The 922,746-nt window shown below is 60.1% G+C and carries 782 protein-coding genes and 26 pseudogenes (2 of these 808 only partly in view); 342 read left to right on the top strand and 466 right to left on the bottom strand.

From position 1 onward, the window contains the following. On the top strand, positions 1-2,008 hold the 3' portion of the coding sequence (locus ACOSV0_RS26165; RefSeq protein ID WP_434115009.1) for a patatin-like phospholipase family protein. Its footprint begins 323 nt before the window's first position; the window shows 2,008 of its 2,331 coding nt (coding positions 324-2,331); its start codon lies beyond the left edge, outside the window; it ends in the stop codon at positions 2,006-2,008. Positions 2,009-2,030: 22 nt separating this feature from the next. On the opposite strand, the gene ACOSV0_RS26160 is transcribed toward ACOSV0_RS26165, so the two are convergent. The 3 genes from ACOSV0_RS26160 to ACOSV0_RS26150 all read right to left on the bottom strand — a co-directional run bounded on the left by ACOSV0_RS26160 (position 2,031) and on the right by ACOSV0_RS26150 (position 5,267). After that, positions 2,031-3,161 carry an ATP-binding protein gene (locus ACOSV0_RS26160; protein ID WP_434115008.1) on the bottom strand — a complete coding sequence of 377 codons (1,131 nt, stop codon included), beginning with the start codon at positions 3,159-3,161 and terminating at the stop codon, positions 2,031-2,033. A 475-nt stretch (positions 3,162-3,636) separates the two neighbouring features. After that, entirely contained in the window at positions 3,637-4,422 is a 786-nt protein-coding gene (locus ACOSV0_RS26155; RefSeq protein WP_434115006.1) for an alpha/beta hydrolase, read from the bottom strand. Positions 4,423-4,562: 140 nt separating this feature from the next. After that, positions 4,563-5,267 (bottom strand): response regulator, encoded by a 705-nt coding sequence (locus tag ACOSV0_RS26150; protein WP_434115004.1) that lies wholly within the window; start codon positions 5,265-5,267, stop codon positions 4,563-4,565. Between the two features lie 234 nt (positions 5,268-5,501). Between ACOSV0_RS26150 and ACOSV0_RS26145 the strand changes: the two genes are divergently transcribed. Together ACOSV0_RS26145 and ACOSV0_RS26140 are read left to right on the top strand one after the other, a co-directional pair. Continuing rightward, positions 5,502-6,479, top strand: coding sequence for a DUF535 family protein (locus ACOSV0_RS26145; RefSeq protein WP_434115003.1), 978 nt, complete (start codon positions 5,502-5,504; stop codon positions 6,477-6,479). 278 nt (positions 6,480-6,757) lie between these two features. Continuing rightward, positions 6,758-7,138 (top strand): DUF2917 domain-containing protein, encoded by a 381-nt coding sequence (locus tag ACOSV0_RS26140; RefSeq protein ID WP_434115001.1) that lies wholly within the window; start codon positions 6,758-6,760, stop codon positions 7,136-7,138. Between the two features lie 180 nt (positions 7,139-7,318). On the opposite strand, the gene ACOSV0_RS26135 is transcribed toward ACOSV0_RS26140, so the two are convergent. The 9 genes from ACOSV0_RS26135 to ACOSV0_RS26095 all read right to left on the bottom strand — a co-directional run bounded on the left by ACOSV0_RS26135 (position 7,319) and on the right by ACOSV0_RS26095 (position 17,042). After that, positions 7,319-7,891: a hypothetical protein gene (locus ACOSV0_RS26135; protein WP_434114999.1), complete on the bottom strand. Its 573-nt coding sequence runs from the start codon at positions 7,889-7,891 to the stop codon at positions 7,319-7,321. Positions 7,892-8,448: 557 nt separating this feature from the next. After that, a complete protein-coding gene (gene pcaF / locus ACOSV0_RS26130; protein ID WP_434114997.1) occupies positions 8,449-9,651 on the bottom strand; it encodes a 3-oxoadipyl-CoA thiolase in 1,203 nt (400 codons plus the stop codon). Between the two features lie 462 nt (positions 9,652-10,113). Continuing rightward, complete coding sequence (gene denD / locus ACOSV0_RS26125; protein WP_434114996.1) at positions 10,114-11,094, bottom strand: D-erythronate dehydrogenase; 981 nt, start codon at positions 11,092-11,094, stop codon at positions 10,114-10,116. 28 nt (positions 11,095-11,122) lie between these two features. Further along, positions 11,123-11,911 (bottom strand): 2-oxo-tetronate isomerase, encoded by a 789-nt coding sequence (otnI, locus tag ACOSV0_RS26120; RefSeq protein ID WP_434114994.1) that lies wholly within the window; start codon positions 11,909-11,911, stop codon positions 11,123-11,125. A 100-nt stretch (positions 11,912-12,011) separates the two neighbouring features. After that, positions 12,012-13,346 carry an MFS transporter gene (locus ACOSV0_RS26115; protein WP_434114992.1) on the bottom strand — a complete coding sequence of 445 codons (1,335 nt, stop codon included), beginning with the start codon at positions 13,344-13,346 and terminating at the stop codon, positions 12,012-12,014. 66 nt (positions 13,347-13,412) lie between these two features. Beyond that, positions 13,413-14,075 (bottom strand): aldolase, encoded by a 663-nt coding sequence (locus ACOSV0_RS26110; RefSeq protein ID WP_434114990.1) that lies wholly within the window; start codon positions 14,073-14,075, stop codon positions 13,413-13,415. After that, entirely contained in the window at positions 14,072-15,382 is a 1,311-nt protein-coding gene (otnK, locus tag ACOSV0_RS26105) for a 3-oxo-tetronate kinase (RefSeq protein ID WP_434114988.1), read from the bottom strand. Before otnK ends, ACOSV0_RS26110 begins: the two co-directional genes overlap by 4 nt. Before the next feature lie 15 nt (positions 15,383-15,397). Then, positions 15,398-16,288 carry an L-threonate dehydrogenase gene (ltnD, locus tag ACOSV0_RS26100; RefSeq protein ID WP_434114987.1) on the bottom strand — a complete coding sequence of 297 codons (891 nt, stop codon included), beginning with the start codon at positions 16,286-16,288 and terminating at the stop codon, positions 15,398-15,400. A 49-nt stretch (positions 16,289-16,337) separates the two neighbouring features. Further along, positions 16,338-17,042 (bottom strand): FadR/GntR family transcriptional regulator, encoded by a 705-nt coding sequence (locus ACOSV0_RS26095; RefSeq protein WP_434114986.1) that lies wholly within the window; start codon positions 17,040-17,042, stop codon positions 16,338-16,340. 287 nt (positions 17,043-17,329) lie between these two features. Between ACOSV0_RS26095 and ACOSV0_RS26090 the strand changes: the two genes are divergently transcribed. After that, the gene (locus ACOSV0_RS26090; RefSeq protein ID WP_434114984.1) at positions 17,330-18,154 is read left to right on the top strand and encodes an IclR family transcriptional regulator; all 825 of its coding nucleotides are present in this window, start codon (positions 17,330-17,332) and stop codon (positions 18,152-18,154) included. 87 nt (positions 18,155-18,241) lie between these two features. On the opposite strand, the gene ACOSV0_RS26085 is transcribed toward ACOSV0_RS26090, so the two are convergent. The 4 genes from ACOSV0_RS26085 to phnF all read right to left on the bottom strand — a co-directional run bounded on the left by ACOSV0_RS26085 (position 18,242) and on the right by phnF (position 21,593). Beyond that, positions 18,242-19,432: a M20 aminoacylase family protein gene (locus tag ACOSV0_RS26085; protein WP_434114982.1), complete on the bottom strand. Its 1,191-nt coding sequence runs from the start codon at positions 19,430-19,432 to the stop codon at positions 18,242-18,244. Positions 19,433-19,522: 90 nt separating this feature from the next. Next, complete coding sequence (phnN, locus tag ACOSV0_RS26080) at positions 19,523-20,077, bottom strand: phosphonate metabolism protein/1,5-bisphosphokinase (PRPP-forming) PhnN (protein WP_434114980.1); 555 nt, start codon at positions 20,075-20,077, stop codon at positions 19,523-19,525. 2 nt (positions 20,078-20,079) lie between these two features. Continuing rightward, the gene (locus ACOSV0_RS26075) at positions 20,080-20,838 is read right to left on the bottom strand and encodes a DUF1045 domain-containing protein (protein ID WP_434114978.1); all 759 of its coding nucleotides are present in this window, start codon (positions 20,836-20,838) and stop codon (positions 20,080-20,082) included. After that, positions 20,835-21,593: a phosphonate metabolism transcriptional regulator PhnF gene (gene phnF, locus ACOSV0_RS26070; protein ID WP_434114976.1), complete on the bottom strand. Its 759-nt coding sequence runs from the start codon at positions 21,591-21,593 to the stop codon at positions 20,835-20,837. Before phnF ends, ACOSV0_RS26075 begins: the two co-directional genes overlap by 4 nt. A gap of 181 nt (positions 21,594-21,774) precedes the next feature. Between phnF and phnG the strand changes: the two genes are divergently transcribed. The 7 genes from phnG to ACOSV0_RS26035 all read left to right on the top strand — a co-directional run bounded on the left by phnG (position 21,775) and on the right by ACOSV0_RS26035 (position 27,746). Then, positions 21,775-22,260, top strand: coding sequence for a phosphonate C-P lyase system protein PhnG (gene phnG / locus ACOSV0_RS26065; RefSeq protein ID WP_434114974.1), 486 nt, complete (start codon positions 21,775-21,777; stop codon positions 22,258-22,260). Next, positions 22,260-22,871: a phosphonate C-P lyase system protein PhnH gene (gene phnH / locus ACOSV0_RS26060; protein ID WP_434114972.1), complete on the top strand. Its 612-nt coding sequence runs from the start codon at positions 22,260-22,262 to the stop codon at positions 22,869-22,871. The genes phnG and phnH overlap by 1 nt, the downstream gene beginning before the upstream one ends. Beyond that, positions 22,871-24,055, top strand: coding sequence for a carbon-phosphorus lyase complex subunit PhnI (locus ACOSV0_RS26055; protein WP_434114970.1), 1,185 nt, complete (start codon positions 22,871-22,873; stop codon positions 24,053-24,055). The genes phnH and ACOSV0_RS26055 overlap by 1 nt, the downstream gene beginning before the upstream one ends. Then, the gene (locus tag ACOSV0_RS26050; protein ID WP_434114969.1) at positions 24,052-24,975 is read left to right on the top strand and encodes an alpha-D-ribose 1-methylphosphonate 5-phosphate C-P-lyase PhnJ; all 924 of its coding nucleotides are present in this window, start codon (positions 24,052-24,054) and stop codon (positions 24,973-24,975) included. Before ACOSV0_RS26055 ends, ACOSV0_RS26050 begins: the two co-directional genes overlap by 4 nt. Beyond that, positions 24,972-25,742 carry a phosphonate C-P lyase system protein PhnK gene (phnK, locus tag ACOSV0_RS26045; protein WP_434114967.1) on the top strand — a complete coding sequence of 257 codons (771 nt, stop codon included), beginning with the start codon at positions 24,972-24,974 and terminating at the stop codon, positions 25,740-25,742. Before ACOSV0_RS26050 ends, phnK begins: the two co-directional genes overlap by 4 nt. Before the next feature lie 8 nt (positions 25,743-25,750). Further along, complete coding sequence (gene phnL, locus ACOSV0_RS26040; protein WP_434114966.1) at positions 25,751-26,518, top strand: phosphonate C-P lyase system protein PhnL; 768 nt, start codon at positions 25,751-25,753, stop codon at positions 26,516-26,518. 94 nt (positions 26,519-26,612) lie between these two features. Beyond that, positions 26,613-27,746 (top strand): alpha-D-ribose 1-methylphosphonate 5-triphosphate diphosphatase, encoded by a 1,134-nt coding sequence (locus ACOSV0_RS26035; protein WP_434114964.1) that lies wholly within the window; start codon positions 26,613-26,615, stop codon positions 27,744-27,746. A 6-nt stretch (positions 27,747-27,752) separates the two neighbouring features. Here ACOSV0_RS26035 and ACOSV0_RS26030 read toward each other — a convergent pair whose 3' ends face one another. Then, positions 27,753-28,043 (bottom strand): hypothetical protein, encoded by a 291-nt coding sequence (locus ACOSV0_RS26030; RefSeq protein ID WP_434114962.1) that lies wholly within the window; start codon positions 28,041-28,043, stop codon positions 27,753-27,755. 95 nt (positions 28,044-28,138) lie between these two features. Between ACOSV0_RS26030 and ACOSV0_RS26025 the strand changes: the two genes are divergently transcribed. Continuing rightward, entirely contained in the window at positions 28,139-28,900 is a 762-nt protein-coding gene (locus ACOSV0_RS26025; protein WP_434114960.1) for a glycosyltransferase family 2 protein, read from the top strand. 77 nt (positions 28,901-28,977) lie between these two features. Here the strand turns inward: ACOSV0_RS26025 and ACOSV0_RS26020 are convergent, their stop codons facing one another. The 9 genes from ACOSV0_RS26020 to manD all read right to left on the bottom strand — a co-directional run bounded on the left by ACOSV0_RS26020 (position 28,978) and on the right by manD (position 37,767). Then, positions 28,978-29,985, bottom strand: a complete 1,008-nt coding sequence (locus ACOSV0_RS26020; protein WP_434114958.1) for a lysylphosphatidylglycerol synthase transmembrane domain-containing protein — start codon at positions 29,983-29,985, stop codon at positions 28,978-28,980. Positions 29,986-30,114: 129 nt separating this feature from the next. Further along, positions 30,115-30,540, bottom strand: a complete 426-nt coding sequence (locus ACOSV0_RS26015) for a lytic transglycosylase domain-containing protein (RefSeq protein WP_434116148.1) — start codon at positions 30,538-30,540, stop codon at positions 30,115-30,117. A gap of 98 nt (positions 30,541-30,638) precedes the next feature. Next, entirely contained in the window at positions 30,639-31,007 is a 369-nt protein-coding gene (locus ACOSV0_RS26010; RefSeq protein ID WP_434114956.1) for a hypothetical protein, read from the bottom strand. Further along, the gene (locus ACOSV0_RS26005) at positions 31,004-31,312 is read right to left on the bottom strand and encodes a hypothetical protein (RefSeq protein ID WP_434114954.1); all 309 of its coding nucleotides are present in this window, start codon (positions 31,310-31,312) and stop codon (positions 31,004-31,006) included. Before ACOSV0_RS26005 ends, ACOSV0_RS26010 begins: the two co-directional genes overlap by 4 nt. 391 nt (positions 31,313-31,703) lie before the next feature. Then, a complete protein-coding gene (locus ACOSV0_RS26000; RefSeq protein ID WP_434114953.1) occupies positions 31,704-32,537 on the bottom strand; it encodes a GntR family transcriptional regulator in 834 nt (277 codons plus the stop codon). Between the two features lie 85 nt (positions 32,538-32,622). Further along, on the bottom strand, positions 32,623-33,915 hold the full coding sequence (locus ACOSV0_RS25995; RefSeq protein ID WP_434114952.1) for an MFS transporter: 1,293 nt from the start codon (positions 33,913-33,915) through the stop codon (positions 32,623-32,625). Between the two features lie 110 nt (positions 33,916-34,025). After that, positions 34,026-35,072, bottom strand: a complete 1,047-nt coding sequence (locus ACOSV0_RS25990; protein WP_434114950.1) for an L-idonate 5-dehydrogenase — start codon at positions 35,070-35,072, stop codon at positions 34,026-34,028. Positions 35,073-35,103: 31 nt separating this feature from the next. Then, entirely contained in the window at positions 35,104-36,501 is a 1,398-nt protein-coding gene (locus ACOSV0_RS25985; protein WP_434114948.1) for an MFS transporter, read from the bottom strand. 57 nt (positions 36,502-36,558) lie between these two features. Beyond that, positions 36,559-37,767 carry a D-mannonate dehydratase ManD gene (gene manD / locus ACOSV0_RS25980; RefSeq protein ID WP_434114946.1) on the bottom strand — a complete coding sequence of 403 codons (1,209 nt, stop codon included), beginning with the start codon at positions 37,765-37,767 and terminating at the stop codon, positions 36,559-36,561. Between the two features lie 263 nt (positions 37,768-38,030). On the opposite strand from manD, the gene ACOSV0_RS25975 reads away from it, so the two are divergent. Beyond that, positions 38,031-39,548 carry a mannitol dehydrogenase family protein gene (locus ACOSV0_RS25975; RefSeq protein ID WP_434114944.1) on the top strand — a complete coding sequence of 506 codons (1,518 nt, stop codon included), beginning with the start codon at positions 38,031-38,033 and terminating at the stop codon, positions 39,546-39,548. A 120-nt stretch (positions 39,549-39,668) separates the two neighbouring features. Here the strand turns inward: ACOSV0_RS25975 and ACOSV0_RS25970 are convergent, their stop codons facing one another. Both ACOSV0_RS25970 and ACOSV0_RS25965 read right to left on the bottom strand, forming a co-directional pair. Next, positions 39,669-41,480 carry a diguanylate cyclase domain-containing protein gene (locus ACOSV0_RS25970; RefSeq protein WP_434114943.1) on the bottom strand — a complete coding sequence of 604 codons (1,812 nt, stop codon included), beginning with the start codon at positions 41,478-41,480 and terminating at the stop codon, positions 39,669-39,671. Beyond that, on the bottom strand, positions 41,480-42,601 hold the full coding sequence (locus ACOSV0_RS25965) for an ABC transporter substrate-binding protein (protein ID WP_434116146.1): 1,122 nt from the start codon (positions 42,599-42,601) through the stop codon (positions 41,480-41,482). Before ACOSV0_RS25965 ends, ACOSV0_RS25970 begins: the two co-directional genes overlap by 1 nt. 711 nt (positions 42,602-43,312) lie before the next feature. Between ACOSV0_RS25965 and ACOSV0_RS25960 the strand changes: the two genes are divergently transcribed. After that, complete coding sequence (locus tag ACOSV0_RS25960) at positions 43,313-44,095, top strand: ABC transporter substrate-binding protein (protein ID WP_434114941.1); 783 nt, start codon at positions 43,313-43,315, stop codon at positions 44,093-44,095. Positions 44,096-44,421: 326 nt separating this feature from the next. Further along, positions 44,422-45,537 carry a succinylglutamate desuccinylase/aspartoacylase family protein gene (locus ACOSV0_RS25955; protein ID WP_434114939.1) on the top strand — a complete coding sequence of 372 codons (1,116 nt, stop codon included), beginning with the start codon at positions 44,422-44,424 and terminating at the stop codon, positions 45,535-45,537. Between the two features lie 142 nt (positions 45,538-45,679). On the opposite strand, the gene ACOSV0_RS25950 is transcribed toward ACOSV0_RS25955, so the two are convergent. Further along, positions 45,680-46,486: a MetQ/NlpA family ABC transporter substrate-binding protein gene (locus tag ACOSV0_RS25950; RefSeq protein WP_434114937.1), complete on the bottom strand. Its 807-nt coding sequence runs from the start codon at positions 46,484-46,486 to the stop codon at positions 45,680-45,682. A gap of 297 nt (positions 46,487-46,783) precedes the next feature. Between ACOSV0_RS25950 and ACOSV0_RS25945 the strand changes: the two genes are divergently transcribed. From ACOSV0_RS25945 to ACOSV0_RS25925, 5 genes are all read left to right on the top strand, one after another. After that, positions 46,784-47,947 carry a porin gene (locus ACOSV0_RS25945; protein ID WP_434114936.1) on the top strand — a complete coding sequence of 388 codons (1,164 nt, stop codon included), beginning with the start codon at positions 46,784-46,786 and terminating at the stop codon, positions 47,945-47,947. Between the two features lie 541 nt (positions 47,948-48,488). Continuing rightward, positions 48,489-49,262, top strand: a complete 774-nt coding sequence (locus ACOSV0_RS25940) for an ABC transporter substrate-binding protein (protein ID WP_434114934.1) — start codon at positions 48,489-48,491, stop codon at positions 49,260-49,262. 120 nt (positions 49,263-49,382) lie between these two features. After that, entirely contained in the window at positions 49,383-50,072 is a 690-nt protein-coding gene (locus ACOSV0_RS25935; protein WP_434114932.1) for an ABC transporter permease, read from the top strand. After that, complete coding sequence (locus ACOSV0_RS25930) at positions 50,069-50,782, top strand: ABC transporter permease (protein ID WP_434114930.1); 714 nt, start codon at positions 50,069-50,071, stop codon at positions 50,780-50,782. Before ACOSV0_RS25935 ends, ACOSV0_RS25930 begins: the two co-directional genes overlap by 4 nt. A 38-nt stretch (positions 50,783-50,820) precedes the next feature. After that, positions 50,821-51,588: an ABC transporter ATP-binding protein gene (locus ACOSV0_RS25925; protein WP_434116144.1), complete on the top strand. Its 768-nt coding sequence runs from the start codon at positions 50,821-50,823 to the stop codon at positions 51,586-51,588. Between the two features lie 142 nt (positions 51,589-51,730). Here ACOSV0_RS25925 and ACOSV0_RS25920 read toward each other — a convergent pair whose 3' ends face one another. From ACOSV0_RS25920 to ACOSV0_RS25910, 3 genes are all read right to left on the bottom strand, one after another. Continuing rightward, the gene (locus ACOSV0_RS25920) at positions 51,731-52,759 is read right to left on the bottom strand and encodes an alpha/beta hydrolase (protein WP_434114928.1); all 1,029 of its coding nucleotides are present in this window, start codon (positions 52,757-52,759) and stop codon (positions 51,731-51,733) included. Positions 52,760-52,793: 34 nt separating this feature from the next. Further along, positions 52,794-53,219, bottom strand: coding sequence for an organic hydroperoxide resistance protein (locus ACOSV0_RS25915; RefSeq protein WP_434114926.1), 426 nt, complete (start codon positions 53,217-53,219; stop codon positions 52,794-52,796). 171 nt (positions 53,220-53,390) lie between these two features. After that, positions 53,391-53,957, bottom strand: a complete 567-nt coding sequence (locus ACOSV0_RS25910; protein ID WP_408435766.1) for a TetR/AcrR family transcriptional regulator — start codon at positions 53,955-53,957, stop codon at positions 53,391-53,393. A 148-nt stretch (positions 53,958-54,105) separates the two neighbouring features. Between ACOSV0_RS25910 and ACOSV0_RS25905 the strand changes: the two genes are divergently transcribed. Next, complete coding sequence (locus ACOSV0_RS25905; protein ID WP_434114924.1) at positions 54,106-54,495, top strand: DUF6232 family protein; 390 nt, start codon at positions 54,106-54,108, stop codon at positions 54,493-54,495. 302 nt (positions 54,496-54,797) lie between these two features. Continuing rightward, the gene (locus tag ACOSV0_RS25900) at positions 54,798-55,889 is read left to right on the top strand and encodes a hypothetical protein (RefSeq protein WP_434114922.1); all 1,092 of its coding nucleotides are present in this window, start codon (positions 54,798-54,800) and stop codon (positions 55,887-55,889) included. Positions 55,890-55,988: 99 nt separating this feature from the next. Here ACOSV0_RS25900 and ACOSV0_RS25895 read toward each other — a convergent pair whose 3' ends face one another. Then, the gene (locus ACOSV0_RS25895) at positions 55,989-58,442 is read right to left on the bottom strand and encodes a glycogen/starch/alpha-glucan phosphorylase (protein WP_434114921.1); all 2,454 of its coding nucleotides are present in this window, start codon (positions 58,440-58,442) and stop codon (positions 55,989-55,991) included. Positions 58,443-59,184: 742 nt separating this feature from the next. Between ACOSV0_RS25895 and ACOSV0_RS25890 the strand changes: the two genes are divergently transcribed. Continuing rightward, positions 59,185-60,552, top strand: coding sequence for an MFS transporter (locus tag ACOSV0_RS25890; RefSeq protein WP_434116142.1), 1,368 nt, complete (start codon positions 59,185-59,187; stop codon positions 60,550-60,552). A gap of 170 nt (positions 60,553-60,722) precedes the next feature. Here the strand turns inward: ACOSV0_RS25890 and ltaE are convergent, their stop codons facing one another. From ltaE to ACOSV0_RS25875, 3 genes are all read right to left on the bottom strand, one after another. Continuing rightward, the gene (ltaE, locus tag ACOSV0_RS25885; protein ID WP_434114919.1) at positions 60,723-61,730 is read right to left on the bottom strand and encodes a low-specificity L-threonine aldolase; all 1,008 of its coding nucleotides are present in this window, start codon (positions 61,728-61,730) and stop codon (positions 60,723-60,725) included. Positions 61,731-61,792: 62 nt separating this feature from the next. Then, positions 61,793-62,566: a peptidoglycan DD-metalloendopeptidase family protein gene (locus tag ACOSV0_RS25880; protein ID WP_434114918.1), complete on the bottom strand. Its 774-nt coding sequence runs from the start codon at positions 62,564-62,566 to the stop codon at positions 61,793-61,795. Positions 62,567-62,711: 145 nt separating this feature from the next. Continuing rightward, complete coding sequence (locus tag ACOSV0_RS25875) at positions 62,712-63,023, bottom strand: cupin domain-containing protein (protein WP_434114916.1); 312 nt, start codon at positions 63,021-63,023, stop codon at positions 62,712-62,714. A gap of 249 nt (positions 63,024-63,272) precedes the next feature. Here ACOSV0_RS25875 and ACOSV0_RS25870 point away from each other — a divergent pair, with 249 nt between their 5' ends. Both ACOSV0_RS25870 and ACOSV0_RS25865 read left to right on the top strand, forming a co-directional pair. Beyond that, positions 63,273-63,593, top strand: a complete 321-nt coding sequence (locus ACOSV0_RS25870; protein ID WP_434114914.1) for a hypothetical protein — start codon at positions 63,273-63,275, stop codon at positions 63,591-63,593. A 166-nt stretch (positions 63,594-63,759) separates the two neighbouring features. Further along, on the top strand, positions 63,760-64,509 hold the full coding sequence (locus ACOSV0_RS25865) for a DUF2968 domain-containing protein (RefSeq protein ID WP_434114912.1): 750 nt from the start codon (positions 63,760-63,762) through the stop codon (positions 64,507-64,509). Positions 64,510-64,680: 171 nt separating this feature from the next. Here the strand turns inward: ACOSV0_RS25865 and ACOSV0_RS25860 are convergent, their stop codons facing one another. The 7 genes from ACOSV0_RS25860 to ACOSV0_RS25830 all read right to left on the bottom strand — a co-directional run bounded on the left by ACOSV0_RS25860 (position 64,681) and on the right by ACOSV0_RS25830 (position 70,444). Continuing rightward, positions 64,681-64,998: a DUF4148 domain-containing protein gene (locus ACOSV0_RS25860; RefSeq protein ID WP_434114910.1), complete on the bottom strand. Its 318-nt coding sequence runs from the start codon at positions 64,996-64,998 to the stop codon at positions 64,681-64,683. Positions 64,999-65,263: 265 nt separating this feature from the next. Then, a complete protein-coding gene (gene gndA, locus ACOSV0_RS25855; protein ID WP_434114908.1) occupies positions 65,264-66,673 on the bottom strand; it encodes an NADP-dependent phosphogluconate dehydrogenase in 1,410 nt (469 codons plus the stop codon). A gap of 222 nt (positions 66,674-66,895) precedes the next feature. Next, positions 66,896-67,546 carry a DUF938 domain-containing protein gene (locus ACOSV0_RS25850; RefSeq protein WP_434116141.1) on the bottom strand — a complete coding sequence of 217 codons (651 nt, stop codon included), beginning with the start codon at positions 67,544-67,546 and terminating at the stop codon, positions 66,896-66,898. Between the two features lie 12 nt (positions 67,547-67,558). Further along, positions 67,559-68,164 (bottom strand): pyridoxamine 5'-phosphate oxidase family protein, encoded by a 606-nt coding sequence (locus ACOSV0_RS25845; RefSeq protein ID WP_434114907.1) that lies wholly within the window; start codon positions 68,162-68,164, stop codon positions 67,559-67,561. A gap of 143 nt (positions 68,165-68,307) precedes the next feature. Next, a complete protein-coding gene (locus ACOSV0_RS25840) occupies positions 68,308-69,177 on the bottom strand; it encodes an NAD-dependent protein deacetylase (protein ID WP_434114906.1) in 870 nt (289 codons plus the stop codon). 50 nt (positions 69,178-69,227) lie between these two features. Next, a complete protein-coding gene (locus tag ACOSV0_RS25835) occupies positions 69,228-69,467 on the bottom strand; it encodes an oxidoreductase-like domain-containing protein (RefSeq protein ID WP_434114905.1) in 240 nt (79 codons plus the stop codon). Positions 69,468-69,679: 212 nt separating this feature from the next. Beyond that, positions 69,680-70,444, bottom strand: a complete 765-nt coding sequence (locus ACOSV0_RS25830; protein WP_434114903.1) for an SDR family oxidoreductase — start codon at positions 70,442-70,444, stop codon at positions 69,680-69,682. A gap of 238 nt (positions 70,445-70,682) precedes the next feature. Between ACOSV0_RS25830 and ACOSV0_RS25825 the strand changes: the two genes are divergently transcribed. Then, positions 70,683-71,543, top strand: a complete 861-nt coding sequence (locus tag ACOSV0_RS25825; RefSeq protein ID WP_434114901.1) for a polysaccharide deacetylase family protein — start codon at positions 70,683-70,685, stop codon at positions 71,541-71,543. A gap of 67 nt (positions 71,544-71,610) precedes the next feature. Here ACOSV0_RS25825 and ACOSV0_RS25820 read toward each other — a convergent pair whose 3' ends face one another. Continuing rightward, complete coding sequence (locus tag ACOSV0_RS25820; RefSeq protein ID WP_434114900.1) at positions 71,611-73,023, bottom strand: DUF2252 domain-containing protein; 1,413 nt, start codon at positions 73,021-73,023, stop codon at positions 71,611-71,613. 620 nt (positions 73,024-73,643) lie between these two features. Between ACOSV0_RS25820 and motA the strand changes: the two genes are divergently transcribed. The 3 genes from motA (at position 73,644) to ACOSV0_RS25805 (ending at position 76,271) form a co-directional block, all read left to right on the top strand. Continuing rightward, a complete protein-coding gene (gene motA / locus ACOSV0_RS25815) occupies positions 73,644-74,513 on the top strand; it encodes a flagellar motor stator protein MotA (protein WP_434114898.1) in 870 nt (289 codons plus the stop codon). Between the two features lie 14 nt (positions 74,514-74,527). Continuing rightward, positions 74,528-75,535 (top strand): flagellar motor protein MotB, encoded by a 1,008-nt coding sequence (motB, locus tag ACOSV0_RS25810; RefSeq protein WP_434114896.1) that lies wholly within the window; start codon positions 74,528-74,530, stop codon positions 75,533-75,535. A 565-nt stretch (positions 75,536-76,100) separates the two neighbouring features. After that, a complete protein-coding gene (locus tag ACOSV0_RS25805; RefSeq protein ID WP_434114894.1) occupies positions 76,101-76,271 on the top strand; it encodes a hypothetical protein in 171 nt (56 codons plus the stop codon). Between the two features lie 543 nt (positions 76,272-76,814). Here ACOSV0_RS25805 and mctP read toward each other — a convergent pair. Then, positions 76,815-78,296 carry a monocarboxylate uptake permease MctP gene (gene mctP, locus ACOSV0_RS25800; RefSeq protein ID WP_434114892.1) on the bottom strand — a complete coding sequence of 494 codons (1,482 nt, stop codon included), beginning with the start codon at positions 78,294-78,296 and terminating at the stop codon, positions 76,815-76,817. Next, a complete protein-coding gene (locus ACOSV0_RS25795) occupies positions 78,293-78,490 on the bottom strand; it encodes a DUF3311 domain-containing protein (RefSeq protein WP_093634922.1) in 198 nt (65 codons plus the stop codon). Before ACOSV0_RS25795 ends, mctP begins: the two co-directional genes overlap by 4 nt. A 272-nt stretch (positions 78,491-78,762) precedes the next feature. Between ACOSV0_RS25795 and ACOSV0_RS25790 the strand changes: the two genes are divergently transcribed. The 3 genes from ACOSV0_RS25790 to ACOSV0_RS25780 all read left to right on the top strand — a co-directional run bounded on the left by ACOSV0_RS25790 (position 78,763) and on the right by ACOSV0_RS25780 (position 81,463). Further along, the gene (locus ACOSV0_RS25790) at positions 78,763-80,178 is read left to right on the top strand and encodes a cache domain-containing protein (protein ID WP_434114890.1); all 1,416 of its coding nucleotides are present in this window, start codon (positions 78,763-78,765) and stop codon (positions 80,176-80,178) included. Then, on the top strand, positions 80,175-80,822 hold the full coding sequence (locus tag ACOSV0_RS25785) for a response regulator (RefSeq protein ID WP_434114888.1): 648 nt from the start codon (positions 80,175-80,177) through the stop codon (positions 80,820-80,822). The genes ACOSV0_RS25790 and ACOSV0_RS25785 overlap by 4 nt, the downstream gene beginning before the upstream one ends. A 95-nt stretch (positions 80,823-80,917) precedes the next feature. Then, positions 80,918-81,463: a hypothetical protein gene (locus tag ACOSV0_RS25780; protein ID WP_434114886.1), complete on the top strand. Its 546-nt coding sequence runs from the start codon at positions 80,918-80,920 to the stop codon at positions 81,461-81,463. A 26-nt stretch (positions 81,464-81,489) separates the two neighbouring features. Here the strand turns inward: ACOSV0_RS25780 and ACOSV0_RS25775 are convergent, their stop codons facing one another. The 10 genes and pseudogenes from ACOSV0_RS25775 to ACOSV0_RS25730 all read right to left on the bottom strand — a co-directional run bounded on the left by ACOSV0_RS25775 (position 81,490) and on the right by ACOSV0_RS25730 (position 92,185). Next, the gene (locus tag ACOSV0_RS25775) at positions 81,490-82,728 is read right to left on the bottom strand and encodes an HlyD family efflux transporter periplasmic adaptor subunit (RefSeq protein WP_434114885.1); all 1,239 of its coding nucleotides are present in this window, start codon (positions 82,726-82,728) and stop codon (positions 81,490-81,492) included. After that, positions 82,729-84,273: an efflux transporter outer membrane subunit gene (locus ACOSV0_RS25770; protein ID WP_434114883.1), complete on the bottom strand. Its 1,545-nt coding sequence runs from the start codon at positions 84,271-84,273 to the stop codon at positions 82,729-82,731. It abuts the gene before it with no gap. 74 nt (positions 84,274-84,347) lie between these two features. Beyond that, positions 84,348-85,274: pseudogene (locus ACOSV0_RS25765) on the bottom strand (glycosyltransferase family 2 protein); the annotation flags it as partial. A 10-nt stretch (positions 85,275-85,284) separates the two neighbouring features. Continuing rightward, positions 85,285-86,802 (bottom strand): DHA2 family efflux MFS transporter permease subunit, encoded by a 1,518-nt coding sequence (locus ACOSV0_RS25760; protein WP_434116139.1) that lies wholly within the window; start codon positions 86,800-86,802, stop codon positions 85,285-85,287. Positions 86,803-86,894: 92 nt separating this feature from the next. Further along, positions 86,895-88,238 (bottom strand): glycosyltransferase, encoded by a 1,344-nt coding sequence (locus ACOSV0_RS25755; protein ID WP_434114881.1) that lies wholly within the window; start codon positions 88,236-88,238, stop codon positions 86,895-86,897. A 9-nt stretch (positions 88,239-88,247) separates the two neighbouring features. Next, positions 88,248-88,817, bottom strand: a complete 570-nt coding sequence (locus ACOSV0_RS25750) for a methyltransferase family protein (RefSeq protein WP_434114879.1) — start codon at positions 88,815-88,817, stop codon at positions 88,248-88,250. Then, positions 88,814-89,785, bottom strand: coding sequence for an alpha/beta fold hydrolase (locus ACOSV0_RS25745; RefSeq protein ID WP_434114877.1), 972 nt, complete (start codon positions 89,783-89,785; stop codon positions 88,814-88,816). The genes ACOSV0_RS25750 and ACOSV0_RS25745 overlap by 4 nt, the downstream gene beginning before the upstream one ends. Positions 89,786-90,371: 586 nt before the next feature. Then, entirely contained in the window at positions 90,372-90,857 is a 486-nt protein-coding gene (locus ACOSV0_RS25740; protein ID WP_434114875.1) for a hypothetical protein, read from the bottom strand. Between the two features lie 22 nt (positions 90,858-90,879). Continuing rightward, positions 90,880-91,665, bottom strand: a complete 786-nt coding sequence (locus ACOSV0_RS25735; protein WP_434114873.1) for an H-NS family nucleoid-associated regulatory protein — start codon at positions 91,663-91,665, stop codon at positions 90,880-90,882. A gap of 181 nt (positions 91,666-91,846) precedes the next feature. Then, a complete protein-coding gene (locus tag ACOSV0_RS25730; RefSeq protein ID WP_179740679.1) occupies positions 91,847-92,185 on the bottom strand; it encodes a hypothetical protein in 339 nt (112 codons plus the stop codon). Between the two features lie 351 nt (positions 92,186-92,536). On the opposite strand from ACOSV0_RS25730, the gene ACOSV0_RS25725 reads away from it, so the two are divergent. Next, entirely contained in the window at positions 92,537-92,773 is a 237-nt protein-coding gene (locus ACOSV0_RS25725) for a hypothetical protein (RefSeq protein WP_434114871.1), read from the top strand. Between the two features lie 10 nt (positions 92,774-92,783). On the opposite strand, the gene ACOSV0_RS25720 is transcribed toward ACOSV0_RS25725, so the two are convergent. Beyond that, the gene (locus ACOSV0_RS25720; RefSeq protein ID WP_434114870.1) at positions 92,784-93,857 is read right to left on the bottom strand and encodes a DUF6765 family protein; all 1,074 of its coding nucleotides are present in this window, start codon (positions 93,855-93,857) and stop codon (positions 92,784-92,786) included. A 291-nt stretch (positions 93,858-94,148) separates the two neighbouring features. Beyond that, the gene (locus tag ACOSV0_RS25715; protein ID WP_434114868.1) at positions 94,149-94,547 is read right to left on the bottom strand and encodes an FKBP-type peptidyl-prolyl cis-trans isomerase; all 399 of its coding nucleotides are present in this window, start codon (positions 94,545-94,547) and stop codon (positions 94,149-94,151) included. A gap of 596 nt (positions 94,548-95,143) precedes the next feature. Between ACOSV0_RS25715 and ACOSV0_RS25710 the strand changes: the two genes are divergently transcribed. The 3 genes from ACOSV0_RS25710 to ACOSV0_RS25700 all read left to right on the top strand — a co-directional run bounded on the left by ACOSV0_RS25710 (position 95,144) and on the right by ACOSV0_RS25700 (position 99,273). After that, a complete protein-coding gene (locus ACOSV0_RS25710) occupies positions 95,144-96,532 on the top strand; it encodes an FAD-binding oxidoreductase (protein ID WP_434114866.1) in 1,389 nt (462 codons plus the stop codon). A gap of 235 nt (positions 96,533-96,767) precedes the next feature. Then, positions 96,768-97,358 carry a BPSL1445 family SYLF domain-containing lipoprotein gene (locus tag ACOSV0_RS25705; RefSeq protein WP_434114863.1) on the top strand — a complete coding sequence of 197 codons (591 nt, stop codon included), beginning with the start codon at positions 96,768-96,770 and terminating at the stop codon, positions 97,356-97,358. A 391-nt stretch (positions 97,359-97,749) separates the two neighbouring features. Then, a complete protein-coding gene (locus ACOSV0_RS25700; protein WP_434114861.1) occupies positions 97,750-99,273 on the top strand; it encodes a SulP family inorganic anion transporter in 1,524 nt (507 codons plus the stop codon). Between the two features lie 79 nt (positions 99,274-99,352). Here the strand turns inward: ACOSV0_RS25700 and ACOSV0_RS25695 are convergent, their stop codons facing one another. Then, positions 99,353-99,892, bottom strand: coding sequence for a YbaK/EbsC family protein (locus ACOSV0_RS25695; protein ID WP_434116137.1), 540 nt, complete (start codon positions 99,890-99,892; stop codon positions 99,353-99,355). 198 nt (positions 99,893-100,090) lie between these two features. Here ACOSV0_RS25695 and ACOSV0_RS25690 point away from each other — a divergent pair, with 198 nt between their 5' ends. After that, positions 100,091-101,401 (top strand): YihY/virulence factor BrkB family protein, encoded by a 1,311-nt coding sequence (locus tag ACOSV0_RS25690; protein ID WP_434114859.1) that lies wholly within the window; start codon positions 100,091-100,093, stop codon positions 101,399-101,401. 360 nt (positions 101,402-101,761) lie between these two features. Continuing rightward, positions 101,762-102,913 carry a porin gene (locus ACOSV0_RS25685; protein ID WP_434114857.1) on the top strand — a complete coding sequence of 384 codons (1,152 nt, stop codon included), beginning with the start codon at positions 101,762-101,764 and terminating at the stop codon, positions 102,911-102,913. Positions 102,914-103,067: 154 nt separating this feature from the next. Here the strand turns inward: ACOSV0_RS25685 and ACOSV0_RS25680 are convergent, their stop codons facing one another. From ACOSV0_RS25680 to ACOSV0_RS25635, 10 genes are all read right to left on the bottom strand, one after another. After that, a complete protein-coding gene (locus ACOSV0_RS25680; RefSeq protein ID WP_434114855.1) occupies positions 103,068-103,940 on the bottom strand; it encodes a peptidase in 873 nt (290 codons plus the stop codon). Positions 103,941-104,187: 247 nt separating this feature from the next. Then, on the bottom strand, positions 104,188-104,988 hold the full coding sequence (locus ACOSV0_RS25675) for a transglutaminase family protein (RefSeq protein ID WP_434114854.1): 801 nt from the start codon (positions 104,986-104,988) through the stop codon (positions 104,188-104,190). A gap of 11 nt (positions 104,989-104,999) precedes the next feature. Beyond that, entirely contained in the window at positions 105,000-105,950 is a 951-nt protein-coding gene (locus tag ACOSV0_RS25670; protein ID WP_434114852.1) for an alpha-E domain-containing protein, read from the bottom strand. A gap of 172 nt (positions 105,951-106,122) precedes the next feature. Beyond that, on the bottom strand, positions 106,123-107,532 hold the full coding sequence (locus ACOSV0_RS25665; protein ID WP_434114850.1) for a circularly permuted type 2 ATP-grasp protein: 1,410 nt from the start codon (positions 107,530-107,532) through the stop codon (positions 106,123-106,125). Between the two features lie 515 nt (positions 107,533-108,047). After that, positions 108,048-108,500, bottom strand: coding sequence for an HU family DNA-binding protein (locus tag ACOSV0_RS25660; RefSeq protein WP_028198339.1), 453 nt, complete (start codon positions 108,498-108,500; stop codon positions 108,048-108,050). A gap of 440 nt (positions 108,501-108,940) precedes the next feature. Beyond that, positions 108,941-109,711, bottom strand: coding sequence for a tetratricopeptide repeat protein (locus tag ACOSV0_RS25655; RefSeq protein WP_434114848.1), 771 nt, complete (start codon positions 109,709-109,711; stop codon positions 108,941-108,943). After that, on the bottom strand, positions 109,708-111,756 hold the full coding sequence (locus ACOSV0_RS25650) for a bifunctional 2',3'-cyclic-nucleotide 2'-phosphodiesterase/3'-nucleotidase (protein ID WP_434114846.1): 2,049 nt from the start codon (positions 111,754-111,756) through the stop codon (positions 109,708-109,710). Before ACOSV0_RS25650 ends, ACOSV0_RS25655 begins: the two co-directional genes overlap by 4 nt. 188 nt (positions 111,757-111,944) lie before the next feature. Next, positions 111,945-113,423, bottom strand: coding sequence for a PLP-dependent aminotransferase family protein (locus ACOSV0_RS25645; protein WP_434114844.1), 1,479 nt, complete (start codon positions 113,421-113,423; stop codon positions 111,945-111,947). Between the two features lie 191 nt (positions 113,424-113,614). Further along, complete coding sequence (locus ACOSV0_RS25640; protein ID WP_434116136.1) at positions 113,615-115,156, bottom strand: peptide MFS transporter; 1,542 nt, start codon at positions 115,154-115,156, stop codon at positions 113,615-113,617. Positions 115,157-115,334: 178 nt separating this feature from the next. Next, positions 115,335-115,733: a hypothetical protein gene (locus tag ACOSV0_RS25635; RefSeq protein ID WP_434114842.1), complete on the bottom strand. Its 399-nt coding sequence runs from the start codon at positions 115,731-115,733 to the stop codon at positions 115,335-115,337. Positions 115,734-116,086: 353 nt separating this feature from the next. On the opposite strand from ACOSV0_RS25635, the gene ACOSV0_RS25630 reads away from it, so the two are divergent. The 9 genes from ACOSV0_RS25630 (at position 116,087) to ACOSV0_RS25590 (ending at position 126,053) form a co-directional block, all read left to right on the top strand. Continuing rightward, positions 116,087-116,659 carry a helix-turn-helix domain-containing protein gene (locus ACOSV0_RS25630; protein WP_434114840.1) on the top strand — a complete coding sequence of 191 codons (573 nt, stop codon included), beginning with the start codon at positions 116,087-116,089 and terminating at the stop codon, positions 116,657-116,659. A 182-nt stretch (positions 116,660-116,841) separates the two neighbouring features. After that, positions 116,842-118,458: a peptide ABC transporter substrate-binding protein gene (locus ACOSV0_RS25625; protein WP_434114839.1), complete on the top strand. Its 1,617-nt coding sequence runs from the start codon at positions 116,842-116,844 to the stop codon at positions 118,456-118,458. A gap of 16 nt (positions 118,459-118,474) precedes the next feature. After that, positions 118,475-119,413: an ABC transporter permease subunit gene (locus ACOSV0_RS25620; protein ID WP_434114837.1), complete on the top strand. Its 939-nt coding sequence runs from the start codon at positions 118,475-118,477 to the stop codon at positions 119,411-119,413. Between the two features lie 3 nt (positions 119,414-119,416). After that, complete coding sequence (locus tag ACOSV0_RS25615; protein WP_434114835.1) at positions 119,417-120,331, top strand: ABC transporter permease; 915 nt, start codon at positions 119,417-119,419, stop codon at positions 120,329-120,331. Position 120,332: 1 nt separating this feature from the next. Further along, the gene (locus tag ACOSV0_RS25610; protein ID WP_434114834.1) at positions 120,333-121,328 is read left to right on the top strand and encodes an ABC transporter ATP-binding protein; all 996 of its coding nucleotides are present in this window, start codon (positions 120,333-120,335) and stop codon (positions 121,326-121,328) included. Beyond that, entirely contained in the window at positions 121,325-122,389 is a 1,065-nt protein-coding gene (locus ACOSV0_RS25605) for an ABC transporter ATP-binding protein (RefSeq protein ID WP_434114832.1), read from the top strand. The genes ACOSV0_RS25610 and ACOSV0_RS25605 overlap by 4 nt, the downstream gene beginning before the upstream one ends. A 153-nt stretch (positions 122,390-122,542) precedes the next feature. Further along, positions 122,543-124,132: an OprD family outer membrane porin gene (locus ACOSV0_RS25600; RefSeq protein ID WP_434114831.1), complete on the top strand. Its 1,590-nt coding sequence runs from the start codon at positions 122,543-122,545 to the stop codon at positions 124,130-124,132. Positions 124,133-124,344: 212 nt separating this feature from the next. Further along, positions 124,345-125,547, top strand: a complete 1,203-nt coding sequence (locus tag ACOSV0_RS25595) for a DUF6402 family protein (protein ID WP_434114829.1) — start codon at positions 124,345-124,347, stop codon at positions 125,545-125,547. After that, positions 125,544-126,053 carry a hypothetical protein gene (locus tag ACOSV0_RS25590; protein ID WP_434114827.1) on the top strand — a complete coding sequence of 170 codons (510 nt, stop codon included), beginning with the start codon at positions 125,544-125,546 and terminating at the stop codon, positions 126,051-126,053. Before ACOSV0_RS25595 ends, ACOSV0_RS25590 begins: the two co-directional genes overlap by 4 nt. A gap of 57 nt (positions 126,054-126,110) precedes the next feature. Here ACOSV0_RS25590 and ACOSV0_RS25585 read toward each other — a convergent pair whose 3' ends face one another. Next, positions 126,111-126,989, bottom strand: coding sequence for an IclR family transcriptional regulator (locus tag ACOSV0_RS25585; RefSeq protein WP_434114825.1), 879 nt, complete (start codon positions 126,987-126,989; stop codon positions 126,111-126,113). Positions 126,990-127,292: 303 nt separating this feature from the next. On the opposite strand from ACOSV0_RS25585, the gene ACOSV0_RS25580 reads away from it, so the two are divergent. From ACOSV0_RS25580 to ACOSV0_RS25550, 7 genes are all read left to right on the top strand, one after another. Continuing rightward, positions 127,293-128,384, top strand: a complete 1,092-nt coding sequence (locus ACOSV0_RS25580) for an ABC transporter ATP-binding protein (RefSeq protein ID WP_434114824.1) — start codon at positions 127,293-127,295, stop codon at positions 128,382-128,384. Next, on the top strand, positions 128,377-129,291 hold the full coding sequence (locus tag ACOSV0_RS25575; protein ID WP_434114822.1) for an ABC transporter permease: 915 nt from the start codon (positions 128,377-128,379) through the stop codon (positions 129,289-129,291). The genes ACOSV0_RS25580 and ACOSV0_RS25575 overlap by 8 nt, the downstream gene beginning before the upstream one ends. A 16-nt stretch (positions 129,292-129,307) precedes the next feature. Then, positions 129,308-130,102: an ABC transporter permease gene (locus ACOSV0_RS25570; RefSeq protein ID WP_120344644.1), complete on the top strand. Its 795-nt coding sequence runs from the start codon at positions 129,308-129,310 to the stop codon at positions 130,100-130,102. Further along, positions 130,102-130,530: a (2Fe-2S)-binding protein gene (locus ACOSV0_RS25565; RefSeq protein ID WP_434114820.1), complete on the top strand. Its 429-nt coding sequence runs from the start codon at positions 130,102-130,104 to the stop codon at positions 130,528-130,530. Before ACOSV0_RS25570 ends, ACOSV0_RS25565 begins: the two co-directional genes overlap by 1 nt. After that, positions 130,527-131,960: an FAD-dependent oxidoreductase gene (locus ACOSV0_RS25560; RefSeq protein ID WP_434114818.1), complete on the top strand. Its 1,434-nt coding sequence runs from the start codon at positions 130,527-130,529 to the stop codon at positions 131,958-131,960. Before ACOSV0_RS25565 ends, ACOSV0_RS25560 begins: the two co-directional genes overlap by 4 nt. Beyond that, on the top strand, positions 131,953-133,080 hold the full coding sequence (locus tag ACOSV0_RS25555) for an NAD(P)/FAD-dependent oxidoreductase (protein ID WP_434114817.1): 1,128 nt from the start codon (positions 131,953-131,955) through the stop codon (positions 133,078-133,080). The genes ACOSV0_RS25560 and ACOSV0_RS25555 overlap by 8 nt, the downstream gene beginning before the upstream one ends. Before the next feature lie 113 nt (positions 133,081-133,193). Next, positions 133,194-134,240: an ABC transporter substrate-binding protein gene (locus ACOSV0_RS25550; protein WP_434114816.1), complete on the top strand. Its 1,047-nt coding sequence runs from the start codon at positions 133,194-133,196 to the stop codon at positions 134,238-134,240. On the opposite strand, the gene ACOSV0_RS25545 is transcribed toward ACOSV0_RS25550, so the two are convergent. The 19 genes from ACOSV0_RS25545 to ACOSV0_RS25455 all read right to left on the bottom strand — a co-directional run bounded on the left by ACOSV0_RS25545 (position 134,241) and on the right by ACOSV0_RS25455 (position 156,962). Then, positions 134,241-134,540, bottom strand: coding sequence for a hypothetical protein (locus ACOSV0_RS25545; protein WP_434114814.1), 300 nt, complete (start codon positions 134,538-134,540; stop codon positions 134,241-134,243). It lies immediately after the preceding gene. Between the two features lie 58 nt (positions 134,541-134,598). After that, positions 134,599-135,534 carry a 2-dehydropantoate 2-reductase gene (gene panE, locus ACOSV0_RS25540; RefSeq protein ID WP_434114813.1) on the bottom strand — a complete coding sequence of 312 codons (936 nt, stop codon included), beginning with the start codon at positions 135,532-135,534 and terminating at the stop codon, positions 134,599-134,601. 373 nt (positions 135,535-135,907) lie between these two features. Continuing rightward, positions 135,908-136,873 (bottom strand): nucleoside hydrolase, encoded by a 966-nt coding sequence (locus ACOSV0_RS25535; RefSeq protein WP_434114811.1) that lies wholly within the window; start codon positions 136,871-136,873, stop codon positions 135,908-135,910. After that, positions 136,870-137,259, bottom strand: coding sequence for a cytidine deaminase (locus ACOSV0_RS25530; protein WP_434114809.1), 390 nt, complete (start codon positions 137,257-137,259; stop codon positions 136,870-136,872). The genes ACOSV0_RS25535 and ACOSV0_RS25530 overlap by 4 nt, the downstream gene beginning before the upstream one ends. A 15-nt stretch (positions 137,260-137,274) precedes the next feature. Further along, entirely contained in the window at positions 137,275-138,552 is a 1,278-nt protein-coding gene (locus ACOSV0_RS25525; RefSeq protein ID WP_434114808.1) for a NupC/NupG family nucleoside CNT transporter, read from the bottom strand. Positions 138,553-138,747: 195 nt separating this feature from the next. Continuing rightward, positions 138,748-139,932: a thiolase family protein gene (locus ACOSV0_RS25520; RefSeq protein ID WP_434114806.1), complete on the bottom strand. Its 1,185-nt coding sequence runs from the start codon at positions 139,930-139,932 to the stop codon at positions 138,748-138,750. 47 nt (positions 139,933-139,979) lie between these two features. Further along, positions 139,980-141,419, bottom strand: coding sequence for an efflux transporter outer membrane subunit (locus tag ACOSV0_RS25515; protein ID WP_434114805.1), 1,440 nt, complete (start codon positions 141,417-141,419; stop codon positions 139,980-139,982). A 10-nt stretch (positions 141,420-141,429) separates the two neighbouring features. After that, positions 141,430-143,010 (bottom strand): DHA2 family efflux MFS transporter permease subunit, encoded by a 1,581-nt coding sequence (locus ACOSV0_RS25510; protein WP_434114804.1) that lies wholly within the window; start codon positions 143,008-143,010, stop codon positions 141,430-141,432. A 7-nt stretch (positions 143,011-143,017) separates the two neighbouring features. After that, positions 143,018-144,118, bottom strand: coding sequence for an HlyD family secretion protein (locus ACOSV0_RS25505; RefSeq protein ID WP_434114802.1), 1,101 nt, complete (start codon positions 144,116-144,118; stop codon positions 143,018-143,020). An 86-nt stretch (positions 144,119-144,204) separates the two neighbouring features. After that, complete coding sequence (locus ACOSV0_RS25500; RefSeq protein WP_434114801.1) at positions 144,205-144,627, bottom strand: MarR family winged helix-turn-helix transcriptional regulator; 423 nt, start codon at positions 144,625-144,627, stop codon at positions 144,205-144,207. Positions 144,628-144,707: 80 nt separating this feature from the next. Beyond that, a complete protein-coding gene (locus ACOSV0_RS25495) occupies positions 144,708-145,130 on the bottom strand; it encodes a MarR family winged helix-turn-helix transcriptional regulator (protein ID WP_434114800.1) in 423 nt (140 codons plus the stop codon). Positions 145,131-145,509: 379 nt separating this feature from the next. After that, complete coding sequence (locus ACOSV0_RS25490; RefSeq protein ID WP_434114798.1) at positions 145,510-146,577, bottom strand: formimidoylglutamase; 1,068 nt, start codon at positions 146,575-146,577, stop codon at positions 145,510-145,512. Next, entirely contained in the window at positions 146,574-147,350 is a 777-nt protein-coding gene (locus tag ACOSV0_RS25485; protein ID WP_434114797.1) for an amino acid ABC transporter ATP-binding protein, read from the bottom strand. Before ACOSV0_RS25485 ends, ACOSV0_RS25490 begins: the two co-directional genes overlap by 4 nt. Next, positions 147,347-148,015: an amino acid ABC transporter permease gene (locus ACOSV0_RS25480; protein ID WP_175048863.1), complete on the bottom strand. Its 669-nt coding sequence runs from the start codon at positions 148,013-148,015 to the stop codon at positions 147,347-147,349. Before ACOSV0_RS25480 ends, ACOSV0_RS25485 begins: the two co-directional genes overlap by 4 nt. 17 nt (positions 148,016-148,032) lie before the next feature. Continuing rightward, positions 148,033-148,788: a transporter substrate-binding domain-containing protein gene (locus ACOSV0_RS25475; RefSeq protein WP_434114794.1), complete on the bottom strand. Its 756-nt coding sequence runs from the start codon at positions 148,786-148,788 to the stop codon at positions 148,033-148,035. A gap of 82 nt (positions 148,789-148,870) precedes the next feature. Continuing rightward, complete coding sequence (locus tag ACOSV0_RS25470; RefSeq protein WP_434114793.1) at positions 148,871-149,620, bottom strand: IclR family transcriptional regulator; 750 nt, start codon at positions 149,618-149,620, stop codon at positions 148,871-148,873. Positions 149,621-149,872: 252 nt separating this feature from the next. After that, a complete protein-coding gene (locus ACOSV0_RS25465) occupies positions 149,873-150,763 on the bottom strand; it encodes a transglutaminase family protein (protein WP_434114792.1) in 891 nt (296 codons plus the stop codon). Further along, positions 150,760-153,435 (bottom strand): circularly permuted type 2 ATP-grasp protein, encoded by a 2,676-nt coding sequence (locus tag ACOSV0_RS25460; protein ID WP_434114790.1) that lies wholly within the window; start codon positions 153,433-153,435, stop codon positions 150,760-150,762. Before ACOSV0_RS25460 ends, ACOSV0_RS25465 begins: the two co-directional genes overlap by 4 nt. Before the next feature lie 47 nt (positions 153,436-153,482). Continuing rightward, on the bottom strand, positions 153,483-156,962 hold the full coding sequence (locus tag ACOSV0_RS25455; RefSeq protein WP_434114789.1) for a DUF2126 domain-containing protein: 3,480 nt from the start codon (positions 156,960-156,962) through the stop codon (positions 153,483-153,485). Between the two features lie 393 nt (positions 156,963-157,355). On the opposite strand from ACOSV0_RS25455, the pseudogene ACOSV0_RS25450 reads away from it, so the two are divergent. Then, positions 157,356-158,426, top strand: a pseudogene (locus ACOSV0_RS25450) (zinc-binding metallopeptidase family protein); the annotation flags it as partial. 370 nt (positions 158,427-158,796) lie between these two features. Here the strand turns inward: ACOSV0_RS25450 and ACOSV0_RS25445 are convergent. From ACOSV0_RS25445 to ACOSV0_RS25435, 3 genes are all read right to left on the bottom strand, one after another. Then, a complete protein-coding gene (locus ACOSV0_RS25445) occupies positions 158,797-160,071 on the bottom strand; it encodes a DUF3443 domain-containing protein (protein WP_434114787.1) in 1,275 nt (424 codons plus the stop codon). An 11-nt stretch (positions 160,072-160,082) separates the two neighbouring features. Then, positions 160,083-160,532, bottom strand: a complete 450-nt coding sequence (locus ACOSV0_RS25440; RefSeq protein WP_434116134.1) for a DUF2844 domain-containing protein — start codon at positions 160,530-160,532, stop codon at positions 160,083-160,085. Between the two features lie 623 nt (positions 160,533-161,155). Next, positions 161,156-161,581 (bottom strand): phasin family protein, encoded by a 426-nt coding sequence (locus ACOSV0_RS25435; RefSeq protein WP_434114786.1) that lies wholly within the window; start codon positions 161,579-161,581, stop codon positions 161,156-161,158. A 350-nt stretch (positions 161,582-161,931) separates the two neighbouring features. On the opposite strand from ACOSV0_RS25435, the gene ACOSV0_RS25430 reads away from it, so the two are divergent. Next, a complete protein-coding gene (locus ACOSV0_RS25430) occupies positions 161,932-162,387 on the top strand; it encodes a hypothetical protein (RefSeq protein ID WP_434114785.1) in 456 nt (151 codons plus the stop codon). Positions 162,388-162,995: 608 nt separating this feature from the next. Then, positions 162,996-163,766, top strand: coding sequence for a DUF4410 domain-containing protein (locus ACOSV0_RS25425; RefSeq protein ID WP_434114783.1), 771 nt, complete (start codon positions 162,996-162,998; stop codon positions 163,764-163,766). Positions 163,767-163,887: 121 nt separating this feature from the next. Here ACOSV0_RS25425 and ACOSV0_RS25420 read toward each other — a convergent pair whose 3' ends face one another. From ACOSV0_RS25420 to ACOSV0_RS25395, 6 genes are all read right to left on the bottom strand, one after another. After that, entirely contained in the window at positions 163,888-165,246 is a 1,359-nt protein-coding gene (locus ACOSV0_RS25420; protein WP_434114781.1) for an ATP-binding protein, read from the bottom strand. Positions 165,247-165,267: 21 nt separating this feature from the next. Further along, positions 165,268-165,963, bottom strand: a complete 696-nt coding sequence (locus tag ACOSV0_RS25415; RefSeq protein WP_434114779.1) for a response regulator transcription factor — start codon at positions 165,961-165,963, stop codon at positions 165,268-165,270. Positions 165,964-165,973: 10 nt separating this feature from the next. Continuing rightward, positions 165,974-166,792 (bottom strand): MipA/OmpV family protein, encoded by an 819-nt coding sequence (locus tag ACOSV0_RS25410; RefSeq protein ID WP_434114778.1) that lies wholly within the window; start codon positions 166,790-166,792, stop codon positions 165,974-165,976. Between the two features lie 321 nt (positions 166,793-167,113). Next, positions 167,114-168,091, bottom strand: coding sequence for a zinc-binding dehydrogenase (locus ACOSV0_RS25405; RefSeq protein WP_434114776.1), 978 nt, complete (start codon positions 168,089-168,091; stop codon positions 167,114-167,116). Positions 168,092-168,295: 204 nt separating this feature from the next. Continuing rightward, a complete protein-coding gene (locus tag ACOSV0_RS25400; protein ID WP_434114775.1) occupies positions 168,296-168,886 on the bottom strand; it encodes a TetR/AcrR family transcriptional regulator in 591 nt (196 codons plus the stop codon). Positions 168,887-169,251: 365 nt separating this feature from the next. Beyond that, positions 169,252-169,950: a hypothetical protein gene (locus ACOSV0_RS25395; RefSeq protein ID WP_434114773.1), complete on the bottom strand. Its 699-nt coding sequence runs from the start codon at positions 169,948-169,950 to the stop codon at positions 169,252-169,254. 187 nt (positions 169,951-170,137) lie between these two features. On the opposite strand from ACOSV0_RS25395, the gene ACOSV0_RS25390 reads away from it, so the two are divergent. Then, positions 170,138-170,752, top strand: coding sequence for a LysE family translocator (locus ACOSV0_RS25390; RefSeq protein WP_434114772.1), 615 nt, complete (start codon positions 170,138-170,140; stop codon positions 170,750-170,752). Between the two features lie 58 nt (positions 170,753-170,810). Here the strand turns inward: ACOSV0_RS25390 and ACOSV0_RS25385 are convergent. Next, positions 170,811-171,389 (bottom strand): annotated as a pseudogene (locus tag ACOSV0_RS25385) (acyl-homoserine-lactone synthase); the annotation flags it as partial. 157 nt (positions 171,390-171,546) lie between these two features. Here ACOSV0_RS25385 and ACOSV0_RS25380 point away from each other — a divergent pair. Then, on the top strand, positions 171,547-172,266 hold the full coding sequence (locus tag ACOSV0_RS25380) for an autoinducer binding domain-containing protein (RefSeq protein ID WP_434114770.1): 720 nt from the start codon (positions 171,547-171,549) through the stop codon (positions 172,264-172,266). 108 nt (positions 172,267-172,374) lie between these two features. On the opposite strand, the gene ACOSV0_RS25375 is transcribed toward ACOSV0_RS25380, so the two are convergent. From ACOSV0_RS25375 to ACOSV0_RS25365, 3 genes are all read right to left on the bottom strand, one after another. After that, positions 172,375-172,719: a fucose-binding lectin II gene (locus tag ACOSV0_RS25375; RefSeq protein WP_434114768.1), complete on the bottom strand. Its 345-nt coding sequence runs from the start codon at positions 172,717-172,719 to the stop codon at positions 172,375-172,377. A 116-nt stretch (positions 172,720-172,835) separates the two neighbouring features. Beyond that, complete coding sequence (locus tag ACOSV0_RS25370; RefSeq protein WP_434114767.1) at positions 172,836-173,186, bottom strand: fucose-binding lectin II; 351 nt, start codon at positions 173,184-173,186, stop codon at positions 172,836-172,838. A 281-nt stretch (positions 173,187-173,467) separates the two neighbouring features. Continuing rightward, positions 173,468-174,886, bottom strand: a complete 1,419-nt coding sequence (locus ACOSV0_RS25365; protein WP_434114765.1) for a PLP-dependent aminotransferase family protein — start codon at positions 174,884-174,886, stop codon at positions 173,468-173,470. Between the two features lie 157 nt (positions 174,887-175,043). On the opposite strand from ACOSV0_RS25365, the gene ACOSV0_RS25360 reads away from it, so the two are divergent. Both ACOSV0_RS25360 and ACOSV0_RS25355 read left to right on the top strand, forming a co-directional pair. Continuing rightward, complete coding sequence (locus tag ACOSV0_RS25360) at positions 175,044-176,372, top strand: aspartate aminotransferase family protein (RefSeq protein ID WP_434114763.1); 1,329 nt, start codon at positions 175,044-175,046, stop codon at positions 176,370-176,372. Positions 176,373-176,561: 189 nt separating this feature from the next. Then, positions 176,562-176,813 carry a hypothetical protein gene (locus ACOSV0_RS25355; RefSeq protein WP_434114762.1) on the top strand — a complete coding sequence of 84 codons (252 nt, stop codon included), beginning with the start codon at positions 176,562-176,564 and terminating at the stop codon, positions 176,811-176,813. Between the two features lie 812 nt (positions 176,814-177,625). Here the strand turns inward: ACOSV0_RS25355 and ACOSV0_RS25350 are convergent. The 11 genes from ACOSV0_RS25350 to ACOSV0_RS25300 all read right to left on the bottom strand — a co-directional run bounded on the left by ACOSV0_RS25350 (position 177,626) and on the right by ACOSV0_RS25300 (position 191,807). Beyond that, positions 177,626-178,834, bottom strand: a complete 1,209-nt coding sequence (locus ACOSV0_RS25350; RefSeq protein ID WP_434114760.1) for an ABC transporter substrate-binding protein — start codon at positions 178,832-178,834, stop codon at positions 177,626-177,628. A gap of 202 nt (positions 178,835-179,036) precedes the next feature. After that, positions 179,037-182,651, bottom strand: a complete 3,615-nt coding sequence (locus ACOSV0_RS25345) for a molybdopterin cofactor-binding domain-containing protein (RefSeq protein WP_434114758.1) — start codon at positions 182,649-182,651, stop codon at positions 179,037-179,039. Further along, positions 182,648-183,154 carry a (2Fe-2S)-binding protein gene (locus ACOSV0_RS25340; protein ID WP_434114757.1) on the bottom strand — a complete coding sequence of 169 codons (507 nt, stop codon included), beginning with the start codon at positions 183,152-183,154 and terminating at the stop codon, positions 182,648-182,650. Before ACOSV0_RS25340 ends, ACOSV0_RS25345 begins: the two co-directional genes overlap by 4 nt. Positions 183,155-183,185: 31 nt before the next feature. Further along, complete coding sequence (locus tag ACOSV0_RS25335; protein ID WP_434114756.1) at positions 183,186-184,385, bottom strand: amidohydrolase family protein; 1,200 nt, start codon at positions 184,383-184,385, stop codon at positions 183,186-183,188. A 73-nt stretch (positions 184,386-184,458) separates the two neighbouring features. Then, positions 184,459-185,172 carry an ABC transporter ATP-binding protein gene (locus tag ACOSV0_RS25330; protein ID WP_434114754.1) on the bottom strand — a complete coding sequence of 238 codons (714 nt, stop codon included), beginning with the start codon at positions 185,170-185,172 and terminating at the stop codon, positions 184,459-184,461. Further along, entirely contained in the window at positions 185,169-185,978 is an 810-nt protein-coding gene (locus ACOSV0_RS25325; protein ID WP_434114752.1) for an ABC transporter ATP-binding protein, read from the bottom strand. Before ACOSV0_RS25325 ends, ACOSV0_RS25330 begins: the two co-directional genes overlap by 4 nt. Continuing rightward, positions 185,975-187,915, bottom strand: coding sequence for an ABC transporter permease (locus ACOSV0_RS25320; protein ID WP_434114750.1), 1,941 nt, complete (start codon positions 187,913-187,915; stop codon positions 185,975-185,977). The genes ACOSV0_RS25325 and ACOSV0_RS25320 overlap by 4 nt, the downstream gene beginning before the upstream one ends. Positions 187,916-187,933: 18 nt before the next feature. Next, complete coding sequence (locus ACOSV0_RS25315) at positions 187,934-188,518, bottom strand: amino acid synthesis family protein (protein ID WP_201084987.1); 585 nt, start codon at positions 188,516-188,518, stop codon at positions 187,934-187,936. Between the two features lie 119 nt (positions 188,519-188,637). Continuing rightward, positions 188,638-189,228: an amino acid synthesis family protein gene (locus ACOSV0_RS25310; RefSeq protein ID WP_434114748.1), complete on the bottom strand. Its 591-nt coding sequence runs from the start codon at positions 189,226-189,228 to the stop codon at positions 188,638-188,640. Next, a complete protein-coding gene (locus ACOSV0_RS25305; RefSeq protein WP_434114747.1) occupies positions 189,204-190,145 on the bottom strand; it encodes a UPF0280 family protein in 942 nt (313 codons plus the stop codon). Before ACOSV0_RS25305 ends, ACOSV0_RS25310 begins: the two co-directional genes overlap by 25 nt. A 54-nt stretch (positions 190,146-190,199) precedes the next feature. Continuing rightward, entirely contained in the window at positions 190,200-191,807 is a 1,608-nt protein-coding gene (locus ACOSV0_RS25300; protein WP_434114745.1) for a 6-hydroxynicotinate reductase, read from the bottom strand. Between the two features lie 393 nt (positions 191,808-192,200). Between ACOSV0_RS25300 and ACOSV0_RS25295 the strand changes: the two genes are divergently transcribed. Next, on the top strand, positions 192,201-192,902 hold the full coding sequence (locus tag ACOSV0_RS25295) for a TetR family transcriptional regulator (RefSeq protein WP_434114743.1): 702 nt from the start codon (positions 192,201-192,203) through the stop codon (positions 192,900-192,902). Between the two features lie 205 nt (positions 192,903-193,107). Here ACOSV0_RS25295 and pcaC read toward each other — a convergent pair whose 3' ends face one another. The 6 genes from pcaC to ACOSV0_RS25265 form a co-directional block, all read right to left on the bottom strand. Further along, entirely contained in the window at positions 193,108-193,503 is a 396-nt protein-coding gene (gene pcaC / locus ACOSV0_RS25290) for a 4-carboxymuconolactone decarboxylase (protein WP_054043292.1), read from the bottom strand. Further along, on the bottom strand, positions 193,500-194,291 hold the full coding sequence (pcaD, locus tag ACOSV0_RS25285; RefSeq protein ID WP_434114742.1) for a 3-oxoadipate enol-lactonase: 792 nt from the start codon (positions 194,289-194,291) through the stop codon (positions 193,500-193,502). The genes pcaC and pcaD overlap by 4 nt, the downstream gene beginning before the upstream one ends. 5 nt (positions 194,292-194,296) lie before the next feature. Beyond that, complete coding sequence (locus ACOSV0_RS25280; protein ID WP_434114740.1) at positions 194,297-195,676, bottom strand: 3-carboxy-cis,cis-muconate cycloisomerase; 1,380 nt, start codon at positions 195,674-195,676, stop codon at positions 194,297-194,299. Between the two features lie 597 nt (positions 195,677-196,273). Beyond that, positions 196,274-196,933: a 3-oxoacid CoA-transferase subunit B gene (locus ACOSV0_RS25275; protein WP_434114738.1), complete on the bottom strand. Its 660-nt coding sequence runs from the start codon at positions 196,931-196,933 to the stop codon at positions 196,274-196,276. Positions 196,934-196,943: 10 nt separating this feature from the next. Beyond that, positions 196,944-197,648, bottom strand: a complete 705-nt coding sequence (locus ACOSV0_RS25270) for a 3-oxoacid CoA-transferase subunit A (protein WP_434114737.1) — start codon at positions 197,646-197,648, stop codon at positions 196,944-196,946. A gap of 244 nt (positions 197,649-197,892) precedes the next feature. After that, on the bottom strand, positions 197,893-198,273 hold the full coding sequence (locus tag ACOSV0_RS25265) for a hypothetical protein (protein ID WP_434114735.1): 381 nt from the start codon (positions 198,271-198,273) through the stop codon (positions 197,893-197,895). Between the two features lie 942 nt (positions 198,274-199,215). Between ACOSV0_RS25265 and ACOSV0_RS25260 the strand changes: the two genes are divergently transcribed. Further along, positions 199,216-200,145 (top strand): LysR family transcriptional regulator, encoded by a 930-nt coding sequence (locus ACOSV0_RS25260; RefSeq protein ID WP_434114733.1) that lies wholly within the window; start codon positions 199,216-199,218, stop codon positions 200,143-200,145. Between the two features lie 123 nt (positions 200,146-200,268). Next, on the top strand, positions 200,269-200,907 hold the full coding sequence (gene folE / locus ACOSV0_RS25255) for a GTP cyclohydrolase I FolE (protein ID WP_434114732.1): 639 nt from the start codon (positions 200,269-200,271) through the stop codon (positions 200,905-200,907). Positions 200,908-200,931: 24 nt separating this feature from the next. Here folE and ACOSV0_RS25250 read toward each other — a convergent pair whose 3' ends face one another. Next, positions 200,932-201,837 carry a DMT family transporter gene (locus ACOSV0_RS25250; RefSeq protein WP_434114730.1) on the bottom strand — a complete coding sequence of 302 codons (906 nt, stop codon included), beginning with the start codon at positions 201,835-201,837 and terminating at the stop codon, positions 200,932-200,934. A gap of 234 nt (positions 201,838-202,071) precedes the next feature. Here ACOSV0_RS25250 and ACOSV0_RS25245 point away from each other — a divergent pair, with 234 nt between their 5' ends. Beyond that, positions 202,072-203,109 (top strand): VTT domain-containing protein, encoded by a 1,038-nt coding sequence (locus ACOSV0_RS25245; protein ID WP_434114728.1) that lies wholly within the window; start codon positions 202,072-202,074, stop codon positions 203,107-203,109. Between the two features lie 186 nt (positions 203,110-203,295). On the opposite strand, the gene ACOSV0_RS25240 is transcribed toward ACOSV0_RS25245, so the two are convergent. Then, positions 203,296-204,165, bottom strand: a complete 870-nt coding sequence (locus ACOSV0_RS25240) for a CHAD domain-containing protein (RefSeq protein ID WP_434114726.1) — start codon at positions 204,163-204,165, stop codon at positions 203,296-203,298. A 425-nt stretch (positions 204,166-204,590) separates the two neighbouring features. Here ACOSV0_RS25240 and ACOSV0_RS25235 point away from each other — a divergent pair, with 425 nt between their 5' ends. Continuing rightward, positions 204,591-206,177: an inorganic phosphate transporter gene (locus tag ACOSV0_RS25235; RefSeq protein WP_434114725.1), complete on the top strand. Its 1,587-nt coding sequence runs from the start codon at positions 204,591-204,593 to the stop codon at positions 206,175-206,177. Between the two features lie 102 nt (positions 206,178-206,279). On the opposite strand, the gene ppk2 is transcribed toward ACOSV0_RS25235, so the two are convergent. Then, on the bottom strand, positions 206,280-207,206 hold the full coding sequence (ppk2, locus tag ACOSV0_RS25230) for a polyphosphate kinase 2 (protein WP_434114724.1): 927 nt from the start codon (positions 207,204-207,206) through the stop codon (positions 206,280-206,282). Between the two features lie 191 nt (positions 207,207-207,397). Further along, the gene (locus ACOSV0_RS25225; RefSeq protein ID WP_434114722.1) at positions 207,398-207,808 is read right to left on the bottom strand and encodes a VOC family protein; all 411 of its coding nucleotides are present in this window, start codon (positions 207,806-207,808) and stop codon (positions 207,398-207,400) included. 246 nt (positions 207,809-208,054) lie between these two features. Between ACOSV0_RS25225 and ACOSV0_RS25220 the strand changes: the two genes are divergently transcribed. Further along, a complete protein-coding gene (locus ACOSV0_RS25220; protein ID WP_434114720.1) occupies positions 208,055-209,101 on the top strand; it encodes a S1C family serine protease in 1,047 nt (348 codons plus the stop codon). Positions 209,102-209,295: 194 nt separating this feature from the next. On the opposite strand, the gene ggt is transcribed toward ACOSV0_RS25220, so the two are convergent. The 6 genes from ggt to ACOSV0_RS25190 all read right to left on the bottom strand — a co-directional run bounded on the left by ggt (position 209,296) and on the right by ACOSV0_RS25190 (position 216,260). Next, positions 209,296-211,029 (bottom strand): gamma-glutamyltransferase, encoded by a 1,734-nt coding sequence (ggt, locus tag ACOSV0_RS25215; RefSeq protein ID WP_434114718.1) that lies wholly within the window; start codon positions 211,027-211,029, stop codon positions 209,296-209,298. 232 nt (positions 211,030-211,261) lie between these two features. Further along, on the bottom strand, positions 211,262-212,665 hold the full coding sequence (locus tag ACOSV0_RS25210; RefSeq protein ID WP_434116132.1) for an MFS transporter: 1,404 nt from the start codon (positions 212,663-212,665) through the stop codon (positions 211,262-211,264). A 271-nt stretch (positions 212,666-212,936) separates the two neighbouring features. After that, complete coding sequence (locus ACOSV0_RS25205) at positions 212,937-213,701, bottom strand: NTP transferase domain-containing protein (protein ID WP_434114716.1); 765 nt, start codon at positions 213,699-213,701, stop codon at positions 212,937-212,939. A 26-nt stretch (positions 213,702-213,727) separates the two neighbouring features. Further along, the gene (locus tag ACOSV0_RS25200; protein ID WP_434114714.1) at positions 213,728-214,747 is read right to left on the bottom strand and encodes a flippase-like domain-containing protein; all 1,020 of its coding nucleotides are present in this window, start codon (positions 214,745-214,747) and stop codon (positions 213,728-213,730) included. Then, positions 214,744-215,568 (bottom strand): HalD/BesD family halogenase, encoded by an 825-nt coding sequence (locus tag ACOSV0_RS25195; protein WP_434114713.1) that lies wholly within the window; start codon positions 215,566-215,568, stop codon positions 214,744-214,746. The genes ACOSV0_RS25200 and ACOSV0_RS25195 overlap by 4 nt, the downstream gene beginning before the upstream one ends. Continuing rightward, positions 215,565-216,260 (bottom strand): CDP-alcohol phosphatidyltransferase family protein, encoded by a 696-nt coding sequence (locus tag ACOSV0_RS25190; RefSeq protein WP_434114711.1) that lies wholly within the window; start codon positions 216,258-216,260, stop codon positions 215,565-215,567. Before ACOSV0_RS25190 ends, ACOSV0_RS25195 begins: the two co-directional genes overlap by 4 nt. A gap of 240 nt (positions 216,261-216,500) precedes the next feature. Here ACOSV0_RS25190 and ACOSV0_RS25185 point away from each other — a divergent pair, with 240 nt between their 5' ends. Further along, positions 216,501-216,935, top strand: a complete 435-nt coding sequence (locus ACOSV0_RS25185) for a hypothetical protein (protein WP_434116130.1) — start codon at positions 216,501-216,503, stop codon at positions 216,933-216,935. 237 nt (positions 216,936-217,172) lie between these two features. Here the strand turns inward: ACOSV0_RS25185 and ACOSV0_RS25180 are convergent, their stop codons facing one another. The 3 genes from ACOSV0_RS25180 to ACOSV0_RS25170 form a co-directional block, all read right to left on the bottom strand. Continuing rightward, positions 217,173-217,763 (bottom strand): hypothetical protein, encoded by a 591-nt coding sequence (locus ACOSV0_RS25180; protein ID WP_434114709.1) that lies wholly within the window; start codon positions 217,761-217,763, stop codon positions 217,173-217,175. Positions 217,764-217,860: 97 nt separating this feature from the next. Further along, complete coding sequence (locus ACOSV0_RS25175) at positions 217,861-219,816, bottom strand: PhoX family protein (protein WP_434114708.1); 1,956 nt, start codon at positions 219,814-219,816, stop codon at positions 217,861-217,863. A 191-nt stretch (positions 219,817-220,007) separates the two neighbouring features. Continuing rightward, the gene (locus tag ACOSV0_RS25170) at positions 220,008-220,568 is read right to left on the bottom strand and encodes a hypothetical protein (RefSeq protein ID WP_434114706.1); all 561 of its coding nucleotides are present in this window, start codon (positions 220,566-220,568) and stop codon (positions 220,008-220,010) included. Between the two features lie 630 nt (positions 220,569-221,198). Here ACOSV0_RS25170 and ACOSV0_RS25165 point away from each other — a divergent pair. The 3 genes from ACOSV0_RS25165 to ACOSV0_RS25155 all read left to right on the top strand — a co-directional run bounded on the left by ACOSV0_RS25165 (position 221,199) and on the right by ACOSV0_RS25155 (position 223,664). Then, on the top strand, positions 221,199-222,350 hold the full coding sequence (locus ACOSV0_RS25165; protein WP_434114704.1) for a porin: 1,152 nt from the start codon (positions 221,199-221,201) through the stop codon (positions 222,348-222,350). A gap of 294 nt (positions 222,351-222,644) precedes the next feature. Next, positions 222,645-222,998, top strand: coding sequence for a sugar ABC transporter ATPase (locus ACOSV0_RS25160; protein ID WP_434114702.1), 354 nt, complete (start codon positions 222,645-222,647; stop codon positions 222,996-222,998). Between the two features lie 141 nt (positions 222,999-223,139). Further along, complete coding sequence (locus ACOSV0_RS25155) at positions 223,140-223,664, top strand: metal-dependent hydrolase (protein WP_434114700.1); 525 nt, start codon at positions 223,140-223,142, stop codon at positions 223,662-223,664. A gap of 494 nt (positions 223,665-224,158) precedes the next feature. Here ACOSV0_RS25155 and ACOSV0_RS25150 read toward each other — a convergent pair whose 3' ends face one another. The 3 genes from ACOSV0_RS25150 to ACOSV0_RS25140 form a co-directional block, all read right to left on the bottom strand. After that, positions 224,159-224,983 (bottom strand): AraC family ligand binding domain-containing protein, encoded by an 825-nt coding sequence (locus tag ACOSV0_RS25150; RefSeq protein ID WP_434114698.1) that lies wholly within the window; start codon positions 224,981-224,983, stop codon positions 224,159-224,161. Between the two features lie 193 nt (positions 224,984-225,176). Continuing rightward, on the bottom strand, positions 225,177-226,106 hold the full coding sequence (epsC, locus tag ACOSV0_RS25145) for a serine O-acetyltransferase EpsC (protein ID WP_434114696.1): 930 nt from the start codon (positions 226,104-226,106) through the stop codon (positions 225,177-225,179). Positions 226,107-226,223: 117 nt separating this feature from the next. Next, positions 226,224-226,457 (bottom strand): hypothetical protein, encoded by a 234-nt coding sequence (locus tag ACOSV0_RS25140; protein WP_154559118.1) that lies wholly within the window; start codon positions 226,455-226,457, stop codon positions 226,224-226,226. A gap of 357 nt (positions 226,458-226,814) precedes the next feature. Between ACOSV0_RS25140 and ACOSV0_RS25135 the strand changes: the two genes are divergently transcribed. Then, the gene (locus ACOSV0_RS25135) at positions 226,815-227,267 is read left to right on the top strand and encodes a DUF3005 domain-containing protein (protein WP_434116128.1); all 453 of its coding nucleotides are present in this window, start codon (positions 226,815-226,817) and stop codon (positions 227,265-227,267) included. A 205-nt stretch (positions 227,268-227,472) separates the two neighbouring features. Next, the gene (locus tag ACOSV0_RS25130; protein ID WP_434114694.1) at positions 227,473-228,078 is read left to right on the top strand and encodes a short chain dehydrogenase; all 606 of its coding nucleotides are present in this window, start codon (positions 227,473-227,475) and stop codon (positions 228,076-228,078) included. Between the two features lie 94 nt (positions 228,079-228,172). On the opposite strand, the gene ACOSV0_RS25125 is transcribed toward ACOSV0_RS25130, so the two are convergent. The 5 genes from ACOSV0_RS25125 to ACOSV0_RS25105 all read right to left on the bottom strand — a co-directional run bounded on the left by ACOSV0_RS25125 (position 228,173) and on the right by ACOSV0_RS25105 (position 233,665). Then, on the bottom strand, positions 228,173-229,102 hold the full coding sequence (locus ACOSV0_RS25125; protein WP_434114692.1) for an ABC transporter permease: 930 nt from the start codon (positions 229,100-229,102) through the stop codon (positions 228,173-228,175). Then, on the bottom strand, positions 229,102-229,989 hold the full coding sequence (locus ACOSV0_RS25120; protein ID WP_434114690.1) for an ABC transporter permease: 888 nt from the start codon (positions 229,987-229,989) through the stop codon (positions 229,102-229,104). Before ACOSV0_RS25120 ends, ACOSV0_RS25125 begins: the two co-directional genes overlap by 1 nt. Then, the gene (locus ACOSV0_RS25115; RefSeq protein WP_434114688.1) at positions 229,986-231,065 is read right to left on the bottom strand and encodes an ABC transporter ATP-binding protein; all 1,080 of its coding nucleotides are present in this window, start codon (positions 231,063-231,065) and stop codon (positions 229,986-229,988) included. Before ACOSV0_RS25115 ends, ACOSV0_RS25120 begins: the two co-directional genes overlap by 4 nt. Positions 231,066-231,275: 210 nt before the next feature. Further along, the gene (locus tag ACOSV0_RS25110; RefSeq protein ID WP_434114686.1) at positions 231,276-232,445 is read right to left on the bottom strand and encodes an extracellular solute-binding protein; all 1,170 of its coding nucleotides are present in this window, start codon (positions 232,443-232,445) and stop codon (positions 231,276-231,278) included. A gap of 275 nt (positions 232,446-232,720) precedes the next feature. Then, the gene (locus ACOSV0_RS25105; RefSeq protein ID WP_434114685.1) at positions 232,721-233,665 is read right to left on the bottom strand and encodes an SMP-30/gluconolactonase/LRE family protein; all 945 of its coding nucleotides are present in this window, start codon (positions 233,663-233,665) and stop codon (positions 232,721-232,723) included. Between the two features lie 45 nt (positions 233,666-233,710). Here ACOSV0_RS25105 and ACOSV0_RS25100 point away from each other — a divergent pair, with 45 nt between their 5' ends. Further along, a complete protein-coding gene (locus ACOSV0_RS25100; protein ID WP_434114683.1) occupies positions 233,711-234,040 on the top strand; it encodes a hypothetical protein in 330 nt (109 codons plus the stop codon). A 276-nt stretch (positions 234,041-234,316) separates the two neighbouring features. Next, positions 234,317-235,021 (top strand): helix-turn-helix transcriptional regulator, encoded by a 705-nt coding sequence (locus ACOSV0_RS25095; RefSeq protein WP_434116126.1) that lies wholly within the window; start codon positions 234,317-234,319, stop codon positions 235,019-235,021. Here ACOSV0_RS25095 and ACOSV0_RS25090 read toward each other — a convergent pair. Beyond that, positions 235,005-235,322 carry an XRE family transcriptional regulator gene (locus tag ACOSV0_RS25090; RefSeq protein ID WP_434114682.1) on the bottom strand — a complete coding sequence of 106 codons (318 nt, stop codon included), beginning with the start codon at positions 235,320-235,322 and terminating at the stop codon, positions 235,005-235,007. The genes ACOSV0_RS25095 and ACOSV0_RS25090 overlap by 17 nt on opposite strands. Before the next feature lie 154 nt (positions 235,323-235,476). Between ACOSV0_RS25090 and ACOSV0_RS25085 the strand changes: the two genes are divergently transcribed. Next, a complete protein-coding gene (locus tag ACOSV0_RS25085; protein ID WP_093637295.1) occupies positions 235,477-236,070 on the top strand; it encodes an acyl-homoserine-lactone synthase in 594 nt (197 codons plus the stop codon). A gap of 241 nt (positions 236,071-236,311) precedes the next feature. Here the strand turns inward: ACOSV0_RS25085 and ACOSV0_RS25080 are convergent, their stop codons facing one another. Next, entirely contained in the window at positions 236,312-237,001 is a 690-nt protein-coding gene (locus ACOSV0_RS25080; RefSeq protein WP_434114681.1) for a FadR/GntR family transcriptional regulator, read from the bottom strand. A 290-nt stretch (positions 237,002-237,291) separates the two neighbouring features. Between ACOSV0_RS25080 and ACOSV0_RS25075 the strand changes: the two genes are divergently transcribed. The 3 genes from ACOSV0_RS25075 to ACOSV0_RS25065 all read left to right on the top strand — a co-directional run bounded on the left by ACOSV0_RS25075 (position 237,292) and on the right by ACOSV0_RS25065 (position 240,272). Beyond that, on the top strand, positions 237,292-237,759 hold the full coding sequence (locus ACOSV0_RS25075; protein WP_434114679.1) for a universal stress protein: 468 nt from the start codon (positions 237,292-237,294) through the stop codon (positions 237,757-237,759). A 393-nt stretch (positions 237,760-238,152) separates the two neighbouring features. Further along, entirely contained in the window at positions 238,153-238,809 is a 657-nt protein-coding gene (locus tag ACOSV0_RS25070) for a helix-turn-helix domain-containing protein (protein ID WP_434116124.1), read from the top strand. A 131-nt stretch (positions 238,810-238,940) separates the two neighbouring features. Further along, on the top strand, positions 238,941-240,272 hold the full coding sequence (locus ACOSV0_RS25065) for an SUMF1/EgtB/PvdO family nonheme iron enzyme (protein WP_434114678.1): 1,332 nt from the start codon (positions 238,941-238,943) through the stop codon (positions 240,270-240,272). Positions 240,273-240,280: 8 nt separating this feature from the next. On the opposite strand, the gene ACOSV0_RS25060 is transcribed toward ACOSV0_RS25065, so the two are convergent. The 4 genes from ACOSV0_RS25060 to ACOSV0_RS25045 all read right to left on the bottom strand — a co-directional run bounded on the left by ACOSV0_RS25060 (position 240,281) and on the right by ACOSV0_RS25045 (position 243,358). Continuing rightward, on the bottom strand, positions 240,281-241,117 hold the full coding sequence (locus ACOSV0_RS25060; RefSeq protein WP_434114676.1) for an aldo/keto reductase: 837 nt from the start codon (positions 241,115-241,117) through the stop codon (positions 240,281-240,283). A 51-nt stretch (positions 241,118-241,168) separates the two neighbouring features. Beyond that, a complete protein-coding gene (locus tag ACOSV0_RS25055) occupies positions 241,169-241,936 on the bottom strand; it encodes a pirin family protein (RefSeq protein WP_434114674.1) in 768 nt (255 codons plus the stop codon). 252 nt (positions 241,937-242,188) lie between these two features. Beyond that, complete coding sequence (locus ACOSV0_RS25050; RefSeq protein ID WP_434114673.1) at positions 242,189-242,611, bottom strand: DoxX family protein; 423 nt, start codon at positions 242,609-242,611, stop codon at positions 242,189-242,191. Between the two features lie 48 nt (positions 242,612-242,659). Further along, complete coding sequence (locus ACOSV0_RS25045) at positions 242,660-243,358, bottom strand: pirin family protein (protein ID WP_434114672.1); 699 nt, start codon at positions 243,356-243,358, stop codon at positions 242,660-242,662. A 180-nt stretch (positions 243,359-243,538) separates the two neighbouring features. Here ACOSV0_RS25045 and ACOSV0_RS25040 point away from each other — a divergent pair, with 180 nt between their 5' ends. Then, positions 243,539-244,456: a LysR substrate-binding domain-containing protein gene (locus ACOSV0_RS25040; RefSeq protein WP_434114671.1), complete on the top strand. Its 918-nt coding sequence runs from the start codon at positions 243,539-243,541 to the stop codon at positions 244,454-244,456. Between the two features lie 38 nt (positions 244,457-244,494). Here the strand turns inward: ACOSV0_RS25040 and ACOSV0_RS25035 are convergent, their stop codons facing one another. Continuing rightward, positions 244,495-245,472, bottom strand: coding sequence for an alpha/beta hydrolase (locus ACOSV0_RS25035; protein WP_434114670.1), 978 nt, complete (start codon positions 245,470-245,472; stop codon positions 244,495-244,497). A 195-nt stretch (positions 245,473-245,667) separates the two neighbouring features. Then, positions 245,668-246,540, bottom strand: a complete 873-nt coding sequence (locus tag ACOSV0_RS25030; RefSeq protein ID WP_434114668.1) for a LysR family transcriptional regulator — start codon at positions 246,538-246,540, stop codon at positions 245,668-245,670. Positions 246,541-246,649: 109 nt separating this feature from the next. Here ACOSV0_RS25030 and ACOSV0_RS25025 point away from each other — a divergent pair, with 109 nt between their 5' ends. Further along, positions 246,650-247,957: an aspartate aminotransferase family protein gene (locus tag ACOSV0_RS25025; RefSeq protein WP_434114667.1), complete on the top strand. Its 1,308-nt coding sequence runs from the start codon at positions 246,650-246,652 to the stop codon at positions 247,955-247,957. 37 nt (positions 247,958-247,994) lie between these two features. On the opposite strand, the gene ACOSV0_RS25020 is transcribed toward ACOSV0_RS25025, so the two are convergent. Beyond that, a complete protein-coding gene (locus ACOSV0_RS25020; protein ID WP_434114665.1) occupies positions 247,995-248,645 on the bottom strand; it encodes a c-type cytochrome in 651 nt (216 codons plus the stop codon). An 11-nt stretch (positions 248,646-248,656) separates the two neighbouring features. Further along, positions 248,657-250,597 carry a thiamine pyrophosphate-binding protein gene (locus ACOSV0_RS25015; protein ID WP_434114663.1) on the bottom strand — a complete coding sequence of 647 codons (1,941 nt, stop codon included), beginning with the start codon at positions 250,595-250,597 and terminating at the stop codon, positions 248,657-248,659. A 445-nt stretch (positions 250,598-251,042) separates the two neighbouring features. Between ACOSV0_RS25015 and ACOSV0_RS25010 the strand changes: the two genes are divergently transcribed. Continuing rightward, positions 251,043-252,014: a LysR family transcriptional regulator gene (locus ACOSV0_RS25010; RefSeq protein ID WP_434114661.1), complete on the top strand. Its 972-nt coding sequence runs from the start codon at positions 251,043-251,045 to the stop codon at positions 252,012-252,014. A gap of 14 nt (positions 252,015-252,028) precedes the next feature. On the opposite strand, the gene ACOSV0_RS25005 is transcribed toward ACOSV0_RS25010, so the two are convergent. Continuing rightward, positions 252,029-253,258: a LysR family transcriptional regulator gene (locus ACOSV0_RS25005; RefSeq protein WP_434114659.1), complete on the bottom strand. Its 1,230-nt coding sequence runs from the start codon at positions 253,256-253,258 to the stop codon at positions 252,029-252,031. A 143-nt stretch (positions 253,259-253,401) separates the two neighbouring features. Between ACOSV0_RS25005 and ACOSV0_RS25000 the strand changes: the two genes are divergently transcribed. From ACOSV0_RS25000 to ACOSV0_RS24970, 7 genes are all read left to right on the top strand, one after another. Then, positions 253,402-254,253, top strand: coding sequence for an amidohydrolase family protein (locus ACOSV0_RS25000; RefSeq protein WP_434114658.1), 852 nt, complete (start codon positions 253,402-253,404; stop codon positions 254,251-254,253). A gap of 34 nt (positions 254,254-254,287) precedes the next feature. Next, positions 254,288-255,199, top strand: a complete 912-nt coding sequence (locus ACOSV0_RS24995) for a hypothetical protein (protein WP_434114656.1) — start codon at positions 254,288-254,290, stop codon at positions 255,197-255,199. A gap of 68 nt (positions 255,200-255,267) precedes the next feature. Next, entirely contained in the window at positions 255,268-256,626 is a 1,359-nt protein-coding gene (gene dctA, locus ACOSV0_RS24990) for a C4-dicarboxylate transporter DctA (protein ID WP_434114654.1), read from the top strand. Between the two features lie 234 nt (positions 256,627-256,860). Then, positions 256,861-257,835: a porin gene (locus tag ACOSV0_RS24985; RefSeq protein WP_434114652.1), complete on the top strand. Its 975-nt coding sequence runs from the start codon at positions 256,861-256,863 to the stop codon at positions 257,833-257,835. Positions 257,836-258,261: 426 nt separating this feature from the next. After that, positions 258,262-259,281 (top strand): porin, encoded by a 1,020-nt coding sequence (locus tag ACOSV0_RS24980; protein ID WP_434114651.1) that lies wholly within the window; start codon positions 258,262-258,264, stop codon positions 259,279-259,281. Between the two features lie 56 nt (positions 259,282-259,337). Further along, entirely contained in the window at positions 259,338-260,636 is a 1,299-nt protein-coding gene (locus ACOSV0_RS24975; RefSeq protein WP_434114649.1) for an MFS transporter, read from the top strand. A gap of 61 nt (positions 260,637-260,697) precedes the next feature. Further along, complete coding sequence (locus tag ACOSV0_RS24970; protein WP_434114647.1) at positions 260,698-261,564, top strand: amidohydrolase family protein; 867 nt, start codon at positions 260,698-260,700, stop codon at positions 261,562-261,564. Positions 261,565-261,622: 58 nt separating this feature from the next. Here ACOSV0_RS24970 and ACOSV0_RS24965 read toward each other — a convergent pair whose 3' ends face one another. The 17 genes from ACOSV0_RS24965 to ACOSV0_RS24885 form a co-directional block, all read right to left on the bottom strand. Beyond that, positions 261,623-262,225: a carboxymuconolactone decarboxylase family protein gene (locus tag ACOSV0_RS24965; RefSeq protein WP_434114646.1), complete on the bottom strand. Its 603-nt coding sequence runs from the start codon at positions 262,223-262,225 to the stop codon at positions 261,623-261,625. A 33-nt stretch (positions 262,226-262,258) separates the two neighbouring features. After that, on the bottom strand, positions 262,259-263,458 hold the full coding sequence (locus ACOSV0_RS24960) for an MFS transporter (RefSeq protein ID WP_434116122.1): 1,200 nt from the start codon (positions 263,456-263,458) through the stop codon (positions 262,259-262,261). Between the two features lie 43 nt (positions 263,459-263,501). Then, positions 263,502-264,413, bottom strand: a complete 912-nt coding sequence (locus ACOSV0_RS24955; protein ID WP_434114644.1) for a fumarylacetoacetate hydrolase family protein — start codon at positions 264,411-264,413, stop codon at positions 263,502-263,504. Positions 264,414-264,595: 182 nt separating this feature from the next. Then, positions 264,596-265,639 (bottom strand): Bug family tripartite tricarboxylate transporter substrate binding protein, encoded by a 1,044-nt coding sequence (locus ACOSV0_RS24950; RefSeq protein WP_434114642.1) that lies wholly within the window; start codon positions 265,637-265,639, stop codon positions 264,596-264,598. A 7-nt stretch (positions 265,640-265,646) separates the two neighbouring features. After that, the gene (locus ACOSV0_RS24945) at positions 265,647-266,540 is read right to left on the bottom strand and encodes a phosphate ABC transporter substrate-binding protein (RefSeq protein ID WP_434114640.1); all 894 of its coding nucleotides are present in this window, start codon (positions 266,538-266,540) and stop codon (positions 265,647-265,649) included. 11 nt (positions 266,541-266,551) lie between these two features. After that, entirely contained in the window at positions 266,552-267,403 is an 852-nt protein-coding gene (locus tag ACOSV0_RS24940) for an amidohydrolase family protein (protein ID WP_434114638.1), read from the bottom strand. Between the two features lie 136 nt (positions 267,404-267,539). Next, a complete protein-coding gene (locus ACOSV0_RS24935; protein WP_434114636.1) occupies positions 267,540-267,695 on the bottom strand; it encodes a hypothetical protein in 156 nt (51 codons plus the stop codon). A gap of 298 nt (positions 267,696-267,993) precedes the next feature. Beyond that, on the bottom strand, positions 267,994-268,968 hold the full coding sequence (locus tag ACOSV0_RS24930; RefSeq protein WP_434114634.1) for a LysR substrate-binding domain-containing protein: 975 nt from the start codon (positions 268,966-268,968) through the stop codon (positions 267,994-267,996). A 39-nt stretch (positions 268,969-269,007) separates the two neighbouring features. Further along, positions 269,008-270,621 carry a tripartite tricarboxylate transporter permease gene (locus tag ACOSV0_RS24925; RefSeq protein WP_434114632.1) on the bottom strand — a complete coding sequence of 538 codons (1,614 nt, stop codon included), beginning with the start codon at positions 270,619-270,621 and terminating at the stop codon, positions 269,008-269,010. 3 nt (positions 270,622-270,624) lie between these two features. Then, on the bottom strand, positions 270,625-271,104 hold the full coding sequence (locus ACOSV0_RS24920) for a tripartite tricarboxylate transporter TctB family protein (RefSeq protein WP_434114630.1): 480 nt from the start codon (positions 271,102-271,104) through the stop codon (positions 270,625-270,627). A 90-nt stretch (positions 271,105-271,194) separates the two neighbouring features. After that, positions 271,195-272,181 carry an aldo/keto reductase gene (locus tag ACOSV0_RS24915; RefSeq protein WP_434114628.1) on the bottom strand — a complete coding sequence of 329 codons (987 nt, stop codon included), beginning with the start codon at positions 272,179-272,181 and terminating at the stop codon, positions 271,195-271,197. 35 nt (positions 272,182-272,216) lie between these two features. Continuing rightward, positions 272,217-273,227 (bottom strand): porin, encoded by a 1,011-nt coding sequence (locus ACOSV0_RS24910; RefSeq protein ID WP_434114626.1) that lies wholly within the window; start codon positions 273,225-273,227, stop codon positions 272,217-272,219. A 108-nt stretch (positions 273,228-273,335) separates the two neighbouring features. Beyond that, the gene (locus tag ACOSV0_RS24905; protein ID WP_434114624.1) at positions 273,336-274,343 is read right to left on the bottom strand and encodes an amidohydrolase family protein; all 1,008 of its coding nucleotides are present in this window, start codon (positions 274,341-274,343) and stop codon (positions 273,336-273,338) included. A 57-nt stretch (positions 274,344-274,400) separates the two neighbouring features. Continuing rightward, on the bottom strand, positions 274,401-275,387 hold the full coding sequence (locus tag ACOSV0_RS24900) for an ABC transporter substrate-binding protein (RefSeq protein WP_434114622.1): 987 nt from the start codon (positions 275,385-275,387) through the stop codon (positions 274,401-274,403). Between the two features lie 134 nt (positions 275,388-275,521). Further along, a complete protein-coding gene (locus tag ACOSV0_RS24895) occupies positions 275,522-276,496 on the bottom strand; it encodes a Bug family tripartite tricarboxylate transporter substrate binding protein (protein WP_434114621.1) in 975 nt (324 codons plus the stop codon). 404 nt (positions 276,497-276,900) lie between these two features. Then, positions 276,901-277,863, bottom strand: a complete 963-nt coding sequence (locus ACOSV0_RS24890; protein ID WP_434114619.1) for a substrate-binding domain-containing protein — start codon at positions 277,861-277,863, stop codon at positions 276,901-276,903. 60 nt (positions 277,864-277,923) lie between these two features. Then, positions 277,924-279,294: a leucine-rich repeat-containing protein kinase family protein gene (locus tag ACOSV0_RS24885; protein WP_434114617.1), complete on the bottom strand. Its 1,371-nt coding sequence runs from the start codon at positions 279,292-279,294 to the stop codon at positions 277,924-277,926. Positions 279,295-279,507: 213 nt separating this feature from the next. Between ACOSV0_RS24885 and ACOSV0_RS24880 the strand changes: the two genes are divergently transcribed. Both ACOSV0_RS24880 and ACOSV0_RS24875 read left to right on the top strand, forming a co-directional pair. Continuing rightward, on the top strand, positions 279,508-280,128 hold the full coding sequence (locus ACOSV0_RS24880; protein WP_434114615.1) for a methylated-DNA--[protein]-cysteine S-methyltransferase: 621 nt from the start codon (positions 279,508-279,510) through the stop codon (positions 280,126-280,128). Between the two features lie 225 nt (positions 280,129-280,353). Next, positions 280,354-280,659, top strand: a complete 306-nt coding sequence (locus ACOSV0_RS24875) for a panthothenate synthetase (RefSeq protein ID WP_434114613.1) — start codon at positions 280,354-280,356, stop codon at positions 280,657-280,659. Positions 280,660-280,755: 96 nt separating this feature from the next. On the opposite strand, the gene ACOSV0_RS24870 is transcribed toward ACOSV0_RS24875, so the two are convergent. After that, complete coding sequence (locus tag ACOSV0_RS24870) at positions 280,756-281,619, bottom strand: GNAT family N-acetyltransferase (RefSeq protein ID WP_434114611.1); 864 nt, start codon at positions 281,617-281,619, stop codon at positions 280,756-280,758. Positions 281,620-281,855: 236 nt separating this feature from the next. On the opposite strand from ACOSV0_RS24870, the gene ACOSV0_RS24865 reads away from it, so the two are divergent. Next, the gene (locus ACOSV0_RS24865; protein ID WP_434114609.1) at positions 281,856-282,458 is read left to right on the top strand and encodes a phosphatase PAP2 family protein; all 603 of its coding nucleotides are present in this window, start codon (positions 281,856-281,858) and stop codon (positions 282,456-282,458) included. Positions 282,459-282,521: 63 nt separating this feature from the next. On the opposite strand, the gene ACOSV0_RS24860 is transcribed toward ACOSV0_RS24865, so the two are convergent. The 3 genes from ACOSV0_RS24860 to ACOSV0_RS24850 all read right to left on the bottom strand — a co-directional run bounded on the left by ACOSV0_RS24860 (position 282,522) and on the right by ACOSV0_RS24850 (position 286,145). Continuing rightward, on the bottom strand, positions 282,522-283,514 hold the full coding sequence (locus ACOSV0_RS24860; protein WP_434114607.1) for a helix-turn-helix domain-containing protein: 993 nt from the start codon (positions 283,512-283,514) through the stop codon (positions 282,522-282,524). A gap of 55 nt (positions 283,515-283,569) precedes the next feature. Further along, a complete protein-coding gene (locus ACOSV0_RS24855) occupies positions 283,570-285,156 on the bottom strand; it encodes an alpha/beta hydrolase family protein (protein WP_434114605.1) in 1,587 nt (528 codons plus the stop codon). 281 nt (positions 285,157-285,437) lie between these two features. Further along, positions 285,438-286,145 carry a dienelactone hydrolase family protein gene (locus ACOSV0_RS24850; RefSeq protein ID WP_434114604.1) on the bottom strand — a complete coding sequence of 236 codons (708 nt, stop codon included), beginning with the start codon at positions 286,143-286,145 and terminating at the stop codon, positions 285,438-285,440. A 226-nt stretch (positions 286,146-286,371) separates the two neighbouring features. On the opposite strand from ACOSV0_RS24850, the gene ACOSV0_RS24845 reads away from it, so the two are divergent. The 4 genes from ACOSV0_RS24845 to ACOSV0_RS24830 all read left to right on the top strand — a co-directional run bounded on the left by ACOSV0_RS24845 (position 286,372) and on the right by ACOSV0_RS24830 (position 290,846). Then, positions 286,372-287,349 carry a hypothetical protein gene (locus ACOSV0_RS24845; RefSeq protein WP_434114602.1) on the top strand — a complete coding sequence of 326 codons (978 nt, stop codon included), beginning with the start codon at positions 286,372-286,374 and terminating at the stop codon, positions 287,347-287,349. A 146-nt stretch (positions 287,350-287,495) separates the two neighbouring features. Further along, positions 287,496-287,894 (top strand): hypothetical protein, encoded by a 399-nt coding sequence (locus tag ACOSV0_RS24840; protein ID WP_434114600.1) that lies wholly within the window; start codon positions 287,496-287,498, stop codon positions 287,892-287,894. Positions 287,895-288,036: 142 nt separating this feature from the next. Beyond that, positions 288,037-290,121, top strand: a complete 2,085-nt coding sequence (locus ACOSV0_RS24835; RefSeq protein ID WP_434114598.1) for an ATP-binding protein — start codon at positions 288,037-288,039, stop codon at positions 290,119-290,121. Between the two features lie 92 nt (positions 290,122-290,213). Further along, positions 290,214-290,846 (top strand): response regulator, encoded by a 633-nt coding sequence (locus ACOSV0_RS24830; RefSeq protein ID WP_434116120.1) that lies wholly within the window; start codon positions 290,214-290,216, stop codon positions 290,844-290,846. 584 nt (positions 290,847-291,430) lie between these two features. Here the strand turns inward: ACOSV0_RS24830 and ACOSV0_RS24825 are convergent. From ACOSV0_RS24825 to ACOSV0_RS24815, 3 genes are all read right to left on the bottom strand, one after another. Further along, positions 291,431-293,005, bottom strand: coding sequence for an amidase (locus ACOSV0_RS24825; protein ID WP_434114596.1), 1,575 nt, complete (start codon positions 293,003-293,005; stop codon positions 291,431-291,433). Between the two features lie 64 nt (positions 293,006-293,069). Continuing rightward, positions 293,070-294,986 (bottom strand): SMP-30/gluconolactonase/LRE family protein, encoded by a 1,917-nt coding sequence (locus ACOSV0_RS24820; protein ID WP_434114594.1) that lies wholly within the window; start codon positions 294,984-294,986, stop codon positions 293,070-293,072. A 475-nt stretch (positions 294,987-295,461) separates the two neighbouring features. Next, positions 295,462-296,343 (bottom strand): LysR family transcriptional regulator, encoded by an 882-nt coding sequence (locus tag ACOSV0_RS24815; protein WP_434114592.1) that lies wholly within the window; start codon positions 296,341-296,343, stop codon positions 295,462-295,464. A gap of 116 nt (positions 296,344-296,459) precedes the next feature. On the opposite strand from ACOSV0_RS24815, the gene ACOSV0_RS24810 reads away from it, so the two are divergent. After that, complete coding sequence (locus ACOSV0_RS24810) at positions 296,460-297,338, top strand: NmrA/HSCARG family protein (protein WP_434114590.1); 879 nt, start codon at positions 296,460-296,462, stop codon at positions 297,336-297,338. 126 nt (positions 297,339-297,464) lie between these two features. Here ACOSV0_RS24810 and ACOSV0_RS24805 read toward each other — a convergent pair whose 3' ends face one another. Next, positions 297,465-298,037, bottom strand: coding sequence for a hypothetical protein (locus ACOSV0_RS24805; protein ID WP_434114588.1), 573 nt, complete (start codon positions 298,035-298,037; stop codon positions 297,465-297,467). Between the two features lie 150 nt (positions 298,038-298,187). Here ACOSV0_RS24805 and ACOSV0_RS24800 point away from each other — a divergent pair, with 150 nt between their 5' ends. From ACOSV0_RS24800 to ACOSV0_RS24780, 5 genes are all read left to right on the top strand, one after another. Then, positions 298,188-299,093, top strand: coding sequence for a LysR family transcriptional regulator (locus ACOSV0_RS24800; protein WP_434114586.1), 906 nt, complete (start codon positions 298,188-298,190; stop codon positions 299,091-299,093). A 113-nt stretch (positions 299,094-299,206) separates the two neighbouring features. Beyond that, positions 299,207-300,397: a CaiB/BaiF CoA transferase family protein gene (locus ACOSV0_RS24795; protein ID WP_434114584.1), complete on the top strand. Its 1,191-nt coding sequence runs from the start codon at positions 299,207-299,209 to the stop codon at positions 300,395-300,397. A 13-nt stretch (positions 300,398-300,410) separates the two neighbouring features. After that, a complete protein-coding gene (locus ACOSV0_RS24790) occupies positions 300,411-301,376 on the top strand; it encodes a hydroxymethylglutaryl-CoA lyase (RefSeq protein WP_434114582.1) in 966 nt (321 codons plus the stop codon). Between the two features lies 1 nt (position 301,377). Continuing rightward, positions 301,378-301,764 carry a VOC family protein gene (locus ACOSV0_RS24785; protein WP_434114581.1) on the top strand — a complete coding sequence of 129 codons (387 nt, stop codon included), beginning with the start codon at positions 301,378-301,380 and terminating at the stop codon, positions 301,762-301,764. Positions 301,765-301,844: 80 nt separating this feature from the next. Next, positions 301,845-303,305 carry an MFS transporter gene (locus ACOSV0_RS24780; protein ID WP_434114579.1) on the top strand — a complete coding sequence of 487 codons (1,461 nt, stop codon included), beginning with the start codon at positions 301,845-301,847 and terminating at the stop codon, positions 303,303-303,305. 164 nt (positions 303,306-303,469) lie between these two features. Here ACOSV0_RS24780 and ACOSV0_RS24775 read toward each other — a convergent pair whose 3' ends face one another. Beyond that, positions 303,470-305,272, bottom strand: a complete 1,803-nt coding sequence (locus ACOSV0_RS24775; protein ID WP_434114577.1) for an NAD(P)/FAD-dependent oxidoreductase — start codon at positions 305,270-305,272, stop codon at positions 303,470-303,472. Positions 305,273-305,353: 81 nt separating this feature from the next. Further along, positions 305,354-306,496: a GAF domain-containing protein gene (locus ACOSV0_RS24770; protein ID WP_434114575.1), complete on the bottom strand. Its 1,143-nt coding sequence runs from the start codon at positions 306,494-306,496 to the stop codon at positions 305,354-305,356. Between the two features lie 228 nt (positions 306,497-306,724). On the opposite strand from ACOSV0_RS24770, the gene ACOSV0_RS24765 reads away from it, so the two are divergent. Beyond that, positions 306,725-307,039 (top strand): helicase, encoded by a 315-nt coding sequence (locus ACOSV0_RS24765; protein ID WP_434114573.1) that lies wholly within the window; start codon positions 306,725-306,727, stop codon positions 307,037-307,039. 45 nt (positions 307,040-307,084) lie between these two features. On the opposite strand, the gene ACOSV0_RS24760 is transcribed toward ACOSV0_RS24765, so the two are convergent. Then, positions 307,085-307,960 carry a LysR family transcriptional regulator gene (locus tag ACOSV0_RS24760; RefSeq protein WP_434114572.1) on the bottom strand — a complete coding sequence of 292 codons (876 nt, stop codon included), beginning with the start codon at positions 307,958-307,960 and terminating at the stop codon, positions 307,085-307,087. A gap of 548 nt (positions 307,961-308,508) precedes the next feature. Here ACOSV0_RS24760 and ACOSV0_RS24755 point away from each other — a divergent pair. Next, a complete protein-coding gene (locus ACOSV0_RS24755) occupies positions 308,509-310,017 on the top strand; it encodes an MFS transporter (RefSeq protein ID WP_434114570.1) in 1,509 nt (502 codons plus the stop codon). 73 nt (positions 310,018-310,090) lie between these two features. On the opposite strand, the gene kdgD is transcribed toward ACOSV0_RS24755, so the two are convergent. The 3 genes from kdgD to ACOSV0_RS24740 all read right to left on the bottom strand — a co-directional run bounded on the left by kdgD (position 310,091) and on the right by ACOSV0_RS24740 (position 313,905). Then, positions 310,091-311,008 carry a 5-dehydro-4-deoxyglucarate dehydratase gene (kdgD, locus tag ACOSV0_RS24750; protein ID WP_434114568.1) on the bottom strand — a complete coding sequence of 306 codons (918 nt, stop codon included), beginning with the start codon at positions 311,006-311,008 and terminating at the stop codon, positions 310,091-310,093. Between the two features lie 90 nt (positions 311,009-311,098). Then, entirely contained in the window at positions 311,099-312,448 is a 1,350-nt protein-coding gene (gene gudD, locus ACOSV0_RS24745; RefSeq protein WP_434114567.1) for a glucarate dehydratase, read from the bottom strand. Positions 312,449-312,573: 125 nt separating this feature from the next. After that, entirely contained in the window at positions 312,574-313,905 is a 1,332-nt protein-coding gene (locus ACOSV0_RS24740; RefSeq protein WP_434114566.1) for an MFS transporter, read from the bottom strand. A 428-nt stretch (positions 313,906-314,333) separates the two neighbouring features. Here ACOSV0_RS24740 and ACOSV0_RS24735 point away from each other — a divergent pair, with 428 nt between their 5' ends. Further along, entirely contained in the window at positions 314,334-315,044 is a 711-nt protein-coding gene (locus tag ACOSV0_RS24735) for a FadR/GntR family transcriptional regulator (RefSeq protein ID WP_434114565.1), read from the top strand. A 74-nt stretch (positions 315,045-315,118) separates the two neighbouring features. On the opposite strand, the gene ACOSV0_RS24730 is transcribed toward ACOSV0_RS24735, so the two are convergent. From ACOSV0_RS24730 to ACOSV0_RS24720, 3 genes are read right to left on the bottom strand one after another with little or no spacing between them, the layout of a single operon-like run. Continuing rightward, complete coding sequence (locus tag ACOSV0_RS24730; RefSeq protein ID WP_434114563.1) at positions 315,119-315,433, bottom strand: AtuA-related protein; 315 nt, start codon at positions 315,431-315,433, stop codon at positions 315,119-315,121. Position 315,434: 1 nt separating this feature from the next. Then, positions 315,435-316,793 (bottom strand): acyclic terpene utilization AtuA family protein, encoded by a 1,359-nt coding sequence (locus ACOSV0_RS24725; protein WP_434114561.1) that lies wholly within the window; start codon positions 316,791-316,793, stop codon positions 315,435-315,437. 33 nt (positions 316,794-316,826) lie between these two features. Beyond that, positions 316,827-318,131, bottom strand: a complete 1,305-nt coding sequence (locus ACOSV0_RS24720) for a CitMHS family transporter (RefSeq protein ID WP_434114559.1) — start codon at positions 318,129-318,131, stop codon at positions 316,827-316,829. A gap of 99 nt (positions 318,132-318,230) precedes the next feature. On the opposite strand from ACOSV0_RS24720, the gene ACOSV0_RS24715 reads away from it, so the two are divergent. The 4 genes from ACOSV0_RS24715 (at position 318,231) to ACOSV0_RS24700 (ending at position 321,623) form a co-directional block, all read left to right on the top strand. After that, positions 318,231-319,151 carry a LysR family transcriptional regulator gene (locus tag ACOSV0_RS24715; RefSeq protein WP_434114558.1) on the top strand — a complete coding sequence of 307 codons (921 nt, stop codon included), beginning with the start codon at positions 318,231-318,233 and terminating at the stop codon, positions 319,149-319,151. A gap of 78 nt (positions 319,152-319,229) precedes the next feature. Next, on the top strand, positions 319,230-320,045 hold the full coding sequence (locus ACOSV0_RS24710; RefSeq protein WP_434114556.1) for an alpha/beta fold hydrolase: 816 nt from the start codon (positions 319,230-319,232) through the stop codon (positions 320,043-320,045). Positions 320,046-320,127: 82 nt separating this feature from the next. Next, positions 320,128-320,988, top strand: a complete 861-nt coding sequence (locus tag ACOSV0_RS24705; RefSeq protein ID WP_434114554.1) for a DUF5672 family protein — start codon at positions 320,128-320,130, stop codon at positions 320,986-320,988. Positions 320,989-321,395: 407 nt separating this feature from the next. Further along, positions 321,396-321,623 carry a hypothetical protein gene (locus ACOSV0_RS24700; protein ID WP_434114552.1) on the top strand — a complete coding sequence of 76 codons (228 nt, stop codon included), beginning with the start codon at positions 321,396-321,398 and terminating at the stop codon, positions 321,621-321,623. A gap of 149 nt (positions 321,624-321,772) precedes the next feature. Here the strand turns inward: ACOSV0_RS24700 and ACOSV0_RS24695 are convergent, their stop codons facing one another. Then, positions 321,773-324,001, bottom strand: coding sequence for an NADP-dependent isocitrate dehydrogenase (locus tag ACOSV0_RS24695; protein ID WP_434114551.1), 2,229 nt, complete (start codon positions 323,999-324,001; stop codon positions 321,773-321,775). 409 nt (positions 324,002-324,410) lie between these two features. On the opposite strand from ACOSV0_RS24695, the gene ACOSV0_RS24690 reads away from it, so the two are divergent. Beyond that, positions 324,411-326,603, top strand: a complete 2,193-nt coding sequence (locus ACOSV0_RS24690; RefSeq protein ID WP_434114549.1) for a TonB-dependent siderophore receptor — start codon at positions 324,411-324,413, stop codon at positions 326,601-326,603. On the opposite strand, the gene ACOSV0_RS24685 is transcribed toward ACOSV0_RS24690, so the two are convergent. After that, a complete protein-coding gene (locus ACOSV0_RS24685; RefSeq protein WP_434114548.1) occupies positions 326,600-327,538 on the bottom strand; it encodes a LysR substrate-binding domain-containing protein in 939 nt (312 codons plus the stop codon). The genes ACOSV0_RS24690 and ACOSV0_RS24685 overlap by 4 nt on opposite strands. 235 nt (positions 327,539-327,773) lie before the next feature. On the opposite strand from ACOSV0_RS24685, the gene ACOSV0_RS24680 reads away from it, so the two are divergent. Continuing rightward, positions 327,774-329,354 carry an MFS transporter gene (locus ACOSV0_RS24680; RefSeq protein WP_434114546.1) on the top strand — a complete coding sequence of 527 codons (1,581 nt, stop codon included), beginning with the start codon at positions 327,774-327,776 and terminating at the stop codon, positions 329,352-329,354. A 456-nt stretch (positions 329,355-329,810) separates the two neighbouring features. Here ACOSV0_RS24680 and ACOSV0_RS24675 read toward each other — a convergent pair whose 3' ends face one another. From ACOSV0_RS24675 to ACOSV0_RS24655, 5 genes are all read right to left on the bottom strand, one after another. Then, positions 329,811-330,650: a N(5)-hydroxyornithine transformylase PvdF gene (locus ACOSV0_RS24675; RefSeq protein ID WP_434114544.1), complete on the bottom strand. Its 840-nt coding sequence runs from the start codon at positions 330,648-330,650 to the stop codon at positions 329,811-329,813. Positions 330,651-330,751: 101 nt separating this feature from the next. Continuing rightward, positions 330,752-332,986: a TonB-dependent siderophore receptor gene (locus tag ACOSV0_RS24670; protein WP_434114542.1), complete on the bottom strand. Its 2,235-nt coding sequence runs from the start codon at positions 332,984-332,986 to the stop codon at positions 330,752-330,754. 45 nt (positions 332,987-333,031) lie between these two features. Further along, the gene (locus ACOSV0_RS24665; protein WP_434114540.1) at positions 333,032-334,402 is read right to left on the bottom strand and encodes a lysine N(6)-hydroxylase/L-ornithine N(5)-oxygenase family protein; all 1,371 of its coding nucleotides are present in this window, start codon (positions 334,400-334,402) and stop codon (positions 333,032-333,034) included. A 78-nt stretch (positions 334,403-334,480) separates the two neighbouring features. Then, complete coding sequence (locus tag ACOSV0_RS24660) at positions 334,481-339,535, bottom strand: amino acid adenylation domain-containing protein (RefSeq protein WP_434114538.1); 5,055 nt, start codon at positions 339,533-339,535, stop codon at positions 334,481-334,483. A gap of 41 nt (positions 339,536-339,576) precedes the next feature. Next, a complete protein-coding gene (locus ACOSV0_RS24655) occupies positions 339,577-349,497 on the bottom strand; it encodes an amino acid adenylation domain-containing protein (protein ID WP_434114536.1) in 9,921 nt (3,306 codons plus the stop codon). 288 nt (positions 349,498-349,785) lie between these two features. Here ACOSV0_RS24655 and ACOSV0_RS24650 point away from each other — a divergent pair, with 288 nt between their 5' ends. Further along, positions 349,786-351,555 carry a cyclic peptide export ABC transporter gene (locus ACOSV0_RS24650; RefSeq protein ID WP_434114534.1) on the top strand — a complete coding sequence of 590 codons (1,770 nt, stop codon included), beginning with the start codon at positions 349,786-349,788 and terminating at the stop codon, positions 351,553-351,555. A gap of 117 nt (positions 351,556-351,672) precedes the next feature. Here the strand turns inward: ACOSV0_RS24650 and ACOSV0_RS24645 are convergent, their stop codons facing one another. The 7 genes from ACOSV0_RS24645 to ACOSV0_RS24615 all read right to left on the bottom strand — a co-directional run bounded on the left by ACOSV0_RS24645 (position 351,673) and on the right by ACOSV0_RS24615 (position 358,839). After that, positions 351,673-352,785: an ABC transporter substrate-binding protein gene (locus ACOSV0_RS24645; RefSeq protein WP_434114532.1), complete on the bottom strand. Its 1,113-nt coding sequence runs from the start codon at positions 352,783-352,785 to the stop codon at positions 351,673-351,675. A gap of 53 nt (positions 352,786-352,838) precedes the next feature. Continuing rightward, positions 352,839-353,678, bottom strand: a complete 840-nt coding sequence (gene fhuF, locus ACOSV0_RS24640; RefSeq protein ID WP_434114530.1) for a siderophore-iron reductase FhuF — start codon at positions 353,676-353,678, stop codon at positions 352,839-352,841. Further along, complete coding sequence (gene fhuB, locus ACOSV0_RS24635) at positions 353,675-355,783, bottom strand: Fe(3+)-hydroxamate ABC transporter permease FhuB (RefSeq protein WP_434114529.1); 2,109 nt, start codon at positions 355,781-355,783, stop codon at positions 353,675-353,677. The genes fhuF and fhuB overlap by 4 nt, the downstream gene beginning before the upstream one ends. Then, positions 355,780-356,658 (bottom strand): ABC transporter ATP-binding protein, encoded by an 879-nt coding sequence (locus ACOSV0_RS24630; protein WP_434114527.1) that lies wholly within the window; start codon positions 356,656-356,658, stop codon positions 355,780-355,782. Before ACOSV0_RS24630 ends, fhuB begins: the two co-directional genes overlap by 4 nt. Further along, positions 356,655-357,725: a TauD/TfdA family dioxygenase gene (locus ACOSV0_RS24625; RefSeq protein WP_434114525.1), complete on the bottom strand. Its 1,071-nt coding sequence runs from the start codon at positions 357,723-357,725 to the stop codon at positions 356,655-356,657. Before ACOSV0_RS24625 ends, ACOSV0_RS24630 begins: the two co-directional genes overlap by 4 nt. Before the next feature lie 54 nt (positions 357,726-357,779). Next, complete coding sequence (locus ACOSV0_RS24620) at positions 357,780-358,037, bottom strand: MbtH family protein (RefSeq protein WP_408519920.1); 258 nt, start codon at positions 358,035-358,037, stop codon at positions 357,780-357,782. Positions 358,038-358,167: 130 nt separating this feature from the next. Continuing rightward, positions 358,168-358,839 (bottom strand): RNA polymerase factor sigma-70, encoded by a 672-nt coding sequence (locus ACOSV0_RS24615; protein ID WP_434114523.1) that lies wholly within the window; start codon positions 358,837-358,839, stop codon positions 358,168-358,170. A 487-nt stretch (positions 358,840-359,326) separates the two neighbouring features. Here ACOSV0_RS24615 and ACOSV0_RS24610 point away from each other — a divergent pair, with 487 nt between their 5' ends. The 3 genes from ACOSV0_RS24610 to ACOSV0_RS24600 all read left to right on the top strand — a co-directional run bounded on the left by ACOSV0_RS24610 (position 359,327) and on the right by ACOSV0_RS24600 (position 364,016). Continuing rightward, the gene (locus ACOSV0_RS24610; RefSeq protein ID WP_434116118.1) at positions 359,327-360,487 is read left to right on the top strand and encodes an iron-containing alcohol dehydrogenase; all 1,161 of its coding nucleotides are present in this window, start codon (positions 359,327-359,329) and stop codon (positions 360,485-360,487) included. A 403-nt stretch (positions 360,488-360,890) separates the two neighbouring features. Then, a complete protein-coding gene (locus ACOSV0_RS24605; RefSeq protein WP_434116116.1) occupies positions 360,891-362,657 on the top strand; it encodes a collagen-like triple helix repeat-containing protein in 1,767 nt (588 codons plus the stop codon). A 90-nt stretch (positions 362,658-362,747) separates the two neighbouring features. Then, positions 362,748-364,016: an isoprenylcysteine carboxylmethyltransferase family protein gene (locus tag ACOSV0_RS24600; protein WP_434114521.1), complete on the top strand. Its 1,269-nt coding sequence runs from the start codon at positions 362,748-362,750 to the stop codon at positions 364,014-364,016. A 218-nt stretch (positions 364,017-364,234) separates the two neighbouring features. On the opposite strand, the gene ACOSV0_RS24595 is transcribed toward ACOSV0_RS24600, so the two are convergent. After that, entirely contained in the window at positions 364,235-365,113 is an 879-nt protein-coding gene (locus tag ACOSV0_RS24595) for an EAL domain-containing protein (RefSeq protein ID WP_434114520.1), read from the bottom strand. 426 nt (positions 365,114-365,539) lie between these two features. Here ACOSV0_RS24595 and ACOSV0_RS24590 point away from each other — a divergent pair, with 426 nt between their 5' ends. Further along, positions 365,540-365,818: a transposase gene (locus ACOSV0_RS24590; RefSeq protein WP_434114518.1), complete on the top strand. Its 279-nt coding sequence runs from the start codon at positions 365,540-365,542 to the stop codon at positions 365,816-365,818. Positions 365,819-365,913: 95 nt separating this feature from the next. Here ACOSV0_RS24590 and ACOSV0_RS24585 read toward each other — a convergent pair whose 3' ends face one another. The 7 genes from ACOSV0_RS24585 to ACOSV0_RS24555 form a co-directional block, all read right to left on the bottom strand. After that, positions 365,914-366,333, bottom strand: a complete 420-nt coding sequence (locus tag ACOSV0_RS24585; RefSeq protein ID WP_434114517.1) for a histidine kinase — start codon at positions 366,331-366,333, stop codon at positions 365,914-365,916. Positions 366,334-366,410: 77 nt separating this feature from the next. Next, positions 366,411-367,166: a COG4705 family protein gene (locus ACOSV0_RS24580; RefSeq protein ID WP_434116115.1), complete on the bottom strand. Its 756-nt coding sequence runs from the start codon at positions 367,164-367,166 to the stop codon at positions 366,411-366,413. A gap of 328 nt (positions 367,167-367,494) precedes the next feature. Then, positions 367,495-367,653 carry a hypothetical protein gene (locus tag ACOSV0_RS24575; protein WP_434114516.1) on the bottom strand — a complete coding sequence of 53 codons (159 nt, stop codon included), beginning with the start codon at positions 367,651-367,653 and terminating at the stop codon, positions 367,495-367,497. 292 nt (positions 367,654-367,945) lie between these two features. Beyond that, a complete protein-coding gene (locus tag ACOSV0_RS24570; protein WP_434114515.1) occupies positions 367,946-371,059 on the bottom strand; it encodes an efflux RND transporter permease subunit in 3,114 nt (1,037 codons plus the stop codon). Beyond that, entirely contained in the window at positions 371,056-372,267 is a 1,212-nt protein-coding gene (locus tag ACOSV0_RS24565) for an efflux RND transporter periplasmic adaptor subunit (RefSeq protein ID WP_434114514.1), read from the bottom strand. Before ACOSV0_RS24565 ends, ACOSV0_RS24570 begins: the two co-directional genes overlap by 4 nt. After that, entirely contained in the window at positions 372,264-373,763 is a 1,500-nt protein-coding gene (locus tag ACOSV0_RS24560) for an efflux transporter outer membrane subunit (protein ID WP_434114512.1), read from the bottom strand. The genes ACOSV0_RS24565 and ACOSV0_RS24560 overlap by 4 nt, the downstream gene beginning before the upstream one ends. Before the next feature lie 151 nt (positions 373,764-373,914). After that, complete coding sequence (locus ACOSV0_RS24555) at positions 373,915-374,592, bottom strand: response regulator transcription factor (RefSeq protein ID WP_434114510.1); 678 nt, start codon at positions 374,590-374,592, stop codon at positions 373,915-373,917. A 161-nt stretch (positions 374,593-374,753) separates the two neighbouring features. On the opposite strand from ACOSV0_RS24555, the gene ACOSV0_RS24550 reads away from it, so the two are divergent. Continuing rightward, positions 374,754-375,437 carry a response regulator transcription factor gene (locus tag ACOSV0_RS24550; protein WP_434114509.1) on the top strand — a complete coding sequence of 228 codons (684 nt, stop codon included), beginning with the start codon at positions 374,754-374,756 and terminating at the stop codon, positions 375,435-375,437. Beyond that, complete coding sequence (locus ACOSV0_RS24545; RefSeq protein WP_434114508.1) at positions 375,424-376,779, top strand: sensor histidine kinase; 1,356 nt, start codon at positions 375,424-375,426, stop codon at positions 376,777-376,779. Before ACOSV0_RS24550 ends, ACOSV0_RS24545 begins: the two co-directional genes overlap by 14 nt. A gap of 64 nt (positions 376,780-376,843) precedes the next feature. On the opposite strand, the gene ACOSV0_RS24540 is transcribed toward ACOSV0_RS24545, so the two are convergent. The 4 genes from ACOSV0_RS24540 to ACOSV0_RS24525 all read right to left on the bottom strand — a co-directional run bounded on the left by ACOSV0_RS24540 (position 376,844) and on the right by ACOSV0_RS24525 (position 381,314). Beyond that, positions 376,844-377,542: a response regulator gene (locus tag ACOSV0_RS24540; protein ID WP_434114507.1), complete on the bottom strand. Its 699-nt coding sequence runs from the start codon at positions 377,540-377,542 to the stop codon at positions 376,844-376,846. A gap of 25 nt (positions 377,543-377,567) precedes the next feature. Continuing rightward, on the bottom strand, positions 377,568-378,986 hold the full coding sequence (locus tag ACOSV0_RS24535; protein ID WP_434114506.1) for a sensor histidine kinase: 1,419 nt from the start codon (positions 378,984-378,986) through the stop codon (positions 377,568-377,570). Between the two features lie 266 nt (positions 378,987-379,252). Continuing rightward, positions 379,253-380,647 carry a sensor histidine kinase gene (locus ACOSV0_RS24530; RefSeq protein ID WP_434114505.1) on the bottom strand — a complete coding sequence of 465 codons (1,395 nt, stop codon included), beginning with the start codon at positions 380,645-380,647 and terminating at the stop codon, positions 379,253-379,255. Beyond that, entirely contained in the window at positions 380,637-381,314 is a 678-nt protein-coding gene (locus ACOSV0_RS24525) for a response regulator (protein WP_027778124.1), read from the bottom strand. Before ACOSV0_RS24525 ends, ACOSV0_RS24530 begins: the two co-directional genes overlap by 11 nt. 272 nt (positions 381,315-381,586) lie before the next feature. On the opposite strand from ACOSV0_RS24525, the gene ACOSV0_RS24520 reads away from it, so the two are divergent. The 5 genes from ACOSV0_RS24520 (at position 381,587) to ACOSV0_RS24500 (ending at position 386,618) form a co-directional block, all read left to right on the top strand. Then, positions 381,587-382,606 (top strand): ABC transporter substrate-binding protein, encoded by a 1,020-nt coding sequence (locus ACOSV0_RS24520; RefSeq protein ID WP_434114503.1) that lies wholly within the window; start codon positions 381,587-381,589, stop codon positions 382,604-382,606. Positions 382,607-382,658: 52 nt separating this feature from the next. Further along, positions 382,659-383,453, top strand: coding sequence for an ABC transporter ATP-binding protein (locus tag ACOSV0_RS24515; protein WP_434114500.1), 795 nt, complete (start codon positions 382,659-382,661; stop codon positions 383,451-383,453). A gap of 16 nt (positions 383,454-383,469) precedes the next feature. Beyond that, positions 383,470-384,333, top strand: a complete 864-nt coding sequence (locus tag ACOSV0_RS24510) for an ABC transporter permease (RefSeq protein WP_434114498.1) — start codon at positions 383,470-383,472, stop codon at positions 384,331-384,333. Between the two features lie 208 nt (positions 384,334-384,541). Continuing rightward, positions 384,542-386,125 (top strand): alkaline phosphatase family protein, encoded by a 1,584-nt coding sequence (locus ACOSV0_RS24505; protein WP_434114497.1) that lies wholly within the window; start codon positions 384,542-384,544, stop codon positions 386,123-386,125. A gap of 175 nt (positions 386,126-386,300) precedes the next feature. Then, complete coding sequence (locus ACOSV0_RS24500) at positions 386,301-386,618, top strand: DUF4148 domain-containing protein (protein WP_434114495.1); 318 nt, start codon at positions 386,301-386,303, stop codon at positions 386,616-386,618. Between the two features lie 281 nt (positions 386,619-386,899). On the opposite strand, the gene ACOSV0_RS24495 is transcribed toward ACOSV0_RS24500, so the two are convergent. The 3 genes from ACOSV0_RS24495 to ACOSV0_RS24485 form a co-directional block, all read right to left on the bottom strand. Further along, positions 386,900-387,148, bottom strand: a complete 249-nt coding sequence (locus ACOSV0_RS24495; protein ID WP_201074051.1) for a hypothetical protein — start codon at positions 387,146-387,148, stop codon at positions 386,900-386,902. A gap of 116 nt (positions 387,149-387,264) precedes the next feature. Beyond that, complete coding sequence (locus tag ACOSV0_RS24490) at positions 387,265-388,416, bottom strand: acyltransferase family protein (RefSeq protein ID WP_434114493.1); 1,152 nt, start codon at positions 388,414-388,416, stop codon at positions 387,265-387,267. Positions 388,417-388,598: 182 nt separating this feature from the next. Continuing rightward, complete coding sequence (locus ACOSV0_RS24485) at positions 388,599-389,645, bottom strand: phytoene/squalene synthase family protein (protein WP_434114491.1); 1,047 nt, start codon at positions 389,643-389,645, stop codon at positions 388,599-388,601. Positions 389,646-390,027: 382 nt separating this feature from the next. Here ACOSV0_RS24485 and ACOSV0_RS24480 point away from each other — a divergent pair. The 5 genes and pseudogenes from ACOSV0_RS24480 to ACOSV0_RS24460 form a co-directional block, all read left to right on the top strand. Next, a pseudogene (locus ACOSV0_RS24480) lies at positions 390,028-390,171 on the top strand (ATPase domain-containing protein); the annotation flags it as partial. A 57-nt stretch (positions 390,172-390,228) separates the two neighbouring features. Continuing rightward, complete coding sequence (locus ACOSV0_RS24475; protein WP_434114489.1) at positions 390,229-390,579, top strand: response regulator; 351 nt, start codon at positions 390,229-390,231, stop codon at positions 390,577-390,579. Positions 390,580-390,711: 132 nt separating this feature from the next. Continuing rightward, positions 390,712-392,145, top strand: a complete 1,434-nt coding sequence (locus ACOSV0_RS24470; protein ID WP_434114488.1) for an MFS transporter — start codon at positions 390,712-390,714, stop codon at positions 392,143-392,145. 16 nt (positions 392,146-392,161) lie between these two features. After that, positions 392,162-393,361: a CaiB/BaiF CoA transferase family protein gene (locus ACOSV0_RS24465; RefSeq protein WP_434114486.1), complete on the top strand. Its 1,200-nt coding sequence runs from the start codon at positions 392,162-392,164 to the stop codon at positions 393,359-393,361. A gap of 2 nt (positions 393,362-393,363) precedes the next feature. Beyond that, positions 393,364-394,188: a citryl-CoA lyase gene (locus ACOSV0_RS24460; protein WP_434114484.1), complete on the top strand. Its 825-nt coding sequence runs from the start codon at positions 393,364-393,366 to the stop codon at positions 394,186-394,188. Here ACOSV0_RS24460 and ACOSV0_RS24455 read toward each other — a convergent pair. Together ACOSV0_RS24455 and bla (ACOSV0_RS24450) are read right to left on the bottom strand one after the other, a co-directional pair. Beyond that, positions 394,176-394,940 (bottom strand): IclR family transcriptional regulator, encoded by a 765-nt coding sequence (locus ACOSV0_RS24455; protein ID WP_434114483.1) that lies wholly within the window; start codon positions 394,938-394,940, stop codon positions 394,176-394,178. The genes ACOSV0_RS24460 and ACOSV0_RS24455 overlap by 13 nt on opposite strands. A 111-nt stretch (positions 394,941-395,051) precedes the next feature. Next, positions 395,052-395,987: a class A beta-lactamase gene (gene bla, locus ACOSV0_RS24450; RefSeq protein WP_434114481.1), complete on the bottom strand. Its 936-nt coding sequence runs from the start codon at positions 395,985-395,987 to the stop codon at positions 395,052-395,054. A 99-nt stretch (positions 395,988-396,086) separates the two neighbouring features. Between bla (ACOSV0_RS24450) and ACOSV0_RS24445 the strand changes: the two genes are divergently transcribed. Beyond that, positions 396,087-396,974, top strand: a complete 888-nt coding sequence (locus tag ACOSV0_RS24445; protein WP_434114479.1) for a LysR family transcriptional regulator — start codon at positions 396,087-396,089, stop codon at positions 396,972-396,974. Here ACOSV0_RS24445 and ACOSV0_RS24440 read toward each other — a convergent pair. Both ACOSV0_RS24440 and ACOSV0_RS24435 read right to left on the bottom strand, forming a co-directional pair. Further along, positions 396,971-397,225, bottom strand: coding sequence for a hypothetical protein (locus ACOSV0_RS24440; RefSeq protein ID WP_115779644.1), 255 nt, complete (start codon positions 397,223-397,225; stop codon positions 396,971-396,973). The two genes, ACOSV0_RS24445 and ACOSV0_RS24440, sit on opposite strands and share 4 nt — an antisense overlap. A gap of 53 nt (positions 397,226-397,278) precedes the next feature. Next, positions 397,279-397,782: a lecithin retinol acyltransferase family protein gene (locus tag ACOSV0_RS24435; RefSeq protein WP_434114477.1), complete on the bottom strand. Its 504-nt coding sequence runs from the start codon at positions 397,780-397,782 to the stop codon at positions 397,279-397,281. Between the two features lie 460 nt (positions 397,783-398,242). Here ACOSV0_RS24435 and ACOSV0_RS24430 point away from each other — a divergent pair, with 460 nt between their 5' ends. Together ACOSV0_RS24430 and ACOSV0_RS24425 are read left to right on the top strand one after the other, a co-directional pair. After that, the gene (locus ACOSV0_RS24430; protein WP_093637794.1) at positions 398,243-398,530 is read left to right on the top strand and encodes a hypothetical protein; all 288 of its coding nucleotides are present in this window, start codon (positions 398,243-398,245) and stop codon (positions 398,528-398,530) included. Positions 398,531-398,535: 5 nt separating this feature from the next. Beyond that, positions 398,536-399,306 carry a PP2C family protein-serine/threonine phosphatase gene (locus ACOSV0_RS24425; protein ID WP_434114475.1) on the top strand — a complete coding sequence of 257 codons (771 nt, stop codon included), beginning with the start codon at positions 398,536-398,538 and terminating at the stop codon, positions 399,304-399,306. Positions 399,307-399,415: 109 nt separating this feature from the next. On the opposite strand, the gene ACOSV0_RS24420 is transcribed toward ACOSV0_RS24425, so the two are convergent. The 9 genes from ACOSV0_RS24420 to ACOSV0_RS24380 all read right to left on the bottom strand — a co-directional run bounded on the left by ACOSV0_RS24420 (position 399,416) and on the right by ACOSV0_RS24380 (position 412,151). Next, positions 399,416-400,774, bottom strand: coding sequence for a sigma-54 interaction domain-containing protein (locus ACOSV0_RS24420; RefSeq protein ID WP_434114473.1), 1,359 nt, complete (start codon positions 400,772-400,774; stop codon positions 399,416-399,418). Continuing rightward, a complete protein-coding gene (locus ACOSV0_RS24415; RefSeq protein WP_434114471.1) occupies positions 400,771-403,827 on the bottom strand; it encodes a peptidase domain-containing ABC transporter in 3,057 nt (1,018 codons plus the stop codon). Before ACOSV0_RS24415 ends, ACOSV0_RS24420 begins: the two co-directional genes overlap by 4 nt. Before the next feature lie 22 nt (positions 403,828-403,849). Next, positions 403,850-404,602: a peptidylprolyl isomerase gene (locus ACOSV0_RS24410; RefSeq protein ID WP_434114470.1), complete on the bottom strand. Its 753-nt coding sequence runs from the start codon at positions 404,600-404,602 to the stop codon at positions 403,850-403,852. Between the two features lie 37 nt (positions 404,603-404,639). After that, positions 404,640-406,013, bottom strand: coding sequence for an HlyD family efflux transporter periplasmic adaptor subunit (locus ACOSV0_RS24405; RefSeq protein WP_434114468.1), 1,374 nt, complete (start codon positions 406,011-406,013; stop codon positions 404,640-404,642). Beyond that, positions 405,991-408,633 carry an FHA domain-containing protein gene (locus ACOSV0_RS24400; protein WP_434114467.1) on the bottom strand — a complete coding sequence of 881 codons (2,643 nt, stop codon included), beginning with the start codon at positions 408,631-408,633 and terminating at the stop codon, positions 405,991-405,993. Before ACOSV0_RS24400 ends, ACOSV0_RS24405 begins: the two co-directional genes overlap by 23 nt. Positions 408,634-408,850: 217 nt before the next feature. After that, positions 408,851-410,263: an efflux transporter outer membrane subunit gene (locus ACOSV0_RS24395; RefSeq protein ID WP_434116114.1), complete on the bottom strand. Its 1,413-nt coding sequence runs from the start codon at positions 410,261-410,263 to the stop codon at positions 408,851-408,853. A 318-nt stretch (positions 410,264-410,581) separates the two neighbouring features. Then, a complete protein-coding gene (locus tag ACOSV0_RS24390; protein ID WP_434114465.1) occupies positions 410,582-410,872 on the bottom strand; it encodes a hypothetical protein in 291 nt (96 codons plus the stop codon). Between the two features lie 285 nt (positions 410,873-411,157). After that, entirely contained in the window at positions 411,158-411,601 is a 444-nt protein-coding gene (locus ACOSV0_RS24385; RefSeq protein ID WP_434114464.1) for a DUF4399 domain-containing protein, read from the bottom strand. Between the two features lie 46 nt (positions 411,602-411,647). Beyond that, positions 411,648-412,151 carry a DUF4399 domain-containing protein gene (locus ACOSV0_RS24380; protein WP_434114462.1) on the bottom strand — a complete coding sequence of 168 codons (504 nt, stop codon included), beginning with the start codon at positions 412,149-412,151 and terminating at the stop codon, positions 411,648-411,650. Positions 412,152-412,553: 402 nt separating this feature from the next. Between ACOSV0_RS24380 and ACOSV0_RS24375 the strand changes: the two are divergent. Then, positions 412,554-413,312 (top strand): annotated as a pseudogene (locus ACOSV0_RS24375) (caspase family protein); the annotation flags it as partial. Further along, the gene (locus tag ACOSV0_RS24370; protein ID WP_434116112.1) at positions 413,307-414,563 is read left to right on the top strand and encodes a formylglycine-generating enzyme family protein; all 1,257 of its coding nucleotides are present in this window, start codon (positions 413,307-413,309) and stop codon (positions 414,561-414,563) included. The pseudogene ACOSV0_RS24375 and the gene ACOSV0_RS24370, both read left to right, overlap by 6 nt. Positions 414,564-414,650: 87 nt before the next feature. Here ACOSV0_RS24370 and ACOSV0_RS24365 read toward each other — a convergent pair whose 3' ends face one another. Further along, positions 414,651-416,870: a protein kinase domain-containing protein gene (locus tag ACOSV0_RS24365; RefSeq protein WP_434114460.1), complete on the bottom strand. Its 2,220-nt coding sequence runs from the start codon at positions 416,868-416,870 to the stop codon at positions 414,651-414,653. A 415-nt stretch (positions 416,871-417,285) separates the two neighbouring features. On the opposite strand from ACOSV0_RS24365, the gene ACOSV0_RS24360 reads away from it, so the two are divergent. From ACOSV0_RS24360 to ACOSV0_RS24345, 4 genes are all read left to right on the top strand, one after another. Further along, complete coding sequence (locus ACOSV0_RS24360) at positions 417,286-417,573, top strand: hypothetical protein (RefSeq protein ID WP_434114458.1); 288 nt, start codon at positions 417,286-417,288, stop codon at positions 417,571-417,573. Between the two features lie 88 nt (positions 417,574-417,661). After that, positions 417,662-417,946, top strand: a complete 285-nt coding sequence (locus ACOSV0_RS24355) for a hypothetical protein (protein ID WP_434114456.1) — start codon at positions 417,662-417,664, stop codon at positions 417,944-417,946. A 183-nt stretch (positions 417,947-418,129) separates the two neighbouring features. Continuing rightward, positions 418,130-418,357 carry a hypothetical protein gene (locus ACOSV0_RS24350; protein WP_434114455.1) on the top strand — a complete coding sequence of 76 codons (228 nt, stop codon included), beginning with the start codon at positions 418,130-418,132 and terminating at the stop codon, positions 418,355-418,357. Positions 418,358-418,630: 273 nt separating this feature from the next. Beyond that, entirely contained in the window at positions 418,631-418,915 is a 285-nt protein-coding gene (locus ACOSV0_RS24345; protein WP_434114453.1) for a DUF3303 domain-containing protein, read from the top strand. Between the two features lie 71 nt (positions 418,916-418,986). Here the strand turns inward: ACOSV0_RS24345 and ACOSV0_RS24340 are convergent, their stop codons facing one another. Then, on the bottom strand, positions 418,987-419,163 hold the full coding sequence (locus ACOSV0_RS24340) for a hypothetical protein (RefSeq protein ID WP_434114451.1): 177 nt from the start codon (positions 419,161-419,163) through the stop codon (positions 418,987-418,989). Between the two features lie 705 nt (positions 419,164-419,868). Here ACOSV0_RS24340 and ACOSV0_RS24335 point away from each other — a divergent pair. Further along, positions 419,869-420,078 (top strand): hypothetical protein, encoded by a 210-nt coding sequence (locus tag ACOSV0_RS24335; RefSeq protein ID WP_434114450.1) that lies wholly within the window; start codon positions 419,869-419,871, stop codon positions 420,076-420,078. A gap of 886 nt (positions 420,079-420,964) precedes the next feature. Here ACOSV0_RS24335 and ACOSV0_RS24330 read toward each other — a convergent pair. Together ACOSV0_RS24330 and ACOSV0_RS24325 are read right to left on the bottom strand one after the other, a co-directional pair. Beyond that, positions 420,965-421,579 carry a class I SAM-dependent methyltransferase gene (locus ACOSV0_RS24330; RefSeq protein WP_434114449.1) on the bottom strand — a complete coding sequence of 205 codons (615 nt, stop codon included), beginning with the start codon at positions 421,577-421,579 and terminating at the stop codon, positions 420,965-420,967. Positions 421,580-421,652: 73 nt separating this feature from the next. Then, positions 421,653-422,486, bottom strand: coding sequence for a hypothetical protein (locus ACOSV0_RS24325; protein ID WP_434114448.1), 834 nt, complete (start codon positions 422,484-422,486; stop codon positions 421,653-421,655). A 525-nt stretch (positions 422,487-423,011) separates the two neighbouring features. Here ACOSV0_RS24325 and ACOSV0_RS24320 point away from each other — a divergent pair. Next, a complete protein-coding gene (locus ACOSV0_RS24320) occupies positions 423,012-423,854 on the top strand; it encodes a glycosyltransferase (RefSeq protein ID WP_434114446.1) in 843 nt (280 codons plus the stop codon). 116 nt (positions 423,855-423,970) lie between these two features. Continuing rightward, positions 423,971-425,458, top strand: coding sequence for a lipopolysaccharide biosynthesis protein (locus tag ACOSV0_RS24315; RefSeq protein WP_434114444.1), 1,488 nt, complete (start codon positions 423,971-423,973; stop codon positions 425,456-425,458). Positions 425,459-425,846: 388 nt separating this feature from the next. Here ACOSV0_RS24315 and ACOSV0_RS24310 read toward each other — a convergent pair whose 3' ends face one another. The 13 genes from ACOSV0_RS24310 to ACOSV0_RS24250 all read right to left on the bottom strand — a co-directional run bounded on the left by ACOSV0_RS24310 (position 425,847) and on the right by ACOSV0_RS24250 (position 443,693). Continuing rightward, positions 425,847-426,761: a beta-1,6-N-acetylglucosaminyltransferase gene (locus tag ACOSV0_RS24310; protein ID WP_434114442.1), complete on the bottom strand. Its 915-nt coding sequence runs from the start codon at positions 426,759-426,761 to the stop codon at positions 425,847-425,849. Positions 426,762-427,382: 621 nt separating this feature from the next. Next, entirely contained in the window at positions 427,383-428,105 is a 723-nt protein-coding gene (locus ACOSV0_RS24305; RefSeq protein ID WP_434114441.1) for a carboxypeptidase regulatory-like domain-containing protein, read from the bottom strand. Between the two features lie 20 nt (positions 428,106-428,125). Then, a complete protein-coding gene (locus ACOSV0_RS24300) occupies positions 428,126-430,444 on the bottom strand; it encodes a YjbH domain-containing protein (protein ID WP_434114439.1) in 2,319 nt (772 codons plus the stop codon). Positions 430,445-430,924: 480 nt separating this feature from the next. Continuing rightward, the gene (locus ACOSV0_RS24295) at positions 430,925-433,846 is read right to left on the bottom strand and encodes a DUF4838 domain-containing protein (protein WP_434114438.1); all 2,922 of its coding nucleotides are present in this window, start codon (positions 433,844-433,846) and stop codon (positions 430,925-430,927) included. Next, positions 433,843-434,670 carry a glycosyltransferase family 2 protein gene (locus tag ACOSV0_RS24290; RefSeq protein WP_434114436.1) on the bottom strand — a complete coding sequence of 276 codons (828 nt, stop codon included), beginning with the start codon at positions 434,668-434,670 and terminating at the stop codon, positions 433,843-433,845. The genes ACOSV0_RS24295 and ACOSV0_RS24290 overlap by 4 nt, the downstream gene beginning before the upstream one ends. Before the next feature lie 48 nt (positions 434,671-434,718). Then, positions 434,719-435,759 (bottom strand): glycosyltransferase family 4 protein, encoded by a 1,041-nt coding sequence (locus tag ACOSV0_RS24285; protein WP_434114434.1) that lies wholly within the window; start codon positions 435,757-435,759, stop codon positions 434,719-434,721. A gap of 2 nt (positions 435,760-435,761) precedes the next feature. Beyond that, positions 435,762-436,604: a glycosyltransferase family 2 protein gene (locus tag ACOSV0_RS24280; protein WP_434114433.1), complete on the bottom strand. Its 843-nt coding sequence runs from the start codon at positions 436,602-436,604 to the stop codon at positions 435,762-435,764. Beyond that, complete coding sequence (locus ACOSV0_RS24275) at positions 436,601-437,827, bottom strand: hypothetical protein (RefSeq protein WP_434114431.1); 1,227 nt, start codon at positions 437,825-437,827, stop codon at positions 436,601-436,603. The genes ACOSV0_RS24280 and ACOSV0_RS24275 overlap by 4 nt, the downstream gene beginning before the upstream one ends. After that, positions 437,814-440,054 (bottom strand): polysaccharide biosynthesis tyrosine autokinase, encoded by a 2,241-nt coding sequence (locus tag ACOSV0_RS24270; RefSeq protein ID WP_434114429.1) that lies wholly within the window; start codon positions 440,052-440,054, stop codon positions 437,814-437,816. Before ACOSV0_RS24270 ends, ACOSV0_RS24275 begins: the two co-directional genes overlap by 14 nt. Beyond that, on the bottom strand, positions 440,051-441,295 hold the full coding sequence (locus ACOSV0_RS24265) for a polysaccharide biosynthesis/export family protein (RefSeq protein ID WP_434114427.1): 1,245 nt from the start codon (positions 441,293-441,295) through the stop codon (positions 440,051-440,053). The genes ACOSV0_RS24270 and ACOSV0_RS24265 overlap by 4 nt, the downstream gene beginning before the upstream one ends. A 54-nt stretch (positions 441,296-441,349) precedes the next feature. Then, positions 441,350-441,850, bottom strand: coding sequence for a hypothetical protein (locus ACOSV0_RS24260; protein WP_434114425.1), 501 nt, complete (start codon positions 441,848-441,850; stop codon positions 441,350-441,352). Beyond that, the gene (locus ACOSV0_RS24255; protein WP_434116111.1) at positions 441,841-442,278 is read right to left on the bottom strand and encodes a low molecular weight phosphotyrosine protein phosphatase; all 438 of its coding nucleotides are present in this window, start codon (positions 442,276-442,278) and stop codon (positions 441,841-441,843) included. The genes ACOSV0_RS24260 and ACOSV0_RS24255 overlap by 10 nt, the downstream gene beginning before the upstream one ends. 35 nt (positions 442,279-442,313) lie before the next feature. After that, positions 442,314-443,693, bottom strand: a complete 1,380-nt coding sequence (locus tag ACOSV0_RS24250; protein WP_434116110.1) for an undecaprenyl-phosphate glucose phosphotransferase — start codon at positions 443,691-443,693, stop codon at positions 442,314-442,316. A 947-nt stretch (positions 443,694-444,640) separates the two neighbouring features. Here ACOSV0_RS24250 and ACOSV0_RS24245 point away from each other — a divergent pair. The 3 genes and pseudogenes from ACOSV0_RS24245 to ACOSV0_RS24235 all read left to right on the top strand — a co-directional run bounded on the left by ACOSV0_RS24245 (position 444,641) and on the right by ACOSV0_RS24235 (position 446,430). Further along, positions 444,641-444,786, top strand: a pseudogene (locus tag ACOSV0_RS24245) (DUF3309 family protein). Positions 444,787-445,286: 500 nt separating this feature from the next. Beyond that, positions 445,287-445,658 (top strand): hypothetical protein, encoded by a 372-nt coding sequence (locus tag ACOSV0_RS24240; RefSeq protein WP_434114424.1) that lies wholly within the window; start codon positions 445,287-445,289, stop codon positions 445,656-445,658. A gap of 298 nt (positions 445,659-445,956) precedes the next feature. Then, on the top strand, positions 445,957-446,430 hold the full coding sequence (locus ACOSV0_RS24235; protein ID WP_434114422.1) for an Lrp/AsnC family transcriptional regulator: 474 nt from the start codon (positions 445,957-445,959) through the stop codon (positions 446,428-446,430). Between the two features lie 3 nt (positions 446,431-446,433). Here ACOSV0_RS24235 and ACOSV0_RS24230 read toward each other — a convergent pair whose 3' ends face one another. Continuing rightward, a complete protein-coding gene (locus tag ACOSV0_RS24230) occupies positions 446,434-447,669 on the bottom strand; it encodes a YbfB/YjiJ family MFS transporter (RefSeq protein WP_434114420.1) in 1,236 nt (411 codons plus the stop codon). A gap of 258 nt (positions 447,670-447,927) precedes the next feature. Between ACOSV0_RS24230 and ACOSV0_RS24225 the strand changes: the two genes are divergently transcribed. The 3 genes from ACOSV0_RS24225 (at position 447,928) to ACOSV0_RS24215 (ending at position 450,039) form a co-directional block, all read left to right on the top strand. After that, on the top strand, positions 447,928-448,593 hold the full coding sequence (locus ACOSV0_RS24225) for a nitroreductase family protein (protein WP_434114418.1): 666 nt from the start codon (positions 447,928-447,930) through the stop codon (positions 448,591-448,593). A 127-nt stretch (positions 448,594-448,720) separates the two neighbouring features. Further along, the gene (locus tag ACOSV0_RS24220) at positions 448,721-449,200 is read left to right on the top strand and encodes a hypothetical protein (protein ID WP_434114417.1); all 480 of its coding nucleotides are present in this window, start codon (positions 448,721-448,723) and stop codon (positions 449,198-449,200) included. Positions 449,201-449,211: 11 nt separating this feature from the next. Beyond that, the gene (locus tag ACOSV0_RS24215) at positions 449,212-450,039 is read left to right on the top strand and encodes a hypothetical protein (protein WP_434114415.1); all 828 of its coding nucleotides are present in this window, start codon (positions 449,212-449,214) and stop codon (positions 450,037-450,039) included. 114 nt (positions 450,040-450,153) lie between these two features. Here ACOSV0_RS24215 and ACOSV0_RS24210 read toward each other — a convergent pair whose 3' ends face one another. The 5 genes from ACOSV0_RS24210 to ACOSV0_RS24190 all read right to left on the bottom strand — a co-directional run bounded on the left by ACOSV0_RS24210 (position 450,154) and on the right by ACOSV0_RS24190 (position 455,680). Then, positions 450,154-450,852 carry a 4'-phosphopantetheinyl transferase family protein gene (locus ACOSV0_RS24210; RefSeq protein WP_434114413.1) on the bottom strand — a complete coding sequence of 233 codons (699 nt, stop codon included), beginning with the start codon at positions 450,850-450,852 and terminating at the stop codon, positions 450,154-450,156. A 153-nt stretch (positions 450,853-451,005) separates the two neighbouring features. Then, complete coding sequence (locus tag ACOSV0_RS24205; RefSeq protein WP_434114412.1) at positions 451,006-452,352, bottom strand: MFS transporter; 1,347 nt, start codon at positions 452,350-452,352, stop codon at positions 451,006-451,008. Between the two features lie 78 nt (positions 452,353-452,430). Further along, on the bottom strand, positions 452,431-453,855 hold the full coding sequence (locus ACOSV0_RS24200) for an FAD-binding oxidoreductase (RefSeq protein WP_434114410.1): 1,425 nt from the start codon (positions 453,853-453,855) through the stop codon (positions 452,431-452,433). 44 nt (positions 453,856-453,899) lie between these two features. Beyond that, entirely contained in the window at positions 453,900-454,784 is an 885-nt protein-coding gene (locus ACOSV0_RS24195) for a dihydrodipicolinate synthase family protein (protein ID WP_434114408.1), read from the bottom strand. 200 nt (positions 454,785-454,984) lie between these two features. Further along, positions 454,985-455,680 (bottom strand): GntR family transcriptional regulator, encoded by a 696-nt coding sequence (locus ACOSV0_RS24190; protein ID WP_434114407.1) that lies wholly within the window; start codon positions 455,678-455,680, stop codon positions 454,985-454,987. A 228-nt stretch (positions 455,681-455,908) separates the two neighbouring features. Here ACOSV0_RS24190 and ACOSV0_RS24185 point away from each other — a divergent pair, with 228 nt between their 5' ends. Together ACOSV0_RS24185 and ACOSV0_RS24180 are read left to right on the top strand one after the other, a co-directional pair. After that, complete coding sequence (locus tag ACOSV0_RS24185) at positions 455,909-456,724, top strand: DinB family protein (RefSeq protein ID WP_434114405.1); 816 nt, start codon at positions 455,909-455,911, stop codon at positions 456,722-456,724. A 39-nt stretch (positions 456,725-456,763) separates the two neighbouring features. Further along, entirely contained in the window at positions 456,764-457,495 is a 732-nt protein-coding gene (locus tag ACOSV0_RS24180) for a CTP synthase C-terminal region-related (seleno)protein (RefSeq protein WP_434114403.1), read from the top strand. On the opposite strand, the gene ACOSV0_RS24175 is transcribed toward ACOSV0_RS24180, so the two are convergent. Next, a complete protein-coding gene (locus ACOSV0_RS24175; RefSeq protein WP_434114401.1) occupies positions 457,428-458,039 on the bottom strand; it encodes an NUDIX domain-containing protein in 612 nt (203 codons plus the stop codon). The two genes, ACOSV0_RS24180 and ACOSV0_RS24175, sit on opposite strands and share 68 nt — an antisense overlap. Positions 458,040-458,118: 79 nt before the next feature. On the opposite strand from ACOSV0_RS24175, the gene ACOSV0_RS24170 reads away from it, so the two are divergent. Beyond that, positions 458,119-458,874 carry a DeoR/GlpR family DNA-binding transcription regulator gene (locus ACOSV0_RS24170; RefSeq protein ID WP_434116108.1) on the top strand — a complete coding sequence of 252 codons (756 nt, stop codon included), beginning with the start codon at positions 458,119-458,121 and terminating at the stop codon, positions 458,872-458,874. Positions 458,875-458,916: 42 nt separating this feature from the next. Here ACOSV0_RS24170 and ACOSV0_RS24165 read toward each other — a convergent pair whose 3' ends face one another. The 3 genes from ACOSV0_RS24165 to ACOSV0_RS24155 form a co-directional block, all read right to left on the bottom strand. Beyond that, positions 458,917-459,153 (bottom strand): DUF2783 domain-containing protein, encoded by a 237-nt coding sequence (locus tag ACOSV0_RS24165; RefSeq protein ID WP_434114399.1) that lies wholly within the window; start codon positions 459,151-459,153, stop codon positions 458,917-458,919. Positions 459,154-459,283: 130 nt separating this feature from the next. Then, complete coding sequence (locus ACOSV0_RS24160; protein WP_434114397.1) at positions 459,284-460,993, bottom strand: FAD-dependent oxidoreductase; 1,710 nt, start codon at positions 460,991-460,993, stop codon at positions 459,284-459,286. Positions 460,994-461,050: 57 nt separating this feature from the next. After that, a complete protein-coding gene (locus ACOSV0_RS24155) occupies positions 461,051-462,010 on the bottom strand; it encodes an MBL fold metallo-hydrolase (RefSeq protein WP_434114395.1) in 960 nt (319 codons plus the stop codon). A 283-nt stretch (positions 462,011-462,293) separates the two neighbouring features. Here ACOSV0_RS24155 and ACOSV0_RS24150 point away from each other — a divergent pair, with 283 nt between their 5' ends. The 3 genes from ACOSV0_RS24150 (at position 462,294) to ACOSV0_RS24140 (ending at position 465,371) form a co-directional block, all read left to right on the top strand. Then, positions 462,294-463,151, top strand: a complete 858-nt coding sequence (locus ACOSV0_RS24150) for an IclR family transcriptional regulator (RefSeq protein ID WP_434114393.1) — start codon at positions 462,294-462,296, stop codon at positions 463,149-463,151. Next, positions 463,148-464,056, top strand: a complete 909-nt coding sequence (locus tag ACOSV0_RS24145) for an IclR family transcriptional regulator (RefSeq protein ID WP_434114391.1) — start codon at positions 463,148-463,150, stop codon at positions 464,054-464,056. Before ACOSV0_RS24150 ends, ACOSV0_RS24145 begins: the two co-directional genes overlap by 4 nt. Before the next feature lie 277 nt (positions 464,057-464,333). Beyond that, entirely contained in the window at positions 464,334-465,371 is a 1,038-nt protein-coding gene (locus ACOSV0_RS24140) for a MerR family transcriptional regulator (RefSeq protein ID WP_434114389.1), read from the top strand. A 52-nt stretch (positions 465,372-465,423) separates the two neighbouring features. Here the strand turns inward: ACOSV0_RS24140 and ACOSV0_RS24135 are convergent, their stop codons facing one another. From ACOSV0_RS24135 to ACOSV0_RS24125, 3 genes are all read right to left on the bottom strand, one after another. Further along, a complete protein-coding gene (locus ACOSV0_RS24135; protein WP_434114387.1) occupies positions 465,424-466,287 on the bottom strand; it encodes a MurR/RpiR family transcriptional regulator in 864 nt (287 codons plus the stop codon). Between the two features lie 93 nt (positions 466,288-466,380). Continuing rightward, positions 466,381-467,463 carry an ABC transporter ATP-binding protein gene (locus tag ACOSV0_RS24130; RefSeq protein ID WP_434114385.1) on the bottom strand — a complete coding sequence of 361 codons (1,083 nt, stop codon included), beginning with the start codon at positions 467,461-467,463 and terminating at the stop codon, positions 466,381-466,383. Between the two features lie 96 nt (positions 467,464-467,559). Beyond that, positions 467,560-468,333 carry an SDR family oxidoreductase gene (locus tag ACOSV0_RS24125; RefSeq protein ID WP_434114383.1) on the bottom strand — a complete coding sequence of 258 codons (774 nt, stop codon included), beginning with the start codon at positions 468,331-468,333 and terminating at the stop codon, positions 467,560-467,562. Between the two features lie 336 nt (positions 468,334-468,669). On the opposite strand from ACOSV0_RS24125, the gene ACOSV0_RS24120 reads away from it, so the two are divergent. From ACOSV0_RS24120 to ACOSV0_RS24110, 3 genes are all read left to right on the top strand, one after another. Continuing rightward, complete coding sequence (locus ACOSV0_RS24120) at positions 468,670-469,902, top strand: ABC transporter substrate-binding protein (protein ID WP_434114381.1); 1,233 nt, start codon at positions 468,670-468,672, stop codon at positions 469,900-469,902. A 201-nt stretch (positions 469,903-470,103) separates the two neighbouring features. Next, positions 470,104-470,994 (top strand): carbohydrate ABC transporter permease, encoded by an 891-nt coding sequence (locus tag ACOSV0_RS24115; RefSeq protein WP_434114379.1) that lies wholly within the window; start codon positions 470,104-470,106, stop codon positions 470,992-470,994. Continuing rightward, a complete protein-coding gene (locus ACOSV0_RS24110; protein WP_434114377.1) occupies positions 470,991-471,842 on the top strand; it encodes a carbohydrate ABC transporter permease in 852 nt (283 codons plus the stop codon). The genes ACOSV0_RS24115 and ACOSV0_RS24110 overlap by 4 nt, the downstream gene beginning before the upstream one ends. A gap of 76 nt (positions 471,843-471,918) precedes the next feature. Here ACOSV0_RS24110 and ACOSV0_RS24105 read toward each other — a convergent pair whose 3' ends face one another. The 3 genes from ACOSV0_RS24105 to ACOSV0_RS24095 are packed head-to-tail and all read right to left on the bottom strand — an operon-like array spanning position 471,919 to position 477,999. Further along, positions 471,919-473,181 (bottom strand): type VI immunity family protein, encoded by a 1,263-nt coding sequence (locus ACOSV0_RS24105; protein ID WP_434114375.1) that lies wholly within the window; start codon positions 473,179-473,181, stop codon positions 471,919-471,921. Positions 473,182-473,225: 44 nt separating this feature from the next. Then, positions 473,226-474,059, bottom strand: a complete 834-nt coding sequence (locus tag ACOSV0_RS24100) for a hypothetical protein (protein WP_434114373.1) — start codon at positions 474,057-474,059, stop codon at positions 473,226-473,228. Between the two features lies 1 nt (position 474,060). After that, complete coding sequence (locus ACOSV0_RS24095; protein WP_434114371.1) at positions 474,061-477,999, bottom strand: type VI secretion system Vgr family protein; 3,939 nt, start codon at positions 477,997-477,999, stop codon at positions 474,061-474,063. 601 nt (positions 478,000-478,600) lie between these two features. Here ACOSV0_RS24095 and ACOSV0_RS24090 point away from each other — a divergent pair. Continuing rightward, positions 478,601-482,038 (top strand): AAA domain-containing protein, encoded by a 3,438-nt coding sequence (locus ACOSV0_RS24090; RefSeq protein WP_434114370.1) that lies wholly within the window; start codon positions 478,601-478,603, stop codon positions 482,036-482,038. Positions 482,039-482,907: 869 nt separating this feature from the next. Here the strand turns inward: ACOSV0_RS24090 and ACOSV0_RS24085 are convergent. From ACOSV0_RS24085 to ACOSV0_RS24075, 3 genes are all read right to left on the bottom strand, one after another. Then, positions 482,908-483,939 carry a reverse transcriptase family protein gene (locus ACOSV0_RS24085; RefSeq protein ID WP_434114368.1) on the bottom strand — a complete coding sequence of 344 codons (1,032 nt, stop codon included), beginning with the start codon at positions 483,937-483,939 and terminating at the stop codon, positions 482,908-482,910. 278 nt (positions 483,940-484,217) lie between these two features. After that, positions 484,218-484,580, bottom strand: coding sequence for a hypothetical protein (locus ACOSV0_RS24080; RefSeq protein ID WP_434114367.1), 363 nt, complete (start codon positions 484,578-484,580; stop codon positions 484,218-484,220). Position 484,581: 1 nt separating this feature from the next. Then, positions 484,582-485,439 (bottom strand): phosphoribosyltransferase-like protein, encoded by an 858-nt coding sequence (locus tag ACOSV0_RS24075; protein WP_434114365.1) that lies wholly within the window; start codon positions 485,437-485,439, stop codon positions 484,582-484,584. A 489-nt stretch (positions 485,440-485,928) separates the two neighbouring features. Between ACOSV0_RS24075 and ACOSV0_RS24070 the strand changes: the two genes are divergently transcribed. From ACOSV0_RS24070 to ACOSV0_RS24060, 3 genes are all read left to right on the top strand, one after another. Then, complete coding sequence (locus tag ACOSV0_RS24070) at positions 485,929-486,207, top strand: CHAP domain-containing protein (protein WP_434114363.1); 279 nt, start codon at positions 485,929-485,931, stop codon at positions 486,205-486,207. Positions 486,208-486,215: 8 nt separating this feature from the next. Next, positions 486,216-486,668 carry a DUF3828 domain-containing protein gene (locus ACOSV0_RS24065; RefSeq protein WP_434114361.1) on the top strand — a complete coding sequence of 151 codons (453 nt, stop codon included), beginning with the start codon at positions 486,216-486,218 and terminating at the stop codon, positions 486,666-486,668. A 440-nt stretch (positions 486,669-487,108) separates the two neighbouring features. Next, on the top strand, positions 487,109-487,579 hold the full coding sequence (locus ACOSV0_RS24060; RefSeq protein WP_434114359.1) for a hypothetical protein: 471 nt from the start codon (positions 487,109-487,111) through the stop codon (positions 487,577-487,579). A gap of 72 nt (positions 487,580-487,651) precedes the next feature. On the opposite strand, the gene ACOSV0_RS24055 is transcribed toward ACOSV0_RS24060, so the two are convergent. Beyond that, the gene (locus ACOSV0_RS24055; RefSeq protein WP_434114357.1) at positions 487,652-488,353 is read right to left on the bottom strand and encodes a glutathione S-transferase; all 702 of its coding nucleotides are present in this window, start codon (positions 488,351-488,353) and stop codon (positions 487,652-487,654) included. Between the two features lie 146 nt (positions 488,354-488,499). Here ACOSV0_RS24055 and ACOSV0_RS24050 point away from each other — a divergent pair, with 146 nt between their 5' ends. Further along, positions 488,500-489,075: a TetR/AcrR family transcriptional regulator gene (locus tag ACOSV0_RS24050; RefSeq protein WP_434116106.1), complete on the top strand. Its 576-nt coding sequence runs from the start codon at positions 488,500-488,502 to the stop codon at positions 489,073-489,075. Between the two features lie 29 nt (positions 489,076-489,104). On the opposite strand, the gene ACOSV0_RS24045 is transcribed toward ACOSV0_RS24050, so the two are convergent. Beyond that, the gene (locus ACOSV0_RS24045) at positions 489,105-489,809 is read right to left on the bottom strand and encodes an SDR family NAD(P)-dependent oxidoreductase (protein ID WP_434114356.1); all 705 of its coding nucleotides are present in this window, start codon (positions 489,807-489,809) and stop codon (positions 489,105-489,107) included. 185 nt (positions 489,810-489,994) lie between these two features. On the opposite strand from ACOSV0_RS24045, the gene ACOSV0_RS24040 reads away from it, so the two are divergent. Continuing rightward, positions 489,995-490,924, top strand: a complete 930-nt coding sequence (locus ACOSV0_RS24040) for a LysR family transcriptional regulator (RefSeq protein WP_434114354.1) — start codon at positions 489,995-489,997, stop codon at positions 490,922-490,924. A 39-nt stretch (positions 490,925-490,963) separates the two neighbouring features. On the opposite strand, the gene ACOSV0_RS24035 is transcribed toward ACOSV0_RS24040, so the two are convergent. The 4 genes from ACOSV0_RS24035 to ACOSV0_RS24020 all read right to left on the bottom strand — a co-directional run bounded on the left by ACOSV0_RS24035 (position 490,964) and on the right by ACOSV0_RS24020 (position 495,672). After that, a complete protein-coding gene (locus ACOSV0_RS24035; protein WP_434114353.1) occupies positions 490,964-493,186 on the bottom strand; it encodes a xanthine dehydrogenase family protein molybdopterin-binding subunit in 2,223 nt (740 codons plus the stop codon). Beyond that, positions 493,183-494,178: an FAD binding domain-containing protein gene (locus ACOSV0_RS24030; protein WP_434114352.1), complete on the bottom strand. Its 996-nt coding sequence runs from the start codon at positions 494,176-494,178 to the stop codon at positions 493,183-493,185. The genes ACOSV0_RS24035 and ACOSV0_RS24030 overlap by 4 nt, the downstream gene beginning before the upstream one ends. Then, the gene (locus ACOSV0_RS24025) at positions 494,171-494,851 is read right to left on the bottom strand and encodes a (2Fe-2S)-binding protein (RefSeq protein ID WP_434114350.1); all 681 of its coding nucleotides are present in this window, start codon (positions 494,849-494,851) and stop codon (positions 494,171-494,173) included. The genes ACOSV0_RS24030 and ACOSV0_RS24025 overlap by 8 nt, the downstream gene beginning before the upstream one ends. A 74-nt stretch (positions 494,852-494,925) precedes the next feature. Next, on the bottom strand, positions 494,926-495,672 hold the full coding sequence (locus ACOSV0_RS24020) for an SDR family oxidoreductase (RefSeq protein ID WP_434114348.1): 747 nt from the start codon (positions 495,670-495,672) through the stop codon (positions 494,926-494,928). A 193-nt stretch (positions 495,673-495,865) separates the two neighbouring features. Between ACOSV0_RS24020 and ACOSV0_RS24015 the strand changes: the two genes are divergently transcribed. Beyond that, positions 495,866-496,774 (top strand): LysR family transcriptional regulator, encoded by a 909-nt coding sequence (locus ACOSV0_RS24015; protein ID WP_434116104.1) that lies wholly within the window; start codon positions 495,866-495,868, stop codon positions 496,772-496,774. 142 nt (positions 496,775-496,916) lie between these two features. Here the strand turns inward: ACOSV0_RS24015 and ACOSV0_RS24010 are convergent, their stop codons facing one another. After that, complete coding sequence (locus ACOSV0_RS24010) at positions 496,917-497,834, bottom strand: LysR family transcriptional regulator (protein ID WP_434114346.1); 918 nt, start codon at positions 497,832-497,834, stop codon at positions 496,917-496,919. Between the two features lie 139 nt (positions 497,835-497,973). On the opposite strand from ACOSV0_RS24010, the gene ACOSV0_RS24005 reads away from it, so the two are divergent. Beyond that, positions 497,974-498,738, top strand: a complete 765-nt coding sequence (locus tag ACOSV0_RS24005; RefSeq protein WP_434114344.1) for an SDR family oxidoreductase — start codon at positions 497,974-497,976, stop codon at positions 498,736-498,738. A gap of 46 nt (positions 498,739-498,784) precedes the next feature. Here the strand turns inward: ACOSV0_RS24005 and ACOSV0_RS24000 are convergent, their stop codons facing one another. Further along, on the bottom strand, positions 498,785-499,276 hold the full coding sequence (locus ACOSV0_RS24000) for a MarR family winged helix-turn-helix transcriptional regulator (RefSeq protein ID WP_434114342.1): 492 nt from the start codon (positions 499,274-499,276) through the stop codon (positions 498,785-498,787). 42 nt (positions 499,277-499,318) lie between these two features. Between ACOSV0_RS24000 and ACOSV0_RS23995 the strand changes: the two genes are divergently transcribed. The 4 genes from ACOSV0_RS23995 to ACOSV0_RS23980 all read left to right on the top strand — a co-directional run bounded on the left by ACOSV0_RS23995 (position 499,319) and on the right by ACOSV0_RS23980 (position 502,668). Then, positions 499,319-500,821 (top strand): FAD-dependent oxidoreductase, encoded by a 1,503-nt coding sequence (locus tag ACOSV0_RS23995; RefSeq protein ID WP_434114340.1) that lies wholly within the window; start codon positions 499,319-499,321, stop codon positions 500,819-500,821. Positions 500,822-500,911: 90 nt separating this feature from the next. Then, positions 500,912-501,631 (top strand): hypothetical protein, encoded by a 720-nt coding sequence (locus ACOSV0_RS23990; protein WP_434114338.1) that lies wholly within the window; start codon positions 500,912-500,914, stop codon positions 501,629-501,631. 227 nt (positions 501,632-501,858) lie between these two features. After that, the gene (locus tag ACOSV0_RS23985) at positions 501,859-502,179 is read left to right on the top strand and encodes a pyrimidine/purine nucleoside phosphorylase (RefSeq protein ID WP_408223921.1); all 321 of its coding nucleotides are present in this window, start codon (positions 501,859-501,861) and stop codon (positions 502,177-502,179) included. Between the two features lie 105 nt (positions 502,180-502,284). Beyond that, positions 502,285-502,668, top strand: a complete 384-nt coding sequence (locus ACOSV0_RS23980) for a hypothetical protein (protein WP_434114336.1) — start codon at positions 502,285-502,287, stop codon at positions 502,666-502,668. A 30-nt stretch (positions 502,669-502,698) separates the two neighbouring features. Here ACOSV0_RS23980 and ACOSV0_RS23975 read toward each other — a convergent pair whose 3' ends face one another. Further along, positions 502,699-504,624, bottom strand: coding sequence for a potassium transporter Kup (locus ACOSV0_RS23975; RefSeq protein WP_434114334.1), 1,926 nt, complete (start codon positions 504,622-504,624; stop codon positions 502,699-502,701). Positions 504,625-505,003: 379 nt separating this feature from the next. Next, complete coding sequence (locus ACOSV0_RS23970) at positions 505,004-505,411, bottom strand: RcnB family protein (RefSeq protein ID WP_434114332.1); 408 nt, start codon at positions 505,409-505,411, stop codon at positions 505,004-505,006. Positions 505,412-505,972: 561 nt separating this feature from the next. Here ACOSV0_RS23970 and ACOSV0_RS23965 point away from each other — a divergent pair. Then, entirely contained in the window at positions 505,973-507,661 is a 1,689-nt protein-coding gene (locus ACOSV0_RS23965; RefSeq protein WP_434114330.1) for a hypothetical protein, read from the top strand. Positions 507,662-507,765: 104 nt separating this feature from the next. Here ACOSV0_RS23965 and ACOSV0_RS23960 read toward each other — a convergent pair whose 3' ends face one another. Further along, complete coding sequence (locus tag ACOSV0_RS23960; protein WP_434116103.1) at positions 507,766-508,782, bottom strand: aldo/keto reductase; 1,017 nt, start codon at positions 508,780-508,782, stop codon at positions 507,766-507,768. Positions 508,783-508,894: 112 nt separating this feature from the next. On the opposite strand from ACOSV0_RS23960, the gene ACOSV0_RS23955 reads away from it, so the two are divergent. Beyond that, positions 508,895-509,824, top strand: coding sequence for a LysR family transcriptional regulator (locus tag ACOSV0_RS23955; protein ID WP_434114328.1), 930 nt, complete (start codon positions 508,895-508,897; stop codon positions 509,822-509,824). A 96-nt stretch (positions 509,825-509,920) separates the two neighbouring features. Here the strand turns inward: ACOSV0_RS23955 and ACOSV0_RS23950 are convergent, their stop codons facing one another. Continuing rightward, on the bottom strand, positions 509,921-510,253 hold the full coding sequence (locus tag ACOSV0_RS23950; protein WP_434114327.1) for a DUF2322 family protein: 333 nt from the start codon (positions 510,251-510,253) through the stop codon (positions 509,921-509,923). A gap of 219 nt (positions 510,254-510,472) precedes the next feature. On the opposite strand from ACOSV0_RS23950, the gene ACOSV0_RS23945 reads away from it, so the two are divergent. Further along, entirely contained in the window at positions 510,473-510,934 is a 462-nt protein-coding gene (locus ACOSV0_RS23945) for a TerB family tellurite resistance protein (RefSeq protein ID WP_434114325.1), read from the top strand. On the opposite strand, the gene ACOSV0_RS23940 is transcribed toward ACOSV0_RS23945, so the two are convergent. Continuing rightward, the gene (locus ACOSV0_RS23940; RefSeq protein ID WP_434114323.1) at positions 510,907-511,788 is read right to left on the bottom strand and encodes a LysR family transcriptional regulator; all 882 of its coding nucleotides are present in this window, start codon (positions 511,786-511,788) and stop codon (positions 510,907-510,909) included. The genes ACOSV0_RS23945 and ACOSV0_RS23940 overlap by 28 nt on opposite strands. 121 nt (positions 511,789-511,909) lie before the next feature. Between ACOSV0_RS23940 and ACOSV0_RS23935 the strand changes: the two genes are divergently transcribed. The 4 genes from ACOSV0_RS23935 (at position 511,910) to ACOSV0_RS23920 (ending at position 515,385) form a co-directional block, all read left to right on the top strand. Continuing rightward, the gene (locus tag ACOSV0_RS23935) at positions 511,910-512,662 is read left to right on the top strand and encodes a TerC family protein (RefSeq protein WP_434114321.1); all 753 of its coding nucleotides are present in this window, start codon (positions 511,910-511,912) and stop codon (positions 512,660-512,662) included. A 35-nt stretch (positions 512,663-512,697) separates the two neighbouring features. Next, positions 512,698-513,027 (top strand): zf-TFIIB domain-containing protein, encoded by a 330-nt coding sequence (locus ACOSV0_RS23930; RefSeq protein WP_434114319.1) that lies wholly within the window; start codon positions 512,698-512,700, stop codon positions 513,025-513,027. A gap of 363 nt (positions 513,028-513,390) precedes the next feature. Then, positions 513,391-514,332, top strand: coding sequence for a beta-propeller fold lactonase family protein (locus ACOSV0_RS23925; protein ID WP_434116101.1), 942 nt, complete (start codon positions 513,391-513,393; stop codon positions 514,330-514,332). Between the two features lie 48 nt (positions 514,333-514,380). Further along, entirely contained in the window at positions 514,381-515,385 is a 1,005-nt protein-coding gene (locus ACOSV0_RS23920; protein ID WP_434114317.1) for a sterol desaturase family protein, read from the top strand. Between the two features lie 114 nt (positions 515,386-515,499). On the opposite strand, the gene ACOSV0_RS23915 is transcribed toward ACOSV0_RS23920, so the two are convergent. Both ACOSV0_RS23915 and ACOSV0_RS23910 read right to left on the bottom strand, forming a co-directional pair. Further along, on the bottom strand, positions 515,500-516,354 hold the full coding sequence (locus ACOSV0_RS23915; protein ID WP_434114316.1) for a DUF2182 domain-containing protein: 855 nt from the start codon (positions 516,352-516,354) through the stop codon (positions 515,500-515,502). 8 nt (positions 516,355-516,362) lie between these two features. Further along, on the bottom strand, positions 516,363-517,133 hold the full coding sequence (locus ACOSV0_RS23910; protein WP_434114313.1) for a DUF899 domain-containing protein: 771 nt from the start codon (positions 517,131-517,133) through the stop codon (positions 516,363-516,365). Between the two features lie 129 nt (positions 517,134-517,262). On the opposite strand from ACOSV0_RS23910, the gene ACOSV0_RS23905 reads away from it, so the two are divergent. Next, a complete protein-coding gene (locus ACOSV0_RS23905) occupies positions 517,263-518,480 on the top strand; it encodes a helix-turn-helix domain-containing protein (protein WP_434114311.1) in 1,218 nt (405 codons plus the stop codon). A gap of 13 nt (positions 518,481-518,493) precedes the next feature. Beyond that, complete coding sequence (locus ACOSV0_RS23900; RefSeq protein WP_434114308.1) at positions 518,494-519,162, top strand: Vgb family protein; 669 nt, start codon at positions 518,494-518,496, stop codon at positions 519,160-519,162. A 109-nt stretch (positions 519,163-519,271) separates the two neighbouring features. On the opposite strand, the gene ACOSV0_RS23895 is transcribed toward ACOSV0_RS23900, so the two are convergent. After that, positions 519,272-520,171 carry a LysR family transcriptional regulator gene (locus tag ACOSV0_RS23895; RefSeq protein ID WP_434114305.1) on the bottom strand — a complete coding sequence of 300 codons (900 nt, stop codon included), beginning with the start codon at positions 520,169-520,171 and terminating at the stop codon, positions 519,272-519,274. A 108-nt stretch (positions 520,172-520,279) separates the two neighbouring features. On the opposite strand from ACOSV0_RS23895, the gene ACOSV0_RS23890 reads away from it, so the two are divergent. After that, positions 520,280-521,263, top strand: a complete 984-nt coding sequence (locus ACOSV0_RS23890) for an aldo/keto reductase (RefSeq protein WP_434114302.1) — start codon at positions 520,280-520,282, stop codon at positions 521,261-521,263. Positions 521,264-521,281: 18 nt separating this feature from the next. On the opposite strand, the gene ACOSV0_RS23885 is transcribed toward ACOSV0_RS23890, so the two are convergent. Beyond that, the gene (locus tag ACOSV0_RS23885) at positions 521,282-522,172 is read right to left on the bottom strand and encodes a class I SAM-dependent methyltransferase (RefSeq protein WP_434116099.1); all 891 of its coding nucleotides are present in this window, start codon (positions 522,170-522,172) and stop codon (positions 521,282-521,284) included. A 244-nt stretch (positions 522,173-522,416) separates the two neighbouring features. On the opposite strand from ACOSV0_RS23885, the gene ACOSV0_RS23880 reads away from it, so the two are divergent. Continuing rightward, a complete protein-coding gene (locus ACOSV0_RS23880; protein ID WP_434114299.1) occupies positions 522,417-523,976 on the top strand; it encodes a class I SAM-dependent methyltransferase in 1,560 nt (519 codons plus the stop codon). Positions 523,977-524,002: 26 nt separating this feature from the next. Here the strand turns inward: ACOSV0_RS23880 and ACOSV0_RS23875 are convergent, their stop codons facing one another. The 4 genes from ACOSV0_RS23875 to ACOSV0_RS23860 form a co-directional block, all read right to left on the bottom strand. Beyond that, positions 524,003-525,985 (bottom strand): heavy metal translocating P-type ATPase, encoded by a 1,983-nt coding sequence (locus ACOSV0_RS23875; RefSeq protein ID WP_434114296.1) that lies wholly within the window; start codon positions 525,983-525,985, stop codon positions 524,003-524,005. Then, positions 525,982-527,151 carry an SPFH domain-containing protein gene (locus ACOSV0_RS23870; protein ID WP_434114293.1) on the bottom strand — a complete coding sequence of 390 codons (1,170 nt, stop codon included), beginning with the start codon at positions 527,149-527,151 and terminating at the stop codon, positions 525,982-525,984. Before ACOSV0_RS23870 ends, ACOSV0_RS23875 begins: the two co-directional genes overlap by 4 nt. Beyond that, positions 527,148-528,215 (bottom strand): protease modulator HflC, encoded by a 1,068-nt coding sequence (hflC, locus tag ACOSV0_RS23865; protein ID WP_434114290.1) that lies wholly within the window; start codon positions 528,213-528,215, stop codon positions 527,148-527,150. Before hflC ends, ACOSV0_RS23870 begins: the two co-directional genes overlap by 4 nt. An 82-nt stretch (positions 528,216-528,297) precedes the next feature. Beyond that, positions 528,298-530,211 carry an SPFH domain-containing protein gene (locus tag ACOSV0_RS23860; protein WP_434114287.1) on the bottom strand — a complete coding sequence of 638 codons (1,914 nt, stop codon included), beginning with the start codon at positions 530,209-530,211 and terminating at the stop codon, positions 528,298-528,300. Between the two features lie 361 nt (positions 530,212-530,572). Between ACOSV0_RS23860 and ACOSV0_RS23855 the strand changes: the two genes are divergently transcribed. Together ACOSV0_RS23855 and ACOSV0_RS23850 are read left to right on the top strand one after the other, a co-directional pair. Continuing rightward, the gene (locus ACOSV0_RS23855) at positions 530,573-531,283 is read left to right on the top strand and encodes a response regulator (RefSeq protein ID WP_434116097.1); all 711 of its coding nucleotides are present in this window, start codon (positions 530,573-530,575) and stop codon (positions 531,281-531,283) included. Positions 531,284-531,391: 108 nt separating this feature from the next. Further along, positions 531,392-532,684, top strand: a complete 1,293-nt coding sequence (locus ACOSV0_RS23850) for a TAXI family TRAP transporter solute-binding subunit (RefSeq protein ID WP_434114286.1) — start codon at positions 531,392-531,394, stop codon at positions 532,682-532,684. A gap of 119 nt (positions 532,685-532,803) precedes the next feature. Here the strand turns inward: ACOSV0_RS23850 and ACOSV0_RS23845 are convergent, their stop codons facing one another. Both ACOSV0_RS23845 and ACOSV0_RS23840 read right to left on the bottom strand, forming a co-directional pair. Then, complete coding sequence (locus ACOSV0_RS23845) at positions 532,804-534,126, bottom strand: MFS transporter (protein WP_434114283.1); 1,323 nt, start codon at positions 534,124-534,126, stop codon at positions 532,804-532,806. A gap of 242 nt (positions 534,127-534,368) precedes the next feature. Beyond that, the gene (locus ACOSV0_RS23840) at positions 534,369-535,520 is read right to left on the bottom strand and encodes a peptidyl-alpha-hydroxyglycine alpha-amidating lyase family protein (RefSeq protein ID WP_434114280.1); all 1,152 of its coding nucleotides are present in this window, start codon (positions 535,518-535,520) and stop codon (positions 534,369-534,371) included. Between the two features lie 306 nt (positions 535,521-535,826). Between ACOSV0_RS23840 and ACOSV0_RS23835 the strand changes: the two genes are divergently transcribed. After that, positions 535,827-536,339, top strand: a complete 513-nt coding sequence (locus ACOSV0_RS23835; protein ID WP_434114278.1) for a DUF3455 domain-containing protein — start codon at positions 535,827-535,829, stop codon at positions 536,337-536,339. A 24-nt stretch (positions 536,340-536,363) separates the two neighbouring features. Here ACOSV0_RS23835 and ACOSV0_RS23830 read toward each other — a convergent pair whose 3' ends face one another. Together ACOSV0_RS23830 and ACOSV0_RS23825 are read right to left on the bottom strand one after the other, a co-directional pair. Further along, positions 536,364-536,957, bottom strand: coding sequence for a hypothetical protein (locus tag ACOSV0_RS23830; protein WP_434114275.1), 594 nt, complete (start codon positions 536,955-536,957; stop codon positions 536,364-536,366). A gap of 502 nt (positions 536,958-537,459) precedes the next feature. Beyond that, the gene (locus ACOSV0_RS23825; protein WP_434114272.1) at positions 537,460-537,771 is read right to left on the bottom strand and encodes a hypothetical protein; all 312 of its coding nucleotides are present in this window, start codon (positions 537,769-537,771) and stop codon (positions 537,460-537,462) included. Positions 537,772-537,977: 206 nt separating this feature from the next. Here ACOSV0_RS23825 and ACOSV0_RS23820 point away from each other — a divergent pair, with 206 nt between their 5' ends. Beyond that, positions 537,978-538,583, top strand: coding sequence for a ParB-like protein (locus ACOSV0_RS23820; RefSeq protein WP_434114269.1), 606 nt, complete (start codon positions 537,978-537,980; stop codon positions 538,581-538,583). 8 nt (positions 538,584-538,591) lie between these two features. On the opposite strand, the gene ACOSV0_RS23815 is transcribed toward ACOSV0_RS23820, so the two are convergent. Beyond that, a complete protein-coding gene (locus ACOSV0_RS23815) occupies positions 538,592-540,283 on the bottom strand; it encodes a purple acid phosphatase family protein (protein ID WP_434114266.1) in 1,692 nt (563 codons plus the stop codon). A gap of 336 nt (positions 540,284-540,619) precedes the next feature. Between ACOSV0_RS23815 and ACOSV0_RS23810 the strand changes: the two genes are divergently transcribed. The 5 genes from ACOSV0_RS23810 (at position 540,620) to ACOSV0_RS23790 (ending at position 545,554) form a co-directional block, all read left to right on the top strand. After that, positions 540,620-541,387 (top strand): DUF3348 domain-containing protein, encoded by a 768-nt coding sequence (locus ACOSV0_RS23810; protein ID WP_434114264.1) that lies wholly within the window; start codon positions 540,620-540,622, stop codon positions 541,385-541,387. 10 nt (positions 541,388-541,397) lie between these two features. Next, the gene (locus ACOSV0_RS23805; protein ID WP_434114261.1) at positions 541,398-543,752 is read left to right on the top strand and encodes a DUF802 domain-containing protein; all 2,355 of its coding nucleotides are present in this window, start codon (positions 541,398-541,400) and stop codon (positions 543,750-543,752) included. After that, the gene (locus ACOSV0_RS23800; RefSeq protein ID WP_434114260.1) at positions 543,749-544,396 is read left to right on the top strand and encodes an OmpA family protein; all 648 of its coding nucleotides are present in this window, start codon (positions 543,749-543,751) and stop codon (positions 544,394-544,396) included. Before ACOSV0_RS23805 ends, ACOSV0_RS23800 begins: the two co-directional genes overlap by 4 nt. 1 nt (position 544,397) lies before the next feature. Then, complete coding sequence (locus tag ACOSV0_RS23795; protein WP_434114257.1) at positions 544,398-545,126, top strand: DUF2894 domain-containing protein; 729 nt, start codon at positions 544,398-544,400, stop codon at positions 545,124-545,126. Between the two features lie 152 nt (positions 545,127-545,278). After that, on the top strand, positions 545,279-545,554 hold the full coding sequence (locus tag ACOSV0_RS23790; protein ID WP_434114256.1) for a transposase: 276 nt from the start codon (positions 545,279-545,281) through the stop codon (positions 545,552-545,554). A gap of 89 nt (positions 545,555-545,643) precedes the next feature. Here the strand turns inward: ACOSV0_RS23790 and bla (ACOSV0_RS23785) are convergent, their stop codons facing one another. From bla (ACOSV0_RS23785) to ACOSV0_RS23770, 4 genes are all read right to left on the bottom strand, one after another. Next, positions 545,644-546,477: a class A beta-lactamase gene (gene bla / locus ACOSV0_RS23785; protein WP_434114253.1), complete on the bottom strand. Its 834-nt coding sequence runs from the start codon at positions 546,475-546,477 to the stop codon at positions 545,644-545,646. Positions 546,478-546,644: 167 nt separating this feature from the next. After that, positions 546,645-546,869 (bottom strand): hypothetical protein, encoded by a 225-nt coding sequence (locus ACOSV0_RS23780; protein ID WP_434114252.1) that lies wholly within the window; start codon positions 546,867-546,869, stop codon positions 546,645-546,647. A 131-nt stretch (positions 546,870-547,000) separates the two neighbouring features. After that, positions 547,001-549,115 (bottom strand): phosphocholine-specific phospholipase C, encoded by a 2,115-nt coding sequence (locus ACOSV0_RS23775; protein ID WP_434114250.1) that lies wholly within the window; start codon positions 549,113-549,115, stop codon positions 547,001-547,003. 345 nt (positions 549,116-549,460) lie between these two features. Further along, positions 549,461-549,880: a hypothetical protein gene (locus ACOSV0_RS23770; protein WP_434114248.1), complete on the bottom strand. Its 420-nt coding sequence runs from the start codon at positions 549,878-549,880 to the stop codon at positions 549,461-549,463. Between the two features lie 325 nt (positions 549,881-550,205). Here ACOSV0_RS23770 and ACOSV0_RS23765 point away from each other — a divergent pair, with 325 nt between their 5' ends. Beyond that, the gene (locus tag ACOSV0_RS23765) at positions 550,206-551,450 is read left to right on the top strand and encodes an acyl-CoA dehydrogenase family protein (protein WP_434114247.1); all 1,245 of its coding nucleotides are present in this window, start codon (positions 550,206-550,208) and stop codon (positions 551,448-551,450) included. 121 nt (positions 551,451-551,571) lie between these two features. Here the strand turns inward: ACOSV0_RS23765 and ACOSV0_RS23760 are convergent, their stop codons facing one another. Both ACOSV0_RS23760 and ACOSV0_RS23755 read right to left on the bottom strand, forming a co-directional pair. Continuing rightward, positions 551,572-552,687, bottom strand: coding sequence for a sigma-54 interaction domain-containing protein (locus ACOSV0_RS23760; RefSeq protein WP_434114245.1), 1,116 nt, complete (start codon positions 552,685-552,687; stop codon positions 551,572-551,574). Next, a complete protein-coding gene (locus ACOSV0_RS23755; protein WP_434114244.1) occupies positions 552,684-553,913 on the bottom strand; it encodes an acyl-CoA dehydrogenase family protein in 1,230 nt (409 codons plus the stop codon). Before ACOSV0_RS23755 ends, ACOSV0_RS23760 begins: the two co-directional genes overlap by 4 nt. A gap of 535 nt (positions 553,914-554,448) precedes the next feature. Between ACOSV0_RS23755 and msuE the strand changes: the two genes are divergently transcribed. The 8 genes from msuE to ACOSV0_RS23715 are packed head-to-tail and all read left to right on the top strand — an operon-like array spanning position 554,449 to position 562,314. Then, a complete protein-coding gene (gene msuE / locus ACOSV0_RS23750) occupies positions 554,449-555,030 on the top strand; it encodes an FMN reductase (protein WP_434114242.1) in 582 nt (193 codons plus the stop codon). A gap of 27 nt (positions 555,031-555,057) precedes the next feature. Continuing rightward, positions 555,058-556,161, top strand: a complete 1,104-nt coding sequence (sfnG, locus tag ACOSV0_RS23745) for a dimethylsulfone monooxygenase SfnG (protein WP_434114239.1) — start codon at positions 555,058-555,060, stop codon at positions 556,159-556,161. Positions 556,162-556,163: 2 nt separating this feature from the next. Beyond that, positions 556,164-557,309, top strand: a complete 1,146-nt coding sequence (locus ACOSV0_RS23740) for an AMP-binding protein (RefSeq protein ID WP_434114236.1) — start codon at positions 556,164-556,166, stop codon at positions 557,307-557,309. A gap of 10 nt (positions 557,310-557,319) precedes the next feature. Continuing rightward, entirely contained in the window at positions 557,320-558,114 is a 795-nt protein-coding gene (locus ACOSV0_RS23735; protein ID WP_434114233.1) for an ABC transporter ATP-binding protein, read from the top strand. Between the two features lie 13 nt (positions 558,115-558,127). Beyond that, complete coding sequence (locus tag ACOSV0_RS23730; protein WP_434114230.1) at positions 558,128-559,009, top strand: branched-chain amino acid ABC transporter permease; 882 nt, start codon at positions 558,128-558,130, stop codon at positions 559,007-559,009. An 8-nt stretch (positions 559,010-559,017) separates the two neighbouring features. Continuing rightward, on the top strand, positions 559,018-560,085 hold the full coding sequence (locus ACOSV0_RS23725) for a branched-chain amino acid ABC transporter permease (protein WP_434114227.1): 1,068 nt from the start codon (positions 559,018-559,020) through the stop codon (positions 560,083-560,085). Positions 560,086-560,143: 58 nt separating this feature from the next. Continuing rightward, positions 560,144-561,505 carry an ABC transporter substrate-binding protein gene (locus ACOSV0_RS23720; protein WP_434114225.1) on the top strand — a complete coding sequence of 454 codons (1,362 nt, stop codon included), beginning with the start codon at positions 560,144-560,146 and terminating at the stop codon, positions 561,503-561,505. Positions 561,506-561,507: 2 nt separating this feature from the next. After that, entirely contained in the window at positions 561,508-562,314 is an 807-nt protein-coding gene (locus ACOSV0_RS23715) for an ABC transporter ATP-binding protein (protein ID WP_434114222.1), read from the top strand. A 48-nt stretch (positions 562,315-562,362) separates the two neighbouring features. Here ACOSV0_RS23715 and ACOSV0_RS23710 read toward each other — a convergent pair whose 3' ends face one another. The 3 genes from ACOSV0_RS23710 to ACOSV0_RS23700 all read right to left on the bottom strand — a co-directional run bounded on the left by ACOSV0_RS23710 (position 562,363) and on the right by ACOSV0_RS23700 (position 566,395). Continuing rightward, positions 562,363-564,297 (bottom strand): putative bifunctional diguanylate cyclase/phosphodiesterase, encoded by a 1,935-nt coding sequence (locus tag ACOSV0_RS23710; RefSeq protein WP_434114220.1) that lies wholly within the window; start codon positions 564,295-564,297, stop codon positions 562,363-562,365. A 206-nt stretch (positions 564,298-564,503) separates the two neighbouring features. Then, positions 564,504-565,571 carry an alanine racemase gene (gene alr, locus ACOSV0_RS23705; protein WP_434114217.1) on the bottom strand — a complete coding sequence of 356 codons (1,068 nt, stop codon included), beginning with the start codon at positions 565,569-565,571 and terminating at the stop codon, positions 564,504-564,506. A gap of 182 nt (positions 565,572-565,753) precedes the next feature. After that, positions 565,754-566,395, bottom strand: a complete 642-nt coding sequence (locus ACOSV0_RS23700) for an FMN-binding negative transcriptional regulator (RefSeq protein WP_434114214.1) — start codon at positions 566,393-566,395, stop codon at positions 565,754-565,756. Positions 566,396-566,561: 166 nt separating this feature from the next. On the opposite strand from ACOSV0_RS23700, the gene ACOSV0_RS23695 reads away from it, so the two are divergent. Further along, complete coding sequence (locus ACOSV0_RS23695) at positions 566,562-568,106, top strand: PLP-dependent aminotransferase family protein (RefSeq protein WP_434114212.1); 1,545 nt, start codon at positions 566,562-566,564, stop codon at positions 568,104-568,106. Positions 568,107-568,146: 40 nt separating this feature from the next. Here ACOSV0_RS23695 and ACOSV0_RS23690 read toward each other — a convergent pair whose 3' ends face one another. The 3 genes from ACOSV0_RS23690 to ACOSV0_RS23680 form a co-directional block, all read right to left on the bottom strand. Continuing rightward, positions 568,147-569,325 (bottom strand): lactonase family protein, encoded by a 1,179-nt coding sequence (locus ACOSV0_RS23690; protein ID WP_434114209.1) that lies wholly within the window; start codon positions 569,323-569,325, stop codon positions 568,147-568,149. 284 nt (positions 569,326-569,609) lie between these two features. Beyond that, positions 569,610-570,554: a helix-turn-helix domain-containing protein gene (locus ACOSV0_RS23685; protein ID WP_434114206.1), complete on the bottom strand. Its 945-nt coding sequence runs from the start codon at positions 570,552-570,554 to the stop codon at positions 569,610-569,612. Positions 570,555-570,840: 286 nt separating this feature from the next. Further along, positions 570,841-571,866 (bottom strand): porin, encoded by a 1,026-nt coding sequence (locus tag ACOSV0_RS23680; protein ID WP_434114204.1) that lies wholly within the window; start codon positions 571,864-571,866, stop codon positions 570,841-570,843. A 1,248-nt stretch (positions 571,867-573,114) separates the two neighbouring features. On the opposite strand from ACOSV0_RS23680, the gene ACOSV0_RS23675 reads away from it, so the two are divergent. Continuing rightward, positions 573,115-573,888 (top strand): hypothetical protein, encoded by a 774-nt coding sequence (locus ACOSV0_RS23675; RefSeq protein WP_434114201.1) that lies wholly within the window; start codon positions 573,115-573,117, stop codon positions 573,886-573,888. 64 nt (positions 573,889-573,952) lie between these two features. Here ACOSV0_RS23675 and ACOSV0_RS23670 read toward each other — a convergent pair whose 3' ends face one another. From ACOSV0_RS23670 to ACOSV0_RS23605, 14 genes are all read right to left on the bottom strand, one after another. Next, on the bottom strand, positions 573,953-575,845 hold the full coding sequence (locus ACOSV0_RS23670; protein WP_434114198.1) for a hypothetical protein: 1,893 nt from the start codon (positions 575,843-575,845) through the stop codon (positions 573,953-573,955). 158 nt (positions 575,846-576,003) lie between these two features. Continuing rightward, a complete protein-coding gene (locus ACOSV0_RS23665) occupies positions 576,004-576,912 on the bottom strand; it encodes a phosphate ABC transporter substrate-binding protein (RefSeq protein ID WP_434114195.1) in 909 nt (302 codons plus the stop codon). Positions 576,913-576,940: 28 nt separating this feature from the next. Then, entirely contained in the window at positions 576,941-578,485 is a 1,545-nt protein-coding gene (locus ACOSV0_RS23660) for an acetolactate synthase large subunit (RefSeq protein ID WP_434114192.1), read from the bottom strand. A 36-nt stretch (positions 578,486-578,521) separates the two neighbouring features. Beyond that, a complete protein-coding gene (locus tag ACOSV0_RS23655) occupies positions 578,522-579,379 on the bottom strand; it encodes an HpcH/HpaI aldolase family protein (RefSeq protein WP_434109869.1) in 858 nt (285 codons plus the stop codon). A gap of 50 nt (positions 579,380-579,429) precedes the next feature. Beyond that, positions 579,430-580,416 carry a protocatechuate 3,4-dioxygenase gene (locus tag ACOSV0_RS23650; RefSeq protein ID WP_434114190.1) on the bottom strand — a complete coding sequence of 329 codons (987 nt, stop codon included), beginning with the start codon at positions 580,414-580,416 and terminating at the stop codon, positions 579,430-579,432. Positions 580,417-580,481: 65 nt separating this feature from the next. Next, positions 580,482-581,762: an MFS transporter gene (locus ACOSV0_RS23645; RefSeq protein WP_434114187.1), complete on the bottom strand. Its 1,281-nt coding sequence runs from the start codon at positions 581,760-581,762 to the stop codon at positions 580,482-580,484. 104 nt (positions 581,763-581,866) lie between these two features. Further along, a complete protein-coding gene (locus tag ACOSV0_RS23640) occupies positions 581,867-582,718 on the bottom strand; it encodes an amidohydrolase family protein (protein WP_434114185.1) in 852 nt (283 codons plus the stop codon). Between the two features lie 43 nt (positions 582,719-582,761). Continuing rightward, positions 582,762-583,787, bottom strand: a complete 1,026-nt coding sequence (locus ACOSV0_RS23635) for an amidohydrolase family protein (RefSeq protein ID WP_434114182.1) — start codon at positions 583,785-583,787, stop codon at positions 582,762-582,764. Between the two features lie 164 nt (positions 583,788-583,951). Further along, positions 583,952-584,926 (bottom strand): ABC transporter substrate-binding protein, encoded by a 975-nt coding sequence (locus ACOSV0_RS23630; protein WP_434114179.1) that lies wholly within the window; start codon positions 584,924-584,926, stop codon positions 583,952-583,954. A gap of 213 nt (positions 584,927-585,139) precedes the next feature. Continuing rightward, positions 585,140-585,847 carry a substrate-binding domain-containing protein gene (locus ACOSV0_RS23625; protein WP_434114176.1) on the bottom strand — a complete coding sequence of 236 codons (708 nt, stop codon included), beginning with the start codon at positions 585,845-585,847 and terminating at the stop codon, positions 585,140-585,142. Positions 585,848-585,860: 13 nt separating this feature from the next. After that, complete coding sequence (gene ligK, locus ACOSV0_RS23620; protein WP_434114173.1) at positions 585,861-586,544, bottom strand: 4-carboxy-4-hydroxy-2-oxoadipate aldolase/oxaloacetate decarboxylase; 684 nt, start codon at positions 586,542-586,544, stop codon at positions 585,861-585,863. A 2-nt stretch (positions 586,545-586,546) separates the two neighbouring features. After that, positions 586,547-587,572, bottom strand: a complete 1,026-nt coding sequence (locus tag ACOSV0_RS23615; RefSeq protein ID WP_434116095.1) for an amidohydrolase family protein — start codon at positions 587,570-587,572, stop codon at positions 586,547-586,549. A gap of 72 nt (positions 587,573-587,644) precedes the next feature. Beyond that, positions 587,645-588,994, bottom strand: a complete 1,350-nt coding sequence (locus ACOSV0_RS23610) for an MFS transporter (protein WP_434114170.1) — start codon at positions 588,992-588,994, stop codon at positions 587,645-587,647. A 553-nt stretch (positions 588,995-589,547) separates the two neighbouring features. After that, positions 589,548-590,849: a gallate dioxygenase gene (locus ACOSV0_RS23605; protein WP_434114167.1), complete on the bottom strand. Its 1,302-nt coding sequence runs from the start codon at positions 590,847-590,849 to the stop codon at positions 589,548-589,550. A gap of 422 nt (positions 590,850-591,271) precedes the next feature. Here ACOSV0_RS23605 and ACOSV0_RS23600 point away from each other — a divergent pair, with 422 nt between their 5' ends. Then, complete coding sequence (locus ACOSV0_RS23600; RefSeq protein WP_434114164.1) at positions 591,272-592,510, top strand: LysR family transcriptional regulator; 1,239 nt, start codon at positions 591,272-591,274, stop codon at positions 592,508-592,510. A gap of 37 nt (positions 592,511-592,547) precedes the next feature. Here ACOSV0_RS23600 and ACOSV0_RS23595 read toward each other — a convergent pair whose 3' ends face one another. The 7 genes from ACOSV0_RS23595 to ACOSV0_RS23565 are packed head-to-tail and all read right to left on the bottom strand — an operon-like array spanning position 592,548 to position 602,170. After that, complete coding sequence (locus tag ACOSV0_RS23595) at positions 592,548-593,636, bottom strand: ornithine cyclodeaminase family protein (RefSeq protein ID WP_434114162.1); 1,089 nt, start codon at positions 593,634-593,636, stop codon at positions 592,548-592,550. Between the two features lie 2 nt (positions 593,637-593,638). Next, the gene (gene tcuA / locus ACOSV0_RS23590; RefSeq protein WP_434114160.1) at positions 593,639-595,141 is read right to left on the bottom strand and encodes an FAD-dependent tricarballylate dehydrogenase TcuA; all 1,503 of its coding nucleotides are present in this window, start codon (positions 595,139-595,141) and stop codon (positions 593,639-593,641) included. Positions 595,142-595,168: 27 nt separating this feature from the next. Then, a complete protein-coding gene (locus ACOSV0_RS23585; protein ID WP_434114158.1) occupies positions 595,169-596,566 on the bottom strand; it encodes an MFS transporter in 1,398 nt (465 codons plus the stop codon). A gap of 52 nt (positions 596,567-596,618) precedes the next feature. Continuing rightward, positions 596,619-597,986, bottom strand: a complete 1,368-nt coding sequence (locus ACOSV0_RS23580; protein ID WP_434114155.1) for an MmgE/PrpD family protein — start codon at positions 597,984-597,986, stop codon at positions 596,619-596,621. Then, positions 597,983-599,368, bottom strand: a complete 1,386-nt coding sequence (locus ACOSV0_RS23575; protein WP_434114153.1) for an MmgE/PrpD family protein — start codon at positions 599,366-599,368, stop codon at positions 597,983-597,985. Before ACOSV0_RS23575 ends, ACOSV0_RS23580 begins: the two co-directional genes overlap by 4 nt. A 20-nt stretch (positions 599,369-599,388) precedes the next feature. Further along, complete coding sequence (locus tag ACOSV0_RS23570) at positions 599,389-600,726, bottom strand: MFS transporter (protein ID WP_434114150.1); 1,338 nt, start codon at positions 600,724-600,726, stop codon at positions 599,389-599,391. Positions 600,727-600,736: 10 nt separating this feature from the next. Continuing rightward, complete coding sequence (locus ACOSV0_RS23565) at positions 600,737-602,170, bottom strand: MmgE/PrpD family protein (protein ID WP_434114149.1); 1,434 nt, start codon at positions 602,168-602,170, stop codon at positions 600,737-600,739. Positions 602,171-602,284: 114 nt separating this feature from the next. On the opposite strand from ACOSV0_RS23565, the gene ACOSV0_RS23560 reads away from it, so the two are divergent. The 3 genes and pseudogenes from ACOSV0_RS23560 to ACOSV0_RS23550 all read left to right on the top strand — a co-directional run bounded on the left by ACOSV0_RS23560 (position 602,285) and on the right by ACOSV0_RS23550 (position 604,265). After that, positions 602,285-603,211, top strand: a complete 927-nt coding sequence (locus ACOSV0_RS23560) for a LysR family transcriptional regulator (RefSeq protein WP_434114146.1) — start codon at positions 602,285-602,287, stop codon at positions 603,209-603,211. 29 nt (positions 603,212-603,240) lie between these two features. Continuing rightward, positions 603,241-603,510 (top strand): annotated as a pseudogene (locus ACOSV0_RS23555) (IS6 family transposase); the annotation flags it as partial. Between the two features lie 98 nt (positions 603,511-603,608). Then, the gene (locus ACOSV0_RS23550) at positions 603,609-604,265 is read left to right on the top strand and encodes a GntR family transcriptional regulator (protein WP_434114144.1); all 657 of its coding nucleotides are present in this window, start codon (positions 603,609-603,611) and stop codon (positions 604,263-604,265) included. Positions 604,266-604,324: 59 nt separating this feature from the next. Here the strand turns inward: ACOSV0_RS23550 and ACOSV0_RS23545 are convergent, their stop codons facing one another. From ACOSV0_RS23545 to ACOSV0_RS23530, 4 genes are all read right to left on the bottom strand, one after another. Next, positions 604,325-605,062, bottom strand: coding sequence for an amino acid ABC transporter ATP-binding protein (locus ACOSV0_RS23545; protein WP_434114142.1), 738 nt, complete (start codon positions 605,060-605,062; stop codon positions 604,325-604,327). Further along, positions 605,040-605,729 (bottom strand): amino acid ABC transporter permease, encoded by a 690-nt coding sequence (locus ACOSV0_RS23540; protein ID WP_434114140.1) that lies wholly within the window; start codon positions 605,727-605,729, stop codon positions 605,040-605,042. Before ACOSV0_RS23540 ends, ACOSV0_RS23545 begins: the two co-directional genes overlap by 23 nt. After that, positions 605,729-606,397, bottom strand: coding sequence for an amino acid ABC transporter permease (locus ACOSV0_RS23535; RefSeq protein ID WP_434114137.1), 669 nt, complete (start codon positions 606,395-606,397; stop codon positions 605,729-605,731). Before ACOSV0_RS23535 ends, ACOSV0_RS23540 begins: the two co-directional genes overlap by 1 nt. A gap of 80 nt (positions 606,398-606,477) precedes the next feature. Next, complete coding sequence (locus ACOSV0_RS23530; protein WP_434114134.1) at positions 606,478-607,305, bottom strand: transporter substrate-binding domain-containing protein; 828 nt, start codon at positions 607,303-607,305, stop codon at positions 606,478-606,480. A 179-nt stretch (positions 607,306-607,484) separates the two neighbouring features. Between ACOSV0_RS23530 and ACOSV0_RS23525 the strand changes: the two genes are divergently transcribed. From ACOSV0_RS23525 to ACOSV0_RS23500, 6 genes are read left to right on the top strand one after another with little or no spacing between them, the layout of a single operon-like run. Next, positions 607,485-607,772 (top strand): (2Fe-2S)-binding protein, encoded by a 288-nt coding sequence (locus ACOSV0_RS23525; protein WP_434114133.1) that lies wholly within the window; start codon positions 607,485-607,487, stop codon positions 607,770-607,772. Next, positions 607,765-609,198 (top strand): FAD-dependent oxidoreductase, encoded by a 1,434-nt coding sequence (locus ACOSV0_RS23520; protein ID WP_434114130.1) that lies wholly within the window; start codon positions 607,765-607,767, stop codon positions 609,196-609,198. The genes ACOSV0_RS23525 and ACOSV0_RS23520 overlap by 8 nt, the downstream gene beginning before the upstream one ends. Further along, on the top strand, positions 609,195-610,403 hold the full coding sequence (locus tag ACOSV0_RS23515; RefSeq protein ID WP_434114127.1) for an NAD(P)/FAD-dependent oxidoreductase: 1,209 nt from the start codon (positions 609,195-609,197) through the stop codon (positions 610,401-610,403). The genes ACOSV0_RS23520 and ACOSV0_RS23515 overlap by 4 nt, the downstream gene beginning before the upstream one ends. After that, the gene (locus ACOSV0_RS23510; RefSeq protein WP_434114126.1) at positions 610,400-611,368 is read left to right on the top strand and encodes a dihydrodipicolinate synthase family protein; all 969 of its coding nucleotides are present in this window, start codon (positions 610,400-610,402) and stop codon (positions 611,366-611,368) included. The genes ACOSV0_RS23515 and ACOSV0_RS23510 overlap by 4 nt, the downstream gene beginning before the upstream one ends. Continuing rightward, the gene (gene hydA / locus ACOSV0_RS23505; RefSeq protein WP_434114123.1) at positions 611,365-612,792 is read left to right on the top strand and encodes a dihydropyrimidinase; all 1,428 of its coding nucleotides are present in this window, start codon (positions 611,365-611,367) and stop codon (positions 612,790-612,792) included. Before ACOSV0_RS23510 ends, hydA begins: the two co-directional genes overlap by 4 nt. Positions 612,793-612,805: 13 nt before the next feature. Then, positions 612,806-613,036: an FmdB family zinc ribbon protein gene (locus ACOSV0_RS23500; RefSeq protein WP_434114120.1), complete on the top strand. Its 231-nt coding sequence runs from the start codon at positions 612,806-612,808 to the stop codon at positions 613,034-613,036. 36 nt (positions 613,037-613,072) lie between these two features. On the opposite strand, the gene ACOSV0_RS23495 is transcribed toward ACOSV0_RS23500, so the two are convergent. The 3 genes from ACOSV0_RS23495 to ACOSV0_RS23485 form a co-directional block, all read right to left on the bottom strand. Beyond that, positions 613,073-613,498, bottom strand: coding sequence for a DUF3830 family protein (locus ACOSV0_RS23495; RefSeq protein ID WP_434114118.1), 426 nt, complete (start codon positions 613,496-613,498; stop codon positions 613,073-613,075). 672 nt (positions 613,499-614,170) lie between these two features. Then, entirely contained in the window at positions 614,171-615,712 is a 1,542-nt protein-coding gene (locus ACOSV0_RS23490; RefSeq protein WP_434114116.1) for a methyl-accepting chemotaxis protein, read from the bottom strand. A gap of 316 nt (positions 615,713-616,028) precedes the next feature. Next, a complete protein-coding gene (locus ACOSV0_RS23485) occupies positions 616,029-617,228 on the bottom strand; it encodes a porin (RefSeq protein ID WP_434114114.1) in 1,200 nt (399 codons plus the stop codon). 699 nt (positions 617,229-617,927) lie between these two features. Between ACOSV0_RS23485 and ACOSV0_RS23480 the strand changes: the two genes are divergently transcribed. Further along, positions 617,928-618,653 (top strand): OmpW/AlkL family protein, encoded by a 726-nt coding sequence (locus ACOSV0_RS23480; RefSeq protein WP_434116093.1) that lies wholly within the window; start codon positions 617,928-617,930, stop codon positions 618,651-618,653. A 609-nt stretch (positions 618,654-619,262) separates the two neighbouring features. Here the strand turns inward: ACOSV0_RS23480 and ACOSV0_RS23475 are convergent. Continuing rightward, positions 619,263-619,391 carry a hypothetical protein gene (locus tag ACOSV0_RS23475; RefSeq protein WP_434116090.1) on the bottom strand — a complete coding sequence of 43 codons (129 nt, stop codon included), beginning with the start codon at positions 619,389-619,391 and terminating at the stop codon, positions 619,263-619,265. Between the two features lie 285 nt (positions 619,392-619,676). On the opposite strand from ACOSV0_RS23475, the gene ACOSV0_RS23470 reads away from it, so the two are divergent. The 13 genes from ACOSV0_RS23470 to ACOSV0_RS23410 all read left to right on the top strand — a co-directional run bounded on the left by ACOSV0_RS23470 (position 619,677) and on the right by ACOSV0_RS23410 (position 634,983). Continuing rightward, on the top strand, positions 619,677-622,049 hold the full coding sequence (locus ACOSV0_RS23470) for a bifunctional salicylyl-CoA 5-hydroxylase/oxidoreductase (protein WP_434114112.1): 2,373 nt from the start codon (positions 619,677-619,679) through the stop codon (positions 622,047-622,049). Beyond that, positions 622,046-622,819, top strand: coding sequence for an SDR family NAD(P)-dependent oxidoreductase (locus ACOSV0_RS23465; RefSeq protein WP_434114110.1), 774 nt, complete (start codon positions 622,046-622,048; stop codon positions 622,817-622,819). Before ACOSV0_RS23470 ends, ACOSV0_RS23465 begins: the two co-directional genes overlap by 4 nt. Continuing rightward, positions 622,816-623,373, top strand: coding sequence for a MarR family winged helix-turn-helix transcriptional regulator (locus ACOSV0_RS23460; protein WP_434114107.1), 558 nt, complete (start codon positions 622,816-622,818; stop codon positions 623,371-623,373). The genes ACOSV0_RS23465 and ACOSV0_RS23460 overlap by 4 nt, the downstream gene beginning before the upstream one ends. A 155-nt stretch (positions 623,374-623,528) precedes the next feature. Beyond that, positions 623,529-624,380 carry an enoyl-CoA hydratase family protein gene (locus ACOSV0_RS23455; RefSeq protein ID WP_434114104.1) on the top strand — a complete coding sequence of 284 codons (852 nt, stop codon included), beginning with the start codon at positions 623,529-623,531 and terminating at the stop codon, positions 624,378-624,380. Position 624,381: 1 nt separating this feature from the next. Continuing rightward, positions 624,382-625,599 (top strand): acyl-CoA dehydrogenase family protein, encoded by a 1,218-nt coding sequence (locus ACOSV0_RS23450; RefSeq protein ID WP_434114101.1) that lies wholly within the window; start codon positions 624,382-624,384, stop codon positions 625,597-625,599. Continuing rightward, positions 625,596-626,039, top strand: a complete 444-nt coding sequence (locus tag ACOSV0_RS23445) for an acyl-CoA thioesterase (RefSeq protein ID WP_434114099.1) — start codon at positions 625,596-625,598, stop codon at positions 626,037-626,039. The genes ACOSV0_RS23450 and ACOSV0_RS23445 overlap by 4 nt, the downstream gene beginning before the upstream one ends. Beyond that, positions 626,036-626,431, top strand: coding sequence for a RidA family protein (locus ACOSV0_RS23440; protein WP_434114098.1), 396 nt, complete (start codon positions 626,036-626,038; stop codon positions 626,429-626,431). The genes ACOSV0_RS23445 and ACOSV0_RS23440 overlap by 4 nt, the downstream gene beginning before the upstream one ends. A gap of 70 nt (positions 626,432-626,501) precedes the next feature. Continuing rightward, positions 626,502-628,142: an AMP-binding protein gene (locus ACOSV0_RS23435; protein WP_434116088.1), complete on the top strand. Its 1,641-nt coding sequence runs from the start codon at positions 626,502-626,504 to the stop codon at positions 628,140-628,142. A gap of 83 nt (positions 628,143-628,225) precedes the next feature. Further along, positions 628,226-629,449 carry a dienelactone hydrolase family protein gene (locus ACOSV0_RS23430; RefSeq protein WP_434114095.1) on the top strand — a complete coding sequence of 408 codons (1,224 nt, stop codon included), beginning with the start codon at positions 628,226-628,228 and terminating at the stop codon, positions 629,447-629,449. A gap of 118 nt (positions 629,450-629,567) precedes the next feature. Then, the gene (locus ACOSV0_RS23425; RefSeq protein ID WP_434114092.1) at positions 629,568-630,245 is read left to right on the top strand and encodes a glutathione S-transferase; all 678 of its coding nucleotides are present in this window, start codon (positions 629,568-629,570) and stop codon (positions 630,243-630,245) included. A 191-nt stretch (positions 630,246-630,436) separates the two neighbouring features. After that, the gene (locus ACOSV0_RS23420) at positions 630,437-631,933 is read left to right on the top strand and encodes a DHA2 family efflux MFS transporter permease subunit (RefSeq protein WP_434114090.1); all 1,497 of its coding nucleotides are present in this window, start codon (positions 630,437-630,439) and stop codon (positions 631,931-631,933) included. Positions 631,934-632,092: 159 nt separating this feature from the next. Continuing rightward, a complete protein-coding gene (locus ACOSV0_RS23415) occupies positions 632,093-632,926 on the top strand; it encodes an AraC family transcriptional regulator (RefSeq protein ID WP_434114089.1) in 834 nt (277 codons plus the stop codon). 323 nt (positions 632,927-633,249) lie between these two features. Further along, positions 633,250-634,983 (top strand): methyl-accepting chemotaxis protein, encoded by a 1,734-nt coding sequence (locus tag ACOSV0_RS23410; protein ID WP_434114086.1) that lies wholly within the window; start codon positions 633,250-633,252, stop codon positions 634,981-634,983. 105 nt (positions 634,984-635,088) lie between these two features. Here the strand turns inward: ACOSV0_RS23410 and ACOSV0_RS23405 are convergent, their stop codons facing one another. Both ACOSV0_RS23405 and ACOSV0_RS23400 read right to left on the bottom strand, forming a co-directional pair. After that, positions 635,089-635,373, bottom strand: a complete 285-nt coding sequence (locus ACOSV0_RS23405) for a hypothetical protein (RefSeq protein ID WP_434114085.1) — start codon at positions 635,371-635,373, stop codon at positions 635,089-635,091. 304 nt (positions 635,374-635,677) lie between these two features. After that, positions 635,678-635,767, bottom strand: a pseudogene (locus tag ACOSV0_RS23400) (LysR family transcriptional regulator); the annotation flags it as partial. Between the two features lie 138 nt (positions 635,768-635,905). Here ACOSV0_RS23400 and ACOSV0_RS23395 point away from each other — a divergent pair. Together ACOSV0_RS23395 and ACOSV0_RS23390 are read left to right on the top strand one after the other, a co-directional pair. Next, positions 635,906-636,331, top strand: coding sequence for a VOC family protein (locus tag ACOSV0_RS23395; RefSeq protein WP_434114083.1), 426 nt, complete (start codon positions 635,906-635,908; stop codon positions 636,329-636,331). Positions 636,332-636,425: 94 nt separating this feature from the next. Continuing rightward, positions 636,426-636,827, top strand: coding sequence for a hypothetical protein (locus ACOSV0_RS23390; RefSeq protein WP_434116086.1), 402 nt, complete (start codon positions 636,426-636,428; stop codon positions 636,825-636,827). Between the two features lie 134 nt (positions 636,828-636,961). Here ACOSV0_RS23390 and ACOSV0_RS23385 read toward each other — a convergent pair whose 3' ends face one another. From ACOSV0_RS23385 to ACOSV0_RS23375, 3 genes are all read right to left on the bottom strand, one after another. Next, positions 636,962-637,426, bottom strand: a complete 465-nt coding sequence (locus ACOSV0_RS23385; protein WP_434114081.1) for a hypothetical protein — start codon at positions 637,424-637,426, stop codon at positions 636,962-636,964. Positions 637,427-637,980: 554 nt separating this feature from the next. Then, positions 637,981-638,745, bottom strand: coding sequence for a class I SAM-dependent methyltransferase (locus ACOSV0_RS23380; protein WP_434114078.1), 765 nt, complete (start codon positions 638,743-638,745; stop codon positions 637,981-637,983). A 142-nt stretch (positions 638,746-638,887) separates the two neighbouring features. Next, entirely contained in the window at positions 638,888-639,778 is an 891-nt protein-coding gene (locus tag ACOSV0_RS23375; protein WP_434114076.1) for a LysR family transcriptional regulator, read from the bottom strand. 112 nt (positions 639,779-639,890) lie between these two features. Between ACOSV0_RS23375 and ACOSV0_RS23370 the strand changes: the two genes are divergently transcribed. From ACOSV0_RS23370 to ACOSV0_RS23355, 4 genes are all read left to right on the top strand, one after another. After that, positions 639,891-640,067 (top strand): NAD(P)-binding domain-containing protein, encoded by a 177-nt coding sequence (locus ACOSV0_RS23370; RefSeq protein ID WP_434114074.1) that lies wholly within the window; start codon positions 639,891-639,893, stop codon positions 640,065-640,067. A gap of 98 nt (positions 640,068-640,165) precedes the next feature. Next, a complete protein-coding gene (locus ACOSV0_RS23365) occupies positions 640,166-640,819 on the top strand; it encodes a hypothetical protein (RefSeq protein ID WP_434114072.1) in 654 nt (217 codons plus the stop codon). Between the two features lie 41 nt (positions 640,820-640,860). Beyond that, entirely contained in the window at positions 640,861-641,691 is an 831-nt protein-coding gene (locus ACOSV0_RS23360) for a substrate-binding periplasmic protein (protein WP_434114069.1), read from the top strand. 526 nt (positions 641,692-642,217) lie between these two features. Next, positions 642,218-643,981 carry a serine hydrolase gene (locus ACOSV0_RS23355; protein WP_434114065.1) on the top strand — a complete coding sequence of 588 codons (1,764 nt, stop codon included), beginning with the start codon at positions 642,218-642,220 and terminating at the stop codon, positions 643,979-643,981. Positions 643,982-644,221: 240 nt separating this feature from the next. Here the strand turns inward: ACOSV0_RS23355 and ACOSV0_RS23350 are convergent, their stop codons facing one another. The 3 genes from ACOSV0_RS23350 to dld all read right to left on the bottom strand — a co-directional run bounded on the left by ACOSV0_RS23350 (position 644,222) and on the right by dld (position 648,940). Then, positions 644,222-644,794: a GNAT family N-acetyltransferase gene (locus tag ACOSV0_RS23350; protein WP_434114063.1), complete on the bottom strand. Its 573-nt coding sequence runs from the start codon at positions 644,792-644,794 to the stop codon at positions 644,222-644,224. A 179-nt stretch (positions 644,795-644,973) separates the two neighbouring features. Continuing rightward, positions 644,974-646,416 carry a diguanylate cyclase gene (locus ACOSV0_RS23345; RefSeq protein WP_434116084.1) on the bottom strand — a complete coding sequence of 481 codons (1,443 nt, stop codon included), beginning with the start codon at positions 646,414-646,416 and terminating at the stop codon, positions 644,974-644,976. A gap of 784 nt (positions 646,417-647,200) precedes the next feature. Beyond that, entirely contained in the window at positions 647,201-648,940 is a 1,740-nt protein-coding gene (gene dld / locus ACOSV0_RS23340) for a D-lactate dehydrogenase (RefSeq protein ID WP_434114060.1), read from the bottom strand. A gap of 153 nt (positions 648,941-649,093) precedes the next feature. Between dld and ACOSV0_RS23335 the strand changes: the two genes are divergently transcribed. Beyond that, on the top strand, positions 649,094-649,993 hold the full coding sequence (locus tag ACOSV0_RS23335; RefSeq protein ID WP_434114058.1) for a LysR family transcriptional regulator: 900 nt from the start codon (positions 649,094-649,096) through the stop codon (positions 649,991-649,993). Between the two features lie 297 nt (positions 649,994-650,290). On the opposite strand, the gene ACOSV0_RS23330 is transcribed toward ACOSV0_RS23335, so the two are convergent. Continuing rightward, on the bottom strand, positions 650,291-650,902 hold the full coding sequence (locus tag ACOSV0_RS23330; protein WP_434114056.1) for a LysE family translocator: 612 nt from the start codon (positions 650,900-650,902) through the stop codon (positions 650,291-650,293). 286 nt (positions 650,903-651,188) lie between these two features. Here ACOSV0_RS23330 and ACOSV0_RS23325 point away from each other — a divergent pair, with 286 nt between their 5' ends. After that, positions 651,189-651,797 carry a nucleotidyltransferase domain-containing protein gene (locus ACOSV0_RS23325; protein ID WP_434114053.1) on the top strand — a complete coding sequence of 203 codons (609 nt, stop codon included), beginning with the start codon at positions 651,189-651,191 and terminating at the stop codon, positions 651,795-651,797. 577 nt (positions 651,798-652,374) lie between these two features. Here ACOSV0_RS23325 and ACOSV0_RS23320 read toward each other — a convergent pair. After that, positions 652,375-652,947: a GNAT family N-acetyltransferase gene (locus ACOSV0_RS23320; RefSeq protein ID WP_434114050.1), complete on the bottom strand. Its 573-nt coding sequence runs from the start codon at positions 652,945-652,947 to the stop codon at positions 652,375-652,377. A 194-nt stretch (positions 652,948-653,141) separates the two neighbouring features. Then, entirely contained in the window at positions 653,142-654,026 is an 885-nt protein-coding gene (locus ACOSV0_RS23315; RefSeq protein WP_434114046.1) for a hypothetical protein, read from the bottom strand. On the opposite strand from ACOSV0_RS23315, the gene ACOSV0_RS23310 reads away from it, so the two are divergent. Beyond that, positions 654,025-654,648 carry a LysE family translocator gene (locus tag ACOSV0_RS23310; RefSeq protein ID WP_434114044.1) on the top strand — a complete coding sequence of 208 codons (624 nt, stop codon included), beginning with the start codon at positions 654,025-654,027 and terminating at the stop codon, positions 654,646-654,648. The genes ACOSV0_RS23315 and ACOSV0_RS23310 overlap by 2 nt on opposite strands. Before the next feature lie 276 nt (positions 654,649-654,924). Here ACOSV0_RS23310 and ACOSV0_RS23305 read toward each other — a convergent pair whose 3' ends face one another. Further along, the gene (locus tag ACOSV0_RS23305) at positions 654,925-655,203 is read right to left on the bottom strand and encodes a hypothetical protein (RefSeq protein WP_434114042.1); all 279 of its coding nucleotides are present in this window, start codon (positions 655,201-655,203) and stop codon (positions 654,925-654,927) included. A 40-nt stretch (positions 655,204-655,243) separates the two neighbouring features. Between ACOSV0_RS23305 and ACOSV0_RS23300 the strand changes: the two genes are divergently transcribed. Beyond that, a complete protein-coding gene (locus ACOSV0_RS23300; protein ID WP_434114040.1) occupies positions 655,244-655,462 on the top strand; it encodes a hypothetical protein in 219 nt (72 codons plus the stop codon). A gap of 211 nt (positions 655,463-655,673) precedes the next feature. Then, the gene (locus ACOSV0_RS23295; RefSeq protein ID WP_434114037.1) at positions 655,674-656,255 is read left to right on the top strand and encodes a hypothetical protein; all 582 of its coding nucleotides are present in this window, start codon (positions 655,674-655,676) and stop codon (positions 656,253-656,255) included. Between the two features lie 272 nt (positions 656,256-656,527). Here the strand turns inward: ACOSV0_RS23295 and ACOSV0_RS23290 are convergent, their stop codons facing one another. Then, complete coding sequence (locus ACOSV0_RS23290) at positions 656,528-657,133, bottom strand: TetR/AcrR family transcriptional regulator (protein ID WP_434114034.1); 606 nt, start codon at positions 657,131-657,133, stop codon at positions 656,528-656,530. Between the two features lie 262 nt (positions 657,134-657,395). Here ACOSV0_RS23290 and ACOSV0_RS23285 point away from each other — a divergent pair, with 262 nt between their 5' ends. From ACOSV0_RS23285 to ACOSV0_RS23255, 7 genes are all read left to right on the top strand, one after another. After that, the gene (locus ACOSV0_RS23285; protein WP_434116082.1) at positions 657,396-657,956 is read left to right on the top strand and encodes a cysteine hydrolase family protein; all 561 of its coding nucleotides are present in this window, start codon (positions 657,396-657,398) and stop codon (positions 657,954-657,956) included. Between the two features lie 2 nt (positions 657,957-657,958). Next, positions 657,959-658,288 (top strand): hypothetical protein, encoded by a 330-nt coding sequence (locus ACOSV0_RS23280; RefSeq protein WP_434114032.1) that lies wholly within the window; start codon positions 657,959-657,961, stop codon positions 658,286-658,288. Continuing rightward, positions 658,260-659,528, top strand: a complete 1,269-nt coding sequence (locus tag ACOSV0_RS23275) for an MFS transporter (RefSeq protein WP_434114029.1) — start codon at positions 658,260-658,262, stop codon at positions 659,526-659,528. Before ACOSV0_RS23280 ends, ACOSV0_RS23275 begins: the two co-directional genes overlap by 29 nt. Next, positions 659,518-660,546: an ATP-binding cassette domain-containing protein gene (locus ACOSV0_RS23270; protein WP_434114028.1), complete on the top strand. Its 1,029-nt coding sequence runs from the start codon at positions 659,518-659,520 to the stop codon at positions 660,544-660,546. Before ACOSV0_RS23275 ends, ACOSV0_RS23270 begins: the two co-directional genes overlap by 11 nt. Further along, complete coding sequence (locus ACOSV0_RS23265) at positions 660,543-661,367, top strand: ABC transporter permease (protein WP_434114025.1); 825 nt, start codon at positions 660,543-660,545, stop codon at positions 661,365-661,367. Before ACOSV0_RS23270 ends, ACOSV0_RS23265 begins: the two co-directional genes overlap by 4 nt. A gap of 71 nt (positions 661,368-661,438) precedes the next feature. Next, complete coding sequence (locus tag ACOSV0_RS23260) at positions 661,439-661,588, top strand: hypothetical protein (protein ID WP_434114023.1); 150 nt, start codon at positions 661,439-661,441, stop codon at positions 661,586-661,588. A 733-nt stretch (positions 661,589-662,321) separates the two neighbouring features. Then, the gene (locus ACOSV0_RS23255) at positions 662,322-662,771 is read left to right on the top strand and encodes an ester cyclase (protein ID WP_434114022.1); all 450 of its coding nucleotides are present in this window, start codon (positions 662,322-662,324) and stop codon (positions 662,769-662,771) included. A gap of 177 nt (positions 662,772-662,948) precedes the next feature. Here ACOSV0_RS23255 and ACOSV0_RS23250 read toward each other — a convergent pair whose 3' ends face one another. Continuing rightward, positions 662,949-663,596 (bottom strand): helix-turn-helix domain-containing protein, encoded by a 648-nt coding sequence (locus tag ACOSV0_RS23250; protein ID WP_434114020.1) that lies wholly within the window; start codon positions 663,594-663,596, stop codon positions 662,949-662,951. A 101-nt stretch (positions 663,597-663,697) separates the two neighbouring features. Between ACOSV0_RS23250 and ACOSV0_RS23245 the strand changes: the two genes are divergently transcribed. The 3 genes from ACOSV0_RS23245 to ACOSV0_RS23235 all read left to right on the top strand — a co-directional run bounded on the left by ACOSV0_RS23245 (position 663,698) and on the right by ACOSV0_RS23235 (position 667,823). Further along, a complete protein-coding gene (locus ACOSV0_RS23245; protein WP_434114019.1) occupies positions 663,698-664,984 on the top strand; it encodes an MFS transporter in 1,287 nt (428 codons plus the stop codon). A gap of 16 nt (positions 664,985-665,000) precedes the next feature. Beyond that, positions 665,001-666,527 (top strand): amidase, encoded by a 1,527-nt coding sequence (locus tag ACOSV0_RS23240; RefSeq protein WP_434114018.1) that lies wholly within the window; start codon positions 665,001-665,003, stop codon positions 666,525-666,527. A gap of 63 nt (positions 666,528-666,590) precedes the next feature. Continuing rightward, a complete protein-coding gene (locus ACOSV0_RS23235) occupies positions 666,591-667,823 on the top strand; it encodes an NAD(P)/FAD-dependent oxidoreductase (RefSeq protein WP_434116081.1) in 1,233 nt (410 codons plus the stop codon). Positions 667,824-667,838: 15 nt separating this feature from the next. Here ACOSV0_RS23235 and ACOSV0_RS23230 read toward each other — a convergent pair. The 3 genes and pseudogenes from ACOSV0_RS23230 to ACOSV0_RS23220 form a co-directional block, all read right to left on the bottom strand. Further along, positions 667,839-667,964: pseudogene (locus tag ACOSV0_RS23230) on the bottom strand (AraC family transcriptional regulator); the annotation flags it as partial. 82 nt (positions 667,965-668,046) lie between these two features. Next, on the bottom strand, positions 668,047-668,373 hold the full coding sequence (locus ACOSV0_RS23225; protein ID WP_434114017.1) for a hypothetical protein: 327 nt from the start codon (positions 668,371-668,373) through the stop codon (positions 668,047-668,049). A gap of 42 nt (positions 668,374-668,415) precedes the next feature. Next, positions 668,416-669,903, bottom strand: coding sequence for a hypothetical protein (locus tag ACOSV0_RS23220; RefSeq protein WP_434114015.1), 1,488 nt, complete (start codon positions 669,901-669,903; stop codon positions 668,416-668,418). Positions 669,904-670,373: 470 nt separating this feature from the next. Here ACOSV0_RS23220 and ACOSV0_RS23215 point away from each other — a divergent pair, with 470 nt between their 5' ends. Together ACOSV0_RS23215 and ACOSV0_RS23210 are read left to right on the top strand one after the other, a co-directional pair. Then, positions 670,374-670,970 (top strand): TetR/AcrR family transcriptional regulator, encoded by a 597-nt coding sequence (locus tag ACOSV0_RS23215; RefSeq protein ID WP_434114013.1) that lies wholly within the window; start codon positions 670,374-670,376, stop codon positions 670,968-670,970. Between the two features lie 660 nt (positions 670,971-671,630). Further along, the gene (locus ACOSV0_RS23210) at positions 671,631-673,670 is read left to right on the top strand and encodes an arabinofuranosidase catalytic domain-containing protein (protein WP_434114011.1); all 2,040 of its coding nucleotides are present in this window, start codon (positions 671,631-671,633) and stop codon (positions 673,668-673,670) included. Between the two features lie 316 nt (positions 673,671-673,986). Here ACOSV0_RS23210 and ACOSV0_RS23205 read toward each other — a convergent pair whose 3' ends face one another. From ACOSV0_RS23205 to ACOSV0_RS23150, 12 genes are all read right to left on the bottom strand, one after another. Continuing rightward, positions 673,987-675,288: a UDP-N-acetylglucosamine 1-carboxyvinyltransferase gene (locus ACOSV0_RS23205; RefSeq protein WP_434114009.1), complete on the bottom strand. Its 1,302-nt coding sequence runs from the start codon at positions 675,286-675,288 to the stop codon at positions 673,987-673,989. 170 nt (positions 675,289-675,458) lie between these two features. Beyond that, entirely contained in the window at positions 675,459-675,812 is a 354-nt protein-coding gene (locus ACOSV0_RS23200; RefSeq protein ID WP_434114007.1) for a copper-binding protein, read from the bottom strand. Beyond that, positions 675,809-679,027 (bottom strand): efflux RND transporter permease subunit, encoded by a 3,219-nt coding sequence (locus tag ACOSV0_RS23195; protein ID WP_434114005.1) that lies wholly within the window; start codon positions 679,025-679,027, stop codon positions 675,809-675,811. Before ACOSV0_RS23195 ends, ACOSV0_RS23200 begins: the two co-directional genes overlap by 4 nt. Further along, entirely contained in the window at positions 679,024-680,589 is a 1,566-nt protein-coding gene (locus ACOSV0_RS23190; RefSeq protein WP_434114003.1) for an efflux RND transporter periplasmic adaptor subunit, read from the bottom strand. Before ACOSV0_RS23190 ends, ACOSV0_RS23195 begins: the two co-directional genes overlap by 4 nt. Before the next feature lie 9 nt (positions 680,590-680,598). Beyond that, a complete protein-coding gene (locus ACOSV0_RS23185) occupies positions 680,599-681,900 on the bottom strand; it encodes a TolC family protein (protein ID WP_434114002.1) in 1,302 nt (433 codons plus the stop codon). 112 nt (positions 681,901-682,012) lie between these two features. Next, the gene (locus ACOSV0_RS23180; protein WP_434113999.1) at positions 682,013-682,378 is read right to left on the bottom strand and encodes a hypothetical protein; all 366 of its coding nucleotides are present in this window, start codon (positions 682,376-682,378) and stop codon (positions 682,013-682,015) included. A gap of 34 nt (positions 682,379-682,412) precedes the next feature. Further along, entirely contained in the window at positions 682,413-683,003 is a 591-nt protein-coding gene (locus tag ACOSV0_RS23175) for a methyl-accepting chemotaxis protein (protein WP_434113997.1), read from the bottom strand. Between the two features lie 113 nt (positions 683,004-683,116). Then, on the bottom strand, positions 683,117-683,479 hold the full coding sequence (locus ACOSV0_RS23170) for a translation initiation factor Sui1 (protein WP_434113995.1): 363 nt from the start codon (positions 683,477-683,479) through the stop codon (positions 683,117-683,119). Positions 683,480-683,750: 271 nt separating this feature from the next. Further along, positions 683,751-684,152 (bottom strand): hypothetical protein, encoded by a 402-nt coding sequence (locus ACOSV0_RS23165; protein ID WP_434113992.1) that lies wholly within the window; start codon positions 684,150-684,152, stop codon positions 683,751-683,753. Next, a complete protein-coding gene (locus ACOSV0_RS23160; protein ID WP_434113989.1) occupies positions 684,149-684,730 on the bottom strand; it encodes a hypothetical protein in 582 nt (193 codons plus the stop codon). The genes ACOSV0_RS23165 and ACOSV0_RS23160 overlap by 4 nt, the downstream gene beginning before the upstream one ends. 327 nt (positions 684,731-685,057) lie before the next feature. Further along, positions 685,058-685,483 (bottom strand): hypothetical protein, encoded by a 426-nt coding sequence (locus ACOSV0_RS23155; RefSeq protein ID WP_434113987.1) that lies wholly within the window; start codon positions 685,481-685,483, stop codon positions 685,058-685,060. Positions 685,484-685,765: 282 nt separating this feature from the next. Beyond that, positions 685,766-686,647 (bottom strand): LysR substrate-binding domain-containing protein, encoded by an 882-nt coding sequence (locus ACOSV0_RS23150; protein WP_434113985.1) that lies wholly within the window; start codon positions 686,645-686,647, stop codon positions 685,766-685,768. A gap of 103 nt (positions 686,648-686,750) precedes the next feature. On the opposite strand from ACOSV0_RS23150, the gene ACOSV0_RS23145 reads away from it, so the two are divergent. The 5 genes from ACOSV0_RS23145 to ACOSV0_RS23125 all read left to right on the top strand — a co-directional run bounded on the left by ACOSV0_RS23145 (position 686,751) and on the right by ACOSV0_RS23125 (position 692,691). Beyond that, on the top strand, positions 686,751-687,623 hold the full coding sequence (locus ACOSV0_RS23145) for an HpcH/HpaI aldolase/citrate lyase family protein (protein WP_434113983.1): 873 nt from the start codon (positions 686,751-686,753) through the stop codon (positions 687,621-687,623). 61 nt (positions 687,624-687,684) lie between these two features. Next, positions 687,685-688,890, top strand: coding sequence for a CaiB/BaiF CoA transferase family protein (locus ACOSV0_RS23140; RefSeq protein ID WP_434113981.1), 1,206 nt, complete (start codon positions 687,685-687,687; stop codon positions 688,888-688,890). 51 nt (positions 688,891-688,941) lie between these two features. After that, positions 688,942-689,835: an amidohydrolase family protein gene (locus ACOSV0_RS23135; protein ID WP_434113978.1), complete on the top strand. Its 894-nt coding sequence runs from the start codon at positions 688,942-688,944 to the stop codon at positions 689,833-689,835. Positions 689,836-689,895: 60 nt separating this feature from the next. Next, positions 689,896-691,263 (top strand): short-chain fatty acid transporter, encoded by a 1,368-nt coding sequence (locus tag ACOSV0_RS23130; protein ID WP_434113976.1) that lies wholly within the window; start codon positions 689,896-689,898, stop codon positions 691,261-691,263. Between the two features lie 48 nt (positions 691,264-691,311). After that, positions 691,312-692,691, top strand: coding sequence for a 2-hydroxycarboxylate transporter family protein (locus ACOSV0_RS23125; RefSeq protein WP_434113973.1), 1,380 nt, complete (start codon positions 691,312-691,314; stop codon positions 692,689-692,691). A gap of 66 nt (positions 692,692-692,757) precedes the next feature. Here the strand turns inward: ACOSV0_RS23125 and ACOSV0_RS23120 are convergent, their stop codons facing one another. The 4 genes from ACOSV0_RS23120 to ACOSV0_RS23105 form a co-directional block, all read right to left on the bottom strand. Beyond that, a complete protein-coding gene (locus ACOSV0_RS23120) occupies positions 692,758-693,813 on the bottom strand; it encodes an alpha/beta fold hydrolase (RefSeq protein WP_434113970.1) in 1,056 nt (351 codons plus the stop codon). Between the two features lie 229 nt (positions 693,814-694,042). Beyond that, positions 694,043-695,380 carry an ATP-binding protein gene (locus ACOSV0_RS23115; protein WP_434113967.1) on the bottom strand — a complete coding sequence of 446 codons (1,338 nt, stop codon included), beginning with the start codon at positions 695,378-695,380 and terminating at the stop codon, positions 694,043-694,045. Next, positions 695,377-696,117, bottom strand: coding sequence for a response regulator (locus ACOSV0_RS23110; protein ID WP_434113965.1), 741 nt, complete (start codon positions 696,115-696,117; stop codon positions 695,377-695,379). Before ACOSV0_RS23110 ends, ACOSV0_RS23115 begins: the two co-directional genes overlap by 4 nt. A gap of 126 nt (positions 696,118-696,243) precedes the next feature. After that, the gene (locus ACOSV0_RS23105) at positions 696,244-696,615 is read right to left on the bottom strand and encodes a GFA family protein (protein WP_434113962.1); all 372 of its coding nucleotides are present in this window, start codon (positions 696,613-696,615) and stop codon (positions 696,244-696,246) included. 295 nt (positions 696,616-696,910) lie between these two features. Between ACOSV0_RS23105 and ACOSV0_RS23100 the strand changes: the two genes are divergently transcribed. Together ACOSV0_RS23100 and ACOSV0_RS23095 are read left to right on the top strand one after the other, a co-directional pair. Further along, positions 696,911-697,492 (top strand): thioredoxin family protein, encoded by a 582-nt coding sequence (locus tag ACOSV0_RS23100; protein WP_434116079.1) that lies wholly within the window; start codon positions 696,911-696,913, stop codon positions 697,490-697,492. Then, positions 697,489-697,782: a hypothetical protein gene (locus ACOSV0_RS23095; RefSeq protein ID WP_434113960.1), complete on the top strand. Its 294-nt coding sequence runs from the start codon at positions 697,489-697,491 to the stop codon at positions 697,780-697,782. Before ACOSV0_RS23100 ends, ACOSV0_RS23095 begins: the two co-directional genes overlap by 4 nt. An 89-nt stretch (positions 697,783-697,871) precedes the next feature. Here ACOSV0_RS23095 and ACOSV0_RS23090 read toward each other — a convergent pair whose 3' ends face one another. Continuing rightward, a complete protein-coding gene (locus ACOSV0_RS23090; protein ID WP_434113957.1) occupies positions 697,872-698,630 on the bottom strand; it encodes an SDR family oxidoreductase in 759 nt (252 codons plus the stop codon). A 77-nt stretch (positions 698,631-698,707) separates the two neighbouring features. After that, positions 698,708-699,457, bottom strand: coding sequence for an SDR family oxidoreductase (locus ACOSV0_RS23085; protein WP_434113954.1), 750 nt, complete (start codon positions 699,455-699,457; stop codon positions 698,708-698,710). A 240-nt stretch (positions 699,458-699,697) separates the two neighbouring features. Between ACOSV0_RS23085 and ACOSV0_RS23080 the strand changes: the two genes are divergently transcribed. Beyond that, positions 699,698-700,615, top strand: a complete 918-nt coding sequence (locus ACOSV0_RS23080) for an AraC family transcriptional regulator (RefSeq protein WP_434113951.1) — start codon at positions 699,698-699,700, stop codon at positions 700,613-700,615. Between the two features lie 33 nt (positions 700,616-700,648). Beyond that, positions 700,649-700,864, top strand: coding sequence for a transcriptional regulator (locus ACOSV0_RS23075; RefSeq protein WP_434113948.1), 216 nt, complete (start codon positions 700,649-700,651; stop codon positions 700,862-700,864). Here ACOSV0_RS23075 and ACOSV0_RS23070 read toward each other — a convergent pair. From ACOSV0_RS23070 to ACOSV0_RS23060, 3 genes are all read right to left on the bottom strand, one after another. Beyond that, positions 700,861-701,235, bottom strand: coding sequence for a VOC family protein (locus ACOSV0_RS23070; protein WP_434113946.1), 375 nt, complete (start codon positions 701,233-701,235; stop codon positions 700,861-700,863). The genes ACOSV0_RS23075 and ACOSV0_RS23070 overlap by 4 nt on opposite strands. 171 nt (positions 701,236-701,406) lie before the next feature. After that, positions 701,407-702,570, bottom strand: a complete 1,164-nt coding sequence (locus ACOSV0_RS23065) for an L-talarate/galactarate dehydratase (RefSeq protein ID WP_434113943.1) — start codon at positions 702,568-702,570, stop codon at positions 701,407-701,409. Positions 702,571-702,608: 38 nt separating this feature from the next. Then, on the bottom strand, positions 702,609-703,913 hold the full coding sequence (locus ACOSV0_RS23060) for an MFS transporter (protein WP_434116078.1): 1,305 nt from the start codon (positions 703,911-703,913) through the stop codon (positions 702,609-702,611). Positions 703,914-704,337: 424 nt separating this feature from the next. Between ACOSV0_RS23060 and ACOSV0_RS23055 the strand changes: the two genes are divergently transcribed. Continuing rightward, positions 704,338-705,387 (top strand): LacI family DNA-binding transcriptional regulator, encoded by a 1,050-nt coding sequence (locus ACOSV0_RS23055; protein ID WP_434113941.1) that lies wholly within the window; start codon positions 704,338-704,340, stop codon positions 705,385-705,387. 156 nt (positions 705,388-705,543) lie between these two features. On the opposite strand, the gene ACOSV0_RS23050 is transcribed toward ACOSV0_RS23055, so the two are convergent. After that, the gene (locus ACOSV0_RS23050) at positions 705,544-706,455 is read right to left on the bottom strand and encodes a proline dehydrogenase family protein (RefSeq protein ID WP_434113938.1); all 912 of its coding nucleotides are present in this window, start codon (positions 706,453-706,455) and stop codon (positions 705,544-705,546) included. A gap of 366 nt (positions 706,456-706,821) precedes the next feature. Next, on the bottom strand, positions 706,822-706,986 hold the full coding sequence (locus tag ACOSV0_RS23045; protein ID WP_434113936.1) for a hypothetical protein: 165 nt from the start codon (positions 706,984-706,986) through the stop codon (positions 706,822-706,824). Positions 706,987-707,090: 104 nt separating this feature from the next. Between ACOSV0_RS23045 and ACOSV0_RS23040 the strand changes: the two genes are divergently transcribed. The 9 genes from ACOSV0_RS23040 (at position 707,091) to ACOSV0_RS23000 (ending at position 715,132) form a co-directional block, all read left to right on the top strand. Continuing rightward, positions 707,091-707,522 carry a VOC family protein gene (locus tag ACOSV0_RS23040; RefSeq protein ID WP_434113933.1) on the top strand — a complete coding sequence of 144 codons (432 nt, stop codon included), beginning with the start codon at positions 707,091-707,093 and terminating at the stop codon, positions 707,520-707,522. Positions 707,523-707,584: 62 nt separating this feature from the next. Next, positions 707,585-708,979 carry an acetyl-CoA carboxylase biotin carboxylase subunit gene (locus tag ACOSV0_RS23035; protein ID WP_434113931.1) on the top strand — a complete coding sequence of 465 codons (1,395 nt, stop codon included), beginning with the start codon at positions 707,585-707,587 and terminating at the stop codon, positions 708,977-708,979. Further along, complete coding sequence (pxpB, locus tag ACOSV0_RS23030; RefSeq protein ID WP_434113928.1) at positions 708,976-709,746, top strand: 5-oxoprolinase subunit PxpB; 771 nt, start codon at positions 708,976-708,978, stop codon at positions 709,744-709,746. The genes ACOSV0_RS23035 and pxpB overlap by 4 nt, the downstream gene beginning before the upstream one ends. Next, positions 709,743-710,690: a biotin-dependent carboxyltransferase family protein gene (locus ACOSV0_RS23025; RefSeq protein WP_434113922.1), complete on the top strand. Its 948-nt coding sequence runs from the start codon at positions 709,743-709,745 to the stop codon at positions 710,688-710,690. The genes pxpB and ACOSV0_RS23025 overlap by 4 nt, the downstream gene beginning before the upstream one ends. Further along, positions 710,683-711,462, top strand: coding sequence for a LamB/YcsF family protein (locus tag ACOSV0_RS23020; RefSeq protein ID WP_434113920.1), 780 nt, complete (start codon positions 710,683-710,685; stop codon positions 711,460-711,462). Before ACOSV0_RS23025 ends, ACOSV0_RS23020 begins: the two co-directional genes overlap by 8 nt. A 9-nt stretch (positions 711,463-711,471) precedes the next feature. Further along, the gene (locus ACOSV0_RS23015) at positions 711,472-711,702 is read left to right on the top strand and encodes an acetyl-CoA carboxylase biotin carboxyl carrier protein subunit (protein WP_434113917.1); all 231 of its coding nucleotides are present in this window, start codon (positions 711,472-711,474) and stop codon (positions 711,700-711,702) included. A gap of 221 nt (positions 711,703-711,923) precedes the next feature. Further along, positions 711,924-713,246: an MFS transporter gene (locus tag ACOSV0_RS23010; protein ID WP_434113915.1), complete on the top strand. Its 1,323-nt coding sequence runs from the start codon at positions 711,924-711,926 to the stop codon at positions 713,244-713,246. Between the two features lie 48 nt (positions 713,247-713,294). Continuing rightward, positions 713,295-714,119 (top strand): putative hydro-lyase, encoded by an 825-nt coding sequence (locus ACOSV0_RS23005; RefSeq protein ID WP_434113913.1) that lies wholly within the window; start codon positions 713,295-713,297, stop codon positions 714,117-714,119. A 131-nt stretch (positions 714,120-714,250) separates the two neighbouring features. After that, positions 714,251-715,132, top strand: a complete 882-nt coding sequence (locus tag ACOSV0_RS23000) for a LysR family transcriptional regulator (protein ID WP_434113911.1) — start codon at positions 714,251-714,253, stop codon at positions 715,130-715,132. Positions 715,133-715,266: 134 nt separating this feature from the next. Here ACOSV0_RS23000 and ACOSV0_RS22995 read toward each other — a convergent pair whose 3' ends face one another. Both ACOSV0_RS22995 and ACOSV0_RS22990 read right to left on the bottom strand, forming a co-directional pair. Beyond that, positions 715,267-717,216 (bottom strand): TonB-dependent siderophore receptor, encoded by a 1,950-nt coding sequence (locus ACOSV0_RS22995; protein ID WP_434113908.1) that lies wholly within the window; start codon positions 717,214-717,216, stop codon positions 715,267-715,269. Between the two features lie 374 nt (positions 717,217-717,590). Next, the gene (locus tag ACOSV0_RS22990; protein ID WP_434113906.1) at positions 717,591-719,150 is read right to left on the bottom strand and encodes an MFS transporter; all 1,560 of its coding nucleotides are present in this window, start codon (positions 719,148-719,150) and stop codon (positions 717,591-717,593) included. A gap of 167 nt (positions 719,151-719,317) precedes the next feature. Between ACOSV0_RS22990 and ACOSV0_RS22985 the strand changes: the two genes are divergently transcribed. After that, entirely contained in the window at positions 719,318-720,226 is a 909-nt protein-coding gene (locus ACOSV0_RS22985; protein WP_434113904.1) for a LysR family transcriptional regulator, read from the top strand. On the opposite strand, the gene ACOSV0_RS22980 is transcribed toward ACOSV0_RS22985, so the two are convergent. From ACOSV0_RS22980 to ACOSV0_RS22970, 3 genes are all read right to left on the bottom strand, one after another. Next, positions 720,223-721,593 carry an MFS transporter gene (locus ACOSV0_RS22980; protein WP_434113902.1) on the bottom strand — a complete coding sequence of 457 codons (1,371 nt, stop codon included), beginning with the start codon at positions 721,591-721,593 and terminating at the stop codon, positions 720,223-720,225. The two genes, ACOSV0_RS22985 and ACOSV0_RS22980, sit on opposite strands and share 4 nt — an antisense overlap. Before the next feature lie 4 nt (positions 721,594-721,597). Beyond that, the gene (locus ACOSV0_RS22975) at positions 721,598-722,461 is read right to left on the bottom strand and encodes an alpha/beta hydrolase (protein WP_434113900.1); all 864 of its coding nucleotides are present in this window, start codon (positions 722,459-722,461) and stop codon (positions 721,598-721,600) included. A gap of 75 nt (positions 722,462-722,536) precedes the next feature. Further along, a complete protein-coding gene (locus ACOSV0_RS22970; RefSeq protein WP_434113899.1) occupies positions 722,537-723,673 on the bottom strand; it encodes a C45 family autoproteolytic acyltransferase/hydolase in 1,137 nt (378 codons plus the stop codon). A 239-nt stretch (positions 723,674-723,912) separates the two neighbouring features. Between ACOSV0_RS22970 and ACOSV0_RS22965 the strand changes: the two genes are divergently transcribed. From ACOSV0_RS22965 to ACOSV0_RS22955, 3 genes are all read left to right on the top strand, one after another. After that, complete coding sequence (locus tag ACOSV0_RS22965; protein WP_434113896.1) at positions 723,913-724,791, top strand: LysR family transcriptional regulator; 879 nt, start codon at positions 723,913-723,915, stop codon at positions 724,789-724,791. Positions 724,792-724,968: 177 nt separating this feature from the next. Further along, positions 724,969-726,078, top strand: a complete 1,110-nt coding sequence (locus ACOSV0_RS22960; RefSeq protein WP_434113894.1) for an ABC transporter substrate-binding protein — start codon at positions 724,969-724,971, stop codon at positions 726,076-726,078. Then, complete coding sequence (locus ACOSV0_RS22955) at positions 726,075-727,904, top strand: PAS domain S-box protein (RefSeq protein WP_434113891.1); 1,830 nt, start codon at positions 726,075-726,077, stop codon at positions 727,902-727,904. The genes ACOSV0_RS22960 and ACOSV0_RS22955 overlap by 4 nt, the downstream gene beginning before the upstream one ends. Positions 727,905-727,914: 10 nt before the next feature. On the opposite strand, the gene ACOSV0_RS22950 is transcribed toward ACOSV0_RS22955, so the two are convergent. After that, a complete protein-coding gene (locus tag ACOSV0_RS22950; RefSeq protein ID WP_434113889.1) occupies positions 727,915-729,153 on the bottom strand; it encodes an EAL and HDOD domain-containing protein in 1,239 nt (412 codons plus the stop codon). 230 nt (positions 729,154-729,383) lie between these two features. Beyond that, positions 729,384-729,842, bottom strand: coding sequence for an MEKHLA domain-containing protein (locus ACOSV0_RS22945; protein WP_434113886.1), 459 nt, complete (start codon positions 729,840-729,842; stop codon positions 729,384-729,386). Between the two features lie 299 nt (positions 729,843-730,141). Between ACOSV0_RS22945 and ACOSV0_RS22940 the strand changes: the two genes are divergently transcribed. The 3 genes from ACOSV0_RS22940 (at position 730,142) to ACOSV0_RS22930 (ending at position 732,580) form a co-directional block, all read left to right on the top strand. Further along, positions 730,142-730,426 carry a cupin domain-containing protein gene (locus ACOSV0_RS22940; RefSeq protein WP_434113883.1) on the top strand — a complete coding sequence of 95 codons (285 nt, stop codon included), beginning with the start codon at positions 730,142-730,144 and terminating at the stop codon, positions 730,424-730,426. A gap of 93 nt (positions 730,427-730,519) precedes the next feature. Continuing rightward, positions 730,520-731,479 (top strand): MBL fold metallo-hydrolase, encoded by a 960-nt coding sequence (locus tag ACOSV0_RS22935; RefSeq protein ID WP_434116077.1) that lies wholly within the window; start codon positions 730,520-730,522, stop codon positions 731,477-731,479. Positions 731,480-731,497: 18 nt separating this feature from the next. Then, the gene (locus ACOSV0_RS22930) at positions 731,498-732,580 is read left to right on the top strand and encodes a CobW family GTP-binding protein (RefSeq protein ID WP_434113880.1); all 1,083 of its coding nucleotides are present in this window, start codon (positions 731,498-731,500) and stop codon (positions 732,578-732,580) included. A gap of 210 nt (positions 732,581-732,790) precedes the next feature. On the opposite strand, the gene ACOSV0_RS22925 is transcribed toward ACOSV0_RS22930, so the two are convergent. Then, a complete protein-coding gene (locus ACOSV0_RS22925) occupies positions 732,791-733,198 on the bottom strand; it encodes an ACT domain-containing protein (RefSeq protein ID WP_434113878.1) in 408 nt (135 codons plus the stop codon). 269 nt (positions 733,199-733,467) lie between these two features. Between ACOSV0_RS22925 and ACOSV0_RS22920 the strand changes: the two genes are divergently transcribed. Then, positions 733,468-733,851 (top strand): hypothetical protein, encoded by a 384-nt coding sequence (locus ACOSV0_RS22920; protein ID WP_434113876.1) that lies wholly within the window; start codon positions 733,468-733,470, stop codon positions 733,849-733,851. Between the two features lie 41 nt (positions 733,852-733,892). Here ACOSV0_RS22920 and ACOSV0_RS22915 read toward each other — a convergent pair whose 3' ends face one another. After that, positions 733,893-734,804, bottom strand: coding sequence for an AraC family transcriptional regulator N-terminal domain-containing protein (locus tag ACOSV0_RS22915; RefSeq protein ID WP_434116075.1), 912 nt, complete (start codon positions 734,802-734,804; stop codon positions 733,893-733,895). Between the two features lie 165 nt (positions 734,805-734,969). Here ACOSV0_RS22915 and ACOSV0_RS22910 point away from each other — a divergent pair, with 165 nt between their 5' ends. Both ACOSV0_RS22910 and ACOSV0_RS22905 read left to right on the top strand, forming a co-directional pair. After that, on the top strand, positions 734,970-735,803 hold the full coding sequence (locus tag ACOSV0_RS22910) for an oxidoreductase (protein ID WP_434113873.1): 834 nt from the start codon (positions 734,970-734,972) through the stop codon (positions 735,801-735,803). Between the two features lie 389 nt (positions 735,804-736,192). After that, positions 736,193-737,314, top strand: coding sequence for a hypothetical protein (locus tag ACOSV0_RS22905; RefSeq protein WP_434113871.1), 1,122 nt, complete (start codon positions 736,193-736,195; stop codon positions 737,312-737,314). Between the two features lie 121 nt (positions 737,315-737,435). Here ACOSV0_RS22905 and ACOSV0_RS22900 read toward each other — a convergent pair whose 3' ends face one another. From ACOSV0_RS22900 to ACOSV0_RS22885, 4 genes are all read right to left on the bottom strand, one after another. Next, positions 737,436-739,376, bottom strand: a complete 1,941-nt coding sequence (locus tag ACOSV0_RS22900) for an SMP-30/gluconolactonase/LRE family protein (protein ID WP_434113869.1) — start codon at positions 739,374-739,376, stop codon at positions 737,436-737,438. A gap of 229 nt (positions 739,377-739,605) precedes the next feature. Further along, positions 739,606-740,358: an AAA family ATPase gene (locus ACOSV0_RS22895; protein WP_434113867.1), complete on the bottom strand. Its 753-nt coding sequence runs from the start codon at positions 740,356-740,358 to the stop codon at positions 739,606-739,608. A gap of 364 nt (positions 740,359-740,722) precedes the next feature. Next, entirely contained in the window at positions 740,723-741,142 is a 420-nt protein-coding gene (locus ACOSV0_RS22890; RefSeq protein WP_434113866.1) for a lysozyme inhibitor LprI family protein, read from the bottom strand. 488 nt (positions 741,143-741,630) lie between these two features. Then, positions 741,631-742,224, bottom strand: a complete 594-nt coding sequence (locus tag ACOSV0_RS22885) for an alpha/beta hydrolase family protein (protein WP_434113863.1) — start codon at positions 742,222-742,224, stop codon at positions 741,631-741,633. Between the two features lie 719 nt (positions 742,225-742,943). Between ACOSV0_RS22885 and ACOSV0_RS22880 the strand changes: the two genes are divergently transcribed. Next, positions 742,944-743,174: a hypothetical protein gene (locus ACOSV0_RS22880; protein ID WP_434113860.1), complete on the top strand. Its 231-nt coding sequence runs from the start codon at positions 742,944-742,946 to the stop codon at positions 743,172-743,174. A 495-nt stretch (positions 743,175-743,669) separates the two neighbouring features. Here ACOSV0_RS22880 and ACOSV0_RS22875 read toward each other — a convergent pair. Both ACOSV0_RS22875 and ACOSV0_RS22870 read right to left on the bottom strand, forming a co-directional pair. Continuing rightward, positions 743,670-746,619 (bottom strand): annotated as a pseudogene (locus tag ACOSV0_RS22875) (Tn3 family transposase). Next, positions 746,616-748,168: pseudogene (locus ACOSV0_RS22870) on the bottom strand (phage integrase family protein); the annotation flags it as partial. The pseudogenes ACOSV0_RS22870 and ACOSV0_RS22875, both read right to left, overlap by 4 nt. A gap of 67 nt (positions 748,169-748,235) precedes the next feature. On the opposite strand from ACOSV0_RS22870, the gene ACOSV0_RS22865 reads away from it, so the two are divergent. Both ACOSV0_RS22865 and ACOSV0_RS22860 read left to right on the top strand, forming a co-directional pair. Further along, the gene (locus tag ACOSV0_RS22865; RefSeq protein ID WP_434116073.1) at positions 748,236-748,655 is read left to right on the top strand and encodes a hypothetical protein; all 420 of its coding nucleotides are present in this window, start codon (positions 748,236-748,238) and stop codon (positions 748,653-748,655) included. A gap of 667 nt (positions 748,656-749,322) precedes the next feature. Then, positions 749,323-751,179 (top strand): InlB B-repeat-containing protein, encoded by a 1,857-nt coding sequence (locus ACOSV0_RS22860; RefSeq protein ID WP_434113858.1) that lies wholly within the window; start codon positions 749,323-749,325, stop codon positions 751,177-751,179. Between the two features lie 865 nt (positions 751,180-752,044). On the opposite strand, the gene ACOSV0_RS22855 is transcribed toward ACOSV0_RS22860, so the two are convergent. Continuing rightward, positions 752,045-752,791 (bottom strand): hypothetical protein, encoded by a 747-nt coding sequence (locus ACOSV0_RS22855; RefSeq protein WP_434113855.1) that lies wholly within the window; start codon positions 752,789-752,791, stop codon positions 752,045-752,047. Between the two features lie 1,443 nt (positions 752,792-754,234). Here ACOSV0_RS22855 and ACOSV0_RS22850 point away from each other — a divergent pair. Beyond that, entirely contained in the window at positions 754,235-755,083 is an 849-nt protein-coding gene (locus ACOSV0_RS22850) for a WYL domain-containing protein (protein WP_434113852.1), read from the top strand. A 503-nt stretch (positions 755,084-755,586) separates the two neighbouring features. Here ACOSV0_RS22850 and ACOSV0_RS22845 read toward each other — a convergent pair. Further along, complete coding sequence (locus ACOSV0_RS22845) at positions 755,587-757,293, bottom strand: phage integrase family protein (RefSeq protein ID WP_434113849.1); 1,707 nt, start codon at positions 757,291-757,293, stop codon at positions 755,587-755,589. A gap of 675 nt (positions 757,294-757,968) precedes the next feature. Between ACOSV0_RS22845 and ACOSV0_RS22840 the strand changes: the two genes are divergently transcribed. The 5 genes from ACOSV0_RS22840 (at position 757,969) to ACOSV0_RS22820 (ending at position 760,627) form a co-directional block, all read left to right on the top strand. Continuing rightward, a complete protein-coding gene (locus ACOSV0_RS22840) occupies positions 757,969-758,199 on the top strand; it encodes an adenine modification methytransferase (RefSeq protein WP_434113846.1) in 231 nt (76 codons plus the stop codon). A 584-nt stretch (positions 758,200-758,783) separates the two neighbouring features. Then, on the top strand, positions 758,784-759,275 hold the full coding sequence (locus tag ACOSV0_RS22835) for a hypothetical protein (protein ID WP_434113843.1): 492 nt from the start codon (positions 758,784-758,786) through the stop codon (positions 759,273-759,275). Further along, complete coding sequence (locus ACOSV0_RS22830; RefSeq protein WP_434113840.1) at positions 759,272-759,490, top strand: hypothetical protein; 219 nt, start codon at positions 759,272-759,274, stop codon at positions 759,488-759,490. Before ACOSV0_RS22835 ends, ACOSV0_RS22830 begins: the two co-directional genes overlap by 4 nt. A gap of 704 nt (positions 759,491-760,194) precedes the next feature. Continuing rightward, positions 760,195-760,392 (top strand): hypothetical protein, encoded by a 198-nt coding sequence (locus tag ACOSV0_RS22825; protein WP_434113839.1) that lies wholly within the window; start codon positions 760,195-760,197, stop codon positions 760,390-760,392. Further along, the gene (locus tag ACOSV0_RS22820) at positions 760,379-760,627 is read left to right on the top strand and encodes a hypothetical protein (protein WP_434113836.1); all 249 of its coding nucleotides are present in this window, start codon (positions 760,379-760,381) and stop codon (positions 760,625-760,627) included. The genes ACOSV0_RS22825 and ACOSV0_RS22820 overlap by 14 nt, the downstream gene beginning before the upstream one ends. 104 nt (positions 760,628-760,731) lie before the next feature. On the opposite strand, the gene ACOSV0_RS22815 is transcribed toward ACOSV0_RS22820, so the two are convergent. After that, positions 760,732-761,031: a hypothetical protein gene (locus tag ACOSV0_RS22815; RefSeq protein WP_434113834.1), complete on the bottom strand. Its 300-nt coding sequence runs from the start codon at positions 761,029-761,031 to the stop codon at positions 760,732-760,734. 269 nt (positions 761,032-761,300) lie between these two features. Beyond that, a complete protein-coding gene (locus ACOSV0_RS22810; protein ID WP_434113833.1) occupies positions 761,301-761,504 on the bottom strand; it encodes a tlde1 domain-containing protein in 204 nt (67 codons plus the stop codon). A 404-nt stretch (positions 761,505-761,908) separates the two neighbouring features. On the opposite strand from ACOSV0_RS22810, the gene ACOSV0_RS22805 reads away from it, so the two are divergent. Both ACOSV0_RS22805 and ACOSV0_RS22800 read left to right on the top strand, forming a co-directional pair. Further along, the gene (locus tag ACOSV0_RS22805; protein ID WP_434113831.1) at positions 761,909-762,544 is read left to right on the top strand and encodes a hypothetical protein; all 636 of its coding nucleotides are present in this window, start codon (positions 761,909-761,911) and stop codon (positions 762,542-762,544) included. A 454-nt stretch (positions 762,545-762,998) separates the two neighbouring features. Then, complete coding sequence (locus ACOSV0_RS22800) at positions 762,999-763,586, top strand: hypothetical protein (protein ID WP_434113828.1); 588 nt, start codon at positions 762,999-763,001, stop codon at positions 763,584-763,586. 207 nt (positions 763,587-763,793) lie between these two features. On the opposite strand, the gene ACOSV0_RS22795 is transcribed toward ACOSV0_RS22800, so the two are convergent. Together ACOSV0_RS22795 and ACOSV0_RS22790 are read right to left on the bottom strand one after the other, a co-directional pair. Next, the gene (locus ACOSV0_RS22795; RefSeq protein WP_434113826.1) at positions 763,794-764,354 is read right to left on the bottom strand and encodes a hypothetical protein; all 561 of its coding nucleotides are present in this window, start codon (positions 764,352-764,354) and stop codon (positions 763,794-763,796) included. Between the two features lie 415 nt (positions 764,355-764,769). Further along, positions 764,770-765,396, bottom strand: a pseudogene (locus ACOSV0_RS22790) (carbohydrate-binding protein); the annotation flags it as partial. A 52-nt stretch (positions 765,397-765,448) separates the two neighbouring features. Between ACOSV0_RS22790 and tnpA (ACOSV0_RS22785) the strand changes: the two are divergent. From tnpA (ACOSV0_RS22785) to tnpC (ACOSV0_RS22775), 3 genes are read left to right on the top strand one after another with little or no spacing between them, the layout of a single operon-like run. Beyond that, entirely contained in the window at positions 765,449-765,862 is a 414-nt protein-coding gene (tnpA, locus tag ACOSV0_RS22785) for an IS66-like element accessory protein TnpA (protein WP_434107977.1), read from the top strand. Beyond that, the gene (gene tnpB / locus ACOSV0_RS22780) at positions 765,859-766,203 is read left to right on the top strand and encodes an IS66 family insertion sequence element accessory protein TnpB (RefSeq protein WP_434107978.1); all 345 of its coding nucleotides are present in this window, start codon (positions 765,859-765,861) and stop codon (positions 766,201-766,203) included. The genes tnpA (ACOSV0_RS22785) and tnpB (ACOSV0_RS22780) overlap by 4 nt, the downstream gene beginning before the upstream one ends. A gap of 30 nt (positions 766,204-766,233) precedes the next feature. Then, the gene (gene tnpC / locus ACOSV0_RS22775; protein WP_434107979.1) at positions 766,234-767,802 is read left to right on the top strand and encodes an IS66 family transposase; all 1,569 of its coding nucleotides are present in this window, start codon (positions 766,234-766,236) and stop codon (positions 767,800-767,802) included. 72 nt (positions 767,803-767,874) lie between these two features. Here tnpC (ACOSV0_RS22775) and ACOSV0_RS22770 read toward each other — a convergent pair. From ACOSV0_RS22770 to ACOSV0_RS22735, 8 genes and pseudogenes are all read right to left on the bottom strand, one after another. Then, a pseudogene (locus tag ACOSV0_RS22770) lies at positions 767,875-768,732 on the bottom strand (chitinase); the annotation flags it as partial. A 222-nt stretch (positions 768,733-768,954) separates the two neighbouring features. After that, positions 768,955-769,347 carry a hypothetical protein gene (locus tag ACOSV0_RS22765; RefSeq protein WP_434113824.1) on the bottom strand — a complete coding sequence of 131 codons (393 nt, stop codon included), beginning with the start codon at positions 769,345-769,347 and terminating at the stop codon, positions 768,955-768,957. A gap of 440 nt (positions 769,348-769,787) precedes the next feature. Next, positions 769,788-770,516 (bottom strand): class I SAM-dependent methyltransferase, encoded by a 729-nt coding sequence (locus ACOSV0_RS22760; RefSeq protein ID WP_434113821.1) that lies wholly within the window; start codon positions 770,514-770,516, stop codon positions 769,788-769,790. A gap of 592 nt (positions 770,517-771,108) precedes the next feature. After that, positions 771,109-772,089, bottom strand: a complete 981-nt coding sequence (locus ACOSV0_RS22755; RefSeq protein ID WP_434113818.1) for a hypothetical protein — start codon at positions 772,087-772,089, stop codon at positions 771,109-771,111. Positions 772,090-773,337: 1,248 nt separating this feature from the next. After that, positions 773,338-773,866 (bottom strand): annotated as a pseudogene (locus ACOSV0_RS22750) (transposase); the annotation flags it as partial. Between the two features lie 1,469 nt (positions 773,867-775,335). Next, a complete protein-coding gene (locus tag ACOSV0_RS22745) occupies positions 775,336-775,806 on the bottom strand; it encodes a hypothetical protein (protein ID WP_434113816.1) in 471 nt (156 codons plus the stop codon). Beyond that, entirely contained in the window at positions 775,803-776,063 is a 261-nt protein-coding gene (locus tag ACOSV0_RS22740) for a DUF3717 domain-containing protein (protein ID WP_434113814.1), read from the bottom strand. Before ACOSV0_RS22740 ends, ACOSV0_RS22745 begins: the two co-directional genes overlap by 4 nt. Before the next feature lie 1,235 nt (positions 776,064-777,298). Next, entirely contained in the window at positions 777,299-777,817 is a 519-nt protein-coding gene (locus ACOSV0_RS22735) for a hypothetical protein (RefSeq protein WP_434113811.1), read from the bottom strand. A gap of 1,755 nt (positions 777,818-779,572) precedes the next feature. Between ACOSV0_RS22735 and ACOSV0_RS22730 the strand changes: the two genes are divergently transcribed. After that, positions 779,573-780,388, top strand: coding sequence for a creatininase family protein (locus tag ACOSV0_RS22730; RefSeq protein ID WP_434113809.1), 816 nt, complete (start codon positions 779,573-779,575; stop codon positions 780,386-780,388). A 63-nt stretch (positions 780,389-780,451) separates the two neighbouring features. Beyond that, positions 780,452-781,615 carry a YncE family protein gene (locus ACOSV0_RS22725; RefSeq protein WP_434113806.1) on the top strand — a complete coding sequence of 388 codons (1,164 nt, stop codon included), beginning with the start codon at positions 780,452-780,454 and terminating at the stop codon, positions 781,613-781,615. Between the two features lie 145 nt (positions 781,616-781,760). On the opposite strand, the gene ACOSV0_RS22720 is transcribed toward ACOSV0_RS22725, so the two are convergent. From ACOSV0_RS22720 to ACOSV0_RS22710, 3 genes are all read right to left on the bottom strand, one after another. After that, positions 781,761-782,354, bottom strand: a complete 594-nt coding sequence (locus ACOSV0_RS22720; protein ID WP_434113803.1) for a Mu transposase domain-containing protein — start codon at positions 782,352-782,354, stop codon at positions 781,761-781,763. Positions 782,355-782,432: 78 nt separating this feature from the next. Next, positions 782,433-782,630, bottom strand: a complete 198-nt coding sequence (locus tag ACOSV0_RS22715) for a hypothetical protein (RefSeq protein WP_434113800.1) — start codon at positions 782,628-782,630, stop codon at positions 782,433-782,435. Positions 782,631-782,829: 199 nt separating this feature from the next. Next, positions 782,830-783,078: a hypothetical protein gene (locus ACOSV0_RS22710; RefSeq protein ID WP_434113797.1), complete on the bottom strand. Its 249-nt coding sequence runs from the start codon at positions 783,076-783,078 to the stop codon at positions 782,830-782,832. Between the two features lie 137 nt (positions 783,079-783,215). Here ACOSV0_RS22710 and ACOSV0_RS22705 point away from each other — a divergent pair, with 137 nt between their 5' ends. From ACOSV0_RS22705 to ACOSV0_RS22680, 6 genes and pseudogenes are all read left to right on the top strand, one after another. After that, entirely contained in the window at positions 783,216-785,381 is a 2,166-nt protein-coding gene (locus ACOSV0_RS22705) for a T6SS phospholipase effector Tle1-like catalytic domain-containing protein (protein ID WP_434113794.1), read from the top strand. 720 nt (positions 785,382-786,101) lie between these two features. Next, positions 786,102-787,103, top strand: a complete 1,002-nt coding sequence (locus ACOSV0_RS22700) for a hypothetical protein (protein WP_434113791.1) — start codon at positions 786,102-786,104, stop codon at positions 787,101-787,103. 410 nt (positions 787,104-787,513) lie between these two features. After that, complete coding sequence (locus tag ACOSV0_RS22695; protein ID WP_434113788.1) at positions 787,514-787,666, top strand: hypothetical protein; 153 nt, start codon at positions 787,514-787,516, stop codon at positions 787,664-787,666. Between the two features lie 556 nt (positions 787,667-788,222). Then, positions 788,223-788,555, top strand: a pseudogene (locus ACOSV0_RS22690) (reverse transcriptase N-terminal domain-containing protein); the annotation flags it as partial. Between the two features lie 72 nt (positions 788,556-788,627). Beyond that, a pseudogene (locus ACOSV0_RS22685) lies at positions 788,628-790,252 on the top strand (transposase); the annotation flags it as partial. A 68-nt stretch (positions 790,253-790,320) separates the two neighbouring features. After that, positions 790,321-791,175, top strand: a complete 855-nt coding sequence (locus tag ACOSV0_RS22680; RefSeq protein ID WP_434113786.1) for a hypothetical protein — start codon at positions 790,321-790,323, stop codon at positions 791,173-791,175. Positions 791,176-792,021: 846 nt separating this feature from the next. Here the strand turns inward: ACOSV0_RS22680 and potE are convergent. From potE to hcp, 9 genes and pseudogenes are all read right to left on the bottom strand, one after another. Beyond that, entirely contained in the window at positions 792,022-793,425 is a 1,404-nt protein-coding gene (potE, locus tag ACOSV0_RS22675) for a putrescine-ornithine antiporter (RefSeq protein ID WP_434113783.1), read from the bottom strand. Further along, positions 793,422-795,605: an ornithine decarboxylase gene (locus ACOSV0_RS22670; protein WP_434113780.1), complete on the bottom strand. Its 2,184-nt coding sequence runs from the start codon at positions 795,603-795,605 to the stop codon at positions 793,422-793,424. The genes potE and ACOSV0_RS22670 overlap by 4 nt, the downstream gene beginning before the upstream one ends. A gap of 40 nt (positions 795,606-795,645) precedes the next feature. After that, positions 795,646-795,879, bottom strand: coding sequence for a hypothetical protein (locus tag ACOSV0_RS22665; protein ID WP_434113777.1), 234 nt, complete (start codon positions 795,877-795,879; stop codon positions 795,646-795,648). A gap of 339 nt (positions 795,880-796,218) precedes the next feature. Then, positions 796,219-796,362, bottom strand: a pseudogene (locus ACOSV0_RS22660) (molybdopterin-guanine dinucleotide biosynthesis protein B); the annotation flags it as partial. Positions 796,363-796,426: 64 nt separating this feature from the next. After that, positions 796,427-797,110 (bottom strand): annotated as a pseudogene (narI, locus tag ACOSV0_RS22655) (respiratory nitrate reductase subunit gamma). Continuing rightward, on the bottom strand, positions 797,107-797,532 hold the full coding sequence (locus ACOSV0_RS22650) for a hypothetical protein (protein WP_434113775.1): 426 nt from the start codon (positions 797,530-797,532) through the stop codon (positions 797,107-797,109). The pseudogene narI and the gene ACOSV0_RS22650 overlap by 4 nt, the downstream one beginning before the upstream one ends. Before the next feature lie 31 nt (positions 797,533-797,563). Continuing rightward, positions 797,564-797,728 (bottom strand): hypothetical protein, encoded by a 165-nt coding sequence (locus ACOSV0_RS22645; protein ID WP_434113772.1) that lies wholly within the window; start codon positions 797,726-797,728, stop codon positions 797,564-797,566. A gap of 359 nt (positions 797,729-798,087) precedes the next feature. Continuing rightward, entirely contained in the window at positions 798,088-799,119 is a 1,032-nt protein-coding gene (locus ACOSV0_RS22640; protein WP_434113769.1) for a 2Fe-2S iron-sulfur cluster binding domain-containing protein, read from the bottom strand. A gap of 57 nt (positions 799,120-799,176) precedes the next feature. After that, a pseudogene (gene hcp, locus ACOSV0_RS22635) lies at positions 799,177-800,832 on the bottom strand (hydroxylamine reductase). A gap of 327 nt (positions 800,833-801,159) precedes the next feature. On the opposite strand from hcp, the gene ACOSV0_RS22630 reads away from it, so the two are divergent. The 4 genes from ACOSV0_RS22630 (at position 801,160) to ACOSV0_RS22615 (ending at position 804,834) form a co-directional block, all read left to right on the top strand. Continuing rightward, entirely contained in the window at positions 801,160-801,528 is a 369-nt protein-coding gene (locus ACOSV0_RS22630) for a hypothetical protein (protein WP_434113767.1), read from the top strand. Between the two features lie 775 nt (positions 801,529-802,303). Continuing rightward, the gene (locus ACOSV0_RS22625; RefSeq protein WP_434113764.1) at positions 802,304-803,344 is read left to right on the top strand and encodes a scabin-related ADP-ribosyltransferase; all 1,041 of its coding nucleotides are present in this window, start codon (positions 802,304-802,306) and stop codon (positions 803,342-803,344) included. Between the two features lie 184 nt (positions 803,345-803,528). Further along, the gene (locus tag ACOSV0_RS22620) at positions 803,529-803,732 is read left to right on the top strand and encodes a hypothetical protein (protein ID WP_434113761.1); all 204 of its coding nucleotides are present in this window, start codon (positions 803,529-803,531) and stop codon (positions 803,730-803,732) included. Between the two features lie 808 nt (positions 803,733-804,540). Continuing rightward, positions 804,541-804,834 carry a scabin-related ADP-ribosyltransferase gene (locus ACOSV0_RS22615; RefSeq protein WP_434113758.1) on the top strand — a complete coding sequence of 98 codons (294 nt, stop codon included), beginning with the start codon at positions 804,541-804,543 and terminating at the stop codon, positions 804,832-804,834. A 237-nt stretch (positions 804,835-805,071) separates the two neighbouring features. Here the strand turns inward: ACOSV0_RS22615 and ACOSV0_RS22610 are convergent, their stop codons facing one another. Then, on the bottom strand, positions 805,072-805,323 hold the full coding sequence (locus tag ACOSV0_RS22610; RefSeq protein ID WP_434116205.1) for a hypothetical protein: 252 nt from the start codon (positions 805,321-805,323) through the stop codon (positions 805,072-805,074). Here ACOSV0_RS22610 and ACOSV0_RS22605 point away from each other — a divergent pair. Then, positions 805,306-805,464, top strand: coding sequence for a hypothetical protein (locus ACOSV0_RS22605; RefSeq protein WP_434116071.1), 159 nt, complete (start codon positions 805,306-805,308; stop codon positions 805,462-805,464). The two genes, ACOSV0_RS22610 and ACOSV0_RS22605, sit on opposite strands and share 18 nt — an antisense overlap. Before the next feature lie 10 nt (positions 805,465-805,474). On the opposite strand, the gene tnpB (ACOSV0_RS22600) is transcribed toward ACOSV0_RS22605, so the two are convergent. The 6 genes from tnpB (ACOSV0_RS22600) to ACOSV0_RS22575 all read right to left on the bottom strand — a co-directional run bounded on the left by tnpB (ACOSV0_RS22600) (position 805,475) and on the right by ACOSV0_RS22575 (position 812,537). Then, entirely contained in the window at positions 805,475-805,756 is a 282-nt protein-coding gene (tnpB, locus tag ACOSV0_RS22600; RefSeq protein ID WP_434113757.1) for an IS66 family insertion sequence element accessory protein TnpB, read from the bottom strand. Between the two features lie 56 nt (positions 805,757-805,812). After that, complete coding sequence (gene tnpA, locus ACOSV0_RS22595) at positions 805,813-806,103, bottom strand: IS66 family insertion sequence element accessory protein TnpA (protein WP_434116070.1); 291 nt, start codon at positions 806,101-806,103, stop codon at positions 805,813-805,815. Between the two features lie 296 nt (positions 806,104-806,399). Continuing rightward, positions 806,400-808,802 (bottom strand): hybrid sensor histidine kinase/response regulator, encoded by a 2,403-nt coding sequence (locus ACOSV0_RS22590; RefSeq protein ID WP_434113754.1) that lies wholly within the window; start codon positions 808,800-808,802, stop codon positions 806,400-806,402. A gap of 92 nt (positions 808,803-808,894) precedes the next feature. Further along, positions 808,895-809,584 carry a response regulator gene (locus tag ACOSV0_RS22585; RefSeq protein WP_434113751.1) on the bottom strand — a complete coding sequence of 230 codons (690 nt, stop codon included), beginning with the start codon at positions 809,582-809,584 and terminating at the stop codon, positions 808,895-808,897. A 237-nt stretch (positions 809,585-809,821) separates the two neighbouring features. Further along, entirely contained in the window at positions 809,822-810,136 is a 315-nt protein-coding gene (locus ACOSV0_RS22580) for a hypothetical protein (protein ID WP_434113748.1), read from the bottom strand. 16 nt (positions 810,137-810,152) lie between these two features. Beyond that, on the bottom strand, positions 810,153-812,537 hold the full coding sequence (locus ACOSV0_RS22575; RefSeq protein ID WP_434113746.1) for a penicillin-binding protein 1A: 2,385 nt from the start codon (positions 812,535-812,537) through the stop codon (positions 810,153-810,155). 521 nt (positions 812,538-813,058) lie between these two features. On the opposite strand from ACOSV0_RS22575, the gene ACOSV0_RS22570 reads away from it, so the two are divergent. Further along, the gene (locus ACOSV0_RS22570) at positions 813,059-814,789 is read left to right on the top strand and encodes a peptidoglycan D,D-transpeptidase FtsI family protein (RefSeq protein ID WP_434113743.1); all 1,731 of its coding nucleotides are present in this window, start codon (positions 813,059-813,061) and stop codon (positions 814,787-814,789) included. A 241-nt stretch (positions 814,790-815,030) separates the two neighbouring features. Here ACOSV0_RS22570 and ACOSV0_RS22565 read toward each other — a convergent pair whose 3' ends face one another. Then, positions 815,031-815,324, bottom strand: coding sequence for a hypothetical protein (locus tag ACOSV0_RS22565; protein ID WP_434113741.1), 294 nt, complete (start codon positions 815,322-815,324; stop codon positions 815,031-815,033). Between the two features lie 640 nt (positions 815,325-815,964). Here ACOSV0_RS22565 and ACOSV0_RS22560 point away from each other — a divergent pair. The 3 genes from ACOSV0_RS22560 to ACOSV0_RS22550 all read left to right on the top strand — a co-directional run bounded on the left by ACOSV0_RS22560 (position 815,965) and on the right by ACOSV0_RS22550 (position 821,385). Next, complete coding sequence (locus ACOSV0_RS22560; RefSeq protein WP_434113739.1) at positions 815,965-816,606, top strand: trimeric intracellular cation channel family protein; 642 nt, start codon at positions 815,965-815,967, stop codon at positions 816,604-816,606. A gap of 1,048 nt (positions 816,607-817,654) precedes the next feature. After that, positions 817,655-818,767, top strand: coding sequence for an SDR family oxidoreductase (locus ACOSV0_RS22555; RefSeq protein WP_434113736.1), 1,113 nt, complete (start codon positions 817,655-817,657; stop codon positions 818,765-818,767). Positions 818,768-819,309: 542 nt separating this feature from the next. Next, positions 819,310-821,385: an acyltransferase family protein gene (locus tag ACOSV0_RS22550; RefSeq protein WP_434113733.1), complete on the top strand. Its 2,076-nt coding sequence runs from the start codon at positions 819,310-819,312 to the stop codon at positions 821,383-821,385. Positions 821,386-821,762: 377 nt separating this feature from the next. Here the strand turns inward: ACOSV0_RS22550 and ACOSV0_RS22545 are convergent. Beyond that, positions 821,763-822,783: pseudogene (locus ACOSV0_RS22545) on the bottom strand (IS110 family transposase). Between the two features lie 210 nt (positions 822,784-822,993). Between ACOSV0_RS22545 and ACOSV0_RS22540 the strand changes: the two are divergent. Beyond that, complete coding sequence (locus tag ACOSV0_RS22540) at positions 822,994-823,521, top strand: hypothetical protein (protein ID WP_434116203.1); 528 nt, start codon at positions 822,994-822,996, stop codon at positions 823,519-823,521. On the opposite strand, the gene istB (ACOSV0_RS22535) is transcribed toward ACOSV0_RS22540, so the two are convergent. Together istB (ACOSV0_RS22535) and istA (ACOSV0_RS22530) are read right to left on the bottom strand one after the other, a co-directional pair. Beyond that, entirely contained in the window at positions 823,446-824,234 is a 789-nt protein-coding gene (gene istB, locus ACOSV0_RS22535; RefSeq protein ID WP_012428257.1) for an IS21-like element helper ATPase IstB, read from the bottom strand. The two genes, ACOSV0_RS22540 and istB (ACOSV0_RS22535), sit on opposite strands and share 76 nt — an antisense overlap. A gap of 2 nt (positions 824,235-824,236) precedes the next feature. After that, positions 824,237-825,763 (bottom strand): IS21 family transposase, encoded by a 1,527-nt coding sequence (gene istA, locus ACOSV0_RS22530; protein WP_434113730.1) that lies wholly within the window; start codon positions 825,761-825,763, stop codon positions 824,237-824,239. Positions 825,764-826,032: 269 nt separating this feature from the next. Between istA (ACOSV0_RS22530) and istB (ACOSV0_RS22525) the strand changes: the two genes are divergently transcribed. The 5 genes and pseudogenes from istB (ACOSV0_RS22525) to ACOSV0_RS22505 all read left to right on the top strand — a co-directional run. Then, positions 826,033-826,821 (top strand): IS21-like element helper ATPase IstB, encoded by a 789-nt coding sequence (gene istB / locus ACOSV0_RS22525; protein ID WP_434113727.1) that lies wholly within the window; start codon positions 826,033-826,035, stop codon positions 826,819-826,821. A 308-nt stretch (positions 826,822-827,129) separates the two neighbouring features. Then, positions 827,130-827,351 (top strand): tyrosine-type recombinase/integrase, encoded by a 222-nt coding sequence (locus tag ACOSV0_RS22520; protein WP_434116068.1) that lies wholly within the window; start codon positions 827,130-827,132, stop codon positions 827,349-827,351. Continuing rightward, complete coding sequence (locus tag ACOSV0_RS22515) at positions 827,348-828,289, top strand: tyrosine-type recombinase/integrase (protein WP_434113725.1); 942 nt, start codon at positions 827,348-827,350, stop codon at positions 828,287-828,289. The genes ACOSV0_RS22520 and ACOSV0_RS22515 overlap by 4 nt, the downstream gene beginning before the upstream one ends. After that, on the top strand, positions 828,282-829,277 hold the full coding sequence (locus tag ACOSV0_RS22510) for a tyrosine-type recombinase/integrase (protein WP_434113722.1): 996 nt from the start codon (positions 828,282-828,284) through the stop codon (positions 829,275-829,277). Before ACOSV0_RS22515 ends, ACOSV0_RS22510 begins: the two co-directional genes overlap by 8 nt. A 132-nt stretch (positions 829,278-829,409) precedes the next feature. Further along, positions 829,410-830,008 (top strand): annotated as a pseudogene (locus tag ACOSV0_RS22505) (DNA adenine methylase); the annotation flags it as partial. A gap of 372 nt (positions 830,009-830,380) precedes the next feature. Here the strand turns inward: ACOSV0_RS22505 and ACOSV0_RS22500 are convergent. Beyond that, on the bottom strand, positions 830,381-831,511 hold the full coding sequence (locus ACOSV0_RS22500) for an IS110 family transposase (protein ID WP_434113719.1): 1,131 nt from the start codon (positions 831,509-831,511) through the stop codon (positions 830,381-830,383). Positions 831,512-831,793: 282 nt separating this feature from the next. Between ACOSV0_RS22500 and ACOSV0_RS22495 the strand changes: the two genes are divergently transcribed. Next, complete coding sequence (locus ACOSV0_RS22495) at positions 831,794-832,645, top strand: tlde1 domain-containing protein (protein ID WP_434113717.1); 852 nt, start codon at positions 831,794-831,796, stop codon at positions 832,643-832,645. Between the two features lies 1 nt (position 832,646). Then, positions 832,647-832,886, top strand: coding sequence for a hypothetical protein (locus ACOSV0_RS22490; protein WP_434113714.1), 240 nt, complete (start codon positions 832,647-832,649; stop codon positions 832,884-832,886). Positions 832,887-832,914: 28 nt separating this feature from the next. Here the strand turns inward: ACOSV0_RS22490 and ACOSV0_RS22485 are convergent, their stop codons facing one another. Together ACOSV0_RS22485 and ACOSV0_RS22480 are read right to left on the bottom strand one after the other, a co-directional pair. Beyond that, complete coding sequence (locus ACOSV0_RS22485; protein ID WP_434113711.1) at positions 832,915-833,223, bottom strand: hypothetical protein; 309 nt, start codon at positions 833,221-833,223, stop codon at positions 832,915-832,917. 45 nt (positions 833,224-833,268) lie between these two features. Continuing rightward, positions 833,269-833,574 carry a transposase gene (locus tag ACOSV0_RS22480; RefSeq protein WP_434113709.1) on the bottom strand — a complete coding sequence of 102 codons (306 nt, stop codon included), beginning with the start codon at positions 833,572-833,574 and terminating at the stop codon, positions 833,269-833,271. A 76-nt stretch (positions 833,575-833,650) separates the two neighbouring features. On the opposite strand from ACOSV0_RS22480, the gene ACOSV0_RS22475 reads away from it, so the two are divergent. The 4 genes from ACOSV0_RS22475 (at position 833,651) to tnpC (ACOSV0_RS22460) (ending at position 836,450) form a co-directional block, all read left to right on the top strand. Continuing rightward, entirely contained in the window at positions 833,651-833,857 is a 207-nt protein-coding gene (locus ACOSV0_RS22475; RefSeq protein WP_434113707.1) for a hypothetical protein, read from the top strand. A 231-nt stretch (positions 833,858-834,088) separates the two neighbouring features. Continuing rightward, a complete protein-coding gene (gene tnpA / locus ACOSV0_RS22470; protein ID WP_434113705.1) occupies positions 834,089-834,475 on the top strand; it encodes an IS66-like element accessory protein TnpA in 387 nt (128 codons plus the stop codon). 37 nt (positions 834,476-834,512) lie between these two features. Next, a complete protein-coding gene (gene tnpB / locus ACOSV0_RS22465) occupies positions 834,513-834,806 on the top strand; it encodes an IS66 family insertion sequence element accessory protein TnpB (protein WP_434113704.1) in 294 nt (97 codons plus the stop codon). Between the two features lie 63 nt (positions 834,807-834,869). Beyond that, the gene (tnpC, locus tag ACOSV0_RS22460) at positions 834,870-836,450 is read left to right on the top strand and encodes an IS66 family transposase (protein WP_434113702.1); all 1,581 of its coding nucleotides are present in this window, start codon (positions 834,870-834,872) and stop codon (positions 836,448-836,450) included. A gap of 1,373 nt (positions 836,451-837,823) precedes the next feature. Here the strand turns inward: tnpC (ACOSV0_RS22460) and ACOSV0_RS22455 are convergent. From ACOSV0_RS22455 to ACOSV0_RS22445, 3 genes are all read right to left on the bottom strand, one after another. Then, positions 837,824-838,588 carry a transposase gene (locus ACOSV0_RS22455; RefSeq protein ID WP_434113700.1) on the bottom strand — a complete coding sequence of 255 codons (765 nt, stop codon included), beginning with the start codon at positions 838,586-838,588 and terminating at the stop codon, positions 837,824-837,826. 805 nt (positions 838,589-839,393) lie between these two features. Next, a complete protein-coding gene (locus ACOSV0_RS22450) occupies positions 839,394-839,654 on the bottom strand; it encodes a hypothetical protein (protein ID WP_434113697.1) in 261 nt (86 codons plus the stop codon). A gap of 136 nt (positions 839,655-839,790) precedes the next feature. Beyond that, positions 839,791-841,041, bottom strand: coding sequence for a hypothetical protein (locus ACOSV0_RS22445; protein WP_434113694.1), 1,251 nt, complete (start codon positions 841,039-841,041; stop codon positions 839,791-839,793). A gap of 547 nt (positions 841,042-841,588) precedes the next feature. Between ACOSV0_RS22445 and ACOSV0_RS22440 the strand changes: the two are divergent. Then, positions 841,589-842,756 (top strand): annotated as a pseudogene (locus tag ACOSV0_RS22440) (IS110 family transposase). Positions 842,757-842,965: 209 nt separating this feature from the next. On the opposite strand, the gene ACOSV0_RS22435 reads toward ACOSV0_RS22440, so the two are convergent. The 13 genes and pseudogenes from ACOSV0_RS22435 to ACOSV0_RS22375 form a co-directional block, all read right to left on the bottom strand. Further along, the gene (locus tag ACOSV0_RS22435; protein ID WP_434113693.1) at positions 842,966-843,829 is read right to left on the bottom strand and encodes a hypothetical protein; all 864 of its coding nucleotides are present in this window, start codon (positions 843,827-843,829) and stop codon (positions 842,966-842,968) included. An 839-nt stretch (positions 843,830-844,668) separates the two neighbouring features. Next, positions 844,669-845,351, bottom strand: a pseudogene (gene istB / locus ACOSV0_RS22430) (IS21-like element helper ATPase IstB). A gap of 66 nt (positions 845,352-845,417) precedes the next feature. Further along, positions 845,418-846,841: pseudogene (istA, locus tag ACOSV0_RS22425) on the bottom strand (IS21 family transposase). A 390-nt stretch (positions 846,842-847,231) separates the two neighbouring features. Further along, the gene (locus ACOSV0_RS22420) at positions 847,232-847,606 is read right to left on the bottom strand and encodes a hypothetical protein (protein ID WP_434113690.1); all 375 of its coding nucleotides are present in this window, start codon (positions 847,604-847,606) and stop codon (positions 847,232-847,234) included. An 894-nt stretch (positions 847,607-848,500) separates the two neighbouring features. Next, positions 848,501-848,869: a PAAR-like protein gene (locus tag ACOSV0_RS22415; RefSeq protein WP_434113688.1), complete on the bottom strand. Its 369-nt coding sequence runs from the start codon at positions 848,867-848,869 to the stop codon at positions 848,501-848,503. Positions 848,870-849,018: 149 nt separating this feature from the next. Beyond that, complete coding sequence (locus tag ACOSV0_RS22410; RefSeq protein ID WP_434113685.1) at positions 849,019-849,423, bottom strand: PAAR domain-containing protein; 405 nt, start codon at positions 849,421-849,423, stop codon at positions 849,019-849,021. Positions 849,424-849,425: 2 nt separating this feature from the next. Next, positions 849,426-849,662 (bottom strand): PAAR domain-containing protein, encoded by a 237-nt coding sequence (locus ACOSV0_RS22405; protein WP_434113682.1) that lies wholly within the window; start codon positions 849,660-849,662, stop codon positions 849,426-849,428. 181 nt (positions 849,663-849,843) lie between these two features. Next, positions 849,844-851,877, bottom strand: a complete 2,034-nt coding sequence (locus ACOSV0_RS22400) for a type VI secretion system Vgr family protein (protein ID WP_434113679.1) — start codon at positions 851,875-851,877, stop codon at positions 849,844-849,846. A 117-nt stretch (positions 851,878-851,994) separates the two neighbouring features. After that, positions 851,995-853,068, bottom strand: a complete 1,074-nt coding sequence (locus tag ACOSV0_RS22395; RefSeq protein ID WP_434116065.1) for an ImpA family type VI secretion system protein — start codon at positions 853,066-853,068, stop codon at positions 851,995-851,997. Between the two features lie 24 nt (positions 853,069-853,092). Then, entirely contained in the window at positions 853,093-854,145 is a 1,053-nt protein-coding gene (tssG, locus tag ACOSV0_RS22390; protein ID WP_434113677.1) for a type VI secretion system baseplate subunit TssG, read from the bottom strand. Continuing rightward, on the bottom strand, positions 854,142-856,031 hold the full coding sequence (tssF, locus tag ACOSV0_RS22385) for a type VI secretion system baseplate subunit TssF (protein WP_434113674.1): 1,890 nt from the start codon (positions 856,029-856,031) through the stop codon (positions 854,142-854,144). Before tssF ends, tssG begins: the two co-directional genes overlap by 4 nt. A 23-nt stretch (positions 856,032-856,054) precedes the next feature. Next, entirely contained in the window at positions 856,055-856,624 is a 570-nt protein-coding gene (locus ACOSV0_RS22380; protein ID WP_434113671.1) for a type VI secretion system baseplate subunit TssE, read from the bottom strand. A 14-nt stretch (positions 856,625-856,638) separates the two neighbouring features. Next, on the bottom strand, positions 856,639-857,262 hold the full coding sequence (locus tag ACOSV0_RS22375) for a hypothetical protein (RefSeq protein ID WP_434113669.1): 624 nt from the start codon (positions 857,260-857,262) through the stop codon (positions 856,639-856,641). 406 nt (positions 857,263-857,668) lie between these two features. On the opposite strand from ACOSV0_RS22375, the gene tssH reads away from it, so the two are divergent. The 14 genes from tssH (at position 857,669) to tnpC (ACOSV0_RS22305) (ending at position 875,528) form a co-directional block, all read left to right on the top strand. Continuing rightward, entirely contained in the window at positions 857,669-860,347 is a 2,679-nt protein-coding gene (tssH, locus tag ACOSV0_RS22370) for a type VI secretion system ATPase TssH (RefSeq protein ID WP_434113666.1), read from the top strand. A gap of 21 nt (positions 860,348-860,368) precedes the next feature. After that, positions 860,369-860,962: a type VI secretion system contractile sheath small subunit gene (gene tssB / locus ACOSV0_RS22365; RefSeq protein WP_434113663.1), complete on the top strand. Its 594-nt coding sequence runs from the start codon at positions 860,369-860,371 to the stop codon at positions 860,960-860,962. Beyond that, positions 860,949-862,454 carry a type VI secretion system contractile sheath large subunit gene (gene tssC / locus ACOSV0_RS22360; RefSeq protein WP_434113661.1) on the top strand — a complete coding sequence of 502 codons (1,506 nt, stop codon included), beginning with the start codon at positions 860,949-860,951 and terminating at the stop codon, positions 862,452-862,454. The genes tssB and tssC overlap by 14 nt, the downstream gene beginning before the upstream one ends. An 86-nt stretch (positions 862,455-862,540) precedes the next feature. Beyond that, entirely contained in the window at positions 862,541-863,068 is a 528-nt protein-coding gene (locus ACOSV0_RS22355) for an Hcp family type VI secretion system effector (RefSeq protein ID WP_434113658.1), read from the top strand. 61 nt (positions 863,069-863,129) lie between these two features. After that, the gene (gene tssJ / locus ACOSV0_RS22350) at positions 863,130-863,675 is read left to right on the top strand and encodes a type VI secretion system lipoprotein TssJ (protein ID WP_434113656.1); all 546 of its coding nucleotides are present in this window, start codon (positions 863,130-863,132) and stop codon (positions 863,673-863,675) included. 36 nt (positions 863,676-863,711) lie between these two features. Continuing rightward, entirely contained in the window at positions 863,712-865,058 is a 1,347-nt protein-coding gene (gene tssK, locus ACOSV0_RS22345) for a type VI secretion system baseplate subunit TssK (RefSeq protein ID WP_434113654.1), read from the top strand. Between the two features lie 188 nt (positions 865,059-865,246). Then, positions 865,247-866,455, top strand: coding sequence for a type IVB secretion system protein IcmH/DotU (gene icmH, locus ACOSV0_RS22340; protein WP_434113652.1), 1,209 nt, complete (start codon positions 865,247-865,249; stop codon positions 866,453-866,455). Positions 866,456-866,481: 26 nt separating this feature from the next. Further along, the gene (gene tssM, locus ACOSV0_RS22335) at positions 866,482-870,405 is read left to right on the top strand and encodes a type VI secretion system membrane subunit TssM (protein ID WP_434113650.1); all 3,924 of its coding nucleotides are present in this window, start codon (positions 866,482-866,484) and stop codon (positions 870,403-870,405) included. Positions 870,406-870,630: 225 nt separating this feature from the next. Then, positions 870,631-871,059, top strand: coding sequence for an IS66-like element accessory protein TnpA (tnpA, locus tag ACOSV0_RS22330; protein ID WP_434113647.1), 429 nt, complete (start codon positions 870,631-870,633; stop codon positions 871,057-871,059). A 36-nt stretch (positions 871,060-871,095) separates the two neighbouring features. Beyond that, positions 871,096-871,509: an IS66-like element accessory protein TnpA gene (gene tnpA / locus ACOSV0_RS22325; RefSeq protein WP_434107977.1), complete on the top strand. Its 414-nt coding sequence runs from the start codon at positions 871,096-871,098 to the stop codon at positions 871,507-871,509. Then, positions 871,506-871,850, top strand: a complete 345-nt coding sequence (tnpB, locus tag ACOSV0_RS22320; protein WP_434107978.1) for an IS66 family insertion sequence element accessory protein TnpB — start codon at positions 871,506-871,508, stop codon at positions 871,848-871,850. Before tnpA (ACOSV0_RS22325) ends, tnpB (ACOSV0_RS22320) begins: the two co-directional genes overlap by 4 nt. Before the next feature lie 30 nt (positions 871,851-871,880). Beyond that, positions 871,881-873,449, top strand: coding sequence for an IS66 family transposase (tnpC, locus tag ACOSV0_RS22315; protein ID WP_434107979.1), 1,569 nt, complete (start codon positions 871,881-871,883; stop codon positions 873,447-873,449). Positions 873,450-873,530: 81 nt separating this feature from the next. Continuing rightward, on the top strand, positions 873,531-873,878 hold the full coding sequence (tnpB, locus tag ACOSV0_RS22310; RefSeq protein ID WP_027196540.1) for an IS66 family insertion sequence element accessory protein TnpB: 348 nt from the start codon (positions 873,531-873,533) through the stop codon (positions 873,876-873,878). 51 nt (positions 873,879-873,929) lie between these two features. After that, positions 873,930-875,528: an IS66 family transposase gene (gene tnpC / locus ACOSV0_RS22305; protein ID WP_434113404.1), complete on the top strand. Its 1,599-nt coding sequence runs from the start codon at positions 873,930-873,932 to the stop codon at positions 875,526-875,528. Positions 875,529-875,692: 164 nt separating this feature from the next. Here the strand turns inward: tnpC (ACOSV0_RS22305) and ACOSV0_RS22300 are convergent, their stop codons facing one another. The 4 genes and pseudogenes from ACOSV0_RS22300 to ACOSV0_RS22285 form a co-directional block, all read right to left on the bottom strand. Continuing rightward, the gene (locus tag ACOSV0_RS22300) at positions 875,693-876,178 is read right to left on the bottom strand and encodes a hypothetical protein (RefSeq protein WP_434113643.1); all 486 of its coding nucleotides are present in this window, start codon (positions 876,176-876,178) and stop codon (positions 875,693-875,695) included. Between the two features lie 284 nt (positions 876,179-876,462). After that, positions 876,463-877,125, bottom strand: a complete 663-nt coding sequence (locus ACOSV0_RS22295; protein ID WP_434113641.1) for a response regulator — start codon at positions 877,123-877,125, stop codon at positions 876,463-876,465. Between the two features lie 1,200 nt (positions 877,126-878,325). Continuing rightward, a pseudogene (locus ACOSV0_RS22290) lies at positions 878,326-878,448 on the bottom strand (IS5/IS1182 family transposase); the annotation flags it as partial. 257 nt (positions 878,449-878,705) lie between these two features. Continuing rightward, positions 878,706-879,776 carry a DUF3667 domain-containing protein gene (locus tag ACOSV0_RS22285; RefSeq protein ID WP_434113638.1) on the bottom strand — a complete coding sequence of 357 codons (1,071 nt, stop codon included), beginning with the start codon at positions 879,774-879,776 and terminating at the stop codon, positions 878,706-878,708. Between the two features lie 315 nt (positions 879,777-880,091). Here ACOSV0_RS22285 and ACOSV0_RS22280 point away from each other — a divergent pair, with 315 nt between their 5' ends. Beyond that, on the top strand, positions 880,092-880,382 hold the full coding sequence (locus ACOSV0_RS22280) for a transposase (RefSeq protein ID WP_434113635.1): 291 nt from the start codon (positions 880,092-880,094) through the stop codon (positions 880,380-880,382). 434 nt (positions 880,383-880,816) lie between these two features. Here the strand turns inward: ACOSV0_RS22280 and ACOSV0_RS22275 are convergent, their stop codons facing one another. The 5 genes from ACOSV0_RS22275 to ACOSV0_RS22255 all read right to left on the bottom strand — a co-directional run bounded on the left by ACOSV0_RS22275 (position 880,817) and on the right by ACOSV0_RS22255 (position 892,211). Next, complete coding sequence (locus ACOSV0_RS22275; RefSeq protein ID WP_434113633.1) at positions 880,817-882,418, bottom strand: DUF642 domain-containing protein; 1,602 nt, start codon at positions 882,416-882,418, stop codon at positions 880,817-880,819. 401 nt (positions 882,419-882,819) lie between these two features. Continuing rightward, positions 882,820-883,854, bottom strand: coding sequence for a hypothetical protein (locus tag ACOSV0_RS22270; RefSeq protein WP_434113631.1), 1,035 nt, complete (start codon positions 883,852-883,854; stop codon positions 882,820-882,822). A 1,116-nt stretch (positions 883,855-884,970) separates the two neighbouring features. Then, positions 884,971-887,055, bottom strand: coding sequence for a hypothetical protein (locus ACOSV0_RS22265; protein WP_434113628.1), 2,085 nt, complete (start codon positions 887,053-887,055; stop codon positions 884,971-884,973). 421 nt (positions 887,056-887,476) lie between these two features. Further along, entirely contained in the window at positions 887,477-889,378 is a 1,902-nt protein-coding gene (locus ACOSV0_RS22260) for an RCC1 domain-containing protein (protein WP_434113626.1), read from the bottom strand. A gap of 199 nt (positions 889,379-889,577) precedes the next feature. Then, a complete protein-coding gene (locus ACOSV0_RS22255; protein ID WP_434113624.1) occupies positions 889,578-892,211 on the bottom strand; it encodes an autotransporter outer membrane beta-barrel domain-containing protein in 2,634 nt (877 codons plus the stop codon). Between the two features lie 833 nt (positions 892,212-893,044). Here ACOSV0_RS22255 and ACOSV0_RS22250 point away from each other — a divergent pair. The 3 genes from ACOSV0_RS22250 (at position 893,045) to ACOSV0_RS22240 (ending at position 894,841) form a co-directional block, all read left to right on the top strand. Then, on the top strand, positions 893,045-893,536 hold the full coding sequence (locus tag ACOSV0_RS22250; RefSeq protein ID WP_434113621.1) for a hypothetical protein: 492 nt from the start codon (positions 893,045-893,047) through the stop codon (positions 893,534-893,536). Positions 893,537-893,657: 121 nt separating this feature from the next. Then, positions 893,658-894,077 carry a Mu transposase domain-containing protein gene (locus ACOSV0_RS22245; protein WP_434116063.1) on the top strand — a complete coding sequence of 140 codons (420 nt, stop codon included), beginning with the start codon at positions 893,658-893,660 and terminating at the stop codon, positions 894,075-894,077. A gap of 305 nt (positions 894,078-894,382) precedes the next feature. Further along, positions 894,383-894,841: an ATP-binding protein gene (locus ACOSV0_RS22240; RefSeq protein ID WP_434113619.1), complete on the top strand. Its 459-nt coding sequence runs from the start codon at positions 894,383-894,385 to the stop codon at positions 894,839-894,841. A gap of 250 nt (positions 894,842-895,091) precedes the next feature. Here the strand turns inward: ACOSV0_RS22240 and ACOSV0_RS22235 are convergent, their stop codons facing one another. Both ACOSV0_RS22235 and ACOSV0_RS22230 read right to left on the bottom strand, forming a co-directional pair. Next, positions 895,092-895,259 (bottom strand): hypothetical protein, encoded by a 168-nt coding sequence (locus ACOSV0_RS22235; protein WP_434113616.1) that lies wholly within the window; start codon positions 895,257-895,259, stop codon positions 895,092-895,094. 1,338 nt (positions 895,260-896,597) lie between these two features. Continuing rightward, positions 896,598-897,146: a hypothetical protein gene (locus ACOSV0_RS22230; RefSeq protein ID WP_434113614.1), complete on the bottom strand. Its 549-nt coding sequence runs from the start codon at positions 897,144-897,146 to the stop codon at positions 896,598-896,600. A gap of 564 nt (positions 897,147-897,710) precedes the next feature. Between ACOSV0_RS22230 and ACOSV0_RS22225 the strand changes: the two genes are divergently transcribed. After that, positions 897,711-898,625: a mechanosensitive ion channel family protein gene (locus tag ACOSV0_RS22225; RefSeq protein WP_434113611.1), complete on the top strand. Its 915-nt coding sequence runs from the start codon at positions 897,711-897,713 to the stop codon at positions 898,623-898,625. Positions 898,626-900,665: 2,040 nt separating this feature from the next. Here ACOSV0_RS22225 and mrdA read toward each other — a convergent pair. Further along, positions 900,666-902,540: pseudogene (gene mrdA, locus ACOSV0_RS22220) on the bottom strand (penicillin-binding protein 2); the annotation flags it as partial. Positions 902,541-904,268: 1,728 nt separating this feature from the next. On the opposite strand from mrdA, the gene ACOSV0_RS22215 reads away from it, so the two are divergent. The 4 genes from ACOSV0_RS22215 (at position 904,269) to ACOSV0_RS22200 (ending at position 906,956) form a co-directional block, all read left to right on the top strand. Continuing rightward, positions 904,269-904,856, top strand: a complete 588-nt coding sequence (locus tag ACOSV0_RS22215; RefSeq protein WP_434113609.1) for a hypothetical protein — start codon at positions 904,269-904,271, stop codon at positions 904,854-904,856. A 744-nt stretch (positions 904,857-905,600) separates the two neighbouring features. Beyond that, complete coding sequence (locus ACOSV0_RS22210) at positions 905,601-906,239, top strand: glycoside hydrolase family 19 protein (RefSeq protein WP_434113606.1); 639 nt, start codon at positions 905,601-905,603, stop codon at positions 906,237-906,239. Positions 906,240-906,357: 118 nt separating this feature from the next. Next, a complete protein-coding gene (locus ACOSV0_RS22205) occupies positions 906,358-906,687 on the top strand; it encodes a hypothetical protein (protein WP_434113603.1) in 330 nt (109 codons plus the stop codon). Continuing rightward, positions 906,687-906,956: a hypothetical protein gene (locus ACOSV0_RS22200; RefSeq protein WP_434113602.1), complete on the top strand. Its 270-nt coding sequence runs from the start codon at positions 906,687-906,689 to the stop codon at positions 906,954-906,956. Before ACOSV0_RS22205 ends, ACOSV0_RS22200 begins: the two co-directional genes overlap by 1 nt. Positions 906,957-906,993: 37 nt before the next feature. Here ACOSV0_RS22200 and ACOSV0_RS22195 read toward each other — a convergent pair whose 3' ends face one another. The 13 genes from ACOSV0_RS22195 to ACOSV0_RS22135 form a co-directional block, all read right to left on the bottom strand. Continuing rightward, positions 906,994-907,431, bottom strand: a complete 438-nt coding sequence (locus ACOSV0_RS22195) for a serine O-acetyltransferase (RefSeq protein ID WP_434113599.1) — start codon at positions 907,429-907,431, stop codon at positions 906,994-906,996. A 68-nt stretch (positions 907,432-907,499) separates the two neighbouring features. Continuing rightward, positions 907,500-908,237 carry a WecB/TagA/CpsF family glycosyltransferase gene (locus ACOSV0_RS22190; RefSeq protein WP_434113597.1) on the bottom strand — a complete coding sequence of 246 codons (738 nt, stop codon included), beginning with the start codon at positions 908,235-908,237 and terminating at the stop codon, positions 907,500-907,502. 60 nt (positions 908,238-908,297) lie between these two features. Beyond that, positions 908,298-909,104 (bottom strand): heparin lyase I family protein, encoded by an 807-nt coding sequence (locus ACOSV0_RS22185; RefSeq protein WP_434113594.1) that lies wholly within the window; start codon positions 909,102-909,104, stop codon positions 908,298-908,300. Next, on the bottom strand, positions 909,101-910,264 hold the full coding sequence (locus ACOSV0_RS22180; protein WP_434113591.1) for a glycosyltransferase family 4 protein: 1,164 nt from the start codon (positions 910,262-910,264) through the stop codon (positions 909,101-909,103). The genes ACOSV0_RS22185 and ACOSV0_RS22180 overlap by 4 nt, the downstream gene beginning before the upstream one ends. Continuing rightward, positions 910,257-911,576: a hypothetical protein gene (locus ACOSV0_RS22175; protein WP_434113589.1), complete on the bottom strand. Its 1,320-nt coding sequence runs from the start codon at positions 911,574-911,576 to the stop codon at positions 910,257-910,259. Before ACOSV0_RS22175 ends, ACOSV0_RS22180 begins: the two co-directional genes overlap by 8 nt. Further along, positions 911,569-912,324, bottom strand: coding sequence for a glycosyltransferase family 25 protein (locus tag ACOSV0_RS22170; protein WP_434113587.1), 756 nt, complete (start codon positions 912,322-912,324; stop codon positions 911,569-911,571). Before ACOSV0_RS22170 ends, ACOSV0_RS22175 begins: the two co-directional genes overlap by 8 nt. Before the next feature lie 68 nt (positions 912,325-912,392). Further along, entirely contained in the window at positions 912,393-913,619 is a 1,227-nt protein-coding gene (locus tag ACOSV0_RS22165) for a flippase (RefSeq protein WP_434116061.1), read from the bottom strand. Positions 913,620-913,734: 115 nt separating this feature from the next. Then, positions 913,735-914,979 carry a UDP-N-acetyl-D-mannosamine dehydrogenase gene (wecC, locus tag ACOSV0_RS22160; RefSeq protein WP_434113584.1) on the bottom strand — a complete coding sequence of 415 codons (1,245 nt, stop codon included), beginning with the start codon at positions 914,977-914,979 and terminating at the stop codon, positions 913,735-913,737. A gap of 32 nt (positions 914,980-915,011) precedes the next feature. Continuing rightward, positions 915,012-916,160 carry a non-hydrolyzing UDP-N-acetylglucosamine 2-epimerase gene (gene wecB, locus ACOSV0_RS22155; protein ID WP_434116059.1) on the bottom strand — a complete coding sequence of 383 codons (1,149 nt, stop codon included), beginning with the start codon at positions 916,158-916,160 and terminating at the stop codon, positions 915,012-915,014. A 94-nt stretch (positions 916,161-916,254) separates the two neighbouring features. After that, the gene (locus ACOSV0_RS22150) at positions 916,255-918,465 is read right to left on the bottom strand and encodes a polysaccharide biosynthesis tyrosine autokinase (RefSeq protein ID WP_434113581.1); all 2,211 of its coding nucleotides are present in this window, start codon (positions 918,463-918,465) and stop codon (positions 916,255-916,257) included. Positions 918,466-918,468: 3 nt separating this feature from the next. Then, complete coding sequence (locus tag ACOSV0_RS22145; RefSeq protein ID WP_434113579.1) at positions 918,469-918,906, bottom strand: low molecular weight protein-tyrosine-phosphatase; 438 nt, start codon at positions 918,904-918,906, stop codon at positions 918,469-918,471. Next, on the bottom strand, positions 918,903-920,048 hold the full coding sequence (locus tag ACOSV0_RS22140; protein ID WP_434113577.1) for a polysaccharide biosynthesis/export family protein: 1,146 nt from the start codon (positions 920,046-920,048) through the stop codon (positions 918,903-918,905). Before ACOSV0_RS22140 ends, ACOSV0_RS22145 begins: the two co-directional genes overlap by 4 nt. Before the next feature lie 203 nt (positions 920,049-920,251). Further along, positions 920,252-921,631: an undecaprenyl-phosphate glucose phosphotransferase gene (locus ACOSV0_RS22135; RefSeq protein ID WP_434113575.1), complete on the bottom strand. Its 1,380-nt coding sequence runs from the start codon at positions 921,629-921,631 to the stop codon at positions 920,252-920,254. A 901-nt stretch (positions 921,632-922,532) separates the two neighbouring features. On the opposite strand from ACOSV0_RS22135, the gene ACOSV0_RS22130 reads away from it, so the two are divergent. Then, positions 922,533-922,746 carry the 5' portion of a hypothetical protein gene (locus ACOSV0_RS22130; protein ID WP_434113572.1) on the top strand. 38 nt of this gene lie beyond the right edge of the window, so the window shows 214 of its 252 coding nt (coding positions 1-214); it begins with the start codon at positions 922,533-922,535; its stop codon lies off the right edge, out of view.

The following is a 922,746-nucleotide window of genomic DNA, read 5'->3' as shown; positions in this document are numbered from 1 at the left end:
GAGCGGTATGACGGCGCAGGACATGCAAAAACGCCTCACGGGCATCAATCTCGCGGACATTGCGTTCGACGTTACCGAACGCGCCGATCTGCCGCAATCGCGCCGCGAGGACGAGCGTCTGTATGTGAATAGCCTTTCGCTCGGCTATGGCGCCAACGGTTTCCGCTTGCCGGTGGGACTGGTCCAGGGCAATCGCCTGCAAGCGCTGCTGCAGGACTGGACGTCCGCCGTGCCGGGCAGCGTTTCGTTCGACCGTCTGCCGATCCCTTATCGCGCGATCGCCACCGATCTGCGCACCGGCCAGAAGGTGGTGCTCGATCACGGTTCGCTGCCGCAGGCGATTCGCGCGAGCATGGCGTTGCCCGGCCTGTTCGCACCCGCCGATATCGACGGGCGCACGCTGGTGGACGGCGGCATCGTCAGCAATCTGCCCATCGAAACGGCGCGTGACATGGGCGCGAACGTCGTGATCGCCGTCGATATCGGCTCGCCGCTGCGGCCGCTGGATGCACTCGCTTCGCCCGCCGACGTGATGCAGCAGATGATCGGCATCCTGATCCACCAGAACGTTGCGCGCCAGCGCGAACAACTGCAAACCGGCGACGTACTGATCGAACCGGCGCTCGGCTCGCTGAGCTTCACCGACTTCGCCAACGCGAGCCAGGCGATCGCAGCCGGCGCCGCCGCTGCCCGCGCGGCACTACCGCAGCTTCAGCATCTGGCGCTCTCGCCCGCTGACTACGCCGCGTGGCGCGCCCGGCACGCGCCGCCCGCAGCGCATCCGGTGCGGGTCACGCAGATCGAGATCGCCTCGCAAGGCGTGGTGCCCGAAGATAAGATTCGCGCCGCGTTGCACGTCAAACCCGGCGACGTGTACGATCCCGCCGCGCTCAACAAGGACTTGCTGGCGCTCTCCACGGCCGGTGATTTCGACAGCGTGAGCCAGCAACTCGTCGACGACGGCGATGAGCACAAGCTCGTGATCGTCGCGCAGCAGAAACAGTGGGGACCGAATTTCCTGCTGTTCGGGCTCGGTCTCTCGAGCAGTTCGACGGATGAAGGCGGCTTCCGGTTGCATCTCGGCTACCGCCGGCCGTGGCTCACTTCGTCAGGGCTCGAGGGGCGAGTGGATGGGACCGTCGGCAGCGATCTGATCAACCTGCATGCGGAATTGCGGCAGCCGTTGTCGAGTTCGTTCGGCTATTACGTCGCGCCTTATCTCGAGTTTCAGCGCCGCTACGCCAATCTCTACGACGACTCCGGCGATATCAAGGTGACGCAATATCTGTTGCAGACCGAGCGCGTCGGAGTCGATCTGGGGTTGCCTCTCGCACGTCTCGGCGACTTCCGTATCGGCGTGGCGTACGCGCATGGCTTCGCGTCGCCGCAATACAACTTGCCGCTCGCGGACGGACCCAACTCGCCGCTGCTGTTCCCCGATATCTACGGGCGTCAGCTTAGCGCGCGCGCACGTCTCGTGATCGATCAGCTCGACGATCCGCTGTTTGCGCGCAAAGGCTACTTCGGCGAACTACGCGTAGAACGTTCGTTATTCGCAGGCACCGACAGTTTCACCGAGGTGTACGGCAAAAGCATTGTCGCGGCGAGTTACGGGCGGCATAGCGTCAACGCGAGCATCGAAGCGGGTAACGACTTCGGCGGCACCAATCTGACGAACCCGTTCGGCTTTACGCTGGGCGGTTTTCAGCATCTGTCAGCCTACGCCGCCGATCAGCTGTCCGGCAATTCGATGGTGTACGGGCAGGTGACGTATATGAATCAGCTCGCCACGTTTAACGCGTCGCCGATTCGCGGCCTGTATGCAGGCCTGAGCATTGAAGCCGGTAACGTCTGGAACCGCGATTCGCAGTTCGGCAGCGGACCACTGAAGCGCAGCGTGACGGCTTTCACCGCGCTGACCAGTTCATTCGGTCCGATATATCTCGGCGTAGCGTTCGCACCCGGCGGCCGCCATAACTTTTACTTCCAGTTGGGACATACCTATTGAAGCTGCGTAGGTACGGTGTTCTTCACGTCGCCGTGCCTGCCGGCCAGCTCATTTCGAAACGTGCTCCGCCGAGCGTCAATGGATCGGTGACGGCTATGCGGCCGTGATGAGCGCGCAGCACCTGTTGCGTAATCGCGAGACCCAGGCCGTAGCCGCCGGTCTGGCGATCGAGCCGTACGAAGGCGTTGAAAATGCGCTCGCGCTGGTCGGCGGGCACGCCGGCGCCGTCGTCTTCCACGTAGATTTCCACATTGCCATGCTTGACGCTCAGGCCGACCATGATCTGCGAATGGGCGTATTTGCTGGCGTTGCGCAGCAGGTTGCGCATTGCGTAGGACATGAGGCGCTTGTCCATCACCACACGCAGCGAGGTATCCACGTCGACTTGCGGGACGAGTTGCTTGTCCGCGTATAACAGCGTGGCGTCGGTAATCTGGCTGTCGAACCATGCCGTAAGCACGGTGGATTCGAGGTTCGATTGCAGGGAACTGTATTCGAGGCGCGCGTAGGTCAGGCTCATGTCGATGAGCTCGTCGAGTTCGGTGACGTCCTGAGCGATGCTTGCCAATGCACTGTTGTATTCGGCCGCGGACGCGGGTTCGCGGAGATTCTCCAGTGCGAAGCGCACGCGGGCCAGCGGCGTGCGGAGTTCGTGGGAGATGCCGTTGGTGAGTTCGCGCTGCGCGGCGATCAGGCGCTCCATGCGCTCGGCCAGCGCGTTTAACGTGCGGGCCAGTGGGCCGATGATGACGCTGTGCGATTCGCGGGCACGGGTGTTGAAGCGGCCGCCGGTGAAGTCGATGGCGCGCTCGCGGACCATGACGAGGTCCAGCCAGACTGGGCGCATCCAGCGGTAGGCTGTTATTGCTGGGAGCAGGAGTGTGACTAATGCGATTGGTATTGAGGCTTTGGTTGTTGTTAGCGCTTGCCAGAGCGATGGGGATGTTTTTAGTGTCAGGTTCAGGGTGGTGATTGAGGCTGCTAGTACTAGCACGGTTAGGGTTAACAGGCGGGTGTAGACGCGGAGGTATAGCCTCGACCAGCTGGGGATTCGGTCTGCTCGGGTGTCGGTCCAGTTGCGGCGGAAATGGTGCCAGCGCCATTTGGCATAGCGGTGGGGGGGTAAGGGTTTTGGCTCCGCTGGGGGTGGCATTTTGGGTTTCTCTGGGTTTTTGCTGTTCTGGTTTTTTGCTGTTCTGGTTTTGGGTGTTCTGGTTTTGGCGGTTTTGGTTTTTGCGGTTTTGGTTTATTAGCGTTTGCCCCTGTGCGGGGCGGCACTTACTTTCTTTGCCGCCGCAAAGAAAGATAAGCAAAGAAAGCGGCTCAAACCGCCAGCTTATAAGCGGGTCCTCCGCGCAGTTGCGGTAGCGGCACATCTGGAATCTGTGTTCTCGCACACTCCGCGTTTGTGACAAGGCAGTCATTCTTCCGGCAGCGCTGCGCGCGCCGATACCTATTTCTAAAACCGTTGGGACGCTTGCTGGTTTCTTCGACGCGTCGTCGGTAAGTTACTGCGCTCTGGTCCGCGGTGGGTTGCTGTGCTCTGGTCCGCGTTTTTGCTTGTCTTTCCGGTTCTGCGCGTTGCGCAAAACCGGTTCTTGTGGCCTCTGGTCGGTTGCTGTTGCTTCTTACGCTCTCTGTACGAATGCCAGTGTTTGCTCCGCTACCGTGTCCCGCTCGTTGTCTAGTGTGATCATGTGGTAGCTGTCGGTCAAGCGCACAAAGGTCACCGAGCGGCTTCCCAGGTTGTCGCACACGAATTCCGCGGAGCGGATGCTGGTCACCTCGTCTTCCTCCGAATGCATGACCAAGGTCTCGCAGGTCACGCGCCCCAAGGCTCGCTTCACCGCGAAGCGCATCCAGTCAACCTGCTCGATCGCCGCCAATGGCACGTACGGATAGTGGACGCCACTGCCCTTCTGCAAATGGCGGCGGATCAGGTTGCGGATGCGTGCATTCTTGATGCCAAACGGTTCGCCCTCAGGTACGCGAATCAATCGGCGTAAGCCGGGCACGCAGTACAACAGGTAGCGCAACGGTCGCAAACGTGAACCGCCCCAGCCATCGAGGAATAAAGGCGGCGATAGCAGAATCAGGCGCCCTGTCGTCATGCGCTCCCGCGCACTCAACATCAATGCAAGTAACGCCCCCATCGAAATGCCGGCGACGTCGACTCGCTCGTAACGTGTCAGCAAGTCGCGGTATGTGCGGCTCAGCAATTGCATGTAGTCGCTCAACGTCACGCGGCTCAATGCATCCGGGTTCGAGCCGTGGCCCGGCAGCGACGGTAAATGTACGTCGCAACCGATCTGCTCGAATTTGCGGTCAAGCGCGCCGAAATCATGGCGCGTGCCGCCCAAGCCGTGAATCATCAACACAGCATGGCGGGAAGAAACAGAAACGCGAGCGGACATCACTAAGCCTGTCGTTGCACAAGCCCGCGATGCTAATCATCACCGCCTCGAATCACTGTCAAGTTGAGGCGGGGTTTGTGGAGTTTTGTCGGCCGATATTTCGACGTATTACGTAATCGAAACTCAACGCCAACTCGTCTTCAATCCCACGCCAGCTTACTGAACTGGTAGCCCTTGCCGCGCACCGTCTTGATGCGCTGCGGTGTGCCCGCGTCGTCATGCAGTTTGCGGCGCAGCTTGGAAACGCCGCCGTCGATCGTACGGTCGAGGCCGTCAAACTCGATGCCGCGCAGTTGCCGCATCAACTCGTCGCGGCTCACGACCTCACCGGCGCAACTCACCAACGCCCACAGCAAATCGAATTCGGCCGATGTCAGATCGGGCAAGCTGCCGTCCGGTAGTTTGACCGTGCGGTTTGTCCGGCTGATCTCGAACTTGCCGAACGTGTAGCTCTCGGGCTGGCTGGTCTCCGGCGCGCGCACGCTCACGCGGCGCAATTGCGCCTTGATGCGCGCGAGCAGCACGCGTGGCTCGACAGGCTTATGCACGTAGTCGTCCGCGCCGAATTCGAGGCCCAGCACTTCGTCGAACTGCTCGTCGCGGGCGGTCACCATGATGATCACGCCGTTGAATTGCTCGCGCGCCTCACGGCAAATCTGGAAACCGTCCTTGCCAGGCAGGTTCACGTCGAGAATCACAAGGTCCGGGCGGCGCTTGAGAATGGCCGGCACGGCCTCGTTGCCATGCAGCACGGTCTCGACTTCGTATTCGTGTTTGCGCAGATAACCGGCAACCAGGGCGGACAGGCGGTCATCGTCTTCGACAAGCAGGATCCGGAATGGCATGGGACGAATCGTTCAGGGCTGAGACTGTTTCAATAGCGGTGGACAACGGCACGACCATACGGCACGCAAACCCGCGGGTATGCCGGACGGGTCGGCTCGACGCACAGCATAGCGGATGCGTCGCACATCATGCGACACGCTCGACAAAACTCGACAAACGCACAAGCAATTCGACATGGAGGCGCGATCCGCGCCGCTAGCATCCCCTCGGTCGAAATAGCCCAGGGAGTTGCCATGACGACTGTTTCCAGCAAGGGGGCTCGCGCCCGCTTGCCGTTGCTCGCGACAGCCATGACGTCCTTCGCCGTCATTCAGCAGGCCGCGCATGCACTGTATCCCGGCACCGGCGTCTTTCATCGCTGGCGCCGCATGCGCCTGTGGCTGCGCTCGCTGTTGTCGTGGCGCTCGACGCAAGTATGGCTCAAACGCTGTGCGATTTCTCCTTTACACGATCTGGTGGAGCGTCATCCCACTGCGCTCGAACGCATGCACCGGCCGTTCCTTCATACCCGTTTCAGCCCGCGCGAACGCCTCACGGCAAGCCTCGATCATCATGCGCTGACACAGCAGCGCGTGCCGCAACTCGCCGCGCGCATCGCCGCGGCAGGCTCGGCACCGATTGCATTTTTCGACGTGGGCGCCGAACGCTGGCACGTGTCGCTCGAATCGCTCGAGCAGTTTCAGAAGGAAGGCGACTGGACCTTGTGCATCCGCGACGCGCGGGACCGGCGCATCGTCTCCTGCACCTTCAGTCTTGCCTATCTCGGCGGCAAAGTGCGGCGGCCGCGTCTTTGCATCGGCTCCGTGCAGGGTCCTGACAATTCGGTCAACGGGCGCGAGCTGTTTCGCGCGCTCACCAAACGGTGGCACGGACTGCGGCCGAAAGTACTGGTAATTTACCTTGCGCAATGTGTCGCCGCGGCGCTCGACGCGGGAGGCACCTTCATCGTCTCGAAGCAGGCGCACATCTATGCGAACTGGCGTTATTGCCTGAGAAAGCGCCGTGTGGCTGCCGACTACGATCGATTGTCGATCGAGTGCGGAGCGCTCGCGCGCTGGAACGGCTGGTTCGTCCTCGCGCCGCCGGCGCGCTATCTGGCCGAACGCCAGAGCGACAACACCGGTAACGCAACCCGCCGCAAGCGCTACGCGTTGCGAAGCGCACTCGCCGCGCAGATTCGCTACAGCGTCGCGGCAAGCAAGATGCATTGATATCGCACGCCTCGTGTTGTTGCTTGAATCCATTGCGATTTTTTTATTGACAAGACATGCGGCAAAACGGCACACTGATTCGCATGTTGACGCACACCTCCATCGCCGTCGCGATTAAAAACCGAACAATGCATGCCGTGATCGGCAGGCGTTTGGGAGCATGTGCGCGTTAGCAGTCTGAATCTGCAAACAGGACCCAAAGGCCCCGCCGGTAACGGAAGGGGCCTTTTGTTTTGTGGGTGCCTCCTCCGTCTTCCGGCTCGATGACGGAGAGCAAGATGGATCAGGCAAGCCCGCAATGCATGGATGACGACTCAAGTCTGTCTGCACATCAACAGGACGAGCGTCAGCCGAAGGTAGTCGTGCATTTTTCCGTAGTGCCAGGCGCGACGCTGACATGGCGTGTCGACACCGACAGCACGCTCTGTGTGCAAGGCGCGCGCCTATGGCTCACGCGCGTCAACTCGCCGTACGATCATTGGCTCGACCCGGGCAACGAGTTCCGGCTGCATCGCGGCGAACGCGTGTGGGTCAGCACGGATAGCGAACGCACTGTGCGTGTGTCGTTGAGTTATGCGTTGCCTATCCGGCCTGGTCTTGTCAAACGCTGGCTAGGGCGGCTCGCGTGGTTAGGTCTCGAAGCGCCGATGGTCCGGTAGCGTGCCTCGTCGCGACTCGATGATCGAGATTTCGTACCGTGGAAAAGCAAACACCCCTGCAGTGAGGGGTGTTTGCCGATCGGTCATGCCGGTTCAGATGAGCCGCGCATGCCATGTTGCGCGGCTACGCCGTGCTGTTTGAACGCGTGCCGCTCACTGGCATGGCACTTACTGCCCCGCCTATTGCGGCGTCACTTGCACGGCCGCGGCTGAAACGAAAACCGCATGAATCGTATCGCCGACCTTGACGCCCTTCAGATCGACGTCCGGCCCGACTTCGAGCGTTTGCGTCTGATACGCGCCGCGCAGGGTAACGAGGCGCTTCTTGTGATCGATCTTCTGCACGGTGGCGAGCACTTCGACCTGACGTGCGGATTCAAAGCCACCCGAGGCCGGCGCATACACCTGCGTATCGACGCGCGCACGAATGCCCTTGTTCGCACCGGTGACTTTGTCGGCCTTCACCAGCAACGCATTCTTGTACAGCACGTCCACCCGGTCACCGATCTTCAGTTGATCGAAACCGGCGACCTGCTGGCTCACCAGTACGACCACCGCATTGCCGCCCGGCCCTTTGAGCGTGAGCGTGCGGCTGCCCGGATCGATCCCGACGATCTCGGCCTTCACATGCACCGGTTGCACTGCGCCGACGATGCCCTGCGCGGCACTCGCCATCGCATCTTGCGCCCACGCCGGCTGCGCTGCGGCGAAAGCCGCTACCACCAACGCTGCTCCAATCGTCGCTGCTTTCATCTACGCTCTCCTCGAGAAATTGTTCGATCCGGCGTAACGGCGATCTGGAACCACAGGATGCCGATTAACACCGCGAATACATACATCTTCAGGATGTCGCTTATTAAAGCGGGGTACGGCGCAACGATTGTACATGCCTTACAAGAAACTACGATTGTTTATATTTCGATTATCAAATCAATGGATATGCATGATGCGAAGTGCTGCGGCGCGGCGTCGCAGCGGCACCTTGCCAGTTGACAACAGCGCCCCAACCTTCTCCGCCATTTATATACGGAGGCAATACTTAATATGCGATAAGCATTAATACATACGGCGCGACAGTTCAATTACTCGCAATTCTTTTCATCGGTGGAATTTGCCGCAATGAAATCGAAAACCGTCATTGACACCGATTAAACAAAAATTTAATAGCCGGTGAATTCATGCACTGCGCAAAATAAAACAGCCCCGTCGCCAGAGCGAAGGGGCTGTTCATCATGCGGCTGCAGGCGCGCTATACGCCCAGCCTCGACACTAACAACGCTGCGGCGCTTCCCTGCACCAACGCCAAACCATTACACCCGTTCAATCGCAATCGCGATGCCCTGCCCGACGCCGATACACATCGTGCACAGGGCAAAGCGGCCTTGCGTGCGATGCAGTTGATACATCGCGGTCGTGACCAGACGCGCGCCGCTCATGCCGAGCGGGTGGCCGAGCGCAATCGCGCCGCCGTTCGGATTCACGCGCGCGTCGTCGTCCGCGACACCGAGCGTGCGCAGCACGGCAATACCTTGCGAGGCGAATGCTTCGTTCAGTTCGATCACGTCGAGCTGGTCGATGGTCATGTTCAGACGAGCCAGCAATTTCTGCGTGGCGGGCGCCGGGCCGATGCCCATCACGCGCGGCGCGACGCCTGCCGTTGCGATTCCCAGCACGCGTGCTCGCGGCGTGAGACCAAAGCGCTTCGCGGTTTCTTCGTTGGCAAGCAGCAAAGCCGCTGCGCCATCGTTCACGCCCGATGCATTGCCTGCCGTGACGGTGCCGTCCGGACGCACCACGCCCTTCAACTTGGCGAGCGCTTCAAGGCTGGTTTCGCGCGGGTGTTCGTCTTGCGACACGATGATCGGATCGCCCTTCTTCTGCGCGATCGTCACGCCGACGATTTCCTGCGCGAGCGTGCCGTCGCGTTGCGCGCGTGCGGCTTTCTGCTGACTGCGCAGCGCGAATGCATCCTGATCGGCGCGGCTGATGTTGTAATCGGTCGCGACGTTTTCGCCGGTCTCCGGCATCGAATCGACGCCGTACATCTGCTTCATCAGCGGGTTCACGAAACGCCAGCCGATCGTCGTGTCGAAGATGTCGGCCTGGCGCGAAAACGCGCTGCTGGCCTTGCCCATCACGAACGGCGCACGGCTCATGCTTTCGACACCGCCGGCCAGCATCAACGCGGCCTCGCCCGACTTGATCGCGCGCGCGGCAATGCCGACGGCGTCCATGCCCGAGCCGCACAGGCGGTTCACCGTGGAACCCGGCACGCCTTGCGGCAAACCGGCGAGCAGCAGCGACATGCGCGCGACGTTGCGGTTGTCTTCACCGGCCTGGTTGGCGCAGCCGTAGATCACGTCGTCGATCGCGTTCCAGTCGACGTTCTGGTTGCGCTCCATCAGCGCCTTGAGCGGCACTGCGCCCAGATCGTCGGCGCGAACCGACGACAGCGAACCCGCATAGCGGCCGATGGGGGTGCGAATCGCGTCGCACAGGAATGCTTCGGTCATAGGATGTCTCCAGTTGGTGTGCTGCGTGCGCTGCGCCGCATCCGGTATCCGTTAGCGTCGCCGGCCGCCTGCGCATGACGCGAGCCGGATGCTTCACAGCATCGACCCGGTGAGCGCAATGGGAAACGGCCGTATGGCAGCCGTCACGTCAATTCAGCTTAGCGCAGGATGGTGAACAGTAGGCCCGGGATTAAGGCCGCTTGTTCTATATACGAACTCACGGTCATATATCGAACAACTAGACCCGATAATAGGCGTGGGCGCGAAACCATGTCAAGCGAAGCCAGCTTCCGACCAGGGAATACGTGCAGGCCGGCGGCCTTCTTGCGATGACCACGCAAAAGATCTGAAGATTGACGCGCTCGCGCCGGCAAACAGGCTTTCAGGCCCTGCCGGCGTGAGGCTTTTGGACTTTTTGGCTATACAGGAAGACCCTGCAAATACCCATCCCGACACGCGCGCTCAGCGGAGTTGGATCCGCTCGTCCGCGATATAACCGCGAATCACATCGGCGAAGTTGCGGTCGCCGGTCAAGCCGAGCCGTTCGGCACGCGAGGCATCCCATTGCCCGGGCCAGCCGCCGACAATCTTCTCTATCCGCGCGTCCGGCTGCCACACAATCCGCTTCACGGTCTCTTCGCCCGCCACCTCGCGCAGCGCCGCCACCATTTCGTCGACGCTTACCGAAATCCCCGGCAGATTCAGCACGCGTTGATTGCCGAGCGCGGCGCCATCGAGCTCGAGTCCGGCAATCAGGCTCTCGATCGCCTTGCGCGGCGACAGCAGCCACACACGCGTCGTGCCCGCTACCGGACATACCGCCGTTTCGCCGTTCAACGGTTCGCGAATGATGCCGCTCGCAAACGACGACGCCGCCGCATTTGGCTTGCCCGGCCGCACGCTGATGGTGGGCAGCCGCAACACCCGGCCGTCGACGAAACCGCGCCGCGTGTAATCGTTGAGCAACAACTCCGCGATCGCCTTCTGCGCGCCGTACGACGATTGCGGATTCAACGCGGTGTCGTTCTGCACGACCTCGGGCAGATCGCCGCCATACACGGCGACTGAACTCGTGAACACCACACGCGGTTTGTGCCCGCGCTGCCGGCAGGTTTCCAGCAGCAGGCGCGACGCATCCAGATTGATGCGCATGCCGAGATCGAAATCCGCCTCGGCCTGCCCGCTCACGATCGCGGCAAGATGGAAGATCGCCGCGGTCCTGTCGTCGATCACGCGCTCGAGCACGCTGCGCTCCGCGATGTCGCCCACTTCCGAGCGCACGCGGCTGTCGCCGAAATCGCTTCCGTGCACCACGTCGAGCAACACCAGTTCGGTAATCGCCTGCAGCTTGCCGTGCTCGTCCTTCACGGACCCGCGCGCCAATAGTTCGCGCGCAAGACGCTGACCGAGAAAGCCCGCACCGCCGGTAATCAGTATTTTCATGATGTACTTTGTCCTTGCTTTGTCCGTATTAGCGGGCAGCGTTCAGATACGGCCTGAGCCAGCCGAGTCCCGCCGACGTGCCGGCCCGCGGCCGGTATTCGCAACCGATGTAGCCGTCGTAGCCCAGCGTGTCGATCAGATCGAACAGATAGGGATAATTCAGCTCGCCGATATCGGGCTCATGGCGCTCCGGCACACCGGCGATCTGAATATGGCCGATACCCGCCATATCGCGTTTGAGCTTCACCGCCAGGTCGCCTTCGACGATCTGGCAGTGATAGCAGTCGAACTGCACCTTGAGATTTGGCGCGCCCACTTCCGCGCAAATTGCCTGGGCATCGTCCTGACGATTCAGAAAGAAGCCCGGTATATCGCGCGTATTGATCGGCTCGATCACGACGGTAATACCTTCGGTTTGTGCGGCCTTTGCGGCATACGCGAGATTCTTCAGATACACCTCACGATGCGCGGCCCGCGGCTGATCCGCGCCGATCAACCCGGCCATCACATGCAGTTTGCGATTGCCAAGCACGCGCGTGTAATCGAGCGCGGTTTCAATGCTGCGGCGAAATTCGTCTTCGCGGCCCGGTAGTGAAGCGATGCCGCGCTCACCCGCAGCCCAGTCGCCGGGCGGCGCATTGAAGAGCGCCTGAGTCAGACCGTTTGCGTCGAGCCGAGCCTTGATTTCATCGGCCCGGAAATCGTAGGGGAATAGAAACTCCACGGCCTTGAAGCCGTCTTTTGCCGCGGCGTCGAAACGGTCGAGAAACGCGTGCTCGTTGTACATCATGGTCAGGTTGGCGGCGAAGTGAGGCATGGCTGCAACTCCTTAAAAACGGTTGAAACAGCGCGCGGATAGACACAATGAGCCGCAATAGGCGTTGCCTGATCGTGTTGCCCCGCGCGCGACATCCAGTTTAGCGATTGACCAGCCTGGCCGGCGTCAGCCACGTGGCAATCGCACCAATCACCAGCATGCCGGCCAGCACATACATGCCGATCTGCGTGCTATGCGTGAGATCCTTCAGATAGCCGATCATGTAGGGGCTCGCAAAGCCCGCGAGATTACCGATCGAATTGATAATCGCAATGCCGGCAGCAGCGGTCGCGCCCGACATGAACGCAGTCGGCAGCGACCAGAACAGCGGCGCGCAGGTCAGCACGCCTGCTGCGGCCAGCGAGAGAAATGCGATCGACACCACGGTATTGTCCGCAAACGAAGCGGCCACCGTAAAGCCGACCGCGCCGAACAGCGCCGGCACGATCAGATGCCAGCGGCGCTCGCGGCGCTTGTCGGCGCTATGGCCCATCAGGTTCATCACGACGATCGCGCACAGGAACGGAATCGCGCTCAGCAGGCCGATTTCGAATGCGCCGCTCACACCGGTCGATTTGACGAGCGTCGGCAACCAGAACGTCAGGCCGTATTGCCCGGTGACGAACGCAAAATAGATCAGCGACATCCACCACGTGCGCGGATCGCGGAACACCGCGCCGAGCGAATGCGATCGCGCATTGTGTTGTGGCTGCGCGGCGGCGATTTCATCGGTGAGCAAACGCTTTTCGCGCTCGCTCAGCCACTTCGCACTGGCGATGCCATTGTCGAGATACAGGATCGTCGCGATGCCGATCGCAATCGCTGGGATCGCCTCGATCAGGAACATCCATTGCCAGCCCGCGAAACCCGCGTTGTTATGGAACGACTGCATGATCCAGCCCGACAGCGGGTTGCCGAAAATCCCCGAGACCGGAATCGCCGACATGAACACCGCGATGATCTTGGCGCGCCGATGCGACGGAAACCAGTACGTCAGATACAGAATCACACCGGGGTAGAAACCCGCTTCCGCCAGTCCCAGCAGGAAGCGCAGGATATAGAACTGCATCGGCGTCTTGACGAACACGAACAGCGCGGACATCAGGCCCCATGTGATCATGATCCGTGCGATCCAGATACGCGCGCCGAGCTTGTGCATCAGAATGTTGCTCGGCAACTCGAACAGAAAGTAGCCGATAAAGAACACGCCGGCACCGAGGCCAAACACCGTTTCGCTAAACGCGAGATCTTGCGACATTTGCAGCTTTGCAAAGCCGACATTCACGCGGTCCAGATACGCAACCACGTAGCAGAGCATTAGAAACGGCACGATACGCCAGAACACCTTTTTATAGGTGCGTTCGACTTCGGCAGCGCCGGGTTGTCCTGCGGTCGCTGCAATGGGGCGGCTCGATGCCGTCTGGTACGAACTCATGCATTGTCTCCTTCCATGGATAGCCTGATGCGCCGCCGGGGCGCCTGGCTTTGTTGATGTCGGGTTCTACCAGCGCGCACCGAACACGGTGCGCAGTTCTTCGAGTGCTGCTTCGTCGAGCGGCGCGGGCCGCGGGTTCGTCATCAGCCACAGGCGCGCGGTCTCTTCGAGTTCTTCGAGCGCATAGGCCGCCTGCGCAACCGAGCGCTCCCACACCACCGGGCCGAGGCGCTCGAGTAAAACAGCGCGAACGGTATCGGCAAGCGCGGCGATCTGCGCGGCCACCTGTGGATCGCCGGGGCGTTTGTAACGAATCAGGGGGACGTGTCCCACTTTCATCACGTAGTACGGGGTGATCGGCGGCAGCACGTCCTGGTCGCTCCAGACGCCGGCTAATGTCAGCGCGACCAGATGTGTCGAGTGCGTGTGGACGATGCCGCGCGCTTCGCCGTTTCGCGCGTAGATGCCGCGATGCAGCGCCAGCGTCTTCGAAGGCTTGCCGCCGGATACCGCGTTGCCGGCCAGATCGACTTTGGCGATGTCGGCGGGGTCGAGCCGGCCGAGGCACGCATCGGTCGGCGTGATCAGCCAGCCGTCGTCGAGACGCGAGCTGATGTTGCCGGCGGTGCCCACGGTGTAGCCGCGTTGATAGAGACTCGCGCCGGTCACGCAGATTTCTTCGCGGACCCTGGCTTCGTTCGTCGTATGGAGTGCGGGCGCGCCGGTCATTGAAACGCTCCATCGAGATGGCGCAGCGCCTTTTCAAAAAAGTCGTCCGTACCGAAGTTGCCGGATTTCAGCGCCAGGGCGAGCGGCTCGGCCCCGGTCGTCGCGGTGGCCGGCACGCCGGGATCGATCTGCGCGCCGATACGCAGCGTCTGTACGTCGAGCGCCTGCACCACCGCGCCCGAGGTTTCGCCGCCGGCCACCACGAACTTGCGTACACCGCGCTCGCGCAAGCCGCGTGCGATCGACGCCAGAGTCGTTTCGACAAGATGTCCCGCTTCGCCAACGCCGAGTTCGCGCTGCACCGCTTTGACTTCGTCGGGCGAGGCGGTTGCATAGATCAGCACCGGCTGCGCTTTGCCGAAGTGTTCCTCCGCGAACGCCAGTGCCTGTTCGACCACCGGCTCACCGCGCGCAACCGCCAGCGGATCGATGCGGAACGAAGACCGCGTTGCGCGCCACAGCGCCACTTGCGCGTTGGTCGCTCTGGATGCGCTGCCCGCCAGGACGACCGACAGTCCTTCGACTCGCGGCAACTGCGCGGCGTCGGTTTGCGCCGCGAGCAAACCCGCGCGGCGGAAATTGCCGGGCAAACCTAGCGCGACGCCGGAGCCGCCCGTAATCAGCGTGAGGTCGGCACATGCTTCGCCGAGCACGTAAAGGTCCGCGTCCGACACCGCATCGGCAATCGCCATCCGCGCGCCGTCGCGGCGTAAAGCATCGAACGATTCGCGCACGGCGGCAACACCGTTGGCAACGGCGTCATGTCTCACCAGGCCGACTTTTGACCGGGTTTGCCGCTGCAGCACTCGCACGAGATTGGCATCGCGCATCGGTGTAAGCGGATGATTTTCCATACCCGATTCGTTAAGCAGCACATCGCCGACGAACAGATGACCGCGATAGATCGTGCGGCCATTCTCAGGAAACGCCGGGCACGCGATCGTGAAGGCCGCGGTTTCATCGTCCACGGATAACGCGTCGAGCAATGCGTCCGTCACCGGGCCGATGTTGCCCGCGTCGGTGGAATCGAAGGTCGAGCAGTACTTGAAGAAGAACTGGCGGCATCCTTGCGCGCGCAACCACTCGAGCGCGGCGAGCGATTGCGCGATCGCGTCGGCGGCGGGGATCGTGCGCGATTTCAGCGCAACGACCAGCGCGTCGGCCTCGATGACTTCGTTCGACGCGGGCACGCCGATGGTCTGCACCGTGCGCATGCCGCCGCGCACCAGCATGTTGGCGAGATCGGTGGCGCCGGTGAAATCGTCGGCGATACAGCCGAGCAGCGCGCGCCTGGAGGTGGTGGTCATGGTGAACTCCAGCGCTTATTTCGCCGCCGGCACGTCGATGCCGGGGAAAATCTTGATCACCGCGGAATCGTCCTCACCGCCAAGACCGGCAGACGACGCCATCATGAACATCTGATGCGCCGCCGCCGAGAGCGGCAAAGGAAACTTTGAACGGCGCGCCGTATCGAGCACAAGGCCGAGATCCTTCACGAAAATATCGACCGCCGACAGCGGCGTGTAATCGCCATTCAGAATGTGCGGCACGCGGTTCTCGAACATCCACGAATTGCCCGCGCTATGCGTGATGACCTCGTACAGCGCATCGGCATCCACGCCTTCGCGCAAACCGAGCGCCATCGCCTCGGCCGCCACCGCGATATGCACGCCGGCCAGCAACTGATTGATGATCTTCACTTTCGACCCGGCGCCGTGCGCCAGGCCGAGGCGGTACACCTTGCCGGCCATCGCGGCCAGCACGTTCTCGCACGCGGCATAGGCCGCTGCGGGGCCGGACGTCATCATTGTCATTTCACCGGATGCGGCGCGTGCCGCCCCACCCGACACCGGCGCATCGAGCATCTGCAAACCGGCCGCTTCGATCCGCCTGCCGAGGTCGATCGCGAAGTCAGGCGCGACGGTGGCGCTGGCGATCACCACGCTGCCCTTCTTCATCGCAGCAACCGCGCCTTGCGCGCCGAACAGCACCGCTTCGGTCTGCACGGCATTGACAACCAGCGTGACGACCACGTCGCATTGCGTCCCGAGTTCCGCGGGTGAGGCGCACCCCACGCCGCCTTCCGCGACGAACGCTTGCAAGACCTCATTGCGCAGATCGCACGCGTGAACCCGAAAACCGGCGCGCAATAACGAGCGCGCGACACCCAGGCCCATTGCACCAAGACCGATGACACCCACATTTCTGGACATGCCTAACCTCTGGGAATTCGTTAGTGGCTGACGCCGAAAGCGCTCGCGCTCAGCAAATACCCGCTTCCGCGAGTCGCCGTGCCGCGTTGTACATATGCGTGCGCGCCGCATTGCGCGCCGCCATCGGATCGCCCGCACGAATCGCGGCGGTGATCGCGGCGTGCTCTTCACGCACCTGACGCGAGAAGTCCTCACGCAGCGCTTCGTTGCGCCGCGTCACGACGGTGCCCGCTTCCAGATACTGATTCAGGAACGTGAGCGTCTTGAGGAAATAGGGATTGCCGGTGGCCACGGCAATTGCGCGATGGAACGCGACGTCTTCGGCGACACCGTCCTCGCCTTCGGCCACTGCTGCGTCGATCTTCGCGAGCGCGGCGTCGATTGCCACCATGTCGGCGTCGCTGCGGCGCATGGCGGCCTCCGATGCGACTTCCGCTTCGATCGCCCGCCGCAGCGCGAGAATCTGCAGCACTGAGCCTGCTTCGACGGCTTCCGCGTAATCGATGCGCAGCGGCCGGATCGCGCCATGCGCGGCGATGAACACGCCGCTGCCCTGGCGCGGCTCGACCACGCCTTCATTCTTCAGCCGCGAGATCGCCTCGCGGATCACCGTACGACTGACACCGAACTGCTCCGCCAGCACCGCCTCGGTCGGCAGCTTGCCGCCGCGCTTGAAGGTGCCTTTGTCGATCTGCTTGAGAAGCTGCTGCGCGACCGTATCGCTCAGCGCCTTGGCAGGAATCTTGTCGAACATCGATTTCCTCGATTCATCATGTTATCGGGTCATCATACAAATTTAAAACCGTGACCGCATCCTTGCAAACCCTGGGTCGACAGTCCAAAAAGCTGCGAGGTTGGCGAAAGCCAAGGCTTAAGCTATCGTCACGACTTTCCGCGACATCGCGCCGCTCCGCCTGTGCCCCGCCTGTGCCCCGGTTGGGTCCCGGCTCTGTCCCGGGTTGTGTCCCGCTGGCGCCCCGGCCGTGTTCCGTTTGTGCGCGACCGGCATACACCCTTCTTCGAACGCATCTTTCAAGGCCCATGAGCAAAGCCCTGCCGCCGTCTTCCGCCGTTCCCGTCAGCGCCGAACCGGCCCCGGACAAACCGGGCGACTCGTATGTGCAGTCGTTCGCGCGGGGCCTCTCGGTGATCCGCGCGTTCGATGCCACCCGCCCCGAACAGACGCTCACCGACGTCGCCGCCGCCACCGGCCTGACGCGCGCCGGCGCGCGCCGCATCCTGCTGACCCTGCAGACGCTTGGCTACGTGGAGGCCGAAGGTCGCCTGTTCCGCCTCACGCCGAAGATTCTCGACCTCGGCTTCGCGTATCTGACCTCGATGCCGTTCTGGAATCTCGCCGAACCGGTGATGGAAAATCTGTCGTCACAGGTTCACGAGAGCTGCTCGGCGGCCGTGCTCGACCGCACCGAGATCGTCTACGTGCTGCGCGTGCCGACGCACAAGATCATGACCATCAACCTGTCGATCGGCAGCCGCTTGCCGGCGTATTGCACGTCGATGGGCCGTGTCCTGCTGGCCGCGCTCGACGACGAAGCGCTCGAAGCGACGCTGAGTTCGGCGCCGCTCTACGCGCATACGCCGCGCACGGTGACCGACAAGGAAGAGCTGAAAAAGCTGATCGCGCAGGTGCGCCGCCAGGGATGGGCGATCGTCGATCAGGAGTTGGAAGGCGGTCTGATTTCGCTGTCCGCACCGATTCGCAACCGCCAGGGGCGCGTGATCGCGGCGATGAATATCAGCGGCAACGCTCAGCGCAATTCGGCCAAACAAATGGTGAAGGCGTTTCTGGAGCCGCTGCAGCAGGCCGCGCAGACGGTCTCGGAGATGGTGGCGCGGCGCGGTTGATTGCGCGCCGGTGGCTTCGATCAGGGCGCGCATTTCTCGTACGCGCTCCCGTTGCGCCCGAGGCCCCTCGCTAGCAACCCAGGTCGGTCACTGCCCCAGATACCGCTCCACCAGCCGCGTCCAGAATGCCGCGCCGACCGGCAGATTGCGGTCGTTGAAGTCATAATGCGGGTTGTGCACCATGCAGCCGTCTTCGCCCGCCCCATTGCCGATCCGCAGGAACGTGCCGGGCCGTTTCTGCAGCATGAAGGCGAAATCTTCGCTGCCCATCAGGATATCGGTCTGCTCGACCACTTTGTCGTCACCGACCAGTTCGCGCGCCACCTGAACCGCGAAGTCCGTTTCGGCATCCGAATTGATCACCACCGGATAGCCTTCGATGTACTCCACCACCGCCTTGCCGCCGTAGCTCGCGGCCTGGCTTTCGGCCAGTTCCGTAATGCGGTTTTTCAGCAGCGTACGCACTTCCGGGCTGAACGAACGCACGCTCAACTCCAGCTTCGCGCTGCTCGAAATCACGTTGTTCGCGGTACCCGCATGCATCGAGCCCACCGTCACCACCGCCGGTTGCGACGGATCGACGTTACGCGCCACGATGGTTTGCAACGCCATCACAATGCTCGCCGCCACGACCACCGGATCGACCGTCAGATGCGGACGCGCCGCATGACCGCCGACGCCTTCGATCGTGATGATCGCCTTGTCGCCCGCCGACATGAACGGCCCCTTGCGGAACAGCATCACGCCGGGTTCTTCGCCCGGATGGTTGTGCAGACCGAACACGGCGTCGCACGGAAAGCGCTCGAACAGGCCGTCGTTGATCATTTTCATCGCGCCGCTGTCGATGCCGCTTTCTTCGGCCGGCTGAAAGTACAGATGCACAGTGCCCGAGAAATTGCGCGTGGCGGCGAGACGTTGCGCGGCGCCGAGCAGCATCGTTGTGTGGCCGTCGTGGCCGCATGCGTGCATCTTGCCGTGCGTGCCGCTCGCATACGGCAGCCCGGTTTGTTCGATGATCGGCAGCGCGTCCATGTCGGCGCGAATGCCGATGCTGCGCGTGCCGCTGCCCACCTTCAGCGTCCCGACCACGCCGGTTTGACCGACTCCGCGCGTGACCTGCCAGCCCCATTGTTCGAGCTTCTCAGCCACCAACGCGCCGGTTTGCACTTCCTCGTAGGCGAGTTCCGGATGGTGATGGATGTGATGGCGGATCTCACGCAGACTCTCGGTTGCAGGCGCCAGGTCGGACACTTCGGTAAAACGCGCGGCTTCGCTCATCTATCGCTCCATGGGAATTCACGCCGCATCGCGCGGCTCAACAGACGAGCACTATAGCCACGCTGCTTTGTTCGAACAAGATAGCCTGCATCATCGAACGTTGGCTTCGGCCTGCAAAAAAGCAACCAGCTCGTATCCCGCGTCTTCCAGTGCGCCGGAGTTATCGATCGTCATGCACCGGAGCCCGTCCGGCAGCGAAAACGGCGCCCGTCGTGCAAGCCTGGCCGCAACCTGTTCCGCCGACTCACGCGCCCGCGCGCCGAGCCGTGCTTCGAGAATATGCGGCGCGGCGTCCACGTGCACGACTTCCATGTGCGGATAACGCGCCAACGTATGCTGCAAATGCTGACGCGAGCCGTTAACGACGACCGTGCAACCGCGTGCAAGCCATGCATCGATTTCGATACCGATGCCATAGCGCAGCGAATGACTCGACCATTCGAGCGCGAACAGACCGAGCACCGAACGCGCCGCGAATTCTTCGACGCTCAATGCAATATGCTCTTCGCCCTGGCCGCTCGGCCGCGTGATGTAGCGATGCGCAAACAGAATCGGCTCGCCCATCAGGCGGCTGCGCGCAAAACCCAGCAATGAATCCTTGCCCGCGCCGGACGGCCCCATTACATAAATCAAACGACCTGCCATCGTTATTTCACCTCGGAGGGTTGAAACGGCACGCGTTGCCACAGGACGAAGGGTTCGCCGGGCGCGGGTTCGACAAACAGCGCCGCATGATCGATAGCAAGCGGCCCGAGCGCGGGTGTTTGCGCCTGCCACCATGCAACCAGCGTCGCGCGCTCATCGGCATCGGCGAGAGAACTGGACAGCGTCATGTGAAAGCGAAATTCGTCGAAGACGTACGGGTAACCCCATTCGGTCAGCAGTGCACGCTGCCGTTCGCTCAACGGCGCGGCGAGACGGCGCGCGAGATCGGCCGCAGACGGTCTGGCGCGCAGCGCATCGAGCGAGCGCAATGCACTTGCGGCAACCGTGCCAATGCTGGCTTCGCCGTTCTGATCCGCGGGACGCAGCGCGACGAAATCGCCGAGCGTGGCGGCTTCGACCGGCAACGCGAACGAGCTTTGCGTATGCGCCCATTGACGCGTCGCTTCAAGCACGTTCTGTTGAGTCACGCCTTCAGCGAGGCGAAACGGCGCGACCAGCGTGCCGTGCCAACCGTAACGGCGCGGTGCATCGGTCAGATCCGCCAGCGGACGCGTCAAGCCTTCCGGTTGCGGCGCCACACATGGCTCGCCGCTTTCCGCGTCGCGCCCCAACCACGCCGAACCGGCGCGCCACCACACCGAACCGCGCGACGGCGCGTAATAGACCGCGAAACGTGCGCCGCTGCTCCATTCGACCTGATCGCCGGTGTGCCCCACCACGGCGCTCATCGCGTTGCTCATACTTCGTGCTCCACCAGCAACTGCACACGGTCCGCCGCGAAATGCGTAAAGCCGTATTTGATCGGTGTGCCTTCCAGATCGACGTCGACGTTTTCGACCCACAACACCGGCTGCTGCCGGTTGATATTCAAACGCCGCGCCACTTCCGGCTCAGGCAACACGCTGCCGATACGGCTCCACTTCCGTAGATAATCGGTCACGCCCAATTCGGCCATTGCCTTGGTCACGCCGCCGGTGCGCTCCAGCACCTCCGGCAAGTCCGGGAAACGCGCGGCCGGATACCAGTTGCGCGCGAACGTGAGCGGCACGCCGTCCGATTCGTGCAGCGACTCGATCCGGTAGACCGATGCGCCCGCCCGCAGGCTGAGCGCCTTCGCGACATTCGGCTCGGCCTTCACGCGCGCGGCCGACAGCATCGTGCCCGCCGCCGCGTGATGCTGCTGGCGCAAGTTTTCTGTAAACCGCGTGCGCCGGCCAATCGTATAGTCGATCGCGCCGGGCTGCACGAACGTGCCACGTCCCTGCTCGACGCTCACAAGCCCCAAAGCGGCCAGACCGAGCATGGCGCGGCGCACGGTATGGCGGTTCACGTCGAAGCGTTTGGCCAGCTCGCCCTCGCTCGGCAAACGGCCTTCTTCGCCGAAGCCGCTCGCGGCGATTTCCGCCGCCAGAATCTGCTCGATCTGCCGCCAGACGGCAACGCCCGCGCCGCGTTCGAGCAGCGTGCCCGGCGTCGCGTTGTCGTTCAATGTCATGGTGCTGTCATTCCTCTGGGTTCAAATATTCGCTATGCCATGCATTGTAGTGCGCAAGCCGTGATGGAAATGTGAAACGGCGGCCATACGTAGCAATGCCCGGCAAGCATACTCCTAAACGTCTAGACGTTTAGATGAATAGATGGTCAAATGACTGCTCGCTGGATCAACAGGAATTTCGATGAGTGCCACTTCTGCCTCGCCTTCCTCCGCCACGCGGCGCGCATGGATGGCCGTGCTGGCCCGCACGCCGCGAGCCGATCTCGAAGCCGCGCTGGAACGCGCGCTGCAAGGCGTCCCGCCCCCTGCTTACGACTGGCTGCGGCCACCCGAAATCGGCCTTGCGATGGTGCGCGGCCGCGTCGGCGGCAGCGGCGACCCGTTCAATCTCGGCGAGGCCACCGTCACGCGCGCCACGTTGCGTTTGCGCGCCACCGGTGACGCAACGGCAACCGTCGGCGTTGCGTGTCATCTGGGCCGCGACCGCCGCCGCGCCGAACTGGCTGCTCTGGCAGATGCGCTGCTGCAAATGCCTGAGCATCACGCTGCTCTGCATCGGCAACTGATCGAGCCGTTTGACGCACAGCAGGCCGCTGAACGCGCGGAGCGCCGGCAGGATGCCGCGGCGACACGCGTCGAATTCTTTACGATGGTCAGAGGCGACTGATGGAAAACTCACAGATTGCATTGTCTACGTTGACACCCGGTTTCGCGGACCCGGTCCACGACACCCAAGCGGTGTTCCGCACGTTGCTCGATGCGCTGTCGCGCCCGGGTACCGTGGGCGTCGTCGAAACCGGGTTGCCGGAAATGCGGGCTACTCGCGCCGAGTTCGCCGCATTCGCTGCGCTGCTGACGCTGTGCGACTACGCCACACCCGTGTGGCTCGCACAAGCCGATACGGCGCTGGGCTCGGCACTGCGCTTTCACACCGGCGCGCCGCTCGTCGACGAACCTGGAGAGGCCGCATTCGCTTATATCCACGATGCAACCGCCATACCGGCTCTGGAAAGCTTTGCACTCGGCGAAGCGGAATCGCCTGAACATTCGGTGACCTTGCTGATCCGCGTCGAAGCCCTGACGGGCGGCACACCGGTCGTATTGAGCGGTCCCGGCATTCAGCACACTACGACGATTGCGCCGGTCGGCCTGCCCGAGCACTTCTGGCGCGAACGCGCCGCCCTCGCGCCGCTCTTTCCGTGCGGCATCGATTGTTATCTCGTCTGCGGCAGCACGTTGATCGGCCTGCCGCGCACAACTCAAGCGAAGGTGAACTGATGTACGTTGCCGTCAAGGGTGGAGAACGCGCGATCGAAGCATCATGGCGTCTGCTCGACAAGAAGCGCCGCGGCGATACGCAGTTGGCCGAACTCAGCGTCGCGCAGATTCGCGAGCAATTGCGCCTCGCCGTCGCGCGCGTGATGACCGAAGGCTCGGTGTACGACGAAGAACTCGCCGCGCTCGCGATCAAACAGGCCGCGGGCGATCTGGTCGAAGCGATCTTTCTGTTGCGTGCGTATCGCACTACGTTGCCGCGTTTCGGCTATACGCAGGCAATCGATACCGAAACCATGCAGGTGGAGCGCCGCATTTCGGCGACCTTCAAGGACGTGCCCGGCGGGCAGTTGCTCGGCGCGACTTACGATTACACGCAGCGTCTGCTGGATTTCGCGCTGCTCGCCGAAGGCGATGCCGGAACCGATGCGGCCGCAACGCCAGCGTCCACTCAAGCCACTCAAGCCACTCAATCCACTCAAGCCGCCCAGCTCGCGGCAGAAGCCATGCCGCGCGTGGTCACGCTGCTCAACAAGGAAGGCCTGATCGAGCAGGAACGCCCCACTCCGGAAGCGCCGGAACCGGGCGACCTCTCGCGTGAACCGCTCGCCTTTCCCGCGAGCCGTGCGACGCGTTTGCAGAACCTTGCTCGCGGCGACGAAGGCTTTCTGCTCGCCATGGGCTATGCCACCCAGCGCGGCTACGCGCACACGCATCCGTTTGCGGGCGAAATCCGCTTCGGCACGATTGCCGTTGAAATGGAACTCGACGAACTGGGCGAAGCCGTTGAAATCGGCGATATCGACATCACCGAATGCCAGATGATCAACCAGTTCGCCGGCAGCGGCGACGTGCCGCCCACGTTCACGCAAGGCTATGGTCTCGCGTTCGGACACTCGGAACGCAAAGCAATGGCGATGGCGCTGGTGGATCGCGCGTTGCGCGCCGAAGAACTCGGCGAAACGCTCGCCTCGCCGACGCAGGATATCGAATTCATGCTTTCGCATAGCGATAACGTCGAAGCCTCCGGCTTCGTTCAGCATCTGAAATTGCCCCACTACGTCGACTTCCAATCCGAACTCGAACTCGTGCGCCGCCTGCGGGCGCAACACGGCGCCGAGCGTAAAAATCAGGGCAACGATCAAGGCAAGGATCAGGATCACGCACAGCAGGAGCAAGCCGCATGAACGCGCCGGACACCTCTCTCCCCCCTGCTTCGTACGACAGCGCCGCGGACGGCTACAACTTCGCCTACCTCGACGAGCAGACCAAGCGCATGCTGCGCCGCGCGTTGCTCAAGGCCGTCGCCGTGCCGGGCTATCAGGTGCCGTTCGGCTCGCGGGAAATGCCGTTGCCGTACGGTTGGGGCACCGGCGGCATTCAGGTGACCGCGGCGATCATCGGCAGAAACGATACGCTGAAGGTCATCGATCAGGGCTCCGACGAAACCACCAACGCGGTCAACATCCGCCGCTTCTTCGCGCGCACGACAGGCGTGGCGACCACACGCCGCACGACCGAAGCGACGATCATCCAGACACGTCACCGAATTCCCGAAGCGCCGCTCACCGACAAGCAGATCCTGGTCTATCAGGTGCCGATGCCCGAACCGCTGTACAAGCTGGAACCGCGCGCCACGGAATGCAAGAAGCTGCATGCACTGGCCGATTACGGCTTGATCAGCGTGAAGCTGTACGAGGACATCGTCCATCACGGCAGCATTGCTACGACGTACGACTACCCGGTGATCGTCAACAACCGTTATCTGAGCTCGCCGTCGCCGATTCCGAAGTTCGACAATCCGAAGATGCACATGAACCCCGCGCTGCAATTGTTCGGCGCCGGCCGCGAGCGGCGCATTCACGCAATCCCGCCGTACACCCCCGTGCGCAGTCTCGACTTCGACGACCATCCGTTCGAAGTGCAAAAGTGGCAGCACGCGTGCGCGCTGTGCGGGTCGACGGAAAGCTTTCTCGACGAAATGATCGTCGACGACGCCGGCAAGCGTATGTTCGTCTGCTCGGATAGCGACTACTGCCATGAACGCCGCGGCGATCAGGACCTCGAACTGCCGGCCTACGAAGCGCGCAAAGGAGAACCCGCATGACGCCGCTGTTGAGCGCCCGTTCGCTCACCAAACAATTTGGCGGCCGCAACGGCTGCAGGAATGTCAGCTTCGATCTGTATCCGGGCGAAGTGCTGTGCATCGTCGGCGAATCCGGTTCGGGCAAGACCACGTTGCTGAATGCACTCGCGCTGAAAACGGAAACCGATAGCGGCTCGCTTCACTACACGGCCACGCACGGCGAAAAGCTCGATCTGCTCGCCATGTCGGAACCGCGCCGGCGCCTGTTGATGCGCACCGAGTGGGGCTTCGTGCAGCAGAATCCGCGCGACGGCCTGCGCAGCGGCGTCTCCGCCGGCGCGAATATCGGCGAGCCGTTGATGGCCGTCGGTGCGCGCCACTACGGCGATATCCGCCACACCGCAACGCAGTGGATGGAACGCGTCGAACTCGACGCCACCCGCATCGACGAATTTCCGGCGGCGTTTTCCGGCGGCATGCAGCAGCGTTTGCAGATCGCGCGCAATCTCGTCACCGGTCCGCGCCTCGTCTTCATGGACGAGCCGACCGCCGGTCTCGACGTCTCGGTGCAGGCGCGCCTGCTCGATCTGCTGCGCACGCTGACGTCCACGCTGCATCTGTCGGTGCTGATCGTCACGCACGATATCGGCGTGGCGCGGCTGCTTGCGCATCGCCTGATGGTCATGCAAGGCGGCGAAGTGGTCGAAGCCGGTCTGACGGACCAGGTGCTCGACGATCCGCAGCATCCGTACACACAAACGCTGGTTTCCTCGGTTCTGCCGGTTTGAGGCTCACAATGCGATCCATTGAAACAAGCAGGGAATCCCACGTCGCCGAGCGCGCGTTCGTCGAAAACAACGCACTGATGCTAAGCGCGGTCGGCATCGGCAAGACCTTTACGCTGCACGGCCAGGGCGGCGTGCAGATCGAAGCGCTCTCGGGTGTGTCGCTCGATGTCGAACGCGGCGAATGCGTCGTGCTGGTCGGGCCGTCAGGCGCCGGCAAGAGTACGTTGCTGCGCTGTTTGTATGGCAACTACCTGGCCAGCACAGGCTCGATTGCGATTCGCGACGCGGCGGCGGATGACGGCCGGCCGGTGTCGATCACCGGCGCCGAGCCGCACGACGTGCTGCGTCTGCGCCGCAGCGTGGTCGGCTACGTCAGCCAGTTTCTGCGCGTGATTCCGCGTGTGCCGACGCTGACGCTGGTCGCCGAACCGCTGCTGTCGCGCGGCGTGACGGAAGGCGAAGCCCGTGCGCGTGCCGCCGCCCTGCTGGCAAGATTGAATGTGCCCGAGCGGCTGTGGTCGCTCGCGCCCGCCACTTTCTCCGGCGGCGAACAGCAGCGCGTGAACATCGCCCGCGGTTTGATCGCCGGGCATCCGGTGCTGCTGCTCGACGAACCCACGGCCTCGCTCGATGCGGAGAACCGCGACGTGGTCGCCGACCTGGTCGTCGAGGCACGCGAGCGTGGCGCGGCGATCGTCGGCATCTTTCATGACGAAGATACCCGCAACAAGGTGGCCACGCGCCGCCTTGAACTCCAGCCGCCGCTACGCCACTAACTGACACGAAACGGCACTAAACTGAACCGCCGGGCTGAAACACTGGGTCGAAGCGCTGCGGTGTCATACTCAAGACAGACTACGGAGCCAGTCGATGTTGATCAGGAACGCTCGCATCGTGACGCGAGACGAAGTATTTACCGGTGTAATACGCATCGAAGACGGCGTGATTCGCGACGTCGAGCGTGGTACGACCTCGGCGCGCGAAGCGGAAGATTGGGACGGCGACTACCTGTTGCCGGGTCTGATCGAACTGCACACGGACAACCTCGAAAAGCATCTGGCGCCGCGTCCGGGCGTGCAATGGAATACCGATGCCGCCTTCGTGATTCACGACGCGCAAGTGGCGGCGGCCGGCATCACCACCGTGTTCGACGCCCTCGCGATCGGTTCGCGCTCGAACGTCGGCCTGCGCGGCCGCGATCTGCAAACGCAATGTGCCGAATCGCTCACGCGCTTCTCCGAACGCAAGCTGCTGCGCGCCGAACACTTTCTGCATCTGCGCTGCGAAATCGCCACCGCCGACGTGGTCGAGGTATTCGATTCGTTATGCGGGCATCCGTTGCTGCGGCTTGCCTCCGTGATGGATCACACGCCCGGCCAGCGTCAATGGCACGACCGCGAACAATGGCGCCGCTTCCAGGAACGCAACGGCAAACTGACCGACGAACACGTGGCGACCGCGCTGGCCGAACTGTCGGTCGAACAGGAGCGTTACGCCGACACGCACCGCCGCGCGATCGTTGAGCGCTGCAACCGGCTCGGCATTCCGGTCGCGAGCCATGACGACACGCTGATCGAGCACGTCGAGCAGGCCAAGGCCGAAGGCATTGTGCTGGCCGAATTCCCGACCACCCGCATTGCCGCAGAAACGGCACGCGAGCACGGCATTTCGACCATCATGGGGGCGCCGAATATTGTTCGGGGCGGCTCGCATTCGGGCAACGTGTCGGCGCTCGAACTGGCAAAGGCGGACCTGCTCGATATCCTGTCGTCGGATTATGTGCCGTCCAGTTTGATGACGGCGGTGTTCGAACTGGTCGGCAAGGCTGGCTGGACGCTGCCGCGCGCTATGGCGACAGTCTCCGCCGAACCGGCCCGCACGGCGGGCTTGCATGATCGTGGCGCGATCGAGGCGGGTTTGCGCGCGGACTTCGTACGCGTCACGATGCTCGACACGCTGCCGGTGCCGCGCGCGACGTATCGCGCCGGGGAGCGGATCGTCTGATGCTGTTCAGGCCTCGCTGGGCACGGGCAGCAGCGGCTCTACCGCGGCCCAGCGCGTCCAGCGGGGTGTGCGGTCAGGCGCTTCGAAGCGCAGCGTGCGCGAGCCGTCACCGAATACGAGGGATTCGACCGTGAATGCGCTGCCCTCGCCAATGCCCGCTTCGCGCACGTGCCCGGATTGAAAAGTGAAACTAAGATTGCCTTCGCGCAACAAATCGAAGTAGGCGTCGAAATCAGTAGTTGATGACCGTGTAGCCCAACGATTCAGAAGAGTGGCGGCGATTTCGGCGTCGTACATTCTGCACCTCTCTGGACATAAGCCGTATCCTGACTATAGCTGAAAAGTAAGCTTCGTGCTGCACCGCACCAAACCTGCTCACTACGCCCCTTTCCATGACAGATCGCGCCCTGCCCAGACGTCTTCCACGAATTTCCTGTGTCATTTGCGCCTATAACGAGGCGCCTCGCATCGGCGCCGTGCTCGCCGTGGCCGGCGCGCATCCCTTGCTCGACGAAATCATCGTGGTGGACGACGGTTCGACCGACGGCACGGCTGAAATAGTCGCGGGCTTCGCGTCAGTACAGCTGATTCGGTGCGCGGAAAACCAGGGTAAGAGCGCCGCAATGGCAGTCGGCATCGCCGCGGCCAAAGGTGAATGGCTGATGCTGCTCGACGCCGACCTCAAGGGTCTCACCGCCGCGGACGTCAGCGCCCTCGCCCTGCCCGTTTTGCAAGGCAGCGCGCAAGTGAGCCTGAGTCTGCGCCAGAACAGCCTGCTGGCGTTTCGCGCCATCGGCCTCGATTTTGTCTCCGGTGAACGTGTGGTCAAAAAGACACTGTTGAGCGAAATCCTGCAGGACGTTCACGGCCTGCCACGCTTCGGGGTCGAGGTGTTCATGAACCGCCGTATCATCGCGCGCCGTCTGCCGATTGCGGTGACTCACTGGCCACACGTCACGCAGGCTCGCAAAACCGAGAAACTCGGTTACTGGAAGGGCATGCGTGCGGAATGGCGCATGATCGCGGACCTGTTGAAGGCGGTTTATCCGCTCGCGCTGATTTCACAGACCTTTCAAATGCTTCGCTTACGCAGCGAGCAGGACTCACGCGCGAGTTTTGCGGCACGCATCCGGAAAGTGCCCGATACCCGATAGTCCGCGCTAGAACGCCGACCGGATCAATCTGGCGTGAGCGAACCCAGCGAGCCGCCGTTCGCTCCCGCCTCGCAAGTTCATTCGACAGCGGACAGCGGGCTGCGTCCCCTCGTTGCAAGCGCAACGAAACCTGCCGCGCCCAGCGCCAGCGGGCTGTAAAGCGTCGCGAAGCGCCACAGCACCAGCGCCGTCGCGATGCCCGCGCGGGGCACCCAACTCGCGAATGCGGCGGCGAGCGCGATATCGCCGGTGCCGCCACCCGCGGGCACGCCGGTCCACAACGCGGCATGCAGCACGACCGCCTGCACGGCCAGAACGAAACCCAACGGCAGGCGGTAACCGAGTTCGCGCAAGATAAACCAGAGGGCGCCATAGCGCAGCAACCACTGCAGCGTCGTGAGCACGCACAATGCGGCAAGCCGCCACTTGGGTATCGCGACCAGTTCCAGCCATTGCCGGCGAACGCTGTGGAAAAACCTGCTCAACCTTGCGCGGCGCTCGTTGAGCCAATGAACGCGCCGGCCGGCGGCGTCCAATGCCGTCGCCACCCGCCGACGGTTCATCCAGCAGACGCCCACAATGCATGCGGCGCCGGCCAGCGCACCGAACACGAGCGGCGCGCTCGCGGGCGGAATCACTTGCGTCAGCGGCCCGAAAGCAAACAGCAGGGAAACCGGCACGGCGGTCGTGAAGAACGCAAGATCGAGCGCCTGATCCGCGCTGACAACGGTTGTCGCAAGCGACCAGGACGCCCCGGCGCGCTGCAGCAGGCCGATGTTGACGCCATAACCCGCGGCACCCAGCGGCGAAGCCAGGAACGCGAAATCGGTCGCCACCGTAATGGCAAACGTGCGCAGAAAACTGATCCTGAGTCCGAGCGCGGTCTGCATCAGATGCAGCTTGCCCGCTTTCGCCATCGCGCTGATCGCCGCGCTCGCGGCAAGCGCGGCGAATACGTATAGAGAGACGTTGCGCAGCCCGGCGAACGCCGCGTGCGAGTTGAGAACGAAAGGCGCGCCGACGGCGAGGCCGATACCGGCAAGCGCCACCAACACTGCCGCTTTACGCGTATGTGATCTGATCAACGAAGGCCTCAGCAAGTACAGCCTGGCCCTGCTTTCTCCACACGATGCAGCATGCATGAGGCTGCGCTGTGCGTGAAATCGAGGCCGTCCGGGGCCTCATGATAACCACGCGAAGCTGCATTTTCGTGACTAGCGGCCGGCAATGAGCGATTGGCGGGCCGACGGCAACTGCCCCCATCCGACCAGCACCTGCTGGATGCTGCGGGCGTAGGCGTCGCGCTGCTTCGGGGTTTCCGAGTGGTACGCGCCGATCGCGCGCCAGGTATTGCCGTATTTAACCATCTTCTGCTTGAGCAGCCACGCGGCCACATAGACGTTCACGCACGGATCGGTCAACGCGCGGTGCGGTACGCCCTCGCGCGCGAGGGCGCCGAAATGAATCGAATTGATCTGCAACTGGCCGACGTCGATCGAACCGTTCGCGTTCTGGTGGATCGCGTCCGGGTCCCCTTTCGATTCGTACCATGCAACCGCGCGCAATATCCAGGGATTGACGCCCTGATAGGCTGCGGCCTCATTGAAGCAATCGTCGGCCGCGTGGGCCGCGCCGCACATCGACAGCCACGCTAGCGCGGCACAGAAGAGTTTCAAGGACACGATTCATCCTTCCGCCTGAGAGCGGCAAAAGTGGTGAGCTCCGCGCCGCGGGCGAATTATTTGGCCAACGCCAGATCGATTTGCCGTTGCACGGAGTCGAGGTACGTATGCGAAGCATCGGACACGACGAGCCGGACGGCCGGCATCGGCGGTCCCTTGCGTTCCTGCGTCTGGATCACCGCACGCGACTTCTTTCGATGCGGCGCCGGCTTCACCGGTAAATCGTCATCGGCACCGCTCGACGGCGGCAGCATCGCAAGCGTCGGCAACGGTGGATAAACCTTGTCCGCCGCCGCGGGAACCGTGGCGGGAAACGCGCCGGCCGACTGCAGATCCGTTCCCGGCTGGCCCGCAAAAGCAGACGCGGCAAGCAGCGTGGCCACCGTCAGTAAGGTGATTCGAAGCATCGCGATGGCCCTCTTCATTGCACCGTCCTGATCGACACGCTATACGGCTGACCCAGGCCGGCGGTTCGATTCTCGAAGCTCACCTTCGACATGCGTTGCGCAGGCACACCCTTCCATACTGCCTGGTTCAGGTACGCGAAATCCTGACCCAGCGCGGTGACCAGCACGACCGTGGACTGCTGCTGCGCGGCAGCCAGTGCGCCTGCCTTGGCCAGCACGGCGGTGAGTTGCGGGTCGTGCGCCCCAAGCGCGTCCGGCGGAATCTCGAAGCTGATGACTTCATTGGGCGCCTTGTCCGGATGCGCGGCATTCTGGGCAGGCATCTGTGCACACCCGGCCAACGCGAGAACGGCTACCAAAAACCACACCTGTCGCTTCACACCCGTCTCCAGTCAGTTCCGTCGCTATAGCGATGTTTTCGGCAGACCCGCAGGAAAAGTTGATAGGTCGAAAACGCGGCCGCGAAAATCAAAAAGAGTTACCTCAAGATCGGCGCAAACGATTGCTTCGGCTCTCGATGAAGCGTCGAACGAGGCGAAGTTGTCTCGCGTTTGGAGGGGGTTTTCGTCTGAGGATTGTGGGCGGGAGAGGCCGTGGGACGGGGTTCCGCGGGTCATGCGTGTGGGGAGTGGGGTGGCGGGCGCAGCGGGGGGATGCGCCTGTGGCCGTGAGTGAGTGAGCAGGCGGACCGGCTGCCCGCACGCCCGCATCGGCCTACGTCGAAAGCGGCACGCGCTCCGGTTCGTCCGCTTCGAACCACGCCGGATTACGCTCGGCAATCGGCCCGAGCGACATCAGAATCTCACGCAGATGGCTGCGCATCGCCTCTTCAGCGGCGCTCGGATCGTGCGCGCGAAGGCCCGCCAGAATTTTCGCGTGCTGCTTGATCAGCAGATCGAGCGGCGATACGTCAGGCAGGCTCAGATAGCGCACCCGATCCATCTGCGCCTTGATGTCCTGAATCGTTTCCCATGCGGCCGTGCAATCGATCGCCTGGGCAATCGCGTAGTGAAACGCCTCGTCGAGCGCGAGGAAAGCCGCGGTGTCGTTCGATTTCGCCGCAAGCTTCTGGTCGCGAAGATTGTCGGTGAGCGCCTGCAACTGCTCGTCGGTGATCGATACGGCTGCCTTCTTCACCACCGCCGTCTCGATCGCTTCGCGAATGAAACGCCCTTCGCGTACCTGGCGCGGCGAAATACGCTTCACGAAGGTGCCACGTTGCGGCAATACCTGAAGCACGCCCGCTTCGACCAGCTTGATGAACGCCTCCCGCACCGGCTGCCGCGACACCTGAAACATGTCGGACACTTCCTTCTCCGAGAGCGGCGTGCCCGGCACCATCTGACCGGCAAAAATCGCCTCGCGCAGCGCGCGGAAAATCTGCTTGCCGATCGGCTCGTGCGAGTCGAACGAGACGCTGGCGGTCAGATCCGGCAGCTCGGCGCGCGCGCCGGCCTGCACGCTCGCGCGGCGCCGCGTGCGGGGCGCGACGAGCGAAGCATCGGAGGAGAAAGAAGACGCGCTGGCGTGGAGGTTCTTGGTCGGCATTGGCAAAGCAGTGAATGAAGAGCGAGAGAGGCGGAACACACCATGAATATCTGCCCGGATATCCTCTAAAGTGTGCCGCACCATACTACCATGCACGTTTCATGTTCAACACGCTCGCTCGCGGCTCGCGAATCCACACCAGTGAGCACACTGCGCCGAGCACGGCAATCACACCGGCCAGCACGAACGCACTCGCGTAGTTGCCGTGCGTCGCTTCGACGATAAAACCGGTCACCGCCGGTCCGACCACGCCGGCCAGGTTCGCGAGCAAATGCACAAAGCCGCCTACGCCGCCGACGTGTTCACGCGGCACGGTGTCCTGAATCACGGCCCAATACACCGCGCCCGTGACATACAGGAAGAAGATCGACACCGACATCAGCGCGACCGCACTCTGAGTGCTGGCAACGCGTCCGGCCAACGCAACGCACACCGCCGCCGCGCCCAGACAGCTGCCTAGCACGATCTTGCGCGACAGCAGCGGCTTGCCGGTCAGGCGCAAGATAAAGTCCGAGATGAAGCCGCCCGCCGCGAGTCCAATGCTGCCGAGCAGCCACGGAATCACCGTGGCGAAACTCATGTCGCGCAGACTCAGGTGATGCGCTTCGGTCAGATAGGTCGGAAACCACGACAGGAAGAAAAACAGCACGTAGTTGTATGAGAAGAACGCGAAGGCCGTCGCGAGAATGATCGGCTTCTTCAGGAAGTGCCGCAGGCCGAGCTTATCGCCGTCGGCCGAATGCGCGATGGCATGTTCGTCCGCCTGACCGGCGCGGATGAGTTCGATCTCGGCAGGCGTGACGCGGGAATGTTCATGCGGATGTTCGGTCGTCGTGGCCGCCCAGAAAACGAGCCACACAAGTCCCAGCAGCATGATCGCGACAAAGGCCCAGCGCCAGCCGAACTGCACCGCCATAAAGCCGACCACCGGACCCGCCAGCGCGCCACCGAGCGGCGTGCCCGAACTGATTACGCCAATCGCGCTCGCCACCTCTTTGCGCGGGAACCAGTTATTGACCATCTTGCTGTTCGACGAACTGAACGGACCCTCGCCCATGCCGAACAGCACGCGCAGCACAATCAGCGAACCGATGCCGCTTGCCAGCGCGGTCGCGCCGCAGAACACCGACCATACGCCCATCGCGGTGCCGAACACGCGTTTCGCGCCGACCTTGTCCGACAGCACCCCGCCCACAAAATTGAACAGTGCATAGCCGATGAAAAAACTGCTGAACACGATGCCCATTTGCGCATGCGAGAAATTCAGGTCTTTCTGGATCAGCGGCGCGGCGATCGACAGCGCGGCTCGATCGAGATAGTTGATGACGCCGGCCAGAAACAGCAGCGCGACGACAAACCAGCGTTGACTCTTGATCATCAGGTGTCTCCTTCGGGTCGCCTCTTGATGGGCGTTTGATTAGCTCTAGTAGCTTGATTGACTTCGGAAGGCGCTGCGGATCGTGCAACGCCTACGCAACAGCGGATGCTTCAGTCGAAGTTCAGATGCACCTTCATCGACTGCGAGCGATCGAGCGCCACTTCGAACGCGCGGTTTGCGTCGTTCATCGCGAACGCGTGCGTCATCAGCGGCCGCAGATCGACCTTGCCCGAGGCGATTTCATCGGCGGCGATGGCATATTCGCCGGTGAAGCGGAACGAGCCTTGATAGCGGAGTTCTTTCGACATCACGAGGTTCGCCGCCACCGGCGACTGGCCGGCCGGCAGATTGCCCACCTGAATCACCGTGCCGCCCGCGCGCGCCGCACGCAGCGCCGTATCGAGGCCGGCGGGACTGCCCGATGCTTCGATGACCACGTCGAACGTGCCGCGTTGTGCGGACCATTGATCGATCACGGCGCTGTCCGTAGCGTTCACGGTTTGATCCGCGCCGAGTTGCTGCGCGACCTGCAACGCGCGATCCGACAGATCCAGCGCAACCACACGATGCGCACCGGCACGGCGCGCCACGCTCAGCAGAATGCAACCGATCGGCCCGCACCCCACCAGCAACACACTCGCACCGACGAGGGAGCCGGCCTGCTTCACCGCATGCAACGCGACGGCGAGCGGTTCCGCCATCGACGCCTGCGCGAAATCGACGCCATCCGGCACAGGCACACATTGCCGCGCCGCGACGACGATGTACTGACGGAACATGCCCTGCGTGTGCGGGAACGTCGACGCACTGCCCATGAAGCGCATGTTCAGACAATGATTCGGCATCCCGCCGACGCAAAAACGGCATGTCCCGCAGGCCAGCCCCGGATTGACGGCAACGCGCTGCCCCGGCATCAGGCGATATTCCGCGCTCACGCCTTCGCTGAGCGAGTCGACCTCGCCGGCCACTTCATGGCCGAGCACAAACGGCTCGCGCACCGCGAAATCGCCGCTCCTGCCTTTGAAGTAGTACGACAGATCGGAGCCGCAAATGCCGCCGGCACGCACGCGCACGCGTACCTGGCCCGGACCGGGTTCGGGCGGATCGACTTCGTCGATACGGATCAGTTTGGGTTCGTGAAGCACGGCTGCGAGCATGAAGGACTCCGGTATGACAAAGGTCGCGCGCTCAGTGCCGCGCGAAAGAAGACGAAGATGGGGACGCTTGCGCTGCCGTATGCGCCTCGACCGGCTCGCCGCCGCTCCAATCATGGAGATCGCCGCCGCGGCGCAAAGGCGCGGTTTCCGGCAAGGCAAAGAGCGATGCAGCCGACACGATGCCGAGCACCGCCACGTAGACGATCAACGCGAGCGAATTGCCATGCGTGACCTGAATCAGTTTGACGGCCAGCAATCCGAGTACGCCGCTGCCGAGCAACGAGCCGATCTGCCAGATCAGGGCGATACCGCTGCAGCGCACGCGTGCCGGGAACAGTTCGGGAAACAGCGCCGCTTGCGGCGCATAGCAGAGACTATGGCCGACGCTGATGGCGAGAATCATCACGAGCTGGATCGCCACGCGATTGCCGCTATCGATCGCCATGAAGAACGGCACCGCCAGCGCAACATGCAATAACGCACCGGCGATAAAGGTCGGTCGCCGCCCGATACGATCGGACAGCGCACCGGCGAGCGGAATCGTCACGAGTTCGAGCGCGACGGCGACGATTACCGTTTCGAGCAGCATGCTTTGCGCGATGCCGTGTGCTTTGCCGTAAGCAAGCACGATCATGGTGTACATCGCAAACGCGCAGGCCTCGATCAATTTGGCGCCGACACCTTTGACGATCGTCGGGCCGAACTGCCGCACCACTTCCACCACCGGGCGCGACGCCACCGATTTGGTGCGCTGGATCGTGGCGAAGATCGGCGACTCCTCGGTGCGCAAGCGGATATACAGACCCACGGCGACCAGCAGCGCGCTGGCGAGAAATGGAATGCGCCAGCCCCAGTCGAGCAGTTGCGTCTGCGTCAACGTCGCGGTGAGCAGCGCGAACAGACCCGACGGAATCAGAAAACCGGCAGGCGCGCCCAGTTGCACGAGGCTCGCGAAGAAGCCGCGCCGCACAGGCGGTGCGTATTCCGCCGTGAGCAACACGGCGCCCGCCTGCTCGCCACCCACGCCAAAACCTTGCAGCACACGAATCACGATCAGCGCGATCGGCGCCCAGATGCCGATCGACTGATAGTCGGGCAGCAGGCCGATCACGAACGTTCCCAGCCCGACGATCAGGATCGTCACGATCAAGGCCTTCTTGCGGCCGACACGATCGCCGAAATGACCGAACACGATGCCACCTAACGGCCGCGCCAGAAACCCGACCGCATAGGTGGCGAAGGCGGCGAGCGTGCCGATCAGCGGGTCGGCGGAGGGAAAGAACTTCTGGCCGAACACCAGCACGGCGGCCGTGCCGTAGACAAAGAAGTCGTAGTACTCGGCGGCCGTGCCGATGGTCGAGGCGAAGGCCACGCGACGCAGCATGGCAGTGCTGGCCGGCGCGGCGGCTTGCGGGCGTGCTGGATTCACGCGTGTCTCCATAATTATGTAATCAGGTTAGCCGGGCAAATTAGCCGGGCAAATCGCTCACCAGTTCCACAGCGTCCCGTCTTCGAGACGCGCGACCGGCAGATACGCCGGGTCGTAGGGATACCGCGCGGCCGCCGCTTCGTCGATGTCGACGCCGTGGCCCGGCGCTTCGCCGGGATGCATCATGCCGCGCTCGAAGCGCCATGCATGCGGGAATACATCGAGCGCTTCCTGCGGGAAGCCCATGTACTCCTGCACGCCGAAATTCGGCACCCACAGATCGAAATGCAGTGCCGCGCCCATGCACACCGGCGACAGATCCGACGGCCCGTGACAACCCGTTCTCACCTGGTACAGCGAAGCAAAATCCGCAATGCGCCGCAGATGCGTAATGCCGCCCGCGTGCGTCAAGGTGGCGCGGATATAGTCGATCAACTGCTCTTCGATCAACTGTTTGCAATCCCAGATGCTGTTGAAAACTTCGCCCACCGCGATCGGCGTAACGGTATGCTCGCGAATCAGCCGGAAGCCGGCCTGGTTTTCCGCGGGCGTGGGGTCTTCCATCCAGAACAGGCGATACGGCTCGACCGATTTGCCGAGACGCGCCGCCTCGATCGGCGTCAAACGGTGGTGTACGTCATGCAGCAAATGCGTATCGAAGCCGAACTTATCGCGCACCGCTTCAAAGAGCTTCGGCACAAAGTCCAGATACTTCTCCGACGACCAGCTCTGCTCCTCCACCGCGCCCTTGGTGGCCGGCTCGTACATGCCGCTGCCTTTCGACACCCCATACACCGAGCGCATATTCGGCACGCCGCATTGAATGCGAATCGCCTGATAGCCGGCTTCGATGTGTTCCGCGTAACGGTCGAGCGCTTCGGGAATGTCGCGGCCGGTGGCATGGCCGTACACCATCACGCCTTCTCGCGAAGCACCGCCGAGCAGCTTATACAGCGGCATGCCCGTCACTTTGCCGAGAATGTCCCACAGCGCCATGTCCACCGCGGCGATCGCCGTCATGGTGACAGGGCCGCGGCGCCAATACGCGCCCTTGTAGAGGTATTGCCAGGTGTCTTCGATACGGCCGGGATCGCGTCCGATCAGCAACGGGCACACGTGGTCTTTCAGGTAAGAAGCGACCGCCAGTTCGCGGCCGTTCAGCGTTGCATCGCCGATACCGTACACGCCTTCGTCAGTGACGATTTTCAGCGTGACGAAATTGCGGCCGGGGCACGTGACGATCACGTCGGCGCGAACGATCTTCATGACATCTTCCTTGCAGTAGCAGGTCCCGAACCGCGTCGGACGGCGGCATGCGGCCTGCTGTTTTCATGTCGGTTTCGAACGGCGGTTGAAAGGAGAAGTGACGGGGAAATAAAGCGAAAAATCACCTTTCTCAACCTGTCTCAAGCCGTTTGAACGATGCTACCATACAAGTATAGCGACACGTCAAATCAGGGTTTTCCCCGGGTTTTCCCCGTTGACCGACGTAGTCAGAAGCCCCTTTTTTGTCATCTGGATCCCGTTACATGATCTCCGCCGCCACCCTGCCTCGCCTCGTCCGCCACGCACTGCCCACGCTGCAAAAACATCTGCTATCGCCGCAATGGCAGGAGCCGCGGATCGGCATCGTTCATCTGGGGATCGGTAATTTTCACCGCGCGCATCAGGCGCTTTATACGGAAGAGGCCATGCTCGCCGCGGGCGGCGACTGGGGCATTTGCGGCGTGACACTGCAAGGCGATGTCGCCAAGCGCGACGCGCTGATGGAACAGCAAGGCTTGTATAGCGTGGTCGAACGTGGACCGGACGGAGCGAAAGTCACGGTCGTGCGCGCGCTGCGTGAAGTGCTGGCCATGCCGCACGACCGCGCCGCCCTGTTCGCGCGCCTCGCGGATCCGCTGGTCCGGATCGTCTCGCTGACCGTCACTGAAAAAGGCTATTGCCGCGACCCGAAAACCGGCGAGGTCGCACTCGACGATCCCGCCGTTGCCCACGATCTGGCCTACCCGCTCGAACCGTGCACGGTGCCCGGCATCCTCGTCGCGGCATTGCGCGAGCGGCGCGACAGTGCAAACGATGTGAATGGTGCAACCGGTGCAAACGGCCAGCCGTTCACGGTGCTCTCGTGTGACAACCTTTCTCACAACGGCGCCGCGCTGCGCCAGGTGGTCTGTTCGTTCGCGCGGCAACGCGATCCCGAGCTGGCCGACTGGATCGCCATTCACGTTGCATTTCCATCGACAATGGTCGACCGTATCGTGCCGGCCACCACCGACGCCGAACGCGTCACAGTAGCCCACGAGATCGTTTATGCGGACGCCGCACCGGTGCCCTGCGAGCCATTCCGGCAATGGGTCATTGAAGATCACTTTCCCGGCGGACGCCCTGCGTGGGACGCAGTCGGCGCGCAACTCGTCGACGACGTCACGCCGTTCGAACTGGCGAAGCTGCGCATGTTGAACGGTACGCATTCGACGCTGGCTTATCTGTCGATGCTCGGCGGCTTCGATACGATCGACACCGCCATCTCGCACCCCGCCATGCGCAATCTCATCCACGCGATGATGACGCAGGAAATCGCGCCGACGCTGACCATGCCCGCATCATTTGACGTGCTCGCCTATCGGGACGCATTGCTCGAGCGTTACGCGAATCCGGCGCTGAAACATCGCTGCGCGCAGATTGCGATGGACGGCAGCCAGAAGATTCCGCCACGTTTGCTCGCCACGATTGCGGCGCGGATCGGCGCGGGCCAATCGTTCACACGTCTCGCGCTGGCGGTCGCAGCCTGGATGATGTTTTTGCGAGGCCACGCAGACGACGGCACGCGCTATGAAATCAGCGACCCGCTGGCGAGCAGATTGCAGGCGCTCGCGGCATCCGCGCATGGCGAATCGCAGGCGTTGATGGAGGCATTGCTGTCGGTACGTGAAGTGTTTCCTGCGGATCTGGCCGATCTTCCTGAGTTCAGAAAAGTGCTTCGGCACGCATTGCAGTTGCTTCACGAAAACGGCGCACGCGGAGCCATTGCCGCGTCGCAATGATTTCGCGTGCATAGGAAGCGCGTGCGATCGGCAAGGCTCCGCCTGAAGCGTCGAAGTAACACGACACGCCCGCGTTTTTTATCGCTGTTTTTATAGGCGCTTTATTTAAACGAAGGCGCTTCAGGCGGTCGGCTCCGCCTCATGGCCTTCCGTTGCGCCTTCGCTCGCCTGCAACTGTTCCTGCTCCTGTTGCAGCCTCCGCGCCTCGAGCACATCCTGGTAGCGCATATACCCACACCGCCCGCCGGATTTGGCCGCATACATCGCAGCGTCGGCGTTGAGCAGAAGCTCCTCCACGGTGGCGCTGTCGTCCGGAAACTGGCTGATGCCGATACTCGCGCCGACCGTCATGCTTTGTCCGTCGATCAGCAGCGGTTCATTCAACGCACCCATGATCCGCGAGGCAATTCCCGGCGCCGCCTCCAGGGAGCGCGGCCCTTCGATCAGCACGATGAACTCATCGCCCCCCAGGCGCGCGGCGACATCCGCCGTGCAGAGCACCTGCTTTAGCCGTTGCGCCACCGCCGTGAGCACCTTGTCGCCAATCGAATGGCCAAACTGATCGTTGATCTGCTTGAAGCGGTCGAGGTCGACGAACAGCACGGCGAGTCCTTCCTCACGCCGCGTCGCGTCTTCGATCGCTGTCGCGAGCTTCTGCATGAACAACATACGGTTCGGCAGACCGGTCAGCCCGTCATGCGTGGCGAGATGCACCAGCTCGCGTTGCTTGTTATGCAGCACATCCATCTGCGACCTGATTTCCCGGCGCAGACGATCGAAGCAGCGCGCCAGCACGCCGATCTCGTCGGTCCGTTTGAGCGGCATCGTTTCCATCGCGTGCTCGGCGAACAGATGCGTCGCCGCGTACGCGAGAATATGCAAAGGCTTGGTCAGCGCGCGGGCAAACAGAATCGCGAGGAACAGCGCCAGCACGCTGAAGATCAATACCATGCGAATAATTCTGTTACCCAGTTGGGTGGCGCCGGACAACACATCTTCGAGCGGCTTGGCGAGGCCGAGCACGATAAAGCGGTTGCCCTCGGACGCGCCGAACGGCCGGCGCACGAACGCGAGCACCTGACCGGCCGCCTGCTTCGGCCGCACCAGACCGTTCAGCAAAACTTCGCTTTTTGACTGATCGAACAGCGGCCTGGTAGAGGAAAAACTGTCCTGCATCAGAACCCGGCGCCCCTTGTCGAAACCGAACGTTTTCGAGGCATCCGGATGGACCAGGAAATCGCCCCATTCGTTGGCGAGATAGACCTGATAGTCGCTCGGCAAATCGCTCTGCAACCTTTTGAGCAGACCGGCAAGATCGATGTCGATAATCACAACGCCCACTACCGCCCCGCCCGCATCCGCCACAGGTGTGCCGAGCCTCAGCGTCGGCTTGTCCTCGGCGGCATGCGTGCCGTACTCGTGATTCACCGAAATCGGCGAGGTGTAAATGCGTCCGGGCGAGAACGCGAGCGTGTCGAACACATACGCGAACTGGCCTTTTTCCTGCAAGTTGTCCCCTTCGACCCGCACGAGACCGTCCCCATCACGATCGAAGCGGATCAGTTCGAGTCCGTAGTGCTTGCGGGTAATCAGGCGGATTTGCAGATACTCGGGATGGTGAACCATGAAGCTGGCGTACGCCTGAGCCAGCTTTTCACGCGGTGCATACGCGCCAGTGCCGTTGTCGGTTTGCGCGACGTCCGCGGAAGACGGCAGGCTTGCGAGCACCAGCGCGTCGGCAGCGACATCGTCGATTGCAACGGAAAAGCGCTGGCCCAGCAGTTCGGTCGAAGTCAGCAGGCTGCGTTCGGCTTCGCTCACCAGCATCGTACGGTTGGCGCGATACGCGTAGTAGCCGGTCGCGCCGGACGCGAGCACGCCGATGCAAGCAAGCAGAATCGATAACTTGAATGTCAGGCCGGGACGTATCATCAGAAGCGCTCCGACCGGTCGCCGGATGCGATTCTCTTCCACAGGTCCTCGCGCCGCTGGATATCTTCCACCGGGCCGATCCAGACGATGTGCGCGTTGTCGCTGTTTTCCGCCGGCGCCGTCAACGTATTGGCCAGCCCCTGGCGTTGCGTCAGCAAGACGCTGACGTCCGGTTCGAGCATGTAATTGATCCACGCAAGCGCGAGCGGACGATCCTTTGCGGCACGCGTCATCGACCAGCAGTCGAGCCACGCGAGCGCCCCTTCGTCGGGAATCACGTAGCCCACGTCCGCGCCGGCGCGGCGCAACGACTCAACCTGCTGGGTGCCATAGTTACCGAACATCAAGGCAACCTTGTGCTGGATGAAGAACGCGGTCGCTTCTTCCGGCAGCGTGTAATAGGTCAGCAGGTTGCGGCGCAGATCGACGAGCTTGTGAGCGATCACCCGCATCTGTGTGGCATCGAGCTGGAAAGGATGGGGATATCCCAGCGCCAGTGCGGTGAACGAGAAATTATGCTGGGCGCTGTTGAAGTCGAGAACCTTGCCGCGATAGCGTGGGTTCCACAATTCGCGCATCGAGCGCGGCGCAACGGCGATCTGCTTGCGGTCATAGATCAGCCCCATCGACGAATACGTGAATGGAATGGCGTATACATTGCCTGCCGAGGTCAGCCCTTCGATCGACGACCGCGCCTGAAATCGCGGCAACTGCTTTTTCGTATTCGGCAAACTGGCCAGATCGAGCGGCGCCAGCAGATTCGCGTGGGTATAGCGTTCGATTTCCGCCGTATTGGCGGCGAGCACGTCGAACGGCGGCGTCCCCTGGGTATGCATCTGCGCCCATAACGCCTCGTCGGAATCGACCAGCGTCACTTCGACCTTCGCGTGATAGCGCGTTTCGAAAGTCTTGACGACGTCGGCGTCCGCATAACCCGGCCATGCCAGTACGCGCAAGACCTGGTCGGCAGCCACGGCCGGTGCCGACGACAAAAGGCTACCGCAGAAAGCGGCGTTTATCAGCAGCGTCAAAAAACCGGAAAGCCCGCCACAGCGCAGTGAATTCGCGCGTGCCGCGACAACTGCGATCCGGCGCCGTAACGATGTGTTGAAACCGCGCATTTCATCTGCCATCGAAATCGTGTGCATATACAACACCGCTTAGCAGAAAGCCTTTACGACGAGCGCAGACAGGCGCGCGGCGTTTAACCGCGAGCGTAGTGCCCGATGACTTTGTTCAGACAGATACCGATACGCGCGCATGCGAAGGCGAGCGCGCGGAGCGTTGATAATAGCGCCAAGCAAACCATTTTTGGTTCCAGCCTCGCCTCAATAGAGAAAAACGAACTACCCGGCCTGGTTTAACAAATTCGCTCATCTGCATTTAACGGTAATTCGTGGGAAATCTTTAACCTATCGTCAGGCTATTGAAACAGGAACGTCTTAATAGTCTGAAATATTCGGTAGTAAATAGCGCTGTTTTAAACGCCGGTTTTGCAAAACATCGCATTGCGCGAAGTATCCGGGCAAGCTCCCGTCATTAGCCAACTTCATTACGAGGCCTTTACAGGGCAACCCGCCGCGGGCGAAATCAATCCAATACGCATGACGGCGGCGTCGAATCCTGGCCAGATTCCGGCTTTAAAAGCTATTCCCTTGCGCCATCCGGTGTTTCACTAGCTACCCAATCTTTTTGAACTGATAAGCTTGGCGCGCGCTGCTGGCCGCCCCGGCCGGCAGCTTCAACCCAAGCCCGGTCGTAAGTCGCGCCGGGCGTCCCGCAGCGGCACAACCGCATACGGGAGTATTTGAACTACACCGAGGAGTTAAACAGTGAAAAAACTGCTAGCGGCTTTGACGGTTGCTCTGCTTGCTACCGTCTCGATTGGCGCACACGCTAAAGATTGGTCGACTATCCGTTTCGGCGTTGACGCCAGCTACCCTCCGTTTGAGTCCAAGGGCTCGGACGGCAAGCTCGCGGGCTTCGACATCGACCTCGGCAATGAAATCTGCGCGCGCCTGAAGGCCAAATGCGTGTGGGTCGAAAACGACTTCGACGGCATGATTCCGGCCCTGAAGGCGAAGAAGTTCGACGGCGTGCTGTCGTCGATGTCCATGACGCCGCAACGCGCTGAGCAGATCGCCTTCTCGTCGAAGCTGTTCAACACGCCGACGCGCCTCGTCACGAAGAAGGGTTCGGGCGTCATGCCGACGGCCGACTCGCTGAAGGGCAAGACGGTTGGCGTCGAGCAAGGCACGATCCAGGAAACCTACGCGAAGACGTACTGGGAACCGAAGGGCACGAAGGTCGTGCCGTATCAGAACCAGGACCAGGTCTACGCAGACTTGCTGTCGGGCCGTCTCGACGCATCGCTGCAGGATGCGGTCGAAGCTGAAATCGGCTTCCTGAAGACGCCGCGCGGCGCCGGCTACGAGTTCGCGGGCAAGGATCTGGTCGACGAGAAGATTCTCGGCAACGGCGCAGGTATCGGCATGCGCAAGGAAGACACCGATCTGAAGGCGAAGGTCGACAAGGCGATCGCCGACATCATCAAGGACGGTACGTACAAGAAGCTCGAGAAGAAGTACTTCGACTTCGACGTGTACGGCAGCTAAGCCAGCCATGCGCGCCTGACAGCGCGCTTGCCGGCTTGCAGGAAACGGGCTCCGCATCACGCGGGGCCCGTTTCGTTTGCGGAACCGCTTGGGCTTGCGGAACCGCTTTGCCGCGCCAACCGGGCTGCGATCGGATCAGGCAGCCCTGCCCGCGTGCCGCGCGTCATCCGGATGGCGCCGCATAAAACCACGCGTCGCACCTTATCGGCTAAGATCGTGCGACAGAGGCGCCGCGAGCCAGCCCGCCAATCACCGACAGTTGCCCATTTTCCCTGTAATCAACGACATAGCGCGGCATACCCCACGTGCCCGCGGATTTGAAAACCATGCAAACCCAAACCCATCCGCTGATTGCCCCGACGCTCGGTACCGCCCGTAATCTGACGAGTTTTCACTATGGTCCAGGCGGCGGGCAGAAGATTTACATCCAGTCGTCGCTGCATGCCGACGAGTTGCCCGGCATGCTGGTCTCGTGGGCGTTGCGCCGCAAGCTTGCCGCGCTGGAATCCGCCGGCAAGGTGCGCGGCGAGGTCGTGATCGTGCCGGTGGCCAATCCGATCGGTCTGAATCAGCACTTTCTCGGCCATCTGACGGGCCGCTTCGAGACCAACAGCGCGCAGAACTTCAACCGCAATTTCTACGAACTGTCGGCGTTGATTCAGCCCGGTATCGAAGCGCGTCTGACCGATAACATCGAAGCCAATCGCACCGCGATCCGCGCGGCGATGCGTGAAGCGCTCGACGCGCAAAAACCGGCAACCGAACTCGAATCGCAACGTCTGGCGCTGCAAAAACTCTCGTATGACGCCGATGTCGTACTTGATCTGCACTGCGACTGGGAAGCCGCAATGCACCTGTACACGAACCCGGACCTGTGGCCGGAAGTCGAGCCGCTCGCCTGTTATCTGGACGCCAAGGCCTCGCTGCTGGCGCTGAATTCGGTGGGCAATCCGTTCGACGAAATCCACAGCTTCTGCTGGTCGGATCTGCGCGGCCGTTACGGCGACCGTTTTCCGATTCCGAACGGCTCGATCTCGGTCACGATCGAACTGCGCGGTCAACGCGAAGTGTCGTACGAGTACGCCGAGCGCGACGCCCAGGCGATCATCGAGTACCTGACCTCGCGTGGCGTAATCGACGGCACGCCGGCGCCGCTGCCGGCGCTCGAATTCGCCGCGACACCGTTGGCCGGCGCCGAGCCGATCGTCGCGCCGATCAGCGGCGTGCTGGTTTACCGCTGCGAAGTCGGCACCTGGGTCGATGTCGGCCATGAGATCGCCGACATCGTCGATCCGTTGACCGATCGCGTTGTCACGCTGAAGAGCAGCGTGGCCGGCGTACTGTACGCGCGGCATTTGACGCGCTTTGCAACGGCCGGGCTGGAATTCGCACGCATTGCCGGTGCGAAAGCGTTCAGAAGCGGGTCGTTGTTGAGCAATTAAGGAGCAGGAGGCATGACTTCCCGGTATTGCCCGCGGAAGCCATGCTTGCCAGGCAAATCGCCCGCTGTTTCAGCGGGCGATTTGCGTTTACGCGTCTGTTGCCGCGCAAGAACGGACTGTTCAAAAACGGCTGAATTGCCGCTCAGAAAGCCGGAATGATCGCGCCTTTGAACTGCGTGTCGATGTACTTGCGCACTTCGTCCGATTCATAAGCCGCGACCAGTTTCTTGACCCACGGCTTGTCGCGATCCTGCGCACGCACGGCGATCAGATTCGCGTACGGACCCTTGAGGTCCTCGATCGCGATCGCGTCTTTGGTCGGCTGCAAACCGGCCTTCACCGCGTAGTCCGTATTGATCGACGCGGCATCGAGGTCGCCGAGCGCGCGCGGCAATTGTGCGGCGTCGAGTTCGACCAGCTTGATCTTCTTCGGATTCTCGGCGACATCGAGCGGTGTGGCGTTGACGCCGTTCGTGCCGACGCCCGGCTTCAGCTTGATCACGCCATATTTCTGCAACAGCAGCAGCGCGCGATTGCCATTCGACGGGTCGTTCTGGATACCGACCTTCGCGCCTTCCGGCAAGTCCTTCAGCGACTTGAGCTTCTGCGAGTAGAAACCCATCGGCGAAACGTAGGTCAGGCCGACGTTGACGATCTTGTAGCCGCGTTGTTTGATCTGGCTATCGAGAAACGGCTGGTGCTGGAAACCGTTGGCGTCGAGATCGCCGGCGTCGAGTGCGGCGTTCGGCTGCACGTAGTCGTTGAATTCGATGACCCTCACATTCAACCCTTCGCGCGCCGCGACTTTGGTCACGACTGACCAGATCTGCGCATCCGGACCGCTCATCGTACCGATCTTGAGTTGTTTGTCATCCGCATGCGCAAACGTTGCCGTTAGCGAAACAGCGGCAATAGCGAGCAGATTCTGGATGATTTTCCGGCGTTGCATGCGTGTTCCTCGAGCGGTTTTGATTGATAGGCGCGGATCGTCGCATGCCGCCGATGCCCCCGAAAACCAATCGTTTTTCACACGCTTATACGCACGATCCGGAAAAAGCTTATGAACCGCGTGCCCTGCTTGATTTCAACTAGCGAAGCTACACGAGTGTCGCGCGAGCGCGACAGATATCAAAAAAAGCCAAGCTGTCACATACCTTACTCTGCATTCCCTTAAATTTCGAGCCATCGCACGACCTTACCAAAGAGCAGGGCTTGGCGATCGCTTAATTTTTTATCGGAGAAAGTCTTGAACAAGAAAGTATTGACCGCCGCTACCCTCGCCGTCTTCGCCAGTGCCGCCCATGCACAAAGCAGCGTCACGCTGTATGGCCTGATCGATGCCGGTATCAGCTATGTGAACAACTCGAAGACCGCCACCGGCCACGGTAACCTCTTCAAGTACGACGACGGCGTTGCTCAAGGCAGCCGTTGGGGCCTGCGCGGCACCGAAGACCTCGGTGGCGGCCTGAAGGCGCTGTTCGTGTTGGAAAACGGCTTCAACAGCGGCAACGGCACGCTGGGCCAAGGCGGCGCGATGTTCGGCCGTCAAGCGTTTGTCGGTCTGTCGAAAGACGGCATCGGTTCGCTGACGTTCGGTCGCCAGTACTCGTTTTCGACGGATTATCTGGGTGGCAACTACTCGACCGGTGGCCAAACCGTCGCGGGTAACTACGCTTACCACATCAACGACGTCGATCAACTGACTTCCAGCCGCATCAACAACGCAGTCAAGTTCAGCAGCGCGAATTTCTCGGGCCTGACCTTCGGCGCGATGTACGGCTTCTCGAACCAGGCTGGCGCATTTGCCGGTTCGCCGGCTAGCGGCACGACCGCGGCACCGGTGGCAGGTTCGTCGCGTGCTTACAGCTTCGGCGTGAACTACGCGAACGGCCCGTTCGGCGTCGGCGCAGCGTACACGGACATCCGTTACCCGAGCCAGGCAACCCCGGCATTCTCGACCAGCATCGCCAACGTCTCGACGGGCAACGTCCGCGATCTGCGCACGTTCGGTGTCGGCGGCCGTTACTCGATCGGCGCTGCGACGCTGTGGGCGTTGTACACGAACACGCGCTTCGAGCCGATCACGGGCGGTTCGACCACGTTCGCGGCATACGAAGCGGGCGCAAAGTACGCGTTCACGCCGGCACTGACGGCAGGCGCGGGCTACACGTACATGCACCTGAGCAATGCGAATCGCGGCCACTGGAACCAGGCCGACCTGAGCGTCGACTACGCGCTGAGCAAGCGTACGGACGTGTATGCACTGGGTATCTACCAGATCGCAGCGGGTCGCAACGGCACGCAGGATCTGCAAGCGCAGATCGGTTCGAGCACGAGCTACTTCAGCACGTCGGGCACGGGCGCGGACAACCAACTGGCATTCCGCGTCGGTATCCGTCACAAGTTCTAAGCGAGTCTTGCCTTTGCCGGCGAGGAGCGTCAGCTCCTTGCCGCTCCGAGGTTATGGAAAACGCCCTGCGGGGCGTTTTTTCTTTTGGGGGACCGGTTTTTCAAGCCCCCGCCAGTTCCTGGCAAAATCTCCTTTCCCCTCTCCCGGCCGCGCTCGCGGCCTAAGCGCATCCAGCTTGCTCAGCTCGTCCAGTCACGGACAAGTGGATCTCAGCGTCATCTTGTATAGACATTAATACGCAAATTTCAGCACCTAAGGTGTATATACCGCCCTGTTATGCGACGTGCGTTCGACAGCAAAACTTAGCCAGCAGGCGCTGAAAACCGGCTAAAACCTTACATTTCGCCAATCGTGTACGAGAAAACCCCAGTTGCTTCGCAGAATATTGACCGGATATCTTGTATATACAAGTTGCACGGATCAGCGCGCCGAACACGCCGAATTCGATACGTCTAGACAACATGGACGCATCCGATACCGGAGGCCGCGCGGGACTCGAACCCCAACACCCGGTGTCACGAAGTACCTTTCTGGAGATGTCATGAAGAAGCTTGCCCTGTGTATCGCGCTCGCAGCCATCGCAACCGGCGCCTACGCAAAAGACTGGTCCACCATCCGCTTCGGAGTCGACGCGAGTTATCCGCCGTTCGAATCGAAGGGTGCCGACGGCAAACTGGCCGGCTTCGACATCGATCTCGGCAACCAGATCTGCGCGCGTCTGAAGGCCAAATGCGTGTGGGTCGAAAACGACTTCGACGGCATGATCCCCGCGCTAAAGGCGAAGAAGTTCGACGGCGTGCTGTCGTCGATGTCGATGACGCCGCAACGCGCCGAACAGGTCAGCTTCTCGGCCAAGCTCTTCAACACGCCGACGCGCCTCATTGCAAAGAAAGGCTCGACCTTGCTGCCGACGCCGGAATCGCTGGCGGGCAAGTCGATCGGCGTCGAACAGGGCACGATCCAGGAAACCTACGCCAAGACCTATTGGGAGCCGAAGGGCGCCAGGATCGTGCCGTACCAGAACCAGGACCAGGTCTACACCGACCTGCTCTCGGGCCGCCTGGACGGCGCCTTGCAGGACGCAGTGCAGGCTGACATCGGCTTCCTGAATACGCCGCGCGGCGCGGGCTTCCAGTTTGCAGGCAAGGACATCGTCGACGCGAAGATCCTCGGCAACGGCGCCGGCATTGGCCTGCGCAAGGACGACGTGGATCTGAAGGAGAAGATCGACAAGGCCATCGCCGACATCATCAAGGACGGTACCTACAAAGCCATCGAGAAGAAATATTTTGTCTTCGACGTGTACGGCAGCTAGGCAGTAGCTGAGCGCCTTTCGCCGGTCTACCCGCCGTCTGCCATGGTTCAGCGTCGCTCGTTCCGCCTGCCCGATCGCCGGCGCCGAATGGGGACGCTGTGCAATCGAGGATAGGAATACATGTTCTTTCACGGTTTTGGCCCGCTTCTCCTTGCGGGCGCATGGGAAACGATCAAGCTGGCTGTGTTGTCGCTGGCCGCAGCGTTCCTGCTGGGTCTCGGAGGCGCCGCGGCGAAGCTGTCGCCAAACCGCGTCCTCTCTCAAATCGGCACGCTCTATACGACGCTGATTCGCTCCGTTCCCGATCTCGTGCTGATGCTGTTGCTGTTCTACGGCATTCAGATCCTGCTCAACAATCTGACCGACGCGCTCGGTTTCGATCAGATCGACATCGACCCTTTCGTTGCCGGCGTCATCACACTCGGCTTCATCTACGGCGCGTACTTCACCGAGACGTTCCGGGGGGCCTTTCTCGCTGTTCCGCGCGGACAGCTCGAAGCAGGCTTCGCGTACGGCATGAGTTCATGGCGGGTGTTTAACCGCATCCTGTTCCCGCAAATGATGCGCTTCGCTTTGCCTGGCATCGGCAACAACTGGCAGGTGCTGGTCAAGGCCACCGCGCTCGTCTCGATCATCGGTCTCGCCGACGTGGTCAAGGCGTCGCAGGACGCAGGCAAGAGCACGCTCGAGTTTTTCTTTTTCACGCTGACCGCCGGCGCGATCTATCTGGTGATCACGACGGTGTCCAACCTGGTGTTGATCTGGCTGGAAAAGCGCTATTCGACAGGTGTCCGGAGGGCCGTACTGTGATCGAAATCGTCAGGCAATACTGGCAAGCCTACCTGTACACCGACGGTTACCGGTACAGCGGCCTCGTCATCACCCTGTGGTTGCTGGTCGCGTCGATCGGACTGGGCTTCTGCCTCGCCGTCCCGCTGGCGGTCGCCCGTTCGTCGCGCAACCGCTTTATCTCCGGACCGGTCTGGCTCTACACGTACGTGTTTCGCGGCACACCGCTCTATGTGCAGTTGCTGCTCTGCTATACGGGGCTCTACAGCCTTCAGTTCGTCCACTCGCACGCCCTGCTCGACACGTTCTTCCGCAACGCGATGAACTGCACGCTGCTTGCTTTTGCGTTGAACGAATGTGCCTACGCCACGGAGATATTTGCCGGCGCGATCAAATCGACCGCCTATGGCGAAATCGAGGCCGCGCAGGCTTACGGGATGTCCCGCTTCAAGCTCTACACCCGGATCATCCTGCCGTCCGCATTGCGGCGCGCGTTACCCAACTACAGCAACGAGGTCATCCTCATGCTGCACGCAACGACGCTCGCTTTCACGGCCACCGTCCCCGACATCCTGAAGGTCACGCGCGACGTGAACTCGGCAACCTACGCATCCTTCCAGGCATACGGCATTGCCGCCGTGCTGTACGCCTGCATCGTGTTTGCGCTGGTATGGGCGTTCCGCAGAATGGAAACCCGCATGCTGGCCTATCTGAAGCCGCAAGGGCATTGAACCTGGCTACCGTTAGCCAAGATGGAGTGTATCGAGATATGTATAAGCTGATTGTCGACGATCTGCACAAGAAGTTCGGTGACAACGAGGTTCTGAAGGGCGTATCGCTCAAGGCGAAGGCCGGCGATGTCATCAGCATCATCGGTTCGAGCGGCTCGGGTAAAAGCACCTTTCTACGCTGCATCAATTTTCTTGAGCAGCCTTGTTCGGGGCGTATCACGCTCAACGCTGAAGAGATCCAGACCAAGCCGGATAGAACCGGCGCCTTGCGGGTGAGCGATCACAAGCAATTGCAGAAGATGCGCACCAAACTGTCGATGGTGTTTCAGCACTTCAACCTGTGGGCGCACATGACGGTGCTCGAAAACATTGTCGAAGCGCCCATCAGCGTGTTGGGATTGAGCCGGGCTGAAGCGGAAACGCGGGCTCGCAAGTACCTGACCAAGGTTGGACTCAACGCGAACATGGAAGGCAAGTATCCTTCACACCTTTCGGGCGGACAGCAACAGCGGGTGGCCATTGCGCGCGCGCTGGCCATGGAGCCCGAAGTCATGCTGTTTGACGAACCCACGTCGGCGCTCGACCCGGAACTGGTCGGCGAGGTGCTGAAAGTGATGCAGGCTCTCGCTGAAGAAGGCCGTACGATGATCGTGGTCACGCACGAGATGGGATTTGCCCGCAACGTGTCGAATCACGTGGTCTTTCTCCACAAGGGAAAGATCGAAGAAGAAGGCCATCCTCAAGACGTTCTGGTCAACCCGAAAAGCGAGCGCCTGGGCCAGTTTCTTACCGGCAGCCTCAAATAGGCGGCTTCCGGGAAAGCTTCGATAACCGTAACAATATTCGGTATCGGCACATGACGATGCCTTGCGTGAACGTAACGTCGAATGCGCAGATCGCCGCGGCACCCTGCTGTTATGCAAGGTGCCGCGATCACGGTTGCACGCGTTACTTCAGACGCATCTGCAGCTCGTTGGCAAGCTGCCGGGTTGCGGCTTTGGTGGGCGCGTCGCCGGCAAGTGCATTAAGCAAGCCAAAGTCGTGGATCGTGCCGTTGTAGCGGACCGTGGTGACTTCATCGCCCGCAGCGTCGAGTTTGCGACCATAAGCCTCACCTTCATCACGCAGCACGTCGAACTGCGCGACCTGGATCAGCGCCGGCGGCAGCCCCTTCAATTGATCGACTGAAGCACGCAGCGGCGAGGCGTAAATCTCGTTACGTTGCTTCGGATCCTTGGTATAGGCATCCCAGAACCACTTCATCATCGGCCGGGTCAGGAAATGGCCTTCCGGATAGGCGTTGTACGAGCCGTCATTGAAATTGTTGTCCGTCACCGGCCACATCAAACCTTGAAAACGGATGGCGGGGCCCTGCTTGTCCTTCGCCATCAGCGAGACAACCGCAGCCATGTTGCCGCCGACGCTGTTCCCCACTACCGCAAGGCGGCTGCCGTCCACACCGATTTCATTGCCATGCTCCGCGACCCATCGGGTAGCCGCATACGCCTGGTTGATCGCCACCGGGTAACGCGCTTCGGGCGACGGCGTGTAATCGACAAACACCGCCACAGCACCCGATTGCACGACGAGGTCACGCACCAGCCGCTCGTGCGTCAGGAAGTCCCCAAGAATCCAGCCACCGCCGTGGAAGAACATGAAGACCGGCAGCGTGCCCGTTGCGCCTTGCGGCCGCACGATCGTGATCGGCACGCTGATGCCGTCCTGCTCAATGGTCTTGTTCGACACATCGATGCCGGACAGATCGACCTTCACGCTGTTCTGCGCACCGATCAGCACCTGGCGCGCTTGCGCCGGTGTCAACGTATTGATGGCCGGTCCGGTGCCGCTGTTCAGCGCATGCAGGAACTGACTGGTCACCAGATTGGGCGAGGCCGGTGTTGCCGGGCTGGCGGCAATGGCGAGAGTGGAACTGGCGGCAAGAGCGGCTGCGAGCAGCAAGGGCTTGAAGGTCTTCATGGCTTATTCCTTTGTGAATCGATTGGGTGCGTGATTAAACGATCGTGAGGGTGACGTCGATGTTGCCGCGGGTGGCGTTCGAGTAAGGGCAGACGATGTGCGCCTTGTCGACCAGAGCCTGGGCCGCTTCGCGTGTCATGCCGGGCAGGGATATCTTCAGTTCGACTTCGATACCAAAGCCGTTCGGGATCGCGCCGATGCCGACGCTGCCGTCGATCGAAACATCTGCGGGGATGGCGACCTTGTCGCGCGCCGCCACGAACTTCATCGCGCCGAGGAAGCAGGCGCTGTAGCCGGCGGCAAAAAGCTGCTCGGGATTGGCGCCTTCGCCGCCCGCACCACCCAATTCCCTGGGCGTGGTCAGCTTGAAGTCGAGATTGCCTGCGGGGACGACAGCACGGCCGTCGCGGCCGCCCGTGGCATGAGCGTGGGCGCGGTAGAGAACTTTTTCGACTGACATGGTGAAGCTCCTTTAAAAGAGGACAGTATTCAGACTCTGCTATCTACTACTAGATAGATACATCTACGAAAAAAACGGACGATTCAACATCACATCTACCCTTATCTATCTACTCAAAGATAGATAAGGGAATCAAACAAAGAGGTGGCTGACCACCTCACATCGACTGCGTTATCGCGCAATCTTCACCGAAGCCTCGACGTCTTCGAGTCGAGCCTTGGTGTGAAACAACCGGCTTGCCAGCACACTGCCCTGAAAAGCCGCGTAGAGGGCGCGCGCCGCAGTTTCCGGTTTGCCGTTCACCGCCAGCGTATGTTCCTTCACGCCCTGCGCCAGAACCTTGGCCAGCCAGCTTTCGTTGGCCTTGAAAAAAGCCTGCACCGCTTGCCGGATGTTATCGGGCAGCGACCCGATATCGGCAGCCAGCATGCCGCACAGACAGATCTGATCGCCGTCACCCAGGGTCCTGCCGAACAGCTTCCCGTACTTGTTAAGCTTTACATCGGCCGGCAACGAAGCGTCGATTGCATGGATGGCGTTGAGTACTTCCTTGCTGTACTCGTTGACCGCTTCCAGAACCAGATCGTCTTTCGACGGAAAGTAGTAATGGATGCTCGAGGTCTTTACGCCAACCAGACTGGACAGATCACGGTAGCTAAACCCGTTGTAACCACGCAGCATGATGAGCGTGATTGCGTGGTCGAGGATCTGTTCGCGCACTGTCGTTGTCGTTTCCATGGATCGAACTATATCTACTCATAGATAGATTGTCAAGCGACTCTGTCATCGGATTTCGCGTGGGCTGTCAGGAGGCTTTACGGCCCGTAACTTCAGGCATTTGAAGTCTGGTACGCTGCGGCCTTTGCTACCGATTGCATTCGACTCAATGGAAAACCCCTTCAACGATCGCGGCGTGTCGGTCACGCGCAACGCACTCTCGTCGGCCGGCCAGGTCTTTACGCTGCGCGACATCGTCGACGTACAGGTCGTCACCGTGCCGAAGAATAAAGTCTTGCCACGTGCAATCTCGCTGCTTGGACTCGTTGGCGCTATCGTCGGCGGGATATTGCGCTCGCCGGTCGGCATGGTGTGCGGCACGATGCTGGTGGTGGTCGGCTGGCTGACGTGGGCGACTCAGGACGTCACGCATCGTCTGATGGTGCAGACCGCGAACGGCCTGCGCGAAGCGCTCATGAGCACCGATCGCGAGTTCGTCGAGCGCGTCGCCGCGGCCGTGCACGAGGCGAAGGCAGCCGCTCCGGCGCCGAAGGCTTGAGCGTTCGCCATTCGCAAAACGCCGGGCGTTGCGCGTTAACACAAAATTGATTCGCGACGCGGCAGCTTGCTGGCCGCCCTCAAGCCTTTACACATTTTTGCAAGTGCCCGCGGGTGGCCATGTAGAGTCGCCGCTCCTGTTATCGCGTGTTCCCTCCCGCAGGCCCCGCAAGCGTCCCGGTTTCCCCGTCCACGCCGCGGCAATTCACCGCAGTTGCTGCCAGTGCTGTCCAGGCTACCCCACTCGCAGCTTATGATGCATCGCCTTCGCCAGGGACCCGCCTTTTTGCAAAGCGTGATCCTATGTTCCTGTCGTCTCTCCATGCCGCGCGCCGGCATGTCGCTCATCATTTTCGTCATTCAGCCGTGGCGGCGCTGGTCGCAAGCGGCGCGCTCGCCGCGCTGACCGGCTGCGCCACCACCTTCCCTACTCCCGCACCACCCGCGGCAAGCGCCACGCTGATCAACGGCGGCCGCGACGGCCTGCTGATTCCGCTGCACGTGGAACGCGCCGACGAAGATCATGCGCGTCTCGGCCTGCCGGTCCAGCTCGACGGTAAGGCGGTGTATATGGAGCTCGACACGGGGACGCAAGGCGCACGCGTGTTGAAGTCGGTGCTGCCGGGTTCGAACTATGCAAGCTTCGGCGGCATGACGTCGCTGTCATTTGCAAACGGCGTGGAGATTCTGGGCTCAGGCATCAAAGTGCCGTTCAGCCTCGCCAGCACCACGCCAACGCCGATCGCCGCGCAAGCGGTGGACGTCGTGCGCTGCCTGCCGAACGCACGGCACTGTGTCGGAATGGACGGCTACACCGGTGAATTCGGCTGGGCGTTTTCCGGCATCGTCGGCGTCGGCGCCGCGCAACCGGACGACAACAGCTACACGCAACCGCTGCGCGCGTTGCCCGGCAACGTCGGCCAACGCTATCTGGTGCACGCGAATTTCGCGAAACCGTACATGCTGCTGAGTCCCTCGAGCGCGATTACGAAAGATTACGCAATGGTGCCGATGACCGTGTCGAACGACGGCAATCCGCAATGGCCGCGCGGCTGCGTGAATGTGGGCGACAAGATGACCTTCTGCGCACCGCTGGTGTTCGCGACCGGCAGCACCGGCATGATCCGCATCGAAACGGACGCGGCGCCCAACTGGACCGGTGACGGCGATGTCGGCAACGTGCTCGAACAGGGCAACTATGAAACGGCAATCGGTACCGGCCCGTGGGTGCACCGTTACGAGCAGGCGCAAGTCACGATCGTCAAGGCGAAGCCGGGCGCTAACCGCATCGTGGTCGGTTTGATGGCGATGCAGAACATCGACGTGCTATTCGATTTCCCGCGCGCACAGTTCGGTTTGCATGCAGTGAGCGAGAGCGAGCGATTCGCTCCGTGATATTCATCGTTCGATAAAAAAAGGCCGTGCGGAGTTTTTCGCACGGCCTTTTTCATTTGAGCAGGCGCGTTAAAAAACGCAATCACCAACCCGCCTGCATCACTCCATACTGAGCGGATTCACGTGCCAGATATTGCGCGCATATTCGCCAATCGTACGGTCTGACGAAAACTGCCCCATGCCCGCGACATTTTCGATCGCACTCTCGGCCCATCCGCGCTTGTCGACGAAACGCGCATCCACTTCATCTTGCGCTTTCGAAAACGCGGCGAAATCGGCGAGCACCATGTAGTGATCGCCCCAATCCACGAGCGTGTGGAAGATATCCGAGAAGCGCCGCGGGTCGTCCGGCGAGAAGTAGCCCGAGCGAATCTGGTCGAGCGCCATGCGCAATTCCGGATTCTCTTCGTAGACTTGCCGCGGCCGGTAGCCGGTGGCGCGCAGGCTGTCCACTTCGTCAGCGGTGTGGCCGAAAATGAAGATGTTGTCGCGCCCCACTGCGTCGCAGATCTCGATGTTGGCGCCGTCCATCGTGCCGATCGTCAACGCGCCGTTCAACGCGAGCTTCATGTTGCCGGTGCCTGACGCTTCGGTGCCGGCCATTGAAATCTGTTCGGACAGATCGGCTGCCGGAATAATCAACTCGGCCACGCTGACGCCGTAGTTCGGCACGAACACCACCTTGAGGCGGTCGCCGATCAACGGATCGTGATTGACCTTCTCGCTGACGTCGCCGATCAGCTTGATGATCGTCTTCGCCATGCGATACGCGGACGCGGCCTTGCCGGCGAACATCACCACGCGCGGCACCCAATCGCGCTCCGGATTCGCGCGAATCTGGTTGTAGCGCACGATGACATGCAGCACGTTCAGCAACTGCCGCTTGTATTCGTGAATACGCTTGACCTGCAGGTCGAACAACGCATCGGGATCGAAGTGCAGTTTGGTGTGATGCGCGAGCCGCTGCACGAGCCGCAGTTTGTTCTGCCGCTTCGCTTCACGGAAAGCGTCGATAAAGGCGCCGTCGCTGCGCAGATTGCGCAGTTGTTCCAGTTCGAACAGATTGCTGCGCCACTGCTTGCCGATCTGCTGATCGATCAGCGACGACAGCGACGGACTCGCCTGCGCCAGCCAGCGCCGCGGCGTGATGCCGTTGGTGACATTGGTGAAACGGTCCGGATAGATACGCGCGAAGTCGGCAAAGATATCGCGCGTCATCAGTTGCGAGTGCAGCTTGGATACGCCATTCACCTTGTGACTCGCGACGATCGCCAGATACGCCATCCGCACACGCCGCTGGCCATATTCGTCGACCAGCGAAATGCGGCGGATCATCTCGCCGTCATGGCCGGATTGTTCGCTGACATGCTTGAGAAAACCCGCGTTGATCTCGAAGATGATCTCCAGATGCCGCGGCAAAAGGCGCGCGAGCATCTCGACATCCCACGTTTCGAGCGCTTCGGGCATCAAGGTGTGATTCGTGTACGAGAAAATTTTCGTGACGTGCTGCCAGGCCTTGTCCCACGGCTGATGATGAACATCCACCAGCAAACGCATCAGTTCCGGAATCGCCAGCACCGGGTGCGTATCGTTCAGATGCACCGCGACCTTTTCGGAGAAACGCCCGAACGTGCTGTGCGTGCGCTGATAGCGGCGAATCAGATCCTGCATCGTCGCTGAAACGAAGAAGTACTCCTGACGCAGCCGCAATTCGCGGCCGGCCGGCGTCGAATCATCCGGATAGAGCAGCCGCGACACGTTCTCAGACATGTTCTTGGTATCGACTGCGTTGCGATAATCGCCGCGATTGAACGCGCCGAGGTCGAGCTCTTCGGTCGCGCGTGCGGACCACAGGCGCAGCGTATTCGTCGCACTGGTCGCGTAACCTGGAATCACCGTGTCGTAAGCCGTGGCGTTCACATGCTCGGTGTCGATCCACTCGACATGCTCGCCACGCTGCACGGTGCGTCCGCCGAAGTGCACCATGTACTTGATCTCGGACCGCGGAAACTCCCACGGATTGCCCGCGCGCAGCCAGTAGTCCGGTGCTTCGACCTGCTCGCCGTCGACGATCTCCTGACGGAACATGCCGTATTCATAGCGGATCCCGTAGCCGAAGCCCGGAATGCCGAGCGTCGCCATCGAATCGAGAAAACAGGCGGCGAGCCGGCCGAGACCGCCATTGCCGAGGGCGGCGTCCGGCTCGATATTGACCAGCGTGTCCATATCGACGCCGAGACCCGCCAGCGCTTCCTTCATCTGATCGTGAATGCCGAGCGCGAGCAACGCGTTCGTAAACGTGCGGCCGATCAGGAATTCCATCGACAGGTAGTAAACGCGTTTGACGTCCTGTTCGTACTGCAGGCGCGTGGTCTTCATCCAGCGCGCGACCAGCCGGTCGCGCACGGCGAGCGCCGCGGCATGCAGCCAGTCATGCGGGTGAGCGGTGACGGCGTCCTTGCCGACGCCGTACATCATGCGATTGGAAATTGAGCGCCGTAGCGCGTCGACGGTACTGTTGAGCTGGTCGAATTCCAGATCGACGGCTGTCATCGAAGCCTCCGGGAAAAAACGACGCGACATACGCGAACCGCATAGATGACGGACGGGAGGCGCGTGCCGGTCAGGCGGGTTAACGAACAGAGTACGACATTTTACGGCCCACCGACACCGGCGAGCGCGAGCGGATGCTCACGCACATGCCATGCCCGTCGACATATGGGGCTTCACGCGTTTTGCGCACGCACGCGGTGCAGAGGCAGCCTGTGCACAGCACCGGGCGCGTGCATCGGCCCGCAAAACAGGCAAACGATGGCGAACAACGAAAGCCGACTGCATGGAAGCTGCAGCACGATTATCTTTTTCGACGTGTGACGTGCCGATGAAGGGCGTTGACTGGTTCGATACGTGGTCAAATCGGCGCGCCTCGTCTGCTGAACTGTTATGCCGAAGCGATATCCTGTGATGACGCGGGCGCCCGCCGATTCGAAGATGCCGCGCGGAATTGACCGTTAGTTGCGTTATGGGCGTCCGATAAAGTGCCCCGCCCCGCCGGCCTCCCAGCACGATTTCCACGTCTCTGTAACAATCACTTCATTCGCCGCGCGCCGCCCTGATCGCTGGACTTAGGCTCCGCGCTTCACGCCTCGCAACCCTGCCCCTGCACGCCGCCGTGCTGTCCCTTCGACGCACCCGGCGCTGCGGCATGCATAACCCGACGAGCCACGCCTTGTCCGATAAACCCAGCGCCACCCGTGGTGGCTCGCTCGACCAGACCTTTCCTGCGGACGGCCCGATGTCCGCCGCCAACCGCCGTGCGATGGCCGCGATCATGCTCGCGGTCGCACTCGCCACGCTCGATACCGCGATCGCCAACACCGCCCTGCCCGCCATCGCGGCGGATCTGCATGCTGCGCCCGCGGCTTCGGTGTGGATCATCAACGCCTACCAGCTCGCGATGGTCGCGACACTGCTGCCGCTTGCAGCGCTCGGCGACATCGTCGGGCATCGCAGGATTTATATCGGCGGCATTGCGCTGTTCACGCTGGCGTCGCTGGCGTGCTCGCTCGCGTCGACACTGCCGATGCTGGCCGCCGCGCGCGTGCTGCAAGGACTCGGCGCAAGCGCCATCATGAGTGTCAACACGGCGCTGATCCGCTATCTGTATCCGCCGCATCGGCTTGGGCGAGGCTTGGGCACCAATGCGCTGATCGTCGGCGTGTCGTTCGCGGTCGGGCCGACGGTGGCGTCGCTGATTCTCTCCGTTGCCGCATGGCCGTGGCTGTTCGCGGTCAACGTGCCGCTCGGTCTGCTGGCGCTGGGCTTCGCGTGGCCCGCGCTGCCGCATACCGCGCGCGGCACCCACACCTTCGACCCGATTGCGGCGCTTCTCAACGTGATCACCTTCGCCGCGCTGATCTTCGCGCTCGGCGAGGCGGCCCAGCGCGCCTCGACGCAACTGGTGCTGAGCGCGGCCGCGATCGCCGTGGTGTTCGGCGTATTGCTGATTCGCCGTGAAGCCGGTCATCCCGCGCCGATGCTGCCCGTCGATCTGTTCAAGCGGCCGGTGTTTGCGTTGTCGGCGGTGACCGCGGTGTGCTCGTTTGCCGCGCAAGGGCTGGCGTTCGTGTCGCTGCCGTTCTACTTCGAGGATGTCCTGCATCGCAGCCAGGTCGAGACCGGCTTCCTGATGACGCCGTGGCCGGTGGTGGTCGCATTGGCCGCGCCGCTGGCGGGCAGTCTGTCCGACCGCTATCCGCCGGGCCTGCTCGGCGCGATCGGCCTGGCGGTGATGTCGGCGGGAATGGCGTCGCTGGCGTTGCTGCCCGCGCATCCGCATGTGCTCGACATCGGCATCCGCATGGCGATTTGCGGTGCGGGCTTCGGCTTCTTCCAGTCGCCCAACCTGAAGGCATTGATGGCGAGCGCGCCGCCCGAGCGCAGCGGCGGCGCCAGCGGCATTGTTGCGACTGCCCGGCTGCTTGGGCAGACCACCGGCGCGGCGCTCGTCGCGCTGAGTTTCGGTATCGCCGGCCGGCATGGCCCGACGCTCGCGCTCAGCACCGGCGCCTTCTTCGCCGGCGCGGCGAGCCTCGCGAGCGGACTGCGGCTGTTCGCGCCGTCACATCGCGCGGGGGTGCACGCGAAAGCCGCGGCGAAATAAACAAAGCGGGCGCACTGCCGTGGCAGTGCGCCCGCTTTTTCTTTTCGGCATTTCGAGCAGGGCGTTTCGATCTTGGTTCTTCGATCTTGGCCCTTGGATCTCAGCGCTCCGATCTCGGCTTCCAACCCGGCCGTTCAATCCAGCGTTCTCAACGACGCTGTCCCACCCGATCAACGCGCAGCGAAATATCCCTTCACTGCCGTAATAAACGTATCGATATCCGCGCGCGACACATCCTTATGCGTGACGAATCGCGACGCGTACAGCATCTGTGTAAGGATGCCGCGCTCCTTGAGCCACGCTTCGAGCGGCGCGCAATCCTGCTGCGGAAACTGCGCGAACACCATGTTGGTCGCGATCGACTGCACCTTGACGTGGTCGATCGATTCGAGACCGGCGGCCAGATGCGCGGCGTTCGCGTGATCGTCGGCGAGACGTTCGACGTTGTGATCCAGCGCGTACAGGCAAGCCGCCGCCAGCACGCCGGCCTGGCGCATGCCGCCGCCCAGCACCTTGCGCCAGCGATGCGCCACCTCGATCAGCGCGTGGCTGCCGACCAATACCGAGCCGACCGGCGCGCCCAGACCCTTGGAAAAACAGATCGAGATCGAATCGAACGGTTCGCATAGCGCCGCGACCGGCTTGCCCGACGCAACCGCCGCGTTGTAGACGCGCGCGCCGTCGAGGTGAGCCGACAAGCCGCGCTGACGCGCCAACTGCACCGCCTCGTCGACGTAACCCGCCGGCAGCACCTTGCCGCCGATGGTGTTTTCCAGCGCCAGTAGCCGCGTGCGCGCGAAGTGGTTGTCGATCGGCTTGATCGCGGCGGCGATCTTCTCGAGCGGGATCGAACCGTCGGCGGCATTCTCGAGCGGCTGCGGCTGGATGCTGCCGAGTACCGCCGCGCCGCCGCCTTCGTACTTATAGGTGTGCGCCAACTGGCCGACGATGTATTCGTCGCCGCGCGCGCAATGCGCCATCAGCGCGGCCAGATTGCTTTGCGTGCCGCTCGGGAAGAACAGACCCGCTTCCTTGCCGGCACGCTCCGCCACCGTTGCCTGCAGACGCAGCACGGTTGGGTCGTCGCCCCAGACGTCGTCGCCTACTTCAGCGGCCGACATTGCCGCGAGCATGGCCGGGGTCGGACGGGTTACGGTGTCGCTGCGCAAATCGATCATGATGAAAGCCTTGTGTGTCTCTGTTTATCTACGCTACGGATTGAATATTCGTGCCGCCCGGCTTACCCGCCTGACTTCGGCAACCACGCAAGCGGATCGACCGGCTGGCCGTTCTGGCGAACCTCGAACTGGATCGACGCCACGCCCCGGCTATCCACGCCGACTTCGCCAATCGTTTGCCCTTGCGCGACAGCGTCGCCTTCCTTGACCAGCAGCGTGCTGTTCTGCCCGTAGGCGGTAATCAGCGAGTCGTCGTGCTTGATGATGATGAGCGGACCGTACGCCTCGATACCCGTGCCCGCGTAAACCACGCGGCCGGTCGCGGCGGCCTTGACCGGGTCACCCGCGTGGCCACCGATCACGATACCGTTCGACCGGCCCGGTGCAAAGGTTTTCAGCACGGGACCACGCAACGGCCACAGCAGCACGCCTTGCTGCGGAACGCCGACAGCACCTGGCGCGCCAGGTGTCGTGGCCGAACCGTTCTGACCGGCAACGTTGACCGGCGGGGTCACCACGCTGCCCGACGCCATTGGCGGCGCGACCCGCAACACTTGCCCGGGATTGACCGCCGAATTCGACGCGAGGCCGTTCCACGCCGCAATCTCCTGCGGCCTGTGGCCATATGCCGACGCAATGCCCGCCAGCGTGTCACCCGGATTGGCGCGATAGTAACCGGCCGGCACAGGAACCGTGGCAAGGGTGGTCGGGCGCGACGGCGCGCTGCTGTAGAACGGCGTACTGTCCCACGGCATCGACGTACAGCCGCTGATCATCACGCCGAACGTGGCTGCGGTCAGCAACCGGGTCGCCGTGGATTGCCATTGTCTTGTCATGTGATTTTCCTCGACATTTGATTCAATCGGATTCAACCAGCCCGAAGCATTTGCCGTACCGCTCGGCGCGCTCGCCGCGACGCCTGTCCATTATGCCGCCGTGTGCATCGGCAATGGTTTCGACACGGCATCGGCCTGAGAATCGTCAGACACTGCCCTCAGCCTCGATCACCAGAATGCGCGCGACACCCATCGGATGCGCGACATGTTCGGTGCCCACCGACGCGTAGAACACATCGCCCGTTTCCAGAATCGCCGACTGTTCCACGTCGCCTTCGCGATAGCGCATCTCCACGCGGCCGTCGAGCACGGCGAATACCTCCTCGCCGTCGTTGACATGCCACTTGTACGGCTGATCGGTCCAATGCAGGCGCGTCGTGATGCCGCGCATGTTGGCGATATCGAGCGCGCCCCACGGGCGCGTCGCGGTGAAGCTCTTGCTGCGAATGATCTTCATGGTGAATAGCAGGTTGAGAAGCAGACGCTGCCGGCACGTTATCCATGTCGCATACCGAACCGCCCGGCCCGGCTGGATCACGCGTTTCGACTGGCCCCATTATAGGTGTTGCGGCAGACGCGGCCGCCGGCACGCGATCGTTCGGGCGCATTCCTGTGATTATTGAATCCTTTCAACCCTCGCCTATACTCAGTCATGCTGCCGGAACGCACCGTACGCAAAACGCCTGAATCCTGCGAGGAGTTGGGGATGAACAAAGCCACGTTTCTGGCCGTGCAACTCAACGTCGACGATATTGCAGCGTCACCCGGTCTGGTCGAGTTGCTGAACACACACCTGATTTTTGCAGCAGACGTTGCCGAAGCCGCCGACGCGCTGGTCCAGCTGGCCAGCATCGCGCGATTGGCGAGCGGCGTCGAGGCCAGCGTCGAGATTCCGGCGCTGGCGATCGAACGGTTGCGCGAGGCGCTCGACAATCTCAGCGGTTACGACGAATCCTGGTTGCTTGCCCTGGAACCAAGCCGCGCGTTATTCGATGAAATAGGGCGCCGGCACCGCACGCTGCATTAAAGCCGCGCGCGGAAATGCATCAGCACTGCTGCGCACCTCCGGCGCTTATCCGTTAGCGCCGCCGGTTCGCCACTTTTCGCTCACCGCTCGAACCGCCAGATTGTCCGGCATGCTTGACCGTCGGCGCCGTCTGAAGGTTTCGGGCGAGTCAACCGGAGGAACCGCCGTGAAAAGTCTCCTGAACCGCCGCAGCGTGCTGGCAGGCCCATCGCATCTCGTGCAGGTCGCGCGAGAGAACACCGCCGACCCCATGTCGCCCGACGACAGCGAGGAAGCGCCGGCCGGCGTCACACCCGCCGCCGCGACTGCTGTGTCCGCCCCGGCCGTCGAGCCGGCGCGGCCGGTGACGCCGCTACGGCCGGTGCCGGTGGTGCCCTCCCCGGTCAGCGCGCGCGGCGTGCAAATGGCCGACACCGCCGAAATCGAATGGCTCGCCGAAGAAGAAGCGCTAACGCCGTTCCGCGTATTCCGCAGCTTCGCCTATTCGGTGAGCCTGCTGTTTCACGCGAAGGAACTGACGTACTACGTCGCGCTGTATCAGGACGGTTCGCTGTGGCGCGCGCTCAAAGCCGCCGACCTCGAAGCCGCCGAAGCGGCCTTCCATCACTTCGAGGAACAGGCGACACGGCTCTCGGATGGCGAAACGCGGCGCGCGCAACTTGAGGCTCAAAACGAACAGCTTGCGCGCATGATCGCTCGCTCCGAGGCGCAGGCCGAGCGGCTGCGCACGGATCTGCAACGGCGCGGCGCGCAGGAACAGACCGTGTCGAATCGTCAACATCAGTTGCATAAGGAAGTGTCGCAACTGGAAGCGCAACGTGTGGCCGCGCAAGCGCATCTGAACAAGGCGCATCGGCAGATTCATCAGCTCAATCTGACCAGCAACGAAGGGATTCCGCATTTGCCGAGTCGTTGAATCGTTGAGTCGTTGGATCGTTGGGGCGGGGTTGTTGGGCCGCAGCCCGAAATCGAACTGCTGGCCGAATAGCGCCGTAAACGACAAAACGCCGCCCGGCAATCCGGTCGGCGTTTTTTTATTACCCGCCGCCTGTCATCCAGGCGGCGTTTGCATCGGCTTCGGCGCGAATTAGTTGCCGAAGTAAATCGAGTGACGGTCGTTGCCGTTCACCGGACGGCCGGCTTGCGAGCTGCCGGCGATCGGTGCGCCATAGCCGCTGTTCACAGCTTGAGCGGTGCCGTTCTGTGCATCGACGCGTGCCTGTGCGGCCTGAATGTTGGCCGGGTAGTTGATTTGATCGCCGATCGGGTTGTAGCCGGCCTTTTCGAGTTGCACAAGTTGGGCGCGGACTTCAGCGCGCGTAAGCGGCTGGTTCGACTGGGCAAACGAAGCAACAGGAGCGACCAGAGCGGCGGCGACGACAACTGCAGAGATAAGAGTCTTCATGATGTAAACCTCCAGAACTTGTTTTTAATTCGCTTTGGGCTCGTTGTCCCGTAGCGCTTAAATGGAAGTTTAGGAGCGTCGACACCTAGGGGAAACCCCTAAAACGACGAAACTCTATTTCGATTTCCGCAACAGTAGGAGGCTTAGCGCCTCGCTATGCTATTTGCCTAATAGCTTTAAGCAATAATTGCCCGTCTCGATTTCAATTGGTGCCGCAGCCCGGCGCGCCTTATGGCAAGGGCACGCCGGGCCACGGTTCAAACGCCTAGCTCCAGTTCGCGTGGAAGCTGCCCGGCTTGTCGATACGCTCGAACGTATGCGCGCCGAAGAAATCGCGCTGTGCCTGCACGAGATTCGCCGGCAGGCGTTCCGAACGGTACGCATCGAAATACGCCACGGCCGACGCGAATGCCGGCACCGGCACGCCCGCATTGATGGCGGCAATCACGACTTCGCGCAACGCCGACTGATAGTTCTTCGCGATGTCGCGGAAGTACGGATCGAGCAGCAGATTGGCGATCGCCTTGTCTTTCGTATACGCGTCCGTGATCTTCTGCAGGAAGCGGGCGCGGATGATACAGCCGGCGCGGAAAATCTTCGCGATCGTGCCGTAATCCAGATCCCACTTATATTCTTCCGACGCCGCCCGCAGTTGCGCGAAACCCTGCGCGTACGAAATCACCTTGCTGAAGTACAGGGCACGGCGCACCGATTCGATAAACGCGTCGCGCTCGGCGCCGAGCGGCTTGGCCACCGGCCCTTCCAGCACCTTGCTCGCGGCCACGCGCTGCGTCTTCAGCGAAGACAGCACGCGTGCGAACACGGCTTCCGTAATCAGCGGCAGCGGCGCGCCAAGGTCGAGCGCGTTCTGGCTGGTCCACTTGCCCGTGCCTTTCTGCGCCGCACGATCCAGGATCACGTCGACCAGGTCCTTGCCGGTTTCCTCGTCTTTCTTGCCGAAAATCTTCGAGGTGATTTCGATCAGATAGCTGTCGAGTTCGCCCTGATTCCATTCGGTATAGACCTTGCCCAACTCCTCGTTCGACAGGCCGACGACCTGCTTGAGCACCGCGTAGCTCTCGGCGATCAGCTGCATGTCGCCGTATTCGATGCCGTTGTGCACCATCTTCACGAAGTGGCCCGCGCCGTCCGGTCCCATGTACGCAACGCACGGCTCGCCGTCCGGCGCCTTGGCGGCGATTTCGGTGAGGATCGGTGCGACCAGGTCATAGGCGTCGCGCTGGCCGCCCGGCATGATCGACGGGCCTTTCAGTGCGCCCTCTTCCCCGCCCGACACGCCCGTGCCGATGAAATGCAGGCCGGACTTCGCGAGATCCTGATTGCGGCGGATGGTGTCGGTGAAATGCGTATTGCCGCCGTCGATCAGGATGTCGCCCTTGTCGAGCAGCGGTTTGAGCTGGTTGATCGTCGCGTCGGTGCCTTCGCCTGCCTTGACCATCAGCAGAATGCGGCGCGGTTTTTCCAGCGACTCCACGAACTCTTCCAGCGTGAAGGCCGGCACCAGCTTCTTGTCCGGATATTCGGCGATGAGTTCGTCGGTTTTCTCGCGGCTGCGGTTGTACACCGACACCGCGTGGCCGCGGCTTTCGATGTTGAGCGCCAGATTGCGGCCCATGACCGCTAGCCCCACCACGCCGATTGCCTGTTTGCCCATGTGAATTCTCCAGAGTCCAAAAAATGTCGAGACGTCGCGCCGGAAGGAACGTCGGCGCAACGTCGAGGGTGAAAGGATAAAAGAAATGCCGGTCTGGCGCTCGTTGGCGTGCATCGACACTCAACGGGCGTGTTTTCCACTGCGTGCGGGTTTCAACTTTATGCGGCACCCGGTGATGCGCTTTATGACACACCGCTTACACACCGCATTACGCAACGTCTGTCAGACCCGCGCCGCGCCCCGGTGTTTCCTGAAAACCAGACTGAAATTATTCGCCGGCATCGCGATCGGCTCGTTGCACACGAATCCGACCGAGGCGCCTAACGCTACCACGGCTTCCATGTCGCGCACGCCCCACGCGGGGTCGCGGCTGCGCAATTGTTGATCGAACGCATCGTTGCTTGGTGAAGTGTGCGCGCCGCCCCGTTTGTAAGGACCGTACAGATACAGTACACCGCCGTCAGCGAGATGGCGGCTCGCGCCGGCGAACAGCGCCAGCGTCGCGCTCCATGGCGAGATGTGAATCATGTTGATACAGACTACGGCGTCGAGCGTATCGGGCTTATCCGGCGTTTGCACGCCCCAATCCGCCTGATGCACGTCGAGGGCGAGCGGTGCACGCACATTCGCCAGCCCTTCGTGCGCGATCCATGCGGCAATCGATACACGCGCATCCGCATCGGGATCGCTCGGTTGCCAGTCGAGCCCGGGCATCGCGCCGGCAAAACAGATAGCGTGCTGGCCCGTGCCGCTCGCGATTTCCAGCACGCGGCCGGTGGCGGGCAGCACGTCGCGCAATACAGCAAGGATCGGTTCGCGATTGCGTTCCGCGGACGGCGAGCGTTGCCGCAACGCCGGATGGGCATCAGTCATATTCACTTTGTTTCAGTACAGGGCCGTGCGCACGCGTTCGGCGAGTTCACGGTCGTAGGTCGCGGCATCGAAACTCGCACCGTTGATGCGCCGATGGATCTCGCCCGCAGTCGGCAGGCGCGAACGTTCGACATGATGCGCCGGGTCCCACAGTTTCGAGCGCACCAGCGCCTTCGAGCAATGAAAGTACACGGCGTCGACGTCGATCAGCAGCACGGTGCGCGGCAGCTTACCTTCGACGGCGAAACTGCCCAGCAATTCCGGATCGTTGGAAATCCTGCCGCGGCCGTTCACGCGCAAGCTTTCGCCGACGCCCGGAATGATGAACAGCAGCGCCAGATGCGGCTCAACGATGATATTGCGCAGACTGTCGACGCGATTGTTGCCGATGCGGTCCGGCAGCGCGAGCGTGCGTTCGTCGATCACGCGCACGAAACCCGGCGCGTCGCCACGTGGCGAACAGTCGAGGCCTTCTGGACCGGCGGTGGCGAGCACGACGAAGGGCGCGACTTCGATGAAGGCGCGATAGTCTTCGTTGACGTAGGGAATTTCCTTCTTCACTGCACGCTCGTGGGGCTGACCGTAGATTGCTTCGAGCTGTTCTATCGTCGTCAACATCGGCGATCCTTGTGTGGGGCGGTTGCTTTGAGTGAGAGCAATGCTGCGTGGAAGCGAGATTCGGATTGAGATTATCGGCGATTTACGCGGACCGCGCGTGACACGGACGCGCCGTTGAGCGGCCGGCTCGACCGGCCTTCTGCTCAGTCCAACGCAAGACGGCCCGCCAGTGCGGTCAGCGTATCGGCACAGGGCGCGGCGATTTTCAGCGACAGCAGCGCATCGGCGCGCGTGCGCCCGAGATTGATCGCGACGATCGGCTTACCCTGCTTCTGCGCCCACACGCAGAAGCGGTAGCCCGAATAGACCATCAGCGAGGAGCCGACCACCAGCACCGCATCCGCCGCGTCGAGCGCATGCGAAGCTGCTTCGACACGCTCGCGCGGCACGCTTTCGCCGAAGAACACCACCGCGGGCTTCAGCAAGCCGCCACAGTTCGTGCACGCCGGAACGCGGAACGATTCGAGATCGTGCCACTCCAGATGCGCGTCGCCGTCCGCGGCGGTTTCGGCGGTGACGTTCAGCAACGCGGGATTGTCGGCTTCGAGCGTCTGCTGGATCGACGCGCGCGAATGCGGCGTGCCGCAGTCCAGACATGTCACGCCGTCAATGCCGCCATGCAGTTCAATCACCTCGCGGCTGCCCGCCCGCTGATGCAGACCGTCGACGTTCTGCGTGACGAGCGTCGGCACATGGCCTGCCGCCTCGAGTCGAGCCAATGCGACATGCGCGGCATTCGGCCGGGCGTCGGCCACCACCGGCCAGCCGACCATGCTGCGGGCCCAATAGCGCCGGCGCATCGCCTCGGTGCCGAGAAATTCCTGTAGCGTGATCGGCGGCGAACGCTTCCATTCGCCGTTGTCGTCGCGATAGCCTGGAATGCCGGAGTCGGTACTGATGCCCGCGCCGGTCAGCACGAACAGACGCGGATAACGCTGTACGAACGTATGCAGATCGTCCAGCGTGTGCGATTCGTTGAAGGGCTCGATGTGCGCGGGCTGAAGGTCGGTCATGACGGGGAGATGGGTTGGCTGCGGCCTTGGCGTGAAAGCGGAAACGCCGTTCAGCGGCGCGTGCGCGGTTTGCTCTGCCGCGCAGGCACCGATCGTGCCGTTCGCGCCTTCGGTGCCTTCAGTGCCGATTGCCGCGCTTGCCATTCGGCGAGCGCCGACTGATAGCGTTCGAGCGCTTCATCGTAGAGATCGAACACGCACGGATTGCAGCCGCTATGACAACAATCGTCGAGGTCGGGCTGCACGGGCGGCACCGGCTGCGGGTCGTCCTGGGGTGTGGCTCGGGGCACGGCAAAGGGCTTTTTCGAAAACGCGGGAAGCACCCAGTATAAGTTGATCTTCCGAGATACGTGCGTCGGGGAGCCTGGGGTGGCATGAACGCGAGCCGTCAATTCCGGCTCAAAGCTGCTCCCTCCAACTCACGCTCAAGCCTGCTCCCCCAAGTCACGCCCGAAGCCGGTCCCTTCAACCGCCTCGCGCCGCGAATGCCTATACGCCGCGCTCAGCCCCTGCCGACGAACGGCATCTTGCTCGCCATGATGGTCATGAACTGCACATTCGCCGACAGCGGCAATTCCGCCATATGCAGCACGGCGTCGGCGACGTGCTGCACGTCCATCAGCGGCTCGACCGCGATTTCGCCGTTCGCCTGCGGCACGCCGCGCGCCATCCGCTCGGCCATGTCCGTCGCGGCATTGCCGATGTCGATCTGCCCGCACACGATGTCGTATTTGCGGCCGTCGAGCGAAACCGCTTTCGTAATTCCGGTAATCGCGTGCTTGGTCGCCGTGTAGGCGATGCTGTTCGGCCGCGGCGCATGCGCGGAAATCGAGCCGTTGTTGATGATGCGGCCACCTCGCGGCGTCTGCGTTTTCATCAGACCGAAGGCGGCACGCGTGCAGAGAAATACGCCGGTGAGATTGGTGTCGACCACCGAGCGCCATTCGTCGATGGCGAGTTGATCGATATCCACAGGCGAGCCGCTGCGGCCCGCGTTATTGAACAGCACGTCGAGCCGGCCTAGCCGCACGCGGATCGTGTCGAACAACGCGGCGACGCTGTCGGCGTCCGTCACGTCGCAGGCCACGGCGAGCGCTTCGCCGCCGAGTTGCCGGGCTTCTTCGGCCACGGCGTCGAGCGGCGCCTGGCGGCGGCCCGCAAGCACGACGCTATAACCATGCTCTAGCAGCTTGAGCGCGCAGGCCCGGCCGATGCCGCTGCCCGCGCCCGTCACCAGCGCGACTTTCCTGATTCCCGTTCCTGTCACCGTGCGTCTCCTGCTCCGTTTTTTGGCCTTAGCACCATACAACAGCCGATCGTCCATCACAAACGCGACATCGCAGCCGCCGTCGCGAAACATGACGTCTTTCAGCGTGCTTTCATTACTTATCGTTACCTTCCGCAACAGCGTCGAGCGACACATCAATGGTATCGTTTGCTGTTGCGCATCAAGCGCGATTCAAGGCCTTCCCTGGACGGAGGAAGGAAGACAGGAAGCACGCTTTATGAACAACGAACGCTCCACGCCGCCGCCGGGCGCCCAGTCCGCGCCGCAGTACCGCTGGCCGCGCACCGGCTATCCCGCGATGCTCACGGCCACTGCCGCATGGCACATCTTCGTGCTGGCCGGATGGTTGCTGACGCCCGCCGCGTGGCCGTGGTGGCTGGCCGCGATCTTCGCGAATCACGCTATTTTCACGGTGGCCGGCCTGTTGCCGCGCACCTCGTTGCTGGGCCCGAACTGGACGCGCCTGCCCGACGGCGCGCGCAACGCAGACGCAATCGCACTGACCATCGACGACGGTCCCGACCCGGTCGTCACACCGCAAGTGCTCGATCTGCTCGACGCCTTCGACGTGCGCGCCACCTTCTTCTGTATCGGCGCGAAAGCGCAGCGTTATCCGGACCTCGCACGCGAAATCGTCGCGCGCGGCCATACGCTCGAAAACCACTCGCAAGTTCACGTGCATACGTTTTCGGTCACGTTTCCGGGCGCCCTCACACGTGAGATCGAGGCTGCGCAGCGCACTTTCGAGGCATTGAGCGGCGAGCGGCCAATGTTCTTCCGCGCGCCCGCTGGCTTGCGCAACATCTTTCTCGAGCCCGTGCTGCGCAAACTCGATTTGCGGCTCGCGGCATGGACGCGGCGCGGCTACGACACGCGCGAGCGCGATCCGCAGGTGGTGACGCATCGGCTGATCGACGGTCTTGCTCCGCGCGACATTCTGCTGCTGCACGACGGCAATGCCGCGCTCACCCTCGAGGGCAAACCGCTGATACTCGCCGTCCTGCCGCGCGTAATCGACGCGGCGCGCCGCCAGCATTTGCGCTTCGTTACGCTGCGTGAAGCACGTATCGAGGACTGAACCAGGCACACCTTCCGCGCGGGCTCGCCGACTGATTCGGCAAGCCGCGCAAACACCCCCACCGCCGCTACACGCGGAAATCCGCTGCCATGTCTTCGTCCGTGCGCGCCTCGAGCTCACCGCTGCGGCAAGCCTTCAGGAACACGTCATAGTCGCGTTCCACCTGGTTCGCGTAGCTGGCGGCGTAGCCGGTCATCGCTTCCGCGAACTGATCTCCCCGGCCGATATACGCGCTGATCTCGATCGCCTGGCCACTCGCCTTGGCATGCGCGCGCGCCATGATCCAGCCGCAGAGCTTCGCGTAACCTTCCAGCAGGTCGGTGTCGAACAATTCGATGTTCGCCGACAATTTCATATCGCGCAGTTGCCGAAAGTAAAAATGGCGCCCTGCCGGCCCACTCGCCCAGCCGAGGAAAATATCGCTCGCCGCCTGCAACATCCGCTGCCCCTGCACGACGCGCTCGCCCTCGTGCTTGATGGGCGGCGACTTATAGTATTGGGAAATCACCGACGGCCGCGCCTCCTTGATCTGCAGAAACAGCGGCTTATCCATGTGATCGACGCTCAACACCACCATGCAGCGCGTGCCCACGCTGCCGACGCCGACCACTTTGAACACAATGTCCTGCACGGTGAAATGGCTCAGCAGCTCACGCCGGTCGTGCGACATCGTCTTCAGATACTCGCTCCACATGCGTTCGAGCATCTTGCGCCAATTGCTCTCCTTGTACGCTTCGGCCTCTTCCGGCGTGAACAGCGTATTCGCACCCAGGACGTGGAATAACGCCGGCGGCGCATCGCGGATCGTCCAGTGGTCGCCGTCACGCTCCGCCATTTTCTCCAGCAGATTTTCGTGGGTCCGGTTCGCGGCCTTTTCCATGCCGCGGCGCACGGTGCGACGACGCTCGGGAGTCAGCGCGGTTTCCGCCATCCGATCGAAGGTGATGCGGTCATACCATAGTTCGAGTGCGCCGCATTGCGCATATTGCGCCATGCGATCACGGTATTCGCCGACGGCTGTCATCACCAGGTTCTCCGCCGCACCGCTGCTCAAACGCATATGCCGCGCGGCGACGACGAGGCTCGCAGTCAAACGTTTCAAGTCCCATTCGAAAGGACCGATCGCGACTTCGTCGAAATCGTTCAGATCAAATACGAGTTGCCGCTCCGGCGTTGCGAATCCGCCGAAGTTCATCAGATGACCATCGCCGCAAATCGGCATGATGAGGCCGGTGTCGGGGACCTTGCTTAGATCGTGGGCCTGAATGATCGCGGTGCCGCGAAAAAAGGTGAAAGGCGACACGGCCATGCGCCCATAACGCAGCGGCACCAGATTCGTAATGCGTCCCTCGCTGCTTTGCTTAAGCAATTCGATGGGGTTGCGGTTCAACTCCCCTACCGCACGATGGCTCGAACGTTTCGAGTGTTCGCGAGCGGCACGGCCGCGGGCTTCCCGCTCGGCGATGGTGCTGGCTTTCATGCTCTTCTCCGGTTTTTGTGCAAATCCTGACAATCGGTTCTAGAAGACTGCTTCTGCTGGCACGGTAAAACGGGACGTCTAACGAAACGGTTTGCCGGCATCCAATATCGAATTGCAACGCCGCCACGGTCATCGAACTGCGCAACTGCATGGTCCACGACCAACGGTAACCCAGACCGCCAAAAATCACATCTATTCATGAGCCGACGGGAAGCCGGATGGCGGCTTTGAGCGCCGGGACCGGCCATCGGTACAAATTGCCTGCCATGCTAGCAGAGCACCCGCTGACATGCATTCTGAATAGACCAGTCATGTATCGACGCTCTCAATCATCCAGCCGGGGAATATTCATAATTGGTTGCAGCTGCAACGATAGATCACGATGCGGACAAAATTACCGGAGACCGATTTAAATGGCTATTTGGGGGCTTATTTGAAGGCTCATTTGAAGAGTTAACCAGTTGGTGAATATTTTCGTTTCTACGGGTAGCCGATACTTCAGACATCGCGAATCCCGCCGTTTACCGGTACATACAAAACTTTTGTGGCGCGCGCGAAAAAACGCCTGAAATAGGGCCTGTTCTAACGGACATTCGTCGCGCAAGGTAATCGGAGAAAGCATGTTTGTCGTCATTGGCTGGGTGGTGGTAATCGGTTCTGTCATCGGTAGTTTTCTCGGTGTGGGCGGGCATCTTCCAGCGCTCGTACAACCGTTCGAATTGCTTTGCATTTTCGGTGCGGCGATCGGTGCGTTTGTCGTGAGCAATCCGACCGCCACGCTGAAGAAAACCATCAAGGCGATTCCCTCGTGCTTCAAAAGCGGCGGCTACACGAAAGAGAAATATCTCGAACTCATCGCCCTGCTCTACGAGTTGCTTCAGAAGGCGCGTAAGGAAGGCATGATGTCGCTCGAAGCCGACGTCGCCTCGCCGCAGGAAAGCGTGCTGTTCCAGAAGTATTCGCACGTGCTGGAGGATCATCATCTGCTCGACTTTATCGTCGACTATCTGCGCATGATGTCCGGCGGCAACGTGAACGTGCTCGAAATGCAGGACCTGATGGACGAGGAGCTGGCCACGCATCACGCGGAAGCGTCGGTCGCGGCCAACGCGATTCAGAAAATGGCCGACGGCTTGCCGGCATTCGGCATTGTGGCCGCCGTGATGGGCGTGGTTCATACCATGGGCTCGGTCGGCGCGCCACCTGCCGTGCTCGGAGAAATGATCGCCGGTGCGCTGGTCGGCACGTTCCTCGGCATTCTTCTCGCCTATGGCTTTATTGGCCCCGTTGCCGATCTGCTCAATGCCAAGGGTCGCGCCGAAGCCAAACCTTATCAATGCGTGAAGGCCGTGCTGCTCGCGTCGCTGTCCGGCTATGCCCCGCCGATCGCCGTCGAATTCGGCCGCAAGGTGCTGTTCACCGCTGATCGTCCGAGCTTCCAGGAACTCGACGACGCCGTGCGCGCCACCAAGATGCCGAAATCGGCCTGACGTGGAGTGGAATCATGAGTGGAAGAAAATCGGGTACGTCGCAGCATGGGGAAATACCCGCGGCCGTGATCGTGCGACGCTCGAAAAAGGGCGACGATCATGGCGCTCATCACGGTGGCGCCTGGAAAATCGCTTACGCCGATTTCGTCACTGCGATGATGGCGTTCTTCCTGCTGATGTGGCTGCTCGGCTCGACGTCGAAGTACGACAAACAGGGCATCGAGGACTATTTCAACACGCCGCTGTCGAGCCTGCTCGGCGGCAACGAGGGCACGGCTGCGGCGCGTCCGAGCGTCGTGCAAGGCGGCGGCCGCGACATCTCCGACTCGCGGGCCGGTGTCGGCAAGAAGAGCCAGACCGAGCCGACGCCGCTAAGCGCGGCACCATCTTCCATTGCGCCCGCGGACACGGCGCGGCTCCAGCAGTTGAAAGAGAAGCTCACTGCATTGATCGAACAGAGCCCTGCGTTAAAGGCCTTCAAGGATCAGATCCGCATTTCGATCACTAACGAAGGCCTGCGCATCGAGATTGTCGATTCGCAGAACCGGCCGATGTTTTCGTCCGGCAGTCCGAAGTTGCAGCCTTATGCTGTGACGATCCTGACGCAGATCGGTGCTGCGCTGAACGATGTGGAAAACCGCATTTCGATTGCTGGTCACACTGATGCAGTGCCTTATACGGCTGGGCCGGAAGGTTATTCGAACTGGGAGTTGTCGTCAGAGCGGGCCAATGCCGCACGCCGCGCGTTGGTGAGCGGTGGCATGCATGGCGAGAAGCTGTTGCAGGTGCGTGGGCTTGCTGATGTGTTGCCGCTGAATAGCGATGTGGCTGATGAGCCGACTAATCGGCGCATTAGTATTCTCGTGTTGAATAAGGCGGCGGAGCTGGCGTTTTTTCGGGATGGTGGGCGTACTGCGGTTGATGAGGGTTCGGTGGTTAGTGCGGTTGATGCTGTTGGTTCGGTTGGTTCGGTGGTGGTTGGCCAGGGGCAGTCGGGTGGGGGGTCGCGTGGCGTGCCGTAGGAGGTTTTGCTTTGGATTGGGGTTGGGGTCGATGTTGTTTGTTTGCCTGCGGCGGTAGTCTTTTCTTGGTCTGGTTGCCTGCGGCGTTGGACTCTCCTTGTCTGGTTACCCACGGCGTTGGACTTTCCTTGTCCGGTTGCCTACGGCGTTGGCGTTTTCCTGGTTTTATGGTCTGCGGTTCGTCTGTTCGCCCGCGGCGTTGGCCTTTCCTTGAATTCTTATTGGTTTATTAGCGTCGCCCCTGTGCGGGGCAGGCACCTACTTTTCTTTGCCTGCCGCAAAGAAAAGTAGGCAAAAGAAAGCGGCTCACACCGCTAACTCTTAAGCGGGTCCCCCGCGCAGCCACGGTAGTGGTGCATCTGGAATCCGTGCTCTCGCACATTCACCCGTAGTGACAAAGGATTCATCAGCTCCCACTCCGCACTACGTGCGTCGCGGATGGGTCCGCCAGGGAAACCTGGAGGTTTCGTTTGCGCGCGGTGGGGGCCGTCGGCTTCGCCTCGGCGAGACGCCTCTGCATCTGTCCGTGAACCCCCGCTTCGAATGAAATGTCAGCACGTGACCGTTGCAGTCACAACTCCCCCTGGCGTTAGCGTTAACGTTGCCGTTGCCGTTGCCGTTGCCGTTGCCGTTGCCGTTGCCGTTGCCGTTGCCGTTGCCGTTGCCGTTGCCGTTGCCGTTGCCGTTGCCGTTGCCGTTGCCGTTGCCGTTGCCGTTGCCGTTGCCGTTGGCATGATAACCGTAGTTTTTCGGTTTACGGTTTCGTACTTTGATTCGCGCGGCGAGCGCGTCTTTGAATGCTTGGGCGCTTCGCCGAGGCGAAGCCGATGGCCCCCACCATACTCAACCGAATCCTCTGGTTTTCGGTGGTCCCTTCCGGCGAGCACGAAGTGCGAGGCGGGAAGAATGACGCCTTTGTCACTGACGCCGAATGTGCGAGAGCACAGATTCCAGATGCACCACTACCGTGGCTGTGCGGGGGACCCGCTTATGAGCTGGCGGGGTGAGCTGCTTTCTTTTGCCTACTTTTCTTTGCAGCAGGCAAAGAAAAGTAGGTGCCTGCCCCGCACAGGGGCGACGCTAATAAACCAATAAGAATTCAAGGAAAGGCCAAAGGCTAAAGACCAAAGACCAAAGACCCCAGACCAAGAAAAAACCAAACAACCAGATCAGGGAAAAGCCAACGCCGTCGGCAACCAGACAAACAAACCGCCGGCCCCTCCCCAAACAAAAAAACAAAAAACCAGGACAGAAACAGAAAACTAAAAAACCAAAAACCTCACCGCCCCGCGGCCCCCCTCCCCGGCAACAACCCCGACACAACAAACCCAACCACTACATTAGCCACCAGCGCAATCAACCCGATATAAACCGGATAACTGGCATCGCCAACATGCATCGCAAACACCGGCTTAAGCCCTTGCGAAACAGCCATCCCCGTCCCGATCACAATCCCGACCAGCCACCCAAGAAACAACCCCGGCGTATTCAACCGCCGCGTATACAAAGAAAACACAATCGCCGGGAAAATCTGCAAAATCCAGACCCCGCCCAGCAACTGCAAATCAATCGCATACTGCGTCGGCAAAAACACAATAAACAACAGCGCCCCAAACTTCACAACCAGCGAAACGATCTTCGCCGTAGAAGCCTCCGCCTCAGGCGTGATATCCGGCGAGACCAGCGGACGCCACAAATTCCGCGTGAACAGATTGGCCGCGCCAATCGACATGATCGCAGCGGGCACCAGCGCGCTAATCGCAATTGCCGCAGCCGCAAAGCCGACGAACCACGAAGGGAACAACGTGTTGAACAGCGCGGGAACCATATCGGACGCCGACTTCACATGCACGCCGGCCGCAATCGCCATATAGCCCAACAACGCGATCAACCCCAGCAACAACGTGTACGCCGGCAGAAAAATCGCATTCTTGCGCACCGTATTAGCCGACGAGGACGACAACACCGCCGTCATCGTATGCGGATACATGAACGCCGCCAGTGCCGAGCCCAAAGCCAGCGACGCATAAGCAGTGAACTGCGCCGGCTTCAGAATAATCCCAGTTGCGCCGCCCTTGGCCTTGAAATACGTATCGGCTGCATCGAACACATGCGCGTAGCCGCCAAGCTTCGCAGGAATCAGCCAGACCGCCGCGATCACGACGATGTAGATCATGATGTCCTTGACGAACGCGATCATCGCCGGCGCCCGCAAGCCGCTTGCATACGTATACAACGCAAGAATCACGAAGGCGACAATCAGTGGCATTTCCCCGCTCACGCCAAGTCCCTTGATCACCACCTGCATACCCACCAGTTGCAACGCGATGTACGGCATCGTCGCGACAATGCCAGTGATCGCAACCGCTGCAGGAAACCACTTGCCGCCGTACTCACCCTGCACGTAATCCGCCGCCGTGATGTGGTTCTTCGCGTGAGCGATCTTCCACAGTTTCGGCATCACCGCGAACACGAACGGATAGACAATGATCGTGTAGGGCAACGCAAAGAAGCCATACGCCCCCACCGAATACACGAGCGCGGGCACTGCGATCACGGTATAGGCGGTATAGAAGTCGCCGCCCACGAGGAACCACGAAATCACCGTGCCGAACTGGCGGCCGCCCAGGCCCCACTCGTGCAATTGCGTCAGGTCGCCCCGTTTCCAGCGCGCGGCAAAAAAACCGATCACAGTGACAAGAACAAAGAACGCGATAAAGACGGTCATCGCGACCGGGTTCACAGGATTGACATCGCTCATTTGACACCTCGATACACGACGTAAATCAGTAGCGAGGTCAACGGAACCCACAAGAACTGATACCAGTAGAAGAACGGAAAACCGGCGAACGAGGGACGTGTGTCGTTATAGAACGGCAACCACAGCAACGCGATGTACGGGATCAGCAAGATAAGCCATAGCCATGAACGGCCGGCGGATTGGGAGGTCTCCACAATCGTCTCCTAAGTCTATTATTGAAATCGCGCGCCATGACTTGTGGCCGGGCACACGGAAAACCTGTTACGTGATATTAGACGGCAAAACCGGATCTTGCTTTTTGCACGGCGCCAGAGCGCGGCCGCCAATACAACCCGGCGCACCGAACGCACGCCGGAAGGCGCGACACGTCGCGGGGATGTAGTATTCGCCTTCGTGAACGTCCTCACAAGCGCGCAACTACGTAAGCCGGCTACGTACTATTACGTAGCCGGCCGGCCCTTCAACGATGAAACTCAAAGCAAAGATTGTCCTGCTGGCGATCGTGCCCTTTCTGGCGGCCATCGCCAGCATCGAAACCGGCGTGCGCCGGGAAGCCACGGCGCTCGCCGAAACGCAACACGCGACCACCCAGGCCGCGTACATGGCCAGCAAGGAAATCGAGCTCAAACACTATGTCGAGCTGGCGACCACGGCGATCGCCCCGCTCTACAACGCCGGCCACGACAATGCGCGCGACGATGCGATGCTGCGTACCCGCGCGCTCGACATCCTCGAGAAAATGGATTTCGGCAAGGACGGCTACTTCTTCGTCTACGACATGCATGGGCGTTCGCTGATGCATCCGCGCGAGCCCGACCTCGTCGGACGCGACCTCTGGGCGCTGCGCGATCCGCAGGGCACGCCGACGATCCAGCAACTGCTCGCCGCGGCCTCGCGAGGCGGCGGTTACGTGCGTTACGTGTGGCATCGTCCGTCGACGGGCAAGCTCGCGTCGAAACTCGGCTATGTGGTGCCGCTCGAACGCTGGGGCTGGATGATCGGCACCGGCATCTATCTCGACGATGTCGACGCGACGCTCGCGCACATCGATCAGGGCGCGGCGGCCAATATCGATCGCACAATGCAATGGATCGACGGCATCGCCGTGGCCGGACTTGCCGTGATCGCATTGTGTGCGCTGGTGCTCAACGTCACCGAATATCGCAGCGCGGATGCGAAATTGAAGCGGCTCGCGCAACAGGTAGTCGATTCGCAGGAAAACGAACGGGCACGGCTATCGCGTGAATTGCACGACGGCATCAGTCAGATGATGGTCTCCGTGAAGCTGCTGCTCGAATCGGCGTTGGCGCGTTTCGAACGCAGCGACGTGCGTGTGCCCGCAGCGGAAGCCGCACTATCGACCAGTGTCGCGCGCATCGGCGATACCCTGCGTGAAGTGCGCCGCATTTCTCACGCGCTGCGTCCATCAATGCTCGACGACCTCGGCGTCGCGGCAGCGCTGGAACAACTCACGCGCGAGTTGAGCGACGAGTCGGGTATCCAGATCGGCTTCACGCAGATCGCCCACACCAACGCGGCGTCTTTGCCGGAAGCGGTCAACACTGTGTTGTTCCGCATCGCCCAGGAAGCGCTGACGAATATCGTGCGGCACGCACACGCATCCAGCGCGGCGCTATCGCTCGAGGTATCGAACGACGCCGTTACGCTGACGATCTCCGACAACGGCCGCGGTTTCGACGTGGCGCACGCACTCGTCAGTTCCCGCGCGGGCGTGGGTCTGCGCAATATGCGCGAGCGGCTGGACGCACTGGGCGGCAAACTGTCGCTCAACTCGCAGGCCGGCCATACGATCGTGACCGCGCGCGTGCCGGTCGTTGCGTCTGCGCTTCAATCGCCGGCCCTGCAGGAAACCTCACTATGAACGACATATCGCTCGCTATCGCCCGTTTGATTCTGGTCGACGATCACCCGCTAGTACGCGACGGTTTGCGCGCCCGCCTCGAAGCCGTGCGCAACATCGAAATCGTCGGCGAAGCGGGCAATGCGCAGGAAGCGCTCGCGCTCGCGGCCAGCCACGAACCTCATCTGGTGTTGATGGACGTCGGGATGAATGGCATGAACGGCATCGCGCTGGCCGGCATGTTTCATGAGCGCTTCCCGGCAATACGTGTGCTGATGCTGTCCATGCACGACAATCTCGAGTACGTGACCCAGGCGGTGCGCGCCGGCGCCAGCGGCTACGTGCTGAAGGACTCGCCCGCCACCGAAATCATTCAGGCCATCGGCGCGGTGCTGGAAGGCAAGACGTTCTTCAGTGCGGGGCTGGGCGCGCGATTGATTCAGGCATCGGCAACACAATCGCCCATTGAACGGCTCACGCCACGCGAACGCGATATTCTCGATGCGCTCGCGGAAGGCCTTTCGAGCAAGCAGATCGCACAACGCAACGACCTCTCCGTGCGCACAGTAGAAACGCATCGGTTGAATCTGAAACGCAAGCTCGATATCGAAGGTCAGGCCGAGTTGATCAAGTTCGCGGTCGAGAATCGGCGTAGAAGCCAGTGAGGTTCTGAGCCATCGCGGCATAATCTCAACTGTATAGTCGAGAATCAAAACGTCGACCCGTCTATCCCACGCTCAAAATGCCGGAGCTCAAGACGATGAAGCGCCTGATCCAATCGCCTCTGTTGAGTCTGCTGCTCTGTCTGGCTGCAACTCACGCTCACGCCGCCGACGCGCAGCGCGTCAACCGTGGCCACGATCCGTTCTTTCAGATATCCAGAGCGATCAACGAATGTCCGGTGCCTTTAGGCCCACTCGAGACCGAGCAGGAATGGCTCGACGACAGCCATTACCGGATCGAGCGCGGTAATAGCTGCTGGGTGGAAGGCCGTTGCCGTCTGTCGAATGCGTACCTCTACGATGCGGAAATCGCCGAAGCCGTGCAACGGCGTCTCACCAACATCAACTACGCTACGCATTGGCGTGAACAGTCGACACTGTGGCTCATGCTGCAGCGACGCTTCATTTACGTGCAAGGCTGCGTCGCGCCCGGTTTCGACAAACAGAGGTTCTTCGCGGAACTCGCAAAAACGGCGGACGTCGATCGCGTGATCGACGACACCACAACCAATCCGCACGCAGCGTCGCTCCCCTATAAAACGCTTGCGGATCCGGACAAGCCCGTGATCGATCCGGGCAACTAGCCGCCGTATTTCAGTGGCGCAGATCGCTAATCGGCAGCGCCGCTGCGATCACTGTTTTCCCGGATGATTTGCGCGATCAACGCGTCGGCGTCGCGCGAAACGTTATCGTGAACACGAGTAGTTTGCGTGGCCGCCGGCGTATCGTTGCCGATCAGATGACCGCTACGCACATGCGTATCCACCGACACCTGCATCGACAGTCCCAACCGTAACGGATGCGCGGCGAGTTCCGCCGGTTCGAGCGAAATCACAATCGGCACACGCTGCACGACCTTGATCCAGTTACCAGCCGCGTTCTGCGAGGGCAACATCGAAAACGCACTGCCCGTGCCTGCCGAAAAGCCTTCCACGCGCCCCCGATACACCACTTGCGAGCCGTACACGTCCGACACGATGCGCACCGGCTGCCCCACGCGCATGCTGCGAATCTGGCCTTCCTTGAAATTCGCCTCGACCCATAGGCGCTCGAGCGGAATGATCGACATGAGTGCGAGCCCCGGCCCGACCTGCTGGCCGATCTGCACCGAACGCTGCCCGACCGTGCCGTCGACGGGAGAAATGACAGTAGTACGCTGCAGATTCCGATAAGCGAGCCGCACTTGCGCAGCGGCTTGCAGAACCGGCGGACTGGCTTCCACCGGAAATTTTCCGCCGAGCGCGCGCGCGGCATCGAGCTGGACCTGCGCCGAGGCGAGGTTCGCTTGCGCGACCGCCACGGCTTCGCGAGCGCGTGCCAATTCTTCCGGCGACACGACTTCCACCGACGCATGATCGCGCGCGGCCAGCGCACGTTGCGCCAACGCGAGCTCGGCGCGGCGCGCGTCGATCGATTGGACGTATAGCTTGCGTGAGATCGTCGCGTTCGCCACCTGACGCACGGCGAGTGTCAATTGCGCTTTGGCCTGCGCGAACGCGGCGGCCGCTTCGGCATCGTCGAGTTTGACGAGCGGCTGACCTGCGCGCACCTGCCGCGTGTTGTCCACCAGAATATCGGTGACCGTACCGGGTATTTGCGCGGCGATCTGCACGATGTTGCCCGCCACGTAAGCGTCGTCGGTCTCTTCGTAGAAGCGCGCGCTCAACACCCAATAGCCCAGCCACGCCACACCGGCGAGCGCCACCACGCCGAAGAAAACGGCAAAACGGCGCCGGCGCGTCGTCCGTTTCGGGTCGTGGGCGTCGCTCGCTATGCCTGCCGTATTTGCCGGATTTTCCTGCCCCTGGGTCCAGCCGGCGGCATGCTGTGCCTGTTTATCGTTGTGCATTCAATCGAAGTGCGTATCCGTGATGCGTGCGTGAGAGGGAAAGGTCGGCTGATAGTGAGAAATCGGCGCGCCGGCCACCTTGTGTACGTCGAAGCCACCACCGAGCGCACCGACCAGCGCGACCTGCAGCAGCCGGCGGCGGCCTTGCAAATCCACCTGCTGCGCGCGTTCGTCGAGTAAAGACAGGTCGGCGAGCGTTACGTCCTTCTGCATGCCGATCCCGCGCCGATGCCGTTCTTCTGCGATCGCGACAATGCGTGAGGCTGCGTCCACCGCGCGAGTCTGCTCGGTGGCAAGCGTATCGATCGTACGCAGGGACGTCAGCTGGCGCGCGACCTCGCCGAGGGCCTCGTCGACAGTCTTGTTGTAGAGGCTTATTGCGGCGTCGACATTGGCGTAATCGCCGCCCAGTTGCGCGCGCAACCGGGTCCGGTCGAAAATCGGCAAGGAGATCGCCGGTCCCACTGAGCCGGTCAACGCCGCACGCGAGAAAAGCGCGGCGGGCGTCAATGCTGTCAGCCCGGCAAACGCCACCAGATTCACATCGGGGTAGAACTGCGCCCGGGTGGCGTCGATGTTGGCGAGCGCGGCTTCGGCCCGCAAACGTGCCGCGACGATGTCGGGACGGCGGCCCAGCAAATCGACCGGCAGTTGCGCGGGCATCGGCGCATCAACCGCCGCAGCCAGTTGCGGACGATGCAGCGACAGCCCCCGCTCCGCGCCGCGCCCCGTCAGCACGCCGATCTGTAACTCGGTGAGTTTGATGCGCTCGTCGTTGAGCGCCTGTTGCGAGGCGAGCCTGCTGCGCTTGAGTGTCGCGTCGGCCGCGTCGTACGCGTTATCGAGGCCACGCGCACCGCGCTCGCGCAACACCGCATCGACGCTATCCGCGGCCTGTTGCTTCTGCAGCAGAATGTCCTGCATTGCAAAGGCGCGATCGAGCTCACAGTAAAGCGTCACAAGCGCGACCGTCAGCGTGAGCCGCGCCTGCTCCGCGTCGACTCGTGCGGCGTCGCGCGCGGAAAGCAGGCTGCCGGTCAGCGCCGCATTCTTGCCCCACAGGTCGAGCTGATAGCTCAAGCCCGCGAACAACGCGGCCGGCGAGACATTCGGATCGCTAAACAACTGCACTGGAATCTGCTGACCGCCGACGGATACGTTAGCCACATCGTTCGACTGCGGCAAACGGGTTTTGCTCACCGTCGCACCCGCGGTGCCTGTCAGACCCGTGAGCGAAGCAAACTGTTCGAGTTGCGCCTGCGCGGCGCCCACCCTCGCCTTGGCAATCTGCAGGTCGGGATTGTTCTGCAGCGCTTCGGCGCTCAGTTCATCCAGTTGCGGATCGCGATAACGCTTGACCCAATCGGGCGCGGGCCATGCGCCGTTCGCGCCGGGCCCGATGGTCTGCGCAAGCGCATCGGCGGATGGTTTGAGCGGCTTGACCGTAGTCTGCAGACCCGAATCGCTCACGCAACCCGTCAGCGCCGCTGCAATCAGCAGCAGCGGCCAGGCACGTGGCATGGAAAAACGCATAGGCTGCCTCATGAGTGCCGGGTACGATGCATTGCACGCTCTCTTGCCGCCGGCGTGTTCATCTCGCCCAGCGTCGCTACGTTGGCCCGTTGAGCCACCTTGGCCGCGAGTCGCGGACGCGTCCGCTCGAGCGGTCCCATTCGCCCGAAGAATCCATCGAAAAGACCCTGCGTAATCGCATTGAGCTTCGCCAGTTTGTCTTTTTCCAGCAGCACGATCTGCACGATTTGCCAGAGCGTCAGCACGTTCGGCACAACCGCCACCGGCAACCGTGGCCCATACTGCAACGCCAGTTGCATAGCGTTTCGCGCGCTGTAATAGCGGCGAAAACCGGGATGATTCATCGTCGTCAATTCAAAAGAACCCAGTTTGTGACGGCGCCGCGAGCCGATCCGGTGCAACAGTACGAGCGATGGCACCACGTACACGGGCACATTGCTCAGCAGCGCGCGCAGGCAGTACTCGGTATCGACATGGTCGATAAAAAGCGTTTCGTCGAAGCGGCCGAGCCGCGCGAACGCCTCGCGTGAAATGACGCAGCCGGACGAAATCAGAAACGCGCAGCGCTGCATCGCAGCGTCGGCGTGGATGGACAGCCGCTCTACCGCCAAACCGCTCGTCGCGAGTTCAGGCAGGAAGCGTTGATCGTTTTCATCGAAGATACGCGGGCCGGCCAGAAAAGCCCGGCCACCCATCGATGTACACCGGTCGCGCATCACCGCGAAGTAAGCTTCCGGCGCCTCGGAATCCTGGTCGAACAGCGCAACCGCATCCACGCCTGCGTCGAACAGCGCGCTCAAGCCGCAATTGAAGGCGCCGGCAATGCCGTTGCGATTACCGTGATGCAGCAATGCGACACCCGCCTCGCCCAGCACCATTGCGGCGCGTGCATCCGGCAAGGGCGAATTGTCGACCACCAGCAGGCGGTCGCACGCCGAGCGCATCGCCACCGCGCGCGCGAGCTGCTCTTCGCTCGGATGAAACAGAATGATCAATGCGCCCAGGATCGTCATCGGAAGCCCCTCAGTGACCTAAAGCCATCGCGGCGCCGCGCTTCGGACGCGTAAGCCACATCATCGCGGCGAGCACGAGGCAGGTGATGCTTGCCATGTAGAACATGTCGCCGGTCGCCATCATGTAAGCCTGCTGCTGCACGACGTGATGCAAGGTGGTGAGTTCGCGCGCGCCGTCGATGCCCATGCCGTGCAGGCTCTGAACGAAGCGCTGCGTATTGCCGGACGATTTCGTCACGGACTGCGCAACGACGTCGTAGTGATACAGCGCGCGGTTGTCCCATAGCGTGACGCTCATCGCCGTGCCGAATGCCGCCGAGAGCGTGCGCAAAAAATTCGACAGGCTGGATGCCGCGGCGAGCTTATCGTCGGACACGCGTGACAGCGTCGCCGCGGTCAACGGAATGAAGAAGCACGGCAAGCCGATGCCCTGGATCAGACCCGGCGTGATGATCTGCCTGAAGGTCATGGTCAGGGTGAAATGCGCGTCCCACCACAGCACGGCCGCAAACACCAGAAAGCCGAACGTCGCGAGCACTCGCGCATCGAAACGCGCGGCGTAAATGCCGACCAGAATCGAGAACACCAGTGCAAGCACACCGAGCGGCGCGGTGGCGAGCCCGGCCTGGTACGCGGTATAGCCCATCACTGCCTGCAGCCAAAGCGGGAAAATCACGCCGACCACCGAGAAGGCCATCATGCCGAGCGAAATGATCAACACACAAAACGAAAACGTGCGATCGCGGAACAGGCTCAGATCGATCACCGGATGCCGCTCACCCGCCTCCCAGATCAGCAGCGACACGATCGCCAACCCGGCGACGATCGCCAGAGTCAGAATCAGCGGCGAATCGAACCAGCCGCGATCGTGACCGAGATCGAGTACCGTCTGCAGCGAGCCCACGCCTACGACCAGCAAAATGATGCCGGGCAGATCGATCGGCGCCGCCTTGGCAGCGGCTGCTTTTGCATCGGGGCGCAGCAACGTCATGCACACCGCGAACGAGAAGATGCCGATCGGCAGATTGATCAGGAAGATCCACGGCCACGAGAAATTGTCGATGATCCAGCCGCCCACTACCGGGCCGAAGATCGGCGCGAGCAGTACCGTCATCGCCCACAAAGCCAGCGCCACGACGCGCTTGTCGGGCGGAAAGGTACGCAGCAGGATAGTCTGGGAAAGCGGCACCATCGGCCCGGAAAAGAGCCCCTGCAGTGCCCGGCATACCACCAGAAGGTGAAAGTCGCCGGCCACGCCGCAGAGCAGCGACGTCAACGTGAAAAGGATCACCGCTCCGAGGAACAGCCGCGTTTCGCCAAGCCGTCGCGAGAGCCAGCCGGTCAAAGGCACGGCGATGGCGGCGGCCACCGAATACGAGCTGATCACCCACGTGCCCTGACTGTTGGACACACCAAGGCCGCCTGAAATAGCCGGCACCGCGACATTGGTCACGGTCGAATCCAGTACTTCGATGAAGGTGGCCAACGACAACGCGAACGTCAGCAAAGCGAGCTGCGCGCCGCGCATGCGGGGCGTATTGCGCTCGCCGGCGGAGTCGTCGCCGATGCCATGCGCCTCGCGGGCCAATGCGGCGTGCTTCGACGATGGCGTGGCGGCGCTCATACGCTATGCCCGCTGGTTGCCAATGCCGGCAAAGACACGCGGCCTGCAGTCTGCGTTCGCGCTCCGGTGGGCATGAAGCCTGCGATATAGCTAGCGGCCGCCTCACAACCGTCCGGTGATAACGCGAGCCGATCCTGCATGCGCCCACACTGCGTCGCGATCGACGGGGTGCCGAGCACATGCTTCAGCGCACGCGAAAGAGCCTGTGGTTGCAGAGGTTTATCGAGCCGAACGCCACAGCCGCTCGCAGCCACACGCTGCGCGTTATCGAACTGATCGTGCGCGAAAGGCGTCACGACTTGCGGAATGCCGGCGGCATACGCAAGCGCTGCCGTGCCGATGCCGCCGTGATGCACCATCGCCCGGCAGCGTGGCAACAGCTTTTGAAGCGGCACGTACCGCCGCTTGAGCAGTACGCCCTGGGCGTCTGCCGACCCACCCGCCGTTTGAGCGGCGATCGCGTCGGGGCGAGGCGCATCCGGTGTCAAAAGAATGCCGCGCAACCCGCTTTCCATCAGCGCCGCCCTCACTGCATTCGTATAGCGCTCGTGATCGATCAAGGTCGAGCCCGCCGTGAACACCACGGGCCGCTCGCCTGCGTCGAGAAAGGCGTCGAGTTGCGGATCGGACGCCTGCACGCCCATGTCGTTGAATAAAGGAAACCCACTGAGGCGGTGCGGCGCCGGCCAATCCGGCTGAGGCTGCGCAAACCATTCCGGAAAGAGACACAGCACGCCATCGGTTGAATGCAGCCATTCGCCGAAAATGCGTCGCGCCGGTGCGAGCGCCCGTTCCGCGCGCAGCGCGTTCAATGCGGGACCGCAGACTTTATCGAGCGCATACCGCTCGATCAACCGCATCAGCGCTACTTTTACTGCCAGCGGCAAGCCACGCGGAATCGTCAGCCGCGGGTGCGTGGGCGGCGCGTGGGACGAGAGCAGAGTCGACGGCGACACCTGCACCGATACGAATGGCACGCGATACAACTCCTGCATCAAGCGTGCGGAAAAGGCCCACAACGTGCCGACCAGTACAGTGTTGTTATCAGTCAGCGCAGCCAGCGTGTCGAAATGCGGTCGCAGCGTCGGCGCAATCACCGCCCACAGCGTACGGAACGACGTCCGCGGATGCCATAGCGCCGGGTTCGCCATCGCCGCTTCATACTCGGCGGCGGTGCCGATCGGCACGAACGCGAAGCCCTGGCGCACGGCGGCCTCCGCGAACGGCGGATGCGTGCAGAAGACGATCTCGTGACCGCGCGCAGCCAACGCTGCGCCGATGCCGAGCAAAGGATGCACGTCGCCCGCCGAGCCGATCGCGGTGATGATGACTCTCGCCATGCCTGCGGCTCAGAAAAGACCGGGAATCAACGCGGCGACGTCGCGACGATACTGCGAATAGGCACGGCCGAAATGACCGGTCAGCCAGCTCTCTTCGACCCGCACCTTATAAGCCAGCGATGCGAAAATCAGCAGCAGCCCAGCCACGCCGCGCCATTGCGCACCGATCAGCACGGCACCCAGGAGCGCCAGCAGGCAACCGGTATAGATCGGATGACGAACCAGTCCATAAGGCCCGCTGCGCACCAGTTCATGCCCTTCCTTCAGCGTGACCGACACGCTCCAGTTGGTGCCGAGATGCAACCGCGCCCACACGGAAAATGCGAGGCCGGCCAGCAGCACGGCGAAGCCGGCAAGCTGCAGCACCCCGATCGCATGCGGATCGAGGGACAACGCCGTTGTGTTGAAGTCCGGCAGCACGATCAGCGCGCCGCCGCCAATCAATGGAATCGACTGCAATGTGCGCGATAGCGATGCCTCTTTGCGCGCGGTCTCCTTGACGCGGTTCGACGTCGCGACCCAATACAGCAGCCACAGTGTCCACGGTACGACAATGGCGATGCTCTGAATGATATTCACGGTAGTTCGACCTGTTGAAACGAGTGATCGGCGGTGGCCTGCAACGCAACGTTCGCGATGGCGGGTTGTGGCACCGGCATGATGGGCGGGCGGGCGGCGAATGTGTCGAAGCAGTCGAGCGCGCGGCCTGCCGCCTGTACCGGCGCGGCGCCGAAGTAATCGAGAATCGCGGTTCGAACCTGGCGCAGCGCGGGCCGCCCTTCGAGATCGAGAAAATGACCGGCCTGCTCGATCGTGAGAAACTCGGCGCGCTTCAGATGCGTGCTGAGCGAACGGGCGTCCTCAGGCGTGGTGTACGCGTCGAGCTCGCCGTTGAGGAACTTCAATCCGCAATCGATGTTGCGGAACTCGTGCAGATAGTCCTCGGGACGAATGGCCAGAATCTGGTCGACGTGAAACGCTACCTGCTCCTGCTCATCGCGCGGCAGCGTGGAGAGATAGCGGTAGTTGTAGAGCTTCATGATGCGCGGCAGATGCTGGCCGACAGTATCGTTGAGCAGCTGCGCGGCCTTCAGATTTTCCCCGGCGGCAATGTAGTCGCGGGCCGACGTCACGTATGCGGTCATCGCCTCGTTGAGCCGCGGCGAGAACGATGCAATCACCGCGCGCCTCACACTGGTGCGCGCCCGCGAGAGTGCAAGCAGCGACGCCACGCCGCCCCACGACACCGACAACAGGAAGCTCGGCTCGAATAAGCCTATTAGATGCAGCAGAATGTCGACTTCGTCGTCTTTTGTAAGAACGAAATCGCACACGTTATGCGCTTTCGATTGACCCGCATAAGGTAAATCGAAACAAATTGGGTTGTAGCGTTCGCCGAGGTATTTGATTGTCTGTCCGAACGACGCCGTGGTGGCCAACGCGCCGTTGATCAGAATGACGCTCTCGAAGGCCGGATCGAATACGTGACGTTCAACGTAGACTTTCAGGCCCGCCGGTAGCGGAACAAGGAGTTTTTCGATGGGCATGGCGTATTCGCATGCATTTGCGCAAAGCAAATGCGTACTGATACCGCGCCCGCGCTCGCGGACGCATTGCGGCCGTACTACCGCGGACCAGGCCCATGCGATTTGCCTTTATGCCGGCAAATCCGATCCGCGACGGCCACTGCTACACCGAAAACATGCATCACCTGGCGTGATGTCTGCCTGCTCTCCATGAAATGCGTCTGAACTCAGGACGCGCTTCAATCGAGCGTTCGATGCCTCGTAATATATTTATATGTAATTTCGAAAACGGTGCTTCAATCGCTGCGGCATGCCATTCTTTGACGCCAGTCTGGCCTGACTGCATGAAGACTTGATGTCAATATACGATGACGGAAAGCTTTTTAACATATTTCAAAAATAAAAGCTAAAAAAAGTCATTGCGCATACGTTCGAAATCGCCGGGAAAATCTAATTGAAAGGAAACAGCATTACATCGGGCAATGTTCAACGGGGCATGGTCGGATAGCCCGAAACGCTACGCGAGCACGCGAGCGTCTGGGCAACAGGAAAGGATTGGAAAGAAGCGACTATATCCAACAGCACGAACCACTCGCCAGGAACCCGACTAGCGGACCAGCGAGTATGCTTCCCGGCTGGCGATCTCGCCCGCGCCATACACGCCGACCACCGTATAGTCCGACGCCACGCATTCGAAGGTCGCGTCCTGAAACGTAATGACGAAATGGCGCTGCACTGGACCCGACGACATGACGGCCGAAATCTCGGCAGCCAGCGACGAATTCAATACTTCGTGAACCGAGTACCCACTAAGCCCTTGCGAAGCGAGTGGATGAATCTCGAGATCGACGTCGCCGGGTGGCCCCAGCCGATGAAACACGGCATCGGGAAAGAGCACCGTGCAAAATGGATCGTCGTCGGAATCGAACGGTCCGAACCGTTCAAAGTCGGATTCGGCAATCGGATAAGCAAGGATCACCCGGCGGCCACTAACGACAATGAATGGCTCGGCAGCGTCGGCGGCCGGATGAGGAACGGAGTCCAGCAGGACGACGTGGTCTTCCTGCTGGGGTGTTGCGAACGAACTGGTCATCTACTTCGCGACTCCGTTATGCTCACGCGCCGGTTTGTACCGTCGAGGTTTGCGGCGCGGCGGCTGCACTCGTGCCTTTACTACCCGTCTTGCGGCCGGGTGCTTTCTTTGCCGCGGCGGTTTTCTTCACAGCTGCTTTCTTTACCGCGGGCCTGCCGACGCTTTTCTTTGCCGCGACTTTTTTAGTCGCCGCACGGCCTTTCTTTGCAGCCGCTTTGGACGCTACTGCCTTTTTCGCCGTGACTACTTTTTTGCCAGCGACATTCTGTGTAGCCGCAGCGCCATCGATCAGAAACCTGGTGCGGTCTTTGACCGCTGCGAGCCATGCCGGTGCCGGACCGCGTCCGCTCCAGGTAGCGCCCGTTTTCGGATTGAGGTACTTGGGCGGCTGTGCGCCTTTGGGTTGACCCTTGCCCCCGGTCTTGGCGCGAGTAACCGCTGCCTTTGCCGTTGACTTCAATTCGCTTGCGCCTTCGATCAGGAATTGCGTCCGGTCTTTCACGGCGGCAATCCACGCAGGTGCGCGCCCGTGCCCCGTCCAGGTCGCGCCGGTTTTATGGTCGCGATACTTCGGCAGCGACTTGCCTGCGCCGGAGGCTTTTGCCTTGCCACTTGCAGTGTGACCATTCAAGGCGTGCGCGGCGCGTCTCGCCTTTGCCTTTGCTTCGATATCTGCAGTGGTCAGGCCATGCTTGAGCATCAGCTCGCGAATCTGGTCGACTGCGGCTTGTGCTTTCCTGGCAATAAGGACGTCAGCTTGTGCCTGGAGCTTCTTAAGCTTTGCTTGAATTTGCTCTAACGTGGGCATTTGATTGCTCCTTATGTGGTAATCGATCGAACTATGCCATGAATAGCGCGAGAAAGGCAGATCTACGCGTCTATAAAGACATCAGGTTTTCACGGAAACGCATCCCGTGGAGTACGAACCTTTCGAGTCCACTACTCAATTGCCGCATTCTTTATGCCTTTCCTATTGCCTGCCAATGGCTTTAAATCGGAGTAAATACGACAACCTGGCGATCGGCAATGTACCGTACGCTGCGCATGAACCGGTACTGTTGATCGTCCGCGGTTATCCGGTTGAGTCCTAACTGCGTCAATGCCAGCATCTCATCGGCCTGAAAAGCGGCTACTACGCCGTGATCCGTCAAGTCCTCCAGCGTACCGGATGGATTGCCGACATAAACGCTGCGTACTTGCGTGCCGATTCGCATCAGCACCACGCTTTCTCCTTCGTCGAGCGCCAGTTCGAGATAGCCCGCAAGCGTTCGTAATGAATCGGGCGTGCAGGCCTGGGCCTGATAGATCGCAGCGTTCGATGGCGTCATTTCTGTTTCTCCGTCACCCATCAAGAGAAGCCGGCCGCAGTGCAATTCGGCAATAGTCGCTTCTACTATAGGCAAGCATCCGGAGATTCAAAGGACGGCAGTACTTTTTTTTAGCCGTAACCCCGCGTTACCAATCTCGCAATGCCGTTTCACCTGTATCCGGCCCCTGCTTCTACACTCCGAACCGCGCTCAAAAGCAAAGTAGTGGCAACCCGGCCGCAATCGGATGAATCGCACCTGGCGGCACACGGGAAAGGAACGCGAATGGCATGAGCGCGGCCGCCGGGGCGGCTATTGAAATGGCGCATAAGAGCACCACTTTAGAAAAACTTAATAGCGGGGTACTTTCAGATGAAAGCTGGTTTTATCAAGGCCGCCCTTGCGGCGGTTGTGTTGACTTCGGCCGCAGTCGGCACGGCGAACGCGGCCGGTTGCATGAAAGGCGCGGTTGTGGGCGGCGTCGCCGGTCACTATGCCGGGCACCACGCGGTAGTGGGCGCGGTGGGCGGCTGCCTGGTGGGAAGACACATGGCGAAGAAACAGGCGGAAGAACGGGCCGCGCAACGTCAGCAAGCGCGAGTGGAATAGCCCTGCCCATTCACGCGATCCGCAGCCCGCAAGCCGGCAGAATCTCCTGCGTGGTGACGAAGCGGTGTTCTTTGACTGCATCGTGAAAGCGCCGGTAATCGCTTTTCTCGAAGACTTCGCTCCACCGGGGGCGGTCCCCTGAATCATCGTCGGACTGCAAACCGGTGGCTTTGTATTTCCAGGAACCGAGTCCCTTGGGCACGTAGTCCGGGATCGACTCCTCGAGGCCGGGAATAGCGCCGGTTTTCACCGCTTCGCAAAGGGACCGCAGGCGCTTGTTATCGTCCGGATTCCGATTGGTGTCGAGCAGCGTTGTCAGCGCGGCTTTGACATCTTCCGGCAAGCCGGGCTGGGATTCGAAATCTTCCCGTCCCGCGAGGTAGGCGCGTACCGCGCGGCAAGTCATCTCGGCCGCCTGCATGAATTCAGGCAGATTGTGCCTTTCGACGTGCACGTTTCTGCCGTCGACGTAATGCCATTTCGCCCATGGCTGGTCGGGATAGTGCAAGGCGGCGCCGTGACCGACAGGCAGTGCAAGCGTCAGGACATCTTCCTCGATGCGCTGGACCAGATGCCGCGTGGCGCGGGTAAGGTGGGCAAACCAGCCCTCCTGCGTGCAATCTTCAGCCTCCAGCATACGAACGCGGTTCATCGGACTTTCGATACCGGCGAAACCCTGGTGGGCCCACGTATCGACGTACGTGTGAAGCGTCACACCCAGGCGGTGCAACGCCGTATCGGTGTCCCGCTGCCGGATTGCCCGGCGAACCACTTCGCGTGCAACGGTACTGTCCGCCCGGCACACGGCTTTATCTTCGAGTGTCTTTCCGACACCTGCGGGCAGAAAATGAAAAGGCGTCCACACCAGCCGGTTCTGGTCGTTTTCCGTGTTGGTGTAATCGAATAGCTTGTGCGCGGTAGCGAAGCGCTCGAACGTTTCGCCGCCCGAAAAACGCAGTATTCCTGACGTGGTCGCGTCATCGACATACTGGCAGGCATGCGCCACAGTGAGCGCATCGCCGGGCGTCATTCCGCCAGTGCGGGCGACGATATAAACCACACCGTAGTGAAAATCGATGTTCATGCAGGCGCTCCCAACGCACAACGAATGACGGTCAGATCTTCCGGAATGCGCAAAGCAACTGTCGCAACGACGGCGCAAGCGCAGAAGGTAAACGACTGAGTGCAACGGAACTTTAAAAAACCTGGCCTGCGCTCAGCGGGATGCGCAATCGGCGCTGGAACCCACTTGCATCGCATCGCCTTCCAACTTCATCGCTGATAGATTTCAGCGAATACGTACAGTGCCCTGAAAAAGAAAAACCCCGCTTCGATCTCCGGAGCGGGGTTCTGTCTCAGCGCACTTCGCGCCGTATTACTTGACGATACCAACCAGTTCAACTTCAAACGTCAGATCGCTATTCGGCGGAATCACGCCGACGCCACGATCGCCATAAGCAGTCGCCGCCGGGCAGGTCAGCCTGGCCTTGCCGCCGACTTTCATTTTTTGCACGCCTTGCGTCCAGCACGGAATCACGCGATTGAGCGGGAAGGTTGCCGGGCCGCCATGCTTCGCCGAGCTATCGAACTCGGTGCCGTTAGCGAGCGTGCCGCGATAGTTGACCTTCACGACGTCGTCAGCGGCCGGCTGGGCGCCCGTGCCCTGCGTGAGCTGTTCGACGATGACGCCGGAAGGCAGCTTTTCAGTGGTGGAAGCGGCCATCGCCGTGGAAGAAAGAACAGCCGCGGCGACCAATGCAACGATAGATTTCAAAGCGAGTCTCCAGGTGAGTGGTGCGCGCCATTGTAGCGGATGACATGTCCGGTGCCGATCATGGCGCTCGTGATGATCATGCGGCCAGTCCCGAAGTGATGGGCCGGTTCGCCGTGACCGGATGGTTGCGCTGACCCGGCTGGACCGCTACCGCCTATCTGGATGGCGTCGCCGCCGCGGCCGGCATTGCGACAATTACCGCGATCGGCGCGATTGGCCGCGCGGTGAGTCCTTTATTGGTTGGGATGCTGAAGGCCGAAACCGGCCGCGTTCAAGTAAGCAGCCATTCGTCCAAAAGTGTCGCGACGCAGCCACCACTGCGGCGCACAACCAACACTTCTTCTCGCGGTCTTTTCCCGAAACATTTCCACCATATGCAGCAGCGATGCCGGCCATCACTCGCGCCGCAACGCGCGGACACTTGCCGCATGCGCCTTTGCGCGGCGTCGATCGCGGACGCGGGTTTACCTTCGTTTGACTTATGGGGGCAGGGCCGTTTACTGGACGCAGTTTGAACCTGTCCAGACGCTTTCAATTTACTTTGTTCAGCTGAATTGTGTTCTGAGAGCGTCTCCTGTTATGTGTGGAGGTGTGTCATGGTTAGCGTGTCCAGCAGCGCCGCTGAAGAACTCAAAGCCGCGATCCGGGGGGAACTCCTGCTGCCCGGCGATGCGGGCTTCGACGCGGCCCGCAGCATCTGGAATGCAATGATCGACCGGCATCCGGCGATGATCCTGCGCTGCGCCGGCGTGGCCGACGTGCGCCGCGGCGTAGCATTCGCGCGCGACAACAATCTGCCGCTGGCGGTGCACAGCGGCGGCCATAACATCGCCGGCACTGCGCTGTGCGACGACGGCCTCGTGATCGACCTGTCGCCGATGAAATCCGTACATATCGACCCGGTCGCGCGGCGCGCGTATGTCGAGCCAGGCGCTACGCTCGGCGATTTCGACCACGAGGCGCAAGCGTTCGGGCTCGCCACGCCGCTCGGCATCAACTCGACCACAGGCGTAGCAGGTCTGACGCTCGGTGGCGGGTTCGGCTGGCTAAGCCGCAGATACGGCATGACCGTCGACAATCTGATTTCAGCCGACGTGGTCACCGCCGACGGCGAGTTGCTGCGCGCGAGCGCCGACTCGCATGACGATCTGTTCTGGGCGATCCGCGGTGGCGGCGGCAATTTCGGCGTCGTGACGCGCTTCGAGTTCGCACTGCATCCGGTCGGGCCGCTCGTATACGGCGGCCTCGTCGTGCTGCCGATCGATCAGGCGAAGAACGCCCTGCTCCAATACCGCACCGCGGCGGAACAGATGCCGGAAGAATTGAGCGCATGGGCCGTTTTGCGGCTTGCGCCACCGTTGCCGTTCCTGCCGCCCGAAGTGCACGGCAAGCCGGTCATCGTATTCGCGATGTGCTACTCGGGCCCGGTCGAAAATGGGCCGTCCGTGGTGGAGGCCGTACGCGGTTTCGGTACGCCGGTCGGCGAGCATCTTGGGCCGATGCCGTACGCCATGTGGCAACAGGCGTTCGATCCGCTGCTGACACCCGGCGCGCGCAACTACTGGAAGTCGCACAACCTCGACAAAATATCGGACGGTCTGATCGATGCACTGCTCGATGCGATTGGCAAGCTGCCGTCGCCGCAATGCGAGATATTCTTCGGGCAGATCGGCGCGCAGACGAGCCGCATGCCGGTCGAAGCCACGGCCTATTCGAGCCGCGACACGCAGTACGCGATGAACGTGCACGGCCGTTGGGACGACGCGAGCGATGACGAACGCTGCATTGCCTGGGCCCGCGCGTTCTTCGACGCCGCCGCGCCGTTCGCGCTAGGCAGCGTTTACGTGAACTTCATGACGCAGGAGGAAGGCGGCCGGGTGGCTGACGCGTATGGGCCGAACTACGCGCGTCTCGTCGCCGTGAAGAACCGCTACGACCCGCGCAACCTGTTCCGCCACAATCAGAATATCCGCCCGGCGGCTTAGGGATCGCGGCGGAAGCGGCGTTGAACGCCGCGAATTCCCGCGAACGTCTGCGCATTACGGTTGTCTGACCCACGAGCCGTGACGTCGGGCACGCTAAATGCTGGTTAGCAGGCGTACGGGCTCCCGGTGTACGGGTTTCCAGCACACGGGCTCCCGGCGTACGGACCTGCCGGTGTCACGGCACTCACTGTTACAGAGGAAAACGCAACCTTCACCACGCAAAAGGAAAACAATCATGCGCAGACGACAATTCATCATGACCACGAGCGCTGCTTTGGCTACGGCGGGTTTCAGCCTCGCCGGCTGCACGACCACCTCGCCGTCCTCGAGCGCATCGCCGTCGGCGAATGCCGGCAAGCGCGACACGATCAACGCCGGTATCGACTCCACGCTGTCGCGTCTGTACGCGAACGTCACCGGCTCGAGTGAACTGGTCGCCAAAGCGCGCGGCGTACTCGTATTCCCGTCGGTGATTTCGGCGGGCTTCTGGATCGGCGGGCAATACGGCGAAGGCGCCTTGCGCGTGGCCGGACGCACAACGGGCTACTACAGCACCGTCGCGGGCTCGTTCGGTTTGCAGATCGGCGCGCAGTCCAAGGCGCTCGTGTTTCTGTTCATGACGCAAGAGGCGCTGGATAAATTCCTCGGCAGCCAGGGGTGGGCAGCCGGCGCCGATGCAACGGTCGCCGTGCTGAAGGTCGGCGCGAACGGCGCGGTCGATACTTCGACCGCGACCAGCCCGGTCGAAGCGTTTGTACTGACGAACGGCGGCCTGATGGCCGGTGTATCGCTCGAAGGCACCAAGGTCTCACGTCTGATCATCTGAGCAAGCGCCGCTCGCTAAAGACAGTCAGACGCAGTCACGCAGTCACGCAGTCACGCAGTCGCGCAGTCGCGCAAGCGGCTGCGTGACGTCTCCATGTGGCGGCATCATCCGCGCCATCGTCACGGCTCTGCCCGCCTCGCCGGGTCACATTGACCGTACTGCTGTAAAATTCACCCGTTTTGCAATCCTGGCTGGCCACTGCTCCGCCTTCGCCACGACATATGTTCTGTCTGGCGCCTCGTGTATCGCCACGCTGTTTGCCCCGGCTTCCCACTTCGCCGACCGCTCGCGGACGGTGTCCGCGTATGGACGCGACGGCACGCCACTTTTTACACGTCGATAGCGCACCGCACAGCCGCCGCGCGCAACCCGCAATTACCGCTCCCTTCAGATGAACACCGCTAGTCCCACTCACGGTTGGCTCGCCAATCTTCCCGGCATCAAGAGCAATGTCCTCGCGGGTCTCACCTCGTCGTTCGCGCTGGTGCCGGAATGCATCGCCTTCGCGCTGGTCGCCCACCTCAATCCGTTGATGGGTCTGTACGGCGCCTTCTTCATCTGCACGATCACGGCGCTATTCGGCGGGCGGCCCGGCATGATCTCCGGCGCGGCCGGTTCGATGGCCGTGGTGATCGTGGCGCTGGTCGTGCAGCACGGCGCGCAGTATCTGCTTGCCACGGTCATGCTCAGCGGCATCCTGATGGTGCTGTTCGGCGCGTTGCGGCTAGGCAAGCTGATCCGCATAGTGCCGCATCCGGTGATGCTCGGTTTCGTCAACGGGCTCGCGATCATCATTGCGATGGCGCAACTGGCGCACTTCAGACAAAGCACGCCGCAAGGCGAACAATGGCTGCACGGCAGCGCGTTGCTGATGATGTGCGGCCTCGTCGCGCTCACGATGCTGATCGTCTATCTGCTGCCGCGGCTCACACGCGCCGCGCCGCCCGCGCTGGTGGCGATCGTCGGCGTGGGGCTCTTCAGTCAGCTTTTGCACCTGCCCGCGCGTACGCTCGGCGACATGGCCCACATCGCAGGCGGCCTGCCGGGCCTGCATTTTCCCAGCGTGCCGATGAATCTCGACACACTGCATGTGGTGCTGCCCTACGCGTTGCTGATGGCGATCGTCGGTTTGCTGGAAACACTGCTGACTTTCAACCTGACCGACGAGATCACCGAAACCCGCGGTCAGCCGAATCGCGAATGTCTGGCGTTGGGCGCGGCGAATATCGCCTCGGGCCTGTTCGGCGGCATGGGCGGCTGCGCGATGATCGGGCAGACCATGATCAATCTGAATTCGGGTGGCCGCTCGCGGCTGTCGGGCATCGTCAGCGGCGTGATGATCCTGATGTTCATTCTGTTTTTATCGCCGCTGATCGAACGGATTCCGTTGGCGGCGCTGGTCGGCGTGATGTTCGTGGTGGCGCAGCAGACCTTCGCATGGGGCTCGCTGCGGGTATTGGGCAAGGTGCCGCGCAACGACGCGCTGGTCATCGTTGCCGTCACCGTCATCACCGTGTTCTCCGATCTCGCGATCGCCGTGTTGTGCGGCATCGTAATCGCCGCGCTCAATTTCGCCTGGCAACATGCCCGCGAAATTCATGCTCATATCGAAGAACGCGGCGGCGACAAAACCTACGTTCCGCGCGGCACGTTGTTTTTTGCGTCGACCACCCGCTTTCACGAGCTATTCGACCCGCTCAAAGATCCAGGCGACATCACGGTTGACTGCAGCCATCTGATGCTCGCGGACCATTCCGCATTGGCCGCGCTGCAGGGACTGGTCGAACGCTACCGGAAAGCCGGCAAGCAATTGCGTGTGAAAAATCTGTCGGAGCGCAGCCTGCGCTTGCTGACCCAGGCCGGCGTTGAGATATCAGGAAACGGCGCCCTTCTTCATCGGCGCGCGCCGCTTTAGTCGTAGCTTGGGCCACCGCGTCAACCGCCGTGCGCAAGGCCGAGTTGAAGATCGGGTTGAATACCGCGTTGCAAACAACTCACCCGGGCGGCAGCGCCAGCGCGGCAACTTCACACCGCGGCCACTGCTGCAGCACCTTGGGCGCCAACAGCAACTTGGCGGCCCGCACGCCTGCTCCCATTACGATCTGAGCACGTTCCATGACTGCGGTGTCGACGAGAATGCGCCAGCCGTCCGGCAAGCCGAAGGCCGTGATTCCTCCGAACTCCATCCCGCTATGCTCCACCGCGGCCTCCCGCTTGGCGAACGAAAGACGCTGCGCGCCCAGCGCCGCCTTCACCGCGCCATTGATGTCGAGGCGCAGCGAACCTAGCGAGACCAGCGCCGCGTAGTGCTCGGCGCCCTCTTTCTTGTAGCGGATCACGATCGTATTGGCGCAGTCCTCAAGGCCGAAGCCGTAGCGCGCGCTGAACTCGGCGGTATCGGAAGCGTCATCGCTAACGGCAAATACGGTCACGCCCTGAGCCGGCAAATTCTCGACGACATGCGCCGGCAAATGCGCGCTCAATTGTTCCGCAGGAATGACGTCCAGCTGTTTTACGGGTTCGTGCGAGTGCATAGTGATCAAAGTGTGAAGGTCCATCGGCATTCTACCGGCACACCTGCTTGCGGCACATCACGCGCGGACGCAAGCAGCGCTTGTTATAGTGACAGGCACAGGGTTTGCGAAAGGTGTCGATGCGAAGACTGCGTCGATGCCACCTCAACGGCACGCACACGGTGCATCCGGCGCCAGTATCCCATTGAGAAAACGACCATGGACATCGACACGCTTTCCGCCGAAAACCTTCAGCTGGTGGCCCGCAAGCAGGCCAATTGGGCAATCGGCGCATTCAAACAGTTTGCCGACGACCGTTGCGCGGCCATGGCCGCCAGCATCGCCTTCTATGCGGCCTTCTCGCTCGCGCCCACGCTGGTCATGGTGATCGCCGTAGCCGGCTGGTTCTTCGGCGCCGAAGCCGCGCGCGGCGAGCTGTTCACCCACATTCACGGCCTGCTCGGCGACCAGGCCGCCGCGGGCGTGCAGACGATCGTCGAGAACGCTCATCACAGCGGCAGCGCCGGGGGCGTCGCGGCCGTCATTTCATTCACGATGCTGGCAATCGGCGCCTCGGCGACCTTCTCGTCGCTCAATAGCGCACTCAATATGGTGTGGCCGTACACGGGGCCGCGCTCGTCGAGCGTGATCGCGATGGTGCGCGTGCGCCTGATTTCGTTCGGCCTCGTGCTCGGCGTGGCGTTCCTGCTGATCGTCTCGCTGGTGCTCGATACGGTCATCACGTTCATCGGCAAATGGCTGTGGGGGAACTCGCCCTATGTGGTGATCGGCAACCTGCTGCAACTCGGGGTCGGCCTGCTGGTGCTGGCGTTCGCCTTTGCCGGCCTGCTGAAGTTTTTGCCCGACGCCAAGGTGCAGTGGCGCGATGCATTTGTCGGTGGAGTCGTCGCGGCCGTGCTGTTCTCGGCGGGCAAAAAACTGTTCGCGCTGTATATCGCGCACGCCGGAATGGCCAGTTCGTTCGGCGCGGCCGGCTCGCTCGCCGTGTTGCTGATGTGGCTGTACTTCTCGGCCGCCGTACTCCTGCTCGGCGCGGAGTTTTCAGCAGCGCGCGGGCGCATGCACGATCCACGCGGCGGGTGGGGGATGCAGGAAGAGTCGCCGCCGGGCAGCCGTGCCAAGCTTGCTTCGGTGCTGGCGGCATCGACGGTTTCGGCCGATGCGCAACCGCGCGTCCAAGACCGTGAATCAGGCGCCGCGAGCGCCCCTGCGGCAACGGGCGCCGCAGCCACCGCGGCGCTTGCTGCGACCGCTTCGGCGCCGGCTTTGCCGCGGGTGGAATCGCACAAGAAGGCTTCGGCGCGGGCGACCGCGGTCAAGGTCGGCCGCACCGTCGTTCGTGCCGAAGCGCAGGCAACACGCGTCGCCGCCGTGACGCTGGTCGAAGCGGGACGCACGGCCGTCGCGGCCGATCGCTATGTCAAACGACATCCGTGGACCTCGGTGCTGATGGCCGCGGCAGCGGGGCTGGCGGCGGCCGCCGTGGCACGCCGCAACGGGGGGCGATAACGGCCATCGCGTCGCAAATGACGACCGGGGCGCGCCCGTCAAGCGAAAACGCGATCTCATTTTTATATGGACGCCACAAAACGGCGAGAACCGTTAGACGACTAAATTACAAAGGCCATTCAAACAAGTGTCCAAATTGAGAGTACCGAAGCCTTCACTATCAACGAAACAACAATAATGCCCAGTCAACGAATCAATATTGCGGAAACAGCAATAATCGTTAACGGGCTTTAAATACAAGGCTTTGCGACGTTTGTCACTTTTTAGAGACATTCTTTTTTTTCCTGTTCTTACCGATTGAGGCAGTGAGCTATTCTCCTTTCCGCAACAACGAAACTAATCATCTGCGTGGAGAAATGGATGAAACGAATCGCACTGTCTACCCTCTCGCTGGCGCTTCTGGGCGTCACCGGCGTGGCACATGCTCAAAGCAGCGTTACCCTGTACGGCGTGCTGGATGACTCGATCCAATACGTATCCAACGTTGGCGGCAAGAGCCTGTACAACATGGCTGCAGGCAACCTTCAAGGCAACCGTTGGGGCGTGAAGGGTACGGAAGACCTGGGCGGTGGCCTGAAGGCGATCTTCCAGTTGGAAAACGGCTTCAACCCGAATAACGGCGCACTCGGCCAGGGCGGCAAGATGTTCGGCCGTCAAGCCTACGTCGGCCTGACTGGCGATCAGTGGGGCACGGTCACGCTCGGCCGCCAGTACGATCCGCTGGTCGACCTGGTTCAGCCGCTGACGGCTGACAACTACTGGGGCAGCACGTTCACGACCGCAGGCGACGTTGACAACAACGACAACAGCTCGCGCACGAACAACGCAATCAAGTACACCTCGCCGGTGTGGAGCGGCTTCCAGTTCGAAGGCATGTACGCGCTGGGCGGCGTCGCAGGCCAAACGGGTTCGGGTCAATCGTGGGCAGGCGCGGCAACGTACGCAACGGGTCCGTTCAGCATTGCAGCCGGCTACTTCCGCATGGACAACGCAGCTAGCGCAGTGCCGCGTACGACGTGGGGTGGCACTTCGGACGGTACGTTCGACGGCGGCCTCGAGAACAGCGCATACGAAACGGCCAAGTCGATCGGTATCGCTTCGGTGGCAGCGCAATACGTGGTTGGCCCTGTCACGGCCGGCCTGCGTTACAGCAATGTTCAGTACAAGCCGGACGCAGCATCGGGCTTCTCGACGACTGAGAAGTACAACGTCGGTGCTGGTTTCGTGAACTACCAGGTAACGCCGGCAGCATTGCTGGGCTTGGGCTACACGTACACGCACGGCAACGGCGATGCGACCGCGACGTACCATCAGATTTCGCTGGGCGGCGACTACAACCTGTCGAAGCGCACGGACGTCTATCTGGTCGGTGCATGGCAACATGCTAACGGCAACCAGCGCAATGCAGCTGGCAACATCGTCACGGCAGTGGCTTCGGTTGCTGACTATGGCTTCAACTCCAGCAGCATCAACCAGACGATCGTCAGCCTGGGTATCCGCCACAAGTTCTAATCGAACTTGACGGAACTGCTGAAGCAACACGCAGTTTGAAAACCAGCCACGGGCGCCAAGCCTGTGGCTGGTTTTTTTTCGTCTGATGGTTTGCTGGTCCGATACGCGCGACGTAACCCGGCACCGCGCAGCCCCGAGCGTTGCCCTGAACCGCCTAGCGCCGCTGGGCCTTGCCCTTCTCCGCCTGTGCCAGGGTCTGTGCGGGCTTCGCGTCGAGCTCATGCTCCACGCCGTCCACCCCCACCGGCGCACGATGCAGCACCAACGCCCGCTCGCGCTGCAATAGCGGCACATTGGGCGAATCCTGCCAGTCCGGATCGGGAATCTCGCCGAACACCTGACGCAGCCGCTCGCCCCACGTACGATGAATCATCTCGAAGTACGCATTGTCGTGATCGATCGAAACGAAGCGCGTGACCTGCAGCGCGTCCTTCTCGTAGACCAGCAGATCGAGCGGCAATCCCACCGACAGATTCGAGCGCAGCGTCGAATCCATCGAAATCAACGCGCACTTGGCGGCTTCGTCGAGCGGCGTGGACGGGGTGAGCACGCGGTCGATGATCGGCTTGCCGTACTTGGCCTCGCCGATCTGGAAATACGGGTTCACGGCCGACGCTTCGATGAAATTTCCCGCCGCGTAGATCATGAACAGGCGCGGCCGGTTGCCCGCGATCTGGCCGCCGAGAATGAAGCTGCAATTGAAGTCGACGCCGAATTCATGCAACGCCTCGGCCTCGCGCTGATGCACACAACGCACCGCGCGGCCGATCACGCGGGCCGCGTCGGCCATGGTGGGCGCGTTCCAGAGCGTGGGCAGCGAGGGATCGGCAGGCTCGGACAGCTCGTGCAGCACCGCTTGCGTGAGCGACAGATTGCCGGCGCCCAGCAGCACGAGCATGCGTTCGCCAGGCTGCTCGAACACCGACATCTTGCGTGCGGTGCTGATGTGATCGACGCCCGCATTGGTGCGCGTGTCCGAGAGGAACACGAGCCCGTCGTCGACGGCCATCGCGACACAGTAAGTCATAAGGAAAGGTACCCGCGAAAAACGACAGAACGGCGCTATTGTAATGCCGCGCGCATGCGCCATACCCCTATTACGGCGCGTGCGGGCTCAATCTGAAGCGCTATGCGGGTTGACGCTCATTCAGGTCCCTCGCCAGAGCCGCTAGCCGCCCTGCGGTGAGCAGGGCTAAGGCTCTGGCTCTGAACGGCCTGTCAGGTGCCCTGGCAGCGGCCCTGAAGCCCTGTTGGCCACCCACCCTGCCGCTCCTCTATTGCGACAACTGCGTGCTGACCGTGACGGACACCTTCAGTTGCTCTTCCAGCCCGCCGATACGCCGGCCGCGCACCGGCGCGGCGGCTTCGTAGTCGCGCGCCACGGCGAGCCGGCAGTAGATCTCGCTGGCAAACGCGGCGTGCGTGACGTCGATGGAGATCCAGCCCTTGCCGTCGAGCCATACGTCGACCCACGCGTGGCTCGCTCCGTGCTCGACGTCGCCGGGCTCGATGTAGCCGCTCACGTAACGCGCCGGAATGCCGCGCGCGCGACAGCAGGCCAGCATCAGATGCGCGTGGTCCTGGCACACGCCGTTGCCGAGCGCGAGCGCCTGCGCGGCCGTGCTGGTGACTTCGGTAATGCCCGGGTTGTACTTCACGCGCTGCACGATCTGCTCGGACAAGGCGATCAGATTGCTCGAACTCGCGAGGCTCGGCACCGATTCGGCCAGTTCGCGGATTGCCGCGTCGGCCTCGGTGAGACGCGTCGAACAGGTGAAATGCTCGAGCGGGATCGGGCCGACCGCGTCGGGCAACTGGCCGTCCTTCAGCGGGATCGTGTCCACTTCGCCCGCTACATGCAGACGAATCTCGCCGTGCGGCTTGTTGATGACGAGCGTATGCAGCACATTGCCGTAGGCGTCGAAGGTGGCGTCGAGCTTGCCGGGTGCATCGATGCTCCAGCGCCGCACCACCTGCGAGGCGCCGCTTGCCGGCGTCAGGCGCAATTGCTGGATCGAATAATGGACAGTCGCTTCGTAACGATAGGACGTGTCGTGGCGGATCGTCAGGTACATATAAAACTCCGTCAGGCGACTGGCAGCATCAGATAGGTACGCGCAACCAGATTACCGAGCTCGAACACGCGAGCCAGGAACTGCGTCAGATAGGCGTGCAGGCCGGCTTCGAAAATCTGCCGGATGTCGGAATACACCAGTTCGGCGCGCAGCTTGCCGGCAAACCGTTCGCACTGGTTCGAGCCCGGCGTGCGCAGCATCGCCAGATTCGCGCAGACGCCTTCGAGCGACGCGAGCAGCGAGCGCGGCATCTGCTGGTTCAGGATCATCAGTTCGACCACCCGCGCCGGCGTGACGACGTCGCGATACACCTTGCGATAAATCTCCAGCGCCGACACCGAACTGAGAATCGAGGTCCAGTAGTAAAAGTCTTCGAGCTGGCGCGCGGCATCGCGTGAATTCGGCTCGACGTCGGCAAAGCGCACGTCGAGAATCCGCGCGGTGTTGTCGGCCCGTTCGAGGAAAGTGCCGAGCTGCGTGAAGAAGAACGCGTCGTCCTGCAACGCGGTGCCGATCGTCACGCCGCGTGACAGGTGAGAGCGGAATTTCACCCACTCGAAAAGCGCGCCCGGATTGCTCACGGCCTGACCCGCCTGGCTCCGTTCGTTGAATTCGAGCCAGGTGTCGTTGATGGTTTCCCACCATTCGGTCGTCAAGGTGCCGCGCACGGCGCGGGCGTTTTCACGCGCGGCCTGCAAACACGAGTGAATACTCGACGGATTGGTCGCATCGGCCACCATGAAATCGAGCACATGTTCGCGGGTCGGTTCGTCGTAGCGTTGTGCGAAGGCGGTTTCGAGTTCGGAGATGCGCAGCACCGAGCGTTGCGCGCGCGCCTCCTGGTCGGGCGTTTGCGGCAACAGCAACGCCTTCAGGTTGATGTCGAGCATGCGGGCGGTGTTCTCCGCGCGCTCCATGTAGCGGGCCATCCAGAAGAGGTGATCGGCGGTTCGGCTTAGCATGACGGCGTTCCGTATCTGATGACGCGAGACCTTTGCATAAGTAAAAGGTCCGCGCCGGTTATCCGTGTGCGCCGGCGACAGTTCGATGCGTCTGCCGGTGCGTTAGGCTGCGGTCGCGGTTGCCTGCATCGCTACAGGAATGACTGCATGAGCGGTTACCTGAGCAATCGCGTCAGTCGACCATCCACGTATCTTTGGTCCCGCCTCCCTGCGACGAATTGACGACGAGCGAGCCCTCCTGCAAGGCCACGCGCGTAAGCCCCCCCGCGCACATCGTCACGCTCTTGCCGGACAGCACGAAGGGGCGCAAGTCGATATGGCGCGGCGCAATACCGGATTCGACGAACGTCGGACACGCCGACAACGCGAGCGTAGGCTGCGCGATATAACCCGCCGGCCGCGCAATCAGGCGTTCGCGGAACGATTCGATTTCGGCTTTGGTGGACGCCGGCCCCACCAGCATCCCGTAGCCGCCCGCGCCGTGCACTTCCTTCACGACCAGCTCGGGCAGATGCGCGAGCGTGTACGCGAGATCGTCGGGCTTGCGGCACTGGAACGTGGGCACGTTGTTGAGGATCGGTTTCTCGCCGAGGTAGAACTCGACCATGTCCGGCACGTAGGGGTAGATCGATTTGTCGTCGGCGATACCGGTGCCCATGGCGTTCGCCAGCGCGACACGTCCGGCGCGATAGGCGGTCAGCAGACCCGGCACGCCCAGTGCCGAATCGTTGCGGAAGGCGAGCGGGTCGAGAAAATCGTCGTCCACACGGCGGTAGATTACGTCGACGCGCTTCGGCCCTTGCGTAGTGCGCATGAACACATAGTTGTCGTCGACGAACAGATCCTTGCCTTCCACCAGTTCGACGCCCATCTGCTGCGCGAGGAAGGTGTGCTCGAAATACGCGGAGTTGTACATGCCCGGCGTGAGCACCACCACGACCGGATCGTCGACGCCTTCGGGCGCGACCGAGCGCAGCGTGTCGAGCAGCAGGTCGGGATAATGCGCGACCGGCGCGATGCGGTTCTGCACGAATAGCTCGGGGAAAAGCCGCATCATCATCTTGCGGTTTTCCAGCATGTAGGACACACCCGACGGCACGCGCAGGTTGTCTTCGAGCACGTAGAACTCGCCCTCGTCGCCCGCGCGCACCACATCGACGCCGGCGATATGCGCGTAAACACCGAGCGGCACATTCACGCCCTGCATTTCCGGCCGGTATTGCGCGTTGGTATAGACCTGTTCGGCCGGCACGATGCCGGCGCGCACGATGTTGCGATCGTGATAGACGTCGTGGATAAACAGATTGAGCGCCTGCACCCGCTGGCGCAAACCGGCCTCCAGCGTCTGCCATTCGCTGCGCGGAATGATGCGCGGAATCAGATCGAAAGGGATCAGCCGCTCGGTGCCGGACAAATCGCCGTTCACCGCGAAGGTGATACCGACCCGGCGAAACAGCAGGTCGGCTTCCGCACGCTTGCGTGCGATCGCCTCGTTGCCCTGCTTCACCAGCCACCGCTCAAAACGCGCGTAGTGTGGCCGCACGGCATCGTCATGATGACGCATCTCGTCATAGCATCGCATGTCACGCCCCGCTCTTGTTGTCGGATAGAAGGCGAATGCGCTGCGCATTCGGTGTTCGACAATCGTTGAAGCAAGCGCTATGCCATTGTGCTTTTTCGCGTGCCAGACACAGTGCATGCACGCTAAGAGCGCATCCCGACCGGCATGGCCTCGTTGTCATCGTACTGCGGCGGCACATGATGCGCTAGTACGGTGCAAAAGGAGCACCGTGGCGGGCGGGCGGCAGCGGTCGGCGGCCGGCGCAAAACCGGACACACGCCGCCCGCGAAGTGGAGCCGAACGCGCGCCGGCTTCGCCGCGCGTTTCCGGCAAACTCGCAAAACGCTGGGAACGTGCATAAAAAAATCCCCGTGGATTCGCATCCACGGGGATTCTGACAACTTGCACTGCGGGTCGGCTCAAACGTTAACCACGGTTAAAAGCGCACGGTTAAACACGCACGGTTAAAAGCATACGGCTAAAAACCCACCGTTAAAAACCCACGCTCAAAACCCGCGGCAACGCATGAAGCACGATCAGCCTGCTGCTGCGTCTTTCAGCTTCTTCAGCGGACGTGCCTTGATGCGCACGCTAGCCGGCTTGGCCGGGAACCAACGCTCTTCGCCCGAGAACGGGTCTTTGCCGAAGCGCTTCTTCTTCGCCGGCACAGCTTGCACGACGATCTTCAGAAGACCCGACAGCGTGAATTCGCCAGCGCCCTTCTTGTGCACTGCGCCGAGGATCGTGTCTTCGAGCGCGGCCAGCACAGCCTTGGCAGCCTTCGGTTCAACAGCAGCGCGTTCAGCGACGTGAGCAGCCAGCGAGGCCTTCGTGAAGGTGTCCTTGATCGGCGACGGAGCGCTGGACGCCTTCACGGCGACCTTCTTAGCTGCGACGGCTTTCTTCGCAGGAACTTTCTTTGCAGCAACCTTCTTGGTCGGTACCGGGGCAGCAGCCTTCTTGGCCACCTTTTTTGCGGAAGTCGGCATGTTTCTCCTACCTGTAGTGGTCAGTGAATTGCACGAAGCGCACACGGTATGTGCACGCTTCAACGCCGGATTCTACAAGCGCTAATACGATTTGCGCGAATCTTTTGTGTATAACAGCGAAGGTTTGTTGCGCGGCGCAGACTCCGCAACACATTTTGATCCTTGTTTTAGCGGGTAAACGTGCGTCGGGGAGGTCCACAACACCAACGCGTAACGTGCGTTACAGGTCATTTCGATGCATGAATAGAGGCACTTTCGGCACCGGACGATGGCCGGCGGATCGCGAATCGAAGCAGCTCGATCGCCGGATCGTCGTGCTTGCGCGCGCTCGCGATGCCGATTCATGCGGCAGAAAAAACACGCCCCCTGCAGCGAAAATCTCTGCAGGGGCGGCTAAGATTGCTCTGCGACAGAAAATCGCAGGCCGCTTCAACGCGCGATCAGAGCCGGCTGACGTGCTTCAGATCGTGCTCGCTCTCTTTTACGTGGGCCCAGTACTCGTCTTCGTCGCGCGCCATGCCGAGTTCGCCGTTGCGATACGCGATCGCCAGCGCCAGATTGGCCTCGGGTAACTCCGCATTGGCCGCGCGTGTCAGCCATTGCAGCGCCAGGACGTCGTCGTGCGGCAGCGTCGTGCCGAAACAGTACTCGTTGGCAAGCTGGAATTGCGCGAGCGGCACACCCGCTTGCGCCGCCTGTTCCAGCCAGCGAATCGCAAGACGGGGATCGCGCGCGACGCCGTAGCCGTTGCGATAAAGCGTCGACAGATCGTAGGCAGCCTGCGGATCATGCGATGCGGATTCGCTCAACCAGCGACGGCTTTCCACGTAATCCGGCTCGATGCCAGGCAGTCCGCGCAACAGCAGATGTCCGAGCGTGGCTCCCGCTCCCGGCACACCGTCGAGCGCAAGTTGCCGATACAGCTCGACGCCTTCGCGCCGTTCGTCGAGTTGCGCCGAACTCGTCAGCACGTCGGCGAGCGCCTCGCGCGCCGCCGCGTTGCCGAATGCCGCGGCAAGCCGCAGCCGCCACACCGGCCATGCCGCGTGCGTAGCCGTGCCCTGCATCCGCCAATCGTCGATCTGCACGCTGGATACGGGTGTCGCCACGCGCGTGAGCGTAACCGTGGCGAACGTACCGGCGGCGATCGCCACGGCCACCGCGACGGTCGCCGCCACGGCCGCCGGCAGCAAAGAGAAGCGCGCCTTCATTGGTTGAGGTCCACCGCGTAGACCGCGAGGCCCTTGCCGGTGCCGTCGTCGGTCTGGAGCTGGGTGACGTTGGTGATGCCGTAGGTTTGCGCGAGCGCGACCAGGTTCGGCGCCGCCTTGAACGTCACCTGCCCGGCGGTCGCCACCTTCGTGAAGCGCCAGCTACGGTCGCTGCCGTTGTTCGCCGCCTTGATGGCCTGCACTTTCTTGATGTAGGCAATCAGAACGTCGCGGCTTGCATCCGGCGACGCGTAAATCGTCTTGCTGCCATCCAGACCGGGGAAATTGCCACCGCCGCTCGCGCGATAGTTGTTGGTGGCGACGATGAACGACTGTGTATCCGAGATCGCCGCGCCCTGATATTTCAGGTTGCGGATCCGGCTGCCGACTGCCTGCGTCACGTCGATTTCGTAGCTGAAATCCTTCGACGTGATCATGTCGAAGTTATAGCCCGGGTAGGTGCTGACCAGCGCCTGCGCAGCGGTATTGGCCGGATCGATCTTGTTGAAGCGCTTCGCCGCGGTTTCGAGCCACGCCTTCAGATCGGCGCCCGTCACCTTCACCGCGTAGATCGTGTTCGGATACAGGTAGAGGTCGGCGGCATTGTTGATCGCAACGTTGCCTTGCGAAACGTCAGTGAAATCGTTACCGCCGCCGAAGCCGCTCTTGAACGGCGCGCTCACCGACAACACCGGAATGCCCGCATATTGCGGCAGATTCGCGGCAATGTAGTCCTGCACGTAGGCAGCCTGGGCCTGGTTGACGATCTCGATGGCCGACACGTCGCCCACATCCGCGAAATACGTGCTCATGCGGAAATCGGTCGTGCCGATCGGCGTTTTCACATAATTGATGGTCGCGCTGTGTTCGGCCGCGATCGCCTGCGAAATCGCCGGATCGACTGCCACGTAGCTGTTATCCGCGTTCTGGATCGAGCGCGCTTCCGCCGTGCTCGAATTGCGGTCCACCGTCCACGTCCCGTTCGTGTAGTTCAGCGCGAGTTTGATCACGCCGAGATGCTTGCCCCAGAAATTCGCCATCACGGTCGGCACGCCGTTGACGGTGCCCTTCACCTTGTCGACGCCCGGCAGATTGAATTGCGTGACCGTGCTGTTCTTGTCGGGGAATACCTGATGCGAGTGGCCGATCAGCATCGCGTCGATGCCGGGCACCTGCGAGAGATAGTAGCTGCCGTTTTCCATCGACGGCGAATAGGTCGAATTGTCGAGACCGCCATGCGACATCGCCACGATGATCTGCGCGCCGTTGGCCTTCATTTCCGGCACGTACTTCGACGCACTTTCCACCAGCCCCTGGGTGTAGACGTTGCCGTCGAGCCAGCGTTTATCCCACGCCATGATCGCGGGCGGCGTGAAGCCGATCACGCCGATTTTCACCGGCGCGCTGACGGTCTTGCCGTCGGGCGTCGTGGCCGTGAGCGTGCGTTCGAGGATCGTGTACGGCTTGAAAATCGGCTGCTGCGATTTCGCGCCGAGCACGTTGGAGAGCACCAGCGGAAAGTTCGGCCCCGCGCACGCCGGTTGCGATGCGACCGGGCTCATGTTCGGCACGTCGAACGCGTTGCCGGTGACTTGCGCAAGGAACGGCAGGCCGTAGTTGAATTCGTGATTGCCGATCGTGCCCGCGTCGTACTTCAGCAGGTTCATCACCTTGTAGACGCCGAGCGTCGTCTTGCAATCGATCGGCGCGACCTGCGCCTGGTAGTCGGCGAGCGCGGTGCCCTGGATCGTGTCGCCGTCGTCGAGCAACATTGTGTTCGGGAACTCCTTGCGCGCCGCCGCGATCAGCGTCGCCGTGCGCTCGAGGCCAAGCGACTTGTCTTCTGCCAGCTTGTAGTAATCGTAGCTCAGGAGATTGGTGTGAATGTCGGTGGTTTCCAGCAACGCGAGCGTCGCCTTCGTACCGTTCGCCACCTGCGGCTGCGACTGCGGTGTATCGATATCGCTGCTGCTGCATGCCGTGATGCCGATCGCGCTCAGTGCGCCTAATGTCCCCAGGGCGCTGGCCGCGCGAAGTTTGCGCATCCTCTTTCCTGCCATAAACGTTGCTCGCATCCCTACCATCCTCTGATTTGTCGTGTTGTCGTGCCGGTCCATCCGGGCCGGCAATGTCTTACAAACAATTACAGAGACGCAAGGTTACGGTCGCTTTATGACAACGATTTGTATGGCTATAGATAGGTTTAAGTAATTTTAATGCGCGTTCCTGGCTGTCAGCGCGTGAGGTGCGGCAGGATACCGGCGAGCTTCGTGAGCGCCGAGTCGATATGTTCGACAGCGATGTTGCCGTAGCCGAACATCAAACCGGACTGCGGCTTCTTGCGCTGATAAAACGGCGCGAGTCCATACAAACCGATCGACGCTTCGCGCGCGGCGCTCACTACCGCCTCCTCGGTAAACGGCGCCTTCAGCCACGTCGCCATATGGATGCCGGCGGTCGGCACGATCGGTTCGAACCACGGCGCGAGCTCACTCTGCAGATGCGTCAGCAGCATCGCACGGCGTGCCGCATAGGTCTTGTGCATGCGCCGCAGATGCTTGGCGAAGTCGCCGTTGAGCATGAAGGTCGCGAGCGCGGTTTGCGTGAGGGTGCAGCCGTGACAGTCGGCGATCTGGCGGGCCTTGAGGAGCGGACCATAGAGCGAGGCCGGCGGCACCACGTAGCCGATCCGCAACTCCGGAAAAATCGTCTTCGAAAACGTGCCCACGTAGGCGACGAGACCGGCGCGGTCGAGACTCTTCAGCGGCTCCATCGGCCGGCCTTCGAAGCGGTACTCGCAGTCGTAATCGTCCTCGATGATCACGGCGCCGCGTTTCTGCGCCCATTCGAGCAACTCGACGCGCCGCTCCAGACTCATCGGCATGCCGAGCGGAAATTGATGCGAGGGCGTCACGTAGACGAGCCGCGCCTTGTCCGGGAGCTTGCTCACGATCAGGCCTTCGGCGTCCACCGGCACCGGCACCACGCGCGCGCCCGTCGCCGTGAAGCACGCCTGAACCGGCGGATAGCCAGGGTCTTCGAGTGCCGCGATTTCGCCGGGCCGCAATGTGATGCGCGCAATCAGATCGAGCGCGTGCTGCGCGCCTTGCGTGACGATCACGTCGTCCCAGTTGCTCGCGACTGCCCGGTTGAACGCCAGGTAGCGCGCAATCGCGAGGCGCAATTCCTGTTCGCCGGCCACGTCGCGATACGTGCCTGGACCGCGCGCCTGCACTCGCAATGCGTGGTTCACACAGCGGCGCCAGACGTCGAAGGGGAACAGCGATTTGTCGGTCGCGCCGCCAACGAAATCGTGCGGCGGGATCACCGTGGGCCGCGGCAATGGCAGCGTCTCGGGCATCTGCTCCCACAGCGGCTGGGCACGCGCTGCGGATTTCGGTTTCGCCTTCGCCCGCTCGCGGGTCGTCCCGGCGGCCAGTGCGTGTGGCGAGCGCTCCACCGGCAGACGCTCCAGACCGTCGGCCACGAAGGTGCCCGAACCGGCGCGAGCGCTCAGATAGCCCTCGGAAAGCAGGCGTTCGAATGCCTCGAGGGTGGTTTTGCGCGACACGCCCAGTTGTGTGGCGAGATCGCGCGTGGACGGCAAACGGGTGCCGCCGGCAAGACGTCCTTCGAGTATGCCGGCACGCAACTGCCGGTAGATCTGTCCGGACAGATCGTGACGTCCTTCGACCGCGATATGGATTTCCATCCGGGTGGTTACCTTAAACGTCCGTGAAATGCTTATGTCGAAAGACCAATATCGACCGTAAGCTTACCTCTGTCTCCGCCAGCGGAGCGGAAACGTACCGGATATTTACGACAAGGAATCGCGCATAAAACGCAAAATGGCGCGCCTCTGTAATACGAGGCGCGCCATTTTTGTTGCACTACCGGGAGTGATTACTCCGCCACCGCCCCGCTCAATGCAGCGGTTTGCCGTGCATTCTCACGCGCTTCGTCGCTGCAACGCTGATGTTCACGCGAGAGCTTGCGCATCAGCGGCAACAGCAGCACGGCAACCAGCGCACCCACTGCCGCGAGCCAGCCCAGGCCCGTAAACAGCTTGACGTACAACGGCAACGATTCGAGCGGGTCCATATCGCCCGCCGGCATCTGCGCGAAGTTCGCCACCACGCTGCCCAGATACTGCGACACGCCGGTCGCCACGAAGTAAGCGCCCATCATGAAACCGCTCATCCGCGCCGGCACGTAGCGCGCGATCATCGCGAGACCCAGCCCGCTCACGAGCAGTTCGCCGAGCGAGTACAAACCGTAGCCGCCCACCATGAACCACGACGACACGCGCCCGTTCACCGCGTAGTTGCCGCTCGCCGCATACACGAAGAAACCGGCGGCCACCACCGCGAAGCCGAACGCGTACTTGACCGCGACCGGCACGTCTTTACCGCTCTTCGCGAGCTTCGTATAGAGCATGGCGAGCACCGGGCTCAGCAGCATGATCCAGATCGGATTGAGCGCCTGGAATTGTGCGGCGCTCCACGTGAACAGCGTCTCGCCGAACAGCATGAAACGCGGATCGACGTTGCGCAGCGCGAACAGCGTAAGCGACGTCGACATCTGCACGTAGAACACGAAGAACAGGATCACCTGCGCCGTCAGAATCAACGCGGCAACCAGACCCGAGCGCTCCGAACGTTCGCATTTCACCAGCATGTAGCCGAAGATCGCCAGAATCGCCACGCCCGCCGTGTACACGCAAGCCACCGCAATCGCCTTGTGCTGCAGCACGAACATCGTCACCGTGCCGAGCACGATCCCACCCAGCGCGACCGCGCCGACGCGCTTCCAGCGGACCGGTTCTGCATCCGGCGTGGAACCGATATGCGCGAGCGTGCGGAACATGATGAAGTAGTTCAGCACCGACAGCAGCATGCCCGCGCAGCAGACCGCAAATGCCGTATGCCAGCCCCAATGGTCCTTGATCCACGGCGTCGCGAGCATCGACGCCGTCGAGCCGATATTGACCGCCATGTAGTAGATCGTGAATGCGCTGTCGATGCGCGCGTCGTCGCCTTCATAGATGCGGCGCACGAGGTTCGCGGCGTTCGCCTTGAACAGCCCGTTGCCCACCACGATCACGCCGAGCGACGCGTACATGTAGCTCAATTGCTCGTTGGGCAGCGCCAGCATGAAATAGCCGGCCGCCAGCACGCCGGCGCCGAAGATCATCGTGCGGCGCGCGCCGAGAATCTTGTCGCCGATCCAGCCGCCGATCGACGGCGATGCGTACACCAGCGCCGTGAACGCGCCCCACGTGAGCGTGGCGTGGCTGTCGGTGAAGTTCAGCTTGTCGATCATGAACAGGACCAGCAGCGCGGCCATCCCGTAGTAACCAAAGCGCTCCCACATCTCGATCAGAAAGACCGTCGAGAACGAACGGGTCTGCGAGACGCGTGCGCCTCGCGGATTGGACGAATTCATCATGTACCTCTTGTTCTTACGGTTGCGGCGGTGCGTGAGCTAACCACGCGCCGCGAAAAACTGGATCTGGAAAAACGGTCGATGAACCACGCGCGACGCGGCGCAGGCATGTGCCTATGCATGCGCGTAGTCGGCGGCACGCTCATCGACATGTTCATCTGGAAACTGAACTGCGCGCTCATTTGCACATTGAGGCGCCGGTACCAGCAGAAAAACCAGGGGATGGAATGGAGGCCCGCCACGCGATACGCCCCGAAGGAAATCTCCTTGGGGGCCGCAACGCCACATCGGGCTCGCGCTCCGGCAAGCGGAACGGGCTCAATGATAAAGCATCGCGGGAAACGGGGATCTGGCGGCCGTCATGTCCGCGGTGGGAAAAATCGGCAGTGATGGTCATATCCTCATGCCGGCGAGCGTTCGGATGGAACGTGCCGGACAACGCTCCGCCACGCAGGATCGCTGCACGCGGAATAAAAAACAGCGGCCGACGTTGCGTCTGATACAGACACGTGCGCCCAACCGCCAGGCGGGGCTGATTCTGCAAATAGAACCAGGGTTCGTCACTCAGGGAATTCACTGATGCCACGCCAATTACCCGTGGTTACACGCAAAAGCAGCGTCGCCGCGAGATCGCGTGCGGCTGAAAATAGTCTTTGATGTCATGGCCTTAACGTCTCCTGATATTCAATTTGCATCAATGCCGATACCCTTGTATATGCAGCATTCTTTACCGTATCCACCTTCAGTTTCTGGTCGATTCCGGTCAAAACGGGGGATGCTGATTTCGGTTCTGGCAACATAGAGCGTTGTCTCGAAAATGCGGCCCCTTGCACGGCCGGGCGCTGAACGGCCCGCCACCCCGGCCTGGACCGCAATCAAACCATATTTACTTATATCAAACAAATTTTGACGGGCTAATTTCCTCCTGCTATGGTCACGACAATTCAAAAGAAGAATCCGGCACTCGAACTCGGCAGTAAGATCCGCGCGCTGCGCCAACGTCTCAAGCGCACGCTGGATGACACGGCAACAGCGGCGGGTATTTCCAAACCGTTTTTGTCGCAAGTCGAACGCGGTCTGGCATCGCCGTCCATCACTTCGTTGGCCGGGATTGCCCACGCACTCGGGGTGACGGTGCAGTATTTCGTCGACACACCAAGCGAAGAACGCTCGATGTGCCGCGGCGATCAGTTGAAGTTTTTCGGTTTTGCAGACTCAGCCAATCTGTTTGCACGGTTGACCAATCTGACGGGCGGCCGTCAGCTCGAAGCGATCCTCGTGAGGATGCCGCCCGGGCAAAAGCGCTCGGAAGTCACCACGCACGCAGGTGAAGAGTTTATGTATGTGATCAACGGCGAAGTGTCGTTGACGCTGGAAGGCAAGACGTTCGTGTTGCACGCGGGAGACAGCGCGCATTACGAATCGACGGTGCCGCATAGCTGGGCGAATACCGCTCGTATCGAGTCGGTGGTCGTCTGGGTGGGCACACCGAGACTGTTCTAAAAAGCAGGCACCTTTTCCGGTTGATCCGGCCAGGGTTTGCCTGCATTACGAAATGTAAGGAATCCTGCATGCCGCGCAACCAACACGGGCAACAAGGGCCTCCCCGGCCCGAGCACCGCAGATAACCGGGCGCCCCAGGCGCCAGCGCGTTCTTCTCTCGACCTTTCCTGCGATCTCAACCGATGAAAACCCCGTTCGTCTACGCGACGGCGCTGGCCGCGCTCGTCCTTACGTTTCAGTCCTCCGCCTTCGCCGTCACGGTGCCTGCGGGTGTCACGCTCGCCGCCAGCCAGGAGATGACCCGCCAGGTCCCGTCCGAAACCGAATCGCTCGACCCCGCGCATATCGAATCCTGGACCGGCGACACGATCGCACTCGACATGTTCGAAGGTCTGACGCGCATCGACGCGGCGGGCGCGATCGTGCCAGGCGTCGCGCAATCGTGGACGCGCACCGGGCCGACTACATGGGTTTTCAAGCTGCGTCACGATGCGCGCTGGAGCAATGGCCAGCCGGTCACGGCGGCTGATTTCGTCTATGCATGGCAACGCGTGCTCGATCCGAAGACCGGTTCGAAATACACGATACTGATCGAGTTCGTGAAGAACGCCAAGGCGATCCTCGCCGGCAAAGCGCCGCTCTCGAGCCTCGCTGCGCGCGCCGTCGATCCGTACACGCTCGAAGTCACCACCGAGGTGCCCGCCGCCTTCTTCCCGCAACTGACCGCCATGCCGGCCATGGTCCCGGTCAATCGCGAGACCGTCACCAAATTCGGCAACGACTGGACCCGCCCGGGCAACTTCGTCGGTAACGGTCCGTATGTGCTGACCGACTGGCAGCCGAGCAATCGCCTGGTGGCATCCAAAAGCAGCACGTACTGGAACGCCAGCAAGGTCGTGATCACGAAAGTGACCTATTTGCCGATCGAAAACGACGAAACGGCAATGCGTATGTATCAGGCCGGCCAGTTCGACTACACGTATTCGATTCCGTCCGGCATCTACGCGCAGGTCAGCAAGCAGTTCGGCTCCGAACTGAAAACCGGCCTGCAAATCGCGACTTACTACTACAGCCTGAACAACGAAGACCCGGCCTTCAAGGACAAACGCGTGCGCCAGGCACTGGCAATGGTGCTGGACCGCGACCTGCTGACCAAGCGTCTGACCGCCGACGGCGAAGTGCCGATGTACGGCCTGATCGCCAAGGGCACCGAAGGCGCGGGCGTCTTCACGCCTGACTGGGCAAGCTGGCCGATGGCCAGGCGCGTCGATTACGCGCGCAATCTGCTGAAGGCCGCCGGTTATTCGGACGCGAAGCCGCTGACGTTCACGCTCACCTACAACACCAACGACCTGCATAAAAAGGTCGCGCTGTTTGCCACCTCGGAATGGCGCACCAAGCTCGGCGTCACCGCCAAGCTCGAAAACGTCGAATACAAGGTACTGCTCAAGCAGCGCCACGACGGCAAGGTGCAGGCCTCGCGCGACGGCTGGTTCGTCGACTACAACGACGCCAACTCGTTTTTCGATCTGATACGCTGCAACAGCGTGCAGAACGATCAGCGCTACTGCAACCCGCAAGTCGACAAGCTGGTCGATGAAGGCAACCAGCAGCTCGACGACGCGAAGCGCACCGCCCTGCTCACGCAGGCGCACAATCTGGCCATGAACGACTACCCGCTGGTATCGCTCTTCCAGTACTCGGCGGACCGGCTCGTCAAGCCGTATGTGGGCGGCTACACGTCGACCAATTACGTCGACCAGCGCGCCACGCAAGACATGTATCTGATCAAGCACTAAGCGCGGGAGCACCGTCATGCTGGCTTACACGCTGCGCCGCACGCTCTGGGCGATCCCGACGATTCTCGCCGTGATCACCGCGTGCTATCTGCTGCTGCACCTCACCCCCGGCGGGCCGTTCGACACGGAGAAACACCTGTCGGCGGCCGTGCTCGCGAACCTCAACGCCAAGTATCACCTCGACGAACCGCTGTGGCTGCAGTACGTCCACTACATCGGCTCGCTGCTGCACGGCGACCTCGGTCCGTCGTTCCGCTACGCCGACTGGAGCGTCAACGATCTGGTGTGGAAGGCATTGCCGGTGAGCCTCGGCGTAGGCGGCGTATCGGTGCCGATCGCGCTGGTGATCGGCGTCACGCTCGGCACGCTGGCCGCGGTGCGGCGTGACCGCTTCGTCGATCACTTCGTGATGGTGCTCGGCAATATCGGCAACGTGGTGCCGCCATTCGTGCTGGGACCGGTGCTGGTATGGATCTTCGCGATCCTGCTGAAGACTTCCGAAGGCCGCGGCTGGCTGCCGGCCGGCGGCTGGGGCGAAGGCGAGTGGCGCTATCGCGTGCTGCCGATCGTGCTACTCGTCATCATCAACGTCGCCGGGATCGCGCGCGTGATGCGCGGCAGCATGATCGAAGTGCTGTCGGGCAACTTCATTCGCACGGCGCGCGCCAAGGGGCTGCCGGGCCGCACGATCGTGTTGCGCCACGCGATGAAACCCGCGCTGATGCCGGTGGTGTCGCTGCTCGGTTCGATCTGCATCTCGTCGATCACCGCCGCGGTGGTCACCGAGTCGGTGTTCGCACTGCCCGGACTCGGCCAACTGGTCGTCAACGGTGCGATCAACCGCGACTACACCCTCGTGCTCGGCCTCGTCGTGCTGACCACCGCGGTCGCCGTCCTGTTCAATCTGCTGGTCGATCTGGCGTACGCCTGGCTCGATCCGCGCATCCGGTACTGATCCATGCCCCGCTCAATTCAATCGACTGCCGCGGCGCTCGATCCGCTCGCGGCTATTGCAAGGGCGCCGCGTTCACGCGGGCCGCTCGCCACCGCCGCATTGCGCTTCGTGCGCAATCGCGCGGCGTTCGCCAGCTTTGTCGTCCTGCTGCTGATCGTGGTTGCCTGCGTGGCCGGCCCGTGGTTTCTGTCGAACAATCCGATCGACAGCGACTGGAGCGCGATCAGCCTCGCGCCGACGCTTGCAAACATGCACTGGTTCGGCACCGACGAACTCGGCCGCGACCTGCTCGCACGCTCGTTGCAAGGCGGACGCGTGTCGCTGGAAGTCGGCCTGCTCGGCACGCTCGTGTCGGGGCTGATCGGCGTGGCGTACGGCGCCACCGCCGGCTATCTGGGCGGCCGTGTCGATGCGGTGATGATGCGCATCGTCGACATGATGTACGCGATCCCCTACATGCTGATCGCGATCCTGATGATGACGATGTTCGGCCGTGCGTTCTATCTCGTCGTGCTGACGATCAGTGCGTTCTCGTGGCTCGACATGGCGCGCGTGGTGCGCGGCCAGACGCTGTCGCTGCGCTCGCGCGAATTCATCGACGCCGCGCGCGCCATCGGCGTGAGTTCGCGTTCGATCATCGCGCGCCACATCGTGCCGAATCTGCTCGGCGTGGTGGTGGTGTACGCCAGTGTGACCGTGCCCAACATCGTGCTGACCGAGTCCGTGCTGTCGTTCCTCGGCCTCGGCGTGCAGGAACCCATGACGAGCTGGGGCGTGCTGATTCAGGACGGCGCTCAGAAGCTCGAATCGATGCCATGGCTGCTGCTGTGCCCCGCAGTGATGCTGTGCGTCACCTTGTATTGCGTGAATTTCGTCGGCGACGGTCTGCGCGACGCATTCGATCCGAAGGACCGCTGACATGCCGCTACTCGAAGTCAAAGACCTGAGCGTGCGCTTCACGCGCCGCGAGGGCGCACCCGTCGACGCGGTGCAGCGCGTGTCGTTTTCGCTCGAAGCGGGCCGCACGCTCGGCATTGTCGGCGAATCGGGCTCGGGTAAAAGTCAGACCGTGATGGCGCTGCTCGGCCTGCTGGCCGGCAACGGCAAAGTGTCCGGTGAAGCGAAGTATCGCGGCGAAAACCTGCTGACAATGAACGAAGCCGGGTTGAACCGGATCCGCGGCGACCGCATCGGCATGATTTTTCAGGACCCGATGACCTCGCTCAATCCGTTCCTGACGATCGAACGGCAGATGACCGAGACGCTGCAACTGCATCGCAAGATGTCGCGCCGCGAAGCGCGCCGCCGCGCCATCGAAACGCTCGAAACGGTGCGTATTCCCGATGCCGCACGGCGCATCAACATGTATCCGCACGAGTTTTCCGGCGGCATGCGGCAACGCGTGATGATCGCCATGGCGTTGCTCTCCGAACCGGAAATCCTGATCGCCGACGAACCGACCACCGCCCTCGACGTCACCGTGCAGGCGCAGATCATCGAACTGCTGCGCGAATTGAACCGCGAACGCGGCACCGCGATCATTCTGATCACGCACGACATGGGCGTCGTGGCCGGTTTGTGCGACGACGTGATGGTGATGTACGCCGGCCAGACCGTCGAGCAGGCAAACGCCGCCACCTTGTTCGCCGCACCGACCCATCCGTACACGATCGGCCTGCTGAACGCGCTGCCGCGCCTGACTGACGACGACGACCGTCCGCTGCAAACCATTCCCGGCAACCCGCCGCTGCCCGGCGAAGTCGGCGAGGGCTGCGCATTCGCGCCGCGCTGCGCGTATTGCTCCGACAGGTGCCGCGAGTCGCGGCCTGCGCTCACGGTGTCGCCAACGGCCGCCGACGCGTTGCGCGCATGCCATCGGCCGGTTCAGGAAATCATGGAGGTACAACACGTATGAACGCGACTTCCATTGCAGGCCAGGGTCAAGTGCAGAACCAGGACCCCGCAACGCTCCTGTCGGTCGACAATCTCAAGGTGCAATTCGGCGTGCCGCGCGGCGGCTTTCCGTGGTCCGGCAAGGCGACGCTGCGCGCGGTCGACGGCGTGTCGTTCAGCGTGCGGCGCGGCGAAACCGTGGGCCTCGTCGGCGAATCGGGTTGCGGCAAGTCCACCCTGGCGCGCGCGATCATCGGCCTCGCGCCGGTGGCGAGCGGCAGCGTGCGCTGGCTCGACAAGGAAACCGTACTGACGGGTGCGCGCCGCGATACCTCGCGCTTGCGTCGCGACGTGCAGATGATTTTCCAGGACCCGCTCGCCTCGCTCGATCCGCGCATGACGATCGAACAGATCGTCGCCGAGCCCTTAACCACTTACGGTCAGGACATTGCCCGCGCCGACGTGCAGCGGCGTGTTCTAACGATGCTCGAACGCGTCGGTCTCAATGCACAGCATCTGCGCCGCTATCCGCACGAGTTTTCCGGCGGCCAATGCCAGCGCGTAGGTATTGCGCGCGCGTTGATCGGCGAGCCGCAACTGGTGATCTGCGATGAGCCGGTGTCGGCGCTCGACGTGTCGATCCAGGCGCAGATCGTCAACCTGTTGCGCGATCTGCAGCGCGAGTTGTCGCTGTCGCTGCTGTTCGTCGCGCACGATCTCGCGGTCGTCAAGGCGATCAGCCACCGCGTGCTGGTGATGTATCTGGGACGTGTGATGGAATTCGGCGACAAGCGCGACGTGTATGGCACGCCGCGTCATCCGTACACGCGGGCGTTGCTTTCCGCGGTGCCGGTGCCCGATCCGGTGGTTGAACGCGCCCGCCGTCATCTGCTGTTACGCGGCGAGATTGCGTCGCCGCTCAGTCCGCCTTCCGGCTGCGCGTTTCGCACGCGCTGCCCGGATGCGATCGAGGCTTGCGCGAACGAGATTCCGCAGCCCGTCACGCATGGTGCGAGCGCGACGCGCATCGCATGCATTCGCGTGAGCGACGCCCCGAAGGAAGTCCCCTTGGCGGCGCGCTAAAGAAACCCGTCTGAAAATTTAAACCGTATTCCCCCGGCGCGACGGGCCGTCGCGCCGCTGGATTCGTTCGTCCTGTCATCAGCAGGACGAACGATAAGCGTGGACTGGCTAACCGCCAGCCAAAGACTCACCAAAATAACAGAGACGTACATCATGAAAGATAGCCGAACAAAAAACCGGTCAAAAAAAACCAGTGCCGCCACCTTCTTTTACTGCGCATTCACGCTGCCCGCGCTAACCATCGGCACGAGTGCTTACGCCGACGACGCCGTATTGGAGCCCACCTCCGATACGACGAAAACTCAAACACTCGCGCAAACGTTTTCTTCTCCTACGCCACGGTCGCAAGCTTCATCGGCCTCGCAAACTGCGCAGGCGGTCGCACCGGGCAAACGCAGAGCGGACCAGGGCGGCCAGGTCCGCAACGATCAACCCGACACCACCAACGCCGTCATCAACGCAGAAGCCGACCAGACTGTCACGCCACCCGCGCCGCTGTCGAGCCAGGCGGCAAGCAAGGGTTTTATCGCCGACAGCCATCTGAACCTGCAGTTTCGCAATTACGCCGACTACTTCCAGGCGCCCACTTCGATCTATCGGCATGCGTGGATTCAGGGCGCTCAGGCCAACTACGAATCAGGCTTCACGCAAGGCCTGGTCGGTTTTGGCGTCGATGCATCGCTGTTCGCCGCGCTCAAACTCGACGGCGGCAACGGCGCCAGCAACATGGTGCACGTCGGCAAGGACGGCGGCGGTTCGCAGCAGCTCGCGTGGGCTTACCCCGGCATGTACGACATCAAGGGACGCATTTCGGAAACGATCGTGAAATACGGTCTGCAAATCGTCACCAACCCGTTCCTCGAGCCGCACGACAACCGCGCGCTGCCGCCGACTTTCCTCGGTGTCTCGATGGTCAGCAACGATCTGGTTCATACGACGCTGGAGGCCGGCAGTTTTACCAAAGTCGACGCACGCGGCCACACGAACCTGAGCAATCTGACCACCTCGTATGGCGGTACGCGCATCGATCGCCTGACCTATGTGGGCGGTACGTGGCACTACGCGAAGAACGGCGAAATGGCGCTGTACGTCGACCAGGCGGACGACGTCTGGCGTCAGTACTATGGCTCGGTCGCGCAGTCGTTCGGCGATCCCACCACCATCAAATGGAGCGGTCTCGCGAACATCTATTCGACGCACGATACCGGCGCGTCACGCCAGGGGCACATCAACAGCAACGCGTACAGTTTGTCGGTCTCGGCTCAGCACGGCCCGCACGCGCTGCTGCTCGGCTACCAGCAGGTGCTCGGCGACCAGTTCTTCGATTACGTCAACGAAACCAACGGCATCTACCTGACCAACTCGATGGACGTCGACTACAACGCGCCGCATGAACAGTCGCTGCAATTGCGCTATACGTTCGACGGCAAATACGCCGGCGTGCCGGGGCTCAAGGCGATGTTCTGGGGCGAATATGGCTGGGGCGCGGACGCCTCGGCGGGTGCCGCGGACAATGCTTCCGCATCGGCGCCGCTGCATAACCTGTACTGGAAGAACGGCGAACCGGTACATGGTCATCATCACGAGTTCGGCTTCATTCCGAGCTATACGCTGCAGAGCGGCCGCTTCAAGGACACGAAGCTTACCTTCATCGCGATGTGGCACAACGCCTCGCGCTATTACTCCGATGGCAACAATATGGAGTACCGGCTGGTGGTGAATGTGCCGGTGAAGGTGTTCTGAGTTTGGTGGGGTTTAGGGTCTTATTTACAGGCGCATAGGAATCGTTATTTTTGTGCGAGTGTGCGAGTGTGCGAGTGTGCGAGTGTGCGAGGAGCACACTCGCACGCGCTGAATCGACATAAACAGGTTTTTCGAGATTCGTGGTCCGGTTAGGATTACTGACCCGAATCAACGGCGACGCGGAGTAGCCGGCAGTCGGCGTCCGAAACCTCATGTGCAAAAAAATGCCTATCTCCAACCATGAAAAAATCCCCTACTACAAAACAAACAACGTCCTTTGGAAGTGGACCCTATGCGACGGCACTGACGGATGTCAGATTGTGCCGGACGTCAATCTTTCGAGTGACAAAACTCCACCGGCACTGCGTAATCAATCGCCACCGCTATCGGTCCCAAGAGAGCATCGCAACAAAAAAGAAGTTGGCGATGGACTACTGACGATACTGGAGGCAACAGCCCGATTCAAAAAATGGCTGGATACACCGAATCCGCCAAAACATCTGACGGCCGCTCAAGCGGAAAATCCGGAGACCATACCGCTGTTCGACATCCAGGAGATTCCCAGCGCGATGCGCAAGAACTTCATGTTCAAATCCGCCATGCTGATGGAGAAGTGGTTCGCAGGCGAGTTGAACTATTCATCTACCGACAGCGATGAAGCAGCGGGAATCAATCAGGACGGCAAGCCATACCCACCCAGCATGTACGATACGACCACCATCAAGCTAGACTGGGTATTGAATTTCAGGCGAGCAAAGGACCAGTACGACGCATTGGTCAATGCTGCGATCCGAAACCCTGGCGCCATGCAACAACTTGCTCTGACTCTCTCCCGGTACAAACGAAGTCGCGCTGAACTCGACACCTGGGAAATCAGCGGAAAAAGTCTTGCAAACCTGCATAAACATTTTCAGTTTCAGCGTGTTGGCGTCGAAAGTACTCTCTCGCAAAAAATCAGCCAGTTCATTGCTTCAAACATGACGAACAGAGGGACGCCAGACGACCTGACAGGGGCACTCGGTTCGTTCAACTTCTACGCTGCTATCGCATATGCCGAATTTAACGGTGACGTTACGGCTGCCAGGTTAAAAGGCATCTATGTATATGTCCGGGACAATTACACTTTCACCGATAAACCCGGCGAAGCATCACAGTATCTGGGACACTGGAGCCGAAAGGGAATCGTTATCGTTCCCTACAGTGCAGGGGCCTCGATTCTCAATCAACCGTGGCTTCCCTACGTTGACTATCCCGTTGCGGTTGGGGATAGACGTGTGAGTGGGAACGTCTACTACCCCATCAAAAACAGTTCATTCCGACAGTGGGCAATGCGGCATAAGCGTGGTGGCGACTTTATTGTCTATTCGGATTATCGTTTTGTGCCGATTTACCCACCTATGACGGTCTACCTATGATGGGAATGCAGGGATATTCCGAAGGCATGATGGTGTTCTATGCGCTCGTCCTTATTGCCCTGGTTGTGCTGGTTAGCTTCGTCCGCTCGGTGGTCATCATTTTTTCGCAATCAACGGGACGAGCGGCGCGCTGCAGACATATCGGCGCGTTGTGGGCCAGGCGGATTGCCAGCGCGGCCGTGCTATGGATTATCGTCAATTACTGGATCAGCGCTGACCTGAGGTCAAAGGCACGTGATTGCAGTAAGACATCCTCGGATGGAGGACGTTATACAGCCGAACTGTGCCTACTGCGATGGAATCCCGGAGGGGATTCTGACTACATCGGCCGCGTGTACAACGCAAAAGATGGCGAACTGTTGGCCGAGCGAACATTTCGTACGCCCGTACCGGAGTTGTCGTGGTGGAAAGATGAAAATGTTTCATTCTCAAGAGGCGGTGACGATTCTTCCCTGGTAACCTTGCCACCCACGCTGTATGACAGACTGCTAGCCCAAATACCCTAGCGGGCGCCGCGGTTTACTTGCCGTTCACCGCGACGCAACGCCTTCTTCCGGTCTCACTTACCCCGTGATCCGCTCAGTCGTCATTGCCCGCGACAAACCATGCATCGGCCGGCGCAACGCGACATCGAAGGGATTGGTTTGCGGGCCGATCGCATCGGCCTGGCGTCGCAGCAATTCGACCACCATCGGCAAACGATCGTCGCCGAGTCGCGCCGCCAGAGTGCCGACGCTCAATGCCGCCACCGCGACGCCGGTGCGATCCAGAATCGGCACCGCCACGCCCGCCATGCCGTCGAGCACGCCGCTATTGCGGCCCGCGTAACCGAGTTGGCGCACGCGTTCGATCTCGGTGCGCAAATACACTTCGTCGAGTACGCCATAGCCGCGAATGCGCGGCACGTTAAAACGAATGATCTCTTCACGCTCCGCTTCCGGCAGGAACGCGAGAATCGCCAGACTTCCCTGACCGACACCCAATGCGACACGCCCGCCGATATCGCCAGTGAACGAGCGAATCGGAAACGGCCCTTCGCAGATGTCGAGACACACCGCGTCAAAACTGCTTTTGACGAGCAGGAAAATCGTATCGCCAAGACTCGCGCACAGCCGCAACAACGCGGGACGACACAACGTACGCATGCCGCTCGGGTTGCCGGCCTGCGCAGCAAGCGCAAAGAAATCCACGCTCAACCGATACAGCTTCGAACTCTCGTCCTGTTCGACAATGCCCTCCGCGATCAGCGCGTGAAGAATGCGGTGCACCGTGCCTTGCGTCAGACCCACCGCTTTCGCGAGACGCGTGACGCGACCGCCGTCGGGTTGCGCCTCGGACAACGCGCGGATCACAGCGAAGGCGCGCTCCAGCATCCCGGGACCTGGCGCACTGCCCGCTTCAGCCAGTGCCGGATCGACATCTCGTTTGGTGGCAGCATTCATCTCCAGCGCTCCGGATTATTTCATTGATCGGAACACTATAGAGGGAATTATCCGTGAATGGAATCTTCCCGGTATGCCCTTTTCATTTGCAACTCACGCTGGACCATAGGGATTTTCCGGACATCATGGAACGGAATGGTTGACACCAGTCTTACCGAATATATTCCGTTCATCGGAATTTTTTCCAAACTTATACCGGCAAACGGAATTTGAAATTGACGCCATGGAATTTGGCTGGATAGAGTCGGCTCCATCGAGGCAGTTGCCGATTGAACCGGTGTCGAACCATCCAAAGGCCAGATCATGTCGTTCCTCACACTCACGGACGTAGCGAAATCGTTCGGCGATCTGCAGGCGGTCGCCGACGTGAACCTGTCGGTTGAAAAAGGCGAGTTCGTTTCGCTGCTGGGGCCGTCCGGCTGCGGCAAGACCACCACGCTGCAGATGATCGCCGGCTTCGTCGAAACGACACGTGGACGCATCACGCTCGACGGCCACGACATCACGCACATGAAGCCGAACAAGCGCGGCCTCGGCATCGTATTTCAGAGCTACGCGCTCTTTCCGCATATGAGCGTCGCGGACAACGTCGGCTTCGGGCTCGAGATGCGCAACATCGACAAAGCCGAGCGCAAGGAGCGCGTACGCGAAGCGCTGGCGCTGGTGCGGCTCGATACGCTCGCACACCGCTTTCCACGCGAGTTGTCCGGCGGTCAGCGCCAGCGTGTGGCGCTTGCCCGCGCGATCGTGATCGCGCCGCCCGTGTTGCTGCTCGACGAACCCATGTCGAATCTCGACGCCAAGCTGCGCGAAGACATGCAGTTCGAACTGCGCAGCATTCAACGCAAGATTGGCACGACCACCATCATGGTCACGCACGACCAGTCCGAAGCGCTGTCGATCAGCGACCGCGTAGTCGTGATGGAAGCAGGCCGTATCACGCAGATCGACACACCCTACGAAGCTTATGAGCGGCCCGAAAACAGATTCGTCTCGCAGTTCATCGGCAAGGCGAACATGCTGGCCGGCACCGTGGTGGCACGCGACGGCGACGCGATCCGCATCGACCTCGGACACGATCTCGCCGAGACCGGCCACACCGCGCAACTGCCGACGCGCGAACGCGTGATCGGCGTCGGCGATGCGGTGACGTTGTGCATTCGCCCTGAAAAGCTGCGCCTGTGCGCGCCGGAGACGGGACGTCTGGCGGCCACCGTGACAAGCCGCTTCTTCCTCGGCAGCCAATGGCTGTATCGCATGGACAGCCGGCTCGGCGAAATGCTGGTGTGCTGCCAGAACGAAGGCACCGAGCCGCTGCCGGAAGGCGCGGCGGTCGGGGTCGACTGGAACAGCGAGGCGATCCGCTTCATTCAACGGGATGCGCATCATGGCTAGTACGCTGCCTGCTTCGAACAACAACAGCATGAAGACCGGCAATGCACGCCGCGCGCCGTGGCAAGCGTTTTTACCCTTGTGGCTGATGTGCGCACCAGCTTTCCTGCTGTTTGCAGCGCTTGTGCTGGTGCCGCTCGTAATGACCCTGGTGCTGACCTTCTACCGCTTCGATCCGTCGAGCGGTCCGCTCGCGGCATTCCAGTTCGGCAACTATGCGGAAGTGCTGACATCGTCGTATTTCCACACGATCTTCCTGCGCACCTTCGGCATCGCCTTTCTCACCACGCTGCTGTGCATCGTGATCGGCACACCCGAAGCGTACGTGCTGTCGCGCATGCGCGATCCCTATCGCTCGATGTTCCTGCTGGTCATTCTCGCGCCCCTGCTGGTCTCGGTCGTGGTGCGCGCATTCGGCTGGAGCATGCTGCTCAACAGCAACGGTCTCGTGAATCAGGCGTTCGGTCTCGTCGGACTCGGGCCGTACAAGCTCGAATACACCACTTTCGCGATTGTCATTGCACTGGTGCACGTGATGCTGCCGTTCATGGTGATTCCCGTGTGGACCGCGTTGCAGAAGCTCGACCCGCAAACGGAAAATGCCGCGCTTTCACTCATGGCATCGCCCGGCACGATCCTGCGCCGCATTGTATTGCCGCAACTCACGCCGGGCATTCTGTCGGGCAGCCTGATGGTGTTCGGCCTGTCAGCAAGCGCGTTTGCGATTCCCGGCCTGCTCGGCGGACGGCGCCTGAAAGTCGCCGCCACCGCCGTCTACGACGAATTCCTCGGCTCGCTGAACTGGCCGCTCGGCGCGACCATCGCGCTCCTGTTGCTGGTCGCGAATCTGATCGTGATGCTCACTTACTACCGGGTTCTGGAACGTAAATACACCAGAAGCCTCGGCTGAACCTCGCGAGATCATCATGAGAAAAAACGGCCCCATTGCGCTGATTTTCCACACACTCGTCATTGCGTTCGTGCTCGCGCCGCTGGTGATCGTCGTGCTGGTCGCCTTCACGCCCGACGAAACGCTCACGCTGCCCACGCACGGTGTATCGCTGCGCTGGTTCCGCGCGATCCTCGATTACCCGGACTTCATCTCGGCGTTCTTCAACAGCCTGAAGCTGGCGTTCGCCTCTGCGACGCTGTCGTTGATCGTTGCGTTGCCTGCCGCGTTGGCCATCGGCCGTGCGCGCTTTCCGGGCCGTGGCTTCCTCAACGGCTTACTGCTGTCGCCGCTGGTGATTCCCGGCCTCGTGCTCGGCATCGCACTGCTGCGCTTCTTCGCGCTGATCGGCGCGACGGGATCGTTCGCGTGGCTCGTGCTCGCGCACATGATCATCATCACGCCGTTCGTGATGCGGCTCGTGCTGGCCTCGGTCAGTGGTCTCGACCGCAGCGTCGAACATGCGGCGCACTCGCTCGGCGCCGACGCATGGACCACGTTTCGCCGCATCACCTTCCCGATGATTCTGCCGGGCATTACCGGCGGCTGGCTGCTAGCTTTCATCAACAGCTTCGACGAGCTGACGATGTCGATCTTCGTCACCTCGCCGCAAACGGTCACGCTCCCGGTGCGTATGTACATGTACGCGACCGAATCGATCGACCCGATGATGGCGTCCGTCTCCGCGCTGGTGATCTTCATCACCGCGGGCGCGATGCTGCTGCTCGATCGCGTGTATGGGCTCAACCGGATTCTGATCGGCCAGCACTGATGTCTTCTACTGCCCTCTCTCACATGCCGTCGAATTTGCCGTCATCCGAACCCGTTGCGCCGACACGCGATGCACAATTCGTTCGCGTCGCGGAAACGCAGCGTGAACCGCTCAGTTTTTTTATCGACGGTCATGAAGTCTTTGCCTTGCAAGGCGATACGTTATTGACTGCCGTGTTGATGCAGCAACGGTGCGTGCGCGAAAGCGAATTCAGCGGTGCGCCGCGTGCCGGCTTCTGCCTGATCGGCGCATGCCAGGACTGCTGGATGCGTACGGAAGACGGCTTGCGTTTGCGCGCGTGCTCGACGCTGGTGACGCAAGGTCTGCGCGTAGTCACGCGGTTTGCCAACGCTGCCTCGTCCGCTGCCGTTACTTCTGATTCTGACGCTGCTGCCCTAACTGCGGCTGCGAACGGAGAGAAGCAATGAGCAACGAACACCGCGTGGTGATCGTCGGCGCGGGACCGGCCGGCGTGCGCGCTGCCGAAACACTCGTTGCCGCAGGTGTCAGACCCATCGTGCTGGATGAAAACGCTCGCTGGGGTGGACAGATTTATCGTCAACCGCCCGCGAGCGGTACATTCCAGCGCTCGAAGAAAACGCTCTACGGTTTCGAAGCGCACAAAGCCGACGCGTTGCATACGACGATGGCCGCGCTTCTTGCGCATCTCGACTATCGCCCGGACACGCTGGCGTGGGCGTGTGAACCGGGCCGGCTCGATACGCTGCACGCAGGGCGCGAAATCTGTGTGCCGTTCTCGCACCTGATCATCGCGAGCGGCGCCGTCGATCGCGTGTTGCCGGTGCCGGGCTGGACGCTTCCGGGTGTCTACACGCTGGGCGCCGCGCAAGTCGCGTTAAAGGCGCAGGGCTGTGCGATCGGTCAGCGCGTGGTGCTGGCAGGCACGGGGCCGTTGCTCTATCTCGTAGCCTATCAGTATGTGAAAGCCGGCGCGCAGGTGGTCGCCGTGCTCGACACGAGCCCACTTTCGCAACAGATTGCAGCAGCGCCGAAACTCGCGCGGCAACCTGCTACGTTCGCCAAAGGGCTTTATTACGTCGGCTGGCTAAAGATGCACGGCGTGCGGATCGAACGCGACGTGAGCCTGATCGGCATTCGTGGCGAGCAAGGCGTGACTGCCATTGAATGGCGTTCTCCAACCAATGGCTCGAAGACCGAAACCATCGCGTGCGACGCCGTCGGCATCAGCTTCGGGCTGAAGCCTGAAACCCAACTCGCCGATCTCGCCGGGTGCCGCTTTCGTTTCGACGCCCACAATCGCTGCTGGCTACCCGAACTCGACGCCGCCGGCCGCAGTTCGGTGCGTGGCATCTACCTGGCCGGCGACGGTGCGGGCATCGCCGGCGCCGACGCCGCCGAACTCGCCGGCCGCCGCACGGCGTTGGCTCTGCTCGACGATCTCGGTATCGCGCATCCACGTGGGCCCGGCATGCGCGATGCGGCTTCCCTCGACCGCAGCCTGCAACGTATCGCTGTATTTCGCCAGGGTATCGAAGCAGCCTTCGCGCCGCCGGCACAATGCGCGGCGCAATGGCCCGACAACATGACGGTATGCCGCTGCGAAGAAATCGACGCGGGCACGTTGCGGCGCTGCATCCGCGGTGGCGAAGCGAACGAGATCAACCGCCTGAAAGCGCTGACTCGCGTCGGCATGGGCCGTTGCCAGGGACGCATGTGCGGCGAAGCGGCATTGACGCTGCTGGCGGAAGAAACCGGCAAACCCCTCGACGCCGTGGGCCGCTTGCGCAGTCAGCCGCCTGTCAAACCGATTCCGCTCTCGCCCGCGATGTACGCCGAAGGCGTCGTCGAGATTCCCGAGGAGGCACGCGATGAGTGACGCCCTGCACTACGACGTCGCGATTGCGGGCGGCGGGTTGGTCGGCTCGTCGGCAGCCTTGGCGCTCGCGCGACGCGGCTTGCGTGTAGGCCTGTTCGAGCGGCGCTATTGCGGCGCGCAGGCAAGCGGCGTGAATTACGGTGGCGTGCGCGTTCAGGGACGGACGGCGGCACAGATGCCGCTCGCCATGCGGGCACGGCGCATCTGGGACCGCTTGCCGGAATTGATCGGCATCGACGGCGAATTCGTCGTGTCGGGACATTTGCGGCTCGCTCGCAGCGAAGCCGATCTTGCCGCGCTCGAAGCATGGGCGGACATGGCGCGCGGCCACGGACTGCAAACGCAGTTGATCGGCGGTGCCGCGTTCAGGCAACGCTATCCGTGGCTAGGCGCCGCAGCGATCGGCGGCTCGCTGTGTGCGACCGACGGTCATGCGAATCCGCGTCTGGTCTCGCCCGCGTTCGCGCGTGCGGCGCGAGCCGCGGGCGCGGAAGTCCACGAACAGACCGAGCTGACCGATATCCATCACGACGGCACGCGCTTCCAGCTACGAGCAGGCGACACGCGCATCAGCGCCGACTGGCTGATCAACTCGGCGGGCGCATGGGCGAATACGGTTGCCGGTTACTTCGGCGAAACCGCGCCGATGAAACCGATCTACCCAAACATGTGGGTCACCGAGCCGTTGCCGCTGTTCATCAGGCACAACCTGGGCGTGTACGGCGGCGGCATCTACGCGCGGCAAGTGGCGCGCGGCAACTGCGTGATCGGCGGCGGACGCGGGCACGGCGACGGCGAATACGGTCAACCGTCGACGGAGACCACTCGCACCGTGATGCGCGATGCGTGCGCCCTGCTGCCCGCGTTGCGCGAGGCGTTGCTGATCCGCACATGGAGCGGCGTGGAAGGCGAAACGCCGGACAGCAATCCGATCATCGGTGCAAGCCGTACGACGCCGCGTCTGTTGCATGCATTCGGCTTTTCGGGCGGCGGTTTTCTGCTGGCGCCAGGTGTGGGCGAAATACTCGCGGATCTGGTGATCGACGGCGCGACGGCTACGCCTCTGGATGCTTTTTCGATCAATCGCTTCGCTGCTGTTGCTGCGCCGTCTGTCGCCTAGTTGTTGTCTGGTCAGCGCCTGGTTGCCACTTAGTTTAGTTATCGCTTAGTTATCGCCTGGTCACCACTTAGTCATCGCCCCGTTATCGTTTAACGAAACTCAGGAGCCTCTCAATGAAACTGTTCAAGACGATCGCGGCGCTGGCCGCATTGTGCGCATTCAGTGCCGCCGCGCCGGCATGGTCGGAGACCAAGACCATCTATATCGGCATGAACGGCGGTCCGATGGAAAAGGCTTATACGAGCCAGGTCTTGCCCGATTTCGAAAAAGCCAACAACGTCAAAGTGGTCGTGGTGCCCGGCACCTCGTCGGACATTCTCGCCAAGCTGCTCGCCAACAAAGCGAATCCGCAAATCCACGTGGTGTTTCTCGACGACGGCGTGATGGCGCGCGCGGTCAGCATGGGCGTGTGCAAGAAGCTCGACGACGCGCCGGTGCTCAAGGAGCTCTACCCGTTCGCGCGCATGAAGGACGACATGGGCGCGGGCGTGCAACTCGGCATGACCGGCATTGCGTACAACAAGAAGCTGTTCGCTGAAAAAGGCTGGGCGCCGCCGACTTCGTGGATGGATTTCGCCGATCCGAAGTACAAGGGCAAGGTGGTGTTCCAGTCCGCTTCGAGCAGCACCTTCGGTCTGCACGGCTTTCTGGCGATCAACCGTTTGATGGGCGGCAGCGAGCAGAACGTCGAACCCGGCTTCACGAAATGGGCCAGCACGGTCGGGCCGAACGTGGTGGAGTACGTGCCGAACTCGGCGAAAATTTCCGAAATGGTCCAGACCGGCGAAGCAGGCCTGTTCCCGTTGACCCCGACCGCCGTGAGCGATCTGCAGGACAAGGGCATTCCGGTCGGCTATGTGAATCCGAAGGAAGGACCGGTGTTGCTGCTGGTCGATCTGTGCGTGGTCAACAACAACCCCGATCCGCAACTGGCGCAGAAACTCGCGCAGTTCCTGCTTTCGGCACCGGCGCAGACCAAAGCCGCCGAGGCCGGCAAGCAGATTCCGACCAACCGTCTCGCGAAAATGACGCCGCCGATGCAGCAGAGCCTCGGCAACGTCGACGATATGGTGAAGAAGTTGACCGTGGTGGATTGGGACACGATCAATGCCCACCGCGCGCAGTGGGATACGCGCTGGAACAGGCAGATCGAGCGCTAATCAGAAGATCACCGAAATCGCCACGCCGAGCCAGATCGACAGGACGCCCGCCAGAAACATGTGCCGTGCGATACGGACGCGGGCGTCACTGGTTTCCGGCTCGACCGGACTGGTCGCCATCCACGGCACGAGCCCGAGGCAGCCGAATCCGATCATCGCAAACACGAAGACAAAGACATCGGAGACGTGCCATTTCGACTGATCGTACAAGCCCCAGTAGCCGAGAAAGACGATGCCGATCGAGAAGATCGTTGCCGAGGCCGCGCTAAGCGCGGGTACGGATCCGGTTGGACTCGGCATGCTGCACCTCCAATCTTGGGACTGCTGTGGCCATCCGCACCGCCTGACGCGCCGTCATTCAGGACGTGCGGGCCTGCCTCGCTTCATACGTCTTCAGATGACTATAGGCGATACGCAGCAGCGACAAGCCGTGCTCGCCCTTCTGCGCATCGCCGCCGCGCGAAATCAGATCGCCGAGAATGTGATCCGCCTCGGTATGCGAGTGGTTTTCGACGTCGCGCAGCATTGAGGCCGTCAGCGGTGAAGGCGTAAAGAGCGTTTGGGTGGCGCGGGCGTCGAAGTCCGGCCCCATGGTGAAGCCCTTGTATTCGGCAACTCCACGGCACTCGCCGAGCAGGTTTTCGACGATGCGCTTGCCATCCGGCGCAGCCAGAATATCGCCGACCGAACCCCGCATCAAGCACGTACTGGCCGCCAGTGTGGCCAGGAACACCCACTTCTCCCACATACGCAGCAGGATGTTGTCGCTGACCACCGCATCGAAATTCGCGCCGGCCATCGCGTCCGCGATCGCCTCTACGCGCTCCGACGTGCCGCCGTCCAGTTCGCCGAAGGTGATCGCATGCGTTTCGTTCAGATGCACGATGTGCTGCTCGGGGTTGAGCGTCGCGGCGATCACGCATTGACCGCCCAGTACGCGTGACGCACCGAACTTTTCCTTGAGCACGTCGATATGGCGCATGCCGTTGAGCATGGGCAGAATCAACGTCGATTCGCCGACCAGCGGGGCGAACGAATCGATCGCGTCGTCGAGGCTGTAGGCTTTACAACTGAGCAGCACCAGATCGAACGGCTCCGCGCTGACACCGGCGAGTATCGTCTTGACGTCGCGCAACGTGAGATTACCGCGCGCGCTATTGATGACGAGACCGTCGCGCTCGAGTTTTTCCGCACGGCCGGGACGCACCAGGAAGGTCACGTCCTGCCCCGCCGCTGCGAGACGTCCGCCGAAATAGCCGCCCACGGCGCCCGCCCCTACTACTAGAATTCGCATCTCTGGCCTCTTGATAGATTTGGGTCACGCGCGCCGGTTCGATCAGCGAAGGCTTCGAGGACCGCGCACGCAGCACGTCTGCAGAAATGTAGCAAAGATTGGCGATGCGCATCGGCCACAATGGCTGGCCGGTTTGCTGCAACGCATCGTGACCGCGTTGTTGCCTCGTTGTTGCCTCGTTGTTCTTACATCAGATCAATCGCCGCACCGTCAGCCGTCCATTACGCTCTGGCTGGCATAAAAGAGGCGCTGATTGAACGGCGCCCAAATGAACAGCACCCCAAAAATTGGCCACTGATGCGGCCGTTGGGGTGCAGTTCAAAGAACGGCCTCCCCTGAACACGCAACGGGACGGCAGCGTTGCAAGATCACCCTACAACGCGCCGCAGATGGTGCGCTCATAAAGCGCGAGCATCCCGGGCACATCTACGTCGAGGCAGACTTTGCACTCGGGCCGGCCGTCCCAGTCCGGCGCGGGCACCGGCATCGTAGAGGGTTTCTGGATGGTTTGGCCCACCGCGATACCGTCCGTCAGCACACGTACGGAACCGCTGCGAGTCGTATAGAGATGCGGCGCCAGCACATACGTGACCGCCGACGAATCGTGCACGTAAATGCCTTTAAGTTGCGCGCTCTGCTCATGAAAGGCTTCGTAGTGCCGCGATACGTCCCATACGAACTGCCCTGCCTCCCCGCCGCGCTCGCGCAGCGACGCCAGATAGTCCTGGCTCATGATGGTGCGCTGCGTGACGTCGAGTCCGACGATCGCTACCGGCCACGGCGCGCCGAGCACGATATCGGCGGCGTCGGGATCGCCGAGAATATTCGCCTCCGCGGCAGGGGTCACGTTGCCGAGCACGCCGTCGGTGCCGAACGCGCCGCCCATGATGACCACCTGCTTGACGAGCGGCGCGATCTGCGGATCGTCGGCGAGCGCCAATGCCAGGTTCGTGAGCGGGCCCACGGCGATCAAGGTCACTTCGCCAGGATGCGCGCGTACCGTGTCGATGATGAAACGGTGCGCGGGACGTGCGTCGAGCGCGGCTTCAGAACCGGCTTCGATCGCGATGTTGCCAAGCCCGTTGTCGCCATGAATCCACGCGAGCGGCTCGGGTGCCGCGCGCTTGAGCGGTGCCGCGGCGCCCTGCGCAACCGGCACGCCCGGTGCGAATCGCCCGGCGAGAAAACGCGCATTGCGCGTGGTGGTCGCGATCGTGGCGTTGCCGAATACGCTCGTCAGACCCAACAATTCGATGTCCGGATGCAGCGCCTGGAAAACAAGCGCCATCGCGTCGTCCACACCGGGATCGGTGTCGTAGATAACCTTGTGCTTGCTCATAGATAGAAGGCGTCCGGCAATTGTTCACGTGCGGTGGTATCGCGAGTGGCGCCATGCAGATTGCCGAGCCGGATCGGCAATTCGGGGCCGCCCAGTTCGATGATCACCTGGCGGCACGCGCCGCACGGTGCAATCGGTCCATCCGTATCGCCGATCACGGCAAGCGCGGCGAACTGGTCGCGCTGATAGCCCGCGGCAATCGCGCTGAAAAACGCCGTACGTTCAGCACAATTGCACAATCCGTACGAGGCGTTCTCGACATTGCAGCCGTCGAATACTTTGCCGTCTTTGGTCAGCAGCGCGGCGCCGACCTTGAACTTCGAATAAGGCGCATAGGCCTTTTCTCGCGCGACACCCGCGCGTTCCAGCAGTTGTTCCATGTTCATGCAACGATCCTCGATTCAATTCAGTGTCAGGAAGATGCCCGCAATCGTGGCGCTCATCAGGTTCGAGAGCGTCGCGGCGAGCACGACACGCAAGCCGTAGCGTGCCACTTCGGCGCGGCGTTCCGGCGCGACGGCGCTAAAGCCTCCCGTCAATACCGCGATCGACGCGAAATTCGCGAAGCCGCACAGCGCAAACGACAGAATAGCAAGGGTACGCGGATCGAGTACCTGCAGGCCGGCTGCACTTACGCTTGCCGCATCTTTCAGGTACGGCGACAGCGACGCATACGCGACGAATTCATTCAGAATGATCTTCTGCCCGAGGAAATTGCCGGCGATGGCAGCCTCGTTCCACGGCACGCCGATCAGATACGCGAGCGGTGCGAATACCGTGCCGAGCACCGATTGCATCGACAGTTGCGGATGGCCGAACCAGCCGCCTATGCCGCCCACAATGCCGTTGAGCAATGCGATCAGGCCGACGAACGCGATCAGCATCGCGCCCACCATCACGGCGATTTTCAGGCCCACGGTCGCGCCCGAACTCGCCGCTTCAATCACATTCGCGGGACGCTTTTCGTCGAAGCTGAGGTTCTCGAGATGCACGCGGCTCGGTTCGGTGGTCGGGTGAATGATCTTGGCGAACAGCAAGCCGCCGGGCACCGCCATGAACGACGCGGCCAGCAGATATTCGACGCGTACGCCGAGGCCCGCATATCCGGCCAGCACCGAACCGGCAATCGCCGCCATGCCGCTCGACATCACCGCGAACAGCTCGGCGCCGGTCATGTCGCGGACGAACGGCTTGACCACGGCCGGCATTTCGCTTTGGCCCAGAAAGATCGTGGTGACAGCCGAGAAAGATTCCAGCTTCGAAACACCCAGTAATTTCTGGAACAGCGTGCCGAGCACGAGCACCACCCAGCGCATCACGCCGAGGTAGTACATCACGGAAATCAACGCGGTAACGAAGATGATGGCCGGCAGCACCCGCACGGCGAAAACGAAACCGCCGTCGCCGAAGACCTGGAACATCTTCGATTGAACGAGCCCGCCGAACAGGAACTCGATGCCCGCGTTGCCATAGCCGAGCACGTGATTGACGCCGGACGCCGCGGCCGAGAGGACCGTCTTGCCGAACGGCACGAAGAGAATGAACGCACCGATACCGATCTGCGCAAGGAGCGCGGCGATTACAGTCCGTAAGCGGATGGCGCGGCGGTTGGTCGAAAAGATGAAAGCGATGAGTAGCAGTACGGCAATACCGAGGAGGTTTCGTGCGATCAGTGCCATGTCTCTTGGTGTTCTCGTGAAAGTGGCAATGATGCTAATCGAAACTTGTGCTGAAGGAAAAACTTTAAATAACGGGTAAGGCCTGTTTGTTGAACAAGCCGTATCGGGGTTAATGCGCCGCGCATCTAAAAGGCAATGAAAGAGCCACGGCGCGTTGGCGTTTCGGGACACAACAACGCGCCGCGGCAGTCGACCTCAGATCACTTCCAATGCCAGCGCAATCCCTTGCCCGCCACCGATGCATAACGTGACGATGCCGCGTTTCAGGCCGTCGCGACGCATCGAATGCAGCAGACGCGTCGTCAATACCGCGCCGGTCGCGCCGATCGGATGACCATGCGCAATCGCACCGCCTTGCACATTGATCAGTTCGTCCGCGATGCCGAGTCTGCGCGCCACCGCGATCGGCACGGCGGCGAAGGCTTCATTGATCTCGAAGCGTTCGACGTCCTCGAGTTGCCAGCCTGCGCGCGCCAGGGCCATTTGCACCGCCGGCACCGGACCGAGTCCGAACATGCCCGGCTCGACGGCCGCGACGCCGTACGCCACCAGCCGCGCGAACGGCTCGATGCCACGCGCCTCGGCGAAGCCACGTTCGGCGACCAGCATGGCTGCCGCGCCGCTGTTCAATCCCGGCGCGTTGCCCGCGGTAATCGTGCCGTCCGGACGGAATGCCGGACGCAGTCTGGCGAGCGTTTCGACCGTGGTATCCGGGCGCGGCTGTTCATCGCTCGTAAAATGCTGCGGGCCTTTGCGTCCCGGAATTTCCACGGCCACCAGTTCAGTGTCGAAATCTCCGCGCGCCTGCGCTTCGGCGAAACGCTGTTGCGAACGCGCGGCCCAACGGTCCTGCGTTTCTCGCGTGAGGTCGAACTGCGAGACGAGGTCTTCGGTATGCCAGCCGGAATGCTCGCCGGAAAACGCGTCGTTCAGGCCGTCGCGCAGCAGGCTGTCGTGGATTTGCGCGTTGCCCATCCGGTAGCCCCAGCGGCCGCCGTCGAGCAGATACGGCGCGCGGTCCATGTTTTCCATGCCGCCGGCCACGGCTGCATCGCCGAGGCCAAGCCAGATTTCCTGGGCCGCGGACGCAATCGCCTGAGCACCCGATCCGCACACACGATTGACCGTCAACGCCGGCACAGCGACGGGCACGCCGCCGCCAATCGACGCCTGACGCGCCGGATTCATCCGGTTGCCGGCCTGAATCACGTTGCCCATCACGACCGACGCCAACGCGGCCGGATCGAGTCCGCTGCGCCGCAGCGTCTCACGCACCGCGACCGCGCCGAGTCCGGTTGCGGGTACTTCTTTCAACGATCCGCCGAACGCGCCAATCGGCGTTCTCACCGGATTGCAGATCACCACTTCTCGCGTACTCATCGTTCATCTCCAGTTGGACTACTCATTTCCCCGCGCGTCCACGCGCGTCAATTTGCCGATGCCGCCGTGACCGTTTCTGGCACATCCCAGCCGCCGCCAAGCGAGCGGTACAACGCCACCGCCGCGAGCGCGTGCTCGCGTTTGGCCTGATTCAACGATTCCGCGTCACGCAGGTACGCCTCCTGCGCGGCGAGCACATCGAGAAAATCCGTGGCGCCGCCCTTGTAGAGCTCGCTCGACAGATGCAGCGCATGATTCGATGCATCGAGCGCGCCGCCCAGGCGTTGCACCTGCACCGCGCCATTCACCAGATCGCTGCGGTTGTCCTCGATTTCCTTGAGCGCCTGCAGCATGGTTTGCTGCAGGCCGAGTTGCGATTCGCGCATCCGGCTCTCGCTCGCGTCGATGTTCGCGGTGATGCGGCCGGCGTTGAAGATCGGGCTCGTTGCATTTAACGCGGCGCTGAAGAGGTTATCGGTCAGCGTCGGCAAGCCGAGGTAGGACGAGGCCAGCAAGCCATCGGCGAGATTAAGCCTGAACTGCGGATAGCGCTGCGCTTTCGATACGCCCACTTCTGCCGCGCGCTGTTCGACCGTGGTGTAAGCATTGCGCACGTCGGGCCGCTGCAACAATGCCTCGGACGGCAACATTTGCGGCACGCTTTGCGCGGGTACCGGAATGTCGCGTGCATTATGTGGATCGGCGAGCAGCAAGCCGTCGACGCTCTCCGGCGTGCGGCCCGAATACACCGCGATCAAACTCAATTGATGCTGCACGGTCGACTGCATGCGTGGGATCTGTGCCTGCAAATCTTCTAACTGGTTCTGCGCACGCGCCACGTCGAGTTGCGTCGACAGACCATAATGCAAACGCTCCTGTGTAAGCTTCAAGGCGCGGGCGCGGATCTGTTCGTTGTCGCTGAGAATCTGCAATTGCGACTGCGCCCAGCGCAGATCGATATAGGCCGCCGCCGTGTTCGCGGCGAGTGCCAGACGCAGTTGATTCAAAGCCGTCTGACGCCCCGACACTTGCGCCTGTGCTCCCAGAACCGCAAGACGTTCGCCGCCGAAAACGTCCGGTGTCCAGCTCGCCGTCACGCCGATGCCAGCCTGACGCACATAGCCGAGCGGCGGCGGCGTGTTCTGACGAGAGTCGGAAGCGGTCGCGCTGGCGTCCAGCTCCGGCAACAATGCCGCGCGATTTTGTGTCACGATATCCTGCGCCTGCTTGACGCGTTCCACCGCGGCCTGCACGTCGAGATTGCCCGTCAACACCGACTCCACCAACTGATGCATGACAGGATCGCCGAATTGCGCCCACCATGTGCCGGCGCTAACGCTGTCTTGCGGCGCATCGACATTCCACGCGGTCGGCGCGACGGTTTGAACCGTATGCGGCAGATCGGCATGTGTTGCAGGTTGCACGGCGCATGCCGCGAGCGTCAGCAGCGCCGCGCTCGCCAGTACTTTGATAACGATCGGTTTCATGCTGAATTCCTCAATGAGCATCGGGCGGCGGCGCGGTATTGCCGAACGGGCGCGAGAACAGCACACTCAGCAAACCGACGACAAAACAGAGCGACAGCACAAAAAACGTGTCGGAGAATGTAAGCACGAGCGCTTCGCGCATCAGCAACCCATGCAATGCGCCGAGGCCCGCATTGGCCGCATTCAGCGCATCGCCGCCGACTTGCGCAAAATGCGCGCTTTGCTGCTGCAAAATCGATTCAACTACCGGACGCCCGGCACTCAGGTGTTCATCGAGCCGCTCGTAGTGGAGATTCAAACGATCGTTGAGCATCGTGCTACTCACTGCAATGCCAATCGCACCGCCCAGATTGCGCATCAGATTGAACAGGCCGCTGGCGGAGCGAAGCCTCGACATCGGCAATGAACCGAGCGCCATCGTGACGATGGGTGGAATACAGAATTGCTGGCCGATGCCACGCAACGCCTGCGGGATGAGCAGTTCCTGCCAGCCCCACTGATTGGTCAATGGCACATACAGATAACAGCCGACACCGAACAGCACGAGGCCGAACACCAGCAGGATCCGCATGTCGACAAAGCGTGCGACCACCGAATAGGCAACCATCGCGACCAATTGAAAACAACCGACCGACAGCAACGCCACGCCGATCTGCAACGAATCGAAGCCACGCACACGGGACAAAAACACGGGCGTCAGGAACACCGCGCAGAAAATCCCGATGCCGGTGATGAACGACAGCAGACTGCCAATGCCGAAGTTGCGGATCGCCAGGGCGCGCAAATCGACGATCGGCTCTTTCGCGGTGAATGCATGCACGATGAACAGGAAGCCGCAGATCGCGGCGATCCATGTGCAGGTCAGAATCACATCGTCGCCGAACCAGTTCTTGCGCGGCCCTTCCTCCAGCACGTATTCAAGGCAACCGAGAAAACCGGACATCAGCAGGATGCCGAGGTAATCGCCCTTCTTCAGCAGCGAGAGATCGACGCTGTCGAAGTGCACGTACTTCGGCACCATCAGCGTGACGGCCACACCCGGCACCAGGTTCAGATAGAACAGCCAGTGCCATGACCATTGCGACGTGATCCAGCCGCCGATCACCGGGCCGACCGTCGGCGCAAGCGTGGCGAGCGCGCTGATGGTGGTGGACGCAATCAGGCGCTGTTTGCCGGGAAACAGCACGAACGCCGTGGTGAACACCGTCGGGATCATCGCGGCGCCGAGCGCGCCCTGCAAACCGCGGAACAGGATCATCGAGTTGATGTCCCACGCAAGACCGCACAACATGCTGGTGACCGTGAAGCCGAGCGCGGAAAACGCGAACACCCAACGCGTCGAGAACACACGGGTGAGCCAGCCGGACATCGGAATCACCAGAATCTCGGCGATCAGATACGAGGTCTGCACCCACGAGAGTTCGTCCTGGCTCGCGGACAAGCCGCCGCCGATATCCTTGAGCGACGACGCGACGATCTGAATATCGAGCGTCGCCATGAAAAACCCAATGCACATCAACGTGAACGCGAGGACTTTGGTCCGCGTCGGCAGGTCAGCGGGATTGGCGAAATGGGCTGGGGCTTGAGCCATGATCGAGTTATCCGTTGACCGGCGCGTTGCGATTGCCGACGTGCACCTTCACCGTCGCCGAAAGCCCAGGACGCAGCACGCCTTGCATGTCTTTCGGCACGTCGAGGCGTACACGTACCGGCACGCGCTGCACGATCTTCGTGAAGTTGCCGGTGGCGTTCTCAGCCGGCAACACGCTGAAGGTCGCGCCGGTCGCGGGTGCAAGACTCTCGACCACGCCGTGAATCCGTTTGCTCGATGCATCGAGATCGACGTCGACTCCATCGCCCACGTGCATCTTCTTCAACTGGTCTTCCTTGAAGTTGGCGTCGATCCATAAGCCACTCGACGGCACCACGGTCAGCAGCGACACGCCGGTGTTCGCCAGCAGACCGACCCGCGCGGTGCGGTTGCCGACATAACCGTCGATCGGCGAACGGATCGTGGTGTACTCCACGTTCAGTGCCGCGACACGTTGCGCCGCCTGCGCGGTGGCGATACGGGCCTCGGCATCGCCGATCTGCGCGTCGAGTACGGCAATCTGCCGTTGCGCCGCAATCAACGCCGCGCTGCTGCGGTCGACCGCGGCATGCGCCTTGGTCAGATCGGCGTCCGCACGTTCGACAACCTGATTCGACACCGCGTCGTCCTTCACCAGCTCGCGATACCGCGTCTGATCGGCGGCGCTGCGCGTCAACTCGGCGCCTGATGCACGCACCTCGGCGGCCTGCTCGTTGATGGTGGCAAGCTGCAAGGACTTCTTCGCTTGCAACTCCGTGACGGCGGCTTGTGCGCTCTGCACTTCCGCGCTGGCTTGCGCGAGGCGGGCGTCGTAATCGCGCGCGTCGAGCCGGATCAGCACCTGGTTCGCGTGAACGAACTGGTTGTCGCGCACCAGCACGTCCGTGACGAAGCCGTTCACCTTCGGCGACATCACGGTCACATCACCGCCTACGTAGGCATCATCCGTCGCTTCGACAAAGCGGCCGACGAAGAACCAGTACGACGCCGCAAGCGCCAGCACGGCGAGCACGGTGATGATCGCGAGCAGCATCCACGGAATGCGCCGTGCCTGTTTGGCAGTGGTTGCCACGCTGGGCGGTGCAATAGTAGAAGGTGTAGTGGACATGATGGTCGAATGTGCGTATGCACTTTTAGGGCTTGAAAAAACGGCGCGTTGCGTTGCGCCGGCCATGTCTCGCAAGATGCGAGGCCTCAGATGGAATCTCGTGTGATTGCAAACAACTCGCCGCGCAACGCTGCCGCGCGCTGCTCGCCGAAACGATGCTCGAATTCGGCCTGTGCGGCATACCAGCGCTCACGCCCGGCTTCCAGACGTTCTTCACCCGCCGCCGTCAACGCAATCGACAATGCCCGTGCATCCGCGCCGAGTGCTTCCGTCGACACCAGCCCGTTACGCCGCAGCGGCTGGATCGTACGGACCAGCGTGGTGCGCTGCATACGCATGGCTTCGGCAAGTTGCTTCATGGTCATCGGACCCATGCGATTCAGGCGCCCCATCAGCGAAAACTGCGTGATGGTGAGCCCCACGTTCTCCAGGTGGCGATCGTAAATTTGTGACACGTAGCGTGCGGCCTGGCGGATCGCAAAGCAGTCGTCGTCGAAGAGCCCATCCATCGTTGCGCTTCCTTCTCGTAAGTGCGTATGCACACAATCAGGCGTACCGGTGCTCGTCGGGACGAGCACATACGCTTTGTTTATCCGGTGATGCTGAAGAGTTCGGCGCGCAGCGATCTGGCGCGTGCATGACCAAACTTTTCTTCGAACTCGTCTTGCGCGGCGCGCCAGGCGATGGCGGCCTGATCGAAGACCGTTTCGCCCTTCTCGGTGAGACTGAACAGAAACGTGCGGCCGTCATGCTCCGCCGATTCGGCGACCACCAACCCGTCCCGCTGCAACGGTTTCATGGCACGGACCAGCGTGGTGCGCTCCATGACCATGGTTTCGGCGAGATCCACCATTGGCAGGTTCGGCGTGCGCGCGAGCTTGGCGAGAATCGTGAACTGCGCAGCCGTCAACCCTACCTCGCCAAGATGGCGCTCGTAGATCTGCGTGACGTGCCGGGCCGCCTGGCGCAGCGCGAAACAGTTGCATTCGTCGTAAGAGAGAGGACGGGTCATGTTCGGCAGTGTATATGTGCATACGCACAGAGTCAAGTTTAAGTTTGCTCAGGATGAGGCTTCCGGGAATCTGCAATCCGTCCTGTCGAAGCGAACATCCATGTATACGCCTGTTTGAAATGCCGGTGTAAGCCCCTACGGCACAGTGGGAAAGCGCGCTTTAGCCATGATCCGACCGGCGATAGCAAGCGCAACACCACCGGCCAATGCACAGCGAAGGGCAAAAGCTAAAGCTCTCACGCCGCACTCGTCACCACATTCGACCGTCGAAGGCGGCAGAGCGATGAACAACCCAGTCAAGCCACCGACGATAGCCCCGCCAACGAATAGTGCGAGTAAGAGCATCGTTTGCCGCGTGCCGCTGCGCCGTTCGCCCACGCTAAAGCAACCGATACGCCAACCGCGCCGCCGCCCTCGCCGTGCGCTTATCCTGATCGAGCGACGGGTTGTACTCCGCAATATCCGCCGCGCGCAGCTTGCCCGACGCGCGCACGCGCTGCACCATCGCTTCGACAACCGACAACGGCACGCCCAATGCAGCAGGCGCCGATACACCCGGCGCAGTCGCGGCCGGGAGCACGTCGAGATCGATGGTCAGATAGACGTCGTCCGCTGCATCGAGCAGTTGCTGTAGATCGTCCAGACGCTGCGGCAATTGCGGTTCCTGCATATCGATGTCGAGCACGTAGCGCACGCCGAGCCGGTCTGCATGCGCGAACAGCGAAGCTGTGTTGCCCAGATCGCTGATGCCGAAACAGGCATAGTTGAATGGCACGCCTCGTTCGGCGCAATCGTTCGCAATCTGATCGAACGGCGTACCTGAATTAGCAGGCCGCTTCTGACGCAGATCGAAGTGGGCGTCGAAGTTGATAATGAGCAGCTTGCGCGTTGCAACGGCCGACGTGCCTGTCGAAATGGCAACTGCACCAGTATCTGCCATCACAACCGCTGAAGCTGCCGACGTGCTCACGGCCCCATCCACACGATCCTGATACAGACGCAAACCACAATACGTCCCCCACGCAACCTCATGGCCACCGCCAAACACCAACGGCCGGCCGCCGCTCGCGAGCACATCGCTCACCACCTTCGCGAGTTCCGCTTGCGCGCCCTCAAGATCGCTGTCATCGCACACCACATCGCCCGCATCGGCGAGCGTCGCCATCGACGTCTTCGCCGGCAAACCTGCCAACACTCGCCGCAATTCCTTCGGTGCATGTGCAGCGCCGGTACGGCCTTGATTGCGGCGCACCCCTTCATCGGAACCGAAGCCGACGATTACCGGCCCGTCGTTTTCAACGCGTGGAACAACACGAAAAACATCCTCATGCTGCAGATCACGGTCAAACGCAAACGGCACTACCTGATTGAAAATACGCCGGGTGTCACCAGGTTCACCATCGTCGGAACGGCCGCTCCACACCTTCTCATCGAATGGAACTCTCATGCGCGCGACAACACCGCCTGCAGAAAAGCCCGCGTGCGCGGTTGCGAAGGCGCCGAGAAAATCTCAGCAGGCGGCCCCGCCTCGACGATCACGCCGCCATCCATCACCACCACCACGTCGGCGACTTCCTTCGCGAAACCCATTTCGTGCGTGACGACCACCATCGTCATGCCCTCGCTCGCGAGCAGCTTCATCACTTGCAGCACCTCGCCAACCAGTTCGGGATCGAGCGCGGAAGTAGGCTCGTCGAACAACATGACGCGCGGCTGCATGGCCAGTGCGCGAGCAATCGCAACACGCTGCTTCTGACCGCCCGACAAACTCGCCGGCATCACATGCGCCTTGTGGGCAAGGCCCACTTTTTCCAGCAACGCGGTTGCCGTCGCTTCGGCTTCGGCCTTGCTGACGCCGCGCAACATGCGCGGACCGACCGTGATGTTATGCAGCACCGACAGATGCGGAAACAGATTGAACGACTGAAACACCATACCCACTTCGGTGCGCAACGCGTTCAGCGAACGCTCCTTAAGCATCTCACCGTGGTCCACCAGACGATGCCCGCAGATATCGATCGTGCCGCCTTCAGCCTGTTCAAGCCCGTTGCAGCAACGCAGGAACGTACTTTTACCCGAGCCGCTCGGTCCGATTACAACCACCACCTGCTGCGGCTGAATATCGAAGTCGATGCCGTTCAGCACGGTATGCGAGCCGAACGATTTGGTCAGCCCACGAATGCTGACGATAGGTTCATTCACTTTGGCTACGGTATTCATTGCACCATCCCTCCTGCACGCAAGCGGCGCTCCACACGATGCAGCGCGTAATTGGTCACCTGCGTCAACACCAGATACACCAGCGCGATAGCCAGATACACTTCGAGCGAACGGTACGACACGCTGATAATCTTCTGCCCTTCGTGCATCAGATCGTCGATCGTCAGCAGCGACACCAGTGCCGAGTTCTTGATCAGCGCAATAAACTCGTTGCCGAGCGGCGGGATCATGCGAACGATCGCCTGCGGCAGAATGATCGCGCGCATCGCCTGCCCCGACGACATGCCGATCGAACGCGCCGCTTCCATCTGCCCGCGGTCCACCGATTGAATCGCACCGCGCACGATCTCCGACACATAAGCCGCCGAATACAGGCCGAGCCCCAGCATCCCGCACACGAAGGCCGGCAACAGAATGCCGAATTGCGGCAAGCCGAAGAACAGCAGAAACAGTTGTACGAGCAAGGGCGTGCCGCGGAAAAACGTGAGATACGCCGTACAGAAGGCGTAGACAATGCGCCGCTTCGGCGTCAGCCGGCCGATGCCGATCAGCAGGCCCAGCACGCAGCTCAGCGCGAGCGCGGCGGCGGTCACTTCGACCGTCACCAGCGCGCCATGCATGATGTCCGGCCAGCCGGCAATCACCGGCGAAAAATCGAGTTCCATTATGTCTGCTCAGCCGGTTATTGCGCGGTGGCGCCGAACCACTTCTTGACGATCGCCGCGTACGTGCCGTCGGCCTTGATCTTTGCCAGCGCCGTGTTGAACGCCGCTTTCAGTTGCGGTTCGTCCTTGCGCACGGCGATACCGTAAGCTTCGGTGGTCAGCGGTTTGTCGAGCACGCGGAAACCGCTGCGCGTCTTCACGAATTGATAGGCCGCCGGCTTGCCGGTCACGGCAGCATCGGCACGGCCGATGCCGACCAGGTCGAACATTTCCTGATTCTTCTCGACTTCGACGCGGTTGATCTGCGGGAAGTTGTCGCGCAGGAAGTTGACCGACTTCGTGCCCACCTGGACCGAAACTTTCTTGCCGTTCAGATCGGCCACCGACTTAACCGGCGAACTGTCTTTTACGAGTGCGACGAGGCCGCCCGCGTAGTACGAATCGGTGAAGTCGACCACCTTCGCGCGATCGTCGGTGATATAGATGCCGGAAATCGCCGCGTCGAAGCGATGCGCGATCAGACCCGGAACCAGTCCCTTGAAATCGATATCGGTCCATTGCACGCGCTTGCCCATGGCTTTCGCGAGCGCGTTCATCATGTCGACGTCGAAGCCGGCGCGTGCGCCGTTCTCAGTAAATTCCATCGGCGGGAAAGTCGCGTCGGTGGCAACGTTCAGCACGTCCGGCGTTTGTGCGGACGCGGCGCCGGAAAAACCAGCGAACGTGACGGCAAACGTGACGCATGCGAGGGACAACAGTCGATTCAGTTTCATGGGAGGGCTCCTTGTGGTTCGTTCAGTTCGTTCAGTTCGTTCGGTATCCAGATCGAATGCAGCCGGGAATGGCGTTGCTCGATCAATCGGTTTGCATATGCTCGGAAATTGCGCGGGCCGTGCGTAGCGTCCCGTCGATGAATTGGCTTTCGCGGCCGATGGCGCGCGTGGACGGCGCCATCAGCGTGATCGACGCGCTACTGCCTGCGCTGCGTCCGCTGCGATGAAATATCGGGGCGCTCACACCCCACACGCCCGGGTCGACTTCGCTGTCGCTGACGGCGTAGCCTTGAGCGCGAATCTGTTCGAGTTCGGTTTCCATCGCGGCGCGACCGGCAGGGTCGTTGTCGAACACGCTATCGAGTACTTCGATGCGCGCCTTGTCGGCCATGAACGCCAGTAGCGATTTCGCCGAAGCACCGGCTTTCAGCGGTACGGCGCGGCCTTTTTCGAACGAGCAACGCAACGAGTGCTGGCTGTCGACCATTTCCAGGCACATCACCTGATGCTTGACCGCGACCACCAGTCCGATGCTTTCCTGCGACGCACGCGCCAGTTGCTGCATCTCCGCCCGGCTCGCTTCGACAAGCAGCGAATTCACGTCGAAGCCCAGCGCGAGTTGCAGGCTGATCGGACCCGGCGCGTAATAGCCCGCGTTTTCGGCGACGAAGCCCCAGCGCTTAAGCAAGGCGATTTGGCGGTACAGCGTGCTTTGCGCGAGACCGGTGACACCGAGCAGGTCCTTGACCGACATAGCCTTGCCATGACTGGCGAGTGCCGCCAGCACCAGCAGCACCCGTTCGGCCCCTGTCACACCCTGTTCCGCGTTCACGATGAAAACTATCCACAATGAATAACGGAATCAGAATGCCAGAACATTCTCGCTTTTCAAAAATCAGATTCCCATTGAATGGGAATGAGGAGAGAGGGTTTTCCCGAAAGTGGGATAGATGAGCGCGCCGACGTACGCGCGCGGCAGATCAGACCAATGGGTCCGATCTGAAAGTGGCTTGCTGAAGAGTTAAAGCGACAAAAAAGCGGCGGCAGAAAGCAGCGGATTAAAGCTGTGAGTAAACGCGGCGGCTCAAAGCGCCAACACCGTCACCCCCACCTCCACCCGATGCGCCCCGCCCCCCAGAATCATCCCGCGCAGCAGAGACACATCGCTGTAATCGCGCCCAATCGCGAGCGTCACGTGATCCATATCGGCGAGCACGTCATTGGTGGGGTCGAGATCGATCCAGCCAGTCCCCGGGCAATACACCGACACCCACGCATGCGAGGCATCGGCGCCGATCAGCCGCGGCTGCCCAGGCGGCGGATCGTTGCGCAGGTAACCGCTCACATAACGCGCCGGCAAACCCAGCGAACGCAAACAGCCGATCATCACCTGCGCGAAGTCCTGGCATACTCCGCTCTTCAATTCGAAAGCGCGCTCGGCGGGTGTGTCGAACATCGTCGCTGAAGGCTTGTACGCGAAGTCTTCGTGAATCCGGTGCATCAGATCGATCGCGCCCGCCACGATCGGCATGCCGGGAGGAAAGCTCGGCAGTGCATAAGCGCGCAACGTCGGCCGCGGCACGATGTTCGGCGACGCAAAGCAGAACTCCACCTCGGGCCGGAACTCGCCACCCACCCAGAAACGCAACGCGTCCGCCACGTCTTCCCATTCGGGCGTCTCATCGGGGTCGAGGTCGGTCCAGCGTGGCGTCAGCGCCACCGTGGTTTCGCTGACAAGTTGCAAGCGCTCGTGCGGAGCGTCCAGCGCAAAGTACAGAACGTCGTTGCCGAATGCGTCGATACGGCTAGTCTGATACGACGGCTTCGGTTCGATCTTTTCGCTGTGCGAGACCACACGCTGCCACGAACAGGCGATCGGACGGATCGTCGCAAGATGCTGCGCGGTCTCCACATACGTGGAGTAGTGGTAGGTCGTGCGATGCGAGACGGACAACACGGTCGGCGCGTTCTTCATGACCACACCTGCGATGCCACAGTACTGGCGTGACTGAAATAGCGCGCACTGATCTCATGCGCCGCCGCGCCGACATAGTCACCAATCTGATCGCAAACCGCAATCAGGTCAGCGTATGAATCGTTTTCGTCGATTGCGCACAACGATTCGAGCGCCGGCAACGCGTCGGCCGGCGGCATCAATTCCGCAAACGGACGATGCCGCATGCTGCCCGCCGCCACGGAGATCTCATCGATCTTTTTGCGCAGGCGCTCATAGACACCGTAGACACCACGCGGATTGGTTGGCTCGATCACCAGCAGGTCGAGCAACGCCGGCACTTCGAAACGGCCCGGATACAGCGAGCGATATGTCAGCGTGCTGTCGAACAATTGGAGCAGCAGATCGAACCCGGCCGGCGTCGCGAGCTGGCCTTTATCGGCGACCACACGCAGGAACGACGTCATCGCCGAGACGCGCTCGATGTGCCGGCCCACGAATAGCAGACGCCATGCTTCGTCGCGTGTCATGCGGTCGCCCTGTGCGCCGCTGATCGCCGACAACTGCACCGACAGGCGTTCGAGCGCGTTCATCAGCGTCACCCGGTCATAACGGTCGTAGCGTTCACTGCGCTCCGCGCGGCCGTTACCATTCGCCCCGCCCTGCGATGAACCATTACTGCCGTTGCCACTGCCATTTCCGTTGCCGTTGGAACCCGCAGCCGGCATCAACGTCTGCAGCGCATCGCGGAAGTCGTTGCGCGCCGCGAGAATCGTGCGCCAGTGATCGTTCGACAGGCGCCCACGCACTTCGCCGTTCGCACGCGCCTGGTAGTTGAGGTTCTGGCCGATGCTCGCAGCACCCGTGCTCTCGCTCAGATTCGCGACCAGCGCGCGCTCGAATGCTTGCGGCGAATGAGGCGAGAACATGTCGCCGGATTGCACGAGACCACAATGCATGGCGAGCTCGACCAGCGTGGGGAACATTGCGTCGGCGTCGTTGCCTTCCAGCGAGCCGAGAATCAGGCGCAACAGCCGCACGTTGTTTTCGGCGCGTTCACCGTAACGTCCGGCCCAGAAGAGGTTTTCCGCCGCCCGGCTCGACACGGTGCGATGCTTGCGCGCGAGGTCGGCGGGTTGCATCGGCGAAGGCAGCAGCGTGAAGGTCGACGTCGGCTGACTCGACAGCACCCATGTATCGACGCTGCTGCCGCCGTATTGCATCGACACCGTCGCCTGACGCTCGGCCGCCATCCGCGTAAAGCCGCCGGGCATCACATGCCAGCCGCCGTTGACGTCGGCAATCGCATAGACGCGCAACACCGACGGACGGCGGCCAATCGTGCCGTCCTCGTAACGCGGCGTGCAGGAAAAGCGCTGCGGCTGCTGGATCGTATAAGCGTCGGGCATCGCTTCGATCCGTTCGCGCCATGTCGACAACCGCTGCCTGCCCTGTTCGATGCCGGGTGGCGCATCGCGTGCCGCGACCGGCCAGGTCGGCACAATAAACGCTTCTTCCAGACGCCCGAACGCGTGGACGCGCGCCGCCTTTTCGCCGCACCACCAGGTCGCCACGCTCGGCAACACGAGGTCTTCGTCGAGCAAAACCTCGGCGATACCCGGCAGAAAGCCATGCAAGGCCGGCGATTCGACAAAGCCCGAACCCGGCACGTTCGACACGATCACATTGCCCGCGCGCATCACCTGCAGCAGGCCCGGCACGCCGATGCTCGAATCCGCGCGCAGTTCGACGGGATCGCAGAAGGCATCGTCCAGACGGCGCAGCACGACATGCACACGCTCGAGACCGGCGAGCGTCTTCAGATAAAGCATGTCGTCGCGCACGGTCAGGTCCTTGCCTTCGACCAGCGTAACGCCGAGATACCGCGCGAGAAACACGTGTTCGAAGTAAGTCTCGCTAAACGGCCCTGGCGTGAGCAAGGCGATATGCGGCGAACGGTCGGCTCCCGAACCGTCGTCCTGCATGGTGGCCTGAGCGGCCTGCACGAGCGTCGCGATCAGTTGCGAATAAGTCGGCGCGAGGCGGCTCACGCGCATCGTGCGAAACGGATCGGCGAATAGTGTCGACACGATCAGCCGGTTTTCCAGCGCATAACCGAGGCCGGATGGCGCCTCGGTGCGATGCGCCATGACGGTCCAGTTGCCGGCGGGCGTACGCGCCAGATCGACGGCAACCACCTGCAGATACTGACCGCCAGGCGGCGTAAAACCCTTCACGGAACGCAGATAGCCCGGATGCCCGAACACCAGCGCGGGCGGCAGTTGCCCACGCTCGAGCAAGGTTTGCGGCCCATAGATATCGGCGACGATCGCATTGAGCAGATGCGCGCGCTGCGTCACGCCACGCTCGATATGCGCCCACTCGGCCTCGCTGATCAGGAACGGCAGCAGGTCGAGCGCCCATGCCCGCGGCTCGCCGTTATCCGCATAGACGTTGTAGCTGATGTCGTTGTCGCGGATCTGCTGCGCGACCGACGCGTAGTGGTCCTCCAATCGCGCGATGCCGTCTTCGCCGAGCCGCTCGAAGAATTGCCGCCACGGTTCGCGCAACGCGCCCGAGGCGTCGCGTAACTCGTCCCAATGTCCTTCGTAAGCCGGCAACAGCCGCAATAAGGACGAAGCGTCCGCGCGCGCCGCGGACGTTTCGAAGGGAAAAGTCGATTGAAAGGCCAAGGTCGTGTCGTTTTTAAAAGTATGCTGCGGCTTTCCAGTCTACCAGGTTACCAGTACCGCAGGTCCAGCGTGAACGGAAATTCGAGGCTGCGCTGCGGCGCGCCCACCGTGAGCGGCCCCGGCGTATGCCCGATTGCCAGGAAGCGCGAGCGCCGCCGGCTTTCAGCCTCATAGGCGTTGACCGGGAAAGTCTCATAGTTGCGCCCGCCTGGATGAGCGACATGATACTGGCATCCGCCGACCGAGCGGCCAGTCCATGTATCGACCAGGTCGAAAGTAAGCGGCGCATCCACGCCGATGGTCGGATGCAGCGCCGACGGTTGCGACCAGGCGCGAAAGCGCACGCCGGCCACATATTCGCTGACGCGGCCCGTCGGCTGAAGCGGCACCGGCACCCCGTTGACGGTCAGCACATGGCGGTTGTCGTTCAAACCGAGCGCACGCACTTCAAGCCTTTCCACCGACGAATCAACATACCGCACCGTACCGCCCGGCGACCCCTCCTCGCCCATCACATGCCAGGGTTCGAGGGCGTTACGGATGGTCAGCGAGACGCCGTTCACCGTGGTCTCGCCGACCAGCGGGAAGCGGAACTCGAAGTGCGGGGCGAACCAACTGCTCTCGAAGGCAAAGCCCGCCTGGTTGAGTTCGCCGAGCACGTCGTCGAAATCCATCTTCACGAAGGAGCCGAGCAGGAAGCGGTCGTGCAATTCCGTGCCCCAGCGCGTGAGCCGCTGCGTGTACGGCGTGTGCCAGAAGCGCGCCACCAGTGCACGCAGCAGCAACTGCTGCACGAGACTCATACGCGCATGCGGCGGCATTTCGAAACCGCGCAATTCGAGCAGGCCGAGGCGGCCCGTCGGACCATCGGGCGAATAGAGTTTGTCGATGCAGAACTCGGCACGGTGCGTGTTGCCCGTCACGTCGATCAGGATGTTGCGCAACGAGCGGTCGATCATCCACGCCGGCAGATTGGCGCTGTCGCGGCCGCCGAGCAGATCGATCTGCCGCTGCAACTCGCGGAACGCCACTTCGAGTTCATACACCTGGTCGTTGCGTGCTTCGTCGACACGCGGCGCCTGGCTCGTCGGCCCGATAAAGAGCCCGGAAAACAGATACGACAGCGACGGATGGTTGTGCCAATACGCGATCAGGCTCGCCAGCAGATCGGGACGGCGCAGGAAAGGACTATCGGCAGGCGTCGCGCCGCCGAGCACGAAGTGATTGCCGCCGCCGGTCCCCGTATGCCGGCCGTCGGTCATGAACTTCTCGGTACTCAGATAGCTTTCGGCCGCCGACTGATACAGATACTCCGTGTTGTCGACCAGTTGCTCCCAGCTCGAGGCCGGATGAATGTTCACCTCGATCACACCCGGGTCCGGCGTTACCTGCAGGACCTTCAGGCGCGCATCGCGCGGCGGCGGATAGCCTTCGAGCACGATCTGCATCTGCAACTCGGCCGCCGTCGCTTCGATCGCGGCGAGCAGATCGAGGTAGTCGTCGAGTTCGGTGAGCGGCGGCATAAACACATGCAGCAGCGAGCGGCCGCTGCCGAACGCTTCGGTTTCCGCCTTGGGACCGGCGGCGCGTTTCGGGTCGCGCGCTTCGACGCAGATCGCCGTGCGCAGCGTTTCCTTCGACGACTGCCCGCGCGCCGGCGGCTGATCGCCCGACTGAGGCGCAAAGGCCAGCACGCCGCTGCCCGGCATGCCGCTCAACAAATCCGCCGCTGACGACGACAACGCCGCCGCCCGCCGCGCCTCGGCAGAACTCAAGGTGCGGCGGGACTCACCGTCGCCTTCGTATTGCATGCGCAATTGCGCGGCCGGGCGCAACGGCACGGGTGGCGCAAACGGATCGTGCGCGTGCTGATACGGATAGTCGGTCTTCGACACCCACGGCAGCGAATCGAGTGGCAAGCGATAACCCATCGGCGAGTCGCCGGGGATCAGGAACATGCGTTCGTCGCGGAAGAACCAGCGGCCGCTGACCCACTTCGGCGCCTCGTTCGGCACGTCGCGTTCACGCGCGAGCGGCAGGACGAAACCCGTCGCGCCGCCCAGGCCCGCATCGAACACGCGCCGCAAACGCACACGCTCCAACTCGTCGTCCAGACGCGCATCGAGCGGATCGACGTTGACCGGCAGACGGCGCTCGCGCCACAGGTAGTACCAGACGTCTTCGTAACCGGGCTGGATGCAGTCCGTGTCGAGCGCCAGCTTGGTCGCCAGATGCGACAGAAAGCGCTGGGCATCGGCGGCCGTGTAGGTGCCCGGCTCGCGCTCGTCGGCGAAGAGCGTGGGGTCTTGCCAGCACGGCTCGCCATCGGCACGCCAGTAGAGCGACATGGCCCAGCGCGGCAACTGTTCGCCCGGATACCACTTGCCCTGGCCGATGTGCAGAAAGCCGTTCGCGCCGTAACGCGAGCGCAGCTTGTCCATCAGCGCGACCGCGTAGCCGCGTTTGGTGGGGCCGAGCGCGTCGGTGTTCCATTCGGCGGCGTCGCGATCGCGCACCGACACGAAGGTCGGCTCGCCGCCCATCGTCAGGCGCACGTCCATCTCGGTCAGGCGCTGATCGACCTGCTCGCCCATTTTCAGCACGTCGTCCCATACCGCTTCGCTGAACGGCCTGGTGACGCGCGGCGTCTCCAGCACCCGTTCGATCGACATGGTGTGCTCGAACTCGACTTCGGATTCGTCGACCGCGCCGGAGATCGGCGCCGCACTGCCGGGTTCCGGCGTGCAGGCAACCGGAATGTGGCCTTCCCCGGCGAGCAGGCCGGAGGTCGGGTCGAGGCCGATCCAGCCCGCGCCCGGCAGGTAGACCTCGCACCATGCGTGCAGGTCGGTGAAGTCGACTTCGGTGCCGCTCGGGCCGTCGATGGATTTGACGTCGGGCGCGAGTTGCAGCAGATAGCCTGACACGAAGCGCGCCGCCAGCCCCAGTTGCCGGAGCGTCTCGACCAGCAGCCAGCCCGAATCGCGGCACGAACCCGAGGCGTTCACCAGCGTTTCCTCGGGCGTCTGCACGCCGGGCTCCATGCGGATCAGGTAGCGGATCTCGCGTTGCAGCCGCTGATTCAGGGCGACGAGGAAGTCGGCGGTGACCATCGGCGTGCGGTCGATACTCGCAACGAACTCGGCGAAGCGCGGCGTCATCTCCCGCTTGACGAGGTACGGCGCGAGTTCGAGTGCGAGACCGGGCGCATAGTCGAACGGAAACTTTTCCGCCGAAGGCTCGAGAAAGAAGTCGAACGGGTTATAGACCGCCATCTCGGCGATCAGATCCACGGTCACCTTGAATTCGCGTGTCTTTTCGGGGAAGACGAGGCGCGCCTGATAGTTGGCAAACGCGTCCTGCTGCCAGTTGATGAAGTGTTCAGCCGGTTCGACCCGCATCGAATAAGACAGAATCGGGGTCCGGCAATGCGGCGCAGGCCTGAGACGCACGACCTGGGGCGACAGCGCAACCAGCCTGTCGTAGCGGTAATGTGTGACATGATTCAACGCGACGCGTATGGACACACTTGACTCCTGGACAAGGGATGGCAGCCCGCCAAAAAGCAAGCTTCATGCCGTGGTTCGAAAAACCGCTGGAACTGCCTGTACTGCCTGGATGACCGTCTGCTACGAAGTTTGCCGCGTCTGCCGACCGTCCGGTCGATCGATCCGCGCGCCTTGCCACGGCCTTTTCGGATGCCACGCACCAAATCGGCGCAGCGCCGATGCACGATCATGCACGTAATGTGCGTTAAACCAGTGACGTCTGGCAAATGCGGCATAAAGATTGCGCATTGTTTCGTCTTTCCTTGCGGGCGCTCGAGGACGCTCAGCGTGCCCGGCAGCCAACGTACAGCCTGCCGGCAAAGCGCCCCGCCTGTTGCTTCATGATTGCCACCCACCACCCGGGCCCGATCGATGAGAACCTTCCACTGCAATCGCTGCTCGCACCTTGTGTTCTACGAAAACGTTCGCTGCGAACGGTGCGAGGCTTTGCTCGGATATGTGCCTGAACTGGCCGAAATCAGCGCCTTCGAAGAAGCCGGGGAAGGACGCTGGCGCAGTCTGCATCCACGTGCCGAGGGCGCGCTGTTCCGGCAGTGCCACAACTACGAAGTCGAAGATGTCTGCAACTGGATGATCCCCGCCGATTCACCCGACGCACTGTGCCGCGCCTGCCAGCTGACGCGCACGATTCCAAATCTGGGCGAGCCGGACAACCGGTTCTACTGGTACCGGCTGGAGGTAGCCAAGCGGCGGCTGCTTTACACGCTGGCCGCGCTCGGCGTCGACGTGCCGTCGCGCCAGGCCGATCCCGAGCATGGTCTCGCATTCGAATTTCTCGAGGACGGCGACGATGGGGAGCAGGTCATGACCGGCCACAACAACGGTCTCATCACGCTGAACATCGCCGAAGCCGACGACGCCTACCGCGAAAAGGTGCGCAGCGCGATGGGCGAGCCGTACCGCACGCTGCTCGGCCACTTCCGCCACGAGACGGGCCACTACTACTTCAGCCAGCTGGTCGAGAACGATCCGCACTGGCTCGAGCCCTACCGCAAGCTGTTCGGCGACGAGCGCGCCGACTACGGGGAGGCGCTGACGGCCTACTATCGCGACGGCGCGCCGAACGACTGGCAGGCCTCGTACATCAGCGCCTATGCGACGATGCATCCCTGGGAAGATTGGGCCGAGACGTGGGCGCACTACATGCTGATCGTCGACGTGCTGGATACGTCGACCTCGTACGGTCTCGCCTTGTTGCCGGACGACCCAAGCGAGCCGACGCTGACCGACCGCACGCCGGTGGAAGATGCGAGTTTCGAGAATCTGATGAAGCGCTGGTTCCCGCTCACCTACGCGTTGAACAGCCTGAACCGCAGTCTCGGCATGCCCGACGGTTATCCGTTCACGCTGGCCTCGCCGGTGGTGGACAAGTTGCGGTTCGTGCATCGGGTGATTGCGGCGGCCGGCGACAAAAAGCAGGCGCGCGAAGCGGTGAAGCCGGCGAGCAAAACCGGGGCGGTGCAAACGCCGTTGCAGACGACGCATAAGGCACATGCGGCGCTGGCGCGCACGTTGCAAGCGGTGGAGGCACAACCAGGCGCACAACCTGTCATGCCGCCAGAACCCGCGCAGGCGTCCGGCATAGGGACCGCCGCGCCGTCCACTCCGTCAGCGCCGCCGTTGCAATCCGGGCCCAACGCGACCAAAACGGCGCCCGCTAAACGGGCCGCACGCCGACGCTAGGCCAATTGCTACACCCGCACATAACCTGCTTCCAGTCTCCGCAAAAAAGCCCGCTGCCGGATGAACCGGCAACGGGCTTTTGCTCATCAGCGCCAAAGCTGGGTATCGCTCAATACGCGACGTACGGCCCCGTCCCGCCAGGTGTCGCCTGCTGTTCGACAGCGGCATACACATTACGGCCGTAGAAGAACGGCAGGCCCCAGTCGAAAATCGACGATGTCACGAAGGCCGGTCCCGCCAGCAACGGCAACGCCGAGTCGCCGCTGTACGTCTGCGAAATCGTATTGGCATTGCCGACGCTGAAGTTCACCGTGCTCGTCGTGCCGTTCGCCCCCTGGATCATCGCACTCAACGACTGGGTCGACACCGGGCAGTAGTACGCGCTGTTGGGGCTCGCGCATGCCGGCATGGCAGTGGTCTGGAAGAACAGGCCGGTCGAGCCGCTGTCCAGAATACTGCTCGAATACGTCGAGCCGTTCTGCACCGTCGTAAATGTGCCGTTCGACGGACTCACGCCGATCACCTGCGCGCTGCCCAGCGCATTGTTGCTCTGCGTGCCGATGCCGAACACCAGTTGTCCGGTGACGGACTGCGCGCCGCCCGATACCGTCGGCAGGCTCAGCATGGAACCGTTGTTGTCCGTGGTGAAGTACGGAACCGGATTGGCGACCTGCAACGCTTCGACAAGCGGAATCGACTTGCATGCCGTGCCGCTGCAACCGTAATACGTACCGGTCACGGCCTGCTGCACGCAGTTCGCGCCGCAGTCATGCTTGAACACGCCGATGCCCAGAATGCCGTTGGCCTGCAACGTACCCGGCGTGTTGCGCGACGCGCCGACGCTCGCGCAATCGGACGGCACCGACGCATAGTTCGGGTCGATCACCTGGATCGGCAGCGAGGCCGCTTTTTCACCGGCGATCTGCAGATCGGCGAGCTTCACCGAACCCCACGTGTAGCCGTCGAAAAACTGCATGCATTCGGCGATCAGATTGCCCGAACCGTCCTGCTCTTGCGGCAGCGTCATCGAGGCCGGCAATTGCGAGGCGAACACCCGCACGCCCCACGAACCGGTATCCACCAGAACGTGATCGATAGTCTGGCACTGGGTGGTCCCAGGCGCGCAAATCGTGATGCTGACGAACGGCATGTTCGGCACGTTGCTCACGCCGGAGTCGACCGTCACGCGCACTGCGTTGGCGGCCACCACTTGCGGCGAAGGCGAGGTATTCGTGACGGTGGGACCGGCCACGCTCGTCGTGGTGCTGGAATTCGCCGAAGAGCCGGAACTGCTGGAGCCACCGCCCCCGCCGCCGCAGGCACTGACGAGCAAGGCGAGCAGCGCCGCGCACAACAAGGTAAGCAACGAAGACTGATGACGCATGATCCGCTCCGTTATTGAATGACGCCGGCATCGACGCCCGCGGGCACCGCTTGCGGCAGATAGGCGTAACCGGCGAACGCGCGCAGGTGGCCACCGGAGTAGACAACCAGATCGCTGTTGGACACCGCGAGCGGCGTGCCACGGCGCGTCGCGGTAGCGGCGACATACTGGTCGAACGAAGCGCCCAGCATGGATCTCAGATCCGGCAGCGTCGGACCTTGCCACGTGACACCGAACACGATGCCGTTGGGCGCCACGTACTCGCGTACCAGCGTGCCGGACGGCATCGTAATCAGGTGTACGGAATACGCGCTCTGCGTAGTGGCCGTATGAGCAACTGCGTGCAGGCGTGTCTGATCGCTGTCGACAGTGCTGACGTTCTGGCCGAGCGTGGCGTGCGCGGCAAACGACAGCGCGCAGCTGGCCCCGAGCATTGCGCGAGCAATGCTTGTAGAAAGCATCGGTTTCAAGAGATTTCCTTCGAGGTGAAACGTTCGTGGCCGGCAAATGAGCCGATCACAAACGGGAATTCAGGGGCGCATTCCTGACCGGCGGTGCCGGTTTGCATTCAGACCGGTTGGGTTGCGTGAATGCGTCTACGGAGTGGTGGCGCGAAACTTTAGGCATCGCGAGAGGGTGAAGCAATCGTTTGCGAGACGATTTAAACCTTCTGCAAGCGCCGCGCCGTTCGATACCGTTTGACATCGGCGGACAGGATCACCTAGGGGCGGCGCTCAAGCGCATATTTTTCCGATTCGCCCTGTTTAAAGCGAACATACGCATCCGGCAACAGGGCCGGAACAGAAAAATATCGATGCGCGTGGCATGTGTCGAGCAATGTAAGCGAACGCTGAATAATTCGAGCCGATTCGCACATTCCTCCGATAATTGAGGCACGTGCAGACTGCTTTGAGCAAAGAGAAAATCGCAAGACAAGCGCGATTCGAGAGACAAAAAAATGCCGCGGATAACCTGATCGTTATCAGCGGCACTGGGTACTTCACTACGGCTTTTCTGCTATTTCATTGCGATTTCCATGAGCCGCGCCGGATCCGGATCACGCGATCCGACGCGGCCGCGTCCGTTACTTTTTCTGCTGCTGCAAGAGCGACTTGAGCTCCTGCACATTTTCTTCGACGCGTTTTGCGATCACCGCATACGACTCGGCCTGCGTCTGATAGGCGGCTTGCGCCAACTGCTGCATATCGGCGAGCGACTTATGCAGGCTTTGCTGGATCAGCTCGGCGGCTTTCGCCGGAGGCGCGGTGCCGCCGGCCGACAACTGCCCGGTAAGCGACTGCAATTCGCCCAGCGTGGTGCGCAGCATCTCGGTCTGTTTCTGCGCGAGCGACTGGATGCCCTGGAATGCGGTCTGATTTGCCTGAACCAGCGCTTCCACGTCCTTGCGTCGCGCCTCCATGATGGCGGGTACGTCGAAGCCGGGAAGCTTGAATTGCTCCAGCATTTTGGTGAAATCGCCAAACGGATTGGCGGCGTCAGGTCGGTCCATGCGAAATCCTCCTTAACGATTGAATACTCGCCCGCGGTGCATCGCCGCGATGCTTCTCCGGCCTATGCACCTGTGGCGTCGCGTGCGCCGCGCCTCCCGCAGACGTCTGCTGCTTCTGGGGTCGGACGGCACATTGCGTCAATCATGCGCCATCCGGCCACATTGCGCCAGCGGGCACACCCTGGCGCGCCGTCTCCTCGCCGGACTGTTTTACCGGTTCGAGCATGAAGAATGCAAGGCTCGGTAAGTTACGAAACGGCTTCAGTAACCCTATAAAACGGGATGTCGACTATCTTTGCCGATGTGCTGGCGCACTTTTGCGCCGGCGCTGTCTCAATGGGAGCGACATCATGAAAAAAGGATTGCTGAGCGCGGCACTGGCCGCCGTTTTGACCGTAGCCGCGACGGGCGTGCTGGCACAGGAAGCAGCCTCGCCGCCGCCCGCAGCCGCTAACGCGCATGACGAGCCGCATCACGGCGACAAGCCGATTGGCCCGCACGGCCCAATGGGGCCAATGGGTCCAGGATTCGCAGTGGTCAACGATCTTGAGCAGTTGCGCCGCCTGTATGCAATGAGCGGACGTGAAGGCGAGATCATTGCCGTGTATCACGAGGTGTTGAACAAGACGCAGGATCCGATGCTGCGTCATTACGTGTACGACTCGCTGGCTCGTGAGCAGCTGAAGCCCGCCAATCCCGACCAGGCCATTGCAACGCTGCGCACCAGTTTGTCGGAAGACCTCGGTGCCGCCAACCGCATGCCGCATGGCATGCCGGCGGGGATGCAACCGCCTGTGTCGCAATAAAACACGCCGGACTGCGCCACAGGATCACCGTGCATTCGTGGCGTCGCACGGGAGCGCATGCATGCCGCGCGGCCCGTGCAATTCATTCCGGACGCAATTCAGTTGGAAGCGCTACCGCCAACAAGCAGCGCAGCCGTTCGGCTGCGCTACGTTGGCTTTCGCACATAGTCGCCGCTCTGCCCACTTTTCATCTTCCCTCAGGTGATTAGGATAAGAGCACCGCAACGCTAGTGCCTGGTGAACAATGCGCTACCCGCTGAATATGGCCGTCGCCGCTGCCCTTCTCGTCTTCGTTCTTTGCTGCATCGTCAAGCTCGCCTTGAGTTGATGCCTGTCGCCGTGCTTTCACCCCATGCCAAATCCGCCTCGCATCTGCATGTTTCGCCGTGACATAGCGCGAAATAATTGCTGAATGGAGTTTGGGAAGTGACTCGCCCATACTTCGTTTCGCTGCCGGTGCGTACGAAAAAAGACGCATGAGATCAAGGGTGCTGTTTGTGCAAACACGCGTGCGAATGCGATCCCGATGATTCACGATCCCACGGTTGCCCGATCATCGGAAGATGCATTCGAACCTAACGGCACCGCGTGCCGACGACAGGATGAACATGTTGAATTCAGTGAGTTTCCTCAAAAAGAATGCCGCCCGTTTTGCGTGCATCGCCATGGTCTGCGGCAGCGCGCTCCTGACCGGCTGCGCCGGCGGCAGCATCAACAATGCAACCCAGACCAGCGCACAGCCGCAAGTTCGCCCGGACAACATTTATGTCTACACCTTCGAGAGCAATCCGGATCAGGTGAAACTGGATAATGGCGGCATGCTGCAAAAATTGAAATCGCATCTCGACGGATCATCCGCCGCGGAAAAGCAATCCGCCGATGCCATCGCCGTGCGTGAGCAGGTCGCCGATGAAATCGTGCATCAATTGCAATCGATGGGATTGCGCGCGATTCGCTCGGATATCCCCGCGCCCGCCGACCAGAACGTCCTGCTCGTGCAAGGCAGCTTCGACACGATCGACGCCGGTAATCGCCGCCGCCGCGTGCTGATCGGTCTGGGCGCGGGCAAGAGCGAGGTGAGCAGTTCCGTGCAGATTCTCTACAAGCCGGCGGGCGGCACTGCGCGGCTGGTGCAAAGTTTCAATGCCACCGGCGACAGCGGCAAAGCACCCGGCATGGTAGAAACAGCCGGCGTGGGCGCCGCGGCCGGGAGCATCGCGACTTCGGCGGCCGTGAGCGGCGGCTTGCATGGCATCTCCGAAACGAAGAAGGCCGGTGTTTCGGCGGATGCAAAGCGTCTGGCCGATGCGGTGGCAAAACAGGTAGCGCAGATCGGCGTGAGCGGAGGCTGGCTCTCGACGGAACACGTCAAAGGATAAGCAGCCCGCAGCAGGTTCGGGCTGCTGCAGATGGCGCGTGGCACATGGCAGGGTGAATGGAATTCACACCCTGCCACGCGCCGGGCCCGCACCGTGCATCAGAATTCGCTGCGGCGCGGCGCTACGAAAACCACACGGCGAAGCGCGTGCCCGAAACCAGGCTGCTCACGGTCAGACGCCATTCGTGAGCCGTGGCGATCTCCTTGCAGATCGCAAGGCCGAGCCCGGCACCATCGTGCTGGGCATCCGGCGAGCGCCAGAACCGCTTGAAGAGAAACGGCAAATACTCCTGCCTGATGCCCGGCCCTTCGTCCTGGATCTGCACCGAGACGGCATCGACGATCAGCACGACCGCGCTATGCGCCGGCGACGCATTGATCGCGTTCTCGACGATGTTCTTCAGCAGAATGAACAACGCGCTTCGGTCGGCCCAGATCGACGGGGAGGCGCCGGCGGTTTCGAGCCGAAGCTTCACCTCCTTGCGGTCGGCCTTGCGTGCAAGATAAACCATCACGTCCTGCACCACGTCGACGATATTCACCTCGCCGAAACTGAAGTTCTGCGACTCGCTGACTTCGGCGAGATGCAACAGTTGCCGAACCTGACGCGCCATCAGATCGATTTCACGAAACAGCAGGTCTTTGTCGTCGATCCCCGGTTGCAGTTCGATCTGACCGCGGATCAAGGTGAGCGGCGTCTGCAACTCGTGCGCGGCCGACGCGAGAAACTGCTGCTGCACGGCGAAGCCGTTTTCGAGCCTGTCGAGCGCTTCGTTGAAGGCATGGATCAGCGGCTTGATTTCACTCGGAACACCCTCGACGGAGAGCCGCGTGGTGAGGTTGCGCGGCGTGATGCGCGCAGCCGCGCGCGATGCCTCCCTAAGCGGCTTGAGCACCCGATGCACGGTAAAGGGGAAAGTCAGGCCAAAAATGATCGTGGCAACGACAATGATCGTCCTGATGATCGCCGGCATCGGCTTGACCTTGCTGCTGATAATCGCGTCGACGAAACGTTCGCCCGTCGCGGTCTGGACGTAGACAACCGCCGGGTCATGCGCAACCCGCAGCGTCAGAACTTCGAATGGCTTCGCGTCTATCTCCGCCTGTTGAACATTGCCGGCAGATGCGGATAAGTCGCCCTCAATCCATGCATCGCTCCCCTTGCCGCCGTTCGAAGCCAGCAACACGTTGCCGCGTTCGTCGAGTATCCGGTATTTCAGTTCCGTCGGCGCCACTTCGAAGAGCCACGCCGTCTGCGCGGGAAGCGCCACGGAAACCGGACGGCCGGCGCTATCGAACCGGAGTCCTTTCGCGATCGCCTCGGCGCTTTCCATCTCCTCATGCCGCCCGAGCATCTGCTGGGGGAAATGACTGAATGCATAGGTAGCGGCCGTCGCCAGCACGGTCAGGCTGATCGCGAGCGCAACGATGCTGGTCACCCAAAGCCGCGCGGACAAACTGCGAATCCAGTGATTGAGCATGGTAAGCAATTGGCCGTTGATTTAGTGCTGCCCCGTGAGTCGTGCCGCGACCTGAAGCGCGAAGCCCGCGCCGCGAATATTGGCAAGCCGCGTCGTCGCGCCCACCGCCGTCAATTTCTTGCGCAGACGATGCAGCGTGACTTCGAGCGCGTTGGGCGTGACGGCTTCGCCGAGTCCCCACGCTGCATGTTCGAGCGCCGCATGCCGCACGGTCGCACCCGCCGCCTTCGCGAGGCACAGTGCAATCTGCAACTCGGCGGGCGCCAGTTGCACGGACTGCGCGCCACAGCGCATCACGCGTTGCTGCGGATCGACCGTAATGTCGCCGAACGAGATCACCAGTTCCGCCAGCGCCACCGGACGGCGCATCAGCGTACGCACCCGCGCCACCAGTTCACTCATGGCAAAGGGTTTGGTCACGTAGTCGTCCGCGCCGTTCTCCAGTCCGTCGATGCGATCGTGCAGCGCATCGCGCGCCGTCAGCATGAGCGACGGTGTCATCTGCCCCGCCGCGCGTAATGTCCGCAGAAAAGTCAGGCCATCGCCGTCCGGCAAACCACGATCGATGATGAACACCGCGTAGTCGGCGCGGCTCACGGCAAAATGCGCCGCCGAAATCGTGCCGAACACATCGGTCTCGATGCCTGCCGCGGAAAGCGCCTGGCGGATCATGCCGGCCAGGCGCTCGTGGTCTTCGATCAGTGCGACTCGCGACATGCGGTGGTGCTCAATTGAATTCGTAAAGGTAGCCGACCCTAGCTTGCGGAATATAACGCTTACCCACCAGCGGGCTGTCGGTGATGCCGCTGCCAAGATGGGCGACGCCGACGTCGAGAATCATGATCTGATGGCGCGTGAACTTGTAGTCGATACGCGTTCCCACCGAGATGTCGTAGGTCGCCTTGCCAGTATATTCCGGGCGGCCGGCGCGCACTTCAGAGGGACGCACGCCATAGTAGTAGTCGACATATTTGCTACTCAGCCAATCCACGCCGACATGAGGTTCAAACTCGAATTTGCCGTATCCGAAGGACTTGCTGAAGTCGATACCGGCTTTCTGCCCTCTGTTACCGCCTTCCAGAAAATCGCCCGAAAGCGTGCCGTATGCAGTGTGCCATGCGAGTGCCGGGCCGTACCAGAACGTGCCGTTGCGGTTTTGCATGCCGCTCAGAATCGGGGCGTCGGACGCCTTGTAGCCGTCGCCGATCGCATACTGTCCCCGCAGCGCGAGGCTTACGTTGTTCCACTTGCCGATCTTCAGATCGACTGCCGTACCAAACGCATGCACCCATTTGTTATCGAACGAAATCAGCGGAATCGGCGTGTATTTCGTGCCGTAGCCTTTGTAGGGCGCCTGCTCGATGCCCGCTCCGACGCCCAGGCCCCAATGCGTCACATTGGTCGAATTGTTCAGCACGGTGAAGCCCGTATCGTCCGCCGTGGGCGGTTCCGGGCTCTCGCCGTCGGCCCATGCGGCCCTCGAAACCATGAAGAACGATGCGATCGCCAGCGGAAGCCAGCGCTCACGGCAAAGAGATTTTTTCACGTCGAGTCCTGAGTTGATGAATGAGGCGGCATCGACTCTACGACTGGTGGACTTACTCGTTACTTACTCAAAGCGGTGAGGACCGGCATGTCCGGCGGCGGCGTTCAACCGCTTACGCGCCGCCTTTTTTATCGCGCGTTGGTGCGCGGGGCACGCCTCGATATGATCGGCAAGCTCAGTAATATTCGGGAATGTGCCGCGTCCGCAAAACCTCCGGCAGGTCCGGGAAACGAACGTTGGATATCGACGCCCGTCCGTTCATCGCCCATGGGCGCTGCACGGCACAAGCTTGTGTGCCGATGCAGCGACACGTCTGTGCCATTAGAAGCGCAGCAGCACTTTGCCCTTGCGCGCGCTCTTCTCGCTCGCCGCTGCCGCTTGCGCTACGTTCCCGACATCGAAGACAGCTTCGACCGGCAGCTTCAGTTCGCCCGATGCGGCGAGTCTCAGCAGTTCGCCGATCATGCGTGCTTTATCCGCGCCCGACGTGACCTCGAAAATTTTGCTGGCCCAGAAACCCTTGACGGTCGCCTGCTTGAAGATCGCATCGCCGGAACTGATCCGCATCAACTCACCGGACATGGCGCCGAACGAAACCAGCGTGCCGTTTTCGCCAAGCAGACCGAAGATGTCGCCGCTGGCATCGCCGCCCACCGAATCGACACCTGCCACGAGCGGCGCGCCGCCGACGATGTCGCGAACCTGTTTCTTCCAGCCATCGCTTTCGGTCGATACCGCATTGCCGATACCCACCTCGGCCAATTCCGCAATGCCGGCCTCGCGCCGCACCAGGTTGACCACGTTGATGCCGCGCGCGCCGGCCAGCATCGCCAGCGTCTTACCCACCGCACCGTTCGCCGTGTTCTGGATGAACCACTGACCGGGTTCCAGATGCAGGTATTCCAGCAGCATCACCGCGCTCAACGGCATGGCGATCAACTGACAGCCGGTTTCGTCGCTGATCGCGTCGGGCAACGGGACCACCCCTGCAGCCGGCGCCAGAACGTAATCGGCCCAGGCTTCGTAAATGCCGGCCACCACCACACGCTGACCGGGCTTCAGATGTCCGACGCCCTCGCCGACCGCGTCGATCACGCCGGCCACTTCGGTGCCGCCCACGGCCGGCAATTGCGGCTTGTAGCCGTATTGACCGCGAATCGTCCACAGGTCGTGATTGTGGATCGGCGACAAGGTCGATTTGATGCGCACCTGCCCCGCGCCGGGATTCGGCGTGGAACGTTCCGCGACCTGCAGCACGTCAGCGGGATTGCCGAAAGAGGAATAGATAACGCTACGCACAATCGATCTCCTGGAATGTCCAACGATAAGGGCTCCGTGTTGCATGGAGCGAGGGCTTTTGTGAGTTTTTTTGAGTGCTTCTTTTACAACTTCTTTGAGCGCTTCTTTGCGTGTTTCTTCGGGTGATTCTTCGAATGCCTTGAGCCGTGGTGCTGTTCGGGAAGCTTCAATAGCGCCACCGCAGCGATCGCGGTCGCGGCACGTTCAAGGCGCGCGAAGTACGCTGACGGTGACCGCCATGGCTTGCGCCATCGCGCTTCCATCCCGCCGCAGCTTGGTGATGAGCGCCGCGCCGAGCCACATCTGGTAAAGGAGTTCAGCGGCTTCTTTGGCCCGAATCTCCGGCGAAAGCGAGCCGTCGGCTTGCCCCTCTTCGATCACGGCCGCGAGACGCCTCATCAAGCGGTCGACGCCGTCGCGCAGCACCACGCGCATCTCATCCGAAAGATCGCCGACTTCCGCGCTCAGCTTCACCACCAGACACTTTTCGCCGCCGTCCTGATCGAGTTGTTCCTGCTGCCACGCGGCCCAGTAGCTCAGCAGCTTGTCACGGCCGTTGACGCCTGCTTGGCCGAACAATGCGTCGAGGCGCATCGCATAGTCTGCAACGTACTGTTGCAGCAGTTCGCTGCCGAACGACTCCTTCGAACCGAAGTAGTGATAGAACGACCCTTTCGGGATTTCGGCAGTCGTCAGAATCTCGTTGAGCCCAACCGCGACAAAGCCTTTGCGCGCGATCAGGGCACGCCCGGCGTCGAGGATGTGCCTGCGAATGTGGGGATGGCTAGCTCTCATGGTCGCGGATTATGACCGCAATTAGACCAGTCGTCTAGAAATTTGATGAACGGTGGGAAATGGCGTGTGTGGGACTTACCAGACCATGCGCCAAAATTATTCGCGATCGGCATGATCGCGATTGCGGTCAGCGTGATCCGAGTTTCGGGCTATCAGGCGGGTTCGTGACGTGACGTGACGTCACGGCATGGCATGGCGGCTGCCCGATGTAATTTGTCCGTCACCCGCCAGCAATATGGCGATGCCATGATGATGCTTCGTACCCGCCCCTGCGGCTCGAGATTGCAGCCGGATGCGCTGCAGTCCGATACCACTTGGGCGGGCACACCTTCAGCTAATCCTTGCATCGAACCACGATGCCGGATTTAGCTCTTCGCGGGACGCCCCGTCTTCACCGTCTCGAGCGACGACACCGCGGCAAGCAGGCGCTGCGGCGCTGCCGACTCCAGCATCATCAACCCGGCTCGCAACAGTTCGCTCTTCTTGACCGGCACGCCGGCGTCGAGACACTTCTGCTTGAGAGCCGCAATTCTGTCGTAGTCCGATTTCGGCATCGTGAAGCTGTCGCGCACGACTTTCTCTTTCTTCGGCGGCTTGGCTTTCTTGGCTTCGGGAGCGCTGACCGGTGCGGCTTCTGCGGTTGTCGAACCTTTCGCTTTGGCTGCCTTCTTAACGGCCGGTGCCGCTTCCGCAGCTACCGAACGCTTTGCTTTGGCTTCCTTCTTCGCAGCAGGCGCCGTTTCCGCAACTGCCGAACGCTTCGCTTTAGCATCCTTCTTCACAGCAGGGGCCGCTGCCGAGCGCTTCGCTTTGGCTTCTTTCTTCACTGCAGGGGCGGCTTCAACGGTTGCCGAACGCTTCGCCTTGGCTTCCTTCTTCACAGCAGGTGCCGCTTCAGCAGCTGCCGAACGCTTCGCCTTGGCTGCTTTCTTGACGACAGGCGCCGCTTCCGCCGACTGTTCCGGCGTGACTGCCGGCTCCGCGCCATCTACCGCGTGCCTGGATGAACTCTTGGGGAAATGGAAAGCCTTCTTGGTGTGCTCTTTAGTGACGGGTGCTGTCATATGCTTCTCCGCGTTGATAACCGTATAAACAGTATATACCGTTTATTTTGCTATCGGAACTTCGGCTCCAATACCAACCGCACTCACCACCTGTACCGGACACCATCCCAAAAACCGTACAGGTACTGTACAGGGATGGTTCGCTAGAATGCTCCAAAGGTTTTATCGACCGACACCGGAGCCACCCATGTCTTATCTCAGCCTCAGCGCGCTGCCCGCCGGCATCCTGTTCGCGCTCGTCACCACCATTACGCCCGGCCCGAACAACACCATGCTGCTGGCCTCGGGCGTCAATTTCGGTTTTCGCCGCACGCTGCCGCATCTTTCCGGCATCAGCGCCGGGGTCGTGCTGTTGATGCTGTCGGTCGGGATCGGTCTGGGTGAAGCCTTCGTGCATTTTCCCGTGCTGTACACCGTGCTCGAAGTCGCGAGCGTCGCGTATCTGCTGTATCTCGCGTGGAAAATCGGTACCTCGGGCGAACTGAAGGTCAGGAAAGGCGATCGCCGGCCCATGAAGTTTCATGAAGCCATCGCCTTCCAGTGGGTCAATCCGAAAGCGTGGATGATGGTGCTGACCGCCGCCACGACGATTCACCTCAGCGAAAGCACCAGCATGAACGCCATCGCGATGGCGGTGATCTTCTACGTGATCGGCTTTCCGTGCATCTGCCTGTGGGCCGGTTTCGGCACCGCGATGCGGCGCGTGCTGTCGGACCCGAAGCGGCTGCGTATTTTCAATGTGGCGATGGCGCTGCTGCTGGTGCTCTCGCTGTATCCGATCGCGCTGAAGCTGCTCGGCTAGACAAGGCGCTGCACGGCAGTTCCACAGACTGCAGCCGTCTCGTGGCGACGCCCTGCCGGTCGATATCTAATGCCGAGAGCGTCTGCTCGTCGATGTCGATCCAGCACGCCACCACCTTTCTGCCATCGAAGCTCCGCACCGGCCCCGCCCGGTGCACCTGTACACCGATGCGCCGAAAGAGCCTTTCCATGCTCACAAACGTCACCCCAATCAAACACTGCGCTTGCAGTTGCAATGCGCATTGCACGACGCGCGTAAGCATTGGACGCACGCCCCACGCCATGCCCGCGCCGTTCGGACGTACAGCGGCGTCTGGCCTCGCCGCAAATCTCGACAACTCCCACACGTAAGGCGACTCAGGAGCCGGCATCTGTGGGTCCAGCAAACCGGAAAATAGGTCCTTGAGCATATATGGGCTTGTTGTTCGGAGCAGCCGCGCACAACCCAGCAGCGTGCCCTCGTCGTCACGCGCCACCACGTAGACCGTATCGTCGCGATCGTATTGGTCTCTTTCAATTGCCGCTTCGCCCAACGGCAAATCCCAGCCCAGTTGCTCGACGAAAATCTGATGCCGATACCGTCCCAAGGCAGCGGCTCCCTCCACATTCAACTGAATGCCGTAAACAAACGTCTGCATTGTCACCTCCGAGCGCGTGGATCAATCCTCACATTGCACGGCCCGGCCTATCTCATAACAACTGTCAATCCTGACAGGCTCGCATAACATGCCTACCGTGTTCGTCAAGTGACGAATCATCGGCTCTGCGCGTATGATGAAAACAAGGGGATACGCGATGAAACTAAATTTTCAGGACGTCTACGAAACATTAGCTTCTACAAGCGACGAACAGCAACTGTTCAATCGAATCGCCTCATACGCTGCGCGGCTCGGGTTTGACTACTGTTGCTACGGCATTCGCGCGCCACTGCCCGTGTCGAACCCGGCAGTGTCGATCTTCGAGACCTACCCTAATGGCTGGATGGAGCGCTATCACAGGCAGGGTTACCTGAACATCGATCCGACAGTGCGCGCCGGCAGTCAAGACCCGCAACTCATTATCTGGCCGGAGCCGAACGGCGAAGTCTCCTCGAGCCTATGGGCCGATGCATGCGACTTCGGATTGCGTTTCGGCGTCGCGCAATCTAGTTGGTCGACGCGGGGCGCTTTTGGACTACTGACTTTATCGCGTCGAACTCGCGCACTCGCGACAACAGAAATCGAACTGCTGCGTCAACCCATTCATTGGCTGGCAAATTTGTCGCACACGATGATGACCCCCTATCTGCTACCCAAACTGACGCCCAAAATCGACGAGGCGCTTACGGCGCGTGAGCGCGAGGTATTGTGCTGGACCGGCGAAGGCAAGACGGCTTATGAAACCGGCCTCATCCTGAACATATCCGAGCGCACCGTCAACTTCCATATCAATAATGCGATGACGAAGCTTTCGGCGACCAACAAAGTACAAGCCGTGGTCAAGGCAACCGCCATGGGTCTACTCAACGCAGCTTGAGCCGGAGCGTCTTGTAGCAACCGGCAGACTTGATCATGCGGCCGCCAACCATGCGAAGCGCCGGGCGGAATATTTCCGGCCCGGCGGCAATTATGCATGCGGTCTGTATCAGCCGATCGGCCAGTTGAGGACAGCAATACCGTCGTTTTCATCCTGATCGGCGTAGTCCTCGGATCCGAGCAGTGCAAAGTTCGACTTGTTGCCCAGGATAACCTTGCTTGACACGAGATCAGATGCCTTGTTATTGGCCATAACCGTTATCTGAACAGCGCCATTGCCGGAGTTTATAACCTTCGTACCCAGCAGTTTGTCGCTGGCTCCGCCGCCGGTAAAGGTAGCTTTGGTAACGTTGTCAACCAATACGGTAATTGTCTGTGTAAATGCCGAATTGGCGAACGCGGTGACACCGAAGTTGATGTTTGGCGGAAGTGTGAAGACGCCTTGCTTAGCCATGGTATGACCTCGAAAAAATTAGCTTCTTTAACGATCCGTACCTTCTGAAAGGGACGGCTGGTGAATCGGCCACTCGCCATTCCCATTCAACTATCCGAGGGAATAGCGGTTCATCTTCAACCCAATGGCCAGTTGAGTGACAGCACAGAGTCGTTACCATCACCATCCGGCCCCTCTTCCCCAATCACGAGTCCAAAGTTCAGCCGGTCGGCCAGAATGATTTGCGTCGAGAGCAGTGTGGACGGTGTCTGCTTGTCTCCCGTCGTCACCGTTACCTGGACGCGGCCTGCGCCAGAATTGAAAACACCGTTGCCCAGCAACACATCCGACGCGCCGCTTCCTTTGTAAGTTGCCTTCACCTGGCCGTCCACCGCAATCGTGATGCTTTGCGCGATCGACGAGTTAGCAAACGCCACCACGCCGAAATTGATGTTGGGGGGAAGCGTGAATACACCTTGCTGATCCATTGCCAATCTCCATAAATTTCCCTCCTTCATCGATCGTGGATAGCAAACATTATTTCGTTATCCAAATTTATCAGGAAGGCAGTTTGGCCGTCGCAGTGTCTCGATAGAAAACCACCACCGGCGACTTCAATCTAGAAGACGGCAACGCCGACATCTAGCTGTTAGAGTTGACAGGCATCCCCAAACGCAGATGATTCACGTGCGCATGCGTGCACTCTTCCGGCGACAATGCAGTCCCCGAATACGGTGTTACGCGCTTAAGGCTGGAACCTTTCCGTACGCTATCCAATCGCACCCTGCCCGACTCGCTCGATGAAGCGCCATAACGCGTCGTCGGTCGAGTACGGCGCGTTGAAACGGAACCAGGCGCTCGGGGCATCGTCGGGACGGAAATAGGAGCCTGGCGCGAGCCAGATGCCGTGCGTGAGCGCGGCAGTCGCCACTTCACCGGCGCGCCCGGCTTCGATCGGCAGGCGCGCCCACAGAAACAGGCCGGCTCGCGGCCGGTGAAACAGTTCGAGGCCAAGCGAATCGAGCCGCTCTTCGACGGTCGCATGCGCGAGCTTGAGCCGCTCGTTCACGGCTTCCACGTGACGCGCATAGCGCCCTTCGAGCAACACCTTGTCGACGATCCGCTCGATCGCTTCCGACGAGGTCAATCCCACCGCCATCTTCGTGCGCGCCAGTTCGCGCAACACCGCCCGCTCGGCGACCACATAGCCGCAGCGCAGCCCCGGCGTCACCGTCTTCGAAAATCCGCCGACGTAGAGCACGCGCTGCAAGCCTTCCATAGCGGCGAACAAAGGCGCACCGGGCGGCGCCAGCTCCCGGCTGACATCGTCTTCGATCACCCACATGCGCTGACGCTCGGCGATCTGCAACAGACGGAAGGCCGCCGACATGCCGAAGGTCGCGCCGGTCGGATTCTGCAGCGTGGTGTTGACGAAAATCGCCTTCGGCTTGTGCTGCGCGACCAGCGTTTCGAGCACGTCGGTATCGACGCCGGCCGGCGTGCGCGGCACGCCATGCACCACCAGCCCCGCCAGCTTGAGAATCTGCAGCAGATTGCAATAACCGGGATCTTCGACGATCACGGCGTCGCCCGCGCGCAGCAGCGTCCGGACGATCAGGTCCAGGCCTTGCGTCGCGCCCTGCGTGAGCAGCACGTTGGAGACGTCCACCGGCAAACCGCGTCGGTCGAGTTGCTCGGCGATCCGTTCGCGCAGCGGCGCGAAGCCGTATGGATGCCCGTAGTCGCCGAGACGCGCCGCCGGCACCCGGCTCATCGCGCGCAGCGCATGCTGCAAACCCGTCTCGTTGATCCACTCGTTCGGCAGCCAGCCGCCGCCCGCCTTGATCGGCACCGAATGGTCGGCGAACACGTCGGACAGCAGCCAGGTCGCCGTCAGGCTCGGCGGTTGCCAGTCGGTCGGCGCGGCCCGCGCGGACTGTGCGCGCGCCGCCACGCGGTAACCGGAGCCGCGCCGGGCCACCACGAGACCCATCGAAACGAGACGGTTGTACGCCTCGGTGACCGTGAAGGTGCTCAGTTCGTGGCTTTGCGCCAGCGCCCGCACCGACGGCAGCAGCGCGCCGGCGCGCAGCGACTGCGCCTCGATGGCGCGCTCGAAACCTTGTACGACCTGCTCGACGAGCGTGGGCGCGGCGCGCCGGTCGCGCTCAAGTTGTAGTTCGATCATGATCGGGAGTAAGGAGTCGACACAGTTATCGCAATTCCACCAACACAGTTAGCGCCACACTGCGTCAACTGTTTATGCCGCCATTAAACCGCGAACGCTACAGTTTTGGCTATGCCCCGAAGGAAGTCCCTTGGGGGACCACTTCGAGGAAAAAACCATGACTTCGCGCCCCGTCATCGACGATCTGTCGTCTTTCTGGATGCCCTTCACCGCCAATCGCCAGTTCAAGGCCGCACCGCGCCTGCTGGAATCGGCCAAGGGGATGTACTACCGCACGACGGACGGGCGCGAAGTGCTCGACGGCTGCGCGGGTCTCTGGTGCGTGAACGCCGGCCACGGCCGCGACGAGATCGTCGCCGCGATCACTGAGCAATTGTCCACGCTCGACTTCGCGCCGACCTTCCAGATGGGCCACCCGCTGGCATTCGAGGCGGCCACGAAAGTCGCTGAGCTGATGCCGAACGGCCTCGACCGCATCTTCTTCACGAACTCCGGCTCGGAATCGGTCGACACCGCGCTGAAAATCGCGCTGGCCTACCACCGTTCGCGCGGCGAAGGCCAACGCACGCGCCTGATCGGCCGCGAACGCGGTTATCACGGCGTGGGCTTCGGCGGCATTTCGGTTGGCGGCATTGCCCCGAACCGCAAGACGTTCTCCGGCGCGCTGCTGCCGGCGGTCGATCACCTGCCGCACACGCATAACCTCGAACACAACGCGTTTTCGAAGGGCCAGCCCGCCTGGGGCGCGCATCTCGCCGACGAACTCGAGCGCATCGTTACGCTGCACGATGCCTCGACGATCGCCGCCGTGATCGTCGAACCGGTGGCCGGGTCGACGGGCGTGCTGATTCCGCCGCAAGGCTATCTGCAAAAGCTGCGCGAGATTTGCACGAAGCACGGCATCCTGTTGATTTTCGACGAAGTGATTACTGCTTTCGGCCGCGTCGGCAAGGCGACCGCGAGCGAATACTTCGGCGTGACGCCGGACCTGATCACGATGGCCAAGGCGATCAACAACGCCGCGATTCCGATGGGCGCGGTGGCCGCGAGCCGCACGATCCACGACACCATCGTCAACGCCGGCGCACAGGGCGCGATCGAACTGTTCCACGGCTACACCTATTCGGCCCACCCGGCCGCAGCGGCTGCCGCGGTTGCGACACTCGACCTGTATCGCCGCGAAGGCCTGTTCGACCGCGCGGCGGCGATGGCGCCGAAGTTCGAAGCCGCCGCTCACTCGCTGCGCGGCGCGAAGCATGTGAAGGACGTTCGCAACCTCGGCATGATTGCCGGTGTCGAACTCGAGTCGCGCGACGGCGCGCCGGGCGCGCGTGCTTACGAAGCGTTCGTGAAGTGCTTCGAGGCGGGCGTGCTGGTGCGCTTTACCGGTGACATCCTCGCGTTTTCGCCGCCGCTCATCATCGACGAAGAGCAGATCGCCCACATCTTCAAGACAGTGGGCGACGTACTGGCGACGGTGCAGTAAGACTGAGGGGGAGATATAGCGCATGAGGCGGCCGCGGTAGCGCCTGCACGGTGCGATGCGGTTCCTGGTGAGGCTTGCTGCAACGCAGCGACTTCAGGAAGTTGCGCGCCAACCCTCGCACCTCGCGCCAAGACGGCGTATGGTGGTGGCAAGGGTTGGCGCCGTGGTCCAGCCTGACGGGAGACGTCCATGAAGATACCTACCGTTCGCGCAGGCGCGCATATCGAAGGTGTGCATTGGATTGCCGAGTACGCTGAAGACGTTCACGAGATTCGTGTGTTTCGGGAAGGTCAGGAAGTGGATGTGCATGATGCGCCGTCCACGTTGTTTGGCGATGAAGAAAATGCGGGGTCGAAGAGTACAGCTGATCATCGGGCGGTTGAAGCCGCCGTGCTGGCTTATTTGAGGCGGTTTGTGATTGAGCATGATGCGGAGGAATAAAGGGTTTTTTCCGTGCGGGGCTTTTTTTAGGTTTGCCTACGGCGTTGGAACTTGCTTGATTTTTTTGCCTGCGCGGCGCTTGGTTGTCTGTTTGCCTGTGGCGGTGGGATTTCCTTGATCTGGGTTTTTGGCCTTTCCTTGATCACTTATTGGTCTATTAGCGTTCGCCCCTGTGCGGGGCAGGCACTTACTTTCTTTGCCGCCGCAAAGAAAGATAAGCAAAGAAAGCGGCTCACCCCGCCAGCCCATAAGCGGGTCCCCCGCGCAGTCACGATAGTGGTGCATCTGGAATCTGTGTCCTCGCCCATTCGGCGTGAGTGACAAGGGCGTCATACTTCCGGCGGCGCTGCGCGCGCCGACGCGCACTTCTTAGAACCGATCGTTGCGTTTCGTATTCGCACGTCATTCGGCATGTCGCCGAGGCGAAGCCGATGGCCCTCACCACACTTAAACGAAGCCCCTAATTTCTGGTGAACCCTTCCGGCGAGCACGTAGTGCGAGGCGGGAAGTATGATTGCTGTGTCACGAACGCGGAGTGTGCGGGAACACGGATTCCAGATGCACCACTACCGTGGCTGTGCGGGGGCCCCGCTTAAGAATTAGCGGTGTGAGCCGCTTTCTTTGCTTATCTTTCTTTGCGGCGGCAAAGAAAGTAAGTGCCTGCCCCGCACAGGGGCGAACGCTAATAGACCACGAAAAATTCAAGGAAAGGCCAAAGAATCCAGATCAAGGAAAAAACCAGATCAAGCAAAGCCCAACCCCGTAGGCGAACAAACACCCCTAATGCCGCCGCAAAAGGCAAAAAACCCACATTACTCAGCCCCCCGCAACTTCTTAACCTCAGCATCCGACGGCTGCACACTAGCCCCGTCAATATACCGATACGAAGTCATCACCCCCTTCCCATCCTTAAGCCCGGTAACACCGACAAAAGCCCCCATCGTCGACTGATTATCCTGTGCCCGATAGGTAATCGGCCCAAAGGGCGTCTCAACCCCGAGCCCCTTGAACGCGGCAGCCAACTTATCCGAATCCGTAGACCCCGCCTTCTTGATCCCATCCGCGATCGACATCAACGCCGAATACCCCACCACCGACCCCAGCCGCGGATAGTCGTGATACTTAGCCTGATACGCATCGACAAACTTCTTGTTCGCCGCCGTATCGATCGAATACCACGGATAGCCCGTCACGATCCAGCCAGTCGGCGCCTCCGCACCCAACGGATCGAGATAGTCCGGCTCACCCGTCAGCAACGAAACCACGCTGCGATCCTTGAACAAACCGCGCGTATTGCCCTCGCGCACAAACTTGCCGAGATCGGCGCCGAACAACACGTTGAAAATCGCATCCGGCTTCGCGTCGGCAATCGCCTGCGATACCGCGCCTGCGTCGACGTTACCCAGCGGCGTCGCCTGTTCGGCGACAAACTGCACGTCCGGCTGCGCCGCCGTCAGCAGCTTCTTGAACGTCGCCACCGCCGATTGCCCATACTCGTAGTTCGGATACACCAGCGCCCAGCGTTTCTTCTTCAGCTTCACCGCTTCGGGCACCAGCATCGCCACCTGCATATACGTCGAAGGACGCAGACGGTACGTGTATTTGTTGCCATCGGCCCAAACGATCTTGTCCGTCAACGGCTCGGCCGCGAGGAAGAAAATCTTCTTCTGCTTCGCGAAGTCGGTCAGCGCGAGGCCCGTGTTCGACAGAAAACCGCCGAACAATAATTGCACCTGCTCGCGTGCAATCAACTCCTGCGCGACGCGAATCGTGTCGCCCGGATTGCCGTTGTCGTCGCGCGACACCACTTCGAGTTGTTTGCCAAGCACGCCACCCGCCGCATTCACCTGCTCGAGCGCGAGATTCCAGCCGTTCTTGTAAGGCCCGAGAAAGGCGGGCTGCGCCTTGTAGCTGTTGATTTCCCCGATCTTGATGGTCTGCTGTGCGCTCGCGCCAAAAGCAGCGAGCGACAGAACCGTTGAAACCGTGAGGCGAGAGAGCCATCCTGCGCGCGTGGTCATGCGTTTCTCCGTTATCAAAAGGATTGCGGGAATGCGGTCGTTTTTATCAAGCGTTGAAGCGTTGTGCGATTCGTTGTTGAAGCGTTTCGCGATTCGTTCAGCGAGCCGTGCTGCGAGTTATGTCGCGAGTTGTGTTGCGACTCGTGCCGCAAATAGTACTGCGGGTAATGCTGCAAACTGTATTGCAATACACCTTGCGATGTCACTCTGCCCGCGACGTCGCGCGAATTCTGGCGACACTCGCCGTGACATCCTGCCATGCCGGCTTGCCACCGGCGAATTGCTGACGCAGGTAGGTCACGAGCTCGGCGACCTGGGCGTCGTTGAAACTATCGCGGTAAGCCGGCATCGTACCGAGTTCGGGGCGAGCAGGCGAGCCGATACCATCGAGAATCACGCGAATCAGATTATCAGGCGTCGTGCTGTGCAGATTCGTGTTAAGCGCCAGCGACGGATGCGCGCCGAACAACTGCGGCCCGCTCCCCGTGTGATGACAGGCGGCACACGCACCGTCGAAGAGACGCGCACCAAGGCCTGTAGCCGTGCTCGTAATCGTGCTGGCCTGCTCGTATTGACGCGCCATCGCCACAGGATCCGCGTTGGGCTCCAGCGGACTCAAGGACGCCAGGTACGTGGCCATCGCGCGAATGTCGCTGTCGGGCAGCGCCGCCAGATCGCTGACGACCGGCGCCATCGGCCCGGCCGCGACACCGTGCAACGGCGCATGTCCGTAGCGCAGATAGCTGAACAGTTCGTCTTCGCTCCAGGGCACGGGTGAGTTGGAAAGCGTCGACAGCGCGGGCGCCTCCCATCCTTCCGCCATGCCGCCGCCCATGAACGCCACACCGGTTTTCTCGGCGCCGAATGCATTACGCGGGGTGTGGCATGCACTGCAATGGCCGAGGCCGTTCACGAGATACGCGCCGCGATTCCATTGCGCGCTTTGCGTCGCGCTGGCGGTCAACGTATTGCGTCCGAGAAAGAGTCCGTTCCATACCGCCATCAACGGACGCACGCTGAACGGATACGCCAGCTTCGTTTCCGGCGGACGGGAACGCACGGGCGTTTGTGCCATCAGGTACGCGTAGAGCGCTTTCAGATCGTCGTCGGACGTGTTTTTGAACGATGTGTACGGGAACGCAGGATACAAATGATGTCCGTCGCGGCTTATACCTTGCCGCATCGCGCGTACGAATGCGTCGAGCGACCATGTGCCGATCCCGGTCTGTCCGTCAGGCGTGATGTTGGTGCTGTAGACGGTGCCGAATGGCGTATCGAGTGGTTTGCCGCCGGCGTTCGGCACGCCGTTGTGCGCGGTATGGCAAACCGCACAATTACCCAGCGACGCAAGCAGTTTGCCGCGCGCCACCAGTTCGGGGGCAAACGCGCTCGCGAGCGGCGGCGTGATCGGTGCAATGGCCTGCGGCGACAGCGCCAGCGCCCCCAGCCAACCGGCCGCGCCCGCGGCAAAAGCGCCGAGAAAGCCGAGTCGCCAACGCCTCTTTTTGCGCGCAGCCGCCTCTTCCGCTTGTGCATCGGCGAGCGCGGCGCGAATCGTCTCCGGTGTGAACGGCGGCCTGCGAAAACGCACACCTGTCGCGTCATACAGCGCATTGGCTATTGCCGCGGCGCCAGGCAGCGATGCCGATTCGCCCGTGCCCATCGGCGGCTCGCCATGACGCGGCATCATCACGACGTCGATCACCGGCACCTCACGGAACGTCAGAATGGGATACGCGCCCCACTCCTGACTGGTCACCGCGTTCTCGCCGAATGTCACGCGTTCTTTCAGCGCGCGGCTGGTCGCCTGGATCACATTGCCATGTATCTGATGACGCACGCCGTCCGGATTCACCATCGTGCCGGTGTCCTGGCCGACCACTACGCGCGTCACGGCAAGCTCGCCGCTCCTGCGATTCACTTCGATATCGGCAACCCACGCGGACCATGCCGCGCCAAAGCCGGGAAATTTGCTATGCACGTAGCGGGCGTAAGCGAAGCCTCTGCCGCGCGCGATGTCACCCTCTTCCTGAGCATCTTTCGTGGCGATGCCGTGAGCTTGCCAGTCGGCCTTCTCGGCCACTGCCTTGACGAGATCGATTGCACGCGGATCGGTCAGATGCTTCAGCCGGAACTCAACCGGATCGACTCCCACTTCAGCCGCGAGCTCGTCGATGAAGGACTCGTGCGCAAAGGTGTTCGGCAACGCGGACACGCCTCTTAGCCACGACGCCCGTACGATTGGCGGCGTGTCGTCGCAGACAATGCGCATGGTCCGATAGTCGTACGGCGGCACCGACGTGCGGTCGCCCATTTCGAATACTTGCGGCTGCGCGGAAATGGTTCCGGTGAGCAGCAACGCTAACGTAGGGGCATCGTTCGACGGATAACGCGTCGCGAAATCGTAGGCCGCGAGCTCGCCTTCCGCGCTCAAAGCGCCGCGCACATCCATCAATTGCGCAGCGCCTTTCGGCTCCCATGCATGCTCGTCTTCGCGCGATAGTTGCACGCGCACCGGACTGCCGGTTGCGCGCGATAACAACGCGGCGTCGGCGGCGACATCGTCCGCGCAATTGCGGCCGTAGCAACCTGCTGCGTCCATCCGCACGATTTCGATGTGCGCTTCATCCAGCGCCATCAGCAAGGCGAGATCGGCACGCAACGAATGAGGATTCTGCGTGCCCGACCAGATTTTCAGCTTTGCATCCCGGTAGTCGGCAACCGCGCACGACGGTCCAATCGATGCATGCATCTGAAACGGCCATACGTAGGTGCGTTCCAGCGTTCGAGCCGGGTCGTGAGCGAGTGCCGAGTCGACGTCGCCCTCGATCACGAGATCGCGCCGTGTGGCCGGATTCGCTCTAAGTGCGGCTTCCACTTCCTCGCTGGTTTCGAGCGGCGGCAAACCTTCTACCGCTTTCCATTGCACATTCAACCGCTTCACTGCCTGCTGCGCGACCTCTTCGCGCTCAGCCACAATGCCGACGAAATCGCGAATCACCACGACCTTGACGATGCCGGGCAAATCGCTGATGGAATCTTCATCGACATGCAGCAGGCTGTTGCCGATGAAGTCGCCCTGCGCGACACCCGCATAAGGCGGCCGCACAACGCGGCCGTGCAGCATGCCCGGCACGCGCACGTCATGTACGAAACTTAATTCGCCGGTTGCCTTTGCCGGAATATCGACGCGCGGCGCGCTCTTGCCGACGATCCTGTACGCGTCCGGCGACTTAAGAGGCGCATCGGTGGAGAGCGTTAACTCGACGCGCCGCCCGGTGATCAAGTCACCGTAGCTCATGCCTTTGTTTGCCGTATCACCGTCGCGCTGAAAGACCACACCGTCGCGCACATCGAGCTTGTCGGCACTCACGCTCAGCCGTCGCGCCGCTTCCGCCAGCAGAAACTGCCGCGCCTGCGCCGCCGCGTGCCGCAATGGCACCGCTGAAATCTGGATCGTGGCGCTCGCAATCGTGGGGCCCTGATTCGGCGCTTCGCTGGTGTGTCCCAGCACGATCGATACGCGCGTCAACGGCACGTCGAGTTCTTCCGCGACGATCTGCGCGAGCGCCGTGCCGATGCCGGTGCCGAGATCGACGTGTCCGTTGAACGCGACCACGCTGCCGTCGTCGCGTACGACGAGAAACATGTCCGCTTCCGTCGGTACGAACGAGGACCGCGACCCCGGCTGCCCAACCGCCGCTCGCACCGGCGCTTGCGGCGGCCGCGTGACGATCAGCACATTCTGCGCGTCATAGAGCTGCTGCCGCGACGGCGGCGCGGCCCGGCGATCGACGCTGAAATCCGGCCCGGTCATGCGCGCGCTCCCTGATCCAGCACCGGTTGCGTGGCGAGCAAAACCGCCGCACGCTGCACCGCACGCACGATCTCGACATGCGTGCCGCAACGGCAAAGATTGCGCGACAACTCCCGCCGAATCGTCTCTTCGCTCGGATTCGGATCGCGATCGAGCAACGCTTTGGCGGTCATAATCATGCCGTTCAGGCAATAGCCGCACTGCGCGGCCTGTTCTTCGATAAAAGCCTGCTGCACCGGATGCAGCGCGCTACGCGTGCCCAAGCCTTCGAGCGTGGTGATCTCACGCCCCAATGCAACCTTCGCGGTCGTCACGCATGAACGCGTCGGCATGCCGTCGAGCAACACCGTGCACGCGCCGCATTCGCCGAGTCCGCAGCCGAATTTCGGACTGTTCAACGCGAGGTCGTTACGCAGCAGATAAAGCAACGGCGTGTCGGCGGACGCGCTGACGAGATGCAGCGCGCCATTGACATTGAGCGCGAGCGACGCCGGGCGGTTCATGACAATGCCGGCCACGCCGTGTGGCGCGCGTTCAAAGCACCACCGGCACTTCAGTCGCCGGCGGTGTATTGCGGCTGCGCCGGCAGCGGATCAAACCGTCGATCATCACCATGCCGACGCCGGGAATATCGCCGAGCTGCACGCTTTCCAGCAGCGTATCGGCAGCCGTGTGCTGCGCGCGATCCATAAAGACAAGATCCGCGGGACGGCCTACTTCGATCAAACCTTGCCGCAGATTGCGTTGCCGCGCGGTGTTGCCGGTCGCGAAGCAGAAGGCGATTTCAGCGGGTACATCTGCGAGACTGGAGATCAGCGCGATCATCCGCAGAATGCCGAGCGGCTGCACGCCGGACCCCGCGGGGCTATCGGTGCCGAGAATGATTCGATGCGGACACTTCAATTCGATAGCATGACGTGCGGTAAGCAAGGCGATCCGTTCGTTGCCGTTGTGAACGATCTCCAGCGCGCGGCTCGATTGCTCGCACAGATCGCAGACATGCCGATAGGAAAGCGACGTATGGCCGCCGTTGATGTGGCCGATCACGTCCGCGTCGGCAGCGAGCACCACGTCGCGATCGATCAGACCCGAGCCCGGAATCGACGGACCGCCCGTATGAATCGTGCTTTGAATACCGTACTTGCGTGCCCACGCGACCATCTGCGCCGCTTCTTCACCGCCCTTCACGCTGCCGAGACCCACTTCGCCGAGCAGCTTCACACCCGCTTCCGAGAGCTCCTTGAAGTCCTCCTCGACCATGCCCTTCTCGATCACCGGCGCACCCGCCATGACTTTCACACCGCCACCGACACCCGCGCCGCGCATTCCTTCGAATGAACGTTGAGCGGTAATCGCAAGCGCCTTCACGCCGAGCACATCTTTCGGACGGCCGGGCAAATGCACTTCGCCGGCGGAGATCATCGTCGTCACGCCGCCGTTCAGATTCGACTCGATCCAGCCCATCTGATTCTGGCGCGGCGTCCAGTCGCCGAACACCGGATGCACGTGTGAATCGATCAGGCCCGGAGCGACCGTGGTGCCTTTGCAGTCGACAGTAGTCCGCGCGCCTTCGAGGTCGCAATCTTTCTCGCGGCCGACCGCGACGATCACGCCGTCGTCGATCACCAGCGTGTTTGCATCGAGAATCGGCCGGTCGATGTCGCCGGATAACAGCAGACCGATGTTCGTTATTGCGACCTTGCCCGACGAGCCTGTCAACGTCTCTGCTGCCATCTGCTTCTCCTTTCGCAACGACTGTCCGGCGCAGCAAGCGCGTACATCCCGCAAGCTTCATGTGCCGATGGAATCACACGCTCAGATAAGCGCGTCTCACTGTTTCGTTCTTTGCGAGTTCACCGATCGTGCCGCTGAAGCGGATCTGTCCTTTTTCGAGGACATACGCGCGGTCGCTGACCAGCTCGGCAAAGTGCAGGTTCTGTTCGGACAACAGAATCGACAGCCCTTCGCGCTTGAGTTCGAGAATCATGTTCGCCATCTGCTCGACGATCACGGGCGCGACGCCCTCGGACGGTTCGTCGAGCAGCACCAGATACGGATTGCCCATCAGCGTGCGCGAGACGGTGAGCATCTGCTGCTCTCCACCGCTCATCTGGCCGCCTGGGCGCTTCGGCATTTCGCCGAGATTGGGAAACAGGCGGAACAGCTTTTCCGGCGTCCACTCAGGCGCGCCTTCGCGCGGCGGCTGGCGGCCGGTATCGAGGTTCTCCATCACGGTCAGATCGGCAAACACGCGGCGATCTTCGGGCACAAAACCCATGCCCATGCGTGCGATACGATACGGCGGCAACGTCGTGATGTTTTGCCCGCGAAAACGCACTTCGCCTTGACGGCGCGGCAGCAGACCCATCACCGCTTTCATCGTCGTCGATTTGCCGGCGCCGTTGCGGCCCATCAGGGCGACCACTTCGCCACGGCCGACTTCGAGGCCGACGTCGAACAGAATATGCGCGCGGCCATAGAACGCATTGAGGCCGGAGACTTTCAGCATCGGCTCGCTCATTGCAGCGCTCCTTGCCCTTGATGGCCGCCCGCCGCTTCGTGCAGCGGCGCGTGGGGCTGAAAGGTCTTGCCGGTGCCGAAATAAACTTCCTGCACGCGTGCGTCGTTGCGAATCGTTTCGGCGTCCCCTTCCGCGATCAGCTTGCCACGCGCGAGCACGATCATGCGATCGGCGTACGCGAATACAACGTCCATGCTGTGCTCGGTAAATAGCACGCCGATCTTGTGTTCGGTGACGAGACGCTTGGTCAGCGCCATCAGTTCGTTGCGCTCCTTGGGCGCCATGCCGGCAGTGGGTTCGTCCATCAGCAGCAACTTCGGGCGATTCGCCAGCGCGATAGCTAGCTCAACGCGTTTGACGTCGCCGTAGGCAAGCACACCGCAGGCGCGGTTCGCGTCGGCGCCCATGCCGACCTGTTCGAGCAGCGCCATGGCTTCGTCGGCGTAGCGCGAGCCGACGGGTTTCCACAGACCAAAAGTCTTGCGTTCACGCGAAACCAGGGCCATCTGCACGTTCTCGAGCACAGTCATCGAATTGAAGGTCGCGGCAATCTGGAACGTACGGCCAACGCCCAGCCGCCAGATATCGCGTGGCCGCATACCGACCAGTTCATGATCGTCGAGGCGAATCGAACCGGAGGACGGCTGCAGTTGCCCATTGACCATGTTGAAGCAGGTCGACTTGCCCGCGCCGTTCGGACCCAGCAGCGCTAACAACTGACCGGCTTCGAGATTGAAGGAAACATCGTCGACCGCTTTCAGGCCGCCGAACGATTTGGAGAGACCCGAGACACGCAGCAAGCTCATAGCCCCTCCTTGATCGCGGTACCTTGCGATGGCGATGCGGCGCGCTCTTCGGCCTTATCCACCGTGTCGTCGCCAAAACGCTCGCGAATGAAACCGACGATGCCCTGCGGAAACGCAATCACCAGCAGCAGAATGGCGAAGCCCAGCAACGCCTGCCAGTAATCGGTTTGACGCGCGACAGTGTCCTGCAGCCACGTGAACACGGCGGCGCCGACAATCGGACCCGTCAAGGTCTGCAAGCCGCCGAGCAGCACCATCACGAGGCCATCCACTGAACGGCTCACGCTGATCACCTCCGGTGAAATCGTCCCTTTGGAGAAGGCGTAAAGCGACCCTGCGAGTCCGCAAAACAGCGACGCGACGACGAACGCCGCCCACTGCACGCGCTTCACGTCGATGCCGATCGCCTCGGCGCGCAATACGGAATCGCGCGACGCCCGCATCGCGTAACCAAGCGGCGAGAACAACATCTTGCGCAGCAGCCACACACCGATCACCGCGCAGACAAGCGTCAGATAATAAAAAGCCACCGGCGACGACAGCCAGTTCGACGGCCACAAGCCGAGAATGCCGTTACTGCCGCCCGTCACGTCGTCCCACTGGAACACGACCGACCAGACGATCTGCGCGAACGCGAGCGTCAGCATCGCAAGATAGACGCCTGAGAGACGCACGCAAAACCAGCCGAACACGAGCGCGCCTGCGACGGCGAGCAAGGGGCCGAGCAGCAACGCGGCTTCCATCGGCAGATCGAGGACTTTGAGGAACAGTGCGGCGCCGTATGCGCCGAGGCCAAAATAGGCGGCATGGCCGAACGAGTGCATGCCGCCGGGGCCCATGATGAAATGCAGACTCATGGCAAACAACACGGCGATCAGGATTTCAACCAGCAGCACAGGCATGTAGGGAAACGCATTGGCCGCAAGCGGCGCGAGTACCAGCACCAGCAACGCGATCGCCGCCAACCACTTTAGACGCTTGCCTGCGGGCCTCAACGGCGCTTCAGGCGCGGCCATGCCACGCACCGCGGCGCTCGCCTTCCCCAGCAGACCCCAGGGCCGTACCACCAGCACCACGGCCATCACGACAAATTCCGCGACGAGCGTAAAACGGCTCAACGACAGACTGATACCGAACACCGACACATGGCCGATGCCAATGCATAGCGCCTTGATCTCCGCGATCAGCAAGGCCGCAACGAATGCGCCCGGAATCGACCCCATCCCGCCGACCACAACGACAACGAACGCATTGCCGATCGTCTCCAGATCCAGCGACAGATTCGCCGACATGCGCGGCCCTTGCAGCGCGCCACCAAGTCCGGCGAGAAACGCGCCGACGAAAAACACGCCGGTGAACAACCACGCCTGATTGATGCCGAGCGCGCCGAGCATCTCGCGATCCTGCGTCGCGGCACGCACCAGCGTACCCCAGCGCGTACGCGTCAACGCATACCAGAGCAGCAGCAACACCACCGGCCCGATTACGATCAGTGCGATATCGTAGGTCGGCAGCGGATGGCCGAGAAAATCGACCGCGCCTGCCAGATGCGGCGCACGTGGGCCGAACAGGTCTTCCGGACCCCACAGCCAGAGTGCGGCGTCGCGGAAAATCAGCACCAGCGCGAACGTGGCCAACAGGTGAAACAACTCGGGCGCCTGATAGATGCGCCGTAACACGATCATTTCGACCAGCGCGCCGAGCACCGCGACGATCAGCGCGGCGGCCAGCACCGACAACCAGAACCCACCCGTCGTATGACCGAAGCGGCTCGCGATGCTATACGCGACATAGATGCCGAACATATAGAACGAACCATGCGCGAAGTTGACGATGCGCGTCACGCCGAAGATCAACGACAAACCGGCGGCGACGAGAAACAGCGTCGACGCATCGGCGAGTCCGTTGACCAGCTGTACCAGCAAATTCGAAAGCATCGCGACCCTTGAAAAAACTCAACGCAAACCGTCTTCGCCCTTGATCTCACTCACCTGCAAGCCGCCGATTCTCGGCAGCGGCCGGCCGGACGCCGTCACCGCGACCGCCACGACGATTTCATTCGCGCGCGGCGCGTCCGACACGCGCGCTTCGATCGCGTCGAAATGGCTGCGCACGAACGCGGCGTCCTTGTGGCCCAGCGGCACATCGATCGCGGTACCGAGTGTGCCCATTTTTTTCGCCGATGGCACCAGCGCCGCGCCCTTTTCGACCGCGACCCGCAGCGGCGCACCGAGCTTGGGATGCAGAATCGCGGCCGCATGTTCGAGTTCGCCCGCTTCACCGACGATCGCCGCCTTGCCGTAGCTTTGCGCTTCACCAGGCTTGATGCCCAGCGCTTCGACGCATTTGTTGCCGAGCAGCGCACCCAGTTCTTCACCGGCTTCGATCAGCGCGTCCAGTTTGGCCTCATAGCGGCCCGCATAGGGATTGTCGATCACCGCGATCGCGACTGCACGGCGTGCCGGCGGCTCGATGGCCTGCCCCATTTCAATGCGTGTTTCGTCGACCTGCACGACCAGCTTGCGAAGCTTGATTGCCATTTCGATCTCCGGGATTCGATTCGTGTTCTGGCTGGCTGCTTCAGCGAATTGCTTCAGTGAGTTGCTTCAGCCAGTGCTTCAATTTAGCGCTTCAGAAAGTTGTGTGGATTAGTTGCCGCTCAGCGCAAGCCATCCTTGCCCACAATCGCATCTTTCGCCAGCCCACCGACGCGCGCATGGACGCGCTGCCCCGTGCTCATCACGAGGATATACACCAGCTCGTCCGCGGCGGGCGCGCCGGGCACACGCACCTCGATCGCGTCGAAGTGACTGCGCACGTAGCTTGCATTGACATGCGTCAGCGGCACATCCAGCGCTGTGGAAGGTGCGCCGACTTTCTTGGTCGACGGCACGATGGCGTTGGTCGGCACGCCGTTCTTCTCCAGCAATTCGCGCATCGCATAGCCACCGGGAACATGCCACAACGCGCCATGCTCGAGTTCGCCACGCGAGCCGACGATCGCACCCTTACCGTAGCTTTCAATCGACGCGTGCGGCACGGCCATCGCCGCGAGCAGCCGTTGCGCCATGTCGAAGCCGATCGGCTTGAGCGCTTCCATGGCGTGTTCGATTCTGGCTTCGTAGCGGCCGGCGAACGGATTGGTCATCACCGCGGCAATCGCGCCGCGCCGCAGCGGCTGCGCGGGCGCGGGTCCGAACTCGTGAAAAATGTCTTCGACGTGCGTCAGCACGCGGCGTATTTCGAACACGGAGCCTCCGTAATTATCTGCGCGCGATGCGTCAACCACGCGCCATTCTGATGAGCACCACCGGTGACGCGCACACTCCCTTGCAGGAACAGTGCGGCGCCTTCGATCAAACCTTGTTTCTGCAAACGCTGCGCGGCGTCGGCACCACGCGCCAGCGCGAAATCGATCAACGGTTGCGGCAAGGACGGCACGTCGACGGTCACGAGCATGTCACCGAGATCGCTATCGTCCTTCAATGACGATGCCGGCCTGCGCACGATGCCCGCATGCTCCAGATTGACGGCGTTGGCGATCACTGTCGCGGCGGCATCGGCGGTGGCGGCGTTGCGGGCGAGCACGGTCACGCTGTCGGCGATGCCGAGGCTGAAGCTGCGTCCGCGCCAGCCGCTTGTCGCGACGCCGCGAATCGGCGAGGCATCGTCGAGTATCAGGTTCGCGTCCAGGGCTTGATCGCCTGACAGCTTCATACCGGCGAACGCAGCCAGATCGGCGAACACGCCCACGCGATACTGCTGCCCCTGGGTCAGATAAAGTGCGATGTCGCCGCCATTGTTGATGAACGCTCGCGAGATGCCTTCTCGCGCGAACGCCGTGATCAACTCGTCCGCGACGCTGCCTGCCACGGCCGCCATCGGCGTGATGTAGCGCGCGCGGTGAGGATGGCAGGCACTCCACATGCGGCGGGCTACCGGGCCTTTCAACGCGCAATCGCTTGCAGCCGCATGGCTCGGCACAGGTTGCCGCAGCAGCTTCAACTCGCCGACCAACTCAGGCAACACGTCAGAAAAACGTACCCAGCACACCTCGTAAGCGGCCTGCACCGCCAGCGGCTCGCCGTCCGCGCTGAGGATCAGATCGATCGGCCCATGCTGCCAATGCCAGCGGGCCGCATCGAGTTGGGTACGGGTTGGGTTCATCGTTTTCGCCGCGTTCGTCGTATCGGTCGTCACATTATTGCTGTTAACTCGCGGCTAACCGAGCATCGGCGGCATGGCGGGCGGCCACGGATTGTCGGGATTGCGCGCCAGGGTTCTACGTGCGAGCGGCGCGCCTTCCGTATGTTCCGGTCCGTTCGCCAGCACGCTGGCCAATGAACGCACCGCGTCGAGATGGCCGCCGAGATCGCGGTACGCGTCATACGTCATGGTGAATTCGATCGGTGCGACGATCGCGGGTGTCGGCACGGTGCCGAACGAGCGATCGGGCATGCGCGAAACATCGACCATCACGGTAATGCCGCCACCTGGCCACACATAGGCCGGCGCACCGCCACATGTTACGTTCACCAGCTTCTGTTTGATCGCGCGGGTGAGCAGAACCGGATTCTCCGTTGCGCCCGCTCGCAAGCTGCCGCCCGCGCCGCCAAGAAACAGCACCGTCGCAAGCGACGGCTCGCAATTCTCGCCAATTCGCTCGACCGTGCGGCGCACGGCATCCGGCATGGCCGCGACGCGCGGCACGAGGTCCTGATCGAGTTCATACCACTGCGCGTGTTCGCCGGTGGTCGATACCATCAACAGGCGCATGCCTGGTTTCGCCACGGCGGGATCGAAACCTTCGACAATCGCCAGCGGGTCCTGAATGTCGGTACCACCCCAACCGGTGCCGGGATTCGCGACCTGAAAATAGCGGCCCGGGGTCGATTTGCGTCCGCGAATCTTCAGGCCCGAACGCGTCATACCGAGGCAGCGGCCCGCCTGGTGTTCGGTGAGCACGCCGGTGATGTGATCGTCGACCACCACCACTTCGTCCGCGTGGCCGAACCATTGCTTCGCGAAGATGCCGATGGTGGCCGACCCGCAACCCACCCGCATACGCCGCTCCTCAACGCCGTCGACAATCGGCGCCGCACCCGCGCGAATCACCAGACTCGCGCCGCCGTCGATGGTCAATTCCACCGCTTCCTTATTGCCGAGTGCCAGCATCATGTCGCACGTCACGCGGCCTTCTTTCTTGCTGCCACCAGTCAAATGATGGACACCGCCGAGACTCAGCATCTGCGAGCCGTATTCCGCCGTGGTCACATGGCCGACGATCTCGCCATGGCAACGCACATTCGATTGCTCCGGCCCGAGAAAGCGGTCGGTATCGATCTTCACCTTGAAGCTGCAATAGCTGAAAATGCCCTCGGTGACGACGGTGATCATGTCGACGTCGTCGAGCTTCGAAGCAACGATGAAAGGCGCGGGCTTGTAGTCGGGATAAGTGGACGACGCACCGATGCCGGTGACGAACAGCGCCTGTTCCGCAACGGGATCGTGCACTTCGGACGATGCACCAAATTCGACCGTGGCGGCCGCACCGTTTGCGATCGCTTCAGGCGAACCCGGGGCGCGTGACAGAAACACCACGGGGTCGACGCGTATCAGACGTCCATCCGCATTCGCATACCGATCGCACGCGCCGGTGCGGCCCTCCGATATCTGGCACAGCACCGGGCACGCATTGCATTCGATCTTGTTCGACGCCATCCGCTCGCTGCGCGGCACGGCTTTCTCGAGCACGGTCGGACCTGGCGTCGAAGCGGTGTCACCATCCACGCGCTCTGCACCGAAATCGACCTTCGTATGTTCTGTCATGGTGGGGTTCCCATACGACGACATTACAATCGGTCCTGCCCGGCGGACGAATAGCCCCTATTTCAAGGGACTTTCGCGTGATCCGCGTTTTTCCATGTTGCGGTCACTCACCGTTCGTGTAGTATCCGCTACACCAAACATGCTTGAAATCTACTCGATCAAAATAGACTGCGCAACGAGTTTCCCGGCGCACACCGGAATGCTGCGGCGCGGCATCGCCGCACGAATCACGATTCAATCTACGCCGAAGCACACGATCGTGCAGGGCATTTCGTCGCGCGCGATATGGGCTGTATGATGAAGACGCGCCGTGCTCAAACGCAACCCAGCGTGCGTTAGCGGCTACGGCGCATGCCGTTCAACCTGACGCCAACAAAGAGATCCGAGACCGCCATGAGTCCCACTGCCGCCCGCAAGCCGGGCGCTATCGGCATCCGAGCGAAACAGGCGCAAGACACGCGCGCCAAGATTCTCAAAGCGGCAATCAAGGTCTTTGCCAAGCAAGGCTATGCAAGCGGCCGGGTCGAAAGTATTTCGAAGGCCGCGCGTTCGCACGACCGGATGATTTACTACTACTTCGGCAGCAAGGAACAGTTGTTTGTCGAGGTGCTGGAGACGATCTACACGCAGTTCAACGAGGCCGAAAGCAAGCTCGATCTCGATCTGGACAACCCCATGCATGGCCTTGAGCAGATGGTCGAATTCGTCTGGCAGTACTACCTCGATCATCCCGAGTTCGTCACGTTGCTGTCGAGCGAAAATCTGCATCAGGGTAAGCACGCGAAGAAATCGTCAAAGCTGAAGGAGATCTCGGGCTACGCGATTTCAGTCGTGCAACAGTTGCTGGATGCGGGCCAGGCGCAAAACGTCTTTCGTAGCGACGTTAAAGCGCGTGATGTGTATCTGATGATTGCATCGCTCGGCTATTTCTATAACGCCAATCAATACACACTGGGCGCGTTTCTTGGCGAGCCGCTGATGGATAAGGCCGCTCTGGAGCACTGGCGCGAGGTCATCAAGGATACGGTGTTGCGCGCGGTACGCTTGCAATTGCCGGCTGAAACGGCGGCGATGAATGAGAGCAGGACTGCCTGAAGCGCGTTTTGTCTGATGTAAGCTTCAGGCTTGGCGCCGTGCTTTGATGCCACTTCATTCCGATTGGAAAATACGGCGGCGTCATGGTCATGGCCGGACACGGCGACGGTGGCGGCTCGCGGTGAACGCCGCTGCGACAGCGCAACAGCGCGGCGCACGGCGAGTGCCGGTGACACCCGCACGCCGCACCGCTCGCACTGCTTCGTTATGGCTTGGCCGCTGCTGCGTCGTCTTCTCGGAACAGTTTATCGGCCAGGTGAAACGCCGAATTGGCCGCCGGCACGCCGCAATAGATCGCGGTTTGCAGCAGCACTTCCTTGATCTGCTCGCGCGTCACACCATTGTTCTTCGCGGCGCGCAAATGCAGCGCGAGTTCTTCGCTACGATTGAGCGCGACCATCATCGCAATGGTCAGCAGACTGCGCGTGTGACGCGGCAAGCCTTCGCGCGTCCAGATTTCGCCCCATGCATAGCGGGTAATGAAGTTCTGGAACTCCTCCGTCAACTCAGTGCGGTTCGCGAGCGACCGGTCCACGTGCGCGCTGCCCAGCACCGCGCGACGCACCCCGAGTCCGGCTTCGTAGCGGTCTTCGTCGTTCATTTCTGCTCCGTCAGGAAGTCGAGCACGGTCTTCGTGAAAACCTCGGCCTTCTCGATGTTGGAAATGTGCGCTGAGTCCAGTTCGACATAACGCGCGCCCGGAATCGCTTGCGCCAGTTCGCGACCTTGTGCCGGCGTTGCGGCCAGATCGTGCGTGCCGCTGATCACCAGCGTCGGCACCTTGATGCCGGGCGCTTCAGGGCGCAGATCGGTGGCGTCGATGGCATCGCAATTCGATGCGTAGCCTTCCTTGTCGGTGTGCACGAACACGTCGCGGATCATGGCGAGCACGACCGGTTCCCGTTCGATATAGTCGGCGGTGAACCAGCGCGGCAGCACCGCATCGGCCAGCGCGGCCATGCCTTCCGTGCGAGCCTTCGCGGCGCGCGGCACCCACACTTCCGGCGAACCGATACGCGCCGCCGTATTGCACAGCACGACGCGTTCGAGACGATTCGCGTGACGCGCGGCCAACGCGACGCCGGTGAGCCCGCCCATCGACAAGCCGCAGAAATTCGCGCGGGCAATCTTCAGCGTATCCATCAGACCGAGCACGTCGCCGGTCAGTTGCTCGATGGTGTACGGACCCTTCGGCGCTTCCGAATGGCCATGACCGCGCGTGTCGTAGCGCAGCACGCGAAAGTGGCTGGAGAGCGCCGCGACTTGCGGCGTCCACATCGACAGATCGCTGCCGAGCGAATTCGACAACACGATCCACGGCGCGTTGCCGTGACGGTCACCGTCGATTCGATAGTGCAGCTCGGTACCGTTGACTGCGGCGTAGGGCATGCCGGTTACTCCTTGGAAGTGGCGCGTTGGGCGCGCGCGTGATGAAGGGCCAGCGCGGCGTCCACATATGCGTGCGCCTGGCCGACGTATTGAGCGGGATCGAGCAGCTGCTTCAGACGTTCGATCGAAAGATGTTCGGTCACGGCGGCGTCTGCCGAGAGCACGTCGAAGAGCGTCTTGCGTTCGGCGATGGCCGCTTTCGATGCACGCTCGACGAGATGATGCGCATCGAGCCGGCCGATGCTGTCGCCGAGCGCAAGCATCACCGCCTCGCCGAGAATCAACCCGTGTGTGACGTCGAGATTGGCGGCGAGACGCGGCACGTTGACGTTCAGCCCCGCGGCAATCTGCTCGATGTTAGCGAGCGCGCCGCCTGCAAGGCGCGCGAGGTCCGGCAACGCGTCCCACTCGGCTTGCCAGCCGCCGAGCGCGCGCTCGTGCTCCTGCACCATGCCGGCGAACACCGTGGCCACCAGTCCGGGCGCGCGCGTCGCGGCGGTCAGCACCGCCGCGCAGCCGACCGGGTTGCGCTTGTGCGGCATCGTCGACGAACCGCCCTTGCCTGCCGCAGCGGGTTCGGCCAGTTCGTCGATTTCGGTTTGCATCTGCAGGGAGATATCGCGCGCGATCTTGCCGAGCGTGCCGATCAGCATGCCGAACAGCGCCGCTGTTTCGGCAATGCGATCGCGCTGCGTGTGCCACGGTAAGGTGGGCACAGCGAGCTTGAGTTCTTGCGCCAAGGATTGCGTCACTTGCGGCGCCGCGTCGCGCAGACTCGCCAGCGTGCCCGCCGCGCCGCCGAACTGCAGCACCAGCACGCGCGCCCGCAATGCATCGAGCCGCTCGCGATGACGCAGCAACGCATCGAGCCATTGCGCGAATTTCAGGCCCAGCGTGATGGGGAGCGCCTGCTGCAACCAGGTGCGGCCGATCATCGGCGTCGCGCGATGGGTCGCCGCGAGTCTTGCCACCGCGTCGCACGTAGCTTGCAAACCGCTGTCGAGCAGATCGAAGGTGTCGCGCAATTGCAGTACCGTCGCCGTATCGATGATGTCCTGGCTCGTCGCGCCCCAGTGGACGTATTTCGACGCTTCGGCGTCCGCCGCTTTGACGCGCGCGGTGAGTTGTTTGACGAGGGGAATCGCGAGGTTGCCGCCGAGCGCCGCGTCGCGCGCCAGTGCGCCGGCGTCGAGCTGATCGGCGTGGCAGGCGGCCTCGATCGCGGCCACGGCGCTGTGCGGAATCACGTTATGTGCAGCCGAAGCGCGTGCGAGCGCGGCTTCGACATCGAGCATCCGTTGCAGCGTGGCACGCGGCGCCCAGATATCGTTCATCGGCTGCGTGCCGCAAAGAAGGCCGGTCAGGCGGGCGCTGGAGTCGAGCATGATGGCGTCGATGAGGGTGTCGGAAGTGAAGGTTTCGCCGCGGCGGTCTGGGCGTGCTGCGAGGCGCGCCCCTGGTGCTTTCTATCGAGAGCGTACCGCACACGGCGTTACGGTGCATTTTGCTTCGGATGCTGAGGCGATGGCTCGCGGTAATGCCAGGACATCGGTTAGAGCGTGCTGCGAAGCGCGTCCCCGGTGCTTTCTATCGAGAGCGTACCGCACACGGCGTTACGGCGCATTCTGCTTCGAATTCTGAGGCGACGGCTCGCCATCATGTCAGGACATCGGATCATGCGAATGGAGCTTGCCCGATGCGCTCCCGAGGCACGATTCGCGGCATGCTGACGTGACGCACCAGCACGCTGGCGTGGCGTAGCGGCACGTGAGCGTTGCCCGTTGCATCGCCCTCGTTGCGTTGCCTATTGCATCGCCAGCGTTGCGTTGCCTATTGCATCGCCAGCGTTGCGTTGCCCGGTTGCGTTACCCGCGTTGCTGGCTGCCGCTTGGGCATTGCGGTTGCTCCGCCAGCGTCACCATCGCCTAGCCAACGTCTGGACTTCGCGGCAGCCGCCATATTGACGGCCGCCGCGCCCGTGCTCAGGCCGCGCGAGCAGCTTGCGTACCGTCGATCAGCGGCACGCCGGTCAGTTTGTGCAGCGCATCGAAGTCGATGTCCGAGAAGATCTCGCGCACCACCAGACCCTTGTCGGTGACGTCGATCATCGCCAGGTCTGTATAGATGCGGTCGACGCAGTTCACGCCCGTAACCGGGTACGTGCATTCCGCGGCGATCTTGCTTTCGCCCTGCTTGGTCAGATGTTCCATCATCACGTAGACCTGCTTCGCGCCGATCGCCAGATCCATGGCGCCGCCGACTGCCGGAATCGCGTCGGGCGCGCCGGTATGCCAGTTCGCCAGATCGCCCTTCGCCGACACCTGGAACGCGCCGAGCACGCAGAAATCCAGATGACCGCCGCGCATCATCGCGAACGAATCCGCGTGATGGAAGTACGCGCCGCCCGTGAGCAGCGTGACGTGCTGCTTGCCGGCGTTGATCAGTTCGTCGTCTTCCTCGCCCTTGGCGGGCGCCGGGCCCATGCCAAGCAGGCCGTTTTCGCTGTGCAGGAAGATTTCCTTGTCGGCGGCGAGGTGGTTGGCCACCAGCGTCGGCACGCCGATGCCGAGGTTCACAAAAGCGCCTTCAGGGATATCCTGGGCAACGCGTTTGGCCATTTCATCGCGGGTCAGTTTTTTCATGTCGGTCTCCTCAGGCGGCGGTCACGGATGCAAGCTCGGCTTGATGCACGGCTTGCGGCACTTCGACCACGCGTTGCACGAAGATGCCGGGCGTCACGATATTTTCCGGATCGAGTTCACCGAGCGGCACCACTTTCGACACCTGCACGATGGCCGTTTTCGCCGCGCTCGCCATGATCGGGCCGAAGTTGCGCGCAGTCTTGCGATAGACCAGATTGCCCCAGCGGTCGCCCTTGAACGCCTTGATCAGCGCGAAGTCCGCGTGAAGCGGCGACTCCAGCACGTAATGCTTGCCGTCGATCAGACGGGTTTCCTTGCCTTCGGCGAGCTTCGTGCCATAGGCGGTGGGCGTAAAGAAGCCGCCGATGCCCGCGCCTGCTGCACGGATGCGTTCCGCGAGGTTGCCTTGCGGCACCAGTTCGAGTTCGATTTCGCCGGCGCGATAGAGCGCGTCGAACACATACGAATCGGTTTGACGCGGGAACGAGCAGATGATCTTGCGCACGCGTTTGGCTTTGAGCAGCGCCGCGAGGCCGATATCGCCGTTACCGGCGTTGTTGTTGACGATGGTGAGATCGCGCGCGCCTTGTTCGATGAGCGCGTCGATCAACTCGGACGGCATGCCGGCCGTGCCGAAGCCGCCGATCATGACGGTCGCGCCGTCGTGGACATCGGCAACCGCCGATTGAAGTGACTCGAAAATCTTGTTGATCATGTCGAAGTTCCTTTTGGGGCGCTGCGTGCCGCTGGGCTTTCTGCCTTTTGCAGGCAGAGGCTTGTGCGAGACGGTCTCCGGGCCGGTGCTGGCGGCGGCTCGCTGGATCGGGATGCGGGCTGGCGCCTTCTGGTTTGTTTGCTTTCGATTTTGTTCGATATATGAACATGGATTCGTTTAGCGAACGATGAGGCGATTATGGTTGCCCTTTGGGCGGGTTGTCAAGGTTGGGGGTTCCACCTAATCATCGGGGTTTTTGCCTGCCCGGCTGGGGGCGTCGCCCTTGGGTTGGTTGCTTTTGCGGTGTGTGATTGGTGGGTTTTTTGCCTGCGGCGGTGGGGTTTGCTTTGGGGTTTTCTTTGCCTGCGCGGCGCTTGGTTGTCTGTTTGCCTGCGGCGGTGGGGTTTTGCTTGATCTGGTTTTTTCCTTGATCTGGCCTCTTTGGTATTTCCTTGATCTGGATTCTTTGGCCTTTCCGTGACCCGGATTCTTTGGCCTTTCCTTGATCTGGATTCTTTGGGCTTTCCTTGAATTGATATTGGTCTATTAGCGTTCGCCCCTGTGCGGGGCAGGCACTTACTTTCTTTGCCGCCGCAAAGAAAGATAAGCAAAGAAAGCGGCTCACATCGCTAACTCTTAAGCTGGTCCCCCGCACAGCCACGGTAGTGGCGCATCTGGAATCTGTGTTCCCGCACATTCCGCGTGAGTGACAAGGCAGTCATACTTCCGGCGGCGCTGCGCGCGCCGACGCGCCCTTCATAGAACCAATCGCCACATTTCCGCACTCGTGTTTCGCTCAGTACCGTGGCTCGCCATTGCCATTGCCATTGCCGTTGCCGTTGCCGTTGCCGTTGCCGTTGCCGTTGCCGTTGCCGTTGCCGTTGCCGTTGCCGTTGCCGTTGCCAGTTTCATTTCATAACAGCAGCGTTTTTTTGGCCAGTGGCTTCGTACGTTGATTTGAGTGAAACGCTCGTCGTTTGGGCGCGTAGGCATTTCGTCGAGGTGAAGCCGAGGGCTCCCACAGCATCCAACCGAAGCCCCTGGTTTCCCAGGCAGACCCGTCCGCGACGCACGCAGTGCGGAGTGGGAGCGGATGACATCTTTGTCACTCTGGCTGAATGTGCGAGGGCACGGATTCCAGATGTGCCACTACCGCGGCTGCGCGGGGGACCCGCTTCAGAATTAGCGGTGTGAGCCGCTTTCTTTGCTTACTTTCTTTGCGGCGGCAAAGAAAGTAAGTGCCTGCCCCGCACAGGGGCGAACGCTAATAGACCACGAAAAATTCAAGGAAAGGCCAAAGACGCCAGGTCACGGAAAGGCCAAAGAATCCAGATCAAGGAAAGGCCAACGCCATAAAACCACAACAACAAGCGCCGCGCAGGCAACCAACCCAAGCAAAGCCCAACGCCGTCGGCAAGCAAACAAAAAACCGCCGCAGGCAAAGAAAACCCCACTATCCAAAACCAAGATAACTAAACTACCCTCTATCAAAATAGGAAATAAGAACTAAGAAATACAAACCACGCAAACCCCCAAGCGCCGCAGGCAAAAACCAAACCCAAACCCCATGCCCGACTCAAACCTGGATCTAAACCTGATCCCCTACCTGGTAGCAATGGAAGACACCCGCAACGTCAGCCGCGCAGCGGACCAACTCGGCGTCAGCCAACCCCGCGTCAGCACCGCGCTAGGCCGTCTGCGGGAATACTTCGACGATCCGCTCTTCGTGCGAACATCGAAAGGCATGGAACCCACGCCGCGCGCGCTCGCCATTCTTCCAGCCGCCCGCGACGCGCTTCTGCGTATCGAGAAAGGCATGCTCGACGTGCAGGACTTCGATCCGGCCACCAGCACCCATACCTTCTCCATCGCGCTCTCCGACGTCGGCGAAATCGTCTTCCTGCCGCGGCTCCTGCAACTCTTCGCCGAACGCGCACCGTATGCGAATCTGCGCTCGGTGTCGCTCCCGCCCTCGCACGTGGAACGCGGACTCGAATCGGGCGACGTCGATCTCGCCGTGGGCTATTTCCCCGATCTGTCGGGCAATAACTTCTTCCAGCAACGGCTCTTCACCCATCGGTTCATCTGCCTGATGCGCACGGGACATCCTCTTGCAAAGGCGCCCCTCACACTGGCTCAGTACGTGGCGTCGGGCCACGCCGTCGTGCGGGCCGAAGGACGCAGCCAGGAAGTCCTCGAACATTACCTGGAAAAGAAACGCATCAAGCGCCGCGCCGTACTCGAAACGCCGCACTTCATGAGTCTGCCGTTCATCCTCGCGCGTACCGATCTGCTCGCGACCGTGCCGCACGCAATCGGCTTCGCGTACGTGTCGGAGCATGCGTCGATCACGCTGGTCGAGCCGCCGCTGCCGTTGCCGCGCTTCGATTTGCGGCAGCACTGGCATCGCAAGTTTCATAACGATCCGCGGGCGAGCTGGCTGCGCGGCATCGTCGCCGAACTCTTCAACGACGATATGGATGAGTGGCCAAAGTGAGCTCATGCCCCGGCAGCGAAAGGGGCATCGACACGATTCAACGCAAAACATGGAACAATGGCTTCACTCATTGACCCCGCGCGCTCCGCTTAGCGTCGACGCGCGATCCCGGAGGAGCGACGGATGGCCAGCAGCAAAGCAAAGAAAACCAAACCCGCGGCCGCAGCAGACCGCCCCAGCCGCGACGAAGCGGAAGCAGCGGTACGCGTGCTGCTGCGTTGGGCCGGCGACAATCCCGAGCGTGAAGGCCTGCTCGATACGCCGGCGCGCGTGGTGCGCTCCTACGAGGAGTTCTACGCGGGTTATCAGATCGACCCGCGCGAAATCCTCGCCCGCACCTTCTCCGAAGTGGACGGCTACGACGAAATGATCGTGCTGAAAGATATCCGTTTCGAAAGCTATTGCGAACACCACATGGTGCCGATCATCGGGCGGGCCCATGTTGCGTACCTTCCCCAGCATCGGGTGGTCGGCATTTCGAAGCTGGCGCGCCTCGTCGATGCGTTCGCCAAGCGTCTGCAGATCCAGGAAAAGATGACGGTACAGATCGCCGATACGCTGAACGATGTGCTGCAACCGGCGGGCGTCGGCGTGATTCTTGAGGCCGCGCATCAATGCATGTCGACCCGGGGCGTGCACAAGGCCGGTGTCACGATGGTCACGTCGCGCATGCTCGGCACGTTCCGCACCGATCCGTCGACGCGGCGCGAGTTTTTGTCGATCGTGGGCAATCCGGGGGTCGTGGCGATCGCCAATACCTGAATAGCGATGCGGCCACGCCGCGAATCAGGCCGTGCTACGAACCGTACGCATCTGGCCAAAGGTCGCCAGCAATACTGCGCCCAGCACGCACGCGACACCCGCCAGTTGCGCCGCACTCACGGGCTCCCGCAACACGACAGCGGCCAGCGCCACCGCGCTCACCGGCACGAGCGCGGTCATGAGGCCGGCTTCCGCGCCGCTGATGCGCGCCGCGCCCGCATACCAGAGGACAAAGCCCGCCACGGTCGGCACGAGCGCGTAATACAGCACGCCGCTCAGGGCGCTTGCGTTGAACGGCACATGCCAGGGCCTTTCGAAGCACGCCGGCACGATCGCCACCACGAAACCAATGCCGCACATCAACGCCGACAGCGGCAGCGGCGCGACCGGCGTGCGCAACTTGCGATTGAGCAAAATGAAGAGTGCCTCGCAGACGATCGCCGCGAATACCAGGGCGTTGCCTGCCAGCGAACTGGCCGCATGGGGCGCGGTGAAATCGTCGATACGCACGGTGCACACGAGCACGCCCAAGGTGGCGAGGCCAATCGCGCCGATCAACGCGGGCGCGGGGCGCTCACCCAGCGCGAGCATGGCGACCAGGGCCGACACAGCCGGCAAGGTGCCCGCAATCACGCCGGCATCGGCGGCCGAGGCGAGCTTCATACCGCTGATCAGCAACACCGTATAGCCGACGCTGCCCGCCCCCGCCTGGGCTATCACGAGCGCCGTATCGCGTCGATCGAGACGCGGCCAGCGCACGCCGCGCCAGCGCATCACTAGCACGAACAGGGGAAACGCGATGGCAAAACGCAACGCGGTCGCACTGAACGGCGGCAATCCGCTTGCGATCGATTTGCTGACAACCACTGTGCTGCCGACCCCGATCATCGCGAGTGCGCAAAACACGTATCCGACATATCGTGAATTCATGCTGCTGTCCCATTCCTTTGAACGAGCAGGCAGATTAGACGGGATGGACACACACGGTCTTGAACGAAATTGCAGGGGAAACGCCTGCCCGCGACTCGCGGCGCAGCGTCGATTTCACGATGTACTGATGCGAATCCGGCTTATCGCCAGGCGTGGCCGGCCGGCACCGCGACCAGGCTCATCGAGTATCCTGATTGAAATAGAACGCCAACTGTAATAACAGGAGTTCTGCAATTGGTAGAGTTTCCGTCGTCGGCGGTTTCAACCTGGGGCGGCGCAGTCGTATTTCTCAACGTCCTGTTGACACGCCTCGGCTTGCCGATCCCCGCGGTCCCCATGTTGCTCTTCGCGGGCTCGGCGATTGCCGCCGGCACGCTGTCTTTCTGGCCGGTCCTGTGCGCCGCCGTGCTCGGTGCGCTCATCGGCGACGGTACGTGGTTCACCGCCGGCCGCATCTACGGCCGCAGGCTGATCGCGGCCCTGAGCCGGATCTCCCCGGCAATCGATTCCAGGGTCGACAAGGCCCGCTCGCTATTCGAGCGCTTCGGCGTGCCGCTCGTGTCGATTTCGAAGTTCGTCCCCGGCCTGGGCCTCATCACCCCGCCGCTCATGGGCACGACAGCCGTGGATGCCCGCATCTATGCCGTGTGGGACCTCGGCGGCGCGCTGGCGTGGGCCACCTTCTGGCTGCTCGGCGGCGCCGCGGCGGAAAGACAGTTGCATATGCTGCTTGCTTTCGTCAAAGCACGCGGCGGTACGGTGATCGACATCCTGCTGGCTGCGGCGCTGGCCTATCTGATGTACCGACTGCACCAGCGACGCCGCGAACGACGCCGTTTTGCGCGTGCCGCCTCCGCGACCGCGTCGCAAGCGGCATCCGGCAGATGGCGCGGCATCGCGCCTCCCAAGGTCCTGGATGTCCGCCCGCCATCATCGGTTGATGGAACGCTATGCCCTATTCCCGGAGCGCTGACGCTCGACCCGCGCTCATTCGAACAGATCGACGGCGCGCTGCTCGTCTACGACAGGGTGATTTACTGCATTTGCCCGGACAGCGCGACCGCCGTCGAGATCACTCAACGGATGCGCCTGAACGGCTACACGCGGATTCGCGCACTGCGTGGCGGCCTCGACGCCTGGCAACGGCGCGGGTTTCCCGTCGAACCGCTCACGCCGGCCGACCCATTGACTACCGCCAAACGTACACCGACGCCCTACGACGAAGCCCGCAACGCGGTAACCCTGCGCGGCTTCGCCCCGCGGCGCGGCTAAAGCGCCTCGCCGCCGAATTGCGCGCGCGACATAAATCGCAACCGCCGACCCAGCAAAAGTGTTCGATATGCCACGTACGCATCACTTCCTTCGCAAGCGATCCGCCTGAGCGATCAGGTACGGACGCACTGCCGGTGTGCTGATGCTGGCCGCTTCGCCCTAACGTGCAGCCACCCTCAGGCCGCGTCAGAGCTTGCGCAGCAGTCCCGCCGCTGCGCGCATCCGGCGTTTGCGTTCCTTCCTGAGCCAGTGAAGCGCTGCATCGGCGTCGCCGGATCCGGCCAGCAGACCCGCGTTGTCGCGCAGCAGCATTTCGCTCGCGACGACATCGTTCAGCGTGCCGAAACGCTTTTGAATCTGCTTCAACCGCTTCTGGGTACGTTTCCGGCTGCCGTGGAGAACCGGCTCGAAAAACTCGAGCAGGTAGCGCAATTTCTTGCCGGCCTTCCTGACGTCATGAAACGCGGTGTAATTGGAACGCCTCGCGTGAGACGCGCGTTTTATGCGCTTTTTCAGCGCACGTTCGGAAATGGCTACGCGCTTATCGACGAATTTCCGCAGCGGCACGCGTTCATGGGCCGTGTTCAATTCCTTTTTGGCGCTGGTCAGCGCGTCTTGCAGCAAATGTTTGACGTCCGCGTTCGACAGCGTTTCACGACTCGTCGCCAATGCGCCGCCGCGCGCCGCCTGGAGCCTGGGCGCCATCTCGTGCGCAACACGCTCGTCCTGAGTAATCAGTTCGATCAGAATGTCCCAATCGCGCGTCTTGCCGGCTGCCGTTGCCAGATATTTATACAGCGCCCGTTGGCGCGTATTCTCGCCTTTGTCCAGCAAGGGTTCGAACGCCCACCACAACGAGCGCAGCCGCCGCAGCGATACACGCAGTTTGTGCAGGGCTTCGGGTGACGCGTCTTCGCGCACCGCGCCGGCGTGTTCGATCGCCTCGTCGACAAGGGGCGCCGCGTAGGAGGCAAAGGCCGACTCCGCCGAAGGGATTGCTCCGGCCGACTTGCCATCCACTTCCTGTTTGCCGGTTTTCCGGCTCGCCTGGTTCATCGGACGTCCTTCAGAAGGCACCTTTGCGTCAGCCTAGCAAAAAAAGGTCCCGGCGGATATCCACCAGTGCCTCGCCCAAACTGCACGAGGACGGCCGCAAGATGATGCGTGGCGCATCATCGCGCAATTCGCCGTCAATCGCGGCGGCCTGCTGCATCGCGCGAATTCACGCGAGTCGGCATCCGGACCCGGCGGCAGTCGAACGTGAATCCATTTCGCCAGACCGACGCATTTCACGCCTAGTTCTTTTCGGACCGCTTAGCATTCCTGCACGCCGCACAGGCGCGCGATTTATCCCGCAGAGTCAAGCTGCGCGCACCTCCCACGAACATCCGTTCCGCCTCGCCGTCACGCCACTGTCATCATTACGACACACAGGCACCGCAGGATCGAAAGCTCCGCGACAAACTTTTGGGGCTCACGTCATGCCGGAACTTTCGTACCCGCAACCGGGCACTGCCAGTGGAAAAGGGCGCAATATCGGCCTCATCATCTTCCTCGTTGTGATTGCGATCGGTGCGGCCTATTGCGCCATGCATCTGGCTGATGATTTACAGCCGGTGCGCGAAGCATCGTTTTTGCCTTACCTGTTACTTGGCATCGCGCTCCTGATCGCGCTCGGCTTCGAATTCGTCAATGGCTTCCATGACACGGCCAATGCCGTCGCCACCGTGATCTACACGCATTCGCTCGCGCCGAACATTGCCGTGGTCTGGTCCGGCGGGTGGAATTTCCTCGGGGTGCTTACTTCAACCGGCGCGGTCGCGTTCGGCATCCTGCAACTGCTGCCCGTCGAACTGATTCTGCAAGTGGGCAGCAGCGCGGGCTTTGCGATGGTCTTCGCATTGTTGATCGCTGCCATCATCTGGAATCTGGGCACCTGGTATTTCGGACTGCCGTCGTCGAGCTCGCATACGTTGATCGGCTCGATCATCGGCGTCGGTCTGATGAATCAGCTCATGCACGGTGTGAACGGCACGAGCGGCGTGGACTGGGGTCAGGCGCTCGGCGTGGGCAAATCGCTACTGTTCTCGCCGCTGGTCGGCTTTCTCGCCGCCGGTTTGCTGCTGCTGATCCTCAAGGCCGTGGTGCGCGTTCCCGCGTTGTATGCAGAACCGAAGGGGAAGGAACCGCCGCCGTTCTGGATTCGCTGCCTGCTGATTCTGACCTGCACGGGCGTTTCGTTCGCACACGGTTCGAACGACGGGCAGAAAGGCATGGGCCTCATCATGCTGATCCTGATCGGCACGGTGCCGACGGCATATGCGCTGAACAAGGCGGTCACGCCGGCGGAAACGCAGACCTTCCTCGCGGTAGCGCAGCAGGCCTCGACGACGCTCGCCAAATACACCCAGGGTGTGGCGCCCTCCGCCAATCCGCGCGCCGAAGTCGAAGCGTATGTGCGTACGCGTCAGTTGACGCCCGCCACCGTGCCGGCCTTGCAGGCTTTGACCGCTCAGATCGGCAACCAGGTCGGCGCGTCGGGTTCGATGGCTGCGGTGCCGCAAAGCATCGTGGATAACGTGCGCAACAACATGTATGTCGCGTCCGAAGCCATTCGCCTGATGGATAAGAGCAAGCAGCCGGCTTTCGCGCCGGCGGACGCCAAGGCGATCGACAACTTCAAGGCGCAAACCGATCACGCCACCAAATTTATCCCGACGTGGGTCAAGGTCGCGGTTGCTATCGCTCTGGGCCTCGGCACGATGGTCGGCTGGAAGCGCATCGTCGTCACCGTCGGCGAGAAAATCGGCAAGCAGCATCTGACCTATGGGCAGGGTGCGTCGGCTGAAGTAGTCGCGATGCTGACGATCGGCGCGGCCGATATGTACGGCTTGCCGGTCTCGACGACCCACGTGCTGTCCTCAGGCGTGGCCGGCACCATGGCGGCCAACGGCTCGGGCTTGCAATGGGGCACCGTGCGCAGCCTGGTCCTCGCCTGGGTGCTGACGCTGCCGGTGTCGATCGCGCTCTCCGCAGGCCTGTACTGGGTGTTCCGGATGCTGTTCTAAAACGGCTGAAACCGCTGACGCCGGGCGCCAGTCCGGCCACCCCAGCGAACGTAAAAAAGCGCGGCATTGCCGCGCTTTTTATTTCACCGAGCCGCAATCCAATCAGTAGATTTCAGGCACGATCATCGACGCCGGCACTGGCTGACGGCTGTATTCGTCGTGGTAGACCCGCGACGGCAATTCGATCTGCGGATGCTCGATCTCGTGATACGGCAGTTGGCTCAACAGGTGGTGAATGCAATTCAGGCGCGCGCGCTTCTTGTCGACCGCCTGCACGACCCACCACGGCGCCTCGGGAATGTGGGAGCGCTGCAGCATGACTTCTTTCGCCTGGGTATAGGCCTCCCAGCGGCGCCGGCTTTCCAGATCCATCGGACTCAGCTTCCACTGCTTCAGTGGATCGTGGATGCGGTTCTGAAAGCGGATTTCCTGTTCTTCGTCGGTGATCGAAAACCAGTATTTGAGAATCTGCACGCCGCTTCGCGCCAGCATCTTTTCGAATTCCGGCACCGAGCGGAAAAATTCCTCGTACTCGTCGTCGCTGCAAAAATTCATCACGCGTTCGACGCCCGCGCGGTTATACCAGCTACGGTCGAACAGCACCATTTCGCCGCCGGCCGGCAGATGCGACACGTAACGCTGGAAATACCATTGCGTGCGTTCGCGGTTGTTCGGCGCCGGCAACGCCGCCACGCGGCACACGCGCGGATTGAGCCGCTGCGTAATGCGTTTGATCGCGCCGCCCTTGCCGGCCGCGTCGCGCCCTTCGAAAATCACCACGAGGCGATGGCCGGTCTGCACAATCCAGTCCTGCAGTTTGACGAGCTCGCCCTGCAACCGGAACAGCTCGCGGAAGTACATCTTGCGCGCCTCGCGATGCTCCGGCGTGAAGCCGTCGGCACCGTCGATGATACGGTCGTCGACCTCCATTTCGAGTTCCTCGTCGTACGCGTCGATGAGGTCCTCCTCGAAACGGCGTTGCCGTTCTGCCAGCACTTCGGCCTCGGGTCTCGGGTCCAGCTCTTTCATTGCGACTCTCCTGGCAACGGAAATGGTTAGGCGCGCGGCGCATGCGCGTCGCGAACGGGTTCGATTATCGAAGCGCGAGGTGTCAGCCATGTTACCGGCACGGCAACCGCGCGGTGGCGCGCTGGGCCCCCCTTGCGGCCTGCATGCCTTTGAACGTCCATGATAGCGAGTTTTACGCTGCCGGCCCGAGGCTAACGCAAAGGCCTCGCGAAGCTGAGTTCGTGGCCGTCGGGATCCGTGATGTGGAAGTAGCGCTCGCCCCATGGCGCATCGGACGGTACGAGCGACGGCTTCAAACCCGCCGCCAGCGCCTTCCGGTAGAGCGCGTCGACATCCGAGACATAAATGATCACGCGCCCCCACCAGTTGACCGGCGCGCGGGCGTCGACGATCAGGTTCAGATACGAACCGCCGAACGCAAACGACGTAAACGCTTCCCGCGGGCCGCCAAACTTGATTGGAAAACCGAGCGCTTCGTAAAACAGCACCGCGCGCGGCATATCGCGGGTGGCGAGCGTGATGGCGCTGAGGGACTCGATGTGCGGCTCGGGCGGTGTACTCGAGGATGTGGACGCGGCGGGTGACGGGGTGGGTGAGTTCATGGCGGCTGTCTCCCTGGTATGGCGGGCGCCTGACGGGCTTGCACGGCGTGTGCCCGGGTGTTGCGGTGTTGCGGGAGTGGGCGCAAACGTCGGTCCAAGCGTAAGCCGGCGGGCCCGCTCAGGCAACACCCCAGCGTCCGCGTCTCCTGACACGGCAAAGTGTCTCATAGGACCACCCACCCCGCCCCCACTTGAAAACCCTCCCACCGCCCTGCATCTGGATTCCCGTTTATCCGGAGCATCGCCATGGGAAGCCGTCCACGCTTCATCGATGACCTGTCGCGCGCCGCATCCGACGCCCCCGGGCCCGATCCACTCAACGTTTTATCCGACGACGCCCTGCTCGACGCCTATTCCCGCACCGTGATCGGCGCGCTGGAACGTGTTCAGCAGGCGGTCGCCTTCATTTCCGTCGAACGCCGGCTGCCCGGCGCCCCCTCCGGGCGCGACAGCCGCGGCGCACGCGGCGGTACCGGCTCGGGCTTCCTGTTCACGCCCGACGGCTATCTGCTCACCAACAGCCACGTCGTGCACGGCGCCACGCACATCAAGGTGACGCTCGCCGACGGCACGAAATTCGACGCCGATCTGGTCGGCGACGACCCCGGCAGCGATCTCGCCGTCCTGCGCATCGGCTCGCCGGAACCGTTACCGCATGTCGAACTCGGCGAGTCGTCGAAACTGCGGGTCGGCCAGATTGCGATCGCGGTCGGCAATCCGCTCGGCCTCGCGCAAACGGTGACGACCGGCGTGGTCTCGGCGCTCGGCCGCTCGCTGCGCTCGAATTCGGGCCGCATGATCTACGACGTGATCCAGACGGACGCCGCGCTCAATCCGGGCAATTCGGGCGGCCCGCTGATCAATTCGGCCGGTCAGGTGATCGGCGTGAACACCGCGATCATTCCTGGCGCCCAGGCGATCTGCTTCGCCACCGCGATCGATACGGCCAAGTGGGTGATCATGCAGATCTTCACGCACGGCCGCGTGCGGCGCGCGTACATCGGCGTGGCCGGTACCACGAGGCCGCTGTCGCGTCGCGTGCAGCGCTATTTCACGCTGAGCTCGGAGAGCGGCGTGCACGTCATGGAAATCGTCAAAGACAGCCCGGCCGCGCTCGGCGGTCTGCGAACGGATGACACGATCGTCGCGATCGACGCGCTTGCGGTGCAGGACGTCGACAGCCTGCAACGCACGCTCGACGCTTCACGTATCGACAAACCGGTCAGCGTGACCGTATTGCGTGGCGCACAACGGCTCGAATTGACCTTGACGCCGGTCGAGCAGGCGAGCTGATTCGCTGCGCCACTACCTGTGGCGCGAAAAGACCTCGCGGTCAATTACGCCCAACAAAAAGAGAGCCCCACGCACCGTCAGTCTCGCGAATGAAAAAAGCCCCGCGCTCAATCGAGCGCGAGGCTTTCTTCTGCACGCGGCGCATCCGCAAAGATGCGCCGCTCACAAGCACATGAACGATTGAAATCAAACGTTCACTGAATCACCCGCGTGACGCCACGGCCACGCGGATCGGCTGCGGCTTCAGGCGTATCGCCATTCACCTTGATCGCCTGGATGTCGCCGCTGAAATCCTGCCCCTTCAGCACGTAGCCCTTGGCTTCGATCTGCTTGGCGAGCTCGCCGTCGATAGGCTTGTACGGCTCCCAGAAGATCGTGTTCGGCGGCAACAGTTGATGATGGAAGCGCATCGCGCCCACGGCTTCCTGCAACGGCATGTTGAAGTCGTAGATGTTGTTGATCACCTGGAAGATCGACGTGAAGATACGCGAGCCACCCGGCGTGCCGATCACGAGCGACACCTTGCCGTCCTTCGTCAGAATCGTCGGGCTCATCGACGACAACGGGCGCTTCTTCGGTTCGATCGAATTCGCGTCGCTGCCCACCACGCCGAACATGTTCGCAACGCCCGGCTTCGCGGAGAAGTCGTCCATTTCGTCGTTCAGCACGATACCCGTGCGATCGGCCACCACGCCCGAGCCGAAGTAACCGTTGATGGTGTACGTATTCGACACCGCGTTACCCCACTTGTCGATCACGGAGAAGTGCGTGGTTTCCGCTTTCTCCGGCATCGTCGTGCCCAGGCCCGGTTGCACGCTCTTCGTATCCGACGGCGTAGTCGGATTCACTTCAGCGGCACGTTTCGCGATATACGCGTCGTCGGTCAGTTGCGCGACCGGCACCTTGTAGAAGTCCGGATCGCCGAGATACTGCGCGCGATCGGCGAACACGCGCTTCTCGATTTCAGCAATCAGGTGCACGTATTGCGCGGAATTCAGCGTGACGTCCTTGAAGTCGGGCGCAATGTCGGCCTTCATCTTCAGCAACTGCACGAGACCGATACCGCCCGAGCTCGGGGGCGGCGCGGTAATCACGCGATAGCCGTTCCAGTCGGCCTGGATCGGCTGACGCCACACGGCCTTGTATTGCTGCAGATCGGCCTTCGTAATCAGGCCGTGGCCGCGCATGGACGCCGCGATCAGATCAGCCGTCTTGCCTTGGTAGAAGTCTTTCGCACCCTGATCCGAAATACGCTGCAACACCGCGGCGAGATCCGGTTGCTTGAAGTTGACGCCCTGCTTCAGATTGCCGAAGTAGGTGTCGAAGTTGGTCTTGCCGGCAAAGTCTTTCGCGGCATCGTCGCGGCGCTGCTGCAATTGCTCGCTGACTTCAAAACCATCACGCGCGTAGTGAATCGCCGGTGCGAGCACCTGCTTCCATTTGAGCTTGCCGAAGCGGCGCTGCGCCTGCCACATGCCGTCGACGGTGCCCGGCACGCCCACCGCGCGATAACCGAACAGGCTCATGCCCTTGATGACCTCGCCCTTGTCGTCGAGATACATGTTCCTGGTGGCCGCCAGCGGCGCACGCTCGCGATAGTCGAGGAAGTACGGCTTGCCGTCGACATAGAGCGTCATGAAACCGCCGCCACCGATATTGCCCGCTTCCGGATATGTCACGGCAAGCGTGAAGGCGATTGCAACGGCGGCATCGACAGCGTTGCCGCCTTCCTTGAAGATCTGCTCGGCGGCGTCGGCGCTGTACTTGTCGGCCACCGCTATGGCGGAAGCCGTGAGAACAGCCGGCTGCGCTTTCTCGGGCGCTTTGGCAAAGGCCGGAGTGGCTTCGAGCAAACCGTTTGAAACAGAGACGAGTGCGACCAGCGCAAGTCCGCTAACGGACAATTTGGCGTTGTGAAACAACTTCATTGGACATCCCCCAAGACGATTTCTTCATCTGACGAAAACGAAAGCTGCCTTGGGCTTATAACATGGCGTTCCAGGTTTTGCGAAGTTGTTGCACACATGTGGTGCATGCTGCAGCACACAAAAACGCGCCACTTCATGACCTTTAATGTCGTGAGCCGCCGCGTCCGAATTGGCATCGATCACGGTAACCGCAGCGCGCCACGAAGCGAGACGCACCGCGCGCGTTAAACACTCATGCGCGCCCGCGATTGCCGCGCGCGATCTCATCGCCGGCGCCTTGCGGCAAGCGCGCGGTTATTGGAATCGACAGGAACGAGAACAGACCGACCACCAGAAACGCCGGCCAGAAGTCGGAGAACACGATGGCCGAATGACCCTGCACGTTATGCGAGATCTGCAGCACGATGCCGGCGATCGTTACACCGAGCCCCAACGAAATCTGCTGGATCACACTCGCGACACTCGTCGCGCGGCCGACGTCGCGGCTCGGAATATCCGCATACGCCAGGGTATTCAACGAAGTGAACTGCAACGATGGAAAGAATCCGCCGAACAGCACGACACACCAGATCAACCAATGCGGCGTGCCCGGGAAGAACAAACCGTAGACCGCGATAGCCAGGCCCGCGCAGCCCGCATTGAACATGAGTACCGAGCGGAAACCGAAACGGCCGAGAATGTGCGACGCGGCCGCCTTCATGAAGAGCGAGCCGAACGCGGACGCGCAGGTGATCGACCCCGACTTGAACGCCGTCATGCCCAGGCCTTCCTGCAACGCGAGCGGCAACAGAAACGGCACGGCGCCGAGGCCGATGCGAAACAGCGAGCCGCCAATCACGCTCGCGTGAAAGCTCGGAATACGCAACAGCCGCAAATCGAGCACCGGCAACTCGACGCGGTTCGCGTACAGCACGTACATCACCAGCAGCGCCACGCCGATCGCGCACATGCTGAGCGACACCGAGTTCGAGACCAGTTCGCCGCCGACCAGCGAGAGCCCCAGCATGAACAGCGAGGCGCCGCTCGCCGACAACGCGAAGCCGGTCCAGTCGAGCCGCCCGGGATGCGCTTCGCGCACATTGGCGATGTGCTTGTTCGCAAGCCAGATGCCGAGGAGGCCAATCGGAATATTGATGAAGAAAATCAGGCGCCAGTGCAGATACGTCGTGATGAAGCCGCCGAGCGGAGGCCCGACTACCGGCCCGAGCAGCGCAGGCACGGTCAGATAGTTGACCGCGCGAATGAAGTCCGACTTCGGCACCGAGCGAAAAATGATGATGCGGCCTACCGGCACCATCATCGCGCCGCCGACCCCTTGCACGAAGCGCGCGACCACGAAGGTGCCAAGCGAAGTGGACGCCGCGCACATCAGCGAGCCGGCGATGAAGATGCCGATTGCCGTGCGAAATACCGTGCGCGAACCGAAGCGGTCGGCGACCCAGCCGCAAATCGGAATGAACACGCCGAGGCCGATGACATATGCCGTCACGGCAAGCTTGAGGGTGATGGGATCCTGGCCGAGATCGCGTGCCAGAACTGGCAGCGACGTCACGATGACCGTGCCGTCCACGTTTTCCATGAACATCGCACACGCGACGATCAGCGGAACAATGAAAGTGCCTAAAGCGAGAGGCATTGGCATGACGACGGGTTGCAAAGCCGCCGGTGTAAAGCTGCGATTATGGCATCGCATCGGCAACAGATGTTGTTAAGCGAGGTCTTTTTGTACTCGTGCCAATGGCATGCCGCGATCTGACGCCCGATGGTTGAGCGCACAACGAAGCAGAAAGGCCTACGAAAAACAGAAGTGAAAACGGGAAGAACGGCGAAGGGAAAAGTGAAGCGACGGTGAGCCGGCCCAGGGTCGGCTCACCATGCAATACAGCAGTAAAACGCAGAAAGAAAAATTAACGCGACGCGCTGACCAGCGGTTGCAGTTGCGGCAGAATCTCGGTGCTCGCGCGAGCGACGTCGTTCGGGAAGTCGATCTCGATCCACGGCGCGCCGGTCACGTCGGCGGTATCGAACACCTGGCTGCGCTCCAGCAGCAGGTCGCGCACCGCCTCTTCGTGCGGCATGTTGGCCCGGCCGCTATCCACGTAGCCCGCGACGATCTCCGCGAAACGTTGCGCGGTTTCCTGGCGGAAGCGGAAGAAGCCGACCGATTCGCCGATGGTGTCGTACTCGAGATTGACGGCGAGCTGCTTGCGCAATTCGACCGGCACGCCGTCTTTCAGGCACAGCTTGACGGGTTCGTCGCCGGCTTCGAAATCACGGTCGATCAACAGACGGTTGACCGTTTCGCCCGCCACCAGCGCGCTCAGAATACGCTCGTCGTACAGCACGTCGGCGTCCATCAGCAGCACGTCGCCGCCGCGCGTCAGCGCCTCGGCCACCGTATGCACCGTCAACACGCTGCCCAGGTCGAAACGCGGATTAAGCACGGTTTCCACCTTATGCGGCCAATTGATCCGCTCCAGTTCCGCCTGCACCGATTCCGGCTGAAAGCCGAGCGCCAGCACGACGTCGGTCACGCCGGCGGTTTCAAGCATCTGCAGATGCCGTTCGAGCAGGCTCATGCCGTCGAACTGCAACAGGCACTTCGGGAACTGTGCCTGCGGCGGTTGCTGAAGACGCAGGCCGAGGCCCGCGGCGAGGATGATGGCACGCATGCGCAGTCCTTTAAAAAATTCGGAGATTAATCGACAACCGGCACGCGCGCCGTGGCGCGCCGCCGTTGCCAGCTTCGTTCGCTGAAGTGCAAAACCAGCAGCCCCGGCAAACCCAACAGGATTTCACGTGCGCGCTTGGCGAGCGACAACGCCAGCGCCGCATCCGGCGGCAAACCCACGAGCGGCGCGAGCAGCAGATAGCCGCCTTCCTGCACGCCGAGCGAGCCCGGGATCATGAAGGCTGCGCCGCGAATCGCCTGCCCGAGGCTTTCGAGCAGGAGCGCGTCGACCCAGTCGACCGGATGGCCGAGAAAGCGCAGCGCGAGCCACACCTCGACCGTGCCGACGATCCAGCCCACCAGACTCAGTGCGAAGCTCGCCGCGACACGGCCGCGCTCGCGGTACAGCGCCTGCACGGCGGCGTCGACGGCTTCGGCGCGCGTCATGAGCGACGACCAGTCGCGCTTGCCGAATACCTTCGAGACCACCGCGAGCAGACGGCCGAACAGGCCACGCCGCTGCGCATAGTAAAAGCCCGCGATCATCGCGCCCAGTACGCCGGTGGCGATCAGCGTGGCGGTTCGCAGATCGTGAAGCGCGCCGTGCGCGGCGTAAGCGCCGAACAGCAACAGCCCGAGCAGGGCAAAGACGATTTGCGCGAGTGCCTGCGCCGTGGTGCTGACGGTGATCGCGGCCGCCGCGTCGCGCATACGCATGCCGCGCTGGGACAGTTGCCGCACCATCACCACGGGCCCGCCGATCTGGCCGGCCGGCAGCAGGCTATTCACCGATTCGCCGATCCAGCGCGCGAACAGCGCATCGCGCAGCGTCACGTCGTGATGCACGCCATCGCGCTGGCGCTGGAACAGCACTGAGATCGCGCCCGCATCGAGTACCAGCGGCACGAGGTGAAACGCCGCCACAAGCACGAGTCCCCAGCCTGCCGCGGCCAGCGCCGAGGCAACCGAGCCGAAGCCCTGCCACGCGAGCAGGCCGACAAACAGCGCCGTCCCGATCGACAGCAGAATCAGAGCCGCGCGTGTCATGCGTGGTCCTTGCTGCGCCTCGTCATCTGACGGAAGACCTGACGGAAACCGAAGTACGCGATCGCGTCCTTCATGTTCGAGATGAAGCGGCGCCACGGCCGCATGTTCGGATCGGTGACGTATTCGAAGGTAAGCGACACGCGCATTTCGTTCGCGGCAGCCGGCGTGATGCGATGGCGCAGCTTGTCGCCGTCGAAGAACACCAGACCGCCCGGCGGGATCTGTACCGAACCGGGTTGATCCGGCACATCCGGATTGCGCGTATGCAATTCGTAATCGAGACGGCACGACGATTCGTCGATCACGCCGAGCAGCAGCGTATAGCGGCGGCCGTCATAGTACGAAGTATCGTAGTGCCAGCCGATGTGATCGCCGGCGCGCGTGTAGTAATACAGCGCGTACGCGTGCGGGTCGTCGGCGGGCGAGACTTGCAGCTTGTCGCCGCTCAGCCGCTCGAGCCAGCCGATCAGTTCCTTCGAGCGATACAGCTCGGCGATGAACGGGGCGAGACGGTCGATCGTATGACGGCTGACGCTGCCGCCCTGCTTGTGGCCCGGCAGATAGTTGCGGTTCACTTCGTCGAGGAGGCCCCGCGCGCTCTGGACAAGCTGGGCGGTGACCTCGGGCGCGAGGAAATCTTCCAGATACAGGAACGCGCCCTGATCGCTGAAATCTTTGGACAGACGCGGGGTGTCGAATGTACGCGTCCGGCTCGCCACCGCACGATCGGCATTCGGCGCAGCCGACGCGGCCGGCAACGAGGCCGGCGATCGTTCAGCGGAGATTGGGGCGATCACGTCGTCTTCGGCGTGTGTGCTCATTCGCTGGCCCACATCTGGCTGGTTTCGGACCCCTTGGCGGGCGCGGCCGCCGACTGTGCGGCGCGGCGCGAAACGCGCCAGTAATCGACCACCACCCAGACGGCAAAGAGCGGCGCGCCGATCGACGCGACCACGACGAACGGCATGACGACGCTCGTCAGCGTGACGATGGGCAGCAGATACAACACGTCTTCGGTTTCGAAACCGCCAACCGACGCCTGCTTCGTGCCCGCCTTGCCCGCCATATCCTCAATGCGCATGCGCAGGAAGAAAATCAGCGCGACGGCGACGCCCGCTACGGCGCCCAGCCAGCCAGGAGAAGCTTTCAATGAGCCGACATGCGCCGTACCGACGCCCATGCCGATGAACAGCATGACGGTGACGAGTGCGTCGCAGGCCAGATCGTAAAAGTGACCGATCCGGCTCGACTTCCCGCCGATGCGCGCGAGTTCGCCGTCTGTATGGTCGACGAAGTTCGACAGCACGATCAGAAAGGCGCCCGCATTGGCCCAGGCGAAACCGCCGTGCGCGAGGCACAGCGCGCCGGCCACGCCGATCAGCAGGCGCAGCGTGGTCAGATGGTTCGGCGTGACCCAGGTATTGACGAGCGGCGTGACCAGACGGCGGGCGAGCTTCGCATCCCAAGTTCTGGGGGACGGAACGTTAGTTGAAGTTAATGGTCGCGAATTCATAACCCGGAAATATATACGGGATCGGAAAAGCGTGCTTCATTCCTTAACGTTTTCTTAAGGACCCTGGGTTGCCACTGCGGGTCGGGCGCCGCGCAAGATATGCCGAATCACGTTAAAGTGCGAATCCAGTTGCGCCTGTCACGCCAGACCGCCACGATGCGCAACGTCTTTTGGGTCGCGGCGCACTGCCGCCGCCCGTTGCGAAGACACTACATCGAACGCGGGTCGCCATTCACGTATATGAAACGCTTCTTTTCGTCTGTACTCCTTGCGCTGGTGGCCGCCGCGCTGCCGCTCGGCAGTCATGCCGCCGCCCTCGACGCACCGCTCGCCTGCAATGAGAGCGGTCATCAGTTCATTGCCGATCTCGCCCAGCAGCAGTTGATCGATCCCAAGCCGACGCGCGTCGAAAGCAACTCGATCAATGCATTTTCGCCGGCGTCCGGCGCCGACCTGACCGCATTCGGTTTTCATGTTTTCGCGGTGGTCGGCTACGAAAAGGACGACCCGATGTTTCGCGTCGGAGACGGCGAGCCGCTGGCCCGCTCGGCCTATGGCGTTGTGGTGTTTGGCAGCGAGTCCAAGGTGCAGAACGCGATTACCGAAGCCGGCAGCACGGCAATCGTCCATCGGGTGGCGCCGCTCGTGACCGCGATTTTCTGCAAGCGGAGTTGAGGCGGCGGGTGGACCCAAAGCCGGCTGGGATGGCTGATTGGGAGATAGAAGGTAGGCGCCTTACGCGTTATAATTCTTGCAGATGGATTTTTCGGGGCCCGTAAGGGCGTCTATCTGCCTCCTGGTCAAACAGGGTCCAGCCGTGCTGGTTACGTCGGGTCATACCGACCAAGCGCACCCGCGAAGTTATGAGGCCCCCACGTGGGGCCTCACCTGTTTCTGGTGCGTGATTTTCAGTCAGGAATGGTGGAGGTGCGGATCGCGGATCGGCTCGCCTCTCAATATTTTCGCGGCCATCACACGAAACCGTACGATGCTCCGCCTATTACGCGGGATTCCTGCCCTTCCCCTGCTGACGTCGCGTACGTAGGCACTCTCGATCACCAGCCGCAACGCACTCGCTCCCGCCCGGCGCAGACGAAAAAACACTTCATATTCGACCGGTTCACCGCGATGCGTGACATCTTCAATCACGAGCCAGTTCGAATGACCCGTGAAGTAGCAACGCCGCTCACCTAACTGCGCGACGATCGCGGGCAAGCGAAACGACCAATGATGCCTGTCGAAGCAGAATGCGCGAGCGACATGCCGATGATCGAGAATTTTGCGCTCATCGCCGAGCGTTTCGAAGTCCAGCGGTCCTTCGGCACTGGGACCGAACGACACGCAATGGGATGTGTATTCGACATGGACGGTCGCCATCGCGGGGGGAAACTTCGCAGAACCGGGAATCGCAAGGGGGAAAGCGCTGGCGAGCAGGTGCGACAGGCCATATCGAACGCTTGCTACGTCGATATAGCCTTGCCGCAAAAACGAGATCCAATTCATACGCCAGTTGAGGGGGAAACCGCAAATTATCGCGAGAATCCCCCTCGACGGCGCCTCAGCCGAACGGCCTATATCGTGCTCATCGCCCCGCCCGCCCCTACAGCTTGATCCCCGCCGGATCCGCCGTCAGATACCCCACCGTCGCGCCGAAGCGGTCTTTATAGTTCGCCCGCACGAGCGGATCGAGCGTCGATTGGACCTTATCGTGCAACGGACTTTCCCAATCGCCGACGTGCTGGAAGTTGCTCATCACGTAGGTCCAGCCGTTGATTTCGTCGACCGCATGCAGGCCGGTCGATTCCGCGCCCGCGGGGCACGACAACACGCGCACGAGCGTCTTCGTATCGACGTTGTAGGCCCACAGAAAGTTGTTGACGTGCATGCCGCTGTCTTCGCCGATAAAGAGCGTGCGCAGTTTCTCCGAGAATTTCAGGTTGTCCGGATTCGCGATGCGATCCGCGTTCGCCGTATTGCCGAGCGCGTCGGCGGAAGACAGATCCTCGCCGACCAACGCCGCGGGCGCGGCCATGTCCACCGGCACCCAGTCGCTGTTGATCGCGCCGCCACTGCGGTCTTGCTGGCCGCCCTTCATGTTCAGCGCGTAAACCGCGCCGGCGTTGATCGCCTTGTCGACGGCGACATCGGTCGACGCGGCATGACCGCGCACCATCGACTTCTCGATGCGCGACATCGCCGAATACAACACCTTGTCCTTGATATTGACCGTCGTGCCTTCGAGCTTGGTGAAACCCATGCTGCCGCCGGCCAAAGCCGCGTAGCGATGCGTTTCGAGGAAGGTCGCCGCCTTCGTCATGCCCGGCTTGATGCGCACCCAGTTGAAGGTGCCGTTGTAGTTGATCTTCGTATAGCTCGAATCAGCCGGGTCTTTAGTCGCGACGTCCAGAATGTCGCTCGCGCTCAACTGGTTGGCGAGCGCCTCGATTTCGTCACTGGTCGCGTGGCCCAGATTGATCCAGGAGAGCGTCGCCGCGCCCGCCCCGCTCGCCGACACCTGCGTCCACTTCGCGACATACAGCGTGCCCGCCGACAGATCGGCCTCGCGATCGGCAATGAACATGAAGAGGCCGCCGTTGGTCGCGTCGTCGCCCATCAGCACGGTGCGCTTGTCCGGCATCACCTGAATCAGCTCGTGCGAGATACGGCCGAGGCAGTAGTGCTTTTTGATCGTGCCGGTGCCGTCCGGATTGACGGTCACTTCCGGCAGATGGCCGTAGTGATAGGCCCTGGCAGTCGTTTCGTCACCGTAGAGACTGCGGCTGAAGCCCTTGAACTGGCTGTTGGTGGCGATCGTCGTGGCGTCCGGCTCGTACTCCTCGCTCGACAGATGTGTGTTCCACGGCGACAGGCTCGCGCCGCAAGTGATCCACAAGCCATGCGCCTTCGAGGTATCGACGTTGTGGTAGCCCACCAGCGTGAGCTTGCCGGTGGCCGGGTCCTGATCGAGCGTCAGCACGGCGATCGGCGACGGCAACTGGCCATACATCGACACAAGGCTCTGATCGCGAGTGGTGTATTCGAACTGCACGACGGCGAATACCGCATTGCCCTTGAGGCCCTTCACCGTGGGCTTGTCGAGACGGATCAGCGAACTGCCGTCCGGGCAGTCCGAATAGAACTGGCGCTCCTTACCCGCCACCGATTTATCGATGATCGGCTGATTGTTGATGTCGAAATAACCGCCGGCCAGGATCGTTCCGCCGTTGATGTTCGGCACCGTGTCGCCGGTGACGAAGAACGGCTGATAGGCCAGCTTGAACGTACGGCTGCTGCCGTCGCTCAGTTGCACCGAGAGGGTCGAACCGACGGTGGTTTTCGCCATCGCGGCGGGATCCGTCAGCGTCGGCGCGGCCATGCCGTTGAATGCTGCCGAGACAAACCTGGCCGCCGGTTTGAGCGGTGTCGTCAGGTCATCGCCTCCGCCCCCGCACGCGGTCAGCATCGACGCCGTCGCGAGGCCGCCTAATGGCAGCATCGGCGCACCGGCGAGTAGTTTCAGGGCCTTGCGGCGGGAAAGGTCGAACGGCTCTGCCATGTTGTCGTGATCCAGGGTTTGGGTAGCGTGGGGGGTACGCACAGCCGGCACGCACTCAGACCCAAAACCGCATGGTTCACGCTCGCGCCGCTATGACGCGAGGATTCTATGTAGCGAATGTGAAAGTATATTGACAGGCTTTAGTAATGTTAAATTCAGCTAGCCGTTAGCTGAATCCCGCCTTCGCCGATCTAGCCCGGCCGGCGGAATTCGTTTTCGACCCACGCAACGGCGCTCGCCTTGCTCAGCTTGAAGTTCGGTGCGACCTGCACCTGCGCAAGCTGTTCGCCGAATGTGTCGAGTGCCGTCAGTAGCGCGTACGGTTCGTCTTCGTCGGGGACGATGTCGAGCGTGATGTCGAGTTCGTCATTGCCGTCCGCGCTGGCCACGCGCACCTCTTTATGCAACTGGGCGCGCAGTTGCTGCTCATGGCGGCGCAGCACTTCGGATGCGGTTTTCACCAGCGTGTTGAACGCCGATGTGTCGAGCGGCTTCGGATCCTTCTTGTTGCGGCCCATCGTCCACGGGCCGACGAGCGCCGGTTCCGCTTCGCCGTCCTTGATCATGGCGACGGCCCAGCCTTCGTCGTCTTCGTTCTTGATGACGCGCGCGGTCCAGCCGTCGTCGCGCCACAGACGCGCTTCGTGCACGGTTTCGGGCTGGCTTTCGTGCAGCTCCTCGTTCATTTCGGGCGCGCCCTCCGTCGTGGAATCAGCAGCGGTGTCGGACGAAGGAAGGGGGCTATCGGTCATTACAGGTTTACTCACGTTCGCGGGGGCGGAAGCACATCTCAAGCATGCGATTCTACCCGTCCCGCACACGCCGAATGCGGCCCCCTGACGAACGGACAAGCCTGAACCAGCTCCTCGCCAGGCGAAATAGTGCATTTCGTTATTCGCGGGAACTTATAAACCGATTATAAAAAATTCGAAAAAAACGCGGCCCGGAAGCCGCGTATAAAAAGATGAAAAAGACACCCTTGGTCAAAGGGTGAAGTGAATTGTAGAGCGGTAATTCGCCAGAATAGACCACACGAATTGGAAGAGTGCGTTGCAGAAAACACAATGAATCCGGGATTGCCCGACGACGCCCGCCAATCCTTGCAAATCAAAGCCCAGCGGGGACGTCGCGATCGAGCAACACTACGGGCGGCGACAAGCCCCTGCGACAATCATTACCTAAACAGATTTTTTCTTTATTTACCCGCACTTACACAATTTCTAATCCGCTATTACGAATTAGAAAACGCATTGTTGTGCCATATGCGATTAAAGATAGGAATAGCAGGAATACACTTCGCAGCGAATCGTCAGACAGCCAGTGGAATTGGCTGTAAGCACTGGAATGCGATTCTCCTTGCACTGTCCCGGAGTTATCTGAACATGAAAAAAACCCTCATCGCAGCAGGCCTCATGGGCGCGTTCGCCATCACCGCCCACGCACAAAGCAGCGTCACGTTGTACGGCACACTGGACGCCGGTCTCGTCTACTCGAACAACCAGGGCGGCCACAGCAACTGGCAACAAGGTAGCGGTTCGGTGTCGAACACCTACTTCGGCCTGCGTGGCAGCGAAGACCTTGGCGGCGGTCTGCATGCCATCTTCACCTTGGAAAACGGCTTCAACCTGAACAACGGCCAGGACTCGGAAAACGGCACGATGTTCAATCGTCAGGCGTTCGTCGGCCTTAAGAGCGATCAGTACGGCGCGCTGACGCTCGGCCGCCAATATGACTCCGTGGTCGATTACCTGGCGCCGCTGTCCGAAGCGGGTGCGGGCTACGGCAACAATCTCGCCGCTCACCCGTTCGACAACGACAATCTGGACAACTCGTTCTCGATCAAGAACGCCGTGAAGTACACGAGCGCGAACTACGCCGGCCTCAAATTCGGCGGCCTGTACGGCTTCAGCAACTCGGCCGGCCAGTTCTCGAACAATCGCGCATGGAGCGCCGGTGCTTCGTACGACAACGGCCCGTTGAGCGTTGCCGCGGCTTACCTGCAACTGAACAAGTCGGGCAGCTCCAACCTGGACGGCGCGGTTTCGCAAGGCGACGGCACCGCCGCGGTCGCGGCGAATCTGCAACGCACGTTTGGCGCGGGCATCAACTACACGTACGGTCCGGCAACAGTCGGCTTCGTGTACACGCATACGCAACTGGACGGCATCACGGGGGTGGACGTCGGCGGCGTCACGCTGCCGGGCGTGGCGGGCACGAACCTGCATCTGGACAACTACGAGTTGAACGGCAAATATGCACTGACGCCGGCCCTGAGCCTCGCGGCTTCGTACACGTTCACCGACGGCAAGATGTCGGGTTCGAACGGCTCAGGCGATCCGAAGTGGCACACCGTCTCGCTGCAAGGCGACTACTCGCTGAGCAAGCGTACCGACGTGTACGTGGAAGGCGTGTACCAGCACGCATCGGGCGAACTCGGCAACTTCGGCGCGAACGTGGCGTCGATCAACACGCTGGCGCCGTCGTCGACCGGCAATCAAATTGCCGCCGCTGTCGGCCTGCGTCACCGCTTCTAAGTTTCTCCGATGGCAGGTGCGGAGCGGCGTATCGGTCCGCTCTGCAACCGAACCCGCGCGTGACACGATCACGCGCGGGTTTTTTCATGAGCCTTACGTTCTTACGTTTCGACGTAGCCATAGTGACGGCGCAAGCGCGCGGTAGGTATACTGAGTCCGGCTGCCTTCCTCGCCGCAACCTCGTTGCGATTGAACGGCAGCTTCGTCGCGAAGCATGGCGTTGCGTTCACGCGCGTCGCGCTTCGCCCGCGCCCCAAGTTCCCGTGTACGACCGGGGACGCCGACGACCGGACCATGAAAAGACTTCTCCTGCTTGCTCCCGCTGCTGCCGTCACCGCTTTTCTCGCTGCCTGCGGTTCTTCCAGCGGCCCCGCCCGCGATGCGTCCCAGCCGATGATCTACGTGTCTTCGCAGCGCACTCCCACCGATATTTCCGATTGCCTCGAAAGCAAGCTGTCACGCGTGCGGATGTCGCGCGTAGGTGCCGCGACTGAGATCGCCGTCGGCTCGGATTCGAACACCTCCTATTTCGTCACGCTGACGCCGTCCAACGCCGGTTCGATCATCAAGGTGATGCATCCCGCGAGTGCGCCGGACGATCCACCGGAACCGGAAATGCGTGTCGATATTGCACGCTGCGCGACCTGAGTTTCCGGTCACACGACTGCGTTGTTGAAGGCCACGCCGATGCGCGAATTTTTATGTCGCGTGTCGGCTATTTTTTTATCTGCTCATCTGCGAATATGACCGCCCTTTGGCTTTTTGCGGCGTGCAGCGTTGTGAGTTTCGATGGCATCTAATAAAGCACATCATGCGACCGGGTTTGCGGCCGGTGTTATCGCGGCGGCGATTGTCGCTCGCATCGGCGGCGGCGGTTCGTTTCATATCGGCGTGCTGTTGAGTTTCATCGCCGGGGTGGCGGGAAGTACGGCGCCGGATTGGCTGGAGGTGGCGTGGTGGTCACGTGCGCGAAGGTTGTGGATTACGCATCGCACGTTGACGCATTGGGGGGTGGGTTGGCTCGCTTTGCTCGCGGGTTCTTATCATTGGCTCGGGCATTCTGTTTATGCTGCGCCGGTGTTTGGGTTTGCTTGTGGTGGGGTGATGCATTTGCTGGCCGATTGGCCGAATCCGCTTGGGGTGCCTTGGGTTGCCGGGCGGCACTCTCTTAATCTTTGGAATAGTGGGCATTGTGATTTGATTGTTGTTGGGGGGGCTTGGGTGGCTGCGTGGTTTGTTGGGGCGCATGTGTGGATGCATGGGGTGCATGCGGTGCATGGGGTTTCGGTTTTGAGGTTTTTGAAGGTGGGGTAGGAGGTTGCTGTTTTTTGCCTGTTCGGCGGTTGTTGTTCTGTTGTTCTGTTGTTCTGTTGTTCTGTTGTTCTGTTGTTCTGTTGTTCTGTTTATCTGTGGTGTTGGTTTTTTCCTGGTCTGGCTTCTTTTGTCTTTGGCCTTTTCTTGAATTCTTATTGGTTTATTAGCGTCGCCCCTGTGCGGGGCAGGCACCTACTTTTCTTTGCCTGCCGCAAAGAAAAGTAGGCAAAAGAAAGCGGCTCACACCGCTAGCTTATAAGTGGGTCCCTCGCGCCGTTGCGGTAGTGGTGCATCTGGAATCTGTGCTCTCGCACACTCCGCGTTCGTGACAAGGGCGTCATTCTTCCCGTCTCGCACTGCGTGCTCGCCGGAACGGTCGGCGGGGGATTGGTGGTTTTGATTTGGGCTCTTGTCGGCCGTCGAGTTCTGGTCGGTAAGGTCTTCGTGCTTTCGGGCGCGCTGCGCGCGACGGCGGGACTTCTTACTCGTGTGGGTTATGGTCGGGTCGCCGACGCGTAGTTGGCGGGGGTGATTCCCTGCAATCGGACGAATGCTCGGGTCATGTGGCTCTGGTCGGCGAAGCCCGCGGCGGCTGCCGCGTCTGCCAACGTCGCGCCGTGCGCGATAAACTGCCTCGCTAGTGCCACCCGGCGCTGCATCCTGTATGCGTGCGGTGGTAACCCCATCTCGTGGGCGAAGCCCCGCAGGAGCTGAAATCGGCTCATGCCGGTCTCGGCGGCAAGATCGGTTAGCGTGAGCGGTGACGATGGGTCGTCGTCAATGCGGGCCCTCGCTCGTGCAATCGGACCCGACGACTGCGTCAGTCGCGAACGTGCATGCGTGGTAGCGTGAGTTCGTATCAGATACCCCAGCAACTCGAGCATCGCCTCCTCTCGCACCAGATCGTCCGGCACGGTTTGCGCTTCCACCGATATCGCGAACAGGCGCTCGAATAACACCTTCAGCAAGGGGTCGTGTACCACCGGTTGCGTTAGTTCGATCTCTCGTGTGGTCACATCATTTAACTCGATGGCGAGGTCGGTCAGCATCGACGGCTCGAAGTACAACATGCGCCATGCACGTCCGCGCTCGTCGAGCGGGCTGCCGTCGTGTACTTCTCCCGGATTCACCATGATCGCGTCGCTCGCCCGCGCTTCAACCACACCACGCCCGCTCGACGAGCGATGCCCGCCTGCAACGATCACGCCCACGCCGAAGCGGTCGTGCGAATGGCGCGGAAACGAATGCGCCGTTTCCGCCACCGTCGCTTCGACGCCGGCAATCGCGCAACGAGGCATGTGGATGCGGCCGCGCAACATGAGTTCGTCTCTCAGAAGTTAAGGAGCATTCTGCGCGGCGCAACATTCGGCGACGTGCGCGGCGCCACGCGAGCGAACATGCGCGGCAAGTTGCATTGCGGCATATCCGGCAAAGCAGACGGAGAAGCGCACCGTGAAACGCTCCACGAATTACGCAGCGATCCCTGTGCAGAATTGCAGCGCGCCAGCCCGCTCATCCACCACGCCCCTCGTCCGTACGCTCGCCTTCGCGGATCTTGCCTTGCGAGACACTGCTGCCCGGCGGCACACTATGCGTCAGCCACACATTGCCGCCGATCACCGAGCCGCGTCCGATGGTCACGCGGCCGAGGATCGTCGCGCCGGCATAAATCACGACGTCGTCTTCAACGATCGGATGGCGCGCATTGCCCTTGACCAACGTGCCGTCGAGGTCCGCAGCGAAGCTCTTCGCGCCGAGCGTCACGGCCTGGTAGACGCGCACGCGCTCACCAATGATCGCGGTCTCGCCGATCACGACGCCCGTGCCGTGGTCGATAAAAAAGCTCGGACCGATGGTCGCGCCCGGGTGAATATCAATGCCGGTCGCCGAGTGCGCGATCTCGTTGATGAAACGCGCGAGCAGGGGCACGCCGAGGCGATGCAGCGCGTGCGCAAGACGATGGTGCGTCATGGCCCACACCCCCGGATAACACAGCAGAATTTCCGTGATGTGCTGCGCCGCCGGGTCGCCCGTGAAAGCGGCCTGAATATCGCTGACCAGCAGCGCCCGAATGGCGGGCAACTGCGTGCCGAATTCGCGCGCGATGTCGAACGCGCGCTCCTTCAGATCCGCATCAGGTGTTTCGCCGAATTCGGGCAAAAATCGCAAGGCGCGGCGAATCTGTTCGGCGAGCAACCGCAACGTGCTCTCAAGCGTGTGGCCGACGTAGTAGTCGACCGTTTCGTCAGTGAGGTCGGGGGCGCCATAGTGCGTGGGGAATAGCGCCGCGCGTAAGCCGGTGACAATGTCAATCACCGCCTCGCGCGACGGCAGCTCGCGAATGCCAAGCGGATGCCGCGTGCGATGCAATTCTTCACGCGACGCACGCAAATCCGCGACGATCTGTTCAAGACCCCAGTTTTGGGAAGGCACGTTAGGCATAAAAGGACAGCACCATGCGACAGGCACGGTTCAGAGTGATTGTCCCAAGAGATTACCGCGTTTTGCCGCCGTTCGCGCAGCGGTCCGACATGCCGGCCCGCGCATCGCGGATGCGCCTCAGATGGTCACGCTGCTCGCATCGATCCAGCGCACCGCCCAGTCACGTGCGTGCGCGATGGCAGTGGCTTCGTCAGGAAAACGCAAGTCGGTGGGGAAAAAGCGGTTGGCAACCAGTTCGCCGTCGCTCGAGCGGGAGATCACCACATAAGGTTGCCAAGTGCCATCGCACGCGCGCGCCGGCGCGCAATTCAGCAAGTAGCCGCGATGTGTGAATGCAGCATCGAAGTGCATGTGTCATCCGCCCTGACGGCCCCGTAAGATGTTTTGAGTAGTGCGCGTCTGTTCTTTGTCGGCCACGTAAAAACAGCCGGACGCATGTCGTCAATTTAACCGCGCTTTGCTCGTCGGAGTAAGATCATACTCTGTAGAAAATGGGCGTCCATTAAAAAAAGCGAAAAAAATCCTGGACGCGATCGCCAGGTGAAATGCCCGCATATGTCACTGTGCATAACTGCGTGAGCAACTGCGGCGCAAGCGCAGGTCCACTCACACGCATGAAGAAGTTATGCCTGCTTTATGCCTGCGTTGTGCCAGGCGGAACGGATTTTGCTGCACTTCAACCATGTCCTCTTCAAGGGAGAATGCATGATGAACAGCGATATCAACAAGCCAGCAGACGCTAGCAAGCAGCCGGGCACCACCGGCCCGATCACGACGGAATTGCATAACGACCGCACCCACGACAGCACGGTCGACACCGACGGCAAAAATCTCGAGGCCGCCCGCATCGCCGGTCACAGCCCGATCTCGCCCGACGAGATCACCACGAGCAACGCAAGCCTCGTCAACAGCGTGCCGGAGGCGCACGACGGCATGGCCGGCTTCGACAGCCGGGTTGGCGGCAATCATCTGCTGCTGGCGCTCGAACCGGGCTACACGGTCATCGACAAAGGCATGGTCGAGCCACAGGGCGTCGATTCAACGGACGATCTGTTCGACGACCCGCGCCCGATCCGCAGCCGTCGCGAACGCGGACGCATTCACTACGCCCTTAATCATTTGCGGCCCACCCGCGTGATCGAATTACACCGGTCGAAGTAACTATTCGCGCCGCGCGCATTTGTTTGAATTACGCCGCCCGAGCCGAATAATCAGTCCATTTCAAAGTGCGCGCCGTTTGAATGACGGCGCGCGTTTCGTGACGGATTAGAAACTCAGGGTTGCAGGACCTGCAAGCCGAACAGGCTTTTTCCGCCCGCCGAACGCCGACACAATCGACCGCATCGAATCTCAAACGGAGCAGCAGATGAAAAAGATTGTCGTGATAGGCGCAACCGGAACGGTCGGCCAGGCTGTGAGTAAGGCCTTGAAAGCACGCCATGAAGTGATCGAGGTGGGTGCGACGCGCGGCCAGTACCGTGTCGACAGCACCGACCCGGCCAGCATCGAGCGCCTCTTTGGCGAGATCGGCAAGGTCGACGGCATCGTCACCACCACCGGCAAGCTGCATTTCGGCCCATTGCCTGAGATGAGCGCCGAGCAGTTCTGGGTCGGCCTGCGCGACAAGCTGATGGGTCAGATCAATGTGGTGCTGGGCGCCACGCGCTACGTGAACGACGGCGGTTCGTTTACGCTGACGAGCGGCATTGTCGGCGACGAGCCGATTCGGGAAGGCGCGAACGCAACCACCGTCAATCTGGCCCTGGAAGGTTTCGTGCGCGGCGCCGCGATCGAGTTGCCGCGCGGCATTCGCATCAACGTGGTGAGCCCCACGGTACTGACCGAATCGCTCGATGCTTTTGGGCCCTACTTCCGCGGCTTCGAACCGGTGAGCGCCGAACGTGCCGCACAAGCCTACCTGCGCAGCGTGGAAGGCGCGCAAACGGGCCGGGTGTATCGCGTGGGGTATTGAGGTCGCGCAGGCCCTTTAGAGGCAACTTCCGCGGAATCCGTAGCTGTGCCCTCACCCGGGCCAATGCGGGGCACCCAAGGCGCCCCGCATTGCCTCAGTGCTTCTGCTCCTTCACGCGCGACACGATCTGCGTAGGGCTCACGAATTGCAGTGCAATCAGCACCCAGACCAGCGTGATCGCCATGTAAATCATCGCCATCGCATCGATCGATTGCGGGGCGCGCACGCCGGTCGAAAATACGGCGTAGTACAGGGCGACCACCAGCGTTTGCGTCGCGGGCCCCGCTGTAAAAAATGTCAGCTCGAACATGCCGATGGTGCGCACCAGCACCAGCAGCCCGGCCGCCAGCATGCCGGGCACCAGTAAAGGCAGCAGCACGTAACGGAAATAGCGAAACGTGTTAGCGCCGAAAATGCGCGCCGCCGCTTCGAGATTGGGATCGATCTGTTCGATGAACGGCGTCATCACCAGAATCACGAACGGCAGCGCCGGCACAAGGTTCGCAAGGATCACGCCCGCGAGCGTGCCGGCAAGGCCGACCTTGTACATCACGGTCGCCATCGGAATGCCGTACGTCACGGGCGGCACCATCAAAGGCAACAAGAAAATCAGCATCGCCATGCGCTTGCCGGGAAACTGCACGCGGGCAAGCGCATACGCCGCGGGCACGCCGAGCACGACCGACAACACCACCACCGCGCCGACCACTTCGATGGTCACCCACAACACGCTGGCCAACTGGAAATCGCTCCACGCCTGCGCATACCAATGCAGCGTAAAGCCTTGCGGCAACAAGGTGCCGAACCAGCGCGTCGCCACCGAATTCACCGCGACGGTCGCAATCAGCAAGACGACGTTGACGAGGAAAAACACCATCGCGCCCCACACCAGCACGTGCCAGATGCGGCCCGGCACACTGGCGCGCTGCTTCATGCGCTTGCCGGGTCGCTGCGCGCCGTCGTTGTTTTCGTTCGATGCGGATGCGGACCACGAAGAATGCGCGGTGTGACGATCGCTAGCCATCAGCCTTTGCCTCCCGTCACCGGACCGCGGTAGAAGAAGCGGCGCGCGCCCAGCATGGCGGCAACCACCAGCAGCTGCACGAAGCCCATCACCATCGCGATCGCCGAGGCGAGCGAATAGTCATAGCTTTCGAACGCGGCTTCGGCCGCGGCGATCGACATCACGCGCGTCGGACCCGCGGGCGCACCGAGCAGCACCGCGGATGGAAACACCGAGAACGCCTGCACGAAAGATAAACACGCGGCCATGGTCAGACCCGGCACCAGCAGCGGCAAATAGATGCGGCGAAACTGCTGCCACGGGCTCGCGCCGAGCGTGGCGGCAGCACTGGCAAGCGTCGGATCGATACCTGTCACATAAGACAGCGTCAGCAGAAACGCGAACGGAAAACCCGATACGATCAGCGAAATCAGCACGCCCCAGAAGTTGTGCGTCAGACGCACTTCATCGGTGTAGAGATGCAGGCCTTGCAATGCCTGCGGAAACCAGCCGTTCGGGCCAAAGTACGTGAGCATGCCGTCGGCGATCAGCACGGTGCCGAGCGTGACGGGGATCACCAGCAGCGTCGTGATGAGCTTCTGATAGGGCGAGTTGCGGCGCAGCGCGAACGCCACGGGAACCGACACGCCCACATTGATCAGCGTCGCCGGCACTGCGAGCTTGAGCGTGACGAGAATGGTCGGCCACATCGACCTGTCGGTGAAGAACGTCAGGTAGTTGGCCCATAGGCCGCCGCCGTTCATCGGCTGGAACGACAACACCAAACCATACGCAAACGGATAGATGAACAGCGCCACGATGAAGATCAACGCTGGCGCGACCAGCCACGCTTTGGCGTCGCGCGGCGCGAATGGTACGGGTGGCGGCGGCAGCGTGGGCGTGTTCATGCCGCCTCTGCGTCATAGACGAGCGTGCGTGACGGCGGCACACGCAGGCTGATGCGCTCGCCCTCTTCGAATTCGCCACCGATGCGTGCCCACAAGTCGCCGAACGCGGTCTTCACCCGCAGCAATGAATCGTGGCCGCCGTATTCGACTGTTGTCACCAGGGCGTCGAACGCGTTTTCCGTGCCAGGTGCCGCACGCTCCATATCCTCGGGACGCAGCGCGACGCTCACGCGCTTGCCGTTGAAACCGGCCATCGGCGTGCCGACTAGACGCACGCCGTTCGCGCTCACCGCGACGCCATCGCCCTGCGTGCCTTCGAGCGTGAACTCGGCTACGTTTCGATAGCCCATGAAGCGCGCGACATGCAAATTCTGCGGCCGTGTGTAGACCTCTTTCGGCGTGCCGACCTGCTGCACCACCCCTTCTCTCATCACGACGATGCGATCGGCCATGGAAAGCGCTTCATCCTGATCGTGCGTCACGTAAAGCGTCGCGCGTTCGAGCTGGCTATGGATGCGGCGAATTTCGGCGCGCATTTCGATGCGCAGTTTCGTATCGAGATTCGACAGCGGTTCGTCCATCAGAATCAGCGGCGGTTCGATCACGATCGCCCGTGCGATCGCCACGCGCTGTTGCTGACCGCCGGAAAGCTGTCCAGGCAGTTTGCGTTCATGCCCGACCAGTTGCACGAGCTGCAATGCTTCACGCGCCCGGCGCATGGCCTCGCTCTTACCGACGCCACGCATCTTCAATCCGAAGCCGACGTTGTCGAGCACGCTCATGTGCGGAAACAGCGCGTAGCTCTGGAACACCATGCCGAAACCGCGCTTTTCCGGCGGCAACACGTCGATGCGTTTGTCGTCGAGCCAGATGCCGCCACCGCTCAACGGCTGCAAGCCGGCGATGCAATTGAGCGCAGTCGATTTGCCGCAACCCGAAGGTCCGAGCAATGCAATGAACTCGCCGCGCCGGATATTCAGATCGAGGCCTTGCAACGCCGCGACCGCGTGACCTTCCGCATTCGTGAAACTGCGGCTCACCGAATCGAGCCGCAGCTGTTCAAAGTGATGCTTCATGACGGTTTCCTGATACGCGAGGCTTGCATCGCGAAAGCCCGATCGGGGCGGATGCGCGTGACGCTTCGCGGCGGTTTCCTGATACACGTGGCACATGAATCGCGAACGTCCAATCGGGCGGATGCGGGTGACGCTTCACACCGATTCCCGCATGCACGACACGCGAATCCCGGTTGACCGAGCGACCGGGCGCGCGGATTCATTCAGCGCCTACTTGGTCTTTTGCGCGCCGACGTCGCTGTCCCATTTCTTGAAAGCCGCGACCATCGCGGTCGCATTCAGCGGCAAAACATGCGGACGCTCGGCCAGCAGCTTCGCGTACTCCGGCCGGCCGTATTTCTTCAGCACATCCTGGCTGTGCGCGGGCGCCTGTTCGATGCTCACGCCCTTGATCGCGGGACCGGGATAGAAATAGCCGTCGTCGTAGGTCATGGCCTGTTGCGCCGGCTCGAGCATGAAATTCATCAGCTTGTAGAGCACGTCGAGTTTTTCCTTCGGCACGCCCTTCGGAATCACCATGTAGTGCGCGTCGTTCACCCACGTCATGTTGTCGAAGGCCTGCACGCGAAATTCCGCCGGCACGATGCCAAGCGCGCGCGGATTGATGTCCCAGCCCGTGACGGTCACGGTCATGTCGCGCGTGCCCTCGCCGAGCTCTTTCATGACCGCCGACGTGCCGCCAGGATAGTAAGGAATGCAATCGTTCAGTTGCTTGAGGAAGGCCCACGTCTTGTCCCAGCCGTGAATTGGATCTTGTGGATCTTTATCGCCGAGCACGTACGGCAAACCCATCAGGAATGTGCGGCCCGGGCCGGAGTTTGCCGGCCGCGCGTAGATCAGCTTGTCCGGATGCGCCTTGCACCATTGCAGAAGTTGCTCGGGCGTTTTCGGCGGATCGCTGACTTTGGCGGGGTTGTATTCGAGCAGTGGACCTGCCGGCATATAAGCGACTTCAAGACCGAAGCCTTGCGCGAGGTCCTGCATCTTGCGCGGGCCGGGCGCGTATTTGTCGAGCACGCCTGGGAACGCCACCGCATTGTCCGGCAGCAGTTTCATCCAGAGATTCTGTTCGATGCCGGCAGCCAGTGCGTCGGTGCCGGTCAGCACGAGATCGATGTCGGAGCGGCCCGCGGCCTGCATCGCCTTGATCTTGCCGGGCAACTGCGGTGCGGGCGCGTTGGTGAACGTGAGATTGGCGACGAGATTCGGATACTTCGCCTTGAAGGCTTCGAAACCCTTCTGCGTGAGTTGAAGGTCGCCGGCCACGTCGACGATATTGAGCGTGACCGGATCGGCCGCGTGCGCTGCGGACATCCATGCGGCGCTTGCCGCGAAACATACGGACACCAGCCTGAGCGCCAACCTGCCTGAAACAGTCATTGCGTCTCCTCGCTTCTTGGTATGGAAGTCCGCCGGTCAGATGCGCTGCTGGCGGTGTCACTCAACCAATGCAACATAGCGAAGCGTAACTGCCGATGTCAAGCAAATACTCGCTGCGGCGCTTTGCTCGGGAAATCGGGGGAGTACGACTGTTAAGCCTTATGGCTCAATGATTTGTGCGCTTTATCCGAGGGCAAACCCGAAGTCGGCAAGCGAGTACGGCGGCATGTTGTCAGGCAACTTGTGCGTACGCTGCATGATCAGCCCGGGCGCACTCACCCGCCCTGAACGCCCTGCGTATTCACATACAGCGAATACAAGCCGTGGCTTGCCGCCATAAACAACCGGTTGCGATGACGCCCGCCGAAGCACACGTTCGCACAGCGCTCGGGCAACGCGATATGGCCGATCGGCTCGCCTTGCGGCGTGAAGACGCGCACGCCGTCGAGTTCGTCGGTACCCATACCCCAGCCGCACCAGAGATTGCCGTGTGTGTCGACGCGAAAGCCGTCCGGCGTGCCCGGGCCGGCGTCGATCAGCACGCGGTTGTTCGACAGCACGGCGCCATTGTTTGCGACGTCGACGTCGAACGCACGAATCTTGCGCGGTATGCCGCGCGATTCGACGACGTACAGCACCGACTCGTCCGGTGAAAACGCGAGGCCGTTCGGGCCCAGCACGTCGTCGGCGACCATCGTCACTTCGCCGGATTGGCCGTCGATGCGGTATACGCACGCTGGCAATTCCGACTCCTGCCGTTCGCCCTCATAAAAGCCGTCGATGCCGAAGGTGGGATCGCTGAACCAGATCGAACCGTCCGACTTCACGATCACATCATTCGGCGAATTGAAGCGCTTGCCGCGATAACGGTCGGCGAGCACGGTAATCGAACCGTCATACTCGGTGCGCGTGACACGCCGCGTCAGGTGCTCGCAGCTAACGAGGCGGCCCTGGCGGTCACGCGTATGGCCATTCGCATTGTTCGACGACTGGCGAAACGTGCTCACCGCACCGCTGGTTTCGTCCCAGCGCAGGATACGGTCGTTGGGAATGTCGCTCCACAGCAGATAGCGGCCGTCGCCGAACCAGACCGGCCCTTCCGACCAGCGCGCGCCCTGATACAGACACTCGACGGAAGCGGACGCGAGAATCAGCGACTTGAAGCGCGGATCGAGCAAGCGAATGGAGGGGTCGGGATAGCGTCGGCTGGTGTCGGTCATGCGTATGCTTTGAGTAAAGGAAGCTGATGGGGAAAGCAGGCCGGAATGCGCGGCGTCCTGCATGCCGGCATGCGGCGCAAGCGCGCGCCATCGACCTCAATGCGGTGTGGGCTTCTGCGCAAACTGACGCTCGGATACAAACAGAACCTGCGTCGCATGATCGATCTTCGCACGATGTTCGAGCGGCGTCGAACCGGGAAGCGGAAAAATCGGCCCCATGCCGGCAATCTTCGAGAACATAACCGCATTGTCGGCACCCGGATCAGCGAGATTTCGTCGCGCCGGGTTTCGGGCGGCAGGAAAGCGTTATCGCTTCGCCCGGAATTCGACACACCGGGCCATTCGAAGTGGTTTGACAATAATGTGCCAATCTAATGCATCAAAACCGCTGTCACGCGAAAATTACCCATTTTATCGACCCGTGAATGTTATCCAGATCGAAGAAATCCGATATAAAGGGCAATTGGTTCGCTTCTTTGCAGAACCGGCGCTGGGTGGCCTCTTTAGAAATCACTCTCGGCTTGTGAAATAATTTTTAGTGATAGATTGTGAAGATAAAAAAAGCCGGGCGGATTTCCGTACCGCAATTAACCGCAACGGGATGTTTGCGAGCCTACGAGAGCTAAATTGTCGCTACATTTTATCGAGGAGATGGCGCCGCTACTGAACGCCGCGGATGAAGCGGAATGGTTCGGTGCGATCGCAGGTCTGGCCGACTCGTGGGGCTTCGAGAGGCTTTTGATCGCCATGCTGCCGCGCCCGACCATTCGCCTTGAAGATGCCTATGTGCGGAGCACCTACGCGCCGGCGTGGCGGCGCACTTATGACGAGCAGGGGCTCGTGCATATCGACCCGACTGTCTCGCATTGCGCGACGCGCGCGACGCCGCTGATCTGGTCGCCGGACATTTTTACGACCGCACCGCAGCAATCGATGTACGAGGAAGCGCGCGCCCATGGCCTGCGCGCCGGTGTGACGTTGCCGATTCATGGACCGAACCAGGAAGCCGGCATGATGTGCTTCGTCAATGACAACAATCCGACTGAGGCATTCTGGCGCCACGTCAATGTTGCACTGCCAAATCTGGTGTTATTGCGCGATCTGGTAATCGATACCAGTCAGCGCCATTTGAATACGCACACTCAGACTTTATTGCCCAAGCTCACGCCGCGCGAACGCGAATGTCTTAAATGGACCGCGCGCGGCAAATCCACCTGGGAAATCTCCCACATCCTGAGTTGCTCGGAAGCCGTGGTGAACTTCCATATGAAAAACATCAGGACGAAATTCGGTGTGAATTCGCGGCGCGCGGCGGCCGTGATCGCCGCGCAGTTGGGGCTTATTGACCCGGGTTGAGCAAGGCGGCGGCGTCGCGGCTGTACAGCACCCGCTCGGCCCGGCCCAGATCGGCGTCGGAAACGGTTTTGGTGAAATAGAGGCCCAGCAGGATCGACACCGGCGCCGGAATCTCGGCACCCGATTCAAACCGGCTGCCACGCGACTGCGTCACGCCAAAGCGTGCCCAGAAGCGGCGCTGGCTTTCCTTCTTCTTTTTGCGGTAGGCAATGATCAGAACACGATCCACCGCCGATGACGGCTCTGCCGGGCGGATTTGGACCGCGGGTTGCGCTTGCCAGTGGTTTTCGAGAAGTTCCATTTTTGTGTCCCGTCGGTTGAGGGCTGAAGCTTGTCTCGAATTCTGCGTTATCCGATAAGCATGCACACCTATCCAGGTAGGTAGGTGGCAGAAAGATTCAAAATGCATAAGTTTTCTTGCGTATTGGGTACCCCAACACGTTCAGGAGAACGTCATGCAAACAGCGATCCGGATTGGAATGCGGCAGGAATTTGACAATGCAGACATCAACGAGATGTACCGCCTGCGGGCGCGGGTGTTTCACGGGCGGCTCGGGTGGGACATCCCAACCATCGCGGGCATGGAGATCGACGGCTACGACGCCCTCGGGCCGCACTACATGCTGATTCAAGGCGACGACCGGCACGTCCGGGGCTGTTGGCGTCTGATGCCGACAGAGGGGCCGAACATGCTGAAAGACACCTTCCCGCAATTGCTGCACGGCGCGGACGCACCGGTCGGGCGGCATATCTGGGAGCTAAGCCGGTTCGCGATCGAAACCAGCGGCGAGGAGCAGTCGTTCGGCTTTGCCGACCTGACGATGCAGGCAATTCACGAGCTCGTGACGTTCGCCGACCGCATGGGCATCACGCGTTACGTCACGGTGACCACCACGCCGATCGAACGCCTGCTGCGCAAAACCGGGATCGACATTAGCCGGCTCGGATCGCCTCTGCAGATCGGCGTGGAGCGTGCGGTGGCGCTGGATATCGCCGTCAGTCCGAAAACTCGCACCGCCCTGTTCGGGCCGATGGCGGCCGCTGCCTGACGCGTGGACGCGAGATTGGAGCCGGGCTGTGGGTGCGGTTGCCCGGTTGCCGATTTCGCGGCCGCCGGTTGGGTGATTTCGCGGCTAGCCGGTTGCCGGTTGCCCGATTGCCAATTACCGACCGCCGTTTGCCCAGCCACAGCGAACCGGCGGCTTCGGACTCGATCGCGATTGCCGGGCTGCTACAAACCGGCAGCGCTTACCCGATAGCTGCGCCCCGACCGACGACCCGGGCAGACTATCAGGAACCGAACATCCGCTCGAGCGCATTCTCGAGATGCGCTCGCATCGCCCTCCCCGCAGCGGGGCCGTCCTTGCGGCGGATCGCCTCGAGCACGGCCAGATGTTCGGCCTGCACGAGCCGTTGCCGCTCCACCGTCTTCACGAGCGACAGATTACGTGACAGGTTCATGCTGAACAGAATCTGTTCCTCGATGAACGACATGACCGTGATGAAAAACGGGTTCTTCGAGGCACGCGCCACCGCCAGGTGAAACATGAAATCGTCCTGCGCGCCAATGCCTCGGGTTTCGATGATGCGTTCCAACTGATCCCACGCGTGCTGGATCGCGGCGATGTCGTCGGCGTCGGCCTTGAGTGCGGCCTGCTCCGCCGCGCCGGCTTCGGTCACGATGCGAAATTCATAGCAGCGACGGATGTCGGACAAGGTTTCGAGCGGCGCGAAACGGCGCACATCCGGGTCCGGCCGCCGTGCGACCGTCGTGCCCGAGCCGTGACGCGTCATGATGATGCCGTCCGCCCGCAAGCGCGCCAAGGCCTCGCGCACAGTCGGCCGTGACGTCGCAAAACGCTCGGCCAGCGCATGCTCGGTAGGCAACCGCTCGCCTTCCTTGTATTCGCCTTCGAGAATGCGATTGAGGATGTCGCCGTAGATCCTGTCGGGCAAGCCCGTTGTTTTGCGCTCGTTCATCAGCGGTGCCGAAGCAGCTTGTCTGAGTAGGTTTTGATTGTAAGGCAAATCTGACCCCATCTTGATTCGATATCGGCACGTCGGCTTAACAGGAATGCCGCAAACACATGCTGTACGGCAGTTTCCGTGTAGAGCGCCCTCATCACAAAATTTGACAAGTGTTTGATTTACATCCAGACCGGATGCACTTTTTTCAGCGATCATTTAAGCTCGCACCGGTAATAAATCGCCAATAAGCCCGGCCTGGCGCAACGGCCGCGGCACCCGAATCCTTCAGACGCGGAGTCGATATGTACACACGCATTCTTGTAGCGGTCGATGGCAGCAACACCTCGCGCCGTGCATTCGAAGCAGCGCTCGCACTCGCGAAATCCAGCGGCGCCATCATGCAGCCGCTCTACGTCGTCGAAAACACGCCGATGTATTTCGAAGCGCCTGGCTACGACCCCTCCATTCTGCGTAACCGCCTCGTCGAACAGGGCAAAGAACTCGGCGCGGAATTCGCCGTTGCCATGGCGGCGCAAGGTGTCAAGGGCGAACTCGCAGTGGGCGAAGCCTCCTCGCTCGACGACGTTTCGGCGGTCGTGCTAAAAGCTGCCGCCGACTTCAACGCCGATCTGCTGGTGATGGGCACGCATGGCCGGCGTGGTTTTCAGCGCCTGATACTCGGCAGCGTCGCAGAGCGCTGCGTGCGTCAGGCGACCTTGCCCGTACTGCTGATTCCGTCCGCGGCGGGCAAGGTAAGCGAAGAAGCCTGAACGCCGGGTGACGCATATTGCAACTGCGGCAACTGCGTGTGCCTGGCCGCATTGAGGCGGCGCGCGCAGAACCCTATCTTCAAAATACGGGCAGTACACGTTCAGTACGATGCATAGCAGTCCATAACCACAAGCAGTAACGGCAGGGTGACATCGCGCAAGATGCCTAACCGCGCGAACGCGTCATTTTGTCGCTAAACCGGGGGCGTGGGCGGTGGGACAATCAGTTGTTACCCTGACAAATGGCTGCAGAACATGCTTACTCCTACCGTAATGACTCGCTCCACCGGCGCCGCCGATTCCACGCTGAATTCGTCGCCGGCACGTGGCAGCCGTCGTGCCTTACCGGTGAGGGCAACCGCGCGCACCGCCGCTCGCTGCTCGAGCTGTTCGATGCGGGCGCTCTGCATGCCACAAGGCCTCTCGCCTGACGAACTAGGCAAACTCGAAGCCCTCATTTGCAGCGCGCGCTCGGTGCTGCGCGGCGAAGCGCTGTATCGCAGCGGCGACCGCTTCGACAATATTTACGCCGTGCGTTCCGGCTCTCTGAAAACCGTCATGGCGCACCGTGACGGCCGCGAACAGGTCACCGGGTTGCGCCTTGCCGGCGAAGCCCTCGGCCTCGACGGCATCAGCGAAGATGTGCATGCCTGCAGCGCCGTCGCCCTTGAAGACAGCACCGTTTGCATCGTCCCCTACCCCGCCCTCAAGTCCCTGTGCCGCGAAATCAGTTCGATGCAGGACCGCTTGCACAAACTGCTGGGCGAGCAGATCGTCCGCGAAGCCGGGCAGATGATGGTCCTCGGCTCACTTTCAGCGGACGAACGCGTGGCGGCATTCCTGCTCGACGTCTCGGAGCGCAACGCCCAACGCGGCTATTCATCGGCGGAATTCAACTTGCGCATGACACGCGAGGACATGGGTAGCTACCTCGGCATGACGCTCGAAACCGTGAGCCGTACCCTGTCAAGATTTCAAAAGCGCGGCCTGATCGACACACAAGGCAAACACATCCGGATCGTCGATCTGGAAGGCTTGCAGAAGGTGTAAACCACGTGCGCCGGACCTGGCCCGCGCAGCCACGTCCCCGTCCATCTGTTTTTTAGCGCGCATTCGCCTTGGCATGGCTCCTGCGAGCGGGTACAGTCTTTAGTCCGTCCCCCGCAAGGAGACCCGGCGAAATGAATCGCGACCCCGCCCCGCATCACCCGCTCGTTCAGCGTCTGATCGACGCGCGTCAAGTGACCGACGCCCTGTTTTCCATTGTCAAACCCGAGTTTCTGTATGACCGGCCGATCCGTGAGCGCCACCGGATCGTGTTTTACGTCGGCCATCTGGAAGCTTTCGACCGTAATCTTTTCGACCAGCGCCTGTGCGATCTGCCGGCGTTCGATCCGCACCTCGACCAGCTGTTCGCTTTCGGTATCGATCCGGTCGACGGCGGTTTTCCGACCGATCAACCCGGCGACTGGCCGTCGCTCGAGGCCATACGCGACTACGCGCGGCGCGCCCGCGAGCAGATCGACCGCGAACTCGACGCACTGAGCGACGCGGCGCGTGTCGGCCGCGAGGGCGCTCAGGCTGACGCGGCCGAGCAGTTGCTGAACGTCGCGATCGAGCATCGGCTGATGCATGCGGAAACGCTCGCGTACATGCTGCATCAGTTGCCGCTTGCGCAGAAGGTCGGCGGGTTGCGGGAACCGGTGTTCACGCGCGCTGAGCGCGTCGCGTCGTTGCCGTCGATGGTCAGCGTGCCGGCTGGCGCAACGGTGCTCGGCATGTCGCGCGAAAGTGGCCGTTTTGGGTGGGACAACGAGTTCGGCGAAATGCGTGTCGAGGTGCCGGCATTCGAGATCGACCGGCACATGGTGACGAACGGCGAATTTCGCGCGTTCATCGAGGCCGGCGGCTACCGCGAACCGAGATGGTGGACGGTCAAAGATTGGGCCTGGAAGGAAGCCGAGCATATCGAACACCCCGCCGGCTGGTCGCAGCAAACCGGAAGCGATCAAGCCAGCGCGTGGATGCTGCGCACCATGTTCGACGAAGTGCCGCTGCCGCTCGACTGGCCCGCGTATGTGAGTCATGCCGAAGCCAGCGCCTACGCGCGCTGGGCCGGCAAAACTCTGCCTAGCGAAGCACAATGGCAACGCGCGGCGCACGGCGCCCCGCATGCGATGTCGGGCAATTTCGATTTTCGCAGCTGGGATCCGCAGCCGGTCGACGCGTATCCGGACAACGTCAGCGCGTTCGGCGTGGAAGGTCAATTCGGCAATGGCTGGGAGTGGACCGCCACGGTGTTCGACGCATTGCCGGGGTTTGAAGCGTTTCCGTTTTACCCGGGCTACTCCGCCAACTTTTTCGACGGGCAGCACTACGTGATCAAAGGCGGTTCGGCGCGCACTGCGCAATGCATGCTGCGGCCGGCCTTCCGGAACTGGTTTCAGCCGCATTATCAGTATGTGTATGCGGGATTCCGGTGCGTGCGGGAATTGCCGGACAACCAGACATAGTCAAACAGTCAAACGCCCGTACTGTCCCACACCGGGGCGAGTCCGGGCGGATTGACAATTCGGCTGTCTGCCGTCGCCAACGCGTATATCGCCGTCATGTCCGCGCTATCCAGCTCGAAGTCGAATACCGCCAGGTTCTGCGCCAGTCGATCGATCCGGGTGGTTCTCGAAAGCGCAACAACCCCGCGCTGCTGAACAAGCCACCGCAAAACGATCTGCGCGATGGTTCTGTCATGATGGGCCGCGATTTCCTTGAGCGTTGGGTCCGAAAAGACACGGCCAACCGCCATGCCACAGTACCCCGTCACTGCAAGCCCCGCCTGCAGCGTGTCTTCGATAAGCAAAGACTGATTCAGATACGGATGGTATTCGAACTGATTCGTCACGAGAGGAACCGCGGAAAGTCGAATCGATTCCGTCATCAGCGCGCGATTGAAATTGCTGACGCCGATATGCCGAACCTTGCCCGCACGTGCAACTGCGATGAGTCCTGCGATCTGCTCGGCCAGCGGCACGTCCGATCCTGGCCAGTGCAGCAGGAGCAGGTCGATATAGTCTGTCTTGAGCTTTCGAAGGCTCTCGTCGACAGACGCTTCGAAAAATCGCTCTGAGTAGTTGCTCACCCAGACCTTGGTCGTCAAAAAGATCTCGCTTCTTGGAACACCGGAAGCAACGACGCACTCGCCGATTTCGCTCTCGTTACGGTAGATCTGCGCGGTGTCGATATGACGGAAGCCGGCACGAAGCGCTGCGGGAATGACGCGATAAATGTCGTCGGCGCGCATTCCGTAAGTGCCGAAATCGATGGCCGGAATGGCCGCGTTCCCAATCTGGACGTTTTGCATGAGGGGTTCCCGATAGAGTCTTCGCATCGTGTCGAAACCGCTTCAGGAGCATTACCCGATGCGGCCGCGGCGACGCAGTTGCGCCCCAATCTCCGCGATCCTGGCTTCCCCCACACGCAACGCTTCCGGTGACGTATGAACCGAGTAGTAGCCAAGCACGAGATCGTGCGGATGTGGGACTGCCGAGCCGATGACGAACTCCGAATCTTCACTGGCCGTGAATGCCAGAACATCTTCGGACTCGGCAAACACGACTACCTCGTTAGCGACAGATTCGCCGGCTACGCGTAGTGCGCCGCGTTGAACCGCTAGCCAGGCGACAGTGTGGCCGGCTGGCGGCGTGTACTGCCATTGCTCGCCGGCCGAAAGCCGCACAAGCAGGTAGTTGATGCCTCGGGGCGCGGGTATCGGGCTCTCTGCGTTTCCATAGCGCCCCAGGATAACGCGGGCCGGACCGGTGCGAGGAATTTCGCTCGCAGATAAATACTGGCTATGCGGTGCGCCTAATTCGAGCTCGGGTGGCAAGGCGACCCACAACTGATAGCCGCGCACCGGCCCATCGCCTCGGGCCTGACCGTCATGCCATACGCCCCTACCCGCATTCATCCACTCGACACCGCCGGACGGCATGATGCCCGATGCCCCCGTCGTGTCTTCATAGGCAACTTCACCTTCCAGCAGCACGGTCGTCGTGGCGAGGCCGGAATGAGGGTGCATGGAGAACCGCATGTCGGCTTTCATCGAGTTATCGAAATAGTCGAGAAAGACAAAAGGCTTCAGCACCTCGCCAAGGTCCGATGGACTGACGAGCCGCTTCACAGGACCGTGTTGCCGGCCAGCGGTTCGCGTGACTATCGCTCTGTGGCTCCGCAATGGAGCTGAGGGTTGGTCGACAGCGTGCATATCGGACACTGCTTCATCTTGTGCAGAACTGAGCGAATTGACGCTCGACGGAATCGTTTCGAAAGACATGGTGTTGACTCCCACGGATACACGGACAACGGGGAAACATCACGAAGAGACGATCGAACACCGGATCAGGCGGGCGATCGTCTCGACGAGATCATCTTCCTAGCTCACCTTCAGCGGAGAAGCGCGCAAGGCGACCCGGCCAGCGAGCGCATCCAGGCTGAACGCGCCGGCACCGAACCAGGTGATTTGCAGGAGACCGCCCGCCATCATCACGTTCTTGAGGAAGTGAATCATCTGGTTCTGATCGGCAAAGTTGTGGTGAAAGAAAATCGCCGTGACCACACAGAACACCGCCATCGCCAGCGATACGGTGCGAGCCCGATAGCCCGACAACAACAACAGGCCGCCGCCCAGTTCGGTCAGTACGGCAAGAACGAACGCAAGTGGCGGCACGGGCAGCCCCATGGCCGCGATGTAACCCACCGTCGCACCATACGCTGCGAGCTTGCCCAGCCCGCTCATCACAAACGGCGCACCGATCAGAATGCGGCCTAACAACGGAAGAAATTTAAAACGTTCCATGACACTCTCCAGAAATGAATTGACGAAGGTGGAAGACGAAAAAGGAAATTAGCCGGCGTCCACCATCACCAGCTCTGAAGCTTCAACAGCGGAAATCTGTGCCGCGGCGACATTCGTGATCGCCACGCCATCCAGCGGCCCAACGGGCTCGCCATTGACTTCGATGCGTCCGGAGGCAACGACGAGATAGGCGCGGCGCGCCGGACTCAATTCGTATCGAACGCTTTCGCCTGCCTTTAGCATCGCGCCGAGCACACGCGCATCGGCACGAATAGGAAGTGCGCTTTCATCGCCGGCGAACCCGCTGGCAAGGACAACGAAGCGCCCGGACCGGTCGCTTTTAGGAAACGGCTTGGTATCCCACGCGGGTTCACCGCCGGCTTCGCGAGGGAGCAGCCATATCTGATAAAGCTTGAGTGGCACATCGCCCCGGTTGAACTCGGCGTGACGTATGCCCTTGCCGGCGCTCATGACCTGGACATCGCCTGTGTGGATCGTTCCCTCGGATCCCAGGGTGTCTCGATGCCCGAGCAGGCCCTGGCGCACGTAGGTGATGATTTCCATGTCACGGTGGCCGTGCATGGGGAAACCGCTGCCAACGGCGATCTCGTCGTCGTTCCAGACAATCAGAGGGCCTAGGGCCGCGTGCGCGGGATTACCGTCGGCGTTGATCGCGAAATGATGTTTCGCGCGCAGCCAGCCAAGGTCCGCCCTATCCAATGATTCCCAACGCCTGTGTGTGAGCATGTCCGTCTCCGTTTCCCGCAATCGCAAATGCGACGCTTGCCACCTGCGCGACCCGCCGGATTCGGCGCTGGTTCAAGTGGTGAGACGAATGCTATATTTGCAACGACTGTGCGCATAGATCCCACACTGGAACGCATCGTTGCGCTGTATAGAACGATCAGAAGGAGTTGAAGTCTGCTCATGAACGCAATCACTGACCTCAATGATCTTCGGCTCTTCGTCGAGGTGGTCGAGCATGGCAGCTACACGGCGGCCGCGCGCAGCCTCGGTTTGCAGACGTCGAAACTCAGCCGGCGGATTCGCGCGCTGGAAGAAGAACTTGGCGTCCGCCTGCTCAATCGCACCAGCCGAAGTCTGTCCTTGACGGAAACCGGCCGGCAGTTCCACCAGCATTGCCTTGCGCTGGTGGAAGAAGCCAAGGCCGCCAAAGACATCGTGGATCGCACGCGCTCGAGGCCGCAGGGCACCATCCGTATCGCGTGCCCCGTGGCCTTACTGGAGTCCGGCATCTCCACGATCATCGCGCGATACGTGCAGGACAACCCCGAAGTCCAGGTTCTGCTGGATGCCACCAACCGCCGCGTGGATGTCGTTGAGGAAGGCCTGGACTTTGCCATCCGCGTCAGGCTGCCGCCGCTGGAGAATACCGATCTCGCCGTCCGCCAGTTGGGTTTGTCGATCCACATTCTGGTTGCCAGTCCTGAATTGGCCGCACGCCATCCGGCGCCCAGTTCGATCGAATCGGTGAAGGAGTGGCCCACGCTCTCCATGGCCAGCAGCAGCGAGCGATTTGTCTGGAACCTGGTGGACGTTGAGGGACACGTGACGTCATGGGCACATCAGCCGCGTCTCGCGACCGACGACCTGGCCAGCCTGCGGACTGCGGCGATATCCGGCGCCGGCCTGGCCATGCTGCCCAGAGAGCTGGTTGAGGCCGATATTCAGGCCGGCCGCCTGCAGCACCTGCTGCCAGGTCTGGCCAGCACGCCGGGCCTCGTCCATGCGATTTTCCCGACGCGCCGAGGCATGGTTCCGGCTGTCCGCCACTTGCTCGACGCGCTCGTTTCAGGTTGCGAAGGTTTGAACCTGCAGCGTTAGCGTGGGCGCCGGCGGCGAGCTTGTCTTTCGCCCTGGTTTCAGCGTGGCGTATGCGGGTCCGCGCCTGCCAACAGCTTCTCGGTGAGAAACAGGCCGATGGCGTCCAGCGCCTGTGCTGACGCCTTCAACCTGCCGATGCTGCCGGCGAATCCATGCGGCATCCCCATCCAGACATCGAGGCGGGCATCGGTTCCGGCGCCAACGGCACGCTCGACATATCTGAGCGAATCGTCGAGCAATACTTCGTCGTCTCCGACGTGGATGCGTACGGGTGGCAAACCGGCAACCGGTGCATGGAGTGGCGACGCCAGCGGAAACTTCGGGTCCGCGCTTCCCAGATAGGAGCGCACCAGTTGCGCCACCTGCGGGAGCGTGAAATACGGATCGGCATCCGCTCGCGTGAGGTAGGACTCGCCCGAGAGCGTCAAATCGGTCACCGGCGACAGTGCGGCCACACCCACCAGCATCGCGTCGTCTGAGACAGCTTCGCCGCCGATGCATGCGGCGAGTACCAGTGCAAGATTGCCTCCGGCGGAGTCACCCGTGACGGCAATCCGGCGAATACCCCTTTCCTCGAGTCCGCGGTAACACGCCAGCACGTCGTCGACGGCCGCAGGAAAAGGATGCTCGGGAGCGAGCCGATAGTCCGGGATAAATGCGCTCGCCCCCGCCCTCGCGGCGATATGCCCGACGAGGTGACGAAATGCTTTGGCCGTTCCCAGGCTAAACCATCCGGCGTGCAGATGAAGAATCGCCTCGTCAGATCGACGCTGCACGGGATGAACCCAGAGCCCCGGGATACCGCCAACCGTGTCGGATTCGAAAGTCACGTCATCGCGTGGCAAAACGCCTTCCATCATGGCATCGAACGGTGCGCGCGCTTCGATTCCTCTCAATGCACCTTTCATGGAACTCGCCATGGCTCGCGTGGCGGCGACGATCGCACCATCCTCCGGGTCAAGCGAATGGGTTACGACGACATCCTTCAATGCGTCTTCAGTCGTTGGACGTTGCATGGTCAGCCCTTTTGAATCGATGAGTTGTGAAGGGCGCCTGTCAGGATGCAACCCAACAGCGGAAGCATCCTGTAGCGATCCATGACGACCTTCTGAAATGAAGATTCGATACGGATGCTACGTCCGCGATGGCTATGCGCATATCTCCACGATCGCAATGGATCGTTGCTTTTGCTAGAACGATGTCTGACGAGACTAACTGCCAGGCGACGGCATCGTTCTCAAGGTACGAATCATGAGGTCCTTCACCCTCTCCACAAGGAGCGAATCGGCCGTCCCCGAGGACGAAACGACCGCAATGCCAACACGGGGAAGCGGCGGGAAGATTTCTCCAACGGGCATGATCCGCAAATCCGCGGGAACAGCGCCTCTCGTCAACACGGCGACCGCAATGCCCGCCCTTACGATTGCCAGCAGACCATCTTTGCTGACACTCTCGTAAGCCACACGGTAACGAGTATTGGCACCTTCCAGCACACGCCGCGCCGCCTGATGGTCCAGCGTTTCCGGAACTGACAAGGCGATTTGCAGCGGGCTATCGCTTGGCGGGTAAAAGTCTTGCGATGCGATCCACACCAGATCTTCCCACCGGATCACCCGCTCCAGGTTCCCCTCCGGCGCGAGCGATACCAATGCCACATCGACGCGGCGTGCATCGAGCATTTTTTCGAGCAAGGGCGTAGGCGCACAGACGACTTCCAGCGCGACCCGCGGATGCTGTAGCGCTATCGCGTGCAGCACGGCCGGAAGAAACTCGGTGCAATAGTCCTCGGGACATCCGAGCCGAATCGAACCGACGAGCCCTCGGCCGGTCACGTCGACCAGCGCCTCGTCGTATGCCCGCAGCAGCCTTCGCGCGTGCGACAGCAGCCGGTCGCCGCGCGACGTCAGTTCCACACCGCGTGCGGTACGCACCAGCACCGCGCCGTCGACAACCTCTTCGATCCTCTTGAGCTGCATGCTGATCGCGGATTGCGTGCGGCCAACTTCCGCCGCCGCGCGCGTGAGCGATCCGGCATCCGCTATCGCGACAAACGTCCGGAGCAAATCGAAATCCAGCTGCGACATGGGCATCAACTCCTTGAATGGCAGGCATCACAACTTTTCGTTTCCCGCAGCCGGCGTGGTTCGCTTACATTGAGTTCCGGCACTCCCGCCCGTCACTCTGGACACCGTCATGTCAGCACAAACCGATCGGGACTTCTGGTCAAACGCTCAGCGGCACCTGATCCGCTACGGTGGGACATTCTCGCCGGTCATAATCGAGCGGGCCAGCGGCAGCAACGTGTACGACTCCAGCGGCCGCGCGATACTCGACTTCACGTCGGGGCAGATGAGCGCCGTGCTCGGCCACTCTCATCCGGAAATCGCCGAAGTCATCGCCGAGAGCGCGCGTCATCTCACGCACCTTTTCAGCGGGATGCTCTCGCGCCCGGTAGTGGACCTGGCAAACCGCCTCGCAGCTATTGCGCCTGCAGGACTTGAACGCTCTCTGCTGCTCAGCACTGGCGGAGAAGCCAACGAAGCAGCGATCAAGATGGCAAAGCTCGTGACCGGCCGCCACGAAATCATCAGCTTCGCGCAATCATGGCACGGCATGACGGGCGGTGCAGCTTCGGCCACCTATAGTGCCGGCCGCAAAGGTTACGGTCCCGCCGCTGTGGGGTCGTTTGCCATTCCGGCACCCTATCCGTACCGGCCACGATTCGAACGCAACGGTGAGTATGATTGGGCGGCTGAACTCGACTACGCATTCGACCTGATCGACAGACAGTCTTGCGGCAGCCTCGCTGCGTTCATCGCCGAGCCTATCCTGAGCTCGGGCGGTCTGATCGAACTGCCGCAAGGCTATATGCGAGCGCTCGAGGCGAAATGCGCCGAGCGCGGCATGCTGCTGATCGTCGACGAAGCGCAAACCGGCATGGGCAGAACCGGAACCATGTTCGCGTGCGAGCGTGACGGCGTGGTGCCCGACATCCTGACCTTGTCCAAAACGCTAGGCGCCGGCCTTCCCCTCGCTGCCGTGCTGACGACTCAGGAAATCGAAGAGGAGGCGCACGAGCGGGGGTTCCTCTTCTATACGACGCACGTGTCGGACCCAATGCCGGCCGCTGTCGGCCTCAAAGTCATCGAAATCATCGAGCGGGACGGGTTGGTCGAGCGTGCCGGGAAAATCGGCAGCCGTTTGCGAGCGGGTCTGGAAACACTGCAAGGCCGCTTCGAATGTATTGGCGACGTGCGCGGACGTGGACTGATGCTCGGAATCGAAATCGTCGGCGACCGCTCGACGAAAGCTGCGGCGCCGGCGCTTTCCGCTGCCATCACACGCCGCTGCCTCGAACTCGGCTTGCATATGAATATTGTTCAGTTGCCGGGATTCGGGGGCGTCTTCCGCCTTGCTCCACCGCTCACGATTGCCGAGGCTGAAATCGATAGAGGCTTATCGATCATCGAGCAGGCAATCGGGGAAAGCGTGAACATGTGATCGTCATGCCGGGTGGCGCCCGGCATGCGTACGCCGTTCATTTCAACGATGCCACATAGCGCGCAACGTCTTGCACGTCCTGAGCATTCAGCGGTTTCGGATACAGGCGCGGCATGATGCCCGACGGTTGCCGGATACGCGCTTCGATATCGGCTGTTTGATAGCGGCCTGAAATGCCGATCAACGCCGGACCGACTCCGCCTTCGCCGGCCAGGCCGTGGCAAGCAGCACAATTCGCTGTATAGATCGATGCACCATGCGCCCCTGTGCTTGCACTCGAGGAAATAGACGAACCAGGCACACCGCCCGAAGACGTGCCGTTGCTCAACAACGCAATGCTATCGGCCGGTCGATTCGGCGGAAGCGAAGCCAGATACGCATGAATCTTCGACATTTCGGCATTCGAGAGAATCTTCTCGCTAAAGACCGGCATTTGTCCTTTAGGATCACGAACGTAGGCTTCCATCGCCGCAAGCGGTATGGGATGCGGCGCCAATGCCGGTCCCGTCGAGATACTGCCCTGCCCGAATATGCCGTGGCATTCGAAGCAGCCTTTCTGCATGAAGAGCGCGCGCCCTGCCTCGATATCGATATCTGAATCGGCATGCGACAGGAGCGGCCATGCACAGCCAACAGCCGCTGCTGCAGCCATTGCAAGGCGGACGATTGAACCAGAATGAGCTTTCATCGATCGTTCCATTACCTGGGTTGGGTCAGCACATCCACCAGCGCGGGCTTGCCGCTTTTTACCTGCACCATTGCACGCGCAAGCGCCGGACCGAGATCGGCCGGGTTCGAGATCGGACCTTCCGCCCACATGCCCATGCTTTTCGCCATCGCCGCGTAATCGATCGCCGGATCGTGCATCACCGTGCCGATCGTTCCTCGTTCAGGATGCCGGTCTCTGCGGCTGGCCATGCGCTGAATGTGCATCGTCTCCTGATGCCAGGCCCGGTTGTTGTGCATCACCGTGAGCAACGGCACGCTATGGTGAGCGGCGGTCCACAACACGCCCGGAAGAACCATCAGATCGCCGTCCGTCTGGATGTTGACAGCGATGCGGCCGGCGTCGCGATGCGCCAGCGCTGCGCCCACCGCGGCGGGCGCACCATAACCGACGCCGTAGCCACCCCCAGCGCCGATGAACTGATAGGTCCTGGTGATATCCCACAACCGCTGAGGCCACTGGCTGATCGCGCCGGTCGGCGAAACCAGCGCCCAGTCCTCGTGCCGGATCGCATTCCAGACTTCCTGAGACAGGCGCGCGGTACTAATCGGACTGCCGTCCCAGGCCCGTGTCGCGGCTTCGCGTGCATTGTTCCGCATCTTCTCGAACGCCTGCCGCATCGGCTGCGCCCTTGCGCCAACCCCATCACGTTGCGCCGGCGTCATGGTCGTCTGCACGGCGTGCAGCAGGCCGGGCAGCGACGCCTCCGCATCGCCGGCAATAGGTAGCGTGGGCGCGAAATAGCGCTCGGCGTCCTGCATGTTCGACTTGCCATACAGATAAGCCGTGGAAATGCTGATGACCTTCACGTCGCGTTTTGCGCGCCGCTTCGATGGACGGCTAATGGTATCCGGCACGCTTCCCGTCAGCCCCCATACGTCGCCAACTTCCAGCGCCAGGATGACGTCCGCTTCTGCGAGCAGTCTCGCCTGCAGCGAAGAGTGGTTCAGGTAGTGGTTAGTCGGGAAGTTCATCCGCGCGAGCAGATCGATGACCGGCGCATTCAGCGACTCCGCGAGCTTGACGAGCGTGTCCATCGCCGCTTGCGTCCGCACGGCCCGATCGGCCACGATAACCGGCGCCTTTGCGTTACACAGCAACGAGGCTGCGGCGGCAAGCGCATCCGGACTTCCCACCGGAGGCGAAACCTCGCGCAGCGGCGGCACGACGATATCGTGCGGATCGGCAATCGGCTGCTCCTGCAACTCGGCATCGACAACAATCAGCACAGGCTCCATTGGCGGCGTGATCGACATCGTGTAAGCCCGCAGGAACGACTCCGCGTAATGCTGAAGCGACACGGGATAGTCGTCCCACTTCGTATAGTCACGCACCAGCGCGCCGAGATCCTGCGCCGTGTGATACCACTCCACGCCAGGGCGACGTTTCACGGCATCGGCAATGTTGCCTGCCAGCACCATCACCGGCACCCGGTCGCACCACGCGTTGTAGATCGCCATCGAAGCGTGCTGCAAACCGACCGTGCTATGGACGAGACATGCCATCGGTTTTCCCGCGACCTTGGCATAGCCATGTGCAATGGCGGCGGACGCCTCCTCGTGCGTACAAACGATCATCTGCGGATGCGTGTCGCCTGCGTAATTGACGATCGATTCGTGAATACCCCGAAAGGTCGACCCCGGCATCACCGCGACATAGTCGATGCCGGCGATCCGCAGCAGATCGACCATGAAGTCCGAACCGGGGTTGCCGATATGCGCGGTGTCAGTCGCGGGCGCTTCGTCTAGCGAAGGCGCCTGAGTCTCGGCGGCGGCCAGCGCCGGGGACGGCCTGCCCACTGCCGGCCTCGTGTCCGCGGTAACAGGTTGGGCAGCGCCGGCGTTCGGTTTCACAAGCACGGCAGCCGTGCCGGTGATGAGAGCCTCTTTCAGAAACGTTCGTCGGCCAGTCATGCTGTTGTCTCCTTTTCTTTTCTATTGATGAACCCAGGTCACGAGCGCGCAGCGGCCCCTGACCGGAGACACGCCATAACGAGCAAGCCGCGAATGGGATCAGTCAGCCAGAACGGCCGGACCACGGGCACGCCAGGGAGCGCTCGTGCCCACGAAGGCGCGCTGGCCTCCGGCTACAAGACCGCGTTCAGTTCCGTATTAACGATGAGGTGTGCCATGCAGGGAATCGAAGCAGCCGCCGTGACAACGCGTTTTAGCTTGAGCATTTTTTGTGTAAGAATCGTCTGCGTCCGACATTTCGGCACCAGACCTAGACCCAGGACTGTCCAGTTTAGCGGGCTGTCGAACCGCGGTCACATGAGAAATCTTTGTGCGGTTCGCTAGATTTCCTTGAGCAACGCGCCGGAGAAAAGGGTATGTGGCCTCAACCATTCCGAGCGAGACAATGCCCACACCACTCCCCCCTCTCAATGCGCTGAAGGCATTCGAGTCGGCGGCCCGTCACCTGAGTTTCACGAAGGCCGCCGCGGAAATGCACGTCACGCCGGCTGCGGTCGGCTTCCAGGTCAACGCGCTCGAGGCACACCTCGGTGTCTCTCTTTTCGAGCGAACGAAAGGAGGACTGGTGCTCACACAGGCGGGTCGCGCCTGTCTGCCGAAGCTCCGCGAGAGCTTCCAGATCATGCGCGAATCCATCGAACTGCTCGGTCGTTTCAAGGACAAGGAACCGCTCACCATCGATTGCCCGCCTTCCTTCGCCAATCGCTGGCTGATGCCGCGGCTGCATCGTTTCCTCATGCAATATGCCGATATCGACGTGCGAATCGTGTCGCGTATGCACGGTTTCGGACTGACGTGGACCCAGCAGGCCATGGAAGCGAACAACATTCGCCAGTGGATGGCCGAAGTGGACGTGGTGCTGTTACTAGGGAATGGGCGATACGAGAATCTCGACGTCACGCCCATTCTGCCGCTCACGCTCACGCCGCTGCTATCGCCCGCGCTGGCATCGCGCATCGACCGGAACCAGCCGGAACAACTCGTCTCGCTGCCTTTGCTCTATGACGACCGGGGCGTGGTGCGCGGCGGCGAATCGTACTGGAAGATGTGGGCGCAGTTCGCACGCATCGCCGCTCCCGACGAGTCCAGCGGCCACCATTTCGCGCATGCAATGACCGCGCTGGAAGCCGCAGCCGACGACTTGGGGGTGGTTGTCAGCGCGCCCGCTCTCGCGCTCCCCGAGCTGGAAAGTGGCCGCCTCGTTGCGCCGTTCGCCGTGCTGTCCGATTGCGGCATTGCGTACCACGCAGTATCCGCCACGCCTCGCCGAAGTATCGACCTGTTCGTTCAATGGATCGTCGACGAAGCCAGATCGACGACCCAGGCGCTGAGCCTGCTCACGCGAACGCCGGCCTGATATTGGGCCCGCGCTCAGATTCGCGACGCGCATTCCTCACGCAGATGTTCAACGAATGCCTGCTGGACGGCAGTGCCGAGCCAGTCGGTACGCAAGGTATACCCGACCGCCCGGCTTGCCTCTGGCGTCTCCAGTTCCAATGCAACCATCTCGCTTCCCGGATAGGCCTCGCGAATCAGCGCACGCGACAACAGCGTGATGCAGTCGCTCTCCACCAGCATCGCTATCATCATTGCGAGCGAACTGGTCTCGACCACCAGCGGCGGTTTGACGGGCAGCCGGGCGAAGATCGAATCGATCACCGCGCGGCGCGGCACATTGCGCTGTGGCACGACCCAGTCATAACCGGCAAGATCGCGAGCCGCGATGGTTTTCTGCCCGGCCAGCCGATGGCCCTTGCGCACGGCCACCACGTAAGGATCGGCGAACAGTTCCATCTCCTGCACGGTCCCTGTGAGGCGAGGCTCGCGCAGCCCACCGACGATGATATCGATCGCTCCGGTGCGTAGTTCGCGCAGGAGCCGCGCGTGAGAGCCTTCGTCGACGGTGACGCGCGCAGCGGGATAGTGGTCGCGCAGTCGCTGGATGGTGCGCGCGACAAGGCGCGGCGGCAGCAACGGCAAGACGCCGATCGCCACTTTCCCGGTGAGCTGGCCGCGGGCATACGCCAGGTCCTCGCTCGCCTGCGCGATTTCGTAGAGCGCCAGACTCAGACAACGCGCGAATTCGAGGCCCGCCGGATTCGCCGACACGCTGTGCACACGCCGGCGGTAAAGCGACACGCCGACGTTCTGCTCGATCTGCCGCGCCGCCCGATGCACCGCCGGCTGCGAAATGCCCAATGATTGTGCGGCCTCCGCCGCCGATCCCGCATTAGCAATCGCGATATGGCAGCGCACCTGCGTATCGGTCAGATGGCGGCAAATCTTGCCCACATTCGTGGCCGCCGATTGGCCAGTCAGGCTCGCAACCGCACGCTCCATCTGATCGAGCATGCGACGCACGCGCCGTTGCAGGATCACGCCTTCCTGCGTCAATTCGCTGCCGCCAAAGCCGCGCTCGAACAGTTGACCGCCAAAACTCGCTTCCAGCTTGCTGATGGCGAGGCTCACCGCAGGCTGCGTGCGCCCCGCGCGGACCGCGGCCTGTCCGATCCCGCCCGCTTCGCACACCGCATCGAACAGGAAGAGACGCCTTAATCGCGTCAGATCGTCATCCGACGACGTACCCCCGACTTCACCCATCGATTCTCCGGAATGACTATGTGAAAACCCTTAGCTTAACCAGAATTTATGTCTTCCGGCGCACTTCATATTAAGGACTCCGGCTACATCTCACTTACAGTAACGCCCATTCGTCCAATAAGTTTTCAGTCAGGAGCCGGTACATGTCCGTCGTCATCGACACGCACACTCACGCAATTTCCCCAGATAAACAACGTTATCCGCTCGCGCCGGTCGGTGGTCACCAGTCGGAATGGTCGTCGAAGCGTCCTGTCAGCTTTGAAGGCCTGCTTGCGTCGATGGACGAAGCCGGTATTGACCGTGCGGTGGTCGTGCAGGCCTCGACGGTATATGGCAATGACAATAGTTATGTGGTCGAAGCAGTGCGTAACCATCCCCGCCGTTTCGCAGGCGTGTTCTCCGTCGACGTGCTGGCAAGCGACGCCGTCACGCAAGTGCAGCGCTGGCTCGACGCGGGCCTCTCCGGGCTGCGCCTTTTCACGACCGGCAGCACGATGCCCGGCCAGGCAGGCTGGCTCGACGACGAGCGCTCGTTTCCGGTGTGGGAATACGCGCAGCGCCATAACGTGTCGATCTGCCTGCAGATGACCGCACAGGGCATTCCCGCGCTCCTGAACATGCTCGCGCGTTTTCCGGATATCCGTGTGCTGCTCGATCACCTTGCACGTCCCGAACTCGCCGGCGGCCCGCCGTACGAAGCAGCCGCACCGCTCTTCAGCCTCGCGTCGCATCAAGGCGTGTATCTGAAGCTCACGAACCGCACGATCGCCGAAGCCGCGCGTGGCGCGTCAACGCCTGCCGCCTTTTTCCCGCGTGTGCTCGACGCGTTCGGCGCGCATCGCATCGCATGGGGCTCGAATTTCCCGGCTGCCGAAGGCGCACTGCCGCAACTGCTCGCCGATGCCCGCGAAAGTTTGTCGATGCTGCCCGCCGATGCACGCGAAGCGATCTTCAGCGGCACCGCGCGCGCGATTTATCCGGCGCTCGCCGCCTGATATGTCCGTCTCGAACGAACAGGAAAACACGACCGTGAGCACCTCTGCACCACCGCTGCGCCTGAAGACCGCGCTGCATACCTATCCTCACACGCGGGCTCTGAAAGCCGGCGAACTGACCGACCCCGCCGTCGAACTGGTATTTGAGGATGTCGAACCGATTCACCGCGCTTTTGCACCCATGGCGCGGCGTCAGGTGTACGACGTCAGCGAAATGGCGATCGTTACGTATCTGCAGGCGAAAGCCTACGGCAAACCGGTCGTGCTGCTGCCCGCGGTCGTGGCCGCGCGCTTCCAGCAGGGCTGCATTATTTATAATGCCCAGCGCGGCAAGCTCGATGTCGGCAGCCTCGCAGGCAAGAAAGTCGGCGTACGCGCCTATACGCAGACCACCGGCATGTGGGTGCGCGCCATTCTCGCGCAAACCTACGGCGTGCCACTCGATCAGATCGAATGGGTCACAATCGAAGGCGCGCATCTGGAGGAGTATCGCGATCCGCCGTTCGTGCACCGCGCCGAACCCGCCAAGCAGTTGTTGTCGATGCTTCGTGCAGGCGAGCTCGATGCCGCCATCCTCGGCAACGATTTGCCGGACGAGCCGGGCCTCGAACCGCTGATCGACGACGCAGCCGCGGCCGACCGTGCATGGTATGCCCTTCATCGTTACGTTCCGATCAATCATGTCGTCGTGGTAACGAAAGCGCTGATCGACACACAGCCGCAAGCCGTGCGTGCGGTATATGACCTGCTGTGCCGCGGCAAGGCATCGGTCGCCGCGGAGAACGCCGGCAAGCCGGACAAACTGCTGTTCGGATATGACGCACTGCGCGGCCCGCTCGAGGAGACCCTTGCGTTCTGCGAACAACAGCAGTTGCTGCCGCGTAAGCTGAGCGTCGACGAAATCTTCGCCGACAGTCTCGCCATTCTGGGCGACGCCGCGCGCTAACGCCGCACCCGTCCATTTCATCATTCTTGAGCGAACCCGAGTTCGCCGCTGTTCGACAAGGAGACACCATGAGTTTGCCGGGCACGTCCGCCGCCACTAAACCCAAGGCACGTCTGCCGTTCTACCGTGACCTGTCCTTCCAGGTGCTGGCGGGTATGGCACTGGGCATCGTCACGGGTTACTTCTTCCCGAAGTTCGGCATCGATCTGCAGCCGGTTGGCGACGCCTTCATCCGCATCATCCAGATGCTGATCGGCCCAATCATCTTCTGCACCGTGTGCAGCGGCATCGCGGGCGTCAACGACTTCAAGAAAGTTGGCCGTGTGGCGATCAAGGCGCTCTTCTACTTTGAAGTGGTGACCTCGCTCGCACTGGTGCTGGGCCTCGTGGTCATTAACGTGCTCAAGCCCGGTGTCGGTATGAACGTGGACATGCACAGCGTGCACTCCGCGGCCGTCGATGCGTATGTCGCAAAAGCGCATCACGTCGTCACAATGAGCGAATTTCTGCTGAATGTCATTCCGCACACGGCGATCAGTGCGTTCGCCGGCGGCGACGTGCTGCAGGTGCTGTTCTTCTCGGTGCTGTTTGCATTCGGCCTGGCCGCAATCGGCGAGCGCGCACAACCGGCGTTGAAGCTGATCGATGCAGTATCGGGTTCCCTCTTCTGGATCATCGGCCTGACGATGAAAATCGCACCGCTTGCCGCGTTCGGTGCAATCGCCTTCACGGTCAGCAAGTTCGGCTTCGGCACGCTGCTCTCGCTCGGCAAACTGATACTCGAGTTCTATCTGACCTGCGCGCTTTTCATCTTGCTGATCCTCTGGCCGATCGCGAAAGTCAACGGCTTCAGCCTGCTGCGCCTGATGCGCTATATCGGTGCGGAGTTGCTGCTCGTGATCGGCACGAGTTCGTCGGAGACGGTTTTCCCGCAACTGATCGACAAGCTGGAGCGGCTCGGCTGCGAAAAATCGGTGGTGGGTCTGGTTCTGCCAACCGCGTATACGTTCAATCACGACGGCACGTGCCTGTATTTCGCCGCAGCCGCCGTGTTTCTCGCCCAGGCGACCAACACGCCGATGACCTGGCACGACCAGTTGGTGCTGCTCGCCGTGCTGCTGCTCACGTCCAAGGGCGCAGCGGGCGTGTCCGGCGCGGCGATTGCCGTGCTGGCGGCAACGCTCGCCGCCTCGAACACGATTCCGGTCGAATCGATCGCTTTGATTCTCGGCATTCACAAGGCAATGTCCAGCGCATTCGTGTTCACCAACATCGTCGGCAATAGCGTGGCGACCATCGTGGTGGCGAACTGGGAAAAAGCGCTCGACCGTGTCGCGCTACGCCATGAACTGAAAACCGGCTTCAAACAGCTGGACGCGCCGTCCGGGCGTCTCAGCCAGACGAGCAGCGGCCACGCAGGAAACTAATCGCAGATGGCCCGAGGCCGGCGGCGCAAATGAACGACCGTCGCCGCCTCACTCGGAACTGATAACTGGAGTTGAAAACAGCATGTTTACTTAGTCATACGAATCTTAAGACGGATTTTCCCCGTCGCCACGCGTTCCACATATAAGATTTTAAATCGGAGACACATGATGAAAAAGAGGGTTTGGAGAACCATTGGATTTGGATTGTCCGCCGCGGCCGGCACGTTATGCGCAATGTCCGCACATGCGCAAACGAGCGTCCAGATATACGGCACGGTAGACGGCGGGGTCCGCTACCAGACGAATGCGGTAAAAGGCGGCGGTACGGTGGTGACGATGAATTCGAACGGCTACTACAGTTCGAACAAACTCGGCTTCCTGGGAAAGGAAGACCTGGGTGACGGCTGGAATGCGCACTTCCAGTTGGAGAACGGCTTCAACCTTGGCAACGGGCAGTTCGACAACACCACCGGCATTGAATTCAACCGGCAGGCGTTCGTCGGCATTGGAAACGACAAGTACGGGTCGATCGACCTCGGCCGCCAGTACACGATCTCGCACGACATTATCAGCATCTACGATCCGTTCAGTTTCCATTTCACGCCGATCCTTCCATTGACCACTGCCTCGGATGGCACGCGCAACAACAACGACATCAAGTACAAGAACGTCTTCGGTCCGCTGCTGTTCGAAGTGGACAATTCGCTCGGCGGTGTCGCGGGCGACTTCAGCAGCGGCGCGACACGGTCGGTCGGCATGAGTTACAGCGCGGGTCCGGTGAACGTCGGCGGCGTGTATGGACATCGCAACATACTGACCGGTACGGCTTACCTCGGCGACAGCTATTACATGGCCGGCGTCGCCTACAGGATCGGCCCGGTACGCGTGTCGGGCGGCTTCATGTCCGAAGATCTGCAGACACCGGCCGCACCGCACCAGGTGACCAACAATGCCTTTGGCGGTATCTCGTGGACCATCACGCCATCCATGATTTTCGACGGCGGCTACTACCAGACCACGGTGTCGAACGACAAGGCCAGCCGTCGCGGCCTCTCGGTGATTTCGCTTGCTTATCTGCTGTCCAAGCGCACCACGCTCTATAGCGAAGTCGATTACACCTCGTACAAGCATGCGGTGGTCAGCACGCTCAACCCGGCCGGCACGTCCAGTCAAACGGCGGTCACCGTCGGTATCGACGTTCTTTTCTAGCCCGTCAGACGCATCCCCAAGAGCGCGCGTGATGATTGCGCGCGCCGCGCTTCCCACGCGTTACGGACGACCATTTCGGCATCGGTGCATGACGCGTCGAGCGTGGCGCCGCGCCACCTCATGCCGAGGTCTTTACAGATCGGTTAACTCATCCGCATGGTTATTCAATAGACGGGCGTCGTGGATAAATCCATGATTCTCGCTAATCTGGATCGTCATACGTCGAGAGGACGAGGTGGACATCCACCAGCACGATGCAGAGACCGCGCGCGGCGTCGCCAATCTTTTCGAACCGAAGTTTTGCCATGTCATGTCGCTTGTCGCGGCGCTGCTGCATATGCAGCGTCTGGCTCGCCCCGCCGCATAAAAAGGAGACAACTCTCTTGCTGTTTAAGCACAGAGAGACAACATAAGCGGATCAACCAGATGAAGAAAAATCGTTGGCGCCCTTGCGCGCTGGCAATCGGAACGATCGCGTGCGCCGCCCATGCACAGTCGTCGGTCACGCTGGCAGGTAACGTCGATGGAGGCGTGCGATACATCAGCAACGGCAAGGGCAGCGTGACGACCATGAATTCGAACGGACTGTATACCGCGAACCGGCTGGACTTTCTCGGTCAGGAAGATCTCGGCGGCAACTGGAATGCGCATTTCCAGCTTGAAACCGGCTTCAATACAGGCACCGGCGCGCTGGACAACACGACGGGCCTCCTCTTCAACCGGATGTCGTTCGTGGGTATTGGCAGTCCGTATGGCTCGCTGGATCTGGGGCGTCAATACACGCTCGGCCACGACGTGCTGCACGATTTCGACCCGTTCTATTTCGGCTATCCCTCGATCATCCCGCTGACACCGGCGGCCGATGGAACGCACTTTAACAACGACATCAAATACTCGGGCGTGTGGGGGCCATTTCACGTCGGCGCGGAAGAAGCCTTAGGAGGCGTAGCCGGCGATTTCAACGCAGGCACCGCACATGGCGCCGGACTGCAATACAAGGTCGGCTTCTTCAATATCGGTGGAACGTATATTCATCGTACCGTGCTGGTCGGCACCGCGTATCAGCCGGATGACTACGTCGCGTTCGGCTCCGAGCTGAAGTTCGGCACGCTGCGTTTTGCGGGCGGCTACATGAGCGAAACCACGGACAACGTAGCGCCCGCTACTGCCGCGCGCACGGAAAACTACTGGGGTGGCGTGACCTACAACCTCAGCTATGACGTCAATCTCGGTGCGGGCTATTACGTGACGAATCTTCCAACCAGTAAGGGACGGAAGAACCTGGCCATCTTCAGCGCGACCTACCTGTTGTCGAAACGTACACGCCTATACGCTGAGAGCGACTACACGACCTATCACGGCAGCTACATCAGCAATGCGACGCTGAATGCGGCTCACGCGTCGCATCAGTTGGGAATCTCGGTCGGCATCAACTATCTTTTCTAACGCTGCCAGTAGCGTAATGCGTTGTTGCGTCCGGTCGATTTGCGGAGAAATATAGCGTGGAAGATTTACAGCATGACGCAGGACAGGTGAGCGCAGACCGAACCCGTTCCGGACAATGGCGGTTGTTGCAATCGCACTGGCAGATCATCGCGGCGGCAACTGCCGGTTGGGCGCTCGACTCGTTCGATTTTGCCATGCTGCTGTTTCTGCTGCCGCATCTGGGCAAGGTGTTCGACGTCGGCTTGCCAGCCATGACGTTGATCGTGACCGCGACAGGACTGGCGAAAATCGCCGGCACGATAGGCTGGGGTTTCGCAGCCGATCGCTTCGGCCGTAAGCTCGTCTTCATGGCGGCGGTGCTGTGGTTTTCGTGCGCGGCGGGGCTCAGCGGTCTGGCATGGAGTTATGCCTCGTTCATGGTGCTGCGGGTTCTGTTCGGTATCGGCTTCGGCGGCGAATGGACAGTGTCGGTTTCGTTGCTGATGGAAACCGTACCCGAATCCATCCGGCCGTACGCGTCCGGCATCATGGTCTCCGGCTATGAGATCGGTTACATGCTCGCGGCGGCGACGTTCCATCTGCTGTTCCCTGTACTCGGGTGGCGCTGGATGTTCATGATCGGCGTGCTGCCCGCCTTGCTGACGATCTTCATACGCAAGAACATCGCCGAATCGCCCGACTGGATCCGCGATCAGCAACGCAACCCGAAGCGCGGCGCGTTCGAGGCATTCGAGTTCAATCCTGCCGCTCTCCAGGCCTGGCTCTTTTCGGGTGCGATCAATTTCATGCTGTGGTCGGTGCAGGTGCTGTATCCGACCTTCCTGATCACCGTGCAGCACATCGACGCGAGCCATATCTATCCGTTTCTGGTGGCCTATTCGGTTGGATCGCTGACCGGCAAGCCGTTATGCGGTTACGTCGCCGCCCGGCTCGGCGAGCGCCGCACGATCGTCCTGTTTCTCTGCATGGTGATTCCGCTGACGGTCCTTTATACGCTCGTGTCGAACGTATGGCTTCTCGCTGCGGGTGCGTGCCTGATGGGTCTTTTTGCCAGCGGACTGTTCGGCATTCTGCCGCTCTACCAGTCGCTGCGCTTTTCGGTCAAAGGCCGCGCAACCGGCATCGGCATCAGCTACGCCATGACCGCGGCCAGCTCGATCGCGCCGTATGCGATCGCGCGCCTCTCGCCGTCGATGGGCTTGCGATCGGCCATCGCCCTGTTCGTCGCCGGCAGCGCGCTCCTGCTGATGGCGATCGCCGCGTGGAATACCAACCAGTGGATGCCCGGTGGTCCGCGTTCATCCGCAGACGCGGAAGGCAGCGAGCGGAGCGCTGGCACGCATGCGCGGACCTGATCGGCCCACGCACGCATGGACTCAACCGATGACCGCCTCGCATATTCAAGGAGTGTGACCGTTGCATCAACCTGCCACGCCGTCACCGGCACTTCGTCAGCCCGATTTCACGCTGCCGCGCGGCACGTGCGATACGCACTGTCATATCCTCGGTCCCGTGAATCGTTTTCCCTATGCGGATTCGCGGCCCTACACCCCGGCTGAATCCGACAAGACCGTATTGAGCGCGTTGCACGAGCGGCTTGGCGTCGATCGAACGGTAATCGTTCAGGCAACCGTGCACGGCACGGACAACCGCGTCGTGCTCGACGCCATCGCCGATCGGCCGCATGCGCGGCGCGGCGTCGCGCTGATCGACGCGGACATCTCCGATGCCAATCTGCAGGTGCTGCACGATGGCGGCATCCGCGCCGTGCGTTTCGGCTTCATCAGGCATTTGTGGACGCCACCTGAGCCGGCGACATTTCACAGGCTCATGGAGCGAATTGCGCTGTTTGGCTGGCATGTGTTGCTGCACGTCGACGCAACCGGGCTCGACGAATTGCAACCGATGTTAGACGCCCTGCCCGTTCCGTTCGTGATCGATCACATGGGCCGCATCGATGCAGCCGGCGGGCTCGAGCAGCCGGGATTTGCGCGGCTGCTCGAATGGGCGAAGCGCGATCACTGCTGGATCAAGGTGTCCGCGATCGATCGGCTCTCCGCAACAGGCACGCCGTTCGCGGATGTGGCTCCGTTCGTCCGCGCGTTGATCGACGCGTCACCCGATCGCCTGCTGTGGGGAACCGATTTTCCGCATCCCAACCCGCGCCATCCGGTGGCCGACGATGCGGACGTGGTCGACGTCCTGCCGCTGTGCGGCGATGCCGGCGCCATGCAAAAGCTGCTGGTCGACAATCCGGCTCGTTTGTACGGCTTTATCGGCTGACACTGACGGCGAATTACAGTTGCCATGCCGCTGCAATGCCCCAAACATCACGCATGCTTCAGGGCAACATCGGCGGCGCATTGTCGGGAATCTGCATATCGACCAGGGCGAGCATTGCAGCGGTATTCGCATACGTGCCCATCAGCACGACGAGATCCATCATCTGTCGTGTGCCGTAACGGGCATGCAGTCGCGCGAACAGGTCGGAGGTGACCTTGTGGTCCCGCCACAACTGTCTCGACAGTTCGATCACGAGCGCGGCTTCTTCGTCGAGTCCTGTTGTGTCGCGCCGGTGCCGGATCGCATCGACGACGTCGGCAGGCACGCCCTCTTTCAACGCTTCCGGCTCGTGCGCGCTCCATTCGAACTGGCTGTCCATTTCGCGAGCCGTGGCGAGAATCGCAATCTCGCGAACCCGCGGCGAAAAGCCTGCTCGGGTGCGAAGATAGCTGTTCAGCGCCGACAGATGCGGCGCGATCTCCGGACTATGCAACTGAAGGCCGGCCGGGCCCTGCAAGCCCGCAATGACGCCGGGCCGGCTGGCGCGATCGTATGCCTGTCTGCCGGCCTCGTCGAGCGCGTCCCGCTCGGGTAACGGCAGACGGCATCGCGATCGCGGATCGACGTCCGGCGGCAATGAACGAGGCGACGAATGAGCCATATGCTTTCTCCTGGAACGCGTCTCACGCGACGCTCAGTGCAAGGTTTCACGTCTGGCGAGCGGCTTGAACAGGCGGCTCCATGCCAGGCTGACGAGGATCGTCGCGCATCCGCCTAATACCACCGAACCGATGACGCCAAACGCCGCTGCGGTTGCCCCGGATTCGAATTCGCCGAGCTGATTGCTCGCTCCGACAAAAAGGGTGTTCACGGCAGCCACGCGACCGCGCATGCGATCGGGCGTTTCCAGTTGGACCAGCGTCTGCCGCACGACTACGCTGATCGTGTCGGCACCGCCGGCGATCGCGAGTAAAGCCAGCGACACAGGAAACGAGCGTGAAAGCCCGAAGGCAACAATGCAGGCACCGTAAACGCCGACAGCGATCAGCAGCTTCTTGCCGACGCCGCTGCTGATGGCACTCCGGGACAGCACGAGGCCGACGCAAAGCGCGCCCACTGCCGGCGCGGAGCGCAGCAAGCCCAGGCCTTGCGGACCGACATGCAGAATCTCTTTGGCGTAGACAGGCAACAGCGCCGTGGCGCCGCCGAACAGGACCGCGAACAGGTCGAGCGAAACGCCGCCAAGCAGCAGCGGATTGTTCCAGACGAAACGCAAGCCGGCGAGAATCGTTTCGGCAGTGACAGGCTCGCGCGGCGGCGGAACGTACTCGTAGCGGATGAATAGGCACATCACGGCGCTCACACAGAAGAGCGCTGCACAGGTCGCATAGACGGCGTTGACGCCGATCGCGAAGAGCAAGCCACCCAAGGCAGGGCCGGCGATCACGGACACCTGCTGACCGACGGTGCTGAGCGCCGTCGCCTGCGCCAGCAATGTCGGCGGAACGAGCATCGGCAGCAGCGCCTGCTGCCCTGACATCTGGAATGGCCGGATCGCGCCGAGCATCAGCGAAAGTCCGAGCAGCACATCGCGTGTCACGATGTGCGTGACAGTCGAGACGGTCAGGAACGTGGCCACGGTGGCTTGAGCCGCGAGACAGAACGCGACGAGCCGGCCGCGATGCATGCGATCGGCGCAATGGCCGGCAACGAAGGTCGTGGCGAGCGCGGGCACGAACTGGAACAGCCCGACGAGGCCGAGATCCCAGGCGCTGGACGTGAGATCGTACATATGCCAGCTGATCGCGAGCATCAGCATCTGCTGGGCGGCAATGGAGCCGATGCGTGCCGACCAGAAACGCGTGAACGACGCGTGGCGCAGCAGCGCGCTCATGCCGCCCGCGACGCGAGCGAAGGCAACGTATTGCACAAAGGCATCATGCGCGCCCCTGTTCCAGTGATTCGCGCGCGGCGGCAGCGTCCCGCACGTTACCGGACACCACCTCATCGACGACGATATTACGCAGCGTTCCGATGCGCGAAATTTCGATCTCGACGACATCGCCGGCTTTCATCCACAGAGGCGGATTGCGGAATGCGCCAACCCCGCCCGTCGTTCCGGTGATGATCACGTCGCCCGGCGAAAGTGCGCAGAAAGTCGAGCAGTATTCGATCAACTGCGGCACCGGAAAAATCAGATCGTCGGTGGTGGCCTGCTGCATGATCTCGTCATTCAGGCGCGTGGTGAGGGACAGTTGCGACGGGTCCCCTACTTCGTCGGCCGTCACGAGCCACGGGCCGAATCCGCCGGTGCATGGAAAATTTTTCCCGGGCGTGAACTGCGACGTGTGGCGCTGCCAGTCGCGAATGCTGCCGTCGTTGTAGCACGAGTATCCGGCAACCACGTCGAATGCGTCCGCCGCCTTCACATGGCGGGCATGCTTGCCGATCACCACGGCGAGCTCTCCTTCGAAGTCAAGTCGTTCCGAAGCGAGCGGACGCACGATCGGCCCTTCGTGAGCCGTCTGCGATTCGGCGAAACGCACGAACAGCATCGGCTTGTCAGGCACGTCACGTCCCGTCTCTTTCACGTGAGACAGATAGTTGATGCCGACGCACAGGATCTTGCGCGGCTCGGGGATCACGGGCAGGAATTCGACGTCGCGCCACGCGAGCCGGTCGGACGTGCTTGCCGCGTAGTCTGCAAGCGCGTCGAGCGAGCCACGCTCGAGCGCTTCTCTCAACGTCGCGCCAAGCTCGTGCGCAACCGGCGCTGCATCGACGATACCGTTCTCTGTGACAACGCCATACGAGTCATATCCAGAAGTACGAAAACTGATGAGTTTCATGCAGAGTAAGTCCTGTGGGAACTGAAGCGCCGCCGTCAGGACCGGCAACGCGCCTCCGATAGCGATGAAAAAAGTAACGTGCCGTCAGACGGATACGCAGTTTCGATCAAGGTTGTGCAGCATGTGCATCACGGCCTGCCTTTGCCATATCAAGCGCGACTGGATTGTCATGACTTTCTCCGTCAGCGAAGCGGTATGCCTGCCTGCTGAATCACCTGCTGCCACTTCGCCGTATCGGTCTGGACGAGACGGGTCATCTGGTCGGGTGTGTCCGCGCGGGCCTCGGCGCCCAGCATCAGCATCTTGCGTTTGACCTCGGGATCGGCAAGCGCCGTTGCGGCTGCGGACGCGAGACGGCTCACCACGGTGTCGCTCGTTTTCACGGGAACACTCAGTCCGCTCCACGACGTCGCATCGAAACCGGGGAAGCCGCTTTCGGCGAGCGTCGGCACCTGGGGCAAGCCGGCAAACCGCGCGGGCGACGTCACAGCAAGTGCGCGTATCGCCCCGGACGACACCTGCCCAAGCACGGACGGAATAACCTCCACCACGGCCTGCACGGCGCCGCCCCGCAACGCCGACAGCACTTCACTCGTGGTCTGGAACGGCACGATCTGGATATCGACGCCCGCCTTCAGACGGAACAGCGAAGCGACGAGATTCTGCGTGCTGCCGGCCGACACCGTCGCAATGTTCAGCTTGCCCGGATGTGCCTTCGCATCGGCAATCAGATCGGCGATATTCCTATACGGCGCGTGGCCATCCACAAGGATCGCGGGCGTGAAGAACGAAACAGACGACACGTGCCTGAAGTCGCTTAGCCGGTAAGGCAGGTGGCGAAACAGCACGGACGAGATGTCCGCGCCGTTGCCGCTGAGAAACACCGTGTAGCCGTCCGGCCGCGCATTCGCGACCATCGTCGCCGAGTTAACGAAGCCCGCGCCCGGGCGGTTCAACACGACGACCGGCCGGTTAAAGATCTGCGTCAGCTTCTGCGCGAACAAACGCGTCGTCAGATCGCCGGCGCCTCCGGCCGCGAACGGCACCACGATGGTGACCGCGTGCGACGGATAATCGCTATCGGCGTCCGCGGCCTGCGCGCGAGGCGCAACGAAGATCGACAGGAAACAGCACGCGGCGAATACCAGCGCCGTTCTACGCATCTTGTACGCCCCCATTGCAGGAAAGCGCGCGCGCCACGTGCTCGAAAAAGCGGAACCCATCATCACTGGCTTACGCTCCCAGAACGCGCGTTGTATCGTCGAACAACTCGTCGACGCTCAGACGGCGATCGATCAGTTTCTGATCGACGCAGTAGTCGATCGCCACCTCGATGTTGCGCCGGTTCGCTTCGAGCCCGAATGCCGGCTCGGCTTTGCCACCCTTTTCAGCCGCAACACGGCGGCTTTCTTCCAACAGGCGAAACACCTCGCGTACCGCTTCCGGACGGGTATCCAGTAGCGACTGCTTCGCGACGATCATGTGATTGATCTGGATTGCGCGATTGCGTTCGTGCCACGCCTTCGCTTCCGCAGCCGGATCGGGAAACAGCGTCTTGATACGCGGGTCGTTTTTTGCACCGTCGCCGATGATCGCTGCGTCAACTTCACCGTCGAGCAGCATCTGAATTAATTCCTTGCCTTCCGGTGCGCGTTTGACGTTAGGCGGATCGACAAACTCGGCAACGTGTGGCTCTTCGAACGTCGTCCACTTGACGCTTGCAAGGTCGAGTCCAAAGTTGTTCTGCAGGATGCCGCGCACCCAGGTCGCGGTCGTGACCGAGTACGAGCGCATGCCGATGCGTTTGCCATTAAGATCGTGCGGCGACAGATTCCCGCGCTCCGCGTTATAAACGATGTACGGATGCTGGAAGCGGCCGATCATCACGGCCGGCAGCAGCACCAGCGGCTTGCCGCGCGCCTTCGCCATCAGGAACGTGATGATCGCAAGTTCGGCGACGTCGAACTCAAGATCGCGCACGACCCGCTTGAAGGCGTTGTTCGGCCGCGGCACGTCGGCAAAATCCAACTCGACGATATCGGAGCGGACCGTGCCATCTTTCAGGGCCTGGGTACTCGGATAGGTACCGAGGAGCATGTGCAAGGGAATACGCTGACTGGCGTTCACGGGCTGCTCCTTTATGCGAGGACCGGATAGAGCTGCGAGGCCGTACGATTGAAGATCCACTCCTTGTCTTCTTCCGGCAGCCATTCAACTGCTTGCATGTTGTCGGTGACGATCGCCTTGAGCGACCCCGGCGAGGCGGGGAAATTCGAACCCCACGCAATGCGTTTCGCACCGAACTCCTCGACGACACGCGGGAAGAAAGATTCCGGCGTTGCCTTGCCCGCCCGTGCGTGGCGGATGATCACGCTGCTCAGTTTCAGATAGACGTTCTCGTGTTTCGCGAGGCTGAACAGCGGCTCGGCGTCCGCGTAGGGCGCGCCCGCTTCGAGGTTCGGGCTCAACAGGTGATCGATAATGATGCGAACGGTAGGGAAGCGTTCGATCAAAACGTTGAGTTGCGGGATGCCCTGGATTCGCGCCTGCACGCAAACCGGCAGATTCAGTTCCGCCGCACATTCCCAGCCGGCGAACGAACGCGGATCGGCAAGCCAGTCGCCCTGCCCTTGCATCGTGCTGCCGGCAGTGAACAGACGCAGGCCCGTCATGCCACGTCCCACCCAATAGCGGATTTTCTCGGCGGCATCGGGCGCCAGCATGTCGACCGAGCAGACACCTGTAAACCGATCGGGATGTGCTGCAACCGCATCGGCGCAATAAGAATTATCAAAACCGTAACAGGTCGACGAATGTACGATCGCGGCTTTCGCTACGCCGGCTTCGTCCATTGCGGTCAGTAGCTGCTCGTAAGAGGTCGGACGCTCCTGCGACCAGACCGACTGCTTGCCGCCTAAAGGGTCGCGCGGGTACTTCTTCTCGTCGGTCGAGATAACGTGCGGATGGATATCGATAATTTTCGTCGGCATCTTGTGTTTTCCTTATCAAATTCTAAAAACAGCTATCCTTATCCCGTTGCACAGACCACTACGGTCTGGTGCATCGGGAATCAGAGATACGGCTATCGGAGGGGAGGAAAAAAGCGCGCCGTTGTGCGGCGAAGGATCAGCGTCGCGAACTGCTCAGGTCGCTAACGCCATAGATATCGTTCAGGACGATCAGATAGTCTCGAAGATGGCGCATGTGCGTCCTGTTTGCATCCGTCGTGGCGCGACGGGTCATTGTCGTCCAACGCAGCAGATTCATGATCCGGATACGCATGCTGTCTCCTGTCTTTGTCCTGATTCGGCGCGATTGCGCGTCCGATCGATTGACTATCGCCCTGCCCCCATACGGGGTTTGAGTCGAGTCGGTTTCATCATGATCGTGCCGTCCGCACTTGCCGTCTATTGAAATAAAGCGTTGACGCGTTAACCTGGGAGTTAACTTTCGGCAGGCTTTCCGGCCGTTAGTGCATGAGGAAAGTTTCTTTAAGCGGTGGACAGGCAGAGGCGCCACGCTTCAGGACTGGATTGTTCCGGATAGACGCGTTACGCAGGATCACAAAGACATCCACGCGTCACTCGTCGGAGTCCAAGGCACGCGCCGCGTCGTGTGAGACCTTTCCTCCTGGGCACACTTTCTCCAGGCAGCGCAACAGTAAGGCCGCGCTCGGCGCAAGCGGCTTGTCTGCGCGCCAGACGACGCCGAGCGGTCGCGTCACGAGGCTCAGATCGAATGGCAAAACGTGGATCGGACTGACATCGGCGTAGGGATATAGCATGTCCACCGTATGAAGTGCGATCGCGTCGTTTATCTGGATGTAGGCACGAATAAGATGGGTCGACAGCGTTTCGATGTAATTCGACGGCATCGGCAAGCCGTGGCGCGCAAACGTATTTTCAATCGGCTCGCGCAACAATGATCCAGGTGGCGGCAGCACCCACGGGAAGCCCTTGAGGTCGCCCCAGTCCAGATTCTTTTTACCCGCCAATGGATGATTCGGTCCGGTCACGAGTTTGATCGGCGTGTCGAGCAGAACCTGCTCCTGCAGGCCAACTGTGTCCGACCGGTTCGGCAGACGCCCAACGATCAGGTCGAGATCGCCGCGTCGCAATTCCTGCAACAACGAAACCATTCGCCCTTCGGAGATCGATACGTTCGTATGCGGCGAATCCTGTTTGAGAAGCGCGAGCGCCTTTGGCATGATCGTGGAGATCAAGGTAGGTAGCGCGCCAACATGCACCTTGCCCGCACTGCCCGTTTGAAGCGCCTTGATCTCCTCGGCCGCCTGGTTCAGATTGCTGAGCACGGTACGTGCATGACGGACGACGCATTCACCATAAGCGGTAGGTCGCAGACCGTTGACTGTGCGCTCGAAGAGCTTCACACCAAGCGCACTCTCGATCTCGCCGAGCGCTTTCGACACCGCTGGCACCGTGATATACGAATTCGACGCAACCTGCCGCAGATTACGAAAATCATTGACGGCCACGAGCAGACGCAAATGGCGCGCCTTCAGGTTGACCGTCAGATACCAGTCCAGTTGACTCATCGTGTCTCCGGGTTCGTGCGGGCACGAACCGTTTGTGCGCTACTTGTCGTGGCCACGTCCTGCAGGAGCGGCAATCGGGCGATCCCGACAGGCCGGCCGCTCGCTGTGCTGCGATTCCTCCATGGTCGGCGGACGCGGCAGCATGTCGGCGCCGCGCTTGCCGCCGGCCCGCCCGCGCACCGCAAACCACGCTTGCAGGAGCAACAGCAGCAACGAAACGCCCAGAAACGTCGCGCTGATAGGCTGATCGACGAAAATCCGCAGGCTGCCGTGCGACAGCAGCAGCGCACGGCGGAAATTCTGTTCGACCATCGGTCCCAGAACGTAACCGAGCATGATCGGCGCGATGGGGAATCGCAGCGCAACAAAAACAGCGCCCATCAGACCGAACACCAGTACCTCGCCCACTTCGAACAGCATGTTATTGGTACTGTAAACGCCTACTGCAATAAAGAATAGCGCGGCTGGAAAAAGGAAGCGATAGGGAACCCGCAGAACGCGTACCCATACCTGGATCAGCGGCACGTTGAGCAATACCAGCAACACGTTGCCGATCCAGAAACTCGCAATCAAGCCCCAGAATATGTCCGGATGGTCCCCGAGCAGCTGAGGCCCGGGCTGAATCCCCTGAATGAGCAACGCGCCGAGCAGCAGCGCCATGACTGGATCGCCGGGAATGCCAAGGCTCATGGTTGGGATGAAGTCGATCTGCGTCTTCGCGTGAGACGAGGCCTCCGGACTTGCAACGCCTTCAATCGCACCATGGCCGAAACGCTCGGGTTGCTTCGAGATTTTCTTTTCGAGCGCGTACGCAATGAAGGTGGTGATGGTGGGCCCGGTACCGGGCATCGCGCCGAACAGGGTCCCGACCGATGTGCCGCGCACGATAGGCCAGAACGCCTGGCGCAGCTCGGCTGCGCTCGGACGCATATCCCGCATGCGCAGCTTCATGCCCGTACCGACCACGTGCATACGGTTTACATTACGCAGGAATTCCGCCACACCGAACAGGCCAAGCGCGAGCGCGACGAGTTGAATACCGTCTGCAAGCTCCGTGAAACCCAATGTGAAGCGCACGGCTCCCGACGTCGAATCGGCGCCGACTACACCAAGAAGGAGACCGACCACCGTCATTGCGATCCCCTTCACACGCGAACCGCTCGACATCGTCCCGCCGGCGAGCAACCCCAGCAGCATGATGGAAAACAGCTCAGGCGGGCCAAACTTGAACGCAACACTCACCAGCAGCGGCGATGCAAACACCATCATGACAATACCGAACGACGCCGCTGCGAACGACGCGACCATCGTGATACCAAGCGCAGTGCCGCCCTTTCCCTGGCGGGTCAGCGGATAGCCATCCAGGCACGTCACCGCATGGGGCGGATGGCACGGAAGATTCAGCAGGATCGCACCGATCGCGCCACCGTACTGCGATCCGTAAAAGATGCCCGCAAGCATCAGGATTGCCGGCACGGCGTGCATCGAATAGGTCAGCGGAAGCAGGATGGAAATGGCGGAAAGCGGTCCCATGCCCGGCAACACACCAATCAGATTGCCGATCAATACGCCGACGAATGACCAGATGAAATTATGTGGCTCCAACGCCACACCGAAACCCTGCCATAAAGCGGCAAGAGATTGCCCGATCATGCGTCACCCCCACGTAAACAATGGAAACTGCACCTGCAACGCCCACCAGAACACGAGGACGCAGACAATCGACATCGCGACCGCCAGCAACAGCGCGCTCAACCACGAGTTCTCCCGGTCACCCAGTGCCGAGATAAACACGACGGCGAAGGTCGCCGGTAAAAGGCCGCCATATTTGCCGAGTACAACGAACGCGACCACACTGCCGAGTATGCAGAACCAGCCGCGCCATTCCAACGGCACCTTCTCTGTTGCGCCTTCGTGGGGCGTACGATGTGCGGTACCCGCGATCCAGATTCCGAGCAGCACCAGGATCGTGCCAAGCGCAACCGGAAAGAAACCGGACCCCATCGCGGTAAGCGAGCCGATCTTGTAGCTCGCGCCTTGAGTCGCCGCGCCGAGACCAATCAGCATCATCAGCGCGCCGCCGTAATATTCGCGGGCGCGGGCGCCGAACCATCTTCGTTCAATCGTGGTGCTCATAGGGATGATCTCTCCCGCCGTGTGTCGCTATGCCGACCGGGCATCGATGTAGCAACAAGTTGCAATGGGTGCCAGCGGCTATCGCAGTCATCAACCAAACCCGGCAATCTCATGCGGTACATAGGGCGCCTGCAATGCGGCGATTTCGTCCTGTGAGAGCTGGACGTCGAGCGCAGCGACAGCATCCGTTAAATGTTGCAATTTCGAGGCGCCGATGATTGGGGTCGTCACCTCACGCTTGTGCAGAAGCCATGCGAGCGCAACCTGCGCATACGGCAAGCCGCGCGCGTCCGCTACTGCGCCGAGCGTCTCGACCACCTTGCGATCCTGCTCCTCGCTAGCCGAATAGATTTTTTTGGAGAACGCATCCGTGCGATCGCGCACGGTGGCCGGCGTGCTTTGCCACGGCCGCGTAAGCTTGCCTCGTGCGAGGGGGCTCCATGGCATGACCGCGATACCCTGGTCGCGGCACAACCCGAGCATTTCGCGCTCTTCTTCCCGATACAGCAGGTTCAGATGGTTCTGCATCGAGATGAATCGGGTCCAGCCGTTCAGGCGCGCAACATACAAGGCTTTGCTGAACTGCCACGCGAACATCGACGAGGCGCCCAGATAACGCACCTTGCCCGCCTTGACGACATCGTGCAGTGCTTCGAGGGTCTCCTCGATCGGCGTCGTGTTGTCCCATCGGTGCATCTGGTAAAGATCGATGTAATCCGTACCGAGCCGCCGCAAGCTGGCATCGACTTCGGCCATGATTGCTTTGCGCGAAAGTCCACGGCCATTCACATCTCCACGCATCGGCCAGTAGACTTTCGTTGCGATGACAACTTCATCGCGCGGTGCGTACTCGCGAACCATCCTGCCGAGAATCTGCTCGCTGGTACCAGCCGAATAGCTATTGGCCGTATCGAAGAAATTGATGCCCGATTCGAGCGCCGCCTGAAAAATGGGGCGAGCACGTCCTTCGTCCAATGTCCATTCGTGTGTGCCGGACTGCGGATCGCCGAAACTCATGCATCCCAGACACAGACGCGACACCTGCAATCCGGTGTTGCCGAAATTGACATACTTCATATGCGCACACTCCTAATCGGAAAGACCATGGCTGGTCAGAACAGGTGATTGATACCTATCGAGAAAGCCGACTGGTGAGGGATGCCGTTCGCATTGAGCGTTTTGTTCGTGATGTAGCTGCCGGTAAACTTCGTGTAATCCACTTCGGCATAGAGGCGCGTCATCTTCGATAGTGCATAGGTGATGCTCCCGATACCCTGACTGCGTTTCCCGCTCGAGTTAGGCAAATCGGTGATGTAGAAAGCGCCGCCGAGGCGCACGAACGGAGTCAGGTCATACGTCACGCCGCCCCAGTAGTTCAGCGTGCGGACGTCGGCTGCGGGCGAGGTCGCGTCCTGGTTTTCGTTCATGTAGCCGCCCGCGAAACGCAAAGCACCGAACTTCAGCTCCGCACCCGCCGTGAAATAGTTGTCCGGTTGATACGTGGTGCCAACCTGGATCGTGCGATATTCGTATGCCGCGCCGACGTTCAACCAGCCCCACTTATACTGGACACCCAGACCGCGAGCGGAACCGGCATTGAAGTCGCCCGCTACGCCGCCGAATGAATTCTCCGCACGGAACCGGAATGGGCCATATTCGCCGGTGTATTTCACATCGTTGTTAAAACGGAACCCGTCGGTAGCCGGTGTTACCGGCGTGATCGCGGGATAGGCGAAATTGAACGGATCGTAGTCGAACACCACGTCGTGAGCGACGGTGTATTGACGGCCAAAGTTGACCGAACCAAACCAGCCTCCAAGACCCACGTACGCACCCCGATTAAAGAGGATGCCGGTCGTATTGTCGAACGCGCCATTGCCGAGGTTGAAGCCGCTCTCCAACAGGAAGTGAGCGTCATAGCCGCCACCCAGATCTTCCCGGCCGATAAAGTCGATACGATTGGATGTATACAGGCCATTTGAATTCATTGAAAACTGGCTTCCCGCTTTTGAATTCGTATAGCGGATACCGCCGTCTATATCCCCGGCAAGTGTCACACTCGACTGTGCCTGAACCACGCTGGCGAATGGGGCTATCGCGAGAAGCAGCGCAAACTTTTTCATTGATTGTCTCCATATCTTATGGTCCGAACCGCGGACTCAATTTTTTTGATTTTGTGCGGGCGAACTTCGTGGCTGAAGCTGCGCCCATTCGATACTTACCGCGTCAACTCACTGCTTCATCCTGCTATAGACCTTCTGCGCATTGCCACTGAAAATCTTTTGCTTGTCATCCGCACTCAGCCACGCAACCTGGTCGATATAGCGGCGCGTATCGTCGAAATAGTGCCCCGTCTCCGGGTCGATACCACGCACCGCGCCGACCATTTCGGAGGCGAAAAGAATGTTGTCCGCTGGGATGACCTTTGTCAGCAGATCGATGCCTGCCTGGTGATAAACACACGTGTCGAAGTACACGTTGTTGAGCAGTAGTTCACTGAGCGGCGGCAGGCCCATATCCTGCGCGAGACCGCGATAACGTCCCCAGTGATACGGCACTGCGCCGCCGCCATGCGGAATGACGAAGCGTAGCGTCGGAAAATCCGTGAATAACTTCGACGTGAGAAACTGCATGAACGCAGTCGTATCCCCGTTGATGTAATGCGCGCCGGTCGCGTGAAAATTCGGATTGCACGAGCCGCTGACGTGAATCATGGCCGGTACGTCGAGTTCCACCATCTTTTCGTAGAGGGGATACCACCACTTGTCGAACAACGGGGGATCGGCCCAATGGCCACCCGATGGGTCCGGATTCAGATTGCAACCAATGAAGCCGAATTCCTCGACACAGCGGGTGAGCTCCGCAATGCAATTGTCGGGCCGCACGCCCGGACTCTGAGGCAGTTGACACACGCTGACAAAGTTTTGCGGATAGAGCTCACTGACACGATAGATCAGTTCGTTGCAATGTTCTGTCCAGTGGCGGCTCGTCGTCTCATTGCCGATGTGATGGCCCATGCCGACCGCGCGCGGTGAAAAGATCGTGCGATCGGTGCCGCGCTCGCGTTGAATCTTGAGTTGTGCGGTTTCGAGGCTTTCGCGAATCTCGTCGTCGCTGATGTTCAGATCGCCTCTCTCCGGCTCGTGGTCCTGCCCGCATAAACAGCCGATCTGATGCTTGCGGTATTCGTCCAGCTGGCGTGGCGCGGTGGTGTAATGCCCATGACAGTCGATGATCATTCCAGTTATTCCTCTTCGTTGAGGCAACGACGCCTGGCGGCGTGATGCACGGTCGAATCAGACTGCCTGCGGATCGACAAACAGTTCGTCGATGCTGTAGTGCTTTGGCAGCAGTCCCTGTTGATACGAGTACTGGATCAGTGCTTCGATCGCGGGGCGGTTCGGCGCGATGCCGAGCGGCAGCGGATCGCCGACGATCTCGGACATTGCCTGGTAGTGCCGGTCGGTGTCCGATTTGACGACGCCGCGCTTTAACTGCTCCAGCCACAATTCCTTCGACTTGACGAATGCGTCGAACAACGATTTCGCCAGCCACGGATGCGCGGCCAGCAATTCGTCCTTGACGACGATCAGACCGTGTACCGGATAGATGCCCGTGCGTTGATACCAGTCCCTTTCCGCCGCGAGCGTGTCTGGAAACATCTCGGCATAGCTCGGCGCCTGTTGCGCGCTGGATGCGTCCCATCCTTCCTTCGGCGCACCCGATCGCCCGATGCCGGCCGGCCCCGTGAATGCGGCCTGCAGACTGCCGTCCGCCATCATGCTCACGAGTGATTGCCCTTGCGGCGCGTGCACCACATTTGATGGCAAACGCAACGACGTCACATGCTCTTCGTCGTCGACCACCCACGTCACCTTTGAAATATCGACGCCGCAATCGTTCTGCAGGATGCCGCGCGTCCAGATTCCGGTCGATACGGAATACGCCCGGACGCCCGCCTTCTTGCCCTCGAGATCCTTGGGTTTGCCGATGCCCGCATCGCTGCGATAGACAAACCCGCCATGATGAAAGCGGCGGAATACGAATACCGGCAACGCCTTGAACGGCGCGCCGGCCGCGCGCGCGATCATATAAGTGGCGGGCGCCATTTCACACACGTCGAATTCGACGTCGCGCACCATGCGGCGGAACGCGGCAATGATCGGACTGATTTCGACGAAGTCAGGCGCGACGCCTTCAATCGGCGCGCGGCCGTCCTTAACAGCGGCCGTGTGTTCATATGTGGCGATCGCAATCTTGAGCGGCAGTTTGTCGTTTGGCATGAGTCGTTTCGGTTCAGGGATGGACTAAGTGATCGGAGATTGGCTGCAGAATCCGCCTGCTTTACATATAAAATATTCGTACTACTACTGTTTCCATTGACTCGACTCCCGCTGCTCGACAAATACTCAATCTCTTATTGAAGTGGGATGTCCGCCTTCTGGATGACACTCTTCCACTTGTCCTGGTCGAACTTCACCCGGGCCGTCATTTCGGCAGGCGTACTCGAGCGCGCTTCAGCACCGAGATCGAGTAGCTTCTTCGCGATATCCGGCGAAGAGACCGCTGCGGCAACGTCTCTCGCCAGCGCGTTGACGATCGCGTCCGGTGTATTGCCGGGCAAACTCAGGCCGTTCCACGACGTAGCCTCGTAGCCCTTCAACCCGCTCTCGGACATGGTCGGCACATTGGGCAATCCCGAGAACCGTTTGTCGCCGGTCACGGCGAGCGGGATCAGCGCCTTCGCCGATATCTGCCCGATCACGGATGGCATGATCTCGAACGCAGCCTGAACCTGGTTGCCGCGCAGCGCGGTGACCACCTGGCTGGTCGAATCGTATGGCACCACCTGGGCGTCTATTCCCGCCATCGACTTGAACAGATCAGCCGCAAGGTTCTGCGTGCTACCCGTCGAGATCGTGCCGATATTCATCTTCCCAGGATGGGCCTTCGCATAAGCGATCAGGTCGGCAACAGACTTGTAGGGTGAATCGCCGTTAACGAGCAACACGAGATCAAAAAATGAAATCGTCGAGACGTGCTTGAAGTCGCTCATCTTGTAGGGGAGATTCCTGAACAGTTGCGTCGCCACTGCCGTGCCGTTGCCGAGCAGAAATGCGGTGTAGCCGTCCGGTTTGCCGTGAGCGACGAGCGTCGCTGAATTGACGAAACCTGCGCCGGGCCGGTTCAGAATGACGACCGACGCCTTGGTCAGTTCGGTCATTTTTTGCGCGAAAATGCGCGCGGTCAGATCGCCTGCGCCTCCTGGGCCATACGGCACGACGATCGTAATCGTGCGGCTCGGGTAATCGTCAGCGAATACATTCAGGGATGAAATCAGGCACAGCGCGGCCAAGCACAGCCGCAGATAGCAAGCTATCTGGCGAGGCATGTCGTCTCCTTTATTGGATGCGGCGCTGTCTTTTGCCGCAACACTTTGATAATCATCGGAAGCGCCATCACTGCCTGAGCCATGCGCCAATCAACTTCAGCGGCTTTGAAAAACGAGGCATTGCACCGCAGACCGCCCCTCGGACTTTCGATCAGGTCCGTGGCGCCGTCCCGCTAAAGGTTTGCTTCCGTTGATTGAATCGTCTCACCGGTGTCCAGCAACGTCTATTGAATAAAAACCGCGACGCGTTAACCGTTAGGTAAAGTCGCCAGCCGATTCGTGTGTGGGGGACGGATGGCTCCGGGGCCGTATGGCGGGCCATCCTGTAGATACGCCGGCGCGCAGGCGGTCATTGCCTGCCGTCTGAGCCGTAACGTTCATCAAAACAACGTGTATTTCTTACGTCAGCGATTCTCGCTCGTCACCAGTTGCAGCGGCGTCTCTATCACCCGCGACAATTCACCCTGCTTTCTCTGCTCAGTGACCGCCTTCAACGCCACATCCATGCCGAATACGGCTTGCCGCTCGGCAAACTGATTCATCGTCGCGAGCACGCGGCCATCGGCGAGCAGCGGTTTGATCGCATCGCTGTCGTTATACCCGGTGATATAAACACCACCGGTTCTTCCGGCATCGCGAACGGCATCTACCGCTCCCATTGCCATATTGTCGTTACCGCACATCAACGCACGGATTTGCGGATAGTCCGCTAACATCTTCGACGCAACGTCACGTCCTTTCCCATACTCCCAGTCGCCGGCTTGTATGGCGACGATCTTCATGCCGGCCGCGTTCATCGCGTCCTTGCCGCCGGCCGTACGTTGCTGCGCATTGCGGTCGGCGGAACTGCCCTCGATGATCCCGACCTGATCGCCGGCCTTGAGACGGCCCGCCAGATAATCGCCGACCTGTTTCGCGCCCTTGCGGTTATTCGGCCCGACAAAGGGCACGGAGATGTGAGCGGCGTCCTGCGACGCGTCGTCGAGCGGGTTGTCGATCGTGACCATGATGATGCCGGCCCTGATCCCACGCGCCACAACGGCGGTTAGCGCCTTCGAGTCGGTCGGTGCGATGACGATCGCGTTCATCCTGGCTTTGATCAACCCATCCACCATCCGGATCTGCGCGGCTGTATCGCCCTCTGTTGCCGTGCCGCGAATGGTCAAACCGAACTGCGATGCATAGTGCTTCTGATAATTCTGTGCAGCGTTCGCCATCGCCACCGTGAACGGATCCGCCATCGACTTCAGTACGAGGGCGATCTTCAGCGTGCCACTCTGCATTGCATCGACACGAGCCGCACCGGTCAGACCTGCCGCCGCAAGGGTGCCGGCAATCAGCACACGGCGGCGCATCTTCTGTGTCATTGATATCTACTCCTCAGACCACACGGGTGAATACTTGCATTGGCCTCACCCAAAGCCGGATCAAACCGCTGCCAACGCTGCTGCATTACGATCGCCAGGGCCCGTTAGTTGCCGCAAAACGGCAGCGATTTCATCGAACAGCGGCCGGTTGCCGATATCCTCACTCAGGCAATTCTCTTTCAACGCCACCACCTTCGCCGCGATATCCGCTTCCGTATCCAGCCAGTCGCATCGATCGATCAACTCCTCGAGCAGACAACCATACGCCCTGACTTCGAGACGCTGCAGCGCAACGCCAAGATTCAGATCATCAGTAGCGTAGAAAGACGCCGCGCCAAAGTCGCCTAATAACGCGCGCCCCTGTCCTCCGTGCAGAATATTGTGCGCGTATAGATCGCCATGCATCACGCCTTGCCGATGCAGATGACATGCCGCCGACGCCACGCCATCTGCAATGCCTAACGCCACGGCCGACGTGAAGCGCGTGTCGGCGCCGTAGACGTCACGCGTGCATGACTCGAGACTAGGTGGTCCGGCAAGGTTCGTAAATTGCGGATCGATCAGCTCCATCACCAGGCCATGCGCGCCGGCCGGATGGTCTTTCACTTTGCCCACCACCGGAATCAGGTTCGGATGATCGCCGCCACGAATGCAGGCCGCCATCTCGCAGTCCGGCAATCCGTCGCTCGTTACCGAGCCTTTGAACAACTTGACGGCCACAGAGCGGCCCGCATTTTCATTCGAGGCAAGAAGCGCCGCGCGATAAATGACACCGGACGCACCCTCGCCGAGCTGCTGTTCGAGTTTCAACGCGTCCCATTGAATATCGGCTATCGGTGTATCGATCAGTGCCGCCGTCTCCAGCGCTTCGCTAGACGGATTGCCGGCGAAAGCCAGCCAGGAAAGCCGTGGCAGCCGCGGTAACCACGCAGGCAGTGCGCTGAGCTGGTTCGCCGCGAGACGCAGCAGTTCGAGCCGCGAGCAGGCAGCCAATTCCTCCGGCAAGGTGCGCAACCGGTTGCCGGCAAGCATCAGCTTCTGAAGTTGCGTGCAGGCGCCGATTTCCGGAGGCAGTGCTTCGATCTCGTTGTCGGTGAGGATCAGCCAGCGCAGCAACGGCGGCAGCGATTTGCCCGAAACCTTGCGGATGCGGTTTGCCTTGAAGCCGACCATGCTCAATTGCGAGCACTGCCCGAGGACTTCCGGCAATTCGGTGAATGGGTTGTCGGAAGCAAAGATGACGCGCAGCTTGCTGAGCCGTGGCAAATCGTCAGGCAGCGCTGAAAGCGCATTGCCCGACAGATCGAGAATTTCAAGCGTATCGGCCAGATCGAAAATCTCACGGGGAAATTCGCTCAGCCCGCACGTCAGTCTGAGTCGGCGAGTACCCGCCAGTTGCCCGGCCCGCAGTTGTTCGAGGGTGGTTGTCACAGTCGTAGAGAAGAGTTCCGGTTGCCGGTGAGCGATGCGCCAAGGGTATCAATTCTACTGAGTCGCCGGCCACGCGCGGAATTGGATAGCAAGATCCGGCGTGACCTGGATGTGAACGGGGGTTAAGCTGTCAGGTATCGGAGCCATGGCACAGCGAGTTCGCAATCTCGCCTTGAGCCATCTCAGCCTCCAGCCAGCAAGGAACCCAGCAAAGTGACATACGCATACAAGTTAATGAATTCGCCCGTTGGCGAACTGAAGCTCGTTGCAAACGGCAACCGGCTTGCCGCGATTCTGTGGGAAAACGACAGACCGAACCGGGTACGTTTGCCGGAGATGGCCGAAGCGAATGACCGCCCGATCCTGCTCGAAACCGAGCGTCAGTTGAACGAGTATTTTGCAGGTACGAGAGACCGCTTCGATCTTGAACTCGACTTCCAGGGAACGGATTTCCAGAAGAAGGTTTGGGCGGCGCTCCTGACGATTCCGTTCGGCGAAACGCGCAGCTATTCCGACATCGCTACGCAAATCGGGAATATCAACGCGGTGCGGGCCGTGGGTGCGGCGAACGGTAGAAATCCGATCTCGATCGTGGCGCCGTGTCATCGCGTGATCGGCGCGTCCGGCGATCTGACCGGCTTTGCCGGCGGACTGGCCAACAAGATGTTTCTTCTATCGCTCGAAGCCGGGCAGACTTCGTTGGAAGCGGCTGCGGACCCGGCTGCGGGTTCGGCTGCGGCCGCCGCTCCGGAAACGGTCGGCCGGGCAGCGCCGGTGAAACCGGCACGCTCAGCACCGAGCCGCGGAACGCAGGCTTCGTTGTTCGGCAACTGAGCCGACTCGAGGCCACTATGGTGGCCTCACTCAGTGGCGTCACTCAATGGCCTCACTCGATGGCGTTGAACGCTTCGTGGCAGGTCACATTCACGCAGGCCAGGTGCCGCCGGGTGAAATAGCCTGGAGATACTCAGGCGGCACTCGCCAGTGCTAACCCTGGCGCTCGCAGCGCATAAAGCTCCTATCCTTAAGATGCCCTTTGGGCATCTTAAGGAGAATGACATGCGCATGCTACTCAACGTACGTATTCCGCACGAACCGTTCAACACGCTCGTGCGCGATGGCACTGCCGGCGAAGTGATAGGGCGAATACTCGAAGAAATAAAACCGGAAGCCGCCTACTTTACCGAGCAGGACGGAACACGTGGCGCGGTACTCATCGTGAACCTCGACGATCCATCGGGAATTCCCGCACTCGCAGAACCATTTTTTCTGAAGTTCAACGCCAACTGCGAGATACGCGTCGTCATGTTGCCGCAGGACCTGATGAAAGCCGGACTGGAGAATCTCGGTTCAAAATGGAAGTAACGCATACGCTCGTATCAAACGACGGACTTGCCGTCTGCGGTTCATAAGACGCGCCCCAGACGGCAACGCACGCAAAGGCGCGGACAGGTGCTCCGATCACCCGAGTTCGAACGACGTCACGCCAAATACCTGTTCGATTTGAAGAGCGGGCGGTTCCTGCGTATACATCCGCGCGGTTTCAAAGACGCTTGTCATGCCATATCGTTCGGCCAGCGCGACGGCAGCAGGATTAGTCTCCGGCACATCGAGCACGATGATCTCGCCCGGCATGCGCGCCACCAGCGCCTCGAACAGATCGCTCGCAATCTCGTCGCTATCGGCGAAGAGCGGACCGATCTTGCATCCCGTTCTGCAGCGACGCAGTACGCCGTAGCCTTCGACCTGACCGTCACGAACTGCGGCCAGCGCCGTGGCGTCACGCTGGCCGAGCCATGTCGCGAGAAAACGCTCACGCGCGGCGGGAAAGCACTGGCGGTCGTAGTCCAGCAGTTGCTCGAACGGCAGCGCCGATGCATTCAAAATGTTCGACCCCGCCGCGCTCTTAGTGGATGCCTGAACGACACCCTGAAAGCGAATGTTGCGATACGCAAGCCGAAAGCCGGACTTTCTGTAATTCGCCTGTTGCGCGACGACACCGTCTAACCCGACATTGCGATTACCCAGATAGTCCATGCCGTGCTCCCAGACCCGTATGCCGAAGCCTCTGCCGCGAAACGCCGGCTTCACGATATATAGACCGATAAAGCCGAAATGCTCGCCATAAGCGATCGCAGAAATGCAGGCAACCGGTTCGCCGCGCCACGCTCCGATGAAAAACCCGTTAGGGTCCCCGGCGCGAAAGCATTCGGCATCGTGCAGCCCGGGGTTCCATCCCTCCGCCGCAGCCCATTCGACCGACAGCGCTACGTCGTCGGCCGACATGGTGCGCACGATAAAATCACGCTGTTCGTCCGGTTTCATCACGATCGCCCGCCTACTGTGCCTGAAGCAAAGAGGTCGCCGCAGTGGCCACCACCTGGCTTCGTTTGATGTTTGCGTACGCCGGCACCCTGTTTGCCGACATGCATCGACAGATTACACGGCCCGGCGTCGGACGATTCTGTCAATCGCTTCTGCCCTCCCCTAAGCTTCTCCTAAGCTTGATCCGCTAGGATCGGGAGCCCGATTCGTCACACGTCCCTCAAAAACCTCACCGCATGAATACACTCGAAGCGTTCAATCAGGCGCTCTTTCTGATGATCAACGCCACGCCATCGACTCCCGTCTGGCAAATCGACATGGCGCGAATGATTGCCGATTACGTCATTTATCTCGTGCCGCTGTCGCTGATCGCGATATGGCTCTTCGGCGATGGGCGTCAGCGTGAAGCCGCCGTGCGCGCATTCTGCGTGGCCATGCTCGCTCTCGGGCTCAATCAGATTATCGGTCTGGTTTGGCCGCACCCTCGGCCATCCGAGCTCGGAATCGGCCATACGTTTCTGGCGCATGCATCCGACTCGTCGTTCCCCAGCGACCACGGGACCCTCTTCGCCGCCATCGCGCTGACCTTGTTGCTGGGCGGCGTGAGGCGTTACGGCATGGCCATCCTGCTGTCCGGACTTGCAGTGGCCTGGGCGCGCGTGTTTGTCGGCGTCCACTTCCCGCTGGACATGATTGGCGCCGTCATCGTGGCATGCGTGGCCTACCTGCTAATCGCGCCGCTGTGGCGGCTGGGCGGCGCCACGGTGACAGGCAGCCTTCTCAAGGTGTACCGCAAGCTGCTGGCACGGCCGATCAAGCGCGGCTGGTTGTCCTCATAGGGCTTCGCGAACACGCGGCGCGCTGCCTTGAGGCCTGCTTGCCTGCCTGAGTTTCTGCCGCATCTACCGGGTCAGCGCCCGAAAATCACTCGGCGCCATCTCGTATGCACGACGAAACGCGCGATTGAAATCCGACGCGCTATTGAAGCCCACACCATAGGCGATCTCGACGATCGCTTTGCCCGGGTATCGATGCAGTTCATCGGCCGCCTCACGCAGCCGCCGGTTGCGAATATAGGCGGCCAATCCGCCTTCGGGTTCGAAGAGACGATACAACGTGGGCCGGGAAAGTTGCGACGCGGCGAGCACGCTTTCCGGCGTGAGGTCCGCCTGCCCCAGATTGGCTTCGATATAGCGGCGCGCCGTCGCGAACATGGCGGCGCGAGCGGCCGCGCGTGCATTGCCGGTTAGACGCGCCTCCTTGCCGAACGCCGCCGCAATCAGCAACGCACAGGTGCGCATCGCGCGATACGCTTCCGGCCCGCTCATCTTGTGCAGGTTCTGGGTAAGGTCGGCGAGATGGCCTGGAATCATGCGCGCGAGCGGCGAGTGGTATTCGATCGCGCTGCCATGAATCGACTCCGCTTCCGGCAAAACGGACTCCACCAGCGCACGCGGCAGGAAAAAAGCCTGCACACGGCACGCACTACGCACCATATGCATCGGCTGGTTCATATCCAGTGCGAGAATGCCCGGCCTCGTTTGCAGCGCCTTACGCTTCGGATACAGACCCGTTCCGGTCTCGATGCTGCCCTCGACGGCCATATGAAAGACAAACTGGCGGACCGAATCGGTTGAAATGCGCGCGACGGATCGCGCCTGCGAAACCGGGTCCGTGCGGCAATCCATGAACGTCAGATCGGCGGCCTTGTAGCTGTCGATCACACCGCTGAAACCGTCGGCCAGTTGCCAGCGCGAGATCGGCACATCGAGAAAGTGGCCGAGCCGGTCCCGCCACGCGGGCAGTTGCTCGCGCGGTGCTTCGCGGTGCGTATCGAAGTGGCTGTGAATGCACGCCGAGGGCGCCGCGCCCCCGGCCAAGGAATCGGTCGTCAAAGCTTTCCCCCGTGCAGTCTTGTTCTCTGCGCATGATAGCCGCAGACGGCAACACTCAAAAATTCGTGAAGAAGGCCCGGGCGGCAACCATGCAGAACGACGCGACCAGTTCACCGTGATAGGCCTGAAGCACCGCTGAGGCGCCACCGTCAGTCGCGCCGCCCGCTACGGCCTGATTCGCGAGCGTCGCTTTCGCGCTCGCGAAACCCTGCTTGATAGGTGCGTACGGATCATTGGGACCGGCGATCGGAGAGTCCACGTCCAGCACGGACGTGAGCCCTGCCGGCACTTTGGCGTTCTGCCAGTAGGCCTGCTCGATGCGTGCGTTGAAGAAAAACACCGTGGGATCCGAGCCGCCGCCGCACAGCAGAACCGGCGCGCGCGGCACCCAGTTGCGCAAGTCATTGCGCTTGAACGCCTGGCGCAGCGGATGCATGGGATTCGCAGCCGGCGTCAAGGCCACCGTGCTGTTGGGAAACGCGCCATCGGGATTGGCCGCGGCGTCTTCCAGAAGACTCAGGCGATAGGCGTTGCGCACGAGATTGGCGTTGCCGAATCCGGCCGCAAACACCGGTGTCAGCGAGGGCGGTGTGAGGGGTGGCGAAGTGGGCGGTGTCATCGAAGCATATTGCGGCGCGGGAGGAACGCTGCTGAAGAGTTGCGTCGAGGGCAGTTTCCCTTTCGAAAATAGCGTATCGAGCGGCTGCAGGCTCGGCAGGAGATTCTCGATACCCGGGGCATAGGCCGCTTCATAGAAGTCGCCTGGCTTGCGATAGATGTTCTCGTAGGCATGCTGATAGCCCGTTACGATCAAGGTCGTGAACAGCGTCGACCCCAGGTTCACCTCGCCTTCGATGAGCGCGTCCGCGGTGGCGGCAAGCGCGTACGGGCCCGATCCCGGCGCGGATGCCGTGACCTTGACACCGGCCGCCTGCAAAGCACGATGCGTCGCCAAGGCAACGAAGCCGCCTTGCGAATAGCCGGTGACAAAAAGCTTGCCGTTCTCGCGCGCCCGTCTTTCCGGCTTCACTGCGCTCAGCGCGGTCCGCGCCGCCCGCAGCGAATCGATCACATCGGCGGATTGCTGATCGGCGTTCAGATAGGGGTGGTATGTGAGGTCGGAGCCGGCATAGCCCGCGTAATTAGTCGCCACCACGATATAACCCTGGGCCGCATACATGGCAGCCACGCTGATGCCCTCCCCGGCGCCGTCGCCGTTGCCCGGATCGGTTTGGGTGATATCGGCGATGTTGTAGTTGCGATATGCGGTCGTGCCGTGGGCGTAGAGCATCAGCGGACGCGGCCCGCTGCATGCCGCCGACCGTCCGCCCGGGATCATCAGTGCGCCGCTGGCCGTGGTGGGCTCGCCCGCGCCGCCGATGGTGCGGTAGCGGAAGGTCACGATCTCCACCCCGCAAGCGGGCGCGCCGGCGATCTGCGCAAGTTGCTGACCGGATGCGTTCGATGCAAGCAATTTCGAAAACGCCGCGGCGCTGAGCCGTAGCGTGATGCGTTGTTCGAGTAACTGGCCGCGGGCCTTGCATCCCTCATCGCAACCGGAGCCGGCTTGCACATAAGCACTACCGCCCAACGTGAAACATGTCAGCAGCACGAGGGCCGCGTTCCGCATCGCTACAGGCATGTGAGGCTCCGTCTTGTTGGTTCTTATTGGTTCTTATTGACGCGTATTGACGCTTGTTGGTATTACGGCGATTGGGCTGCCTTACAGGGTGAGGAGAGTATAGGTAAACAGATTGGCACGCCGCCAGCTTCATCCTTCACGAGTTTTGCGATGGAGTGCTTCATGAAGTGTCCGGCCGCGAGGCCCGGCCGGTATAAAAAACACCGACCGGTCTCGTCGCGGGCTGACGAGACCCGGTCGCGGCTTGCGTCCACCTTGCAATGTGGGTTCGCGCTTGCCGCTTACTTCCAGAGCGTACGGCCGAAGAAAGTCAGCGTGCGGTCCCAGGCCTGCTGCGACCAGACCGGATCGAACTGGGTCCTGGAGATGCGGCCCGGCCCGACTGCCGTTTCGTTCGCGAACGCATGGTACGCAAGATAGCGATGGAACTCGACGTCGACGTTGGCCGCGCTGAGCTTGGACTCCAATGCGTCGACCGTTTCGGCCGGGAAGAATTCGTCTTGCGTCGCCCAGTGGCCAAGAACCGGAACCTTGATTTTCGAAGCGTCGATGTACTCCAGCGGAGGGAAGCCGTACCACACCACCCCGGCCGATACTTCAGGGATATTGCATAGCGCGAGCAAAGTCAGCGCGCCGCCCATGCAATAGCCGGTCACGCCGACGTTCGCCGAGTGCTGCTTCAGATACTGGACGGCGCCCCGCACGTCCTGCGTCGCGGCATCGCCGAAGTCGAGGGCGCTCAGCAAATGGTTCGCCTCCGCCTCTTCGACCGTCGACTTGCCGCGGAAGAGATCGGGCACCAGCGCCAGATAGCCGGCCTGCGCGAGCCGGTCCGCCACGCCGCGAATCTGGTCGTTCAAGCCCCACCATTCCTGAATCACGACGACGGCAGGCGCTCCCTCCAGCTTCTGTGGCTTCGCCAGATAACCCTGGATGTCTTTGCCGTCAGGGCGGTTAAATGTGATCATCGATCCTGCAGTCCGTTGCATCAGTTGCTCCTCGAAGTAGCCGAAGCCGCTAGCATAGCGCCAGAGTGGCAGGGTCTGCTGAGCTCCAGGCAAGCCGATCGATACGACCTGTACACCCCGACTTTTCGGCGACGATCTTCTTCGTCACTTCATTGCGATCCACGGCTCAATTCGTTGCCGAATTTGGCCAAAGCCGCCGCTCGAACCCATACTGCGGCTTACCCGTCGTTTCCGGTTCAGGCTACTCATGTTCGTCCTCGATCACATTGATGGAATCCGCCGTTTCAGATCCCGCGGATGCTTCAAACTGTCAATGGTGCTCTCCTTGATTGCCTGCGCCCTATTGAACCCGGCCCTCGGCAACATTGGCGCGTCCGGCGCGTCGACTGCCGCCCCCACTCACGTCCGGATTCTTCGCGTATCCGGGGACGTTGTGCGAGAGGGCCGGTGGGCCTTTCTCATCACCGCGCTGAATCACACCATACCGACCTACGGCCCCTACGTCATCGACGACTATTTTTCGCCGATGTCGGCCCAGCGCGAGGCCGACGAAGTGATATCGGGCCGCGTGATCAACGTCGTGGCGAGCGAACCCGGACACCCGGAACTCGACGCGGCTGCGATTCCGGTGCCGATTCCGATCGACCGTGGCCTGCTCGGCTATCGCGTGGCGCTCATCAATCAGGACGAGCAGGCAAAGCTCGACACGATCCACGACCTCCAGGGTCTGCGCACACTCAGCGTCGGCCAGGGTCAGGATTGGGGCGACGTCCCCATCTATCGCCTCGCCGGTGTTCCGCTCGTTACCGCCAGCCGCTACGACCTGCTTTTCATGATGCTGGCCGATCATCGCTTCGACATCTTCCCGCGCGGCGTGGTGGAGATCACCCATGAATTGAAGGCTTTTCAGGCCAGCTATCCAAATATGAGAATCGACTCTCATCTGCTGATCCGGTACCCTTATGCGCAATTCTTCTACGTCAGCAAAACCGAGCCGCTGCTGGCGAGGCGGATTAGAGACGGGCTCGAAGCCATGCTGAAGGACGGGAGTTTTGAGGCGCTGTTCCGTGAGCACTTCGCGCAAGGCATCGCGGATCTGCACCTCGAGCGCCGTGTGCTGATCGATTTGAAGAATCCCGCTCTCCCGTCATGGGTGCCATTGGATCGCAAGGAACTCTGGCTCGATCCATTCGGCGGAAAGAAGCGAGAAGGAAGCGGTAACTAATTCAGGGGGATGGAGGACTATAGGCGCTAAGGATTTCCTGACCGGAAAATCAGGGAACCAGCGGCCCATAGTCCGGACTGCCTGACGGTAACACCCGGGCGAGGCGTTTAAAGTAGTTCATCGCACTCCGTCGCCGGACCGCCGCCATGACCGACTACTTTTTGCCTCGCAAAGAAACCGTCAAGCGCATCGACGCGCTGTGCGCCGGTCTATTCGAACTTTGGTGTGAGGAAAGAAAACGGGTACCGCTCGCCTATCTTTTGCACTGCTGGCCGCTCACCAGTCACGATCCGGTTGCGATCAAGCGGCTGGCCGACGCCATGTCGGATTTGTGTCAATTCCAGACGGGAAAAATCGATACGCGCGACTGGACCATGTTGCGCGAATTGATCGGCAGCGCGCGCGAAATTGTCGGAGAGCCTGTGCCACATGGCGCCGCTACTGCGAATGGCGCGGGCGTCACGTGGATGCGAGCGCGGCACGCAAGCGCAGCGGGTCAAATGCCGGCGGCTGCAATGGCGGATCTCCTCGACGGCCCCTTATAGACCACGATTCCGCCACGAGTGCAGAATACAGATACAAAAATCACGGCACTCGCGGGGAAATATGGCGGTGAATAGTTTTGGTTCACTCTTTGCCACAACCGGCCGATTCAGGCACAGCGTGGTTTTCCGGCTATTGGCTACCGTGCTGCTATTCAGCTGCGCGATAACGCTCCTGCTGACCGCGCTACAGCTCTATCGCGACTATAGCCGCGGCGTCGAGCTGATTGAAACACGTTTGTCAGACATCGATAGAAGCAATCGCGACAGCCTTGGCGAAGGTCTGTGGCAGCTCAATCGCACCGAACTTCAGCTTCAACTGAACGGCATCCTGCGGCTTGCCGACATGTGCGCGGCCGAGGTTCGCGAGACCGGATCGAGCGCGACGCCGATGGTGGTGACGGCGGGCAGCCGCAAGACGGGCGCCGTGATATCCCGCGAATTTCCGATCTTCTATCCCATCCACGGGACTCCTCAGAAGATCGGCACCCTCTACGTGCAAGCGACGCTTGCGAACCTCTATCAAGCGCTGACGCAAACCGCGCTGGTCATTCTGATCAGTCAGGCTGCCTACACGTTCATCGTGGCGCTGTTCACCATCTACATCTTCTCGCGCCTCGTGACCCGGCATCTCGCCACGATTGCCCGCCTGGTCGGAGAATACGATTTCCGCGCGGCGCCGAAGCCGTTCGTTCTGCCGCGCCGCCAGCCGAGCCGGCCGGACGAACTCGATCGCGTGGTCAGCGCGTTCAACAGCATGGGCGCGCGGCTGCACGACGCCTATCTCGCCGAACGCGACGCCACCGCGCAGCGGGAAGCGCGGCATCTGGCCGAAGCCGCCAACCGCGCCAAGAGCGAGTTCCTCGCGAACATGAGCCATGAATTGCGCACGCCGCTGAATGGCATCCTTGGTTATACGCAGATCTTGCTGCGCGACAGCAAACAGAGCGAGCGTCAACGCAACGCGATCGAAGTTATCCACCGTAGCGGCGAGCATCTGCTGACGCTGATCGAGGATACGCTCGACTTCGCGCGTATCGAAGCCGGCAAGCTGCGCATCGAGATGGCCGATGTCTCGCTGCCGGGCGTCCTCGATACGATTCGCGACATCATCGGCGTGAAGGCAGAGCAAAAGCGCCTGCGATTCCGCTGCGAGTCGGCCGCCGACCTGGGCTGCGCAGTGCGGGCGGACGAGCGCCGCTTACGGCAGGTACTGCTCAATCTGCTGGCTAATGCGATCAGATTCACGGACACAGGATGGGTCAGCCTGCAAGTCACCCGTACGCCCGCGGGCGCGGTACGCTTCTGCGTGCGCGATTCCGGGATCGGCATTCCTGCCGACCGGCTCCGCGCGATTTTCGAGCCTTTCGAGCAGGCCGGCAGCCCGGAACGGCGCGCCGGCGGCGCAGGGCTCGGTCTTGCGATCAGCCAGCAGTTCGTACGGGCGATGGGTGGCGAGATCCACGTGGAAAGCACCGTGGCGCACGGCAGCGCCTTCTGGTTCGATCTCCTGCCGGCCGTGGCCGACGCGTCCACGGCACGCATCGACCCGGCCACCCCGGCCGCGCGGCACGTGACCGGCTATACCGGCCCACGCCGCAAAGTACTGATGATCGACGACGAACCCGTCAATCGGGCGGTCGTGATCGAGTTTCTGGAACAACTGGGCTTTGACACGCTGGAAGCCGCCAGCGGGCATGAAGGACTTGCGAAGGCGGGCAGCGCTGCGCCGTCGCTGATTATGACCGACATCCTGATGCCGGAAATGGACGGACTGGAAACGACACGCAGATTGCGCCGACTACCGGGACTCGGCGATATTCCGATCATCGCCGTCTCGGCGAACCCTTCCTGGAGCGACAAGAAGCGAAGCACCGACGCGGGCGCAAACGCCTTCCTGTCCAAGCCCATCGACTTCGACCGGCTGCAGGCGCATCTGGCCGACTTGCTGGCGCTGGAATGGACGTACTCGCCGACAGCCAGCCCACCACAACCCGAGATATCGAGCACGACCTCTCACGTATTGCCCGACGACGAACTCGACAACCTGCATCGCCTCGCCCGTCTGGGTGATATGCGCGCGATTGCCGATTGGGCCGACAGAATGGCGGCGCTCGACGAGCACAATCTGGCTTTGGCAACGGAGTTGCGCGCACTCGTAAAAGACTATCAGTCAAAAGCGATTCTGCTGCTCGTCGAGAAACTTCTCGAGAGGAAGCGCAAACCATGAATGACGACTGGCCGCAGATTGCAGAACGGGAGCGCGCCCGGCACGAGCATAATCATCCCTATCCACGTCCCGCTCTGGACCGAGAAAAACACATGATAAAAATCCTCATTGCAGACGACCATGCGATCGTGCGAGGTGGCCTGAAGCAGATCATCGCGACCACCACCGACATGATCGTTGCCGATGAAGCGGCCGAAGGCGCCGAAGTACTCGATAAACTACGCGCGCGCTGCCCCGACCTGCTGCTGCTCGATATGACGATGCCGGGCATTAGCGGCATCGACCTGATCCGGCGCATCAGGACGGAGTACACCAGCCTGCCCGTGCTCGTGCTGAGCATTCATAACGAGGCTCAGGTCGTCTCGCGCGCTCTGCGCGCGGGCGCAACCGGCTACCTCACCAAAGACAGCGATCCGGATATCCTGCTCACCGCGATTCGCAAGCTGGCCGAAGGCGGAAGATTCATCGATCCGAAGCTGGTGGACTCAATGATCTTCGGGACTCAGTCCGGCGACACCCCGCCGCACGACATTCTGTCCGATCGCGAATTTCAGGTGCTGCAAGCCCTTGCTGCGGGAAAGAGCATCAACGACATCGCGGAAGCGTTTGCGCTCAGCGCGAAGACCATCAGCACACATAAAATGCGCCTCATGCAAAAACTCGGGCTCAGCAATAATTCGGAATTGATTCGCTATGCGATCAGGCATCACATTAGTACGGAATAGAATCCAACTAAGGAAATCCCTACACGAATATCAGGATGCTCCGATGCATGAATTCGGGGGCTTCCGACCGACAAAATTTTTTGGCGGCTTTATGCTCAGTTCATGCTTTTGGTTTATGATCTCTCCCCAGCGAACTTGGCTTACACAACGATAAACCTGTGCCACAGCTGCGCTATCAACGCAAAGTTACGCTTAGTACACGGAAAAAATTCCCGCGCTTCGCGCCATCATCCGTAAGTTTGACTGACTACCGTCTCTCAGGTTCTGGCATGCAATCCTCGGACGCCAGAGTCTTTCCGGCCGACACACTGTGTCGGCTTTTTTTTGCCAATTACTTCCATAAATTTCCAGAAAAAGACTTTTATCTGGTTGGTTTTTCAAATCTTCAATTCAAAAGAAAACAAGCGCTCCCGCCAACCTTTGCGGGATTAAACCCTTTGCGAACAAGTGCCTACGTACGGGGTAGATGGCAAGTATTGCCATGACCGGCAGACGGAGGCGCTGGAATCCAGGAAAAAAGGTCGATTAACTTTCTTGAATAAGATACCTGAATTATATTTGTATGAACAATAAGCAGATGCCGGTTAGAGCACTGCGGGAGGCACAGCGGTATGCGTCAGAAACTGTGGTTCCCTGCGCCACTGGGTCGCCTGCTCGAACGCATAACCCAATGCCAATAACCGCGCTTCGCTCCAGGCAGGTCCGACAAACGACAACCCCACCGGCAGACCACGCACTTGCCCGGCCGGCACGGTCAGATGCGGATAGCCGGCCACCGCGGCCGGCGTTGAAAAGCCGCCGTTATTGCTGTCACCGTTGACGAAGTCCGTCAGCCACGCGGTCCCGCCCGTCGGCGCGACGATCGCATCCAGACCATGCTGACGGAACACACGGTCCAAACCTTCGTCACGGGATTGCGTGCGGCAAGTTGCCAGCGCACGCTGATACACGTCGCTATCGAGGCCGCCCAGGGCTTCAGCTTGTGTGAAAAGCTCCTGGCCGAAGTAAGGCCGTTCACGATTGCGATGCGCGTTGTTGAAAGCGATCAGATCGGCGAGATTGCGAACCTGCGCATGCGGCGCGAACGTGTCGAGCCACAGCGGCAGATCGTGCTTGAACTCATGCAGCAAGACGGACAACTCTTCCTTGTCGTAACTAACGTGCGGCAGGTCGACGGGATCAACCACTTCGGCGCCGAGCAGCCGCAGTTGCGCGATCGCCAGTTCGATCTGCTGGTCGACTTCGTCGTGATCCGTGAAAAACGCTCGCGCAACGCCAATCCGTGCGCCTTTCAACGCGTCCTTGTTCAACGCTCGCACGTAGTCGTCCGGTGCGGGTGCTGCCGACGTTTGCGGATCACGCGCATCCGGTCCGGCAAGCGCCGAAAGCAGCAACGCTGCGTCATGCACAGAGCGGGTAATCGGACCGGGCGTGTCCTGCGTGTGCGAGATTGGAATGATGCCGTCGCGGCTTACCCGTCCGACGGTCGGCTTGAGTCCGACCACGCCGCAGATCGACGCAGGAGACACAATCGATCCGTCTGTTTCGGTGCCGATCGCCATCGCCGCCAAACCCGCCGCGACAGCCGCCGCGGAGCCGGAACTCGATCCGCTAGTATTCCTGTCCAGCGCATAGGGATTGCGCGTCAGTCCGCCGCGCGCACTCCAGCCGCTAGTCGAGCGCGTGGAGCGGATGTTCGCCCATTCGCTCAAATTCGTCTTGCCGATGATCACCACGCCCGCTTCACGCAGACGGCGCACGAGATCGGCATCGCGGGTTGCGCGAACGCCGTCGAGGGCCAGCGAACCTGCCGTTGTCGCCATCCGGTCGCCGGTTGCAATGTTGTCCTTAATAACGACGGGCACGCCATGCAGCGGGCCGCGACGCTGCCCCCTGTCGCGCTCGCCGTCCATCGCGGCCGCGATCCGCATGGCGTCGGGATTCAGTTCGATCATGCTGCGCAACCGCGGGCCACGCCGGTCGATCGCTTCGATACGGCCCAGACAATGACGCACGGCCTGGGTGGCGCTCATCCCGCTACCCGGCATGAACGGAGCAGGTTCGACGGGCGCCGATGCCGGCGAAGCGGCACCGGCGCCTTTCGACACTAACCCGGCAGCTAATAGACCGATTGATCCAAAGAATCTGCGTCGTTGCATGGGCGCTTTGAATTGACGTTTGTCGAACGGTTGCGACCGTTGGGACGACCCCAAAGTAAGCCGGTCAAGGTGTCCAACGATAAACGATCATGCTGGAACCGTTGTAGTTGTCTTTCGTGATCACGTACTCACCGGCCGACCTGAGGTAGGCCCTGAGACCATACATCGAATCCACGTCGTTGCCCACGTCCACCGTACCCGCGCTCGAGTTGGTCAGCGTCGTATCGAGGTTGCCTGTCGTGAGATTGAAGGCGTCGATGTTGGGCACCGTATGCACGTAGCCGACGAAAAGATAATTCCCGGCTGCCGTGATCGACTTGGGATTGGCACTCGTGAGAGTGATCACCGGATTGGGCTTCGTCGTGTTGCCCGCGCTCCAGCCGTGATACACCTCGATCCTCGATTGAATCGCCGTCCAGTCCCAGCTCCCGGCAATGCCTTGCGCGAGAATCATGGTGTCGCTCTCCGGCAGGTAGATGATGCGTGTCAACGGCCGGATGCTCTGCGGAATGGAGATGGCGATTCCCGGCCCCCATGTCGGCTTGCCTTCACCGTCGAAACTGGTCAGCGGGTAGTGGTAAATGTGATTCGTTCTGTCCAGACCGGCCCACACGTCGCCCCGGCTATCGATGCAAAATCCACCGGTGACCGACAGCGTCGTATTGAACGCGGTGCCAGGAATCGACGCGTCGGGAATGGCGATGTAGCCGCTCGCAGGATTGAAATGGAAAAAGTAAAAGATACCCGGGTTCTGGCCTGATGCGACGAGAATCCGGTTTCCGCCGACGCTGACGAGCTGACCGAAATGCTCGTCGCGCTGGGTATCGTTCATGTTGAGGCGAGGGTCGGACGGATAGCTGAACGGATCGACGGTGTTCGCGACAAACGTGCCGCCAGCAGTGCCGGTATAAATGTTGGTGCCGCTATAGAAGTACGTGGCGTCCGTCACCGGGTCCGGCGCCGCGACCGCCTCGAAGTTGAGGGACTGAAGCTTCCATTGCAGGATGCCGGCACTGTTATACGCGTGAATGTCGGTGGCGCCATTGCGGCCAAGATCCCAGCCTCCGCCCCATGGGTTGTTGAGCACATACAGGGTGCCGGCTGCATCTCTGCCGATGCCGGTAACACGCGTGAAGCGCTTGTCGCCAACCTGACCTTTGATGCCTGTGGTGGTGTCGAGATATCCGCCTTGAATGCCGAACGTGCCGACCTGGGTCGGGCTACCCGAGATGTTGAAGAGCTTGATATTCATGTCGGGGCCCTGGTCGCCAACCATGAGTTGCCCTGTCGATGCGTCGAAGTACAGCGCGGACGGCCGTGAGGCCGCGGGCATCTGGATGGTGTTCAGCAGTGCGCCGGCCGGACTGAATTCGACGACTTTGGCCGCGCTTTGCTGCGCGACCCAGAGATTCCCCGCGCTATCCAAAGCGAGTGCACCGGGACTCGCTACGCTGATGTCCTGCTGCCACGCGCCGTCGGTGGTGTAGACCCGCACGCGATTGCCGAAAACATCGCTTGCATAGAGGAGTGAGCCGGCGGTTGCGAGTCCGGTGATGACATCGCCCCGCTTGACGGCGTTCCACGTGCTGACCTGGATGAGGAGATCGCGTTTCTGAGTCGTGCGGTTGTATCGTCCTACCGCCCCGCTGCCGTACACGGTGCTGTACTGCAACGCGGCGAAGATCGAGGTGGCATTCCCCGTGATAGCCGACCCCTGAAACTCGCTGTTGATGCCGATGGAACCGATGCTCTGGCCGTTCTGGTATAGCGCGACGCCACCTTCGTTTTCATCCCATAGGGAGGCCGTGTAGATCACGCCTTCGGGCGCGACCCACATCGAGCGCGCGGTGTTGCCCACGTGGGTGGCAAGGGTGCCGAATGTATTCGCCAGCCAGTCGGTGGTGTATTGCGCCTGACACACTGGCGCAAGCACGGCGATCAATGCGCCAAGCAGTGCGGCACGAATTCGTTTTTTAACCATGAGCGATGCTCTCCTGACAGTTGCTTCTTGAAAACATAAATCACCGTGAATCACCGGGTGAATCGTAAGAAATGCAGCGAGCATATGTTTGCAAGCCATTCGCAAATTCGCGAATATCGCCCAGCTTATTGCTATAACGTGTCAAATAAAATTCTGAAAAAAACATAATTAATTAACGCGGAGGAGCACGCCCCTCCGTCCAGAGACCGCGGCGCGTTATTGAATTGAAACGATTCGGGATATAGTTTCGCGCTTTCGATGTCATTGAATCAGACGCCGACGCATTTTCGCCATGGCGAATGAAAGACATTCGATTGCATTTAACATTTTCCAGCGCGATGCCTGTCGGCGCGCTGCGCATATCTATCGACAACTATCGGCAAAATGGACTGGCATCCGAGGTCCGCAGCCTGGTACATGGCGCCGGCATGCTCCGTGAGTTTGCCCGCGCTTGTCCCGCTCGACGAATGGTCCGTCAGAACCTGGCTGAATCCGGTTTCAGCATGTCCATAAACGCCCGGACTTTGGCGCTCAGCAAACGGCGCGAACTATAAAGCGCCCAGATTTCTACGGGCGAACCCGCCTCCGCCCCCCAGCAAACGAGCCGTCCCGCCTGCACGTCCTGCTCGACCAGCAAGCGCGGCAGGAGCGCCGCGCCTACGCCCTGCAACACCGCCTCGCGCACCATCAATAGCGATGACAGGCGCAGCACCGGCATCGGATTGATCACCCTTACACCGCCGCCTTCCGCGTGCATGTTCCAAAACTCGCCGCCATGCGCCGCGACCGACACCACCGCCGGCACCTGCAGCTCGCCGATGTCGCCTGCGGGCATCGACGGTATCGACATGCTCGGCGAAGCGACCACGAGGCGCTCGTCACCAAGAATGCGCCGCCCTACGAGCCGCTCGTCATGCGATGGATTGATACGGATCACGAGGTCGTACCCGTCCTCCACCGGATCCGAAACACGATCTTCCGCAATGACTTCGAGCTCGACCTGCGGATAGGCCAGGGCAAAGCGCGCCGCGATCCGACAAAGCACGACATGCGCGAAAACGACCGGCGCGCTGATACGCAACCGCCCACGCGGAACCGGTGCACGCGACGCGACCGCTTCACCCGCCTCCTGAATCTCCGTCATGAGCCCGCGCGTGCGCTCGTGGAGTGCGAGACCTTCCTCGGTCAGACGCAGCCTGCGCGCGCCCCGCTCGATCAGCCGCACGCCGAGCTCCTCCTCCAGTTCGGCCACACGCCGCGACAGCGTGGCCTTGGGACGGTCGAGCGCGCGGCTGGCCGGCCCAAATCCGCCGTGCAGTGCGACGGCATTGAAATCCGCCAGCGAAGTCAAATCCATAATCGTTCCAAATATGAGACGAGGCGTCTTGATTCTGGCACTTTCGGCCACTCAATGGAACGACTATTGTTCGTCTCACGGACTCACCCAGTCCACTCAACCCCCAGGAGAAAATCATGGCAATCCTCGTAACTGGCAGCACAGGCGTGATCGGCAAGCAGGTTCTCGATCATCTGAACGGCAGCGGCGCCGAAGTGCGGGCACTGACCCGCTCGCCGGAGAAAGCGCAATTTCCCGATGGCGTCACCGCAATCAAGGGCGACCTGTCCGACATCGACACCGTACGGCGCGCAATGAACGGCGTCAGCACCTTGTTCCTGCTGGCCCCCAATGCCGCGGACGAACTGACCCAGGCGCTGCAGACCTTGAGCGTCGCGCGGGAGGCCGGCGTGAAGGGCATTGTTTATCTGTCGGTTTTCAAAGGCGCGGAATATGTCGACGTGCCTCACTTCACCGGCAAGCACACAGTCGAACGCATGATCGAGCACGACAACCTCCCGGCAACGGTGCTGCGCCCCGCCTACTTCATCCAGAACGACGTCAGGCAGAAAGACCCGCTGCTGACACACGGCGTCTACGGCATGCCGATCGGCGGCAAAGGTATCTCGATGGTCGACGTTCGCGATATCGGTGAAGCCGCGGCACGCGAACTCCTTCGCCGCGAGCGCGCCGCCGGCGCACTGCCGCGTGAAACGTACGAACTCGTGGGTCCCGACGCGCTGACGTCGGACACCATCACCGCGATCTGGGCCGAGGCGCTGGACCGTCCGGTCCGCTACGGCGGCGACGATCTCGACACGCTCGAACAGCGTCTCAAGGCGGTCGCGCCGGGGTGGCTCGCCTACGATATGCGCCTGATGATGCGCCGGTATCAACAGGACGGCGCGGTCGCTTCGAAAGCGGAAGTGGATCGTCTGGCTGCGCTGCTCGGGCGGCAGCCAAGATCCTATCGGGACTTCGCGGTTGCCACGGCCGCTGCGTGGGCAAAGGGCTGATTGATCAGAAGCGGCAAACGCGCTGTCGAAAGATTGCCGTACGGATAACGGGCGGGCCGAAAGGTCCCGCCCGTTGCTTGCGTATGAGTCCGCTCACGCCTGGCAGGATTCCTACCTATCGACAACTTACTGCCCGTTGCAGAAAACGGCTGTGAGAACAAGCGGCATCACTTCGTGAATGACAGCCTTGCTGCCCGCCTGGCGTACGCGTGCCTCGACCGACGCGGTAGAGCCGGTAACCACCACGCCATATATCGAAGACTCAACCGGCCGACCGCTGCCTTTCTTGAACATGGGGTCATCCTGCTCATACCCGAAAACGGCATAGACACGAAAACCGAATGCCGTGAGATTGCTGCCGCGTGTGGGTCGAAATGCGTTGACCGAGTCCGCTTCGACTCGCATGGGCTTCGGATCGATCGACTGCTCATTCAGCAGCGGAGCAATGAAGTCATGCGGGCTCGATTGACAGTCCAGTTGTGCATCGAGCGCATAGGCGTTGCACACGGCTGAAGAGAATCCCACACCGAGCGGTGCAAGAGCGGTCAGCATGCGGAGAACGAACGGTTTCATCGTCGTGGTGCGATCGTTCTGCTGGATTGCTCGAGAACTTCGAGGACATGCGGCAGCAGATCGTTGAGCCTTCAGAATCGTGCGGCTGACCCGGCAAGTCTGTACGGTGACGCTCAGATTGGTCAAGCAGGCGAACGGCTCGCGCTGTCCCGTGCCACGCAATGCGTGAGGCCGGCGGCTCCCCACCCCTGCTATGCTTTCACACGAAGTCAGTCCGTCAAGCCACGATCCGGCGAGCAGGCTGTCGGCTTCCCGCTCGCTCAATGCCACACACCCATGACCCGCTCCTCACATTACGACCTGCAATCACTGCGCGTTTTCATCGTCGTAGCAGAACTTGGCAGCCTGACGAAAGCAGCCGAGCGTACGTGCATGACGTTGTCGGCGGTCAGCAAGCGCATGGCCGACCTGGAGCGCAGCATCGATTGCACGCTAATGCTGCGGCAGCCGCGCGGCATCGAACTGACTGCCGCCGGCAAAGGGTTGCTCGCGCATGCGCGGCAAGTCGTCGACCGTGTGAATCGCATGGCCAACGAGATGAGCGACTACGCCGCCGGCGTGCGCGGACACGTGCGGGTCTGGGCCAACACGTCGTCGGTCATCCAGTTCCTGCCGCACGATGTGCAGGCTTTTCTCTCCGACAACCCCAGCGTGAAGATCTCGCTGGAGGAGCGCTTGAGCGGCGAGATCGTCACGGCGATCCGCAACGGCGACGCCGACATCGGTATCTTTGCGGACAACGTGCTGGCGCCGGATATCGACAAGGCCGTGTATCGTCAGGACACGCTCGTGCTGCTGGTGCCGAACGACCATCCCCTCGCTGCCCTCAAAGAAGTGGCCTTCGCCGATACGCTCGACTTCGACTACGTCGGCCTGAACGAAGGCAGTTCACTGCTCACGCGGCTGCTCGATGCCGCATTCAGTGCGGACCGCGTACTCAAGTTGCGCATCCAGGTGCACAGCTTCGACGGCATCTGCCGGATGATCGAGCACGGGCTCGGCATCGGCGTATTGCCCGAGGACGCGGTGCGCGCCGACTTTCTCGCAGCCGGCCTGCGCGCCGTGAAACTCACCGACGCGTGGGCGCGGCGCACCTTGTGGATCGGCACACTGTCGCGCGAAACGCTGTCGCCTGAAGCGCTGCGCCTTTTCGACTTCATGTCCGGCCGCACCGGCGGTTAATCTCGCCGACCCTTTCCAGAATGGAAAGGGTCATTGAGAATCCATTGATTATCAGCACGCGCGGTTTGTCGCAAAGTGAGCGTCAAGAGAACGACGTTTGCAAGGAGACAACCATGACGAAGCCGTTAGACGGCGTTCGCGTGCTCGAAATGGGCCAGCTCATCGCCGGCCCCTTCGCCGGAAAAATGCTCGCCGAGTTCGGCGCGCACGTCATCAAGATCGAACCGCCCGGCACGGGCGACCCGCTGCGCAAATGGCGCCTGCTGCATGAAGGCACGTCTGTCTGGTGGGCGGCGCAATCGCGCAACAAGGAATCCGTTACGCTCGATCTTCGCTCATCCGAAGGCCAGGACGTGGTTCGCCAACTGGTCGCGCAGAGCGACGTGCTGATCGAAAACTTTCGTCCCGGCACGCTCGAAAAATGGGGCCTCGGCTGGGATGAACTGCACGCGCTGAATCCAGGCCTCGTGATGCTGCGCGTATCCGGCTATGGGCAGACCGGCCCTTATCGCGACCGTCCCGGCTTCGGTGTCATCGGCGAAGCGATGGGCGGCTTGCGGCATCTGAGCGGCGAAACCGGGCGCACGCCTGTGCGCGTGGGCATCTCCATCGGCGACTCCCTCTCCGCCTTGCATGGCGTGATCGGCATCCTGCTCGCGCTGCGCCATCGCGACCAGAACGGCGGTGCGGGCCAGATGATCGACGTCGCCCTCTACGAGTCGGTTTTCAACACGATGGAAAGCCTGCTGCCCGAGTACTCGGCATTCGGCGCCGTGCGTCAGCCGGCGGGTAGCAGCCTGCCTGGGATCGCGCCGTCGAATGCCTATCGCTGCAGCGACGGCAAATATGCGCTGATCGCAGGCAATGGCGACAGCATTTTCCGGCGTCTGATGGAACTGATCGGCCGTCAGGACCTAGCCGACGATCCCGCACTCGCCCAGAACGATGGCCGCGTGAAGAACGTCGAGCGGCTGGATGCCGCGATCGCCGACTGGACCCACCACCGCACGCTCGACGACGTGCTCGCCGCACTCAATGAAGCGCGCATTCCCGCCGGAAAAATCTACGACGTCGCCGACATTGCGAGCGACCCGCATTATCACGCGCGCGACATGATTCTCGACGCCCGGCTCCCCGACGGCACGCCGGTGCAGGTGCCAGGCATCGTCCCGAAACTGAGCGCGACGCCGGGTACAGTGAACACCCACGCGCCCACGCTCGGCCAGCACACCGACGCGGTGCTGGAAAACCTCGGCATCGGCCCGACGACCCGCGACGCCTGGCGCGCACGCGGCATCATCTGAACAGGGGCACAGCATGAGCAGCAAGCGTCTGTATATCCAGGAAGTCGCCACCCGCGACGGCTTCCAGAACGAGGCCCGGTTCGTCGACACCGACGCCAAAATCGAACTGATCGATCGTCTGAGCACGTGCGGTTACGCCAAAATCGAAGTGACCTCGTTCACCTCGCTGAAAGCGATTCCCGCCTTGCGCGATGCGGAAGCCGTGATGCAACGGATCGCACGACGTCAAGGCGTGGTCTATACCGTGCTCGTTCCGAATCTGCGCGGCGCCGAGCGCGCGCTGTCGTGCGGCGTCGACGAAGTCAATCTCGTGATGTCGGTTAGCGAGAGCCACAATCGCGCGAACTTGCGCATGAGCCGAGAGCAATCGTTCGCCCAGTTGCGTGACGTGATCGGCGTGGTCAGGCAAACCAGGGTTGCAATCAACGTGTCGCTGTCCACAGCAATGGGCTGTCCCATGGAAGGCGATATCGAACAGGCCGACGTGCTGGACTGGATACAGCGCTTCGCCGATCTCGGCGTGCATGGCGTGACCTTGTGCGACACCACCGGCATGGCCTACCCATCGCAGGTGGGCGTGCTGTGCGCAGCCGCGCGCGAGCGCTTCGCCGCGCTCGAACTCACGCTGCATTTTCATAACACGCGCGGCATGGCGCTCGCCAACACGCTCGCCGCACTGGATGCCGGCATCGACCGCTTCGACGCGTCGCTCGGCGGTCTCGGCGGATGTCCCTACGCGCCGGGTGCAACGGGCAACGTCTGCACCGAGGAACTGGTGCACATGCTCGAACTCGACGGCTACGACACCGGCGTGGATCTCGCCGCCGTGCTGTCCGCCTCCGCGCTGCTTCCTGGACTGATCGGCCACGACGTGCCGAGCCAGTTGCTCAAGGCCGGACGGCGTCTTGATCTGCACACGATGCCTTGCAGCGCGGCTGACGGCCTGCCGGAACAACGCGCATTTTCATCAGGAGCATGACATGGCACTCATCGACCATCTCGATCATCTCGTACTCACCTGCGTCGACTTCGCTGCAACGAAGCGCTTCTACACCGAGGTCATGCAGATGCAACTCGAGACGTTTGGCGAGGGACGTATTGCATTTCGCTTCGGCAATCAGAAGATCAACGTCCACGTGCGCGGCGCTGAATTCGAACCGAAGGCCCATGTTCCCGTGCCGGGCGCGCTCGACCTGTGCTTCATCGCCACCGTTCCACTCGACGAAGTGATGGCGCATCTCGCCCGCTGCGAATGGCCGATTGTCGAAGGCCCAGTTGCGCGCACCGGCGCCACGCAGAAGATTCGCTCCGTGTATGTGCGAGATCCCGATCTGAATCTGATCGAGATATCCGAACTGATGGGGTGATGCGACGACATCGCCTGCGTATCAATCAACGTGGTGAACGGCGCATAAGCCGACCCGAAAACAGAGAAACGGAGACAAACATGAACACCAGCAATCTGGACGCCGGCAGAAATGCGGCCGCCCCTGCGCGCATTGCTTCATCCGACCCGCGCACCGTAGCCGACGATGCACACACCCTTCATGCTGGCGCCACCACACTGGGCGGCTGGATGGATAACATGCCTGCGGGTTCGCTACATCGATTTGTGGTGTGGGTGATCGGCATCGGCTTGTTCTTCGATATGTTCGAAATTTTTCTTGTCAGCTCAATCGGTGCGGCGCTGCAGGGAGAGTACGGTATCGATAGACACAGCACAGATTTCAAGCTGCTGCTGGCTTCGGCGTTTATCGGCATGTTCTTTGGTGCATTTTTTCTGGGCAGCATGGCCGACCGGATCGGCCGTCGCAAAGCTTTCTTATTCAATCTGATCTGGTACAGCGGCTTTTCGCTGATCGGCGCATTCTCGATCAATGCCGAAATGCTAGTGATTTGCCGCTTCCTCACCGGCATTGGCGTAGGAGCGATCTATCCTGTTGCCGATAGTTTTCTGTCCGAGATTCTGCCCAAGGAACGTCGCGGGCGAATGGCCGCATGGGCGTATACCGCCTCGTACGTTGCCGTACCACTGGTCGGATTCCTGGCGCTTTGGCTCAATCCTCTGCACTTTGGCGCCGTGGCGGGCTGGCGCGTTATTCTGGTGATCGGCAGCCTGGGCGCAGTACTGGTTCTGCTCGTGCAACATAAGCTGCCCGAAAGCCCGCGCTGGCTACTGGCGCAGGGTCGCGTCGAAGAGGCGCACGCCATGCTTCGGCGCTTTGCCGCCAGTGCGGGCGTGACGGTTTCGGTCATCTCGCCTGAAACAACCGTCAAGCGAAATCCGATGACGCTGGGCGAGCGCGTCGCCTTGCTGCGCCGGTCTCCCTACAACACGCGCTACCTGATGTTGATCATCTTCCATTCGCTCCAGGGATTTGGCTACTACGGTTTCGGCACACTGGCCAGCACCGTGGTGAAAAGCCGTGGCTTCGACGTCACCGATGGAACGCTGTTTATCGCTTTGTCGTTCCTTGGCTACCCGGTCGGATCTTTACTCTCGATTCCACTACTCAACTGGATAGAGCGCCGTACCCTGGTAATCGGCTCCATATTGTCCATTGCGGTTTTTGGCCTGGGTTTCGCCTACTCCAACAACTCGGGATTGATCGTTCTCTTCGGCGTGTTGACGACCTGTGCCTCGAACGTATTCAGCAACGCGTATCACGTCTACCAGTCGGAGATCTTTCCCGCCAGCGTGCGTTCAACCGCCATCGGCAGTACTTATTCGTTGTCCCGCATCGTGAGTGGCATGCTGCCTTTTATCTTGCTCCCCGTGTTGAACCAGCAAGGCGCCGGCGCCATGTTCGGCATCATCGCAACCGCACTGATAGTCGTGGCTATCACGCTGCGGATCCTCGGCCCTCGCACTACACGGCGCAGCCAGGATGAAATCAATCCTGGTTAAACCACTCGTTGTGTTTTGCAGGTGCACGGGTGTGTACTGCTTCGCCCCGGAAGGCGACGCGCTGATCAAGCATTAACGGCATTGCGTCGATGCGCGTCGCTTTCCCACCCCGGCCTTCTTAACATTGGGATGGAAAGGGTCCGCGCATCGACAGCACACCGACGTCAGGAAAGGTGGTGCACTTCCTGCAGGCCATAAACCGGCGTCGCAATGCCCTCCATCCGCGCCTTCAATTGCAGGGATAGGTATTGGGAGTAGTGGCGCGACTGATGCAGATTGCCGCCATGAAACCACAAGGCGGGCTGCTGCGTAGGCTTCCACATGTTGCGTTGCTCGCCTTCCCACGGTCCCGGGTCTTTCGTCGTATTCGAACCCAGCCCCCACACCTTGCCCACTTTATCCGCCACTTCACGCGAGATGAGATCGGCGGCCCAGCCGTTCATCGATCCGTAGCCGGTTGCGTAGACGACGAGATCCGCCTCCAATTCAGTGCCGTCGCTTAGCAGGACAGAGTGCTCTTTCAGTTCGACCACATCCACGCCGCTCTTCAGTTTGATCTTGCCGTCCGCGACAAGGTCGGCGGCGCCGACATCGATGTAATAGCCCGACCCGCGACGAAGATATTTCATGAAGAGGCCGGAGTCGTCGTCGCCAAAGTCGAGCATGAAACCGCGTTTTTCCAGGCGATCGTAGAACTCGGCATCGCGTTCTCTGATTGCATCGAATACCGGCTTTTGAAACGTGTGCAGGATCTTGTACGGGATCGATGCAAACGTCAGATCGGCTTTCGACGTGGTCATGCCGGACGCTACCGCGCGCTCGGAATACAGATCGCCGAGCGCAAACTCCATCAGCGAATCGGACTTGACGATATGCGTGGACGAACGCTGAACCATCGTGACGTCGACGCCCGATTCCCACAGCGCCGCGCAAATATCATGCGAGGAATTGTTCGCGCCGATCACGACCACTTTCTTGCCCTTGTATGCATCCGGCCCAGGATGTTTCGACGAATGATGCTGCTCGCCCTTGAACACATCCATGCCTTTGAACGAAGGGACATTCGGCTTACCGGACATGCCCGTGGCAAGCACAAGCTGCCTGGGCCGCAGCGTCAGCGTCTCACCGTCATGCTCGACCTCGACCACCCATTCCGCCTTCGCCTCGTCGTAGCGCGCGGATTTGCAAACCGTCGATCCCCAGTAGTTCAGCTCCATGACCTTGGTGTACATCTCGAGCCAGTCGCCGATTTTGTCCTTGGGCGTGAAAACCGGCCAGTTATCCGGAAACGGCAAATAAGGCATGTGGTCGTACCAGACCGGATCATGCAGACACAATGACTTGTAGCGGTTACGCCACTGGTCGCCAGGACGTGGATTCTTATCGACGATGATCGTCGGCACACCCAGTTGCCGCAGACGCGCACCCAGTCCAATCCCGCCCTGCCCGCCGCCCACGATCAAACAGTACGGCTGCTCCGCGCGGCCGAGCGCCTGGGCTTCGGCTTCGCGACGTTCCTTCCAGCTCGTTCGATCCATGCGCGCGCCATGTTCCGCTCCCATCGGACGGCGGTTGCCTTTGGGTTCTTCATGGCCCTTCAGCTCACCCATGGTGGTCAGCAAGGTCCAGATCAGGCCGTCCTTCACGCGGATAAAACCGCTGCCGCGAGCGACCTCCGTTTCGAACGTGATCCACGCCTGGGCTATACCGTCTGCTTCGCTCGGTACTTCATTTTCGGCGAGCCTCAGACGCGTGGGTTTAATGGCGTCGAGTTGTGCATCGAGCATGGCGCCGATCTGGTCCCGGCCCTCCATGGTTTTGATATTCCAGGTGAACGCAACCAGATCGCGCCAATAGCACTCCGGTTGAAACAACGCGACGCCCGCAGCGGTATCCCCGCGTTTAAGCGCCGACTCCAGGGATTCCAGAACATGGGTAATAGTCTGGCTTGCATTATTTTCAGGCATGGTTGCTCCTCCATTCGATACGGATTAGTGAAACGTCGAAGTAATGCGCGGGTTCTTTGCCCGCTGGATAACCGTGGACCGCTATCGCCGGTGAGGCGGGACAATGCCGAACTTGGCGATCCGTCTATAAAGCGTCGCGCGCGAGATGCCCAGGGTTTGGGCTGTCTCGTCCGGATGCCATTTCGCATCCGTCAGGGCGGCGACGATGCGATCGCGCTCAAGGGCGTCGATATCGGTGAGTGTGGGTTGCGCCTCGCGGGCAGGATCCCGGGGCTTCGGCGCAGCGTGCCGCTGTGCGCGAACGACGGGGGGACGAACACGTGCATAAAGCGGCGAGCCATTGCCCGCAAATTTCATCGAGACCATGTCGCGGCCTGGCCTGACATCCAGAAGACGTTCGGCGCGGACATCGAATAGCTCGGAGACTGGTCGCGGCAGCCGGTCGAGGCCCGGCACGCACTCCTTCGCCCGCCGGTTTGCCGCGACCGCATTGCCGCGCGCATCGAAGGCAATCAGAATCTCCGGTTGTGCTTCCACGTAGTGGCGGTTCCGATGCGCCAGCAAAACCCAGCAATGCGTGGTCGCGTCGAGAAAGAAACTGTCTTCGATCAACACCGCGCTATGCCGCACGATGTGGTTGATCAGACGCTGGCTTTCGCGTTCGTCAGGCGAGCGAATCGCAGAAGCGTCCAGCACGCCGATCAGCTCGCCGTCGAGCCCGAAGATAGGCGACGCGCTGCAGGTCAACGTGGTAAAAGCGGCGCGAAAATGATCCGTCTTATGAACCGTGATCGGTTGGGAATCGAGCAGCACGGCCGCGACGCCGCAGGTCCCCTCTTCACGCTCGGACCAGCAGGAGCCCAGATAAAGTCCCGCTCGTTTGAAGTCGTGACGCCGTTCCCGGTCAACGCGATAATCGATCGTCACGCCCTGCGCATCGGTCAGCATTACGCAGTAGTCCGCTTCGCGAACCGTCTCGTGCAGACGCGAAAGACACTCTCCTGAGGCCCGTAAAACCGATTCTTCCCGATGCTGCACGTCGCGTAATTCCGGCACGGTCAGAATGCGCGGCCCCTTTGTCAGGCCAGGATCGAGATGATATTGCTCGAGCGAGCGCCGGTATGACGAAGCCAGCCGCCTGGCATCGCCGCCGCGATCAGGCCCCCGGCCTTCGATCAGCTTGCGAATCCGGTCGATGTGGCTCACTTGCGGAACATAGGGCATGAATGTCTCCGGTCGGCTCGGTGCGCGTCGCAGAGTAGCGCGCTCAGGATGACTTTTAGCATGCAGGTTCCGGAAGGGCACACCGCAGTGCAGCATCAAGCCGGATGAGACTTTTGTCTCAGCCGTTTTTCATTATTGGGGGCAGCGTGCGACGCGATCTCCGCCGTTATGAAACGGAGGCGCGCTATGCCCGCTGCTAGAATGGCCCCCTTTTTACTGGAGACGCACATGTCCTGGTTCATCTATGAAGTGCCCGAATACAACGAAGACGGGGCGCGCATCGAACCCTTCAGCGACCTGCGCAATCGCGTCCTGAAAGTCAGTGGGCAGGCAATGGTCGACGAGCTGGAGAGCGTTCGCGACAACGCCGCGACGACAGCCAATACGCCGGCGCACCCGCTGCTCAGCGCGGACAATCCTCACGTATTCCCGATCCCGTACGCCGACTCCATGATCCTGGTCGGGTTCATCTTCGAACTGAAACGGGAATCCCGGCATCTGGTCGTGTCACCGGTGGAAATGCCCTGGCTGAAAGACGCGTAAGGGCTGTACCGTCGTCCGTCTCTGGCAACAATAAAGATGCGCGGATCAAACGCCTTTCATTGCAGCGCGCACGAACGAGGCAAAGCGCGTCGCCAGGGGATTGTCGCGAGCGGATGGCCATGCGAGTCCCACGCGCCACTTCGCCTCTTTGCCACGAAGCTCCAGCACCGTTGCGTCACGCAGTAACTGCTGCGCGTGCGACGGAATAAATGCGATACCCACTCCCGCGGCAACTGACGCGAGGACCGACTGTACGTCTTCAGCCTGCTGCGTCACATTCGGTACAAAACGGCGTTCGAGACACCACCGGTCGATCTGCGCAGCAAGTCCAGGGCCGCGCGAGCGCTGCAAGGCGATGAAGCCGATTTCATTGAGCACGCCCAGGTCGGCCGGGAGCCGCTTGTATCCAAGGTGTGGCGGCAACGCCAGCGCGAGTCCTTCCTCGATCACGCTGAACGACGACAGGCCTTCCATAGACGGCAAGCGTAGGAACCCGGCATCCAGCTTGCCGGCGAGAAGGCGGCGCGTTTGCTCGGCGGAAGAAAGATCGCTAAGCGTGACAGCCACGCCGGGATATTGCCGGCGGAAATCGGCGATAAGCCGCGGCACGAGCGTCAGCACGGACAGACAGATACCGACGCGCAGATGACCTTGCCGCCCACTGCTGGCTTCTCGCGCACGCAACAGGATTTCATTCGCGTCGCGTACCAGCGCTTGCGCATCGGGCAGAAAACGCTCGCCGAGCGGTGTGAGTTCCGCACCGTGCCGCCCCCGTTCAAACAACTTGCCACCGAGGCTGGCTTCCAGCGCGCCGATCTGCTTGCTGAGCGCCGGTTGGCTCATATGCAGCGCATTTGCCGCGCGACTGAAATGGTGCAATTCGACAACCGTCAGGAAGGTCTTCAGCAGTTTCAGTTCCATTCCGTAAGATTATCGTTTGGGTTAAAACATTCATTTTACTAATCGATAGGCAAAGCGTTCAATAAGGACATGTCCTTCCCCACGCGAACCACAATGCCTCCTCGAAGCCCAAAGCGTCGCCAGACTCGGGCGCCCCGTGAACCGGCCACCGAGGGCCAACCCGTCGCCGGCGACGAGCCAGACACCGCCTCAATCCCCAGTCCCGACCCACGCAATGCGCACAATGCGCGCACTCGCCGCCCTCGCTTCGGCGACGCGATATCCAGCACAACGCCTCCCGTCACGACCGGTGCGATCGCGGTGAGCTTCGCTATCGTCTCTCGCAAACACTGGCCACGTTGAGTATCGCGCTCGCGCGGATGAAAATAGTTTTTCGTAGGGGGAAACCCGTATAATTCCCCCAAGAGGTCAGACAACCATAAGACAGCGTTGTCGTCACGACCCTGGCCTGCGTCCTCTCGCGCGGCGCCTACCCTGAAAAGCCCTTCTCGCTCAGCCCCGTGAATCCGACTGCGACTGCCCTGCCTTTCCGAAACGCCCTGCTAGCCATGCTCGGCATCGGCCTCGTCAATATGCTGGTCGCGCTCGACCAGACCGTCGTCAGCACCGCGCTGCCTTCCATCGTCGCCGAACTGCATGGCTTCGAGTACTACGCATGGATTGCCAGCGCGTACCTGCTGGCGTCGGTGGTGACGGTCCCCGTGTTCGGCCGTCTGGGCGATTATTTCGGCCGCAAGCGTTTCGTGATCGCCGCGGTCATCACGTTCACCGTCGCGTCCGTGCTCTGCGGCATCGCGAACGACATGCTGTTTCTCGTGATCGCGCGCGGCTTGCAAGGGGTCGGCGGCGGGATGATGGTGGGCACGGCGTTCGCGTCGATACCCGACCTGTTCCCCGATCCGCGCGCACGGGTGCGCTGGCAGGTGGTCATGGCGGCCGCGTACGGAATCGGCACCGCAGCGGGTCCGTCGCTGGGTGGCTGGATGAGCGAGCATTGGGGCTGGCGTTCCACCTTCCTGATCAATCTGCCGGTCGGCGCCGCGGCGCTCTATTTCATCTGGGCGCATCTGCCCAACTTCCAGCGCCCGCACGAAGGCGAAGTCAAGATCGACTGGCTCGGCGCTGCGCTGGTCGCCGCCGTGCTGGGCGGCCTTCAGGCGCTCATCGAAGCAGTGCCGAAACACGGTCTGACGAGCGGCAACCTGGCGCTGGCCGCCTTCGTGGCCGTGGGCGCGATCGCGCTACTGGTGTGCGAGAAGCGCGCCACGCATCCGATCATTCCGCTCGACCTGTTCAAGGACGGACAACTCGTCACGCTCTTTGTACTCGGCTTCCTGTCCGGCTTCGTGATGTTCTCGCTGATCTTTTTCGCGCCGCTGCTGTTGCAAGGCGGCTTCGGATTGTCGCCGCAACAAGCCGGCCTGCTCGCCACGCCGATTGCCGCCTGCATCGCGCTCGGCAGCGTGCTGAACACGCGCATCGTGATTCACATGAAGAAGCCCACGCGGATTCTGTCGATCGGTTTCGCGCTGCTGCTGTTCGCATCGATCGCATTGGCGTTTGCCAATCCGGAGACGCCGCACGTGTGGATCGAATTGCCGATGGCGGCCGTCGGCATCGGTCTGGGGTTCATTCTGAACAACCTGAATGTGTTCGGCCAGGAGATTGCCGGGCGCGAACGCTTCGGCATCACGACGGCGCTGCTGCAATCCACGCGGATGGTGGGCGGGATGCTGGGCACCAGCATTGTGGCAACCGTCGTGCAGCATCACTATCGCGACGTGGTCACGCGCACGATGAGCGTGCTCGGCGAGCCGGCCGTATCGCAGTGGCAGCCTCGCTTCGTCGATCTGCGTATTCTGATCGACGAAGCCTCGCGCTTGAAACTGATCGCGGATATGAAGCCGTCGGGGCTCAATACGCTGGCGCTGATCGATACGGCACGCGATGCCCTGGTGCAGTCGATTCATATCGGCGTATGGCTGACGGCGGTGGCGGCACTGGCGGCCGCGTTGCTCGTGCAGCGCATTTCGCACGTTGTGTTCCGGCGGAGTTGAGCGCGGCGGAAGTCAGGTGATGGCCAGGTGGTTACCAGGTGGTTGACGCAAACGCCGCCACCACCTGCGCCACTTACTGCGCGCCGAGCTTCCTGATCAGCACGTCGAGTTGTGCCATCTCTTCTTCAGTCAGATCGGTCAGCGGGGCGCGCACCGGACCCGCGCTGTGGCCGACCAGCTTCGCGCCGGCCTTCACAATACTCACCGCGTAACCCTGACGGCGGTTGCGGATCGCCAGATACGGCAGGAAGAACTCGTCGAGCAGCTTGCCGACGGTAGCGTGATCGTCCGCGGTAATCGCGCGATAGAAATCCATCGCGGTTTTCGGAATAAAGTTGAACACCGCCGACGAATACACCGGCACGCCCAGCGCCTTATAAGCCGCTGCGTAGACTTCCGCGGTCGGCAACCCGCCAAGATACGAAAAGCGGTCGCCCAGACGCCGCCGGATCGTCACCATCGCCTCGATTTCACCCACACCGTCCTTGAAGCCGATCAGATTCGGGCAACGGTCCGCGAGACGTTCGAGCATGTCCGCATTCAGCTTCGAATTCGCGCGGTTATAGACGATCACGCCGATGTTCTTCACCGCCTTGCAGACCTGCTCGACGTGCGCGGCAATCCCTTCCTGCGATGCCTCGGTCAGATAGTGCGGCATCAGCAGCACACCGCTTGCGCCAAGACGCTCGGCTTCCTGCGCGTACTCGATCGCCACGCGCGTCGGGCCGCCCGCGCCTGCCAGAATCGGCACCTTGCCTCGGCAAGTCTCGGTCGCCGTGCGAATCACGTTCGTGTAATCGCTTTTGGTCAGCGAGAAAAACTCGCCCGTGCCACCGGCGGCAAACAGCGCGGTCGCACCATACGGAGCGAGCCATTCCAGGCGCTCGGCATAGGTCGCGGCGCGGAAATCGCCCTGCTCGTCGAAGTCGGTTACCGGAAAGGACAGCAGGCCTTCAGAAACGATCGCCTTGAGTTCTTGAGGTGAGGTCATAGCGTAATGGCTTGATAGCGTGAATTGCGGGTGAAAGCGAACGGCCGCACGGACGGCCGCTCAGATCATTGGAGGCTTAGCGTCAGAAGTTCAGCGCACCAGGCACGGGCGCTTGTTGTCGAACTTCCAGTTCGGAATCAGATACTGCATGGCGATGCCGTCGTCGCGCGCGCCGAGGCCATGTTGCTGATACAGCGCGTGCGCCTTCTCGATCTCGTCCATATCCAGCTCGACACCGAGGCCCGCCGCCTGCGGCACCTTGACCTTGCCGCCGACGATCTGCAACGGTTCACGCGTCAGGCGCTGACCGTCCTGCCAGATCCAGTGCGTGTCGATTGCCGTGATCTTGCCCGGCGCCGCTGCGGCGACATGCGTGAACATCGCGAGCGAAATGTCGAAGTGATTGTTCGAATGCGAGCCCCAGGTGAGGCCCCATTCGTTGCACATCTGCGCCACGCGCACGGAACCCTGCATGGTCCAGAAGTGCGGATCGGCCAGCGGAATATCCACGGACTGCAACTGGATCGCATGACCCATCTGACGCCAGTCGGTGGCGATCATGTTGGTCGCCGTGGGCAAACCGGTTGCGCGGCGGAATTCGGCCATCACCTCGCGGCCCGAATAACCGTTCTCCGCGCCGCACGGATCTTCCGCGTAAGCCAGCACGTCGTGTTGATCGCGGCACAGGCGCACCGCTTCCGCGAGCGACCATGCGCCATTCGGGTCGAGCGTGACGCGGGCGTTGGGGAAGCGTTCAGCGAGCGCCGTGACTGCTTCGATTTCGGCGTCGCCGGGCAACACGCCACCCTTGAGCTTGAAATCGTTGAAGCCGTAGCGCGCTTGCGCCGCTTCGGCAAGCCGCACCACGGCCTCAGGCGTCATCGCTTCTTCAGTGCGCACACGCTCCCAGTCGTCGCGTCCTTCCGCGCCACTCGCGTACGGCAGATCGGTTTTCTTGCGGTCGCCGATATAGAACAGGTAACCGAGCATTTCCACTTCGTCGCGTTGCTGACCTTCGCCGAGCAGTGCTGCGACCGGCACGCCCAGATGCTGCCCGAGCAGATCGAGCAGCGCGGCTTCAAGCGCGGTCACCGCGTGAATGGTGGTGCGCAGATCGAAAGTCTGAAGGCCGCGCCCACCCGCATCTCGGTCGGCAAACTGCGTGCGCGCCTTGTTCAGGATCGCCTGGAGATTGCCGATCGATTGACCGACAACCAGCGGACGCGCGTCGTCGATCGTCTTGCGAATGCTCTCGCCGCCCGGCACTTCGCCGACGCCGGTATGGCCGGCACTATCACGCAAAATAACGATGTTGCGCGTGAAGAACGGGCCATGCGCGCCGCTCAGATTCATCAGCATGCTGTCGCGGCCGGCGACGGGCACGACGCGCAGTTCGGTCACGATCGGCGTAGCGTTCGATTGGGAAGAGTTCGTGGACATGAGAATGGACCCGGTTGAGTTAGTGAGCCAGCCAGCGGGCGTCCGCGCGTTGAATCAGCGCGCTTGAGACCCGTGCCGGACAGAAAGTGAGAAATGCGTTATTCATCGTCGACCATTTTCGACGGTCAGTGGGCTTTGCTATGCAGCGACTCCGGCAACGCGTCGTGGTCCACACGGCGATTGCGGGTCAGGAAACCCGCCGCTGCCGCGATCAGCGAAGCCACGCCCAAGGCGTACAGGCCACCGGTAATCGAGCCGGTATGCTGCTGCAGATAGCCGAATGCGGCCGGCGCGAAGAATCCGCCAAGGTTGCCCAGCGAATTGATCAACGCGATGACCGCCGCGGCAACGCGTGCATCCAGATAACCCTGGGGAATCGGCCAGAAGAGCGAAGACGCCGCCTTGAAACCGATCGCCGAGAAGCAGATCGCCACGAATGACAGTACCGGATTAGCTGACGTCGAGGCAAACAGACCGCACGCCGCGATGACGAGCGCCACGGCCATCCACGCCTGCTGGAAGCGCCATTTTGCCGACAACACCGCGAAACAGTACATCGCGACCATGGCGATGAGCCACGGGATCGCATTGAGCATGCCGACCTGGAAGTCCGAGAGTCCGCCCATCTTGCGAATGATCGTCGGCAGCCAGAAGGTCGCCGCGTAAATGGTCAATTGGATCGCGAAGTACAGGAAGCAGAACAGCAGAATCTGCGGGTCCTTCAGCAGCTTTATCGCGGGCAGATGCGCGCCGCCGTGCGCTACGCGTTCGGCCTGCTCCGCCGCAATCGACGCTTCGAGAACGGTCTGCTCTTCAGCCGTCAGCCACGAGGCGTCGCGAATGCGCGACTTCAGCAACATCCAGCTCACGCCGCACAGCACGATCGAGAAGGCGCCTTCGATAAGAAACATCCATTGCCAGCCGTGCAGGCCGAATCCGCGAATAGACAGTAGGCTGCCGGTAATCGGACCGGACAACACCGAAGCAAGTGCGGAACCGCCGAGAAAGACCGCCACGGCCTTGCCGCGTTCTTTTTGCGGCAGCCATTGGGTGAAGTAAAACACCACGCCCGGAAAGAAGCCGGCCTCGGCAACGCCGAGCAGGAAGCGCAGCACGTAGAAGGACGTATCGTTCCAGACAAATGCCATAGCGGCCGCGACCAATCCCCAGGTGCCCATGATGCGGGTCAGCCAGGCGCGCGCGCCGTACTTCTGCATCAATACGTTCGACGGCACTTCGAACAGCGCGTAGCCGATGAAGAACAGGCCGCTCCCCAGGCCGTACGCGGCCGCGCCGATGCCGAGGTCGGTCTGCATGTGGGAATTGACGAATCCGATATTCACGCGGTCGATGTAGTTCGCAATGAACATGATCAGAAAAAGCGGCAACACGTGCCGCTTGACCTTCGAGACCGCGGACTCAAGCGGGTCGGCGGTCGTGGTGAGAACAGATGTCAAGGTTGTCTCCAGTGTCGGCCACTCCCGCGGCCTGCCCGAACGCATCACGACGTATTCGGGCAGACCGGATGGACTGGTTTCGAACGTGTGATACGTTGTCTGATGACAGTCTACTCTGTTCTACCCTCCGGTTAAAACGCGGTGTTTACCCTGCTATGTACGCCCTATGTAGCGGAGAATGGCGGCCAGGATGGCGTCTCTCCTTCCCAAATAGCGGCTTAAAATAAGACGTCCGATGACATGATAAAATCAATTCTGGCTGGAATAGCTGCAGCTGGGCAATAACCGATCCCAACCCGCACAGGGGCATAAGACTCCGGCCGCCATTATTCGGACTGACGTTATGATGGCTACGTCGATACGTCACACGACGTCACTCGCACACGCAACGTGTGTATTTCCATCCGATGAGTCAATAAGCAACAGAAATGAGCAGCCTAACTGAGAAGGTGGTGGCCACCCTTTCCGATGAAATCCGACGCGGCACCCTGAGGCCGGGAGATCGCATTCCGACAGAAGTCGCGATGATGAAGCAACTCTCGGTGAGCCGCTCCGTGGTTCGCGAAGCGATCTCGCGTCTGCAGGCGGCCAAAGTGGTCGAGACGCGCCACGGCATCGGCACGTTCGTTCTGGAGCCGGCTACGGAGCAGGCCATGCAACTGCCCGCCGCCGACCTGTCCAGCATGCTGGACGTCATGGCCATTATCGAATTCCGGATCGACGTCGAGGCAGCGTCGGCAGCGCTCGCCGCGGCGCGGCGTACCGAGCAGAATCTCAAGCAGATTCGTGCCGCGCTGGAGCGTTTCGAGTCCGAACTCGAGCGGGGGAGTACCGACACGCTGGCGCACGACATCGAGTTTCATCTGCAGATCGCGCGCGCCAGCGGCAACCGCTATTTCTTCGATGTGCTCAGCCAGCTCGGCCGCGCGGTGAGCCCGCGCACGCGTCTTGGCACCGCCGAGATCGCGGAGCTCGACCATATCGAGACCCTGCGCAATGTGCTCAGCGAGCATCAGATGATCTATCGGGCAATCGAACGCCAGGACGCGGACGATGCGCGCGCCGCCATGCGGATGCATCTGAGCAACAGCCGCGAAAGACTTCGGCGCGCGCATGAGTTGAGCAAGGCGAGCGGTTAGCAGTTAGCAGTTAGCAGTTAGCAGTTAGCGGTTAGCGGTTAGCGGTTAGCGCCAACGCGTGGCGCAAAACGGATCTACGGCGTGGGCGTCTCGACATCCAGCGCCATCAGCGCCGAACTCAAGGATTTGCCGTGCGCGTCGAGCGCGAGCGAGCGCGTCACGCCTCCGCCGAGCGCATGACCCAGTACGAAGTTGAACGCGGCGATGCCGGACAGTTCGTAACGCACCACGTCACCGTGAACGACATCGCCCAGATGCGCCTTGACCCGCTCCGGTGTCAACACCGCTCGCAGATGCTCATAGTGCTTTGCGTCGTAACAGATCACGGAGATGTTCAGCGTGTTGCCCTTGTCGCCGGTACGCGAATGAGCAAGCTCACGTAGTTTCATATCACGCCTCCACCAGTGAGAAAGCCGGCTTTACATGCTCGCGCGGCAGCAGAACCGATTGCACCGCGACCACTTCACGCGTCGACTTCGTGACGCCGCCGCCGCCCGCGGGTCCATTGGTGTAAAGCGTCTCCACCTCGTTGCCGATCCGCACCGCTTGCGCCAGCGATGTAGTGCGCCCTGCCACTCGTGCTCGCACTTCATAAGGTTCGGCGTAACCGGCCGCCACCGCGTCGCCATGCAGCGCATTCACGCCGATCAGATCGAAGCGCAATTCACGCGTTTCCACGCCGGTCAGCGCAAGCCGTTCCCGCACAGTATCGAGTGCCAGCCGGGCACGCGCCAGCGCGCCGGGACCGCCGTACGAGATCTGCCCTTCGCCGATATAGCCGTCGAAATAAGCGACCGACGTCTTCAAGGTATCCGTACGCGGTGTGCCACAGCCACCGCTCACGTGAACGCGATCCGGCGCTTCCTGCCTGACACGCACCTGGGTGAAATCGGCGACCACGTCCGGTTGCAGATAGCGCTGCGGGTTGTGAATCTCATACAGCAGTTGCTCCTTGCACGTCGCCTCGGTTACCTGTCCGCCGGCTTGTGCGAGCTTGGTGATGACAACCGAGCCGTCCGGCGCAACTTCGGCGATGGGAAAGCCCAGCCGCGCCAGATTCGGGACGTCCTTGAAACCCGGATCGGCAAAATAGCCGCCGGTGATTTGCCCCGCGCATTCGAGCAGATGGCCGGTCACCGTCGCCTGTCCCAGCGTCTGCCAATCGTCCATCTGCCAGCCGAATTCGTGGATCAGCGGCGCCACGAACAACGACGGATCGGCGACACGTCCGGTCAACACGATCTGCGCGCCGGCGGCAAGCGCATCGACAATCGCCGACGCGCCGAGATACGCATTCGCCGACACAAGGCGATCCTGGTACGAAGCGACGCTTTCGCCCGACTCCTCGAAACGGAAATTGCCCTGACGCACGACGTCGAGCACATCGTCTCCGGTGACGGCGGCAATCTTCACGTCGCCGAGACCGAGCGAGCGCGCGATCTCGGCCGTCTTGCGCGCCGCCGCGAGCGGATTCGCCGCGCCCATGTTCGAAATGATCCGCACGCCGTTGCGTATCGCTGCGGGCAACACGGCCTTCATGCGCGTTTCGAGCAGCGGGTCATAGCCGAGTTGGGGGTCTTTGCTGCGCGCCTGCTGTGCAATCGCAATGGTGCGCTCGGCGAGGCACTCGAACACGAGATAATCGAGCGCGCCATATTCCGCCAGGTCGACTGCGGGTTCGATGCGGTCGCCGGAATATCCGGCGCCCGCGCCAATTCGCACCTGGCGTCTAGCTTGAGTGGTCGTCATGCTGGTCGCATCCATTCAGTGAAACGGTAAAACTCACAACGAGAAGATCCCCAGCGCGACGCAGGCAATCGTCATGACGATCGACGCGCCGAACAGTAAGGGGAACGTGAATTTCTGATGGTCGGCGAGATCGATACCGCACAGGCCGACCACCAGGAAAGTCGCCGGCGTCAGCGGGCTGACCGGGAAGCCGGTCGTCATCTGACCGAGCAGCGCGGCCTGGCCGACATGCACAGCCGGCACGCCGAGTTGGCCGGCCACTTCGGCAATCACCGGCAGCACGCCGAAATAAAACGAGTCCGGATCGAACAGCATGCTCAGCGGCATCGACATCAAGCCGAGCGCCACGGGAATGTGGCTGGCCATCGCGGGCGGCACGAAGCCCACGGCGGCCTGCGCCATGGCTTTCAGCATGCCGCTGCCTTGCATCACACCGGTGAATACGCCGGCCGCGAGCAGAATGCCGGCCATCATCAACGCGGCGCGCGCGTGGGCGTCGATACGCTTGCGCTGCATATCTACGTTCGGATAGTTCACCATCAACGCGATGCACAGCCCCACCATGAACATGATGGCCGGTGGAATCTTCTCGCCCATCACGACCATCGTGCCGAGTACGAGCAGCGTCAATACGATGTTGAACCAGAAGTTTTTCGGCCGGCGCAAGGCTTGCTCTTCGGGCGTCAGCTCGCGCTTCGGCATCGGCACGGAACCGCTCGTACCTGTAAGCCCAAGCCGCTTTTCTTCGCGCCGCCCGAGCCAGAACGCCATGCTGAAAACGAATACGAGGCCGATTGCCTGCACCGGGATCAGTGGATTGAACAGCGCCGAAATCGGCAGATGCAGCGACGCCGACGCGCGGATCATCGGCCCCGTCCATGGCAGAAAGTTGATGCCGGCGGCCATCGAAACGGCCGCGGCCAGCACGCGGCGATCCATCTTCAGACGGTCGTAGAGCGGCAGCATCGCGGGAATCGTGACAAGAAAGCAGACCGCGCCGGAGCCGTCCAGGTGGATCAGCAACGCGAGCAGCGTGGTGCCCATCACGATGCGCGTGGGCCGTGTGCCAACAGCCCGCAAGATGCGGTCGATGATCGGATCGAGTGTGCCGGCGTCGGTGATGGTGCCGAAGTAAAGGATCGCGAACACGAACATCCCGACCACGGGCGCGAGGCTCTTGAGCCCGTCGATCACGAACTTGCTTGTCTGAAAGCCGAAGCCGCCAATGAGCGACGCCGCGATCGGCACGATGATGAGCGCCACCAGTGGCGACATCCGTTTCGACAGGATCGCGCCGAGTAGCACGACGATGGTGGCCAGCCCCAGGAATGGCAGCATGTGCTTGTCTCCGATGTTGTTTTTTACTGCGATCCAGCGTAAGTTCGGGGCAACAATAAATCAATTGAAATGATTTGATCGCAGCAATTACAAACTATCATGGATCTGAATCTTCGGGACATTCGTGCGTTTATCGCCGTCGCGCAAACGGGCAGTTTCACGCGTGCGGCAACGCGGCTGCATCTGTCGCAACCCGCGTTGACGGTGCAGATTCGCCGCCTCGAGGAAACCGTGGGCATGCGGCTCTTCGACCGCAACAGCCGCAATGTCGCGCTCACACCGACCGGCCGCGAACTGTTGCCGCTGCTGCAGAAGTCGCTGCACGACATGGAACACGTGCTAGTCGACGCGCGGGCGCTCGGCGAGGGAACCAGCGGCACGGTGCGGATCGCGTGCCTGCCGACGTTCGCGGCCAGCGTCTTGCCCGAACTCGTGCAGGAGATGAAGAAGGCGGTGCCGCGCGTGAGCTTCCATGTGCGCGACGTGGTCGCCAGCATGGTCAACACGCTGGTGCGCAACGAGGAGGTCGATATCGGGCTGACCGGCGGCGAACTGGACGATGCCGGCTTCGAGGTGCTGCACGCGGGCATCGACCGGCTGGTGGCGGTTTTTCCGAAGCGCCATGCGCTGGCGCGGCGGCGGCGCATCACGCTGGCCGACCTCGCTGCTGTGCCGCTCGTGTTGACCGCACCCGGCACGAGCGTGCGGGCGGTGGTCGATAGCGCCTTTGCAAACGCTCGCTGTGTGCCGGAGATCGCCTGTGAGCCGACCTATATGATGAGCGCGGTCGCCATGGCGCGCGCCGGGCTTGGCGTGACTATCCTGCCTGCATCGGCTCGCGAGGTCCGAGCAGAACCTGAACTGGTGGTCCGGCCCGTTGACGATCCGGCGTTCACCCGCCCTATCGCGCTCATCAAGAAACGCGGCCGGACGCTGCCGCCCGTTACGGAAACCTTCGTTGCGGTGTTGATCGGAAAGCTCGGCGACGCGGCCGCGACGTCCCAGCGCGAAAATCCGTAGCCTGGTTGATTTTCTGGTGGCAACGCTGGCAACCTAGTGGATCCTTGGGTTGCTCCGCTCACCAGCAAGGCACCGGTTATGGAATTCCACGACGACGACCTCATCCATTTCGAAGCGCACGGCGCGGCCCCATTGCCGGTTTCGAACGACCAGGGCTATGTGGAGCACGAAGGCGCGCGAATCTGGTATGCGTCATATGGGACCGGCGCGCCGGTGATTCTGCTGCATGGCGGCTTGGGGCACAGCGGCAATTGGGGCTATCAGGTCCCCGTGTTAGTCAGCGCCGGACATCGCGTGGTGGTGGTCGACAGCCGTGGCCACGGCCGCAGTACCCGCGATGCGCGCCCCTATCGGTACGAGTTGATGGCCTCCGATGTTCTGGCCGTGATGGACACGCTGCAACTCGACCAGGCAGCCATGGTGGGCTGGAGCGACGGCGCCTGCGTCGCCCTGGTGCTGGGCCACCAGGCCCCCGAGCGTGTCGCAGGCGTGTTTTTCTTCGGCTGCAACATGGATCCGGGCGGGACGAAAGAATTCGTGCCGACGCCGATCATCGACCGCTGCTTTGGGCGGCATGCCAAAGACTATGCGCAACTGTCGGCGACGCCGGACGATTTCGACGCATTTGTCGGCGCGGTCAGCGAAATGATGAGAACCCAGCCCAACTATTCCGCGCACGATCTGGCCGCGATCCGTGTGCCGGTTGCGATCGTGCAAAGCGAGCACGACGAATTCATCAAGCCGGAGCACGCCGACTATCTCGCCCGCAGCATTCCCGGCGCGGCGTTGGTTCTTCTCCCTGGCGTGAGCCACTTCGCACCGCTGCAACGGCCAAAGGAGTTCAACCGCGTGCTGCTCGCTTTTCTCAAAAAAGTCTTTTCCCAATCCATTTGATCCAAGCCAAGGTTGTCGCATACGGCAGCCCCTGCATCGACGGATACACGCTAAGTTCGAGCCTTTTTAGTTAGAGGCTCGCATGAGCAACCGCTCGCCAATCGATCTACGCAGTGTGACGCTGTGTGCAGCAGATTCGCTGAATCCACGCATTGCGTTGCACGCCCTGCGGCGATCGGCCCATTTGTGCGCATTCGGCGACGTGATTCTTTTCTCCCACGAAGACATCCCTTCAGACATACGCACTGTCCGTATTCCCCAGCTTCAATCGAGGGACGAATACTCAGCCTTCATCTTCAAGGACCTTGTCCACCATATCTCGACGCCCTGGGTGCTGATCGCCCAATGGGACGGATTTGTTGTAGATGAAACGGCCTGGAGTCAGTCGTTTCTCGACTACGACTATATCGGCGCAAAGTGGCCATTTCATTCAGACGGACTGACGGTAGGGAACGGCGGATTCTCGCTACGCTCTGCCCGGCTGCTTCAGGCATGTGCAGAGGCGCGTTTTCCGATGATTCCGGGCATCAACGAAGACGATCTGATCTGCCGGGTATACCGGTCGGCCCTTGAAACCGAATGCGGAATTCGATTTGCGCCCGAACATATCGCCGAGCGGTTTTCTCACGAGCGCGGCGCACTCGACAATCCGACCTTTGGTTTTCATGGCGCATTCAACATGTGGCGCCATGTCGACGATGCGGAAATGATCGAAATCATCCATGCAGCCGATCCGCGCACGATCCCCTCGATCGAAATGATCCAGCTGCTTTCCGCGTATTTCGCGCTCAGAAAGTTTGCGTGCCTGAAGGCGCTCTATTCAAGAATGCGTCACGCCTGGACCCCGCTACAGATCGCGGAGCAGATAGTTAGGGGCGGCACGTCGAAGGAAGTCGCCGTCCAATGCGTCAACACATGCGATCGGCTATCCAGGGGCAGCTAACCCTCAAAAATCTGCCCTTTGTCGCAAGCCAGACACCCCGTCCCGCACACGGACAGCGAGAAAGGCCACCAAATTTCACGATGTGGCATGCCCCATTGCCTTATAAAAAATCGTGTTGCGTGGCACAAATCCTCCATTTCGCAATGTCGCCCCACGTTGCACATCGCAAAACGACGACTGCAAGTCATTATTTTTAAACACTATTTTTTGATCGAATGAACCGTCTAACAGCCTCTTGCGCCATGAGCCGCTGACGTAGACTCTTTTACAAGAGCCGACGCTTCATAGGACACAGTGAAGAGGGTGTAGCGAAAGACGGGACGAAAACGCAGTCGCAGTGAGTCCCCCGCCCCTACATGAAGCCGTCACGGCATCGCGGTTTTTAATTGGCAATTGGGAGACTAAAAATGAAAGGCTTTCGCTTTGGATCGACCCAGGGAGCGTTCTACATTTTGCCGGGCCAGGATGGTTGGGAGGCAACCTACGGCAACGAAACGCTCGGTGAATTTTCCTGCCCGGAACAGGCAGCCGATGAAGTCGCACGCGGCCTGACCTGCCCGCAGTTGACGGAAGTGGACACCTCGACGCTCGAGATTCCTGAAAAGCTCAGCGATTGGGAAATCGTTCACGTGTGAGGGCGGGCATGACCGCCACTCACGCAGGCGTAGAAACGACGATGGCGCTCCTGAGGAGCGCCATCGTCTTGCTGACTGCTTACTTCAGTGCCTGCTTCGGTATTTTGACCGACGGTCTCAGTACCTCATTCGGCACCTCATTCAGACCATTAAGCAACCGCGTCCACGATCTTGTTCAGCGTGGCGCTCGGGCGCATGGCCTTGCTCGTCAGTTCGACATTCGGACGGTAATAACCGCCGATGTCCACCGGCTTGCCTTGCGCTGCACCCAGCTCTTCGATGATCTTCGCTTCGTTGTCGGCCATCGCCTTCGCCACGCCGGCGAACTGCGCCTGCAAGGCAGCGTCTTCGGTTTGCGCGGCCAGAGCTTCAGCCCAGTACATCGCCAGGTAGAAGTGGCTGCCGCGGTTGTCGATACCGCCAACCTTGCGCGCCGGCGACTTGTCGTTGTCGAGGAACTTGCCCGTTGCCTGGTCCAGCGTCTTCGCCAGAACCTGCGCCTTCGGGTTGTGGTACGCGCCGCTCAGGTGTTCGAGGGAAGCCGCCAACGCGAGGAATTCGCCAAGCGAATCCCAACGCAGGAAACCTTCTTCAACCAGTTGCTGAACGTGCTTCGGCGCCGAACCGCCCGCGCCGGTTTCGAACATGCCGCCACCTGCCATCAGCGGGACGATCGACAGCATCTTCGCGCTGGTGCCCAGTTCCATGATCGGGAACAGGTCGGTCAGGTAGTCGCGCAGCACGTTGCCGGTGACCGAGATCGTGTCCTTGCCGGCGCGGATGCGCTCGATCGAGAACTTGGTCGCTTCGACCGGCGTCATGACGCGGATATCCAGACCGCTGGTGTCGTGGTCCTTCAGGTATTGCTCGACCTTCTTGATGATCTGGGCGTCGTGCGCGCGCGCTGCGTCCAGCCAGAAAATAGCCGGCGTGTTGGTCGCGCGTGCGCGGTTCACCGCGAGCTTGACCCAATCCTGGATCGGCGCATCTTTGGCCTGGCACATGCGCCAGATATCGCCCGCTTCAACCGCCTGCTCGATCAGCACCGTACCGGCTGCGTCGGTCACGCGGACCACGCCGTCCGCCGGAATCTGGAACGTCTTGTCGTGTGAACCGTATTCTTCGGCGGCTTGCGCCATCAGGCCGACGTTCGGCACCGTACCCATGGTGACCGGATCGAACGCGCCGTTCTTCTTGCAGTCTTCGATCACAGCCTGGTAGACACCGGCGTAGCAACGGTCCGGAATCACAGCCTTGGCGTCGTGCAGTGCGCCGTCCGCGCCCCACATCTTGCCCGACTCGCGAATCATGGCCGGCATGGAAGCGTCGACGATCACGTCGCTCGGCACGTGCAGGCTCGTGATGCCCTTGTCCGAGTTGACCATGGCCAGTTGCGGGCGTTGCTCGTACTGTGCCTTGATGTCGGCTTCGATCGCTTCAGCCGTCTCGGCCGGCAGATCCTTCAGGCGTGCGTACAGATCGCCGATACCGTTGTTCGGGTTGAAGCCGGCCTGCGCCAGCGCGTCAGCGTGCTTGGTCAGCACGTCTTTGTAGAACACCGACACCACGTGACCGAAGATGATCGGATCCGACACCTTCATCATGGTGGCCTTCAGGTGCACCGAGAACAGCACACCCTTGCTCTTCGCATCGGCGATTTCCGCTTCGATGAAGCTGCGCAGCGCGTTCTTGCTCAGAACCGAAGCGTCGATGATCTCGCCCGCTTGCACGGCCGTCTTTTCTTTCAAGACTTTCGTCGAACCGTCGGCGGCGATCAGTTCGATCTTCACGGCGCCGGCAGCTGCGATCAGCGCCGATTTTTCGCTGCCGTAGAAATCGCCGCCGCTCATGTGCGCCACGTGCGACTTCGAGTCTGCGCTCCACGCGCCCATCTTGTGCGGGTGCTTGCGTGCGTAGTTCTTCACCGACAACGGCGCGCGGCGATCCGAATTGCCTTCACGCAGAACCGGGTTCACGGCGCTGCCCTTGATCTTGTCGTAGCGAGCCTTGACGTCTTTTTCGGCGTCCGTGTTCGCGACGTCCGGATACGGCGGCAGCTTGAAGCCCTGATCGCGCAGTTCGGTAATCGCAGCCTTCAGTTGCGGCACCGAAGCGCTGATGTTCGGCAGCTTGATGATGTTCGCTTCCGGACGCGTGGTGAGTCCGCCCAGTTCCGCCAGATCGTCGGAACCCTTCTGTTCCGCGGTCAGGTAATCCGGGAATGCAGCGATGATCCGGCCAGCAAGCGAGATATCGCGCGTTTCAACGATCACGTCGGACGAGCGCGTGAACGCCTTGACGATCGGCAGCAGCGAGTAAGTCGCCAGAGCAGGCGCTTCGTCGGTCAGGGTGTAGATGATCTTCGGCGGAGTGGACATGTTTGATGCTTTGCTAGGTGAAGTGTTAGACAGAGCGTTCGTGGCGCTGAGCCCGCGAGTTGCGACGAAGCAGCAAAAACGCAGCGCGACCCACGGCACTACTTTTTACGGCCCGACCGTGAGTATATGCGCGTTTTCCAGTAGGCGCTGCTAAACAAACATATCGCCGCAACGTGCCAAAAGGGGCAGAGCCCCGCCACACAAGGCTTACAGCCCATTACCCTATGTCTTAAGACAGATGTCTTATAGATGACTTAAGATGCAAAATAGATTGTGAATGAGAATCAGATGCATTAACATTCGTATGACGTCGCAGTTTGAACCGTCCGTTTAACCACCATTCGCTAGAACCCAGCCGTTTCGCACATTCTTGGTGCGTGGCGGCATCACGCTGCCTAACTCAAACAACATGCAGAATCTATTTGTCGCCAGCCGCCCAGCGCGGCCAACGTTTATGCGCGGCCAGCGCCGCACGCCGTCATTACTCAGCGCAGCGCTTCTTGTCAGCGTCGGTTTATCGTTGTCTACGCTGTCGTCATCGGGATGGGCGCAGGAAGTGCCGGCAAGTGACGCGGCCGCCACGCTGCCGGCCGTGAGTGTTTCGGCAAAGAAAGACACCGCCGCCGCGCAGGCCGACACGGTCAGCGCCGGCGCGCTGGGTTCGCGCAAGCAGGTGGACACGCCGTTCTCGACGCGTGTGGTAACGAGCGACGAAGCGCAGGACCTGATGGCGGCAACGGCCAACGATCTGTTCAAGTACGACCCGGCGGTCGCGAGCATCAGCGAAAACGGGATCAGCGAAAACTCCATGTTCACCGTGCGCGGCATGCCGATCGACACGCTGAACAGCATCAAGGTGGATGGCCAGTCGTTCCCGTCGTGGGACACGGATCTCTCGCTCGAACCGTTCGAGCAGGTCGAATTGCTCAAGGGCCTGTCCGGCTTCATGTATGGCTTCGGCTCGCCGGGCGGCATCGTCAACTACGTGCTGAAACGCCCGACCGACGATCCGTACCGCAGCGTTTCGATCGGCTACAAGTCGGCCGGCGTGTTCAGCGAAGCGGTCGATCTGGGCGGCCGTTTCGGCAACGACAATCGTTTCGGCTACCGCCTGAACCTCGTCAATGAAGAGGGCAACACCGCGGAAGACCACGGTCACGTGCGCCGCAAGGTGGCCTCGCTGGCGTTCGACTTCCGCATTACGCCGGACCTGACCTTTACCGCCGACGCCTTCTATCAGAAGCGCAAAACCAACGGCACGCTATTCGGCCTGATGTTCGGCACCGGGCTCGGCATTCCCGACGCGAGCACCGTCACTCATGCGCTGACGCAACCGCAGAATTACTACCAGACCGAGATGGCCTCGTTCGGTACGGGCCTCGATTACCGCCTCTCCGAAAACTGGCATGCAAGCGTGAAATACCGCTTTGCCAAGGAAAACCGCACCAATTCGGACAGCTTCCTGTATGTCACCGACGACGCGGGCAATTACTCGAACACACTCTATGCGGCGATGACGCGTTACTTCTATCAGAACGTCGACGCGATGGTGCAGGGCAAATTCAACACCGGCAGCATCAAGCACGACGTCGTCGTCGGCGCGGGCTTCGAGACGCAAACCAGCGAGTACAGCAACAGCACAGGCTGGAACGACGGCTACTCCCTCGGCACCGGCAACCTGTACAGCAGCACGCTGCTGACCAACGAAGAAGTCAGCATCGGTTCGGAGCTGTACCGTCAGCAGCGCACCACGCAGGCTTCCCTGTACGCAAGCGATACGGTGCAGTTCACGTCGCGTCTGTCCGCCCTGGTCGGCGTGCGCTACACGCAATATCGCGAGCACGTGTACGACCCGAGCAGCGCCGTAACGTCCCAATACAGCGCGGATCCGGTCACACCGACCTTCGCGCTGATGTTCAAGACCGATCCGTATTCGACGGTGTACACGAGCTACGTCGAATCGCTTGAACAGGGTGGCTCGGCATCGAACACCAATCTCAACTACCCGGCCACGTTCGGTCCGCTGAAGAGCAAGCAATACGAAATCGGCTTCAAGACGGACCACAGCAAGTGGGGCGCCAACCTCGCGCTGTTCCGCGTCGATCAGGGCTACAACTACACGAACTCGGCCAACATCTTCGTGCAGGACGGCACGAAGCGCTATACCGGTGTCGACGCAAGCGGCTGGCTTGCGCTGACCAACGAATGGCGCGTGATGGGCGGCGTGATGTGGCTCGACGCGAAGGCGGTCGATGTGGACGATGCAAGCGTCGACGGTAAGCGCGTGTATGGCGCGCCGCGGTTTACCGTAACCGGCCGTATCGAATACAACCCGTCTTACCTGCGTCCGCTGACGCTGGCGTTTGGCGGGAAGTATGTCGGCAACCAGGCGGTCGATGCGGAGAATACGCAATTCGTGCCGGCTTACGTCACGTACGATTTGAGCGGCCGGTACGAGACCAAGATTGCCGGCAAGGATGTGACGTTCCGGGCCGGGATCAACAATCTGTTCAACCGCCGTTACTGGACCACGGCGTGGGGCTACTACGTAGCACCTTCGCCGACGCGGACTGCCGTGGCTAGCGCAACCTTCCAGTTCTAATCACGACGTACAACGGGTGCGCCTGTGGCAGGCGCACCCAGCATAGCGGGAATCTCCGCAACCAGCGCGTCGATCGCGCAGCGCGTTTTCAAAGGCAGATACCGACTCTGCGGCCACACTACGTGGATCTCCTGCGAAGGCCGAAAGCAGTTCTCCATCACCGTCACCAGCTCGCCCGTTTCCGCATAGCGCGCCAGCAGCCAGCTCGGCAACCACGCGAGGCCGAACCCGGCAATCGCGGCATCCACAATCCCCTGCATATCGTCGAACGCAAGCTGCGGCCGAACATCGGCGCGGCGGATTCGCCCGTCGACGTCGAGCACATCCCATGGGTCGGCGGCCGCGCCCCGCAAGTACGCAATCACGACGTGCCCGCGTAATTCATCCACGTTACCCGGCGTGCCATGCCGCGCCAGATAGGATGGGGCCGCGCCAATACTCGCATACTGCATACCGAGTTTTCGCGCCGCGAGGCTGACGCTGTCGACCAGCGGACCGATCCGCACCACGAGGTCGAAACCTTCTTCCACCATGTCCACGAAACGATCGCTGATCGAAATATCGATCCTCAATTGCGGATGCCTGCGCGCAAGGCGGAGCAGCACCGGTGCCACGCAATGATGACCGAAGGCCTGCGGCACGCTCACCCGCAAACGCCCTTTGGGTTCGCGCCGGCCTGAGTCCAGATCGGCCTCCGCGGCTTCGAGTTCGGCGAGTGCGCGCACGCAACGGTCGTAATAGGCTTGCCCGTCTTCCGTGAGACTTTGACTGCGTGTTGTACGGGTCAGCAAACGCACACCGAGACGCTTTTCAAGCCGTACGATCACCTTGCCGACCGCCGAACGCGTCAGGTTCAAACGTTCCGCGGCCAACGCAAAACTGCCCGCCTCGACGACACGCACGAACGTCGTCACACCATCCAGGATGTCGCTCATCGCCTCACCTTATTGGGTCCTTGAAGGACGCATTTCTGGGACTATTTCGCGTCAATCGGGACATGGATTCCCACTATATTACACATTCCATGGTGGCTAAGCCCATCGACTATTGAGGTGAATTTCTATGTCCAGGTATCGGAATCGGATCGCTCCGCCAGGGCGCAACAGGCAACCCCAGGCGGCCGCTGCAACAGAACGCCAATCGATTTCGCGTAACACGCCGGTCACTCAGATGACCAGCCCCTTCCCCATTCCGAAGAACATGCTGGCGCTAGCCGCCGTTTGTCTGTCTTCATTGATGTTCGGCCTCGAAATCTCCAGCGTGCCGGTGATCCTGCCCACCCTCGAACGGCTTTTGCACGGTGACTTCAAGGGTATGCAATGGATCATGAACGCCTACACGCTCGCAGTAACGACCGTGCTGATGGCGACCGGCACCCTGGCGGACCGATACGGCCGCAGACGGATATTTGTGATCGGGATTGCGTTGTTCGGCATTACGTCCTTGATCTGCGGACTCGCGCAGAGCGTACCGGCGCTAGTCGTCGCGCGTCTGCTGCAAGGTGCGAGTGGCGGCGTGATGTTGATATGCCAGGTGGCGGTTCTTTCGCACCAGTTCAACGAAGGACCTGAGCGCGCCCGCGCGTTCAGCACGTGGGGCATCATCCTGGGAATCGGGCTTGGTTTTGGGCCGATCATCGGCGGGATGATCGTTGCGTTATCGGGTTGGCAATGGGTCTTCTGGGTGCACGCACTGCTTGCCGCCATGACCTTGATCTTCGTCTTCAGTGGCGTGCAGGAATCGCGCGACCCCCACGCGCATACGCTCGACGTTGCCGGCATCGTCACGCTCTCGCTGGCGGTATTCGGCCTCGTGTACTTCATCACGCAGGGCTCGGACATGGGTTTGACGAGCCCGCGCGCGATCTTCATCGTCGTGGCGACGCTAGTGGCTTTCGCTGCCTTTCTCTGGGCGGAGCAACGCAGCGCCCGCCCCATGTTCGACTTTTCGGTCTTCAGGATTCCGCAGTTTTCTGGCGCGCTGATGGGGTCCGCGGGCATGAATTTCAGCTTCTGGCCGTTCATGATTTACCTGCCGATCTATTTCCAGATCGGCCTTGGCTACGACAGCGTAAATGCAGGACTGGCGCTGCTTGCCTATACGCTGCCGACGCTGCTATTTCCGCCGCTTGGTGAACGGCTCGCGTTGCGCTACGGATCAGGAATCGCCATCCCGGTTGGGCTCTTTACGATCGGCCTCGGTTTCATCCTGATGCGATACGGCAGCCACGCGACGCACCCCGGCGTGCTGTCCATGCTGCCGGGCTGCGTACTCGCCGGCGCCGGCCTCGGCCTGACCAACACACCGGTCACCAACACAACAACTGGCGCGGTTCCTCCCGAGCGCGCGGGCATGGCTTCCGGCATCGACATGAGTGCACGAATGATTACGCTCGCGATCAACATTGCGTTAATGGGCGCGATCCTGGTGGCAGGCATCCTATCTAGTCTGAAATCAAAACTTCCGACGACAATCGATACTGCGCCACTCGGCCATCTGGCCGAGAAAATTGCAGCGGGAGATGTCCAGGCGGTCAGAGCCGGAATCCCGGCATTGGCACAGATCGACCCCACGGGGAGCGCCGTTCACGCGGCGTTGATAGACGGTTTCGGCTGGGTGATGCTATACGGCGGCGTGGGCGTATGGGTACTCGCGGCGCTCAGCTTCGTGGTGTCGGGAAGTGCGTCGAGAAGACTAAAAAAAGTAGCAACAACACCAGCAGGCCAGCCCATTCAATGCGACTCATGCTGAAACCGCAAACCGCGCGGGCCGCTTCAACACGGCCCGCGAGCGTTCGAGCGTTCGAGCGTTCGAGCGTTCGAGCGTTCGAGCGTTCGAGCGTTCGAGCGTTCGAGCGTTCACATAAGCGTAGTACGTCCACCCTGCCGCACCCGGTGTAAAGAAATGCACTTCGGCGCGCGCAGCGCCGCCGGAAGAATGACGGCCTTGTCACCAGGGCTGAATGTGCGAGAACACAGATTCCAGATGCACCACTACCGCGACTGCGCGGGGGCCCCGCTTATAAGCTAGCGGTGTGAGCCGCTTTCTTTTGCCTACTTTTCTTTGCGGCAGGCAAAGAAAAGTAGGTGCCTGCCCCGCACAGGGGCGACGCTAATAGACCGATAAGAAAACAAGAAAAGGCCAACACCGCAAGCAAACAGAAAAAGAAACAGACAAACAACCACCAAACAGACAAAAAAATCACCCCTAAACCCAAACACCCCGCGCAGCGGCCAACATCCCTAACCCCTCCTGCAACGCAGGAAACAAACTCCGATTAAAATTATTCCACCGCAATTCCAGAATAGTATCGTCCGCACCGATCTCCGTGCTCAGCACATCATGAATGACCTCCCCGGAGTCGATCCCATTATCGACATAATGAAACGACGCACCGGTAAGATAAAGCGGCGCCACATCCACAGTCTCCATGGTCTTCCAGTCGACCACCTTCTTCCCACGCGCACCATACAAAGCATCGAGCGTCGCATACGCGCCACGCCGTTCATAAGGCGATTCCTCCCGCGTCACTCCCGGATGAATATTCACAATCTTGCGATAGAACGGGGCCCCCGGCCGCACCAACTCATCGAGAATAATCAACAACCCATCCAGCACCACAATATCGGCCTTAAGCTCAACGAGCGTCTCGAGCAGATGCTTTTCAAACCGGCTCTTCCCTGCCGCACGCCCCGCGGCCCCAAGCGGCTCACGCCGATAAACCGACGGAATCGCCAGCAACAGATCGTTAACCGCCTTACCCTGCACACGCAAATTCGGCGGATAGAACCATCGCTTACCCGCCTCATACGAGAACCCATACTCCTTCAGCTTCTCGCGATCCAATGCAGATCCCGCATCATCGTCGTAGATCACTTTCTCAAGCGAGTACTGCTCCCCGAGCTCGGTATCGTTAAGCGCTTCCACGAGAGATTCCAGCACCGATTTCATGTACCGCGTGCCGCTCCGGTAGGCAATATCCTGCCCCGCTTTGTCAGCCGCTGCGTTTCTCAGAGACCAGATGTAAACGAGCTTTTTCTTCGGCATAGTCGAATCGAATGAATATCAATAGTTGCAAATGAGATCAAAAGCGAAAGGCGTTCGGGCGGCACATGAAAACAGATCGGTCCGCCGCGAACGCCTTCCACTTACCAGTCGTACCTCGCCGTAGCGATCACCGTGCGCGGATTCCCGTAGAAACAGGTATTCACCGACTGGCAACCGCTCACAAACCGGCGATTGAAAATGTTCTGGCCATTCACAGCGAAGCGCCAATTGCGCATTTCGTAGTGAACCGCCGCGTCGTACACGGTGTAGCTCGGCACGTACAGCGAGTTGTCGGCCGCGCCCGCCGCGCCGCTTTGATAGCGGATACCCCCGCCAAAGCCGAGGCCGGCGAGCGGCCCAACATGCCACGTCCAGTCGCCCCATAGCGAAGCCATCTGACGCGGCCGCGGAATATCCACCGGCCACTTGCCCAAAGTATCGTCGCCGGCCTTGATGTTCTTCACATCCTGATACACGTATGCGGCAATCACCGAGAAATTGCGCGTGACGTTGCCCACAGCACTCAACTCGATGCCACGCGAGCGCACTTCGCCTGTCTGCACTGAAGTACTGCCGGTCGGGTCGAGCGCAAGATCGGGCGTGACAACGTTGGTCTGATTGATCTGATAGACCGCGGCATTCAGCATCAGATTCTTGCCGGCCGGTTGCCAGCGCAAACCCGCTTCGATCTGCTTGCCCCTGGTCGGCTCGGCGATGCCGCCGCCCGCAATCTTCACGCCAACAAGCGGATTGAACGACGTCGAATAGCTGATGTACGGCGAAAGCCCGAAGTCGCCGAGATAAACGAGGCCGACGCGTCCCGAGAACGCATGATCGTTCTGCGTGAGGCGCGTGCCGCCGGCGAGATCGTTCTGCGTCGTGTCGCTCCAGTCCTGGCGGCCGCCGAGCGTCAACACCCAGCGCTGCCACTTGATCTGGTCCTGCGCATACACGCCGAACGAATTGAGCGTCGATTTCGTATCGGTGCGAGGAAACGCGTCGGGGCCGCCGAAGATCGCGTTGGTGATCGGCGTATACACCGGGTTGTACATATTCAGGCTCGGCCCGGTCGCCATCGACTCGCTATCGGTTGTCGACTGCCGGTTGTATTCGAAGCCGAGCAGCACCGTATGGTCGAGCGGACCGGTGCTGAATTTGGCCAGTGCCTGATTGTCGACGTCGAAGCGGCTGTAATTCAGCTGATACAAGCCGACGTAACGCAGCAGCGAGGCCTCGGTCGGGTCCGCCGGATCGAGCCCGCCGCCGAACACCTGCCCCTGATCGAGCGACAGATGCATCAGGCGCGTGTTCTGGCGGAACGTCCAGACCGAATCGAGCTTGTGCTCGAACTGATAACCTATCGACCACTGCTTCTTGCGGTAGTGAGAAAACGCGGGGTCGCCCGTATAGAGATCCGGCGAAATCTTGCCGTTCGGATTCGGCAGAATCGTGCCCTGCGCCGGCAGAAAGTTGTTCGACGCGTCGCCCCAATCCTGCAGATAGCTCGCCTCCACGGTCAGCGAAGTCTTCGCATTCGGCTGCCACTTCACCGAAGGCGCGATCGCCACACGCTGCTCCGGATTCGGCCCGGTCTGCGAATTGCCGTCACGTCCCACGCCGACAAAACGATACGACAGCGTACCGTCCTTATCGATCTTGTCGCCTACATCGAAAGCCAGTTGTTTGCGCGCGTAATCGCCTAGCTGCATTTCGACTTCGCGAATACGCTCGCCGTTCGCGAGTTTGCTCTGCACGTCGATGATCGCGCCTGGATCGCCCTGGCCGTACAGCACGGAAGTCGGCCCGCGCAGCACCGTAATGCTGTCGATCATGTACGGATCGACACGCCAGCTCGAAAGATTGAGCGTATTGGGCACCTGCAACCCGTCGACAAAAACAGTCGGCGTAAAGCCGCGCAGCACCGAATACCAGTCGGAGCGAACATCCGCGCCATACGTCGAAAAGCCAGGAATGTAGCGCAAAGCCTCATTGATGGAGGTCGCGCCGGTTTGCTCGATCTGCTGTGCGGTCACGACGTTGATCGTCTGCGGGATTTCCTTCAGCGCAGTGTCGGTCTTGGTGCCGGTGCTGCTGCGGCGGGCGACGAGGCCCACCGTCGACTCGCTCTCGGCCGCCCCTTGAACGCTGATGGAAGGCAGCGTATTGGCAGACGCTGCGTCTTGTTGTGTTGTACTGGTTTGCTGTGCGTCGCCCGCTGGTTGCGCAGCAGGTTGGGATACCTGCTGCGCCTGCGCGTGCCCGGCTGCAGCCGCGTAAAACGTCATGCCTGCCGAGGCTGCGATCGCACGCCGACGCGTGCCTATTGCCCACTCCATCTCTCGATGCTCCAGGTTGTTATGCGGCCAAACGGCCGCGTTTTATTAAAGAGCGAAGGCCATGCGGCCCGCGCTCGTCCCGCTTTTTTCTGTTTGTGCGGTCCGGCTGGCCAACCGGTCCTGTGATGTGTGGTGGGCGAGCGACGCGACGATTTCGTCCGAGCGCAGCGCGAGAACCGACAGCAGCGTGTCGGACAGTCCGTGACTGTCTTCACAGCAGCCTTGCAGGTAAATACGCGGTTTGAAACTCGCCGGTGTGGCAAGCCGGTAATCGCGTTCGACGTTGCCCTGCGCGAGCGCATCGCCCAGATGCGGCGCGAGACCTTCGAGCAGTTCGAAATGCGTGTCGCGGCGATACCCCGTCGCCAGCACGAGCGCATCGAATTGCTCGGCACGCGCGTGGCCGCTCAGGCGGTCGCGCAGCGTGAGCTCGATCTGACCGCCGGCAGTACGCACCGCCGTCTCGATGCCCGTGTTCGCCAGCAGACGATGGCGCGGCTCTGCCGCAACGTTCTGCATATAGAGCATTTCGTAGATCTGCTCGATCAGCGGGCGGTCGACCACCGCATAGTTGGTGTCGCGAAAGCGCTCGATCAGCGAACGGCGGCCGTCTCTCGGCTGCGCGTAGACAATGTCGGTAAAAGCCGGGCTGAAGATCTCGTTGACGAACGGGCTGTCGTCGGCAGGCTTGAGCGCGCTCGAACGGATCACGAGACTCGCATCGACATGCGGAAAACGGCGCGTCAGATCGACAAACACCTCCGCCGCGCTCTGCCCCGCGCCGATCACGGCCACGCGTTTGCGCGGGCCGTTGGCGTCGCCCACCACCCGGTCGATCGACGTCAGATACTTCGACGAGTGCACGATATTGTGCGAACCGAGTGCGGCAAAAGCCTCCGGCACCTGCGCGCCGCCGCCGATACCGACCGACAGTGCGCGCGTCACGCGCTGCCACTCGCGGCCCTCTTCGTCGCGCGAAAATACGCGCAGCGCTTCGACTTCGTTCACGTTACCCGCAGCCTTGACCGCTTCGATACCGGTCACCGTCTGGCCGTAGTGCGCGCGGTCGTCGAACGAAGCGGCCACCCAGCTAAGGTAATCGTGAAACTCGACGCGCGTCGGATAGAAACTCTTCAGATTGACGAAATCCGCCAGACGTCCGCGCTCGAACAGATAGTTGATGAACGTGAACCTGCTCTTCGGATCGCGCAACGTGACGAGATCCTTGAGGAAGGAAATCTGCATCCGGCAGTCGTCGAGCAGCATGCCGCGATGCCAGCCGAACTCGGGTTGCCGTTCGATAAAGCAATGTGTGAGATCGGCTACGCCGGCCTCTTCGGCGAGGCGCACGGCAAGCGCCAGATTCGACGGCCCGAAGCCGATGCCGATCAGATCAAATACGGTGTCTCTGTGCATGTCGCAGGTCCTTATCGGTGTGAGCCGGCGCGCCGGATGCGCTGGCCGGAGAAAATTGTTGGTCGAGCGATGCGAACGTCAGCCTGCATCGTGTACTTCGGCAACGGTCGATGCACCTGCAACGATCCGCACGCCCAGACCGGCGAAACTCGGCGCGGCGAATACATCGGCAATCGAGAGTGCATGACCGGCTGCTTGCGCCGCGTCGACAAAACGCACGACGTCGAATGAAGTCGCCCCGGCTTCGAATAGATCGTCGTGGTGTGCCGGCGTGTTGCCTTCGAAGAGATCGCTCCAGACGCGTTCGAGCGCTTCGGCGAGCCGGGTTGCTTCGTTGTGAAGCGCGCCCGACGCATTCGTGCCAGCAGCAACGGCAGGTGTTGTCAGTGCAAACCGCGCCGGCGACGCGCCGAGCGCTTCATGCGGTGCATCGACGAACTGCTGAACCACGTTCAGATAATCAGCCGTCAACGCCTCGACGAACCGGCCGTCGACCAGTTCATCCGCATACGAAAATGCGCCCGTCACGCGTCCATCCGGATGCTCGACCACGTCGAGTTCCAGTTCGAACACAACGCGATGACGGACATCGTTGAAATCGTCGAGCGTGAGGCCGGCCCAATCACGCTCCGCTGCGCCGGCGGGGCGCAGATAGTTGAACATCACCGAGAAGAGCGGATTGCCGGGTTCCGGGCGCGGTGCGCGCAACGCTGCAACCACATCGGCGAACGGGGTGTCCGCGTGCGAATAGGCCGCGAGCGCCGCATCGCGCACTTCGGCTAGCAATGTGGCTGGCGTATGTGTTTCTGCGAGCCGCGTGCGCACAACCACCGCGTTGATGAAGAGACCGAGTGCGCGGCGCGCGGTCTCGCCCGTCAATTCACGCGTCGATGCCAGAACGCCGACCGGCTGATCGGCCGCACCGGTCGCACGATAGAACGCGACGTTTAGCGCGGCGTGCAGGAGCATCGGCAGCGTTGCGTGGACTTCAAGCGCCATTGCGCGGGCACGTCGCACCACGTCCGGGGAGAATTCGAACGCGAGGCGGCCCGCGCTCCAGCGTGGCGCCGCGGATCGGCCCGAAGGCGGCGCAGGCAAAACGTGCGCGGGCGCATCGGCAAGCACGTCGCGCCAGAAAGACAGACGCGCACGCGGCGCCGCGACCGGCAAAACCAACGCGTGAGGCGAAGGCAGCGACACGCTCGAAGCCGCGGGAAATGCGCCACGCACGATCGCCACATAGATCGTGCGGACTTCGTCAAGCCACAGATCGATCGACTGTCCATCCGACACGATGTGATGCACAACCAGCGACAACACATGATCGTGCTCGCCGAAACGCAGTAGGCGCACGCGCCAAAGCGGCGCATCGGCGAGCAGGTCGAACGGCGTCAGCGCGTCTTCATTGGTAAGCGTCACGGCGGCGGCCTCGCGTGCACTATCTGCGCTATTCGCGGCTTCGAGCGAAAGCAGATCGATCACGGGCAATTCGAAAGACGCCATCGCTGCAATCCGTTGACCAGGCAATTCCCCGCTTCTTTCGACGAGACGTGTGCGCAACGCCGGATGCCGCGCCATCGCGGTAGAAAACGCTTCACGCAATGCATCGACATCGAGCGGCCCGCGCAGACGCAACGCGACAGGAATGTTGTAGGCCGCGCTGTCCGGCTGCGCGCGCCACAAGAACCACAAGCTCAATTGCGCGGCAGACAGCGGCAACACGTCGGACGCTCCAGCAGGCGCGCGCGATTTCGCTGCCTCGCTCGCGAACCCCGAATGCGATCCGGGCTCGGCATTCATTTCAACCACCGCCTCGCTGCGCGCCGCAGCCATCACGCGCTGCGCGTACTGCGCCAGGATCGGCGCTTCGAAGAGCGTGCGCACCGGCACATCTCGCGCGAGCCGCTCGGCTACGCGCGTCGTCACACGAACTGCCGCGAGCGAATGTCCGCCGAGTTCGAAAAAGTGATCGCCACGGCCAACACGCTCCACGCCCAGCACTTCCCGGAAAATCAGCGCAAGCGCCGTTTCGAGGCCGGCGGCAGGCGCCTGATAGGCTCGCGCGACACGCTGCGGCTCCGGCAATGCAGCGCGGTCCACTTTGCTGTTCGCATTGCGCGGCAATGCATCGAGCACGACGATATGCGCGGGCACCATGTAATCGGGCAACGTGTGACGCAAATGCGCGTCGAGTTCTGCGGCGTCCGCCCGCGTGTTGCGCTCGCGCGCTTCGGCGCTCAACTCGACATACGCCACCAGGACCGCGTGCGTTCCCTTGCCGTGCACGATCGCCACCGCCTCGCGCACGTCCTCATGCGCGGCGAGCTGCGCCTCGATTTCACCCAACTCGATACGCAAGCCACGCAGCTTCACCTGATGGTCAACCCGGCCGATAAAGTCGAAGACACCGTCCGCGCGCCGTTTCACCAGGTCGCCTGTGCGATAGAGACGCGCGCCCGGCGCACCGAACGGATCAGGCACAAAACGCTCTGCGGTAAGCGCGGGCCGGTCGAGATAACCGCGTGCGACGCCCACACCTTCGCCACCCAGATACAGCTCGCCAATCACACCGACCGGCAGCGAATTCAGGCGGGCATCGAGCACATGAGCGGATCGGGCGCCGACCAGCGTGCCGATCGGCAGATAGGCACTGTCGGCGAGCTTCGCGACATCGTCGGTGGGATAAAACATCCACAGCATCGGCGTGATGACGGTCTCGGTCGGCCCATATCCGTTGACAATGCGTGCGTTCGGAAACGCGCGGCGCATCAGCGCGAAGGCTTCACGCGATGTCGCCTCGCCACCTACCGTCAACGATCGCAACGTCGGCGGCGCACCGTGTGCGAGCGCCCATTCGGCAAGCTGCGTCGCGCAGCCGGGCGGCACGTAGGTCATCGTCACGCCTTCTCGCGTCATCATCCGGCAGGTTTGCGCGGGCGGCCACAAGGTGTCGGCGGTGATGGCCACCGCGGCGCCGGACATGTACTGCGAGAACCAGCCCTCGTGCGCGCCGTCGAAATTGACCGACTGGAATAACAGGAAGACGTCGCTTTCACCCGCGCCGTAACGTGCGGCAATCGCCGCGCAATGCAGCGCGAAGGAACCGTGATCGACCACGACGCCCTTCGGTTTGCCGGTCGAGCCCGAGGTGTAGATCACATAGGCCGCCTGGTGCGGCGAGACAGTCGGCAAAGCGACCGGCGCGGTCGAGAGATCACCGCGCTGTGGTTCCTCGTCGATCAACCACAGGCGCAAACGATCCGACGCCGGCAGCGCGGCCAGGCTGGCGCGCTCGGTAATGACATGGGTAATCTGTGCGTCATCGAGAATCTGTGCGAGACGCTCGCGCGGATGGCTCGGGTCGAGCGGCACGAACGCGCCACCGGATTTCAACGCGGCAATCAGACCGACCAGCAGATCGACCGAGCGGCTTAGCGCTACCCCGACGCGCATCTCCGCGCTCACGCCGGCTGCCACCAGCTTCTGCGCAAGCCGCGTCGCGCATGCGTCTACTTCGCCACGTGTAAGCGAACGCTCTAGATCCGCTACGCCACGCGCATCCGGTCGCGCATAAGCATGATCGGCCACGCGCTGATGAACCGGCCTGAATACTTCCTGATGATCGACTGCCGTGCTGTTCCACGCATTGAGCTGAGTCCGCTCGGCTTCGGGCAGCCATTGCAGATCGCCGACCGCCGTTCCGGGCGCGTCCGTTGCATGCGACAGCAATTCGACGAAACGCGCCGCGAGCCGCTCGACTGCATCCGCCTCGAAGATATCCAGCGCGTAGATGAAGTAGGCATCGACGGAACCGTCATCGCGCTCTTCGAAACTCAGCGTCAGATCGAACTTGGCAAACGGTGCTCCGGACGGCAACTCAGTCATGCGAACGCCGGCAAGCGAAGGCAAACGACGACGCGCACCATAAGCCGCCATCACCTGAAACAGCGGATGGTGGCTCGCGCTGCGCACTACGCCAAGCGCCTCGACCACCTGTTCGAACGGCACGTCCTGATGCGATTGAGCGTCGATGAGCGTGCGCTGGGTCGCACCGACTAACGCAGCGAAAGATTGCGTTGCGGCAACAGGCGTCGCGAGCGTCAAGGTGTTCACAAAGAAACCGACGAGGCCGGCCGCTTCGCCGCGCTCGCGATTCGCAGCCGGCACGCCGATCTGAATCTGCGCCTCGCCCGACGAACGCGTGAGCAATGCATTGAGCGCCGCAAGCAGCACCGCGAACGGCGTGGCGCGTTGAGCATTGGCGAGCGCCTTGACCTGCCTGACGAGCGCGGCATCCAGCACGAACCGATGCCGCGCGCCACGCGCGCTCCGTTGCGCCGGACGCGGCGCGGCCCCCGGTAGCATCAGCACGTCGCGGCTCGCATCCAGCCTGGCGCGCCAGAATTCCAGTTGACGTTCGCGCTCGCCCGCATCGAGCCAGCGGCGCTGCCACAGCGCGTAGTCCGCGTACTGGATCGGCAACGGCGCCAGCGATACGGCCTCGCACTTCGCATACGCCTGATAGAACGAGGCCAACTCCGCGAGCATCACATCCGCGGACCAGCCGTCCGACACGATGTGATGCGTCGTCAGCGCGAGCCAATGCGTCGTCGCGTCGAGCCGGATCAAATGCGCGCGCATCAGGGGCCCAAGCGACAAATCGAAGGCCTGTGCTTCGTCCGCTCGCGCAATGGCAGCCGCACGCGCCTCACGCTCGTGCGCAGGCAACGTGCTCACGTCGCTTGCATGCCACGGGCAGCGCGACGGCGCATGTACGGTCTGCAACACGCCGTCCGCGCTTTCGGTGAAAGTCGTACGCAGCGCTTCGTGGCGCGCAATCAGTGCATCGCACGAAAGACGCAGTGCATTGGCGTCGAGCGCGCCGTCGAGCCGCAAGCGTTCGGTGATGTGATACGCCGCCGGCTCGTCGATCATGCGCGCATGCAGCCACAGACGCGTTTGCGCGAACGAAGCCGGCACACTCGCGGTCCGCTCGGCGCGCGGCGGAATCGGCAGCACGCGAAAATCGATGCCCGCTGCGTCAAGCTTCGTGAGAAAGGCCTTGCGCTGCGCGTCCGGCAAAAGCGCGAAACGTGTCGCGAGGGAAAGCAGATCCGGTTTGGCTGTCGTCATGCTGGGTTGTCTCAGTGCTCAGTGCTGGTCGGCGTGATGGTTTACTGCAGCTCGAGTTCGCCGAGGAGTGCGTCGATGGCACTCGCGGTGTTCTCGCCGGCGCCCGCGTCGCGCTCCGCTAGCGCGCGATCGATCGCGGCGGCGCAGCGCTGAAGCGTGCGTTCGTCGAATAGCGTGCGCAGCGGCAGGATCAACGTCCAATGCAGATTGGCCTGTGCGTTGGCTTGCGTCGCGAGCAATGAATGACCGCCGAGGACGAAGAAATCGTCGTCACGCCCGATCGCCTCCACGCGCAGAACGCGTTGCCAGATCACGGCGAGTTCACGTTCGGTATCGGTTTGCAGAGATGCAGCCGGATCCTCGCCGAATGAGAGACTACGAACCGGCGCAGGCAACGCATGACGATCGCACTTGCCGTTTGGCGTAACCGGCAGCGCCTCCATCTCGATCAGTTGCGCGGGCACCATGTACGCGGGCAACTGGGCACGCAGCGCATCGAGCAATGCATGTGTGTCGATGGTATTGCCCACGCCTCGCGCGACATAGCCGACCAGTTGCTCGTCACGTACGATCACCACGGCGTCGTGTACGCCTGGCTCGGCACGCAGCAAGGCCTCGATTTCACCGGGCTCGATACGCTGGCCGCGCAGCTTTACCTGCGTATCGATCCGGCCGAGATAATCGAGCGCACCGTCCGCGCGACGGCGGGCGAGGTCGCCGGTTCGATAGAGACGTGCACCCTCAATGAACGGGTCCGGGACGAAGCGTTCCGCCGTCAACGCGGCACGGCCGAGATAACCACGCGCGAGTCCCGCTCCACCCAGATACAGCTCACCGACCGCTCCTTGCGGCAGCGGTTGCAATGCCGCATCGAGTACGTGCAGTTGCAAGTTCGCAATCGGATGACCAATCGGCACGGACACTGCGTTTGCATCGCGCGCGTCGCAGCTCCAGTGCGAGACGTCGATGGCAGCTTCAGTCGGACCGTACAGGTTGTAGAGGCGTGCATTCGGCAGATGCTGCGCGACGCGCGCCACCAGTTCCGGTGCAAGCGCTTCGCCGCTCGCCACGATCCGCTCGATGCTCGCGCAGCGGCCCGCAACCTTGAAATCTTCCAGGTGAGCCAGGAACGCGGCAAGCATCGACGGTACGAAATGCAGTGTGGTGACGCGATGCGCTTCGATTGCCGCGACCAGACGTGCCGGATCGCGATGATCCCCCGGCGCCGCAATCGCGAGTTTCGCGCCGACCGCGAGCGGCCAGACAAACTCCCATACCGAGACGTCGAAGCCGAACGGCGTCTTGTGCAGCACGACGTCGTCGGCGTTCAGACGATAGGCGTCCTGCATCCACGCAATCCGGTTCGCCAGCGCACCATGTGTATTTCCCGCGCCTTTCGGCTTGCCTGTCGATCCGGATGTGTAGATCAGATAGGCAAGTTGATCGGAGGCGACTTCCACAGGCGCAGCGAGCAAGGCCTCGGTGCTGAGGAGTTCGCCGACGGTCAGAATCCTGACATCGACGCCTTCGACCGCTGCGGCGACACGGTCACGCAAATGCGGCTGCGTCAGCACAACCGCCGGGTTTGCGTCGTTGAGCAGATACGCGATACGTTCGGCCGGATAGTCCGGATCGATAGGTAGATACGCCGCCCCCGCTTTCAGCACACCGACTAGCGCGACCACCATGTCGAACGAACGCTCGACGCACAACGCGACCGCCGTATCCGGCCGAACACCCATGTCGATGAGCGCGGCCGCGACCCGGTTAGCGCTCGCGTCGAGCGCGCCATAGGTCATCTGCTGCGTATGTCCTTGCGGATCGGTGAATTCAAGTGCGATTGCGTCGGGCGATGCGAGCGCCGCCTGCTCGAATTGCCGGTGCAGCGCCTGCTGCTGCGCTTGCGGCCAGGATTGCGCGGTTGCATTGGCGTTCGCCAGCGTGGCGAGATCGTCGGCGGTTGCAATCGAGATCGTGCCGAGCGGCGCATGCGGATCGGCGATCAAGCCTGCCAGGCACGCGGAAAACGCGCGATGCAACGCGGCCACACGGGTTGCATCGAGTTGCGCGACGTCGTAGCCGTAGTCGATCGTGAGCGTCGTGCCGGCTTCGATCACGAGCGTGAGCGCGAAATCGGTGGCTTCGATATTGCGTAGTTCACGCAGCTTGAGGGCTCGTTCGTCGCGCCCCTGCCAGGCTTCATCGACCGGATAGTTTTCGAATACGACCAGCGTGTCGAACAGCGCGCCGCCACCTTGGCCTGCCCACTGCTGGATTTCGTAGAGCGGCGTATGCGCGTGTTCCGCGGCCGCGGCGTTGTCGCTTTGCAATTCATGCAACCATGCCGATGCAGAGCGTTGCGGTAAAGGCGCGGTGATGACCGGCAGCGTGTTGATGAAAAGGCCCAGCACGGTGTCGGCATCGGCAAGCGCGTCGGGACGTCCTGCTACGGTCGCGCCGAATGCAACGGCGGTGCGATGCGTCATCCGTTGCAGAGCGAGTGCCCATGCGCCCTGCACCATCGTGTTGACGGTGACTTTCAGACGGCGCGCTGTTTCGATGAGCCGGGCCGTTGTATCGGCATCGACGGATTCACGGCGCGTGAGGTGTCCGGCAACGCGTGCTGTTTCTGGAGCGCGATCATGTTTGAGTCCACTGTCGTGGCTCTGATCGCGGACCTGCTTGTCTTCGCGTTCGCTATCGTCATGGGCGCGGTCACGCTCCCGGTCGGCGATCAACGTCGGTTCGTCAATCAACGCGAGACGTTGCAGCCAGAACGCGCGCTCGCCTTCCGTATCGCGCGCCGCGAGCCACGCGATGAAATCGCGGTAGCGCGTTTTAGCCGGTGCGGCGAACGGTTGCGGACGCCGCGGCTCGATATAGTCGCGCAGCACGTCGGCGAAGAAGCGCGCCGTGCTCCAGCCATCGAGCAGTAAATGATGGCGCGTCCAGACGAGACGCCACGCTTGATCCGTCACGCGAATCAGCGTGACGCGCATCAAAGGCGGTGACGTCAGATCGAAACCACGCGCACGGTCGTGAGTAAGCCAGGTCTCAAATGCATCGAGCGCACCCGCATCTCGATCTCGCCAGTCGATAATCTCGACCGGTATGCGCGCCTGGCGATGCACGACCTGCATCGGCGTGGCTTCATCCGGCGTGAACCCGGTGCGAAGAATGTCGTGGCGCGGCACAGCACCCTCGAACGCGGCGCGCAAACGCTCGACGTCCGGATCGATCAGCGTCGCGACCAGTTGATTGACATACGTCGATTGCTCCGGCGCAAACAGCGAGTGGAACAGAATGCCGTGTTGCATCGGCGAGAGCGGGTAGATATCGTCGACGGTGCGTAGATCGAGCGGCAGGCGCTCCAATGCGGCCTGCGTGAGCCCTGCGGTGCGCGCAAGCGGATAGTCGCCGGGCGTTGCGCCGCCGCCGCGTTGTGCGAGACGCGCCGCGCAGGCAGCGCTCAACCCGGCAAGCGCGGTTTCGAAACGCTGCGTGAGCGCTTCGATCGTCGCGCGCTCGAACTGCGTTGCACCGTATACCCAGTGAATTTTTAGCGTGCGTGCGGCGTCGCCATCGATATAGGCGTGAATCGCCAGCGAATTGCCGATCGGACCCGCGGGATCGCGCTCGCGGCCCACGCCGCCGAAACGCGGCACTAGCGCAGCCTCGTGCGGCGCGTCGAACTGGCCGAGGTAATTGAAGGTCACATGCGGCCGTGGCACGGCAGCGAGCGCCGCGCGCGTCGCTGCATCGCCGTAGTGACACAGCACGCCGAAGCCGAGCCCCTTGTTCGGCACCGCACGCAGTGTGTCCTTGACCGCGCCGAGCGTCGCCGCCGGCGTGCTTTCGACGGTGAACTGCACCGGATAGTGGCTCGTCAACCAGCCGAGTGTGCGGCTCACGTCGGCATCGTCGAATAGCGCTTCGCGGCCGTGGCCTTCGAGTTCGATGCGGCAGCGAGGCATGCCGAGCGACTGCACGAGGGCCGCGATCAGCAGTTCGATCATCTGCGTACGGTAGGCCGCGTTTGCCTCTGTCAATACGGTGCGGGTCAGATCGGCATCGATCGTCTGGATGACCGTTTGTGCGTCCGCATTAGTCGCCTTCGCTTGCGGATGGTCGAGCAGCAGGTCGTCGCATGGCGCGGCGAGCGCGGCCCAATACGGCACTTCAGCGGCAAATGGCGAGTTCGTTGCATCGCGCGCCACGCGAGCGAGTTGCGCCGCCCATTCCTGCGCGCTCGTACCCGTCGACGCAAGACGTACCATGCGACGCTCGCGCGCCGCGCGATAGGCGGTGTCCAGATCGTCCAGCAGCACACGCCACGACACGCCGTCGACGATGAGGTGATGAATCGCCAGATAGAGCTTGGTCGTTCCGTCCGGCAACAGCGCGGCGAAGGCGCAGACGAGCGGGCCATGCGTCAGATCGAGCGTGCTTTGCAGCGCGTCGAACTGGGCGAGCGCATCGGTTTCGTCGCGTGTGGCAGCGACTGCGAACGGAAGCGCCTCGAACGCGTGCTCGGCGAATTTGAGCTGCCATTCCCCATGCGGACCGCTCGGCGCGAACCGGTGGCGGAAAATTTCGTGATGCGTCAGCAGCGTTTCGAATGCACGGGCGAAGGCATCGGTGTCGAACGGTGCCTGGGCATCGATCTCGATCGACTGGTTCCAGTGACCACGCTGCGGAATATCCAGCGCAAAGAAGCGCAGTTGCGCAGGGGTAAGAATCGCGTTTTGTCCGGACGCTGACGTCGGCGCCTGTGCTTTGGGAGCCGACAATGTGGAGGGCGTTTTCGACGCAGCCGGTGCGGCCGCATCCACCGTTGTTGCAACACCGGCGAGTTGTGCGAGCGTAGGCGCGTCGAACAACTGCTTCGGCGTGAAGCGCACACCGCGTTTTCGTGAACGCGCAATTACCTGCAACACCAGAATCGAATCGCCGCCCAGTTCGAAGAAGTTGTCGTTTCGGCCCACGCGTTCCGCTTTGAGCACTTCTTTCCAGACGGCGGCAAGCGCCTCTTCCGTCGCACCTTGCGGTGCGTCGCCATCGGTAACGGATTGCGTCGGTGCGGCGGCAAGCGCACGCAATGCCGCCCGATCGACTTTGCCGTTCGCGGTGACCGGCAATGTCGGCACGATCAGCAACACGGCAGGCACCATGTAATCCGGCAGACGCGTGGTCAACTCCGCGCGCAGCGTCGACTCATCGAGACGTGCGCCGTTAGACGAGGCGACGAACGACGCCAGGCGCAAGCGGCCCTCATGGTCCACCGCGAGCGTCTCTGCCTGAGCGACGCCTTCGAGCGCGCGCAGCGCGGCACTCACTTCGCCAGGTTCGACGCGATAGCCGCGAATTTTCACCTGATCGTCGAGCCGCCCAAGAAAATCCAGACGACGATCGGCACGCAGCCGAACGCGGTCACCCGTCCGATAGAGACGTTCACCCGGGGCGAACGGATGCGGCACGAAACGCTCAGCGGTTGCTGCCGCGCGATTCAGATAGCCACGTGCGAGGCCTGGACCGCCGAGATAAAGTTCACCGATTCCGCCAGGCGGCACGCTGACGCCGTGGGTGTCGAGCACGCATGCATAGGCGTTTGGCAGCGGCAGGCCGAGCGGCACGGATTGCGTGGATTGCGTAGGTTGCGTAGGTTGAGCGGTTTGCGTGGTTTGATTGAACAGCGTCGTTTGCGCACCACGCCCCGCCTGCATGGCGTGACCCATTGGTAAGCACAATGCAGTTCGCGCCGGCGCGGAGGTATCGAAGGTCAATGCGCCAACCGTTGCTTCAGTCGGACCGTAGTGATTGATGACACGGCACTCGGGCTTGAGCGCCGCAATCCGTTCGACAAGCGACCACGGCAGCGCTTCGCCACCCGTCACCAGTGCGTGAGCGGGCAGCACGTCGGCGGCCTGCTGCGCATCGAGCAGTGCATGCAGATGACTCGGCACGATCTTCAACACGCCCACGTCGCGTGTGCGCATTTCGTGAGCGAAGCGATCGGGATCGAACGCGCATTGAGCCGGCAGCAGATGCAGTGTGCGGCCCGAGCAAAGCGCACCGAATAGCGTCGTATGACCGAGATCGGCGGCGACGGTCGACACCATCGCCATCGAGGCACCGGCGGCAAAGGCCAGCTCGTCCAGCATGCCTTCAACGTAATCGACCAGCGCGCGATGCGAGATCACAACGCCCTTGGGCGTGCCGGTCGATCCCGATGTGAAGATCAGATAGGCGGCCTGGTCAGGTAGCGGTGCCGGACGCGGGGCAGCGGCGTTGGCCGCTGCGTTCGCGCTCAAGTTGATATCAGAACTCGTGCCAGCAGCAATCTCCCGCCCTGCAAGCGATGAATCTCGCGCGAGCGCATCGATATCCAGCGCCGTGGCGCTGCCCACCGTCAGCGCGCCTCCCGCGGTCAGCATCCATTGCGCGCCGCAGGCATCCACGGCAGCCGACAGGCGTTCGTGCGGCGCAGTCGGATCGAGCGGCACCGCGTAGGCGCCCGACTTCATCACACCAAGCAGCGCCACCGCGAAGCGCACCGAGCGCTCGATGCATACCGCAACCGGCTGCTCCGCACCCACGCCAAGTTGCTGCAAAGCGAACGCGATGCGCTCCGAAGCGTCATCGAGTTCAGCGAACGTAAGCTGCGTGTCGGCGTCAGCAAGCGCAACGCGATGCGGCGTTTCACTCGCGTGACGCGCGAACAACGCCAGAACGCTATCCGCCTCAGATTGAAGCGCGCGACCCTGTCGCGCCGCGCCATATCCAGCCTCATCCGCGCAATCCAGTTCAGCAATCGCGCGTTGCGGATCACGTACCGCGTCGGCGACCAGTGCCGCATAGCTATTGAGCCACGCCTGCGCAGTCGCTTCATCGATACCGTCGAGCGCATACGCGACTACCAGTTCGATACCACGCGGATCGTCGGTGAAATCGAGTGCGAGATCGAAACGCGCGGCAAGGTCGAGCCCCGGCGACATTCGCACCGACGCGCCCGGCAATTCAGCCGCCAATTCCAGATCGAACTGCTGCGCGAATTTGACTTTGAGCCATTCTTCGCCGCGCCGCACCGGCGGCTTGACCGCATCGAGCACCTGATCGAACGGTACGTCCTGATGCGCGAAGGCATCGAACGCCGAGCGGCGCACATCGTCGAGCAAAGCAGCGAATGATTGGCCTGGCGCGACACGCGCGCGCAATGCCAGCGTGTTGAGGAACAGTCCGACCAAGGGTACGGTTTCCGCACGCTGCCGATGCGCAATCGGCGCGGCCACTACGATGTCGGTTGCACCGGTCATCCGGTAGAGCCAGGCGTCGAACGCGGCCAGCAACACGGTAAAGGGCGACGCCTGCGCGCGCCGCGCGGTTTCGCGCACCGCGGCGGAGACTGCTTCCGGCAATCGCAACGCGAGGCGGCCGCCGCGATAGTCGCGTTGCGGCAAGCGCGTCCTGTCGAGCGGCAAACCCAGTGGCTCGGGCGCGGCACGCAACGCGTCGCGCCAATACGCGAGCTGGCGCTCGCCTTCGCCAGCGGCGAGCCAGTCGCGTTGCCATTGTGCATAGTCGGCGTATTGAATCGGCAGCGCGGGCAATTGTGGCGTGCGCCCCTGGGCGAACGCCGCGTAGGTTGCCTGTAATTCGTCGAACGCGCAACGCGAGCTCCAGCCGTCGCTGATCGCATGATGGGTCGTCAACAGGAAGCGTTGCGTGTTGTTGGTCAGTGTGATGAGCGTGGCACGCACCAGCGGGCCGTTCGACAGATCGAACGCAGCGCCGACGTGTTGCGTCGACAACTCTGCGAGCCGCAATGCGCGCTCGTTTTCTGTACTGGTGTGCAGATCGATTTCGGCAATCCGTACAGGCAACGCAGCGTGAATGCGCTGCATGACGATACCGTCGTCGGTTTCGACGAGCGTAGAGCGCCACGCTTCCTGACGCTCAATCAGACAATCGAGTGCGCGTTGCAGCGTGCCGAGGTCGAGTGCACCCTGCACGTCCCATTGCACGGCGACGTGATACGCCGAGCCGGCGTCCTGAGTTTGCGCGAGGACCCAGAAGCGCTGCTGGGAAAATGAAGCCGCACGGTCGACAAACGCGGCAGTTGAGCGCGGCAGTACTGCGATCTGCTGATGCCCATTCACTACCGATTCAGCCTCGCTGTTATCGATAAGCGCCGCAAGCGTCTCAAGCGCCTGATCGTCGAACAATGCATCGAGCCTTAGATTCACGCGCCATTCGATCCGGATCGCGGCCTGCAATTGCATCGCCGCGAGTGAATCGCCGCCGCGTGCAAAGAACCTGTCCGTACGGCCAATTGGCGCGGGATCGTTCAACAGTGTTTGCCAGATGTCGGCAAGCCGCTGCTCCGTGGCAGTTTGGGGCTCGACATAATCGGCCGCGGCCGCAACGGGCAGTGCCGCCACAGCATCGCGCAACGCAGCGCGATCGAGCTTGCCGTTCAGCGTATAAGGCAGACGTGCGAAGCGCGTGAAACGATGCGGCAGCCACGCTTGCGGCAAATGCGCGGCAAGATGCGCCTGCAATGCGGCGTCGCTGAGTGCGTCCTTCAGCACCACACACGCAATCAGTTGCGTCCTGCCGCCCATTGCTTCGGCCAGCACACCCGCATCGGCGATCGCCGGATGCGTCAGCAGACACGCTGCAATCTCGCCAGGTTCCACTCGCACGCCGCGCACTTGTACCTGATCGTCGATGCGGCCGAGATAATCGAACGAACCGTCTACACGTTCGCGCGCGAGGTCGCCAGTGCGATAGATCCGTTCGCCCGGCGCACCGTTTGCGTCCGGCAAAAAACGTTCAGCGGTCAGCGCCGCGCGGCCATGATAGCCACGCGCGAGACACACGCCGCCGAGCAGCAGTTCACCGGCCTCGCCGCGCTGCGCCGCGCCGTCGATCCGCGCCACGCGGCGCCCGATCGGCCAGCCGATCGGCAGCGACGCGTAGCCGTTGCCCGTCTCGAGCGCCGGTGTCGTACCCGGGTCGACCGGCCACAGCATCGGCGAAATCACCGCCTCGGTCGGTCCATAACCGTTGACGAGCCGGATCGACGGGAACACGCGGCGAATCTCGTCGAAGCTGTCCTGCGACATCGCTTCGCCGCCGAACAGCAGCACGCGCAGCGAAGGCGGTACGCCGACGCGCTCGCAAACGTTCGCGAATTCGCGCAGATAGGCAGGCGGCAGCGTGGTATTGGTCACGCCCTCTCGCAGCATGAAGGCATGCGTGGCTTCCGGTGGAAACGGCGGCGGATCGCTGATCACTACGCTGCCACCCACGGCGAGCGGCACCAGCCATGCTTCGATCGAGACATCGAAATTCACCGAAGCGAAGTGCAGCACGCGATCCGTACCGTCGATCGGCAACGATTCAGCGAGCGCGTCGCCGTGCGCGGCAAGCGGCCCGTGTTCGACAGCGACTGCCTTCGGCGTGCCCGTCGAACCGGATGTGTAAATCATGTAGGCGGCCGCGCGCGGATGCACCGGCTCGTCATCGCCATCGAAACGCGCGGCGGCCACGTCTGCCAACGCATCGCTTTCGACGTCGAAACACTGCGCGAAACGGGCACGCATAGCCGCATCCGCAGAAGCGTCGACAATGCCGTGAACAAGACCGGCATCCTGCGCAACCCAATCGAGCCGCGCCGCCGGATGTCGCGGATCGAGCGCGACGAACACCCCGCCGGCCTTCAGCACGGCGAGCAGAGCCACAAACAGATCGCATGAACGCGCGACACACACGCCAACGCGCACTTCCGTCCTGACGCCTGCCGCTCTCAACTGCGCGGCGAGCCGCGCCGCGCGGCTATCCAGTTCTCCGCGCGTCAGGCGCACGGTACGCGGCGTGAACGACGCCAGCGCGGGCGCATCGGGTTCGATACGCGCCAAGGCGCGGATTCGGTGGTGCAACGCAATCGGGAAGCTCGTCATAGGCGTGAAATCCGTTAGAACTGGCCGCATCGGCCGAGTCGCAGGCCGCAATGGGCCGCTTCATTGGGTGTGACGATCCGCGATCGAGAATCTTTACCGCCTTCGTCGATTTATTCGGACTGCATGGCTTCGATGCGACAAAGCGCGGCAGACGGTAAATGTTTGCAGCGGCCATTCGTCTATCAGGCGAGGGGCGTGTTTTTGCGCCCCGCTGATTTGCCGTCCGCATGCACTGCCGCATGCGCCGCATCTCACCGATCCATTGCGACCCACTGCGACCCATTGCCGATGACCGCTGCCAACGAGCGCTACGACGCGCCACCCCCGCTTTCTCCCTCAACCGCCGGTCAGCCCTCCGGCAAGCCGGCCATGCGCCTGATCGTGGCGCTGCTCAAGCGCTCGCGCGGCGCCTTCGCGATTGCCCTCACCGCCTGCGTGCTGAACGGCATCGCGAGCGTGCTGCTCGTCGCGACCCTAAGCCGCGCGCTGTCGCAACCGGGCGCGGCCGACATGTCGCTCGCGATGCGTTTCGCGCTATGCGCGGTGATCGCGCTTGTCACACGCGTTATCACCGGCGTGCTGTTCGCGCGACTTTCACAGGACACGATGGCGCAGTTGCGCGAACATGTCGCACGGCGCGTCGCCGAGGCCGAACTGCGCGACGTGGAACGGATCGGTGCTGCGCCCGTGCAGTCGGTGCTGACCGACGACGCCACCAACGTGTCGATGCTGTTCTTCGCGCTGCCCAATCTCGTGATGCACGGCTCGATCGTGTTCGGCTGCCTCGGCTATCTGGCGTGGCTGTCCTGGCCGGTCTGCCTGCTCGCGGTCGCCGCGATCCTGGTCGGTTCGCTCGGCTATCACGCGGGCGACAAGCGGGCGATCGCTTCGCTCGAAGCCGCCGGCCGTTCGCAGGACAAACTGTTCGGCTATCTCGGCGCGCTGTTCACCGGCGCGAAGGAGCTGAAATTGCATCAGGCGCGCTCGCGTCAATTCGTCGACGGCCAGCTCGGCTCGGCAATCGACGAAGTGCGCGACCACCGGCGTCAGGCATTCAGCGCCTATGCGGTCGGGGTCGGCTGGATCGTGTTCCTGTTCTATGTGTTTCTGGGTGTCGCCGCATTCTGGCCGGCACTTGGCGTGCACGCTGACGCGCCGTCCGCGTCGGGCTATGTCGTGGTGTTCCTGTTCATGCTGCTGCCGCTGGACGGTTTGCTGAACAACGTGCCGACGCTGAATGCGGCACGTGTATCGCTCGACCGCATCGAAAAGGTGATGAGCGAATTCGGCGCCCTGCGCACCGCGCCGCCGCCGGATGAAAACGCATCGCACGCGCCGTACCAGACCCTTACGTTGCGCGACGTCACACACTCGTATTTCCATGAGCGCGACGAACGGATGTTCCGCGTCGGGCCGGTCAATCTGACTTTCAGACCCGGCGAGATGGTGTTTATCGTCGGTGGCAACGGCAGCGGTAAAACGACACTTGCGAAGGTGCTCACCGGCCTGTACGAACCGGAAGACGGCACGATCGAACTGGATGGCAAGCCGATCGGGTTCGCCGAACGCGCCGCGTACCGGCAGCGCTTCACCGCCGTGTTCAACGACTTCCATCTGTTCGACGCGCTGCTGGGTATCGTCGATCCGAACGCTGCATCGCGCGCGCAGGCCGATGCCCGCGCGAACGCACTGGTTGCGAAACTGGCGCTCGACCACAAGGTCCAGGTGGTGAACGGCGCGTTCTCGACGCGCGCGCTCTCCACCGGGCAGCGCAAACGTCTGGCGCTGGTCGTCGCGTATCTGGAAGACCGGCCGTTCTATCTGTTCGATGAATGGGCCGCGGATCAGGACCCGCAATTCAAGGCGGTGTTCTATGAACAACTGCTGCCGGAATTGCGCTCACGCGGCAAGACGGTGCTCGTGATCAGTCACGACGATCGTTACTTCCATCTGGCGGATCGTGTGTTGAAGCTGGACAACGGCAGTATCGTCAGCGAAACCTATGGCGCGGCGCAGGCTGTCGAGCACAGTGCGGTTGCTAACGGCACAGTCGGGTAAGTTCAGTCTGGTGAATTTCACGCTGGGCGTGTTGGTCCGAACGCCCGGCGTGCTGTAACTGCAACTGCGATAAGGACCAGCCTTGGGCCGAATAACGCCCATGCGTTTTTCAGCCGCTTACTTGCTTGTAGAAGGGGCCGGCAGAGAGAGTAGCGCTTCCGTCATCGTATCGGCCATCCGCAGCGCGGACATCGGTCCGCCAAAACCCCAGATATTCCGTTCGACAAGACCCACGCGCCCCGCGCTGCGTGCCGGCACGAAGCGCCAGATCGGCGAATCGAGTTTGGTTGCGAGCGGCACACCGGGTTCGGTTGCGCTGACGAACAACACCGTGAGGTTCGGCTTCTTCAGCAGATCTTCCGACGTCACGTAGGAAGTGCCTTCCCGCGTCGGCTCGGCGGGCCACAACTCGAGGCCAAGCGCGTGCGCGACACCGGCTGCCGTGCTGTTTCCGGTAAATGACCAGTAGCGGTCAGGCAGTCCCAACTCCTGTAACCAAGCTATCTGTTCACCTCGGCGGCCGGCTTGCGCGAGACGTTGTGCGTCGCGCGCAAAACCCGCGTCGACCTTGGCTTCGACTGCGCGCGCCGCCTCTTCACGATCCGTCAGGCAGCCGATGGTGCGAAGGATTTTTCGGCTCCAATCGAGTTGCGTGACACGGGCGCCGTCTTCGGTGAAGTTCGGGCCGTATTTGAATAGCACGGTAGGCGCGATTCGTTCGAGCGCCGCAAAGATCGGCGCGTGGCGCAGGCCGACGCCGAGGATCAGGTCCGGTTTGGCCGCCGCGATCGCTTCGAGACTCGGTTCCTGTCGTGTGCCGATGTCCGGTACCGAAACAAGGCGCGCATCGTCGTAACCGATCCACATCGGGTAGTACTCGGGATCGGCCATGCCGACCGGCGTGATGCCGAGTGCGGCAAGGTCTTCGGCGAACATGAATTCGAGCACGACGATGCGCTTTGGGCGTACGGGTAGCGAAGGGCTTATCTGGGAAACGACTGGATTGTCGGCGAGTGACGTGCAGGCTTGCTGCGTTTGGGCGGCGGCGTGAATAGCAGTGGCCTCGCCAGCACTGCTGCTTTCGCCGTTTGCGCGAGTGAAACGAGTTGCGCTACTTGCGTTGTTCACATCAGCAGTCTTGACGACATGGTTTGCGTTGGTTGCAGTTGTTGCATCGCCAGCACTGCCCTGCGCGAATGCATGGGAATGGGCCAGCAGTGTCACTGCCATCGCCGTGGCCGCGCATACCCGCTTGAGCCGTTGCGTTTTCCTCGCGCGATTCGTCAATTCGAGGCGCCCTGCAAAGCGATTTCCGCGTCGTTCATCGTCAACAGCAAGGGGCAGCGTCCACACAGTTGCGTCTCTCCAGGAATTTCATAACGTACGCAGCACACACGTCGTGCGCTAAATGGGTTCGGCAAGTTCGTGGCGCGCGGTGTAGCGAGGCGCACCGGCATGCGCAGCGGATTGGCCTCGCCATCGATGGCAAGCGGGCCGAAAAGCCACGCGGCATCGTCGGCTAAATCGAACTGGGGCGTGCATTGTTCGAACAGGTAATCGAGCAGATTGCCGGCGTTGCTCCACAACACGCGCGGCGCAATTTTTGTCATCGCACTGAGGGTCCCGATCACGGTATCCAGATGCTCGACGAGCGGCGCGTAGCGGGCGGCCGGATCGGTTGCAGGCGCTTGCAACGCGTCCTGAGCGAAATAGAGCGCGACAGGCAGGCCGCCTCGCAGCACAACGCGAGTCTTTTCCGGCGACAAGTCGAGCGGACGGCCCAACATCGCCGCCGCCACAAAACCGGCGGATGCCGCGAAACCGAAGTAGTACTTGCTCCATTGCGAGAGCAACGCACGTGCGTGCGTTTCGCGCTCGCCGCCGTAGAGCTCGACCATGGCATCGAGTAAACCGGTGCGATAGCGTGCTAATTCCGCTATGGCGATAACGACTGGCCGACCGGTTTCGTCTTCCACCAACGTGGGTTCGTCGCTCGCGTCAGGCGTGCCGAGCCACACATGCTCCAGATAGTGCGCGATCGAGTCCGGCGCATATTTCGCGAGGCACTGCGCGCGGCAATCGTCCTTCGGTGTGATGGCCGACGCATACTCCTGCTGCCTCACCGTTTGCCCCGCTTCTCGCGCCGAGCCTCCACGATCAGCAACGCGAGCAGATAAGGCGCGCCGATCAACGCTGTCAGCACACCCGCGGGAATTTCGCGCGGCGCCAACAGCGTACGCGCCGCGATATCGGCGATCACCAACACCAGCGCACCACATGCGGCGGCGAGCCACAGACGCGTGCGATGCGCACGCGCCCCCAGCATCGATGCAAGATGCGGCGCCATCAAACCGATAAAGCCGACTGGCCCAACCGCGGCCACTGCGGCGCACGCGGCCAACGTCGCCACGGTCAGCACCAGCGGACGCAGCACGCCAATCGGCAAACCGAGTGCCGCCGCCTGGTCGTCGCCTAAGGCGAGCAGATCGAGCGGCCGCGCGAGCAGCGCGAACACAGGAACCGCCAGCACGCACCACGGCAACAACGTCGTCACCTCGCCCCAACTACGCCCATACGTCCCGCCGACCAGCCACACGACAAAACGCGCGGGCTGCACGCTTTGCTGCGTGATGAGCCATTGCGATAGCGTGGTCCATAGTGTGCCGATCACGATACCGGTCAGCGCGACGGCCAACGGCGCATAGCGATGCCGTCGATTGAGCAATAGCGTAAGCGCCAGCGTTATACCGCCGCCGGCGAGCGAGGCCACAGCCAGCGTCGAATGTGTGGCGAGCGGCCACGCGACGAGCGCCGCGAGCGTGGCGAGGCCCGCGCCTTGCGTCACGCCCAGCACTTCCGGCCCGGCAAGCGGATTGCGCACGATGCTCTGCATCAGCACCCCACTTGCCGCCAGCAAGGCACCTGCCAGCAATGCACAGATCAGCCGCGGCAGACGCAAATCGAGTAGCATGCGCGCGAGTTCGTCACGCTGATCGAACACAGCGAGCCAGCGATGCACGCCGATCGTGGTCGGACCAAACGATGCACCCGCGCAGACGATCAGGATGCCAAACATCAGTAATAACGCTGTCGTCAGCGGCCAGGGCCACGCGTCGAGGATCCGTACGAAGCGCGTTCCGGCGCGCACGGCGGGACGATCCTGTCCGGCATGCAACGCGCCCGACCACGCCGCGCCGCTGCGAATCATCGCGAGCATCAGCGGCGTGCCGACGAAGGCGATCGCTACACCGGTCGAGAGCGTGGCATCGAGATTGAGCGCCTGTACCGCGCTATCGGTGAACAGCACGAGCGCGCCGCCCACCAGAGCGGACAATGGCACAAGCACAGCCAGACGCGAAGCCTTCGCACTGCGTGCCTGCCGCAACAGATTCGGTGCAATCAAACCGACATACGACAGCGGTCCGGCCACGCTCACCGCAACGCTCGCGAAACCGACAGCTACCACCATCGCCGCGAGCCGCGTCGCGTCGACGCGCACACCGGCCGCAGCGGCAGCGTCGTCGCCGAGTGCAAGCGGGTCAAGCGGACGGATCACGAAAGGCAACGCGATGAGCGGCAGCACGAGCCAGGCGGCCGCGATCTTCAAACCGGCCGCGCCCGGTTGATAAAGACTGCCGCTCGCCCACAGCGACACGCCGACAATGCTTTGCTCGAAAAACGCGAGAATCAGCGTAGTAAGCGCGGAAAACAGCAGCATGCACACGCTGCCGGCGAGCACGAGCCGCAACGGTGTCGCGCGCCAGCCGCCTGCCGCTGCGGCCACGCACGCGGCGGCGGCAAGGCCGCAAACGAACAGCAGCGGCACCGACGCCACGCCCGCCAGCGACGGCACCAGCATCGCTGCGACCAGGCCGAGTTGGGCGCCACCGGTGATGCCGAGCAGGTCCGGCGAAGCTAGTGGATTCCGTGTCAATGACTGGAACAACGTGCCGGCGACAGCAAGGCAGCCGCCGGCGACCAACGCCGCCAGGATGCGTGGCGCGCTCAGGTCGAACAGCAGAATGCCGGCGAGTTGCGCGGCATCGCTGCCCGCGGGCGCGGCGAGCCACGTGCGAAAGCCGGGCGCGAGGCGCATTGCCGCCACCACCACGATCAACGCGACGAGCGCGCCGCCGATCATCCCGGCGCGGCTTTTCACCGGCGCGCGCCAGCCATCGATTGCAGGTTCATGACGGCGCATGCGTTTGCGCGCTGCAAGCGTCGTCATGCGGCGAGGTCCTTGCTCGTGGATACGGCGTCGCTCAAGGCCTCGTTGTTGAACCCAATGCCGGCCAGTTCCATGGCGTCACCCTCGTAAGCCGGCACGCACATCGGCGCGCCCGTCTGCGGATGCGCGAGCTTGAGCATCGGCACGCTGAAGGTTTCGTTCAGATGACGCGGGTCGAGCATCGCATCGGGCGAACCGTGAGCCACGATGCGGCCCGCGCGCATCAACACGATTTCGTCGCTGTAGGCGGCCGCCTGGTTCAGGTCATGCAGCACCCACACGATCGTCAGGCCGCGTTCGCGATTCAACCGCCGCAATTCGCGCAGAATGTCCAACTGATGATGGATGTCGAGATAAGTGGTCGGCTCGTCGAGCAACACGATCGGCGCCTGCTGCGCGAGCGCCATCGCGATCCATGCGCGCTGGCGTTCGCCGCCGGAGAGCGCGGCGACGTCGCGCGCGGCGTCGTCAGCGAGTCCGCTGGTGACGAGCGCTTCGTCGATAGCCGCATGGTCCGCGCGCGAAAGACCGCGCAGCCAGCCGCCGTACGCATAGCGGCCGTACGCAACCAGCTCGCGTACGGTAAGGCCCGACGGGATCTGGTTGAATTGCGCGAGCATTGTCAGCGTGCGTGCCAAGGCGCGTCGCCGGTATGAAGCGAGCGGCTTGCCGTCGACTTCGACACTGCCGGAGAGCGCCGGCTGCAAACCGGCGAGCGTGCGCAGCAACGTGCTTTTCCCGCAGCCGTTCGGTCCGCATAAAGCGGTGACGCGGCCTGCCGCGATCGTCAGGTTCAGGCCGTGGAGCACGACGTGATCGCGGTAGCCGACCGTCAGCGATTGCGCCGCGAGTGCTGCGCCCTGCGTTTTCGTCATTGCGCGGCCGTCCGCTGGTCGCCAGCATCTTTATCCGCGCTTGCGGATTTCATTGCGAATGCGCCCTTACCTTGCCCTTCGCTATAACTCTGCGCCATCGCGACGACGACTTTACGCGGCCCTTCGAACGGATCGCGCGCGTGTGCCGTCAACATGTTGTCGAGCATCAGCACGTCGCCCGTGAGCCATGGAAACACAATGCGCTGCTGATCGAGCACGCCGCGGATTTCCGCGAGCGCATCCGCTTCGAGCGGCTCGCCGTCGCCGTAATAGACGTTGCGCGGCACGTTTTCAAGGCCGACCGAATCGATCAACGCTTCCTGCATGTCTTCATCGAGCGACGAGAGATGGAACAGATTGGCCTGATTGAACCAGACCATCTCGCCGGTTCGCGGATGACGCGCCACCGCCTGACAGCGCTCGCGCGTGCGCAGCAGCAGTTCGCCGTCGCCACTGTCGCGCCATTCGCAATCAATGCCGCGCGTGCGGCAAATCCGCTCGACCACAGCGGGGTCGTCCGAACCGAAGGCTTGTTCCCAAGGCAGATCGAGCCCTTGCCCGAAGTTGCGGATGTACAGCAGTTCGCGCTTCGCAAAGCGCTCGACGAGCAACGGGTCGAGTGCACGATAGATCGCGCGGCTGTCGGCAATCGGTGTCGCGCCGCCGGCGCGCGCGGCGAGCGCACAGTGGAACCAGATACGCAGCGGCCACTCGCGTGTGTACGACTGCTCGTTATGCAAAGGAATCGAACGATGCGGCGGATATTCCGTCGACGTGTACACCGCGCCTTCCACCTGGCTGCGCGGCGTCGAGGCAAATTCATAACCGATCAGCGGATGCCCGAACGAACCGGCAAAGCGTTGGAAAGCGTCGATCGAGTCCACGCGAAAGCCGGTGAACAGCACGCCGCCGGCCTTTTCGAGCGTATCGTCAACGATCGCATGCAGCAGCGGCGCGGCCTCTTCCAGTGAAATCTCCGCGCCCGAACGCGGCGAGACGACAGTCGGCAGACCCGGCTCGATCGATAAATCGGCGAGCGTGGGCAATGGCATCGAAAGCATGGTCATGCGAATTCCTCTTGCAGAAGCGACGCGGCCTGGGGCTTATCCAGGCCGGCCCGATTACGCTGCGCTCGCCTTCGAGGCGGCCTCGTCCATGTGACGGCGCAAGCTGGCCGGACGCATGTCGGTCCACACAGACTCGATATGCGCGAGGCAGGCGGCCTTCGGACCGCTCACGCCCACTTCGCGCCAGCCGGCCGGCACGGCGCGGAAGGTCGGCCAGATCGAGTACTGCTCTTCGTCGTTGATGACAACCGTATAGGCGAGATCGTCCGCTTCGCCTGCTGCGGCGGAAGGGGTTTGCTGTGCTTGCGTCATGATGAATGGCTCAGTCGATGAATGGTCAGGATGCCTCAGCAGACTGCCGAAGGACTAACCCGGAACAGCGGCGCGGGCATCTCGCTCACACACCGCCTCTACTCAATTGACGTTTGGTGCGCGCGCTTTTTTACCGTCGGCGGGCACGGCCGCTGCAGAACGCAGGACCGGCCACGCCACGATTGCAGGCATCGAGGCAGTCGACGCAATGCTTCTCGGCGTCGCGCACCATGAAATGCACGAGTGTTTGCGAAACATCGAGCGCGCGTGCCGTGCTTTGCAGCGTTTCCTCGCGCAAGCGCACCATCTCGAACGCCGCGCGGCTGCGCGGCGGCAATTGGTCGAGCGCGTTATAGACATGCCGCAGCGTGTCGCGCACGAGCAGCGCCGCTTCGGGCGAAGGCTCTGGCGAAGGCACGTGCAGGCCGTCGTCTTCGTCGGCGTGATAGGTGTTTTCGAGGCTCTGGCGGCGGAATGCGTCGATCGACGCATTGCGCACCATGCGGGTCACGTAGGCAACGGGTTGCCGCACGGCGTCCTGATCCGGGAAATCGACCAGTTTGATAAAGACGTCGTGCACCACGTCTTCCGCAAGACTCGCGCAACCCACGAAGCCGCGCGCCAGATTCACAAGCATCGGCCGGTTGTCGATCAGCACGTCGAGCAGCGTGCTCTTTTCCCAATCGACAGAACGGGAATCGGTGCGCGCCCGCCGCGGAACCGGAGGACAGGCGACGCCGGCGCTGAGAACAGACATCGGTATCGCTGTTGAAGGCTCCCGCCGGATGAGCACCTCAGCCATAGATTCGCTCCGTATTTCTGAAGGAAGAGCGCCAATCTAACGTAAACGCGAATCATTCTCAATCAAGATTTGGAATAAGCTTACATTTCCGATAGTTTCGACTGATGAATCGTGGTTTCCGTGGGGAAGCAGTGTCAGCTAGAGGTGTTCACGAGCCGGCGTTCGCCGCCCTCTCGATGTCTTCCGACGTTCGGATGCCAAGCGGTCAACGCCATGCGGTCAGCGAGCGCGTTCGTGACAAATCGCTCGAGCTGGCTGTGCCACGTCAAAGCCACTAGAGCAAAGCGAGCCGGATCGGATGCGAATCTGGTACAACAGATGTCTGCGCCGATGCTTTCGCATCCGCTCGCGCAAGACCGCCAAGGCTTTGCCGCCAATGGTCGCCCCGGGATTCGTCTGCTTCAAAGCCCTGGCTTCGGCACGATCATTCCGCTGCCCGACCGACCGGCGAAGTCACGAGCCATATGCTGCCTGGAGACGCTGCATGATGAACGCATTCCGGTTTCAAACCGTGCCGACCATGGTTGTCGAGTTCGGCGCCGCGCGCCGTCTCGGCGCGTTGTTGCGCGCGCAATTTCCGTCGCTCACGCGGCTGTGCGTGGTAACGGATGGTTTTCTTCACAAGAGCGGACTGTTGAATCCCGCGCTCGCCGATCTCGCCGCGCACGGCTGGACCGCCACCGTGATCGACGACGTGATCGCCGATCCGCCCGAGCACATCGTGCTCGAAGCAACGTCGTGGGCACGCGAGGCCGGCGCGGAGATCGTGCTGGGACTCGGCGGCGGTTCGTCGATGGACGTGGCGAAGCTGATCGCGGTACTCGCTCCGCAACAGGAGCAGGCACTCAGCGAGATGTACGGCGTGAACAAGGTCACGGTATCGCGCCTGCCGCTCGTGCAGATGCCCACCACCGCGGGCACCGGCTCCGAGGTCACGGCCGTGTCGATCGTGACGGTGGGCGAGGCGAAGAAGATGGGCGTGGTCGCGCCGCAGCTGGTCGCCGATCTGGCCATTCTCGACGCGGAACTCACGCTCGGGCTGCCTGCTGCCGCAACGGCGGCAACCGGCGTCGACGCAATGGTTCACGCGATCGAGGCCTACACGTCGGCGCATTTGAAGAACCCGGTCTCCGACATGCTGGCGGTGAAGGCGCTCGAACTGCTGTCGCGCAATCTGTTGCCCGCGTGCGAGAACGGTCAGAATCGCGCGGCACGCGAAGCGATGTTGCTCGGCGCGGCGTTCGCGGGCCAGGCGTTCGCCAATTCGCCGGTGGCCGCGGTGCATGCGCTCGCCTATCCGATCGGCGGCATTTATCACGTCCCGCACGGCCTTTCGAATGCGCTCGTGCTGCCACACGTGTTGAGATTCAATGCCGAGGCCGCGGCGCATCTGTATGCAGAGCTCGCGGAGGTGATCGTGCCGGGCATCACGGGCAGCGCTGAAAGCCGGACGCTGGCGTTGATCGAACGGCTCGAACAGATGATTGCCGCGACCGCCATTCCGGCCCGCTTGCGCGATGTCGGCATCGAACGCAGCGGGCTCGAGCGGATGGCGAGCGATGCGATGTTGCAAACGCGGCTTCTGGTGAATAACCCCCGGCCTGTTACTGAAGCCGACGCGTTGGCGATCTATACCGCAGCGTTTTAATCAGCGCCTGGATCGCAAGTGAGTGCGGGGGCGCTGCGGTGTTCAGCAGCGGCCTCACGCCGTTACAGCCACAGGACGCGTTACGTAACGCGCGCGCGGAACACGGCCTGGCCGCCTTGGGCAGAATCGTGTTTTTTACGCTATAAGTTCTCTATTTATTAGTTTGTTTAAACATATATGCGCTTAAATATTGATATGACGATATAACTCGCATTTGGCGCATAACTTGCAGCGTTGCCCCCATCAACGGCCATTCAACGGGGACATCATGCAAAACTTCGCCGGTCGGACAGCCATCGCTGTCGCGACATCTACGTTACTCGCGCTTTACGGCTGCGGCTCCAGTCTCAATACCCCCGGTAGTGGGCTCGGCGGGGGCGGGCTCGGCGGGACTTCCGGGGCCATAGGGACTTCGGGGACTTCTGGTGGTAGTTCGGGTACTTCGGGTACTTCGGGTACCTCGGGCACTTCGGGCACTTCGGGCACTTCGGGCACCTCCGGCACCTCCGGCACTTCGGGCACTTCCGGCACCTCGGGCACCTCGGGTACTTCCGGCACCTCGGGCACCTCCGGTACTTCGGGTACTTCGGGTACTTCGGGTACTTCGGGTACTTCGGGTACTTCGGGTACTTCGGGTACTTCGGGTACTTCGGGTACTTCGGGTACTTCGGGCACTTCGGGTACTTCGGGCACTTCGGGTACCTCGGGCACTTCCGGCACCTCTGGTACTTCGGGTACTTCGGGTACTTCGGGTACTTCGGGTACTTCGGGTACTTCGGGTACTTCGGGTACTTCGGGCACTTCCGGCACTTCGGGCACTTCCGGTACCTCGGGCACTTCAGGTACCTCGGGCACTTCAGGTACCTCGGGCACTTCCGGTACCTCGGGCACTTCCGGTACCTCGGGTACTTCAGGCACCTCGGGTACTTCAGGCACTTCGGGTACTTCAGGCACCTCCTCCACCCCGATCGGCACTGTCGTCACTCAAGGCGGCAACCTCATCACCGCCATCGGAACAACCGTCGCGGATACGGGCAGCAAGGTCAGCGGCACATCGGTGCCGGGCGTCAACAGCGCCACCACCACCAATCTGGGCAACGCCATCACCGACCTCGGCAACGGCGTCAAGGTGCTAGGCAACGGCACCGCCGCCGGCCTCGGCACGCTGGGCAGCTCGACCAATCCGCTTGGCCCGACCCTGACTTCCACATCGGGCGTCGTCTCCGATGCCGGCGCCGCCGTCAAGGCAGTCGGCGGTGTGGTAACCAGCCTCGGCAGCGGACCGCTCGCACCGCTCGCCCCTGTGACGACGACATTGGGCACGGTCGTCGGTGGCGTGGGCAGCGGCGTCGTCGCGGTGGGCTCGGGATTGAACAAGGTCCTCACCAGCGGGCCGGTCCAGCAACTCGAGACGCAACTCAGCACGGCGATCAATCCGATCACCACCACCGTCTCGAACACGACTCAGACAGTCGGCAACGTCACGGGTCTGGGCGCGCCGCTCAACGGCCTGCTCAGCACGATTGGCAACGGACTCAACGCGGCCGGCCTGAAAGTATCGGGCGCAACCGGCGATCAGGTGGGCAAGGACGTCGGCGGAGTGGTCAGTCAGTTGGGCAAGACCGTCACCAGCACCGGCGGACTGTTGACCGGCGCGACCACCAATCCGCTCGCGCCGATCACGGGCCTGCTCGGCGGTCTCGGCGGCACGGGCACGGGCACCGGTCCCATCTCCATTCCGCCGCTTACCGGACTGCTCGGCAATCTCGGCTCGCTCGGAGGCACAGGCGGCAGCAGCGGCAACCCGCTCGCACCGATCACCGGACTGCTCGGCAACCTGGGTTCGCTCGGCGGCACGGGTGGCACCACCGGCACCGGCGGTCCGCTGGCGCCGGTCACCGGCCTCGTCAGCACGCTGACTTCGACGCTCGGCGGCGCATCGGGTCAAAGCTCACCACTCGCACCGGTCACGGGTCTCCTCAGCACGGTGACCTCGACTGTCGGCGGCGGGACCGGCAAGACCTCGCCGCTCGCACCGGTCACGGGTCTCGTGAGCGGCCTGACCGGCGGTACGGCCAGCAGCGGCAGCGGTTCGGCCGGTACGAATCTGCTGACGCCGGTGACGAATCTTGTCGGCGGTCTGCTTGGCGGAGTGGGCAGCAGCAAATAAGGCGGATGAATCAGCACTACGCCGGTACAGCGGCCGGGCCAAAAAAATCAACAGCCCGGCCGCCTTCAATGTCATGAATACGAGGATGACATGAACTCCACCTTCGATACCGTTGCGCACGCACACGATATGCGCCCGCGTTCGGCGACACCGTTTTCGGTCGGCCTGCTCGGCATCACCGCCGGTCTTCTCACGCTCTGGCTGCTGCGCAACAGTACAGCGCTGGACGGCGCGGACCGCGGCATCGCGTCCAGTCTCGCGATCATCGGGACCATCGCGATCTACGAGCTATTCGTCGCGCGCGTCTATCTGCGCCCGAGCGCCGGTCTCGCCAGCAGCGCGGTGCGACCGCTGAGCGTCGCGCGCGTCGCTTTACGTCTCGCCGCACTGGCATCCGTGTATGCCGGCATCGGTCTGCTCTACTGGTTATTGCCCGAGTATCACGGCGCGTTCTACAACCCCTTCTGGTTGCTGATCGACACGCTCGCGCCCTATGTGATCGTCGCGGCGCCGTTCTACTTTATGTGGATGGACCGGCACCAGCGCGAAGTCGGCGACGCGTATCTGCTGTGGGCACGTCTGCTGTTTCGCGGCGAGCGTCCCGCGAATTGGCGCCCTGTGCGGGAAATGCTGGCCGGCTGGATGGTGAAGGCGTTCTTCCTTCCGCTGATGATCGTTTATCTCTCGACCAATGCGGACCATCTCACGGCCTCACTGAACACCGCGCTGAACGAGCCCTTTTCTCTTGCGACGTTCAGGTTCATGTACGACCTGTCGTTTGCGATGGATCTGATGTTCGGCACGGTCGGCTACCTGTGCACGCTGCGCATACTCGACAGTCACGTGCGCAGCGCCGAGCCGACCACGCTCGGCTGGCTGGTCGCAGTGATCTGTTATCAGCCGTTCTGGTCGCTGATCTCGAACCAGTACATTCATTACGAAGGTTCGATGTTCTGGGACAACTGGCTCATTTCGTTCCCGATCATCAGAGTGATCTGGGGCACGGCGATCATCGCGCTGCTGCTGTGTTACGCACTCTCCACGATCTCGTTCGGCCTGCGGTTTTCGAACCTGACCAATCGCGGCATCATCACCTCGGGTCCCTACCGCTTCACCAAACATCCCGCCTATATCACGAAGAATCTGTCGTTCTGGATGGTCGCGGTTCCGTTCATCGAACCGTTGGGCTGGCGGACGGCGATCACGCACTGTGCCGCACTCGCGGCCGTGAACCTGCTGTATTTCATGCGCGCCAAAACCGAGGAACGGCATCTGATGAACGATCCCGAATATCGCGCCTATGCAGAATGGATTGCGAAGAATGGGCTATTCGCCCGAATCGCACGTATGTTTCAATAAGGCGTTTATTCGTCAATGCAATTGAAAGCATATTTTGCAATGCAACATTCATTAATGAACGCAGTCATTACAATTGGATTTTTTTACCGTCGACAATCGGTTGCCAATGGAAGTCGCCAATAGCTTTCGAGACGTAAACGCATAATTTTCGGCGAGCAGTGGATGCCCGCGTCGACAGCATTGCGTGCAAGACGTTACGTAACGTCTTGCACGGCTCGTCATGGTTCGCTACGTAGTGGGAGCACGCTGGCCAACCCGGCCTTCGGGCGTGAAAACACGAAGCCTTGCGCCAACGCTTCCGGCCATGAGCGCAGCCATTGCAACTGTGCTTTGGTCTCGACACCGTTCACCACGACCTGCACGTCAAGCGCATGGAGCAGATCCAGTAGCGCCGACATCACCACACAGGCACGAAGATCACGCGGGACCGCGGCCATCAGTTCAGGCGCCATCGTGACAGTGTCCACATCGAGCACGCCGAGCTGCGCGAGCGAGGACGCGCCGTTACCCCACTTGCCGAGCGAAATGCCCGCGCCCGCCAACCGGAGGCCCGCAGTCAAGGTACGCAAAGACAGGAGACGTGCCGCGTCGACGCTCTCGGGCACTTCGATTTCAAGCAGGTTGACCGGCACGCGATACGAGCGCGCAATGCGTATCAGATCGTCGGCAAACGATTCGAGCACGGCGACCTGCGCCGGCACCGTAATCGCCACCGGCAGCAACGTTCTCTTCGAAGCGAGACTGTCACGCAGTTCACGACATACGCCGTCGACGACGAACAAGGCCATCTCCAGCGCGACCTGCGGGTGCTCGAGCGGCATCATGAAAATGCCGGGAAGCAGCAGCCCGTAGTCGGGATGCGTCCATCGGACCTGCGCTTCGAGGCGCGCCAGCGCTCCGCTTGCCGCGCGATAAGCCCCTTGAAACACGAGATGAAATTCGCCCGCGCGCAAACCCTCGCTGACGCGGCTTTCGAGTTCGCTCAGCGCCATAGGATCGTCGCACGAGTCGACCCAATCAGTCTGTTCCGCACACGCGATACGCGCGCCGAACGTAGTTGCGAGCGAGACAGGCTTTTCATAATCGAGCGTTAACATGACGTAGGCGCAAATTTTTTAACCTGGCTAACGCATGCACATGTCATGCCAAGTGACATGTTCGTGGCGCAACGTAACGGCGCCCATGACTGAAGAACCCCGCAGGGCAATGGTCTGCGGTGATGCGACCCAATCTGTCGAGGCGCAATTCCTATCCTCATACAGGTGTATTAATCGCGAATGTTACGTAGCGTTCCGCATCGGCGTTACGGTGCGCCGCACAGTGAATTGATTACCACACGTCACTCCCTGCGCACTGATAAACTGCGACATGCATTACGAATAAAATCGCTATACAACAAGCAGAAAATTAAGCTGTCGCATTGCAGCAATAAAATTTGACCGAGAAAAAAAGATTTACTAGTATCGGCACGAACGCAGCATGCAACGACTGCGCATCTCCCACACAGTCATTCAAGGCGGCCGATGCTTCAGATTCCTCTTACCGATGCCGATTGGGCCCGCGTCCAAGGCCTCTTTCCTGTGGTCTCATCAGGCCGCGGGCGACCTCGTCGCAGCGATCGCGAGATCCTCAACGCGATACTCTGGGTGATGCAAACGAAAGAAAAATGGCACAGGCTGCCGGCAACGTTCCCGCCGCAACAGACTTGCTATCTCCGGTATATGGCGTGGAAAAGAACGGGCGTTCTGGACCAGGTGAATGAGCGCCTGCCTCTGTGCGATCCTGAGCTTTCAACCTGCTGAACCAGCAGCGATCATTGATTCGCATACCGTATCGATTAAGAAGCGGCCCGTTCCCGATCGGATCGCTTCTGTGATTGCTCGCGCCTGACGGCACGTCAGCCCTTGCCGTTCATCCGATCCATGACCGCGAGGAGATCGGCCAGCGACTGCTTGCATTCCGCTGCATTCGGCGTGCCGGCGCGCAACGCGCTCAGCGAGCGGTCGATCGCTTTGTCGACGGTGTGCCAGTCCGCTGCGGCGCGAGGCTTCAAAGAAGGCTCGGCGTCATCCCATGCGAGTTCCAGATCTTTGATGCGCGCCTTCCCGCCCGCGAGGTCGCCTTTGCCGACCAATGCCGCGGTATCGGCCGCGATCTTGCGGAACGGCGACAGGTCGCCAAGCTTCGACGCCTTGACTGGTTCCGCCGCCTCGGCCGACGGAAACCCTATGCTGCCCGCCTCGCGATGCCCGAAGCTGATAGCGGAAATAGCGATGAAAGAAGCGATAACGGCTTTGCTGAGGGTGCGTTGAGTCATGATTGTTCTCTTCCGTTTGATCCGATATGCGATTGAAAAAAGACTGCATATACAACAACTGTTCGAACGCGTCGCGCTTATGGTTCACGTGCCGCGGTAGCACGCAGAGATCGCTGCTCGACCGCGCTCGCGAAGATGACCAGCACGACGATTACGCTGAGGAATAGCACGCTCGTATTGATCGTGCCGAGACCGATCCCGCCGTACGCACGCGACTGCGAAAGCAGATCGCCAAACGAGGCGCCCAAGGGCCGCGTCAGAATGTAGGCAAGCCAGAAAGTCAGCACGGGGTTCCCACCGGCGTAGTAGACAGCGCTCACCAATACGATCAATGCGCCGAATATCACGACACCGATCATGAAGCCGAGCCCCAGCGCTTCTGTCGCGAGATCGCCGGCCGCGGTGCCCAGCGCGAAGGTGAACAACACTGCCGCCCAGTAGAAAAGCTCCCGTCGCGTCGTGTAGATGGTGTGAATCGACAGCGTGCGCTCGCTGCGATACCAGAGCGCGAACACCGCAACCAGCGCGAGGGCGAACACGATCGTGCTGACATAAAGACTGATGCCGAGCTTGTCGGTCAACGCATCCGTAATCTGCGTGCCGACTACGCTGACCAGTACCACCGTCAGCCAGTAAATCCACGGCACGTACTTGCGCATGCGAAGCTGCACAGCCAATGCCGCGATCAGCAAGGTAAGCATCATGCCGCCGGTGAGCGCGGTGCCGAGCCCCACGTGCACGGCCAGATAATCCGCGCCGGTTTCGCCGACGGTGGTCGCCATGATCTTGATCGCCCAGAAGACAAGTGTTGCCTCGGGCACTTTGTTGCTCATCCCGGCAACACGATAAGTCGAGGTCTCTGACAAGCTGGTTCTCCCATGAATAGGCATTTGATTCGACGTTGCGAGCAGACGCGCTGGCGCTCGCTCAATGCAGCGAATAGTGCAATTGCGATCCTTATGAAAACCTTACGAAAGATGCCGATGAGACCACCGGATCGCAGCAGGGAAATGCGTGAACAAGAGACGCCTTGAGCGCTCCTTAAGAGAGGCTTAAGGACTTCGAAAAAATCAAAAAATATACTGCTCAAGCACTCCGAATCGAGGCCGATAGACAGAGCGCAGTACACACGTTTTTTCTATGGGAGATTGGGATGGCCATTCAGGCAATCGGACAAAGCAGCGTCCAGACAGCACCTTCGTCCACGGCGTCTGCGTCGACTTCGAGTTCAGCGTCGACGGCGCCGGCATCGAGCACAAGCGCTTCGCCGGCTACGGGGTCGGGCACGAGTACGTCCACGTCGTCGTATACGGTCAACATCAGCAACGCCGCGCGCGCTTTGATGGCGGAAGCGACCGAGACGTCGGTTCAAACTGCGCAGGAAGCAGGAAAGGGCGATCAGCAGGCGCAACGCCTGCTCGCCAAGGAGGCCGCAGCCAAGGTGGGCTGAGGCCCCCGGGGAGATCAAGCTTGAAGGAGTGGACCGTCGCGCCGGATCGGCGACGGTCCCGCAGTATCGGAATGCATGCCGAGATGACACGTTGAGCATGACACGCTGAACATGATGAGCGCGACGGCCGTTAAGCACCCGCAGTTACGCTGCCGCCAACGCTCAACCTATCGATTCACGCTCGAGCATATTGTCTTGCGCATTCCGTTTCGCCAGCCAATGCGACAGACGGTCGAACCACAGGTGCACCACCGGCGTCGTAAAGAGCGTCAGCATCTGCGAAACGATCAGGCCGCCGACAATCGCGATGCCGAGCGGAACACGCAATTCCGCGCCCGCACCGGACCCAAGCGCGAGCGGCAGTGCGCCGAACAACGCGGCGAGCGTCGTCATCATGATCGGCCGGAAGCGCAGTATGCACGCCTGACGGATCGCTTCGCGCGGCGATAACCCTTGTTCACGCTCGGCCACGAGCGCGAAATCGATCATCATGATGGCGTTTTTCTTCACGATGCCGATCAGCAGGATGATGCCGATCATCCCCATGATGGAGAGATCCTGGCCGCACAGCATCAATGCAAGCAATGCCCCGACTCCCGCAGAGGGCAGCGTCGAAATGATGGTGAGCGGATGAATCGCGCTTTCGTACAGGATGCCGAGAATCAGATACACCACGACGAGCGCCGCCGCGATCAGATACGGTTCGCTGGAAAGCGAGGCCTGGAATGCCTGCGCCGTGCCCTGGAACGACCCCGTCAAACTGTCGGGTTTGCCTGCTGCGATTTCAGCCTGATGAATTGCCGTCACGGCATTGCCGAGCGATTGCCCCGGCGCCAGGTTGAACGAGATCGTCACAGCCGGGAACAACCCCTGGTGATTCACTGAAATCGGCGACACATTGTTTTCGATCTTTGCGAGCGTGTTGAGCGGCACCAGTTCATTCGTCAGCGGCGAACGCACGTAGAGGTGCGCGAGCGCGTCGGTGGTCAACTGGAAGCCCGGATCGACTTCCTCGACGACGTGGTACTGATTCAACTGCGTGAACAGCGTTGCGATCTGCCGTTGGCCGAACGCGTCGTAGAGCGTGTCGTCGATAGCTTGTGCGGTGATGCCGAAGCGCGAAGCCGTACTGCGATCGATCACGAGCGTCGCGCTGGTAGCGGCAGCTTGCTGGTCGGAGGTGACGTCCGCGAGTTGCGGCAACTTCGACAGCTTGTCCGTCAACACGCCGGCCCAATGATTCAATTCGCCGATATCGGGGTCTTGCAGCGTGTACTGATACTGCGCGGCGCTGATACGGCCGCCAACCTGAATATCCTGGCGAACCTGCATCGACAGCGAAATACCCATCACCTTCGCTAACTGCGGCTTCAGACGATTGAGCACCTGCGCAGCGCTATCCTTGCGTTCGCCGAACGCCTTCAGGTTGATCATCACGCGCCCCTGGCTCACGGTCGGATTCGCGCCCATCCAGTAGTAGACGTTATCGACTGCGGGATCGGCTTCGATGATATGGCCCAGTTGCTGCATTTTCAAAGACATCGCCGGTGGGGAAATATCCGGCGAGGCCTGCGCGACACCCATGATCAAACCGGAGTCTTCCTGCGGGAAGAAGCCCTTCGGGATCACGACGAACAACGCGAGCGTCGCGACGATCGTCGCAATCGTCACGCCAAGCATCAGCTTCGGCCGATTCAACACCCAATCGAGCCCGCGCTCGTAACGCCGCTCCACCGCGACGAAACCTCTTTCGAGCCATGCTTCGAGCTTGCGCATGCGCCCTGCGTCATCCGGCTCAGGCAGGCGGATCAGCCAGCCGCATAGCATCGGCGTGACAGTCAGCGAGACCAGTGCCGACATCAGGATCGCCGCGCTCACCGTCACCGCGAATTCGCGGAACAGGCGGCCGACAATGCCCCCCATCAACAGGATCGGAATGAACACCGCAATCAGCGAGATCGTCATCGAGACAATAGTGAAGCGCACTTCCATCGCGCCAAGCAGCGCGGCTTTCATGCGCGGCACACCTTCCTCGACATGCCGCATCACGTTTTCGATCACAACGATCGCATCGTCCACCACGAAGCCCACCGCAATGGTCAGCCCCATCAGCGACAGATTGTCGAGGCTATAGCCGAGCAGATACATCACACCGAATGTGGCCACCAACGACAAGGGAATCGTCAGGCTCGGAATGATCGTCGCCCACACGTTGCGCAGAAACGAGAAGATGACCATCACGACGAGCGCGACCGTCAGCATCAGCGTGAACTGCACGTCGTGCACCGACGCATTGATGGTCTGCGTACGATCGCCCACGACATGCAGATGCGCGGCGGCCGGCAGCGTCGCTTCCAGCGCGGGCAGCTTCGCCTTGATGTTGGCGATCGTCTGTACGACGTTATAACCGGGCTGCTTGTGAATATCGAGAATGATCGCGCGTTCGTGCTGAAGCCACGCGGCCTGCTGGTTATCTTCGGCGGCGTTCAGAACGGTGCCGAGATCGGACAGGCGAATCGGCGCGCCGTTCTTGTACGCGACCACCAGATCGCGATACTCGGAGGCGCTCGTGATCTGATCGGTGGCATTGAAAATCACCGAGCGGTCCGGACCGTTCAAACTGCCCTTCGGCGCGTTCACGGTCTGAACGCCGACGATCGAGCGCACATCTTCCAGCGTGAGGCCGCGCGCGGTGAGCTTGTCGGGATCGAGCTGAATACGCACGGCAGGCCGCTGCTGGCCGTGGAAATCGACGAGACCCACGCCGGGCATCTGTGAGATCTGTTGCGCCAGATAGTCTTCGGCGTAGCTGTCGAGTTGCGTGAGCGTGAGCGATGGCGACGTCAGTGCCAGTGACAGCAGGGTAAAGTCGGCCGGGTTGACCTTTTCATAGGTCGGCGGGTTCGGCAGATTCTTCGGCAGGGTGCCGCCGGCCGCGTTGATCGCTGTCTGCACGTCCTGTGCCGCGCCGTTGATATCGCGCGACAGATCGAACTGCACGGCGATGTTGGTGGTGCCCAGCGAGCTCGACGAGGTCATCTGCGTGATGCCCGCAATCAACGAAAGTTGCCGCTCGAGCGGCGTCGCGACCGACGTCGCCATGGTCTCGGCACTCGCGCCCGGCAACTTCGCCACGACCTGGATGGTCGGAAAGTCGACTTGCGGCAGGGGCGCGACCGGCAGCAGAAAATACGCCACCATGCCGGCCAGCAGCACCGCAATGGCAAGGAAACTGGTCGCAATGCGCCGCTCGATGAACCGTTCCATCAGGCTCATGACGGATTGTCCTGGTTAGCCGGGTTGCCCGCCGTGTTTGCGTTGGCCGGTGCCTGGGCCACCGTCGGCACCATGGTCGCCGCGGCACGCACACCTGGGTTCAGACGGCTTTGCCCATCGAATACAACGAGGTCGGCGGGCGCGACGCCGCTGCGAATTTCCGTCATACCGTCGACCGTCACACCGGTTTGCACCGAACGCATCTGCGCCACGCCATTCGCGTCGATCACATAAAGCTGCGTACCATTCTGCGTATTCACCACCGCGCGGCTCGGCACGGCGAGCCGTTGCGTATCGGTGCGCAACAGCACGCGCGCATTCACCAGCTCGCCTGGCCACAGCTTGCGGTCCTTGTTGGTGAACGAGGCCTTGAGTTTGATCTGGCCGGTGGTCGGATCGACCGTGCTGTCGATGAACACGAGTGTGCCGTCAGCGAGCGCCGCGCTGCCGGAACGCGTGGTGACGTTCACGGCCAAAGGCGCGGCCGCCTGATTCGCGAGCAGGTCGGGCAGCACGTCTTGCGGCACGGAGAACAGCACGGTAATCGGCTCCATTTGCGTAACGGTGACGATGCCGGTCGTGTCGGTGGGATGCACGATCGCGCCGATGTCGGCCTCGCGCGCGCCGACGCGGCCGGTGAACGGCGCACTCAGCGTGGTGAAGCTGAGTTGCAGCCGGTCGCTTTGCACTAGCGCGGCGTCCGCGGCGACCGTGGCGGCGAGTGCCTCGACTTGCGCTTTCGCGGTGTCCACGGCCTGCGTGGTCGCGGCGCCGATGCCAACCAGCTTCGAGTAGCGCGCGAGATCGAGCCGCGCGTTATCGAGCGAAGCCTGGTCCTTGCGTTGCGCCGCTTCCGCTTGATGCAATTGCGCGGTGAGCGGGCCCTGATCAAGTTGTGCGAGCAACTGCCCTGCCTTCACATCCTGTCCTTCTGTGAAGGCCACGCGCTGCAACTGGCCGTCCACACGTACCTTGACGTCCACGGTATTGAGCGCCAGGACCGTACCCACCGCGGCCACGCGAATCGGAAAGTCGCGGCCCACCGGATGGCCGGCGTTGACCGGCACCGCAGCCACAGGCTTTACGGCCGGATGCCTCGGCCATAACCACGCGCCAAGAATCACGGCAAGGACAACGCACGCCGCCACGAGCGGCGCGCGACGGCGCCCGCGGGGCGCCTCGTGGTTCGGAAAATCAGCAGATTTCATGAGGGCAAATGCGTAGAAGTGGAAGCAGTGCTGCTATCGGCCACGCCGAAGCCGCCGCCGAACGCGCGAAACAGACTCACGGACGCTTGCAGGCGCGCGAGCCGCGCCTGCACCAGCGTGTCTTCGGCTTGATAAAGCGTGCGTTGGGCGTCGAGTACGGTCAGGAAGTCGACAGTGCCGAGCTTGTACTGCGCTTGCGCGAGCGTGGCGGCTTTACGGGCGGCATCGGCGGCGGTCTGGTCGGCGGCTTCCGCGAGCTGCTGCTGTTGCGCCGCCGAGAGCGAATCCTCGACGTCCTGCAGCGCCGTCACCACCGTCTGCCGGTAATCGGCAACGCCCTTTGCTTCGGCGGCCTGGCTTGCGTGCAACTGACCATGCAGCGCGCCGCCGTCGAACAGCGGCGCCGCCAGCGAAGTGGCAAGGCTGGCAAACGGACTCGACAGGAAATGCGAAAGCGACCTGCTGCTAAGGCCGCCGTCGGCTGTCAGCACGATATTCGGCAGAAAGGCCGCGCGGGCCGCGCCGACGCTTTCATTGGCCGACTGCAACTGCGCTTCCTTCGAGCGGATATCGGGGCGCGTTTCCAGCAGGCTGGCCGGCAGATTCGGACGCGGTTGCGGAATGGCGATGCCGGCGAGCGCGGTGTCGTCGACCGTGAACTGCTCGGGCGCCGTGCCCACCAGCACGGCGAGCGCATGGACGTTGGTGTCCAGTTGCTGTTGCAACGCCGGCACCGCCGCCTGGAACGTAGCGAGGGCATTGCGCTGCTGTTGCACCTGCAACTCGGTCGCGACGCCCGCCTCCTGTTGCGCGAGCAGCAATTGCAGAATGTGCGCGGCATCGTCGGAGATGGAGCGCGCGATCGCGAGACGCCGACGCAAGCTTTGCACCTGAAAGTACGTATCCGCCACCGATGCGGTCAGCGTCAACGCCACCGTATCGCGATCGAACTCCGACGCGCGAGCGAGCAGGTCCGCCGCGCCGGCATTGGCGGCGTTGAAGCCCCAGAAGTCGACCTCGTAACTGGCTTCGGCAAACAGGCTCTGGGTTTTGGTGGTCGAGCCACGGCCCTGGTGGCTGCGGTCGAAGGTGGCGCCGAGCGAAAGCGACGGATACTGCGGCGCGCCGGCTTTCTCGGCGTTGCCGCGCGCCTGTTCGACACTCGCAATCGCGGACGCCAGCGTGAAGTTGTTGCGCAGGCTGCGATCGACCAGCGCATCGAGCGCGGGGTCGTGATATTCGCGCCACCAGCCGCTCCTGACTGGAACCGTATCGGCGAGCGATGCACTCGCCGCGCCGTCGAAGCGCTGCGCGAGCGGCACGCCTGGCCGCTGATAGGCCGGCACGAGCGAGCACCCCGCCAGCACCACGACACCGAGCGCGCAGGCTGCGGCATATACGGCACAAGCGGCACAGGCGGCAGCGCGCGCCGCCAGATGAGGCGCACGAGGACTGACGACGCGCGAAAGCGGCGCCGAACGGGACAGCCCTGACATGGGAGAACGCTCCGGCAACATGGGAATGCCGTCAGCGTAGTCAGCGGGTCCTGTCGGCGCTTTCGCCCAATAATTAAAAAAATTTAATGCGCCGCAATACGCCGCCGGAGCGCGCGTCCACGAGGCCGCCCATGCCGCCGCAAAACACCTGCTAAGGCGCCGGGTTCAGCACATAACCCGCCCCCACCACGGTATGAATCAGCGCCACGGGAAAATCGCGATCCACCTTTGCCCGCAGCCGATGCATGTGCATATCGATGATATTGCCGCGCGGTTCAAAGTCGTAATTCCATGCCGCCTCGAGCAGCATGCTGCGCGTCACCACCTGCCCTTCCCGACGCGCCAGGCATTCGAGCAACAGAAACTCGCGATGCTGCAGATGCAGATCGCGGCCGCCGCGTGCCGCAGTTCGCGCCCGGGTGTCGAGCACCAGATCCGCGCATTCGAGCCGTTCGCTCATTCTCCTGCGATCCGCGCGCCGCGCGAGCGCCTCGATTCTCGCCAGCACTTCCGCGAAAGCATAGGGCTTCATGAGGTAATCGTCGCAACCCGCGCGGATGCCCTCAACCCGTTCGTTCAGTCCACCCACCGCGGACAGCATCAGCACCGGCGTGGTATCGCCACCGGCACGCAATTGCTGCACGAGGGCGATGCCGTCGAGCGCCGGCAGGAGCCGATCGGTCACAATCACGTCGTAAATGCCCTCGCGCGCGTAGGCAAGCCCGGTTGCACCGTCGGCCACAGTGTCGACGATGAGACCGCTCTCGCTCAAGCCACGCGCCAGGAACTGGCTCGCGCGCCTATCGTCTTCGACCAGCAGGATTCGCATGTGCTAAACCGGTTGATAAGGGATTACATTAAAAAATTTTAATGTTGGCGCGAAACGCCTGTGCAGCTTCGCGCGGCATACTTCGATACATCGCGGGTACGAGCGTAGTGTAAATGGCCGGCTCGCACAGGCTCGCCGCGCGCTTACTTCTGGAAAAACGCATGTCGAACGTATTGGTCGTCGAAGACGACGGGCAAACCCTCGCGGAGATCGTTGAAGCGCTGACCGATCACGGCTGCAAGGTGCAGACCGCGAGCACGGGCCGCGACGGACTGATGCTCGCGGTCGCCAACAGTTATGACGCCATCGTGCTCGATCGCATGTTGCCCGGCGGACTCGAAGGGCTCGGCATGCTGGCGGCGTTACGCAGCGCCGGCGTGCTCACGCCGGTATTGATTCTGAGCGCCCTCTCCGCGGTCGACGAACGTGTGCGCGGTCTGCGCGCCGGCGGCGACGATTATCTGACCAAGCCGTTCGAATTCATCGAACTGACCGCACGGCTCGACGCGCTGATGCGCCGGCGCGAAGCGGCGCCCGGTGTGCAGGAATATCAGGTCGGCCCGTTACGCCTCGACCCGCTCAAACGCGAAGTGACCTGCGCCGGCCGGCCGGTGCCGCTCCTGCCACGCGAATACCGGCTGCTCGAATACCTGATGCAGCATGAGGGCCAGGTGGTGAGCCGCACCATGCTGTTCGAGGCGGTATGGGATTACCGGCTCGACGAGCGGACCAATGTGATCGACGTGCACATCAGCCGTCTGAGAAAGAAGCTGGACCCGGACGGGACGGCTCCGATGATCGATACCGTGCGCGGTTCGGGGTACATGCTCCATGCGCCTGACTGAACTGCACCGCACCACCGGCTTTCGCCTCGCCACGCTGTTCCTGATGCTGTTCGGCGTGATTGCGATACTGTTGTTCGGCTACCTGTATCGGGAAATCACCGGCTTCGAACAGGAGCGCATCGACGACTGGCTGATCCGCGAGCATGCACAGTTGCAACGCGAAGAGCCGGACGAACTGGTCGCGCGCTTCGAACATCAAAACCAGTTCGATCCGCGCCGTCAGCGCCCATTCGGTCTGTTCGACGCTGCCGGCAAGCATCTTGCCGGCGGCTACGCGGGCGATCAGCCGGTCATCCCGGTCTTCGACCAACCGTTTTCCATGCGGCTCAAGACGCTGCCCGGCCACCCACCGGGCCGATGCATCGCCGCGCGCGCGCCGGATAACCGCATTGCATTGCAATGCCAGAACACCCGCGAGCTTGATCACTTCGACGAAGAGTTGCTGCACGCGCTGCTTTCCACCGCCATGATCACGCTCGTGATCGGCCTGGTCGGGGCGAGCCTGATCGGCATTTCCGCAATGCGAAGGCTCGATGCGGTCACCGCCTCGATCGAGGAAATCGTCGCCGGCAATCTCAGCAGGCGTCTGCCGGTGCATTCGAAACGCGACGACGTGGATCGCCTCGTCGGCGTCGTGAACGGCATGCTCGACGAAATCGAACGGCTCATGAACGAGGTCAAGGGTGTGTGCGATGCAATTGCACACGATCTGCGCACACCGCTCACCCGAATGCTCGCCGGACTCGAACGCGCGCAGCGCCGCGCCAAAACCGACGTGGAGTATCGCGCGGCAATCGATGAAACCATCGTCGAAACCAGCGGGCTGCTGCGCACCTTCAACGCGCTGCTGCGCATTTCGGAAATCGAAAGCGGCGTGCGCCGCGCGGGATTCACAACGGTCGATCTGGCTGCCGTTGCCGACGACGTCTTCGAATTCTACGATCCCACTGCCGAAGACAAACAGATCGCCTTCGAACTGCAGCGAACGGTATCAGGGCCGCTCGATATCCAGGGCGATCCGAACCTGCTATTCGAGGCGTTGGCGAATCTGGTGGAAAACGCCATCAAGTTCGCCCCGCACGGCGGCCACGTGCGGATCACCGTGTTCCACGACAAGAACGGCGCGGGTGTCACCGTGTCGGACGACGGGCCGGGCATTGCGCCCGCCGAACAGCAAGCCGTGCTGCGGCGCTTTTATCGCGGTGAAGCGAGCCGTCACACGCCCGGCAGCGGACTCGGCCTGAGCCTTGCGCTGGCGGTGGCCGGCATGCACGGCATGTCGATCCGTTTCAAGGACGCGACGCCCGGCTGCGAGGTCATACTGTGCAAACCCAATGAATAACGCCGCGTGCATGCTCGATGCACACGGCGTTTTGACTGCAAGCCTGCGGCACCGTGCCGTGGTCTTACAACGCCTCGGCAAACGCTTCGCGCGACACCTCTTCGCGCAGGATGTAGCCGAGCCCGCGCAAGGTCATGATCTTCGCATTGGAGCAGGCAAGGTGCTTGCGCAGGCGGTGAATGTAGATGTCGATGGCGTCGGCGCTGGGTTCGTCGTCGAGCGTGAAGACCTTGTCCATCAGGGTGGACTTCGAGACGGTCTTACCCTGCTTCAATATCAAGGTTTCAAGAATTGCGTGTTCGCGCCGCCGTAACGGCAAGGGCTCGTTTTGTAGTACGAATTCGCGGGAATCGAATAGATAACGCAGATCGCCGCAGTCGATCGACTGGCCTTTGTCGCCCGCCGCCTGGCGGCGGATCAGCGCCTTGATACGCGCCACCAGTTCGCGCGCGTCGAAGGGTTTGACAACGTAATCGTCCGCGCCGGCCGAGAAACAGGCCACTTTGTCGTCGGTCGAGCCGTTGGCGGTGAGCATCAGCACGGGCACGTTGTCGCGTTTGCGGCGCAGGCGCGCCAGCACATCCTTGCCGCCAATGCCCGGCAGCCGCAGATCGAGCAGCACCGCGTCGTAGCACTGCAAGCCGAGCAGCGTCTCCGCCCGCTCGCCGTCCTGCGCCCAGTCAATCACGAAATTCTCGACCTGCATCAGATTCATCACCCAGCGCGCGAGGTCAGCGTCGTCTTCAACCAGCAGCAGTTTCATCGGTTTCCCCTGATGTGGCAGCGTATCAAACCGCTGCCGACCATAGTCGCATCTCGACAGTGACGACCAGGCCGACACCGTCCTCCCCCGGCTCGAGCGTAACCGTGCCGCCCTGCCGGTAGGCGATTTCGCGCACGATCGGCAAGCCAAGGCCGGTTCCATCGGCGTGATTCGACGCGCGATAGAAACGCTCGAACACGCGCGCCCTCGCCTCGGCTTTGATACCGGGTCCATTATCGATCACACGCACGATCGCCCTGTCATTGTCGCGCCGCGTGTGCACGGTGACGCGGCCGCCGGGTTGCGTATAGCGCAGCGCGTTGTCGACGAGATTGGTCACGAGCGCCGCGGTCAATGCCTCGTCTCCGGTCACGTACAGACCGTCTTCCAGCTCCGCGCCCAGATCGATTTCACGCGACTGCGCGAAGGCAATCAACTCCTCCAGTACGCTCGCGATCAATGCGCTCAGGTCGACCCGTTCACGCGCATGGGACAGCGCGGCGGACTCGGCTTGAGCAAGCAGCAGCAGTTTGTTGGTCAAGGTGGTCAGCTTGCGGCTGCTTTTATGCATGCCGGCCAGTGCTTCGGTGAGCGGCACGTCCCGATTCTCACGTTGCCGCGCGAACTGGATCTGCGCCGCCAGCAGCGCGAGCGGTGTGCGCAACTGATGCGCCGCGTCCGAGATGAATTGCCGCTGGGTCGCGGCCTGCTGGCTCATGCGCGCGATGCACTGGTTGATCGCTTCGACGATCGGCCGCAATTCGACATGCAAACGCGCCACGCGTATCGGTTCGAGTTGCGAGGCGTTACGATCGGACACGTCGTCTTTCACCTTCATCAACGGCCGCAATTCGAAGGTCAGCCCGAGATAGACGAACACCATGGCGAGCACCAGCGTCAGCACCTCGCCGAACAGTTGCGGACGCAACAGGCGCCACACCATCGCATCGCGCGAGCCTTCCGTTTTCGCGACTACCACGACGACTTCTTCGGTGCGGCCCGAGTCGTATAGCTGCCGCACATAAGCGGCGGCACGCACGGCGCGGCCGTCTTCGAGATGGGTGGCGTAAAGCATGGGAACGTCGCCCGCGCCGCGCGGCACCGGCAACTCGAGATTGCCGGCCAGCAGGCGGTGACCGCTCGCTTCGACGCGATAGTACACATTGTCCTGTTCCGGCGACTCGAACAACTCCAGTGCCGCCGGCGGAATCTGGATCGACACGTTGCCGTTATCCCAGTCGATGTCTTCGCCAATAATGCGCATCGACGATAGCAACGCGTTGTCCTGAACCAGGTCGGCCGTGGTCTGCGCGTTGCGATACGAAATCACGCCGGAAATGGAAACGAACGCCGCCAGTGGCAGCAAGAGCCACCACAGCAAGCGTCCGCGCAAACTGCCTGAAAACACGATTCGTCGTTCCTCTCTTCCGGTAAGCGGGCGCATCTCGCCTCAAGATGCGCCAGCATCCATCTTACGGCTTCACCTCGTCGACAAACCGATTTGTGGAAGTACGCGCGCAAGGCGCGTCAAAGCAGGGTTCATGGTGGGTGTCTCCGTTATATTCCGCATGCGCGGTGGGCGTTTGATGGATCGCCCGCCAAAAATTCTAGGGGCGCGAATCCTTCTCAAAGCTTTCGCACATGCGTTTCCTGTCCCGATTGCGGGTTTGTCCCGACTACTTTTAAAGCGGCCGATTTGAAGCGGCTGATTTAACCAGGCTGGGGGCCTTCCACGGCCGCGCGCGGAAACGAGACGCTCACGTGCACGCCTTTGCCGGCCTCGCCCGGCTTGAGCGTGATCTCTCCGTGATGCGCGTCCGCGATTTCGCGCACGATGGCGAGGCCCAGCCCCGTTCCTTCCGTATCCGCCGACGCCCGGAAAAACGGTTCGAACACGCGGCTGCGCGACTCGGCCGGAATGCCCGGGCCATCGTCCAGCACTGACACGGTGACCCGATCGGCGTCCGCGCTAACGGCGACCGTAACATGGCCGCCACTGCCGGTGTAGCGGATCGCGTTCTCCGCGAGGTTGGCGATCAACGCCTGCAGCAGGCCGCGATGCCCGGCCACCGGCGCAGGTCCGTTCAACTCCGCGCCGAGATCGATGTCCCGGGCCTGCGCGAGCAGCGCCAGATCCTCCACCACTTCCATGGCCAGCGGCACCAGATCCAGCGTTTCCACCGCCAGTTGTTTGTTGTCGGCGGCCTCGGCCTGCGCGAGCAACAGCAGCTTGTTGGTGAGCCCGACCATTGAACGGTTGCTGCGGTGCATCGCGGCAAGCGCTTCGTCGAGCGCGGGATTCAGGCCGTCCTGCTGGCGCGCGAACTGCAATTGCGTGCCGAGCAACGTGAGCGGCGTGCGCAACTGGTGCGCGGCGTCGGCGATAAACCGCCGTTGTGCGGCCACCTGCACGCCGAGGCGCGCGATACATTGATTGATCGCTTCGACGATGGGCCGCAACTCGGTATGCAGGCGCTCGACGCGAATCGGCTCGAGCTGCATGGGGTCGCGGTCGGCGACATCCTCCTTCACTTTCATCAGCGGCCGCAATTCGAACGTGAGTCCGATGCAGACCAGCGCGACGGCCAGCACGATCATCTCGATCTGCCGCACGAGTTGCGGCTGCCACAATTGCTGCGCCATCGCGTCGCGCGAGCGCACCGTCTTGCCCACCGTCACTCGCACACGGCGCGTCGCGCCGTTGTCGTACATCAGGCGCACGAGGCCGACCGCGCGCACGGGCTGGCCGTGAAGTTCGGTGTCGTAGTGATCGGCCGTGTCGGACGGGAGCGGCGCGCGCTGCGGAAAATCCGGCGTGCCCGCCAGCAGGCGGCCATCGTCGACCCGCACGCTGTAGAACACCTGGTCGCGATACGGCGACACGAACACCTCGAGCGCGGCAGGCGGCACGTCCACGCGCAGAAAACCGTCCACCCATTCCACTTCACCGGCAATCATCCGCGCCGACGAGATAAGCTGGTTGTCCTGCACCAGATCCGCCGTGCGGCGCGCATTGTCGTACTCGGCCTTGCCGGTGACGAACACGTACAACGCGAGCGGCACCAGCAGCCACCACAACAGGCGCATGCGCAGGCTATTGGTCATCTTCTTTCTTGCGCAGCAGATAACCCAGCCCGCGCAACGTGACGATCGCGGCCGAACTGCCGTCGAGCTTCTTGCGCAGCCGCGAAATGTAGATTTCGACCGCATCCTCGCTCGGTTCGTCCGCAAGCGTGAAGATCGCGTCGACCAGCGCGGGCTTCGTCACCGTCTTGCCCAGCCGCAGGATCAACGTTTCGAGCACCGAGCGCTCGCGCGGCGTGACGTTCAGCGGCGCGCCCTTCAGCGTGAACTGGCGCGTGTCGATGTCGAACGCGAGATCGCCGCACACCACCTCGCTGGCTTTCGACGGCGACTGCCGGCGGATTGCGACCTTGATCCGTGCAATCAGCTCGCGCACTTCGAAAGGCTTGACCAGGTAGTCGTCCGCACCGGCGCCGAGCAATTCCACTTTTTCGTCGATCGAACCGCTCGCCGTGAGAATCAGCACCGGCGTGGCGTCACCGCGCTGGCGCAAACGGCGCAGCACGTTCTTGCCCGACAGCTTCGGCAGATTCAGGTCGAGCAGGATCACATCGTAGTGATTGGTGCGCAGCAGGCGGTCGGCGGCGTCGCCGTCCTGCACGGCGTCGAGCGCGAACGCCTCCTGCTCCAGCATCTTCGCGAGCCAGTGCGCCAGCGTGGGGTTGTCTTCGATGAGCAGCAGCTTCATGGCGGGAACGGCAAAATGAACGGCAAAAGTCAGGACGCCGATTGTGCCGTAAAACAAAGGCTTTGCGCGCGGCTTGCGTGATTTGTGGCCCACGTCATGGGGTTTGCCAGGGGGTGGCCGCGCGGTTGCGATGAATTCTCGGGTTAACACCCATAATTTGCCCACAGCACCGAAAGCTGCCAGAAGGTTTCCGATTTCTATAATCGCCGTCATTCACCCAGAAAGCGCCGCATCCGCACATAGCGGCGACCAAACCTAAGGAGACTGCTTCCATGCGTACCTTGCGCCAGATTGCCGCCGTGTCAGGTGTTGCGTTCACCCTTGCCGCCGCTTCGGCCGCGGCTCACGCCGAGAAGCTGACGATCATGGTCGGCGGCGCCACCAAGATCATCTATCTGCCGGCCAAGCTCACGGAGCAGCTCGGCTACTTCAAGGACGAAGGCCTCGACGTCGAAATCCTCTCGCAACCGGCCGGCGTGGATGCGGAAAACGAACTGCTGGCGGGCGCGGTGCAAGGCGTGGTGGGCTTCTACGATCACACCATCGACCTGCAGAGCAAGGGCAAGGAAGTCCAGGCGCTGGTGATTTTCGGCCAGGTGCCGGGTGAAGTGGAAATGGTCTCCACCAAGGCTTCTGAAACGCTCAAGAGCATGGCCGACGTAAAGGGCAAGACGCTCGGCGTGACCGGCCTCGGCTCGTCGACCAGCTTCCTCACGCAATACCTCGCGCAACGCGCGGGCGTGCCGTCGACGCAATACACGCTGCTGCCGGTTGGCGCGGACAACAGCTTTATCGCCGCCATCAAGCAGAACCGCATCGACGCCGGCATGACCACCGAGCCGACCGTCTCGCAACTGCTGAAGACCGGCGACGCCAAGGTGCTGGTCGATATGCGCACGCTGGAAGGCACGCGTGCCGCGCTCGGCGGCACGTATCCGGCTTCAAGCTTCTACGTGCAGCGCGCATGGGCCGAATCGCACAAGGACGACGCCACGAAACTCGCGCACGCGTTCGCGAAGACGCTGAACTTCATCGCGACGCATAGCGCGGAAGAGATCGCCGCGAAGATGCCGAAAGACTATTACGGCAACAACAAGGACCTGTACGTCGGCGCGCTGAAGGCGTCGCTGCCGATGTTCACGAAGGACGGCAAGATGCCCGCCGACGGCCCGGACACGGTTCTGAAGGTGCTGTCGGCGTTCAATCCTTCGGTGAAGGGTAAGCATATCGATCTCGCCAAGACCTACTCCAACGACTACGTGTCGGCAACGATCAAGACCGCGGCGAAGTAACGCCGCCGCAATAGCGCCCTATCAACATCAAGACACTGCGAGGCACCAGCCGATGAATCAACCCCTGTCACGCGATACGCCCGCCATCGAGCTGCGCAACGTATCGTGCCGCTTCATCTCTCCGGACGGCAAAGCGACGATCGCGTTGCGCGACTTCAGCATGTCGGTGGCGCGCGGCGAGTTCGTCGCGGTTGTCGGCCCGACGGGTTGCGGCAAGTCGACCACGCTCAGCATGATCACCGGCTTGCTGAAACCCACCACCGGCGAAGTACGCGTGATGGGCGCGCCGGTGGACGGCATCGACCCGCGCATCGGCTTCGTGTTTCAGGCGGACGCGGTGTTTCCGTGGCGCTCGGTCATCGACAACGTGGCAGCCGGTCCGCTGTATCGCGGCCGCTCGAAATCCGCCGCGTACGACGAGGCCAACGAATGGCTGCGCCGCGTGGGCCTCGACAAGTTCGGCAAGCACTACCCGCATCAACTGTCCGGCGGCATGAGAAAGCGCGTGGCGCTCGCGCAAACCTTCATCAACAAGCCGGAAATCCTGCTGATGGACGAGCCCTTCTCGGCGCTCGACATGCAAACCCGCACGCTGATGCAGGACGAACTGCTGCAACTGTGGGGCGGCGCCGGCTCGGTAGTGTTCGTCACACACGATCTGGAAGAAGCGATTGCGCTCGCCGATCGCGTGTTCGTGCTGACCGCGCGCCCGGCGACGCTGAAGAAAGTGTACGAAATCGATCTGCCGCGTCCACGCGTCACGTCCGAGGTTCGCTACGACCCACGCTTTATCGAAATCTCGCGCGACATCTGGCACGACCTGCGCGAAGAAGTGCAGATCGGTTAATCAAGGAACGGCAAACATGTCTACTACCCCTCAACAGACGATGCCTTCGGGCATCGATCCCGCGTCGCTCGCACAAGTCGAACGCGTCGCGCAAAAACGCATCCGGCAACGCCATGCGCTGGTGATCACGCTGCGCATTGTCGTTCTGGTTGTTGTGCTCGGCGGCTGGGAATTGTCCGCGCGCCTGAAGTGGATCGATCCGTTCTTCTTCTCGATGCCGAGTGCGATCTTCGAGCAGATCATCGACTGGTTCGTGAACGGCACGTCGCAAGGTCCGCTCCTGACTCAGGTGTGGGTCACGCTCGAGGAAACCGGGCTCGGCTTCATTATCGGTTCGGTGGCGGGCATCTTCTGCGGCATTGTGCTCGGCCGCAACAAACTGCTCTCCGATGTGTTCAGCCTCTACATCAAGATCGCCAACTCGATTCCGCGCGTGGTGCTCGGCTCGGTGTTCGTGATTGCGCTCGGTCTCGGCATGGCGTCGAAGGTGGCGCTGGCGGTGGTGATGGTGTTCTTCGTGGTGTTCGCCAATGCGTTCCAGGGCGTGCGCGAAGCGGACCGCTACATGATCGCGAATGCGCAGATTCTGGGTGCGTCGCGCCGTCAGGTGACGACCTCGGTGGTGATTCCGTCGGCGTTGAGCTGGATTCTGGCCAGCTTGCACGTGAGCTTCGGCTTTGCGCTGGTCGGTGCGGTGGTGGGCGAATTCCTCGGCTCCAAGCAGGGTATCGGTCTGCTGATCTCCACGGCGCAAGGCGCATTTAACGCAAGCGGGGTGTTCGCGGCGATGATTGTGTTGGCGGTGGTTGCGCTGGCCGCGGACTATCTGCTGACGGCGATCGAACAGCGGCTGTTGAAGTGGCGGCCGGCCGCGGTTTGAGTTGACCATCGGGTCGTATAGGAAAAAGGGCGCCAGCGGCGCCCTTTTTTCATTCCGCTTCGCCATCGTTCAGCGTGATGAATCGAAGCACAATGCGCTTTCGCCGCGGCGCGTTTTGCGCTACGGTAGCGACGCCGGCATCGGCTGATCGAGCTGACAGAGTAGTGCGCACGAAACATCCATCCAATCCCCTGCAGGAGCGGTGAATATGAGTGACGTCCACGACGGCGAAGCAGCAAGCAAGGCAAATACATCGAACGCCGCAACTGATGCAGCCACGACGGCGAACACGCCGGGCGATCAGATCGAACATGTCGTCCTGTTGCTCATGGAGAATCATTCCTTCGATCAGATGCTCGGCTGTCTGGACGAAGTGCACGCCGATCTGGACGGCATACGCAACGCCGCATCCAGGTCCAACGAAGACGGCAAAGGCAATACATTCTTCCCGCAGCCGACGCAAGAGCGGCAGATGCAACACGACCCGGATCACGGACACGCGGCAGTGCTCACCCAGATCGCGGGAAACAACGGCGGCTTCGTTCGATCGTTCGCCAACGACTACCCGAAGAGCAGCATCGCCGCGCGGCAGGACATCATGGGCTACTACCCGCTCGATTTTCTTCCGGCATTACACACGCTGGGCGCGCAATTCACCGTATGCGACAAGTGGTTTTCGTCGTTGCCCGGCCCAACCTGGCCGAACCGTTATTTCGCGCTGACGGGTACGTCGATGGGTGAGGTGGAGATGCCCGATGGGCTCGCTGCCCTGAATCCAAGGTGGTACACCGAGCAGAGCCAGGACACGCTTTTCGACCGTCTGAATGACAAAGAGAAAACGTGGAAGATTTACTTCTACGACTTTCCCGCGTCACTGCTGCTGAAAAACCAGCGTCGCGCCGAAAATCTCGCCAATTACCATCTGTTCGACACGTTCTTCGAGGACGCAGCTGGACCCGCGAACGAGTTTCCGCAGTTCGTTCTCATCGAACCGAAATACTTCGGTGAAGCACAGAACGACGATCATCCGCCGCACAACATCATGAAGGCGGAAAAACTGATCGCCGATACGTACAATGCGCTGCGTTCCAATCAGGCATTGTGGGAGCGCACATTATTAGTCATCCTGTACGACGAACACGGTGGATTCTTCGACCATGTTCCACCGCCGTCGAATGCAGTGGCGCCCGACGAGCACACGGACAGTTTCGATTTCACTCAACTCGGCGTGCGCGTCCCCGCCATTCTCGTATCCCCATGGTGTGACGCAGGCGTGTGCCATACGCAATTCGACCATTGCAGCCTGCTGAAATACCTCTCTGACAAGTGGGAGCTTGCGCCGCTCGGCAATCGCACCAAAGCTGCGGCAAGCGTCGGACAGGCGATCCGTTCCACCGGTATTGCCCGGTCCGATACACCGCCTTTTATCCGCGTGACCAATCAATCGCTAATTGCGGAGCACGTGGAACTGGAGAGGAAGTCGTCGAACGGCAATCAGCACGGACTCCATCATTTCGCGGACTATCTGCACGCGGAACTGGATAAATTGGCCGCGGATTTCGTGGACTCGGCATCGCACCTCGCCCGTAACGAGACTGGTTGGGTTCTGCTAAAGAGCGCACTCGGCTCTGCGATGATGCGTTTCGGACAGTGGCTCAACAAAGACTTTTATCGCGCCCGGGATGACCGCGAAGCACGCACCAGCCAGGCATTCACCCGGCTCTCGCAGTCCGCGAAGGTTCCTGCGAATACGCCGCAAGACGGCGCCCCAGTCTCGGCATCGCGATCCTAGCAAGCCATACGCGAGGGAACCAGCAACCGAATTCCCGTCTTTTATTGCAAATCTCGCAACAAACCTTACCTGAATTGACGGTTACTCCAGCCAGATCACAAGACTACAGTGTAATCACTGACTACGAACAACACCGCTCGTAGCAAGATAAAGACCGAACTGGAGGTAGTTCATCATGAAATCGCTCATTCAAGCTGTTGTTATCGCCGCTGTGCTGGCCGCTCCCGTTGCTTCGTTTGCTCAGTCGAACCAGCCCGTGACCCGCGCTCAAGTGCGCGCAGAACTGATTCAACTCGAAAAGGCCGGCTACCAGCCGGGACGTTCCGACCCGTACTACCCGGCTGACATCCAGGCTGCGCAAGCTCGTGTCGCCACGCAGAACGGCACCGCGCAAGCCGCAGAAAGTGGTTACGGCGGTGTGGTGAGCGGCTCGTCGCAATCGAGCCATCCGATTCCGGCAAATGGTCCGAAGTCGGTTTACTTCGGCAACTAAGCGGGTGACGCAGTTGGCAAGCAGGCTGTCCAGCGGAACGAACCCTCGAGGCCACGCCGCTTGCCCGGATCGACCGCTACGCGCGCAAAACAGCCGCGCGCTCTGATTCAAACGAACTGGCCCGCGATCGAGTATCCCCGATCGCGGGCCAGTTCTGTATTCGATACCTCCGTCATCGGGCTTCCGATGACTTCGCCTGGACCTTCGCGGTCTGGGCGCTTTTTCTTTATTTATATAGCGTTATATCTGGATGAAGCCTCGGCGATGCCAGACCGCCCGCGTCATTCGCGAGCGATCAGATCGCCCACCTGGCCACGCCCCGTGACGAGACAGCTCGACAGGAAGTTTTCACCCTGGCTGCTGGCGCCGGCGTCACCGAAGCCCTTTTTTAGCGCGTCCGATTTGACCAGTTCCGCGCCTTGATGGCACGTTATTGTCCCCATTTCTCCTGCTTGTGCGCGCATCAGCGCCCTATCCGCCATCAGATAGCCAAGCAACAACACCACAGCAATATTGAACGCTTGCCTCATGGATCGTCTCCTCTTTTGAAGAGACTAACGCGAACCATCGATGCAGGATGCTAGGGGTTTCCCGATTCGTGGCAATGCAATGATGCAGATTAAGTGAAGTGGCGTTGCCACGTTAATCAGCTATGCGGCGTGGCTGGATCGGGCTTGGGTCGTAGAAAGCGGAACTGCCGGATGCCACGTTGCACGCGTTTCGTATTCTGCTCGAACAGCAGGTATACCGCGAACGCGTATACATAGCAGATAACCAGCATGCTCACGAACACCAGCGCGCCCCGGCCGTCGAACTGGATGCGCTGCCCGAACACGACGGCTGCCACGAAAAGAATGAATGAGAAGTGCGTCAGATACAGCGAATAGGAAAAGCCGGAAAAGAGCACCGCGATACGCGACAGCGACGCAGGACGCAGGCGAACGTTTTCCCAGAGTATGCAACGCAGAAACACGAAACACGGCACGCCGACAATCCAGTCGTTACTCAACAGGAACATGCGCGACACCACCAGCGCCGCAATGAAAACCGCCCCGCTGGCAAGTGTGAACCACGGCAAACCTGTTCGCGTGCCGCGCGCCGGGAAGCGCTTTTCAAGCAACACGAGTACGACGCCAAGCATCCACAATCCGAACCCGCTCAGAAGCGACGGAAACGCGATCATCGTGCCGAGCGCGAGCGCACCCGCAACGATTGCGCCTAATCCGCGGCGCTGGCGCAGCAATACGTAACAGGCGGGAAACCACATGTAGTACCAGAACTCATTGGCGAGGCTCCATAGCGGTCCATTGGAGCCATAGGTGCCGCACGTGAGCGTCTGCAGGAATGCGAGGTTGCACAGCAGCGTTGCCTGGCCGAGATGCGAGGCGACGTTGATCTGCTGATCGAAGGTGCCCTCGGTCCCAAGATAAAACGGCCCGTCTGCCAGCGCGATGCCCATGCGGTCCCAGAACAGCGTCAGCAGCAAGGCCGGAATCAGCACGATCCATAGCCGCGACATGCGCTCGGTCAGATAGCGCTGCCAGCTCCATGTCCCCGTCTCGACCTGCCGCAGCACCGAGCCGCCGACGAAATAGCCGCTCAGCAGGAAAAACACGATCACGGCGGTGTGGCCGTAGTTGCTGACGAAATAGAACGCTTTGCCCGCGAGTCCGATACCGGTACTCGTGCGGTAGTCGACGAACATGAGATTGCGCAGATGACTGACGCACACGGCGCCTGCCGCCAGCGCGCGGATCAGGTCCAACGTGTCGCAATGCTGTTTGCCGGTGGGTGCCATGAGCGTCTGGAATCGGACAAGGAGGGTTGTCCGCCAAACTACGGCCCATGGCATTTTTATTCAGTACGCTTGCCCACACTGCATGGGCACCACACGCAAACGCGCTATTCGCTGAGATGCGTCCATGCAATCCGGTTCGCGCGCAGCGGGATAACAACAGGTGAGTATCGCGAAGCAGGCGCTCAGATCCGCGCTTCAATCTGTTTGATCCGCTTTTCAACCGTTGTCCGCACGAGGCCATTCGAAGGCACCAGCAGCAGCGACGAGGCAATGATCCGATACACCTCATTGCGCCGGATCTTGGAGACCTTCGCAGGGTCGAGCCAGGCGTCGTTATCCACCAGCAACAGCAGCGTATCGAGACCGATCAGAATCGGCCACAAACACGCGAGCCGCAAACGCACCGAAAACGCGGGAATGGCCAGCGTGTAGTCCAGCGACTCGCGGAAATGATCCAGTGCCTTGCGTACGAGCTCGACCATCAGCGGCCGGGCACGAACGGAATTCGCCGGCAGCAGGAGTTCCTGCGCGCTCAGGCCATATTGATCGAGCATCGTCTGCGGCAGGTAACAGCGGCCGATCCGCAAATCCTTGCCGCAATCGCGCAGCACGTTGGTTATCTGCAGCGCTTTACCGAAACGCACGCCGCGGCGCGCCATGACCTCGGGCCGCTCTTTCAGCGTGCCGGGCATATGCGCGTAGGTCATGGCGGTCCAGAATTCGCCGACGCAGCCCGCCACCAGGTAGGTATAGCGATCGAGTTCAGCGTACTCGCGCAACGCGGCGATTTCGCCGGAACGTTCGTCGGGAAACGTACGGAGGTCGAATTCCATCCCTTCGGTCAGGGTCGATACGATCCCGCGTACTGCCGTACGGTCTGACTCGCTCAGTTGCGACAGCACCTCGAGCGCGGGGCCGAGCGATTCCAGCAGAACCTTTTCATCGGACTGGACCTGTTGACCCGCCACTTCGGCGGCCATGCGCTGGAACAGCGCGCCGTCGCTGGCGGCGCCGTTGACCTGGTCGCGCAGCGACAGCAGCAACGCAAGGCGCTGCTCGGGTGAGATCAGCGAGGTGTCCGCAATCGTATCGGCCGCGCGCGCCAGCAGATACGCAAGGCCGATCGGATCGCGCATGCCGGCGGGCAGCACGCGCAGGGTGAGATAGAAGGAGCGTGAAACGCCTTTCAGGAGCGGACCGAGAAGAAAGGCCCGGGTCGGATTCGGCATGAGTGGGATCAGGTCAGTATTGGGCAGAAATCAGGCGCTGCAGAATTGTATACGGCGAAACGCCTTTGCCTCACGCGCTGCTCCTTCGCTGCATCGCGTTGAAAAACTCGCCGGCATGCCGGCGATAACTACCGGCAGGTAGCCAACCCTTCGTGCGCCCTCGTGCCTCTTCACTCGCGCCACGCGCCGCCCGTCCACTCTCCATTCGCCGGCCGGCAGGGGCTCGACAGAATCCGGGCCTCATTGCCGGCACGCCACGTCGCCGCCGGCTTGCGGGAATGCGGATTGCTGGCAATGTCCGGTTAAGCGATGCATGGTCCGCTCGAGTCCATTTGCCATGCTGTCGCTCCTTCGCACCTTGAACGGCATATCGACAATGACTTTCCGCGAATCTCAGACGTTCAGCGAGACCGAACTGTCGCTATCGAAGTTCATCCGCGAATTGAACGCGCGGGTCGCGGCGATGAATTGCACCACGCTGTTGCTCGCGCCGCTGTCCGGCAACGAACCGCATCCCGAACACACGCATCCGGCGCAAGGCCTGTCGGCCACACTTTCGCAGCGACGAAATACCTAGCCGCCCATGAAAACCATCCTGGTCGTGGACGACGAGTTCGACATTCTCACGGTCTGGCGACTGTTGCTGGAGCGGCATGGCTATACCGTGCTGACGGCGTCCAACGGGGCCGCGGCACTTGAACAGATCCGCAGGACCCGGCCCGACCTCATCGTGTCGGACTGCATGATGCCGGTCATGTCCGGGCTGCAACTGTGCGCCACGCTGTTCGCCGACCCCGACCTGCGCGCGGTTCCGATCATTCTGTGCAGCGCGGCCTCGGACATCCCCGTACAGCCGAATCCCAACATCGCATACGCGCGCAAACCGCTTTCATTCGACGCCCTTCTCGCCATGCTGAAGCGGATGGCGGCTTAACGACCGGATCACTAGGTAAAACCCCGAATTCCTGGCAAGCATCACACAGACTAACCTCTGCACACCGATTAAATAGAACGTCGTTCTGTTAGATAGAACGACACAGGCAAGAGACACTCGAAGGAGGATTCCATGGCAAGCCTGCCGATCGACACACCCGGCGCGTCGCCCCATTCAAGCACCGGTGCGCCAGAACTCACGACCGGCGTCAACGCGCGCATCGACCGGCTGCCCGCGACGCGCTCGGTATGGATGCTGGTGTTCCTGCTATCGATCGGCGGCTGGTTCGAGTTCTACGATCTGTTTTTCACGGCTTATGTCGGCCCCGGCCTCGTCAAAAGCGGGTTGTACGCGACCACGACCGCTTCGTTCTTCGGCGTGGCCGGGCTGGGCGCTTTCGTGGCGGCGTCGTTCGCCGGCCTCTTCATCGGCACGTTCTTTCTAGCGGGCATGGCGGATCGCTATGGCCGCCGAACCGTGTTTACCGTTTCGCTGCTGTGGTACTCCGCGGCCACGCTGATCATGGCGCTGCAAACCACCGCGCCGGCCATCAATCTGTGGCGTTTGATCGCGGGCATCGGCGTGGGCGTCGAACTGGTGACGATCGACACCTACGTCAGCGAACTCGTGCCGAAGCATCTGCGTGGCCGCGCCTTCGCGTTCGTTCATCTCGTGCAGTACACCGCGGTGCCGTCGGTCGCCCTGCTTGCGTGGTGGCTGGTGCCGCAAGCGCCGTTCGGTGTCGACGGCTGGCGCTGGGTCGTGATCATCGGCGCGCTCGGCGCTGTCGTGGTGTGGGCGATTCGCCGGCGCGTGCCGGAAAGTCCGCGCTGGCTCGCGCAGCAAGGCCGCGCCGCCGAAGCGGAACAGGTCCTGCAGGCGATCGAAGCGAAAGTCGCCAAGCAATACGGCAAGCCATTGCCCGCCCCTGTGCCGACTGTCGAACCGGCCACCACCAAGGCCGCCTTCCGCGAAATCTGGCAGCCGCCGTATCGCAAACGCGCAATCACGATGCTGGTGTTCAACCTGTTCCAGGCGATCGGCTTCTACGGTTTCGCGTCATGGGTGCCCACGCTGCTCGTCTCCAAAGGCATAACGATCACGCACAGCCTGATGTACTCGTTCGTTATCGCGGCCTCGAATCCGTTCGGACCGCTGATCGGTATGGCGATCGCGGACCGCATCGAACGTAAGACGTTGATCGTGCTGTCGGCACTCGGTATCGCCGTGTTCGGCAGCCTGTTCGCGACGCAAACGTCGCCTGCCATGCTCATGACGCTCGGCGTGTTGATCACGCTGTGCGGCACGCTGCTCTCAGTCGGCTACCACGCGTATCAGACCGAACTGTTCCCCACGCGCTTGCGGGCGCGCGCCGTCGGTTTTGTTTACTCGATGTCGCGTTTATCCGCGATGTTTTCCGGCTTCATGATCGCCTTCGCGCTGCGCCACTTCCAGGTGCCGGGCGTGTTCGCGTTGATCACTGTGTCGATGGTGATGGTCATGGGCGCGATCGGCATCTTCGGGCCGCGTACCAACAATCGCAATCTCGACGAAATTTCGCATTGAACAAGAGACTTCAAAGATGACGCTGCCGTTGGCCGGAGTGCGGGTACTGGATTTATCGAATGTGTTGGCGGGGCCGTTTTGCGCCTATCAACTCGCGCTGCTCGGCGCCGACGTGATCAAGGTCGAGCACCCCGAAGGCGGCGATCTTGCGCGGCGTTTAGGCGCCGACAAGGAAGCGTCCATGCGCAACATGGGCGCCTCGTTCGTCGCCGTGAATGCGGGCAAACAGTCCGTCACCCTCAATCTGAAAGACCCGCGCGGCAAGACCATTTTGCGCGAGCTCGTCAAAACCGCGGACGTGCTCGTCGAAAACTTCCGGCCGGGTGTGATGACGCGGCTCGGCCTCGATTTCGATGCGCTGCGCGAGGTCAATCCGAAACTCGTGTATTGCGCGATCTCCGGCTTCGGCATGGACGGCGAGTTTTCGAAACGCCCTGCCTACGACCAGATCATTCAGGGCATCTCAGGCGTGATGAGCGTCACCGGCGATGCCGACAGCGCACCGTTGCGCGTCGGCTATCCGGTGTCGGACACCGTGGGCGGCCTCACCGCGGCGTTCGGCATCTGCGCCGCGTTGGTCGATGCCCGCGCGAGCGGACACGGCCGCATGCTCGACGTCTCGATGCTGGAAGCGACGCTTGCGACAATGGGCTGGGTCGTGTCGAACTACCTGAACGCCGGTGTCACGCCCGAACCGATGGGCAACGAAAACTTCACCGCCGCACCGTCGGGCACCTTCAAAACCGGCGACGGCCCGCTCAATATCGCCGCGAACGAGAACAAGCAGTTCGCGAGTCTCTGCCATCTGATCGGCCGCGCCGATCTGCTCGACGACGCGCGCTTTTCCGAGCGCAACGCGCGCAAAGTGAATCGCGCGGCGTTGAAGGCTGAAATCGAAGTGGCCCTCGCAAGCGACAACGCGACGAACTGGGAAGCCAAATTCTTCGAAGCCGGCGTGCCGGCCGGACGTGTGATGTCGGTGCCGGAGATTCTCGCGCATCCCCATCTGGCATCGCGCGAGTTCATCCGTGAGTTTGCCGCCGACGGCACCGCCGAACGACAACGCGTGACCCGTGCAGGCTTTCGTCTCTCCGACGCCGACACCGCGCCGACAACACCTGCCCCGGCTCTGTCAGCTCACACGCGTGAGCATCTCGCCTCGCTCGGTTACGACGACGCGCAAATCGATCATCTACGCTCCGAAGGAGTCATCTGAATATGACGCAAGCATTCGACGCCGCCAAACTCGCCGCCGACTACTGGAGCACCTCGATCATCGATATTCATCCTGGCTCGATCAAGGTACGCGGTTTCCCGATTCAGGAGTTGATCGGCAACGTCAGCTTCCCGCAGATGATCTGGCTGATGCTGCGCGGCGAACTGCCTGACGCCGCGCAAGCGCGTTTGTTCGAGGCTGCGCTGGTGGCATCGGTGGATCATGGCCCGCATGCGCCCTCGATTGCGATTTCGCGGATGGCGACCAGTTGCGGTTTGCCGTTGAACGGCGCGATGGCCTCGGCGATCAATGCGTTGGATGACGTGCATGGCGGCGCCGGTCAGCAGGCGGTCGAACTGTACGACTCGATCGCTGAACGCATGCAAGCAGGCGCCACGTTGGAAGACGCCGTCGAGCAAGGTGTCGATGCTTTTACCGTCGAACACGGCAAGTATTTGCCCGGCTTCGGACACCGCTTTCATCCGGTCGATCCGCGGGCCATCCGGCTGCTTTCACTCGTGGACGAAAGCGTCGAGCAGAAGAGCATCGGCGGGCAATATGCGGCTATCGCGCGCGGTATTGAAGCCTTGCTGAAGCAGCGCAAGAACAAACCGGTGCCGATGAATATCGATGGCGCAACCGCCGTGATTTACGCCGAACTCGGTTTTGCGCCGGAACTGGCTCGCGGGGTGTTCTGCCTGTCACGCGCAGTCGGCATTCTGTCGCATGCATGGGAGCAACGCGGACGCAACGAGCGCAACAAAGGCCCGATGCCGCGTCAAATGAGCTACACCTACACGGGCAAGCCCGAGCGTCACCTGTCCTGAACGGCGGCCGCACGCCGCTGCGCATTGCGCATCGCGCGCGAGTCGCCGCCCAATGCATCGGTTGCGCGCGCGGCGCAATCGAACAACGCGCCGAGATTGCCTTGCAGAAACGCCTGATCGATGCGGGAGCTGGGACCCGCGAGCGTCAGCACACCACGCAAACTCTGGCGCACACCGAATACCGGCATTGAAATCCCGGCCGTCTCCCGATCGCGCTCGCCGATCGACACACAGTAGAAGTCCTCGCGAATCTTCTCGTACGGTTCGCCCGGCGTGCCGCCGAACGCCAGCAACGCGTGGCCGCCCGAGCCGCTTTCCAACGGCAGCACGTCGCCTTCGCGCACGTGAAAACGCACCGCATGCGTCGAGTCCACGCGATGCAGGCACACACGCACCGCCTCGTCGCGTACGTAAAAAGACACGCTTTCGCCGCTCGTTTCCGCGAGTTCGCGCATCAGCGGCACCAGAATATCGCCGAGGTTCAGACTGCGCTGGTATAGCGCCCCGAGCATGAAGGTCGCGGAGCCGAGTTGATAGCGGCCGTCGTCCAGACGCAGCAGCAGGCGGTGCTGGATCAGCGAGCCCGCGAGGCGCAACAACGTGCTCTTGTAGAGCCCTGTGCGCGCCGCGAGTTCGGCGAGAGTGAGCGCGGCGTCATCCGGCCTGAAAGCGAACAGGATCGCACAAGCACGATCGATGACGGCAACGCCTTCGCTTTCCTTTGAGTTTGATTTGTCCGCTGGCGTTGGCATGAGTTAGCGTAAGTCACGTCGCTTCATATCGAAGCTGAAATTTTACGCCATGACGCGGGGGTGTCATACCGGTCAGTGGGTGTTATTGGGGGGAATGGTTAGAAAACGGGCTTACACCATCGCCACCACCAGCGCACCAACGTCTGCAATCGCCGCATTACAGCGCGCCGCATCGCCGCTCGTTCCCGTGAGGTAGACGGTTACGAGAATCGGCCCGCGTCCCGGCGGCCACAGAATCGCGACGTCGTTTGCCGTGCCGTGATCGCCCGTGCCGGTTTTATCGCCGACGCCCCAATCCTTCGGTAGCTTCGCGCGAATCCGTTCGCCGCCGGTCTGATTCGCCGCGAGCCACGCAAGCAGTTGCGCACGCGACGACGAAGACAGACGCTCGCCCAGCAGAAGTTCACGCAGATTGCCTAGCATGGCGTTGGGCGTGGTGGTGTCGCGCGGATCGCCCGGTGTCGCTTCGTTCAGCGTGGGTTCGTTGCGGTCCAGGCGCGTGATGCCGTCGCCGATACTGCGCGCGAACGCGGTCAAAGCGGCGGGGCCGCCAAAGCTCGCCAGCAACAGATTGGCCGCGGTGTTGTCGCTGAGCGTAATCGCCGCCTTGCACAAGTCGGCGACGCTCATCCCTGCGTCGCCAGTGAGCTCACGAGTGTGCTTACCGGTAGCCGGCGAGTACGGCACAAGATCGCTTTTGGCAAACACGACGCGCCGCTGCAAGTCTTCCTGACCGCGATCCACGCGCGTCAACACAAAACCCGCCGCCAGCAGTTTGAACGTGCTGCACATCGGAAAACGCTCGTCCGTCCGCAAACCAGCGTGCAATCCGGACATCGTGTCGACGATCGAAACGCCGAGCCGGCCGCCGCTTTCCGCTTCAATCTGCGCGAGCCGTTGACGAATAGCGTCCGCCTTGGCCATCCCGCCGCCCTGCTTCGTGGCGCCCGCCTTCATCACCTTCCCCAAAGCGCCCCCGCTGCCAACCGCAACCCCAGCTATTGAAACGCCAAGCATCGCGCCTGCGAATTTCCGTCTTGTGATCATCGCCGCTCCTTATGTGAAGCCGCCACTATCGGTTTTTCGGCGCTCGCTGGCAAACGATGATAAGTTAGTCGACTCCCAAGAAAATCTTATGCCTCCGCCATGAGACCGTATCTCCCCTTGAATGCGCTGCGCGCCTTCGAGTCGTCCGCGCGACATCTGAGCTTCACGCGTGCCGCGCTCGAATTGAACGTCACTCAGGCGGCCGTGAGCCAGCAGGTCAGAACGCTGGAGGAGCGGTTGGGGACGGCGCTCTTCAAGCGTCTGCCCCGCGGCCTGGCTATGACGGACGAAGGCCTAGCGCTCCGTCCGGTTCTCACCGACGCATTCGATCGTATCGAGGCCGTGCTCAAGCAGTTCGACGGCGGCCACTTTCACGAGGTGTTGACGGTCGGCGTGGTGGGCACCTTCGCGGTGGGCTGGCTGATGCCGCGGCTCAAGTCGTTTCGCGACGCGCATCCGTTTGTCGAACTGCGGCTGCTGACAAACAACAATCTGGTCGATCTCGCCACAGAAGGCCTCGACTTTGCGATTCGTTTCGGCGACGGCACCTGGCCCGGCTCGCTCGCCACCCGGCTGCTCGACGCGCCGCTCGCGATTCTGTGTGCACCTGAAATCGCAATGCGTCTGTCCGAACCGGCGGACCTCGCCAACGAAACCTTGCTGCGTTCTTATCGCGTCGACGACTGGATGACGTGGTTCACGGCCGCCGGCATCCCGCCGCGGCCGATTCGCGGCCCGGTGTTCGATTCATCGCGGCTCATGGTGGAAGCGGCCATGCAGGGTGCGGGTATCGCACTGGCGCCGGCGCTGATGTTCGATCACGAGATCAACACGGGCCGGCTGGCGCGCCCGTTCGAGGTGGAAGTTCATGCCGGCAGCTACTGGCTGACGTGGTTGAAGGGCAAATCGATGACGCCGGCAATGCTGCTGTTCAGTCAGTGGATCGTTAAGGAAGCGGCCTTGCACATGCAAAGCACGCAAAGCTAGCAAGCTGCCGCGCGACGATGGCCATTCATGGCGGGCCGCTCGGCTTGCGGCGGGAACACGTTCCACGAGCCGTCGTCATGACGGAAGAAGAAGATCGACAGCAAACCACCCGGCCGTAGGGCCTCCACGCAGACGTAGCGCTGATGTTGCGACGCGCGGTGGCAAAACCGCACGACACGCGCGGGCATCGACGGGGTCGGCGCAAGCCATTTATCGACGGCCCAGTGCAAGGTCTTTTCTGCGGCAACCATGATGTTCTCCTCGATTTCTGAAACCTTGAATCCCTGAATGCCTTCCCGCTTGCTCACGCGAGCTGGGCGGCAACCTGTCCATCCTTCGCGTTACTTTCGACAAACGCCTTCACCAGACACACCAGCGCACGCATGCCGGCGCGGGGATGCCTCAGGCAGCAATGCACCTGTTCGCTGCGGCTTTCGCCGAGCAGGCACCACGCGCAGAAGTGCTCGCAGTTGTTCGTCAGCAGGCGATAGTGGTTTTCGCCGAGGCGGGAGCGCGCGCGGCGCACGGCTTCGTCGCCGGCGTAGCGGGCACTCGGAGTCGGGCGGATCGTCAATGGATGACCGGCGGCGAAACGGGTCAATTCCACTTCCTCCACCGGGCCGCGATGCGCCGAACTCGCAAAGCCTGCGTAATGGACCACGCGGCCATTGCCCACGTAAATGCCGTGGTGTTCGTAACCGCGCCGCTGCGTGACGAGATGCGCGCCGATCGGCAGATCGATGGTCGACGCTTCATTGCAGCATTCGCCCTGGCTTTCGCTGCTCGTGGGAAGATGGTTCGTGTTCATGGCCGGCCTCGCTTCGATATCCAACACTGTTGCGAGATCTTTTGCATCATCCGGGCCATGTGCGGAAAAGCCTTTATTTAAAGGGCTTTCAGGAATTTCTGGGCGTTTTGAGCACAGCATGTGTCCGCCGTGAGCCGACACAAATCGAGCCGATCTGTTGGCGGATGTCGATCATTCGAGATGCCGATTGAACCGCAGGGAATGTGTTCGTCAGGGGTCGGGGAGTCAAGTCAATGTGTTGGGTCCTGCACCGGTGTGAGCGCCTGAATGTTGGGTGCATCCCAACCTCTTCCCCCCGGTATGAACAGACGCTGACCACCCTGGCGCGCGGAATCGCCCACCAATCAACGCACTACGAGAAAGCGCCCGCTCGGGCCGCAAATTGGCACAGCACTTGCACCATCACGTTCAATTCCTTTTCAACCGCGCGCCCGACGCACGCGGCCAACCGGAGAACGACATGGCTTCCATCACAGTGAACGACCTCTCGCTGAACCTCGCGCTCGACCGTAAAGCGATGGCGGCGATCCGCGGCGGCGGCGGTGCGCCGTGGGTGTACGGCTGGATTCAGCCCTATGTGCGGGAAACGCCGAGCATCGGTCCGGTGGTGAACCTGTACGACATCTCGAACAACTTCTATGCTAACCAGATGATCAACACGTTCCAGTCCGTGGATGTGCGCAACACCGGCGCGAACTCGAACATCAACGTCTCGCCCGACGCACGCAGCAGAAACGATATGGTGTAGCCCTTGTGACCTGTCCGAGCCAATTTCGATGGACGTCGTCCGCGCGTTCCGACGTCGGACGCGTGCGTGAAATCAACGAAGATGCCTGCCTCGCCCAGCCCGAACCCGGACGCTGGGCCGTCGCCGATGGTATGGGTGGGCACGCGGTCGGCGATCTGGCGAGTCGCCTGGTGATCGATACGCTGAGCCGGCTCGCGCCGCCGCTCGCCATGAGAACCTGTATCGCCGACGCGCGGGCACGGCTGCAAAAAGCCAACCGCCAACTCAGGGACGAAGCCGCGCGCCGCCAGGTGCAAAGGATTGGCAGCACCGTCATCGTGCTGCTCGCGTGCGACCGCTTCTGCGGTTATCTATGGGCCGGCGACAGCCGCCTCTATCTGTATCGCGCCGGGCAATTGCGGCAACTCACGCGCGATCATAGCCAGGTGGAAGAACTCAAATCGCTCGGCATGATTACCGACGAGGAAGCGCGGCATCATCCGGCGCAGCACATGATCACGCGCGCGGTCGGCGCAACGGACGTGCTCGAACTCGATGACGATGCAATCGAAGTCGCGGATGGCGACGTCTTTCTGCTATGCAGCGACGGGCTGAGCAACGAGGTCAGCGATGCGGAAATACTGGCGGTACTGACCTCGGTGGCGTGTGAGCGTGCGTCCGATGAACTGGTCGACCTGGCCATTGCACACGGTGGACGCGACAATGTCACCGCGGTGGTGGTGCAAGCTGAAGACCCGTATGCGTCCGACAAAACCTTGCTGAACCCGGCGCCTTGAATGCGCGGGCGTGAAAGGACGGACTTGAACACGCTATTTGCAGGTCGAGGCACTTCGAGGAACGCTGGTTGATCAGAGCGGCGTCCGAGCTCAACTCAAACGTCCAACCTCAACTATCGCTGTCTTCCTCATCATGCTCGTCAGCGCCGTTTGGACTTGTGGGTAACGCATTCCGATTGCGAAAATCCTTTGAATGCAACCCATGCTTCTTCAGGAGCATTTGCAGATGCGAGCGGTTCATATCAATGCGCCTCGCCAGTTCCGCAACAGTGCCGCTCACTTCGCGCAGGCCGCGCTCCAGAAAGGCTTTTTCCGCGTCATCGCTCGCCGCGCGCTTTGCGTCGCTTAGTGACATCAGATTCGCCACGCTGATCGGCTCCCGCCCTTTCGCTGCGGCCGCGTTGGACAAAGCCGCGGCTGAGCCGGGCGCGGCCGGCCGCATATCCACCGGCAGATGATCGATGTCCGCCATATCTCCAGCCAGGCACGACACGCGATACATCACGTTGCGCAGTTCACGAATATTGCCCGGGTACGCATAGTTCAGCAGAAAGTCCCGCAGACGCGGCGTCAATCTGACCGGCCTGCGTTTTAGCGTGCCCGCGGCCTCATCGCCGAACCACGCGATCAGCAGCGGTATCTCATCGCGCCGCTCGCGCAGCGGCGGCAACGTGACGTGAATCACGCTGAGACGGTAGAACAGATCCTCGCGAAACTTGCCCTCTTCGCTGAGTTGCCGCAGATTGCGATTGGTCGCCGCGACGATGCGCGTATCGACAGCAATCGTTTCATCGGAGCCCACGCGCTGAATCTCATGCGCTTCCAGCACGCGCAGCAGCTTCACCTGACCGGCCAGCGGCAATTCGCCGATTTCGTCGAGAAAGATCGTGCCGGTATGCGCGCTTTCGAACTTGCCCTTGCGATCGTTCGAAGCGCCCGTGAACGCGCCCTTGCGATGACCGAACAATTCCGACTCCAGCAGATTGTCCGGAATCGCGCCGCAATTCACGGAGATAAACGGTTTGTCCGAACGCGCGCCATTTGCGTGGATCACCTTCGCCATCAATTCCTTACCCGTGCCGCTTTCGCCGTCGATCAACACCGGCAAGTCGGTCGGCGCCGCCTTTTCGGCGATTTCGAGCGATTCGAGCAAACGCGGATTGTCACCGAATGTCCCTTCGAAAATGAAGCTGCGCTCGATCAACGCCTTTCTGCGCGCGCCACGCGATTGATCGGCAGAGGCAGCAGGCTCAGCAGCCGTTGCGGCCTGCACGAAGCGCTCCTTGTGCGAAAGCTGCATGACCTCGTCGCGTAACGAAGTAGCTTGCCGGAGCAGCTTGTCGATGTCGGCGCGCTCGAGCCGGGACGACCAACGCAGCGTCGAGCGCAAAATCTCGATACGTTCGATCAAACCCGCGTATGAAATCGCCGGGCTGAGCTCTTCTATCTGGTCGAGTATCTTCATCACGCACTCAACTGTTTCTGGACCAACTGGTAGTACATGCCGCCGCGCTGAATCAGTTCATCGTGACGGCCCTGTTCGACGATTGCCCCTTCATACAGCACCAGAATCTTGTCGGCGCGCATGATGGTGCTGAGCCGATGCGCAATGATCACCGCCGTTCGGCCCTTCAGAATGTCATGCATATTGCCGAGGATATTGCTTTCCGATTGCGAGTCCAGCGCCGAGGTCGCTTCGTCGAAAACGAGCAGGCGCGGATCGTGATACAACGCCCGCGCGATGCATAGACGCTGGATCTGCCCGCCGGATAAACCAATGCCGCGCTCGCCGACAATCTGCTCGTAGCCAAGCGGCATCTTGCTGATGAACGCGTGGGCGTCGGCCATTTTCGCGACTTCTTCGATACGGCGCCGTTCGGGTGAATCGTCGCCGCTTGCTATGTTCTCGGCAATCGTGCCGGAAAACAGCAGATTGCTCTGCATCACATAGCCGATCTGTGCGCGGTAATAGGCTTTATCGACCACGCCAAGGTCGTAGCCGTCGATGGTCATCTTGCCTTCGGTCGGTGCATAAAAGCCGACCAGCAGCTTGGCGAGCGTCGTCTTGCCGGACCCGCTGCGACCCACAATCGCCACCAGTTCGCCAGGCTTGATCTCGAAGCTGATATTTTCCAGTACATACGCCGAATCGTTCTCGCCGTAGCGGAAGTAAACGCCGTTGAGACTGATTTCGCCTTGCAGTTCCGGCAGCATCACACGCGAAGGCAAATCCTCCGGCTTCTGCTCCGGCTCGATATCGAGAACGTCGCCGAGACGCTCCATCGCCACGCCCGCGTCGTTCAGCATGCTCCATAAGCCGACCAATCCCATCAGCGGACCCAGCACGCTGCCCATGAACGCATTGAACGCGATCAGTTGACCGATGGTCATTTCGCGCGCGAGCACCAGATTCGCGCCAACCCAGAGAATGGCGATCGTTGTCGCTGCGTTGAGCAACTGGCTGCCAAGCCCAACGAGAATGTTGAAGGCGTGTGCCCGGTATTGCACTTCGAGCGCCTTCGCGTACTTCTTCTCCCAGCGCAACCGGACCGGCCGTTCGATGCCCATGCCCTTGATGGTCTCGACACCGGCGAGTGCTTCCATCAGAAACGACTTCGATTCGGTCGACGCCGTGAACACCTCACGCGCGTAGTTCTTGATCTTCGGCGTGGCCAGCGCGGTCAGCGCCATGATCGGTATCACGAATGCGATCAGCACCAGCGTCATCTTCACGTTGTAGACGAACATGATCGTGAAGTAGATGAACACCATCAACAGATTGAGCGCGGTAGTCACCGTGGACTCGGTGAGGAAGGCGCGGATCGTCTGGTTCTCCTGAAAGCGCGCGAAGATGTCGCCGGTTTTCCGTTTGGCGAAAAACGAAAACGGCAGCGACATGGTGTGCTTGAAGAACTGCGACATCATCGCGAAGTCCATATTGCGCACCATGAAATTCGCCAGATACGCGCGAATCGACGACATCAGTTGCGAAAATACATTGGCGATGATCAGGCCGCCGATCAGCAGATGCAGCAGGCTGACGTTCTGATGCACGATCACGCCGTCGAGAATGTTCTGGATAATCAGCGGTGGAATCACACCGAGCACCTGAATCACGAAGGTCGCAAGGAACAGGTGGCCGAGAATCTTCCTGTACGGCCTGAGATAGCCGACAAAGCGTATCCACGGCGAACGGGCGGCCGACATCTGCAACAGATTCGGGCCGCCCGTAAATAACAGACACGTGCCGCTCCAGCCGCGTTCGAAATCTTCGACCGTCATTTTTCTGAAGCCTAGTGCCGGGTCGGCGACCCACACGTAGTCCTTCGAGAGCCCGTACACCACGACGTAGTGATACCCCTCCCAGTGCACAATGAAGGGTAAATCGAAGCCACGTAACGAATCGAAAGTGCATTGCACGCCACGTGCAGTGAAGCCGAGCGACTCGCCTGCGCGCGCAAGACTGTCGAGCGTGGCGCCTTGCGTCGTGACGTTGGCGAGTTCGCGCAGCTTGCCGAGCGTCATCGGGATGCTGTAGTGACGGCATACCATGGCGAGACACGCAGCGCCGCAATCCATTTCCTCAGCCTGTTCGACCAGCGCGAAGCGTTTGATGACCTTTTCGCCGAACTCGGGTTTGGTCTGCAAATCGAGCATCAACGGCAATTTGCGCCGCTGTTCGAGGCGCTTTTGCCGTTGCAATTCACGGTCGCCATAACGAATCCGTTCATCCAGAACTTCGCGCAGCTTTGGATTGCGCTCCAGAATGAAATGGACGGTTCGCTCCGGGATCACCAGCAGCCGCGTATCGGTTGTCGCCACTGCCGACGCCATTTGCTCCTGCCGCATCAAACACGCTTTTTCGCCGAAGATTTCGCCTTCGCCCAGCGTCGCCAGCGTGTAGTCGTGGCCTTCCTCATGACGGACAATGCGCACTTCACCTTGCCGCACCACGTAGAGACGCCGATCGTCGCGTCCGTCCTGCTTGAGAATGTCCTTGCCGGCAGCCACGCGTTTCACACCGACGCTGCGCACATATTCTTCGAGTTCCGCCTTGTTGAGTTTGCCGCGCAGATCGAACAACTGGGCGACGAAACCACCGGCCGAACTGATCGCCACGTAGCTCGCAATAAACGCCAGGGCGGCCTGATTGCCGGCAATCACCGGCTCTATCGCCGCGCGGGGAATGAACAGCAACTCGGTTTTCGCGGACGCCCGCACCGACGCCTCATGCACGTACGCGCGCAACATCGCAATGTCGGCGAAAATCTCACCGGTTTTGCGCACGCCCATGCTGGTTTCCTTGCCGTGCTCCTCGGTGAAGATACGTACCGAGCCCGAGCGAACCACATAAAGACCGTCAGCCGTTTCACCCGCCGAACACACCGTCTCGCCGAACGAATAGAAACGTGCCTGCGCATATTCGGCAAGACGCTCGATCTCATCGCGCGAAAACGGCGAGAGGATTTCCACCGAGGTGAGAAATTCGGCTGTGGAAGGCGCGGTCTGGGGGGCATCCATGGGCTTGCGGACCTCGGTTCGGCTAGCGCGCTTCGATCACGTGTTCCTGCGCGCGCGCAATCAGCCAGCTCTCGCGCAGCAGACGCCTGACTTCAGCAGCCACATCCGCATCGAGCGTCGCGGGATATTTCGCCGTTACGGCGAAAATCTCGAAGCATGAGCGATCCGCCGAAGGAAACGGCCCAAGCAGATCGCCTACCGCCGCATTGAAAATCTTCGCCTCGATATCCGGCTTCAACGATCCGCGCAATACCTTGCCAATCACGCCGCCGGCTTCGCGCGTATCCGCAATCGAATGCTCGCGCGCCATGTCGGCGAAACTGTCGGGATCGTCGTGCAGGTACGAGATCATCTCCTTCGCCTTGCCCTCGCTATCGAGCACGATGTGGCTCACCTCGATCGCGTCGAACTTCGGCGAGTTCAGCGCGAAGTAATCCCTGATCGCCGCCTCGTTGCCGACTACGTCGAGCATCTTCTCCTGATACAACCCGTCAGTAATGAACGCCTCGAACTCGTCGAGACTCACGCTGAGGGCATCGAGGTACTGATTCATATCCGTCGCGCGATGCAGGCCGCGCACACGGCGGAACTGATCGGCGCGCTGCTGGATTTCATCGGCTGTGACGGCAATGCCCTGTTTCTTTGCCGCATGTACCGTGAGCTTGTCGCGCACGATCTGCTCGATCAGGCTCTCGAACTGGCCGGTCAATTTCAGAAGACGAATGAACTCGGAAACGTCCACGACTTCGTCATCGATTCGCACTATCGCGGTCATGTCATCCGCTCCTTTTATTGACGTGTAATTTGCGCGCTCAACCCGCTACCTGCCTGAATGGATCGAGACCCAGGTCGATCAGCCGCCGCTCGCGCACCACAATCTCCGCGCTTGCCGTCATGCCGTAGCGCAGCGGATAGCGGGTGTCGGCGATCTGGTAGTAGTTCTTGTCGAGCGTGACGCGGCCTTCGTACACCGGCTGCTTGTCCTGCAAGGACGGTTTGGTGGCCGGCGAAATATAGGCAAGCGTGCCGTTGATCAACCCATAGCGCTGATACGGGAACGCATTGAACTTCAGCTTCACCGGCTGGCCCTCGTGCAGAAAAGCACGATCGTGTTCGGCGATTTCGATCTTCAGCACGGGCTTGGCATCTTTCGGCGCGATGCCGCCGAGCGGCGCATTCGCCTGGATCTTGTCGCCCCGCTGCGTGGAGGTCACGTCGGTGATGACGCCTGAGACCGGTGCGAGAATCAGCAAGAAGTTGTCTTTGTCGATGTTCTCAAAGCGGATCCGCGCGGCGGCTTCAGCCACGAGACGTGCGGTCTGAAGTTGCAGACGCAATTTATCCTCGGCGTCGGTAATGTCGCGGACTGCCGAGTCGTACTGGAGTTGCAGGTCGGTGGTCTGCTGGCCGCTGGTTTCGAGTTGCGCATTGGCCTGTGCGTATTCGTGGCTCAGGCGGAAATCCAGTTCTGCGAGCTTGGATTGAGCGACACGGTAGGCGTTATCCGCTTCCATCGCAGCGGTGCGTTTCTGCTCCACCTGCAACTCGGCGATACCGCCGCCGCCTGGCTGCGCAAAAAGCCGCGAGTAGCGGTCCAGTTCCTGGCGCGCCGCCTCACGCGTGCGGCGCGCGTTGTCGAGCACGCTGCGCGCTTCGTCGAGTTCGGCCTTTTGGCCCTCGGCGAGCTTGGCGGTGCCTTCGGAGACGCGATTTTCATGCTGATGGGCTTCCACTTCCATCTGCGCCTTCAGCGCGGCCGCCTTGCGCTCCATCAGCGCTTTCTTCTCGGGAAACTGCTTCCAGTCGCGCTCGGCATCTTCGAGTTTGAGTTGCGCCTGCAGCGCGTTGCTCGCGGCCTCGATCGCTCCGCGCGCATTCAGCCGCGCCAGCACGTCGCCCTTCGATACCGGCTGCCCCTCGGCGATGTACAGATCGGCGAGCTCGCCGTCGATCGGTGCATAGATGCGGCGCACCTCCGATTCCGGCGAGAGGGTGCCTTGCGCGCTGACGATCACGTCCGCGCGCCCCACGAACGACCACAGCAAGCCGGCCACCACCAGTGCGACCATCGCCCAGATCAGCGCGCGCGCGAGCCGCACCGGCTCCGCGGTCAGAATCGCGATGCCTTCGACGCTGTGGTCCTCCAGCGCCTCAGACAGGGGCTTAAGGTGATTGTCGCGTTTCACTCTGCTCGCCTCCAATCAACGCCAGCTTTGCCTTCAACAGCCCAGGGTCCAGCACCATGCGCAGCTCGGTCAGCGAGCGGCGCTGCAATTCCGCTTCGGCCTCGATATCCGCGAGCAGGCGGTCGAAGTCGGCGGGATGATCCGCCTTCAGTTGCGTATAGATGCGCATGCCCTGTTGCGCGGCAGACTGCGCATCGGAAAGCAGACGCGCCTCGCTGCGAAAGCCGGGAGAAATCCCCGCTTCCAGCCGTTGCGTGCCACCGATCGGACCGCTCGCCCGATACTGCTTCCAGAGACTCTGCGCGCGCAGCAGCAGGTCTTGCGCGCGAGCCAGCGCTTTGTCGTGCAACGCCGCGACGTCTTTCTGGATCGATTGCACGAACCATGCGTCTGCCGTCGGATCGAGACTGGCGTAAAACGACAGCAAGCGTGGGTCGTAATCCTTGTTGCCGCGTGTCTTCTGCAAGTCCGTGAACTGGTCGAGCAGCGCTTTCTTGTGCGTCAGTTCCGCTGCAATCACGTCGGACCACGGCCCGGCAGGCATTGTCTGCAAGCCGGCCAGCGCCTGTTGTACGTCGCCGCGCTGCCACGCCGCGCTCGCCGCGTCATGACGCTGAATGACATCCGTCGACGGCAGGCGGCTCGCGGCCAGTTGCTGGAATTGCGCCTGAAATGGCGGTGTGTTGAAACGCACTGTTTTCAGCAAGACGAGCAATGGTGTTAGTTGCCGACTGAGCGCGGCGTTCAGCACATCGGCGTAGTGACGCAAATCTTCCCGTACACGATCGAGGCCGGCGAGACGCGGATAACGCTGCGCGTAATCGTCGAGAACGGCAGGCAGCGCGTCGGGTTTGTCGCGCGCCAGCTCGGTACGAATAGTGCCGTTCAGGCGGTCGATGGCGGCGATATACACCGAATCGTCGCTTTCCAGTTTGCGCAGATGGCTCAGCGCCTGCGCGTAAGGCTCCGCAAAAACAGGGACGTACGAGGCAATGCGATCGAGTGCGCGCTGATGGCTCCTCGCGTCGTCGTCCCAACGTTGCAGCAGGCCGCTGATGGTGGCCTCGTCGGCGTACATGCGGATCGGTGCGTCCGCCCCGCCGCGCCCTACTACGAAGCGCTCCAGATCGCCCACCCATTGCAATTCGCCGATCAGAGACGCGGCGTCGGCATTTTTTTCGCTTAGCGCTCTCATCTCCTTGAGCAGCGCGTCCGCCTGATCGAACTGCGCCTTTTGCAGTGTGTTCAGCCAGTCGGGGAGTTTTCCCTTCAGTAAGGCTTCGCTCGCCAACGCGCTAACTTTCGTGTCGGCGGGATGGTTCGCCAGATAGCCGTTTGCCGTCGTCACCGCGCTGGTGTAATCGCCGCTTGCCAGCATATTTCTCAACTCGCGCTCAGATGAGCCGCGCATGTAGAGCGTCAGCGCAATGACCGCCAGAACGGCGAAGGCCGCGCCACTCCACCACGCGGCGCGATGTACCGTCGTGTGGTCGCCAACCGCAAAAGCCTTATTGAGTTCGCCCGCGAGCAAGCGCCATCGTTGTGGCCGGCCCTTCAGTGCGCTCCTGCCGTTCGAGCTTTGCCTGACAGGTGCGCCGTTTGCGCCCTGCGTGCCGTCTGTTCTGTTCGCGCCGCTTGTACCATTCGTGCCATTCGTGCCATTCGTACGGTTAGCACCGCCGGTCAGCGTGTCGCGCTTTGCGTGTGCGGATGCAGATGCGGCCTGCGCTGCTTCGTTGACTTCGTCTTCGCGCTGCAACCCTGGGTCGACACAAAAGATATCGAGGAACGAATGCGCGGCGGCAACGAACGTGGTCTTGTCGGTATCGGCAGTTTCATCGACAGCGGGGTTGAGGAGCAACTGGGTCACGGTCGGCTCGACTTCAGGGGGTTTTCGCAGTGTCACCCTGTAGACGAAGTGGTCGCCGCCAAATGCAAGGAGATCCCCCTCCGCAAGCGGCAGCGCGGTTTCGTCGAGTCGCTTTCCACCGACGAATGTCCCGTTGGTGCTGCCAAGATCTTCGAGGTAGAGCTCGCCACCCTTCAGAAAGATGTGTGCATGACGTCGGGAGATGTAGTTGACCTGATGCGGATAGCGGTCCTTGTAGCGCGAAAAGACCTCGTCCACTTTGCTGATGAGAAATGGGAACACCTGCACGTCGATCGGCTGAAGTCCAAGGTCGTCGCGTTGCGGCACCAGTAGCAGACCCGGTGTCGGTACCGCGTTGGCCGCAGCGACGATTCGCGCCCGCGGCTCGATACTCACGCGATAGCAAAGCTCGCCGCCGAAGCACAATTCGTCGCCGGCCCGCACACGCACAGGGGCTTGCCGCACTGCAACGCCGTTGAGTGTCGTGCCGTTCTTGCTGCCGAGATCGGCGACATAAACAGCGCCGTGCTCCGTGAAGAGCCGCGCATGGCGGCGTGACAGCCGGCTGATCCGTTCGGCAGGGTAGTCGGCAAACGGCACCTCGCTGCGTCCGACTGCGAACAGGTTATCGACGATCCGGATCGCGTCGGGCGCGGGACGCTGCGCGGAGGCAACCGGCGACAGCACCACGTCAAACGCGGTGTCCTGTGTCGCGCTCATCTCAGCAATCGGAGCTTCCCCGGCGGCCATTTTATCTGGATCACTAATCGTTTACCCGCTGCGGCGAGCGCGCAACGGGAACGGAAAGAGGAACTACGGCGAATAGCGGATGTTCTGGTGAGCCGCACAGAACCTGGCTCCTTACAAATTTTAAGTCACGCATGGCAAGTGTCAATTTTCTAATCGCTGGTTGTAAGGGCCATTCATGCGTCATATACAGCCGAAATGCGCTGCGTCCCGGATTAGCTCAGTGTTCCTTTACTTCCGCCTGCACATCCACGCTCGGCCAACCGCCGCCCAACGCCTTATAAAGCAACACCGTGTCGGACAGAATCAGCTGGTGGTTAGCGAGCAGTTCCTGCTGCGCTTCCAGCAAGGTCCGTTCAGTTTCGAAAACTTCCAGCTGCGACACCACGCCAAGGCGCAATTGCGACTGAATCTGGTCTGCGACGATTTGTAAACGCGATACCTGCTGCTGCAATTCCACCCGCTGCGCCTTGTGCGAATTCAGGTTGACCAGCGCGTTTTCCACCTCCTCGAAGGCGCCCATCACGGCTACGCGATACTGCTGTTCGGCAACCGTCGATTGCGCTTGCGTGACCTTCACATGCGCCCGCACACCGGGATCGAGCAGCGGAATGTCAATACTGGGCATGAATCCGTAAGTGAACGATTTCAGCAAATCGGTCAGCGCGAAACTCGCTGTGCCGCCGTGGCCCGTGAGGTTGATGGTGGGCAGTTGCGCGAGCTTGGCCTGGCCGACCAGGTTGTAGGCTTCCAGCACTCTGAACTCGGCGGCCACCACGTCGGGACGCCGCGCGAGAAGTTGCGCGGGCAAACCATCGGGCACGACAGGCAGTTGCACACGTTGCTGTAAATGTCCTTTGGGCAACTGGAACTCACCCGCCGGCACGCCGAGCAGCGTGCATAGGGCGTTATTCGCGAGATCGCGTGAGCGGCGCAGTTCGAGCAACTGATTCGTCAGGCGGTTGATTTCGGCCTGCTGACGCAACACCTGAGTTTGCGGCACAAGGCCATTGCGGCTTTGGCCGTCGTAGATGGTGAGAATCTGCCGGTTCGTGACGAGCGTTTGTTGTTGCTGGTCGATCTGGTCGTCGAATTGCAGAATCTGGAAATAGGTACTCGAAACGTTCGCCACCAGTTCCAGATAACCGGCGCGCCAATCCGCTTCGCTTGCGTGGAATTCGGCCTTTTGTGCCTGTACGCCCTTCTCCACCTTGCCCCAGATATCGATGTCCCAGCTCACTTGCGTCGCGACGTTGTACTGTTTGGCAAACGTCTGACCGGTACTCTTTTCGAAATCGGCGCCGCCGCCGAGATCCATGGTCGGCAACGCGCCGGCTTTGGCCTCGCCGATCTGCGTGCCGGCCACGTCGATACGCGCGGCCAGCACCTTGATATCGAAGTTGCCGGCAATCGCTTTCGCGATCAACGTGTCCAGATACGGATCGTGGAAGCTCTTCCACCAGTCCGGCTCGATGGTCGCCGCCGCCGATACGGGTGAGCCTTTCTGATCCGACCACGACGCCTTGGCCGGCGTATCGGGCCGCTTGTAATCGGGCATGCTGACGTCAATACATGCGCACAGCGACAACGCGCAGACGGTTGCGGCGCAGAGTGCGCGCAGCGCCACGGCCATGCGGTTCGCACCCGGCAGTTGACGGCTCGCACAGCACCGCGCCGATGCGCTGAAAGAGTGCTGACGAGGCATTGAATCAAGCAACGCTGACACGATTTTCTCCGATGACACTCGCTACACTGCACGAGGAGAACGCGCGATTCAAGTAAAGCAGGTCCTGCCCGGCTTCACCATCGAAGCAGTACAGAAATGTCGGCGCGGGGATCGAGCGGTGACGCAGGGTCGTGTGGAAAGAACGATTGGATGCGAAATCTTTTTGACGCACGGAGGATGTGCGTGCCGCGGAGGCATGAGAGCCTCCGCGGCGGCTTACGCCGTTCAATACACGTTGATGTTGTTGCTCGAGGTCACATGCGGGTCGATCGTGGTGGTGACGCCGGCGACGAACGCTGCGTTGTTGCCGTTGGCGTTCTGAATGTTCATTTCATTGCTGATCAACTGCGTGGCGCTAACGCTCTTGCTGTTGTTCGGCGCATACACCGGCGAGTAGTTGAAAAACGACGACGACGGATAGCCGTAGCCGAGTCCGAGGCCGCCACGCACGGCGCTCATGGCCTTGCTGTCGAGTTGTGCGGTGAGGGACAGGTCTTTGATCATCAGCGTGTTCATGGTAAATCTCCTGGAAGGGAAACAGCACAGTCTTGCGGTTGGGTTCGAGCATCTTGTCTGCTCGAGTGTCACTAATGCATGGGCTGTGCCAGTTTTGCTTTCCGATCCTAAGAAATCTTTCGAACGGCCGGGCATAAAGGGTTTCGGGGGTGGTACGCCGCTAGAGGCAGCGCGACTGCGACGATGCGGGCGGTTGATGCTGGTGGATCACAACCAACAACGCCTGCAACTGTGTTGGCTGTGACGTGACACTGAAACGGAGCGAGGTATTACGCCGATATCGCGTCAACGCGCAATCACGGTGATCTTCTTCGAATACACTGGCGGATTGTGCGGCATATGCATGTCGTCGCCCATCAGCAGTTGCAACGTGTGCTTGCCGGGCGGCAGTTGAATCATCGTTTCCGTTTCGCCCGCGCCGAAATGCAGATGGTTGCGGTCGTTTGGAATCTCCTGATCCATCGGTGGCAGATCGGTATCGATCAGCAGATGGTGGTGTCCCGTGTTCGGATACTTGACGCCTTTCGGCGCCACACCCATATAGCGCAAGCCGAACCACACCCGGAACGGTTTATTGGCCTGTACCACCTGCCCGTCGTTCGGATAGCCGATATAGACATGTGCGCCGGCCGGCGACGGTGTCATGCCTGCCGCGGCAACATTCGTCGCGGCCAGCGACGTCAATGCCGCAAGTGCCACAAGCGCCGCGAACGCGATGATCCTGTACATGTTGGTCTCTCCGTCCTGACGGACCCGCTTCGAATGAACGGGACAGCTAGTCTTTTAGTACGGTGATGGTGATCTTCTTCGAATACACCGGCGGCACGTGCGGCACGTGATTGTGGTCGCCGAGAATGAGCTGCAATGTGTGCTTGCCCGGCGGCAACTCGATGCGCGCGTCGGTCTCACCCGCACCGAAATGCAGGTGATTGCGGTCCGACGGAATTTCCTGGTCGAGTGGCGGCAGATCGGTGTCGATCAGCAAATGGTGATGCCCGGTGTTCGGAATCGCCACGCCCTTCGGGCACACGCCCATGTTGCGCAGACCCATGCGGACCCATAGCTTGCCGCCGTGAATCACCGCGCCGTCCGACGGCCAGATGATGTATTCCTCAGCGCCCGGTGGCGAAGGCGTTTGTTCGGCAAGTGCGGATTCAGACGTAGACGCAATACCGAATAAGAGAGAAAAGGTGGCGCACAAAACCGTGCAGAGCTTTGCAAGGCCCGCCTTCGTTCCATGACGTATGTCGAACACGCCTGGCGTGAGGGTTCTTCGCATTGCGCACTCTCCCGAAGAATGGTCATGGCTGCCTCGGCTGCGCAAAGCGCAGGCCGGACGCTCCGGCCGAATGTCGCGGGCGCTCGCGTAGTTTCACGTGAGTTCACGTGGCGGATTCACGTCGATGAGCGGCAGTACTACTAAAACGGACGTACCGCCCTACTTTGTGAATTAGCTTAGGACGTAACTTGCCAAAAAGATACGCCACACTCGTTAACCGTATAACGCATTGAGGGTATGCCGGCAGTTATGACGCGCAAACCGCGTGCTATCGTTGTTCATAGGTTGTCGATGGAGAGCCGATAACGGCATCGATGCCGTACCCGATTCACTCCAACGGCTGACGCGGGCGTCGCTGTCGTCGAAACCCTATGTTCTGTCCGGAAGAAACAGGATACGAATATGTGGCGAACATTCCTGCTGGTGTGCATGGCCGGGGTCATTCAGGCGCATTGGGGCAGCGTTTACGCCGCGGCGCAGCGTGACGGCACGGAGCATGGCGCTACCGCCGGGCTTACGACGGCTGCGTCCATCGCAGCGCTCACGCTGCAAAGGGATAACACACAGCTTGCGCGCGTCGCGTTGGTAATCGGCAATGGCACGTATGGTCAAAACGCGGACCCGGTCCGCGATAATGCGCCGCGCGATGCAGAAGCCATGCGCGACACACTGCGTGCACACGGCTTCGACGTCATCATGCGCACCAACGCGACGCCGCGGCAAATGCGGCAAGCCATCGGCGAATTCCGCCAACGGTTGCAAGAAGGCGGCACAGGGCTCTTCTATTTTGCGGGACACGGTTTGCAAATCGGGACGCAGACGCTGCTCGTGCCCGCCGGCCTCAATGCAAGCGTGCCGGCACGGTTGATCGGCGAGGGCATCGATTTGAATACCGTATTGCAGGCGATGCGCGCACCGCGTGCCGGTGTACTCAATCTCGTGATTCTCGATACGTGCCTGAACAACCCGTTCTCCAGCAACGTAACGCTCGATGCATCCGCGCTGCCTGCCAATACAATGGTCGCATACGCAACAGCGCCGGGAAGGTTTGCTGCGGACGGTGTGCACCATGGCGTCTATACGAACGCACTACTGCACACGCTCAACGACGCTTCCTCTTTGCAGGATCTCGCGGGATTGTTTCGACGTGTCGCGATGCGGGTTAACGAGCTTACTGGCGGCGAGCAAGCGCCGTGGATCACTTCATCGCTTACGAAGAATGCGGGCCCAGGCGAGCCGGTATTTCATGCGGCTGTTTCAGCGCTCACATCCGCTGCGAGCGACGACCCGATTGTCGCGCTGCACAGTAGAGGCATTCTGCCCAAGGACAGCAGCGAACAATACGAAATTACCTTCTGGGATTCCATCAAGGACAGCAACTACCCCAGCGATTACGAGGCTTATTTGAAGGCCTATCCGAATGGCCGCTTCGCCACGCTCGCCCATGCGCGTATCGACCGGTTGCGCGCTGCGGCATCGGCAAGTGCGCCACCTACCACACCGTCTGCCACGACATCTGCTGCGCCGGCGGTTACGCAGACACCGCAAGCCACGCGACCCACCCCGCCCGCTAGTGCTGCACAGCAAGGCCATTCGCACGCTGCCGCTCCGCCGCCAACCGCAACGACAGCGCCACCTGTGGCCCCTCCCCCACCAACGGTCGCGCAAAAGCCCACGACAACACATGCCGCGAGCGCAAGCGAAAGCCGCGATTGCGCCACCTGCCCGATCATGATCGCCTTGCCCGCAGGCGAGTTCTCGATGGGCAGCAGCACCGACGACCCGTCCGAAAAGCCCGTCCATCACGTGACCATCGGCGCACCGTTCGCGATTGGCAAATATGAAGTAACCGTCGAGCAATGGAACGTGTGCGCCGCAGCGAATGCCTGTCAAAAGCTGACGCCCGAAAGCAATGCGAACAAAGCGATGCCGGCACGCGACCTCAGTTGGGACGACGCGCAACAGTACGTGAAATGGCTGAGCAAAACGACCGGCAAACCATACCGCTTGCCCACCGAAGCCGAATGGGAATACGCGGACCGCGGCGGCACCACGACGGCATACTGGTGGGGCGATCAGATGCGCAAGGGCAACGCCAATTGCAAGGATTGCGGCGATCCCTGGCACAAGGAGGGGCCTGAAGCGGCCGGTTCGTTCGCGCCGAATCCGGTCGGCCTGTATGACATGAACGGCAGCGTCTGGGAGTGGGTCGCCGATTGCTGGCACAACTCCTACCAGGGCGCGCCCGCCGACGGCCACGCGTGGGACAGCCCCAGTTGCGATATGCGCGTGATTCGCGGCGGTTCGTGGCGCGAAGGCGGGAGCTACATGCTGAGCGCGACGCGCTTCAAATACAGCGCGAGCGTGCGCCAGTCGCAGGATGGTTTCAGGGTGGTCAAGGATCTGAAGTGATGCGGTGATTGCGGGTGCTTCCAGTGACTACGCGTGGCTCCGTGGCCGTCAGCGCATCGGAAGCCGCGAGCGATCCTTGTGCGCCCCTTAAGGCGTGTGCGGTTTGGTCGTAATCGGCGCGAAGTCAGCGACGATGTGATCCTGACCGTATTTTCCAGCGATCTGCGCGAGCCGCGTATCCAATGCGCGCAGATAGTCGGTACGTGATTCGCTTTCGGGCCGCGGCTTGTCGAATAGCGGCGCGGGCGTAATCAGCAGCACCACCATCTCCGATCCAAACGGTTTCGAAATAATCCAGTCACCCGCACTGCCGATCGTGGCCGAATAGTGCGGCGGCGCCTGGTTGTCTTTCGCACGCGGGCTCGGCACCATGTGCACGACGCTGCCGTCGAGCTGGTAATAGTCGAGGTTCACGTACGAGTCGTAGGCGGGCGTGGTCACGTCGACGACCAGCGGATCGCCTTCGCTCAACTGGCCGCCGGGTGGCCGCACATGCAGCGACGCAACGTGGCCCGCCTGCCAGTTGCGAGTCCAATAGGGAGCGAGCGCGTTGATCGCGGCGCATTTGTCGTCGGCGAGCGGCTCGACCTGAAGCGTCAGCGTATCGACGCCCGGCAATGCCGTCAGTGTGTCCTTCAGATGCGCCGCACCGTAGCGTTGTGAGACGTAGCCACGTACCGTCAGCGAGTGATCTTGTGCGGAAGCGGACAACGCCGAGCACGGCGCCTGCGCCAGAACCGGCGCGACGGCGGCTAAGGTCAGCGCCGGTTTGGGCGCGGGCGGCACGGGGGGCGCAGGAGGCGATGCCGCAGACGCCATGGCTGTTAGCGCTGCGGTTGTCCCGACAGATGAGCCTGCGGTCGGCTTTCCGACGCCTCCGGCAATTGGCACGGCCGTTGAAGATGATTCGGGCCCGCTCGCTGCCGTTGCCGCGGAGACAGACGTCGCCGTCGAAGCCGCTTGATCCGCCAAGGTCTCCGAGGCCGCATCCACAGCCACCTGCATGCCACTTTGCCGATTCGGCGCCGACCGCAAAGCAAACACGCCGACAACCGCGGCACACACCATCGCAAACCCCGCGAACCCCGCCTTCACCAACGTACCCGACTTCTCCGCGCGCGCTTCGTTGTCGAACTCCGCGATGAAGCGCACAACGCTCGGCATGCGCGTCGCGCGATCGAACGAAAGCGCGGTACGTAATGCGCGCCATTGTTTCGCATCGAGATTGTGGGGACGCTGCGGCTTGAAGTCCGCATTGCGTGCCTGCGTCGCCGACAATCGGTCGAACGGATGGTGGCCCGTCAATAACTCGTAGGTAATGCAACCGAGCGCGTAGATATCGTCGCGCGGGTCCGGCTCGCGATGCTCGATCATTTCCGGACTGGCATACGCAGGCGTCAACGCGCCGAGACTGCCGGGATCGAAGACCGTGGCGTCGCTCTCCTCCTCCGGCCGCTGGAATACACGGGCGATGCCGAAGTCGATCACTTTCACTTCGGCATTCGTCGTGAGAAAGACGTTGGCGGGCTTGAAATCGCAATGCACGAAGCCATGTTCGTGCGCATAGGCAAGCGCATTGCACATGCCGCGCACAATCGGCAGCGCGGCGCGCACCGGCATGCCCTGATAGCCCGGCGTGCGCAATAACTGGCTTAGCGGCTTACCGGTGAGGTACTCCATCGTCAGGTAGACGATGGGGCCGTCGCGGTCGAAGTCGTACACCGTGATGATATTGCGGTGCGCGAGCACCTGCGCCTTGCGCGCCTCGCGTTGCAGCGCGACGAGCGAATTCGGATTGCCGCGGAACTGGACGTTCAGCACCTTGATCGCGAGATACGGTTTGCGATCAGACGCCTCGAGCTTGCGCAAATCGAGCGCCTTGTACACCGTGCCCATCCCGCCGACACCCAGACATTCCTCAAGGACGAAGCGGTTGTTCAGCGTATCGCCGGTGCCTTTGATCTGATCGTGCCCTGGTGCGCCGGTGGCGCTCGCTTCGCTTGTCGAGCTTGCGGCGTTCGCTCCGCTCGCGGAGCGTACCGACGGTATCTCGACAGTGGTCTGCATGCCGGTTTCTTCGCCGCCGGCCGCCACGTTCGAGACGCGCAACTGTTCGATGCGCCTCCGCACTTCGGCGTAAAGATCCTCGGGTAAAGGGGTTTTGCGATGCGCTGCGCCAAGCATGTCCAGCAGCTGCGTAGGACCGAGTCCTTCGGTCGTCAACGTGCTGTCGAGTTGAGCGACGAACTCGTCACGTGAGAGCTCGCCGCTCTGATAGTCGCGAATCACATGCGCAAGGCTAGCCATTTGTGCGAAGCGCCCCCGCTGCCGTTGGGCCGGATCGCATGCGACCGGAGCCTGTCGGGCTGATAGAAAACCTGTCGTAACCAGTTACATGCGCCGCTTCGATACTAGCTCCCGACCCGGGCTTTCGCAAACCAGGATTGCCCCGCTGCGTGCACGTCCAGTGAGTGTCTTGCGACATCCAACAGAATCCGGCGCGTTGTTGGGTACGCACCATCAGCCGATAGTGATCTGTGAGCTGCCGTGCTGCGCCTTCGACGCGGCGGTGTGACGCGAAAGCCTTGTACATCAAGCCTCCGTCAACTTTCTTAGGATGCACGAATAAAACTGGCACAGCCCATGCGTTAGTGACACTCGAGCAGACAAGATGCTCGAACCCAACCGCAACACCGTGATATTCCCTTCCAGGAGATTTACCATGAACACGCTGATGATCAAAGACCTGTCCCTCACCGAACAACTCGACAGCAAAGCAATGCGCGCCGTTCGCGGCGGCCTCGGCTACGGCTTTTGCTACCCCAGCACGTCGTACACCAACATCAGCCCGGTGTTCGCGCCGAACAACAGCAAGCAGGTCAACGCCACGCAATTGATCAGCAACGAAATGAACATCCAGAACGCCAACGGCAACAACGTCGCGTTCGCTGCGGGCCTCACTTCGTCGATCAACCCCTGCGTCACGTCGAGCAACAACATCAACGTTTAAAGCCTGATCCGGCGAAGCGGAGAGGCCCTCCGCACTCTCCGCTTCGCTTCGATCACGCCCGTCTTCCGCGCACTTTTGGAGAATCACCATGTCATCCCTCATGATTCGCGATCTGTCCCGCACCCGCGAGCTCGACCGCCGCGCAATGTCCGCGGTGGCCGGCGGCACCGGCAGCAGCGTACCCGGCTTGCCCTCGGTGACCGGCCTTGGCGGCATCGCCAATGTCAACGTCTCTGTGAACCAGAACCTTAGTCAGATTCAAACCGTCAATGTTGCGGCTCTCAACAACATCGGCGTGATCGGTGCGGGCTTCGTACCGTTGAATCTGAATGTCAGCCCGTCGTTGTGGGCTGCCAATTACGCCAACGTTTAATGGCGTGCAGTAGCGAGGAACCGGGGACTTCCCTACTGCGGCCTGTTCATATCCAACAGGCGAGCTGAAAGCAGATTTCCTATACTGATAGTGCGACGAGACCTCAGCACACTTGAAGACACACCCGGGCGGCGACTGGAGAATCGCACCAGCCGCCGGCTCGATCGATTCCCTGGAGCCACCATGGCAAAGCTCGTTATCAAAGACCTCACCGACAGCGTCGAACTCGACCGCGAGGCGATGGCCGCGATTGTTGGCGGTGCACGGATCGGAGCGCGTGCCAGCGTCGCCGTGCAGGTGGTGCCGGGATCCGCACGCGTTGTCGACTACCCGCCGGGGTTTCCCGCAGCACATCAGACGATTGCCGATGTGGCCGCCGCTACCGTAGCGCGCAATTCGCCGCGCAACTAGGGCGCCGCTCAGACACTCGCAGCAACGGCATGCGCCTGACGCGCGTGCCGTTTGCGTTTGATGCGTATGCACTTGATCCGCTTGCCATCCGCACGCGCGCCGGTTGTGACGGTTATGCCGACACCTCGCATGGCGCGCTTCGAACCAGATCGACACTGACATCTTCGACAGCCGTATTAAAGGGTCCTTCTTGTAGGACGCACCAGATGCCTGCAATTGGAAACAAACACACCCGCCACGAGCAGGCATCGCAATTCAAACTGGAGACACGCAATGAAATTCATCGTGCAATGGAATGGCCTGCCGACCGCGGAGAATTCCGTCATCGAGCGATTCATGAAAACCGGAGGCCGGGCACCTGAGGGTGTCAAATTGCTGGGGCGCTGGCATGCGATCGGCGGATTGCATGGCTTTGCCGTCGTCGAGGCGGAAGATACGCGCGGACTGTCGGCGTTGGCGCTCGAATGGGGCGATCTACTGACAATGAGCATTTTCCCCGCGATGACCGACGAGGACCTCGGTGCAGCATTGGGCGCGCATCAAGCCGCGCGCAAATGAGTGGGCAAACAAGATCGTGACAGGCGGAAGCGTGACGCACGCTGATGCGCTTCCGCCGCGGGGTTAGTGCTTTAAGGGTGCCGGGGCTGGGCTTCGGCCCCGTTGCCTCCAGCGCGACTTTGTGTGCGGCGGCAGTTATTCGCTTCTTTGACACTGCGCGCGCGGTTTCCGGGAACGGCGGCACGCGCTTTGTCGTCGAGTAGAAATTGACTGTCGGTCGCGATGATTGAAAACACGATGTCTTCCATGTCGGCCTGCTGCTTGTACTGCCCGGCACAATCGACGAGCACGCGCTAATTGCGCGTACTCGCCTGGCCTGGCTTTGCTTGCCGGTATGTACGTTTGGATTGTTCTCGCCAATGCGGCGAGGTTGGCTCATTGTTCCGCATGCCATCACCGGATGGATTAATCGCGCGAATTATGACCGACCTTTACATTGCGACCTGATGTGGCACTGTCGCTTGTTGCCATGCAGCATGTTTGAACGATTGAACGAGTTGGTCGGTAGGACGCAGTTGAAGAACTGCTGCTTTGATTGGCCAGCCTGAACGCCCCTCTCACCAACACGACAGTAATGCGATCAGCGAATGACCTCGCAGCGCCGAACTACCTTACCTCGAACAGTCCTCTGCCTTTGCGCCTACGTCTTCAGGTTTGGAGTCACTCACTTGTATCGTTTGACCTGGCCGCGCCGAAGCGATTTTGTGGGTAAAAGTATCGTCATTGGAGAGCCGGCACGCTACCGCTTGAACCCCTGTTGCGATCGAAATAGCCCTGAAATCAAGGAAGATTCGGACCACCGGCCATACGAAATACGGTAAGAAACCTTGACCTGACGAATCTGGTTTCTTACTATGAGCGTCGACGTTTGCGCAGCTACTACGAACTCGTTCTCATAAAAAGCGCGCACATAAAAATAGAAGCTAAACATCGAGGTCTTTCGGGGCTCTTGCATGACAATGGATGAAGACATCGCGCACGTCGCGCGTGTGATGGCGCCGTCGTTGCGCGCGTTTCGGGGTGAACCTGTGCTGCCGCCAGCTTATTGGCGAAAACGACTACAACGCATACAGGATGAGTTCCCACTGACCGCACTGCAAACGTTTCAAATCAATCATCTGCTTGGAGAGCTGGATCGGTTTGAGGCGGAGCGGGGAGTTTAGAGCGTGGCTGGAGTACCTGGTTTCGGCATTAAAGTCGGACTCCTGACATCACATTCCCGCATGAGATTTTTACTTTTCCACGTAAAAATTAAATGTGGGAACGGCGTGCTTCGATGAGATGGTGCGCACCCCACGAAACGTTCGGCCGCGATCGGACAAGTTGTAGCGGAGGAGTTCGGTTTGCATGACGCCAGGACTGACATTCACTGACTCGTGATTGTCTGCCCGGCAACCGTCTTGCGCGTTGCGCAGAAGACGAGCCCAACGACCTGTTCTTCAAACGCGTCAGCGGCAGACCCTGAGACAATTCTCGTTCGACACTACTCGCCATGTGAGTTGTGGCAATCCCACGCAGTCGCAAATGTAACGCGCGGTACGTAACGCCACGCGACGTTACGGGGTACATCAAACCCATCAACGAGTCCTGACATGCCGCGCAAGAAGGAATCTGCAGCCTATGCTGCGTGGCACAAAAATAGCTTGTCACAGACCCGCATGGCATAACCGGCGGCATGCGGTGCGCCAAACAATACGATTCAGCTCGATCTATCGAGCAAAACACACGCTACGGGACCCCTATGACGATCGCTCTTCTGAGCCTTTCGCGGCTTTGCGTTATCTGGTGCGCTTTCTATCTAGCCTTAAGTCTGCAGAGTGCCTTGTGGGTCTCTCGACGCCACCGTTCGAGAATTCTGTTCCTTGAGATCGAGCCTCATCGTGCGCACGGGGCGCAGGAAAGGGCGCGAGCCAGGTTGCTTAGGCGCGCTGCGTTGGGAGCGATCATCGCAATACCGGTTGGCTTGGTTTCCTGGACATTTGCAATTGGGAGGGGCTCGTGAACGCAACGGACCAACTGAATTAGCTACCCCACAACCCGGCAGTCCGCTCACGATTTAAAGATGAAAAACCTATGATAAGGATTGTCATGCACTCGATAAGTATTCGCGAGAGGGCGTATCGCCGAGAAATCTGAAATCACCTTTTCCAAAGGAAAATTCTTTGTGCCAACTTCCCAATAATGCTCCCCATCGAATTCATGCACTCGCGGTGCCACGAATGGATTTGGGAGTAGAAATTTAAAATCGCCAAGTCTTGGCACTTGAAACAAATAACGCCACACCGCTTTCGAGTCAGGGACACTAATTACAATATCTCTACGGGAGACCCGCGCCATTTCTCTGAATGCACTCAAGGCTTCTTCGTATGGCAAATGCTCCAGCATTTGAAAGGCGCAAACAGCATCGAATGCCTTATCATCAAAAGGTAGAGCCGTCGCGGAACCGACATGGTCAGGCATCAAATCTGGATCAAGGTCTATCGTTTCGACCTTGAGGCCAAAAAGACATGCTGTGTTTTTAAACACCCCGGATCCCGGACCTATTTCGAGCACGCTCACTGGATTCAGTCTGATCACCTCATCGATCTGATGCCAGACGCTATTCCAGCGCCGCTTGTCCATATACTTCAAAAACTCGTAGTGCGATTTGTTGACCTGTTTCATTTTTCACTCATTTTTATATTAATATATAATATTACTTCAGACGATCATCGCCGCACGTACAGGTCGAAGCAATTCACGTGCGCTGAAGAAAACCAAACTTCAAAGCGATAGACGACGGGTAGCGAACAATTTTTGTTACTAGCGCCTTCAGCAATCCCTTCGCAGTGGCGTTATGCAGCAAGCCGTCCGGATAGCAATACTTCCTGAGTATATTTAACTGAATAAATTCTTGCGCTGTTAGCTGCGAAAAAAATTCATCCATTTGCACACCGGCGACTTCCCTGCCATACCCTGAACCTTTTGGATGGAAAATCGTGAGTGACAGATCACGTAGAACGAGCAGGTTATTTGCCATCGCGTAAGCGATGGCCGCCCATTCAACACCCCAACCCAAATTATTCACGGAGTAATTCAATTCACGCAAACGCCCCACGACGGACTCCGATATGCTCCACACCACCCCATCAGTGTTCGCCACAGCAACGACTCCGGAGCTATCTATTTGCCTGATTGCGACGCGCTCTGTTACCCACGCATTAAAATCCACATTGGGTGCCCAAACGCCAATGTCAGGTTGCTTGCTGTATGCCTCACGACATTTCTCAATGACGCGCCCCCAATTCTCCGAAAATGCGTCCGCCTGGATTTGGAACATTACGCCAGAAGTGTGGCGACGCAGGCACTCCTCGAATTTTTTCCCGTAGAACCAATCATTTGGGACTCGAATCCAGCGACCCTCTCCCGTTTCGGTGAAATCATCTTCGTTGGAATAAATGACGGTCACTTCATCTGCAAAATCACGAACAGCTGACGCTATCTGGTTCGCTCGGTCCCGCATACCCTTCCAGCTTATTATGCAAACATGAACCCCTACGTGGGAGCCGCCGCCGTCAGCAATTTTTTTCATTTTAAATGGCCATTCTATAAAGAAGTCGAAGGGTACCCGCATCGACATGCACAACAAGGCTCGCTCTGCGAGCGACGGATGTAACTGACAAAGCGATAACCGTGCCATCTCGGACACTCACGACAAACCTTTAATCTGGTGAACGGCTGTCGAAACCGGCGGCAATGTACCCGTAACATCGAGGGATGTTACGTCCCGCAGGTCGCGTCGGGCGCCTTTCCGAACAACCTTCTGCGAGCACCGGTAACGCACTACTTCATTCTGGCGTGCCACCGGGCCGCGTTGTGCGCTACGTAAATTCAAAATCGATGGGTGTGCGTGATAAATCAAGCTTCCGTTCGACGGTGAATTTTGATGGCATGAATCTCGCTTTATAAGAAACTCGACCTCAAACAAATACTCACGCAATCCGACGATCGCGTGCGGCTAAATGAGGCGCCAGACTACAGCCCCGGGGAATTAGCGGTCATGAAGACAGATCCATCACTGCCACTAGTAAGCGTGTATATACCCACCAGGAATCGCATGCAGCTTCTAAAGCGCGCTATTGATTCCGTTCTGATCCAATCGTATCCGCGCATTGAAATCATCGTGGTCGACGACGGTTCTGCCGATGGAACACGTGACTATCTTCACGATCTCAGCAAGGCATCCTCTATACGATCGATTTTCATGCCGGTCAGTGTCGGCGCCTGTAACGCACGTAACTTTGCGATAAATTCGGCCAATGGAGAATTTTTAACCGGCCTGGATGATGATGATTATTTCGAGCCCGATCGGATAAGAAAGTTTGTTGATAAATGGCAAGAGATAAATAATCAGAATATTCGCCTGGCAGGCCTGTTTGACGGCATTCAAATTATACGCAATGAAACCCAACTTCTAGCCTCGTTGTCTCAGGCCACTAACGGCAATCAGCTAAAAATTCGGAATGTGATAGGAAATCAGGTGTTTGCACCTCGCGAACACTTTATCGGCGCCGGTCTTTTCGATAATTCTCTGCCGTGCTGGCAAGACTGGGACTTGTGGTGTCGAATGGCAAAGCAATATGGAGATTTCTTGAACTGCGGAAATTTCTCATATGTACAAGACTTGAAAAGCACGTCGAATCGGATATCTACTCAACCTGGGTTCACCATACGCTACGCATCCAGGCGTTTCCAGATGAAGCACGGGCCTTATTCGTTGAGCGAGCGCGCGGGTTTTGTGAGTTCCCTTTGCGACTATCCACAGGTGACGCTGTATCCATCAGAGCTTTTTATGCTGGCCGGCTCGTGGCAAATACCGGCGCTCGCACGCAAGCTCGCCCAAATCCTCTTACCTCGGTCCGCTTATTCCGGCTTGCGAGAGCTTGTCAATTCGAAGTGATGGCCTGCTTCAGGGCTAGTTCAATATACGGTCGAATGGTTAACGACATGGCAACTCGTGCGGCCGTGACAACCATCGAGGCGTTCACCGAACGTTCTAAAAAAGAAGCTTGAAACATGTCGAATGTAAACTACGAGATACGAAAAAGCGTCACGGTCAACTTCGTTGGTCGCTACAGCAACTTACTGATCCAGGTAATCGTCACTGCCGTCTTGGCGCGGATGCTCAACCCGTCCGATTTCGGACTCGTTGCGGCAGTCGCCGTTCTGGTCACTTTCGTGTCATTCATTAGCGAAATGGGACTGGGTCCTGCTGTTGTTCAGTTTCAGGAACTAACATCGGCGCAGATCGCAGGACTCTTCTGGTTCACCATCATATTGGGTGCAATTGTAGCGACGCTCTTTGTCGGCTGTGGTCCATTGATTGCCCATTTTTACGGCGCCCCGAAATACACCCGCGTTGCGCTCGCCCTCGGCCCGACCATTGCCTTGTCATGCTGGGTCATCGTGCCTCTCGCAATTCTGAGGCGGACACAACGCTTTAGGGCTATCGTTTCTATAGAAGTTATCTCTGCAATCGTATCCGGCATCGTTGCAATTCTTGCAGCGTTTCATCAAGCCGGCGTATTTTCTTTGATTATCAAAAGTACGGTATTTTCTATTTTGATGTTCATATCATGCGCGGTGCGAAGCAAGTTCAATCCGTTCATCAGACCCAGCTTTTCTGGCATGCTGCACGTCTACTCATACTCCGGCTACCAGTTTCTCTTCAATCTCGTCAACTACTTTACGCGTAATCTGGACAAAATCCTTATAGGGAGGATGATGGGCGCTGCCACACTAGGGATCTATGACATGTCGTATCGGCTCATGCTCATGCCGATTTACAATCTGACCCATGTTATCGGCCCCGCGCTTCAGCCAGCCTACGCGGCACAACAGCAGGACATGGCGACCATCTTCGTTTCTTACCAAAAGGTCATTCGATTGCTCGTTATCGTTGGAGGCTTTGTTGGAGTAGTCTCGTTTTTTTGCTCGCGCGACATCATTTACCTTTTCTACGGAGACAAATGGTCGGCCGCCGTCGACATCTTCGCGATCCTGAGTTTATCGATCTGTGTGCAAATTGTTTTATCGTCAAGCGGGGCAATTTTCCAGTCCATAGGCCGGACCGATTTGCTCTCCTTGTCCGGGACGCTCTCCGCTCTAACATCGATCCCTGCAATAGTTGCTGGCGCCTGGACCGGCAACTTGAAGTTGCTTTCCTGGTTTCTGGTCATAAGTTTCCTCGCCAACGCTGCGACGACCTTTTTTATTCTCGCCAGGTTCGGCTTTAAACGAACCGTGTACGAACTGTTCCGGCCTTCCATTGGTTGTATAGCAGGAATATCGACGCTACTTGCGGTGTCCGCAGCATTTAAGATGACTCATACCTTCGGCGAAACATCATCGCTCCTGCTGACCGCCGGCAAGGTGTTGGTGATTGTAGCTTTGTACTGGTTACTCGCTCGCCTCACCGGGGACCTGGATTTTTTGCGTAAGGCAGTCGCTCCAAAACTTAAAAACCGGGGACAGCCGAAAGTCGGTTTTATTTCGCGCCTCTAAGCTGAGGAAGCTCGACAATGGCTTATCACAAACACGTTATCAACATCAATGCATCCGGCAATGGGTCCATGCAGACAATACCGCGCGGCCATAGATCGAGAATCTTTCACAGCCGGGCATACGGGGCTCGACAAAGTCATTCGAATCATTAACGGCGATGGAGACGGTTCTTTCGTCGAACCCATGACGTCGATTCGTCCGCTTAGCTAATTGTCGATAAAGCCCACAGTGAAAAATTCCTCCCATTGCACTTCCGGTGGCAACGGAGCGCATGGGCCGGACGGTTGGCGATGTTTCTTGATGTGTTGTCCAGTTAAGCGAATCGACATTAGCGCGCGCAGCGGGCTAAGCCGGCGAGAAAGCCGCTAACCAGCGCTCTCGCCGTCTTTCAATTCAGGAACGGATTCAACAACGCAAGCTTCTCGTCTAGCTGCTCCAGCAACGCGCTGGATTGAGTCCCAAATTTTCGCGCAAAAAACACCGGTCGCTCCGGGCCATAGCCGTCCGGAAGAACTGACGCCCGCACAAGATCTTCCAGGTGTATGCCCGTTAGTTCAGACGGATAGGGTGGAGCGCCTTTTTCCCAGTCTGCGTAGTGCAGATTGGGGCGGAGATTATTGTCCAATCCACACTTGTGCATGATCGTCTGAAAGAAGAATTCATCGGAAAAACTGGTGCTTGCACAATATCGAACAAAGTCAGGCCGCCGGTCTACAAACTCCAATATGGCCTCAATGGTGTCTTTCTTGAGACCGAACCAAGAAGAGCCTGCACGGAAATCTGATTCGGAGAAGCCGGGGGGAAGTTTGCGTCGTGCGCCGACCAATCGGTACGCGAGGCTGAAGAAGCGATTCGCGCATCGACTCATCGCTGCGCGCCCTCCCCGGTTGCGCCCGCCCCCGCCCTCCAGGTATCGAACCCGCACGCGATCAATCGATTTTCCGAGACGTCCAAACTCGGTCAAATTGATGCAATCTCGCTGGTTGAGCGACAAATACGCAGTGAGTTCTGAAATAGGCCTGATCGGGTAGTCGGCCCCGCTGAGCAGAATAAAATAGTCATGCGCGCTGTTCTTCACAGCAGTGCGCATGAGTTCAAGCGTCGCTTCGACTTGAGAGAAACCGGCCCACTGCACATTGAGCCTTCCGGCGGTCAGGACTGCCTTGTTCCGCAATTGCGGAAGCGGTGTTACTTTTGCGTCCACGTGCAGATAGCAAGTTGTGTTGCTTTGACTTAGCGCGCCAAGAAGACGATCCACATGTGCGAACTGACGGTGCGCGACAATCAGGAAAGCGATGTTCAAAATGCAACCCTTCGAAGTGGAGCGATTACTGAACCGGTTCGGGTGGATGACCCTCACCCCTCATTCCGGGTAAAACCTCGAACTGCCGCCGCACAGAACGCGAACCGTGGAATTTTAGGTCAATACGCGTTGCAACACCGCGCCGGCGCTACATACTATTTACCCACGACCGGTATAAATATGATCGCCTCAATAGCCATTGTTTGCACCAGTTTTCCTCATGAAACCAGTCATCTTCTGTTGTAGCGAGCGATCCAACGGAAAGGCCGAACGCAAAGCACGACGAACGCGATGACATAAGCCAATCGCTGCTCCCAATGAAGGGATGCAAAGACTCACAATATCTGCGCATGACCGGAGTGGACGGACTAATTCCTCGTGTCAACGCAAGCTCTCGATTCTTTACCAGCGTACTGGTGGCAACTACTTTGTGGCTCGATCAATCCAAACTATTGCCGGTCCTGGTGCTGTTGCATGTGCCGCATCACCAGAACCGACAATAGCTCTACACGGAACAACATTCAGGCTACGCTGCATGCGAGGTTGTGCACAGATCTCGCGCTTATGCATGCCAGTCACGCGAGCCATGAACAACCTTTGCACGCCACATAGACAACCGCCTTACTGAGTGGTAGACGAGCCCGTACCGCCTGTCGGGTTACTTCCTGCGCTGCCACTGGCGATCGGGGAAGCTGCGCCGGCCGCCACTGCTGCCGTTACGAGCGACGCTGCCGGTTGTCCGTTACTGGTAATCGCCCCGGCCGCCAGCAAGGCATCGAGATCCGAGTCGGGCCCATTCGTGCCGGGTGTGAACGCGAGAGTCAGGAAAGAACCCGGCGATAGCGTAATGCCATAGAGTTTCTTGATCAGTGCCGTCACGCCCGCAACAGCATTGGCGATCACAGTACTGTTCGTCAATGCGCTCTGGAAAGTCGAATTGGTTGGGATGCCTGCGAGCAGCGCGCTCTCGGTCGTACCGAGTTGCCCCGCAAGATAGCTCAATAGAAGTTCGGTCAGCGGCGTTACATTAAACGTGCCGGCAGCCGCGGCAAACGAGTGAATCGTAACGCCACCGCTTGTCGCTGTAATCGCGCAGGGTGGATCGAACTTGAAGGTCGCAGAATAGGCGCCGTTCGAGTCTGAGGTTGCACTACCCGAGCCATTCTTGCAGGTCAGTGAAACAGTCGCATTTGCCAGCGCTGCGCCGACTGCCGCAGTGCCCTTCACGGTTGCGCCCGGCGAACTACCATCACTACTTCCGCCGCATGCAACCAATGTGCTGATCGCGATAACGATTGAACCGTACTGCAACGTACGAAGCGTACTGGCGTTAAGAAGCCCCATTTCTTTTCTCCAAAAGGAAGTCAATCACAATTGACAGGCATGCTTGCCCGTCCGTCGCTTACACCCTGCAATGTGAATCCACAAGTACCTTGCCCAAAGACCGCACCCGTCGATATGGCAGGCGCGCTCGTGCGCGGCATTGCTTTCGGCACGTCGCTATCCGGTCTCGCGTAGCGGAGATACGCATCACGCATCCGGTACAGCTGTGTAGAGAAGTACTCGCCGCTGAAGCGGCCCTGATTGAGCAAGTACTGTTGCGTGCTGTACGGAAAACTCATGTTCTCCGCAGCGGAAGCAGACAGGTAATTAGTCGAGCTCACGCGCGTGCGGAAATCGAGTCCGAACGAACCTGTGCCGTCGACCTGACTGACACCCGGCTTCATGCCCTGCCGTAGCGTCAGCGGGAAGCTGATCGCCGCGCCAACGAAGGTGCCTTGGCCGCTATGCTCACCATGCACACTGACAGACACGTCGTCGAACCAACGTGTCAGGGTCGCGACGGGACCTTTGTCCCCGCCCACGAAGCGGGCCACACCGGCTTCGATCCACAGATTCCAGGCCGGCTGGACCCAGCGGTAAGTCAGTTCCGCATTCTTCTCGCTCGGTAACTCATCGTGACCCGGTTCGTGGTGCAGATAAGCAAGACGCAAGCGGATCAAATCGGGGCGGCCCGGGACAAACATCGTCGTTTCGTTTTGCACGCCGACGTACGAATAATCGAACTTCCCAATCGAGGCGACGTTGAGTAACTGCGGCACGATCCAGAAACTTTGTGCAAGCGCGACAGCGTTCAGACCGCCGCGCAGGCGATAGTTGCTGAACACGCGGCCGTCGTCCATGTTTTTGGTGTTATAGAGCGGCGCAATATAGCTCGCATAGAACTCCGCTCCGCGCCACAGCGGCACAAAGCCCTGGATATTGGCGCCCAGCGAGACGTCGAAGTTACCGTATTCTGTGCCGTAGAGATAACTGACGACCGGCTGGATCTGGATTCGCGTGAGCCCATGACTATGCTCATTGCCATGCCACGCGATCGAATCGGCGTCGTAGGTCGGACGGGTTCGCATCGTCATGGAAGCGCTCGCCGCCGACGGTGAACCGCCAGCCACGAATTGCGCAAATGCCTGACGATCGACGCTCACTTCGCCAAGCGGCTCATTCGCTTTCTTGATAACGGCTCGAATCTTGTCGATACCTTGTGGCGCGTTCGCGCTCGCAACGCCAAGCACAATGCCGAGTGCGTCAGCTTCATTCTGGTTGTAGCGATGGTTCTCGTATTCGACAACGAGATCGTTGCCGCTATAGCCGACACGGACCCGCTCAAGTCCCGCAGCGAAAAGCTGCGTCGCGATCGCATCGAGCACGGAGGTGTCGAGCGCCTCGGAAAGCACTGGCGAGCGTCTATCCGGCACAGCAGGCGACACCTCGCTCAGCATGACCGACGCATAGGATCGCAACGGAGGCACATAGGCGACTGGCGCACCTGCGAGAGGATTAGCGTTGCCATTCGCAGTCCGGCTATCGATCGGGGCCAAGCTGGCCAACCGGATCGGCTCATCACTGTTTGCTCCGGATGTCTCCGGTGCAACAGCTTGTGTTTGCGGGCCTTCGCACAAACCCGTGTCGCAGCGTTGTTCACTAAAGCGCCTGCCCAAAGGTATCTGAATGCCCACGGAAAACGAGGTGCGCGGAGATACGCCATTCGTCGAGCGGACGGCACGCACAAATGTGCCGATGACATTCGAATCAGCCAGCCAGCTGATTCGAGGCGACTGGTAACGCACCCCGGCATAAGGCGTTTTCGAATCGTCTTCAGCGAGAAGCGATAAACCGGTATTCCATAGCGATAGTTGGACACCGCCGAACAAGCCATCCAGGCGATCGCCCTGGCCGTAACCGGCCGTTAGCGTAAGTGGTCCGAGTGCTTGAGAAACGACACCGTATTTCGAGCGAAAGAAGTGCGTCTGCCCGCCTACATCCGTCAGACCGAACGCGATACTCGGCTGATATTTGAAGAATTTCGGCACTTCAACTTTGATATCCGCCATCAGGTGACGAAAGATGAAGTGGTCGGCGCCTGAGAAAGGCGCGTGAACATTGCCAGGGTAGTTCGCGAGACCGCCAGCCAGTTCGACATATGGCAGAAGTCCCACCGCCCCCCAATACATCTGGGCACCGGTGGCCTGGCGTCCGTAACGCGGATCAAGATAGTTGTTGTATTGAGCTTCGGCCATTCCCTGCGGCAACACAAAGCCATAGGGAATGACGAGGCCGCCACTCTGCCCGAGCGAATTCAACGCGGGCTCCACCGCACGAGCAGCAAGCGAGAAGGCGAGCATAGCGCACAGGGCCACCGCTTTAGGAGCCAATGATGCCGGTTGTGCGTGCGGTCTTTTGAGCATGGATCGAAGCGCTTCTAAAGCGCATTGTTGTTAATTGAATTTCAGGTGCTGAATGCATCCGAGCTGCAGATATGAGTCGTCAGATACGGCCCGATTCCCCGACGCTGCTCATTCATTCCGTCCACATTTTTTTGCTCACCGCACGACATCCGGTGAAGCCTGCCTTGTTCTCACGCATGCCGCGCCCAACCTCAACGCGTGCGATAACATTCTTGTGCAGCGCACCTCAAAAGCAAGAAGCACGCCGATATGAAACGAACACGAGATTCAGAAGATCTGCATCTTTCCCACACCTAATCCTTGCTAAATTGCACTTCACGAATCTTTTCGCATCACTTGCAGTGCGCTCGGCGCTTCGCCGCACAATCGCATTACGTAACGCCCCGTTACGCATCGCGACACACGGCACAATTCAAGTTATTTCGAATTCGAGCCGTGACGCATCACAAAGAATCGATCAACCAGGACTTGATCATCCGCAGCGAGCCGGTCGGCTTGCACATAGGCGCCTTGCTCATGATTCGTGCCGTAGGAAAAAGGTCCTCCTGGCACCTGGATGACCTGATACTGGTCGCCGCTGAGTGTTTCCGACGAAACACGGGTAAAACGGTCCATCGGCGGAAACGATCCCACCAGCACATCGCCGCGATGTTGCGCGTTACTGCTGGAGCGGACACGCAATGTGGCATACAGATCCCACGAACCCGTGCGCGGCAATTTGTCGAATTTGAATTGCACTGCCCAAATGGACGAAGAGCCTTTCATCTGGACTGCCGCGCCATCGCTGGCGGCGGAATCGGCGACGATATGCGCGTCTCCGTAGACGTTGAGATTCAGATCCTGAAAGTCTCGCCAGTCCGCGGGCGCCAGGTTGGCTGTCGCGCTGGGCGGACTGGGCTCGTGTCGCTCGATAGCGAGCAGTTCGTTTAGCGCAGCGATCCTGCCTCCCTGGCGAAACATCGTCACATGCGCTGCTTTGATGGAAGCGTTGAATCGTTGCAAGCGGTTGGCGTAATCAATCTGCCATACGCCATCGCCGGCCGGTGTACTGTATTCATTTCGGCGCACAAGAATCACATAGTCGAGCGGCATACGCGCCTGCCGTACTCGCGCCGCAAGCACGTCGTCCTGCGACACTTCACGCTCGGCGCGCGCCAGAAGTTTGTCCGCAGAAGCGACGAAGTCGCGCGAAAACATCTTCATGCCGACGGGTGTTTGCTCGCCCACCATATCTCCGCTTCTGGCGACCGCCGCATGCATCAGATCGATATAGGCGAGGACATCTGGAGAAGCAGCGCCGAAATATTTCGAGCAATACTCCGCTACCAGCGCATGGACATCCTGATCGGGGTCCCACAACAGTCGCGCCATCATCCAGACCCGCAGGCTCGCGAATTCGGCGCCGGGCGTATTCCAACTCCCCTCCGCGAAATAGCCCGATACGTGATTTAGAGAGGCAAGCCACTTAATACTTTCGCCAATGGGATAAATGTTCGGCGTAGGCTGAATAAAACCGCCGAAATTGGTGATGTGATCCCAAACAAAAATATGCAAGGCGATAGCATTCCAGCCGACCAGCGCTTTGCCCAACGCGTCATTGCGGCCGGCATTCAACGGCGTGCTGTAGTCCACCTGGATGGTCATGGGATACACGAGAACATAGTCCGGCACCGTCATTCCAGCGGGCGGCGCAAAACCCCAGTGATAGGCATTGAATGTGAATCTCGCGCCTGGCATGACCTGCCGGACCTGAGCGGCGACATCCATAACCATATCGAGTTGCGGCGCAGAGGGATTTCCGCCGTGTTTTTCGGCGAATGCGCGACTCGCCGGGTCCATGTCCCAGCCCCAATCCATCTCATGAATGCCGAACCGGACCTTGGTGTAGTCCGGCAAGCGACGTAAGCGCGCGATGATGTTCTCTGCAAGAATGCGGCGCACGTCCGGATTCATCATGGCAATCTGCCCGCCCGCGTACCACTCTGGATGCGTCTTCCCATAGAGCGCCCTCGGCAGCAGATCCCAGAATGACGCGTCACCGTCCTTTGCCAGCCAACTGTGATCCCAACTGTCGAGAATCGCCGGCGACGCAAAGAACGAAGGGCCGTGCGATTCACCGTTCAGCAGATTGTGAGCACGATATGCCCGGTCCTGTCCCTCGCTGCTTAAAATCTCGCGATACGCAAATCTGGGTACATGACGCTCATTCAGCGCGGCGATGGTCAATAGCGCACGTGTGGGGATGTAAGTCGCATCCGGCGCCAACCATCTGACGCCCAGAACGCGATCAAGAAGCCAGTTGACCCCATACATCGTCCCGCGCGAAGTCGAACCCTCGATCACCAGATCAGGACCCCGTGTGCAGAATACGAACCCATCCTCACCGAGGGTGTTCAATTTCGCATCCGGGCATAGCTCCGGCGCGAGGCGATTTCCATTACCGACAATGATCAGCGGACCCGGCAGCGGTGCGTCATCCGACGAAAGCGGAGTGAAGTTCGCACCACTGATACGATTCAGATAATCGGTCAGCTCGCTCGCAGCATGCAGCGTCATGGCATCGGCGGACGCACCAACGTGCACGTGATATCGGGTAACGCCGTGGTCTGCAAGCACCAGTTGCTTGATAGGTGTCCCCGCCGATTTGACTACCGCAGTCAGCCGTTCTTCTCGTGTTGCTTCCGGCAATGCTTGCGTCAATAGCGTGGCGCGCAATTGCGAACTTTGAAGATCTTCCGCACCTGTTTCCGGTTCTTCCGTCAGCTTTATGCTGACGTTGCTGAATTCCACTACACCAGATGTGCCCGGTTTCTTTCGCAGATAGATGAGTAACTGATTCGCTTGCGGCGGCGCCGAAAAAACCGCGCTATAGGTGGTCAACACATCTTCTCGGCCTCGCGCGACGAGGAGAGCAGCTTCGGGCCCCCACTTCTGCACGACACGATCATTGCCGCGCCAACGCTTATCGACATCACCGCCGCGGAAACTGATCTGGACGAAAGCGGAGTCTGCCGGCGCGTTGACAACGCGTATAGACAATTGAACGCGGTATCGCTTCCCACCCTCAATCGTGATCCGATCCCGCACGGCGAAACCATCGGATATCTTCAACGCCGAACCGCTTTCAGTCGGCACGATGTCAAAACTTTCGCCCCACCAACCAGAACGGCCTGCTGAAAAATTGCCGTTCACCAGCAAAGGCTGCAACGCTGCTCGAACGTCGAACGAAAACGCAACGAGCAAGGCGCCGATCAGCATGATCGCCGCTTGCCGCAGACCGGCTTCGATGTGCTCGCCGTAGCCCTTGGGGCAACCTCGAACTACGCCGATTATCTTCACTTGGCGATACCGTTGACGCCGGGCGGCAAGGTCAACGGGACGCGAAACTTGTTACGGAATCGAAGCAGACTTTTGATGTGATAGCGGCTTGCTCTATTGATCAAACTTCCTGACGATTGCCGCTGATGTTCATGGACAAGCCGGGCACCCGGCACACATACCACGCGGTAGCCTGCGTGCCAGATACGCGCGCACAGATCGACATCCTCCATATACAGGAAGTAGGCCTCGTCCATGCCGCTCAGTTCTTCGAAGATATACCGCCGCACGACAAAGCCGGTTCCCATTACCCACTCGGCGTCGAACGGAAGACCTGGTGTCCACGAATCCATCATCAGATGCTGCGTCAAACGCTTGCGCAGCAGGTTCGACCGGCCTAACGACGTACGCCGCCCGACAATGTCGAGCAGGCTATAAAAACGTCTCGCCGAGTATTGACGCGAACCATCCGGATTGGTCAGATCGAGACCGACAAGTCCGATTTCCGGATCCGTCTTGAGCGTTTCCAGTGCCTTCTCAAGACTGCCGTCGACAAAATAGGTATCGGGATTCAGTACCAGCACGTTCTCTCGGGTTCCAGCCACCATGCCCAGATTCACACCGGCGCCAAAACCACGGTTCATCGATGCCCGAATGAGACGCACGCCGGCAGGCAAGCCTAAGCGAAGACGCTGGTAGGAGTTGTCAGGCGATGCGTTATCTACAACCACGACATCCTCCGGCAGCGCGACCTCCAACGCGAGAACGGAATTGACGCAATTGATCGTCAGATCCGGCGTGCGGAAATTGACTATAACGACGTTCAGCGCATCTCGATGATTCATATTCCCCCCGGAATTTTTATAACCCAACCCGCTTTTTATCTGCAGTCTTCAAGCTGCTTCACAGACGTCCTCAACAAGCCGCCAATGTTCGGCGGCGGTCTGGTCCCAACTGAAAAGAGTTGCCCGCTCGATGCCCGCCTCGATCAATTCCCGTCTGAATGTGGACGATTCGGCAAGGCGGTCCATTCCGTGCCGAATTTCACTCACACTCAACGGGTCGACGATAAGCGCTGCTTTTCCCGCGACCTCGGGCATGGCTGAGGTGTTAGACGTCAACACCGGAACGCGGGAAGCCATCGCTTCCACGATAGGTAATCCGAATCCTTCGTAAAGCGATACGAATGCAACGAACAGCGCGCCGCGATACAACTTGGGCATCTGATCGTCAGCGACGTAGCCGGAAAACCGCACAAGACTGCCGACACCCAGTTTCTGTGCCAACGCTTCAAGGTTGGCGTCGGGACTTCCGGTAAGCAGCAGGCAAACCCCTTGGCGTGGCAATACCGATTGAGCGTAGGCGGTCAGTAACCGATCCAGATTTTTATAGCTACGCCGGTTGCCCGGATACAGCACGTACGGGTAATCGATTCCCAGCACTTCTTCATTTCGCGCATAGATCGGGTCCACGCCATTCCACACCATGTGTACGCGCTTCGGTTCAATGCCCGACCACGCAAGGAGCTCACTGCGGGTATAGTCGGAGCAGCAGATAATTGCGGTGCAGCGCCGATACATATTGCGGAACAGCAAATCGTAATAAGCACGATGCAATCTGGAATAGAAGTGCAAATGCGTCAGATCGTGCACGGTGACGATCGAAGGACGGTTTCCCCATGCCGGCGGCACAAACCCAGGGCTCCAAAACACGCCCCCCTGATCTTTTCTTGCAAGAGCCGCGGAGATCCGCATCGGCGAGAACGGGCTGCCGATACTCCCGGCCACACCCAACGTCTCCACCCTCGCGTTCTGCGGCGCACGCTGAATACACGCAGTCATGACATTGCCGATGCCAGTCTGTACCGGCCAGCGAAGATCGGCGTAAACCGAGTATCCGTTTGTCGACGTTCGCTCCGCGTTCAGATAAGACATGTTCACTCCCTATCGGACCAGCCGAGCATGCGTTGGCTAGTCGCAATCCAGTAATAACGGGAGCGGGCAAGGTCGCCTTTCAGTAAGGACAGCAAGCAACCAAGCATTGGTCGCGCCAGCAGGTAGAGGACGAAATGCCATGGGTAGTCGTTAAGTCCCAGTACTCGACCAAAGCCGCGGTTATAGAGACGTCCACGCGCAAATGCCTTATCGTCGAATTTTTGTAATGGCTCGGGATGAGATATGCGGAGTGCCGGGTCATAGCAGATCGTTGCGCCAGTTCGCAGTGCAGCCAGGAGAAAATTGACTTCTTCACCGGCGCCCCAACGCGAACCCGAACCAACCCCCAATTGTTCATCGAACTTAACCGCGGCGCCCACGGCAGCGGCCCGCAGGAAAATCGTGTACGAAGTCGCGCTGGTCCAGACGTTGTAGCGATTGATGAGATGACAACTCGCGGACCACCGACCTTGCGACAGTCTGCCCGTTCCATCCACGCTGCAGCCTGTGAGTCCCGTAAGGGAAGGTTCTTGGCCTAGTCGTCCCGCCACGAAAGACAGTACGTCCGGCGCGTACCAGCAATCGTCATCGGGGAATGCAACGACTTCGCCGCGGACTGCACGCAGTCCGACATTGCGCGCGCGCGACAATCCCTTTTCTGACCGCAAGTAGACAATTTCAATCCGGTGGCTAAAGCGCTCAACTATTACCTTCACTCGATCGTCATCGTTCTGATCGACGACAATGAGCTCGAAATTTTCATGCGTTTGCGAAGCAAGCGATTCGAATAATCGCTCAACTTCCACGCTTCGTCCGAGAGTGCACATGATCAGTGAAAACTTCACGTTGCTCTCCGGTTGAATTGATAACGATGCTCAACATGCATCGGCGCGCGAACGGTCCGCGAACGTTTCCGGGCGGCTACGGCAGGCATAGTTCCACGTCCCCACGACACCAGATAGCCGCAGAACAGATAAACCATTTCGCTCTGGTGCATGGGGTTGATGAACGACCACGCCGCAAGCGGCGACAAACACAGCATGGTTCTCCATCCCAGTCCCAATCCGCAAAAGAACATCAGCCAGAACACCACGCCCGGCACGCCTGCAATCAACATGAGATCGAGTGGCGAACAGAAAATAGAGTTAGTGCCCGCTCCGAGCCCGATAACGCTGATTGCCGACGTGGAAAAGTAACTCTCAACGAATCCGAATCCGTGGCCGAGCCAGTCTTTCGCAACCAGACCGAGACTTACGATTAAAGCCAGTCCTCGTTCCTGTTCCAGCTTGACGCTCAGCATGTCGCCCGATAGCTGCTGGCTGAACTTGTAGTAGTAGAGTGCACTGCCCGCCGTTACTGCGATGATCTTCAGATAAATCCGTCCCCTAGTCTGCGTCATCAACACGATGCCGCAAGGAATCAGAACTGTTTTCGATTCGCTAAGCAGCGCGACCGCAGCGCCCAGTGCAAGAAACCTGGCGATGTCGGATGTTTTTTTATCCGACTGCAAGAACACCACGAAGCTTGCGCAGAAAAAGAAGGTCGCAAGCCAGTTATGTTCCTTGAACGAGCCGTGCAACGAGTCCTGCATAAAATCGACCGTCTGGTAGATCACCGGCACGTTGAGTTTTTGAACAGCGAGCTGATAAAGTAAAAATCCAAACAATGCCAAGTACCCAAAAGGCAATCGGTGACTCAAGTAATGGCGACCGAACGAACGGCCAAGCAGATAGAAAGTCGGATAGATCACCACAAACTTGATGATCTGCTCCAGCGGCTTAATACGCTCGTAACCACTAAAGCCTGTGAGCAGCAATGCCACGCCGATGAATAAACCAAACGCCAGAACCTCACGCCCCTGCAGGCGTACCGACTTCTTGATCACGAAAAAAGTCAGCACGACAACTGCCCACAGTTGATTGATCCGGGCACCTCCGATCTGCACGAACTCCAATGAAAGAAGAAACAGGCCTGTAAGCAGATATAGGTCGACCCACCGCGGCGACATGAGAATCGCCCCGTCGCGGCTGCGGCGCCGGATATCGTCGATCGCGTTAGCGGCTTTCATAGGCGTAATAGCCTGCGTTGTAACTGCCGTAACCCAGCCGGCTCTGGGGAACGTCGGTGAGCACGACGCCGCGCACGAGGACATCGGCATTGCGCATCCGGCGAGCAGTTTCCGCGATCTCACTCGATGTTTGCTGACCGTGGCGTACCGCCAGTAATGTCGTACCGGCGTGACGCGCGATGACGGCCGCATCCGTTACGGCAAGCACCGGCGGCGTATCGACAATCACCGCGTCGTACTTCGACGAGAATTCGTCCAGTAGTGATTTAAGCCGCCCGCTCATCAGCAGTTCTGCGGGATTCGGCATGATCGATCCTCTCGAGAGGAAATCGAGACCCGGCAGAACATCGTGATGAATCAGTGCCTCATAGCCGTCGTTTGAGAGCGATTCGGACAACCCCGGTACGACTCCGATACCAAAGTATGTGTGCGTATTCCCGCGCCGCATGTCTGCATCGATGAGCAGAATCCGCTTGCCGCCGGCTGCGAGAACCGCGGCCAAATTGGCCGCCAGGAATGATTTGCCGACGCCGGGACGCGAACCGGTAATCAGAATGATATTGTTGACCGCGTCGAACGCACCGAAATACAGCGCCGTTTGCAAGCTGCGAATTGCTTCGATTGCAATGTCGTCCTGAGCCGTGCCGGCGAGCAACAACGTTCCCGCGCGCCCTTTACGCAACTGCCGCTCAATCGTCCCTTGCCGACTGCTATGCGGGATGATCGAGAAAACCGGTGTGCCGAGAATCTGTTCAATCTGCTCCGAATGTTCGATACGCACTTGCAATGATCGGCGAATGAACGGGATCGCCACACCCAGCACAATGCCGAAAATCAGAGAGATGCCGGCGACGATCAGCTTTTTCGGCTTAACCGGTCGATCCGGGTGCATTGCCCAATCCACCACCCGGACGTTACCGACCTGACCGGCCTCGATCACGCTCAACTGTTGGGAGCTATCGAGCAAATTCGTGTAAAGCGCGGTATTCACCCGAACATCACGGAGCAACCTCAGTGCTTCCTGTTCGGTGTTCGGCAGGCTCTCGACGCGGCCGGAAAGGTTCTTCTGTTCGGCCGCGAGTGCCGCAATATTCCCGCTAAGCGCGACGACCGCAGGGTGGTCGTCGGAAAAGCGCTGCTGCAGCTCATTGCGCTTCTGCTCGAGATCCATCTGTTTCGATTTCAGATCTACAAGCTGGCCGAGCAACAGCTTGCTTTCTTCGCTCAGGTCGACAGTTCCCTTGCGATTTCGAAATGCGTTATACACGCTCTCGGACGTCTCAAGCTTCGCCTTGAGAGCAGGAAGCTGCTTTGCCAGAAAGTCCAGCGTCGCCTGAGCTTCGTCTCTTTTCCGGGTGACATTCTGTTCGACGTAGTTCGTGCCGATTCCATTGACTATGCGCGTTACCTTATCGCTGTCGTCCCCATCCAGCGTCACGCTAATGACACCGGATTGCTTGGACTTTTCTTCAACGACAAGATCATCCTGAAGCTTCGAAATCGTATCCAGAAGCCTGGCGCGTTTGACGGAAAATCGGGTGCCCGGGTTCGCAACCAGCCGATCGACCAATACCGTTGCCTGCACGCCTTCCACCGTTGCGACAGACGGTTTCCCTGCCGATCCGCGCGCTACCACGTCGTCGTCCTTGTCCAGCAATTCGAACGAGTGATCGGCGCCGGCAATCAGCGTATAGGTCGTGTCATACGGCAGATCGAAACGGCTGATGTCGATATGCTCACCTCCCCAAGCGAAGCGGCTCAGTCCAAACCATGGTGTCGCAAGCGTGCCCGCTTTGGTGTAACGCGAGATGAATTTCCCCAGGACGGGGAAATAGTTCGGCGTCGCGGAGATATCCAGATGCTGTTCCCGCACCGTCTTCTGAACGACGAGACGTGACTTGACCAGTTCGATTTCGGCAGCAGCCGTCGCCGTGGTGTTGAACAACGAGGCGAGTTCGCCTAACGGGTCTTTGGAGCTCGCCGCCGGGTCTTCTACCTGGATCATCGCGTCGGCGCGATACACCGGCGTAGCCAGTAAAGCGTAGGCCAAGCCGAGCGCAAAGACGAGCGCCGCGACAAACACGATCGACTTCCAGTTCTGGACCAGAACCGAAATGTATTCGGAGAGCGAGGGTTCGGCTTGCGACGGGGCGTCGTCATACGATTGACGGCCGGGAAAACCGAGCGAGGTACCGCGAGCCTGATCGGGATTGAATAAATTGTTCATTTCGCAACAACCGCCCCGGTCAGACCTGCGTTAATGGCGGGCAACAGCAAACTAAGCACGCGATTGAGGCGTACGAGACCGTTGCCGTCGATATAAACCACATCCTTGGGTCTCAACTGAAACTGGTTGGCGAGCACCATCGCAATCGGAGATTCGGCGTCCAGGTGGTAGATCTCCGGCGTCTGCGGGGTGGAAGCGCGAATCACGAAAACCTGATGTGCATCCGCGCTGTTGTTGTTCAGACTTCCCGCTTGCGACAAGGCGTCGCTCAGCGTCAGACTTCCGTCGCGCAACGGCGTGGCAAAGATCGGCTTGTTCACTTCACCCATCACGTAGACACCGTTTTGATCACGGGATGTCACGCGTAAGACGTCGCCGTCTTTCAGTACGATCTGCGAACCACTGATTTTCTGGTCCAGCATCGCGGTCATATCGATCGAGTAGGACTTCCCATCACGGATCAATACCAGCCGGCTTTGATCTGCGCTGGCCTGAAGACCGCCGGCGCGATTGATCGCTTCGTAGAGCGTCATCGGCACGTCGTTGATCGGCTGGACACCCGGGGTGCGCACTTCACCCTCGATGTACACCTGCTTGCTGCGGAATGAAGCAAGCCGAACGGTGACCTGCGGACTCTTGAAATAGGTCAGCGAAGTGACGAGGTCCTTTTGCACCTGGTCTACTGTCTTTCCCGCCACCTTCAGTTGACCCACGTAGGGGAACTGAACGTCTCCGTTGCTATTCACGATAAAACCCGCGGGCGGATCAGCGGGCCGCTGGGTCGAGCCGTTTTGCGCGGAACCGGATTCGGCGGCGACCAGTTCAGGATGGTCCCATACGGTAATCTGAAGGACGTCGCCCGGACCGATCAGGTAAGGTCCGGATTTGTTACCGCGCAGAGCCGCAATATCCTGGCTCTCCATTTGTGCAGGATCGTTGCGATGTTGCTGGAGTAACGAAAGATTGATTTCCTGAATCGGCACATTCAGCTCCAAAGGCACATTGCCCTTGCTCGCATCCGAAATAGGCAATGTCGCGCTGCCCGACATGCGCATTCCAGGTGCAACCATGCATCCCGACAGGCCTGTCAGTAAAACTGTCGTCAAGATTGTCCAGATAGTCCGTTTCATACTTGAAGCCCTCGAAATTTCCGTTTTTGTGTTTTTGGTCCCGCTCCTGCCGCCCTTCTCCGACGTTCGCTTCCCTACGTACCGCGCAGATCGGCGAGGCTTACGTTCCATCAAGCCGCCAGTCGGTGCCGACAACATTGGCAACGCTCCCCACACACCTTTCGATCACCAGGGCGACCGATATACCGTCGCACCGGCGTCCGGCGACATATAGGGATTCGTCACGACACCGCGCGATGCCAGATCCGCATTCGTTAGCGCCGTGCTGCTTGTCGACGGCAACGTATGAACTGCCGAAGTCCTGCTTGACGTACCCGACCTGGCATCCGACACCGTTCCTTGCGCCAGCAACGCTTCAGTTGGCGTAGCGGGTTCGTCCGTCAGCGACAGCGCCGGCGTCGCGGAATCGTCGGCCGGGCCGCCCAATTGCTCGAGATACCGACGATTCAGATCGGACGGCGCACCCAGTAACTTCATTTCCGCGGCGGGCACCTTCAACTTCGATCCCTTAAGTCCGCTGCTGCTTGCTGTCTTTTCATTGCGACCAGGAACATACGACGACTGCGCGTTAGCGGACGGCACCGTGACCGCTGCGAGCAGAAGGATGGCCGCACGCACATGCGCCCCCCTTACGCCGCGTTGAATTCCCGTTCTGTCTAGCCGCATTTGCGTATCCCTGGAATCCAGTTGCCGATCCCGGCTTCGATCTGTGCGAGCGATTCTTCATAAACGGCTCGCGGCCGAAGATAAGGGTCTACGACATCGAAATCGTCGTGCTCGCCAAGCCGGTACACCTTGCCCCGAGTGAAGGGATAAGCACGCTCGATCCGGCCGCGCTGGTCCAGTGTCATGGTCAGAATCAGGTGCGCTGCTTTTGCGTGGGCCAACGTCAACAACGTCGTCACATGCGTACTAAGGTCGTAGCCGCGCTCATGCATCAATTGCACAGTGGCGCGGTCAGCTTGACGCCCGGGCAGCGCGCACATACCCGCCGACATGATGGTTTTACGCGGCAATCTGCTCGCCAGAATGAGCTCTGCCATGGGGCTCCGGCACATGTTGGCTTCGCAAACCATCAGTATTGTTTCGAGCATCACGCGCTTATCCAATCCATGTAGCTGTCATGTTTTCAATAAGCATTCGCATGACTCAAACCTTTGAAGACCGTCGCCATAACAATCCGCATGTCGAGCCCGAACGACCAATTACGCAGGTAGTACAAATCGTGTTCGACGCGCCCTTGCATCTTTTCGATCTGATCCGTCTCCCCTCTGAATCCGTTGACCTGCGCCCATCCCGTGATCCCCGGCTTGATCCGGTACCGGTGGATATAGCCGTTCACTACTTTCTGATAAAGCTCGTCGTGTTCAATCGCATGAGGCCGTGGCCCCACCACCGACATATCGCCGCGCAGTACATTGAAGAACTGCGGCAACTCGTCCAGGCTGGTACGCCTGAGAAACGCACCCACTCGCGTAACACGTGGATCGCCGCGCGTGGCCTGTTTCACGAGTCCCGCTTCTACGTCATGAGGACGCATCGAGCGGAACTTGTAGATCTTGAAGATGCGTCCATCCGCGCCCTTGCGCTTCTGCGTGAAAAATACAGGCCCACGCGAAGAGAGCTTTACGGCAACTGCAATTGCAATCAACAACGGAGCAAGCGCAAGCAGCGCGCAAGCGGCGAACGTACGATCAAAAATTTCTTTCTTCACCAACGCGCGAGCCGGCACCGGCGACGCAACCAGGTTGATCGCGGGCATACCGATCAGGTCGATCATGCCGCTATCGAACAATGCAACGCTGCGCATATCGGGCACGAAGCGCACGTTGATGAGATCATCGCGAAACTCAGCCACGAAGCGCGACAGCGTGCGTTCCTCGGAGAGCGGCAACGCGAGCCACAGCTCCTGTACATCGTGCGATCTCACATAGGCGGCGAACTTGGCAATGTCGTCGTACACCGGCACACCTGAACCTATCGTCCCCAACACCGGTCGCACATCAAAGGCCGCCACTGCGCGAAATCCGCTAGTCGTCGAACCTTCGATATTGCGCACGACCTGGTGACAATGCGACCCACATCCCACAACCGCAACGCGGCGAAGATTCATCCCTGCATGCCGGACGCGCGCAAGCACGGCGTGCACAATCAGACGCGACACGATCAGCGCGCCGCCCGTGATTGCCATCCAATAGGCAAACCAGAGACGCGAGATGAAATCCGTGCGATGCAAGGAGAACATCAGCACCAGGCCACAGCTTTGAACCACGAGCCACGCCAGCGACACCTGACCGGCCATGCGCAACCGTGCCCGGCCACGCCATGAGCCATAGACGCCGAATACGGGGAACAGAACCAGGGTAAAAGCCGCGGCAAATGCGACGAATGCGGTATCGATACGGCTCTGCGTGAGATCTTCAAATCGCACTTGCGATGCGGCCCCCGCTCCGAGGACGACAAGCATCACATCGAGCAGGCGCGCGATCAGGCTTTGCAACCCCGGTATCGTTCTTCTTTGATGCGCAAAATTCGCCGTATCCATTCTTATCCCCGCGCTGGTCTCTCGCGCCAAACGTTCTTGTCAGGCTGCCGAACTTGTGTTCTCGTCGACAGCTCATGTCTCTCAGGCTCTGCTACCACGCTCTTCGCGACAACAAACCACCCCAGCACGCGAAGAAGCGCGCAATGCAAACCACTTTGAATTCACTCGTCCAGCGCGAAACCAAACGACGGGACGTTGCTGAACAACAATGGGAGATTGACTGCATGCCGCTCGTACCCGCATAACTTGAGTACTCAGGCAAAACGCCGCCACGACGAAATCCAAACAAAAGATCACGCCGCTTGTGCGCTGAAGAAACCAACCTGATAACCCCCGACCAGGTCAGCCGTTGACTCGAACTTCACAACCACTTGCTGCTTGTCTTGTCTGTGTTGTGCACCGCGCAACCTTTAAAGCAGCAAGCATGCCAATCGTTAGATTTCTTTCACAATTGGTCAGGATGTATGAGGCAAGCCCTTGTCCCATATGCGTTTTCCGCTGACGCTCTGCCTTGAGGACGTCCACAGAAAAAGCTCGAAATCGTGTCCGGTAACGCGCTCGTTACGTAACGCCGCCCGTAACGGTCCCCATCAATCAAGTGACGGAAACAGGGCGTTACGTGACACGACAAAGGTATGAAGAAAGAAGAGGGGAAGCGGTATTTCTACGCGATGAGAAAGATCTTGGGATGTGAGTTAAATCACTGGCCTGTCGACCGTTGAAGCAGTACGCGTTGCACGAGCGCTGAAAATCAACAGTCGTTTGAAACACTGCACGCGGCGATTTTCGCGTTGGGCATATGGCTTGCTGAATCAAGGCATCGATACTGCCTTTTCGCAAGCGTGCCTAACTGCGTGCTGGAGGGCTGTCGTGACAGGACGGTCCTAACAACCCAGGCGGAGGTAATGAATATGTTGGGAACCATTCCTCTGATTGTGCTGATCCTTCTCCTCATCGGCGCGTTTCCGACGTGGCCGCATAGCCGTTCATAGGTTACGCGCCGGCGAGTGGCATTGGCATCGTGGTGATCGTGCTGGTCATCGCGGGCGTGATGTAGCCGGATTAAAGCACTCGGTCAGCAGTTAGAACCAGATCGGCGCCACCCATTTGACCGCCTTTGAGCATGACCCCCATGCCGTCGATCTCATTTCGGAGAGCACACGAATACCGTTAGGCACGCCGGATGCTGAGACACCTTCGGATTCAAACTTCAATGCGAATGGAGATCACATCATGCCTTATCTTCTCGGCTGGCTTCTTGGCGTCCCGGTGATCGTACTGGTTATCCTGTACCTCATTTTCCACTAATCGTTTGCAACATAAACAGTTCACCTGAAGGTCATTCCGCGCGGCGCTGGCTGTCTCAGCGGCCGCGTCTCCCGAGATGCTCGCACCCTGAGTGCGCCCTCCACGCGTCAACGCAAAACCACGCGTCGCCGCGCGTGTGTTTTCACTTGCGCTGTACAAAACGGTGCGTAAAACTAGGTCCCGTCGCCCGCGCAAAAATGCCATATCTGCACGCGCACGCACAGACTGCGTACGAGCAAGGAGGGACCAATGGCAAACAACGAATACACACTGTCGCATCAGGACGTGGTGAAGGCAGTGATCATTCATCAGAACATTCATAAGGGCTTCTGGACGCTGAACATCAACTTCAACGTCGCGGCCACTCATGGTCCACAAGTGCCCGATCCCTGTCTCGCGGTGACGATCAAAGGCATCGGCATCATGCGGGCTTCGTCAACCGATCCACTTGCCATCGACGCGGCTCTCGTCAATCCGCCGGTGCCTGAACGTGTTGGAAGCGCTGTGCAGATTGCGGCGGCCGTCAACGGCACGCATGAAGGCGGCATGCAATTCTGTCGCGACGTCTATCGCAATGTCGCGGTGCAAAGCGCGGTCCGAGCGACGAACAAACACAGTTGAAAGAGGAAAATGCGTCCATGCCCGGCGGGCACTCATTCCGGCGCTGGTAACGCCGGAATTCGCCCGCGGGGTGCCCTCCTGTGAAGAAGGCAGCGAGACACCGGGTGGCAGCTTGTGGCCGCGCGGAACCGCAGGCTCGAGGCCGGCGGCCCGGACGGTTGTCCCGGGCATGAATGCACCCTGAAAATATACCCAGGCGCAGGCTGGATAGGCTTCTTAAAGCAATGCATCCATCTACCTGATACAGGACGATCTTCCGTTAGAATGACATTTATCCGAACAAGCTTCCGAGAATACCATGACCACCCGAAATCGCTCACTGGACAATCAGGATCGGAAGATCATGCGCGAGTTGCAGAAGAACGCGCGCCTGAGCAATGCGGAGCTCGCCGAACTGGTCGGCATGTCGACCACTGCGTGCTGGAATCGCACGCGTCAGTTGGAGACCGAGGGATATATCCGCGGCTACGTTGCGTTGCTCGATCAGCAGAAGCTCGGCTTCGCCGACGTCGTGCTGCTCGAGGTCACGCTCAACCGTCACGACGACGACGCCCTCGCCCGCTTCGGCGCCGAGCTGGCAACGTTGACTGAGGTGCTGGAAGCGTACCTGGTGTCGGGCGACTACGACTATCTGGTGAAGGTGGCGGTCGACGGTACGGCCGGTTACGAGCGGTTTCTACGCGAGAAGCTCTACAAGATTGCCGGCATCCGTCACAGCCGTTCGATGTTTGCGCTGCGGTGTATGAAGAGCATTCCGTCGGTGCAGATTTAGGGCTCAGACTCCGCGTAACGGCTTCTGGCAAACCGCCAGCACTGCGCCGGCTGCTAGCAGCAACGCGGAATACACCAGCCCGCGCGCGAGGCCGGCGCCATCCGAAACCCAGCCGATCACCATCGGTCCGACGATCTGTCCGAACGCAAACACGATCGTGAATGCGCTGATGCCCTTGGCCCAGTGACTCACCGGCAGATTGTGGCGCACGAAAGCCGTGGTCGACGCAACGGCCGAAAGAAACGTCGCGCCGAACAGCACGCCGGAGACGAACGCCACCCATGGTTGCGTGAACAACGCGGGCAACAGCGTCGCCACCGCGAGCAAGGCGTTGAGTATCGCGAGCGCGTGGCCGCCACGCATGCGATCGAGCAAACCGGACCACAAGCGCGCGGATACCACCGTCGCCACGCCGAGCAGCAGATAGAAGCCCGTCACCACCACCGCGCTCATGCCCGCGTTGCGCAACAGCGCGACGATGAACGTCATGTAGCCGATATAGCCGACACCGAACAATCCATAGCCTGCCAACGCGGGGCTGAAACGCGGCCAGCGCGGCGCGTCGGCGGCATCGGATGCTCGCGCGGCCGAAGACCCGCTCGCGTGCACGCTTTCGATTTTCCTCGCGGCGCTAATCGCGATCGCGGAGAACACGGCGCACGCAACGGCCAGTGCGAACCACGCAAATTGCCAGCCATGCGGGACGTTGAAAATCGTCAGCGGCACCAGTACCGACGAAGCGACGATGCCCCATCCGGTCCCACCGTAGTACAAGCCGAGAACAAGCCCGGCATCGTGCGGTCTCGCCGATGCAAGCCGCGCCGCCAGCACGCCGCCGCTGATAAAGATCGCCGCGCTGCTCATACCGGTGATCACACGCAGCGCGAGTAGTGAATGCGTGTCGGCAAGCAGGCCGCTGATGGCCATCAGAAGCGCCGTGGCGACGCAGCCGGCGCCGAACAACGCACCGGTTGACCAGCGGCGCGCGAGCCGCGGAAAGGCGAGCGCGCCCAGCAAATAGCCAAGCGCGTTGGCGGTATTCATCGCGCCGGCTTGAGCGAAGCTCCAGCCGAGGTCGAGTTTCATCGACGGCAACAGCAATGCGTACGCGAAGCGGGCAAAGCCCAGCGCGATCGCACTGCCTAACGACAGGCCGGCGGCCAGCAACAAGGCGGGCAGGCGCTGCGCCGCTTCGGCGGAATGGGCGGTCGATGCGGCGTCGAGAGATTTTGTCGGCATTGGCTAGCGTGGGTAGACAAGGATGCGGCAGGCTGGCTGTGGCACTTCGTCATCATATCTGGGGGCGCCCCGAGTCGCTGACCGTTAGTTGCGGATTAGACGCCCGATGCTCGGCCGCAAGGCCTCCTGACCGCTCGCAGCCCATGCCACCCCGCGATGTAATGCTCTGTCCAATTCATTTTCTAAATGAGAATGATTTGCATTTACGTGCAAATTAGCTCATCATAAAGCCCATACCCTTAGCCGAACACTGAAATCATGAGCACGCTAGACATCAGCCGTCTTGAAACCGAAAGCGAACCTATAGCAGCGGCGGCGCCGGCCACCGCCCCGAGGTCCAAGGCTCCGGCCGCGTTTGACGTGCTGTTGTCGCGCCAGTCTCAATGGCCGCTCACCGAACCGGGTCCGGCCGATGCCGAACTCGATCTGATCTTCGACGCCGCCTTGCGCGCGCCCGATCACGGCAATCTGCGGCCGTGGCGCTTCGTCACGATCCGCGGCGACGCACGCGGCCATCTCGGCGATGTGCTGGTCGACCTTGCTTGCGCCCGCTCGCCCGGCGAGCCGCGCTCCGCGCACGCGCATCGGCGGCAGAAGGCTTACGCCGCGCCGCTCGTGATCGCGCTCGGTGCGGCACTCTCGGCCCATCCGAAGGTGCCGGAGATCGAACAACTGCTGTCGGTCGGCGCGGCCACGATGAACATGCTGAACGCGATCCACGCACTCGGCTACGGCGGTTTCTGGTCCACGGGACCGGACAGCTATGCAGCGGAACTGCACGACGCGTTGGGCTTCGCGCCGAACGAGCGGCTGCTTGGATTCCTCTTTGTCGGCACGTCCAAAAACCCCGGGCAAGAGACGGCGCGGCCGCCACGCAGCGGACATGTGCGCGAATGGCTGCCGCCGCAGCCGGCCAGAACTTGAAGCAAGAACCTGACGCGAACATCGCGTCATCGCCTATCCGTCGCACGCGACATGCGCTGGCCTGCGACGTGGCCTCACCCGATCAGGCCGGCGCGACTCATTGGACTGTGTCCATTCAGGAGCATCGATGAACTTCCGCTCTCAATACAATAGCCGCCCCGAACTGGTCGACGATCACGTCACGGATACCGCCGACGCGCCCGACCGCACGGTCCTGAGCGCGGTGCGCACCTGGCTGCGGCCGGCTTGTGAAACCGCGCGCAGCGGCGTGCACTGGCGCGACATCCTGAGCGGTGTGGGCTTGCGGCAGGACGGCATCGAACATTTCGATCTGCTGATGCGTTCGCTGATGCACGTGTCCTATCGTCCGCTCGACATGCGATGCCGCTGCGCCAGCGATCTCGGCAAAGACGAAGCCGTGATCCTGCAAACCATCGCGCTGCTGCAAAAAACGCACAGCGGCGCCGCGTTGCGGATGCTGAACGAATGGCTGCCGGCGCCGGCCGTCAGTGGCGTGTTGAAGCTGATCCGCTGGTTCGCCATCGATCTGCTCGACGCCGGTGTCGAACTCGACGTGCAGGCACGGCGCGTCACGTATATGCATTGAGGACCGAGCGTATGCCGTTGGAACTCGCTTATCCTGCGCCGTCGCATGTGCGTGACAACATCGACTCGCAGGCGGTGAATAACGCACAGACCTTGCAAAGCGATCACGCTGCTCGAGCCGCACATACCATCGTCAGCGCGGCTACGCCGGAATTCATCTCGCGGCCGCTGACGCGCCACTATCCGCGCAGCGTCGCCGCGCCACGCGTGGGTGAATTGCATCTATGGCGATTCCGCTGCGAATGGCTCCCGGTGCCCGTGCAGGAAGGCGAGGTGTGGTTGTCGAAAGTCGAGCGCGAGCGTGCACGGCTTCATCCGAACTCGGCGTTACGCAAGCGCTTCGTCAGCGCACGCGTGGTGACGCGCTGGATCGTCGCGAATCTGTTCGACTGCGATCCGCGTACCGTCGATTTGCAGGACGACGGCAACGAAAAACTCCACGCGCGTCATCCGCACGACGGCCGAGGCATCACGATCGATATCGCGTACGGTGGCATCTGGATCGTAATCGGCATTGCGTCGGCGGCGCTCGGTTTGAGCGTCGTGGTGCCTCAGCCGGTTGCGGTTCCCGACGACACATCGGAAGATTCACGCCAACGTGCGCGTTATGACAGCTTGTGCAACGCGTTGCGCTACGCACCCGTCGATATCGATCAGAATCTGCTGTCGAGCGATGCCACAGCCTGCGCGTTCGATCTCGCCGGGCATGGTTGCTGGCACGTGCTCGATCTGCCGATGTCGGGCAAGATCCGTGCGGCGGTTGCACTCGCGCAGCCGGTTACGCATGTGTATGCGTTTGGGTGGCCGAAGGCTTGTGTGTTCGGTGAATCGAACGCGTAGTGCGGCGCGTGTGCGGGACCGCGTTAAAGATCCAGTTCCGTCATTGCAAACCCGGCAAGGCTCAACGAACTGCGGTAGAACTGCGGTAGCACTGCCGAAACATTGCTTCTTCAATCATCCCGCGAACGTCTTCGTCGACCACGCCACGCATGCGGAATAGCCTTCCGGCGCCGCGATCCAGCGTGCAGCAATCTCGCGCATGTCATCTGGAATCTCATTGCGCAACGTCACCTCGGCGTTGTCGCGCGGCAGCACCGTCAGATGCTGCAAGCCACGCGTGATGCCTACACCTGTCGTCTTGACTAGCGCTTCTTTGGCGACCCATGCCTCGTAGAACGCAGCGAGTTGCTGCTCAATGTCAAGACGCTCGATCCACGCCGCTTCGCTTGCATCGAGCGTCAATGCCGCGATCGAATGCCAATCGAACTTGTCGCTGTGATGTTCGATATCCACCCCGACGCGCCGCTTCGGCGACATGGCGATGAGCCCATGTGCGCCCGCATGCGATACGTTGAAGTCGAGCGCGGTGGAATCGGCAAGATGAGGACGGTGGTTTGCATCGCTCGCGAACCGGATGGCGTGCGCCGCCATGCCAAGATGCCGCGCGAGTTGTTCGCGCAGCACCACGCGTACGGATGCAAAACGAAGCGCGTCTTCGTGGCGGCGAAAGTTGCGGGCTCTCGCGCGTTCGTCATCGCTAAGCGACTTAAAGGCAGCGCCGTCCAGCGACGCGTCAAAAGCAAAATCGACCCGCCACAAGAAAATGTCGGACGGGCCTTCATGCGGCAAAGGAACAGGTTCGATCGAATACATCGTGAAGGTTCGGACGTTAGACGCGCAGTCGCAAAGGGCTATGCGCGACTCTACCCGATATGACGTTCGAGCCGGTTCGATCTTTAGATGCGCGTCACTTCCTTCAGCATGCCGAATAGCAACGCAGCCTCATTTTGACCGCGCCACCGTGTATCAGATCTCCGCGCGCAACGGCTCTGCTGAATCTGCCACCCGGCGATCGGCCTGCGCGGGGCGCAGCATGGCGATCAGAAGCGCCGCCACAAGGCCGCTCGCCGCGAGCACATAAAGCCCCGCCGCGGCCGAGTGAAACGAAGCCTCCGCCGCGTTACGCGCGGTCGGCGCAAAGAAGCCGCCGAGATTGCCGACCGCGTTGATCACGGCGAAGCCCCCCGCCGCCGCCGTGCCGCCCAGATAAGCCGCTGGGAACGTCCAGAAGATCGGCTGCACGGTCATGATGCCCATCGTCACGAAACAGAGCGCCACGATCGCCCCGACGGGCCCCATGTTGGCCGAGACCGCAAGACCGCACGCAATCGAGAGCGCCGAGAGCACCGCAAAACCACGCCGGTGTCCGGTACGTACCGCGAAGCCGGGATAAAACGAGCCCGCCACAATGGCGCACGCCCATGGAATGGCCGAGATCAGCCCGACATGCAGACCTACTTTGACATGCAGAAGCGCGCTCACCTGGGTCGGCAGATAAAACGCCACGCCATAGCCTGCAATCTGGATCGAGAAGTAGAGGACCGCGAAATGCAGAAGCTTCGGATCGGCTAGCGCGGCACGGAAGCTCATCTTGCCGGTCTGCTGCTTCTGCCGATCCTCGGCGGCGAGGGCGCGCGCGAGCGCTTGCGCTTCTTCGCGCGGCATCCATTTCGCGTCTTCGGGACGGTTGCACAGGTAAAAATAAGCCCACACGCCCACCGCCGACGCCAGCAGTCCCTCGACAAGGAACATCAATTGCCAGCCATGCAGGCCGAACAGGCCGTCGAGCTCGAGCAGCATGCCCGACAGCGGACCGCCCAGCATCAGCGCGAGCGGCGAGCCGAAGTAGAAGAGCCCCATGATCTGTCCGCGCGCACGCGCCGGAAACCAGTACGTCATGTAGAGAACCGCACCGGGGAACAGCCCCGCCTCCGCCGCACCCAGAAAGAAGCGGATGAAAGAGAACAGCGAATCGCTCCTTGCATACGCCATGGTCGCCGAAATCAGCCCCCATGTGACCATGATGCGCGAGAGCCAGACGCGTGCGCCGACGCGATGCATCATCAGATTGCTGGGCACCTCGAAGAGCGCGTACGCAATGAAGAAAATGCCGGCGCCGAATGCGAATGCGGCATTGCTCACACCGGTCGACGCCTGATAGGCCTGCTGGGCAAAACCGATGTTCGCCCGGTCCAGATAGGCCAGCATGTACATCAGGATCAGAAACGGCACGAGCCGCCACTTGGCGCGCCTGATCGCGCGTTCCAGCAACGCCTCTTCGTCCCCGTTGACGGGGTGCAGGTTCGTCTCCATTTCGTCTCCTTGTTGTTCCCTTGACGGGATACGGCATCCGGTCTTGTGCCGGTCATCGTGGGCCGTGGTTCAGATCATTCAGATCACTTTGCCGGGATTGAGCAGGTTCTCCGGATCTAGTGCCGTTTTCAAACGGCGCATCAGTGCGAGCTCAGCTTCGCTGCGCGTGTAGGGTAGCCACGGCTTCTTGGTGATGCCGATGCCGTGTTCGGCTGAAATCGTTCCACCGAACTGCTGGACGAGACCGTAGACAATGGCGGTAATCTCTTCTTTCGGCTGCGGTGTGGCGCCGGGCACGCAGGCAACAATGTGCAAATTGCCGTCGCCGATGTGTCCGTAGAAGAGCGCGACCGCATCGGCAAAACGTGCGCGCAATGCCGCGAGACATGCTCTGACGTATTGGTCCATCACCGCGACCGGTAAGCCGATGTCGAACGGCTCGTGCGGTCCGAGCACCTGGGGAAATTCAGCGCAGGCATCGCGTACGCCCCAAAACGCCTGAACATCTGCAAGCGATTGAGCGAGCGCCGCGTCGGCGAGCACGCCTTCTTCCATCTGGCGCGTCAGCCAGGCTTCGAAGCGCGGGGTATCGAACGCCTCCTCCATCCCCTGGGCTTCGATCAGCACGTAGCAGGCATGCTCGCCGGGTAGCGGATTGCTCACGCCGGGCACGCGTTGTGTGACCGTACGCCAGTAATCCGGCCACATCACCTCGAATGCGGACAGGAGCGGACCCAAGCCGCGGCGCGCCGCGTTCAGCAACGCGACCAGCTTGTCGTAGCTTTCCACCGCGCACAGCGCCGCCATTGTGCAGCCAGGCTTGGGAGAGAGGCGCAGCACGACGCGCGTGATGATGCCGAGCGTCCCCTCACTACCGATGAACAGATGCTTGAGGTCATAGCCCGCATTGTTCTTCAGCATCTTGTTGAGGTTGGTGACCACGTTGCCGTCGGGGAGCACGACTTCGAGCCCCAGCACCATTTCACGCGCCATGCCGTAGCGGATCACCCGATTGCCACCCGCGTTGGTCGACAGATTGCCGCCGATCGCGCATGAGCCGCGCGCGCCGAGATCGAGTGGAATTAAGAAACCGGCGTCGTCCGCGGCCTGCTGCACGCTCTGCAATGGCGTACCCGCCTTGACCGTCATGGTTGCCGATGCAGGGTCGATCTCCTCGATCCCAACCATGCGTTCGAGGGACAGCGCCACCGCTCCTTCGATAGGCCGCGCGCCGCCGCACAGACCAGTCAATCCACCCTGCGGTACGACCGGCACGCGATACTGCGCGCAGATACGCATCGCGGCGGCCACGCCGTGCGTGTCGGCGGGACGCAGGACCGCGAGCGGCCGCTGCGGTGCGAGCGTGCTCCAGTCAAGTTCGTTGCGTGCGGGGATGTCGTCACCCGTTAGCACGGCGGCTGCGCCGAGGGCCTCGCGCAGCGCGGCGAACAGCGTCCCGGCCATATCGTCGGCCTGCTCGGGCAGGCAGATTTCGTGATCCATCGTGTCTTCCTCCTGGTCCTCACACGCCTGCTACTGCGCGAATTTCACACTGCTGCGCCGGATAGCAGTGCGCGCGGCAGCGCGGCCACAGCATGTGCATCAATGGCGACAAGCGGCGCCCGCACCCGGCGCCAGCCGTCGTTGCCCTGGCAAGCGGCCACCCACGCCTTGAGAAGCGGTACGAAGGACTGGCCTTCAACCGCCCGCAGCAGCTCCGTAATCACGCCGGAGTCCGGGTCTTGTGCACTGTCATAGGACGCGCGAATCTGCTCCGGCGCGATATTCGCGAGTCCGCAGATCGATCCGGCACCACCCGCTGCCCGTGCGCGTCCGATCGTATCTTCCGCGCCCACATAAACATTCAGGCCCGGATGATTGCGAATCAGCGCGAGCGAATGGTCGAGGTTCCCGCTACTGTCCTTGATGCCGTCGATCACGCTACCGTAGCGCTGGCGCAGCGTCGCGATGGATTCGTCGTCGAAGCCCACGCCGGACACCTGGGGAATGTGGTACAGAATGACGCGCAAGCGCGAATCGCCGACCGCGTCGATCACCTGTCCGATCGCTTCGGCAACGCCGGCGCTGCTGACACCCTTGAAGAAGAACGGCGGTAGTAGCAATACGCGGCGGCATCCTTGCGCAAGCGCATGCCGCGTCAGGGAGATCGCGTCGCCGAGTGCCGCCGCGCCCGTGCCGATCACCAGTTCGCTGCTTTCGATTCCCCGCGCGAGCAGTCCCTCGAGGGTAGCGCTGCGTTCATCCACGGTGAACGACGGACCTTCGCCTGTCGTGCCGAACAGCGTAATGCCGTGTAAGCCGCGCCGCAGCAGATCGGCCGAATGCTGCGCCAGCAATGCCACATCCACCCGGTTCGCCGCATCGAGCGGCGTCGTCACCGCCGCCAGCACGCCCTGCCCTTCAAAAGCCATGACTGTCTCCTCTCGTCATAGACGCTGGCGGCGCCAAGTCCGCCCTATCCGGTCAACATCGCCCTGGAGCGATCCAGTTACGCACCAACTGCCAACTGACATGTTAGTTAGAAATCGGAGAGGCGTCAAAGAAGAATTTGCAGGAAGGAGAACGGAGGGTATCGCGGACGTCCCGGTCGGTCTGGTCGGTCCGCGCTCTGCTAGCCGAAGTTACCCATCGAGCGTTGCCGTGCGTTCTCGATGTGCGTATTGAGCAGATCGACCGCCTTGTCCACATCACGCTCCTTGATGGCCGCGATCAGTTCGAGATGTTCCGTCATGGTCGGAACCACCACGTCGGGCTTCAGGACCACGTGTTCGAGGCGGATCAACCGGATGCGCAAACTGTTGACCCGGTAAATCTGCGACACGATTTCGTTGCCCATCGCATCGATCATCATGTCGTGCAAGCCCCAGTCGACTGTTTGCGCGTCGTTGAGAAGACGGTCGTCGATTTTCTTTGCCAGGGCCCGGCGCACGATATCTTTGTGCGCGCGCTCGATCTTGTCGAGGTCGGCGTCGGAAGCCGTACGGGTGAAATTCGCCACTGCCTCGCGCTCCAGCATGAGGCGCAGTTGGAACGCGTTGCGGATCAGCCGTAGATCGACATGACAGACCTGCAGGCCGCGGTTCGGCACGGTCTTGATCAACCCTTCGGCTTCAAGTCGCGGCACCATTTCACGAATCGCGCCGAGCGGCATATCCGTGAGAACCATCAACTCGCGCTGCGAGACGAATTGCCCAGGCCGGATATTGGCGTTCAGGATTTGCCGCGTGAAATTTTCATAAGCGACGAGGCGGAGAGACTTTCCCTGGCTTTCGTCGGACTCGGCTTTTATCGATCCCATTGTGCTCATTGCCGGTCTCGCGTACGTGTCGATTGCATCGCAACATGTTAGCACGTACTTATGCGGACTCTGGTGCGCAACGGAGCGGCCGACGGGCTGCGCTCGGGTTTTGACGAAGGTTAGCCCGCAGTGATATTGAGCACCGCTGACTGACGATCACGCGCGTAGGTACTTGACGCCTTTTTCCACGTAACGTATCGTTTTGATACGTTACTCGAACACCGAGTCAAGGATCGCATGCATTCCCGTTTCGACCGCTTCAGGGCCTCCTCACTCGGGCAACAGCTCGAGGCCATGATCGTTCAGTCCGAGCGCTACATCGAGTTTGCTGCGCTTTCGCGCGTCGGCGTTGCTGCGATCGCTGCGGTCACTGACGAGATCGCGCAGAAATTTCCAGAAGTCGAGCAGGACACAACGGCTCGTCAGTTCTGCGGCGCGATGGTCGCGGAAGTCATGCGACGGCACGGCCATGAGGTCGTCCAGCCGCGCGGACGCGTCGGCGGTTCGTGGTTCAGTTACGGAGCCGTATTCAGCCCAAACCCCATCAGGCTGGCGTGGCACGACATCATTAGCGAACTTGCGTCGATGCCGGACAAGCTCGCAGGGTTCGTCACCCTCACGCCCGAGAAGCTGTGGCGCCGGCGACCGTCCGGTACGGGGTTCGCGCTCGTCGAACATGCTTGCCACCTTCGGGATCTCGACGCGATCTTCGCGGCTCGCATCGGAGCCATCCTGTCGGCGCATCTTCCCGATATCGATTCGGTGGATGGAACGGCGCTCGCGAACAGCCGCAATTACGTTGAGCAGGACTTACGCGCCGCTGCCCGAGCCTTCGCAAAGGCTCGGCGACGTCTGTGCACGTCGCTTGAGAAACTGAAGCCCGAAGCGCTGACACGTTGCTGTCTGCGCGACGGCATTCGCCGCATGACGCTGGAAGAACTGGTGCGCGAGCTTCTGGACCATGACAGAACCCATTGTCTCGAACTCGACGAGCTTCGCGCGGAGTTGCACCTGATCCCCGACGGTAGCGAATCCCAGCGAACCACACCGTAGTTGCGTGCTACATGCAGGTCAATGAGGAGAGCAAAAGCGATGCAGAAGAAAGTGACCATCGGTCTGGTCGGCGACTATCACCACTCGGTGCCGGCTCACCAGGCTATTCCCCTTGCTTTGAAGCGGGCGGCGGAGACGACAGGGATCGACGTCGAATTTGAATGGATTCCCACCGTCGAAATCACTTCGGTTTCGCGTGTCTCTTCGTTCGATGGAATCTGGTGTGTTCCCGCGAGTCCCTATCAAAGCACGGAAGGTGCGCTGCTCGCCATCCGCCATGCCCGCGAGAAAGCAATCCCGTTTCTTGGTACATGCGGGGGATTTCAGCACGCTATCATCGAATACGCTCGCAACGTGCTCGGCTGGGCCGATGCCGAGCATGCGGAAACGGCACCGGACGCTACGCGTGCAGTCATTTCGCCACTTGAATGCGCGCTGGTTGAAACTGTCGATCGGGTTCGACTGTTTCCAGGTACTCGCATCGCTACTGCCTATGGGGTCGGCGAAACACTGGAGGGTTACCGTTGTCGCTATGGACTCAATCCCGAGTTCAGAACGTCGCTTGTTTCGGGCCCTTTGCGCGTTGCCGGAGACGATGAGGCGGGCGACGTACGCGTTGTCGAAATGGATGAACATCCGTTTTTTGTGGCGACGCTCTTTCAACCCGAGCGTGCAGCGCTCAGGGACCAGCCTGCGCCGATTGTTAGCGCGTTCGTAGAGGCATGCGCGATGAGGTCAGCTCACGCAGCGCAAGATGCTGCAAAAGCATGATGGTCTTCCCATCCACGATTTCGCCACGATCCACGGCCGCTAACGCATCGTCCAGCGCCAGTTCCATTACCTCAAGATCTTCCCCCTCGGCTTCAATGCCGCCGCCATCTCCGATGCGCGTCGTCGCATCATATTCAGCGACAAAGAAGTGGAGCTTCTCGGTCACTGACCCTGGGCTCATGTACGCCTCGAATATTTTCTGCACGCCGTGTACGCGATACCCCGTTTCCTCCTCTGCCTCGGCGCGGATGCGTTCCTCCGGCGACGCGTTATCGAGCAGACCCGCAGCAGCTTCTACCATCATCCCGTCGTGACCGTTAACGAACGCGGGCAACCGGAATTGCCGCGTCAATATCACCGTCCTTCTCATTCGATTAAATAGCAGGATCGTCGCGCCGTTGCCGCGATCGTATGTCTCCCGGGTTTGCCGCTGCCACGTGCCATCGCGTCGCAGGAAATCAAAGGTCGTCTTCTTCAACACGTACCAATCGTCGGATAGCACGGTCGTATCGATGATGCGTACTCGGTCTTGCGTTGCGATCATGAGTCGCTCCAATTTACGAAATGGGCACACTCATGATATCGTGCAAATTCGTGCAATATCAAGAAAAATCATGCAACCAATGTTGACGACTCAACGTAAGCAGACGATTCTCGAGTGGCTGGCCCGAGACGGGCAAGTGCTTGCAGGATCACTCGCGGTAACCTTCGGCGTCTCGGAGGACACGATACGACGCGACCTGCGGGAACTTGCTGCGGAAGGATTGCTGCAACGGGTTCACGGGGGAGCATTGCCTGCCTCGTCGGCCGTTGCCCCGTTTTCGGAAAGACGCTCGCTGGAGTCGTCCGGCAAGCGCGCAATCGGGATCGCTGCCGCGTCGATGATCTTGCCGGGCCAGATCGTCATCATTGACGGAGGAACGACGTCCGCCGAGCTTGTGAGGCATATCCCTCACTCTTTGTCGGCGACCGTCGTGACACATAGCCCGACGGTTGCGGTTGCGCTGGTCGATCATCCGTCAATCGACGTGATCATGATCGGCGGCAAGCTGTATAAGCATTCGATCGTGAATGTTGGCGCTGCGGCCATCGAAGCCATGTCGCATATTCACGCCGATCTTTACTTCATGGGCGTGACGGGTGTTCATCCTACGGCGGGACTGAGTACGGGCGATCTCGAAGAAGCCTATGTGAAACGCGCACTGGCTGCGCGGTCGGCCGAGACCGTCGTCCTGGCGTCGATGGAAAAGCTCAATTCAGCATCGGCCTACGCAATAGGCGACCTGACGCTTGCGCAGACGATAGTCGTCGAGGAATTGACCGACCCCGTGTTGGCAGAGGCGTTGAAGACTGCGGGCGTGAGCGTGGTCCGTGCGTGACGTCAGATCGGGAGCGGCCTGGCGAATAAAGTTAACACGTGGTCAGGCGGCCAGCGGACGAGCCTGCGCGCCTTGCCCCGGAACATCGGTCACGCCTTCGCGTGCGTGCTGCATCGCTTCGAGCAGCGTCGCGTGATCGCCGATATGGTTGGCGAGCAACAGGATCAGTTGCGCATTGGCTGACTGACTCTGCGCATCGTCCAGATCGCGATGCATGTCGATCAACGCCTCGTAGAAATCGTCGGGGCGTGCCAGGTTGGGTTGCGTGTTCAATGCCATATCTGTCTCCTGCTTTTTCTTTTACCGATGTGCCGCGTTTGCCGATCAGGCTGCGTGTGCCGCATATTGCGCACCTGTCGCGTTCATCGCGTTTTCGGCGTGTGCCAGCTTCGCTGCGTTTGCCCGGACTTCAGGCCGTACCGTCCACACACAACGCTCGCTTCAACGCGCCTTCAACAAAGCTCACGTCGAGTTGCCGAATGCGCGCGCAGACATGCTGGTCCGGGCGAATCAGATAGAACGTACCGGGTTTGCCGTCATAACGAGCAGCGGCAAGACCGTCGACGTCGTGCACCACAATCGCACCCGCAGCCGCAACGGCCTGCGCATCGCCACTCGTCACCACCACAAGCTTCAGCGGAATCGAACCGCTGCGCAAGGCATCCAACGCAGCTTGCGTCGCCTGATCGATTCCTTGCGAGCCGCAGAACAACACACCCGTGAATTGCTGACCGAGTTGCTGCAACAGCCACGCCGGTTGCCCCGCTGCATGAACCGGCGCATCGACACACGCTGCGCCCGGCACCATCAAACCTTCGAAGCTATCGCTGTCCGATGTATTCAGCGGAGAATCACGCAACACCGCCGGCACCGACAAGCGGCCGCTATTCGTCAACTGCCGCGCAAACGGATGACGCCGTGCGAGCTTCAGCACGGCATCGCGGAACACGCGGCTAACCGGACTCTTCGGCGTAATGAAATCGGTCGAGCGCGTGGAGTTGCGAATGTTTTCATCGGCAGCGAATTCGCGCTCGCTCGCATACGTGTCGAGCAACCCGTCAGACGCTTTGCCGTCGAGCACCATCGCCAGTTTCCACGCGAGGTTTTCCGCGTCCTGCACGCCGCTATTCGCGCCGCGCGCGCCAAACGGCGACACGCCATGGGCGGAATCGCCCGCGAACAACACATTGCCGTGCCGGAAACGATCCATGCGCAAACACGAAAACGTATAGACGCTGACCCATTCCAGCTCAAACTTCGCATCCGGTCCGAGCAACGCACGCACGCGTGGGATCACTCGCTCCGGCGTTTTTTCCAGCACCGGATCGGCGTCCCAGCCCAACTGAAAATCGATCCGCCACACGTTGTCCGGCTGACGATGCAACAGCACCGATTGATTCGGATGGAACGGCGGATCGAACCAGAACCAGCGCTCGGTCGGAAACTCCGCTTCCATTTTCACGTCGGCGATCAGGAAGCGGTCTTTGAACGTGACGCCGTGGCTGTCGAGTCCCATCAGATTGCGCATTGGACTGCGCGAGCCGTCGGCGGCCACCACATAGCGGCCGCGTAGCGGGTACTGACCGTTGGGTGTATCGACTGTCAGCGTCACACTCGCTTGAGCCGTACCCGGCGTGCCGCTCTGCTGCACGCCAACCACTTTGCTCTTCCAGCGGATCTCGAGATTCGGCATCTCCTGTGCGCGTTCGAGCAGAAAACCTTCGACGTAGTACTGCTGCAGATTGATGAACGCGGGCCGGTTGTGGCCCGCTTCCGGCTGCAGATTGAACGTGTACACCAGCTCATCTTTCAGGAACACCTTGCCGACATTCCAGCTAATGCCCTTATCCACCATTCGCTGCCCGCAGCCGAGCCGGTCGAAAATATCGAGCGAGCGCTTCGAGAAGCAGATCGCCCGCGAACCGGTGGACAACGAACAATCGTCGTCCACCAATACGACCGGCACGCCCTGCTGCGCGATATCGATTGCGGTAGCGAGGCCCACGGGCCCCGCGCCGACCACGATCACGGGATAGGCCTCCTGATCCGCACCGCTTTGCCCGCTTTGTTCGCGGCACGGTTTGTATTCGAACGACAGCGTCTGGTAGTTGATGCTCATCTTGTGTCTCCGTCCTTCCCTTCTCTGCTTGACGCTTTCCGGCGTTTCTGTGAGTTATCAGGCTTGCAACGCGTCCCACATTTCCTTGTCGCGCTGCGCGGTCCAGATGCGCGGATGCGTGATGCCGCTTGCTTCGTCGAAGGCACGCGAGACGTCGAACGGCAGGCAGTGTTCATAGATGAACACGTGGCCGAATTTCGGGTCCATGGCCTTGCGCGTGTGCGCCATTGCAGCCTTCAGGTCGAGCTTCTGTTCCACCGCTTCGCGGCCTTGTTGCAGCAGCGTGGTAACGAAGTCTTTCGTGTAATCGAGGCCCTTGTTGACGTCTTCCGGCGTGGTCAATGCAGGACCGCGGCCCGGCACCAGCTTGTCGGCCTTCAACGCGCGCAGCGCTTCAAGCGTGGCCGGCCATTGTTCGAGCTGCGCATCGCCGCAATAGCAGGCCGCGTCGTATTCGACCAGGTCGCCCGAGAACAGCACCTTCTGCGACGGCAGCCACACCACCGTATCGCCCTTCGTATGACCCGCGCCCAGATGCGCGATGCGCACTTCGAGCTTGCCGAGGAACAGCGTCATTTCTTTTTCGAACACGAGCGTCGGCCACGTCAGGCCCGGCACGGTTTCGACACCCGCAAAAAGACGCGGGAAGCGTTCAATCTCCGACTTCATGTCCTGCTCGCCGCGCTCGACGATCATCTCGTACGTGCCGCGGCTCGCGATCACCTGTTGCGCGCCTTCTTCGAAATACGCCGATGCGCCGAGCACGCGCACCGCGTGGTAATGCGACAGCACGACGTATTTGATCGGCTTGTCGGTGACGCTGCGAATCTTCGCGATGAGGTCTTGCGCCATGGCCGGCGTAGCGGTGGTGTCGACGATCAGCACGCCGTCGTCGCCGATGATCACGCCCGAGTTCGGATCGCCTTCAGCGGTGTAGGCGTAGGCGTTCTCGGATAGCTGGGTCCACGTGACTTTCTTGACTTCCAGGTCGGCCTGGGATGCGAATGCCTTTGCCATGCTTGTCTCCCTCAAAAGTTGGACGTGAGGCGAGACGCCGGCTGCGCGTTCGGTTTTCAGAGGCGCGGGCTGGCTGTATTGGGGGTTGTCTCGCCCCGTTTTGACTCTGTGACTGCACCGGTATGTCGGGGTGAATGCATCTTATGGCTGGGCCAGTTTATTTGTCAATAGCGAAATGTATCGCTATACACAAATCAAAGAGCACCTAAGATGAGGACAGGAATACGCCGCTTTCGGGCAGGGCATCGGCTAACATGGACCCTTTTTACGGACGAGCGCGGGTGTGAGCAAAGCAGCGAAATCGACCGCCGGCAAAGGCGCGGGCGGCAGCGAGACAGCGGATGGCGGCAAGACGCAGCGCGGGATTCAGAGCGTTGAAGTGGGCGGCCGCGTGTTGCTTGCGCTTGCGCAAGCGCGCAGCCCGCTCGCCTTGTCCAATCTCGCCGGCGCCGCACAGATCGCGCCGGGGCAGGCGCATGCTTATCTGGTGAGCCTGAGCCGCTTAGGTCTGATTAAACGTGACGAGCTGTCGGGTCGTTATGAACCGGGGCCGTTGTCGTTGCGGCTTGGGTTGATGCACCTGGAGAACCAGCCGGCGTTTCGCGCCGCCGTGCCGCGCGTGGCGGCTTTGGCCGAAGCGATCGGCTTCAGCGTCGCGATCTGCATTGCCGGGCCGCAAGGGCCGACCATCGTTCGCTATGAACATGCGGGTTTTCCGCTGCATGTGAATCTGCATGTGGGCACGGTGATGTCGCTACCGGCGACGTCGACGGGTCGCGTGTTTTGCGCTTACCTGCCGAGTGAGACGCTGGATGGGATGTGGGCGAATCAGTCGGGCTCGATGGATAGTGCAATGACACCGCCCGACGAACGTGCCGCGTTCGAAGCGACTTTGGACGCAATCCGTGCGCGCAAGTTGGAATGCAGCGTGGATGCGCCGAGTCCGGGCATCAGCAGTTTGAGCGCGCCGGTGCTCGATGCAGACGGCCGCTTGTGCCTCGCGTTGACCGTGATCGGCTCGACCGGCGCGATCGACGTTGCCGCCGATGGTCCGACAGCTCGCGCGCTGCTCGCGACAGCCCATGACATCAGCGCCGAATTGGCAGCCGCGCCCTCCTTGTTAGCTTCTTCCGCATCGTGACCGACTCTCTCGACCTCTCTTACGCTGCCTCCGGCGCTTCTGCTTCTGCCGTTTCTGCCGATGCGAAGCCGCAGCGCGGTATCCAGTCGCTCGATAGCACAGGCGAGTTGCTTGGCGCGCTGGTTGCGGCTGCGCGGCCATTGAGCCTGCGCGATCTTGCGGCCGCTGCGGGCATGCCGCCGGCCAAAGCGTTTCCGCATCTGGTGAGTCTGCTCAAAATCGGTTTGCTGAGCCGCGATGCTGCCGGTTGTTTCGAAGCCGGGCCGTTGGCGCTTGAGCTTGGGTTGATCGGCTTACAGCGTTTATCGCCGACGCGGGAAGCTGAGCCGGAAGTGGTCGAACTGGCGGCGTCGACGGGAATGAGCGTCGCGATGGCGGTGCTCGGGCCGCTCGGGCCGACCGTCGTGCGACTGGAGGAGTCCGCGCGGCCGCTGCATGTGAGCTTGCGGGTCGGCACGGTGATGTCGCTGGTGAATACGGCGATCGGGCGAGTGTTTGCCGCGTATGTCGCGGACGATGTGCGTCATGGTCTGCTGGCGCAGGATCATTTGCGGCTGGCGGGAGCTGAGGCGGGGGAGATTTTTGCAGGTGCGGGGGGAAGTCCAACGACCGTGGGTCGCAAAGACGCTGCACCACCACTACTTCAGTTGACAAAGACCTACGTACAGCGGCTCGCGCAAATCCGCGCCGACGGCATCGATACGGCATTGAGCCGACCGGTACCGGGCATCGACACGCTGGCCGCGCCGGTACTCGACCATACCGGCAGCATCTGCCTCGTACTCGCCGTAATGGGGCCAAGCGGCAGCTTCGATAGCGAGCTCACGGGCGACCCCGCGCAGACTTTGCGCGCAGCAACCCTGAGGTTGTCGCGGCGGTTTGGGTGGATGGCGACGGCGTCTTGAAGCCGCAGAGGAAATTGCTACTGACATCTGTTAGATAGGCTTCCAGGGTATCGGACTGCTAAGCCGTCGGCAACTCAAGGCTTGAGCGAGCCGAAGTCATCTCAACAAGACGCGCACCATCTCGTAATCGGTTTCAGAGAAAACAGACCGTTTGTAATCGTTTTGCGAGCCAAGTAATCGAAACGATGAAAGAAATGCCGCCCTGTAACTATCCGCTTGACTCGGCCCCAAGGGCCAACTCCACGATGTGAGTGCTCAACAAACCAGGAGGTGACTCATGCGTTGTTCCACTCCATTTCTAAGTGCTTCCGAAGCGGCGAGACAGCTCGGCGTCTCGACCAAGGCGCTGCGACTCTACGAACAGCGAGGCCTGGTGACGCCGGCACGCACAGCCTCCGGATATCGCACCTATGGTCCCGACGAGATGCATCGCGCGGCGGAGATCGTAGCCCTGCGCGCGCTTGGCCTCAGCCTCGCGCAAGTGGCGCAGGTGTTGAAAGGCGACCCTCAGAGTCTTGAACCCGCCTTGGCTAACCACGAGGCGACGCTTGAAGCCGAAATTCGCCAGCTCGTGGATACGATAGCCAAGATCAAGGGACTTCGGTCCGATCTCGCCCGAGGTCATGTGCCTGCCGACGGAGAACTGGCGCGCCTGCTCAACCCTTCCGCTGGAATCAGCACGGCCTTCGATCTTCCCTGGCCTTGGGGCGGCGAACGGTTCGAGCTTCGCAACATCCGAGCGCTGAACTACATCATCGGCCCTTTGGGAAGCGGCAAGACACGGCTGGCGAAATGCCTGGCCGAGAATCTACCGAATGCCGTTTTCCTCGGCCTTGAGCGGCTCAACGGTGGACATGCCGAGACCGTCATCCGCCTTGAAGCGGACGAAGCGCTCAAATCACGCGTTGATCAAACTCTGGCGTGGCTCATCGGAGAAGGCGCAGCGGAATCGGAAGACTTAATCACCCTGCTTGTCGAATTGGAATCTGAAGGGCCGGCGGCCCTCGTCGTCGATATGGTGGAGCAAGGGCTGGATCAGGCCACACAGGAAGCATTGATCATCCATCTCCGCCGACGCGCCAAAGTAGGTGGACGTCTGCTGTTTCTGATGACGCGCTCTTCAGCGATCCTGGATCTGGCGGCAATCGGCCCTGATGAATCGATTATTCTGTGCCCAGCCAATCACAGCCCGCCTACCCTCGTCGCGTCCTATCCCGGCACGCCAGGATATGAGGCCGTTGCGACCTGTCTAGCCTCGCCGGAAGTTCGAGCGCGGACCGCGGGCATGATCGCCTGGCGTCCTCAAGCAGCGTGATGGTTTAAGAAGTGTTCGTCGCAGGGCTGTTGAAGCGGGCCATTGTGCGAGGTCAATCCCCCGCCGCTTCCGGCTCATGCGACGACAACCTCGCCTTCGCATGCCGCATCTTTTCGAGCGTCTTGGGCCCAGCCTTCAACGCGACGCCGATAGCCAGCGCATCCATGATGCACAGATGCACGAGCCGCGACACGCCTGGCGTATTCGGGTCGATCGGGCTCGGCACGCGCAGCAGCAGCGGAATATCGACCAGCCACGCCAACCGCGAGCCCACATTCGTCAACGCGATCGTCGTCGCGCCCCGTTCCTTGGCGATCTGAATGCTTTCGTTCACCTCGACGCTGCGGCCCGAATGCGAAATCGCAAATGCCACATCGCCCGGCTCCATCAGCCCCGCGTAAAGCCGTTGCAAATGACCGTCGGTAAACGCCGTAGCCGCGATATCGAGCCGCAAAAACCGTAAAGCCGCATCTTGCGCGACGAGTCCCGAACCCGACCCAACGCCAAAGAAGAAAACCCGCCCCGCGCTCGACAACGCCGCAATCGCGCTCTCAAACACCGCCGGATCCAACGCACCGCACGCATGCGTGATGCCGTCGACCGCCGCTTCACCGACCTTGTCCATCAACGTCTGCACGTCGTCATCACGCGCCACCGCCGTCGACGCATACGGCAACCCGCCCGCCACGCTCTGCGCCAATTGCATCTTGAAGTCGCGCAGACCATGCGCGCCGATCGCGCGGCAGAAGCGCGTGACGGAAGGCTCGGACACGTCCGCGCGCTGCGCGAGTTCGGTGATGCTCGCGCGCATCGCAAAGTCGACGTCGCTCAGCACCATCTCGGCAACTTTGCGCTCGGCGGGCCGCAAATTGGCCAGCGCGCCGCGGATGTGGGGAATCAAGTTCGGTGCGGACACCCGGTGTTCCTTAAGGGTTAGATGAATCCGCGTCGCGTCGCAGCTTCAGTCGGCTTGAATCAGCTTGATCGGTCTCAAGCGGCAACACGCGGTTCAGATCAGCCTGCGTCCACTCTCCGTATCGAACAGGTGAATATGCCCGGCCGGCAGGCGCAGCGTCACGCGTTGACCGGGCTCGACTTTCGAGCGCTGGCGAGTCGTCACACACCACGTGCTGCCGCCTATTTTCCCGTACAAATGCGTTTCGGCGCCAGTCGGCTCGACCACTTCGACTTCCATCGTCGCGTCCGGATTGTCGGTCATGGTTTCAATGTGCTCGGGACGCACGCCGAGCGTAACCTTGGCGCCGGCAACAGCGGAAGCAGGCGCACCTTCCAGCACGATCTCGCCACCGTCCGTGAGTTTCAACGCGAAACCTTGCCCGTCCGTGCGATTGACCAACACGCCTTCAGCAAAATTCATCGACGGCGAACCGAGGAAGCTCGCGACGAACAGATTCGCGGGACGGTCGTACAGGTCGAGCGGACGGCCAACCTGCTCGATCCGACCCGCGTTCATCACGACGATGCGGTCAGCCATCGTCATCGCTTCGATCTGATCGTGCGTGACGTAGATCACCGTATTCTTCAGACGCTGATGCAGCGCCTTGATTTCCGTGCGCATCTGCACGCGCAATTTCGCGTCGAGATTGGACAGCGGTTCGTCGAACAGAAACAGCGATGGCTCGCGCACTACCGCTCGGCCCATCGCCACCCGCTGACGTTGGCCACCGGAAAGCGCACGCGGCAAGCGATCCAGATAACCGCCGAGGTTCAGCATCTTCGCGGCGGCCTCGATCCGCGGCTTGAAACTCGCGGACGATTCCTTGCGAATCCGCGGCCCGAACGCGATGTTTTCATAGACCGACAGATGCGGATAAAGCGCGTAGCTCTGGAACACCATCGAGATATTGCGCTGCTGCGGCGCCAGCGTATTTGCACGCGTGCCGCCGATCATCAGATCGCCGCCGCTGATTTCTTCGAGCCCCGCCACCATGCGCATCAGCGTGCTTTTGCCGCAACCCGACGGGCCGACCAGCACGACGAACTCGCCGTCGTCGATGTGGAGATCGATGCCGTGCACCACTTGCGTGTCGCCATAGCGTTTGAAGATGCCGCTCAGTTGCACTGCTGCCATGCTGTCCTCATCGTCGTGCTGTCATGCGAACGTGTCGCCCTGTTTCATTAAGCAAGGAACACGCCGCGCTATCCGGTCAAAGCCGCTCAAAACGATTCAAAGCGATTCGAGAGTCAGTTCTTCCGCCATCAAACGGTTGCCGGCCATCAACCCACCGTCGACCGGTAACGCGACGCCGGTAATCACACGCGCCATCGGCGACGCGAGGAATTGCACCGCATCGGCGATGTCGTCGGGCGTCGCGAAGTCACGCAACGGGTACCACTTCTTCAGATCCTCGAAGACCTGCGGATTCTTGTCGACGCGCGCCTGCCACGCCTGCGTCTTCACCGTGCCGGGACAGACGATGTTCGCGCGGATGCCGTAACGGCCCAGTTCGATCGCCAGCGCTTTGGTGTAGCTGATGAGGCCGGCCTTCGCCGCGCTATACGCAGGATGCCCAAGCGCAGCCATGCCGTTCACCGAGCCGATCAGCACCAGCACACCCTTCTGCCGCTCGATCATCGACGCGCGCACCGCTTCCACCGTGTGATACGTGCCGTTCAGATTCAGATGAATGTCGCGCTGCCAGCTGGCGGCGTCGGTCGTGGCGAGCGTCATGCCCTTGGCGGCGCCCGCGTTGGCGACCAGCACGTCCACCGGACCACGCGCCTTCACTGCTTCGGCAACCGCTTGCTGCACCGCGGCAGCGTCGCCGAGGTCGACCGCGATTGGCGTGACATGCGTGGCGCCCAACTGCACCGTCAATCCGCTCAGCGCGACGGCGTCGATATCGAGCGCCAGCACGGTGTCGCCCTGCTCCACGAAACGCTTGCACAGCACGCTGCCGATACCGCCGCACGCGCCCGTTACCAACACCACACGATTCATGTCCGTCCTCGTTCCTCAACCTTGTTGCAGCGCCGATCTGGCGTGTAAATTTCCTACAAACCTGACGCCGCGCAGTTGTCCAGTCATCCCGAAGATTGGGTATCCGTGACTTCGCGTTACGCAGAATACCCCTGCTTTACAGCATCTTATGCACAAAACTTGCCGAGAAGAAATATGGCAGACCCTACGTGACAAGCTATTTTGCGTCATGTAGGATTTTTTCAAACAATTTAACCCAAAGCGGCCGGCGACGGCAGCAGACCACCCCCACCATCGTAGGATGGGACCGGAATACGCGCCCAAGCGCTAACTCCGATCGACACAGGAGAGAGAGAAATGTCGTTGCATGCCCGTGCTTCCCTCGCGCTAGGCAAAATTGCCGTGGCGCTCGCGTTTGCAGGTATCGCCGTCGCGGCTCATGCCGACACGGTCCGCGTAACGGTCGCGCATTACAGCGATGCGACCGCGCCGTACTTCGAAAAAATGGCCCGCAACTTCGAGAAGGCCAATCCCGGCACGACCATCAAGATCGAAGACGTGAACTGGGACACGCTGCAACAGAAACTGCAAACGGACATCTCCGGCGGCGCCAACGCCGACCTGGCGATCGTGGGTACGCGCTGGCTGCTCGACTTCGTGAAGGACGACGTCGCCGAGCCGCTCGACGGCTACATGGACGCCAGCTTCAAGGGCCGCTTCATCGGTCCGTTCCTCGCACCGGGCGAAATCAACGGCAAGGTGTACGGCCTGCCGATCGCCGCGTCCGCACGCGCGCTCTATTACAACAAGGATCTGCTCGCGAAGGTCGGCTATCCCGACGGCCCGAAAACATGGAATGACGTGATCGAAGCCTCGAAGAAACTGAAGGCACAGGGCGTGGCGGGCTTCGGTCTGCAAGGCAAGGAAATCGAAACCGACGTCTACTATTACTACGCGTTGTGGACCAACGGCGGCGACGTGGTCGGCAAAGACGGCAAGGCCGCGTTCAATTCGGCGGCCGGCGTCAAGGCGGCTACGCTTTACAAGACCATGATCGACCAGGGCCTGACGCAGCCTGGCGTGACCGGCTACAGCCGCGAAGACGTGCAGAATCTGTTCAAGCAAGGCCGCGTCGCGATGATGATTTCCGCGCCGTTCCTCGCGAAGCAGATCAAGAAGGAAGCACCGAACCTGAAGTACGGTATCGATCCGATCCCGATGGGCACGACGCACGCCACGTATGCCGTGACCGACTCGATCGTGATGTTCAAGAACTCGAAGGTGAAGAAGTCGGCATGGAAGTTCCTCGACTATCTGTTCACGAAGGAACCGCGTGTCGAGTTCACGACGACCGAAGGCTTCCTGCCGACCACCAAGGCTGAGGCAACCGATCCGGCATTCAACGATCCGGATACCAAAGCTTTCGTCGCGCTGCTGCCTACAGCTCACTTCGCACCGACCGTAACCGGTTGGGAAGACACTGCGAAGGCCGTGACCGATGCAATGCAATCGGTCTACCTGGGCAAGGCGAAACCTGCTGATGCGTTGAATGCCGCCGCGACGCAAGCGAACAAGTCGCTCGGTAAGTAAAACGCGTAGTCTCGTAGCAAGATGTTGAATACGAAACGCGCGCCGCCGTTGCGAAGGCGGCGCGCGTTTCGGTTGTCATGCACGTTAGTACAGTTGGTAAGCGCGAATACGCGCTAATACACGTTACGCAAGTAATGCACTATCCGGCCCATCCCGTCGCGTCCGTTTTTTAACATGGACGCGTCTTACGATCGAGCACGCATGAGCCGTTCCGCTTCTTCGCGCCTGCAGGCGCCCTGGTTGCTGATTGCGCCGAGTCTGGTGTTGGCGCTTTTTATCATCACCTATCCGATTTTCAACATCGTGTGGCAATCGCTGCACGAGGTCTCGCGCTTCGGCGCAATTCGCGATTTCACCGGTCTGCAGAACTTCTACACGATCTTCACCGACCCTGCGTTTCTCGCCGCCGCCAAACGGACGATTGTCTGGACCGCGTGCGTGGTGGGCGGCACCGTGCTGATTTCGGTGCCGGTTGCGCTGGTGCTGAATCAGGATTTCTATGGACGCGGCGTGGCGCGCACGATTGTGATGCTGCCGTGGTCGGTTTCGCTGACGATGACCGCCGTGGTGTGGCGCTGGGCCTTCAATGATGACTACGGCATGGTCAACGTGACGTTGCAGCGGCTTGGCTTGATCAATGGTCCGATCCATTGGCTCGCGACGCCGGAGCTCGCGTTTCCGGTGGAGATCGCGGTGGGCATTCTGGTGTCGATTCCATTTACGGTGACGATTTTGCTAGGCGGATTGTCGTCGGTGCCGGGCGATATTTATGAAGCGGCGCGGATGGATGGCGCCAGTGCGTGGCAGCAGTTTCGCAAGCTGACGATGCCGCTCTTGCGGCCGTTCATCAACATGACGATTCTGTTGAATGTGATCTACGTGTTCAATTCTTTCCCGATCATCTGGGTGATGACGCAAGGCGGGCCGGATAACGGCACGCATATTCTCGTTACGTATCTCTATGAGCTTGGGTTCCGGCTGGGACGTCCCGGCGAAGCCGCGGCGGTGTCGCTGATCATGCTCGTCATGCTGTTCGTTTTCTCGATCGCCTATCTGCGACTGCAGCCCGCGAAAGAAGGAGAGACGTCATGAGTCTTAGCGTCAAGATGAAGCGCTCGCTGTGGTGCTGGTTGGCACTGTCGCCGCTGATTGTGGCCGTGCTGTTTCCGTTTGCTGTGATGTTGTTTACTGCGTTGAAGCCGGCTACGGAGATCTTTGTTTACCCGGCGCGGTGGTTGCCGGTGCATTGGCAGTGGAGCAATTTTTCGGATATGTGGGTTGCGGCTAACTTCGGCGTGGCGCTGCGGAATAGTTGTGTGATTAGTTTTTTGTCTACTGCGCTGGCGTTGGCTGTGAGTTTGCCGGCGGCTTATGCGTTGGCTCGGTTTCCGTTTCGAGGGAAGGGGTTGTATTCGCAGTTTCTGTTGGTGACGCAGATGTTGTCGCCTATCTTGCTGGTTGTTGGGTTGTTCCGGTTGGCTGCGATGATTCCTTATGGGGATGGGAATCTGGTTGACTCCAAGATTGGCGTCATCGTTTCTTATGCGGCGTTCAATATCGCGTTTGCGGTTTGGATGTTGTCTTCTTACTTTCAGACGGTGCCGAGGGATCTTGAGGAGTCGGCCTGGTTGGAGGGGTGTGGGAGGACGAAGGCTGTTTTTAAAGTTTTCTTGCCGTTGGCTGTGCCGGCGATTGTTGTTACGGCGATTTTCACCTTCATCAATGCGTGGAATGAGTTTGCGGTGGTTTATACGTTGATTCGGTCGCCGGAGAATAAGACTTTGACCGTTCAAGTGACTGATATGGTCGCGGGGAAGTATGTTGTTGAGTGGCATTTGGTGATGGCCGCGACTCTTTGTGCGACGTTGCCGGTTTCGGTTGTGTTTGCCTGGTTGCAGAGGTTTTTGGTTAAGGGGTTGGCGTTGGGGGCGGTGAAGTAGGTCTTTTTGAGGCGCGGCGAGGCTGACCTGCCGCTCCTCAAATTTCACGGTCACCTAGATGTCAGTTGCCGTGATTTCATCCTTCTCGCAAAAACCACACAATCCCATTGCCATTTCCATCGACCTCCGGTCCTGGCATCGGTTCACCCGATTCGACATGTACCGTCTTTTTCAGAAAGTGATTGAACCACTCGCCACCGCGTGGGCACGGCTGACCCGGTAACGCGCTGAGCACGGCCGCCCGAGGCGGCAGATCCGCGGGAGGGTGCTGCTCGCCCGGCAGGCTCGACTCAACTGAGTATTCGTCCACGCTGTCATCAACCTTATGGAACTCAATCTGGTCAGGATATGGTGGCCAAATACCCGGCGCGTCGAAGCGTCGTGACCATAGTTCGCTGGTGCGGCCATTGAAATGGATTTCTCCGGTCATTGAGCCAGTGTGAAAGCTCGGCATCGGCGTAAGTCGCATTCCTCGGATGACATCGCTCACGACCTTGTAGAGCTGCGGGATGCCGTCTGGCACAGGCCCAAGTGTCGGTTGGTCGCCTGCCTGTAGCACATACGTGCAACCCGCTCTCCAGACCTGGATACCGGGCATCTCCCGCAACGCCGCCCATCCCGACTGCGGGATTGCACTTGGGAAATCCTCGTCGAAGAACGTCAGCCAGTTCACACCTTTGAGTGCCTTCTGAAGGTGATCAACCAGATAGAAACCGCTTGCAACCACATCCAAGCCGAAATATCGCTGTTGTATGTCGAACTCATCAGCGAGCGATTCGCTCTTATCCTGTGGCAACAGCGATGCCAGACCCGCATTACCGTTCCACGGACGCAACTCTTCACAACAAAATCGTAGAAAGTCGGAAAATAGCTTTGGCTGTCCTCCGGGACCGAATACCGCCTCAACCGGCATGGCGAAATTAAGCCACGATAGCGGCGCATTCTTTCCCGTGGTTTGCCAGTGTCGCGTACCCAACACTGCTATATAGCAGTCGCTCGCATCGTCAACGGAACGTCCTCCCGATAAACGCCAGTCCAGTTGATCATCCGGGTGCATCGTGGTGACATATTCGCGGATCGATGGAGTCGCCTTTTTGTCACCAATCTTGACAGCGCGCCGACTCACGTCTTCGTTAGGCAATACCCATTCCAACCGGTCACGGAACATCCGCTCGAACACGTCGAAGCAGTTCGCTATTGCAATGCGCTTCTCACGTGTCTCGCCTCCCCAGAAATAGAACGTCCCGGACAGACCCACGCAAAGCTTGCGAAGACCGCTGTTGGCATCGTTGTAGACGATGTCGTTTTCGTATTTGAGAAATTGTGTCCAGAGACTCATGCCGATTGTTCGTAAGAGGAAGAGTTGTTCATAGCATGTCGAACTCACGCACCAGCATCGCGCCCGTCCATCCACATCCATCTTCCGCTTACCCACTGTTCGCGAACGGTCGGTTGGTACGCGTGGAGGCGCACTTGGTCAAACCGTTGGCCCGCCCGCACAAACAGCCGATCGGTCGCGCCGTTCTCTGACCAGCCCTGCCATAGTCCCGTTTCCGGACAGAGCATTCCGGTGCAAAGATTCATCTCGTCGTATTTCTGACGCTTCATTTGACGACGGCGATCCAGTTCCGTTGGCGTCAGGTAACTGCGCGTGAATATCACCGAGCGCAGATTTTCCGCGTCCTTCAGGCTGACGTAGTCGGGTGGGTCATCCCGTCCTTCGAAATCGAGATCCGCATAAACATCAAAGATCGAATCAACCGGCAACGGTAGACGATACGAAAGTCCAACGTGATTACGGTCTCCGAGAAAACCACCAAGACCGGGGTTAAAGAAGTCGCGCGGTTCGGCTCGTACCCCGTCAATCAACTCGCCCCGTACGAGGCGGTGAAGCCCAAGGAGGGATTCATAGCTCTCTTTCGCTATGTGTGTCGTGATATCACTACTGACCCGAAGCATGAAATATTTGACGGCGGCCTTACCGTCATTCGATCTGATTGTATCGAATACAAATTCCAGCGTGGCGAAGTCGGGCTCGTATCGATAGACGCGTTCAATCCCGCGCTCGATAGGTCCGTCCGGAGACTTCCCAAGAGTTTGTTGCACCTCGTCAAAGGAAATTTCTCCAGCAGTCCATTGCAGACCTGTTTCGACAGCGCGCAGCAATTGCTTTCGCTGAGCGTCTGTCATGTTACGTTTAAGCGGCGCAGCTGGCATGTCACTTCTCTCCATTGTTAGGGGGTGACTGTTTTGCAGCGATTTCGGCGAGGCGGCTTCCGTTGTGGTCAAGTGCATACTTGCGACTGCACTGGTTATCAGCAATACCTTCAGGTTCATGTCCTGTCCAATAGATTTCAGCCACCTCGCCGCAGAAGAAAGCATCGTCTTCCCACGGCCTGCCGGTATAACCTTCTCCAACACCGTCGCTAACCATCTTATCCACGTCAATTGGTGTACCTCCTGCTCCTACATCACTCAACAAGCTCCTCGCCTGCTGCCGCGCGCTTGCATACTCTTTTTCGAAAGAATCATTGTCTTTCGTATAGCTCAGCAGTGAACGCGTAAGTCTGTATTGGTACAACACATAAAAGTAAGCTCCAACCGCCATTCGTTTGATACCGGTCTGCGCCAGGTAATCGGAGGGAAATTTCTGGCTTGCAGCCGTTTTCACAACATTCAGCGTTGTTTCGGTTCTTGCCAGGTTCCGTGGCCATTCGACGATGTTCGGTGTATCCGCGAAGTTTTCGGCCTGCTGCTGTACCATTGCGAAAATCCAGAACCATTGCTGACAGTGACGCGTTTCGTGATAAATCGTGTTGACGAAGTCCCCGAGTTTTGTCACAGCAGTACGGCGTCTTGCGTCTTGATCATCTGTTGATCTAGCCTCGAAAAGCGGAGCTAGCGCGACACCGCTTACGGTCAATCTCCAGTCCGCAAGCGAAAATATTCCCTTCGCATCTCCTGGCAATGCATTGAGGCTTATTGCCACTAAGGGCGCACACATTTCTGGAAGGGCGAATGCGCCCGATGATCGATCGGCAACTGCGCTCCTGACAACGGGATACAAAATGTCAGCGATCTTATTGCATTGCCTTTCATCCAACGGCATTGTCAACTGAAGCGACGCACGACCGCCTTTTTCACCAAAATAGTTATCGCCCCATTGCACTTTTTCAAGCAGAACTTCGTGGAGGGTAGTTGCAAAATCTTTTGCAACAGGGAATTCCAATTGACGAGGATGTTTGCCACTCGCCGTTGAATAGCGCATGCCCCAATTGTATGGGCTACAAAGCGCGTAGTATGGGTCGAAGCCAGAGCTCGATGGTTGATCACCATTGGTCTGCAATTTCTTCGATCCAACCGCACGTGTTTGAACGGTGCGCTTTTCGAAGCCTATGTCGGGGCTGCGATCGGATACGCCTGCGCGTGGCGTTGATTGCGTTATTGATGGATGATAGACAGCGGCTGCGTTGCCCGTTCCGTCGTTGTGAAGGATTTCAACGGTAGCAATCTGAATGGTTTCGGCTAACACCAACGCCGTCTCACCCGACTCACTTGTATTTCCTTCGATCACCTGCCCATCGCCCAACGTAATTCGATAAGGCTGCTCTGGTATGCGCAATCCAGAGCAGTTTTCTATCAACACAAAGTGCTCGGCCACCTTCGCCGACGTTACGTCCGTCAATGGCATCTTTACGGGCTTCCCCCGTGCCACATCGGTCACATGGCTCGCTGCATGAACAAGGAATTGGCCGTTAGTGAAACCACGAATCCCTGCCGCGCTAATTTCTAGTTCCGAACCGCCACCATTCAGACGGATACCTTGTTTAGCCGTCAGGTTGATCCAATCCGACGTACTGATGAACTCCACCGCCTTCTTCGCGATGACTTCGACCTTATCGCTCTGCGCCTCGATGCGAACCTTACCCGCCGCTGCGACGAGACGCATACCGAGCTTGTGGACGAAGAGCGAGTAACCTCCGCGGATCGCCGCGAATAAAGATTGCGCCACTGCAATACCAATGTGGCCGCCAGTCGTCATTGCGAGGTTTTCGTCGCTCGCGATGTGAGTGCTGCCAGCCGTAGTCAACTGAATTCCAGCAGGGCTGGCGACTGTCAGATGGGGTTCCGCGAACTGGGGGAACAGGTTGTCATCCTTGGGCGTGCCACCGCGTATCGCGTCGTTTTGCGCCTTGATCGCGCTCGAAACTTCGCTCTGGTCCGCATCCTTCTGCTGCGCTTCGTGCTGCTGTGCAAGTCCTGTCAGGCTCTCATGCAGCTCGCACGCCTGTGTCAGTCGCGCGACGGTTTCGCCCATGTCCTTTACGTGCGACTGCGCGTTGGGTCGCGCCTCGGTCGTAATGAGCATTCCCATCCCGGCACGCACCACACCCCAGAAATCTGTCCGAAGCTCAAAACCCTTGCCACGCGCGTCCTGCCGTCCCTTATTGCCGAAAATACGCCGCAGAAAACCGAGACTCAATTGCGAGGTACCGTGATCACTCGACAGTTGCGTCTGGATCTCACCGTTGGTGTCGTCCATCGCGAGGTGGTTCGTCCGTCCGCCGCCCAGTTCTTTACTGCGCACGCCGGACAGCGCCTGGTTGTCGGGCAGTTGCCATGGCGGTTGATTGAACGCGTTGATCACACGTCCCGTTACGACAGGCAGGTCGGGGTCGCCGTTGATGTGCTCCACCAGCACTTCCTGCCCGATACGTGGAAGATATGTCGCTCCGAACTGGTTGCCCTGCGACGGCGAAGACACGCGGAGCCAGCAACTAGAATTCTCATCACGAGTTCCAAGTCGATCCCAGATGAACTGAGCCTTGATACGTCCGTAGGCGTCGGTCCAGATTTCCTGATCTTCTGGACCCACCACCATGGCGACCTCCGGACCGGACGTGCGCGGCTTCGCAATGATCTGCATCAAGCGGAACGGCTCGCTGACCGGCTGAATCTCAAAGTCAGTTTCGCAGCGAAAGCGCTGACCGGTGCCCGTTGCCTCTCCTATCTCCTCAATGTCGAGCGTGCTGGACACGACCACATATTCGCGGTTCGCCGCCGTCTGCGGGAAATGCGTGAGCACGAAGGTGTAGCCAGTCGTCAATCCGCGCAGGTTGCCCTGCCCTTTGGCCCGCAGCCCAGTGCAGCGCAACGCCTCCATGCGCACCTTCGCCAGATATCTCGCTTCAGTCTGTGGTTGACTATGTTCACCCGTGAGACCTGCTGCACCTGCCTGCGGCTGCGCGCAGTCGCCCCATGTGTAATGCTCCTGACGCGCCTGGGCCGTATCGCGAGGGTCTTCGTATTTCGTGGTGAGATCCGCGCGCGGTCTCGTATAGTCGTAGTCAACGCTCGACACGCCGTCAGTTGTCAGTCGACTCTCGACCGAGAGCGCGTGGATATGCTCCTCGTCGATACGTTTGCCAGTCGGCGCTTCATAACGAATCGTGCGATACGCGTCGCCATGCGGTTTGTGCGCCGCCGTTGCGTCGGCCAACACCAGACGATGCCTGCCGTTGCTGTACTCGAACCAGTAGAAGAGGCCCCACTCTTCCCACAACCGCTGGAGAAAGGTCCAGTCGCTCTCCCAATGCTGCCGCTGGATGTCTCGCTTCGGATAAGGCGTTCGTGCGCCGGGACTAAACAGCCGCTTCTCGACTGGGAACGTGTAGGCCGACAGCACTGTGTCTGTTATCTCCACGACATTCAGATTCTGGAACAGACGACAGTTCTGATTCTTCGTGGCGAGCCACAACCAGGGGCGCAGCACCAGTTCGTAGACAATCGAACGACCGTCTTCGCGCAAGAGGCTCGCAGATGCGACGATGCCAGTGATTTCGCGAGTCCCCGCGCCGACGTTTTCCATGCCGGCGTCACCGCGCATCCCCGGCATGAATCTGCCATGTCCTTCCAGTTCAATTGATACGGTGACCTCGGTGCCGATGAGCTTGTCGAGATCGACGTTGGCCGCCTCGCTCGGAGAAAACGCATACGCATCGGGTGTCTTGAGTTCCAGCGTGTAGGTGAACAATTCGCCCAGCGTTTCTGTGCCCCGCAACCGAATGGGTGTGAGAATTGGTTGGCGGTCGAGCCCATATGTGGGCAGGGCTGCGCCGGACACAGCTAACGTGCGGGACTGAATACGATTGAACATGGTCATTCCACGGGGAGCCGCCGCGCATCAAGGTCGCGACCGTGTTGTTTTTTACGTCGCGTGCCGATTGCTAGTCGTCGTTCATAACGGCGAAACCAGGGTGGCGCGGAGCGTTGATGCGTTATGCGTTGGGCGAGACTGTCCGGTTACCCGATTGATAACCGGGACGGAGTCATGGACAAGGCAGTAAGGGCAAGCGGGAAGCAAAGGCGCGCATCTGCGGGGATGCGGTGAGTAGTTCGGTACCGGTCATCACGTCTCTTCCTGTTTTATTGTGTGATGCCAAACGTAACGGACCTGGATGAGAACTTCTATGAGAAAAATCAGATTTTGATTTTTCTTTGCATAACTTTACAGTTTTGTTGGTTGGTGGGGCACTAAGCATATTGCATATTTGCACGAAGCAAACAAACTGCAGAACAGCCGACCGGACAGCTACGTGGCCAGTCGATGTGAATACCGCGCCGGGGTGGCTACAGGTTGGTCGTGTCAGACACTTTTTAAGAAAAACGAGTTTCCCAGTCTCCGAGGGATAGTTTTTGTTTCACCTGTGAGCATATGATAGGAAGCTATCCGCGGCAAACGGCAATCGGAAACCGGTATGAAAGAATCCCAGCGCTTTCACGACGTCCTCGACTATTGGCACAAAATCGAATTTTTTATCCCGTTCGATCTGCAGCAGGTGTTCGATACAGCGGACGAGGACGCCCTCAAATGGCTGCTACCGGCTGATCTTGCCTCAGGCTCTACTTCTCCGTTGCAAGTCAAAGTGCCTAGAGGGCGCGAACTCATCGGCTTCAGGCTATATGTCGGCATCTTCGAGATGCAGGCAATCTCAGACTTTTCCAGTAAGTTGTCCGCAAGCGCCGAGACGAACACGATCGAGGATGATGAACGCACTCAACTCGATGGGCGATCGTGTATTGCCAGAGTCAATCTGAGCGCACAAGGGCAGCCTGTGTTCGATCCACTATCCGTGTCCACCGTGCCATGGGCACTGGGTACGGCCTCGAGATTGGGGCTGGCCGCGCTCGGTGCGTCCGCGTTCGAAGCAGCGCGGCAGAATTTATCCGACAGGTTGTTCAACTACGAATTTGAGCGCCTCAGGAACCGATCCGATTCGGAATACGAGTTAAAGTCGATGCCGATTACGGCGAAGGAACTGCTGGCGTTGCATGAATTGCTCGTGACATGGTCGGGTTTCGAACTGCCTCCGGATTTACCAGTGGCGTTGCTCGAGATTGTCACGAAGGAAGAAAAGAACGACGGCAAGCGGCCCATACTCGCGCAGGAAGTGCGGACGACAGCGGCAACATCATCACCAGCGGATTCGCCTGCAGTGCCCGACTCGAACGACGAAGAAAGCGACGATGAGGACGACACCGCCGCTGACGAGCCAACCATCGATATCCTCAACAGCTTCTATATCGACGATATCGAACAATGCATGGCATCTGTTCGCGAGGGCGATCTGCCGGCCACCCTGCTTGCGTATTTGTCGCCGGGGGATGTACAGCGGCGCGTCGATCTATATAGCGATTCAGGCCGCGCGGCGATCGTTCAAGCCTTGCATCCTACGAAAATGAATGTAGGGCACTGGCCCGAAGACTCATCGCGGAAAATGAGCTTGATGCAACAGTTCGCGATCAATACGGCTTTCGACTTATTGAAAACGGAGGGCCTATTCTCCGTCAATGGACCGCCCGGAACCGGAAAGACGACGTTGTTGCGAGACATGATCTCCGAGAATGTAGTACAGCGCGCCCGACAACTATCCGCATTGACGAATGCAGCCGACGCCCTCTCGGGTGCAAGGGTCAAAATCGCCTTTACGGATGGGAATATCGCGACAATTCGTCGACTGCGTCCCGAGTTGACAGGGTTCGAAATGGTGGTGGCGTCATCGAACAACGCGGCGGTCGAGAACATTTCTGGCGATTTGCCAAAGCGTAAACAATTGGGTGATGCGTGGCAGGGTGTGCGGTATCTCCAGCCGATCGCGCACAAGATCGCTGCGCAAACGGGAGAGAAGCGCTTTGCAAAGCTCCAGCCGCAGGACATACCCTGGGGTTTGATTTCGTGCGCGCTTGGCAACAGGAAGAACCGGCGGCGTTTCCGTGAACGATTTTTCGAAGACAAGCGCCGGGAAGATGAACGCGGCGGTTCGAACGACCCGCGCGCTGTTTGGGATTGGATCAAGCAGTACTCGGGACCGACGTATGAATCGGCGCGGCGTGCGTTTCTTGATGCGGACGCAGCCGTCCGGACAGCAATCAGCGAACGCTCGCGCTACGGCGAGTTGCACTCCGTGTGGTCTGGCGTATCGGAGGAGCAGTTCACTAGTCCCGCTGCGGACACGTTGACTGAAGCCGAGCGCGTCGTACAACAGATGGCAGTGGAGAAATTGCGAAATGATGCCGCGCTGAAAGAGGTTGAAGCCTCGCTTGCGGACCTGAAGGAGGAAGAGCGGCTTCTCGACCGTGTGCGTCCGGGACGTCTCGCTAAGCTGTTCCGCACGGAAGTGGCACTTCGGCATGCCACGGATGTTGCCCAAAACGCTCATGCGCAGATTGACGCGCGCCGTAAACTGAGTCAATGCCGTGCGGCGTCAACTGCGACAGCAGAGACAACAAGCCAAGCTATATCGCGAGTTACGCTTGCCAAAACAGCGCTGTCCGATGCACAGACTACGTGGCGCAAGAATCAGGCGCAGCTCGCCGATTACCGGCGGCAGTTCGGCAAGATGACTTTGCCGGGTCCACTGGAAATGATCGAGACGGACGGCGTTCAGCGAGATGGATTTTGGCAAGACCCGGACCTGGCGAGCTTACGCTCGCAACTTTTCGTGGCTGCGCTTGCTCTGCACGAAGCGTGGTTCGCCGAAGTCGCACAGACAGGCGGAGCAGGTTTTGGCGGCAACCTGTTTGCGATCGGCAAAATGGTAAATGGCACGCGTCTGGAAAATGCCGCCGACGCGGAGTTGATCTGGCAGAGCCTGTTCATGGTCGTACCGGTCGTATCCACGACCTTTGCTTCGTTCGCGCGGCAGTTTCGCGGGATGGGGCCGCGCTCGATCGGCTGGCTCTTCATCGACGAAGCCGGGCAGGCAGTGCCTCAAGCGGCTGTCGGCGCGTTGTGGCGCGCCCGACGCGCGATGGTGGTGGGCGACCCGCTGCAAATCGAACCTGTGTTCACGGTGCCCGTCAGTTTGATCAATGCGTTAGCGAACCTGTCACCCCACACGGCGGACGGACGATACTCTCCTGCCAAAGTGTCGGTTCAGCGCCTGGCTGACGATGCTAATCCATACGGCACCTACGTAACGGTCGATGGAGAAGATCCCTTGTGGATTGGGAGTCCACTGCGGGTGCACCGACGCTGTGTTTATCCGATGTTTCCGATCGCGAACCGAATCGCCTATCAAGACAAGATGGTGTACGGACCTGACTCTCGTGTGCCGCCAGACGACCGATTCGGACTCGGAGAGAGCGCGTGGATCGATGTGCGAGGCAAGACATCGGAGAAACAGGTTGTACCGGCACAGATCGGTGTTGTCGTGTCGCTAATTGCACAACTCTATGCGAAATCCGGGACTTTGCCCGCGATGTATGTGATTTCACCGTTCAAGGCGGTTAAGAGAAATCTGCTGGCGCGACTGCAAGGACTTGACTGGAAAGAACTGACTGATGTGCGACCGCCGTCACAGAAAGATTTCCAACGATGGTGTCGCGATCGAATTGGCACCGTGCATACGTTTCAGGGCAAAGAGGAAAGCGTAGTCGTCTTCGTACTCGGCGCCGACCACGATCATGCGGGATCGGCCGACTGGGCGGCAGCTAAGCCGAATCTCTTGAATGTGGCGGTGACGCGAGCGCAGCATCGGGTATTTGTCGTGGGTGACGCTTCGCTGTGGGGCGAGCGAAAGTATTTTGGTGAGGCACTGTCGCAGCTCGGCAAGCCGATCTCGGCCGAGCAATGGCTCGCGCGAATCACTGGCGGTGTAGATCGAGACCGGGAAAAGGCGTTACAGGCAACGTGACGCGAAGGAAATGTTGTGCCCCAGTGTGCGAATGTTTCGGTTGGCTGGTCGACGGCAAAGGCACCGGCGTCAGTTTTGATTTAGGCACTGAGACAATCCTTTCTGGTGTATTAGCAGGTGCTCGACCAGTCAGGCAAGCTCAGCAAAGATATCAGTTGTCTTGCTGGACGTGAGCACTCCAACGCTTGGCTTGCAGCGCTTACGGCCTTCCATCACTCTTGCACGCCACAAAACACAAACGGCGCCCAATAGTAGGGATCCGTGACGGCTTTATAGGCTTCGCCACACCAGAGAGAACTCGCGTTTCGCTTTGGGTCAGCACCTAGGTATGGTTCTGGCCGGCTTTGACCTTCTGCCCATGGCGCCAATAGCCCGAGCGCAACAGAGACAACGAGATGCGCGGCATATCGCGGGGACTCCTGCGCGCAAGTAGGACATACAGTTTCTGATCCCTTGCCGAAGCAATCCACCGAAGTAAAGCAGGTGAGTCAACTAGGCTGTGCTCACGGTCCTTATCCGTGCCGTACCACTGGCGGTGGGAATAGCTAACCCTGAACGATTTTGAACTGATGACAAAAGCGTAGTTGACGAGCGTCAAAGACCTAACGCTATCCCCGAAAGAAGCCAAGTTCTCTGCCTTGAGGCCGTCGTGTCGCATGGGCTTGAACCAACGAATGAGCACGCTCAGTCAGTAGTAGCTGTCGAGTCGAACTGATCTTCCAAGAAAGACACAATTCCCACGAATTGCCACACGGCAACGCGTCGACACCAGCGTCCGAGGCCTATCCAGCGTCAGAGCATCGGATAGAGCGCATTAAACATTCGAAAAACTCCGAAACGTGCTAACGAACTTAATCAGCAATCATCTTTTAACGAGAAAATAATGCCTCTGCCCTATTGAGCACTCTCAATTTTCGATGAGCCTCCTCATTGTGAGGTTCAACTTGGAGTATATAGGTCAATTTTCCACGCAGACGATCGAGATAGACAGCATCCCTAGCTCTTTTTTTCGCAAGATGACTGGCAACACCAAATTTCTCAATGAAATAAATCTCTTGGAATACGTAACGCTTCAATTCTCTTGGCGCACGAAGCTCAGCATCTCTAACATTAATTCCAGTTACGATCTTTCTATTGGAGTTGCCCCTGAAAATCTTGGTTTTGCTCTCGTTAACTATAAAACCAGATTCCGAAATAGCTCGCCGCACCAAGGCCAAAAAGGACGGGTGAATCGATGCTCCCGAGAAAGAAAGATCATCCGCATACCTTGTGTACGTTAGGGTGAATCTAGCGGCTAATGCCGCCAGCCGTCTGTCGAGAGGTCGCAATATGAGATTTGCAAGTCCTGGACTCGTCGGAGCCCCTTGTGGCAACCTTCCATCTAAGCAACAAATTGAACCGAGATAAAAAGCAACTAAATTAGAGTACCCCATACTCTTAAATAGAGCAATTACTCGCCTCAGAGGAATACTTGGGAAGAAATCTTTTAAATCAAGATTAAGCAATTCCCCGCATGCCGCATGCTCCAAGGCATTGGTAATAACTGACCTGCCACGCACAAAGCCGTGAGAAGTCGCGGCTGGCTGCAGAACATTAAGAATGTACGTGTTTATCCATCTTTGGCATTCGAGCAGCGCAGGATAAGGAGCCTCAATATTCCTAGACTTACCATTCTTCTTTTTTATTTCAAATGTTCGATAATGATTTCTCGAAGCATTGGTAGCAGATGCCAAATATCCGGTGGTTCTACCCAACAATTTGGCGAGATGAGAAAATTCGAAGATTACCGGAAGACCCTGCTTAACGAGCGGTTTAATATATTCTCTATACTCATCCCGGACGTCACTCGGAAGCCCGATATCCTTGAGATATCTATCCCAGTCCTTTACCGAGTATCTCATTGATTCAGGTTTCATAATAGTTGAGGTGAAGTGACTGACGATCCTACAAGATCGATCGATCAGATCCAATTCGCGCGTAGCGCGCTTCTACTCCTAGAAGTCCCGAATTCGCGAATTCGCGAATTCGGGATCTTATGGGAGTAACTGACAAATCGAATTCGATTTGTCAGTTGTGCACAAATTATGTCATACATAATTTTGCACACAAGGCTAAAGTCAGCCTTAGTTCAAAAGAGCAACATGCTCTAGACTAAGATCGCCAGCCACCTCTGCGGCAACTATACCACTTTCTTCTGTCTTGTGCGTCCTTCCAAAAACTTAGTATAGGACGGCGCAAAAGGTTGATAAGGGTCGATCCGCTGCGTAGTAAACTCACCGGGAACAGTCAACCACACTTTCTCCGTCGAGTCTGCAATCATCGTTCTGCTGGAGTAAATATATTTAAACCCCTTCTCCGTTAATTCAATGCCCGTATCCGTAGTTTTTACGTAACCCAGATCGACAAGGTTGCTCACAACAATACCTATCTCTGCCGGCGAGAGAAAAAGTCTTCGATGTAAAATATAAAAATTGACCTTACCTCTAGTCGAGGCAACCAGTTGCAAAACTCGCAGCTCTGACCGCGTAGGCTTCGTATTCATGCTATTTCCCAAAGCTACGATTCAATATCGTCCTGCGTCTTTTTTGGTCAACCGACAATGGCCACCAAAACACAGGTAGGACCGAGTTTGGGCAGTTCCCGCCCTCTCTCCCGTAGAGTGATTCACAACTACCATCGCCAAGTTTAGGCAGTATATGAGCCTCATAATTCGCGGAAAGCCTAGACTCAAGTGCATCCATTAATTGATAATTACTCGCCTTAGCTGAGGACGGAAGAATTTCATCAATTGCCTTACCGCAACTAAGAACCGAATGAATATCGATCCCCGTCTCTTTCGCGATATGGTCCTTTCCATGCGGAGTCGAAGCAATCGCTACTCCATGAATTTCAAACTTCCCAATTCCCCTGCTTTGAAAATGCCTTCGCATTTCTCGAATTCGACCGATATACGTCCTACCTGTACCTATGAACTCGTCTACCAGTAATATCTGCGAATCTTCCTTGATATGTCGCTGAGCTTTCCCAAAGAAACTGCATGTGGTCACATCAAGCCAACCTGCGCGGCTCAATAATGTGTTCTTTAAATCATATAAAACTACTTGACCGCTATCCGCGTGCTCGTCGCAAGTTGGAGACACCAAGAGTACGTCACTAGCCGTAAGATTTAGGGTCTTTGTTATGTAATCAGAAATTTTATTTAAACATTCCTGGTAATCTTGCGATGAAAGGAATCTGAAATGATTGAGTAATTGCAGTATAAGTTCTTGCTCGCTGGAATCTTGGCAATAGTCATCAATCAATTCCTGAAGCGCCGCCTCACGAAGGGCGAGCCAAGCATTGCTGCTATACAGACGAGCCAACTCAATCACCAGCCCCTTTCGCCACTTTTCCGGTCGCATCGTTTATTTCAAGAGTAAGTTATACGCGCCATAGATAGATTGACGGAATCTAGCATGTGATCACTGACACGACTAGTTCTTAGGTATTTTTTTATGCGCTTCTTTACGGAAAGTTGCACAAAGACTGAATATCATGCTAGCAATTTTGCAGCAACAATCCAATGATGTGTTCAGCGCATGCCGGGCTGATATAGATGTTACCAAGGTGACAAGCTGAGGCTCCCACTTCGTGCGCAGGCCGACGGACGGCAAATGACAGGTCGGTCTCAGGTTCGGTTCCAAGTGACATGCCACTGTCGAAATCTGCATAACCGCCGGGGTGCGTCCTCTAGGTGAATCGCCATCCGATTTTCCTTGGGTCATAGCTTGGCCCTGTAGGGACAACCCAGTCATAGAGATTTGAATCAAATTGTGTACTGTCATGCGATTGCCTTGACGTACGATAGTAACCACGCAGAATCACACAGCACAGGCAACTGCGCAAAATACGTGCGCAAGGCAATCGAATCGGGCGGAATCTCACTGCACCACGCTCACTACGCCAAAGACTACGGCCCGCTTCTTGAGGCCGTCAGTTTTCGTCAAGCGACTGGCGATGTGATCGTGATCCAGCCAGCCCCAGGAAACCCATCAGGGCACATGGCGATCTTCGACGGTTCCATATGGGTGTCCGATTTCAAGCAAACGCACCCTGGTCAGCAAAGCTTCTATCCCGGGCCGTCCTATAGACAATCGCAGCCGACGTACAAAATTTATCGATACAACTGAGACGAAAGATGAAGAAGCTATTTACCCTCGCCGTGTCGGTATTGCTGCTGGTCGGCGGGTTACTTTTCCAGCAAGGGGCATTCGCGGATAGCGCGACTCCTGACGCAAGCACGAAAGCGTTTTACACCTGGTACATCAAGCTTGAATCCAAAGACACCTATCCGTTGCTGGACAAGGGCATTTATTCCTACGTGACCAAAACGACGGTCGACAGACTTCGAAACGCGTATCGCCATAACAAGCTGCCTGGCGACGCCGACTATTTCACGAAGGTGCAGGACTACGACGAACACGACTGGTCGAATAACATCGCAACGCACCCGGCGATCATGCTCGACGATGTCGCGATTGTTCCGGTTACTTTCGGTTCAAAAGACAAAATCAGCGTGTTGGTGTTTCTACGCAAGCAAGGCGACGGTTGGAAGATCACCAAAGTCGATGACACGCTCGACTATCAATAGTTGTGTCTAAGGCGGTTACGTTGTTGACCTGAAGATGTGTGCTCAATCCTGCCATCACGAGTGACGAAACCCGAGCATGGACCCACAGGTTCTCAATGAGTCGCCCCTCCCCTGCTTCCCTTATCCAATCGGCCAACCCCAATCATTTACCTCGCTCAGTTGCCCGCTCTCCCCTCACCCTGACTTATAATCATCAAGCCGTCGGGAAACACTCGATGGTCAGGTGTGGAAGCCTGTGATCGTAACCGCACCCCCGCTCAGGCGGGGCGTGCGTCTACCTCTGCACGTCTATATTTCTATGGGCGGGCTGTGGTGGGGGAGCCGCAAGGCTCGCCGGTTCGTTACGATCCCGGTCTTCCAAACCCGCCACGTGCCCGCTCACCCACTTCCCCAAGCAAGCGAGTGTCGGGCGATCCAGGCAGTACCAGGGAGGTCGCACCATGAACAACAAACCTAAAAAACAATCTCAACCCGCATCACGTCCGCCAGTCGACGCGCTCCAATACGAAAAACTTGCATTGCAGGCTTTCGATCTCTGCAACCGGCAGTTGAGCCAACTCAACACATTGATCACACTTGCGTCCTCAATGTGTAGGAATCCTGCCATCACGATTGAGGAAAGACGACGCCAGCAGACCATGCTTGAATTGCTCGTCGACACGGCAGAGCAATATCAGCAGACGCTCGAGTGCGACCGCGAGCTGTATCAAGTGATCGCACTCGACGCAAAGGGCGTCCCTCAAAGCCGCATCACCGCAAACCGTGCAGCGCGCCTTCTTGAAGAAGCATCACAGATAGCAACAGAAACGCCCAAAACCGCAAAACCCAGCCCAAGCAAACGCACATCAGCCAAAGCCGCAGCGAGCGCAGGAAAAGACCTACCCCAACAGCCAATTCCCGCACAACACTAACCACTAATCGCGGCCAACACACGCCGTCAGCAAGTAACCGAGCAGAGCGCGATCAACCAAACCCAAACAAACTCAAACAGACGCCTCGCTCGGTTCCGACATCGTCACCCGGTTCTTCACACTGGGGCGCTCCTGCATTCTCGCGTACCAGGCTAGAAGCGCCTCGCACTCCGCCGGCACCGGCAAATCCACAAGCGCCGCAAAGATCAACCCACCGATAACCGTAATATCCGCCATCGAGAAAAACTCACCAGCAACAAACGGCTGCCTCTTCAAAACAGCATCGAAATAGCGCATCCCCCGTACAGCCTTGTCCCGCTGACGAATCCCCCACTCCGCGTTCTGATAAATCTCAACATCGGGTCCAAGCCCAGGTGTGCCATGGTGGAAATAAACACTAATGGCATCGAGTAGCTCCAACTCGGCGCGCTTGCTCATCATGTGAATCAAGCCCTTTTCGCGCGGCGTCCTGCCGGTCAGCGTGGGCGCGCCGTCAAGCCCGTCGAGGTATTCGGTAATGGCCGTGCATTCGGCGATGAAAGTCCCGTCGTCGAGTTCAAGCACCGGCAGCGTGCCCGAGTAGTTCTTGGCGAGAAACTCGGCCTTCTTGTGCTCGCCTTTGAAGAGATCGACCGTCACAAACTCGACGCGCGATTGCAGGTTCTTCTCCGCCAAAGCGATACGGACGCGCCCCGGATAGGGGCCGGTGGGCCAATCGTGGATCTTCATCACAGCCAATTGGGTCACATCGAAATTAATAGCGCCGGAACTCATTGATTGCCTCTCTACGGTTAGGTGGCCTCGGGTAGATGGCGTCGGAATCTGCATTCCCACAAATCTACCTACCACTTGGTAGGTTTACTGTAGGCGCTATAATGACCCCCGTCAACACTCATTTTTCGATTACGAAGGCGGCAGCAGTGAGGAATGAAGCGAGCTCAAACTCGAGGGAGAACATCCTGGCGGCCGCTAAACGGGTCGCGCAGGCGCATGGCTACGGCGGATTGAATTTTCGCGATCTCGCGGAGGAAGTCGGCATTCGGGCCGCGAGCATCTACCATCACTTCCCAAGCAAGGCCGATCTCGGCGCAGAGGTCGCGAGGCGTTATTGGGAGGACTCAGCAGTTGCGCTAGACGCACTCCTGGCCGAATCCGCAGACCCGGTCCACAGCCTGCGGCAATATCCCGATACGTTTCGCAAGGCGCTCGCGAGTGACAATCGCATGTGCCTCTGCAGCTTCATGTCCGCCGAATATGACGACCTGCCGGAAGCGGTGAAGAAAGAGGTCCAAACCTTTGCTGATGTGAATGTTGCGTGGCTGAGCAAGGTTCTGTCCACCGCGGCCGTGGTCAGTGCAGAGGAGAGTGAGCAGCGGGCCCGCGCCATCTTCGCCGCCGTCGCCGGTGCTCAACTCTTTGCGAGAAGCCGCGCGGATATCTCGCTCTATGACGCGTTAATCGACAGCTATCGCGTGGCGGGTCTCCTGCCGGCATAGGCGCGTATACGCGTATGCCGCCGCTGCGCTCACCATGGAACGACTCTTCCCAGGTAGTCGAGGTAATGCAACCCGGCGCGCCCTTCGTAAGCCTCCATCGTGCTCAGCAAGTTCGGGATACTTTCCTCGATAGTCAGACGCGCATCAGGGCCGCCCATGTCCGTCTTGACCCATCCCGGCGCCATCAATAGCAAGGTTTTCGCGTCGTCCTGGTGGCGCGCCGCAAAGCTGCGCATGAGCATGTTGAGCGCCGCCTTCGTGCTCCGGTAGACCTCGTAATGGCCATTCGTGTTGTTGGTGAGGCTGCCTTGTCCGGACGACATGACACCGATCGTTCCGGTCGGCCGCACGAGGTCCTGGAACGCCTCGATGGTCCTCATCGGACTCAACGCGTTCGTCACCATGACGCGCACGAATTCCCCGGTCGAGACATCGGCGATCGTTTCGCCATCTTCGTTTTTGACGCCGGCATTCACGAAAAGCACGTCCACTCGCCGATCTTTAAGACGACCGTGCAACGCGGCGACCTGGTCGGGAATCGTGATATCCACTGTTTCAACCTCCAGCGCACCTTGGGTGCCGTCCGAGAGTCGGTGCAGCTTTTCTGTTGAGTTCGCCCGCCCGGTGGCAATCACTCGCCAGCCGCGCTTGAGATATTCCTCGACCATAGCGAATCCGAGCCCGCGCGATGCGCCGATGAGGAGGACGGTTTTCTGCGGAGATAAGTCGTTCATTGATAGCTCCCGATGAGTAAGACCCAGTGGGACGCGGCGGAACGTGGCTTTCGAGATATCACGCCGCCCGGTCACGAGTCGATACAAGGAATATATCGACGAGCCAGACATGGCGGAAGACGCAGCAGTTGCACTTATAACCTGCACCAAACGCCATGTCTCAACGAATGGTGCTAGGATCAGGCATGCCAGAACCCGATCTGAATTTACTCATTGCGCTCGACGCATTGCTCGCCGATGGCAGCGTGGCCGGCGCTGCGCGTCGACTGGGATTGAGCGCCTCCGCAATGAGCCGAACCCTCACCCGGCTGCGCGAGGCGACCGGCGACCCGTTATTGGTTCGGGCGGGGCGTCGCATGGTGTTGACGCCTCACGCGGAGGCACTGCGTCGACGCACGCCCAATGCGGTTAACGAGGCACGCGCCGTACTGCGCCCGTCAACGTCGGAACCGGATTTTTCAACGCTGCAGCGGACCTTTACGATTCGCGCCAACGACGGTTTTGTGGAAGCGATCGGCGCTTCACTAATCGCCGCGGCGACCGCGGCTGCGCCGCTCGTGCGTTTGCGTTTTGCGCCCAAGCTTGAAAAGTCAGCGGCATATTTGCGCGACGGTTCTGCTGATCTTGAGATCGGTGTGCTGGGCGAAATGGGTCCGGAAGTTCGCCTGCAGGCGTTATTCCGCGACCGCTTTCTTGGCGTGGTCAGACAGGGCCATCCACTCGCCGCGGAGCGCGGCGAGGTAACGGCCGAACGGTACATCGCCTTCGGCCATGTCGTCGCTTCACGGCGCGGCAGCACGAGCGGACCCGTTGATGAGGCGCTCGCCGCGTTAGGGTTGGAACGAACGATCGTCGCTGTCGTTCCGAGTTTTCCCGCAGCGCTCGCCGTGGCGCGAGCCTCCGACCTGATCGCGCTCGTGCCCGCGTCTCTTATGGGCAAGCGGCCTGAACAGCAAGAATCGCCCACATCCAGCACCCCGTACTACGCCTTCGAACTTCCCGTAACGACCGGCGAAATCACGGTATCGCAGATGTGGCACCCTCGTTTAGAGGTCGATCCTGTTCACCGTTGGCTCCGTCAACTGGTACTCGCTGTGTGTCGGGAAAGGCTGTGAAGGCTCGATGCGGTCTCCCGGCATTCTGTCCACCCAGCGTTACACCTGCACGGGGTCCATCAACTTGTCCAACGTGATAGGAAGGTCACGGATTCGCTTGCCGGTGGCATGGTGGACAGCGTTCGCCACCGCTGCGGCCAGCCCCGTAACGCCGATCTCCCCAATGCCTCTCGCACCAAACTCGCCGAGCTTGTAGTCGGGATAATCGAGCAGAATGATGTCGATCTCCGGTTGGTCCGCGTGCACCGGCACCATGTACTCGGCGTAGTTGTTATTCACGGGCAAACCATTGCGCGCGTCGAATTCCGCGGCTTCGAACAGCGCCATCCCGATACCCATAACAATCCCGCCTTCGACCTGATTACGCGCCGCGAGCGGATTGATCACTTTGCCGACGTCGATGGCACTCACCACGCGTGCCACCCTCAGTCGCGAAATGCCCGGGTCCCAGCGAACTTCGACGAAGTGCACACCGAACGATCGAAACGAATATTTCGTCATGTCGGCGCCTTCGCTATGAAAGAACCCTTCTGCCCGAGCCAGGCGCTGGCCGTTCAAAATGTCGGCGAACGTGACCCGCCTGGTGTCCGATCCCAGCGACCCGTCGGCGACGGTAAGCGAATCCGCATTCACACCGGCGAACGGTCCGGTCGGCGCTACGGCGTATTGCTTGAGACGTTTCAGCGCTTCACGCGTGGCCCCGGCGATCGCGGACATGGCGCTCGCGGTTGCCCACGAACCGCCCGACACAGGTCCGGCAGGAAACGCGGAACTGCCTAACTCCACTTCGACTTTATCGAGCGGCAAACCAGTCAGCTCGCTGACGGTTTGGGCGACGATCGTATAGGTGCCTGTCCCAATGTCTTGCAACCCGCACTGCGCGAGCGCGGTTCCGTCGACGCGCAACGTCACGCGTGCCTCGGTCGCGACTCTGAAGGCCTCCCAATTGCACGCGCCCATCCCATAGCCGATGATCTCGTCGCCCTCTCGCATCGAGCCGACAATCGGGTTGCGTTGATGCCAGCCGAAACGCTCGGCGGCTTGCGTTATCGCTTCGGGTAAATGGTTACTGGACCAGGGCAGGCCGCTGCTCTCGTCCTTGTCGGACAGATTGAGTTGACGGAAGGCCAGCGGATCCATGCCGATGGCGAGCGCCATTTCGTCAATCGCCGACTCCAGCGCGAACAGGCCGGGCGCTGCGCCCGGTGCGCGCATCGACGTGGGCGTGCCGCGATTGACGGCACTGTTGTTATGGCTCACCAGCACGTTCGGGCATGAGTACAGGCTCTTCGTCATGCCGCCACACGCCTCGGTGTACGGGTCCAGCGTGGAGGTGCTGTTATACGACTCGTGAGCGATAGCCACCAGCTTACCGGCGTCATCCGTCGCGAGACGCACGCGCTGAAGCGTTTCGGGTCGATGGCCGACCGTGGTGAACATCTGCGCCCTGGGGACGACCAGTTGCACCGGTCTGGCTGTTACGCGAGCGGCTGCGCAAGCGGCGATCGAATGCGGCCACGGCCACAGTTTGCTGCCGAACCCCGAGCCGATGAACGGCGCGCGCACTTCCACCTGGTCGGCGGTCAAGTCGAATACATTCGCGAGCACGTTGCGATGGTTAAGCACGCCTTGGCTGGACTCGTAGACGATCAACCGTCCCGACTGCCAGTAAGCAGTCGTGGCATGCATCTCCATCGGATTGTGCGTTTCGACCGGCGTCGTATAGGTCACGTCAATCCTGTGTACGCCTCCGCTAAAACCTGCCTCGGCGTTGCCGCGCGAATGCCCGCGTGTGCCTTTTTGCGAACCGTGGAGCTCAAGCGCTTGCGCAAGGCTCTTCACCGGCTCGCGCGCGGCGTAGTTCACCTTCACCTGATGAGCCGCAGCGCGCGCATGCTCGAATGTGTCGGCCACGACCAGCGCCACGAACTGCCCGGGATAGTGGACCTGGTCGTCCTCGAATGGCAAACGGTGTTCGTCCACCATGGCTGACGACAGGATCTCCGCAAAATTCATCGGTGTACCAGGCGTTCGATGCAACTTCGGGAAATTGCCGTGATGCAGCACCGTGACGACACCTGGCATGCTGCGCGCGTCGTCGTCCCTGATCGACCGGATCGTTCCGCTGGCAATCGTGCTATAGACGCCATACGCATACAGCATGCCGCTGAGCGAATGGTCGGCGGCGTAGCGCGCGCGGCCGCTCACCTTGAGGCGGCCGTCCACGCGCCGATGCGAGGTGCCGATGATCCGGTCGCTCATGAACGCTCCTGAGAGGTGAGATCGCGAAGATTGCGGACAATGGCCTGCTGCCCGAGTTGCACCTTGTAGGCGTTGTGGGCGTACGGATGCGCGTCCTGAAGTGCAATGCTCGCAGCATGAGCGAAGACATCCATCGAGGCGGTTTGTCCCGCAAGCGACGCTTCGGCCTCACGCGCCCGCCATGGACGAGTACCCACGCCGCCCATCGCGATACGCGCTTCACGAATGCGCTGTCCGTCCATGACGACAATCACCGCGCTCGACGCCAGGGCGAACTGATAGGAGGCGCGGTCGCGCAGCTTGAGATAACCCGAACAGCTGCCCGCGAGAGGTGCATCGAGCGTGATGTGAGTAATCAGCTCGTTCGCCTGCAGCGCATGCTCTTTCCAAGGCGTATCGCCCGGCAAAAGATGGAAGTCGGCAAAGTCGATTTCACGCGGCCCGTGTGGGCCTTCCACGGCGACACGCGCGCCGATCGCCCGCATCGCCACACACATATCCGACGGATGCGTTGCAATGCAGTGTTCGCTTGTGCCGAGCACGGCATGAACGCTTCGGTTATGGCCGCCGATTGCCGCGCAACCCGAGCCCGGTTCGCGCTTGTTGCAGGGCGAAATGCCGTCGCGGAAGTAGTTGCACCGCACGCGCTGCATCACGTTCCCGCCCGTCGTCGCCTTGTTGCGCAGTTGCGTCGAAGCTCCGGCGAGCAGCGCCTGGGAGAGCACCGGATAGCGGGCACGCACGAGCGAATGGTGCGCGAGATCGGTGTTGGTCACCAGCGCACCGATCCGCAAGCGGCCATCAGGCAGCGGCTCGATCTGCTTCAGCGCGAGCCGGTTGATGTCGACGAGCTGGTCCGGCCGCATCACGTCGAGCTTGACGAGATCGAGCAACGTCGTGCCGCCGGCAAGATAGAAAGGCTGGCTGCCGTGCGCGTGCTGACGAACGGCCTCGGCCGGCGAGACGGCGCGAGCATAGTCGAAGTTACGCATCGGGCAGCGCCTTCATCTTGCCGCGTGCCGACTGGATTGCCGCAAGGATGTTCTTATAGGCGGCGCAGCGGCAGATGTTGCCGCTCATCGCCTCGCGCACGCTGGCGTCGTCGGACGGGATATGGGGATCGCGCAGGATCGCGACCGCGCTCATCATCTGCCCGGACGTACAGTAGCCGCACTGGTAGGCGTCGTGCTCCCAGAAGGCCTCCTGAATCGGATGAAGCTCGCCGCTGCGCTCCAGCCCTTCGATGGTGGTAATGCGATCGCCTTCGTGCTGTATGGCGACCGAGAGGCACGAGTTGACCGACTTCCCATTGACGTGCACCGTGCACGCGCCGCATTGGCCGTGATCGCAACCCTTCTTGGTGCCCGTCAGTTGCAGGCGGTCGCGCACCACATCCAGCAGAATCGCATTGGCCGGCACGTTGAGCGTATGCATCTGGCCGTTGACGTTCAACTGAACGCGGTACTCGCCCTCAGCCGTTGTCGTCGGATCTACGACCGGTTCAGGCGCGGCGCGTGTGGCAGCGCCGGCCTGGTTCAGCCACGACGTCGCTGTCGCGCCGACCACACCGATCTTCAAGAAGTTGCGGCGCGCTGGGCGGTGAGGGTCATCGCCCGGTCCGTCCATTCCGTGGTCGCCGTTTTTTTCTGGAACGGTGTCTGACATCGTTAGCTCCTTGCATTTCACTGCGAGACAACCTGGAACGGATCTGAATGCGCGACGGCGCGGATTGCCCAGGCTTACCCTTCCTGACGCGTAGGCCGGAACAGGATTTCGTTCACATCGACTTCCGGCGGCTGGCTGATCGCGAATGCAACGGCGCGCGCGAACGACTCGGCAGGGATCGCAAAGTGCTCGTAGAACTTCTGGATCTGACCTGCTACGTCGGGCTCGGTCACGCTGTTCGGCAGTTCCGTGGCTACCGCACCGGGTGAGATCACGGTCGTGCGGATGTCGTAGGGCTTCACTTCCTGACGCAGCCCTTCGGACAACATCAGAACGGCGCTTTTGGTCGCGGCATAGACGGCGCTGCCTGGCCGTACGGTTCTGCCGGCCACCGACGACACGTTGATAATCTGGCCGCTTTTCTGCTGCTTCATGTACGGCAACGCGGCGGCGATGCCGTACAGCACGCCCTTGATGTTGACGTCGATCGTCTGGTTCCAGTCGTCGATTTTCAGACGCTCGAGCGGCGAGTGCGGCATCAACCCGGCGTTGTTGATCATGACGTCGATGCGCCCAAACGCCTGCACTGCCGCGTCGACGAGCGCCTTGACGTCTTCGTGACGGGTGACGTCGGTAGCGAGCGCAATTGCCTGGCCGCCCTTGCTGACCAGATCGTCCGCAAGCGCCTGAATCCGGTCGACGCGACGCGCGCCCAACACGACCTTCGCACCCAGCAAGCTCAGATGCCGGGCGGTTGCCTCGCCCAGTCCGCTGCTTGCGCCCGTGATCACCACGACCTTGCCTTCAATGTTCGCTTCCATTCACCTTCTCCGCGTGAAACCCCACGGCGCGCCGCTTTTCAGCCATGACTGGCGCAACCGCGAGGTTCATGAATTCGAGTTCGCCGGCAAGCTCATAGAAATTGACCGGCGCCGAGCAAATTACATGTTAGTAAGTTGCATTCAACTTAACAATATGCTTAGAATTTCACGGGCTGTTAAGGAGAATTCACCTATGCAACTTCGCGCGGGCTTATCCGAACTGACTGCGTTTCTTGCCATTGCCGAGCACCGGAGTTTTCGCGCGGCTGCGCGTCAGCTCGGCGTCTCACCGCCTGCGCTGAGTCACGCGATCAGAAGTCTCGAGGAAAACCTCAACGTGCGGCTATTCAATCGCACCACGCGGTCCGTGGCCTTAACCGCCGCCGGCGAGCATCTCTTGCGGCGCGTCGGCCCTGCGCTTACCGACTTGCAGGACGGTATCAACGAGGTCGCGTCAGTTGGCGATCGTCCGTCCGGGTCGATAAGAATCAGCGCAGCCGAAGCGGGCGCCCGGCCATTGATTCGTCACGTTCTCCCGGCATTTCTGGCCAGATACCCCGATATCCACGTTGAAATCGTCGTGGACACGCGGCTCGTCGATATCGTCGCCGACGGTTTCGACGCGGGCATCCGCATTCTTGAAGACATTCCACGCGACATGGTCGCCGTGAAGTTCGGCCCTGACCTCCGGTTCGCCGCAGTTGCATCGCCTGAGTATCTATCCGGCCGCGAGTTGCCTCGAACCCCTCAGGATCTGAACAATCATCGATGCATCCGCTTCCGTTTCCTCAGCGGCGCGCTCTACCGCTGGGAGCTTGAGCACCACGGCAGCAGCGCCAGCGTCGACGTCAATGGCCCGATGACGCTCGGCAACACAAACTTGATGGTCGATGCAGCGCTCGCGGGAATCGGCATCGCCTGGGTTCCGGATTATCACGTCACGGAACATCTGGCTGCGGGCCGCCTGGTACGCTTGCTCCCCGAGTGGAGTCCCGCCTTGCCGGGCCTCTGTCTTTACTACCCCGCCAATCGTCATCCGCCGGCCGCGCTAAGCTTGTTTTCGCAAGCTGTACGTGATTGGGCGAACGCGCAGAGTGATTGACGAAATGCGTGTGGAGGTCCGTGGCTGAACGCATGCGCGCCGCCGGTTTCCAGCGTTGCCGCGAGCAAACGCGACATGCAGGTCTGTTTACGAAAGCGTGGGCCGATTCCAAGGCGGTACACCGCCGAACACGGAGGTCCGCCTACGAAAGCGTGGGTCGATCCCAAGGCGGCACGCCGCCGAACGCATCGGCGAGAAAATCGATCATCGTGCGTATCTTGGCACTCAGATGCCGACGGCTCGGATACAACGCCAGCACGTCGATGTCAGGCAAGTGATAGTCAGGCAATACCTGGACGAGCGTGCCGGCGCGTAAGTCGCCGCCGATCAGAAACGTGGGTTGCCAGATCACGCCTTGCCCTGCGAGCGCCGCGGCGCGTGCCGTATCGCCGTTGTTGGTATGCATGTGGCAGTTGACCTTCACGCTATGAGGCGTGTTCTCACTGTCCATCAATTGCCATTCATCGCCCGTGGCGGCGTACGAGTAGCCGATGCATTGGTGCTCAAACAGATCCGCTGTCGTCACCGGATATCCGCAACGCACCAGATAGTCCGGCGACGCACACAGAATGTTTCGCGACGTCGCCAGTTTGCGGGCCGCGTGGCTGGTCGAACCGGCACTTGAGATGCGAATGGCGAGGTCATAGCCTTCCTCGACGATATCGACAACACGATCAATCAGCGCAACGTCGAGTTCGACACCGGGGTACTTCCGCATGAACTCGGGCCACAGCGGCGCCAGATGCTGAATGCCGAAGCTAACCGGTGCATTGATGCGCAGCCGTCCGCGCGGCTCGACCGACGCGGATGAAACCAGCCCCTCGGTCTCGGCGACGTCGTCGAGGATCGATTTGCAGCGCGCATAAAGCGTCTCGCCGCCCTCGGTGAGCGACAGCTTGCGCGAAGTGCGATTCAGCAGACGGGTGCCGAGATGCGCTTCCAGCTCACTCACATAGCGGGTCACATTGGCCGGCGACGTTTCGAGCGCATCGGCGGCACGCGTAAAGCTGCCACGGCTCACCACGGTCACGAAGACTTCATAAGCGCGCAAGCGGTCCATGGGCATCCCCGATCATTCACAAATGCTGAATGATATACCCATGTTTTATGCCTTCCTGCATTCATACCTGAAGCCTATATTGCGTCACATGGACCAAGGCATCGGGCACTGGTCAACACACTGCAGCAGGAGATTGAACATGGAACGCTTGACTGGAAAAGTCGCTATCGTGACCGGCGCCAGCGCAGGAATTGGCCGCGCCACCGCAAAACTGTTCGCCGCGGAAGGCGCAAAAGTCGTGATCGCGGCGCGCCGCGAAGCTGAACTTGAAACGCTCGCTGCCGAGATCGTCAGCGAAGGGGGTGAGGTCGCCTTTCTGGCGGGCGACGTGCAGTCGGAGGACTTTGCGAAAGCGCTGGTCGCGCTCGCCGTCAGCCGCTTTGGCCGTCTCGACATCGCTTATAACAATGCCGGTACCCTGGGCGAAATGGGCCCGAGCACGGGTGTGTCGGAGGCCGGCTGGTCGGCTGCATTGGCGACCAATCTGACGAGCGCTTTTTTGGGCGCGAAGCATCAGATCCCCGAGATGCTGAAGCAAGGCGGTGGATCGATCATCTTCACGTCGACGTTCGTCGGTTACTCGTTCGCTTTCCCGGGCACCGCGGCATACGCAGCGAGCAAGGCCGGACTGATTGGTTTGACGCAAGCGCTCGCGGCCGAGTATGGGCCGCAAGGCGTGCGCGTCAACGCCGTTCTGCCCGGCGCCGTGGACACGCCGATGTACCGTGATATGAACGACACCGCCGAGTCGCAAACTTTCGTGACCGGACTGCATGCGCTCAAGCGGGTCGCACGGCCGGAAGAACTCGCCCGTTCGGTGCTTTATCTGGCGTCCGACGACTCGTCTTTCGTGACCGGTACCGCTTCGTTAGTCGATGGCGGCGCATCGATCACACGCACGTAAATGCAAGCGCGCCGCGAATGACGAGGAATCCCAATCAACGTCCGAATCACGTCCCGGCCCCGGAAGCCTGCTCCTCGATGTCCTCGGCGAACCGCTGCAGCAGACGCACGAGGTCATCGATTTCTTTCTGATCCCACCGGGTGAACAACGCGCGGCCTAGCCGGTCGCGTGCTGCATCCACCGCATCAGTCATCGCTTTGCCTTTAGGCGTAATGGCGGCCTGCCGAACGCGACCATCCTCACTGCCAGCTCGCCGCTCGATCAACCCGTGGCTCTCGAGCTTCGCCACCTGACGGCTGACGGTGGTGTGATCACGCCCCACCCTGCCGGCGAGATCGACCACGCCAATCGGTCCCAGTCGCTCAACCATAACCAGCAGCGGGAACAAGGCGCGATCGAGCGAAATACCCGCTTCCCGAACCATTTTTTCGTCAAGCTCGGGACGGTTCATCACGCTGACGATGCTGATCAACGCCAGATGCAATTCCCGAATACGCTCGGATATCCGTGTATCTTGCACATTTTTTCTGGAAGGCATATTCTCTCTCCTATTGCGTGCATATTACACATATTGAGGTAGATGATGGCGAAAAATCCGGCTGTAGACGTAATGATTTGCGGCGCGGGTGCCGCCGGCCTGACCCTTGCCATCGAGCTGGCGCGGCGAGGCGTGTCGTTCCGTCTGCTGGAAAAGATGGACGGACCATTCCAGGGCTCGCGCGGCAAAGGCATTCAGCCGCGAACGCAGGAGGTCTTCGAGGATATCGGCATCATCGATCGCGTGGTCGCGGCCGGGGGCATGTATCCGCCGCAACGCGAATATCGCGAGGACGGCAGCTACGCCGAGTCAGACGTCATCGAGCATGCATTACCCACGCCGGCTGAACCCTATTGCTCACCGCTGCTCGTTCCTCAGTTTCTAACCGAGTCGGTCATGCGCGAGCGTCTCGCCGAGCTCGGCCATGAGGTGGAGTATGGATGCGAGCTCGTTGGCATCGAACAGGACAAGGACGGCGTAGCGGCGCGAATTGCCACGCAGGCACAGACAGAAGAACAGATCGTTCATGCCCGCTATCTGGTCGGCGCTGACGGCGGTCGCAGCTTTGTGCGCGCGACGCTCGACATCGGCTTTCCAGGCAAGACACTTGGCGTGCGTGCCATCGTTGCCGACATCTCCCTGACTGGACTGGAACGCGACGCCTGGCATCGCTTCAACGAAGGTTCGATGAAGCAGCAACTCGCGCTATGCCCGCTCGCGGGAATCGAACTTTTCCAATTGCAGGCGCCCCTTCCACTGGAAGGCGACGTCGACCTCTCCGCTGCGGGCCTCGCGACCATGGTGGCCGAACGCACCGGTCGCGACGATATCCACGTTCACTCGGTATCCTGGGCATCCGCCTACAACATGAACGCACGCCTCGCCGATCGCTACCGTGACGGTCGCGTGTTTCTCGTTGGGGACGCCGCGCATATTCATCCGCCAACCGGTGGCCAGGGCCTCAACACCAGCGTCCAGGATGCATACAACCTCGGCTGGAAGCTGGCAGCGGCGATCGCCGGTGCCCCTGATGAACTTCTTGATAGCTACGAGGAAGAACGCCGCCCCGTCGCGGCCGGCATACTCGGCCTTTCCACCAAGCTTCTCGACGCCATGAAGCGCGGCGAACTCCGGCGCGGCCGCGAAGTTCAGCAACTCGACATCGGCTATCCCGAGTCCTCACTCGCCATGGAGCGTCCTGAACGCTCTGCCGGTTTGCTCGCGGGCGACCGTGCGCCTGATGCTCCGATTCGTCGCGCAGCCGGCCAGTCAGCGCGTCTCTTCGAGTTGTTCGCGGGCACGCACTGGACGCTGCTCGGCTACGATGTCGAACGCGATCGCGTAGCGCCACGAGCAGACCTGCACATCCATACCTTTGGTGCACGCGGCGATGTCATTGACGAGGGTGGTCATTTCCGCGACGCCTACGCGCTGAAGTCCGGCGATTGGGTGCTCGTGCGTCCCGACGGCTATGTCGGTGCGATCGTCGCGACTGAGCAGATCACGTCGCTGGAGAATTACTTCCGGATGGTGGGCCTGGCTTAAAGCATGGCCGCAGGTGGCGCGCTTCGCGCCGGGGCGATCCATTGGAATCGTTACAATAGTCCGCATGAATCGTCCCCTCGACAGCAACAAATGTCAGACCTGCTGACCTCCCATTTCTGGAGCGGCGACGCTATCCGCAGCCGGCGCGTCAGCAACATCGTGCTATCCGGTACCGTCGACGTGCCCGTGCCACCCGTACGTCTGCTTGCCGATTGGGAAAGGGAAATCGCGTCGCGCATGATCCTGGAACCCGGTGACGTTGAACCCATGCCTTTGCCGCGAGCGCGGGCACGTTGGCCGGACTACTCGCGCTGCGTGCAGGCCATGTCCGATTGGACTGGCGCGCTTGGACTTCCCGAAGTGCTTGCCGCCAGCGACGTCGCTCTCATGGCCTGCCGCGGCGCGCGGTACCACCATGACGGCGCGCAATATGGCGGTGCGGCCTTCTGCAATCTCTTCATGAGCGAGGATCGGGGGCTGGACTTGCATTTCCCCGCTTTGGGTCATCGCATTCCGCTGACTCGCGGGACGGCGGTGATCTTCGATACCGGCCAGCCTCATGGCGTCATTCAGCGCGGCAGCAGCGGTTTTAATGTGGCCGACTTCACGCCGGACCAGGATTGGGTGCAGATATTCCTGACCTGGGAGCTTCCCATTGAAGATGCCTATGTCGCCCAAGCACTGAAGGTTTCCTTCGACGTCGCCCCTTCGACCTCGTTGCAACCCGATACAGAGACAGAGCAAGTCTGCCTGAACGGCGAACCGATCACCGTGTGTCCGGATTCGGGCCGTTGGCGCCGGGTCGATTAATCGATCATCAAATGCACGCCGTGGTGTTGCCTTGAGAGGTGACACGCCCGTGTTCAGCGCAATAAGCACATGTAACCAGCGCCCACTGACTGGCACCACCCGCCGCCTGTATGATTACAGGTTTGCGCCCAGCGAAAGCCCGCGCGAGCGGATCGCAGACCGCGCCCCGCCCGCTGCCTAGGCGGCGCCAAACGTATCCATTCACGACAACCCAAAGGAAGACCGCCATGACGGCCACAACGCAATTCGATCAGGTTTCCGTTATCACACGCGCTAACGTCTACTTCGACGGCAAGTGTGTCTCGCACACCGTTCTCTTCGGCGACGGCTCGCGCAAGACGCTGGGCGTGATCCTGCCCGGCGCGCTCAACTTCGGCACCGACGCGCCGGAACTCATGGAAGTGCAAGCCGGCCAATGCCGCATCCGCCTCGAAGGCAGTGACGAGTGGAAAACGTATGGCGCGGGAGAGTCGTTCTCCGTGCCCGGCAAGAGCCGCTTCGATATCGACGTGATCGAAACGCTCGACTACATCTGCAGCTATCTGTAAAACGGACGGGCACACCGTGCCCGGCAATGCACGCGATTTCGAGCGCGTGCAGCGGCACAGGCGTGTAAGCTTATCTGCGTCTTTGTCGCCAGGGACTTCACGTCAATGCCCTCTTCCATCCGCAACTCGCTCGTCTGGATCTTCGATGCATTCGAGCGCGATTCGACCTTCATCCAGAAACGGATGTTCGGCTGCGATGCCGCCTACATCGACGGCCTGTTGTGTCTGGTCGCCGCCGATCGCGACAAGCCGTGGAATGGTTTGCTGGTGTGCACGTCGCAGGAGCGCCACGCCGCGCTCATCGATGAAATGCCCGCCTTGCGGCCGCATCCGGTGCTTGGAAAATGGCTTTATGTCCCGCAAGAGGATCCGGCATTCGAAACCGTCGTGGAGCGAATGACGGCACTCGTGCTCGCGCGCGACTCACGCGTGGGCGTCGAGCCGAAGCCGCGCAAACGCGGCGGCAAATCCACCTTGCCGAAGACATAAAGTACCGTTGCCCACCGCCATCTTGCGCGGTCAGATTTCCACACGCGCGCCCAGTTCGATGACCCGATTGGCGGGTAGCTTGAGATAAGCCGCGACGTTGCCGACGTTGTGCAGCATCACCGAGAACAAACGCTCGCGCCACATCGCCATGCCGCTATCACGCGTGGGCACCAAGGTCGCACGGCTGAGAAAATAGGACGTCTCCGCAGGTTCGAACGTCAGGCCATACGCCTCGCAAATTTTTAGCGCGCGGGGCAGATCGACGACGTCCATGAAACCATACGTGATCGTGATCTGGTAGCAGCCCGAATCCAGCGAGTGCACGCTCACGCGCTGACTCGCGGGAACCCACGGTATCTCCTCGTTATTCACCGTCACGAAAACAACGCGTTTGTGCAGCACGCGGTTGTGCATCAGATTGTTGATCAACGAATGCGGCACGCCGTCAACATCGGGCGACAGAAAGATTGCCGTGCCGCCAACTCTGGTCGGCGAACGGGCCAGCAGCGTCGTCAGATAGGATTTGAGCGGCATCGTCCCGGCTCTCACGCGCGCCTCGGCCCGCATCATCTCCCAGCCTCGGCCCCAGGTCGCCATGATCGTGTAAATGATCAACCCGACCAGAAGCGGGAACCAGCCGCCCTGCATGATCTTCAGCAAATTCGCGGAGAAGAACGCCGCATCGATGACGAAAAAGAATACGGTCGCAAAGACACAGAGCAGCCAGTTGTAATGCCACGCGTAACGAATGACAAAGAACGTCAGAATCGTCGTGATCAGCATCGTGCCCGTGACGGCGATACCGTACGCGGAGCCCAGTGCCGTGGATGAACCGAAGCCGAGCACAGCGGCCACCACGGCAGCCAGTAACGTCCAGTTGATCCCCGGCACGTAGATTTGCCCCATTTCCCTTTCCGATGTGTAGACGACGTTCATGCGCGGCAGAAAGCCGAGTTGCATCGCCTGCTTGGTCATCGAATACGTGCCTGAGATAACGGCCTGGGACGCGATGACGGTCGCGACCGTCGACAGCACGATCATCGGAAACAGCGCCCATTGCGGGAACAGCTTGTAGAACGGATTCTGTAGCGCGCCCGGATCGGCAAGCAGCAAGGCGCCCTGCCCCAGATAGTTCAGCGCGAGCGCGGGAAACACCAGGCCGAACCACGTCAGCCGGATCGGCCTCGCGCCGAAATGTCCCATGTCGGCGTATAGCGCTTCCGCGCCGGTCAACGACAAAACGACCGCGCCCAGCGCAACGAACGCCAGCAAGCGGTGATGGAGGCAAAATGCCAGCCCCGTGAGCGGATTGAGTGCAACCAGAATCGCGGGTGCCTGCATCACGTTGACGACGCCCACCACGGCAAGCACGATGAACCAGAGCACCATCACGGGTCCGAACACAATGCCGATACCGGACGTGCCACGCTTCTGCATCAGGAATAAAGTGATCAGCGCAACCAGCGTCACGGGAATGACACAACTCTTGAGAAACGGCGCCGCGACCTCCAGACCTTCGACCGCGCTCAACACCGAGATTGCCGGCGTAATCACACTGTCGCCATAGAAAAGCGCCGCCCCCATGATGCCGACGGCCAGCAGCGTATGGCGCAATCGCGGCCGCGTGGCGACCGACGACGCGGCCAGCGCCAGCAATGCCATGATGCCGCCCTCGCCATGATTATTCGCGCGGAGAATCAGCGTGACGTACTTGAGCGAGACGACAACAATCAGCGACCACACGATCAGCGACACAATGCCGACCACATTCAGCGCATTGAGCGACAGGCCATTGCCCGAATCGAACACGGTCTGCAGCGTATACAAGGGGCTGGTGCCGATGTCGCCATACACGACGCCGAGGGCAGCAAGTGCGAGTGCGGGCATCGCCGGACGGTGGTGCCCACGCCCGCCGGAATGCCCCGCATCGGGCTCGGCGGATACTGACTGGCTCATGTCTCGCTCCAGTTTCGCGCTCTCGCAGTGCAACACACGGGGGAGGCAGTTGCGTGCGGAACGGCTTGATACTTTTATCTGAAAGACAGCGTGCCACTCATTCAAAATACACCATTGGCCAGGGCGTATAGAAGGAATTGGGCATCATGTCCGGCAGCATGCGATGCGCGATCTTTGTTACATGAACCTTTCGCCGCGGTAAGCTCGCATCTGTCTTTGGGGAATAGCTGGCGTCTACCTGGCACTGAGACCGTCGCTATAGCGTGTAACCCCACTCATAAAGCAGAAGCGGGGTGGCCCGTCATGACGATGACGGACCACCCCGCTCACAATTCATGGAATGAAAGATCGTTAAATCGATCGATCCCGCTCCGGTTACTTAATGCCCCGCCAGCAGAACGTTTGCAATAACACCCGTTGCGATCGCTGCGAGCACATAGTCCCCGTTCACACCGACCCACTGATACCCGCGCGGCGGCGCTTGCAGGCCGTGCTCGTGCCAGTTGTCGACCACGTAGTTACGATCGCGGTATTCAGTCGGCAGCCGCTCACCCTTGTGCCAATCGTTGTGCGGAACAGGACCGCCCGGACCGCCCAAAGACGCATCACGCGGCCCAGGCCCGCGGCCATATCCACGCTGATCGCCGTGTCCCGGATTCGGTCTGCCGTGCGAAGGCTGGCCGTTGCCGTGGTTGTCGTGATTGTCGTCGTGTTGCTGCGCAAAAGCGGCAACCGGCGCGCCGAGTAACGACATGATCAGCAGCGGTGCGACGAATGTCGATTTCATGACTTTGCCTCCCAGAGAATGGCTTGATAACGGCGTGATGTTCGAAAGTGTATCTGCTGCGAAGCGCCTGCTGCGTGTTGATTGCACGGCTATGCGACGTGGTTCATTCATCAACGTCCGCAACGTCTGCGCTGGCAAATAATGTCATAAGAATACCTGTTCGCCAAAACCGCGCGCGATTGCTTCACTATCTCAAGTCGCATGACACGGTTTTCCAGGCCGGCCGATCCCGGACGGCCAGGCGGCCGGCCACGACACAACTGCGCGACGGTCTGGGGATATCGTTGAACGTTTTCAGCCAGAAGAAAACGTGTATCGCTCCTTTGTCACCGGGCGATATCTTCTGGATTGCAGAAGAACCGGATTTCAACGAAAGAGAGCCACAGTCCACACTGGATGCAAATTGATCGCGCCATGCGATAAGACTGTCGACGCAGATCTGCAATACGGGTTTGCACCGAAATCGTCGCCACTAATCTTTCATCAATCGTTGTTACGGTAACCGGGTTGTGCGTGCCAGTCCGTCTGAAAAGAATTTCCACCTCCCCCCGGAAACTACAGATGAAAACGACTCCCGTCTGCAATGCAACACGCCGCCTGTCATTCCCCCGACCGGCTTCCACGGTAGCACTGGTGCTCTGCGCTGCCGCCCTCAACGCTCATGCCGAGCAGCCCGAGTTTCGCGGCGAAAGCCACTTCGAACCAGGCTTACTGGTTGTAAGTCGAAGCGTGTATGACAATCAGTCAAGCAACGTTCAGGTTGGCGCGATCCTACCGCCGAATTGCGGAGCCACTAAGGGCGGCTGTAGCGCGGCCACAGGCGCGCCGAGCGACGGCACTTACCCGTACGTATGGAACAACGACGGCTATGACGCCAGCTTCGGCATCACGTCGCGGATCTTTCTCGATCAGATCACGCCGTCAGGCGAATGGGTAAGCTCGCTCGAAGTACCCAACAGTTTGCAGAAAACACCGCGACGTGACCAACTCGTCACCAGCTTCAGTTCCAAATCGGAACTCGGCCTGCACCTTTCGCTCGACGGCCAGTACCTGACCTTTATGGGTTATGTAGCGCCGGTCAATACGATCGACGTCTCCAATTCGAACACGCCAGGCGTGGTCGATGCCACTAATCCGGTGGGGCAGAACTACTATCGGGCAGTCGCTCGCGTCGACCGCGATGGGCATTTCCGCATGACCGAGACGAACGCCTATAGCGGAAACAACGGACGTTCGGCGATTCTGAATAACCGCAATGGCGAAGATTTTTTCTACACGGCCGGCAACGCGGGTAATGGCGCCAACCCGCAACCGGCTGGCGTCGTGCTCGGCGCTGGCGCGCAATTCGTCGACCCGGCGAAACAGCATGAGGCACAGCAGGATCCGGGAACGCCGACGCCGCTCGCCAGCTTTTCGGTAACCGAACTTGGCGGTGCAGCGGACAAGATCGGCAAGGACGATAACTTCCGGGGCATGACGGTGTTCAACAACGTCCTCTACTATACGAAGGGTAGTGGCAGCAACGGTGTGAACACGGTGTACTTCGTGGATACCACCGGAAAAGCCTGCCCGTCCGGTACGGGTGTGCCGGCCGCCAATGCGGCATTGCCCAGCAAGCCGCTTGCTTACGACGCTTCTACGGTCACAACCAACGGACTGCCAAGCAATATGTGCGTGCTGGCCGGCTTCCCGTCGACACCCAACAAGACCGCGACCACGCTCTCCTACCCATTCGGCCTCTGGTTCGCCAACGCGACGACGCTCTATGTGGCCGACGAAGGCGATGGCTACACGGGCGGCGCCGATCTGTACACGCACGCAGCCGCGCAGACCGGCGCGGGTCTGCAGAAGTGGGTGTACAACGCCGGTGCGAAAAAGTGGACGCTCGCCTATACCCTGCAAGCGGGTCTGAACCTGGGTCAGCAATACACGGTGAGTGGATATCCGACCGGCTCCAATACGGCAACTGGACTGCCGTGGGCACCGGCAACGGATGGTCTGCGCAACCTGACCGGCCGAGTCGAAAATGACGGCACAGTCACACTGTGGGCAATCACGTCGACCGTCAGCGGCAACGGAGATGTGGGCGCCGATCCGAACGAGATGGTTGCGATTCGCGACCTGCTCGCGAATACGAGTGCGTCTGGCGCGGCCCGTGAGAAATTCGTAGCGTTGCGAAGCGCAGGATTTGGCGAGGTATTGCGCGGTGTCTCGTTCACACCGGGCACCGATCAGGACCACCATTTCTGACGCGTTAACAACTGGGTGAAGCCACGCCGCAGTGCATTCAACAGCGCGCGTGGTTCACCCGGTTCTCAAGCCTCCCTCAACGCATTAGCCCGCATCGTCCCGCATCAACCCGCGTGACCACCCTTTTCGCTGTCGAGATGCGCCATCTGCGCCGCTGCGTAACGTTCACCTGCCGCGGCCCCGTGCGGTACTGCCCGCGCGATCGCAACCAGATCCTCCGCAGTGAGCGTCACGTCAAGCGCACCGAGTGCTTCGGCAAAACGATCACGTCGGCGTGCGCCAACGAGCGGCACGATATCGCTGCCCTGGGCTGCAACCCACGCAATCGCGATCTGCGCCACCGAGACACCTTTTGCATCGGCCACCTTGCGAAGCGCATCCACGAGCGCGAGATTGTGATCGACATTGTCGCCCTGAAAGCGCGGACTCATGGCGCGAAAATCGCCCTTCCCCGCCGAGTCTTTGCTCCAGTGGCCGCTGATCAAGCCGCGCGATAACACGCCATATGCCGTCACGCCGATGCCGAGCTCGCGGCAGGTCGGCAATATCTCGTCTTCAATGCCGCGCGAAATCAGCGAGTATTCGATCTGCAGATCGCTCACCGGATGCACCGCCGCCGCGCGGCGAAGGGTCGTGGCGCCCACTTCGGACAAGCCGACGTGCCGCACATAGCCGGCCTTGATCATGTCGGCGATTGCTCCGACCGTGTCCTCGATAGGCACCGTGGGATCGAGCCGCGCAGGGCGGTAGATGTCGATATGCTCGACGCCCAGCCGCTGCAGCGAGTAGGCAAGGAAATTCTTGACCGCGGCGGGCCGTGCATCGTTAAGCGACCACCCACCTGCGGGGTCTCGCATCGCGCCGAATTTCACGCTGATGATCGCCGCGTCGCGGCGTGACGGCGGCGCGCTTTTCAGGGCCTCGCCGATCAGGATTTCGTTGTGGCCCGAGCCGTAGAAATCGCCGGTATCGAGCAGCGTGATGCCGGCTTCGAGCGCGGCGTGGATCGTCGCGATGCTTTCAGCGCGATCGGATGGACCGTACATCCCGGACATACCCATGCATCCAAGACCGATGGCGGAGCTTTGCGGACCCGTCTTACCCAGTTGGAGGTGTTTCATCATGTTCCTTGGTGGTTGCGCCACAAGAAAGGCGCTTGACCTGAAGTATCGGCCGAATTTCAGCGTGCGATAATCCACCTCAATCTGGATGACCCGTGCGGAAAAGCGAACAATGCAGGAACCCGATCTTTCCGATCTGAAAGCATTCGTCGCGGTTACGCGCGCACGCGGCTTTCGCCATGCCGCGCTGACGGGCGGCGTGTCGGCTTCATCGCTTAGCGAAGCGGTTCGCCGGCTCGAACAGCAACTTGGCGTCAGGCTGCTCAACCGCACCACGCGCAGCGTCACGCCAACGGAAGCAGGGCAGCGTCTTTTCGAGCGGCTGGCGCCGGCATTCGGGGAAATCGCCATCGCGCTGGACGCGGTGAACCTCTTCCGCGAAAGTCCCACTGGAACACTAAGGTTGAACGTTCCGTCGATCGCCGCACGAGAAATTCTGCCCGCTATTCTCTCCCGCTTCCTTGCCGCTCATCCGGGCATTACGGTGGACGTCGCGACCAACGACACGTTCATCGATATCCTCGCGGCGGGCTTCGATGCCGGCATCCGCTACGACGAACGTCTCGAGCGCGACATGATCGCCGTGCCGATCGGCCCACGCATTCAACATTTCGTCGCGGCGGCCTCGCCGTCCTACCTCGAGGCCCGCGGCGTGCCGCAGCATCCAGGCGAGTTGCTGAAGCACGCGTGTATCGGACACCGCTTCGACAGCGGTGTGCTCGCGACGTGGCAATTCAATCGGGGGGACGAGGTTGTACGGATCGAGCCGAACGGACCGATGATCGCGTCCGTGATCGAACTGCAAAGAAGAGCCGCCATCGACGGACTGGGGGTCGTTTATTCGTTTGACGAGTTTCTGCGGCCGGCCATAGAGCGAGGCGCGCTCGTGCCGATACTCGATGAATGGTGCCAATCCTTCACCGGACCGTTTTTGTATTACCCGAGCCGCACCCATATGCCGGCGCCGCTCCGGGCGTTCGTTGACTTTATTCTTGCCGCCGGCGATGCGAGTATTCATCCGCAGGATGGAACGCCAGCGTGAACCGGTGCGGGTTATAGCGCGGCGTACTCATCGAGTTCTGGCATATCGAGAGACTCACGAATCCACGCCGTGCCGTTACGTGCAACAGCAGTTCACTCAGCCCGCAGCGACAACCTTGATGTGCAGCGCTTCTCCACCGGCCACGATCGCAAGCAAATGGTCGACGTTCGGGTGTGCACCCGGACGGTTGCGCGCGTCGGCCGTATGCTCCGCGAACACCGCGAGGCCGTGTTCGGCCGCTTTGGCGTCCAGCGTGCCGAAAGCTTGCTGCAGATAGTGATACACCGCCAGCGAGCCCTGCTTGCCCGGCTTGTTTTCGATGCTTGCCACCACGGCGCCCTTGCCGTCGATCAGATCGATACGTTCGATACCGTCGATGGCAGGCAGTTGGGCGAGGTTGTCCTTAAACACGTTGCTCGGTTGAATCACTGAAAACACTCCTTCTATTCGAAAAATGGCGGCGAGCCGTATCTTATCCGATAGGGTGTTTCGCTTCGTACTGGACGACAGCACTTCGCACAGTCCATGGTGGAAGGTTCGGTTTTTACGAACATTCACTTCCGGATTAGCAGATTTATCCGACTCAAGACCTGCTGCAGACTAAGGCTCATTACCACTGCGGACATTGTCCGCGACAGGAGCCCGAACATGCGAACCTATCCGCGCAACAGTCCTCAAGCCGCCGCACGTATCGTCGCGCTGGCCCTCACTTCCGACGGGCACGTCAGCAGCGCGGAAGAACGCGCGCTCGAAAGCCTGGATATAGCGGGCCAACTCGGTCTCGCGCCGGAGCAATTCGCGCAGATCGTGCAGGCGTTGTGCGAGGATCAGTCGGTCGCGCACACGCCGTTCGCGCCGCCGGTCGGCCAGCTCGGCGTCGCCTTGCTCACCACGTTGTTAGACGAGATCGACGACCTCGCGCTGCGTCGCAAGGTGATTCGTCTGTGCATCGCCGTCGCGATCGCGGACGACCATCTGGCGGACGGCGAAATCGCCTTGCTCGCGGCCGTGTTCAACGCATGGGGGCCTAAGCCGATCCCGGCCACGATCCGGCACATCCCACTGCCATGCTCGCCGCGCGCTCACGTACCAACGGCCGCGACCACCTGAGACGCGAGCGCATGATGTTGCCCACGCCGCGAGCGGATCGCGTGGATCTCTTCCACCACGCCTTCCGCCCGGCCGAGCCAGCGTAACCCGCGCAACATCGCCACATCCTCCGCGCCCAGTTCCGCGAGCGGGAACACGCCGAGGCCACGCGCGGCGAACACCGCCATCAGCGCGCTGTCTTCGAATTCCCCGACGATCCGCGGCCGGATACCTTGCGCCTCGAACCAGCGGTCGAGCCGCGCGCGCAACGCGCTGTGCCCGGTAGGCAGCAGGACGGGCAGATCGGCGAGGCACTGCGGAAAGCCGGCACGAGCGGCCTTGCGGATGATCTCCGCGGGGCCATACCAGTCGACCGGCGAGCCGACAAGGCGCTGGCTCACAACGCGCAGATCCGCGTTATGCGGTGCGGGCTGGCACGCCAGCACGAGATCGAGCCGATGCAGCGCGAGTTCGGACAACAACTGCGCATGTTCGCCCTCGTGACACAGCAGCCTGAGCGACGGCGTATCGAGCACCGGCGCAAGCAGTGCGTGTGCGGCGAGCTTGGAAATGCCGTCGGAAAGACCCACCGCGATCCGCGCAACCCGTTCGCCGCCTGACTCGCGCATCTCATCGAGCAGCGCCTCGCCGATCTGAAAAATCTGCTCCGCGCGATTGAATGCCGTCTCGCCGGCTTCGGTCATGGTGACGCCGCGCCCTGCCGGTTTCAGCAATTGACGCCCGATTGATTTTTCCAGCTCGCGCACTTGCGCGCTGATGGTCTGAACCGCCATGTCGAGCCGCTCGGCAGCGCGCGCAAAGCCGCCTTCTTTCACGACGATCCAGAAATAGTAGAGATGGCGGTAGTTGAGCATGGGGCGAACACTTCGAAAAAATCGATATATCGCTCAGATTATCACTGATTTATCCGAACCATGAAGACGACGATGATGACGACATACCGACGTTACGCGTCATCCTTTGCTTACGGACCTCATGGACTCTCTACTCATCCTCGCTGCCGACCCCGCCGTATGGGCTGCGCTTCTCACGCTGGTCGTGATGGAAATCGTGCTCGGCATCGACAACCTGATCTTCATCTCGATCCTCAGCAACAAGCTGCCTGAAGCACAACGCGCGCGGACACAGCGCCTCGGCATCATGCTCGCGCTCGTGTTGCGGCTCGGCCTGCTTGGCACCGTCGCGTGGATTGCGCAACTCACCGCGCCCGCTCTGACGCTCTTCGGCCACGCGTTTTCGTGGCGTGACCTGATCCTGCTCGGCGGCGGCCTGTTCCTCGTCTGGAAAGCCACCAGTGAGATTCGCCACCACGTCGCTCATGTGGACGAAGCACGCGACAAGACAAGCACGACCGTGCAGTTGACCGCGATGGCTGCGATTGGACAAATCCTGGTGCTCGATATCGTGTTTTCGGTCGACAGCATCATCACCGCGGTCGGGATGACCGAGCATATGCCGATCATGTTCATTGCGGTGATTGCTGCGGTCACGGTCATGTTGTTCGCCGCCGGTCCGCTGTCGCGCTTCATCGAGCGTAATCCGACCATCGTCATGCTCGCGCTCGGCTTCCTGCTCGTGATCGGCATGACGCTAATCGCCGAAGGTTTTGGTTCGCACATCCCGAAGGCTTACATCTATGCGGCCATGGCGTTCTCCGCATTCGTCGAAGCATTGAACATGTTCACGCGCCGGGCGAAATCAAAGCGGGCAGTTAGCGTGGCGCGATGAGCGCTGAATATTTTTCACCCATGAGGAGCAGTGAAATGAAATGCCCCGTTTGCAACACGACTGACTTACTGATGACCGAGCGCCACTCGATCGAAATCGATTACTGTCCGGTCTGCCGCGGCGTATGGCTCGATCGCGGCGAACTCGACAAGCTGATCGCACAGGACGCGGGAAGCGACGAGAGGTCGATGAACGCCGCACGCACGATCCGTGAAGGCCATTCTGATCGGCACCATGATCGGGATCGCGACCGTGCGTACGATAACAACCGCACGCATGACAACCGCTCATATGACAATCACCGAACGGACTATCGGGGACAGAAAAAGAAGCGCTCGCTTTTCGACATGTTCGATTTCGACTGAACGTGTCCGCGAGTAGAAGAGCCAGGCAGCTAGTATCGAATCGAGGGCGCGTGCTGTTGTCAGCCGCGCCCTTTCATTTTCCCTCTGACGTCATGGCCTCATGCCATCGTCGAAGCCTTCATATAAATAACAATGTCTCGCGTGTCATCGACACAGCGAACTGGTGCGTTAAGGCGTTAACTGGTTAAGTGCGCGGTTAAGGGCGAGGTTGAGCGTGGCCCACGCGCGTTGCATCCCCTCGCGCCCACCACCATGATGTTCCCCCAAATTTTTTCGCACCCATCCATCGTTCAGATGCCAATTTCCCTCGTTTCGATCAAAAAAACTGGCGCGCTTGCCGCGCTAACTTACTGCACGCTAACCATGGCGATGCCGGCGCGGGCAGCCGACAACGTGATCGTGCTCGATTCCGGCGAAGCCCAGCTAACGCTGATCGATCCCGCTACGCACAAGGTCATTGCCACGGAGCCGACCGGTAAGGAACCGCATCATCTGATGATTACCCCCGACGGTCACTCGCTCATCGTCGCGGATTCGATCTCGAACGATCTGATGTTCCTCGATCCGCACACCGGCAAGGTGCAGCGCAAGCTCGAAGATATTGAAGACCCCTATCAACTCGGCTTCTCGCCCGATCACAAATGGTTCGTCACCGCCGGCCTGCGGCTGGATCGCGTGGACGTGTACCGCTACGACGGCCAGAACATGTTGCTCGCCAAACGCGTCCCGCTCTCGAAGACGCCGAGCCACATGACGTTCTCGTCCGATAGCAAGATCGTATTCGTCACGCTGCAAGACACGGGAGAAGTCGCGGCGATCGATCTGGCCACGCAGACGGTGCTCTGGAAACTGCATGTCGGCAACACGCCCGCCGGCCTCTGGATGACGCCGGGCGACCGCTATCTGTTGATCGGCATGACGGGCGAAGACGACGTCGCCGTGGTCGACTGGCACAAACAGCAAGTCGTGAAGAGAATTCAGACGGGGCGCGGCGCGCACAACTTCCGCAACCTAGACGACGGCCAGCACGTGGCGCTAACGAACCGCGTGGAAAGCACGATCAGCATTCTCGATTACAACACGCTGACGAAAACCGCCGACATCACGGGACTCATGCCCGGCCCGGACGACATGGAGCTGTCCGCCGATCGCCGCTACCTGTGGGTCACATTCCGTTTTTCGCGGCATGTCGGCATCATTGATCTGACGACGCATAAACTTATCGACACAATCGCGGTCGGACGCTCACCGCACGGTTTGTTTTTTGCCAACCGCGCGCCCGTGTATGCGCCCAATCCAGACTGAACAGGCTTTCGTTTCGATGACAGCAGCCGCAATTTCAAGAGGCTTTCGATGATCCACGAAATCGTCGCGCAACTCGACAATGGCATCTCGGCGTTGCAGACGCTCCTATACGTCGACGTAGTGCAGCCGTTTTTCTATCGCTTCGGCCTGATGGGATACGACGAGGACACCTACGACGCACTCTATTGGGTGATCGTCGGCGTGCTCGAAATACTGGTCACGTATGTCGCTTTGCGGCCGCTGGAAGCGTTGCGGCCCGTCGAAACGTGGTCCGATCGAAAAGCACTGCGCGCCGATGTGATCTACACGTGGATCGCCAAGCTCGGCATTATCAACATCGCGTTCTTCTTCATGCTGCAGCCGCTGTTCGATCACTGGCAAAGCCTGATGGCGATCTACAACGTGCCGAACATCGACATCGACGGGTTGTGGCCCGGCGTCACCGATCAGCCGGTGGTGTCGTTCCTCATCTATCTGATCGTGCTCGATTTCTTCGGCTACTGGTATCACCGCTGGCAACACCGCTTCGGCGTGTGGTGGGAATTGCACGCGGTGCACCACAGCCAGCAGCAGATGTCGCTGTGGGCCGACGACCGCAATCATTTTCTCGACGACATCATTCAGGCCGCGTTCTTCGCCGCGATTTCGCTATTCATCGGTGTTCAGCCGACGCAGTTCGTCGTGCTGGTCGCCGTCGGTAACTTCATGCAAAGCGTGCAGCACGTGAACGCGCGCTTGCCGTATGGATGGCTGCTCGAACGCGTGATCGTGAGTCCGATTTTTCATCGGCGTCATCATGCAGTCGGCTACGGTCATGAAGGCACACGCTACGGCTGTAACTTCGGCGTGCTGTTTCCATGGTGGGACATGATGTTCAGGACCGTGTCGTGGGACCGTACCGTCGAGCCGACCGGCATCCGCGACCAGTTGCCCGTACCGCACGGCGCAGCGCGCTCCTATGGCGACGGGTTGATCGCGCAACAATGGCGCGCGTTCGGCCGCATCGCCTTGCGTCTGCGGGGACAACGCAATTACGGCGGCGTGACGGACTGATCGTCATTGTTATGGAGCGGGCACGGTTCTCACCGCGGCCCGCTCGTTAGATCGCGGATAGCCGTTGAAGTCCGGGCAACTCCTGCGAAGAGCTTCCACCTAAGCGAAGCGACGTTAGGCGCCGCATCCCAACCCCGCCGCTTGCGCGATCAGCAACACGCCCACGCAGACGGCAACGCCCCCAATGACAGGCGCCACGCGCTCACCATGCGGGGCAAGACGTTCAGCGGTAATCGCCGCCGTCACAACAGCCATCACCCGCAAATCCATCACTCCGGCAACGAGAAGGATCATCGTCAGGCCCGCACAGCAGTAGCTGCAGTGGAGGCCGAGGCGCAAGCCGTGTCGCCATGCGGTAGCGGCGTCTGCGGACAACGCGGGCACCCTCAGGCAGCGCCCCGGTATCTCGCGGCAACACGCAAGGCGACGTGCCTTCCACGCAGTGAACTGCAGCGCGCCGGCGATCAGCACAATCACACCGGTCGCGAACGGAACGGCACGCGCCAGCGCCGGCAATTCCATCTCGAGCGACGCCAGCGCAGCGCCTAAAGGAAATGTGGCCATGCCGAGCGCAGTCCACACGAAGAAGTAACCCACGCCCACCCGCATCGTCAGCCAGCCCAGACGCGTCTCGCCGCTTCTGCCGACAGCCTCGCGGTAGCGCAACAACATGGGCACGAGAGACGGCAGCATCATCGCGACCATCATCACCACCCACATGCCGAGGAACGATGCCGCGACGCCGGCCCATGTCTGTCCGCACATCCGCATCCATGCGCTCGACATCGACCAACCGCCGGGCATCGGCATCTCGCCCATCGCCGACATGGACGCGGCGCCGACCACCGTCGCCGCCGTGCTGACGGCGAAGAGCAGCGCCGAGACGCCGAAGAACGCACGCGATGAAACTCGCGCGTCGATCGGGTGGCCCGACGTCTCCCGCCCTCCGCTTGCGCTAACGTGTCCCATGACGTGGCTCAGCGCGTCTCATACTCGTCGTGCCGCTTCCACCAGACGCCCGTCTCGTTGCGCCCCTTGGGAGCACGGTCGAGCCACTGGTACATGCCCCAGATGCCGTCCACGCCGCGCGCATAGGTGGAATACGTGTGATAAACGACGCCGTCCTCGAGGACGAACGAGCTTAGGCCGGGCCGGTCACGCGTGTACGTCGCCGCGTCGGTTCCGCATGTCGCCGCGAACTGGGCGACAGGCTCCGGCACCTGTGTCATCTCGTCCATTGCGTGGCCGCCGCGCTCGTAGTTGTATTCGATGCTTCCTTCGCGCTGTTGCGCCTCGGTGAACGCGATGTTGAAGTCGAAGTTGAAGTCGCTGCCATACGAAGAGGCCCAGGGAAACGTCCAGCCCATCCGGCGTTGATAGGTCTTCAATTTCTCGAGCGGCGCCCGCGACACCGCCGAAAGCGTGACGTCGTGATTCGCCAGATGAACGACGAGACCGTCGAACCCATCCGCGATCGACGAGCACGATGGGCACCCCGCCTTATAGTCGGGCCCAAACATGAAGTGGTACACGAGGAGCTGCGAACGTCCTTTGAAGAGGTCGGCCAGCGTGGCGCTTCCTGCCTCGGTTTCGAACCGGTACGTCTTGTCGACGCGCACCCACGGCAATGCCTGCCGCTGCAGCACCAGTTCGTCGCTCTGCCGCGTGAGCGCCTTCTCCGCCTTAAGCAGTTCGAGCCGCGCCGCCAGCCACTCGCTACGTGTCCCGGTTGAATGTGTCGTGGTCATGCTTCCCTCCTTGGGAGTTCTTCGCCGCTCGTGCCGTTGCCGATGCGACGAACTGGTTGGTGGTCGTGCTAGATTAGTCACGGGCACCGAACGGTGGGAGTGACAAGTGTGGCGGGATTCGAATCGACCATGGACTCGCTGGTAACGGCCGCGGCGCGAGCCCTCGCGGCAGGGGACCCGTTCGGCGCACTGAACCGGGTCGCCTTGCGCGACGACGCCCCTGCGCTCGCGCTGCGCGGCATCGCGATGGCGCAGCTCGGCGATCTCGTTCGAGCGAAAGCGCTGGTGCGAAGTGCCGCACGCGCCTTCGGTCCGAAAGCGCCGGTGGCCCGCGCAAGGTGTGTGGTTGCCGAGGCCGAAATCGCGCTCGCCTCGCGCGATCTGGGCTGGCCCGCCAAGGCGCTCGATGCCGCACGGGCGACGCTGGAAGCCCACGGCGACCGGCTGAACGCCGCGCATGCGCGGTATCTGGAAGTCCGGCGCCTGCTCTTGATCGGACGCCTCGACGAAGCCGAACGCCTGCTCGCCAAACTCGACCCCACGCCGTTCCCGCCCGCATCGAGAGCCGCGCACGAACTGGCCGTTGCGGGAATCGCCATGCGCCGCCTCGACACGCGGACCGCGCGCGCTGCGCTCGCGAGAGCCGAGCGCGCCGCACACCACGCAGGCATCCCTTCGCTGACGGCGGAAGTCGAAAACGCACGCCTTCTCCTGAACACACCTGCAGCGCGTTTGATTGCGCATGGCGAAGAACGGCCCCTTCTGCTCGATGAAGTCGAAGCGTTGCTAGCATCGAAGGCGCTCGTCGTGGACGCGTGCCGTTATGTCGTACGCGAAACCAACATCGTGGTTCCGCTCGCGAGGCGGCCGGTGCTGTTCGCGCTAGCACGCGCGCTGGCCGAAGCATGGCCCGAAGACGTATCGCGGGACGCACTCATCGCGCGGGCATTCCGGACGAAACACGCCGACGAATCGCATCGCGCGCGGTTGCGAGTGGAAATCGGACGGCTGCGCGCGTTGCTTGGAACGCTGGCCGGTGTGAGCGCGACGAAGCGCGGCTTTGCGCTCGTGCCGCACGGCGCGCGCGAGGTGGTCGTGCTCGCGCGGCCGGTCGAGGAACCGCACGCGATGGTGCTCGCCTTCCTCGCTGACGGCGAGTCGTGGTCGAGCTCGGCGCTCGCGATTGCGCTGGACGCCAGCCAGCGCACCATGCAGCGGGCACTCGACTCGCTGGCGGCGGCCGGCAAGGTGCAGTCGTTCGGTCGCGGGCGGGCGCGGCGCTGGATCACGCCACCCATGCCCGGATTCACGACGACTTTGTTACTCCCCGCTCCCCTCCCCGAGTGATTAGGATGGAACCATGAACCGATCAGCCGCCAAAATCGTACGTGAATATGGGCCTTTTCCGGGTGTCGACAGTGTGCATGGCGTCACGTATGACGGCCAGCGCGTCTGGATTGCTACCGGAGACAAACTGAACGCCTTCGATCCGGCGAGCGGAGAAACGCTGCGCTCGATCGATATCACCGCGCAGGCAGGAACGGCCTTCGACGGCCAGCACCTGTTCCAGATCGCCGACGATCGCATCCAGAAGATCGATCCGGAGTCCGGCCGCGTGCTCGCCACGATCCCGGCACCCGGCGGCGGCGGTAACTCAGGGCTTGCGTGGGCGGAAGGCACGCTCTGGGTGGGACGGTATCGTGACCGGAAGATCCATCAGGTCGATCCCCAAACGGGCGCGATTCTTCGCACGATCGAATCCAACCGCTTCGTCACCGGCGTCACCTGGAACGAAGGCGAGCTCTGGCACGGCACCTGGGAAGACGACGAGAGCGAATTGAGGCACATCGATCCTCGTACGGGAGAAGTCCTGGAGAGCGTTGAAATGCCGATCGGGACGTACGTGTCAGGGCTCGAATCCGACGGCCACGATCAGTTCTTCTGCGGCGGCGGAACCAGCGGGAAAGTGAGAGCCGTACGCCGGCCCGCGCGAGACGCCGAGCTTCCCGTCGAGTCTGCGAGCGAGTAAGTGAAGCAAATACCTGAAGCAAGTAAGCGAAGCGAGTCGTTAAAGCAGGCCGTCTGACGCAACAGAAATCAAAGATCCCGCGCGATCAACCTGCGTGACCCCGGTCCGCTTACCGCGTGCTTGCCCAGTCGCGCACCGCTTGCGCGAACAATCTCAGTGCGATGGGCGGATGGCGGTTCGCGGGGTAATAAAGACACAGACCGGGAAAGGTCGGACTCCATTCAGGCAGCACATGGATCAGCCGGCCCGACGCCAGGTGCTCCACCACGTGATCTTCTGGAACCCAGGCAATGCCGATGCCGGCCAGCGCGGCTTCGATCATCAGGTTGAGATTGCCGAGCGTCATCGGCCCGGCAACATCGATATTCGCGCTCTTGCCTCGATATTCGAGATCCCACCGGTAAAGCGCACCGCTATCGAAGCGGAAACGGATGCAGCGGTGCTGCATCAGGTCGTGCGGCGCCTTCGGCGGCGCATGTTGCGCGAGATAGTCCGGCGAGGCCACCGCGGCGAAACGCATGTCGGCGCCGAACCGGACGGCGATCATATCGCGCGGCACGTCGTTATAAACGCGTATGCCCGCGTCGAAACCATCGGCCACGATATCCACCAGCCGCGTGTCCACCACGAACTCGACGTGGATGTCGGGATACGCCGCCAGGAATTCCGGAAGAACATGGCGGATCAGCGGTCTTACTGACGCCTCCGACGCACTGATCCGGATCGAACCCGACGGCTTGTCGTGCTCCGACGCCACCTGATTCACCGCCTCTTCCAGATCCGCGATGGCGGGCCGCACCCGCCGCAGGAGTTGCTCACCCGCCTCGGTGAGCGCGACGGATCGCGTCGTGCGGTTAAGCAGCCGCACGGCAAGCCGGGCCTCCAGGCCTCGCATCGAATGACTCAGCGCCGACGGCGAGACCCCGAGGATACGGGCTGCCGCGCGAAAGCTGCGCTGCTCGGCGATAGCGACGAATGCGGTTAATTCGGACAGACCGGCGCGCGCCATAGATGAATTTCCCTCAATACCTTGTGCAATTCTAGCCAGATTGTTGAGCCACTCACAACAGCATAAGATCGTCGGCATCCATCGATCACGCACGAAAGGAGCAAGGACATGCAACATCGCAAGCTTGGAAACAGCGGTCTCGACGTATCGGCGATCGGCCTCGGTTGCATGGGTTTGAGCTATGGCTATGGCCCCGCGACCGAAAAGTCCGCAGGCATCAAACTGATCCGTGCCGCTTTCGAACAGGGCGTGACGTTCTTCGATACCGCCGAAGCCTATGGGCCGTTTTTTAACGAGGAACTGGTTGGCGAGGCGCTGGCGCCGTTTCGCGATCAGGTGGTGATCGCCACCAAGTTCGGTTTCAAGGAGGGCGACGTGAGCCAGGGCCTGGACAGCCGGCCCGAGCGCATTCGTGCCGTCGTCGAAGCCTCGCTGAAGCGCCTGAATACCGATCGCATCGACCTGTTCTACCAGCATCGCGTCGACCCGAACGTGCCGATCGAAGACGTCGCCGGCACTGTCAAGGATTTGATCCAGCAAGGCAAGGTCAAGCACTTCGGCCTCTCCGAAGCGGGCGAGAAGTCGATTCGGCGCGCCCACGCCGTGCAGCCCGTAGCGGCACTGCAAAGCGAGTATTCGATGTGGTGGCGTGAGCCGGAAGAAACCGTGCTCCCCACGCTGGAGGAACTGGGCATCGGCTTCGTGCCGTTCAGCCCGCTCGGCAAGGGCTTCCTCACCGGCGCCATCGACGCGAACACCACGTTCGACAAAACCGATTTTCGCAATATCGTGCCGCGTTTTTCGGAAGAAAACCGCAAGGCCAACGCGAGCCTCGTCGACGTGCTGGGTCGGATCGCCGAGGGTAAAGGCGCGACCCGCGCACAGATCGCCCTGGCCTGGTTGCTGGCGCAAAAGCCGTGGATCGTGCCGATTCCGGGCACCACCAAGCTGCATCGGCTGACAGAGAACGTCGGCGCGGCCGCCGTCGAACTATCGGCCGACGATGTGTCCGCCATCGAAGCCGCCCTGCAAGCGATCAAGGTGGTCGGCGACCGGTATCCGGCCCATCTGCAGCAGCGCGTGGATCGCTAAAGCGCCCGCCGGCACAGGTCAGCGAGGAGGCTTCAGCGCAGTAAGGTAAGCGGTGCGCTCAGCCGTGACCAGGCGCCGGCCTTCAACTTGCGGGCGCAGGATCTGTTCGAAGAACAGCCGCTCGTCCACGGTGAACTGATTCGCAAGAACGTCGCCGAGACGCGGGGCCCAAGGGTGAGGCGAGCTGCCTAGCAGCACATCCCACGAGGTGATCGCGGCGGGGCGTATGTCGATGTGGAACTCCATATGCACCTCCGCGAACCCCGCATCTAATGCGAAGCGGACCAGATCGCGTTCGCTGTAGTTTGCAATCGGACTCGCAAGAATCTTTTCCTCGGTATCGGGAAATTGAGCGGATTTCCAGCGATGCAGCAGGTGAAAGAAGTTGTCCCCGGCCTTGTCGGGCAGACCTTCAACGATTTTCCTCAGCGAGCTTGCTTCGATTGCATCGTCGCGCAGGATCGGTTCAGCGGTCGATAACCTGCCGCCGGGTTTGAGAATCCTGTGAAATTCCCGCATGGCGGCCGTCTTGTCGGGAACATAAGCAAGAACTGCCCGAGTCGTGACGGCATCGACAGCATCGCCCTCAATACCTTCGAGCGATTCAGCGGAACACTGGATAAAGGCGCACTGATCCTGAATGTTCCGCTGAACGGCGAGTGCTTCGGTGTGATGAAGCAGAGGCGCCGAGATATCCGTGAAAAGCACGCGCAGCGATGAACCGATGCGGGCGATCGCGCTAAAGCCAATCAGCCCATCGCCGGCGCCGATGTCGGCGAGCGTCATGCCTGGCGCAAGCCGCGCGCCATCCAGAACGCGCTCCGCGGATTGCTTGAGTTCGGCGTGGAGGGCCTGTTCATGCGCAGGATCATCGGCATGCCGGATATGCAGCAGCCAATCGGACCACACATCGGCTTGCGGCTGGACGTCACGACTATTCATGCTGGGAGCGCCATGATGGATTGAGGATGTTGCTGTCAGGGCTTGAGAGTAAATGGGCTCGCATTATGAGACCCTTAAGGGCATGCCATGCGCGTGGGGAAGGCAAAGGAATATTTGGCGTCGAACTTATGGATAGACAAAGGAGCCTGCGCCATGAGAGGCTTCGCCTCATGCCGACGCGGCGATCCTTGAAGAAAACGAGAACCAGAACGTGAGTGGGTGGGAAGCCGGCAGCATTGATGGCATTGCGTACACGTACGGCTATTGCGACGAGCTGGACCCGCTGCGCCTGAGACTTCCGCTACTTCAGTCGGGACTCGCCCCTCCGGTCCTGCGTACCGCCTGCGAGCTGGGCTTCGGCCACGGCGTCAGCGTGAATATCCACGCAGCCGGATCAGCTACAAAATGGTTCGGTACCGACTTCAACCCGTCTCATGCAAGCTTTGCACGGCAACTGACACAGTGCGCCGGATCGCAGGCGAGCCTGTTCGCTGAAAGCTTCGCCGAATTCTGTACGCGAGACGATTTGCCGAACTTTGATTTCATCGGCATGCATGGCATCTGGAGCTGGATTTCCGACGAAAACCGCGTGCTCATTGCCGATTTCATCCGACGCAAACTCAATGACGGCGGCGTCGTGTACATGAGCTATAACACCCAGCCCGGGTGGGCCACGATGTTGCCGGTGCGCGAATTGATGCACTGTCATTTTCAGGCTAGCGCGCGGCTGGATGCACACAGCGGCGCACCCACCGAAACGCAAGTCCAGACGCACATTGCAGCGGCGTTAGACTTCGTAAAAACCGTGGTTGCGACGCAGCCCGGCTACGCCGTGGTCAACCCGCAACTGGCTGAACGTGTCGACGCTTTGTGCAACGAGAACGCGCACTACCTCGCGCATGAATACTTCAATCGCGACTGGCAGCCCCTGACTTTCTCGCAGGTCACAACCTCGCTTGCCGCGAGCGGTTTGACCTATGGCTGTTCCGCGGACTATCGCGATCACGTCGACGAGATCAATCTCAACCCGGCTCAACGCGCGTTGCTGGCGGGCATTCCAGATACCGCTTTACGCGAGACCGTACGAGACTTCTGCGTCAACCGTTCGCTGCGACGGGATTATTGGGTCAAAGGGAACCGGACGCTTAGCGAATCGGCGCAGCATGCGGCGCTGCGCGCGCATCGGGTCATGCTGGCGCTACCGAGGGCTGCGGTCCTGCTGAAGGTACGCGGAGCGCTGGGCGAAGCGACGCTGCCAGAACGCTCATATGGTCCGATTCTCGACGCGCTTGCCGGCCATCGCCCCGCAAGCCTCGCCGAGATCGAAACCAGCGTTCGTGGACATGGCATTACGCTCCCCGTCATCGTCAAGGCCATGACCTTGCTCGTGGGAGCCGGCGTGTTGCTGAACGTACAGGACGAGGCGCGCATCGCGCTCGCTCGTCCGACATCGGAGAAGCTGAACGCCGCTATCTGCGAGCAGGCGCTCCTGCATGGGGACGTGCAATTTCTGGTCAGCCCAGTGTCCGGATCGGGCATTCTGATTCCCCGTGTGCCGCAGCTCTTCCTGTTGGCAAGGCAGCGCCACTTAGGGGAGCCCACACAATGGGCCGAATTCGCCGAAGCTGCTTTGCACGCGAACCCCACACCGGCTCACGCCGCAGAGAGCGTTTCCGTTAGTCCGCTCGACACCCGCGGCGATCTGATTGCAAAAGCGAATCGCTTTGCTGAAATACATCTACCGATATTGCAAGCGCTAGGAATCGCTTGAGGGTCGGCGCGTGTGGAGCCTTGAAGCTACTGCTGACGACCGTCCGGATGACCCCCTTCGTCCATGCGCAGTAGCCGGCCCGCGTTGGCGATCACGATGAAAGTGCCGAGGTTATGCAACAGCGCGACCCAAACCGCGCTAAGCACACCTGTTGCGGCCAGTGCGATCACTGCGACAGTCCACCCCAAGCCAATCGCTGCATTGATCGCCGCTGTCTGCAGACAGCGCCGCCCGAGGCGGACACACGTCGGGATACGACGCAAGTCGTCGCCGAGCAGCACGACATCCGCCGACGCCACGGCAATGTCGATGCCTCGTTCTCCCATCGCGATGCTGGTGGGACCGGCCTTGATGGCGAGCACATCGTTCAGACCATCGCCCACCACTAGCGGATGATAACCAGCCGCCATTTCCCGCACGACGTAATCGAGCTTGTCGTGCGGCAGCGCCTGCGCGACGACGATGGCGATGCCGGTCTCCGCTGCCAGTTTGCGCGCCACCGGTTCGCGGTCGCCGGTCAACAGTGTCTGGCGCGTCAGCCCGAGTTCCCGCAACTCCGCCAACGCATCCTTGGCTTCCGCACGCAGCGCGTCGGCGAATCCGAACCACGCGAGCAGACGGCCGTTCAATGCAAGACCGACACACGGCCCTTCGATTTCGCGGCGCGGCTCCGGCAACGCCTGCACGTAATCCGCGAGCAAGCCAGCGCGGCCCAGCACCGCGGTACCTTCCGGCGTCTCCGCCACAACGCCCAAACCGCGTAGTTCGCGAGCGTGTTCGAATGGCGTCCGTTCGAATCCAACCGGTTCGGCTTCAAGCGCGTAACGCAGCAACGCGCGGCTCACCGGATGCGCACTGCTGCCGCCCAGCCGCGCCGCGAGCTCGAGAACCTGCGCCACGTCAGCGCCGGGTTCCAGCATCACGTCTTCGACCCGCAATTCGCCGTAGGTCAACGTGCCGGTCTTGTCGATCACCAGCGAATCGATCTGCGCAAACTTGTCGAGAAACGCGGCGCTGCGGAACAGAATGCCGTGACGCGCGCCCACTGCGATGCCTGCAATGGCCGTGGATGGCGCGGCGAGCACCAGCGCGCAAGGACACGCCGCGACGATCACGGCCAGCATCGCCGATGCATTCGCCGAGACGAACCACACAATCGCCGCAATCAGCAGGACGAGGCACAAATAACCGCCCATGTAGCGCTCGAGCATCTGTGTGATCGGCGGCTTGGCCTGCTCGGCACGCTGCATCAACTCGATGATCTTGCCGAGCGTCGACTGCTTGCCCGCATGGGTGACTTCGATACGCAGCGGCCCGTCGAGATTCATCGCGCCGCCGAATACCGCCGTACCCGGTTCGACATCGAGCGGCACCGACTCGCCGGTAATCGGTCCATTGTCGACGCTGGAGTCGCCATGCTGAACGACACCGTCGGCAGGAATCCGCGCGCCGGCCACGACTTCGATATGGTCGCCTGCCTGCACCGCGTCATACGGCACTTCTTCGATCGAGCCATCCGCCTTCACGCGCCGCACCTTGCCCGAGGTCAGCCGGCCGAGCGCCCGGATCGCCTCCTGCGAGCCGAGCACGCTGCGCTCTTCGAGTGCGTGTCCGAACGTCATGACGATCGGCAACAACGCGGCCGTCGCCATGTCTCCTACCGCCCACGCCGCCAGCATGGCGAGCGCGATCAGCCGATCCGTCACGCCGTGCAGACTGGGCGACTTCAGGCTATACCACGCGCCCGCGAACACCGGTCCCGCGACGACCAGCGAAGCAAGCCCGGCAAGCACCTGGGCAAGCGCTTCATCCGCCGGAGCGAAGGTGTGCCATGCCGTCGATAGAATCAGCAGACCGCCGGCCAGCAACGCAAGCGCGACTTGCCGAGTAACGCCCCGTTGCTCGGCGGCCGACAAAACAATCGCACGCCCCTGCTCGATGCGGTTCGCTTCATCCGCGTGCGAGGTGCGATCGCCCGTGTGCATTGCGTGCTCGCCCGTCGTGCTCATCGTGCGTTCCCCGGCAGGATCAGATTCGATGTGTCGTGCGGTTCGACCGTTGTCACGCTGGCCGCTTTCGCGAGGATCGACCGGACGCGGTCGCGATACACGCGCGCCAGCAGCCCCGGATCGCTGTTGGTGCGAAGCGGTGCCTCCAGTTGCTGGATGGTCAAGGTTTTAGCCTGTGCGGTAGCCACGCGCTCAACCGCGTTGGCCTGAGCGTTCTGCACGATCCGGTCGGCATCCTGCTGCGCATCCTGGCGAGTCTTTTCAGCGGACGTGCGCGCTTCGGCCATGCTGCGCTCGGCCACCTGCAGCGAGGTCAGCACCGAATTGAACGCGCTCACGGCCGGTGCCGGAAAGGCCACTTCGACATCGACACGCGCGACTTCAACGCCGAGTCCCGCGTGCTGCGCATCGAGCTGACGCAAGTGGCGCTGGATTTCCTGCGCGAGGTCGCCGCGCAAACGCTCACGCTTCACGGCCACCTGCTGATCCGCCGACATCAACTCGGGACGTGCGACGAGAATCGCATCCAGATCGCGCTGGGCAACGACATCGACCGCCGATGCCGACACGATCCGCTCCAGCGCCGCGGCAAGCTGATCTTTTTGCAGGACATAGGCATAGGGATCCACCACGCGGTAGTACAGCGTGGCGCGCAACTGCAACACGCCTTTGTCGCCGGTGAGCACATAGCCGGAGCCCGCCAGCGCGTCGGGCAAGCGCGCACCGGGAGGCGTGATGCCCGGACCGGCCACGTCGTCCGGCGCGGGCGGTGGGCCGGGAGGCATATCCTGCGGCCCGATCACGCTCCCCGCGCTGAATTGTCCTTGAGCCGGGGGAGGCGCTTCCGGCAAATTCAGATCCACCGCGCGTGCTCGCGGATCGCGTTCGAGCGACTGGATGCGTTGCTCCAGGACCCGTGCGCTGCCAGGCACCAGCAACGTCGATTCGAAGGGACGCGGCCACGCGATCAGCAGGCCCGCATCCTGGGTACGCACGAACGAACCGAACCGCAACACGACTGCCCGGCTATCAGGCGGAATGCGCCGGATGTTCGACCCGGCCCATGCGCAAGCGGCGAGCACGACCAGCCCGGCAACAAACCAGAACGAGAGTCGCACCGCCTGGGCGCCCGGGCCGAGCGGCGGCAAGCCGGTGTCCGTACTCATCGCGTGGACCTGACTTTTTTCGAAGTGGACGCCGTGCTTGTGCCGGACTGCGCCACCGGCTCGGCCCCCAGTCCGGTGGGACCCTGCACCAGGGCCTGGAACGGCGCGGCATCAGTGCGCAGAATCAGATTCGTATTGGCGCTGACCACCGCGTCGAGTGTGTCGAGCGAGCGCAACATCGTGTAGAGCCGCGGATTGCCCGCGTAAGTGTTGCCGTAGATCGCGGCAGCGTCCTGGCGGGACTGCGCCTCGATCTGCGCCGCTTTCACATTCGCATCGGCGACGGCGAGCCGCGCATCGCGGTCCGCATCCGAGCGAATCTGCGCGGCCTCGCGGTTGCCGTCGGCGGTGCGCTGCGCGGCCACCGTCTCGCGCTCGGCGCTCATGCGGCTGACAGTGGCCGCCAGCGTCACGGCCGGCAGCGTCAGGCGCTCCAGGCCCACCTGAACGACATGCACGCCGTACGCCGAATACAGTTGCGCGTCGATCTGGCGGCGCAATGCATCTTCAAAGGCGGCGATGCGGACGTGGGAAGGATCCGTGTTGACCAGTGAGGCCAGGTCGAAACCCGCCGACGTAGTCTGCAGCGACGAGCCGAGCAACGAACGGATCTGCTGCGCGGCTTCGTCGGACTGGTTGCCCACGGCCCGCACGAAACGGCGCACGTCGTTCGGGTCCGCGGCGACGTGCCACGCAACATAGGCCTGCACGATGATGCGCAAGCCGTCACGCGTACCCACGTCCTGCAAACCGCTCGACGTCGTATGCAAGCGCAGATCGACCGGCACCACCGCTTCGATCGGCGCCGGCAGACGCCACGCGAGGCCCGGTTCGAGCAGCACGCGCACGGGTTGACCGAAGCGCGTAATCACCGAAGCTTCGCCTGCACGCACGGAGATGAAACTCGCCACCGCGATCGCCACAACGACGCAAAGCACCGCCAGCAGAACCCGTATATAGAACGGACCGCCGCCCGTGGCCTGCACAGCGCCGCCATCGTGATGATGATGGTGATGCCCATGATCGTGACCATGACCGTCTGCATGCGAATGGAACAAACTCATATCGTCACCTTAAAAACAGCTTCGCCGACAGTTGGCGTGTGTATCTGCATGACGCTGACGCGCGTGCGACGCAGCAAAGACGTCAATTGCCGTGCGGAATCCCGGCGAGGTCGCCCGCAGTCAACGAGCGCAGGTCGATGGTGGCCCGGCGCTCGGCAGTCAGCCGGTCGTCGATCACCGTGATGCGCGCGTTCTGCAATCCTTGCTGCAACTTGCTCAGGTAGTACTCGAAGGGAAACGCCGGTCCGCCAAGCCGGTATGCGATCGTGTCGGCTTCGAAATTGATTTGCTGCACACGCGCCGCCGCCATCGTGTCGGCCGCCCGGGCGCTCGCCTGCGCGACGCCCGCCAGCGCCTGTTGCTGCGCGTTGCCGAGCACGCCCGCCGCAAAACCGTGCGCCTCGGCGACACTCGCCTGCGCGCGAATCTGCGCGGCCTGCACGTCGTGATAGGCCGCGGCCGCTCCCGTCGGCGGATGCACGCTCTCGATCACCACCGCCACGACTTCGATGCCGCTGGCGAGCTGGTCGAGTTGCCGTTGAACGGCACGCTGCACGCTCTCGGCCATGACGGTTTGACTCGTCTCAAGCAAAGCCTGCAGCGTATGCGAGGCGAGGTAATGCACCACCTCGCGATTGGCGATCGAGCGAACGGTGCTCTCCGGATCGACCGAGCGGTACAGCGCCGCCCGCGCCGCCGTATCGCTCAAGCCCACGCGGTAGTCGAGCCGCACGTCGGCATTGACGATCTGAAAACTCTGCTGCTCGCCGGTGGCGCCCGCGATCACCTGACTCGTATCCCAGGGATGCTCGACGTCCCAAAGACGATTCAACTGTTCGGGCGTCGGGCCATCCGCGGACGTGGCTGGCGCCGCGACGCTGCTGTCGTCGGCGCCGCCCGATACGATGATCTGATGCACGGCGCCGTTGTCGACAACGCGCGCCTTGCCGAACGGCCAGGGCATACCGAAGTGCAGACCCGGCGGCCAAACCGCGACCGGCGCACCGAACCGTTCGTACACCGCGCGCTGCGACGGGCCCAGCACGACAACGGACGTCAACAGCCACGCGCACGCCACCATCGCCACGACGGTGACGGGCAACAGCCGCACAAAACTGCGCAGCACCCAGTTCTGACGCAGATCGATACCGTAGCGGTCATGCAACTCGGCGCCGATCGACGAGAACGGCGAGCGGCGATAACGCAGCATTCCGGCGACGATGCTCGACGGCACATGCGCTACGTTTGCCGCCGTGCGCGGGGTGAAGAACCACAGAAGCGTGGCGCGGATCATCATTTCGACGGCAATCGCCGCAGTGAACACCGCCGCGACATGCACCAGCAGATCGAGCGCCGTATGCAGGTAGACCAGCCACGCCGCCGACAACGCCGCGGCGAGCGCACACACCACCAGAACGCGCAGCATGCCGGCGAGCGACGCCGATAGCGAGGCACGGGATTGCGCCGCGTCCTGTGCATAGAAGCGTTCGGCAACGAGCGTGAGAAAAGCCAGCGTCAGCGCCGCTGCGCCGCTAACGATCACAAACGACGACGAGACCATCGCGTGAATTAGCGCGGCGGGAGAAAAAGGCTGCAACGCCGTCGCGGCGATCGCAACGGAAAGACAGCCGCATACGGCCACGCCCCACGGTTGCCAGTGGAAATCCTGGAGCGCGAGGTTCAATGACGGCGCCTCGGCATCTTGCCGGACAAGTTGCCTGATGAAGCTTACGCCCCGCTTCCAGCCTGACTCCTGCACCGGATCACGTGGCGTGCGTGTCATTGCCGCCTGCCATAGCGTGACGATGAACACGTTCAGGCACGCGCTCGCCAGCACCGCGCTCCAGCGCAGATCGACGGGCAGGGTTTTCAAAAAGCTCAGGGCGCCGAGCAGGACCGCAAGACCCGCGGCAACCCACCCAGTCAGCGAAGTTTCGCTACGCCCGGACGGTTGCTCGTATACATCGTTTTCTTCGCCGGCAGGCCGATCCGACATCAGTATTCCTTGCGAACACGTTACAAACCGGGTGATTGGGGTCGTGGACAGCGCCCCGAAGGCAAGCGCGATAAGCCGCGAGCCGCAATTTAGCGCGCCAGGGTAGGAAACTCAAGGTTATCCCGCACCGTCACGCCGGATGCTTGAGACCATCGACACGATCGCGACGCCAAAATAAAAAATCAAAACCCACCGACGGATTGCCGCACGGTGCTCCGTTAAAGAAGCTGGAGCACAACGTTTGCGAGTCACGAGCCGCCTGACGGCACCGAAAGCCGGCGCGGCAAACCCGGCAACCGTGATAGGGCAGCCAACGTTGCTGCAACCCTGCTTGCCGGCCTATGCGTTCGATTTTCTTACTATGGCAACTCAAATACTGGTCGTTGACGACGATGTCGAACTACTCGGCTCGCTGGCCGATTTTCTCGGACGAGAGGGAATGGCGGTATCCGTTTTGCATGAGATGCGATCGCTCGGGGAGCAGATCGAGCGGGAGCCACCCGATCTGATCGTCCTCGACCAGATCATGCACGGCGTGAGCGGGCTCGCCGCGCTGAGCAAACTACGCGCCGACGGCAATACCGTCCCGGTAATCCTCGCCTCAGGGCCCGACGACACGGATCGGATCGTCGGACTCGAAATGGGCGCCGACGACTGCATCGGCAAGCCGTTCAATCCTCGCGAACTTCTTGCGCGCATGCGGGCCGTCTTGCGTCGACGAACCCAGTCGGCGCCGGTTACCGTGCGGGGCGAACCCGAAGTCGTCGGAATCGGTCCGTTCACGCTGGACCTTCAGTTACGCACGCTCAACATGGAGAACAACCGGCACATACTATCGGCGGGAGAATTCGCGCTGCTGAAGATCTTCGTCAGTAACCCGATGCGGACACTGACCCGGGAACGCCTGCTTGAATTGCTGCATGGCCCGGAAGACGATCATACCGACCGGGGGGTCGACGTCCAGGTGTGGCGGCTGCGCAGGCTGCTCGAAACGAACCCCTCCTCTCCGCGGTTCATCCAGACCGTCCGCAGTCATGGCTACGTCTTCGTGCCCGACGGCGCGCGACCTTGAGCGGATGTAGACAAGGCGTTCCAGGCACTGCATTATCCAGGCTGGCTGTTAGAGAGGCGAACAATGCCCAGGCACAACCCAGCGCTTCATCGCAACGAAAAACCTGCCATGACACCGGGTCGCCGGCGGCTTCTCATTGCCGGCACGATACTGTTGATGGCGCTGCTCGGTTGGGGAATAGCCGTCATACTCGAACCCGCTTTCCGGCACACGATCGTCATCACAACCGGCGCGGACAACGGGATCTATCGCGGCTTTGCCGATCGCTATGCCCCCATCCTGAAGCGTGACGGCATCAAGCTCGATATCCGCAGTTCATCGGGTTCGAGTGAAAACTATCAGCGCCTGAGAGATCCGAACAGCGAATACGAAGTCGGTTTTATCCAGTCCGGCACCACCAGCCCGAAAGAAACCGACGACCTGAAGACGATCGCCGCCGTCTCCTATGAACCGATCTGGGTGTTCTACCGTGGCGAGCCCACCATCAACCGGCTGGCGCAACTACGCGGCAAGAAGGTTTCAATCGGCGTTCCCGGCAGCGGCCTGCTGAACGTCTCCCAGGTATTGCTCGGGTACAGCGGTGTCACGCGGGACAATACGACGTTGCTCGAAATGGACGCAACCAGGGCCTATCAGGCGCTCGAAAGCGGGCAACTGGATGCGGCTTTCTTTATCGGCAGGCCCGATGCGCCGATGCAGACAACGCTGCTGAACAGCAATCTCAAACTGATGAGCTTTGCGCAGGCCGATGCGCTGGTGCAGAAATTCCCGTCGCTATCCAAGGTTATTTTCCCGCGTGCGGCGACCAGCATCGCCAACGATCTGCCGCAAACCGACGTCACGCTACTCGCTGCCACTGCCTTGCTCGTCGCCAAAGACACGCTGCACCCCGCCTTGGTCTATCTGTTGCTGGACGCGGCCAAAACGGTCCACGGCGGTGAAGACTACTTCACGCCGCTCGGCGTGTTTCCGAATCTGAACACCGAGGAATTTCCTCTTTCCGACGAGAGCGAGCGCTACTTCAAAACCGGGCGTCCCTTCCTGCAGCGCTACCTGCCATTCTGGCTAGCCAGCTTTATCGAACGACGCCTCTTGATCCTGCTCCCCTTCATGGCATTGCTGCTGGGCTTGCTACAGGCGCTGCCGCGTATGGCGGAGGCGCGGATAAAGAAACGCCTGGTGGTCTGGTATCGCGAGATCAAGGCGCTCGAAGACGAGATATGGAAAAACAGCCGTCCTACGCGGGACCAGATTGCACAATGGCAGGACGAGATCGAACACATCGACGCGCATGCCAATCAGATCCGGATGCCGCAGCGTTACTTCCAGGATGTCTACGCGCTCAAACAGGCGATTGGCGTCGTCCGGGATCGAATTGCCCGTGTAGCAAGGGAGCAATAGCGGCGCAGTGAGGGCGTGACGCCAGCTCGGGCGCAGAGGTCCTGACCCAGTGAAGCGAAGTCAGGCGCCATGCTGACCGCGAACTGGTCGAGCATGGCGGCCTCGTGCGCGGCCCCGCATCAGCCCGCCGGCGCGGCCGCTTCGTCGACGATCGGTTGGCGGGCCATAAACCAGTAGAACAGCGCCGCACATCCGGCAATGATGCCGCCGGAGATGAATGCGAGCGCATAAGAGCCGGTGCGGTCGACAATAAAACCCGCGACGACCGGCGAAAACGCCCCACCGAAATAGCCGCCAAAATTCTGGATCGCGCTCACCGACGCAATCATCGACGACGGCGCGATATCCGCCGCGAGCGCCCATGCCGAGCCGACCACGGCCGCAATGAAAGCGAGGCCGACGGTGAACAGCACGAGTGTCACGCTGAGCGCATGAGTGAACGGCAACGCGATCGCGCACACCGCCGCGCCTGCCGAGCAGCACGCAATCAATAGCCGCTTCGCATCGATCGCCGAGGCGAGATGGCGGTCGACGATTTTCTTCGCCAGATAGCCGACCGCGATTTCACCCAGCGCGCCGCCCGCCCACGGAATGCCCGCGACCACACCGAGTTGCGCGAACGAGATGTGAAAACGGTCGAGCAGATAGAGCGGCAAGAACACCAGGAAAATGTTCCAGAGCCAGATGGTGCAAAAGTAGCCGAGGATCATGCCCCACACGCTGCGGCGGCCGAACAGCGAACGCCATTTGAGCGAGGAGGTCGCGAGCGACCGTTCGTGACCGCCGCCACCCGCTTCGATATAGGTGAGCTCGTCCTTCGACAGTCGTTTGCTGTCGACCGGATTGCGATACAGCAACAGGAACAGGAGCGCGAACGCGATCCCAACCGCGCCGGTGACATGAAATAGCGAGCGCCAGCCGAACGCGACCATTAACGCAACCAGCATGGCGGGCGCGAGTGCCGGTCCCCACTTGGACGACGAATCCCACACGCCGGTCGCAAAGCCGCGTTCCTTGGCCGGGAACCACGCCGCCGTGATTTTCGCCGAGGTCGGCCAGCACGGCGCCTCGCCCACCGCGAGCAACGCACGCATCACGAGCAGGCCGGAGATCGAACCCACTACGCCCGTCAGCCACGTCGCAACACTCCACCAGATCATGCCGAGCGCATACGCACGCTTCGCGCCGAAACGGTCGATCACCCAGCCCGCCGGTAACTGCATCACCGCATAGGTCCACGCGAACACGCTCCCGAGCAGACCAATCTGCGTGCGTGTCAGGCCAAGCTCCTGAATCATTCCGGGCGCGGCAATCGAAAGACTGGCGCGGTCCATATAGTTGATGATCCCGCCGATCAGCAACCAGATCAGAACGTGCCAGCGAAAATTGAAGCGGGCAGGCTGCGCCGCCGCGGCCGATACGGGAATGATGTCTTTGTCCAAATCGTGTCTCCGTCCAGATGGTCTGGTGGCCATTCATCATCGTCAGTGGCGTCTTTTAGCGCTGCGCAACGCGATGCTCACTTGCACGCACCGAGCGACAAGTGTACGGACGTGCAGGCATCGGCTCCAATGAGGAAACCGGATGGGCCGATAGCGTTTACGTTATCGGCGTCGGCGTCGGCGCGAGCGTGAAGAGACGAAAGCCGGGCGCGGCGTTATCGAGGTTGATCGGCCAACCCTGGCTATGAAGGACGCAACAGGAGCTTCTGCACGCGCCAGTTAAGAAGCTCGGCGACATACAGCACGTTCTCGGAAGGACACGCCATTTGATGAATCCAGCCGAACTGCTTCAGTTGCTTGCCGGATTGACCCAGCACGCCAAGCAGTTTTCCTTCGAGCGTCATTTTGTAGATGCGCCCCGGAAACGCGTCGGAACTGTAGAGCACCTGATTCGGGCCCGGAGAAATGCAGATCGCCCACGGTGAGCCTGGTGCAAAAGTGCCGGCGGCTATCGTGGCTTCGTCCGGCACGTTGCCGATTGCAGGTTGGGCGCCGGGCGGTACCGGTACGTCGATCGTGAACTGCCGCTGGAAATTGCCCTCGCCGTCGAAGACCTGAATGCGACGGTTGCTGCGATCCGCGACGTAGACGAGACCTTTGGCATCGACGGCGATGCTGTGCGGCGTATGGAACTGACCCGGACCGGTCCCGCGGTCGCCCCACGACTTGAGCCAGTTGCCGTCCTTGTCGACTTTCGCCACGCGGGAGTTGATATATCCGTCACTGATATAGGTGTTGTCCGCGCTGTCCCACGCAACGTCGGTGACCTGTCTGAAGCGGCCCGGCTCCGACGGCAACGGCGGATTCGGATGCTTGAGCGGACCGGTTTCCTCGTCCGCCGCTTCCTGCTTGCGGCCAAACACCATGGCTACGCGTCCCTCCGGGGTGAACTTGATCACCATGTCGGAGCCCTTGTCGGTCACCCAGATGTTGTCGTGCCGGTCCACCTTGACCGTGTGTGCGAACGACCAGGCATAGAGGTTGTGGCCGATTTCGCGGACGAACCGACCGTCCGGCGCGAACTCGAGGAGCTGGGCCGCGGCCGCGCCGTAGGCCGGGCCGATCGAGTTGCCGCGCGAGAGCACAAAAATATGCCCCTTCGAGTTGAAGCTCACGCCGGAGCACTCGCCAAAATAGACGTCGTTTGGAAGACGCAGCAGATTGGGAACCGACTCGTAAGCGATGCTCGGGACAGAATCCGCGTAGGCGAGACTGGGGAAGAGAGCAAGCGCCGCAGCGCTTTCGGCTGCCAGGGTGAGAAAGCGCCGCCGGGTAAAGACCGCGCTCGGGGAATCGCTACAGCACAGACAGGAGTACGACTGGTTGTCGTTCATTGGCTTGTCTCCTTTTCGCTCGCTGTGCGGGACAGCGACGTTGTCGGTTTTCGCGCCGGGTTTTCGCGAAGATATACACGGCATGTCCGAATAACAGGCGCAGCAGGTCCTACACGCGGGAGGATACACCGAGTGGGTGTTGCCGATCGGCTTCGGGTCAACCGCGTCCAGGTAGAAGCCGAGGCAGAGGTGCACGCAGATTCCCGGCATGCATCAGATCACGCGTACTATCCCGACTATCCGGTTCACGAGCCGTGCTCAACGGCCGCAACCGCCACGCGCCGCGCGTCACTCGAGGTGATATCCATGCTCAGGAATGTTTCGCAAGCAAGCTTCGCCACCATCGCCGTATCCATGCTAGCCGCGTGTGCCATGCCACCCGCGAGTCCGTCGAATGCATCCATCGACCCACCCCAGGCCGAGCGTGTGATGACACTCGCCGCGTCCGGCGTGCAGAACTATTCGTGTGAATTCGACGCGCAGCATAGTCTGCGATGGGTGTTCAAGAGTCCGCAAGCCACGCTCTACGACGCGAGCGGTCACGCCGCGGTTCGACACGGCGCAGGGCCGTCCTGGGAAGCGGAAGACGGCAGCCGGATCGTAGGCCATGTGCTCGCACAGCAGCCCAGCGAAACGCGGGCGAGCATACCGCAACTGTTGCTCGAAACGCATAGCACGTCCGGCAACGGCACACTGTCAGCAGTGCGGTATGTGCAGCGCGTGCATACCGTCGGCGGGTTAGCGCCAACGGCGCCGTGTTCGACGGAACATGAGACCGGAAGCTCGCCCTATCTCGCGGACTACGTGTTCTACCGGTAGCAGCCCACGCTTCGTGTCGCGCGCTTACTTCAGGTTGGGCTGGCTCGGCGGCGGCAGTGATGGATCGAGTTTCGCCGACTCTTTGACAAGCTGATCCGTCATCGCAGCCGCAACCGGATTCGAGCCGGGACGATATGGATCGTTACGGCCAGGCTGCACCGGCGGAGGCGGCAATGACGGATCGAGTCCGGCGGATTGTTTGACCAGTTGATCCGTCATCGCGGAGGCAACCGGATTCAGGCCATGACGATGCAGACTGTCACTCCTGCTTTCGGTTCGTGAAGCTGGGTCGGTCTTCGATTCAACGTGACCACGAGCGGCGACCGATTCGCGTGCTCGCGTGGCCGGCCGTGGCGCCTGTTCGACGGCTTTAACTGGCTGCGAGTCCGATGCCGGCACCACTGTCCCAACCGTGGACTGCCCGGAGCCGGTCGCCGCGTTGCCCGAGAGCGGCGCTGCGCCGACCACACTTCCCGCGATCACATGGGTGTCGCCCGATTGCGGGGAAACCGCGGCCACTTCCACTGAGCCGTTCGTCGTGACGTCGGTGTCGGCCGTCGAGCGATGGCTTTTTTGTAACAGTAAAAAAGCGCCGAATACCAGCTCGATGAGAAGCACTCCGACTATCAATGATCTGCGTACATTCCTCATATTAACCAACGATTCGTTCAATCGAGACGATTGGATTGATGAGAGCCGTTCGCCCTGAGACCATGTCGAACGGCAGGTTCGCAGTCTGAGCCTGCGATGGATTGATGTGGGGATGACTGCGTGGCCCGCACACGTTGATCGTCCAGCGGCAAAAGGGTCCGGGGATTCACGCCGCCGGACGGCACTGGGCATGCTTCGTATGCTAATGCGAAAAAACAATCTGTGCTGAATGGCCGCGAAATCCGTACGGGAGTGCGGGCCCGCGCGGGTATTCTCCGCATCGCGGCCACGCGGGACTACACGGCGATGTAGTAGAACATTCGCCTCGGGAGAGACAATTTTCTCGTCCGGAGTTGTCAGCTTTTTGTCGGCAACGAGCTAGTTCCCTTTGTGATCGATGCGCGATCAATGCACGCACGATTCATCCGACGATCCGTGCGCGGCGTGGTGCAGAAACTGCTACCGCCCGTTAAGGTTTGCCCCTGAGCGTAAACGGTGCCAACAGTGAGCGCACATCGACCTGTTGCCCCTGGAGCAGAAGCAGCCGCGCGTGCAGCACCGTATTCTCGAGAACAAGCTTGGCGGTGCTCAGCAGATACAGCGCGTGGATGTCGGAGATCGACATATTGCCTGCTTCGACCATGTGGTGACGCTCGACGAGTGAACTCATGACAAGGCGCCTGAGTTCCTGTTCTCCAAATGGAAGGTCCGCGTAGTCGATCGGGTCGTTGGCTTCGACTTCCCGTAGCAATTCCACCAGCGTTTCCGTGCTCACGTCCATGTGCAGGCTCCACGTTGTCGTTTAAGACCAGCATAGCCAAACAGAGTCACCAGCACTCACAGCCTACCGCGTCTATCCGCAGGAGTCCAGGTACGACCGTGAAGCGCGGGTGCATCGAAAAAAATTCGCGCGAGCGAGAGATAGTGAAAACGGGCTGTCGAATTAAGCGCCGCAGTAGAATGGCCCCCGGATAAGGAGGCTCATCGATGGCAAAGATAACGAGTGTCGACATTGAACAACTGCGCCCGCTTCAGGCAACGGTGGGCATGCTGGAAGTCGACGCAAAACGAAAACACCTTCTGGCGATGGATGCAAAGTCTTTGAAAGACTTTCTGAAAAGCGCGCCGATTCCAACCGTCATCGGCAAGCGTGACAAACACTACGTCATCGACCACCATCACCTCGCGCGTGCGCTGTGGGATGGCGGCATCAAAAAAGCATTCGCCATGGTCGTCGACGATCTGTCGCAATTGGCGGACGAGAAGTTCTGGGACACGGTGATTGCAAAACGCTGGGTGCATCCCTACGACGAACGCGGCATCCTGCGCGCCATTTCCGCGATTCCCGACGAAGTCTCCGCCCTCACCGACGACCCGTACCGCAGCATTGCCGCGTTCGTGCGGGACGCAGGAGGCTATCTGAAGACGCCCGAACCTTTCGCCGAGTTTCAGTGGGCGGATTTTTTTCGCACGCGCATTCCGATATGGACGAGCGACGCGCAGTTCAAGGCAGCCGTCGAGCAGGCCGTCCACCTTGCGTGGAGTCCTGACGCCCGGACGCTGCCGGGCTTCAGATCGCGACGGCTGAAATAACGTCGAGCTTACCCTCGCCGTTTCTTCTTCAACTCGATCGTTTCGAACAACTCATAGTTCTGCGTCGGGTTCTGGTCCGCCCCCGGCGCGTGATAGTAGTTCATCGTCACCGTGGTCTCGCCGCCCGGATGCCCCGGATCATGATCGAACACCGCGATGCCGTAACCCGTCCCGGTATCGCGTTGTGCCGACCAGATCGCATCTTCAACCGCATCCGCGCTCGCGCGTACGAAGGTACCCGCAGCCGTCCCGGCAACCGGACGATTCGGCCGCGTGAAAATGCGCGCCTGCGGCAAGCCGGTACCGGCATCCACCCCATACACATCGAGCGGCGCGCTCGTCCCGCCGCCGCCGAGAATCAGGTGAATGGTGCCGTGACTCGTATCGAACGTCGACGCCCCCGACGACACCGCCGACATCACCGGCCGCGGCTGCAACGTATCGACCACGCGCCCCGTGGCGATATCGGTGCCCTTGTTGTGATTGCAGCCGCGCACGGGATAGCTGCGCTCGTAATCATGGTCATGTCCGCACAGCACCAGGTCGACGCCGTAGCGGTCGAACAGCGGCAGCCAGGCTTCACGGATGCCCTTGTCCGAACCGTTGCCGGTCTTCGACGAACTCAGCGCGTCCTGATGCATCTGCACGATGATCCAGTCGACTTCGTCGTCTTCCGCTGCCCGGCGCAAGGTCCGCTCGAGCCAGCGGGTCTGCTCGCCCTCGCTATAGCCACGCACATAGAGCGACGTGCCCGGCTGAATCGGCGGATTGCCGGTGCTCGCGACCGGCACGAGTGGGCTCGGACCGGCAACGAACGCGGCGGCATCCTGATAGACCACGTCGTCCGCATCGAGCGAAATGAAGAGTACCGAGCTCACGCGGAAGCTGTACCAGCGCCCCTGAAAGCGCGTGTGATTTTCAGGCAGCGTATAGCGCGAGAGATACGACGCGAGACCTTGTTCGCCGTTGTGGAATTCGAGCTCGTGATTGCCCGGGCAAGGCATCCACGGACGGTTCGACGCCGAGGTCTGGCAGTTGTTGCCGAAATCGCGCCATACGTCGGGCTGGTGCGTCGGGTTCAGATTGGCGTAGCAGAGATCGCCGTTGAGCAAGTGGAACAGGGGCTGAAACCGCTCGACCGCCTGAACCGCAAAACGGCTCTGCGGCGACGACAGGACCCAGCCGGTGTTGGGCGTCGCGAGATCGCCGTAGCTCGTCCAGCGAAACGGCGCGCGGCCGCGGGGCGCAGTGCGGAAGCTCGCGGTAAAGGGCTGCGCCGCATTGCTGTCGTTGTCGGCGCTCACCTCGTATTCGTAGCTCGTGTCGGCCTTCAGGCCACGCAGACGCGCGTGGTAGGTGAACACGACCTCGCCGTTGATGCCATCGGTATAGGTGCTTTGAACGCCGTGCACCGTGTCTTTCGTCGCGCCCGCACCGCCGAAGCGCACCTTCGGATTGACTGCCGGCGCCGGCGACGCCCACGACACGGTGACCTCGCTCGTCGGATCGTTGCCCCAGGTCAGGTGGATCTGCTCCGGCGTGCCGTCGGGCGCACCGTTCGCGGCCCGTGCCGCCGAAGCGAGCGTGCCCGCGGCGGTGGCCAGGCTCGACGCACCGGCAAACTTCAAAAACCCGCGGCGCGAGACGATGCTGGCGCCCTGATCGGTCGGCAAATCTTGAGCGATTTTCTTGTTCGACATGGCTGGTGTTTTTGTAGGGGAGGTGGAAGGTCGCCAATCCGGACGGCAGGCTCACAGTGCGACGTGAGCCGCGATTGCCGTGCCGGACCAGGGCGCGACAGGGGTGATGGGGCATCCTAGTCGTGAAGCTATGACAGCCGGATGAAATGACCGGACGTGGCAAAATGCCGATCGGCTTTTTCAGGCGCGGCGGCGGCGCATTGCGGCCGGAATCGAGACGTCACGAACGGCTTGGCTGTCACGCCGAAATCCCGGGTTCGGCAGCCCCATTCATTAAGGGGCTGCATCCCTCACCCCGCCGCCGTGTAAACTGCTGACTTTTTTGACTCTGGTGGTATGGTGCAAGCCCCACAGCGCACAGCTTTCAGTGGCCCGGCGCTCATTCGTTTACTTGCTCGCCTGACGGACGTCGACGTTCCCGAATCCAGCCAATCGCTCTCGGACCGGCTCAGCCAGTGGCTCGGCTGGACCGACGCGATCGCGTTGTCCTCGGCGCTGAACAACAATCCGCCTGCGGTCGCCGCCGGCGCAAGAACCTTCGGCGACGCCGAAGAGAGCGAGTGCGCTCGCGTGCGCGCGTCGCTGGCGAGTGCCATCACCGGCGATAGCGTGTTTGCCGCCGCAAAGCGTCGCGGGTCTGCGGCGCAAGCGCTCGCTCAGGGAGCGCCCGCGGATGCGCCGGCCGACTACGCGGTTTTTCGTCAGCGCTACGTCGCCATGCAGCAGTCGATGGAGACAGGCGTCGGCAACCTGCGCGGCCGCCTGCGCGCCATGCTGGCCGCCAGAACGCCCGCCATGGCCCGGCTCGCGGTAGTGGACGCCGTGATGGAGCGCGCGCTCAGCGAACGCGAGCGGAGCCTGCTGGCCACCGTGCCCGGGATGCTGGCGGGGCACTTCGAGCGTTTGCGCCTGGCGGAGCAACAGACGCTAGCCGGCGCCGATGCCGAAACCGACGCCCCGGAGAACGCCGCCACGGCCTCACCCGCCACGCCCGGCGCCTGGCTGGACGCGTTCCGCAAGGATATGCAGAGCGTATTGCTGGCCGAACTGGAAATTCGTTTACAACCGGTCGAAGGGTTGCTCGCGGCCCTTCGCACCAGCTAACTGGGACACTATGTCCAGATATCTCAATCTTGTCGTTTTTCTCGTAGGTCTGGCCGCGGTGAGCTGGATCGGTGTCGGCTACGTCGGCTCGAATCCGCTGGCGTTCGCGGTCACGCTGTTGATTGGCGCCTGCTACGTGGCGGGTGCGCTCGAACTGCGACGCTACAGCCAGGCCACGTCCACGCTGACGCGTGCGGTTGCCGGCCTGTCCGCGCCGCCACCCGGCCTGGGCGCCTGGCTTGATACGTTGCATCCCAGCCTGCGCAATGCGGCGCGCCTGCGCGTCGAGGGTGAGCGCGTGGCTCTGCCGGGCCCGGCGCTGACGCCGTATCTGGTCGGCCTGCTCGTGTTGCTGGGCATGCTCGGCACGCTCCTCGGCATGGTGGCGACCCTGCGCGGCACCGGCATGGCGCTGGAAAGCGCGACGGACCTGCAGGCTATTCGTGCGTCGCTCGCCGCGCCGGTCAAGGGGCTGGGCTTTGCCTTCGGCACCTCGATTGCGGGTGTGGCCACATCCGCGATGCTGGGACTGCTTTCCGCGTTGTGCCGTCGCGAGCGGATCGACGCCGCGCAGATGCTCGACGTGAAGATCGCCACGACCTTGCGCATCTATTCACAGACGCATCAGCGCGAGGAAAGCTTCAAGCTCCTGCAGCGGCAGGCCGAGATGATGCCCACGCTGGTCGATCGTCTGCAGACGATGATGGCGGCCATCGAGCAGCAGAGTCTCGCCTCAAACGAGCGGCTGATCGCCAGCCAGGACGCCTTCCACGGCAAAGCCGAGGCCGCCTACACGCGCCTCGCTTCCTCCGTGGAGCAGTCGTTGAAGGACAGCGTCGCCGAAAGCACCCGCGCCGCCAGCGCGGCGCTGCAGCCGGTCATGCAGGCCACGATGGCGGGTCTCGCGCGCGAGACAGCCTCGCTGCACGAGACCGTCACGCACGCCGTGCAGCGGCAACTGGACGGGCTCTCGAGCGGATTCGAGACCACGACCGCCACTGTCGCCGGCATCTGGAACAAAGCGCTTGAGGAACATCGGCGATCGAGCGAGGCGCTCACCGAGCATCTGGGCACGTCGCTGGATCGATTCACCGAGACTTTCGAGCACCGCTCGGCCGGTCTGCTGGAAGGCGTTTCCTCGCGCCTGGACGCAACGGCGGGCAGCGTGTCGGCTGCATGGAACGAGGCCCTGTCACGGCAAGAGCAAGCCGGCGAGAAGCTGGCTGGCCACAATCAGCAAGCCCTGGCCGCCGCCGCGGCGACCTTCGAACAGCACTCGGCGTCGCTGCTGCACGCAGTGGGACAGTCGCATACGGATTTGCAGGCGGCATTGGCCTCACGAGACGAGCAACGGCTGACGGTCTGGACCGAAACGCTCGGTTCGATGGCCGCTGCGTTGAGCAAGGAGTGGGAGCAAGCGGGTACACGTACCGCGAGCAGGCAGCAGGAGATCTGCGACACGCTGGCGCAAACCGCACGCGACATCTCAACCCAGACCCAGGCGCACGCGAGCAGCACGATCGCCGAAATCGACCGGCTCGTACAAGCGGCTGCGGAGGCCCCCAAGGCCGCGGCCAATCTGCAGGCGGAACTCGCAGCGCGGGACCAGCAGCGATTGGCGGCCTGGACCGAGACGCTCGGTTCGATGGCCACGGCGTTGAGCAAGGAGTGGGAACAGGCTGGTACGCGCACCGCGAGCCGGCAGCAGGAGATCTGCGACACGCTGGCGCAAACCGCGCGCGACATCGCGTCCCAGACCCAGGCGCACGCGAGCAGCACGATCGCCGAGATCGGGCAACTCGTGCAAGCCGCGTCGGAAGCGCCCAAGGCCGCGGCGGAAGTCGTCGCCGAATTGCGTCAGAAACTCTCCGACAGCATGGTTCGCGACACCGCGATGCTGGAGGAACGCAGCCGCCTGCTGGCAACGCTCGAAACGCTGCTCGATGCCGTGAACCACGCCTCCACCGAACAACGCTCGGCCGTCGACGCGCTGGTCGCCACGTCGGCCGATCTGCTGGATCGTGTCGGCACCCGTTTCACCGACAAGGTCGAGCTCGAGACCGGCAAGCTGGGCGCGATTGCGGCTCAGGTCACCGGCAGCGCCGTCGAAGTGGCGAGCCTCGGCGAAGCATTCGGCGCGGCCGTCCAGGTGTTCGGCGAGTCGAACACCACGCTGGTCGCGCACCTGCAGCGTATCGAAGCCGCGCTGGACAAATCCCTCGCGCGCAGCGACGAGCAGTTGGCCTATTACGTTGCGCAGGCGAGAGAAGTGATCGACCTGAGCGTGATGTCGCAGAAGCAGATCGTCGAAGATCTGCAACAGCTCGCCGGTCAACGGGCGGCTGCGGGAGCTGAAGCCGCATGAGCGAGGAAATCGACGGCGGCGTAGAGACGGCGGCGCCCATATGGCCTGTTTTCGGCGACCTGATGTCGGTGCTGCTGGGCGCCTTCGTGCTGATCCTGGTGGGCGTCATCGGCGTGCAACTGGAACTGTCGACCAGGCTGGAGCAGGAGGTCAAGCAGCGTCAGATGGAAACGCAGCGTCGCAAGACCCTGGAGCAGGCGCTGGCAGGCCCGCTGGCAGCGGGCCGCGTGACGCTGGTCAACGGACGCATCGGCATTAACGGCAGCGTGTTGTTCGCGTTGAACTCCGATCAGTTGCAGCCCGAAGGACGGGATGTTTTAAAGAGCCTCGCTGGGCCGCTGTCCGCTTACCTCAAGACCAATGACGAGATCCTGATGGTGAGCGGCTTTACCGATGACCGGCAGGTGCGTGAGGCTAACCGTCGCTTTGCCGATAACTGGGAGCTGTCGGCCCAGCGCGCGCTGACGGTGACCCGGGCATTGATCGATGCCGGCGTTCCTTCCTCGTCCGTATTCGCGGCCGCGTTCGGTTCCCAGCAGCCCGTCAGTTCGAATGCCGACGACCAGGGCCGGGCCAAAAACCGGCGCGTGGAAATAGCACCGGTCCCGAGGCCTTCGACTGCGACGGTGAAGCCCGGTGAGTAGCGTGATTCGTTTGGATAGTGCGAGCGATGACGATGGCGCGAGCGCTGAGACAAGCGACGTGCGGGCAACGCTCGACGCATGGCGCAAGCGCGGCGCCGATCGTCTGGATCCTATCCGCTTTCATTTCATCGAGGCGCTGGATCGGCGGGCGGCCGGCCATAGCGGCGAGGTTCGGCGTCTGCTGGACGACAGGCTGTCCAAACTGATCAAGGCTTATGCTGACGATCTCGAACGGGCTGCGTCCGGGGCCGCCGATGCAGAAACTGGCGCTGACACCAGCACCGATACCGACGCCAACGCTAGCGTCCGCATCGTCTCATCATCCGCCGAAGCCGTTCGCGGAGCGCTGGCTGAACTGGTCAACTACATCGCCCACGCGCCAGCCGATGGAAACGACCCTGCAGCGGCCGCCCCCCGCCACGCCTCTTATCCGGAACTGGAAGCACTCGGTTACTTCCGGGAGACCTGGTCCAGGGTTCGGTCCGAGAAACAGTTGCGGCAGTCGCTAAAGAAAGCGCCGGGTAATGCCGGTCCGCTCAATTCGAGCAGCCTCGTGCATCGGTCGCTCTCGCTGATGCGCGAACTGTCGCCTGGGTATCTCCAGCAGTTCCTGTCGTATGTCGACGCTTTGTCGTGGATGGAGCAGATGAACGGCGGCGGCGCATTGCCGGCCAAAGATGCGCCTCGCACCGCAAACACGAGGAAAAGCGCCCGGAGCAAACCGCGTTAGTGCCGTGAAAACGGATAAATCGACGCTTGAACCACCACAGTCGGACCAGAAACAATCTTTCGGTCTGCGCCGTTTTCACGCACGACATCGCGATTTAGAAGCGTACCTCTATTTGGGATAATCAGTTTGTACTAGCTGGTTAAAGCCCGAAAATGTTCGAATCCCTGCTGTCCGACGAAGATTGGCAACGCATTGCCCACCTGTTCCACCACGACACCGCGCCAAAAGTCGGCCGACCACGGCGCGATCCGCGCGAGATCGTGAACGCCATACTGTGGATCGTTCGCAACGACGAAAAATGGCAGCGTCTCCCCGCAAGCTTTCCACCATCGCAAACCTGCTACATCAAATGGCTGGAGTGGCGGCGTTCCGGAACGATGTCGAAGGTCTTCGCCGAACTTGGCATGAGCGAGCAGTTAGAACATTGATTGCTCGCGCGCGATGAAATGAAACAGAACAGGAAGAATCGAGACGCCGCGGATCACATCGATCCGCGGGCTGCGCCGGCCAACCGTCATCAGGTCCGATCCGAAGCCCACTTCACGAATGCAGCGCCGACTTCCCGCAAGACGGCCTCGCGAGCGGGCATGCCAAGCGCCGGCGCATCGTAATAGGCTGCGATGAGAAGCGGCGCACGCTGTGGTGGCCGCACGATCGCATAGTCGTTGGTTTCTTCTTCTACGCTGGTTCCGGGTCTGTCACCCGCGATCCAGTCCGGCGGCAAAGCTGCGCGAAGCCGGTTCAAACCTGGCTTGCAGGCAATCATCCAGTTTTCCAGTTGCGCACGCGATTGGGGACTCAGCACGTTCCCCAGCAGAATTTTGCTCGCCGACGTCGTGATCGATCGCGGTGTCGTGGTGTCGAGCACCCCGCTAGTTTTGTTCGACTCGGGTTCGTACCGATCGGAGCGCGTCACCGTATCGCCGAGACCGCGAACGAATTGCGTCAGACCGGCGGGACCGCCGGCGCTTTTCATCAACAACACGGCCGCCGTGTTGTCGCTCACTTCGACGATGGCCTGGCACAACGCGCCGACCGACATCGCGCCTTCTGCGGCGTGTGCCTTCGTCACAGGCGAGGTAAAAACAAGGTCTTTCTCGGTGTAGCGAACCAGGCGGGCAAGATCCTCCTTGCCGGCATCCACACGTGATAGCACCTGCGCGGCGAGCAAACCCTTAAACGTGCTGCACATCAGAAAGCGCTCGTCAGCACGATGCGCCAGCGTTCGGCCCGAACCGGTATCGATAGCGAACACGCCAAGACGTCCGCCATTGCGGCGCTCGATATCGGCTAACGGGGATGCATTTGCGGCCAGCGTGGAGGTAGCGCCAAGACTGAGAAGTATGGGCAACCCGAACGTCAAGCGCCGGCGTGTTGCAGAGAAGGTCAAGGAATCGCCCTCAAATTCAATTCGCTCACGAGAAATTTCCATGCTTGCGTTGCGGCAGGCGCCGGTCCCGGCTCACCATAAAAAACGGGCCAGCCCCGTGAAGGGCTGGCCCGTTCATTACGCAAAAATCACGTCTGAGGATTCGCGTCGTCTGTGGTTTGAGCATTGTCGGCGTCGTCCTGCTTCTCGCCTTCTTTCTTCTGGACCAACCCCTCCAATGCACCGGCGCCTTCAAAGCCCGCAACCGCTGCAATGCCCTTTGTGAGCAGGCCTGCATCCGGATCGACTTTTTCTGCCGCTTCAACGGCTGCCACTGCACCAGCGATCTTGCCTACTTCGTCCAAGAGTCCCATTTCGCCCTCCGCGAGAAAAAGTGAAATGCCATCCTCTCACGAACTCGACGCCTTGTCGTCAAATGTAAAATTGATTTACCAGTTCACGCTCAAACCGAAATGGCATTGAAAGAAATCGCTCATGCACACGCTTAAATCGCCTTCGTCACCGGCGCGGTTGCAGCGGGATCGGTAATGCTCGTGCGGCCCGTTTCCACATGCCCCGCTATACGCCGCAACCAGCCGGCATTGCCCGCAACCGTCAATTGAAAGTCATACCACTGGCTGCTGCACGACAGATCCCAGTGTGCCTCCACACTCTTCCCCGCCGGCACGGTCAGCGTGCGCGGCGCCTGGCCATAGGCGACGTCGGTCGCGGTGACCGTCAGCGGCGTGGTCCCCGCATTTGACAGCGTCACGTAGACGTTGCCGTTGGCCACGTCGTAACAGGTCACGACATCCGGCTTTGCCGCGGCATCCGCACTGGACGAACCCGCGAAGCGCCGGAAATAACCGTTCGGGCCGTAGACGTTCACCATGTAATTGCCGTTCGCGTCGAATGCCCACGTATCGGTCAACTGCTTGCCGGCTTCGACGGTATAGCGACGCGGCATCGCGGTCGGGTCGCCCGTGTACACCCAGAAATGCGCGCCCTGCGTGCCGGTGTTCGCCAACGTCAACGCATATCCTTGCGACTGCAACTGCCCGTTCACATGCAACTCATACGGCAGCGCACGCGCGGGCCGCGTGCCCGACTCCTGCGCCGTCACCAGTTGCTGCGCCGTGCTCGCCGGAGCAGCCTGCGCGGTAGAACGCGCACATTGCAGATCGGCCTGCGCCACGTAAGTTTGCGTACTCGGCAACGACGGCACAGTCGCGTCGGACTTCGAAAAATCGAGCGCCGAGGAGAGATCGCCACAGACAGCGCGGCGCCACGGCGAGATGTTGGTTTCGATTACGCCAAAGCGCTTTTCGATAAATTGAAGCACTGACGTGTGATCGAAAACCTGCGAGCACACGAAACCGCCCTTCGACCACGGCGACACAACCGTCATCGGTACGCGCGGCCCAAGGCCGTATGGCAGGTTGTCGGCGGTGTACGTGCCGGCCTGCGTCGCGGTCACGACGTTATGCCGTTCCAGCGAGATGTCCACGGTACTCATGCCCGAGCCTGGTACCGTCGGCGCTTGCGGCGGCACCACGTGGTCGAAGAAACCGTCGTTCTCGTCATACATGATGAACAGGACGGTCTTGCTCCACACGTCGGGATTCGACGTCAGCGCGTCGAGGATCGTCGAGATGTAATTGGCGCCGTAGAGCGGCGTGAACTTCGGATGCTCCGAATACGCGGCGGGCGGCAACAGCCAGGACACTTGCGGCAATGCATTGGCCTGCACGTCGGCCTTCAACTGCGTCAGCGTACGCGTGCTCATCCCGCGATTCTGCAGCGATGAACCGGCCGGTGCGTTCACAAAGTTCTGGAACGAGGCCAGCATGTTCGTGCCGTAGTTGCCGCTGAAATTATCGAAGCCGGTGCCCTGCTGATAGATCTGCCACGAGATGCCCGCGGTTTCGAGCCGCTCGGGGTACGTGGTCCAGTTGAAGGGCTGCAGCTTGATGGTGTCGAACTGGTTGTCGATGTAATCGGTGTTGTCGAGCAGCGGCCCGCCACCTGTGGCGAGCGGGTCCACCATCCCCGTCATCAGATACATGCGGTTCGGGTGCGTGTTGCCCGGGATCGAGCAGAAGTAGTTGTCGCATACGGTGAAGGCATCGGCGAGCGCGTAGTGGAACGGAATGTCCTCGCGCACGTGATAGCCCATCGTCATGTTGGTTTTCTGCACGGCCCACTTGTCTGCACGGCCGCTGTCAATAGCACCATGCGTGGTGGCCCATGTATGCGGCAAGCCGCCGATACACTGCGCGTTGACGTTCGGATTGGTCGTGTCGTAGCGAAACGGCGCGATCACTTTCGTCTGATCCTCCTGGCGCGGCTGGAACCACACCGGCTGACCATTCGGCAGCGTTACGGGGAAGCGGTCGTTATATCCACGCACACCGCTCAGGTGGCCGAGATAGTGATCGAACGAGCGGTTCTCCTGCATGAAGACAACAATATGCTGCACGTCCTGGATCGTGCCGGTCACCGAACTCGGCTCGATGGCCAACGCCTTGCGGATCGATTCGGGAAACAGGGTGGTGGCGGCTGTCGCGCCTGCGAGTCCGGCGGACAGCTTCAAAAAATCTCGACGAGTTTTGGTGACCATGCGATGAACCTGATTGGAATTCCGAGCTTAGGAAGCGGGCGGGACGAAGCCCGGCGGGCAACTCATGCGCGCGTTCACAACGGTGGCATTGCCGCATGCTGCCTTGACCGGCGTGGACGATACGCCGTCGCTGCAGGCGCCAAGTAGCGCTGCCGCAGCAACAGAACAGATGAGCGCAAAAAGCCGGAATGCCGACGTCGGCATGGAGGTCTCCGTGAAAATGAATGACGGACGCGATCGCGCGTCGGCAACCGTCGCACTCTGGCGCAAGCGGTGCCGAGACAATAATTTCGATTTATTACACGCGAGTGTCGTATCGGAAAGCAGATGAACTGGGTGTAATCGCTAGCGCCTGGGTGGCTGCGGACTATTCGCGGGATTAGTATCGAACCGGGCGACGCTTTTAATGCCATCGTCACTGGCGAGCGCCGTCAATTCAGCTTCCAGCGCGTCGGCGACTTGCTTGCCGTATATCTCGTCGCCATTCACGTAGACAGTGAACGATTGCAAGTACTTCGCTTTTTTCTCCGGGTTCTCAATGGTCTGCCGGGTCCATTGATAAAGCGGATAGTTTTCCGGGCCGTGCTTTTCCGCTTCACTCACGTAGTCGGCGAAAGCGTCGAATTGACATTTCAAAATCGCGTTGTGCTTGCGCAGCACATTGCGAAGCGCAGCATGCGAGGCACACGTCGGGTCTGCACGCAGATTGTTTGCAAGTTCGAGGGAGACGGTGATTCTTAGCTGGAATTGCCATGTAGGTTCCATGTGGACCTCGGTAGCGAATCATGAGCGCGCGCTCGTGGACATTAAAGAAGGTAGCATGCCCGCGAGCCGTCTGCGTTTCGAATCGAAGCGCTAATTCTCAGTCGGCCACTCACGTTAGTTGGCAACACATCTACTTCAAGTTGCTGTTAGACAAGCAGTCCATCAGCACACTGCTCGCAATCCAGCAGCGTGAAAACCCGGCACCGCCTATCGAGCGGCAAGGCGGGATGCCCGTCCCGATGGCATAGCTCGTGCTTTTGTAGTCCATAGGGTCAAGAGCCTGGTCGCTCTGGCTTACTCCATCTACCGACTCAAGAGCAGGCGCATGACATCACAAAACTCGCGTGAAAAACACCCGCTTTCGTACGGCACAGACTATGAACAGTTGGCTACCAGGTTCAGGCCGATCTTCAACCGGATCGCGGAAGGCGCGCTCGAACGCGAGCGTACTCGCACGCTTCCCTATGAGCAGATTGTCTGGCTCAAGGAGGCCGGCTTCGGCGCCGTCAGAGTGCCGCGCGAATACGGCGGCGCCGGCGCGTCGCTTCCGCAACTCGTGCAACTCCTGATCGAACTGGCCGAGGCCGATTCGAGTTTGCCGCAAGCGTTGCGCGGGCATTTCGCCTTTGTCGAAGACAGGATCAACTCGGCACCCGGCGCTGCACAGGAAAAATGGCTGCAACGCTTCGTGGCGGGGGAAATCGTAGGCAATGCGTGGACCGAAGTCGGTGCGGTCAAGATCGGTGACGTAATCACGCGTGTCTCGCGCCACGGCAACCAGTGGGTCGTCAACGGAACCAAGTACTACAGCACGGGCAGCATCTTTGCCGACTGGATCGACGTCTACGCGCAGCGCGACGACAACGGCGCCGACGTTATCGCCGCAGTGAGCACGCATCAGTCAGGCGTCAAGCAAAGCGACGACTGGGATGGCTTCGGCCAACGCACCACCGGAAGCGGGACATCGGTATTCGACAACGCCGTAGTCGAGGAAGAGAACATTATCGATTTCTCCACGCGCTTCAAATACCAGACTGCCTTCTATCAACTCGTATTGATCGCCGTGATCGCGGGGACGGGGCGCGCCGCGTTGCGCGACATTTCGCATGAAGTACGCAAACGTACCCGGGTTTACAGTCACGGCAACGCGCCACGCGTCAGTGAAGATGCTCAGGTGCAGCAGGTGGTGGGGCAAATAGCGGCACGCGTGTATGCGGCAGAAGCGGCCGCCGTGCGGGCCGCGGAGCCATCGCAGAGGGCGTACGAAACACGCTTCGGTGCGGATCGCGATGCTGAACAAGCTGCGAACGTGGCGGCCGAAATTGAATCGGCAAAGGCCCAAGTCGCCGTGGCCGGTTTGATTCTGCCGGCAACCACCGACCTGTTCAATGCACTCGGTGCTTCGGGCACTAGCGAAAACAAACTGTTGGACCGCCACTGGCGAAATGCACGCACCGCTGCGTCACACAATCCGCTGATCTACAAGGAGCGGATCGTGGGTGATTGGGAGATCAACGGTACTCAACCTCCGTTTGTCTGGCAGATCGGCAATAGCAGATCGGTAGAGTAATCCGTTTGTGCCGCGGTGTGTTGGATCGAGCGTGGGCCGGTTTCGCAACCGGCTCGCGCATCGCCGTATCGCCGCATGCGGAAGAATAGTGCGTATCACGCATGGCCTGCTCATCCCATGCCTACTTCTGCGCCGAAATCTGCTTGGCCCGGATCAAGCGCGCGCGCAACACATTGCGACTAATGCCGAGCAGTCTCGCGGCCTGAATCTGATTCCGGTAGCAGAAGTCGAACGCCACGCGCATCACCGTGTCTTCGATCTGTTCGAACAAGTTGCCTTCAGCGTTATCGAAAAGATGACGCAACGCCTCCTCCAATCCTTCCAGCGGCGTAGACGCAACAGGTTCAGTGGCCGCTCGCCGCGCGGCATGAATCCCGAACGACGACATCTGCAGATCGCTCTCACCTAGCGAATCGCTGCGGCACACCAGCAACGCATAGTGAATAACGTTCTCGAGTTCACGAATGTTGCCGGGCCAGCTATGTTCCAGCAACTTTCGCTCCGCGCGCGGTTCGATATCGACTGGGCCGTAGCCCAGCCGGTTCCGGTACTCTTCAATGAAGTAGCGGGCCAGCGGCAGGATATCGCCGGGCCGGTCGCGCAGTGTCGGCACGGCGAGATGCACCACGTTCAGCCGATAAAACAGGTCCTCGCGAAAATGGCCCGCCGCCACCGCGTCCTGCAAGTGCACATTGGTGGCGGCCAGCACGCGCACATCGATGGGAATGCTCCTGCGCGAACCGAGCCGCACGATCTCACGTTCCTGCAAGACGCGCAGCAGCTTGACCTGCATCGACAGCGGCAGATCGCCGATCTCGTCCAGAAACAGTGTCCCGCCGTTGGCCGCTTCGAACCAGCCGGGTTTGGCGCAGAACGCGCCGGTGAACGCGCCTTTCTCGTGGCCGAACAACTCGCTCTCCACCAGCGATTCGGAGAACGCCCCGCAATTGACCGCGACAAACGGGCCGTCCTTGCGAGCACTCAGGTTATGCACATGACGTGCGACCAGCTCTTTACCCGTTCCTGTCTCGCCGATCACGAGCACGTTGGCGTCGCTCGGCGCCACCATGCGAATACGTTCGAGCAGCGCCAGCGATTGCGGATCGGAAAAGATCTGAGCAGTCGCGCGAATCGACGTGGTCAGCGTGCGTTTGTCTGGCATCGTCAGCACAGGCAGTACTTCCGTTCTCGCGATGGCTGGCCGGTCCGGTAATACGTGATTGAGTGAATAGTTCATGAGTAAAAGCTCGGCGTCGGATATCGTTGCGTCAGGGCCCATTCGCCGATTTCTCGAAGCTTATAGGCAAGCGGATCATGAAGCGTATGAGTGCGCAGATTTCGCCAGTGGCGATCCAGCCGCAGCGCGCCGTGCGTCGCGCGCGCGCCGGCCACATCGAACATACGGGTACAGATGGTGAGCCCGATTTCTGTGGCGGCGACTTTGGCCGTTGCGACCGCCAGCGCCACTTCGCCGCGCTCGGCGTCGGTCAGCGCGTCCGCTCTGTTCCACGCCGCATCGAAACAGTCTGCCGCGCGGTCGGTCAATAGCCGCGCCGCCTCGAGACCCGCCCAGAACTCGCCGTACTGACCGAGGATATAAGGATCCGCCGCGGTGGTTTGCACGCCGGACGTATGCCACGGACGCGCTTCATGAAGCGTGTAATGGCGGGCATCGTTGAACGCGCTTTCGCCAATGCTGAGATAGACATTCGTCAGAATCAGCTGCGCGAGCAAGGGGCGCAGGCAGGCAAAAGGCGTCGACAGCGGTCCGGGGTCGGTCAGAATTTCGTGATTCTCCACCCGCACCTTTTCCAGCGTCACCGTGCCGCTATCTGTCTGGCGCTGGCCGATGTTGTTCCAATCCTCCGCAACGGAAATGCCGGTGCGCCCGGTCGGTATGGCCGCGACCAGCAATGTTCCGGTACCGGCGTCTCGCGCGGAAGCAATCAGCATTTCTGAATCGAGCGCGCCGGAACAGAAACTCTTCTGCCCGCTGAACTCGCGCCAATCCGCGTAAGAATGGCTCACGGCCCGCTCATCGAGCGGGTTTAACGCATTGCCCCAGAACCATTGGCGGCGGGCTGTCTGCTCGAACCAGGCGCGCCACTGCTCCGGCGAGCCGAACAGACGCACGGTCGCCAGCATCAGATGATGGAAGCCGAACACGTGGCCGAGCGAACTGTCGGCCCGGCCGAGTGTGCGGACCACATCCAATGTCTGCCGCCAGTCGGTGCCGAGGCCGCCTTGCGCCTCGGGAATGCTCATTGCAAGAAGACCGCTGGCGCGCAATGCGTCCCGCTCCGCCTTCGGCGTGCCACCCCGCGCGTCGCGTTCAGCGGCGGTTATCGCAAAGGCGGTCGCGAGTCGCTGCGCGATCTGCAGAGGCGTTTCAGCTACCGATGCGGTCGCCGCGTCCGGTAGTAAGGAAGCCGGGGCATCCGGCAGTACGTAGGTCGAATTCATATAGGCAAGAGCACTCACCCCGCTACGTGCGGGCGCGGACTGTCATTTTTACGGGTGGCGAACGGCGTCGATCAGGATTGCTTCCTCAGAAACATATTCTGACCATCTACCGCGATTTCCGATGCATTTTGTTGTGGTAACCAAAGTCGAATTGCTGCTTACGCAGCAGCATCGTTATGGATGCTGCTTCAGCATCAGCACCACCCCCACTCCGCGCCTCTCAGGCAGCAGAGCTACCGGAATTCCGTAAGTCCGCACCTCCATCGCAGGACCGCCTCGCTGCTGCTCCAGCAGCAGCGCTGAGGCCATATTGCTTCGTCAGCTTCATACGTCAGCCTGCAATGGTTCTATGCCACCGCGATATGCGCGGTGGCAAAAACCTCAAACGGTTATGCCATTTGACTTGGCACGCGATCGGTGTGGGTCCGCAAATTCCTCCCATGCCCGTCCTGTCCTGGCAAAACCGGATGGCACGGTATTCGCTAAATAGCCTGCATTCCCGATTAATTCGCTTTCGCCTGAAAGGATCGTTCGAATGAGCAAGAGATTGAAAGTGGCCGCCGTCTCCGGTGGATTGCAACGGCCGTCGCGCACCCTCGTCGTCGTTGAACGCCTGCTCGCCTCGCTCGGCGACGCGCTGCCGATCGATACGCATCTCGTCGAATTAGGGCAGATCGCCTCGCGCCTCGCCGGCGCGGTCCAACGCACGCAGGTGCCGGCTGACGTGGAAGCGCACATCAAGGCGATTGAATCGGCGGACCTGCTGGTCGTCGCAAGCCCCGTTTATCGCGGGTCGTATACGGGTCTCTTCAAGCATCTGTTCGATCTCGTACATCACGAGGCGCTGTTCGACGTACCGGTTCTGCTCGCTGCAACAGGCGGCAGTGATCGTCACGCGCTCGTCATCGATCATCAACTGCGTCCGCTGTTCAGCTTCTTTCAGGCTCGCACGCTGCCGGTTGGCGTGTATGCGTCGGAAACGGATTTCAACGGCTATGCGATCTCGAACCCGGCACTGGAAGAGCGCATTGCGCTCGCAGTGACGCGCGCGCTCCCATGGCTGCATGCCGGCCGCCTCCCCGCTTCGCTCCCGCAAGCCGCAACGCTGGCTGCATAAACCCCTTACCCCATTATCAGGAACATCATGAGCCAGAACCCTTCTCACGACGATGCCGTCAAGTTCGCCTACTGGGTGCCCAACGTCAGCGGCGGTTTGGTAGTCAGCACGATCGAGCAGCGCACCGACTGGAGTCTCGAATACAACGAGAAGCTCGCGCAAACCGCGGAGAAAGCGGGTTTCGAATACGCGCTGAGCCAGATCCGTTTCACCGCCGGATACGGTGCGGAATATCAGCACGAATCGGTTTCGTTCAGCCAGGCCCTGCTGCACGCAACGACCAAACTCAAAGTGCTGGCCGCAATTCTGCCAGGGCCGTGGCACCCCGCTGTCGTCGCCAAACAACTGGCCACGATCGACCATATTTCGAATGGCCGCATTGCGATCAATGTGGTGAGCGGCTGGTTCAAGGGCGAATTCACCGCGCTCGGCGAACCGTGGCTCGAACACGACGAGCGCTATCGCCGCTCGAAGGAATTCATTCAGGCCCTCAAGGGCATCTGGACGCAGGACAATTTCACCTTCAAGGGTGACTTCTACCGCTTCAACGATTACACGCTGAGTCCCAAGCCGGTACAAAAGCCGCATCCGGAAATCTTCCAGGGCGGCAGTTCACGCGCCGCGCGCGACAACGCGGCCAGCGTCTCCGACTGGTACTTCACCAACGGCAATACGCCGGAAAATCTGAAAGCGCAGATCGACGACATTCAGGCCAAGGCGGCGAAAAACAATCACAAGGTGCGCATCGGCGTGAACGCGTTCGTGATCGCCCGCGATACCGAAGAGGAGGCCAAGGCCGTGCTCGCCGACATCATCAAGCATGCGCACGTCGAAGCCGTGCACGCTTTCGGCGACGCCGTCAAACAGGCGGGTCAGGCTTCGCCGGAAGGCGAAGGCAACTGGGCCAAGTCGAGTTTCGAAGACCTCGTGCAATACAACGATGGTTTCCGCACCAATCTCATCGGTACGCCGCAGCAGATCGCCGAGCGCATTGTCGAACTGAAATCGATCGGCGTGGATCTCGTGCTGACAGGCTTTCTCCATTTCATCGAAGAGGTGGAGTATTTCGGCAAACGGGTTCTGCCGCTGGTGCGCGAACTCGAACTCAAGCAACAGGCCAAGGCTGCCTGAACATGAGCCAGGCACCGCTGTCGACGCTACCGGACTGGTTGCGCCATCAGGCGCAGCACCGGCCATACGCCATCGCATTGCGCCACAAACGGCTGGGCAGATGGCACGCGTTGTCGTGGCAAGACGTCGCAACGGCGGCCGGGCAGCTGGCCGCCGGTCTCGCGCAACGTGGCTTTGCAGCGGGCGACGCGTTGCTGCTCGTCAGCCATCCGCGCGAGGAGGCGTTGCTACTGTCGCTGGCGGCGCAGTGGAACGGCGGTGTCGCGATACCGCTCGACCCGCACCTTGCTGACGACGCGTTGCGCTCCGTCCTCACGCTTATTGCCCCACGCTTCGTGTTCGCGGAAGACGACAGTCAGATAGATCGTCTGCTGACACACGAGGGATTGCACGTAATCGACGCCAACCCGCGCAATCTGACGCCGCATCCGCATCCCGCCGTGACGGACTATCGCGCTTTGCCGGTCCACACCGAAAGCGGTTTTCCATCCACCGCCCGGCCCCATGACGACGCCTTCGCCTTCGTACGCCACGATGCCGATGGGCAACTCGTCGAGCAACGTTTCTCGCATGCGACGCTGGTGCGCGAAGCACAGCAACTCGTTGCCACCGAGAAACTGGACGCAAGCGACGAAGCGTTTGCCGCACGCGCATTCGCCGCCACATCTCAGGCACGCTATCTGATTGCGCCCTGGGTACTGAGCGGCTTTCGCCTGAATTTCCCCGAGTCGCTCGCGACTCGCGACAACGATCGCCGCGAACTCGCCCCGACACTGGTTGCGGGCACTCGCGAAACCTACGCTCGCGTGGCACAACTCGTCGACGACCGTTTGCCCGGCGCGCGCTCATGGCGACGCCGTCTGATCAGCCGAGCACAGCGCAAACAGGGCGGTCCATTTGCCCGCACGTTGACCTGGTGGCTCATCACCCGTCCGTTACGCGAAGTAATTGGGTTTTCGCGCACGCATGCCGCGCTCGTCATTGGACCGGCGCTCGACGACAGCACCGCGGCGCTATTCGAGGCACTACGCGTCGACGTGCGCGCCTGGCCCGATACCGGCGACTGGCAACGTGTCGAACATAAGCGTCAGGCAACGGCACCGCAACACCATCCGGCAGACGGCGCGTCGGAACAACCGGCCTATTGACTATCGACGCATGACCCAACGTTCAATGACTTCGTCCTCAAGGCCGCTACTCTCGCTCGACCATATCTCGCTGTCGTTCAAAGGCGTGAAAGCGATTACGGATATCAGTTTCGCCGTACACACGGGTGAAATCTGCGCGTTGATCGGCCCGAATGGCGCCGGCAAAAGCTCATTGCTCAACGTGATCAACGGCGTCTATCAGGCACAGCAAGGCAGCGTGCATTTCGACGGCCACGCTTACCGCCACATGAATCCGTATCACGCGGCGCACAGCGGCATTGCCCGCACGTTTCAGAACATCGCGCTGTTTCGCCGGATGAGCGTGCTGGACAACGTGCTCACCGGCCGCAATCTGCATCGGCGCAGCACGTGGCTCGAGCAGACTTTTGGCATCGGCCGCGCGATCAGCGACGAAACGGTGCAACGCCGTTATGCCGAAGTCGTGATCGAAGCGCTCGACTTGCAGCGCTATCGGCACACCACCGTCGGCACCTTGCCGTACGGCGTTCAAAAGCGTGTCGAACTGGCCCGCGCCCTCGCCGCCGAACCGCGCCTCCTACTGCTCGACGAACCGATGGCCGGCATGAATGCGGACGAGAAACGCGCAATGGCCGGCTATGTGCTCGACGCCAACACGCAATTCGGCGTGACCGTCGTACTCATCGAGCACGACATCGGCGTGGTGATGGACCTGTCGGATCACGTCGTGGTGCTCGACTACGGCAAGAAGATTGCAGACGGCGCCCCAGCCGATGTGCGCACCAACCCGGACGTGCTGGCCGCTTATCTCGGCACCCGTCACTGAGAGATTGAACGACATGGGATTTTTCCTTGAGGTGCTCGTCGGCGGTTTGCTGGCGGGCGTGATGTATTCGATGGTCGCGATCGGCTTCGTGCTGATTTACAAAGCGTCCGGCGTATTCAATTTCGCGCAGGGTTCGATGGTGCTATTCGGTGCACTCACCTATGTGAGCCTGGTCGAGCGCCATGTGAACCCCGTGTTTGCTTTTGGTTTGACGTTAGCGGCACTGGTGCTGATTGCGTTGCTGATCGGCCGCCTCGTATTGCGACCGTTGGTGAACCGGCCGCCTATTGTTCTGTTCATGGCAACGCTCGGCTTGAGCTTCATTCTTGAAGGCGCGGCGCAATTATTCTGGGGTGCCCAGGTGCATGGACTGGATCTCGGCATCGACGACAAACCGTTGAACGTAGCCGGCGTCATGATCAGCCAGTTCGACGTCTTTGCCGCCGCGACCGCCGGCGTGCTGGTGATCGGCCTGTCGCTTCTGACCAATCGCACGCGGCTCGGCTTGTCGCTGCGTGCCGTCGCCGATGACCCGCTCGCGGCTCTCGCCATCGGCATACGGTTGCCGCGCGTATGGGCGATCGTATGGGCGCTGGCAGGCTTTGTCAGCCTCGTGGCGGGGCTCCTGTGGGGCGCGCGCCTCGGCGTGCAGTTCTCGCTGTCGCTGGTCGTGCTGAAGGCGCTGCCCGTGCTGATTATCGGCGGGTTTTCGTCGATCGGCGGGGCGATTGTGGGCGGCCTGCTGATCGGCGCATCGGAGAAGCTTGCCGAGGTTTATGTCGGCAGCCTGCTCGGCGGCGGCATCGAAAACTGGTTTCCTTATCTGCTCGCAATGCTGTTCCTGCTCGCGCGGCCTGTGGGTCTATTCGGCGAAGCCGCCGTCGAACGCGTGTGAGGTCCGCTATGTCATCTCCTCACGCCACCGTCGACGCACCGCGCAAGTTCAAACCGTACCCGCTGCAATTGCCGCTGCTGAAGTTATCGCTCACGGCAATTCTCGCGCTGATCGCCTTCATCGTCGTTCCGGTGTTCGGCAACGACTATTGGCTCAACGCGATTCTGATTCCGTTCCTCGTGTTGTCTCTCGCCGGACTCGGGCTCAACCTGGTCACGGGATACGCGGGCCAGCTTTCGCTCGGCTCCGCCGCATTCATGTCGGTCGGCGCCTACGCCACCTACAACCTGATGGTGCGGGTGCCAGGCTTGCCGCTAGTTGTCGATCTTTTGCTCGGTGGATTAATTACTGCCGTGGTCGGTGCAATATTCGGCTTACCGAGTCTGCGCATTAAAGGCTTCTACCTGATCGTCTCGACGCTGGCCGCGCAGTTCTTTGTCGAATGGATCTTTACGCGGGTCAGCTGGTTTTCCAACGACGACACCTCAGGCGTATTAAGCGCGCCGCGCCTCACCGCATTCGGCTGGAAAATCGACACGCCGGCCGCGCGTTATCTGCTCGTACTTGGTGTCACCACCGTCCTGTTCGTGCTTGCGACCCGTCTCGTCCGCAGCGAACTCGGCCGACGCTGGATGGCCGTGCGCGACATGGACACCGCCGCACGCGTGATCGGCATTCCGATCGGCCGCACCAAGCTGCTCGCCTTCGCACTGAGCTCATTCGTAATCGGCATCGCTGGCGCATTGTGGGCATTCGCTTATCTGGGCACCGTCGAGCCGCACGGCTTCGATCTCAATCTGTCGTTTCAGGTGCTGTTCATCATCATCATTGGCGGCATGGGCAGCATCGGCGGAAATTTTCTGGGCGCGGCGTTCATCGTGCTGCTGCCCATTCTTCTCTCGAATGCGGCAGGCGCGCTCGCCAGCGTCGGCATCGAAGCCGGCCAGTTGCAGAACCTGCAGAAGATCCTCTTCGGCACGCTGATCATTGTTTTTCTCATCAAGGAGCCGGACGGGCTCGCAAGACTGGTTCAGACCGCGCGGAATCGTCTGCGCGACTGGCCGCTGCGCGCATGACTCCGGTTTCATTTATCGCTCTTTTAACCATCGCTTATCCATTCAAGGTCCTTCCGGTATGAATTTCATCGACTCCTTCAAGAGACAGGGCACGGCTTCGCGCGTTGCCGCTGCTGCAAGCCTGGTGCTTGCTCTCACCGCCGCATTTGCGTCCAACGCGCGGGCCGCGGGCGAAGAATACTTCCCGCTGCAAAGCTATCGCGTGGGACCGTATGCGGCAGGCGGAAGCGGCTTCTTCGGCGGCTTCATCGACTATATGAACCTCATCAACAAGCGCGATGGCGGTGTGAATGGGGTCAAGCTGACATGGAGCGAATGCGAAACCGAATACGTCGTGGAAAAAGGCGTGGAATGCTATGAGCGGCTCAAGGGCGGCCTGAACGGCGCGCCGGCTGCGGCGACCAATCCGCTTTCGGTCGGAATCGCCTATGCGACGCTAGACCGTTCGACCGCCGACAAGATCCCTCTCGTCACGATCAATCACGGCCGCACGGATTCCACCGACGGCGCAGTGTTTCCGTACGTGTTTCCGCTTCAACTCAACCCGTATAGCGAAGTCTCGGCGATCATCAATTACATCGGTCAGCAGTCAGGTGGCCTGAATCAGCTCAAGGGCAAGAAGATCGTGGTGCTCTACCACGGTTCGCCTTATGGCCGCGAGACGATTCCCGTACTCGATGCTTTGGCTAAAAAGTACGGTTTCGAACTCACGCAGATCGAAGTCCCTCACCCGGGTAACGAGCAGGGCTCGCAGTGGCTCACCATCCACCGGATCAATCCGGACTGGGTCATTCTGCGTGGCTGGGGCGTGATGAATCCGGTCGCGTTGAAGTCGGCGCAGAAGGTGGGCTTTCCGGCGAATCACATCATCGGCAACATCTGGAGCAATTCGGAGGAAGATGCGCGGCCGGCGGGCGACGCCGCAAAGGGCTTCATTTCGATCACCACGCATCCGTCGGGCACCGAGTTCCCGGTGCTTCAGGCAATCGATCAGTATGTGATCAAACCCGGCAACGGCAATCTGAAGGACCCGGCGCGCTTCGGCACGGTGTACTACAACCTGGGCGTCGTCAACGGCATTCTCAATGTCGAAGCATTGCGCGTAGCTCAGGCTAAATACGGCAACAAGCCGCTTACGGGCGAGCAGGTGCGCTGGGGTTTCGAGCATCTGAATCTCGACGACGCACGTCTTAAGCAGTTGGGCGCGTACGGCCTGGTTCAACCGCTGAAGTTGTCGTGCTCCGATCATGAAGGCGGTGGCGCCGTACGCTTCCAGCAATGGGACGGCCAGCAATGGAAGGTGATCAGCGGCTGGGTCCAGGCGGATCGTGCCCTGCTGCGCCCGATCATCGAGAAATCGGCAAACGCGTACGCCAAGGAAAAGGGCATTACGCCGCGCGATTGCAGCAAGGATCTCTAAGCATGAGCGCCGCTCCGATCCTGCAGGTCGAGAACATCGCCGTGACGTATAGCCAGATCATTCCGGCCTTGCGCGGCGTTTCACTGACGGTGCCGTCCGGCGCCATCGTCGCCCTGCTGGGCGGCAATGGTGCGGGCAAGACAACCACGCTGAAGGCCGTCTCGAACCTGATTCGTGCGGAGCGGGGCGAGCTTACGTCGGGCCGCATCGCGTATCGCGGCAATGCGACGACTGATGTGGACCCGTGGACGCTCGCCGAACGCGGGCTCGTCCAGGTGCTGGAAGGACGGCGTTGCTTTGCGCATTTGTCCGTCGAAGAAAATCTGCGGCTCGGCGCCTTTGTGCGCCGGCCTCAACGCGCCGAGCTCGAAACGGATCTCGAGCGTATCTACGGAATCTTTCCGCGGCTCAAAGAGCGCCGCAAGACACTTGCGGGGTATACGTCAGGCGGAGAACAGCAAATGGTTGCGATCGGCCGCGCGTTGATGGCGCGGCCCTCGCTGGTGCTGCTCGATGAGCCTTCGATGGGACTGGCCCCGCAAGTCGTCGAAGAAATCTTCGAGACCGTGGCTGCGCTCAATCGCGACGACGGCGTCAGTTTTTTGCTGGCGGAGCAGAACGCGGCGATTGCGTTGCGGTATGCGCAGTCTGGGTATGTGCTCGAAGGCGGGCGCGTGGTTGCGCATGGAGAAGCAGACACGTTGCTCGAACTGGATACGTTACGCGATGCCTATCTGGGGAGCGGCAAAACGGCCACGAGCGGCAAACGCCGGGGATCACGCCACGCGGCTCCGTCACCGGCCGGCTAACGCCGCGGCGCCTCAAGACGCCACCGACGTTTCAACGCCGCCCGCTGCTCAGTCCTTATCGATGGAATGCGCAGCAAGCCCTGTTTCGACGTGCGGGATCGCCTCGCCTCGAACCGGCTTGCCGAGAAGAAAACCCTGAGCATGCGTGCATCCGCACACGCGCACAAAATCCAGCTGCTCCTGCGTCTCGATGCCTTCCGCTGTGGTCGGCATACCGATTTCTCGCGCCAAAGCCACAATCCCGCGAACCATGGCCGCGGATTCGCGCCGATGCACGGATTCCTTCACGAACGAACTGTCGATCTTGAGCTTATCGAATGAGAAGCGTACGAGCGTCGACATGGTGGAAAAACCGGTGCCGAAGTCATCGAGCGCGAGGCCGATCCCCAATGCGCGAAGCTTCTCGACGTTGTGCCGGGTAATGGTGTCGTCGCTCAACAATACCGTTTCCGTGACTTCGATATTCAGACGCGCCGGCGGCAGTCCCGTCTTCTCAAGGATCGCAGCAACCGTCGACTCGAACGACTCCTCCCGCAATTGCACCGGCGAAACATTCACGGCGACACTCACTGCATCACGCCAGGTCGCAGCTTCCATGCACGATTGCAGCAAGACCCACTCGCCGAGCGCGAGAATGAGCCCCGTGCGTTCGGCAGTAGGAATAAACGCGGAGGGAGAAAGCTCGCCGCGAGTCGGATGCGTCCAGCGAAGCAGCGCCTCACGGCCGGAAATCGTGTCGTCGCTGAGATCGACGATCGGCTGATACTCGATGCGCAAATCGTTGTAAGACTGCATCGCGCCTTCCAGATCGCTGCGCAGGAGACTCAAACTTTCGTCGAATACGTTCCTGGTCGCGTCGAAAATAGCGAAGGCGCTTTTTCCGCTGCGTTTGACCGCATACAACGCGCGGTCCGCGCAGATCAGCAATTGCGGCCCTGTCTTTGCGTGCTCCGGATAGAGTGAGATGCCCACGCTTGCACCGATGTGCACCAACGCCTCGCTTAATACGAAAGGACGTGCAAGCGTTTTGACGATGCGTTCTGCCAGCAGACCGACGTCGAGGGCGAACACCGTGCCATCGGAAATGGCGACGAACTCGTCCCCGGCCAGGCGTCCCACAAGATCGCTTGCAGGCAGCACTTCTCGCAATCGGGCTGCCGCCTCCTGAAGAATCTGATCGCCGGCGGCATGGCCCAGGCTGTCATTGATGGCCTTGAAGCCGTCGAGGTCGATCAGCAGAAGCGCGAATCGATGATCCTGCCGTAACGAACCTGCCACCGTGCGCTCCAACAAAAGCTCGGTAATGCGAGCACGGTTGGGCAGGCCAGTGAGACTGTCATGATGAGCAAGCCGGTGGCTGCGTTCACGCGCCAACAGTAACGCGACGGTGTCACGATTGCTGCGCAATGCCACGGTAAAGAAACCGGCCGCACAAAACGGCGCCTGAAACAGCAGCACGAGTTTTCCGGAACCGGGAGAAAGCGCCGCCCCCCAACCTAACAGCCCGAGAATGAGCGAAATCTGGAGAAGCACGAGCCGGGGTGTGCCTGCATTGCGTCCGGCCAATCCGCCGATCACGCCCACCGCGCAAACGTTGCCGAGCAGAAAAAGCGTCTGGTTTCCGCTCGTATTGCACAAGAAACTGCCAAAGCCGAATAAGGCGGCCCAGAGAAGGCTCGCAAAGAGGAAGGCTGAGGTAGGAGTTGGCAGATTCTGGGCGCTGCGCCGGCAGCACAGCCAGATCAACGTCAGACGCGCAATCAGCAGCGCGACCACCGCGCTGCCCCACCACGCATAAAGGGCTCTCGGATACAGGTAGTAGGCGGTCGCACAGACGCTGATTTCGCAGATCGACGCAAACACGATCGATGCGGTTCGCGTGAACAGGTTGGCAAGCAATACTTGCCGGTTGTCCGCACTCAGGTTCTGAGCGGAGGACACCACCCATTTGAAAAATGGAGACCTTGGTTCGCTGAAAGCCATGACCTACGCATTTTTACTGGTTAGTGGATCGAATCGGACGCGCCTCGCGATTATTACGTAAACACAAAACAAAGTGTCCAAAGCAACGCTACAGCGTTGCTTTGGACACCACTGCACCTGTATACACGAATGTTGTGCCGCATTCAGGTCGACTACGTGACTATTCCTTGCGGATTGCATCACGCTCCGGCGAGAAAGAAAGTCGTTTAAACGACTTCCACCGGCACCCGCTTTGCGAGAGCGCACATCAGTTCGTACCCTATCGTCCCCGAAGCGTGAGCGACGTCATCGATCTTGACCTGCTCGCCCCACAACTCGACCTTCGAACCGATCTGCGCATGCGGACACGGCGTCAGGTCGACGGTGAGCATGTCCATCGAAACGCGGCCCACCACTTGCGTCATGACTCCGTCGACGGCGATTGGCGTACCCGTCGATGCATGCCGCGGGTATCCATCCGCATACCCGCATGCCACCACACCAATGCGCATCTCACGATTCGCAGCAAAGGCTCGGCCGTAGCCGACTGTTTCCTGCGCCGACAATGACTGCACCCCGATCACTTCGCTTCTGAGCGTCATCGATGCGCGCAAGTCCACGTCATCAATGTGACGCGACTGACCGGTAGGTGAACCACCGTACAACACGACACCCGGACGCACCCAGTCACGATGCGCCTGGGGATGCCACAGAACCGCCGCTGAATTCGCGAGACTTCGTTGACCCGGTATGTCTTGAGTGACTGCATCGAAGCGATCCGTCTGCCATGCCACGTCGCCGTCATCGGCATTCGCGAAATGGCTCATCAACGTGATGTCCGCAATGACAGGAATCGATCGGGCTTCCTCCCACGCGGCACGGTACGCGTCGGGCCGGAAGCCGAGGCGATTCATCCCGGAGTTCATCTTCAGATGCACATTGACGCGATTACGTGACGAAGACAGTCGCAACAGATCGAGTTGCTCACGGCAATGCACGGCCATGGAGAGATCGAACTGTTGAGCGATTTGCACGTCACCTGGTTTGAAGACACCTTCCAGAAGAAGAATCGGTTTGGTCCAACCCAGTTCGCGCACGCGGACCGCTTCGTCGAGATCGAGCAGGGCGATACCGTCGGCATTCGCGAGCGCCGGGAAAACGCGGTCGATTCCGTGTCCATATGCGTTAGCTTTGACTACGGCCCAGGCTCGGGATCGAGACGCGCGCTGTTTGACGAGGGAGAGGTTGTGGCTGACTGCGCCAGGATGAATCTGTGCAACGATCGGGCGTGGCATGGGAGGCGTTGAGGGCTGGTTTAGAAAGAGTGGGTGCCCGTTGCCAGAGACCGGCGCTATAGCCAACAGGCAGCTTTTCCCACTATCGTATCCAGCCTCAACCAGTTTTTGTTACTGTATTGTTTTGGTTTTTTGGTTTTATTTTTTGGCCACCCGGTGCGGCTTTAAATTGTCGGCGACCGCTATGCTTGGGCTTTTGCCGCGGCGCAGGCAAGCATCGCATCCCCGATCACGTTTTCCCCCTGTTCGTTAAGGGCCTCACCCGCTCCCCGTATATCTCGCTCTTCCTTATTCTGGCCCAGCTTTATTTTCCCGACGAGCCGGGTGATTTCGATCTCGACACCGACGATAGCCTTCAACATCGCGTCGATGTATTCGCTGGGGCTATCCGTCATCTTCCACGGCTGAGGCTGGGACGCCTCATGGGTACGCGTCAGGCGAGCGACCAGTCCTCGAACGTAGCGCTCGTCGTCATGGATGGTGATACGGCCGTAAGCGTGCACGACCCTGTAATTCCATGTCGGCACCTGCTTGTGAAACTCATGCTTGCTCGGATACCACGACGGCGAGATATAAGCGTCGCCTGCGCGAAACACGATCAACACTTCATCGCCATTGGCGACATCCTGCCAGACCGGATTGGCACGGGCCACGTGCGCACTCAGGACTCCATGCGCCCCCTCGCCAGCTTTCAGTTCAAAGGGAATGTGATTCGCGTCCGGTCCGTTCTTGCCGTGAGTAAACAGGATGCCAAACGGATTTTCCTGAATGAGGGCGTGTAGCACCTCGCTGCGCGATTCATTGAAATGGGCGGGTATGTACATATTGGCTCCGTGTGGGATCGGGAGGCGCTAGCCCCCAACTCGGGTTGCGCCGCCGTGGCAGGCATGCCGGATCAAATCGCGATCATCTTGCTGTCTGGAAATTCTCACGGCAAACTGGTTTATATTGAAGGGCCAGTTTTAATCAATTTCCTTAGGCCAGAAAGCCATGGTGAGAAAGCCCCAAACCGTCGAGCTCCCCTCGATCGGTCCGCTGGATCGCACCGCCGGACATCTGGGACGTCAGCTCGCCCAGGCGCTCCGCAATGCTGTACGGCGCGGCGACCTCAAGCCTGGCGAGGTGCTGCCGTCCACGCGTGCGCTCGCCACGTCGTTGCATATCGCACGCGGCACGGTTGTCGAGGCATTCGATCAGTTAATTGCCGAGGGCTTTCTGGAATCACGCCCCAGAGCCGGCACAAGCGTGGCACAGTCGCTGACGACGCCTGCTGCCAGGACACCCGAGCGGTCCGCATCCGTCGAACTGACCACACTCCCCAAACGTGCCGCGCTGTTCGCACAGGTTGCGCGTCAGTTTTCAGCGCTACCGGCGGCGCCCTTCGCCGTTTCGGTACCCGTTGGCGCTGCCGCGCCAAACGATGTCTGGCGTAGGCTCGGCAACCGCCTGCGCGCCCGCGGGCCCGGGGCACCCGCAGGGTATGGCGATCCACAGGGCGCGCGGGCGCTTCGCGAAGCAATCGCCGACTACGTCAGGCGATCGCGCTCGGTTCGCTGCAGTGCCGAACAGGTGATCATCACAAGCGGCACGCAGCAAGGGCTTTATCTGTCGTGCCAGGTGCTGCTTGACGCCGACGACATGGCCTGGGTGGAAGACCCGGCGTACAGGGGCATCACGGCGATTCTCGAAAGCACGGGCCGCCCGGAACGCATGATCCGGGTACCTGTCGATGCAGAGGGTCTCAAAGTCGATGCGGGTATCGGGCTGTGCCGTCATGCGCGAGCGGCATTCGTCACGTCGTCCCATCAGTACCCGTTGGGAATGCCGATGAGTATGGCAAGACGCAACGCCCTGCTGGCATGGGCCGGCTCGAACAACGCCTGGGTTGTCGAGGACGACTACGACAGCGAGCTGCGTTATGCGGGACATCCGTTTCCGTCGCTCCAGGGGCTCGATCCGAATCGGGTGATTTACCTCGGCACGTTCAGCAAGATCCTGTTTCCCTCGTTGCGGCTCGGTTATGCCGTTGTTCCGGACAACCTGGTGGAAGCGTTCTGCGGCGCACGCGTGCTAATGGATCGCAACCCGCCGAATGCCGATCAGCATGTGCTTGCAGCGTTCATTGCGGAAGGTCACCTCGACCGTCACATCCGGCGAATCCGCGGTGTGTACGCAGATCGCCGTGCGCGAATTATCGAAACCATCGAGCGGCTGCTGCCGAAAAAAGTCGCCTGGCTGCAGCCGTCCGATCAGGGTATGCATATGGTGCTATGGCTGGGCAGAGGCGTCGACGATATCGCCGTGGCGTCGTTAGCCGCCGAAAGCGGCGTTGCCGTTCGGGCTGTCTCTCCGATGTATTCGGATGGCAAGGGCCCCATGGGCTTGATACTGGGCCTGGGCGGCTTTAGCGACGACGAGATTGAAATCGCTACCCGGCATCTCGCGAGAAGCATTGCTGCAGTGGCAAGCAAACGGGGAAATGTCAGCGCTGCGAAACGTAGAACGCCAGGCCGCTCGAGTGCGAAGAGAACTTGACCTTGGCACCGGCTGCAAACCGTTTGGGGCAAACGGTTCCTCACTCCACAAAAGCAACGCTGACAGGAGTGGGTACGCCGACCGATTGCCCAGTATCCGACACCATGCCAGACGCAAGGTCGATGCTGAACACATTCACTTTACCGCTGCGTTGGTTGGCGACCAGCAGCCATTTCCCCGACGAATCGATTGCAAATCCCCATGGTCTTTCACCGCCCGAGGACGTGCGTTGAACCAGAGAAAGCTCGCCCGAGTCGGGATCGACACGATAGACCACTAGCGCATTCTCTCCACGATCCTCGACATAAACAAAACGGCCATCATGACTGATCGCAACCTCGGCTCCGCTTTTCACGCCCTGAAAATTCTGACTGCTTGTCGGCACCGATTGCACCAGTGTCAAACGCCCTTGCGATGCATCCCAGCGCAGCACCATGATTTCTGCTGTCAGTTCGGTTAGCAGATAAACGTACTGACTGTTCGAGCCGAAAGCAAGATGACGGGGGCCACTACCTGGTGGGACAACAAAGGAGCGCGGACTGGCCCCGTCGTCCGGTGACAACGAATGGGTGGCCCGGTCAAAGCCATAAACGAATACGCGATCGGCGCCCAGGTCGGGAACGAGTGCGTATCGGCCTGACGGATCGACGATGGCGCTGTGTGCATGCGCGCTCGCCTGCCGCCGATTTGGTCCGGAACCCGTCTCCTTGATCGTGGACACGAGCGAACCCAGGCTTCCATCGTGGTTGACCACAATGCTCGATACGGACCCACCGCCGTAATTGGCGGCGAGTAAGGTCATCGAGGGTAGGTCCAGGCCCAGATTCGTGGTTCCGCTGCCGCGTGTGGGAACCTCGTTTATTCTGGTCAGCGCACCGGTGCCGCGATCCACTGCATAGGCGGTGACGCTTCCTTCCCTCGTATTGTCGTCATCGACCGAATAGAGAATGGGCAATCGGGGGTGCGCCGCAACCCATGTGGATTTCAGCCCTTCGGCAACCGGGCCGATCACCGTCAGCTTGCCTGTGGAAGTATCGAAGCGCAGCGCGTGAATCTGGCGCTCCTGCGTTCCAATGTAGACGAGCTCGGTTTTCGCATCTTCCCGTAACGTAGCGGCACTGTTACGCGTGCTGTACATTCCGCTCAACAACGTAAGCGCGATAAATGCCGCCACGGCGCCATACCGTGTCAACCTGTTTTTCTGGTGGGGCCGTGTCATAGTCCGCTAGCCTGGAGGTCGATAGTATGGGACGAATACAGGCTGCCTGCCTACGTACTGCTCAAAAGACGCAAGCGGGCAATCATCCCTTATTCCCGACCCCGGCTCACCGCTGCGCAAATTCGGTGAAGGCGATCAATGGTCTCTGCATTGTCTGCGAGGTGAACGGGTTGCCTAAGCGTATTCGATTTGCAACCGTGCGTCCCTGCACAAAAAGCGGATTCGCCGGTATTTTTCGATCGAACATACCGGGTATTCAACGCTCATCTGAATCGCAGACCCGCTTACTGCGAGAGCACTTTGCGATGAGGCTGTTGTCGGGCAGCAAGGCGAAACTGGCTCGGCGCTTGACCGACTTCTCTGCGGAAGAAGCGCGTAAAGTACGCGGCGTCCGCAAAGCCCAGGTAAAAAGCGATCTGCTCCACGGACATGTCGCCGAAAATGAGGTTGCGTTTTGCCTCAGTGATAATACGTGCGTGAATCATTTTCGTCGGGCTCTGCTCCGCGGCGGAGGCACACGCGGCACGCAATTGCACCAGAGAGATTGCCATCATTGACGCATAGTCCTGCAGTGGCAAATTCTCCCGGTAATGCTCATCGATCAGCTTACGGAACCGGTCTACCTGGCGCACGTCGTTGCGTGTAGCGCTTTCGTTGCCAGTCTGATCCAAACGCGTTTCCCGAACCAGCATGAGCAGCAGCGTCGTCAGCAACGCTTCGGTACCCACCACATGACCCACCGCGTCAGACTCAACTTCCTGCTTAAGGCTTTTGATCAGGCTGGAAAACTCTGCGCCTGCTTCCGCGGAATAGGAAAGCGGAATCATGCGCGGCAACGCCCAGAGGGCAATGAACTCATGGAGTTTGGCGTTAACCTGCGTGAGGTAAGCGACCTCGATCGTCACAACCCATCTGTCGGCATCGATTTCGTAGTCGAGACCGTGAACGCATTCGGTTGGTAACAGCAAGGCACAAGGGCCTTCGAACGGCACGCTGGAACCCTCGAGATTCATGACGCCGCGCCCGCTGCGAACGAATATCACCTGGCCATAAGCGGGATGCGCGTGAGGCTCGGTGCGCCAGCGGCCCCGGTCGGTAACATGCCCGACATGCACGAACCAGTTTTCGTCTTCGGGCCGTTCAACGTACAGGCGGACCTTTGGAACCGTTGTCAGCTTCGCGTTGGGAATCGATTTGGGCTGATACTTTGCCACGGCACTGTGTGTCATAAAGTCTCCTTGGCGGCCAGAATCGATCTCGTAGCAGTCGTCGGTTGTTCGATCGACCGGCGTTCCTCGCTCAGGCCACCGCCGTGTTCAGCGCTGCGCCCGTTTGCGACCAGGACCTGATGCGCCTGGGCTCCAGGAGCGTACGGCATGATGAATTCGTCTCGAATCCGATCTTAACCCTGTCCGAGGGTCGCGAAAACAGGGAATATTTTTCCATACATTTCTACGGAGCATGAACTGCGATTTACCCGAACGACAGCGCCGTTTCACGGCGCCGATGTCGTCATCAGAATCGATGCAGCATTCCGATAACGACGCCACGCGTGTCGGCACCTGGCGCGACCGCAATACCGGTATACCCGGTGCCGTTAAGGGTAAATTGCGCCCGATTCCGGTTCTGGATAAACCCGGCGGAACTGTATAGGGTCGTCAGCTTGGAAAGGGAGTATGAATAGGTCAAACCCACTTGTTGTGCGTTGTTCCCTTTGCCCGTCTGGTCATGGGCATAACCATACATCAGTGAAAGCTGGTCAGCGGAACTGAACGAGTAGGAACCCGACACTTCGTAGACATCACGCTTCACGCTGTCATCCGTCTGGCGTTCCGTGTGATACGCCAGAAAAAATCGAGCGGCGCCTACGCCGACAGACCCACCCGCATTGAAAATCTTCAGTATCGAGGTTCCTGCCACATTGGCCGCCTGCTCATAACCCGCAGCTGCACGGAAAGGTCCGTTCACGTAGCGGACTGCCGCGTTGTAGAACTGCAGTCCGTTAGTCGGCTTGGTCGTCGTATCCCGCATCGCGACCATGAACTGAGCACTCAGGCCATAGACCGTGGGTGTGAAATAGGAAATCGCGTTATTGACCCGGACGGTCAGGCTGTTGAAATTGTTCATTGGAGACCCGATGCTCATTACCGCCACCGGGTCGAGTTCGGGGTTCATGAAAATGTATTGAGGCGTGTTTTGCAGCCCTATACGCGCTTCACCAAACCCGCCTGATACACCAACCCAAGCCTGACGATTAAAGGCCTCGGCAGCGTTCGATGCCGCGCCGGTCATGCCTGAGAAGCCCTGCTCCAGTTGAAAATTGATCTGAAGGCCGCCACCGATATCCTCGCTGCCCTTCAAGCCATACCTGCTGGCAAATAGTCCACCGGATACGCCACGCACCACCGCCCCGGCACCTGCGTTCTGATATTCCAGACCGTTGTCAACGATGCCGTAGAGTGTGACTGACGACTGGGCGTATGCCGTATTGAGGGCACATGCCGATGCCACGCCGGATACAAGCGCGATCAACTTTTTCATTTAGTCTCCTAATCAATGTGTAATTATCAGAATTCTTCATTCAGCGACCAGATGCATTTAAATAGTTGAGCCCTGCCCTGACGAATCGGCACAAGCCTATGCTTCTCGGAACATGGACCACGTGCTGCCGTGGACTGAATTCGTAGCGCTGCTTGCGCGGCATGGTCGTATCCCATACGGCGCGCCGCTGCGCATGATTTTTCTGGATAGGGAGACGTGACGGGAGGCATGGTCCGGTTTCGGGACCGCGTGATCAGGCGACAGTTCACTTTGCCGCGCCCACGCCGGAGCGATGACCATCATCGCTCCGAAACGGCAAAAGAGATCCGCTTTCTCATGAATGTCTCCGCTACTTTTTTATTTGAATCAGGCTTCTTTCTGCATGGCCATGCAACATCGCGCACCATCTGACGGATGCGCCGAATGGGCCCGTTATAGGCCTGCGACATACGCAAATGCATCAGTAATGTCGATTTTCAGGGGACTGTTCCGCTCGACAGTCTCTCCACTGAACATCGCCTGCGATCAGCGCGATGAAGACGCTGACCGCCGGGTACCCAAGTTTCTGTGACTAAGAATATTTGATGCGCGATCGCGCGTCCCTACACAAAAGCGCGATTCACTGGCATTTTTTCGACTAATTCAGTGATAACACCCACCCCCGACTGCACTCCTCCATCACGCGACAAAAAATGCCAGCGAATCTAACTTTTGTGTAAAGGCAGACGATCGGGCATCCAATACCATTCCTCACCACCGCGACAGAATGCGCTGTGTTGGCTTGTGCCCAGCCAGTTGCCGACCGTGCGGCCGGATCAAGAGTCGGAAAACGACCACGCTTCGTACCAAACCACATCCAATCTGGACGGAGACATGAAAAACATATTCGATATGGCGCACAGCGCCAGGCCTCGCATTGCCCTGACGCTTTGCCGCAATGCCATGTCGACCGGTTCTTGACTATTACGCCTTGAACGTTTGGTGCCTCGTTCGTCCTCAGGAAGTTCAACGGGGACGGGCCAATAGAAAATCCATATGGACGGAGACATGAAAATAAAACCCGTAGTCTTGCGAAAATCGCTTCTCGGTGCGGCCATATTCTGCTGTTTGAGCGAGTTCAGTTACGCGGAGGTGTACACCGCACCTAGCGATTCCGCTCCACCGCAGACCCAGCAGGTTCAGACAAACAGCAGCGCGCCTCTCACTGCCCCTGATTTGAAATCGGGGGAACAAATCGGCACGCCACCTGTGTCGTGGAACGATACGTATATCGGCTACCGCTATGGCAGTGATTTCCACTATCCGGGGGTTGCCGACAAAGTTGCCCAGAACATTGGTTATCTCACGACAACCGGCGGCTTCAGGTTCGGCAGCTACGCATTCAACGTGGATTACCTCGTATCGAACTCCGCGAACCCGGAGGCGGGCGGCCCGTCCTCAGGTGGAGCGCAGGAGGTGTATAGCGTCGGCCGGGTCGAGTTGAGTGCCGGAAAGATTCTTGGGCGGCCAGTAGGCATCGGCTTCATTCGGGACGTCGGCCTGACCGCCGGCTATGAATTCGGCACCAAGAACGATGCCTACGGAGAGCGTGCACGCATGCTCGTTCTCGGCCCGACTATCGAGTTCGCGTTGCCGCGAGGCTTCTGGAATCTCACCGCCGGCCTTAGAACCGAGAGCAACCATAACGGCATCACCGGCGTCGACGTGCATTTCAATACTGCGTGGCACATCGAGAGTTCGTGGCTCTTTCCGTTCCGGGTAGGACCGTTGCCGCTGATGTTGCGTGGGTTTGCCAGCATGACCGGGCCGAAAGGAAAGGATGGTTTCGGCGTTCAGACGACAACCGAATTTCTCACCCGCGTTTCCCTGCTAGCCGATCTGGGTTCGTTCGCCGGTCATCCACGCGCTGTTTATGCGGGTGTCGGCTATGAGTACTGGCACCACATGTACGGCACGCCGACCAGCGAAACGGTCGGCACGATCACATCCTTGCCGATGCTGATGGCTGAAATTCACTTCTAGTCGGCGACGCAAAAGGCGCTGTGCTTTCGCGCAGCGCCCTTCTTATACCGGCACCCTCACCAGATTACGGATTGGGAATGTACAACGGCATGGCCTCTTCCCATAGCGTATCCGTGATCGGATGCTGATCGCTACCGTCGGCGTTCATCACCCAGTTCTGGCCGTCGGGTTGAAAGCTGTTGTCGTACAGCGCGAGTTCATCCCGGAAGCCGTAGACGCCTGAGCTGTACGCGATGCGGCCATCCCAAGTCCAGACAGCGTGCCCTTGATTCGCCCCGGGCGTGGTCAAACGGGTAAGGTCCGTGCCATCGGGTTTGATTGTGTACACGTCATAGTGAAATTTGTTGGGATCGGTCGGGTTGACTTCCTTGCGGGTGAACACAATTTTGCTGCCATCCGGCGACCAGCCTGGCAGGTTGTCTCCCTCGGTGGTCAACACGGTAGTCGTGCGCGTGTCGAGATCGAGAATACGCAGACCTTGCACCTTCGGGCTCCATACGCGGTAGACGATCTTCTTCCCGTCCGGCGAATAACTCGGATAACCCGAGTTGATAGAACCATCCGTCAAGGCTTCCGCGTGGCCGTTCATGCTGCCGTCGGCCTTGATACGCATGATCTGGCCGGGACCGGCACCGCGCGTAAAGAACCATTGACCCACACCGAAGACCACCCACTGACGATCCGGCGACCAGCCAGGCGCAAACGCACCGGCCAGGCCCTGCTTGATCATGACCGGATTCAAGCCACTGGTGGCCGGATCGTAAATACGCGTATAGCCGGAAAAATCAGGGTTGATGATCGCGATGGACGAGTTGATCGCCTTCTCTGTGTACACCAGTTTCTGCCGATCAGGCGAGAGCTGCGGGAACACGTCGATGTATCGGTAGTTCCAGTCAGGATCAAAACTGAACAGCGGCGTTCCATTTTCATGGGCCGGGCGCATCGTTATTTTTTCGTAGACCATCTTGCTGCCGTCCGACGAATAGCGAGGCGAGCGGATGCCCGAGTTACTGGTCGAGCGGAAAGTGCCGGCCGTGGTATAGATCCCTTCGGTGTCGCCGCCCTTGACGTGATACGCGACGTTGGTTTCGCTCAGATATTGCGGAAACACCTTGAAACCGGGTGTCGATGTCAATGTGGTCTTCGCAAGACTGGACAGATCCACCGACACCAGTTGCGAACTGACCTTGTTGATCAACTCCGGACGATGTGCGCCCCAGGTCGACTCCACTGGTGTTTCATAGAACACTACGCGCTTGCCGTCCGGTGACCAGGAAGGCGAGCCCTCGTCGAAGCCGGGATTGCTGGCAATTTTCTTCCAGCCGGAGCCATCGGGCCTGATGATATAGATGCTGCTTTCCTGCGTGCGCTCCCAGCCGCCCGGCAGATTGTGACCACGCCAATCGGAGCCCGTATCGGAAGAAATGGCAAGCCACTTGCCGTCCGGAGACCAGGAAGGTCTGAAGTAGCTGTGCGGTTTGCTGGGATCGAATTTCAGCGCGCCGGTAACGTTTTTCAGTGCGCCAGTTGCAATGTTCAATGTCCAGATATTGGTCGTGCCGAAGTCGTTCGTGCCCCTGCGTGATGAAACGAATGCGATGGTGTTGGGGTTCGTCGGCGAAAACACGGCGGCATCGTCGACCGCGATGTGATTGGTGAGCTGCTGCAGGCCCGTACCATCCACTTTCACGCGATAAAGATTTGACTCGCCAAGGCCGTCACGCTCCGACGTGAATACGATCCACTGCCCGTCTTTCGAAAACGAAGCGTGGTAGTCGAAGCCATCGGTCGGAATTAACCGGTGTTCATCGGTACCGTCCGCATTCGATACATACAGCTCTGAAGTAACGGGACCCACGCGGTTGAGCAGCAAGGTGCCTTTCGTCGCCGCGCCCGCTCCAGTGGGAATGAGAATCCAGACGCCCCCGATGGCGACACAAGCCAGGAGTTTCTTCAAAGACGTAGTTAAATACACAGCAAAATATCTCCGTTAATTATGCGTAGGTGAGCGGTGTGAAACCGCTCAACCGCTTCTGCGCCGCCATTTTTTATCGACGCATTGTGTTTCCGTTTCCTGTTGCCCCTTCCCGTAAGCCGTTATTGCTCCTTGAACATTCAGCCCAGACTTCCTGTGACGTCATCGAACAGTTCGTCGACTGACAGGCGATGCGGAATGATCTTCTGATCGAGTGCCCAGTCGATTGCCAACTGAAGCCCTTTGCGGTTTTCTTCCAACCCGATCGGCGGAAAAATAGCTGGCACACCGCCGTCAGTCAGTGCCCGACTTTCGACGATCATCCGGTACAACTCGCGAACCACATCTGGATGATTTTTCGAAATGTCCGCATGTACTACGAACATGTGGTTGATCGGCACAACACCTTCACGCGCGAACCAGTCTTTGGCCGCAGCCTGCGCATCGGGCACCAGCGTGCGCACGCGGGGGTCCTTCGGCATGTCTTCACCGAGCAACGCGGCGCTCAACTCACCGTCGAGCATCATCTGCGGAATCGACGACCCTGCGGGCAGGCGCACGCAGTTATCCGGATCGCGATACTCGGCGAGGTGTCCTTCGCCGAGCGTCATCCATGTCACCCTGTCGAGATCGACACCGTATTCGTGGCGCAGGATGCCGCGGATCCAGAGCGCCGTCGTCTGGGTATAGGTGCGAACGCCGACCTTTTTGCCCTCGATATCCTTCGGATCGAGGTGGCCGAAGTCGATGTTGAAGCCCGCGCAATGATGCTGGAAACGCCCCGATATCGGCGTCGGCAACAGCACATAGGGCTTGCCGTAAGCCTTCGCCTGCAGGAAGGTGACGATCGCCAGCTCGCCCGCATCGAACGCGTTTTCCCGCACCATCGCCTTGAACCCGTTATGCGCCGGCGTCGGTCCGCAATAGTTGAGCCTGACCAGGTCCGAACTCACCCGCCCGTCCTTCATCGCCTTCGTGACCGGGTAGTCGGCCAGATTGGTGCGTAATGTCGGCACCCCGGTGAGTGCCCTGGTTGCCGCTGTTGTCATTGTTGTCCCTCTTTACGTCTGGATGGATTCACAGCCTGACCTCGATCAGGCAGGGTCCCGCCTCATTCACCGAGCCGGCCATGGCCTTGTGGAACGCCTCGGCCGTATCGACGGCGACGGCGGGTACGCCCATGCTTTTCGCCATCGCCTGCCAGTCGATCCTCGGGCGGTCGATATCGATCATCGCCAGCGCACGCGCCCCGGGCGCGCCGGCGCCCATGTTCGCGTACTCGGCCTTCAGGATCGCGTAGCTGTTGTTGGCAAAGATGATCGTCGTGATGTTCAGGCCCTCGCGTGCCTGGGTCCACAGCGACTGGATCGTGTACATCGCGCTGCCGTCACCGACCATGCAGAACACCCGCCGCCCAGGACAGGCCAGCGCGGCCCCGGTCGCCACCGGCGTTCCGTAGCCGATCGAGCCGCCCATGTTGTTGATCAGATCGTGCGGCGCGGCGCCCACGGTCAGCCCCATCGTCTCGCGGCCCGTGGTCAGCGATTCGTCGACGAGAATGCAGTTTTCTGGGAGTGCGGCGGCCAGTGCCTGGGCAATCGTGGCAGGCGTGAGCGCGCCAGTCGGCGGCGGGGCATCCGAGCGCGGCTGAAGCACCGCCGCCGTATGCGTCGCGCCAAGCGCCTCAAGCAGCATGTCGAGGCCGGTTTCACTGTCCTCGCCGGTTTCGACCAGCGCATGAACACGCGTGCCGGGCGCCTTGAGCAGGCTCGGTTTGCCCGGATAGCTGAAGAAGGCGATCGGCTCGGTGGTCTCCACCGTGACGATGTGCCTGAAATCTTTCAGATACTCGACGGCCAGTCCCACGGCATACGGAATGCGCTCTAACGTGACCCGCCCTGCCCCGCGCTCGATCCGGGAACTGAAGAATTGCGTCGCGATGCGGCACCCGGTTGCTGCCTTGAGCCTGCCCGCCAGTTCGAGCGCGCGGCCACGCGTCGCGCGGCCGGCCAGCACGACGAGCGTCGGCTCGCCTGAGCGCAGCACCTTTGCGATGTGTTCGATGCGCGTGGCGTCCGGTGTTTTGATGCCTGTCACTACACGCGGCACCGCGACCTGCTCGCCCGCATCCTGCCACGAGGTGTCCCCGGGCAGGATGAGTGTCGCGATCTGTCCCGGATGTTCGCTCGCCTTGCCCACCGCCGTTGCGACGTCCCAGGCCACCGCGCCGGGCGACTCGACGCGGCGCACCCAGTGACTCAGCGGCCGCGCGAGGCCCTCGATATCGGACGTCAGCGGCGGATCGTATTTCAGGTGCGCGGCCGAATGCTCGCCCACGATGTTGACCATCCCCGACGATGCCCGTCGGGCATTGTGGATATTGGCCAGCCCGTTCGCGAGTCCCGGCCCGAGGTGCAGCAGCGTGGAGGCCGGCGTGTCTTTCATCCGGTAATAACCATCGGCGGCACCTGTGCACACGCCCTCGAAAAGGCACAGGACGCTCTTCATGCGCGGGTTTTCGAGCGCCTTCAGGAAGTGCATCTCCGAGGTGCCGGGGTTCGCGAAACAGATGTCGACGCCCTGCTCGGTGAGCGTCTGGACCAGGCTTTCGGCGCCGTTCATTGCGGTCGTTGCGGTCGTTCCGCTCATTGCGCTCATTCAGTACCCCGCCATCTCGCGCGCGAGGCCGACCACGCCGTAGCTCCTGAGCGGTGCGGAGATCAGGAAACGGTAGCCCTCCTCGATGAGCCGCTTGTGATTCTTCGCGTTCACATGCGGATTGCCGACCACCACGTTGTGTTTGTGGCAGGTCTCGACAATCTGGCGCATCGCATCGACCACCACCGGGTGCTCGTAATCGCGCGGATGGCCCAGCTGCTGGCTGAGATCGCCCTCGCCAATCAGGATGAAGCCGATGCCGGGCACCTCCGCCAGGATGTCATCGAGGTTTTCGATCGCCTCGGTGCTCTCGCACATCAGCCCGACCAGAATTTCGCCTTCGGGGGCGAGCGGCCAGACGTCCGCCTTTTTATAGTAATCGGCCATGCTCAGGCCCCAGTAGCGCGCCGCGTTGGCGGGGCCGTCACCACGGATGCCCTTCGGCTCATAGAGCGGTGCACCTTTGGGCCGCGCGTAACGGCAGGACGCCACCGCGTTATAGGCCTGCTCCACCGTCGACACATGCGGCCACACCACGCCATAGGCGCCACGGTCGAGGACCTGCTTGGCGAAGGACTGGTTCATCTCCGCGCCATTGGCCGGAATGCGGGCGATCGGCGTGACGCGCGGTGCGACCGAGCCGGACTCGGCGATCTGTTTGCGGCTGAGCATGTACTGCAATGCGTCGCCGAGTGCCGATACGTCGTAGGGGTTATGCTCCATCTCGAAGACGATGCCGTCATACGGCGCATCGCTCATTTCGATGGCGCTCTGTTTATCGAGTTTGGAGAAGGCGGCGAAGGCGGGCTTGCCGGATTCGAATGCGCGGATGATGCTGTTGAGGCGGGTATCGCTCATGCTGGTTCTCTCTGGTTGATTGGGTGCACAGGTGGTTGCATGAAGCCGGATCAGTCGGCCGCTTTCCAGTACATGAAACCCATGCCCTCGCCGGTGCCCGCCGGTGTGCGCCAGCAAGGCACGTAGTCCACCAGCGTCATCTCGGCGCCCGTTTCCTGAACCGCTTTCATCACGCTCACGTAGAGTTTGATTTCGGAAGTGCCCGACTGGTATGAGCGGTCATCCACCGCGGCGAGGGCGTCATAGTCGTACTCGGCCAGCATCTTCATGATGCTGTGATCGAACTCTTCGTCGTTGACGAAATGGGACAAGCCGCCCGAGGCAAAAATGCCGACCCGCACGTCGTCAGGCCATGCATTGATGGCATCGCGCAGCACGCGTCCAAATTCAATGCAGCGCGACATCGAGGGCTGTGTCGGCGGATAGAAGCAATTCATGATGATCGGCACATGCGGCGGCGGGTTGTCGCCCATGATCTGGTGATAAACGAAGCTGTACGCATGCGGCACCACCGGATACTCCGGCAGCGGTTTCATCCACACGTTGTCGGGCCACGCAAACAGGTCGGTCAAATCGAAACCCTCGCCCTGGAAGCGGTCGATGAGATACCTGGCCAACGTCGGATGGCACCTGTGCGTGACGTGGTGGTCCGGTGCATAGACGGCACGCTGCGGCGGGCCGTTGTGCACTTCTTCACCGCTGTAGATGGCGATCGAAGGCGAGAAGTCGGTGAAGATTTCCTTCTGGTCCTTGCCCAGAATGATCGCGACATCGACGTTGGCGTCGCGGTAAGCAGCGGCCATCGCGTCGAGCGCGGTGCGGCAGCGCGCGGCGCGCGCGGTGCGCTCCTCGAGCGTCAGGAATTTTTCAAACGCGGCTTCGCGGTGAGCTTCCAGCTCGGGATAGGTCCAGGTCCGGTTGCGATACCACAACTCCGGATTGTTGCGGTCCCGTTCCCCGTTCGTCAGCCAGTCTTCCGGTGCCTGACCCAGCATGCCGCTGTGCGGTACCGCCATCCCGAATACGATCTTCGCCATATATATGGTTTCTCAATGAATTAATGTGTGCATCAAAACCGGTCATTCCGGTTATGCCGCGATTGCTAGGCTTGCTTCAGCGAACCTTGTGTTTCGGTTACCTTGGGGGCCCATTCGGGACGGAACAGGATCATCGTGGTCAACGCGCCGATCAGCAGGAAGACGAGAATCACGAGCATGGGCAGGTCATAATTTCCGCTGACATGGAGCAGCCAGCCCGACAGACTTGCCGCCACGCCGCCCGCGAGACTGGTGGCAACCTGCTGCACACCTGTGACCAGTCCGATCGCCTGCTTCGGAATCAAGGTCAGGCGCGACAGCACGAGATTGTTTGCGGTGGTCAAACCAAGCAACGAGAGCGAGAGCACATTCCAGAACAACGCCATGTCGAGTGAATGCGCGTAGGCGCCGAGCAGAACAGTGCATCCACCTACGAAGCCCGCGATCGTGAAGGCCTTACGCACCAGAATCGGGTTGCCGCCCCGCGCGATAATCCGATCCGCGGCCCAGCCCGCGATCGCCGCGACGATCGCAATTCCGGCGAAGCTGAAGAACGTATAGAGCCCGGACTTCGACATCGACAGGCCGCGTTGCTCGACGAGATAGGCGGGCATCCACGTCATGCAATAGAACGTGAAATAGCCGTAGCAAAAATTCGTGATCATTCCGCCCCACACTACCGGGCTGGACAGGATGCTGCCGAAACTAACCGTGCGGGCGCTTCGGTTCGCCGCTGTGAGTTGTGTTCTGGAGGGCAGGTCGCTGCGGACGAGCAGAAACCACGGAACCAGCCAGATCAGTCCGACGAGGCCGGTCGCGACAAACATGACTTGCCACGAATAATTGACGATGAACCACGCACCGATCGGCGCGCCGAGTGCGGGACCGAACTTGTTGCCCATTGCCAGGAGGCCGACAGCGAGGCCATTCTGACTTTCGTCGAAGTTGTTGCGAATCCAGCGATAGCTCGCGGGAATCACAATGGCTTCAGCCATGCCGATGATCAGGCGCATGACAACCAGGCTCGCGAGCGCCGTCACCGCGCCCATCAGCGCGGTTGCGATGCACCACAGCGCGAAGCTGATCGCGTAGGGCCATTTCACGCCGTAGCGGTCGGCCACCCAACCCATCGGCACCTGGAACAGACCATACGACCAGAAGAACGCCGAGTTGATCCAGCCGCGATCGACGTTCGTGAGCGAAAAATGTTGAACGAAGCCTGCGTCCGCCAGCGTGGAAGAAATGCTGGTGCGATCGACAAAAGAAATCAACACACCGATCGCAAGGAGCGCGAGTACCGCCCAGCGGCTCGCGATCCCAGGTCGTGCAGGTTTGCTTGTCTCCATCTGCTTTTTTCTCTTTAGTGTGATTGGATTCCGCTTGCGGGCCACCTGAAGGTATCCGTGGCATCGTGGGTATTCCGGATGGCCTGCGAGGATGCGACTGAACCTCAGGCCAACGCGGGATACAGTTGCTGCGCTGTTTTGCCAAAAATCCATTCACGGTCTTCGTCGCTCAAACATGCCAGACCTGACTGGGCAGTCGCGAGGATTTCCGGAAGCGTGCCCGTCGATGTCGGATAGTTGGAGCCCCACGCCATCCGCTTTGCACCGAAGGCCTCGACTACGCGCGGGAAGAATGTTTCGGCGCTCGCCTTTTCCTTCTTCACATCGCCGAAAATGCGCGGCGTGAGCTTCAGGTAGATGTTCTCGAACGGCGCCAGATCGAACAGGCTTCGCGCGTTGACGTACGGCGCGCCGTCAGTCACGTCGGGACGTCCGAGGTGATCGAGGATGATTGCAACGTTCGGGAAACGCCGCGCGAGCGCCGTTACCTGCGGCAGGCCGACGGGCCCTGTCTGGATGCACATCGTCAGGCCGAGTTCGGCGCACAGTTCCCACGCGGGAAACGAGCGCGGATCGTCGAGCTCGCTCGGATCGAATTCCTTGGTGCTGCCGCCGGTAAAGAGACGCAGACCAGCGAGGCCGAGTCCGACCCATTCCCGAATGCGTTTCGGTGCATCCGGTTGCAGCACGTCGACGGAGCCGACGGCAACCAGCCGATCCGGATACTGTGCGCAACCTTCAACGACATAGCTGTTGTCGAAACCATAAGTGGTCGACGAATGCACTACCGCGGCCTTGGCAACGCCGGCTGTGTCCATCGCGGCGATTAGCGTCTCAACGGTAGTGGGACGTTCCTTCGACCAGTCCGAGCGCTTGCCGAACAGTGGCGCCGGTGGATAGCGGCCCTCATCATCGGAAATGATGTGGGGGTGGATATCAACGATTGATGAAGCCATGAGTCTCTCTGTTTCTCTGGATACAGGTGGCCGTCGCCTGCGTTTAGTGACCGCGTGCTTTCAGGCGCTTATCGAGGCGCGGATAGACACGCCGCGCATTGCCCTCGAAAATCTTGTAGCGATCCTCATCCGACAGCGCCGTACACGCGTCGATATAGCGCTTCGTATCGTCGAAGTACTGGCCCGTTGCTGGATCCTTGCCCCGCACCGCGCCGATCATTTCCGATCCGAACAGCACGTTATCGGTGGGGATCACCTTGGTCAGCAACTCGATACCCGGTTTGTGATAAACGCAGGAGTCGAAGAAAATGTTGTTCAGCAGCCCTTCGAGCGGGCGGTCGCACATTTCGAGCGACATGCCGCGATAGCGTCCCCAGTGATACGGAACCGCACCGCCACCGTGCGGAATCACAAGACGCAGCGTCGGGAAATCCCTGAACACGTTCGACTGCAGCAACTGCATGAACACCGACGTATCCGCGTTCAGATAATGCGCACCCGTGCCGTGAAAACACGGATTGCACGATGCGGCCACGTGGATCATCGCGGGCACATCCAGATCGACGAGCGCTTCGTAGACCGGATACCACTCGCGATCCGTCATCGGTTTGCCGGTCCAGTAGCCGCCGGTGGGATCGGGATTCAGGTTGCAGCCGACAAAACCCATTTCTTCCACACAGCGTCGCAACTCCGGAATGGAGTTCGCGGGCGCCGCGCCCGGCGATTGCGGCAACTGGCACACCGGCGCGAAGTTGTCCGGATAGAGTTCCGTTACGCGGTACACGAGGTCGTTCGATAATTCGGCCCACTCGAGGCTGGTGCGCTCATTGCCCAGATGGTGGCTCATCAGGCCGGCGATCGGCGAGAACAGCGTCAGGTCGCTGCCGCGTTCGCGTTGCAGTCTGAGTTGTCCGTTGCCGATCGCTTCACGGATCTCGTCGTCGGTGACATGGGCCTCGGCACGCGAGGGCGCGTTGGCCGGATCGTTCGCGAACTCAACCTGTTTCGCGCGCCAGTTACGGAATGAAGCGGGTACGGTCGTGAAATGACCGTGGCAATCAATAATCATGTGTTCTCCTGTCGGCCGGAGTTAGCGCTTCAGCGCTTACTCCGGCCCCATGCATCGCGGTCGACCCGAGTTGGCGCTTTAGCGCCTACTCGGGTCCCATGCACAGTGGTCGGCTGGAGTTAGCGCTTCAGCGCTTACTTCAGCCCCATGCATCAGCGGTCAAATCAGCGAGCCAACGGGTCCACAAACAGCTCGCCAATGGACATACGTCGCGGCGTAAGCCCCTGCCTGAACGCCGTCGCTTCCAGTGTTTCGATTGTCCTGAGGTTTTCCTGCAGACCGTACGGCAGCGGATCGTGTCCGACGATCCTGCGCAGTTCGAGATACTTCTTATCGCTGGCGCTCGTCGCCTCGCCGGCATCGAGCCGCACCAGCCATTCCTTTTTCGCCTGTGCGAAGGCGTCATAAATCGATTTGGCGATCCACGGGTGCTCCGCAAGCGCCGAGTCCTTGACGACAATCGTGCCGTGCATCGGATACACCCCTGTGCGCGCAAAGTACTCGGCCTCCAGCTCGGTCGCATTGGGCAGCAGATCGGGATAGTCGGCCTCGACCTCCTTCCATCCACCCGTGGGCGCGCCTGTGCGGCCAATACCCGCGGCAGCCGCGAAGCCAGCCGATAATTCGCCCGAAGCCATCATTTCCGCCAGCGAACTCCCAGCCGGCGCGTGAATGACATTCGACGGCAGCTTGAGCTGCGTAACATGTTCCTCGTCGTCGACAACCCAGGTCACCTTCGACGAATCGAGACCGAATTCGTCGATCAGAACCTGACGCGTCCACACACCCGTTGTCACCGAGTAGGCACGCACGCCCACTTTTTTACCTTCCAGATCTTTAGGGGTTTTGATCCCCGCGTCCGGGCGCACCAGCAGGCCACCGTGATGAAAACGCCGCACGACAAAGATCGGCAATCCGACAAACGGCGCACCATAGGCACGGGCGATGATGTAAGTCGTCGGCGCCAGCTCGCAGACGTCGAATTCGACATCGCGCACCATCCTGCGAAACGCGCCGATTTGCGGCTGGACTGTGATGAATTCGGCATCCACACCCTCGATGGGAATGGATCCATTGCGGATAGCCGACGTGTGGGGATGCTCAGCGATTGCAATCTTGAGCGGGACTTTACTAGCCAATATTCTCTCCTGTATCGACCGGAGTTCGTGCTTTAGCACTTACCCCGGTCCCATGCGAAACAGTTGCGGACGGTTCGTTTCGATGGAAGGAGAATATTTGAGGAAGGGACGCGCGTCCCTACACAAAAGTCAGATTCAATGGCACTTTTTTTGATTGATGGCCGAATTCGGAGCGCGGCACGCATTGCGTCGATACCGCGCGCTGTCCCTACCTCACGCCGGCTCCATTCCCTGCGCGAGCTTGGCCGACGCCGCTTGAGGCGAGACCAGGAACGAGATGAGTGCGTGCGCTTCAGCCACCTGTTCACACGTCGTGCAAACAGCGGCCGAGAAAACAGTGACGATCTGAATATCGGGCGGCAATGGCCCGACGACATCGATGCCCGGCAAATGCATCAGCTCGCTCAATTGCTGGAAACCGAGCTCGATCTCTCCACGCGCGACAAGGGAGCCCACCGGAACGCCTGGAGGAGCCTGCACGACGCGCGGCGCGATCGTCTCAGCAATGCCCCAACGCTCGAACAATCGAACCAGGTGCGCGCCGCTGGGCCCCGTTGAGTAGCCGATGCTGCGTGCAGCCAGAATGGCATCGCGAACCGCTGCCTCATTAGCGATATCGGGTTGCGCCGCCCCCGCTGCCACGGCAATCGCCACGCCCGAGCGCGCCAGATCTGCCCGGGTGCCCGCAACGACCCGGCCGGCCGCAGTCAGCCGGTCGATCGCGTCGGCCGCCAGCACGACAATATCGAACGGCTCGCCGTCCAGAATGCGCCGGGCCGCCTCGACGCCGCCCACCGATTCGACCGCCACCCGTTGCCGTGAATGTCGCGCGTAGTGTTCGACGAGATCGGCCAGCACGTTGCGGGTAGCCATCGACGAGATACCGGTGATCGTCTGGCTCACGGTTGGATCCAAGACCATGCTCGCTGCCCTTTCAGTCGATGTAGCGCAATCCGGCCTGCCGCAACGGCTCGCGCATGTTGTACATATCCAGCCCGAGCACGCCGCTCGCCAGCTTCGCGCGCTTCTCGCCTTCGTTGGCTTCCCGCGCCGCCGCCTTATCGAGAACATTTTGCGCCGACGCCGCAGGCACCACGACTACGCCATCGTCATCCGCCACGACGACGTCGCCGGGATTCACCAGCGCACCCGCGCAGATCACAGGAATGTTCACCGAACCAAGCGTCGCCTTGACCGTTCCTTTGGCCGAGATCGCCTTGCTCCATACCGGGAACTTCATGTCGGCCAGCACGCGCACATCACGCACACCACCATCGATAACAAGCCCGCGTGCGCCGCGCGCCTGGAAGCTCGTCGCCAGCAGGTCGCCGAAATAGCCGTCCGTGCAATCCGTCGTGACGGCGGCAATGACGATATCGCCGGGCTGGATCTGCTCCGCCGCGACATGCAGCATCCAGTTGTCGCCCGGTTGCAGCAGGACCGTAACCGCGGTTCCGCTAGCCTGCGTACCCCCATGGATCGGCCGCATGTAGGGTTTCATCAGCCCGGTACGTCCCATTGCTTCGTGCACCGTGGCAGATCCAAGCGCACCGAGCTTCGTAGCGACGTCGCCATCTGCCCGTTGAATGTTGCGATACACGACTCCAAGCTCATACATGATCAATGCCCCTTCGCTTTCAATGTTGCATCCAGACGCGGGTAGACACGCCGCGCGTTACCCTCGTAAATCTTGTACCGTTCATCCGCGTCGATGTGCGCCGCCTCGATATAGCGCTTCGTGTCGTCGAAATAGTGCTGCGTGTATGGATCGATACCACGGACCGCGCCGATCATCTCGCTCGCGAACAGAATGTTGTCGACGGGGATCACTTCGGTTAGCAGATTGATGCCGGGCTGGTGATACACGCAAGTGTCGAAGAAGACGTTGTTCAGCAAATGGTCTTCCAGTGGCGGCTTTTTCATCTCCTGCGCGAGACCGCGGAAACGTCCCCAGTGATAGGGCACTGCGCCGCCACCATGCGGAATCACAAAACGCAGCGTGGGGAAATCATGGAACAGGTCCGATGTCAGGCACTGCATGAAGGCGGTCGTATCCGCGTTCAGATAATGCGCGCCGGTGGTGTGGAAACACGCGTTGCAACTCGTGCTCACGTGAATCATGGCGGGAATATCGTACTCGACCATCTTCTCGTAGATCGGGTACCAGTAGCGGTCGGACAGCGGCGGGCTGGTCCAGTGGCCGCCTGACGGATCCGGATTCAGGTTGATCGCTACGTTGCCGTATTGCTCGACACATTTCACCAGTTCGGGAATGCAGGTGGCGACATCCACGCCCGGGCTCTGCGGCAGCATCGCGGCCGGAATAAAATGGTCCGGAAAGAGTTCGCTCACGCGGTAGCAGAGTTCGTTACAGATCGCCGCCCACGTGCTCGACACCTCGAAGTCGCCGATGTGGTGCGCCATGAAGCTCGCACGCGGACTGAAAATGGTCAGATCGAGCCCGCGCTCGCGCATCAACCGCAACTGGTTGCTTTCAATCGACTCCCGTAACTCGTCGTCGCCGATATGCAATTCGGACGCCTTCGGCATGTCCGACGGATTGTTGATACCTGCGATCTGGCGGTTGCGCCACATCTCCAGCGCTTTTGGCGCGGTCGTATAGTGCCCGTGGATATCGATGATCATCATTCTTCCAAATAACTGATTTGAAATTACCGCGATGCCACGCGTGACCCGTGGCATCGCCCCATTACTTCGTCAGTGCGCCGTGTTGGGCTGCGGCGCCGGTTCGCCGGCCCGCGCCCATTGCGCCACCAGAATGGCGACTGCGGCCAGCGTGGCGGGCACCGCCAGCATCGCGAGAATCGCCCCGAACTGCAGACCGAATCCAAGCAACGCGCCACCTATTGCCGAGCCGAAGATGCTGCCGAACCGGCCCATGCCGAGCATCCAGCTGACCCCGGTTGCACGCGCAACGGTCGGGTAACGGCTCGGTGCAAACGCATTCAGTCCGGTCTGCGCGCCGCTCATGCAGAAGCCCGCCGCAAACACCAGCAATGCCAGCGAGGACGACAATGCACCGATCCCCGCCAGCGCCAGTACGCACAGACCGCCGCCAAGATAGGCCGCACTGATGACCGGTGCGGGCCGCACCTTGTCCATCATCCAGCCGACAAGAATGGCGCCGACCGTGCCGCCGATCTGGAACATCGCCGTCACATTGGCGGCCGTCGTGACTGTCAGGCCGGCATCCTTCATGAGCGTCGGCAACCAGCCCGTCAGCAGATAGATGACGAGCAGGCCCATGAAATAGGTCACCCAAAGCGCCGCCGTCATGAAGCCATAACCCTGCGAAAAAAGTACGCCGATCGGTTTGCGTGTGGGCAACGGCGGTTCGCTGGAAACGAAAACCTCGTCACCGGAAAAGCGCGTGCCGCACACCCGGCCCAGAACCGCACCGATCCGCGCGGGCGATGCGCCGCGCACCGCGAGCAGTCGCGCCGACTCCGGCAGCAGCCAGATTTGCAGCGGGATCAAGGCCAGCGGCAGCGCGCCGCCGAAGATCAACACCGAACGCCAGCCATGTTCGGGAATCAGCCAGCCGGCAGCGAAACCGATCAACGCCGAACCCAGATTGAAGCCGGTGAACATCACGGTGATCAACAGCGAACGCTTGCGCTGAGGTGCATATTCCGACAACAGCGTCGTCGAGTTAGGCATCGCAGCGCCAAGGCCGACACCGGTCAACAAACGCAGCGCAGCCATTTCCATGGGCGACTGGGTAAAGGCTGTCGCGATCGTGAACACGCCGAACAGGAAAACCGACGTAATCAGCACCCACTTGCGGCCGATACGGTCCGAAGCAGGACCTGCTCCCAGCGCACCGATCACGAGACCCAGCGGCGCCGCGCTCATCACCAGACCGAATGCAGGGCGCGAAATCCCCCAGTCATGAATGATCGAAGGCGCCACAAAACCCATGATGGCCACGTCCATGCCATCGGCAGTCACGATGAGAAAACACAGCGCCACCAGTAGCCACTGGTAAGGCGAGATGGATCGCTCGTCGATGAAAGCCTTGATATCAATTGTCTTTATGCTTGCCATGTGTTTCTCCTGTCTCCTTGTCGCCTGTTTGATGTACCGCGACGGTCGTGATCTCTTTGCAAACCTGACACGTAGGCGTTTGTTAGCTTTACTAATTTCACGGGAAGTTAACTACCTCCCTATCTGAAGCAAAGCTGGAGACTCACTTCGACTCGATGAAGCAAACTTGACCTGGTTGCGACGCGAAACAGTTACACCGGGTCAATATAGTCACCCCACCCAACTTTCGAAATAGGTCCACGCGTACCGAACAGGACAGAAAGAACGTGCGGAACATCGGTTTCGATATAAGGGTTTTTACTTACCCTTCACACCTGCTTGTGGTACGACATAAATGCTCCATCCCGCAAACCCCTGAAAAATATGGCCTTTTTTACAGTTTCGATAAGCGGCCCAGCGGTCTGCCGTTGAGCCTCCACAACGAATCCACGTCCTGACCATGAGGCCAGTCACCAGGACTCGATAAACAAAACAGATGGCATGCTGTAGCACTTGGCAAAGTGGTCGGTAACGGACCGCAGCGCGTTGGCATCACGTCACTGCAATCCGTCTCTCAACGCTTTCCTTGTTCCGCACTGTCCCAGTCGAGTTTTCCAGCACTCTTTCCCGCCACCGAATACAGAGCGCCGGGCGCATTGCGGGTGCGTTGGAACGCCTCCAGCGTTTCTCCACGCATTGCGGCGTAGATGTGAAGATTCGACACGCCCGTCACTGCGCCTAGCTTTTCGAGCATGAAGAAAATAACGCCGTAGTGCAGCAGCCCGCGCCAATCTCGACGGCGGATCAGATCCCGCTCTTCCTCGGTCAAACCCGCTGCTTCGAAACTCGCATCCGGATCGCTCACGAAAGCTTCGCGATGAACAGGCTCCACCATCCGGTGAAGGTAATCGTTGATCCGATAGGCCCTCACGGCGACTTCGATCGTGAACGGATAGGTGCCCTCCAGCTTCTCGACACCGGCGAGCTGAGCCGCCATCCGCTCCCGGTGACGCTCCGCGATGGACGGTTTCGCTTCACTCTCTTCGCTTTCGTAGATCGCGGTTGCGATGCCCGCCATCGACGGCAGGTAGTAGCTGCGGTGCTTGCATACGACGTTGGACGACAGCGCGCCCCGCATCGTGAGCCACATGATCACTTCCGCCCCCTCGAACCCACCCAGCTCCGCATATTCGGCAATCGTCATCTCGGCCAGTTGCTCTGGATCGTGTTCGAAAAGATCGAGAAAACGCTGGTCCCATTCCGTATTGTTGAAACCCGCGCGTTCTCCATGCACCTGATGCGACAGCCCACCCGTCGCGACGATCGCAACTTTGAGATCCTCCGGGTAACTTTCGATCGCACGTCTCAGTGCCTGCCCAAGCTTATAAAACCGCCGCGCACTCGGAACCGGCAGTTGCAGCACGCCCATCTGCAGCGGCACGAGTTTCACCGGCCATTCCGGCTCGTGCGGGCAAAGCATCGACAGCGGCGAAAAGCAGCCGTGATCGAGCGCCTTGTTCTGAAAGAAGGACATGTCGAACTCGTCCGTCATGAGCGACGTGCCGATGTGCGCGGCCAACGCCGGATGCCCTTTGATAGGCGGCAGGTCCCGCGCGCCGCCGCCCTCGTCGGCAACCTGCCACTCGGGCCCCACGCCCAGCGTGAATGCCGAATAGTGGTCGAAGAAGAACGAGGTGACGTGATCGTTGTAGATGACCAGCAGCACGTCGGGACGCTTCTCGGCGAGCCAGCCGGCCAGCGGAGCGAAATTTTCGAAAATCGGCGCCCACACCGGATCGTCGCGCTTGTTCTTGTCGAACGCGAAGCCGATGGTGGGTGTGTGCGAGGCAGCGATGCCGCCGATGATGCGTGCCATGCCAATACTCCTCAAAACTCATATAACCGCCCGTCGGGTCCCCAGGCCTCGCGAGTGCGGATTGGATGGGGCGCGGCGAACGGCAAGGCTATCTATTGCATCCCGTTTGGGATACAAATATAGGAACAACGAAGATTTCCAGTAAGTGAGGGTAAACCAGATTAGATTGCCGCCATATAGCCATGCAACATGGCTTTATGCCGATTTCCAGTTGTTTGGCAGTCGCCGCAAGCCGCATGACATCAGATACATTTGGGATACCAAGCGGGTATCGACCGTTCAGGACGTCCACTCGCGTTTGCCCACGCTCCATAAACAGAACAGATGGCTCATAAACCAAATCGCAATCCGCTTTGCATACGTAGTGGCAGCGATAGCACGTCGCTATACTGATATCGAAAACCGAGTAAGCCCCGCTATTCATGAGCAACAACGAACTTCTCAACCTGTCGCAACTGCGCGCGTTCCGGCTTGTCGCCGATACGGGCAGCGCGACGCGTGCCGCCGCCACGCTCTTTCGCGCCCAGTCGGCCATTACGCGTTCCGTGCAGGAGCTGGAAGCAGCACTCGGCGAGCCGCTGTTCGACCGCAGCCCCTCGGGCATGCTCCCGACACCGGTCGGCCGTGCTGTCCTGAAGCGTTGCGAGCGGATTTTTGCCGAGCTGGAAGAACTTGCGCAGTGGTGCTCGGCCAAACAGGCACGCCGCCGGCCTGCGGCGGAAGGCGCGTTGCCGGCGTATCTGCTCAACACGCGGCGGCTTCAGTTGTTTATCGCGCTCGCACGCCATCGGCACATGCCGAGCGCAGCCAAAACCTTCGGTATCAGCCAGCCCGCGGTAAGCACCGCGATTCGCGTGCTGGAAAGCGGCGCCGGTCTGACGCTGTTTCATCGCAGCCCGCGCGGCATCCTGCTCACAACGGAAGGCGAAACGTTTCTGCTGCGCGTGCGCCGCGCGCTGAACGAGTTAAGGCATGTACCCGACGATATCGCGGCAACGCACGGCAAGATCCAGGGCACCGTGACGGTCGGCGCGTTGCCGCTCGGACGCACGTTGATCCTGCCCAGAGCGATAGCGCGAATGATCAAGGACAATCCGGGCGTGCATACCGTCACGAACGAAAGCGCCTACGAGGCACTCGTCGCAGACCTGCGCGCGGGCGATATCGACTTTATCCTTGGCGCCCTGCGTGACAATGACGCGTCGAGTGGTCTGAAAAACGAGCGTCTGATGTCGTCGGATATGGCGCTGCTGGTGCGCCGCGATCATCCGCTCGCGCACATGAGCAATCTGACCATCGTGGATTTGCGTGGCGCGCAATGGGTGCTGCCGCGAAGCAATGCACCCGCTCGTGCGCTCTTCGAGGCGCAGTTCAAGCGGATCAAAGTGAAGCCGCCCATGCCGACCGTGGAGACCGCGGACCTTGCCGTCATTCGCGGCTTGCTATTCGACACGGACATGATCGCGGCACTGTCGGCCCATCAATTGCATCTGGAGATCGAATCCGGACAATTGGCGGTTCTCGATGTCAAGCTGCACAATACCCGGCGCGACATCGGGCTGACCATGCGTTCAACAGGCAACCCGTCTCCCGCTGCGCGAGCGTTGATCGATTCAATCCGCCTCTCCGTTGTCGACGTTGCGCGCACAATCGGCAACTGAAATCCGCCTACTCGCGATTCGAGGTACCGGCTTTCGCTCAATTCCTGATCGATTGCACGAACCATTCGCGCGGTAGCGGCACGCCGAGCTTCTCGCGCACCGCTTCCCGATAGACATGGCCGCCGACCGCCGCGAACTGAACACCCCAGTTGCCGACCGTATAGTAAAACGTGATCTGGCGGTCGTCGGTTCGCCCAGGCGCGCGGCCCGAAATCACATCGGTATAGATCGGCCAATGCGTCGTGTCGACACGCGCGCCATGTGAAACCGGCAAGCGCGCGCGTTCCTCAGCGGAGCCGCCGACGAACGCATTCGGGCTCCCCGAAATATGCTGGCTGAAGCGCTCGCTCTCCGCCATCGGCAGCGGTTCGCGGCCCTGTGCAATCGTGACGTCGAAACGGGCCGCGACTTTTGCGTCGAATTCGCGCGGCGTCAACGCAACGACGTGCATGCCCGGTTCGAGCCACGCGGCATCGAGCACGGGTGTCATGCTGTCGGTGCAGGTCGCGACGATATCGGCGCCGCGCACCGCGGTTTCGGGCGCATCGACGGCCGTAATCTGAATGCCGAGCCGCGCGCTCATCCGCTGCGCAAAACGGTGGCGATTGTCCGCACTGCGGCTGAACACGCGCACGCTTTGCAGATCGCGCACGGCCGCCAACGCTTCGAGAAAAGTTTCGGCCATGCCGCCCGAGCCGATCATACCGACCGAATGCGCGTCCGCGCGTGCCAGTAGCCGCGTGCCGAGCCCCGCCGCGCCGCCCACCCGCATGTGCTGCAGATGGCCGTCGTTGAGGATCGCGAGCGGCGCGCCGTCCGCCGTGCTGAATAGCACGACGAGCCCGCAATAGGTGCCCGGCTCGATGCAAAACTTCTGCTCGCTGCCGCCGCGCGGCCACACCATCACGTCCGATTTGAGCCGCACGGCCAGCACGCCATCGGTCGCGCCGTCGACGGAACCGAAACGGTAATAGCCGTCATCACGCGCGGATGGCATGTACGTGTCGATACGCGGCCGGCCAATCGACGCACCGGTCAGAAGGCCTGCGAACGCACGCTCCTGCACGTCGATGCAGTCCCGCATTGTGAGCAGACGCGCAACGCATTCGTTGTCGATCAGCAGCATCGTTAGCGCGCTCCACGTACGAGCGCCGCCGCGCCTGCGCCCGCGCGTCGGCCGAATACGACGCCTGCGACAAGGCCCGTGCCGCTGCCATAGTTGTGATAGTACAAACCGCCGACGATCTCGCCAGCCGCATACAAGCCGCGCACCGGCTGACCGGATACATCGAGCACTTCCGCCGCGGTCGACACTTTCAGTCCACCGAATGTGAAGGTCACGCCAGTCGTCACGCCATAGGCTTCATAAGGCGGCGTATCGAGCCTGTTGGCCCAGTTGGTCTTGTCGATCGCCAGCCCTTGCGTGCGCAAGCCATCGTGCACATTCGGATTGAACGGCACATCGGGACGCGCGGCATCGTTATACGCGCGCACCGTCCGCAGAAAACCCTCAGGATCGACACCGGTCAGCCTGGTCGACAGTTCTTCGAGCGTATTCGCGGTTTCTTTCGTGATGCGCGCAATCCGGTATTCGTCGCGCAGCAGTTTCACCACTTTCTGATCGAACACCTGCCATGCGAAAAGACCCGGCTGCTTCAGCACTTCATGACCGTATTTCGCGTACGTAAAACTATGGAAATCCAGCCCTTCGTCGAGAAAGCGTTCGCCCTTTGCATTGACGAGAATACCGAACGGATAGTTGTGTTTCTGGAAGCGGTCGCCGATCGTCAGATCGCCATACTCGGGCGCGTTCATATCCCACTGCACCGCATGCGCGCCGGACCAGTGGCCGGTCACCGCCGCGCCCACGTCCATCGCCATCCGGTGACCCCAGCCGGTGTTGTAGCGCGTGCCGCGCACTTTCGCGAGATCCCAGTTCGGCCCGAGATAGCGCGCCCGCATTTCCGCGTTCGATTCGAAGCCGCCGCATGCCAGCACAACCGCTTTCGCACGGATCTCGATCTGCTTGCCCTGATGCAGCGCGCGCACGCCCTGAATGCCGCCGCCGTCGTACAGCAGGCTCATCGCCTGCGTTTGATAGACGACGCCAATGCCGGCATTCTCCAGCGCCTTATGCAGCGTCTCGACCAGATGCGTGCCGCCGCCGAGGATATGGCACGCGAGTCCGCCCCAGAAACGAAACTTGCCTTCAACGCGAAACGCCTGCCGCCCCAGCGCCGGCTGGAACCGCACGCCATGCTTTTTGAGCCATAGCGCGGCCTCGTAGCTGTTTTCGATCAACACGTCGGTGAGTTCGGGGTCCGCGCGGTATTCGGTGAGGCGGCCGATATCGTCGAAATATTGTTCGCGCGTATAAGTCCCGAAGTCGATGTTCGGCAGATCGAGTTCCGCGATATCGGGCGCGAGCTTCAACAGATCGTCGACGGAATCGTAGACGAAGCGGAATGCCCCGCCGGTAAATGCGGAATTGCCGCCGCGTGCGTCGGCGGGCGCGCTTTCGAGCAAGGCGACACTCGCGCCGCCTTCGTGCGCGGCGAGCGCCGCATTCGCGGCCGCGTTGCCCGCGCCGATCACGAGCACGTCGATACCGTTGAGTTCTTCAGGTGACATCGGATGAATCTCCTTGAAATAAAGCGATCAGTGGCGCGGATAGTCGGCAAGCGACGGCATCGACGCTGCCGGACCGCCCGCCGCATCGACGGCCGGATTGAGGGTTTCGAGGCTGCGGCCGGTCGTGCGCGGACCGAACGCGAGTGTGATCAGCGCGGTGAGAAACCACGCGCCGGCGATGTACATGAACACCGTCACGTAGCCGTAGTTCGTATAGATCGCCGCGACGATAAACGCATTCGCGACATTCGCGAGGCGCCCCGCGCCATACGTCAGGCCGGTCGCGCTGGTGCGCACTCCGGTCGGAAACTGCTCGGGCGTGTACGAGTAAAGCAAGGTCGCGAAGGTTTGCGTCAGCATGCCGACCGCGAAGCCGAACGTGACGATCAGGACCGGCGTGAAGCTCAGGCCGTACAACAAGCCAAACCCCGCGATCAGCAACGCGACCACCGCGATCAGATGCTTGCGCTCGAAGCGGTCCGCCGGATACACGGCGAGCAACGCGCCCAGCGGCGCGCCGACATTGATCAACGTGAAGTACGTGAGGCTGCGCGCGATCGTGATGCCGTGATGCACGAGCAACGTCGGCACCCACGCTTCGAAGCCATAAAAGCCGATGGTCTGCAGCAGCCAGATCGCGCACAGTGTCAGCGTGCGGCGGCGGTAGACGCGATTGAACATGGTGGTCCACGGCTCGCGCACTTCCTGCGGACGCGTGACGACTTCGGGCTCGCTCAGCGTGTGACCGTCGGCCACCGCGCGCGCTTCCATCGCGGAGAGCGCCTGTTCGGCTTCATCGAAACGGCCTGCACGAGCGCTCCAGCGCGGCGACTCGGGCAAGCGCCGCGCGAGCAGCGGAAACACAATGCCGAGCGCGCCCCACACGAATACCCAGCGCCAGCCATGCGGACCATACGGCACGAGCAGCCGCGCGACGAAATTCGTCATTGGAATTGCGCACAGGTTGACCACCATCGCCCACGATTGCCAGGTGCCGCGCGAGCGCGCCGGAAACATTTCGGCGATATAAACCATCACGGTCACCATGCCGGCTGAAATACCGAAACCGGTCACGACTCGGGCGGCAAACAGATAGGCCACACTCGGCACCGCCGCGGTCGCAAGCGAGCCGAGCGACGAAATCATCACGAACAGGATCAGTGAGCGTTTGCGTCCCAGCCGGTCCGACAGCATGCCGCCGAGCGTCGCGCCGAAGAACATGCCGATGAAACTCGCCGACGTGATCAACGCGATTTCGTTGATCGCGATGTGCCAGTGCGTGATCAGCGCAGGCGCGGCGGATGCGAACGTGTTGATGTCGCAGCTTTCGAAGAACAGCGGAATCGCGAACAGGAACATCCATTCGCGGTGCAATCGCGAGGTCGGCAACCGGTCGACGCGCGCGGCGACGAGTGAATCGTTCATGGCTTGTCTCCTTCGTTCCCAACGGTCGTTGCCGCTGGTTTGATGTCGATGCCTAGTTGCGCAGCCCCGCTTCCAGCAGCGCCGATAGCGTGGCGAGATCGTCCAGCTCGTCGATACGCCACAGCATCGCGAGCGCGTCGGCGCTGGCCGTATCGGTCAGCACATGTTTCGCGCAATCGAGAAACTTCGCCTCGATCCGCGAGTTCGGCAGCGGGTTGGCCGACGTGCGCCCCGCGGCGCTCGCAACACGTTTTGCAAAGCGCCGGCCGTCGCGCATGTCGACGACGATCTCGGCGCCGAAATGATCGGGCTGCTGGTCAGCCTGTGGATCGGGGGCGGCGATCACACGCTTCATCAGGGCGCGGATCGCCGCCTCGGCGTACGCCTCGCCTTCGAAATCGGATAGCACCACACGCCTCTGCGCCAACGCACGCGCGACACAATACTGAACGCTGAATTTCGCATCGAGCGCGCTGTTCGGCTCAGGGCGATTCGTATGCTGCAACCGGCGCGGATGCGTAAACGACAGCACGCGCTCGACATCCTGCGGTTTCAGATCGTGTTCGGCGGCCAGCAGCAACATCGCGTCGATCGCCGGATGCGTGCTGCCGCAGCATGGGTACTGCTTGATCGCAATGCCCGGCTCGACGATATCCAGCGGATCGGCCCAATGGCTCACTGCCGCATCCGCGTCGTAGTTGTTCGCGCCGTTGTAGACGTTGAAAAATCCTTGCCGGTGTTCGAATGCCGTATCGCCCGCGGTAAAGCCTTCGCGCGCCAGCAATGCTGCAACGAGGCCGTTACGCGAAGCGTGTCCGACATGCAGCGGTTTAGTCATCGTGCCGAAATTGGCCTTCACACCCGATGCGAACGACGCGGCAATCGACAACGCAGTCGCCGTCTGCAACGCATCCAGTTCAAGCAGACGCGCCGAGCCGGCGCATGCGCCAAATACGCCGAGCGTTGCAGTCGGATGCCAGCCTTTGTCGTAGTGGTGAAAATTCACCGCGTGCGCGAGACGCGCCTGCGCTTCGAAAGCCGCGACGTATGCGGTCAACAGATCGCGTCCGCTCGCATGCCGCTCATCGGCAAGCGCGAATAGTGCGGGCAGAATCGGCGCCGACGGGTGGCCGCCGAGCGTGTTGCTGCAATCGTCGAAATCGAGTGCGTGCGCGGCGGTGCCGTTGACGAACGCGGCATCGGTCGGACGGATGCGTTCGCGCCGGCCGAACAACAGTGCGTCGCCAGTCGATGGTGTGGCCACGGCGCGCGCCATCCGCGCGCACGGTTCGGGCGACCCCGCAAGCGTCACACCAACCGTATCGGCAATGCCGATGCGTGCCCAGTGCCGCGCTGCGTCGGACACATCGGCGAATGAAAAAGCGGCGATTCGCGCGCCGAGTATTTGCGCGATGCTCATAGACGAACTCCTTGCGGCGCGGCGTCGAGCCATTGCAAATCGGTTTCGTGTTCGAGCGCGTCGAGCCGCTCGAACAGCGTGGCAGCGCGATCGCCGAGCCGGCGGGTCAACCGCATGAATTTGGCGCGTAGTTGCGCGAGGTCCAGCGGGTCGCTCGGGCATCCGGGAAAATCAGTCTGCGCCTGTTCGTACACTGCGCCGTTGTCGAGCATGATGCGTGTCAGTGTAGAAAGACCGGTTCTGTCGCTCGGTACAATCTCGACGCGTTGCGCGAGCTCGCGTACCGCAGGATCGTCGAGCAAGGTCGCACCAAACGTGGCCGGATCGTCGGCGTCGTGCAGCAACGCGGCAGCCACGCAGAATGGCACGCTGTACTGCGCGAGCACCTGATCGTGCGGCGCCTTGATGTCGTGATTCGCCGCGAGCCGCGCTGCGCCTTCGATACGAATCGAAGCGATGCGGCGGCCATCGCTCCGCCGTGCATCGATATCGTGTTCGGCGCGCAATCTCTGCGCGGCAAACACCGGCGTATGCGCGACGATGTGACAGGCGTAGCGTTTGAGGCATAGCGTCAGCGTTTCATACTGCTCGCCGAGTCCGGCAGTCAAACGCGATGCGTCCGCACTTTCGCAATAGGCGTGCAAGAATCCGTACTTTCCTTCGAGAACACTGGACGGTCCATCGAAACCGGCCTTCACGAGCCGCGCTGCGGTCACGCCGGCTTGTGCCGCGCGCCCGAGATGGATCCGTTTGACCAGACCGCCATCACCGCTCTTCGCAAACTCGAGCAGGCCGCCGCCGAGCGAGCCGGCGATGCCTAGCGCTCGGCATAGTTCGCCGGCATTCAGCCCGGCAAGCCGGCCGGCGACAATCGCCGCGCCGAATGGCCCCGTCAATCCCGGCGCATGGAAGCCGCGCGCCTCGGCGGAATGCTGGGTCGCATTGCCGATCCTGAACAGCACTTCGATGCCCGCAACCAGCGCCGTCAGCAATTCGCTGCCCGATGCACCCGACGCCTGGGCCGCCGCCAATGCCGCGGGCACGAGCGCCGCACCGGGATGCACGCCGCTGCCAGGCTGCCGCAAGCTGTCGAGTTCGGCGGCATGCGTGAGGACGCCGCCCGCAAACGCCGCCGCTTCCGGCGCGACCCGTCTCGCACTTCCCAGGATCGCGCAAGGTCCGGCCGCCGCGTCTTCGCTATAACGCAGCGCGGCCTGCCCTGCCGCGACGTCATGTCCGTACACCGCGGCGCCGATCGCATCGATCAGGCAGTCTTTCGCGCGCCGCACCACCTGGTCGGGCAACTGCCCGACACGCAGCGCGCTCGCATACTCCGACAGCACTCGCGCCGCGAACGGCGCGCCGTGCGAACTGGACGGCATAAGCAACGGTCTCCTTTTTTCTAGTGCGCTTCGTCGTCGATAATCGAGCGATGCCGTGTTTCCGGCATCAGCAGATAAGTGACGAGCGATACGGCCGCGCACGCGCTGACGTAATAGAAAAACCACGCCTCGTGTCCGGCGTTTTTCAGCCGCAACGCGAGAAATTCGGTAGTGCCGCCCATCACCGACGACACCACCGCAAACGGCAACCCGACACCGAGCGCACGCACTTTGGCCGGGAACAGTTCGGATTTGACCAGCCAGTGAATCGACGAGAAGCCGCTCAGAATCGCAAGCGCGCCCAGATTCAAGGCAAATGCGGTGAGCGCGCTATGCGTGGCGCCGAGCGCATGCATCAGCGGCACGGTGAGGAACGTCCCGCCAATGCCGAAGATCAGCATTACCGGCCGCCTTCCGATCAGATCCGATAGCAAACCGAAGAGCGGTTGGAACACCATATAGATTACGAGCGCGACGGTCGTAATCAGCGTCGCCTCGTTGCGGCTGAAACCGGTCGTGTTGACCATGAACTTCTGCAGATAAATCGTGAACGTATAGAACGCAACCGTGCCGCCTACGCTGATGCCGATCGTCCATAAGGTTTGCCGCCGATGCTTGACCAGCAGCACGAGCAGGCTGCCGCGCTCAGCCTGTTGCGTAGCGCCGCCGGTGTCGTGCCGTTCGAACGCATCGGTCTCCGCAATGCCGCGGCGTAGATACAGGGCAAACACCGCCAGCACGCCACCGATCGCGAACGGAATGCGCCAGCCCCACTCTTCGAGTTGCGTCGGCGTGAGTATGAGTCTCTGCAGCACGAGCATCAACGCGAGCGCCACCAGTTGCCCCATCACCACGGTGACCTGCACGAAGCCGACAAAAAATCCACGCCGCCCGGTCGGCGCCATTTCGCTCAGATAGGTCGCGCTCGTGCCGGCCTCGCCGCCCATGCTGAAGCCTTGCAGCAGGCGCGCGCACACGAGCACCGCGGGCGCGGCGACACCGATCGTCGCGTAAGTCGGCGTCAGCGCGACGATCAACGAGCCGACGCTCATCATCGCCACCGAGAGGCTCAACGCGACGCGCCGTCCACGCCGGTCCGCGAGCGCGCCGATCGCCCAGCTGCCGAGCGGCCGCACCACATAGCCGATGGCAGCCACGGCCGCCGCGTTCAGCAGTTGCGCGGTCTGGCTGCCGCCCGGAAAGAACGCCTTGCTGAAGTAGATCGAGAAGATCGAGTACGCAAGAAAGTCGTACCACTCGATCACATTGCCCGCGCTGCCGCCGATGATCGAACGCAGCCGCGTGCGGCGTTCGCTTTTCGATGCGGGCAGGTTCAATGTGCGAGGCGTCGCGGACATGATTCGCGCCTTATGCGGTAACGGCGGTGACAGGCGTCACGGCGATACCGGTGGCAAGCAGGCGCGCCAGTTCGCTCGCATCCGGCATCGTTTCGGCATGCAGCACCCAGTCGACGATACGTTGCACGTGCGCGGCGTCGATCCGGTGGCCGGCCAGCTTTTTCATTTTGTCGACGATCTCTTCGGCGCTCGCAAACGCGTGCTCACTGCCGCGCTGCGCCTCGACCGTTTGCTCCAGATGCGTGCCGTCGCGCAGGAACACGTCGACACGCACCATATGCCTGAATGTCGAACCGCGCGCCGTGATCGCCGGATCCTCGATCACCTGCACGCGCTCGGCGAGCGTCATGCGCTGCGGGTCCGCGACCTTGTCTTCGGTGAACTGGTCGACGAATACGTCACCGTCGAGCAGCAGCGTCGCGACGCAATAGGGCAGATTCAGTTGCGCCGACGTCAGCCCTTGCGGCACATATTTCCAGCCGACGTGATCGACCGTCACGCGCGAGCCGTGCACGACAATCCGCTCGATATCGGAAGCATCAAATGGATGGCGGCCCTGCATCACGCGAATCGCGTCGAGTGTCGTGTGGTTGCTGCCGACGCACGAATAGAACTTCAGCGCAATGCGCATTGTCTCGAAGCGCTCACCGAGGCCGTCGACGAGTTGCGACAGATCGAAGCGATCGTCCGAACGCGAAAACGTGCTGCAAAAACCGCCGTAAGGACTTTCAAAAACATCGACGATGCCGGTAAAACCGTTCTGCGCGAGCAACGCCCCGTACAGGCCGCTTTGCGCAGCACGCCCCGCATGCATCCGTTTGACCATCGCACCGAACTGCGCGGCCATCAGCCCCGCCGCCTGCGTGCCGCCAATGCCGAGCGCGTGCACGGTCTGCTCCACATTCAACTTCAGCGCGGCAGCCGCGCCCGCTGCCGCGGAAAACACGCCGACCGTCGCGCCCGAATGCCAGCCTTGCGCGATATGCTCCGGTCCCATACACATGCCTACACGCGGACCTATTTCGTAGCCCGCCACGCAGGCGCGCAGAAAATCACGGCCGCTCATATGCTGCAGTTCGGCAACCGCCAGCACCGCCGGCAACGTCACCGCGCCGACATGCAGCACGCCGATGCGATGCACGTCGTCCAGTTCGAAACTCTGCACCAGCGTGCCGTTGACGAGCGCCGCATGCGGCGCCGACAGCTTCAGCGACGTGCCCCACACGGTACTGCCCTGGGTGCTGTCGACGCGGCTCAGCGTGTCGGCAAGAATCCTGCTCCACGGCAACGCGGCGCCATAGATAGCACAACCGAGCGAATCGAGTATCAGCAGCTTGATGCGTTCGAGCACAGGCGCGGGTATCGCGTCGTAGTGCAAGCCTGCGACGAAAGCGGCGACCCCGCCGGTATAAGGGTTTGTGCCAATGTCGTTGTGCTGGTTCATCGGGGTGTTCGCCGTAGTCATTGTCGTGCGTTCAGTATCAGCAGCATCGGCGGATTTGTGAATTGCACAACACGTGATTATTATTGCGTCACACGCAATAGTTGGCGGACTACGATGAATCAGTTTCCCGGGGTCGATCTGGATGCGCTGCGAGCGTTTGTCGCGGTGGCGTCGCACGGTTCCTTTCATGATGCCGCGATCGAATTGAGCCTGTCGGCATCGGCTTTGACGCGGCGCATCAAACGGCTCGAAGAAGCGCTCGACGTGATCCTGTTCGAGCGCACCACGCGCAATGTCGTGATGACGCAGGCGGGCCAACTGCTTCTGCCTCGCGCGCAGAGCGTGCTGCGTGAACTGGAGGCGTCGCTGCAACTCGTCACCGAAGCGAGCCGCCGCCACTCGGGGCAATTGACGATTGCGTGCATCCCGACGGTCGCCAAATTCCTGCTGCCGAAAATCATCGGCAACTATCACCGGCGGCGCCCCGAAGTGCGTTTGCGGCTGATCGAAACGAATCTGGCCGCCGTGACGCGCCGCGTCTCGGATGGCGACGCGGAGTTCGGCATTGCTTTTCTGGTAAACGAAACGCCTGAACTCGCCATCGACGAACTGCTCACCGATCCCTATGTGCTCGCGTGCCCCGTCGATCATCCGCTTGCCGCGCGCGAAACCGTCGCATGGTCGGAGTTGCGGCCGTGGCCCCTGATCGTGTCCGGCACGACGAGCGGCAATCGCCGGATGCTCGATGCCGCGCTCAGGGATATCGACTGGCGGCCTGAGCGGCTGATCGAGATCGAGCATCTGACCACGTCGTTGGGTCTGGTCGAAGCCGGCCTCGGCATTTCGATCATTCCACGCTGTGCAATGCCGCGCGACGCGCAAGCGCGGATCGCCATTCGCCCGCTCGTCGAGCCGACGGTGGCGCGCATCATCGGTCTGATCCGCCGGCGCGAGGGAACGCTGTCGCCGGTGGCGCGCGATTTCAGGCTGACGTTGCGGCGGATGGCGCCGCTTGATTCGTCCTACCTGTCCGGGGAATAAAGCGTATGCGCTTTGTCCCGCGCGTACGGCTCGCCCATGTCAAGCACGCTTTCGTTAAAGCCAGTGCCCGGCTGAACAACCGCGCCGAGAAACAGTCATCAGGCAACACATGAGCGCGAGCGCTGCATGCGTAGCTTGCGTGGCTTTCGCGATCTGAACGCACGCAAGCTTTCCTATCGAGCGTCGGACCGGTCCGACAACGCTCCGCACTGAAGCGCCATCTCCAGCGTGCATCGCCCTACCGCAAACAACTCGACGAACGCTTTACCGTGTGGCGTCGTTTCGCCGAGCCTGGATAATCTGTCAAAGAAGCACGATGACACTGTCGAAGTCGCTTCTCACCCTTGCGAAGCCGTATACAAACCGTATACTCGCGATATAACTCTCGTGAGATAGCGTGAACACTTCCCCCTCTTCAAGCCCCGAAAAACTGGGCGAACTGGCTTACCAGACCTTGCGCCGGATGATTCTCGACAAGGCATTGCGCAGCGGCGGCCCTGTCGTCGAAGGCCGCCTCGCCGAAGAACTCAACATCTCCCGCACGCCAATGCGAGAAGCATTGCTGCGCCTCGAAGGCGAAGGCCTTCTGGTGCGCGCGGGCGCGCGCTCGTATTCGGTGCGCTTCGTTAGCGCTCAGGAGTATTTTCAGGCAATGAAAGTGCGCGAATTGCTGGAGGCAGAAGCGATCGGCCTTGCAATCGGAAAGATCGACAAGAAGATCGTTCAGCAACTGATCAAGAAGATCAAGGCACTCAGTAGCGGCCAGCAGGAACAGGCGCACTGGCAGCTGGACGACCAGGTGCATACGATGATGGCGCGCGCCAGCGGCAACGACGTGCTCGCGCATATGATCGATCTGGTGCGCACCAATAGCCGGCTGTTCGAACTGGTGACGCCGTTCAATCGTATCGAAGAAGACCGCGCGGAACACCTCGCGATCCTCGAAGCGTATCTGGCCGACGACGCCGAAGCGTCGCGCGCCGCCGTCCGTACGCATTTGCAGAATCTGCGCCGCTTCGTGCTCGACCGGCTTGCGGAAGGCACGTACAACTAGGCCGTCTCTTCGTCACCGATCACGCAAGCCCGGCTGCGTCACCGCAACGGTGTTCATCATCAGTGGCGCAGAATCTTGCCGACGAACTCGCGCGTCCGCACCTCCTGCGGCGCGTCGAACACCTGTTGCGGCGTGCCGGTTTCCACCACATGGCCACCCGCCATGAACACCACCTTCGACGACACCTCGCGCACAAAGCTCATTTCGTGCGAGACGATAAACATCGTGATGCCGTCCGACGCGAGTTCGCGAATCGTATCCAGCACTTCGTTGACGAGTTCGGGGTCAAGCGCGGCCGTCACTTCGTCGAGGAACAGCACTTTCGGCTTCAACGCCAGCGCGCGGGCAATCGCCACGCGTTGCTGCTGCCCGCCTGACAGTTCGTCCGGATACGCATGCAGCCGATGCGCAAGACCGACACGCGTCAGCAGATCAATGGCGTTCTTCTCGACGTCCTGACGCGGCCAGCCTTTGATCTTCGTCGGCGTAATCATCACGTTGTCGAGCACGGTCATGTTCTGGAACAGGTTGTACTGCTGGAACACGATGGCAATATCCGAACGCAGCGCGCGAACCGCGGCCTTGTCCGCGTAATTCACCACACCGCCGTTCAGACGCACGCTGCCATGCTCAGGCGGCAGCAACCCCATCAACACGCGCAACAGCGTACTCTTGCCCGACCCGGACGGACCGATCAGGCTGACGATCTCGCCTTTCTCCACCGAGAGGTTGATCCGCTCGAGCACGGTATGCGGCCCATAGGACGCTTTCAGGTCAACGATTTCGAGTTGCGGCAAGTTTCTTCTCCATGCGCTTACCGAAGCGCGACAACGGATACGACATCAGGAAATACAACGCCAGGATCGCGCCATACACCAGCGTTGCAGAAAAGCCCTTGTTACTGAGCACTTTTCCTGCGGACGTCAGTTCCATCACGCCGATCTGCGATGCAAGCGCGGTGTCCTTGATGAACATCACAAAAAAACCGAAGGTGGGTGGCACGATCACGCGCCACGCTTGCGGCACGATTACGTAGCGCAGCGTTTCGAGGTAACTGAAGTTCAGCGTGCTCGCCGCGTCCCACTGATTCACGTGGACGGATTCGAGCCCGCTGCGCACGATCTCGCCGAGATACGCGGACGCGATCAGGCACACGCTGATCAACGCTACGCTGAACGTAGACAGGTTGGCGTTGAGCGACTGCGTCGCGAAGAACACCAGCATCAGCGTGACAAGGAACGGCACGCGGCGAAACACCACGCAATAGGCAAACACGACAACGCGCACCGGAGCCATGGCGCGCGAACGCGTGATGCGCAGCACGGCGACCGCGAAGCCCGAGACAAAGCCCGCGAGGCAGCCAATCGCCGACAGTACAAAAGTGGCGACAAGTCCTTCCAGCAACAACAGCAGGTTGTAGTACGAAAACAGATGCGCGAGTTGGGTCATCATCGAACCGGCCATCAAAACACCTTTATCTTCGCGCGGCACACATGACGGCCGAACATCGCGAGCGCGAATGTCGCCAGTATGGTGATGGCGATATACATCACGGCGGCCACGCTGAATGCCTCAACCGACAGATAGGTCTGCGACGCGATATTGCTGGTGCGTCCGGTCAGCTCCTCGACGCCGAAGATCGACGCCATCGACGTGCCGAGCGTCATCACGATGAACTGGTTGGACAACGGCGGAAACATCACTTTCATCACATGCGGAAAGATCACGTGACGCACGATTTGCGGCGTGGAGAAGCCGAGCACTTCGGCGGCTTCGATTTCCGCCCAGCGTACCGACTCGAAACCGGCGCGCTGGATTTCGCACAAGTACGCACCGGCATTGAACGTGGCGCCGATGAGCACGGCGGTATACGGCGACAACGTAATGCCGATTTCCGGCAAGCCGAAAAACAGAAAGAAGATCTGCACGAGCTGCGGCGTGTTGGTCGCGAAAGTCACGTAGGCCTTCACGACACGGCGCAGGAACGCCGGCCCGTAGCGCAGGATCGACGCGCACACGAGACCGATAAACATGCCGAAGCCGAACGCGAGTACCGCGATCTGAAGACTGAGCCACGCACCGCCAAGCAGATACGGCCACTGCTCGAGGATGGGCCCAAACTGAAGCGTCATCGAATCAGTACTCCCTGTAACGAGTCGCGCAGTGCGGCGCCTTCAGGCGAGAAGACGCCGCACTGCGCACGATTGATGAGTTACTGTGCGGCGACGGTCGGCGGTGCAGCAGTCGGGTCATACAGCATCGGGCTGCCGAACCACTTCTTCCAGCTCGCGGCCACATAGCCGTTCTTTTGCAGTGTGCCGATTTCCTTGTTCAGGCGCTCGGTCAACGCCGTATTGCCTTTCTTGATGCCGATGCAATCGTAGTCCACTTCGATCGGCGCATCGACCACGCGCCATTTCGTCTGATAATTCTTCGTGTAGCTGAGCATGAAGTCCAGCACGTCGATCAGCGCGTCCGCACGGCCTTGCGCGATGGCGCGAACCGCATCCGGGTAGTTGTCGAGCAACAGCAGTTGCGCCTTCGGCAGCTTGTCCTGAATCAGCTTGACAGGCGTCGTGCCACGCACCTGCACGAGACGCACCGAGGGATCGTTCAACGCCAGATAGTCTTTATACGGCTTGTCTTGCGTGGTCAGCACGCCCAGCACTTCTGTATTCACCGGGTCCGTGAAGTCGATCACTTTCAGACGGTCGGCGTTACGCGTCATGCCGCCCATCACTGCGTCGATCTTGTCGGCCATCAGAAAGGGCACGCGATCGTTCGAGCCGACCGGCACGATTTCAAGCTTCACGCCGAGCGAGTCAGCAATCTTGCGCGCAATCGCGACATCAAACCCGTCGATATTGTTTTTGGCGTCGTACGTGCCGAGCGGCGGCAGGTTCGGGTTGATGCCGAACACGATCTTCTTCGACGCAATGATTTCGTCAAGCGTGCGTGCGCCGGCGTCGATTGAGCCGAGCAGCGCGCATGCCGCGAGACCGGCAACGAGCATGCGGCTCAGGATGATCGAGGGTTTCATACTATGACTCCGTGAGAGGGCGTGAAGGTGATTTGACTACTCCGACGAGGCATTCGCAGCATCGCTTTTTTGACGACTTTGCGTATACGTATCGTATACGTTAGTATCAAAACATTGCCTAAATTACTTGTCAAGCGAGGTTGGCGACGATGCCAGCCTCGAAGTTTGAAGAGGACGCAATGCGTATTCACGATCCCCACCGCGCCGCCGCGGTCGAACTGTTTCTCGATGGCAGGCGCTATGCCGCACATACAGGTGAGAGCGTTGCGGCCGCGTTGTTCGCAGCGGGCGTCAGGTCTTTGCGCGTCAGTCCGCGTTTGCACCAGCCGCGCGGCATGTTTTGTCTGATGGGTTCTTGTCAGGAGTGCCTCGTGATGATCGGCGGCAGGCGCGTACTTGCATGTCAAACGCCCGTTACAAACGGCATGCGCATAGAAACCGTTCCGAAGACCGGCATCGATGTCTGAGATGATGTCCGCGTTCGATGTGATCGTGCTAGGCGGTGGCCCCGCTGGCGCCCATGCTGCAATCGCGGCAGCATCTGCCGGATTGCGTGTCGCACTGTTCGACGAAAACGCTTCGGCGGGTGGTCAGGTGTATCGCGCGCCGATCGACGGCATCGCGCCGGCGCAAAGCGCGGATCAGGCCGCGGGCGACGCGTTGCGCCGCGAGCTTGCGGCAAGCAAGGTGACCGCCTTCTTCCGCCATCCGGTGTGGGCCGTGACCGGCAATTACCGCGTCGATGCAACCGGCCCGCACGGTCCGCTGCATTGCACCGCGCGCGCGTTGATCGTCGCATCGGGCACGACGGAGCGTGTCGTGCCGTTCGAAGGATGGACGACGCCCGGCGTGATCGGTCTCGCAGCGGCAACCATTTTGCTGAAGTCGCAACACATGCTTCCCGGACGCTCGACGCTGGTGGCCGGGTGTGGGCCGTTGCTGGCGGCCGTCGCCGCAAAAACCATCGAAGGCGGCGGCAAGGTCGAAGCGATCGTCGATCTGGCGAGTACCGGCGACTGGGCACGTTCGCTGCCCGCCATGCTCGGGCGCCTCGATCTGCTGCGGCAAGGTTTCAAATGGTGGTACGCGATCCGACGTGCGGGCACACCTCGTTATGCGCGGCATACGATTGTTCGCGTCGAGCCGGTTGACCACCGTTTGCGCGCGACGCTCGCACCGTGCGACGCAGCCGGACGCGTGATCGATGGCGAGCGCAAAACGGTCCTGACCGATTGCGTCGCGGTCGGACACGGTCTCACGCCTTCGACGGAAATCACGCGACTGCTTCGCGCCGATCATCGTTACTCGCGCACGGCCGGTGGCTGGATCGCCGTCGCCGACGCCGACGGCCGTACATCCCGTCCGCTGCTCTATGTAGCCGGCGATGGCGCAGGTATTGCCGGTGCAGCCGCCGCGGCGACGCATGGCACGCTCGCCGGATTTGCCTGCATACGCGACCTCGGCGTCAAGGACGGCGTCTCGGACGAACGTATCGCATCGGCACGCGTCGCTCATCGCGACGCCACGCGCTTCGGCCATGCAATGGCCGACCTGATGGCGCTGCGCCCCGGCCATGTCGACAGCATTGCGCCGAGTACCATCGTGTGCCGCTGCGAAGACGTGACGCGTGCCGAGATCGACGCCGCCTGCGATGCAGGCGCGCACGACGTCAATCAGCTCAAGGCTTGGACGCGCTGCGGAATGGGTCCTTGCCAGGGCCGCACGTGCGGCGACGTCGCAGGCGAGCTTCTGATGCGTCGTACAGGTGCTGGCTCGCGTGAAGCCGTTGGCTGTTTTTCCGCGCGTACGCCCTTGCGTCCTGTCACCGTCGAAGCCCTGACCGGCGACTTCAGCTACGACGACATCCCGATTCCGAAGGCGGCGCCGCTATGAGCGTATTGGACGAAACCATGCACGAGACGCTGCATAGGCCGTTCGACGTCGCCGTGGTCGGCGGCGGCGTAATGGGCTGCACCACCGCCTTGTTCCTTGCGCGCGCCGGCATGCGCGTCGCGCTGATCGAACGCAATGCGCTGTGCCGCGCCGCGTCCGGCGTCAACGCGGGCACGCTCACCTTGCACATGACGCGCGCCGCGCTGGTGCCGTATGCAATGCGCGCGTGGAAGATGTGGATGAATACGGACCAATGGCTCGGCGAAGGCGTGCTTGCAACTGCCGCACCGGGTTTGTCGCTGGCATTCACCGAAAACGAGCGCGAGTTGCTTCGCACACGCGCTGCAGCGCGCCGCGAATACGGGGCGGAAATCGATCTGCTCGCCCCCGAGGCCGCGCTCAAGATCGAGCCCGGTCTCAATCCGGCAATGCTCGAGGCCGCGTACTGCACGACCGACGGCTTCGCGAGCGCGTATCTGACCGGCCGCGCATATCACTCGGCGTTGCGCGCGGCCGGTGTGCAGATCTTCGAAAACACGCCTGCCACACGCATCGAACAGTTGAATGGGCACTATCGCGTACATGGCCCTCAAACCGCTTCGGCGCCGGTCAGGATCGACGCGACGCGCATCGTGATGGCCGGCGGTGTATGGCTTGAACCGCTGCTTGCGATGCTCGGCATCCACATTCCGGTCAAGACCCTGACCAACCAGTTGATCGTCACCGAACGCATGCCGCCTGTGATGCGTACCGTGCTGAGCATCGCGAACGGGTTGCTATCCATGAAGCAATTCGCGAACGGCAGCGTCGTGATCGGCGGCGGCTGGCAAGGTGTCGGCGATCGCGAGCGTGGTCCCGTCGAAACGATTCCGCAAAATCTGACCGGCAATCTGCGACTCGCGCAACACGTCATTCCCGCGCTCGCGAAAGCACGGGTCGCGCGCATCTGGCTCGGACTCGAATCCGAAACCGCCGACGCGATGCCGATGATCGGCGCACTGCCGGGGCTCGATAACGCCTACGTGATCGGCTGTGTGCATTCCGGTTATACGAGCGGCCCTTATATGGGCAAGCTGCTTTCTCAGGCCATTCTCGGCGACACACCCGAGTTGCCCCTGTTCGATCCCGCGCGATTGATCGCCGCGCCCGCCGCGTCCGAAACGCCCGCAGCGTCCGCAATTTCCCATCGAGAACACACACAATGATTCCTTCGCACGACGCCCCTTTCAACGGCATCTATGCCGCCACACTGTGTCCACTCGATGCGCAAGGCCGTCATCTCGACGAAGCCGCGCTTGCCCGTCATATCGAAGAGGTTTCGTCCGTCGACGGTATCGTGGGCTTGCTGATCAACGGCCACGCGGGCGAGAACGTCGCACTGTCGCGTGAAGACAAGCGGCGCGTGGTCGAGATTACGCATGAGGTTTGCGGCGCTCGTTCGATCATCGTGGCCGGCGTCAATTCGGAAGACAGCTTCGAAGCGCAGGCCCACACCGACGACGCGAAAGACGCAGGCGCCGATGCACTGCTGCTGTTTCCACCGTATTCATGGGCGCTCTCCACCGATCTCGCAACCGTCGTCAATCATCATCGGATCACGAACGCCAACTCGAAGTTGCCGATGATGCTGTATCAGGCCGGCGTGAGTACCGGCGCCATGGCTTACACGCCCGAGATGCTGGCCGCGCTCGTCGCGCTGCCCGAGGTTGTCGCGATCAAGGAAGGCAGTTGGGAAACCGCGACCTACGAAGCGAACCGCCGCCTCGTGAAATCCGTCGCGCCGCACGTGGCGGTGATGGCCTCCGGCGACGAGCACTTGTTCACCTGCTTCGCACTTGGCACGGAAGGCAGTCTCGTCAGTCTCGCCGCCGTCGTGCCCGAACTGGTCGTGGCGCTGTATCGCGCCGTACAGCAACGCGACCTTGGCGCCGCACAGCGTCTGCACGAACACGTTTATCCGCTGGCAAAAGCCATTTACGGCACCGCGCCGGGCTCGCATGCGAACGTGCGGCTCAAGACCTGCCTGCATCTGCTCGGCAAATTCCCGCAGGCTTCCATGCGTCCGCCGATTCCGTCCTTGTCCGCGGCAGAAACCGCGCACCTGGACGACGCGCTGTCGTTTGCCCTTTCTTTTGATCTTGCGATTGACCACGACCGGAGCGATTCATGACTCAAGCCACGACCCGCACGCTGATTCGCGGCGGACGCCTGATTACCGCCATCGACGATTACGTGGCCGATATCGTCATCGAAGGCGAACGGATCGTCTGTATCGGTCATCAACTCGAAGCCGGACCGGATACCCGCGTGATCGAAGCGCAAGGGCTGCTGGTGTTCCCCGGCGGCGTCGACGCGCACACGCACATGGAGAACACCTTCGGCCCTTCGGTGACCTGCGATAACTTCGACTCCGGCACGCGTTCGGCGGCATTCGGCGGCACCACGACGATCATCGATTTCGCGCTGCAAAACGCCGGCACGAGCCCGCTCGACGCCATCGCCCGCGCACAGCAGAAGGCGGGGTCGGTGTCGCATATCGACTACGGTTTTCACGTGATCGTTACGCATGTCGACGACCAGGTGCTCGCCGACATGCAGCACGCAATTCGCCATGAAGGCGTATCGAGCTTCAAGATGTTCATGGCGTATCCGGGCACGGTGATGTCCGACGACGCGTCGATTTTTCAGGCCATGCGCATGGTCGGCGAGCACGGCGGAATGATCGCGCTGCATGCGGAAAACGGCACGGTGATCGATCTCCTGATTCGCGAAGCGATTGCGCAAGGCCATACGTCGCCGCGTTATCACGCGCTGACCCGTCCCGCGATCATGGAAGGCGAAGCGACGCATCGCGGCATCAAACTGGCGGAACTGGCCGAAGCACCGGTCTATTTCGTCCACCTGTCCGCGAAGGAAGCGCTCAAGCATGTGATCGAAGCGCGCGATCTCGGCATTCCGGTGTTTGCGGAAACCTGCCCGCACTATCTGTTCTTCGACGAATCCGCGTATGCCGACGATAGTTTCGATATGGCGCGCTACGTGATGAGTCCGCCGTTGCGCTCCAAAGAAGCGCAAACGGCACTATGGACCGCGTTGAAAACGGACGACCTGCAACTGATCTCAACCGATCATTGCCCGTATTGCATGAAGGAAGGTCATCGCGGCAACGTCAATCAGAAACCGCTGGGCGCCGACGACTTCTCGAAGATTCCGAACGGCGTGCCGGGTGTCGAAACACGGATGACGGTGGTCTACGACGGCGGCGTGCGCACCGGCCGCATTTCGCTGAACCGCTTCGTCGAACTGACCTCGACGGCGCCTGCAAAACTGTTCGGACTGTTTCCGAAGAAGGGCACGCTCGCGATCGGCAGCGATGCGGATATCGTGCTGTTCGATCCGCGCGAGTCGCATACGATCAGCGCCGAAACGCAGCATAGCGATTGTGACTTCACGCTCTTCGAGGGTCACAACGTGACGGGCCGCGTGAAAAAAGTGCTGCTGCGCGGCGAACTGTTGATCGACGACGGACAGTGGGTTGGACGCAACGGCAGCGGTCAGTTCGTTGCACGCGGTGAACTCGGCGCTCATTTCTGACGCGAGCCACGCAATGCCGATCTACAACTATCGGTGCGAGCAGTGTGGCGTATTCGACCAGATGCGCCGCGTTGCGATGCGCGATGAACCCGCGCCGTGTCCGGAATGCGGCGCGGCATCGGCGCGTGAGCAGAACGGTTTGCCCGTGCTGCTCACACGCGGTGAGGACGTGGTGACGTCAGGCGAAGGTGCATATCTGGGCAGACATGCGGGCAGTTGTCTGTGCTGCGTCCCGGGCGGCTAGAAAGCCCGGGATCACGACAGGTTGCACGTCAAGCGTTCAGATCTGCTCGAACTTGATGTCTTGTGCGCCTTCCCACAGCACCTTGACGCCGAGTTCGCGAAGCTTTTCCTTGCCTTCGACAATCGTCAGGAAGTGATTGCCCGCGAGTTGCCCCATCTTGCTCGCGAACAGGCACGAACCGTAAGCCATGATGATTTCGGTCTCACTGTAGCCGCCCGGATAGAACAGGATGTCGCCAACCGACGGATGGCTCGTGTGATTCTCGAAACCGACCGCGACACCGTCGTTTTCAAGCTTGAATTCACCCAGGGGCACCCAGCAACCCTCGCCGCTCCAGCGCACGTGAATGATTTTTTGCGTGTACGGCAACAGTTTCAGGAAAGCAGCAACGGTCTGCGGGGCGTCCGGATTTGTTTCGGCAATGAAAGTCAGGCCGCAGGAAGTGATACGAAGTCGGGTCATTACGGTGTTCCGTCAATCGTGGATGGCAGGAAGCAGAATAATACGACCGACGCGTGGACATGCAATAAAGCGCGTCGTGCTTTAGTCGGCCGGTAGGAAGGACTTGATCTGTTGGCGGATATTCTGTCGATGGCTACGACGCATCGACAGTGACAATTAATTCGCATTCCATCAGGCCAATTTTCAAAATTGCGGCCATGCCGACGCCCCTCTTGAAGGCTATCGGGTGATGTCACGGTAACTGATCGAACGGGTCGGAAGAATCAATTCACTGATTCGACCACCTGTGCCTGTCGTCAGGCGGCAAGACGGCCAAGACTCATAGCGGGTCGGATCGTCTCCGGCGGAAACACTTGCCAGCTACCATCGTGGTGACGGAAGAAAAACACCGTCAGTGTGCCGGACGGATATTGGGCCTCGACGCAGATACAACGTGCGGCGATGGCCCCGGGGAGGCGAGGAAATTGAACACGCACAAGACGTACGCGTCGCGCACCAAACCACTTCTCAACTAGCGCGCGCAAGGACTTCTCTGCCGTAGTCATCTCCGCCTCCGTGTGATGCCGTACGAGACCATGCTACGGCGTCGGAATGCTTCCTTCAGTCGGGAGAGGCGGATCGCACGGTAGGGAATTACTGGTTCGCGTGTCAGGACATCCGTACGCCGCCAACCTATTGCCCGGCCACCCGAAATACCGCCACCACAGAACGCAGGCGCCCCGCCTGTTCGTCGAGCGACGCGGCAGCCGCGGCCGCCTGCTCGACCAGTGCGGCATTCTGCTGCGTCACTTCATCCATCTGCGCCACCGCCCGGCTGACCTGCTCAATGCCCGTGCTCTGCTCTTCCGACGCGGAGGATATCTCGCCCATGATGTCGGTCACCCGGCGAATCGACTGCTCGATTTCGGCCATCCGGCCGCCTGCCACCTCGACCAGCCGGGTACCGCCGCTGACATTGGCCACCGACGCCTGGATCAGGCTCTTGATGTCTTTCGCGGCCGTGGCGCTGCGTTGCGCAAGGGCACGGACCTCGCCAGCCACGACCGCAAAACCGCGACCCTCCTCGCCTGCCCGCGCGGCCTCGACAGCGGCGTTGAGCGCAAGAATGTTGGTTTGAAAGGCAATGGCTTCGATCACCGAAGTGATCTCTGCGATCTTCTTCGACTCGCTCTCGATCTGCTTCATCGTCCCGACCACTTCCTGCACGGCGGAACCCCCACGCGCGGTGGCTTCGGTCGCGGCATCGGCCAGTCCGTTTGCCTGTCTTGCGTTGTCCGCATTCTGCTTAACGGTCGCCGTAATCTGCTCCATGCTGGCGGCCGTTTCCTGCAATGACGCCGCCTGCTCCTCGGTGCGTTGCGACAGATCGAGGTTGCCTTGCGCGATTTCGCCAGAACCTGTCGCGATCGACTGACTCGCCGACTGAATCTCGGACACGATCGCCGCGAGCTTCGACTTCATGTCGTTCAGCACGTATAGCAGGCTGCCCGGCAACGCCCGCCCCACGTCAACCTCGATGGCCAGATTGCCTCCCGCGATCTCCGTGGCGATATGCGCCGCGTAGGCAGGCTCCCCGCCGAGCGCCCGCTTCACGCTGCGCGTCGCGGCCCATGCAATCACACCAACCGCGGTGAAGATGACGGCGGCAATGGAACCCAGAACAATGACGAGCTTCATGAACGCTGCGTTGATGTCGTCATAGAAAAAACCGGTGCCGATCCACCAGTCCCAATCCGGTATCGCAACGACGCCCTGCAACTTCGGCTCCGGGTCCGCATCCGGCGAGCGCTTCACGAGTACGTCGACGAGCGCAATATGCGAGGCCGCCATGCCTTCACGGTAAGCCTCGCTGTCGGTCAACCCCGTCGTGGTTTTATTGCCCTTGGCCTTGGTCCCGATGAACTTCGCATTCGGGTGGACCAGATTCACGCCGTCGGCCGTGGTGACCCAGTAGTAGCTTTTCGTGTTCGCGTTGAGCTGGGAGACGGCGTCTTTGGCTGCCTGTTGGGCCTGATCGCGCGTCAGCACGCCATGCAACTGCAGGTCGTGGTAGTGATTGACAAGATGTTCGGCTTTCGTCAGAAGAATAACGATCTGCTCCCGACGACTATCGACGAGCGAGCTGCGTACAGTCTGAACGGCAGTCGCCGCAACGAGTACAACGCCGAGCAAGGCCGCGACGACCAGGGTCAGCAACTTGGTGGACAACTTCATGTGAATGCCCCAGTTTGTTAACTATCTGGTACATTTAACGGCATTCGCGACACGCTTCTTCAAGCCTCTTGACCCAGGATAAACCCTCGGCTATCCGTGCTTCTGTGAGAAGGGGCGACTTGAAACGGCTCTCTCGCGTTGACAGAAGCAGGTTGCCTTTCCGTCTGGAGAATAGGCATCCTTATTAGATGACGCTACCGGCTTCGGTAGCGACAGACGGACTTTGTGCGCGCTGAGCTGTCAACTAGCAACGCTCAGCGGCACATATCGGAAGCGGAGTGTCGTGGCGGCGTAACGCTACGCCGCCACCTCACACTTAGAAGCGGTGGATGATGCCCACGCCCGCGGCAAACTGGCTGCGTGACGAAGACGGCGCGCTGTTCTGGCCGTCGCCGATATCGGCCGTTGCGTTGATGATGCTCGTACCGTTCGTTCCGATCGTCTGGCCGCCCGCACGCTGATAGGCTTCCAGCGCATACAGACCCGTACGCTTGGACAGGCTGTAGTACTGCGAGAGGTTGAACTGCTGGTAGCGCGCCGCGCTCGAAATGCCGTTCGATTCCGTTGCGCGCGTGTAGCTATAGCCCGCCGCCAGATCCAGCACCGTCAGCGGCTTGAAGTGCAGCACTGCGCCAGCCGTGTTGAAGGTTGCCTGGCTGCGGAACTTCGAGTTCACGCCCGGGATGTACTGCACGTTCGAGTACGAGAACGAGACGTCCCATTGCGAGCTGAACGCATAGCCGCCCGTCACCGCAACGCGCTGTTGCGCCTGCGCCGTCTGGTAGCCGTTGTTGATACCCGACACAGCCGTCTGCGCGCCGGCATTCGAGGTCGTGGAGTTAGCGTCCCACGCACCGCCGCCAGATGCCGCGTTATTGATGCGCTGATAGCCTGCCGCGATTCCGAACGGACCGTTCAGGTACTGGATCGCCGCGCTATACGTCGAGCCGGCATTGGTGCTGCCCGCCACGCCGCCCAGCGCATACGAACCGCTCACCGTCAGGCCGTGCATGCTCGGCGACGTGTACACCAGCGAGTTATTCACGCGGTACAGCGTATCCAGCGAGTCGATATCACCCGGGTGTGCGCCGTATGCGCCCGTCAGCCACGTAGTCGGGCTATAGGGCGACAGCAGCGTGTAGTACGACGTGTACTGGCGGCCAGCGGTGAAGGTACCGTAGGTGGCATTGGCCACGCCGACATACGCCTGACGGTTGAACGCCAGACCCGAGACGGACTGCGCGCCGGTTGCGCTGTTAAAGCCCTCTTCCAGCTGGAAGATCGCCTTCGTGCCGCCACCCAGATCCTCGCTGCCCTTCAGGCCAAAACGGCTGCCCGCCCAGATGCCGTTGACCATCTTGATCACCGAGCGGCCACCCGTCGTCGAACCGAGCGACGTCTGGCTGCTTTGATAACCGATCCCCGTATCGACGATCCCGTACAGCGTCACGCTGCTCTGAGCGTGCGCGCCGAGGGCGACCAACCCAAGGGCCGAGGTTGCTAGTGCCTTTTTCATTTCCTGCTCCTCTTTAAAAAACTTTTCTTAATCGCTAACACTGGTAATCGCCCCAAAAACCCACCGTGTGCAAAGTCTTGCCGGCTCGGCATGCCGGTGCAAATGCAAAGAGGGGGAGCACTGAGTGACGCCTGGATCTGCAAGCTAGCCCGAAGTGTCGTTCAAACGCGATCTGACGTCTTTCGGGGTTTATACGGATTTGTACGATCTAGTTAGTTCTTTTTAAGCTTTGGCGTAATTCCGGTTGAGCTAGCTTTTTCGCCTTGATCGCGGTGAAACGAGACGGAGAAAGGGCTGGACAATATGGTCGAACTGGTTCGAAACCACAAATCTCACGGCAAGCGGCATGGTTAGTCTTGCGGTCAATGATGGCTGAAATACAACACCACACACGCCCGCTTTCCAACTCGTCGCCCCTGACTCCCCGAACCGCCACGACCGCTGTTGCATTGATCTCAGACGGGGACACGCGAACGAATCGCACTGCACACCTCTCTATGCCCTGACGAGTGCCACCTCGTGTGCACCGAATGGATGCCGCCACAGATCTCGCTGCGATATCCAGATCGGCAGCGCTCCAAATCCTTACCAAATTTCAGAGATAACACTCGACGAATCGGCTAATTAATTGGCGGAACGCACGCATAGAATCGCATCTGATTCGTCACCAAAAACTATCAGAATGGAGAAGACAAGATGATGCAGATTCGGCTATCCGCCTTGGCTGCCGCGTTGTTATTGAGTACGGCCGCCCATGCGCAGAGCGCAGGCGACTTTGTCACGAACTTCGGCTGGTTCCATCTCTCGCCGCAGGACTCGAGCAAACCGCTTACCGTCAATGCCCTCGGCACGAGCGTAACGGAGACCGGCACAGGGGCAACGGTTGACGACTCGGACACCTTCGGTCTTACCGCCACTTACTTCTTTACCGATCACATCGCCGCGACCGCAGTGTTCGGAATACCGCCGAAGTTCCGTTTGACCGGCACCGGATCGCTTGCGAGCCTCGGGGAGATCGGCTCTGCCTACGAATGGAGTCCGACGCTGCTCCTGAAGTACTACTTCAATGACGCGCAGAGTCGCTTCCGCCCTTACGTTGGTGCGGGCGGATCATACGTCTGGTACAGCGGAGTGAAATTGAGCTCGGCCGTATCGAGTGGCAGTTTCTTATATTCGCAAACTTACGGAACCGCACTGGAGGGCACGACTACAGCGAAGTTGGGCAGTTCGTTCGCACCGGTCATCAATGCCGGGTTCTCCTATAACATCGACAAGCATTGGTCGGTTGACGTCTCGCTGTCATATATGTGGCTGTCGACGCGGGCCACGCTGACTACCCAGTCCAAATACGGGACCGTGACGAGTAGTACGAAGATCAAGCTCGACCCCATCGTTTCGTTTGTCTCTGTCGGGTATCGGTTTTAACGCTATTCCAGGCTGCCCGATTTAATGCGGAGCAGCCGTTTTTATATGTACCCGCAACCTAATAGATAAAAACAGGTATGTAGTGCACTGAAACGAACAGCAAACATGCTGTCAATTGCCAGGAATTGTCAATTTCGGTGAGTAAGTGATGCGTATGCATTGACGGTTAGTAATGGCTACCCTATCAATGATGGGCCATAGCAATGAAGACTCGGCAGATTAATTCCGAGAATACCGAAACTGCACAAATCATGAAAATCGCTAACGTTGTCGATCCAATCGCCCGAGGTGTGTTTGGCATGATCGTCACGCTCGTAATGAGCTTGCCGATCGCCAGACTGCTCGTGATGATTCCGTTGCCGTGGGCCTAGGCGGTTCGCCTGGGTTCCTGGGTAGGCGCCTACGACAATGCATCGGTGGAAAAGGTTTATACCCTCACCATGTTCGGTATGGCGCTGGCGATTGCCGGATGGCTCGTGTGGCTCGTATGGCAGCGCAGCCAACTGTTGCGGAAGAAGCGGACTGGGCGAACGGCACGAACAGGCCACATGGCATAGCCGACTGTGCATAGCCCTTCAACTGGGCGAGAAGAGCTGACCGTGCCTCGTTTCAGCGTACTGCAACCTGTACAGCGTCACGCATGACTTCGCATTGAATCGGAGCGCGATGCCCGATGGAAGAATGAAGTCGCCACCGATTGTGATAGCCCGCGATCCTGCCGGCGATGTCCTGGCGCATCTGTGCCCGGGTTTCGCATCGCACCTGGTAAATCCGTTCGATCTTGCACACGACACCGGATGGACGCACCAGCAATTCCGGCGAAATTGAGCGAAGCGAAGTTTGAACAATCTGTCTTGCCACACCTGAGTCCTGACCGACACGGACCACCGGCCTCCGACCGGCTTTATTTCCCCCGATCACCACGACCTCCCAGCCGGTCCTTCATACTCACAATTTACTTGACATCTAAACTATCGAAGCCTAAATTACATTCCAGAGCAAAGTCCACGTGGGAGAGTCAGCATGCGCATCGTCTGTATCGGCGGCGGCCCGGCAGGGCTGTACTTCGGCCTGTTAATGAAGGGCCGGAACCCCGCGTATGACGTCACGGTGGTCGAACGCAATCGCCCTTATGACACCTTCGGCTGGGGCGTCGTCTTCTCCGACCAGACGCTCGGCAATCTGCGCGCCGCTGACGCCCCGAGCGCCGACGCGATCCTCGACGCCTTCAATCACTGGGACGACATCGAGATCAATTTCCGCGGCAGGCAGATTCGCTCGTCGGGCCACGGCTTCTGCGGCATCGGCCGTAAACGTCTGCTGAATATCCTGCAGGCGCGCTGCGAAGAACTGGGTGTCAAACTGGTTTTCGAAACCCAGGTCACGGACGACACCGTCTACGAAGCCGACCTGATCGTCGCCTGCGACGGCGCCAACAGCGCCATCCGTCAGAAGTACACCGCCACCTATAAGCCCGCCATCGACACGCGCGATTGCCGCTTCGTCTGGCTTGGCACCAAAAAGCTTTTCGACGCTTTCACGTTCGCCTTCGAAGAAACCGAGTTCGGCTGGTTCCAGGCCCACGCCTATCGCTTCGACGACCAGACCTCCACCTTCATTGTGGAAACACCGGAGCGCGTGTGGCGCGCCGCCGGTCTAGACGAAATGAGCAAGGAAGACAGCATCGCGTTCTGCGAGAAGCTGTTCGCCAGGTATCTGGACGGCAACCCCTTGCTATCGAACGCCGCGCATTTGCGCGGGTCGTCGCAATGGATCCGCTTCCCGCGCGTCGTCAACGAGGAATGGGTGCATTGGCGCGACAATGTCGGCGGCACGCAAACGCCGATCGTGCTGATGGGCGACGCGGCGCACACCGCGCACTTCTCGATCGGCTCGGGCACCAAGCTCGCGCTCGAAGATTCGATCGAACTTGCCAACAGCATCGGCGCGCATCCGGGCGATTTGCCCGCAGCGTTGAAGCACTATACGGACGTCCGCAGCATCGACGTATTGCGCATCCAGAACGCCGCGCGCAATTCGACCGAGTGGTTCGAGCATGTCGATCGCTATACGTCGTTCGAACCCGAACAGTTCGCCTATTCGCTGCTGACGCGCTCGCAGCGCATTTCGCACGAGAATTTGCGTGAACGTGACGCACGCTATCTCTCGGCATTCGAAGACTGGCTCGCACACCGCTCAGGCGTTGACCGCGCTCCAGAGAAACACTCCGTGCCGCCGATGTTCACGCCCTTCACCTTGCGTGGCGTCACGCTGAAAAACCGCGTGGTCGTCTCGCCAATGGCGCAATACTCCGCCGTCGACGGCATTGCCGGCGACTATCACCTGATGCATCTCGGCGCCCGCGCCATGGGCGGCGCCGGGCTCGTCATGACGGAAATGACCTGCGTGTCGCCCGAAGCGCGCATCACGCCTGCCTGTCCCGGCATGTACGCGCCGGAACATCTCACAGCATGGAAGCGTATCGTCGACCTCGTGCATAGCCAGTCGGACGCGAAAATAGGTATTCAACTGGGGCATTCCGGCGCAAAAGGTTCGACACGTGTCGCCTGGGAAGGCATCGATCAGCCGCTTGACGAAGGTAACTGGCCACTCGCATCCGCTTCGCCGCAACAATACCTGAGCGGTGTCAGTCAGATCTCACACGAAGCCACGCGCGACGAACTGCAGGAAATCGAAGCGCAGTTCGTACGCGCCACGCAAATGTCCGCGGAAGCAGGCTTCGATTGGCTCGAACTGCACTGCGCGCACGGCTACTTTCTGTCGAGCTTCCTGTCGCCGCTGACGAACCACCGCACCGACGAATACGGCGGCTCGCTCGAAAATCGTCTGCGCTATCCGTTGCAGGTCTTCAAGGCAATCCGCGCGGTCTGGCCGCAAAACAAGCCGATTTCCGTGCGTATTTCCGCTAACGACTGGGTCGAAGGCGGCACCACGCCTGACGACGCCGTGCAAATCGCAAGTGCCTTCAAAGCGGCAGGCGCCGACATGATCGACGTTTCGTCGGGCCAGGTCAGCAAGCAGGAAAAACCCGTGTATGGCCGCATGTTCCAGACACCCTTCGCCGACCGGGTACGCAACGAGGCCGGCATCGCAACAATCGCCGTTGGCGCGATCTCGGAAGCGGATCACGTGAACAGCATCATCGCGGCGGGCCGTGCCGATCTCTGCGCGATTGCGCGGCCGCATCTGGCGAATCCGTCGTGGACATTGAATGAAGCCGCAAAGATCGGCTATTTCGATGTGATGTGGCCGAAGCCCTATACAGCGGCCAAGTCGCAACTCGAACGCAATCTCGAACGTGAGCGTGCACTGGTTGCCGCGAATGCCGGTCTGACGCCACAAGAACGCGCGCAACGTGCGGAGGGAACCACGTGAACACACCCACTGGAACGCTCACAGGACAGCACGCTGTCGTCACCGGCGGCGGCAGCGGCATTGGCGCAGCAGTGGCCGAAGCGCTGTTGCGTGCAGGCGCGCGCGTCACCCTGATGGGCCGCAACGCACAACGTCTCGATGCGCAGCGAGAAATTTTCGCTGGACTCGGCGAGGTCGCCTGCATCAGCATCGACGTCACGAGCGAAGAATCGGTCGGGAAAGCATTCTTGCAAGCCGGCGCAATAGATATCCTCGTCAACAATGCCGGTCAGGCGCAAGCCGCGCCGTTTGCGCACACCGACATGGCGCTCTGGCAGCGCATGCTCGACGTGAACCTCACGGGCGTGTTCCTCGGCACGCGCGCCGTCTTGCCCGGCATGCTCGAACGCGGCCACGGTCGCATCGTCAATGTCGCGAGCACCGCGGGGCAAATCGGCTACGCCTACGTCGCGGCGTACTGTGCCGCGAAACACGGTGTGATCGGCCTGACGCGTTCGCTCGCACTCGAAGTCGCGACGAAAGGCGTCACCGTCAATGCCGTGTGTCCCGGCTACACGGAAACCGAGTTGCTGCACGCGTCGCTCGAACAGATCACGAGCAAGACCTCGCGCACCGAGCAGCAAGCGCGCGAAACCTTGCTTCGCTCGAATCCGCAACATCGCTTCGTGAGCCCGGAACAGGTCGCCAATGCCGTGCTTTGGCTCTGCCAACCTGGTTCGGACGCGATCACGGGCCAATCCATTTCCATCTCCGGTGGAGAAGTAATGTGACCAAGTCGTCGAACATCAAGAAACCCTCATCGCTCGAGGTCAAGCCGCCGCGCAAAGGCGTTGCCAAACCCGCGGAGAACGTCGTGGATATGGAAATGAGCACCGGCGCCGATAGCCACATGGGTCTGCGCCTATGGCTTCGCATGCTGACTACGACCAACCTCGTGCAAGCCGAGTTGCGCAAGCGCCTGCGCAATGAATTCGACACCACGCTGCCACGTTTCGACTTGATGGCGCAGCTTGAACGTCATCCAGAAGGTTTGAAGATGACTGAACTGTCGCGCCGTTTGATGGTGACGGGCGGCAACGTGACCGGCATCACGGATCAACTCGAAAAAGAAGGCCTGGTGTCGCGCGACACCGATCCGAACGATCGCCGCTCGATCAGCGTGTGCCTCACGCCCACTGGTCGCAAGGCGTTCGACAAGATGGCGGTCGCGCATGAGCAATGGGTCGTCGAACTGTTTGGCGGCCTGAGTCTCGATGAAAAATCGCGGACCCATCAGCGCCTCGGCAAACTGAAGAAACATCTGCTGGATAGTCTGAAAGACTGATCCGAACTTGAGCCGGGCAACCATCTTGCATGGGCCCGAATGGGTTTTGCACGAGACCTGAGTAAGTGCTCTGCATGAGATCCGAGCGGGGCGCTAAAGCGCCAACTCCGGTCGGCACGCCAAAGTGCCAACTCAGGTCGATACAGGAGACACGTATGACACGATCCAATGCCGATGCCCTGCTGGCCGGCAACCGCCTGACGCTCGCCAGTTACGAGGCGCAGCACTTCGGCTGGTCGGTCGCCGACAAGGTCGCGACGATCACGCTGAACCGCCCGGAACGCAAAAACCCGCTGACCTTCGAATCGTATGCGGAGTTGCGCGATCTGTTCCGGCAACTCGCCTATGCGACCGACGTCAAGGCCATAGTGATTCACGGCGCCGGCGAGAACTTCTGCTCCGGTGGCGACGTGCACGACATCATCGCGCCGCTGATCGATCTGCCGATGCCCGAACTGCTGCTGTTCACGCGCATGACCGGCGATCTGGTCAAAGCCATGCGCCATTGCCCGCAGCCCATCATTGCCGCGGTCGACGGAGTGTGCGCCGGCGCCGGCGCGATTCTGGCGATGTCGTCCGACATGCGTCTGGGCACTGCGCGCAGCAAGCTCGCGTTTCTGTTCTCGCGTGTCGGCCTCGCGGGGTGCGATATGGGTGCGTGCGCGATCCTGCCGCGCATCATCGGTCAGGGACGCGCCGCCGAATTGCTGTTCACCGGCCGCTCGGCGAGTGGCGACGAAGGCCACGCCTGGGGCTTCTACAACCGCCTCTGCGAACCGGCGGCGCTCCTCGCGGACGCCCAAAAACTCGCCGCCGATCTTGTCGCCGGTCCGACTTTCGCGCACGGCATCACGAAGACGATGCTGCACCAGGAATGGAGCATGAGCATCGATGAAGCGATCGAATCGGAAGCGCAAGCGCAGGCCATCTGCATGAGCACGCGCGATTTCGAACGTGCCTATAGCGCGTTTGCCGCGAAGTCGCGTCCGGTGTTCGAGGGAGATTGAATTGAGCACTCACAGCGATAAAGGCGATTTGGATCTGCACAGTGCGCTGGCCTGGCCATTCTTCGAACCACGCCATCGCGAACTGGCTGCGGGTATCGAAGCATGGTGCCGGGCGAATCTCTCGCACGTAGCCCACGATGACGTCGATGCGACCTGCCGCCATCTGGTCCGTGAACTTGGCGCGGCAGGCTGGTTGAAATACGGTGTCGGCGGTGTTGCTTACGGCGGCCACGGCGACACCATCGACACGCGCGCCGTGTGTCTGCTGCGCGAGACGCTCGCCAAACATTCCGGTCTTGCGGATTTCGCGTTGGCGATGCAAGGGCTAGGCTCAGGCGCCATCTCGCTCGGCGGCACGCATGAGCAAAAGACGCACTACCTGCCGCGTGTGGCGAACGGTACTGCTCTCGCCGCCTTCGCCTTGTCGGAACCGGAAGCCGGATCGGACGTCGCGGCAATGGCATTGAGTGCGCGCGAAGACGGCGACGCCTACATCCTCGACGGCGACAAGACGTGGATCTCCAACGGCGGCATCGCCAATTTCTACGTGGTATTCGCCAGAACCGGCGAAGCACCTGGCGCGCGTGGCATCACCGCCTTCATCGTCGACGCCGACACGCCGGGTCTGGAAATCGCCGAGCGCATCGACGTGATCGCGCCGCATCCGCTAGCGCGTTTGCATTTTTCCGGCGCACGCGTGCCGCGCAGCCAGATGCTCGGCGCACCCGGCGAGGGTTTCAAACTCGCGATGCGTACGCTGGATATTTTCCGTACCTCGGTGGCGGCTGCGTCGTTGGGTTTCGCGCGGCATGCCATGGCGGAAGGTCTCGCGCGCGCGTCGTCACGCAAAATGTTCGGGCAGACGCTCGGCGATTTTCAACTGACGCAAGCCAAGCTCGCGCAGATGGCCTTGACGATCGACAGCAGCGCGCTGCTGGTCTATCGCGCCGCCTGGCTGCGCGATCAGGGCGAAAACGTTACACGTGAAGCCGCGATGGCCAAGTGGCACGCAAGCGAAGGCGCGCAACAGGTGATCGACGCCGCCGTGCAGCTCTTCGGCGGCATGGGCGTGCAAAGCGGTACGGCCGTCGAGATGCTGTACCGCGAGATTCGTGCCTTGCGGATCTATGAAGGCGCGACTGAAGTGCAGCAGTTGATTATCGGCCGCGACCTGTTGAAAGCTCATGCTGCGGAAATCGCCAAGGACGCACCGAAATGAACGCGACCTTCGAAAAGCCGGTCCGCATCCGCTTCCAGCACTGCGATCCCGCCGGCATTGTGTTCTTCCCGCAATATCTGGTGATGACCAACGCGCTGGTTGAAGACTGGTTCAACGAAGCCCTGCATATCGACTATGCGCAGATGATCGCGCAACGCCGGGTCGGCTTGCCGATCGTTAAACTCGATTGCGAGTTTTCGCGGCCAAGCCAGATGGGCGAAACGATCACGCTGTCACTCAACGTCACGAAGGTGGGGCGCCGCTCGATCAGCATCGAGATCGTCGGCCGGCACGGCGACGAAATCCGCTTTAGCGCGAAACAGGTGCTGGTCACGACATCGCTCGAAAGCGGCACATCCATCGACATTCCCGACGACATCGCGAGCGCGTTCGCGATGTTCGCCCCACAGCCCGAATCTATCGAGGCACATCGCTCATGAAAAAAGCTCTCCTTCCCGTCGGCTGGATTCCGCCGCGCGGCTACGCGAACGGCGTCGCCGCAACCGGTACGCAAGTGTTCATCGCCGGCCAGATCGGCTGGGACGAGCAGGCGCGTTTCCAGACCACCGACTTCGCGCAGCAAGCCATCCAGGCGCTCAAGAACATAGTCGCCGTATTGCACGAAGCTGGCGGCACGCCCGAGCATCTGGTCCGCATGACGTGGTACGTGACGGACAAGCGCGAGTACCTCGCCGCGCTGAAAGATATCGGCCGGGGGTTTCGTGAACTGATCGGCGACTACGACATCGCGATGAGCGCGGTGCAGGTCGTCGCGTTGATCGAAGACGAAGCCAAGGTCGAAATCGAAGCCACGGCAGTGATTCCCCAGTAAGCACACGAAACACGAAACCCACCAAGCCAGGCCAAGCGCATTCAGCCGGCTCAACGCCCGGGAGACCATGATGGAACCGTCAGCACACGTCGATACCTTCGCGCGCGACAATCTTCCGCCGCAAGATCAATGGCCCGTCTTTCTGCTCGACAACCCGGACGTTGCCTACCCGGCGCGCTTCAATTGCGCGACGGAATTGCTCGACGCGACTATCGCAGCCGGCCATCGCGATCATCCGGCAATCTGGTCGGACGTAGAGGGAAAGCCGCAGGCAACCACTTACGGCGAGCTGCTTGCGCTCGTCAATCGCAGCGCGCATGTGCTGGTCGACGAAATGGGTTTGCAGCCGGGTAACCGCGTGCTGCTGCGCGGACCGAATACGTTGCACATGGCGGTGACGGCGCTCGCCGCGCTGAAGGCGGGCCTCGTGGTGGTGCCCACCATGCCGCTGCTGCGCGCGAAGGAGCTCAAGCAGATCATCGAGAAAGCCCAGGTCAGCGCCGCGCTATGCGACGCGCGGCTGACCGATGAACTCGCGCGCTGCAACAACCCGCAGGACGAGTTCTACTGCGCGGGCCTGAAGCAGACGCGCCTGTTTCACGACGATTCCGCCGATTCGCTCGACACCCTCGCGATCAATAAACCGGATCACTTCACGGCCTGCGACACTGCCGCCGACGACGTCTGCCTGATCGCCTTCACCAGTGGCACGACAGGCGCGCCGAAGGGCTGCATGCATTTCCATCGCGACGTGCTGGCGATGTGCGATCTGTTTCCGCGCCATGTTTTAAAGCCTTCATCGAGCGATATCTTTTGCGGCACGCCACCGCTCGCCTTCACATTCGGCCTTGGCGGTCTGCTGTGCTTTCCGCTGCGAGCGGGTGCGTCGACGGTGCTGATCGAGAAACTCACGCCCGAGACCTTGCTGCAAACCGTCGAGCGCTTTCACGCAACAGTCATGTTCACCGCGCCGACGTTCTATCGGCAAATGGCGCCGCTGGTCGCGCATCACAACATGTCGAGCCTGAATAAAACGGTATCGGCGGGAGAAGCGTTGCCGGATTCCACGCGCCGCCTGTGGCACGACGCAAGCGGCATCGAGATGATCGACGGGATCGGCGGCACGGAACTGATCCATATTTTCATCTCGGCGCAAGGCGACGCGATTCGTCCGCATGCCATTGGCCGCGCGGTGCCGGGCTACGTCGTGCAAGCCGTGGACGACGCCATGCAACCCGTAGCGCCCGGCACCATCGGCAAACTCGCGGTACGCGGGCCGACCGGCTGCCGCTATCTGGCCGACGAGCGGCAAACGAAGTTTGTCCGCGACGGTTGGAATCTTCCCGGCGACTCGGTCTATCTCGACGAAGACGGCTACGTGTTTTATCAGGCGCGCGCCGACGATATGATCGTCTCCGCGGGCTACAACATCTCCGGTCCGGAGGTGGAAAGCGTGCTGCTGCAACACGAGGCCGTGGCCGAATGCGGCGTGATCGGTGTGGCCGATGAAACGCGCGGCCAGATCGTCAAAGCCTTCGTGGTGCTGAACCCAGGTTATGCGCCGGATGACAAACTGGTCGCGCAACTGCAGGATTTCGTGAAAAATAGCGTAGCGCCGTATAAATACCCACGTGTCATCGCTTTCGTCGGCTCGCTGCCACGCACCGAAACCGGCAAGCTCAAACGTTTTGAGTTGCGTACACTCGTGTAGCCCCTCTTTCGTGGCAACTATCTTGCATGGGACCGGAGTCAGCGCTGAAGCGTTAACTCCGGCCGACATAGGAGACACACCGCATGGCCGCCTCTTTCGTCGAAGTCGTCGCCCAGGATGGCGGCCGTTTCAATGCTTACGTCGCGCGACCGGCGCAAGGCTCGGGTCCGGGGCTCGTCCTCCTGCAGGAAATTTTCGGCATCAACGAGACGATGAAGTCGATGGCCGACCGATTCGCGGAAGAAGGTTATGTCGTGCTGGTGCCGGATCTGTTCTGGCGGATCAAGCCGGGCATCTCGCTCGGCTACGGCGAGGCCGATATGAAACAGGCGCTCGACTATCTCGGACGTTTCGACACCGATCTCGCCGTCGACGATATCGCGGCAACGGTCGCGACATTGCGCGCGTTGCCCGAACAGGCCGGCAAGGTGGGCACAGTCGGCTACTGTCTCGGCGGCAAACTCGCGTTCCTGAGCGCGGCACGCACTGACGTGGACTGCGCGGTCAGCTACTACGGCGTCGGTCTCGAAGCGTACCTGGATGAAGTGCCGGCCGTACGCTGCCCCATGGTGTTCCATTTCCCCGAGAACGACGCGCACTGTCCGCCCGAAACGCGCGAACGGATCAGCGCCGCATTGCGCACGCGTCCGCAGATCGAACAATACGTGTACCCGGGCTGCGATCATGCGTTCGCCGCGCCATCGCGCCCGCAGTACGACAAACCCGCCGCGATGATGGCCTATTCGCGCACGCTCGCGCTGCTGCGCAAAGTGCTGGGACCGGTCTACGATCTGAACGCGTTGTGGGAAGCACATTGCTACTACGAGTTCGCCACGCGCGACGTCGACGCCGTCATGCCGACCATGGTCGCGCAACCCTACGTCAATCATGTGCCCACCATGACGGGCGGCGTGGGACATGACAAGCTCAAGCGTTTCTACACGCATCACTTCGTCAATTCGAATCCCGCCGACACAAAGCTGATTCCGATCTCACGCACGATCGGCGCGGATCGTATCGTCGACGAGTTCATTTTCAGTTGCACGCATAGCTGCGAAATCGACTGGTTGCTGCCCGGCGTCGCGCCAACCGGCAAATATTTCGAAGTGCCGATGCTGGCGGTGGTGTGCTTTCGCGGCGACAAGCTCTACAACGAGCACATCTATTGGGATCAGGCATCCGTGCTGGTGCAGGTCGGCTTGCTGAATCCCGAGGGGCTGCCGGTGGCCGGCATCGAAAGCGCGCGCAAGCTGCTCGATGAAACGTTGCCGTCGAATCAGTTGATGGGCGCGAAGTCGCGCGTGTAAGGGTTGGTCAGGGTTTGACCGAGGTTGGCCGTGTTTCATCCGAGGTGAGCAACTAGAGCCCCGCCTCGGCACAACACCCCTATGATGTGACTCTCCACAGCCCACCGCCCCTCGACTCATGCTGATCGTCCATCATCTGAACAACTCCCGCTCGCAACGCGTGTTATGGCTGCTCGAAGAGCTCGGCGTTCCGTACGAGATCAAGCGCTACGAGCGCGACCCGAAAACGATGCTGGCGCCGCCCGAGTTGCGCGCGGTGCATCCGCTCGGCAAGTCGCCCGTCATTACCGACGACGGCCAGACCCTCGCCGAATCCGGCGCGATCATCGAGTATCTGGTCGACAAGTACGGTCAAGGCCGCTTTGCGCCGGCAGCAGGCTCGCCCGAGCGGCTGCGTTATACCTACTGGCTGCACTATGCGGAAGGCTCGGCGATGCCGCCGCTGCTGCTCAAACTGGTCGCCCTGCGCATTGGCAGCGCGCCGATGCCGTTCTTCGCCAAGCCGATCGCCCGCAAGATCGCGTCGACGTTGCAATCGAGCTTTGTCGATCCACAGTTGAAACTGCACCTCGGCTACATCAACAAGGAATTGGGCGCGACCGGCTGGTTCGCCGGCAACGACTTCAGCGCGGCCGACATTCAGATGAGTTTCCCGCTCGAAGCCGCCACCGCCCGCGGCGGCATGGAAGGGCAGATTCCCGCGGTGGTCGATTTCCTGACGCGCATTCACGCGCGGCCGGCTTATCAGCGGGCATTGGAGCGCGGCGGCAAGTACGAACTACTGGGTGCCCATTGACGGCAAACGCGGCCCAGGAATTCGTAGTTGTGGGTCGAAAGTCGCGGGTGCTAGACTAAAATTTCCCATTGCCATCAACGGGTTGCCGACCGGGTTTCCAACTTCGTGCCGAGCGGCGGCACGTCCGGCATCCGGTTTGTATTCGTTTGCATTCGTTTGCACCCGCTTGACCACGGCAGAGGAGCCCCCGCATGACCCATTCCATCCACGGCAACAAACGCTGGCTGGCGCTGATCGTTCTGTGCCTCGGCGTGCTCATGATCGTGCTCGACACGACGATCGTGAACGTTGCATTGCCGTCTATCGCCGCGGACCTCGGCTTTACCGAGACCTCGCTGGTGTGGGTGGTCAATGCCTACATGCTCACCTTCGGCGGCTGCCTGCTGCTTGGCGGACGGCTCGGCGATCTGTACGGCCACCGCAAACTGTTCCTCGGCGGCATCACGCTGTTCACGCTGGCGTCGCTCGCATGCGGCATGGCGAATTCGCAAGTGCTGCTGGTCTGCGCGCGTGCCGTGCAGGGTTTGGGTGGCGCGGTCGTCTCCGCCGTCTCGCTCTCGCTGATCATGAATCTGTTCACCGAAGCAGGCGAACGGGCGAAAGCCATGGGCATATACGGTTTTGTCTGTGCGGGCGGCGGCAGCATCGGCGTGCTGCTCGGCGGGCTGCTGACCAACCTGTTGAGCTGGCACTGGATCTTTCTCGTCAACTTGCCGATTGGCATTGCTGTCTACGCGCTGTGCGTCGCGCTCCTGCCGTCGGCACGCGGCCATGCGCATGGGGAACGGCTCGACGTAGCCGGCGCGGTAACGGTCACGGCTTCGCTGATGCTGGCCGTGTACGCCGTCGTGAACGGCAATGAAGCCGGCTGGACCTCGGCGCAGACGCTGGGCCTGCTGTTCGCCGCGCTCGTGCTGCTGGCCGTGTTTCTCGTGATCGAAGCGCGCGTGCAGCATCCGTTGATGCCGCTCGGTCTGTTCCGCCTGCGCAATGTCGCGACGGCGAACGTGGTCGGCGTCCTGTGGGCGGCCGCCATGTTCGCGTGGTTCTTCATCTCCGCGTTGTATCTGCAGCGCGTGCTCGGTTACCGGCCCTTGCAGGTCGGGCTCGCGTTTTTGCCGGCCAATCTGATCATGGGGTTCTTTTCGTTGGGCCTGTCGGCGCGCGTGGTGATGCGCTTCGGTCTGCGTCTTCCGCTTGCCGTCGGGCTGCTGGTCGCAGCGTGTGGACTCGCGCTGTTTGCGCGCGCGCCGGTCGATGGCAGCTTCGTGCTCGATGTGCTGCCCGGCATGATGATGCTCGGCTTCGGCGCGGGCATCGCGTTCAATCCTCTGCTGCTCGCCGCCATGAGCGACGTCGATCCGAGCGATTCGGGCCTGGCGTCCGGCATCGTCAATACGTCGTTCATGATGGGTGGCGCACTCGGCCTCGCGGTGCTCGCGAGTCTCGCCGCCGCGCGCAGCGACGCGATGCAGGCTTCTGAAAACGCAGTGGCGGCACTCAATAGCGGCTATCACGTGGCGTTTCTGTTCGGTGCGATTTTCGCCGCGGCGGCGGGCGTGCTGGGCGGTTTGCTGTTGCGTCCGGGGCAAGCCGGCGGTGCCGAAGCGGCCGCTCACGCCGAGGACGCGTCGACATCGGAACATCCTCGCTCGACCGGCAACGAGGCCGCAACGGAAAACTATTGATTCACGGCGTGTTTCGGCTCACCGGCCGAAGACGTTTCGCCTGCCTGAGCGCACGCCGCTCGCCACACCTGCACGCGGACCGTCGCAAAACAGCAAGCGCGATCAAATGCGCCGCATCGCGCCTGGCTATGCTGGCTTCATGCAGACATGAGAGCCGAAATGAATCCCGTTGGAAAAGCGCTCTGGTTTATCGAAAGCCATTTCGCCCACGAGTTGACGCTCGACGACATCGCCAATTGTGGATGCGTGTCGCGTTTTCACCTGGCGCGTGCTTTCGAAGCGGCCACCGGGCTTTCGGTGATGCGCTATGTTCGCGCGCGCCGCTTGAGCGAAGCGGCACGGCGTCTCGCCGACGGCGCGCCCGACATCCTGACGGTCGCCATCGACGCCGGCTACGGTTCTCACGAAGCATTCACGCGAGCGTTTCGCGAGCAATTCGGACTCACGCCCGAAGCACTGCGCACGCGTGGTCATATCGACAACCTTGCCATCGTGGAGCCGGTCAAAATGGACGAAACCCTTCTCACGCATCTGGAGCCGCCGCGTTTCGAAGACGGCAAACCGTTTCTCATCGCGGGCCTGAGCGAACGCTACACCTGCGATACCAGCACTGCCATTCCGTCACAGTGGCAACGCTTTGGCAGCTACTTCGGCAAGGTGCCGGGGCAAGTGGGCGGCGTGGCCTACGGTGTTTGCTACAACGCCGACGACGCGGGCAATTTCGACTACCTGTGCGGCGTCGAAGTCAGCGACTTCTCGGCGCTGCCCGCCGAGTTGAGCCGCGTACGCATCGCCGCCCAGCGCTATGCTGTATTCAGCCACCGCGAACACATCTCGTCGATCCGGCGCACCGTGAACACGATCTGGAATCAATGGCTGCCGGCGTCTGGACACGTGCCTGCGGATGCGCCGAATTTCGAGCGCTATAGCGAGCAGTTCGACCCGGTCAACGGCATGGGTGGGCTTGAAATCTGGCTGCCGCTGAAGACCTGATTCGAGACCTTGCCGATTCCAGACGCTCGGCGATGACGCGGCCCGCCTGCTTTAACCAATGATGGGTGGCGCACTCGGCCTCGCCGTGCTCGCGAGTCTCGCGGCCGCGCGCAGCGGCGCAAGCCGCTTCAGCGGCTCCGAATTCATGGTTAAGGCAGCCGCGAGACCGGCATAGGGATATTTCAACAACCGGCTAAAGAATCAATTATGACTTCCGTAAACATGTAGATATCTTTAACTCCATGATGAGGCTGAAGCTGGCGTGAGTGTGAGTTGCCAGAACGACAGCCGGCGCATCAGTCGCAACGGACCGGACAATTATCGTGACGTATCTTAAGAACATGAGAGTTGCGACCCAGCTCGTTTCAGGTTTCGCGGTAGTCATCCTCCTGCTGGTTGGTCTGGGCGTGTTTTCGCTCAGCGAGGTTAGCGCTGAAAATGATCACGTGGCGGTACTGCGCGATAAATGGTCAGCCAGCGTCAGCAGCAGCCTGAAGATGCAGGACGCCCTGAACCAGATCCGGCTGGCGGAATTCCGGATGGCCTCGACCGATAAGCTCGATGAGGTTCAGGCAGTGGACTCGAGGATGGAACCACGCATCGCGGCATTCCGACGCGCCAGCACGGACTACGAAAAGCTCATCTCCGAGCCGGCGGAGAAAGCGGCTTTCGCGGAACTCCAACCCCTGGTGGCCCAATACATGGATCTCGACCAGCAGGTGCGCACGCAAGCGAAAGCCGGCAACGCGCAGCAAGCAATGAGCATCCTGACAGGACAGGCCGGCAAGGTTCGTGATGCCATTGCAAAAGATATCAACCAGATCGTCGCCGCCAGTGAGCAAGGCGCCTCCACAGAAGGGAAGATTGCCAACGACGCTTATCACACCACGATTGCGTTAACGATCGGCTTGATCGTCGCGGCGGCGGTGATTGGGGTGGGCGTGGCGCTTGTCATTGCCCGCGGTCTGGTCAAACAGCTCGGCGGTGAGCCTCGGGAAGCCGCAGCGATGGCAAGTGCGATCGCCGGTGGCAATCTACGCATCGCCGTGCCGCTGAAGGCCGGCGACACCAGCAGCCTGATGCATTCGCTGGTCGCCATGAAAGAGCAGTTGACTGACATTGTCCGTGGCATCAAAAGCTCAAGCGAATCGATTTCACTCGCCGCCGCAGAGATTGCGCAAGGTAACACCGATCTGTCGCAGCGAACGGAGGAACAGGCCGCCTCGCTGGAGGAGACCGCGTCGAGCATGGAACAGTTGACCAGCGTCGTGCGCCAGAATGCTGACAATGCCAAACAGGCAAGCCAGTTGGCCGGCGCGGGCTCAACCGTCGCACAACGGGGCGGTGCGGAGATTGGCCACGTCGTGACAACCATGCATGAGATTGCCGATAGCTCCGCGCGGGTCTCCGAAATCATCAGCGTCATCGAGGGGATTGCTTTCCAGACCAACATCCTGGCGCTCAATGCGGCAGTCGAGGCGGCCCGCGCCGGCGAACAAGGTCGCGGTTTCGCCGTAGTGGCCGGCGAAGTCCGTACGCTCGCCCAACGCAGCGCGAGTGCCGCGAAAGAAATCAAAGACCTGATTACAGAGTCGGTGACACGAATCGACACCGGTTCGAAGCTGGTCGAAAGCGCCGGCCGTACGATGAGCGAAATCGTGACATCGGCGAGCCGCACGACCGACATCATGAACGAGATCGCCGCTGCTTCCGAGGAACAGAGCACTGGCATCGGACAGGTCAACAAGGCCATCACTCAGATGGATGAAGTGACGCAACAGAATGCGGCCCTTGTCGAGCAGGCATCGGCGGCAGCGCAGGCGCTGGCGCAACAGGCGCAAGAGCTGCGGGACGCGATATCTGTCTTTAATGTCGACAATGCAGCTTCCGGCGCGGCAGTAGCGGCGCACGAGATCGCCCGGCCGGTTGCCCACAAGCCGCAAAGTCGGGCGCAGGCTCAAACTGCCCAAGGGCGAAAAACAGTGCGTACCGAACCTGTACGCACTGACGTGTCCCACGTCGCCGCGAACGATGCAGGTAACTGGCAGACATTCTGAGCGAATGTGAGGCACTGACCTGAAGTCGTTAAAGCGCAAAGGATGCCCGCAAGGTCACTAGCGCGGGATGCCCGACGTACGCCTCACAGTCGCGAGGCGGCAGCCCTACCAGTGGCGCCGCCCATACCACTCATGACGGCCCCACCAGCGGCGGCCATCCCAGTACCGGCCACCATGCCAGCCGACCACAACGACCGGGGCCACGACCGGCACCGGCTGATAGGCGACATAGGCGGGCGGTGGCGGCGGTGCATAGACCGGAGCGGGCGCGACATAGACCGGCCCTGGCACGCCAATGTTGAGCCCGACCGAAACACCGGCATTGGCCATCTGCGAAGCCCCAAGGACGACTGCCCCAAGTCCCAGTGCGATCAACATTCTGTTTTTCATTTTTGCCCTCCGTGTCAGGCGAGTTAACGCTTTTACTTTAGCTAGAGGGCGCTCGCTTTGAGTTACATGAGTGCAACAAAGTTGACCGTTGAAATTTTTCTGTTTAATCGCCTGGTGGCGGCGAACCCATTGCGCGTTGGGGCTTGCGGAAAGGTCAGCAAAGAGAAAGCAACGCACGGTAACAACTGAAGGCGTTTTTTAAGCATTCGATAAGCGGTTGCGTCGACGCCTCGCCCCTTCACTCTTCGCGCTTAGCCACCATCGCATGCAAGCGCACGCTGAAGTCATCAGCGGCACGCTGCTAATCGTCCAACTCCACTCCATCATCCACGTTGATCCGCACGCGTTTCAGGAAGCGGTCTACTAGCCGCCCGCCAAACGGACTGCGGTTGTAGCATGATTCAATGCATCGATAAATTTTGTTCTCAGATCGGAAATAAATCGTTATTCATTAAGGCTCGTTGTATCTAACATATCGTTTAGCCGCTCAATGAAGCGCACATTCCTTTCAACTTCTGAAAGCCCCATTGCGATGACTACCCCACTCCTCCCGTTCCATATTGCATTTCCGGTCCACAGCATCGAGGCGGCGCGCGCGTTCTACGGCGACCTGCTGGGCTGTCCCGAAGGCCGTAGCGCGCCCGACTGGGTCGACTTCAATTTCTATGGCCATCAGATCGTCGCGCATCTCGCGCCGGACGAAACGGGCGTGAGCTCGACCAATGCCGTCGATGGACACGGCGTCCCCGTGCGCCATTTCGGCGCGCTCCTGACGATGCCGCAATGGACGGCGCTCGCGGAAAAACTCAAGGCGGTCGGTGTGGAATTTGTGATCGAGCCGTACATCCGCTTTAAGGGTGAACCGGGCGAACAGGCCACCATGTTCTTCCTGGACCCGAGCGGCAATGCGCTCGAATTCAAGTCGTTCGCGAACCTCGATATGCTGTTCGCGAAGTAAGGTCGCTGGCGAGTCGTCATGCAAGGGTGGAATGAGCTGCGGGCAAGATGCCATTACAATCCAGCACTTCGATCTGACGACGGTGAAGTGCGCTATGAGATTCCTCCTTGCATCGACACTCGCGGCGGTCATCGCGACCGCCAGCATGGCTGCGGCGGCCCAAACAGCAGGCAGCGGCAATACGCCCTCATTGCAGTGCGCCATTGGGTATGTCACGGGCGTCGGCGGCGCCGCGCAGAGCTTCCGTGAGTACCTTGCGGCCCCCGACAGGGACAAATACCGCTACATTGCGGACAACCCGATCCAATGCAAGGTCTCCGACGAGGGGCGCGCGTCTGGCTGCACCGGCGTCACCAACCTTCGGCATGAAAAAGTCAGCGTGTACGACGACGTCGACAGCGAGACGATGGCCGTGGTCGCGCGCGTGGAACTCGAGCACGGCACATACCCGGTGATTATCGTTGTGCGAAAGCAGGACGTGAAATGCGAAGAGTGAATGCGGGGCGCGCGGCGGCCTTGCAGTAAAGGACAGTTTTTGCCCGAGGTAAAACGGACAAAAACCGTCTCAGTGCACGAATCGTCGAACGATTCGGATGCATGCGCTACCACTCGCTTCCCATTCCTGATCGGCTAGTGTGACGTGACAACCGCCTGCTGCAATGCGTCGGCTCTTTGCGCTGCAGCGGTTTTCTCTGACGAGGTTTCACGCTCTGCGGTGCCGGCGGTGGCTGCAGGTCCATTCGCTCTCTGCGATGCCTCTGCAAGCAGATTTGCCGCCTGACGCGCTGTGATTCGGCTGTGCGCCACCCCCTTCGCATCGAGTGCGATCACCTGGTACAACTCGCGGTCGCATTCGAGCTCTTGTTGATACTGCTCCATCGTGTCCACCAGCAATTCAAGCAGCGTCTGACGACGTCGTCTTTCCTCACTCGTGATGGCAGGATTCCTACATATCGAGGACGCAAGTGTGATCAAGGTATCCAGTTGATCCCGATGCCGGTCGGATAAATGGAATGCCGACAGGGCAAGTTTCTCGTACTGGAGTGCGTCGACAGGCGGACGTGCGTCGGGTTGATTTTTTGTGGACTTGCTCATGGTGCGATCTCCCTGTTGCTTATCGGATCGCCCGACACTCGCTTGCAAAGTGGGTGAGCGGGCACGAAGTCGGGTTGACAGACCGGTGTTCTAACGAGCCGGCGAGCCTTGCGGCTCCCCCACCACGACCCGCCCATTGAATAGACGTGCAGCAGCAGACGCACTCCCGCCTGAGCGGGTGTGCGGTTAGAACAATCAGGCTGTCAAACCTGGTCGCCAAGTGTTTCCCGGCGACTTGTTAATTATAAGGCAGGCTACCGAGGTTCACTTCAACCTTGCAGGCGAAATGTTTGATTTGGCCGAATGGATAAGGACCGGTGAGACAAGAGGCAGGAAGTTGCGGCGTCTCCGAAGATCGGTGATCGGCAGGAATCTACCCGAAGGGGATCGTCACGACGCTCCGAAGCGGCCATTCCAGCCCCTAATGGGCAACCGGACCGGAGACAAGTGCGCTCAAACGCCTATGTCTAAGGAAGTCAGTCCGACGACCGCTCTTCTGACCTTCAAATCGCGAGTGACAACGCAATTCCCACAGGAGGCCAGCGCAAAGGCGGCTAGGCCGTTGAGCCTGTGACGATTGGTTGGTAGTAACCGGTGGCAGCCGGCGAGAGAATGTGAACGTTATCGAATCCGGCTCTGGAGGCATGAGATGCTATCTCGTCAGGTGTGATAGCCCGATAACGACCGACAAAATGCTTTGATTGCCAGTTAAGGTCGCTTGTCTGGCGAGTGATATAAAGGTGAACGGAATAACGTCGGTCATCGTGCCAGTCCCAGATCTGATGGACAATACGGCGAAGACCGTTATCCATGAACATCGCCGGAGGCATCACGCTAGGCCGTTGTACCATCAGCGTGCTGTAGTCACGCAAACTGATAAATACCTGGCCGCCGGGTCGTAGACTCCTGCGCATTGCCGCAAACGTTCGAGCCACGTCCTCGTCACTATCAAGATGCGGAATGGCGTTGTCGAATGCAACTATCGCCCCGTACCGGTGCGCTTCGCACGTTGCAAGCAGTCGCATATCGTCAATACGAAATTGAATATTGAGCTTCCGCTTTGCGGCCTCTCGCGATGCTCGCTCGATTTCCAATTTCGACAAGTCCGTTCCTTCGACATCATAGCCAGCACGGGCGAGACCCAGGGCTTGAGTCCCAATCCCGCACGCACAATCGAGAACCGTACCGATCTCATCAGGCGATGGTAGAAGTCGCGCCAAAATCGCCCGTTGACGTTCTATTGCCTGTTCCCAATCATCGAAAATCAGATGATAAGAAGACGCCATATCGTCGTAGAAGCTATCTGCATTTAGGCTCATACGAAATCCGTGTAAATGAAACCAAATTCTCGCACGAGAATGTCGTGTCAGCGCAGCCGCTGGACTGGCTTCACGACCGTCCGAAACTGGTCGAGACGAGAACACGCGACGGCTTGTCCTCAGATATGGAACAGTACAAAAATTATTTACCAAGTTCGCCTATAACTGCCGAAATGAAGCTCTTTAGTTTCGGCGTCTGTCGGCGATCAGGATGATAGATAAGGTGAATTGGACGTGACGGCGTTTCATAGTCAGGCAACACTTTGACAAGACGTCCAGAGTACAACCCTTCTCTGGCGAGATCTTCAGCGATGAACGCGATGCCAAAGCCGTTCAAGGTGGCGATGAGAAGCGCCTTGGCATCATTCACTCGCAAGCGATGCTTCATGTCGAGGCGGTAGTTTTCATCACCACGCACAAAGCGCCAGTCACTGACGGTGGGACCGGACGACGAGGCGTACACCAGGCATTCGTGGGTCTCGAGATCGGCCGGCGTTGCGGGAACACCTCTCTCGCGCAGGTAATCTGGCGATGCGCAGGCTACCAGACGAAAGGGCGCGAGTTCGCGAGCCGTGAAGCTGGAGTCGGCCAGCGGACCGATACGAAACACGGCCTCGAACTCCTCCTCCACCAAGTCAACAAAGCGGTCATTGAGTACAAGATCGACTTCCACCTCGGGGTATTGCCGCAAATAGCGCGTGATGACCGGCGTCAGGCTGTGCGTGCCAAACGATACGGGCGCGTTGACGCGCAAGCGCCCGCGGGGTGCTCCCCTGGCCTCGTCAGCGAGAGAATCCGCCCAGTCCGCATCCGCCAAAACCAGCTTGCAACGATCGTAATATGCCTTGCCGATATCCGTCAGGCTCTGGCGGCGCGTCGTCCGGTTGAGCAACCGCGCGCCCAAACGGCTTTCGAGCCAGGTCACGTGTTTGGCGATCATCTGAGGCGACATGCTCAGAGCGTTGGCCGCTGCTGCGAAGGAGCCGACCTCCACTGTTTTGACGAAAGCGGCCATGCTGGCGAGGCGGTCCATTCCCTACTCCTGGTGGTGACACCCTTGTCGAGACCAGTCTTTATACCGGAGTTGGAGGTCAATAGTATCTTGCGCATAGGCCCTTGGGGCCGTCACGGGAAAGGCTCTTGTCATGACCAAAATCGGGATCATCAGATCCGGCAATATCGGCGGCGCGCTTACCCATTTGTTCACGAAGGCAGGGCACGAGGTCGCCGCCGCCAACTCACGCGGACCTGATTCACTCGCGGACCTGGCTCGAGAGACAGACACGCGCGCCGTGACTGTCGCGCAGACAGTGCCTCGTTGACTCTGTATCCACTACCCTGCGGCTCAGCCAGCCTGAGCATAGCAAGCAGCCGGTACGCCCGAGGCCGATCCTCCACGGGCAAGCGCGGGAACGTCATTATGTTGAAACGTCGTCATTTCCTTGGAGCAGCATTCGGCTCGGTCCTCATTCCCGGTCTGGCGGCAGCGCAGATACAAGCAGCCAGGACGGGTGGCTCTGGCCAGCTCGGCCTCATGCCCTTGGCCCCGACCTCCGCCGCCGGGCGCCTGAATGAACCTGGTCCGGAAAATGCCGCCATGGCGGCATACGCGGGTTTGTGGGACGTCACCGAGACGGTATGGGATAAGCCAGGCGGCACTCCGGTCACGACAACCGGACTCGTCGCCGAACGCCGCATGATCGGGTCCTACCTGCAGGAGTTCATCCGTCCGGCTTCGGACACTTCTAGCCACGACATCAAGCGCATTGACTACCTGAGCTTCCAACGCGTGGAAGGCCGGTGGAAATACGTGTCGATAGAGATGCGAGCGCCGGTGGGCATCATGCCCGCCTACAGTTTCGACCGCGGCGACGCGGCCGGCGTCGTGCTCGTCCACGAACCGTTCGCGATCACGGGCGGCGGGTCCGACGTGGCGGGGCAGATGCTGCGCATGAACACGGTCATCACCCGCGACGGCCCGGACCGTGACGTCAAGAACCAGCACTTCATATTGTCTGACGGCACCGGAACGGTCTGGCTCGCACACCGTTACGCCTATACACGCAGGGGCTGACGCCGAAGCCCTAATCGCCCTGAATGACACGGAGCGCTCGCGTGAAATCCTGGACAAATGTGCTGCTGGCCGCCGCTTTGCTATTCACAACGCCGCTGGCGCTCCGGGCTGCCAACGCCCTCGAGCCGCCGCCAGGGTTGAGCAGCCGGATCGATGCAATCCGGCACCGAGGGGTGCTGTGGGTCGCGGTGCTCAGCGAGTTTCCATGGCTGATCAAGAACCCCTCAGCCAACGCCGCGCCGTTCCGCGGCCCTGCCTGGCGATTGGCCGAGGAATATGCCCACCGCCTTGGAGTGAGCATCGAGACGACACCCGTCACCTCGGGCGATAAGGTTTCGATTCTGGCGAGCGGCGCGGTCGACCTCTCCGTCGCCCCACTGTTGGTGACGCCGGAGCGCGAGGCCGTCGTGGATATGATCCCCTATTCTGCCTCGGCGCATTGCGTGTTCGGTCTGGCAGACAATCCCAAGGTGGCGGCCGCCGCCCGGCTCGACGATCTCGATCAATCCGCGGTGACGATCGGCTTCATCATCGGCACACCACAAGGGGTCTGGCTGCAGAAGCGGCTCGTCCGGGCGGCGCGGGACGGCATACCTGGGAACCTCACCGATTTGGCCACGGGCGAGATCCTGGCACACCGCGCCGACGTAGTGCCGATCGACAAGTTCTTTTTCCGCACGTTGCAAAGGAAGGTGCCCGGGCTTGCGTCGGTGCCGAAGGACTGCCTGGCTAGCCAGGAGCTGCCAGTCTCGATCGCCATGGCGATCGACAAGGGTCAGCCGGCGTTTCTTGATTGGCTGCGGGCGGTCGCGGCCAGCATCAAACCCGAGGTGGACGCCGAGATGGCGAGAACCGTCCAAGCGGGTCCGTGAGCCGGTATGAATAGAGTTAGACCCCGACCGGAGGCAGGTGCGCAGCGCTTCTTCTCGCGCTCAGCCTTGTGCCGGAATCTGCCGCCACGCCACGTCGTCGTGCGCCATGGGCGACGACCGCAATGGGTACGTCAGAACCCCGCGTTGCCGCACACACTGCGTTCGCTCGCTGAACGTGCGGCAATGCTGGCCGACTACTGCCCGACGCAGCCGACCGGGTTCGACCCGAAAGGATCGGTCGACTCCCTCCATAGCGGCCGCTCGCTCCGGAACGCACGCGAGCCGTGCGTTCAACAATGAATCTTTTGAACAGTCCGCTGTAAAAACTTTCGCAGGGTGATTTGGCCCGGCCTTTACGATTTCGCATCAACAACCATACCAATCAATAAAGAGCGAGTGCTTGGAGTTGACTTTCTGTAATACGAGGAGAATTAGCGAAACGGAATTTTTCTCCGTACCCGTCGCTCGCGCAGGAACATGAGAGTAAGCTTTCTCGATGAAAGACATTTGGATCAAAGGACAGCCGATGCTAAACGATCTGGGCGATTTCGACGATTACATGAAGACGCAGGTGCACAAATGGAATGCACCCGGCATTGGCGTCACTGTTGTAAAGGACGAGGACGTAATTTTCACAGGCGGTTACGGTTATCGTGACTATGCAAATAACCTGCCGTTTTTATCGTCAACTTTGTTTCCCATCGCGTCGAACACCAAGTTATTTACAGCTATTGCTGCTGGCATCCTAGTCGAAAAGGGCGCGCTGACCTTCGACCAGCCGATTCGCGATGTTGTCCCGAGTTTGCGCTTCTATGACAAGTCGCTTGATGCGACGGTGACACTCCGCGATATGCTCGGACATCGTACCGGTGTGCCCCGGTACGACATGATCTTGCATAGAGCCAATTTCTCAAAGAAGGATTTATTCGACCGGATCCGATTCATGAAGCCGGTTGCGCCATTCCGGTCGAAGCTTATCTACAACAACATGATGTACGAGGCTGTGGGTCACATCATCGAGTTGCTGAGCGGCAAACCGTGGGATGCATTCATCCGCGACGAAATCCTGGCTCCCTTGGGTATGTCTCAGACGACATTCACCGTTGCCGACATGATCGCTCAACCGAACCACGCGGTACCGTTCACAGAAAGACGCGACAGTGACGAGCTCTGGCAAGCACCGTATCCGGAGTTGAACTGGTCGAGTCCGGCAGGGAGCATCGTCTCCAGCCTCGATGATATGAGCCGCTGGCTGTCCGCGTTGATGAACAAAGGAATGGTGGCTGGCAAGCAGGTGATCCCCGAGCGCATACTGCAGGCGACCTTGGCGCCGGGGCTCGCATTTCCGCACCCGCTGGGCGACTTACTTGGTTTTCAGCCTGAGATCAATGCAATCTATGGAATGGGCCGGCAAACCTCCTCGTATCGGGGACACCTGCTTGCGAGTCACGGTGGTGATCTCCGCGCCTTCCATTCGCAGGTCTCGTACTTACCCCGCGAGAGATTGGGTGTAATCGTGTTCGCGATCGGCGATCACTGCGCAATGCTGCGCGACGCTGTCGGCTACAACATCTACGATCGGCTGCTAGGGTTGGATGAGTCTGGTTGGATGGACGCATTGCGAGAGTTCCACCTGAAAGCAAAACAGGACATGCGCGAGTCACGCGAACGGGTGAAGCCTAGTGCGATTCCAGATACACGGCCTTCACACGATCTAGAAGACTACGTCGGTCGCTACGAGCATCCTGCCTACGGGCAACTGCATATCTCACTCAATGGTTCCCAACTTCAGTTTCATTTCCGTCAAACTGAGCTGCCGTTGAATCATTACCACTACGACCGGTTCGATAGCCGCGATGACGAGGTCGAAGGGGCGTGGTCCATGTCCTTTCTAACCAGTCCACTCGGCGATATCGACCGCGTCGGTTTGTGGCTCGACGCGACGGATGCTGTGTTCGTCCGGATTCCGGACGCGCCTGCGCTAGATGTGCTTAAGCAGCTAACCGGCACATACCAAGGTACTGTCGGTGACAAGTGCACGATCAAGCTGCGACGCGACAACCATCTCACGCTGCACTTTCCAGGTGCTCCTGCGGAAGTTCTAACTCCGTTCAAGGATCTTCAGTTTCGCAACCCAAAATGGCCGCGAAGAATTTTCGAGTTCGTGATGGAAGACGGGCGTGCGACTGCGTTGAGGCACTGGAACTCGATCGAAGAGTTCGTTTTGACTCGGGTCGAGAATACTGATTTCACCGATACGATGGAGGATGAAGGGTCAATAACAGATTGAATTAGGCGGCCCGACCGGACGCAGTAAGTGAATGGGCTTCGCTGCGGTCATTATCCAGTTGCGAGACAAGTCCCATTGGCACTCCCTCGAAGTTACGTGTCCACGTAACTTCGATAAAGACTGCCCGCCGTCCTCGTCTCTTCTTTCACTGCTTACTTGGTTCGATTCAATACCAAATTGTGCACGGTTCGCGACGCGGCTCCGAAGGTCCCGTCTTGGTCGAACAAAGTCCAACAGGCCTCAGTCGTCTAGCTCAATGCGATAGCGAAGAGTGTCAGCGAATCCGTAGGCGGCAGTCTTTTTGAACCGCTCGATCAGGACACCACTGCATGCTGCGATCACGCGCTGCGAGGCTATATTTTCGGGATCAACCGTTAGCTCGACGTAGGACAAGCCTTGCAGCCTCGCTTCGCCCAGCATCAAGCTGAGCGCCTGTCTGGCGTAGCCGTTGCCGCTCTTCCACGGCACGACCGAGAAGCCGATGTGTCCGAGTACATGCGGCGGCAATTCGGCAGTTCCAGCCTGCCAGCGAAATCCGATTGCGCCGCTAACGTCCCCGTCCCAAATCCATCGAACAATGCTTGGCAGACGGGCGATGGTCGATCCGTCGGGCAGAGGAATCGGACCGCCTGATGCGGTCGGATCATCCAGGCCGTCGACAAATGCCTCCGCGTTCAATTCGATAGCGTGCAACTGTTCGCGCGCAGCGACCTCCTTGCGAACATTGTCAGGTGACCATCCCGCCTCAAGGGCAGAAACGTAGCTTGGCAGCAATGCAATCGTAGGCCTCAGGAGTTCAATTTCGGTCGTCATTTTGTTCGTGTTAGGAGCAGCGATTGTCAACAGTCTACGCGGCGGCGTCGAGTGTCTCAAATTGGCCGAATGCCGCCCGATAATGACCGTCCCAGTTCGACCCTAATCGGTCGCTCGCTATTCCTCCACGACTGACCGCTCGGACCGCAGAATGAGGCAGGCACAGTCAAGGAGTGCAATCAGCTCTGCGGCCGAGGCGATGCAGCAGTATCGGCTGCGTAGACGACGGCGTTCCTTCCGCTCCTTTTAGCCTCGTACAGCGCCAGATCAGCTGAATTCGTCAATTCATCCAGTGACGATGGAAGTGAGCGTCGACCGGTCGCGCACCCAATACTGACCGTGAACGGTGGAATTGCTCCGGATGGTACTGTCGGTTGCCCATGCTCAACTTCCTGACGTATAGCTTCAGCGATCTGAGCCGCTCCCGTTTTGTCCGTATCGGGCAGCACGACAACAAACTCTTCCCCGCCGTATCGCGCGGCGAGATCGACACGACGACGCACGTGTCGATTGATGCATTCCGCGAGATGTTTCAGTGCAATATCACCTTGAGCGTGACCATGCCTGTCGTTGTACTGTTTGAAGTTGTCCGCATCGACGAACAGCAGCGATAAGGAACCATCGCTGCGCTGCAGTCTTCTCCACTCGTTTTCGAGGACCTCGTCGAGAGCGCGGCGGTTCCTGAGCCCTGTCAGCGGATCGGTTTGGGTTAGCTCCATAAGCAGTACCTGAGTCTTTGCGTGGTCCCGCAGCGCAAAAGCAAGGAGCCAGACCACCGTGCAGAACGCAAGACTAACCGACGAGGCCGAGACGCCGACTATCCATGACAGTCGCTTCCAGGACGCCAGCACGTCGCTTTCCGCCGGCGCGACAACGGCGATGAGCGGCGTCCCGGGAACACGTTGAAATGTATACAGGCGCAGGACCCCGTCCGAGATCGAGGGAGCAGAATAGAACCCGGAATCATGGTCCACCATACGCGGAAACGTCGGTGACTTACCCAGATTGACCAGCCTTGCCTGGCTGATGGGGGGATTTCTGGCCACCAGCGTACCGTCCGTACGAACGATCGCAGTGACGCCGTTTGGCCCCACGTCCAGTTTTGCAAGAAGTTGTTTAAAGTATTCGACGTCAATGGCAACAATCGCTACTCCGCCGAATGACCCGTCGGGCTGGCTCATCCTTCTCGTCATCGCAATTGATTGCGCGCCAGGCCGCGACCGTGCCCGGTAGACTGATGACACATACAGTCCGACATTCGGCGACTGGCGGTGAGCAATGAAGTAATCCCGGTCGCTGAAATCCCAGGTATGGGAGCTGGAGCAGCAGCCGTCGATCAGTCGTCCCTTATTGTCCGTCACCCCCATACCGGTAACGTACTCGGCAGCGGTCCGGCCAAACAGCAATTCGTGACGCAGGTCCACATTCATGCTCTGGACAGCAGGCTTGTTCAGTGCGGCAATCAAGGCACGAAGTGAATTGTCCGACGTTTCAATCGTCCGGGTGATGTTGCTGACCAGAACGGCGGTAACGTTTCTGGAGGTTTCATGAGCATGTTCGACAGCGGCGTCACGAGAGGCCAGAAGTGTGACCAGACTGATTGCCATCACGCCTAATGCCATCAGGCTACCTAGTGCACCGACAATCAAAGGATGTCGGCCTGCGAGAACAGCCAGTTTTCCGGTGGTAATAGAAACAGACACGATCACGTTGTGGTGGGTACGCTCGGTCCAAACGTCGTTGTCCCGCCGTCGTGGCGAGATTATCGACTCGGTGTAGGGAGTCCTGCGGCAAAGGAATGCCCGAGTGTCGTGAATAGCCGATGACCGGGTTTACGGCAAAGACAGCAAAAAGTAGAGGCCTTGGTCCAGTTTTACCGCTGCCGTTGACATGGGTTATGTGCCGGTGGGAGCAACTAGAGATCTGCCCCGGCAGGCTTGGTCGTCGCTCGGCCTAAACCGGGAAACACACGCGAAGCCATTTCAAAATCGCCCGAAGTCGACACACATCTGGCTTACGACTGCGCCAACTACCGCTGAAGTTGCCGAGGCGTCTACGCCCCCCTCGCCATTGATGCAACAGATCCGTCCCGCGATAAGGTTTTGCACGCTATCGACGACCGCGCTCGACAATCAGTTGTCTGTCCGTTATCGGGCCCGTCTCAGCCGATTCCAGAAGCGCTACGGCCGGCCGCTTTTGGCCGACTACTGCCCGACACAGCCGACCGGGTTCGACCCGAAGGAGACTCGTGACCAATTTCAAGGTGTGTCCCTTAACCGACCAGGAGCAGCCCCTGACCACAGCACGTGTGCATGTACCTTGGCAACACGTTACTGTTTTCGTTGCGGTGGGTCAGAGGACAGAAGTGGGTCACGGGGAACTCTACCTGCCGGCAATGGACGTCACCTAGACTAAGGTTTCCCGATACTTCGCGAACTTCGACGTCTGTCCAATCCCCGGATTGAAGCAGTTGCAGGGATCGAGCTGCTGATAGAACGCGGCGAGCTGGGGCTTCGCATGGTACAGATGGCCGACGTTGTGTTCCGCTGGATATTCGGCGCCGCGGCGGTCCAGCAGCTTCCACATCTTATGTTCGACTTCAAGGCAGTCGTTACCCTTCTTGACGATGTAATCCTGGTGGAACACGTGGCAGAGGAAGTGGCCGTAGTGCAACTTGATAGCGATGGTTTCTTCGATGTCGGGCGGCAGCGTCTCGATCCAGTCGCGGTCATTGCGTCGCAATGCGATGTCCAGCGCGACGATATTCTCCACTTCCTGAGTATGCACCGCGCGATAGCGAACGGCCGCGCCGGCGGCAGCGAAACGATGCAGGAATGCTTTCCTGCCTTCTTCGTCCGTACATTCAAAATAACCACCGGCCGCATGGTCGAAATAGCCTGAAAGGAAGGCACGCGTTTCTTCCACGCTTTCGGCCGACACCTTCAGCATCAGATGGTGCTCGTACTTATCACGATACTCTTTCATTCGCGCCGGCAGATGACTCGGGAACAGTCGGCTCGCCGCTTGCATGACACGGTCGGTGAGATGCGAAGGGAGAAAACCGAAACGATCGAACAGCGCGTCGAAACGGCTCTTTAGTCCGAACAGCGCCGGCAGCCGGGAAGTGCCAAGATAGTTGATTGCAAGGAAGGTGTCCTTGCCGTACTCCTCAGCAATGTCGAAAGCGTCGCGATGCAGATATTCGCCGGAGATCGGCAGATGTTTGAAGTCATGCAGCGCGTGACGGCGGATTTCAGTGAGCTCGTCGGGGCGGTTCGTGCCGATATAGAACACCTTTGCATTCTGCTCGATCGGAAACGTGTCGAGCCGTACCGCGAACACCATCACCTTGCCAGCCGAACCTGACGCTTCGTGCAAGCGCTGTGGATCGGCGTTGAAACGCGCGGGCGTATCGGCATCGATCTCACGAACATGCGTCGCGTAACCGTGATCGGATCCAGCACCCGCATTGAGGCGAATATCGGCATCGCTAAACTCGCGGCGCTCCAGCCGCCCGAGGATATCCTCGGGCGAGTCGCCGAGTTCGATTCCCAGATGGTTGACGAGGTTGAGTTTTCCCGCTGCATCCACCTGCCCGAATACCGCCATTTCCGTATAAGCCGGGCCGCGCTGCACCAGCGCACCGCCCGAGTTGTTGCACACCCCGCCGAATACCGACGCGCCGATGCAACTCGAGCCGATCACCGAATGCGGCTCGCGACCAAGCGGCTTCAACGTCTTTTCCAACTGATCGAGTGTCGCGCCCGGAAGGCAAACGACCTGCTTGCCACTGTCGATCACGTAGACCTTCTTCATGCGGCTCGTGCTGACGATCACAATGTCGCGATCGTAGTCGTTACCGTCCGGCGTCGATCCGCCGGTGAGACCGGTGTTCGATGCCTGCGTGATGACAATCACATTCGCTGCAATGCACGCCTGCAGCACTTTCCATTGTTCGACGATCGTGCCTGGGCAAACCACCGCGAGCGCCTTGCCGGCGCCAAACCGGAAGCCGGTGCGATAGCGGCGGGTCGCGCCATCGTCAGTCATGGTGTGCTTGTTGCCCACGATGTTGCGTAGGTCCGCAATCAACGTGGAGGCCTTGCTGTCCTGCCCTTCTGCCGACGGCGCGCGCGTCACTGACATCGAATTCTCCTGAAGAAACGTTGAGTTTGACGCGCATCGGCTTTAACCAACCTGTCGGGTGTGACCTTTGAGCGCATCGGGTTGACGCAAGGTTAAAATCAGGCAACCCATTAGTCCAATATCTCGAAGTCACTTTTTGGAGACGAAAAAGATATGGAATTTCGTCAGTTACGCTACTTCCTCGCCGTGGCCGAGCATCTGCATTTCACGGATGCTGCGACGCACCTGGGCATCGCCCAGCCGCCCTTAAGCCAGCAGATCCTCAAGCTCGAGCGGGAAATCGGCACGCCCCTGTTCGTCCGGCATCCGCGCCGCGTCGAATTGACCGAAGCAGGACGGCTCTTTCGCGAGAGCGCGCGACGCATCGTCGAGGACGCGCAACAGGCTTTCGTCGAAGTACAGAACGCGGGACGTGGGGAGACAGGCCGGCTTTCGCTGGGTTTTGCAGGTTCGACGGTGTTTCATCCGATGGTGGCGACGACGATGCAGCAGTACCGGCATGCGTATGAGCGCGTGTCGATCAGTTGCGAGGAGAGCAACAGTTCGGCGCTGCTGGACAAGGTCGCGGAGCGCCAGCTCGATGCCGCGCTGGTGCGCATGCCGCTGAATTGCAGGGATCTGATCGTCGAGCCGCTGGTCGACGAAAACATGTTGGCGGTGCTACCGGCAAACCATCGCCTGAGCCGGCGACGGCGCATCGATCTGGCAGATCTTGCCGACGATCCGTTCATCCTCTTTCCGCGGCCGATCGGCCCGGATCTGCATGATTCGATCATCGCCGCGTGCCGCGAGGCTGGCTTCGCACCCTCGATCGGCATGGAATCGCCACAGATCTCGTCGGCGGCGAACCTCGTAGCTGCCGGATTCGGCGTCGCGATGGTTCCGGCATCGATCCGGCAGGTTCAGGTCGAAGGCGTGTCTTATCACGAACTGAAGGGTAGCCCGCTTTCGACGGGCATCGCGCTAGTCCATCGGCAACGCGAAAAATCGCCTACAGTGCTGAATTTTGTACGGATTTTGCGGCTACAGCGAGGCGCCGCCCGCTCGGCATGATGTTGCGTGAGTTAGCCATGACGAAGTGGGTCCAGGCGTCGGCTGCCAACACGGACCTGTGATTTTTTGGCCTGGCACTGCCCTGCAGGATCGAAGATCGCCAGTTGGCTATGGCGTGTCTGGATCCCGTTGCGACCGCGGTCTGTCGCAAACGAACGGCAGCAATAGACCGGGTACCAGCCGTTCTGCGCAACCATATGGACGTCTGCAATTGGCCGAATGCCGCCCGATAATGACCGTCCCAGTGCGACCCACAACGGTCCGTCGCATTTCCCCAAAGCGGTCGTTCGATTCAATCTATCGCACTGCAATAGCGGCCGCTGCACCTGCCATTGCCGTTGCGCTAGCGCGATTCGCCATCTTTACTGCCCGCTGGTTCGTCAAAAGCTTCCGCGCGCGTACAGCAAGGATTGCCCAGCTAATATCTACCGTGACGAGAACGATGAACATTGTCAGCGTAAGTTCAATCCACGCGGCCGTCCCAACGCGCGAAAGATCAACAAGGGTGGGCAGAAGGGCAACGTAGAACACCATGATCTTAGGATTTCCGAGTGTTACCATCAGACCCGCGATGAACATGCGCAACGCGGATTGCCCGCTCGGCAGGGGACCGTTTTGTACAACAACGGGGGCGAACCACATTTTCCAGGCAAGGATCAATAGATAGGCGACACCGAGCAGTTTCAGCACGAGAAACGCAAAGACGAACGTGTGGGCGATGGCGGTGAGTCCAGCGACTGCACAACTAAGCCACAGCGCCTCGCCGATCCACATTGCAGCGAGAAAGGGCAAGACATCTCGAAGGCCGTTAGTCAGGACGCGTGCGACGAGTGCAGCGACGCTTGGCCCCGGCGAGCCAGCGGTGACAACCAATGCCAATGCAAAGACAAGCAAACTCGAAAATGTCACTGACAGCCTCCTTCGGTCACCTGGATTGTTGGGTTCTCAGCATTACATAATTGAATTGTAATCCCACTGTCCGTACGAAGATCGCTAACGCTTCTTACGGCCGTATCGAACGTCTCATAATGGCCGAGCCTGGAAGTCCGGTGTCGAATCGAGGCCGACGAGTCTCGGCGTTGCTTCGGATTTTCGCAGTCGACCCGGTGCGGCCTCGCGCCTCCCCGAAGAAGGTCGTTCGAACGTATTATTGATTCTCCCTGTAGACCTCCCACAAACCATACGAGACCGCCCAATGTGCTTTGAAGACTTTCTCAAAAGGTGGAGGAACAACCCTGCCACGGCATTCCAGATTGCGCTTCTTGTGCGAATCGCCGCCGCGGTTCGAGACTCTTCAGATTGCACCGGCGCGGTGGTCGTCGGTTCATTTGCAAAGGGGGGCGCCGATCGCCTCTCGGATATTGACCTGATTGCCTTTTGCTCGGAGGGAGCAGGGCATGCACTGTTCCATACGATACGACAGCAGATCGCCCCATCGAAAGTATTCATCACGTGTGATGGCGCGCATGATCCAAACAGCCCGTTCCAAAAGCTCGTCTTCGACGACTTAACCTCAATCGAATTTCATGTCATATCGCCCGGCACCAAGCTCACCCTGGAGCAACCTTTTGTCGAGATAGTCAATCGGGATCGTTGCCTTGAATCGAGGGCGTCATCGAGACTCGCGCCGACCGAGCACGACATGACTGTCTTTCGATATGGCGACCGATTCCTGGCGTGGGAACTCTTTAATTGCCTGAAGTGGTTGTGGCGTGGAGACTTCCAAACGGCAAAGCGCTACCTGGTCAAGCTAGGAAGAGCTATTGAGGCTTCGCAAGCAGGCAATGGATCGGCCGTCAAATAGTCCACGCTGGCAAAGGTCCTGCTGATTCGCACTTTGGGGCGTCGATTGTCGACGATTTCCCAACAGGGGCGACTGCCCGCTCTTGGCCGATCAGCGACGATTATCGAATCGAGGACCGTGCCTTGGAGGGGCTGCGATCTGGCAGCAAACAAGCCGCTCCACCAACAGCGGCAACCGCAAGCAAGAAGACGTAAAACCAGACCGCCGCAACGAATTCACCGGGTCTGGCTGCACGCGTAGCATCGAAACTCGGACTGTGTTTGGACAGTACTAGTACTACTCCAAGTGTGTAGGCTCTCCATAGCTCATAGAGAGGAAAAGCGGCGAAGACCAAAAACATACAAAGAGCAACAACATAACGCTTCATCGTCAGGTCCTTGAGTACGCTACGTCGCATAGAGATTAGCCCACCGCCGACAATGGTGGATTTTGGGGTGTCGTGAGCGGTCCGTTGGGTCAGGATTGCGTCAATTGCGCCGTACTTTACGCCGCTCCGTCGTTGAATGCTTAGAGATTGTTGCCGATCTCAGTAGCAATGTCGAACGTCCCTGAATGGCCGGACAGGGTCCAACAGGCCTCAGTCGTCTAGCTCAATGCGATAGCGAAGAGTGTCAGCGAATCCGTAGGCGGCAGTCTTTTTGAACCGCTCGATCAGGACACCGCTGCATGCTGCGATCACCCGCTGCGAGGCTATATTTTCGGGATCAACCGTTAGTTCGACGTAGGACAAACCTTGTAGCCTCGCTTCACCCAGCATCAAGTTGAGCGCCTGTCTGGCGTAGCCGTTGCCGCTCTTCCACGGCACGACCGAGAAGCCGATGTGTCCGAGTACATGCGGCGGCAATTCGGCAGTTCCAGCCTGCCAGCGAAATCCGATTGCGCCGCTAACGTCGCCGTCCCAAATCCATCGAACAATGCTTGGCAGACGGGCGACGGTCGATCCGTCGGGCAGAGGAATCGGACCGCCTGATGCGGTCGGATCATCCAGGCCGTCGACAAATGCCTCCGCGTTCAATTCGATAGCGTGCAACTGTTCGCGCGCAGCGACCTCCTTGCGAACATTGTCAGGTGACCATCCCGCCTCAAGGGCAGAAACGTAACTTGGCAGCAATGCAATCGTAGGCCTCAGGAGTTCAATTTCGGTCGTCATTTTGTTCGTGTTAGGAGCAGCGATTGTCAATCAGTCTACGCGGTGGCGTCGAGTGTCTCAAATTGGCCGGTCACGCCCTGTCGGCGATCGGATGTACGCGACCCGAAGCGGTCCTCCAGTACGATTGGAAATTTCAGCGCACCCCTATCAGTCCCCCTGATAACGCATGATACGACCCGTTGCTGCGCGCATTTTTACCTCGTCGGCAGCCCCAACTTGTGAAGAATTCGCCTTTCATATGCTGGCCAGTCTCTCCCTGAATTCTCAATGGCGAGCTTGGCTAATGGCAGTTCCTGAAACAGGTCGTCGGTGAGTCGGCGGTAGTCACGGTACAGAGAAATCAGACCATCCAGTCCCACGAAGCCTTTACGCACGCAGTAGGGGGCCGCGAGCTTCCAGTTGACCTGATAATCGATCCATTCGGCCCCCCGTTCTGCGCAAACCGCTCTGACGGCTTCTTCCACATCTTCCTGCCAAAGATAAAGGACGAACGGATTCAACGGGGCAATGACTGTTACCAGCTTTCGTATGTAGGCGAAAATCAGTGCGGTATCGGCCTCCATTAGGAGCAGATGGGTCAGGTCTCCATGAAAAAGTTGACCGTCCAATACCGGAATCTCCGCATCTGTTTGCGTGTACTCGACGAAAGCGGCCCATCTCGCCAATGCACGGTCCGCGAGATCCTCTGGTGTTGCGTCCCTCCACGGTTCAAACCAGTGTTCGAGTTCGTCCGTCGCGCGTACCGGATGCGGATCGGTCCTTTCGTGGATAGGTATCGCCGGCTGCCCCGCATCTTGCAGGTGTTTCGCGATGAACCGCATAGTCGTCGATTTGCCCGATCCCATGATGCCCTCGACGATCACCAGTCGGTGAACATTGGAAGGTTCTGCGGTGCGGGATTCCGACAGACTTGCCATAATGCGCTCACGGTCGCGGTGCGTTGAAAGATAGCCGGCATCCGAATGTACGGTCCGGATTGTCGACGATTCGCGTGCGGTTGTCGAAGGTCGGCTCATGGCCGAACTGCGACGGATATACTCATCGTCAATTCCCATCAGACATTGAACCAGAGAAACCATGAGTCTGCATACATACATGCTTTTTGTTGGTGCGAGTCTTGTTCTGTCTCTCGTGCCCGGACCCGATATGTTGTTCCTGCTTGGGAGGACGATTGCTCAGGGACGTGCGGCAGGGTTATGTGCTGCGTTCGGAATTAATCTCGGTTCCTACGTACATCTACTCGCGGCGGTAACTGGTCTCTCGGCGCTTGTATTGGCATCAGCAACGGCGTTCACTGCTGTAAAGTGGGCGGGTGCGGCTTACCTCATTTACCTTGGCTGGGGAGCATTGCGCTCCGACGGAGTCGCCCTCCCTGTCGGCGATGCCAAGAAAAAAGCTCTGCGTCTCATCTTCTGGCAAGGCTTTCTCAGCGATGTCCTGAACCCGAAAGTCGCTCTGTTTTATATCGCATTGCTTCCCCAGTTCATGAACGCACACGACCTGAGTCCTGTGAAACATCTCATTGCGTTGGGGGTGACTGGCAATATGGTCGGAATATCCATGAGCATCACCTACGTGTTCCTTGCGGCGAGAATGACAGGCGCATTTCGTCGTAACCAGGCTATTTCTGCATGGTTGACTAAGACCATGGGCGCCTTGTTCGTCGGGCTAGGTCTGAAGTTAGCAACAGAGAGAATCTGATGATGCCTGCCGATTGTTGACGATCTTCACACCAAAGTCGACCGTCTGCTCATGGCCGCTTGCCGCCCGATGCGATTGATTCACACGACCCGACGGCGTCCCAAGCAGCGATCGGCAGGACGCGATTCTGAACCGGCATCCGGAATCAAACGACGGCAATGAGCGCTTCTGAGATGCGTTCCCCTCTCACTTGCACAGAGCTAATGTGCAATTCCAGCGAAAATTCGGCGTGGTATTCCTGGCACCCTGTTCACCTTTAGACGAGGCAGCCTCTAATCAGCCGCGGTCTAAGTGGCGAAAAAATAAATACAAGCAGACTGCTGCAACGGACCAAAGCACGGCGCGCGCAATGCCCGAGCCCTTGCCCGTCCCGAAGCGCTGTCTCCACCATACATTCAAACCCTCAAAAACCATGCCAATAACCAAGAATGCAATGACGTACACCGCTATTCCGGAGACAGCCACGGCGCCTGTTTCATGGTACTGAATGACACAGAAAATCAATGCAGTGGGAATCAAAAGCGATACGGTGCGCTTGAATACTTCGGCGAGCATTACTTCCTCCGGGATCCTTATATTTTCGTCAGATTGTACGGTGAACAACTCCGTCAAAAAAATGATTATCTCTCTATGCGACCTGCATCTTCATGCGCTATTTTTACTCTTCCGGTCCTTTGCCCGGCTCGATTATCTGCGATTCCGCCTGGTTTCCTCTTGGGGTGAGGTCAAGATTGTCAGCGATTCAAGCGTTGGCGCCGAGTGTCCCTTCCTGGCCGATCCGCGCCAGTCGGCGACCGGCTCCGATCGACCCTGAACGGTCAGCTAATCAGCGATCTGTCTGATGGCTGCTTCCGCGTGTGATCGGTCGTACAGAACGCGGCGGCTAGAATGAACGGTATTGTTTGACCCTGAGGTTACCTGCATGCATGGTAAATATTCCATTGCGCATGCAAATAGAATATTGATGTCCACCGGCCGTGCGACTCACGATGCTATCCGACAGGATCCACTCCACAAGTGCCAAAGTGAATAAGAAAATTAAGTTTAGTTTGATCATCGCGACGATAGTTACTGCGATGGGTTACGTTTCTACCACCGTCGATTTTGTGGGTAAAGTTCGAAGCGTTTTTGCGGGGACGACAACAGATCCACATTTCCTCGGTCGGTGGAATACCCAGTGGGAATACAGTCCGATCGGACGCGTTAGTCTCGGTTTTCGAGGTACCAGCGAATTCTTTAAAAATGGAAGGTATAACACCAGCGGGATCATGACAGTTGTCGACCGAAAAAGTGCGCCCGACCCTGTGCGGGTGGAATACTTGGCAAGTTGGGCCGGAACCTGGTCTGTAGTAGATAAAGGTATTACGACGACCATGGAGGAGATGAAAACTACTCCTTCGATGATCGCAATCGGGACAAAGGCGTTGCCGGCCAATGAGGTCATGCAGATCCTGGGCAGAGATGCGCACTTACCTAACCTATCAGACCTTTACCCCAATGGTGCAACTGCATACGCGACCATTGTCTCGGTATCCGATCGTGCCTTCTTACTGACAGAAGACGCTGGTCACAATCAAGAATTCACAATTTTCGGACAACGTGATTAAGGCAAGCACGACATGCGGCGACCCTATGCCCGTTTTTGGTCGAGCAAGCTCAATCCGCCTCCTCGATCATCTTCCAAGGCGTCGGGACGACGGGTGCGCCGAAGCGCTAACTCGAGACGGATCGCGCTCATGAAGTCGCTCTGGCGATAGACCCGCGCGCCGGTCAGCGCCTACCAATGCTTTGAAGTGCCGGACGTATCGCGAACCGGTCATCGGGCAACGTACCTTTCTGCATTGAATCCAGCCAGAAGAATTGCCGCCTCGAAATGGCCCTAGACCGACTGACCACTACCCTGCGATGCAAGAAATCGGGTGACTAAAAGCTCCAGATAGTCGGCGCTGTCGCCCTTGCCCAGCTTAGGATCACGGATCAGCATGCTCCGCGTGCCATCGATGATCGCCATCAAGATAGCGGCCGTCATCTCGGGGTCGAGTTCCGAATCGATTCGCTTTTGCGCTTGCGCTTTACGCAGGAAATCTGCCAGCAAGGCGCGCAATGCGAGTGTATGCCGGCGCAGGATGTCGGCGAGTTCGGTGTTGCGGCCGGCCTCGGCCAGCACGTCGAACACCAGCGATTGGCTGATCAAACCGCGCTTCGCCTTTGTACTTTCCGCAATGAAGGCGCGGATCGGATCGGGGCTTTGCATCATCTGCTCGAAATGCTCCGCCGCTCTCGCCAGGCCGCCTTCAGTCATTGCACTGACGATGGCCTCCTTGTTGGGAAAGTAGTGGTACAGATGGCCAGCACTCATCTCTGCCTCAGCGCAGATCTCCGAGATGCTGGCCCCACGGAAGCCGTCACGGGCGAAACACCGCGCGGCAGCCTGCAGGATTTGCTGCCGTCGTTCCTCGTACTTGTCTGGATCAACCTTTCGCACAACATCGCCTCTTAGTTAGAACGTTCATCCTAACATATCTTGACGCGGCGCCATAACGGCCATATTATTAGATCGATCATTCTATCTATTAATGCCGGTGGGGTATCCATGCGTAAAAACCTGCTTGTCATCGGTTGCATCCTGCTGGCGGGGTGCGCCAGCACCCCACGAACCATTGCTGTCTTCTACCCAGTTGCAGCTCAACCCACATGACAAAGATGGGCGGCTTCGCGCTCATCCCAATCATCAAAAGGAAAACACCGTGACCGTGACTACCCTCGACCCGAAGTCCGTGCTCATTGTCATCGATCTTCAGAAAGGCATCGTTTCACTTCCGGCCGTGCATCTCATGGACGAAGTGGTGAAGCACGTCGGAGCGCTGACTGAAGCCTTTCGCAAGCATGGTTTGCCGGTCGTGCTGGTCAATGTCGCCGGCGGTGCGCCGGGCCGGACGGAACAGCCACGGGCCCATCGAGAATTGCCGGCCGGCTGGACCGATCTCATCCCCGAGCTAAATCCGCAACCGCAGGACCTTGTCGTGACGAAGCATACGCCGGGCGCATTCACGAATACCGGTCTTGAATCCCATCTGAGATCGTTGGGAGTCACGCAGGTCGTGATCGTCGGCGTCGCCACCAGCAATGGCGTCGAGGTCACCGCGCGCCAGGCCTATGAGCTCGGTTTCAACGTCACGCTCGCGACGGACGCCATGACCGACATGCAGTCCGATGCCCATACCTACAGCATCACACGCGTTTTTCCAAGGATCGGCGAAACCGGCACTACACAAGAAATCATTGACCTCATGAAACGGAGCACCTAACTATGAATTGGTTACACAACGTGTCCTACTTTTTCGGCGGGGCTTTTCTCGCGAACGCCATTCCGCATTTCGTCAGCGGCATGATGGGGCGGGCCTTTCAGAGCCCGTTCGCCACACCGTCTGGCGTAGGTCTTTCATCCTCGACCGTGAACGTACTCTGGGGGTTTGCGAACTTCGTCCTCGCCTATCTGCTCATCGCTTGTGTGGGAACTTTTGATTTGCGCGCGGCGGATAACGCCATCGCCGTGGGTGCGGGTGTTCTGCTTATGGGTGTGATCTCCGCGCGTCTGTTCGGACAGTTTCATGGCGGCAATTCGCCCACGGGCTTGTGAGGGCATGGCCAAGGGTACGTTCCGTTCGCTGAAGGTCTTCAACTATCGCGTATGGGCCATCGGCTCGCTTGTCTCCAATGTCGGAACATGGATGCAGCGCACCGCCCAGGACTGGCTGGTGCTGACGCAACTCACCCAGCACAGCGCAACCGCCGTCGGCATTGTCATGGGCCTGCAGTTCGGACCGCAGCTTCTCCTGTTGCCGTGGACCGGCTATGCGGCCGATCGCTTCGAGCGGCGCAAGCTCCTGAGCGTCACGCAGGCGGCTTCAGGTTTCCTGGCGCTCATCCTTGGCCTTCTCTGCATCACGGAGCTTGTCCAGCTATGGCATGTGTATGTGCTCGCGTTCCTGTCCGGCTGTGTCAACGCCGTCGATTCACCGGCACGCCAGACCTTCGTATCCGATCTGGTCAGAGACGATGACCTTTCAAACGCGGTGGCGCTGAATTCCACATCCATAAACGCCGCCCAGATGGTCGGTCCTGCAGTGGCCGGCATCCTGATCGCGGCCGTCGGCTCCGGATGGGCGTTTTTGATCAACGCAGCCTCCTTCGGTGCCGTACTGGGTTCGCTTGGACTTTTGCGCGTGAAGGAGCTTCATGCCAATGCCCGCGCTGGCCGGTCCCGGGGCAACCTTGTGGAAGGTTTCCGCTATGTCCGGTCCCGCCGGGATCTGAAGGCTATCTTGTCGATGGTATTCCTGATCGGCACTTTCGGACTGAATTTTCCGATCTTCATCTCCACCATGTCCGTCAAGATCTTCCATGGCGGAGCGAATCAGTACGGATTCCTGACCTCGGTCATGGCGGTCGGAACGCTTGCCGGTGCGCTGCTCGCCGCCGGACGCGAGAAACCCCGGTTCGGATTTCTGCTGGTCGGCGCCGCGATTTTCGGGCTCGGCTTTGCATTCGCCGCGATCACGCCCAATGTCTGGCTCTTCGGCGCTGCGCTTGTCGTCATCGGCGTGTCGGGTCTGACCTTCGTCAATTCCACGAGCAGCCTGATGCAGCTATCTACCGAGCCTGTGATGCGCGGGCGCGTCATGGCGCTGCGTCTCGCGATCGGCGTGGGCGCCACGCCGATCGGGGCGCCCATTGTCGGCTGGATCGCCGACACTTTCGGTCCGCGATGGGCGCTGGGCGTCGGCGCGGCTTCCGGATTCATGGCGGCGCTCGTCGCGTTCGTCTACCTGATTGGCCGACGACAGAACCAGCCTCAATTGAACAAGGGTGATCGTTGATCTCACCTTCTCAACAAGTTATAGCCGAGATAAATCCTTGATAAATGCTCCGGATAAAACACAAGAGCTCGCCATCGAAGTGCATGGTCTGGTCAAAGCTTTCGGTAAACACCGGGCCGTTGACGACCTAAGCTTCTGCGTGCCGAGTGGATGCATCTACGGGGTCCTCGGCCCTAATGGCGCGGGCAAAACAACGACCATCAATATACTGGCAACCTTGCTCAGAGCTGATGCAGGTATTGCTAAAGTATTCGGATACGACGTTACCCAATACCCGCAGATTGTCCGCCAGTTGATCGGCGTCACAGGCCAGTACGCCTCGGTGGATGAGACCCTGTCCGCTACGGAAAACCTGGTGATCTTCTCGCGACTGCTTGGCATGAGCGCGCAGCAGGCCAGGCAGAAAACCAGTTCCTTGCTGGAAGAGTTCGGCCTGACCGAGGCGGCCATGCGTCCCCTGAGCCAGTTTTCAGGCGGCATGCGGCGCCGGCTGGATCTCGCTGCCAGCCTGATTGCACAGCCGCCGCTTATCTTTCTGGACGAGCCGACCACAGGCCTGGACCCTCGCACGCGCTCTCAAATGTGGGACACGATCCGCCGTCTGGTGCGCACTGGCTCGACTGTGCTGTTGACCACTCAATACCTGGACGAAGCCGATCAGTTGGCGAGCCGGATCGTCGTTGTTGATCATGGCAAAGTCGTCGCCGAAGGCACGCCGGACGAATTGAAGAAGCGTGTCGGCACGGCCACATTGCACTTACGTTTGAGCGACACCGTGCAACTGCCCGCGGCTCAGCAGATCGTTGAACAGCATCTGGGCCTCAAGATTAGCCGTTCGCCGGACACCGGCACATTAAGCGCGCCTATGAACGATGCCGATAAAGTCACCGACGTGTTGATAAGTCTGCGCGGAGCGGGCGTCCATGTGAGTGAAATGAGCGTTCAGAAGCCGACGCTCGACGAAGTGTTTCTGACCCTGACGGGTCAAGACGTGGAGATAAAAGGAGACCCGTTATGATTGGTACAGAGACCTTCAAACCTGCGACGCCTCGTGCTGCTCGACGCACGCCAGGAAACCGCCGCAGCCTGCGTCAGTCGATCCGCGATTCGCTAGTCATGGCTTATCGGGGCCTGCTCAAGATGCGCCGCACGCCTGAACAGTTTTTTGACGTAACACTTCAGCCCATCGTCTTCACGCTGATGTTCACCTACCTCTTCGGTGGCGCGATCTCCGGCGATGTTCTGAGCTATCTGCCTATTATCATTCCCGGCATCCTCGTTCAGACGGTTCTCACCACCTCCGCGAGCACGGGCGTGCAGTTGCGCGAAGACATGGATAAAGGCGTGTTTAACCGCTTTCGCACACTGCCCATCGCTCGAATCGCGCCGCTGGCCGGAGCCTTGCTCGCAGACACCGTTCGCTTTGCCATTGCCGCCGTGCTCACTTTGATCATGGGTTACATCATGGGCTATCGGCCCAATCTGGGCGGCATCGTTGTCGGTGGTTTGCTGGTGATGTTTTCCGCCTGGTGTATCAGTTGGATCTTTGCGCTTCTCGGAGTGATGGCTCGCAGCGCTTCCAACGTGAATGGCATGGCGACGCTCGTGCTGTTCCCGCTAACTTTTCTGTCCAACGCCTTCGTTCCAGCCAGGACTTTACCTGGTTGGTTGCAGATGTTCGCGCATTACAATCCCGTCTCGCACCTTGTCTCGGCAGTGCGAGACCTGGCGAGCAACGGCGCGATTGGGCAGGACTTCTGGCTGACCCTACTCGGTTCTTTTATCATTGTGGCGATCTTCGCGCCTCTTACTGTGCGTGCATATATGCGCCACTCCTGAGGGGTCGTTGCCTCCAGACTCTAATTTTCACGAGGATGACGGGGTTACTGACCGCAGCAGGAGAAGCGAGAGTGCCGGTCGAATACGCGCTGTTCGCGAGAATACCTTCTCTGCCCGCTTTGGCTGACGACCCGATCGACATCATTCGCGCGCAACGGTCCGTTGTCTGGGCGGAACCGCCGTTCGAACGCCCGCGCGACAGCATCGGCCTGCGTCCGTAGATCAACGAATGTTTTCACACAAAGTGGATCCGGTTCTGCCGTTCGATGCAGCGCTATGCGAACGGTTACCCGCCACATATGGTTTGGAGGCAATCTGCCTCGCTTGTCGCAATCGGCCCAGGAATCGAGGTCTGATTTCAGGCGACCGTGACGTCGGCCTTGCCCGCGCGGCGGATCGATCGGACACGCAGGCGGACCGTGCCGACTCGCAAACGAGCCATCACAGTCTTCACGCGTCTCACGCAAATCACGCGCATTCACACCCGCAGGCGCTGGTGAACGCGAAGCCTCACCACAGCCAGCACATTGCCATCAGTCACTCGACCTGATGAAACACAGAGGGCGCCTGCAGGCGCCCTCGTTGGTCCATCTTCCTTCCCGTCGTCAGCAGTTCCCTTTTTTCGCCTGTCCCGGCGGACAGAAGCCGTTGCCCGGACCACCTTGTGACCCGCCTTGCGGCGCGACAACCACGCCCGGCGAATCAGGCACATACAGCGCGCAGCCACTCAACAGTGGTGGCACCTGCCATCAGAAGACAGAAGATTTTTTTCACGGGATTCTCCGAGGAAGGGCCTACGCCCTTCCTTCATCGCGTAGTGACCAACCCGCGTGTCGATTTATCGAGTATTGCAGCAAGAAACGAGGGGCGGCTGACTGCTGGGATCCATATTGTTCAGACAGCGGGAGACGATTGCGTTTCCCTCTTTCAACCATAGTCAATGAGGAATTCACCATGTCTAAGGAAGATGACAACAAGGCCATCGTGGGCCGCTGGTTCACCGATTTCTGGGGCAAGACATGCAACCTCGACATCGTCGACGAACTGGCTGCGCCCGACATGCTTCTTCAATATTCTCTGCACGAGGCGCGCCGTGGCCGCGAGGACATCAAGGCATTCATGACCGATTTCCGGCGAGCGTTTCCGGATCTCAACTTCTGGGGCACCGCTGATCTCATCGCCGAGGGAGACTATGTAGTCGGCCGTTGGGAGGGTGGAGGCACACATACCGGCCCGGCATTCAGTGATTTCCTCGTTGGGTCGTTGCCGGCTTCGACCGGACGGAAAATGCGCTTCACTGGCACGACCGTGCTACGGCTCAATGGCGGCAAGATCGTCGAAGAAATCGGGCTGGACGACGGCGTGACCGCTCTGCAACAACTTGGACTTCTCAAGGCAGCGTGATCGAAGGCACAGCGCTTCCGCGGTTTGCCAGCAATACTGTGCGCATCTAACGCCACAACGGGCCGAGCGCCACCGGCCCGTTGTGGCGTTATCCGCCCATTGAGCACCGGCTCAAACCACCATGTCGAGCTCCCGGATCAACCGACATCCGTGCAGCAGTTACTCAAAAGCCACCAATCAAATCGCCCCATTCGGCCGATAACCATCGGTATCCACGCAGCACACCAGCACCTCCGCCTCCTCCTTGCTGAGGCTCAAATAAACATGCCCCACCGAACTGTCGAAATACAGACTATCGCCAGGCATCAGCCTGAACGACTTACCGTTTTCGAAGCGCAATTCCAGCTTGCCGCCCAGCACGAAAACGAATTCTTCGCCTGAGTGCCGGATGTACTCCGGGAAATCCGACACGGCGCGGGCGCGAATGTGCGCGCGCATCGGCACCATGCGTTTGCCGGTCAGGTTGTTGGCGAGCATGCCGTACTCATAGTTCGGCGTGTCGTAAATGTGCTGCTTTCCGTTGGCCGTAAAGGACGGCTTCATCGCACCCGCGGCCGGCTTGCGGCGTCGCCCGAAAATCGCATCGAACTCCAGTTCGAGCGCGTGCGCCAGTGCCGCAAACTTGTCGTAGGTCAGCGCGATATCGCCGCGCTCGGCCTTCGAGATCGTCGATACGGCAATGCCCGAGCGCTCGGACAACTCCGCGAGCGTCAGTCCACGCGCCTTGCGCGCCTGCCTCACGTGGCTGCCGACCAGCTTGTGATCGAGCGCGGGCGGCGCAACGTGCGTGTCCGAGACCTGTTCTTCCCTCACTGCCTTGACCATCTCGTTCGCACCTACACGTAATTTTCTCGAATACGAGAATTTATTTATTTCTCGTATATGATAACTCACGTCGATTCCATCATCTTTGTGGGAACTGTACCGTGTCTACACTTGCTTACCGTAAGTCGGATCTGACGAAAGCCCACGTCATCACCGCGACGACGATCGGCACGGCGCTCGAGTTCTACGACTTCACGATCTACAGCTTCTTCGCGATCCAGATCGGGAAGTTGTTCTTTCCGGGCGCGGCGCCTGTCAACCAGTTCCTGCTGTCGATCGGCGTGTTCGGCGTGGGCTTCGTGGTAAGGCCGCTCGGCGGTATCGTGATCGGCGCCTATGCCGACCGCGTGGGCCGCAAGAGTGCGATGGTGCTGACCATCATGCTGATGGCGCTGAGTTGCGCGATGATCGCCTGCGCGCCGCCTTACGCTGTCGCGGGCATCGCTGCGCCCTTGATCGTGCTGGCCGCGCGGCTGATCCAGGGTTTCGCGGCAGGCGGCGAGTTCGGCCCCGGCACCACGTTGCTGGTCGAATACGCCACGGACAAAACCCGCGCGTTCTTCGCCAGTTGGAACTTCGCCGCTCAGGCGGCAGGCCTCGTGCTCGGCGCGCTCGTCGCGACACTGGTCAACGTCTTGCTGCCGAAGCAGGCCGTACTCGAATGGGGCTGGCGCATTCCGTTCGTGATCGGGATCGTCGCCGCACCGGCGGGCATGCTGATCCGCAGGCGGCTCGAAGAAACGCTGACCGCCCGCGAGCCCGGTGAAGCCAGGCCGCGCGGCGCGCTCAAGCAGGCGTTGACCACGCATCTGAAGCTCACGATCCTCGGCACCTTTGCCGAACTGGGCGGTTCGGTCTCTGTCTACATCACGGCGTTTTTTCTTCCGAGCCATGCGGTGCGCGTGCTGCATCTGTCGTCGACTGCGGCGGTGACCTCGGGCATCGTCAGCTCGCTCGTGCTATTCGCCGCCGCGCCGTTTGCCGGCATCCTCGCCGACCGCTTCAGCCGCAAGCGCGTGCTGGTCATCTCGCGGGTCGTGATGCTGCTGCTCGTGTATCCCGCGTTCGCATTTCTCGGCGCCTATCCGTCGATGACGGCGCTCTGCCTGATCTCCGCGTTGCTGGCCGTGTTCGTCGCGGGGCAGATTGTTCCGGTGCTCGTAATGATCCCCGAGTTGTTTCCGGCCGATGTCCGTGCAACCGGAATTGCGCTAACGTACGTGGTCAGCGCTTCGTTCTTCGGCGGGTTCTCGCCGTTTATCGCGACCTGGCTGGCCGAGCAAACCGGTAATCCGCTCGCGCCCGCCTGGTATGTCGCCGCCGCGTGCGCCATTTCGCTGGTACCGGTAATCTGGCTGCGCGACCGAACCGGCGAAGCGCTTACCTGAACCCATTGAGGATGCAATGAGTCACGATAACGAGCTGGTTGGCCGCAACGCGGTCGAATTGCGCCGGATGATCGGCGCCAAAGAGATTTCGCCCGTGGAATTGCTCGACGCCTGCGTTGCGCGAATCGAAGCGATCAATCCCGCCGTGAATGCGATCACGGCGACGGATTTCCCGGCCGCAAGAGAAGCCGCCAAACGCGCGGAAAAACAGGTTCTCGACGGCGCACCGCTGGGTCTGCTGCACGGCTTGCCGCTCGGCATCAAGGATCTCGAGAACACGGCCGGCCTGCTGACGACGTTTGGTTCGCCGATGTCGCGCGGCAACATCCCCGCGCACGACGTGGTGCTGGTCGAACGCCTGCGCGCCGCCGGTGGAATCGTCACGGCGAAGACCAATGTGCCCGAGCTCGGCGCGGGCGCGAACACACGCAATCCGGTGTGGGGCGCGACCGGCAATCCGTTCAATACCGCGTTGAATGCCGGCGGTTCGTCCGGCGGCTCTGCGGCTGCGCTCGCGTGCGACATGCTGCCCGTCTGCACCGGGTCCGATACCGGCGGATCGCTGCGCATTCCCGCCTCCAAATGCGGCGTGGTGGGCTTCCGTCCGACGCCCGGCCTCGTGCCGAACTCGCGCAAGGTGGTGGGCTGGACGCCGATTTCGGTGGTCGGGCCAATGGGCCGCACCGTCGCTGAAGCGTGTCTGCAACTCGCGGCCACCGCTGGGGCGTCCGCCGGCGATCCGCTGAGTTTCCCCGTCGATCCCCTCGGCTTCGCGTTGCCCGCGGAGATCGATCTGAGCACGCTGCGGGTCGGCTGGACCGAAGACTTCGATAGTTGCGACGTCGACGACGAGATTCGCCAGCTGTTCCGCGAACGCATCGCACTGATCGCGCCGTCGTTTCGCTCGTGCGAGCAGGTGAGCTTCGATCTGGGCGACGTGCATCGCTGCTTCGACGTCATTCGCGCCGAGAGCTTCGTCGCCGGTCTGCACGATGCCTATACGCGCGACCCGAGCCAGCTCGGCCCGAACACGCGCTCGAACTATGAACTGGGCGCGGCCATGAGCCTCGCCGACAGCGCGTGGGCTCAGGCCGAGCAGACCCGCATTTTCAAACGCTTCCAGCGCGCCTTCGAACAGTACGATGTCATCCTCTCGCCGACCACGCCGGTTTCACCGTTTCCGTGGCAGCAGTTGTACGCGGCGCAGGTCGGCGGACGCGAACAGGACAACTACTATCGCTGGCTCGCGCTCACCTACGTCGTCACACTGACGACGCATCCCGCGGTATCGCTGCCCTGCGGCGTCGATCGTGCGGGCATGCCGTTCGGCCTGCAGATCGTCGGGCCGTTTCATGGCGACCGTAAGACACTCGCCGTCGCGCATGCGCTGGAACAGGTGTTCGATCAGTCGCCGGTGTTGCGCCGTCCGCGGCCCGATCTGTCGACGCTCATGCAGCCCAATCCGGCGCTGAAGTCCATCGTGACTGCACCGCCTCTTTTCAACGAATCCGGCGCGAACGGTGCGAGCATCTCCGCGGTCTGAATCCATGTCGAACGAAACTGTCGGCATGATTGTCATGCCTCCGCCGGTGAACGCATGAGCACTATGAAATTCGATACCGTCGTACTCGGCGCGGGCATCGTCGGGGTCAGCGTTGCTGTCCATCTTCAGAAACGCGGCCGCCAGGTTGCGTTGGTCGATCGCAAGCTGCCCGGCAACGAGACGTCGTTTGGCAACGCGGGACTAATCCAGCGTGAAGGCGTGTACCCGTACGCGTTTCCGCGCGACCTCGCCACCTTGCTTCGATACGCACGCAACCAGTCGCCCGACGTTCGATACCACGCCAACGCGATGCTGGAGACCCTGCCGTTTCTGTGGCAGTACTGGCGCAATTCTCATCCGGCGAAGCACGCGGCGATCGCGAGGTCCTATTCGACGCTGATCGAACATTGCGTGAGCGAGCATCGCGCGCTGGCCGCCGATGCCGGCGCGAGCGCGTTATTGCGCCCGATCGGCTGGATGAAGGTGTTCCGCACCGAAGCGGTCCGCGACAAGGAAACGCGGCTCGCCGGGCAGTGGCATCAGGAGTACGGTGTCGAGTTCGAATCGCTCGACACAGCGGGCCTGCAGCAGATGGAGCCCGATCTCGAACGCAGCCTGATCGGTGGCCTGCGCTACACGGCATCCGATTCCGTGAGTGATCCAAATGCGCTGGTGACGGCTTACGCAAAATACTTCGAACAGCTCGGCGGACGTTTTTTCATCGGCGACGCGACCACGTTGCGCGATCATTGGCAGGTCGATACGAACGTGGGCACGATCGCGGCGGAGTCGGTAGTGGTCGCGCTGGGTCCGTGGTCGGGTCAGGTGAGTTCGCGGCTGGGCTATCGCCTGCCGCTGGCTGTCAAGCGCGGATATCACATGCACTATGGCTCGCAGCCGGGCGCGCGTCTGAATCATCCGGTTCTCGACGTCGAAAGCGGTTTCTTGCTGGCGCCGATGGCAAAAGGCATCCGGCTGACAACCGGCGCCGAAATCGCGCGGCACGACGCGCCGAAGACGCCCAACCAGCTCGCCGCCGTCGAACCGGTGGCACGCAAACTGTTCCCGTTAGCCGAACGTCTGGATGCCGAACCGTGGATGGGCCGGCGCCCCTGCACGCCCGACATGATGCCGATCATCGGACCGGCAGCAAACCATAAGGATTTGTGGTTCGCGTTCGGTCACGCGCACCACGGTCTGACGCTAGGTCCCGTGACGGGCCGGTTGATCGCCGAGATGATGACCGGCGAGGAGACACTTGTGGATCCCCGGCCGTTCAGGGTGGACCGGTTTTAGCACTGGTCGAGAACGCTACCGCATTTCGGCACGAAGTTCCCGCACCCCGCGGCCGAGCCTCCGGCGCAGTAAAGTCCACAATGCCGCCGTGTCGGCGTAGCCAACCTCGCTTGCGATTCTCTTGAGGTCGTAACCAATCGAGGCGCTAACGGACAGCTTTAGGAGGCCGTCGCTGCGTCAGCGGTCGTGCTGACGCGCGTATCCCGTATCCTCATTGAGGAATTCAACGATGCGGATGGCATTCCCAATCGTTATAGGTTGGTTTGTCGATAGGCGTCAGTCCGGGAATCATGAACACGGTGCACGTAAAACGCCGCCCCTTGCCGGTGGTCGCGTCGTAACTCACTTGCTGGCCGTTCAGCGCGTTCTTCTGCCCATACTGGACGTTGGCAATGACAATCTCGTCCGAGGAGGCTAACCCGATTGTCTTCGCGGTCGACGTCTGAACATCGATCATGTTCATCTGCGTCGTTCCGCACGCCGACAAGACGAAGCTGACGAACGACATTCCGATGACAGTCCGCATCGTGGAGCGGTTTTCTTTTTGCATGGTCATTCCTTATGGATTGGTTGAATCTTCACGCTGCTGCGCTTACGTGCCCGGGGTATAGAAGCTGGCCTGCAATTCGGCGCCGACGTTCAGGATGTACGACTGCCAGACGAGCGCCATCGCCCCGGATGCATTGACGGCCAACGCGGGCCAGGAAGCGTCCTGCGGGTCCTGGCCGAACAATGTCGACGTACTCCACGCGCCGTTCCGATAGCTGGCAGCAACAACATCCGAGGAGCCCGGCGTACTGGCGTCCTGCCATGCCGCCGTCACGTTGCCTGCCGCATCGATCACCAGGGGCGGATACTGCGCGGCCGTCGTACTCAGGTTCGCTGTCAATTGATGCAACGGCCCCCAGTTCCCGCCGGCATCGGTCACGCTGGCTTGCAGAACGACGCCGCCCTCTGCCCACATCACGGCCGCCACACCGTTTGGATTGACGGTCAGTATCGGCGTGGCAATGAAGCCGCTCGGCTCCGTGATCGCCGGGGCCACGGCCTGCGCTGCCTGCCAGCCGGTTCCCGCTACGTAGCGTTGCGACATGGTGGTGGTAAAGAGTTTGCCGCCCGTCACATCGAGCTGCCCCCACACCAGCGTGATGTTGCCCTTCGCGTCCATGCCGGCCGTCGGTGTGTCGATCGTCGTGAACAGACTGGTGTTCGACACAGCCTGATTGACGTCGATCCAGCCGTTGGTCGTATCGAACGTGGCGGTCCAGATCGCCGACTGCGTCGTGTTGGTTTGCCCCCACGCGAGCACCGCGCTTCCGGACGGCAGGACCGAAATCATCGGCCTTACGTTGGTGGTATCTCCGGTGACGGCACCCGGCCCGGTCTGCGCCGGCATCTGGATCTGCGCCGTCGTCGACCACGTTCCGTTCGGGGTATAACGCGTCCATGCGATTCGGGAATTGAGCAGGTCAGTTGCCTGCGGCCACGCGACGATGGCGTTGCCCTGATCGTCGATCCCAGCCGTATACGTCGAACTCGTGACGTTCGGCGCTACTTCGAACGCCGTTCCCCATCCGGCGCTCGGGCTGAATGGACGTGCCCACAGCGCATAGTGGTTGGGCCCCGGCATCCACTCCGTCCAGAACGCAACCGCCTGGCCACTGGCATTGCCGACCAGTTGCGGCTGAATCGTGCCCGGTCCCGTCATCGATTGGCTACCGTCGCCCGTATCCAGGCGCGTCGGCGTTCCCCAGCCCGACCCGGACACATAGCGAGCGCCCCACATCTCGTTACCGGTCGCACCGGCGGGACCGTTCGTCATCCACGTGACAAGCGCGTTGCCGTTCGCGTCGATGGTCGTACTGGGCTCGGCTTCCGGGGCTTTCCCGTCCATCGCGGCCACTTTCGACCAGCCGGCCTGCGCTTGAGAGGTACCGCCGCTCCCGGGCGACGAGGAATTGGAAGGGGACCCCGTGTTGGTTGCCGAAGACGAGGCACTGCCGTTCGTTGAATCATCGTCACCGCCACACGCAGTCAGCGTGAGACAGACAGCCATGACGATCAATGCGATGGGTTTCATAAAAGTCCTTTTTTTATTCAATCACAAACCGGATCTTCTCCGCCATTAATCCACGCAAATCACACCATCCATCGATAATCGGAATACCTGCTCCCCGACTTCTCGCCTGCCACTTCAACCAAAATGCAAACAACACCTGCGCGGCGCGTCACTTTTCATGGACGCCATATATTTCTTTATAAGTAATCCGGCTCACGGAGCGTAATACCTGCCGCCGCAGCGGGCCATCGAGGTCGCCAGCGGTGTTGAATTCCACGGGTATCAAGTCAAACAGGTTTTGTATTTATTACATATCCGATTGTGCTTCGATTTCCGAATGGTTGAGTTTTCAATCTGAAATTTCTGGAAATGATATAGATCGTTCTACTTTGCTGTCAATCGTCAGTTGAGAAACTTAACGTTTCAGGTGCATCTCGTATGAACCAGGCATCAGTGTTAAACTGTCGCCCAATATCGCGGGAGTATCCGAAATGCGCGAAAGCAAGCGCCAACAGGTGGTCGACAAGGCCACCGAACTGTTTTCGAAGCACGGCTTTCATCCGGTCGGCGTCGACTGGATCATCGACGACTCGGGCGTCGCAAGAATGACCCTGTACCGTCATTTCGCCGGCAAGGACGACCTCGTACGCGAGGTGCTCGAGCAGCGGTATCACTTCATCATCGATAGTCTTGAGAAGCGCGTCCAGGCAACGGGAAATCCAGTCCAGCAGGTCAAGGCGATGTTCGACTGGTACGAAGCGTGGTTCCAGACGCCTGAGTTTGCCGGTTGCCTGTTCGAACGCGCCCTTGCCGAATTTGGTACCGCCTATCCGAAAGTTTCCGAAGTGGCGATCCGGTATCGTGAAAAAATGGTGAGCTGGATCGGCAAGATACTCAGCGAGTCCATGCCATCTGCCGCCGCCCAACAACTCGCCAGCGTCTGCATGATGTTGCTCGACGGCGCAACGGTAGAGGCACGGGCGTTCAACGATCCATCCTCGGCAATGCGCGCATGGGGGGCCGTTGAAGTGATGTTGCGGGATTTCAACGTCGAACAGCATGTCAACCGCCGCGCCACCACGGCTTAGTGCGGCCCTTTTCTACGGCCGACTGTACCTGTCATAGCAGTAACAGCCATCGGTGCAATCCATGTCTGCTTCGACGATGCGGCCGCCGGCCAGCGTCGATGCGTCACAGGTCATTCTTTGCTGTGTAGCGCTCCGCCGGGAGGTGGCCGCATAACGGATCTGACCGCAAAAACGAATGCTTTCGGTGAGCCGCACAACTAGGCGGCTCCACATATTAGTTAGGAATGCTTCAGCTTCCACGCTTGCTCCATCGCCTCGACAGACAAACGCCCGACGTGCGATCAGCTCATTTATGAACAAAATATTAAAAATAATATTATCAAGACGCTGAACTACGCACACCTCACCCCAGCATCCAAGCGCAACCGCCAGACCGCTTCGCGCTGGCATAAGGGATTATACCGAGGCGACTAATTGATATTATTGACTAATATTATTACCTGACGAAGCCGCCACACCGCCGCACACGATCGAAAGCTGTCGTGCCAGGCAGGCCATTGACGGCGCGTTGCGTCACTCCGTAGGGCATCTTCTAACCCGCTGGGAATGAATGGCAGTTCCAATGAACACCTGTGTGACAAGTGACGATTCCTGGCAAATCAGTTTGCATAGCTAAGTTGTACGAATCCAATCAGAAACATGGTTTCATAGGAGAAGGTCATGATGTCCAGAGGAATTGGATTAATTGCTGTTTTGTTGGCGGCGGCCGTCGGGCTTGCCGCATGCAATGGAGATAGTAGCGGCACGTCCGCATCTCAAGCGGCAGGCGTGTCGAACGCAAGTTCGTCCCCGACGAATGCGGCAGCCCAGTCAAATGACAATGCATCAACGGAAGAAGCGACGGCGATTCCGCTACCCTGCGACGCCGCCGCAACTGCCAGCACGCCATGCTCCGCAGCTCACAGCGTGGCACGTTTGCTCACAAGCAAATACAAGGGGCCATTATTCCGGGTTCAACGGACGTCCGATAATGCAACACAGGACATCTATCCCTATACGTCGGGTAACTTGCCGAGCGGCGCTGACCATACACTGATTGGCTCAGCCAATGTCAAAAGCGCAAACGCGTTCTGCAACAATACAACCTGTTCGGTCACGTACATTTACGATCAGATCGATCTGGTTGCGCCCCTCAAGGGCGGAGCGTTTGGCAATGTGCCGGCCACGCTCACACTCAACCCGGACGGAACAGAGTCACTCATCGTTCCGAATAGCGGATCGGGGTCGCAAAAAACGACGACTGTTCCCGTCCTCAACGGCTTTGCGACGATCACGCTTCCAGGAACCGCGGGAGCACTGACCGTTCAACTGCTCCAGCCCCCCACCGCGCTGACCACCCAAGCACCGACCCTCCAGATATCGATCGGCAACGATCTGCCGGCGCTCTCCGGCACACCGGCAAAGCTGGGCTTCGTGTCGCGACAAGGCGACCAGATTCCGGCCTTGGGTACTTTGGCGGGGCAAGCGTACCGCAGCAGGTTCGGCACAGTGAACCAGTCAATCGGCGATAGCGATATCGCCGAATATATGGTGGCGGGAGCCCACTATAGCCAGTCCTCCACTTGCTGCGGGACTTATGGAAATATGGAAAGCAGCGCCAACCCCAGCACGTATGCACACGGAGAAGTCGAAGGCGAAATGTTCGCGCTGGCGTTCTCAAACGGCAACGCAGCTGTTTTTGGCTACTGTGATGGCGATTCGAACCAGGCACCAAACGTCAAGGACCCCGTATGCAACGCACTCGATATCAACTGGCCGGGTGTCGACGCAGAGGCGGGCGTTTATCTCTACGGCCCGCAGCAGCCTCCAAAAGAAAAGTTCGTCACCGTACTGTCCAAATATTCACCGGTGACCGCATCAAATCTTTTCGCTGTCAAAGGCGGCTCAGCCTCGCAGAGCGTACTCACTGCACTCTATGACCAGGCGCCCCCAGAAGCCCTGAACTTTGGCAACGACGCGGGTCATGCATTTAACGGGCAATGGCAAGGCGGTCTGTCGCTTGGCGAAGGCGGTGACGGCAGCGCGGCGCCCATCCAGTTCTTCGAAGGCGCGGTAATCACCAAGGCGACATCCGACACGACCGACAACGCAATCCAGGCGAGCATTGCAAGTTTTTATGGGCCACCGGCGAATAAGGCCATGGCCGCCTGCTATGCAAACAATCTGATCAACTCACCGCTGAGTCTCGCCACACCGGATGCATGGTCCCAACAAAATGGCGGCACTGCCGTGCCCGCGACCGATATCTCGGGAGTGAACAAGGGTGCCGCAGCGGTTACCAGCACGAACGGCTCATCAGTCTCAAATGTCCACGAAGTCATCAGGGTTCAGGGCGGGCAATCGTATAGTTTCACTGACTACGTCCTCGCCACCACCAACGCGACGGTCTTTCCTGGCGGATCAATCCAGACCGATGACCCGGGCGGCACCGAATTTGGGTGGGTCCTCAATACGAATACGGGCGCTATAGTGCGAGGGACATGGGGCGCCGGACAGGCAACCGCGCTGAGCGCGGTGAAATCGGGCATGTGGTGGAAAGTGACGATGACCCTCACCGCTCCTGCGGGGTCGAACAATGCGTCGGTCTTTATCGATCCGCCCACGTCTAGTGCTGCTGGCGTTCGCTCACAGCAAGCACCTTATTTGAGCGCAACGCACTATTGCCCAAGCCTTGCAATCCTGACTAACTCGGGAACGTAGCGATGAACCGGGGAGTGGTTTCCTGAGACATCCGCTCTCGTGGGAATGAAGTCACGGAAAACACAAAGAAGAAATCGGCAAGGTGCTCGCCAGAAGATTGTGGGCTATCGGTTCGGATGGTGCTCCGGCACCATCCGAACCGGAATCGTAATGAAAGAGGTCCGGCCCGATAGCGGCCAACCTAGCTTGCGCGGAAAGATCTTGAATCACTGGGTGCGCCCGGACGAACGGGCGCCACTCACGGCCTGGCGACGATCAGCAGCATGCGGTACGCCACAACTCATTGCGCCAAGCCCGCATTAACCGCCTTAAACAATCATTCGCTGCTGGTCCACTCCACGTTTGCGCCGACGGAGCGCAAATTTTCCACGAAATTCGGGTGTGCACGGCGGATCGGCAGCGCATTCATGATTTCCGAACGTCCCTCGATACTCGCGGCAACCATGAGCAGCGCGATTGCCACGCGAATGATGTACGGGCTCTCGACTTTCGCGGCGCTCAACGGAAGCCCGCCGAAAGTGATCAGACGATGCGGGTCCGACAGAAACACATGCGCGCCGAACTTGGATAGTTCGACGGACCAGCCCATTGCCCCGTCATATACCTTGTTCCAGAACATCGCGCTGCCTTCGGCCTTAACGCCAAGCGCAATGAAAATGGGCAGCAGGTCGACGGGCAGATAAGGCCACGGCGCCGCTTCCACCTTGGTGAGAATATTCTGGGTAAAAGGCCGGCGCACGCGCAACGGGCCTTCCCGAACGGCGTGCGACCAGCCGTCCCGGTGCACCACTTCCACGCCGAACTTCGCGAAGGTTCGGTCGATAAGCGGGAACTGCTCGGGCGCGGTGTTCTTGACCGCGATGTCGCCTCCGGTGATGGCGCCAAGCGCGAGAAACGTTGCGATCTCGTGGAAATCCTCGCTGAAACGGAATTCGCCGCCACTGAGTTTGTGGCCGCCTTCCACGCTCAGACGCGAGGTGCCAATGCCGTCGATCGGAACGCCCAGTTTTGCCAGAAAGCGGCAAAACTCCTGCACGTGAGGCTCCGATGCCGCATTGACCAAGGTCGACGTGCCATGGGCCGACGCCGCACACAGCACGAAGTTCTCGGTGGTAGTGACCGATGCATAGTCCAGCCAATGCTGATTGGCCGTCAATTGAGTCGCTGCGCGCACGATAAGCGAGTCGGCGGTGCGCTCGATGCCCGCGCCGAAGCGCTCGAATACCTCAACGTGCGGATCTATCTCGCGGACGCCGAGCGTACAGCCTTTTACATCGTTCTCCAGACGCGCAACGCCGAAACGCGCCAGCAACGGCGGAACCAGCATGATCGAAGAGCGCATCTCCTCGGGCAGCCTGTGCGCGACCGGATCGAATGCCGTCGCGTGGTGATGCAGATCGAGGATGCCGGTGGTGAAATCCATCGACACGGAGCTGCCGAGCATGCGAAAAATCTCGAGGATCTTCTTGACGTCGGTGATTTCAGGTACGCCGATCAGACGTAGCGGCTGGTCGGTAAGCAGCGTGGCGCAAAGAACAGGCAGAACAGCATTCTTGTTGGCGGATGGCACGATCTGGCCGCTTAACGGCAGGCCGCCATGTACGATCAGGTTGGACATGTTGGGGGAAGGCGGGTGGATTAGGGAGCGAGGCTAACATCATGCCACTGGACGGCGTGCGGAAGATAGTTCGAGATTATGTCTCTTTTCCCGGGTCCATGACGGCGCTGACACAGCAATGCGTTAGCGGCAAAACACGCCACCGGCGCATCGCTGTGCAGCGGGGACCGTTACTGTTTCAGAAGCTTCACAATGGTCAGCGTTCCGTCCACATTTTCGACTCGAACCTTGACCTTTTCGCCCTCCTTCGCCTCTTTGACCATCGACGCATCTTTGGCCTTATAGGCCATCGTCATCGCCGACATCCCGATGTTCTTCAGCTCGCCGTGCTGAAGCGTCACCATGCCGGTCGACGGGTTCACCTTCTTGACGACCGCATCGGTAAGCGCGGCATTGCTCTGCGCCCCGGTATCCGTTGCGCTGCCATTCATCTTCATGCCGGCCATATCGTCCGCCGCCAGTGCCGCGCCGGCGAACGTAAGACCGGTACAGAGCGCAGCCGTCAGTGTGATCAACTTCTTCATGGGTTTTCTCCAGAGTGAGTGTGCGGCACAAGCGTGCCAGTGGGTACTACATGAGGTTGAAGCGTTTCTTGCGTGGTTGCTTTCATCCGCGCAACGCGGCGGCGCTGCAGCAACAGCCAGGCAGCCGGAATGATGAGCATGGACAGGAGCGGCGCGGTCACCATGCCGCCAACCATCGGCGCGGCGATGCGCTGCATGACTTCGGAGCCGGAACCGTGGCCCAGCATGATCGGGATGAGGCCGGCCAGGACAACCGCGACCGTCATCGCCTTGGGTCTCACCCGCAGAACCGCGCCTTCGCGGATGGCGTCGACAAGCGTCTCTTCGGTAAAGGGCGCCCCTTCCTCGAGCCGACGGTTAAGTGCGCCCTTCAGATACAGCAGCATCACGACGCCGAATTCGGCCGCCACGCCCGACAACGCGATGAATCCCACCGCCGTGGCAACGGACACCGCGTGCCCGAGAACCCAGATCAACCAGAACCCGCCCACGAGCGCGAATGGCACCGTCGACATCAGCAAGAGCGCATCGGCCGCCGAGTTGAAGGTCAGGAAAAGCAATACGAAAATGACGACGAGCGTCACGGGAATCACGGTTCGCAGCTTCGCAGCCGCCCGCTCCAGATACTCGAACTGCCCCGACCACGCGATGGAATAGCCCGGCGGCAAGACAACGTGCTGCGCAACCGCGACCTGCATTGCTTTCACCGCCGATTGCAAGTCGGTATCGCGAATGTCGACGTAGACGTAGCCCGATAGCCGGGCGTTCTCGCTACGGATCATCGGCGGGCCATCGGAGATCCTGATCGTGGCCACATCGCCCAGCGTGATCTGCGCGCCGCGGTCCGTTACGACCGGCAACTGACGCAGGTTGTCGACCGAGTCGCGGATCTCGCGTGGATAGCGGATGTTGATCGGAAAGCGCTCGCGGCCCGCGATAACTTCGCCGACGTTATCGCCGCCCACGGCAGTCGACACGACGGACTGAATATCGGTCACCGACAGACCATAACGGGCGGCCGCGAGGCGATCGATGTCGACGTCGATGTAGTGACCGCCGTTCAGGCGTTCCGCCAATGCCGACGTCACGCCCGGAACGTTCTTCAGGACGGACTCGACCTGGGTGGCGATCCGGTCGATCTGTCCGAGGTCCGCGCCGGAGATTTTCACCCCGACGGGCGTCTTGATGCCGGTCGACAGCATGTCGAGACGATTGCGAATCGGCGGCACCCAGACGTTCGAGAGACCCGGAATCTTCACTCGCGCGTCGAGTTCATCCACCAGCTTCTCCGGCGTCATGCCCGGCCGCCATTCGCTGCGCGGCTTGAACTGGATGGTGGTTTCGAACATCTCGAACGGCGCGGGATCGGTCGCGGTGTCCGCACGCCCTGACTTGCCGAACACCGTCTTCACTTCAGGAACCGTCTTGATGAGGCGATCTGTCTGCTGCAGCAGTTCGGCGGCTTTATCTGCGGAGATGCCGGGTAAGGCCGTCGGCATGTAAAGCAGATCGCCTTCGTCGAGCGGCGGCATGAATTCGCCCCCGAGCCGCGACACGGGAATCACCGTGATGGCGAGCGCCACCACGGCCAGCCCGATTGCCGCCCACGGCCGGCGCAGCGTCGCTTCGAGCAAGGGGCGGTACAGCCGGATCAGCACCCGGTTGATCGGATTGGCGTTCTCATGCGGAATCCGGCCGCGGATCAGATAGCCCATCAGAACAGGCACGAGCGTGACGGACAACCCTGCGGCCGCAGCGATCGTGTAGGTCTTGGTGAACGCGAGCGGCGCAAACAGCTTCCCTTCCTGGCCTTCGAGCGAGAACACCGGAATGAACGACAGCGTGATGATCAGCAGCGAAAAGAACAGCGCCGGACCGACCTCGGCGGCAGACTGCGCGATCAGTTCCCATCGCTGGGCGGTCGTGATCGGCGTATCGGGATGCTGGTGGTCGTACGCTTCCAGATGCTTGTGAGCGTTCTCGATCATCACAATGGCCGCATCGATCATCGCGCCTATCGCGATCGCAATACCGCCTAACGACATCAGGTTTGCATTGACGCCCTGGTAACGCATCACGATGAATGCGGCCAGTACGCCGAGCGGCAAGGACAGGATCGCGACAAACGCACTGCGCAGGTGAAACAGGAACACCGCGCAGACCAGGCCGACGATGATGAACTCCTCGATGAGCTTGTCCTTGAGATTGTCGACCGCGCGTTCGATGAGTTGCGAGCGGTCATAGGTCGTCACGATCTCGACGCCCGGTGGCAAAGACTTCTTCAGGTCGGAGAGTTTCGCCTTGACCGCTTCGATGGTCGTCAGCGCGTTTTTTCCCGAGCGCATCACGATCACCCCGCCGGCCACCTCGCCTTCGCCATTCAGTTCGGCAATACCGCGGCGCATTTCCGGGCCGATCTGGATGCGCGCGACGTCGCCGAGCAACACAGGCGTTCCCGTGTTGTTGGTGCGCAGCACGATGTTGCGGAAATCGTCGAGCGAGTGCAGATAGCCCGATGAGCGGACCATGTACTCGGACTCGGCCAGCTCGACCACCGAACCGCCCGATTCCTGATTCGCCTTGCCAAGCGCATCCGCGACGGCAGCCTGTGTGATGCCGTAGGCGCGCAGCTTGTCCGGATCCAGAACGACCTGGTATTGCCGCACCATGCCGCCGATGCTGGCCACTTCCGACACGTCCGGTACCGACTTCAGCTCGAACTTCAGAAACCAGTCGTTCAAGGCGCGGAGTTGCCCAAGGTCATGCTTGCCGGTGCGATCGACCAGTGCGTATTCGTAGACCCAGCCAACACCCGTCGCGTCGGGTCCTAGCGAAACGGTTGCGCCCGGGGGCAAGCGGCTCTGCACCTGGTTCAGATATTCGAGCACGCGCGAGCGGGCCCAGTACTGGTCCGTCTTGTCGTCGAACAGCACGTAGACGAACGCATCCCCGAACGACGAATAAGCGCGAATCGTGGTCGCGCCGGGTACGCCGAGCAGTGTCGTCGTAAGCGGATACGTCACCTGGTCTTCGACGACTTGCGGTGCCTTGCCCGGATACGATGCCTTGATGATCACCTGTGTGTCGGACAGATCCGGCAGTGCATCGAGCGGCGTCCGGGTCAGCGAAAACACGCCCCACGCCGTGACGAGCACGGTCGCGAGCAACACCAGGAAGCGGTTGTAAATCGACCAGCGAATGATGCGTGCAATCATTTCGCGCCTCCAATCGGTTCGACCTGCGTCAACTCGTAGCCGTCATCGGTGGGCTTGAAAACGAAATGCACGGACTCGCCCGCCTTGACGTTCGGAAAGGCCGTCGGAGACGGTTTGCCGAAGCTCATGGTCATGGCGCCCCAGCCCAGCGCCGGCACGGGCTGGTGTGAGAATGTGATGTCGCTGGCCGTGACTTTTTCGACCTTGCCGGTCGTTTCGTAGGTTTGCGCAGCAGCGGGGGCGGAAGCGGGAGCAGAAGCAGGTGCCGATGCCGACACACCAGACGCCGCGCTTCCTTCGAGTTTCGGCAGCACTGAGGTCAGGCTCGCTTCCGAGTCGATCAGGAACTGGCCCGATGCGACAACCTGCTGGCCCTCGGTCAGCCCGCTCGTCACTTCGGTGTTGTCGCCGCTATCGTTACCGACGGTGACCTGAACAGGCTGCAAGCGGCCATCGCCGTTCCTGACGATAACGATCGAGCGCTTGCCGGTGGTAATCACCGCTTCGGACGGCACAAGCAGCCGCGAGACCGGCTTCGCTCCGCTGACCCGTGCGCGCATCAGCATCCCCGGTGTCAGCTTCAGCCCGGCGTTATCGATTTCGAGGCGTGCTTGCAGCGTCCGGCTGTCCGCACTGATGCCCGGCAGAATTTCACGGATGCGGCCGCTAAAGTGTTGTGAAGCGTCGCCGGCGAACGTCGCGTCAACCACCATGCCGGGCCGCACCTGCAACGCGAGCGACTCAGGTATCTCAACGATCAGCCATAGCTTCGAAAGACCCGCGATCTTGGCGAGCGTTTGTCCCGGCGACACCATCGCGCCATCGCGAACATTGAGTTCCGTCAGCACGCCGGCATCCTGCGCGAATAACGTGACGTGGGTCTGCGCCTTTCCGGTTCGCTCAAGGCTCGCGATGAGGCCGTCCGGTATCGACAGCGCCTGCATGCGCGCACGCGCTGCGGCAAGCAGCGCGGTATCCATACCGCCACGTTTGAGCGCGAGATACTCTTCCTGTGGCGCCAGCCAGTCGGGAACGAACAACGACGCAATCGGCGCCCCCTTCGCGACACGTTGCATCGGCGCGCTGGCGTACAGGCGGTCGATATAGCCCGTCACCCGTGACTGGACGACATCTGCCATCGACTCATCGAACTGCGTGGTTCCGATCGCGTCGAACCCTGCGGCGGAGTTCTGCCGGACCACCGTCGCGTATCGGATACCGAGATTCTGTTGAAGCGTGGAGTCGACCTTGATCCCGCTTGAACCGCCTTCGTCCGCAAAGACTGGCTGAAGCTCCATGTTCATGAAGGGGGATTTGCCGGGCTTGTCGAAGTGCTGGTTGGGCACCATCGGGTCGTGCCAATAGAGCACTTTGCGGCCGGTCTTTGGATCGACGTTATCGCCGGTTGGCGTTGGGGTTGTGGTGGTTGGGGTTGCAGCCGCGGCTGACGCCATCGGTGCATCCGTTGCCGCGCGATGAGTGCCGATCACATAGCCGGCGCCTAACAGCACGGCCGCAGCGAACACCGCTGCCACCGCGCGTACGATCAGTTTCTGGTTCATGTCGTTCTCTTACTGTCCGGAGGTCAGATCGGGCGGCAACACCTGGTATTCCAGCTGCGCCCAGACGAGGGAAACGTCGCGTTCAAGGTTCAACACCTGAAGGTCCGCTTCGAGCTGTGTGTGTCTCGCGTCCAACGCGTCAGCAAGCGTGCCGGCTCCCGATCGGTAAGCAGCATTGGCCAGTTGCACCTTTTGTTCCGCCGCGGGAAGAACGGTTTGTTTCGCATTGGCTAGACGGTCCCGGCCACTGGCGAGCTTTGCCGTCAGACTCTGGATATCGGCCATGACCTGCCGCTCGGTGTCTTCATAAGTGAGCCGCGCCTGCGTGCCCATCTCGGACTTTTGCTCGACGTCGCGGTCTTCGACATTCTTGCGGTGGATCGGCAAAGGAATGGAGACGCCTACGGTCACGTAGTCCGGGAATTTCCCGCCGCTCTTGAAGTAGGTCAGCCCCCAGGTCCAGTTCGGGTTCCGGTTGCTTCGGCTAACGTCCGTGTCGGCATCGGCCAGCGAGATGGCTGCGCGCGCCGCGATCAACGAAGGCTGAACCTGAGCGAGTTGCTCGGCGCTCAAACTGGACACGTCAGACTTAAGTTCCGGCGGGGTACCCGCAACGCTCAGCACGTTGCCTGCTGCTGTCCAGCGCGACAGCGTAATCAACGCGGTCTTCTCGTCTTGCTGCGCATTGATCAGTTCGTCGCGCGCATTCCCGAGCGTCAGGTTGGCTTGCGCGATATCGACGGCCGTCCCTTTTGCGCCACGATAGGACGCCTGCCTTGCCGTCAGTTCCTCGCCGAGATGGTCCACCAGAGCCTGATTCAGGGCGACGGCTTTCTTTGCATAGAGGGCGTTCAGCCAGGCCATGGCCGCTTGCTGACGAACCTCGGCCACCTTCTCGAGGTACGTCGATTTATCGCGCTCGACAGTACGATTGGCGAGCGTTGTCTGCAGCCGGCGTTTTTCCCGAGACACCCATTCCTGCTGGATGCCGACGCCGCGCATCGTGAAATTGTCCTGCCCGATGGTGAACGCATTGGGCCCATTGATGGGCAAGTTCTGGACACTCAGATTCAGCGTCGGATTGGGCAGTTGCCCGGCTTTGACAACCACGTCCGAACTTCCTCGAACCGAGGCTTGCGCAGCCTGGATCGAGGACGAACGGCTGGTGGCAATTTGCAACGCCTCGTCGAGCGTCAAGCCCGCGTCCTGAGCGTGCGCTATGCGGCCAGCCAACAGGGCGAACGCGAAAAAAACGGCACATGAACGAAGCCAGGCGCGCCAGGAGGCTGGCGTGCCGATGATGTAAAACATGATCTAACCTCGAATGGTCGAGCCGCGTGTGGCCGAGCAAACGGACACACGAACTCACGCCCCGAAACGGGACGACATCACCGCGCAAAAGCGGTGAACCAGAACGATGGAGTTAGAGGGACTGCGGGGGACGCCAGAGGCCATCCGGCGCGCGGATGGAGAGCGATTGTGCGTAGTGGAAGCTGACGGGGACAAACGGCCCGGCGGGTCGAGTCACGGTGGGAGAAGAAACGGGGTGATAGAGGCTGCCCATTTGACACTGGGCACTCACCTTACACAGCGATACCTTCGACTTGCTGGGTTCGCTGGACGTGGAGCTCATCGAATCGCAGCCGGGCATATCGGCCGGCATGGCGGCGCTGTCGCCGGCCATGGCGGATTCCATTGGACACGCTCCAGCCGTGCCGCTCGCTGCCAGCCCACTCAGAGGCAGCATCGCACACAGCAGCAAGACGAGAAGTGTCCGCAGAATTTTCATCGCAGCAAGTATAGCGCAGCCATTTCAGCCAGGTTTACTTCGCAGCGGGTTCCACGAGAAAAATCGACATCGCCTCACGCAAAGTCCGCGCTTTCTCCCGCAAGCTTGCCGACGCCGAAGCGACACCCTTCACGTGCTGGACATCGCGCTCCAGCATCGCATCCATCTTGCCCATACCCTGACTGAACCGGTCGACATCGTGGCTCTGAGCATCGCTTGACGCGCTGATATTCTCGATCAGCCTGGCGACGTCGCCCACATTGCCCACCACATGCCGCATGGCCGTACCGGCGCGGGTCGCGAGCGTCGAGCCGTGCTCGACGCGCTGCAAGGAATCGCCAATCAGGCCTTTGATTTCACGCGCGGCGCTCGCGCTCCGATGCGCGAGCGTGCTCTTGAAGGTGCGGCTGCTGCTTCCCTTCAGCGTCATGGGCGGAAGGCGCAGATCGAATTGGCCCGCTTGCCGTGAAAGGTTTTCGCCAGGCACGGCGAGTTCCCGGCCCGTTTGCGCATCGGCTTTCATATGCAGCGCAATGAAGATCGGCAACCCCGCCTGGACAATCACGTAAGCCGCATGTATCAGCACGATCGGCCACGCGGGCTCGGTGAAGCAATTGTTGCCCATCGTCGCTTCGCCGATGGGCGATTTGCCGCCCGTCAGCAGATGTTCGCCAGATCGGACATTGAGGATCTTCTGAGACTTAACTTCCAGCCTGGCTCTTTGGCTGGAGAAAGCCGTTAGCCCCCGGCCCGCTTCGCGTTGTGGCCGTACTTTTTGAGCGCTTCGACGATCCGCTCGCAATGATCGCCCTGCACTTCAATCACGCCATCCTTGACTGTCCCGCCAGAGCCACAGGCCGTACGCAACTGTTTGCCTAGCGATGCCAGGGCAAGCGGATCGAGCGCCAGCCCTTTAACAAGCGTCACGCTCTTGCCGCCCCGGCCTTTGGTTTCGCGACTCACCCGCACTACGCCGTCGCCTGCCGGTCGTGTCCTCGCAACCGTTTTGCAGACACATTCCGCGAGCGCCTGCCTGCATTCGGGACACATCCGCCCGCCATCGGTGGAATAGACAAGGCCGCCTTTCGAACTACTCTTCATGATTGACTTACTCAAAGACGCTTGAATCGGGACTCAGAAGAAGTTTAGCAGGCGCGTCCCGGCAGCCATCTCTGGCCATCTCCGGTCAGAGGATCAACGATTACGAGCAGCGCCGGATGATTTCAGCGTCCTTAACCGGTTCTTCCGAATAGTGTCCATCATGCGAGTCGATGCGATATACGTGGACCTCAAACGGAATGGAGAAATTGACGGTTACTTCGTAGTTTTCGCCCTCACGCGGAGTAAAACGGAATGCGGTATCGAACTGATCTTAGCCTGGGGAACTCACTCGCAAGGTGAGCATATGATTTGCTTGCATTCTGAGCTCGAAATAGCTCCTGTCGATGTAAGTCCCGTCAATCGGCATGCCCAATCGAGGCTGCTTTCGATGCGATGGAATCAGAATGATCGTGCTGTCGTTAGCGGGAGGAACGTCGGCAAAGCCGATCGGATCGCCACCCTTCGGATCACTCGGGACATAGCACGCCGGCAACGCAGGGGGTTGATACAAATGGAATCCCCCGACATTAAGCTCGCGAAACCGTATGTTTGCAGTCGGTACGCCAGCGGGTGGCGCGTAGTCCGTCGTCACCGCGCATCCGGCCATAAGGCTACAGATGGCGAATACCGGTAAGCGGCCCAAAGCATTCCTGATTTTCAATTTTTCTTTCATTGCGGCAACACCTCCTCCTTGACCTCGATCGTGCCGTCATAAGCATTGGGAATCGCCCACACCTTTCCGGTTTGCGCGACCAGAACCATGCGATCGGATTCCGAGGTAGCCGAATACACGATGAAGTATCGTGCGGTCGCTGGAACAGGAAAGTAATCTTGCTTGTACTTGCCGGCGATCAACGTCGATCCGGTTTTGGCGCCGAATGATTCGACGTTGCTGACCACATGCCTGTTGGCATCGAGGAACATGACAAACGGCTTTAGCACGGTTGCCAGCGGTAGCCACGAACTCGAGAACCATGTGCGCACGCGCAATGTAGTCGCTGTTGGTTGCGGCTCGATGGAGAATGCGGCATACACGCCAAGTCCGTCAGGAAACCGGGCTACCGCTGATTTATCGGCGTCGAAGGTGAGGGTTTTCGCTTCGTTCAGAGCAAGTGCCTGATAAGACATCTCAGCGTAGCTTTTCACCCCGACCCGTGATTCAGGCAATGGTGTCGCAACAATCTGCCGGGTCGCGCAACCGCCTAGTGCTACGCAAGTCAAACCGATGCAAACTTTCATCCAAAGCGTCAACACTGCCTCCGTCCGTCGATTCGTGACTTATTTTTCTGATTACGGCAGAGGCGTGCATTTCTTGAGACAAGTACTTCGTCCAGCCGGAACACGCATTGCTTCCCTCCGGCGGGTAAAGCTCGATGGCATACGCGTTGCCTGATGCCTCGTGCCGTACCTTGACCGCATTGGTTGGAGTGGACATCGAGACGAACCGGCTTCATCCGGATAGTTTGCGCAGTGCGGAGGCGGCGTCAGCGGGACTTAGACACGCGTGTCGTCCGCGTGGTGATTTCAAAGGCAACGACGTCGATGCACGAACCAGTCAGTCCACCCTATAACCGAAGCTCAACTAAAGGGGGCTTTGTCCGGATCGGCTGCGTATTTGTCCCGGATTGCGTTCACGCAGGTGGTGAAGCGAGTGCGGAAAGCGACAGGATCGGCGCTCGGCGGTGTGAGCCCGTCCGACGTAACGTTCCATCCGTCGGACGTGCGGGTGACATCCAGATCGAAGGGAATGCCCGACTCGTCCTCGAGAATCACCGACTCGCGCACCTCGCGGCCCCTGTCGAGGATGATCGCCAGGCATCCCTGATGAAGCTTGCCCGGGCTATGCTGCGTGCTGCGGCTGCCCGTAGCGATGCTCTCCGGGGCCGCGCCATACATCCGCAGCGATTCGAATTGGGGCGGCGTCGCGGCAGTAACGAATGCGACATCATCCTCTGCGATTTCGTCGCTACAGCCCGTGAGCAAGGTGAAAATCGCAGCCAGCATGATGCCGGCTAGAGCGTGTCGGAAACTCAGTGTGTGGTGGCGTGGCATGGCTGGTCCAGGAATTCGCGGCACTTAGCTGTAAGCATCGTGTCAGGTGCTGGCTCTAATGAGGTTATTTCGACTTCACCCCGGCCATCGCAGCTGTAAGAATATCCGATTAGCATGACAAAGTTTAAATCGCTGATATCGGATGGCCGCAACGCGTCGAACACGGTACGACGGCGCTGACGAGCCGCGATTCCGCATCTGCACGCGGCACATTCACCGCGAGAAGGTTCAGGGCTACTTGCGCTCGCCTTCCAGCACCGCATCGGCGCAAGCGAGAAAGCCCCTGATCAGGCGCCCACGTGGCGACGCCCGATTCCACAGCACGCCAAATCGACGCGGCTCCGTCTGCACCGGCAGCGGGAGCTTCGCGACGTTCAGATGGGTCGTTAGCGGCGAGACGATATCCGGCACCAGCGACACGCCGAGTCCACGATCGACCATCATCGCAATCGCCATCAACGAGTTCAGTTCGAACAGTTCGTGCGGCACGATCTTCGCCGCGCGCAGGTATTGATCCGCCTGCTTGCCGCCGCCGAGCGAGCGGTCATAGCGAATGAACGGCTCGCGCGCCAGCAGGTCGTGAGGCGCGTGCGCGGCGAGACGCGACGGCGCGAGCACGACGATCGGTTCTTCGCGCAGCAGATGCCAGTCGTACGCCTTCGGCAACGCGAACGCCGGGTGCAGACAGACAGCGACGTCCACATCGCCACGCTGCAGCGCCTCGTAGAGTTCCATCGACGTTCCCGCGCGAATCAGCACGTTCGCGTGCGGAAACGACGCCGCGAAACCGGACAACACATCCGGCACGAGACTCAGCAGCGCGGTCGTGATCGTGCCGATCCGCAATTCCCCCGCCGCTTCACCTTCTAGCGCAAACGCCTTCAGCTCCGAGAATTCACGTACCAGGCCGCGCGCGCGTTCGATCACGCGATGGCCCGCTTCGGTCGGCATCACGGTACGCCCGGAGCGCACCAGCAACTCGACGCCAAGCTCGCGCTCCAGCGCCTGAACCTGCTGCGCGACCGCGGCCGGCGTCACGCCGATCCGGCGCGCGGCTTCCGCCATCGAACCGCTATCGACGACCAGTAAAAGATTGGCGAGAAAGGCAACGTCCATAAAGATAGTTTATGTACTGTTTGAAGATAGGTCTGGATAGTTTATCTAAATTCAGCTCAGAATTAGACTGGCTTCCGATAAATCAGAAACTGGAAGCGGAGACATGAGAAGCAAACTGTTCGTGCCGGCCTCGCGCCCCGAGTTGTTCGCGAAGGCATTCGCGAGCGCCGCCGACGCGCTGTCTTTCGACCTCGAAGACTCCGTCGCCGCCGACCGCAAGTCACAAGCACGTGTGGAACTGCGCGAACTGCTGGGCTCCGAGCTCGTCGCCGGCAAGCAAAAGGTGCTGATCGTCCGCGTCAACGCGCTCGACACGCCGCATTTCAGCGCGGATATCGAGGCCGTCGCACAACGCGGCCTCGATCTGATCAATCTGCCGAAACCCGAATCCGCCGACGACGTGCGCGCCGCCGCAGCCGCGCTCGAACGCGCCGAAGCCGCCAACGGTGTAACGACGCCGATCCGGCTGCTGCTCAACATCGAATCGCCGAAGGCGTTCCACCTGGCGGCCGAACTCGCCGCTGCGCATCCGCGCGTCGCGGGTTTGCAACTCGGGCTTGGCGATCTGTTCGAGCCGCTCGGTATCGCGCGTCGCGAACCGTCGGCCATCCAGCAGGCCATGTTCGGCCTGCGCATCGCGGCGGGCGAGGCCGGCGTGTTCGCGTACGACTCGGCCTTCGCCAATATCAAGGACGAAGCAGGTTTTCGTGCCGAAGCGCAACTCGCGCGGTCGATGGGTTTTCTCGGCAAGAGCTGCATCCATCCGAGCCAGATCGCACTCGCGAACGAAGTCTTCCGCCCCTCCGACGACGAAATCGCGCATGCGCTGCGCGTTGTCGAAGCGGCTCGCGAGGCCGATGCGAACGGCGTGGGCGCCTATGTGGTGGACGGCAAGATGATCGATCCGCCGTTCGTCGAACGGGCGCGCGTGCTGGTTCGCGATGCCGCGCGCCTCGGGCTGCTGAACAGTCACTAGGCGGCCGCTGAACGCCTTGCGCTGCCGAGCCGCCCCCAATCCGATATCGATGGAGCCAATCATGGAACGTTCGTCCCACACAGCCGAAGCCGGCGCAACCGGCCCGCTGGCAGGGATTCGCGTGCTGGACCTGAGCGCGTACATCGCCGGTCCGTACGGCTGTACGCTGCTTGCCGATCAGGGTGCCGAAGTCATCAAGATCGAGCCGCCCTCCGGCGACAACCTGCGCAAATATCCGTCCACGCTCGAAGCCGAGAGCCGTGCTTTTCTCGGCGTGAATCGCGGCAAGCGCGGTCTCGTGCTGGACCTGAAACAACCCGAAGCGCTCGACGTGCTGATGCAACTCGTCAAGACCGCCGACGTGCTGGTCCATAACTTCCGCCCCAGCGTGCCCGCGCGCCTGGGTATTGCTTACGAGCAGCTTCGCGAAGTCAATCCGCGCCTGATCTACTGCGCGGTCACCGGTTACGGCGAAACCGGTCCGAACAAGGACAAGGCCGGCTACGACCAGGTGCTGCAGACCATGAGCGGCATGTGCATGCTGCAAGGCAAGCGTGGCGGGCCGCCGGAGATCCTGTACGGCTCGGTGGTCGATTACTACGCCGCGGCGATGGTCGCGGCGGGCGTGTCGTCGGCGCTGTTCGAGCGCGAGCGCAAAGGCACGGGACAGTACGTTGGCGTATCGCTGCTGCGCAGCGCACTGACGATGCAATCCGCGCGGATGATCTGGGCCGAAGGCGAACCGAAGGACATCGGCCGCGATATGCGCTCAGGCGGCATCACCGGCATTCATCCGACCCGCGAAGGCTATCTCTACATCTCCGCGAACACGCCGCATTTCTGGCAGGCACTCTGCGAGAAAACCGGTCTCGACGCGCTCGCGAGCAACGAACGCTACGACTCCGTTCGCAAGCGCGCGCTGCATTGCGACGAAATCGTGCCGCAATTGCATGCGGCACTCGCGGCGCGCAGCGCGTTCGAATGGGAAGCGTTGTTCGGCGACGCGGTGCCGTGTGCCGCCGCACGCGGCATCGAAGATATGTTCGACGATCCGCAGGTGCTGGCCGAAGACATGGTCGCGACCTACACGTATCCGGGCGTCGGACATTACCGCGGTTTCCGTCAGCCGATCCGCTTTGGCGACACGACCGGCCCCACGCCGCTCGCCGCGCCCGCATTCGGTCAGCATTCCGATGCCGTGCTGCGCGAGTCCGGCTGGAGCGACGACGGAATCGCCGCGCTGCGTGCAAAGCGCGCGGTGCTGTAAGCGGACTTTCGGTGACGCATGAGCGCCGCGCGACATAAAACGGAGACGACGATGGACACGCAACAGTGCGACGATGGCACGCAATTGCGACGGAGCAAAGCGCCCGCAGGTGCGTGCGATTCGCACATGCATATCTACGACCGCCGCTTCCTCGCGGATGGCGCGAATCAGGCGAACTTCCCCGAGCACGCAACCGTCGCCGACTATCTCGACGTGCAGCGCAGAACCGGCACCCAACGCACCGTCGTCGTGACGCCGCGTAATTACGGCACGGACAACCGCGTCACACTCGATGCGATCCAACGCCTCGGCCATGACAGGACACGCGGCGTCGCGGTACTCACGCCCGCGGTCACCGATAAGCAACTCGCCGCGCTTCACGACGGCGGCGTTCGCGGCATCCGTTTCACGCTGTACACACCTGCCCATGCCGCCGTCACCTTCGAGATGGTCGAACCGCTCGCGCGGCGTGTCGCGGAACTCGGCTGGCACGTGCAACTGCACTGGACCGCCGCACAGATCGTCGAGCATCGGGCGATGCTGGCGCGTCTTCCTTCGACAATCGTATTCGATCATCTCGCGCGTCTGCCGATGCCGGATGGCGCGTCGCATCCGGCGTTCGGCATCGTGCGCGATCTGGCCGATTCCGGCCGTGCCTGGGTCAAGCTGTCCGGCCCGTATCTCGACTCCGTTGCAGGCATCGCCAGCAACTATGCGGACATCGCCTCGACCGCGCGCGCGTGGATCGACGCGCTGCCTGAGCGCCTCGTGTGGGGCAGCGACTGGCCCCACACGACGGAATCGCACAAGCCCGACGACGCGCGACTGTTCGATCTGCTCGGCACGTGGACCGGCGACGATGCGATCCGCGACCGCATTCTGGTCGACAACGCAGCGACGCTGTACGGTTTTCCCCCTCAGGCGAACCCGGTCACCACAGCCTGAATCCCCAACACCCGAGCGCGCATAGAACGCGTCATCCACAAGATTCTTCGGAGACACAAGATGAAACCCGCAGCAGCCGCACCGCCAACCGTACGCAAGACGCGCTTCACCGAAGCGACCATCCGGCTTTTCGAACGAACCATTCCGGACCCGTTCGTGCTCGCGATCCTCATTACCGTCGTGGTCGCCCTGCTGTCGGTGGCGTTCGCGCCGCACGCGTCGGCCTCGCACCTGATCGGCGGCTGGTACAAGGGCTTCTTCGATATTCTGACTTTCGCTTTTCAGATCACGCTAGTGCTCGTGACCGGTCATGCGTTCGCGCACGCGCCGCTCGTGCAGCGTATGTTCAAAGCGCTGGTGTCGGTCGCGCGCACGCCTGTGCAGGCGGCGGCGCTCACGTTCGTGCTCGTCGCGGTTGCGTCGTTCTGCAACTGGGGCCTGGGGCTCGTTGTCAGCGCCCTGCTCGCGCGTGAAGTGGCCAAACGGATGCGGGTGGATTTCGCGTGGATCGTCGCGGCGGGTTTTTCCGGCTGGGTCGTATGGGCGAGCGGCATTTCGAGCTCGATCGCGCTTGCGCAATCCACACCCGGCAGCGCGATGAATGTCGTACAGAAGCTGACCGGCGAGGTGCTGCCATTCAGCAGCACGGTGTTCACCGGCTTCAACCTCGTACCGACGATCATCATGCTGATCGCGATGCCGTTCGTGTTCGCGTGGCTCAAACCGTCCGACGAAGACGCCGTCGTGCTCGACACGGAGAAGCATCCCGATGCACCGCCGCGCGAACGCCCAACCGGCAAGCTGAGTTTCGCGCGCTGGATCGAACATTCGTGGCTTGGCAGCGCCTTCATCGGTGCGGCCGGCATTGCGTTTCTGATTCTCGCGCGCGTCGAACATCTGGCATTTTCAGGCGTGAACGCGGTGATCTTCGTGATGTTCATCGCCGGCGTGATCCTGCATGGCTATCCGCTCGCCTATGCGGACGCCGTCAAGAACGCGGCGAAGCAGACCGGTTCGATGATGCTTCAGTATCCGCTGTACGGCGGGATCATGGGGATGATGGACGCAACCGGATTGCCGGACGTGATCTCGCATTTCTTCATCGCCATTTCGAATGCGCACACGCTGCCGTTCTGGAGCTATGTGTGCTCGCTGATCGTCACGTTCTTCATTCCGAGCGGCGGCGGTCACTGGGCCGTCCAGGGACCGTTCGTCGTGCCTGCCGCAGTCGCATTACACGCGTCGGTGCCGGCAACCACGATGGCGGTCGCCATGGGCGAGCAGGTGTCGAACATGCTGCAGCCGTTCTGGGCCGCTCCAGTCGTCGCGATGGCGGGCATTGGCGTGCAGCGCGTGCTCGGCTTCACCGTGATGACCTTCGTGGTAGGCGCGCTCGTGTACGGCGCCGCGCTGTTGCTACTCGTTTGACGATCGGCTGTGCACCCACCGACAACAAATATGAACGGAGACAATTCGATGAAAGCAGTCACGACGCAGCAGGCCACTCCCGGGCCGAATTCAACGGCCGCAAAGGCAGCGGATTCGCAGTCCGGCCACGCAACATTGAAGGATCGCTGGTGGGCGATCTTCGATGCGCGTATCGGATCGTTGCCGGCACCGGTCTACTTCGTGCTACTCGCAGTGCTTGCCGTGATGACGCTGCGCGGCAAGCTGGCCTCCGATCTGCCGACCGGTATCGCACTCGTCGCGGTCGGTGGCTTCACATGCGCCGAGCTCGCGAAGCGCATTCCCTGGATTCGCCACATCGGCGCGACGTCGATCTTCGCTGCGTTCATTCCGTCGATGCTCATCTACTACAAGCTGATGCCCGCGCCGGTCGTCAAAGCCGTCACCGACTTCACCAAAACATCGAATTTCCTCTACCTGTTTATCGCCGCGATCATCGTCGGCAGCGTGCTCAGCATGGATCGCGAGACGCTGATCAAAGGCTTCGTGCGTATCTTCATTCCGGTCGCGGCAGGGTCCGTTGCGGCGGCATGCGTCGGCACCGGAGTCGGCGTCGCGCTCGGCATGGACCTCCGGCACGCGTTGTTCATGGTCGTGGTCCCGATCATGGCCGGCGGCGTGGGCGAAGGCGCGCTGCCGTTGTCGGCGGGCTATGCGCAGATCATGGGTGTCGAACAGGGGCCGCTGTTCGCGCAGGCGCTGTCCGCCGTGATGCTCGGCAATATCGCCGCCATCTGTTGCGCAGGCCTGTTGAGCTATCTCGGCACGCGCAAGCCGCGTTGGACCGGCAACGGCCGTCTGACCGTCGCGAGCCACGCCGACGACGCAGCAATGCGCAACGCGCCGCAGTCGTTCGAATTCGACGTGAGTTCGGTTGCCGCCGCGGGTGCCACGGCGATTGCGCTGTATCTGCTTGGCGTGCTCAGTCATCAACTGTTCGACTGGCCCGCGCCGGTCGTGATGCTGATTCTGGTGGTCGCGGCGCAACTGTTCCAGGTCGTGTCGCCGTGCGTTCGCGGTGGCGCGCGCTTCATGTATGGCTTCTTCTCGACCGCCGTTACGTATCCGCTCATGTTCGCGATCAGCGTCGCCATGACGCCGTGGGGCGAAATCGTCACGGCGTTTCATTGGGTCAATATCGTCACCGCTGTTTCTACGGTGCTGACGCTCGTGGTGACGGGTTTTGTCGTCGGCAGACTGGTCGGCATGTATCCAGTCGAGGCCGCGATCGTCAATGCAACGCATAGCGGCCTGGGGGGCACCGGCGACGTCGCGATTCTGACCGCCGCCAATCGGATGGAATTGATGCCGTTTGCGCAGATTGCGACACGTATCGGCGGCGCCATCACGGTGATGATGGCGCTTGCCGCTTTTGCGTGGATTCACTGACTTCGCTCGGAACGAGCGCGCCGATCGTCATCGCGCGTTCATCGCCAGCTGTCTGCTGCCGTCCGCTTAAAGACGGGTAACGTCGACGATGGCATCGGCAAATGCCTTCGGCGCTTCCTGCGGCAGGTTATGTCCGATGCCGCCGTCGATGTTCCGGTGCGCATACTTGCCGGTAAACTTCTTCGCGTAGGCTGACGGCTCGGGATGCGGCGCACCGTTGGCATCCCCCTCCATCGTGATGGTCGGAACGGAGATGGTCGGCACCTTCGCGAGACGCGCTTCGAGTTCGTCGTACTGCGGCTCGCCCTTGACCAGTCCCAGACGCCAGCGGTAGTTGTGAATCACCACCGCGACGTGATCCGGATTGTTGAACGATTCAGCCGAGCGGTCGTACGTCGCATCGTCGAAATTCCATTTAGGCGACGCGAGACGCCAGATCAACTTGTTGAAGTCGTGGCGGTTCGCTTCATACCCCGCATGGCCACGCTCCGTGGCGAAATAGAACTGATACCACCAGGCCAGCTCGGCCTTCGGCGGCAGCGGGGTCCGGTTGGCTTCCTGGCTGCCGATCAGATAACCGCTTACCGACACCAATGCCTTGCATCGTTGCGGCCACAGCGCGGCAATGATATTCGCCGTACGCGCGCCCCAGTCGAACGCGCCGAAGATCGCCTGGTCGATCTTCAATGCATCCATCAACGCGATGATGTCGACGGCAACCACGGCCTGCTGACCGTTGCGGGGCGTATCCGCGGATAGGAACCGTGTCGAACCATAGCCGCGCAGATACGGCACGATGACCCGATAGCCCGCAGCCGCAAGCAATGGCGTGACTTCGGCGAAGCTGTAGATATCGTAGGGCCAGCCGTGCAGCAGGATGACCACCGGCCCGTTCCACGGACCCGCTTCCGCATAACCGATGCTGAGCGTTCCGGCATTGACCTGGCGAAGCGTGTCGAACGAAGCAACACGCGTTGCCGCTTTCGTATTGGATGACGTGCCGGGTGACGTGCCGTTCGACTGCGCGTGGGCGAGACCGCTCAAACCCAGTTCCATCAAACTGATACCAGCAACCGTCGTTCCAAGCAGACGACGACGTCGAGTATTGATCTGATCCGGCATCACTGATTCTCCTCAAAGATTAGTCACACAAGCGCAGTGCATGTCTGGCTTGCGAAGCCAGACGATCTGGCCTGGAAGTATTAAAACTCGTGGACGTATCTGGCGTGTGTCTGGGAGGAGCGCCAGTGAAACGTTATGTATTTATCGACGGTGGAGATACATTGAGATACAAAGACCGCGAGGTGGATATTCACGCTCATCGACGAAAAAGCGGCGCCATCCCGCGCAATCAACGCGCGACGGGAACCTGGCTCACGCCTTTCAACACAAGCCTTGCTTCCAGCCCGCCGTCGGGCCGGTTATGCAACGAAAGTGCCGCGTCCACCGCCAAAGCGAGTTGTCGCGCAATCGCGAGGCCCAAGCCAGTGCCGCCGGTGCCGCGGTTGCGCGACCCTTCCACTCGATAGAACGGCTCAAACACCGCTTCCAACGACTCAGCCGGAATACCCGGTCCGCGATCGAGCACGCAGACCATCACCTGCCCGTTCTGCGCAGCGGCGACCTTGATCTCGGCCGCGCCGCCGAACTTCAGCGCGTTATCGACAAGATTGCCCACGATCCGGCGCAACGCCTGAGGACGCGTCACCAGTGCCGTGTCGATTCGCCCGTGCAGCGACACGTCCTTGCCGGCATCGACATAGTCGAACACCAGGCTGTCGAACAGCGCGTCCGGATCGATACGCAGGGGCGCCTCACTGGCGCCGTGCATGGTGCGCGCGTACGTGACGCCTTCCCTGACCATCGTTTCCATTTCCTGCAGGTCCTGCTGCAGCTTGCTCCCCTGCGCGCTATCGTCCATCACGTCGAGACGCAAACGCATGCGGGTAATCGGTGTTTGCAGATCGTGCGAAATCGCCGCCAGGATCTGCAAGCGCTCGGTCATGTACAGCCTGATACGGTCCTGCATGGCATTGAACGCCCGCGCCGCGCGCGCCACTTCGTCGGGCCCGTCTTCCGGCAGGCGCTCCGCTTTCAGGTCGGGGCCCAAGGTATCGGCCGCTCGCGCCAACGCGCTCAGCGGGCGCGTCGCCAGCCGTACCGCCAGCCAGCAGCATGCGGCCAGCACCACCAGTTGCAGCACCAGCACCCACGACAACCATGGCGACAGCGGCGCGCCAGGCATGGAGTGATAGTCGATCGTCAGCGGGGTGCCGTCGCTCAACTGCAGATGGACCTGCAAACGGTCAGGGTCACCGGGGACAGCGTTGGCCGTTAGCGGATAGCGCTTGCCGATGCCGTCCGCGATCGATTGAGCCACCCTCGCCGAGAGCGTCGCATCGGGCGGCGCGCCGGCGACGCCGGGCCCCAGATTGAAGGTATAGGTGCGCCGCGCCAGTCTCGGCAGCCATTCGGCGCGTTCGTTAGCGGGCAAATGATCGAGCAGCGCGACGGAACTGGTGACCTCGCGTTCGATGTATCCCATCATCACGTTCGTCATGGTCTGGTCCCGCTCCGTCATGGTGAGCCAGACCGACAGCGTTTGTACCAGCGCGAGGCTGACAAAGAGAATCAGGGCAAGCCGCGCGAACAGCGTGCGCGGCCCACGCAGCAATGTATTCAGCTTCATGAACCGCCTTCGATCATGGTCACCGCCGCCGAAAATACATAGCCCTCGCTGCGCAGCGTCTTGATGTAACGGGGCTCGCGCGCCGTGTCCTGCAGGCGCTGCCGCAAACGGCTGACCAGCAGATCGATCGAGCGGTCGAACGCATCGGCCTGACGGCCCTGGGTCAGATTGAGCAACTGATCCCGCGTGAGCACGCGCTGCGGATGATCGAGGAACACGCGCAGCAAGCGGTACTCCGCGCCGCTCAGGGCCACCATGGTGCCCTCGGCGTCGAGCAGATGGCGCGCGGTGGTGTCGAGCCGCCAGTCGCCGAACGCGATCATCGGCGCGGTTTCCGTCACCTGCATGCCGGGCGGCAGCATGCGCGCGCGGCGCAACACGGAGCGGATGCGCGCCAGCAGTTCGCGCACCGCAAACGGCTTGGACAGGTAATCGTCGGCGCCCATTTCCAGCCCGACGATACGATCCGTCTCCTCGCTGCGGGCGGTCAGCATCAATACCGGCACCGCGCGAAATTTGCCCGCGCGCAATTCCCGGCACAGCACGAGACCGTCCTCGCCGGGCATCATCAGATCGAGCACGATCAGATCCGGCGCGCCCTGCTCGAGGACCGTGCGCATCTGCCGGCCGTTGGCGGCCAGCGAAACGCGCATGCCGTTCTTCTCGAGATAGGTGGCGAGCAATTCGCGGATGCCGCGATCGTCGTCGACGATCAGCACGTGGTCGGTGTTTTCCATCAATCGATCAATCCTTTCGACGCTTGACTCGCACCCGGTTCACGTTGACCAGCGAACAGTGCACGGGGTGCGCCAGTTCCACCGCCAATCCGCCTGCCAGGAAGGCGAGAATCGCCATGAACCGTCTCATGCGTCCTCCACGACCGACAGGCTGGCGCCATTGGCGATAGTGGCCTCCAGCGTATACGGATCGACGCCCTCCAGGCAACCGATGTTGACCCGCCACAACTGTGGGTTCATACGCGTCTGATGGAACGGATAAATGCCGCAATGCTTGCAGAAATAGTGCTTCGCCGTGCGCGTATTGAACTGATAGAGCGTCAGCGCTTCCTCACCCTGAAGGATCTTCAGTTCGCTCGCGGCAAACGGCGGCGTCATCAGCGCGCCCTTGCGCCGGCACAGGCTGCAATTGCAACGCCCAGCAGGCAGGACATCGGTACGGACTTCAAATTTCACGGCCCCGCAATGACAGGATCCTTGCAACAGTTCGGTGCTCATGTAGCTCTCCGCGATAGCAATGGCTGATTTATAGCCCAGTACGCGCGACGCTTTGTATCCCAATGTATCTGGGCGCGCCCCTGACACAAAACATTGCACCCGCGCCGCCCCGGCGACACAAGCCAGATACGAATGGGCGTTCCAATGCAGTCATGCCAACCGCTGGAATGCCCGTCATGCACACAGTCTGCAACAGGCGTTCGGTGTGGTGGCAATGCTCGCTGCCCTCGCGGTCCATCTTCAAGACTTCGTGAAAGACGGCCGGATCGCTTCCCTTCTCTTAAAGGACGCTGACATGCTCTCCCGACTCAAAACCACCGCTACCGCCGCCCTATTTGCCGCAACCGTGGCAGCCGGCGCCACCGCAATCGCGACGCTCGTTGCAAGTCCTGCAGCCAGTGCCGCAACAAATTCCGTTACAAACGGGGTCAACAACAGCACTACCGCGCCGGAATTCACCGGCATCGATAAATGGCTCAATAGCGATCCGCTGACCATCCAGCAGTTGCGGGGCAAGGTTGTGCTGGTCGATTTCTGGACCTACACCTGCATCAACTGCATCCACGTGCTGCCCTACGTGAAGACCTGGAATCAGAAATACAAGGATCAGGGCCTGGCGGTAGTCGGCATCCATACGCCCGAGTTTCCGTTCGAGCGCGACACGGGCAACGTCAAGACGGCGATCAAACGCTTCGGCATTACGTTCCCGGTCGCGCAAGACAACAGCTACGCGACGTGGCGCGCCTACGACAACCAGTATTGGCCTGCGTTTTATCTGGTCGACAAGAAAGGGCACGTGGCCTACACGCATTTTGGCGAAGGCGACTATGAACAGACCGAAGCGAAGATCAAGGCCCTGCTGGCGGAAAACCCGTGATCCGTATCGCAATGCATCCGGGCATCGACGTGATACAGAACATTGCCGTCGACGCGGTTTCTCGACACGAACCAGATACGTCGGCACGTTTTGATGCATCAACGCCGGACGCAAGACGCCAGCAACTTCACCGGCGACTGATCGAATTGCTGCCCTTGCTGCCTGATATCCGGCGCCTTCCTTTTAATTTTTCTGGTTCGCGGAGAACGCCAGATATAAACGGCAATAATTTGCGTATCAAGTGCAGCCCAGTCACGTGCGCTGCTTTTCCATTCGGCGCGCAACGGTAATATTGCGCGCGAGTTGAGGCGGGATAGATCGTCATTGGATTGGTCTCACCCATTCCCTCGACGCCTTCAATCACGCGTTCGAGCCTGCATCACCACGGAATCGTTTCATTTTCCCAGCGCGTGAACGTCCCCGTGGGGCTGTCCGGACCCAGCAGCGCGACGCGCACGGCTTCACGAGCGCCCTCCTCGACAGTCGCCGTGCCCGCGTATCCGTTGAGGTTCGTTCTGGTGAAACCCGGGGAGACGGCGTTGACCTTGATCCCATCCGGCTCCAGCTCGATTGCCATGGCGAGCGTCAAAGCGTTGAGAGCCGTCTTGGACGCTGGATAGACCGGGCCGAATATCCCGCGGTAGGCGAAGGCCGGGTCCGAGTTCGTCGTCAGCGATCCCACGCCGCTCGACACGTTGACGATGCGCGCGCCAGGCGTCGTGCGCAGGAGCGGCAGCATCGCCTGGTACACGGCGAGCACACCGAACACGTTGGTGTCCCACACCGCGCGCATTTCATCGAGCGACACGTTGCTTGGGCGCGTCGTCTTCGCGTACTCTTCGACGGACTGACCGGGCCGCTTTTTCGTATTCGAAATGGCCGCGTTCTGGATGAGCACGTCGAGGCGGCCAAACTCGTTGCGAACGCGCTCCGCCGCGGCTGCGATCGAAGCCTGATTCGTCACGTCGAGCTGGAGCGCGTGGGCGTCCAACCCAACCTCCCTGGCCGCAGCCTCGCCGCGTTCGAGATTGCGCGAGCCGACCAGCACGGTGAAGCCGTGTCCCGAGAGATCCTTTGCGATCTGAAGACCGATTCCCTGATTGGCCCCGGTGACGAGGGCGACGGGTTTGTCCTGCATAGCAACTCCTTGTCGTATTGCGCTGTAGCGCGCAGAAACCATTTCCGATTGCAGTTCAGCGCGGTGGCGCTAGTCGTTCAGCGAGCCTCGGCCGCCCATGCTTCGGCGTCGGCTCCCGCCGGGATACGCATCGGAGATGACGGGTCGGTCGCCGCGCGCCATACGGCTTCGGCGACGTCCTGCGCCTGGGTGACCGGGGACGACGTATCCGCAAACCTCGCGAGAACGCTCTGGACGAGATCGGCATAGGCCTCATGGTCGAAGCCGTGCATACGAGCGCGCGCGTTGTCTCCAAAGCGGGTTTCGGGCGCGCGGCCCGGCAACACCAGACGCACCCGCACGCCGAATTGTTCGAGCTCCAGCGCCATCGACTCGGTGAATGCGTTCACTGCCGCCTTGCTCGCGCTGTACGCGGCGATCAGGGGCACTGCCCTCAGCGTCACGCTCGACGTAACGTTCACGACGACGCCGGCTTTGCGTTGCCGAAACTGCGGCAACACCGCTTGCGTCAACGCGATCGTGCCGAAGGTGTTGGTCTCGAAGATCTCACGTACCGTCGCGAGCGGGACGAGTTCGGCCGGAGAAGCCGCGCCGAAGCCCGCGTTGTTGACGAGCACGTCGATCGGGCCCGCGGCCTCGACCGCTTCGCGAATGCTCTCTGGATTTGTGACGTCGAGCGACAGCACGCGCAAGCGGTCTGACTGCGGCAGCACGTCGGCACGCGGCGTACGCATCGTGGCGATGACTTGCCAGTCGCGTGCCAGAAAGAAGCGGGCGGTCTCGAGACCGAATCCGGAAGAGCAGCCGGTGATCAGAACAGTTTTCATTGAAACTCCTATGTCGACCGGAGTTAGCGCTTTAGCGCTTACTCCGGTCCCATGCAACTTGTTGCGGTCGGCCGGAGTTGGCGCTTTAGCGCGTTACTCCGGCCCCATGCAAAGCACTTACTCCGGCTCCATGCAACTTGTTGCGGTTGCCAGGACGGTTGGTGTGTGCCCATACGATAGATCGCCGAGACCGTACTTGCTACAATCAACAATCCGAATATCATTTGCAGGAGTCCGGCGATGATCGATCCATTGGCCGAGGTCGTAACGCTGCTGCAGCCCAACGCCCGGTTTTCCAAACTCGTCCACGGCGCCAGCCCCTGGCGCATCAGTCGCTCGGATGCCGGCGAGCCGTTCTATTGCGTCATCCTCGAAGGCGGGTGCCGCCTCACGATCGACGGACACGAGCCAGTCGAGCTGCTGTCGGGTGACTTCGTCCTGATTCCTGCGGCTTACGGCGTCGCGATGTCCAGCCTCGAACTGCCTCCACCGGGCGTCGAAACGGCGGCGCCGACCGCGCTGGGCAAGGGTGAATTCAGAATCGGCGCCCCAGACAGCCCGATCGACTTGCAAATGGTGGCGGGCCACTGCAGCTTCGGTTCACCGGATGCGACTCTGCTGGTCTCACTGCTGCCGCAACTCGTGCATGTCCGCGGCGAACAGCGGCTAGCCACGCTCGTGCAACTTGTGCGGGAGGAAACACGCGAGCAGCGGCCCGCGCGCGAAGTCGTGCTCTCACGACTGCTGGAGGTGCTGTTGATCGAGGCGCTGCGGTCCACGGCAGGAACGAGCGCGTCGCCGGGCTTGGTGCGCGGACTCGCCGACGGCCGCCTCGCGGCCGCGATCCGCACCATGCACGAACACCCGACGCGCGCGTGGACAGTTGCCGAGCTCGCGAAGGAGGCCGCGCTTTCGCGCTCGACTTTTTTCGAACGCTTCAGCCGCGCGGTCGGCGTCGCGCCGATGGAATATCTGCTCACGTGGCGCATGGCCCTCGCAAAGGACCTGCTACGCCGCAACGAAGGACGTGTCGCCGAGATTGCGCAGCGCGTCGGCTACAGCTCCGCCAGCACCTTCAGCGTCGCCTTCACGCGGCACGTCGGCCGGCCGCCTACGCAATATGCGCGTGAGGAACAGGCGGCCGCGAACGGCGCGTAAGACGACGTAAAGAGGCTGTTTCCGGATATGGACGTGTTGTCATCGATCGAACGGGGGCAACTCGTACGACTGCTACCGCATTGGTACGCGGACACCGGCGCGATTTCGATCTATTACGCAACGCAAGCGCAGTTGCCGGCAAAAACACGCGTGTTTATCGACTTCGTTGTCGAGGCGTTCGAGCGGGAACGCCTGGCTGAAAGGTTTGCGGGAGGCATCGGCCGCAAGTCCGCTCGACGGAAGCGTTAGGCCTCGGGTTGGTGGCAAACCACTTCGATATTGTGCCCGTCCGGCCCGATCACAAAAGCTGCGTAGTAGTTCGCGTGGTAGCGCGGGCGCAAGCCTGGCGCACCATTGTCTTTGCCGCCCACCTCCAGCGCCGCGCGATAGAAAGCGTCGACCTGCTGGCGATTCTCGGCCGTGAACGCCAGGTGAAGATGCGCCGGCTTTTCTTCGGTCTGGTAGAGACACAATGAAGCCTTGCCTGGTGGACTCAGCTCGACACCGTACGTGGGCACTCCCTCGCCGACAACCGCTACGCCGAGCGGTTCGAGTGCCTTGAGGAAGAAGGCTTTGCTCGCTGCATAATCGCTGACACCGAATTTGACGTGGTCGAACATGCGCTCTCCTGAACTGTGTAGGTTCGCCGCGAGACTTGGCTGGGTGTCCATGCTGTCGCCGCGAGTTTAGCGAGAACATAGTCTACCGGAGCCAATCGGACACGCGGCGATACAACGCGCCCCATTCACCGGCAAACCCGGTGGTTAGGGGCCACGCGTCCATCCATCACATCAGGCACGGCTGCCGAATTCCACCTCCTGTGCGGTCCATCCGGCGACGCGATCGCTGAGCGTCAGTCCAAGCCCCGGACGCGTCGGGACAATCATGCGGCCGTCGCGCGTCTCGAGCCTTTCGTTGAAAAGCGGTTCCAGCCACTCGAAGTGCTCGACCCAGGGTTCGCGCGCGTAGCACGCCGCGAGATGCACATGCAGTTCCATGGCGAAGTGCGGGGCCAGCATCAAACCCGCGTGATCGGCCAATGCGGCAACCTTGAGGAACGGCGTGATACCGCCAACACGCGGCGCGTCCGGCATCAGATAATCCGCGCCACGCATCCTGATGAATTCCCAGTGCTCGGCAACGCTCGTCAGCATTTCGCCCGTCGCAATCGGCGTATCGAACTGCGCGGCAAGTGCCGCATGCCCTTCCGCGTCGTAACAATCGAGCGGCTCCTCGATCCAGATCAGGTTGAACGGCTCGAACGTGCGGCACATACGTTGTGCGGTCGGCCGGTCCCATTGCTGGTTTGCATCGACCATCAATGGAAAGGCGTCGCCCAGATGCTTACGCACCGTTTGGACACGATGAATATCGAGCGCGCAGTCCGGCTGTCCAACCTTGAGCTTGATGCCGCCGATACCCTTTTCACGGGAAGCATCGGTATTCCTGAGCAACTGATCGAGCGGCGTGTGGAGAAAGCCGCCGGACGTGTTGTAGCAGCGCACCGATTCGCGATGCGATCCAAGCAGCTTGGCCAATGACAGATTCGCGCGCTTCGCCTTCAGGTCCCACAGCGCAACATCGAATGCACCGATCGCCTGCACCGCCATCCCGCTACGCCCCACCGAAGCACCCGCCCACGCAAGTTTGTCCCACAGCCGCGCAATGTCGCTCGGGTCCTCGCCGATCAGTACCGGCGCGATCTCCTTCGCATGGGCGAATTGTCCCGGGCCGCCGGCGCGCTTCGAGTAGCTGAAACCGAGACCGCGATGACCGTCGGCAGTCTCGATCTCGACGAACAGAATGGCGATTTCCGTCATCGGTTTCTGGCGGCCGGTCAGCACCTTCGCATCGCTAATCGGGTTAGCCAGAGGAAGAAACGTCGATGCAACACGCACCCATTTGATCTGATCGCCCGACTGGGCGCTGGAAGCAAGCGTACTGGAAGCGTTCATGATTGAAGTCCTTGTAAAGCGAAAGAAGTTCGATAAAGTCAGGCGCCGTGGCGGGGATTCAACCGGACGGTGGCGGTGCTGTCTCCGGCAGCCGGCGGCCCCTCCGAATCGAGGCGCCTGAGCTTGCCGACGATGACCAGGTACGAGAACGCACCAACCAGCGCCAATGTCGCGACATAGACGAGCGCGACTTCGAAGGAACCGGTGCTCTTGATCATCCAGCCGATCGCGAGGGGCGTCGCGATACTGGCCAGGTTTCCGCATAAATTGAAAATACCGCCGCTGATGCCCATGGCGTTTTTCGGCGATACGTCGCCGACAATGCACCAGCCAAGATTGCCGACGCCCTTGGCAAAGAATGCGATCGACATGACCAGAATCACAACGGAAGTCGACTGCACGTAGTTCGCAACAACAATGGTGCTCGACAGGACAAGACCGCTGATGATCGGTGTCTTGCGGGCCGCGGTCAGGCTGAAGCCCCGCTTGAGCATCCAGTCGGACCAGAGACCGCCGATCAACCCGCCAAGACAGCCCGCAATGGCGGGTATGGCCGCAACCAGGCCGACTTTCAGGATCGACATGCCTTTGGCTTCGATCAGGTACGTCGGAAACCAGGTGAGGAAGAACCAGGTAATCGACGTGAGGCAGAACTGGCCGATATAGATGCCGATCATCATGCGGTTGGCCGCGATGGAGCGCACCTGCCGCCAACTGAAAGGCCTGGGTCCGTCACCCATCTTCGGAAGACCGCCGCCGGCCGCGATGTATTCCAGTTCCGCGGCATTCACGCGATGATCGCGTTGCGGCTCGCGCACGGCTTTCAGCCACCAGAGGCCGATCAGGACGCCGAGCACTCCCGTCGAAAAGAACACGTAGTGCCAGCCCCATCTGCTGACGGTGAACGTCATGACCGGCGTAAACACGGCGAGCGCAAAGTATTGGGCCGACTGGAAGATCGAGGTCGCAAGACCCCGCTCCGCGCTCGGAAACCACATGACTGTGAGTCTGCTGTTGCAGGGAAAAGCGGGCGACTCCGCGATCCCCATGAGAAAGCGCAATGCGAAGAGCGCGACGAACGCAGACGTGAACAGGTGAACGTAACCCTGCAGGAAAGTCAGCACGGACCATACGATGAGACTCAGGCCAAGCACGACCCGCGCGCCGAAGCGGTCGAGGATCAGACCGCCTGGAATCTGCATGGCCGTATAGGCCCATCCGAACGCAGAAAACGCGATGCCCATGGTCAACGCGTCGAAACCGAGATCGTGGCGCATGCTGGGCGCGGCGATCGAAAGCGTCGCCCGGTCGACGTAGTTGAATACGGTCACCATGAAGATCATCGCCAGGATGAACCACCGGACATGGGTCCGTTTTGTGGGAATCGAATCTGTTGCCACCTTTTCGTCTCCTTGTTCTTTCGTGATCCGCCGCTAGCTCGGCGCGATATGGCGCGCCCGGCAGGACGCGCCGAAATCGACTCGCGCACCTCGCGGAATGCGCCCGATGCATGGCGTGATCATACAATGATTGCGCAATCATTCAAGCAAAATTGATTGCGCAATCATTGAGGTTTACACTGATACGGCAAGGCCGGACGGGATCGCCACATCGCGAATTCGCGGCCTGTCCATGCTCTAATGCGCGTATTGGGCGTTAAAAATGGCAATTCAGTGCATCGCGGGAAAAGTAGGCGCCGCGTTTGCCCGCGCATTCCGACGTTCATCGGAGCGCGGCTGGAGCGGATCACGCAGAGAATGAAGAGAGATGGCAAAAAGATACGAACGCAAGCAGGCCCCATCGATCGCCGGTGCTGCGGAAAACGTCACACTGATCGACGTGGCCCGCGTGGCCGGCGTCGCGCCGATGACTGTGTCCCGCGCCCTGAATCGACCGGAACTGGTCCGCAGCGATACGCAGCGGAAAGTGCTCGAAGCGGTCCGCGCGACCGGCTACGTGCCGAACATGCTGGCCGGTGGACTCGCCAGCAGCAAGAGCCGTCTGGTCGCCATTCTGCTTCCCACCATTGCCAACTCGATCTTCTCCGACACCGTCCAGGCATTGATGGATGGCCTGACGACGTCGGGCTATCAAACGCTGCTCGGATTGACCGGATACTCCACCGCTCGCGAGGAAGCGCTTGTCGAAGCGATTCTTGGCCGCAGACCCGACGGTATCGTGCTTGCCGGCACGAGCCACAGCGAGGCGACGATAGAACGGCTGACGAAAGCGAAAATTCCGGTCGTAGAAATCTGGGACCTGACCGACAAACCGATCGATATGGTCATCGGGTTCTCACACGAGAAAGTGGGCGAGGAGGTCGCGCGTCATCTGGTCGGAAAGGGATATACGCGCTTCGGTATCGTGTCCGTCGACGATCCGCGTGGCCTGCGCCGCTGCGAGAGTTTGAAGGACGAACTCGCGCGGCATGACATTGTGGATACATCGTTTGCAGTGCTGCCTGCACCCGCGACCTTGCAGGCTGGACGGGAAGGACTGAGCCGGTTGCTGGCTTCAGCCTCTCCGCAGGTCGTCGTGTGCAGCTCGGACACCCTCGCACAGGGCGTGCTCGCCGAAGCTGCGAGCCGCGGCTTGCACGTGCCGCGCGATCTCGCGGTGATGGGCTTCGGCGATCTCAGTACCGCCGCGCACGTCTATCCGGCTTTGTCGACCGTTCGCGTCGACGGGGCAAAGATCGGGCAGAAAGCCGCCGAGGCATTGCTTAGCCGCTTTGCCGATGAATCGCGACCGGAAAGCGAACGGCTCGGCGTCAGGGTGGACACCGGCTTTACTATCGTTGACCGGCAAAGCACTTGAGATCGCCCTGTTCGGTGAACCAGCGACGCAGTGCTTGCTCCAATCCGTCTGCGCCTGTTCTTCTAACCGTTCACGCTACGCAGGCATCGGGCGCCTATCCACTCGTCAATTACGAATACGCGGTGGTGTCGACGAAGCGACCCGACGCCACGACGGCTATTCGCGCGTGAACATCGCTTTGATCACGTGGCCAGCAATACTCGGATTCTCTTTGATTCGTCGCGTACTGTAGCCGTACCAGTCCTTGCCATAGGGGACATAAATACGGACGTTGAATCCCATGGCGAGCAACTTGTCACGCAAGGGTTCGCACACACCAAGAAGCATCTGGAATTCGAATTTCGTACGGTCCACGCATTCGCGGCGCACAAGGGAAATCAATTCGTCGATGAGCCCTGCGTCATGCGTCGCGATACCGACGAAGGCGCCGGTTTTGAAACAGCGCGATACGTGGTTTATAAAATGCGCGTTGATCGCCGCTCTGTCGTTACGCGCACGTTCGACGAGATGCACCTGATCCTCCACGTAGATCCCCTTGCAAATGCGCATGGTGCATTTTTTGCGCAGAAGGTACTCGATGTCCTCGTACGTGCGCTTCAGATAGGCTTGCAAGGCCAAGCCGACGTTGGCGTGGTCTGCTTCCACTCTGGCGAAAAGCTCGATCTCTCTTTGCGTGCAGCGGACATCTTCCATGTCAATGCACGCGAAATTTTTATCCGCTCCCGCCGCTTCCAGAATATCTCTAACCCGTCGCTCACATTCTGCTTCGTCGACGAGCAAGCCAAGCGCCGACGGTTTGATCGATATTTCCGCGTTCAAACTGTGAGCCTGAATAGCATCGAGCACCTTCATGTACTCGCCAGCCATCGCGTCGGCCTCATCTGCCGACGAGACGGTTTCGCCCAGAACGTCGAGCGTTGCGCTGAACCCTGACGCGTTCAGTATTTGTACTCGCTCAATAGCATCGTCTAGCGACGCGCCTGCGATATAGCGTCGCGAGATTTTTCGGACCAGTGCACGAGGGATAAACGGAATGGCGAGCGCCGCCACCGTATTGAACATACGCATGTTGTCATCCAGGACGAAGAACAGTCGGCCCACCCGGCACGTATCTGTATGCGCACGGGTGAGGCATCTCAGCCCGCCTCGAGTTTGTCGAAACGAGCACAGATAACCGTACTTCCGCCAACCGCGTGGCGGAAAGTGCGGTCTGGTTCAGAGGATCGTCAGTGGAGGCCAGGCGGCTGCGTACATTCTTTGCGGTGTTAGATGGGTTCGATGCAGCGGTGTAGTTTCTATCGTCGTTTGCGACACCGCATCGTTGGATGCTTCGAAACGGTGAGCGATGGTATCACGCGGGGTCGCATCGTAGCGGCTCCGCTCAGGCGTGAGGCCGTGTTTTCGGTATCTCCTCGAATATCGCTTTCTGATCGGCTACTGCTTCACACCGCCGACCGGCGACACCATCGCCATCGCCATCGCCATCGCCATCGCCATCGCCATCGCCATCGCCATCGCCATCGCCATCGCCATCGCCATCGCCATCGATTGATCTGTTTTTTCGATACTCAGTTCAAAAATATATCGGTAGTCGAGCATTTCTGTCGTATCTAGACTTGGCTCCATAGCGTGAAGTAGCGGTTGCGTCTCACGACAACGGCACGGCACGCAGATCGATAACCCCACTGAGAATCAGTCACGCCATGGACGCCATCACCAGCATTCCCCCTTTCCATCTCGCCTTTCCGGTTCACAGCATCGCGTCGGCCCGGGAGTTCTACGGCGAACTGCTCGGTTGCCCCGAAGGACGCAGCGCCGAAGACTGGGTGGATTTCAACTTCTACGGTCATCAAATCGTCGCTCACCTCGCGCCGGAAGAAGTCGGCCACGTCAAGACCAGCGCCGTTGACGGCGACGCCGTGCCGGTGCGCCACTTCGGCGTCGTGCTGTCGATGAGCCAATGGTCCGAAATGGCCGGCAAGCTCACGGCGGCAGGCACGAAGTTCATCATCGAGCCGCACGTCCGCTTCAAGGGAGAGGTCGGCGAGCAGGCGACGATGTTCTTCCTCGACCCGTCGGGCAATGCACTCGAGTTGAAGGCGTTTGCGAACATGGCTTCGCTGTTTGCCAAGTAATTCGCCCGCCTCGTTGCGCGGCACGCGCCGCGCCCTCTTCGACACCATCGCCCTCTATCGTCATGAAACGGATTCTGGTCGCCAATCGCGGCGAAATTGCCTGTCGTATCATTCGCGCCGCGCGCGAGTTAGATATCGAAACGATCGCGATCTATTCCGCCGCGGATGCTGACGCCCTCCATTGCACGATGGCCGACATTGCCGTCCCGGTGGGTCCGGCGCCTGCCTCACAAAGCTATCTGAACGTCGAGGCCGTGCTGGCTGCCGGCACACTGCACGGCGCCGATGGGGTCCATCCCGGTTACGGCTTCCTGTCCGAGAACACGGCCTTTGCGAGCGCCGCCGAAGCGCGCGGCATGGTCTGGATCGGCCCGTCCGTGGCCTCGATCGAGAACATGGGCGACAAGAATCGCGCTCGCCAGATCGCTCTCGATTGCGGCGTTCCGGTCTTGCCAGGCAGTATCCGTTTTTCGCCCGACGATCTGTCGCGCCTTGAAGACGAAGCGCAACGTGTCGGTTTTCCGCTGCTCGTGAAGGCCTCGGGTGGCGGTGGCGGTATCGGCATGAAGCGGGTCGACAGTCCCGCCACGCTGCGCGAGACCGTCGTCACCACACAAGCACTTGCAGCAAAAGCATTCAACGATCCGGGCGTCTATCTCGAGCGCTACGTGCCCCGTGCCCGGCACATCGAAATTCAGGTGTTCGGCTACGGAGACGGCTCCGCGGTTCATCTCTTCGAACGCGAATGCTCGGTGCAGCGCCGCTTTCAGAAAATCGTCGAAGAGAGTCCCGCGCCCAACCTGCCGGCCGACGTGCTGGAACGTATGACGCAGGCCGCCGTCGCTCTCGCCGAACAGCAACGCTACAGCGGCGCGGGTACCGTGGAGTTCATCGTCGATGCGCAGACGCACGCGTTCTTCTTCCTCGAAATGAACACGCGCATTCAGGTCGAGCATGGTGTGACCGAAGCGATCACCGGCTGGGACCTCGTGCAGGCGCAGATACTGCTGGCGTCCGGCGATCTCCGCCGTATTGCGCAGGACGATATCCGTCGGCACGGCGCGGCGATTGAGTGTCGCGTCTACGCGGAGAATCCGGCGAAGAACTTCATGCCGTCGCCAGGCAAGCTGACACGTTACGATCTGTCATACAGGCTCGATGGCTTGCGCGTCGATACGGGCCTGCGCGAAGGCGACACGATCTCGCCGTTCTACGATCCGATGATCGCCAAGCTCATCGCGTTCGGTGCGACCCGCGAGACAGCGCGCGCTGTGATGTCCGAAGCGCTCGCGGCGAGTTGCATCGAGGGAATCCAGCACAACACGGCGTTTCTTGCACGCCTGATGGCGCATCCGTCGTTCGTTGCCGGCGACGTCGATACCAGCTTCGTTCAGCGCGAGGCAGCCACGCTGATCCCGACGGTCGCGGCTCCCACCTCCGTGGCGGTGGCACTGTGAGCTCGTCACTCCTCGCCCATAAACACAGCGCGGTAGCGCCGCTCGCGCCGTCGTGGACAATCCATCCATCAGGGGAACGGCTGCTCATCGTCGAACTGGCGGGCGGCGACACCGTGCAGGCCAACCGGATGGCGCGCGCCTTCGCTGCGCGAATCGCATCGGCACGGCCCGATTACGTCACGGACGTCGTTCCGGCCTTGACGACGGTCGGCGTCCACTACGATCCGGCACGCGTGCCGCGCGACGCAATCCGGCGGATGCCGTTCGACACGGTCCGCGATGCGCTCGGCGCGATGCTGCAAACCGTCGATATCGTGCAGCGCGCGACGACCCGTATTGTCGAGATTCCCGTGTGCTACGGCGGCGAACACGGCCCCGATCTCGACGAAGCCGCTTGCGCATGCAATCTGTCGTCGGCCGAACTCATCGAACATCACAGCCGCGCACCTGTGGACGTGATGATGCTCGGCTTTGCACCGGGACATCCGTATATCGGCCTGTTCGACGAAACGCTTTCGCTGCCGAGGCGTGCAACACCTCGCACGGCTGTCCAGCCAGGCTCGATCGGGCTCGCGAACCGGCAAACGGTGATTTATCCGCTGACGCTGCCGGGCGGCTGGAATCTGATCGGCCGTACGCCGCTGTCGCTGTTCGCGCCATCGCGCGCCGAACCGTGCCTCGTACAGGCCGGCGATCAGGTCCGCTTCGTGCCGATCAGCGCGGCTCAATTCGACGCGCTCAACGAACACCCGGGAGCCTCGCGATGAACATCGAAGTGATCAAGCCCGGCGCATTGAGCACCTTTCAGGACCTCGGCCGTGTTGGCTTCCAGCATCTCGGGATTCCGGCAAACGGCGCCATGGACGAACGTGCCCACCGTATTGCCAACGCGTTGGTCGGCAATGCATCGACGAATGCAACGCTTGAAATCACGCTGATGGGACCGACGCTGAGATTCCTGCACGACACCGTGATCGCGCTGAGCGGCGCCGATCTCGACGCGAAGCTCGACGCCGTGCCGGTCCCGCTCGATCGCGCGACGATCGTGCCCGCCGGCAGCGAGCTTTCTTTCGGCAAGCGCCGCAGCGGCCTGCGCGCGTATCTCGCGGTGCGCGGCGGCTTCCGCTTCGATCCGGTGATGGGAAGCGCCAGCACCTACACGCGAGGCGGCTACGGCGGTCACGCGGGACGCCCATTGAAGAAAGGCGACCTGCTCACCGCTCATGCACCGACCCGACCTGTGCCGCACCACCCAAGCCCGACACTATTCGACGAAAACGTTCTGAGCGCGCCGGACGCGCCGATCCGCGTGCTGCCAGGCCGCGAATGGCAATACTTTTCGATGCAGGCGCAACAAACTTTTCTGCATGAACCTTACCGGCTCGCGCCGCAATCGGACCGCATGGGCTATCGCCTCGAAGGCGGGCGGCTCGATTTGAGCGCACCACGCGACGTCGCCTCCGAAGCGGTCGGCTTCGGTGCTATCCAGGTACCGGCGGACGGCCAGCCCATCATCCTGATGGCGGATCGGCAGACCACCGGCGGCTATCCGAAGATCGCCCACGTTTGCGCGGTCGATCTGCCCCGGCTCGCCCAGAAAATGCCAGGCGAATCCGTGCGTTTCACCTGCGTCGATCTGGAAACCGCGCAACGGCTTCTGCTATTGCAGGAAGACTGTTTCGCCGCACTGGAACAACACGGCCATGGTTGAAATCGACTTCAACAGCGATCTCGGCGAAAGCTTCAGCGTGTATCGCCTCGGCAGTGACGAAGCAATACTTCAGCACGTGACGTCCGCCAACATCGCCTGCGGTTTTCATGCGGGCGACGCGCAGACTATCGCGGCCACGGTGCGTGCTGCACACCGTGCCGGCGTGGCGATCGGCGCGCATCCAGGCTTTCCCGACCTGCAAGGCTTCGGTCGCCGGACGATGCAGCTCAGCGTAGACGAGATCTACAACATCACGGTGTATCAGGTCGGTGCGCTCAAGACTTTCGCCGAAGCCGTGGGCGGGCGCCTCGCGCACGTGAAGGCACATGGCGCGCTGTACAACCTGGCCGCCCGCGACCGTGACGTGTCAGATGCATTGTGCGCTGCCGTCCGGGATATCGACCCAAGCCTGATCTTTTACGGTCTTGCCGGCTCCCAGCTAGTGGATGCCGCACGGGATGCGGGCTTGTCCGTTGCGCAGGAGGTCTTCGCCGACCGTACCTATCAGGACGACGGCACGCTGACGCCGCGTGGCCATCCGGCGGCGCTCATCACCGATGTCGACCAGTCGGTTCGACAGGTGCTCGGCATGCTCGAAGAAGGCCGCGTACGCGCGCTCAGCGGCGCCTGGGTGCCGGTGCAGCCGGACACGCTTTGCATACACGGCGATCAACCCGGCGCGGCCAACTTCGCCCAGCAGATCCGCGACGCGCTGACCCGCGCGGGTGTTCTCGTTAAAGCGCCGACAACTTCAACCCTTTGCCACGTCTGAACGAACATCATGACTCAACCTGCCATCCCCATCATCGCCGAAACCACCGGCACGCTCTGGAAAATCGTTGCGCAGCCGGGCGTTCATCAGACGGCCGGCGCCGAGCTATTCGTACTCGAATCGATGAAGATGGAAATCCCGGTCGAAGCGGACGTGTCGGGCCACATTGCGTCGTATCTGCTCGCAGAAGGAGAAATGGTCGAGGAAGGCCAGACTGTGGCCCACTTCATTCCGGACTGAGCCGTTCGATCCTGTCACACCCGGGTATCCATACTTATATTCGGCATGCTTATCAATTGAGAGTTTGTTTCCTCGTTGTTTTTTGCTCCGGCCCGTGCCAAACGCATGCAGCCAACCCTAGCTGGGTGAACCGAAGCCACCGATCGTGCGTCGACCTCGCATCGAAGGAATCGGACGCTCTTTTTATCTCGTCCTAGTGTTACCGTCACGTGGGAATCATCATGTCGAATGCCTCAGCAGCAGAGTTCGATGTCGAAACGACGCCATCTTCGTCCATACCCGGCACGACCGCTCGCAAAGCCGCCATCGCCGCAACCGCCGGCACCGCGATCGAGTACTACGAATTCGGTGTGTACGGTTATATGGCCGCGATCATCGGACCGTTGTTCTTTCCTGCCGACAACGCCACCGCGTCGCTGCTATCCGTACTGGCCGTGTTCGGCAGCGCTTTCCTGATGCGCCCTATAGGCGGCATCGTGCTCGGCCGGATCGGGGACAGAATCGGACGCCGCTCGGTCCTGCTCGTCACGGTGATCGGCATGGGCATCGCAACGGCTGCCGTAGGCCTGTTGCCGGTGGCGTCCACTGCCGGCGTCCTTGCGCCGATTGCGCTGCTCGCCGTACGGCTTGTTCAGGGTTTCTTTTCCGGTGCCGAAGTGACCGGCGCCGCGGCCTACGTTGCCGAATCGGCGCCACGCGGCAAACGCGGCCTGTTTGGTTCCGCAACGCCGGTCGGTGTCGCGATCGGCGGTTCGCTTGCGGCGGCTGTCTGCGGACTGACGACTGCATCGGTCAGTAGCGCCGCACTGCACGACTGGGGCTGGCGCATCCCGTTTCTCATGGCGGTGCCGCTCGTGGTGATTGCCGCGTATATGCGCCGGCGTATTGACGAATCGCTCGCGTTCAAGAAGGTCCTCGAAGCAAGCGAGCCCGTCAAGGCGCCGTTGCGTGAGGTCTTCGCCCATCATCGTGGGGCGATGCTCAAGGTATTTCTGGTGTCGTTCGGACAGAATACCGGGTACTGGGTCGGCTTCGTGTTCATGAGCATCTATATGATCACGTACCTGAAGTACGACAAGACCAGTGTCTTCTGGATGATGTCGTTTGTCAGCATCACGATGGCCGCATTGATGCCGCTCTGGGGCGCACTGTCCGATCGGATCGGACGCCGCAGGGTGCTCGCGATCGGCTTCACTTCGTACGCGATCCTCGTGATCCCGATGATGATGCTGATGAACCATCACAATATGCCGCTGGCGTTTCTCGCGATGTTCATCGTCGCGTTGCCGATGCCGATCGTACAGTCGGTCGGTTATCCGACCTACACCGAGCAGTTCCCCACTCGCGTGCGCTACACCGGCATGGCATTCAGCTTCAACTTCGGCGCGATTCTCGGCGGCGGTGTCACGCCGTATATCGCCACCGCGCTGATCGGCCACACCGGCAATCTGCTGAGTCCCGCCTTCCTGCTCGTCGGCGCCGCGGTGGTCGCGCTTGTGACCCTCGCCGGCATCCAGGAAACGGCCGACGCATCGCTCACCTGACACCGGCACACGCGGCGCTCACTTCGCCCCTCGACACGGACACCCGGCATGACGCAAACCATGACAGTCAGCACCCACATTGAGGCGCAAGCCGCCCTCGCGCCAACGCCCAGGGCCGAGCGCGCGAGAATACGGGCGGGCTTCAACGGCAACACCAGCGGCATGGCGCCTGGGTACGCGCAAGGCAACCTCGTCGTGTTGCCGAAGGCGTGGGCGGACGATTTCGCCGCCTATTGCCGCGCCAATCCGACGCCCTGTCCGTTGATCGGCATGACCGAACCCGGCAGCAGCCTTGTGCCAGTACTTGGCGACGACATCGATCTGCGCACCGACCTGCCCCGTTATCGCGTGTGGCGCAACGGCGAACTGGTCGAAGAACTCGACGATGTCTCGGCGTTGTGGCAAGCGGATTGGGGCGGCTTCGTGATCGGCTGCTCGCTGTCGTTCGAACACGCTTTGCAGGTTGCCGGTCTGAGCGTGCGTCACGTCGACGAACAGAAAGTGGTGCCGATGTACCGCACGTCGATTCAGACGCGGCAGGTGGGCGCTTTCCGCGGGCCGATGGTGGTGTCGATGCGGCCTTACACGCCGGAGGATGCAGCGATCGCGTATGCCGTCTGCGAGAAGCTGCCCGGCGCACATGGCGCGCCCGTTCATATCGGCGATCCGGACGCGATCGGCATCCGCGATGTCAGTGTTCCCGACGAGGGCGAGCTGACCGCGATTCTCGATGGTGAAATACCCGTGTTCTGGGGCTGCGGGGTCACACCACAAGCCGCGGTGATCGAAGCGCGCCCGCCGATCTGCATCACGCATGCGCCCGGCCACATGCTGATCTGCGATGTCCGCACCGACGACCTGAAACTGCTTTGAGTTCGCTCGCGGCAGGCTGAAAGCAATGCCCGCTGCCATCGGTACAAGCGGTCTGATTTCTTTGCGCCGCCGCTTTGTGATGAAATACACGCCATACCAACGCCTGCGGCCACCCCGCCGCCCCAGACGCCATGATGCGCGAACTCAAGACGTTTCTTGCCGTAGTCCGTTTCGGCACCTTTGGCAATGCCGGCTCGCATATCGGACTGACGCAATCGGCGGTGAGCGCGCAAATCAAACGGCTGGAAGAAGATCTGGGGTTTTCGCTTTTTGAGCGAACCGGGCGCTCCGCGACACTTAACGAAGCCGGCATCAGGACCGCGGCCGTCGCGGAAGATCTGCTTCGGCAATATGCAACGCTCTCCGATCAGGCCGGCGACTCGAGCGCAACCGGCTTTTTTCGCATCGGCGCCATTGCCTCGGCTCAGGCTTCGTTGCTGGTATCCGCGATTCAAAAGTTCCGTGTGAGTTCGCCGGGATGGCACGTACGCGTCGTGCCCGGCGTCTCGTTGAATCTGCTGGCGCAGGTCGACTCCGGCGAAGTGGATGCCGCCCTCATCATCAAACCGCCGTTCGCGTTGCCCGCCGAATTGAAGTGGCACCTCCTCTGCGCCGAGCCGTTCGTTCTACTCGTGCCCAGGAAACTCGCAAAGACGCCCTGGCGCGAATTGCTCGCATCGGAGCCGTTCATTCGCTATGACCGGAATTCGTTTGGCGGTCGTCTCGTCGAACGCTTTCTGCGCAAGATACGTGTGCACGTGCACGACGTCGTCGAACTCGATGAATTGCAAGGTATCGTCGGCCTCGTCGAACAAGGCGTCGGCATCGCGTTGATACCGGATGCTGCCTCGCTGCATATTCCGCGAGGTGTCGATAAGCTGTCGCTCGGCGAGCATACCTTCACCCGTGAGATCGGGCTCGTCGAACGTGGCGGGCAAACTCAACGAGCGGCGATTGCCGAGTTCATTCGCTGCGTCGTCGAGGCCGCGCCGGATTATCGGAAGGCGGAATAATTTCCTGTGGCTCGGTCTGCCTCGGGCTCGCGAAGGCATGCTTCGCGGCGTCGCGCAGCGGTGAACGTAGCCTCGAAATTACGATAGCGCGATAGCGCAGGCATGCCCGTGTGGCACGGGCATTCAGTCGACGTTCAATACATATAGCCGACAGTGAGCATGATGGAGCGATCGTCGCCAAGCGCCACGGCATTGCTCAGGCCGCCGGTGTAGTAGTGTTTGTTGAAGATATTGCTCAGGCGCAGCGCCGCGTGCCAGCGCGGCGCCGTATAACCCACGCCGACGTCGCTGACGACGAAGCCCGGAATCGTGTAGCCGTACGCATAGAGATTACTCTGACCGCGCACGCCGCCGTTGATTTCCCAGCGATACAGTTCGCCTGGCAGCTTGTAGCGCGCGAACACGTTGAAGCTGTGACGCGGCACGTTGTTGATGCGCACGCCGTCTGTCGACGGCTCCTGGCCGCCGTCGTCGGCGATCACGGCCGACGTATAGGCATAACCGCCCGTCAAGCTCAAATGTTTCGTCAATTCGGTGTTGAAGCCGAATTCGAAGCCGCGCGAATGCTCCTCGCCCACCGCGATGCTGTAGCCGTCGTTGTTCGGATCGTCTTCAAGCACGTTGCGGCGACGCAGATCGAACGCCGCGACCGTCACGCTGGTGCGTCCCTTCTCGATGTCGAACTTCACGCCCGCTTCCCATTGCTTGCCGGTCTCCGGATCGAAGACTTTGCCGTTCACGTCCGCACCGCTGTTCGGATAGAACGACGTCGCGTAGCTCACGTAGGGCCGGACGCCCGGGAACAATTCGTACATCAGGGCAACCGAGCCGGTCGTCGCGCTGGACGGATTGTCACTGCGCGTGTTGGTGAGCTTGTTGAGCGAGTCGCTCGATGCATCGTCGTAGCGCACGCCCGCGAGCACGCGCCAGCGCTCGCCGAGCGCGATCTGGTCGCGCAGATAGAAGCCGAGGTCGCGAATCGTCGTGTACGTGTGCGTCTTCGGCTTGGTCGGGCAAGTGATCGTGCCCGTGTAGACCGGGCTATACATATTGATCGAGCCGACCGTGCACGCGTACGTGGTTGCGTCCTCGCGTCCGCGCATATAGTCGATGCCCGCCGTGATTTCATGGCGTCCAAGCGCGGTGTCGAAGGTCTTTTGCGCGTTGTTGTCGAACGAGAGCGTGTCGCCGGACCATTGCGAATCGGTGGCGGTGCGGCTGAGCGTGGTGCCGTTCGAAGCAACCTTACCGGCGGAGACGAGTTGACCGCCGATCGAAAACTGCTGCCAGCGGAAATTCTGATTCACCGTCCATCCCGAATCGAAATGATGCGCAAAACTGTAGCCGACGCGCGCCTCGTGCCCGGAATAAGGCCGCTCGTCGGGTTCGCCCGTGAACAGGCTGCGCGAAAGACTGCCGTGCGAATTCGACAGCACGGAGCCGGACCACGGCAGACCTTGCTGACGGATGTAATTGCGTTCCTGATAGCTCGTCAGAATCGTGAATTCGGTGCGCGGGCCGAGATCGAGCGACAGTGACGGCGCGATATAGCGATTGCGCGACCAGACGTAATCGGTGGCGTCATTCGAGTTCATCGCGAGCGCGTTGATGCGGAACGCGGCTTTGCCGTTCTCCGACAGCGGCGTGCCCATATCGACACTCGCCTGGTAGTAGCCGTGGCTGCCGACCGTGAAATCCACGTTGGCGAATTCATCGGCTTCCGGACGCTTGCTGACCATGTTGACCATGCCGCCGGGCAGCACAAGACCGGAGAGCAGCGTGGCCGGCCCCTTAAGCACTTCGATCTGCTGCAAGCCGAAGATTTCTTCGGCGAAGCGGTTGTTGATCGCCGTGCGCAGGCCGTCGAGATAGACCGAATCCGACGCGGTCTGTCCGCGGATGATGAAGTCGTCCCAACCGCGGCGACCATAGGTGCCGGAGATCACGCCGGGCACATCGTGCAGGGCGTCGTTAAGCGTCTGGACCTGTTGCGCATCCATCAGATCGCGCGTCACCACGCTGATCGATTGTGGCGTTTCGCTCAATGGAACGGATGACTTCGTGACCTGTGCGGCAGCGGGCATGTCGAATGCGGCACTGCGTGAGTTGGTCCCCGTGATTTTCACTGTAGGGAGTTCGCTGCCGGCAGCGGGCGCGGTAGAGCTGGTTTTATCGTCGGAAGGCGAAGATGGCGTATTTGATGACGACGAAGGTGCGGCCGAAGAGTCCGAAGCGGCGGTTTGCGCATAGGTTAGCGACGAACCGCACGCGAGAACAGTGAGGATCACGAAATAGATCGGATGAGGATGCATCGATAAAAATGGGAGAGTCTGCCGGTGGAAAAAGATCGTACAGCGCTATTGTAATGAGAATCATTATTAATTGAAAGGATGTTACTACGGGTTTATCCTGGCCCGCAACGGCCGGCATGCACCGACCCTTACGGCAACTTACGGATTCAGGTGGCGCTGCGACCGGCCGCTTCGACCCGAGGAGCCAACGCATCGTCGTCGGCGCGAGTACGGCCAAGAATCACGAACACCGCAATCGCACAGAGCAGCGTAACGACGGTCAATCCGCCGAGCAAAAGACCGAACGCATCGGTATAGATATGCTGCAACGTCGCACGGGCGAGATCCGGAAGAAGCGCCGACGCGCGGTCGAGATCGCCTGCAGCCAGTCGCGCCGCGGCCTCGGATACGTCGGCGGATACGGCATGCGGCCTCAGGGTCGACTGCACGCGTGCCTGCGTGAGTACGGCCAGAATTGCGCTGACCGTCGCGAGTGCAATGCATTCGCCTGCAACGCGCGTGGTGCTGAAGATACCCGTCGCCATCCCGGCACGCTCCTTCGGCACGACGCTCACCGACAGGCCGTCCATCAATCCCCAGGGCATCCCTGCGCCGATGCCGATTGTGAGCAAGGGTGCGATCGCGGCATCGCTCGCGCCGCCGCGCAGCACAACGGTCAGCCAGTACAAGCCGGTTGCGGCGATCAGCAAGCCGATGCCCGAGATGACACCGGCGGACATCCAGCGCGTCAGCATCGCAGCGGCGATCGGTACGACGAGCATCGGCGCGGACAGCGCGAGCATCAGCAAGCCGGCGTCGATCTCGCTGTAGCCGTCGACCCCGACGAAACGCAGCGGCAGCACGACGAGCAGCACGATGTAGCAGTAGCAGGTCGCGATCGGCAGCACTTGTACACCGACAAACCGCGGATAGCGGAACAACGACACATCAAGCATGGGCCGCGCGACTCGCGTTTCGACTACCCAGAACGCTGCGCCCAGCAGTGCCGCGCCCAACAGGAATCCGACGACGAGCGGGCTAGACCAGCCGCTCTCTGACGACTGGATCACACCGAACGTGAAGCACGACAACGCGCCGGTGAACGTCGCTATTCCCGCCCAGTCGATACGCTGCGCGTCCGGGTCGCGCGATTCACGCATCTGCGGCACGCCGAACAGCAGCGACAGAGCGCCCACTACGGCGCCCGTCGCGAAGATCGCTCGCCAGCCGAAGCGCTCGATCATAAAACCGGCTAGCACGGGTCCGAATGCAAGCCCAAGCCCGAAGGTCGTACCGAGCAGACTGAAGGCCCGGGTGCGCCCGCGGCCATCGAACTCCTGCGCGAGCGCCGCAGTCCCGCCCGCCAGCGCGGCCGCGGCGGCAACACCCTGCACAGCACGCAGCAGATCGACAATCAGGATCGACGGCGCGAAGCCGAGCAACAGCGAGACCAGCGTGAATCCGCTTACGCCGATCGCGAATAAGCGCTTGCGCCCGTACCGGTCCGCGAGTGCCCCCGCCGCCATCAGCAGGCTGCCGAAGGTCAGCATGAACGCGTTCGTGATCCAGTTCATCTCGACCGGGCCACCCGCGAGCTCCCGGCCGATCGCGGGCGTGGCCAGCGCACCGGCCGAAAAACTGAGCGGCAATGCGAGCGCAGCGAGACAAACGGCCGTGAGAATGGCGACTGGCCGCCCTAATGAAACGGAAGAAAAAGTGTTGCTCATTGACGCTCCCCCAAAGGACGCCGGTCAGCGCAACGTCCCGCGGACGCGCACTCCCGGCAGAGCGATCAACGATAATTCGGATTCAATCAGATAAAAACCACGTGGAATTCCGCTGATCAAGGAGTTAAATTCCTGAATTCGATCAGCGACACAAATGTCAGAGCGAGATGGACAACCTCAATGGAATCGTCGCGTTTGTGCGCACGGCGGAGGCGCTTAGCTTCGTCGCCGCCGGCCACAAGCTCGGCATCTCGGCATCGGCGGTCGGCAAGACGATCGCAAAGCTGGAACAATCGCTCGGCGTGCGGCTCTTTCACCGCACCACACGCAAGGTCACGCTCACCGACGAGGGACGTCACTTCTACGACCGCTGTCACCGGATACTGGAAGATCTGCGCGATGCCGAGGCGACGCTGTCGGAGGCCGCGCAAACGCCACGCGGCAGGCTGCGCGTCAGCCTGCCCGCGATCGGTTATCGCTTCCTGTTGCCCGTACTGCCGGAATTCACCCGGCGCTATCCCGATGTCGAACTCGATCTGGATTTCAACGACCGGCTAGTGGACGTCGTCGAAGGCGGTTTTGACGCCGTCATCCGCAGCGGCACGTTGACGGATTCGAGTCTGATGTCACGCCGTCTCGGCGCGTTCTGTTTCACGCTATGCGCGTCGCCCGGTTATCTCGCGCAAGCCGGCGTGCCGCATACGCTGCGAGATCTGGAAATGCACGCGTGCGTGCGCTACCGTTTTCCAACCACAGGCAAGCTCCAGCCGTGGGAATTGTTGGCGGATGGCGGTGAGCCGGCGAACCTGCGCACGGCGATAACCTGCAACAACATGGAGGCGTTGCGTGAGGCTGTCATCGCGAACTTCGGCATTGGGTACATGCCGGACTTTCTGGTGCGCGACGCGCTCGCGGCAGGCACGCTCACGACGTTGCTCGACGAGCATCAGATCGCCCCAGGACAGTTCTCGATCCTATGGCCATCGAGCCGGCAGTTGTCGCCGAAGCTCAGAGTGTTCGTCGATTTCATGTGCGCGGAGCTGTTCCAGGTTAATCGGACAGCCCGCCCAACCTAAACCACCGGATCACCCGAGTTCGCGCGCTGCATACCGGTCTCGCGTGCCGCACGCCGCTGCATGCGCTCCAGCCGGTCCTCCTGCAATACCCGCCGCCCAGTGCGCGAAACGAGCACCAGCGCGATCGCCAGCAACCCGGTACCGAACAGGTAGCTCGGCGGAATGAAGTGCGCGTTCGTGAAACGCGCCACCAGCGAGATATAGAACGGCGCCAACCCGCCAAACAGCATGACCGAGGTGTTATACGAAATAGCCACGCCGGTGGACCGTCCCTGCACGGTGAATATCTTGACCAGCATCCCCGGATGCGCGGCGCCTTGCAGGGTCAGGAAGAGTATGCCGACAACCCGAACGATCATCAGACGGCTCTCAGTGGGGTCGGCCAGCAAATACGCGAACAGCGGAAAGACGCAGATCAGCCAGCCCACGATAAAGAAGAAAAACAGCCGATACGCGCCGACTCGGTCCGCCAGCAAGCCGAACACCGGTGACAGAACGCACATCACGATACTCGTGACGAATATCCCTTGCAGCGACGAACTGAGCGACAGGTGCAACTGAATCTGCGCGTAGGTTGGCAGATACGCATTCCACACGTAGTTCAGCGACGTGCCGGCGATCATCACGCCCATCGCGCACACTACGGCATCGCCGTTCTCACGCACAAAATCGCGTAGCCGCTCGTGCATGGGCGCCCGCGCCGCGGGGCGTGCCTGCAACCGGTTGAATTCATCCGACTCGTCGACATGGTGGCGGATGTAGAAACCGATTGGCCCGACCAGCGCGCCGATCAGGAACGGCACGCGCCATCCCCAGGCCGACAGATCCGCATGCGACAGGTGACGCGACAGCAGGTAACTGCACCCCGAAGACAACATCGCGGCGATCCCGAGCGACAGCATGTTGAAGCTGCCGTAAAACATCTTCCGGTTGGGCGGCGCGACCTCGTAAATCGTCACCGACGACAGCGCGAATTGCGCCCCCACCGCGAAGCCTTGCACCAGGCGGCCGACCACCACCAGCAGCGGCGCGACGAGCCCAAGGGTCGCGAAGCCCGGCGTCAGCCCCAGGATCAGCGAGCCCACCGACATCAGCACCATGATCCACGACAGCACCTTCACCCGCCCTACCCGGTCCGCGACCATCCCCATCACCACGCCGCCGATCGGCCGCACCAGGAAGCCGACCGCGAACGTGGCGAAGGTCAACAACAATGCCCCGCTGCGATCGACGCTGGGGAAAAACACCCTGGCGATGGTGCTCGAAAAATAGGAGTACACCATGAAGTCGAACCACTCGAAGGTGCCTCCTATCACCGTCGATACAATGGTTTTCCAGACCTTCCGTGAATCGCGCTGGGTGTCCATGTATTTATCCTCCGGCCCGCAGGGTGCGCAATGTTTGCGCAAAGAAGTCCTGTACCACCTCGACGACCTGCATGCCGTTGTGGGCGATATTGGCCATCTCGTCGAAGCGCACGCGAACGCCGGCTGCCTCGAACGACGCTTTCAGCGTACGCAGCCGCTCCGGGCGCGTCGCGCCCGCATCATTGATACCGGGCAGATACATCGGGCTATCTTCGGACACCGTGATTTCCCAGGTTTCCAGATCCGCGCGGCCCACCACCATCTGCACCGGCACACGCTGCAAGGTGGCCAGATCGAACGGCTTGCCGAAGTGGCGCTCGAAACCGCCCGTACCTAGCCACCAGTCCTTCGTGTCGTCCAGCACGGTGACGTTGCCCGGCGCGCCGATCGACGCGGCCCATAGCCGCTCCGGATGCGCGTACGCAAAGCGGTTCACATACTGCCCACCGCCCGAGTAGCCGAACAGCGCGAATTTGTCGAAACGCTTGCCATAACGCTCGCCCACTTCGGTCACCATATCGAGCAGCACTTTGTCGTAGCGGATATCGCCTTCGATCAGGCGCTTGAAGCCGCTGCGCTCACCATCGCCGCGCACGCCAACCGGAAACAGCGGGCACAGCACGATGCAACGGTTCCAGCGGCCGAACGGCGCGAACGCATCGCGATACTGCGTGAACTGACGCCCCGTGCCGTGCATCACGACAACCAGTTCGACGTCGTTGCCGGGTGTCAGGACTTCGGGCGGCACATACAGCGCATACGGAAAGCGCGGATCGTGGCGGCTCGCGTACACGGTGGTCGAGCCCAGGTCATACAGCGCTTGCGCTTTCTCATGACCCGGAGTGGATCGCGTCTCTGCATCGAACATCTGTCATTCCTCTCTGACGATTTCAACGGTCTCGTGCGTGCCACGCACTGCGCGGCACACGTGCTTATTCACAACTCACGGCACCTCGGTGAGCGGTTCGTGGTGCAGGCTGTAGCGGGTGAAAATCCGGTTGAGCGCGGGCATCGGCGCGACGTCCATTTCTCCCGCGGCCGGCACCATGACGATCATCGCGACCGTCGCGGTCATCGTGTGGCGCGTGCCCGGACGCGGCGGACGGCACACGGAAAACGGCGTAGCGAATGCATCGAACAGTGCGGCCTTGACCGCGTCACGATCCACCTTCGGCGCGGCCTTCAGCAACTGACGCACGCGCCAGTCGCGGTAATAGCTGTCCGGCGAGCTCTCGCAACCGGTATCCAGCAGCTTGGTGCGGGCGACCGGGCTGATCCAGTGGTTCGCGTGCACGATCATCTGGTCGTCGTCCGGATAGATCGGGAACGCTTCGTTCGGCGCGCATTCGAAATCGATGCCGAAGCCCTCGGCCATGCCGAGCATGATGTTGTTCGAACACGATTTCGGCGTGGTGGCGATCACCCGCAACGCGTTCGCGAACACCGGCTCTTCCAGCACGCGCCGGCGCAGCAGCGAGAGCGGCACGCCCATCTGCGTGAAGTCGCGTTCGGACTCGAGATAATTCGCGGTGATCGACACGCCCGCGGCATTGAGCCCGCTGCGCGCAAGACCGCCCGCTTCGACGAAGGTCAGGAAATCGGGGCCGTCGTCGTTGCGTACGCGCAAGACGATGCCGGTGTCGACGCAATCGGCCTTCCAGTCCCAGTTCTGCGCATGGATCAACTGCCCGGTCGACGTGCGCGACGGTAGCACCAGCACGCCGGTACAACCGTCTTCGTCGTCGGCTTGCAGCGCCATTTCGGCGCGCGCCTTGGCCAGCACCTCGGTACGGGCATTGATCATCACGATGTCTTCGAACGACACTTCCGCGCCGGTGGCGATGCCGCGCATCTCGTCCAGGTACGCAGGTTGAAACTCGCCGATGACCTGTTCGAGCGAGCGGATCAGCGCCGTCTGCGACGCCTCGCTGTAGCCGAGATTGCGCAGCGTCTGGCCGTAGCGGGATGCGCTCAGGCGCACACGCGCCGCCGCGGCACGTCCATATTGCAGGCCGCGTTCATACGGTTTGCCGGACACGCTGACGAATGGAAACTGCGGAAACTGCTGGATTTGCGACATGTGTGGGACTCCTCACCCTGGCTGCCGCCGACGGCATCAAGCGGGACAGGACTCGCGCCGACGCCATCGGCCTGATTTGTGACCAATCGATTCTCATTGGCCACAAACAAAATAAAAAGCGTTATTTTCTTTATCGAATGGAAAGAAAATTTTTCGTTTCGTGCGATCATGCAACGCGTGGAGACGGGGAAAAATCGTGCGATCCGTGCACGTCCCGAAGGCCCTGGAGGAGATCCCGCATGAGTGAAATTCGAATGCTGCGGACGTTTCTCGCCATCGAGAAACATGGGACGATGGCGGCCGCCGCCGATCGCATGGCGCTCACGCACGCCGCCGTCGGCGCGCAGATGCGCACGCTGGAACGCGTGTGCCAGCGCCAGTTGTTCGACCGCAGCGGGCGCAGCATCCAGTTGAACGAAGCCGGCCGCTCGATCATCCAGCAGGCGCGCACGGTGGTGGCCGCGTACGACTCGCTGTTGCGCGGCGTGGCCGACGAACTCAGCATTGAAGGTTCGATCACGATCGGCTCGACGGTGTCGTCGATGGGTTTTCTGGCGGCCAATGTGATCCGGCTGCGCGTCTCCTACCCCGGCCTGAAGGTGCGCCTCACGCACGGCAACAGCGGTGAACTGGAGCGCCAGGTGCGCGCCGGGGAAATCGACGCGGCGGTGATCATCAGCGAACCGCGGGCAACCACGCTACCCGAGTCGTGGGAGCGTCTTTACGATGAGCCACTGGTGCTGCTGGCCAATCCGGCGATCGCCCCGGCGGATGTACCGGTCGCCTCGCTGCTGAAGCGTTATCCGTTCATCGGCTTCGAAGCGTCATCGCTGACGGGCACCCATGTGGCGAGCGTGCTTCGGCGGCTACGCGTCGAGGTCAACCCGATTCTGGAAATGAACTCGATCGCGGCGATTGCCGACTTGGTGCGGCAGAACATCGGTGTGTCGATCGTGCCGCGTTTGCGGCACGCCGCCTGGGACGAGGACCCGTTGCTGTCGGTGAAGTCGCTTCCGGGCACGGCGTGGCGCCGGCACATTGCCTGGTATGAATTCGGGCGGCAGCCGCTAGCCACCGCGATCGTCAAGAATCAGTTGCTCGCGGCGCTGGCCGGGTAACGGAACCGGCACGATGTCCCGCCTGATTCCTTCGTCACCCAAGCCAGTCAACCCCAGGGCGAATATTGCCAACGCGGGCGTGGCACGTAGAATGTGCGTTGCCGTGTCCGTCGCGTAAGCGCGATCCTCGCACGAAGCGCAGCCGCGCGCCCTGGCGGCAATCGAGTGAATCGTCTTATGAATCGTAGGCAAGCGTTGCTCACCTGCGCGTACGCCGGCCTGACCTGCGCGTCCGGACGGGCTTTCGCCGAGAGGCGTGCGCCGCGCGTGGTGTTCCTCAACCCTGGCGAAGCGGTGCAACGCGGTACGGGACAGCATTGGCAACTGGTCTCCCGATTCATGGCGATGGCGGCGCAGACCTTCGATATGCAACTGGAAGTGCTGTACGCGGAACGCGACCATCTGCTGATGCAGCGCCAGGCCGAAGAGGTTGCACGACGCACCGACGCGCCGGACTACGTCGTCATCGTCAACGAAAAAATGGCCGCGCAGCAGATGCTCAGAACACTGGCGCGCTCGCCGGCCAAGGTCCTGCTCATCCACAACGATCTGACGCCTGAGCAGCGTCACGCGGTCGGCAATGAACGGGAAATGATTTCGAACTGGATCGGCACGGTGACGGCAAACGCCGAGCGCGCCGGGTACCGGCTGATGCAGTTTCTATATCAACAACTGGGGCATAACTCGGCGCAGGTGATCGGCATTACGGGAGACCCCAGTACGCCGGTCTCGCTGGAGCGCGCGGCAGGTGTCGACGATTTCCTGTTTCATGCTTCGAATGCGCACACCTGCCAACTGGTCTTCAGCGACTGGAGCTATGCCGACAGCGATCAAAAAGCACGCGTGCTGCTCGCCCGGTATCCGGATGCCAATGTGATCTGGGCCGCCAACGACGCGATGGCGCTCGGAGCACTGGACGCCGTCCGGGCGCGCAATGCGCGCGTTCTGGTGGGGGGCATGGGCGCGCTGCAGGAGGCACTGGCCAGGGTGGCCGACGGCGGTCTGGCCGCCATGATGGCAGGCGACTATTTCATCGGCGCATGGGCGATGGTCCTGTTGCACGATCACAATCAGGGCAACGACTTTGCCGCGAACGGCGGCCTGCGTCAGAAGCTCGACTTTCTGACCGTGATCCACCGCGAGAACGCCGCCCGTTACGCCGATCTTGTTTTCCGGAGCGGAGCGATACTCGACTTTGGCCAGTACTCGAAAGCCCGATCTCCACGCCCCGGTCCCTACGACTTCAATCTGCAATATCTTCTGGACACTGCGTCCAGGGTTTCATGATGCGTCTGTCCCCACGGCTTACGCTACGCTCGCCCAGTTTGCACACCAAGCTGATGCTCGCGCTCGTCGTACTTGTCGCGATCGTCGCCGGCACCTCGGCGTATGTGCTGGTCGCGCACGAGCGGCAGCGCCGGCTCACCGAACTGGAAGAGCGCGCTACCCGGATCGCCGACCTGTTCAGCCGATCGCTCGCTCAACCGTTGTGGAACATCGATCTTGGCGCAATCAACGGCCAGCTTGCCGCGCTTGCACCGAATCCCGAAGTGGCCCAATTCACAGTCACGGCAGTGGGCTACGGTACGGTGTCCACCGCGGGGAAAACCGTTCAGCCGAGCCCGGGCGACAGCGTAGTGCGTGTCAGGGCGATTGAATACACCCCACCCGGCGATGCACCGAGGGAAAAGATCGGCGAGGTTCGTGTCGTCCTCACGAAGGCGGTGGCAGAACAGGCGATCAACGACGGCCGACGGGCCATTCTCGCCATGATCGCGGCCGTCGTCGCCGTGCTCTACGCCGCGACCTTCCTGCTGCTCAAGCGCATGGTGCGCGGCCCGATCAACCGCCTTGAGGAGATGGTCGACCGGATTGCGAGCGGCGACCTTCATGCGCGCTGCACGGTTGAATCCGGCGATGAGTTGGGCCGGCTCGGCTTGCGCGTCAATGTCATGGCCGACCGCCTCCAGGAATCCACGGTGAGTCTGCGCGCAAGTGAACGGAAATACCGCAGCATCGTCGAGAATGCCCTCGAGGGTATCTTCCTGCTCGATCGGAACGGGCAACTGGATGAAGCCAATCCGGCAATGGCACAACTGCTCGGCTATCGCGACGTGTCCGATCTTATCGGTGCCGCGGCGAGCGCCGCCCACAAACCACCGTTCTCGTCAGAGCAGATTGCAACCCTGTTCGACATTCTGCGCATGCAGGGCGAGGTCGTGGGACTCGAACTGCAGTTACAGCGTCTCGACGGCATACCGATCTGGGTTCAACTGAATGCACGTGGCGCGACAGACGACGATGGCAGCGTGAGGGGACTTGAAGGCCTGCTGACCGACATGACGGCCCGCAAGCATGCCGTGGAAAGCCTGCGACGCCATCGCGACCAGCTCGAACTGGAAGTCGCGGTGCGCAAACGCGCCGAACTGGAACTGCTGGCGTCGCGCGAACAGTTGCAGCAGTTGTCCGCGCATCTGGAAGCCATTCGCGAGGAGGAAAGGAAGCACATCGCGATGGAAGTTCACGACGAGCTCGGCCAGTTGCTGACCGCGTTGAAAATGGACCTGTCGTTGCTGAGAATGCAACTGACGGCGGGTTCCGCCGCCATGCAAAAAGCCGAGCAGATGCGCGATCTGGTTGAGCAAACCATCAAGATCGTGCGCAACGTGGCCAGTCACCTTCGGCCGGTCGCACTGAATTTCGGCCTCGCCTCCGCGCTGGAATGGCTCGCGGAGGATTTCACCCGCCACACTCACATTCCGTGCCACTTCAATGTCACGGGTCCCGAACCGACTTTCTCGGATTTCCGTGCGACAGCGCTATTCCGTATCGTGCAGGAGTCGCTGACCAACGTGGCCCGTCATGCCGGTGCATCGCGCGTCGATGTGACGCTCGCCAACACCGAAGCGGGCGTCGAGTTGACCATCGGCGACGACGGCAAAGGCTTTGATATGGTTACCGCACGGGCCGGATACTCATACGGCCTGCAAGGCATGGCCGAGCGCGCGAGGCTGATCGATGCAAAGCTGCTCATCGAGAGCGCGCCCAATTCTGGCTCTGTCGTGCGTCTTTTCGTTCGCGATGACGCCGTTAATCAGCAGCCCGTAGCGTGAAATGCCACGGTCAGTAGCACTGGACGATCTTCCGAACCTCTGCGGGAGAAACCGCCAGCCGTTGGAGTCTCACCGTCGCCTCGTCCACTTCGCCCAGTTCAAGCAACGCCGCGATCACCAGCAATTCGCCGAGAACGCCGCCGCCGTTGAGAATAGCCATCCGGATGAAATCGGAAACGGGCAGCTCGTCGACGAAGCTGTGCAGTTCCATGTGATACGCAACGTGTAGCAGCGACAGCATGCCCGTCAGATAGGCTGCCGCCGCCAGCGAGCGCGATCCGTCCGGCATCGCGTCGATGGTCTCTTCCATGAAATGCGCCCGTCGTTGCGCAAGCAGCACGAGCGGATCATCTTCGACTGGAAACCCTTCCCGGCCGACGTAAAGCAGAAGTCCGCACCAATGCAAAAGCCGGCGGCTACCGGCTATCGAGAGCGCCTGCTTGAGCGATGAAATGCGCTCCGTTTTGCCGCTATGCTGCTCGCTGCTGTTTGCAAGCCGTAACAGTTGGGCAACCAGCATTGGCGTCTCTTTTAGCGCTCGCGCAATACTTCCCAGGGGCGCGTCGCTGCCGACCAGGTCGAACACGTGAAGAATCGCCTTGACCGGCGGCATCGCGCGCTTGCCTGAAAGAATCTGCGGTTTGGCGAAATAATAGCCCTGCAGCAGATCGCAACCCAATTGCCGGGCATGCTCCGCGTCCTCTGCATTTTCGACTTTCTCGGCAAGCACGACCTTGCCCGCACGCTTGAACTGACTGACCAGCTCCGGTAACGCCGCACGGTCAACAAACGGCCAGTCGATCTTGACGATGTCGACGGCAGGAAGAAACCATCGGATCTCGTCAGTCATGCTCCTGACGTCGTCCAGCGCGATCTGGAAACCCGCTCCTCGCAACTCGCTGCACCGTCGCGAGAGGTCCGATGTCAGCTCGACAGACTCCAGAATCTCCAGAACGAAACGTGACGCCGGCAGCACATACGGGTAGTCCGAAAACAGAAAATCACGTGGGCAGTTCAGGAAGCAGGCCTTGTTCCCGGCAAGCCGCTCGAGACCGATCGAGCCCACGGCGCGTTCAATCACCGCCGTCGTACAGCGCAGTTCGTCCCCGATCCGCGCTCCCCCGGCGGGACCGTCCCTGAAAAGAAGCTCGTATGCGACAACGCGGCCAGCCCGATCCATGATGGGTTGACGTGCCACAAATACGTCGGCATCGCTCGATGCGACGGCCTCACCTGAAACGCTGTTCACGACCACCTCTGGCTGGAAAGCCTAACAATAGATACGACGACGCACTGAGGATCGAACCTCGACACGCGATTGTCAACGATTCCAGCGTTCCTGTCCGAAGGACTCGTGCGGCCGAACCTGGTCCGATGGCAAACATCCGTAGTCGACCCGCAACCGCCGCTCAGACTACCATCTTCGAAACGACTGTTTTCAAGCAGCAACTGCTGCCCGTCCCAGATCGATATGCACGATCAGAGGTCGTGCGTGCGCGGGATGACAACCGCCTGGCCATGCAGTTTGCCGTCCGCGTCGAGAAGCTGCCACAGTGTGGCTTCGTCGATCATGAAGCGCTGGCCCGACTTGGTGACACGCACGCCCCGGTAGCCCGCCTCGTAGCCGAGCCGCTGTACGCGTGCAAGGAATTGCTGCCGCTCCTCGCGATTCGGGGCCTCGGCCGAGAGTCGGGACGGCAACCGAATGATTTCGTCCCAGCTATATCCGAAGCGGCGCTGCGCGGCCTTGTTACCGTAAATGAAGAGCGGGTCGGCATCGGTGTTGTGCGCGAGTACCGCGAATGGGGCACGCTCATAGAGCCACTCGGCAGCTTCGGCCACGGGCATAGCCTGCTGCACCAGAGGCCGGCCAAGTAGCCGGGCATAGCTGTCGGCAAGGAGCTGATAGAAAGCCGGATCGCGGTGAAGTGGGATCATCTGGGACATTTCGACGGAGATCGTGGGATCTGTGCGACGGTGAAGGCGTTCACGATACAGCATCGGCGGTGAAGGTTTCCAGTTGTGAATGCAACTGTGTTGGCAAGAGCAGGAACACTGTGCATGTCAAACGAAGGGCTTCGCCTTCAGAATGATTAATCGATGTATTGAAGCTGTATTGAACCCGAAAGCTTGTCGACGCACGGTGGAGCGCCATCAGGAAGTAACAGCGCATCTATCGATGCGACGCGACGGGATACCCGACGAGCATCGTCGCTCACTTCGCTGAGGAAATTCTCATGGATCGTCCGCAGGCAGTTCCCACGCAGCAGGTATTCAACGACCGCGTGATCGTCACCGAGTGGCGATTCGCACCTGGCGCCGAGACCGGCTGGCATGTTCATGGGCATGATTATGTCGTGGTACCGCAGACGGACGGCCAGCTTCTCCTCGAGACGGCGCAAGGCAACCGGGAATCGCAATTGCACGCCGGGCGCAGTTACGCTGGGTTGAAGGGCGTGGAGCACAACGTCGTCAACGCGAGCGGTCACGAGGTAGTATTTATCGAGGTGGAGATTCGCTGAAGCAGCGCGGTATAGCATCCACCCCAGCCCAAAAATATCAGGAGAAACAGATTCATGAGTGATCAGCCGTTCGGACGCTCCCGCCGCGATTTCATGCGTATTGCCGTTACAGCAGGCACCACCGCAGCGCTACCGTGGATGCAGGACGCCCACGCGCAGTCACCCGCCAGCTCCGCAACCACGGCGCCCACCGCAGGACATTCGGCAAAAGGCACGCAGTTGATCCTGCTCGGCACCAAGGGCGGCCCGACGCCGTCCGACCTGCGCGCGGCGCCGGCGAACGTGCTGGTAGTCGACGGTCAGCCCTACGTGGTCGATTGCGGCAATGGCGTCGCGCTGCAATTGACCAAAGCGGGCATCAAGCTGCCGGGCATCCGTGACATCTTCCTGACCCACCATCATTCGGATCACAACGCCGACCTCGGCAACCTCGTGTTCCTCGCCTGGGCCACCGGCCTGCACACGCCCGTCAATCTGTACGGACCGCCGCGCATGACAAAGATGATCGACGACTTTGTCGACATGAACGCGATCGACCTCGACGTGCGGATGCGCGAAGAAGGCCGCCCGCCGTTCCGGCCACTGATCAACATCCATGAATTCGACGGCCCGCGCCTCGTGATGGAAGACGACCGCGTACGCGTCACCGCGACTCTGGTCGACCATTACACGATCAAGCCGGCCTTCGCTTACCGTTTCGAAACGAAGGATCGCACCGTCGTCTTCTCCGGCGACACGACTTACTACCCGGCGCTGGCCGAGTTTGCGAAAGGCGCTGACGTGCTGGTGCATGAAGTGATGTACCTGCCCGCGCTCGAAAAGCTGATGAAGACCGTCGACAACGCGCCGACCCTCCTCGATCACCTCATGAAGAGCCACACCAGCACGGAGCAGGTCGGCAAGATCGCCGCGGCGGCGGGTGTCAAGACGCTGGTGCTGAGCCATTTCGTGCCGGGCGGCGATCCCGCGATTACCGACGAGATGTGGGCCGCCGATGCACGCAAGCATTTCGACGGGCAGATTATCGTCGGCAAAGACCTGCAGGTTATCTGAGTGTCAGGACACGCCACCATGCAATCCGCCGCGATTCCCCTGACGTTGCTGACGGGCTTTCTCGGTTCGGGCAAGACCACGTTGCTCAATCGCCTGCTGCCGCAACCGGCGCTGGGGCGTTGTGCGGTGGTGATCAATGAACTGGGCGCGATCGGTCTCGATCATCTGTTCGTCAGCACCTCGCGCGACGAAACCATCGCGCTGCTGGAAAACGGCTGCCTGTGTTGCGGCGTGCGCGACGAACTGGCTGCGACCGTGGCCGATCTGCTGGAGCGCCGTACGCGCGGCGAGATTCCCGCCTTCGAGCGGATTCTGATCGAGACCACGGGGCTTGCGCGGCCTGGTCCGGTGATCTCGTTGCTGCTGGGTGACCCGGCGCTTGAAGGCCGTGTGCAACTCGACGGTATCGTGACGACCGTGGATGCGAAACACGGCGCCGCGCAGCTTGCACGGCACGAGGAATCGCGTCAGCAGGTGGCTGTCGCGGACCGGCTGCTGCTGACCAAAGCTGAACTCGTCGATGCACCCGCGCTTGCCGAACTCGAGGCGTCGCTTGAGGCGTTGAATCCGGGTGCACCGCGCATCTCGGTGCGTAACGGCGAGATCGACGCACAACAGCTGCTCGACATCCTGACACCGCGCGCCTTGCGCCCCTGGTTGCGCGCCGAACCTGCGCCGCGCAAATTGCTGATGCGTGGCGCGACGGCGTCACGCGCGGGCCATCCGGACATCGACAGTTTCTGCCTGGCTTACTCGCAGCCATTGCCGATGCAGGCATTCGAAACCGCGCTGACGGTACTGCTCGGCTATCACGGCGAGCACATCTTACGGGTTAAGGGGATCGGCAATTTCATCGGCGAATCGCGGCCGGTTGTGTTCCACGGCGTGCAGCAGTTGCTGCACGAACCGTTGCGTCTTGAAGCGTGGCCTGATGAGGATCATTCGACGCGGCTTGTGTTTATTGTGCAGGGCCTCGACAGGTTGGTGATCGAGGAGACGATTGCGCATTTTCTGCGCGAAGCCGGGGTGGAGGAAGTGGCGGGAGGGGGTGCGGTAAATGAACGCCAGGTCTCGAATCAACCGCTACTATCGAGAGGTTGATTGACGACGATCGCGCCGGATCGAACCCTACTCTGCTCCGACGCCGGTCTGGCGCTGCGTTCACATTGATCCAAATTGCCTCGGCAGTGCAGTGAAAAGCTGTGGTGCGGCAGCGCACATCACGTTGAGAGGGAGCGCGATAATTGGAGCCCAACTTGGGGCTAACCCTCTTTATTCTCAATCCGAAAGCTGAACACTACTTACGAGTTATTACAGGTCACCTCCATCCGTCTGCAATTTATGAAGTACCTGCATCGCCATCTGTGCCGATTCGAGAGGAACAAAAATATGATCGTGGTACGCGCCCGCCACCACGTTACAGCTGATGCCGGCATCACCCAATGCACTGGCAAATGCCGCGGTCAACCCCACCGCATCCAGGGCTGAATTCACGGTCAACGTAATCCAGGCGCATTTGAACAACGCCTTCAAACCGCTGGTCGCCGCATCCGCCTCACTCGTAATGACCGACAACCCCTCCGGCTCCCGGATGGATGCAACGATGACAGCCGGGTCAATGGCATAACCGTCCTCGACCGAAGCAAACACAAACACGCCCGGGTTAAGCACCGGCTCCAACGTTTTTAACAACACCGAAAGATCGGAAACTGGGGACATTTAATCTCCTGTTCAGTAACGCCCTAGGTCATTCAGGCTTCGTCGCGTCTGGAGGGACCGGATGACGTAGTAACGAGCCTGTCCGTCCCCAAAACTTCAGGCTAGCAGGAAATGTGTTTAATCGAAATGGTACGTAAGGGTGCTAGTGGTGCGCGCCGCCTGCTCGTTGCATTTGAAGCGGCTGTTCGGCATCAAGCCAGGCATTCTGGTTGCCGTAATCAAGACATCGGGGCCGGTTGCACCGGTAACTATGCCGGGCAGACCCTGTCTTGGAGTCGATCATGACCTATATTTGCGTCGCGGGTAAGGCCATCCGCAGCCTTTGCCTCTTTCTCTTTTCCAGCGCCGTGTTTCTGCTATGGGTATCGCTCGCTGCGGGGGCTGGGTTCGTCCTGCTCCATCTGCCCGATGTATGGGCGGCGCACAGCGACGACGAAAATACTCGCTATGCCGTCATGTCCGTCACCGCGTATGCGCTGCTTGTCGGCGTGCTGTTCCTCGTCTTCACCGCGGGTTCCATCGCGCGGTTAGCCGGTGCGGTAATAGCCGCACGAACGGCGGTTCGACACCTTCGCGAGATGCGCGCTGCCCGGCGCGCACAAGATGATCCCGTCTCCTCCGTTGCGCTGCATCCGGTTCAAAACACGCTTTGACGCCGGATGCTTCGTGCTGCCCACTCGCAGCCCCCTGCCTCTCAATGCGACGAGACGAACTTTGACTCTGGAAAGGCTGGAGGCAGCGCGAAGCTCTCGCGAAGGCGTTTTGTCTCGGCAGCGGGCGTCAGGCCAAAGAGCCGCTTGAATTCCCGATTGAATTGAGAGGAGCTGGCATAGCCGACGGCATGACACGCCGCCTCAGCAGTCATACCCTGACGCATCATCAGCAAGCGAGCCTGATGCAATCGGGTAGATTTCACGTACTGCATCGGCGACGTACTCGTGACGGCCTTGAAGTGGCTATGGAACGTAGGAACGCTCATCCCGGCCTGGTTTGCCAGGCCTGGAAGATCTAGCGGCTCTGCATAGGTCGCATGGATACGCTCCAACGCTTTCCCGATCTTTCCAAATTGCCCTTGCATCGCTAAAGCCGCACGCATTGCGTTGCCTTGTGCGCCGGTAAGAACGCGGAAATACAATTCGCGCACCAGTCCCGGACCAAGGATTGCGGCGTCAAGCGGCCGGCTCATCGCCTCCAGAAAGCGCAGTACAGACGCTCGCATCGACGCATCCATTGGACTCGACATCATGGTCTGCGGCACCTCGCCCGACGACGGCAAACCAAGACGGTCTATCTGAATCATGAGCTCGGCCGCAACCTGAAAGTCCAGATGCAGGTACAGGGCCAGCAGCGGACACTCGGGCGTCGCATCGGTCTCCATCGTGAAGGGGACCGGCACCGCAACAGCCAGATAGTGCTGCTCGTCATACACATAAACCTGATCACCAAAAAATCCCCGCTTTGTACCCTGGCAGACGATCACGATGCCGGGATCGTATAGCACCGGCGTGCGAGACAGCGCCCGGTCCGAGCGCAGGATACGCACGTCGCGCAACGCAGTCAGGTTGTAGCCTTCCTGCGGAGCCAGCGCAGTAATCAAGGAGACCATCCGGCGCTGTTCCCGTGTGCGGGCAGAGGAAACACTTGGGTCATTGCCTTTCGCGTGGTTCACTTTGCTCATAGAAATAGGCAATAAAGACAGAAAATTGGGTCTGATTTGAAGGGGTTATTCAGAATAACATTCAACCCTTCAAACCAGCCCAGGAGTGTTTTCATGCCATCAATCAAAACCATGCTAATCACGGGCGTCAGTAGCGGCTTCGGACGCGCACTGGCAGAAGAAGCGCTCGCTGCAGGGTATCGGGTCGTCGGCACAGTACGAAGCGAGCAGGCAAAACAGACGTTCGAGGCGCTGAACTCAGCTCGTGCGTTCGGTCGCGTACTCGACGTTACCGACTTTGAATCTGTCGAACATGTCGTGGCCGGAATTGAAGCAAGCGTCGGGCCGCTGGACGTGCTGGTCAATAACGCCGGTTACGGTCACGAGGGCATCATGGAAGAGTCGCCGCTTGCTGAAATGCGCCGGCAATTCGACGTGAACGTGTTCGGTGCGGTTGCCGTCATGAAGGGCGTGCTGCCGTATATGCGCGAGCGGCGACGCGGACATATTCTCAACATCACCTCGATGGGCGGCTTTATCACCATGCCGGGAATCGCCTACTACTGCGGCAGTAAATTCGCACTAGAGGGAATCTCCGAGGTCCTCGGCAAAGAAGTCAAACCGTTCGGCATCCACGTGACCGCAGTAGCACCTGGATCTTTTCGCACTGAGTGGGCCGGTCGTTCGATGGTTCGAACGCCGCGCTCGATCCCGGACTACGATTCCCTGTTCGATCCAATCAGAAAAGGACGGGAAGAGAAAAGCGGCAGGCAGCTCGGAGATCCGGTGAAAGCTGCGCGTGCCATGTTGTCCGTTATCGGGAGCGACGAACCGCCATCGCATCTTCTGCTCGGAAGTGATGCGCTCGGTTTGGTCCGGGAAAAGCTATCGACACTCAGTGCGGAATTTGACGCGTGGGAAGCTGTTACCCGCTCGACGGATGGGTGAGTGCGAACGCTGTGAAGCAGCTCATTAGCAATAGACCGAGTCGGACGAGCAAGAGATATCCGAAGAGGATATCTCCTTGCGAAGCTCCACGGAAGCTTCAGATTCATTACGGGTATAGCGTCCACGTAATGCAGACCATAAATAAGTTTTACTTTCCGATTCTTCCTCACGCCGCCATTGTGTGAGCCAGGCAACCAGCCTATAGCCACAATTCATGCGCTGCACAACCGCATTCATGGGAAATGTGGCTATCTCTTCAGACAACCATTTCTTAAGATTCCTTAAGAAATGGTTCGTTGATCGTCATTGTTCACGAGTGAGACAGGTTTCAGCATTCAGGCCGATCCATGGACGACGATCAAGCCAATAAACAGAAAGGAGACGAATCGATGGAAAAGCGCATGATGACCTTGATGTTGGTCGCGGTAACAGCATTGGCCGGCTGCGGAGGTGGAGATAACGTCAGCGGACCGACACCGCCAAAGCTACTGACTAACATCGCTGTTCCCAATGCTTCGAGCCCGGCATTCAGTTTCGATATCGGCTACGTCGAGGCCGGCCAGTACTTTCTCGCCGACCGCAATAACAAGGCAGTCGATGTCGTGAACACCAAATCGAACACGTTGATCGCACAGATTCCGGGGCCATTCATCGGCGCAGGCGCCACGACAGACGAGTCCGGACCCGATGGAATTGTAGGGATTACCGGCACGAACACGATCTATGTCGGCGACGTCGACTCAGTGAAGGTAATCGATACCGCTGCACAAAAGACGGTCAACACGATCGTCATCAGTAACTCCGGATCGCGCGTCGACGAGGGTTGCTACGATCCTGACGACCATCTTGTGATGTTCGCAAGCCCCGGAGACACGCCCCCGTTCGTCACGCTGATTTCCACGCTCACACAAACGGCGGTGGCGAAGCTTCCTTTCAACGGTTCGTCGGGACTCGAAGCATGCACATATGATCATGCCTCGAAGAGCTTTTTGATCAACAATGACGGGACTTCTGCCAATCCCGATGGCGAGCTCGACGTCATCACCGCCAGTTCCGCGGCGGCGGGAAGTCCTTCTGTCAGCAAGTCGTTTCCGTTAGGGAAGTGCGGACCGGCGGGGATCGTGCTCGGCCCGAATAACGACGTGCTCATTGGATGCGATCCGCCGGCCGGTGACCCGCTCATCACGCTGATCCTCGATCGCACGAGCGGCGCAATTCAAGCCAGCCTGCCATTTGGCGGGGTGGACCAGGTCAGTTACGATCCGGCCTCCAACCGCTATTTCCTGCCGGCCCGGCACTACGTCACGAGCGGTACCGCTGCGGCTTCAGGGTTCAGCCCGCAAATGGGCGTAATCGACGGCGCGTCAAGGCAATTGCTCTTCAAGATTCCGGTGGGTACAGGGGCGCATTCTGTCGCCATCGACAGCACGCTCGGGCAAGTGTATGTGCCGTTTCAGTCCGGCGCGGCAGGATTCCCCAACGGGGGCATCTCCGTGTTCTCGACCCACTAATCTTTCCGATGTGGGTCAGAGGTTGGATGAGCGTACCCACCAACGCAGCCGTTCACTCGTGAGTACGCTCTGCAACGCATAAAGCGGTAGGGTCAAACTCTCTGATGAACGAAACATACGATCAGGGCGTCCAGCGATAAACGGTGATGCTGGACCCCTTGACGTTGTTCTTCGTGACCACGTACTCGCCCGTCGATCGATGGTATGCCCTGATGCCGTACATCGAATCGATGGCGCTGCTGGCGTCCACAGTACTGGGACTGGTGTTGACGAGCGTGGTGTCGAGGTTGCCTGTAGCGAGATTGAAGGCGTCGATGTTCGGCAAAGCTTGCCCGCTGCCGAACCAGTAGCCGACGAAGAGATAGTTGCCGGCAGCGTCTATCGACTTGGCGCCGGCATGCGTAAGCTTGATCACCGGATTGGGCGCCGTGGTGTTGCCCGCGCTCCAGCCGTGATACACCTCGATCCGCGTGCCTATCGACGTCCAGTCCGTACTCCCGACTATGCCCTGCGCGAGAATCATGGTGTCGCTGTCCGCGAGGTAGACGATGCGTGTCAACGGCTGAATGCTCGCGGGAATGCGGATGGGGACACCGGGTCCCCATGTTGGCTTGCCGCTGGCGTCGAAGCCGGTCAGCGGGTAGTGGTAGATATAACCCGTCTTGTCCAGCCCGGCCCACACGCCCCCTTTGCTGTCGATGCAGAATCCGTCTCTGACCAGCGCGGCCGTCTTGAACGCTGCACCGGGAAGCGTGGCATCCGGTATTGCAATGTAGCCATTCGCGGCATTGAAGTGAAAGAAGTAAAACGTATCGGGATTCTGGCTGAACGCCACGAGGATCCGGTTGGCGCCGACAGCGGCAAGTTGACTGAAGTGCTCATCCCGTGCGCGATCGTTGATATTAATGCGCGGGTCCGACGGGTAGGCGAACGGATCGACGGTGTTCGCGACGAAGGTGCCTCCGGCGGTGCCCGTGTAGATGTTGGTTCCGCCATAGAATGAAGCGCCGTCCGTGGCCGGGTCCGGGGCGGCGATGCCCTCGAAGTTGAGGGACTGAAGCGTCCACCGCAAGTTGCCGGCGCTGTTGTACGCGTGAATGTCGGTGCCGCCGTCGCGGCCGAGGTCCCAGCTGCCACCCCACGGGTTGTTGAGCACATAGAGGTTGCCTGCGGTGTCCTTGCCGATGCCCTTGACACGGGTGAAGCGCTTCGCGCCAACCTGGCCTTTGATCCCCGTCGTGGTGTCGAGATAACCGCCTTGAATGCCGAATGTACCCGCCAGCGTCGGTGTGCCCGAGAGCGTGTAGCGCTTGATGTTCATGTCGGGGCCTTCGTCCCCTGCTACGAGCTGCCCCGACGACGCATCGAAATAGAGCGCCGACGGCTGCGACCCACTGGGCATCCGGATGGTGTTCAACAAGGCGCCGGTTGGACTGAACCCGACGATCGAACCCTCACTCTTCTGTGCGACCCAGACGTTGCCTGCGCCATCCACGGCGAGCGCGCCCGGGCCCGTGATGTTGATGTCCCGCTTCCAGACGCCGTCGGTAGTGAAGATGCGGACGCGATTGCCATAGAAGTCGCTCGCATAGAGGAACGAGCCCGCGGTGGCGAGTCCGGTGACGACGTCGATCCGAGGCTGGTTGCTCACCGCACTCACCTGAATCAAAAGATCGCGAGTTTTGGTGGTGCGGTTGTACCGTCCCACCGCGCCGCTTCCGTACGTCCCGCCGGGCTGCAATGCCACGAAGATCGACGTCGCATTACCCGTGATCGCGCTGCCCTGAAATTCGCCGTGCGCGCCGATCGAGCCGAGACTCTTGCCGTTCTGGTAGATTGCGACGCCACCCTCGTACTCGTCCCACATCGATGCCGTATAGATAACGCCCTCCGGCGCGACCCACATGGAACGCGCGGTGTTACCCACGTGAGCGGCGAGGGTGCCATAGGTGTTCGCCAGCCAGTCGGTAGTGTTCTCCGCCTGACAAGCCGGCGCAATCGTGGCAATCGTAGCGATCGCCGCGGCGAGGAGCACAGCATGAATTCGTGTTTTGTCGACCATGACTGATGCGCTCCTGAATGTTGTGTCATTCACGTGAATGGTCGGCCAGCCAGATTTCCTGAACGCCGCGATCGGTGACCCACGTATGAACATAGGCAACTCGCTGCGCCTTTACAAGTCGCAACGTCGATCTAATTTAGCCCCTTGTTTTTCTCGATCGATGTCATTCGTTGAAGGGCGCGCCGCTCACTCAATTTGCCCGACACGGGTTCGACTTTGTCGGTACTTTCTACTCGCTTCCTAACAAATTGCGCAGCATGCGTTTTGGGTCCATCAGAAAGGAGCGCATCACCTGATAGTGCTCAGTTTCTTCGTATGCCACTTGCGACACGCCATCCGCGTCAAACTGATATATCGTTGCTTCGGGATAGGCCATCAGGATGGGCGAGTGCGTGGCGATGAGAAACTGCGAATCATCGACGGCGAGATCGTGGATTCTCGCGAGAGCCGCCAGTTGACGCTGCGGTGACAGAGCAGCCTCGGGCTCATCAAGCAGATAGAGTCCTTTGCCGCCGAACCTGTTCATCAGGAGCGCCATAAACGACTCTCCATGAGATTGTTCATGCAGGGAACGGCCGCCATAGGAGCCGATGATTGGCGCCCCAAGCCCGGGCTCCTCATCGAGATGTTCGATCTCAGTGGCGACGTTGAAGAAACTTTCTGCTCTAAGGAAAAATCCATCTTTAGGGCGTTTCACGCCCTTGGCTATCCGCAGATATCCCGCAAGGTTCGAATGCGAGGTTCGCGTTCCGAAGTTGAAATTCTTTGTCCCGCCCTCCGGGTTGAACCCCATCGAAACCGCGATTGCCTCCAGCAGCGTTGATTTGCCCGAGCCGTTTTCACCGATCAGGAATGTCACCTTGGGATGCGGGACTAGCGAGTCGAATGTTCGAACCGCAGGCAAAGAAAAGGGATAGCGATCGAAAGACTCGACTTTCTCCCGCAGAAGGGAAATCCGACTGATGTATTGAGTAGAAATCATTGCGATCGCACCGGGAGGGTTGATCGCATTTTAGATCACGTGGCGGAACGCGAAAGGCGACGGCGACGCGGTCGCGTCCAACGAGACGCGCGAGTTGGGCGCTAGTGGAAAGCCTATCGTATCGTCGACGCCGTCACGTCCCCGCCAGAGAGATCAGACTCTAACTGCGATTAAGCAGATTCCGTTTGGCGCTGCGGCGCGTTTGCCAGCGGCCCGTCTCCGGGTCGATCTTCGATGCGATTCCAAAAAGACCCAGAATTGCGACCGGCGCCACAACCAGAAAGACACTTAGCATGGCCTTTCCCCCGACTCACATTTGTGACGAGCTCTTGCAGAGGCAATCGCCTCTTCGCGCGAGCACCACTTATTGGTTGTTCGCTTTTGAGGGCGCTTGCACTCTCTTGATTTCAACTACGGCTTGCTGGGCATCCGGCGGAAGACCTTGGGCATCCAGATTCGTTTTGAGCGAAAGAGCCTGTGCCTTCTGTCCCTGCTGGACGTCGGCCTCAAGTTCGGCAATCCGGCGCGCGTACCAGTTAGTCACGCATGCCTTGTCCGTGCAATGGCGTTGCCGCCACACCCATTGGTTGATGCGGTCGGCCTCGAGCGCATCGCGGTCCAGCGCGAGATCTTTGGCGTGAATGTAGAGTGCCGCGAGCTTGTCGTCGAGCGACGATAGTTCCGGATCCTGGCAGATCAGCTTTTCAGAGCTGGATTGGTCATGACGGCACGGGAAACTGGCAGCTTGTGCATACCCGGCGGCGGACAGCGCAAGTACGGCCACGACTGAACCTGCCACTCGTGTCGCGCAGCGAGAAAAGTTAGGGCGATGACGTCTGACTCTTAGTGAAAACATGAAAGATCCCCGATCAAATTTTTGGTCAAAAAATATTATGGAATACAGAGTACTTAAGAACCGAGAGAAGCTAATGACACGTTGTCATGCAGACGACTCCTCAAACGCCAGACACCGTGCCGAAACCATGCCCGAAACAAAAGTCTGGTTGGTGCAACCCGGCGATGGTTATCGTGGATAGTGAGATCGATCGTTGCATCCTGTTCAAAGCGCTTGAGTCGGCGCCACCAGGCTCAAGTCAGAATCGAGCTTATCATTGCCACAATCCGGATATACGGTTTGTAATTTAGCGGAAGAATAACGTAAATTACGGTGTCAGGACGTCCATGGACGATCAACCCGCTATCGTTTTACTCTCGACCCGTTTCTACCTATCGCGCTCCCCTCATCCGACCGTCGCCATTGCCATCGCGTGCTTACCGCACGTTCATTTTGAAGAACTCAAGTGCGCTTGCATTAAGCTCTTTGTGAAAGGCAACGCGATCGAATCCGTTTGCATCGGTACAGATCTCGGGCGCAGCATTTTTTAATTGCGGGGAGCATGGAGCGAGAAACGCGAAATGCGCTGAACCTGGGACGAGGTGAAATTCAGGACGATTGGGAAGTGCATTGGCAAGAGCAGGAATGGTTTCAGGCAGCACGCCATCACCGCCGAACTGAGAAGCCCAAAGCTGGATCGGTGCTTTCACGTTTTTCAAACTGCGGGGCGTTGGAAATACGTTGAAAGGATCCGCTAATACATAAGCTTTGATCCGTGCGTCATGAGTTAGCGGCTCCTTGGGGACCTCTTTGCGCCGGACCTGTTCGCAAATTGGAAATTTCGGATCCGGGCATGGGACATTCAGAAAATCCGGGGTACCGCCGGCCAGCACGAGCCCCGTGTAGCCGCCGCGCGAAAAACCAAAGAAGCCTATCCGTTCCGGGTCAATTCTGGTCGCGTCTGGCGCACGCGTCAGCATGTAATCTATCAAACGTTTTATGTCGGTCGGACGCTCGACGAACTCGGACATCTCGAACGCGCGGTGTCACGATCAATTACTTGGTGATACATCCGGGCAATTACTTTTCGATACAGAGCGGCTGAGTAGCCTGCACATCCTACTCTTACAAGACGTATCACGAAATAATCGCCCAGCCCGTCCGACGAACAACCGCTTCGCCTACCGGGAAAAGATGCGCACACGTATTGTCGCCCAACATTAGACACGAATACAAAACGACATTTCATGTGGATAATGCGTCGGAGCATACCTAGCAAACACCCACCAGACGAGCCGGATCCGCGTAATGTCCCCGGGCTAACCCGTCGGCGGATTGGATAGAGCCTTCTGAAGGCAAGTCAATGCCGAGCGCCCGCGTCAAAGTGATCTGTGGCCATTCTCTTTTTTCGCAAGGCTGCTCTTGACGTTGTGTTGCTTGAATTTATCCGGCGCCCTGTTGAGATATGGCCGGGATTCGTAAAAAATCCACCCCATCTCGACTTAAATTACTGATTGACATGAGGAATTGGCTGTTGAATCTCACGGGGTGAGATCGGAGAAGATCCGGCTAGTCGTTGGACCGATATAGTCTACTCGCAGGCGCCTCGCGAGACCTTCGTGTTCGGTCCTCTGAGTGCCGCGCTTAATCGTCCTGGTGTTGTAAGCCAGATATCATGCGGCAGCCACCGCTCCAGGGTGCGTAGAATGGACATCGTATCCAAGTCGATTTCCGTCAGGACATTCTTCCAGTGTCCGATCACGCGCTGAACACTCGCGGCTGGCTGCGTCTCCTTCCAGACGCTCAGGAACCGGTCATACCCGATCAGATCGGCGCGCTGCACGCAGTACGCAGTGACCACGTAAGTGACATCAATATCGCCCAGGACGTCGGGGACCTGTGCCGCTGTATTCCGCTGGATATTTCGCAGTACCTCTATCAAGTGGGGCAGTCCCAGCGGATCGACGCGCCAGAGGTGTAGAATAACCTCCCGGCCGCTCCCCGATTCGACCACGAGCACGTCCTGGTTAACTTCGCCCTGCAGTCCGACCCGCGTGATCCTGGCTTTCTGCCAAGGGTACAGGCTGCGCTTCTGGGCGAAGAGAAAGCGAGCTCCTCCATAAGTGCCTGCCCGGCACCGGCAAGCGCTATCTCGAGGTCTGGCGCGACAGTATCCCCGACCATCGCCAGTTGCACATCACGCTGCATGATGTCGTGAAACAGGCCGATATTCCACGCGAGGCAGCAGATCTGCACGATCTTACTGCGTTCGGCCACATCCTCGACATACAGTAACCGAAAGATACGAAGCACGCACCTGTCGTGTAGTGCTTCCTGTGCGGCCCGTCGTCGGCATGGCAGGTCTGGGTCATACTGGGGCAGTCCGCAGTCTGTTTGCGTGCTGGATCGGCTTCACCTTCGCTGTTTCCCGTAAAGAGGTCGGGGCGGGATCATAAAAAACCCGTCGCATCCCGGCCTAAGCTGCCGACTCGAAAGAGAATTCAATCGATGGATCGAGCGGCGAGACGTTGCGCAGCAGATCCAGCAGATAATCGCCGAACCGATTGATATGTTCATGCCGGTAAGGCGACGACACCATGAGCACATCCGCGTCGACCGGAAGGCCGTTCGCCTGCAGTTCCTTCAGCTTGCTCGACATCCACTGCACGTTGTAGAGAATCACCATGTTCGCGACGAGGCGGTTGTACTTGATCACCTTGCGTTGCTCGTGCCGGACGTTTTCCGCAATGACGCCTTCGCGGCCGAACATCAACCACTGCGCGAAGTCGCTGAACTGCTCGCCCTTGTTGGTTGCCGCTTGGATTGTACGACGCAGCTCCGGATCATTGAGGTACTTCAGCAGGAACAGCGTGCGAACCACACGTCCCAACTCCCGGAACGCGAAGTAGAGCTTGTTCTTCGTGATTTCCGAGCCGAGGCGGCGCAGGATTGCCGACGGCGTCATCTTGCCGGTCTTGATCGACACCGCGACGCGTATCATGTCTGCATAGTGCCGCCCGATCAGATCCCTGTCAATCGACCGACGGCAAAGACGGTCGATGTGTTTGTACTCGCGACGCTTGTCCGCCTTGTACAGCACGAGGTCCTTGATGTTGCGCATACGCGGCATCAAACTGATGCCGAGCACGTACGCGAGGCCGAACACCGGACCGCTTTGCGCATGCGTATCGCCATGGATCGTGTCGGGCTTGATGTCTACGCCATTGCGGATCAGTCCATCGAGAATATAGACGGCCTCGTGAACGCCACGTGGAATGAAATGGCTGAACAGTGCAATGTACATGTCGGACACGTGGAAGTAACCGATACTGCCGTATCCGCCGTAGCGAATGTGGAATTCGGACAGCAGGTTCTGCTCAAACAGGCTCCATTTGGTGCCGTCGGCCGACGCGCGCTTGCCACTGCCCCAGAATTTCGGTAACGCGAACCTGTTGTACGCGTTGATGACCTTCACGATAGCCTTGTCGAGCCGCTCCTCGGTCACTTGCTTCAGATCCAGCGACGCGACCTGCTTGCGACTGAGCCCCTTCACCGAGCGCGCCGTCTGGCTCGGGCCGAGATTGCAGCCGTAGCAGAACAGTGTCGTGATGAAACGCTTGCGAGGATCGTCGATCTTCGCGTCAAACCCGGAGAACGGACCAAACAGTTTATGCAAGTCGAGCCACTGCTCGGTTTCGGTGAGCAGATCCAGGATGCTAAGCTGCGGCATGGTGGCCTTGATAGCCTGATCGATCAGCGTGCGGTTCGGTGGCTCAGGCTCCTTGCCCGGCTTGTGGATGACGAGTTCTTCGTTGACGAACTCGATACTGTCATTCGACGGGAAGTTCGCATCGACCTCATCCAGTGCTGCGCCCAACTTCTCCTTCTCCTCTTTCACCTGGACCTTGCCGCGCAGGGGCAAGCCCACCATTTCGCTGTACCGCGGCAATTCGCGCTGGAGTTCCTCGTCACTGACCTGATGCACGCGATAGTCGTCAAAGCGGGCGCTGTCCTCCACAAAGAGGTCAACGGAATTGAGTTCGCGCATGATCTGGCTAAAGACCGCCAGATCGAAGAACCGGCGGTGCAGCATCCATCTGCCCCGACCGTGCGGGAACACCGCGCGCTCCCATTTTTCCGGAAACCAGTCCAAGGGCAACATGGCGAGATCATTCTCCGTGAGCAGCAGATATTCGCGTTACGCGTTGCGGAAACCTTGCTGCCACGCGAGCGCGATCAGCACCGCGCGGTCCTGCGAACTCGATTGCAGCGGCAGCAAGTCCAGGCACTGGAACAACAGTGAGCGCTGGCTGCGGTACGGCACGAGCATGAACGGCAGATCGAATTTTCCGGCATAGGCGATGTGCTCGTCGCACTGCGTGAGCGTAGCAGCCGGGTCGCCCAGCGACTCACGCATTTTCGGCACCCGGTCGCGCTCCCGCACGCTCTCGTCCTGGAGAATCTGCAGCATATCCCGGAACTGGCCGACCAGGCTCTCCAGAATGCCGGCGTGTTCTAGCTGGTATTCTTGCTGCCGGGTCTTTGCGTAAGACTCGAACTTGCGCACCGCCTTGATGAAGACCTCGGCGAAGTCATCCAGCGCCTTTTGCAATTGCGCCTGAATGAACAGCACCGCCAGCGTATGACGCTTCGCGGCCCTGAGCGCCCGCGCTTCCCTGACCAGTTGCGCCCGTTTGCCCCCAGACAGGATCTCTGGCGGCGCAGGCAGGTCTTCCGCGAGTTTCCTGATTGCGTTGAGATGCCTGAGGAAGCTGGCTATCGCCCGCGCGGCGGGTTTCTTCGGTTCCTGTTTCAACTGGTCCCAGCCGGACTTGCCGATCCTGCCGACGAGTAACGAGTCAAACCGCCCGATGTGTGACGCGTCGAGCGCGCCGGTTATGACAGCGTAGATCGCTTCGTTGTGCGCCTGCGTGACGATGCGCTGTAGCGTCGCGAGCGGCGGCAGTTCGTACCGGCGGCGGACCAGTTCTCCTCGATCAGCACGTTGACATGTCGGGCAGTTCGATTTTTGTCCGGGGCTCTGTCGACGCGAGTTCAGCAAGCCATGCCGATTCGTTCGTATCGAACGTCCGGATGTCAAGCTTGGCACGCAATCCATTCTGGTGACGGCTCCGGGTGCCGGAGGCGTCATATCGTGCGATGGCCGCCCGGGACAGCGAGCGGGCCCGCATCCCGGTCTGGACGTGATCGATGATGGCAGGTGCCACATCCACGAGCATCGGGAAGTGGCCCAGACGCTGAAGGAGCTTCAACTGCACCATGATCAGCACGGCCGTCGATTCCTGCCGGGATTGCCGACGCACGAAACGGATTTCGACGGCCTTCGGGGTAAATGCCGCTTTCAGTTGCGCCACGCCCGGCTCGGCAGGCAGCACCGGATAGATTGTCTCGTGGACGATGCTCATGCCGACTGCCGTCGCGTAAAGATCCGCTCGATCTGGCGGGAACTCTGGACTTCATCGTCGTTCAGATAGACCGACGTCGTCGCGATCGAGGTATGGCGCAGGTTGTCGCGTACAGTGGTCAGCGTCGCACCGTTGGCCAGTGCCTGTGTGGCGTGCGAGTGTCACATCCAGTGCGGCGTGGCACGCCGCAACTTGTCGGCCAGCGCCGGGCGATCTGCCTGGATCGATGCGGCCGCGCTCAGGAAGAGCCGGTATCGCGGCGGCATAATGGACGGCGAACCATCGAGACTGCCGATTAGCGGCGTATCCATCTGCCAGCGCGCCGGGGTGACCGACAGCCCGCGCTGCGCGAGATACCGATCGAGCGCATATCGCGCCAACGCCGGCAAGGCGACCTTGCTCGGTTTGGCCCTCTTGCCGGTCAGATGTAGCCAGCGCTCGCCGCGTGCGCCGGTTTCGATACCGCCAGGGTGACGCCACAACCAGTTCGCTCGCGCACAGGCCCGTAGCATAGCCAAAATCGAGCAGGAAGCGCATGCGCCAGGTCGCATCAGCCCACCCGTGCGACCACTCCAGCCCATCAGCAAAGCTGCGCACCCGTTCCCACTCGGTGGCCGTAAGCGCGCGGGACACGTCCAGACGCGCTGGCTGCCCCGTACTTTCACGCCGCTGAACGGGTCGGTCAGGAGATAGCGCTGCTGGATCAGCCAGCGGAACATCGCGCCGCACACGGACAGCGCATAGGCGATCAAGCGAGGCGGAAGTTCGCCTGTGAAGGGACGCCATTCGGGAGAAGCACGCGGGCGTGGAGGGGCGATCCAGTGCTGCCGCGGCGAGCGACGCCTCAGAAATGCGCGATACGTCGTTGCATCCTCCGGCCCCAGTGAGGACAGCGCCTTGCCGCGCTCAAGATTCGCCCTCAGCAGCAGGCGTCCCACCTCGCGGCGATAGGCCCATTATGTTTCGACGGATTCGTGCAGGGCCAGTCAGGCGTTGACGGCATCGTAATCGTTGCCTGCCTGAAGCGCGCACAGATGACGAGGTGCGCGAAATGCACCGTGCGAACCGTCAACTTCATGTGCCAACCGGGTCGTCTCCCACGGCACCACAGGCTGAGGCAAGTTGCGGACGACCAGCGCGCTCGGTCAGTGCCGGGTGGTGCGCGAAGAACGCCTCGATGCGTCGGGCACTGCGTTTGCCCAGACCAGGAATGGCGTTCCACCAGCGTGTGCGGCGCGGCACCCGCACGGTCAGATTGGCCAGCGTCGCAATGCCCCGGGCGTGCAGCACAGTTGTAACGCGCGACGCAAACCATGTCTCAACAGCGTCGCTGATCTGCGGTCGCGGTACCGGCACGGTACGCAGCAGTTCTAGGGCACGCGTCATGGCCCGCAGATACCGGCTGCGCTCCTTCGCCTCGCACCGGAACAGGAGAGCCAGATCCTCGCGATGACGGCTGCGGGCAAAGGCGGCCAACTGCCGACGAATCTGGGCCTAACACGCCGCGTGCAGAGCGCCCTCCCGCCAGGGCATGCGGGCAGTACCGCTCCGTCCCACACGGACGAGGCTGCTGCGTTGCGTGCTTATCTCGTGAGGCGTGGCCCCCCGCCGGTCACATTCTGGTCGATAGAGCTGGTAACGAGACTTGGTCGACAGCGCGCAACGCAAGCGATGCCATGCGGGAGCATCGACTATTGAGTGCAATCGTTGTGACCCAGTATTTTCATCTTCGGGGAGCAATGCTCGCGCTCAAACGCTATGGCGCGAGCGACGTCAGTGGTGCGTATCCCCGGTTCTGGGCAGCGAGGGATCTCTATTCCGTTGTGCGTGAGGTGCCAGCCTTATCTTGTATGCCATTCGCCCTCTTACCGGGAGTAAGCCAGGATGATAATAAACTGGCTTCGCTGGCGATTCTGTCGACCGGTATGCCGTTTACAGTTGAAACAAGGAGCGCTTATGCCGTGGTCATACCAGCAACCTTTCGTTTAACGGCGAATTTGCCGAACGCGGTTACTCAGAGTAGCTGCAGCAGGTAAAAACAATCCTGCCATGCAAGCGGTTCGGCCCCTCCGGTTCGCCTTGTGAAGATCGTCATGATCTTACAGTTTGGGCACTCTGATGCCGTCGGCACGCGAGCGTCCACTTTCTTCAGTTCCTAACCCGCGGTAAGCGAAGGCCGTTCATTTCATTCATTTGTGAATATCGGCGGTCTGAGCCTGATTTGGTCGTTTTGGCGACCCACGAGAATTCGATTCGATATCCTGAATAACTGGAGCAGGACGTGACGACGTTGCTGAGTGAGAGCTACCGGGTTCCCCGGCCAGAGCCCAGGAGCGACAAATTGACACTTGCGAAAGAAGGAAAAAACAAGGACGCTTGATCCGTGCTCAAGCCCCGGTACCTTTCGCTGACACCATCAGGCCGAAAACCGAGCTCCTTTACTACGGCGAAAAGGCAACACATTTTTAAGCCGGGAATTTTGATGCTTGTCGTGCTGTTTGCGGGCACCTAGTCTACTTCTCGCGGATGGAAATGTGTTTCGAAAGCGGAGACTCGATCGGCATAAACAACCTTGGCCTTTTGACACGGCCAATGCAGCAGTTCGATGAAATCGTGTCAACGATCAGCCGTGACCGCGGCGATGTCTCGCGGTTCACGTTCGTCATGATTGCGCTGGAGAAACACCCTATGTGGAGGTGAGTTATGCTGCAAACGTTCTTTTCTTCTGTTCACGTTGATAAAGAATCCACCAGAGCCCGACAGAATCCTGCCGGCTCGGAACCTGCCACGGGTTCACTGGTTGGAGTCGCGGACCTGAATCGGGCGATCGTCGAGATCCTGTTTCAGGGACTGGGTTCTCCCGCCGCGCCAGACATTTTCCTTGATTCGATGGATGGGCAACGATACGGGCTCACCACCGCCCGTATCGAGCGCTATGGCGACAGCGGTCTTCTGTGGCATGGCACGTCCGCTTTGTATCCCGGCGTGGAGGCCCTGCTCACCATTGTGCAGGACGGGGATCAGCGGGTCGCCGTAGCGGGGCGACTACTGCTACCTGACGGGACATGCATGCTGATTCGACCCGGTGACGATGGGCGCGTGCGCCTCTCGATGAAGCAGAACCCGCGCGCGGAAACCTTTGTCAAGGTTCGGCCCATTGTGCAGATCGACGAGTACCAGTCTGACAGCTCGATCAAGCCATCGGGCTTCACACTGGTTCAGGACAGCGAGGCCACTGCGGTCATCCACGTTTTACCTCTGTACCCACCCAGTACACTAAAGGTGCTTGACGGTAATCTGTCAGTCCTCAAGGCGATCATTGGCGACTGGCAGAATACAGTCAATCATATTATGGAGAACAGCGGCATCCCCGCCCGGGTTGAAATGCTGGATCCGGTTGGAGAATTGCCAGAGCCCAAATCCAATAAAGTCAGCGAACTTCTTCACGAAGCCGTAGACACGGGTGGTTTTTATCCTCTTGTCAATCGAGAACCCGGATCGTTATGGGACGTTATCCGGACCCATCGGGATAGCGCACAGGCCGATCTCGTGGTGCTGCTGGCTGCTGAAGGGACTCCTGTGGAAGGAGGGACTGCTGTTGGCGAAGCGGGGAGTATACCTTTACCCCCACGTATTGATAAGGCTGACGAGCTTGAACAATGCACATTGTGCTTCTGCGTGAAGTCGGAAAGTGGGCGGGACGTCGGTCATACTTTTGCCCACGAATTGGGGCATCTGTTAGGCGGTAGGCATGACTTTGAAACGGACGGGCTGATGCATCCTGATCCAACCACGGCCATGTTCGACTATGTCCGCGGCTATCAGGCCGCAGATCGCACCTTTACGACCACCATGGGCTATGCGCGCGAGGATGAAATAAGGATCATGTATTATTCAGCCGCGGATAGAACCTGGCTGAATCCCAGCACAGGCACCCGTGTACCCGTCGGCATCCCGGTTGGCAAACCCGGTGCGGCCGATGCGGCAACGTTTTTCAGGGCTAGTACCCAGACAGTGGCGCAGTATCGAGGTGGATCGCAGAGGCGTCGCTTCCGCACACTCACATTTGATGTCGCCCCCCCCTTGGGAGGTACGGTATTGCCGGCAACGTGGGGTCCCTACCCTGAGGGTTCAACGCAGACCATTCGGGCACTTCCGCGTGCTGGATACACATTTGATCGTTGGGAACTGGATGGCAGCCCAGCGGGCTCGACGCAACCACTAGCTGTCCGTGTGGGCAGCGACCACCGGGTGAAAGCTCTCTTTATTGAAGGCGCAACGCGCCCCCGCCTTACAACCACCATCGTTCCTGACAGCCTTTCTGCAACGTTCGACCGGAGCCTACCCGGTCCGGAATATCCTTCCGGGACAGATGTGCTAATCAGATGCATGGTTGCGCTTAAAGATCTCCAGGATTTGGTGTTTGACGGCTGGCGGATCAACGGCAACCCTCACTTGGTACAAGGCATGTCCTACGATTTTGCCGATGAGAAACGCTTTGGCCTGCAAGTCCGGGTGGAGCAGGATGTTAAGGCCGAAATCGTATTTAGCAAAAAATAAGGACTTGTTGCGATAAGCACAGCCTGTGCAGTTGTAGCGCCCAAACAGGTTTTGTCACAACAAAGACAAATAGGTATCGGACGCACAGGGGGGCGGTTCCCCGGTGCGCCTGATACCTACGTGACACGACTTGAAGTCGGTCTCAACGTCAATATCAGCGGTCGGATGGGCAGAAGCAACTTCATACTTCATCGGCGATGCAAAAATTGTCACACCAAAATCGCTCGGCTGGTCGAGAGCCCACCCTCACAACTTTCCGAGCAGTAGCGTAAAGACCGACAATTTATCTTGTCCGGTCCGAAAACCAGAGGCGCCTCGGATACGGACAACAAAGCATGCCAAGCCTCAAAATCAGTATCTGTTGGCTATGTAAACTACCGGCTCGGTTGCGGTGCCACGGCAGCGCTTATGATAGTTTTCGCAGTTATCTTGGCCTACAGCAGACCTCTATATTTCCCAACAAAATCATCCGCTTAGGTCGAGATTCGGCGGATTTTTTACGAATCCCGGCCAGACCTCCTGTTGGAGATGGCTATCCGTGTCACGATGAGACTCACGTCCGACGACGCTATTGATTTTTTCGCCAACTGAGCACCAGTACATCGATCATGCTCACTCTTGACGCCCCCTGTTCACAGGCGTGCGATCCCGTCAAGACTATCAGCGCGTTCGCTGCCATCGGTATCACGCAATGTCACGGGTTTTGGGACTTCTCAGATACCGTGACATTTCCTGATGGTCGCCATTGCCAGAACTAACTTAGTGCGCACAGGCATGGCTGTCAGCGGTGCTCCCAATCGTCCGGCCAAAGACTCCAAGATTCGCACCAAGAGTGCGTTGGCCGGGTACACAGGTCACCGATCGATTACTCTTTCAACGCTGTCGTAACGCCGCCAACGGCGGATGACCACCAATCAACGCCGTTTCCCGAGAAAGCCAAAAACGAACCTCCAAGGAATACAGCAAAGATCACGACCGAACGCGCTGGTCTGAAATTGTAGGTCAGACCAGCCAGCCTGACAACCATCGCGCTCCCGGTGTTCTGAGCCATACATTCCGCCCACTGGAAAATCGCCATAAGCACATTCGAGAACAAGACACCAACAATTGCAGCCGTCCCAACGATGTTCTCAAGCACTACGCGATGTCCGTACTCCGATAGGCCATTCCAAAAGTCGCTCGCCGGCATGTGAGCCGCCATCTGAACGACGCGTTCGTCCAATCGACCGTAACCAAAGTTGAGCAAACTCAAAACAGTGATCGCAACAGTCGGATTGATAAACAACTTGATCACATCCCCCCAATTTCCATCTTCAGTGCGGAGTCGCCAAAGAAATCCGGCGACAAGAGGCAGGACGGGTAAACTAGATAGAAATGCAGCTTTCGTAAGGAAGTCATAAATCCCGTCGACATGACGCACGTACAACCAGCACAAGACGATCGATACTACGGCCGCGAGGATGACAATCCCTCCGCCTCCCCCACCACCCCCTCCCGATCCGCCAGACCCTCCACTATTGTTAATCCGGGTGTTGTTTGTAACGCTAATCGTTCGATTACCATTCCCGACGACATTCCCATTTCCTACGATGTCAACATTCACATTTTTCATATGTTATCCTGAACAATATATCGATCCAATCACTCAAAACTCAATTACCACCTCGCCAACAACCTGGCAGCATTCACCTCTCGGCAAGACACCGAAAAATCTTACCGCTTCGTCGTAGGCATGCCGTGCCGCATGTTCAGCGACTATTTCAGACGCCCCATCTCTTCCGACCAGGTCGTGGCACGCGGTTCCGCTACGGCGATTACGCTCATCTCGATGCAAGGCAGCCATCGATATATCGTTTGACCATGATATTGTTTGCGATGAGACTACAATATCGGTTGTGCAGCGACTCATTGACCTCGATTTAGACGCCTTCGGAACCTGTATCTCGAAGGAGTTCTACTTCACGGCCACCAGCGCAGATCTATCGGACGCGACAATTTTCATGAGCTCCTCGCCCGGTCTCCTGCCTTTCGTCTCAAGCATTCCAACGGGTAGCTCGATTAGACCGCACCTCGCGGCAGGACGCGCTCGAGGATACTGTTCAGGCACACCTCCAACTCCAAAGGAATCCTAATCCAATGAGAAGCCTATGTTCCACCAAGACATCAGTATCCAAGTACAGATGCCAGGATTTAAGCCGTGTATGCCCGAGTATCTAGCACGTCGTACCGGACGTCGGAACCGACCATGCAATCGCCACTTCCCACGAAAAATCTGGATACCCGCCATCCGCTTCCGAACACGGCGTTGCGACTGCCAGGCGGCTGGCGAGGTTAGCAATCGCGTCGCTGTCAGTCCCTGCTCCAATGAACGTAGGTTGAGAACACCCACCGGGCTGGATCTCGTCAGTGGCTGCATCTGCCGGCAATAGGACCGTCTTCTCGTCGAGACCGCGAAGAAAACCATGCCAACAGCCGTTCGATGTGTCCGGCCTTATTCGACCAACGATGCCACCCGCGGCGCCGTGCGTCGTCGTCAACCAAACATACGGCCTCCCGAGTTCACGTGCGAGATCAGCCTGGAAATGACTTAACCGGTGGTTCGCCGCAGCGTCGATAATGATATCGACCTCCCCCGCCAACTGCTGGAGGATCGCATAATCAGAAACACGGCTGTCTCCCGGCGCCGAGGGAGACTCGATGCGGGGATTGCTGCCGCGCACTACCGTGTATGGATATTCATTTGACGATGTGCGACGCCAGCGCGGTCGTCTTCTTGAGCCCCGCGTACTGCCATCCCAACGCCCACCGCATCGTGCTTCGAACCTTCTTTATGGCCGCGCTGTCCGTGCGAGCCTTTCTGGTCATCCTCGTTCATTGTCGCTTTCCCTGATAGATCGTCCACAGCATATGTCGATGCCAATCGGTCGTCATTTACGACCGATTGAGTCCATTGTATCGACACGAATTAATAACGCAACTATTTTTTATGACCACGTATTTTAGACTACGACATAAATCCGATCATCGTCTACAATCCGGTGCGGAGGATACCCATATGAACCTGCCCCGCGACGCGCAGCGCGAGCGCTTGTACTATATCGAATTTCTGGCCCTATTTTCCGGGCAGGTGAGCAGAAAGGATTTGACTTCCCGATTCGGAATTAGTGAGCCCGCAGCGACCAAAGACCTCTCGCTCTACGCGGAACTGGCCCCTGCTGTGCTGAGATATGACCTGCGGAGGAAGTGCTACGTTTTTGATGGTGGAAAGCCATACTTCGAACACAACGTTGAGCAGGCACTGCGTGCATTAGCAGGAGACGGTGCAGTCGATTTCGATCTTTCGAGAACAAAGCGGATTCCGGCTTGGGTGAGCATCAGCATCAAGCGCGAGATTCCGCTGGAAATCGCTGCGACGCTGACTCGTGCCATCAACCAGCGACAGTCCGTTATAGCCGGGTACACCTCACTGACGACGGGATCGCACTCCCGAAAACTCTCACCCTTGGCGCTCGTGAATGATGGCCTGCGGTGGCATATGCGGTGTTTCGATCACGAAAAGGAAGAGTTCCGAGATTTCGGGCTCACGCGATTCACGAGTGTCGAGAAAAGTGATAGCTCTGACGTGGACTTGTCAAAAGATCCTGATTGGAATACCGAAATAGAGTTGCGTCTTACCTCTCACCCCAAGGCGCTCCATCCGGAAACGACACGCACCGACTACGACATGAAGGATGGCGTCAAGACGATCACGCTCCGCGCCTGCCTGGTAGGGTACTTTTTGCGTCATTGGCCTATCGACTATTCCGCAGATGCATCCGGCAACCCCCGCGCGCAACAGCTCTATCTTGCTAACCGGAGCGAAGTGCTTGACGCTGGCGCCCCGGAATGGGCGCTGCAGCCGTAGAGTATGCGCTTCTAGGGGGCTCGTAAAACGACAGTTCGCTGCGGGGCCCTGCGTAAGAGATCAGTGCCCCCTCTTGGCGAGCGAGCTTGGGTGGCAGTCGTGAGCCACTGTCAGCGATGCGGTACCGGTGTCCCCTGCGTAACTGACGAGTTGCGCCAGCTGACGGCAGGGGTTTGCAGCAGATACTTCTCCTTGGCACAGGTCGACGAGCGTGCGGTGGCGATCGACTTAATGCTGTGTTTCTCCTCCCGGTTGTGTTGATCGTGTTGGTCCACTGACGGGCCGCAGCACGCCTATTGCATTACGGTGCCCTGGATGTGATCGATGACTCCGCCCGCGCCGCCCCGCTCAGTCGCTTCAACGAAAGGCATCAGCGTAGCGCGCTGCGATACCGCTCGCCACGCAGGTTCCAACGCAGGACCAATTCACCAACCCTGGTGTGAGACGTGTCCGGCGTCACAGGGGCGATTTTCCCGCAACGCGCCTCAATCTCTTTACAACAGTCATCTCCCGGAGCCGAAAGCACCTGCCATCTGTCTCGCTCGCTTCACGTCATCGCTATGGAGATAGATCGACGTCGTCGAAATCGAGGCATGCCGCAGGTTATCACGCACTGTTGTGAGTTCTGCACCGTTCGCAAGCGCAAATGTCGCGTGTGTGTGGCGCATCCAGTGCGTGCTCGCCCGACGCAGCTTGTCGGCAAGCGACGGATGATCATCCGCGACGAGCTTCGCCGCCGCCCGGAAAAACCGACGCAGCACAGCCCAGAGCCGCACGCTACTAATCGCTCCGGCGATGTCCTCATCCAGATTACCGATTAGCGGCGTATCCATCTGCCAGCGCGCCGGCGTGACCGGCAGCCCTCTGGCGAGCAGATACCGTGAAAGCGCGTTCCAGGCCAGTGGTGGCAGTGCAACCTTCCCGCTCTTGCGGCCCTTGCCCTTAACACGAAGCCAATATTCCCCACAAGGATCGGTTTCGACGTCCCTCAGTTTCGCCCCGACCAGTTCGCTCGCGCGCAGTCCGGTTGCGAAGCCGACATCGAGCAGAAAGCGCAGTCGTTGCGCTGCCGGCTTGCTCCAGCCATAAGACCACTCGAGTCCGTCGGCTATAGTACGGACCAGTGCCCATTCGCCGTCCGAAAACGCGCGTGAGGCGTCGAGGTCGGCCGTTTTGCCTTCACCCCGCACCTTCACGCCCGCAAACGGATTCGCCAGCACATAGCGCTGCTCGATCAGCCAGCGAAACAGCGCGCCGATGATCGAAAGCGCGTGAGCGGCCGAGCGCGCAGAGAGCCCACCCGCGAAAGGTCGCCAGTCTGGCGAGGCGCGCGGCCGCAGGGGACCGACCCAACGCTCGGCGGGCGTCGGCCGGCGCAAAAAGCTCCGATACGCTACCGCGTCTTCCGTTGTCAGCGACGACAGCGCCCTTCCTCGCTCAACAATGGCCCACAGGATCAGGCGTTCCGCTTCCTTGCGATAGGTTCGCTGCGTCGCGGCCGATTCGTGGAGTGACAGCCAGGCCTGCACGGCCTCGTAGTCGTTGTCGGCAGACAGCACGCAGGTCGACCGGGGCGCGCGGAACGAACCGCTGGACCCATCGACTTCGTGCGGAAGGCGCAGATTCTCCCACGGCACAACGCTGCTGGTGCGGATAGTCGCGATGAGCGCGCGGGCGCGCTCGGTTAGCACCGAATGCGCTGCGAAGAAGGCTTCGATCTGCTTCGCGCTGATCGCGCCGAGCCCGGAAATCGCCCTCCACCACTGTCGGCGACGAGGTATGCGTACCGTCAGATCAGCCAGCGTCGCGATGCCCCGCGCCCGCAACGCGCGTGCGGCCCGCTCCGGAAACCACCGCTCGATCGGGTCGGAAATCTCGGGCTCCGGTGGCTTTCCGTATCTCAAAACCTCGATGGCCTGCGCGACTGCCTTCGCGTGCCGCGTACGCTCGGCAGCCGGGTGCTCCATCAGCGTAGCCAGATCCGTCCGCTTCGCCCGCCGCGCCACCAACAGAAGGGCCTGCCGGATCTGCCCCAGTATGCCACGCGCCGAACGGCCCTGCCCCAGCCGCCCCGGTAGATACCGGTTGACGGCGTCTCGCGTCGACATGCCGGCGTACCACGCCCTCAGGACGGCTATCTCGTCGGCATCGGGGAAACCTGTCGGCGCAGCTGCGTCCTGGAGAGCCGGTATCGTGAGGTGCGTTTTCATAATCCCGAGTTTAGTGCAAAAATACAGCTATTAAGATAAGAAGGGTTATCCTAATAGCCAGATAACAACGTGCTTCTGTAACCACGATCCCGCCCCCTTGAACTCCTCGCCGGACTCGTGAATGAGCCTTGTCGGGCAGTTGTCAGTAGCTGCGTGAGGACTGCGTTGCAACCCGAGCCGCCGTGTAGTCAGACCCAGGTTGCAATCCATCGCGAAAATCGTCAACAGGTACCGCCTAGTTGCTTTGCGGATCCGCAGATCGATATTAGTTAAATTAATAAAGTTTTCTCAGCAGGACATATCTTGTAGACTGAAAATCTCCCCGGCCACTTTGCTCCGATCTGAAAGCTTCTTTTTTATGCGGACTGGAGCCTGTGTTTCCGAGTCAGTCTGGGGACTAAAGGCAACCATATCGTCCAGCCTAGCGCCCGATCCACGTCGACACTGGCAGATCAGCGTCCACCTCGCGGCTTTCGCATGGCTCTCGCCGGGCTACATTGTTTCGGAGGCTCCATACAGTCCCGTTACCAACGGCCGCATGCTCCGATAGACTACGGGCGGCGGAACGCCCGGTTTTCCCCGCCGGGTTGCAGCGGTAGAACAACGAACTACACGACTTCACGTCGCACCTTTTGCGATCCACCGTACAGGAAGGTAGGCGGCTATGGGATACCGTTGGAGCTTGAGGAATACGAGCGACTGGCCGCTTGGATGAGCCTGTGCTGGGGCAAGGTGATGGTGAGCCTGAACGACCATCCAGACATGCGGCGTGTATTTGCCGCACATTCCATGCTGTCTGTCGATGTGCACTACGACATCGGCAGTCGCCATGGGCAAGCGCAGGGCGCATGTGAACTGGTGATCGCGAACTGGCTCATTGGTACAGCGACGGCGGGGCTGTTGTGAAGGGTAACGGGGTGGCCGGGCAACGATCCGTCGTCCCCACAACGACCTGCAAGTTTTCCACCAAGGTCTTGTATGCTTGCAGGTTACCCGGCCGTAAAGGGCGAGAAAAGATGCGAATACTGAAAAAAGGACTCGCGCCGATCAAGGTGCGAGTCCCAATGGGGTTCCAAGCCGTTACACACGGACGCGACTTTAAGGAGAGGGACCTCCGCGTGTGAAGTTGATTATGGTCAGCCCCTGTAGGCTGCGATATGGGAAAGGTCCCAGCTCAGGCTTCTGCGCTGTATATCACCTCAGTATCGGGGAATATGGCCGCCTGGATGGAAGCAGCCCCGGGCAAGCTGATGATCAGCCCGAACATGCGGCAGGTCTTTGCGGACCACGCGATGCTGCCAGTCGATGTCTACTACGATGTGGGCAAGCGCAACGGCCATGCGCAAAGTACACGCGAATGGGTAATTCGCCAACCAGGATATCGGCACAGGGACCCTGGGATTATTCCGAAATACCGTTGCGGACATCGGTGCCATTCGATGTAGATCATCCTGCAGGTATGCGCCGGGAGCTAGGATGCGCGCTCCTTATTGATCGACAGCGAGGATGCAATGGCCTGTGCCAGTTTTTCGAAAGCATTCGAGGGTAATATGAACGCGTTGGGCATGCCCATCCCTACCAGTCTGTTTGGTACGGCCCAGACTGCGACCGGTACGCTGACAGCAATTCTGGCGGGGTTCAGAACCTTGGGCCCAGGCACGACTGTAGCGGAGTTGATTGGTGCTACCACCGGTCTTGAAATGTTAGGCGTTGCGGATACATTCCTGGCCTCCGCTTACGCCGGGGTCGTGATAGGAAGCCTGATCCTGGCGAGCGAAACGTCAACGGTCGGCTCCTCGACGGCCGTGTCCGTTCAGTCCTCCGTACGCAACTGGTCCTTCAGTCATCGTGTTCAGATACCTGCGTCGATGCACGTGTTCCTTGCGCGCAACCCCGAGGTCATGGACGCCAATTCACCACGTCGGCCCAGCTTTGGCTTCCGCTACCGTACCCGAAGCGCTGCCCGCAAGGAGATCGCGTGAACTGGCTGCTCGACAGACTCGCTCTGCTTCTGGCTGCGGTGGCGTGTGGTGGCGCCGCATGGGCGATCATCCGATATTCGGGACAGTGGATTTTCCCGTCGATTACGATCATCGCGGTGGTTGCACTGTTCGCGGAGAATGCGCGATTGCGCGCACGTCTGCGGGCCTTGGGCAAAGACCCGAACGAACGACCTCGCCGACATCCTTTTAAGTGAAAGTCAACGAAAGCGTGCGTGCAGCGCGCTTTGCCTTGCCCGGCCTCGTTGTTCTAATTGTCGCGTTTACATGATCAATCTCGCAGAAGCCTTTGACAGCGTGCCACCGTATTGTGGGAGATCAACGAACATGGATAAATGGTCTAACCCACTACCCGTGCTCGCAGTAGTTGACGTTCCCGAGTTCTAGCCACGCTCGCGTATGCCTGCTTTTTGACCCGGAAGACGTGAGCGTCATCGAGCTCGTTGGGGAGCGCCTTCACGGCGCTCTTTTCATCTTCCTGCGACAGAATCGGCGGTCAACCAATATGTTTGGAAATGAAGTACGTCACAGCGACAAGTGCAGTCCCGAAACTGCACACGGAGGTGACCAGTCGCCACGTTTGCGCGTTAATCTCTTGATGGAATGTGGCCTTAACGTCCAGTAGATCGGCTTTTGTCGCAAGACTATTCAAACGGGTTTCGATCCTCGCGAGCTGATCGTGCCTCAATCCTCGCCACCACGAGCCCTGCAAGTCGGGCATCCATGTCGTTGTCACCTAGCGGGCCTCTAATGCGCTATCGGCAAATAGTCTACCATTGGCCAAGCCTAAGACCGTCTTGGCGCATCTCGATCTGCACTTGCTCCAGATCCTCTCCGATTCCGCGTACGCAGCGAGACGGTTCTGTCGTACAAACCACACAGATCGTGCTTTTTTAAACTTTTGTTTCCGACAAAGCGGCCGCACATTCTCAGCAAATCGATTTCGCTTTTACAGGCCGCACCGACGTTCGGCACCGCAACGACGACGCCCGCGATCAACCTGCTGCGTATCGAGGAGACGCTCTCGGCCGCGCATCTGAGACTCACGGGCGCGCATATCGAACATCTGCCCTCGCACGAAGTGCGTGCGTCGTTATGACCGCCAGCACACGCTCACGTACTACGATCCGCCATACTGGCAAGTCGAAGGGTACGGGGAGCCATTCGGAATCGAGGAATACGAGCGGCTGGCCGCGTGGATGGGCAAGGTGATGGTGAGCCTGAACGACCATCCGGACATGCAGCGTGTATTTGCCGCACATGCCATGCTGTCCGTCGATGTGCACTACGGACGACGTGGGCAGTCGCCACAGGCAGGCGCAGGGCGCACGTGAACTGGTGATTGCGAACTGGGCCATTGGTACAGCGACGGCGGGGCTGTTTTAGGAGCTCGACGATCTTTCCTGTGAGCGGGGACCGAACGACCCACTCGCGCACCTTAACGCCCGCTGCGCTGCCAAGGGTGCGGCCGCCGCAGGCGGCGCACGGTAATATCCAGCAGCCAGCACAGCAACCCGACGCCGACCATGCAGGCAGCAATCAGGCACATAATCCCAAGCGCTTCCACATCCTCATCGCCACTTAGCTGCTCGTTGTGAGTGATCTGCAGCACGAACAGGATGGCGTGATACAGAAAATCCGGCATATCGAAAGGGTGGGCCGCAATCCAGACGGCCAGATACCACCCGCCCACCACCGCTATGGCGAGATAACAGAGAATCCGTGCGATGAGCTTCATTGCACATCCACAGTGCCATAGGCTTTGAGATCCGTACCGGGCACCGTCAGTTCTGGCGGGCGCGAGCGGGTGTAGCGCGCGAGTGCATGGAAAAGGGAAGGATTGACAACCGTGATGCACCATGGCTGAGCCCCATCAGCCCCTTCGGATGCAAGCGGAATGCGCCACGCCTGACACCATGGATCATGGTGTCATCGCCTTCACGAGCGTTCCAGAGCATAAACCAGTTTGTATGGTCAGTGGTGCCGAGACCATGCGAGCCGATCCAGTCATAGAACCACCCCCCCCCCCGACTGCCGGTCGACCAGATAGTATCGGCCGGCCGGAAGGGGCCCTAGGTCGGGTTTGTCGGTCAGAGCGGGATTGTCCCGGCCGGCCTTCGTGCCGGAAAACGCCGCAACGCCACCAAAACCCGGACAAAAAAATGTCGACGTTTCCTGGTTGTTGAGTCGGAAGGTGCATTGAATGGGCATAAATTTCCTCCAATCGATCTGGAGCGCATTCTGGCATACCCGCACTTTGGTCCGACAAATCTAGATCACGTTTTCGTCAAATCGATTCCACTTTTACACAACGCCTTAAGCGACATCGAAGCCGTCAGCAAGCGCGCCAACCCCACCTCACGACCGTCCCTGCAAGCCCTGCCGCTCTCTGGAAACCGGAAAGCGCAACTTCTGCGTTTTCCCTCCGGTGAAAGCCCCATCTGACAACAGCCCAAAAATCCTCGTGCCTGCGAGCAGAATTTGCGGTTGTCGCAAATCCAGCAGGAAATAAGCACTCATTTTACACACAACATCCAACCTCAATCCGGCTATACCGCACAGTCCATCTGCCGCTCTAGTCAGCCTGTAACCGACGCTCGTGGAGCAGCCCTTCGATGGCCAGCAAACTCAACCAGGCAGTCCAACAAAATATGAAAAAAACTGATGTCAATCTCGAAACAACGGGAACTCTTCACACGGATACCGTCAATGCACTGTTGTCCTACATGGCCGACTGCCGCTTCGACGAGTCGCACTTTACGCCGATGCACCTGGCACTGGCTCTCGAATTCGCCTATCAACCTCAGCCGAGATTTTGGCGAGACTTCACCATCGCGCTTCTGGTCGAAGCCATGTCAAGGCATATGCCCAACTGGGCAACAACGGCCACCATGATGAACGGTCGCGCCGACAGACTTTTTCAGAAGCTTCAACATATCCTAGAAATTAACTCGTTCGACGAAGCGAACACGGAAATGCTGCTGGCTATCCCAGTGGAAAAACGTCCCGCGACCCCTTCCTCAGCGTTCGCCTGCATTTCCGCTGAACTCGCGAAACAGGAACTGTTGTCGCAACTCGATTTCGCACGACCGGATGGAGACCGCTGCGGCGAAAAGGCACTCGACGCTCTGCATTGTCTGGAGCAGGCGAGGCTCGGAATTGTAGTCGAGCGTACAGGCACCCTCGTCGCTAATGCCTATCGGGACGCCGTGATGAAACGTCATGCTCAGCGCAAGGCGACAGTTGTCTGATCACCGGCGCATCGCTCCAGCGAGGCAATTCTCGTGGATCGCCGCGATCTTCGAGAAGTCGCATGCGGGCTTGCAAGGCTCGCTGACCGGGAAGCGAGCCAGCCTCGACGTTTTTCGGTTTTCGGCGTGCAGCCAAGTCTGGTCAGTGGTCGATACGTCTGCTGTTGGCCTGCTTGCCCTTTTCGCCCGGCTGCGCGAGAGCAGGATGCGATTCCGGCATGCAGTGAACCGTGTGCTCCCGCTATGAACCGGGAGCGCGCGCGCTAACAACGCAACCGAAATCTCACTGTGCAACTTGCCAATTTCCTCTCACATGAAATCCACGGGCCGCCATGGTGGTTTAAGACGGCTATACCTCTATCAGAAGATGGAAATGAGCGCCGCGGCAGCATGCGATTGAGTCTCGCAATGTCGGATGCTCCTTCTGGGTCGGCACCTATGAGGCGGAGAATTGATGATGAATACCGGCGGAAATCTGGCGACGCTCAACAGCGTTCATTTGAGAATAATCAACGCGCTCGTCGTCTACCTAACAGAATGCGAGTTCGACGAGTCGCAACTGAACATAGGAAACGTGGCTTTGGCGATGGATTACGTCTATCAGGCGCATCCAAGGTTCTGGCGAGACTTCAGTCCAACGTTCGTTGCCGATGCAGTGGTGCGCGTGTTCCCGGACTGGAAATCCGCCGCAGGGAAAGCCTCCCGACGCCTCAAAAGGTTGCTGGTGGGCGTGAAAGAAGTCCTGGAACTCCATGCTTTCGACGAGGCTAACGCGGAGTTGATCGGCTCGCTGCCGGTATACGAGCGTCCCACAGACCGGACCTCAGCGTCTGAATGGATCTGTTCTGAATATCGTCGTAAAGGGCAGATGGCAGAGCTGGCACGCGCCCAAAGAGATGGCAAGCGCTGCGGTGACGGCGCATTGGATATCCTCGCATGCTTGGAAAATGCGAAGGCCGGAAAGCCGTTCGAGCGGATCGGCACCACAGTAGCTCGCTGGTACCGCGAGTCGGTGCTGAAGCAGGTTTCCGGAAGGCAGTAGTAGAGAACGACCATTACCTTGGCCGGCGTGTTCGCAGTGGTGGCGACCGAGAATCGTCAGCGCTGCGGCATCCCGCGAGGTCCTGAGTTGTTTCAGCCGACGAGGTCCTGCTCTTGCTCCCGGACACCTCGGGCTGGCCAAAGCCAACGCGAGCTCCCATCCCTGACATCAAGAGACATCACCCGCCTTGATCCATCTCAATTTCCCTTATTGGATGTCCCCCTCGTACCCCTGCATACGGTCAAGGCCATCTGAATGATGCTGTGGTCGAAATCTCCCGTGCCTGACGCAGTCTGCATATGCCTCTTTGCAGAGGCCAGCGACTCTAGTGCTTTCCTCCTCGATCCGCCTACGATATTCAACACTGATCGTAGCCCATTGGTACTTTTCAGTTGGTGTTCCAGATCGCTCAATGTCTTCGACCATGAGCTCAAAGCCTTCGGAATCGTCGAAATACTGCAAGTGCGCAAGGAGGTTCGCGACAGCGAGAGATGCATAGCTGCCGTGAATTTCTAGTCGCTGCTGCTCGAGTCCCTTGATGAAAACATACATCGACGAACGCTCGAAATCAGGAACAGGGCCATCGCGTTCCGGCCTACCGAATCCAGTGACAAACGATTCCTCAAACTCAACGCGTAGCATCGTCGTCAAGTATGGCGAAAGTGGATGGGAGATTGAAATGTCGAATTGCTGCTCACTCATCATCTCGCTCCAGACAGGAATGTAAAGCTGACAATAAATACCTTCGGTTTTCCTGCGGGAAGCCATTCTCCTATTTCTTTCCGACAAACGCAATTCGGAACTTTTAGAGGTTCGACCGGGATTCGTGAATATGCGAGAAGGCTAGCATATTCGCGAATGCCCGCTCGCTCCCCTTTTGAGCTTAGTTTGACGAATTTAATATTAAATAGTCGATCGTGAACAATTCGTCTTGCGTGCCGCCGACGTCACACCATGACATCGGCGGCAATGCCGAGACTGAACAAAGCAGTAAGAACAAAGGCATAAAAAAGCCGTAGCTTCCTGAGGATCATCCGCAGGTTGTAGCCTGCGCCGCACTGAGGTCACGGCCACCCCGGCACGCTGAGCGTGAGCACGTTTTTCCGAACTTCGGGCAACCGCTGGCGAAGCCTGGACCCGGATTGGAGCTTCGCCGGCAGTTTTCAACAGCAGAGATGTGAACCTACGTTGATGGAACCCACACGCCGCCGGTGCTCGGAACGTTGCCCTGGGTCCACCATTTCGCGCAATATTTCGCGCCCTGATACATCACGCAGTCTCCGGACGAGTAAGCCGCCGTCGCCGACCAGGCCGATGTTGGGCCCGAAACCTGCGCCCAAACCTGCGACTGTCCGGGCACGTTGCCCTGGGTCCACCATTGCGCTTCATACGTCGCCCCCTGCCAGGTGACAGTCTGACCGACCGTGTACACCTGGGTGGACGACCACACTGCCCCCGAAGCGGCCGTGCTGCCGCTCCCTACACTTCCGCTGCCGGTTGAACCACTGGTACTTCCCGTGCCACTACTGCCCGTCGAGCTGCCACCGCTCCCGGTACTACCGCTCGTGCCCGTACCGGCACCCGTGTAGCCAGGATTGGCAGTTACCCCGGCACCCCAGTGTCCGGTGAGTTTCCCAAAGATCGCGGCAAACGCGTAAGGCTGCTGCACGATGCCCGAACAGTTCGATGCCGTGTACGCCCCGTTGTTCGGGCACGACTGATCGCGGCCTACCGACCAGTTACCCATGAGGCCATATCCGTTGTTGACAGCGGCATTCAATACCGTTTGTAAGCGGCTCGCGCCGACCGTCGTAGGCGGTGACTGAGATAAACACCAAAGTAATGTCCATCATTCCAATTTGATGGGCACCACTTTGTCACAGTCTGAAGAGAAGAAGCCGGGTACCCGAGCGGGGCGCCCGAATTACGCCCGGGAGCTTCGTGATCGACTGGCGGCTGCGGCTTGCGAGCCTGGCGTTTCAGTCTCGAAACTGGCCCGCGAGAACGGCATCAATGCGAACATGCTGTTCACCTGGCGGCGGCGTTATCTGGCCGAGCAGCAAGCTCAGTCTGCAGGGCTCATTCCGGTTGTACTTGTAGACGACACGCGAGCGGAGGTCGGGGCATCATCTTCGGTTGAGCCACAAGCGCAGGACACGAGGCCTGCATTAGCTGCCGGCACGATCGAGATCCGGATCGGCCGTGCGGTGGTTAAGGTGGACGGTCTGGTCGATGCCGACATGTTGCGAATTGTGCTGGGTAGTCTGCGCTCATGATTTCCCTGCCGGCAGGCACGCGCATCTGGATCGCTGCGGGCGTGACCGATATGCGATGTGGGTTTCAGGGGCTGGCCGCGAAGGTGCAAACAGCGCTTGATGAGAATCCACTGGGCGGCAACGTCTACATCTTCCGGGGCCGCCGGGGTGACCTGGTGAAGATTCTTTGGGCAACGGAGGACGGAATCTGGCTTCTCGCGAAGCGCCTTGAACGAGGCCGTTTTATCTGGCCCCAAGCCGACGGTGGCAAGGTCCATCTGAGCTCTGCACAACTGTCGATGCTCCTCGAGGGCATCGACTGGAGACAGCCCCGTCGCACCGCCGCATTATCGATGTTGTAAACCGCGCGACAGACTCGTAAACTACGACGCATGTCGAACGGCGCCGATCTTCCTGACGATGTCGAACTCCTGAAGGCCTTGCTGGTCGAGGCCCGTAGTCTGCTTGCCGAGCGGGATGTCGAGATCGAGCAGCTCAAGGCCCAGATCGATAAGCTCAGGCGCATGCAGTTCGGTCGCAAGTCCGAGCAGTTGCAGCGGCAGATCGAGACGCTCGAGACTCAACTCGAGGATCTGGCCGCTGGGCGCGGCGTTGCGGATGTGCAGCGTGCGCAGGGCTGCGGCGCAAATGCATCCACCTCGACTGCGACGACGGACGCAGCGGCATCGAGGCAAGCGCTTCCCGCGCATTTGCCGCGCGAGGATCATGTACTTGAGCCCGAATCAAGTTGCCCGGACTGCGGTCAACCCATGCGGGTACTCGGCGAGGACGTGTCCGAACAACTCGCCCGGGTCGCAGCGGCGTTCAAGGTCATTCGCACGGTCCGGCGCAAACTGGTTTGCCCATGCTGCAGCACTATCACCCAGCCGCTGATGCCCGGCCTGCCGATCGAGCGGAGCATCGCCCATCCAAGCTTGCTGGCGGACATCCTCGTCTCGAAGTATGCAGACCACCAGCCGTTGTACCGGCAATCGGCGATCGCGGCGCGCGACGGCGTCATGCTCGATCGGGCCAGTATGGGCCGCTGGGTCGGCCAATGCGAGGCATTGTGCGCACCGCTAACAGAGGCGCTGCGCCGTTATACGGTGGCCGCCACCAAGCTGCACGCGGATGACACGCCGATCCCGGTGCTCTCACCGGGCAACAGGAAGACCCGGACCGGGCGGCTGTGGGTCTACGTGCGCGACGATCATCGCTCTGGTTCGACGCAACCGGCTTCGGTCTGGTTCGCATACTCGCCGAACAGACAGGGCATCCACCCTCAAACCCATCTCGCCAGCTTCAAGGGGATCCTGCAAGCAGACGCTTACGCAGGCTTCGACGAGCTGTTCCGCGACGGCTCGATACGCGAGGCGGCATGCCATGCCCACGCCAGGAGAAAGTTCTACGACATCCATGTGCGAACGCCGTCCGACACGACGCAAAAGGCGCTCGAATATATAGGCGGTCTCTATGACATCGAGGCATCCATTCGCGGCAAGCCTGCGGCCGAACGGCTGCGAATACGCCAGGAGAAAGCCAGACCCCTGCTTCAAATCTACGAAGCGTGGCTCAGGGCAAAGCTCGAAACGTTGTCTTCGAAGTCCGATACAGCCAAGGCGATCAACTACTCGCTGAACCAGTGGAGCGCACTGACACTGTATTGCGAAGACGGTACGCTCGAGATCGACAACAACATCGCGGAGAACGCGCTGCGTTGCGTGAGCCTGGGCCGGAAGAATTTCCTGTTCGCCGGTTCCGACAGCGGCGGTGAACGGGCAGCCGCAATGTACGCGCTGATCGGCACTTGCGCACTGAACGGCATCGATCCGCGCGCCTATCTGGACTACGTGCTAACGCACATCGCTGATCACAAGATCAATCGCATCGACGAGCTTCTACCGTGGCGCGTGGCCGACAAGCTGCACACACCTGGCAGCCCGCCGACTTCCCCTACCTGACCGGGCAACTCCGAATCACCATCATCCCTTACGTGCACGCGCGTGGACGAATGGCCTAGGTGAGCCGCTTACTACCGTTTGCGCGTTGGCGAGCGTGAAGGTCTCCCCCTGCGTGTCATTCATGCCAATCATCGGCGTGACGCCGACCAGTTGCCATAACTGCGCATCGGTCTTCGTCTGGCCAGCTGAAGCGTAAGCTGTCTCAAGCTGGGAATACACGGCTTGGGCCGCGCTGATCGCAGCCGCGCCCATATCGATGCCGGTCGGTCCATAATCCATCGCCATGACATTGACGGTATCAATCGTGACCTTGTTCGTGAGCGCCGCATCTATGACATTGATGCCGTCCTGCGTCAGTCCTGTTGGCAGAACCGGCAAGGTCAGCGTGACGTGCAACGTCTTGCCTTGCGCAGCGAAGGCCGACTGCAACTGGGCAACCGCCTGGAAATTGCGCGCGATGGCCGCTGAATTCGCCTGGGCCGCGCCTTCGATATCGAAATCGATATGCGTGAGCGCATAGGCATTGATCACGGTCTGGTACGCCGACGCCAGTGTGGCGACACTTGTGCAGGACTGCATCAGCGGCGTGCCGTTCTCTCCCCCGAACGAGACGGAAACCTCGCCGCCCTTTGCGCGGTAGCTGGCGATCGAGGTCGAGATTGAGGTCAACAGGTCACCCGTTACGCCCGCACCGATATTCTGCACGCCACCCCATGATGGTACGCACTGGCCGCCGGCCACAACGAAAGCAAGCGTGAACTGCTGGATGCCCTGCTGGACACCAATCTGGTCAATGACCGGCGTGGGCCAGGCAGTCATGTCGATGTATGGCGCATACACGCCTGTAGCGTACGAAGTCCCGGCCGATGCGACAAGGCATGCGGCCGTGACTGTACGGGCGAATCTCGATAAGAGCCGTTTCTTGTTCATGCTGTCTCCGACGTCATGTGAACTGGATCGTGCCCGGTTCCTCGACGGTGCGTGAAACCGGACGGGGACATTATTCGCACTTTGCGTAAGTTTTTGTATTTATATTAGGAATACACAGGATATTGTCGCGTCTGCGCTGTATGAAATAATTCGATACACCTTGCGCAATCTAGGCGTGGTAGACAGCGATCACAGATCAACAAGCAGGTCCGCACGTTCCAGTCAGGCCATACGTTGCCGCCAGATCTCTGGGGGGCACTCGCGCGAAAGACGAGATGGGCAGCAGGCTGCGAGCGCCCCTGCAAACATCACGTCGACGGTGAGTCCGCACAGGCCACTACCTTTCTCGCCCGGACTCGGGCGCCACCGGCAGCATGCACACAGCCGTTCTTGCCAGGCCACTGGCCGCGACGCCGACAGGACGAGCCTGACCGTGTCCGGATACGCCGGGTTGACCAGCGCGTTAAACCCGGCCCGGGCCACCACCGACGGCACCACCACCAGTATCCCGGTGCGCGCCTCGTCCAGCCAGTGATCGCCAAAGCGCCGCGCGATTTGCGTCGCCCACACATCCCAGCCTGCGGGCGACGCGGTGTCATGCTGCTCGATTGCCACGTCGTCGGGAATGGTCGCCTCGGCTCACACATGGGTTTTCGGGACTTTGCCGATGCGCACGTGCACCAGCCTCTCGACGCATCGCGCCAGCGAACTTCAGCGCGCCATAGATCACCGGCCGCCCCAGGCCGTTGAGGCGGCCGCCATGCAGTAGCACGTCGGTGCCGCTCCAGACCGGATGCCGCCGGTCCGCATCACACCGGCAGCCCATAGAGCGGTTTCCACAGCAACTCTTCGACGCCGCGCGCGGCCCTCGAATTCGGCGTGCGGCGTCACGAGGAACGTACGTGCTTTAGTGAAACGCCCATCCGGGCTTTTGGCGCGTCGAGTCAATTCACTCGTTTGGCGCCGACCATGAACCTTGCGAACGACCTATAGGCATCTCTCTACTTCCATGCAGGCAGTCAACCGACCGACACGCTGTTCGCGATCGTTTCGATTCAGCGCGAGATAAAAAACACATCCTGATGATTGTCCCATCCGCCAGAACGATACTCAAGAATGATCAAGCCATTCTCGTCGCAAACATTATTCACCCAGTTATGGGGGATTAGGGATATCCCATAGCTGTCGCCGATGTAGTCGATCGTCTTGGCCTCAAGCGAATGGTCAGCCATGTAGTTGACGAAACCGAACTGACCGGCGTCGTAGCTATCTAGCAAATAGGTACGCGCGGCGTCTCCGACCTGGTAGCAATCCACCGTTTCCAGAATCTCGCGTGAACGTGCACCGTGCGTCGTGACTACGGCAATCCCGCCGGGCTTTAGCTTTTTGAAAAAGTGCTTAATCACTGTCCGCGCATTCCGTCCAGACAGGTGAGTAATCAGCGATCCAAGCGCGGCAGCGTCAAAAAACGTTTCAGGAACGTTCTGGAATTCGTAGACGGGATCGACGATGTAGTAACCGTTGACGCCAAATGTTTCTACACAGAAATCAACGGCTGGCACCATGATGTCAGCCACGTGTATCCGTTTGGGGTCGAAGCGGGAGGCGAGATGGCGTGTCACCCGGCCATAGCCACATGGCAGTTCGAGGATGGTTGGCGAATCGATTTGTGCCAATTCGACCGCGTGGGAAACGCAGTCTGCCATCTGAGTGCCGACCGACGTGTAATGTTCGTTGGAGCCATGAAACATGTCGTCGTCTGGGTGGATCGGTGCTGACTGCATGGTACCTCTTGTCAATCGTAGATAGTCGGTCCTTCAAAATTCGTTCTGCAATCCAGAAGAGACAAAGGAATGGTATTGAGGCAGGAATCCAGAGTGGAGCGTGGCGCACGGCCCTCGAGTGCGGCGTGGCGAGGAACGTGCGTGCATCGGAGGCGCCATCCCAGACGAATGCTGCGGTGGCATCGATGCGAACTAGGCGCTCGGCCTTCTCGGATTCATCCGGCGTCAGGCGATGGCGGCGCTTGTAGGTCGCTTCCGGATGATCTGTGCGAGCAGCACGCGGTTCCTCTGCGCGACGTGCCCGCCACCTTCGCGGAGGAAGATCGTGAAAGGCAGACTACCGCCTGCGTTCGTGAGACACCCCGCTCAACCCATCATTGATGATGGCAAGCATTTTCCCGAACTTTGCCACACCCAACTCCATGCCTAGCAGATTCCCTGTGGCGGCAGAGGTCAGTCAATCCGCCGCCACGGTCCCGTTCGCTTGCCGGACAGCACGCCATTCCTGAGCCTTGTGCGCCAACGTACGGCACGGACCACCAAATCGCTCCCCGGCGGGAGAGTCGGGACGACGAAAGCCTGTCGTTAGCGGCTAGCTGATACCGTACAGCCGGAACTGCCCCCTAACGACCTTCCCCGCGATCGCGCCAGTTTCGCGATCACCAAAGAACAGGCGGATGCGGTTATACGGTTTATTGCCCGCTGAACTGGCCACACAGCCCCCTTCGCTTCGCGCGTTGTCGCCATTGTTCAGTGCGGCGACGGTATCCATCATGAAATGGTGGCCCGTGTCCGTCTGCGCCGGTTCAAACATGTAAATTCGCCCGGAAACGGCCGTGGTGGACATGCTGCTCTGCCCGCCCTGCAGGGTGATGGCGTGTGCATTCTTTGCGTCTTGGATTGAGTTTGGAACATCGTTGCTGCCTGTCTGATATATCCCGAGTGCGTAATCAGAAGTCTGCCAAGTCTTTCCGCCGTCAGGGGAAATCTGCATCATGAAATACTGCCCGTCTTTATTGTCTGTGCGTACCGTGCTGAAGTCCAGTTCATAGTTCAGGTAGCCAGGTGCGAGTTCGATTTCCACGGTTTCCCCTTTATCTTTGCTGGCATCGAAGGCTTTCAGCAGATATCTGCCGGTCACATGCTGGCCACCCCGAAGCAGGACATGCCAAGTCTTGTCATTGCCAGCTATATCGGCGTCCAGCAATACCGACTCGCCGGTCTCTAGCGTAGCCGGGGTCCAGCCCAGGGTGTCGGTTGCAGCCCCCTTCACTGTCACGGTTTCCGTGCCAAGATTGCGCAGCAGGAGCACATTGCTTGGGTGGGTATTCTTGATTTCTGGCAGCGTTACAGTAATGGGGGAGGTGGCTTTGACGTTAATCCGCTTGCCAATGTAATCCGAGGAGAGTTCCGTCGTGCGTTGAATCTCTATGGAGCTGAGGATGTCATTGGTTGCGAGGACGCCAAGGGTATCCTCCAATGCCTTGAAACCCTTGGCAACTTTGGCAAAGGTGTTGCCGTCGGCTAGATATTCAGCCGCAGTACTGGCCGTGAAATCTGGAAGAGTGTTCATGCTGGTTCCTTGACAAGTGGTCAGGATATCACCGCCGAGGCAGTGACGATCGTTGCAGGGGCGGGGGGCACGATACCCGCGCCATGTACGCGGGGCCGGCCCCTGTCGCAATCCCCGCATCGTGATGTGCGTAGCAGAACTGCGGCTAACGTCGTTGCCGCGCGATTGTCGCGGCCGTTGTCATTCCCGTCCTGCCGCAACAGGTATGCCCTCCTGATTATTTAAGGAGGGCGGCAAAAAGACAAGTGTATGGCTGCTATGCGTTGCCTGCCGCATCGTTAGCCAAGGGATCCGGGGGTACCGGCAATTCAGATGCGCCATGCCCAAATCCTTCTTGAGTGCATATGCAGAGGAGGCAAAACGCGAACATAATTTTCTATATCGTGACAGGCATGTGATATCGAAACAATCAGAGTGGTCTTGCTTCGCCCCAAAATATTGAAATCACGGCAGATCCCACTCTACCGGGTAGTCTTGTATGGAGGCAGCCCACCTTGACCTTCACCGACGCATCGGCCCCATAGCCATTTCGCACCATGTGATATTGCCCATCGTTCTCATCCACCGAGATCGGATAACCGGTCGCTACCCCGCTGACAGCATCAGCCTTCGCCAAATGATTTGTGCTCGATGCGCCCCGCTCCTTCGCACAACTGCCTCACAATTGACCTTTGAGTGGCAAAATAGCTCAGTCGACAGGATCCGTCGCCCACTCCATCACATCCCGAAAAATGGAATATTCTCACCCTGCAATCTGAAAACTCAGCAACCTGCAATCTTTTGTGCTCCGCCGCACGATGTAGCGATAATAGAAACATCAATGGCAGATCTTCAAGATAAAGAAATCACTTACCAGATTATGATCAGGCAGGCGAATTTTTGATCCTGCCCTGATAGTTTTCGCGGTCATCCGGCATGCCTCCGTGAAGAACGACAATTCCTGATTTGACCATACCCCCGTTTGACGAATCCCATAGCTAGGGAAAGTCTAATGTGGACGCCTCCCTGATTGCAAACAGTTCTACGATATTGACTGTAGATTTAGGCAGCACGCTTATGCCCGGCCCGTTTGCGCAGGTCAGTATCTGCCTGCGGGCCCTAATGGAATTCGCTGGCGAGGTCCTCACTGCACATCGAACGCAATGGTTCATCTTCCCTATCGGGTTTTCCTCGCCCCCGGTCCAACCTGCTAGCCATCATGCAGCACTTGCCTGCGCTCGTTGAGGATGTTGTGAATCGTTGCGTCCAAGCGGTAGCTGGCGAAGCCTGATATTTCTCTGGTCGCGCTAGCACCGCCCAGATAGTTCTTGCCAGCTTGTTGGAGACAGCGGCAACCGCTACGTTAAATGGCCTACGCTTGAGCAAACTGTCAACCCAATCAGATCGTTTGCCTTGGATAATCACCGAGCGGGCACCGTGCATCAGTAGCGTACATAATAAGTGCCCCCCGCTTGCTCAGACCCATCTGTCGGATCCATCCGCCGGTGCCAGACTGTCGTGGTACAAGCCCCAGCCATACAGCGAACTCACGACCCGATTTGAACGGGCGAACATCGCCTATAGGTGCGACGGTCGCAGTTGCAGTCAGAAGTCCAACACCGGGGATATCAGCAATACTCTGACAGTCTGGGTTGTGACGGAATAGATTGTAAAGGCGTTGCTCCAAAACGGCCATTTCTCAATCCGTATCCTAGGCACGAGCCCATTGTTCTCTCAGACTGTCGATGAGCATGGCAGGCAGACGTTCAGCAGCGCGTGCAAGCGCGGCGGGAAATGCTAGACAGCGCCAAGCAGCATGGCCGGACAGCTGGCCGGGCCGCACAAGCGCTGCTCCGCCCACAAGCGAGATCAGTTGTAGATCGACTGCGCGCTCACATTCAGCCTTGCTGGTGGTCTTGGGAGCACTCAATTCGTTGCCCTGCAGCAGGAGTCCCGCCGCCCGCGTGCGGATGTCTCGATGTCGATGATTCACGGACATTTGCTGCAGGGTAAGTGCCACATTGAGGCCGGTCTTGCCACACTGCGCAAGCCCTTCGCAGGCGTCACATTGTTGATTCATCCCATCACTGAGACGAAGGGTGCTGAACCGTAGCGCTATCGGTCTCTCACAAGCTTCCCGTCGGTGAATCTCAAATGTGGACCCGCGACAACTGCACCAGGCGGAAGTCTGCACCCTTTCGGGTTAGGGCAAAGTTCGCCCCCCCCCTATACAGGCCATTACAGCCTGCCATTCGCCTTCTCCGCGTTCTTTCCCCGCTCCACCAACAACCTCCCTTACGGGTTCTCTGCCATCTCGCAATGTCCCGCGATCACGTTCCCATTCCTGTCGCCCCGATCCCCTAGGCCTATCCGTTTAGCACCCGTCCTCCCCCGGTAGCACTTGTGACGACGTGCTCCTGCCCTTCACGGAAGCAACCGGCTACGTACCTTTTTGGTCAGGGCCTGTCAGAAGTTTTGGCTCAGTGAGCTTCATGAGGTATAAAGCGACAATTCGCATATGCTGCGCATGCGAGATTTGCCTAGCACCTCACACCGCACGACTGCTTGCAGTCGTCGCCTTCTTCCCCGTCGCCGGGGTGAACCCTCCATAGAGAAGCACGTTCTCCCCAGAGCGTCAGACCCGACCGTTCAGTCACGCCTGTCCGGGTAGGCCGTACAGCAGGTCACAGCATTTGCGCTCCTGCTACAAAATCAAAGTGTGACTGGACAGAAACGAGCTTTGCTACCCTTTACTGCTTGATGCTCGACTCGTCGCGGGCAGCAACACGTGTCGCACAAAGACGTAGCCTGTAGCAGCGTCCCCTGCGCGGAGACGAGGTCAGGTAGATTTGGAAACGCTAGCGGCCTCACTCTTGCACGCCACCGGAGGGTTTCTTTGCACTGGCGCTGCTATGCCGGAATCCGCACACAGTCAAACACCCAAGTGCCGATGCACACACCTAGGGACTTGAACCAATCTTGCCCCAAATCTGATCTTCATCGCATAGATAGCGCTCTACTAACCACGGGATCCTGACCGCCCGGGCCGACACGCTGACGAACATCTACGATGCTCGTCAGCGCCGTTTTAGTCAACGCGCGTTTGGAGTGGAGGGATATCATCCTCCGTCGTCACAGCAAATGGGGAGACTGAATCGTGGTTGCTGATACCCCCGACGATGATTGCGCACCCTCTCCTCCCACGCCCAATCGGACCTCCCCGCCCAGTCACGCCTGCAGGTGTGCGGGATATGTGCAGGGAGAACGTCAAAACACACCGCGCCAGCCGACATGCAGGGCATTGACGATCGCTGGCCAGAACCGGTAAGTCATGATGGCCAGCATGGCAAATAGCACCGACCCTACGGACCATGGGATGTGACTACGTGGTGACTGCGACAATTTATCGGTCGTCTTGTTCGTGGTCGCGACGTCGCAACTTAACGTGTCCAGTTCGCCGACCAGCGCGGCAAGCCGTTCGACCTTATGCGCCGCCACGCGCTGTCCAGTTCGCGCATCGTCCAGTTGCACCGACAGCGTCTGGACGGCATCCTCAAAATGAGTGAGATCCTGCCGCGCATGGGTAAGCAGCACGTTCACGTCACTAATTGCGCCGGACAGCGCCACATCGCCCGCGGGCATCGAGGGCGGGTGTTGCCATCCAGGCATCAGGGGCGACCGGTAACGAATCCGTGCGGGATAGACTTGGATGACCGGCACGGCAGACTGGATTTTCACAGGTGACACCCCGACTCATGGCTGTCCATCGACGGCGAGCCTAACAGGACCGCCAGCGCGAAGCGCTCTTCGATGATGAGTTCCGCGATGTCAATCGCCCCCACGCGCTGCGCCATCAGGCGCCGGTAAAGGTTGATGAGCACCTGTTCCTCGCGCACACCGTTACCGTTTTCTGCATGATCCAGATGCTTGCGCCAGTACCGGATGGCACGTTCGATCTGGGCTAGTGTGATACTTTGCATTGATTCATCGTCCATTGTGATCTGATCGGATGGAACAAGGTCAGGCATCCGCACTTTCGCCATACCCAGGCGGATCGTCGACGATTGTCAGCCGACTGTCGCGCTCAATACACCGAGAAGATGCCGTACGCAGCCGGTGCAGATCCACTTCCCGCACGCCTCAGTGTGCCGCCAGTGCACCCGCAGGAACGGCAAAGGAAGCGACGGATGCAGGGCCAATGTCCGCAAGCGTGGCGGAGAGCCCAGCAGCCCCACGTGAAGCGTCTCCGACAAGCTACCGATACGAACCACAGTATCGTATCGCGACACCGCAAAGGCGGCACTGATCGCCGAATGCGAACCGGTGCCGATCCAGTTGGAGTCATGCCAGACAACCGCGAAAACCGATCATAAGCCATCAGCCACATAAGTGACCAGTCAGGTGCCACGCGATTCGCGAAACATGTGTTAGATCACTAAACGCGCCACTCTCACTGATGTCGACCAGAGTAACAGCCTCACCAAGAAGTCATTCCTACGATCTTCGCCATCTTTATTTATTGGTCTCGCGCAGACCCTAACACGATCGCAAGCAGGAACGCCAAGGGCTTCGCACGGATACCTGTGTTTACGATCAACGACTTGTCGATAATAGCCTTATAAACCAAGGCCTTTGCACATTGATCGGCGGGACTAGTAGCCTAACCAGATAGCGCAGTCAGTGCAGGCCAGCAATCGGCGGCTCTTGAGCCCCGCCTTGCTGACTTTGTCCTACCGCAACAGATTCAACGCCATGCATCCTCAGGATGACAGAAGTTCTGCTGATGACTTTCGTAGTTTTTGGGATGATAACCTTCCGGCGGCCGAAAACCCTGCAGGAACTCCACACTATAACTATTGGTAACAAGAATATCGCATCGGCGCGCGCAAAGGAATGGGAAAACTCTCTCTCGCTGGGTAGCCAGGTGCGGTTGCCCGCGCCCTGCTCCCTTAGACAGAATCGAGAGCAGGCTCGCACGGCAGGCTCAGGCGCCCCCCCCTTTCGCGGTGCGCCTGCGGCTCTCAGCAGATGCCCCACCTTCCTCCCATCCCCTTGCTTTCGGTTGTGGCAAATACCCAGTTGCGGGCGCTCTGGGTTTTGAAGTATCTATCTTTGACCCTGCGACCTGCGGAACGATCGAGTCCTTGCCCAACGACGCGCAGCGCAGGCCGAAGTGTTGACGATACATATCATGCCTCCTGTGCATAGTGACGCTGATGAACACGCTCGATCAGGTTCGGACCGAGCCGCGGTACATCAATTGACGGTTCTTTCCGCGGGTGGCGTGCGAGGTTCGCAACTGGGTCCAGTGACTGGCTAATTTCGCTCTCGATGCGCGCACCGCTGCAGCATGCGCGCCGACGAGGAGCAGCATGATCTCGCCGGCGAGTTCATACGGAAGTTCGACGCACCGGCTCTGGAAGATACGGTGCCATCGCGGCACGTCACGTGCGCCGCGATGGCAGGCAAGCTCGTCGAGTTGTGTCGCGAGTGCGCCGAGCGCCCGGATACGGGCAGGCCCTGCCGGTAGCGCGTGAGAAGCGTATTCGCCTGGCGCACTGTGTTTGCTGCGGCGATAGACCTGCTCGCCCCAAGCCCATAGACGCGCACTCAGACCGGCGAGAGCGCGGATGTGCGTCGCGTCGAGTTCAGCGAGGAACTGCTCGCGCAGCGTGCGATGCCAGCGCTCAAGCTTGCCCCTGCCTTCTGGCGAATACGGTCGGCAATGACCAGCGGTGCCGACAGGCACGCACAGATGCCCTACAGCGTCGAGGCACGACAGGCCGCTCCGTTGTCGATGACGATCATCTTCGGTATGCTGCGCTTCAGGAGCGCCTGCTTGAAGACACCTTCGATATCTGCGGCATGGAACCGTACCGCGCGAAAATGCCGCTCTCGATAGTGAGAAACGCAAATACAATTTGATGTATAGGCGTATAGGCTGACCTGCGCTGATTGTTTGTGCGAGGTCGTAAACGTCGCACGATATCGGAGGGTACTGGTGCCCCCCCCTTACATCCAGAACGCCTCTCGATGCTCAAGGCGAAGTGCATCAATCCACTCTCGCCAAAACCGCGGCAAACACCACTCGCTGAGCCTTAAATCCGCCGCACCATCTAGCAGCGGAGTCAAAAAACCAGTTGCCGGTTCAAAATCGGCCACGTGAATTTCTTATCTTGGATATCCGCCATTAATGCCTCTATTATGGCTATATTTTCTGGTTCTGGATGTGATGACGTGGGAACGAATCATATCGGCTAGGGCATTTTGCCACCTAGAGGTCGAGCGGTCACGGTGCCTTCTGCGTTGTCCAGCCTCTCCTCCGCAAAAGATGCCGTTGACGTGATCCTGACCGTATTACGGATTATCTCCACGACGGTTCCGCCCCAGTACTTACGGAGTGGCATATAGCGCACCGTGCGCAGATCGCCTGATGAAGGCCGAAGCTAGTGGGGTGGCAGCCGCGCCTCCGGTTTCAGTGGATCGGAACAATGGGCAACATGACCTGATGCTAGATAGTTAAGGAAGACGCATAGGAAATGGCTGAAGTAGAGCCTTCCACCCAGGGCCAGAAGGTTGCTGGAATCCTCAGTGGTTTCAATATTTTTGATCAGAGCAAGATCGCTCTGATTGTATTGATATCACATACCCGTCATCATTTGACTAGGCTGCATAGGTCCAGTTGTATAGATACTTGTTTTTCAGGCGGAGAATGGCACGTCCCGGTGCCTGTTCGGTTGCGCCCTCCAAGGAAACCGATCATGGTGAATCTTTTGTTGTTCAAGCCATGAAACATGGCCATGCTTGGCTGGAGAACTCATACTCCCCGACTGAAAATCCCCAAGTATTCACCCATCAAAGGGTGATGCGAAATATGTAGGTTGCCGCCCACCACGCGAGCCTGCACTTTGCCCAGTCGAGTTCGTCGGACAGCGGTTTATAACAGAACATGAACTCGCTGGTTACAAGTACTTCGGAACAGCGCAGATAGGCAGCACGCTCGATGGTCGCCCTGCAATTCCTCCAGATGCAGAGGGCAAGGCTAGGCGCGATTTCACGACAACGCATTTGGCAAAAATCTCAAAATCAGTGTCAGCATCGCAGACTTTGATGTACGGTCGGCTATCCTGCTTTCCGACGAACGTAGATTCATCCGATGATGGGAATGCTCTTATTCACCGCCGTACACGTGCGTCGTGTGGCATCGCCCAAAGGCAGAGAGGTACAGTTTTTTCCATGAGGTGGTCATCGACGGCAAGACGTTCAAGGGCGTATTCGGCCCTGACAACACAACGGCAATTGGTGAGCACGTCCTCGGCGCCTGCGGCATCCGAGGTTCGAGCCTGATTCAACTACGGGATGCCACGATCCGGCAGGCAGGTCGTACAGTGCTAAGCCATGCATCGATCGGACGAGCATCGCTGACGACGCCTTTGGGCGAGGCGGTGGGTGCCTGCGCCCGCTCGGCCTTGAATTTTAAAGTTCATTTCCACGAGAACCCTTCATGCGCATCCCACTACGACGAGCTTTCGTATCCGTTATTCTGCTTATTGCCACGCAGACCGTCTCCGCGCAAACCCCGAAAACCGTACTCCTTGAGGACCTGACTTGGACTGAACTGCGCGACCAGATTCAGGCGGGCAAGACCACCATCATCATTCCCATCGGTGGAACTGAACAAAGTGGCCCCGACGTCGCACTCGGCAAACACAATACACGCGTCAGAGTGCTGTCGCAGCGCGTTGCCGAGGGCCTCGGCAACGCGATCGTCGCGCCAGTCATCGCCTACGTGCCTGAGGGCGGCTACGCTCCGACGACCTCGCACATGCGCTTTCCCGGCACAATCACCGTGCCGGACGGTGTGTTCGAAAAGACCTTGGAATCCGCGGCGAACAGCTTCAAGGTTCACGGCTTTACCACCGTCGTTTTTCTCGGTGACCACGGCGGCTACCAGAGCGATATCAGGCATGTCGTAGCCCAGCTCAACAAGAGCTGGGGCGGCTCGGGCGCCCGCGCACTCGTGCCGCCAGCATACTACGGCACCAGCTCGGACGGCTACGCGCAGATCCTGCGGCAGCACGGTGTTAGCGATGCCGAGATCGGCACTCATGCGGGACTCGCGGATACCTCACTGCTGCTGGCAGTCGCACCCCAGATGGTGCGGCTCGATCGACTGCGAAGCGGTCCGAAACTGGGACCGGCAGACGGCGTCTATGGTGGTGACCCACGACACTCTAGCGTCGAACTCGGTCAACTGGGCGTTGACGCGATTGTGTCGCGAACCATCGATGCCATCAGGAACGTGACCGCAAACCATTGAAGCATTAGACATCCTCCCACTCCCGCCACCGATTTCCCCTTTCACTCGATAACGGTATTCATCATGCAATTGTGTTCTCCCCGTTTTTCACGCGTTGCAACGCTCGTCACCATCGTGCTAGCCGGTTTCAGCACCGTCGGCGCTGCATCGGCTGTCACCACGGTTTCTGGCATGCCGCCCGTGGTGAACCCCAATAACCTGTACAGCGAAGCGGGCACCGGCCATATGAGCCCCACGGTAGTCGGCGCGTTGTCACGCGTCTATGTACCGAACCTGCGTTCAAACGATGTCTACGTAATCGATCCGGCCACACTCAAAGTGGTCGACAGGTTTCACGTCGGCTTCAGTCCGCAGCACGTCGTCCCTGCATGGGATCTGCAGACGCTGTGGGTGGCCAACAACGCCGAAGGCCGGCCCGATGGCAGCCTGACCCCGATTGATCCAACGACCAGCAAACCCGGCAAGAATATCCTGGTCGACGATCCCTACAACATGTACTTCACACCGGACGGCAAGGAGGCGATCGTGGTGGCAGAAGCGCACGCGCGACTGGACTTTCGCGATGCACACTCGATGGCACTGAAATCGAGCCTCGAAGTACCGCAGTGCAAGGGCATCAATCACGCAGATTTCTCGATCGACGGCAAGTACGCGCTTTTCACCTGCGAATTCGGCGGCAAGCTGGCCAAGATCGATCTCGTCAACCGCAAGGTCGTAAGCTACCTCGAACTCGACAGGAAAGGCATGCCACAGGACATTCGCATCTCGCCGGACGGCAAGGTGTTCTATGTCGCCGACATGATGGCCGACGGCGTCTACGTGGTCGAGGGAGACAGCTTCACGAAAATCGGTTTCATCAAGACCGGCGTCGGCACGCACGGCCTGTACCCGAGCCGCGACGGCACCCAGCTCTATGTGGCCAATCGCGGCTCCAACCTCGTGCACGGACCGAAGCATGGCAAGGGCAGCGTCTCCGTGATCGATTTCACAACGCGCAAGGTCATCGCGAACTGGCCGATTCCGGGCGGCGGTAGCCCAGATATGGGCAACGTCAGCGCCGACGGCAAGATGCTATGGCTATCGGGACGGTTCGACGACGTGGTCTACGCGATCGACACTACGACCGGATCGGTCAAGTCCATTCCGGTCGGCATGGAGCCGCATGGCCTCACGGTCTGGCCGCAGCCTGGGCGGTATTCGCTGGGCCACACCGGCAACACGCGTTGATCAACGAGGAGTTCTCTCGCAAGGGGACCAGAACGGTTATGCCGCCTCCGTCATAACCGGTTGCAACGCGTTCCGCCGATGATTGAACAATGCAACGCGATCAGGTTTGTGCATTACACGGGCGGCGGTCCGCGATTGATCTATTTCACGATTTGCGTAGCGGCAGGCCGCCTCCAGCCAGTCGCGTCCGCAGTCCTTGCTCAGCGCAGCACGCCCCGGTAGGCGCTATACGCCTGCCGGGAGAACTTGCAGCAGCCAACTGATGCTCGATGGCTGCGGCAGTGTGCGGGCCGATTTCGGCGACCCAACTGGACAGGCGCTGCGGGTCACAACCTTTGAGGACGGCCTGATGCTCGGGTGGCATGTGCGTCTCAATCGTCGTGTGGTGTCCGCGGCGATTGCTTTTGCTGCGAGGGGCGATGCGCGGGCCACACCGGAATACCTCGACGATCGCAGTGTGGTGCGCCTCGACCTGCTCGCGCGCGTAGCGATACGGCACCGGGTAGTAGTGCTGGTTAATCTCGGCGTGGTAGTCCGGCCCCACGTCGACGGTCTTCCACTCCGTGTACCGATATGGTCTGTCGGGCAGCGGTTTGAGCGCCCGGCGGTCGATCTCATCGAAGACACTACGGCGGCAACCCGACTGCTTCCTATACGGCCGATTGTTCAGATCGACCAGCACCGAGGCGATCGCGCGATTGGCCTCCTCCAAGCTGAGGAAACACTGGATGCACAGCACAGCCAGAATCCATCTCTGGACCACGAGTACCGCCGCCTTGTCCCGCTGCTTGTTACGGGAAGGAAGGACTGCCGCCAACTAATACATGGCCATTTCCTGATACGTCCGGTTGACGATCGGACCATAGAAGCAGTGTTTGTGCACGCCCGACTTCAGATTGTTGGGCACCAGTATCTCGACCAGCCCGTGGTAGAACGCGAAGGCACAGACATGCGAGCCATTCCAGTCAGGCAACGGCCGTGTCTGGGTGAGTTCGGCGAATGTATCGATGGACACGTCGAGCGCCGCGACGAACCGTTCCGCCCAGCGGATATCACCCGCATTCGGGTTGATGATCGCGAGTTTCTTGCCGCTGTAGTCGACGAACAGCCTTTGGCTTGGTACGTGCGTTTACCGCATCGCGGGCGTCCATTCCCGATAAGCCTTGCAGAAGCAGTTGTAGCCATATCCCGTCCGGATGCTGTGCCCTGTACTCCTACCGCAGCAGTTCGGGCGCGATGCTCTTCCTGCCGAGCTCGCGATGCACCACCGCACAGTTCAGCGCGCCGCGTTCCGGTTCGCGCGGCGCCTGCAGCGGATACAGTCGCATGCTGCGGAGGTCACGCCACACCGACGTGATCGATGTGCCAACCAGATCTCCGATCTGCCTCTGACTGAAACTGCACTCGAAATACAGCCGCAGCACATCCCTGATTTTGCACTTGGCCAATCTGGTGTTCGCCATTCGGTAACTTCGACAAAAATAACCAGAGTGCCACCGTTGACCCGCGCCATTGCCACCGTGAATTCCATGGTGTGGAATACGCAAGGTGTATTTGATGACGAACAGAACCTGCAATACCGCAGGGGAGGAAGTGCACAATGAGCATGAATTGGCCCGAACCGATGCCCGAGGCTGGTCGTCTGCCGGACAGCGCGATCGCTTGGCTGAACGGTGTTTCCCTCATGAAAGCCTCGAAGATATTAGGCTCGCAAACGCTGAGTATCACGCTGTTTTTCGATGGCACGAACAACAACGATGATATCGATAATCCGTGGCGCGACTCAAGAAACCGCACCCACACCAATGTCGCCCGGCTCTTCAATGCGGCGATTCCTGATCCTGATCAAGGTATGTTTCCATTCTACATTCCAGGTGTTGGCACACCCTTTCCGGAGATCGGTGAAACGCTCTATACAACACACGGGAAAGCATTCGCATCGGGCTTCAACGCGCGCTGCGTCTGGGCATACACCCGCGTGCTGAATGCCGTCTATTGCGCGGTGGCTTCCAATAAAACGCAGGAGCTGATCTCTATTGACGACGCCATGAGACTTTGTGATTCGGGCGCAAACGGTGACATGACGGGCTTCGGAGACTATGTCCAGCGACTCAGTATGGCTCATCAACAGACCGTGAATGCGAGCGCATGGGCCCGGACAGTCCAGCAAGTCTGGATCAACGTCATTGGTTTCTCTCGCGGCGCGGCGGGCGCCCGTGCATTCGTCCACAAGCTGATCAACAGGTGGGCGCCCAGTGGCAATCTTGGCAACGAGACCGGTAAATACTCGATTCCCTATCAGGTCAATTTTGTGGGGCTGCTCGATACCGTTGCCTCAGTGGGTCTGCCGGACTCCATTCGAGCAACCGCCGATGTCAGCATGTTCGCCGGGCACCACGCTTTCGCGAGTGGCGGCGCCATGGAGATTCCAGATAAGGTGCGCTTCTGCTGGCATGCGTTTTCGATCCATGAACAGCGTATGAGCTTTCCTCTCGATTCGATCCGCAAGGGAAACGCTTATCCGGGAGATTGCCGTCACGAAATCGCCTATCCGGGTGTGCATTCAGACGTCGGCGGCGGTTATGCGCCGGGAGCGCAAGGCAAGGGGTGCGGTAGCGACGATCAGGACGACAGCCACAAGCTCAGCCAGATCCCACTGCACGATATGTACATTGCTGCGCTCAAGTCTGGCGTGCCGTTAATGAACGGGGATGACATTCAGAAGCGAGCTGACACGGCCCAGGATTTCGCGCTGGCCCTAAAGACAGTTGCCGCTTTCAATGCATGGCTCAAGACAGTCGACACGTCTGTCAAGCGCGTTGAGGACGCGATGAAATTCGGCATGGGCCAGTTGCTCAGTTGGCGCGCGCTGCGTGCGCAGATGGACAGCCGCTACATCATCCATCAACCATTTTTTACAACAGCGCCCGAAGACGACACAACACCCCGGAAGGTCGCGGAGGCGCTGAACAAAGCAAAGAAAACCGATCCGCAGTTGCGGGAGCTGAACGCGCAGCTTGCACAGGCTCAGCAGAAAAAGTCGCAGGCGCAGAGCAGAACAGGCAGCATGGGATATCCGGCAAACATGCCGGATATCATGACGTACGGTAGCCAGATCGAGGCAGTGACAGAGGCCATCCGTACCCGCACGGAAGCGCTATGTGGCGAGATCGCGAAAAAGAATGGCCCGGTCCGTCCCGGCGAAGGCGCCTACGAAATCACCACAAACGACAGGACCGATCTGCGTCAGGGCGCCGAAGAAATGCGTTTGCTGCTGGGGTTTCTGTATCCGGAGAAACGGGACGAGCTGGAGGTGCGCGAGGTCGTGCCAGCGAACCCCTCACGCAATGTATATCCGCCGCCCCTACCCCTGCCGCCCGTGCTTTCCGTCCGGCGTGAACCGCCAGGCAGCGATTCGCCGCTCGTGACACTCGCCGTCGGCGGAATCACCGGACACACGGTACGCACCACCATCCTCCAGGCCTACAATCCGAATGACGACGTGCTGACCGAGCCGCGCAGGGAAGTAATCCCGTTTCTCAAGGAACACACCTCGCCGGAGGCAGTCGCGAAGTTGCCGAGGGAGGCGGTTGCGCTGTTCGACGATTACGTGCACGACAGCCGTTGCGGGTTTCGCGTGCCGTACTTTCATGAATATGCGCCGGGCGGCTATGGATGGCCTCGTGTGATCTTCATCGGTGGCGATACCCGGTCCCCGATGTTCGGATTCGATCCGCTTTCCGTTGCGCTAGATAGTCCGTCCTGAACAATTCGTTTTGCCGAGCACCGGCGTTAGGGCCTTAGGACCGCTGGCGATCACCATGAGCAGTGCCAATGGTCAAGATTCGATAATGTTCGAGCTGATGTTAGACATCGTTCCGGCCGTGCCTGATCTGAATGGAAGAGCATGTAAGCTGTAAGCGTCCGGACGAATTGCATGCCGACAAGGACTCCGATGGCCGTCCGCGCTGCAGAGATTTAGGACGATGGGGCCTGTCAGGAATTTCGTGTTTAAGGCATAACATGCTCTCAAGTGTTAGCGCCGATGTAAAACTGACCCTTTTACATCAAGTCGGGTTTCAGAATTTCCCCATTCCCCCGGGTGAACCAACGCGATATCCTTGCCACCGGACATGTGTAGCGTGGCACTCTAGGAAATCCCGCACTGTTTTTCGTACACCGTGCTGCACATGGCCCACACTCGCCACCCGAACACCCAGTAAGTTGCTTCCTCTGACGGGGCAGCGCCTTTTTGCCTGCCTGAGCGAATGCTTCGCGAGTCGAACTGCTCCGCCTAGCGCAATCACCGGACTGGGAAGCACGCTAGTTGATGTGTGTCACTTTCGATGGCAATGCCTGTTCCGGTTTCGCATACTCGCGAATAGATTGTCAGGTGCGAAGCGTTATTGTCCTGCGCAGCGCAGGCCATCTCACGATATCACTTGACCTCTCGATGCTATTGCGACAGAACTTCCAGGATCATTAAATGATTGCAGAGCAACTCATCCAAACGTCCATCGATCATGCCAGCCTCTCCGATGATCGTGCCCCGTCCCAGCGCACGCTCGGTCTCTATGCTGGTAGCGTTTTAGCCCTGTCGAATGGTGCGAATACAGCCGTGACTCACTTGGCCGTCATCACGGAGCCGGATACGTATTCCCCGATCCAAGGCGATGTCCTGGCCGATCTGGCAGAGCGGGGGATACACGTCGACTCCTTGCTACAAAAAGCCACCGTGGATTTAAGGCCCACCTATCCCTGCTGGGTGTCAGAGAATATGCCGCCGAGCCTGTCGCTCCCTTTTGGCCAGTTGCTGGTCTTCGAGATGCCCTCCCCACACGTCACCGAGCTGCCGCACGCATGCTGGAAACTCTTTCGAGCCCTTCAGGCTGCGACACGCGGCCAACCCGCGTCCCTCGCGGTACAGGTGGGCGGTCCCGGCTGGAATGAAGCAGATACCCTACGACTGCTCCGCATGCTTTTCTTCGCGGCCGTCCGCTATGGAGGCGTCACGGAATGGGAGCTTCAAGCAGTGAAGTTGTTCATCGATCCTGCCTACGCCACGAGTGCCCGTGCTCAATTTCAGGCGTGGGTAACTGCTTATGAAAACCCGCCTGTATCAGTCCCCCTGGACACGAAGGTCGGGCCTTGGAGTGAGGATCCGGAGAGGCGTAAACGGGCTCTGGCTGATATCAACGATGACAAGAACACGCGGGATATCGGCCTTGTTCCCCGTGTCACCGAACGCCAATTAAATGTGGTCGTCGCTTGGACAGGCAATGCGATCTACAGGGCCATAAGAGAGACGCTATCTGATACTAACATCGACAAGCCGGATTTCGTCTATTTTCAGCCGACAATCGTGGTACTGAGTACGGCGTTGGCCAATCTTCGCGACTATATATGTGCAGATGACGATCCTGTCTTTCGTGGTACGCACCTACTCGATAAGGGACTAGCAACCTACACAAAGAAGGTGCCCACTTGACGCATTTCCCCTTCACCTCCGGCTTCTGTCACCTCCCATCTGAAACACGGACGCGACGCCTCTAAAGATCGTTAGTAAATCAGGGGAGAATATCCAGTTGCGGTCCGTGCATTCTGGGGAGCATGAAGTGCTCTTCGACCGAGGCATGACTGACACGCTTACCTGCGCCTCGGACTGCAAGGCTTCCACGAAAAGAGGTACGATCCCGCAGGAGAGATATGACCATGTGTTCGAGTCAAGCCGATATGAGGTATTTCCCATTGACGGCATGCTTTGAGGACATTGATGATGGCAACCCCTAGCGCATTTAGCAAAGATCTCAAGGATATCCTGCACTGGGCACGGGTACCTGAGTTATCGACGCTCAACACCACGGCTGGGCAGCTCCGTTGGTGCAGGCACCTCAGGTAATGGAAACACGGGATTTTTTCATCCGGCTCGACTGGATGAAGGAGTTCGCCAACGGAACAGATCCCAAGCTCCACGAGCTCGAACAGCTTATCGCCAGCGGTTATTGGACTCGCAGCATCGATCGCCTAAAGCAGTTTTACGATAATGCGTAACAAACGCGCTGCGCGAGACGCCCGTCAATATCCGTGAGCGCAGGTACCTGAACAACATCATCGAAGTGCGACACGAGGTCGCTTACAGAAGTTGTTCTCACTTCTCGCCGCATAGAAGGAGAGAACCACCGGTGTCACCCGGTGTGGATCTAGGAGCCTGACTCAAGAGCGGCTCTGACAACGTAACGAAGCGCCGCAAGGCGCGGGGTATCAATCGCGAGAGGCGTACCCTTCTGGCAGGCATACGCCGGATGAGTGCCAGATAGTCTGGTATGGTGAAAACATTTGAATCTGCGATAGGGTCGTTATGTAGAACGAGCGGAAATGGCTACTGCGCTCGAACCAAAACGGTACCGGAGGGGGAAACAGCGTCTTTCGATTACGCGTTCGTGACCCATACACCTCCCGGCCCAGAGCAGACACCTAACCCGACGTACTTCCATAAGCGGAACGTGGAAACCCCGTATCGCTCCCTTCGGGGACAGCAGGCTGTGAGGCTTGCCCATGGCGGTGCGGGCACAGGATCGGGGAAAAAGCGAATGCCCTGCTGTAATGGATGGGATACGGGTTGCAACATCGCCCGACGCGAAAGCGGGCAGACTTCCTCATCGTATCTCCTCACCAGAGAGTTTGCAGAACCATCTATACGGACGGAAAGCAAATGAGTGCAGCAACACGGGCGCGTGCACCTTCTGGCGTGACGTGGGACGGCATCAATTGGGCCGATGTTCAGCGTCAGGTAAGAAGGCTGCAGTCGCGTATGGTGAAGGCGGTACAGGCCGCTCGCCATAACAGGGGGAAAGCCCTGCAATGGCTGGTGACCCACTCGTTCAGCGGCCATGCATTAGCCGTGAGGCGGGTGACTGAAAACAAAAGCAGGAACACCCCCCGTGTGGACAAGGTAACGTGGAAAACACCGGCGGCAAAGGCCAACGCGATTGCGTCGTTGAAGGGGCGAGGTTACCTGTACATATCGGAGCCGGGCCAGAAAAAGCGGCTCGATATCGACCGCTATAAATTCCTCGTCCACCAGCTCCTGCGCAATATGCTTGAGGCGGGCGACGTGTACGGCGAGGACAGCACGGAGTATCGCCGCTTCGAGGACGATCTGATCAGCAATGTGCGCTGGGAACAGAAGGACGCGCTACTCAGGGACATCGGCGCGCCGGTCCTGCTCGCACCCATCGAACAGACCCTGGCGATGTTCCACGACGCGCGCGACGCCGGCTTCAGGCGTGTGAACGAACGCATCGACCGCGGTGAGAACGCTCACATCAAGCTCACTCGCCGCAAGGGCGAGCGCCGCTGGACGCTGCTCTACTCCGAGGTAGACGAGACGGTTAACGGATCGTTCTACGGCCAGTTGCCCGGCGTCCGCATTGCCAACCTGCTGTGGTTCGTCGCAGGCCGCACCGGTTTTCTGAAAGCCTTTACCCATGTGCTCGAACGCAATGTCAGGCAGGATGCTGATCCGCGCGAAATCCTCGCCTGCGTGGTCGCCATGGGCACCAACATGGGACTGCGCAGGATGGCCGAAGTCTCGGGCCTGAGCTACGCATCCCTGCTGAACACGGCCCGCAACTACCTGCGCCCGGAAACCCTGCACTCGGGTAATGAGGCGATCAGCAACGCCACGGCCGGCCGGAGTTCCGCCTGTTCGACATCCGCGACGAAATCCATTCGAGCAGCGATGGCCAACGTTTCGAAACGCAGATCGATACGTTCAACGCACGTCACTCACCGAAATACTTCGGCCTTGACAAGGGCCTCAGCGCCAATACGCTTGTCATCAACCACATACCGGCCAATACAAACCTCGTCGGCACGCACGGCACAAATCAGGTCAATCACTTTACGCTGTTCACGTTCGGTCACCTGTTTGCACCGCGCTATCGCGATCCGCACAAACAGACCGGCCGGCTGGTCGCACGCCACCCACCGGCACATTACAGCGAGGACTGGCTGATCAGGCCGTCGCGTAAATCTGACGACGAGCTGATCATTCGCGAGTGGCACAACGTGCAACGCATCATGGCCTCCCTGGCGCAGAAGGATGTGACGCAGGCGACGGTTATACGCAAGCTCAGCAACTATGCCCGCCAGAACCAGACAAAGAAGGCGTTGTGGGAGCTCGACAACCTGTGCCGCACGCTCTACACTCTGGAATACATTGACGATGTCGGGTTGCGCCAAAGCGCGCAGAAGACCCTGAACCGCGGCGAGGCCTATCACCAGCTGCGCCGTGCGATTACCTACGTCAACGGCGGCAAGTTTCGCGTCCAGACGGAAGCCGAACAGCAAATCTGGAATGAATGCTCGCGGCTCATCGCCAATACGATCATTCACTACAATACGGCACTGCTCTCGCGTGTGTACGAGCAAAAACGCGCAGCGGGGGATCATACGGCCATGACCCTGATCGCCGGGATGTCGCCCGTCGCCTGGCAGCACATCAACCTGTTCGGTTCATTTAAATTGACGTCCGGCGGCGCAAGCTTGGATATCGACTCACTGGCCGCGTACAACGCCGACCCGGCATGGTGGAGCAGGATCGCCCGCTCCGATCAGGCGCACCCGGATACATAGCAGCATCGATGACGTTCGCGTCATTGTGCCAGTGAGAGATTCGTAATTCGTATTACACGGAGGCCCGCATGGGTGAAGCAAAACGCAGGACACAGGCAGCCGCCGCGTCCATTACACCTGAACTGCGGGAGATCGCAGCGCGCATCGAAGCGCAAATGCAGTATCTCGAAACTGCGGGGCTGGACGAAACCGGGATCATGGCCGCGATGGTCGACCATATGTCCGGTTTCCACCACCTCATGAAAAACCTGAACAACCCGGCCATCAAGCTTCTGGGCCAGGAGTTTGCCGGGTTCTACCGCTTCGCAAAAATTGTTGAAACGATCGCATCGGGCATTGAGACAGGACAGATCCAGGTTCCCGGTCAGGAGCGGAAATTCGCCGAAGAACATGGCATCGCCGCGGCAATCGATCAGCGCGTGCGCCAGCTTGAAGCAAAGGGGATCCGTGGCCCGGCACTGCTGGAGCCTATGGCTGGATATACCCCGGATCTGCATCGGCTCTGGAACGCCGCATCCGATGAACTTCTCACTGCGCTGTGCCAGACCTATCCGGGCCTTTACCGTTATGGAAACATCTTCGAGCAGGCATGGCTCGCCGAAGACGGCAGGATGATACCAGCACCGCCGCCACTGCCCGACTCTGTCAAGCCTGCAGTACTGCGGCTACTCTCAGATGGCGCGACGCTTGAGCGCGAACTCCAGGCGATACTCGATGCACGCCCGCAACGCGATCTCTGGGTGCAGGCGGAACTGCTGGAGCAGACGTATCGGCAATGGGGCGCATTGTTCGCGCAGTTACCTGAACTCGTGCGGGCAGCCGACGTTCCAGAAGTCTCGCGTGCGATGGTGCGAAAAATCCTTGAGCCCATGACGCAACGGATCGAGACGTTACGTGCTCAGGTCTACGGCCAGCAGACCTGAGCGCCCGCGTTCAGAGCCTTATCTGGCAATGGTTTATGGCAAGCATCTGACGAAGGGGGCGACAAAGTACGCCAAGTTGCGGGACGGTAGGCAGCAGGCTGGTTCGACTTGGGTATCCCCTTCGCGAACCAGCGAAATGTGGTGCCATATTCCGCGAATGCTGATCCAAACAAGACCAGTTCGCTCGAATGAGCCTAACGGGACCGATGACCTATCTTGTGCGCGCGTACCTTCGCGCTTCCACGGAAGATGCGACCGGCCGGTACTGGTCGCAGTACGATGGTTGCTGGAAGTGATGCGAGCATCTCGTTGAGAGCAACGACATTGCCAGCCCCCTGCAGCCAACGCTTGACTCGCGGTGTCAACATTGGAACCGGGCTGGGTTTGCGCTTGTGACGAAGTTTTCTGCGGTTTCTGCATTGCGTCCCGTCCGGCACAGCCATCGCCGCTTCTGTTGCATTTTTGCTCCTTTCGCCACAACCAACTCCCCTGCAGAGCCTTATCTGGCAACCGTTTTAGGAGGATTTTCGGTTTATGGGCGTTAGGCATTTTTAGCCAACAAGGCACTTGTGCTGCTGGCGGATGTTCTCTTCCAACGAACTCAGCCGCCTGCGCATCGAACACATCGTGTTCGAGTCCTGCCGCACACACCCATCTCTTAGCAGAGAAGCTCCAGGCGACCGCACTACATGATCAAACGTGAAATAGCGACGGACATCTACTGCTACTTCGCCCTCGAGGAATTCAGACAACATGTACATTTCAGAACCTGAAAACCTAGTCTCTGTTGACTGGCAGAGGCAGATCAGAGCACATGGACGCGATGTGCTCTGATCCATACAGATTCTAGGATTTTTCCTGAACAAGCGCAGCCGTCTTTGCGGCTAAATCAGTAATCAGCCTATCTGCCTGCCTCTCTCCCGATGTTACGACGGTTGGCTGCGGCAAGCCGAATTTACAGGCAGTCTTGCCGTAAAGTAGAAAACCAAACAAGACTACCATCCCACCCCAGTATACAGCCTCCTGACCAGCGCTATACAGGGCGTAGAAACTGTAGAGATTGCCAATGAACGCAATAGCAGCGGTGGTCGTCACCGTCTTTTTAGGAAGGCTAGTACTTCGCATCAACTCCTCCGCTGCCGACATTGACAGGATATAAGGAGCCAGATTGGTGACCACGGCAAGGTTCAGAAGTATGTTGAACTGCTTCTGCAAACTTGGGCTGATTGTTAGTAACGACAGTGCGGTCTGCACTGTCGTAATCGCCACCATTCCGATGACTGGGGTGTTGGTTTTAGCCGTGACGAGGCCGAACAACTTGATGAAGTAACCCTCGTCCGCAGAACTCTTGAACACCTGCCCCACCGTGAACTGCCAGCCAAGCAACGAGCCAAAGCAGGAGACAACCATCATTGCAATGATAATCCGACCTACTGTCGGATTGAAAATATGCGCAAACACCAGCCCGAATGGAGCATTTGACTTCATAAGTTGCATATTCGGCACAATGCCAGCTATCACATTGGTCGAGGCAATATAGATTACCGCGGTGATCAGTGTGCCAACCATCACGGCAATAGGTACATTTCTCTCCGGATTTTCAACAGAGTCTGCATTTGCACATGCAGATTCCAGTCCAAGAAACGCCCAGAGCGTGACGGAGATTGATGCCGAAATCGCCTGCAGTATGGGAAGTTCGTGCGGATTCCACGCGGCCATATAGATAGCCGGATTAAACCAGAACCAACCTGCTACCGAAATACCGATCACCGGCAAAACGATCCCCCATATGGCGATACTCCCGAGATGCCCCGTCATGCGGGGACCACCAAAATTAAGCACCGTTGCAGCCCATAAAATACCAATCGTGCCGATTCCAACCTGCAGGGGCGAAAGACTCATCTGAAAAAAAGCAGCCATGTATCCAACGATCGATGTCGCAATTGCGATGTTGGCGATCACCAGCGATACGCCATAAGTATAGTTGGTTAGAAAATTGCCCGGCTTGCCGAATGAATATTCTGCATATCCGCCCATCCCCCCTCCCTTACGGCTGAAGCGCCCGCATCTGGAGAATACATAGGCGAGTACCAATGACCCGGCCACGGTGACGATCCACGAAGTGATGGAAACGGTGCCGACCTGAGCCAACTGGGTTGGTAGCATGATGATTCCAGAGCCCATCATGTTTATAACTGTCAGGACAGTAAGTTGAGCTACGCCCATTCTGGGGGGGCGGCTACTGCTCATAGTATCTCCCTTTGCACGGCATCATCAGCCACAACGTACCCGTATGCGCGCTTTCTGCCATCCTGCTCTTGCTGCAGATAGACGCCCTGAATTTCGGGCTCGAAACCCGGCAAGCAATTGATGCCCTCCTCAAGCGCGAGGAAATATTGCTGGGCAGCCCCGCCCCACCTTTCCCCTGGAACGACACACAATACGCCGGGGGGATACGGTAACGCACCTTCAGCCGCTATGCGGCCTTCTATCTCGGCAAGCGAAACCAGCTCGACATTGTTGCGGACCAGTTCCGTGTTGGCTTGCCACGGCGACATTGCCTGCAACGGAAAATGCGACTTGCGGAACATCTCTTTTTGTAGTCGCTTCATATCGCGTTCTTTATAAAAGTCATGCATCCGTCTGCAGAGCTGATTCAAAGTCCAACCACGGTAATGAGCTTCATATTTTTCGTAGACTGACGGAAGCACATCCCGCATATGGCTGTCGTTATCGAGATGCTTCTCGAACTGGCAGATGTACGATACCAGGTGCTGCAGCTTCGCCAGATTTTCTGATGGCGTGAGTAAAAACAGAATCGAATTCAAATCGGCCTTTTCAGGAACGACTCCATTGTCACGCAGATAGCTCGCCAGCACCGCGGCAGGGATGCCGTGTGCCATATACTCGCCCGTCTGCACGTCAATGCCGGGAGTTGTCAGCAACAACTTGCACGGATCGACAAAGTACTGATCCTCCGAATAGCCATCGAAGGCATGCCATTTTTCTCCGGGCCTGAATTTGAAAAAACGAAGATCATCGATGATCATGTCCGTGGGGAAGTCAACCCACGGGCGCCCATCTACCATTTGCGGCACGAACGGTTTGATGTATTTGCATGAGCGGATCAACAGCTTGCGTGCCTCAACGCCGTTACGTACACAGTCGCGCCAGAGTTTCTTGCCGGCTGCGCCTGCATGCATCTGGGCATTCACATCAAGTGCGGCGAAAATCGGATAAAAAGGACTGGTGGACGCATGCATCATATATGCGTTGTTCAGTCGTTTATGATTGCAATAACGCGTCTGCCCCTTGATGTGGCGATCTTTCTTGTGAATTTGGGACGATTGTGAAAACCCCGCCTGCTGCTTATGCACAGACTGAGTAACGAAGATCCCAGGATCGTGTTCGTCCAGATCAAGAAGGAGCGGCGAGCTTGCTTGCATCATCGGAATGAACTGCTCGTACCCTACCCAAGCGGAGTCAAACAGAATGTAGTCACACAGGTGACCGATTCGCTGCACCACCTGACGAGCATTATAGATTGTGCCGTCATAGGTCCCAAGCTGGATTACTGCCAGGCGTATCGGTCGCGCCTCGTCGGCACGCTCCGGCGCAATATCGCGGATTGCATTCCGGATGTAGCCGTCATCAAGACAATGTGAGTCAATTCCGCCGATAAAACCATAGCCGTTGCGTGCTGTCTCCAGATATACTGGCCGCGCACCCGCGAAAATCAATGCCCCAAGATGCACGGACTTATGGTTATTGCGATCAAACAGGACAAGATCGTCCTTTGACAGCAAGGCGCTGGTCACAATCTTGTTGGAAGTCGACGTCCCGTTCAGTACAAAATAGGTCTTGTCAGCATTGTAGATACGTGCGGCATTAATTTGCGCATCCGCGGCAGGACCCTCATGTATCAGTAGGTCACCAAGTTTGACGTCCGCGTTGCACAAATCAGAGCGAAACAGTGTTTCGCCGTAAAAATCAAAAAATTGGCGACCTAATGGATGACTGGCAAAGAATTGTCCACCCTGATGTCCCGGACAATCCAGCGCAACATAACCACGTTTCACATAGTTCTTCAACGCCTTGAAGAATGGGGGAAACAGGTTTTCGGTATATTGATCGGCTGCGGCAACAAGCTGCTTACCATAGTAGTGACGATTGCCTTTGCCTAACTGAAACACTCCGCTGAGTTGATCCAAGATGCCGTCGGGAATGCTTTCTCCAGAATTCAACGCCAAGAAGAAAGGGATGTCGAAACCGGTTTCCTGAATCCTAGCGAGGATGACCTGCGCATCGTTTGCCTCCGCTACCACGGCGGCAATATTGGTGAAGTCCGTCTGGCGAACGTCCGTCACTTCATAATCCATAATGAAGGAATCGGAGAGCGCTGGTGAAGTCGCGATTTTTAGTTTTTTCATAGGTGCTGGAGAACGGTTGATGGGAATCCGACATCCATAGTCAGACAAAGAAGAGGGAATTTTGCATCGAGGCTTCGCTCCGGCTGTCGACGAGGTAGCACGAAACATCACGGCGGCTGCGGCCGATCGTTGACGCGATTTCATCGAACCGCCGCATTAGCTGAGTCAAAAGTCCAAGGTTGCTTATGACGATCTTGTCTCCGCCTTCGAAACACATTTCCATCCGCCAGATGTCGAGTCGATGAATAGAAGGCCGGGTGCCTGCAAACAGCACGACAAGTATCAAAATTCCTAGCTTAAAAATGAGTAGCCTTTCGCCGTAATAAAGGAGCCTAGTTTTCGGCCTAATGGGACCAGCGAAAGTAGCCTGATCGGTGTTTGAACGTGGATCAAGAGTCCTTGTTTTTCCCTCCTTTCGCAAGTGTCAATTTGTCGCCTTTTGGCATCGGACTGGGAACCCATCAGCTCTCACTCAGCGGTGTGTCGCCACGCCCACTCAAGTTATTCAGGATGTCAAATCTAATTCTCGTAGCCCGCCAGAACAGTCAAGTCAGGATCAGACCGTCCATATCCACAAATGGCAATTTTGGCAGTTATGTGGTCGCTATCCATTTGGTGGCTCGAGTTTGAGCACATGATGGCTGTGCTTGACAACGTTCACCGTAAGTCCACGTGCATTGAACTACGGCAGTATCGCGTCGATCAACGTGGTCTTGCCCTGGCCGGAGCGTCCAACGATTCCGAACAGTCTCTTCATCTTTGTTTCCACAGAGTAAAGCCTCATTGCGCATCGCTACAGGATTCGATACTCACTTCCATGCTCAGCGGGCACGAACGAGTTGCCACGCACGCGACAGATAGGTTACCGAAGCAAATCCGCTCCACACGTGCACAAGCCGCGTAAATGGGAAGATCACAAAGAGCGTCATGCCCATAAAGAGGTGCGCGCGAAACACGAGCGGTTCGCCGGCGATATAACTTGCGGCATCGCCCTGGAACATCACGACATGCTGTGCCCATGTCATCAGCCGCACCATCATCACCCCGTTCATGTGACTGGCTGATACGCCGATGGTCGACAGACCCAGCAGCAACGTGACAAGGATCCAGAGCAACAGTACCCGGTCGCCCGTCTTTGTGAGTGCGGAAAGCCGCACATTCGTCAAGCGACGATGCAACAGGATTGCAAGGCCCACGAGGTACATCAGGCCCATCATGCCACCCGCGACCATCGCGACCGCCTGTTTGACGCCTTGGGGAACACCAAGCCAATCCCATACCACGACCGACGTGAGCAAGCCGAAAAGATGACCAAAGAACAGTCCCAGGATGCCGCCATGAAAAAGAATGTTGCCTGAGCGCAGGTTGCCGCGGTAAATCATCTGCATACTGTCCGCCTTCTAGGTGTACTGCTCGCGCTCAAAGCGCGCGTGGCTACCGAACAGAACGCTGCCTGCAGCAATGTACGGATATGTCCCGAACACAAACTGATTAACGGTATTCATCGCGTGTCCTTTGCAACATGCGCGTGGGCGGATTGGCTTGAACCGTGCTCCACACCGCGCGGATAGAGTTGAATGGTGTGCGTTGCCGTGGGAGTGAGCAGCGGCTCGACGCCGTCCGGACCAACGCCGAACACCTCGAGCGCCTTGTCCATGTCGCGCACAGGCGGTTTGACCATCGGTTCGGGTTCGATTCCGCCGAGTTGCCGCAGCACGACGAACACTCTCGCATACGAACTACCGTTGCGGGCAAGTCGGTCGCCGATTGCGGCGAAAATGTGAATGGCCTCGTCCAGCAGTACCTGCCCACGTTCGCGGCTTTCGCCATGTACATGTTCGAACAGGTGCAGCGACTGCGACGGATTGCGATCAAAGGTATCTGGACATAAAGTGTTTCTGGTGAAAGTGGTGCGCGCGAAAATCACGGCACCCGGATAAATTAGTTCGGCATTCAAATCAATGCCATTGTTTGATCTGCTCAGGCACACCGCCCGCGCAGAACGTGAAATGCATCCAGACGGGACTGACCTGAGTGGTGCCAAACATCCGCATGGAACAGGTGCTATTCACACCGGTGAGATCCAGCAGTGCAGAAAAGACAGGCAGCAGGAAACCAGCCATTCCACCTGCCTGACCGATCACACTCGACCCCGTACCGATTTCGTGGAAAAATCATTGGAAACGAACTCGAGCCACCGCAGCCTTACCGGGCGTTATCGCAACGCCAACGATGAACACCAAACACCATGTAGGCCATAGATGCGATCAGCGCATGGAGTGCGAGCACCCCCGCAGCTTGGATGACAAGGTCGAGATCGGGCAGCCCAGCAAAAATAGCCCGACGAACGCCCCCACATCACAGCCCATCTTGTCCGGTGGGCGCCAAAGCGATCGGACAGCCAGTCCCCAGCGCGCGTAGTACGCCGGTCCAGCAGGTGGTGACCCGGCTGCTGCAGCCGTTTTTTGCAGGACTACGGCGCTCACCAAGCGCCTTCAGCCGCGTCGAACCGCTCGCTTTCGAATCGACCGGAAGGCAAGCCTGCCTCTGCGGCAACCCGTTCTGCGGCGCGAATCAGCGCTGGCGGGCCACAAACGTAGACGTCCGGCTGCCACTCCAAGCCTACAAGTGCATCACGCAGCGCATCTGCTGGCGTCCCGCGGGCTCCCTTCCATCCGGATTCCTGTCGCCAGACGCACAGATCGACCTGAAGCTGCGGCAGTTGCGCCTGCAGGTCGATCAGATCGTCCCGCAAAAACAGTTCGTTTTCCAGATTCACGCCAAAAAAGAGCCGGGCATCCTGCATCTCCTGTAACTCGGCCATACAGCGCAGCATCGAAAGCATCGGCGCCACCCCAGTTCCGCCCGCAACGAACCAGCGTGGGCGCAGACTATCTTCGCGAACGCCGAAAGTCCCCATCGGACCACGCACAACCAGCTCCGCTCCCAGCCCGGCGCGTTCGCGCAGGAAAGTGGAAAACCGGCCGTCCGGCTGTAACCTGATCAGGAACTCGAGCCGCCCGTCCCAGTTACTCGTGTTTGCCAGCGAATACGGACGGCGCTCGTCGCTGCCCGGAATCTCGATTTCCATGACCTGCCCAAGTTCGAACTCGACTGCCTCTCCACCTTCAGGATCAAGCCTGAGTTCGAGGCGCACCGTGTTATGCGCGATTGTTTCAAGGGCAACGATCGTCGTAAGTCGGCGCGGCATTGCCTGAAACAGCACTTTCTTTTGATCGCATGGCAAAGCAATGTGCAGATCGCTACGCGGTGTCGTTCGACACATCAGGATCGCACCGGGACGGCCCTGCAAAAGGGCGTCAGCATGATGTCCTGACATCTCGTAATCGCCACAGGTCACTGTGGCATGACAAGCACCACAACTGCCCTTCCTGCATTGCGACGGCAACGTGATATTGACTGCCGCTGCGGCTGCGATACGGTCCTGGTCCGGCGCACAATCGAAGCTCAGTTGATAGTCATCCCGTGTGGTGAGCTGAATCTGGAACGTCATTGGGGTTTCCTGAAACCTCAGGCGCCTGCCGGCACCTGAAGAATGAGAGGATGTATCTCACCCAGCCTTGGGCGCAAGCGCCTCAGCAAGATCCATGGTTGCGTCACCAATTGGCCCGATACCGAACTGCTTCACGAGAAGCTCAAGGATGTTCGGCGTCAGGAAAGCCGGCAGCGTCGGCCCGAGCCGTATGTTTCTGAACCCGAGCGCAAGCAGCGTCAGCAGTACTGCAGCCGCCTTCTGCTCGAACCAGGAGACGACGAGCGAAAGCGGCAGGTCGTTCACGCCGCAGTCGAAGGCATCGGCCAGCGCCACGACGATCCGGATCGCCGAGTAGCTGTCATTGCACTGCCCTAGATCAAGCAGACGCGGAATGCCGCCGATATCGCCGAAATCGTGACGATTGAAACGATATTTACTGCAGCCGAGCGTCATCACGATGGCATCGCCCGGTGCCTGCGTAGCGAACTCCGTGTAGTAGTTGCGACTAGGCACCGCGCCGTCACAGCCACCGACTAGGAAGAAGTGACGGATCTGGCCGGCCTTGACCGCATTGATGACCTTGTCCGCGACGCCGAGCACCGCGTGATGCCCGAAGCCAATGGTGACGTTTTTTTCCTCTGCGCTTTCTGAAACCCGGGCAGTGCCTTCGCGGCCTGAACCAGCCCCGGGAAATCGCGATTTGCCAGATGACGCACACCCGGCCAGCCTACTGGTCCAGTCGTGAAAATACGCTGACGATACTGCGGCCGGGGCTCAATGATGCAATTGGAGGTCATCAGGATCGGGCCGGGGAAATTCGCGAAATCAGCTTGCTGGTCCTGCCACGCACCGCCGTAATTGCCGACGAGGTGCTTAAATGCCTTGAGCTTCGGGTACGCGTGAGCGGGCAGCATTTCGCCGTGAGTGTAGACGTTGATGCCAGTGCCTTCCGTCAGTTCGAGCAGTGCGCGCAGATCGCCAAGGTCGTGTCCCGACACAAGGATCGCTATACCGGCAACGGCGGTAACACGCGCCGTGCCGGGTTGCTGCTTCCCGAAGCGGCCCGTATTGGCCTCGTCAAGCAACTCCATTACCTTGAGGTTCACACTACCGAGCTGCAACGCCTGCATCAGCATCGCGTTGGCGTCGATCGGCGCCGAGGCCAGGAAAGTAAGCGCGGCCTCGACACCGGCGTATATCTCGTCGCTTTCCTTGCTCAACACCTCTGCGTGATACGCGTAAGCACACACCCCCTTAAGGCCGTAGATGATCAGCGCACGCAGCCCGACAATATCGGCGCCCACTGTCTCGAGGTCCGCGTTGATGCCTACCGCACGCGCCTGCTCGAGCAGGCCGGCGAGATCGCCTGCCGGCCGCCACGTGGCCGGCCCGGACAGTACTCCCTGAGGCTACTGTCTCACGTTCGTAACGGGCCTTGATCCGATCGCGAACCTGAGCCGCCTCTCGCAACAACGCGACAAAACGGCTGGAGTCAAAGTTCACGTTTGTTAAGGTCACGAACATCGCGTACAACACAAACCGGTCGGCCTCCAGGTCCGCATGACTGGTCATACGCACGAGGCTGTTGTACTGCGCAATGCCCTTGACCGCGTACACGAGTAGATCCCGCAGATCAGCCGTCATCGCGTCCTTGCCGCAATTGCCCTTCGACGACGCACAACCGGGTCGGGCACCGGTTCGGTCGGTTTGTTCACATTGATAGCAAAACACCATTTTTCTCCGATCCAAGTCAAACATCGATACGGCGTCTGATTACATCACCATAATATGCATGGTAGATAGATTTAATATCCGCAGACACTCAAACGCCACCTGACCATGATCTGAATCACCAAATTAATTCGACATCGCCCCATCGTACCGCCAGAGGCCCTATCGTGAAAATGTATCGCACACAAGGCTGCGAAATCCTGCGCATAGGATGGGTAAATTTCATCTATTGGCCATTCGGACTGCCCATGAAGCCGCTCATCTCCGATCGACGCCGTAGATCTTCAGACCTTGGGCGCACAGGCACTTTTAGAGGAGGTTTCAGAATTGGCCATTACCACCGCTTCCATGCTAGACGAATTGCTGGCACGCATGAAGCCTCACAGGCAGTACAGGTTTTATGAAATCAAGGCCCTTCTGAATGCTGGGACCAGCTCAGCTCAAGAGCTACTCAGGCTGGCTTTGTCGCGCCAGTTGATCACATGCAGAACCAAAAACAACCGTAACGTGTACTGGCTTGTTTGCACGAATGATAGTCTGCCCAAGGTTCATCCTGGTCCAGCGTACAAGCAAGGCGAACTGACGGCCGCTCACACGCAATGGGCCCAGTTTCGCGCGTTATGTGAGGTCACGCGTCCCGATGGCCGCGCCACCGAGAAGGAGCACCTGCACACTCAAGGCACCATCAATGGTTGACCGGTCGGGCAGCGCTGCCGGCCCAAGGCAATACCCGAAAAGGCAACAACTTCAAGAGTATTCCCATATCCCCCGAAAAGAGAATTGGGCTAACTTCTTTTAAAGGATATCTAGCCAAACAGATATCGTCATGAAATGGGGAAACCGCCTGTTTCAAAAGGGGCTGAAAATGAGCGCGAATGTAGGTGCACAATACGCGCAAAATGTATTGCACTAATCGTGTGGAATTCTGCCAGGATTGTAGTTGATCTCACCGACCTACACTTAGGTTCATATTCATACGCCACACAATGACTAACCTGAGGGCCAATAATTGTGATTTACAACGGGGTGTCGAAAGCAATCGCACCAGCGAGCGCATTGATGCAGACCTCATTTGCGTCCAGCCACAGGTCGTATTTAACGCAAGTTTGCGCGCAACCGCCCAGAGGACAAAACCTGTATTTGCTGATCAAGGTTTTACCGGCGACGCAGTTGCTCAGGGCGCATTGAGCCACAGCCGCTTCAGGTAGTAGGCGCCCGGTTATGAGTACCTGCCCGAAACCTTGGCGGGCCTACAACTTCGTCGTCTCGTCATGCTGGACCGTTTATGCAAAGGGTCTAACACATATTTCGGATAACTAAATAAGCATCGTATCGATGAAACTTTCTACACGGAGATTAAGCACCGGCCCAAGTGGATTTACTCCTATGCACATTTGACTGCGCAGTATCAATTTCAACTTCCCCGTCGATCAAATTAGCAATGTCTGCGGGAAATTCTGGAGAATCTGAGATGACGCGAACTTTTTTCCACGTTGTTGGATGGGTAATTTTGTCGACAATGATTTTGTTATGCCCCTCGCTGCGAGCCCAAACGACGCTCATCCCCCCTCAGTATCCAACCGAGTGTAAGCCACTCGGAGGCGCCACTCCCCCTTGGCTGAAGCGTCTTGATGTCGACACGGCACGTAATTACGTAACGCAGAAATGGTATCGGGATTGGTTGCAAACCACGACAAGTCTGTGTAGCGATTTGACGCAAGTGAAAATTGACAACTACAGGCAACCTGTCGTTCCGGCTCCAAAGGTCATTTGGCGCGACGACTCTTACCCTTTGTTCAGAGGAGGAAGTGGTCGCGATCCAAAGAATATCTTCCAGTACGGACTGTATCCTTGGAAGTATGACGGGGAATTGACTATGCTGTCCAAGTCTGGCAATAAAGAGTCGTCACTAGTCAGTGCAGGGTATGACGCGGGCTACATATTTGAGCCGACCGCCGCTTATGCCGTACAGAAGGGTAACGCGGGGTTCATCATAGATGCTCCTGGTGGAATCAACCAGGATGTGACAATGGACATTCGTGAGAAAGGGACGGATGCTAATCTGAGATATCGAAACGATATTGCTTTTCCGGGTGGAGTTCGACCAGAATATATTAAGGGCGTATTCAAGATGGTGGGCGGGACTGTGCTTCAGTACGAGGCAAATCCGAACTATCAGTCGACAGCCCCGCAGCCGGACGAATTCGATCTGGTTTTGTCAGCCCCGCAAGATGATCTTCTGAATCCATTTTCGGCGAAGATTAACGTGGAGCCTAGAGGCCAACAGATTGGTGGTATCGCTTACCGGTACAAGAAAGGTACTGTGATCAAAGTGAGTATCGAGAACGGTAATAATGATTATTGTTGGCACGTCAACACTAGCAAGCGAGGAGTCAAGGGCGATACGTTGATTTTGAACAGTAAGGCGGACGAGCCGCTGCCGGTCGAGGTCGTGTGGCATGGGGAGTGCGGAAACGATTCATCCGCCACCGCGACAAAGATCATTTACTAATCCTGTACAGGACCGCCTTCAGTTTAAAATTATCAGGCCGAGGGCGTGAAAAAAACATATTGATCGTCTACGGCGGACCCGACCGGTCAGACAACGAGATCGGTCGTCAATAGTAGAGGCCAACGGGTCAACATTTTTGAAGGGTAAGGTTCTAGAGAGCCGTCACAAGTCTCTGGACTCCATAATGAGTCCCGATCTGGCGGCCCTCTTGAATACCTCGGATCACATCCTTGGTTGTTCACTACGCGCTATGCAAATCAATCAGTTTTACGAAGCTATTCTAGCTAATGCTTTGTGGGATGGGATCTGGAATGAATTGATGACCACTTCTCAACAGAAGACCGACAGCGATGTCAAAAATCTACCGATTGAGGCTTTCGTAATCTAGGAGCGGAATCCGAAAGAACCAGCGTTCGCATTCAGAAGAAGTACATGGAAATAACGGGCACGCCGCTGGTCGATGCACCACCTGTCGTTAGGATGGATTTCTCAAGTACGACGCCCTTTACTTTGAAATCGTCACCTTAAAACACACAGCGCATCATCAAGCATGGAGGAGCAATTAAAATAGTCGCATGGTTGCCTGGTGAGCCGGCATCGTCGATATCGCCCAAAGAGAGCTACCTTATTGCCAGCGAATTGGTCCACATGCAGCACCGTCAATCCGAAACCAACGATCCGCTTCGATCTGCCAAACGCTCATTCCAAGAATCCGAACAGCCGTTTCGGAAAACAGTGCCGTTGAATTCGCCGCGGGGGTCTATTATCCAAATCAAAGGAGTTACCGTATGAAATTAAACATATCTGCGCCCATGTTTCTGGGGTTGCTTCTATGGGGCATCGTGAGCACACCGACTTCCGCTCAAGAGGTACTGAAACCAGATCAGTATCCGGCTGAGTGCCAGCCAGACAGTCCTCTCCTGCCCGGCTAGCTTCGCTCTTTGGTGGATAAAGGAGAGGTCGCCGCCGTCGATTACACGAATCAGCCGTGGTACAAGGACTGGGCAAGCACCACCTTGAGTCGATGCACCAACCTGAAAGAGGTACGAAGCAGTCTCGAGAAAAATGCTTGTGTGGTGAGTCCGGTTCAATGGCGTAGCGATCGGATGCCGTTATTTCGCGGCGGTAACGGTCGTGATCCTAGTGAGATCTTCACTGACGGCTTCTACCCCTAGAAATATAATGGCAATCTGAACTTGTTCAGTGGTTCACGCAATCTTCAATCATCGCTCATTAACACGGGTTATGACGCCAAATATGATTTCGCCCGTGGTTTTGGCGTGTTTTCGGGTAATGACGCCTATCTCATTGATGCACCGGGCGGTATTAGTCAGAGTGCGTCAGGCGGATGCACACCCGAAGGGAAACTGTCAAAGCAGGTCATTGCCGGCCCCGATGCCGTGCGCAATGTGGTGGTCTTTCCGGGTGGCATTCGGCGGGAATACATCAAGGGTGCTTTCAAGATCAATACAAAGAATCATAAGTTATGAGTATTTACCCAATCCCCATTATCGTTATACCCAACCGGGGGTAGATGAATTTGATGTGGTACTAGCTGATCCAACAGGGATCGATGGCCTCGGTGCAAATATCATGGCATCTCCTCAAGGGGCCTTGATTGGTACCATCGCGCATCGCTACAAGAAAGGAACGTCGATCATGATCACCCTTAAGGGGGGGCTATTTGGTGAATTGGGTTGCTGGCACGTCAATACTACGTCACGTAGTCAAGCAACAGCAGAATCGTTGTCGCTTAGTACCGACGATGAAGTGCTTCCAGTGGCTGTCGTATGGCGAGGTATGTCCTTCTTGACGTTGGCCCCGCGGGTTCGGGATGCCGGTACGGCAATCGCGGAACACTCAAGACTCGCCATCACCAGCATCCGTTCCGACTCGATGTCGAGTTGCGGATCTACCTGCACCGCAGTGCGATCGATTTTCGAGCCGGCATCAAAAGCCTTGTGATGCTGGTTGAGCATTCGATGCAGCTCGATCCATTCGCGCGGGCGATATTCGTGATTCCGAAATCGGGTCAAGCTGCTGCTGTACGTAAGCGGCTCACTTGGGGCCGTTCGTACACGCGCGTGCAACGTATCCGTCAGCGGAACCCATCAGCGTAGTTCCCCGTGGCTAGATGTCGACAATTTTCCGCAGTAAACGGCCTCGTTCAAGCCGCTTATACCAAAGAGCGAAGCCAGTGCGGTCCCAATAAAGAATCTTTACCTTGGAGCGGTCACGCGCCACGAAGACGAACAGGCTGCGCGATGCGGGCTTCTGGGCAAGCAGCGGTTCGACGAGATAAGACAGGCCATCGATCGCCTTGCGCATGTCGACTGGGTCGCGACAGATGTAAGCGCGAACGTCCGAGGCAATCAGCACCGGCCACCACAGAGCAGTCCAAGCAAAGCGCACGATGTGCTCGGCGTGAACGCCGCCTAGTTCGATACGAACGCCAGTGAGCTAGAGCGTCACCCCATCACGCGATGGCGACACATCAGCAGCTTGCGTTCCAACAGGCGGCCTCGAGGGAGCCAGTTCGCCATCCAGATTGAAACGATGAATGCCGCATCCGCAGTAACCGCGAGTGGCTGCTTAGTCTCTCTGACTGGGCTCGAAAGCTTCTTGCGCCACAGACTGAAGGTGCTTACCGCCAGACCCTGTTCTCGGCAAAATCGCCGATCGCCGACACCACTCGCTTTCCAAGTGGTGACTATTTCGCAACAGAACGATTCCCCTTGCCTTGGGCGACGTGCGCTCATTGCCGTTGCGGCCCTAATGTTCTCGTATTCCATCGCATTGCCCTCGTTCTTACGAACGCAACACCTTCACATTCGGAATGCCGCGATTCAAGACGGGATGCGCTGACGGTTACTTTGAAGGTCACCGGAGCCGGCACTCGCCGTCGTCAAACTCATCGACGATCTACACGAGCGGATCTGCCTCCACTATCAGCATCTGCTGCGTGAACAGCGCCTCCCGGGAACCGCCATCTCCGCGACACACTGATCCGTTCTGACCGGCGACCGGCTCAACAACGAAGATGCCGCAAGATAGGCTACCGGCCGATCGGATTCTCCTGCCCCTCGTCCCGACTACGATCCATCTGGCCAAAGAGTTCCCAGAGATTTGCCAGACTGGCCCGTAATTCTGACTGTCGGTCACCGTGTGCTGCGGCTTCCGCAGCACGGGCCGCGTTAGCAAATGCCGTATCGCCCGCGACGAGGGCTGCGCCCTTGATTCGGTGGGCCAGTTCTGCGCAGTGCGCGAAGTTTCCCTGGTCTAGCGACTGATCGAACGCCTGCAAATCTGCTTCAACTGAAGCCAGGAAAATTTCAACCGGCAACGCAATCCCATGCGCCTCGCTCCGGACACCACCGGGAGTAATCGTCACATGCTGCTCCAGCACCCGTCCCAGTTCGGCTAGTCCCAGCGGTTTGGACAGAACGATGTCAATGCCGCACTCCTGACAGCGTTGTTGATGTTCAGAACCGCTGTTGGCCGAAACGGAAACCACCGGCGTGGGCGGCAGCCCTTCGGACTTCTCGTGATGACGGATGCGCCTGGCCACTTCGTAGCCGTCGATATCCGGCAACTGGCAGTCCAGAAATACGACCGCGAAATCATGTTCACGGAACGCAGTGAGCGCGTCCTCCCCGGTTCCCCGCACTTCTGCTGCCACTCCCAACGTACCAAGCTGGGCTGCCAGAATATACTGGTTGAGTGGCTCGTCTTCAACCACCAAAGCCCGCACACCTGAAAACCGTCGTATGGAGACTTCCCGGAACTCGACAGTCGGATGCGCGCCCCGTGCCAGCAACAGCGGCAGTTCGACCCGAACCTGGGTGCCTTCGCCCATTCGACTTTGTACCTCGATCTGGCCACCCATCATGTCGACCAGTGCGCGGCAGATCGACAGGCCCAGACCCGTACCGCCATGCTGACCGGCAACAGAAGGACTGCCTTGGACAAATGGTCGAAAAATGCGCTGGAGAACGGCCTGCGACATACCGGGCCCAGTATCACGCACCTCAAGGTTCAACCGTGCCACTTCGGTCATCCCCGCAGGATGGCTCAGGCTGACACTGGTCATCACGGAGCCGACAGACGTAAACTTGACTGCATTGGACAGCAGATTGGAAACAATCTGGCGCAGGCGCACGGGGTCGACCATGACGGCCGGCAGTTCAGGAGGAGCAATCAACGGTGTCGACAAACCTTTCTGCCGGGCGGCCTGATCAACCTGCAGAATAGCATCGCGCACCACACGCAGGGTATCGGTTGGCACCGGTGCCAGTTCGAGCTTTTTCGCCTCCAGTCGCGAGTAGTCCAGAATATCTCCAAGCAGCCCGAAAAGTTGCCCAGAGGCAGAACTTGCGGCGGCGAGCAGCTTCTGCTCTTCCTTGCCGACCAGCTTTTTGTCTAGCAACTCTATGGCGGACAAGATCGTGTGCATCGGATTGCGGATCTCATGGCTCATCATGGCCAGAAACAGTGATTTCTGGTGCTCGGCCAATTGCGCAGCCTGTCCGGTACGTTTGGCCTGCCAGGCTGCGAGAAGCGCAATCAGGAGAACCATCGCGCCGAGAAATATCTCCGCACCGTAGTAACGGGTCAATGCACCGAAGGATGGTGCGCCGTAGTCCGCCGCCTCAAGCCACTGGGCGTAGATCCGGTCATTTTCTTCGGCGCTTAGCGAAGAAAGGCCCCTATCGAGGACCTCCTGCAACATGGGCAGCTCAGACTGCACTGCCATACGCAGTACAAGCGGGAAATCCGTGACGATGCCGGCAATATGCAACGTCGCATAGCGCTGGCGTAGCAGAGGGTGTACCAAGGCGTCGACGCCAATGGCAGCGTATGCATCGCCCCGATGCACCGCTTCCAGCGTTGATGCTATGTCAGCATACGTCACCAGTTTCACTGCCGGATAACTGCCACGCAGCCAGCGCTCATAGACCCCTCCGGCCTGGACAGCCACAAGCCTGCCGGCAAGCGCTTCGGGCGCCGCCACAACAGGAGTATCAGCGCGGGTCACAACCAGTGTCTCGCCGGTATAGTACGGTCGGCTATAAATAGCATTTGCCAATGGCTGTGCGCCAGAAAGAAGCTTGGGTACGCCCGGCAACATGTCAACCTGACCGGACGCGAGAGCGTCTAGCGATTCGAGCCAGGAGCGGGTAGGCACCAGCACGAAGCGGATTCCAGTAAGCACGGTCAGCTGGTCCAGATAATCTCTTGTCAGGCCCATATGCCGGTTGCCGTCAATATATTCGAGCGGTTTCCAGTCCGGATCGATGGCATAACGAACGACCGGATGGTGAGCGACCCATACCTGCTCACTCTCACTTAGTATGGGTATCTTCGGCGCGATGGCCCTGCCCGATGTCGATGCGAATAGTGCCATCGCCAGCATCAGCAGACGACAGCCCGTGAGTCGCCACCACGCAGAAATTATCATGATGCGTCCCCTCGCCACCTGAAACAGTTAGATATCCAGTGCGGCGCCAGACCACAACGCTCGGACCATCCGGCGAACGCGCTCAGCATTGCTCATGGCTTTCCTGGCAATCGCGAATCAATCTCGCCCCTGACTTGCTCTGAACTGGCCCGGAGACCGCCAGACGCATACAATTCAAAAAGCGTTTGATCTGATTCGCAACCCAGCTTGCGCATGGCGGCCCATTTCTGGTTACTGACAGTCTTGATGCTCCGCCCGAGGTGAAGGGCAATATCCGAAATGCTCATTCGCCCCAGGAATAGACGCAGCACCTCAGCCTCGCGCGGACTGAGCTGACGGGTTGTGGACGGTGGAGACAGTAAGGGTTCTCCACAGACATCCAGGTCCGTGAAACGTTTACCCGCGGCGACATGCCGGTATGCGCTCAGGAACTGCTCCAGCGAGGCACCCTTGAACACTAGGCCATGCACGCCGGACTGCCAGATGGTCCGCAGCATTGCCGGATTCTCAATGCCCGTATAAACGATGATCCTGAGTTCTGCGAATTGTCGCTTGATCTGTTCGAGCATGACCAGCCCGTCAGACACCCCAACTCCGGGCATCGAGTAATCCGTGATCAGCAGATCGACCGGACTTTCGCGTAGTGCCGCAAATATTTGAGGTACGCTAGTGACGGCCTCCAGCACCTGCAAATCGGGTTCTTGCCTCAGGATATTTGCAATCGACTGAGCCACTACTGGATGATCGTCCGCAATGAGCACTCTCGTAATCTGATCATGCATGTCACTCTCCAAAATGACCTGTCCTGCTCCCCGGAATCTGCTCCTCTGTACCATAGCCAGTTTGAGCCTTTTAATGATTGGGGTCAGGCCAGAATATATCCGCACCTTATTATAAGGCGCGAAAGCACCGGCTCGGACAGTCAAACAACGCGCATCGTGGGACGCGACCAGTTGACGGGATGTACCGCGAGTCCCCAACCACAGTCGGGCACCAGACATTGGCGCCACGAAGCACCTTCATCGTGTTCGCCTTGCAACCAGCACAAAGATAATGCCAAGCATACCGCCGACGCATCGACCGGTAAGGGCCTCATAGATGTTTGCTTTGCTAAAGCTGCCAGCCGTCGGCCAGATCTCCGTGGCCTCAAGGATCCAGGCAGGCTGGATGCACAGGGCAATCAGAAAGATGACTGGCAGCCCGAGTGCAGCCCAGTCCGACCATTGCCATACCTGTACGTACCAGATACAGGCTGCGGAAAAAACGGCAAGAAAAAGGAATGCTAACAAGGTCTGCGTTAGCAGGAATCCACTGCTCTCAAAGCCTGCTACCATTCAATGATCCTACATTTCAGCGAGCATCCTGATCAAGGGGCACATTATCCCGGAAGAGCTGCAGGATGCGCTCACGCTCAGTTGCATCGACCCGCTCCGATGATGCATCTGGAGTCACGGCCTTACACTCAAATGGACTGTGAATGAAGTCCGGCTGGGCGGGCTGACAGTTGCCCTCGGTGTATTCCCGATATGCGTAGTCCCCGTCATACATGACGATACCGTCCGGTTGCGTTCGTGCCGATTCCGGGCGCGAAACGACCGCTACACGCATGTAGCGGGCCCAGACCGGGAGCGCAAGCCGAGCGCCGGTCACGTTGCCAAGACTGCGGGAGTCGTCATAGCCAAGCCAGACCACCGTGCTCAACCCCGACGAATACCCGGCAAACCATACATCCCGGGCCTGGTTGGATGTTCCCGTCTTGCCCGCGACATCATGGCGCCCGGAAAGAATCGCCCCTCGGGCAGTACCGTGTGCCACCACGTCGCGAAGCAGGCTGTCCATGATGAACGCATTGCGTGAGGAAATCGCCCGAACGGGGGGCGGCTGATCCGCCGCCTGATAAAGCAGCGTACCAGTGGTACGGTCCCGTACGGTAGCAATCAGGCGCGGCTCGACGCGCAGGCCGTCATTCGCAAATACAGCATAGGCATTGGCCAGTTGTAGAGGGGTGACAGCGCCCGCCCCTAGCGCCAATGGCAGCGATGGCGGGTTGCGCCTGTCGTCGAAGCCAAACTGCTGGGCAAACTGCTGGACGAAGACGGCCCCGGTTGCCTGCATCAGACCAACAGCTACAAGGTTCTTGGAGCGGGCCAAGCCACGCCGAAGCGTGATAAATCCCTCATAATGGTTGCCATAGTCCCGGGGCTGCCAGCGCCCTGCTCCCGTTTCCGCAGCCTCCAGTATCCTGGGCGCATCATTAACCTGGGTGCCTGGGAAGTACCCCCGTTCTAGCGCAGCAGACCAGACAAACGGCTTGAAGCTGGAGCCCGGTTGACGCCAAGCCTGCAGGGCATGGTCAAAGCTGTTCAGTCTGGAGTCCAGCCCGCCGACTAGGGCCAAGATATCGCCAGTATGAACGTCCATGGAAACCAGGGCACCTTCCATGCTGGGGCGCTGGGCGAGTCGCCAGCGCTGTTGCCCAAGGTATCGCCTGTCGGGTGCGGTTTGCTGCTGAATACGAATTACTGCCCCGGGTGACAGGCAGGCCTTCTGACCGATGCAGGAAACCGACCAATGCAGTGTTTCAAGGGGTAGATGCACAGCCGTACCGTCACGCAGCACAGCATCGAGGTGACCCGGCTGGCCGCCGGTTACGAGCGCCGCACGTAATGGCCGCGCGTTTTCCTGAAGTAGATCTGGCCAGGCGCTGAGCGCACCAGGCAAACTATCGGGGGGCAGGCGCGCTTCGGGACCCGCGTAGGGAAGCCCAGCCTGCGCGTCGAACAACCCCTGACGCAACGCACGCTCGGCACCGCGCTGCGTCTGCATATCGATGGTGGTTGTGACATCGAGCCCCATGGTGTACGCCTGCTCCCCGTACTGATCGAGCATCAGCCGCCGCGCGCGCTCGACAACGTAGCCAGCCTCCTGAATAGCCGGGTCGCCAGCCGAACGGATTTCTGTTTTTTCGGCCAGAGCCTGGCGGTATTCAACATCCCCTAGAAATCCCAAGGTCAGCATGCGTTGAAGAATGTAACGTTGCCGCTGCGTCGCGCGATCCGGATTCACGACCGGGTTGTAGGCTCCTGGTGCCTTGGGCAGACCTGCCAGCATCGCGGCCTGAGCAACGGTCAATTGATCCAGCGTCTTGCCAAAGTAGATTGATGCGGCGGCCGCAAATCCGTAAGCATGCTCGCCCAGATAGATCTGATTCATGTACAACTCAAGCAGACGGTCTTTCCCAAAGGTGGATTCCAGTCGATACGCCATCAGGATCTCCGCCAGTTTGCGACTGTAGGTTTTCTCGCGCGACAGATAGAATTCGCGGGCGACCTGCATTGTGATCGTGCTTCCGCCTTGGGCTCGCTGCTGCACAACAAGGTTGGCAAACGCGGAGCGCAGGAGGCTACCGTAATCAACAGGGCCGTGCTGATAAAATCCGGCGTCCTCGGTAGCGAGCAACGCATTCCTGACTCTGGCCGGGATTTTCTGCAGGGGAACGAGTTCCCGCCGCTCATTGCCGTACTCAGCCAGCAAAACACGATCACGCGACCAGATGCGCAACGGCAAGGCTGGCCGATAGTGCGCCAAGGACCCCGCATCGGGCAACTGCTGCAACGTGTGCCACACCGCCCAACCAATTGTGACTGACAGGACCAGGGCCAAACCGAGCAGGCTTCCGGCAGCAAAGGCAAATAACCGCCTCAATGCTTGATGAGTCGAGGTAGCAGCATTCATGTATTCACGCAGGAAATGAACCGTCCAGCCCGTCCGATAGACACCAAGGGGCCGACCGACTCGGACACCAAGGCCGTGCAGAAACGCACAAAAGCAATTGCGGTGACTTTACAAAGATTGGGGCAGGCTGACCAAGAGCAAACGCTCGAGCCAATGCCCAACAATGATATAGACGGGAGCACACTGCGTTACACCATGACCTGCCCTTCTTGATAGACGACAATAAGCGTATGGTGCTCCCGTTAACACACGCCCCCCTGAAACCGTTCGCAAAACATCGGGCAAGCGTCTGCCACAATCGTTACAACATGGCAATGTTCCTGGATACTTGGTCGCAACACAATCAGAACAGTCTTGCGTGACGCTGAGTTCGTCGATGCCGACAGGGCGAGACATCATACACACGCGCCCCTCAAAGCGAACCGGCACCGCATTGGCAAAAAATGAGTGGGCACATTCTCATCGATAGAGGACCGGGAATATGGCACGATTTCTGATTCGAAAATCCGGCGCATCAATGCATGAGGCAACGTTCCAGTCACGAGAAGGCCCAACCAACCTACCAGCAAAGTCTGAACTGTACCGAATCGTCTCGATGGCGCTCCCGCCTACTGATGCTCGGATTTGCATTGTGTTATGCCATCCTTGCCGGACGTGCACTCTGGGTGCAGGGGGTTGCAAGCACTTTCTATGTGCAGGAGGGGCAAAAGCGCTATGGGCGCGTGGAGCAACTGCTCCCCCAGCGGGGCGAAATCGTTGATCGCAGCGGGAAAGTGCTTGCACTCAATATGCCGCTCGCGCAGGTCTGGGTGGATCCCGAGGAAATTATCGGCGTGTCGCCGGTAATGCGCTCCCGACTTGCTAAGGCACTAGGCCTGAAATTAACCCTGCTGGATCGGAAACTGATAGAGCACGGTCGATTCGTTATCCTGAAGAACTATGTCGCACGAGAAAATGCGGACCTTGTATCGTCCATGCGACTCCCTGGTGTGCATGTTACGCCTCAGTGGCGACGCTTCTATCCGGAAGACGAGATGGCGCAAATCGTCGGATTCGTGGGGCGCGGGGGGGCTGGGCAGGAGGGAGTAGAGTTATTTAGTGATGCTGTGCTGGCTGGGGAGGCTGGCGTACGAAAAGGCATTGCAGACCGCTTGGGGCGGCAGGTCGAGGACGTGAGCGTGTCGTCAGCCGACGATGGGGCGAGCGTTTGCCTGTCGGTCGACAGTCGCATTCAGAGTCTGTCGTCCCAGACAATCCGTCAGGCTGTTCAGCAGCATCGTGCGCACTCAGGCGGAGTGGTGGTACTAAATGCCCATACGGGAGAGTTGCTGGCGCTGGCCAACTGGCCGTCCTTTGATCCAAATGATCGCGCAAGTTTTGTGAGAGGCGTGCTGCGCAACGGCGTGGTAGCTGATGAATTTGAACCCGGCTCAACAATCAAGCCGATCACAATGGCGCTTGCCTTGGATCGCGGGGTGGTTCGGGAAGATACTGTCATCGATGCATCCGGAGGGTCGATGCGTATCGGTTCGAACGTGATTCACGATACCGCCGATCACGGGCATCTGAATGTTCTGCAGATCTTGCAGAAATCCAGCAACGTTGGCATGGCGCGAATCGCACTGAAATTGAGGGCTCAGGACATGGCTGGTTTCTTCAGTAACGTCGGTTTTGGACGACGCCCCGATCTTCCGCTGCCCGCTGTAACTGCGGGCCGACTACGTCCGTGGCGTCGCTGGCTACCCGTCGAGCAGGCGACGATGGCCTATGGTTACGGGCTGTCGATTTCGTTGCTGCAGCTTGCGCAGTCATACACAGCGTTTGCGAACGATGGGGCTTTCGTGCCTGCAACGCTGGGCTGCTTGCCTGTGGTGCCCACATCAGCGCAGATCATCAAGCCAGCGACGGCCGCCGCCATACGGCGGGCGCTGGAGTTGACGGTCAGCGGCGGGACCGCCCGGCAGGCAGCGATCGAGGGGTATCGGGTGGGGGGCAAAACGGGGACCACGCGCAAGCAGGAGGGGCATGGCTACGCCAAAGGGAAATACCGTGCGACTTTTGTCGGTATGGCCCCGATGGGTAACCCGCAAATCATCGTCGCGGTCATGATTGACGAACCAAGGGACGGCGCCGTCTACGGTGGCACCGTCGCAGCGCCGGTATTTGCTGCTGTGATGAAAGAAACGTTGCGTCTGCAACAGATATTACCGGACCGGTTGACCTCAAGCGTGCACGCAACTGTTAAAAAGTAAGAACCGCGTATCAGCAAAGGGCTCCCGGGAGGGGCAAGTCGGCCAGATTTAATCTACCTACATCCCGTTGTTCATCTGCTGTTGCGATCGCGACCGTAGCGATTCTGACGACACGGAATCGCCGCACCGCAAAGTGTACAGATAAGCCTGAGGGGACCACACTGTGACTCCGAGCCGAAGTACAGGAGGATTCGCGCGCACCATCCATTTGCGCAACGCATGTCAGCCCAGCGGTTATCTGTTATCCGTCGACAGATGGTGCGCCAGCGTCAGGCCATGGCATGCGGCCTCGCGCGCGCTCGACGGCTTCATGCGCCTGGTACCGCGCCAGCTTTGCACAAAGATGGGATAGTTCACCCGGCACACCCATACTGCCCCGGTGGGCGAACAGCGCCGCTTCTGCCTGCTCCACGACGTCCCACAGTTCGGCTATGTGATAGCGAGTCGCACTATCGAGCGGCATGCAAAGCAGTTTGCGGATCAGATCCATCCCTGCACCAAGCTGGTCAATGCAGCGCTGCAAATCGTTGTTCATATCCATCAAGAGAGCCCATTTACTGGAACCAGAATCGCCGCACGTACCACGGTCGTGAATCCTGCCGGGTGAAATCGACGCGACACCCACCGCCCGTTGCCAAAGCCCGTTTCCGGAGGCCTTGGCGCCCGTACAATGAAAAAACCGATGCATACTGCGGGCTCCCGTGCCCGCAATGCGCACGATATGCCTCGATTACCTGCTTTCTGGATGCACCGACAGAAGCATTCCCGGTCGCCCTTTTTTGGGTTGACAACCTCACATCACGCACAACACCACCAGCGCAACGCCCAGCGATGGACATCTTTCCCACTGCGTCCGAGACGCCACGCGATATCGTCGATAGTCAGGGTATCATCGTGCACAAACAGCTGTCGTAACTCTAGGAAACCACTACTGATTGAGCCCGTCGGGGCGACATGGGTCACGGTTGCCATGCGCATACTGCTTTCTTTGTGGCTCGGATCACATGTACCAACCAGTAAGAAGTCCCTCGGAAGGCTACTGCCCTACGCCGGCGCGTACCAGTGAGAATACGCCCATCCTGAATGCATTCCCAAGGCATTCAGAGTAGTCTCATTTTCACGAAGGACGCCATGCATAAGGATGGCAGTCTCCCATTTACGTCAGGAGAAGGAGCATGTGGTTACACATTATCTACCTCATCGCCATTACTGCAGAAGCGATGTCGGGGGCGCTAGTCGGCATTAAGAAAGAGTTCGACCTCTTTGGTCTGTGCATGGTGGGCACGGTGACCGCTCTAGGAGGCGGAACGGTGCGCGATGTACTACTGGGGCACTACCCGCTCGGATGGGTAGCGCATCCGGAATATCTGGTTTTTACTGTCGGGGCAGCTTTGATAACCTCTATCATGGCTCACTTGGTTACCCGGATGCGTCAAACGTTTCTCGTCGCAGACGCGATCGGCTTGGCGGCCTTTACGGTGATCGGGTGCAATGTCGGGCTCTCTCTGTCACTTCACCCGGGTGTAGCAGTCGTCGCGGGAATGATTACCGGGATCATTGGCGGGGTGCTTCGTGACCTTCTATGCAATGAGGCCCCCTTGGTTCTGCACGGTGAATTCTATGCAAGCGTTACGCTGATCGTGGGTGCCGTATTCATGGGCCTGCAAAAGCTGGGGCTGGCGTTCGATCTGGCCGCAGTTGCAGCCATGATCGTCGGTGTCACTCTACGCATGCTTGCCGTGTGGCAGGGCTGGCGCCTTCCCAAATCTCGCAGCGCGCATACCACCATTGTCGCAAACGACTCTCGTCGTTTCTAAATACTGTCCCGGCCCTCAACCTGACATTGCCCACCGTATGACTTGCCCATAGAAGTCGGTCGGTGGAATACGATGTTCGTCCGGTTCAGGAAACAGGATTGAGAGCTATCCCATAGCATCTGCTTCGTCCGTCTCCGATAATTTCAGAATGCGTGCGAGTTTCAATTGCTCATCGGACGGCTGGGATGTATCGGCAGTAGCACGCGGAGGGCAAATATGTTCTCGGCATCGGTTTTGGAATATAGGCGGCAGATCGGTCTGGCAGCGACTTCCTCAAGATTCAGCGCGACAGTGTCCCGCGGGGCCAGCCTCCTCGCTTCATCTGACGAAGACACAGGTGTCGATGTGGCGTTTATAGCAGGAACAAATTCCAGCGTCGTTGCATCATTGGACGATGATGCGAGGTCGCCCGAGTTTAAGCTGGAATTGAACGGTACAATGCATCGTTTGCCCCCTATCGCGTATGGACGTGCCGCCCCGCATGCTTCTGCGACGCAGAGGTCTATTCTATATTAAAAAGTCCACCACAAGATTTTGGGTAGCGACATATAGACGGCTCCAACAGATTGAATCAGGATAGCTTATCTTCTGCAATACAAGAGATCAGTTTTCACCCGCCAGATCAATCACGCACACCATCCGACGTCCTAGGTGAGCTTTCCGTCCGCATATTCGCGACAAGGCGGCCTGTGGCGCTCTACAAGCGCTCCATCAACCGGTGGGCATCACCTTCGATTCTGCCGGGGCACGCGCTAACCGCAGTGCTTCACAACTACGCCGACAGTGAGATCGCCATTCTCATGAGGACATGGGTGTGACGCATCGATTTCCAGTCGGCGCGAAGGAAACAGACCGTTGGAATGCGGATGACGCAAAATGAGACAGGAAGCCCTATTGCATTTCCAACCCGCGAACTCCGATTGCCCATTGATCGCGCTGATCCAACCAATAGTACGCCACCAGTCCGCGCCGGTGGTTATTCAGAGACAATTACCCTAGGCTAGGAAGGAGGCTTGGCGATCGTCCAGATATTTTGCAGCAGGAGTGCATGATGCAGATTTTATTGACAGGCGCCACCGGTTTTGTGGGTGGCGCAGTGGGTGCCGCACTGGCTGACCGAGGGCTTCTGCGCGACACGCGGTTTGCGGTTCGCGCAGACACTTTGGCGCAGGGGCTTGATCGTATCCGTGGCAGTCTGGCCCGTTTCGGGATATCCCGCGACATGCTGATGCGCATTTCGGAACGGCAGATTGTTCGGTTTGATCTGCGCACCGGCCCCGTTGACCCACTAGAGAGAAGTACAGAGTTGGTGATCAATTGTGCCGCCCTCACGACGTTTTCCAGTACTCCATCGCTATGGGAAACCAATGTCGATGGTGTTCTTGCATTCGCCGCGAGGGTACTTGACGAGATGCCTAGACTGAAAAGGTTCATTCAGGTGGGCTCCGCCATGTCGTGCGGCGAGCGGGCCGGTCAACATATCTTCGAGAACTGGCACGTTCCACCAGAGGAAACGCACGTAGTGCCCTATACTTTTTCGAAAGGGATGGCGGAATTGGCGTTGCGCTCACAGGTGCCCGATCTCCCCCTGGTTGTCGTGCGTCCCTCCATCGTCGTTGGACATACAAGATTTGGTTGCGAACCGTCCGGCAGCATTTTCTGGTTATTCCGGATCATTGCACAGATGGAGGCCTTTACATGCAGGTTGTCGGATCATATCGACGTGATTTCGGCCGATGACTGTGCGGAGGCCATCCTCCTTCTCGCCTTCAAGCCCAAGCTTGCCTATAATCTTTACCATCTTTCGGCCGGCGTTTCCCGGGCGGAAACAGTGACCACACTCTATCCTCTGCTTCGAAGTTGTCGATCAGCAGCAGAGGCAGAATCTGCGCGTAAGCGCTACAGGTATATCGAGAAAATCGACCCTCGAATGCTGGCCAACAAAGTTCCAGGCATGGTTACAGGAGGCGGTGCACGTCTGGCGTTACGCGCCGTCCGACTGTACGCAAAGTTTGCCCAGATGGGATACGTATTTGATAATACCCGCCTGCGTAATGAAACCGGATTTGTGCCTTGCTCATTTGGAACCTACGTGCACCGTTGCATTGAAACATCACAGCGGGAATCGATCGTCGAACAGATGCGGTGGGACTATAGGTGATAACGTAGTGGCTTGAATTCGAAGCGGATCGCGCATATATTTTCTCGAAGTATCTGCCGTTGACGCACAGCTGAATGCAACGTGGCGTCCCTGCCCGCCCTCCGCAAGCGCTGGGCACCCGCTGCTGCCCGATACAGGTCTAAGGTACTTTCATCGTGAGCTCGCGGACGATCAACATGTGTCCACTATTTTTGAATCGCCCCCCACGACGTCCAACTCGGAGTAAGAAACTCCAGCCCCGCAGCGTCATCTCAAACCGATCGCCTTCGCGTGGGATGGCCGGTACCCTTCGGTGGAATATGCATCTTATTCGACAGAATCAGGGAAAGTTCTGATCCGAATAGAATATTTCTTATTTATCTGATGCGACAACAGCCCTATCCTTCCCCAAACTCGAACAGCATTTTCTCTTAGAGAAAGTCTGCAAAAGTCCTAGCGTTGACGGGTATGTGGACTACCCTGGCGGCAGAAGAATTTAAGAGACACCCTGCCGATTCGCCAATCCATTTTGTACCAGATCGGTCCCCAAAAAACGAGGTCATATGCGAGCCAGCATTAAACATGCCTATTTCCCGCACGTCGACGGCTTGCGCGCCATCGCCGTACTCGCTGTGGTGTTTTACCACTTGCATTCAGCGTGGGTACCTGGCGGATTTGCTGGCGTCGACATCTTCTTTGTAATCTCAGGTTTCATTGTCAGTGCGTCCGTCAGCACACTCAAGCGATCTCCGATCTGGAATTTCTTACCTTTTTTCTACGCACGCCGCATCCAGCGAATTGCGCCAGCACTGATTGTCTGTCTGCTCACGACAAATTTCATCGCGGCACTTCTGATCCCAATGTCGTGGTTGAGCAGCACCAATCAACAGACCAGCATCTATGCGTTCTTCGGCTTGAGCAACCTAATTCTTGCTCGAACCAACAACGACTATTTCTCGCCAGTTGGCGAGTTCAATCCATACATGCACACTTGGTCACTCAGCATCGAAGAGCAGTTCTATTTCGCTTTCCCGTTAATGTTCTTCGCATGGACATTTGCTGGCAAATGGCGGAACTTTACTGTCGCGCTGTTTGCAACGACGCTGGTGGCATCGCTCGGCTACTCGGCATGGATGGGTAACACAGACAAGATCACTGCCTTCTACATGATCACGAGCCGGTTCTGGCAACTCGCCGTGGGGGTCTTGCTGTTTCAGACGATGAATTTGCTGGGGCGCCGGTTCGACGTTGCCGATCAGACGTCGCCACGCTGGTACACTTGCGGCGCAATGGCGTCTATCGCGCTCATCGCATACTCGTTCGCAGCATCTCGGCCGGATCGACTCCCGTTCCCAGGTGCGCTACCCGCGGTAGTCGGAGCGACGGGGCTGCTTTTCTTCCTCCACGGCAAGAGTCACACAAACCCGGTGATGTGGGCGCTCGGGAGCCGCTCGATACTTTTCATCGGACGCATTTCGTACTCCCTGTATTTATGGCACTGGCCCATTTTTGTAATGTTTCGATGGACAATCGGACTGGATCGCGACTCCTACCGACTCGCCGCGCTTGCGATTGCCCTTGTACTTTCCGCACTGTCGTATTACTTCGTTGAAAAACCGTTCCGCAACCTGAAATTCCTCAGCAGTATGGCCAGACCTGCTGTCGTCATGATCGGATTTGCATTTATAGGAATGTGTGCGTGGTTTGGAATGCTCGTCAACGAAGCTCAGCCTAGAATATCATTGAGTACCGTCACTCGGCATGCTAACGACTGGTATCCGTATGGCGCTGATACCGATCCAGCTTACGCCGGCTGCACAATTGGAACAGAGAACACTCCGCTTGGGATGAGCTTTTCGACCACGTTCACCCGGCAGAACTGTACATCGGAGGCCGAGGCACCGCGTGTCTACGCGATCGGTGACTCCCACTCGATGGCCTATGTCGGCATGTACAAGGAGTATGTGATGAGAACCGGTTCAAGCCTGACAAGCTACGTCAACGGTGGATGCCCGTTCATCAGTCTGCAGCCAGGACGCGAGGCATCGGAACTGTGCCGTGCGAATTCGTCGGCTGCAGTCAACGACATGCTCGGCAGGCTCAAACCTGGCGACGTCGTGTTCTTGCCGTCGTTGCGCATGCCGCGCTTCGTCGATCAGTATTTCATTTTTCCTGAAAAGGAGACGATGGATCAGATCTTTGGGAACTCGGCAATCAAGGCACGCGCTGAGGCAATCATCGAGGGTAAGAAGGTTCTGGAGCGGTTAAGCGAGAAAGGTGCGGTCGTTGTAATCGAAGCTCCGAAGCCACTCTTCAAGGCACCTTTGTACCGGTGTGCCGAGTCGTATAACCGGTCGCTGCCAATCTGTCGCCCTGGCACTGAGATGAAGCGCTCGGCGCTGCTTGAATTGCGCAAGCCAATCATTGATTCCTTGCAAAGGCTTGCGGCGGCTGTGCCCAATACGCTGGTATGGGATCCATTTCCGCTCCTATGTCCACCGGCTTTGCAATGCAGCGGGTACTCGTCGGGCCATCCGCTCTTCTTCGACAGCGACCATATCAGCGGATATGGAGCACGCCTTGTGTATCCGGCATTCGAGGCATTCATCAAGAATGCCTCGAATGCCGCCACGCAATAATAACATTGTCGTATTGGGAGATAGGTTGCGAGTTGCCGACGCTGAGATAAGGAAAACTTTCCACGACACCAAGGGCGTATAGCCACCATCACGTACTATATGAACGCGTCCCGTTTGCAACAGTTTTCGTGTGTTCCGACAGACAAAGATGGGCTGCATCTCTATATCCGGCCTTCTCGCAGCCGGTACTACCGCTGCGGGCCCCTATGAAATCCGCTGACCCACACCTTATTCCCTTGGCGAGCCCGAAGCTCTTCACGTCATTCAGGTTTAGTGGGTCCCGGTCCTACGTGGCTTGTCATCACACTCGATTGCTGCGCAACCTTTCGACGTTCATCCCTGTGTTAAACGTTGATCTGCTACTTCGCGTAACCTGTTCAGGCTGGCTTCACGCTCACGTAGTCCTTTTGATACGTCCGATCATGGGCCAGTACGGCCCAGATCGTTCGTGCCATCTTGTTGGCCAGTGCGACGATCACTACGTTGCGCGGGCGGCGCCTGCTGATCTGCTCGACCCACGGGCTGGGCTCTTTCGCATGTGTCAGCACAGATCGCGCGCCATGAATCAGCAGCGTGCTGCAGATACGTGTCGCCGCGCTTCGATATGCCGTGCAGGTTCACCTTGCCACCCGAACCCGTCTGCTTCGGCACAAGCCCCGCCCATGCAGCGAACTCGCGCCCGGATTTGAACGCCTTCGCATTACCCATCATTGCAACGGCTGCCGTGGCCGTCCGCAGCCCAACGCCAGGAATTTCGCTGATCGCCTTCACCCCCGCGTCATCCTTCTTCCACTCGCGCATCCGGCGCTCGATCTGCGCAACCTGCTCATCGAGCTTCGCCAGATCGTTCCATTGCTCGCGCAGCGTCTCTATCAACACAGCAGGCAGACGCTCGGCGAGCCGACCCAGCGCATCCGGTATTTCCTTGTCCAGCTTCGCTCGCCCTTTGCTCATCACCTCGCCGTATTCCGTCAGCAATCCGCGCAGTCCATTGCTCTGCATCGTACGAAACTTGACCAGTTGCTGTCGCATCCTGTGCAGTGCTAGCATCGCCTGCTGCATCTCCGTCTTTACCGCCACCGGCTTGCCCGGCTGCTGTACTGCCAGCCAGATTGCTCGCGCATCCGCCGCGTTGTTCTTGTTTCTGATGTTGAACGCCTTGACGAACTCCGCGGGCATCAGCCTGACCTCATGCCCCATCTTCGTCAGTTGCCGGGCCCAATGGTGCGCACCACCACACGCTTCCATACCGATGAGACAACGAACCCGATTTGCGAAGAACTCCAGAAACTTCGCGCGTTTGAGCGGCTTGTTCACAGTTTCTCCGGTTTGCTGATCGACGTAGTGCACCTGAAACACCGACTTCGCAATATCCACACCCACTGCCGTACAATTCATTCGGATCCTCCGGTTGCCTGGAAAAACTTCGTATTTTCCATGTGGTGTCACGGATCGGCGTAATGAGGCCATTCTGGGATCGGCGTAATCGAGCCACTCTGCAGACTCGTTGTCACGCCGGGCCGTAGCCCGAAACGCATTTCGAATTTCCGTAACCCGGTACCTTCGGCATTTTTGTCCGGAGGGCCGATTAGTAACAGGAGGTTCGAAGTGTTTGAGTATGGACAGGTTCTGGCGCGCATGCGCCAGGGCGATTCCGACCGCGACATTGCCGGTGCACACCTGATGGGGCGCGGCAAGCTGAAGACCGTACGGCAGGTCGCGCTCGCTCACGGCTGGCTTGATCCCGGCCGCCCCTTGCCGGATGATGCTGAACTGGCCGGCATCTTTGGGCGAGATCCCAAGGTGCCACGCAGCCGCATCTCCACGCTCGAGCCATTTCGCGATCTGGTGCGAGGCTGGTTTAACGCCGACGTTCAGGGCACGACGATCCACAATGCGCTGAGACGCAGCCATGGCTATACGGGCAGCTATTCGGCGGTGCGCCGTATGCTGCTGAACCTGAAGTCCGAGCGCGGTGTTGCCTTTCGCCGTAAAGGAGCCGGGTGTTTTCGGCGTAATGGCGCCAGCGAAAGGCGCCTGATTCGGGGCTCGAACGGGGATCAAGAATCCTTGTTTTTACCTCCTTTCGCAAGTGCTGATTTGTTGCTCTCGGGCATCGGGCGTGGAACACGGTAGCTCTCGCCGTCGAGCACGACGCGGTACGCGGCATGTCGCAGGCGATCAAGCGTTGCGGCGCCGAGCATTTTGTTGGTCGCGAACGCATCACCCCATTCCGTAAAATCAAGATTGCTGGTCAGAACGGTCGATGTACGTTCGTACCGTTCGGCGATCAGATCGTGGAAGTCTTCATCTTCGGGCGTGCGCATGGGTTTCAGTCCGAAATCGTCAATGATGAGCAGTGGCACCTTGGCAAGCGCCTGGAAGCGCCGTTCGTAGGAGCCGACAGCCTGTGCGTTGCGCAGCGCGCCGAGAAGCCGGGTCTGGGTCATGAACAGGACATCGTGACCTTGCCGGGCGGCCGCATGGCCGAGTGCCTGCGCCAGATGGGACTTGCCCGTTCCACATGGACCGGCGATCAGCACGCTGACCTTCTCATCGATAAAGCGGCAGGTCGCCAGATCGTGAACGACAGCACGATTGAGATTCGGCAGGCGGTCGAAGTCGAAACCTTCCAGTGTCTTCTGGCCACGGAAGTTCGCGCGGCGCATGCGGGCGTCGAGCTTGCGATGATCGCGCCGTGCGATCTCGTCCTGGATGAGCAGCGTCAGGAAATCGGTATAGGCGAGCTTACGGTCGATGGCTTCACGGTTGCGTGCTTCGAGCGTGTCCAGGATGCCGGACAGTCGCAATTGCTTAAGGGAAGACGTGAGTTCGGGAATCGGATTCATGTTCAATGGATCAGGAGAGTCTGGGTATCGCGGCAGAAGCGGCCGCCGTGGGTGTAGGTGGTCGCGCCCGATTCAACGGGTTCGGTCGACAGCCAGGTCTGATCAAGGCCTTTCTGCAGGATCAGCTTGACGGCTTTGTAGCTTGGCGTGCCGAAGTGATTCGCACGACGGCAGGCCGCCTCCAGGCGAGACGCGCCGAACTGCTGGGCGAAGCGCAGCACGCCCTGTACGGCGCGCAGCTTGATGAGAACCTGATCGCCGAAGAGTGCGTGAACAAGCGCGTAGCAGGACGGCCCGATACGCTGCGCTTCTCTCAGGCACCATTGGGTATCGTGCAGTTGCCAGGCCTGTGCTGCTGGCGGCATGTGATCGGCCACCGTGCTACGCGTTCCTGGCGCAGTCTGGCGGACATGCGATGCCGACAGTTCGTGCTCGTAGTAGAGCTGCACCATGGTGGCGGTTGCCTTGAGCCACAGATCTTTACCGGCAAGCCGGAACGGCACGGAATAGTAGGCACGCTGGAACTGCACATGGGCGTCGCGATGGACCTTCACGCGCGCCCAGGTTGCCAGCTCGGGCGGCACATCGGGAAGCGGCAGCAACAGCGCCTGTTCGACGTATTCGAAACGCTTGAGCGGCACCTCGCGCGTCGTGCCATGCGTCCGGGTGCTGGCCTCGTGCATCACCCAGGCTTGCGCTTGCCGGTTGGCGTCATCAAGATCACGAAATTCGCGAAGAGGAAGGAAGCTCGACTTCACGTATTTGACGCCCGATTCGACAATTCCTTTTTTAGCCGGGTCCCTCGGCGGACATGGATCGACCTTGAACGAATACCCTTCGGCGCATTGCGCGTAGGCCCGCTGGACTTCGGGTTCGTAGATACAGGCCTTGACGATGGCACACTTGGGATTGTCGATGATGACGCGTGCGACCACGCCGTTGAACCACTCGAAGGCATGACGATGACACAGTAACCACGTGTCGACACTCTGGTCGCGGACAAATTCAACGTACTGATGCCTCGACCAGCACAGCGTCATCACGAAGAACCACGTCTTATGGATCTCGCCGGTGTGCGCGTCGGTGATGGTCGGACCTGCGCCGAAATCAACCTGTGCGGCATCCGCAGGTTTGAACTCCAGCCGCATCGGTACATCCGGCGTGAGATCCGACTTCAACTGCTGAAGCAGCCTGTATACGGATGAGTAGCTTCCCTCATAGCCGTGGTTGCGAACCAGCGCGCTGTGAATCGTCGTGCCGGGGACGCCCGCGTCGTGCCACTGGGCAATCTGTTCGCGCCACGGTTCGGCCGACGAGATACAGCTCGCCGGCAGGAACTCCTTGCGACTAAACGCTGTAGCGAGCTGCGCGTCATCCGGCAGAGCGTTGTCCGGAGAAAGCCACCCGCGCTCGGTTGCGATCTCCCGCACGGCTGCCAGCTTCTTACGGCCCATGATCTTCGACCGGTCGATATCCCGGTCGGAATCACCCTGGCGCATTCGCACCAGAACCTGTCGATATTGGTACATCTAGAACTTCCTCTTCAAGCCACCCTCCGGAGCAAATGCGTGCCGGGAGGGTAGCGGTTGGCGAAGTTCGAGCGCCCGACTCAGACGCCAGTGGCGCCTTTACGGCGAAAATCTACTGGCGCCTATACGCCGAAAGACTTGCGGCGCCTAAACGCCGAAAAGTCCCTGGCGCCTTTATGCCGAAAACGATTTGGCTCCTTAACGGCGAAAGTTCACAACGGCGGCCGCTTCGGCCGCGATCTCCATTCCCTTCTCCTGCATTGAACACCATGAATCCGAGTCCCGAACTGAATACGATCCTCAAGCAACTGCGCCTGACGGGCGTGCTCGACTCGCTCGAGCAGCGTAACCGCCAGGCTATCGACGGGCAACTCGCCTACACCGAGTTCCTCGCCATGCTGCTGCATGACGAGGTTGCACGGCGCGACCAGAAGAAGCTCGGCGCGCGTCTCCTGCGCGCTGGATTCGGGCTGCGCAAGACGCTGGAGACCTTCGACTTCGACAGGCTGCCGAAGCTCAATCGCGCCCACATCCACGACCTAGCCACCGGCCGCTACATCGACGAGAAGGTCGCGATCCTGATGGTCGGTCAAACCGGCGTGGGCAAGTCGCACATTGCGCAGGCCTTGAGCCACTGCGCCGCCCGTCAGGGCCGCGACGTGCTGTTCGTTACGCAAACCGATCTGCTCAAGAAGCTGCACGCAGCACGCGCCACAGGCCTGTACGAGCGCAAGTTCCAGCAGTTCGTGCGCGTGCCCCTGCTGATCGTCGATGACTTCGTACTCAAACCTCTTCGTGCGCCCCATGACGAAGACTTCCATGACCTGATCGCCGCCAGGTACGAGCGGGCAACCACGATTCTGACTTCAAATCTCGATCTCAGCGAATGGGGAGACGCATTGCCCGACAACCGCATCCTCGGCGCCGCCACCCTCGACCGGTTACGCCACGGCGCCTATCGCATCGTCATTGAGGGCGAGAGCTTCCGCAAGCCCAAACCCATGCCTGAAAACGGCGAAAACGTCGTTGCAAAATCCGGCAAAAAACCGCATTCTTGAGACCCTTCGAAATCGTGTTTCGGGGCCATTCTGAGTGGCCTCATTATGCCGATCATCCCCGGCTCGATTACGCTGATCCGTGACATGTGGGCACATTGATGCCGTTGGTCCGCGAGGATCCACCTTCCTTCTTCTCCCGCCTGGTTACCGGGTGGGACGCGTTCATTTCAATTCCATTGGTTCCCTCCGTAGGGAGCGCCCTTTTCGATTACCTGCATGAGGTCCGTCCCGCTTCAACCGATCGCCACATATTCCTGACGTTGCTCTCGCCTCATCAACAGCTATCACGTGCCGCAGTTTAATTGGTAGTGGCCCCGAGGCTCAGATCTCTCGGTCTGCAGATCCGGCATTGCGATCCCCACAGTCTTCGCCATGCCTGTGCTGCACGTCTGGTTTCGGAAGGCTGGTCCCTGAAGGAGATCGGGGACCATCTTGGTCATCGCGATTCAGAGTCGACACGTATATACGCGAAGGTGGACCTCAAGGGATTGCGGGAAGTTGCAGCGTTTGATCTCGGAGAATTGTCATGAGACTCCGTGAGCTTGTGGAAACCTACATCGCGTACAAACGCTCACTTGGCATGCGCTTTCGTACTGACGCAAACATCCTCCGGGCTTTTTGCCGTACGGTCGGCGACATTGGCGTTGATGACGTGACCGGAAGCGGCATATGCCTTCATCGCGGGACCGGACCCGTCACCGCGTCCTGGAGATGCAGGGCCTCAATGCTGGGAGGCCTCTACCGATACGCGCTGGCGCGTAGCTTCGCGATAATCTTTCCGCTGCCAACGTGCGAGCCGAAACTACCGCCGCCCGTCGCGCCATACGTCTATTCCGTCAGTGAGCTGGAACGGATGCTGACGGCAACAGATATGCTCAAGACACAGTGCTCACCGCTACAGGCAGCAAGTATGCGAACACTGCTGCTATTGCTCTATGGCTCCGGCATGCGTATCAGCGAAGCCCTGAAGCTGACGTTGCATGACGTCGATCTGTTGCAGCAACCGGTGACAGTTCGCGAAACCAAGTTCTTCAAGACACGCCTGGCACCTATCGGACCTCGCCTGTGCAAGGTGCTTGCCGATTATGAGTGTCGACGTCGTTGCCTTCCGTTGCCAGACGGCGAGAACTCTGCATTCTTTGCATCTCGGACCGGCAGGCACTGGCAAGTCCAGAGTGTCAGACTGAACTTCCGCCGGCTGCGCCGCGTTGCCGGCTTACGACGTGAAGACAGTACGGGCCAGCAGCCGAGAATTCACGATCTGCGCCACACGGCAGCAGTACATCGCCTTGTCTACTGGTATCGCGCTGACCTCGATGTACAACGTCTCCTGCCGCAACTGGCGACATATCTGGGGCACGTCCACATCAGATCTACTCAGCGGTATTTGACCATGACCGCCGATTTGCTGCGCGAGGCGAATCTGCGCTTCGAGCAGTATGCAACGCCGGAGATTCGCCATGAATGACAGATCATTGATCGGGCCGCGGATCCGTCGTTTCCTTCTGGAGTATCTCGTTATCGAACGCAACCTTGCGCGCAATACGCAGACAGGCTATCGGGATACATTGGTCCTACTACTACCTTTCCTCAGCAAGGAGTTGAAGAAGTCAGTCGACCGCTTCACCATCGACGATCTATCGCCTGCCTGCGTGCGTCGCGTCCTGCAATATATTGAAAACGAACGGGGATGTAGCGGAGCGACCCGTAATCTCCGTCTTGCCACTATCCACTCCTTCGCCACGTTCATCGGCATGCACAATCCGGAGCATGTGGCCTGGTGCGCACAGATGCGCGTGATTCCGTTCAGGAAAACGGCGAAATCAAGTTTGAGTTATCTGGACAAACCCGAAATTGATGCGTTGTTGAACACACCTGACCTGCGTAAACCACAGGGAAAGCGCGACTACACCCTGCTGCTGTTTCTCTATAATACCGGGGCTAGGGTAGATGAAGCAGTCCATCTAACGATTGCCGATATTACTTGGGGAAATTCACCCGCAGTACGTCTGGTCGGCAAAGGAAGCAAGGTCCGTTGGTGTCCGCTCTGGAAGCGTACCGCCGATAGCCTGAAATCATTGACCTCCGGACGCACAGGTGAGGACGCTGTGTTTCTAAATCGCCTTGATCGCCCCCTAACCCGGTTCGGAATTTATGGCCTCATTAATCGTATCGTAGTGCAAGCCAGCAAGACCCTGCCGTCGCTCGCCGCAAAGCGGATCAGCCCGCACCGCATAAGGCACACGTGTGCGGTTCATCTGCTGAGAGCCGGCGTGGACATCAATACCATTCGTGCGTGGCTCGGGCACGTGTCCCTCGACACTACAAACATTTATGCAGAAGCAGATCTGGAGATGAAAGCAAAAGCATTGGCCCACTGCGACTTGCCAGCACCTCGGGACAAGCAGCTCTGGCACAGCGATCCTGGGTTAATCGGCTTTCTCCGGGCACTGTGATCTTCCCCTTGCCGCTCTCAAATTATGTTGCCGCGTCATGCGGCAACATAATTTCTATCTCTCGTCTGCGCCTGTGGCCGTAACATAAGCTCGGGCGAAACATGATCGCCGAAATGTTTTGCATAACATTTTGGCGAACTGGTGAACCTGTACCGCGTCGTGCAGAACCACGTCGAAGAGTTTGTGCGGCAGTTCAAGTGGGCGATTTCGAGCCGGGACGTGTTCAGGTGGCACCAACTCACGCTCCCCGAAACCCTCACCGATATGCAGCGCGCAGCACGTTTCTACTACTTGCAGCATCATGCGTTCGGCACCGCAACGACGACGCCCGCAATCAACCTGCTGCGTATCGAGGAGACGCTGTCGGCCGCGCATCTGAGACTCACGGGCGCGCATATCGAACATCTGCCGTGGCACAAGTGCGTGCGGCGCTACGACCGCCCACATACGTTCACTTTCTGCGATCCGCCGTACTGGCAGGTCGAAGGGTACGGGGTGCCTTCGGGATCGAGGAATACGAGCAGCTTGCCGCCTGGATGGGCCTGTGCCAGGGCAAGGTGATGGTGAGCCTGAACGACCATCCGGACATGCGGCGTATGTTCGCAAACCACACCATGCTGTCCGTCGATGTGCACTACGACGTGGGCAACCGCAATGGGCAGGCGCAGGGCGCACGTGAACTGGTGATCGCAAACTGGCCCATCGGTACGGCGACGGCGGGACTGTTCTGAAGGGTAACGGGCTGGCCGGGCAATTTTCCACCGTCCCCACGACGACCTGCAGGTTTTCCAGCAAGGTCTTGTATGCCTGCAGGTTGATATGACTTCCCGTGTCAACTGGATCGGTTTTGGTGTTTTGGATGTTTGAATTTCCTGAGGGCGACGTAGCAGTAAATCTCGACGGTGGATCAAGCTGATATCCGCGGATTGGCTACCGCATTACAGGTGTCCGCCCAATGAGCCTTCCGCTACCTACCACCGCAAGTCGGATAAGATCCGTTGCCTAACCTGCCCGCGGATTACTCGTGTGCCGGGCTACGTCGCCCTCAGGAAACTCCTCGGGGTGTGGTTACGTTGGATGCAGGCCTACTGTATTTCTCCCCGTTATGTCGTCTGTGTCTCGCGGGGTATGGCGAGCGACAACGACAGCCGGCAGATGTCCCATATGAACCCACTGAGTTCGCGGGCCACTGCAACTACCGCGATATTTTTCTGCTTGCCGCGCGCTACGAGTTTGCGATAGCGACGGCACAAGCGCACCTGCGCGTCCCAAGCACGGTCCACGATGGGTTTCGGGATGCCTTCGTGCCGGCGCTGGATCTCGGGGCTTACGCGGGCCGGGTGCCGGTAACTCCATGCAGCTTCGACTAGCAGTTTTCTCGCATAGCTATTGCCGCATTTAGTGATGCTGCCCTGACGGCGCTTGTCACCCGATGAGTGCTCAGATGGCGTCACCCCTAGCCATGCCATCAACTGGCGGGGATGCGCGAAGCGCGAAAGGTCGCCCAACTCGGCGAGCATGCCCACTGCTGTGGTGAACTGTATGCCGCGCATTGCCTGCAGGCCTAGGACGACCGGATAGAAGCGCCAGTTGACGACCGCCTCACGCAGCGCGGACTCAAGCCGGTCACATTGTGCGAGCCGGTCCTCGATCGCGCGACGCTGTTCTTCGAATGCAAACTGCTGCCACGCACTTGCGAAGCTATATGCGCTCAGCCAGCGCCGGTGCGCTGGCCCCCAGTCAGCACAGCCGGTATAGCGCACGTCGTGAGAAAGCAGAAAGGCCTTCACCCGTTGCCGCGCACGCTTCAAATCGTCTTTGGCAATCACCCATGCGCGCGCCAGATCCCTAAACGCTTCATCCTCGACGCCGGGCACGTACACTGCCGACAGGTCACCCGCACGCAATGATCGAACGAGCTTAACGGCATCACGCCGGTCAGTCTTAATGCGCTCACCCGGCTTCCTGGGAATCAGCGACGGCGCGCTCACCATGCACTCGAAACCTCTCTGGACAAGCTGCCGGTACAGCCCATATCCGCAGGGGCCTGCCTCGTAGACGACGTTAGCGCATCGCGCTTTAGATTGCAGTCGCTTGCACAAACGGTCCACGTCAGCCTGCGTAGTACCGATCTTGCCGAGCAATTCAACCTCGCCCGTTCCGATGGCGTAGGCTGCCGTGATCGAGTCCTTATGAACATCGAGACCTACGTAAAGCGTACTATCGTGTTCCATGCTGGCCTCCGCTTCGGAAATCACCGGGTGCGGCACGTCCGCACCGTGCGGCTCTGACAGCAATGCTAACCCGCGTTTGATTCCCCTTCGACAGGCCAGCCACTGCCTCCAAGGAAGTCATACTGACTACCCGGCCGCAAAGGGCAGGAAAAGATGCGAATACTAAAAAAAGGACTCGCGCCGGTCAAGGTGCGAGTCCCAACGGGGTTCCTAGCTATGATGCACGGGCGCGACCTGAAGGAGAGAGACACGCCGCGTGTAAAGTTAATTATGGACAGCCCCGTGAGCAGCGATATGGGAAATATCCTGGCGCAGGCTTCTGCGCGGTATGGCACCCCAGTATCGGGGATTTTGGCCGCCGGGATGGACGCAGCCCTAGGCAAGCTGATGACCAGCCCGAACGATCATCCGGACATGCGGCGGATCTTTGCGGACCGCGCGATGCTGCCAGTCGATGTCCACGACGAGGTGGGCAAGCGCAGCGGCCATGCGCAGGCCGCGCGCGAATTCGAGATCGCCAATTGGGAGTCAGGCACCCTGACAGGAGGACTCTTTTATGCGCGACTCACCACGATCCAGCGCAATCGAAGGGGATTGACCGCGCCCTATAATGTAGGCTTACTTCATTCGAACGAAAGGGTCTGCCTGATGCCAAACAGATATGCCGCTGAGCGCGGTATTCCGACTGTTCCCGCCTGCAGAAAATCAAACATCCAGCTTCGTTTTGATGGTCGCTTCCTGTTCATGATCGGACCTGCGGGGCGAGCATACGCTGCCGTTTCTGGCCGCCCGACCAGCTCCGGCGGCTTTGATTACTCCCCGGCTCGCCAACGCGAGAGCCGCGAAGGTCCGATTCCTCCCGGCCGGTACTGGATTCAGCCTTCGCAGATGTGGACGAATCACTGGTACAACGTCGCGCCACGCGCGGCATGGGGGGATCACCGGATCACCATTCATGTGTTCCCGGGAACCGAGACCTATGGGCGTGGTGGATTCTTTCTTCACGGCGGCACCCACCCGGGGAGCGCGGGTTGTATAAATCTCCACGGACGAATGGAAAACCTTGTCCGCGATTTACAAACTGCAACCGTTGCATCGCCAGATTGCTACATTCTGCTAACGGTGGAGTACTAACATGGCGAAAAATCGATCCGTGCGTATCGCCTTGGGGGTAGCCTGGCTCGGTCTCACGGTTTTGATTGTCTGGTTTAACGTGATCAATATCGAGGAGGCCTTTGGCAGCGGACCACCGTACTATGGGCAAACAACGAACATGGACAAATGGTTTGACCCACTACCCATGCTCGCAGTAGTTGATGTCCTCGGGATTCTGGTCACGTTCGCATACATCTATTTTTTGACCTGGAAGAAGTGAGTGCTACCGACCACGCTAGAGAGCGCCTTCACGGCGCTTTTTTAACTTTTGTTTCCGACAAATCGGCCGCGCATTCTCGACAAATCGATTTCGCTTTTACACTCGGTTGCGCTTCTCGAAGTACCAGCCTCTCGCCCGGCTTCGTGGCTCTTGATCCACCGCCACAACTGGGGTTTGCATTGACACCAGCTTCGCGAGCCATCCGGGCCACCGACACGCTTGGCAGCAGGCAAGCCTCAATCAGCCGAAACCGGTCATGCTGGTCAAAGCGCCGTTTACCATCGACGCCAACACTCACGATCTTCAGGGGCAGGAAATCGAGATTGCTTTCGCTCATAGGAGTATGTCCACTGAAAAAACAGTGGGCACATCCTGCGCCTATTCAGGACCGGATTCCACGTGCGGGGAATTTAGCGGATACGCTAATGCTCATCGGCAGCATCGACGCATCGTCAGTGCTCCGCAACGAGCCTGTCAGCGCCGGCACTGACGCTGCGGCCCGGGCCTGTGCTTCGAGATACCGTCGACGCCACTTGAACAACATGTCGTCGTTCAGCCTATGTTGCCGGGCGATCTGCGCCACGCACGCGCCGGGCTTCAGCATCATATCGATGATCGACTGCCAGAACTCCGACGTAAAGCTCGGCCGTTTCGGTGCCGCAGTTACCACTTCGCCAAGTTCGTCCACTTTAGACTCCTCCAATTATTCTGGCGGACTCTATGCTGGCCAGTGCTTGTCACACCTTCAAGACAGCACTCATTGAATGCTTACGACTTACCTACAAACTGACGTTGACTTCCTACCCCTGCGGGTAATCGGCAAATCGGCCGACGGCAAGAACCGTTATGAGCGGATGGATGGCAAACGCAAGCTGATCGAGGCTTGCGAGAAGCCCGGAGCCTCAGTGACCGGATTGGCACTGAATGCCGGCGTGAATGCCAACCAGCTTCGCAAATGGACATTAACCTAGCGCGCACAAAGACACATCCCCGACGTACACGGCAGTCGGCACCAGCCAATGCGCCGACATTCGTTCCTGCTCTGGAAATATGTGATGCTGAGCCTGTGCACTTGCCGTCCAGGCCGGCGCTGGGCCAGTTGCGGTGCGGCGTGAGCCGATGCGATGTAAGCGTCTGGCCATCCCGTCTTGAGTTACGCTGAAGGTCTTGGGAGCATCGTATCCACTTAAATTGGTGGACACGTGAACACTATCGAAGAAGAAACACCACTTGGCCGTCGTCGACGCCGGCGCTATAGCGTCGAGTTCAAGGCCCAGGTGGTGGCGGCTTGCCAGGGCCCCGGGGTGTCGCTCGCGGCCATCGCGTTGCACCACAAGCTGAACGCGAATCTGCTGCGACGTTGGGTAGAACAGGCCGAAACGAACGATTGCGTGCTGGTGGCGCGTAGCGACATGGCGGCGCCGTCGCCACCGGCACCGTCATTTGTGCCGTTGCCGCTTGAGACGAGAAGCGCGCGTCCGGCTGAGATCCGCATCGAAGTTCGTCGCGCAGACCACTCGATTACGGTTAGCTGGCCAGCATCAGAGGCAGCGCAATGCGCTGCCTGGCTGCGAGAGTGGCTCGCATGATCCGAATGAGGCATGGCTGGCAGTCGACCCGCTCGACATGCGTGCCGGGTTCGACACGGCGCTGGCGCGGGTGGTCAAGGTGTTCGGCGCCGCGCATCCACACCATGCCTACCTGTTCGCGAACCGGCGGGCCAATCGCCTGAAGGTGCTGGTTCACGACGGCATCGGAATCTGGCTGGCAGCGCGACGGCTGAACGAGGGGCAATTCGTCTGGCCGTACGCGGGCAGCGAACCAAAGCAGCACGCACTCACGCAGGAGCAGCTCGCGGGTCTTGTGGTCGGTTTGCCGTGGCAGCGCATCGGCCCGAACGGTGTGATCCGCGTCGTGTGAGGCCGCCCGGGACGTAAACTGTTGCGCTTCCAGGGTGCCAGGGGTTCTGGCAGACTGATCTCCATGAACCTGCCCGCGGACCTCAACGCCCTCAGCCCGGAACAGTTGCGCACGCTCGCTGCGCAGCTGATTGTCCAGGTGCAGGACAGAGAGCGGGAGATTGGGGAGAAGACGCGAGAGGCCGAAGAGAACGTACGCGAGCTCCAGTACCGACAGACGCGTATCGAGCAACTGAGCCACGAGATCTCCATCCTCAAGCGCCAGCAGTTTGGCCGGCGCAGCGAACAGTTCAGCAGCGAGCAGATGAGCCTGCTGGAAGAAGCAAGCGACGCGGATCTGGCCGCCATCGAACTGGAACTCGAGCAGCTTCAGCCGCAAGCCATGGTCGGCCAGTCGCCCCAGCAACCGAAGCGCGCATTACTGCCGGCGCAACTGCCGCGCAAAGAGATCCACCACGAACCGGATAGGACCGTCTGTCAATGTGGCTGCGAGCGCGTGCGTATCGGCGAAGATATCAGCGAGAAGCTGAACTACACGCCGGGCGTGTTCACGGTTGAGCGGCATATCCGTGGCAAGTGGGTATGCAAGCACTGCGAAACGCTGATCCAGGCACCGGTTCCCGCGCACGTCATCGACAAGGGAATTCCGACCAAGGGACTGCTCGCCTCTCTGCTGGTCGCCAAATACGCAGACCACCTTCCCCTATACCGTCAGGAGCAGATCTTTGGACGGGCGGGCCTGGCAATACCGCGATCGACACTGGGTGCCTGGGTCGGCACGTGCGGTGCACAGTTGCAACCACTGGTCGATGCTCTACATCAGGAACTCCTGCAGCAGAGTGTGCTTCACGCGGATGAGACGCCGGTGCAGATGCTCAGTCCCGGTAAAGGGAAGACACACCGGGCATATCTGTGGGCGTATACGCCCACGCACTTCAGTGCGTTGCGTGCTGTGATCTACGACTTCGCCGTCAGCCGCGCAGGCGAGCACGCCCGTACATTCCTCGCCGACTGGCAGGGCAAGCTGGTGTGCGACGACTACGGCGGGTACAAGGCTTCATTCCAGAAGGGCATTACTGAAATCGGATGTGCTGCACACGCGCGGCGCAAGTTCTTCGACCTGCATGCAAATCACAGCAGCCAGCTTGCCGGACAGGCCATGCCGTTCTTCGCCGCGCTTTACGATATCGAACGCGACGCCGCTGTGCTGGATGCCGAAGAACGGCGCAAGCTTCGGCAGAGCCGGGCCAAGCCGGTGTGCGATGCACTGCATGAATGGATGATGGCGCAACGCAAGCTGGTTTCGGAAGGTTCAGCGATTGCGAAAGCGTTGGACTATAGTCTCAAGCGTTGGGAGGCGCTTACGCGTTATCTCGACGACGGGCACGTGCCTATCGACAATAATTGGGTAGAAAACCAGATCCGTCCATGGGACATCGGAAGGGCCAACTGGTTGTTCGCCGGCTCGCTTCGAGCAGGTCAACGCGCTGCCGCCATCATGAGCCTGATACGGTCTGCACAACTTAACGGACATGACCCGCACGCCTATCTGAAGGACATCCTCACGCGGCTGCCGACCCATAAGGCGAGCGAGATCTCTGCATTGCTGCCACATCGCTGGCGCCCGACTGTGACCGTCGCCTAGCGCAATCCGTCAAGACGGGTTTGCTGTGCGCTTACGATGCGATCCTCGCAACGCCCACCGTTGCCTTCACGGCTGGTAATGCAGCTGCCCAACGGGGTAAGTCTTGAACTTGAATGTGCGCAACAGAACGCGGCACTGCTCAGGGCGATGATCGACGCGTTAAGGAGTCGCAGATGCTGCGCTTCGCCGATGACCTGCACGCAGCATCGATGATTTGGTCATGCGATTGTCCCTTTGCCGACGCCGTCCTTGAAGGACGCGTCATCCAGCGCGTACGCAGCTACTTCACCAGTTCCGCTTTGAGTACGCCATGGGCCAGAATGAACAGGCTGCGGATAATCGTTTCGTGCGAGACCTGCATGGTTTTGTCATAGGGATACTGCAGTTTCAACCAACCTGCGATCTGCTGTGGCGCCTATTTCAGTTTCAGCTTACTGGCGACTAATCGACACAGTTTGCCGGACGGCCAAGCGGCACGGTTTGGTCGCTTCGCCAATTCCCAAACTCTCGCATCTGCTGACGTTACCCTGTATCAGCTCGACCCACTGCGGCGCATGACTTCACAGATGATCGTCGATGGAGAGCGACCGAGGCTGCGCACGATCTGGCGGATTGAAACGCCGGCATGGAGCCGCGCGAAATCTCCTCCCGCTCGGTAAGCGATGGTGCCCGAGGCGACCGATTCCATATCGTTGGCGTGTGCCGCCGTTCGGTCGAACGAACGAACGCGTGAATCGATGCTGCATGCTTGCCCTGCGAGCTGGCCGATATTGCCTAGCAACTCACCATCTTTACCACAACATCGCCTTTTGGCCGGCGGATGGCCCACACCGCGTATTCTTGTTCACCCACCTTACATCCTAGGACGACATTAAACCAGAAGGTGTTGCGATGACGAGTTGAACCCGTCACCGCTTTTTTAACACGTCGCGCTCCATAATGACCACCGCCAGTTCACGCTTGACCCTCGACAACTCTGCCTTCAGTCGCAGCATACCGTCGACCAAGATCGCGTCACTGCCTGCTCACGAAACTCCTTGCATAGCTTCCTTTTGAGGCTCAATTCAGGGGCCCTCCGCTTCCGCTATTTTATGAAACGTTGGCCTCTGCTTTTTTCAGTCTACCCCACAATTGCTAGGGCAGCTCTTTATTCAGGCCCCTGCATTCACCCGGCGACACGGGCAGCCTCCTCCGCTTCCGTAGGGACAACTTCGACAGGCGACTTCTTCTTGTCAAATTCTCACGTAATGTGGTCCCGGACACGCCGATATTCTCAATTAATGTGGACACCGCAAACACTGATGTAACCGATTCCCACGATTTGTGTTACCGGACCGCTGCTCGTAGCCATCATCCCGACTGCGCTCCGGCATTCATGTTATGTGAACATCTCGCCGACCAGACTGCGCCCGTCCCCCTGCCTCCCTACTGCGATGAGCGGCAACCTGATCAAGCGCCCAATTCATGGCAATTGTTTTCGCCTCCGCCTCGGCAAGACAGCGAGGACCGATAAGTCCGGAGCGAGCAATGCGATTTCCGTCATAGCGCACCTCCGCCGAGGCGCGATACATTGCATTACCAACAGGTTCCACAACAATGCGTATCACATACCGCGCTTGGTAGTTGATTTCTATACCCGGCGGCGAACTCTTCAGGCCGTATGGCCGATAGACGCGGCTGTTGTTAAGTGCAGGAACTCCCCATGCCGCGACGCCCGGTTCTTCATTTCCCCGTTTGGCGCTTTCGGCATTGCCTGGTCTGTTGTGGTCTCCCACACGTTGCCCATTCTCTGGCGAAGAAGTCGACGGCGGGTTTGTTGCCGTATCGTGACAAAACCTGATCCGCTCTGCATACCCTTCACCTAGGGTCCGGCCATTTTTCTCCAATCTATGAAAGACTTTTTCAAGCACTCCGTCCTTTCGCCATTTTCCGTATTGCCTGCGCACAGTCGGAACCGACGGATAGCGCAGCGGTAAATCGGACCAAGGTTCTCCGGTTGTGAATATCCATACGAGTGCATTGACAATCCGACGAACATCCGCGTTCGGTCTACCGCGTCGATTAGCATGTCGCTCGAAGCAATCGACAAGCGGCGCGATCAGGGCCCACTCGTCATCACACAACTCTAAGTAGTCCATGGATTCTCTCCTTATCCTCGAAATTCCTCTCAGCGAGAAACTCTTCTCGCTATCCAGAGCACTCGTCTGGATTTGTGAAGATGCCATGTGCTCTAGATCGTCTAGTGTTACCTTGCGCAGATATCGCGGCTCGTCCGGACTCAGAACACACGCCCTAGCTGTCTCTTCGTCTAACTAGCAGATTTTCCGCCCCCCGCAGGGACAGGAAGTCAAAGTCAGTTTGTAGATCAGTCGTAAGTTGCATCCGCAATATGGTTGGCTGCGGACTCAATCTTGCTCCTTCCCCCGTTCCAGACGAACCGGAAATACCGCTTACGAATAACCACTGCCATCTACTGCGATCGAACAACCATCCTGCTTAATGCGCGAATCCCTGCTGGTAGAGAGCAGCGTTTACTATCCTTCCTTCGTCCTCGTCGTTTGCGCACGCGCGTCTACGTCGCAGTCGACAACGCCTCGCATCGCCTCATCGCCGAACTAAAGAAAACTCTCGCCGCGCAAGTCCGGTAGAAACAGGACCAGGATGAGAACGCCCCAAACGCACCACTCCCCTTAATTTGTACCCACGGAGGTTTTATTTGGCATCGCTTTCGGGGAATTTGCAATCCATGGGGCAAGGCCAAATTCGGTTAATAGATGACAACCGGCTTTGATCGAGGCTCCTGGAGCCGCCTGAGTGCATTGTCGCCAACGCCAGATGACCTTCCAGTGACAGACTTCGTGCCTTCTCAACCACAATGGCATCAACAAATATGTTTGCCAGCCCTGCTGATGGCCGAGCGTACTTTTCCTCCCATTGGACAAATCAATGGGATGCAAGTCTTTCTCTATCGCTGGTCATCAACTCTGTAATATCCTTACCCTTAACCTCTAAAAGTAAGAGTTCAATCCTACCGTCATCTGCTTCGGCCCCGACGGAGCCTAGGACATCCTTCAAATCATGTGCACTTGGCTCGGTGTTACCGCCCTTTGCATGTGCGCTGACGGGATTTGCTGCGAGTCCCAAGGCCAGGCTGAAAAGCAAGCTAATACATGGCTTAAGTAAAAATCGAAATCTTCGTTTCATTGTGGTTGCCCTCCAATGATTATCGTCTCGGACAGCGTGAAACGGGTATTCCCTCCCTGGCGCCGAATTACCTTCATCATGCATTGCATCCCTAGGATGTACCAATGATCGAGTGGCGTGTGGACATATTACGTTTTCACGGTATTGGTTGAACCTCGGCATGAACGGCTCCATTGCTGTCTTCGGCAGCCCCGGCTTCAAATTGGCCGCCTATTGAACATGCTCTGACGACGGCATTTTGTCCGCCTGCCGGTGTGCCATCGTCAGCGGCGGCGAGGCTACCGGATGCCACATGAATAGGGTGAACAGTTCCGGCCGCGGTCTCATAGTTACCCACCATTGTGCCGTTGTTACCAAGACCGGCGATCGTGCCATGACTCGCACCCGGAGGCAGAGTAATTGGCAGCGCGTTGATATTGCCATCTGCGGGATCCCAGATGGCGGGTTCGTACATGCCCGCATGCGACTGGCTACCTAGGAACTTCACCGCCACCAGCCCCGTGTCATTCAGTGCAGTCCCGCCGGTACGCAAGGCTTGATTGCCATTGACTGTTTGAAGCACCATTGATCCTGAACCGCCCACGCCCCATACAGCAGCCCAATGTGTGTCGATTCCGTAGATACACTCCCCGAGAATTGACCCAGCAAGGTCAATCTGGTCGATACGACAGTAGCTTGCGCCGTTCGGCACGGGCAGCGCCGAATAAGGACCCGAAAGCGACATCCATAACACAGCTGTATTTCGTCCACCGCTGCCCCCACCACCTGGACAGTTCCCCACGACAGAAGGTGCCTTCGCATCATTGATATCTATTGGTATGCAGTTGGCCTGCGGTACCAGCAGAGGTGCGCCCAACGGCGTAGCACCATTGCCGTCGGCAGTCCAGAATACCGGTAATCCCGTACCGTTGCCGTCCACACTCTCGCCAATTACGATGCCCTGCAGATTGCCCCCCGTTGCACGAGTCTTGACGCCTCCACCAATGATTCCCAATAGCCCGGCATAGGGCCTCAACTGTATGGGGGCACCCGGCGAACCCGAGAACCAAGACACGGCCTGAAATACATTATTGGCGTCCCGGCAGGCGCCTACAATGGTTTCCCGGCCCACTGCTGCATTATTAGTCATGTTGACCGAGCAGGGTACACCGCCTGCCGTACCCGGTAGCGATGCCAATTGGATAGCGGCTCCCGAAATTACAACGAAGGCCACTGACATATTTGAAATCTTGCAGTTCTCGACCACCGTGCCGACATCATTGACATCGGCGGCAACACATTGACTCACGCTGGGCGGATTATCATCCGTCCACGCGTAGGTCCGCAGCGGTATAAAATTAACCACTACCAGAATAATCATTCTGCCATTTTTAAGGTAACGTTTCATTTTAAGCTGTCCGCGTTGCCCCTGATATTTGTCATATGCATCCATTCTGGTGCACAGCCAGAAATGCCTCGACACATCATTTGAGATGAAAATCCGGGAGAAATTATTTTGCCTTTCTTACATTTACACTTCGATTATGATTTTTCCATCCCAATCATTGAGCAGACAATTATCAATCTGACACGGAGTGAGTATAGGAAATATCTTTAAAAATTCCAGAATTAATTTACGGAAAGCATTTTTTAATTAAGACTTACGCAAACCACCTCGGGCCGACGGGTTGTTTTTTCGAGTCCGGAAGGTAGTCGCACACGGGGCATCTGAAGATGCCCCACCACTATCCTCACAAATTGGAAATCTGACCAGCCAAGCCCGGCATGATTCCCGCCCCCAGTCGCTTCCATGATCCGGGGCCCCCGGGTCTAGTCGGTAGCTGGTGATCGCTAATAGGGGCTCGGCCGAATGATCTTGGGGCAGTCTGTAACGTGAATGCCGGGACTTGCCGCCCGATGTTGCAGGCAAATCCGCTCAACGTGCAAAAACCTCGATGCAAGAGAACCAACGACATAGCTCCGTCGATGTATTCGTCGGCGTCGATGTCGGCAAGGGCCGCCATCATGTCGTCGCCCTCGATCGGACCGGAAAGCGCCTTACGATAAGGCGCGTCCAAACGATGAGACCAAACTGCGCGCCCTCATCACCGAACTCAAGACGTCCGGCCAACTTCTATTCGTCGTCGACCAGCCCGCCACCATCGGTGCGCTATCGCTGGTAGTCGCCCATGATGAAGGTGTTCTGGTCGCATATCTACCGGGTCTGGCTATGCGCCGCAACGCTGATCTGCACGCTGGTGAAGCCAAGACCGATGCCCGCGATGCCGCCATCATTGCTGAAGCCGCGCGCTCAATGCCGCATACGCTGCGCTCACTTCGACTGGCTGACGAACCACTCGCCGAACTCACCATGCTGTGCGACTTCGACGACGATCTCGCCGCACAGATCACGCAGACCAGCAACCGCATTCGCGGCCTGCTTACCCAAGATTCATCCCGCGCTGAAACGAGTTCTGGGGCCGCGCCTCGACCATCCGGCCGTGCTCGATCTGCTTGAGCGGTAACCGTCGCCAGCCAAGCTTGCCGCGACCAGCGAGAAAACACTCGCCAACCGCCTCACCAAACTTGCACCTCACATGGGCAAAAACCTGGCTGCCGAAATCGTTCAGGCGCTCAGCGAACAGGCTGTGGTCGTACCCGGTACCCGGGCAGCAACCATCGTCATGCCGCGTCTGGCCCAACAGCTCGCGTCTTTGCGCAAACAACGCGACGAGGTTGAACGCCTGGTGCACGCACACCCTCTTTGGCCGATCCTGACCAGCATGCCGGGTCGGCATCAGGACCGCCACCAGACGCCTCACGAAGTCGCTCACAAAGCCTTCGCATCGGCTGCGCATCTCGCCGCCTACGCCGGCCTCGCCCCGTTGCCGACGCTCGGGCTCGTCCATCCGTGGCGAACACCCGTCCAGACGGGGTAACAAGGTACTCAAGAGAGCGCTATTCCTCCCGGCCTTCGCTGCCCTGCGGGACCTAATCTCAAGAGAACTATTACGCGCGCAAGGTCCAGCTCACAATCAGGCGCTCATCGCTCTCGCTCGACGACGCTGCGACGTGCTGCGCGACGGCACCCTCTACCAACCAAAATCCGCCCCAAACGCTTGACGAAGCACATAGCCCCCCTGAGCCGGCAGGTTGATCATTGACCAAGGCACGCCCTCCTCGCCCCAAAAAAGGAAAAAACAAGCAATCGAATCAGTCTTCCAGAATAGACAAGTGCCCTCCGAACTCGAGCCTTGGATCATATTCCGCATCACCGTTTAACGCCTGGGTGCGCACACTAGCGCCAAGCCAGTCGCGCACTTCGAAGGATTTCATCCAGCTAGGCTATACGGAAATTTCCATCTCCATGGTCGCAGCGATCGTCTCCCCCATATCACCTTTGCAGCGAATATGTAGTACGACAGGACACTGGACGCCGCAACACATTCAACCAGAAACGAGAGCGAGTCCGATGCCGGCACAAGCCGCGATGCGTCGAGGTCGACTCGCACGACCGTGTAGTCGACTTCCCTGTCCAGAATGTGATGCAGCAGACGGCTCCTCACCTGCGAAACGGTATCTGCCAGTATCGCTACTGGCCAGGCTGGGTACCCCGAGAAATGCCCTGCGAACCGGCTCGCGGACAGAGGGCGGCTATGAGCTGTAAGCGACAGTCCGTGTGGCAGATCGAAATCCAGAGAAATTGGCTCGCAGTATGGGGAGCTGACGGGACACTCAACGGGAGCAGCCTGGTATTGCTTGAAGACACGAGCAAAGACTGACTCTTGCAGCGCCTGGTATTCACAGCGCAAATGCGCAAAAGGGGCGTCGTCGGATGCCGTCGCCTGCGCGATCAGCATTCGTCCATCCTGGTGGAGGACCTCCGCAACTCCGTGATATGCCTCATCAGTCTTCAGCGGACGAGCGTTGCGCAGGAATTTGAGGCACGCTTTGGTCGCGAGATAATAGGTACGCTTCGCAGGGCGCCCCGCCACGGCAGCGCAGGAACCGAGAATCGCCAGATGACGGCCGATCTCGGCGGAGGAAACGGGGCCACGCTCATAACCGATCTGCTGTTCCGGAGTAAAGATACCTTGGACCGCCGTTGCACCTCTTTCTTTCAGAGCGCTAAATGCGAAATATGGCGGCTGAACGGCGATACGTTCACAAACCGTAGGGATATCGAGATTCCGCATGGTGATTTTCCTCTATAGTGGGGTTCGAATACCGTTAGGCCGAATTCCCCCACTTCGAAACAGATTTGAGCCACACCCGCATTCCTCGTCCACTGCGGTGCAGTGACAACGTAGGCGGGCCCCTTACGCAATCAATCCGTAGCCTCCGCTCCCGACTTTTACACCCGCAGCCCCCGCTACCCACCGTCGAAATCCTGAATACAATCCGTGCTTCTCGCGTAACGTAGTCGTCTTCGCCTTACCCAATGCAAGCGAAGCCACGCATCAATACCAAGCTATCCGTATGTATTTGATATTTCACGCTGGCATGCCCCTCCGACTAAAAGTCATTGCAAATAAAGATTCGGGCGTTCGACACAAGTAATAAATAGCCAGCAGTCGCCCGACACCGGGCTCACAGGACATATAGATGTGCCAGCACTTATTGACATGGTGAATACTACGTTTAACAATTTCTTGCACCACCTATCAATTTGGGTAGGTAGAACAATAGAGGTTCAGTTACATTACCGTCAGGTTGATGTGTCGCGAATGGCGGAAAGAAACCGACACTAGACGACGGCATCGATCAGGAACGGGAAATGGTTCCTATTCTGTGGGTGCGTAAACCCTAACCGCAGATTTTTGCCGAAGTCTTTAAATATATTAGCGGGTGCTCGACCGGGCAGACAATGTCAGAAGATATATCCTCCACTCCCGAGCAAGGGGATGATTCTTCGGGACGAAATGAACAGACACTGTGCGTATTTCGGGGATGGTAAACAGACGTTTCGACGAAGCTGAACAGATTGGAAGGCGGTGTTGCGTAGTGCATGGATTGCATGCGTGAGTGTTCGGACTCAGGCAACGGTGTCGTCGGGTTTGTTCTTTTTGCGCATGGATTCTCCCTTCAAAGGAAGCTTGTGTGCCTGATGAACAAGGCGATCGAGAATGGCATCGGCGAGCGTGGGCTCCTGCAACCAGGCATGCCAGTATTCAAGTGGCAACTGGCTGGTGATGATTGTCGATCCGGTGCCGACGCGATCGTCGAGCGCTTCAATCAGGTCGTTACGAGCGCCCTGATCGAGATCCTGCAGCCCCCAGTCGTCCAGCAGGAGGACGTCCATCTTTGCAAGTTGCGCCAGTCGTCGGGTAAAGCTGCCGTCGCCGTGCACAATCTTCAGTTCTTCGAACAGGCGGGCAACTCGTAGATAGACTGTTCGGCACACCTGTTGGGCAAGCGTACAGGCAACCCACGTTATTCCTGCGCCGGGTGGACCGCTCTATATGACGTTCTGCGCATTGCGAATCCAGTCGCAACCGGCGAGCGTGGCGACGACACGCTAATCAAATCCGCGGCTCTGACGATATTCAATGTCTTCGCTGCAGGCCTGCGGGTTCTTCAGTTTCGCCGTTTTCATCAAGCGTTCGAGGCGCCGCCGCGCCACGTGAGTTCACGCTTGACGACGATACCGAAGCGTTTTTCGAATGACGGGCTCGAACTGGCGGTCAGTGAGGCCTGCTCCTCGAGGGCGCGGGCCATGCCATCGAGTTTGAGCGCTTTGAGTTGGGAGAGGGTTTACTGCATTAACATCGAGACCTCCTGAGGTCAGTGAAAGTAGTCAGATCCGTGCACGTTTTCATGTTCGGGAGATTGCCCTGAGGTGAGCGGTAACGGGAGCGCTAGCTGCCGGTCAAGGCCTGATTTGAGGATCGACAGGACGGAGCGACGTGTCGGCGAGCCGATGACGAGTGCCCGCTGGCAGGCGGTTTCGAGCCTCTCCATGCCGTACTTTCGTGCAAGGCTAAGCAGTCCCAGGCAATCCCGGTAACTCATCTCGGGGTGCGGCCAGTTGGTCAGCAGGTGGTTGACGATCGTCTCGGCGCCAAGACCAATTGAGCCCCCCAGTTAAGAAGGCGACCGGGCGTCCATTCCATGTGGGCGCGATGGGCCGCTGGCATGTGCTCAGGCAGCGTGGTGTGCTTGCTCTTGAGACGACTGCGCGCGTGCGCGGCGACGAGCTTGCCTCCATGCAGGACCTCGACGCGGTAATCGATGTTGACGCGACACTCCTAGAACGAGGCGATTTCATACCGACGGGATGGCAACGCGCGTAATGCCGGTTGATCCAGTCGTTCGAACCATTGACGACGATTACCCTTGAGCTTGCTGAACGGGCGCTGGCTCAGATTGGTGATGAGCTTGCCGATGGTCCGGCTCAGTTCGGCGACGCTGAAGAGCGATGATTGCGCAGCCGGGCGAGAATCCATCGCTCCACGATCTGCACGCCGACTTCGACCTTTGCCTTGTCCCGTGGCTTATGCGGGCGTGCCGGTAGCATTACGGTTGCGCAGTGATTCACGAAGTCCTGCGCGGTTCTGCCAAGCCCCGGCTCGTACCGATCCGGCTTTGCAATCAGCGCCCGAGGATTGTCCGGCACGAGCATCTCCGGAACCCCGCCGTAGAATTCCATCGCGTCGATCAACCCGCCAATCCAGTCCCGGGTTGTCTCCGAGCGCGTCGCGCATGCATACGTGTAGTTCGACGCGCCGAGCACGGCAACGAAGATATGGGCGTCAAACGCGACACCGCCGGTGCGATCGAGGATCGGCATGGGCTGTCCGGCGAAATCGGCGAACAGCTTCTCGCCCGCGCGGTGCTGCTGGCGCATCGAGCACTTGAGCGTCCGCACATAGTCCTTGTAGCGCCGCCAGAACTGCGTATAGCCGTACGTGCGTTCACCAGCATGGGATCCGACGTATTCTTCCCGGAGCAACTGCAGGGTCACGCCCTTACGTCGCAGCTCCCGGTGAATCACGCCGCAATCACGCTCGATACGTTTCGTCGAAACTGGAGACGCCGCAGGCAGTAGCCCTCGCCGCTCGAGCTCCACATCTTCCATCTGCTCCACTATTGCCCAGTCAAGGCTGACCCCGGGCCGCACCCTGTATCTGCCGGTACGTAAGATTACACGCCCATTTCAGGTGAAGCACTTCCTTGATTCTGCGCATGATTGTCCGGTGAGCCGGCATCGCCAAGTTCTCCCAAAGGGAGCTACGTTAATGCCAGCGGATTGGTCCATACGCAGCACTGCCAACCTGAAACCGACGGTCCGCTTCACTCCACTGAACGCTGAATTCGGAAATCCGAACAACCATTTCGGCAAGCCGAACAGCCCTTTCGGAATACCGGCGTTCTTGTCCGGCTTTAACCGAAACGCGTGTTCGTCATCCAGCGAAAACCGTATTCGGCTTCGCCGAAATACGCACAAAGGCGCCTCTGCGAGATCGTGCCCTAATGAATGTCTGGTTCTGTGGGCCGGCAGGTCTCGGTCAAGCGCTTCGACTCGACCTCCTTGCGTGTGGGCTGGCAGCCGGCGATTTCCGTCAGGAACCATTCGAGATGCGTTGATGCGGGCAATGTCACGCGTCAGCGTGCGCCCTGTACGGTAGTAGCCGGCGCTCCCGCACGGCAATCACCCGCCCTTCCGTCACCTCACGCTTGAGGATCGTTACAAAGTCCGGCCATTGCTGAAAGTAGCTGCGGTGTGCCAGACAATGGTCAAACAGAAAACGAACAAGTGATTCGCGTTCGGTGGTGTGTCCTGGCAGATCCGGATTGTTCCACACCGGGTTGAACGATCGAAGAAACACCTGATTGTCCAGTTCGACCCGTCTACGCTCCTGTTCAGATGCAAATGCCAGCATCCTGCCGTCTTTCGCCCGAAATTCACTGGTTCCGTACAGTAACCAGGTTTCGAACTGATCGGCATGGACACGGGTCGGAAATGAAATCACGTAAATCTCCAGTAAGCGATCCGGGAACATCGTACGCGCGCCAATGAAATTTACGCGCTGGCGCACGGAGGTACGCGCTCGCAAAAGTACCCTGCTATTTAGAAAAGAATTTCAAAAATTCGTGTTCTGAATGTCTCGAATTTCCTACCGTCTACGGACGACTAACACTGAGAATGCGCACAATACCAAAGCGACCTGCCACGGCCTGCCGCAACCCGCCATGCGCAATGGAGACTCGCCAATATCCAGATTCGTGGTCAAGCGATTTTTCCGCCGGCTCTACCAATCGGTTTTGTGCTGACGCAGCGATGTCCGGCAATCACACAAGTACTCAATGCCACCATATCAAGGTTGTTACCCCATGCAGTTGCGCTTGAGTGGCTTGACGCTCCTCACATAAGCGTCAGGCGGCTTCAATGGCACGAATGTGAAAGGATTTTGTGATCGCCCAAGGCACTTTCAAGGTTTTCGATGCGATTCTCCAGCCTCCTTACTCTGTTCTCAAGGTTAGATTCCGCAGTATCCCCTCGTATCCAAGCATTCAGAATCAGGAGCACCGCACGTATTGCGCACCAACAGCCCATCAATTCCAACGTGGAAGTTGTGCGTTCCGTCAATCTCAAGGTTGAAAACATTTACAGATTCGCACAGGTCATCGAGTGTTCTGACTCGAAAGATTGGCACCGCAGCGCTGGCTGCAACAGGTCACCTTCACCAAGACCGGATGCGACCGTCCATCGCGCCGACAGGATGACAATGCGCCACCGAAACGTCGCTCGTCCTTTGCGCGTGAGGCTAATCGATGAAAAAAGGACGGGAGAGTCTTCCGCGGCATATTTGAACGCGTTAGGCCGCGCAACGGGACGCCTGATCGCCCAGCGCTCAGGCTGCGACTCATGGGCGTAGGGCCGGCTCGTCCTGCGACGACAGCAGAGTCTGTCCAGATGTTTCGAACTTCATGATGCTGCTCACCGCAGATCGCATCTCGAACTCTACTATCAACGCATGAACACCAGAAATCCTCGTCAACGGGTCGTATTTCTGCCAGCCAGTTGGCTGGGGAATGCACCGGCCGCCCCTGATCCGGCAGAACATGAACGAATGAATGTTCACCGCGCTTGCCCTGTCGTTGATGTTGCCTTTGCGGTTCTCACCAATGCGCACATTTCTCGACCAAACGGAAAACTGGTTCGGGACACTACCCGCCGTACAGTACATCAGTGCATTGAGAACCACATATCCGCCAAGATCGGATGCGGACATCAGCACTTTCTCAGCGGTAATTGATAAAACTTCAGCGCAGATGCCACCTCATCACCGATCAGAAACTGCCGCACCGGCCAAATAATGGATAACAGGAATCGCTCATACAACGCCGCGGTCAAGTACGCCTGACAACAAGATCGCCAACATCATGCAGAAGCGGCAAACAGTCCATCAATCGGGCGATCGGCCTGTCCAACGACTACGCATAGTCGAAAGCCCGACGCCTGCACAATCAGGTCGCCATTATCGAGTCGACTACCAGCAAGGGCAACGGGGCGACCTGCCCATTGCAGCGCTGAGCCGGCGCCATTCACAATGGTCGCTCTTGAACCATCAGCATATTCAACATGATCGCCAACGCATGCCACAGGGCGCCCTTCCAGCAATAGATGTGCACTTGTCCGATCGCAGACTACCGTCCCGCCCGCCAGGGTCTTCGCTCCATCCGTGACAACCAGGTACCGCGCCCGGATATCCCCGTTTGCAGAAATTACCTCGTCGCGCGGCACCGTCGGCCCAGCCTGCACGTCACGCTCTGACTGACCGTTCATGGCTACCTCACGGCCACTGCCGTTACACTGGACATCAGCGCGGCACCACAGGATGTGTGATCCCCCGCAAAGGCGACCTGACTGCCCCCCAGTGTCAGCAGATCCGATCCCTCTGCAATGGTGCAGGTCGCTCCCGGATGCGTACCGCAACTGCATACATCGCCCACTCGCGCAAGCCGTTTTCCATCAAGCGTAGCGGGGCCGCTCGCGCCAGTTACTACGCAACCTTCTTCTGTCATATCACCGTCGACAATTACACATCGCATCTGGACTACTCCTGTTTGATTTGCGGTCCTTTTATCACGCATAGCAGACGTGGGATGTCCGCCTTATACTGCCCCGGTCGAATCGGCACCAATCAGTGTGCCAGGAACCGACAGGAGGACACTTTGCGCGAGCATGCCCCCGTATCAGGTCCCTTCAGGCTGACTGGATCACCACATTGCCACGCAGATTGATCGTTCCATCTGGCAGCATTTCGATTTCGGAGGCGCCGCACGCCAAGCGCAATCGAACTCCTGCGGTCATTTCGTACAGCCCGATCACGTTCGTAACCTTTGCGCCACCCACCTGCTCAACGCGTCCCGTGCCAATCACCTCTTCAACTGCACCCGCGACTATTAACGCATGAGCCCCCCCTACCACTACCACGTAGCCGCCGCCAGCGATCAGGGCCTTTGCAAGCCCCACGAGTTCGCCGGATATCTCTGCAACCTGCGCGATCAGCTTGCCCCCGATTACAACGGCTTCGCTCTCGCCCACATTCTTGCTGCGGTTCGCGCCGATCGTTACCGACTCATCAGCGCCAACCGTACGCCGACGATTTTGTCCAACATCATGTGTCTCGTCGCGTTCAACCTCAGTGCGCTGATCACGTTCGGCGTGGATCCAGAGTTCTTCTTCCCCAAGCTTGTCCTCAAACCGGATCGCATTGGCATTGTCATAACCTCCGCCGCGAGTCGAGCGCGACAGTACTCCGCTTTGCGTGGCGTTTGCCGGCAAAGGCCACGGCGGAACGCTTACGCCATTGAATACCCGTCCAGTAATGATCGGTCTGTCAGGATCGCCATTCTCGAAGTCGACGATGACCTCGGAACCGATGCGAGGAATATGGATACTGCCGTAACTATTCCCTGCCCAGGCATGAGATACCCGTATCCAGCACGACGCATTCTCGCCGCGGTTCGACGCACGATCCCAGTGGAACCGGATCTTGACGCGTCCATACTGGTCGGTCCAGACTTCCTGCCCTGACGGACCTGTCACAATCGCTGTCTGGGGGCCGCTCGTTCTGGGTTTGGCCACTGTCCTGCACGGCCTGAATGCCACGCTCGACGGCTGCACAACAAATTTGCTCCGGATCTCAAAGTTAGCCGAACCACTAGTCTGTGCGATTTCCGTTGCGCTCAAGGTCGCCTTGAGGACAAGATATTCCGCGTTGCTCTGCGCCACGGGATGATCCAGCAACCGTACCATCTTTCCGCAAACGACCTCGCGCAGGTTGCCCTCCCCACAGGCACGTGCACCATACGCATATAACTCTTCCATGCGAAGTCGGGCCATACGCTGCCCCTCGGGCAACGTCGTGTAATCGCCCGGCCATTCGTACTTTTCAAACCCGTTTTGAACCGTATCCTGCGGCTCGGCGACCACTGCCTGCAAGCGGGCTGCGGGCTTCGTGAAGTCAAAATCATCCGTTCTCCACTGTCCTGGCTGCAAGCTTCTGAGCGACTCGAATGCATGAACGTACGGTCTATCAGTCCCGTAGCCCTGCGGATGATAGTAGATATCCCGACAGGTTTGAGCACCCTGCGGCATATGTGCTTCCATGTGATCAGCCAACACCAGGCGATGAATGCCATTGGCATGCTCGAAGAACCAGTAGATGCCATTCTCCTGCATCAGGCGCTGGATAAACGCAAAATCCGTCTCGCCGTACTGGACCTGATATTCCAGCGCAGGATACTGTCCCGAGAGTCGCCGTTCATACGAGTACGCATAGCCGGCAAGTACCTCATCGACAATCTCGACCACGGTCCTCATCTGGAAAATCCGGTAGTTCGAGCATTGGTCCGCGAGAAACAGCCACGGCCGCAGACAAACCCGGTATAGCCCCTGCCGGCCCATATACCCCATCGACCGTGCGTCTGCGACGAGGCCGCTGATCTGCCTGACATCGCTGGAACTATCAGTGCCCGACTGTGCGCGATCCAGCGCGATCGACACAGTCAGTTCCTTGCCGATCATCGAAGCCAGATCCAGACTGGCCGCCTCTACCCGCGACATCCCCCCGGGCTCGGACAACGACAGCAAATCCAGCGTGTACTCGTACAGTTCCGAGAGTGACTCCTGACCCTGGATCCCCCCCAGTTTCATGACCGGCATCCCATCGAGATCATTGGGTAGGGCGGCACCGCTCACCGACAAGGTGCGCTCCGCGCGAAATATCTGCATGAAAAAAAGCTCCTGGTAGCAAACCAAAGAGCGGAGCGCACCCTCCCTAACCAGAGCAGCTCCGACAACCCGATAAACCGGGCATTCACTACACCCGGCTACGCGATCACCCAGTCGTTAACTTAACGATAAATCAGACTTTTCCGTCAGACGCAAAAGTAACTCTGGCGGAATCAGATCAATCAGTTCCACATAGGATTTTCCGATGCATTGCTGCGCGTAACGGAGTAACAAAACAACCGGACTACCCGGTTCGTGATGCGCGAACCACGCACGAACCTCCTCAATCTGCCGACCTGCCGCGTCCCGATCACTCAACTGCATGGCGTCATCGCCGCGCGACCTGATCCGTGTTTGGGCTTGATCGCGGTTGCCCGGCGTGTAAGCGTCCGCCCGTCCATCGGCCATCGCGCCCCTATCCGGTTCCTGCTGCGCCATATTTTCGCCAGATGTGCAGATGCCGTCGAGCCAATTCAGTATGCGCACGAGGGGCAACAAGTTTGGCCCGTCTGCTCCCAGTTGCACATCTGCCCACGCTTCAATCGCGGTAAGTGCTGTTGTCGCCTGCCTGATGGCGCTGACAAACTGCGGCCGCCGGGGAGGTAACTCATCCAGATACTGCCTGACCGTCTCAATCGACGGCCCGTCACCTGCATCCGGTTGTGTGAAGGCGAACTCAATGTCCCGCACCTGCACCCGTGCAGCCGCGCTCTCCATCAAGTCAACCTGTCGCAGATCACCCAGCAATCCGTCGGGATCGACCAGCGCTTCCAGCGAGTTTCGGCGAATCTCCCTGGAGAGGCTGGGGTCCGTATCCGCATCAACGCGCGGATGAATGTCGGTGGGGAAAAGTTTAAGCCACCCGGCCAGCACGCACAGCGATTCGGCAAACCCCATCAACCCCGCCAGGTGTGTGCGACCTCGTGCGAACAGTACCGCAAGGCGGATATCCCTGCTGCGCTCCATCAATCGACTGCAATCGCGGTCAATTTCACTCCAGCTCACCGGCTCCGGCATGCCAACAAACTCACCATACTGCGCCTCCAGCCGTGGCTCCACTCTCGCACATAACAGGACAAATTCTGGGTCATATTCCAAGTCCTGCCCACATGGTAAGGTATCACTGACCGGGCTCATCCACTTTGACACTATCGGTAGCATCTGTACCGGTGTGTCCAATCTGCTTTTCATCGCGTTCAAGAGAGATACCTCCGGTCAACAAACGCTTGGAGTAACATAAAGTTCAGGCTCGAAGCACAGGGAACTGGCCAATTCGCCGGCGCAGCAGTCTCCAAGCCAGCTTGACCAGCCCAGACATTGAGCATCACTCAGAATAGTGGCGGGTGCGTCTTCCGCACGAATCTGCAATTCCAGCTCCCACACGAACTCGTATCCCACAAATGTGCGAACCCACTCCACGAGCGCGGGAAGAAACACGCCACCGGGAATAAAACTCAGATAGGCCTGCAGATCGAGTGGTCCCAATACGATCCGAAACCGGTGCTGCCTGTCCGCGACAGACTCACCCAGCATGGCGCCACGGCCCATAATTGACGCATCGCCTGCGGCAGAAAGGTTTCCGCGCTCAGTCGACTCCAGTTCGATCCAGCGAAATACATGCTCGTGTACTTGCACCGGCACGTTGAAATAGTGACTGAGCATCGCACGTAATCCCTCTGGATTACGTGCATGGCGTACAAGATGCGACGCGGCAGCCAGCCGCGCATGACGCGGCAATGGGCTACTATCCATCCCCAGCAGGTCGTGTCCGATCAGGCTGGCAATGTAGAATGAGAAATGTTCGTTGGCGACACGATCAAGCCCAACTGTCGCTTCGGCGGATGCCCAGGCCCGATAGAATAGCGAGAGATATCGATGGTGGAACATGTCCAGAAAATCTGTCAGCGTCGTATCGCCTTCCTGCCTGAGCCGGTTGTAAGCGATCTCCGTTACATGGAACGGCAACGCGCCATGTGGCCCGAACATCCCCAACCCCTTCAGACTCACCCGTAGCCGCCCCTGCTCGTATGTAATGCCAGCCAGCTCGCTGGACGCGAACTCGAGGCCGGGCTGCTGCCCCAACCTGACAGGTTCGTGCGGTCGCTCAGCGTAACCGAGCGACTCGTGGGCCATGCATGCGTCCATGCGCCTGAGCAATGCCAGAAATCCGTACTCCCATGGATTGGCACATACCTGATCAATCCATTTTTCATCGGACTCGCGTTTGTCTTGCCTCACGGATACCTTTGCGTGCTGGAACTGCGTCATATCACACCTCGGGTGCCTTGCCGCACTGGCCAACGTGCAATCAGTCCGCGTTGCTCCGAGTGCAACTCCGTTTGCGTAAAGCAATTAATCGATACATGGCGCGCGAGCCAACGTTCCATGACAAACCCGAACAGATAGGGACTGCCTCCCGAGAAACCGGATTCGTCAATCGTCAGGCAACACTCGATGCCCCGCCCGAACATAAGTGGACCATCGCCAGGGAGCTTGCGCGTCACAGATCGGGTACTGACCGCAATCAAACTGGCGATCTGACGCTCAATGCGAGAATCATGACCCGGCTGAAAGAGCCTGAGCATCTCTCTTAACCCGGCACCTGTACCGTTCTCATCCATCTGATCGAGAGGTAAATGATTGAAATCGAGTTGCCGGATCAGCCTCCATGACGCCTCTCCTTGTGCATACGGTGCCAACGGGGCGGTCGGTCCATGCACAAACACGATACGCTCCACGGGAGCCGAACATGTAGTCGACAGATCGCCCACGCCTTGCCGCCGGACAAACAGTGGCAGGTCCCGGTTCGTGACCAGCGCATCAGCGCAAAGGTACCGGATATCCTCGGCATAGGGAGCATCGTACTGGTCAACCAAGGACACAAAGGTTTCCGTGCCAACATAGGGTGTGCGCGGCCCCCCCCGTCTCGCAGACTCAGACAACAGGCGAGGCTCGCGCCTGAGCGAAAAGTACCGCCCGTAGTCACCCCCATCGCGTGCCACAGTCTCAAACAGGGGGCGAAACTCCAACTCGCCAGCACCGTCGGCGCGTTGCGCCGATACGGTACGCACCGAATGAATCTCATAGTCAAGCGGTGCCAGCCGGGCGGGCACCAGGTGAAATTCCTCCTGCGAGTGCGGCGTTTCCAGACGATCAGTGCGTCGTGGAAAGAGATTGATAACCGGTGTGCAGAATAGCGCAAAGTTCGATGCATCTACACGAGCAGCCAATTCATCAATCGGCCTGTCCAGCAGCACGATGATCTCGCACTCCGTGCTGCTGATCTGCCTGATCCCTGGCCCAAGTCCGGTGAGGGTAAAAAAGAGAAACCGTCCGGGACAGGCAAAGAATTCATGCAACAGATTATGGCCATGAAACCCGGCAGCGCGCAGCGGCAGCAGTGCCTGGTCCGGCTCGAACCCCTCGTGCACTACTGTCTGCCCCTCCACAGTGTGCACAATTGCCGACGCCTCGCCAGACTGACGGGGTGCGTATATGACGGACCCAACGCTTGCAGTATGCAACAGTTCAAAAAGTTGCGAGCCCAGCGTTTCGTCCCCCATCAGATACACAGGCAGTCGCTCCAGCGTGGCTATCTCGTCAAGCCGTGTCGCGTTAATGCTGCGCAAGCGCAACCGAAGTGCTCCGCGTATCCTGGCCACCTGCGGAACATGGCGTGCCAGATCTGGCAGATCATGGAGCATGCCACTCAGACGGGCTTCACTGATTTCCAGCGGCCAGACTGTGACAGGTTGACTGCTGCGGAACTGACATGCTGTTCTGCCGTTGTCCGCCACGTCCGTCAGGAATGCTGTGTCACGCTCCAGCGTGAAGCCCCCCGCCAGATTGCCTTCGCTAGCACTGGGATAAAGACGCACCACGCCCATCGACGGTGTTGGCGCAAGATAGTTAGGGTACAACGCCTCAAGCAACTGGCTGGTGAATCGAGGAAACTGTGCGTCAAGCTTAATGCGCGTGCGTGCGGTGAGGAAGCAGAATGATTCGATCAGACGTTCCACATAAGGATCATCAATTTCGTCACGACGCATGCCAAGGCGCGCCGCCACCTTTGGATGGGACTGCGCGAACTCATCTGCCAGTTCACGCATGTAGGCAAGTTCCTGATTGTAATAGTCGAGTAGTTGCGGATCCATGCTATTCCTGTTGCCGGGGTCAGTCAGACTTCGCTAGTCCGCGGATCCTCAAAGCGGATTTTCCCGGTCTCGATGCTGATCACACTGTGTGCCCGAAATTCCAGAGGATACGTCGGTGTACGGATCAATCCGCTCACCTCGAAGATAATCACATTGTAATTTCCCAATTCACTCTCGTCTTGCATTGGAATAATTTCGAGTGTATTTGGCATCAACCTTGGTTCAAACTCGACAATGGCCCGCCGGATAACATGCTCGATCTCCGGCCAGCCCCTGGATGCCGCGAACACCCCCGCCAGAGACGGAACGCCGTAGTTAAGGCTTGAACTCCCCGCATAAGCAAAGCGGGCACGATCAATATTCCTGTCCAGATTCGTTGCATTCAGTAAAAATGTGAGATCCCGCATGATGATGTCCCGTAGCCGCGTTCCACCCACCCGATATTCGCTGGGTGCCCCACATGCAGACACACTGACCGCTGCATCTTCACGCAACCGGTCAATAAGCGTGGGTATTGCCCGTGTATCGCCAATTCGTCCCACCTGACCACTTACGACATGAGGGGCGTTGCGGATATCCCTTGAATTTCGCATCGAATAACCTCCGTCTATCGACGCCGCGCAGGCAGATCGACGAGCATCGGCCCGTCGACAGATGGCGTCAGATGTCCTTGCTGTACCAGATTGACAACCCCAACGGTTGGCCATACTAGCGGCTGCCAGTGCACCGGCCTTTCGGGCGCAAAGATCTCCAGAATTTCCCCCGCCGTCTCGACTTTTTCGATATGAAAAATAGCTTCATCAAACAGACCGAGCACATTACAGCCTCGCAATGCATGGTCGTCTAGCGATATCGAGCCAGGCGAACAGACCTCGTTATGATCGGATGAGACGCTATGCCATTTTCTCTCAAGCGATACGCCAGGAAAATCCTCCAATGCCTGCCAGTACTGAGCATTAAGATCTGCCACCAAAGTCTCTGCGTTGAGTGCGAGTGGCGAATCAGATATCCCATCACGATCTGGAAGCGGCTGGCGGGCCGCATGACGAAAACGGTCGGCCTCTGCATTAACCACAGCATCGTGCATTGCTGGCCGCGGCGATACTTCTCGCTGCCCAATGGCACTTTTCACAACGTCACAAGGTGCCACCCCAGCACGGTCACAAGGCAACCTTTCATCAGGGCTTGACAACCATTGCGAGAAAACTCTCAAGATCATGATGGTCAGCATTCCTATATCAAAATACGAAATGAGAATCAGAGGCGATGCTATCCCATAGTCATGCGGTATTTGTGCGTCACGATGACACGCACTCCATCTCATCTGCCGCCGTCACACTGTGCGCTTGACACCGAGCAAGCATCGCCTTTTGAGATAACCAACGAGGTTCAACAGACTTGAACATATCATCGATGTCTTTTACGATTCAGCCACCGTTCAGTCTGCGTCGCACACCCTGATCAACCGTCTGAAACTGCATGAGACGAACCAGAATCATCTCGCCTGTTTTGTCATGCTAATTATTTTTGGTACGCCACTGAGGATGCTGCATGCAAAACCAGTTCGCGCATGAATTTACTTCATCTCAACGTTCACGCCCTCTATGCCACCCGCTATGCTTCAGGGGCTCAATCAGATGACCATCTCAAGAGAAACATTGTTCGGAAAGCTCGGAAAAACGCCGTACGCCAGCATCGAGTCTGCCGTTGAATTGTGCAGAGCCCGGGGAAACCCATATATCGAAATCGCACACTGGTTGCTTCAAATGCTGCAGGTTACGCGCTCCGACCTGATCGAAATAATCCGTTATGCAGAGCTTGACTATACGCGCGTCGATCGAGAGTTACGCAATTCCATTGACAGGTTCCCGCGTGGCTCAGCCTCTGTTCAAGATTTTTCCTGGGATATTGAACTAGTCATTGAGCGCGCATGGGTTATTGCTACGCTATCGCATCAGGACACCCGCATCCGGGGTGCGTGGTTGATCTGTGCTCTAACCAGCACGCCCGAACTATCTCGCGTGCTACGCGCTGTCAGCCCGACACTCTCCAGACTCTGCGACACCGATCTGGACAGTGCAGTTGTGAACTGGATCAGCCAGTCCAATGAGACCAGCGAGCACGCCAACGACGGCAGCGGTCAGCCTGACAAAAAACTGAATCTCAATCTGCTGTCCCCTGAGCCAGCATGGCAAACCACCATCGACCAATACTGCGTGGATCTCACCGAGCAGGCTCGCCTTGGAAAGATCGATCCGGTCATCGGTCGTCAGATCGATATTCGCGCACTAACGGATGTGCTGCTTCGCCGCAAGCAGAACAACCCATTGCTCACCGGTGAGGCCGGTGTAGGCAAAACTGCCATCGTCGAAGGGCTAGCCTTGGCCATTGCGTCCGGTCGTATCCCTGAGGCGCTCGCTCACGCGAGTCTGATGAGTCTGGATGTAGGTGCACTGATCGCCGGTGCAGGCATGAAAGGCGAATTCGAGGCTCGCCTGAAGGCTGTCATCGAAGCCATCACGTGTTCTGATACCCCGGTGATCCTGTTTATCGATGAGATCCATACGCTCATTGGAGCCGGCGGGCAAGCCGGTACCGGCGATGCAGCAAATCTGCTCAAGCCCGCTCTCGCCCGCGGAACGCTTCGCACCATTGGCGCCACCACGTGGTCTGAATACAAACGCTACATCGAAAAGGATCCTGCGCTTACTCGCCGCTTTCAGATGCTTCAGATCCGCGAGCCATCTGAGTCCGTTGCCGTCGACATGGTTCGCTCGCTTGCCTCTCGATTTGGCGAACACCACGGCGTAACCATCCGGGACGAAGCGATTCATGCGGCGGTTAAACTATCTCATCGCTATATCCCTTCACGCCAGTTACCCGACAAAGCCATCAGCCTGCTTGATACGGCCTGCGCGAGGGTGGCCCTGTCGCTGAAGGCTGAGCCAACCGAACTGGCCATCGGGCGCGAGCAACTCACGTCTGCACGTACCACACGGGATTTGCTGGAACAGCATCTATGTCTGGGCTTTGACGTTACTGAATCACTTGACCAGGCCCATGCGCGGGTCACGATACTTGAAGGGCGGTGCGGCGAAATAGAAACCTCCTGGCGCCAGCAGCGCCAGCAAGCGCAAATTCTGCTGGCACAACGTGAGCGCGTGCTGCGCGCTCTGCCGCAAGGGAATTGTACAGAGGAGACGCCAGAAGCATCTGGCGCGCAGGTATCCGATAACACACTGGTGCTCACCGAAGTAGACGAAACCGTAGTTGCACAGGTGGTATCTGACCTGACCGGAGTGCCAGCAGGACGCCTCACCAGCAACGAAATTGACCGGGTTCGCACACTCGCCCAGACGCTAGCGGCACGTGTCATCGGGCAGAACGCCGCACTGGATCAGATTAGCGAAAAAATTCGCACTGCCCGTGCGGGACTTGGCGCACCAGACAAACCAGCAGGTGTATTTCTCCTCGTTGGCCCATCTGGTGTTGGCAAAACCGAAACTGCGTTGGCACTCGCCGAGGCATTGTATGGCGGAGACCAGAATCTGGTTGTCGTGAACATGAGCGAATACCAGGAGGCCCACTCGGTGTCGGGCCTCAAAGGCGCCCCCCCTGGGTATGTCGGCTTTGGAGAAGGAGGGGTACTGACGGAAGCTGTACGACGCCAGCCTTGGAGTGTTGTGCTACTCGACGAGATCGACAAGGCTCATCGTGATGTATGGGAAATCTTCTACCAGGTTTTCGACAAAGGTTACATGGAAGATGCAGACGGCCGGTATATCGATTTCCGCCACACCGTCATCCTGATGGCCAGCAATGTGGGCGCGTCCGTCCTCACGCACGCCAGAGGCGACGCCGATGACATACCGCAGAGTGCGTTACATCACGAGCTCAGGCAGGTCTTTGATGTCGCATTTCTCGGCCGCGTAACCGTTGTCCCCTATCACAGCCTGTTACCGGAGGCACTGGTGAGCATAGCCCAGTTGCATCTGCATCAAATAGGCACGCGCCTGCTTGAGAAACACGGCATCAAGCTGTGCGTCGACGACGGACTGGCTGACTATATTGCCGCGCACTCGCTCACCGGTCCCAATGGGGCTCGCGAAATAACCAGCTTTATCGAACAGCAGATTCTGCCGCAGCTATCGATATTGTGGCTCGACGCGCAGGCAGCACGCCAGCCACTTGAGCGGATTTCTATCACGGTCGTGGACGCCAGCCAGCCTCCTGCGCACGCCTTGAGCATTTATGTCACAGAACGCGCCACGGTGTCACCATCACTGAACATCGAGCATCCCCCCCTCGTATCCTGATATCGCCGGAGGAACCCTACTATGTCTGACAGCAGGAACTCACAGAAATTTATCGCGCGCAACCGAGCGCCACGAGTACAGATCGAATACGACGTGGAAGTCTATGGTTCGGAGAGGAAGGTTGAACTGCCTTTTGTTATGGGTGTTATGGCTGATCTGTCCGGACAGCAAACCGCTGAACGAATCGCGCCCGACACACGACGTTTTCTTGAGATTGATATCGACAACTTCGATGAGCGAATGATGGCCGTCGCGCCACGTGCGGCCTTTACCGTACGGAACACCATGACTGGTGAAGGCCAGTTGCCCGTGGACATGACCTTCGAGCGCATGGAGGATTTTTCGCCTGCGGCCATCGCCAGCAAGGTTCCGCCGCTTGCGAAACTGCTCGAAGCGCGTACCCAGTTAGCCAATCTGCTCACCTACATGGACGGCAAGGCCGGAGCCGAAGCGTTGGTCCATCAGTTGCTTAAAGACCCTGCGTTGCTCAGCACACTCGCCGCCGCACCAGAGACGGGTATATCGGCAGAAGCAGATGCCGCAGACGAATGGCACACCAATCCGCCGGATGACAACAAGCAGCCTAATCAGGAAACGGACCATGTCCAGCGCTGAAGCTCACCTGCCCCCTGTCGAGAATACTGTTCCCGCATACGCACCCTCGGAGTTCGAGCGGTTACTTGCGCATGAATTCCGCCCCAGGACAGAGCAGGCACGCTCAGCCGTTGAGCAGGCTGTGCAGACATTGGCTCAACAGGCGCTTGCTCAAAGCGTGGTCGTCGGCGGCGACGCGTATCAGAACATCGCGAGCATCATTGCCAGCATTGATGCCAGACTTTCTGAACAAATCAACGAAATTCTTCATCATAAACGGTATCAGAAGCTGGAGTCGGCGTGGCGTGGCCTCCATCACCTTGTATCCAATACGGAAACGGATGAACATCTGAAAATCCGGTTTCTCGATATTTCAAAAGACGAACTGCGACGCACGCTGCGACGCTACAAGGGCTATGCCTGGGATCAAAGCCCCCTGTTCAAGCAGATTTACGAAGAAGAGTATGGCCAGCTTGGCGGAGAACCTTACGGGTGTCTGATCGGCGATTATTATTTCGATCACACTCCAGCCGATGTCGACCTGCTTGGCTGTATCGGCAAGGTTGCCGCAGCGGCCCATGCGCCGTTCATTGCAGGCGCGGCCCCATCGGTGCTGCAAATGGAATCCTGGCAGGAACTGGCCAACCCGCGCGATTTGACCAGACTGTTCACGCAGAATCTGGAATACGCGACTTGGAATGCCATGCGAAGCACGGACGACTCGCGTTATGTCGGCTTGGTCATGCCTCGCTTCCTGGGCCGGTTGCCATATGGTATCCGCACCAACCCTGTCGACGAATTCGATTTCGAGGAAGTCACGAGTGGTTCTGATCACCAGCGCTACACATGGGTCAACGCCGCCTATGCCATGGGCGTCAACATCAATCGGTCGTTCAAGCTATATGGGTGGTGCTCATTGATCCGGGGGGTGGAATCGGGAGGCACGGTTGAAAACCTGCCCTGCCACACCTTTCCGACTGACGACGGCGGTGTGGACATGAAGTGTCCCACCGAGATCGCCATATCAGATCGCCGCGAAGCTGAACTCGCTAAAAATGGACTGATCCCGCTCGTCCATCGTAAAAACACCAACGACGCCACGTTCATTGGTGCCCCCTCGTTACACAGACCTGCCGAGTATCTTGACGCAGACGCGACCGCCAATGCCGCGCTCTCGGCACGGCTGCCCTATCTGTTTGCCTGCTCCCGTTTTGCCCATTACCTGAAATGTATCGTACGCGACAAAATCGGAACCTTCCAGGAGCGCGAGGACATGCAACGATGGCTGAACCAGTGGATCATGCACTATGTCGACGGAGATCCTGCCAACTCATCGCAAAAGACAAAAGCACGCCGTCCACTGGCTGCGGCCGAAGTGCAGATAGAAGACATTGAAGGCAACCCCGGCTACTACCGTGCCAAGGTCTTTCTACGCCCCCATTTTCAACTTGAAGGCTTGACCGTCTCGCTCAGACTGGTTGCACGACTGCCTTCGATCCGCAAGACAGGCTAGCAGCGTCGCAGACCCGGCTGTGTTACACCGGCAACCGTTTCCGGGCGGCAAACTGCCGCATAGTTATCAACCACATAGGAGTATTTATGGAACAAGTGAACGAAGGAACCCGCCGCCCCCTCACCAATCAGTCCAGCCAGGATATTTTCCTGAAACTTGAGGGGATCCAGGGTGAATCAAAGGACCACACTCACCGCGAAAAAATCGAGGTGCTCAGTTGGCGCTGGAAAATGTCCCAGGATTCATCCATGCACGTCGGCTCCGGGGGCGGCATTGGCAAAGCAACTGTTTACGACCTCGAAGTCGAGCATTACGTCGACCGCGCAAGCCCTACGCTCATGATCTGCAGTTTGACGGGCAAGCATATAAAGCAAGCGACTCTTGTCATGCGCAAAGCGGGAGGGTCACCGCACGAATATTCAAAGATCGTCATGGACGACGTGCTGATCACCGGCGTGCAAATGTCCTGCAACAGGACGGGAACCAACATCGTTGAAACATTTGGACTGTCCTTCGCCAAAGTCAGGCAGGAATACAACATCCAGCGCGCAGACGGCGGCAGCGAAGGTGTCGTGTCAGCCGGCTTTGACATCAAGGGCAACGCGCAACTCTAATCTCTTCACCTCAAAGGTTCTGTTGGACATCAAGTGGTGCCCAACAGGCCGTACTTTCCCTATGCGCCCGCCTTCCTCTGCGTTCCCCTACATCATGCACGACCTGAGGCTATTCGCCCGAATCATCGCCGTAGCGGCCAGCCTGGGTTGGCTTGTCGCTTGCACCGACACGCTACCCGAACCTCGCGAGCCCACTCACATTGTCCTGCACGTAAAGGCATCCCCATCGGTAAATCCGGATACGCATGACCGACCTGCACCGATTGTCATGCGACTCTATGAGTTAAAGTCAGATATGGCATTCAGCTCTGCCGATTTCTTTTCGATTCAGGACAAGGATCATTCTGTACTTGCGAATGATCTCCTCACGCGCGACGAATGGCTGCTACGCCCCGGGGAAGAGCGCACGATTGAGCGCGTCGTCAACCGCGCCACAACCAGTCTCGGATTCACAGCAGCCTATCGCAGTCTGTCTTCCTCGACATGGCGAGCCGTTACTCCTTTACCCGAAACACCGGCGCAGGCGTGGTATCACAGCCCTGCAGATATCGTGCTCGTCGTCGAACTAGGTCAGAACGCCATCCAGGTGCGGGCAGTCAGTCCGTGATGGAGTCCGCCCACCGCATCACGGGAGTCATATCGAATGAGTTGGAACAACAAAGTAGTCTGGAGCGAAGGGCTGTTCTTGCGCCCACAACTATTCCAGCAACAAGAGCGCTATCTGGAGCGGTACGTTCATACTCGCGCACTCGCCCTTTCTCCGTTTTTCTTTGGACTGAGTCAATACAGGATCGATACTGACGCACTGGCCATCGGCAAAATTATTCTCAGTTCTGCCAGCGGTGTCTTCCCTGACGGCACACCCTTCGATGCACCTGCCGATACGCCACCACCGCCACCACTGGCCATCCGCTCAACACATCTGGATCAGGTCATTTATCTTGCCACGCCTGCGAGGATCCCTAACGTCGAAGAAACGACGTTCAGAGACGCGCCTGATTCGTGCGCACGCTATGCGGTATTCGAAGAGGAAGTACGGGATTCGAATTCGACCGGGCAAGGACCCAGACTCATCCAGCTCTCACGAATACGTCTGCGTCTGATCACGGAAGATGAACTGGGTGATAGCTGGCTCAGCCTGGCGCTCGCACGTATCAAGGCGATTCGCCCCGATAACATGGTCCAGCTGGACGATGCCCTGATTCCCCCGGTGACTGGCTACGGCGTCAGCCCGCTGCTCAACGCCTGGCTCGTACGTATCCATGAACTCACCGGCATGCGCGCCAATGCACTATCGGAGCGATTGACCGGCCCAGGCAGCCGGCTTGCAAAAACAGCGGAAGTCTCCGACTATCTCCTACTGCAGACACTGAACCGGTATGAACCTCGTCTGCGCCATCTCAGAACGGTACCCACCGCCAGCCCCGAATGGCTCTACGAGGTGCTCGTCGAAATGATGGGCGAACTGTCAACGTGGCTGCGTACCGATACTCGCCGGCCTATCGACACTTATCTGCCTTATCAGCACGGCACACCACATCTGTGCCTCAAACCCATTGTGGAGGATATCCAGCGCCTGCTCAATCTGGTCCTTGTCCGGAGCGCGCAGGCCATTACCTTGGTTGATCTCGGACACGGCATGCGTAACGCCGCGCTGGACCCTGCGGAAATAGCCGGATTCAGCACCCTGGTTTTTGCCATTCAAGCCGATATGGCTCCCGAGACACTCATGCAGCAATTTATCGTGCAAGCAAAGGCTGGACCTTCAGAGAAGCTGCCCGACCTGGTTCGCGGTCATCTGCCTGGCATCCCCCTGCAAATGCTTCCCGTGCCGCCCCGTCAGATCCCGTTCTCGGCCGGGCATCTGTATTTTGAGATCACCCGAGCTGGTCGCCTTTGGGACGAAGTCGCGCAACATGGCGGACTCGCACTGCATGTGGCAGGTGAATTTCCCGGCCTGAACCTGCAACTCTGGGGTATTCGCGCCTGACGGCGCGCCAAGCGCCAGTTGGCGTTCGGCAGGCAGTGTGCATCGGATTTTCCCTGCGATAGCTGCGGGCATACAGACAGCACGCACCGCCAATCTGCGCGGCACGCCTCAATCCACGTGGACCCATGGATCACTCGTCATCACCACTCTCTCCTGGCGCCGGCCCCTTATCAGAGCCAGATGCCCTCGTGAACAGCGTCGCACGCCTGACTTCCGCACAATTCAACGCGCGGCTGGCCGCCATATCAGATGCTGAAAACCCCTTACTGGAGGCTGCACGGCCATTGCTGCGTGCACTTGCCGATATGCCTATGCAACTGTCCGCTCCCACCATTGCCTTACTCCACCACCTCCTTGAACAGGAACTGATCAGCTTCCAGAAACTATGTGAGCATGCTCACATCCGCCGCGATCACGTAGTGGGTGCCCGCTATTGCCTATGTACTGCGCTGGACGAAGCCGCCATGCAAACCGAGTGGGGACGCAGCGAGGACACTGGCGTCGAATGGATTACCAACGGGTTAGCCACACGCTTTCACGAAGATCGGCACGGCGGCGACAAAATCTATCTGCTGGTTGGGCGACTACTGGGTGACGCCCGCGAGCATCTGAACCTGCTGGAGGTGATCTACCGTATTCTGAGCCTGGGATTCGAAGGCCGATATAGGTACGAGGTGAACGGCCATCGCAAACATGAATCGATCCGTCAGCGTCTGTATGACGAGATCGCTACGCAGCGTGGCACATCTGCCGCGCTGCTGCTGTCCGACGTGCCGCAACTGCCCGCAACACGGGAACGGACGCATGCCTGGCGCCCGATGTTGCTAGGCGGCATGCTCGCCATTCTCATCGTCTGTGCCTGTTTTGCCATGTACCGGTTCAGACTAACGACCCGAACCGCACAGCTACAGGCGCGCATTGCGGCCATCGACAACATCACGACCGTCGTGCGCATGCCTGCGCCCGTCTCCTCACTGCGGCTAAAGCAGCTGCTGGCCAACGAAATCACCGCAGGTATGCTCAGCGTCGACGAAGATGATCACCACAGCACCGTTACCTTCCACGGCGATGCCATGTTTGCGCCGGGCGCAATCGACATCCACGCAAACGTCCGCGCCGTGATTATTCGGGTTGGACAGGAAACGCTTAAAGTGCCCGGGCAAGTCACCGTTACGGGTTTCACCGACAGTCAACCCATCCGGACCCGCCGCTTCGCGTCCAACGACGCGCTTTCGCTCGCCCGCGCCGTCCAGGTCGCCCAGGTAATGCAATCAGCTAACGTACCACCCGCCAGGATAAAAACGATCGGCCTGGGCGCTGCACACCCCATCGGCGACAACAGTAACGCGCAGGGACGTGTCCTGAACCGCCGCGTCGACGTGACGATTACGTGGTAAATCACCCTGGCATTCCAACGTCCATCATGTACAAGCTCATCGCCCTTCTGCGTCCGCGCTATGCTCGCCTGCTGCTATTGACGATATGCTCACTGGTTAGCTGGTTTGGCGGCCCCCTGATCGGTTTCGGTGACACTGTGCCCCTCGCATCGCCCGTCGCACGTGGCGTGCTCGTCTCGGTCCTGTGCGCTGTCGTATTGCTTCCCAAAGGGCGCAGCATGATCATCACAACGCTCGTCGTCATGACGTGCATGGCGCTCTGGTACGTCCTGCCCATGATCACATTCAGGCATACCACGCCTCTTGCGTCCATACCCATCCGGCTTACCCTGATCGGCACGCTTCTGGTCCTCGGACTGAGCTACTGGCTTGTGCGCTATGGGTTGACGAGCGGGACTGTTCGGCGCTATCTGGAGCGCCTCGATGCAAAGCATGCCACCAGAGATACATCGCACGTCGATTTGTTCATCCAGCACGCCTTGACCCAAATCCGCGCACGCTATGCGAACCGGAACGGCAGGTCAGGATTCGCAACACGCCTTGTACATCGGCACCGACCGGTGCTTGCTGTGCCGTGGTATCTGCTGATCGGCGCAAGCGGTTCTGGAAGAAAGTCTGCCATCCGTGCGAGTGGACTGGATATGTCGGTCATTCAGCCTGCGCGCGCGCACAGCGGCCACGCACCGGCCCAATGGTGGCTCTCCGACACGGCAATTATTATCATCCCGCATGGATTCGACGCCCCCGCTGCGCACAGTGCCCCCCTAGAGGGTCAACAGGACGCAAACGATTCAGCGCATGCAGGGCCGGAAAGTATGGTCCCCCAGGAAGGCGGAACATCGTATGTGCACGGAGCGGTCCCGCACGCGCCGGACAGTGCGATGCGCGCACAATCACTCAACGATGCCGATGACGGCGTCATCGAACGGAAGGATTTTCTGAAGGCGTTGCACCGTATCCGGCCAGCGCCAGCCATCAACGGTGCCATTCTCATCGCCGACGTGACGCGCCTGGCGAACACCGAGGTTGGCACGCGTGCCGCGCAAGTGCAAGCCATGCGCATATGGCTAAACGAGATCCGGCGTACGCTCGATGTGCACTGTCCGATCTATATTCTTGTAACCCGGGTCGATATGCTCACGGGTTTCTCGCAATATTTCAGTTCACTGAACCAGGATGAGCGCAAGCAGCCATGGGGCATCGTATTGCCTCACGACGGTGACTTCCCCCAGGCACAGGCCATCCAGCAGTCCTGCCAGACGCAGTTACTGGATCTGGCTGCCGCCGTGGCCTCCGGGGTTAATGTTCGCCTCCGTGACGAATCCGATCTGACCAGGCGGCGTATGCTCGCCGCCTTTGCCGAAGAATTCAGTGCACTCATTGAACCGTTGCTCGATCTGACCGGAGAAATCCTTGCCGACAGCGACGCTCCGCACGTCTGTCCGCTGCTGCGCGGTATCTTTTTTTCCAGCGCCATGCAGAGTAATGACTCAATGCCGGTCCAGCGTGATGCACTCATCAATCAGTTGCACCGCCCACCTGCGCCTCGTCGGGTATTTGCTACTGTTCCAACTGAGCACTCCGGCTATTTTCTGCGCAACACACTGACAAAGATCATTACCGCGGAAGGGCATCTGGCACACCGCGCCTCTGTCGGGCACCGTCCCCTAAGTCGGCTCGCCCCGGCTCCATTGATATTGGTTCTGCTGCTCCTAGGCGCACTCGCGGTCGGTCAGTACCTGAGTTTCAGGAACAACGCAAACTATCTGGAAGCAGTTGCCGTGAAAACGGAAACCCTTCGCACCGACGTCTCGCGGACATTCGGGACGACTGAAACCGAGCAGATCCACCGGATACTGACGGCCACACTGGACCTCCCGCGCATTGCCACCCTGGATCCGCTTCATCCTGACCTGCTATGGCGTATGGGGCTATATACCGGGCAGAGCCTGGTCAGATCGGCCCACCGTACCTATGCGAGACTCTCAGAAAAGTTGCTACTACCCGCCATTGTCCGTCGTATTGAGCACGGACTATCGCTGGCACTCGAGCACGGCGATATCGAAAACACGTATAGCACCCTCCGTGTCTACCTGATGCTGTACGACCCGGCACACTTCGACCCCGATGAGGTACAAGCGTGGGTTGGCCAAAGTCAGACGCCGCTTGGATCCCAACTGCCTGTATTCGATCAGTCACTGGAATACCACGTACGCAGGCTGTTGGCTTCTCCTGTTCACCCAGCAAGTGCACGCAACGACAGACTTGTCGAACAGGCGCGCATCCTCCTGCGCGTAAAGGATCCTGTGCGGCGGCTTTATGAGCAGGCACGTGCCTCCATGGCACCTCATGCACCTGCGCCTTTTACGCTCGAACGTGTTGCCGGCCCTGATGCTTCCGGCTGGTTCTCCCGACATAGTCAGGCACCATTGTCAGATGGCGTGCCAGGTTTGTTTACGTATCGGGGATACTGGAGCGTATTTACCCGCGACCTGCCCGCTTTCGTTGAACGGCATCGTATCGATGAACGCTGGCTTCTGGGCGCATCGTCTGTGCTCTCCGACGAAAAGTCATCTACCGACACGGCGTCTACCGACAGACTGGTTGAATCCCTCCGCACCCTCTATCTGGACGAGTACGTCCAACAATGGGACGCATTTCTGGACGATATCCGACTGGCAAACACAACGGGCCTGCCAGCCCTGGTGCAACAGCTACGTGCGCTCAACACCCCCGAGCAGCCTCTTGAGCACCTGCTACATGCCGTTGTACATGAAACTACGCTCGCGGCAGGAATGCCAGAATCGCCGATGTCCGAGCCACATACGGAAGGTATCGCGACGCGCCATCCTGAACAGGAAATCGTCGACCGTCATTTTGCGGACTTGCGAAAACTGGATCCTCAGCCTGTCAGTCACACTGACACATCCCATACCAACACAGCAAGCTCGCGACCGGACGTCGCCATCAGTCTATCCATGCTGCTGTCCCAATGGCAGGACATATTGAATGCCGCGAATACGGCACTCAGTAACAATAGCATGCCCGCCGTAGATGAACGGCTTCAACTCCTCAGGTCCGCGCCGGAGACGCTTCCGGCCCCTCTCAGGAACATACTGTCTGAACTCGCTGTACGGGGTTCCCGCGAAATCAGCTTCGCAGCAGGCGCGCTACTTGCCCAGCAGGCGCACAATACGCTAGGCAATCGATGCGAACTCGCCGTCGGTGGCAACTATCCGTTCTCGCCAAACAGCCAACGTGATCTGCCATTTGAGGATTTCGCGAAAGTCTTCGCCTACGGTGGGCTGCTTGACGAAGTCTTCACCCGTACCCTCGCACCCTATGTCGATACGCTCTCACATCCTTGGAGGTACAAGTCCTTTGGGGCCACCGGTGTCACACTACCCGGCCCAGACCTTGAACCTTTCCAGCATGCGCGACTTATTCGTAACCTGTTCTTCTCGGACCAGAAGGCTCCGGCGTGGAATATCGAGCTTCAGGTACCAGAACTCGATCCGAACATCATAAGCCTTACGATGGACGTTGACGGACAGGAAACAGTCTATGCGCACGGCCCCGTTACACCATTTCACACCACATGGCCAGGTCCCCATGGCGGCGCTTATATGCATCTGATCGCACGTCTGGCGAATCAATCCGATTCGGTCACCGTTGCGGCGGACGGCCAATGGGCCCCCATGCGGGTGCTGCAGCAAGCTCGCGCAACCCGTCCGGGTACGCTAGGGCATATGCTCGCGACGTTCGTCGCTGACGGTCATGACGCCGTACTGGACATCTCCGGCCCCCTGACCTCCCGTGTATTGCAGACCTTCCGGTGCCCCACCTTCACTACCAATGTGATTTTCCCCAGCCTGCCAGATAGCGGTCCACCACCCGGTCTACCCCAAGCATGGACAACACCGGTAATGCCACCGCGCCATGATGAATGAAATGAATACGGGCAACACTCATGAAACGAGAGGAAGTGGACTTTCAGGAGAGTGGACGTCGCCACGACCGTGCCTCGGCATCTCACCCCTTCGCGACGTCAAGGGTCCGCTTCGTCAAGCTCCGCTTGCCCTTGGTAACCGTCCGACCCCGACCGTATAGACGCCTGATGAAGGCGAAGCCATGCTTTCCCGGGGCACAAATGTGACTGTGTCCACAAAGGAATCATGGACACAGTGACTGAATTCTCCGAAGTCAAAGCCGCCCGGAAGTATCGCCGGCGTAACGTAGACGAGAAACGCCAGATCGTCGAAGAGACGTTATCCAGTGGACGTTCGGTGGCGGAGATTGCACGCAGTCACGAATTGAACGCGAATCAACTGTTCGACTGGCGCAAGCAGTATCTGGATGGACGACTTGGCGTGAACGGTCGCGAATGCGCGTTGCTGCCGGTTACCGTGAATGAGACCGGTGACAGCGGCGTGGCCGAACCGGCAGCATCTACGCCTTCGGCACCGGCGCCCGGCAAGATACGCATCCAGTTGCCACGAGGCGAGATACACGTTGAAGGGAGCGTCAATCCCGACACGCTGCGCGTGGTGATCCAGTGCCTGAGCCGTAAGCGGCTCGCGCCGACCGTCGTAGGCGGTGACTGAGATAAACACCAAAGTAATGTCCATCATTCCAATTTGATGGGCACCACTTTGTCACAGTCTGAAGAGAAGAAGCCGGGTACCCGAGCGGGGCGCCCGAATTACGCCCGGGAGCTTCGTGATCGACTGGCGGCTGCGGCTTGCGAGCCTGGCGTTTCAGTCTCGAAACTGGCCCGCGAGAACGGCATCAATGCGAACATGCTGTTCACCTGGCGGCGGCGTTATCTGGCCGAGCAGCAAGCTCAGTCTGCAGGGCTCATTCCGGTTGTACTTGTAGACGACACGCGAGCGGAGGTCGGGGCATCATCTTCGGTTGAGCCACAAGCGCAGGACACGAGGCCTGCATTAGCTGCCGGCACGATCGAGATCCGGATCGGCCGTGCGGTGGTTAAGGTGGACGGTCTGGTCGATGCCGACATGTTGCGAATTGTGCTGGGTAGTCTGCGCTCATGATTTCCCTGCCGGCAGGCACGCGCATCTGGATCGCTGCGGGCGTGACCGATATGCGATGTGGGTTTCAGGGGCTGGCCGCGAAGGTGCAAACAGCGCTTGATGAGAATCCACTGGGCGGCAACGTCTACATCTTCCGGGGCCGCCGGGGTGACCTGGTGAAGATTCTTTGGGCAACGGAGGACGGAATCTGGCTTCTCGCGAAGCGCCTTGAACGAGGCCGTTTTATCTGGCCCCAAGCCGACGGTGGCAAGGTCCATCTGAGCTCTGCACAACTGTCGATGCTCCTCGAGGGCATCGACTGGAGACAGCCCCGTCGCACCGCCGCATTATCGATGTTGTAAACCGCGCGACAGACTCGTAAACTACGACGCATGTCGAACGGCGCCGATCTTCCTGACGATGTCGAACTCCTGAAGGCCTTGCTGGTCGAGGCCCGTAGTCTGCTTGCCGAGCGGGATGTCGAGATCGAGCAGCTCAAGGCCCAGATCGATAAGCTCAGGCGCATGCAGTTCGGTCGCAAGTCCGAGCAGTTGCAGCGGCAGATCGAGACGCTCGAGACTCAACTCGAGGATCTGGCCGCTGGGCGCGGCGTTGCGGATGTGCAGCGTGCGCAGGGCTGCGGCGCAAATGCATCCACCTCGACTGCGACGACGGACGCAGCGGCATCGAGGCAAGCGCTTCCCGCGCATTTGCCGCGCGAGGATCATGTACTTGAGCCCGAATCAAGTTGCCCGGACTGCGGTCAACCCATGCGGGTACTCGGCGAGGACGTGTCCGAACAACTCGCCCGGGTCGCAGCGGCGTTCAAGGTCATTCGCACGGTCCGGCGCAAACTGGTTTGCCCATGCTGCAGCACTATCACCCAGCCGCTGATGCCCGGCCTGCCGATCGAGCGGAGCATCGCCCATCCAAGCTTGCTGGCGGACATCCTCGTCTCGAAGTATGCAGACCACCAGCCGTTGTACCGGCAATCGGCGATCGCGGCGCGCGACGGCGTCATGCTCGATCGGGCCAGTATGGGCCGCTGGGTCGGCCAATGCGAGGCATTGTGCGCACCGCTAACAGAGGCGCTGCGCCGTTATACGGTGGCCGCCACCAAGCTGCACGCGGATGACACGCCGATCCCGGTGCTCTCACCGGGCAACAGGAAGACCCGGACCGGGCGGCTGTGGGTCTACGTGCGCGACGATCATCGCTCTGGTTCGACGCAACCGGCTTCGGTCTGGTTCGCATACTCGCCGAACAGACAGGGCATCCACCCTCAAACCCATCTCGCCAGCTTCAAGGGGATCCTGCAAGCAGACGCTTACGCAGGCTTCGACGAGCTGTTCCGCGACGGCTCGATACGCGAGGCGGCATGCCATGCCCACGCCAGGAGAAAGTTCTACGACATCCATGTGCGAACGCCGTCCGACACGACGCAAAAGGCGCTCGAATATATAGGCGGTCTCTATGACATCGAGGCATCCATTCGCGGCAAGCCTGCGGCCGAACGGCTGCGAATACGCCAGGAGAAAGCCAGACCCCTGCTTCAAATCTACGAAGCGTGGCTCAGGGCAAAGCTCGAAACGTTGTCTTCGAAGTCCGATACAGCCAAGGCGATCAACTACTCGCTGAACCAGTGGAGCGCACTGACACTGTATTGCGAAGACGGTACGCTCGAGATCGACAACAACATCGCGGAGAACGCGCTGCGTTGCGTGAGCCTGGGCCGGAAGAATTTCCTGTTCGCCGGTTCCGACAGCGGCGGTGAACGGGCAGCCGCAATGTACGCGCTGATCGGCACTTGCGCACTGAACGGCATCGATCCGCGCGCCTATCTGGACTACGTGCTAACGCACATCGCTGATCACAAGATCAATCGCATCGACGAGCTTCTACCGTGGCGCGTGGCCGACAAGCTGCACACACCTGGCAGCCCGCCGACTTCCCCTACCTGACCGGGCAACTCCGAATCACCATCATCCCTTACGTGCACGCGCGTGGACGAATGGCCTAGGTGAGCCGCTTACCCTGAGCCGATGATTGGTCCGCTCGCAAACACACGCATCTGGGTTGCCGCCGGATTTACGGATATGCGATGTGGCTTCGACGGCCTGGCCGCGAAGGTGCAGACCGTGCTGGCGAAGGATCCATTCTCTGGTCACATCTTCGTGTTCAGGGGCAAACGTGGCGACCTCATCAAGTGCCTGTACTGGCGCGACGGTGGTCTGTGCCTGTTCGCCAAACGCCTGGAGCGTGGGCGCTTTGCGTGGCCTCGTGCTGACGGTGGTGTTGTTTCGCTGACCAGCGCTCAACTCGGCCTCCTACTGGAAGGATTCGACTGGCGACAGCCTGTCGATGCAGCGCGCCCCTGCAGCGCTTTGTAAACGTATGTGACAACGCAGGCGTAGCGCAATGCACACGCGTAAACTCCCTGCATGGCATCCAGCGACGCTACGTTTCCAGACGATATCGAGGCCTTGAAGGCTCTCCTGCTCGCGCGTGAGACTGCGTTACGTGAGCGCGAAGGCGAGCTTACGGATCTGCGCGACACTGTAACGACGCTCCAGAAGACACTCTCCGACCGGGCACTCGAGATCGAGCACCTGAAGCTGTGGATCGCGAAACTCCAGCGCATGCAGTTCGGGCGCAAGTCGGAGAAGATTGATCGCCAGATCGAGCAACTGGAATTGCGTCTCGAAGATCTGCAGGCCGACGATGGGGCGGCGACGGTCGACGCACCAGCAAGGCCCCGCTCTGAGGCCGGCAAGTCGACGGGGCGCAAGCCACTGCCGGAACATCTGCATCGTGAGGAGGTTGTACATCAGCCCGAGGACACGTGCTGTCCGCAATGCGGCGGCGAACTTGGCGACCTCGGCGAGGACGTTTCCGAGCAACTCGAGTATGTGCCGGGGAATTGGCGAGTGATTCGTCACCGCCGACTCAAGAAGGCCTGTACCTGTTGCGACTGCATCGTGCAGGCGGCTGCGCCCAATCGGCCAATCGATCGCGGCATGCCCGGTCCCGGGTTGCTCGCGCATGTTCTGGTCGCCAAATTCTGTGACCACCTTCCCTTATACCGACAGTCAGTGATCTATGCGCGCGACGGCGTGGAACTCAGCCGTTCGACACTCGCGGACTGGGTCGGCCAGAGCAGTGCGTTGCTCCGGCCACTCGTAGAGGTCGTTCGCCGGTATGTGATGGCCGCCTCGAAGATTCACGCGGATGACACGCCGGTACCTGTGCTCGAACCCGGCAATGGCAAGACCCGTACCGCACGGCTCTGGACGTACGTTCGGGATGACCGGCCGGCTGGCTCGAAGGACGCGCCAGCGGTTTGGTTCGCATACAGTCCCACACGGGCTGGTGAATATCCACAGACCCACCTGAAGGACTTCAGGGGAACGTTGCAGGCCGATGCGTTCGCGGGGTACAACGCGATCTACGAAGGTGATGATGTGCGCGAGGCTGCATGCATGGCGCACGCGCGTCGCAAATTCCACGATCTGTTCGTCGCACGCAGGAACGAGGTTAACACTGAAGCGTTGCGCCGGATCGGCGAGCTGTACGCAATTGAGGCCGCGATTCGCGGCAAGCCACCGGACGAACGAAGACGTGTCAGGCAGGAGCAGGCGCGTCCGCTGCTCGATGCCTTCGAGATCTGGCTGCGCTCGACATTGGGTACGGTGTCGCAGAAAGGCGATACCGCCAAAGCCATCAACTACGCGCTGAATCAGTGGGCAGCGCTCACGCTGTACGTCGATGACGGCGCCGTGGAAATCGATAACAACGCAGCCGAACGCGCTTTACGTGCCGTCGCTCTCGGCAGAAAAAACTTCCTGCACTTCGGTTCCGACAGTGGCGGCGAACGCGGCGCCGCTATCTACACCCTGGTTGGTACCGCCAAACTGAATGGCCTTGATCCCGAGGCCTACCTGCGCCACGTCATCGCTCGCATCGCCGAGCATCCCGTCAATCGCGTCGACGAGCTGTTGCCATGGGTCGTCGCCGATCAGCTTCACCACGACGTCGCCTGAACTCAACGCGCTGCGTTCAACTGTTCGATATCAACATGCTGTCAAGAACGGTAGTGGTCGGACGGTTACTGCCCTTGACCCAACTACGAAATTTTTCGTCAAACGACCTTCGATGATGCCATGTGAAACCTGCCTCGCTCAGTCCATGAAACCATCGTCTTTGTTTACGGCTTTGCCAGTTCGGCCAGGCAGGCTTTTTTAACGCCCTGCAACGAGGGGACACGGACCTTGCTCAAGGCTGCCCGGGCGTCCTTGATGTAGGCGGGAATGTCTTTCACTGTATCTTCGATGAAGGGCGCAGAGCAGACGCGACTAACCCCTAGCACCGGCCCATTATTCGGATCGATGGCCAACAGAACAGCCTTGGCATTTTTAGGGAGGGCGTAGGCCAGTCCAATTCCGAGCTCCTCCGAATATCCAGCGTCCGTCCCTTCTGCCAGCTTTGGTACGAGCGCAACCCATGCAGCGCTCCCTGCCTCGATATAGGCAAGAACGCTGTCCCACTCTGACTCTAACATTTTGTGCACTGTCGCCTTTGCGCCTTCATTGTCAAGTTGTCTGGCTAAAGCGGCAGGGTTTAACGATGTGCTTGCATTTGCCATCGAGCAAGCCAAGGCGAGTACAAGGGCGAACCTGGCTGCACGTTTCATTGAATTACCTCCAACCGATGATCGCCGCGCACCCGTGTGCGATGACGAATTTGAACACCGATACCGTTGCTGGCATCTTCGCCGTCAACAAAATCCACTACGGCACTGATCCAACGCTTACCATGTACCCAGTTCACTCACGTTTTCTCAACATACCCAGCCGATGCACAGCCTCCGATACGCTCACACCATCGGTCATCGCCAGCGTCACTGCACTTTCACGAAATCCCTTATTCCTTCATTTTACGGAATGTTGGCATCCACTTTTTGCAACTCACCTCAGCTCATTCAATTCGCCCGATCCTGTAGCCCACGCCGCGCACATTGCGAATTGCCTCTGCACCCAGCTTGCGGCGTAGGTTACAGACGTGCACCTGGATTGTGTTACTCTCAATTTCCTCGTTCCAGCCATACAGGCGCTCCTCGAACTGTTCGCGCGTGACGACCACGCCTGGATCACGCATCAGTTCTTCGAGTAGCGCGAACTCCCGCGCCGTGAGGGCGATTTCCCTGCGACGCAGCCAGCACCGATGCTTGGCTGGATCCAGTCGCAATGCGCCAGCGGCAAGCGGGATCCAAGCGCGACCTGCCTGTCGCCGATTCATGGCACGAATCCGCGCCAGCAGCTCCATGAACGCGAACGGCTTGACAAGATAATCGTCAGCGCCGCCGTCGAGTCCGGCAACGCAGTCCGAAACACCGTCTCGCGCCGAGATGATGATCACGGGCGTTGCATCATTGCGTTGCCGCAATCCGGCAAGCAGCGCCATCCCGTCCTGGTTTGGCAAGACTGGATCCAGCACGACCAGTCCGTAAGGCGTGGTGCGCAATGCGAGTGCAGCAGCGTTGCAGTCCTGCACCCAGTCAACGGCAAACCCTTCCCGGCGCAAGTCGAGTCGTAGCCCATTACCACTCAACGGATTATCCTCAACCAGCAGTATTCGCATTCCGCCACATCCTTTTCCCCCGCTTCTCCAACAAGAAGCGACAAGCGTGCCCGCGTTTTTACGTTCTTCATTACACGACATAAGTCACCCCATTTGCGCAAGGTGACAGTGCCCTCTTTATTCCGATTATCTCTCCCGCCACGATCACAGCAAGATAGATCCTGTGTGGCGGGCAAGCACGGAATTTCCACCATTCAACAAAATAGCGCGTACCGCGCGACCGCCCTGCGCGCAAGCCGATGCTCATGCCCGTCATCGTCACTCCATTGATCCCGCGAGTCGCACCTGCAAAAGCACCCGATTGGCTCGCGTGTTACACGAATTTGCGTCGAGCCATGCGCCCAAAACCGCTGCCTGCACATCTGTTCCAAGCGATCCTTGCGCCAACATGTCCGCAAGTGCATGAACACACACACAGAATTTGTCAGTCACCGTTTGCGATAGCCTCAACTGTCGCCTGATCATGTGGTACACATTGCCGCTGCATCCACCGTAAGCACGCCTAGTAATCTGCAGTTGCCGGTCGGGTGGCATTATCCGTTCGTTCAGGTGGCGGTCAAGTCATCTAGGCTGACGCTCCTGAAAATATCGCCAGTGCTCCGGACCAGTAATTGAACGACTTGAAAAGCAACGTAAAATTACCCGCCCCTAGCTCAATTCGCACAAAGAAGCAGCCCCTAGTTCCCGTGTCGTCGCCCCATATATGGCCGTCGTCGCATTCACGGACAAGTACTAGCGAGTGGCAAGTGCATCGGACAGTCCGGCCTCGGGATCCATGCTTTCTCCCTCAGAAGCTCGGAAAAGGAATACTTCCGCGTGCCGGGAAAATCTCAAGGCACGCGCGACGCATCCTGCTTCTGAGCCACATTATTCCGTCAAGGGTGTGCGGCCGTAGGCAATCCTGCGTGAATGATAACGGCCGCGACAAGAAGCGCTGCAACAATAATTGCCAGTCTCAAGATGACACTTGAAGTGCTCGGAAGCGGATCCAGTTTTCCGTGGCTGGTATGGCGGTCCAAGTCCCTCTTCTTCAAGCCGATAATGAGTATTCCGGCCAGTACGAGACTCGTGGTGACCACCGCAAGACGCCCTACTAACAACATTCCCATATCACCCTTTGAGATTGATTTGTGACCACACCTCCAGACATTCCTTCACACTTGAATAAGGAATCGGTCCTGCACGCGAACTCACATCGCCCCAGAGAACTACTTCGACAAACCAGCGATTGTCGGCCACCGTTCTTCTTGGGTCGCCTTCCTTACCCAGCAAGACAGACTCGATCCGCGCCCATACCTCATTGCTCAGTAATGTTCGAACCATCTTGACCTGTTCGTGCAAAAGACAAGATGCAAACACATTTCATCGAATGCAAACAGACCCTAGGGGTCACGGACGTGATACTACGGCCCTCGCGCTCAAGAGACCCTGCCATAAGGCGACGCTCACGGCCCGCCGCCATGTTCGGGCATTTTTCACCGGACACTCATTGCTCGTCATCCAGACAATGAGGAAATCTGACCAAGCAGATTGGTCACTTCCGACACGCAATATTAAAAAACAGCCCGTTGTGAGGCTTCTCACCGAATGATGCCAACCACAATGGATGCACAGAAAGTGAAGCCAAGCAGACACATGTAACCACAGCCAACCAATAGATACTTAAAGATCGTCAAGCGCCAACTCTGAGAATAGATCCGCTTCTGCATTATCAACAAATAGATCACCACCCATGCAGCCATGCTCCACTCAATCCAGGATAGCATTTCGCTCAGCCCCTGCGACTCAGCCCAAACCTTGCATATGGCCACTATCATTTCCACACATAGCACGAAAAACAGGAAAGCGTGACTATGCAGCGCGATGATCACATGCTCCACGTAGAACCAACGACGCGTGGGTACATAAACCAGCTTCAACAGCAAAGCAAAGACTGGGATCATCAGGAACATAGCCAGTGGCAGCGCGCCAAACAGGCCGGCATGAAAGCGCCTCATGGCATCTTCGCCCTCGACACCTCCGCGCTGGATAGCCACTAGATTATCCTTCAGATTAGTCAACCCCCGACTAAGATGCATACTGACGAGGCTAGGTAGCCAGTTAATATTCGCCACCCAAGGAAGAAGCCATTGACCGACATGAGTCCCCTCTACGTCAGCGCCGCCTCCGCTAGCGGACTCCGCGCGTTTGACAGACAAAGCTGCCGCCGCCCCTGCTCCGCTGATCACGGCAATGCGCGCTGCGGCAAGATCACGAAGATCCCTTTCAAGGACGCCCAGATCTTGGTCAGCCACATGAAGGCCGGGTTTGTGCAACTCGGCCAGATGCCGGTCTAGCACTTGCTGCACCTCGGCGGGTGTTCGCAGGTCGTCAAAGGAGAGCTTGGCAAGAGACTGTGTATGAATATGCGTCGAAAACCACCCCCCGATTTGCTGCCTGCCGAGCACGTCAAGGCCGATATGGGCCAGAAAAAAAGCGAAAAGGCTCAATATAAACACCAAGCGGAATGGCGCTATATAGGGCTGGCGACGACCGGCAAGGTATTCACGTGTCAGCAAACCAGGCTTGATCAACAGCAAGGATATGGTGCGAAAGATGCGTTCATCCACGTGCCAGACCGTATCCAGCACATCTTCTACCATGTGCATCATGGACCGGTGTATAGACCGCGCGAGTTGACCGCATTCATGGCAAAATTTTCCAACTAGTGGCGAACCACAGTTGGCGCAATCCATTCCGTCGTGCGATACACATCCTTCCTTCATAACCCATGCTCCCGCCAAAGGAATCGGCCCCACTGTGATCAAGATGAGCCCTATTCTGTACGATGCCCCTCTCAAACTCTAAAGGAATTCCCGCGCCTGACACAATGAGAGCAGTCTCGGATAGAGGTGGCGCCGGGAATTCGGACAGGTCGGTAAGTGGAACGGTCGGGGCCTGATCTGGTCATCGAGAGAAACCTGAAGATGTCAAAAAGAAGCCGCCAATTGCATAACTCGGCAACCAAGGCAAAGATCGCGCTGGCAGCCCTGAAGGAAGACGAGACGCTGGCAGAGTTGCCGCAGCAGTACGACGTTCATCCGAACCAGATCACGAACGGGAGGAAACAGTTGCAGAAGCGTGTGGCGGAAGTGTTCGAGACTGGCAAAGCGATCTCCGGCGAGCCCCCCATAGACATCAAGGTGCTCCGCACGAAGATCGGACAACTGACGCTGGAGAACGATTTTTTAGAAGTATCCGTCAGCGGAACCCGTTAGGGTAGTTTTGCGCGGCTAAATGTCGACGATCTTTCGTAATAGAGAGTACGAAACGCGCCAGTGACCATCAGTGTCGTTGACGGCAATAGAGGCGGTCTTGGCAACGCCTGCTCCCGCAATTAGCGACCTACCTAGACACAAGATACCATCGATGCCGCACGCTGAACTGATACACGGATACGGATCCGATTTTCAAGCGATTTTTTTGCGAGCACTGATTGCCAAGTATTTTTGGGAGGGCTTTCCTTTCGTCGGGACCTGCTCCTGATCAACCTGCGAAATTTGATCAGTCATCTACCATTATTTTAATTGTCAACCATCAACCGAGAAGTCAGCATCCAGAGTTGCCGCATTTTCAATGCGGACAATTGATGCCGCCCACAAGTTCATTTTCAGAATGAAGCATCACAAACTACTTGTGGACGACATCAGCATCAGTTCCGGGGGGGAGGCGCGATAACGATCACGTTATGATCATCACTACCACTCCCACCGACCATGATAGTGGTGTGGATAGTAAATTTACCAGTACTTTTTACCCATATTACTGGCGACTGCGCACCCTTGAGACCCACCGGCACATCCGCAGACACCGGGTCAGTTGCCGCAGGCCCAAAATGAGCGCCAGCAGTGTCATTTTGTAGAGTAAACTTGACTCTTACGCCGCTGGTGATTTCAACGTTATTGATCGCAAAGACTTTTGCACGATAAACGCCCAGTTCCCCATCTCCAGTATCCCACTGCGTTACCGGACGATCAAATGATATCTTTGTCGCTACAGATGGCTCAGAAACTTCGACTTTCAGGTTGGCACCCGGTGAGCCACTGTCGCCCGGCCCATATGCTTCGATCCGGAAACTACCAGTTCGTGAAGCGACAACAATATCTGGAACGGTGACCGTGCCGCTTACATCCGTTGTGACGTCCATATCAGCGCCGCGCGTCGCGCTGAAAAAAGCGAGCGGATCAGTTTCATTTGGCGAATCGTGCAAGGGAAGCAAACTGAGCTTGACAGGCAGATACGGCGCGCGCCTTGTCTTATTCGGATCCCTGTATGCTGTTACGATCCAGCGATTCTGAATAGCCTCGTCTTTTGCAATCGTATCTGACGACGGATTGAATTCAAGGATGGCCGCGCCATACACGACAATATTTTTAGTGGTATTAACCGTGTCAGGGTAGTCAGCATCCCAAGCCTTCAACGTGTAGCTTCCCGGCTGCGTGCCCGCCCACATTACTTCCTTGGATGTCGCTATATGGGAAGAGCCGATAGTTTCCACCGGCGTAGCGCTTTCCAGTAGGTCGTTGTTCTGCCTAAAACCCGGACTCTTTCGACTACTCCACGGAGAGACGGACATGCCGACCTTGCGCTGCCCCCCTGCGTTACGAACGTGAACTTGCACTGCTCCGAACTGCATGGAGGGAGCCACATCGGGAAAATCGGTTAGAAATTCAATCACCTCACCATCAGCGGGAAGCGCAATTTTCACGTCGCATATCCATGAACCGCACTGGGCGCCCTTGATATCCTTATCAGATCCCTTGAAGGCAAGTACATACTCACCCGCTACGGTAAGCGGAAAATCAACTTTGCGCGTTGTCCACCCCGCACCTGCGAGGTCCTTGATATCTGTCCACGACGAATCTTGTCCTTTCTTAACCAAACTGACACTAAAAGTTCCATCTGCCTGGCTGCATGTTTGCCAGTGACTACGCGCGCTCTTGAACGACAATCGATACGTACCCATCTCCGTGATGGAAATGACTTGTTCAATTTGCCCGCCAGTACTTCCATTCAGACCGCACGCTCTTCCGCTATCTGGAAGCGCGAGTTTGCAATCTACAATGAACTCTTTTCCTTCAATCTCCACATTATCTTGCACCACCGACCAACCCGTTGACCATTGATCTCCTTTTTTGAGAGGGTTGAAATTTTTTTCATCAATTAAATGAGACAAACGCCAATCCGAAAAATCCCCATCTTTGACCAGAGAATCCACAAGGCCAAATTTCACCAGTTTTTCCGAAGTACTCATTTCATGCTCCGTCAAAAAAATAGAAGACCATCCACCATATCCTGTGCCACACTTCCAAATATGACGTGAGACAGCGATTTAAACTGAAAACCGCGCCCTCCCGCACTCAACCTTCAGGACCGATTGATTATTCCATATTGGATTTTTCAATGAGATCACACCCTGCAATATGCAACTTAATAAAACTTCGCACCATCAGGACTTTTATTTATTTTTTAACGCACAACAAAATAGACCGTGCCCCGCTATAATTAATGGCCCACTCTCCACATTTGGATTACCCACCACCCCATCATAACTCGCCGACAATTTTTACGTACGGGGCATTTTTTCTAACAGCAGCCATAAAAATCCCTCTCGCATGAAAAATAAAACCATGCTCAAACTACCAACCCCGTTCGTTATTTGACCGTTAATCCCATTTTTAAAATTACACTGGTCGTCCCCAATGCTATTTGAAATAGCGACGACCTAGGCGCCACTCCATTGGCACAAAAAATATAAAAGGGTTGACCAACATCAGTCGACAAAATAAAATTCTGGCCTAGCTTATTGGCATCCTGTACTTGTCCGAAGTTGAACTGAATGTCTGACAGAAAATTCACAATTTCCAGTGCACAGTAGAGGTTATTCCAACTACCTCCATCTCCAGATGTCACCGTGACAGAACACTGTTGATAACGCCCCTTCTGGATTTCGATTTCTTTTGAATTTGGTTTTACGGCGAGCGTGAAATTACCCTTCGGTGCTATCGACAAACCAGTGAAGATTTGACTGACTGCATTGCATGTCGCCTTAACGTTGATGTCGCGTAATGAGCCCGTCCCGGGTATCAATTGCACCGATAGCTGTCCGTTGTTGTCGGTCAAATTTGTGGATGAGAGAAAACTTACCGCACCAGGAGGAATCGAGTCCCACGCCACGCTCGCACCTTTGACAAGCGCATGATTTCCGTCTCTCGCTTCAACGATTAGCGATAGCGGAAAAGTCCGATCAGCTATACAGCAGGTCTGATTCTTTCCTTGCAAGATGTTCAGTTCCTTGACCCGTGTTGTCGGATCCACACTGCTGCTCGTGCTCAGATTGAAGTCGGCCCTTACGGTATCGTGATCAGGGAGTGTAGCGACAACGGTAGGTGGTGTCACGCTTATCGACGCCACGGCGCGAGCGTTCACTTCAGCGAAGCCCCCTCCCGAGGTTGTTGAATGAACCTCTGTCGTCCATACTGATGGTGACGTCGGCGAACTAATCTGTAGCGCTTGACGGGCCGCCTGTTCCACAGTGAATTTAACATCCACGCCATCCGTCGCTTTGCCATCCGCATCAAGTACTATGACGCGGAGAGGTAAAAAATTTTCGCCCACCCGAATCGACTGATTATCAGTCTTGTCGAGAGGAGACAGGGTCCATATACCATTATTCTGAAAGGGTTCCATCACACACTCCATCTTTTGATTACCAGTGAAAAGCACTAGCATCCTTCTATACAAACGCGTCCTACTGTAAGAAATTCGTGTGTTCGATTGCCCCTCCATACGACATGTGCTGGGCTGTTATGGCCTTATGAAACCAATCCGTCCACTCCCACATCTCGCCCGAGACTCAGAGAATATTCAAAGTCGGCGAGCTATGTCCTATTGGGCTTGCCAACGCGACCGATCGCTACATAGGCCTTTGGCCTTCAGCTTGTGCCATTGACTTCCTACTTTACGTGAGCCTGTCAGATCGGCCTCCCGCTCGCATAACTCACGTGATATGGCCATTCAGCTAACACCGCACAGTCTGCCCGCGCCGTTCTGTTCACCATGCGACGGCCATCACGATCATGGCTCTTCATCCCGGTCCACAGACATGCCTCTTCCGCGTGCGTTAGCGTTGCGCCGACACTACGGATCAACAACATGCACAGATACGTGGTTCTTTGGCTAATCCTTCGTTGAACTTGATCGGATATCGCAAAAACAGTGGTTACCATCAGCTAACCCGCACCGGAAATATTACTGATCACGCCCGCCCTCCGATCCGTCGTCAAGCGCGTCAATCTATGCCGGTTCTCGTACCACCTCGCAGTACTGGAGTCTGCATCCGTGCGACCCGTTGGTCAGCATCGTGCGGAGCTTCATCACCGGCTCGTACACCCAACGCAACTCATCGTTCATGTGGCACTGCCAGTCAGACACTCTCGCGGGGATATCGACAGTCTTAGCGGATCGGCCAGCTAATCCATCCTCGCCAGTTGCGGGTCTCGATAGAAGAAGCGCCGTCACACGGTTCGCAAAGTGCTCATGGACGGCAGCTCCGGCGTTCTTATCACTGTGGTACATCGAGAGAACATGAGAGCAATATCTGCGCTGACAACTTTAGAGCTCACCGCCACATCTCCACCCGGGTTGGGAAACTGCGTACTTCTCGCGCAATCATGTCACGCTCCCGCAAAAAGCCACCTTTCCACTTTCTCACGTTAGGGTACCCGCTCCGTTTCTGAAAAGTATTCTTAGAGGGCATACCCGGAAATCCGGATCTTGCCCCCTAGTCAGCTAGAATCGACAGCACTACGCCGAGCGGTTCAGAGTAATGGTCTTTTGCACATACTGCGCCTCTCCATCGTTAATGCTAACTATTAGCGACGATGTTACCGGGGCATCCCCCACCACATAGACATAAGTTGTACCCGCAACTAGCGCTGTATCACCTAAAACCACCGTCCCATTCGAATCAGTTGACAGACGAACCATACTCTTGAGGGCAACAGGATTTTTGTCCGAGTCTTTAAAAGGATTTTTGTCCTTGTCTGCAAAAAAGATCGCGTTGGAATCTGCTGACAAATGGAATGTTACAAGCTCATCAGCCACGACATCGGTCCCAGCTTTGACTGTAACTGTGATTTTCCGCATCAGCAATGATCCCTTCTTCGCCAAATCTAAGGTTGGAGCAGACACCGTCAAACTGTCAGGCCAAGGGGTAATCTTCCGTTTAAGGATTAGAGTTTTGCCACCTGCCGTTGCCGTGATATCCGCCTCTCCGGCCGTTGCACCGGCGTACAATTCGGCTGTCACGGTGCCATTTGGATCCGTTGAAGGCGATGTACTATTGGGGCCGGTAGTACTGTTAAAGTGCAGCACTCCAGGTCCCGCAGCCCCGTTAAGATTCACAGGAATTCCCGAAGCCGGCGGAGCAACAATCAGTTTTACAGCTGATGCAAATTTCTGACCAGGATGCGCCGTTTCCATCGGATCGTTACCCGTCAGACCGGTAATCGCCGGGCCGACCGTGCCATGAAAAATTTGCTGCTCCGGAATGTGGTTTTGCGCGGAAGCCAGAATATAGAAATCTCCCGTGGCGGCACCGGCAACCAGATCAGTAATATCGTACGTCCCGGTCGTGGATGTAATAATCTCTGGCGCTTTGCTTCCTCCGATCGTCGCAAGATCACCTGTTTCAACAAGACGCAGCAGGATATGCGCTTTGTCGACAGCATTCCCGCCGTTCTTTACGGTGAGTGTTATTTTGGCGAATGGTTTCCCATTCTCAGCATAGAGTGATGATGGATCACAGGTTAATGTCCACTTGTCACCACTGACTGGATTCCACCCTGCTGAACGCAAGGTCCATATGCTACCTTTTCGGGACGACACGGCACTATCCGCGACAAGGATCTGATCCACGCTCTTAAGATATGCCAGTGCCTGAGGCGCACCTTTGTCAAGCGCACTAGGAATGTCGTATTCACCCAGTACCAAACCGTTGGGCAAACATTCAACCAGTCGCCCCTTGAGGGCAGTATCGCCGCTATAGGCAATCCAGATGTGATCATTAGCATCCACCAGAATATCCGCGACATCACGCCGGGCGGTTTCAAGCGTCGCAACGATCCCCGGTTCCGGAGCACCGGTGTCAGCCTTATCAATCCGGACAATTTGTGATCCTGCGGTAATAGCCCATACTGTCTTACCATCTGACCTGCTTGCCACAGCCTTAACCGGTTCGTCTGTTGTCAGAATAGATTTGACGGTCGGCGTCGAAGCATAGTCGCAGTAACCAAGCGATCCGGGTGTCTGCGGGCTTGCAAGGTTTGATGTGCCGTACCAGATTCGTTTGTTTGCGGGCGTGGTCAATCGACTGATAGCAGGTATGTCTGCAGGAGACGTCACCGCCACCGTGCTTGTGTCAACCGAGAGGAGTTTGCCATTCTGATGATCCGCAATCCACAGCTTTTTCTGCGAATTATCGATCTTGATATCGTTGGCACCACCACCGCCAGCAGAAGAAAGATCAAGACTGCTAACTTTGTTCACAGCGGGATCGAAATAGTACAAGTTGGAATCTTGATCATTGTTCACCCAAACCCGCTTGACCACACTTGCTTCCTCCTGCAGCGCAATTGCACTACAAGCATATGTGACGGTTGTTGGCACGTCGGTCAGTGGCGCGGCGGTAGCCGTCCAACTAGTTGTGTTGTCCGGCGTAGATACATCGATTTTGTAAACCCACGGCTTGGAATCCTGTCGATTATCCACGACCCAAAGGGCCTTCTCGCCCGATTCGACCGCCATGCCATATAGCGAAGTCGAAGCGTCTCCCTTGGTATCCAGATTGAACGTTTTCTCAAGAATTGGTGTCAGTTGCACGATGCTCACGTTATTCTCCTACAATTGAAATTGGATTTCCTAGTGGACAAGTCAAGAAGTGCCACAGCGGCTTGCCTTCATACGCACAACAGGTGTACACGATTGCCCGCAAACCGTCGCGTGCGTACAAACAACCGAAATCGCCGACCGTAACACTTCAATATTGCGAGTACTGCACTTATACCCATCAAGAGATGGGTGATCGCGGATGCAGAGATCATGCAGATGAAAACCCCATACAGCGCTTCCTGCCCCTAGGCATCGAGTGACTCCGCATGACAATCCATCGCAATCAGTAAAGCAACTATCAACAGTGTCACCTTCGGGATCGAATTACCGGATTGCCACCCGATAATTTAATGACCACATTCCTCTATCTTTGCTTGCCAACCGCGTGTTTATGCCGCCGTCTAGATATCCTGATCTTGCCCTACGACACGGCCGCTTCGGCAATCGTATGGTAGTAGCCCATCGTCACGTTCACCCACTTACGACTGGAGTCAAGCACAGACGGCCCTCGTTGGTCGTGGTCATTACCACCGCGACCTAGTTGGCCGGCTGCGTCAATACCCCACGTGTAGAGCCGATTCAAGCTATCAATTGCTGCACTGCCCTTGTAGTTTGCGGCGATCCGGATAAATTTCGTCCCGGGCAACAACTTCACCGGATCCAGATAACTACCCGGGTCTTTCGAAAAATGACTATATTCGTTATTTCCCCATCCCCACAATTCGCCATCAGAGTCAATTGCCAGACAATGCTCTCGGCCCATAGCGATCTGCGCCCAGCTCACCGGTCCGTTTTGACCTTGGATCGAAATTGGGCTTGGATTGCGTAGCCACTTGTCACCACTTTCATCTTGACGAGGAATGGCTCTCTGGTGCGCAAGCCCCCACATATACAGCTCCCCCGCCTCTGAAATCGCTGCAGCCCGCTCATACGTCAACGCAACAAATTTAAAGCGAGTTTCACCCAGCCCGGTAATCAATTGAGGTGTGGCTAATCTTGTGCCTTGGTCTGCCCCGGTTCCGAGAATTGCATATTCGTTGTTACCCCACGTATAGACTTTACCGTCTGTGCCGATTGCTATCGATGCTCTGGACGCCGCGTCCTGGCTCGCACCAGCCGCAATGAACTTGAATGTAAGATTAGTACTAATCTTGCGGAAAGTCCTGAGCTCGCCGGGCGACCCGGAACCGCAAATACGCTCATCGTTAAGTCCGCATGCCCAAAGATGCCCCTTATCATCCAAGGCTAGGGAGTGCACCCGAGAGTTACTCGCCATCACAATACTATTTACATTCGTCTCGAAGGAGCAAGGTTTGATCGCATTTAGGTGTCCCGAAACGCCAGTTCCTGTTTCGCCGTAATCGTTTGCCCCCCATGCATGTAACTGTCCTTTAGAATCCAGCACAAAATGAGTAAGCCCACCGTCCGATACGGCATGCCAATTAGACTCGGATACATCAGTGATTTGGTTGAGGTACGCATTGCTCAGATTCTGGTAGGCATCCGGAGCACCACACGCATACAGCGTATGGTTGCCGGTCACGACGCCGCCATGAACGAATGTATATGTCACACTATCAGAAGAATGGGGGATACCTCCGCGCGTCACGACGTATCTCAGTTTCACCTGCGTATGAGTCTTCCACTCTGCAATTTGAGTCGCTGAGAGCGAATAGAGATCCTCACCGGTTTGCGCTGTAATCGAGATCGGTCCTACCTCGCTCCCACTATCCAGCGTCCAGAAAAGTTGTACCGTATCGTCTTGGCGCATGTCCGGTTTGTATGAAAACAGGATTTGGACATTGGTGGCCGCATCCAGATCAAACTGATGACCAGCGGCACCTTGGCCATCGACCTTGACCTCGGGAGGCGGACATTTCCACTCTCCCGTCGAATCTAGAAATCCATCAAGTTTGTATCTCTGGCTTACAGTTTTTTTCTGAGGCTCATATCCCAGATAATCTTTCGTCGTACCATCAGGATGCGTATAGATCGCAAATACCCCCGCTTCGCGCCCCTGATCGTACGCTTTCTGCAAAAGATCCACTGGCACCAGCACTTGATAAAACGCAGGCGCCGTTTGCAAGATGTCTTGCTCGCCAACAGCCACCGCATTCAAAAATGGAGATTGACCCGGTGAAGAAATACCATATGCCCAGTAAAAAGTGAGCATGCCGCCCACCTCAAATGGTTGCCCCCCTGGCACCCTGATATGCAAAACGCTTTCACCATTTTGCACGGCCAACACTTTGGTAATAGTGTCAGTCAATGGATCAAATTTATCAACTGCGGGGTTACTCCAACCCGAAAATACTGAAATCATCGAAACCTCCTTTTGCTACCTAGTTGAACAGGGTATCCCTTTTCACCCACCAACTTCCATCAGTAGGTTTTCATTTTCCTCAACTGTCTAAGCGCCGTGATTGATCTTCGTTGCCCACTTCCAGACAGAAAACATGTCTCAAGACGACCTGCCAGTCAATTTCGTGATAACCAAGTTAGCCTTCAGGCTGGCGTTTATTTCACCATTGATATCGGAGACCGGCATTCAGAAAATAGGGCTGACGCATCTTGTGCCCTTCAGCATACGAATAATCTATGTGCGTACTGAAATGCTTACCCATTTGCACATCGACACCGAGCCCAAGCTCAAGCCGTGATCCGGAAAGATCATTGTTAAACGAATGGCCATTAACAGAAACCGCATTGCCCTTGACAAATTCGTGGACCACTGCAACTCTCAGATAAGGTTGAGCGCTATCCCCCCGGGCGTTGTGAAAATCTTTCCCGAGTTGAACACCCATTGCAGCCTGCAGGGAACGGGGGCCATCATTATTGGCCGACATGCCATTGTTGAGCGAAAGATTTGAACCAGTCATATGCAACGCAGATACTTGCGCATAAGGCTGAACAAACGACTCATAGGGCATATTGAAACGCCGCCCACCCTCCAGAGACATGCCGATGCCGCTACTGCTTGTTGAACCGCGTGCCGCACCGCCATTTAGAGTTACAGCTTGCGCCTGGTCAATATATCGATTGAAATTGATCAAGCCATGCAGATAATATCCCGCATCATTCAACCAGGCAGCATAAGTGCCAATCGAATACGCATCTACTGTCCCGTTTGCGCCAGCATGATCATCAAGCGATGAACGACTATAATTAAATACTCCACCCACAAATATTTTTCCACCGAGCGCGTCAAATGCTTTGTCAGCGCCGAGCGCGACACCAGACTGATTTTGATCATAGGCATGACCAGTCGCACTACTGACATCCATTTCGCTACCGTATGGCCGAACCCAAACCCCCCCCTTATCCTGAACGAACCCTAATTCTCCGAGCCTTTCGCGCAATGTGATCGTCTGGCCATACCAGATAGTAGGCGCAACACCCAGAGTGTTGATGATCGTATCGGCGAACGGCGTTGGAGTTGATGTTTGTTGCAATACCCAACTGTTGCTCTCGGTCTTCACAAGTCGGTATTGGAATGTACCGCGGTTAACCCGCTGATCCGGGCTGTCCAGAGTAAAACCTGCCGCTCCTCCCCCTGTTTCCACGACTGTCAGCGGACGCCCCTTACCCCCAAGATCTGCCCCCGAATCATTGATATGCACCAGATATTGACCTGTTGCCACCCCCGTTACATTAAGCAGATCCCCTGCAGGATTGGCTTGAAGAAGGCTGGTGCCGAAATCAAATTGACCACCTTTACCACCCTGATCATCCAAGCTTTCGACAGTCAACGTGTGGAATGCATTTCCCTGCCCACCAAGATCCACCGTCCCACCGTTCATTGACAGATTATTGACTGTCGAATTTCCGCTCATGGTCCACTTGGCCCCGCCATCGATCGTAGCGCGCGTAACAGCCCCCATCATCCCAGTCAACGCCGCCCCCGAATGCAAGTTCACTTCAGTCATGCCCTGATTAATGACATTACCCGATAACGCACTATCCGCAATATTCAGGTGCAATGAACTGCCCGCATCCGTTATGGCGAGATTGCCATCTCCGGCATGAACAGTCGAATTATTCTGAAAAGTCACCGTATTATCTGTGTTAGCGGTGGAAATAATGGCCGCGCCAGCAGAACTACTCAACTTGGCATGATCAAATACTACCGATGCGCTGGCGTTCTGGGTCCCAAAGTTATCAAATGTAGAATCGTGCATGAAGGCAACGCCATACTGCCCGCCAGTTAACGACGAGTCGGCTATCAACCCAGTCACGCTATTGCTGTCACGCCTCGACACCACCAGAAGTGCGGCGCTACTATCTCCATCTGCCACGACATTCGCGCCCGAATCGATTGTCAGTCGGCTGACTTCCGGCAGCGCCGGCACATCAGGCGGGGTGCTAACCAAAACGACCCCAGCACTATTAACAACAGGCGAATCAAACACGTCGGACAGTCCACGCGCGCCCGTTGAATGAATTTTTCCGCCGTGGACCTCCGCAGAAGAACCCGAATCGACAAAAAGTCCCGCCGCCCCGCCGCTAATCGCAGCCCCCCCATAAATCTTCACGGTCGCGCCATTCAGTTCGCGCACCCCCACATCCCCGCCAGTCACCTGTGATCCGTTGATATCCCCCGTCACAGAAAGCCCTTGCAAATCAATTCCAACGTGATCAGCCTCAACGACCGTGCGCTGCGTTGATGTTAGCGCCCCCCCGTCTTCTACGGCCACGCCATTTTGCCCATCGCCATTCGCGTTGATGTGCACATTATCCAGAGTGACTACCCCACCTGCAATTGAGTCAATTTCGCCGTTCACCACGGCCGGGGCGCCACTCCCAAGCGTTCCGAGATTAAATTGCGCCCCTGTGCCAGACCCCACCCAATTACCGGTTGCAATTGCGCCGGAGATGAGATTTAAGGTCCCGGACAAATCGAGGGTATTAGAAGCAGAGGAATCCCCAATGGAAACACCGGAATCGACATTGAGCACGCTACCGTTCGTGACTGTAAATGAGTCCGTTGTTGAGGCGGCAATGTCATGTGAACCACCATCATTGAAAACTTGTGTGGCTGCGGGAGACCGCACGGCATAAGTCAATATTGCGACAGCAACCATAGCGGCAACCTGACGGCGCTTAGGACCATTCTTGAGTGCATAAGCGGGAGCGGTAAAATACGAGCGTTTGATCATATGGAGTCTATTTCATGAGTATTTACAATTCTGCTCATGGTGATGGGTATACGACATCAACACAATCAGAGTGGTCTTACTCCACTCTGCTCATGGTGACGTCACGAAAGGTTTTACGCTACTTGATGGTCCGGAGTGGACGCCCCACTTCACACTTCTGACACAGATCCCCATAGCGATTTAGCAACAGGTCATATTGCCTATCGCTTTCATCCACCGATGATCGGTCTCGCTACCCCGCCATCATCAGCCTTCGTCAGGTGATTTGCGCGAAGTGGCTTCGCCACTTCTCCTCCTAAATGTGGAGATGGTTCGCATCAAACTCTGAGCGGCGAAATAGCTCAGCCTATAGGATTCATCACTCACTTAACCACATCAGATGGAATGAAATATTCCCACCCTTTATTTACAAATTCAGTAGTCCTCAATCTGTATTCCCAACCAAATGATGTAACCATGATAGAAGTATCGATGGCAGATCTTCAAGATAAGAAATTCACTTACCTGATTTTGATCCCGCAGCTGGATTTTTGACTATGCACAACAAGGAACTGGGCACGCCGCCCGCGGCGTGTCACTGACCGGCGTTACATAGCCATTCCGGGATCGGCGTATAGGCCCCGATGTAGAACGCGATTCGTACTTCCCAGATGGGCACATTTCGTTCTTTCTGAACGGAATGTGCCCATGACCAACCGGAGGTTCGAATTGTTTGAGTACCGTCAAGTCCTTGCCCGCATGCTGCAAGACGATTCCGACATCGGGCATAGCGGCCTGGATGGGTCGCAAGAAGTTGGCCGCAGTTCGTCGTATGGCTGAATCCCGGGCAGCCGTTGCCTGATGATACAGTGATTGTCGGCGTGTTTGGCCGCACTCCACATTTGCCGAGCACATGCGCGTCCACGCTCGAGCCGTTTCGTGAGCAGATCCGTGACTGGCATGACGCCGGCGTTCAGGACACAACGATTCACCACGCGCTGAAACGCAACCATGGCTACACCGGCAGCTACTCGGCGGTGTGCCGTATCCTGCTGGGCCTGAGGGCCGAACGCGGCGTGCCGGCCACAACGATCCTTGAGTTTGCGCCAGCGGAGGTCGCACAGGTCGACTTCGGCGCCGGGCCGGTACTGGCACATGAATCGGGCGCACAGATCAAGACGTGGTTCTTCGTCATGACCCTCTGCTGGTCGCGGCACCAGTATGTCGAGCTCGTGCTCGACCAGACCGTCGAGACATGGCTGGCCTGCCACCGTCGCGCCTTCGAGTGGCTCGGTGGCTGCCCGGGTCGCGTCATCATCGACAACGCGAAGTGTGCAATCACCTGAGCCTGCATGTACAGCCCGGAGGTCCAGCGCTCGTACGCCGCGCTCGCTGAAGGATATGGCTTCCGGGTCTCGACCCGCAGAAGAAGGCAATCGTTGAGGCGGGCGTCAAGTATGTCAAGTAATCCTTTGTGCCACTGCGCACGTTCCGCGACCTGACCGATGCCAACCGGCAAGCAAATATCTCACACCAAAGCGAACAACGCTGTGGGGTAGCGGCCAGCATTACTACTCGATACCCTATCGATACGCGCGCGAACAGGTCGATGTACGCGCCACGATTAACACAGTCGAGATATTCCACCGCGGCCAACGCATTGCGGCCCACGGCAAGAGCACCTGCAGTCGTTTCCACACCACCATCGACACGCACATGCCACCGGAACACCAAACAGTCGTGAAGGGCCGTGATCCTCAGTTGCTGAGCGACTGGGCCGCCGATATCGGCCCACACACCGCTGCCGTTATTCAGCATCCGCAGCAGGGGTACCACCTGCCTGGGCGTGCTGCGCCAAGACAAGGACTAACGGCGCGACCGGCTTGAGGCTGCCAGCCGTCGCGCCATCGATCTGAAAGCGCCGAACTACAAGTTCATTGCCTCGACGCTGAAGAACAGTCTGGTTCGGACGCCAGAACCGGCTGCCACCCAAGCCGATCTGCCGCTCGTGCACGCTAACGCGCGCGGGCCGTCCCACTATCACTGAAAGGAAATCGTCACCATACGGCATCTCCGACCGTCGACAAACTGCATGCGCTGCGCATGTCCGGCATGGCCTCCGCCCTCACCGAACAGCAGGCCTTGGACGGCATTGACCGGCCTCGAGGAACCTCTCGGACTGCTGGTCGAACGTGAAGCCATCGAACGGGAATCGCGGCAAACTGCGCCGCGCTAGGTCGAAGTTCTCCGCTGCATCTCCTGAGGACATCGATTACCGCACCGTGCACGGGTTGGATCGGACGCTCACCGCTCGACTGCTGACCTGTGAGTTGATTCGGGAGCGCCAGAATCTGATCCTAGTCGCTCCGGCAGGGCTTGGCAAGAGCTGGCGGGGATGCACCTTTGCCGTTCAAGCCTGTCGGCAAGACCTCTCCGCCTGCCGAAGCTCAACGAAGAGCTGGCCATCGCGCACGGCAGCGGCTGCTACGCACGCTGGCTCGTGCAACTCGCCAAGACGGACCTCGTATTCCTCGACGACTCCACGCGACGCGATCTGCTCGAAGTCTTCGATGACCGGCACGGCAACCGTTCCACGCTGGCGACCAGCCAACTGTTACGGGTTCAGCTTCGTAAAATCTGTAACGCGATGAACAACTTTATGCGGAGTTGGAGTTCGTCAGTACGAACCCCGTTGCCCTCAGCGCCCAGTGGCTTTCCGTCTATGCATAATCGTGATGTCTTCGTTAGCCGTATCGGCGAAAACAGGAAAAGATTATGCTTACAAAGTGCTTCGAATCTCAACAGAGAATGGATAAGCTTTCTGGGAGTGCAGGAAGCTACCTGCTTGATGGGTTTGCGGCAAAGTTATCGCCGATGGACATTAGAGAATGCGAATACGTCCTAGATGAGGTATATAACAATCAATCCAGTGATCAGAAATACAATAGTCAGGGTTAATGCCACCATGAGCAGAATATTCAATTCGCGCAATTGACTAACGGCCTCATCGTTGGTCTGCGGGGACAGCTTCGCACGCTCTATCGCGCACAGTTGGTCGGTTGAAAGCATGTGGTTTCCGTTACTACATAGGTAGATAACCTAGTTTGTCGCAACCCACGCGCAAACACCATGAGACCTGTCTCAGCGAAAGATATTCGCGCCTATGACTGGCTGCCGATGGCGCAGGAGAGCGACAAGGTCGTTACGACGGCAAGCTATCCGGCGGTGCAGCACCACATTCATGACATAAAACCATTCGATCGATCGCAACCTATAATAACAATTACAATCAGCAACAAATCTTGCGCGCACAGCGCATTTTTGCTGCTCGCGACCACAGGGCGGTCTGTGTAAGGATTGCTGTTATCGAAACGACACCCGGAAAATATGCTGGTCGACTACAGGTGCCTCCCGATCCAGCGCCCTCTAGCGGCAGATATAAACACCTAGCGGCGGCGTTCCACGAGGCCGCATTACCGCCCAGCGTCAGACTCGTTATCCGAACGTGCCCATGCTGGCTACACTTACGAGCAGCGCCACCCACAGCCTGCATTATCGCCCGCGCGCAGCCACAAGTTGCTCATCAGTTACAGAAACAGGTTACGCCAGCCAACTATCGCACCCCTCTAAAATCGACTTCTTGGCGAGCGAAACAGATGGCTTCTGCGCCGTTTCCCCACAACTTTGGCAATGCAGACAATTAGTATCAGCATCGCCAGCCCTGCGAGTGGAACGAACCAGAACCGAACCGCCAAGGTTACGCCTGATAGCGTAATTGCAGAAGAAGATGCGTGAGCGCCAAACGTCAACATAGCCGATGATGTGGCGGGTGTCGCGAGAGCAACAGGCGGCGAAGCAACTCTTGTCTCGGAGGTAACAATACCGTTCACGGTACGCACGCTCTGCGCATTTACGGGTGTAGAGACAACTAGCCCACACAACACAAATACGCACACCATGCAAATCGCAAACGCACATATCGCTCCAGATTTCAACTCCAACTCCTCATGTCGTCGCAACAACAGCATGCGCGACGGCCCTCCAGACCAGCCAGTCGTGTGAAGTGCAGCCTTCATTCCTACGTTACCCCACAACATCGCTGTCGCAATTAAGATGGCCGCAATAACAAACATAAGCACCTGAATCTTCACTTTCCACTTACCTCCCTAATTAGGGAAAATTATTCGCCCTCGATCGCATTTTTGCCATAGGAGCATTCCCAGAGCAACACGCACGGCCAACGACTACGCGCCATGCTTTCCGCGGCAGCCCGTCTGCTGCGCATCGACCTTCGGTATGCTCGCGCATGCGGTGCAGATAGATCTGGTGAGGCAGAAGGTGCATCGAAACTCCGGCCAGATACAAGAAATGAGAATGCCAATGCTCTTGGTCCAGCCAGGCATATCTTCATTGTTTGACCGCGGCAGGACTATTTGTGCGCGTAAGTACACAGCGCAACGTCGCCGCTTTTCGCGTAATATTCGCCAGCGGCGCATCAATGGCGCTACACCCCAACCCACCCGATAAAAGTTCGTGCCGGATCGACCACGCGTGAACACTCACGGTAACATCCACAACCCGCTGAGCCCCCTCGCTTTCAAGCGTTGATCCGTCAAAATGTGCCAGACCGCCACGTGCGGGCAACTCCACAATCGCATGCCCGAGAGCAGTGCGGACAGATCGAACGCTTGCCTTTTTCACACTATAGTAGGTCGCATATGCAACAATGTGAACGCCAGCATCGTTCAGATAGGTGGCGGCCGGCCTCGATATCCGAACCTCGATATCCAATGCGGGAATTCTCACAGAGGCTGCATACGCCCCAAAGGGCTGCATAATCAGGGTCAAGGCGAATCCGTACATTCGCACCATCCGGGTCAAATCGCGACGCAAGCGGCTTGTGGAGAAAAAAAACATAGTGACCGAGCAAAACAAATGTGAAGACCTGCTGTCCATGGAACCACCTTATGGAAGCCAGTACTCAAACGACTGAAAAATGAATGAACCACCAGGAAGGACGCGTCGAGATACCGTGTAAGCATCGCTTTACAGAAGAGTAACCCACCTTTTATGAAGTGAATCCCCCGACGACCGGAGGAGAAAACACCTCAGCAACACGCGACTCCGACGCGTAGATGATCTACCTCATTCGCGAGGATAGTCACGGCATTCGCGTTCGTATATAGGAAACCTCTCTGAATCAGAAAACAGCACTACTGCCGAGATGCTCCAGAAAAACATCGCAAGGTAATGTTTGCGCCGGTAGCAATGCTGCATCACATCATGCACAAGAGCATTCTGATTGCAATGCTGCAGGAATAACCCCTAGGATACGAGCCGTTGACATATCGGAGTTAGCCAACAATAGCAAGTCCGCTGCTTCTTTTCCTCCGAAGTCGCCTTTCCGTCAAGCTCGAATACCGCGCCTGACCGTCGTAATCGGCACGCGATCTCGCTCCAGCAGATCAGATCACTGCGAATTACCAGACCAGTCATGTGCCCTTTCTCTAGGAGTTCATTGTGCCATCCGTCAACTGGGCCGACATTGCTGCTTGGCCCGCTCTTCAGACAAGCGCCGCCCGATTCGGTAGCGCGAGCCTTATCCTGTTCATTGGCTGGAAACTGTCGAGTCTGTGCGCACGCGGTGTGCGCAAGGGCGCCCTGCGCGTACACGGCGATGCGACGTTGGCCCCTGCATTAGGACATGCCACACTCTGGGGAGTGAGGATTCTAGTTGTTGTCGCTGTGCTTGGACAGATCGGCATACAAACGGCCAGCGTGCTCACCGTAATCGGTGCAGCCGGACTGGCCATTGGCCTAGCGCTCCAAGGGACACTTCAGAACATTGCCGCTGGCATTATGCTGCTATTGTTACGTCCCACGCATGTGGGTGATCTGATCGAATGTGACGGACTTTCTGGATTCGGAACCACGGAGGAAATCGGGCTGTTCTCTACACGTATCAGACGCGCGGACGGCATCTGCGTATTGATACCAAACAGCAAGTTGTGGTCGGGTTCCGTTGTCAATTACTCGCGCAATCCGCAGCGACGCATCGAATTTGTTGTAGGCATCCGGTATGGCGATAATGTCGCCGCAGCACTTGACGCACTGAGAACTATGGTCTGCTCACATCGTCGTGTCCTTCAGGATCCGGAGCCCATATCGGTTGTGACTGAATATGCAGAGAGCTCAGTCAATCTACTTGTGCGCGCATGGGTACTAACGCCAGATTATTGGCCCACAAAATGGGCACTGCTGTTGGATGTACAAACTATCCTGTCTGCTGCGAACTGCTCGATGGCATTCCCTGTACGCGATGTCCAACTCACCATCGTGCCATCCACTCATCCAGCCTCAACCACCCCCTTCAACTCCGATCTTGGAGCAACGCCCCCCGAAAAGCCGTCGCAGTCGGCGTCGACCGGACATTGAGATCGGGGACGGTTTCTGTTCGGATTGCAAAGCCTCTCAGTTGGGGCCATGGAGAGCCTAGCGAGCCCTCCATGGCGTGACATTCACAGATCCAACAGCCGGGCGACATCGCAGCCCCCTTTCGATGAACTCTGTGAAAAAGATCGCCATCAATATCGACCTACCCTATATGCTTGCCTACTATGCGCGTCGTACAAATAACACCCTACACGAACAAGCATTGGTTGAACAAGGGCACACTGACGCTTTGATTTCATAGACGGGCCGCTGGCACATTTTGAGTACAACCATACGCACAACGGCCTTGCACAGACCAAGCACCGATGCGTCCCAAATCTGCTCGCACCGACAAGCGACGACGGCCAATCGCGGCGCTTCCCACGCTGGCCAGTTATCGGTGCATGGTTACATAAGCGCGAAGAAGGCATAACAGGAATTTACATCAAGGACGCCGGCGGACTTGGCCACAAAACCGCTATGCGTGGCGTTTGAAGCTGCGGTGCTTGAAATGACCGCGGCGTATATGGCGCGTGTGACCGACCCTTGAATGCCCGGCAGAGCGCGGCGCGGACACGGCGATGCGTGAATTGTGCGCACTGTTGCTCACGGGATCTGCGCTGTATGCTACTGGAACAACATCGGCTGTTTGGGCGTACCCAGATGGGATAGCCATAAAAAAAATGGCGCCAGTGACACCGACCAAACCTAGTTTTGCGAGAAAATTCATTCTGAACTCCTTGATGCTTCTTTAGTTAAAGTGGAACTCTCGGCACCTGAGAGCCCATCAAATCCTGATCACGGAACCGCGTACGAAGTGCCGGCCGCCACGGCAGACAGCCCTGCACGCACAAATACCGACTCCCTAGGCGCCGTCGTCGCCACAGGCACCAGAATTTACGACATGAACAGCAGCGACAGCACTGCACCTGCTGTTCATCGACGCCCCTTTTGCCCCACTGGCGGCAGACGCCGCGACAAGGACAGCATCTCTCTCGAGGGTCCGGCTCATCATATCGAGTACAGCGATGCTGGCCGCGCCAACGACCAGCGCCACGGCGAACCCGGAAAGGATCCACGTGCGCTGCGCCTTTATCATGAGCCGCCCATACCACTGGATAACGATCATTAGCATTGCAGGAAAAACCATCAAGACACCTCTGTCTTACAGTGAATCACAGCCACGAAACCCTGCCCGCATGCGCCTCCGCGCAACCACACACCAATGCAGCCAAAGAACGCAAGCACGGGCCAGGACGGGATCCACGGTGGTACACCCTCCCTACTTTTGTGGACACCGCATCCCAAGTCGACATCACGAATCCCGATACGGCACTGACGGCTTCGGAGTCGAAAATGCTGTGCACTCGTCGCAGGGAGCCCGCCGCGGTCCGGCAACCTGCGCAACAACACTGCGATTGACAGCATCATGGCTAGAGCAACCAGTGCAACGAATGCCAGAAGACAAACCGCACGACTCGAAATCCGCTCCATTCCCCCGTATGGATGCAGGAGGACACGGCAATCTGTCCGCAAACCACCTCGTGCACCGCAGGACTAACCGATGCACGATACCGTTCCATATGAGCAGCACCGTCACGGTCATGAGTGCAGCGGCCTGCAGCAATATCCAGAGACGCATCAAACTCTCCTTGTGAATAGCTGTCGACTACAGTATTGGCAATCCGTCATGAGTCGTCCATGGGAGAGCTCCCATGGACGACTCATGACACAATGTCGCGCATGCATCAACCCGTTTGCATCTTGTTCAACCCGCCCTTGGCACGCATATCTATCGATAGCATATCGAAATTCTTTGCCGCCCAAATTAGCGGTTTGGGATCACGTTGCCTCTCGTCGCATCATGAGTAAGGGATGCGCCCCAGCCCAGTGAAGTGCCCTCCCTGTGCCATGGACATTCCCGCCGATGCATTTTCCACAGCGAGTTGCGTCCGTCGGCCTCCCTTCCTGAACGGGATGAAGGTTGATCGTGCTGGCGGGGTCTTATTTCCGTCCCCTGCCGCCTATCCCATTACTGGCGTTCCAGTAATCCAGTATTCGTCGAGCAATGGGCGCTGCGATCCTCGCACCAAAGCCACCGTTTTCAACGATCAGCGCGAGCGCGATTTTCGGTTGCTCGGCTGGCGCGAACGCGATGAACAGCGCGTGGTCGCGCAGACGCTCGGCGATCGCATGCCCCTTGTAGTTGGCGCCTTGCAACGAAAACACTTGTGTCGTGCCGGTCTTGGCAGCCGCCAGATACGGTGTCCCGGCGAACACCTTCGACGCCGTACCGTTGGTCACGACGCCTTCCATTGCGCGCTTGATGATGTCGATGTCGGATTGCTTCACGGCGATCTTGTCGCTCGGATCGCGCACGACCGGGCGCGTGTCTTTCGTAATCGGATTCTCGATGTCGCGCACCAGGTGCGGCTTCATCACGATGCCGTTGTTCGCGAGCGTGGCCGTGGCGTGGGCGAGTTGCAGAATGGTGAACGAGTTATAGCCCTGGCCGATGCCCAGACTGATCGTTTCGCCTTCATACCAGCGCTGCTGCTCGGGCTTGCGGTACGCCTTGCGTTTCCATTCCGTGGACGGCAGGATGCCGCGCGCTTCGCCCGAAATGTCGATGCCCGTGATCTGGCCGAAGCCCCACGGCTTCATGAAATTGGCGATCGCGTTGACGCCGAGATCGTGGGCGAGCATGTAGAAATACGTGTCGTTCGACACCACGATCGCACGGTTCATGTCGACCCAGCCCTGGCCCGAGCGCACGTCGTTACGGAACGTATGGCCGCCGAACGTGTACGAGCCCGGATCCTGGAAGCCCCAGCCCGGCGTGCGCTTATGCAGCGTCAGCGCGGCGAGCGCCATGAACGGCTTGTAGGTCGAGCCCGGCGGATAGGTGCCGTGCAGCGGACGGTTCAACAGCGGATGGTCGGGCGAGTTATTGAGCTCGTCCCAGGTCTGCTGATCGATACCGTCGACAAACGAATTCGGATCGAAGCTCGGCGCCGACACGAACGCGAGCACGTCGCCGGTTGCCGGTTCGATCGCGACCAGCGCTCCGCGGCGCCCCGCAAACGCCTGTTCGGCGACCTGCTGGAGGCCGATGTCGATCGACAGTTCGAGGTTGTTGCCCGGCGTTGCCTGCGTGCGCGACAGCGTGCGCACGGGCCGGCCGCCCGCGGTCACTTCGACTTCCTCAAAACCGGTCTGGCCGTGCAGTTCCGTCTCGTAGCTCTGCTCGACGCCGATCTTGCCGATGTAGTCGGTGCCCTTGTAGTTGTTCGCGTCGAGGCGTGGATCGTAGTGGTCCGGATCGCTGTCGTTCTGATCGCTGGCGTCGTCGATACGATCCTGATCGCGCTGCGAAATCCGGCCGATATAGCCGATCACGTGCGCCGCCGTGGGTCCAAGCGGGTATTGGCGGAACAGGCGCGCACACACTTCGACGCCTGGAAAGCGGAAGCGCCGCGCGGTGAAGCGTGCGACTTCGTCGTCGGTGAGGCGGGTGCGGATCGGCAGGCTCTCGAAGTTCTTCGAGTATTCCTGCAGTTTCTTGAAGCGGCGGCGGTCGCGTGCGTCGATCGAGACCACAGTGGCCAGGTTGTCGATCACGTTTTCGAGCGTGTCGTTCAGCTTCGACGGGGTGATTTCGAGCGTATACGCCGAATAGTTCTTGGCCAGCACCACGCCGTTACGGTCGGTGATGATGCCCCGGTTCGGCACGACCGGCATGAAAAAAATACGGTTTCCATCAGCCTGCCGCGAGTACTTGCCGAAGTGCCAGACCTGCAGGGACAGGAGGCGGAAGCCAAGCAGGCCAAAGCTAAGGAACACGACCAGACATCCCGCTACGGCTCGCTGGCGGAAATGCCTCAACGCCAGCCTACTTTCACTGCTCCCTGCTAACATTCCGCATCCGTGACAGGCCGAGATATGACTTGGAGATGCATCCATCTCCTTGCGTCAGGTCACGACGATTGCATACCGAAATAAACCTTTCTCTGCCCCCTGCGGGATCGCCACGCAACAACAGGCATGATGCCGTCCTGCCGGAAAGAAAGCGCAGCCCAATGCTCTAACACCCTCTGCCGCGACACCACAATCCGGCCACATTCCAGCAGTGCATTAATGTTTGTTTTACCAAGAGTGGTAGCGTCTACCGAAGTGTGGGACTGAAGCCCGATTCCACTCACTCTTCTGCGATGCGGTTAGAGGCAGATCGAAAAGATACGTCAGTAATTGTAGGAGGTAACCGCGGTCGCAACCATGGGAAACGTCTCACCCCATCACCCGCGAATGGATGAAGCGCTGTCCGCAGGCGCATGAGCCGGGGCAGTCCATATCCGACGCGTTTTCACGCGATTGTGAGCCCCGGAAGAAACACGCCCCGCAGGAGGGGTGACTGCCGACGGACGACATGCTACCGGAATGGTTGATGATTCACGAAAGACCATCGATTTGAACGAAACACGAGTTCGCACTATTGAGCAGGTGCGCGCTATTCCCGAAGGCACAGAAGCACTCGAGTTTGTTGCACCAGCGGACACCGACCGACACGCGCTGCCCCTGGATTGCACAGGTACTGGGTCGGCAGCACTATCGCCAGATGAAGCGCGCCAGCCAGAGGGCTGGTATTACGCTATCCGCGCTGCATCAGCGGGTTCAGCCGCGCCTATAACCCGTGCACACTGCTGAGCGCGATCTGGATGCGCCGCACGACGACGAGCGTGACAGTCGCCCTAACCCGGTGTACGTACCGGGCGCACTCAAGCCCATCCTCGGCGCGCGCCTTCCGCGCATCAGCGCATTACCAGGAAAGGTTCGTCAGTGCGCTAACGGCAACCCGCCAGACCCGATGCCGAATACAGTGCTCACGCTCGTACCCCAAGCCACCCAGAAAAGCCGGGCCCCACTTCCATCTCGCGTACAAACTCGCTTGATGCAGTGAGACTTAAGTTGAGAGCGGTGCGGTGCGAACCAGATTACTACTTTATCGTTAGCATCCACGGCCCCGAAGCGATCTATGGAAGTCTAGAAACGAAACAAGAATAAAGCACGACGATTTGGAATCCTTTTTATTATGCACCTGCCCCTTCTGTCCGTCGGCCTGCTAATCCATGGGTCAGCGACAAGAGTCTTCCCATATCCGGATATGCAATACGCATGGCATATTGATCCGGCTAGATGGACAATCTTGGTAAACCATCCACAAGCACCGCAATGATCATGAAAGAGGTTGTCCGGTTGAATCAACCGATCAGGCCATGGGCCATTAATTTCGCGCAAGATACGGAAGCGTCTTCGTCGTACTGGCATAGGCGCTTGTTGAAGACTGGCCGCAGCCATATCAGGAAATATCAGGTTCGTGTTGGGCTTGCTCTTCAGAATGCTCGCACCAGTCCTACGCCCCGATTGAAAGCCCTGCGTTGGGCATATCAGGGGAAATCGGGCTGCTTCACCCGAATGGAGGGTCCGTGCGTCTACCCGTGTACTGAAACGCCGCAGCAAGACACGACCATCGAGTGGGTGAGTCAGGATTGCAGGCAACTACCTGGCGGTTCGGGCACGTGCATATCGCTACCGGCTTGAAACATCCGAATGATAGCGGGCGGCACGGCCGTCGGGCTGAGGAATTGAATGAACTCGCATGCTGACCGTTGTGCTCCGCCCATTGTTCATGAACTTGCTCCGATGATTGCGCTCGGGCTGAGCGGTCCCTTTGCCGGTAGCGCTATCGCCATTCTGGAGCAAGCACTCAATCTGGATCCGGTGGGTGCAAACAATGTCCAGGTTCGTCTACACAACATCTGGCATGCAACGGAATCCGCTACGCTCGAGCAACTGCTCGCACTCACAGAGGCCGAGCACAAGTATTGCGCTCAGATGGCCAAGATCGGATTCGCGGACGCAAAGGCGCTGGCAGCTGCCTGTAACAAGCTTAAGCCTCGTCGAAATAGTCGGCCCGGTCAGCGCGGCAGGCGCGATGCGCCCCTGATCATCGGCATTATTTCGCTCGTCTGCTTCGGCGGAACGATCGCGGCGGCACTCGCGGGCGCTTACGGACTGATGGTCGGCGGCGTCAGTATCAGGGACACCGCGGTCGCCGAGATCGTCTCGGGACTGGGTGGCACGATCTTGGGTTACACCAGTGCCAACGCCCAACAGGTATTGAGTTTCTACTTCAATGCCCGCCCGGGCCAGACAAAGCCCGCCCCCGAGGAGTGAGGGCACTGCCACATTGGCGAGATGTTTGCACGGCATAAAGTGACGACAAAAAATCGATTTATCGCTGCCATCGGTTTCCGGCGGTGGTCATCCGCCATACGATACGTTGGCTCGCCCTGCACAGCCTGAGCGACAGTGAGGCATCGCTCGTGACGCTCAGCTACGAGACGATTTGCGCTGACGCGGGGAGTTCGACGCGAGCTTTGCAGGCAACTGGCCGGGTAGCATCGGACACGTCGGGCGGATTGCGGCGAGAAACTGGTTCTGCAGGAGTTCGCAGTTCTGAAGTCGTCGCCATCAAACTGCCCACACTCCTGACGATTTGGCTCGTGATCATAAATCCGGGTAGCCAATCACAATCGGACAGGCGATTTTTTTGTCTTGGAGGCTTGGCTCCGAAGTTTCTAAGATAGTCGTATCGCAAAGCGAAGCCTGGAGGCGAGCGGAGTGTTGATGGGCATCTCTATTCGCGCAAGGAATCACTGATGAGCGGACACATACGGGGCCACAATCTCGTCGGGCCACTGTGAGGAGGACGTGATGGCTGTGGGGCATTGCGGGGCTAGCTGCACGGCTGGCTATCGGCGTGGGCACGTCCGGACCGGTGCTCACGACATCCACGGCGGAGATATCGCTCGCTGCGGTGTGCACTCTGGCAGCCACAATCAGATCAGTCTCGGGCGGCCCCCATGGTCGGTACGGCGAGTGTGTTAGCGGATGTGACAATTATCTTTGGGAGCAAACATGGACAGAATCCAGTTTATGCATGCGGTCGCTGTCGCGCCCGAGTCAGTTGACCGCTGGTATGAGCCCGTCATGATGGCGCTGGCAGAATTCGCAATCAACACGCCTGCTCGTCAGGCCGCATTCCTTGCCCAGGTCGGACACGAATCGGCGGGTTTCACTCAACTCGTCGAGTCGTTCAACTACCGCCCCGAGGCGCTAGCAATCTTCTCGCGCATTCCAGCCTCCATGCGCACTCAATTAGGGCGCCATCCACATGAACGGATGGTGCCGCTTGCTCGACAAATGACGATTGCAAATCTCGCGTATGGAGGACGTTACGGCAACCGCGATGAGACCTCAGGAGATGGTTGGCGCTATCGCGGGCGCGGTCTGAAGCAGATCACCTTTGCCGAGAATTACCGTATGTGTGGCGCAGCTCTCGGAGTCGACCTGCTCGCACACCCGGAGCAACTCGCGCAGGATGAGATTCTCGCGGCGCGCTCGGCTGCATGGTTCTGGTCAGCGCGCGGCTGTAATGACCTTGCCGATCGCAACGATTTTCCCGGAACCACACGTGTTGTCAACGGACCGGCGATGGCTGGACATGAGCACCGACTAGCGCGCTGGGAAATTGCCCGGAAGGCGTTGCTTGCGTAAGGCAACATGATGAGGTGAAAAATGCCGTGGCGTCGGGATCGGACTTCGAGCCTGCTAAACGTTACAGCAATCCGGACGTGATCGGCCACAGTTACCATGAGGCCGCTTGGAGTGGGACATGCTTGCCACTGTGATACTACCCTATAAATTGCTGGTATTGGCCGCTGGCGCGGTGGGAGCGGTTGTACCTGCTGCTCTGCAGAAAAGCATGTCACGCCGAGAACGCCTGATCATGGTTTTTGTTGGTTGTGCAGCAGCTACCTTTATCGCACCAGCCATTAATGCACACTGGCTACCAGATGCTGATGTGCGGTTGGGAGCTGGCGTGAGTTTCTGCGTAGGCCTATTCGGCATGACACTGGTTGAGATGGCCTTACGCCTTGTCAGACGGCGCGGTCAGTGGTTTCTAGACCGTGCCGTAGACCGTGTGATCGGGAGAAGCGATTGATGATTTACACAGCTATCACGCTTGATGTTGTGTTGACTCTGTGCGGTGCGTGGCTGATGGCCACGCCAGGGCGAGGGTTGGGTAGCCGATTGATTATGGCAATGATCATGGCCGGACAGTTTACCGATCTGGCAGGGCTACTCTGGTATGGCAAGATCGACGTTTGGCCGGGCGAACTGCTGGGTAATGCCGGAATAACTTTGTTACTGGCACAACTTGCTGCGCTAGACTGGAAGTCCCGCAGTCAGCGGGAAGCGCCGTTATCATGAAGTGTATGATTCACCTCGGCGGCTCTTGCATCCTGCGTCAGTCCAAATATTCGGCCGCTTTTTTGGGGTGTAGCTGAACTATTCGAGCCGGGATACCTACTACCGTCACGTCAGGGGGCACGTCAGATGTCACCACCGCGTTCGCTCCAATCTTCGCGTTGCGCCCGATGGCCACCGGTCCCAATATGCACGCGCCGGCCCCGATCAGAACATTGTCCCCAATCACCGGCGCACCTGGTTGACCACGCCCGCCAATCACCACATGGGGTGCAATAACGATATCGTTACCTAGCACCGCCTGCCGGTGCACAACGATTCCGAGCCCCTGATAACCGAATACCACGTTGCGCCCAATCGTTACAGAAGGGGGCAAGGACACCGAAAAAACAACCCTGTTGAAAACCTTCAAAATCCACGGCAAAAAAGGAATACGCAAGCAATGGAGGAAATGTGCTATCCGAAAGATATACAGCATGAAACCCATCCTGTTTAAAAATGATACGGAAAGAAAAACCGCCACGGCACCGGCCTCTTCCCTGACACTTAGTGTCGCTGAACCGTTAGCGCCTTACCCAGCATCAGTGCAAACTTGCTGTTGGTAACCAGATAGCGACGCCACATCCGGCGTGGTTCCTGCAGAACCCGAAAGAGCCACTCCATCCCCGCCCGCTGCATCCAGCGAGGCGCCCGGTTGACCTTGCCGGCCACGACATCGAATGTACCGCCAACCCCCATCACGAAGTCGACACCGAGCGAGGCCTTCCAGCGTTCAATGAAGTTTTCCTTGGTCGGAGACGTGATCGCCACGAAAAGCAATCGCGCGCCCGACTCACGAATCCTGTCGACCACCAACCATTGGTCGCCGCCAAAATAGCCGTGGTGGTAGCCTGCAATCTGGAGCCTCGGATAGCGGATTGCACATATCGTCGCCACCCGTGCAACAACTTCGTCGGCAGCGCCAAGCAGATACACCGGCCACCCCAAGCTAGCCGCTTCCGTCAACAAGCGGTCGAACAGATCCACACCCGCGACGCGCTCCGGCACCGCATGGCCGAGCATCCGCGCAGCCCAAACCACGCCCATCCCGTCGACACTGATCAGGTCGCAGGATCGAACCGAGTGCGCGAGTTGCATGTCCGATTGCATATGCACAAGCTTTGCTACATTGACAGCAACGTGTTGCGTAAACTGCTTCGTGACGATTCGCGTTGAAATCTCGGCAACGGTTTCCTCCATTGTCGCCGCATCCATTGGACATCCGAATAATTCAATGCGCTTCATAAAACCACTCTGTATGTTCTTTGAATTCCACGCGCCGGGACTTCGTCGTGGACATTACACTCATTTCTTCGAGACCGACACCGGCCCAAAAAACAACGTAATGTCGGTGACGTCCGACGGCGAAGTGGTCCATCCAGCCTTGTACAATCCCATCTTGAGATACGCGTCCTGCACGCCCATATAGGCGTTCGCTACTCCTTGCGACGCAAACACCGAGTGCCCGTCTTTCCACAATTGGGTCGAAGCGTGATGTCCGGAATCGTCGGCGACATAGCGCAGCGCCCAATTGACCCATTTACCCTCGTCGGCGTCGGCACAACATAGCCATTTCCCCGCAGAAACGATCCTCGCATCGCCCCCCCCGCGCTCGGAAACAGCGTACCGGTTACCTTGCAGGCTCAATGCGATCGTTGGCCCTCCTGTCCACTCTCCCTGGTGAACCTGTGTAATGATGAGCGCCTGCTTCGTGTCGAATGCGAATCCAGCCGGGATAAAAGTGCTCCATCTGACCAGATAGTCCGGGCCTTGCGAAAAACTCACCGCTTTTGGGAAGATCAGCTCTGCACGGGGAACGCCGTTCGCAATCTTCGAAAAGTCCTCGGCTTTGGACATATGAACGCGAATGGCTTTTCTTCCTGCCACCAACGGATCGTCAACTACCGCAATATTGCCAGGATTCGCCTGAACGCCGATGCCCGCTCCAATGCCATCGGCCCAGGTCGCCGAGAACAACAGGTCGTATGTACTCGCCAATGCGGTCATTTGCGGGTCGGTCCAAATAACGCCCAAGTCCTGCGCACTAGCCAAGCTAAAAATGCTTCCTAGCAGGAAGATAAATTTCCATCGATGCACCGGTATCCCGCTCATATACGTTCCTCTCCCTTTGATTCGCACACCGTCCGATAGCATTGAACGTATTGATCGATGACCGTCTCCACCGAGTAGCGACTCAACGCTCGCGAAACAGCGGCCTCCCCCATCGCGCGCACGATGTCGGGACGTTCCATCAAATACCGGATTCTGCCTGCGAGCGCACGCACGTCCTTGCAACGAACGAGATAGCCGGTGACACCGTCCTCGACCAGATCGAGGAAACCGCCTACTTGCGTGCCGATGACTGGCCGCCCGATGAACATCGCCTCAAGTGTCGAGATGCCGAACGATTCAAAATGGCTCGGCATGCAAAACAGAACAGCGTCGCGATAGAACGCGAGTTTTTCATCACCCTGCAGCCAGCCGACGAAACGGACCTGCTCACTCACGCCGTAGCGGATCGCTGCGCGTGTCCATTTATCCATGTCTCCCGTACCCGCCAGCCGCAGTTGAAAGTTCACTCCCTGATGACTCAATAACGCCGTCGCCCTCAACATGTCGTCGATCCCTTTTCCTTCTGTCAATCTACCGACGAAGGCGACGTACGGTGCGATGCCCGTATTCTTCGAATACGAACCTTCACGTAGCGCCGCGCCCGCCATCGCTTCAGCGCCATGCGCGGTGTTTCCGATCACGTACAGGCCGTGCGCACCGCCTCGATGCTCCTCAAGTTCGGCGGCAATTGCTGATGAAACTGCCACTACGACATCCGCGGCACGAATAAAGCGCGACGCCGCCTGACGTACAACGGTCCCGCTACTGCTCCAGAAATGCTGGAAGTTCCCCGCGTGCAGATGAAAAATCGTCTTCTTGCCGACAAGCGTGGCGAGAACGTACAGGATGAATTTTCGGTAAAACGATCCACGGACCGACACATGAAAGTGAACCAGGTCGACGCCCTTGAACACCGCAATCAGAAAGCGCGGAATATCGAGCAGCAGAAAGCACAGCAACGATCTCACGCTCTGGAACCCATTCGTTTCGAAGATAGTCAAGGTAATGGCTTCTTGCAAGAACCGACTTTGCTGCGTACCGAGTTCCGCGAGAACAGACGCAATACCGCCTCGCTGCCCCCGCCCCGGTCCTACATGCAGAACCCGTATCAGTGATGCCGCATGTCGCGTGTTCGCATCAAAGTCATTGCACTTACTCATCGCTGACCTCCCTCGTTGAGGATCGGCGCTCTGCCGCAGCACGCTTGACGAGTACGGCGATCATAGCCAGATATGGGCTAACGATCGCGGACACGAGTACGTGTCCTGCTGTGCAAGCCGTGGCCATTAAAACGAAAAAAAACCACTTGCCAAACCGAGGTACTGCGCCGGCCTCGCCATAGAGGAAGGCTTTGCCCACGCTCCACAAATAGATGGCGCAAACCGGCAAACCCATCGCCAGTACCAAGTCCGGCACGTCGATCTCAACCAGATAGCGCACGACCGGATAGCCGCCAGTCAACAGCGCTACGTAGTCGTCCTTTGCCAGCCCGCCCCATACGTTCGAGAATTTGATGTCACGTCCTGACAGGACCGTAGAGAGCATGCCTGCGCCGCCGGCGCGGTCATGCTGATACATGAAGTATTGCAGACTGAGCTGGACGGCTCTCCTCACGCTCGGCACCGACAGGTAGACGGCGAGTGCGATACCGGCCAGCACTCCGGCGACAGCCAACGCGCGAATCGTCGCCTGCAGAATCCGATGCCGGCAATAAAGATATGAACACGTCATCGCAATGACTCCAGCCATAGCGGCCTTCGTGCCTACCAGGAGCGAAGCCAGCACGATACTGCCCACCAGCACACGACGCCATGCCGACCAGCCCGACGTCAACGCGCTGAGCAGGCCATAGCCGAGCCCCGCGATCATCAATGCCGAGGCTTCGTTCTGCGCATACACGATGCCTTTGTAGCCAGAACGAATCTGGGTGTTAGCCCAGTAACTGCGAAAGATGTCGATCGAAAACACCGCCCCCGCGATAATCGATAACGCGTAGGCCAGCAGGGTGAAGCGCATGATCGGTTCGAGTTCATCGAGTTGCCGGTTGCTCATCCCAGAAAGGGCCGCGAAGCACACAAAAAAGGAGAACACCTTGAGAACGAAAACAGCCTGCAGGGCAAACTCGGCGCTCGACATATCGCCGAACGCGTAGGTCACGGCCGACGCAACAATCGCGACCATCGCCAACAGCGCGGTGCGCCAACTCGACAGCCTCACCCTGCCGCTCGTCAACAGGACAATGAACAGTCCGATCACCATGCCCCCTCGCACGAACAACGAGTAACGTGCGTCGCCGCTGGCAGCGTCGAGCCCGTGCACGGCCCTGACTGACAGGAAATCCGCGAACGGAGACAGCGCGAGGCCAACGGCAAATATTGCCCATCGCAGCGAGATGGGTGCCCATTGCGTCGGCTTGCACACGCTCGCGCCGCTTTGCCCCCCGTGCCGGTGCATCGGTATCACGTCACTCATGGTGTGCCCTTCCGGCCTCACCTAGCGATGACAGCCGACGCCATGCGACAGCACTCCACCTGACCGCGGTTCGCACGAGGCGCAGCGGCCAGAGTGCAGCTTCATGCAACGACGTTCGTGAGTTCGTGCGCGCTTTACGCTCCCGCTCGATACTGCTAGGCAGTCGCTCGAAGTCTTCCCATACCGCATAGGGGCGCAATTCGAGCACGCGAGAACCTCCGTGATCCCGGTGCCATGGCCAGTCATCGAGCAATGCGCCGATTGGCCCGTCGGCGTAGGCAAGTGCCTGACGAGCCGCCTGTACGGATATCCAGTAGCCTACCGCCCCTGACGTCCACTGCTTGAACGGAATGCCGATCCGCAATCCGGCTACCGTCGCGACCTGCTTGAGCGGCTCGTTGAAGTAGGTCCAGGATGACGCCGCGCGCCGCAACTTGGATCGTCCGAGCAACACAATGTCGGCATGGCTCGATAGTTCGGTCTCGCTCGCCCGCAACACGCGATCGAAAAACGCAGGTTCCAGAACCGCGTCGTCTTCCAGAACCACCGCGGCGTGGCCAGTATCCACAATCGTGCGCCACACCGAACGATGACTCATGAAGCACGCCACCTCCGCGTGAGTCATTGAACGGCCGTAGCGCTCGCGCGCCACGCCGTCGTCACAGGAGGCATGCAGTTCGGCTTCGGTGAGCGCTTGCGCATCGACGGCGTCCTTGATGCGGAATACCGCGCCATGGTCCGTCAACACCTTGGAGATCGCGTCGCGACGTCCCGAATGCGGTAGCGATATAACGTGAATAGGAACTCTGCTTTCCATCATCGATTCAACAATTGAGCAAAGTGATTGCGCAACGATGGTTTGCTCAAAATCATCGCCACATAAATAACAAGTATCGCCATCTCAGCGAGAAGAAACGACGCCGCAGCGCCATCAGCACCAAACCGTGGGGTCAAGACGATCGCCAGCGCAACGTTCAGCACGCCCGCCGCCAGCATGATCATTGAACGCGTGCGTGCGCTTCCGAACGGCACGAGCACCTGCAATCCGAGGAAGTACGCGAGATTGCCAAAAACGGTGGCGAAACAAAGTAGCTTCAACACCGACGAGGCGCCCTGGAAGCCGGCGCCCAGCACGAATGTCGAAAGCGGAGCGGACAGATAAATAAAGGCGAGCGCACCAGCAACCGTGGTCGAAAATGTGGCTGCGGCGCCAATGACCGTAAGCCGGGCAGCGGCACGGGATTGCGTGCTGAACAGCGCTGTGACACGTGGGTAGCACACCGTCGTGATCTGTGCCGGGACCATGTTGCCCGCGGTCTTCAACTTGTCGGCCGCGATGTAGATACCGACCTGATAGGGCGTCGTCATCGACGCAAGAATCACCGCGTTCGTCACGCTAAACAGGCTCACCGACGCGGACGACACGAACATGTCGGCGCCTTCCCGAATACGCAGCCAAACCGAGCTAGCCGACGCGCAGGGGCGGCGCAATACGCCGAGACGCCATACGGCAATCAGTGAAAAAAATCCCGTGAAGATCGCGCTCCCCCCCTGGATTCCCGCTGCAATTGCGACGTCGCTACTACGATGCACAAAAACGAATGTCAGCGGCAACGTCAAAAATCGTCCGGTCAGCGCGACGGCGGAAAAGACGGAGAACCGTTCCAATCCCTGTAACAGCCAGTTCAACGTAAAAACATTGCCGATCACAGTCAGCCAGGCAGCGAGCACCACCGGGCAGACCAAAGCGAGCTTGCTGTCGAAGCGCGCGATGACCAGCAGGATAACGAACGAGATCGCGCAAAGACAACCTTTGGCGATCATCGTCGACCAGACGAGTTCGTTAAGAAGACCAGGCTGGCCCCGACGTTCGACGACTGCCTTGGGACCGCTGAGAAAAAACCCCCACTCGGTCACCAGCATGCCGTAAGTGGCAATCGCCGTCGCGTAGCCAAGCACGCCGAAATGCGCCGCACCGAGCACGCGTGTCAAGTACGGAAAGGTCGCCAACGGCACGATGTAATTGCCCACCTGCCAGACCATCATGGCCAGGAAATTCGTGCGAAGACGCGACGCCTTCGTGGCAGAGCCGACGCGCGTAGCCGTTTGCTCTCTCGCGAAGGGCCCCGACGTTGACGTATCGAGCGGGCGCGGTCGGTCACGCATGCGCCAGCACCCCACGCGTATCGATCACGACTTTCGCCTGGAATTTCACGGGGTCCACGCGCCGAAACTGCGCATGGTCGACCAGAATGACGATGATGTCTGCTTCCAGCAGTGCTTCGCTCAATTCGCAGAGCCGGACCTTGCCGTCGAGCGCTTCCGGCAACGTTCTGACATTCGGCTCCACGACTATCACCTGCCCGGCGAATCGCCCGGCGAGTTCGTCTGCAATTTCGAGCGCCGGACTTTCGCGCAGGTCGTCGATATTCGCTTTGAAAGCCAGTCCGAGACACGCGATCACCGGATCCTTGAAGCGCCTCGCCGCGCGCTCGACACGATCGATCACATAGCCTGGCTTATCGTCATTGACCGTTCGCGCAGTGCGAATCAGTCGCGCCTGTTCTGGCGCGGAGTCCACAATGAACCAAGGGTCAACGGCGATACAGTGACCACCTACACCCGGTCCCGGCTGCAAAATGCTAACGCGTGGATGCCGGTTGGCGAGACGGATCAACTCCCACACGTTAATATCGAGTTTGTCGCAGATGATCGAGAGTTCGTTGGCGAACGCAATGTTGACGTCGCGGAATGAGTTCTCCGTGAGCTTGCACATTTCGGCCGTACGGGCGTCCGTCAGAATGCAGTCGCCACGCACGAAGCTTTGATAGAGCTCGCGTGCCAACTCACTGCATCGTGGCGTCATGCCGCCAATTACACGGTCATTTTCGACCAGCTCCCGAATCACGTGACCGGGGAGCACACGTTCAGGGCAATGCGCAACGCGGATGTCCGATTGCTCGCCCGCTAGTTGCGGGAATGTAAGATCGGGCCGAAGGTCCGCCATCCAAGCTGCCATCTGCTCGGTGGTGCCGACCGGCGAAGTAGATTCGAGCACAACCAGATCACCTTTCTTGAGCACCGGTGCGATCGCCCGGCTCGCTGCCTCGATGAACCGGAGATCCGGCTTATAGCCGTCCGAAAACGGTGTCGGCACAGCAATCAGGAACGCGTCCGCCGGTTCGGGCGTGATCGTGGCGCGCAAATATCCCTGCGTCACCGCCGCGTGCACCAGCATGTCAAGCTCCGGCTCAACGATATGAATTGCACCGCGGTTGATTGTGTCGACCGCGTGCTGGCTGATGTCCACACCGATGACTCGTTTGCGCCTCGCCGCGAATGCGGCTGCTGTTGGAAGTCCTATGTAGCCGAGTCCGACCACCGAAACAGTTTCAAAATCCATATTCGTTATATCCGTAAACAGGTTGTATTCGCTCAGATCGCCAGCGCCGGACCGAAATCATCTTCAAGTAACGCCTTCGCAATGCGCGCGCAGGCATATCCATCGCCATATGGGTTACCGCGCACGCTCATCGCTCTGTAAATGCTTGCTTTGCATAGCAACTCAGATACACCATCGACAATCCTATGCACGTCCGTTCCCACAAGTTTCACTACCCCGGCATCGACCGCCTCCTGACGCTCAGTGGTCTCGCGCATCACCAGCACGGGCTTGCCAAGCGAAGGCGCCTCTTCCTGAATTCCACCGGAGTCGGTCAGAATCAGATACGCGCGATCCATCAGGCAAACGAAGGGGAGATAGTCGAGCGGTTCGATCAGATGGACGTTCGCAATACCGGTCAGAATCCGGTTCACCGGTTCGCGCACACCCGGATTGAGGTGAACCGGGTAGACGATGTCGACATCCGGATACGCGCGCGCGAGTTGCGCCAGCGCGGAACAGATGCGCTCGAACCCACCGCCGAAGCTCTCGCGGCGGTGTCCGGTGACCAGGATCAAACGGCGGTTCGGCGCGAGTGCCGGGAGGAGTTGCTCGGCTTCCTCACGTAGTCGGGCATCGCCCGCGAGCCGCTCGCGCACGTGCAGCAACGCGTCGATCACCGTATTGCCGGTTACGAGGATGCGCTCATCCGGCACGTTCTCGGCGAGCAGGTTCTGTCGGGAGCGCTCGGTAGGCGCGAAGTGTTTCTCGGCCAGAACGCCGGTCAGTCTACGGTTCGCTTCCTCGGGCCACGGCGATTGAAGATCACCGGTTCGCAACCCGGCCTCGACATGCCCGACTGGAATGCGCTGATAAAAAGCAGCGAGACTGGCAGCCAGCGTAGTCGAGGTATCGCCATGCACCAGCATCAGATCCGGCCTGCAGTCCTTCAAAACATCTCGCATGCCCAGCATGATCGAACTCGTAATGTCAAATAAGTCCTGATTTCGTTTCATCACGTTCAGATCAAAATGCGGACGAATCTGAAACAGCCTCAACACCTGATCAAGCATTTCCCGGTGCTGTCCGGTCACACACACAAAGCAGGCGATTCCTTCAGTGCTCTTGAGTTGCCGGACGAGCGGCGCCATCTTGATGGCCTCGGGACGGGTTCCGAAGGTGACCAATATCTTCCTGTTCATAAGCGAGCCATGTACTGATAGCGCACCCGCAAGCAACGCGGTGCGAAGTTCGTGAATGACGCCTTCCGGTACCAAGGTTGTTTCACATTACCCATCAAGAGGTCTTCTCGGCTTCATACTCAGAGAACGCACCATACGCGCTCGCTCGTTGAGGGACGTCGTTCAACAAGATGCCGTCGACTATGCTGCCCGCGCTGCTCAACTGACGCGTGCTTTCCTGAAGTTCAGCCGACGTGTGGCGACCGTGACGGACCACGAGCAAAGTCAGCCCTGCGTGCCTGGCGATCAGCACCGGGTCGGTCACAGCAAGGACTGGCGGCGAATCGATGATCACCACGTCGTATTGCTTGCTGAACGCCGCCAGCAAATTCCCGAACGCCTCACTCATCAACATCTCGGCCGGACTGGAAGCAGCGCTACCGCTCATCAGCACGTCAAGGTTGGGCAAGGCCTGACAGTGGACCGCTCCACGGGGATCCGCCCCGCAGATCACATCGGAAAGGCCCGGCTTGCGCGGCAGCGCGAAATGCTTGTGAATATCGCCTCGGCGCATGTCCGAGTCGATCAGCAGCACGCGTTTGCCGCCAGCCGATAGCACCGCGGACAAATTCACCGAGAGGAACGACTTGCCGATACCCGGCCGCGGCCCAGTCAGCATCACGATGTTGTTGTCCGATTTGAGCAGGCCGAGTTGCAATACCGTTCTCAAACTGCGAATGCCTTCCACCGCGATGTCATGAGGATGGACAGCAGCAAGCACGCTCGACCCCGAACCACCACTACGTTCCGATGATCTCAATGCGCGCTGTCGCGCGCTGCGCGAGACGATCGCGTACACCGGCACACCGACTGCATCTTCGATTTCCGAGGGGGTCTCGAGTCCACGATTGAGCGTATAGCGAACAAATGCGATTGAGCATCCGAGCAGCAATCCGATGACGCCCGAGAGCGCGACCACCAGGATTTTCCTCGGCTTGACGGGCGCTTCGGCCGCCTCCGCGTAATCGACCGTATGTACGTTGCCCAACTGCCCTGCTTTCAGCACGCGCAATTGTTGCGTGCTGTCGAGCAGCTTCGTGTACAGATCCGTGTCGACTCGCACATCACGCATTAGTCGCAGTGCCTGCTGCTGCACGTTCGGCAACGCCGTGATCTTTTGATTGAAGCCACCCTGCTGTTGGTGTAGTTCACGGATCTGGGCGTCGATTGCCTGCACGGACGGGTGCTCTGGGGTATACCGCTGCGCGAGTGCCGCCCGTTGCTCCTGCAACTCGATCAACCGGGTCTTGCTATCGACGATAGATTGCAACAGCAGCTTGCCTTCAGCCTCCAGATCCACAGTGCCGTTTTCCGCACGGAACGCGTTGTACCTCGCCTCAGCCTGGTCAAGGTCGGACCGCAGTTGAGGCAGTTGCTCGCTGAGAAACCGCAGCATCTGCGCCGCCTGCGCGGACTTGCGGTCCACGTTTCGCTGAACGTAAATGTTCGCGACACGGTTCACGGTCTCCGCCGTACGGATCGCGTCTTCGCCGTACAGCGCGATAGAAATCATGCCAGACGGCTTCGCCTTCTCGTTGATGTCAAGCGCGTTTTGCAAATCGACAGTCGTGAGTTGCGTCGAGGCACGTTTCAGGTCGAACGACGTGCCCACACGTGCAACCATACGATCCACGCTCAATTGGATCTGGCCGTACTGTGTCGTTCCCTGCGCAGCGACGCCAACCCGGCCGCGCAATACGACACGGCCGTCCGGATCGCGTAACTCCAAGGTCTGCCCCTCACCAACGACCAATCTGAAGGTCTGGTTATAAAGCGCGGCGGGAACGTCGAATTGCGCGACGGCCAGACTCTCGCCACCCCAGGCAAAGGGGCTCATTCCCATTACGGAACTCGCGGGGCTGTCCGGGGCGGCGTACCGTGCGATCAACGCGCCGATCAGCGGAAGACGGTGTGGCAAGGCCTTCACGTCAAGGTGCAAGCCTCGAACGGTTTCTTCAATCACCATCCGCGAGCGGATCAGTTCGATTTCGGCCTCCGCCGTCGCCTTGCTCTGGAACATTGACGCGAGATCGCCTAGCTTGTCATTGAGCGTCCCACTGCTCGCGTCGTCGTCGATTTGAATCATCACATCGGCCTTGTACATCGGCGTGCCGATGAATGCATAGGCAACGCCGAGAAGCAGAACCACCGCTGTGGTCACGGCGATCAAAAACCGGTTCTCGACAAGCAGCGCCATGACTTCGGACAGTGCGATTTCTTTGTCGCCCGGGGTGCCGGGCGAGCGTTCCTGATGAAGTAATTTCATGACTCAGTGAACCAGCCTTGCAATGTCTGTGCACCACTTCGAAACACAGTGTTCGATTTGCGCAAAAGCGAGTTCAAAAATGGCACGATTACGTTGATACGGATCCACGATGTCGATTTGCTCGTGTTCGCCCAGACGGAAAACCTTGCCCCTTGCAAACGGGAAGTGATTGAAGACCAGCGTGCGCTGTGCATTCGTCATGGTCAGGATCAGGTCTGCCTCGTCCACATGTTCGTTGCTGAGCGCCTGCGCTACATGGCAGCTGATGTCCATACCACGCCCACGCGCGATCTCCACCGCAAGCGGATCGGCATGCCTGCCAACCAGCGCCCGCGTACCGGCAGACCGAACGGCAAGGGACGGCAACCCCCGCTCGAGAAACGCCTGCGCAATCGGACTCCGGCAAATATTACCTTCACACACCATCAGAACTCCGATCATTTCGCGATCACCCCCGCCGTCAACCCGGTGCTAATCAGTGGCATCAACAAGCTCAACACGCGATTGAAGCGAACGAGACCACTGCCGTCCACGTACACGACGTCTTTCGGCTGCAAATCGAAATCCTTGGCGAGCAGCATCGCGACCGGCGAACGGCCATCGAGGTGAAATACCTGCGGCGTCCCGCTCAGGGAACCGCGAATCACGAACATTTGCGCGGCGTCAGCTGTAGAGGCATTCACGCTACCCGCCTGCGACAATGCGTCCGCGAGCGTAATGCGGCCGGTTCTGCGCGGAATCGCCAACACCGGCTTGTTCACTTCGCCCATCACGTAAACGTCGTTTTCGTCGCGCGAGACGACGCGAAGCAAATCGCCCGGTTTCAGATAAAGCCACGACGGACTCACGCCCTGAGCCAACAACTGCGTCAGGTTCACGCGATATGACTGGCCGTGCCGCACCAGCACAAGGTCGCTCTGGTCGGCCGTTTCACTGAATCCGCCCGCACGGCCGATTGCTTCGTAAAGTGACATGGGCACGTCATTGACAGCCAACGCGCCAGCACTATGCACTTCACCATCGACATACACCTGTTGCGCGCGATAAGAAGCCATCCGCACTGTCACCTGTGGTTTGACGAAGTACTTCGCGAGCGCAGCGCTCAAGTGCTGCTGTATCTCCTCAGTACGCAGTCCCGCCACGTGCAACGCGCCCGCATACGGAAAGGTCAGACTGCCGTTCTGATCGACGACGAATCCGGCAAGCGGGTCACCCGGCCGTACCGACGACTGCGTTTGCGCGGAACCCAGCGCCGCTGCAAACTCCGGATGGTCCCAGACGACGATTTGCAGCACATCGCCGGGGCCGACGGCATAAGCCTGCGGCGCTCCGGACAGCAACTGCGAGATCTCAAGTTGCTGTTGCTGACGGTTTTGAGCGAGGCGCAAGATCAGCGCCGCATCAACTTCCGTAATCGCGATATCCGGCGTGCCACGTGCTGCATCGCCCCTCTCGCTCGCCACAGTCGTGCTGGCTTCTCCGGCGGAACCCGAAGCGCCTGATACGTCCTGCATCCGGGACGTTTCCATCCGCATGCCCGGCGCCACCGCGCACGCGCTGGTCAGCAGTGTCACCGCTGCCATGAGTGCTCCGAGCCAATACGCCGGCCGGTTCTGATTTACCGCTGACATCGTGTTCAACCCATTCAAACGAGCGCGCAGTAGCGCCGCCCCGCTGCCCGGTCCCGGGCAGACATGATTCATGTTCCATTAGGATATGTGCCCCGTGATACGCCGTATTCCTTCGCGGAAAGAATGTCTTCACAGAACATCAGAAAAACCACGCATCAATACGCATTCCGATGCAGCCCCCCCTTCACCACCGTCGCAAGAACAATGCGCATATCCAACCCGAACGACCAATTCCTTAGGTAATACAGATCATGCTCGATACGTTCACGCATCTTTTCGATTCGATCTGTCTCCCCGCGAAATCCATTCACTTGTGCCCATCCGGTTATTCCCGGCTTGATCCGGTAACGATGGATATAGCCGTCGACAATCATGCGGTACAGATGGTCGTGTTCGATCGCGTGCGGCCGCGGCCCCACTACCGACATCTCGCCGCGCAGCACGTTCAGAAACTGCGGCAACTCGTCGAGACTCGTACGGCGCAAAAATGCGCCGACACGCGTGATGCGCGGATCCCCGCGAGTAGCCTGGCAAATCACGCCGGCCTGCTCCGTATGGACACGCATCGAGCGGAATTTATAGATTCGAAAAACGCGTCCGTCCATACCCCTGCGCCGCTGAGTAAACAACACCGGCCCCTTCGAAGTCAATTTGACAGCCACGGCGATCGACAATATTACCGGCGACAACACGAGCAGGATCGCAGCGGCAAACAGCCGATCGAATATCGCCTTCAGAATCAGGGCGTACGGTGTCATTGGCGAGGCCATCAGATTGATAGCAGGCACGCCGATTAGATCGACAACATTACGCTCGAACATCGCGATGCCGCGCATATCGGGAATGAAGCGCAAATTGACCAAGTCGCCACTAAATTCGTCGAGGACACGCAACACCGTTTGCTCTTCGGACATCGAAAGCGCGAGCCACACCTCCTCGATATGTTCACGGCGTACCCAAGCCGCAAATTCGTGCAGATTACCGAATGAGGGCAATCCAGAAAAATCGGGTTCGCTACCGTGCCGCGTGTTGAACGTGGCAACTGCTCGAAAGCCCGCACCAGGCGAATCCACGATGTTGGCGATTACGCTGTCACGATGCGCACCGGCACCCATCACGGCCACCATGCGTAAGTTGCGCCCAGCGCGCCTCATCCGGGCGAGCACAACATACGCGATCAGCCGCGACATGACGAGCGCAACTGCGGTCGACACGGTCCAACTCACGCACCAGATCCGCGACACTAACGCAGTACGGTGAAGCAGAAACATCAATGCAAGACCACAGGCCTGCACAGCGATCCAGCCGAACACAGTGTTCACACTCATACGCCATTTCGAGCGGCCGCGCCACGAATCGTAAATACCGAACCATGGCAACACAAAAATTGCGAACGTCATGCAGAACGCGACATCAACGATCGAGAACCCGGCGCTGGACCTCGTAAAGCGCGAAGCCAGAGCCGCGCCCAGCGCAATTAACATCGCATCGAGCAGGCGCGCCAGCACGCCCTCCAAATCAATCCTTGACTTCATAGTCACCGTCACCAACGTCCCAAAATCCGCTCGAAATACTGCGGCATTCCCCTATTCAGGCACCTCACCAAACACGAATGCAACACACCACCTCACACCCATGCATCCCCCTCAGCCGAACCGGCGATACGACTATTCAGGGATGTCGAAACGTTCCAGTCTGTCCTGAGCCAGAAATCGGTAGGCACTGCCATCTCGACCCAACCGCCGCACGCCCCAAAAATGCGCGCCGATGGACTCCCGACAGCTGCTCTCCAACAGGACCAACCTAACCATCGGTTCAGGTGCTTACCACCCAGATCTCCGTCGCTCGCGCCACTTTCTCTCGCCATGCCAAAAGCAGGAGTGAGCGACAAAACTCGGAACTTGCAACCCACTCGGACACAGCCTGTGCGCAATGGAACGCAACGAATGAGGAATTGTCGCCACCGCAAACCGCCATCACGACGAACATCCGGCGGGATACCGGCCCGAAGCGGGCAGTACGACATTTAGAGAACCGATCGCTGGCGGGGATGCTCGCAAAATCCCAGGATCATTCAGTCTGAAAAAATCTTCTATCGAGAAGCCCGGCGAAAGGCAAAACCCCTCACCCAATCGTTGACCGCAACTCTTCCGTGCACAGCGTGCTCTTGCACCCACCACCACCGGCCGCAATCACAGTGAACATCGCGGATGTCCGCCCTCACCACCCACGCATAACACCGCGGTCAGCCGATCAAGTGTTTGCCGACCCGAAATGCTTTTGATCCTATTCAGCAGCCTGAAGCCGCCGCGCCTTCCCTCCTGAAGGGAGCCTTTATATTCTCGACGGTCTGGCAACCCTTTCCTATGGGAGGAGTCTTGCACCGCTGTGCGGCACGATGTCCCAACGCGCCGCACGTGGGCGTATCTTTACAGGATGGTTGATCGGACAGGTCAGACGGCGGACTTCATACTACGGGCAAAGCGCGATGCGAAAGTAACCAAAGCCTTTATCAGCAATACCGTCAAACAAATGAAAGTCAAGGCTCTACTACTCACGATTCGATCCTCCTGGCATCTGAACAACTCGGCCAAAACGGACCATCGCAACGCCATGGCCAGAACGAACGTCACGCTCGACCTTGAACGTT

This window comes from Paraburkholderia caffeinilytica (assembly GCF_051027425.1).
Taxonomy (GTDB): Bacteria; Pseudomonadota; Gammaproteobacteria; order Burkholderiales; family Burkholderiaceae; genus Paraburkholderia; species Paraburkholderia caffeinilytica_A.
Note: the sequence above shows the minus strand (reverse complement) of the source record. Positions and strands in the feature narration are given on the sequence as shown.

Bases quoted from the DNA above. Each gene is read 5' to 3' on its own strand.
- ACOSV0_RS26160 (WP_434115008.1), bottom strand. From the start codon at position 3,161: ATGCCACCCCCAGCGGAGCCAAAACCCTTACCCCCCCACCGCTATGCC.
- ACOSV0_RS26155 (WP_434115006.1), bottom strand. From the start codon at position 4,422: ATGTCCGCTCGCGTTTCTGTTTCTTCCCGCCATGCTGTGTTGATGATT.
- ACOSV0_RS26150 (WP_434115004.1), bottom strand. From the start codon at position 5,267: ATGCCATTCCGGATCCTGCTTGTCGAAGACGATGACCGCCTGTCCGCC.
- ACOSV0_RS26145 (WP_434115003.1), top strand. From the start codon at position 5,502: ATGACGACTGTTTCCAGCAAGGGGGCTCGCGCCCGCTTGCCGTTGCTC.
- ACOSV0_RS26140 (WP_434115001.1), top strand. From the start codon at position 6,758: ATGGATCAGGCAAGCCCGCAATGCATGGATGACGACTCAAGTCTGTCT.
- ACOSV0_RS26135 (WP_434114999.1), bottom strand. From the start codon at position 7,891: ATGAAAGCAGCGACGATTGGAGCAGCGTTGGTGGTAGCGGCTTTCGCC.
- pcaF (WP_434114997.1), bottom strand. From the start codon at position 9,651: ATGACCGAAGCATTCCTGTGCGACGCGATTCGCACCCCCATCGGCCGC.
- denD (WP_434114996.1), bottom strand. From the start codon at position 11,094: ATGAAAATACTGATTACCGGCGGTGCGGGCTTTCTCGGTCAGCGTCTT.
- otnI (WP_434114994.1), bottom strand. From the start codon at position 11,911: ATGCCTCACTTCGCCGCCAACCTGACCATGATGTACAACGAGCACGCG.
- ACOSV0_RS26115 (WP_434114992.1), bottom strand. From the start codon at position 13,346: ATGAGTTCGTACCAGACGGCATCGAGCCGCCCCATTGCAGCGACCGCA.
- ACOSV0_RS26110 (WP_434114990.1), bottom strand. From the start codon at position 14,075: ATGACCGGCGCGCCCGCACTCCATACGACGAACGAAGCCAGGGTCCGC.
- otnK (WP_434114988.1), bottom strand. From the start codon at position 15,382: ATGACCACCACCTCCAGGCGCGCGCTGCTCGGCTGTATCGCCGACGAT.
- ltnD (WP_434114987.1), bottom strand. From the start codon at position 16,288: ATGTCCAGAAATGTGGGTGTCATCGGTCTTGGTGCAATGGGCCTGGGT.
- ACOSV0_RS26095 (WP_434114986.1), bottom strand. From the start codon at position 17,042: ATGTTCGACAAGATTCCTGCCAAGGCGCTGAGCGATACGGTCGCGCAG.
- ACOSV0_RS26090 (WP_434114984.1), top strand. From the start codon at position 17,330: ATGAGCAAAGCCCTGCCGCCGTCTTCCGCCGTTCCCGTCAGCGCCGAA.
- ACOSV0_RS26085 (WP_434114982.1), bottom strand. From the start codon at position 19,432: ATGAGCGAAGCCGCGCGTTTTACCGAAGTGTCCGACCTGGCGCCTGCA.
- phnN (WP_434114980.1), bottom strand. From the start codon at position 20,077: ATGGCAGGTCGTTTGATTTATGTAATGGGGCCGTCCGGCGCGGGCAAG.
- ACOSV0_RS26075 (WP_434114978.1), bottom strand. From the start codon at position 20,838: ATGAGCAACGCGATGAGCGCCGTGGTGGGGCACACCGGCGATCAGGTC.
- phnF (WP_434114976.1), bottom strand. From the start codon at position 21,593: ATGACATTGAACGACAACGCGACGCCGGGCACGCTGCTCGAACGCGGC.
- phnG (WP_434114974.1), top strand. From the start codon at position 21,775: ATGAGTGCCACTTCTGCCTCGCCTTCCTCCGCCACGCGGCGCGCATGG.
- phnH (WP_434114972.1), top strand. From the start codon at position 22,260: ATGGAAAACTCACAGATTGCATTGTCTACGTTGACACCCGGTTTCGCG.
- ACOSV0_RS26055 (WP_434114970.1), top strand. From the start codon at position 22,871: ATGTACGTTGCCGTCAAGGGTGGAGAACGCGCGATCGAAGCATCATGG.
- ACOSV0_RS26050 (WP_434114969.1), top strand. From the start codon at position 24,052: ATGAACGCGCCGGACACCTCTCTCCCCCCTGCTTCGTACGACAGCGCC.
- phnK (WP_434114967.1), top strand. From the start codon at position 24,972: ATGACGCCGCTGTTGAGCGCCCGTTCGCTCACCAAACAATTTGGCGGC.
- phnL (WP_434114966.1), top strand. From the start codon at position 25,751: ATGCGATCCATTGAAACAAGCAGGGAATCCCACGTCGCCGAGCGCGCG.
- ACOSV0_RS26035 (WP_434114964.1), top strand. From the start codon at position 26,613: ATGTTGATCAGGAACGCTCGCATCGTGACGCGAGACGAAGTATTTACC.
- ACOSV0_RS26030 (WP_434114962.1), bottom strand. From the start codon at position 28,043: ATGTACGACGCCGAAATCGCCGCCACTCTTCTGAATCGTTGGGCTACA.
- ACOSV0_RS26025 (WP_434114960.1), top strand. From the start codon at position 28,139: ATGACAGATCGCGCCCTGCCCAGACGTCTTCCACGAATTTCCTGTGTC.
- ACOSV0_RS26015 (WP_434116148.1), bottom strand. From the start codon at position 30,540: ATGTGCGGCGCGGCCCACGCGGCCGACGATTGCTTCAATGAGGCCGCA.
- ACOSV0_RS26010 (WP_434114956.1), bottom strand. From the start codon at position 31,007: ATGAAGAGGGCCATCGCGATGCTTCGAATCACCTTACTGACGGTGGCC.
- ACOSV0_RS26005 (WP_434114954.1), bottom strand. From the start codon at position 31,312: ATGCCTGCCCAGAATGCCGCGCATCCGGACAAGGCGCCCAATGAAGTC.
- ACOSV0_RS26000 (WP_434114953.1), bottom strand. From the start codon at position 32,537: ATGCCGACCAAGAACCTCCACGCCAGCGCGTCTTCTTTCTCCTCCGAT.
- ACOSV0_RS25995 (WP_434114952.1), bottom strand. From the start codon at position 33,915: ATGATCAAGAGTCAACGCTGGTTTGTCGTCGCGCTGCTGTTTCTGGCC.
- ACOSV0_RS25990 (WP_434114950.1), bottom strand. From the start codon at position 35,072: ATGCTCGCAGCCGTGCTTCACGAACCCAAACTGATCCGTATCGACGAA.
- manD (WP_434114946.1), bottom strand. From the start codon at position 37,767: ATGAAGATCGTTCGCGCCGACGTGATCGTCACGTGCCCCGGCCGCAAT.
- ACOSV0_RS25975 (WP_434114944.1), top strand. From the start codon at position 38,031: ATGATCTCCGCCGCCACCCTGCCTCGCCTCGTCCGCCACGCACTGCCC.
- ACOSV0_RS25970 (WP_434114943.1), bottom strand. From the start codon at position 41,480: ATGATACGTCCCGGCCTGACATTCAAGTTATCGATTCTGCTTGCTTGC.
- ACOSV0_RS25965 (WP_434116146.1), bottom strand. From the start codon at position 42,601: ATGCGCGGTTTCAACACATCGTTACGGCGCCGGATCGCAGTTGTCGCG.
- ACOSV0_RS25955 (WP_434114939.1), top strand. From the start codon at position 44,422: ATGCAAACCCAAACCCATCCGCTGATTGCCCCGACGCTCGGTACCGCC.
- ACOSV0_RS25950 (WP_434114937.1), bottom strand. From the start codon at position 46,486: ATGCAACGCCGGAAAATCATCCAGAATCTGCTCGCTATTGCCGCTGTT.
- ACOSV0_RS25940 (WP_434114934.1), top strand. From the start codon at position 48,489: ATGAAGAAGCTTGCCCTGTGTATCGCGCTCGCAGCCATCGCAACCGGC.
- ACOSV0_RS25935 (WP_434114932.1), top strand. From the start codon at position 49,383: ATGTTCTTTCACGGTTTTGGCCCGCTTCTCCTTGCGGGCGCATGGGAA.
- ACOSV0_RS25925 (WP_434116144.1), top strand. From the start codon at position 50,821: ATGTATAAGCTGATTGTCGACGATCTGCACAAGAAGTTCGGTGACAAC.
- ACOSV0_RS25920 (WP_434114928.1), bottom strand. From the start codon at position 52,759: ATGAAGACCTTCAAGCCCTTGCTGCTCGCAGCCGCTCTTGCCGCCAGT.
- ACOSV0_RS25915 (WP_434114926.1), bottom strand. From the start codon at position 53,219: ATGTCAGTCGAAAAAGTTCTCTACCGCGCCCACGCTCATGCCACGGGC.
- ACOSV0_RS25910 (WP_408435766.1), bottom strand. From the start codon at position 53,957: ATGGAAACGACAACGACAGTGCGCGAACAGATCCTCGACCACGCAATC.
- ACOSV0_RS25905 (WP_434114924.1), top strand. From the start codon at position 54,106: ATGGAAAACCCCTTCAACGATCGCGGCGTGTCGGTCACGCGCAACGCA.
- ACOSV0_RS25900 (WP_434114922.1), top strand. From the start codon at position 54,798: ATGTTCCTGTCGTCTCTCCATGCCGCGCGCCGGCATGTCGCTCATCAT.
- ACOSV0_RS25895 (WP_434114921.1), bottom strand. From the start codon at position 58,442: ATGACAGCCGTCGATCTGGAATTCGACCAGCTCAACAGTACCGTCGAC.
- ACOSV0_RS25890 (WP_434116142.1), top strand. From the start codon at position 59,185: ATGTCCGCCGCCAACCGCCGTGCGATGGCCGCGATCATGCTCGCGGTC.
- ltaE (WP_434114919.1), bottom strand. From the start codon at position 61,730: ATGATCGATTTGCGCAGCGACACCGTAACCCGTCCGACCCCGGCCATG.
- ACOSV0_RS25880 (WP_434114918.1), bottom strand. From the start codon at position 62,566: ATGACAAGACAATGGCAATCCACGGCGACCCGGTTGCTGACCGCAGCC.
- ACOSV0_RS25875 (WP_434114916.1), bottom strand. From the start codon at position 63,023: ATGAAGATCATTCGCAGCAAGAGCTTCACCGCGACGCGCCCGTGGGGC.
- ACOSV0_RS25870 (WP_434114914.1), top strand. From the start codon at position 63,273: ATGAACAAAGCCACGTTTCTGGCCGTGCAACTCAACGTCGACGATATT.
- ACOSV0_RS25860 (WP_434114910.1), bottom strand. From the start codon at position 64,998: ATGAAGACTCTTATCTCTGCAGTTGTCGTCGCCGCCGCTCTGGTCGCT.
- gndA (WP_434114908.1), bottom strand. From the start codon at position 66,673: ATGGGCAAACAGGCAATCGGCGTGGTGGGGCTAGCGGTCATGGGCCGC.
- ACOSV0_RS25850 (WP_434116141.1), bottom strand. From the start codon at position 67,546: ATGACTGATGCCCATCCGGCGTTGCGGCAACGCTCGCCGTCCGCGGAA.
- ACOSV0_RS25845 (WP_434114907.1), bottom strand. From the start codon at position 68,164: ATGTTGACGACGATAGAACAGCTCGAAGCAATCTACGGTCAGCCCCAC.
- ACOSV0_RS25840 (WP_434114906.1), bottom strand. From the start codon at position 69,177: ATGACCGACCTTCAGCCCGCGCACATCGAGCCCTTCAACGAATCGCAC.
- ACOSV0_RS25825 (WP_434114901.1), top strand. From the start codon at position 70,683: ATGAACAACGAACGCTCCACGCCGCCGCCGGGCGCCCAGTCCGCGCCG.
- ACOSV0_RS25820 (WP_434114900.1), bottom strand. From the start codon at position 73,023: ATGAAAGCCAGCACCATCGCCGAGCGGGAAGCCCGCGGCCGTGCCGCT.
- motA (WP_434114898.1), top strand. From the start codon at position 73,644: ATGTTTGTCGTCATTGGCTGGGTGGTGGTAATCGGTTCTGTCATCGGT.
- motB (WP_434114896.1), top strand. From the start codon at position 74,528: ATGAGTGGAAGAAAATCGGGTACGTCGCAGCATGGGGAAATACCCGCG.
- mctP (WP_434114892.1), bottom strand. From the start codon at position 78,296: ATGAGCGATGTCAATCCTGTGAACCCGGTCGCGATGACCGTCTTTATC.
- ACOSV0_RS25790 (WP_434114890.1), top strand. From the start codon at position 78,763: ATGAAACTCAAAGCAAAGATTGTCCTGCTGGCGATCGTGCCCTTTCTG.
- ACOSV0_RS25785 (WP_434114888.1), top strand. From the start codon at position 80,175: ATGAACGACATATCGCTCGCTATCGCCCGTTTGATTCTGGTCGACGAT.
- ACOSV0_RS25780 (WP_434114886.1), top strand. From the start codon at position 80,918: ATGAAGCGCCTGATCCAATCGCCTCTGTTGAGTCTGCTGCTCTGTCTG.
- ACOSV0_RS25775 (WP_434114885.1), bottom strand. From the start codon at position 82,728: ATGCACAACGATAAACAGGCACAGCATGCCGCCGGCTGGACCCAGGGG.
- ACOSV0_RS25770 (WP_434114883.1), bottom strand. From the start codon at position 84,273: ATGAGGCAGCCTATGCGTTTTTCCATGCCACGTGCCTGGCCGCTGCTG.
- ACOSV0_RS25760 (WP_434116139.1), bottom strand. From the start codon at position 86,802: ATGCGCGGCGCGCAGCTCGCTTTGCTGACGTTCGCGTTGTCGTTGGCC.
- ACOSV0_RS25755 (WP_434114881.1), bottom strand. From the start codon at position 88,238: ATGGCGAGAGTCATCATCACCGCGATCGGCTCGGCGGGCGACGTGCAT.
- ACOSV0_RS25745 (WP_434114877.1), bottom strand. From the start codon at position 89,785: ATGCCCATCGAAAAACTCCTTGTTCCGCTACCGGCGGGCCTGAAAGTC.
- ACOSV0_RS25740 (WP_434114875.1), bottom strand. From the start codon at position 90,857: ATGACCAGTTCGTTCGCAACACCCCAGCAGGAAGACCACGTCGTCCTG.
- ACOSV0_RS25735 (WP_434114873.1), bottom strand. From the start codon at position 91,665: ATGCCCACGTTAGAGCAAATTCAAGCAAAGCTTAAGAAGCTCCAGGCA.
- ACOSV0_RS25730 (WP_179740679.1), bottom strand. From the start codon at position 92,185: ATGACGCCATCGAACGCTGCGATCTATCAGGCCCAGGCCTGCACGCCC.
- ACOSV0_RS25725 (WP_434114871.1), top strand. From the start codon at position 92,537: ATGAAAGCTGGTTTTATCAAGGCCGCCCTTGCGGCGGTTGTGTTGACT.
- ACOSV0_RS25720 (WP_434114870.1), bottom strand. From the start codon at position 93,857: ATGAACATCGATTTTCACTACGGTGTGGTTTATATCGTCGCCCGCACT.
- ACOSV0_RS25710 (WP_434114866.1), top strand. From the start codon at position 95,144: ATGGTTAGCGTGTCCAGCAGCGCCGCTGAAGAACTCAAAGCCGCGATC.
- ACOSV0_RS25705 (WP_434114863.1), top strand. From the start codon at position 96,768: ATGCGCAGACGACAATTCATCATGACCACGAGCGCTGCTTTGGCTACG.
- ACOSV0_RS25700 (WP_434114861.1), top strand. From the start codon at position 97,750: ATGAACACCGCTAGTCCCACTCACGGTTGGCTCGCCAATCTTCCCGGC.
- ACOSV0_RS25695 (WP_434116137.1), bottom strand. From the start codon at position 99,892: ATGCACTCGCACGAACCCGTAAAACAGCTGGACGTCATTCCTGCGGAA.
- ACOSV0_RS25690 (WP_434114859.1), top strand. From the start codon at position 100,091: ATGGACATCGACACGCTTTCCGCCGAAAACCTTCAGCTGGTGGCCCGC.
- ACOSV0_RS25685 (WP_434114857.1), top strand. From the start codon at position 101,762: ATGAAACGAATCGCACTGTCTACCCTCTCGCTGGCGCTTCTGGGCGTC.
- ACOSV0_RS25680 (WP_434114855.1), bottom strand. From the start codon at position 103,940: ATGACTTACTGTGTCGCGATGGCCGTCGACGACGGGCTCGTGTTCCTC.
- ACOSV0_RS25675 (WP_434114854.1), bottom strand. From the start codon at position 104,988: ATGTACCTGACGATCCGCCACGACACGTCCTATCGTTACGAAGCGACT.
- ACOSV0_RS25670 (WP_434114852.1), bottom strand. From the start codon at position 105,950: ATGCTAAGCCGAACCGCCGATCACCTCTTCTGGATGGCCCGCTACATG.
- ACOSV0_RS25665 (WP_434114850.1), bottom strand. From the start codon at position 107,532: ATGCGATGCTATGACGAGATGCGTCATCATGACGATGCCGTGCGGCCA.
- ACOSV0_RS25660 (WP_028198339.1), bottom strand. From the start codon at position 108,500: ATGCCGACTTCCGCAAAAAAGGTGGCCAAGAAGGCTGCTGCCCCGGTA.
- ACOSV0_RS25655 (WP_434114848.1), bottom strand. From the start codon at position 109,711: ATGAAGGCGCGCTTCTCTTTGCTGCCGGCGGCCGTGGCGGCGACCGTC.
- ACOSV0_RS25650 (WP_434114846.1), bottom strand. From the start codon at position 111,756: ATGCGCAAACTTCGCGCGGCCAGCGCCCTGGGGACATTAGGCGCACTG.
- ACOSV0_RS25645 (WP_434114844.1), bottom strand. From the start codon at position 113,423: ATGGAAATCCATATCGCGGTCGAAGGACGTCACGATCTGTCCGGACAG.
- ACOSV0_RS25640 (WP_434116136.1), bottom strand. From the start codon at position 115,156: ATGAATTCGTCCAATCCGCGAGGCGCACGCGTCTCGCAGACCCGTTCG.
- ACOSV0_RS25630 (WP_434114840.1), top strand. From the start codon at position 116,087: ATGGTCACGACAATTCAAAAGAAGAATCCGGCACTCGAACTCGGCAGT.
- ACOSV0_RS25625 (WP_434114839.1), top strand. From the start codon at position 116,842: ATGAAAACCCCGTTCGTCTACGCGACGGCGCTGGCCGCGCTCGTCCTT.
- ACOSV0_RS25620 (WP_434114837.1), top strand. From the start codon at position 118,475: ATGCTGGCTTACACGCTGCGCCGCACGCTCTGGGCGATCCCGACGATT.
- ACOSV0_RS25615 (WP_434114835.1), top strand. From the start codon at position 119,417: ATGCCCCGCTCAATTCAATCGACTGCCGCGGCGCTCGATCCGCTCGCG.
- ACOSV0_RS25610 (WP_434114834.1), top strand. From the start codon at position 120,333: ATGCCGCTACTCGAAGTCAAAGACCTGAGCGTGCGCTTCACGCGCCGC.
- ACOSV0_RS25605 (WP_434114832.1), top strand. From the start codon at position 121,325: ATGAACGCGACTTCCATTGCAGGCCAGGGTCAAGTGCAGAACCAGGAC.
- ACOSV0_RS25600 (WP_434114831.1), top strand. From the start codon at position 122,543: ATGAAAGATAGCCGAACAAAAAACCGGTCAAAAAAAACCAGTGCCGCC.
- ACOSV0_RS25595 (WP_434114829.1), top strand. From the start codon at position 124,345: ATGTGCAAAAAAATGCCTATCTCCAACCATGAAAAAATCCCCTACTAC.
- ACOSV0_RS25590 (WP_434114827.1), top strand. From the start codon at position 125,544: ATGATGGGAATGCAGGGATATTCCGAAGGCATGATGGTGTTCTATGCG.
- ACOSV0_RS25585 (WP_434114825.1), bottom strand. From the start codon at position 126,989: ATGAATGCTGCCACCAAACGAGATGTCGATCCGGCACTGGCTGAAGCG.
- ACOSV0_RS25580 (WP_434114824.1), top strand. From the start codon at position 127,293: ATGTCGTTCCTCACACTCACGGACGTAGCGAAATCGTTCGGCGATCTG.
- ACOSV0_RS25575 (WP_434114822.1), top strand. From the start codon at position 128,377: ATGGCTAGTACGCTGCCTGCTTCGAACAACAACAGCATGAAGACCGGC.
- ACOSV0_RS25570 (WP_120344644.1), top strand. From the start codon at position 129,308: ATGAGAAAAAACGGCCCCATTGCGCTGATTTTCCACACACTCGTCATT.
- ACOSV0_RS25565 (WP_434114820.1), top strand. From the start codon at position 130,102: ATGTCTTCTACTGCCCTCTCTCACATGCCGTCGAATTTGCCGTCATCC.
- ACOSV0_RS25560 (WP_434114818.1), top strand. From the start codon at position 130,527: ATGAGCAACGAACACCGCGTGGTGATCGTCGGCGCGGGACCGGCCGGC.
- ACOSV0_RS25555 (WP_434114817.1), top strand. From the start codon at position 131,953: ATGAGTGACGCCCTGCACTACGACGTCGCGATTGCGGGCGGCGGGTTG.
- ACOSV0_RS25550 (WP_434114816.1), top strand. From the start codon at position 133,194: ATGAAACTGTTCAAGACGATCGCGGCGCTGGCCGCATTGTGCGCATTC.
- ACOSV0_RS25545 (WP_434114814.1), bottom strand. From the start codon at position 134,540: ATGCCGAGTCCAACCGGATCCGTACCCGCGCTTAGCGCGGCCTCGGCA.
- panE (WP_434114813.1), bottom strand. From the start codon at position 135,534: ATGCGAATTCTAGTAGTAGGGGCGGGCGCCGTGGGCGGCTATTTCGGC.
- ACOSV0_RS25535 (WP_434114811.1), bottom strand. From the start codon at position 136,873: ATGAGCAAGCACAAGGTTATCTACGACACCGATCCCGGTGTGGACGAC.
- ACOSV0_RS25530 (WP_434114809.1), bottom strand. From the start codon at position 137,259: ATGAACATGGAACAACTGCTGGAACGCGCGGGTGTCGCGCGAGAAAAG.
- ACOSV0_RS25525 (WP_434114808.1), bottom strand. From the start codon at position 138,552: ATGGCACTGATCGCACGAAACCTCCTCGGTATTGCCGTACTGCTACTC.
- ACOSV0_RS25520 (WP_434114806.1), bottom strand. From the start codon at position 139,932: ATGAGTACGCGAGAAGTGGTGATCTGCAATCCGGTGAGAACGCCGATT.
- ACOSV0_RS25515 (WP_434114805.1), bottom strand. From the start codon at position 141,419: ATGAAACCGATCGTTATCAAAGTACTGGCGAGCGCGGCGCTGCTGACG.
- ACOSV0_RS25510 (WP_434114804.1), bottom strand. From the start codon at position 143,010: ATGGCTCAAGCCCCAGCCCATTTCGCCAATCCCGCTGACCTGCCGACG.
- ACOSV0_RS25505 (WP_434114802.1), bottom strand. From the start codon at position 144,118: ATGTCCACTACACCTTCTACTATTGCACCGCCCAGCGTGGCAACCACT.
- ACOSV0_RS25500 (WP_434114801.1), bottom strand. From the start codon at position 144,627: ATGGATGGGCTCTTCGACGACGACTGCTTTGCGATCCGCCAGGCCGCA.
- ACOSV0_RS25495 (WP_434114800.1), bottom strand. From the start codon at position 145,130: ATGACCCGTCCTCTCTCTTACGACGAATGCAACTGTTTCGCGCTGCGC.
- ACOSV0_RS25490 (WP_434114798.1), bottom strand. From the start codon at position 146,577: ATGAGAGTTCCATTCGATGAGAAGGTGTGGAGCGGCCGTTCCGACGAT.
- ACOSV0_RS25485 (WP_434114797.1), bottom strand. From the start codon at position 147,350: ATGAATACCGTAGCCAAAGTGAATGAACCTATCGTCAGCATTCGTGGG.
- ACOSV0_RS25480 (WP_175048863.1), bottom strand. From the start codon at position 148,015: ATGGAACTCGATTTTTCGCCGGTGATTGCCGGCTGGCCGGACATCATG.
- ACOSV0_RS25475 (WP_434114794.1), bottom strand. From the start codon at position 148,788: ATGAAACTGAATCGACTGTTGTCCCTCGCATGCGTCACGTTTGCCGTC.
- ACOSV0_RS25465 (WP_434114792.1), bottom strand. From the start codon at position 150,763: ATGAAGAACGCGCCGACCGTGTTGTCCGTCTCGCATCGCACGACCTAC.
- ACOSV0_RS25445 (WP_434114787.1), bottom strand. From the start codon at position 160,071: ATGCGTCATCAGTCTTCGTTGCTTACCTTGTTGTGCGCGGCGCTGCTC.
- ACOSV0_RS25440 (WP_434116134.1), bottom strand. From the start codon at position 160,532: ATGCTTTCTACAAGCATTGCTCGCGCAATGCTCGGGGCCAGCTGCGCG.
- ACOSV0_RS25435 (WP_434114786.1), bottom strand. From the start codon at position 161,581: ATGGACCGACCTGACGCCGCCAATCCGTTTGGCGATTTCACCAAAATG.
- ACOSV0_RS25430 (WP_434114785.1), top strand. From the start codon at position 161,932: ATGAAAAAAGGATTGCTGAGCGCGGCACTGGCCGCCGTTTTGACCGTA.
- ACOSV0_RS25425 (WP_434114783.1), top strand. From the start codon at position 162,996: ATGTTGAATTCAGTGAGTTTCCTCAAAAAGAATGCCGCCCGTTTTGCG.
- ACOSV0_RS25420 (WP_434114781.1), bottom strand. From the start codon at position 165,246: ATGCTCAATCACTGGATTCGCAGTTTGTCCGCGCGGCTTTGGGTGACC.
- ACOSV0_RS25415 (WP_434114779.1), bottom strand. From the start codon at position 165,963: ATGTCGCGAGTCGCACTGATCGAAGACCACGAGCGCCTGGCCGGCATG.
- ACOSV0_RS25400 (WP_434114775.1), bottom strand. From the start codon at position 168,886: ATGAGAGCTAGCCATCCCCACATTCGCAGGCACATCCTCGACGCCGGG.
- ACOSV0_RS25395 (WP_434114773.1), bottom strand. From the start codon at position 169,950: ATGACAGCACCCGTCACTAAAGAGCACACCAAGAAGGCTTTCCATTTC.
- ACOSV0_RS25390 (WP_434114772.1), top strand. From the start codon at position 170,138: ATGTCTTATCTCAGCCTCAGCGCGCTGCCCGCCGGCATCCTGTTCGCG.
- ACOSV0_RS25380 (WP_434114770.1), top strand. From the start codon at position 171,547: ATGAAACTAAATTTTCAGGACGTCTACGAAACATTAGCTTCTACAAGC.
- ACOSV0_RS25375 (WP_434114768.1), bottom strand. From the start codon at position 172,719: ATGGCTAAGCAAGGCGTCTTCACACTTCCGCCAAACATCAACTTCGGT.
- ACOSV0_RS25370 (WP_434114767.1), bottom strand. From the start codon at position 173,186: ATGGATCAGCAAGGTGTATTCACGCTTCCCCCCAACATCAATTTCGGC.
- ACOSV0_RS25365 (WP_434114765.1), bottom strand. From the start codon at position 174,886: ATGATCGAACTACAACTTGAGCGCGACCGGCGCGCCGCGCCCACGCTC.
- ACOSV0_RS25360 (WP_434114763.1), top strand. From the start codon at position 175,044: ATGACTTCGCGCCCCGTCATCGACGATCTGTCGTCTTTCTGGATGCCC.
- ACOSV0_RS25355 (WP_434114762.1), top strand. From the start codon at position 176,562: ATGAAGATACCTACCGTTCGCGCAGGCGCGCATATCGAAGGTGTGCAT.
- ACOSV0_RS25350 (WP_434114760.1), bottom strand. From the start codon at position 178,834: ATGACCACGCGCGCAGGATGGCTCTCTCGCCTCACGGTTTCAACGGTT.
- ACOSV0_RS25345 (WP_434114758.1), bottom strand. From the start codon at position 182,651: ATGACCGGGCCGGATTTCAGCGTCGATCGCCGGGCCGCGCCGCCGTCG.
- ACOSV0_RS25340 (WP_434114757.1), bottom strand. From the start codon at position 183,154: ATGAACCGCCCGGCGTCGCTCGCGCTCAATGTCAATGGCGCGCTGCAT.
- ACOSV0_RS25335 (WP_434114756.1), bottom strand. From the start codon at position 184,385: ATGGCAGCAGAGACGTTGACAGGCTCGTCGGGCAAGGTCGCAATAACG.
- ACOSV0_RS25330 (WP_434114754.1), bottom strand. From the start codon at position 185,172: ATGAGCGAGCCGATGCTGAAAGTCTCCGGCCTCAATGCGTTCTATGGC.
- ACOSV0_RS25325 (WP_434114752.1), bottom strand. From the start codon at position 185,978: ATGAGCTTGCTGCGTGTCTCGGGTCTCTCCAAATCGTTCGGCGGCCTG.
- ACOSV0_RS25320 (WP_434114750.1), bottom strand. From the start codon at position 187,915: ATGCTTTCGAATTTGCTGGTACAGCTGGTCAACGGACTCGCCGATGCG.
- ACOSV0_RS25315 (WP_201084987.1), bottom strand. From the start codon at position 188,518: ATGGCAATCAAGCTTCGCAAGCTGGTCGTGCAGGTCGACGAAACACGC.
- ACOSV0_RS25305 (WP_434114747.1), bottom strand. From the start codon at position 190,145: ATGAACCCAACCCGTACCCAACTCGATGCGGCCCGCTGGCATTGGCAG.
- ACOSV0_RS25300 (WP_434114745.1), bottom strand. From the start codon at position 191,807: ATGACAGAACATACGAAGGTCGATTTCGGTGCAGAGCGCGTGGATGGT.
- ACOSV0_RS25295 (WP_434114743.1), top strand. From the start codon at position 192,201: ATGAGTCCCACTGCCGCCCGCAAGCCGGGCGCTATCGGCATCCGAGCG.
- pcaC (WP_054043292.1), bottom strand. From the start codon at position 193,503: ATGAACGACGAAGACCGCTACGAAGCCGGACTCGGGGTGCGTCGCGCG.
- pcaD (WP_434114742.1), bottom strand. From the start codon at position 194,291: ATGCCCTACGCCGCAGTCAACGGTACCGAGCTGCACTATCGAATCGAC.
- ACOSV0_RS25280 (WP_434114740.1), bottom strand. From the start codon at position 195,676: ATGCTCGACTCCAGCGCCCGCCTGACCGGCCTTCTTTGCGGCACGCAG.
- ACOSV0_RS25275 (WP_434114738.1), bottom strand. From the start codon at position 196,933: ATGAAAAAACTGACCCGCGATGAAATGGCCAAACGCGTTGCCCAGGAT.
- ACOSV0_RS25270 (WP_434114737.1), bottom strand. From the start codon at position 197,648: ATGATCAACAAGATTTTCGAGTCACTTCAATCGGCGGTTGCCGATGTC.
- ACOSV0_RS25260 (WP_434114733.1), top strand. From the start codon at position 199,216: ATGCCCGACTCAAACCTGGATCTAAACCTGATCCCCTACCTGGTAGCA.
- folE (WP_434114732.1), top strand. From the start codon at position 200,269: ATGGCCAGCAGCAAAGCAAAGAAAACCAAACCCGCGGCCGCAGCAGAC.
- ACOSV0_RS25250 (WP_434114730.1), bottom strand. From the start codon at position 201,837: ATGAATTCACGATATGTCGGATACGTGTTTTGCGCACTCGCGATGATC.
- ACOSV0_RS25240 (WP_434114726.1), bottom strand. From the start codon at position 204,165: ATGAACCAGGCGAGCCGGAAAACCGGCAAACAGGAAGTGGATGGCAAG.
- ACOSV0_RS25235 (WP_434114725.1), top strand. From the start codon at position 204,591: ATGCCGGAACTTTCGTACCCGCAACCGGGCACTGCCAGTGGAAAAGGG.
- ppk2 (WP_434114724.1), bottom strand. From the start codon at position 207,206: ATGAAAGAGCTGGACCCGAGACCCGAGGCCGAAGTGCTGGCAGAACGG.
- ACOSV0_RS25225 (WP_434114722.1), bottom strand. From the start codon at position 207,808: ATGAACTCACCCACCCCGTCACCCGCCGCGTCCACATCCTCGAGTACA.
- ACOSV0_RS25220 (WP_434114720.1), top strand. From the start codon at position 208,055: ATGGGAAGCCGTCCACGCTTCATCGATGACCTGTCGCGCGCCGCATCC.
- ggt (WP_434114718.1), bottom strand. From the start codon at position 211,029: ATGAAGTTGTTTCACAACGCCAAATTGTCCGTTAGCGGACTTGCGCTG.
- ACOSV0_RS25210 (WP_434116132.1), bottom strand. From the start codon at position 212,665: ATGCCTCTCGCTTTAGGCACTTTCATTGTTCCGCTGATCGTCGCGTGT.
- ACOSV0_RS25205 (WP_434114716.1), bottom strand. From the start codon at position 213,701: ATGCGTGCCATCATCCTCGCCGCGGGCCTCGGCCTGCGTCTTCAGCAA.
- ACOSV0_RS25200 (WP_434114714.1), bottom strand. From the start codon at position 214,747: ATGACACGCGCGGCTCTGATTCTGCTGTCGATCGGGACGGCGCTGTTT.
- ACOSV0_RS25195 (WP_434114713.1), bottom strand. From the start codon at position 215,568: ATGAGCACACACGCCGAAGACGACGTGATCGCCCCAATCTCCGCTGAA.
- ACOSV0_RS25190 (WP_434114711.1), bottom strand. From the start codon at position 216,260: ATGAATTCGCGACCATTAACTTCAACTAACGTTCCGTCCCCCAGAACT.
- ACOSV0_RS25185 (WP_434116130.1), top strand. From the start codon at position 216,501: ATGAAACGCTTCTTTTCGTCTGTACTCCTTGCGCTGGTGGCCGCCGCG.
- ACOSV0_RS25180 (WP_434114709.1), bottom strand. From the start codon at position 217,763: ATGAATTGGATCTCGTTTTTGCGGCAAGGCTATATCGACGTAGCAAGC.
- ACOSV0_RS25175 (WP_434114708.1), bottom strand. From the start codon at position 219,816: ATGGCAGAGCCGTTCGACCTTTCCCGCCGCAAGGCCCTGAAACTACTC.
- ACOSV0_RS25170 (WP_434114706.1), bottom strand. From the start codon at position 220,568: ATGACCGATAGCCCCCTTCCTTCGTCCGACACCGCTGCTGATTCCACG.
- ACOSV0_RS25165 (WP_434114704.1), top strand. From the start codon at position 221,199: ATGAAAAAAACCCTCATCGCAGCAGGCCTCATGGGCGCGTTCGCCATC.
- ACOSV0_RS25160 (WP_434114702.1), top strand. From the start codon at position 222,645: ATGAAAAGACTTCTCCTGCTTGCTCCCGCTGCTGCCGTCACCGCTTTT.
- ACOSV0_RS25155 (WP_434114700.1), top strand. From the start codon at position 223,140: ATGGCATCTAATAAAGCACATCATGCGACCGGGTTTGCGGCCGGTGTT.
- ACOSV0_RS25150 (WP_434114698.1), bottom strand. From the start codon at position 224,983: ATGTTGCGCGGCCGCATCCACATGCCTCGTTGCGCGATTGCCGGCGTC.
- epsC (WP_434114696.1), bottom strand. From the start codon at position 226,106: ATGCCTAACGTGCCTTCCCAAAACTGGGGTCTTGAACAGATCGTCGCG.
- ACOSV0_RS25140 (WP_154559118.1), bottom strand. From the start codon at position 226,457: ATGCACTTCGATGCTGCATTCACACATCGCGGCTACTTGCTGAATTGC.
- ACOSV0_RS25135 (WP_434116128.1), top strand. From the start codon at position 226,815: ATGAACAGCGATATCAACAAGCCAGCAGACGCTAGCAAGCAGCCGGGC.
- ACOSV0_RS25130 (WP_434114694.1), top strand. From the start codon at position 227,473: ATGAAAAAGATTGTCGTGATAGGCGCAACCGGAACGGTCGGCCAGGCT.
- ACOSV0_RS25125 (WP_434114692.1), bottom strand. From the start codon at position 229,102: ATGGCTAGCGATCGTCACACCGCGCATTCTTCGTGGTCCGCATCCGCA.
- ACOSV0_RS25120 (WP_434114690.1), bottom strand. From the start codon at position 229,989: ATGAACACGCCCACGCTGCCGCCGCCACCCGTACCATTCGCGCCGCGC.
- ACOSV0_RS25115 (WP_434114688.1), bottom strand. From the start codon at position 231,065: ATGAAGCATCACTTTGAACAGCTGCGGCTCGATTCGGTGAGCCGCAGT.
- ACOSV0_RS25110 (WP_434114686.1), bottom strand. From the start codon at position 232,445: ATGACTGTTTCAGGCAGGTTGGCGCTCAGGCTGGTGTCCGTATGTTTC.
- ACOSV0_RS25105 (WP_434114685.1), bottom strand. From the start codon at position 233,665: ATGACCGACACCAGCCGACGCTATCCCGACCCCTCCATTCGCTTGCTC.
- ACOSV0_RS25100 (WP_434114683.1), top strand. From the start codon at position 233,711: ATGCGCGGCGTCCTGCATGCCGGCATGCGGCGCAAGCGCGCGCCATCG.
- ACOSV0_RS25095 (WP_434116126.1), top strand. From the start codon at position 234,317: ATGGCGCCGCTACTGAACGCCGCGGATGAAGCGGAATGGTTCGGTGCG.
- ACOSV0_RS25090 (WP_434114682.1), bottom strand. From the start codon at position 235,322: ATGGAACTTCTCGAAAACCACTGGCAAGCGCAACCCGCGGTCCAAATC.
- ACOSV0_RS25085 (WP_093637295.1), top strand. From the start codon at position 235,477: ATGCAAACAGCGATCCGGATTGGAATGCGGCAGGAATTTGACAATGCA.
- ACOSV0_RS25080 (WP_434114681.1), bottom strand. From the start codon at position 237,001: ATGAACGAGCGCAAAACAACGGGCTTGCCCGACAGGATCTACGGCGAC.
- ACOSV0_RS25075 (WP_434114679.1), top strand. From the start codon at position 237,292: ATGTACACACGCATTCTTGTAGCGGTCGATGGCAGCAACACCTCGCGC.
- ACOSV0_RS25070 (WP_434116124.1), top strand. From the start codon at position 238,153: ATGCGGGCGCTCTGCATGCCACAAGGCCTCTCGCCTGACGAACTAGGC.
- ACOSV0_RS25065 (WP_434114678.1), top strand. From the start codon at position 238,941: ATGAATCGCGACCCCGCCCCGCATCACCCGCTCGTTCAGCGTCTGATC.
- ACOSV0_RS25060 (WP_434114676.1), bottom strand. From the start codon at position 241,117: ATGCAAAACGTCCAGATTGGGAACGCGGCCATTCCGGCCATCGATTTC.
- ACOSV0_RS25050 (WP_434114673.1), bottom strand. From the start codon at position 242,611: ATGGAACGTTTTAAATTTCTTCCGTTGTTAGGCCGCATTCTGATCGGT.
- ACOSV0_RS25045 (WP_434114672.1), bottom strand. From the start codon at position 243,358: ATGCTCACACACAGGCGTTGGGAATCATTGGATAGGGCGGACCTTGGC.
- ACOSV0_RS25040 (WP_434114671.1), top strand. From the start codon at position 243,539: ATGAACGCAATCACTGACCTCAATGATCTTCGGCTCTTCGTCGAGGTG.
- ACOSV0_RS25035 (WP_434114670.1), bottom strand. From the start codon at position 245,472: ATGCAACGTCCAACGACTGAAGACGCATTGAAGGATGTCGTCGTAACC.
- ACOSV0_RS25030 (WP_434114668.1), bottom strand. From the start codon at position 246,540: ATGTCGCAGCTGGATTTCGATTTGCTCCGGACGTTTGTCGCGATAGCG.
- ACOSV0_RS25025 (WP_434114667.1), top strand. From the start codon at position 246,650: ATGTCAGCACAAACCGATCGGGACTTCTGGTCAAACGCTCAGCGGCAC.
- ACOSV0_RS25020 (WP_434114665.1), bottom strand. From the start codon at position 248,645: ATGAAAGCTCATTCTGGTTCAATCGTCCGCCTTGCAATGGCTGCAGCA.
- ACOSV0_RS25015 (WP_434114663.1), bottom strand. From the start codon at position 250,597: ATGACTGGCCGACGAACGTTTCTGAAAGAGGCTCTCATCACCGGCACG.
- ACOSV0_RS25010 (WP_434114661.1), top strand. From the start codon at position 251,043: ATGCCCACACCACTCCCCCCTCTCAATGCGCTGAAGGCATTCGAGTCG.
- ACOSV0_RS25005 (WP_434114659.1), bottom strand. From the start codon at position 253,258: ATGGGTGAAGTCGGGGGTACGTCGTCGGATGACGATCTGACGCGATTA.
- ACOSV0_RS25000 (WP_434114658.1), top strand. From the start codon at position 253,402: ATGTCCGTCGTCATCGACACGCACACTCACGCAATTTCCCCAGATAAA.
- dctA (WP_434114654.1), top strand. From the start codon at position 255,268: ATGAGTTTGCCGGGCACGTCCGCCGCCACTAAACCCAAGGCACGTCTG.
- ACOSV0_RS24985 (WP_434114652.1), top strand. From the start codon at position 256,861: ATGTCCGCACATGCGCAAACGAGCGTCCAGATATACGGCACGGTAGAC.
- ACOSV0_RS24980 (WP_434114651.1), top strand. From the start codon at position 258,262: ATGAAGAAAAATCGTTGGCGCCCTTGCGCGCTGGCAATCGGAACGATC.
- ACOSV0_RS24965 (WP_434114646.1), bottom strand. From the start codon at position 262,225: ATGGCTCATTCGTCGCCTCGTTCATTGCCGCCGGACGTCGATCCGCGA.
- ACOSV0_RS24960 (WP_434116122.1), bottom strand. From the start codon at position 263,458: ATGAGCGCGCTGCTGCGCCACGCGTCGTTCACGCGTTTCTGGTCGGCA.
- ACOSV0_RS24955 (WP_434114644.1), bottom strand. From the start codon at position 264,413: ATGAAACTCATCAGTTTTCGTACTTCTGGATATGACTCGTATGGCGTT.
- ACOSV0_RS24950 (WP_434114642.1), bottom strand. From the start codon at position 265,639: ATGATGGGTTCCGCTTTTTCGAGCACGTGGCGCGCGCGCTTTCCTGCA.
- ACOSV0_RS24940 (WP_434114638.1), bottom strand. From the start codon at position 267,403: ATGCCGACGAAAATTATCGATATCCATCCGCACGTTATCTCGACCGAC.
- ACOSV0_RS24935 (WP_434114636.1), bottom strand. From the start codon at position 267,695: ATGCGTATCCGGATCATGAATCTGCTGCGTTGGACGACAATGACCCGT.
- ACOSV0_RS24930 (WP_434114634.1), bottom strand. From the start codon at position 268,968: ATGAGTCAACTGGACTGGTATCTGACGGTCAACCTGAAGGCGCGCCAT.
- ACOSV0_RS24925 (WP_434114632.1), bottom strand. From the start codon at position 270,621: ATGATCGGGCAATCTCTTGCCGCTTTATGGCAGGGTTTCGGTGTGGCG.
- ACOSV0_RS24920 (WP_434114630.1), bottom strand. From the start codon at position 271,104: ATGAGCACCACGATTGAACGAAGATGGTTCGGCGCCCGCGCCCGCGAA.
- ACOSV0_RS24915 (WP_434114628.1), bottom strand. From the start codon at position 272,181: ATGAAGTATGTCAATTTCGGCAACACCGGATTGCAGGTGTCGCGTCTG.
- ACOSV0_RS24910 (WP_434114626.1), bottom strand. From the start codon at position 273,227: ATGAAAAAGTTTGCGCTGCTTCTCGCGATAGCCCCATTCGCCAGCGTG.
- ACOSV0_RS24905 (WP_434114624.1), bottom strand. From the start codon at position 274,343: ATGATCATCGACTGTCATGGGCATTACACCACCGCGCCACGCCAGCTG.
- ACOSV0_RS24900 (WP_434114622.1), bottom strand. From the start codon at position 275,387: ATGCCAAACGACAAACTGCCGCTCAAGATTGCGATCGCCACATATGAA.
- ACOSV0_RS24895 (WP_434114621.1), bottom strand. From the start codon at position 276,496: ATGCCTCGCCAGATAGCTTGCTATCTGCGGCTGTGCTTGGCCGCGCTG.
- ACOSV0_RS24890 (WP_434114619.1), bottom strand. From the start codon at position 277,863: ATGACACAGAAGATGCGCCGCCGTGTGCTGATTGCCGGCACCCTTGCG.
- ACOSV0_RS24875 (WP_434114613.1), top strand. From the start codon at position 280,354: ATGCGCATGCTACTCAACGTACGTATTCCGCACGAACCGTTCAACACG.
- ACOSV0_RS24870 (WP_434114611.1), bottom strand. From the start codon at position 281,619: ATGAAACCGGACGAACAGCGTGATTTTATCGTGCGCACCATGTCGGCC.
- ACOSV0_RS24865 (WP_434114609.1), top strand. From the start codon at position 281,856: ATGAATACACTCGAAGCGTTCAATCAGGCGCTCTTTCTGATGATCAAC.
- ACOSV0_RS24855 (WP_434114605.1), bottom strand. From the start codon at position 285,156: ATGCCTGTAGCGATGCGGAACGCGGCCCTCGTGCTGCTGACATGTTTC.
- ACOSV0_RS24850 (WP_434114604.1), bottom strand. From the start codon at position 286,145: ATGCAACGGACTGCAGGATCGATGATCACATTTAACCGCCCTGACGGC.
- ACOSV0_RS24845 (WP_434114602.1), top strand. From the start codon at position 286,372: ATGTTCGTCCTCGATCACATTGATGGAATCCGCCGTTTCAGATCCCGC.
- ACOSV0_RS24840 (WP_434114600.1), top strand. From the start codon at position 287,496: ATGACCGACTACTTTTTGCCTCGCAAAGAAACCGTCAAGCGCATCGAC.
- ACOSV0_RS24830 (WP_434116120.1), top strand. From the start codon at position 290,214: ATGATAAAAATCCTCATTGCAGACGACCATGCGATCGTGCGAGGTGGC.
- ACOSV0_RS24825 (WP_434114596.1), bottom strand. From the start codon at position 293,005: ATGCAACGACGCAGATTCTTTGGATCAATCGGTCTATTAGCTGCCGGG.
- ACOSV0_RS24820 (WP_434114594.1), bottom strand. From the start codon at position 294,986: ATGGTTAAAAAACGAATTCGTGCCGCACTGCTTGGCGCATTGATCGCC.
- ACOSV0_RS24815 (WP_434114592.1), bottom strand. From the start codon at position 296,343: ATGGATTTGACTTCGCTGGCGGATTTCAATGCCGTCGCACTGCACGGC.
- ACOSV0_RS24810 (WP_434114590.1), top strand. From the start codon at position 296,460: ATGGCAATCCTCGTAACTGGCAGCACAGGCGTGATCGGCAAGCAGGTT.
- ACOSV0_RS24800 (WP_434114586.1), top strand. From the start codon at position 298,188: ATGACCCGCTCCTCACATTACGACCTGCAATCACTGCGCGTTTTCATC.
- ACOSV0_RS24795 (WP_434114584.1), top strand. From the start codon at position 299,207: ATGACGAAGCCGTTAGACGGCGTTCGCGTGCTCGAAATGGGCCAGCTC.
- ACOSV0_RS24790 (WP_434114582.1), top strand. From the start codon at position 300,411: ATGAGCAGCAAGCGTCTGTATATCCAGGAAGTCGCCACCCGCGACGGC.
- ACOSV0_RS24785 (WP_434114581.1), top strand. From the start codon at position 301,378: ATGGCACTCATCGACCATCTCGATCATCTCGTACTCACCTGCGTCGAC.
- ACOSV0_RS24780 (WP_434114579.1), top strand. From the start codon at position 301,845: ATGAACACCAGCAATCTGGACGCCGGCAGAAATGCGGCCGCCCCTGCG.
- ACOSV0_RS24775 (WP_434114577.1), bottom strand. From the start codon at position 305,272: ATGCCTGAAAATAATGCAAGCCAGACTATTACCCATGTTCTGGAATCC.
- ACOSV0_RS24770 (WP_434114575.1), bottom strand. From the start codon at position 306,496: ATGCCCTATGTTCCGCAAGTGAGCCACATCGACCGGATTCGCAAGCTG.
- ACOSV0_RS24765 (WP_434114573.1), top strand. From the start codon at position 306,725: ATGTCCTGGTTCATCTATGAAGTGCCCGAATACAACGAAGACGGGGCG.
- ACOSV0_RS24760 (WP_434114572.1), bottom strand. From the start codon at position 307,960: ATGGAACTGAAACTGCTGAAGACCTTCCTGACGGTTGTCGAATTGCAC.
- ACOSV0_RS24755 (WP_434114570.1), top strand. From the start codon at position 308,509: ATGCTCGGCATCGGCCTCGTCAATATGCTGGTCGCGCTCGACCAGACC.
- kdgD (WP_434114568.1), bottom strand. From the start codon at position 311,008: ATGACCTCACCTCAAGAACTCAAGGCGATCGTTTCTGAAGGCCTGCTG.
- gudD (WP_434114567.1), bottom strand. From the start codon at position 312,448: ATGTCCACGAACTCTTCCCAATCGAACGCTACGCCGATCGTGACCGAA.
- ACOSV0_RS24735 (WP_434114565.1), top strand. From the start codon at position 314,334: ATGAGCAGCCTAACTGAGAAGGTGGTGGCCACCCTTTCCGATGAAATC.
- ACOSV0_RS24730 (WP_434114563.1), bottom strand. From the start codon at position 315,433: ATGAAACTACGTGAGCTTGCTCATTCGCGTACCGGCGACAAGGGCAAC.
- ACOSV0_RS24725 (WP_434114561.1), bottom strand. From the start codon at position 316,793: ATGACGACCACTCAAGCTAGACGCCAGGTGCGAATTGGCGCGGGCGCC.
- ACOSV0_RS24720 (WP_434114559.1), bottom strand. From the start codon at position 318,131: ATGCTGCCATTCCTGGGGCTGGCCACCATCGTCGTGCTACTCGGCGCG.
- ACOSV0_RS24715 (WP_434114558.1), top strand. From the start codon at position 318,231: ATGGATCTGAATCTTCGGGACATTCGTGCGTTTATCGCCGTCGCGCAA.
- ACOSV0_RS24710 (WP_434114556.1), top strand. From the start codon at position 319,230: ATGGAATTCCACGACGACGACCTCATCCATTTCGAAGCGCACGGCGCG.
- ACOSV0_RS24705 (WP_434114554.1), top strand. From the start codon at position 320,128: ATGAGCAACCGCTCGCCAATCGATCTACGCAGTGTGACGCTGTGTGCA.
- ACOSV0_RS24700 (WP_434114552.1), top strand. From the start codon at position 321,396: ATGAAAGGCTTTCGCTTTGGATCGACCCAGGGAGCGTTCTACATTTTG.
- ACOSV0_RS24695 (WP_434114551.1), bottom strand. From the start codon at position 324,001: ATGTCCACTCCGCCGAAGATCATCTACACCCTGACCGACGAAGCGCCT.
- ACOSV0_RS24690 (WP_434114549.1), top strand. From the start codon at position 324,411: ATGCAGAATCTATTTGTCGCCAGCCGCCCAGCGCGGCCAACGTTTATG.
- ACOSV0_RS24685 (WP_434114548.1), bottom strand. From the start codon at position 327,538: ATGAGCGACATCCTGGATGGTGTGACGACGTTCGTGCGTGTCGTCGAG.
- ACOSV0_RS24680 (WP_434114546.1), top strand. From the start codon at position 327,774: ATGACCAGCCCCTTCCCCATTCCGAAGAACATGCTGGCGCTAGCCGCC.
- ACOSV0_RS24675 (WP_434114544.1), bottom strand. From the start codon at position 330,650: ATGCCGAAGAAAAAGCTCGTTTACATCTGGTCTCTGAGAAACGCAGCG.
- ACOSV0_RS24670 (WP_434114542.1), bottom strand. From the start codon at position 332,986: ATGGAGTGGGCAATAGGCACGCGTCGGCGTGCGATCGCAGCCTCGGCA.
- ACOSV0_RS24665 (WP_434114540.1), bottom strand. From the start codon at position 334,402: ATGCACAGAGACACCGTATTTGATCTGATCGGCATCGGCTTCGGGCCG.
- ACOSV0_RS24660 (WP_434114538.1), bottom strand. From the start codon at position 339,535: ATGACGACAGCCAAACCGGATCTGCTTTCCCTCGCGACACGTTTCGCG.
- ACOSV0_RS24655 (WP_434114536.1), bottom strand. From the start codon at position 349,497: ATGACGAGCTTCCCGATTGCGTTGCACCACCGAATCCGCGCCTTGGCG.
- ACOSV0_RS24650 (WP_434114534.1), top strand. From the start codon at position 349,786: ATGACCGCTGCCAACGAGCGCTACGACGCGCCACCCCCGCTTTCTCCC.
- ACOSV0_RS24645 (WP_434114532.1), bottom strand. From the start codon at position 352,785: ATGGCAGTGACACTGCTGGCCCATTCCCATGCATTCGCGCAGGGCAGT.
- fhuB (WP_434114529.1), bottom strand. From the start codon at position 355,783: ATGACGACGCTTGCAGCGCGCAAACGCATGCGCCGTCATGAACCTGCA.
- ACOSV0_RS24630 (WP_434114527.1), bottom strand. From the start codon at position 356,658: ATGACGAAAACGCAGGGCGCAGCACTCGCGGCGCAATCGCTGACGGTC.
- ACOSV0_RS24625 (WP_434114525.1), bottom strand. From the start codon at position 357,725: ATGACCATGCTTTCGATGCCATTGCCCACGCTCGCCGATTTATCGATC.
- ACOSV0_RS24620 (WP_408519920.1), bottom strand. From the start codon at position 358,037: ATGACGCAAGCACAGCAAACCCCTTCCGCCGCAGCAGGCGAAGCGGAC.
- ACOSV0_RS24615 (WP_434114523.1), bottom strand. From the start codon at position 358,839: ATGGCTGAGGTGCTCATCCGGCGGGAGCCTTCAACAGCGATACCGATG.
- ACOSV0_RS24610 (WP_434116118.1), top strand. From the start codon at position 359,327: ATGAACGCATTCCGGTTTCAAACCGTGCCGACCATGGTTGTCGAGTTC.
- ACOSV0_RS24600 (WP_434114521.1), top strand. From the start codon at position 362,748: ATGAACTCCACCTTCGATACCGTTGCGCACGCACACGATATGCGCCCG.
- ACOSV0_RS24595 (WP_434114520.1), bottom strand. From the start codon at position 365,113: ATGTTAACGCTCGATTATGAAAAGCCTGTCTCGCTCGCAACTACGTTC.
- ACOSV0_RS24590 (WP_434114518.1), top strand. From the start codon at position 365,540: ATGCTTCAGATTCCTCTTACCGATGCCGATTGGGCCCGCGTCCAAGGC.
- ACOSV0_RS24585 (WP_434114517.1), bottom strand. From the start codon at position 366,333: ATGACTCAACGCACCCTCAGCAAAGCCGTTATCGCTTCTTTCATCGCT.
- ACOSV0_RS24580 (WP_434116115.1), bottom strand. From the start codon at position 367,166: ATGAGCAACAAAGTGCCCGAGGCAACACTTGTCTTCTGGGCGATCAAG.
- ACOSV0_RS24575 (WP_434114516.1), bottom strand. From the start codon at position 367,653: ATGTTGACCGTATACGACGACGTGGACGTACTCGTGCCCGACCCCGTA.
- ACOSV0_RS24570 (WP_434114515.1), bottom strand. From the start codon at position 371,059: ATGAGCCTGATGGAACGGTTCATCGAGCGGCGCATTGCGACCAGTTTC.
- ACOSV0_RS24565 (WP_434114514.1), bottom strand. From the start codon at position 372,267: ATGAAATCTGCTGATTTTCCGAACCACGAGGCGCCCCGCGGGCGCCGT.
- ACOSV0_RS24560 (WP_434114512.1), bottom strand. From the start codon at position 373,763: ATGTCAGGGCTGTCCCGTTCGGCGCCGCTTTCGCGCGTCGTCAGTCCT.
- ACOSV0_RS24555 (WP_434114510.1), bottom strand. From the start codon at position 374,592: ATGCGAATCCTGCTGGTCGAAGACGATAGGCGCGCGAGCCAGTTCCTG.
- ACOSV0_RS24550 (WP_434114509.1), top strand. From the start codon at position 374,754: ATGTCGAACGTATTGGTCGTCGAAGACGACGGGCAAACCCTCGCGGAG.
- ACOSV0_RS24545 (WP_434114508.1), top strand. From the start codon at position 375,424: ATGCGCCTGACTGAACTGCACCGCACCACCGGCTTTCGCCTCGCCACG.
- ACOSV0_RS24540 (WP_434114507.1), bottom strand. From the start codon at position 377,542: ATGAAACTGCTGCTGGTTGAAGACGACGCTGACCTCGCGCGCTGGGTG.
- ACOSV0_RS24535 (WP_434114506.1), bottom strand. From the start codon at position 378,986: ATGCGCCCGCTTACCGGAAGAGAGGAACGACGAATCGTGTTTTCAGGC.
- ACOSV0_RS24530 (WP_434114505.1), bottom strand. From the start codon at position 380,647: ATGACCAATAGCCTGCGCATGCGCCTGTTGTGGTGGCTGCTGGTGCCG.
- ACOSV0_RS24525 (WP_027778124.1), bottom strand. From the start codon at position 381,314: ATGAAGCTGCTGCTCATCGAAGACAACCCCACGCTGGCGCACTGGCTC.
- ACOSV0_RS24520 (WP_434114503.1), top strand. From the start codon at position 381,587: ATGCGTACCTTGCGCCAGATTGCCGCCGTGTCAGGTGTTGCGTTCACC.
- ACOSV0_RS24515 (WP_434114500.1), top strand. From the start codon at position 382,659: ATGAATCAACCCCTGTCACGCGATACGCCCGCCATCGAGCTGCGCAAC.
- ACOSV0_RS24510 (WP_434114498.1), top strand. From the start codon at position 383,470: ATGTCTACTACCCCTCAACAGACGATGCCTTCGGGCATCGATCCCGCG.
- ACOSV0_RS24505 (WP_434114497.1), top strand. From the start codon at position 384,542: ATGAGTGACGTCCACGACGGCGAAGCAGCAAGCAAGGCAAATACATCG.
- ACOSV0_RS24500 (WP_434114495.1), top strand. From the start codon at position 386,301: ATGAAATCGCTCATTCAAGCTGTTGTTATCGCCGCTGTGCTGGCCGCT.
- ACOSV0_RS24495 (WP_201074051.1), bottom strand. From the start codon at position 387,148: ATGAGGCAAGCGTTCAATATTGCTGTGGTGTTGTTGCTTGGCTATCTG.
- ACOSV0_RS24490 (WP_434114493.1), bottom strand. From the start codon at position 388,416: ATGGCACCCACCGGCAAACAGCATTGCGACACGTTGGACCTGATCCGC.
- ACOSV0_RS24485 (WP_434114491.1), bottom strand. From the start codon at position 389,645: ATGCCGAATCCGACCCGGGCCTTTCTTCTCGGTCCGCTCCTGAAAGGC.
- ACOSV0_RS24475 (WP_434114489.1), top strand. From the start codon at position 390,229: ATGAAAACCATCCTGGTCGTGGACGACGAGTTCGACATTCTCACGGTC.
- ACOSV0_RS24470 (WP_434114488.1), top strand. From the start codon at position 390,712: ATGGCAAGCCTGCCGATCGACACACCCGGCGCGTCGCCCCATTCAAGC.
- ACOSV0_RS24465 (WP_434114486.1), top strand. From the start codon at position 392,162: ATGACGCTGCCGTTGGCCGGAGTGCGGGTACTGGATTTATCGAATGTG.
- ACOSV0_RS24460 (WP_434114484.1), top strand. From the start codon at position 393,364: ATGACGCAAGCATTCGACGCCGCCAAACTCGCCGCCGACTACTGGAGC.
- ACOSV0_RS24455 (WP_434114483.1), bottom strand. From the start codon at position 394,940: ATGCCAACGCCAGCGGACAAATCAAACTCAAAGGAAAGCGAAGGCGTT.
- bla (WP_434114481.1), bottom strand. From the start codon at position 395,987: ATGATCACAAGACGGAAATTCGCAGGCGCGATGCTTGGCGTTTCAATA.
- ACOSV0_RS24445 (WP_434114479.1), top strand. From the start codon at position 396,087: ATGAGACCGTATCTCCCCTTGAATGCGCTGCGCGCCTTCGAGTCGTCC.
- ACOSV0_RS24440 (WP_115779644.1), bottom strand. From the start codon at position 397,225: ATGGTTGCCGCAGAAAAGACCTTGCACTGGGCCGTCGATAAATGGCTT.
- ACOSV0_RS24435 (WP_434114477.1), bottom strand. From the start codon at position 397,782: ATGAACACGAACCATCTTCCCACGAGCAGCGAAAGCCAGGGCGAATGC.
- ACOSV0_RS24430 (WP_093637794.1), top strand. From the start codon at position 398,243: ATGGCTTCCATCACAGTGAACGACCTCTCGCTGAACCTCGCGCTCGAC.
- ACOSV0_RS24415 (WP_434114471.1), bottom strand. From the start codon at position 403,827: ATGGATGCCCCCCAGACCGCGCCTTCCACAGCCGAATTTCTCACCTCG.
- ACOSV0_RS24410 (WP_434114470.1), bottom strand. From the start codon at position 404,602: ATGACCGCGATAGTGCGAATCGATGACGAAGTCGTGGACGTTTCCGAG.
- ACOSV0_RS24400 (WP_434114467.1), bottom strand. From the start codon at position 408,633: ATGGCCGCCGGGGAAGCTCCGATTGCTGAGATGAGCGCGACACAGGAC.
- ACOSV0_RS24395 (WP_434116114.1), bottom strand. From the start codon at position 410,263: ATGGCCGTGGCGCTGCGCGCACTCTGCGCCGCAACCGTCTGCGCGTTG.
- ACOSV0_RS24390 (WP_434114465.1), bottom strand. From the start codon at position 410,872: ATGAACACGCTGATGATCAAAGACCTGTCCCTCACCGCACAACTCGAC.
- ACOSV0_RS24385 (WP_434114464.1), bottom strand. From the start codon at position 411,601: ATGTACAGGATCATCGCGTTCGCGGCGCTTGTGGCACTTGCGGCATTG.
- ACOSV0_RS24380 (WP_434114462.1), bottom strand. From the start codon at position 412,151: ATGCGAAGAACCCTCACGCCAGGCGTGTTCGACATACGTCATGGAACG.
- ACOSV0_RS24370 (WP_434116112.1), top strand. From the start codon at position 413,307: ATGCGGGTTAACGAGCTTACTGGCGGCGAGCAAGCGCCGTGGATCACT.
- ACOSV0_RS24365 (WP_434114460.1), bottom strand. From the start codon at position 416,870: ATGGCTAGCCTTGCGCATGTGATTCGCGACTATCAGAGCGGCGAGCTC.
- ACOSV0_RS24360 (WP_434114458.1), top strand. From the start codon at position 417,286: ATGAACACGCTGATGATCAAAGACCTGTCCCTCACCGAACAACTCGAC.
- ACOSV0_RS24355 (WP_434114456.1), top strand. From the start codon at position 417,662: ATGTCATCCCTCATGATTCGCGATCTGTCCCGCACCCGCGAGCTCGAC.
- ACOSV0_RS24350 (WP_434114455.1), top strand. From the start codon at position 418,130: ATGGCAAAGCTCGTTATCAAAGACCTCACCGACAGCGTCGAACTCGAC.
- ACOSV0_RS24345 (WP_434114453.1), top strand. From the start codon at position 418,631: ATGAAATTCATCGTGCAATGGAATGGCCTGCCGACCGCGGAGAATTCC.
- ACOSV0_RS24340 (WP_434114451.1), bottom strand. From the start codon at position 419,163: ATGGAAGACATCGTGTTTTCAATCATCGCGACCGACAGTCAATTTCTA.
- ACOSV0_RS24335 (WP_434114450.1), top strand. From the start codon at position 419,869: ATGACAATGGATGAAGACATCGCGCACGTCGCGCGTGTGATGGCGCCG.
- ACOSV0_RS24330 (WP_434114449.1), bottom strand. From the start codon at position 421,579: ATGAAACAGGTCAACAAATCGCACTACGAGTTTTTGAAGTATATGGAC.
- ACOSV0_RS24325 (WP_434114448.1), bottom strand. From the start codon at position 422,486: ATGAAAAAAATTGCTGACGGCGGCGGCTCCCACGTAGGGGTTCATGTT.
- ACOSV0_RS24320 (WP_434114446.1), top strand. From the start codon at position 423,012: ATGCAGCTTCTAAAGCGCGCTATTGATTCCGTTCTGATCCAATCGTAT.
- ACOSV0_RS24315 (WP_434114444.1), top strand. From the start codon at position 423,971: ATGTCGAATGTAAACTACGAGATACGAAAAAGCGTCACGGTCAACTTC.
- ACOSV0_RS24305 (WP_434114441.1), bottom strand. From the start codon at position 428,105: ATGGGGCTTCTTAACGCCAGTACGCTTCGTACGTTGCAGTACGGTTCA.
- ACOSV0_RS24300 (WP_434114439.1), bottom strand. From the start codon at position 430,444: ATGCTCGCCTTCTCGCTTGCTGCTCGTGCGGTGGAGCCCGCGTTGAAT.
- ACOSV0_RS24290 (WP_434114436.1), bottom strand. From the start codon at position 434,670: ATGAATCATCGAGATGCGCTGAACGTCGTTATAGTCAATTTCCGCACG.
- ACOSV0_RS24285 (WP_434114434.1), bottom strand. From the start codon at position 435,759: ATGTCTTATCTGAACGCGGAGCGAACGTCGACAAACGGATACTCGGTT.
- ACOSV0_RS24275 (WP_434114431.1), bottom strand. From the start codon at position 437,827: ATGAAAGCCGCTAACGCGATCGACGATATCCGGCGCCGCAGCCGCGAC.
- ACOSV0_RS24270 (WP_434114429.1), bottom strand. From the start codon at position 440,054: ATGAACAATTTATTCAATCCCGATCAGGCTCGCGGTACCTCGCTCGGT.
- ACOSV0_RS24265 (WP_434114427.1), bottom strand. From the start codon at position 441,295: ATGGAACGTAAGCCTCGCCGATCTGCGCGGTACGTAGGGAAGCGAACG.
- ACOSV0_RS24260 (WP_434114425.1), bottom strand. From the start codon at position 441,850: ATGCGGCTAGACAGAACGGGAATTCAACGCGGCGTAAGGGGGGCGCAT.
- ACOSV0_RS24255 (WP_434116111.1), bottom strand. From the start codon at position 442,278: ATGCTCGAAACAATACTGATGGTTTGCGAAGCCAACATGTGCCGGAGC.
- ACOSV0_RS24240 (WP_434114424.1), top strand. From the start codon at position 445,287: ATGGCAAACAACGAATACACACTGTCGCATCAGGACGTGGTGAAGGCA.
- ACOSV0_RS24235 (WP_434114422.1), top strand. From the start codon at position 445,957: ATGACCACCCGAAATCGCTCACTGGACAATCAGGATCGGAAGATCATG.
- ACOSV0_RS24230 (WP_434114420.1), bottom strand. From the start codon at position 447,669: ATGCCGACAAAATCTCTCGACGCCGCATCGACCGCCCATTCCGCCGAA.
- ACOSV0_RS24225 (WP_434114418.1), top strand. From the start codon at position 447,928: ATGAGCACGCTAGACATCAGCCGTCTTGAAACCGAAAGCGAACCTATA.
- ACOSV0_RS24220 (WP_434114417.1), top strand. From the start codon at position 448,721: ATGAACTTCCGCTCTCAATACAATAGCCGCCCCGAACTGGTCGACGAT.
- ACOSV0_RS24215 (WP_434114415.1), top strand. From the start codon at position 449,212: ATGCCGTTGGAACTCGCTTATCCTGCGCCGTCGCATGTGCGTGACAAC.
- ACOSV0_RS24210 (WP_434114413.1), bottom strand. From the start codon at position 450,852: ATGTATTCGATCGAACCTGTTCCTTTGCCGCATGAAGGCCCGTCCGAC.
- ACOSV0_RS24205 (WP_434114412.1), bottom strand. From the start codon at position 452,352: ATGGAGACGAACCTGCACCCCGTCAACGGGGACGAAGAGGCGTTGCTG.
- ACOSV0_RS24200 (WP_434114410.1), bottom strand. From the start codon at position 453,855: ATGGATCACGAAATCTGCCTGCCCGAGCAGGCCGACGATATGGCCGGG.
- ACOSV0_RS24195 (WP_434114408.1), bottom strand. From the start codon at position 454,784: ATGGCTTTTGAAGGGCAGGGCGTGCTGGCGGCGGTGACGACGCCGCTC.
- ACOSV0_RS24190 (WP_434114407.1), bottom strand. From the start codon at position 455,680: ATGAGCACAATGGGATCGATAAAAGCCGAGTCCGACGAAAGCCAGGGA.
- ACOSV0_RS24185 (WP_434114405.1), top strand. From the start codon at position 455,909: ATGCATTCCCGTTTCGACCGCTTCAGGGCCTCCTCACTCGGGCAACAG.
- ACOSV0_RS24180 (WP_434114403.1), top strand. From the start codon at position 456,764: ATGCAGAAGAAAGTGACCATCGGTCTGGTCGGCGACTATCACCACTCG.
- ACOSV0_RS24175 (WP_434114401.1), bottom strand. From the start codon at position 458,039: ATGATCGCAACGCAAGACCGAGTACGCATCATCGATACGACCGTGCTA.
- ACOSV0_RS24170 (WP_434116108.1), top strand. From the start codon at position 458,119: ATGTTGACGACTCAACGTAAGCAGACGATTCTCGAGTGGCTGGCCCGA.
- ACOSV0_RS24165 (WP_434114399.1), bottom strand. From the start codon at position 459,153: ATGGCATTGAACACGCAACCCAACCTGGCACGCCCCGACGATTTCTAC.
- ACOSV0_RS24160 (WP_434114397.1), bottom strand. From the start codon at position 460,993: ATGAGCATCAACTACCAGACGCTGTCGTTCGAATACAAACCGTGCCGC.
- ACOSV0_RS24155 (WP_434114395.1), bottom strand. From the start codon at position 462,010: ATGGCAAAGGCATTCGCATCCCAGGCCGACCTGGAAGTCAAGAAAGTC.
- ACOSV0_RS24140 (WP_434114389.1), top strand. From the start codon at position 464,334: ATGCGTTGTTCCACTCCATTTCTAAGTGCTTCCGAAGCGGCGAGACAG.
- ACOSV0_RS24130 (WP_434114385.1), bottom strand. From the start codon at position 467,463: ATGGCAGCAGTGCAACTGAGCGGCATCTTCAAACGCTATGGCGACACG.
- ACOSV0_RS24125 (WP_434114383.1), bottom strand. From the start codon at position 468,333: ATGAATCGTGTGGTGTTGGTAACGGGCGCGTGCGGCGGTATCGGCAGC.
- ACOSV0_RS24120 (WP_434114381.1), top strand. From the start codon at position 468,670: ATGTCGTTGCATGCCCGTGCTTCCCTCGCGCTAGGCAAAATTGCCGTG.
- ACOSV0_RS24115 (WP_434114379.1), top strand. From the start codon at position 470,104: ATGAGCCGTTCCGCTTCTTCGCGCCTGCAGGCGCCCTGGTTGCTGATT.
- ACOSV0_RS24110 (WP_434114377.1), top strand. From the start codon at position 470,991: ATGAGTCTTAGCGTCAAGATGAAGCGCTCGCTGTGGTGCTGGTTGGCA.
- ACOSV0_RS24105 (WP_434114375.1), bottom strand. From the start codon at position 473,181: ATGAGTCTCTGGACACAATTTCTCAAATACGAAAACGACATCGTCTAC.
- ACOSV0_RS24100 (WP_434114373.1), bottom strand. From the start codon at position 474,059: ATGCCAGCTGCGCCGCTTAAACGTAACATGACAGACGCTCAGCGAAAG.
- ACOSV0_RS24095 (WP_434114371.1), bottom strand. From the start codon at position 477,999: ATGTTCAATCGTATTCAGTCCCGCACGTTAGCTGTGTCCGGCGCAGCC.
- ACOSV0_RS24090 (WP_434114370.1), top strand. From the start codon at position 478,601: ATGAAAGAATCCCAGCGCTTTCACGACGTCCTCGACTATTGGCACAAA.
- ACOSV0_RS24085 (WP_434114368.1), bottom strand. From the start codon at position 483,939: ATGAGATACTCGGTAAAGGACTGGGATAGATATCTCAAGGATATCGGG.
- ACOSV0_RS24080 (WP_434114367.1), bottom strand. From the start codon at position 484,580: ATGAATACGAAGCCTACGCGGTCAGAGCTGCGAGTTTTGCAACTGGTT.
- ACOSV0_RS24075 (WP_434114365.1), bottom strand. From the start codon at position 485,439: ATGCGACCGGAAAAGTGGCGAAAGGGGCTGGTGATTGAGTTGGCTCGT.
- ACOSV0_RS24065 (WP_434114361.1), top strand. From the start codon at position 486,216: ATGAAGAAGCTATTTACCCTCGCCGTGTCGGTATTGCTGCTGGTCGGC.
- ACOSV0_RS24060 (WP_434114359.1), top strand. From the start codon at position 487,109: ATGAACAACAAACCTAAAAAACAATCTCAACCCGCATCACGTCCGCCA.
- ACOSV0_RS24055 (WP_434114357.1), bottom strand. From the start codon at position 488,353: ATGAGTTCCGGCGCTATTAATTTCGATGTGACCCAATTGGCTGTGATG.
- ACOSV0_RS24045 (WP_434114356.1), bottom strand. From the start codon at position 489,809: ATGAACGACTTATCTCCGCAGAAAACCGTCCTCCTCATCGGCGCATCG.
- ACOSV0_RS24040 (WP_434114354.1), top strand. From the start codon at position 489,995: ATGCCAGAACCCGATCTGAATTTACTCATTGCGCTCGACGCATTGCTC.
- ACOSV0_RS24035 (WP_434114353.1), bottom strand. From the start codon at position 493,186: ATGAGCGACCGGATCATCGGCACCTCGCATCGGCGCGTGGACGGCCGC.
- ACOSV0_RS24030 (WP_434114352.1), bottom strand. From the start codon at position 494,178: ATGCGTAACTTCGACTATGCTCGCGCCGTCTCGCCGGCCGAGGCCGTT.
- ACOSV0_RS24025 (WP_434114350.1), bottom strand. From the start codon at position 494,851: ATGTCAGACACCGTTCCAGAAAAAAACGGCGACCACGGAATGGACGGA.
- ACOSV0_RS24020 (WP_434114348.1), bottom strand. From the start codon at position 495,672: ATGGAAGCGAACATTGAAGGCAAGGTCGTGGTGATCACGGGCGCAAGC.
- ACOSV0_RS24015 (WP_434116104.1), top strand. From the start codon at position 495,866: ATGCAACTTCGCGCGGGCTTATCCGAACTGACTGCGTTTCTTGCCATT.
- ACOSV0_RS24010 (WP_434114346.1), bottom strand. From the start codon at position 497,834: ATGGACCGCTTGCGCGCTTATGAAGTCTTCGTGACCGTGGTGAGCCGT.
- ACOSV0_RS24005 (WP_434114344.1), top strand. From the start codon at position 497,974: ATGGAACGCTTGACTGGAAAAGTCGCTATCGTGACCGGCGCCAGCGCA.
- ACOSV0_RS24000 (WP_434114342.1), bottom strand. From the start codon at position 499,276: ATGCCTTCCAGAAAAAATGTGCAAGATACACGGATATCCGAGCGTATT.
- ACOSV0_RS23995 (WP_434114340.1), top strand. From the start codon at position 499,319: ATGATGGCGAAAAATCCGGCTGTAGACGTAATGATTTGCGGCGCGGGT.
- ACOSV0_RS23990 (WP_434114338.1), top strand. From the start codon at position 500,912: ATGTCAGACCTGCTGACCTCCCATTTCTGGAGCGGCGACGCTATCCGC.
- ACOSV0_RS23985 (WP_408223921.1), top strand. From the start codon at position 501,859: ATGACGGCCACAACGCAATTCGATCAGGTTTCCGTTATCACACGCGCT.
- ACOSV0_RS23980 (WP_434114336.1), top strand. From the start codon at position 502,285: ATGCCCTCTTCCATCCGCAACTCGCTCGTCTGGATCTTCGATGCATTC.
- ACOSV0_RS23975 (WP_434114334.1), bottom strand. From the start codon at position 504,624: ATGAGCCAGTCAGTATCCGCCGAGCCCGATGCGGGGCATTCCGGCGGG.
- ACOSV0_RS23970 (WP_434114332.1), bottom strand. From the start codon at position 505,411: ATGAAATCGACATTCGTCGCACCGCTGCTGATCATGTCGTTACTCGGC.
- ACOSV0_RS23965 (WP_434114330.1), top strand. From the start codon at position 505,973: ATGAAAACGACTCCCGTCTGCAATGCAACACGCCGCCTGTCATTCCCC.
- ACOSV0_RS23960 (WP_434116103.1), bottom strand. From the start codon at position 508,782: ATGAAACACCTCCAACTGGGTAAGACGGGTCCGCAAAGCTCCGCCATC.
- ACOSV0_RS23955 (WP_434114328.1), top strand. From the start codon at position 508,895: ATGCAGGAACCCGATCTTTCCGATCTGAAAGCATTCGTCGCGGTTACG.
- ACOSV0_RS23945 (WP_434114325.1), top strand. From the start codon at position 510,473: ATGCGAACCTATCCGCGCAACAGTCCTCAAGCCGCCGCACGTATCGTC.
- ACOSV0_RS23940 (WP_434114323.1), bottom strand. From the start codon at position 511,788: ATGCTCAACTACCGCCATCTCTACTATTTCTGGATCGTCGTGAAAGAA.
- ACOSV0_RS23935 (WP_434114321.1), top strand. From the start codon at position 511,910: ATGGACTCTCTACTCATCCTCGCTGCCGACCCCGCCGTATGGGCTGCG.
- ACOSV0_RS23930 (WP_434114319.1), top strand. From the start codon at position 512,698: ATGAAATGCCCCGTTTGCAACACGACTGACTTACTGATGACCGAGCGC.
- ACOSV0_RS23925 (WP_434116101.1), top strand. From the start codon at position 513,391: ATGGCGATGCCGGCGCGGGCAGCCGACAACGTGATCGTGCTCGATTCC.
- ACOSV0_RS23920 (WP_434114317.1), top strand. From the start codon at position 514,381: ATGATCCACGAAATCGTCGCGCAACTCGACAATGGCATCTCGGCGTTG.
- ACOSV0_RS23915 (WP_434114316.1), bottom strand. From the start codon at position 516,354: ATGGGACACGTTAGCGCAAGCGGAGGGCGGGAGACGTCGGGCCACCCG.
- ACOSV0_RS23910 (WP_434114313.1), bottom strand. From the start codon at position 517,133: ATGACCACGACACATTCAACCGGGACACGTAGCGAGTGGCTGGCGGCG.
- ACOSV0_RS23905 (WP_434114311.1), top strand. From the start codon at position 517,263: ATGGACTCGCTGGTAACGGCCGCGGCGCGAGCCCTCGCGGCAGGGGAC.
- ACOSV0_RS23900 (WP_434114308.1), top strand. From the start codon at position 518,494: ATGAACCGATCAGCCGCCAAAATCGTACGTGAATATGGGCCTTTTCCG.
- ACOSV0_RS23895 (WP_434114305.1), bottom strand. From the start codon at position 520,171: ATGGCGCGCGCCGGTCTGTCCGAATTAACCGCATTCGTCGCTATCGCC.
- ACOSV0_RS23890 (WP_434114302.1), top strand. From the start codon at position 520,280: ATGCAACATCGCAAGCTTGGAAACAGCGGTCTCGACGTATCGGCGATC.
- ACOSV0_RS23875 (WP_434114296.1), bottom strand. From the start codon at position 525,985: ATGAGCACGACGGGCGAGCACGCAATGCACACGGGCGATCGCACCTCG.
- ACOSV0_RS23870 (WP_434114293.1), bottom strand. From the start codon at position 527,151: ATGAGTACGGACACCGGCTTGCCGCCGCTCGGCCCGGGCGCCCAGGCG.
- hflC (WP_434114290.1), bottom strand. From the start codon at position 528,215: ATGAGTTTGTTCCATTCGCATGCAGACGGTCATGGTCACGATCATGGG.
- ACOSV0_RS23860 (WP_434114287.1), bottom strand. From the start codon at position 530,211: ATGTCGGATCGGCCTGCCGGCGAAGAAAACGATGTATACGAGCAACCG.
- ACOSV0_RS23855 (WP_434116097.1), top strand. From the start codon at position 530,573: ATGGCAACTCAAATACTGGTCGTTGACGACGATGTCGAACTACTCGGC.
- ACOSV0_RS23850 (WP_434114286.1), top strand. From the start codon at position 531,392: ATGACACCGGGTCGCCGGCGGCTTCTCATTGCCGGCACGATACTGTTG.
- ACOSV0_RS23840 (WP_434114280.1), bottom strand. From the start codon at position 535,520: ATGAACGACAACCAGTCGTACTCCTGTCTGTGCTGTAGCGATTCCCCG.
- ACOSV0_RS23835 (WP_434114278.1), top strand. From the start codon at position 535,827: ATGCTCAGGAATGTTTCGCAAGCAAGCTTCGCCACCATCGCCGTATCC.
- ACOSV0_RS23825 (WP_434114272.1), bottom strand. From the start codon at position 537,771: ATGGACGTGAGCACGGAAACGCTGGTGGAATTGCTACGGGAAGTCGAA.
- ACOSV0_RS23820 (WP_434114269.1), top strand. From the start codon at position 537,978: ATGGCAAAGATAACGAGTGTCGACATTGAACAACTGCGCCCGCTTCAG.
- ACOSV0_RS23815 (WP_434114266.1), bottom strand. From the start codon at position 540,283: ATGTCGAACAAGAAAATCGCTCAAGATTTGCCGACCGATCAGGGCGCC.
- ACOSV0_RS23810 (WP_434114264.1), top strand. From the start codon at position 540,620: ATGGTGCAAGCCCCACAGCGCACAGCTTTCAGTGGCCCGGCGCTCATT.
- ACOSV0_RS23805 (WP_434114261.1), top strand. From the start codon at position 541,398: ATGTCCAGATATCTCAATCTTGTCGTTTTTCTCGTAGGTCTGGCCGCG.
- ACOSV0_RS23800 (WP_434114260.1), top strand. From the start codon at position 543,749: ATGAGCGAGGAAATCGACGGCGGCGTAGAGACGGCGGCGCCCATATGG.
- ACOSV0_RS23790 (WP_434114256.1), top strand. From the start codon at position 545,279: ATGTTCGAATCCCTGCTGTCCGACGAAGATTGGCAACGCATTGCCCAC.
- ACOSV0_RS23780 (WP_434114252.1), bottom strand. From the start codon at position 546,869: ATGGGACTCTTGGACGAAGTAGGCAAGATCGCTGGTGCAGTGGCAGCC.
- ACOSV0_RS23775 (WP_434114250.1), bottom strand. From the start codon at position 549,115: ATGGTCACCAAAACTCGTCGAGATTTTTTGAAGCTGTCCGCCGGACTC.
- ACOSV0_RS23770 (WP_434114248.1), bottom strand. From the start codon at position 549,880: ATGGAACCTACATGGCAATTCCAGCTAAGAATCACCGTCTCCCTCGAA.
- ACOSV0_RS23765 (WP_434114247.1), top strand. From the start codon at position 550,206: ATGACATCACAAAACTCGCGTGAAAAACACCCGCTTTCGTACGGCACA.
- ACOSV0_RS23760 (WP_434114245.1), bottom strand. From the start codon at position 552,687: ATGAACTATTCACTCAATCACGTATTACCGGACCGGCCAGCCATCGCG.
- ACOSV0_RS23755 (WP_434114244.1), bottom strand. From the start codon at position 553,913: ATGAATTCGACCTACGTACTGCCGGATGCCCCGGCTTCCTTACTACCG.
- msuE (WP_434114242.1), top strand. From the start codon at position 554,449: ATGAGCAAGAGATTGAAAGTGGCCGCCGTCTCCGGTGGATTGCAACGG.
- sfnG (WP_434114239.1), top strand. From the start codon at position 555,058: ATGAGCCAGAACCCTTCTCACGACGATGCCGTCAAGTTCGCCTACTGG.
- ACOSV0_RS23740 (WP_434114236.1), top strand. From the start codon at position 556,164: ATGAGCCAGGCACCGCTGTCGACGCTACCGGACTGGTTGCGCCATCAG.
- ACOSV0_RS23735 (WP_434114233.1), top strand. From the start codon at position 557,320: ATGACCCAACGTTCAATGACTTCGTCCTCAAGGCCGCTACTCTCGCTC.
- ACOSV0_RS23730 (WP_434114230.1), top strand. From the start codon at position 558,128: ATGGGATTTTTCCTTGAGGTGCTCGTCGGCGGTTTGCTGGCGGGCGTG.
- ACOSV0_RS23725 (WP_434114227.1), top strand. From the start codon at position 559,018: ATGTCATCTCCTCACGCCACCGTCGACGCACCGCGCAAGTTCAAACCG.
- ACOSV0_RS23720 (WP_434114225.1), top strand. From the start codon at position 560,144: ATGAATTTCATCGACTCCTTCAAGAGACAGGGCACGGCTTCGCGCGTT.
- ACOSV0_RS23715 (WP_434114222.1), top strand. From the start codon at position 561,508: ATGAGCGCCGCTCCGATCCTGCAGGTCGAGAACATCGCCGTGACGTAT.
- ACOSV0_RS23710 (WP_434114220.1), bottom strand. From the start codon at position 564,297: ATGGCTTTCAGCGAACCAAGGTCTCCATTTTTCAAATGGGTGGTGTCC.
- alr (WP_434114217.1), bottom strand. From the start codon at position 565,571: ATGCCACGCCCGATCGTTGCACAGATTCATCCTGGCGCAGTCAGCCAC.
- ACOSV0_RS23700 (WP_434114214.1), bottom strand. From the start codon at position 566,395: ATGTACATACCCGCCCATTTCAATGAATCGCGCAGCGAGGTGCTACAC.
- ACOSV0_RS23695 (WP_434114212.1), top strand. From the start codon at position 566,562: ATGGTGAGAAAGCCCCAAACCGTCGAGCTCCCCTCGATCGGTCCGCTG.
- ACOSV0_RS23690 (WP_434114209.1), bottom strand. From the start codon at position 569,325: ATGACACGGCCCCACCAGAAAAACAGGTTGACACGGTATGGCGCCGTG.
- ACOSV0_RS23685 (WP_434114206.1), bottom strand. From the start codon at position 570,554: ATGACACACAGTGCCGTGGCAAAGTATCAGCCCAAATCGATTCCCAAC.
- ACOSV0_RS23680 (WP_434114204.1), bottom strand. From the start codon at position 571,866: ATGAAAAAGTTGATCGCGCTTGTATCCGGCGTGGCATCGGCATGTGCC.
- ACOSV0_RS23665 (WP_434114195.1), bottom strand. From the start codon at position 576,912: ATGACAACAGCGGCAACCAGGGCACTCACCGGGGTGCCGACATTACGC.
- ACOSV0_RS23660 (WP_434114192.1), bottom strand. From the start codon at position 578,485: ATGAACGGCGCCGAAAGCCTGGTCCAGACGCTCACCGAGCAGGGCGTC.
- ACOSV0_RS23655 (WP_434109869.1), bottom strand. From the start codon at position 579,379: ATGAGCGATACCCGCCTCAACAGCATCATCCGCGCATTCGAATCCGGC.
- ACOSV0_RS23650 (WP_434114190.1), bottom strand. From the start codon at position 580,416: ATGGCGAAGATCGTATTCGGGATGGCGGTACCGCACAGCGGCATGCTG.
- ACOSV0_RS23645 (WP_434114187.1), bottom strand. From the start codon at position 581,762: ATGGAGACAAGCAAACCTGCACGACCTGGGATCGCGAGCCGCTGGGCG.
- ACOSV0_RS23640 (WP_434114185.1), bottom strand. From the start codon at position 582,718: ATGGCTTCATCAATCGTTGATATCCACCCCCACATCATTTCCGATGAT.
- ACOSV0_RS23635 (WP_434114182.1), bottom strand. From the start codon at position 583,787: ATGATTATTGATTGCCACGGTCATTTCACGACCGTACCCGCTTCATTC.
- ACOSV0_RS23625 (WP_434114176.1), bottom strand. From the start codon at position 585,847: ATGGTCTTGGATCCAACCGTGAGCCAGACGATCACCGGTATCTCGTCG.
- ligK (WP_434114173.1), bottom strand. From the start codon at position 586,544: ATGTATGAGCTTGGAGTCGTGTATCGCAACATTCAACGGGCAGATGGC.
- ACOSV0_RS23615 (WP_434116095.1), bottom strand. From the start codon at position 587,572: ATGATCATCGATATCCACGGGCACTATACGACCGCGCCAAAAGCGCTG.
- ACOSV0_RS23610 (WP_434114170.1), bottom strand. From the start codon at position 588,994: ATGGCAAGCATAAAGACAATTGATATCAAGGCTTTCATCGACGAGCGA.
- ACOSV0_RS23605 (WP_434114167.1), bottom strand. From the start codon at position 590,849: ATGGCACGCATCATCGGCGGCATCGCTGCCTCGCACACACCCACCATC.
- ACOSV0_RS23600 (WP_434114164.1), top strand. From the start codon at position 591,272: ATGAGCAACAACGAACTTCTCAACCTGTCGCAACTGCGCGCGTTCCGG.
- ACOSV0_RS23595 (WP_434114162.1), bottom strand. From the start codon at position 593,636: ATGCTGCTGATCGACAACGAATGCGTTGCGCGTCTGCTCACAATGCGG.
- tcuA (WP_434114160.1), bottom strand. From the start codon at position 595,141: ATGTCACCTGAAGAACTCAACGGTATCGACGTGCTCGTGATCGGCGCG.
- ACOSV0_RS23585 (WP_434114158.1), bottom strand. From the start codon at position 596,566: ATGAACGATTCACTCGTCGCCGCGCGCGTCGACCGGTTGCCGACCTCG.
- ACOSV0_RS23580 (WP_434114155.1), bottom strand. From the start codon at position 597,986: ATGAGCATCGCGCAAATACTCGGCGCGCGAATCGCCGCTTTTTCATTC.
- ACOSV0_RS23575 (WP_434114153.1), bottom strand. From the start codon at position 599,368: ATGCCGTCCAGTTCGCACGGCGCGCCGTTCGCGGCGCGAGTGCTGTCG.
- ACOSV0_RS23570 (WP_434114150.1), bottom strand. From the start codon at position 600,726: ATGTCCGCGACGCCTCGCACATTGAACCTGCCCGCATCGAAAAGCGAA.
- ACOSV0_RS23565 (WP_434114149.1), bottom strand. From the start codon at position 602,170: ATGAACCAGCACAACGACATTGGCACAAACCCTTATACCGGCGGGGTC.
- ACOSV0_RS23560 (WP_434114146.1), top strand. From the start codon at position 602,285: ATGAATCAGTTTCCCGGGGTCGATCTGGATGCGCTGCGAGCGTTTGTC.
- ACOSV0_RS23540 (WP_434114140.1), bottom strand. From the start codon at position 605,729: ATGGCCGGTTCGATGATGACCCAACTCGCGCATCTGTTTTCGTACTAC.
- ACOSV0_RS23535 (WP_434114137.1), bottom strand. From the start codon at position 606,397: ATGACGCTTCAGTTTGGGCCCATCCTCGAGCAGTGGCCGTATCTGCTT.
- ACOSV0_RS23530 (WP_434114134.1), bottom strand. From the start codon at position 607,305: ATGAAACCCTCGATCATCCTGAGCCGCATGCTCGTTGCCGGTCTCGCG.
- ACOSV0_RS23525 (WP_434114133.1), top strand. From the start codon at position 607,485: ATGCGTATTCACGATCCCCACCGCGCCGCCGCGGTCGAACTGTTTCTC.
- ACOSV0_RS23520 (WP_434114130.1), top strand. From the start codon at position 607,765: ATGTCTGAGATGATGTCCGCGTTCGATGTGATCGTGCTAGGCGGTGGC.
- ACOSV0_RS23515 (WP_434114127.1), top strand. From the start codon at position 609,195: ATGAGCGTATTGGACGAAACCATGCACGAGACGCTGCATAGGCCGTTC.
- ACOSV0_RS23510 (WP_434114126.1), top strand. From the start codon at position 610,400: ATGATTCCTTCGCACGACGCCCCTTTCAACGGCATCTATGCCGCCACA.
- hydA (WP_434114123.1), top strand. From the start codon at position 611,365: ATGACTCAAGCCACGACCCGCACGCTGATTCGCGGCGGACGCCTGATT.
- ACOSV0_RS23500 (WP_434114120.1), top strand. From the start codon at position 612,806: ATGCCGATCTACAACTATCGGTGCGAGCAGTGTGGCGTATTCGACCAG.
- ACOSV0_RS23495 (WP_434114118.1), bottom strand. From the start codon at position 613,498: ATGACCCGACTTCGTATCACTTCCTGCGGCCTGACTTTCATTGCCGAA.
- ACOSV0_RS23490 (WP_434114116.1), bottom strand. From the start codon at position 615,712: ATGAAGTTGTCCACCAAGTTGCTGACCCTGGTCGTCGCGGCCTTGCTC.
- ACOSV0_RS23485 (WP_434114114.1), bottom strand. From the start codon at position 617,228: ATGAAAAAGGCACTAGCAACCTCGGCCCTTGGGTTGGTCGCCCTCGGC.
- ACOSV0_RS23480 (WP_434116093.1), top strand. From the start codon at position 617,928: ATGCAGATTCGGCTATCCGCCTTGGCTGCCGCGTTGTTATTGAGTACG.
- ACOSV0_RS23475 (WP_434116090.1), bottom strand. From the start codon at position 619,391: ATGCGCCAGGACATCGCCGGCAGGATCGCGGGCTATCACAATCGGTGG.
- ACOSV0_RS23470 (WP_434114112.1), top strand. From the start codon at position 619,677: ATGCGCATCGTCTGTATCGGCGGCGGCCCGGCAGGGCTGTACTTCGGC.
- ACOSV0_RS23455 (WP_434114104.1), top strand. From the start codon at position 623,529: ATGACACGATCCAATGCCGATGCCCTGCTGGCCGGCAACCGCCTGACG.
- ACOSV0_RS23445 (WP_434114099.1), top strand. From the start codon at position 625,596: ATGAACGCGACCTTCGAAAAGCCGGTCCGCATCCGCTTCCAGCACTGC.
- ACOSV0_RS23440 (WP_434114098.1), top strand. From the start codon at position 626,036: ATGAAAAAAGCTCTCCTTCCCGTCGGCTGGATTCCGCCGCGCGGCTAC.
- ACOSV0_RS23435 (WP_434116088.1), top strand. From the start codon at position 626,502: ATGGAACCGTCAGCACACGTCGATACCTTCGCGCGCGACAATCTTCCG.
- ACOSV0_RS23430 (WP_434114095.1), top strand. From the start codon at position 628,226: ATGGCCGCCTCTTTCGTCGAAGTCGTCGCCCAGGATGGCGGCCGTTTC.
- ACOSV0_RS23425 (WP_434114092.1), top strand. From the start codon at position 629,568: ATGCTGATCGTCCATCATCTGAACAACTCCCGCTCGCAACGCGTGTTA.
- ACOSV0_RS23420 (WP_434114090.1), top strand. From the start codon at position 630,437: ATGACCCATTCCATCCACGGCAACAAACGCTGGCTGGCGCTGATCGTT.
- ACOSV0_RS23415 (WP_434114089.1), top strand. From the start codon at position 632,093: ATGAATCCCGTTGGAAAAGCGCTCTGGTTTATCGAAAGCCATTTCGCC.
- ACOSV0_RS23405 (WP_434114085.1), bottom strand. From the start codon at position 635,373: ATGAAAAACAGAATGTTGATCGCACTGGGACTTGGGGCAGTCGTCCTT.
- ACOSV0_RS23395 (WP_434114083.1), top strand. From the start codon at position 635,906: ATGACTACCCCACTCCTCCCGTTCCATATTGCATTTCCGGTCCACAGC.
- ACOSV0_RS23390 (WP_434116086.1), top strand. From the start codon at position 636,426: ATGAGATTCCTCCTTGCATCGACACTCGCGGCGGTCATCGCGACCGCC.
- ACOSV0_RS23385 (WP_434114081.1), bottom strand. From the start codon at position 637,426: ATGAGCAAGTCCACAAAAAATCAACCCGACGCACGTCCGCCTGTCGAC.
- ACOSV0_RS23380 (WP_434114078.1), bottom strand. From the start codon at position 638,745: ATGAGCCTAAATGCAGATAGCTTCTACGACGATATGGCGTCTTCTTAT.
- ACOSV0_RS23375 (WP_434114076.1), bottom strand. From the start codon at position 639,778: ATGGACCGCCTCGCCAGCATGGCCGCTTTCGTCAAAACAGTGGAGGTC.
- ACOSV0_RS23370 (WP_434114074.1), top strand. From the start codon at position 639,891: ATGACCAAAATCGGGATCATCAGATCCGGCAATATCGGCGGCGCGCTT.
- ACOSV0_RS23365 (WP_434114072.1), top strand. From the start codon at position 640,166: ATGTTGAAACGTCGTCATTTCCTTGGAGCAGCATTCGGCTCGGTCCTC.
- ACOSV0_RS23355 (WP_434114065.1), top strand. From the start codon at position 642,218: ATGCTAAACGATCTGGGCGATTTCGACGATTACATGAAGACGCAGGTG.
- ACOSV0_RS23350 (WP_434114063.1), bottom strand. From the start codon at position 644,794: ATGACGACCGAAATTGAACTCCTGAGGCCTACGATTGCATTGCTGCCA.
- ACOSV0_RS23345 (WP_434116084.1), bottom strand. From the start codon at position 646,416: ATGGCATTAGGCGTGATGGCAATCAGTCTGGTCACACTTCTGGCCTCT.
- dld (WP_434114060.1), bottom strand. From the start codon at position 648,940: ATGTCAGTGACGCGCGCGCCGTCGGCAGAAGGGCAGGACAGCAAGGCC.
- ACOSV0_RS23335 (WP_434114058.1), top strand. From the start codon at position 649,094: ATGGAATTTCGTCAGTTACGCTACTTCCTCGCCGTGGCCGAGCATCTG.
- ACOSV0_RS23325 (WP_434114053.1), top strand. From the start codon at position 651,189: ATGTGCTTTGAAGACTTTCTCAAAAGGTGGAGGAACAACCCTGCCACG.
- ACOSV0_RS23320 (WP_434114050.1), bottom strand. From the start codon at position 652,947: ATGACGACCGAAATTGAACTCCTGAGGCCTACGATTGCATTGCTGCCA.
- ACOSV0_RS23310 (WP_434114044.1), top strand. From the start codon at position 654,025: ATGAGTCTGCATACATACATGCTTTTTGTTGGTGCGAGTCTTGTTCTG.
- ACOSV0_RS23315 (WP_434114046.1), bottom strand. From the start codon at position 654,026: ATGGTTTCTCTGGTTCAATGTCTGATGGGAATTGACGATGAGTATATC.
- ACOSV0_RS23305 (WP_434114042.1), bottom strand. From the start codon at position 655,203: ATGCTCGCCGAAGTATTCAAGCGCACCGTATCGCTTTTGATTCCCACT.
- ACOSV0_RS23280 (WP_434114032.1), top strand. From the start codon at position 657,959: ATGAATTGGTTACACAACGTGTCCTACTTTTTCGGCGGGGCTTTTCTC.
- ACOSV0_RS23275 (WP_434114029.1), top strand. From the start codon at position 658,260: ATGGCGGCAATTCGCCCACGGGCTTGTGAGGGCATGGCCAAGGGTACG.
- ACOSV0_RS23265 (WP_434114025.1), top strand. From the start codon at position 660,543: ATGATTGGTACAGAGACCTTCAAACCTGCGACGCCTCGTGCTGCTCGA.
- ACOSV0_RS23255 (WP_434114022.1), top strand. From the start codon at position 662,322: ATGTCTAAGGAAGATGACAACAAGGCCATCGTGGGCCGCTGGTTCACC.
- ACOSV0_RS23250 (WP_434114020.1), bottom strand. From the start codon at position 663,596: ATGGTCAAGGCAGTGAGGGAAGAACAGGTCTCGGACACGCACGTTGCG.
- ACOSV0_RS23240 (WP_434114018.1), top strand. From the start codon at position 665,001: ATGAGTCACGATAACGAGCTGGTTGGCCGCAACGCGGTCGAATTGCGC.
- ACOSV0_RS23235 (WP_434116081.1), top strand. From the start codon at position 666,591: ATGAAATTCGATACCGTCGTACTCGGCGCGGGCATCGTCGGGGTCAGC.
- ACOSV0_RS23225 (WP_434114017.1), bottom strand. From the start codon at position 668,373: ATGCAAAAAGAAAACCGCTCCACGATGCGGACTGTCATCGGAATGTCG.
- ACOSV0_RS23220 (WP_434114015.1), bottom strand. From the start codon at position 669,903: ATGAAACCCATCGCATTGATCGTCATGGCTGTCTGTCTCACGCTGACT.
- ACOSV0_RS23215 (WP_434114013.1), top strand. From the start codon at position 670,374: ATGCGCGAAAGCAAGCGCCAACAGGTGGTCGACAAGGCCACCGAACTG.
- ACOSV0_RS23210 (WP_434114011.1), top strand. From the start codon at position 671,631: ATGATGTCCAGAGGAATTGGATTAATTGCTGTTTTGTTGGCGGCGGCC.
- ACOSV0_RS23205 (WP_434114009.1), bottom strand. From the start codon at position 675,288: ATGTCCAACCTGATCGTACATGGCGGCCTGCCGTTAAGCGGCCAGATC.
- ACOSV0_RS23200 (WP_434114007.1), bottom strand. From the start codon at position 675,812: ATGAAGAAGTTGATCACACTGACGGCTGCGCTCTGTACCGGTCTTACG.
- ACOSV0_RS23195 (WP_434114005.1), bottom strand. From the start codon at position 679,027: ATGATTGCACGCATCATTCGCTGGTCGATTTACAACCGCTTCCTGGTG.
- ACOSV0_RS23190 (WP_434114003.1), bottom strand. From the start codon at position 680,589: ATGAACCAGAAACTGATCGTACGCGCGGTGGCAGCGGTGTTCGCTGCG.
- ACOSV0_RS23185 (WP_434114002.1), bottom strand. From the start codon at position 681,900: ATGTTTTACATCATCGGCACGCCAGCCTCCTGGCGCGCCTGGCTTCGT.
- ACOSV0_RS23180 (WP_434113999.1), bottom strand. From the start codon at position 682,378: ATGAAAATTCTGCGGACACTTCTCGTCTTGCTGCTGTGTGCGATGCTG.
- ACOSV0_RS23175 (WP_434113997.1), bottom strand. From the start codon at position 683,003: ATGGGCAACAATTGCTTCACCGAGCCCGCGTGGCCGATCGTGCTGATA.
- ACOSV0_RS23170 (WP_434113995.1), bottom strand. From the start codon at position 683,479: ATGAAGAGTAGTTCGAAAGGCGGCCTTGTCTATTCCACCGATGGCGGG.
- ACOSV0_RS23165 (WP_434113992.1), bottom strand. From the start codon at position 684,152: ATGAAAGAAAAATTGAAAATCAGGAATGCTTTGGGCCGCTTACCGGTA.
- ACOSV0_RS23155 (WP_434113987.1), bottom strand. From the start codon at position 685,483: ATGCTGGCTGCGATTTTCACCTTGCTCACGGGCTGTAGCGACGAAATC.
- ACOSV0_RS23150 (WP_434113985.1), bottom strand. From the start codon at position 686,647: ATGGACGTTGCCTTTCTCGCCAATCTTTTACTGGTCGTCGATAGCGGT.
- ACOSV0_RS23145 (WP_434113983.1), top strand. From the start codon at position 686,751: ATGAGAAGCAAACTGTTCGTGCCGGCCTCGCGCCCCGAGTTGTTCGCG.
- ACOSV0_RS23140 (WP_434113981.1), top strand. From the start codon at position 687,685: ATGGAACGTTCGTCCCACACAGCCGAAGCCGGCGCAACCGGCCCGCTG.
- ACOSV0_RS23135 (WP_434113978.1), top strand. From the start codon at position 688,942: ATGGACACGCAACAGTGCGACGATGGCACGCAATTGCGACGGAGCAAA.
- ACOSV0_RS23130 (WP_434113976.1), top strand. From the start codon at position 689,896: ATGAAACCCGCAGCAGCCGCACCGCCAACCGTACGCAAGACGCGCTTC.
- ACOSV0_RS23125 (WP_434113973.1), top strand. From the start codon at position 691,312: ATGAAAGCAGTCACGACGCAGCAGGCCACTCCCGGGCCGAATTCAACG.
- ACOSV0_RS23120 (WP_434113970.1), bottom strand. From the start codon at position 693,813: ATGCCGGATCAGATCAATACTCGACGTCGTCGTCTGCTTGGAACGACG.
- ACOSV0_RS23115 (WP_434113967.1), bottom strand. From the start codon at position 695,380: ATGAAGCTGAATACATTGCTGCGTGGGCCGCGCACGCTGTTCGCGCGG.
- ACOSV0_RS23110 (WP_434113965.1), bottom strand. From the start codon at position 696,117: ATGGAAAACACCGACCACGTGCTGATCGTCGACGACGATCGCGGCATC.
- ACOSV0_RS23105 (WP_434113962.1), bottom strand. From the start codon at position 696,615: ATGAGCACCGAACTGTTGCAAGGATCCTGTCATTGCGGGGCCGTGAAA.
- ACOSV0_RS23100 (WP_434116079.1), top strand. From the start codon at position 696,911: ATGCTCTCCCGACTCAAAACCACCGCTACCGCCGCCCTATTTGCCGCA.
- ACOSV0_RS23090 (WP_434113957.1), bottom strand. From the start codon at position 698,630: ATGCAGGACAAACCCGTCGCCCTCGTCACCGGGGCCAATCAGGGAATC.
- ACOSV0_RS23085 (WP_434113954.1), bottom strand. From the start codon at position 699,457: ATGAAAACTGTTCTGATCACCGGCTGCTCTTCCGGATTCGGTCTCGAG.
- ACOSV0_RS23080 (WP_434113951.1), top strand. From the start codon at position 699,698: ATGATCGATCCATTGGCCGAGGTCGTAACGCTGCTGCAGCCCAACGCC.
- ACOSV0_RS23070 (WP_434113946.1), bottom strand. From the start codon at position 701,235: ATGTTCGACCACGTCAAATTCGGTGTCAGCGATTATGCAGCGAGCAAA.
- ACOSV0_RS23065 (WP_434113943.1), bottom strand. From the start codon at position 702,570: ATGAACGCTTCCAGTACGCTTGCTTCCAGCGCCCAGTCGGGCGATCAG.
- ACOSV0_RS23060 (WP_434116078.1), bottom strand. From the start codon at position 703,913: ATGATCTTCATGGTGACCGTATTCAACTACGTCGACCGGGCGACGCTT.
- ACOSV0_RS23055 (WP_434113941.1), top strand. From the start codon at position 704,338: ATGGCAAAAAGATACGAACGCAAGCAGGCCCCATCGATCGCCGGTGCT.
- ACOSV0_RS23050 (WP_434113938.1), bottom strand. From the start codon at position 706,455: ATGCGTATGTTCAATACGGTGGCGGCGCTCGCCATTCCGTTTATCCCT.
- ACOSV0_RS23045 (WP_434113936.1), bottom strand. From the start codon at position 706,986: ATGCTCGACTACCGATATATTTTTGAACTGAGTATCGAAAAAACAGAT.
- ACOSV0_RS23040 (WP_434113933.1), top strand. From the start codon at position 707,091: ATGGACGCCATCACCAGCATTCCCCCTTTCCATCTCGCCTTTCCGGTT.
- ACOSV0_RS23035 (WP_434113931.1), top strand. From the start codon at position 707,585: ATGAAACGGATTCTGGTCGCCAATCGCGGCGAAATTGCCTGTCGTATC.
- ACOSV0_RS23025 (WP_434113922.1), top strand. From the start codon at position 709,743: ATGAACATCGAAGTGATCAAGCCCGGCGCATTGAGCACCTTTCAGGAC.
- ACOSV0_RS23020 (WP_434113920.1), top strand. From the start codon at position 710,683: ATGGTTGAAATCGACTTCAACAGCGATCTCGGCGAAAGCTTCAGCGTG.
- ACOSV0_RS23015 (WP_434113917.1), top strand. From the start codon at position 711,472: ATGACTCAACCTGCCATCCCCATCATCGCCGAAACCACCGGCACGCTC.
- ACOSV0_RS23010 (WP_434113915.1), top strand. From the start codon at position 711,924: ATGTCGAATGCCTCAGCAGCAGAGTTCGATGTCGAAACGACGCCATCT.
- ACOSV0_RS23005 (WP_434113913.1), top strand. From the start codon at position 713,295: ATGACGCAAACCATGACAGTCAGCACCCACATTGAGGCGCAAGCCGCC.
- ACOSV0_RS23000 (WP_434113911.1), top strand. From the start codon at position 714,251: ATGATGCGCGAACTCAAGACGTTTCTTGCCGTAGTCCGTTTCGGCACC.
- ACOSV0_RS22995 (WP_434113908.1), bottom strand. From the start codon at position 717,216: ATGCCCGCTGCCGCACAGGTCACGAAGTCATCCGTTCCATTGAGCGAA.
- ACOSV0_RS22990 (WP_434113906.1), bottom strand. From the start codon at position 719,150: ATGAGCAACACTTTTTCTTCCGTTTCATTAGGGCGGCCAGTCGCCATT.
- ACOSV0_RS22985 (WP_434113904.1), top strand. From the start codon at position 719,318: ATGGACAACCTCAATGGAATCGTCGCGTTTGTGCGCACGGCGGAGGCG.
- ACOSV0_RS22980 (WP_434113902.1), bottom strand. From the start codon at position 721,593: ATGGACACCCAGCGCGATTCACGGAAGGTCTGGAAAACCATTGTATCG.
- ACOSV0_RS22975 (WP_434113900.1), bottom strand. From the start codon at position 722,461: ATGTTCGATGCAGAGACGCGATCCACTCCGGGTCATGAGAAAGCGCAA.
- ACOSV0_RS22970 (WP_434113899.1), bottom strand. From the start codon at position 723,673: ATGTCGCAAATCCAGCAGTTTCCGCAGTTTCCATTCGTCAGCGTGTCC.
- ACOSV0_RS22965 (WP_434113896.1), top strand. From the start codon at position 723,913: ATGAGTGAAATTCGAATGCTGCGGACGTTTCTCGCCATCGAGAAACAT.
- ACOSV0_RS22960 (WP_434113894.1), top strand. From the start codon at position 724,969: ATGAATCGTAGGCAAGCGTTGCTCACCTGCGCGTACGCCGGCCTGACC.
- ACOSV0_RS22955 (WP_434113891.1), top strand. From the start codon at position 726,075: ATGATGCGTCTGTCCCCACGGCTTACGCTACGCTCGCCCAGTTTGCAC.
- ACOSV0_RS22945 (WP_434113886.1), bottom strand. From the start codon at position 729,842: ATGATCCCACTTCACCGCGATCCGGCTTTCTATCAGCTCCTTGCCGAC.
- ACOSV0_RS22940 (WP_434113883.1), top strand. From the start codon at position 730,142: ATGGATCGTCCGCAGGCAGTTCCCACGCAGCAGGTATTCAACGACCGC.
- ACOSV0_RS22935 (WP_434116077.1), top strand. From the start codon at position 730,520: ATGCGTATTGCCGTTACAGCAGGCACCACCGCAGCGCTACCGTGGATG.
- ACOSV0_RS22930 (WP_434113880.1), top strand. From the start codon at position 731,498: ATGCAATCCGCCGCGATTCCCCTGACGTTGCTGACGGGCTTTCTCGGT.
- ACOSV0_RS22925 (WP_434113878.1), bottom strand. From the start codon at position 733,198: ATGTCCCCAGTTTCCGATCTTTCGGTGTTGTTAAAAACGTTGGAGCCG.
- ACOSV0_RS22915 (WP_434116075.1), bottom strand. From the start codon at position 734,804: ATGGTCTCCTTGATTACTGCGCTGGCTCCGCAGGAAGGCTACAACCTG.
- ACOSV0_RS22910 (WP_434113873.1), top strand. From the start codon at position 734,970: ATGCCATCAATCAAAACCATGCTAATCACGGGCGTCAGTAGCGGCTTC.
- ACOSV0_RS22905 (WP_434113871.1), top strand. From the start codon at position 736,193: ATGGAAAAGCGCATGATGACCTTGATGTTGGTCGCGGTAACAGCATTG.
- ACOSV0_RS22900 (WP_434113869.1), bottom strand. From the start codon at position 739,376: ATGGTCGACAAAACACGAATTCATGCTGTGCTCCTCGCCGCGGCGATC.
- ACOSV0_RS22895 (WP_434113867.1), bottom strand. From the start codon at position 740,358: ATGATTTCTACTCAATACATCAGTCGGATTTCCCTTCTGCGGGAGAAA.
- ACOSV0_RS22885 (WP_434113863.1), bottom strand. From the start codon at position 742,224: ATGTCCGAGTTCGTCGAGCGTCCGACCGACATAAAACGTTTGATAGAT.
- ACOSV0_RS22860 (WP_434113858.1), top strand. From the start codon at position 749,323: ATGCTGCAAACGTTCTTTTCTTCTGTTCACGTTGATAAAGAATCCACC.
- ACOSV0_RS22855 (WP_434113855.1), bottom strand. From the start codon at position 752,791: ATGAAAAATGTGAATGTTGACATCGTAGGAAATGGGAATGTCGTCGGG.
- ACOSV0_RS22850 (WP_434113852.1), top strand. From the start codon at position 754,235: ATGAACCTGCCCCGCGACGCGCAGCGCGAGCGCTTGTACTATATCGAA.
- ACOSV0_RS22845 (WP_434113849.1), bottom strand. From the start codon at position 757,293: ATGAAAACGCACCTCACGATACCGGCTCTCCAGGACGCAGCTGCGCCG.
- ACOSV0_RS22815 (WP_434113834.1), bottom strand. From the start codon at position 761,031: ATGAAGCTCATCGCACGGATTCTCTGTTATCTCGCCATAGCGGTGGTG.
- ACOSV0_RS22810 (WP_434113833.1), bottom strand. From the start codon at position 761,504: ATGCCCATTCAATGCACCTTCCGACTCAACAACCAGGAAACGTCGACA.
- ACOSV0_RS22805 (WP_434113831.1), top strand. From the start codon at position 761,909: ATGGCCAGCAAACTCAACCAGGCAGTCCAACAAAATATGAAAAAAACT.
- ACOSV0_RS22800 (WP_434113828.1), top strand. From the start codon at position 762,999: ATGATGAATACCGGCGGAAATCTGGCGACGCTCAACAGCGTTCATTTG.
- ACOSV0_RS22795 (WP_434113826.1), bottom strand. From the start codon at position 764,354: ATGGCTTCCCGCAGGAAAACCGAAGGTATTTATTGTCAGCTTTACATT.
- tnpA (WP_434107977.1), top strand. From the start codon at position 765,449: ATGGGCACCACTTTGTCACAGTCTGAAGAGAAGAAGCCGGGTACCCGA.
- tnpB (WP_434107978.1), top strand. From the start codon at position 765,859: ATGATTTCCCTGCCGGCAGGCACGCGCATCTGGATCGCTGCGGGCGTG.
- tnpC (WP_434107979.1), top strand. From the start codon at position 766,234: ATGTCGAACGGCGCCGATCTTCCTGACGATGTCGAACTCCTGAAGGCC.
- ACOSV0_RS22760 (WP_434113821.1), bottom strand. From the start codon at position 770,516: ATGCAGTCAGCACCGATCCACCCAGACGACGACATGTTTCATGGCTCC.
- ACOSV0_RS22755 (WP_434113818.1), bottom strand. From the start codon at position 772,089: ATGAACACTCTTCCAGATTTCACGGCCAGTACTGCGGCTGAATATCTA.
- ACOSV0_RS22740 (WP_434113814.1), bottom strand. From the start codon at position 776,063: ATGGACGATGAATCAATGCAAAGTATCACACTAGCCCAGATCGAACGT.
- ACOSV0_RS22730 (WP_434113809.1), top strand. From the start codon at position 779,573: ATGCGCATCCCACTACGACGAGCTTTCGTATCCGTTATTCTGCTTATT.
- ACOSV0_RS22725 (WP_434113806.1), top strand. From the start codon at position 780,452: ATGCAATTGTGTTCTCCCCGTTTTTCACGCGTTGCAACGCTCGTCACC.
- ACOSV0_RS22710 (WP_434113797.1), bottom strand. From the start codon at position 783,078: ATGGCGAACACCAGATTGGCCAAGTGCAAAATCAGGGATGTGCTGCGG.
- ACOSV0_RS22705 (WP_434113794.1), top strand. From the start codon at position 783,216: ATGAGCATGAATTGGCCCGAACCGATGCCCGAGGCTGGTCGTCTGCCG.
- ACOSV0_RS22700 (WP_434113791.1), top strand. From the start codon at position 786,102: ATGATTGCAGAGCAACTCATCCAAACGTCCATCGATCATGCCAGCCTC.
- ACOSV0_RS22695 (WP_434113788.1), top strand. From the start codon at position 787,514: ATGGAAACACGGGATTTTTTCATCCGGCTCGACTGGATGAAGGAGTTC.
- ACOSV0_RS22680 (WP_434113786.1), top strand. From the start codon at position 790,321: ATGGGTGAAGCAAAACGCAGGACACAGGCAGCCGCCGCGTCCATTACA.
- potE (WP_434113783.1), bottom strand. From the start codon at position 793,425: ATGAGCAGTAGCCGCCCCCCCAGAATGGGCGTAGCTCAACTTACTGTC.
- ACOSV0_RS22670 (WP_434113780.1), bottom strand. From the start codon at position 795,605: ATGAAAAAACTAAAAATCGCGACTTCACCAGCGCTCTCCGATTCCTTC.
- ACOSV0_RS22645 (WP_434113772.1), bottom strand. From the start codon at position 797,728: ATGGCTGGTTTCCTGCTGCCTGTCTTTTCTGCACTGCTGGATCTCACC.
- ACOSV0_RS22640 (WP_434113769.1), bottom strand. From the start codon at position 799,119: ATGACGTTCCAGATTCAGCTCACCACACGGGATGACTATCAACTGAGC.
- ACOSV0_RS22625 (WP_434113764.1), top strand. From the start codon at position 802,304: ATGACGCGAACTTTTTTCCACGTTGTTGGATGGGTAATTTTGTCGACA.
- ACOSV0_RS22620 (WP_434113761.1), top strand. From the start codon at position 803,529: ATGAGTCCCGATCTGGCGGCCCTCTTGAATACCTCGGATCACATCCTT.
- ACOSV0_RS22610 (WP_434116205.1), bottom strand. From the start codon at position 805,323: ATGCTCAACCAGCATCACAAGGCTTTTGATGCCGGCTCGAAAATCGAT.
- tnpA (WP_434116070.1), bottom strand. From the start codon at position 806,103: ATGAGCGCACGTCGCCCAAGGCAAGGGGAATCGTTCTGTTGCGAAATA.
- ACOSV0_RS22590 (WP_434113754.1), bottom strand. From the start codon at position 808,802: ATGATAATTTCTGCGTGGTGGCGACTCACGGGCTGTCGTCTGCTGATG.
- ACOSV0_RS22585 (WP_434113751.1), bottom strand. From the start codon at position 809,584: ATGCATGATCAGATTACGAGAGTGCTCATTGCGGACGATCATCCAGTA.
- ACOSV0_RS22580 (WP_434113748.1), bottom strand. From the start codon at position 810,136: ATGGTAGCAGGCTTTGAGAGCAGTGGATTCCTGCTAACGCAGACCTTG.
- ACOSV0_RS22575 (WP_434113746.1), bottom strand. From the start codon at position 812,537: ATGAATGCTGCTACCTCGACTCATCAAGCATTGAGGCGGTTATTTGCC.
- ACOSV0_RS22570 (WP_434113743.1), top strand. From the start codon at position 813,059: ATGAGGCAACGTTCCAGTCACGAGAAGGCCCAACCAACCTACCAGCAA.
- ACOSV0_RS22565 (WP_434113741.1), bottom strand. From the start codon at position 815,324: ATGAACAACGATTTGCAGCGCTGCATTGACCAGCTTGGTGCAGGGATG.
- ACOSV0_RS22560 (WP_434113739.1), top strand. From the start codon at position 815,965: ATGTGGTTACACATTATCTACCTCATCGCCATTACTGCAGAAGCGATG.
- ACOSV0_RS22555 (WP_434113736.1), top strand. From the start codon at position 817,655: ATGATGCAGATTTTATTGACAGGCGCCACCGGTTTTGTGGGTGGCGCA.
- ACOSV0_RS22550 (WP_434113733.1), top strand. From the start codon at position 819,310: ATGCGAGCCAGCATTAAACATGCCTATTTCCCGCACGTCGACGGCTTG.
- istB (WP_012428257.1), bottom strand. From the start codon at position 824,234: ATGAATCCGATTCCCGAACTCACGTCTTCCCTTAAGCAATTGCGACTG.
- istA (WP_434113730.1), bottom strand. From the start codon at position 825,763: ATGTACCAATATCGACAGGTTCTGGTGCGAATGCGCCAGGGTGATTCC.
- istB (WP_434113727.1), top strand. From the start codon at position 826,033: ATGAATCCGAGTCCCGAACTGAATACGATCCTCAAGCAACTGCGCCTG.
- ACOSV0_RS22515 (WP_434113725.1), top strand. From the start codon at position 827,348: ATGAGACTCCGTGAGCTTGTGGAAACCTACATCGCGTACAAACGCTCA.
- ACOSV0_RS22510 (WP_434113722.1), top strand. From the start codon at position 828,282: ATGAATGACAGATCATTGATCGGGCCGCGGATCCGTCGTTTCCTTCTG.
- ACOSV0_RS22500 (WP_434113719.1), bottom strand. From the start codon at position 831,511: ATGGAACACGATAGTACGCTTTACGTAGGTCTCGATGTTCATAAGGAC.
- ACOSV0_RS22490 (WP_434113714.1), top strand. From the start codon at position 832,647: ATGGCGAAAAATCGATCCGTGCGTATCGCCTTGGGGGTAGCCTGGCTC.
- ACOSV0_RS22485 (WP_434113711.1), bottom strand. From the start codon at position 833,223: ATGAGCGAAAGCAATCTCGATTTCCTGCCCCTGAAGATCGTGAGTGTT.
- ACOSV0_RS22475 (WP_434113707.1), top strand. From the start codon at position 833,651: ATGCTTACGACTTACCTACAAACTGACGTTGACTTCCTACCCCTGCGG.
- tnpB (WP_434113704.1), top strand. From the start codon at position 834,513: ATGCGTGCCGGGTTCGACACGGCGCTGGCGCGGGTGGTCAAGGTGTTC.
- tnpC (WP_434113702.1), top strand. From the start codon at position 834,870: ATGAACCTGCCCGCGGACCTCAACGCCCTCAGCCCGGAACAGTTGCGC.
- ACOSV0_RS22455 (WP_434113700.1), bottom strand. From the start codon at position 838,588: ATGGACTACTTAGAGTTGTGTGATGACGAGTGGGCCCTGATCGCGCCG.
- ACOSV0_RS22450 (WP_434113697.1), bottom strand. From the start codon at position 839,654: ATGAAACGAAGATTTCGATTTTTACTTAAGCCATGTATTAGCTTGCTT.
- ACOSV0_RS22445 (WP_434113694.1), bottom strand. From the start codon at position 841,041: ATGAAACGTTACCTTAAAAATGGCAGAATGATTATTCTGGTAGTGGTT.
- ACOSV0_RS22435 (WP_434113693.1), bottom strand. From the start codon at position 843,829: ATGCGGAATCTCGATATCCCTACGGTTTGTGAACGTATCGCCGTTCAG.
- ACOSV0_RS22415 (WP_434113688.1), bottom strand. From the start codon at position 848,869: ATGTCCGCATCCGATCTTGGCGGATATGTGGTTCTCAATGCACTGATG.
- ACOSV0_RS22410 (WP_434113685.1), bottom strand. From the start codon at position 849,423: ATGAACGGTCAGTCAGAGCGTGACGTGCAGGCTGGGCCGACGGTGCCG.
- ACOSV0_RS22405 (WP_434113682.1), bottom strand. From the start codon at position 849,662: ATGACAGAAGAAGGTTGCGTAGTAACTGGCGCGAGCGGCCCCGCTACG.
- ACOSV0_RS22400 (WP_434113679.1), bottom strand. From the start codon at position 851,877: ATGCAGATATTTCGCGCGGAGCGCACCTTGTCGGTGAGCGGTGCCGCC.
- ACOSV0_RS22395 (WP_434116065.1), bottom strand. From the start codon at position 853,068: ATGAAAAGCAGATTGGACACACCGGTACAGATGCTACCGATAGTGTCA.
- tssG (WP_434113677.1), bottom strand. From the start codon at position 854,145: ATGACGCAGTTCCAGCACGCAAAGGTATCCGTGAGGCAAGACAAACGC.
- tssF (WP_434113674.1), bottom strand. From the start codon at position 856,031: ATGGATCCGCAACTACTCGACTATTACAATCAGGAACTTGCCTACATG.
- ACOSV0_RS22380 (WP_434113671.1), bottom strand. From the start codon at position 856,624: ATGCGAAATTCAAGGGATATCCGCAACGCCCCTCATGTCGTAAGTGGT.
- ACOSV0_RS22375 (WP_434113669.1), bottom strand. From the start codon at position 857,262: ATGCTGACCATCATGATCTTGAGAGTTTTCTCGCAATGGTTGTCAAGC.
- tssH (WP_434113666.1), top strand. From the start codon at position 857,669: ATGACCATCTCAAGAGAAACATTGTTCGGAAAGCTCGGAAAAACGCCG.
- tssB (WP_434113663.1), top strand. From the start codon at position 860,369: ATGTCTGACAGCAGGAACTCACAGAAATTTATCGCGCGCAACCGAGCG.
- tssC (WP_434113661.1), top strand. From the start codon at position 860,949: ATGTCCAGCGCTGAAGCTCACCTGCCCCCTGTCGAGAATACTGTTCCC.
- ACOSV0_RS22355 (WP_434113658.1), top strand. From the start codon at position 862,541: ATGGAACAAGTGAACGAAGGAACCCGCCGCCCCCTCACCAATCAGTCC.
- tssJ (WP_434113656.1), top strand. From the start codon at position 863,130: ATGCGCCCGCCTTCCTCTGCGTTCCCCTACATCATGCACGACCTGAGG.
- tssK (WP_434113654.1), top strand. From the start codon at position 863,712: ATGAGTTGGAACAACAAAGTAGTCTGGAGCGAAGGGCTGTTCTTGCGC.
- tssM (WP_434113650.1), top strand. From the start codon at position 866,482: ATGTACAAGCTCATCGCCCTTCTGCGTCCGCGCTATGCTCGCCTGCTG.
- tnpA (WP_434113647.1), top strand. From the start codon at position 870,631: ATGGACACAGTGACTGAATTCTCCGAAGTCAAAGCCGCCCGGAAGTAT.
- tnpA (WP_434107977.1), top strand. From the start codon at position 871,096: ATGGGCACCACTTTGTCACAGTCTGAAGAGAAGAAGCCGGGTACCCGA.
- tnpB (WP_434107978.1), top strand. From the start codon at position 871,506: ATGATTTCCCTGCCGGCAGGCACGCGCATCTGGATCGCTGCGGGCGTG.
- tnpC (WP_434107979.1), top strand. From the start codon at position 871,881: ATGTCGAACGGCGCCGATCTTCCTGACGATGTCGAACTCCTGAAGGCC.
- tnpB (WP_027196540.1), top strand. From the start codon at position 873,531: ATGATTGGTCCGCTCGCAAACACACGCATCTGGGTTGCCGCCGGATTT.
- tnpC (WP_434113404.1), top strand. From the start codon at position 873,930: ATGGCATCCAGCGACGCTACGTTTCCAGACGATATCGAGGCCTTGAAG.
- ACOSV0_RS22300 (WP_434113643.1), bottom strand. From the start codon at position 876,178: ATGAAACGTGCAGCCAGGTTCGCCCTTGTACTCGCCTTGGCTTGCTCG.
- ACOSV0_RS22295 (WP_434113641.1), bottom strand. From the start codon at position 877,125: ATGCGAATACTGCTGGTTGAGGATAATCCGTTGAGTGGTAATGGGCTA.
- ACOSV0_RS22285 (WP_434113638.1), bottom strand. From the start codon at position 879,776: ATGATGCACATGGTAGAAGATGTGCTGGATACGGTCTGGCACGTGGAT.
- ACOSV0_RS22280 (WP_434113635.1), top strand. From the start codon at position 880,092: ATGTCAAAAAGAAGCCGCCAATTGCATAACTCGGCAACCAAGGCAAAG.
- ACOSV0_RS22275 (WP_434113633.1), bottom strand. From the start codon at position 882,418: ATGAGTACTTCGGAAAAACTGGTGAAATTTGGCCTTGTGGATTCTCTG.
- ACOSV0_RS22270 (WP_434113631.1), bottom strand. From the start codon at position 883,854: ATGGAACCCTTTCAGAATAATGGTATATGGACCCTGTCTCCTCTCGAC.
- ACOSV0_RS22260 (WP_434113626.1), bottom strand. From the start codon at position 889,378: ATGATTTCAGTATTTTCGGGTTGGAGTAACCCCGCAGTTGATAAATTT.
- ACOSV0_RS22255 (WP_434113624.1), bottom strand. From the start codon at position 892,211: ATGATCAAACGCTCGTATTTTACCGCTCCCGCTTATGCACTCAAGAAT.
- ACOSV0_RS22235 (WP_434113616.1), bottom strand. From the start codon at position 895,259: ATGCTTTCAACCGACCAACTGTGCGCGATAGAGCGTGCGAAGCTGTCC.
- ACOSV0_RS22230 (WP_434113614.1), bottom strand. From the start codon at position 897,146: ATGGACAGCAGGTCTTCACATTTGTTTTGCTCGGTCACTATGTTTTTT.
- ACOSV0_RS22215 (WP_434113609.1), top strand. From the start codon at position 904,269: ATGAACTCGCATGCTGACCGTTGTGCTCCGCCCATTGTTCATGAACTT.
- ACOSV0_RS22210 (WP_434113606.1), top strand. From the start codon at position 905,601: ATGGACAGAATCCAGTTTATGCATGCGGTCGCTGTCGCGCCCGAGTCA.
- ACOSV0_RS22205 (WP_434113603.1), top strand. From the start codon at position 906,358: ATGCTTGCCACTGTGATACTACCCTATAAATTGCTGGTATTGGCCGCT.
- ACOSV0_RS22200 (WP_434113602.1), top strand. From the start codon at position 906,687: ATGATTTACACAGCTATCACGCTTGATGTTGTGTTGACTCTGTGCGGT.
- ACOSV0_RS22195 (WP_434113599.1), bottom strand. From the start codon at position 907,431: ATGCTGTATATCTTTCGGATAGCACATTTCCTCCATTGCTTGCGTATT.
- ACOSV0_RS22190 (WP_434113597.1), bottom strand. From the start codon at position 908,237: ATGAAGCGCATTGAATTATTCGGATGTCCAATGGATGCGGCGACAATG.
- ACOSV0_RS22185 (WP_434113594.1), bottom strand. From the start codon at position 909,104: ATGAGCGGGATACCGGTGCATCGATGGAAATTTATCTTCCTGCTAGGA.
- ACOSV0_RS22180 (WP_434113591.1), bottom strand. From the start codon at position 910,264: ATGAGTAAGTGCAATGACTTTGATGCGAACACGCGACATGCGGCATCA.
- ACOSV0_RS22175 (WP_434113589.1), bottom strand. From the start codon at position 911,576: ATGAGTGACGTGATACCGATGCACCGGCACGGGGGGCAAAGCGGCGCG.
- ACOSV0_RS22165 (WP_434116061.1), bottom strand. From the start codon at position 913,619: ATGGTCTGGCAGGTGGGCAATTACATCGTGCCGTTGGCGACCTTTCCG.
- wecC (WP_434113584.1), bottom strand. From the start codon at position 914,979: ATGGATTTTGAAACTGTTTCGGTGGTCGGACTCGGCTACATAGGACTT.
- wecB (WP_434116059.1), bottom strand. From the start codon at position 916,160: ATGAACAGGAAGATATTGGTCACCTTCGGAACCCGTCCCGAGGCCATC.
- ACOSV0_RS22150 (WP_434113581.1), bottom strand. From the start codon at position 918,465: ATGAAATTACTTCATCAGGAACGCTCGCCCGGCACCCCGGGCGACAAA.
- ACOSV0_RS22145 (WP_434113579.1), bottom strand. From the start codon at position 918,906: ATGATCGGAGTTCTGATGGTGTGTGAAGGTAATATTTGCCGGAGTCCG.
- ACOSV0_RS22140 (WP_434113577.1), bottom strand. From the start codon at position 920,048: ATGGCAGCGGTGACACTGCTGACCAGCGCGTGCGCGGTGGCGCCGGGC.
- ACOSV0_RS22135 (WP_434113575.1), bottom strand. From the start codon at position 921,631: ATGAAGTCAAGGATTGATTTGGAGGGCGTGCTGGCGCGCCTGCTCGAT.